This is a genomic window from Gaetbulibacter sp. NE (assembly GCF_025548475.1).
Classification (GTDB): domain Bacteria; phylum Bacteroidota; class Bacteroidia; order Flavobacteriales; family Flavobacteriaceae; genus Gaetbulibacter_B; species Gaetbulibacter_B jejuensis.
The window spans coordinates 57,672-980,417 of the sequence record NZ_JAOQHY010000001.1; the positions used below are offsets into that span (position 1 = coordinate 57,672).

At 33.0% G+C, this 922,746-nt stretch carries 837 protein-coding genes, 15 tRNA genes and 1 other RNA gene (2 of these 853 running past the window's edge); 366 read left to right on the plus strand and 487 right to left on the minus strand.

Annotated elements, in window-relative coordinates; genetic code table 11:
- The 3 genes in view from OD803_RS00275 to OD803_RS00285 are tightly spaced (at most 44 nt apart) and all read right to left on the minus strand, a layout consistent with a single transcriptional unit that may run on beyond the window.
- A protein-coding gene (locus OD803_RS00275; protein WP_129759015.1) for a fumarylacetoacetate hydrolase family protein crosses the window boundary here: on the minus strand, window positions 1-173 show its 5' end (the start). The gene continues 439 nt to the left of window position 1, outside the view; the window shows 173 of its 612 coding nt (coding positions 1-173); the start codon lies at window positions 171-173; the stop codon falls past the left edge of the window.
- 44 nt (window positions 174-217) lie between these two features.
- Window positions 218-1,120, minus strand: coding sequence for a carboxypeptidase-like regulatory domain-containing protein (locus OD803_RS00280; protein WP_262731944.1), 903 nt, complete (start codon window positions 1,118-1,120; stop codon window positions 218-220).
- A gap of 34 nt (window positions 1,121-1,154) precedes the next feature.
- Window positions 1,155-1,931, minus strand: a complete 777-nt coding sequence (locus OD803_RS00285) for a 3'-5' exonuclease (protein ID WP_131505739.1) — start codon at window positions 1,929-1,931, stop codon at window positions 1,155-1,157.
- 153 nt (window positions 1,932-2,084) lie between these two features.
- Here OD803_RS00285 and OD803_RS00290 point away from each other — a divergent pair, with 153 nt between their 5' ends.
- Window positions 2,085-3,374 carry a cryptochrome/photolyase family protein gene (locus tag OD803_RS00290; RefSeq protein ID WP_442899846.1) on the plus strand — a complete coding sequence of 430 codons (1,290 nt, stop codon included), beginning with the start codon at window positions 2,085-2,087 and terminating at the stop codon, window positions 3,372-3,374.
- A gap of 55 nt (window positions 3,375-3,429) precedes the next feature.
- On the opposite strand, the gene OD803_RS00295 is transcribed toward OD803_RS00290, so the two are convergent.
- The 4 genes from OD803_RS00295 to OD803_RS00310 all read right to left on the minus strand — a co-directional run bounded on the left by OD803_RS00295 (window position 3,430) and on the right by OD803_RS00310 (window position 9,182).
- The gene (locus OD803_RS00295; protein WP_131505741.1) at window positions 3,430-4,752 is read right to left on the minus strand and encodes a dihydrolipoamide acetyltransferase family protein; all 1,323 of its coding nucleotides are present in this window, start codon (window positions 4,750-4,752) and stop codon (window positions 3,430-3,432) included.
- A gap of 80 nt (window positions 4,753-4,832) precedes the next feature.
- Window positions 4,833-5,939, minus strand: a complete 1,107-nt coding sequence (locus OD803_RS00300) for a glycosyltransferase family 2 protein (protein WP_262731945.1) — start codon at window positions 5,937-5,939, stop codon at window positions 4,833-4,835.
- A gap of 7 nt (window positions 5,940-5,946) precedes the next feature.
- Complete coding sequence (gene recR / locus OD803_RS00305) at window positions 5,947-6,564, minus strand: recombination mediator RecR (protein WP_134198815.1); 618 nt, start codon at window positions 6,562-6,564, stop codon at window positions 5,947-5,949.
- A gap of 95 nt (window positions 6,565-6,659) precedes the next feature.
- Entirely contained in the window at window positions 6,660-9,182 is a 2,523-nt protein-coding gene (locus tag OD803_RS00310; RefSeq protein ID WP_262731946.1) for a T9SS type A sorting domain-containing protein, read from the minus strand.
- Window positions 9,183-9,265: 83 nt separating this feature from the next.
- On the opposite strand from OD803_RS00310, the gene OD803_RS00315 reads away from it, so the two are divergent.
- A complete protein-coding gene (locus tag OD803_RS00315) occupies window positions 9,266-10,714 on the plus strand; it encodes a sodium:solute symporter (RefSeq protein WP_262731947.1) in 1,449 nt (482 codons plus the stop codon).
- On the opposite strand, the gene OD803_RS00320 is transcribed toward OD803_RS00315, so the two are convergent.
- Window positions 10,685-11,047: a CoA-binding protein gene (locus OD803_RS00320; protein ID WP_134198812.1), complete on the minus strand. Its 363-nt coding sequence runs from the start codon at window positions 11,045-11,047 to the stop codon at window positions 10,685-10,687. The two genes, OD803_RS00315 and OD803_RS00320, sit on opposite strands and share 30 nt — an antisense overlap.
- A gap of 105 nt (window positions 11,048-11,152) precedes the next feature.
- On the opposite strand from OD803_RS00320, the gene OD803_RS00325 reads away from it, so the two are divergent.
- On the plus strand, window positions 11,153-13,534 hold the full coding sequence (locus OD803_RS00325) for an outer membrane beta-barrel family protein (RefSeq protein WP_262731948.1): 2,382 nt from the start codon (window positions 11,153-11,155) through the stop codon (window positions 13,532-13,534).
- Between the two features lie 669 nt (window positions 13,535-14,203).
- On the opposite strand, the gene OD803_RS00330 is transcribed toward OD803_RS00325, so the two are convergent.
- On the minus strand, window positions 14,204-15,214 hold the full coding sequence (locus tag OD803_RS00330) for a 3-oxoacyl-ACP synthase III family protein (protein ID WP_262732517.1): 1,011 nt from the start codon (window positions 15,212-15,214) through the stop codon (window positions 14,204-14,206).
- 179 nt (window positions 15,215-15,393) lie between these two features.
- Between OD803_RS00330 and htpG the strand changes: the two genes are divergently transcribed.
- From htpG to OD803_RS00385, 11 genes are all read left to right on the plus strand, one after another.
- Complete coding sequence (gene htpG, locus OD803_RS00335; RefSeq protein WP_262731949.1) at window positions 15,394-17,280, plus strand: molecular chaperone HtpG; 1,887 nt, start codon at window positions 15,394-15,396, stop codon at window positions 17,278-17,280.
- Between the two features lie 190 nt (window positions 17,281-17,470).
- Window positions 17,471-18,148 carry a carboxypeptidase-like regulatory domain-containing protein gene (locus tag OD803_RS00340; protein ID WP_262731950.1) on the plus strand — a complete coding sequence of 226 codons (678 nt, stop codon included), beginning with the start codon at window positions 17,471-17,473 and terminating at the stop codon, window positions 18,146-18,148.
- 8 nt (window positions 18,149-18,156) lie between these two features.
- Window positions 18,157-19,158, plus strand: a complete 1,002-nt coding sequence (locus OD803_RS00345; RefSeq protein WP_262731951.1) for a transglutaminase domain-containing protein — start codon at window positions 18,157-18,159, stop codon at window positions 19,156-19,158.
- Between the two features lie 70 nt (window positions 19,159-19,228).
- Window positions 19,229-20,893, plus strand: coding sequence for a serine hydrolase (locus tag OD803_RS00350; RefSeq protein WP_262731952.1), 1,665 nt, complete (start codon window positions 19,229-19,231; stop codon window positions 20,891-20,893).
- A 69-nt stretch (window positions 20,894-20,962) separates the two neighbouring features.
- Entirely contained in the window at window positions 20,963-21,436 is a 474-nt protein-coding gene (locus OD803_RS00355) for a nucleoside deaminase (RefSeq protein WP_129759029.1), read from the plus strand.
- A 30-nt stretch (window positions 21,437-21,466) separates the two neighbouring features.
- A complete protein-coding gene (locus tag OD803_RS00360) occupies window positions 21,467-21,724 on the plus strand; it encodes a DUF6249 domain-containing protein (protein ID WP_335974460.1) in 258 nt (85 codons plus the stop codon).
- Window positions 21,725-21,840: 116 nt separating this feature from the next.
- Window positions 21,841-23,634: a DUF885 domain-containing protein gene (locus tag OD803_RS00365; protein ID WP_131505754.1), complete on the plus strand. Its 1,794-nt coding sequence runs from the start codon at window positions 21,841-21,843 to the stop codon at window positions 23,632-23,634.
- A gap of 1 nt (window position 23,635) precedes the next feature.
- Window positions 23,636-24,622, plus strand: a complete 987-nt coding sequence (locus OD803_RS00370) for a hypothetical protein (protein ID WP_131505755.1) — start codon at window positions 23,636-23,638, stop codon at window positions 24,620-24,622.
- Entirely contained in the window at window positions 24,615-24,968 is a 354-nt protein-coding gene (locus OD803_RS00375; RefSeq protein ID WP_131505756.1) for a DoxX family protein, read from the plus strand. The genes OD803_RS00370 and OD803_RS00375 overlap by 8 nt, the downstream gene beginning before the upstream one ends.
- A gap of 64 nt (window positions 24,969-25,032) precedes the next feature.
- On the plus strand, window positions 25,033-25,476 hold the full coding sequence (locus OD803_RS00380) for a hypothetical protein (protein ID WP_262731954.1): 444 nt from the start codon (window positions 25,033-25,035) through the stop codon (window positions 25,474-25,476).
- A 177-nt stretch (window positions 25,477-25,653) separates the two neighbouring features.
- The gene (locus OD803_RS00385; RefSeq protein ID WP_262731955.1) at window positions 25,654-26,202 is read left to right on the plus strand and encodes a DUF7010 family protein; all 549 of its coding nucleotides are present in this window, start codon (window positions 25,654-25,656) and stop codon (window positions 26,200-26,202) included.
- 12 nt (window positions 26,203-26,214) lie between these two features.
- Here OD803_RS00385 and OD803_RS00390 read toward each other — a convergent pair whose 3' ends face one another.
- Window positions 26,215-26,895, minus strand: coding sequence for a M15 family metallopeptidase (locus OD803_RS00390; protein WP_262731956.1), 681 nt, complete (start codon window positions 26,893-26,895; stop codon window positions 26,215-26,217).
- 33 nt (window positions 26,896-26,928) lie between these two features.
- Here OD803_RS00390 and OD803_RS00395 point away from each other — a divergent pair, with 33 nt between their 5' ends.
- From OD803_RS00395 to OD803_RS00430, 8 genes are all read left to right on the plus strand, one after another.
- Window positions 26,929-27,528 carry an alpha-ketoglutarate-dependent dioxygenase AlkB family protein gene (locus OD803_RS00395; RefSeq protein ID WP_262731957.1) on the plus strand — a complete coding sequence of 200 codons (600 nt, stop codon included), beginning with the start codon at window positions 26,929-26,931 and terminating at the stop codon, window positions 27,526-27,528.
- 374 nt (window positions 27,529-27,902) lie between these two features.
- Window positions 27,903-28,829 carry an alpha/beta hydrolase gene (locus OD803_RS00400; protein ID WP_262731958.1) on the plus strand — a complete coding sequence of 309 codons (927 nt, stop codon included), beginning with the start codon at window positions 27,903-27,905 and terminating at the stop codon, window positions 28,827-28,829.
- 242 nt (window positions 28,830-29,071) lie between these two features.
- Window positions 29,072-29,932: an SPFH domain-containing protein gene (locus OD803_RS00405; protein WP_262731959.1), complete on the plus strand. Its 861-nt coding sequence runs from the start codon at window positions 29,072-29,074 to the stop codon at window positions 29,930-29,932.
- A gap of 4 nt (window positions 29,933-29,936) precedes the next feature.
- Window positions 29,937-30,104 carry a DUF4177 domain-containing protein gene (locus OD803_RS00410; RefSeq protein WP_129759039.1) on the plus strand — a complete coding sequence of 56 codons (168 nt, stop codon included), beginning with the start codon at window positions 29,937-29,939 and terminating at the stop codon, window positions 30,102-30,104.
- Complete coding sequence (locus OD803_RS00415) at window positions 30,104-30,613, plus strand: hypothetical protein (RefSeq protein ID WP_262731960.1); 510 nt, start codon at window positions 30,104-30,106, stop codon at window positions 30,611-30,613. The genes OD803_RS00410 and OD803_RS00415 overlap by 1 nt, the downstream gene beginning before the upstream one ends.
- Complete coding sequence (locus OD803_RS00420; protein ID WP_129759040.1) at window positions 30,606-30,785, plus strand: Arc family DNA binding domain-containing protein; 180 nt, start codon at window positions 30,606-30,608, stop codon at window positions 30,783-30,785. Before OD803_RS00415 ends, OD803_RS00420 begins: the two co-directional genes overlap by 8 nt.
- A gap of 58 nt (window positions 30,786-30,843) precedes the next feature.
- Complete coding sequence (locus OD803_RS00425) at window positions 30,844-32,175, plus strand: DUF819 family protein (protein WP_262731961.1); 1,332 nt, start codon at window positions 30,844-30,846, stop codon at window positions 32,173-32,175.
- A gap of 23 nt (window positions 32,176-32,198) precedes the next feature.
- Window positions 32,199-32,921: a DUF4369 domain-containing protein gene (locus OD803_RS00430; RefSeq protein WP_262731962.1), complete on the plus strand. Its 723-nt coding sequence runs from the start codon at window positions 32,199-32,201 to the stop codon at window positions 32,919-32,921.
- Window positions 32,922-33,072: 151 nt separating this feature from the next.
- On the opposite strand, the gene OD803_RS00435 is transcribed toward OD803_RS00430, so the two are convergent.
- The 5 genes from OD803_RS00435 to idi all read right to left on the minus strand — a co-directional run bounded on the left by OD803_RS00435 (window position 33,073) and on the right by idi (window position 35,405).
- Window positions 33,073-33,146: transfer RNA gene (locus OD803_RS00435), tRNA-Thr, on the minus strand.
- 56 nt (window positions 33,147-33,202) lie between these two features.
- Window positions 33,203-33,472, minus strand: coding sequence for a hypothetical protein (locus OD803_RS00440; RefSeq protein ID WP_262731963.1), 270 nt, complete (start codon window positions 33,470-33,472; stop codon window positions 33,203-33,205).
- Window positions 33,473-33,498: 26 nt separating this feature from the next.
- Window positions 33,499-34,470, minus strand: a complete 972-nt coding sequence (locus OD803_RS00445) for a type I phosphomannose isomerase catalytic subunit (RefSeq protein ID WP_262731964.1) — start codon at window positions 34,468-34,470, stop codon at window positions 33,499-33,501.
- Window positions 34,471-34,473: 3 nt separating this feature from the next.
- A complete protein-coding gene (locus tag OD803_RS00450; RefSeq protein ID WP_262731965.1) occupies window positions 34,474-34,884 on the minus strand; it encodes a 6-pyruvoyl trahydropterin synthase family protein in 411 nt (136 codons plus the stop codon).
- Window positions 34,881-35,405 carry an isopentenyl-diphosphate Delta-isomerase gene (idi, locus tag OD803_RS00455; RefSeq protein ID WP_262731966.1) on the minus strand — a complete coding sequence of 175 codons (525 nt, stop codon included), beginning with the start codon at window positions 35,403-35,405 and terminating at the stop codon, window positions 34,881-34,883. Before idi ends, OD803_RS00450 begins: the two co-directional genes overlap by 4 nt.
- Window positions 35,406-35,516: 111 nt before the next feature.
- Between idi and OD803_RS00460 the strand changes: the two genes are divergently transcribed.
- Window positions 35,517-37,103 (plus strand): peptide chain release factor 3, encoded by a 1,587-nt coding sequence (locus OD803_RS00460; RefSeq protein WP_262731967.1) that lies wholly within the window; start codon window positions 35,517-35,519, stop codon window positions 37,101-37,103.
- Between the two features lie 142 nt (window positions 37,104-37,245).
- On the plus strand, window positions 37,246-37,473 hold the full coding sequence (locus OD803_RS00465; protein ID WP_129759048.1) for a (4Fe-4S)-binding protein: 228 nt from the start codon (window positions 37,246-37,248) through the stop codon (window positions 37,471-37,473).
- Window positions 37,474-37,601: 128 nt separating this feature from the next.
- On the opposite strand, the gene OD803_RS00470 is transcribed toward OD803_RS00465, so the two are convergent.
- From OD803_RS00470 to OD803_RS00600, 27 genes are all read right to left on the minus strand, one after another.
- Window positions 37,602-37,919, minus strand: coding sequence for a DUF3467 domain-containing protein (locus OD803_RS00470; protein ID WP_131505768.1), 318 nt, complete (start codon window positions 37,917-37,919; stop codon window positions 37,602-37,604).
- A 200-nt stretch (window positions 37,920-38,119) separates the two neighbouring features.
- Window positions 38,120-42,421 carry a DNA-directed RNA polymerase subunit beta' gene (gene rpoC / locus OD803_RS00475; protein ID WP_134198792.1) on the minus strand — a complete coding sequence of 1,434 codons (4,302 nt, stop codon included), beginning with the start codon at window positions 42,419-42,421 and terminating at the stop codon, window positions 38,120-38,122.
- Between the two features lie 72 nt (window positions 42,422-42,493).
- Window positions 42,494-46,306, minus strand: a complete 3,813-nt coding sequence (gene rpoB, locus OD803_RS00480; RefSeq protein ID WP_129759051.1) for a DNA-directed RNA polymerase subunit beta — start codon at window positions 46,304-46,306, stop codon at window positions 42,494-42,496.
- A gap of 124 nt (window positions 46,307-46,430) precedes the next feature.
- Window positions 46,431-46,808, minus strand: a complete 378-nt coding sequence (gene rplL, locus OD803_RS00485) for a 50S ribosomal protein L7/L12 (RefSeq protein WP_129759052.1) — start codon at window positions 46,806-46,808, stop codon at window positions 46,431-46,433.
- Between the two features lie 63 nt (window positions 46,809-46,871).
- Entirely contained in the window at window positions 46,872-47,393 is a 522-nt protein-coding gene (rplJ, locus tag OD803_RS00490; protein WP_129759053.1) for a 50S ribosomal protein L10, read from the minus strand.
- An 18-nt stretch (window positions 47,394-47,411) separates the two neighbouring features.
- Window positions 47,412-48,101 (minus strand): 50S ribosomal protein L1, encoded by a 690-nt coding sequence (gene rplA, locus OD803_RS00495; RefSeq protein ID WP_129759054.1) that lies wholly within the window; start codon window positions 48,099-48,101, stop codon window positions 47,412-47,414.
- A 12-nt stretch (window positions 48,102-48,113) separates the two neighbouring features.
- Window positions 48,114-48,554, minus strand: a complete 441-nt coding sequence (gene rplK / locus OD803_RS00500; RefSeq protein WP_129759055.1) for a 50S ribosomal protein L11 — start codon at window positions 48,552-48,554, stop codon at window positions 48,114-48,116.
- Between the two features lie 70 nt (window positions 48,555-48,624).
- Window positions 48,625-49,182: a transcription termination/antitermination protein NusG gene (gene nusG, locus OD803_RS00505; protein ID WP_129759056.1), complete on the minus strand. Its 558-nt coding sequence runs from the start codon at window positions 49,180-49,182 to the stop codon at window positions 48,625-48,627.
- Window positions 49,183-49,192: 10 nt separating this feature from the next.
- Window positions 49,193-49,387: a preprotein translocase subunit SecE gene (gene secE, locus OD803_RS00510; RefSeq protein WP_129759057.1), complete on the minus strand. Its 195-nt coding sequence runs from the start codon at window positions 49,385-49,387 to the stop codon at window positions 49,193-49,195.
- Between the two features lie 16 nt (window positions 49,388-49,403).
- Window positions 49,404-49,476 (minus strand) — tRNA-Trp (locus OD803_RS00515).
- A 64-nt stretch (window positions 49,477-49,540) separates the two neighbouring features.
- On the minus strand, window positions 49,541-50,728 hold the full coding sequence (gene tuf / locus OD803_RS00520) for an elongation factor Tu (RefSeq protein WP_129759058.1): 1,188 nt from the start codon (window positions 50,726-50,728) through the stop codon (window positions 49,541-49,543).
- 60 nt (window positions 50,729-50,788) lie between these two features.
- Window positions 50,789-50,860: transfer RNA gene (locus OD803_RS00525), tRNA-Thr, on the minus strand.
- 9 nt (window positions 50,861-50,869) lie between these two features.
- A tRNA-Gly gene (locus OD803_RS00530) sits at window positions 50,870-50,942 on the minus strand.
- Between the two features lie 31 nt (window positions 50,943-50,973).
- Window positions 50,974-51,056 (minus strand) — tRNA-Tyr (locus OD803_RS00535).
- Window positions 51,057-51,089: 33 nt separating this feature from the next.
- A tRNA-Thr gene (locus OD803_RS00540) sits at window positions 51,090-51,163 on the minus strand.
- 101 nt (window positions 51,164-51,264) lie between these two features.
- Window positions 51,265-51,567: a ribosome hibernation-promoting factor, HPF/YfiA family gene (gene hpf / locus OD803_RS00545; protein ID WP_129759059.1), complete on the minus strand. Its 303-nt coding sequence runs from the start codon at window positions 51,565-51,567 to the stop codon at window positions 51,265-51,267.
- Window positions 51,568-51,606: 39 nt separating this feature from the next.
- Window positions 51,607-52,497 (minus strand): tyrosine-type recombinase/integrase, encoded by an 891-nt coding sequence (locus OD803_RS00550; protein WP_262731968.1) that lies wholly within the window; start codon window positions 52,495-52,497, stop codon window positions 51,607-51,609.
- 99 nt (window positions 52,498-52,596) lie between these two features.
- A complete protein-coding gene (rpsU, locus tag OD803_RS00555; RefSeq protein WP_129759061.1) occupies window positions 52,597-52,791 on the minus strand; it encodes a 30S ribosomal protein S21 in 195 nt (64 codons plus the stop codon).
- Between the two features lie 107 nt (window positions 52,792-52,898).
- Complete coding sequence (locus tag OD803_RS00560; RefSeq protein WP_262731969.1) at window positions 52,899-54,326, minus strand: carboxypeptidase-like regulatory domain-containing protein; 1,428 nt, start codon at window positions 54,324-54,326, stop codon at window positions 52,899-52,901.
- Window positions 54,327-54,338: 12 nt separating this feature from the next.
- Window positions 54,339-55,505: an acyl-CoA dehydrogenase family protein gene (locus OD803_RS00565; RefSeq protein WP_262731970.1), complete on the minus strand. Its 1,167-nt coding sequence runs from the start codon at window positions 55,503-55,505 to the stop codon at window positions 54,339-54,341.
- Window positions 55,506-55,524: 19 nt separating this feature from the next.
- The gene (locus tag OD803_RS00570) at window positions 55,525-56,403 is read right to left on the minus strand and encodes a ComEA family DNA-binding protein (RefSeq protein WP_129759064.1); all 879 of its coding nucleotides are present in this window, start codon (window positions 56,401-56,403) and stop codon (window positions 55,525-55,527) included.
- A gap of 9 nt (window positions 56,404-56,412) precedes the next feature.
- Window positions 56,413-58,083 (minus strand): alanine/glycine:cation symporter family protein, encoded by a 1,671-nt coding sequence (locus tag OD803_RS00575; protein WP_262731971.1) that lies wholly within the window; start codon window positions 58,081-58,083, stop codon window positions 56,413-56,415.
- A 109-nt stretch (window positions 58,084-58,192) separates the two neighbouring features.
- A complete protein-coding gene (locus tag OD803_RS00580; protein WP_262731972.1) occupies window positions 58,193-59,212 on the minus strand; it encodes a potassium channel family protein in 1,020 nt (339 codons plus the stop codon).
- A 6-nt stretch (window positions 59,213-59,218) separates the two neighbouring features.
- Entirely contained in the window at window positions 59,219-59,446 is a 228-nt protein-coding gene (locus OD803_RS00585; protein ID WP_129759067.1) for a PspC domain-containing protein, read from the minus strand.
- Window positions 59,447-59,463: 17 nt separating this feature from the next.
- Entirely contained in the window at window positions 59,464-60,735 is a 1,272-nt protein-coding gene (locus OD803_RS00590; RefSeq protein WP_262731973.1) for a DUF2851 family protein, read from the minus strand.
- Between the two features lie 65 nt (window positions 60,736-60,800).
- A complete protein-coding gene (locus tag OD803_RS00595) occupies window positions 60,801-61,682 on the minus strand; it encodes a T9SS type A sorting domain-containing protein (RefSeq protein WP_129759069.1) in 882 nt (293 codons plus the stop codon).
- A 37-nt stretch (window positions 61,683-61,719) separates the two neighbouring features.
- On the minus strand, window positions 61,720-62,700 hold the full coding sequence (locus OD803_RS00600; RefSeq protein ID WP_262731974.1) for a PLP-dependent cysteine synthase family protein: 981 nt from the start codon (window positions 62,698-62,700) through the stop codon (window positions 61,720-61,722).
- A gap of 221 nt (window positions 62,701-62,921) precedes the next feature.
- Between OD803_RS00600 and OD803_RS00605 the strand changes: the two genes are divergently transcribed.
- The gene (locus OD803_RS00605; protein WP_131505777.1) at window positions 62,922-63,140 is read left to right on the plus strand and encodes a hypothetical protein; all 219 of its coding nucleotides are present in this window, start codon (window positions 62,922-62,924) and stop codon (window positions 63,138-63,140) included.
- A gap of 49 nt (window positions 63,141-63,189) precedes the next feature.
- On the opposite strand, the gene OD803_RS00610 is transcribed toward OD803_RS00605, so the two are convergent.
- On the minus strand, window positions 63,190-64,428 hold the full coding sequence (locus OD803_RS00610; RefSeq protein ID WP_262731975.1) for an ABC transporter permease: 1,239 nt from the start codon (window positions 64,426-64,428) through the stop codon (window positions 63,190-63,192).
- 9 nt (window positions 64,429-64,437) lie between these two features.
- Here OD803_RS00610 and OD803_RS00615 point away from each other — a divergent pair, with 9 nt between their 5' ends.
- Complete coding sequence (locus OD803_RS00615; RefSeq protein ID WP_262731976.1) at window positions 64,438-65,685, plus strand: exo-beta-N-acetylmuramidase NamZ family protein; 1,248 nt, start codon at window positions 64,438-64,440, stop codon at window positions 65,683-65,685.
- Here OD803_RS00615 and OD803_RS00620 read toward each other — a convergent pair.
- The 5 genes from OD803_RS00620 to OD803_RS00640 form a co-directional block, all read right to left on the minus strand.
- The gene (locus OD803_RS00620; RefSeq protein ID WP_262731977.1) at window positions 65,682-66,086 is read right to left on the minus strand and encodes a hypothetical protein; all 405 of its coding nucleotides are present in this window, start codon (window positions 66,084-66,086) and stop codon (window positions 65,682-65,684) included. The two genes, OD803_RS00615 and OD803_RS00620, sit on opposite strands and share 4 nt — an antisense overlap.
- Window positions 66,087-66,260: 174 nt before the next feature.
- Window positions 66,261-67,088: a glycerophosphodiester phosphodiesterase family protein gene (locus OD803_RS00625; RefSeq protein ID WP_262731978.1), complete on the minus strand. Its 828-nt coding sequence runs from the start codon at window positions 67,086-67,088 to the stop codon at window positions 66,261-66,263.
- A gap of 34 nt (window positions 67,089-67,122) precedes the next feature.
- Window positions 67,123-67,968 carry a sterol desaturase family protein gene (locus OD803_RS00630; protein WP_262731979.1) on the minus strand — a complete coding sequence of 282 codons (846 nt, stop codon included), beginning with the start codon at window positions 67,966-67,968 and terminating at the stop codon, window positions 67,123-67,125.
- 17 nt (window positions 67,969-67,985) lie between these two features.
- A complete protein-coding gene (locus OD803_RS00635; protein WP_262731980.1) occupies window positions 67,986-68,813 on the minus strand; it encodes a thioredoxin family protein in 828 nt (275 codons plus the stop codon).
- Between the two features lie 67 nt (window positions 68,814-68,880).
- The gene (locus OD803_RS00640; protein ID WP_131505782.1) at window positions 68,881-69,375 is read right to left on the minus strand and encodes a YkgJ family cysteine cluster protein; all 495 of its coding nucleotides are present in this window, start codon (window positions 69,373-69,375) and stop codon (window positions 68,881-68,883) included.
- 126 nt (window positions 69,376-69,501) lie between these two features.
- Between OD803_RS00640 and OD803_RS00645 the strand changes: the two genes are divergently transcribed.
- Window positions 69,502-70,197 carry a class I SAM-dependent methyltransferase gene (locus OD803_RS00645; protein WP_262731981.1) on the plus strand — a complete coding sequence of 232 codons (696 nt, stop codon included), beginning with the start codon at window positions 69,502-69,504 and terminating at the stop codon, window positions 70,195-70,197.
- 54 nt (window positions 70,198-70,251) lie between these two features.
- On the opposite strand, the gene OD803_RS00650 is transcribed toward OD803_RS00645, so the two are convergent.
- From OD803_RS00650 to OD803_RS00675, 6 genes are all read right to left on the minus strand, one after another.
- Window positions 70,252-70,539, minus strand: coding sequence for a type II toxin-antitoxin system RelE/ParE family toxin (locus tag OD803_RS00650; protein ID WP_262731982.1), 288 nt, complete (start codon window positions 70,537-70,539; stop codon window positions 70,252-70,254).
- The gene (locus OD803_RS00655; protein ID WP_262731983.1) at window positions 70,532-70,771 is read right to left on the minus strand and encodes a ribbon-helix-helix domain-containing protein; all 240 of its coding nucleotides are present in this window, start codon (window positions 70,769-70,771) and stop codon (window positions 70,532-70,534) included. Before OD803_RS00655 ends, OD803_RS00650 begins: the two co-directional genes overlap by 8 nt.
- A gap of 324 nt (window positions 70,772-71,095) precedes the next feature.
- Window positions 71,096-71,572: a hypothetical protein gene (locus tag OD803_RS00660; protein ID WP_262731984.1), complete on the minus strand. Its 477-nt coding sequence runs from the start codon at window positions 71,570-71,572 to the stop codon at window positions 71,096-71,098.
- 59 nt (window positions 71,573-71,631) lie between these two features.
- Entirely contained in the window at window positions 71,632-73,248 is a 1,617-nt protein-coding gene (locus OD803_RS00665; protein ID WP_262731985.1) for an amidohydrolase, read from the minus strand.
- 118 nt (window positions 73,249-73,366) lie between these two features.
- Window positions 73,367-75,097, minus strand: coding sequence for a TonB-dependent receptor (locus OD803_RS00670; protein WP_262731986.1), 1,731 nt, complete (start codon window positions 75,095-75,097; stop codon window positions 73,367-73,369).
- Window positions 75,098-75,129: 32 nt separating this feature from the next.
- Window positions 75,130-78,150, minus strand: coding sequence for a tetratricopeptide repeat protein (locus tag OD803_RS00675; RefSeq protein WP_262731987.1), 3,021 nt, complete (start codon window positions 78,148-78,150; stop codon window positions 75,130-75,132).
- 185 nt (window positions 78,151-78,335) lie between these two features.
- On the opposite strand from OD803_RS00675, the gene OD803_RS00680 reads away from it, so the two are divergent.
- Both OD803_RS00680 and OD803_RS00685 read left to right on the plus strand, forming a co-directional pair.
- Window positions 78,336-79,019 carry a cell division ATP-binding protein FtsE gene (locus OD803_RS00680; protein WP_129759087.1) on the plus strand — a complete coding sequence of 228 codons (684 nt, stop codon included), beginning with the start codon at window positions 78,336-78,338 and terminating at the stop codon, window positions 79,017-79,019.
- Between the two features lie 187 nt (window positions 79,020-79,206).
- The gene (locus OD803_RS00685) at window positions 79,207-79,749 is read left to right on the plus strand and encodes a class I SAM-dependent methyltransferase (protein ID WP_262731988.1); all 543 of its coding nucleotides are present in this window, start codon (window positions 79,207-79,209) and stop codon (window positions 79,747-79,749) included.
- Here the strand turns inward: OD803_RS00685 and OD803_RS00690 are convergent.
- Window positions 79,746-81,341 (minus strand): hypothetical protein, encoded by a 1,596-nt coding sequence (locus OD803_RS00690; protein WP_262731989.1) that lies wholly within the window; start codon window positions 81,339-81,341, stop codon window positions 79,746-79,748. The genes OD803_RS00685 and OD803_RS00690 overlap by 4 nt on opposite strands.
- 79 nt (window positions 81,342-81,420) lie before the next feature.
- On the opposite strand from OD803_RS00690, the gene OD803_RS00695 reads away from it, so the two are divergent.
- Complete coding sequence (locus tag OD803_RS00695) at window positions 81,421-82,311, plus strand: glycosyltransferase family 2 protein (RefSeq protein WP_262731990.1); 891 nt, start codon at window positions 81,421-81,423, stop codon at window positions 82,309-82,311.
- Window positions 82,308-83,246 carry a glycosyltransferase family A protein gene (locus OD803_RS00700; RefSeq protein ID WP_262731991.1) on the plus strand — a complete coding sequence of 313 codons (939 nt, stop codon included), beginning with the start codon at window positions 82,308-82,310 and terminating at the stop codon, window positions 83,244-83,246. Before OD803_RS00695 ends, OD803_RS00700 begins: the two co-directional genes overlap by 4 nt.
- Here OD803_RS00700 and OD803_RS00705 read toward each other — a convergent pair.
- Window positions 83,229-83,624 (minus strand): sugar 3,4-ketoisomerase, encoded by a 396-nt coding sequence (locus OD803_RS00705; protein ID WP_129759092.1) that lies wholly within the window; start codon window positions 83,622-83,624, stop codon window positions 83,229-83,231. The two genes, OD803_RS00700 and OD803_RS00705, sit on opposite strands and share 18 nt — an antisense overlap.
- Window positions 83,614-84,441 (minus strand): glycosyltransferase family A protein, encoded by an 828-nt coding sequence (locus OD803_RS00710; RefSeq protein ID WP_262731992.1) that lies wholly within the window; start codon window positions 84,439-84,441, stop codon window positions 83,614-83,616. Before OD803_RS00710 ends, OD803_RS00705 begins: the two co-directional genes overlap by 11 nt.
- Window positions 84,442-84,507: 66 nt before the next feature.
- On the opposite strand from OD803_RS00710, the gene OD803_RS00715 reads away from it, so the two are divergent.
- Window positions 84,508-85,644, plus strand: coding sequence for a glycosyltransferase (locus OD803_RS00715; protein WP_262731993.1), 1,137 nt, complete (start codon window positions 84,508-84,510; stop codon window positions 85,642-85,644).
- Here the strand turns inward: OD803_RS00715 and OD803_RS00720 are convergent.
- From OD803_RS00720 to OD803_RS00740, 5 genes are all read right to left on the minus strand, one after another.
- Entirely contained in the window at window positions 85,641-86,300 is a 660-nt protein-coding gene (locus OD803_RS00720; RefSeq protein ID WP_262731994.1) for an acyltransferase, read from the minus strand. The two genes, OD803_RS00715 and OD803_RS00720, sit on opposite strands and share 4 nt — an antisense overlap.
- A gap of 104 nt (window positions 86,301-86,404) precedes the next feature.
- On the minus strand, window positions 86,405-87,877 hold the full coding sequence (locus OD803_RS00725; protein WP_262731995.1) for an oligosaccharide flippase family protein: 1,473 nt from the start codon (window positions 87,875-87,877) through the stop codon (window positions 86,405-86,407).
- Window positions 87,878-87,886: 9 nt separating this feature from the next.
- Window positions 87,887-89,191 (minus strand): O-antigen translocase, encoded by a 1,305-nt coding sequence (locus OD803_RS00730; protein ID WP_262731996.1) that lies wholly within the window; start codon window positions 89,189-89,191, stop codon window positions 87,887-87,889.
- Window positions 89,192-90,292 (minus strand): DegT/DnrJ/EryC1/StrS family aminotransferase, encoded by a 1,101-nt coding sequence (locus OD803_RS00735; protein ID WP_262731997.1) that lies wholly within the window; start codon window positions 90,290-90,292, stop codon window positions 89,192-89,194.
- On the minus strand, window positions 90,289-91,236 hold the full coding sequence (locus OD803_RS00740) for a FemAB family protein (RefSeq protein WP_262731998.1): 948 nt from the start codon (window positions 91,234-91,236) through the stop codon (window positions 90,289-90,291). Before OD803_RS00740 ends, OD803_RS00735 begins: the two co-directional genes overlap by 4 nt.
- Before the next feature lie 119 nt (window positions 91,237-91,355).
- Here OD803_RS00740 and OD803_RS00745 point away from each other — a divergent pair, with 119 nt between their 5' ends.
- Both OD803_RS00745 and OD803_RS00750 read left to right on the plus strand, forming a co-directional pair.
- A complete protein-coding gene (locus tag OD803_RS00745; protein ID WP_262731999.1) occupies window positions 91,356-92,654 on the plus strand; it encodes a hypothetical protein in 1,299 nt (432 codons plus the stop codon).
- Window positions 92,638-93,813 carry a glycosyltransferase family 2 protein gene (locus OD803_RS00750; RefSeq protein ID WP_262732000.1) on the plus strand — a complete coding sequence of 392 codons (1,176 nt, stop codon included), beginning with the start codon at window positions 92,638-92,640 and terminating at the stop codon, window positions 93,811-93,813. The genes OD803_RS00745 and OD803_RS00750 overlap by 17 nt, the downstream gene beginning before the upstream one ends.
- Here OD803_RS00750 and OD803_RS00755 read toward each other — a convergent pair.
- Both OD803_RS00755 and typA read right to left on the minus strand, forming a co-directional pair.
- Complete coding sequence (locus OD803_RS00755) at window positions 93,805-94,359, minus strand: class I SAM-dependent methyltransferase (protein WP_262732001.1); 555 nt, start codon at window positions 94,357-94,359, stop codon at window positions 93,805-93,807. The two genes, OD803_RS00750 and OD803_RS00755, sit on opposite strands and share 9 nt — an antisense overlap.
- 127 nt (window positions 94,360-94,486) lie before the next feature.
- The gene (gene typA, locus OD803_RS00760; RefSeq protein ID WP_187347829.1) at window positions 94,487-96,286 is read right to left on the minus strand and encodes a translational GTPase TypA; all 1,800 of its coding nucleotides are present in this window, start codon (window positions 96,284-96,286) and stop codon (window positions 94,487-94,489) included.
- A gap of 333 nt (window positions 96,287-96,619) precedes the next feature.
- Between typA and OD803_RS00765 the strand changes: the two genes are divergently transcribed.
- The 3 genes from OD803_RS00765 to OD803_RS00775 are packed head-to-tail and all read left to right on the plus strand — an operon-like array spanning window position 96,620 to window position 98,308.
- Entirely contained in the window at window positions 96,620-96,979 is a 360-nt protein-coding gene (locus tag OD803_RS00765) for a hypothetical protein (protein WP_262732002.1), read from the plus strand.
- A 40-nt stretch (window positions 96,980-97,019) separates the two neighbouring features.
- The gene (gene kdsA, locus OD803_RS00770) at window positions 97,020-97,838 is read left to right on the plus strand and encodes a 3-deoxy-8-phosphooctulonate synthase (protein ID WP_262732003.1); all 819 of its coding nucleotides are present in this window, start codon (window positions 97,020-97,022) and stop codon (window positions 97,836-97,838) included.
- 2 nt (window positions 97,839-97,840) lie between these two features.
- Window positions 97,841-98,308, plus strand: coding sequence for a GNAT family N-acetyltransferase (locus tag OD803_RS00775; RefSeq protein WP_262732004.1), 468 nt, complete (start codon window positions 97,841-97,843; stop codon window positions 98,306-98,308).
- On the opposite strand, the gene OD803_RS00780 is transcribed toward OD803_RS00775, so the two are convergent.
- Entirely contained in the window at window positions 98,309-98,668 is a 360-nt protein-coding gene (locus tag OD803_RS00780) for a DUF1801 domain-containing protein (protein WP_262732005.1), read from the minus strand.
- A gap of 89 nt (window positions 98,669-98,757) precedes the next feature.
- Here OD803_RS00780 and OD803_RS00785 point away from each other — a divergent pair, with 89 nt between their 5' ends.
- The 6 genes from OD803_RS00785 to OD803_RS00810 all read left to right on the plus strand — a co-directional run bounded on the left by OD803_RS00785 (window position 98,758) and on the right by OD803_RS00810 (window position 102,823).
- Complete coding sequence (locus OD803_RS00785; protein ID WP_262732006.1) at window positions 98,758-99,366, plus strand: hypothetical protein; 609 nt, start codon at window positions 98,758-98,760, stop codon at window positions 99,364-99,366.
- Between the two features lie 308 nt (window positions 99,367-99,674).
- Window positions 99,675-99,968 (plus strand): winged helix-turn-helix domain-containing protein, encoded by a 294-nt coding sequence (locus OD803_RS00790; protein ID WP_129759110.1) that lies wholly within the window; start codon window positions 99,675-99,677, stop codon window positions 99,966-99,968.
- Window positions 99,969-100,022: 54 nt separating this feature from the next.
- Window positions 100,023-101,396, plus strand: a complete 1,374-nt coding sequence (creD, locus tag OD803_RS00795; protein ID WP_262732007.1) for a cell envelope integrity protein CreD — start codon at window positions 100,023-100,025, stop codon at window positions 101,394-101,396.
- Window positions 101,397-101,478: 82 nt separating this feature from the next.
- Window positions 101,479-101,790 (plus strand): hypothetical protein, encoded by a 312-nt coding sequence (locus OD803_RS00800; RefSeq protein WP_262732008.1) that lies wholly within the window; start codon window positions 101,479-101,481, stop codon window positions 101,788-101,790.
- A complete protein-coding gene (locus OD803_RS00805) occupies window positions 101,787-102,164 on the plus strand; it encodes a ribosomal maturation YjgA family protein (protein ID WP_262732009.1) in 378 nt (125 codons plus the stop codon). Before OD803_RS00800 ends, OD803_RS00805 begins: the two co-directional genes overlap by 4 nt.
- Window positions 102,161-102,823: a DUF1361 domain-containing protein gene (locus OD803_RS00810; protein WP_262732010.1), complete on the plus strand. Its 663-nt coding sequence runs from the start codon at window positions 102,161-102,163 to the stop codon at window positions 102,821-102,823. Before OD803_RS00805 ends, OD803_RS00810 begins: the two co-directional genes overlap by 4 nt.
- On the opposite strand, the gene OD803_RS00815 is transcribed toward OD803_RS00810, so the two are convergent.
- The gene (locus OD803_RS00815) at window positions 102,824-104,029 is read right to left on the minus strand and encodes an NAD(P)-dependent oxidoreductase (protein WP_262732011.1); all 1,206 of its coding nucleotides are present in this window, start codon (window positions 104,027-104,029) and stop codon (window positions 102,824-102,826) included.
- A 141-nt stretch (window positions 104,030-104,170) separates the two neighbouring features.
- Here OD803_RS00815 and ssrA point away from each other — a divergent pair.
- Window positions 104,171-104,566: a transfer-messenger RNA gene (gene ssrA, locus OD803_RS00820) on the plus strand.
- Between the two features lie 30 nt (window positions 104,567-104,596).
- Here the strand turns inward: ssrA and OD803_RS00825 are convergent.
- The 5 genes from OD803_RS00825 to OD803_RS00845 form a co-directional block, all read right to left on the minus strand.
- Complete coding sequence (locus tag OD803_RS00825) at window positions 104,597-106,615, minus strand: protein-disulfide reductase DsbD family protein (RefSeq protein ID WP_262732012.1); 2,019 nt, start codon at window positions 106,613-106,615, stop codon at window positions 104,597-104,599.
- 195 nt (window positions 106,616-106,810) lie between these two features.
- Entirely contained in the window at window positions 106,811-107,209 is a 399-nt protein-coding gene (locus OD803_RS00830) for a rhodanese-like domain-containing protein (RefSeq protein WP_129759132.1), read from the minus strand.
- A gap of 18 nt (window positions 107,210-107,227) precedes the next feature.
- Window positions 107,228-107,536 (minus strand): rhodanese-like domain-containing protein, encoded by a 309-nt coding sequence (locus tag OD803_RS00835; protein WP_134198752.1) that lies wholly within the window; start codon window positions 107,534-107,536, stop codon window positions 107,228-107,230.
- A 107-nt stretch (window positions 107,537-107,643) separates the two neighbouring features.
- Entirely contained in the window at window positions 107,644-108,255 is a 612-nt protein-coding gene (locus OD803_RS00840; protein ID WP_131505844.1) for a thioredoxin family protein, read from the minus strand.
- 11 nt (window positions 108,256-108,266) lie between these two features.
- Window positions 108,267-108,788, minus strand: coding sequence for a TlpA family protein disulfide reductase (locus tag OD803_RS00845; protein ID WP_262732013.1), 522 nt, complete (start codon window positions 108,786-108,788; stop codon window positions 108,267-108,269).
- 292 nt (window positions 108,789-109,080) lie between these two features.
- Between OD803_RS00845 and OD803_RS00850 the strand changes: the two genes are divergently transcribed.
- The 17 genes from OD803_RS00850 (at window position 109,081) to OD803_RS00930 (ending at window position 123,833) form a co-directional block, all read left to right on the plus strand.
- Window positions 109,081-110,484, plus strand: a complete 1,404-nt coding sequence (locus OD803_RS00850) for an anthranilate synthase component I family protein (protein WP_262732014.1) — start codon at window positions 109,081-109,083, stop codon at window positions 110,482-110,484.
- 93 nt (window positions 110,485-110,577) lie between these two features.
- Entirely contained in the window at window positions 110,578-111,144 is a 567-nt protein-coding gene (locus OD803_RS00855) for an anthranilate synthase component II (RefSeq protein ID WP_129759137.1), read from the plus strand.
- A 91-nt stretch (window positions 111,145-111,235) separates the two neighbouring features.
- On the plus strand, window positions 111,236-112,228 hold the full coding sequence (gene trpD / locus OD803_RS00860; protein WP_262732015.1) for an anthranilate phosphoribosyltransferase: 993 nt from the start codon (window positions 111,236-111,238) through the stop codon (window positions 112,226-112,228).
- The gene (gene trpC / locus OD803_RS00865; protein WP_262732016.1) at window positions 112,228-113,010 is read left to right on the plus strand and encodes an indole-3-glycerol phosphate synthase TrpC; all 783 of its coding nucleotides are present in this window, start codon (window positions 112,228-112,230) and stop codon (window positions 113,008-113,010) included. Before trpD ends, trpC begins: the two co-directional genes overlap by 1 nt.
- A 159-nt stretch (window positions 113,011-113,169) precedes the next feature.
- Window positions 113,170-113,850 carry a phosphoribosylanthranilate isomerase gene (locus tag OD803_RS00870; RefSeq protein WP_442899839.1) on the plus strand — a complete coding sequence of 227 codons (681 nt, stop codon included), beginning with the start codon at window positions 113,170-113,172 and terminating at the stop codon, window positions 113,848-113,850.
- 32 nt (window positions 113,851-113,882) lie between these two features.
- Window positions 113,883-115,064, plus strand: coding sequence for a tryptophan synthase subunit beta (gene trpB / locus OD803_RS00875; RefSeq protein WP_262732018.1), 1,182 nt, complete (start codon window positions 113,883-113,885; stop codon window positions 115,062-115,064).
- 2 nt (window positions 115,065-115,066) lie between these two features.
- On the plus strand, window positions 115,067-115,831 hold the full coding sequence (gene trpA / locus OD803_RS00880) for a tryptophan synthase subunit alpha (RefSeq protein ID WP_262732019.1): 765 nt from the start codon (window positions 115,067-115,069) through the stop codon (window positions 115,829-115,831).
- Window positions 115,832-115,906: 75 nt separating this feature from the next.
- Window positions 115,907-116,050 carry a hypothetical protein gene (locus tag OD803_RS00885; RefSeq protein WP_165353649.1) on the plus strand — a complete coding sequence of 48 codons (144 nt, stop codon included), beginning with the start codon at window positions 115,907-115,909 and terminating at the stop codon, window positions 116,048-116,050.
- Window positions 116,051-116,140: 90 nt separating this feature from the next.
- Window positions 116,141-116,599 carry a tRNA (cytidine(34)-2'-O)-methyltransferase gene (locus OD803_RS00890; RefSeq protein ID WP_262732020.1) on the plus strand — a complete coding sequence of 153 codons (459 nt, stop codon included), beginning with the start codon at window positions 116,141-116,143 and terminating at the stop codon, window positions 116,597-116,599.
- Window positions 116,600-117,008: 409 nt separating this feature from the next.
- Window positions 117,009-117,215 carry a hypothetical protein gene (locus OD803_RS00895; RefSeq protein WP_262732021.1) on the plus strand — a complete coding sequence of 69 codons (207 nt, stop codon included), beginning with the start codon at window positions 117,009-117,011 and terminating at the stop codon, window positions 117,213-117,215.
- A gap of 230 nt (window positions 117,216-117,445) precedes the next feature.
- The gene (locus OD803_RS00900) at window positions 117,446-118,702 is read left to right on the plus strand and encodes an alpha/beta hydrolase-fold protein (protein WP_262732022.1); all 1,257 of its coding nucleotides are present in this window, start codon (window positions 117,446-117,448) and stop codon (window positions 118,700-118,702) included.
- 220 nt (window positions 118,703-118,922) lie between these two features.
- Window positions 118,923-119,480 (plus strand): hypothetical protein, encoded by a 558-nt coding sequence (locus OD803_RS00905; RefSeq protein ID WP_262732023.1) that lies wholly within the window; start codon window positions 118,923-118,925, stop codon window positions 119,478-119,480.
- A gap of 172 nt (window positions 119,481-119,652) precedes the next feature.
- Window positions 119,653-120,090 carry a hypothetical protein gene (locus tag OD803_RS00910; protein ID WP_262732024.1) on the plus strand — a complete coding sequence of 146 codons (438 nt, stop codon included), beginning with the start codon at window positions 119,653-119,655 and terminating at the stop codon, window positions 120,088-120,090.
- A gap of 40 nt (window positions 120,091-120,130) precedes the next feature.
- Complete coding sequence (locus tag OD803_RS00915; RefSeq protein ID WP_262732025.1) at window positions 120,131-120,520, plus strand: VOC family protein; 390 nt, start codon at window positions 120,131-120,133, stop codon at window positions 120,518-120,520.
- 124 nt (window positions 120,521-120,644) lie between these two features.
- The gene (locus OD803_RS00920; RefSeq protein WP_262732026.1) at window positions 120,645-120,806 is read left to right on the plus strand and encodes a hypothetical protein; all 162 of its coding nucleotides are present in this window, start codon (window positions 120,645-120,647) and stop codon (window positions 120,804-120,806) included.
- Window positions 120,807-121,105: 299 nt separating this feature from the next.
- Window positions 121,106-122,935 carry a hypothetical protein gene (locus OD803_RS00925; RefSeq protein WP_262732027.1) on the plus strand — a complete coding sequence of 610 codons (1,830 nt, stop codon included), beginning with the start codon at window positions 121,106-121,108 and terminating at the stop codon, window positions 122,933-122,935.
- A 544-nt stretch (window positions 122,936-123,479) separates the two neighbouring features.
- Complete coding sequence (locus OD803_RS00930; protein WP_262732028.1) at window positions 123,480-123,833, plus strand: hypothetical protein; 354 nt, start codon at window positions 123,480-123,482, stop codon at window positions 123,831-123,833.
- A 139-nt stretch (window positions 123,834-123,972) separates the two neighbouring features.
- Here the strand turns inward: OD803_RS00930 and OD803_RS00935 are convergent, their stop codons facing one another.
- Together OD803_RS00935 and OD803_RS00940 are read right to left on the minus strand one after the other, a co-directional pair.
- Window positions 123,973-124,653 (minus strand): uracil-DNA glycosylase family protein, encoded by a 681-nt coding sequence (locus OD803_RS00935; RefSeq protein WP_262732029.1) that lies wholly within the window; start codon window positions 124,651-124,653, stop codon window positions 123,973-123,975.
- Window positions 124,654-125,337 (minus strand): hypothetical protein, encoded by a 684-nt coding sequence (locus tag OD803_RS00940; protein WP_262732030.1) that lies wholly within the window; start codon window positions 125,335-125,337, stop codon window positions 124,654-124,656.
- 119 nt (window positions 125,338-125,456) lie between these two features.
- On the opposite strand from OD803_RS00940, the gene OD803_RS00945 reads away from it, so the two are divergent.
- Window positions 125,457-125,588, plus strand: a complete 132-nt coding sequence (locus OD803_RS00945; protein ID WP_129759151.1) for a 30S ribosomal protein THX — start codon at window positions 125,457-125,459, stop codon at window positions 125,586-125,588.
- On the opposite strand, the gene yaaA is transcribed toward OD803_RS00945, so the two are convergent.
- From yaaA to OD803_RS00960, 3 genes are all read right to left on the minus strand, one after another.
- On the minus strand, window positions 125,589-126,347 hold the full coding sequence (yaaA, locus tag OD803_RS00950) for a peroxide stress protein YaaA (RefSeq protein ID WP_262732031.1): 759 nt from the start codon (window positions 126,345-126,347) through the stop codon (window positions 125,589-125,591). It abuts the gene before it with no gap.
- A gap of 101 nt (window positions 126,348-126,448) precedes the next feature.
- Window positions 126,449-127,477 carry an RluA family pseudouridine synthase gene (locus OD803_RS00955; RefSeq protein ID WP_262732032.1) on the minus strand — a complete coding sequence of 343 codons (1,029 nt, stop codon included), beginning with the start codon at window positions 127,475-127,477 and terminating at the stop codon, window positions 126,449-126,451.
- A gap of 2 nt (window positions 127,478-127,479) precedes the next feature.
- Window positions 127,480-128,037, minus strand: a complete 558-nt coding sequence (locus OD803_RS00960) for a PASTA domain-containing protein (RefSeq protein ID WP_262732033.1) — start codon at window positions 128,035-128,037, stop codon at window positions 127,480-127,482.
- Window positions 128,038-128,200: 163 nt separating this feature from the next.
- Here OD803_RS00960 and OD803_RS00965 point away from each other — a divergent pair, with 163 nt between their 5' ends.
- Entirely contained in the window at window positions 128,201-129,175 is a 975-nt protein-coding gene (locus OD803_RS00965) for a D-alanine--D-alanine ligase (RefSeq protein ID WP_262732034.1), read from the plus strand.
- 18 nt (window positions 129,176-129,193) lie between these two features.
- Window positions 129,194-129,649 carry a pantetheine-phosphate adenylyltransferase gene (coaD, locus tag OD803_RS00970; protein ID WP_262732035.1) on the plus strand — a complete coding sequence of 152 codons (456 nt, stop codon included), beginning with the start codon at window positions 129,194-129,196 and terminating at the stop codon, window positions 129,647-129,649.
- Here the strand turns inward: coaD and OD803_RS00975 are convergent.
- From OD803_RS00975 to alaS, 8 genes are all read right to left on the minus strand, one after another.
- The gene (locus tag OD803_RS00975) at window positions 129,642-130,292 is read right to left on the minus strand and encodes a response regulator (RefSeq protein WP_262732036.1); all 651 of its coding nucleotides are present in this window, start codon (window positions 130,290-130,292) and stop codon (window positions 129,642-129,644) included. The two genes, coaD and OD803_RS00975, sit on opposite strands and share 8 nt — an antisense overlap.
- A gap of 64 nt (window positions 130,293-130,356) precedes the next feature.
- Window positions 130,357-132,231: a tetratricopeptide repeat-containing sensor histidine kinase gene (locus OD803_RS00980; protein ID WP_262732037.1), complete on the minus strand. Its 1,875-nt coding sequence runs from the start codon at window positions 132,229-132,231 to the stop codon at window positions 130,357-130,359.
- Window positions 132,232-132,270: 39 nt separating this feature from the next.
- The gene (locus tag OD803_RS00985) at window positions 132,271-134,214 is read right to left on the minus strand and encodes a tetratricopeptide repeat-containing sensor histidine kinase (protein WP_262732038.1); all 1,944 of its coding nucleotides are present in this window, start codon (window positions 134,212-134,214) and stop codon (window positions 132,271-132,273) included.
- 203 nt (window positions 134,215-134,417) lie between these two features.
- Complete coding sequence (locus tag OD803_RS00990) at window positions 134,418-136,328, minus strand: outer membrane protein assembly factor BamB family protein (RefSeq protein ID WP_262732039.1); 1,911 nt, start codon at window positions 136,326-136,328, stop codon at window positions 134,418-134,420.
- Between the two features lie 2 nt (window positions 136,329-136,330).
- Window positions 136,331-136,852 (minus strand): DUF6252 family protein, encoded by a 522-nt coding sequence (locus tag OD803_RS00995; RefSeq protein ID WP_262732040.1) that lies wholly within the window; start codon window positions 136,850-136,852, stop codon window positions 136,331-136,333.
- A gap of 79 nt (window positions 136,853-136,931) precedes the next feature.
- The gene (locus OD803_RS01000; RefSeq protein ID WP_262732041.1) at window positions 136,932-137,882 is read right to left on the minus strand and encodes a GSCFA domain-containing protein; all 951 of its coding nucleotides are present in this window, start codon (window positions 137,880-137,882) and stop codon (window positions 136,932-136,934) included.
- Window positions 137,883-138,048: 166 nt separating this feature from the next.
- Complete coding sequence (locus OD803_RS01005) at window positions 138,049-138,447, minus strand: GxxExxY protein (RefSeq protein WP_262732042.1); 399 nt, start codon at window positions 138,445-138,447, stop codon at window positions 138,049-138,051.
- A 96-nt stretch (window positions 138,448-138,543) separates the two neighbouring features.
- Window positions 138,544-141,153 carry an alanine--tRNA ligase gene (gene alaS, locus OD803_RS01010; RefSeq protein WP_262732043.1) on the minus strand — a complete coding sequence of 870 codons (2,610 nt, stop codon included), beginning with the start codon at window positions 141,151-141,153 and terminating at the stop codon, window positions 138,544-138,546.
- A 129-nt stretch (window positions 141,154-141,282) separates the two neighbouring features.
- Here alaS and OD803_RS01015 point away from each other — a divergent pair, with 129 nt between their 5' ends.
- The 6 genes from OD803_RS01015 to OD803_RS01040 are packed head-to-tail and all read left to right on the plus strand — an operon-like array spanning window position 141,283 to window position 145,021.
- Complete coding sequence (locus OD803_RS01015; protein ID WP_129759165.1) at window positions 141,283-142,254, plus strand: M23 family metallopeptidase; 972 nt, start codon at window positions 141,283-141,285, stop codon at window positions 142,252-142,254.
- Between the two features lie 4 nt (window positions 142,255-142,258).
- A complete protein-coding gene (locus OD803_RS01020; RefSeq protein WP_131505871.1) occupies window positions 142,259-142,588 on the plus strand; it encodes a MerR family transcriptional regulator in 330 nt (109 codons plus the stop codon).
- A gap of 12 nt (window positions 142,589-142,600) precedes the next feature.
- Window positions 142,601-143,203, plus strand: coding sequence for a LemA family protein (locus OD803_RS01025; protein WP_129759167.1), 603 nt, complete (start codon window positions 142,601-142,603; stop codon window positions 143,201-143,203).
- Complete coding sequence (locus OD803_RS01030; RefSeq protein WP_262732044.1) at window positions 143,203-143,640, plus strand: TPM domain-containing protein; 438 nt, start codon at window positions 143,203-143,205, stop codon at window positions 143,638-143,640. Before OD803_RS01025 ends, OD803_RS01030 begins: the two co-directional genes overlap by 1 nt.
- A complete protein-coding gene (locus tag OD803_RS01035; RefSeq protein ID WP_262732045.1) occupies window positions 143,640-144,473 on the plus strand; it encodes a TPM domain-containing protein in 834 nt (277 codons plus the stop codon). The genes OD803_RS01030 and OD803_RS01035 overlap by 1 nt, the downstream gene beginning before the upstream one ends.
- 2 nt (window positions 144,474-144,475) lie before the next feature.
- The gene (locus OD803_RS01040) at window positions 144,476-145,021 is read left to right on the plus strand and encodes a hypothetical protein (RefSeq protein WP_262732046.1); all 546 of its coding nucleotides are present in this window, start codon (window positions 144,476-144,478) and stop codon (window positions 145,019-145,021) included.
- A 61-nt stretch (window positions 145,022-145,082) separates the two neighbouring features.
- On the opposite strand, the gene der is transcribed toward OD803_RS01040, so the two are convergent.
- The 10 genes from der to OD803_RS01090 form a co-directional block, all read right to left on the minus strand.
- Window positions 145,083-146,387 carry a ribosome biogenesis GTPase Der gene (gene der / locus OD803_RS01045; protein ID WP_131505876.1) on the minus strand — a complete coding sequence of 435 codons (1,305 nt, stop codon included), beginning with the start codon at window positions 146,385-146,387 and terminating at the stop codon, window positions 145,083-145,085.
- A 65-nt stretch (window positions 146,388-146,452) separates the two neighbouring features.
- The gene (era, locus tag OD803_RS01050; RefSeq protein ID WP_262732518.1) at window positions 146,453-147,334 is read right to left on the minus strand and encodes a GTPase Era; all 882 of its coding nucleotides are present in this window, start codon (window positions 147,332-147,334) and stop codon (window positions 146,453-146,455) included.
- A 95-nt stretch (window positions 147,335-147,429) separates the two neighbouring features.
- Window positions 147,430-149,082 carry a solute:sodium symporter family transporter gene (locus OD803_RS01055; RefSeq protein ID WP_262732047.1) on the minus strand — a complete coding sequence of 551 codons (1,653 nt, stop codon included), beginning with the start codon at window positions 149,080-149,082 and terminating at the stop codon, window positions 147,430-147,432.
- 155 nt (window positions 149,083-149,237) lie between these two features.
- Window positions 149,238-149,310 (minus strand) — tRNA-Met (locus OD803_RS01060).
- Between the two features lie 113 nt (window positions 149,311-149,423).
- Window positions 149,424-150,329, minus strand: coding sequence for a leucine-rich repeat domain-containing protein (locus tag OD803_RS01065; protein ID WP_262732048.1), 906 nt, complete (start codon window positions 150,327-150,329; stop codon window positions 149,424-149,426).
- Window positions 150,330-150,472: 143 nt separating this feature from the next.
- Window positions 150,473-150,655 carry a CPXCG motif-containing cysteine-rich protein gene (locus OD803_RS01070; protein ID WP_262732049.1) on the minus strand — a complete coding sequence of 61 codons (183 nt, stop codon included), beginning with the start codon at window positions 150,653-150,655 and terminating at the stop codon, window positions 150,473-150,475.
- 11 nt (window positions 150,656-150,666) lie between these two features.
- Entirely contained in the window at window positions 150,667-151,983 is a 1,317-nt protein-coding gene (locus tag OD803_RS01075) for a TolC family protein (protein WP_262732050.1), read from the minus strand.
- Window positions 151,973-155,167, minus strand: a complete 3,195-nt coding sequence (locus tag OD803_RS01080; protein WP_262732051.1) for an efflux RND transporter permease subunit — start codon at window positions 155,165-155,167, stop codon at window positions 151,973-151,975. Before OD803_RS01080 ends, OD803_RS01075 begins: the two co-directional genes overlap by 11 nt.
- A gap of 2 nt (window positions 155,168-155,169) precedes the next feature.
- Window positions 155,170-156,303: an efflux RND transporter periplasmic adaptor subunit gene (locus OD803_RS01085; RefSeq protein WP_262732052.1), complete on the minus strand. Its 1,134-nt coding sequence runs from the start codon at window positions 156,301-156,303 to the stop codon at window positions 155,170-155,172.
- Between the two features lie 84 nt (window positions 156,304-156,387).
- A complete protein-coding gene (locus OD803_RS01090) occupies window positions 156,388-158,301 on the minus strand; it encodes an ABC-F family ATP-binding cassette domain-containing protein (protein WP_129759178.1) in 1,914 nt (637 codons plus the stop codon).
- A gap of 81 nt (window positions 158,302-158,382) precedes the next feature.
- Between OD803_RS01090 and OD803_RS01095 the strand changes: the two genes are divergently transcribed.
- Window positions 158,383-158,766: a DUF983 domain-containing protein gene (locus OD803_RS01095; RefSeq protein WP_129759179.1), complete on the plus strand. Its 384-nt coding sequence runs from the start codon at window positions 158,383-158,385 to the stop codon at window positions 158,764-158,766.
- Between the two features lie 95 nt (window positions 158,767-158,861).
- Here the strand turns inward: OD803_RS01095 and OD803_RS01100 are convergent, their stop codons facing one another.
- The 9 genes from OD803_RS01100 to OD803_RS01140 form a co-directional block, all read right to left on the minus strand.
- Window positions 158,862-159,905, minus strand: coding sequence for an NAD(P)/FAD-dependent oxidoreductase (locus tag OD803_RS01100; protein WP_262732053.1), 1,044 nt, complete (start codon window positions 159,903-159,905; stop codon window positions 158,862-158,864).
- 100 nt (window positions 159,906-160,005) lie between these two features.
- On the minus strand, window positions 160,006-160,905 hold the full coding sequence (gene porN, locus OD803_RS01105; protein ID WP_131505886.1) for a type IX secretion system ring protein PorN/GldN: 900 nt from the start codon (window positions 160,903-160,905) through the stop codon (window positions 160,006-160,008).
- Window positions 160,906-160,958: 53 nt separating this feature from the next.
- Entirely contained in the window at window positions 160,959-162,500 is a 1,542-nt protein-coding gene (gene porM, locus OD803_RS01110) for a type IX secretion system motor protein PorM/GldM (protein ID WP_129759182.1), read from the minus strand.
- A gap of 58 nt (window positions 162,501-162,558) precedes the next feature.
- Window positions 162,559-163,209 (minus strand): type IX secretion system motor protein PorL/GldL, encoded by a 651-nt coding sequence (gene porL, locus OD803_RS01115; protein ID WP_129759183.1) that lies wholly within the window; start codon window positions 163,207-163,209, stop codon window positions 162,559-162,561.
- A 78-nt stretch (window positions 163,210-163,287) separates the two neighbouring features.
- Window positions 163,288-164,649 carry a type IX secretion system lipoprotein PorK/GldK gene (gene porK / locus OD803_RS01120; RefSeq protein ID WP_165353652.1) on the minus strand — a complete coding sequence of 454 codons (1,362 nt, stop codon included), beginning with the start codon at window positions 164,647-164,649 and terminating at the stop codon, window positions 163,288-163,290.
- A 212-nt stretch (window positions 164,650-164,861) separates the two neighbouring features.
- A complete protein-coding gene (locus OD803_RS01125; RefSeq protein WP_262732054.1) occupies window positions 164,862-166,028 on the minus strand; it encodes a formimidoylglutamase in 1,167 nt (388 codons plus the stop codon).
- Window positions 166,029-166,031: 3 nt separating this feature from the next.
- Window positions 166,032-168,521, minus strand: coding sequence for a type I DNA topoisomerase (gene topA, locus OD803_RS01130; protein WP_262732055.1), 2,490 nt, complete (start codon window positions 168,519-168,521; stop codon window positions 166,032-166,034).
- A 116-nt stretch (window positions 168,522-168,637) separates the two neighbouring features.
- Window positions 168,638-169,063, minus strand: coding sequence for a hypothetical protein (locus tag OD803_RS01135; RefSeq protein ID WP_134198702.1), 426 nt, complete (start codon window positions 169,061-169,063; stop codon window positions 168,638-168,640).
- Window positions 169,064-169,076: 13 nt separating this feature from the next.
- A complete protein-coding gene (locus OD803_RS01140; RefSeq protein ID WP_262732056.1) occupies window positions 169,077-170,294 on the minus strand; it encodes an LVIVD repeat-containing protein in 1,218 nt (405 codons plus the stop codon).
- 169 nt (window positions 170,295-170,463) lie between these two features.
- On the opposite strand from OD803_RS01140, the gene miaB reads away from it, so the two are divergent.
- The 10 genes from miaB (at window position 170,464) to OD803_RS01190 (ending at window position 183,093) form a co-directional block, all read left to right on the plus strand.
- Window positions 170,464-171,912 carry a tRNA (N6-isopentenyl adenosine(37)-C2)-methylthiotransferase MiaB gene (gene miaB / locus OD803_RS01145; RefSeq protein WP_262732057.1) on the plus strand — a complete coding sequence of 483 codons (1,449 nt, stop codon included), beginning with the start codon at window positions 170,464-170,466 and terminating at the stop codon, window positions 171,910-171,912.
- 78 nt (window positions 171,913-171,990) lie between these two features.
- Window positions 171,991-173,262, plus strand: a complete 1,272-nt coding sequence (locus OD803_RS01150) for a sigma-54 interaction domain-containing protein (protein ID WP_131505892.1) — start codon at window positions 171,991-171,993, stop codon at window positions 173,260-173,262.
- Window positions 173,263-173,769, plus strand: coding sequence for an LptE family protein (locus tag OD803_RS01155; RefSeq protein WP_129759191.1), 507 nt, complete (start codon window positions 173,263-173,265; stop codon window positions 173,767-173,769). It abuts the gene before it with no gap.
- A gap of 7 nt (window positions 173,770-173,776) precedes the next feature.
- Window positions 173,777-174,727 (plus strand): hypothetical protein, encoded by a 951-nt coding sequence (locus tag OD803_RS01160; RefSeq protein ID WP_262732058.1) that lies wholly within the window; start codon window positions 173,777-173,779, stop codon window positions 174,725-174,727.
- A gap of 3 nt (window positions 174,728-174,730) precedes the next feature.
- Complete coding sequence (secG, locus tag OD803_RS01165; RefSeq protein ID WP_134198695.1) at window positions 174,731-175,087, plus strand: preprotein translocase subunit SecG; 357 nt, start codon at window positions 174,731-174,733, stop codon at window positions 175,085-175,087.
- A gap of 151 nt (window positions 175,088-175,238) precedes the next feature.
- Entirely contained in the window at window positions 175,239-175,514 is a 276-nt protein-coding gene (gene groES, locus OD803_RS01170; protein WP_129759194.1) for a co-chaperone GroES, read from the plus strand.
- Between the two features lie 23 nt (window positions 175,515-175,537).
- Window positions 175,538-177,169: a chaperonin GroEL gene (groL, locus tag OD803_RS01175; RefSeq protein ID WP_262732059.1), complete on the plus strand. Its 1,632-nt coding sequence runs from the start codon at window positions 175,538-175,540 to the stop codon at window positions 177,167-177,169.
- A 111-nt stretch (window positions 177,170-177,280) separates the two neighbouring features.
- Complete coding sequence (locus tag OD803_RS01180; RefSeq protein ID WP_262732060.1) at window positions 177,281-179,728, plus strand: hypothetical protein; 2,448 nt, start codon at window positions 177,281-177,283, stop codon at window positions 179,726-179,728.
- A gap of 14 nt (window positions 179,729-179,742) precedes the next feature.
- Entirely contained in the window at window positions 179,743-182,157 is a 2,415-nt protein-coding gene (locus OD803_RS01185) for a hypothetical protein (protein ID WP_262732061.1), read from the plus strand.
- A gap of 297 nt (window positions 182,158-182,454) precedes the next feature.
- Window positions 182,455-183,093: a DUF6090 family protein gene (locus OD803_RS01190; RefSeq protein ID WP_129759198.1), complete on the plus strand. Its 639-nt coding sequence runs from the start codon at window positions 182,455-182,457 to the stop codon at window positions 183,091-183,093.
- A 51-nt stretch (window positions 183,094-183,144) separates the two neighbouring features.
- Here OD803_RS01190 and OD803_RS01195 read toward each other — a convergent pair whose 3' ends face one another.
- The 6 genes from OD803_RS01195 to xrtF all read right to left on the minus strand — a co-directional run bounded on the left by OD803_RS01195 (window position 183,145) and on the right by xrtF (window position 188,044).
- Complete coding sequence (locus OD803_RS01195) at window positions 183,145-183,525, minus strand: heavy-metal-associated domain-containing protein (RefSeq protein ID WP_262732062.1); 381 nt, start codon at window positions 183,523-183,525, stop codon at window positions 183,145-183,147.
- Window positions 183,526-183,547: 22 nt separating this feature from the next.
- Window positions 183,548-185,788 (minus strand): TonB-dependent receptor, encoded by a 2,241-nt coding sequence (locus tag OD803_RS01200; protein ID WP_262732063.1) that lies wholly within the window; start codon window positions 185,786-185,788, stop codon window positions 183,548-183,550.
- A gap of 14 nt (window positions 185,789-185,802) precedes the next feature.
- Complete coding sequence (locus tag OD803_RS01205; protein ID WP_262732064.1) at window positions 185,803-186,531, minus strand: heavy-metal-associated domain-containing protein; 729 nt, start codon at window positions 186,529-186,531, stop codon at window positions 185,803-185,805.
- A gap of 67 nt (window positions 186,532-186,598) precedes the next feature.
- Complete coding sequence (locus OD803_RS01210) at window positions 186,599-187,012, minus strand: HYC_CC_PP family protein (protein ID WP_262732065.1); 414 nt, start codon at window positions 187,010-187,012, stop codon at window positions 186,599-186,601.
- Window positions 187,013-187,071: 59 nt separating this feature from the next.
- Window positions 187,072-187,500: an exosortase F system-associated membrane protein gene (locus tag OD803_RS01215; protein ID WP_129759203.1), complete on the minus strand. Its 429-nt coding sequence runs from the start codon at window positions 187,498-187,500 to the stop codon at window positions 187,072-187,074.
- Complete coding sequence (gene xrtF / locus OD803_RS01220) at window positions 187,493-188,044, minus strand: exosortase family protein XrtF (protein ID WP_134198689.1); 552 nt, start codon at window positions 188,042-188,044, stop codon at window positions 187,493-187,495. The genes OD803_RS01215 and xrtF overlap by 8 nt, the downstream gene beginning before the upstream one ends.
- Window positions 188,045-188,136: 92 nt before the next feature.
- Between xrtF and OD803_RS01225 the strand changes: the two genes are divergently transcribed.
- Entirely contained in the window at window positions 188,137-188,592 is a 456-nt protein-coding gene (locus OD803_RS01225) for a GAF domain-containing protein (protein WP_262732066.1), read from the plus strand.
- Between the two features lie 228 nt (window positions 188,593-188,820).
- Here the strand turns inward: OD803_RS01225 and OD803_RS01230 are convergent, their stop codons facing one another.
- Entirely contained in the window at window positions 188,821-190,074 is a 1,254-nt protein-coding gene (locus tag OD803_RS01230) for an ABC transporter permease (RefSeq protein ID WP_262732067.1), read from the minus strand.
- A gap of 216 nt (window positions 190,075-190,290) precedes the next feature.
- Between OD803_RS01230 and purH the strand changes: the two genes are divergently transcribed.
- The 6 genes from purH to rodA all read left to right on the plus strand — a co-directional run bounded on the left by purH (window position 190,291) and on the right by rodA (window position 197,543).
- Entirely contained in the window at window positions 190,291-191,823 is a 1,533-nt protein-coding gene (gene purH, locus OD803_RS01235; protein ID WP_262732068.1) for a bifunctional phosphoribosylaminoimidazolecarboxamide formyltransferase/IMP cyclohydrolase, read from the plus strand.
- A 139-nt stretch (window positions 191,824-191,962) separates the two neighbouring features.
- Complete coding sequence (locus tag OD803_RS01240; RefSeq protein WP_129759209.1) at window positions 191,963-192,991, plus strand: rod shape-determining protein; 1,029 nt, start codon at window positions 191,963-191,965, stop codon at window positions 192,989-192,991.
- A gap of 10 nt (window positions 192,992-193,001) precedes the next feature.
- Window positions 193,002-193,826, plus strand: a complete 825-nt coding sequence (gene mreC, locus OD803_RS01245) for a rod shape-determining protein MreC (RefSeq protein ID WP_262732069.1) — start codon at window positions 193,002-193,004, stop codon at window positions 193,824-193,826.
- Window positions 193,819-194,325, plus strand: a complete 507-nt coding sequence (gene mreD / locus OD803_RS01250) for a rod shape-determining protein MreD (protein ID WP_129759211.1) — start codon at window positions 193,819-193,821, stop codon at window positions 194,323-194,325. Before mreC ends, mreD begins: the two co-directional genes overlap by 8 nt.
- Complete coding sequence (gene mrdA / locus OD803_RS01255) at window positions 194,322-196,256, plus strand: penicillin-binding protein 2 (protein WP_262732070.1); 1,935 nt, start codon at window positions 194,322-194,324, stop codon at window positions 196,254-196,256. Before mreD ends, mrdA begins: the two co-directional genes overlap by 4 nt.
- A gap of 9 nt (window positions 196,257-196,265) precedes the next feature.
- Window positions 196,266-197,543, plus strand: a complete 1,278-nt coding sequence (gene rodA, locus OD803_RS01260) for a rod shape-determining protein RodA (RefSeq protein WP_262732071.1) — start codon at window positions 196,266-196,268, stop codon at window positions 197,541-197,543.
- Window positions 197,544-197,624: 81 nt separating this feature from the next.
- Here the strand turns inward: rodA and OD803_RS01265 are convergent, their stop codons facing one another.
- On the minus strand, window positions 197,625-200,258 hold the full coding sequence (locus OD803_RS01265) for a valine--tRNA ligase (protein ID WP_262732072.1): 2,634 nt from the start codon (window positions 200,256-200,258) through the stop codon (window positions 197,625-197,627).
- A 184-nt stretch (window positions 200,259-200,442) separates the two neighbouring features.
- Here OD803_RS01265 and OD803_RS01270 point away from each other — a divergent pair, with 184 nt between their 5' ends.
- Window positions 200,443-200,868: a DUF1573 domain-containing protein gene (locus tag OD803_RS01270; RefSeq protein WP_129759215.1), complete on the plus strand. Its 426-nt coding sequence runs from the start codon at window positions 200,443-200,445 to the stop codon at window positions 200,866-200,868.
- A gap of 48 nt (window positions 200,869-200,916) precedes the next feature.
- Here OD803_RS01270 and OD803_RS01275 read toward each other — a convergent pair whose 3' ends face one another.
- Window positions 200,917-202,248 carry an aspartyl protease family protein gene (locus tag OD803_RS01275; RefSeq protein WP_262732073.1) on the minus strand — a complete coding sequence of 444 codons (1,332 nt, stop codon included), beginning with the start codon at window positions 202,246-202,248 and terminating at the stop codon, window positions 200,917-200,919.
- Between the two features lie 116 nt (window positions 202,249-202,364).
- Here OD803_RS01275 and OD803_RS01280 point away from each other — a divergent pair, with 116 nt between their 5' ends.
- From OD803_RS01280 to OD803_RS01295, 4 genes are all read left to right on the plus strand, one after another.
- The gene (locus OD803_RS01280) at window positions 202,365-203,555 is read left to right on the plus strand and encodes a pyridoxal phosphate-dependent aminotransferase (RefSeq protein WP_262732074.1); all 1,191 of its coding nucleotides are present in this window, start codon (window positions 202,365-202,367) and stop codon (window positions 203,553-203,555) included.
- On the plus strand, window positions 203,556-204,569 hold the full coding sequence (gene murB, locus OD803_RS01285) for a UDP-N-acetylmuramate dehydrogenase (protein ID WP_262732519.1): 1,014 nt from the start codon (window positions 203,556-203,558) through the stop codon (window positions 204,567-204,569).
- 236 nt (window positions 204,570-204,805) lie between these two features.
- A complete protein-coding gene (locus tag OD803_RS01290) occupies window positions 204,806-205,336 on the plus strand; it encodes an RNA polymerase sigma factor (RefSeq protein ID WP_129759218.1) in 531 nt (176 codons plus the stop codon).
- An 11-nt stretch (window positions 205,337-205,347) separates the two neighbouring features.
- Complete coding sequence (locus tag OD803_RS01295) at window positions 205,348-206,148, plus strand: anti-sigma factor (RefSeq protein WP_262732075.1); 801 nt, start codon at window positions 205,348-205,350, stop codon at window positions 206,146-206,148.
- 73 nt (window positions 206,149-206,221) lie between these two features.
- On the opposite strand, the gene aqpZ is transcribed toward OD803_RS01295, so the two are convergent.
- On the minus strand, window positions 206,222-206,908 hold the full coding sequence (aqpZ, locus tag OD803_RS01300) for an aquaporin Z (protein WP_262732076.1): 687 nt from the start codon (window positions 206,906-206,908) through the stop codon (window positions 206,222-206,224).
- 166 nt (window positions 206,909-207,074) lie between these two features.
- Here aqpZ and OD803_RS01305 point away from each other — a divergent pair, with 166 nt between their 5' ends.
- Genes OD803_RS01305 through OD803_RS01335 form a run of 7 tightly spaced genes read left to right on the plus strand, consistent with a single transcriptional unit; the run spans window position 207,075 to window position 214,353 of the window.
- Window positions 207,075-207,278 (plus strand): membrane or secreted protein, encoded by a 204-nt coding sequence (locus tag OD803_RS01305; RefSeq protein ID WP_131505914.1) that lies wholly within the window; start codon window positions 207,075-207,077, stop codon window positions 207,276-207,278.
- 6 nt (window positions 207,279-207,284) lie between these two features.
- A complete protein-coding gene (locus OD803_RS01310) occupies window positions 207,285-208,397 on the plus strand; it encodes a glycosyltransferase (RefSeq protein ID WP_262732077.1) in 1,113 nt (370 codons plus the stop codon).
- Window positions 208,388-208,936 carry an RNA polymerase sigma factor gene (locus OD803_RS01315; RefSeq protein WP_262732078.1) on the plus strand — a complete coding sequence of 183 codons (549 nt, stop codon included), beginning with the start codon at window positions 208,388-208,390 and terminating at the stop codon, window positions 208,934-208,936. The genes OD803_RS01310 and OD803_RS01315 overlap by 10 nt, the downstream gene beginning before the upstream one ends.
- Window positions 208,936-210,150: an Nramp family divalent metal transporter gene (locus OD803_RS01320; protein WP_262732079.1), complete on the plus strand. Its 1,215-nt coding sequence runs from the start codon at window positions 208,936-208,938 to the stop codon at window positions 210,148-210,150. The genes OD803_RS01315 and OD803_RS01320 overlap by 1 nt, the downstream gene beginning before the upstream one ends.
- 50 nt (window positions 210,151-210,200) lie before the next feature.
- Window positions 210,201-211,079: a lipoyl synthase gene (gene lipA, locus OD803_RS01325; protein WP_129759223.1), complete on the plus strand. Its 879-nt coding sequence runs from the start codon at window positions 210,201-210,203 to the stop codon at window positions 211,077-211,079.
- A gap of 1 nt (window position 211,080) precedes the next feature.
- Window positions 211,081-212,079: a type I glyceraldehyde-3-phosphate dehydrogenase gene (gene gap / locus OD803_RS01330; RefSeq protein WP_262732080.1), complete on the plus strand. Its 999-nt coding sequence runs from the start codon at window positions 211,081-211,083 to the stop codon at window positions 212,077-212,079.
- 48 nt (window positions 212,080-212,127) lie between these two features.
- Window positions 212,128-214,353 carry an ATP-binding response regulator gene (locus tag OD803_RS01335; RefSeq protein ID WP_129759225.1) on the plus strand — a complete coding sequence of 742 codons (2,226 nt, stop codon included), beginning with the start codon at window positions 212,128-212,130 and terminating at the stop codon, window positions 214,351-214,353.
- On the opposite strand, the gene lpxK is transcribed toward OD803_RS01335, so the two are convergent.
- A complete protein-coding gene (gene lpxK / locus OD803_RS01340; RefSeq protein WP_262732081.1) occupies window positions 214,350-215,360 on the minus strand; it encodes a tetraacyldisaccharide 4'-kinase in 1,011 nt (336 codons plus the stop codon). The two genes, OD803_RS01335 and lpxK, sit on opposite strands and share 4 nt — an antisense overlap.
- A gap of 49 nt (window positions 215,361-215,409) precedes the next feature.
- Here lpxK and OD803_RS01345 point away from each other — a divergent pair, with 49 nt between their 5' ends.
- The 3 genes from OD803_RS01345 to msrA (OD803_RS01355) all read left to right on the plus strand — a co-directional run bounded on the left by OD803_RS01345 (window position 215,410) and on the right by msrA (OD803_RS01355) (window position 218,088).
- The gene (locus tag OD803_RS01345; protein ID WP_262732082.1) at window positions 215,410-216,504 is read left to right on the plus strand and encodes a Nif3-like dinuclear metal center hexameric protein; all 1,095 of its coding nucleotides are present in this window, start codon (window positions 215,410-215,412) and stop codon (window positions 216,502-216,504) included.
- Between the two features lie 2 nt (window positions 216,505-216,506).
- Window positions 216,507-217,286: a zinc ribbon domain-containing protein gene (locus OD803_RS01350; RefSeq protein WP_129759228.1), complete on the plus strand. Its 780-nt coding sequence runs from the start codon at window positions 216,507-216,509 to the stop codon at window positions 217,284-217,286.
- A gap of 121 nt (window positions 217,287-217,407) precedes the next feature.
- Window positions 217,408-218,088 carry a peptide-methionine (S)-S-oxide reductase MsrA gene (gene msrA, locus OD803_RS01355; RefSeq protein ID WP_129759229.1) on the plus strand — a complete coding sequence of 227 codons (681 nt, stop codon included), beginning with the start codon at window positions 217,408-217,410 and terminating at the stop codon, window positions 218,086-218,088.
- Here the strand turns inward: msrA (OD803_RS01355) and OD803_RS01360 are convergent.
- On the minus strand, window positions 218,085-218,885 hold the full coding sequence (locus tag OD803_RS01360; protein ID WP_262732083.1) for a class I SAM-dependent methyltransferase: 801 nt from the start codon (window positions 218,883-218,885) through the stop codon (window positions 218,085-218,087). The genes msrA (OD803_RS01355) and OD803_RS01360 overlap by 4 nt on opposite strands.
- A 103-nt stretch (window positions 218,886-218,988) precedes the next feature.
- On the minus strand, window positions 218,989-220,377 hold the full coding sequence (locus OD803_RS01365) for a sensor histidine kinase (protein WP_262732084.1): 1,389 nt from the start codon (window positions 220,375-220,377) through the stop codon (window positions 218,989-218,991).
- Between the two features lie 138 nt (window positions 220,378-220,515).
- Between OD803_RS01365 and kynU the strand changes: the two genes are divergently transcribed.
- From kynU to OD803_RS01380, 3 genes are all read left to right on the plus strand, one after another.
- Window positions 220,516-221,784 carry a kynureninase gene (gene kynU / locus OD803_RS01370; RefSeq protein WP_262732085.1) on the plus strand — a complete coding sequence of 423 codons (1,269 nt, stop codon included), beginning with the start codon at window positions 220,516-220,518 and terminating at the stop codon, window positions 221,782-221,784.
- Window positions 221,785-221,857: 73 nt separating this feature from the next.
- Window positions 221,858-223,255 carry an FAD-dependent oxidoreductase gene (locus OD803_RS01375; RefSeq protein ID WP_262732086.1) on the plus strand — a complete coding sequence of 466 codons (1,398 nt, stop codon included), beginning with the start codon at window positions 221,858-221,860 and terminating at the stop codon, window positions 223,253-223,255.
- Window positions 223,256-223,331: 76 nt separating this feature from the next.
- A complete protein-coding gene (locus OD803_RS01380; protein WP_262732087.1) occupies window positions 223,332-223,763 on the plus strand; it encodes a RidA family protein in 432 nt (143 codons plus the stop codon).
- Between the two features lie 22 nt (window positions 223,764-223,785).
- Here OD803_RS01380 and OD803_RS01385 read toward each other — a convergent pair whose 3' ends face one another.
- Window positions 223,786-224,136 carry an SdpI family protein gene (locus OD803_RS01385; protein WP_129759236.1) on the minus strand — a complete coding sequence of 117 codons (351 nt, stop codon included), beginning with the start codon at window positions 224,134-224,136 and terminating at the stop codon, window positions 223,786-223,788.
- 120 nt (window positions 224,137-224,256) lie between these two features.
- Here OD803_RS01385 and OD803_RS01390 point away from each other — a divergent pair, with 120 nt between their 5' ends.
- From OD803_RS01390 to OD803_RS01430, 9 genes are all read left to right on the plus strand, one after another.
- On the plus strand, window positions 224,257-225,702 hold the full coding sequence (locus OD803_RS01390) for an aldehyde dehydrogenase (RefSeq protein WP_262732088.1): 1,446 nt from the start codon (window positions 224,257-224,259) through the stop codon (window positions 225,700-225,702).
- A 36-nt stretch (window positions 225,703-225,738) separates the two neighbouring features.
- Complete coding sequence (locus OD803_RS01395) at window positions 225,739-226,056, plus strand: GIY-YIG nuclease family protein (RefSeq protein ID WP_262732089.1); 318 nt, start codon at window positions 225,739-225,741, stop codon at window positions 226,054-226,056.
- Window positions 226,057-226,089: 33 nt separating this feature from the next.
- Complete coding sequence (locus tag OD803_RS01400) at window positions 226,090-226,872, plus strand: SDR family oxidoreductase (protein ID WP_262732090.1); 783 nt, start codon at window positions 226,090-226,092, stop codon at window positions 226,870-226,872.
- Between the two features lie 24 nt (window positions 226,873-226,896).
- Window positions 226,897-227,433: a 3-hydroxyanthranilate 3,4-dioxygenase gene (locus tag OD803_RS01405; RefSeq protein WP_262732091.1), complete on the plus strand. Its 537-nt coding sequence runs from the start codon at window positions 226,897-226,899 to the stop codon at window positions 227,431-227,433.
- A gap of 83 nt (window positions 227,434-227,516) precedes the next feature.
- Window positions 227,517-228,602, plus strand: a complete 1,086-nt coding sequence (locus tag OD803_RS01410) for an amidohydrolase family protein (RefSeq protein WP_262732092.1) — start codon at window positions 227,517-227,519, stop codon at window positions 228,600-228,602.
- 31 nt (window positions 228,603-228,633) lie between these two features.
- Window positions 228,634-228,945 (plus strand): GIY-YIG nuclease family protein, encoded by a 312-nt coding sequence (locus OD803_RS01415; RefSeq protein WP_131505932.1) that lies wholly within the window; start codon window positions 228,634-228,636, stop codon window positions 228,943-228,945.
- Window positions 228,946-229,023: 78 nt separating this feature from the next.
- Window positions 229,024-229,671: an O-methyltransferase gene (locus tag OD803_RS01420; protein WP_262732093.1), complete on the plus strand. Its 648-nt coding sequence runs from the start codon at window positions 229,024-229,026 to the stop codon at window positions 229,669-229,671.
- A 5-nt stretch (window positions 229,672-229,676) separates the two neighbouring features.
- On the plus strand, window positions 229,677-230,456 hold the full coding sequence (locus OD803_RS01425; protein WP_262732094.1) for a HipA family kinase: 780 nt from the start codon (window positions 229,677-229,679) through the stop codon (window positions 230,454-230,456).
- Window positions 230,446-230,829, plus strand: a complete 384-nt coding sequence (locus OD803_RS01430; protein ID WP_262732095.1) for a DUF3037 domain-containing protein — start codon at window positions 230,446-230,448, stop codon at window positions 230,827-230,829. Before OD803_RS01425 ends, OD803_RS01430 begins: the two co-directional genes overlap by 11 nt.
- Before the next feature lie 64 nt (window positions 230,830-230,893).
- Here the strand turns inward: OD803_RS01430 and OD803_RS01435 are convergent, their stop codons facing one another.
- The 4 genes from OD803_RS01435 to OD803_RS01450 all read right to left on the minus strand — a co-directional run bounded on the left by OD803_RS01435 (window position 230,894) and on the right by OD803_RS01450 (window position 234,522).
- Window positions 230,894-232,399: a S8 family peptidase gene (locus tag OD803_RS01435; protein WP_262732096.1), complete on the minus strand. Its 1,506-nt coding sequence runs from the start codon at window positions 232,397-232,399 to the stop codon at window positions 230,894-230,896.
- A 117-nt stretch (window positions 232,400-232,516) separates the two neighbouring features.
- Entirely contained in the window at window positions 232,517-232,804 is a 288-nt protein-coding gene (locus OD803_RS01440; RefSeq protein WP_129759246.1) for a twin-arginine translocase TatA/TatE family subunit, read from the minus strand.
- 52 nt (window positions 232,805-232,856) lie between these two features.
- Window positions 232,857-233,729 carry a carboxypeptidase-like regulatory domain-containing protein gene (locus tag OD803_RS01445; protein ID WP_262732097.1) on the minus strand — a complete coding sequence of 291 codons (873 nt, stop codon included), beginning with the start codon at window positions 233,727-233,729 and terminating at the stop codon, window positions 232,857-232,859.
- Window positions 233,707-234,522, minus strand: coding sequence for a carboxypeptidase-like regulatory domain-containing protein (locus OD803_RS01450; protein WP_262732098.1), 816 nt, complete (start codon window positions 234,520-234,522; stop codon window positions 233,707-233,709). Before OD803_RS01450 ends, OD803_RS01445 begins: the two co-directional genes overlap by 23 nt.
- 150 nt (window positions 234,523-234,672) lie before the next feature.
- Here OD803_RS01450 and pepE point away from each other — a divergent pair, with 150 nt between their 5' ends.
- Window positions 234,673-235,380, plus strand: coding sequence for a dipeptidase PepE (gene pepE, locus OD803_RS01455; RefSeq protein ID WP_262732099.1), 708 nt, complete (start codon window positions 234,673-234,675; stop codon window positions 235,378-235,380).
- A gap of 30 nt (window positions 235,381-235,410) precedes the next feature.
- Here the strand turns inward: pepE and OD803_RS01460 are convergent.
- Window positions 235,411-235,483: transfer RNA gene (locus OD803_RS01460), tRNA-Gly, on the minus strand.
- A gap of 49 nt (window positions 235,484-235,532) precedes the next feature.
- The gene (locus OD803_RS01465) at window positions 235,533-235,958 is read right to left on the minus strand and encodes a GNAT family N-acetyltransferase (RefSeq protein WP_262732100.1); all 426 of its coding nucleotides are present in this window, start codon (window positions 235,956-235,958) and stop codon (window positions 235,533-235,535) included.
- A 57-nt stretch (window positions 235,959-236,015) separates the two neighbouring features.
- Between OD803_RS01465 and OD803_RS01470 the strand changes: the two genes are divergently transcribed.
- Window positions 236,016-236,471 (plus strand): GNAT family N-acetyltransferase, encoded by a 456-nt coding sequence (locus tag OD803_RS01470; RefSeq protein WP_262732101.1) that lies wholly within the window; start codon window positions 236,016-236,018, stop codon window positions 236,469-236,471.
- Between the two features lie 97 nt (window positions 236,472-236,568).
- Window positions 236,569-237,339 (plus strand): M48 family metalloprotease, encoded by a 771-nt coding sequence (locus OD803_RS01475; protein WP_262732102.1) that lies wholly within the window; start codon window positions 236,569-236,571, stop codon window positions 237,337-237,339.
- Window positions 237,340-237,390: 51 nt separating this feature from the next.
- On the opposite strand, the gene OD803_RS01480 is transcribed toward OD803_RS01475, so the two are convergent.
- Window positions 237,391-237,786: an ankyrin repeat domain-containing protein gene (locus tag OD803_RS01480; RefSeq protein WP_131505942.1), complete on the minus strand. Its 396-nt coding sequence runs from the start codon at window positions 237,784-237,786 to the stop codon at window positions 237,391-237,393.
- 261 nt (window positions 237,787-238,047) lie between these two features.
- On the opposite strand from OD803_RS01480, the gene gpmI reads away from it, so the two are divergent.
- The 6 genes from gpmI to OD803_RS01510 are packed head-to-tail and all read left to right on the plus strand — an operon-like array spanning window position 238,048 to window position 242,789.
- Complete coding sequence (gpmI, locus tag OD803_RS01485) at window positions 238,048-239,565, plus strand: 2,3-bisphosphoglycerate-independent phosphoglycerate mutase (protein ID WP_262732103.1); 1,518 nt, start codon at window positions 238,048-238,050, stop codon at window positions 239,563-239,565.
- A 51-nt stretch (window positions 239,566-239,616) separates the two neighbouring features.
- Window positions 239,617-240,030 (plus strand): BT0820 family HAD-type phosphatase, encoded by a 414-nt coding sequence (locus tag OD803_RS01490; RefSeq protein ID WP_262732104.1) that lies wholly within the window; start codon window positions 239,617-239,619, stop codon window positions 240,028-240,030.
- A gap of 1 nt (window position 240,031) precedes the next feature.
- Complete coding sequence (gene map, locus OD803_RS01495) at window positions 240,032-240,850, plus strand: type I methionyl aminopeptidase (RefSeq protein ID WP_262732105.1); 819 nt, start codon at window positions 240,032-240,034, stop codon at window positions 240,848-240,850.
- Between the two features lie 9 nt (window positions 240,851-240,859).
- Window positions 240,860-241,642: a DUF3050 domain-containing protein gene (locus OD803_RS01500; protein ID WP_262732106.1), complete on the plus strand. Its 783-nt coding sequence runs from the start codon at window positions 240,860-240,862 to the stop codon at window positions 241,640-241,642.
- A gap of 5 nt (window positions 241,643-241,647) precedes the next feature.
- Entirely contained in the window at window positions 241,648-242,412 is a 765-nt protein-coding gene (locus tag OD803_RS01505) for a class I SAM-dependent methyltransferase (RefSeq protein WP_134198652.1), read from the plus strand.
- An 8-nt stretch (window positions 242,413-242,420) separates the two neighbouring features.
- Window positions 242,421-242,789, plus strand: a complete 369-nt coding sequence (locus tag OD803_RS01510) for a DUF423 domain-containing protein (RefSeq protein WP_262732107.1) — start codon at window positions 242,421-242,423, stop codon at window positions 242,787-242,789.
- 57 nt (window positions 242,790-242,846) lie between these two features.
- On the opposite strand, the gene OD803_RS01515 is transcribed toward OD803_RS01510, so the two are convergent.
- From OD803_RS01515 to OD803_RS01540, 6 genes are all read right to left on the minus strand, one after another.
- Window positions 242,847-245,384: a T9SS type A sorting domain-containing protein gene (locus tag OD803_RS01515; protein WP_262732108.1), complete on the minus strand. Its 2,538-nt coding sequence runs from the start codon at window positions 245,382-245,384 to the stop codon at window positions 242,847-242,849.
- Window positions 245,385-245,484: 100 nt separating this feature from the next.
- Window positions 245,485-246,234, minus strand: a complete 750-nt coding sequence (locus OD803_RS01520) for a LytR/AlgR family response regulator transcription factor (protein ID WP_134198649.1) — start codon at window positions 246,232-246,234, stop codon at window positions 245,485-245,487.
- 2 nt (window positions 246,235-246,236) lie between these two features.
- Window positions 246,237-248,108 (minus strand): tetratricopeptide repeat protein, encoded by a 1,872-nt coding sequence (locus OD803_RS01525; protein WP_262732109.1) that lies wholly within the window; start codon window positions 248,106-248,108, stop codon window positions 246,237-246,239.
- A gap of 187 nt (window positions 248,109-248,295) precedes the next feature.
- Window positions 248,296-249,270 carry an FAD:protein FMN transferase gene (locus tag OD803_RS01530; RefSeq protein ID WP_262732110.1) on the minus strand — a complete coding sequence of 325 codons (975 nt, stop codon included), beginning with the start codon at window positions 249,268-249,270 and terminating at the stop codon, window positions 248,296-248,298.
- Window positions 249,270-249,647 carry a Na(+)-translocating NADH-quinone reductase subunit F gene (locus OD803_RS01535; protein ID WP_131505950.1) on the minus strand — a complete coding sequence of 126 codons (378 nt, stop codon included), beginning with the start codon at window positions 249,645-249,647 and terminating at the stop codon, window positions 249,270-249,272. The genes OD803_RS01530 and OD803_RS01535 overlap by 1 nt, the downstream gene beginning before the upstream one ends.
- Window positions 249,648-249,667: 20 nt before the next feature.
- Window positions 249,668-250,537, minus strand: a complete 870-nt coding sequence (locus tag OD803_RS01540) for a DUF4846 domain-containing protein (protein WP_262732111.1) — start codon at window positions 250,535-250,537, stop codon at window positions 249,668-249,670.
- A 67-nt stretch (window positions 250,538-250,604) separates the two neighbouring features.
- On the opposite strand from OD803_RS01540, the gene OD803_RS01545 reads away from it, so the two are divergent.
- Window positions 250,605-250,979: a cupin domain-containing protein gene (locus OD803_RS01545; RefSeq protein ID WP_262732112.1), complete on the plus strand. Its 375-nt coding sequence runs from the start codon at window positions 250,605-250,607 to the stop codon at window positions 250,977-250,979.
- A 49-nt stretch (window positions 250,980-251,028) separates the two neighbouring features.
- Here OD803_RS01545 and nqrF read toward each other — a convergent pair whose 3' ends face one another.
- From nqrF to OD803_RS01575, 6 genes are read right to left on the minus strand one after another with little or no spacing between them, the layout of a single operon-like run.
- Window positions 251,029-252,336, minus strand: a complete 1,308-nt coding sequence (gene nqrF, locus OD803_RS01550) for an NADH:ubiquinone reductase (Na(+)-transporting) subunit F (protein ID WP_131505953.1) — start codon at window positions 252,334-252,336, stop codon at window positions 251,029-251,031.
- Window position 252,337: 1 nt separating this feature from the next.
- Window positions 252,338-253,054, minus strand: coding sequence for an NADH:ubiquinone reductase (Na(+)-transporting) subunit E (gene nqrE / locus OD803_RS01555; protein ID WP_262732113.1), 717 nt, complete (start codon window positions 253,052-253,054; stop codon window positions 252,338-252,340).
- A gap of 51 nt (window positions 253,055-253,105) precedes the next feature.
- A complete protein-coding gene (locus OD803_RS01560) occupies window positions 253,106-253,750 on the minus strand; it encodes an NADH:ubiquinone reductase (Na(+)-transporting) subunit D (protein ID WP_129759267.1) in 645 nt (214 codons plus the stop codon).
- Window positions 253,751-253,754: 4 nt separating this feature from the next.
- Entirely contained in the window at window positions 253,755-254,498 is a 744-nt protein-coding gene (locus tag OD803_RS01565) for a Na(+)-translocating NADH-quinone reductase subunit C (RefSeq protein ID WP_129759268.1), read from the minus strand.
- A gap of 1 nt (window position 254,499) precedes the next feature.
- Complete coding sequence (locus OD803_RS01570) at window positions 254,500-255,723, minus strand: NADH:ubiquinone reductase (Na(+)-transporting) subunit B (RefSeq protein ID WP_262732114.1); 1,224 nt, start codon at window positions 255,721-255,723, stop codon at window positions 254,500-254,502.
- Complete coding sequence (locus OD803_RS01575) at window positions 255,723-257,078, minus strand: Na(+)-translocating NADH-quinone reductase subunit A (protein ID WP_262732115.1); 1,356 nt, start codon at window positions 257,076-257,078, stop codon at window positions 255,723-255,725. Before OD803_RS01575 ends, OD803_RS01570 begins: the two co-directional genes overlap by 1 nt.
- 169 nt (window positions 257,079-257,247) lie before the next feature.
- On the opposite strand from OD803_RS01575, the gene OD803_RS01580 reads away from it, so the two are divergent.
- On the plus strand, window positions 257,248-258,498 hold the full coding sequence (locus OD803_RS01580; RefSeq protein WP_262732116.1) for a type IX secretion system plug protein: 1,251 nt from the start codon (window positions 257,248-257,250) through the stop codon (window positions 258,496-258,498).
- Here the strand turns inward: OD803_RS01580 and OD803_RS01585 are convergent.
- On the minus strand, window positions 258,495-259,043 hold the full coding sequence (locus OD803_RS01585) for a cysteine dioxygenase (RefSeq protein ID WP_262732117.1): 549 nt from the start codon (window positions 259,041-259,043) through the stop codon (window positions 258,495-258,497). The two genes, OD803_RS01580 and OD803_RS01585, sit on opposite strands and share 4 nt — an antisense overlap.
- 68 nt (window positions 259,044-259,111) lie before the next feature.
- On the opposite strand from OD803_RS01585, the gene OD803_RS01590 reads away from it, so the two are divergent.
- Window positions 259,112-260,476, plus strand: a complete 1,365-nt coding sequence (locus OD803_RS01590) for a pyridoxal phosphate-dependent decarboxylase family protein (protein ID WP_262732118.1) — start codon at window positions 259,112-259,114, stop codon at window positions 260,474-260,476.
- A 111-nt stretch (window positions 260,477-260,587) separates the two neighbouring features.
- Entirely contained in the window at window positions 260,588-260,974 is a 387-nt protein-coding gene (gene apaG, locus OD803_RS01595) for a Co2+/Mg2+ efflux protein ApaG (RefSeq protein ID WP_129759274.1), read from the plus strand.
- Between the two features lie 170 nt (window positions 260,975-261,144).
- Here apaG and OD803_RS01600 read toward each other — a convergent pair whose 3' ends face one another.
- Complete coding sequence (locus OD803_RS01600; protein ID WP_262732119.1) at window positions 261,145-262,146, minus strand: DUF6695 family protein; 1,002 nt, start codon at window positions 262,144-262,146, stop codon at window positions 261,145-261,147.
- A gap of 174 nt (window positions 262,147-262,320) precedes the next feature.
- Here OD803_RS01600 and pruA point away from each other — a divergent pair, with 174 nt between their 5' ends.
- Together pruA and OD803_RS01610 are read left to right on the plus strand one after the other, a co-directional pair.
- Window positions 262,321-263,946 carry an L-glutamate gamma-semialdehyde dehydrogenase gene (gene pruA / locus OD803_RS01605; RefSeq protein ID WP_262732120.1) on the plus strand — a complete coding sequence of 542 codons (1,626 nt, stop codon included), beginning with the start codon at window positions 262,321-262,323 and terminating at the stop codon, window positions 263,944-263,946.
- A 143-nt stretch (window positions 263,947-264,089) separates the two neighbouring features.
- Window positions 264,090-265,883 (plus strand): T9SS type A sorting domain-containing protein, encoded by a 1,794-nt coding sequence (locus OD803_RS01610; RefSeq protein ID WP_262732121.1) that lies wholly within the window; start codon window positions 264,090-264,092, stop codon window positions 265,881-265,883.
- A gap of 51 nt (window positions 265,884-265,934) precedes the next feature.
- On the opposite strand, the gene rsmG is transcribed toward OD803_RS01610, so the two are convergent.
- A complete protein-coding gene (gene rsmG, locus OD803_RS01615) occupies window positions 265,935-266,564 on the minus strand; it encodes a 16S rRNA (guanine(527)-N(7))-methyltransferase RsmG (RefSeq protein WP_262732122.1) in 630 nt (209 codons plus the stop codon).
- Window positions 266,565-266,707: 143 nt separating this feature from the next.
- Here rsmG and OD803_RS01620 point away from each other — a divergent pair, with 143 nt between their 5' ends.
- Window positions 266,708-267,814: a fatty acid desaturase family protein gene (locus OD803_RS01620; protein WP_129759279.1), complete on the plus strand. Its 1,107-nt coding sequence runs from the start codon at window positions 266,708-266,710 to the stop codon at window positions 267,812-267,814.
- A gap of 12 nt (window positions 267,815-267,826) precedes the next feature.
- Window positions 267,827-269,014 carry a pyridoxal phosphate-dependent aminotransferase gene (locus tag OD803_RS01625; protein WP_262732123.1) on the plus strand — a complete coding sequence of 396 codons (1,188 nt, stop codon included), beginning with the start codon at window positions 267,827-267,829 and terminating at the stop codon, window positions 269,012-269,014.
- Window positions 269,015-269,070: 56 nt separating this feature from the next.
- Here OD803_RS01625 and OD803_RS01630 read toward each other — a convergent pair whose 3' ends face one another.
- From OD803_RS01630 to trkA, 4 genes are all read right to left on the minus strand, one after another.
- Window positions 269,071-269,334, minus strand: coding sequence for a hypothetical protein (locus OD803_RS01630; protein ID WP_134198637.1), 264 nt, complete (start codon window positions 269,332-269,334; stop codon window positions 269,071-269,073).
- A gap of 139 nt (window positions 269,335-269,473) precedes the next feature.
- The gene (locus OD803_RS01635; protein WP_262732124.1) at window positions 269,474-269,716 is read right to left on the minus strand and encodes a hypothetical protein; all 243 of its coding nucleotides are present in this window, start codon (window positions 269,714-269,716) and stop codon (window positions 269,474-269,476) included.
- A 151-nt stretch (window positions 269,717-269,867) separates the two neighbouring features.
- Entirely contained in the window at window positions 269,868-271,361 is a 1,494-nt protein-coding gene (locus tag OD803_RS01640) for a TrkH family potassium uptake protein (RefSeq protein ID WP_131505963.1), read from the minus strand.
- Window positions 271,362-271,381: 20 nt separating this feature from the next.
- The gene (gene trkA, locus OD803_RS01645; RefSeq protein ID WP_262732125.1) at window positions 271,382-272,731 is read right to left on the minus strand and encodes a Trk system potassium transporter TrkA; all 1,350 of its coding nucleotides are present in this window, start codon (window positions 272,729-272,731) and stop codon (window positions 271,382-271,384) included.
- A 177-nt stretch (window positions 272,732-272,908) separates the two neighbouring features.
- Between trkA and ubiE the strand changes: the two genes are divergently transcribed.
- Both ubiE and porT read left to right on the plus strand, forming a co-directional pair.
- Window positions 272,909-273,640, plus strand: coding sequence for a bifunctional demethylmenaquinone methyltransferase/2-methoxy-6-polyprenyl-1,4-benzoquinol methylase UbiE (gene ubiE / locus OD803_RS01650; protein WP_131505965.1), 732 nt, complete (start codon window positions 272,909-272,911; stop codon window positions 273,638-273,640).
- Between the two features lies 1 nt (window position 273,641).
- The gene (gene porT / locus OD803_RS01655) at window positions 273,642-274,355 is read left to right on the plus strand and encodes a type IX secretion/gliding motility protein PorT/SprT (protein WP_131505966.1); all 714 of its coding nucleotides are present in this window, start codon (window positions 273,642-273,644) and stop codon (window positions 274,353-274,355) included.
- Between the two features lies 1 nt (window position 274,356).
- On the opposite strand, the gene OD803_RS01660 is transcribed toward porT, so the two are convergent.
- On the minus strand, window positions 274,357-275,076 hold the full coding sequence (locus OD803_RS01660) for a TrmH family RNA methyltransferase (protein ID WP_262732126.1): 720 nt from the start codon (window positions 275,074-275,076) through the stop codon (window positions 274,357-274,359).
- Between the two features lie 179 nt (window positions 275,077-275,255).
- Here OD803_RS01660 and tamL point away from each other — a divergent pair, with 179 nt between their 5' ends.
- The 5 genes from tamL (at window position 275,256) to OD803_RS01685 (ending at window position 282,708) form a co-directional block, all read left to right on the plus strand.
- Complete coding sequence (gene tamL, locus OD803_RS01665) at window positions 275,256-277,757, plus strand: translocation and assembly module lipoprotein TamL (RefSeq protein WP_442899847.1); 2,502 nt, start codon at window positions 275,256-275,258, stop codon at window positions 277,755-277,757.
- 127 nt (window positions 277,758-277,884) lie between these two features.
- Window positions 277,885-278,952, plus strand: coding sequence for a class II fructose-bisphosphate aldolase (gene fbaA, locus OD803_RS01670; protein ID WP_131505969.1), 1,068 nt, complete (start codon window positions 277,885-277,887; stop codon window positions 278,950-278,952).
- 39 nt (window positions 278,953-278,991) lie between these two features.
- Entirely contained in the window at window positions 278,992-279,849 is an 858-nt protein-coding gene (gene accD, locus OD803_RS01675; RefSeq protein ID WP_129759289.1) for an acetyl-CoA carboxylase, carboxyltransferase subunit beta, read from the plus strand.
- A gap of 124 nt (window positions 279,850-279,973) precedes the next feature.
- Window positions 279,974-280,243, plus strand: a complete 270-nt coding sequence (gene rpsO, locus OD803_RS01680) for a 30S ribosomal protein S15 (protein ID WP_129759290.1) — start codon at window positions 279,974-279,976, stop codon at window positions 280,241-280,243.
- A 212-nt stretch (window positions 280,244-280,455) separates the two neighbouring features.
- Entirely contained in the window at window positions 280,456-282,708 is a 2,253-nt protein-coding gene (locus OD803_RS01685) for a polyribonucleotide nucleotidyltransferase (RefSeq protein WP_131505970.1), read from the plus strand.
- A gap of 57 nt (window positions 282,709-282,765) precedes the next feature.
- Here OD803_RS01685 and OD803_RS01690 read toward each other — a convergent pair whose 3' ends face one another.
- Entirely contained in the window at window positions 282,766-283,425 is a 660-nt protein-coding gene (locus tag OD803_RS01690; protein ID WP_262732128.1) for a hypothetical protein, read from the minus strand.
- Window positions 283,426-283,542: 117 nt separating this feature from the next.
- Between OD803_RS01690 and OD803_RS01695 the strand changes: the two genes are divergently transcribed.
- The 10 genes from OD803_RS01695 to rpe all read left to right on the plus strand — a co-directional run bounded on the left by OD803_RS01695 (window position 283,543) and on the right by rpe (window position 292,597).
- Window positions 283,543-284,511 (plus strand): hypothetical protein, encoded by a 969-nt coding sequence (locus tag OD803_RS01695; protein ID WP_262732129.1) that lies wholly within the window; start codon window positions 283,543-283,545, stop codon window positions 284,509-284,511.
- Between the two features lie 114 nt (window positions 284,512-284,625).
- Complete coding sequence (locus tag OD803_RS01700; protein WP_262732130.1) at window positions 284,626-285,342, plus strand: hypothetical protein; 717 nt, start codon at window positions 284,626-284,628, stop codon at window positions 285,340-285,342.
- Between the two features lie 45 nt (window positions 285,343-285,387).
- Window positions 285,388-285,945 (plus strand): RNA polymerase sigma factor, encoded by a 558-nt coding sequence (locus tag OD803_RS01705; protein WP_262732131.1) that lies wholly within the window; start codon window positions 285,388-285,390, stop codon window positions 285,943-285,945.
- Window positions 285,935-287,155 (plus strand): porin family protein, encoded by a 1,221-nt coding sequence (locus tag OD803_RS01710; RefSeq protein ID WP_262732132.1) that lies wholly within the window; start codon window positions 285,935-285,937, stop codon window positions 287,153-287,155. The genes OD803_RS01705 and OD803_RS01710 overlap by 11 nt, the downstream gene beginning before the upstream one ends.
- A gap of 379 nt (window positions 287,156-287,534) precedes the next feature.
- Complete coding sequence (gene proC / locus OD803_RS01715; RefSeq protein WP_134198626.1) at window positions 287,535-288,341, plus strand: pyrroline-5-carboxylate reductase; 807 nt, start codon at window positions 287,535-287,537, stop codon at window positions 288,339-288,341.
- A 1-nt stretch (window position 288,342) separates the two neighbouring features.
- Window positions 288,343-289,122, plus strand: coding sequence for a glutamate 5-kinase (gene proB, locus OD803_RS01720; protein WP_129759295.1), 780 nt, complete (start codon window positions 288,343-288,345; stop codon window positions 289,120-289,122).
- Window positions 289,123-289,134: 12 nt separating this feature from the next.
- Window positions 289,135-290,334, plus strand: a complete 1,200-nt coding sequence (locus OD803_RS01725; RefSeq protein WP_262732133.1) for a glutamate-5-semialdehyde dehydrogenase — start codon at window positions 289,135-289,137, stop codon at window positions 290,332-290,334.
- Between the two features lie 81 nt (window positions 290,335-290,415).
- The gene (locus tag OD803_RS01730; RefSeq protein WP_129759297.1) at window positions 290,416-290,790 is read left to right on the plus strand and encodes a hypothetical protein; all 375 of its coding nucleotides are present in this window, start codon (window positions 290,416-290,418) and stop codon (window positions 290,788-290,790) included.
- An 83-nt stretch (window positions 290,791-290,873) separates the two neighbouring features.
- Window positions 290,874-291,737 carry a sigma-70 family RNA polymerase sigma factor gene (locus OD803_RS01735; RefSeq protein ID WP_053976055.1) on the plus strand — a complete coding sequence of 288 codons (864 nt, stop codon included), beginning with the start codon at window positions 290,874-290,876 and terminating at the stop codon, window positions 291,735-291,737.
- Between the two features lie 197 nt (window positions 291,738-291,934).
- Window positions 291,935-292,597, plus strand: coding sequence for a ribulose-phosphate 3-epimerase (rpe, locus tag OD803_RS01740; RefSeq protein WP_129759298.1), 663 nt, complete (start codon window positions 291,935-291,937; stop codon window positions 292,595-292,597).
- A gap of 56 nt (window positions 292,598-292,653) precedes the next feature.
- Here rpe and OD803_RS01745 read toward each other — a convergent pair whose 3' ends face one another.
- Window positions 292,654-293,073 carry a CBS domain-containing protein gene (locus OD803_RS01745; RefSeq protein ID WP_129759299.1) on the minus strand — a complete coding sequence of 140 codons (420 nt, stop codon included), beginning with the start codon at window positions 293,071-293,073 and terminating at the stop codon, window positions 292,654-292,656.
- Window positions 293,074-293,150: 77 nt separating this feature from the next.
- Entirely contained in the window at window positions 293,151-294,002 is an 852-nt protein-coding gene (locus tag OD803_RS01750; RefSeq protein ID WP_243832939.1) for a zinc-dependent peptidase, read from the minus strand.
- A gap of 207 nt (window positions 294,003-294,209) precedes the next feature.
- On the opposite strand from OD803_RS01750, the gene OD803_RS01755 reads away from it, so the two are divergent.
- The 4 genes from OD803_RS01755 to OD803_RS01770 all read left to right on the plus strand — a co-directional run bounded on the left by OD803_RS01755 (window position 294,210) and on the right by OD803_RS01770 (window position 300,499).
- Window positions 294,210-294,437, plus strand: coding sequence for a hypothetical protein (locus tag OD803_RS01755; RefSeq protein ID WP_262732134.1), 228 nt, complete (start codon window positions 294,210-294,212; stop codon window positions 294,435-294,437).
- A gap of 48 nt (window positions 294,438-294,485) precedes the next feature.
- Window positions 294,486-296,549: a glycosyltransferase family 9 protein gene (locus OD803_RS01760; protein WP_262732135.1), complete on the plus strand. Its 2,064-nt coding sequence runs from the start codon at window positions 294,486-294,488 to the stop codon at window positions 296,547-296,549.
- Between the two features lie 95 nt (window positions 296,550-296,644).
- On the plus strand, window positions 296,645-299,428 hold the full coding sequence (locus OD803_RS01765) for a sugar-binding domain-containing protein (RefSeq protein ID WP_262732136.1): 2,784 nt from the start codon (window positions 296,645-296,647) through the stop codon (window positions 299,426-299,428).
- A gap of 75 nt (window positions 299,429-299,503) precedes the next feature.
- Window positions 299,504-300,499 carry a glycoside hydrolase family 5 protein gene (locus tag OD803_RS01770; RefSeq protein WP_262732137.1) on the plus strand — a complete coding sequence of 332 codons (996 nt, stop codon included), beginning with the start codon at window positions 299,504-299,506 and terminating at the stop codon, window positions 300,497-300,499.
- Here the strand turns inward: OD803_RS01770 and OD803_RS01775 are convergent.
- From OD803_RS01775 to OD803_RS01800, 6 genes are all read right to left on the minus strand, one after another.
- Window positions 300,496-301,707, minus strand: a complete 1,212-nt coding sequence (locus OD803_RS01775) for a glycoside hydrolase family 27 protein (RefSeq protein WP_262732138.1) — start codon at window positions 301,705-301,707, stop codon at window positions 300,496-300,498. The genes OD803_RS01770 and OD803_RS01775 overlap by 4 nt on opposite strands.
- Window positions 301,708-301,803: 96 nt before the next feature.
- Window positions 301,804-304,272 (minus strand): glycan-binding surface protein, encoded by a 2,469-nt coding sequence (locus OD803_RS01780; protein ID WP_262732139.1) that lies wholly within the window; start codon window positions 304,270-304,272, stop codon window positions 301,804-301,806.
- Between the two features lie 28 nt (window positions 304,273-304,300).
- Window positions 304,301-305,386 (minus strand): hypothetical protein, encoded by a 1,086-nt coding sequence (locus tag OD803_RS01785; protein ID WP_129759306.1) that lies wholly within the window; start codon window positions 305,384-305,386, stop codon window positions 304,301-304,303.
- A gap of 8 nt (window positions 305,387-305,394) precedes the next feature.
- On the minus strand, window positions 305,395-306,966 hold the full coding sequence (locus OD803_RS01790; protein WP_262732140.1) for a RagB/SusD family nutrient uptake outer membrane protein: 1,572 nt from the start codon (window positions 306,964-306,966) through the stop codon (window positions 305,395-305,397).
- Between the two features lie 20 nt (window positions 306,967-306,986).
- The gene (locus OD803_RS01795) at window positions 306,987-310,142 is read right to left on the minus strand and encodes a SusC/RagA family TonB-linked outer membrane protein (protein WP_262732141.1); all 3,156 of its coding nucleotides are present in this window, start codon (window positions 310,140-310,142) and stop codon (window positions 306,987-306,989) included.
- 286 nt (window positions 310,143-310,428) lie between these two features.
- Complete coding sequence (locus OD803_RS01800; RefSeq protein WP_129759309.1) at window positions 310,429-311,307, minus strand: AraC family transcriptional regulator; 879 nt, start codon at window positions 311,305-311,307, stop codon at window positions 310,429-310,431.
- A 203-nt stretch (window positions 311,308-311,510) separates the two neighbouring features.
- Here OD803_RS01800 and OD803_RS01805 point away from each other — a divergent pair, with 203 nt between their 5' ends.
- From OD803_RS01805 to OD803_RS01835, 7 genes are read left to right on the plus strand one after another with little or no spacing between them, the layout of a single operon-like run.
- The gene (locus OD803_RS01805; RefSeq protein WP_262732142.1) at window positions 311,511-312,617 is read left to right on the plus strand and encodes a glycoside hydrolase family 26 protein; all 1,107 of its coding nucleotides are present in this window, start codon (window positions 311,511-311,513) and stop codon (window positions 312,615-312,617) included.
- Window positions 312,618-312,620: 3 nt separating this feature from the next.
- Window positions 312,621-314,459 carry a sodium:solute symporter family protein gene (locus OD803_RS01810; protein ID WP_262732143.1) on the plus strand — a complete coding sequence of 613 codons (1,839 nt, stop codon included), beginning with the start codon at window positions 312,621-312,623 and terminating at the stop codon, window positions 314,457-314,459.
- 2 nt (window positions 314,460-314,461) lie between these two features.
- Window positions 314,462-315,652, plus strand: a complete 1,191-nt coding sequence (locus OD803_RS01815; RefSeq protein WP_269468200.1) for a glycoside hydrolase family 130 protein — start codon at window positions 314,462-314,464, stop codon at window positions 315,650-315,652.
- Window positions 315,653-315,673: 21 nt separating this feature from the next.
- Entirely contained in the window at window positions 315,674-316,834 is a 1,161-nt protein-coding gene (locus tag OD803_RS01820) for an AGE family epimerase/isomerase (RefSeq protein ID WP_262732144.1), read from the plus strand.
- 11 nt (window positions 316,835-316,845) lie between these two features.
- On the plus strand, window positions 316,846-318,384 hold the full coding sequence (locus tag OD803_RS01825) for a glycosyl hydrolase (protein ID WP_262732145.1): 1,539 nt from the start codon (window positions 316,846-316,848) through the stop codon (window positions 318,382-318,384).
- Between the two features lie 2 nt (window positions 318,385-318,386).
- A complete protein-coding gene (locus OD803_RS01830; RefSeq protein ID WP_262732146.1) occupies window positions 318,387-319,739 on the plus strand; it encodes a glycoside hydrolase 5 family protein in 1,353 nt (450 codons plus the stop codon).
- Between the two features lie 6 nt (window positions 319,740-319,745).
- Complete coding sequence (locus OD803_RS01835; RefSeq protein WP_262732147.1) at window positions 319,746-321,899, plus strand: glycoside hydrolase family 9 protein; 2,154 nt, start codon at window positions 319,746-319,748, stop codon at window positions 321,897-321,899.
- Between the two features lie 112 nt (window positions 321,900-322,011).
- Here OD803_RS01835 and bglX read toward each other — a convergent pair whose 3' ends face one another.
- From bglX to mraZ, 18 genes are all read right to left on the minus strand, one after another.
- Window positions 322,012-324,297 (minus strand): beta-glucosidase BglX, encoded by a 2,286-nt coding sequence (bglX, locus tag OD803_RS01840; RefSeq protein WP_262732148.1) that lies wholly within the window; start codon window positions 324,295-324,297, stop codon window positions 322,012-322,014.
- 5 nt (window positions 324,298-324,302) lie between these two features.
- Entirely contained in the window at window positions 324,303-325,688 is a 1,386-nt protein-coding gene (locus OD803_RS01845) for a sialate O-acetylesterase (RefSeq protein ID WP_262732149.1), read from the minus strand.
- A 12-nt stretch (window positions 325,689-325,700) separates the two neighbouring features.
- Window positions 325,701-326,762, minus strand: a complete 1,062-nt coding sequence (locus tag OD803_RS01850) for an SGNH/GDSL hydrolase family protein (RefSeq protein WP_262732150.1) — start codon at window positions 326,760-326,762, stop codon at window positions 325,701-325,703.
- Window positions 326,763-326,962: 200 nt separating this feature from the next.
- Window positions 326,963-327,036 (minus strand) — tRNA-Arg (locus tag OD803_RS01855).
- Window positions 327,037-327,043: 7 nt separating this feature from the next.
- On the minus strand, window positions 327,044-327,493 hold the full coding sequence (locus tag OD803_RS01860) for a GatB/YqeY domain-containing protein (RefSeq protein WP_262732151.1): 450 nt from the start codon (window positions 327,491-327,493) through the stop codon (window positions 327,044-327,046).
- Between the two features lie 120 nt (window positions 327,494-327,613).
- Window positions 327,614-329,542, minus strand: a complete 1,929-nt coding sequence (gene ftsZ, locus OD803_RS01865) for a cell division protein FtsZ (RefSeq protein WP_262732152.1) — start codon at window positions 329,540-329,542, stop codon at window positions 327,614-327,616.
- Between the two features lie 29 nt (window positions 329,543-329,571).
- Window positions 329,572-330,903 (minus strand): cell division protein FtsA, encoded by a 1,332-nt coding sequence (gene ftsA, locus OD803_RS01870; protein WP_129759321.1) that lies wholly within the window; start codon window positions 330,901-330,903, stop codon window positions 329,572-329,574.
- Between the two features lie 3 nt (window positions 330,904-330,906).
- Window positions 330,907-331,605, minus strand: a complete 699-nt coding sequence (locus OD803_RS01875) for a cell division protein FtsQ/DivIB (RefSeq protein WP_262732153.1) — start codon at window positions 331,603-331,605, stop codon at window positions 330,907-330,909.
- A 13-nt stretch (window positions 331,606-331,618) separates the two neighbouring features.
- Window positions 331,619-332,971 carry a UDP-N-acetylmuramate--L-alanine ligase gene (gene murC, locus OD803_RS01880; RefSeq protein WP_262732154.1) on the minus strand — a complete coding sequence of 451 codons (1,353 nt, stop codon included), beginning with the start codon at window positions 332,969-332,971 and terminating at the stop codon, window positions 331,619-331,621.
- Complete coding sequence (gene murG, locus OD803_RS01885) at window positions 332,968-334,065, minus strand: undecaprenyldiphospho-muramoylpentapeptide beta-N-acetylglucosaminyltransferase (protein ID WP_262732155.1); 1,098 nt, start codon at window positions 334,063-334,065, stop codon at window positions 332,968-332,970. Before murG ends, murC begins: the two co-directional genes overlap by 4 nt.
- Window positions 334,065-335,258 (minus strand): FtsW/RodA/SpoVE family cell cycle protein, encoded by a 1,194-nt coding sequence (locus OD803_RS01890; protein WP_129759325.1) that lies wholly within the window; start codon window positions 335,256-335,258, stop codon window positions 334,065-334,067. Before OD803_RS01890 ends, murG begins: the two co-directional genes overlap by 1 nt.
- A 12-nt stretch (window positions 335,259-335,270) precedes the next feature.
- On the minus strand, window positions 335,271-336,602 hold the full coding sequence (gene murD / locus OD803_RS01895; RefSeq protein WP_262732156.1) for a UDP-N-acetylmuramoyl-L-alanine--D-glutamate ligase: 1,332 nt from the start codon (window positions 336,600-336,602) through the stop codon (window positions 335,271-335,273).
- Window positions 336,603-337,844, minus strand: a complete 1,242-nt coding sequence (gene mraY, locus OD803_RS01900) for a phospho-N-acetylmuramoyl-pentapeptide-transferase (RefSeq protein ID WP_262732157.1) — start codon at window positions 337,842-337,844, stop codon at window positions 336,603-336,605.
- Between the two features lies 1 nt (window position 337,845).
- Window positions 337,846-339,309 carry a UDP-N-acetylmuramoyl-L-alanyl-D-glutamate--2,6-diaminopimelate ligase gene (locus OD803_RS01905; RefSeq protein WP_262732158.1) on the minus strand — a complete coding sequence of 488 codons (1,464 nt, stop codon included), beginning with the start codon at window positions 339,307-339,309 and terminating at the stop codon, window positions 337,846-337,848.
- The gene (locus OD803_RS01910) at window positions 339,306-341,264 is read right to left on the minus strand and encodes a penicillin-binding protein (protein ID WP_262732521.1); all 1,959 of its coding nucleotides are present in this window, start codon (window positions 341,262-341,264) and stop codon (window positions 339,306-339,308) included. Before OD803_RS01910 ends, OD803_RS01905 begins: the two co-directional genes overlap by 4 nt.
- Window positions 341,265-341,321: 57 nt before the next feature.
- A complete protein-coding gene (locus OD803_RS01915; protein ID WP_129759329.1) occupies window positions 341,322-341,639 on the minus strand; it encodes an FtsL-like putative cell division protein in 318 nt (105 codons plus the stop codon).
- A complete protein-coding gene (rsmH, locus tag OD803_RS01920) occupies window positions 341,636-342,541 on the minus strand; it encodes a 16S rRNA (cytosine(1402)-N(4))-methyltransferase RsmH (protein ID WP_262732159.1) in 906 nt (301 codons plus the stop codon). The genes OD803_RS01915 and rsmH overlap by 4 nt, the downstream gene beginning before the upstream one ends.
- Window positions 342,519-342,989 (minus strand): division/cell wall cluster transcriptional repressor MraZ, encoded by a 471-nt coding sequence (gene mraZ, locus OD803_RS01925; protein WP_131506023.1) that lies wholly within the window; start codon window positions 342,987-342,989, stop codon window positions 342,519-342,521. Before mraZ ends, rsmH begins: the two co-directional genes overlap by 23 nt.
- 286 nt (window positions 342,990-343,275) lie before the next feature.
- Between mraZ and OD803_RS01930 the strand changes: the two genes are divergently transcribed.
- Both OD803_RS01930 and yihA read left to right on the plus strand, forming a co-directional pair.
- The gene (locus tag OD803_RS01930; protein WP_129759332.1) at window positions 343,276-344,040 is read left to right on the plus strand and encodes an alpha/beta fold hydrolase; all 765 of its coding nucleotides are present in this window, start codon (window positions 343,276-343,278) and stop codon (window positions 344,038-344,040) included.
- 3 nt (window positions 344,041-344,043) lie between these two features.
- Complete coding sequence (gene yihA, locus OD803_RS01935) at window positions 344,044-344,658, plus strand: ribosome biogenesis GTP-binding protein YihA/YsxC (RefSeq protein ID WP_262732160.1); 615 nt, start codon at window positions 344,044-344,046, stop codon at window positions 344,656-344,658.
- 2 nt (window positions 344,659-344,660) lie between these two features.
- Here the strand turns inward: yihA and OD803_RS01940 are convergent, their stop codons facing one another.
- Entirely contained in the window at window positions 344,661-345,755 is a 1,095-nt protein-coding gene (locus OD803_RS01940) for an ABC transporter permease (RefSeq protein ID WP_262732161.1), read from the minus strand.
- 5 nt (window positions 345,756-345,760) lie between these two features.
- Complete coding sequence (locus OD803_RS01945; RefSeq protein WP_134198594.1) at window positions 345,761-347,926, minus strand: carboxy terminal-processing peptidase; 2,166 nt, start codon at window positions 347,924-347,926, stop codon at window positions 345,761-345,763.
- A 184-nt stretch (window positions 347,927-348,110) separates the two neighbouring features.
- Between OD803_RS01945 and surE the strand changes: the two genes are divergently transcribed.
- The 5 genes from surE to OD803_RS01970 all read left to right on the plus strand — a co-directional run bounded on the left by surE (window position 348,111) and on the right by OD803_RS01970 (window position 352,965).
- Window positions 348,111-348,887, plus strand: a complete 777-nt coding sequence (gene surE / locus OD803_RS01950) for a 5'/3'-nucleotidase SurE (RefSeq protein ID WP_129759336.1) — start codon at window positions 348,111-348,113, stop codon at window positions 348,885-348,887.
- Window positions 348,880-349,164, plus strand: coding sequence for a hypothetical protein (locus tag OD803_RS01955; RefSeq protein ID WP_262732162.1), 285 nt, complete (start codon window positions 348,880-348,882; stop codon window positions 349,162-349,164). Before surE ends, OD803_RS01955 begins: the two co-directional genes overlap by 8 nt.
- Window positions 349,165-350,280 carry a lipid-A-disaccharide synthase gene (gene lpxB, locus OD803_RS01960; RefSeq protein WP_262732163.1) on the plus strand — a complete coding sequence of 372 codons (1,116 nt, stop codon included), beginning with the start codon at window positions 349,165-349,167 and terminating at the stop codon, window positions 350,278-350,280.
- 109 nt (window positions 350,281-350,389) lie between these two features.
- Window positions 350,390-350,902, plus strand: coding sequence for a C40 family peptidase (locus OD803_RS01965; RefSeq protein ID WP_262732164.1), 513 nt, complete (start codon window positions 350,390-350,392; stop codon window positions 350,900-350,902).
- Window positions 350,903-350,928: 26 nt separating this feature from the next.
- The gene (locus OD803_RS01970) at window positions 350,929-352,965 is read left to right on the plus strand and encodes a ComEC/Rec2 family competence protein (RefSeq protein ID WP_262732165.1); all 2,037 of its coding nucleotides are present in this window, start codon (window positions 350,929-350,931) and stop codon (window positions 352,963-352,965) included.
- Window positions 352,966-352,970: 5 nt separating this feature from the next.
- On the opposite strand, the gene OD803_RS01975 is transcribed toward OD803_RS01970, so the two are convergent.
- The 3 genes from OD803_RS01975 to OD803_RS01985 form a co-directional block, all read right to left on the minus strand.
- Window positions 352,971-353,519 carry a thioredoxin family protein gene (locus OD803_RS01975; protein ID WP_187347835.1) on the minus strand — a complete coding sequence of 183 codons (549 nt, stop codon included), beginning with the start codon at window positions 353,517-353,519 and terminating at the stop codon, window positions 352,971-352,973.
- Window positions 353,520-353,606: 87 nt separating this feature from the next.
- Entirely contained in the window at window positions 353,607-355,724 is a 2,118-nt protein-coding gene (locus tag OD803_RS01980; RefSeq protein ID WP_262732166.1) for a peptide MFS transporter, read from the minus strand.
- Window positions 355,725-355,798: 74 nt separating this feature from the next.
- Complete coding sequence (locus OD803_RS01985) at window positions 355,799-357,238, minus strand: peptide MFS transporter (RefSeq protein WP_262732167.1); 1,440 nt, start codon at window positions 357,236-357,238, stop codon at window positions 355,799-355,801.
- Between the two features lie 218 nt (window positions 357,239-357,456).
- On the opposite strand from OD803_RS01985, the gene OD803_RS01990 reads away from it, so the two are divergent.
- Together OD803_RS01990 and OD803_RS01995 are read left to right on the plus strand one after the other, a co-directional pair.
- Window positions 357,457-358,758 (plus strand): hydroxymethylglutaryl-CoA reductase, degradative, encoded by a 1,302-nt coding sequence (locus OD803_RS01990; RefSeq protein ID WP_262732168.1) that lies wholly within the window; start codon window positions 357,457-357,459, stop codon window positions 358,756-358,758.
- Window positions 358,758-359,663: a GYDIA family GHMP kinase gene (locus tag OD803_RS01995; protein WP_262732169.1), complete on the plus strand. Its 906-nt coding sequence runs from the start codon at window positions 358,758-358,760 to the stop codon at window positions 359,661-359,663. Before OD803_RS01990 ends, OD803_RS01995 begins: the two co-directional genes overlap by 1 nt.
- A 58-nt stretch (window positions 359,664-359,721) precedes the next feature.
- Here OD803_RS01995 and OD803_RS02000 read toward each other — a convergent pair whose 3' ends face one another.
- From OD803_RS02000 to OD803_RS02030, 7 genes are all read right to left on the minus strand, one after another.
- Entirely contained in the window at window positions 359,722-361,878 is a 2,157-nt protein-coding gene (locus OD803_RS02000) for a SurA N-terminal domain-containing protein (protein WP_262732170.1), read from the minus strand.
- A 96-nt stretch (window positions 361,879-361,974) separates the two neighbouring features.
- Complete coding sequence (locus tag OD803_RS02005; RefSeq protein ID WP_262732171.1) at window positions 361,975-363,267, minus strand: hemolysin family protein; 1,293 nt, start codon at window positions 363,265-363,267, stop codon at window positions 361,975-361,977.
- Window positions 363,268-363,270: 3 nt separating this feature from the next.
- A complete protein-coding gene (locus OD803_RS02010) occupies window positions 363,271-363,462 on the minus strand; it encodes a hypothetical protein (protein WP_129759347.1) in 192 nt (63 codons plus the stop codon).
- 35 nt (window positions 363,463-363,497) lie between these two features.
- Window positions 363,498-364,064, minus strand: coding sequence for an LPS export ABC transporter periplasmic protein LptC (gene lptC, locus OD803_RS02015; RefSeq protein ID WP_134198586.1), 567 nt, complete (start codon window positions 364,062-364,064; stop codon window positions 363,498-363,500).
- Complete coding sequence (locus OD803_RS02020) at window positions 364,064-365,446, minus strand: tetratricopeptide repeat protein (RefSeq protein ID WP_262732172.1); 1,383 nt, start codon at window positions 365,444-365,446, stop codon at window positions 364,064-364,066. Before OD803_RS02020 ends, lptC begins: the two co-directional genes overlap by 1 nt.
- An 18-nt stretch (window positions 365,447-365,464) precedes the next feature.
- Window positions 365,465-366,739, minus strand: coding sequence for a hypothetical protein (locus OD803_RS02025; protein ID WP_262732173.1), 1,275 nt, complete (start codon window positions 366,737-366,739; stop codon window positions 365,465-365,467).
- Window positions 366,739-367,467, minus strand: coding sequence for a type III pantothenate kinase (locus tag OD803_RS02030; RefSeq protein ID WP_262732174.1), 729 nt, complete (start codon window positions 367,465-367,467; stop codon window positions 366,739-366,741). The genes OD803_RS02025 and OD803_RS02030 overlap by 1 nt, the downstream gene beginning before the upstream one ends.
- A 101-nt stretch (window positions 367,468-367,568) precedes the next feature.
- Between OD803_RS02030 and OD803_RS02035 the strand changes: the two genes are divergently transcribed.
- Window positions 367,569-367,644 (plus strand) — tRNA-Phe (locus OD803_RS02035).
- Window positions 367,645-367,848: 204 nt separating this feature from the next.
- Here OD803_RS02035 and OD803_RS02040 read toward each other — a convergent pair.
- From OD803_RS02040 to OD803_RS02075, 8 genes are all read right to left on the minus strand, one after another.
- Window positions 367,849-368,460: a class I SAM-dependent methyltransferase gene (locus OD803_RS02040; RefSeq protein WP_262732175.1), complete on the minus strand. Its 612-nt coding sequence runs from the start codon at window positions 368,458-368,460 to the stop codon at window positions 367,849-367,851.
- A gap of 2 nt (window positions 368,461-368,462) precedes the next feature.
- Window positions 368,463-368,903, minus strand: coding sequence for a heavy-metal-associated domain-containing protein (locus OD803_RS02045; protein ID WP_262732176.1), 441 nt, complete (start codon window positions 368,901-368,903; stop codon window positions 368,463-368,465).
- Between the two features lie 31 nt (window positions 368,904-368,934).
- Window positions 368,935-370,707 (minus strand): efflux RND transporter periplasmic adaptor subunit, encoded by a 1,773-nt coding sequence (locus OD803_RS02050; RefSeq protein ID WP_262732177.1) that lies wholly within the window; start codon window positions 370,705-370,707, stop codon window positions 368,935-368,937.
- The gene (locus OD803_RS02055) at window positions 370,694-371,173 is read right to left on the minus strand and encodes a DUF305 domain-containing protein (RefSeq protein ID WP_332006926.1); all 480 of its coding nucleotides are present in this window, start codon (window positions 371,171-371,173) and stop codon (window positions 370,694-370,696) included. Before OD803_RS02055 ends, OD803_RS02050 begins: the two co-directional genes overlap by 14 nt.
- Window positions 371,174-371,191: 18 nt before the next feature.
- Window positions 371,192-373,693 carry a heavy metal translocating P-type ATPase gene (locus OD803_RS02060; protein ID WP_262732178.1) on the minus strand — a complete coding sequence of 834 codons (2,502 nt, stop codon included), beginning with the start codon at window positions 373,691-373,693 and terminating at the stop codon, window positions 371,192-371,194.
- Between the two features lie 2 nt (window positions 373,694-373,695).
- A complete protein-coding gene (locus OD803_RS02065) occupies window positions 373,696-374,919 on the minus strand; it encodes a TolC family protein (protein WP_262732179.1) in 1,224 nt (407 codons plus the stop codon).
- Window positions 374,916-378,656 carry an efflux RND transporter permease subunit gene (locus OD803_RS02070; RefSeq protein WP_262732180.1) on the minus strand — a complete coding sequence of 1,247 codons (3,741 nt, stop codon included), beginning with the start codon at window positions 378,654-378,656 and terminating at the stop codon, window positions 374,916-374,918. The genes OD803_RS02065 and OD803_RS02070 overlap by 4 nt, the downstream gene beginning before the upstream one ends.
- Window positions 378,657-378,764: 108 nt before the next feature.
- Window positions 378,765-379,178 carry an HYC_CC_PP family protein gene (locus tag OD803_RS02075; RefSeq protein ID WP_262732181.1) on the minus strand — a complete coding sequence of 138 codons (414 nt, stop codon included), beginning with the start codon at window positions 379,176-379,178 and terminating at the stop codon, window positions 378,765-378,767.
- 175 nt (window positions 379,179-379,353) lie between these two features.
- On the opposite strand from OD803_RS02075, the gene OD803_RS02080 reads away from it, so the two are divergent.
- Window positions 379,354-379,539 (plus strand): hypothetical protein, encoded by a 186-nt coding sequence (locus OD803_RS02080; protein WP_262732523.1) that lies wholly within the window; start codon window positions 379,354-379,356, stop codon window positions 379,537-379,539.
- 149 nt (window positions 379,540-379,688) lie between these two features.
- Here OD803_RS02080 and OD803_RS02085 read toward each other — a convergent pair whose 3' ends face one another.
- A complete protein-coding gene (locus OD803_RS02085; RefSeq protein WP_262732182.1) occupies window positions 379,689-380,291 on the minus strand; it encodes a peroxiredoxin-like family protein in 603 nt (200 codons plus the stop codon).
- Between the two features lie 192 nt (window positions 380,292-380,483).
- Between OD803_RS02085 and OD803_RS02090 the strand changes: the two genes are divergently transcribed.
- Entirely contained in the window at window positions 380,484-381,296 is an 813-nt protein-coding gene (locus OD803_RS02090) for a purine-nucleoside phosphorylase (protein ID WP_262732183.1), read from the plus strand.
- Between the two features lie 2 nt (window positions 381,297-381,298).
- Here the strand turns inward: OD803_RS02090 and OD803_RS02095 are convergent, their stop codons facing one another.
- The 16 genes from OD803_RS02095 to OD803_RS02170 all read right to left on the minus strand — a co-directional run bounded on the left by OD803_RS02095 (window position 381,299) and on the right by OD803_RS02170 (window position 394,126).
- The gene (locus OD803_RS02095) at window positions 381,299-382,078 is read right to left on the minus strand and encodes an RMD1 family protein (protein ID WP_129759354.1); all 780 of its coding nucleotides are present in this window, start codon (window positions 382,076-382,078) and stop codon (window positions 381,299-381,301) included.
- Entirely contained in the window at window positions 382,078-382,491 is a 414-nt protein-coding gene (locus OD803_RS02100) for a VOC family protein (RefSeq protein WP_262732184.1), read from the minus strand. The genes OD803_RS02095 and OD803_RS02100 overlap by 1 nt, the downstream gene beginning before the upstream one ends.
- Before the next feature lie 197 nt (window positions 382,492-382,688).
- On the minus strand, window positions 382,689-383,009 hold the full coding sequence (locus tag OD803_RS02105) for a hypothetical protein (RefSeq protein WP_129759356.1): 321 nt from the start codon (window positions 383,007-383,009) through the stop codon (window positions 382,689-382,691).
- A 2-nt stretch (window positions 383,010-383,011) separates the two neighbouring features.
- On the minus strand, window positions 383,012-383,986 hold the full coding sequence (locus OD803_RS02110) for a deoxyhypusine synthase family protein (RefSeq protein WP_129759357.1): 975 nt from the start codon (window positions 383,984-383,986) through the stop codon (window positions 383,012-383,014).
- Window positions 383,976-384,917 carry an agmatinase gene (speB, locus tag OD803_RS02115; protein WP_129759358.1) on the minus strand — a complete coding sequence of 314 codons (942 nt, stop codon included), beginning with the start codon at window positions 384,915-384,917 and terminating at the stop codon, window positions 383,976-383,978. The genes OD803_RS02110 and speB overlap by 11 nt, the downstream gene beginning before the upstream one ends.
- The gene (locus OD803_RS02120) at window positions 384,907-386,307 is read right to left on the minus strand and encodes an arginine decarboxylase (RefSeq protein WP_262732185.1); all 1,401 of its coding nucleotides are present in this window, start codon (window positions 386,305-386,307) and stop codon (window positions 384,907-384,909) included. The genes speB and OD803_RS02120 overlap by 11 nt, the downstream gene beginning before the upstream one ends.
- A 397-nt stretch (window positions 386,308-386,704) precedes the next feature.
- On the minus strand, window positions 386,705-387,574 hold the full coding sequence (locus tag OD803_RS02125; RefSeq protein ID WP_131506071.1) for a pseudouridine synthase: 870 nt from the start codon (window positions 387,572-387,574) through the stop codon (window positions 386,705-386,707).
- 75 nt (window positions 387,575-387,649) lie between these two features.
- On the minus strand, window positions 387,650-388,564 hold the full coding sequence (locus OD803_RS02130) for a geranylgeranylglycerol-phosphate geranylgeranyltransferase (RefSeq protein WP_129759361.1): 915 nt from the start codon (window positions 388,562-388,564) through the stop codon (window positions 387,650-387,652).
- Window positions 388,565-388,623: 59 nt separating this feature from the next.
- The gene (locus OD803_RS02135) at window positions 388,624-389,553 is read right to left on the minus strand and encodes a mevalonate kinase family protein (protein WP_262732186.1); all 930 of its coding nucleotides are present in this window, start codon (window positions 389,551-389,553) and stop codon (window positions 388,624-388,626) included.
- Between the two features lie 38 nt (window positions 389,554-389,591).
- Window positions 389,592-389,942 (minus strand): four helix bundle protein, encoded by a 351-nt coding sequence (locus OD803_RS02140; RefSeq protein ID WP_262732187.1) that lies wholly within the window; start codon window positions 389,940-389,942, stop codon window positions 389,592-389,594.
- Window positions 389,943-389,958: 16 nt separating this feature from the next.
- A complete protein-coding gene (locus OD803_RS02145) occupies window positions 389,959-391,044 on the minus strand; it encodes a diphosphomevalonate/mevalonate 3,5-bisphosphate decarboxylase family protein (RefSeq protein ID WP_262732188.1) in 1,086 nt (361 codons plus the stop codon).
- A 9-nt stretch (window positions 391,045-391,053) separates the two neighbouring features.
- Window positions 391,054-391,578, minus strand: a complete 525-nt coding sequence (locus tag OD803_RS02150; RefSeq protein WP_262732189.1) for a DUF1697 domain-containing protein — start codon at window positions 391,576-391,578, stop codon at window positions 391,054-391,056.
- A gap of 14 nt (window positions 391,579-391,592) precedes the next feature.
- Window positions 391,593-391,988, minus strand: a complete 396-nt coding sequence (locus OD803_RS02155; protein ID WP_129759365.1) for an endonuclease domain-containing protein — start codon at window positions 391,986-391,988, stop codon at window positions 391,593-391,595.
- A 41-nt stretch (window positions 391,989-392,029) separates the two neighbouring features.
- Complete coding sequence (locus OD803_RS02160) at window positions 392,030-393,259, minus strand: NAD(P)/FAD-dependent oxidoreductase (RefSeq protein WP_262732190.1); 1,230 nt, start codon at window positions 393,257-393,259, stop codon at window positions 392,030-392,032.
- Window positions 393,259-393,702 (minus strand): acyl-CoA thioesterase, encoded by a 444-nt coding sequence (locus OD803_RS02165; protein WP_262732191.1) that lies wholly within the window; start codon window positions 393,700-393,702, stop codon window positions 393,259-393,261. Before OD803_RS02165 ends, OD803_RS02160 begins: the two co-directional genes overlap by 1 nt.
- Window positions 393,668-394,126, minus strand: a complete 459-nt coding sequence (locus tag OD803_RS02170; protein WP_262732192.1) for an acyl-CoA thioesterase — start codon at window positions 394,124-394,126, stop codon at window positions 393,668-393,670. Before OD803_RS02170 ends, OD803_RS02165 begins: the two co-directional genes overlap by 35 nt.
- 119 nt (window positions 394,127-394,245) lie before the next feature.
- On the opposite strand from OD803_RS02170, the gene OD803_RS02175 reads away from it, so the two are divergent.
- Window positions 394,246-395,064, plus strand: a complete 819-nt coding sequence (locus OD803_RS02175) for a hypothetical protein (RefSeq protein WP_262732193.1) — start codon at window positions 394,246-394,248, stop codon at window positions 395,062-395,064.
- On the opposite strand, the gene OD803_RS02180 is transcribed toward OD803_RS02175, so the two are convergent.
- The 4 genes from OD803_RS02180 to msrB are packed head-to-tail and all read right to left on the minus strand — an operon-like array spanning window position 395,061 to window position 401,344.
- A complete protein-coding gene (locus OD803_RS02180; RefSeq protein WP_262732194.1) occupies window positions 395,061-398,768 on the minus strand; it encodes a metallophosphoesterase in 3,708 nt (1,235 codons plus the stop codon). The genes OD803_RS02175 and OD803_RS02180 overlap by 4 nt on opposite strands.
- Window positions 398,769-398,796: 28 nt before the next feature.
- Window positions 398,797-400,353, minus strand: coding sequence for a protein adenylyltransferase SelO (locus OD803_RS02185; protein WP_262732524.1), 1,557 nt, complete (start codon window positions 400,351-400,353; stop codon window positions 398,797-398,799).
- Window positions 400,353-400,889, minus strand: a complete 537-nt coding sequence (msrA, locus tag OD803_RS02190; protein ID WP_134198577.1) for a peptide-methionine (S)-S-oxide reductase MsrA — start codon at window positions 400,887-400,889, stop codon at window positions 400,353-400,355. Before msrA (OD803_RS02190) ends, OD803_RS02185 begins: the two co-directional genes overlap by 1 nt.
- A gap of 5 nt (window positions 400,890-400,894) precedes the next feature.
- Entirely contained in the window at window positions 400,895-401,344 is a 450-nt protein-coding gene (gene msrB, locus OD803_RS02195) for a peptide-methionine (R)-S-oxide reductase MsrB (RefSeq protein WP_262732195.1), read from the minus strand.
- 153 nt (window positions 401,345-401,497) lie between these two features.
- Between msrB and OD803_RS02200 the strand changes: the two genes are divergently transcribed.
- Window positions 401,498-402,781, plus strand: a complete 1,284-nt coding sequence (locus tag OD803_RS02200) for a Pycsar system effector family protein (protein WP_134198575.1) — start codon at window positions 401,498-401,500, stop codon at window positions 402,779-402,781.
- Here OD803_RS02200 and OD803_RS02205 read toward each other — a convergent pair.
- A complete protein-coding gene (locus OD803_RS02205; RefSeq protein WP_262732196.1) occupies window positions 402,771-405,146 on the minus strand; it encodes a GAF domain-containing protein in 2,376 nt (791 codons plus the stop codon). The genes OD803_RS02200 and OD803_RS02205 overlap by 11 nt on opposite strands.
- A gap of 175 nt (window positions 405,147-405,321) precedes the next feature.
- Here OD803_RS02205 and OD803_RS02210 point away from each other — a divergent pair, with 175 nt between their 5' ends.
- Entirely contained in the window at window positions 405,322-408,690 is a 3,369-nt protein-coding gene (locus OD803_RS02210) for a T9SS type B sorting domain-containing protein (protein ID WP_262732197.1), read from the plus strand.
- Between the two features lie 23 nt (window positions 408,691-408,713).
- Here OD803_RS02210 and OD803_RS02215 read toward each other — a convergent pair whose 3' ends face one another.
- The 9 genes from OD803_RS02215 to OD803_RS02255 form a co-directional block, all read right to left on the minus strand.
- Entirely contained in the window at window positions 408,714-410,831 is a 2,118-nt protein-coding gene (locus OD803_RS02215; protein WP_262732198.1) for a glycoside hydrolase family 97 protein, read from the minus strand.
- A gap of 10 nt (window positions 410,832-410,841) precedes the next feature.
- Window positions 410,842-412,497, minus strand: a complete 1,656-nt coding sequence (locus OD803_RS02220; RefSeq protein ID WP_262732199.1) for an alpha-amylase family glycosyl hydrolase — start codon at window positions 412,495-412,497, stop codon at window positions 410,842-410,844.
- A 33-nt stretch (window positions 412,498-412,530) separates the two neighbouring features.
- Window positions 412,531-414,414: an alpha-amylase family glycosyl hydrolase gene (locus tag OD803_RS02225; RefSeq protein WP_442899842.1), complete on the minus strand. Its 1,884-nt coding sequence runs from the start codon at window positions 414,412-414,414 to the stop codon at window positions 412,531-412,533.
- A 1-nt stretch (window position 414,415) separates the two neighbouring features.
- Window positions 414,416-417,907, minus strand: coding sequence for a TIM-barrel domain-containing protein (locus OD803_RS02230; RefSeq protein ID WP_262732200.1), 3,492 nt, complete (start codon window positions 417,905-417,907; stop codon window positions 414,416-414,418).
- A gap of 159 nt (window positions 417,908-418,066) precedes the next feature.
- Window positions 418,067-420,016, minus strand: a complete 1,950-nt coding sequence (locus tag OD803_RS02235) for a glycoside hydrolase family 13 protein (protein WP_262732201.1) — start codon at window positions 420,014-420,016, stop codon at window positions 418,067-418,069.
- Window positions 420,017-420,055: 39 nt separating this feature from the next.
- The gene (locus OD803_RS02240) at window positions 420,056-422,362 is read right to left on the minus strand and encodes a glycoside hydrolase family 65 protein (RefSeq protein ID WP_262732202.1); all 2,307 of its coding nucleotides are present in this window, start codon (window positions 422,360-422,362) and stop codon (window positions 420,056-420,058) included.
- 39 nt (window positions 422,363-422,401) lie between these two features.
- Window positions 422,402-423,058, minus strand: coding sequence for a beta-phosphoglucomutase (gene pgmB, locus OD803_RS02245; protein WP_262732203.1), 657 nt, complete (start codon window positions 423,056-423,058; stop codon window positions 422,402-422,404).
- A 1-nt stretch (window position 423,059) separates the two neighbouring features.
- Window positions 423,060-424,439: an MFS transporter gene (locus OD803_RS02250; RefSeq protein WP_262732204.1), complete on the minus strand. Its 1,380-nt coding sequence runs from the start codon at window positions 424,437-424,439 to the stop codon at window positions 423,060-423,062.
- Window positions 424,440-424,572: 133 nt separating this feature from the next.
- Window positions 424,573-425,613, minus strand: coding sequence for a LacI family DNA-binding transcriptional regulator (locus tag OD803_RS02255; RefSeq protein WP_131506090.1), 1,041 nt, complete (start codon window positions 425,611-425,613; stop codon window positions 424,573-424,575).
- 307 nt (window positions 425,614-425,920) lie between these two features.
- Here OD803_RS02255 and OD803_RS02260 point away from each other — a divergent pair, with 307 nt between their 5' ends.
- The 5 genes from OD803_RS02260 (at window position 425,921) to OD803_RS02280 (ending at window position 435,903) form a co-directional block, all read left to right on the plus strand.
- Window positions 425,921-428,830: a SusC/RagA family TonB-linked outer membrane protein gene (locus tag OD803_RS02260; RefSeq protein ID WP_262732205.1), complete on the plus strand. Its 2,910-nt coding sequence runs from the start codon at window positions 425,921-425,923 to the stop codon at window positions 428,828-428,830.
- A gap of 12 nt (window positions 428,831-428,842) precedes the next feature.
- Window positions 428,843-430,738 (plus strand): RagB/SusD family nutrient uptake outer membrane protein, encoded by a 1,896-nt coding sequence (locus tag OD803_RS02265; protein ID WP_262732206.1) that lies wholly within the window; start codon window positions 428,843-428,845, stop codon window positions 430,736-430,738.
- 10 nt (window positions 430,739-430,748) lie between these two features.
- Window positions 430,749-432,050 carry a SusE domain-containing protein gene (locus OD803_RS02270; protein ID WP_262732207.1) on the plus strand — a complete coding sequence of 434 codons (1,302 nt, stop codon included), beginning with the start codon at window positions 430,749-430,751 and terminating at the stop codon, window positions 432,048-432,050.
- A 67-nt stretch (window positions 432,051-432,117) separates the two neighbouring features.
- Complete coding sequence (locus tag OD803_RS02275; RefSeq protein ID WP_262732208.1) at window positions 432,118-434,970, plus strand: alpha-amylase family glycosyl hydrolase; 2,853 nt, start codon at window positions 432,118-432,120, stop codon at window positions 434,968-434,970.
- Between the two features lie 12 nt (window positions 434,971-434,982).
- Entirely contained in the window at window positions 434,983-435,903 is a 921-nt protein-coding gene (locus OD803_RS02280) for a T9SS type A sorting domain-containing protein (protein ID WP_262732209.1), read from the plus strand.
- A gap of 59 nt (window positions 435,904-435,962) precedes the next feature.
- On the opposite strand, the gene OD803_RS02285 is transcribed toward OD803_RS02280, so the two are convergent.
- The 4 genes from OD803_RS02285 to OD803_RS02300 are packed head-to-tail and all read right to left on the minus strand — an operon-like array spanning window position 435,963 to window position 441,743.
- On the minus strand, window positions 435,963-438,527 hold the full coding sequence (locus OD803_RS02285) for a hypothetical protein (protein ID WP_262732210.1): 2,565 nt from the start codon (window positions 438,525-438,527) through the stop codon (window positions 435,963-435,965).
- A 2-nt stretch (window positions 438,528-438,529) separates the two neighbouring features.
- On the minus strand, window positions 438,530-439,573 hold the full coding sequence (locus OD803_RS02290) for a UDP-glucose--hexose-1-phosphate uridylyltransferase (RefSeq protein WP_262732211.1): 1,044 nt from the start codon (window positions 439,571-439,573) through the stop codon (window positions 438,530-438,532).
- 5 nt (window positions 439,574-439,578) lie between these two features.
- A complete protein-coding gene (gene galK, locus OD803_RS02295) occupies window positions 439,579-440,730 on the minus strand; it encodes a galactokinase (protein ID WP_262732212.1) in 1,152 nt (383 codons plus the stop codon).
- A gap of 14 nt (window positions 440,731-440,744) precedes the next feature.
- On the minus strand, window positions 440,745-441,743 hold the full coding sequence (locus OD803_RS02300) for a GntR family transcriptional regulator (RefSeq protein ID WP_262732213.1): 999 nt from the start codon (window positions 441,741-441,743) through the stop codon (window positions 440,745-440,747).
- A gap of 116 nt (window positions 441,744-441,859) precedes the next feature.
- Between OD803_RS02300 and OD803_RS02305 the strand changes: the two genes are divergently transcribed.
- The gene (locus OD803_RS02305) at window positions 441,860-443,020 is read left to right on the plus strand and encodes a glycoside hydrolase family 53 protein (protein WP_262732214.1); all 1,161 of its coding nucleotides are present in this window, start codon (window positions 441,860-441,862) and stop codon (window positions 443,018-443,020) included.
- Between the two features lie 2 nt (window positions 443,021-443,022).
- Window positions 443,023-445,461 carry a glycoside hydrolase family 2 TIM barrel-domain containing protein gene (locus tag OD803_RS02310; RefSeq protein WP_262732215.1) on the plus strand — a complete coding sequence of 813 codons (2,439 nt, stop codon included), beginning with the start codon at window positions 443,023-443,025 and terminating at the stop codon, window positions 445,459-445,461.
- A gap of 79 nt (window positions 445,462-445,540) precedes the next feature.
- Here OD803_RS02310 and OD803_RS02315 read toward each other — a convergent pair whose 3' ends face one another.
- The 9 genes from OD803_RS02315 to OD803_RS02355 all read right to left on the minus strand — a co-directional run bounded on the left by OD803_RS02315 (window position 445,541) and on the right by OD803_RS02355 (window position 455,429).
- Window positions 445,541-446,311 carry a 3-hydroxybutyrate dehydrogenase gene (locus OD803_RS02315; protein ID WP_131506101.1) on the minus strand — a complete coding sequence of 257 codons (771 nt, stop codon included), beginning with the start codon at window positions 446,309-446,311 and terminating at the stop codon, window positions 445,541-445,543.
- Window positions 446,304-447,095: an alpha/beta fold hydrolase gene (locus OD803_RS02320; RefSeq protein WP_262732216.1), complete on the minus strand. Its 792-nt coding sequence runs from the start codon at window positions 447,093-447,095 to the stop codon at window positions 446,304-446,306. The genes OD803_RS02315 and OD803_RS02320 overlap by 8 nt, the downstream gene beginning before the upstream one ends.
- A gap of 11 nt (window positions 447,096-447,106) precedes the next feature.
- Window positions 447,107-449,578: a TonB-dependent receptor gene (locus OD803_RS02325; protein WP_262732217.1), complete on the minus strand. Its 2,472-nt coding sequence runs from the start codon at window positions 449,576-449,578 to the stop codon at window positions 447,107-447,109.
- Between the two features lie 150 nt (window positions 449,579-449,728).
- Window positions 449,729-450,799 carry a hypothetical protein gene (locus tag OD803_RS02330; protein WP_262732218.1) on the minus strand — a complete coding sequence of 357 codons (1,071 nt, stop codon included), beginning with the start codon at window positions 450,797-450,799 and terminating at the stop codon, window positions 449,729-449,731.
- A 106-nt stretch (window positions 450,800-450,905) separates the two neighbouring features.
- Entirely contained in the window at window positions 450,906-451,145 is a 240-nt protein-coding gene (locus OD803_RS02335; RefSeq protein ID WP_262732219.1) for a hypothetical protein, read from the minus strand.
- 3 nt (window positions 451,146-451,148) lie between these two features.
- Window positions 451,149-452,090 carry an alpha/beta fold hydrolase gene (locus tag OD803_RS02340; protein ID WP_262732220.1) on the minus strand — a complete coding sequence of 314 codons (942 nt, stop codon included), beginning with the start codon at window positions 452,088-452,090 and terminating at the stop codon, window positions 451,149-451,151.
- An 11-nt stretch (window positions 452,091-452,101) separates the two neighbouring features.
- Complete coding sequence (locus OD803_RS02345; protein WP_262732221.1) at window positions 452,102-453,616, minus strand: class I adenylate-forming enzyme family protein; 1,515 nt, start codon at window positions 453,614-453,616, stop codon at window positions 452,102-452,104.
- The gene (locus OD803_RS02350) at window positions 453,585-455,096 is read right to left on the minus strand and encodes a sodium/pantothenate symporter (protein WP_262732222.1); all 1,512 of its coding nucleotides are present in this window, start codon (window positions 455,094-455,096) and stop codon (window positions 453,585-453,587) included. Before OD803_RS02350 ends, OD803_RS02345 begins: the two co-directional genes overlap by 32 nt.
- A gap of 251 nt (window positions 455,097-455,347) precedes the next feature.
- Window positions 455,348-455,429 (minus strand) — tRNA-Leu (locus OD803_RS02355).
- Window positions 455,430-455,551: 122 nt separating this feature from the next.
- Here OD803_RS02355 and OD803_RS02360 point away from each other — a divergent pair.
- Window positions 455,552-456,940 carry a dipeptidase gene (locus OD803_RS02360; protein ID WP_262732223.1) on the plus strand — a complete coding sequence of 463 codons (1,389 nt, stop codon included), beginning with the start codon at window positions 455,552-455,554 and terminating at the stop codon, window positions 456,938-456,940.
- 57 nt (window positions 456,941-456,997) lie between these two features.
- On the opposite strand, the gene OD803_RS02365 is transcribed toward OD803_RS02360, so the two are convergent.
- Entirely contained in the window at window positions 456,998-458,362 is a 1,365-nt protein-coding gene (locus OD803_RS02365; RefSeq protein ID WP_262732224.1) for a M28 family peptidase, read from the minus strand.
- A gap of 122 nt (window positions 458,363-458,484) precedes the next feature.
- On the opposite strand from OD803_RS02365, the gene OD803_RS02370 reads away from it, so the two are divergent.
- The 3 genes from OD803_RS02370 to OD803_RS02380 all read left to right on the plus strand — a co-directional run bounded on the left by OD803_RS02370 (window position 458,485) and on the right by OD803_RS02380 (window position 462,572).
- Entirely contained in the window at window positions 458,485-458,856 is a 372-nt protein-coding gene (locus OD803_RS02370) for a BlaI/MecI/CopY family transcriptional regulator (RefSeq protein WP_129759462.1), read from the plus strand.
- Between the two features lie 6 nt (window positions 458,857-458,862).
- The gene (locus OD803_RS02375) at window positions 458,863-461,361 is read left to right on the plus strand and encodes a M56 family metallopeptidase (protein ID WP_262732225.1); all 2,499 of its coding nucleotides are present in this window, start codon (window positions 458,863-458,865) and stop codon (window positions 461,359-461,361) included.
- 110 nt (window positions 461,362-461,471) lie between these two features.
- Entirely contained in the window at window positions 461,472-462,572 is a 1,101-nt protein-coding gene (locus OD803_RS02380) for a DUF4407 domain-containing protein (RefSeq protein WP_262732226.1), read from the plus strand.
- Between the two features lies 1 nt (window position 462,573).
- On the opposite strand, the gene OD803_RS02385 is transcribed toward OD803_RS02380, so the two are convergent.
- The 8 genes from OD803_RS02385 to OD803_RS02420 all read right to left on the minus strand — a co-directional run bounded on the left by OD803_RS02385 (window position 462,574) and on the right by OD803_RS02420 (window position 470,454).
- Entirely contained in the window at window positions 462,574-462,855 is a 282-nt protein-coding gene (locus OD803_RS02385) for an STAS domain-containing protein (RefSeq protein ID WP_134198550.1), read from the minus strand.
- A gap of 182 nt (window positions 462,856-463,037) precedes the next feature.
- Entirely contained in the window at window positions 463,038-464,282 is a 1,245-nt protein-coding gene (locus tag OD803_RS02390) for an NAD(P)/FAD-dependent oxidoreductase (protein WP_262732227.1), read from the minus strand.
- 36 nt (window positions 464,283-464,318) lie between these two features.
- Complete coding sequence (locus OD803_RS02395) at window positions 464,319-464,684, minus strand: four helix bundle protein (RefSeq protein WP_262732228.1); 366 nt, start codon at window positions 464,682-464,684, stop codon at window positions 464,319-464,321.
- A 61-nt stretch (window positions 464,685-464,745) separates the two neighbouring features.
- On the minus strand, window positions 464,746-465,756 hold the full coding sequence (locus tag OD803_RS02400) for a 4-hydroxyproline epimerase (RefSeq protein WP_262732229.1): 1,011 nt from the start codon (window positions 465,754-465,756) through the stop codon (window positions 464,746-464,748).
- Entirely contained in the window at window positions 465,749-467,479 is a 1,731-nt protein-coding gene (locus OD803_RS02405) for a DUF885 domain-containing protein (protein ID WP_262732230.1), read from the minus strand. Before OD803_RS02405 ends, OD803_RS02400 begins: the two co-directional genes overlap by 8 nt.
- Complete coding sequence (locus tag OD803_RS02410) at window positions 467,476-469,059, minus strand: aldehyde dehydrogenase (NADP(+)) (protein ID WP_262732231.1); 1,584 nt, start codon at window positions 469,057-469,059, stop codon at window positions 467,476-467,478. Before OD803_RS02410 ends, OD803_RS02405 begins: the two co-directional genes overlap by 4 nt.
- 48 nt (window positions 469,060-469,107) lie before the next feature.
- A complete protein-coding gene (locus OD803_RS02415; RefSeq protein WP_262732232.1) occupies window positions 469,108-469,398 on the minus strand; it encodes a DUF1272 domain-containing protein in 291 nt (96 codons plus the stop codon).
- 141 nt (window positions 469,399-469,539) lie between these two features.
- Window positions 469,540-470,454, minus strand: coding sequence for a dihydrodipicolinate synthase family protein (locus OD803_RS02420; RefSeq protein WP_262732233.1), 915 nt, complete (start codon window positions 470,452-470,454; stop codon window positions 469,540-469,542).
- Window positions 470,455-470,623: 169 nt separating this feature from the next.
- Between OD803_RS02420 and OD803_RS02425 the strand changes: the two genes are divergently transcribed.
- Complete coding sequence (locus tag OD803_RS02425) at window positions 470,624-471,466, plus strand: AraC family transcriptional regulator (protein ID WP_262732234.1); 843 nt, start codon at window positions 470,624-470,626, stop codon at window positions 471,464-471,466.
- A 1-nt stretch (window position 471,467) separates the two neighbouring features.
- Window positions 471,468-471,611 (plus strand): hypothetical protein, encoded by a 144-nt coding sequence (locus OD803_RS02430; protein WP_165353656.1) that lies wholly within the window; start codon window positions 471,468-471,470, stop codon window positions 471,609-471,611.
- On the opposite strand, the gene OD803_RS02435 is transcribed toward OD803_RS02430, so the two are convergent.
- Both OD803_RS02435 and OD803_RS02440 read right to left on the minus strand, forming a co-directional pair.
- Window positions 471,608-472,186 carry a PhnA domain-containing protein gene (locus tag OD803_RS02435; RefSeq protein ID WP_262732235.1) on the minus strand — a complete coding sequence of 193 codons (579 nt, stop codon included), beginning with the start codon at window positions 472,184-472,186 and terminating at the stop codon, window positions 471,608-471,610. The two genes, OD803_RS02430 and OD803_RS02435, sit on opposite strands and share 4 nt — an antisense overlap.
- 69 nt (window positions 472,187-472,255) lie before the next feature.
- Entirely contained in the window at window positions 472,256-473,443 is a 1,188-nt protein-coding gene (locus tag OD803_RS02440; RefSeq protein ID WP_262732236.1) for a response regulator, read from the minus strand.
- A 179-nt stretch (window positions 473,444-473,622) separates the two neighbouring features.
- Here OD803_RS02440 and OD803_RS02445 point away from each other — a divergent pair, with 179 nt between their 5' ends.
- The 3 genes from OD803_RS02445 to OD803_RS02455 are packed head-to-tail and all read left to right on the plus strand — an operon-like array spanning window position 473,623 to window position 479,437.
- Window positions 473,623-476,712, plus strand: coding sequence for a hypothetical protein (locus tag OD803_RS02445; RefSeq protein ID WP_262732237.1), 3,090 nt, complete (start codon window positions 473,623-473,625; stop codon window positions 476,710-476,712).
- Window positions 476,712-477,929 carry a hypothetical protein gene (locus tag OD803_RS02450; protein WP_262732238.1) on the plus strand — a complete coding sequence of 406 codons (1,218 nt, stop codon included), beginning with the start codon at window positions 476,712-476,714 and terminating at the stop codon, window positions 477,927-477,929. The genes OD803_RS02445 and OD803_RS02450 overlap by 1 nt, the downstream gene beginning before the upstream one ends.
- On the plus strand, window positions 477,923-479,437 hold the full coding sequence (locus OD803_RS02455) for a glycoside hydrolase family 5 protein (protein ID WP_262732239.1): 1,515 nt from the start codon (window positions 477,923-477,925) through the stop codon (window positions 479,435-479,437). The genes OD803_RS02450 and OD803_RS02455 overlap by 7 nt, the downstream gene beginning before the upstream one ends.
- Here the strand turns inward: OD803_RS02455 and OD803_RS02460 are convergent.
- The 3 genes from OD803_RS02460 to OD803_RS02470 form a co-directional block, all read right to left on the minus strand.
- The gene (locus OD803_RS02460; protein WP_262732240.1) at window positions 479,427-480,644 is read right to left on the minus strand and encodes a glycosyltransferase; all 1,218 of its coding nucleotides are present in this window, start codon (window positions 480,642-480,644) and stop codon (window positions 479,427-479,429) included. The genes OD803_RS02455 and OD803_RS02460 overlap by 11 nt on opposite strands.
- A 136-nt stretch (window positions 480,645-480,780) precedes the next feature.
- Window positions 480,781-482,022 (minus strand): oligosaccharide flippase family protein, encoded by a 1,242-nt coding sequence (locus OD803_RS02465; RefSeq protein ID WP_262732241.1) that lies wholly within the window; start codon window positions 482,020-482,022, stop codon window positions 480,781-480,783.
- A 28-nt stretch (window positions 482,023-482,050) separates the two neighbouring features.
- Entirely contained in the window at window positions 482,051-482,329 is a 279-nt protein-coding gene (locus OD803_RS02470) for an STAS domain-containing protein (protein ID WP_131506127.1), read from the minus strand.
- A gap of 153 nt (window positions 482,330-482,482) precedes the next feature.
- Between OD803_RS02470 and OD803_RS02475 the strand changes: the two genes are divergently transcribed.
- Entirely contained in the window at window positions 482,483-484,543 is a 2,061-nt protein-coding gene (locus OD803_RS02475) for a tetratricopeptide repeat protein (RefSeq protein WP_262732242.1), read from the plus strand.
- Window positions 484,544-484,612: 69 nt separating this feature from the next.
- Here the strand turns inward: OD803_RS02475 and OD803_RS02480 are convergent, their stop codons facing one another.
- The 15 genes from OD803_RS02480 to OD803_RS02550 form a co-directional block, all read right to left on the minus strand.
- Window positions 484,613-487,069, minus strand: a complete 2,457-nt coding sequence (locus OD803_RS02480) for a DUF4114 domain-containing protein (protein ID WP_262732243.1) — start codon at window positions 487,067-487,069, stop codon at window positions 484,613-484,615.
- A 92-nt stretch (window positions 487,070-487,161) separates the two neighbouring features.
- Entirely contained in the window at window positions 487,162-487,878 is a 717-nt protein-coding gene (locus tag OD803_RS02485) for a LytR/AlgR family response regulator transcription factor (protein ID WP_262732244.1), read from the minus strand.
- Between the two features lie 9 nt (window positions 487,879-487,887).
- The gene (locus OD803_RS02490; protein ID WP_262732245.1) at window positions 487,888-488,205 is read right to left on the minus strand and encodes an Hpt domain-containing protein; all 318 of its coding nucleotides are present in this window, start codon (window positions 488,203-488,205) and stop codon (window positions 487,888-487,890) included.
- Window positions 488,192-489,259: a sensor histidine kinase gene (locus tag OD803_RS02495; protein ID WP_262732246.1), complete on the minus strand. Its 1,068-nt coding sequence runs from the start codon at window positions 489,257-489,259 to the stop codon at window positions 488,192-488,194. The genes OD803_RS02490 and OD803_RS02495 overlap by 14 nt, the downstream gene beginning before the upstream one ends.
- On the minus strand, window positions 489,259-490,392 hold the full coding sequence (locus OD803_RS02500; RefSeq protein ID WP_262732247.1) for an FIST signal transduction protein: 1,134 nt from the start codon (window positions 490,390-490,392) through the stop codon (window positions 489,259-489,261). Before OD803_RS02500 ends, OD803_RS02495 begins: the two co-directional genes overlap by 1 nt.
- 1 nt (window position 490,393) lies before the next feature.
- Window positions 490,394-491,986 (minus strand): sensor histidine kinase, encoded by a 1,593-nt coding sequence (locus OD803_RS02505; protein WP_262732248.1) that lies wholly within the window; start codon window positions 491,984-491,986, stop codon window positions 490,394-490,396.
- Complete coding sequence (locus tag OD803_RS02510) at window positions 491,983-492,525, minus strand: heme NO-binding domain-containing protein (protein WP_131506134.1); 543 nt, start codon at window positions 492,523-492,525, stop codon at window positions 491,983-491,985. The genes OD803_RS02505 and OD803_RS02510 overlap by 4 nt, the downstream gene beginning before the upstream one ends.
- A complete protein-coding gene (locus OD803_RS02515) occupies window positions 492,525-492,935 on the minus strand; it encodes a response regulator (RefSeq protein WP_262732249.1) in 411 nt (136 codons plus the stop codon). Before OD803_RS02515 ends, OD803_RS02510 begins: the two co-directional genes overlap by 1 nt.
- 119 nt (window positions 492,936-493,054) lie before the next feature.
- Complete coding sequence (locus OD803_RS02520) at window positions 493,055-493,417, minus strand: MmcQ/YjbR family DNA-binding protein (protein WP_131506136.1); 363 nt, start codon at window positions 493,415-493,417, stop codon at window positions 493,055-493,057.
- 4 nt (window positions 493,418-493,421) lie between these two features.
- The gene (locus OD803_RS02525; protein WP_262732250.1) at window positions 493,422-493,820 is read right to left on the minus strand and encodes a GNAT family N-acetyltransferase; all 399 of its coding nucleotides are present in this window, start codon (window positions 493,818-493,820) and stop codon (window positions 493,422-493,424) included.
- Complete coding sequence (locus tag OD803_RS02530; RefSeq protein ID WP_131506137.1) at window positions 493,820-494,428, minus strand: DUF4230 domain-containing protein; 609 nt, start codon at window positions 494,426-494,428, stop codon at window positions 493,820-493,822. Before OD803_RS02530 ends, OD803_RS02525 begins: the two co-directional genes overlap by 1 nt.
- Before the next feature lie 15 nt (window positions 494,429-494,443).
- Entirely contained in the window at window positions 494,444-495,193 is a 750-nt protein-coding gene (locus tag OD803_RS02535) for a cyclase family protein (protein ID WP_262732251.1), read from the minus strand.
- Window positions 495,194-496,363, minus strand: a complete 1,170-nt coding sequence (gene hemW / locus OD803_RS02540) for a radical SAM family heme chaperone HemW (RefSeq protein WP_262732252.1) — start codon at window positions 496,361-496,363, stop codon at window positions 495,194-495,196. It abuts the gene before it with no gap.
- 34 nt (window positions 496,364-496,397) lie between these two features.
- Window positions 496,398-497,000 (minus strand): crossover junction endodeoxyribonuclease RuvC, encoded by a 603-nt coding sequence (gene ruvC, locus OD803_RS02545; RefSeq protein WP_262732253.1) that lies wholly within the window; start codon window positions 496,998-497,000, stop codon window positions 496,398-496,400.
- A 3-nt stretch (window positions 497,001-497,003) separates the two neighbouring features.
- A complete protein-coding gene (locus tag OD803_RS02550; RefSeq protein WP_262732254.1) occupies window positions 497,004-497,639 on the minus strand; it encodes an outer membrane beta-barrel protein in 636 nt (211 codons plus the stop codon).
- Between the two features lie 24 nt (window positions 497,640-497,663).
- Between OD803_RS02550 and OD803_RS02555 the strand changes: the two genes are divergently transcribed.
- From OD803_RS02555 to OD803_RS02570, 4 genes are read left to right on the plus strand one after another with little or no spacing between them, the layout of a single operon-like run.
- A complete protein-coding gene (locus OD803_RS02555) occupies window positions 497,664-498,629 on the plus strand; it encodes a lysylphosphatidylglycerol synthase domain-containing protein (RefSeq protein WP_269468202.1) in 966 nt (321 codons plus the stop codon).
- A complete protein-coding gene (locus tag OD803_RS02560; protein WP_262732256.1) occupies window positions 498,626-499,750 on the plus strand; it encodes a glycosyltransferase in 1,125 nt (374 codons plus the stop codon). The genes OD803_RS02555 and OD803_RS02560 overlap by 4 nt, the downstream gene beginning before the upstream one ends.
- 52 nt (window positions 499,751-499,802) lie before the next feature.
- Complete coding sequence (locus OD803_RS02565; RefSeq protein ID WP_262732257.1) at window positions 499,803-500,666, plus strand: hypothetical protein; 864 nt, start codon at window positions 499,803-499,805, stop codon at window positions 500,664-500,666.
- Window positions 500,667-501,404, plus strand: coding sequence for a Bax inhibitor-1/YccA family protein (locus tag OD803_RS02570; protein WP_262732258.1), 738 nt, complete (start codon window positions 500,667-500,669; stop codon window positions 501,402-501,404).
- Here the strand turns inward: OD803_RS02570 and OD803_RS02575 are convergent.
- From OD803_RS02575 to OD803_RS02590, 4 genes are read right to left on the minus strand one after another with little or no spacing between them, the layout of a single operon-like run.
- A complete protein-coding gene (locus tag OD803_RS02575; RefSeq protein WP_134198532.1) occupies window positions 501,401-501,877 on the minus strand; it encodes a hypothetical protein in 477 nt (158 codons plus the stop codon). The genes OD803_RS02570 and OD803_RS02575 overlap by 4 nt on opposite strands.
- Before the next feature lie 41 nt (window positions 501,878-501,918).
- Entirely contained in the window at window positions 501,919-503,052 is a 1,134-nt protein-coding gene (locus OD803_RS02580; protein WP_262732259.1) for a tetratricopeptide repeat protein, read from the minus strand.
- On the minus strand, window positions 503,045-505,336 hold the full coding sequence (locus OD803_RS02585) for a M56 family metallopeptidase (RefSeq protein WP_262732260.1): 2,292 nt from the start codon (window positions 505,334-505,336) through the stop codon (window positions 503,045-503,047). The genes OD803_RS02580 and OD803_RS02585 overlap by 8 nt, the downstream gene beginning before the upstream one ends.
- Before the next feature lie 4 nt (window positions 505,337-505,340).
- Window positions 505,341-505,700: a BlaI/MecI/CopY family transcriptional regulator gene (locus OD803_RS02590; RefSeq protein ID WP_129759487.1), complete on the minus strand. Its 360-nt coding sequence runs from the start codon at window positions 505,698-505,700 to the stop codon at window positions 505,341-505,343.
- Window positions 505,701-505,844: 144 nt separating this feature from the next.
- On the opposite strand from OD803_RS02590, the gene OD803_RS02595 reads away from it, so the two are divergent.
- A complete protein-coding gene (locus tag OD803_RS02595; RefSeq protein ID WP_129759488.1) occupies window positions 505,845-506,342 on the plus strand; it encodes a DUF456 domain-containing protein in 498 nt (165 codons plus the stop codon).
- Window positions 506,343-506,578: 236 nt separating this feature from the next.
- Here the strand turns inward: OD803_RS02595 and OD803_RS02600 are convergent, their stop codons facing one another.
- From OD803_RS02600 to OD803_RS02650, 11 genes are all read right to left on the minus strand, one after another.
- Window positions 506,579-507,247: a response regulator gene (locus OD803_RS02600; RefSeq protein WP_129759489.1), complete on the minus strand. Its 669-nt coding sequence runs from the start codon at window positions 507,245-507,247 to the stop codon at window positions 506,579-506,581.
- Between the two features lie 6 nt (window positions 507,248-507,253).
- Window positions 507,254-509,236: a tetratricopeptide repeat-containing sensor histidine kinase gene (locus OD803_RS02605; RefSeq protein ID WP_262732261.1), complete on the minus strand. Its 1,983-nt coding sequence runs from the start codon at window positions 509,234-509,236 to the stop codon at window positions 507,254-507,256.
- A gap of 203 nt (window positions 509,237-509,439) precedes the next feature.
- A complete protein-coding gene (locus tag OD803_RS02610) occupies window positions 509,440-509,613 on the minus strand; it encodes a hypothetical protein (RefSeq protein WP_161566725.1) in 174 nt (57 codons plus the stop codon).
- 321 nt (window positions 509,614-509,934) lie between these two features.
- Entirely contained in the window at window positions 509,935-510,945 is a 1,011-nt protein-coding gene (locus tag OD803_RS02615) for a LacI family DNA-binding transcriptional regulator (RefSeq protein ID WP_262732262.1), read from the minus strand.
- 129 nt (window positions 510,946-511,074) lie between these two features.
- The gene (locus OD803_RS02620) at window positions 511,075-512,121 is read right to left on the minus strand and encodes an aldose epimerase family protein (RefSeq protein ID WP_262732263.1); all 1,047 of its coding nucleotides are present in this window, start codon (window positions 512,119-512,121) and stop codon (window positions 511,075-511,077) included.
- A gap of 219 nt (window positions 512,122-512,340) precedes the next feature.
- A tRNA-Asp gene (locus OD803_RS02625) sits at window positions 512,341-512,414 on the minus strand.
- 81 nt (window positions 512,415-512,495) lie between these two features.
- Window positions 512,496-513,425: a DUF58 domain-containing protein gene (locus OD803_RS02630; RefSeq protein WP_262732264.1), complete on the minus strand. Its 930-nt coding sequence runs from the start codon at window positions 513,423-513,425 to the stop codon at window positions 512,496-512,498.
- A gap of 6 nt (window positions 513,426-513,431) precedes the next feature.
- Window positions 513,432-513,974: a ClpP family protease gene (locus OD803_RS02635; RefSeq protein ID WP_262732265.1), complete on the minus strand. Its 543-nt coding sequence runs from the start codon at window positions 513,972-513,974 to the stop codon at window positions 513,432-513,434.
- 79 nt (window positions 513,975-514,053) lie between these two features.
- A complete protein-coding gene (trxA, locus tag OD803_RS02640; protein ID WP_103050957.1) occupies window positions 514,054-514,371 on the minus strand; it encodes a thioredoxin in 318 nt (105 codons plus the stop codon).
- A gap of 257 nt (window positions 514,372-514,628) precedes the next feature.
- A complete protein-coding gene (dnaE, locus tag OD803_RS02645) occupies window positions 514,629-519,017 on the minus strand; it encodes a DNA polymerase III subunit alpha (protein ID WP_262732266.1) in 4,389 nt (1,462 codons plus the stop codon).
- Between the two features lie 136 nt (window positions 519,018-519,153).
- Complete coding sequence (locus tag OD803_RS02650) at window positions 519,154-519,840, minus strand: DUF6252 family protein (RefSeq protein ID WP_131506157.1); 687 nt, start codon at window positions 519,838-519,840, stop codon at window positions 519,154-519,156.
- Between the two features lie 183 nt (window positions 519,841-520,023).
- Here OD803_RS02650 and OD803_RS02655 point away from each other — a divergent pair, with 183 nt between their 5' ends.
- The 6 genes from OD803_RS02655 (at window position 520,024) to OD803_RS02680 (ending at window position 524,965) form a co-directional block, all read left to right on the plus strand.
- A complete protein-coding gene (locus OD803_RS02655) occupies window positions 520,024-520,539 on the plus strand; it encodes a 30S ribosomal protein S16 (protein ID WP_129759496.1) in 516 nt (171 codons plus the stop codon).
- Between the two features lie 140 nt (window positions 520,540-520,679).
- The gene (gene rimM, locus OD803_RS02660) at window positions 520,680-521,210 is read left to right on the plus strand and encodes a ribosome maturation factor RimM (protein WP_262732267.1); all 531 of its coding nucleotides are present in this window, start codon (window positions 520,680-520,682) and stop codon (window positions 521,208-521,210) included.
- On the plus strand, window positions 521,203-521,916 hold the full coding sequence (locus tag OD803_RS02665) for a tRNA1(Val) (adenine(37)-N6)-methyltransferase (RefSeq protein ID WP_262732268.1): 714 nt from the start codon (window positions 521,203-521,205) through the stop codon (window positions 521,914-521,916). The genes rimM and OD803_RS02665 overlap by 8 nt, the downstream gene beginning before the upstream one ends.
- A 93-nt stretch (window positions 521,917-522,009) precedes the next feature.
- A complete protein-coding gene (locus OD803_RS02670; protein ID WP_262732269.1) occupies window positions 522,010-523,188 on the plus strand; it encodes an acyl-CoA dehydrogenase family protein in 1,179 nt (392 codons plus the stop codon).
- A gap of 103 nt (window positions 523,189-523,291) precedes the next feature.
- Entirely contained in the window at window positions 523,292-524,014 is a 723-nt protein-coding gene (locus tag OD803_RS02675) for an SGNH/GDSL hydrolase family protein (protein ID WP_262732270.1), read from the plus strand.
- Between the two features lie 51 nt (window positions 524,015-524,065).
- Window positions 524,066-524,965 carry a metallophosphoesterase family protein gene (locus OD803_RS02680; RefSeq protein ID WP_129759501.1) on the plus strand — a complete coding sequence of 300 codons (900 nt, stop codon included), beginning with the start codon at window positions 524,066-524,068 and terminating at the stop codon, window positions 524,963-524,965.
- A 2-nt stretch (window positions 524,966-524,967) separates the two neighbouring features.
- Here OD803_RS02680 and OD803_RS02685 read toward each other — a convergent pair whose 3' ends face one another.
- The 7 genes from OD803_RS02685 to trmB all read right to left on the minus strand — a co-directional run bounded on the left by OD803_RS02685 (window position 524,968) and on the right by trmB (window position 529,677).
- Window positions 524,968-525,300 (minus strand): 2Fe-2S iron-sulfur cluster-binding protein, encoded by a 333-nt coding sequence (locus OD803_RS02685; RefSeq protein WP_131506161.1) that lies wholly within the window; start codon window positions 525,298-525,300, stop codon window positions 524,968-524,970.
- Window positions 525,300-526,361, minus strand: a complete 1,062-nt coding sequence (locus tag OD803_RS02690; protein ID WP_129759503.1) for an NAD(P)/FAD-dependent oxidoreductase — start codon at window positions 526,359-526,361, stop codon at window positions 525,300-525,302. Before OD803_RS02690 ends, OD803_RS02685 begins: the two co-directional genes overlap by 1 nt.
- A 163-nt stretch (window positions 526,362-526,524) precedes the next feature.
- Entirely contained in the window at window positions 526,525-526,767 is a 243-nt protein-coding gene (locus OD803_RS02695; RefSeq protein WP_129759504.1) for a NifU family protein, read from the minus strand.
- A 6-nt stretch (window positions 526,768-526,773) separates the two neighbouring features.
- Window positions 526,774-527,907 carry an Mrp/NBP35 family ATP-binding protein gene (locus OD803_RS02700; RefSeq protein WP_262732271.1) on the minus strand — a complete coding sequence of 378 codons (1,134 nt, stop codon included), beginning with the start codon at window positions 527,905-527,907 and terminating at the stop codon, window positions 526,774-526,776.
- A gap of 137 nt (window positions 527,908-528,044) precedes the next feature.
- The gene (locus OD803_RS02705) at window positions 528,045-528,374 is read right to left on the minus strand and encodes an MGMT family protein (RefSeq protein WP_262732272.1); all 330 of its coding nucleotides are present in this window, start codon (window positions 528,372-528,374) and stop codon (window positions 528,045-528,047) included.
- Window positions 528,371-529,000 carry a LysE family transporter gene (locus OD803_RS02710; RefSeq protein WP_129759507.1) on the minus strand — a complete coding sequence of 210 codons (630 nt, stop codon included), beginning with the start codon at window positions 528,998-529,000 and terminating at the stop codon, window positions 528,371-528,373. The genes OD803_RS02705 and OD803_RS02710 overlap by 4 nt, the downstream gene beginning before the upstream one ends.
- A 2-nt stretch (window positions 529,001-529,002) precedes the next feature.
- Window positions 529,003-529,677 (minus strand): tRNA (guanosine(46)-N7)-methyltransferase TrmB, encoded by a 675-nt coding sequence (gene trmB / locus OD803_RS02715; RefSeq protein WP_131506164.1) that lies wholly within the window; start codon window positions 529,675-529,677, stop codon window positions 529,003-529,005.
- A 60-nt stretch (window positions 529,678-529,737) separates the two neighbouring features.
- Here trmB and OD803_RS02720 point away from each other — a divergent pair, with 60 nt between their 5' ends.
- Window positions 529,738-530,799 carry a glycosyltransferase gene (locus OD803_RS02720; RefSeq protein WP_262732273.1) on the plus strand — a complete coding sequence of 354 codons (1,062 nt, stop codon included), beginning with the start codon at window positions 529,738-529,740 and terminating at the stop codon, window positions 530,797-530,799.
- Here OD803_RS02720 and OD803_RS02725 read toward each other — a convergent pair.
- Both OD803_RS02725 and OD803_RS02730 read right to left on the minus strand, forming a co-directional pair.
- Entirely contained in the window at window positions 530,773-531,816 is a 1,044-nt protein-coding gene (locus tag OD803_RS02725) for a sensor histidine kinase (RefSeq protein WP_131506166.1), read from the minus strand. The two genes, OD803_RS02720 and OD803_RS02725, sit on opposite strands and share 27 nt — an antisense overlap.
- Window positions 531,817-532,500 (minus strand): response regulator transcription factor, encoded by a 684-nt coding sequence (locus tag OD803_RS02730; protein WP_129759511.1) that lies wholly within the window; start codon window positions 532,498-532,500, stop codon window positions 531,817-531,819.
- 374 nt (window positions 532,501-532,874) lie between these two features.
- Between OD803_RS02730 and OD803_RS02735 the strand changes: the two genes are divergently transcribed.
- The 3 genes from OD803_RS02735 to OD803_RS02745 all read left to right on the plus strand — a co-directional run bounded on the left by OD803_RS02735 (window position 532,875) and on the right by OD803_RS02745 (window position 537,293).
- A complete protein-coding gene (locus tag OD803_RS02735; protein ID WP_262732274.1) occupies window positions 532,875-534,551 on the plus strand; it encodes a T9SS type A sorting domain-containing protein in 1,677 nt (558 codons plus the stop codon).
- A gap of 105 nt (window positions 534,552-534,656) precedes the next feature.
- Entirely contained in the window at window positions 534,657-536,240 is a 1,584-nt protein-coding gene (locus OD803_RS02740) for a T9SS type A sorting domain-containing protein (protein ID WP_262732275.1), read from the plus strand.
- A gap of 72 nt (window positions 536,241-536,312) precedes the next feature.
- A complete protein-coding gene (locus tag OD803_RS02745) occupies window positions 536,313-537,293 on the plus strand; it encodes a LuxE/PaaK family acyltransferase (RefSeq protein ID WP_262732276.1) in 981 nt (326 codons plus the stop codon).
- A gap of 104 nt (window positions 537,294-537,397) precedes the next feature.
- Here OD803_RS02745 and tyrS read toward each other — a convergent pair whose 3' ends face one another.
- Entirely contained in the window at window positions 537,398-538,705 is a 1,308-nt protein-coding gene (tyrS, locus tag OD803_RS02750; protein WP_131506170.1) for a tyrosine--tRNA ligase, read from the minus strand.
- A gap of 83 nt (window positions 538,706-538,788) precedes the next feature.
- Between tyrS and OD803_RS02755 the strand changes: the two genes are divergently transcribed.
- Complete coding sequence (locus OD803_RS02755; RefSeq protein WP_262732277.1) at window positions 538,789-539,811, plus strand: NAD-dependent epimerase/dehydratase family protein; 1,023 nt, start codon at window positions 538,789-538,791, stop codon at window positions 539,809-539,811.
- On the opposite strand, the gene OD803_RS02760 is transcribed toward OD803_RS02755, so the two are convergent.
- From OD803_RS02760 to OD803_RS02770, 3 genes are read right to left on the minus strand one after another with little or no spacing between them, the layout of a single operon-like run.
- Window positions 539,808-540,263 (minus strand): DUF4296 domain-containing protein, encoded by a 456-nt coding sequence (locus tag OD803_RS02760; protein WP_262732278.1) that lies wholly within the window; start codon window positions 540,261-540,263, stop codon window positions 539,808-539,810. The two genes, OD803_RS02755 and OD803_RS02760, sit on opposite strands and share 4 nt — an antisense overlap.
- Complete coding sequence (locus OD803_RS02765) at window positions 540,260-541,606, minus strand: dihydroorotase (protein ID WP_129759518.1); 1,347 nt, start codon at window positions 541,604-541,606, stop codon at window positions 540,260-540,262. The genes OD803_RS02760 and OD803_RS02765 overlap by 4 nt, the downstream gene beginning before the upstream one ends.
- Window position 541,607: 1 nt before the next feature.
- Window positions 541,608-542,333: a polyprenol monophosphomannose synthase gene (locus OD803_RS02770; protein ID WP_262732279.1), complete on the minus strand. Its 726-nt coding sequence runs from the start codon at window positions 542,331-542,333 to the stop codon at window positions 541,608-541,610.
- A 104-nt stretch (window positions 542,334-542,437) separates the two neighbouring features.
- Here OD803_RS02770 and OD803_RS02775 point away from each other — a divergent pair, with 104 nt between their 5' ends.
- Together OD803_RS02775 and OD803_RS02780 are read left to right on the plus strand one after the other, a co-directional pair.
- A complete protein-coding gene (locus OD803_RS02775; protein ID WP_131506174.1) occupies window positions 542,438-543,091 on the plus strand; it encodes a DUF4271 domain-containing protein in 654 nt (217 codons plus the stop codon).
- Window positions 543,092-543,109: 18 nt separating this feature from the next.
- Window positions 543,110-543,859: a uroporphyrinogen-III synthase gene (locus OD803_RS02780; protein WP_131506175.1), complete on the plus strand. Its 750-nt coding sequence runs from the start codon at window positions 543,110-543,112 to the stop codon at window positions 543,857-543,859.
- A 71-nt stretch (window positions 543,860-543,930) separates the two neighbouring features.
- On the opposite strand, the gene pckA is transcribed toward OD803_RS02780, so the two are convergent.
- Together pckA and OD803_RS02790 are read right to left on the minus strand one after the other, a co-directional pair.
- Window positions 543,931-545,547: a phosphoenolpyruvate carboxykinase (ATP) gene (gene pckA / locus OD803_RS02785; protein WP_262732280.1), complete on the minus strand. Its 1,617-nt coding sequence runs from the start codon at window positions 545,545-545,547 to the stop codon at window positions 543,931-543,933.
- A 68-nt stretch (window positions 545,548-545,615) separates the two neighbouring features.
- A complete protein-coding gene (locus OD803_RS02790; RefSeq protein ID WP_134198510.1) occupies window positions 545,616-546,005 on the minus strand; it encodes a DUF423 domain-containing protein in 390 nt (129 codons plus the stop codon).
- A gap of 79 nt (window positions 546,006-546,084) precedes the next feature.
- Between OD803_RS02790 and OD803_RS02795 the strand changes: the two genes are divergently transcribed.
- On the plus strand, window positions 546,085-547,449 hold the full coding sequence (locus OD803_RS02795) for a saccharopine dehydrogenase family protein (protein WP_131506178.1): 1,365 nt from the start codon (window positions 546,085-546,087) through the stop codon (window positions 547,447-547,449).
- A gap of 66 nt (window positions 547,450-547,515) precedes the next feature.
- A complete protein-coding gene (locus OD803_RS02800; RefSeq protein WP_262732281.1) occupies window positions 547,516-547,986 on the plus strand; it encodes an Lrp/AsnC ligand binding domain-containing protein in 471 nt (156 codons plus the stop codon).
- A gap of 118 nt (window positions 547,987-548,104) precedes the next feature.
- Here OD803_RS02800 and OD803_RS02805 read toward each other — a convergent pair whose 3' ends face one another.
- On the minus strand, window positions 548,105-548,800 hold the full coding sequence (locus OD803_RS02805) for a zinc metallopeptidase (protein ID WP_131506179.1): 696 nt from the start codon (window positions 548,798-548,800) through the stop codon (window positions 548,105-548,107).
- 171 nt (window positions 548,801-548,971) lie between these two features.
- Entirely contained in the window at window positions 548,972-551,995 is a 3,024-nt protein-coding gene (locus tag OD803_RS02810) for a leucine--tRNA ligase (RefSeq protein ID WP_262732282.1), read from the minus strand.
- A gap of 213 nt (window positions 551,996-552,208) precedes the next feature.
- Between OD803_RS02810 and OD803_RS02815 the strand changes: the two genes are divergently transcribed.
- From OD803_RS02815 to OD803_RS02850, 8 genes are all read left to right on the plus strand, one after another.
- Window positions 552,209-553,087: a cell division protein FtsX gene (locus OD803_RS02815; RefSeq protein WP_129759528.1), complete on the plus strand. Its 879-nt coding sequence runs from the start codon at window positions 552,209-552,211 to the stop codon at window positions 553,085-553,087.
- Window positions 553,088-553,711 carry a hypothetical protein gene (locus OD803_RS02820; protein WP_262732283.1) on the plus strand — a complete coding sequence of 208 codons (624 nt, stop codon included), beginning with the start codon at window positions 553,088-553,090 and terminating at the stop codon, window positions 553,709-553,711.
- Between the two features lie 37 nt (window positions 553,712-553,748).
- Entirely contained in the window at window positions 553,749-554,084 is a 336-nt protein-coding gene (locus tag OD803_RS02825) for a hypothetical protein (RefSeq protein WP_262732284.1), read from the plus strand.
- A gap of 33 nt (window positions 554,085-554,117) precedes the next feature.
- Window positions 554,118-554,384 (plus strand): DUF3098 domain-containing protein, encoded by a 267-nt coding sequence (locus tag OD803_RS02830; RefSeq protein ID WP_129759530.1) that lies wholly within the window; start codon window positions 554,118-554,120, stop codon window positions 554,382-554,384.
- Window positions 554,385-554,521: 137 nt separating this feature from the next.
- A complete protein-coding gene (locus OD803_RS02835; protein ID WP_131506183.1) occupies window positions 554,522-555,319 on the plus strand; it encodes an undecaprenyl-diphosphate phosphatase in 798 nt (265 codons plus the stop codon).
- Window positions 555,319-556,011, plus strand: a complete 693-nt coding sequence (gene truB / locus OD803_RS02840; RefSeq protein ID WP_262732285.1) for a tRNA pseudouridine(55) synthase TruB — start codon at window positions 555,319-555,321, stop codon at window positions 556,009-556,011. The genes OD803_RS02835 and truB overlap by 1 nt, the downstream gene beginning before the upstream one ends.
- A 37-nt stretch (window positions 556,012-556,048) precedes the next feature.
- Entirely contained in the window at window positions 556,049-556,588 is a 540-nt protein-coding gene (locus OD803_RS02845; protein WP_262732286.1) for a hypothetical protein, read from the plus strand.
- 49 nt (window positions 556,589-556,637) lie between these two features.
- A complete protein-coding gene (locus OD803_RS02850; RefSeq protein WP_262732287.1) occupies window positions 556,638-557,378 on the plus strand; it encodes an energy transducer TonB family protein in 741 nt (246 codons plus the stop codon).
- Between the two features lie 102 nt (window positions 557,379-557,480).
- On the opposite strand, the gene OD803_RS02855 is transcribed toward OD803_RS02850, so the two are convergent.
- Window positions 557,481-558,065: a thioredoxin family protein gene (locus OD803_RS02855; RefSeq protein WP_262732288.1), complete on the minus strand. Its 585-nt coding sequence runs from the start codon at window positions 558,063-558,065 to the stop codon at window positions 557,481-557,483.
- A 103-nt stretch (window positions 558,066-558,168) separates the two neighbouring features.
- Between OD803_RS02855 and OD803_RS02860 the strand changes: the two genes are divergently transcribed.
- Window positions 558,169-558,735, plus strand: a complete 567-nt coding sequence (locus OD803_RS02860) for a DNA-3-methyladenine glycosylase I (protein WP_262732289.1) — start codon at window positions 558,169-558,171, stop codon at window positions 558,733-558,735.
- Window positions 558,736-558,746: 11 nt separating this feature from the next.
- Here OD803_RS02860 and aat read toward each other — a convergent pair whose 3' ends face one another.
- The 3 genes from aat to OD803_RS02875 all read right to left on the minus strand — a co-directional run bounded on the left by aat (window position 558,747) and on the right by OD803_RS02875 (window position 560,896).
- Window positions 558,747-559,370, minus strand: a complete 624-nt coding sequence (aat, locus tag OD803_RS02865; protein WP_262732290.1) for a leucyl/phenylalanyl-tRNA--protein transferase — start codon at window positions 559,368-559,370, stop codon at window positions 558,747-558,749.
- A 265-nt stretch (window positions 559,371-559,635) separates the two neighbouring features.
- Window positions 559,636-560,010 (minus strand): DUF3127 domain-containing protein, encoded by a 375-nt coding sequence (locus OD803_RS02870; protein ID WP_129759538.1) that lies wholly within the window; start codon window positions 560,008-560,010, stop codon window positions 559,636-559,638.
- A gap of 16 nt (window positions 560,011-560,026) precedes the next feature.
- Window positions 560,027-560,896, minus strand: a complete 870-nt coding sequence (locus tag OD803_RS02875; RefSeq protein WP_129759539.1) for a flavin reductase family protein — start codon at window positions 560,894-560,896, stop codon at window positions 560,027-560,029.
- 122 nt (window positions 560,897-561,018) lie between these two features.
- Between OD803_RS02875 and OD803_RS02880 the strand changes: the two genes are divergently transcribed.
- Both OD803_RS02880 and OD803_RS02885 read left to right on the plus strand, forming a co-directional pair.
- Entirely contained in the window at window positions 561,019-562,173 is a 1,155-nt protein-coding gene (locus tag OD803_RS02880) for a sensor histidine kinase (protein WP_262732291.1), read from the plus strand.
- Between the two features lie 12 nt (window positions 562,174-562,185).
- Window positions 562,186-562,536 carry a hypothetical protein gene (locus tag OD803_RS02885; RefSeq protein WP_262732292.1) on the plus strand — a complete coding sequence of 117 codons (351 nt, stop codon included), beginning with the start codon at window positions 562,186-562,188 and terminating at the stop codon, window positions 562,534-562,536.
- 1 nt (window position 562,537) lies between these two features.
- Here OD803_RS02885 and OD803_RS02890 read toward each other — a convergent pair whose 3' ends face one another.
- Both OD803_RS02890 and greA read right to left on the minus strand, forming a co-directional pair.
- A complete protein-coding gene (locus OD803_RS02890) occupies window positions 562,538-562,927 on the minus strand; it encodes an HIT family protein (RefSeq protein WP_262732293.1) in 390 nt (129 codons plus the stop codon).
- A 99-nt stretch (window positions 562,928-563,026) separates the two neighbouring features.
- Window positions 563,027-563,500, minus strand: coding sequence for a transcription elongation factor GreA (gene greA / locus OD803_RS02895; RefSeq protein ID WP_129759543.1), 474 nt, complete (start codon window positions 563,498-563,500; stop codon window positions 563,027-563,029).
- Between the two features lie 171 nt (window positions 563,501-563,671).
- Between greA and OD803_RS02900 the strand changes: the two genes are divergently transcribed.
- A complete protein-coding gene (locus OD803_RS02900) occupies window positions 563,672-564,097 on the plus strand; it encodes a hypothetical protein (RefSeq protein WP_129759544.1) in 426 nt (141 codons plus the stop codon).
- On the opposite strand, the gene OD803_RS02905 is transcribed toward OD803_RS02900, so the two are convergent.
- The 8 genes from OD803_RS02905 to OD803_RS02940 form a co-directional block, all read right to left on the minus strand.
- On the minus strand, window positions 564,094-566,277 hold the full coding sequence (locus tag OD803_RS02905; protein WP_262732294.1) for a TonB-dependent receptor: 2,184 nt from the start codon (window positions 566,275-566,277) through the stop codon (window positions 564,094-564,096). The two genes, OD803_RS02900 and OD803_RS02905, sit on opposite strands and share 4 nt — an antisense overlap.
- 279 nt (window positions 566,278-566,556) lie before the next feature.
- Window positions 566,557-566,961: an alternative ribosome rescue aminoacyl-tRNA hydrolase ArfB gene (gene arfB / locus OD803_RS02910; protein WP_131506195.1), complete on the minus strand. Its 405-nt coding sequence runs from the start codon at window positions 566,959-566,961 to the stop codon at window positions 566,557-566,559.
- A complete protein-coding gene (locus OD803_RS02915) occupies window positions 566,954-568,519 on the minus strand; it encodes a DUF4301 family protein (protein WP_131506196.1) in 1,566 nt (521 codons plus the stop codon). Before OD803_RS02915 ends, arfB begins: the two co-directional genes overlap by 8 nt.
- On the minus strand, window positions 568,516-569,085 hold the full coding sequence (locus OD803_RS02920; protein ID WP_131506197.1) for an AAA family ATPase: 570 nt from the start codon (window positions 569,083-569,085) through the stop codon (window positions 568,516-568,518). The genes OD803_RS02915 and OD803_RS02920 overlap by 4 nt, the downstream gene beginning before the upstream one ends.
- Window positions 569,046-569,678 carry a nicotinamide riboside transporter PnuC gene (gene pnuC, locus OD803_RS02925; RefSeq protein ID WP_131506198.1) on the minus strand — a complete coding sequence of 211 codons (633 nt, stop codon included), beginning with the start codon at window positions 569,676-569,678 and terminating at the stop codon, window positions 569,046-569,048. Before pnuC ends, OD803_RS02920 begins: the two co-directional genes overlap by 40 nt.
- Entirely contained in the window at window positions 569,662-569,922 is a 261-nt protein-coding gene (locus tag OD803_RS02930; protein ID WP_129759550.1) for a thiamine-binding protein, read from the minus strand. Before OD803_RS02930 ends, pnuC begins: the two co-directional genes overlap by 17 nt.
- A 2-nt stretch (window positions 569,923-569,924) precedes the next feature.
- Window positions 569,925-570,650 carry a geranylgeranylglyceryl/heptaprenylglyceryl phosphate synthase gene (locus tag OD803_RS02935; protein WP_134198488.1) on the minus strand — a complete coding sequence of 242 codons (726 nt, stop codon included), beginning with the start codon at window positions 570,648-570,650 and terminating at the stop codon, window positions 569,925-569,927.
- Window positions 570,651-571,280 carry a 4'-phosphopantetheinyl transferase family protein gene (locus tag OD803_RS02940; protein ID WP_134198487.1) on the minus strand — a complete coding sequence of 210 codons (630 nt, stop codon included), beginning with the start codon at window positions 571,278-571,280 and terminating at the stop codon, window positions 570,651-570,653.
- Window positions 571,281-571,348: 68 nt separating this feature from the next.
- Here OD803_RS02940 and ahcY point away from each other — a divergent pair, with 68 nt between their 5' ends.
- Window positions 571,349-572,665, plus strand: coding sequence for an adenosylhomocysteinase (gene ahcY / locus OD803_RS02945; protein ID WP_262732295.1), 1,317 nt, complete (start codon window positions 571,349-571,351; stop codon window positions 572,663-572,665).
- 89 nt (window positions 572,666-572,754) lie between these two features.
- Here the strand turns inward: ahcY and OD803_RS02950 are convergent, their stop codons facing one another.
- Window positions 572,755-574,845, minus strand: a complete 2,091-nt coding sequence (locus OD803_RS02950) for a S46 family peptidase (RefSeq protein ID WP_262732296.1) — start codon at window positions 574,843-574,845, stop codon at window positions 572,755-572,757.
- Between the two features lie 83 nt (window positions 574,846-574,928).
- Between OD803_RS02950 and OD803_RS02955 the strand changes: the two genes are divergently transcribed.
- From OD803_RS02955 to OD803_RS02965, 3 genes are all read left to right on the plus strand, one after another.
- The gene (locus OD803_RS02955; protein WP_262732526.1) at window positions 574,929-576,071 is read left to right on the plus strand and encodes a methionine aminotransferase; all 1,143 of its coding nucleotides are present in this window, start codon (window positions 574,929-574,931) and stop codon (window positions 576,069-576,071) included.
- Window positions 576,072-576,158: 87 nt separating this feature from the next.
- On the plus strand, window positions 576,159-576,629 hold the full coding sequence (locus OD803_RS02960) for a hypothetical protein (RefSeq protein ID WP_262732297.1): 471 nt from the start codon (window positions 576,159-576,161) through the stop codon (window positions 576,627-576,629).
- Window positions 576,630-576,640: 11 nt separating this feature from the next.
- Entirely contained in the window at window positions 576,641-577,420 is a 780-nt protein-coding gene (locus OD803_RS02965) for an amidohydrolase (RefSeq protein WP_262732298.1), read from the plus strand.
- Here OD803_RS02965 and OD803_RS02970 read toward each other — a convergent pair.
- Both OD803_RS02970 and OD803_RS02975 read right to left on the minus strand, forming a co-directional pair.
- The gene (locus OD803_RS02970) at window positions 577,407-579,014 is read right to left on the minus strand and encodes an Ig-like domain-containing protein (protein ID WP_262732299.1); all 1,608 of its coding nucleotides are present in this window, start codon (window positions 579,012-579,014) and stop codon (window positions 577,407-577,409) included. The two genes, OD803_RS02965 and OD803_RS02970, sit on opposite strands and share 14 nt — an antisense overlap.
- Before the next feature lie 114 nt (window positions 579,015-579,128).
- Window positions 579,129-579,698, minus strand: a complete 570-nt coding sequence (locus tag OD803_RS02975) for a ComF family protein (RefSeq protein ID WP_332006927.1) — start codon at window positions 579,696-579,698, stop codon at window positions 579,129-579,131.
- A 177-nt stretch (window positions 579,699-579,875) separates the two neighbouring features.
- Between OD803_RS02975 and OD803_RS02980 the strand changes: the two genes are divergently transcribed.
- Window positions 579,876-580,760: a hypothetical protein gene (locus OD803_RS02980; protein WP_262732301.1), complete on the plus strand. Its 885-nt coding sequence runs from the start codon at window positions 579,876-579,878 to the stop codon at window positions 580,758-580,760.
- Window positions 580,761-580,823: 63 nt separating this feature from the next.
- Complete coding sequence (locus OD803_RS02985) at window positions 580,824-582,368, plus strand: glycine--tRNA ligase (protein WP_129759560.1); 1,545 nt, start codon at window positions 580,824-580,826, stop codon at window positions 582,366-582,368.
- A gap of 52 nt (window positions 582,369-582,420) precedes the next feature.
- Here OD803_RS02985 and OD803_RS02990 read toward each other — a convergent pair whose 3' ends face one another.
- Window positions 582,421-585,831, minus strand: coding sequence for a hypothetical protein (locus tag OD803_RS02990; protein ID WP_262732302.1), 3,411 nt, complete (start codon window positions 585,829-585,831; stop codon window positions 582,421-582,423).
- 113 nt (window positions 585,832-585,944) lie between these two features.
- On the opposite strand from OD803_RS02990, the gene OD803_RS02995 reads away from it, so the two are divergent.
- From OD803_RS02995 to OD803_RS03015, 5 genes are all read left to right on the plus strand, one after another.
- Window positions 585,945-586,715 carry an exodeoxyribonuclease III gene (locus OD803_RS02995; protein WP_262732303.1) on the plus strand — a complete coding sequence of 257 codons (771 nt, stop codon included), beginning with the start codon at window positions 585,945-585,947 and terminating at the stop codon, window positions 586,713-586,715.
- 11 nt (window positions 586,716-586,726) lie between these two features.
- Complete coding sequence (locus OD803_RS03000; protein ID WP_131506210.1) at window positions 586,727-587,686, plus strand: OmpA/MotB family protein; 960 nt, start codon at window positions 586,727-586,729, stop codon at window positions 587,684-587,686.
- A 178-nt stretch (window positions 587,687-587,864) separates the two neighbouring features.
- Window positions 587,865-588,200: a lysozyme inhibitor LprI family protein gene (locus tag OD803_RS03005; RefSeq protein WP_262732304.1), complete on the plus strand. Its 336-nt coding sequence runs from the start codon at window positions 587,865-587,867 to the stop codon at window positions 588,198-588,200.
- 61 nt (window positions 588,201-588,261) lie between these two features.
- Window positions 588,262-589,299, plus strand: coding sequence for an aldo/keto reductase (locus tag OD803_RS03010; protein ID WP_262732305.1), 1,038 nt, complete (start codon window positions 588,262-588,264; stop codon window positions 589,297-589,299).
- A gap of 27 nt (window positions 589,300-589,326) precedes the next feature.
- Window positions 589,327-589,893, plus strand: a complete 567-nt coding sequence (locus OD803_RS03015; RefSeq protein ID WP_262732306.1) for a hypothetical protein — start codon at window positions 589,327-589,329, stop codon at window positions 589,891-589,893.
- Between the two features lie 43 nt (window positions 589,894-589,936).
- Here the strand turns inward: OD803_RS03015 and OD803_RS03020 are convergent, their stop codons facing one another.
- Both OD803_RS03020 and OD803_RS03025 read right to left on the minus strand, forming a co-directional pair.
- Entirely contained in the window at window positions 589,937-591,481 is a 1,545-nt protein-coding gene (locus tag OD803_RS03020; RefSeq protein WP_134198476.1) for an Rne/Rng family ribonuclease, read from the minus strand.
- A gap of 322 nt (window positions 591,482-591,803) precedes the next feature.
- Window positions 591,804-592,094 carry an HU family DNA-binding protein gene (locus tag OD803_RS03025; protein WP_129759568.1) on the minus strand — a complete coding sequence of 97 codons (291 nt, stop codon included), beginning with the start codon at window positions 592,092-592,094 and terminating at the stop codon, window positions 591,804-591,806.
- 133 nt (window positions 592,095-592,227) lie between these two features.
- Here OD803_RS03025 and mutY point away from each other — a divergent pair, with 133 nt between their 5' ends.
- The 4 genes from mutY (at window position 592,228) to gldD (ending at window position 595,708) form a co-directional block, all read left to right on the plus strand.
- Window positions 592,228-593,274: an A/G-specific adenine glycosylase gene (gene mutY / locus OD803_RS03030; protein WP_262732307.1), complete on the plus strand. Its 1,047-nt coding sequence runs from the start codon at window positions 592,228-592,230 to the stop codon at window positions 593,272-593,274.
- Window positions 593,275-593,356: 82 nt separating this feature from the next.
- A complete protein-coding gene (locus tag OD803_RS03035) occupies window positions 593,357-593,800 on the plus strand; it encodes a single-stranded DNA-binding protein (RefSeq protein WP_262732308.1) in 444 nt (147 codons plus the stop codon).
- Window positions 593,801-593,825: 25 nt separating this feature from the next.
- Window positions 593,826-595,133, plus strand: a complete 1,308-nt coding sequence (locus OD803_RS03040) for a gliding motility-associated protein GldE (RefSeq protein ID WP_262732309.1) — start codon at window positions 593,826-593,828, stop codon at window positions 595,131-595,133.
- Entirely contained in the window at window positions 595,133-595,708 is a 576-nt protein-coding gene (gene gldD / locus OD803_RS03045) for a gliding motility lipoprotein GldD (protein WP_262732310.1), read from the plus strand. The genes OD803_RS03040 and gldD overlap by 1 nt, the downstream gene beginning before the upstream one ends.
- Window positions 595,709-595,763: 55 nt before the next feature.
- On the opposite strand, the gene OD803_RS03050 is transcribed toward gldD, so the two are convergent.
- The 10 genes from OD803_RS03050 to uvrC all read right to left on the minus strand — a co-directional run bounded on the left by OD803_RS03050 (window position 595,764) and on the right by uvrC (window position 611,643).
- Window positions 595,764-597,413 (minus strand): DUF5017 domain-containing protein, encoded by a 1,650-nt coding sequence (locus tag OD803_RS03050; RefSeq protein WP_262732311.1) that lies wholly within the window; start codon window positions 597,411-597,413, stop codon window positions 595,764-595,766.
- 12 nt (window positions 597,414-597,425) lie between these two features.
- The gene (locus tag OD803_RS03055; protein WP_131506217.1) at window positions 597,426-599,990 is read right to left on the minus strand and encodes a TonB-dependent receptor; all 2,565 of its coding nucleotides are present in this window, start codon (window positions 599,988-599,990) and stop codon (window positions 597,426-597,428) included.
- A gap of 163 nt (window positions 599,991-600,153) precedes the next feature.
- Complete coding sequence (pgi, locus tag OD803_RS03060) at window positions 600,154-601,776, minus strand: glucose-6-phosphate isomerase (protein ID WP_262732312.1); 1,623 nt, start codon at window positions 601,774-601,776, stop codon at window positions 600,154-600,156.
- Between the two features lie 7 nt (window positions 601,777-601,783).
- Window positions 601,784-603,073 (minus strand): peptidoglycan DD-metalloendopeptidase family protein, encoded by a 1,290-nt coding sequence (locus OD803_RS03065; RefSeq protein WP_131506219.1) that lies wholly within the window; start codon window positions 603,071-603,073, stop codon window positions 601,784-601,786.
- 14 nt (window positions 603,074-603,087) lie between these two features.
- Window positions 603,088-604,020, minus strand: a complete 933-nt coding sequence (locus OD803_RS03070; RefSeq protein WP_131506220.1) for a tryptophan 2,3-dioxygenase family protein — start codon at window positions 604,018-604,020, stop codon at window positions 603,088-603,090.
- Window positions 604,021-604,024: 4 nt separating this feature from the next.
- Window positions 604,025-604,804 (minus strand): DUF3108 domain-containing protein, encoded by a 780-nt coding sequence (locus tag OD803_RS03075; protein ID WP_131506221.1) that lies wholly within the window; start codon window positions 604,802-604,804, stop codon window positions 604,025-604,027.
- A 149-nt stretch (window positions 604,805-604,953) separates the two neighbouring features.
- Complete coding sequence (gene hppD, locus OD803_RS03080) at window positions 604,954-606,114, minus strand: 4-hydroxyphenylpyruvate dioxygenase (RefSeq protein ID WP_131506222.1); 1,161 nt, start codon at window positions 606,112-606,114, stop codon at window positions 604,954-604,956.
- 126 nt (window positions 606,115-606,240) lie between these two features.
- A complete protein-coding gene (locus OD803_RS03085; RefSeq protein WP_131506223.1) occupies window positions 606,241-607,398 on the minus strand; it encodes a homogentisate 1,2-dioxygenase in 1,158 nt (385 codons plus the stop codon).
- A 217-nt stretch (window positions 607,399-607,615) separates the two neighbouring features.
- Window positions 607,616-609,853, minus strand: a complete 2,238-nt coding sequence (locus tag OD803_RS03090) for a patatin-like phospholipase family protein (protein ID WP_262732313.1) — start codon at window positions 609,851-609,853, stop codon at window positions 607,616-607,618.
- Entirely contained in the window at window positions 609,853-611,643 is a 1,791-nt protein-coding gene (uvrC, locus tag OD803_RS03095; RefSeq protein WP_262732314.1) for an excinuclease ABC subunit UvrC, read from the minus strand. Before uvrC ends, OD803_RS03090 begins: the two co-directional genes overlap by 1 nt.
- A gap of 113 nt (window positions 611,644-611,756) precedes the next feature.
- Between uvrC and OD803_RS03100 the strand changes: the two genes are divergently transcribed.
- Genes OD803_RS03100 through OD803_RS03115 form a run of 4 tightly spaced genes read left to right on the plus strand, consistent with a single transcriptional unit; the run spans window position 611,757 to window position 614,595 of the window.
- Complete coding sequence (locus tag OD803_RS03100) at window positions 611,757-612,200, plus strand: ATP-dependent zinc protease family protein (RefSeq protein WP_129759583.1); 444 nt, start codon at window positions 611,757-611,759, stop codon at window positions 612,198-612,200.
- The gene (gene rimK, locus OD803_RS03105; RefSeq protein WP_262732315.1) at window positions 612,178-613,053 is read left to right on the plus strand and encodes a 30S ribosomal protein S6--L-glutamate ligase; all 876 of its coding nucleotides are present in this window, start codon (window positions 612,178-612,180) and stop codon (window positions 613,051-613,053) included. Before OD803_RS03100 ends, rimK begins: the two co-directional genes overlap by 23 nt.
- Window positions 613,050-614,060: a succinylglutamate desuccinylase/aspartoacylase family protein gene (locus tag OD803_RS03110; RefSeq protein ID WP_262732316.1), complete on the plus strand. Its 1,011-nt coding sequence runs from the start codon at window positions 613,050-613,052 to the stop codon at window positions 614,058-614,060. The genes rimK and OD803_RS03110 overlap by 4 nt, the downstream gene beginning before the upstream one ends.
- Window positions 614,029-614,595, plus strand: coding sequence for a 5-formyltetrahydrofolate cyclo-ligase (locus tag OD803_RS03115; protein WP_262732317.1), 567 nt, complete (start codon window positions 614,029-614,031; stop codon window positions 614,593-614,595). The genes OD803_RS03110 and OD803_RS03115 overlap by 32 nt, the downstream gene beginning before the upstream one ends.
- A 3-nt stretch (window positions 614,596-614,598) precedes the next feature.
- On the opposite strand, the gene OD803_RS03120 is transcribed toward OD803_RS03115, so the two are convergent.
- The 10 genes from OD803_RS03120 to panC form a co-directional block, all read right to left on the minus strand.
- A complete protein-coding gene (locus OD803_RS03120; protein ID WP_262732318.1) occupies window positions 614,599-616,485 on the minus strand; it encodes a hypothetical protein in 1,887 nt (628 codons plus the stop codon).
- Window positions 616,486-616,517: 32 nt separating this feature from the next.
- The gene (locus tag OD803_RS03125; RefSeq protein WP_131506230.1) at window positions 616,518-617,132 is read right to left on the minus strand and encodes a lipoprotein signal peptidase; all 615 of its coding nucleotides are present in this window, start codon (window positions 617,130-617,132) and stop codon (window positions 616,518-616,520) included.
- A 123-nt stretch (window positions 617,133-617,255) separates the two neighbouring features.
- Window positions 617,256-617,639: a TraR/DksA family transcriptional regulator gene (locus OD803_RS03130; protein WP_129759590.1), complete on the minus strand. Its 384-nt coding sequence runs from the start codon at window positions 617,637-617,639 to the stop codon at window positions 617,256-617,258.
- 5 nt (window positions 617,640-617,644) lie between these two features.
- Complete coding sequence (ileS, locus tag OD803_RS03135; protein WP_262732319.1) at window positions 617,645-621,049, minus strand: isoleucine--tRNA ligase; 3,405 nt, start codon at window positions 621,047-621,049, stop codon at window positions 617,645-617,647.
- 96 nt (window positions 621,050-621,145) lie between these two features.
- Window positions 621,146-621,625, minus strand: a complete 480-nt coding sequence (locus OD803_RS03140) for a hypothetical protein (RefSeq protein ID WP_262732320.1) — start codon at window positions 621,623-621,625, stop codon at window positions 621,146-621,148.
- Window positions 621,626-621,635: 10 nt separating this feature from the next.
- Window positions 621,636-622,997 carry a DNA repair protein RadA gene (radA, locus tag OD803_RS03145; protein ID WP_262732321.1) on the minus strand — a complete coding sequence of 454 codons (1,362 nt, stop codon included), beginning with the start codon at window positions 622,995-622,997 and terminating at the stop codon, window positions 621,636-621,638.
- 49 nt (window positions 622,998-623,046) lie between these two features.
- Window positions 623,047-624,195: an alpha/beta hydrolase gene (locus OD803_RS03150; protein ID WP_129759593.1), complete on the minus strand. Its 1,149-nt coding sequence runs from the start codon at window positions 624,193-624,195 to the stop codon at window positions 623,047-623,049.
- A gap of 38 nt (window positions 624,196-624,233) precedes the next feature.
- The gene (locus OD803_RS03155) at window positions 624,234-625,187 is read right to left on the minus strand and encodes a lysylphosphatidylglycerol synthase transmembrane domain-containing protein (RefSeq protein WP_262732322.1); all 954 of its coding nucleotides are present in this window, start codon (window positions 625,185-625,187) and stop codon (window positions 624,234-624,236) included.
- A gap of 3 nt (window positions 625,188-625,190) precedes the next feature.
- A complete protein-coding gene (gene panD / locus OD803_RS03160; RefSeq protein ID WP_129759595.1) occupies window positions 625,191-625,541 on the minus strand; it encodes an aspartate 1-decarboxylase in 351 nt (116 codons plus the stop codon).
- Between the two features lie 13 nt (window positions 625,542-625,554).
- Window positions 625,555-626,403: a pantoate--beta-alanine ligase gene (gene panC, locus OD803_RS03165; RefSeq protein WP_262732323.1), complete on the minus strand. Its 849-nt coding sequence runs from the start codon at window positions 626,401-626,403 to the stop codon at window positions 625,555-625,557.
- Window positions 626,404-626,513: 110 nt separating this feature from the next.
- Here panC and OD803_RS03170 point away from each other — a divergent pair, with 110 nt between their 5' ends.
- The 8 genes from OD803_RS03170 (at window position 626,514) to OD803_RS03205 (ending at window position 638,165) form a co-directional block, all read left to right on the plus strand.
- Window positions 626,514-627,317, plus strand: coding sequence for a glycogen/starch synthase (locus OD803_RS03170; RefSeq protein WP_131506237.1), 804 nt, complete (start codon window positions 626,514-626,516; stop codon window positions 627,315-627,317).
- A 101-nt stretch (window positions 627,318-627,418) separates the two neighbouring features.
- Window positions 627,419-629,023: a DUF4270 domain-containing protein gene (locus OD803_RS03175; RefSeq protein ID WP_262732324.1), complete on the plus strand. Its 1,605-nt coding sequence runs from the start codon at window positions 627,419-627,421 to the stop codon at window positions 629,021-629,023.
- A gap of 6 nt (window positions 629,024-629,029) precedes the next feature.
- Window positions 629,030-630,877, plus strand: a complete 1,848-nt coding sequence (glmS, locus tag OD803_RS03180) for a glutamine--fructose-6-phosphate transaminase (isomerizing) (RefSeq protein ID WP_134198455.1) — start codon at window positions 629,030-629,032, stop codon at window positions 630,875-630,877.
- Window positions 630,878-631,067: 190 nt separating this feature from the next.
- Window positions 631,068-633,815, plus strand: coding sequence for a TonB-dependent receptor (locus tag OD803_RS03185; protein ID WP_131506240.1), 2,748 nt, complete (start codon window positions 631,068-631,070; stop codon window positions 633,813-633,815).
- Between the two features lie 4 nt (window positions 633,816-633,819).
- A complete protein-coding gene (locus OD803_RS03190; RefSeq protein ID WP_262732325.1) occupies window positions 633,820-635,466 on the plus strand; it encodes a G-D-S-L family lipolytic protein in 1,647 nt (548 codons plus the stop codon).
- A gap of 169 nt (window positions 635,467-635,635) precedes the next feature.
- Window positions 635,636-637,144, plus strand: a complete 1,509-nt coding sequence (gene atpD, locus OD803_RS03195; protein WP_134198453.1) for a F0F1 ATP synthase subunit beta — start codon at window positions 635,636-635,638, stop codon at window positions 637,142-637,144.
- A 60-nt stretch (window positions 637,145-637,204) separates the two neighbouring features.
- A complete protein-coding gene (locus tag OD803_RS03200; RefSeq protein ID WP_129759603.1) occupies window positions 637,205-637,498 on the plus strand; it encodes a F0F1 ATP synthase subunit epsilon in 294 nt (97 codons plus the stop codon).
- A gap of 118 nt (window positions 637,499-637,616) precedes the next feature.
- The gene (locus OD803_RS03205) at window positions 637,617-638,165 is read left to right on the plus strand and encodes a hypothetical protein (protein WP_262732326.1); all 549 of its coding nucleotides are present in this window, start codon (window positions 637,617-637,619) and stop codon (window positions 638,163-638,165) included.
- Window positions 638,166-638,179: 14 nt separating this feature from the next.
- On the opposite strand, the gene OD803_RS03210 is transcribed toward OD803_RS03205, so the two are convergent.
- Both OD803_RS03210 and OD803_RS03215 read right to left on the minus strand, forming a co-directional pair.
- Window positions 638,180-638,386, minus strand: a complete 207-nt coding sequence (locus tag OD803_RS03210) for a helix-turn-helix domain-containing protein (RefSeq protein WP_262732327.1) — start codon at window positions 638,384-638,386, stop codon at window positions 638,180-638,182.
- A gap of 2 nt (window positions 638,387-638,388) precedes the next feature.
- Complete coding sequence (locus OD803_RS03215) at window positions 638,389-638,907, minus strand: DUF2975 domain-containing protein (RefSeq protein ID WP_262732328.1); 519 nt, start codon at window positions 638,905-638,907, stop codon at window positions 638,389-638,391.
- A gap of 106 nt (window positions 638,908-639,013) precedes the next feature.
- Here OD803_RS03215 and OD803_RS03220 point away from each other — a divergent pair, with 106 nt between their 5' ends.
- The gene (locus OD803_RS03220) at window positions 639,014-639,427 is read left to right on the plus strand and encodes a DUF2007 domain-containing protein (protein WP_262732329.1); all 414 of its coding nucleotides are present in this window, start codon (window positions 639,014-639,016) and stop codon (window positions 639,425-639,427) included.
- 3 nt (window positions 639,428-639,430) lie between these two features.
- Here the strand turns inward: OD803_RS03220 and OD803_RS03225 are convergent, their stop codons facing one another.
- On the minus strand, window positions 639,431-640,924 hold the full coding sequence (locus OD803_RS03225; RefSeq protein ID WP_262732330.1) for an aminotransferase-like domain-containing protein: 1,494 nt from the start codon (window positions 640,922-640,924) through the stop codon (window positions 639,431-639,433).
- Between the two features lie 79 nt (window positions 640,925-641,003).
- Between OD803_RS03225 and OD803_RS03230 the strand changes: the two genes are divergently transcribed.
- From OD803_RS03230 to OD803_RS03245, 4 genes are all read left to right on the plus strand, one after another.
- On the plus strand, window positions 641,004-642,821 hold the full coding sequence (locus OD803_RS03230) for a TonB-dependent receptor plug domain-containing protein (RefSeq protein ID WP_262732331.1): 1,818 nt from the start codon (window positions 641,004-641,006) through the stop codon (window positions 642,819-642,821).
- Between the two features lie 90 nt (window positions 642,822-642,911).
- Complete coding sequence (locus OD803_RS03235) at window positions 642,912-643,781, plus strand: cupin-like domain-containing protein (RefSeq protein WP_131506251.1); 870 nt, start codon at window positions 642,912-642,914, stop codon at window positions 643,779-643,781.
- 35 nt (window positions 643,782-643,816) lie between these two features.
- Complete coding sequence (locus tag OD803_RS03240; RefSeq protein WP_262732332.1) at window positions 643,817-644,308, plus strand: DUF6646 family protein; 492 nt, start codon at window positions 643,817-643,819, stop codon at window positions 644,306-644,308.
- 130 nt (window positions 644,309-644,438) lie between these two features.
- On the plus strand, window positions 644,439-646,595 hold the full coding sequence (locus OD803_RS03245; RefSeq protein WP_262732333.1) for a T9SS type A sorting domain-containing protein: 2,157 nt from the start codon (window positions 644,439-644,441) through the stop codon (window positions 646,593-646,595).
- 53 nt (window positions 646,596-646,648) lie between these two features.
- Here OD803_RS03245 and OD803_RS03250 read toward each other — a convergent pair whose 3' ends face one another.
- The gene (locus OD803_RS03250; protein WP_262732334.1) at window positions 646,649-647,119 is read right to left on the minus strand and encodes a regulatory protein RecX; all 471 of its coding nucleotides are present in this window, start codon (window positions 647,117-647,119) and stop codon (window positions 646,649-646,651) included.
- A gap of 115 nt (window positions 647,120-647,234) precedes the next feature.
- On the opposite strand from OD803_RS03250, the gene OD803_RS03255 reads away from it, so the two are divergent.
- Window positions 647,235-652,883, plus strand: coding sequence for a GEVED domain-containing protein (locus OD803_RS03255; RefSeq protein WP_262732335.1), 5,649 nt, complete (start codon window positions 647,235-647,237; stop codon window positions 652,881-652,883).
- A gap of 46 nt (window positions 652,884-652,929) precedes the next feature.
- Here OD803_RS03255 and OD803_RS03260 read toward each other — a convergent pair whose 3' ends face one another.
- The 4 genes from OD803_RS03260 to gdhA all read right to left on the minus strand — a co-directional run bounded on the left by OD803_RS03260 (window position 652,930) and on the right by gdhA (window position 659,928).
- A complete protein-coding gene (locus OD803_RS03260) occupies window positions 652,930-655,341 on the minus strand; it encodes a TonB-dependent receptor (protein WP_262732336.1) in 2,412 nt (803 codons plus the stop codon).
- 26 nt (window positions 655,342-655,367) lie between these two features.
- Entirely contained in the window at window positions 655,368-656,087 is a 720-nt protein-coding gene (recO, locus tag OD803_RS03265; protein ID WP_262732337.1) for a DNA repair protein RecO, read from the minus strand.
- Window positions 656,088-656,103: 16 nt separating this feature from the next.
- Window positions 656,104-658,467 carry a type IX secretion system anionic LPS delivery protein PorZ gene (gene porZ / locus OD803_RS03270; RefSeq protein WP_262732338.1) on the minus strand — a complete coding sequence of 788 codons (2,364 nt, stop codon included), beginning with the start codon at window positions 658,465-658,467 and terminating at the stop codon, window positions 656,104-656,106.
- Window positions 658,468-658,584: 117 nt separating this feature from the next.
- Window positions 658,585-659,928: an NADP-specific glutamate dehydrogenase gene (gene gdhA / locus OD803_RS03275; RefSeq protein WP_129759622.1), complete on the minus strand. Its 1,344-nt coding sequence runs from the start codon at window positions 659,926-659,928 to the stop codon at window positions 658,585-658,587.
- Between the two features lie 225 nt (window positions 659,929-660,153).
- Here gdhA and OD803_RS03280 point away from each other — a divergent pair, with 225 nt between their 5' ends.
- Window positions 660,154-660,960 (plus strand): THC0290_0291 family protein, encoded by an 807-nt coding sequence (locus OD803_RS03280; RefSeq protein WP_262732339.1) that lies wholly within the window; start codon window positions 660,154-660,156, stop codon window positions 660,958-660,960.
- Between the two features lie 156 nt (window positions 660,961-661,116).
- Here the strand turns inward: OD803_RS03280 and OD803_RS03285 are convergent, their stop codons facing one another.
- Both OD803_RS03285 and OD803_RS03290 read right to left on the minus strand, forming a co-directional pair.
- Window positions 661,117-661,530 (minus strand): hypothetical protein, encoded by a 414-nt coding sequence (locus tag OD803_RS03285; protein WP_262732340.1) that lies wholly within the window; start codon window positions 661,528-661,530, stop codon window positions 661,117-661,119.
- A gap of 9 nt (window positions 661,531-661,539) precedes the next feature.
- Entirely contained in the window at window positions 661,540-662,718 is a 1,179-nt protein-coding gene (locus OD803_RS03290; protein WP_262732527.1) for a cystathionine gamma-synthase, read from the minus strand.
- A gap of 71 nt (window positions 662,719-662,789) precedes the next feature.
- Here OD803_RS03290 and OD803_RS03295 point away from each other — a divergent pair, with 71 nt between their 5' ends.
- Complete coding sequence (locus OD803_RS03295) at window positions 662,790-663,515, plus strand: DUF3298 and DUF4163 domain-containing protein (protein ID WP_262732341.1); 726 nt, start codon at window positions 662,790-662,792, stop codon at window positions 663,513-663,515.
- A 175-nt stretch (window positions 663,516-663,690) separates the two neighbouring features.
- On the opposite strand, the gene OD803_RS03300 is transcribed toward OD803_RS03295, so the two are convergent.
- Window positions 663,691-664,146, minus strand: coding sequence for a DinB family protein (locus OD803_RS03300; protein WP_131506264.1), 456 nt, complete (start codon window positions 664,144-664,146; stop codon window positions 663,691-663,693).
- A 74-nt stretch (window positions 664,147-664,220) separates the two neighbouring features.
- On the opposite strand from OD803_RS03300, the gene OD803_RS03305 reads away from it, so the two are divergent.
- Window positions 664,221-664,574 carry an arsenate reductase family protein gene (locus OD803_RS03305; protein ID WP_262732342.1) on the plus strand — a complete coding sequence of 118 codons (354 nt, stop codon included), beginning with the start codon at window positions 664,221-664,223 and terminating at the stop codon, window positions 664,572-664,574.
- Window positions 664,567-665,460: a DMT family transporter gene (locus OD803_RS03310; RefSeq protein WP_262732343.1), complete on the plus strand. Its 894-nt coding sequence runs from the start codon at window positions 664,567-664,569 to the stop codon at window positions 665,458-665,460. Before OD803_RS03305 ends, OD803_RS03310 begins: the two co-directional genes overlap by 8 nt.
- On the opposite strand, the gene OD803_RS03315 is transcribed toward OD803_RS03310, so the two are convergent.
- A complete protein-coding gene (locus OD803_RS03315) occupies window positions 665,452-665,928 on the minus strand; it encodes an acyl-CoA thioesterase (protein WP_131506267.1) in 477 nt (158 codons plus the stop codon). The genes OD803_RS03310 and OD803_RS03315 overlap by 9 nt on opposite strands.
- Window positions 665,929-666,061: 133 nt before the next feature.
- Here OD803_RS03315 and OD803_RS03320 point away from each other — a divergent pair, with 133 nt between their 5' ends.
- From OD803_RS03320 to nadD, 3 genes are read left to right on the plus strand one after another with little or no spacing between them, the layout of a single operon-like run.
- Window positions 666,062-666,919, plus strand: a complete 858-nt coding sequence (locus OD803_RS03320; RefSeq protein ID WP_129759630.1) for a YicC/YloC family endoribonuclease — start codon at window positions 666,062-666,064, stop codon at window positions 666,917-666,919.
- Entirely contained in the window at window positions 666,919-667,500 is a 582-nt protein-coding gene (gmk, locus tag OD803_RS03325; RefSeq protein ID WP_134198431.1) for a guanylate kinase, read from the plus strand. The genes OD803_RS03320 and gmk overlap by 1 nt, the downstream gene beginning before the upstream one ends.
- Entirely contained in the window at window positions 667,497-668,075 is a 579-nt protein-coding gene (gene nadD, locus OD803_RS03330) for a nicotinate (nicotinamide) nucleotide adenylyltransferase (RefSeq protein WP_262732344.1), read from the plus strand. Before gmk ends, nadD begins: the two co-directional genes overlap by 4 nt.
- 9 nt (window positions 668,076-668,084) lie before the next feature.
- Here the strand turns inward: nadD and OD803_RS03335 are convergent, their stop codons facing one another.
- The 5 genes from OD803_RS03335 to OD803_RS03355 all read right to left on the minus strand — a co-directional run bounded on the left by OD803_RS03335 (window position 668,085) and on the right by OD803_RS03355 (window position 671,734).
- Entirely contained in the window at window positions 668,085-668,678 is a 594-nt protein-coding gene (locus OD803_RS03335) for a hypothetical protein (protein ID WP_262732345.1), read from the minus strand.
- A 132-nt stretch (window positions 668,679-668,810) separates the two neighbouring features.
- Window positions 668,811-669,170, minus strand: a complete 360-nt coding sequence (locus OD803_RS03340; protein ID WP_262732346.1) for a YraN family protein — start codon at window positions 669,168-669,170, stop codon at window positions 668,811-668,813.
- Between the two features lie 20 nt (window positions 669,171-669,190).
- On the minus strand, window positions 669,191-670,027 hold the full coding sequence (locus OD803_RS03345; protein ID WP_262732347.1) for a winged helix-turn-helix domain-containing protein: 837 nt from the start codon (window positions 670,025-670,027) through the stop codon (window positions 669,191-669,193).
- A 92-nt stretch (window positions 670,028-670,119) separates the two neighbouring features.
- The gene (locus OD803_RS03350; RefSeq protein ID WP_442899844.1) at window positions 670,120-671,100 is read right to left on the minus strand and encodes a S66 peptidase family protein; all 981 of its coding nucleotides are present in this window, start codon (window positions 671,098-671,100) and stop codon (window positions 670,120-670,122) included.
- Between the two features lies 1 nt (window position 671,101).
- A complete protein-coding gene (locus tag OD803_RS03355) occupies window positions 671,102-671,734 on the minus strand; it encodes a hypothetical protein (protein WP_262732348.1) in 633 nt (210 codons plus the stop codon).
- 113 nt (window positions 671,735-671,847) lie between these two features.
- On the opposite strand from OD803_RS03355, the gene metG reads away from it, so the two are divergent.
- Window positions 671,848-673,920 (plus strand): methionine--tRNA ligase, encoded by a 2,073-nt coding sequence (gene metG / locus OD803_RS03360; protein ID WP_262732349.1) that lies wholly within the window; start codon window positions 671,848-671,850, stop codon window positions 673,918-673,920.
- Window positions 673,921-673,981: 61 nt separating this feature from the next.
- Here the strand turns inward: metG and OD803_RS03365 are convergent, their stop codons facing one another.
- From OD803_RS03365 to OD803_RS03375, 3 genes are read right to left on the minus strand one after another with little or no spacing between them, the layout of a single operon-like run.
- Window positions 673,982-674,602, minus strand: coding sequence for a hypothetical protein (locus OD803_RS03365; protein WP_262732350.1), 621 nt, complete (start codon window positions 674,600-674,602; stop codon window positions 673,982-673,984).
- Between the two features lie 21 nt (window positions 674,603-674,623).
- The gene (locus tag OD803_RS03370) at window positions 674,624-675,634 is read right to left on the minus strand and encodes a hypothetical protein (RefSeq protein ID WP_262732351.1); all 1,011 of its coding nucleotides are present in this window, start codon (window positions 675,632-675,634) and stop codon (window positions 674,624-674,626) included.
- Between the two features lie 7 nt (window positions 675,635-675,641).
- Window positions 675,642-676,649, minus strand: coding sequence for a hypothetical protein (locus OD803_RS03375; protein WP_262732352.1), 1,008 nt, complete (start codon window positions 676,647-676,649; stop codon window positions 675,642-675,644).
- Between the two features lie 119 nt (window positions 676,650-676,768).
- Between OD803_RS03375 and OD803_RS03380 the strand changes: the two genes are divergently transcribed.
- From OD803_RS03380 to OD803_RS03405, 6 genes are all read left to right on the plus strand, one after another.
- Window positions 676,769-678,895: a Tex family protein gene (locus OD803_RS03380; RefSeq protein ID WP_262732353.1), complete on the plus strand. Its 2,127-nt coding sequence runs from the start codon at window positions 676,769-676,771 to the stop codon at window positions 678,893-678,895.
- Window positions 678,892-679,221 carry a DMT family transporter gene (locus OD803_RS03385; protein ID WP_131506278.1) on the plus strand — a complete coding sequence of 110 codons (330 nt, stop codon included), beginning with the start codon at window positions 678,892-678,894 and terminating at the stop codon, window positions 679,219-679,221. The genes OD803_RS03380 and OD803_RS03385 overlap by 4 nt, the downstream gene beginning before the upstream one ends.
- A gap of 82 nt (window positions 679,222-679,303) precedes the next feature.
- Complete coding sequence (locus OD803_RS03390) at window positions 679,304-680,203, plus strand: DMT family transporter (RefSeq protein WP_262732354.1); 900 nt, start codon at window positions 679,304-679,306, stop codon at window positions 680,201-680,203.
- 85 nt (window positions 680,204-680,288) lie between these two features.
- Window positions 680,289-680,807 (plus strand): ferritin, encoded by a 519-nt coding sequence (locus OD803_RS03395; protein WP_129759643.1) that lies wholly within the window; start codon window positions 680,289-680,291, stop codon window positions 680,805-680,807.
- A gap of 508 nt (window positions 680,808-681,315) precedes the next feature.
- Window positions 681,316-682,590, plus strand: a complete 1,275-nt coding sequence (locus OD803_RS03400; protein ID WP_129759644.1) for a ribonucleotide-diphosphate reductase subunit beta — start codon at window positions 681,316-681,318, stop codon at window positions 682,588-682,590.
- Between the two features lie 21 nt (window positions 682,591-682,611).
- On the plus strand, window positions 682,612-684,393 hold the full coding sequence (locus tag OD803_RS03405; protein ID WP_131506279.1) for a ribonucleoside-diphosphate reductase subunit alpha: 1,782 nt from the start codon (window positions 682,612-682,614) through the stop codon (window positions 684,391-684,393).
- Between the two features lie 56 nt (window positions 684,394-684,449).
- On the opposite strand, the gene OD803_RS03410 is transcribed toward OD803_RS03405, so the two are convergent.
- Entirely contained in the window at window positions 684,450-684,782 is a 333-nt protein-coding gene (locus OD803_RS03410) for a single-stranded DNA-binding protein (RefSeq protein ID WP_129759649.1), read from the minus strand.
- A gap of 217 nt (window positions 684,783-684,999) precedes the next feature.
- Between OD803_RS03410 and OD803_RS03415 the strand changes: the two genes are divergently transcribed.
- Genes OD803_RS03415 through OD803_RS03425 form a run of 3 tightly spaced genes read left to right on the plus strand, consistent with a single transcriptional unit; the run spans window position 685,000 to window position 686,643 of the window.
- Window positions 685,000-685,551 carry a GNAT family N-acetyltransferase gene (locus tag OD803_RS03415; RefSeq protein ID WP_262732355.1) on the plus strand — a complete coding sequence of 184 codons (552 nt, stop codon included), beginning with the start codon at window positions 685,000-685,002 and terminating at the stop codon, window positions 685,549-685,551.
- Window positions 685,532-685,882, plus strand: a complete 351-nt coding sequence (locus OD803_RS03420; RefSeq protein WP_131506281.1) for a hypothetical protein — start codon at window positions 685,532-685,534, stop codon at window positions 685,880-685,882. The genes OD803_RS03415 and OD803_RS03420 overlap by 20 nt, the downstream gene beginning before the upstream one ends.
- A 56-nt stretch (window positions 685,883-685,938) precedes the next feature.
- A complete protein-coding gene (locus OD803_RS03425; RefSeq protein ID WP_262732356.1) occupies window positions 685,939-686,643 on the plus strand; it encodes a GIDE domain-containing protein in 705 nt (234 codons plus the stop codon).
- 1 nt (window position 686,644) lies between these two features.
- On the opposite strand, the gene OD803_RS03430 is transcribed toward OD803_RS03425, so the two are convergent.
- On the minus strand, window positions 686,645-687,112 hold the full coding sequence (locus OD803_RS03430) for a CBS domain-containing protein (RefSeq protein WP_134198420.1): 468 nt from the start codon (window positions 687,110-687,112) through the stop codon (window positions 686,645-686,647).
- A gap of 115 nt (window positions 687,113-687,227) precedes the next feature.
- On the opposite strand from OD803_RS03430, the gene OD803_RS03435 reads away from it, so the two are divergent.
- Together OD803_RS03435 and OD803_RS03440 are read left to right on the plus strand one after the other, a co-directional pair.
- The gene (locus OD803_RS03435) at window positions 687,228-689,531 is read left to right on the plus strand and encodes a M28 family peptidase (RefSeq protein WP_262732357.1); all 2,304 of its coding nucleotides are present in this window, start codon (window positions 687,228-687,230) and stop codon (window positions 689,529-689,531) included.
- Between the two features lie 68 nt (window positions 689,532-689,599).
- Window positions 689,600-690,286: a hypothetical protein gene (locus OD803_RS03440; protein WP_134198418.1), complete on the plus strand. Its 687-nt coding sequence runs from the start codon at window positions 689,600-689,602 to the stop codon at window positions 690,284-690,286.
- A gap of 10 nt (window positions 690,287-690,296) precedes the next feature.
- Here OD803_RS03440 and OD803_RS03445 read toward each other — a convergent pair whose 3' ends face one another.
- Window positions 690,297-690,827 carry a hypothetical protein gene (locus OD803_RS03445; RefSeq protein ID WP_166667427.1) on the minus strand — a complete coding sequence of 177 codons (531 nt, stop codon included), beginning with the start codon at window positions 690,825-690,827 and terminating at the stop codon, window positions 690,297-690,299.
- Between the two features lie 154 nt (window positions 690,828-690,981).
- On the opposite strand from OD803_RS03445, the gene OD803_RS03450 reads away from it, so the two are divergent.
- Window positions 690,982-691,935: an NAD-dependent epimerase/dehydratase family protein gene (locus OD803_RS03450; protein ID WP_262732358.1), complete on the plus strand. Its 954-nt coding sequence runs from the start codon at window positions 690,982-690,984 to the stop codon at window positions 691,933-691,935.
- Here OD803_RS03450 and OD803_RS03455 read toward each other — a convergent pair.
- The 3 genes from OD803_RS03455 to OD803_RS03465 are packed head-to-tail and all read right to left on the minus strand — an operon-like array spanning window position 691,930 to window position 695,924.
- Complete coding sequence (locus OD803_RS03455) at window positions 691,930-694,422, minus strand: TonB-dependent receptor (RefSeq protein ID WP_262732359.1); 2,493 nt, start codon at window positions 694,420-694,422, stop codon at window positions 691,930-691,932. The two genes, OD803_RS03450 and OD803_RS03455, sit on opposite strands and share 6 nt — an antisense overlap.
- Window positions 694,423-694,453: 31 nt before the next feature.
- Window positions 694,454-695,362: a FecR family protein gene (locus OD803_RS03460; protein WP_262732360.1), complete on the minus strand. Its 909-nt coding sequence runs from the start codon at window positions 695,360-695,362 to the stop codon at window positions 694,454-694,456.
- Between the two features lie 46 nt (window positions 695,363-695,408).
- On the minus strand, window positions 695,409-695,924 hold the full coding sequence (locus OD803_RS03465) for an RNA polymerase sigma factor (RefSeq protein WP_262732361.1): 516 nt from the start codon (window positions 695,922-695,924) through the stop codon (window positions 695,409-695,411).
- Window positions 695,925-696,203: 279 nt separating this feature from the next.
- Here OD803_RS03465 and OD803_RS03470 point away from each other — a divergent pair, with 279 nt between their 5' ends.
- The 3 genes from OD803_RS03470 to OD803_RS03480 all read left to right on the plus strand — a co-directional run bounded on the left by OD803_RS03470 (window position 696,204) and on the right by OD803_RS03480 (window position 698,712).
- A complete protein-coding gene (locus OD803_RS03470; RefSeq protein ID WP_262732362.1) occupies window positions 696,204-697,256 on the plus strand; it encodes a hypothetical protein in 1,053 nt (350 codons plus the stop codon).
- A gap of 96 nt (window positions 697,257-697,352) precedes the next feature.
- A complete protein-coding gene (locus OD803_RS03475) occupies window positions 697,353-698,123 on the plus strand; it encodes a membrane metalloprotease (RefSeq protein ID WP_262732363.1) in 771 nt (256 codons plus the stop codon).
- A 19-nt stretch (window positions 698,124-698,142) separates the two neighbouring features.
- Entirely contained in the window at window positions 698,143-698,712 is a 570-nt protein-coding gene (locus OD803_RS03480) for a porin family protein (protein WP_262732364.1), read from the plus strand.
- A 50-nt stretch (window positions 698,713-698,762) separates the two neighbouring features.
- Here the strand turns inward: OD803_RS03480 and OD803_RS03485 are convergent.
- From OD803_RS03485 to OD803_RS03495, 3 genes are all read right to left on the minus strand, one after another.
- A tRNA-Asn gene (locus OD803_RS03485) sits at window positions 698,763-698,836 on the minus strand.
- A 74-nt stretch (window positions 698,837-698,910) separates the two neighbouring features.
- Entirely contained in the window at window positions 698,911-700,254 is a 1,344-nt protein-coding gene (gene rseP, locus OD803_RS03490; protein ID WP_262732365.1) for an RIP metalloprotease RseP, read from the minus strand.
- Window positions 700,255-700,326: 72 nt separating this feature from the next.
- Window positions 700,327-702,264 (minus strand): M1 family aminopeptidase, encoded by a 1,938-nt coding sequence (locus OD803_RS03495; protein WP_262732366.1) that lies wholly within the window; start codon window positions 702,262-702,264, stop codon window positions 700,327-700,329.
- A gap of 94 nt (window positions 702,265-702,358) precedes the next feature.
- Between OD803_RS03495 and OD803_RS03500 the strand changes: the two genes are divergently transcribed.
- The 3 genes from OD803_RS03500 (at window position 702,359) to feoB (ending at window position 705,432) form a co-directional block, all read left to right on the plus strand.
- Complete coding sequence (locus OD803_RS03500; RefSeq protein ID WP_131506290.1) at window positions 702,359-703,030, plus strand: SCO family protein; 672 nt, start codon at window positions 702,359-702,361, stop codon at window positions 703,028-703,030.
- 72 nt (window positions 703,031-703,102) lie between these two features.
- Complete coding sequence (locus tag OD803_RS03505; RefSeq protein WP_129759668.1) at window positions 703,103-703,333, plus strand: FeoA family protein; 231 nt, start codon at window positions 703,103-703,105, stop codon at window positions 703,331-703,333.
- Window positions 703,330-705,432, plus strand: coding sequence for a ferrous iron transport protein B (gene feoB, locus OD803_RS03510; protein WP_262732367.1), 2,103 nt, complete (start codon window positions 703,330-703,332; stop codon window positions 705,430-705,432). Before OD803_RS03505 ends, feoB begins: the two co-directional genes overlap by 4 nt.
- A gap of 374 nt (window positions 705,433-705,806) precedes the next feature.
- On the opposite strand, the gene OD803_RS03520 is transcribed toward feoB, so the two are convergent.
- Window positions 705,807-707,834 (minus strand): S9 family peptidase, encoded by a 2,028-nt coding sequence (locus OD803_RS03520; protein ID WP_262732368.1) that lies wholly within the window; start codon window positions 707,832-707,834, stop codon window positions 705,807-705,809.
- A gap of 123 nt (window positions 707,835-707,957) precedes the next feature.
- On the opposite strand from OD803_RS03520, the gene OD803_RS03525 reads away from it, so the two are divergent.
- The 6 genes from OD803_RS03525 to OD803_RS03550 all read left to right on the plus strand — a co-directional run bounded on the left by OD803_RS03525 (window position 707,958) and on the right by OD803_RS03550 (window position 713,766).
- Window positions 707,958-708,614 (plus strand): metal-dependent transcriptional regulator, encoded by a 657-nt coding sequence (locus tag OD803_RS03525; RefSeq protein ID WP_262732369.1) that lies wholly within the window; start codon window positions 707,958-707,960, stop codon window positions 708,612-708,614.
- The gene (locus tag OD803_RS03530; RefSeq protein ID WP_262732370.1) at window positions 708,574-709,437 is read left to right on the plus strand and encodes a transporter; all 864 of its coding nucleotides are present in this window, start codon (window positions 708,574-708,576) and stop codon (window positions 709,435-709,437) included. Before OD803_RS03525 ends, OD803_RS03530 begins: the two co-directional genes overlap by 41 nt.
- A gap of 3 nt (window positions 709,438-709,440) precedes the next feature.
- Window positions 709,441-710,349, plus strand: coding sequence for a metal ABC transporter solute-binding protein, Zn/Mn family (locus tag OD803_RS03535; protein ID WP_262732371.1), 909 nt, complete (start codon window positions 709,441-709,443; stop codon window positions 710,347-710,349).
- 237 nt (window positions 710,350-710,586) lie between these two features.
- Entirely contained in the window at window positions 710,587-711,360 is a 774-nt protein-coding gene (locus OD803_RS03540; protein WP_262732372.1) for a metal ABC transporter ATP-binding protein, read from the plus strand.
- A gap of 125 nt (window positions 711,361-711,485) precedes the next feature.
- Complete coding sequence (locus OD803_RS03545) at window positions 711,486-712,613, plus strand: metal ABC transporter permease (RefSeq protein WP_262732529.1); 1,128 nt, start codon at window positions 711,486-711,488, stop codon at window positions 712,611-712,613.
- A complete protein-coding gene (locus OD803_RS03550; RefSeq protein WP_134198408.1) occupies window positions 712,606-713,766 on the plus strand; it encodes a metal ABC transporter permease in 1,161 nt (386 codons plus the stop codon). Before OD803_RS03545 ends, OD803_RS03550 begins: the two co-directional genes overlap by 8 nt.
- Here the strand turns inward: OD803_RS03550 and OD803_RS03555 are convergent.
- Together OD803_RS03555 and OD803_RS03560 are read right to left on the minus strand one after the other, a co-directional pair.
- Entirely contained in the window at window positions 713,756-713,962 is a 207-nt protein-coding gene (locus tag OD803_RS03555) for a hypothetical protein (protein ID WP_262732373.1), read from the minus strand. The genes OD803_RS03550 and OD803_RS03555 overlap by 11 nt on opposite strands.
- Window positions 713,963-714,742 carry a TerB family tellurite resistance protein gene (locus OD803_RS03560; RefSeq protein ID WP_129759681.1) on the minus strand — a complete coding sequence of 260 codons (780 nt, stop codon included), beginning with the start codon at window positions 714,740-714,742 and terminating at the stop codon, window positions 713,963-713,965.
- Between the two features lie 191 nt (window positions 714,743-714,933).
- Between OD803_RS03560 and OD803_RS03565 the strand changes: the two genes are divergently transcribed.
- From OD803_RS03565 to OD803_RS03580, 4 genes are all read left to right on the plus strand, one after another.
- On the plus strand, window positions 714,934-715,344 hold the full coding sequence (locus OD803_RS03565; RefSeq protein ID WP_129759682.1) for a BrxA/BrxB family bacilliredoxin: 411 nt from the start codon (window positions 714,934-714,936) through the stop codon (window positions 715,342-715,344).
- 87 nt (window positions 715,345-715,431) lie between these two features.
- A complete protein-coding gene (locus OD803_RS03570) occupies window positions 715,432-716,169 on the plus strand; it encodes a lysophospholipid acyltransferase family protein (protein ID WP_262732374.1) in 738 nt (245 codons plus the stop codon).
- Window positions 716,166-716,822 carry an HD domain-containing protein gene (locus OD803_RS03575; RefSeq protein ID WP_262732375.1) on the plus strand — a complete coding sequence of 219 codons (657 nt, stop codon included), beginning with the start codon at window positions 716,166-716,168 and terminating at the stop codon, window positions 716,820-716,822. The genes OD803_RS03570 and OD803_RS03575 overlap by 4 nt, the downstream gene beginning before the upstream one ends.
- Complete coding sequence (locus OD803_RS03580) at window positions 716,809-717,267, plus strand: GNAT family N-acetyltransferase (protein WP_262732376.1); 459 nt, start codon at window positions 716,809-716,811, stop codon at window positions 717,265-717,267. The genes OD803_RS03575 and OD803_RS03580 overlap by 14 nt, the downstream gene beginning before the upstream one ends.
- Here the strand turns inward: OD803_RS03580 and OD803_RS03585 are convergent.
- Complete coding sequence (locus OD803_RS03585; RefSeq protein ID WP_262732377.1) at window positions 717,264-718,145, minus strand: AraC family transcriptional regulator; 882 nt, start codon at window positions 718,143-718,145, stop codon at window positions 717,264-717,266. The genes OD803_RS03580 and OD803_RS03585 overlap by 4 nt on opposite strands.
- 211 nt (window positions 718,146-718,356) lie before the next feature.
- Here OD803_RS03585 and OD803_RS03590 point away from each other — a divergent pair, with 211 nt between their 5' ends.
- Complete coding sequence (locus OD803_RS03590; protein ID WP_129759687.1) at window positions 718,357-718,968, plus strand: hypothetical protein; 612 nt, start codon at window positions 718,357-718,359, stop codon at window positions 718,966-718,968.
- Window positions 718,969-719,037: 69 nt separating this feature from the next.
- On the opposite strand, the gene OD803_RS03595 is transcribed toward OD803_RS03590, so the two are convergent.
- Complete coding sequence (locus tag OD803_RS03595; protein ID WP_262732378.1) at window positions 719,038-720,111, minus strand: PA0069 family radical SAM protein; 1,074 nt, start codon at window positions 720,109-720,111, stop codon at window positions 719,038-719,040.
- A gap of 273 nt (window positions 720,112-720,384) precedes the next feature.
- Between OD803_RS03595 and OD803_RS03600 the strand changes: the two genes are divergently transcribed.
- From OD803_RS03600 to OD803_RS03610, 3 genes are all read left to right on the plus strand, one after another.
- Window positions 720,385-720,801: a hypothetical protein gene (locus OD803_RS03600; RefSeq protein ID WP_262732379.1), complete on the plus strand. Its 417-nt coding sequence runs from the start codon at window positions 720,385-720,387 to the stop codon at window positions 720,799-720,801.
- A 253-nt stretch (window positions 720,802-721,054) separates the two neighbouring features.
- Window positions 721,055-721,909, plus strand: a complete 855-nt coding sequence (locus tag OD803_RS03605) for a hypothetical protein (protein ID WP_262732380.1) — start codon at window positions 721,055-721,057, stop codon at window positions 721,907-721,909.
- An 86-nt stretch (window positions 721,910-721,995) separates the two neighbouring features.
- Window positions 721,996-722,523, plus strand: coding sequence for a hypothetical protein (locus OD803_RS03610; protein WP_262732381.1), 528 nt, complete (start codon window positions 721,996-721,998; stop codon window positions 722,521-722,523).
- A 15-nt stretch (window positions 722,524-722,538) separates the two neighbouring features.
- Here OD803_RS03610 and OD803_RS03615 read toward each other — a convergent pair whose 3' ends face one another.
- The 8 genes from OD803_RS03615 to OD803_RS03650 all read right to left on the minus strand — a co-directional run bounded on the left by OD803_RS03615 (window position 722,539) and on the right by OD803_RS03650 (window position 732,478).
- The gene (locus tag OD803_RS03615; RefSeq protein ID WP_262732382.1) at window positions 722,539-723,321 is read right to left on the minus strand and encodes an enoyl-CoA hydratase/isomerase family protein; all 783 of its coding nucleotides are present in this window, start codon (window positions 723,319-723,321) and stop codon (window positions 722,539-722,541) included.
- Window positions 723,322-723,323: 2 nt separating this feature from the next.
- Entirely contained in the window at window positions 723,324-724,781 is a 1,458-nt protein-coding gene (locus tag OD803_RS03620; protein ID WP_262732383.1) for a sensor histidine kinase, read from the minus strand.
- A gap of 77 nt (window positions 724,782-724,858) precedes the next feature.
- Window positions 724,859-725,407, minus strand: coding sequence for a CopD family protein (locus tag OD803_RS03625; protein ID WP_131506308.1), 549 nt, complete (start codon window positions 725,405-725,407; stop codon window positions 724,859-724,861).
- Complete coding sequence (locus OD803_RS03630; RefSeq protein WP_262732384.1) at window positions 725,407-728,496, minus strand: WD40/YVTN/BNR-like repeat-containing protein; 3,090 nt, start codon at window positions 728,494-728,496, stop codon at window positions 725,407-725,409. Before OD803_RS03630 ends, OD803_RS03625 begins: the two co-directional genes overlap by 1 nt.
- Window positions 728,497-728,546: 50 nt before the next feature.
- Window positions 728,547-729,899: an MATE family efflux transporter gene (locus OD803_RS03635; protein ID WP_134198400.1), complete on the minus strand. Its 1,353-nt coding sequence runs from the start codon at window positions 729,897-729,899 to the stop codon at window positions 728,547-728,549.
- 8 nt (window positions 729,900-729,907) lie between these two features.
- Entirely contained in the window at window positions 729,908-730,927 is a 1,020-nt protein-coding gene (gene hemH / locus OD803_RS03640; protein WP_262732385.1) for a ferrochelatase, read from the minus strand.
- 9 nt (window positions 730,928-730,936) lie between these two features.
- Window positions 730,937-731,533: a hypothetical protein gene (locus OD803_RS03645; protein ID WP_262732386.1), complete on the minus strand. Its 597-nt coding sequence runs from the start codon at window positions 731,531-731,533 to the stop codon at window positions 730,937-730,939.
- Between the two features lie 45 nt (window positions 731,534-731,578).
- Window positions 731,579-732,478, minus strand: coding sequence for a helix-turn-helix transcriptional regulator (locus tag OD803_RS03650; protein WP_262732387.1), 900 nt, complete (start codon window positions 732,476-732,478; stop codon window positions 731,579-731,581).
- A gap of 193 nt (window positions 732,479-732,671) precedes the next feature.
- Here OD803_RS03650 and hemA point away from each other — a divergent pair, with 193 nt between their 5' ends.
- From hemA to OD803_RS03700, 10 genes are read left to right on the plus strand one after another with little or no spacing between them, the layout of a single operon-like run.
- Window positions 732,672-733,937, plus strand: a complete 1,266-nt coding sequence (gene hemA / locus OD803_RS03655) for a glutamyl-tRNA reductase (RefSeq protein WP_262732388.1) — start codon at window positions 732,672-732,674, stop codon at window positions 733,935-733,937.
- Window positions 733,930-735,519, plus strand: a complete 1,590-nt coding sequence (gene hemC, locus OD803_RS03660; RefSeq protein ID WP_262732389.1) for a hydroxymethylbilane synthase — start codon at window positions 733,930-733,932, stop codon at window positions 735,517-735,519. The genes hemA and hemC overlap by 8 nt, the downstream gene beginning before the upstream one ends.
- Window positions 735,520-735,572: 53 nt before the next feature.
- Window positions 735,573-736,634 (plus strand): uroporphyrinogen decarboxylase, encoded by a 1,062-nt coding sequence (gene hemE, locus OD803_RS03665; RefSeq protein WP_129759700.1) that lies wholly within the window; start codon window positions 735,573-735,575, stop codon window positions 736,632-736,634.
- Window positions 736,627-737,385 carry an EI24 domain-containing protein gene (locus OD803_RS03670; protein WP_262732390.1) on the plus strand — a complete coding sequence of 253 codons (759 nt, stop codon included), beginning with the start codon at window positions 736,627-736,629 and terminating at the stop codon, window positions 737,383-737,385. Before hemE ends, OD803_RS03670 begins: the two co-directional genes overlap by 8 nt.
- 2 nt (window positions 737,386-737,387) lie before the next feature.
- The gene (locus tag OD803_RS03675) at window positions 737,388-737,927 is read left to right on the plus strand and encodes a GNAT family N-acetyltransferase (RefSeq protein ID WP_262732391.1); all 540 of its coding nucleotides are present in this window, start codon (window positions 737,388-737,390) and stop codon (window positions 737,925-737,927) included.
- 10 nt (window positions 737,928-737,937) lie between these two features.
- The gene (gene hemF / locus OD803_RS03680) at window positions 737,938-738,840 is read left to right on the plus strand and encodes an oxygen-dependent coproporphyrinogen oxidase (protein ID WP_134198395.1); all 903 of its coding nucleotides are present in this window, start codon (window positions 737,938-737,940) and stop codon (window positions 738,838-738,840) included.
- Window positions 738,841-738,852: 12 nt separating this feature from the next.
- Window positions 738,853-739,842 carry a porphobilinogen synthase gene (gene hemB / locus OD803_RS03685; RefSeq protein ID WP_262732392.1) on the plus strand — a complete coding sequence of 330 codons (990 nt, stop codon included), beginning with the start codon at window positions 738,853-738,855 and terminating at the stop codon, window positions 739,840-739,842.
- 2 nt (window positions 739,843-739,844) lie between these two features.
- Window positions 739,845-740,237 carry a cytochrome c gene (locus OD803_RS03690; protein ID WP_262732393.1) on the plus strand — a complete coding sequence of 131 codons (393 nt, stop codon included), beginning with the start codon at window positions 739,845-739,847 and terminating at the stop codon, window positions 740,235-740,237.
- 42 nt (window positions 740,238-740,279) lie between these two features.
- Window positions 740,280-741,401, plus strand: a complete 1,122-nt coding sequence (locus OD803_RS03695) for a CNNM domain-containing protein (RefSeq protein ID WP_129759706.1) — start codon at window positions 740,280-740,282, stop codon at window positions 741,399-741,401.
- Window positions 741,401-741,874 (plus strand): methylated-DNA--[protein]-cysteine S-methyltransferase, encoded by a 474-nt coding sequence (locus OD803_RS03700; protein ID WP_262732394.1) that lies wholly within the window; start codon window positions 741,401-741,403, stop codon window positions 741,872-741,874. The genes OD803_RS03695 and OD803_RS03700 overlap by 1 nt, the downstream gene beginning before the upstream one ends.
- On the opposite strand, the gene OD803_RS03705 is transcribed toward OD803_RS03700, so the two are convergent.
- Complete coding sequence (locus OD803_RS03705; RefSeq protein ID WP_262732395.1) at window positions 741,871-742,305, minus strand: cupin domain-containing protein; 435 nt, start codon at window positions 742,303-742,305, stop codon at window positions 741,871-741,873. The genes OD803_RS03700 and OD803_RS03705 overlap by 4 nt on opposite strands.
- Before the next feature lie 72 nt (window positions 742,306-742,377).
- On the opposite strand from OD803_RS03705, the gene OD803_RS03710 reads away from it, so the two are divergent.
- From OD803_RS03710 to OD803_RS03720, 3 genes are read left to right on the plus strand one after another with little or no spacing between them, the layout of a single operon-like run.
- Window positions 742,378-742,986 carry a TetR/AcrR family transcriptional regulator gene (locus OD803_RS03710; RefSeq protein ID WP_262732396.1) on the plus strand — a complete coding sequence of 203 codons (609 nt, stop codon included), beginning with the start codon at window positions 742,378-742,380 and terminating at the stop codon, window positions 742,984-742,986.
- Window positions 742,987-743,030: 44 nt separating this feature from the next.
- On the plus strand, window positions 743,031-744,182 hold the full coding sequence (locus OD803_RS03715) for a serine hydrolase domain-containing protein (RefSeq protein WP_262732397.1): 1,152 nt from the start codon (window positions 743,031-743,033) through the stop codon (window positions 744,180-744,182).
- Between the two features lie 3 nt (window positions 744,183-744,185).
- Entirely contained in the window at window positions 744,186-744,899 is a 714-nt protein-coding gene (locus OD803_RS03720) for a 3'-5' exonuclease (RefSeq protein ID WP_131506322.1), read from the plus strand.
- Between the two features lie 63 nt (window positions 744,900-744,962).
- On the opposite strand, the gene OD803_RS03725 is transcribed toward OD803_RS03720, so the two are convergent.
- On the minus strand, window positions 744,963-750,734 hold the full coding sequence (locus tag OD803_RS03725) for a reprolysin-like metallopeptidase (RefSeq protein WP_262732398.1): 5,772 nt from the start codon (window positions 750,732-750,734) through the stop codon (window positions 744,963-744,965).
- Between the two features lie 214 nt (window positions 750,735-750,948).
- Here OD803_RS03725 and OD803_RS03730 point away from each other — a divergent pair, with 214 nt between their 5' ends.
- Window positions 750,949-752,640: an ABC transporter ATP-binding protein gene (locus tag OD803_RS03730; protein ID WP_262732399.1), complete on the plus strand. Its 1,692-nt coding sequence runs from the start codon at window positions 750,949-750,951 to the stop codon at window positions 752,638-752,640.
- A 384-nt stretch (window positions 752,641-753,024) separates the two neighbouring features.
- On the opposite strand, the gene OD803_RS03735 is transcribed toward OD803_RS03730, so the two are convergent.
- From OD803_RS03735 to OD803_RS03755, 5 genes are all read right to left on the minus strand, one after another.
- On the minus strand, window positions 753,025-753,678 hold the full coding sequence (locus OD803_RS03735; protein ID WP_131506325.1) for a 3-oxoacid CoA-transferase subunit B: 654 nt from the start codon (window positions 753,676-753,678) through the stop codon (window positions 753,025-753,027).
- 2 nt (window positions 753,679-753,680) lie between these two features.
- Window positions 753,681-754,382, minus strand: a complete 702-nt coding sequence (locus OD803_RS03740) for a CoA transferase subunit A (RefSeq protein WP_129759713.1) — start codon at window positions 754,380-754,382, stop codon at window positions 753,681-753,683.
- A gap of 71 nt (window positions 754,383-754,453) precedes the next feature.
- Window positions 754,454-756,784 carry a penicillin-binding protein 1A gene (locus tag OD803_RS03745; protein ID WP_262732400.1) on the minus strand — a complete coding sequence of 777 codons (2,331 nt, stop codon included), beginning with the start codon at window positions 756,782-756,784 and terminating at the stop codon, window positions 754,454-754,456.
- Between the two features lie 2 nt (window positions 756,785-756,786).
- A complete protein-coding gene (locus OD803_RS03750; protein WP_129759715.1) occupies window positions 756,787-757,284 on the minus strand; it encodes a gliding motility lipoprotein GldH in 498 nt (165 codons plus the stop codon).
- Complete coding sequence (locus tag OD803_RS03755) at window positions 757,271-758,443, minus strand: PSP1 domain-containing protein (protein WP_262732401.1); 1,173 nt, start codon at window positions 758,441-758,443, stop codon at window positions 757,271-757,273. Before OD803_RS03755 ends, OD803_RS03750 begins: the two co-directional genes overlap by 14 nt.
- Before the next feature lie 247 nt (window positions 758,444-758,690).
- Here OD803_RS03755 and OD803_RS03760 point away from each other — a divergent pair, with 247 nt between their 5' ends.
- Window positions 758,691-760,094: a peptidoglycan DD-metalloendopeptidase family protein gene (locus OD803_RS03760; protein WP_262732402.1), complete on the plus strand. Its 1,404-nt coding sequence runs from the start codon at window positions 758,691-758,693 to the stop codon at window positions 760,092-760,094.
- A 9-nt stretch (window positions 760,095-760,103) separates the two neighbouring features.
- Here the strand turns inward: OD803_RS03760 and OD803_RS03765 are convergent, their stop codons facing one another.
- Both OD803_RS03765 and trhO read right to left on the minus strand, forming a co-directional pair.
- A complete protein-coding gene (locus OD803_RS03765; RefSeq protein WP_262732403.1) occupies window positions 760,104-761,108 on the minus strand; it encodes a radical SAM protein in 1,005 nt (334 codons plus the stop codon).
- Window positions 761,109-762,179 (minus strand): oxygen-dependent tRNA uridine(34) hydroxylase TrhO, encoded by a 1,071-nt coding sequence (trhO, locus tag OD803_RS03770; RefSeq protein WP_262732404.1) that lies wholly within the window; start codon window positions 762,177-762,179, stop codon window positions 761,109-761,111.
- A gap of 384 nt (window positions 762,180-762,563) precedes the next feature.
- Between trhO and recA the strand changes: the two genes are divergently transcribed.
- From recA to OD803_RS03790, 4 genes are all read left to right on the plus strand, one after another.
- On the plus strand, window positions 762,564-763,568 hold the full coding sequence (recA, locus tag OD803_RS03775; RefSeq protein ID WP_262732405.1) for a recombinase RecA: 1,005 nt from the start codon (window positions 762,564-762,566) through the stop codon (window positions 763,566-763,568).
- Window positions 763,569-763,675: 107 nt separating this feature from the next.
- On the plus strand, window positions 763,676-764,083 hold the full coding sequence (locus OD803_RS03780; RefSeq protein WP_262732406.1) for a membrane lipoprotein lipid attachment site-containing protein: 408 nt from the start codon (window positions 763,676-763,678) through the stop codon (window positions 764,081-764,083).
- A gap of 30 nt (window positions 764,084-764,113) precedes the next feature.
- Window positions 764,114-764,656 carry an RNA polymerase sigma factor gene (locus OD803_RS03785; RefSeq protein WP_129759721.1) on the plus strand — a complete coding sequence of 181 codons (543 nt, stop codon included), beginning with the start codon at window positions 764,114-764,116 and terminating at the stop codon, window positions 764,654-764,656.
- Window positions 764,656-766,188: a hypothetical protein gene (locus tag OD803_RS03790; RefSeq protein WP_262732407.1), complete on the plus strand. Its 1,533-nt coding sequence runs from the start codon at window positions 764,656-764,658 to the stop codon at window positions 766,186-766,188. The genes OD803_RS03785 and OD803_RS03790 overlap by 1 nt, the downstream gene beginning before the upstream one ends.
- A 77-nt stretch (window positions 766,189-766,265) precedes the next feature.
- Here OD803_RS03790 and OD803_RS03795 read toward each other — a convergent pair whose 3' ends face one another.
- Window positions 766,266-767,006: a lysophospholipid acyltransferase family protein gene (locus tag OD803_RS03795; protein WP_262732408.1), complete on the minus strand. Its 741-nt coding sequence runs from the start codon at window positions 767,004-767,006 to the stop codon at window positions 766,266-766,268.
- Between the two features lie 111 nt (window positions 767,007-767,117).
- Between OD803_RS03795 and trpS the strand changes: the two genes are divergently transcribed.
- Window positions 767,118-768,086, plus strand: a complete 969-nt coding sequence (trpS, locus tag OD803_RS03800) for a tryptophan--tRNA ligase (RefSeq protein WP_262732409.1) — start codon at window positions 767,118-767,120, stop codon at window positions 768,084-768,086.
- Here trpS and dprA read toward each other — a convergent pair.
- Window positions 768,083-769,186 (minus strand): DNA-processing protein DprA, encoded by a 1,104-nt coding sequence (gene dprA / locus OD803_RS03805; RefSeq protein ID WP_262732410.1) that lies wholly within the window; start codon window positions 769,184-769,186, stop codon window positions 768,083-768,085. The two genes, trpS and dprA, sit on opposite strands and share 4 nt — an antisense overlap.
- A 105-nt stretch (window positions 769,187-769,291) precedes the next feature.
- On the opposite strand from dprA, the gene OD803_RS03810 reads away from it, so the two are divergent.
- A complete protein-coding gene (locus tag OD803_RS03810; RefSeq protein ID WP_262732411.1) occupies window positions 769,292-770,230 on the plus strand; it encodes an SPOR domain-containing protein in 939 nt (312 codons plus the stop codon).
- A 56-nt stretch (window positions 770,231-770,286) separates the two neighbouring features.
- On the plus strand, window positions 770,287-770,796 hold the full coding sequence (locus OD803_RS03815; RefSeq protein WP_129759727.1) for an acyl-CoA thioesterase: 510 nt from the start codon (window positions 770,287-770,289) through the stop codon (window positions 770,794-770,796).
- A 308-nt stretch (window positions 770,797-771,104) separates the two neighbouring features.
- Here OD803_RS03815 and OD803_RS03820 read toward each other — a convergent pair whose 3' ends face one another.
- From OD803_RS03820 to OD803_RS03920, 21 genes are all read right to left on the minus strand, one after another.
- Entirely contained in the window at window positions 771,105-772,283 is a 1,179-nt protein-coding gene (locus tag OD803_RS03820; protein ID WP_262732412.1) for a murein hydrolase activator EnvC family protein, read from the minus strand.
- A 43-nt stretch (window positions 772,284-772,326) separates the two neighbouring features.
- A complete protein-coding gene (locus OD803_RS03825) occupies window positions 772,327-773,100 on the minus strand; it encodes a DUF4292 domain-containing protein (RefSeq protein WP_262732413.1) in 774 nt (257 codons plus the stop codon).
- Window positions 773,101-773,115: 15 nt separating this feature from the next.
- Entirely contained in the window at window positions 773,116-774,480 is a 1,365-nt protein-coding gene (locus OD803_RS03830; RefSeq protein WP_262732414.1) for a tetratricopeptide repeat protein, read from the minus strand.
- A gap of 86 nt (window positions 774,481-774,566) precedes the next feature.
- Window positions 774,567-775,583, minus strand: a complete 1,017-nt coding sequence (locus tag OD803_RS03835) for a sugar phosphate nucleotidyltransferase (protein WP_262732415.1) — start codon at window positions 775,581-775,583, stop codon at window positions 774,567-774,569.
- A 67-nt stretch (window positions 775,584-775,650) separates the two neighbouring features.
- The gene (locus OD803_RS03840) at window positions 775,651-775,965 is read right to left on the minus strand and encodes a GIY-YIG nuclease family protein (RefSeq protein WP_262732416.1); all 315 of its coding nucleotides are present in this window, start codon (window positions 775,963-775,965) and stop codon (window positions 775,651-775,653) included.
- Window positions 775,966-776,001: 36 nt separating this feature from the next.
- Window positions 776,002-776,436 (minus strand): dUTP diphosphatase, encoded by a 435-nt coding sequence (dut, locus tag OD803_RS03845; protein ID WP_129759731.1) that lies wholly within the window; start codon window positions 776,434-776,436, stop codon window positions 776,002-776,004.
- On the minus strand, window positions 776,433-777,863 hold the full coding sequence (locus OD803_RS03850; protein ID WP_262732417.1) for an oligosaccharide flippase family protein: 1,431 nt from the start codon (window positions 777,861-777,863) through the stop codon (window positions 776,433-776,435). The genes dut and OD803_RS03850 overlap by 4 nt, the downstream gene beginning before the upstream one ends.
- A gap of 52 nt (window positions 777,864-777,915) precedes the next feature.
- Window positions 777,916-778,374: a hypothetical protein gene (locus OD803_RS03855; protein WP_262732418.1), complete on the minus strand. Its 459-nt coding sequence runs from the start codon at window positions 778,372-778,374 to the stop codon at window positions 777,916-777,918.
- Window positions 778,375-778,398: 24 nt separating this feature from the next.
- On the minus strand, window positions 778,399-778,899 hold the full coding sequence (locus OD803_RS03860) for a hypothetical protein (RefSeq protein WP_262732419.1): 501 nt from the start codon (window positions 778,897-778,899) through the stop codon (window positions 778,399-778,401).
- Between the two features lie 178 nt (window positions 778,900-779,077).
- Complete coding sequence (gene atpG, locus OD803_RS03865) at window positions 779,078-779,938, minus strand: ATP synthase F1 subunit gamma (RefSeq protein WP_129759735.1); 861 nt, start codon at window positions 779,936-779,938, stop codon at window positions 779,078-779,080.
- Window positions 779,939-779,974: 36 nt separating this feature from the next.
- A complete protein-coding gene (atpA, locus tag OD803_RS03870) occupies window positions 779,975-781,555 on the minus strand; it encodes a F0F1 ATP synthase subunit alpha (RefSeq protein ID WP_134198372.1) in 1,581 nt (526 codons plus the stop codon).
- Window positions 781,556-781,584: 29 nt separating this feature from the next.
- Complete coding sequence (gene atpH, locus OD803_RS03875) at window positions 781,585-782,121, minus strand: ATP synthase F1 subunit delta (RefSeq protein WP_129759737.1); 537 nt, start codon at window positions 782,119-782,121, stop codon at window positions 781,585-781,587.
- Between the two features lie 60 nt (window positions 782,122-782,181).
- Window positions 782,182-782,676 carry a F0F1 ATP synthase subunit B gene (locus OD803_RS03880; RefSeq protein WP_129759738.1) on the minus strand — a complete coding sequence of 165 codons (495 nt, stop codon included), beginning with the start codon at window positions 782,674-782,676 and terminating at the stop codon, window positions 782,182-782,184.
- An 81-nt stretch (window positions 782,677-782,757) separates the two neighbouring features.
- Entirely contained in the window at window positions 782,758-782,964 is a 207-nt protein-coding gene (gene atpE, locus OD803_RS03885) for an ATP synthase F0 subunit C (RefSeq protein ID WP_007647348.1), read from the minus strand.
- Window positions 782,965-782,983: 19 nt separating this feature from the next.
- A complete protein-coding gene (gene atpB, locus OD803_RS03890; RefSeq protein ID WP_129759739.1) occupies window positions 782,984-784,066 on the minus strand; it encodes a F0F1 ATP synthase subunit A in 1,083 nt (360 codons plus the stop codon).
- Between the two features lie 123 nt (window positions 784,067-784,189).
- Window positions 784,190-784,591, minus strand: coding sequence for a hypothetical protein (locus OD803_RS03895; RefSeq protein ID WP_129759740.1), 402 nt, complete (start codon window positions 784,589-784,591; stop codon window positions 784,190-784,192).
- A 3-nt stretch (window positions 784,592-784,594) separates the two neighbouring features.
- Window positions 784,595-784,846: an AtpZ/AtpI family protein gene (locus tag OD803_RS03900; RefSeq protein ID WP_129759741.1), complete on the minus strand. Its 252-nt coding sequence runs from the start codon at window positions 784,844-784,846 to the stop codon at window positions 784,595-784,597.
- Complete coding sequence (locus OD803_RS03905; protein ID WP_410504191.1) at window positions 784,791-785,198, minus strand: bactofilin family protein; 408 nt, start codon at window positions 785,196-785,198, stop codon at window positions 784,791-784,793. The genes OD803_RS03900 and OD803_RS03905 overlap by 56 nt, the downstream gene beginning before the upstream one ends.
- A 37-nt stretch (window positions 785,199-785,235) precedes the next feature.
- A complete protein-coding gene (porW, locus tag OD803_RS03910) occupies window positions 785,236-787,779 on the minus strand; it encodes a type IX secretion system periplasmic lipoprotein PorW/SprE (RefSeq protein ID WP_262732420.1) in 2,544 nt (847 codons plus the stop codon).
- A 105-nt stretch (window positions 787,780-787,884) separates the two neighbouring features.
- A complete protein-coding gene (locus OD803_RS03915; RefSeq protein WP_131506348.1) occupies window positions 787,885-788,592 on the minus strand; it encodes an ABC transporter ATP-binding protein in 708 nt (235 codons plus the stop codon).
- Between the two features lie 12 nt (window positions 788,593-788,604).
- Window positions 788,605-790,086 (minus strand): DUF5687 family protein, encoded by a 1,482-nt coding sequence (locus OD803_RS03920; protein WP_134198368.1) that lies wholly within the window; start codon window positions 790,084-790,086, stop codon window positions 788,605-788,607.
- A 102-nt stretch (window positions 790,087-790,188) separates the two neighbouring features.
- Here OD803_RS03920 and OD803_RS03925 point away from each other — a divergent pair, with 102 nt between their 5' ends.
- Window positions 790,189-791,244, plus strand: coding sequence for a ferredoxin--NADP reductase (locus OD803_RS03925; RefSeq protein WP_262732421.1), 1,056 nt, complete (start codon window positions 790,189-790,191; stop codon window positions 791,242-791,244).
- A 157-nt stretch (window positions 791,245-791,401) separates the two neighbouring features.
- On the opposite strand, the gene OD803_RS03930 is transcribed toward OD803_RS03925, so the two are convergent.
- Together OD803_RS03930 and OD803_RS03935 are read right to left on the minus strand one after the other, a co-directional pair.
- Window positions 791,402-792,421, minus strand: coding sequence for a glycosyltransferase family 9 protein (locus tag OD803_RS03930; RefSeq protein WP_262732422.1), 1,020 nt, complete (start codon window positions 792,419-792,421; stop codon window positions 791,402-791,404).
- A gap of 56 nt (window positions 792,422-792,477) precedes the next feature.
- Window positions 792,478-793,092: a DUF4254 domain-containing protein gene (locus OD803_RS03935; RefSeq protein ID WP_262732423.1), complete on the minus strand. Its 615-nt coding sequence runs from the start codon at window positions 793,090-793,092 to the stop codon at window positions 792,478-792,480.
- A 71-nt stretch (window positions 793,093-793,163) separates the two neighbouring features.
- Here OD803_RS03935 and upp point away from each other — a divergent pair, with 71 nt between their 5' ends.
- Window positions 793,164-793,823 (plus strand): uracil phosphoribosyltransferase, encoded by a 660-nt coding sequence (gene upp, locus OD803_RS03940; protein ID WP_262732530.1) that lies wholly within the window; start codon window positions 793,164-793,166, stop codon window positions 793,821-793,823.
- Here the strand turns inward: upp and OD803_RS03945 are convergent.
- On the minus strand, window positions 793,812-794,738 hold the full coding sequence (locus tag OD803_RS03945; protein ID WP_262732424.1) for a DUF6427 family protein: 927 nt from the start codon (window positions 794,736-794,738) through the stop codon (window positions 793,812-793,814). The two genes, upp and OD803_RS03945, sit on opposite strands and share 12 nt — an antisense overlap.
- A 79-nt stretch (window positions 794,739-794,817) precedes the next feature.
- Between OD803_RS03945 and OD803_RS03950 the strand changes: the two genes are divergently transcribed.
- Window positions 794,818-795,045 carry a DUF6341 family protein gene (locus OD803_RS03950; RefSeq protein WP_129759749.1) on the plus strand — a complete coding sequence of 76 codons (228 nt, stop codon included), beginning with the start codon at window positions 794,818-794,820 and terminating at the stop codon, window positions 795,043-795,045.
- Here OD803_RS03950 and purD read toward each other — a convergent pair.
- Window positions 795,040-796,311: a phosphoribosylamine--glycine ligase gene (purD, locus tag OD803_RS03955; RefSeq protein ID WP_262732425.1), complete on the minus strand. Its 1,272-nt coding sequence runs from the start codon at window positions 796,309-796,311 to the stop codon at window positions 795,040-795,042. The two genes, OD803_RS03950 and purD, sit on opposite strands and share 6 nt — an antisense overlap.
- Window positions 796,312-796,395: 84 nt before the next feature.
- Here purD and OD803_RS03960 point away from each other — a divergent pair, with 84 nt between their 5' ends.
- From OD803_RS03960 to OD803_RS03970, 3 genes are read left to right on the plus strand one after another with little or no spacing between them, the layout of a single operon-like run.
- Window positions 796,396-797,715, plus strand: a complete 1,320-nt coding sequence (locus OD803_RS03960; protein WP_262732426.1) for a phenylacetate--CoA ligase family protein — start codon at window positions 796,396-796,398, stop codon at window positions 797,713-797,715.
- The gene (gene wecB, locus OD803_RS03965; protein ID WP_262732427.1) at window positions 797,712-798,806 is read left to right on the plus strand and encodes a non-hydrolyzing UDP-N-acetylglucosamine 2-epimerase; all 1,095 of its coding nucleotides are present in this window, start codon (window positions 797,712-797,714) and stop codon (window positions 798,804-798,806) included. Before OD803_RS03960 ends, wecB begins: the two co-directional genes overlap by 4 nt.
- Window positions 798,806-799,966, plus strand: a complete 1,161-nt coding sequence (locus OD803_RS03970) for a glycosyltransferase family 4 protein (RefSeq protein ID WP_262732428.1) — start codon at window positions 798,806-798,808, stop codon at window positions 799,964-799,966. Before wecB ends, OD803_RS03970 begins: the two co-directional genes overlap by 1 nt.
- Here the strand turns inward: OD803_RS03970 and OD803_RS03975 are convergent.
- The 4 genes from OD803_RS03975 to OD803_RS03990 form a co-directional block, all read right to left on the minus strand.
- Window positions 799,963-801,324, minus strand: coding sequence for an undecaprenyl-phosphate glucose phosphotransferase (locus OD803_RS03975; RefSeq protein ID WP_262732429.1), 1,362 nt, complete (start codon window positions 801,322-801,324; stop codon window positions 799,963-799,965). The two genes, OD803_RS03970 and OD803_RS03975, sit on opposite strands and share 4 nt — an antisense overlap.
- A gap of 1 nt (window position 801,325) precedes the next feature.
- Window positions 801,326-802,312, minus strand: coding sequence for a UDP-glucuronic acid decarboxylase family protein (locus tag OD803_RS03980; protein WP_262732430.1), 987 nt, complete (start codon window positions 802,310-802,312; stop codon window positions 801,326-801,328).
- 3 nt (window positions 802,313-802,315) lie between these two features.
- Window positions 802,316-803,626 carry a UDP-glucose dehydrogenase family protein gene (locus OD803_RS03985; protein ID WP_262732431.1) on the minus strand — a complete coding sequence of 437 codons (1,311 nt, stop codon included), beginning with the start codon at window positions 803,624-803,626 and terminating at the stop codon, window positions 802,316-802,318.
- 134 nt (window positions 803,627-803,760) lie between these two features.
- Window positions 803,761-804,252, minus strand: coding sequence for a hypothetical protein (locus OD803_RS03990; RefSeq protein ID WP_262732432.1), 492 nt, complete (start codon window positions 804,250-804,252; stop codon window positions 803,761-803,763).
- Window positions 804,253-804,347: 95 nt separating this feature from the next.
- On the opposite strand from OD803_RS03990, the gene OD803_RS03995 reads away from it, so the two are divergent.
- The 3 genes from OD803_RS03995 to OD803_RS04005 are packed head-to-tail and all read left to right on the plus strand — an operon-like array spanning window position 804,348 to window position 806,901.
- A complete protein-coding gene (locus tag OD803_RS03995) occupies window positions 804,348-805,436 on the plus strand; it encodes a glycosyltransferase family 4 protein (protein ID WP_262732433.1) in 1,089 nt (362 codons plus the stop codon).
- Between the two features lie 6 nt (window positions 805,437-805,442).
- Window positions 805,443-806,258 carry a glycosyltransferase family 2 protein gene (locus OD803_RS04000; protein ID WP_262732434.1) on the plus strand — a complete coding sequence of 272 codons (816 nt, stop codon included), beginning with the start codon at window positions 805,443-805,445 and terminating at the stop codon, window positions 806,256-806,258.
- Window positions 806,227-806,901 (plus strand): acyltransferase, encoded by a 675-nt coding sequence (locus tag OD803_RS04005; protein WP_262732435.1) that lies wholly within the window; start codon window positions 806,227-806,229, stop codon window positions 806,899-806,901. The genes OD803_RS04000 and OD803_RS04005 overlap by 32 nt, the downstream gene beginning before the upstream one ends.
- A gap of 16 nt (window positions 806,902-806,917) precedes the next feature.
- Here the strand turns inward: OD803_RS04005 and OD803_RS04010 are convergent, their stop codons facing one another.
- The 20 genes from OD803_RS04010 to OD803_RS04105 all read right to left on the minus strand — a co-directional run bounded on the left by OD803_RS04010 (window position 806,918) and on the right by OD803_RS04105 (window position 826,635).
- Window positions 806,918-807,745 carry a sulfotransferase domain-containing protein gene (locus tag OD803_RS04010; RefSeq protein WP_262732436.1) on the minus strand — a complete coding sequence of 276 codons (828 nt, stop codon included), beginning with the start codon at window positions 807,743-807,745 and terminating at the stop codon, window positions 806,918-806,920.
- A complete protein-coding gene (locus tag OD803_RS04015; RefSeq protein WP_262732437.1) occupies window positions 807,714-808,898 on the minus strand; it encodes an O-antigen ligase family protein in 1,185 nt (394 codons plus the stop codon). Before OD803_RS04015 ends, OD803_RS04010 begins: the two co-directional genes overlap by 32 nt.
- Before the next feature lie 25 nt (window positions 808,899-808,923).
- Entirely contained in the window at window positions 808,924-810,027 is a 1,104-nt protein-coding gene (locus tag OD803_RS04020) for a DUF1972 domain-containing protein (RefSeq protein WP_262732438.1), read from the minus strand.
- A complete protein-coding gene (locus OD803_RS04025; protein ID WP_262732439.1) occupies window positions 810,024-811,256 on the minus strand; it encodes an O-antigen ligase family protein in 1,233 nt (410 codons plus the stop codon). Before OD803_RS04025 ends, OD803_RS04020 begins: the two co-directional genes overlap by 4 nt.
- 38 nt (window positions 811,257-811,294) lie before the next feature.
- Window positions 811,295-812,164 (minus strand): sulfotransferase family protein, encoded by an 870-nt coding sequence (locus tag OD803_RS04030; protein WP_262732440.1) that lies wholly within the window; start codon window positions 812,162-812,164, stop codon window positions 811,295-811,297.
- A complete protein-coding gene (locus tag OD803_RS04035) occupies window positions 812,164-813,483 on the minus strand; it encodes a flippase (RefSeq protein WP_262732441.1) in 1,320 nt (439 codons plus the stop codon). Before OD803_RS04035 ends, OD803_RS04030 begins: the two co-directional genes overlap by 1 nt.
- 83 nt (window positions 813,484-813,566) lie before the next feature.
- On the minus strand, window positions 813,567-814,115 hold the full coding sequence (locus OD803_RS04040) for a hypothetical protein (RefSeq protein WP_262732442.1): 549 nt from the start codon (window positions 814,113-814,115) through the stop codon (window positions 813,567-813,569).
- Between the two features lie 15 nt (window positions 814,116-814,130).
- Window positions 814,131-815,384, minus strand: coding sequence for a sulfate adenylyltransferase subunit CysN (cysN, locus tag OD803_RS04045; RefSeq protein WP_262732443.1), 1,254 nt, complete (start codon window positions 815,382-815,384; stop codon window positions 814,131-814,133).
- Between the two features lie 65 nt (window positions 815,385-815,449).
- A complete protein-coding gene (gene cysD / locus OD803_RS04050; RefSeq protein ID WP_131506372.1) occupies window positions 815,450-816,355 on the minus strand; it encodes a sulfate adenylyltransferase subunit CysD in 906 nt (301 codons plus the stop codon).
- A complete protein-coding gene (cysC, locus tag OD803_RS04055; protein ID WP_262732444.1) occupies window positions 816,352-816,951 on the minus strand; it encodes an adenylyl-sulfate kinase in 600 nt (199 codons plus the stop codon). The genes cysD and cysC overlap by 4 nt, the downstream gene beginning before the upstream one ends.
- Before the next feature lies 1 nt (window position 816,952).
- Window positions 816,953-817,381 (minus strand): DUF2061 domain-containing protein, encoded by a 429-nt coding sequence (locus OD803_RS04060; RefSeq protein ID WP_262732445.1) that lies wholly within the window; start codon window positions 817,379-817,381, stop codon window positions 816,953-816,955.
- Window positions 817,382-818,176, minus strand: coding sequence for a 3'(2'),5'-bisphosphate nucleotidase CysQ (gene cysQ / locus OD803_RS04065; protein ID WP_262732446.1), 795 nt, complete (start codon window positions 818,174-818,176; stop codon window positions 817,382-817,384).
- Window positions 818,169-819,026 carry a dTDP-4-dehydrorhamnose reductase gene (gene rfbD / locus OD803_RS04070; protein WP_262732447.1) on the minus strand — a complete coding sequence of 286 codons (858 nt, stop codon included), beginning with the start codon at window positions 819,024-819,026 and terminating at the stop codon, window positions 818,169-818,171. The genes cysQ and rfbD overlap by 8 nt, the downstream gene beginning before the upstream one ends.
- Window positions 819,023-819,568: a dTDP-4-dehydrorhamnose 3,5-epimerase gene (rfbC, locus tag OD803_RS04075; RefSeq protein WP_262732448.1), complete on the minus strand. Its 546-nt coding sequence runs from the start codon at window positions 819,566-819,568 to the stop codon at window positions 819,023-819,025. The genes rfbD and rfbC overlap by 4 nt, the downstream gene beginning before the upstream one ends.
- Entirely contained in the window at window positions 819,565-820,434 is an 870-nt protein-coding gene (gene rfbA / locus OD803_RS04080; RefSeq protein WP_262732449.1) for a glucose-1-phosphate thymidylyltransferase RfbA, read from the minus strand. Before rfbA ends, rfbC begins: the two co-directional genes overlap by 4 nt.
- Window positions 820,431-821,495 (minus strand): dTDP-glucose 4,6-dehydratase, encoded by a 1,065-nt coding sequence (gene rfbB, locus OD803_RS04085; protein ID WP_262732450.1) that lies wholly within the window; start codon window positions 821,493-821,495, stop codon window positions 820,431-820,433. Before rfbB ends, rfbA begins: the two co-directional genes overlap by 4 nt.
- A complete protein-coding gene (locus OD803_RS04090; protein ID WP_262732451.1) occupies window positions 821,473-822,528 on the minus strand; it encodes a hypothetical protein in 1,056 nt (351 codons plus the stop codon). The genes rfbB and OD803_RS04090 overlap by 23 nt, the downstream gene beginning before the upstream one ends.
- Window positions 822,529-822,540: 12 nt before the next feature.
- Complete coding sequence (locus tag OD803_RS04095) at window positions 822,541-824,235, minus strand: DUF6909 family protein (RefSeq protein ID WP_262732452.1); 1,695 nt, start codon at window positions 824,233-824,235, stop codon at window positions 822,541-822,543.
- 31 nt (window positions 824,236-824,266) lie between these two features.
- Window positions 824,267-825,769 (minus strand): GH3 auxin-responsive promoter family protein, encoded by a 1,503-nt coding sequence (locus OD803_RS04100; RefSeq protein WP_262732453.1) that lies wholly within the window; start codon window positions 825,767-825,769, stop codon window positions 824,267-824,269.
- Complete coding sequence (locus OD803_RS04105; protein ID WP_262732454.1) at window positions 825,769-826,635, minus strand: M23 family metallopeptidase; 867 nt, start codon at window positions 826,633-826,635, stop codon at window positions 825,769-825,771. The genes OD803_RS04100 and OD803_RS04105 overlap by 1 nt, the downstream gene beginning before the upstream one ends.
- A gap of 115 nt (window positions 826,636-826,750) precedes the next feature.
- Between OD803_RS04105 and OD803_RS04110 the strand changes: the two genes are divergently transcribed.
- A complete protein-coding gene (locus OD803_RS04110) occupies window positions 826,751-826,936 on the plus strand; it encodes a twin-arginine translocase TatA/TatE family subunit (RefSeq protein ID WP_129759781.1) in 186 nt (61 codons plus the stop codon).
- 49 nt (window positions 826,937-826,985) lie between these two features.
- Here OD803_RS04110 and OD803_RS04115 read toward each other — a convergent pair whose 3' ends face one another.
- From OD803_RS04115 to OD803_RS04125, 3 genes are all read right to left on the minus strand, one after another.
- Complete coding sequence (locus OD803_RS04115; protein WP_262732455.1) at window positions 826,986-827,966, minus strand: DUF4837 family protein; 981 nt, start codon at window positions 827,964-827,966, stop codon at window positions 826,986-826,988.
- A gap of 18 nt (window positions 827,967-827,984) precedes the next feature.
- Window positions 827,985-829,562, minus strand: coding sequence for a LysM peptidoglycan-binding domain-containing protein (locus OD803_RS04120; RefSeq protein ID WP_262732456.1), 1,578 nt, complete (start codon window positions 829,560-829,562; stop codon window positions 827,985-827,987).
- 115 nt (window positions 829,563-829,677) lie between these two features.
- The gene (locus tag OD803_RS04125) at window positions 829,678-830,865 is read right to left on the minus strand and encodes a phosphoglycerate kinase (protein ID WP_262732457.1); all 1,188 of its coding nucleotides are present in this window, start codon (window positions 830,863-830,865) and stop codon (window positions 829,678-829,680) included.
- 122 nt (window positions 830,866-830,987) lie between these two features.
- Between OD803_RS04125 and OD803_RS04130 the strand changes: the two genes are divergently transcribed.
- Window positions 830,988-832,142 carry a DNA polymerase III subunit gene (locus OD803_RS04130; RefSeq protein ID WP_129759788.1) on the plus strand — a complete coding sequence of 385 codons (1,155 nt, stop codon included), beginning with the start codon at window positions 830,988-830,990 and terminating at the stop codon, window positions 832,140-832,142.
- A 17-nt stretch (window positions 832,143-832,159) separates the two neighbouring features.
- Here the strand turns inward: OD803_RS04130 and OD803_RS04135 are convergent, their stop codons facing one another.
- The 9 genes from OD803_RS04135 to OD803_RS04175 all read right to left on the minus strand — a co-directional run bounded on the left by OD803_RS04135 (window position 832,160) and on the right by OD803_RS04175 (window position 844,443).
- Window positions 832,160-833,002 (minus strand): DUF4249 domain-containing protein, encoded by an 843-nt coding sequence (locus OD803_RS04135; protein WP_262732458.1) that lies wholly within the window; start codon window positions 833,000-833,002, stop codon window positions 832,160-832,162.
- Window positions 833,003-833,006: 4 nt separating this feature from the next.
- Entirely contained in the window at window positions 833,007-835,382 is a 2,376-nt protein-coding gene (locus OD803_RS04140) for a TonB-dependent receptor (protein WP_262732459.1), read from the minus strand.
- 200 nt (window positions 835,383-835,582) lie between these two features.
- The gene (locus OD803_RS04145) at window positions 835,583-836,476 is read right to left on the minus strand and encodes a LytTR family DNA-binding domain-containing protein (protein ID WP_134198341.1); all 894 of its coding nucleotides are present in this window, start codon (window positions 836,474-836,476) and stop codon (window positions 835,583-835,585) included.
- A gap of 87 nt (window positions 836,477-836,563) precedes the next feature.
- Window positions 836,564-837,079 (minus strand): OmpH family outer membrane protein, encoded by a 516-nt coding sequence (locus OD803_RS04150; RefSeq protein WP_134198340.1) that lies wholly within the window; start codon window positions 837,077-837,079, stop codon window positions 836,564-836,566.
- A gap of 217 nt (window positions 837,080-837,296) precedes the next feature.
- A complete protein-coding gene (locus OD803_RS04155; protein ID WP_134198339.1) occupies window positions 837,297-838,148 on the minus strand; it encodes a class I SAM-dependent methyltransferase in 852 nt (283 codons plus the stop codon).
- A gap of 71 nt (window positions 838,149-838,219) precedes the next feature.
- Window positions 838,220-838,684 (minus strand): hypothetical protein, encoded by a 465-nt coding sequence (locus tag OD803_RS04160; protein WP_262732460.1) that lies wholly within the window; start codon window positions 838,682-838,684, stop codon window positions 838,220-838,222.
- 1 nt (window position 838,685) lies between these two features.
- Entirely contained in the window at window positions 838,686-840,563 is a 1,878-nt protein-coding gene (mnmG, locus tag OD803_RS04165) for a tRNA uridine-5-carboxymethylaminomethyl(34) synthesis enzyme MnmG (protein ID WP_262732461.1), read from the minus strand.
- Window positions 840,564-840,626: 63 nt separating this feature from the next.
- Entirely contained in the window at window positions 840,627-841,046 is a 420-nt protein-coding gene (gene ybeY / locus OD803_RS04170) for an rRNA maturation RNase YbeY (protein WP_134198336.1), read from the minus strand.
- On the minus strand, window positions 841,039-844,443 hold the full coding sequence (locus tag OD803_RS04175) for a DUF4175 family protein (protein ID WP_262732462.1): 3,405 nt from the start codon (window positions 844,441-844,443) through the stop codon (window positions 841,039-841,041). The genes ybeY and OD803_RS04175 overlap by 8 nt, the downstream gene beginning before the upstream one ends.
- A gap of 119 nt (window positions 844,444-844,562) precedes the next feature.
- On the opposite strand from OD803_RS04175, the gene OD803_RS04180 reads away from it, so the two are divergent.
- Window positions 844,563-845,606 carry an alkane 1-monooxygenase gene (locus tag OD803_RS04180; protein ID WP_262732463.1) on the plus strand — a complete coding sequence of 348 codons (1,044 nt, stop codon included), beginning with the start codon at window positions 844,563-844,565 and terminating at the stop codon, window positions 845,604-845,606.
- Between the two features lie 52 nt (window positions 845,607-845,658).
- Window positions 845,659-847,173, plus strand: coding sequence for a glutamate--tRNA ligase (gene gltX, locus OD803_RS04185; RefSeq protein ID WP_262732464.1), 1,515 nt, complete (start codon window positions 845,659-845,661; stop codon window positions 847,171-847,173).
- 48 nt (window positions 847,174-847,221) lie between these two features.
- On the opposite strand, the gene OD803_RS04190 is transcribed toward gltX, so the two are convergent.
- A complete protein-coding gene (locus tag OD803_RS04190) occupies window positions 847,222-847,905 on the minus strand; it encodes a hypothetical protein (protein WP_262732465.1) in 684 nt (227 codons plus the stop codon).
- Between the two features lie 136 nt (window positions 847,906-848,041).
- Here OD803_RS04190 and OD803_RS04195 point away from each other — a divergent pair, with 136 nt between their 5' ends.
- A complete protein-coding gene (locus OD803_RS04195; RefSeq protein ID WP_129759800.1) occupies window positions 848,042-848,971 on the plus strand; it encodes an SPFH domain-containing protein in 930 nt (309 codons plus the stop codon).
- Between the two features lie 31 nt (window positions 848,972-849,002).
- On the opposite strand, the gene OD803_RS04200 is transcribed toward OD803_RS04195, so the two are convergent.
- The 4 genes from OD803_RS04200 to OD803_RS04215 all read right to left on the minus strand — a co-directional run bounded on the left by OD803_RS04200 (window position 849,003) and on the right by OD803_RS04215 (window position 853,029).
- On the minus strand, window positions 849,003-849,209 hold the full coding sequence (locus OD803_RS04200; protein ID WP_262732466.1) for a hypothetical protein: 207 nt from the start codon (window positions 849,207-849,209) through the stop codon (window positions 849,003-849,005).
- A gap of 54 nt (window positions 849,210-849,263) precedes the next feature.
- The gene (locus OD803_RS04205) at window positions 849,264-850,418 is read right to left on the minus strand and encodes a GNAT family N-acetyltransferase (RefSeq protein ID WP_262732467.1); all 1,155 of its coding nucleotides are present in this window, start codon (window positions 850,416-850,418) and stop codon (window positions 849,264-849,266) included.
- A gap of 62 nt (window positions 850,419-850,480) precedes the next feature.
- Window positions 850,481-850,963 carry a DUF1761 domain-containing protein gene (locus OD803_RS04210; RefSeq protein WP_129759803.1) on the minus strand — a complete coding sequence of 161 codons (483 nt, stop codon included), beginning with the start codon at window positions 850,961-850,963 and terminating at the stop codon, window positions 850,481-850,483.
- 68 nt (window positions 850,964-851,031) lie between these two features.
- Entirely contained in the window at window positions 851,032-853,029 is a 1,998-nt protein-coding gene (locus tag OD803_RS04215) for a glutamine--tRNA ligase/YqeY domain fusion protein (RefSeq protein ID WP_262732468.1), read from the minus strand.
- Between the two features lie 84 nt (window positions 853,030-853,113).
- On the opposite strand from OD803_RS04215, the gene folB reads away from it, so the two are divergent.
- Window positions 853,114-853,479: a dihydroneopterin aldolase gene (gene folB / locus OD803_RS04220; RefSeq protein ID WP_129759805.1), complete on the plus strand. Its 366-nt coding sequence runs from the start codon at window positions 853,114-853,116 to the stop codon at window positions 853,477-853,479.
- 91 nt (window positions 853,480-853,570) lie between these two features.
- Window positions 853,571-853,641: transfer RNA gene (locus tag OD803_RS04225), tRNA-Cys, on the plus strand.
- Between the two features lie 33 nt (window positions 853,642-853,674).
- Here the strand turns inward: OD803_RS04225 and OD803_RS04230 are convergent.
- The 4 genes from OD803_RS04230 to rnr all read right to left on the minus strand — a co-directional run bounded on the left by OD803_RS04230 (window position 853,675) and on the right by rnr (window position 857,649).
- Window positions 853,675-854,349: a LysE family translocator gene (locus OD803_RS04230; protein WP_129759806.1), complete on the minus strand. Its 675-nt coding sequence runs from the start codon at window positions 854,347-854,349 to the stop codon at window positions 853,675-853,677.
- A gap of 45 nt (window positions 854,350-854,394) precedes the next feature.
- Window positions 854,395-855,069, minus strand: a complete 675-nt coding sequence (locus tag OD803_RS04235; protein WP_262732469.1) for a head GIN domain-containing protein — start codon at window positions 855,067-855,069, stop codon at window positions 854,395-854,397.
- Between the two features lie 89 nt (window positions 855,070-855,158).
- A complete protein-coding gene (locus OD803_RS04240) occupies window positions 855,159-855,458 on the minus strand; it encodes a YbjQ family protein (RefSeq protein WP_262732470.1) in 300 nt (99 codons plus the stop codon).
- A gap of 1 nt (window position 855,459) precedes the next feature.
- Window positions 855,460-857,649 (minus strand): ribonuclease R, encoded by a 2,190-nt coding sequence (rnr, locus tag OD803_RS04245; protein ID WP_262732471.1) that lies wholly within the window; start codon window positions 857,647-857,649, stop codon window positions 855,460-855,462.
- Window positions 857,650-858,533: 884 nt separating this feature from the next.
- Here rnr and rpiB point away from each other — a divergent pair.
- Genes rpiB through OD803_RS04260 form a run of 3 tightly spaced genes read left to right on the plus strand, consistent with a single transcriptional unit; the run spans window position 858,534 to window position 860,351 of the window.
- Window positions 858,534-858,968 (plus strand): ribose 5-phosphate isomerase B, encoded by a 435-nt coding sequence (gene rpiB / locus OD803_RS04250; protein WP_129759810.1) that lies wholly within the window; start codon window positions 858,534-858,536, stop codon window positions 858,966-858,968.
- 25 nt (window positions 858,969-858,993) lie between these two features.
- Entirely contained in the window at window positions 858,994-859,905 is a 912-nt protein-coding gene (locus OD803_RS04255; protein ID WP_262732472.1) for a cation diffusion facilitator family transporter, read from the plus strand.
- Complete coding sequence (locus tag OD803_RS04260; RefSeq protein ID WP_262732473.1) at window positions 859,905-860,351, plus strand: GNAT family N-acetyltransferase; 447 nt, start codon at window positions 859,905-859,907, stop codon at window positions 860,349-860,351. The genes OD803_RS04255 and OD803_RS04260 overlap by 1 nt, the downstream gene beginning before the upstream one ends.
- On the opposite strand, the gene OD803_RS04265 is transcribed toward OD803_RS04260, so the two are convergent.
- The 5 genes from OD803_RS04265 to OD803_RS04285 form a co-directional block, all read right to left on the minus strand.
- Window positions 860,352-861,191, minus strand: a complete 840-nt coding sequence (locus OD803_RS04265; RefSeq protein WP_131506409.1) for an OmpA family protein — start codon at window positions 861,189-861,191, stop codon at window positions 860,352-860,354.
- 68 nt (window positions 861,192-861,259) lie between these two features.
- Complete coding sequence (locus OD803_RS04270; RefSeq protein WP_262732474.1) at window positions 861,260-862,894, minus strand: S41 family peptidase; 1,635 nt, start codon at window positions 862,892-862,894, stop codon at window positions 861,260-861,262.
- A 7-nt stretch (window positions 862,895-862,901) separates the two neighbouring features.
- Complete coding sequence (rnpA, locus tag OD803_RS04275) at window positions 862,902-863,276, minus strand: ribonuclease P protein component (protein ID WP_129759815.1); 375 nt, start codon at window positions 863,274-863,276, stop codon at window positions 862,902-862,904.
- Between the two features lie 3 nt (window positions 863,277-863,279).
- Window positions 863,280-864,884, minus strand: coding sequence for a S8 family peptidase (locus tag OD803_RS04280; RefSeq protein WP_262732475.1), 1,605 nt, complete (start codon window positions 864,882-864,884; stop codon window positions 863,280-863,282).
- Window positions 864,885-864,902: 18 nt separating this feature from the next.
- Window positions 864,903-865,760, minus strand: coding sequence for an MBL fold metallo-hydrolase (locus OD803_RS04285; RefSeq protein WP_262732476.1), 858 nt, complete (start codon window positions 865,758-865,760; stop codon window positions 864,903-864,905).
- A 146-nt stretch (window positions 865,761-865,906) separates the two neighbouring features.
- On the opposite strand from OD803_RS04285, the gene OD803_RS04290 reads away from it, so the two are divergent.
- Window positions 865,907-867,727, plus strand: coding sequence for a cation:proton antiporter (locus tag OD803_RS04290; protein ID WP_262732477.1), 1,821 nt, complete (start codon window positions 865,907-865,909; stop codon window positions 867,725-867,727).
- Here the strand turns inward: OD803_RS04290 and lepA are convergent.
- Complete coding sequence (lepA, locus tag OD803_RS04295; protein ID WP_262732478.1) at window positions 867,724-869,520, minus strand: translation elongation factor 4; 1,797 nt, start codon at window positions 869,518-869,520, stop codon at window positions 867,724-867,726. The two genes, OD803_RS04290 and lepA, sit on opposite strands and share 4 nt — an antisense overlap.
- A gap of 141 nt (window positions 869,521-869,661) precedes the next feature.
- On the opposite strand from lepA, the gene OD803_RS04300 reads away from it, so the two are divergent.
- Window positions 869,662-872,079 (plus strand): outer membrane beta-barrel family protein, encoded by a 2,418-nt coding sequence (locus tag OD803_RS04300; protein ID WP_262732479.1) that lies wholly within the window; start codon window positions 869,662-869,664, stop codon window positions 872,077-872,079.
- Here OD803_RS04300 and OD803_RS04305 read toward each other — a convergent pair.
- Window positions 872,076-873,191, minus strand: coding sequence for a TolB family protein (locus tag OD803_RS04305; RefSeq protein WP_262732480.1), 1,116 nt, complete (start codon window positions 873,189-873,191; stop codon window positions 872,076-872,078). The genes OD803_RS04300 and OD803_RS04305 overlap by 4 nt on opposite strands.
- Window positions 873,192-873,232: 41 nt before the next feature.
- Between OD803_RS04305 and OD803_RS04310 the strand changes: the two genes are divergently transcribed.
- On the plus strand, window positions 873,233-874,459 hold the full coding sequence (locus OD803_RS04310) for a M28 family peptidase (RefSeq protein ID WP_262732481.1): 1,227 nt from the start codon (window positions 873,233-873,235) through the stop codon (window positions 874,457-874,459).
- 1 nt (window position 874,460) lies between these two features.
- Entirely contained in the window at window positions 874,461-875,453 is a 993-nt protein-coding gene (dusB, locus tag OD803_RS04315; protein ID WP_129759822.1) for a tRNA dihydrouridine synthase DusB, read from the plus strand.
- Between the two features lie 13 nt (window positions 875,454-875,466).
- Here dusB and OD803_RS04320 read toward each other — a convergent pair whose 3' ends face one another.
- Complete coding sequence (locus tag OD803_RS04320; protein ID WP_262732482.1) at window positions 875,467-876,669, minus strand: ABC transporter permease; 1,203 nt, start codon at window positions 876,667-876,669, stop codon at window positions 875,467-875,469.
- Entirely contained in the window at window positions 876,670-877,062 is a 393-nt protein-coding gene (gene rbfA, locus OD803_RS04325) for a 30S ribosome-binding factor RbfA (protein ID WP_129759824.1), read from the minus strand.
- Window positions 877,063-877,144: 82 nt separating this feature from the next.
- Between rbfA and mce the strand changes: the two genes are divergently transcribed.
- From mce to OD803_RS04355, 6 genes are all read left to right on the plus strand, one after another.
- On the plus strand, window positions 877,145-877,549 hold the full coding sequence (gene mce / locus OD803_RS04330) for a methylmalonyl-CoA epimerase (RefSeq protein ID WP_129759825.1): 405 nt from the start codon (window positions 877,145-877,147) through the stop codon (window positions 877,547-877,549).
- Window positions 877,550-877,631: 82 nt separating this feature from the next.
- A tRNA-Ile gene (locus tag OD803_RS04335) sits at window positions 877,632-877,705 on the plus strand.
- Between the two features lie 279 nt (window positions 877,706-877,984).
- On the plus strand, window positions 877,985-879,223 hold the full coding sequence (locus tag OD803_RS04340) for a DUF58 domain-containing protein (RefSeq protein ID WP_262732483.1): 1,239 nt from the start codon (window positions 877,985-877,987) through the stop codon (window positions 879,221-879,223).
- Window positions 879,220-881,877: a transglutaminase-like domain-containing protein gene (locus tag OD803_RS04345; RefSeq protein ID WP_262732484.1), complete on the plus strand. Its 2,658-nt coding sequence runs from the start codon at window positions 879,220-879,222 to the stop codon at window positions 881,875-881,877. Before OD803_RS04340 ends, OD803_RS04345 begins: the two co-directional genes overlap by 4 nt.
- A 9-nt stretch (window positions 881,878-881,886) precedes the next feature.
- Complete coding sequence (locus OD803_RS04350) at window positions 881,887-882,897, plus strand: AAA family ATPase (RefSeq protein ID WP_262732485.1); 1,011 nt, start codon at window positions 881,887-881,889, stop codon at window positions 882,895-882,897.
- 3 nt (window positions 882,898-882,900) lie between these two features.
- Complete coding sequence (locus OD803_RS04355) at window positions 882,901-884,871, plus strand: hypothetical protein (protein ID WP_262732486.1); 1,971 nt, start codon at window positions 882,901-882,903, stop codon at window positions 884,869-884,871.
- Here the strand turns inward: OD803_RS04355 and OD803_RS04360 are convergent, their stop codons facing one another.
- Complete coding sequence (locus tag OD803_RS04360) at window positions 884,872-886,698, minus strand: sodium:solute symporter family protein (protein WP_262732487.1); 1,827 nt, start codon at window positions 886,696-886,698, stop codon at window positions 884,872-884,874.
- Window positions 886,699-887,317: 619 nt separating this feature from the next.
- Between OD803_RS04360 and OD803_RS04365 the strand changes: the two genes are divergently transcribed.
- Window positions 887,318-887,509, plus strand: coding sequence for a PID-CTERM protein-sorting domain-containing protein (locus OD803_RS04365; protein ID WP_262732488.1), 192 nt, complete (start codon window positions 887,318-887,320; stop codon window positions 887,507-887,509).
- Here the strand turns inward: OD803_RS04365 and OD803_RS04370 are convergent, their stop codons facing one another.
- Entirely contained in the window at window positions 887,510-888,103 is a 594-nt protein-coding gene (locus OD803_RS04370; protein ID WP_134198307.1) for a riboflavin synthase, read from the minus strand.
- A gap of 59 nt (window positions 888,104-888,162) precedes the next feature.
- On the opposite strand from OD803_RS04370, the gene pdxA reads away from it, so the two are divergent.
- The 8 genes from pdxA to OD803_RS04410 all read left to right on the plus strand — a co-directional run bounded on the left by pdxA (window position 888,163) and on the right by OD803_RS04410 (window position 894,936).
- On the plus strand, window positions 888,163-889,209 hold the full coding sequence (gene pdxA / locus OD803_RS04375) for a 4-hydroxythreonine-4-phosphate dehydrogenase PdxA (protein ID WP_134198306.1): 1,047 nt from the start codon (window positions 888,163-888,165) through the stop codon (window positions 889,207-889,209).
- Between the two features lie 72 nt (window positions 889,210-889,281).
- Window positions 889,282-889,821: a YceD family protein gene (locus OD803_RS04380; RefSeq protein ID WP_262732489.1), complete on the plus strand. Its 540-nt coding sequence runs from the start codon at window positions 889,282-889,284 to the stop codon at window positions 889,819-889,821.
- Window positions 889,822-889,829: 8 nt separating this feature from the next.
- On the plus strand, window positions 889,830-890,033 hold the full coding sequence (gene rpmF, locus OD803_RS04385) for a 50S ribosomal protein L32 (protein ID WP_129759835.1): 204 nt from the start codon (window positions 889,830-889,832) through the stop codon (window positions 890,031-890,033).
- A 181-nt stretch (window positions 890,034-890,214) separates the two neighbouring features.
- Entirely contained in the window at window positions 890,215-891,210 is a 996-nt protein-coding gene (locus OD803_RS04390; protein ID WP_131506427.1) for a beta-ketoacyl-ACP synthase III, read from the plus strand.
- A 37-nt stretch (window positions 891,211-891,247) separates the two neighbouring features.
- Entirely contained in the window at window positions 891,248-891,736 is a 489-nt protein-coding gene (gene accB / locus OD803_RS04395) for an acetyl-CoA carboxylase biotin carboxyl carrier protein (RefSeq protein ID WP_131506428.1), read from the plus strand.
- A gap of 91 nt (window positions 891,737-891,827) precedes the next feature.
- Entirely contained in the window at window positions 891,828-893,180 is a 1,353-nt protein-coding gene (gene accC / locus OD803_RS04400; RefSeq protein WP_131506429.1) for an acetyl-CoA carboxylase biotin carboxylase subunit, read from the plus strand.
- A 193-nt stretch (window positions 893,181-893,373) separates the two neighbouring features.
- Window positions 893,374-894,486 (plus strand): NAD(P)/FAD-dependent oxidoreductase, encoded by a 1,113-nt coding sequence (locus OD803_RS04405; protein ID WP_262732490.1) that lies wholly within the window; start codon window positions 893,374-893,376, stop codon window positions 894,484-894,486.
- Window positions 894,487-894,936, plus strand: coding sequence for a GreA/GreB family elongation factor (locus OD803_RS04410; RefSeq protein WP_134198303.1), 450 nt, complete (start codon window positions 894,487-894,489; stop codon window positions 894,934-894,936).
- On the opposite strand, the gene OD803_RS04415 is transcribed toward OD803_RS04410, so the two are convergent.
- From OD803_RS04415 to OD803_RS04455, 9 genes are all read right to left on the minus strand, one after another.
- Window positions 894,923-895,840 carry an ABC transporter ATP-binding protein gene (locus tag OD803_RS04415; protein ID WP_262732491.1) on the minus strand — a complete coding sequence of 306 codons (918 nt, stop codon included), beginning with the start codon at window positions 895,838-895,840 and terminating at the stop codon, window positions 894,923-894,925. The genes OD803_RS04410 and OD803_RS04415 overlap by 14 nt on opposite strands.
- A 69-nt stretch (window positions 895,841-895,909) precedes the next feature.
- Entirely contained in the window at window positions 895,910-898,312 is a 2,403-nt protein-coding gene (locus OD803_RS04420) for an FG-GAP-like repeat-containing protein (RefSeq protein ID WP_262732492.1), read from the minus strand.
- Between the two features lie 18 nt (window positions 898,313-898,330).
- Window positions 898,331-899,686, minus strand: a complete 1,356-nt coding sequence (locus tag OD803_RS04425) for an Ig-like domain-containing protein (RefSeq protein ID WP_262732493.1) — start codon at window positions 899,684-899,686, stop codon at window positions 898,331-898,333.
- An 85-nt stretch (window positions 899,687-899,771) separates the two neighbouring features.
- Window positions 899,772-901,871: an FG-GAP-like repeat-containing protein gene (locus OD803_RS04430; RefSeq protein ID WP_262732494.1), complete on the minus strand. Its 2,100-nt coding sequence runs from the start codon at window positions 901,869-901,871 to the stop codon at window positions 899,772-899,774.
- A 24-nt stretch (window positions 901,872-901,895) separates the two neighbouring features.
- Window positions 901,896-903,002, minus strand: coding sequence for a hypothetical protein (locus OD803_RS04435; RefSeq protein WP_262732495.1), 1,107 nt, complete (start codon window positions 903,000-903,002; stop codon window positions 901,896-901,898).
- Window positions 903,003-903,108: 106 nt separating this feature from the next.
- Window positions 903,109-904,098: an aspartate-semialdehyde dehydrogenase gene (locus tag OD803_RS04440; protein ID WP_262732496.1), complete on the minus strand. Its 990-nt coding sequence runs from the start codon at window positions 904,096-904,098 to the stop codon at window positions 903,109-903,111.
- 136 nt (window positions 904,099-904,234) lie between these two features.
- Window positions 904,235-904,636 (minus strand): large-conductance mechanosensitive channel protein MscL, encoded by a 402-nt coding sequence (gene mscL, locus OD803_RS04445; protein WP_129759847.1) that lies wholly within the window; start codon window positions 904,634-904,636, stop codon window positions 904,235-904,237.
- Between the two features lie 63 nt (window positions 904,637-904,699).
- Window positions 904,700-905,806, minus strand: a complete 1,107-nt coding sequence (gene alr, locus OD803_RS04450) for an alanine racemase (protein ID WP_262732497.1) — start codon at window positions 905,804-905,806, stop codon at window positions 904,700-904,702.
- The gene (locus OD803_RS04455) at window positions 905,799-906,446 is read right to left on the minus strand and encodes a thymidine kinase (RefSeq protein ID WP_129759849.1); all 648 of its coding nucleotides are present in this window, start codon (window positions 906,444-906,446) and stop codon (window positions 905,799-905,801) included. Before OD803_RS04455 ends, alr begins: the two co-directional genes overlap by 8 nt.
- 102 nt (window positions 906,447-906,548) lie before the next feature.
- Here OD803_RS04455 and OD803_RS04460 point away from each other — a divergent pair, with 102 nt between their 5' ends.
- On the plus strand, window positions 906,549-907,283 hold the full coding sequence (locus OD803_RS04460; protein ID WP_262732498.1) for a hypothetical protein: 735 nt from the start codon (window positions 906,549-906,551) through the stop codon (window positions 907,281-907,283).
- On the opposite strand, the gene OD803_RS14640 is transcribed toward OD803_RS04460, so the two are convergent.
- Window positions 907,280-910,645 (minus strand): DUF7933 domain-containing protein, encoded by a 3,366-nt coding sequence (locus OD803_RS14640; protein ID WP_262732499.1) that lies wholly within the window; start codon window positions 910,643-910,645, stop codon window positions 907,280-907,282. The two genes, OD803_RS04460 and OD803_RS14640, sit on opposite strands and share 4 nt — an antisense overlap.
- A 115-nt stretch (window positions 910,646-910,760) precedes the next feature.
- On the opposite strand from OD803_RS14640, the gene rsmI reads away from it, so the two are divergent.
- Both rsmI and OD803_RS04475 read left to right on the plus strand, forming a co-directional pair.
- Window positions 910,761-911,432: a 16S rRNA (cytidine(1402)-2'-O)-methyltransferase gene (rsmI, locus tag OD803_RS04470; protein WP_129759852.1), complete on the plus strand. Its 672-nt coding sequence runs from the start codon at window positions 910,761-910,763 to the stop codon at window positions 911,430-911,432.
- Between the two features lie 41 nt (window positions 911,433-911,473).
- Window positions 911,474-912,046, plus strand: coding sequence for a uracil-DNA glycosylase family protein (locus OD803_RS04475; protein ID WP_262732500.1), 573 nt, complete (start codon window positions 911,474-911,476; stop codon window positions 912,044-912,046).
- Window positions 912,047-912,497: 451 nt separating this feature from the next.
- On the opposite strand, the gene OD803_RS04480 is transcribed toward OD803_RS04475, so the two are convergent.
- The 3 genes from OD803_RS04480 to OD803_RS04490 are packed head-to-tail and all read right to left on the minus strand — an operon-like array spanning window position 912,498 to window position 914,389.
- Window positions 912,498-913,265 carry a toxin-antitoxin system YwqK family antitoxin gene (locus tag OD803_RS04480; RefSeq protein WP_262732501.1) on the minus strand — a complete coding sequence of 256 codons (768 nt, stop codon included), beginning with the start codon at window positions 913,263-913,265 and terminating at the stop codon, window positions 912,498-912,500.
- 11 nt (window positions 913,266-913,276) lie between these two features.
- Window positions 913,277-913,789: a hypothetical protein gene (locus OD803_RS04485; protein ID WP_134198292.1), complete on the minus strand. Its 513-nt coding sequence runs from the start codon at window positions 913,787-913,789 to the stop codon at window positions 913,277-913,279.
- 9 nt (window positions 913,790-913,798) lie between these two features.
- Window positions 913,799-914,389, minus strand: a complete 591-nt coding sequence (locus OD803_RS04490) for a carboxymuconolactone decarboxylase family protein (protein WP_129759856.1) — start codon at window positions 914,387-914,389, stop codon at window positions 913,799-913,801.
- Between the two features lie 133 nt (window positions 914,390-914,522).
- Between OD803_RS04490 and OD803_RS04495 the strand changes: the two genes are divergently transcribed.
- The 5 genes from OD803_RS04495 to OD803_RS04515 all read left to right on the plus strand — a co-directional run bounded on the left by OD803_RS04495 (window position 914,523) and on the right by OD803_RS04515 (window position 919,682).
- A complete protein-coding gene (locus OD803_RS04495; protein WP_129759857.1) occupies window positions 914,523-914,945 on the plus strand; it encodes an OsmC family protein in 423 nt (140 codons plus the stop codon).
- Between the two features lie 2 nt (window positions 914,946-914,947).
- Window positions 914,948-916,636, plus strand: a complete 1,689-nt coding sequence (recJ, locus tag OD803_RS04500) for a single-stranded-DNA-specific exonuclease RecJ (protein WP_262732502.1) — start codon at window positions 914,948-914,950, stop codon at window positions 916,634-916,636.
- Window positions 916,637-916,746: 110 nt separating this feature from the next.
- Window positions 916,747-917,868, plus strand: coding sequence for an OmpA family protein (locus tag OD803_RS04505; protein ID WP_262732503.1), 1,122 nt, complete (start codon window positions 916,747-916,749; stop codon window positions 917,866-917,868).
- Between the two features lie 58 nt (window positions 917,869-917,926).
- A complete protein-coding gene (locus OD803_RS04510) occupies window positions 917,927-918,286 on the plus strand; it encodes a hypothetical protein (RefSeq protein WP_129759860.1) in 360 nt (119 codons plus the stop codon).
- A 109-nt stretch (window positions 918,287-918,395) separates the two neighbouring features.
- Complete coding sequence (locus tag OD803_RS04515) at window positions 918,396-919,682, plus strand: MFS transporter (RefSeq protein ID WP_262732504.1); 1,287 nt, start codon at window positions 918,396-918,398, stop codon at window positions 919,680-919,682.
- A 92-nt stretch (window positions 919,683-919,774) separates the two neighbouring features.
- Here OD803_RS04515 and OD803_RS04520 read toward each other — a convergent pair whose 3' ends face one another.
- The 3 genes from OD803_RS04520 to OD803_RS04530 are packed head-to-tail and all read right to left on the minus strand — an operon-like array spanning window position 919,775 to window position 921,429.
- The gene (locus OD803_RS04520; protein WP_129759862.1) at window positions 919,775-920,542 is read right to left on the minus strand and encodes a UDP-2,3-diacylglucosamine diphosphatase; all 768 of its coding nucleotides are present in this window, start codon (window positions 920,540-920,542) and stop codon (window positions 919,775-919,777) included.
- On the minus strand, window positions 920,539-920,979 hold the full coding sequence (locus OD803_RS04525) for a DinB family protein (protein WP_262732505.1): 441 nt from the start codon (window positions 920,977-920,979) through the stop codon (window positions 920,539-920,541). Before OD803_RS04525 ends, OD803_RS04520 begins: the two co-directional genes overlap by 4 nt.
- On the minus strand, window positions 920,980-921,429 hold the full coding sequence (locus OD803_RS04530; protein ID WP_129759864.1) for a 6-pyruvoyl trahydropterin synthase family protein: 450 nt from the start codon (window positions 921,427-921,429) through the stop codon (window positions 920,980-920,982).
- Window positions 921,430-921,514: 85 nt separating this feature from the next.
- Between OD803_RS04530 and OD803_RS04535 the strand changes: the two genes are divergently transcribed.
- A complete protein-coding gene (locus OD803_RS04535) occupies window positions 921,515-922,174 on the plus strand; it encodes a 2OG-Fe(II) oxygenase (RefSeq protein WP_262732506.1) in 660 nt (219 codons plus the stop codon).
- A gap of 112 nt (window positions 922,175-922,286) precedes the next feature.
- Here OD803_RS04535 and OD803_RS04540 read toward each other — a convergent pair whose 3' ends face one another.
- Window positions 922,287-922,746 carry the 3' end of an MATE family efflux transporter gene (locus OD803_RS04540; protein ID WP_129759866.1) on the minus strand. The gene runs 875 nt beyond the window's last position, so 460 of the gene's 1,335 nt are visible here — the last part of the coding sequence; the start codon falls outside the window, past its right edge; it ends in the stop codon at window positions 922,287-922,289.

Consider the following 922,746-nt stretch of genomic DNA (forward strand, 5'->3'; position numbering starts at 1 on the left):
AAAACTTCTACTTCATGATGCACATCGTTGGAAAAATCTGGAATAAAAAAAGGCTGTTTCTTTAAAAGAATTGCTGTATCAGGTTTTAAAAACACAACAGGATCGGTTGGTTTTTCGTTTTCTAGTTCTTTTATATGGTCGGTATAATTTCGACCTATGCAAATGAGTTTCATAACATCTACCAAACCCTCTCTAAAAGAGAAGGGATTTTTATTAATTAGTTTGACAAAGTTAATGTTATAGCTGGAACAGTTTTTAAATCACTTTGAAATTTATTTGAAGAATGGACTTTCCACTCTCCAGAAATATATGCTGCCATTTTATATTTGCCTTCTTCTGCACAAATACCAGAAATTATAGGATTATGCCTTATACGTTTTTCCTTTTTTTTATTGTTTTTACCAAAATGAAATGTAACCTCCTCTTCATTAAAAGGTATGTATAACCATTCAAAAGCCACATATAATCCTTCTCTTGGAAAAATTATAGCGTAGTCAGAAACATCTATATCTACAGTTTTTTGCTTCTTTTTTAAGGTAACTATTACATTTTCTTTTAGTAAATCTTTCTGCGGAAGACCATCATTTCCTATAGTGTACAAACGAAGTCTAAACTTTGCTTTATTGTTTTTAAAATTTCCAAAATGAAACCTAACAGACTTTAAGTACTCTGTATTTTCGTAATGTTCTTCTAAAGGAAAATATAAGGCTAATATCCAAGGGTTTCTAAAAGATGATCCAAAGCCTTGGCACAAATCGTCTTCGGTAATTTTATTAATTTCTAAAGTTTTTTCTTCAAACTTTTTTGAAATTACAACTTCGTCTAGCTGCTCGTTTAAAGGCTGTAAAACTAGCTTTGAAACCTTTAAAAATGAAGATACTAAAAGTGTAGTGTCTTTATAACCCAACGATGACAACTTAACATTTTTATGCAAGTTATTATTCTCTATAGCAAGTGTATAATTTCCTTCTTCATCGCTTGAAGTTCCTATTTCAGACTCAAGAACACTTATATTAACATAAGGAATTGGTAAATTCGTATCACTATCAACAACTACTCCTTTTGCTAATTGCTCTTGAGATAAAACAAAAAATGGAAAAAGAAATATTAAAAACTTCATCTTAGAAAATGGGATTTCTGTCTTTCCTTAAAAGTTAACTCAACTTATTATTAAACGCTCTTAACTTAATAGCTGTAAGCACTTTTTTGGTATACAAAGGAAAATCGGCATTCAACAACCAACCAAAATAACCTGGTTCATCATTAAGAACAGCCTCAACAGTTTTACCTTTATGTTTTCCAAAAGAAAAGCATTCTTCTCCTTTTTTATTGTAAGCAATAAAACCTGCAAAATCTGCAAACTTTTTACGAGAACTAAACTCTGCTAAAAACTTTGTATCGTTTTCTAAGTCGTCATATTTTGCAACTTGAGCTTTTAAAACTTCGTATGTAGCTAAAGTATCAGCTTCGGCACTATGCGCATCATCTAAATTTTTATCACAGTAAAACTTATATGCAGCACTTAAAGTACGTTGTTCCATTTTATGAAAAATAGTTTGCACATCAACGGCAACCCTTCCTTTCATGTCAAAATCAACATCTGCGCGAAGCATTTCTTCTGCTAGTAATGGAATATCAAACCTGTTGGAGTTAAAACCTCCTAAATCGGCATCTTTAATAAGGTTATGTACTTCTTTAGAAATTTCTTTAAATGTTGGTGCATTGGCTACATCAGCATCTGAAATACCATGAACTTTAGTAACTTCTGGCGGAATTGGAATTGTTGGATTGACACGCTTGGTGTAAGTTTCCTCTTTACCATCAGGATATACTTTAAGAATAGAAATTTCAACAATCCTATCGCTAGAAATATTTATTCCAGTAGTTTCTAAGTCAAAAAAACAGATAGGTTTTGTAAGATTAAGCTGCATGTTATTAATTTTTAGGCAAAGATAATGAGATAAAACAAACCTTGAGTATGGTATTTGATTTTATCAAATAATTAACCGAAATTCGTTTTAATACTTAACAAACAGTTTTGAAACGATATTTTATGATTCAAAATTGCATTTAACACATTAATTATCAAAGAAAAAGTTACACTATTTTGGTTTAGAAGAGATTTACGCTTTGAAGACAATCATGCCTTATGGAAAGCTCAACAAAGCGAATATCCTGTACTTCCTGTTTTTATTTTTGACACCAATATTATTGAAGAATTGGATGAAGCAGACTCTAGAGTTACATTTATTCATAATTTACTTACTCAACTATCCAACAGCTTAAAATCGCACTCAAAAAGTTTGTATTGCAAAGTTGGAGATCCAATTAAAGTATGGGAAGAGATTGTAAATACGTTTGATGTACAAACCGTTTTTGCTAATGAAGATTACGAACCTTATGCTATTACTAGAGATAAGAACGTTAAACAATTGCTAGCAAAACATGATGTTAACTTTACCTTATTAAAAGACCAGGTTATTTTTGAAAAAAATGAAGTATTAAAAGCCGACAATACACCTTACACTGTTTACACACCTTACAAAAACAAGTGGCTTGAAAATTTTAATACTAAACATTTAAATTCTTACGCTTCAAACTCTGAAACTAACTTTTTAGATTCTGATTTTAAACTACCATCGCTATCTGAGTTAGGTTTTAAACGTTCTTCTATTACAGTTAAAGACTACGATTTAGAATCTCTAGAAGATTATAAAAAAGTAAGAGATTTTCCAGCTTTAGACCAAACGAGCCATTTATCACCTCATTTAAGATTTGGCACTATTAGTATTAGAAAGGTTATTAAAAAAACATTAAAACATCAAGCCTTTTTAAACGAACTCATATGGCGTGAATTTTTCATGCAAATTCTTTTTCACTTTCCTAAAGTTGTGGACTCAAACTTTAAAAGCAAGTATGATAACATAAAATGGAGAAACAATACTGAAGAATTTGAAAAGTGGAAAAAAGGACAAACAGGTTACCCAATGGTTGATGCTGGCATGAGAGAATTAAACGCTACAGGCTACATGCACAATCGCGTTAGAATGATTGTTGCTGGTTTTTTATGTAAACATTTATTAATTGATTGGAAATGGGGAGAAGCTTATTTTGCTGAAAAACTATTAGATTATGAACTGTCTTCAAATAATGGCAATTGGCAATGGGCTGCAGGAACTGGTTGTGATGCTGCTCCATACTTTAGAGTATTTAATCCCACAACACAAATAAAGAAATTTGACCCTAAATTAACTTATATCAATTCGTGGATTCCAGAACTAAACTCTTTAGAATATCCTACACCAATGGTAGAACATAAAGACGCTAGAGAACGTGCTATTGAAACCTACAAAGTAGGACTAAATAACACTTAAGACATAAAAAAAAGCACAATCTAGGATTGTGCTTTTTTTTATGATTTATAGAATTTTAAATTTCTCTGTTAGAATCCCAAGCTTCAAGATAATCTTTTACAGCCTTAACAAATTGTCCTCCTAACGCTCCATTTACAACTCTATGGTCATAAGAGTGCGATAAGAACATTTTATAACGAATCCCAATAAAATCACCTTCAGGAGTTTCAACAACTGCAGGTACTTTTCGGATAGCTCCTAATGCTAAAATACCTACTTGAGGTTGATTAATAATTGGTGTTCCCATAATACTACCAAAGGTTCCTACATTAGTTACAGTATAGGTTCCTCCTTGTATATCGTCTGGTTTTAATTTATTATCTCTTGCTCTAGTTGCTAAGTCATTTACTTTTTTGGTCATACCAACCAAGTTAAGTTGGTCAGCATCTTTTATAACTGGCACAATAAGGTTTCCATCTGGTAATGCAGCTGCCATACCTAAATTGATATGCTTTTTCTTAATGATGCTATCACCTTGAACTGAAATATTCATCATAGGAAAATCTCTTAATGCTTTAGCTACAGCTTCCATAAAAATTGGTGTAAAGGTTAGGTTTTCACCTTCTCTCTTTAGGAAAGCATCTTTCACCTTTTTTCTCCAGTTCCATATTTTAGTAACATCAGCTTCAATAAAACTTTGCACGTGAGCAGAAGTTTGTACTGACTCCACCATATGATGTGCAATTAATTTGCCCATTCTAGTCATTTCAATAATCTCATCGTCTCCACTACTTACTACTGGAGCAGCTTTTGGTTGTGCAACTCCATTGTTTTGCGTTGGAGCTACTTTAGCTACTTCTTGAACAGGTTTAGGTTGTGAGTCTCTATTTTCAATATAAGATAACATATCATTTTTAGTGACACGTCCTTCTTTTCCTGTACCAGGAATAGCATCTAACTCTGCTTGACTAATACCTTCTTGTTTTGCCATATTTTTTACTAATGGCGAATAAAAACGGTCTCCAGAAGATACTACAGGAGCTACAGTTTCTTTAGCAACCTCAACGGTTTTTGCAACTTCAGCAACTGCTACTTGTTCAGCTTTTTCTTCTTTAACAGGCTCAGTAGTTACAGCAGGAGCCTCAGCTGAAACTTCTCCTTCAGTTTCAATAATAGCAATAGTTTGACCAACTTGCACAACATCATCAGCATTGAAAAGTTTTTCTACTAAAACACCATCTACTTCACTTGGAACTTCACTATCCACTTTATCTGTAGCAATTTCAAGAACAGCCTCATCAGCCTCAATAGTATCACCAACTTCTTTTAACCAAGATGTTATTGTTGCTTCTGCTACGCTTTCTCCCATCTTAGGGAGTTTTAATTCAAATTTTGCCATATTAATAATGAAAAAGTGTTTTTGGGTTTTTCGTTTGCAAAATTAATAAAAAAACATCTAATCTGTTGTTGTTTCTTCAATTAATCTTTTTTAAAATGGATAACTTCACCTCTGTTTTTAGAGCTATTGCTTCCGATGATAAAATTAGCATTTTTTGGTAAAATCTTAAAAAATGCCTTATTATTAATTTCAGGATTTGAAATATGCTCAATTATAGATTTATAGGTTACATATTCAGCATCAAAAATTATTTCGGTATACTCTTCAACCGTATCAATTGATGCCACTTGTGTAATAGGTTTATTTAAAGCTTCTTTTAAACCTCTAGGAATATCTTTAGAAACTAATGTATAACTATCTATTCTGTTTTTAGCAACTAAAGGTTCAGATCGCATTAAATAAGCGCCTCTAATCCCTAACCAAACCAATGAATTGAATATAAAATTGCTTTTAAAATGCTTTTTGTAAAAAATTTGCATTGCACCATAAAAACGCTTGGCATAGTTAAGGTCTTTTAATGTGCTCTCACCTTTATAGTGAATAATAGTAGTGTTACCATTATAATAGTTGTCATAACCAGCTTTTAGGACTTTGTATGATAAATCCACGTCTTCTCCATACATAAAATAGTCCTCATCAAACCCACCTACTTCTTTATACACCTCTTTTTTCAATATCATAAAAGCACCAACAAAAATAGGAACTTCACCTATTGCTTCTTCTTTAATTTGTGTTGCATAATACGATTGAGGTTTACCAAGCAGCTTTTTAAGCGCTACATTGGGTTTTGGGATGTTTCGCTTGCTTTCTGGTAAAAAGTGACCCGTACCATCTACTAACCTGCAACCTAAAACACCTAAGTTTTCAATGCCATTAGAAAACTCTAAAAGTATCTTAAATGTATCTTCTGCAACAATCGTATCTGGATTTAAAATACATAAGTACTCTCCTTTGGCTTGTGATACACCAATATTATTTCCTTTAGAGAATCCTGAGTTTTCTTTATTCTCTATTAAAACAACATCAGGAAAATGCGTTTTTACCATATCACAACTTCTATCACTAGAGTTGTTATCTACTACAATTATTTCGGCTTCAATACCATCAATAGCTTTTTGAACACTTTTTAAACAGGATTCTAAAAAGTATTGCACATTATAGTTTAATATGACAACTGATAATTTCAATATAACTTTACGATTTTAAAGAGGTTTCAAAAGGAATTCTGTTAATGATACTTCTACCTAAGGTGATTTCGTCAGTATATTCTAACTCATTACCTACCGAAATACCTCTAGCAATAGTAGATGTAGTGATATTAAACTCTTGTATTTGCTTATAAATATAGAAATTAGTGGTATCGCCTTCCATAGTTGAACCCAAGGCAAAAATAAGCTCTTTGATTTTTCCTTCTCTAGCTTTTTGAACCAATGGTTCAATGTTTAAATCGTTAGGACCAACACCATCCATAGGAGATATTTTGCCTCCAAGCACATGATACAATCCTTTAAAAGAACTTGTGTTTTCAATTGCCATTACATCCCTAATGTCTTCAACTACACAAATAACATCTTCTACTCTATTAGGGTTTGAGCAAATTTCGCACAAATCGGTATCGCTAATATTATTACAGTTTTTACAAAACTTAATATCATTACGCATAGTGCTTAATGCTTCGACTAACTGCAATGTATTTTCTTTTGGCTGTCCCAATAAATGTAGTACTAAACGTAACGCAGTACGCTTACCAACACCTGGTAATTGAGACATTTCATCAACAGCTTTTTCTAATAATTTTGAAGAAAATTCCATACAAGCAAAGGTACTACAATTTATGAGTTTATTACTTACAAAAAACCCAATACTCTTTTTTACAGTATTGGGTTTTTATAATGTTTTATAAAGCTTTATTCTATAATAAGCTTTTTAGTTACCACTCCATTTAAGGTGTTTACTTTAACAAAATAAAGACCAGAAGCGTATTGAGCAACATCTATTGTGTAAGTATCTAAAAGATTTTCATCCTTAGCATAGTACATTAATTTACCAATAGAGTTATAGATTCTTATTGACACGTCATCTCCTTTATCCCAACGTAGATTAATTTGAGTTTTTGCTGGGTTAGGGTACATATTTAACGATTGTAAGTCAAACTCACTAACACTTAAGCTAGCATCATACAAATTAGATCTCCACACACCTCTACCGTAAGTAGCTGCATAAATTTTGTTTTCAACTGTATTTATTTCAAGCTCGCTAATAATTACATTAGGTAAGTTATTGCTAAATGGTTGCCAGCTATTTCCTGTAGTATTATCAATATAATATACACCATAGTTCATCCCTAAGTATAAACCATCCTCACCATTGTCATGCCAGGTTAAAGCCTGAGCGCTAAAGTTAGGTAAATCAAATCCATAAGGTGTCCAAGTTATTCCTCCATTTGAAGACACATATACTTTTTGAGTAGATGTTGTAGCTATTGCTACTTTATTTGGATCTGTTGGATGAATTGCTATCGAATTTACAGAACCCGAAAACCCAGAGAGCTGCGACCAACTATTAACAATACCTACAAAAGTATTTTTATATAAGTTTCCATTTATTGACAAGTACATGTAGCTACTATTTGAAGGCGCTACTTTTAAATTGTCTATGTTAGCACCAAAATTTTGCGACACTGAAGTCCAACTTGTACCTCCATTAGTAGACATATAAACCTCGTCAAAAGCAATATAAATAGTATTTTGAACAAGTGGATCTTGCTCAAAAGGCACAACCCAATTGTAAAAGTTTTGACCTCCTTTTCCGTCAGGCTTAACTAAATTAGATATGTTTGATCCTCCATTAATAGTTTTGTATGTAGTACCATATTGAGAAGTACCATACATTATATTGCTATTATTCTTATCAACAAACGACTCCATTCCATCTGCGCCTAACCAATCAATCCAATCTCCATTAGCCAAATACGCTGATGTTCCATTATCTTGAGAACCTCCACTAATAATTACAGGATCAGACTGCGTAATACCAAACTTATAAAACTGTTTAATACTCATTCCTGTTGATAAATCAGTGTAAAAATTAGAATTTAGTGCATCTGAGGGGTTGTTAGCAACATAAATACCTCCATCAGTTCCTGCATATAACTTATCACCTACAAACTCCAAAATATCTACATCAGCATGACAATACCCAATCCCTTGTGCTGCAGCATTCTGCGGAATCCACTGGGAAGAAATATTAAATGAAACACCTCCATCTAAAGAGCGCCACGTATTAATACCAGCAATATGTACTTCATTTGCATCTGCTGGATTAACTGTTATATCCATATCTCTAGGTGCTTGACCAGAACCAACATCGCTTGGATCTTCAGGGTCAGAGCTATATCCAAAATAATTTTTACCATCGTGGTCTAACTCACTAAAAGTAACAGCACTATCTGTCGATTTGTACAAGCTTCCGAATGCACTTCCACTGGCTTCAATAACATATACTGTTGAAGGACTATTAGCTGAAACACCTATCATCTTAGGTCCATTTGAAAATACACCTGTAATTTCAGAAAAGTTAGTTCCTCCATCTGTTGACACAAATACACCTTGCCCTGAAGCATAAATGGTATTAGAATCTCCTGGTTTAAACTCAACATCATAACCATTTGTTGCAGACTCGTTTATTAATGTCCAGTTAGCTCCAGCATTTGAAGATTTAAAAATACCTCCACTTTGCACACTGCAATACATTTTGTTAGAATTTGCAGGATCAATAATGATTTTATTCACACTTCCATTTCCAGTATCAGACCAGAAATTCCATGTAGCTCCTGCATCAGTAGACTTAAATATATTTCCGCTTGTGGTTCCCCAATAATATGTTGATGAGTCATTAGGATCTATTGCTAATGCATATACATATAAATTCGACATATTGTCTGTTAACACCTCCCAAGTAGCGCCTCCATCAAGAGTTTTCCATACACCTCCAGAGTTTGCTCCTGCAATAATATGATTAGAGTTTGAGGCATCTACAGCAATAGATGTTACTCTTCCTACTCCTGGATTCCACCCACTTGTTTGGTTCCAATTTGTTGGTCCTAATTGCTCCCAAGTACCAACAGTAGTTCTTGCTAATCCTGAATTTTGATTAATATAATTATTGTAGTTTTCAAGTTCTTCAAAATAAAACTCAGGCGTTTTAAGCATTCCGTTTTCATCCATATTTCTCAAGGCTTGGTATTCCCATCTTTTGTAAGGTTTGTAACCTTTACCTTGTCCAGTTCCTTCAATTGCAAAATAAGCTTCAGCCTCTGCTATGATTTCTTCTACAGTGTAGGTACCTGCATCCATCATTCTTTTATATTCTTGAGACCAAGATGTCATCATGAATAATGAGAAAACTAAAGAAATGTAAAATTTTTTCATTTTAATTTAGTTAATATTGTGTTTTATTAAATTTTTCAAAAATAGTATTTTAAAAACAATAGTATTGTTAATATTTCATTTTTATGTCTCCTAGTTCAATAGCACTACTTATCATTGGTTACTTTGTCGTATTAATTTTAATTTCTTACTTCACAAGCAAAGAAGATTCTAACGAAGCGTTCTTTAAAGCCAATAAATCTGCTCCTTGGTACCTTGTTGCTTTTGGAATGATTGGAGCTTCGCTTTCGGGAGTTACTTTTATTTCGGTTCCTGGAGCTGTAGAGAGTAAGCAGTTTGGGTATCTACAAGTTGTTTTTGGATATTTATTTGGATATCTGGTAATAGCATATGTACTACTACCTATTTACTACAGGCTAAACCTTACTTCAATTTACACCTATTTAAGAGATAGATTTGGAAACACGAGTTATAAAACTGGTTCTGTTGCTTTTTTAATTTCAAGAACCGTTGGTGCTGCATTTCGTCTTTTTTTAGTAGCAAAAGTGCTACAATTACTAATTTTTAATCAGTTTGAAATTCCTTTTTTTATAACGGTTATCATCACTATTGCGCTTATTTGGCTCTATACTTTTAAAGGCGGAATTAAAACCATCATATTTACTGATACGCTTCAAACACTTTTCATGTTGGTTTCAGTAATTGTTACTATTGTGTTTTTAGCATCTGCACTAGATTTAAATAGTGTTTCTGATATTTATAGTAATGTAAAGGAAAGTACAATGAGTAAAGTATTCTTTTTTGAAGATGTAAATGATGCTCAATATTTCGTTAAAAGCTTTTTGGCAGGTATGTTCATAACTATTACCATGACTGGACTTGACCAAGATATGATGCAAAAAAACCTAACCTGTAAAAACCTAAAAGAAGCTCAAAAAAACATGGTAAGCTTTAGTGTGGTTTTAATTTTTGTAAACATTCTCTTTTTAGTACTGGGTCTTTTACTTACCCAATATGCTCAACAAAATAATATTACAGCAAGCAAAGACAACCTTTTTCCAACCATAGCTATGTTACCTGAAATAGGTGTCATAACTTCAGCATTTTTTATTCTTGGTCTAATCGCTGCTGCTTACTCTAGTGCAGACTCAGCGCTTACTTCACTAACGACTTCGTTTTGCATTGATATTATTGAGCTAGACAAAAAACCAAAAGAACAACAAAAGAAAATTAGAAAAACAGTACATATTTTCACAAGTATAGTTTTAGTACTTGTAATTATACTTTTTGATTTAATTTTTAAAGATGTTTCTGTTATCTGGGAATTATTTAAAGCTGCTGGTTACACTTATGGACCATTACTTGGGTTGTTTGCTTTTGGTATTCTAACCAATTCTCAAATAAAAGACAAATATGTATGGATTATTGCTATAATCGCTCCTATTGTATCTTATCTTTTAAACGCCTATTCCGAAACTTTATTCAATGGTTATCAAATTGGATTTGAAATCCTTATTATAAATGGGTTACTAACCTATTTAGGGTTAATATTGATTCGTAGACAAAAGCACTAAAGTACAAGACGCTTCATGAGGAATATTGTTTTTATCTAATAATTTATAAAACTCATCGTTTTCTGTTCCTGGGTTAAAAATAACTCGCTCAGGTTTAAGCCCAATAATATAATCGTAATATTCTTTTTGAACCGTTGGGTTAAGATAAAGTGTAACAGTATTTAAATCTTTATAAGGTAATAATTCAGTATCAATTTCTACTCCTGAAATCGTCCCGCTTTTGCTTCCATAAGCTACTACTTCATGGTTATTATTCACTAATCGTTCTACAGCATAGTTTGAATATCTATTAGGCTTAATAGAGGCTCCAAATACTAAGGTTTTTTTGCTCATATGTTAAAAAGTTGTTAAGTAGTGTTAAAAAGAGTAACACAAAATTCATAAAGGCGTCTATCAAATACAATCGTAAAAAAACAAAACTAATCAATCAATCAAAAAATGAAAAAGTTATTATTGCTTTGTCTATTTGCTTTTACCCTATCTCTAAGTGCAAATGCTACATTAGCTAACACTGAAAAAGATGGAACCGTAACCGGAAAAGTATTAGACGTAAACCTCAACCAACCCTTACCTTACGTAAACATTATTATTAAAAATGCTGCTGGTACAACTATTACTGGTGGGATTACTGATGATCAAGGTAATTTTGAAATTAAAAACATACCTGAAGGTAAAAGTTTTTTAAGCGCTCAATACATTGGTTACAAAACAGTAACCAAAGAAATAATTGTCGATAAAGGCAGTTACAGAATTGACCTTGGTAATATTATGCTTGAAGAAGATATTGCAAGCCTTGACGAAGTGACTGTTGTAGCAGAAGTATCTTCAATTCAACAAAAAGTAGATAGAAAAGTTATTACTATTGGTAAAGACCTTACTACAACTGGTGCTACAGCTTCAGAAATCATGAACAATCTTCCTGCTGTGAGTGTTGACAGTCAAAACGGAAACATTAGTTTACGTGGTAATGAAAATGTACGTGTACTTGTGGATGGTAAACCAACCAACGTACCTGCTGCTCAATTATTAAAACAAATTCCTTCTACATCAATTAAAAGTGTTGAGTTAATTACAAACCCATCAGCTAAATACAATCCTGAAGGAATGAGTGGTATTATCAACATCATTCTTCATAAAAACATAAACATTGGTTTTAATGGTAATGTAAACATAGGTTTCGCTAAAGAAATCAGTCCTAACTTCAACAGTTCAATTGATATGAACTACAGAAATGGAAAGCTTAACTTTTACGGAAACTACGGTAACAATATTGGGAAAAGTACTAACTACGGAATGATAGAGCGATTTGACAACAATACTGAGCAATTGTTCGATTTTGGCAATAACAACAAATCACACCTTTATAAAATTGGAGTAGATTACTATATTAACGATCGTAATACACTTTCATTTTACACCAATCAAAATATATACGACGGTAAAGGTAACGGAACTACAGATGTATTATATTTAAATAATGATTTTCCTGATTTCCGTCAGGTGTTCAATAACTCAAATGAAAACAACACTTCAACCTACAATGGAGCTTATAAACACGACTTCAAAAAAGAAGGTCATAATATAAGTTTAGAAGCTGACTATAGCACGTTTGATAGTGATGAGTTTGCTAACTTCGCGTTTAATGACAACACTGGTTATATTGATGTTGTTGATAACAAAAGAGACAATACTGTTATAAATTTAGACTATGTTAACCCTTTATCTGAAAAGGCTAAACTAGAAATTGGTGCAGAATACAGATCTAATAACTCTGATAATATTTACGACACTACAAATGCTAATTTATTCGATTCTAATTATGAATACAATAGAAGCATATATTCGTTTTACACCACTTATGGTAAAACGTTCGAAAAATGGTCTTACCAAGTTGGAGCGCGTTTAGAGCAATATGAAGTTGAAGCTAACTTTGCTCAAGACACTCAAGACAATGCCAAATTTACTGATGAGCAATTCAGTATTTACCCATCTGTATTTGCGACCTATAATCTTTCAGAAAAAAACACTTTACAATTTAGTTATAGTAGACGTGTTGATCGTCCTGGTTTAGGACAAATTAACCCAATTAGAGAATGGAGTACACCTCGAGTAACTTCAATTGGTAATCCTGAATTAAGACAGCAGTTCACCAATTCATTTGAAATCAACTACACTAAAATCATAAAAGGTGGTAGCATAACTGCTGGTACATTTTACAGAAATATTGAAGATGAAATTAACAGAGCTGTTTATATAGATCCAGAAGATCCAACAGGAGAAAGCGTAATATTAACTTACGATAACTTTGACAACAATTCAGCTTATGGTGTTGAAGCCTCTACAAACTACAGACCAACAAAATGGTGGAGTTTAAATGCAAGTGCTGAGTTTTATTACAGAACTGTAAGAGGTGTTGTAGAACAAGAAAACGTTGATGTAGACAACTCTACTTTTAACTTTAGAATGAATAACAACTTTAAAGTTACTAAAAGTTTGAATTTATCTGTTTTTGGAATGTATAGAGGGCAAGAAAAAGGGCTTCAAAACACAAGAAAACCAATGACATTAGTTAACACAGGTTTACGCTACACGTTCCTTGAGGACAAGGCAACTTTTAGTTTTAGCTACAGTGATATTTTCAACTCAATGAAATTTGCTTTTGATGGTACAAGACCTTTTCCTACTAAAGGCGAATTTAACTGGGAAAGTAACCAATGGCGCATAGGATTATCTTACCGATTTGGTGGTGGAAAATACAGAGCGTTAAGCAGAAAACAAAGAGATGATAATGAAACCCAAGGAAGTGGTGGTTTCATGTAAAATATTTGATAGCCAGCGTAATAGTTGATGGTTAGTGTTAATGCTTGGTTATTGAATAAGAAAACCCGGAACATTTTTGTTTCGGGTTTTTACTTTTTATAAAGTTAATAAAATGTTATTCTTCATTATTTATGAAGGATAAATCACCAAAAAGTCATTTTTTTGCAGTCATAATGTAATCGACAAGTTTAAGTTAATTTGAATTAGCCTTCATAAATTATAAAAAACTTGAAAACAACACATTATACACAAAAGCTCAAAGTGAAAACTTTGGGCTTTTTTTCTTTAAAAATTTATTAAAAACTGTAATACATACGCAATTAACTCGTCTATTATATAACTAGCTACTTTCTTAAAGAATTTAGATTAATTTGAATTAGCCTTCATCAATCAAAATTCAAAAAATAGTAGTAAGTGTTAAACTTAAAACCCAAGGTTATTGCTTTGGGTTTTTTAATTTTTGTTAATTGATAGTTAAAAGTGTTAACGAATGAAATAAATTTTAATTTTCTACGTCTAAGATGTAGTGATAAGTTTTAAAGTTAATCAATTAAAATATCACTGTTTTATAGTTTAGTGTTAGTAAGTTGGTTAATAGCGAAAAAACCCGAAACGTTTTAAAGTTTCGGGTTTTTTTATGGTTATAAATTTTACTTTTTTATTGAGCCTTTACCACTTTATAATAACACTTCCCCAAGTAAATCCACTTCCAAAGGCAGCAAGAACCACAGTATCGCCTTCTTTTATTTTTCCTTGTTCCCAAGCTTCTGTTAAAGCAATAGGAATAGAAGCTGCTGTTGTGTTTCCGTATTTTTGAATATTATTAAATACTTGGTCGTCTTCTAATTGAAACTTCTTTTGAATAAACTGCGCAATACGCAAGTTGGCTTGATGCGGAATTAACATATCAATGTCATTTACCTGCAACTTGTTTTTCATTAAGCCTTCCATAATTACTTCACTAAAACGAACTACGGCATTTTTAAATACAAACTGTCCGTTCATGTAAGGATAGTAGCTTTCGTCATCAGGATTATTATCTGCTATAATATCATTTACCCAACGTTTTCCCATTCCTGGAGCTATCAAACTTAACTCTTCGGCATGTTCTCCTTGAGAATGCAAGTGCGTTGATAGAATACCTTTACTATTATCTTCTTCACGTGTTAAAACTGCTGCTCCTGCTCCATCTCCAAAAATCACCGAAACACCTCTTCCACGAGTGGTTTTATCTAATCCGTGAGAATGTAATTCACTCCCAATAACAAGCACGTTTTTATACATTCCTGTTTTTATAAAATTATCTGCAACCGATAATCCATAAACAAAACCAGAACATTGATTACGTACATCTAATGCACCAACTGTTTTTATGTCTAATTCTTTTTGAACGGTAACTCCTGGTCCAGGAAAGTAATAATCTGGACTTAAGGTTGCAAAAATGATAAAATCAATGTCATCTTTATCAATTCCTGCACGTTCTATAGCAACTTTGGCTGCTTTTACACCCATTGCAGATGTGGTATCACCACTTCCTGGTTTTACCCAACGACGCTCTTTAATTCCAGTTCGCTCTTGAATCCATTCATCACTGGTATCCATTAACTTGGTTAAATCATCATTGGTAACCACATTATCAGGCACATAAGAACCTAAACCTATTATTTTTGAATTATACATATCATAAAAATTAGCTTCGCAATTTAAATATTTCAAAATAAAACCTCTTTAAAAAAAATAATCTATCGTTATGCGCGCATAGCATTTTCATATAGTGTCACTTTGTCACTTTTTCGGGCTTGGTATTTTTTTTGTCTTTGGAATGAACATAATTACAAATACAATAAAACACATATATTATGGCAAAAGGAAACATTAATGTATCGGTAGAAAACATCTTCCCGCTCATTAAAAAATTCTTATACAGTGACCACGAAATCTTTTTACGTGAGTTAATTAGTAATGCAACTGATGCAACTTTAAAGCTTAAGCACTTAACCAGTATTGGTGAAGCTAGCGTTGAATACGGCAATCCGCAAATTGAAGTAAAAGTTGATAAAGACGGTAAAAAACTTCACATTATTGACCAAGGATTAGGTATGACTGCTGACGAAGTTGAAAAATATATCAACCAAGTTGCTTTTTCTGGTGCCGAAGAATTTCTTGATAAATACAAAGATTCTGCAAAAGATTCAGGAATTATAGGACATTTTGGTCTTGGATTTTATTCAGCATTTATGGTTGCTGAAAAAGTAGAAATCATTACAAAATCTTACAAAGATGAACCAGCTGCTCATTGGACTTGTGATGGTTCACCAGAGTTTACACTAGAAGCTCACGATAAAACCGAAAGAGGTACTGAAATTATTCTTCATATTGCTGAAGATTCTACCGAATTTTTAGAAGACAACCGCATAAGCGAACTACTTACAAAGTATAACAAGTTTATGCCTGTGCCAATTAAATTTGGAACAAAAACTGAGACCTTACCGAAACCTGAAGATGCAAAAGAAGATAATCCTGCACCAACAAAAGAGGTTGACAATATTATAAACAATCCAAATCCTGCTTGGACAAAGCAACCAACAGATTTAGAAGACAATGATTACAAGAGCTTCTACCGTGAGTTGTACCCAATGCAATTTGAAGAACCATTATTTCACATTCACTTAAATGTTGACTATCCGTTTAATTTAACTGGGATTTTATATTTCCCAAAAATGACTAACGACCTCAACATCCAAAAAGATAAAATTCAACTGTACCAAAACCAAGTGTTTGTAACAGATAACGTAGAAGGTATTGTTCCAGAATTCTTAACCATGCTTCGTGGTGTTATTGATTCTCCTGATATTCCACTGAACGTTTCTCGTAGTTACTTACAAGCCGATGGTGCTGTGAAGAAAATTTCGTCTTACATTACACGTAAGGTGGCTGATAAATTAAAATCGTTATTCAACAACAACCGTGAAGATTTTGAAGCAAAATGGGACGATATTAAAATTGTGATTGAATACGGAATGCTTTCTGAAGAAAAATTCTTTGAAAAAGCTGATGCCTTTGCATTGTACCCAACTGTAGATGGTAAACACTACACTTATGACGAACTTTACAATGCTATAAAAGCAAAACAAACTGATAAAGACGACAAACTTGTTATTCTTTATGCATCAAACAAAGATGCACAACACAGCTACATTGAAGCTGCAAAAGCAAAAGGTTACGAAGTGTTATTTTTAGATTCTCCTATTGTTTCTCACTTAATGCAAAAACTAGAAACGACAAAACAGAATATTTCGTTTGCACGTGTTGACGCTGATCATGTAGACAACTTAATTAAGAAAGATGACAACAAGATTTCAAAATTAAGTGATGATGAAAAGAAAACGCTAGACGAACTTCTTAAAGAAGTAATTCCTGCTGAAAAATTCACAGTGCAATTAGAACCTATGGATAGCGATGCTGCGCCATTTATGATTACACAACCAGAATTTATGCGTCGTATGAAAGAGATGCAACAAACTGGTGGTGGCGGTATGTTTGGTATGGGCAACATGCCAGATATGTACAACTTGGTTGTAAACACAAACCATGAATTGGTTGGTGAAATTTTAAACACTGAAACCAAAGAAAACAAAGAACGTTTAATAAACCAAAGTTTAGATTTAGCACGTTTAAGTCAAGGCTTACTTAAAGGTGAAGAACTTACAAACTTTATTAAGCGTAGCTACGACATGATAAAGTAAACAAATTATCAAGCTGAAGTTCATTCAGTAGTTCTTATACTAAAAAACCACTTCCTAACACGAAGTGGTTTTTTTTATCCTAAACAAAAAGTGATGTTCCCTCACTAAAACACATCTTTCACCAATTCCTCATTTTACAGCACCTTTGTCTTAACTAGGTTTGACAGGTATAACATTAACACTTTGTATTATGAAAAACCCATTCAACTTAAATATTAAATCACCTTGTCAAGAAAACTTTCAAAAATTTACGCCAACTGCAAAAGGTGGTTTTTGTGGTTCATGTGAAAAAGAAGTTGTTGATTTCACTAAAATGACGTCAGATGAAATTATTGCTTTTTTTAAGGCAAAAGAAACTCAAAACGTATGTGGTAGATTTAACAATAATCAGTTAAAGACCTACTCACCTACTCCAAAACGAAAAAAGTTAAGCTTTTTAAGCGCTGTTGGTTTAGCATGTTTGTCATTATTCCCGTTTGGAACTGCTCAAGCACAAAACACATCAAAAGCGTCACAAAGTATAGGAAAAGATAATTCAAAAGTACTTCAAGAATCTCAAGAAAGTAACATAACCGTTGAAGGCACTGTTACTGATGGCGAGTTACCACTTCCGGGAGTAAATATTGTGTTACAAGGCACCACTATTGGTACATCTACAGATTTTGATGGTAATTTCATATTTCCTGAAAAACTAAAAAAAGGTGATGTTTTATTATTTAGTTTTTTGGGGAAAGAATCAAAAAAGGTTGTTGTTACGAATCAGGATTCAGTTTATGATGTAGAACTAAAAATAGACATGAAAGACATCCCGCATATCATTATGGGAAAAGTAGCAACAAAAGAAGTTTACAAGTCTAAAAAAGATTAAACTACAGTATGAAAAAAACGCTCGTTATAATAACCTTTAGTATTGTAAGCTTTTCAGTAGCTCAAGTATCAGACTTTAATACTGTTGATTTTACACGTGCAGATAATATTGCGAAATTAAATGAAGGAGAAGATCTTGACAACCTTCCTGTACTTGCGCATAAGCTTACCGCTAATATTAAAACTGATGTTGAAAAATTCAGGGCTATTTATCTTTGGGTATGCCAAAATATAAAAGGAGATACTACTCAAGATAGTAAAGTTTTTAAATATAAAAGAAAGCTAGCACACGACACTGTAGCTTATTTAAAATGGAATAATGAGTTTAAGGTTAAAGCCTTTAAAAAACTACTTAAACGTAAAAAAACCATGTGTACAGGTTATGCTTATTTAGTAAAAGAACTTTGCTTTTTAGCTGACATTGAATGCGTGATTGTTGATGGTTACGGAAGATCGGTTTCTGCCAATGTTGAAGCATTAGACTTTGCTAACCATTCTTGGAATGCCGTAAAACTAAATAATAAATGGTACTTGTGCGATGCCACTTGGTCTAGCGGATTTACTTTAAACACGAGTTTTATCAAAGATTATAATGATGGCTATTTTTTAACAGATCCTATTCTTTTTGCCAAAAATCATTTTCCGTTGGATAAAAAATGGTTTTTAAACGATTCGTTAGCAAATACCATATTTACACCTCAAGCTATTGTGTATGGTGAAACGTTTGAGCACAAAATTATTCCTACGTATCCAAAAACACTTAATGTCACTACTAAAAAAGACGAAGCATTACATTTTAGTTTTAAGACATTAGTATCTAATCCTCAAAACCAAGTAGAGCTTGTGCAATTTGTTGGCTCAAAGGAACACTCATTTAAAATCGAAGACTTACAAAAAACCGACACTAGCATTTCATTCAACAATACCTTTAAACACAAAGGTTATCATGATGTTCATATAAAAGTTAATAACGACATTGTTGCAACATACACAGTAAAGGTTATTAAGTAAACCTGTAACTAAAAAATTATTTGGTCGTCATATAATAAATTGTAATTTACTACTTTAAAAAAACCGACCAATGATTTCACAACGTTTCGCTTTAGTAATATGCTTTTTAGTTAGCACATTGCTTCCTGTACAACATTTATTTTCTCAAGAGAACATTGAACCTAAAATTGATGCCTTAGCATCTGAGGCATACAAAACTGATGAACCTGGAGTTTCTATTTTAGTCGCCAAAAACGGTAAAGTCATTTATCAAAAAGCTTTTGGTATGGCAAGTCTTGAATTAGATGTGCCAATGACGCCAAATCATGTTTTTGAAATTGGTTCAATTACCAAACAGTTTACAGCAATTGCTATTTTAATGCTACAAGAGCAAGGTAAACTAAAGGTTAGTGACGACATTACTAAATACATACCTGATTACCCAACTAAAGGCAAAACAATAACCATTCATAATTTATTAAACCATACTAGTGGCATTAAAAGTTATACAAACATTCCTAGTTTTAGGCAATTTGCAGCTAAAGACATGAGTCCTAAAGAACTTATAGATGTTTTTAAGGATGAGCCTATGGATTTTAATCCTGGAGAGCAATACAGCTATAACAATTCAGGATATATTCTTTTAGGATACATCATTGAAGTTGTTTCAGGAATGACTTACGAAGACTTTGTTGAAAAGAATATTTTTGAAAAAATAGGTATGACAAATTCCTATTACGGAAGTAAAAAAGAGTTAATTAAAAACAGAGCTTTAGGATATCAAGAAGGTGAAAATGGTTATGAAAACGCAGATTATCTAAGCATGACATTACCTTATGCTGCTGGATCATTAATGTCTACAACCAATGATTTACTTAAATGGCAAAATGCCCTAAACAATTATACTTTTATTACTAAAGATAGTTATGAAACAGCCATTCATGGTTCTACACTCAACAATAGCGAGCATATTCCTTATGGTTATGGCTTAGGAGAAAATACTATTAGTGGTTCTCCAAGCATTCAACATGGAGGAGGAATTTTTGGATATACCACTATGGGTATTTACCTACCTGAAGAAGATATTTTCGTTTCTGCATTAAGCAACTGCAACTGTAAAAATGTAACTGATTTAGCGACTAGAATTGCAGCTATTGCCATTGGGAAACCTATACCATCAAAAGCTGATGCAATTACCTTGTCTGAAAATGAATTAAATACTTGGGTTGGTGCTTATGAATTTGATGGCAACATCATAAGACACATTACTGTTGAAAACGGAAAGATTTATAGTTTACGAGAAGGCAGTGTTAAACTTGAAATTTTCCCGTTATCAAAAACACATTTCTTTTTTGAATCTGGTACAACTGCTTACAAGTTTTCCAAAGATGATAATGGCAAGAAACAAGTTATTATGATTAATGGCAACAACGAAACTTTAGGTTATGAAACTGATAAAGCTCCACCAGCCGAAAAAGAAAGCATTACTGTTTCACAAGACATACTAAATACGTACGTTGGTAAATATGAATTACAACCAGAATTTATAATAACCATAACAACCAATAACGAAGGACAATTATTTGCAGAGGCAACAGGTCAACCAAAGTTTGAAGTTTTTGCTGAAGCTAAAGATCGCTTCTTCCTAAAAGTTGTTGCTGCAAGTATTAGTTTTAATGTTGATGATAAAGGAGTCGTTACAGGTTTAACATTGCATCAAAATGGTGCAAATATGCCAGCTAAAAAAGTAGAGTAATTAAGCGTTGACTTTCATTTGGGCATTTTTACAAAAAGGACGACCTTTGCAAAAGTTTAAAATTTCAATATGAGTAATCACAAAGAATTTATGAAACGTGCCATTGCTATGGCAGACAAAGGAATGAGCTCAAATGCTGGAGGCCCTTTTGGGTGTGTTATTGTAAAAGATGGAGCTATTATTGCAGAAGGTCATAACTGTGTCACATCTACCAATGACCCTACAGCACATGCCGAAGTTGTTGCTATTCGTAAAGCTTGCGAAGTTTTAGGTAGCTTTCAATTAGACGATTGTGTTGTTTATACCTCTTGCGAACCTTGTCCTATGTGTTTAGGTGCCATTTATTGGGCAAGACCTAAAAAAGTATATTATGCATGTAATAAAGTAGATGCTGCAAATATAGGCTTTGACGATCATTTTATATACGAAGAAATTGACAAACCAATAACGGTAAGAAGCATTCCGTTTGAGCAAATGTTGCAAGATGAAGGTGTTTCTGTTTTTGATAAATGGGCTAGTAAAGGTGATAAAACCGAATATTAAACGCTTAGTCGTTTATCAACAAAAACTTATATAACGCTTATTGAAAAAGGAGCAGATGCAAGCATTTTTGTAAAAGGAAGACAACAAGCAGCACCAATTTGGAAAGTTTTAATTTTAAACTTAGCCTTATTATTAATGGGTATTGGTCTTGGTTCTTTTATTGCTTTACTTTTAGAAACCTACACAAGCATTAATGATGGAGGTATTTATCCTGCTTGTATTTTTACAATGGCTGGTTTAGGGCTTTTTGCAGGGTTTAATATGACTAAAAAATTAGACAAAGAATAAAACATTAAAATTACCAACCAAAAACCTAAAACTACTGTTCAATATTGAGCAGTAGTTTTTTTTATGATTGAATATTAGATTATGTATCTTTAAGGTTTAATTCAAAAATTCAATCAATGAAAAAAATTCTAGCATTTAGTTGTTTATTTCTAAGTATTATTGCCTGTAAAGAGGATACTAAAAGTAACCAAACCAATGAAGACGTTGATGTTGTAAACAATGAAGCTTTTGATAAGGTTTTAAGGCTTTATCATGAAGATGGACTTAAACTTTACCCTTTAAATGCAACCTCAGCTGGTGACAATAGATATAATGATAAGCTACCAAATACCTTATCAAATCAGTTTGAATCTGATGAAAAAGCCTATTACAGTAATTACAAATCTCAAGTTAGTGCTTTTAATAATGATAGTTTATCTGAAAGTCAGCGATTAAGTAAAGCCATTTTAATTTGGGAATGTGATACCAACTTAGAGCGTTTTGAATTTAATGAAGATTTAATGCCTATCAATCAGTTTTGGGCACAACACCTAATTATTGGTCAGTTGGCTAGCGGTTCATCTTCGCAACCGTTTAAAACAGTTGAAGATTATAACAACTGGTTAAGTCGTTTAGACGGTTACTTACAATGGATGAATTCTGCTGAAGAAAAAATGAAAGAAGGTGTTAAAGCAGGTTATGTGTTGCCAAAATCTTTAATCAAAAAGGTATTACCTCAACTTGAGGCTTCAACCACAACCAATCTTGATGAGCATTTATTTTATGCTCCTGTAAAGAATTTACCTGATACGTTTTCTGATGAAGATAAGACTAAAATAACCGAAGCTTACAAAAATATGGTTTTAAACAAAGTTGTGCCTGCCTATAAAAAACTTCACACTTACATGAGTACAGATTACTTAGCGGCTGGTAAAACTGAAAGTGGCATTTCTGCTACACCTAATGGTAATGACTATTATCAGCATTTAATAAAACGCTACACTACCACTAACATGACTGCTGATGAAATCCATCAACTAGGGCTTAGTGAGGTAAAGCGTATACTTTCAGAAATGGAAAAAGTAAAGGAACAAGTAGGTTTTGAAGGTGATATTATTGCATTTTTTGATTTTGTAAGAACCAATAAAGAGCTTATGCCTTACAAAACTGCAGAAGAAGTTATTGCGCACTTCAACAGAATACATGAGACTATGCAACCTCAATTGGATAAACTATTTAATGTAAAACCAAGAACACCTTTTGAAGTAAGACGCACTGAAGCTTTCAGGGAAGCATCGGCAAGTGCTGAGTACAACCCAGGATCGTTAGATGGTACTCGACCAGGTATTTTTTATGTTCCTGTGCCAAATGCCGAAAATTACAATAACTTCTCTGACGAGTCTTTATTTTTACACGAAGCTATTCCAGGACATCATTATCAAATTTCCTTACAACAAGAAAACAAAGAACTACCAGACTTTAGAAAAACATTGTATTACAGTGCTTACGGAGAAGGTTGGGCTTTATATACTGAATCCTTAGGAAAAGAACTTGGACTATACACAAACCCTTATCAATATTTTGGAATGTTAAGTGCTGAAATGCACAGAGCCATTAGACTGGTTGTTGATACAGGAATTCATACCAAAGGATGGACAAGAGAGCAAGCCATAAAATATTCATTAAAAAATGAAGCTGAAACTGAAGCAAGTATCACTGCCGAAATTGAGCGTTATATGGCTATTCCTGGTCAAGCTTTATCCTATAAAATCGGTCAGTTAAAAATTAAAGAATTACGCGCTAAAGCTGAAAAAGAACTTGGTGATGCTTTTGATATTGCTGAGTTTCACAATCAAATTTTAGAATCAGGAAACATGCCTTTAGCATTGTTAGAAGACAAAATAAACGCTTGGATAGCCAATAAAAAATAAGGTGTTTAAAACACAGCAACTCATACTATATTTAGGTATTCTTTATTCTGGTTTTGCAGTATCGCAAACCAGAATAAAGGATGCACAAAGCAAAACACCTGTTGCCTATGCAACCGTATCTTTTGGTAATGGACATGGTATTTTTGCCGATGATGAAGGTATGTTTGTTTTCAGTAAAAAATTATATCCAGATGTTGACTCGCTGTTTATTTCGGCATTAGGTTACAAAAATGTTTCAATTGCAGCAAACAACCTCTCGGAAACTATCAATTTAGAACCTTACATTGACCAATTGGATGAAGTAGTCATTAATGTAACCATCAATAGAAAGTTTAAGGAAGAAACGCTTAAACCGTATTTGGATGACGATTATTACAAATGCTGGTTACCAACAATTGAATCGGAAATTGCTGTGTTTTTTAACAATACCGATTCGCAACTCAAACAAATAAGCACTGTTCATTTTCCTATTACTTTAGAGTCTAAAGATTGGAAAAAGCGCAAACGTTCCAATGCCAACAAACGTGAATTCTCAACACTGTTTAAAGTAAAGTTTTACAAGAACAATAATGGTTTTCCTGGAGAGGTTCTCACTTATGACAACATTGTGTTTGTAGCTACCGAAAAACATGGTGATGCATACGAACTGGATGTCTCTAAACACAATTTGTTCATTCCTGAAAATGGTTTTTTTGTATCCATACAGGTTTTAGGTTACACAGATAAAACAGGAAAATTACTTCCTAATAAAAAATACAAGGAAATAAAAACAGCAAGAGGCATTGTAAAAATCCCAACTAATTTTAGACCTCTTTTTCCATTTACTGATGAAATTGAAGCACACAACACCTATATAAAACGTGTGTTTTTAGATAATAATAAGTGGGTACAATTCAAAAAAGGAAGTGGTATTGAATCTAGTTTATTAAAGTCTGACCTTACCAATTATGGTGTAGGACTCACTTATAAAGTATTTAAAGATGAATAACCCTTGGCACTTATACCTTATGGCTGCAATTTATGTTTTTGCAGGCTTTATGCATTTTATAAAACCTAAAATGTATATGCGTATTATGCCTAGGTATTTACCAAACCATAAATTACTGGTGCTTTTAAGTGGTATTGCAGAAATTGCTTTAGGTATTGCCTTATGTATTCCTGTTTTAAAAACTACTGCTATATATGGTATTATAGCAATGTTAGTAGTGTTTTTACTAGTACATTTTTATATGTTATCTGGTGAAAAAGCAAGTGCTGGCATCCCAAAATGGATTTTAATACTACGTATTCCTTTACAATTTGTATTAATGTATTGGGCTTGGTCATATTTGTAGTTTATGATTACTATTTTAGAATTACAGGTAATTAAACAGAACTCTAAATAAATTATAGAATAAAATGAAAAGAACACTAATCATAATAATGATTTTAGCATCAAGTAACTTATTTGCACAATCTAGTCCGCAAAAATTGATTGACACTTTTTTTGAAACCTATAAGAAAGACGCAGGAAAAGCTGTTAAAGATTTATATGCGACAAATAAATGGACTGAAAGAATAAAAGATGATATTGATAAAATTATTGGAACAGTAAATGGGTTCACTGAAAGTTATATGGGTAAGTATTACGGTCATGAATTAATCACAACTAAAAAGTTTGCTGAAAGTTTTGTTTTATATTCATACCTTGTAAAATACGACCGTCAACCGATTAGATTTATCTTTAAATTTTACAAACCAAATGATGAATGGGTTCTTTACTCATATTCACTTGACGACAGTTTAGATAATGAAATTCAAGAAGCTGCAAAACTGTATTATCTGAATTTAGATAAAGAATAAATAACTATCTATAAAATATATGAACGTAATTACGAGTGGATTTGACTAGGTCTGAAACTCGTAATTACTAAAATCTGTGTTAAACTTAAAATTAATGCATATTAATCCGTAACTGACAATTATAATTGAAACTATCTGGACACAAAAAAGACATATACGACCAACTAAACTTAAAAAATGGAACCAACCGAAAGAACACTTGAAGTGCAACGTACTGAATTTAAAAACGGTAAGTTTATAGCAACTCCATTAGCAGGATTAATTGCTTGGTTACTAGTTGGAATTTCTGGTCTTACATTATCAGTGCAAACCACTGTTTGGGTATTATTTATTGCAACAGGTAGTATTGTATATTTAGGCATATTTATTTCAAAGTTTACAGGTGAAAACTTTCTGGATAAACAAAAACAGAAAAATGAGTTTGACAAACTGTTCTTTTTTACTGTTGCTCAAGCAGTGTTAGTTTATGCTATTGCTATTCCCTTTTTTCTTATTGATTATACTTCTTTACCACTTACAGTTGGTATTTTAACAGGATTAATGTGGCTTCCTTTTTCATGGATTATCAATCATTGGGTTGGTATTTTTCATTCGGTAACAAGAACTGTTGTGGTTTTAGCATTATGGTATTTATTACCAGAACATAGGTTTGTTGCTATTCCTTTAGCAATTGTAATAATCTATATTATTACGCTAATAATTTTAAAAAACAGGAAAAGAGCATAAAGCCATTAACCGCTACTCCACCTCAAAATCGAAATAAGTATCAGGAAATGGTTCCCAACGCAGTGTAAAGTGCCACCATTCTTTTGAGTAATTTCTAAAATTATGTTTTAGCATAACCTGTTGTAGCAGCTGTCTGTTGGCTTTCTGTTCATCGGTTATACCTTCATAACTCACCCAAGACTGTTGTCCAAAAAAATCATAAGGACTTCCCATATCTAATGGCTGATTAGTATTACCATCAATAATGGTTAAATCAACAGTGCTTCCTCTACTATGACCTGATCGTGTGGCAATATATTCTTCTCTAAACAAAAAGCGTTTTTCAACTTCAGGATAAAACTCTTGCTTATTTATAGTATCATTTAAGTCTTTTGCCCAACGCATAAAATGGTTTACTGCACGTTGTGGTCTATAACCATCATATACTCTCAAACAAAGGTTTTGCTGTTGTAATTCATCTTGTACTTTTTTCAAAGCTTCGGCAGACTGCTTGGTTAAAATAAGTGTATTGGCTTTGTAACCTACTATGGTATCTCCAACAAAATTATGTGTACTGTAGTAACGCAGTTCAACATCAATATCTGGGATAATTGTTTTTACATACACAAAACCTTCAGGCAAGTTGGTAGTATCTTGTTTGGTAAAACCAAAAGATATGAGCAATAAAAGACAAATGATTATTTTGTTTTTCATAATGTATAAGCTAATTTAGAAAAAATTTAGGCTATGACTTTGTTTTTAAACGAAAAAACAACCTTTCAGTTTCCAAATGCTGAACTTATTTATATTCCTAATTTTTATAACAACTCTCAAGCCGACCAGTATTTTAGCAGACTAAGAAAAATCATATCATGGCAGCAAGATGATATTAAGGTTTTTGGTAAAACTTACAAACAACCAAGACTAACTGCATTGTATGCCAACAATAACAAACCTTATGCTTACTCTAACATAACAATGACTCCTCTACCCTTTACTGACGAGTTAAAACAGATTAAAACTGATGTAGAGAAAACTGTTGAACATCAATTTACATCTGTACTTTCAAACTTATATCGAAATGGTAATGACAGTAATGGTTGGCATGCTGATAATGAAAAAGAATTGGGTAAAAACCCAGTAATTGCTTCATTGAGTTTTGGAGCTCAAAGAGCTTTTCATTTTAAACACAGACAACTAAAAGACGAAAAACACAAGCTTATTTTAGAACATGGTAGTTTGCTAATAATGAAAGGAGAAATGCAACACTATTGGCTACACCAAATTCCAAAGACCAAAAAAATTATTGGAGAACGCATCAACTTAACATTTAGAACTATAGTATAGCTATAAAAAGAAAAAACCGAGATCCCTCAATCTCGGTTTTCCTAATTTGCTTTTTATTACGGTTGTAGATTTAGGGTCTCTAAGCCAACAACATAATGCAAATATTAATTAATTAATCCATTGAACTAAAAACTAAATTTTAGTACACTTCAAATGTAGAATTATATTTTAAAAAATCTGTTTAAATACATATTAAATCGATGAAATGCATTAAACTTTAACATTTAACGATAAAATAATACGTTTTATCGATAAAATACACTTTTAAAACTTCTGTTTACGTTCTAATATTTTAAATAATTTGTCGTTATACAATCAAACAAATATTGATTTTCTATACTTTTGAAACAGACTTGACAAGATTGAAAAACACAATGAAACACTATATAAATTTTGCAATTGTATTGCTTTTGTTTTCATCAAAAGGATTTTCACAAAATTTTACTGCAAGAGAGATTGCAGTAAATACTCTTATTGAAGGGACTTTACTAGTTCCAAGCGCTGTTGAGCAACCAGCATTGGCGATTATTATAGCAGGATCAGGACCTGTTGACCGAAATGGTAATCAAAACTTTGCAAGAAATAACAGTCTTAAAAAACTTGCTGAAGGCTTAACCAATAATGGTATTGCAACCTTTAGGTATGACAAACGTACCATAAAGTTGATAGCAACAGGAAAGTTGGATAACACTATAATGTTTGACGATTTTGTAACTGATGCCATTGATGTGGTAAACTATTTTAAATCTCAAAACACCTATTCAAAAATTTATATTATTGGTCATAGTCAAGGGAGTTTAATAGGAATGATTGCTGCTGAAAAAGATGTTGATGGGTTTATTTCCATAGCTGGTGCAAGTCAAACTATTGATAAAATCATTATCAAACAAGTAGAGCAAACTGCTCCAGCCTATTTAGAAGACACCAAGAAAATATTTTCGGTATTGCAAGAAGGTAAAACCACCAGCAACTACCCTCCTGTTTTGTCTTCTTTTCTGGGTAAAGACATACAACCGTTTATGATAAACTGGATGCAATACAATCCACAAGACATTTTAAAATCTCTACAAATACCTATACTTATTGTAAATGGTACTAACGACTTGCAAGTTGGCGTTGAAGATGCTAACCGACTAAAAGACTCAAACCCTAGTGCTGAGTTAAAGCTAATAGATAAAATGAACCATGTTCTTTTTAGTATTGAAGGTGATGACTTGGTTAATTTTAAATCGTATAACGAATCACATCATAAAGTAACACCAGAGCTTATTGATACCATTTCTGGTTTTATAACAAAGTAATTTCAACATTTTACTACAAACAAAAAAGCACCTGAAACCAGGTGCTTTTCTTATTAACTAACCAACCAAATGTAATATTTAACTCGCTTCTTAAGCTATTAATCAATTACACTTATTTAAATACAATAGTCGTGCCAAAAATTATTTTTTTGGCTTCTGTAACAAAAATTAATTTTTGCATACTAATGAGATAAGTTATATCTTTATAATATCATTTTAATATCATTTTAAATTAATCAATCATGAAAGAAGAAAAAATTATCGTTCCAGCTAATGGCTATTTAATGTTATTCCTTTTTTTAGTACTATTCTTTGGAAGCATTGCACTAATATTTATTACAGAAACAGGATGGTCAGCTTTTGGTATTGTTGCTTCATTAATCTTAGCCTTTGGGTTTCTTATGGTACAACCTAATGGCTCTAGAGTTTTATTACTTTTTGGTAAATATGTAGGAACCGTAAAAAAGAATGGCTTCTATTGGGTAAACCCATTTTACTCCAAAAAGAAGATTTCTTTAAGAGCAAGTAACTTTGATAGCGAACGTTTAAAAGTGAACGACAAGCTAGGAAACCCTGTTATGATCAGTACAATTTTAGTTTGGAGAGTACAAAACACTTACAAAGCAGCTTTTGATGTAGACAATTATGAAAACTTTGTACGTGTACAAACTGATGCTGCTGTTCGTAAACTGGCAAGTATGTATCCTTACGACAATTTTGCCGATGAAGGTCACGACGAAGATATCACACTTCGCTCAAGTGTAAATGAAGTAAGCAACGCTCTAGAAAAAGAAATTGACGAGCGACTATCCATTGCAGGAATTGAAGTATTGGAAGCTAGAATTGGTTACCTAGCGTATGCACAAGAAATTGCAAATGCAATGCTTAAGCGTCAACAAGCTACTGCTATTGTTGCTGCGCGCCATAAAATTGTTGAAGGCGCAGTTAGTATGGTAGAAATGGCTCTAGACGAACTAAACAAAAAAGAAATTGTTGAGTTAGACGACGAGCGCAAAGCAGCAATGGTAAGCAACCTTATGGTTATATTATGTGGAGACAAAGAAGCTTCACCAGTTGTAAATGCAGGAACTTTAAGTCATTAAGATTATGAAAGAATACAAAGTCATAAAACCAAAATTAGGATGGAGAAACCCAACCGAAAAACTTGAGGAAATCTTAAACAAATATGCAAAAGAAGGTTGGCGTGTCACAACTATTACACCTAATCAACACATTATTTCATTTATAGTTTTTGAACGCGATAAAAATAGATAATGAGAGTTTTTAAAGAAGAACAACGATTTAATCAATTATGGTTAATTGCACTTATTGCAATAAGTGCAATTATTCCTATTATATTGGTATGCGTTGAATATTTTAAAAATCAAAACTCCATTTCAACGCTAGAACTTATTTTAATAATTCTACTTCTTATATTTTTCTCAGGATTGATTTTTATATTTAAACTCTCCACTAAAATTGACGAGTTAGGAATTCATTATAAATTCTTTCCGTTGCATTTAAAATACAATACCATTTCTTGGAAATCTATAAACAAAGCTTATATTAGAACCTATGAACCCATTTCAGAATATGGTGGTTGGGGAATAAAAGGTGATTGGAATAAATCTAAAGGAAAAGCTATTAATGTTTCAGGAACTATTGGTATTCAACTAGAGTTAGCCAATGGAAAAAAACTACTCATAGGTACAAAAAAACAAATAGAAGCTGAAAACGCCATAACATATTACAAAACACAGTTAAACCATAGTAACAATGTCTAAAAAGAAAGCCTTTGCACTAAGAATAAATGAAGATATGCTCAAAGCAATTGAAAAATGGGCTTCAGACGAATTTAGAAGTACCAATGGTCAAATTGAGTGGATGCTCATGCAATACCTTAAAGAAAAAAACAGACAACCAAAACCAAAAAAAAATAACGAGAGCGACACTTAACAATGTCGCTTTTTTATGCGCTTTTATTTTGGTATTTTGCGCCTTTAAATTTTAGTTTATGGACACAACGCAATTAACCGAAGTAAAACCTTTATTCACCCAAGACACTATAGTATTTGGGTTGTTAATGCTAGCATTAGGTTTTGTTTTTTATACTTCCACAAGTGAAAATAGTTTTTGGAAAAAATTCTACAAATACATACCTGCATTATTAATGGCATATATGCTGCCTGCAGCTTTAACTACTTTTGGGATAATTGCTCCAGAATGGGGATTTGAAAACGCCGAAGGCTCATTAGTAGAAGTAACAGGTAAATCTCAAGCCTATTACATTGCTAGTAGATTTATGCTTCCAGCTGCTTTGGTACTTATGACTATTAGTATCGACCTAAAAGCTGTATTTAACCTAGGCTGGAAAGCTCTTGCTATGTTTGGAACAGGTACGTTAGGAATCATAATTGGCGGACCTATTGCTGTATTTTTAATTGCATTAGTATCTCCTGAAACTGTTGGTGGAGCTGGTCCTGACGCTGTTTGGAGAGGTCTTTCTACTTTAGCAGGAAGTTGGATTGGTGGAGGTGCTAATCAAGCTGCTATGTTAGAAATTTATGAATACAATACAGCAAATTATGCAGGAATGGTAATTGTTGATATTGTTGTTGCTAATATATGGATGGCTATCCTTTTATTAGGAATTGGTAAACAAGAAAAAATTGATAAATGGCTGAAAGCTGATAACAGTTCTATTGAAACCCTTAAAGAAAAAGTATCTAGTTATGCTGCTAGTATTTCTAGAAACCCAACATTAGCCGATTTTATGGTGATTTTAGGTATTGCTTTTACTGTTGTAGGAATTGCTCATTTTGGTGCTAATGAAATTTCTGAATTTTTAGTAGCTAACTTCGATGCTGTAAGTGATCAAAAATCCGCTTGGTCTTCATTTGGATCTCAATTTTTCTGGATGATTACAATAGCTACTATTTTAGGAATCATCTTATCCTTTACCAAGATGAAAAAATATGAAGGTGCAGGAGCTAGTAAAATTGGTAGTGTATTTATTTATATTCTCGTTGCATCTATTGGTATGAAAATGGATCTTACTAAAATAGTTGACAATCCAGGACTAATTGTTGTTGGTCTAGTTTGGATGGCAATACACGTTGCTTTACTATTTTTAGTAGCAAAACTAATTAGAGCGCCATATTTCTTCTTAGCTGTTGGTAGTAAAGCAAATATTGGTGGTGCTGCCTCTGCTCCTGTGGTTGCTGCAGCCTTTCATCCATCGCTTGCAACTGTAGGTGTTATTCTAGCAGTATTTGGATATGTTGTTGGAACCTATGGTGCTATGCTTACTGCAGAACTTATGAGAATAGTTGCTCCTATAACTTAATTAATGATTTTTTAAATTTTAATATGACAAAACACTTTAAACTTTTTAGCCTTTTAGTAATAGCTTTACTAATTATTTCTTGTGGAGAAAATAAAAAAGACACAAACTTCACTTTAAAAGGCCATGTAACAGGATTAAAAAAAGGTACTGTTTATTTACAAAAGCAACAAGATAGCTTAATGGTAACGCTAGATTCCTTAGCTATTAATGGCAATTCTGAGTTTGAATTACACAGCGACTTAGAAGAACCAGAAGTTTTGTTTTTAACCTTAGACAAAAACGACAATGACGAAGGCGTTATTGCTTTTTTTGCAGATAAAGGTGTTACAGAAATAAGTTCTACACTTAAAAACTTTAATTATGATGCTCAAATAAAAGGTTCTGAACAACAAAAACGATTAGACGAATACATAATGATGATGTCTCGTTTTAATGACAAAAATCTTGACCTTATAAAAGAAAACTTTGAAGCTAAAAAAGAAAACGATACCACTAGTTTCGATTTTGACAAAGAATACAATAGCCTTTTAAAACGTAAATACCTTTACACAATAAATTTTGCTGTAAATAATAAAAACAGTGAAGTTGCTCCTTATTTAGCCTTAAGCGAAATACCAAATACCACGGTAAAGTATTTAGAAACCATATACGATTCGCTTGATGAAAATATTAAAAACTCTAAGTACGGTAAGCAATTAAAAGAAACTATTGAGCAACGGAAATCAGACGAAGAAAACATTGAATAAAAAAAATCCCAAACGTAATGTTTGGGATTTTTTATTTTAGAGCCGATAGAGGGACTTCCTTCGACTTCGCTCAGGATAAACTTCTCATCCCTATTTAATAGTTTTAAATAAAAAAACTCTAACTGTTTTACAGTTAGAGTTTAATATTAAGAGCCGATAGAGGGACTCGAACCCACGACCTGCTGATTACAAATCAGCTGCTCTAGCCAGCTGAGCTATATCGGCGAAACAGGATGCAAATATAATCGCGAAAATTATATTTGCAAACATTTTTTTCTGTTTTAGCTTAGTTTATTAATTTTTTCGATTAAAGCTCTTCCTTTATCTTCCAACTCTTGGTTGATAGCTTTAAAATGTGCTTTCTTATCTTCTACTTTTTTATCGTTCACCTTTGCTATTAAAGAATCAAAAGTTTCTATAGCTTCATCAATAATTGCTTCGCTTTTTTTAGTGTCTTTATCAGTGTTGTTGTATTCCCATACATAAACAGCTTCAATAATATCACCTAAAACGTAATTAATGTCTTTTTTAAGGTTTCTAACGTTTGCCATAATTATAAATTTTTATTGTCGCAAAATTAAACATAAACTTCCAATAGCTTCGCATTTTCCGAAGTTATTTCATAATTCTTTACTGCTGCAGGAAGTAGTATTGTTTCTCCTTTTTTAATAGTTTCAGTTCCACTATCTGTAGTTATTTGTACTTCTCCTTCAACACACATGTAAATCAAAAATGAATCGTGATTATTTTCTTTTTTAAGTGTACTATCAACATCTAAATAACTTGTGGTAAAATATGGGCAACTAACCATTTTATTAGATTGATTTTTAGCTTTTTCATAACTAACTCTAAAATTATCTTCCATTTCAAAGTCAATAGCATCAATGGCTAAATCGTTGTGAAGTTCTCTTTCGTTTCCTTCATCATCTACTCTATCCCAATCATAAACTCTATAAGTAATATCGCTGGTTTGTTGTATTTCAGCAACCACTACTCCTGCTCCAATAGCGTGCACACGACCAACTTCTATAAAATAAGTATCACCTACTTTAACTTTATCAAAATTTAAAATTTCTGTAAGCGTTTTATTTTCTAAATGCGATAAATAGGTTTCAGCATCCATTTTTTGGTTAAACCCAACTATTAAATTCGAACCTTCATCGGCTTGCATTACATACCACATTTCGGTTTTCCCAAATGAATTGTGTCGCTTTGCAGCCAATTCATCATTGGGATGTAATTGAATAGATAAATCTTGTTTTGCATCGATAAACTTGATAAGTAACGGAAACTTATTACCAAAAACTCTATAGTTTTGAAGTCCTATTAAATCTTCTTTATAGGTTTCTTGTATTTGCTTTAAGGTTTGACCTTTTAATGCTCCATTTGCAACTACAGATGTATCACCTTCTACATCACTAATTTCCCAGCTCTCTCCAATATTTGGTAAATCTGAGGTCTTATTTAATAACGTTTTTAGTTTTTGTCCACCCCAAATTTTATCTTTTAAAATAGGTGTGAATTTTATAGGATAAAGAATATTTTTCATGTGTTATAATCCAGAATAGGTTACAAAATTTCTAGGCGTCTCAAAAAGTTTAATTTCTAAGTCTAGTGTTGAATTTAGTCTAGGTTTTACCTTATTATAAATAACTACTGCTATGTTTTCGGCTGTAGGGTTTAAATCTTTAAACTCTTCAACTTCTACATTTAGGTTTTTATGGTCAAAGGCATCTTCAACTTCTTCTTTTATAATATCTTTTAAGTCTTGAATGTCTATAACATAACCTGTTTCTTTATTGATAGGTCCTGTTACACTTACTATCAACTCGTAATTATGTCCATGAAAATTTGGATTGCTACATTTTCCAAAAACATCGACATTCTTTTCATCGCTCCAATCTTTTCTGTACAATCTATGAGCTGCGTTAAAATGTGCTTTTCTACTTACGGTAACAATCATTTTACAATGTTTATGTGTTGGTAGAATTTATCAAAAATAATTTTAAACCAAGCTGTGTAAATTTCTGGTTGTTGCTTGATGTCTTCTTTTACAGCATCAAGAGTCATCCACTTCCAATCTGCAACTTCATCAGGATTTATGTTTGGTGTATCATTATAATATCCTATCATGATGTGGTCATATTCATGTTCTGTCAAGCCATTATCAAAAGGTGCTTTATAAATAAAAGATGTTGTCTCTTCAAGTTCAGTAACAAACCCCATTTCTTCAAATAAACGTCGCTTACCAGCTTCTATATTTGCTTCCCCTTCTCTTTGGTGACTACAGCAAGTATTTGTCCATAATAAAGGCGAATGGTACTTATCAGCTGCACGTTGCTGTAACATTAGTTCATTGTTGTTGTTAAAAACAAATACAGAAAAAGCTCTATGCAGTAATGCTTTTTCGTGCGCTTCCATTTTAGACATTAAGCCTATTTGCTTATCGTTTTCATCAACAAGTATAACGTGTTCTTCAATCATATCACAAAAATACCACTAAAAAATTAATAATAACATTCTCTATACAAATTCTGAAATCGTAATTCTGAAATCTTAATATAAACAGTATCTTTGCAGCCTATTTGCAAGATTATGAGTTTTATCAACGAAATAAAGAAACGTAGAACCTTTGGTATCGTTTCGCATCCAGATGCTGGAAAAACAACACTTACTGAAAAACTATTACTTTTTGGTGGTGCAATACAAGAAGCAGGAGCTGTAAAAAGTAACAAAATAAAAAAAGGAGCTACTAGTGACTTTATGGAAATTGAGCGTCAGCGTGGAATTTCTGTTGCTACTTCTGTTTTGGCATTTGAATACGATGGTATAAAAATTAATATTCTTGATACTCCTGGACACAAGGATTTTGCTGAAGATACTTTTAGAACACTAACAGCTGTTGATAGCGTAATTGTTGTTATTGATGTGGCTAAAGGTGTTGAGGAGCAAACCGAAAAACTAGTTCAAGTTTGCCGAATGCGTAATATTCCAATGATTGTATTTATCAATAAATTGGATAGAGAAGGCAAAGATGCGTTTGATCTTTTAGATGAAGTTGAGCAAAAACTAGGTTTGAGCGTTGTACCTATGAGTTTCCCAATTGGTATGGGTTACGACTTTAAAGGTATTTATAACCTTTGGGAGAAAAACATTAATCTTTTTAGTGGTGACAGTAGAAAGAATATTGAAGAAACCATAGAAATTAACGATTTAAGCTCTTCAGAATTAGATAAACTCATAGGAGAAAAATCGGCAAATACACTAAGAGAAGAAATAGAATTAGTTGAAGGCATCTATCCTGCTTTTGAAAAAGAAGACTACTTAAACGGTACACAGCAACCTGTGTTTTTTGGTTCTGCTTTAAACAATTTTGGTGTAAGAGAGTTATTAGATTGCTTTATAGAAATTGCTCCTAAACCTAGACCAAAACAAAGTGAAGAGCGCTTAGTTAACCCAGAAGAAAAAGATTTTACTGGTTTTGTGTTTAAAATTCATGCTAATATGGACCCTAACCATAGAGACCGTTTAGCATTTATAAAAATCGTATCTGGAACTTTTAAAAGGAATACACCTTATTTACATGTACGTCATGGTAAAAAGCTTAAGTTCTCTAGTCCTAATGCCTTTTTTGCTGAAAAGAAAGAAATTGTTGATGTTTCTTATCCTGGAGATATTGTAGGATTGCACGATACAGGAAACTTTAAAATTGGTGATACCTTAACTGAAGGTGAAACTATAAACTACAAAGGTATACCTAGTTTCTCTCCTGAACATTTCAGGTATATTAATAATGCTGATCCTTTAAAATCCAAACAGCTTTACAAAGGTATTGACCAGTTAATGGATGAAGGTGTTGCCCAATTATTTACTTTAGAATTAAATGGTAGAAAAGTTATAGGTACAGTTGGTGCTTTACAGTACGAGGTTATTCAATATCGATTAGAACACGAATATGGAGCTAAGTGTACTTATGAAAACCTTAATGTACATAAAGCATGTTGGGTTGACCCTGAAGATGAAAAAAACGAAGAGTACAAAGAATTTTTAAGGGTAAAACAACGCTTTTTGGCAAAAGACAAACAAGGGCAACTTGTATTTTTAGCAGATTCGGCATTTTCATTACAAATGACACAGCAAAAATACCCAAGTATTAAATTTCATTTTACATCAGAATTTTAATTAAAAACCCTGTTTTTCAGTAAGAAATTTTATACGAAAAGGCATTTTTAGTGTTAAAAATGTGTCAGTTATCGAAAATTTCATTGAAATTCGGTTTTGAATTTTTACATTGATTTACAGATAACCCCAAATTGATCTACTTATGGAAACTTTTTCTAATAGTTTCAGTAATAAAGATATTACTGTAACCTTCAAACCATGTAAGTGTGTCCATGCTGAGCGTTGTGCTAACGAATTATCTAATGTTTTTAGGCAATCGGTTATACCATGGATAGATCTTGATGGTGCATCCACTAAAAAAATTATCAAACAAGTTAAAAAATGTCCTTCGGGAGCTTTAAGCTATTCGTATAATAAAGAAGTTGCTTAATAAAAAAGCCTTTTGAAAAATTCAAAAGGCTTTTTTATTATTTATGCTTGACTTGTTGGTCCGAAATTTAACGGAATTGGTGGTTGCTCGTGTAAACATGTCGAGCAACAACAAATTCAAATCTCTGATTAAGCTTGACCTGTTGGACCGAAATTTAACGGAATTGGTGGTTGCTCGTAATCTTTAATTTCACCATGGGCTTTTTCAAATCGATGTACATTATCACCTAATGCTTTAAGTAATCGTTTAGCATGCTGTGGTGTTAATATAATTCTTGATTTTACCTTACTCTTTGGAGTCCCAGGCATAATACTTACAAAGTCAACAACAAATTCTGAAACCGAATGGTTAATAATTGCCAAATTAGAATAGGTTCCTTCAGCTACTTTCTCGTCTAGTTCTATATTAATTTGTCCTTGCTTCTTTTTATTTTGTTCGTCTGCCATTGAAATTTTATTTTTTATTTCCACATAAGTGGAAAACTTATTATTACATTTTACAATTTAAAAAAAGAATCCCGAGATATAGTCACGGGATTCTTAAATTTTATATAATTTACTCTTTTAAAGAGTTCCCAATTTATATTGGGATAAAATCAACCTAAAGACTTCAATTTGTTTTACAACACTTAAAGTCTTGGTATCATTTAATTATAGTTCATTTCTTCTTTTGCTTTCATCATCTCATCAAATTCCTCTTTAGAGCCAACGATAATACTATCATATCGTCTTACACCTGTTCCTGCAGGAATTCTATGACCAACAATTACATTTTCTTTTAGACCTTCTAAATCGTCTACTTTAGCATTTACAGCAGCTTCATTCAGTACTTTAGTAGTTTCCTGGAATGATGCAGCAGATATAAATGACTTAGTTTGTAACGAAGCTCTTGTAATACCTTGTAAGATTGGAGTTGCAGTTGCTGGTTGTGCTTCTCTAGCAGTTACCAATTGCTTATCTTCTCTTCTCAATATTGAGTTTTCGTCTCTTAACTGTCTTAAAGTAATGATTTGTCCTGGTTTTAAAGTTGCAGAATCTCCCGCATCTTCTACCACTTTCATTCCAAATATCTTATCGTTTTCTTCGATAAAATCAGATTTGTGAACTAATTGGTCTTCTAAGAAAATTGTATCACCAGAATCAATAATACGTACTTTACGCATCATTTGTCTTACAACAACTTCAAAGTGCTTATCGTTAATTTTCACACCTTGTAAACGATATACTTCTTGTACTTCGTTAACTAAGTATTGTTGTACTGCAGATGGTCCTTTAATGTTTAAGATGTCATCTGGAGTAATTGATCCGTCAGATAAAGGCATCCCTGCTTTTACATAATCATTTTCTTGTACAAGAATTTGATTAGATAACTTCACTAAGTATTTCTTTACTTCACCAACTTTAGACTCAATAATGATTTCGCGATTACCTCTCTTGATTTTTCCGAAAGACACAACACCATCAATCTCACTTACAACAGCAGGATTAGAAGGGTTACGTGCTTCGAACAACTCGGTTACACGAGGTAAACCTCCTGTAATATCACCTGCTTTTGCAGATTTACGTGGTATCTTAACTAAGATTTTACCAACCTTAATTTTTTCTCCATCATCAATCATAAGGTGAGCTCCAACAGGTAAGTTATAAGAACGAATAACTTCTCCTTTAGAATCTTCGATATGAAGTGTTGGTATTAACTTCTTATTTCTAGATTCAGAAATTACTTTTTCTTGGAAACCTGTTTGTTCATCGATTTCTACTTGGTAAGTGATACCTTGCTCAATGTTTTCATATTTTACTTTACCAGCAAATTCTGAAATAATAACTCCGTTATATGGATCCCATTGACAAATTGTATCTCCTTTGCTTACTTTTTGTCCACTCTTAACATAAATGAACGAACCGTAAGGTATATTATTAGTACTTAAAGTAATACCAGTTTTAGCATCAACAAGTTTAAGTTCAGAAGTTCTTGATATCACTACATCTACTTCATTACCTTCACTATCAGTGCTCTTAACTGTTTTAAGGTCTTCAATTTCTGCAATACCATCAAACTTAACAATAAGTTTGTTTTCTTCTGAAATGTTACCAGCAATACCACCTACGTGGAATGTACGAAGTGTAAGCTGTGTACCAGGTTCTCCAATAGATTGTGCAGCAACTACACCTACAGCTTCACCACGTTGTACCATTTTACCAGTAGCTAGGTTACGTCCATAACACTTAGCACAGATACCTTTTTTAGCTTCACAAGTTAATGCTGAACGTACTTCGATAGACTCAATTGCAGAGTTACCAATAGCTTTAGCGATGCTATCATTAATATGCTCACCAGCACTTACTAATAACTCTTCAGTAATAGGATCATAAACATCATTTAATGAAGTACGACCTACTATTCTATCTTCAAGTTTTTCAACAATCTCTTCGTTTTTCTTAAGTGCAGAAACTTCAATACCTCTTAATGTTCCACAATCTTCACTGTAGATAATTACATCTTGAGATACGTCAACTAAACGACGTGTTAAGTATCCTGCATCTGCAGTTTTAAGTGCTGTATCGGCAAGACCCTTACGAGCACCATGCGTTGAGATAAAGTATTCAAGAATTGAAAGACCTTCTTTAAAGTTAGAAAGAATTGGGTTTTCAATAATTTCTCCACCTCCTGCATTAGATTTTTTCGGTTTTGCCATCAAACCACGCATACCTGTAAGCTGACGAATCTGTTCTTTAGATCCACGAGCTCCAGAATCAAGCATCATATATACCGAGTTAAATCCTTGTTGGTCTTCACGAATACGCTTCATAGACAACTCTGTCAATTCAGCATTTGTAGAAGTCCAAATATCAATAACCTGATTGTAACGTTCGTTATTGGTAATTAATCCCATGTTATAGTTAGCCATAATACCATCAACTAAACCATTGGCTTTGTCAATCATAGTATGCTTTTCAGCTGGAATAATAATATCACCTAAACTAAACGATAATCCTCCTTGGAATGCAAACTTATATCCTAAAGTTTTGATTTCATCTAAAAACTCAGCTGTTTCAGGTACACTAGTAACTTTTAAAATGTTACCAATAATATCTCTAAGCGATTTTTTAGTTAAAACCTGGTTGATATAACCTGCTCTTTCAGGTACTTTTTCGTTAAATAATACACGACCTACTGTAGTTTCAATAATTTGGGTAGTTAACTCACCGTTTTCATTGAAGTCTTTAGTTCTTACTTTAATTCCAGCATTTAAATCAACTTTCTTCTCATTGTAAGCAATAGTTACTTCTTCTGGAGAATAGAAAGTTAATCCTTCACCTTTTACAGTAAAAGTTTCGTCAGTTTTACGAAGCTTAGTCATGTAGTAAAGACCAAGAACCATATCCTGAGATGGTACTGTTACTGGTGAACCGTTAGCTGGGTTTAAAATATTGTGAGAAGCTAACATTAATAATTGTGCTTCTAATATAGCTTCTGGTCCTAATGGTAAATGAACAGCCATTTGGTCACCATCAAAATCGGCATTAAATGCAGTACACACTAATGGGTGTAACTGGATTGCCTTACCTTCGATAAGTTTAGGCTGGAATGCTTGAATACCAAGTCTGTGTAATGTAGGAGCACGGTTTAGTAATACTGGATGTCCTTTAAGAACATTTTCTAAGATATCCCAAACTACAGGCTCTTTTCTATCTATAATTTTCTTTGCAGATTTTACTGTTTTTACAATACCTCTTTCAATCAGTTTTCTAATAATGAAAGGCTTGTAAAGTTCAGCTGCCATGTTTTTAGGCAATCCACATTCAAATAATTTTAATTCTGGTCCAACAACAATTACCGAACGTGCAGAATAATCAACACGTTTACCTAGTAAGTTTTGACGGAAACGTCCTTGCTTACCTTTTAATGAATCGGATAACGATTTTAATGGACGGTTAGAATCGGTTTTTACTGCTGATGACTTACGTGTGTTATCAAATAATGAATCAACAGACTCTTGTAACATACGTTTTTCGTTACGTAAGATTACTTCAGGAGCTTTGATTTCAACCAATCTCTTAAGACGGTTGTTACGGATAATTACACGACGATACAAATCATTTAAGTCAGATGTAGCAAAACGACCACCATCTAAAGGCACTAGAGGTCTCAATTCTGGCGGAATGATTGGAATAGCTTTCATAATCATCCACTCAGGCTTATTCTCACGATTAGCATTTGAGTCTCTAAACGCTTCTACAACTTGTAAACGTTTTAAAGCTTCAGTTTTACGTTGTTTAGACGTTTCGTTGTTTGCTTTATGACGTAAGTCGTATGATAATTCGTCTAAATCAATTCTTGCTAAAAGGTCAATTAAGCACTCAGCTCCCATTTTAGCAATAAACTTATTAGGATCGTTATCTTCTAAATATTGATTTTCTTGTGGAAGCGTTTCAAGAATATTTAAGTATTCTTCTTCCGTTAAGAAATCCATTTTTTGTAATGGTTCACCTTCGGCATTTTTAGCATTACCTGGTTGAATTACTACGTAACGTTCGTAGTAAATAATCATATCCAATCTCTTAGATGGTAATCCAAGAAGGTAACCTATTTTGTTTGGAAGTGAACGGAAATACCATATATGAGCTACAGGAACCACTAAGTTAATGTGTCCTACTCTATCTCTACGTACTTTCTTTTCAGTTACTTCAACACCACAACGGTCACAAACAATTCCTTTGTAGCGTATTCTTTTATATTTACCACAAGCACACTCAAAATCCTTAACAGGACCAAAGATACGCTCACAGAATAAACCATCACGTTCAGGTTTATGTGTTCGATAATTAATAGTTTCTGGTTTTAAAACTTCACCACGTGAAGCTGCTAAAACAGATTCAGGAGATGCTAAACCAATTGAGATTTTATTAAATCTCTGTACTGTATTCTTATCTTGTTTTCTAGCCATAATAACTTTATAGTCTATAGTTAATCGCTTTGGTCTCCATTAAAAGAAGACCAAAACGAATTCACTTAAAATTTATTCTTCTAATCTAATATCTAATCCTAATCCTTTCAATTCGTGCATTAATACGTTGAAAGATTCAGGTAGTCCTGGTTCTGGCATTGGCTCTCCTTTTACGATAGCTTCGTAAGTTTTAGCTCTACCTATAACATCATCAGATTTTACTGTTAAGATTTCACGTAGAGTACTTGATGCTCCATAAGCTTCAAGTGCCCAAACTTCCATTTCTCCAAAACGCTGACCACCAAATTGTGCTTTACCACCTAGTGGTTGTTGCGTAATTAATGAGTATGGTCCAATAGAACGAGCGTGCATCTTATCGTCAATCATGTGACCTAATTTGATCATGTATATTACACCTACTGTTGCTGGTTGATCAAAACGATCTCCTGTACCACCATCATATAAGTATGTATGTCCAAATCTTGGTACACCTGCTTCATCAGTAAACTCATTAATTTGATCTAATGTAGCTCCATCAAAAATTGGTGTAGCGTAAGTACGGTTTAATTTTTGACCTGCCCAACCAAGAACAGTTTCATAAATCTGACCAATGTTCATACGCGATGGTACACCAAGTGGGTTTAATACAATATCAACTGGAGTTCCATCTTCAAGGAAAGGCATATCTTCTTGACGAACAATACGTGCTACAATACCTTTGTTACCGTGACGTCCTGCCATCTTATCACCTACTTTAAGTTTACGTTTTTTAGCAACATAAACCTTAGCTAATTTGATAATTCCCGCTGGTAACTCGTCACCAACAGAGATGGTAAACTTCTCACGACGTAATGAACCTTGAAGATCATTTTCCTTAATCTTATAGTTGTGGATTAAGTCTGCAACTAGTGCATTGGTATGATCATCAGTAGTCCAAGTACCAGATGTTAAGTGCGTATAATCATCAACAGCATTTAACATTTTTAGCGTGTACTTTTTACCTTTAGGTATAATTTCCTCTCCAAGATCGTTAAAGATACCTTGAGCAGTTTTACCATTTACGATAGCAAATAGTTTTTCTACTAATACATCTTTTAAGTCATCAAACTTCTTGTAGTAGATGTTCTCTAGAGCTTCGATATCTTCTTTATCTTTTGCTCTTTTACGCTTATCTTTAATTGCTCTTGAGAATAATTTTTTGTCGATTACAACTCCATGTAATGAAGGCGAAGCTTTAAGTGATGCATCTTTAACATCACCTGCTTTATCTCCAAAAATTGCTCTTAAAAGTTTTTCTTCAGGTGTTGGATCACTTTCTCCTTTTGGTGTAATCTTACCAATTAAGATATCACCTGGTTTAATCTCAGCACCAATTCTAATCATACCGTTTTCATCAAGGTCTTTAGTTGCCTCTTCAGAAACGTTAGGAATATCATTAGTAAGCTCTTCGTTACCTAACTTGGTATCTCTAACTTCTAATGAGTACTCATCAATATGAATAGAAGTAAATATATCGTCACGAACTACTTTTTCAGAAATCACAATCGCATCCTCAAAGTTATACCCTTTCCAAGGCATAAAGGCTACTTTCATGTTTCTTCCTAAAGCAAGTTCTCCGTTTTCAGTTGCATAACCTTCACAAAGTACTTGTCCTTTTACAACTTTATCTCCTTTTGTTACAATTGGCTTTAAGTTGATTGAAGTACCTTGGTTAGTTTTTCTGAATTTTACAAGTGGATAAGTTTTAGTATCGCTATCAAAACTTACCATTGCTTCTTCTTCTGTACGCTCGTATTTAATTACAATTTCATTAGCATCAACATACTCTACAACTCCATTTCCTTCAGCATTTATTAATACTCTTGAATCTGAAGCTACTTGACGCTCAAGACCTGTTCCTACAATAGGAGCTTGCGGACGTAATAATGGTACTGCTTGACGCATCATGTTTGATCCCATCAATGCACGGTTTGCATCATCATGCTCCAAGAATGGAATTAACGATGCAGATATAGATGCAATTTGGTTAGGAGCAACATCAGTATAATGAACGTTTACAGGGTCTATTACAGGGAAATCACCTTCTTGACGAGCAATAATCTTGTCTTCAAGGATTTTTCCTTTATCATCTACTTGAATATTAGCCTGAGCAATCAACATATCTTCTTCTTCTTCAGCACTTAAATATGTTGGCGCATTTTTGATATCAACAACTCCCTCTTCAGCTTTTCTATAAGGCGTTTCAATGAATCCCATTGAGTTTACTTTAGCATAAACTGAAAGTGAAGAAATTAATCCAATGTTTGGTCCTTCAGGAGTTTCAATTGGACATAATCTTCCGTAGTGTGTATAGTGAACGTCACGTACCTCGAAACCAGCTCTTTCTCTAGAAAGACCTCCAGGTCCTAAAGCTGATAAACGACGTTTGTGAGTAATCTCAGCTAATGGATTGGTTTGATCCATAAATTGAGATAACTGGTTTGTACCAAAAAACGAGTTAATTACTGAAGATAAAGTCTTCGCGTTAATTAAATCGATAGGTGTAAACACTTCGTTATCACGAACGTTCATACGCTCACGAATAGTACGAGCCATACGAGCTAAACCAACACCAAACTGAGATGACAATTGCTCTCCTACTGTACGTACACGACGGTTAGATAAGTGATCGATATCATCAATCTCTGCTTTAGAGTTAATAAGCTCAATTAAATATTTTATAATGGTAATGATATCCTCTTTGGTAAGTACTTGCTTATCCATTCCTATATCAAGACCTAATTTTTTGTTCATTCTGTAACGACCTACTTCACCTAATGAATAACGTTGGTCTGAGAAGAACAATTTGTCAATAATACCACGTGCTGTTTCCTCATCTGGCGGCTCAGCATTACGTAATTGACGGTAAATATGTTCAACAGCCTCTTTTTCAGAGTTTGTTGGATCTTTTTGTAATGTATTGTGAATAATAGCATAATCTCCTTGTTGTGCACTTTCTTTATGTAAAAGAATAGTTTTTACACCTGCTTCAAGGATTTCTTCTATATTATCTTTATCTATAATTGTATCACGGTCCAAAACAATTTCGTTACGCTCGATAGATACAACTTCTCCAGTATCCTCATCAACGAAATCTTCATGCCATGTGTTAAGTACACGAGCAGCTAGTTTACGACCAATTACTTTCTTTAATCCTGATTTTGATACTTTAACTTCTTCAGCTAAATCAAAAATTTCAAGAATATCTTTATCGCGCTCAAAACCGATAGCACGGAAAAGTGTTGTAACAGGTAATTTTTTCTTTCTATCAATATAAGCGTACATAACGCTATTGATATCTGTAGCAAATTCTATCCAAGAACCTTTAAAAGGAATTACTCTTGCCGAATATAGCTTGGTTCCGTTTGCATGGAACGACTGGCTAAAGAAAACACCAGGTGATCTATGCAATTGGGAAACAACCACACGCTCTGCTCCATTTATAACAAATGTACCACTAGGTGTCATGTAAGGTATTGTACCCAAATACACATCCTGAACAATAGTTTCGAAATCTTCATGCTCAGGGTCTGTACAGTATAATTTTAACCTTGCTTTAAGTGGAACACTATATGTTAGACCTCTTTCTATACATTCCTCAATGGTATATCTTGGTGGATCAATAAAATAATCCAAAAACTCTAATACAAATTGATTACGTGTGTCTGTGATTGGGAAATTTTCCATGAAGGTGTTGTAAAGACCTTCGTTCCCTCTTTCTTCTGATTTCGTCTCTAACTGGAAAAAATCCTGGAAGGATTTAATCTGAATATCTAAAAAATCTGGATATTCAGTTCTATTTACAATAGAAGAGAAATTTAATCTTTCAGCTTTTTTTGCTAACATCGATGAACGAGATTTTGATTAAAAAAATAATTTTGTTTGCGTATACATTTATATACACAAAAGGGTTTAGGTCTTAGAGGCAACCTCTAGACCTAAACCATAATTTGTAGGCTATGGGTTAAGCTTACTTAAGCTCAACTTCTGCTCCAGCTTCTTCTAAAGAAGTTTTTAAACCTTCAGCTTCGTCTTTAGAAACGCCTTCTTTGATAGCGCTTGGTGCACCATCTACTAATTCTTTAGCTTCTTTTAATCCTAAACCAGTTAATTCTTTAACTAATTTTACAACTGCTAATTTAGAAGCACCTGCTGCTTTAAGGATTACATCGAATTCTGATTTTTCTTCTGCAGCTTCACCACCTGCAGCAGCTCCACCTGCAGCAACTGCAACAGCAGCAGCAGCTGGTTCGATACCATATTCGTCTTTTAAAATTGTAGCTAATTCGTTTACTTCTTTTACTGTTAAATTAACTAATTGTTCTGCGAAATCTTTTAAATCTGCCATTTTCTATCGTTTTAATAATTTTTTAAATAATATAATTTGTTTAAGTGCGTACTTAATTGATTATTATCCTTCTTTTTCGGATAATGTTTTAATGATACCTGCTAGTTTACCACCTCCTGATTTAAGAGCTGAAACAACGTTCTTAGCTGGCGATTGTAACAATGTTACTATGTCACCAATTAACTCTTCTCTAGATTTGATATCAACTAAAGTATCTAATTGCTCATCACCAATGTAAATTGCTTCTTCAATAAAAGCTCCTTTAAGCAAAGGCTTATCAGATTTTTTACGGAATGCTTTAATTACTTTTGCTGGAGCATTACCAGTTTCAGAATACATTACTGAAGTGTTACCTTTAAGTACAGATGGTAAATCTCCAAAATCTTTTTCTGAAGCATCCATAGCTTTTGTTAGTAATGTATTTTTAACTACAGCTAGTTTTACGTTAGCTTTAAAGCAAGCTCTACGTAAATCTGAAGTGTTTCCTGCGTTTAATCCAGATATATCAGCAATATAAATATTGGTATTATCTGCTAGTTGAGCAGTTAACTCTTCAATTACTTGTGATTTTTCTTGTCTTGTCATAATATTAAAGTTTAACTACTATCCTATTTTTGTATCTATTGATATACTTGGACTCATTGTGCTAGACATGTAAATACTTTTTACGTAAGTACCTTTAGCTGCAGTTGGTTTTAATTTTATTAAAGTTGATAATAACTCGTTTGCGTTACCTACCAATTTATCAGCACTAAAAGATGCTTTTCCTATTGGTGCGTGTACAATACCTGTTTTATCTACTTTAAAATCAATTTTACCTGCTTTTACTTCGGCTACAGCCTTAGCAACATCCATTGTTACAGTTCCAGTTTTAGGGTTTGGCATTAAACCTCTTGGTCCTAATACTCTACCTAATGGTCCTAACTTACCCATAATAGCTGGCATAGTGATGATAACATCAACATCTGTCCAACCATCTTTAATTTTTTGTAAGTACTCGTCTAAACCAACATAATCAGCTCCAGCTTCTTTAGCTTCTGCTTCTTTATCTGGTGTTACAAGTGCCAACACTTTCATGTCTTTACCTGTACCATGTGGAAGAGAAACTACACCTCTTACCATTTGGTTTGCTTTACGAGGGTCAACTCCTAATCTTACAGCTAAATCAACTGAAGCATCGAATTTTGTGTAAGTTATTTCTTTTAATAAAGCCGAAGCTTCTTCAAGAGAATATAATTTATTCTTCTCAACTTTAGCTCTTGCTTCTTTTTGCTTTCTTGTTATTCTTGCCATTTCAAAAATTTTTTAGTTAGGTGCTTCACCGCCTTTAACTGTGATACCCATTGATCTTGCAGTACCTGCAACCATTTTCATAGCTGATGAAATTTCAAATGCATTTAAATCTTGCATTTTATCTTCAGCTATCGCTTTAACTTGATCCCAAGTTACTTTAGCTACTTTTTTTCGGTTAGGTTCACCAGATCCTTTTTTTACTTTGGCCGCTTCCAATAATTGTACAGCTGCAGGTGGAGTTTTAATTACAAAATCAAAAGATTTGTCTTTGTAAACAGAAATTACAACAGGAAGAACTTTACCAGGTTTATCCTGAGTTCTAGCGTTGAATTGCTTACAAAATTCCATAATATTAACTCCAGCAGCTCCTAAAGCGGGTCCAACTGGTGGCGACGGATTCGCTGCACCTCCCCTAACTTGTAGCTTAACTACTTTACTTAATTCTTTTGCCATTTTAATAAATTTAGTTTTGTACGCCTTTTAATTTGGAAGCAAAAAGACATACTATATATGGTAACAATTATTAAACTTTTTCAACTTGCATATAACTTAACTCTAATGGTGTTTTTCTTCCGAAAATTTTAACCATTACTTCAAGTTTACGCTTTTCTTCATTTATTTTTTCGATAGTACCATCAAATCCATTGAATGGTCCATCTATAACTTTTACAGTTTCTCCTAAAGTAAAAGGAATAGCGATATTAGCATCAGCATCTACAGACAACTCGTCTACTTTACCTAACATTCTATTTACTTCAGACTGTCTTAAAGGCACAGGATCTCCTCCTTTTGTTTCGCCTAAAAATCCAATAACATTTGTTATTGACTTTATAATATGTGGTATTTCACCACTTAAATTAGCTTGAATCATAATGTAACCTGGAAAATACACACGTTCTTTATGTGTTTTTTTTCCGTTACGTATCTGAATCACTTTTTCAGTAGGAACCAAAACTTGATCAACAAAATCTTCTAAACCTAATCGAGAAATTTCATTCTCTATATAAGTTTTAATTTTGTTTTCCTGACCACTTACAGCTCTAACTACATACCACTTTTTATTTCCTTTTGTTTCAGACATCAAATTTGTTTTAGCCAATTAAATCAAAATACGCTTTAATAACTTTACTAAAAACAGTGTCAACACCCCAAATAGCGAGTGAGAAAATAATTGAAAACACTGCAACCAACACTGTTAGGTTTTGTGCTTCAGACCAAGTTGGCCATGATACATTATTCTTTAATTCCTCAAAGGATTCTTTTATATAATTAATAATTCCTGCCATCTGTTTTTCTTATTTGCACGGGTTGAGAGACTCGAACTCCCGACACCTGGTTTTGGAGACCAGTGCTCTACCAACTGAGCTAAACCCGTAAATATAAATCAAGGCGTCTTGCTAAAAACAAGACACCTTAATTTAATATTCTATATTAAAATTTTAATCTAAAATTTCAGTTACCTGACCAGCACCTACTGTTCTACCACCTTCACGGATTGCAAAACGTAAACCTACGTTCATTGCAATTGGTTGAATTAATTCAACAGTAATAGTAAGGTTATCTCCAGGCATTACCATTTCAACTCCATCAGGAAGCGCAATGTTTCCAGTTACGTCAGTTGTACGTACGTAGAACTGTGGACGGTAGTTGTTGTGAAATGGAGTGTGACGTCCACCTTCTTCTTTCTTAAGGATATAAACCTCAGCTTTGAACTTTTGGTGTGGAGTTACAGAACCTGGCTTAGTAATTACCATACCTCTAGAGATTTGAGTTTTCTCAATACCTCTTAATAAGATACCAGCGTTATCTCCAGCCTCACCTCTATCAAGAATTTGACGGAACATTTCAATACCAGTAATTGTAGAAGTTAATTTCTCAGCTCCCATACCAATAATTTCTACTGGATCTCCAGTTTGAGCAACACCAGTCTCGATACGACCAGTTGCTACAGTACCACGACCTGTAATAGAGAATACATCTTCGATAGGCATTAAGAAAGGCTTATCCATATCACGTTGTGGCTCTTCAATCCAGTTATCAACAGCTTCCATAAGCTCCATTACTGTATCAACCCACTTTTGTTCTCCGTTTAATGCACCTAATGCAGAACCTGAAACTACAGGACCATTATCTCCATCATACTCATAGAAGTTTAATAAATCTCTAACTTCCATATCTACTAACTCTAATAACTCCTCATCGTCAACCATATCAACTTTATTCAAGAATACAACGATTCTTGGAATACCTACTTGACGACCTAAAAGGATGTGCTCACGAGTTTGTGGCATAGGACCATCAGTTGCAGCAACAACTAAAATAGCTCCATCCATTTGAGCAGCACCAGTTACCATGTTCTTTACGTAATCCGCGTGACCTGGACAGTCAACGTGAGCATAGTGACGATTAGCTGTTTGATATTCAACGTGAGAAGTATTAATAGTGATACCTCTTTCTTTCTCTTCTGGAGCGTTATCAATTTGATCAAATGATCTTGCTTCTGAAAAACCTGCATCAGCTAATACTTTAGTAATAGCAGCAGTTAAAGTTGTTTTACCGTGATCTACGTGTCCAATAGTACCAATGTTTAAGTGTGGTTTTGAACGATCGAAAGTTGCCTTTGCCATGTTTAATTTATTTAATCTTATTTAATATTAGTGTTCAATTTTAATTGTACGTTTCAAATGAGCCAATGACGGGATTTGAACCCGTGACCTCTTCCTTACCAAGGAAACGCTCTACCCCTGAGCTACACCGGCTAAAAAATGAGCGGGAGACCGGGTTCGAACCGGCGACATTCAGCTTGGAAGGCTGACGCTCTACCAACTGAGCTACTCCCGCATTTTTATAAGGTCTAGTCTTAGAATAATTGTGGGGAGAGCAGGATTCGAACCTGCGAAGTTAAAAAACAACAGATTTACAGTCTGTCCTCGTTGGCCGCTTGAGTATCTCCCCAAAATTTATCAATACTTTTTTTTAAAGAACTTGAGCCGATGGAGGGACTCGAACCCACGACCTGCTGATTACAAATCAGCTGCTCTAGCCAGCTGAGCTACATCGGCTTTTCTTTACTTTTTTTGCAATAAAAAAAGCCCGCTATTTCTAACGGACTGCAAATGTAAAGATTTATTTATTTATTCAAAACATTTTTTGAAAATTTTTATCACATATGTGCTCTTAATTTTTCTTTGCGCTTTTTTAACTGTCTTTCTAACGATGAAACTGCAGTGTCAGCACCTTCTTCAAAAGTTTTACATTGTTTTTTTACAACAAAGCGATCTCCAGGAACGCTAAGCCTTGCTTCAAAGATTTTATTTTCTTTCTCACTTGTGTTTTCTACTTTAAGATATACATCTGCTTGTATAACTTTATCATAAAACAAATCTAACTTATCCATTCTTTTTTGGATGAAGTCTAGTAACTTTTTGTCAGCACTAAAGTTAACGGATTGCGTGTTTACTTTCATACTCTTCTTTTTTAGTGGTTAGACATTAATTTATCTTGTTCATTTTTTACTTCTTGGATGCGCATTTGAATACACTTTTTTTAATTCTTCTATACTATTATGAGTATAAACTTGAGTTGCTGCAAGACTTGAATGACCAAGAAGTTCTTTTACAGCATTTAAATTCGCACCTTGATTAAGCAAATGAGTAGCAAATGAGTGCCTTAGTATATGCGGACTCCTTTTTACTTTAGTAGATGCTTTACTAAAATAATCATTTATAATTCTGTAAACAAGATTTTCGTAAATTTTTAACCCTTTTTTTGTTAAAAAAAGAAAATCTTTATCGATAATTTTTTCTAAATCATTTCTAGCCAGCAAATACACCTTTACCGAATCAATTACTGAATTAATTAACGGAATGAATCTTTCTTTATTTCTCTTACCAAGCACTTTTAACGTTTTATTAGATAAATCAATATCTGTGATTTTTATTTGCACTAATTCTATACGTCGAATTCCTGTCGCGTAAAAAAGTTCAATAATCAATTTATCTCTTAACCCTTCAAAACTTGTTTCGAAATGCAACTCTTTAATAACGCTTTCAATTTCTTGCTGCGAAAATGGAATTTGGACTTTCTTATCTGTTTTAAGCGCTTTATGTTTTGCTAATGGATTTACAGTTATTGTCTTGGTTTTGATAAGAAATTTATAATAGGAATTGAGCGATGAAATTTTTCGGTTAATACTCCTGTTGGATATACCGCTTTCTACGAGTTGTACTATCCAACTTCTTATTTGTTGATAGTTTACAGTATCAATAGTGTCTTGTTCAAACTCATCAACAATAAACTGCAAGAACGTACTCAAATCATTTTTATATGACTTTATTGTAAGTGGTGAGTAGTTTTTCTCGTGGGTAAGATATTCTGTAAATGATTTGAAAGGCATTAGCATACGTATATATGCTAAATGTACAAAGTTTATATTTGTTATGAATAAAAAAAATCCTGTATTTCTACAGGACTTTATTGTATCATTAAGTAAATATTAGATATTTTCTTGATCTCTTAATCTTTGGATGTATTGCGCTTTTTGAATTTGTGCTCTGCGCTCTACTGAAGGCTTTGTAAATTGCTTACGATTTTGCAATTGACGTTTAGCTCCTGTTTTGTCAAACTTACGCTTAAAACGCTTTAGCGCTCTATCTATATTTTCTCCTTCTTTAACTGGTATTATTAACATAGTGTCTTAACCTCCTCTCTTTTAAAATTTCGGTGCGCAAATATAAAAACAAATTTATTACTGACAATTAAAAAAATATTTTTTTTAATCGCCTTAACGACACCTTGTTAATCCTTAAATAATTTTGAGCGTTTGGTAAGGTCTTGAATTAACTTTTCATCTTCTTCACTTTCTAATAAAGTGTTGTAGTTATCCCAAAATGATTTGTTATATGGTTTTACCATAAATATATCATTATTCCATGTGCCTTCAAGAGTTTTGTGTACTTCTTCTCGGTCTAAAATAATTTCAGTAAACAATACTTCTTGTACTGTATAATAGTAGCGTTCTTCTTTATTATAACGTTCTTTTTCTTCGTCGGTAATTTTTTCATCTGTATTAGAACCTACATTAACCAACTTAGGTGTTTCATAATAAATATAACTTGGATACATTTTATCCTGATACTCCATATAATTAATCACAAGTTTATGATTTAACTGTGTCCCAAACAATGCCTTGCTTCGGCTTTTTTGAGCAGGTGAAGCTGCAATTAAATCGTACTCGATCTTTTTTACAGCATAGTTATCATAGTAGATGTATATCCATCCATCGGCTTCATAACCTTCGTTGAAAATCCCTTCGGTATCTAAACCTATAAAATCTGTACCTTTTGAAATTTTTATTTTGTAGATTTTTCTTTCATTGTCTACCAAAATAGTATCTAAATCAAAATGATGCTTACTTAATATATCCTCACCAAAAAGCGATTTTGAAGTGTTAGAATTTCTCAACAAATTGAGTTTACCTTGAAAAAGATTTTGCAGTCCGTTAACCCTTGTATCATTCCACTTAATTGCTTTTACTAAAGACGCTGTTTTAATAGTATCTCGCTTTAGGTTTTTAGCTTTAAGATTTCTCATCTTGTGATGATACTTTAAATAAGAGGTATAAATCAACAAGCTATCAACATCTCTAAGGTCGTAGCTTTTCCTAACTTCGTCAACATTAATTTTGAGATGGTCTTTTGAGCTAGCTTGGTATCCGGAATCGTAAACCGTTATAGCACTTTCAACAAGCCATTTAAATTCCTTAGTATTTCGCTCTTTATGTCTTAAGAATCCTTTTTGAAGATACGCAGAATCTGGTAAATTAACACTTAGTTTCTCTAGTGCCTTCAACACAATGTCGTTACCTGTTTTGGGTCTTGTTTCGGCAACCAATAAGACTTCATCTAATGAGGCTATATCTTCTTCTAGATATACTTCAAAATCATTATCAAATTCGTTAACAGGTGTTTTAAAGGTTTTGTATCCTATTGAAGAAATTACAAGTGTATCCTTTTCATATTCTTGTGGCACTAACAATACAAACTTTCCATCTGCATTACTCACAGTACCAATTGTTGTATTTTGAACATAAATACTAGCACTTTCTAATGGCATTAAAGTAGCAAAGTCCACTATTTTATTTTTTAATTCAGTTTGACCAAAACTAGTTAAACTGAATATTCCAAAAATTAAAACAACGCCTTTTTTTAAGTGAGTTAAGTTCATTTGTTTGGGATTTTATGTTGCTGGCTTATAATCTTTATTATCTATAATCATTTTTGCCAATATTTCTCTAAGGATTTCTGATGTACCTCCACCAATCGGTCCTAATCTACTATCGCGAAGTAAACGTGCCATAGGATACTCTTCCATATAACCATATCCACCTAAAAACTGTAGGCAGTGGTATATAACATCATCGGCCATTTTAGTAGATTTAAGCTTACTCATAGTTGCTTCTTTAACTACATATTCGCCTTTATTTAATCTGTAAGCTACTGAGTAATTAAATTCTTTGCAAATAGTCATATCTGTGTATAAATCGGAAAATTTATGTCTTAAGGCTTGAAATCTATCAATTGTTTTGCCAAAAGCGATACGCTCACTCATATACTGTTTAGCATAATCTAAAGCATATTCAGCTCTTGCATGTGCATTGATTCCCATAATTAATCGCTCTAAAGAAAAGTGCTGCATAATGTATGGGAAGCCTTTGTTTTCTTCTCCCATTAAGTTACTTGCAGGAATTGTAACATTATCAAAAGCTATCTCAGCAGTATCACTAGCTCTCCAACCTAATTTATCTAACTTGGTTGCAGAAATACCTGGAGTATCTCTATCCATAATAAAAATACTAATACCTTTATTTCCTGCTTCAAGATTTGTTTTAGCCGCTACTACCAAATAGTCGCTATACACACCATTAGTAATAAATGTTTTTGATCCGTTGATTACATAAGTATCACCTTTTTTAACTGCTGTGGTGCGCATACCTGCAACATCACTTCCACCAAAAGGTTCAGTAATACAAAGGCAACCTATTTTTTCTCCTGTAATACTAGGTGCTAAATATTTTTCTTTTATGTCATGACTACCTTCTGCATTTACATGAGTCATTGCTAAATACGCATGCGCCCAAATGTTTGCCGCAAAACCACCAGAGTTGATTTTTTGAAGTTCTTCCAAAAGAATAACAGTATAAAACAAGTCGAGATTTAAGCCTCCATACTCTTCAGGGTATGCTAAACCAAAAAATCCCATCTCTCCAAACTTTTCCCAGATGAAACGTTCTACGGTTCCTGATTTTTCCCATTTTTCAATATGTGGAACGACCTCTTTCTTTAAAAAATCTTGTAAACTTTGTCTAAACAATTGATGTTCTTCGGTGAAGTACATGCTATTCATATATGCTTTTTTTATGTCATTAATTGAGTGTCAAATATAACTTAATTATCTCAATTTTATTTAGTGGAAAGTCTTTAACTTTTGCTAAATCGTCCAAAGATTTGAATCCTTCTCGTAAAGTTCTCTGTTCAATTATGGCATGTGCAATCTCATAATCAATATGCTGAATGGTAACCAATTCGTCTCTTGTAGCTGTGTTTAAATTTATCTTTTTTACTACTCTTGGCGTTTTAACGGTAAACTCATTTGTAAGACGTTCAATAACTTCTGGTGATAATCCATATACTTCTGTAAGTTGAACATCAGCTATAAAACCACCTTGAAACTTATTTCTATATTGAACAATTCGCTTAGAAAGTGTTTCTCCAATACCATTCACTTTTTGAAGTTGAGCAGCTGTCGCCTTGTTTAAATCTTGCTTTTGATTATAGGTCTTAGGTGTATTATTATTTTGATATTGAAAAGTAGTTTTAGGCTTAGGATTAGTAACCCATTCTGGAAACTTAAAATAAGGAGAAATTGCATTCAATAAAGAATCTGAAACCTGAGTAACTTCTTGAAACTGCTGTACCGAATTAATCCACTTATCTTGTTTTCGGTAAGCTAACAATCTATCAATTTCTTCATTGGTCATTCCTAAAGTATAGCCTTTGTAATCGGTAATAAAATTTGGATTGAAAGGATATAGCTTTGGTTTTCGGTTTTCAATTTCAACTAATCGAAGCGAATCTATTTCAGCTTTAAAATCGCTTAATTCGTTTTCATCCACTTTTATTTCAGTTTCACAAAAATCAACAAAAAAGTAAACACACTGAAACGCAACGATGAGTAGCAACAATAAAAAAATCCCATTCCGTTGTTGCTTAGTGAACATGAAATGGGATTTAATATTTTTCATAATAGTATTTTACATGTGCTTAGTAATGTCTTCATGACCATCTTCTAAGGCTTCTTTTTTAATTGCAATAGCATCTAAGTAACGCTTCATTTCCTCTCTTACTTTAGGGAATAACAGTAATAACCCAATCATGTTAGGGAATACCAACGCTAATATCATTGCATCAGAGAACTTAATTACTGCATCTAAAGTAGCAGCAGCTCCAATAATTACAAATAATAAGAATAATATTTTATAAGTTAAATCAGCAGCTTTACCTCTTCCGAAAAGGTATTTCCAAGACTGTAAACCATAATAAGACCAAGAAATCATTGTTGAAAACGCAAACAATACAATAGCAATAGTTAACACATAAGAGAATCCTGGAATTACAGAGTCGAATGCTTCTGATGTTAAATCAACACCTCCTATTCGCTCTCCAGTGGCATTAATCATTACGTTACTACCTTCAACTGCTCCGTAAGTAAACACGCTTTGCATATTTGTACCATCAATATTAAAGAAAATGATAACTAAAGCTGTCATTGTACAAATAACTACAGTATCAATAAATGGTTCTAAAAGTGCAACAACACCTTCAGATGCTGGATATTTAGTACGTACTGCTGAATGCGCAATTGCTGCTGAACCTGCTCCTGCTTCATTAGAAAATGCTGCACGTTGGAAACCAACAATAAGCACTCCTATAAATCCACCTAGTCCTGCCATTGGTGTAAATGCTCCTTCCAAGATTAACCCGAAGGCATCATCAATATATTTAAAGTTTGCGAAAATGATAATTAAAGCAGCTAATACATAGATACCAGCCATAAAAGGGACAATTTTTTCAGTGATTTTAGCAATACGTTTGATACCTCCAATAATTACAATACCAACTAACACAGCTAGTATTAAACCAATTATAGAACCCGTTGCTCCACCTGATACACCAATTAATGAAGATATTTGAACTGTTGCTTGGTTAGATTGAAATGCATTTCCACCTCCAAAAGAAGCACCAACACACAAAATCGCAAAAATGATTCCTAGTACTTTTCCTAGTCCTGCTTTGCCTGTTGCTTTTAATCCTTTTGACAAGTAGTACATTGGACCACCATAAATAGTTCCATCTTTTCCTACATCTCTATATTTTACACCAAGTGTACACTCTACAAACTTGGTTGACATCCCTAATAATCCACATACAATCATCCAAAATGTTGCTCCTGGACCACCAGTTGCAATAGCTACCGCAACACCTGCTATATTACCTAATCCTACAGTACCAGAAACTGCTGTTGCCAATGCCTGAAAGTGAGACACCTCACCATGAGCACTTTCGTCCCTAATAGTATCTTGGATATCTTCTTCAGCTAACGCTTCGTCATTATCATATAATTTATCAACACCATGCTTTTCAATATCCACATATCGTCCTCTAACTGTATTTATTGCAGTTGGAAATTTAGTAATACTAGGCACTTTAAAATAAAGCGTAAAAAAAGTGGCACCTACAACTAAGAGAATAACCACTATTGGTACATTTAAACCTGCAATTGGGACAGACGTTAAAATAAATCCTTCCCAACCTTCAGCAACTGGCATAAAAGCATCATTTACTATTTCATCCAAACCCTTTTCTTGGGCTGAAATGGCTAGTGGTAAAATTAATGTCATTAGTGTAAGAAGATAGTTCTTCATGGGTATATTAAAATTTAGTTAGTTTAAGTATAATTTAATGTTAATTGGGTAACAAGATGCTAAAAAAAAATGAGTTTTTAAAACATCTAAGGTTAAATTGAATGTCTTGTTATTGAATATTGTATAAGGAATTAAGCTTTTTTATTTGTTCTGGTCTACCTAACACAATGATTTTTGATTTTGGCACCAATTCAATATCAGCTTCAGGATTAACAATATAATCGCCTTGTCCATCTTTAAAACCTATAACATTACATCCTGTTTTTTTACGAAGGTCTAAATCGCGAAGTGTTTTTATAGTTGCTGGATTATAAAGCTTTTCTACTGCAATTTCTTCAATATTTATATTGGCTTTGCCTACAATAGATAGGTTATCAATAAACTCAATCAAATCTGGAACCACAACCAAAGAAGCCATATGGTCTCCTCCTATCATATCAGGTAAAATAACATTATTTGCTCCTGCTAGCTTTAGTTTATTGTAGGATGTTTGCTGAGAGGCTCTACTAATAATGGTCAAGTCTTTATTAATTTGTCTAGCTGAAAGCACTACAAATAAATTATCTGCATCATTAGGAAGTGCCGAAATTAACGTACTTGCTCTATCAATTCCTGCTTGTAATAAAACTTCATCTTCATTAGCATTACCTTGAATAAAGCTAACTAATTCACTTTGAAACTTGTCAATTATTTCTTTATCTTTTTCAATTACAACAAAGTCTTTTTCATAAGCTATTAACTTTTTTGCTGCTTGAGAACCGTTTCTTCCATAACCACAAATAATAATGTGGTTTTTAAGACTATCAATCTTTTTTTGCATCTTTTTTTGTTTTAGTTCTTCATAGTTGCTTTTGCTTAAAATATATTCGGTAATAATGGATATAGCATAACCTACAATTACTATACTTGCCAAAATTAAAAATACCGTAAAAATTTTTGATTGCGTATCTAAAGGTTGTACTTCACCAAACCCTACTGTAGTAACGGTTATAACCGTCATGTATATTGCATCAATCCATGTGTAGCCTGATAACATTTTAAATCCGAATACACCTATAAGTATAACCAAAAGCAGCATCAATACTGCTGTGTAAATTCTGGATCTAAAGAGCTTTATTAATGGATTCATCTATAATTATAAATCGAAAACCGAAGTGCGTTTAGTATAGAGTAAGTCTTTAATTTTCATCCAAAAGGCAATAAACAGGTATAATGCAAAACCAAAACCTAATGTTACAAAAGTAAGATACATAAACGATGTTCTAACCACTTTTGCTCTAATACCAATACGGTCAGCAATACGTTGGCAAACATAGTAACCATGCTTTTGAAAATATAACAATGCCTTGTAAAAAATATTCATGCTGCAATGTAATAATTTTATTTAATGATTAACGAATTGCCTACTGCACATTGCAAACACTTTTTCTTATTGCAATATTCAGTTTTAAGTTGAATGAGTGCTTGAGAATACAATGCTGAATTGGGTATTTGTTTTAAGGCTTTAAACGCTGAAACTATTGTGTTTTTTTCAGCACTTATTTGTTGTGTAATATCAACTATTTCAGAATCAATAAATTTACCATTTGCTTTAGCATAAGCAAACTTTATAGGAATAACGGTATTAATCAAAAGCAAATCTATAAACGGTTTTGATAACGCCTTTTTACTTGCTTTGGATGTTTTTGAAAACGTATAATGTGTTTCCCAAAATGACGATACGCTAACTGAAAAAACTGCATACAACTCATCTATTGTTTTGGCTTCAATAATTTTTGAAAACAAATTTTGATGTTTATAATACAAACTTGCTAATTGTGACAACCTAATTGTTGGGAAGTTTGGTGGTCGCAACCTAAAAAAACGAATGGGTAAAACCTGTTCGTTACTTAATTTAAATTTATGTTTAAGGTAATTATATTCCTTTTCTAGATTTTGAAAGTAAGCGTTTTGCACATCATCATTGAGCAGTGCTGATTGACCAAATAACAAAGCTTCTAATTGAGTTTGGTTTGACCCCAGTTTTCTTACTATTGAAAAATCTACAGACTGAGCTAAACTTAAAAAAGCATCACCATTAACTTTTAAACCAAAATTCTTAGTCAACATTTTAAAAAGTACTGCTTCCCAATCGTTTCTTGAAGTGTTAAGCAATGTATCAATAGCATTTGACTTTCGTTGTAGTCGTTCAAAAAACAAGCGCTCTAACCATGCGCTTAATGTAAAATCATCAATAGTTCCAAAGTCATCTTCGCAGTAAATCCACTTGTTAGATTGCGTAAAAAGTGCTTTATAGTTTTGGATAAGGTTAGCGTTTACAAAATCTTTGAGTTGCAACGTTGGTATAATGGTATTGTCTTTTCGATACACATCTGTATCATATTCCCAAACTACATGAAGTATTACATTATCGTAAGCTTTGTCTTGCTCGTGCGAATGCACAAACCAATCGCTTGACTTCACATGAATTTCAACATTACCAGCCCAAAGTTGTTGATTAATATACAACTGAGCATTAAAGAAATCTGGACCAGAATTATGATTGTGTTGCCCTACAGATTTTATAGTAACCACTTCATTGGCAACAGTAGTTAACTGTTGAATATCAAACTTTTTGTATTGCCATATATAATGAAGAAAATCCTCTTGCATATACTAAAAATAATAAATTTGAGAATATCATAATTAGCAATGACAAGAAAAGTCCTTTTAAAATACTAATTTTTGATTAGCTTTTTGGTAAGTGTATTTTTGTTTTGGTCAACAAGTTTTAAAATATAAACACCTGATTTTAAAGTTTCCGAATAATTCTCAAAACCACTAACATCACTAGAATTATAAACACGCTTACCTAAAATATCGAACAACTCAATTGAAGTTAACTGGACAGAAGTATCTAAATTAACATTTGTTTTGAAAGGGTTTGGGTAAATTTTTAAACTATTATTTTTAAACTCATCAGTGTTTAACAAAATAGTCCAATCTAGCCTATTTGCTTGACTAATTACGGAAGAATACTGAATCAATTCAGCCCTTAATGCCTCAACATCACAATCACATATTAATTCATAATAATCGTTTACAACACCTCCACCAGGTGTAACTCCTCCATTTGGTGCTACATATAAATTAACAGAGAAATCCAAAAACAATTGATTAAGACCACTATCATTTGTTATTACTACATCATTTTCGGTATTAGAGTATATACCAATATTAGAATCGACCAAACGTACAGATAAAGATTTTGGAACATAAATATCTTCACTTGAATTTACTGCAAACCTAACTACTTCTGAATAGGCATTTAATTCCTGTACAAGCAATTGAGGATCACAACCATCACAAGTTACAATATTATGAATTCCTTGAAGTTCTTCAGATTGAAATGAATATGGATCTAAATAAACAACAACATTATGATTTTGAAAAATTTGATTTAGTCCATCATCATTAGAGACATTGCTAGTAGTATCTGGCCATTCATAAAAAGAAGCACCAACATTAGAATCTCTAAGTAAAAGATGAATTTCATGAATTTGACAATGCAAATTCGCAATTGAAAAAAGCAGAAAAGACAGAGTAGTTATTTTTCTCATAATCAATACTATATTGGTATAATAAAGATAGAAAAAATTATTCAATATAGCCCATTTTTTTCATCCAGTCGTTATTAAACATTTTACCAACATATCTGCTACCATGGTCATGAAACAACACCACAACAACATCGTCTTTAGTAAAATGGTCTTTAAGTTGTAACAACCCTTTTATAGCTGCTCCAGCAGAATTACCCAAAAACATCCCTTCTTCTTTTGCTAAAAGCTGAGTGTAAACTGCAGCATCTTTATCGGTTACTTTTGTAAAACCATCAATTATTGAGAAATCTACATTTTCAGGTAAAATATCTTCACCAATACCTTCAGTTACATAAGGATAAATCTCGTTTTCGTCAAAAATTCCTGTTTCATGGTATTTTTTAAAGACACTTCCATAGGTATCAATTCCCCAAACCTTTACCTCTGGGTTTTGCTCTTTTAAATATTTCCCAACACCTGAAATAGTTCCTCCTGTTCCAACTCCAACCACAAAATGAGTAACTTTTCCATCGGTTTGTTTCCATATTTCAGGACCAGTACTTTCGTAATGTGCCTTTGCATTACTTGGGTTATCATACTGATTAACATACCATGAGTTTGGTGTTTCTTGCGACAAACGTTTAGACACCGAATAGTAACTTCTTGGATCATCTGGAGCAACATCTGTAGGACAAACCACAACCTCAGCACCAACAGCTCTAAGAATATCCATTTTTTCTTTAGATTGTTTATCGCTAATTACAAAAATGCATTTGTAACCTTTTACAATTGCTGCTAATGCTAAACCCATTCCTGTATTTCCTGAGGTGCCTTCAATAATAGTTCCTCCTGGTTGTAAACGACCATCAGCCTCAGCATCTTCAATCATTTTTAAAGCCATACGATCTTTTACAGAGTTACCAGGATTGAATGTTTCGTATTTAGCCAATACCAAACATGGCAATTCTTGAGTAAGTTTATTGAGTTTTACCAATGGTGTATTACCAATGGTTTCTAGTATATTTTTAGCGTAGTCCATATTCTTATTTTACTCTGCAAAAGTAGCAAAAAGCATGAGTATAGTTTTATAAAAAGGAAAAGATTCGTAATCGTTTAACGATGTTATACGTATTTCAACTTTAAGGTTTTTCAGTTAATCCCTTTTTTTATAAAAAACATCGAAAAAACTACAAATCAATTAGTTATAACAAAAATTTACAATTAATATTACTTTGTTATTAACCCAAAAATACAATGATTATGAAATCAAAAACTTTTCTTTTCACTACTCTATTAATTGGTATGCTTGCTGGCTTTTCAGCTATTAAAGTAGATGTTTGCCATAATGTAAACAACAACCCTCACACTATTAATATTGCGCTTCCGGCAGCAGTAGCTCACTTAATACAACATGAAGGTGACTCATTAGGAACTTGTGAAGATGCACAAAAAGACGATGAAGTACTAGAAAACAAATAGTTAACTCATTTTTAAAAAAGGCTTTAAGTTTTTCACTTAAAGCCTTTTTTTATTCAAACCTAATTGCTTTTACAGGAGCTATTTTTGAGATAATTACAGATGGCACCAACAACATAAGTAAACAGACTACAAACGTGCCAATGTTTAATAACAAAATGTAATCTAAACTTATATATACAGGAATGGTAGACACGTAATACTCTTCAGGATTTGGAAACTTAAGTAACCCAAAGTAGTGTTGCGCAAAAAGCAAAGACAATCCTATAAGATTTCCCCAAAACAAACCTAAACCAATTAAGTAGGTAGCATTGTACAAAAACACTTTTCTAATGCTCCAGTTACTACTTCCTAACGCTTTTAAAACTCCTATCATTTGTGTACGTTCTAAAATAAGTACCAATAAAGCAGTAATCATATTAATTCCTGCAACCAAAATCATGATACCAATTATTCCGTAGGTGTTGTTATCAAAAATTTTAATCCATTCAAAAATGGACAAAAACTTTCGAGTTACAGTTTGTGTATCAAGATTTGAAGGCGTTATTTTAAAAATCTCCCTTCCTTTTTCATCTAATTGCGAATAATCATCAATAAAGACTTCAAAATTCCCAACCTCATCAGGTTTCCATTTATTGAGTCGTTGCACATGTTTTAAGTCGCCAATAACAAAAGTTTTGTCAAACTCTTGAAATCCTGAATTGTAAATTCCAATTATTTTAAAGGCTCTTATATTTGGTATTTGATTAATGTCTTCTTTAGCAAAAACGGTTTGAAATGTATCGTTTAGCTTTAACTTCAACCTATTGGCTAAATACGAAGAAATCAATACTTCATTACTCATTGATTCACCAAAATTTGGCAGCTCACCTTCAACTAAAAATTCTTTAAGGTAATTCCAATCGTACTCTCTTCCTACACCTTTATAAACTACACCTTCAAAATCGGTTTCGGTTCTAATAACACCAAACTTTTTAGCCACTGCCTGAATGTGCTTTACGCCTTCAACCTGATTAAAATTTGGATAAAACTCTTGATTGGTAGAAATTGGAGTTTCAGACTCGTCAGACACATTGGTGTCGTAATTGGTAATTATCACATGACCATTAAACGCTACAATTTTATCTCTAACCTTTTGTTGTAAGCCCAAACCAGTAGCAATAGCAATTAGCATCACAACAATACCAATAGCAATTGCTGTGATTCCTATTTTTATTATTGGAGCCGAAACACTACTTTTATACGTTTTACTACCAATAATACGTTTTGCTAAAAAAAACTCGTAATTCAAAATAAAAATATGCGATTAAAGGTCCTCAAAAATACGGTTTTATTATTTGTTTTAATAGGAATTTCATGCGGAAGTGGAGCTAAGTCTGAAGATAAAGAACAAAGCTCTAATGAGATGCTTGCACATGCTCAGCATGACGATGCTACTATTATAGTTGGAGCTAATCAAACCGAAGCTTATCTAGACATACTTAAAAATAAAAGCGTAGGTATTGTGGCTAATCAAACTTCGGTGATTTTTAAAGACACCAAAACGCAAGACCAATACACGCATTTGGTAGATTCTTTATTAGCCAAAAACATCAACATTAAAGCTGTTTATGCTCCTGAACATGGTTTTAGAGGAACTGCAAGTGCTGGAGAACTCATAAAAGATGGTGTTGACACCAAAACCAACTTACCTATTATTTCATTGTATGGTAATAATAAAAAACCATCTGCAGAGCAACTTGAAGGCATAGACGTTATAATTTTTGACATACAAGATGTTGGTGCTCGCTTTTACACTTACATTTCAACATTGCATTACGTCATGGAAGCTTGTGCCGAATTGAATATTCCTGTTTTAATTTTAGATAGACCAAACCCAAACGGACATTATACTGATGGTCCTATTTTAGAACCTGAGCATAAAAGTTTTGTTGGTATGCATCCTGTACCTGTTGTACATGGAATGACCATTGGTGAATACGCTAAAATGATTAATGGCGAACAATGGCTCAATAATGGTATTCAATGTGAGCTTACTATTATTCCTGTTAAAAATTACACTCACAAAACACCATACAGCTTGCCTATAGCACCTTCGCCTAATTTACCCAGTGACAAAGCTATAAACCTGTATCCTAGTCTTTGCTTTTTTGAAGGTACAAATGTGAGTGCTGGTAGAGGAACTCCAAAACCTTTTGAAATTTACGGAAGTCCTTATCTTGACAAAGAGGTGTATACTTTTAAATTTTTACCTCAACCAAATGCAGGTGCTAAATATCCAAAACACGAAGGCATGCTATGTTTTGGTGAAGACTTAAGCGGTAAAGATCATTTAAGCCGATTAGATTTAAATTACTTAATAGAAGCCTATAACAACACTATAGACAAGCCTATTTTCTTCAACGATTTCTTTACAAAACTTGCTGGTACTAGTGAATTACGCAAGCAAATTGAAAACAAACTCACTGCTTACGAGATTAAAAAAACTTGGGTTAGAGGTTTAAAAGCCTATGATGAAATGCGTAAACCGTATATAATTTACAACTAGTCTTTTTTACTTTCAATAGCAGTTATTTTTATATCACCATCACTAATTGGTTTTGGTCTATCATGAAGTATTTTTATAACAAATATGATTTTTAATGGCGATTGATCAACCACAAACATATGTTTTCCTTTACTAAGATGTTTTAAGGATACTTTAAATTCGTTTGTGCCTGCATAAGTATCAATTTCGCGTTTGTACTCTTTATTTATAGAATACACATACGTAATTTTTTTATCGCCTTTAAGAATTAAAGTGTCTTTGGTTTTGTTAAGCTCGTGATATAAGCCGTTTGCTCTGTAGTTATTGTTCTTTTCGAGCAATGCAAAGTCTTTTTGACCGTAATTTTTTTGTGCAGCAAGCCCAATAAATGAAGCTATTACAAACCTGCGATATTTTCCCATAAAAAAATACTATTAGTTACAACTAATATTGAATTAATAGCTTTTAAATTTTTGTAATACCCTCGTTATAAATCTATATGGATTATTTTTTATAACCCTAAAAAATCTATGAACGGTAAAAAAATAGGAATAATCAGCAAAAAATTCCGATAAAGCACTTCAAAATAAGAATTTTTAATCATTTAAAATTCCAATAAGCACATCTGGATAGTCGGTAATAATACTATTTACACCATAAGAAATTACAGTATGCATGTCTTCCTTTTCATTAACTGTCCAAGGAATAATACTATATCCTTCTTTTTGGTATTGAGCAACCACATCTTTGGTCAGTAACTGAAAATACGGACTAATAATTTCTGGTTTAAAACTCAACGCGTTTAGCTTATCAGCAATAACTTCGTTTTCATCAACCAATAAAGCTTGTGTCATACTTGGTGCTTGTCGTTTTATTTCTTCAAGTATTCTTACATCAAACGACTGTAAATTACAACGCTCTCCAATATTATATTCATCAATCACTTTTAAGACTAAAGCAACATATTCTTTAGGCTCTGGTGTATAAATGTTGTCGTATTCTGGTTTTGCCTTTATTTCTATATTATATCTGATTTCAGAATTTAAAGCATCGCTCAACTTAAACACTTCACTCAGTAACGGTTTATAGGTTTTCATGTTTTTTTGCTGAGGAAATCTTGGATGTTGCTTTGTACCACAATCAAACAGCTTAATGGAATCGTAATCCATTTCATAAAAATTAAACGCCAAATCCTGATTGATGGAAATCTCTTCTCCATTAGGTTTTAAGCAATAAAATCGACTCATAAATGGCTCATGTGATACTACAACTTGCTTGTCTTTAGAAATAGCTAAATCCAACTCTAGTGTGTTAACACCAAGCGCAACTGCTTTTTCAAAAGCTGGTAACGAATTTTCAGGAAGCAATCCTCTACAGCCTCTGTGACCTTGCACTCCTATTGTTGTGTTTGTATTGCAACTCATTGTAAACAGTAAAACTAATATGCAGAATACGTTTTTAACGTTGTTCATTTGAAGGTTTGATTGTTGGTTTTTTATACTTCTGAAAAGGTTGTGTCAATAAATTTGAAATTCGGCTGTTTTCAGCTTCATCAGGAAATACATCAACTCCATACACAAGTTTATCTCTATCCAATTCCATATAGGTTCCTAAAAGTCTGTCCCAAATTGAAAAGATATTTCCGTAGTTAGAATCAGTATATGGCAACACATAATGATGATGCACTTTATGCATATCAGGAGATACAAAAAAGTAGCTTATCGCTTTATCTACGCGTCTCGGTAATTTAATATTAGCATGTGTTAACTGTGTAAAAATAACTGAAAGCGATTGATACAAAAACACCAAAGCAATTGGTGTACCAACAATAAAAACACCTAGCAAAGTAAAACTAAACCGAATAACACTCTCTATAGGATGATGTCTGTTACCTGTGGTAGTATCTACTTTATGATCGGTATGATGCACTAAATGCACCATCCACAAAGGCTTTACTTTATGCTCAACCAAATGTGCTAAATAGGCTCCAAAAAAGTCTAACAACATAACACCAAGTATTGAATATAACCATAAAGGCATTTCTGGTAGCCAATTGATAATACCAAAGTCGTTGTTTTTAACCCAATCGGCAGTTTTTAATAACAAAAATGCTAAACCGAAATTGATAACAATAGTGGTTAAGGTAAAAAAGAAATTAGGTAAGGCATGTTGCCATTTTTTATAATTAAATCGAAACAACGGAATTGCGCCTTCCAAAAGCCAAAACAAGGTAATACCTCCTACCAGCAATATACTTCTATGTAGAGAAGGTATGGTTTCAAAATAATTAATGATTTGTTCCATTAGCATGTATTACTCTTTTAATCTAAAAACAATAACGCTTTTTGCTTATCACTTTCTTCCATTTTCTCTTCCCAAATTGCTACTTCATCATCATTTAATTGTTTATGAATAGTGTAAGCAAGGAAATTATAAAGCGATGCATTTGATTCATCCAAATCATTTATCTCTATCTTATTCAGTTCTTTTAAAGCCCTTTTAGTCTTATCAAGTATAAGTAAGCTTTGTATTTCGTATAAATCGATTTTCTGTAAAAATCCATCTTTATTTTTTAACGAACTTTCTTTTAATTGCTTTTTAGACTCATCAAAATAATCATCAGAAACATTTAAAAAATCACTTTTTATTTCTTTATCCAGGCGCAATGCAAGATCTTGATACTTATAACCTAACCTAAATGCCGAAGAAAAACTTTCTTGCTTATAATAATTAACTAAATCCTTACTCAAAAACGATGTGTTTATAGCATATTTTTTTAACAAAACCATAAGTTGAGATTTAGTTTTATAACTCATATTTTTATAAACAACCTTTCCGTTTCCATCTAAAATAAAAACATATGGAATACCTCTAACATCATATTTCTCAGCTATATCAGGGTATTTATCAATATCTATTTTAACCGACACATAATTATCCATTAAAAGCTGTACTTCTTCTTTGCTCCAAGATTCTGAATCCATACGTTTACAAGGCCCACACCATGATGCCCAAAAATCAACAAGAACAAGCCTATTGGTTGTAATAGCCATTTTTTTTGCATCATCTAAAGAGTACATCCAATTATTAGAGTACATTAAATTAAACGTAAAAAAGAAAATCAATAATGTTAAGGTTAATCGTTTCATATTCTAAATTTTATAACATTAAATATATATCAAAAAAGTCAAACTCAATAACTTACAAAAACTGGCATTACAATTTAATTCTTTTTTTCATTTCCTCCACAATATTGTATGCTGCAGGACAAATCGCTACATTTTTCATGGTAAGATTAGCAATTTGCTGAAACTTTTTTCTGTCAGTATGCGGAAACTCTCTACACGCCTTTGGTCTTACATCATAAATAGCACAATAATTATCAGCATCCAAAAACGTACATGGCACACTCTGCAATACATAATCGTTATCTTCATCAATACGCAAATATTGGTCAATAAATTGAGAGGGCTTTAACCTAAAATGCTTTGCAATTCTATCAATGTCTTTATCGGTAAACAAAGGACCAGTTGTTTTACAACAATTGGCACATTGCAAGCAATCGGTTTTTTCAAACTCATCTTCGTGTAGCTCCTGCATGATGTAGTCCAATTGTTTTGGTGGCTTTTTTTTAAGCTTGGTAAAGAAGGTTTTGTTTTCCTTATGCTTATCTTTGGCGAGCTTTGGGAGATTATTTATAACATCTTGCATAGTGTAAAAATACCTCTTTTGTCATTACGAAGGAAGAATGACTGAAGTAATCTTTTAAATTTCAACTTAAAACTAGAAGATTGCCACATCCAAACAAAAAGTTTGGACTCGCAATGAACCATTACTATGAAAGATATCTTTGGAAAAGCTTTACTGGATTATCAGAATAACAACTATTCTGAAGATATTATAACCTGGACCAATATTTCAGATGAAGATGAGCTTCCGCTTCCTTATCTGTTTAGGACTTATAAGGATATGCCTAAGCTAGAGCAACACGCTTTGCAGCTTGCTAAAGGACACATTTTAGATGTAGGTTGTGGTGCAGGAAGTCATAGCTTGTATCTTCAAGAGAAAGGGTTTAGCGTAAAAGCTATAGATATTTCTAAAGGTGCTGTAAAAGTGGCTCAAGAACGTGGTGTAAACAATGTATCGCAAACTGCTATTTTAGATGTTACCGAAACGTTTGACACCATTTTATTACTTATGAATGGTACAGGAATTTTCCAACAGCTTTCTCAGGTTGCCACCTATTTAAAGCATTTAAAATCATTGTTAAATCCTAACGGACAAATTTTAATTGACTCCTCAGATATTTCATATATGTATGAAGACGACGATGGTGGTTTATGGATTGACACCAATGCTAATTACTTTGGTGAGTTGGACTATTTTTTGAGCTATAAAGGTGAAAAAGAACAGCCTATGAAATGGTTGTATCTGGATTTTGACACACTAAAAACCGCTTGCGACACTTTGGGTTTACACTGCGAACTCGTTATGGAAGGTGAGCATTTTGATTATTTGGCGAGGTTATTTTAGTTAAATCTGTCTTAAATGTGATTATAGGTTGTTGGCTACAGTTTTTTAATTCCATTATAATTTTTCATTCAAATCTTGTCTTCCAACGATTGTCATTATTTCAACAACATTTTTATTGACTTTATAGAAAATACTATCAACTCCACACACGCAACGTCTGTATCCATTTTTTATATAGTCAACAGATTCAAAGGAAAAAGGACGTTCTGCGATAATGTCAAAATATTCAAAAAAAGACTCAAAATATTTGTCCGCTTGGGTCATTCCGAATTTTTTAACTCCGTAATGGTGAATCCGAATCAAGTCATTTTTAGCTTCATTTGTCAGTTTGTATTTAGCCATTTAGCAAAGACTTTGATTCAGCTAAAATACTTTCTTTACTGTCACTCGTAAATCCACTATTTTCAGCTTTCTCAATTTTAGCTCGAATCCAGTCAATTTGAACTTGCTGTTTTCGTGCTTGTCTAATCAAATCGTTAACTAATTCGCTTTTGCTAGAATATTCTTTACTGTCCACTTGAGCTTTTAACCATTCATCGTTCGGCTTTGTAAATGATATACTTTGTCTTGGCATAATTTATTTTTTTGATGTAAATATACACCAAAAACGAATCATCTACAAATTGTAACCAACGGTTCGTATATGATTAGTTGAGTATTTTAAGTTACTAATTTAGAAAAAACTAATATAAATTCAACGTGAGGATTTTAGCAGGTAGGCAAGAACAAGCAATTACTTGCAGCCATTGTTACAACAAGTATTTACTCCAATTAATAGCCTCCTGTTGATGGTTGATAACGGTCTTGCGCAACCGTAAATTATGACTTTAAAGATACTGCTTTCGATTTGAAATCATACTAAGTAATTTTGGGATTGTTGCAAGTAGTTTTTATTAATTCAATTTTCCAATATTATAGTTTCACCGTACGTTTTCATATTCAAAAAATCGATGGTTCCACAATTCGGTTTATGATATTTTTTCGAGTTAGGTATTCCGTGTTTATCTTTTTCCCAACTCGTATTGAATTTAAATTTCAAAGTGTCTAATTTCACGTCAATAATTTTTGATTGGTGATTTACGATTTCCCATTCGTAATTTTCATTTTTCCAACAAATTCCAATTTCGTCTCCAATAAGAGGAATTTCACTTTTGTCTATTTTTATATATTCCGTTTTTGGAACAAAATTGTGTTCTCCATTTATAAAATACCTCATTTTCCCTTGCGTAATAATAGTCACACATTGTTTTTTATCAGCAGAATAAATTTTAACATTCGTTCTATTTGTATAGTCTCCAAATACAACAAGAAAAACAGTTATCCCAACTACGAACATAACTACTGTTACTAAAATTATTTTCAATATAAATTTCAAATTCGAGGTTTTTCCAAATGTTTTACTACTAGTTGTCAATATTACTTTTTCTCTAATCCCTAACGTTTTAGACCATCAACAAAGGTTTGCTCTACTTTTATGTTAGGAATATCATAAACATCAACCGTCATAATATCTTTATCCAAAACTATAAAATCGGCAAACTTTCCTATTTCAATGCTTCCTTTTTCGTGCTCTTCAAAATTAGAGTAGGCTGCCCAAATAGTCATTCCTTTTAAGGCTTCTTCTCTGGTTAAGGCATCTTCTTTTTGAAAACCGTCTTTAGGAAATTGCTTTGCATCTTGTCGTGCTACTGCTGCATAAAATGTTAAAAACGGACTTACATGCTCCACAGGAAAATCGGTTCCTAATGCAATTTTACCATGTGCATTCAATAGTTGTTTGTAGGCATAAGCACCTTTTACACGTTCATTACCCAAACGTTGTTCTGCCCAATACATATCGCTAGTAGCATGTGTAGGTTGCACTGAAGGTACAATGGTTTTATACATTTCAAAATCTTGTTGTGAAACTACCTGAGCATGTTCTACTCTCCAACGTCTGTCTGGTATGCTTTGTAATACTTTATTGTAAATAGTCAACACTGCATGATTAGCCGAATCGCCAATAGCATGCGTGTTCATTTGATATTCAGAGTTTGAAATACGTTGTGCCAACGCATCCAAATCGTTAATTGAAGTGGTTAATAGTCCGTATTTTTGAGGTTGGTCAGTATAAGGTTGACGTAATAACGCTCCATGCGATCCTAAAGCACCATCAGCATAGACCTTAAATGATCTTACGTTTAATTTATTGGTTTTATAAACTCCTTTTTTTAAGTAATAATCTACCGCTAACGTGTCTTTAGCAGACACCATAGCATACACTCGCATATTGAGTTCACCTAACTGTTGTAAGCTATCAATAATTTCAATGCTTTCCCTGCTTAAACCTGCATCATCAACTGTAGTCAATCCGTAATCAAAACAAATGTCTTGAGCAGCTAAAAGTGCTTTAGTGATTTCAGTTTTGGTAGGTTGTGGCCAATGTTTTAATACCAAAGCTTGTGCGTTATCGAGTAAAATTCCTGTTGGCTTTCCGTTGTTTAATGCAACTTCTCCTCCATCAACTTTTGTATTTGCTGTAATGTTACCCAATTTTAAAGCCGCTTCATTACATAATGCTGAGTGACCATCTACTCGTCTTAGCAGTATTGGTGTATCAGGAAATAGCTTAGACAATAGTACATTATCTGGTACTGTTTTGTCGTCCCAATCGGTTTCGTCCCAACCTCTTCCTAAAATATAATCGACGTTATTTTTGTTACTGAAGTCCAAAACACGTTTCATCATGTCTTCAAAACTCGTCGTCCCAACAAGATCAACTTGTTGCTCGTTGAGTCCTAAACCTAAAAAGTGACAATGCGCATCAATAAATCCAGGTACAATTGTCTTTCCATTAGCATCAACAGTATTTTCAGAAGTATATTTAGAATTTACCTCAGCGTTGGTTCCTACAGCAATAAACTTTCCATCTTTAATTGCAAATGCTTGTACTTTAGTAAAGCTGTCATCAACAGTATAGACGTTTGCATTGGTAACAATTGTATCTACTTGCTCTTTATTTTGACAAGACAAACAAATAGCAAGTATTAAAAGGAGGTATAAATTTTTCATTTGGTAATAGTTAGTTTACTGTAAAAATAAAAAAACGTTCCAAATGGAACGTTTAAAAATTATAACTAAAAAAATAGATTGCTTCTCCCGATTACTCGGAATCGCAATGACATTATAATTAAAAATCAAATTGATAGGTAGCTCCACCTAACACCTGAATGCCTTGTACTGGGAAATTCATCCAGCGTTGGTAATCGTTATTTGCAATATTATTTGCCTTAACAAATACCGACAATCTATCAGTAACTCTATAACCTACATGTGCATTTGCATCAAAATAGCTATCTAAAGTTACAGTTACAGGACTTGATGGCACAAGTGTTCCTTCTTCATAAAACAGGTCTTTTCTTTCGCCTACAAAAAACAATCCTGCTCCAGCAAACCAGTTGTCGTCTATTTGATAATCTAAAAACAATGATCCTTTAATGTCTGGTAAGTTCCACGCTTCAGATTGTGTGTCAGTACTGTAATTAAAATATTCGGCTTTTATACCAAGGTTAAAGTTTCTATTTATATCAACATTTAATTCTCCTGCAACCGATAATGTGTTAACGTCGTCATACACGATACCATACGAGTTACCATATTGATAATCTTCGGTAGCTCCACCCAACACACTGTTTGACATAAACATCGCTTTGTTTCTATCAGCAAAATAACGTCCACTAATATTATAACTCATGCTATTAGATAATTTCCCTTTTAAACCTACTGAAGCATTGTATTGCTGGTCAGTTGGCGCAATAAACAATGTAGGCGATACAAAAGGGTTTTCGTTAGCAAAATCATAGTACGAGTTTTGTATCAAACCACCTTCAATTCCACCATAAGCAATAAGTATTTCATCAACCAATCGGTAGCTTGCTGTAATATTTGGATAAATGTAAAACTTGTTATCGCTAAACTCTGTATCATTAAGATATACCAAGTTAACACCTAAGTTTACGGTTAGGTCATCTTGCTTTAACTGATAGCTTGGAGCAATTCCAAAATTGATATTTCCATATTTTATAGCATCTTCGGTGTAGAAATTTCTATCAAACTCACCACCAATATAATCGATAGTTACTTCGGTTTTTATTTCTTCTCCTCTAATTGGAACTGTAAATTCAGAAGACGCAACAAACCTGTTTTCACCAGAATCCTGATCATCACCAAAACGTCTAAACCTTACTTTTAGGTTATCGATAATAGCATCTTCAAAGTTTAATTTACCTCCAAAATGAACATTGTAAAACGAATGCCCTTCGTTAATCATATCAGCTGTAGTTTCATCAAACAACGGTTGTGGCAATCCATACCAATTGTAAGTTTGAAGTCCAAAACCTGCATCAACAGTCCATGACATATCACGCAATTGCTTACTGAAATTGGCATTAAGATTGGTGTTTGAAAAATTGTCGTCTAACAACAAACCGTCAATACCATCTTGTGATGAATGATGGCTTAAGTAACCACCTACTCGCTCTGTTCTATTTAGTGCGTGGTTTAAATACACTTCACCTAAAATAGTAGTATAAGTTCCAAAGCCTAAAGACGCATAATTATCATATAGCTTTATAGATTTAGCTTTATCAACTGTTGCTGCTTTTCCTTTTGCAGGTGTAAATGTTGAAGCTACAGGAATAGAGAAAATATTGTACTTAACGTCCTTTTTTTGCGCAGTAGTTGAATCGTTTAAAGTTGGTGTTTCCTTAATTTTAAACGCATCTGAAATTGTTGGCGTATAAGGTTTCACAACATTTACCACATCTGTAGCGATAGTATCCGTTTCACGTTCTTGTGAAAACCCATTACTTACAACTACTAGAAATGCTAAAGTGATTATATATTTTATTTGATTTTGCATAGGAATTGTTTTAATTGAAATCAACAAGGATTTTAATTTTCAGATTGAATTGATGAATTGGTTTTAGCTTCTTCAGCTTTGATTCTATTAAGCTCGTCTTGCGCTTCACTAACTACATCATCAAACTCAGCAAAGTTTTTAATAACACTTTCTAAAATGTATGTAGCTTGAAATGCATCTTTAAGTGCATAAAAGTTTTTTGCCATTATAACCAAGCCTTTTGCACTATAATATTTGTAGCTAGAATAGTCTTTTGCTAGTTTTTGAACCGTTGTATTAGACGACTGATAGTTGCCTTCTTTGTGTTTAAAGTAGGCATTGTAATACAATGCTTCGGCAGCTAATGCTCCTGTAGCTATGCTTTCAACTTTTGCATAAGCCAATTTTGCTTTAGCCTCATCTCCTGTTTTAATTGCAGAACGCGCAATGATAATTTGAGCGTCACTTTTTACTTTATTATCAATTTTAGAATTTTCTAAAACTCTTTCAGCATAAGCAACCGCTTCCTGATAGTTTTCTAATTGATAGTACGCGTTCATAAGGTTTGATTGCGCATAGGTAATGTTTTGAGGATAATCGGCTTCGGTTTCTAAACGCTTTAATAACGGAACTGCTTTATTCCAATTAGAAGTGTTTAAATAGGTTTCAGATAACTTCACAATAGCTTGTTCGGTATATTCGCCTCTTGGTTTAGTAACTACATACTCATAATGTGGACGCGCATTTTCAGGCAAATCCTGTTTAGTATATAATTCAGCTAAATAAAAATGAGATTTAAGTGCATGCATTCCGTTAGGGAATTCATTCAAATAATTATTGAACTGTTTTACCGCTTTTTGCACGTTGTTGTCAAGGTATTGCTTTTCAGCAGCCAAATAGGTAGTGTTATCTAATTCGGCATCAGTAACATCAATATAATCAAGTGTTTTTACCCAAGACGCATACTCATCTACGCGACCTAAATCGATATAAATTAAACGTGCAGTGGACACTGCTTGTACTGCTTCTTCAGAATTTGGATAGTCTCTTGCTACTTGTTTAAACTTAGCCAAAGCACGCTCGTTGTCATTTTCATTGTAATACGACAACCCTTGACGCAACAAGGATTTTGAGATAAATACCGAATTTTTATACTCAGCATTTAACCTGTCATACATTTGCATTGCTTTGCTAGTGTTGTTTGCTTTTACGTATGAATTTGCAAGCTCGTACATAGCGTCATCTCTTAAAGACGATTTTGGATACCCATTGATAAAGGCTTCTAACTCTTCAATTTTCTTTGAAGCTTGCCCAACATAACCATAACTCATTGCTTTTTGAAAATATGGGTAGTCCGATTCGATCTCGTTAATTTCGATAGCCTTATTGTAAGAACTAATTGCATTGTTATAATCGGTTGATACAAAATAGCCATCACCAAGCCTTAAGTAAGCATCGTTTACTCTTAGTTTATCATCGCTATTGGTATTGATAAATTTTTGAAAATGCTCACTAGCTTTACTGTAGTTTTTAAGTTTGAAATAGGTATACGCAAGATTATAGTCGATGTTTTCAATTTCAGGTGTTGTAGCAGATTCTGCACTTTGCTGAAACTGTTTTAAGCCAACTAAAGCATCGTTATAGTTAGTTAAATGATAATCTGTTTCTGCTTTCCAAAATGTAGCTCGCACAGTAAATTTTGGGTCTTTAGCCTCGTCAATCGACTTTTCAAATAGTGTTCGAGCTTCGTTATAATTTATAGTGTTATACACTTCAATTCCTCTATAAAATGCTACTTTTTGATAAGCGACTCTGTTTTCAAAACTTCGCTTGCCTTCTAATAGTTTTAGAGCTTCTTCGTAATTTTTTGAAGTAATGTATGAGTCAATCAACAAGGTTTCAATTTCCTCTTTGTAACCTGTATCAGGATATTTATCGAGATAACCCGTTAAAACTTGTGGAACCGACTGATAAGGGTTTCCTATTTCATAACTTATTTTGGCATAGTTTAACCAAGCATCTTCCTGAATTTTTAAATCAAAATCCATTTGAGAGGCATTTCTAAACGCATTTAAAGCTTCTTGTTTTTTGTCTAAGTTAATGTAGCTTTCTCCTAAATGGTAATAGGCGTTTTGAGCAACACTGTTGTTGCCTCCTATGATTTTATTGAATTCTGAAATGGCTTTTTCAAAATCGTTTTGCTTGTAATAAGCATATCCTAGTTGGTAGTAATCTGTATTATTCCATTTTCCGCGTTTGCCTTTATAGGCTTGTAGATAAGGAATTGCTTCAGTGTACTGTTCTAAATTAAAATAACTTTCACCTATAATTTTTGAAAGTTCAGACACTTCATTGTCGTCACTATTTGGTAGTTGTTCTTTAGCAAGTGAAATGGCTTTTTCAAAATTTCCTAGTTTGAAATTCAAATCGGCTTGGTAATACGATAGTTTCTCTTTGTATTTTTCTTCATCACTTACTTGGTCAAAATACTCGTTAGCAGTATCATAATCATCACCTTCGTAAGCCATAAACCCAATATAATACTTAGCTTGTGAGCCATATTCTTTCGAATTTACAACTCTGTTTAAATATTTTTGGGCTGAAGTTTCGTTGTCTGTAGAGTATAAAGCATAACCGTAGTTAAAGTTAAATCGGTCTCTTTCAGAACGCGCTATACTGTTTTCATCTACCTTTTCGTACCACTTTCTTGCATACGCATATTTTGCATTATCGAAATAATAATCTGCTACATCCAAGAATGCTGTATTTCGCTTTGTACTCGTTGGGTAAGTGTCTACAAAATCTTGAATTAAATCGTCGGCATTTTGCTGATTTAAACGTACTGCACAATTTGCTATATAATAGGCACAGTTAGACTCTACCTGCTCGTCTTGGGTTTCATCTTTAATTTGGTCAAACGCTGATTGTGCTGCTTGGTACTGCTTGTTATTATACAGCGTTAGGGCTTTTTGATACGCTACCAAATCGTTAGTATAGGTTGCCGATTGTTGCGCTTGTATGTATACGTTTAGCATTAGAAAACTTACTAATACTACTAATTTACTATTAGTCATTAAGTTCGTTGTTTTGTTGATGTTCAAAGATAAATCAATATCAAATTTATAACGCCAGAAATTATTTATAATTATAAAGAAGTTATTAAATACTAAAAAAAATATTTGGGAGTTTATAATTGCAGCCTTTTAAAAGTGTTATTAAAATAATACATTTACAGCACTTAAATAAAAACTACTCATAAATGTCTGAAACTATTTTACAATTAAAAGATGTCTCTATATACCAAGGAGACAGTATGGTGTTGAGCGATGTGAATTTTGAAATGGTTAAAGGTGATTTTGTTTATCTTATTGGTAAAACCGGAAGCGGAAAAAGTAGTTTTATGAAAACGCTTTATGGCGACTTGCACCTTACAAAAGGCGAAGGTTCTATTGTAGATTTTGACTTAAGAACACTTAAAGAGAAAGACATCCCTTTTTTAAGAAGAAAACTAGGTATTGTTTTTCAAGATTTTAAATTGTTACCTGATAGAACTGTAAACGGAAACCTAGAGTTTGTTTTAAAGGCTACAGGCTGGAAAGACAAAACCGAAATTAAAGAACGCATAGAAAAAGTGCTGGATAAAGTAGGCATGAAAACCAAAGGATTTAAGTTCCCTCATGAGCTTTCTGGTGGTGAACAACAACGTATTGCTATTGCTAGAGCACTTCTAAACGATCCTGAACTTATACTTGCCGACGAGCCAACAGGAAATCTTGATCCTCAAACCAGTATTGAGGTTATGGAGGTTTTGCAGGAGATTAACAAAAACGGAAATACTATTTTAATGGCTACTCACGATTACGCTTTATTGCTAAAATACCCTAGCAAAACTTTAAAGTGTGATGAGAATAAAGTATTTGAAGTAGTGCAAAGACGTGTATAACAGCCTAAAAAAAATCCTAAAACGTATTGTACCCAAAAGGTTCTTGTTTAAAAACGAGCTCGTTTTTAGGCGCTTTTATGGTTTGTTTTATCGCGGAAAACAATTTCAGTGTAATGTATGTTCCAACAACCTAAGCGCTTTTGTTAACTATAATGGCAGAGATTTAATTTGCCCGTTTTGTGGTAGTTTGTCAAGAAACAGAAGGCTATGGCACTTACTGGAAGCAAACAAAGCCATTAAAGGTAATGTGTTACATTTTTCGCCTTCAAGAAACATATACCGAAAATTAAAATCTAATCCTTCAATACATTATTACAGCTCTGATTTTGAGAACCAGTTTATTGCTGACTATAATTTTGATATTACCAACATTTCTTGCAAAGATCATACGTTTGACACTATAATTTGCTACCATATACTTGAACATATTATTGATGATAAAAAGGCGATGTCAGAAATTTATAGAGTTTTAAAGCCCAACGGAAAAGCTTTTATACAAACTCCTTTTAAAGAAGGTGCTATTTACGAAGACTATTCAATCACAACTGAAGAGGCAAGAAAAGAGCATTTTGGACAAGAAGATCATGTTAGAGTATACTCAGTAAATGGATTAGTAAAAAGACTGGAAGATGTAGGTTTTAAAGTTGACATACTAACTTTTGAAAACTCTAGTGAATCAATAAGAAATGGCTTTAAACCTGAAACGGTTTTAATTGTTTCAAAATCCTAAAAACCAAGCCACTTAAACAATCGACCAAACCATCCAGATTTTTCTGCTTGAGTGCTTTCTGGCTGAAATTCAATTTCAAAAACACCAAAATTAGAAAGCGTTTTTTTAGCATATTCGTTATGCAACGGTTTTTCAAATTCAGTTAATTGCATTATAAATTCTACTTTAGAATTTAAAGGTAATATTCCTTCAGATAGTATTTTGTTTGGGTTTTCAACATCAACAATTTTATATTTTGTTCCTGTAGGAAAATTATAATCAGAAAAGTCAACAGTTACAATTTCTCCTTTTACATCCATTAGAGCTATGTGGAAAGAATTCTCATTGTATTCATTTTGAATCACATTTAAAACAACATCACTACTAAACTGTTTTATATTGCTCCATTGGCTATTACTATCTTGTTTAAAACTAGACTTCCAATCATCAAAGGTGTAATCTCTATGATTAATAATTCTAAAATTTCTACTGTTCTTTGAAAAATAATTATTGTTATTAAATGTCCAACCAGAAATATTAGACAATATTGATTTGTCTAAGTGAACATACCCAGCATACACTAAATTGTTTTCAAAAACTGTGTTTTCTGCATTATCAAATCGCAAGGAATTGTTTCCTCCAATAATAACATTTCCTTTTACCTCAACATTTTTTAATGGCGCTTTTGAATTAACTCCTAACGTAAGTGAAGCCGCATCTCCTTTAGCTGTATTGGAGATATCTGCATTGTGATAGAACACATTATCCAATACTTTAATATTAGTAGCTCTATTGATTCCGTTTTTATCATCAGTAGCTACAATAAGGTTGTTTTTATAATGATTTCCTGGACTACCATTATTAAAAACCACATTATCTTTTATGAGTATATTTTTCACATAAGCTGCATCAGCATTTGTAGATGCAGACCAAGCTTCAATACCCATATAGTAGTTATTGAAAATGATGTTATTTTCTATCTTTCTTGATTTCTCACTTATATTTTGAACATAAATACCTGCTCCACTTCCTCTTGCATTGGAGAAAAAACCGTTATTGTAAATTTTACAACCATATATAACTGAACCACCTGTAAACTTCCATGAACCAAAACCAGAACCTGGATTATTATAAATCTTTAGGTTAATAAACTTATTATCATATCCTGAGGTATGATTAATACCATCAACTTTTAAAAAACCTGATTCTTTAACATGTCTGGGGAAATTGCCTAAAAACGTTACTTCAAAGTCTTTAAAAGTAACATTTGCTCCTCTTACTTCTAAAACCTGCTTTTTATTTGACAAGACGTTTCCGTTTAAGACAACCTTTTCATTTTTGTATGGCACTACAGTTATATACTTACCCTCTACCGTACTTGAAATATTGCTAATAAAACGACCGTTATACACTCCTTTATGTAACCAAATGGTATCACCTCCATTAACCACGTTAGAACTTTGGTTTAAAGCTGTTTGTAAATCCCATGGATTTTGAATACTTCCATCACCATTTTTGGTTATTGAAACATTTGGAAACACATGAAACTCTTGTTGTGCCATAGTTGTTTGACACAACAGCAATGCATATAAAGTTAGTAGAAGCTGTTTCATAAACTCTAAATTACAATTACTGTACCAATTAATAATTAACTAACTTTAAATAATGTATTTTTGAAACATAATTTCTAGTATGCTTTCAGTATTAATTCCTGTTTACAATTGCTCCATCACAGCACTCATAAAAGATTTGCACCAGCAACTCATGAGCAGTAATATTGAATTTGAGATTATTTGTTTGGACGATGCTTCAAACAATACTATTACTAAAAAAAACTCTACTGTAAACAACTATAAAAACGTTTCCTACAACCTATCAAAAGCAAACAATGGCCGAGTGAAAACAAGACAATTACTTTCAGAAAAAGCATCATACAATTGGCTTTTGTTTTTAGATGCAGATGTTTTGCCTAAAAGCAAAAATTTTATTTCTAATTATTTAAAGCACATTAATGATAATTATGATGTTATCTATGGAGGGTTTACTTATCACACCTCTAAACAAGATAAGACTTACATGCTACGCTGGAAATATGGTAAATCCAAAGAAGAGATAGATGCTGTAAAAAGAAACGCCAAACCATACAAAGTTGTTATTTCAGGAAATTTTTTGATTAAAAAAGAGACCTACCAACATATTGTTTCAAAAATAAATTATAAAGGTTATGGCTATGACAATTATTTTGGAGCTCTAATGAAAGAAAACAACATTAATGTATTACACATTAACAACGAAGTCTATCATTTAGGAATTGAAAAAAGCTCAACCTACTTAAACAAAGTTGAGCAATCTGTTGACAACTTACTTAACCTTCAGAACACTCAAAAAATAGTAGTTTCTGATAATGATTTACTAAGGTTATTTAACTTCACAAAATCTTTAAAGCTTAATTATTTTCTTTCTTTTTTACACTCAACACTCAACTCACGCATTAAGAAAAACCTTTTGGGAAACAACCCTTTAGTCTTTTTACTACAGTTATATAAATTAACATACTTTTGTTATAAAGACTTGAAAAAATGACATCTTATTTTTCAATAGTAATACCACTTTACAATAAGGAAAAGCACATTGCGCAAACCTTAAAAAGTGTAATTAATCAATCGTATAACAACTTTGAAGTTGTTGTAGTGAATGATGGCTCTACTGATAAAAGTTTAGAACAGGTAATCAAAATAAATGATGATAGAATTACGGTTTATAGTATTGAAAACAGAGGTGTTTCGTATGCTAGAAATTATGGAATTAAGCGTGCAAAATCTAACCTTATAGTTTTACTTGATGCCGACGACCACTGGAAGAGTCATCATTTAGAGGATTTAAAATTACTCTATGAAAAATTCCCTGATTGTGGTCTTTACGCTAAAGCATACACAAAACGTAAAAACGGAATTAATCTAAAATCAATATATAAAAACATACCTCAAGAAAACAACTGGAAAGGTGTAGTTGACAATTATTTTAAAAGCAGTTTAGCCAATAGTATAGCTTGGACCTCTGCAGTTATGATTCCTAAAACAACTTTTGAAAAAGTGGGATATTTTAATGAGTCTCTTAACTCTGGTGAAGATACTGATTTATGGATAAGAATTGCTCTTAAGCTACCTGTTGCTTTTTACAACAAAGTGAGTGCAATACATTTATTAAATGCTCAAAATAAAATCACAAAAACTAAACTAAGCTCCAGAAAACACATTGATTTTTCTACCTATGACGAAGCTACTAAAAACAATATTGATTTAAAAAACTACATTAACCTGAATTGGGTTTCAATGGCTTTACAGTACAAAATTGAAGGCGAAAAAGCCCTTGAAAAAGATATAAAGTCACACATTGACTATAACAGTATTAGTAATCTCCAAAAACTTCTATTGGCATTACCTAAATGGATTGTTATTTTAATTTTAAAATGCAGAAATTTAATACAACGATTTATTGACCTAAGGATTTTTAGATAGTTTAAACGTATCGTAATCTCTTATATAATCAGCCTCATCAAACTCACCAGAAGACAAGACCAAACATACTGCTCCAGATGAAAAATTCTCAAGTTCTCTCCAAACTCCACTAGAAATCAAAAGTCCTTGATTAGGTTTATTAAGCATAACTCTGTGTTTATCTGTTCCATTATCTAAAATAACCTCAAAACTTCCACTCAAGGCCACTAAAAATTCTAATTGCTCTTTGTGAGAGTGTCCTCCTCTATATGCTCCGCTTGGCACATCATATAAATAATACACACGTTTTATCTCAAAAGGCACACAGTTTTTTTCAATAACTGAAAGGTTTCCTCTTGGGTCTTCTATTTTTGGAATGTCTATAAGCTTAATTATCATAAATTCTATCTATATCTCCAGATGCTTTTAGCTTTTTATATTGTTGTATGGCTTGCAGTCCTATTATAAATTTATGTGGAATTTCATTGAATTTAATATACTTATATATCCACATATACAAAGTATATTTCAACAACCAAAGGTAACTTAAATTACCTAGATAGCGTTGTCGCAATGCAGTTTTGGCAGCAAACGCATTATCACTTCCCATTAAAACTCCTGAACTTATGTTTGGATGCATTACAATAGTTACACCTTTATGTTGCATTTGTAAGCCTTTGTCAAAAGCATTTCTTAAAAACACATACTCTGTTTCACCTTTAAATGTTGAACCAACTCCAAAATGATGGTTAAAGAATATATTATTTTCTTTAAACGCATCTCTTTTAAACGTAATAACCCAAGTAAAAATCTTTTTTAAGGATTTTTTATTATGAATACCCTCAGGAAAATAATTTGTATATAAATTTCCATCTTCATTAATAGCCTCAAAAGAAATCATATCAGCATTAGGACACTCTTGATAAGCATTAATAATGGTTTGCTTTAAATTGGGCTCGTAAACAATATCATCATCTGCCATCAAACAAACGTCTGCAGTCGCATTCTTTATTGCTAAATTCCGACTTGCAGGAGAGCCTCTTTCTAAAGAATTAATGACTTTGACATTAGAAAACGACGACGATAACATTTTATCTTCGGTAGTTTGATTAACTATAATTATGTCAAAATCTTTGAGGTTATTTTTAGAAAACATTGGCTTTAGGAAATCGAGATTTTCCCTAAACATCGTTGAGATTAAAATTTGCAAAGTCATCGATTGTGTTTAAATAGCCTCTATGTAAAGGTATTTCTTATTTTTGCCTTAAAAGTAGTGTTTTTTATGCGAATATTGTTGATTGGTGAATACAGTAGACTTCACAATTCTTTAAAAGAAGGTTTAACTGCTTTGGGGCATGAAGTATTACTAGTTGGTAATGGTGACGGATTTAAAAACTACCCTGTTGACATTAGGTTAGACCACTCGTTTCATAGTAAATTCCTTAAAAAATTTAAAGTTGCTTTCTATAAGCTCACCTCTATTGATATTGGTTCTTGGGAAATATACCTTAAAACACTTTTAATCAATAAAAAACTAAAGGGTTTTGATGTGGTTCAACTTATTAATGAATCGTCAATTAAAGCATCTCCCAAACTAGAAATCAAATTTTTAAAGCGCATTTTAAAGCAAAACAAAAAACTCTTCTTATTGTCTTGCGGTATTGACTATCAATGTATGAAATACATGATGGAAGGAAAATTTGAATACAGTATTATGAGTCCTTATTTAGAAGACAAATCGCTTTTTGAGCTTTATAAATTTCAGTTACAATATCTTAACGAAGACTACACAAAACTTCACAATTTTATTTACAACAATAGTAACGGAGTAATTGCAACTGATATGGATTACCACATTCCATTATTGGGCAACAAACATTATTTAGGGTTAATACCAAACCCTATTAATATTGAAAAAATAAAATATACTCCTTTAAAGGTTGATGATAAGATTAAAATATTTCATGGTGTAAACACAAAAGCTGTTGTTAAAAAAGGGAATCAATATTTTTCTGACGCCTTAAAAATCATTGAGAAAAAATATGGTGATAAGGTTGAAATAAAAACCACTTATAGTATTCCTTACAATGAATATATTAAGCTTTATGACGAATGCCATATATTACTAGATCAAGTTTATGGTTATGACCAAGGCTACAATGCCCTTGAAGCCATGGCAAAAGGAAAGGTTGTACTTACTGGAGCCGAAAAAGAGTTTGAGAAGTTTTATGACCTAAAACACCAAGTAGCTGTTAATGTTAAACCTGATGTTAATCAAATTGTTAACGCTTTATCTGACCTTATTGAAAACCCTGAAAAAATTCTTAACATAAGTAAGAGTGCAAGAACTTTTATTGAAGACTGCCATGACTATAAAAAAATAGCAAAGAAGTATTCTAATGTATGGAGTAATAATTAAAAAATATACTTAGAAATTAAGTGTCTTTCCATTCGTTCCATTTCTCCTTCCCAATCACGTGAAATGTTTTCTTTAAGAAGTTTAGCTGGAATACCTCCTATAAGAACATTAGTTCCAAGGTGTGTATAATCCTTATTACACAATGTGTTTGAAGCAATTGTACAATGCTCTGCTGTAGAAGTTCCTTTCATTATAGAAGTTCGTCTACCTATATAATTAAATTCTCCAATCACTATTGGCTTAGTTTTTTCATATTTCTCACCAGTATTTAAATTAATCATTTGATGAAAATCGGTATCAATTATTTGACACTCTGAACCAAGTCTAGCATAGTCTTTTAGCATGATTTTATTAGCACATATTATCTTACCTTTTGAAGCTAAACTAGACATGTTTCCTAAATCCAGTACTGCATTTTCTCCTACAAAAACAAAATAATCTTTTCCAAACTGAGCATATCCCCTAAATATTATTCGACCCTTTAAGACTAACTCAGCAGTTCTTGATGAGCGACTAGCCAACTCATACGCTTGCCCAAACCCAATCATTCCTCTACTAACTGGATTTTCAATTGAAACCTCACCTTTTAAGTTTGAAAATTTAACACTACCATAGAAAAAAATAGGTAGTTTTTTTGCTTGATAAAACGGTAGCATTTTAAAATTAAAATACAAAGTCTTTAACCAATTAACTGTCAAGTAAAACTTAAACCTTAAATATCTTAGTTTAATAAAAAAATATATGCGTTTGAGGATTTTAATCATTGATCTTTATTAAACAATTGTCTAAAATTTACTTTTTTATCTAGTTTATAGATAGTAAATATAATAGAAACTAAAATCATTACAGACATAGTTACATATTTTAGCACAGTTGAGTGAATATTTGATAATAAAAAAGTAACTAAGCACATCAAAAGGCAAATTACTGCTACTTTAGAAAATCCATAGTTTATGTTTAGCTCATACATATTTTTAACAACAATAATCATCCCAATACAATGTATTATATAATATAGCAAATAAGATATTCCTAACCCCATTAATCCCCCAAAATAATAACCCAATATACCAACGAACAAAAAAATAGAATTAAACAACACAGCTGTTTTTATAAAAAGCTTCGAGTCTCCTTTAGCTAAAATCACATATCCTAAAGACCATGATATAGCTTGAAAAAAAGTTGCCATCATTCCCCAAGCTACCATATCTTCAATAACCAAAAACTCCTTTGAATATAAAACCTTTATAATAAATGGTGCTAAGGTTAAAAAGACAATTATAATAGGAGTTAAAATTAAAACTGCTACTGTGGCTTGTTGAAAAACAGTAATTTCCATTTTTTCCTGATTATTAACGGTAGCTGATAATCTAGGAAAATAATCAGTTCGCATTGCATTAAAAATAAGACCAACATAAGAATTGATAATAACAAAACCTGCTGTATAAAATCCAACTTCGTCCACACCTCCAAAATGACTTATAAAAACTTGTAAAGCATAAAGTGTTACTAATGTTATTAATCCTCTTAGGCTTAACATAAAACCTAAGTTTAGCATTTGCTTACCTTCCTTAAACGCTTGCGAATTAGTAATTTTCTTCTTCTCTATTTTTATTTTATTTGAAAAAAACCAACTAAACAACAATCCACAAACTGAGGTTACAATAATTGTGGATACTATTGCATCAACCCTAAAAAAGTAATAAAGTGGTAATGCTATTAATAATCCTAAAAAGTTACCATATACATTAGCCTTTGCTAAATACTTGAGCTTCCTCAAACCTTGTAGTATGGCTAACTGACCACTTGACAATTGTTTAAAAAGCAAAGAGACTGAAATCCAAACAAATGCTATAGTATACTCAAAATTTCCAAAGGCAATTTTACTTAACAAAGGAGACAAAATTATCGTTACCAGCATTCCAAACAAACCTGTAACCCAAACAATTTTTTTTAATGAAGTAACTATTGTCGGTATCCTATCAGTATCTTCATGCTCATTAGCAATTGAAATTTCCCTTACCGCAGTAACATCAATACCTAGTTTGGTAAACTCTCCAATAACTTTTAATGAGTTTGTCAACAACCCAATAATACCAACACCTAAGGGACCCAACCAAACTGCAATGGCTTTAGACCTAATAACTGAAATAATTATACTAAAAACCTGAACACCTCCAAAGAGCGAAGTAGCCTTTAAAATTTGTCTGTATGACTGGTCTTTGTTAGCCATTTGTGTTCTTTAATCCAAAGACTTATCAGAATCCAACCCAAAGAGCGAACTTCCAAATATTAATAAAATAACACCATAATGCATTAAATAACTCACAAAATGCCCAATTACAGCTCCTTTAACACCAAAACTATCAATTAAATATACACTAGATAGGTAAAGTACTATCGCCAAAAACACCTCAATAATTATAAAGTGAGTGAACATTTTTTTAGCAATAAACTGATATGCTATAACTATAGATAACACCTTTACAAAATCACCTAACAATTGCCATAAAAACAAGTCTTCTACTGGTTCAAAATCTTTAGAAAAAACAATTTGCACAATAAATGGTCTTAATAGATAAATAAGTATAAGACCAATACCAAAAATTGGGATTACGGATTTGTACAAACTAAACACTTCATTTCTAAACTCTTTTTTGTTATCTATCTCATTAAATCTTGGAAGGATATATAACGACATCAACGAAGTCACAAACATTAAATAATAATCTGATATTCTATTAATTGCCTCCCAATAACCTGCTTCTTTTATTCCTATAGAGTCAGTGATATAATTTCTAATCATAATAGAAATTAATGGTAATGCTACTGCTGAAACTAATGCCATAAGAGCAAAAGGACCTAGTTTTTTTAATATATCAATACTAACATTTGATATTTTAACCGAAGACACCAAACTACGTTGATTTATAAACCCAACAACAGTAATTAAAAAAATTAAAGAAGGTGCAATAACTGCCGAGACCAATGCTCCATCAATATTGTTTTGATAAATTAGTAACAAGGTTACAAGTAACCCTAGAACTTGCCCAATTATATTTATAATCAACAGGATTTTATATTTGGCAAACCCATTCATTATTGAAAAGCTAAACATATTCAATGAATAAAATGGTAATGCTAGTGCCAATATTTTTATTACATAGGCATAATTATAATTGTCTGAAAATAAAAAGTTATTTACGGTTTCTGCATTGTAGTAGCACAAGAAACACAATAGTATGGTGACTGTAAATCCAAGATAAAATGAAGTTGATAACACTTTACTCAGTTTTACTGCATCTTGTTTAAACTCTGCTATTGATTTTACCACTCCATTATAAAACCCTAAAATTGCGAGTGACTGAATTGCACTTAAGAAGTTTCTTAAATTACCTATTAAAGCCATCCCTTCAACTCCAATAAAAACAGCAATAGCTTTGGATGTAAATAATCCTGCTAAAATTTTTGTGATTATAGTTGCTGAATTTAGATGAGCAACTTTAACCAACACATTGGTGTTTATATAATCGAATAACTTTTTCAATTAATAGGCATTTAATGTTTCAATAACTTTTTTAACTTCTGCATCTGTTATGACTGGACTCATTGGAATACTTACAACAGTATTATGAATACTTTCAGTAATTGGTAAATTTAACTCACTGTACTTCTTAAACGCATTTTGTTTATGAGGCGCAATAGGATAATGAATAAGCCAACCTACACCATTATTAGTTAAATATTCAGTAAACTTTTTGCGTTCATTTACTTGAACTACAAACGCATGAAATATATGATTTTTAGTAGTATCATAAAAAGGCAAGATAATCTTCTCATTTTTAATTTCATTAAGATATTGCGTAGCTACCTCTTGTCTTCTTTTATTTTCATTATCTAACCCTTTTAATTTAATACTTAAAAAGGCTGCTTGTAATTCATCTAGCCTACTATTACAACCTATAATTTCGTTTTTGTATTTTTCTTTACTACCGTAATTTCTTAAAAGTCTGATGCAATTAGCGATGTCTTCATTATTGGTTGTTACTGCACCAGCATCGCCCAAAGCTCCTAAATTTTTACTTGGATAGAAGCTAAAAGCAGCAGCATCTGAAAGATTTCCTGCTTTAATTCCTAAATTATTTTCAGCTCCATGAGCTTGAGCTGCATCTTCTACAACGAGTAAACCATGTGTTTTAGCTATAGCATTTATCTTTTCCATATCAGCCAATTGTCCATACAAATGCACTGGCATAATGGCTTTTGTATTAACTGATATGTGTTTTTCTATTTCTGAAGGAGAAATATTAAAAGTTTTAGCGTCTGGCTCAACAAAAACAGGCTTTAGTCCTGCTTCAATTACTGAGAGTATTGATGCGATATAAGTGTTTGCAGGTACAAGAACTTCATCTCCTAATTTCAATTTGCCTAAATGAATAAAAGACTTAAATATAAGTACTAAAGCATCTAATCCATTTCCTGTCCCTATACAATAATTTGTACCGCAATATGCAGCATAGTTTTGTTCAAATAAGTCAACTTCTTTTCCTAAAATATATCTACCAGTATCAAAAAAAGTATCTATATAGCTTTTAAAACTAGACTCGTATTTTTTATTTATACTTTTTAAATCTAAAAAAGGAATCATAATTCAATCTTTAAAATAGGCTGCTCAAAAACCGTACAACCTAACTCTTCTTTTTGTTTTAATAACCCAGGATTGTAGCCTAAATCATAATTAGGATCTGCAACTGTTCCCATAGAAAAGAAATGCTTTCCCATTTCCTTGTAATGATTAATTAAATATAAAAATAAATAATCCAATGCTCTGGTCTTTTCTCCTATTGCTGTAGTAGCTCCATATTGGGATTTCACTACATTTTCATTTTCAAAAATGGTTATACCAGCTAAAATCTCATCATCTAAATAAATATCAAACTGTTTTATGTGATTTGGAAACCTTTTATTGAGCATTGATATTTCAACTAATGTATGAACAGGTTTAGCGTTATGCTTTTCTTGAAGTCGTGGAACTAAAACCTGTTCCCAAAATGATTTAAAACTATTAGATTGCTTAATTCTAAAATTGTGTTTATTGTTTCTGTACTTTTTTTGCTTGCTTTTATGTATCCTCAAAGGCACATTATAATCAACTGCTAACACCATATTACTAGACTCAAACTCATAGTTTTCATCAATCATGATTTTACTTATATCAATTGGAAAATTATTGAAATAAAAATTTGGAATTGTTTTCACCACAAAATTCTTTATTCCATTGGCTTTTAAATATAAATGTAATTCTTTAAACATGTCAGTAATGTTTTCAGAAAAAATGGTGGAACCTAAAACCAAGCCTCCATAAGTAAGTCCTTGATGGGAATAGACATTATCATCAACCTTATTTGCTGGTAAAACCGCAATAACTTTATCACTTTTAAACATTAATAGTGAGTAATCCTCAAACCTATCTTGATGATACTCCATAAAATCTCTATGAAATAAAAAAGTAGCATTCTTTGAATGCTTAACAAAAGCATCCCAAACAAGTTTATATTCTGGTTGGTATTTAACTACTTTGTAAGTGCTCAATGTGTAAGATTAATCTCTAATAATGTCATTATCATCTGGCTACCAAAATACAATAATTTTTAGTCTTCAAGTTACATTTATACTCAATTATTCTATATTTATACTCTAAAATCAAGACCTTGATAGTAAAAATCAAAAAAAGTGAAAACAAGCTACTTCTAATAGTTTATTTAGTTGTTTTCTTATATCTGATTTTTCAACCTGCTATATATTCTCCTGATACTCGCAGCTATCTAGAAGCAATGCCATACAGACATCTTGGATATGTAATTTTTATTAAATGTTTTGATTTGTTTTTTAGTGGTAAAGTTTTCGATGTTTTAGTTATTGCTTTTCAAGCTATTTTTGGGCTTTTGGCAACATTTGTTTTTTACACCAAGATTTCAAAACTGATTACGTTTAACTTAATCACTAAAATAGGATTATTTATTTTTCTATTATTTCCTTTTTTTCCTCCATTAGAAGTTGCTAACAATATTTGCCCCGAAGGGTTAAGCTACCCCTTATACCTACTTTTTGTAGCTTTTGGGATAGATTTTTTCTTTACAAACACAAAGTCCTTTAAGTATTTCATTGTAGTATTTTTATTATTGGCCTTAACCAGAGGGCAATTTATTATTGCTATAGTCCCTATTGCTTTTATGTATATTTTGAAACATAAAAAAATACTATTTAAAAAACCACATTTAAATAGATTTATAGTTTTACTACTATTGCCTATAGTAGTCCTTTTAGCTGATAAAAGCTACCACAAATTAAAAGATGATATCTTTATGTCCACTCCTTTTAGTTTTGTAAATATATCTACAGCTGCATTTTATGTATCTAAAAAAAGTGACTCCAACCAACTTACTGGAAATGACAAAAAGGTATTTGATATTTGCTACAACAAACTAGATAAGCAAAAGCTTTTATTAACTAACCAAAAAGAAGGTTCTTACAAAGATTACTACAGTTTTTTTCATAATCATATTCCAAATATTTGTAATAGAACAGTACATTATTATGGTAGAGCTTTTTTTTTGAAAGACGAACTATCTAACTCAACCCATTTAGAAATAGCTCAAGCACATTTATCTATAGAAAATACATTACGAAATATTTCATTTTCACTAATTAATCAAAATTTCAACAAATGGCTTAACTTGTTTTTTGCCAATTTAATTCATGCGTTCAATGGCATAGTCATACTTATTATTATTGTTACTGTATTTTTATTAAGCCTAATAAAATTATTTACAAGCAATAACAACAATTATTATTTGCTATTTATGTTGTCTGCATTAATACTATCAAACACACTTTTAGTTTGCATAGCAAGCCATTCAATTATTAGGTATTTATTCTATAATTACGCTTTGTATTTTTTAATATTTATTATTGTATTTAAACAAATTAAACATGGAATCAAACATTGAATTATCTATAGTAATGCCATGTTTAAATGAAGCAGAAACTTTAGAAGTTTGTATCACTAAAGCACAATCATTCATACAAAAACATAATATTAACGGAGAAATTATAATTGCCGATAATGGCAGTACTGATGGTTCTACTACAATTGCTCAAAATCTTAATGCTAATGTTGTTCATGTAACAAACAAAGGTTATGGAAGCGCTTTAAAAGGAGGTATTGATGCCGCTAAAGGAAAATATATTATTATGGCTGATGCTGATGACAGCTATGACTTTGAAGCTTTATATCTTTTTATACTAAAACTTAGAGAAGGTTATGATTTAGTTATGGGTAACCGATTTAAAGGTGGTATTAAAAAAAACGCGATGCCTTTTCTTCATAAATACTTAGGCAATCCTGTACTGTCGTTTATAGGTCGTTTATTCTTTAATATTAAAATTGGTGATTTTCACTGTGGGTTAAGAGGTTTTTCAAAAGAAGCTTATTTGAAGATGAATTTGAAAACAACAGGAATGGAGTTTGCCTCTGAAATGATTGTAAAATCAAAGCTTAATAACTTATCGATTACAGAAGTCCCAACAATTTTACATAAAGACGGTAGATCTAGACCTCCTCACTTAAACACTTGGAGAGACGGTTGGAGGCATCTTAGGTTTTTAATGCTTTATGCTCCTAACTGGCTTTTCTTATACCCAAGTATTTTATTAATGCTCTTAGGGTTTACAACATCTACATTGCTCGTTATAAAACCTGTTCACATCTACAATATTAGTTTTGACGTACACACACTACTATACACTGCAAGTATCTTTTTAATTGGATTTCAATTTTTTGTGTTTTATGCTCTCACCAAGATTTTTGCTGTTGAAAATGGGCTTTTACCTAAAAGTAATCGTTACAACAAACTGTTTAAATATCTTAATTTAGAATCTGGTTTAATCGTTGGGAGCCTGTTGTTACTATTAGGATTTGGTTTAAGTGTCTACGGAACTACAGTTTGGAAGAATTTGAACTTTGGAAATCTAAATCCGTCTGACACATTGCGTATTGTAATTCCTGCTGCATTTACAATATTACTAGGAATACAAATTATTTTATTTAGTCTGTTTTTTAGCATTTTAAGTCTAAAAAGTCAAACTCAAAAAAACGAGTCAGTTTAATTTTTCAAAAACAAATAAGTTGTTTAAGCCTAACTGAAATTTTTTATGCTTCACCAACTTAAAGCTTTGTTTATCAAGCAAATCAAACACTTCTTTAATTTCAAAACCATAATGTTCGTCTAGAGACATACCATCAATTAATCTTAGCTTAGATAACACAACAAGTATATGATCAACCAATGGAGATGGAACTGTAATTATTACTCGTCCTTTAGATTTTAAAAACTTATCAAATTGACTATTAAATTGCTTTTGTTCTTCTCTTGGAATATGCTCTAACACTGCTAACATCACAATACAGTCAAATGTTTCATTATCAGAAATAGCTTCAGGGAATTTTCCTGACAAAAGTGTATGAATTCCTTTTTTAGAGTCGTTTTTCAACAAAGGATCCAAACCTACACTAGCTTGAATATTTTTCTTCGCTAGTTTCTCAAACAAATACCCATCAAAACATCCAATATCCAATATCTTGTCGTTAACTCTAACATATCGACTAGCTACATTTATTCTATAATCTCTTAAAAACCTATCAAGAAATTTCATTTATAATCTTTAAAAGTAATTGCTCAATTTAATTGTAATAATTTGAACAAACTATTATTTACTACTATTAAATAAAAAAAGGAACTCTTTTATAGAATTCTTTTTTTTTAAAATATATCAGTAATTATTAAATACTCTTGCTTCTCTTACGCTCAACTTCAGTCAATAAAATTTTACGTAAACGTAAGTGATTTGGTGTTACTTCTACGTATTCGTCTTTTTGGATATATTCCAAAGCTTCTTCTAACGAAAACTTAATAGCAGGAACAATTTTAGCTTTATCATCGGCTCCAGAACTACGTACGTTACTTAGTTTTTTAGTTTTTGTAACGTTAACAACCATATCATCTCCTCTAGAGTTTTCTCCAATAACTTGACCTTCATAGATATCTTCTCCTGGATCAATAAAAAACTTACCTCTTTCTTGTAATTTATCAATAGAATAAGGAATTGCTGTACCTTTTTCCATAGACACTAAACTTCCGTTTTGACGCTCAGGAATACCTCCTTTTATCGGTTGATATTCTTTAAAACGATGTGCCATTATAGCTTCTCCAGCAGTAGCAGTTAATAATTGGTTACGTAAACCAATAATACCACGAGAAGGCACAATAAACTCACATACCATACGCTCACCTTTAGCTTCCATGCTTAGCATTTCACCTTTTCGCATGGTCACCATTTCTATAGCTTTCCCTGAAACCTCTTCTGGTAAATCAATAGTCATTTCTTCAACTGGCTCACATTTTACACCATCAATTTCTTTGATGATTACTTGTGGCTGACCAATTTGAAGCTCATAACCTTCACGACGCATCGTTTCGATTAATACTGAAAGATGCAATACACCTCTACCAAAAACCATAAATTTATCTGCACTATCAGTTTCTTCAACTCTCAATGCAAGGTTTTTTTCAAGCTCTTTGGTTAAACGTTCTTTAATATGACGAGAGGTTACAAACTTTCCGTCTTTACCAAAAAATGGTGAATCGTTAATTGTAAATAACATGCTCATTGTTGGCTCATCAATAGCTATGGTTTTTAAACCTTCAGGGTTTTCAAAATCAGCAACAGTGTCTCCAATATCAAATCCTTCTAAACCAACTAATGCACAAATATCTCCTGCCTCTACAGCATCTACCTTTTTACGTCCTAATCCTTCAAAAACATGAAGTTCTTTTACTTTAGATTTTACAACTGAACCATCTCTTTTTACTAATGAGATATTTTGTCCAGCTTTAAGCTCTCCTCTTGTTAAACGACCAATAGCAATTCTTCCTGTAAACGATGAAAAGTCTAGAGACGTTATTAGCATTTGAGTAGTTCCTTCTTCAATTTTAGGAGAAGGTATATGCTCAATTACCATGTCTAACAATGGTTCGATATTTTCGGTTTGTTTTTTCCAGTCTTCACTCATCCAGTTGTTCTTAGCAGAACCATAAACTGTTGGGAAATCTAACTGCCACTCTTCAGCACCTAATTCAAACATTAAATCAAATACTTTTTCATGAACCTCATCTGGTGTACAATTTTCTTTATCAACTTTATTTACAACCACACATGGTTTTAAACCTAAGTCAATAGCTTTTTGAAGTACAAAACGTGTTTGTGGCATAGGACCTTCAAAAGCATCTACAAGCAATAACACACCATCAGCCATATTAAGCACACGCTCTACTTCTCCACCAAAATCGGCGTGACCAGGAGTATCAATAATATTTATTTTGGTATCCTTATAAGTTACCGAAACGTTTTTTGAAGTAATTGTAATACCTCTTTCACGTTCTAAATCATTGTTATCAAGAATTAAATCTCCTGTATTTTCGTTTTCACGAAATAACTGACAATGGTACATAATTTTGTCAACCAAAGTAGTTTTTCCGTGGTCAACGTGAGCAATGATTGCAATGTTTTTAATACTAGCCATAATGACGTCTTATTTTAAGCGTGCAAATGTACGCTAAAATCTTTTGTAAAATACATCTATACAGATAATTCTTTAATGTTAAAGAAAAAATAACCTTGAGTTGTAAAAACAGCCTCCTATGAAATTCAAAAAACTAATTTTCAGTAATTTAAAAACAAACCACACATTTTAACACTTAATGAGTCGTTAGTTAATTAAATGTTATAGTCCATCTTCGCCATAATTTCTGTTCGTATATTACGTTAAAGATTATGATTAATAGTAAATAGCCAATTTAACCAACTGTGCTATACATATTGGTGATTTTACATCTGAACCCTTAAATTAATACAGATGAAAATAATTAGCAAATATTCAAAATTTGTCCCTTACCTATACTTTCTAGCAATAATTGCCTACTGGTTTACTGTTGTAAACCGTAGTGAAGGTATAAGCGCATATCCTATTTTACTGTTTGGTATTCCATTTTTATGGCAAGTACTAAAACCAAACCGCAAACTCAATTTTACATTAGGAATTACCTTTGTATGCTTGTCGTCGTACATGATTTTAGCTTATCTATCAGATTTGTTTAACATTGTGTTGTTGTCATATACTACCAAAAAGTTTATTTTGTATGGTGGCTTTTTAGCAATTGCCAATTTTATAATGGCATTATGGATTATAAGAAATAGTTTAAAAAGAAGCTTTTAAATGATTATCTTTGCTGCTGAAATTTTCAAACAAAAAGCAGATGAATCTTAACGAAGTTCCTAAACTAAAACACACTAATTCTGATAACTTTTTCTTGCTTTGTGGCCCTTGTGCCATTGAAGGTGAAGATATGGCTTTACGTATTGCTGAAAAAGTGATTTCTATTACTGATAAACTTGAAATCCCTTATGTATTTAAAGGTAGTTTTAAAAAAGCTAACAGAAGTAGAATAGACAGTTTTACAGGAATTGGTGATGAAAAAGCTCTTAAGATTTTAAAGAAAGTATCTGAAACGTTTGATATTCCTACAATAACAGATATACATGAGGTTTCTGATGCTGTTATGGCTGCCGAATATGTTGATGTACTTCAAATCCCTGCTTTTTTGGTTCGTCAAACCGATTTAGTGGTTGCTGCAGCACAAACTGGCAAAGTGGTAAACTTAAAGAAAGGACAGTTTATGAGTCCTGAAGCCATGAAACACGCTGTACAAAAAGTTAAAGATTCTGGTAGCGACAAAGCTTGGATAACGGATAGAGGAACTATGTTTGGTTATCAAGATATGATTGTAGATTTCAGAGGAATTCCTACCATGAAGCAATACGCTCCTGTTGTTTTAGATGTTACCCACTCTCTTCAGCAACCAAATCAAAGTGTAGGTGTAACTGGTGGGCGACCAGATATGATTGAAACCATTGCTAGAGCTGGAGTTGTAAACAATGTAGACGGTTTGTTTATTGAAACGCATTTTGATCCTGCAAATGCAAAAAGTGATGGTGCTAACATGCTACATTTAGATAATCTAGAAAAATTGCTTACCAACTTAACTGCAATTAGAAAAACTGTAAACAGTCTTTAATTTTGGAACTTAAAATACGTCAAGCTACACTAGAAGATATACCAGAAATTACTTCTGTTTTCAGAGACACCATAAGAGCTATAAACTCTAAAGACTATTCTGAAAAACAAATACAAGTTTGGGCTTCTGGAGCAAATGATCTTGATAAGTGGGAAGACAGAATAAAAAACAACTACTTTATTGTTGCTGAAAATGAAGATCGCATTGTAGGCTTTGCTTATTTAAAAAACGGCAACTATTTTGACGGTTTGTTTGTTCATAAAGATTACCAACGTCAAGGTATAGCTATAAAGCTTATGCAAATTATTGAGTCTAAAGTCATCACCAATGGCTATGAGATAATTAAGTCTGATGTTAGCATTACTGCATTACCTTTTTTTGAAGACCAATATTATATTGTTGAGAAAAAACAAAAAAAGTCTTTTAAAGGACTCGTGTTTGAAAACTATATAGTTCATAAAGAACTATAGTTATTTCATAAATGACGAATTCTTAAAGGCTTCTACTTCTTTAAGGATACTAATAAAAATGTTGTCATCAATATCGTCAAGTTGTTTATAACGTAACGATTTAATCTTCTTTCGTTTTTCCGAAACTAAGCAATCTGCATGTTTTGTAATGTGGTTAGCATGCCAAAACCCAACATCAATATAATCTTTACTTTTATTAAGGTAACAAATTGGTCGTGTACCAATATAATAGCATGGAATTCTCCATTTATATTCCAAATGCGCCTCAGGAAATGTATGCTCTATTAATATTTGAATATGCATTAATATAGACTTAAAAGGCTCTTGCTGTTTATAAATATAGGCTTCTGCTGGTTTCACTTGGTTCTAGTTTCATTTCAAAATTAACAAAAATTTATATCCAAAAACTAAAATAAATTCATTTACTTTGCAATTCAAAGTACTTTTATATGGAGTCAAAAGATTATTTAAAAGACATAAGCGAGATTAAAAACTTGATGAACAAGTCGTCTCGTTTTATTTCACTTAGCGGTCTCTCAGGAATTCTTGCTGGTGTTTATGCGCTTGTTGGAGCTGCTATAGCATATTATATTGTATCAAATTCAGTAAGAGGTTACCTTATTCTTGATGGTACCATTTTTAATATCTGTTTTGCAATTCTGTTAGGCGTTGCATTTTTAAGTATTGCTACTGGTATTTATTTAACCACAAAAAAAGCCAAGAAAAACAATGAGAAAATATGGGATAGCTCATCAAAACGCTTATTGCTAAACTTTTTGGTTCCGTTAATTACAGGAGGTATTTATATACTCATTATTTTAAAACAAGAACGTTATGGTCATACTGCTGCCTTAATGCTTATTTTTTATGGATTAGCATTAATAAGTGCTTCAAAATACAGTATTGGAGATATTAGATATTTAGGATTTACCGAAATAATTTTAGGTTTAATTTGCGCATTAATGCCTAGTTACGGATTTTGGTTTTGGGTTTTAGGTTTTGGTGTAATGCATATTATTTATGGTACACTAATGCATTTTAAGTATGATAGAAAATGAAATTGAAACCGAAATACAAACTAAACCAAAAACATGATTGATGATTAAAAAATTATTATTCTGGTTTGTATTTATATCAATTGACTTAGCTCTTTATATTATTATTGGTTTAATTCTATTAAATTATGAAGATACTTGGGACTCTACAAAAGGTTATTATTGGAGTTTAGGAGGAATGACATTAATAGAGAAAGTAGCATATATTTCATATTATATTTTAATTGTTATAAACATTTTAATTATAATTTATTTAAGCTTTAAATTTTTTAAATATTTAAAAAAAAGATTCTTGCCTTAGCAAGAAAGTAATGAGCATAATTAACAACATAAATAAAGTTTTTGATCACCGAATTAGATTAGGCATCATGTCTATTTTAATGGTAAATGAATATGCCGATTTTAATACGCTTAAAGAGCTTTTGGGCGCAACCGATGGTAATCTTGCTAGCCATACAAAAGCATTGGAAGCTGCAGAGTATATTAAGGTTGAAAAGCAATTTATTGGACGAAAACCCAACACACGTTACTCTACCACAACACTTGGTAAAGCAGAATTTAAAAAGCATATTGAAGCTCTCGAAAAATTAATTAACAAACAATAAATATATTTTTTATCAATCTACTTTGAAATTCAAAGTACTTTAAATACAAACAACATGGAACATCAACAAAAACAACAGAACAAATTTGGACATTGGATTAAAACTTCAATCACTGCCAGAATGCTAATGGTTGGCTTCTTGGTAATTATATTACTTATTCCGTTAGCGTACATCAATAGTTTAATTACTGAACGCTCCATGCGACAACAAGATGTAGTTAATGAAATCAATGAAAAATGGGGAAATGAAGTACTCATTTATGGTCCTATTTTAAAACTCCCTTACAAGACCTATTCTGAAACAAAAACTTACAACGATAAGACCAAAACCTATCTTACCGAAACCACTACACATATTAACTATGCTTACATTTTTCCTGAGAGTTTAGATATCACTTCCAATGTAAATTCAAAAACCTTAAAAAGAGGCAACTTTGAATCTGCAGTTTACACAACTGATATGGATTTTAAAGGATTTTACACCAAACCGCAACTTCAACTTAAAGACATAAAAGACGAAGATATTATTTGGGACAAAGCCACAGTACTTATTAAAACTTCAAACTTAAAAGGTATTAAAAATGAAATGAATCTTAAACTTAATGATAGTAGTTACACGTTTGAAACCAACTTTAGCGATAATCCCAAAAACTATAGCGGCTATTTAGATGAGTTAGAATCTGGTTTCTTAAAAGAAAGCGACGTACCAAAAGATGCCAACATCAATTTCTATTTTAGTATTGCATATAATGGTAGTAAAAGCATAAAAGTTGTGCCTATAGGAAAAACCACTACAATGCACATGAGTTCCAATTGGGCAGATCCAAGTTTTACAGGTAACTATCTACCTGATGATGAAACAAAAGAAATTACAAAAGACGGTTTTAAAGCCAACTGGAAAGTTCTTCATATCAATAGAGCCTTTTCGCAACAGTACCTTAACAAAATACCTAACCTCAACAAGTTTGCGTTTGGGACCAAGTTTGTTGTAATGGTTGATGAATATCAAAAAAGTGAACGTTCAGCTAAATATGGCTTTTTGGTTATTGGTCTTACATTTTTAGTGTTTTTCCTGATACAAACTATGAGTAAGATAAATATTCATCCGTTTCAATATTTAATGATTGGTTTAGCACTAACTATGTTTTACACCTTATTGGTTTCCATTTCAGAACATAGCGACTTTTTAAAAGCCTATTTAGTGGCAGGAGTTTCGGTAGTTGCACTCATTACACTATACTCTAAATCAATATTGAAAACGTTTAAATTCCCACTGTTTATTGGCTTGTCTTTAACCGCTTTATACACGTTTATATATGTGATAATTCAGTTAGAAAACTATGCATTATTGGTTGGTAGCGTTGGCTTGTTTATAATACTTGCTATTGTAATGTTTGTATCTAGAAAAATTGATTGGAATAACGGTTAGTTTTATTAGTTGGTGATTGAATCCTCGCTCCTCTTTCAGTTTTTATTTTGAAATGAGCGAGGTTTCATTAAAAATCATAAAGATGAAAAACAACATTAATTTCACAGGAAAAATAGTTGCATTAGTAAGCTTTGTCATTGGAACTTGTTTACTATCCTTTTACTTATATTTTGGTAATTCATTTATTGACATTTTTACTGCTGCTGCAATAGTTTTTATTGAAGTTATTGTAAACATTGTAATACTAACCGCTATTATTGGTCAAACTTTACTGAATAAAACTGACAAAACAGATGCCCTAAAAACATGTGGGTTAATGCTGCTAAACATCCCTATTGCTATACTTTACTTTTATATGATGATAACTTTTCCTATACATAAAGTACTTCTATGACACTAAAATTTAACAAAACATACTTTGCGTTTTTCACCTTACTTCTAGTAGTTGAAATAGCTATTGCTATCTTTTTAAAAGAAGGTTTTATTCGTCACACTTTTGGCGATTATTTGGTGGTTATTTTAATGTATACATGTATTAAAAGTTTTAGCAACATAAAGCCACTTGCTGCTGCAGTTGGTGTATTACTTTTTGCTTTTAGTATTGAATTTTTGCAGCTCTTCAATTTGTTGGATGTCTTAAACTTAAGAGGCAGTCACCTTGCAAAACTCATACTTGGTAGTACGTTTCACATTAGTGATTTAATAGCCTACACTCTTGGAGTCTTAACCATTTTATGTATTGAACATTTAAAAACATCAAAATCATGAACACCATAAAAAGCTTACTATTCAACCGCTTCAAACTTATTCTAATACTTACAGCTTCGTTAGCGTTAAGCATTGTTTTGTTAATGATTCGAGCTAAAATAACGCATTCCTTCTTCTTCCTATTTTTAGTATGGAATCTCTTTTTGGCTATCATTCCGTATGGTATCACAACCTATTTAAGCAGTATTTCTAAACCTAAAAAACTTGTGTTCGTATTTTGGTTTTTAGTTTGGTTGCTCTTTTTACCAAACGCACCTTATATTGTTACCGATTTATTACACCTAAAAATTAGCTCCAACCCAATGCTGTGGCTAGACGTGTTACTAGTTACCTCATTTGCTTACAACGGTTTAATGCTTTTCTTTTTGTCTTTATCTGACATGGAAAAATTATTGCATCAGTATATCAACAAAAAGTACATTTCATCAATACTGTTATTACTTTTTGGTCTTACTGCATTTGGCATTTATCTTGGTAGATTTTTACGTTATAATTCCTGGGAAATCATACATCAACCTTCTGCAATATTTACTGATATTTTTGAAATCATTTTTAAACCCAATATTGAAGCTTGGGTATTTACAATAACCTTTGGTAGTTTTTTAGCGATTTCTTATTGGATGCTGAAAGTTTTAAAAGAAAAAGCAACCGTTATTTAACTATTCCAAACCATCAACATAATCCTGAAGGTATTTAAAACGCTCAGTCAATTGACCTTTTTCAGTAATTTTTGCACGTTGCAATACACCATCAGCATCGTTGTTGTAAAATGCAGGTATCACATGTTCTAAAAACATATCACCAAAACCTTCACTTGCATCTTTTGGCAACTCACAAGGTAAGTTATCAACTGCCATTACTGTTATTGCACCTTCGGCGTTATATGCCACTTCTTTTTCGGTTTGCGGATTATAACCATAAAACGGATCTGCAATAGTAGAAGGTCTAATGGTTGAAGCCACTGGTCCATCAATATCGCAAGACACATCTGCAACTAGGTTAATTCTAAACGCTTTATCTTTAGCATCTTCTCTAGTGAATAAAAATGGCGCATTGTTACCATAAAAATGTCCAGCAATAAAGTAATCGGTTTGCTTAGCATAAGGCATAAAATTACTTTCATATCCTGATGGATCGTTGTAAAACTCATATTTATCACCAACCTTACCATCTTTACGTTTATTATACTCCATAACATCAACCATACAATACACTGGCTCAGTAAACTCTGAAGTTAAATACAATGCATCACTAACTTGTTTAATACCCAAATGGTCTAAAATTTCTTTAGCACCATAAGCTACTTTACCTGTACCAGATAACAGTATTTTTATATTAGGAATTGTAATTTTATCCAACTCTGCTTTGACTTCATCTAAATCGGCAAGGGTTTCAACTTTTGGTAAATCAAATAAATTGTCTCTTAAGCCCAAAGCTCTAAAACCGTTGTAAGCACCTACCAAACCTGCATAACGTCCAAAACCAATTAAACGCGCATTATCTTCTCTAACAATAGTTTCATGGTCATAAAGCTCTATATTTTTTTCTAAAATAGCTTTAAGCAATTTTCTATTATAAGGTTGTTTTTTTATGGTATGCGAAAAGAAAAAGTATTTTTTATTAGGAATTAAAGCCTCAATAGGCACTTCCTTTACACCTATCATCACATCACAATCAGACACATCTTGAGACACATCAAATCCTTTTGAAGCATAATCCTTATCAGGAAAAACTCTAATATCTGAAGACTCTACCTTAAATTCTGATTTTGAAAACAAAGACTTTGCCTCAGCTAGTTTTTCTGGTGAAAATACAACACGTCTATCAGGTGGATTTTTACGTTCTTTAATGATTGCGAATTTCATATAAATAAGTATGTTATGATGATAACTGACAGTTTTGGTCAATTATAATATTGGTATAAAATTTGTACGAAAATAAGAGTAAAAGTAGGGTTATACAAACTTTTTAATAACTTTGCAAACTGTCTTTATTAAGACAATAAAGGGGTCGACTGGTTTTGACAGCGAGACTCATTAAACGGTAAGCACGTCGTGTAACGACCATGATACACGTAAAAGGCTAGGTCAACTTTTTAAACGGCGAGAATAACTACGCTTTAGCTGCTTAATCTGAATCATAGTAAGATCAGGCCTCGTCCTACAAGGTAGGAAAGCTAAATGTCTCCTGAAAGCCTTGGTTAATGGCGTTCTAATTAGAGGCATCGTAAAGATTAACTAAGATAGTGTAGCGCTTTGATGCACTTTCGAGATACAAAAGCTAAGTTGTAAGTAGGCTGTCTTTTGCCAGCTTACAATCGAAAAAACAATAACAGACTAAACGTGTAGAAAGCCCTTTGATAGCTTGTTTGGACGAGGGTTCGAGTCCCTCCGACTCCACAAAAAAACCGCTTATTTAAGCGGTTTTTATTATTATTTAAAATTATCTAATCCTGTTTTTAACCAATTGTAATATTCATCAACATTGGGAGTGTAACCCACAGGATCAATAAGATTTTCTTCATCATGACCCATCAATACATAAAAAGGCTGTGTATTGGTTTTATACTTTATGGTTTGGAACTCGCTCCATTTTTGCCCAATATATTTGAGTTTTTTACCAGGTCTTAATTGTGATTCTACGACTTCATCTTCAGGTAAAGGACGTTTATCATCAACATATAAGGATATAAGAACAATGTCATTTTTTAAAACATTTAGCACTTTATCTTTTACCCATACATTTTGCTCCATTTTGCGACAATTTACACAAGCCCAACCTGTAAAATCAATCATCACAGGTTTTCCTACTTTTTTTGCATAGGCTAAGCCTTTGTCATAATCATTGAATGCTAATATTTGATGTGGAGCCAATAAATGTGCACCTTCAGGCAAGTCGTTATGATCACTTGACATAGCTGCACCTCCAGTTTTAGAGTTACCAACTCCATAAGGTGACTCGCTATAATCTAATGGAGGCGGAAACGCACTTATTAAATTAAGTGGTGCTCCCCAAAGTCCTGGTATCATATAAATTGTAAACGACAATGTTACTAAACCTAGACAAAGTCTACCAACTGAAATATATTTTAAAGGTGAGTCATGTGGCAATTGAATTTTTCCGAACAGGTACAGTGAAAGCGTACCAAATACAGCTATCCAAATAGCTATAAACACTTCGCGTTCTAACAAATGTAGTTGTAATACCAAATCGGCTTGCGATAAAAATTTAAATGCTAAGGCTAACTCTAAGAATCCTAATACAACTTTTACAGTATTTAACCATCCTCCTGATTTTGGCAGAGAATTTAACCATCCTGGGAATGCAGCAAACAAAGCAAATGGTAATGCAATAGCTAATGAAAACCCTAACATCCCAATCACTGGAGCTAAACCTCCTTTAGAAGCTGCTTCAACCAATAATGTTCCTACAATTGGTCCTGTGCAAGAAAAAGACACAATTGCTAATGCTAAAGCCATAAAAAAGATACCTATTATACCTCCTTTATCTGCTTGTCTATCTACTTTATTTGCCCAAGAATTCGGTAACACAATTTCAAAAGCTCCTAAAAAGGATAGTGCAAATACAATTAGTAATAAAAAGAAAATAACGTTAAACCATACATTAGTTGCTAGCGCATTTAAAGCATCAGCTCCAAAAATAGCTGTGATAATAGTTCCTAAAAGCACATAGATTACAACTATAGACAATCCATAAATTACTGCATTTCTAATTCCTTTAGACTTTGATTTGCTTTGTTTAATAAAGAAACTTACCGTCATTGGTATCATAGGGAACACACAAGGTGTTAATAATGCAAGGAAACCTGATAAAAAAGCAACAATAAAAATTGTAAAAAGTCCTTTTTGCTCTTCATTTTCAGGTTTAGATGAAGTTTTAGAAATAGTGTTTTCTTGCTTTACTTCTTCTTTGTCTTTAGGTATTTCAAAAATATTTTGAACCGTTTCTTCTTTTCCACTATTACTAGAAACACTTTCTGAATTTGACAAGTTAAACTCTAAATCGACATAACTTGGCGGTAAACATCTGGCATCGTCGCACACCATAAACTCTACTTCTCCTTTTACGATAGAGAGTTCGTTATTTAACACTTTGACACGTTGCTTAAACTCTGCTTTGTTTTCAAAAAATTTAATTTTCATTTCAAACACAGGATCATCAACAGTGTGTCCTTCTTCTTCCTTAGTATTTTCTAACAACTGAAAACCATCTTCTGTATAAGTAAATGTTGTTGGTATTGGACCATCATCTGGTACATTTTGGGAGTATAAATGCCAACCTTTATCTATGGTGGCAATGGATACTAAATTATATTCTGTATCAGAAATTTTTTCAACTGAGGTTGACCATTTTACTGGTTCTAAAATTTGTGCTTGGGATGCAACAATAGGCATAATGAGCATCAAACAACTTAAAACGATGTTCTTCATTCTTTAAAAATTAGTCTAGTAGTTAGAATTAACAAATGTAACACTTGTGTTAGAATTATATTATAAAGCTTTCTTAAATCTGCTTAGTCGACGCTTCAATTTGATACTAACAAACTACTAACTGACAAAGACGTTAAAGTTTTACTAATAAAATTTAGATATAAAAAAACCGAACGTAATGTTCGGTTTGGTGAGTTAAGATTTGATTTCTACTTCGTAGCCTTCATGCTGCCATTTAGAAATGCCTCCATCGAGATCATATACTTTAACAAAGCCAGCTTCCTCCATTTTTTTTGCGCATTTTGCGCTTCTTCCTCCAGACTTACAATACAATATTACTGGTTTTGTTTTGTCTAGCTTTGTGATATCCTCATCAAAAGTTGGCGAGTTGTAATCTATATTTTGAGCAGTAGGTATGTTACCTTCTTTAAATTCTTCAGGTGTTCTAACATCTATTAATTGCACATCTTCTAATTCTAAAAGTGTTTGCATTTCTTCTGGTGATACCAGTTTAACATCGCTTTGCGAATCGTCTTTACAGCTTGTCACTGTAAATGTTAACATTAAAGTCAACACAATTAATACCTGTTTCATTTTTAATACAATTTAAAGTTATACTATATCACCTTCCCACTCGGTAATACCTCCAACAAGATTATAAGCATTATCAAAACCTAATTGATTCATTATAGCACAAGCTTGACCGCTTCTGTTTCCAGATCGACAATACACATAATAGTTTTTGGTTTTGTCAAGTTCTTCTACTTTTGAAATAAATTCTTGACCTCCATAAATATCAATATGCACTGCATTAGGTATTATACCTTCATCAACTTCGTCTTGTGTTCTAACGTCCAAAACCACAGCATTAGTATCCGCTGATAGTTGTTTTGCCCATTCTTCTTGTGTTAAATCTGCCATTTTTTAGTTTTTGATTATAACAAATTTAACTTTTCTTTATGATATAGACGAAAAAAAATCCAATCTGTTACAATTGGATTTTAATTTAAGCTTTAAAATGTATTTATTTACACTTTAATTGAGCATCCTATAGCTCTTGTTTGTGTTTCTTTAATTTCTTTTCCTTTTAATAATGCATCAACAGCATTTTCAACGTAGGTAGTATTTACTTGACTTGCGTCTTTATAGTTATCGTCAATAGCTCCAATGTACTTTACCTGATTCCCTTTTGCAGTTTTTTGTAGCACATATACATGTGGTGTTTTTGTCGCTCCATATTGAGGATAGATTTTTTGTCCTTCGTCAATTAAATAAGGAAATGTAAACCCTTTTGATTTTGCTCTGGCTTGCATAGCTTCCATATTATCTCCAGGTTTAACATCGGTATTATTTGGCATAATAGCTATAACAGGATAACCTTTATCAGCATATTTTTTGTCTAATTCAATAATTCTGTCCTCGTAAGCAACAGCATAAGGGCAAGTATTGCATGTAAATATTACAATGAATCCTTTAGCATCTTTATAATCTGCTAAAGACACCATTTTACCATCAATATTTTCAAGTTTAAAATCTGTTGCAATGTCACCAACATGATAACCATGGCCATCACCCACAGTTGTGAATGCTGAAAGTGATAACATAGCTACAAAAGCAAATACTAGTTTTAATGTTTTCATAGTGTTTTGTTTTAGTTTAAAAATTGTTTTAATTCGGTTTCTAGCTCGTCATAAGTAAACGATTTTTCGTAGAACTTGCGTTTATTTTTATTGAAAATTACTGTAGCAGGAATTGCTCCTGACCAGCTTTCATCTACCTTAGGAATCCAAGAGTTAGCATCAGCATCGTCAAGCGCCACAACTTTAGATTGTAATTTCTTATCAACTATAAAAGGTTTAAGTTTTGATTCATATTTAGAAGGAAAATCTAAACTTATCAATATCACCTCAACATCTTTAGCTTTATATTCAGAATTTAATGTTTCAAAATAAGGCAACTCTTTAACACAAGGAGCGCACCACGTTGCCCAAAAGTTAACTACATAGGTTTTATCATCAGTAGCTGTTAGATATTTTTTTATACCATTAAAATCATGAACTTCTAACTCTAAGGTATTAGGAGTTTCAATTTGTGCTTCGGCAATAGCATCTTTTTTTTCCTCTTTACAGGAAAAACACAAGATCATTGTTAGTATTAACAGTGTATATTTCATATTATAAAAGTAAGCATAACACTGAAAAACCTTTAATCTTTAACAAAACTTTATAGGGCTTAATTTAAATTAAAATGCTCCCACACAAATATTTCTACAAATAATTTGAAAAAATAATTTTCATTTCTATATTTGACCCAACAAACAAAAACATGAATACAATTTTAAATAATACTTGGTGGTGGATGTCTCGAAACTCAATTTTCGTGAACTAACCCTATTAATATATTTAAAACTAAAAATATCAAAAAGGCTTGTCATTCACGACAAGCCTTTTTTAATTTATTTACCAATGAAAACCTTTAGCCTTTACACACATTATAAAAAAATTCTTGCCGACACAATTACTCCTGTTAGTATCTACCTTAAAGTACGCGACAAGTTTCCCAATAGTATCTTACTTGAAAGTAGCGACTACCATGCAAACGATAATAGTTTTTCATACATCTGCTGTAACCCAATTGCTTCTATTGAAGTAAAAAATGAAACCATTACCGAACAGTTTCCTGATGGCAGCAGCATTATCAACAAGATAAAAGATGATGTTAATGTCACTGAAAAAATTCACAAATTCACACAGCGTTTTAAAGTAGATTCTGATAAGGAATTTAAGTTTATCAACAATGGCATTTTTGGATATATGGCTTATGATGCTGTTCGCTACTTTGAAGATATTAAAATTTCAAAAAAAGAAGACCATCTGGACATTCCAGATATTTACTATGCTGTGTATCAAAATATCATTGCTATTAACCACCATAAAAACGTAGCCTATATTTTTGCACATTGCTTTGATACCGAAAACAATATTGACGATATTCATCAGCTTATAAAATCTAAAAACTTTGCCGTTTTTAATTTTTCAACTGATGGTGAAACTAAATCAAACCTTACTGACAATGAGTACAAAGAGCATGTAGAACTTGCAAAAAAACATTGTGCTAGAGGTGATGTGTTTCAATTAGTACTTTCAAAAAAATTCTCTCAAAATTTTAAAGGTGACGAGTTTAATGTATATAGAGCCTTACGTAGCATCAACCCTTCTCCTTACCTATTTTACTTTGATTATGGTGATTTTAAAATCTTTGGAAGTTCGCCAGAAGCACAATTGATTGTAAACAATGGAAAAGCTGAAATTCACCCAATAGCAGGCACTTTTAAACGCACAGGAAGCGATGAAAAAGATGCTGAACTAGCTAAGCAACTTTCTGAAGACATCAAAGAAAACTCCGAACATGTTATGCTCGTAGATTTAGCGCGTAACGATTTGAGTAGACATGGAAACAATGTAAAAGTTGACACCTACAGAGAGGTTCAGTTTTTCTCTCACGTTATTCATTTGGTAAGTAAAGTTTCTGGTAACAAACACGACAAAACCACAACTATGCAAGTGGTAGCTGACACTTTTCCTGCAGGAACTTTAAGTGGAGCTCCAAAACATAAAGCAATGCAACTTATTGAAGCATATGAGAAAACAAGTCGCGACTTTTATGGTGGAGCCATTGGGTTTATGGATTTTGAAGGCAACTTTAATCATGCCATTATGATTAGGACTTTTTTAAGTAAAAACCACACACTGCATTGGCAAGCAGGAGCTGGATTGGTCTCAAAATCAAATCCTGAAAATGAATTACAAGAAGTATATAACAAATTAGGTGCACTTACAAGAGCCATTGAACTTGCTGAAAATTTATAGCCATGAAAGCCCATAATGGGCATTTAATTAATAATGATCATTGATAGTCCATAAAAGCAATAAAAAGTGCAATCGACACTAAAATTTATAGAGATGAAGAAAATATTAGTTATTGATAATTACGACAGTTTCACTTACAACCTTGTGCATTATCTTGAGGATTTAGATTGTGAAGTAACTGTAAAACGCAACGACCAACTAGAGTTGGATTTCGTAAAAGCGTTTGACAAAATAGTATTATCTCCAGGTCCTGGAATTCCTGATGAAGCTGGTTTATTAAAACCTATTATTGAAACCTATGCAGCTTCAAAAAGTATTCTAGGTGTTTGCTTGGGTCAACAAGCTATAGGTGAAGTTTTTGGAGGCAAACTCATCAATCTTAAAAGTGTGTACCATGGCGTTTCTACTCAGGTAAATATTACTGCAGATGATGAAATTCTTTTTAAAAACATGGACAAAACCATTGCTGTTGGTCGCTACCACTCTTGGGTTGTAGATGAAAAGCTCCCTGATGTTTTAGAAGCCACATCTTTTGATGACAACGGACAAGTGATGTCTTTAAGACACAAAGTGTATGATGTAAGAGGTGTTCAGTTTCATCCAGAATCTGTTTTAACACCTAACGGAAAACAAATGCTAGAAAACTGGGTTAAAAGTTAATATTGTCGTTTTTCTATTAATTCATCATCTATTAAAAATTAAAACTATAAAATCCTGAACGCATTGACATTTCAGGACAGAATATCCAAATATGAAAACCATTTTAAACCGATTAATAAACCAAGAAAGCATTTCTACCGAAGAAGCTAAAAATGTTTTGGTTAACATTTCTAAAGGAGAGTACAACCAAAGTCAGATTGCCTCTTTTTTAACTGTATATATGATGCGAAGTATTACAACCCAAGAGTTATTGGGCTTTAGAGATGCGCTTTTAGACCTTTGTATTCCTGTAGATTTGAATGACTTTAACGCTATTGATTTATGCGGAACAGGTGGTGACGGAAAAGACACATTTAACATTTCCACTCTAGCGTCGTTTGTTACTGCAGGAGCTGGAGTTCACGTTTCAAAACATGGTAACTATGGTGTGTCTTCGGCTTGCGGCTCTTCAAATGTGCTTGAGTTTTTAGGTGTAAAATTTAGTAACGATATCGATTTTTTAAAAACCTGTTTAGATAAAGCTGGTATTTGTGTACTTCATGCTCCATTATTTCATCCTGCAATGAAACACGTTGCTCCAATACGACGCGAACTTGGTGTAAAAACATTTTTTAATATGCTTGGACCAATGGTAAATCCGTCGTTTCCAAAAAACCAAATGGTTGGTGTGTTTAGTTTGGAGTTATTGAGACAATACAGTTATCTGTACCAAAACACTGATAAAAATTATAGCATTGTACATGCTTTAGATGGTTATGACGAAATTTCTTTAACAGGAGTATCAAAACTATCAAGCAACAAGGGAAATGTTGTTATTAACCCAAAAGATTTTGGAGTTGAAAAATTGCATCAAGATGCAATACATGGTGGTGATTCTGTAAAAACATCGGCAAAAATATTCACCCATGTACTTCTTGGTCAAGGTACTGAAGCCCAAAATAATGTGGTTTGCGCCAATGCAGCTATTGCTATTTCAACAGTAAAAAACAACACCATTCAAGAGGCGTTTAGCGAAGCTAAAGAGTCACTTATGAGTGGTAAAGCAAAGAAATGTTTTGACAAATTAGTAGAACTGAGCAAGTAATGAATATACTCGATAAAATAGTATTTGATAAACGTAAAGAGGTTGATTTAAAAAAAGCCTTGATAAGTACACAACAATTGGAAAGCTCACAACTGTTCAACAGAGCAACGATTTCATTATCCGAAAAACTAAAAAACAGCTCTTCAGGTATTATTGCTGAACACAAACGTCGCTCACCTTCAAAATCAATTATCAACAATGGCTTAAATGTTCAAGACGTCGCAACTGGTTATGAAAATGCTGGTGTTTGCGGAATGTCTGTACTAACCGATGGAAAATATTTTGGTGGTTCTCTTGACGATTTAATAGTGGCTAGAGCAAGCTGCAACCTACCACTTTTAAGAAAAGAGTTTATTATTGACGAATATCAAATTATTGAAGCTAAATCTTATGGTGCAGATGTAATTTTACTTATTGCTGCCATTTTAACCCAAGAAGAGATTAAACAATTTTCTCAATTAGCGAAAAGTCTAAGCTTAGATGTATTATTAGAAGTTCATAATGAAGATGAATTGCAAAAATCTATAATGCCTAGTCTTGATATGATAGGTGTAAATAACCGCAACCTTAAGACTTTTGAAGTAAGCTTAGACACTAGTAAAACTCTTAGCACTAAAATCCCTGACGAGTTTGTAAAAGTTTCAGAAAGTGGTATAAGTGACATTCAGTCTATACAAACACTTAAAACGTATGGTTATCAAGGGTTTTTAATTGGTGAAAACTTTATGAAAACTAATAATCCTGGAGTAAACGCTAAAGCATTTATTAAAAGCCTCCTCTAACTCCTCCAAAGGAGGAGAACCCTTACTCAAATGGAAAATAAAACTAACCTATCAAAAATCCAACTTGTCATTCCGCACTTGATGCGGAATCCATCATAAGCAACAAAAAGATAAATCAAATTCAGAATGACATTTATCATGAAACTCAAAATATGCGGAATGAAATATCAAGATAACATTACTCAAGTTGCCAACTTGCAACCTGACTATCTTGGTTTTATTTTCTATAAGCAATCCAAAAGATATTTTGATGGTAACATCCCTGAACTTCCAAAAGCGATAAAAAAAGTAGGTGTTTTTGTAGATGCTGAAATAGATTATATTTTATCAAAAGTAAAAACACACAAGCTTAACGCTATACAGCTTCATGGGAATGAATCTGCTGATTATTGCAAAGACTTAACGCAAGCTTGTCATTCCGCACTTGATGCGGAATCCACTAAAAAAAATGAGACATTAAACCTTCCTAAGCTTTCAGAACAACATAAAAATCCCATTGAAATCATTAAAGTATTTTCAATAAAAAACGAATTTAATTTTGACGTTTTAAAACCCTACGAAGCAGTTTGCAATTACTTTCTTTTTGACACTAAAGGACAGTTACCTGGAGGTAATGGTTACACTTTCAACTGGGAAGTATTAAGCAATTATCCATCACAAAAACCGTATTTTTTAAGTGGTGGTATTGGTTTAAACGAAACCAAAGATATTAAATCATTCCTACGAAGTCCAAAATCTAAATACTGTTATGCGCTTGATGTTAATAGCAAGTTCGAGATTGAAGCAGGCTTAAAAAATTTAGAAAAACTAGCAACATTTAAAACTGATTTGTCATTCTGAGCGAGTCAGAGCATGACCAAAAAAAAACAACTATGAGTTATAATGTAAACGAAAAAGGCTATTACGGAGAATTTGGAGGCGCATTCATACCTGAGATGCTATATCCAAATGTAGAAGAGTTACGCCAAAACTATCTAAAAGTAATGAACGAACCCGATTTTAAAGCAGAGTTCAATCAGCTTTTAAAAGACTACGTTGGTCGTCCTTCTCCTCTCTATTTTGCTAAGCGACTTTCAGAAAAACACAATACTAAAATTTACCTCAAACGCGAAGACCTTAACCATACAGGAGCACATAAAATCAATAATACTATTGGCCAAATTCTTATGGCAAAACGCCTTGGCAAAACCCGAATTATTGCCGAAACTGGAGCAGGACAACATGGTGTTGCAACAGCAACGGTTTGCGCATTAATGGGATTGGAATGTATTGTGTACATGGGAGAAATTGATATTGCTCGACAAGCGCCTAATGTTGCCAGAATGAAAATGCTTGGTGCTACAGTTGTTCCTGCAACTTCAGGAAGCAAAACCTTAAAAGATGCTACAAATGAAGCCATAAGAGACTGGATTAGCAATCCTGTAAATACGCACTATATAATTGGTAGCGTAGTTGGTCCACATCCTTACCCTGATATGGTAGCAAGATTTCAAAGTGTGGTTTCAGAGGAAATAAAATCGCAACTAAAAACACACGAAGACACTGAAACACCTGACTATGTTATTGCTTGTGTTGGTGGTGGCAGTAATGCTGCTGGTGCTTATTATCATTTTTTAGATGATGAAAATGTGAATCTTATAGCTGTTGAAGCTGCTGGTCATGGTGTAAATTCTGGTGAAAGTGCAGCAACTTCAGTATTAGGAAAGATGGGAATTATACATGGAAGCAAAACCCTACTTATGCAAACCAACGATGGTCAAATTACTGAGCCTTATTCTATTTCGGCTGGACTGGATTATCCAGGAGTTGGACCAATGCATGCGCATTTATATGCTTCTGGTCGTGCTGAGTTTATTGCCATAACAGACGACCAAGCAATGAATGCAGGCTTAGAACTTTGTAAGCTGGAAGGTATTATTCCTGCTATTGAAAGCTCTCACGCTTTGGCTATTTTTGAACAAAAGACCTTTAAACCTGATGCTATTGTTGTTGTGAGTTTGTCTGGTCGTGGTGACAAAGATTTAGAAACCTATATTAAGCATTTTAATTTATAATGATGAACAGAATTCAACATAAACTAAACGAAGACAAAAAGTTACTATCCATATACTTTACAGCAGGATACCCAAGCCTTAACGATACAGTTTCTATTATTGAATCACTTGAAAACAATGGTGTAGACATGATTGAAATTGGTTTACCGTTTAGCGATCCTTTAGCTGATGGACCAACCATACAAGCAAGTTCTACCCAAGCATTAAAAAACGGAATGACTACCGAAATACTTTTTAATCAGTTAAAAGATATTAGAAAAACGGTTTCTATTCCACTAATTATTATGGGTTATTTCAATCCAATGCTTCAATATGGTGTGGAAAACTTCTGTAAGAAATGTCATGAAATTGGCATTGATGGATTAATTATTCCAGATCTTCCTGTGGATGTTTATCATGAAGAATATCAAGCTACTTTTGAAAAATACGGACTAACAAACGTGTTTTTAATCACACCTCAAACTAGTGATGAACGCATTCGTTACATCGATTCGGTGTCTAATGGATTTATTTATATGGTTAGTAGCGCAAGTACGACAGGAGCAAAAACAGGATTTGGTGATGAGCAATTAAACTATTTTAAACGCATAAATGACATGGTCCTTAAAAACCCTCAAATTGTTGGGTTTGGAATAAGTAATAGTGAAACATTTACGCAAGCAACCACTTATGCTAAAGGTGCTATTATTGGTAGTGCATTTATAAAGCATTTAAACCAAAACAGCGTTAGTACGATTCCTAACTTTATAAAATCTATAATTAGCTGATTTTAAGATAATTTTAATAGAATTTTGGCTTCAATTTCTTATGTTAAAGATGAACGATAAAACATCAAATGAATTATGGGAATTATTGAAGACAAAAGAAAATTTAAACCAAAGAAAAAACAAAGCAATCCGTTAAATCCAACTGGCGATGTTAACCAAAACACCAACCAGTTTGATATTGATGAAAGCACTATAAAGAAACAACAAAACAAAAACTAATTGTTGTAGTTTTTTATAAAAAGTAAAAATAGCCTATTCGATTAAGAATAGGTTATTTTATATTTATACAGTTCAAAAAAAATCATTTTAATGTCTTTAAATATTGTTCTTATAGAACCCGAAATTCCAAACAACACAGGTAATATTGGTAGGTTAGCATTAGCTACTGGCTCTACGTTGCACTTGGTAAAACCTTTTGGTTTTGAAATAGATGACAGTCGATTAAAACGTGCAGGATTAGACTACTGGCAACACTTGGATATTGTTTATTATGATGATATTGACGATTTTTTCACTAAAAACAAAACTGCAAATATGGTGTATTTGTCTAGTCATGGCAAGCAACAGCATTGGGACATTCCTTTTAAAGACGACTTGTTTTTGGTTTTTGGAAAAGAGTCGGTTGGACTCCCTAAACACATCACCCAAAACAATGAAGACACACTATTTAAAATTCCATTGTATAGCAAGCACATACGTAGTTTAAACCTAGCCAATGCGGTAAGCGTAGTGGTTTATGAAGGCTTAAGGCAATTAGGTTCTAAATAAAACACACTTGCTGTTTTTATCCTAAATTGATATAAAAATAATAATACAATTTTTGCACCAAATAAGGAAACAACTCAACTAAAACTAGTAACATTAGTACTATTTAGGATATAAATAATAGGTTTTTATATATTTAGCTATTATAAACTAGTTAGGCACAAGCTAAAAAAAACAACTCGAATGAATCAAAATTCTAACATTTCATTTTTGAAAATGATTTTAATCATTTGGAAAACAATTTTTATTGGAGGTTGTTTTTTTCTTATTTACAGCATTTATATTTGGAAAACAAGTGCAGTTATCTTTTGTGTTTTATTCCTTGTTTTTATTGGTTTTTTAATTAAAAAGTATTCTCAAAATGAACAATAAATTTGATTTCATTGCGGATTAAAATATAAAACCAACAGGTTTGATTTTAACTTCAGATGACGTTATTGTTGATAAGCACAAAGGGATTGATGCTGTCTATGAGTATTTTGATGGATTTCATAAAGGAACAAACGAAACAGTTAGAATTGTTGCTATAAACATGTATTACAAAAATTATGCATATACTTTATACTATACAGCAACTGATGAAATAACAATGGCGATTATCGGAACTGAATTATTGTAAAACGCCACTCAACAAAGTCTATACTTAATTGCTGGTTCTCGCCTACTTCTGAATCCTAAAGCGTCGGAAACTGTAGGTTTCCTATTCGGTTTTTATTTGCTAAATTACATCCTAAATCAAGTAACTAATCTTATACAAACACGTTAGCCTTTATTACCAACAACAAATAATCAAAGTAAACATTTAGTTTAGCGTATGTATTTATTAGCATTTAAATTCAAACCAAAATAATGAAATATTACCTCTACTTATTAGTATTTATTGTATCGCCTTTAATAGTAAATCAAGATGCAATTGCACAAACAGCTGAGTCCCAAACAGCGCAATTTCAAAACCGAATAGTAGATTCCATATTTTCTAAAACTTTAGATGAAAGCCGTGACTTTTGGGTAAGATTACCAGATAATTTTCAACCAGATAGTGACGAAAAATATGCTGTTATTTATTTAATGGACGGATTTTCACTAGAAAGCACTTTAGAAACTGTTTATGGTAATTATTGGGGACATTACCTCCCACACATGATACTTGTTGGTGTTTCTAATCGCAAAAACCGAACAAGAGATTTAACTACTTCACAAATAAAAATGAGACGTGGTAGCGCATTTGATCGTGAAACTGGAGGCGCAGAAACCTTTACTAAATTTATGGAAAAGGAACTCATACCACATATTGATAATAAGTATCCAACCATTCCTTATCGTACCTTAATTGGGCATTCTTATGCTGGTTTGTTTACCATAAACATGTTGGTTAATCATAAGCATCTCTTTCAAAATTATATAGCTATAGATCCAAGTTTGGATTGGGACGACCAAAAATTATTGAAGGAAGCAAAAGAAAAGCTGAGTACAGAAAGTTATGAAGGCAAATCCCTTTTTGTGTCTTTAGCAGCAGAGCAGCTACATATGTGGAATGAAGACATAACCATGGAGAATATTATGAATGACTCTTCAGAATTTACTTTGTTTGCGCGTTCAATCATTGAGTTTTCAAATTATGCTAAATCTCAAAAACAGAATGGATTAAATTTTTCATGGAAGGTTTATAATGAAGATTTACATGGTACAGTTCCGTTACCATCTATAAGAGATGGGTTGATTTTTCTTTTTGAATGGTATCAGTTTAAATCTCCTCAAAAATATAATAATCCGGAAACACCAATAGAAGAATTGGTTTCGCTATTGAAGGAGCAGGAACAAATCTATACTGAACATTTTGGTGTTCCTACTGCACCTATGATAGACGAAATGCTAAATGGCTATGGCTACATGAATATGCAAATGGGTCAACCTAAAAAGGCATTAATGTTTTTTGAAATGAATATTAAATACAATCCAACAAGTGCAAATGCTTATGATTCGATGGCTGAGTATTATGAATCTCAAAATGACAAAGAGAATGCCTTAAAATACTTAAAAAAGGCTTATGAAATGAGTGGTGACGATTACTATAAAGAAAGAATTGAAGCTCTAAATAAAAAATAACCAAAGACTAACAATATATATAAGCTATACAAATCAGGAAACGGTTTAGACACCAACCGCTTACATAATTTAATGCTAGTCTTCAGCCTGCTATTTCTAAATTTCGAAACGACTAGACTCACAGATTTTCTATTCAGCTTGTATTTCTAAATTAGTTGCTTAAACAAGCAACTACTCATAGTCGCTAAACTTGACCGCTAATTAAAAAACCGAACGATAAATGGAACAAATAAAAATATTATTCTTTGCATTGGCTTCTTTTTTTGGAATTGAAGATGGTAGAATAGCTTCTGAGAAAACCACCATAACTATATACCCTCAAAATAAAAAAATTGAAATTATCCAAGAAGGTTTATTTACAGTTATACAGACAAAAAAGGATAGTACACTAGTACTGGAACAGTGGAATAAAATTCTTGATGTGAAAAGAAAAAACACAGCTTGGTCAAAAGAATTAAATAATTTTCCTGTTAAAAGCTTTAATTTAAAAACTATCAACAATGTAATCCAACCACATTTAACACTCAATTATATTAAAGAAAAAGATTTAGAAGCATTAGGAATTTGGTATAGTGAAGAAAAAAATGAATTTTCAATTAACAATATTCCTCGGGATAATATTAAGACTGGTGACGGAAAATTAAAAGGAAACTATTGGGTTTTCAATGCAAAAAATACAATTACTTTTACCATTGAGCCATTTCTTCAAATGCCAGAGGACTATAAAAAACTAAGAAGACCTTTAAAAGAGTTATTGCAAACTGAAAACAAACACTAAAGCAGTAGCTCACAATGACCTTTAATAACTACTTGCTTGCCTATCTGCAGACAGGTTCTCGCCTACCCTAAATTTCGAAACGACTAAACTCACAGATTTTCTATTCGGTTTTTATTTACTAAATTACATAACTCTCATAGCCAAACCATTGTAAAACATTTAGAAAGACCTTATGAAAAAAAGAAAAATTATTGCATTATCACTTTTGATTATTGGGATTTCTTTAAGTGTTGCTTTTATATCAAAAATTGAATTCCCTCAAGGATTAGAAGCATATTTTAAAAGAGAATACTATAACCAATTTGGTCCTTTGGCTATTAGTGTTGAGCTTTTAGCTGCGAGTTATTACCTTTTTATAGGACATAAAAAGACAAACTTTACTTTAGCCCTTTTTGGGTTTACTGCTTTGCTAGACCCTATTTTTAATCTAATAGGTCTTTTCAATAGCATAGTACCTTTATACGGAACAATAATTTTATCAATTTGTGCGCTGCTGTGTTTATGGCTTGCATTTGCAAACACATTTAAATTAAAACCTTTATCTAATTTAACTGCAATATTAAGTGTTGTTCTTGGTGTTTTTGTTGAGTTATTCTTTAATTACCTATAATAAACATTTACTAACAACTTAATGAAGAATTAATAAGATAATGACACACACCTTTTCATTTAATCATATAGCGCTTTCAGTAAAAGATGTAGACGAGTCTGTTCAGTTTTACCAAAACGTGCTTCAACTTAAAGAAATTGAAAATACGGCTTCTAATTCTGAAACGAGATGGCTATCATTAAATGAAGGCAAACAGCTTCATCTTATTCCTCGTCCAAATTCAGAAATAAAAATAAATAAAGCTGTACATTTTGCATTATCTACATCTAATTTAGACGCCTTAATTACTAATCTAAAAAGATTAAATATTGAATTTTTTGATTGGAAAGACAATCCGAATACAATTTATGTACGAAAAGATGGAATCAAACAGATTTACTTTAAAGACCCAAATGGATATTGGATAGAAATTAATAATGATGTTAAATAACAAATACAATATTTTTTGCTCATAAAATTTCCATCAAAATTCAACGTGTTTTTGCTAAATTTATGTTTAAAGACGAATGTACTCACACAGCAAAAACCGCTACCAAACAACTAAAAACCAGACAATGAAAAACAACAATAAAGAAAACCAAAAGGAAAAAGACACCTCTAAAGTTTTAGATATGGATGGGATAGAAACTGTAAAGTCAATTTTTTTAGGAAATCGAAAAGTTGTAAAGCCTAATGCTAAGGATGGAGACCATCTTCATAGCGGACTTTTAGATTAATAATAAATTCACTTCGCTCTTACTTATATCAATTGGTTTCCTATTAGCATTCAACTAAATTGAATAATAACCTTCTTGAGATAAAGGAACCCTTAATGATAAAATTCATTAGAGTTCCCAAACACCGACATTAGTTCTATTAAAAAAACCTTATAATCCTACTTACAACATTTACAACACTTACTATTTATAAGCTTTGATTAGTGAAATACAGTAGTAAGCAAAACAAAAATACGACAGTTGACGTATTTTTTTATAGTTCATTTTGAAATAACATTGTAGCTGTAACTTACAGCTAGATGAAAAATTTCAACACCAAACTATCATTACTACTTTTAGTCATTACATTAACTACCTATTCAGGTTTTGCCCAGCATGTTGACTGGATTCATGCGCCTAAAAACCCTATACCTAGAGGAAGCAGTTTGCAATATCAAAACTTAAAAGGTGCTGTTTTTCAAGAAAGCATATCAGATTACTACACCAAAGATGGGCAATGGTTTCCTTATAATGCTGAATTTGAAATACGTCGTGATAACCAAGGGAGGGTTGTTTACTTTAAAGATAGATATAGCACCTATCAATATGTATATGATAACAAAGGCAAACTACTTGAAGAAAAACAATATAACAGTCCCTACCGAGTCTTTGAGTACGACTCAAAAAACAGAGTCGTAAAAACCACGTATACCAATCCTAAAAATAATATTAGTACTATAACATACTCCTATACACAAGATGGCACTAAGTGTACCGTAAACGAAATACGCACACACAAAGATGGAGAAATTGTAGTACGAGAAATACGCTACAAAAATGGCCTCGAAGTATATGCACACACCCAAGGATTTCCTGCCACTATATATACGTATGAGTATGATGCGCAAGGTAATTGGATAGTTCGCACGATACTAGATGCCGAAACAAAACAACCGCTTCGAAATAAATTTGACGGTAAAGTAGCACCTCCATCTACCAGAAGCATTATTTACCATAACGAATATGAAAAGGGTTTACAAGCTCTAACGGTACAAATGACAGACCTTACCAACGGAGCTGTTGCCAATGCACGTCTTGTTCCGATAGTTTTTATTAATGGAAAAGAGTTTAAGAAAATGCTGTTTTCAAGATTTATAAATGATTTTGTGTTTTACGATCCCCTTTCAAAAACCTATTACATTGCTCGCAATGCCTATCTAGGCACATACAAAAAAGACCAGAAAATTCCGGTAGAAATACTAAGTACAGGTGCCGAAAATGTACTCTTGTTTAACGGTCTTAAAGTAAAAGCTCTTGAACGAGGTGACGAAGGCGAATTAAAAGACTGGAACTTTATAAACTACACCAAAGGTCTTGGCGCTTTTGTAGGCACAAATAAAACCGCAAATAAGGCCTATGCTTTTTTAAATATGCCTACGGTTACCAACGAAAAAGTAGTCGCTGTTCCTGGTACAGCGATTAACGATTTGTGGTATATGCCAGCAGAAGATAAAAAGAACGTATACCTTTTTGAAAATGGCGAGTATGTACGTGGTAAATACGCTATGGTTGGCACTTTAGGTAACACCACATCGCTTAACTTAGTGGTTTCGGTAGATGGTGCTACAACCTATGTATTTCCAGAGTATGATAAGGCTCTAGAAAAGCATGTTTACAAAGCGCGTTTGTTTAACCCTTCTACCGATGTACTAAAAAGCACTACGACTACCAATAGCACACCAACCACCTCTAATACAACAAGTACTACAACTGCTAGCAACACTACTAACAACACCAGTAAAACCAATACAACAAAAATAACTTACCCTAAAAAAGACTATAGCAACTATGGGCTAACCTCTTTTGCCCAAGGCTATCTTGAAGCCTACAGTGTTGACCCTACTGCTGCTGCACAACACATTACCGATTTGGGTGTAGTATTAAAAAATCACTATCCTGAAGGCACTAAACTATTTCCTAAATTTTTAGCTGTTTTAGAAGAAATCTACTATGTAGATAATTTTATTGCTTATGAAACTTTAATAAATACCAACAAAAGTCTTTTTGACTATTGTATGGCTAATATGAAAAACCCTATTAAACAGCATTTGGTTAGAATTGCTAAAATGAAATTAAAACAAAATAATTAGCAATAAGATATACTATTTAAACTTCACTGTAAAGTAACGCTGCGCTATGCGTAGTGTGGTTTTGGATTTTAAAAATAGTGAATTTATTCACAAATTTTTAAAAATACAGGTTAAACCACATCAAATTGCGTATAGCTATTGTTCTTGCACGTTTTCACTCGAAGTGCGGTTAAATATACCTAGTAGCAATTTGGCATAGCGCAGCGTTCAAGCACATTTCCAATGGGGCGAGAATTGCGAAGCAATGTAGCAACATTGGTCGGCTTTAGCCGAATGTGCTTGAACTTGGTTATATACCCACAAAAAACAATTAGATAAAACCTATTATTTAAGATATAACTAATAGGTTTTCATATATTTAGCTATTATAACTCTGCACATTAAAAATAAATCATTAGGATTTGCAGAATCTGACCAAAAATCAGATGAAGCTTGGCAAAGTGAACAAATAGAAATACTCAGAAAACAAAATTCTGAATTTAAAAAGCTTAATACTAACCTTATTGAGGTTATAAAAAACAACTCAATCAAATAACATAATACAATGAAAAGATTATTAATTTTAATTGCCTTTGGATTTATTTCTTTCAACTCGTATTCTCAAAATGAGTCAAGCACAGTAATGATTAAATCAATCGAAACTTATGGTTCATTTGCTTCAATGAAAAGAAGTCTTCATATTATTGATGAAAAAGGAGAAATTACGACAACTGAACTTGAAAAACATAATACTAAAGGGATTCCAACTAATATGGTCACAATAAAAAATGCATTAGATAAATACATAAATCAAAATTATGAATTGATTAGTTCTAATGCTGTTTCATTTGGATGGAATGGTGTTTTTACGATAGAACACACTTATGTTTTGAAAAAAACTAAAGAAAAAGAAGATTAAAAACTTAGGATGACTATAAGTAATCGCTTGCACACCTGTCGGCAGACAGGTTCTCGTCTACTTCTGAATTCAGAAGCATCGGAACTTGTGAGTTTTTGAGTTTTAGACAACAAACTATACACAAAACAATTGTAGTGTACTAAAAAAACTCACTATACTGCATAACCCTAAAATCAAAAGTATTAAAATCAGGATTTTTAGCTTTTAACTGTTTATACAATGGCAATCTGCTTATTGAAATATTTGCTGCTCCTGACCCAGAAGTTAAGGACACGGTTTTTATTTTTCGAGTAGCTTCAGTAGGTTTCTTCCCTTCTATCGGAATAACAAACTCGTGTATTCTTGGAACTTCGTTAGTCACCACTTTCAACTTAATATTATAGTCTTTAATGTGTTTTCTAAAAAAATATTCTGGTCCATTTTTACTGTTTCCGCCTGTAAACAGTAAGGTATCAATAGTTGGGTATTGCTTAATGTAGCCAATAAGATCTCGCAACACAATGTTAGTCATTCCCAAATCGGAAGCATCAATCTTCTTTCGTTCTGCACTTTTAACAATATCACAAACACCTATTTTATGCTGTATTAAAAAACGCTTGCGTTCTTCAATAGCCTCTTGTGAATTGTCGTATCGTAAATTCAAATTATGGATTTTATCAATAAACAACCACAAGCTATTGTAATAGCTGCCGTAACAAAAGTCTACATCTTTTTCTAGCAACTCACCTGTTGAAAATCTTGGTGGTGGCAATGTACCTACAATTAACTTTGTAGTGTCATTTTGAATAAAAGGTTGGTATGGGTGTTTATGAAAAAACAACTATGCTTTGTTTAAGTAGCCTTTAACTTTATTTATGGTTGCCCTATAAATTCTTCGGTTAGGTTTGGTCATGTGTTGTGACTCTGCGTTAATATCATTTAAAATATCGTAAGCATCATCATTTTTTTGTTGACTCAATAAAAATTCAGCCAATACCAAGCGCTCGTTGTAATGGGAATAACGCTGGTTTATTACTTTCATATTGGTTTCAGCTTCATCAAATCTATTAAGCTTTTCAAGGCATAATCCGTAAGTAAATTGCGAAATGGTATTAACAAACTCTTGGTGGTCTTTTATTGTTTCAGCAATCTCAATTGCTTTTTCATACTCTTGTGCGTAGTAATAACTTTCTAAAAGCTTCTTTTTTACAAATACGTTGCTTTGCGATTTATCTTCAAGCAACTGTTCATAATGTAGACTAGCATTTGAGTAATCAGATATTTCAAAATAAGCATCAGCTAAATTTAATCTGTTTTGATAAGTATCAGAAAATTGAAGTTTGCTTTCTAAATCCCTAACTTTTTTTGTTGGGTTGATAATAGACGTAATATCACTAGCTACTTTTTCGGCATCTCTTTTATTATAAACATTACTAATTAAATATACTGCACAACCTATTACTGGAACAAAAATGATAAGAAACACCCAGTAATATTCATTTTTATGTTTGAAAACGTGATACACACAAAAAAATTGAATAGCCAATATTAAATAGTAAACCATATAGAATTGAGAGGATTATCGATTGCTTGACTAAAGTATAAAAAATTTGTATTTTACTGTAGTAACCAATAATAATAAACATGGGAAAAGGTGATAAAAAAACACGACGCGGAAAAATACACAGAGGGTCTTCAGGTGTTAGACGTCAAAAAATAAAAAAACGTCCAACTACTGAGCAAAAAATAAATATTGATAAAAAAGCTAAGGCTTAATTATCTTATAAATACCAAGTCGTTTTTAGTAGACATGCTCTCGCTAAAGCCATAACCTTCGTAGTTAAATCCTTTAAGGTCGTCAATGGTTTTGGCATTAGTATCTACAATATATCGTGTCATATAACCTCTGGCAAGTTTAGCAAAGGTCATAATGGTTTTGTATTCGCCATTTTTTAAATCCTTAAAACTGGCAGTAATTACAGGAACCTTTAATGCTTTGGTGTCTATAGCTTTAAAATACTCGTTACTCGCTAAATTTAAGAACACCTCATCGTCTTGCAGCTCGTCATTGAGTGCTTGAGTAACTTTCTTTTTCCAGAACTCGTATAAGTTTTTGTTTTTTCCTACTGGAAATTTAGTTCCCATTTCTAAACGGTAAGGTTGAATTAAATCCAATGGTTTTAAAACACCATAGAGTCCAGAAATAATGCGAACCGTGTCTTCTAAAGTATCCAACCTACTACTTTCAATAGTGTAAGCATCTAAGCCTCTATACACATCACCACTAAAAGCATATACAGCTTGTCTTGCATTGTCTTTTGTAAATGGCAAACTCCAGTCTTGATTACGCTCGTAGTTTAATTGCCCAAGATTATCTGAGATATTCATAAGCTTTGACAAACTTTTAGCCGACTTCTTTTTAAGTAATTTATTAAGGCGTTCAGCTTCGTTTAAAAAACAAGCTTCAGTAGTTTTTGTTGTGGGAAGTTTACTTTCGTAATCTAAAGATTTTGCTGGTGATAAAACGAGTTTCATAGATATTTTGCTTTGTACCAAAGTTACAATTACCTAATTATAAAATCAACTTTAGATTTTATTCTTTTCAATAAAACTATTGAGAAAACTTATTACAATTCTTAATGCTTGGAGTAGTTACGCCATTTTTCAACACACAGCTGCATGTCTTCAGGAATTTCGGTATTAAAACGTAAAAACTCTCCAGTTTTAGGATGCTCAAACCCAAGTGTTTTAGCATGTAGCGCTTGTCGTGGTAATACTTTAAAACAGTTCTCCACAAACTGCTTGTATTTATTGAAAGTTGTTCCTTTTAGTATTTTTTCGCCACCATAACGTTCGTCATTAAACAGTGTATGTCCAATGTGTTTCATGTGCACACGTATTTGGTGCGTACGTCCAGTTTCTAACTTACAAGACACTAGAGTTACATAACCTAAACGCTCAATTACTTTGTAATGGGTTACTGCTGGCTTGCCTTTATCGGCATCATCACCTTCAAAAACAGTGTTTTGCAGTCTGTTTTTTGGATGACGACCAATATTACCTTCTACAGTACCTGAATCTTCTTCAACATTTCCCCAAACCAAAGCCACATATTCGCGCTCACTGGTTTTATCAAAAAACTGCTTAGACAAATGCGTCATAGCTTCTTCGGTTTTTGCAACCACCAGAAGTCCGCTAGTATCTTTATCGATACGATGTACTAATCCAGGACGATTACTAGAATTGTTTGGTAAATTATCAAAATGATAGGTTAAAGCATTTATTAAAGTCCCTGAATAGTTACCATGACCAGGATGCACAACCATTCCTGCAGGTTTATTAACCACCAAAAGCTCATCGTCTTCATAAACAATATCCAATGGTATATTCTCAGGCGTTAACAAATACTCATAAGGAGGATGCTCAAAAAGCACTCTAATTTTATCAAATGGTTTTACCTTGTAATTTTGCTTTACAGGAGTATCATTAACGTAAATACTTCCGTTTTTTGCAGCAGTTTGAATTTTATTGCGTGTTGCGTTTTCAATAAAATTCATTAAATATTTATCTATACGAAGTGGTTGCTGACCTTTTTCAGCGGTAAACGAATAATGTTCGTACAACTCATCATCATTGTCGTCTATTGAAGTATCGTGATCTGCCATGTTTAGTTTGATCGGTTACCATTACCTAAAACCAAATCAATTTTTGTGGTTAGTGGTAATAAATCTCCAGCTTTAAGAGTTTCTCCTTGATATTTTACAGCAATCACCTCATCTTTACCAAGGTCGTCAACATAAGTGATTTTTCCTACTTCAAACCCTAATGCTTCTAGAGTTGGTTTGGCTTGTCTAAAAGTACGTCTTACAATATTTGGGACTGCAACCTTACGATAACCTGATGGATTTAAAATAAGATAGATTTTTCGGTTTTCTTTAACCTGAGTTCCTGCTAAAGGATATTGCTCAATAACTGAATATTTAGGATAATTAGGATTGTAGTTAGCCGAATCCTGAATTTCCATTTGCAAGTCATTATCACCTAATTCTATTTGAACGGTTTCTAAAGTCTTACCTTTTAAATCTGGCACTTCTACAAACTCACCATGGTTGGTGTAACTTTTCAACCATTGTAATATTAAAAACGATAATACTACAAGAGCAACGATAGCCAGTGCAATTTGTTTTAAAAATGCTTTGCTGGTAAGAAACTTTACTAAACTCATAAATGGAAATTAGATTATGACAAATATATAAAAACTCAAAGGTTTTTTCTTTTGCTTTAATGTGCTATTTTAGCTTAACTATTATTAGTTACGTTTTATTGTTTGTTTCGGATTATCGAGTGATTATTAATTAACAGCAATTCCTGTGAACACAGGACTTTATATGAAAAAAAATATTGCCATTATAATGGGAGGATATTCTAGCGAGTATGAAATATCCTTAAAAAGCGGTCAAGTGGTTTATGAAACTCTAGACACTTCAAAATACAACGCTTACAGAATACATATTTTTAAGCACAAATGGGTTTATGTTAATGACAATGATGTAGAATTTCCTATTGACAGAAATGACTTTTCGATTACTCTTGAAGACAAGAAAATAACTTTTGATTGTGTGTTTAATGCTATTCATGGTACTCCTGGTGAAGATGGCTATATGCAAGGATATCTTGAGCTGTTAAACATTCCGCATACTAGTTGTGGTATGTATCAAGCAGCATTAACATTTAACAAACGTGACTGTTTAAGCACCTTAAAACCTTATGGAATTAAAACCGCAACCTCCTATTACCTCAACCAAGGAGATGCAGTTAATGAAAATGACATTGTCAACAAAGTTGGCTTACCTTGTTTTGTAAAAGCTAATAAAGCTGGCAGTAGTTTTGGGATCACTAAAGTCTATAACAAAGAAGACATAAAAAACGCTCTTGATGTAGCTTTTAAAGAAGATGACGAAGTAATTATTGAATCGTTTTTAGATGGCACTGAAGTTTCGGTTGGAGTGATTACTTACAAAGGAGAAGTAACCGTTTTACCTATTACCGAAATTGTGAGTAACAATGATTTTTTTGATTACAAAGCAAAATATTTGGGTGAATCGCAAGAAATAACTCCTGCCAGATTAAGCAAAACACAAGAAGAAAAGGTAAACACTGTTGCTAAACAAGTGTATACCATTTTGAAACTAAAAGGGTTTAGCCGAAGCGAATATATTTTTAAAGATGGAGAACCTCATCTTTTAGAAGTTAACACAGTACCTGGTTTAACTAAAGCCAGCATATTACCTCAGCAAGCTGCAACAGCAGGAATAAGCTTAAGCGCTCTTTTTGAAAATGCTATTGAAGAGGCTTTGAAATAAAATCTGTAATTTTACATTATGAAACGCGCAATCTTTCCAGGGTCTTTTGACCCAATTACTTTAGGACATTACGATATTATTAAACGTGGTGTAAAGCTTTTTGATGAAGTAGTTGTAGCTATTGGTATTAACGCTGACAAAAACTATATGTTTTCTCTTGAAGAACGTAAAGCCTTTATTGAAAATGCGTTTAAAAATGAACCTAAAGTGTCTGTAGTAACTTATGAAGGTTTAACTATAGAATTCTGTAAAAAGATTGATGCTCAATTTATTTTACGTGGTTTACGTAATCCTGCTGATTTTGAGTTTGAAAAAGCTATAGCACATACCAACCGTAAACTTTCTAAAATTGAAACTGTTTTCTTGCTTACTGCTGCAAAAACATCGTTTATTTCGTCTTCAATTGTTAGAGATGTTATTCGCAATAATGGCGATTACACTGTTTTAGTTCCTGATAGTGTAAACATTAAATAAGGTTATTTTTCTTTGCTTTTTGTACCGCTTCAAGTTTATTATGCACTTGTAGCTTTTTGTAAATATTTTCAATATGCTTTCTTACAGTGCCTGTTGAAAGAATTAAGTTTTCAGCAATTTGCACGTAATTTAATCCTTTGCTCAAGTGTTCTAATACTTCAGTCTCTCTTGCAGTAAGTTTAATATCTTCTTTATCCTTTTCGTTTTCAATACTCATAGGATTTCGAAGTAATTTCAAGGTTTTTAATGCTATTGAAGGATTCATAGCTGCGCCTCCATTTAAAGTTTCAAGAATACCACTATGTAAATCTTTAGCATTAATTTCTTTAAGCAAATAGCCATCAGCTCCTGCTTTTATGGCATTGAAAATGTTTTCATCATTATCAAAAACAGTAAGCATAATGATTTTTATATGAGGATATTTTTGCTTGACTATTTCAGTAGTTTCAATACCATTAAGCACTGGCATTTCAATATCCATAAGGATTAAATCAAGATTGTGATTGTGTTCCAATTTAGACAATAAATCAGAACCATTCATTGCTGAAAATTTAAAACTCAAGTCCTCAAAAAAAGACAGCTTTTCTTTTACTGCATTTATTAAAAATGTGTTGTCGTCAACTATGGCTATTTTAATGTTCATTGGCTGGTATTTTTATAAAAATAGTAAACGTATTGAATTTCACCTATACGATACATGACGTATATTACATTTGTAACTTGACTGTTGTTCCGTTACCTTCTGCAGAGGTTACTGTTAACTCTCCATCAATTTCATGAGCGCGTTTTTTCATATTATTGAGTCCGTTACCAAGTTCAACTTTTAAAACATCAAACCCTTTTCCGTTATCAGAAACTTGAACTAAAAGTTTATCATCTACCTGATTTACCTCAACCATTATTTTAGTCGCTTCAGCATATTTTATAGCATTATTAACCGCCTCTTGAATGATACGATAAATATTCATTCCCTCAACAGAAGTAAACTGCAAATCATCATTAATACGTTCTCCTTTTTTGAAATTGAATTCAATACCTTCTGAAGCAATATGCGCTTTATCAATAAAATTTGAAATCCTAGATTGTAAGTCTTCAATAGATATTTCATTTTTATTCATTGCCCAAATAGTATCGCGTAACTCATAAATGGTTGATGAGGTGAATGTGCTTATACTTTTAAGCTTATCGCCTAACTTTTCTGGGAGTTTAAATCCATATTTTAAATTGTCTAAAGATGAAATAATAAACGTTAATTGCGCTCCAATGTTATCATGTAAATCTCTTGAAATTCGTAGTCTTTGGTCTTGAAGTTTACTTTGTGTTTCAATTTTTGCCAAAGCATCTTTAAGCTGATTTTCGCGAAGCAACTGTCGGTTTTTTATTTTTTGTTGACTGTACACTAAGTAACCCAAAAGCGAGAGCACAATTGCTAATGCCACTAAACCTAAAATGTAGTTGTTCTTTTTACTTAAATCGAGTTCTTTTTCGGCTAAATCAGCACGTTGCGACAAGATTTCTTTTTCCTTCTTTTCAGTTTGATATTGAATTTCCAATTCGGCAACCTTACCATTGGTTTCAATATTTAAAATACTGTCTCTAAACAAAGTGAAGCTTTTGTAGTACTCTAAGGCTTTTTGAGGTTGATTTTTAGCTTCGTAATATTGAGAGTAATTGTGTAACGCTGTTTCTATATCTGTTGCCGATTTTGCTTTTCTGGTATAATAGTAACCACTATCTAGATACACTTTAGCTTCTTCCAAACGATTGTTTTCAATCAGTACATCAGCAATATTATTGTAAGTAGCACCAATTCCTGTTTGGTTGCCTATAGCACGCTCTGCCTTTACTGATTTATTAAAATACAATAAAGCAGAGTCTATTTCTTCTAAATAATAATATACTGCACCAACATTGTTGGTGGATTCCGCTATTCCTTTTTGGCTGTTCAGGTCTTCTTCAAGCTTCAAGGAGGCTTTAAAATAATCAAGTGATTTTAGCAAGTCACCATCATTAGCATAAATAATAGCAATACTATTGTAGACTTCAGACATTCCTTTTTTATTGTCTTCAGCCTCAAAAATATCTTTGGCTTTAAGATGGTTTTCAATAGCTTGTTGGTTCATTCCAAGGTAGCTATATACTGTTCCTATATTGTTTGTTACAGTTGCTCTATGCGAATCCATGCTTTTAGCATCGTAGATTTTAAGCGCTTCTACGTAAGCCGCTAAAGCATCTTCATACAATCCTAAATTACGATTACACGCACCAACATTATTATAGGCTGAAGCAATGATTATAGAATCTGTTGAAGTTTCCAAAGCAGCAGTTGACAGCGATTTAGCTTCAGTAAATAGTCCTAAATCTCGTTTTACAATTCCTAAGTTGTTTTTGCTTTGTGCAATGTTGTTAACTACTTTATTTTTTTCAGAAATTGTCAATGCTTTTTCCAATAACTCAATTGATTTTTGAGGATTGGTTTTATACATATCCATTGCTGAGTCATTAAGTACTGCTACATTGTTTTGAGAAAAACCAATAGAGAAATAAAGAATACCAAAAACTGTCAGCCAAAATGTTTTCATATTAAAAAAGTAGTTGGTTGATTTGTTTAAATTTAGAAATTAATTTGGGAACGTAAGTGATATTATTGTGCCTTCATTTAATTTAGAATCAATTGAAAACTCACCTCCTAAATCATTAACACGTTTTTTCATGTTTGTTAAACCGTTTCCTTTTTCGATAGTGTTGAGATCAAAACCTTTTCCGTTATCAATTATTGATAGTTTGTAGTTCTTAGGTTTGTCTATACTAATTTCAATTTTAGTTGCCTTAGCATGTTTTATGGCATTATGTACAGCTTCTTGAACGACTCTATGAATTCCTATTCCTGTTACCGAAGAAAACGACTTTTCAATATCAACTTTATTAGAAACATTAATATTGAACTCTATTTCCTGCGACGCAAATCTTGCTTTATCTTTGTAGTTTGTAATTCGTAAAATAAGGTCTTCAATTGTTATCTCTTCCTTATTCATTGCCCAAATAGTATCGCGCAACTCATAGATGGTTTCTGAGGTGAAATTGCTAATGCTTTCTAGTCGTTTGTTTAGGGTTTCATCTTTAATATCAAAACCATACTTAAGATTGTCTATAGAAGAAATTATAAAGGTAAGCTGCGCACCAATATTATCATGTAAATCTCTTGAAATTCTCAAACGTTGTTCTTGAAGCTTATTTTGAGTTTCAATTTTTATCAACGCATCTTTGAGTTCATTTTCTTTTTTTAGCTGCTTATTTTTAAGTTTTTGCTGATTGAAAAATAAGTATCCTATCAACCCTAAAACTACTGCTAAGCAAACCACTCCATAAAGTTGATAGTTTTGTTTTTGAATAGTTAATTTATGCTCTGCAAGTTCAGCACGTTGTATCAGTATTTCTTTTTCCTTTTTTTCGGTGTCATATTTCACTTCAAGATCAGCAATAGCTTGAGCATTCTTTTCAGAAAAAATAGAGTCTTTTAAAATTCTAAATTTATGAGTGTGCTCTCGTGCTTTTTTAAAATTTCGAAGCATGTAATAACTCTCAGCTGTATTTAAGTTAAGATCACCTGAATTGGCTTTTATTTGAGGATATTTTTGAATAAGTTTAAATCCTTTTTCAGCATAACCCAAAGCGGTTTGTGGTTCATTAATTTCGTTATACAACGCTGTTAAATTGGAGTATGTTGATAATTCAGACGCTTCATCAGACTCAAAACCTTCAGGCTTATCCAAAGCTTGTAAATAGGTTTTGATAGCCAAATCATAGTTATTATTTTCATTATAGGCATTTGCAAGGTTATCTAACAACCTGTAATACTCTATAAGGTTATTAGTGCGTTTAGCTATTACTAACCCTTTTTTATATGTCATTATAGCTTCATCAATGCGTCCTAAATCTTTTAGGTTGATGCCAATGTTATTTAATGACGTAATCTGGTCATTCTCTAAGTTATGCTCTTCTCGAATTTTTAACGCCTTTTCATGATAACTCAATGCCTTTTCATTAAGATTCATTTCTTGATATATAAGACCTATATTGTTAAGATACGTATGACTTTGTTTTTCATCGCCAATGGCATCATTCATTCTTAAAGCATCAAAAAAGAACCTCAATGCGTCATCATATTCGCTTCTGTTCCAATGAAACATTCCTAAATTATTAATGCACATGACTTCAATATTTTTGAAGTTGTGTTCATGACTTAAATCTAACGCTTTAGTGAAGTAGTATTTAGCTGAATCGGACTTACCAGTGACATCCATATAGATACCATGTGTATTTGTTAATTCGGCTAAACCAAAATTAAACCCACTCTCTTTGGCTTGCGTTTTCCCTTCGGTAATGACTTGAAGTGCTTTATCAGAATCGTTGAATATATAACTGAATCCAATCTTATTAAACGTCCTGATTCTTACTGAATCATTCTTTATTTCTTTAGCAGCTGTAAGTAAGCTATCTAAGTTTTGCGAATAGGTATAAGATGACTGAAATATGAATAGAAGTGTGACTAAAAGTATCCTCATTTTTGGCAATAAAAAAAGCATCAGAAAATACCTGTCCTTACCAGATAATATAACTGACGCCTTTTTAAAAAATTGATTAATAGCATTACGAATATATAACATATTGAAGTTCATCATCTTTTTTTTCGATAAGAAGCAATTAAAAAAGATTAAGCGTAATCCTACAAAAATTACGCTCAATCAGGAAATCTCAACAACAAGATTTAATTATTAAGATTGTAAGCATAAATCGTTTTATCATTGGCTTTATAGAAAAGAAAACCTCCAAATTCATCTACTTCATACTCAGGCTTTTTGTCGTTTAAAACAATTTCTTTATCTGTATAACCAGTGTCTTTATTTACTTTAACTAACCCAACACCATTATCTAATTTAGTTAAAATAAACTGTGCATTTTCGGTGGCTGCAGTTGATTTAAATCTAGTAGATAAATAGTCAAAAGAAGCTCCTGCTATTCCTGCAAACATATCGGCAGCTCTTTTAGCTTCTTTACCATAATCGTTATAGCTATCAAGGTCATTTACACTACCAAAAGCACTTCTATTAGCACCAGCTTTCATACTCATAGAAACTGTCATTGCTGTAGATGCTACTGCTGTAATACCTCCTACAATTTTACCAAAGGTGCTTCTTCCTGGTGATTTATGGTAAGTATGATAATTTTCATTTCCGTCAAATGCTAACGAGGTCATATTTTGACTTGATGACAAAAAGATACCAGTATCTCTTATTTCCATATGATTAGGATCTTCTTTTTCTTCAAAATCGCACTTAGCAAGATCACTAACTTCACCTGAATTTGCATCAACAGCCATAATTTTTCCATCAGCAGCAATTAAATATCTGTCATTTTTAGCATCAAAGGTTGATGCTACTGAAGCTGCTCTTTTATATTTTAACGGCTTACCCCAAACCTCTTCTCCTGTTTCTAAATTCACAATATTAGCGTCTTCACCTGTAATATATAGTAACCCTTGTGGTGTGTGTGCCATTACCATAATATTTTCTCCTGTTTTAAGAGGCTTTTTGAAAAGGGGTTTGCCGTCAAATGAAATTTTATTGATACCTCCTGATTCTATTCCGAATAAAATACCATCTTCCATTATGTAAAAATGCTGAACGTATCCTTTTGTTTTTGGTGCTTTATCCCATAGATCTTCTCCTGTAGCTGCACTAAACATGGTTATTTTTGATTCTGATTTTGCACCTAAAGCTCCTGTGCCTCCTGCAACATCACTAACTACAGCTAGACCTTGAGGTAGAATTTCAAAGTTTGTAACAATACCTTTTACTTTTCTATCGTCTTCCCAAAGTTCAGCTCCATTACTTCCAATCTTATGGATTCTGGTGTTTTTTCCATTTGTAGTAGTTTCAAAACCATAAATTTCTTTTTCAGTTTCATCGGCAACCATCCAGTTAACACCTTTTATTTTAGTTTGCCATAAATCTTCACCTGAATGCGATTTAGCAATAAGTCCTTGAGCTGTTGGTATAATTAAAGAGTTCTTTAAAAGCAAAGGCGTTCCTGTAACGCTAAAGTCTTTTGCAATTCCTACTCTACCTGGTTTATCTAAAAAGAAACTATAGTCTAGCTTAGAAGTGTTAAGATCGTATACTGCTACTTTAGGAGTCATTTTTTCAAACTTATCGCCTATTTTCTGAATACCACTAACTACTAATTTGTTTTGTGGCAACATAACATTACAAGTATAAATTTGATTCCAACTATCATCATCAGAATTGAAAATCACTTTACCTTGAACATAATCTATCACTGCTCTTTTGGTTTTAGACAATCCTGCAAAACCCGAAGTCGCTCCTTGAGATACGACTATATATGGTGAACCTGGAATAAAATCAGTCTCTTCTGGTTTTAGCTTTCCAAAATTATTAAAGGTAAAAACTGGTTGGCTTTCTGTTGGTTTTATGCCTACTAAACCATCATTTGTTGCCACTACCAACACACCTCCAATAGTCAATGTCATTTCATTAATCTTAGCTCCTAAGTCATAACTTTGACTTGGCGCTTCTGCTTTTTGCGCATTAGCAAAGGTTGCACTAACTAATAGTGCAACCAATACTAAGCTCTTAAATTGAATTAATAGCGTTTTCATGATTAAAAGTCTATGTTAAATGAACCCTCTGTTACATCTTTAATAGAATCGTCTGTACTATTTTTAGCACTAAAACTAAAAGTCCCTTTAATGTTAGTTTCCGTTACTTCAGATATATTGATTTCACCAACTTGCATATCATCGTAAGGTGCTTGCCATATAATAATCTCAGGATTTGTAGGATCATTAAGATCAACATTTGTTTCTTGGTAAGCAGCTACATTAAAAATGTTAGCTCCTCCACCTAATGGATAAGTACCAACACCGTCATAACCAATAATAGTTAAAACTATAGCCTTACTTGAAGTTCCACCTGTATTCCCTTGAATTTGCAGAGTTCCACTGTTTAACGTTGCAAAAGTCGCTATTTCCACAGATGTCATAGTTGCACCATCTATTTTTGCAGTTAAAGTCCCAGGGCTTGCAGAACCACCACTTCCTCCATCGTCATCACTTGAACATGAAGTTAATCCTACCATGGCTGTTACCATGATTAATACCATAAATTTTCTTAAATCTTTCATTGTTGAATATTTTTAATTAATAACTGATTCAAAAATGCAACTTTAAGAAACTGAAAGAAATACGTAATATGTCGTATATTTAAAATACGATATGCGAAAAAGACTGCTGTAACTGGTTTTGCTTGTCTTTTAATGATTGAAGAAATGCCTTATGGCTATTAGAGTTTGGATTAAATGGTCTATGCTGAAGTCCTTTTTGTATCACATCAACCTCGTTTAATGTTTTATGAGCCTTTTCTGAAATCCAAACCTGTTTAAATTTTTCCCAAATGTAATTTACTGCTACATCATTTGGATGTAACATATCGGCTTTATAAAAACGATAGTCGCGAAGCTCGTCCAGCATAATTTCATACGAAGGGAAATAATACTGCTGATTTCTTGGTTCAACAACTTGATGAATAGCTGCAACTAAATGCGATTTGCTTTGTGTATTCTCTACAAAACCATCTTTAATATGTCGCACAGGAGATACTGTAAAAATTATAGACGCTTTAGGATTAACGCTTTTTATTAAAGCAACTATAGCTTGTAATGATTCTGAAATTTTATCAACCGTTAGCAGCTCTTTTGTAAATTGTTTTTGTGGTACTTTATGGCAATTGGCAACAACAACATCTGATGCTGTATGTCTATAAACCCAAGCGGTTCCTAATGTAATAATAACATGTGTTGCTTGGTGTATTTGCTGATTTGTTGACTGAACAGCATTGTTCAATGCATGTAACAAATCATCTTTATTATCACTGCTTAACTTGGAATGCGCTTCATAACAATGCCATTGTTCATTATGAAAAAAGATATCTTCTTCGGTGTACGTTTTAGAATTAATCGCATTAGCAACCAAACTTTCAATGGCTAGCGGATGAAATAAAATACCAAATGGATTTTGAAAATTCTGAAGTTTAAAATAGTTAAACTTCTCTCCTATATTTTCAACAAAACAAGACCCAAACAGCGCTATTTTAGAATGATAATCTATTTGATTATGCGGCTCTGATTGTAACGGTATTTGGGTTTGTAGTTTCATTTTATCTTCTTGCAAAAATTTGTTTCTCTCGCAAAGACGCAAAGTTGCAAAGATTTTATTTTCTATTTTATGTTTTCTTTTATCGTAACGCTGTTTTCTTTCGTTAAATTTCAGGTTTCTTTACTATACTTTACTCGCAAAGCCACAAAGTTGCAAAAGTTTTCTTCTAGAGATTATTTACAATTCTTGTAATTCCTGTTTTTATTAAAGGACTGTTAAAATTAACTAACAAGCCAAGTTTTAAGTTTGTTAACTTTAAATATGTTAATAACTGTTTTGGATGTACTGGATGAATTGCTTCAACCGATTTAATTTCAATAATCACTTTATTTTCAACAATCAAATCTGTTCTAAAACCTAAATCTAGTTTTCTGTTTTTCCATACAACAGGAAGCGATTTTTGTCTTTCTACATTAAGTCCTATTCTTATCAATTCTGTGTAGAGAATTTCTTCATAAACCGACTCCAATAAACCAGGTCCTAGTTCAACATGAATATGATAACAACAATCTACAATAATTGAAGCTAAATCATTTTCACAATAGTCATCAGAACCTTTTTTCATTATTTTTTACATCTTATAATAATCTTTAATTTACAGAAAATTAATTATAAAAATTATTACTTTTCACTTTGAGTCTTGGCGACTTTGCGTGAAATTCTATAAATAACTTTTCACTGCTTCCAAAGCGTCTTTTATACCACTAGGATTTTTTCCTCCTGCAGTTGCAAAAAACGGTTGTCCGCCTCCACCACCTTGGATGTGTTTCCCTAATTCTCTAACAATTTGTCCCGCATTCAAGCTTTTTTCTGCAACCAATTCTTTTGAGATATAACAAGACAATAATGCCTTACCATCGTTTTCAGCACCAAAAAGCAGAAACAGGTTATCATATTGACTTCCTAACTCAAAGCATAAATCTTTTATTCCTGCTGCATCTAAATCAACTTGTTTTGCTAGAAATGTGATACCATTAACTTCAGTCAATTCATTTTTAAGCTCACCTTTTAGGTTTTTAGCTTTATCTTTTAAAAGCTGCTCTATTTGCTTTTTTAGGTTTGTATTTTCCTCTTGAAGATTCTGTAATGCTTTTACTGGCTCTTTAGCATTGTTAAGTAAATCTTTCATTTCAAAATACGCACGATTGTTTTCAAAATAGAAATCTTTTACAGCATCGTTTGTGATAGCTTCAATACGACGAATTCCAGCAGCAACTGCGCCTTCAGATACAATTTTAAAATGCCAAATATCTGCAGTGTTTTTTACGTGAGTTCCACCACAAAGTTCTATAGATTTACCGAATTTTATAGTACGTACAGTATCGCCATATTTTTCTCCAAACAACGCCATTGCACCTTCGTCAATAGCTTGTTGCATTGGAATATTACGTTGTTCTTGCAATGGTAATTTACCTTCAATTCTGGCATTTACAAAGTTTTCTACATCACGCAATTCATCAACGGTTAGTTTAGAAAAGTGCGAAAAGTCAAAACGCAAATACTTACTATGTACCGCACTACCTTTTTGCTCAACATGTGTTCCTAAAATCTCGCGTAATGCCTGATGCAATAAGTGTGTTGCAGTATGGTTACATTCCGTTCTGTAACGTTGTTTTGCATCTACAGTTGCTTTAAAAGTGCCTTGTACATTTTTAGGAAGACTCTTTGCAAAGTGAATAATAACATTGTTTTCTTTTTTGGTATCAACAATATATACAACATCACCAGAAGCATCTTCTAGATAGCCTTTATCGCCAACTTGTCCACCACCTTCAGCATAAAACGGTGTTAAATTAAACACCAGCTGGTACATTTCACCATCCTTTTTTGAGGTTACTTTTCGGTATTTAGTAAGCTTAACATTAGCTTCAGTAACATCATAACCAATAAACTCTTGCTCATCATCTTCAAGAACAATTGTCCAATCGTCTGATTTTAATTGAGAAGCTTGCTTACCACGTTCTTGTTGCTCTTTTAGTTTTTTATCAAACTCTTCGTGGTTATAGGTAAATCCGTTTTCACGAAGAATTAAATCGGTTAAATCTTCTGGAAAACCATAAGTATCTTTAAGTTCGAAAACTTTATTTCCTGAAATTTCTTTAGTGTTAGAATGTGTTATAATTCTATCAAGCAATAATAACCCTTGATCTAATGTTCTTAAGAAAGATGCTTCTTCTTCTTTTATAACATTTTCTATAAGTTGTCTTTGTTCTTTTAATTCAGGGAATGCTTCTCCCATTTTTTTGATAAGCACATCCACCAAACGGTAAATAAACGGCTCTTTTTGGTCTAAAAACGTAAATCCGTAACGAATAGCACGACGTAAAATTCTACGAATTACATAACCAGCTCCTGTATTACTTGGCAATTGTCCGTCTGCAATAGAGAATGCAACCGCACGAACGTGATCAGAAATAACTCTAATAGCAACATCTATCTTATCGTTTTTACCGTAATCTTTATCTGCAATGGTTTCAATTTCACGAATTATCGGTGTAAAAACATCAGTATCATAGTTACTTTGCACATTTTGTAATACCATACACAAACGCTCAAAGCCCATTCCGGTATCTATATGTTTGTTTGGTAAGTTTTCTAGAGAACCATTAGCTTTACGATTGTATTGCATAAAAACCAGGTTCCAGATTTCAACCACTTGCGGATGATCCATATTCACCAAATCCTTACCAGAAACCTTCGCTTTTTCTTCAGCAGAACGAATATCAACATGAATCTCACTACAAGGACCACAAGGACCTTGATCTCCCATTTCCCAGAAGTTATCTTTTTTATTACCTTTTAAAATACGGTCTTCAGCAATATACTGTTTCCAAATATCGTAGGCTTCGGTATCTAATGGCGTACCATCTTCTTCGTCACCTTCAAAAACAGTTACGTATAAAATATCTTTGTCTATTTTATAAACCTCTGTCAATAATTCCCAAGCCCAAGCAATCGCTTCTTTTTTAAAGTAATCGCCAAAACTCCAGTTACCCAACATTTCAAACAATGTGTGATGATAAGTATCGTAACCAACTTCTTCTAAATCGTTGTGTTTTCCAGAAACACGCAAGCATTTTTGAGTATCAGCAATTCTATTGCTTTTTGGTGTGGCATTACCTAAAAAATATTCTTTAAAAGGTGCCATTCCAGAGTTGACAAACATTAAAGTTGGATCATCTTTTAACACCATTGGTGCAGATGGTACAATAGTATGTTTTTTATCTTCAAAAAACTTTAGAAATTTTGAGCGTATCTCTTGAGACTTCATGTATGTTTAATTCTCGTTCTTGTTAAAATTATATTAATTGCGAAACAATTTTTATCTTTGGTCGTTTGCAAATAAAATTCATTTGATTGAAATGATTTTATCAATTGCAAAAATAGTATAAATAAAGAAATGAGTAAGGTAAAATATTATTATGATTCTGAAACACTTTCGTATAGAAAAATAGAACGAAAGAAGAGACGAACATTTAAGTACATTTCGCTGTTTTTATTAGCTTCTGCCTTGTTTGGTTTTTTATTTGTGTTTATCGCAAGTCAGTATATTGAATCTCCAAAAGAAAAGGCTTTAAAACGTGAGCTTTCTAATATGCAGCTACAATTTCAGTTGCTCAATAAAAAAATGGATGAAACGCAAGATGTACTTGCCAATATTGAAGAGCGCGACAATGCTATTTATCGACTGTATTTTGAAGCAAACCCTATTCCTGAAGAACAACGAAAAGCTGGTTTTGGTGGTATTAACCGTTACAAAGACTTAGAAGGGTTTGACAACTCTAAATTAATTATTGAAAGCCACCGAAGAATGGACATTCTTCAAAAGCAAATTGTTGTACAATCACGATCATTAGACGAAATAGCAACATTAGCCAAAGACAAAGAAAAGTTTTTAGCCTCAATACCTGCCATTCAGCCTGTTAATAATGCCGAATTAACTCGTATGGCATCAGGTTATGGTTATAGAACTGACCCTTTTACTAAAGTGAGAAAATTTCATTTTGGTATGGATTTTACAGCTCCTCGCGGAACTCCTGTTTACGCTTCTGGAGATGGTGTTGTTACCAGAGCAGACAACAGAGCTACTGGTTATGGTAAACATATTAGAATAGACCATGGTTACGGATATGTTAGCCTTTATGCGCACTTATACAACTATAATGTGCGTGCTAACCAAAAGGTTAAACGTGGTGATTTAATAGGTTTTGTTGGTAGTACAGGACGTTCGGAAGCTCCACATTTACACTATGAGATTTTTAAGGATGGTGAACGCATCAACCCTATTAACTTTTATTACGGAAATTTATCTGCTGAAGAATTCTCTGACTTACTAGAAAAAGCTTCTTTAGAAAACCAATCTTTAGATTAATTTTATGCATATAGAACTCCCAGAAAAACGATACTATGGCATTGGCGAAGTTGCAAAAGCTTTTGACGTCAATGCATCATTGATTCGTTTTTGGGAAAAAGAGTTTGATATTCTAAAGCCTAAAAAGAACGCAAAGGGCAACCGTAAATTCACACCAGAAGACATTAAAAACCTAAAGTTTATTTACCACTTGGTAAAAGAACGAGGATTTACTCTTGAAGGTGCAAAAACTCATCTTAAAGAAGAAAAGAAAAAATCGCTAAGTAATTTTGAAATAATTAGTAAATTAGAAGCTATAAAGGCGCAACTAATCAAAATTAAATCACAACTTTAAAACTCTCTTATCATGAAAAAATGGTTACCATGGATTATTGTTGCAATAATCGCAATAGGTTTGTACACTAAAGGAAAAGGTTTTTACAACGAAGCTATAAGCCTTGACGAAAACATTGGCGAGCAGTGGTCCAAAGTAGAAAGTGCTTACCAATTAAGAAGTGACCTTATACCTAACTTAATGAAAGTTGCTGAACGCTATGCCGAATATGAGCAAGAAACTTTTAAAATAGTTACTGATGCGCGTTCTAAAGCCACAAGCATACAAATTGACCCATCAAATATTACTCCTGAGCAACTCACCCAGTTTAAAGAAGTGCAAAGCACTATGACCTCGGCTTTATCTAGGTTACTAGCTGTTTTTGAGCGCTATCCAGACTTAAAAGCTAATGAAAACTACAAGGAATTGATGAACAGTCTTGATCGTGTTGAAAAACGAATTAAAGTAGAACGCGACCGTTTTAATGAAACCATTACACCTTACAATAACTTAGTAAGACAGTTTCCTAACAACCTATACGCAGGCTTTTTTGGATTTGAGAAAAAAGAACGTTTTGAATCTGACGAAGGCGCTGAAAAAGGTATTGACATAAACGATTACAAATCTGACAATTAATGTCTACCGTTGAAAATTTTCTTTCACAAACCGAAGAACAAGAGGTTATTAAAGCCATACGTGAAGCTGAACGTTTAACTTCAGGTGAAATTCGTGTTCATTTAGAAAAAAACGATAATGGAAATGCCGAAGCACGTGCTATGGAAGTGTTTCATTATTTAAAAATGGACAACACCAAATTGCAAAATGGTGTTTTAATTTATGTAGCTATAGAAGACAAGTCGTTTGCTATTTATGGAGATAAAGGCATTAATAATGTTGTGGCTAATGACTTTTGGGAAAGCACAAAAAACACTATCCAATCTCATTTTAAATCTGGTCGTTATAAGGACGGATTAATCTATGGTATTTTAACTGCTGGAGAGCAATTACAGCACCATTTTCCTTGGAATCATTTTGATACTGACGAACTCCCAAATGAAATCTCAAAAATTTAATGCGCAATAGAGTTTACATATTATGTTGTGTGATTGTATGCTTTTTTGCTACTCAGTTTTCATTTGCTCAATTTAAAATCCCTGAAAAACCTACAGGTAGCGATCAAACTAGCGTTTACGACTATATTGGATTGTTATCTAACTCTCAAAAAGACCATTTAGAGCAAAAGTTGATAAGGTATGCCGATTCTACTTCATCTCAAATAGTAGTTGCCATTATTAGTACATTAAATGGAGACGACATTACCCTAGTTGGTGCAAATTGGGGGCACAAATGGGGAATTGGACAAGCTAAAGAGGATAACGGAATTTTAATCTTACTTGCTAAAGACGACCGTCAAATAGATATAAATACAGGTTATGGTATGGAATATCGACTCACTGATATTTTAGCCGAACGTATTATAAACAGAGTCATGATTCCTGAATTTAAAAAAGGGGATTTTTACAGTGGACTAGACAAAGGAACAGACGCAATTTTTGAAGTCCTAAATGGTGAATTTAAAGCTGAATCTACCAAAGAAGATTATAGTTTTCCTATTGGTGTTTTTGTGGTCTTGTTTGTGATGTTTATTGTGCTTTTAATAGCAATTTCTAGTAATCGTCGTGGTAAAGGTGGCGGAAATAGTGGTGGCAAAGGTAAAGACTTAGATAGTAGAGATATTTTAGAAGCCATTATATTGAGTAATATGGGACGAGGCAGCTACGGAAAAAGTTCAGGTGGAGGCATTTTTGGAGGAAACTCTAGTGGTGGAAGCTTTGGTGGAGGTGGTTTTAGTGGTGGCTTCGGTGGAGGCGGATTTGGAGGTGGTGGAGCCTCAGGAAGTTGGTAGTTATGAAAAAGACGATTGTATTTTTAATAATTATTGCTCTTTTTAGTTGCAATGAAGAACAAAAATTAGAAAACACTAATGGACTATTCTCCAAAATTGAATTTCAAGAATTAAATCTATTACTTCATAATTTTGACTCTATCTTAATTGAAGAACACAAAACTTCCTCTACTAAAATTGCTTATTCTGAATTCTCTAAGTATGTATTAAAAAACAATACAATTCCTCCTAATTCTAAAATTGATTCTTTAGGAAAATCTGTTATAAAGTATAATGTTTTTGATAAAATTTGGTGGTCATATAAAAGTTCTAATTCAGATAAATTAAAATACAATTTAGCATCTCAAAGTAACTATCTTAAGTATTTAAAATTAATTGGAGAACAATTTGATTTCATAAAAGAATACACAAATATTATAGAGTCTACAAGTGACATTACACCTTCATTAGCATTTGGGTTTGCTAAAAACATTCAACTAAATGATTTTGAAAATGAAAATATCAGATTAATTTTTGCTATTCACTATTTGACTCTATTGAATAGATAAAATTCACTTCAAAAAACCTCTAACTTTGTAAATTACAAAAACGGAATTAATAAAATAGCAGCTATTTCTTACGCATATAAACGCTTACAGGAACTCCATGAAAATCAAAATGTTCCCTAAGTTTATTTTCTAAAAAGCGCTTATAAGGTTCTTTTACATATTGAGGTAAATTACAGAAAAATGCAAATTGCGGTTGTGGTGTTGGCAATTGCATAATGTATTTGATTTTTACATACTTACCTTTATATGCTGGTGGTGGATTATGGTCTATAATTGGTAATAATACCTCATTAAGCACACTAGTTTTTATACGCTTTGTTCTGTTTTTATAAACTTCAACAGCTGTTTCAATAGCTTTAAAAATACGTTGCTTGTTCAATACCGAAATAAACACAATTGGCACATCAACAAAAGGTTCAGTTTCTCGTCTTATCATTTTTTCAAACTCTCTGGTTGTTTTATTATCCTTTTCAACCAAATCCCATTTGTTTACCAAAATAACAATGCCTTTACGGTTACGTTCGGCTAGCCAAAAAATGTTTTGTACTTGACCATCAAACCCTCTTGTAGCATCTAAAACCAATAAGCACACATCGCAATGTTCAATAGCTCTAACGCTTCGCATTACTGAATAAAACTCAAGGTTTTCTTTTACTTTAGATTTTTTACGTATTCCTGCGGTGTCTACTAAATTGAACTCAAAACCAAAACGATTATATTTTGTATCAATGGAGTCTCTTGTAGTACCAGCAATATCAGTAACTATATATCTATCTTCACCTATCAAAGCATTTATAAAAGAAGATTTCCCTGCATTGGGACGACCTACAACTGCAAAACGTGGTAACTCTTCTTCTTCTACTTCTTCTTTTTCAGGTAAGGCTTCAACTAGAGCATCTAACAAATCTCCTGTTCCACTACCATTAATACTTGCAATAGTATAGTACTCTCCAAGACCTAATGCATAAAACTCTACTGCATCTTCAGCACGCTTAGCATTGTCAACTTTATTAACAGCTAAAAACACTGGTTTTTCAACTTTACGAAGAAGCTTAGCAACGTCTTCGTCCATTCCTGTTACACCAGTTTCTACATCAACCATAAAAATAATGGCATCGGCTTCATCTATAGCAAGTTCTACTTGTTTATCAATTTCGGCTTCAAAAACATCATCACTACCAATAACATAGCCACCTGTGTCGATAAGAGAAAACTCTTTACCGTTCCAGTCACTTTTTCCATAATGACGGTCTCTGGTAACTCCACTAACGGCATCAACAATGGCTTCTCTACGTTGTATTAAACGATTAAAGAAGGTTGATTTTCCTACATTTGGTCTTCCTACAATAGCTACTATGTTGCTCATTATGATTATTTTTTGCGCCTGCAAAGATAATATTAGTTTGCAGTATTTTAAGATAAAAAAGTGTTTTACTTTTGGTTATACCCAAAACGCTTTAATTGATTTGTATTTGTACGCCAATTTTTATTGACTTTTACATATAATTCTAAATGAATTTGTTTTCCAAAGAATTTTTCTAAATCTTTTCTAGCCTCAATACCTACGCGTTTTAAAGCAGCTCCTTTATGTCCAATGATAATACCTTTTTGAGTATCGCGCTCTACCATAATTACCGAACGCATTCTAATGATATTTTCTTCTTCAAAAAACTCTTCGGTATCAATTTCTACAGCATAAGGAATTTCTTTCTTATAGTGTAAAAGTATTTTTTCGCGAATGGTTTCATTAACAAAAAAGCGTTCAGGTTTATCGGTAAGCTGATCTTTTGGATAAAAAGGTGGTGACTCTGGAAGCAACTCTATAATTCTGTTAAATACTTCTTTTACTTGAAATCCTTCTAATGCAGAAATAGGAAAAATTTCAGCATTTGGCACTTTTATTGCCCAAGATTGAACTTGCTCTTCTAGCTGTTGCTGGTCAGAAGTATCTATCTTATTTAATAACAATAAAACAGGAATTTTAGAATTAGTGATTTTATTGAAAAAGGCTTCATCTTTCAACTCCTTTTCTCCTATTTCAACCATGTAAATTAATACATCGGCATCATCAAAAGCAGATTTCACAAAATCCATCATGGATTCTTGAAGCTCATATGCTGGTTTTATAATTCCTGGTGTATCACTTAAAACCACCTGAAAGTCGTCTCCATTTACAATACCTAATATTCTATGACGAGTAGTTTGCGCCTTAGAAGTTATTATTGATAATTTTTCACCTATAAACGCATTCATAAGTGTTGACTTACCAACGTTAGGGTTTCCTATAATATTTACAAATCCAGCTTTATGCATTTTCATTAATTCTTGTTGGCAAAGATACAGCTTAATATTATAAAAAAACCTTTCAAGCTATTTGAAAGGTTTTTTTAAGTTATTTGAGGTTTATTTTACTTTGAAAAATAGACGTAAATAGCAACTACTATAAGTGTAATCAATCCGCCTACAAGCTTTACATGTTTCCATGGAGTAATATCAACTTGCTCAGTATACTCTTGCACATAAGCTTCTTTTCTTGGGAAGAAATATCCAATCACAAGCATTATTATAATGTTAACTACAAACAAGATAGCCATAATGTGCAAAAAGTGTGGATATGCTTCGGCTTCTACCAGCTTTAATGCAGCAGGATCTGTAACTCCTGAAGCTTTTGCAGCTTCTAATGCTTTTTCTACTTTATTTGGACCAATGATGAACTGACTAACAATATACATTATTGATCCTGAAATAATACCAATTTTAGCAGCAATGGCTGGTACTCTTTTGGTTAAATACCCAACAACAATAATTGTAAGAATTGGAATACTGTAAATACCATTAATTTCTTGTAAATACTTAAATAAGCTTCCTGCATTTTCTATCATAGGAGCAATAAACATTGCTGCCAATGCTAAGCATATACCAAAGATTTTACCATATTTTACAACTGTAGATTCATCGGCATTTTTATTGATATGTTGTTTGTAAATATCAATACCAAACAATGTTACCGAACTATTCAATACACTATTAAAAGAACTTAAAATAGCACCAAACAACACTGCTGCGAAAAATCCAACAAGATATTTAGGTAATACAGCTCGTACTAATTCAGGATACGCTAAATCACTAGAAGCAAGTCCACCTTCAAAATAGTAATAGGCAATCATACCTGGAAGCACTAAAATTAATGGTCCTAAAATTTTTATAAATGAAGCAAGCACTAATCCTTTTTGTCCTTCAGCTAAGTTTTTAGCCCCAAGTGCTCTTTGTATGATTTGTTGGTTGGTTCCCCAATAAAATAACTGAACTAACATCATTCCTGTAAAAATGGTTGAAAAAGGAACCTCTTGACCTGGGTTACCTGTAGAATCAAAACGTTCTGGGTTTGCAGACATAAGTGTTTCTAAACCTCCAAAAACCGAACCATCACCAATTGCCATTAATCCGAAAACTGGTATCAATATTCCTCCTATCAATAAACCTATTGCGTTAATTGAATCTGATACTACAACAGCTTTTAAGCCTCCAAAAACTGCATAAATAGATCCAATTATTCCAATTCCCCAAATACAAATTACCAAAGCTGAAGAATCTGAAACGTTTAATAGTGTTGGCACATCAAACATTCCGCTGATTGCTACAGAACCAGAGTACAAAATTACAGGTAGCAATACCACAACATAACCCGTCAAAAACAAAGCTGATGTTATAGTTTTAGTAGAGACGTCAAATCTATTAGCTAAAAACTGAGGAATTGTTGTTAGTCCACTTTTAAGGTATCTTGGCAACAAGAAAATAGCAGTTACAATCATAGCAATAGCAGCTAAGGTTTCCCATGCCATTACTGATAAACCATCAGTATATGCACTACCATTAAGACCAACAATTTGTTCGGTTGATAAATTAGTCAATAATAAAGATCCTGCAATAACTCCTGCAGTTAGACTTCGTCCTCCTAAAAAGTATCCATCGGAAGATTTTTCATCAGTTTTACGCGTTGCATAATAGGAAATTATAGCCACAAGCGCAGTAAACCCAACAAAGGATAAAATTCCAATCATAATAATGTTACGTTAAATATTAGTTAGTTATAAAGGGCAAAAAACTATGCTCAATGCCTCTAATTTATAAAAGTAACTAAAATATAGTTTATAATTGGTATTCTCAGACTTTTCATAAAATTAAAAAGCCAAACACTTTCGTATTTGGCTTGTTGTAGCGGGAACTGGACTCGAACCAGTGACCTTCGGGTTATGAGCCCGACGAGCTACCTACTGCTCTATCCCGCGATATTGGACTGCAAATATAATACGTTTTTTTTGATTACAAAACTTTATTCAAAATAAAACTCCCAACAGAAAAATCTGTTGGGAGAAATAACTAATTAAAATACTTTAAAAATTTAATCTTCAGTATCTAAAGTTGCAATGCTTCCTTTAGAGTTATTATTTTGAGCATCAAAGTTTCTAATATTTGGAAACTTATCTTGTAAAGATGCTAAGTCTCCTTTAAATGCATTATTTCCTAATAATAACACTTTTAGATTTGTTAAGCTTGCTAATTCAGATGGTAAATCACCATAAAAGGCATTATCAGCAAGTACTAGCTCTTCTAAATTAGTTAAGTCACCAATTGAAGAAGGCACTATTCCAAATAAGTTATTATCAAAAACGCTTAATACTTTAAGTTTTTTAAGATTAGAAATGCTTGAAGGAAGCTTTCCTGTTAAGTTATTACTGCTAACTAAAAATTCTCTCAGGTTAGTCAACTTTTCAATAGAAGCTGGAATTGAACCTTTTAAATTGTTGTTATATAATTCTAATGTTCTTAATCTTGTTAAGTTACCAATTTGAGAAGGTATTGTTCCTTCAATACTATTCATGTACAACTGTAATGAAACTAATGATGTTAAATCAGTAATTGTATTTGGCAACTCTCCATTAAGCTTATTGAAAGCTATGTTTAAATATCTTAAGGATTTTAATTTTCCTATTGAAGAAGGAATGCTACCTGTGATGTTATTTCTGAAAAAGTTAATTTTTTCAAGATTAACTAAATCACCAAATTCAAATGGTAAATTTCCTGTTAAGTTATTGAACTCTAAATTCAACTCAACAACTTTATCATTTCTAATAACAACTCCATGCCAATTAGATACTGGCGCATTTAAATCCCAAGTTTTAGTCCAAGATTGACCTCCTGTAGAGTTATATAATGCTTTTAAAGCATCTTTTTCTTTGGTGGAAATACTAGCAAATGAAAATACTGTTACTAGACAGAATAACAATGTAGTTTTTATGGTTTTCATAATAGTAGATTTTGTTGAGGGAGCACATTTATATGACGAATATAGATATAAGTCGTTGAATCACCAATTATTTTCGATGAAATGCACAACTCAACAACACCAAAAAAACATAAATAATTGATTTTAAGCAAACTAACAAAACACTACTGTTCTATATTATTCGCTTCAAAACCAGAAATTTGATTGTTTTTTACACTGATATTCAACCTAATAGGATTGCAACAAACCTCACAATCTTCGATGTAGTTTTGATTACTTTGTGAAGTATCAACAAGCATGGAAATTTCTTCCCAACAGTAAGGACATTGAAAAAAATACTCTTCCATTTACCACGCTTTTAAAATTGAACATTCAATAACTCACCACTGATTTGAAGAAGGGTAAGTTCAGCTAATTTAGCATCATATTTTGCTTGGTTTTTACTAAGCTCAGCATTAAGCAAGTTTAATTGAGCTTGTCTAAACTCTATTGAAGTTACTTGACCGAGTTTAAATTTTTCTTGAGTACGGTCGAAATTATTTTTAGAGGTGATTATATTTTCTTCCTGAACCCTATATATCGTTAACTTGTTTTGGTAATCGTCCCAAGCATTATTGAAGTTTCGTTCGATATCAATTATAATTTGATCTTTTTGTAACTGCTGAGTTTCTAAATTTATTTTAGCGTTTTTAACTCTGGTTATAGCGCTTCCTCCATCAAATAAATTCCAGCTTAAATTTAATCCACCAGACAAACCTGTATTAGTTGATACAGCTAAGAATGATGCAGCATTGTTATTGTTTTTATTCCATCCATAAGAACCTGTTAATCCTAAGGTTGGTAAATATGCAGCCTTATTAAACTTTATATCGTATTCGCTTATTAAAATGTTTTTTTCTAATTGTAATAATGTAACGTTGTTAGATTTCATTTGTTCTAACAAATGGTCTTTATTAAGCTGAAGTTTAAACGTTACCAAAGTATCTGCTTCAAACTGAGAGTTCATAACATTACCCATCACAACATTTAAATCGCGTTTAGAATTTTTTAATTGCTGATTAGCGTTAATGTAATTAATGCTATCGTTATTAATATCAACTTGAGCGTTCAATACACCAAGTTTTGTGCTTTGACCATAATCAAACTGGTATTGTGCTCTTGTTAACCTATCTTTTGAGATGTTTAAGGTTTGTTCTAAAGCCGAAGTGTTTTCAGACAATTGAGCTACATTGTAATATACTGAGAGTAATTGCAGTATTGTATTTTCAATTGTTTCTCTTGCTTGTAGTTCTGATAATTGCTCTTCTTCCTTTAATCTTTTGTAGTTATATCGTCTTCCTAATCCGTCAAATAATGTATAGTTTAGGTTAATTGACGCATTGTAACGCGAACTTTCGGCACCTTCTAAAGTTGTAACACTTCCATCAGAAAACTCTGCTTCTGTATTATCAATATTATATGTTGCTCCTCCACTTGCTGTTACTGTTGGCAAGTATCCAGTATTTAAAACATTGGTATTATTTTCGGCAATTTCAACATTTTTATTCGCTATTTTAATACCATAGTTATTCTCCAAAGCAATTTCAATTGCTTCTTGTGTAGTGAGTACATCTTGAGCGCTGACTAAACTCGCTATTAAAATAAAAATTACAGATATAGAATACTTAATGTTCATCTTCAATATTTTGTTCTTTTATAGCACGTTCTACTTCTTCTTTAGTAACATTTTTACCTGTTGCCAACCATTTAGAATTCTTTTTGGCGCTATTAGTCACTGAAATTAAAAGCGGTAAAATTAACAATGTTAAAACTGTAGCGATACCAATACCATAGGCTATTGAAATTGCCATTGGCTTTAAAAATTGTGCTTGCCTACTCTTTTCTAAAAGTAAAGGTGCAATACCTGCAATTGTAGTTAATGAGGTTAAGAATATAGCTCTAAATCGGGCTTTACCTGCCTCAAAAAGGGCATCGTCAAATTTCATACCTTCTTTTAAAAAGGAATTGAATTTACCTATGAGTACCAATCCATCATTTACCATAATTCCAACTAGTGCAATAATTCCTAAAGCTGACAAAATATTAATTGGAAAATCATGAAACCAATGTCCCCAAGCTACTGCTATGAAACTAAACGGAATCATAAGTATCAATAATAATGGTTGACTATAACTTCTGAATGTAAACGCAATAACTACATATATTAAGAATATAACAACTGGCACTACTATTCTTGCTGAATTGGTGAGTTTGTTTTTCTCTCTGTTTTGCCCTTCGTAAGATGCACTAATGGTAGGATATTTAGACATCAGCTCTGGCATAACATTGGTTCTTATGTCTTGTAAAATCTCGGTTGGACTTCCTTTAATATCTTTCAAGTCTGCATTAACCTGAATTTCTCTTCTTCCGTCAAGGTGACTAATACTCTCGTCGCCTCTTTTAATTTCATAAGTTGCTATTTCTCCAAATGGAACTCGTTGACCTAAAGGTGTAACGATACGCATTTCATCAAGGTCGTTAATTGATTCTCTATTAACCCTATCATATCGTACCCAAACACGAATTTCATCTTGCCCACGTTGAAAACGTTGCGCTTGTAAACCAAAAAAACCTGCTCTTACTTGACTCATCACCTCTCTTAAATTTAAACCAAGTGCATAAGCCGATTCTTTAAGTTCAATATTAATTTCCTTTATTCCTTCTGGGTCAGTATCAGAAATATCAGTTAAAAGAGGATTATTTTCTAAGGCAAGCCTCAATTCATCTTTAGCCAATTTAAGCTCTTCGGTATTATTTCCTAATAAAGAAATAGACACAGGATTACCTCCAAAGTTTCCTCCCGAACCAAAAGTTAAACGCTCCACTCCATACACTTCTCCAACAGCTTCTCTAATAGAATTTGTAATTTCAGGTGAACCAAAATCACGTTCTTCACCTGGTAATAAGTTAACACTTAAACTTGCTTTGTTATTTCCTGGACCAACACGTTTAATAATATTTTGAACCACTTGCTTATTACCAGATTGCCTTTGTGTGTAATCCTCGTTAACTTCCCATGCAGCAGTTTCAACCATGGTTATTATTGAGTCTGTGATTTTTGGGTTTGTCCCTTCAGGCATTAATAAGTCTATACTCACTCTATCACTCGCAATACTTGGGAAAAACGCACTTCGTATAACACCTGCTTTAAAAGATCCGACTGTAAGTATCATCAATGCCAATAAAATTGAAAATGTTATAAAGCGTTGGTTTAAAGCAAATCGCAATGCTGGAGTATATAACGTATCTCTAAGATACACCATGAATTTATCTCCTAGTTCATTAAACTTCCTAAGTTTTAAAAACAGTTTTGCTATTCCTTTTTTCTTTGCCTTTTCTTCTTCGGAAAGATGTGTAAGCGCTTTGGAATGTGCAATATGAGCAGGAAGAATAATTAATGCTTCAACTAACGACACAACTAAGGTCAACATTACAATAACCGAAACTTCGCTAAAAAACGCACCTATACGACCATCTAAAAACAGAAACGTTGAAAAGGCTAAAACGGTTGTAAGAATCGCTGATAAAATAGGAGGTACAACTTCCATAGTACCATCTATTGCAGCTTGTATTCTTGGTTTTCCTTTTTCAAAATGCTGGTAGATATTTTCAGAAATTACAATACCATCATCTACCAGAATACCAATAACTATTATCATTCCAAACAAAGACAATACATTAATGGTAACATTAAACAAAGGTGCAAAAATGAACATTCCTAAAAAGGCTACTGGTAAACCTAACGCAACCCAGAATGCTAAACGCGTATTAAGAAATAGTGATAAAAAGAATAGCACTAAAAAGATACCTACAGCACCATTTTCTAAAAGTAATTGTGTTCTTTGGTTTAGCCGTATTGAAGAGTCGCTAACTACATCTATTTTAACTCCTGAATGCTTTTGATTAAATTCCTCAATGTACGCGTTTACTTTTTCTGCAGCAGAAAGAAGGTCTTCACTATTTGTATTTGTAATTTCAACATTTACTGCAACATTACCATTAAAATAGGATGCATTTGGTGTTTCTGAAAAACGGTCTTTTATAGTTGCCACATCTTGCAATCGTACTACAGTACCATCTTCTCTTGCTCTAACAGGCAAGTGATTTAACTCATTACCATAATAAGACCTATTGTTTGCTCTAATTAAGTAATCTTCACTATCGGTTTTTATATTTCCACCAGTAGATAAAATATTAGCTTGAGCGACTGCATTTGCAACCTCAGAAAAGGTTAAGTTATACGCTAAAAGGTCATTTTCTCGTACAGCAATTTCTATTTCTTCTTCAGGATAACCAGAAATATTGATTTGAGAAATCCCATCCATAGCTCTCAAATCGTTTTCTATTTGTCGTCCTATTTGTTTTAATGAAGCGAGTTCAATATTATCTCCACTAATAGCAAAATCAATGGTTTGCCTAATACGTTCTTGTTTTGCAACCACCAAGGGTTCCATTCCTGTAGGGAAATTCGGCACTCTATCAACTGCATTTTTTACTTCGGCGAGCATATCGTCTATATCCTCATCACTTTCAATTTCAACGGTAATACTCCCTCCATTTTCTCTTGAGGTAGAAGTTACTCGCTCAACACCTACTAATCCTTTAAGGTTGTCTTCAACTTTTAAAACAATACCTTCTTCAATCTCTTGAGGTGCTGCTCCAGGATAGGTAATATTTATGGAAATGGTTTCAGATTCTTGTAACGGAAAAAAGGATGATTTTAATTGAAAAACGCCTAAAACCCCAAAGATGAGAAACGCAATGATAATTATATTTACTGCAACTTCATACTTTATGAAATAGCTAATTATTTTTCTCATAATCAGTTATTGGTTTGTTGTGAAGTCGATTCTTGGTTAACTTTTACTAGCATACCAGCATAAGCTCCAGGGACTGATTTAGACAAAATTTTTGTTCCGTCAGGAACACCTTTTATCACAACTTCTTTTGGTGAAAAATAAACTGGCTTAACTTGTATTAAATCTAAAATACTATCTTTAATAATGAATATTTCAGATTCATCAACTAGTAGCTTTCTTGAAATTTTAATCGCATTAGGTTCGTCTTTAGCCTCTAAATTGGCTTCAAGAAACATCCCTTCTTTTAAGTTGTCGCCTTTTACTTCTACAAACACTTTTATGGTTTGAGTAGCTTGGTCAATTCTACCGTTAACTCTTGTCACATTACCTATATAGGTTTGGTTACCTTCTAGTGTGTTTAGCTCTACTTTTTCTCCTATTTGAAGTAAATCACTAAAGGTTTTACTAATTGCCAATTCTAACTCATAAACCGAAGTATCAATATATTCTCCTAATTTTTGACCAGAACGCACCAAAGTACCTTTAGTTACTAAAGCTTCGGTTAAAATGCCATTAAAAGGTGCATAAATACTATACTTTGAAAGTCGTTGTTCTAGGTTCTTAATATTGTAGTAAGACGACACAATACCTCTTCCTGTGATAAAATAATTGGCTTTTTCATTAGTTGACTCAGGTAAAGGTGCAACACTTTTGCTAATATCAAAATTTTTAAGATATGCTTCCCAGGCTGGGAAAACTTCAGGGTAATCCAGTCTTAAATCTGGCATTATAGAAGTTATCAAGTTATACAAATCACTTTTTGCTGATTGCACTGAAGCATAATACTCGCTACTATTTATTCTAATTAAGGATTCGCCTTTTCGGTATGGTTGTCCTGCTTTAAAATCGTGAGCACTACTTTGAAAAACACCTTGTACTTCAGAATATAGTTCTAATTTATGTTTTGCCACCAAAGTTCCATTTGCAGGTATGGTTATTGGAACTGTTGTATTTGTTACTGTTTCAGCAAAAACAGTCTTTACTACTTTTTCTATTCTAGGTTTTGGCTTATTGCTATTTTCAATAATTAAATAGGCTCCGAAAACAGCTAACAAAATAATAACTAGCCCAATAGCTGAGAGTATTAGTTTTCTCATTAAATGATTTTTGATGGTAATACCTACAAAAATATTTATTTGCTTGTGGTAAGCCGTTAAAAAAAACTTAAAAAAGAATACTCTTTATGAGGTCATACCATCAATTTCTTCCTGAATAGTTTCCCATTCTAACATCAATGTTTCTAATTGGTCTTTTTTAGCTTGATAGGTGTCAAAAAAACTAGGGTCTGAAACGACTTCATCATAATTGGTAGCGAGCTCAACATCAATGTTTTTTATTTCTTTTTCAAGTGAGTTGATTTTAGACTCTGTATTACTTAGTTTATTATTTAAAGATTTTAGTTTCTTTTGATCTTGGTAGGATTGTTTGTTATTTGCTTCTTTAGGAGCTTCTTTAACAACGTCTCTTTTTTCTATTTCCCTGAGACTTTCAACATTTCGTTGCTCTAAGTAATAGTCTATATCACCTAAATACTCTTTAATTTTCTGGTCTTTAAACTCATAAACTTTATCTACTAAACCTTGAAGAAAATCTCTATCGTGAGATACCAAAATTAAAGTCCCTTCAAAACGTTTTAGCGCTTCCTTCAACACATTTTTGGATTTAATATCGAGATGGTTTGTAGGCTCATCCATTACCAAAACGTTAAACGGCTGAAGCATTAATTTTGCCATTGCCAAACGGTTACGTTCACCTCCTGAAAGCACACGTACATACTTATCAACTTCTTCTCCTCTAAATAAAAAAGCACCTAAAATATCTCTTACTTTAGTTCGGTTAGTTTCGTTAGCAGCATCAATCATGGTGTCATGCACAGTTTTGTTACCATCTAAATATTCTGCTTGGTTTTGGGCAAAATATCCTATTTGCACATTGTGTCCAAGTTTTAGATGTCCTTGATGCTTTATTTCATTAACAATAATTTTTGCTAGTGTAGATTTTCCTTGACCATTTTGACCAACGAATGCAGTTTTAGAATCGCGCTCAATAGTAAGGTCAATATTATTCAATACTTGTAAGTCTCCATAATGTTTTGAAACGCCTTCGGCTTCAACAACTACTTTTCCTGGAGTAATGGAAACCGGAAAATTAAGTGTCATTACGCTGTTATCATCTTCATCGACCTCAATCCTATCAATTCTATCCAGCTTTTTTATAAGCGATTGTGCCATAGAAGCTTTTGATGCTTTGGCTCTAAATTTTTCAATTAACTTCTCAGTTTGTTGAATTTGCTTTTCTTGATTTTTCTGAGCTGCTAGCTGCTGGTCTTTGATTTCTTTACGTAATACTAAAAACTTTGAATACGGTTTAGGATAATCGTAAATTCTTCCTAATGAAATTTCAATAGTTCTGTTGGTTACATTGTCTAAAAACATTTTGTCGTGAGACACAATAACCACTGCTCCATTATAACTTTTCAAAAATCCTTCTAGCCAAATAATAGATTCGATATCTAAATGGTTTGTAGGCTCATCTAGTAATAATATATCGTTGTTTTGAAGTAATAGTTTAGCGAGTTCAATACGCATTCTCCATCCTCCAGAAAATGTATCGGTTAGTTTACCAAAGTCTTCGCGTTTAAATCCTAAACCTTGAAGTATTTTTTCGGTTTCACCTTGATAATTATAACCTCCAATAATCTCATATTGATGTTGCACATCGTTAAGATCAATCATTAGCTGGTTATACCCTTCACTTTCATAGTCTGTACGTTCAGCTAATTGCGTATTGATATCTTCCATTTTAGCTTCGAGCGATTTAATCTCTTCAAAAGCTTGGTAAGACTCTTCTAAAACTGTTCTTCCAAAAACAAAGTCGATATCTTGTTTTAAAAACCCAATACTTAAGTTTTTATCTGCTGCCATTTGACCTGAATCGGCTTCCATTTCACCAGAAAGAATTTTAAGCATTGTGGATTTTCCTGCTCCGTTTTTTCCAATCAATCCTACTCTATCTCCAGAGCCTAATTTAAAGGTGATTTCTTCGAATAGATATTCGCCTTGAAAAGAAATGGATAGATTATGAATATTGAGCATTTGCTACTATTGTTACAAAGAATTAATGATTAAAGACTATTTTTGTATAGAGATACAAAACGCAAAAATAAACTTTTAATCATGATAAAAAAAGGAAGCAAATTATATAGCATTTTCACTGGCGCATGCCCTAAATGTCATGAAGAATCTATGTATACTACAAAAAACCCTTATGTTTTAGGTGATACTCTAAAGATAAATGAGAGATGTTCTAATTGTAACACAAAATACAGAATTGAGCCTTCGTTTTTTTATGGTTCAATGTATGTGAGTTATGGTGTAGGTATTGCATTTGCTGTTGCTGCTTTTGTTATTAGTTACTTATTTTTAAACACTAGCTTAAAAGTTGCTTTTATAGCTATAATTGGAACTTTGGTTGCTTTTGGACCAATAATAATGCGATTATCCAGAAATATATGGATTAATCTTTTTATGCATTATGATAAGACTTTAGCTAAGAAGTAACTCAAAAAACTATCTATCTAAAAAGTAGGTTCCGCATCAAGTGCGGAATGACAAAGCTGAACGAAACTGATATATCTATTTGAGAACATATTTGTTCAAATTAAAAATCTTGAAATATTTATTTCGCTATCTAAATTTTCGTTGCGCTCAATATGGTTAAAGAGTTGCTGTGCAACATAAGGAGCAATCATAACACCTCTAGTTCCTAGTCCGTTTAATACAAAAACGTTGTTGTAATTATTATGCGAACCTACTAAAGGTCTTCTATCTTTTACCGTTGGTCTTATTCCTGCTACTTGATTAACAACTTCAAAACTGCAAGTCATAAACTTTTTCAATTTATTAACTAGTTCTTCTTTTGCTTCAATAGTTGTTGAGTTTGTTTTATCATCCCAATTATAAGTCGCTCCAACAGAATATAAATCGTCTCCCAAAGGCACTAAAAAAGCTGATGACTTTAAGATGTAGTCTAGCTTTAAGTCTGGTGCTTTAATGGTTAGTATCTCACCTTTAGTTCCACTAAGTGGAAGGTTTTTAAAATACGGATTTTTTAAAATCCCAAAGCCTTCAGAAAACACAATATGTGATGCACTAATAGTATTGTACTTTATCTCTTGCCTATCTATGATTAAATCTTCATATTTAAACAACTCTTTGTATAGTCTATTGTTGTCTTCAAGGAATAATCTATACGAATCAATAAGCACATTAGTATCAATTCTACCTGTATGTAAGACTTCTCCAAAACCAAAAGGAGCATCAATCGATACATTGGTATTCTTTACAATCTTTGTAGATAAATAAGGCTCTAAGGCTGGTTTATCAGCAGCTGAGAACCATTCGTTTTGCTCTTCTATTGATGAAAACCTTCTGTAAATAGACGATTTATAATCCAGTTTCTTACTTAACAAACTTTCAAGGCTTTTATAATAAGGCAAAGCAATATCCAATTGTTCTTGAGCTCTCCAAACCTCAGTAAATCGTTTTAAAATAACTGGGTTATATAATCCTGCTGCAACAGTTGATGAGTGCTGAGATGAATTATCAAATACCACAAAAGATTTGTTGTTCTGTCGTAACTGCTCGCAAAAAGCAATTCCTGCTAGTCCACAACCTACTATTATATAATCTACTTTCATGTACAATTAAAGAGTAACAAAGGTAAGGCGAAGGGTAATTATTAAAAAACAAAAAGCTCACTTAATAAGCGAGCTTTTTATTTTATGTAGAAGTCTATACTTAGTAAGACCACATATCTTGTTCAAAGTTTCTAATCTTTTCTTTGATACGATCAGATTCTAATAACTGCATTAATGCGTTATCTGCAACATATTCTTTAACCTCTCTATCTCCATATACATTTTCCTCTTTGTACATGTAACCGTTAAAACGTCTTGAGTTTAACAAGTGGTCAAAAGATATTGGCATTGCACTATTTTTGTTATTGAATGATTTTGCTTCATGCAGAACCTCTCTTGCTTCAGGATAAAATACCCAAAACAAAGCATTAGGCACTTTATTAGCTTCGTCATTTGAGTTAATAAAGTTTACGTCTGGTGCTGCTGGAGCAATACCAAGTAATCTGTACTTTAACTCTCCTTGTCTCTTGTCAAAATACCACAGACCTTTAATTAAATACGCTTTAATATCGTAAGCTTCAATTCTAGTTGTAGTAATATATTCAGGATCCACGAATCCTTCAGCGTTGAATTGGTCGTATCCAATACCTAAAGTATCTACTTTTGTTGTAATATCAGCTAAATCTTTAAGTGTTCTTTTAGCAGTGAAATAAGAATCATCATAGATATTCTTGATTTTTCCGTCTCTAACCGCTTTAATTAACACATGATATAAAGAACGTCTTTCACTTCCAATATTATTAGTATCTACTGGATAGTACAGTGGAAAGTTAGCTCTTTCATCAAGAACAATTTTTTCCCAAGTCATTTTAGAAAATAGTATGTCTCTGTCATCAACATATCCATATTCCAATGGCTTATCGTTATCCAATGCTAACTGAGCCTCTGTCTTCACTCCAATTTCTTCAGGTTTCTTAGCATTTAAGATGTTTGCCTGAGAAAATGTATTAAGAGTAAAACCTACTATTAGTACAATTGACAATAAGAATTTATTATTCATTTTTTTAATTTTTAATTTAACCATTATTACATAAGTAGTCTGTATAAAACAGATTAGTTAGATAGCTCTATTAATATAGGAGCTGCTGGTTTGATTTTAGGACCAGAACTTGTTGATCTAATCTCAAAAATCTGAACAGTGTCACCACGCTTAGCTTTACGTAATGCGTTTTTAGCAGCACTATTCAATCTGTTACCTTGTACAGTAACCGATGGTTGACCTGGAACTTTAAATTTAAATCCTGTTACGTTAAGTGGTAAGTCAAAATCAAAGTCTAATAGTTTTGCTTCAACTCTACCTATTTCAACGTTGTTTCTTGGTAAACTAAATGATCCGTCTTGACCAGCTAAAACACCTACAGGCTTAGGGATATCTTTAATTCTAAATGTAGCTCTATCACTAACTTTTGATCCATCTGGTAAAGTACCTGTAACATTAATTGTTACCTCTTTACCACTTGTAGGTACCATGTTATATTTTCCTACTCCAGAACCTTTTGATAAACCTGGTCCACTAGCAGACACATTGTTATCTGAAATACCAGCAAAAGAAATAGTCATAGGGTTATTAACACCTCTATATACTACATTCATTTTATCAGCAGATATTGTAGCAGAGTTTGGTTTAGGTACTACAGCGTAAGTACTTTTTACAGGAATGCTAATGATAGAATCTCCTTCTTTAAACTGGAACTCACCTTCTATTTCACGCTCTCCAACTGCACCTGCAGGGAAATCTAAAATAGTTTGACCAGCTTGCATAGACTCAGCTGAAAGCTCTTGTCCATTAATAATTACTTTATCAGCTCTTAATGTTTTGTCATTTTTACCTAAGATGATACGTCCTGTAAAGTTTTCTCCTGAGAAGAAAGCTGTTTTGTCTGGAACAACAATTGCATCAAAGTTAGTTAACGATGCTTCAATTTTTAATTGCTCTCCAAGCATTGATTGTAATACTTCTGTTTCAGTAGTTTTAACATCAGCTTGTAATTGAGTCATTTTAGTTAAAGAAGCAACTAAAGGAAATCCTTTATAGTGGTAATCTAACCAATCAATAGTGTTTCCATCTCTATTTTTTACAGGCTCTGTAGCAAATTTCTTCTTTACATCATCAGCCATACTTGCTAACTCTGGGTTACCTGCTAAAATATTAGACACTCCATCTCTAAACTTAGCTATTTGATTTAAAAATTCTTCTCCTTCAGGCTTTAGTTTATCTCCTTTAAAGAAATGGTTATCTAGGAAATCTCCTTTATCCATTACTTCATAATCTTTAGGGTCTTCAACCTTAGCAGTCATTTGAGCTTTTAAATCATCTAAATAACTATTAAAATCAGTCGCTAATTTGTCTATTTGATCAGCGTCAGCCTTTAAAGGTCTATACTTAGCTGGTTGCTCGTCTACTTTAGCAGCTAAACCTTCCATAAATGCAGCGTTACGTTCAGTAGCAGCTTCATTAGACTCGGTTAGCTTTTCGTTCATTAATCCAAATGCCGATAGCACTTCTTTTGACATATTCAATGCTAGCATCGCAATGAAGATCAAATACATCAAGTTAATCATTTTCTGCCTTGCAGATAATTTTCCTCCTGCCATTTTAAATTAGTTTTTTGTTGTTAATTGTTTTAATTAATTGCGAAAATTAAAAACTAATTTAGTTTTTGTTCATAGCAGATAGCATTCCACCATATACTCCATTTAATGAAGAAAGGTTAGATGCTAAAGATTGCATTTGCTCTTTAAGTTTAGTTGCGTTTTCAACAGCTTCTTCGTTAATAGCAGCTTGACGGTTAACGCTTTCTAATTGTACTTTATAAAGGCTGTTTAATGATTCCATTTGTGCAGCAGCAAGAGATAATTCTTCTCCATACTTTTTAGTAGCAGCAATTGAATCTACAGTTGGGCTAATGCTTTTAGCAGCACCTTCGAAGTTTTTGATGCTTTCACCTAAGCTAGTCATAAGCTCACCATCAATTTTAGCTTCTTTTAATAAGTTATCTAATTTCTTAGACAATAAACCTTCAGCATCTTTTGGCTCTTCAGCTTTTTTCTTTTTGTTTGAAGAAGCTCCTCCAGCCAATTCTGGGTATACTAAAGACCAGTCTAATTCATCGTCTACTGGTTCAAATGCAGATAATGCGAATATAATTGCCTCAGTAATAAGACCGATTGCTAACATAACATTACCAGTTAAAAATCCAATTTCGAAGTGAATAATTTTGAATAGTGCTCCAATGATTACTACTGATGCTCCTAGTCCGTAAGCCATGTTCATGAACCTCTTACTTGCTTTTGATTGTGCCATAATTTTTGTGTTTTTAGTTTAAGTTAAATATTACCTAAGTAGGTTAGTATTAATTGTTAATTTAAGTTGTTGTTGTTTTTAATTTCTTGCGTTGTTTGTTACTTCAGTACCCATGTAATCTTGTACTGTTCTAAATCCTATGTAACTTCTTGCAGAATCAGCATATTCATAATCTCTTGAGCTTACTTGTAAGAAATATGCAACATCTTTCCATGATCCACCACGTACAACTTTACGCTCATTATCAGGATCGTTTACATTAGGGTTAATTGTTGAAGAGTATTCATAAGAACCTGGATCGTAAGAACCGTACACCCATTCTGACACATTGCCTGCCATGTTGTATAAGTTGTAGTCATTTGGCTCATATGCATCAGCTTCTACAGTATATAAAGCTTGATCAGCAGCATAATCTCCTCTTAAAGGCTTAAAGTTTGCCATAAAACAACCTCTGTCATTTTTAGTATATGGTCCACCCCAAGGGAAAGTTGCTCCTTGCAATCCACCTCTTGCAGCATATTCCCATTCTGCTTCTGAAGGTAGTCTGAATGAATTTACAAAAGCTTTACCTTTACTCTTTTGGTAACCATTTTTATTTAATGTTCTCCACTGACAGAAAGCATTTGCTTGTTTCCATGACACTCCTACTACAGGATAATCTCCGTAAGCATCATGCCAAAAATAATCGTTATGCATTGGCTCATTATAAGAGTAAGCGAAGTCTCTAATCCAAGCAGTAGTATCAGGATACACCTCAACCTCTTCAGTAATTAATACATCTTTACGTCTTAGGTTTTTATTTTTAGCTGCTTTTTTAATGTCCATATAAGTATACTGGAACTTGAATTTTTTCACATCCCAAGTACGTTGTCCATTGTAAGATTCCTCAATTGGTAAATACATTGTATCCATAACCTCAGCATAGTACTCATCTGGATATTCAGAAGTATCAAAAATCAAATCTACATCATGATTTAATTTTCTTCCTTCATAACCAGTTGGTCCAAGTCCACTATAATTATCAATCATGTATTTTTCATAAACACTCATGTTTGTAGTATCGGCATCTTTAAAGGCAAATTCACCAGTACCACCATCGTCAGGTGTTAATCCAAAATCATCTGCAATAATTGCAAGGTTAGTTCTAATAATTGAGTCTCTTACCCAATTAACAAACTGACGATACTCACTGTTAGTGATTTCAGTTTCGTCCATGTAGAACGCTCTAACTGTAGCAGTTCTTGTTGGTGCATCTTGTACACCAGCTAGGTCATCATCTGATTTACCCATAATAAATGCTCCACCTGGAACAAGCGTCATTCCATAGGGCTTTTCAGGATGCCATTTCTTTCCTTTAACTCCAACTAGTTCTCCTCTGTCTCCAGAGCCACAACTAACTAATAGAGCTAACACAGCGGTTAATAAAGCAAACTTCTTCATATTCATAGAAACTCGAGGTTAAATTAGTTTAAAATTGTTCGGTTATTAAATGTTAAATTTTTAAAAAAAATTTGTTTTCCCAATTTTGAGGCAGTAAACATATCCATATATTTTCAAAAAAACAATTTTTTTTTATTTTTTTTTGCACTTCATCCCAAAAAGCATGCATTTCATCGATGAAATTGACTTTTAGGATTAAAAAAGTAAATATACTAAAAACTATTCTTTTTATACGCCTTATACCATCTTTCAGGTATTTTTCCATGGCTTGCCTCTACATAATCTTCATGCGTGCATGGTAATAACGTATGCTTTTTTAATTTATTATTAACATTTGGTAAAAAAGGTATTTCTATCCACCAGCGTCCAGTTTTTATACTCCTATAAAAAATAAGATCTTCATCTTCTACTAACACATTGAATTTTTGATAGTTATTGTCATCTTTAAAATCATCGTCTTTTACTCGACAATTTACACCCTCGACGAAATACCAAATTATTTGTGCAACTAACATTGCAGTGACTTCATCTTCTCTTGAAAGTTTATATTCATAAATCCCAAATGAAGATACTTTATTACTTATACCAGCATACCTTGAAATAGCACAAACTTCCTTTCCGTCAAGTCCATTTGGTGAGTACTTTTGCTTTTCTCCAACTTCAGATGCTTTTACAGATTTTAAATCGAAGCTTACTAAATGAGCATCTCTCATTACTGGTTCTACTAAACTTATATTATTAGACACCTCTCCTAAACGATACGCTTCAAAATAAAGCTTATCCATTAAATCAATTTCTTCTTGCGGATTGAAATAGGTTTGATATCCTATTGTAGAATAATTAAAGAGGTTAAATGGTTGCTCTAATATAATCTTACCTAAATAACTATTATTCTTTATTGGCTGTGTTGAATCGCCTAAATCAAAATTACTATCTACATTTACAATATTAACCATTGGTATAACATTATCGTAAGCGCGATAATTTGCATAGGTTAAATCTTGACTTCCTCCTAATATTACAGGTATTATCTTTTTTTCAAGTAAAACAGTGATTATTGTTTTAAGAGCAAAGTAGGTATCTTCTACTGAATCTCCTTGATGAATATCGCCTAAATCGGCAAGTTTGGTATTCCAGTTTCCTGGGAAAAGCGCATAGAGTGCTTTTCTTACATTGGTAAAATCAACCACATCACCAATGTAATTGACATCATTACGATTTTCTAATACACCAATGATAGCAATTTTGACATCCTCTAAATCTGGAATTCCTTTTTGAGCAGAGTGAACTTTTATTTTTCTTCCTAATGCTTGTTGAGACAGCAACTCGTTATGAGCTAAAACAGTATCGGAAACAGGAGAAAGAAAATTAAAGTTCATGTATTATTTCTTTTTTGTGGTTGTCTTTTTCTTTGTGGCTTTTTTCTTAGGAGCAGCTTTTTCTAAAATTTCTTTAGCTTCTTCTAAAGTCATATCAGTTACGTCAACAGTTTTTTGAAGCTCAACTTTAGTTTTACCTTTTATAACATTGTGTCTTCCCCAACGTGCTTTTTCAACTCGTATACCTTCACTTTCCCAAGAGTGCACTAATTTATCCTTTTCTTTTTGAATTTTGTCCTCTATTAACTCAATAATATCAGAATCGGAAAGATTATCCCAATCATACTTCTTGTTTACGTTGATAAACATGTTGTTCCACTTTATAAATGGTCCAAAACGTCCTTTACCTTTTTGAACTGGCAACTCCTTATACATATATATAGGAGCATCGGCTTTTTGTTTTTCTTTTATTAAAACAATAGCGTCATCCATTTCTACACTTAGAGGATCAACACCTGCAGGTAATGACACAAACTTTTTACCAAACTTAACATAAGGCCCAAAGCGTCCGTTGTTAACTTCAACCTCTTCTCCATCATAAGTTCCTAAACTTTTTGGAAGCTTGAATAAATCCATAGCTTCTTCATAAGTTATTGTATTTAATTGTTGGTCTGGTGTTAAACTCGCAAACTGAGGTTTTTCTTCGTCATCAACTGTTCCTATTTGTACCATAGGTCCAAACTTACCTAAACGCACACTCACTTGCTTACCTGTTTTTGGATCGGTTCCTAAAACACGTTCACCAGATTCTCTATCGGCATTTTCTTGAACATCTTCAACTTGCGGATGAAAATCTTTATAAAAGTCTTTCATCATTTTAGACCAGTCTACTTTACCTTCAGCAATATCATCAAAATCTTCTTCAACTTTTGCTGTAAAGTTATAGTCTAAGATATATTCGAAATGATTCACCAAGAAATCCGTTACAATCATTCCTATATCAGTAGGCACTAGTTTACCTTTATCTGAACCTACTTTTTCTGTAAGTTTCTTATCTTTTATTGCACCTTGTTGCATGGTTAATTGAGAATAGTCTCTTGCAACACCATCCACAGTTCCTTTTTCAACATAATTTCTGTTTTGAATTGTTGAAATTGTTGGCGCATATGTAGATGGACGACCAATACCTAACTCTTCTAATTTCTTCACCAAAGATGCTTCAGTATATCTAGCAGGTGGTCTTGTATAACGCTCAGTAGCTGTAATGTAATTATTAAGCAAGGTCTCGTTTACTTTCATTGCTGGCAACATTCCGTCTTGCTCTGCATCTTCATCATCAGTACCTTCAAGGTAAACCTTTAAGAACCCATCAAAAGTGATTACCTCTCCATTAGCTGTAAAGGTCTCATTGTGCGTTGAAGCACTTATTTTTACATTGGTACGTTCTAATTGCGCTTCACTCATTTGAGAAGCAATGGCACGTTTCCAAATTAAATCATATAGTCTTGCTTGGTCTCTATCTGCATTAACAGAATGTGCAGAAAAATCGGTTGGTCTAATAGCCTCATGTGCTTCTTGAGCTCCTTTAGCTTTACCTTTATAATTTCTCGGCTTACTATAGCTAGAGCCATAAGCATTTTTAATTTCGGCCTCGGCACCTTTTCTCGCCTCGTCTGATAAGTTAACACTATCAGTTCTCATATAGGTTATCAATCCAGCTTCATACAAACGTTGTGCATTTGACATGGTTCTACTTACTGAAAACCCTAATTTTCTAGCAGCTTCTTGTTGTAAGGTTGATGTTGTAAATGGTGCTGCTGGCGATTTTTTAGCAGGCTTTTTTTCGAGGTTAGCAACTTTAAAGTCTGCTGAAATATTCTGCTCTAAAAACTTATACGCTTCTTCTTTGCTAGAAAAGTTCTTAGGTAATTTTGCTTTAAAAGCTTGACCGTCTTCGTTAGTAAATTCAGCGTCGATTCTATAAGATGCTTCAGGTGAAAACTCTTGAATTTCGCGTTCGCGTTCTACAATAAGTCTTACTGAAACTGACTGCACACGACCAGCAGACAAACCACCTTTAACTTTTCGCCATAGTACTGGAGATAATTCGTAACCTACAATTCTATCTAATACACGACGTGCTTGTTGTGCATCAACCAAATCGTAATCAATACCTCTTGGGTTTTCTATTGCACGTTGAATTGCTGTCTTGGTAATTTCATGAAAAACGATTCGTTTGGTCTTTGATTTGTCTAGTTTTAACGTTTCAGCTAAATGCCACGCAATAGCTTCTCCTTCGCGATCCTCATCACTTGCCAACCAAACCGTTTCGGCTTTTGCTGCTAGCTCCTTTAGTTTTTTTACGACATCTCTTTTATCTCTAGACACCTGATATTTAGGCTTAAAATCTCCATCTACATCTACTCCAAGTTCTTTTGAAGGCAAGTCGGCAATGTGACCAAAGCTAGATTCAACTTTAAAATCCTTACCTAAAAATTTCTCGATAGTTTTAGCCTTTGCAGGTGACTCAACAATTACTAGATTCTTCGCCATAAATCATTTTTTAAGGCTACAAATGTATGTCAAAAAAATTTTATGCACCTAATTTTTCATTCTTTCAATAAAAAAAGCCTGAAAACATTCAGGCTTAAATTATATCTTTTTTAATGCTATTCGTTATGAATCAGAGCACCTCCATCCCAATCTTCAAGCCAATATATTGCAGTCTCATTATTGTTGCTTCCTAAATAAAACTGAAATGTTCTAGTGATAACAGCTGTACAGACTTCAATATTGGTAAAATCAACACGTATCGACCTACTAGGAGGAACAGATGTTGTTTCCAAACCATCAGTAACTAAGTCTGCTTCCCAAGAAGTTCCATCACATCCACTAGCTGACAAGGTAACCATCAAACAATCATCATCTATTTCGGCATTTTGAATAGAAAAACTAGATGGCGACTCTTGATTAAATAATTCTTCATCAAAAATCATTTGGTCTCCACATTCATTATTTGAACCATTGTCATCATCGGAATTACACCCTAAAAGCAACAGTAGAAAAACAAACGACATGTACTTTTTTAAAATCATAACTACACTGTATTTAGTTTAAGTCTAGCGCACTAATTTGCTGTAAAGTTCCTTCACCATACTCATATTGATACACAATATTATCACCTATCATGATGAGTACATCATCCATAGGCACTACGTCTTTTGCTTGCAGGTCAATAAATGTTTGTGATAATTGTAGCTGTATTGGATCAGTTTTGTCATATACTTTCAAGCCCGAAGTACCATCGCACACGTAAAGACTATTTCCTTTAAAACCTAACCCATAAGGATTATCTAAAAAATATGTAGCCACAAGAGTTGGATAAGTTTTATCACTTATATCGATAACTTCCAGAACACTTTCTTGTTGACCACACTCATTACCTCCTCTAAGTGTTAAATAAGCATAGTCTCCATCAACCACAACAGGATCACACCCTTCCCAATGTATAAACTCTGACACATAACTTGGGTTAGCTGCATTTTCTAAACTATAAATATACATTCCGTTACTTCCTCCTAAGTACAAATAGCCATCAGCATGAAACATAGTTTCAATATTCCAACCAGAATATTGTGTAGTCACTAGGTTAGGTTGTGCGAGGTTTTCAATATTAAAAATAGACATTTCAGACACTCCTACCGTGTACAAATAATTATCTACAATTTGAAAACGCGCCAACGAACCTCCTGTACCAACATCACCAGATGCTCCTCCATTAAAAGTCTCTAACACTGCATCATCATTTACTACTTCGCGTTGCTGCTGAACAAGTTCCCAACCAACAATAACATCGTTTTCTGGATTGTAATCTCCAAACTCAGCGACATCGGTTCCTACAGGAATTTGGTAATTATAATATGAAAACACATCTTCTAAACGTTCAACCATTTGGATGTTGTTAATATTTGAAATATCAAACACTAACAAATCAATAGAACTATCGGCAAACAAATAATTATCTTTAATTGAAATATCTACATTTCCTGGTATCTTAATTGAAGATATTTGTTGTGGAAAAGCAGGATTACTATTATCTATAATATGCACACCTTTAAACTCATCATTAACAAAAATATAATCTTGGTACACATAAATTTTACCAGCTTCATCAATGGTTTGAGAAGGTAATATTTCAACAGAGTTTCTAAATTCTGCTTTACTCATTACTTGCGGAATAGCAACGTTTACTGTTTCGTACTGAATGTCGTCATCATTACATGACCAAAGCACAAACACCAACAAGAGGCATAAAAGATTTTTCATAGATTGATTAGTTTTACAACTAGATGCAAAATCTATAAAAAGGTTGCGTGAGTTTTTGTTAAAAATTCACATTTCACAAAATAGAATACACACTGTCACTTTGTCACAAATTGCAAATTAATTGTATCTTTGCACACTTATTGACTGATAGAAATTTTCAGTATAGAATATGGAAAAGATTATAGACGAAAACAAACAAGGTGAACGCCTTATTTTGGAAACTAAAGACGGAAACACACGTAAACTTTTTATTGAAAGTTATGGTTGTGCCATGAACTTTAGCGATAGTGAAATTGTTGCTTCAATTTTACAAAATGAAGGATTTAATACTACTCAAAGCCTTGAAGATGCCGATTTGGTTTTGGTAAACACTTGCTCCATTAGAGACAAAGCTGAGCAAACTGTAAGAAAACGTCTTGAAAAATATAATGCTGTAAAACGAAGTGTAAACCCTAAAATGAAAGTTGGTGTTTTAGGTTGTATGGCAGAACGTTTAAAGAGCAAATTCCTTGAGGAAGAAAAAATAGTTGACCTTGTTGTAGGTCCTGATGCTTACAAAGACTTACCTAACCTACTTACTGAAGTAGATGAAGGCAGAGATGCTATAAATGTTATTCTTTCAAAAGAAGAAACTTATGGAGACATTTCTCCTGTGCGTTTAAATACAAATGGTGTTACCGCATTTGTATCGATTACGCGTGGTTGCGATAATATGTGTACCTTTTGTGTAGTACCTTTTACTCGTGGTCGTGAGCGCAGTAGAGACCCTCAAAGTATTATTGAAGAAGTTAACGATCTTTGGAACAGAGGATTTAAAGAAATTACACTTCTAGGTCAAAACGTTGATAGTTATTTATGGTATGGTGGCGGACTCAAGAAAGATTTTGAAAAAGCTACTGATATGCAAAAAGCAACAGCTGTAAATTTTGCTAAACTGTTAGAGCTTTGTGCCCAAGCACAACCTAAAATGCGTATTCGTTTTTCCACTTCAAATCCACAGGATATGACTTTGGATGTGGTTGAGTCTATGGCAAAGTATGATAATATATGCAACTATATACATTTACCAGTACAAAGTGGAAGCGACAGAATATTAAAGGAAATGAATCGTCAACATACTCGCGAAGAGTACATAGAACTTATTGACAACATCAAGCGCATTATTCCTGATTGCACAATAAGCCATGATATGATTGTTGGTTTCCCAACTGAAACTGAACAAGATCATCAAGACACGCTAACTTTAATGGAACATGTAAAATATTCATTTGGATACATGTTTGCCTATTCTGAACGACCAGGAACACTAGCAGAACGAAAAATGGAAGATGACGTTCCTGAACCAGTTAAAAAAAGAAGATTAGCCGAAATTGTAGCCTTACAGCAAAGACATAGTTTATATAGAACACAACAAGAAACCAATAAAATTGTTGAAGTTCTTATTGAAAAAGACTCTAAAAAGTCTTCTAACCATTGGTCTGGAAGAACACAACACAATACTGTTGCTGTGTTCCCAAAAGAACATTATAAAATTGGTGATTTTGTAAATGTAAAAATCACCGATTGTACAACTGCTACACTTATTGGTGAAGCTGTTGGATATTCAAATAATAATTAAACACATGTCGCCTCGAGCGTAGTCAAGAGGTCTTTATTAGGTCTCGACTACGCTCGACCTGACAAACTATAATATAACATGGAATCAGTTCAAGCTATAAAACAACGTTTTGGCATTATTGGCAACGACCCAAAACTCAATCGTGCCATAGAAAAAGCCATACAGGTTTCTCCTACTGATATTTCGGTATTAGTTACAGGAGAAAGTGGTGTTGGTAAGGAAAGTATTCCAAAAATTATACATCAATTATCACATCGCAAACACGGAAAATACATTGCAGTAAACTGTGGTGCAATTCCCGAAGGCACCATTGACAGTGAACTATTTGGTCATGAAAAAGGAGCTTTTACAGGAGCAACACAAACGCGTTCTGGGTATTTTGAAGTTGCCGATGGTGGTACTATTTTTCTTGATGAAGTTGGAGAACTTCCTTTAACCACTCAGGTAAGGTTACTTCGTGTACTTGAAAATGGCGAATTTATTAAAGTAGGAAGCAGTAAAGTACAAAAAACCAATGTACGTATTGTAGCTGCAACAAACGTTAATATGTTTGAAGCCATCAAAAAAGAAAAATTTAGAGAAGACCTTTATTATCGTTTAAGCACAATAGAAATAAACATTCCTCCACTTCGCGAACGCAAAGAAGATATTCATTTATTGTTTAGAAAATTTGCAAGCGATTTTGCACTTAAATACAAGATGCCAACAGTAAAGTTAACAGATGACGCTGTTAATCTTTTACTAAAATACAGATGGAATGGTAATATTAGGCAACTTCGCAACGTTGCTGAACAAACATCAGTTTTAGAACAAAATAGAACTATTAATGCAGAAGCGTTACGTCATTATCTTCCAGATGCTGGTAGCAACCTTCCTGCTGTGATTAACAATTCAAAATCAGAAAGTGATTTTAGTAACGAACGTGAAATTTTGTACAAGGTGTTGTTTGACATGAAGAGCGATTTAAACGATTTAAAAAAGCTCACTATGGAGTTGATGAAACATGGTAATGGCTCTGACGTTCAAAAAGACAATCAAGGTTTGATACAAAAAATCTATGGCAACAACGATGAAGATGACGATTCAACAATTGAAGATTTAGAAGTATTATCAATTCCTGAAAAAACTATTGATTCAATTGAAGAGATAAGCAATATTGAAGACGTGCAAGATAAATACCACTTTGCTGAAGAAATTGAAGAAGAAGAAACCTTATCGCTTCATGACAAAGAATTGGAATTAATTAAAAAATCGCTTGAACGTCACAACGGAAAACGTAAATTAGCAGCTGCCGAACTTGGAATAAGTGAACGCACGCTTTATAGAAAAATTAAGCAATACGATTTGTAAATGAAAGCATTAAAATATAGTCTATTAATATGTATTTCTGTTTTAATCACAGGATGTAAGGTTAAGTATTCGTTTACTGGTGTGCAGGATTTAAAAGCCGAAACCTTTCAAGTTAATTACTTCCAAAATAACTCAGCACTTATTGAACCTGGTTTAGATAGAGATTTTACGCAAGCGTTACAAGACCTTATTCAAAACCAAACGAGTCTTAGCTTGGTAAACTCTGGTGGAGATTTAATTTATGAAGGTGAAATTACTGAATATAGAATTTCTCCAACTACAGCCACTGCCAACAATACTGCAGCTCAAAACAGACTTACTATAAGTGTTAATGTTCGTTTTTTTGATAAAGATGCTCCTGAAGAAGATTTTGAACAGCGTTTTTCATTTTTCTATGATTATGATGGTGATGCGCAACTTATAGGCAGTCAAAAAGACACTGCACATGAAGAGATTTTTGAACGTCTTACGCAAGATATTTTTAATGCTACTTTAGCAAAATGGTAAATTACTAATGCAGTTGCAAGATTTTACATATTTACTTCAAAACCCTCAAAATATCACTACAGATCAAATTAGCGGTATTACTTCGGTTATTGAAGAGTATCCTTATTTTCAACCAGCAAGAGCACTATACCTCAAAGCCTTAAAAAACAAACAAAGCTTTAAATACAATCTTGAATTAAAAACTACTGCAGCCTACACTACTGACAGAAGTATTCTGTTCGATTATATTACCAGTGATGCGTTTAACCAAAATGAAATATCTCAGATTATAAAGCAAAACAATGAGCATTTAAAAACTATTGAAGTTAAAGATGCCGACGATATTTCAGTAAATAAAAGTGTAACTATTGACGACGCACTTAAACAACATATAAAAGATACTGAAGGTGTTTTGGACCCAAATTTATTTGAGGAAAAATTCATCGCAAAAAATGTTGAACAATTTATTTCCGACATTAACGATGCTCCAAAAATTCCAATCATAGATATTGATACTGACAATATTGAACCTTCTCCAAAAGAGCAACTAAACATTGGGAAACCATTAGAGTTTAACAAGACTGAAACACACTCGTTTACAGAGTGGTTAAAGATTACTAGTTTTAAACCTATTGAACGAGAATCCTCAATAGAAGTAGAGGAAACAAACGACACTCAAGAGGAAGCACAAGAATCTACCATTGATAAAAAGTTTGAACTTATAGATAAGTTTTTAAGTGAAAATCCTAAGATTGTACCTGTAAAAGATACCAAACCTCAACAAAATTTAGCGCAACCTAAACCAGAGCAAAATGATGGTTTAATGACCGAGACTTTGGCTAGAATTTATCTAGAACAAAAAAACTACGATAAGGCAATTCAATCTTATAAAATATTAAGTTTGAAATATCCAGAAAAAAGTGGTTTCTTTGCAGACCAAATTAAAGCAGTAAAAAAATTACAAGAAAATAATCAATAAATAATGACACAGTTTACAATATTTTTAGTTCTTATAGTTATTGTAGCATTTTTATTAATAGTAGTAATCATGGTGCAAAATCCAAAAGGCGGTGGTTTATCATCTTCATTTGGTGGTGGAGGTACTCAACAATTAGGAGGTGTTAAAAAGACAACCGACTTTTTGGACAAAAGTACTTGGACATTAGCAACAGTATTATTGTTATTAATCCTTTTGTCAAACTTTGCAATTGGAGGAGCTAATGGTTCTGAATCTAAAGCATTAGACCAAGACGAAGCTACAACTACAACTCAAGACGCATTACCAACCAGTACAGAAACTGCTGATGATACTGCAACAGTAGGAGATTCAGTTCAGTAATTTCTGATTATACAATTTAAGAATGCCAACTTTATGTTGGCATTTTTTTTGCCCTAAAATGAAAAAATGTCAGTTACAATGTATTGGCACATTTTTAGCATAACGCTTAAGCGTTAAACACATTTTAATAACCAAAAAAAGAAATATAAAAATGGCATTAAACATTAAACCTTTAGCAGACAGAGTTCTAGTAGAACCTGTAGAGGCTGAAACCAAAACAGCTTCAGGAATCATTATTCCAGACAACGCCAAAGAAAAACCTCAAAAGGGTAAAGTTGTCGCTGTTGGTAAAGGCACAAAAGACGAAGCAATGACAGTAAAAGTTGGTGATACAGTACTTTATGGGAAGTACTCAGGCACTGAACTAAAACTTGAAGGCAAAGACTATTTAATTATGCGCGAGAGTGACATTTTCGCAATTGTTTAATCATCATTTAAAAACCAAATAAAATGGCAAAAGATATAAAATTTGATATTGAAGCACGCGACGGATTAAAACGTGGTGTGGACGCATTGGCAAATGCAGTAAAAGTAACTTTAGGACCAAAAGGTAGAAACGTAATTATTGGTAGAAGCTTTGGTGCTCCTCAAGTCACTAAAGATGGTGTTTCTGTAGCTAAAGAAGTAGAGCTTGAAGACGAGCTTGAAAACATGGGAGCACAAATGGTAAAAGAAGTAGCTAGTAAAACCAACGATTTAGCTGGAGATGGGACAACTACTGCAACAGTTTTAGCTCAAGCTATTGTAAAAGAAGGCTTAAAAAACGTTGCTGCTGGTGCTAATCCAATGGATTTAAAACGTGGTATTGACAAAGCTGTTGAAGCCATTACTGCTAACTTAGAAAAGCAAGCTAAAAAAGTAGGAAACTCATCTGAAATGATTAAGCAAGTAGCGTCTATCTCTGCAAATAACGATGACACTATTGGTGAGTTAATTTCTCAAGCGTTTTCTAAAGTTGGAAAAGAAGGTGTAATTACTGTTGAAGAAGCTAAAGGAACTGATACTTATGTTGACGTTGTTGAAGGTATGCAGTTTGACAGAGGTTACCTATCGCCTTACTTTGTAACTGATAGCGATAAAATGATTGCTGATTTAGAAAACCCATACATTTTATTATTTGACAAAAAGATTTCTAACTTACAGGAAATCCTTCCAATATTAGAACCAGTTGCTCAATCTGGTCGTCCATTATTAATCGTTGCTGAAGATGTTGAAGGACAAGCTTTAGCTACTTTGGTTGTAAACAAACTACGTGGTGGACTTAAAATTGCTGCTGTAAAAGCTCCAGGTTTTGGTGACAGACGTAAAGCAATGCTAGAAGATATTGCGATCTTAACTGGTGGTGTTGTGATTTCTGAAGAAAGAGGATTCTCTTTAGAAAATGCCGATTTAAGCATGTTAGGTACTGCTGAGTCAGTTATGATTGACAAAGACAATACAACAATTGTTAACGGTTCTGGTAAATCTGCTGATATTAAAGCTAGAGTAAATCAAATTAAAGCACAAATTGAAACTACAACTAGCGATTATGACAAAGAAAAACTTCAAGAGCGTTTAGCTAAACTTGCTGGTGGTGTTGCTGTATTATACGTTGGTGCTGCAAGTGAGGTTGAAATGAAGGAAAAGAAAGACAGAGTTGACGATGCTTTACATGCTACAAGAGCTGCTGTTGAAGAAGGTATTGTTGCTGGTGGTGGAGTTGCTTTAGTAAGAGCTAAATCGGTTTTAGAAAAACTTACTACAGAAAACCTTGATGAAACTACAGGTGTACAAATTGTAAACAAAGCTATTGAAGCGCCTTTAAGAACCATAGTAGAAAATGCTGGTGGTGAAGGTAGTGTTGTAATCTCTAAAGTAATGGAAGGTAAAAAAGATTTTGGCTTTGATGCTAAAACTGAAACTTACGTAGATATGCTTAAAGCTGGAATCATTGACCCTAAAAAAGTAACACGTATTGCTTTAGAAAATGCAGCTTCAGTTGCTGGTATGATTTTAACTACTGAATGCGCTTTAGTTGATATTAAAGAAGACGCTCCTGCAATGCCTCCAATGGGAGGTGGTGGAATGCCAGGTATGATGTAAAACAAAGTTTTTTAAAAACTAAAAAAGCCTCAAGACAATCTTGAGGCTTTTTTTTGGCATAAATATTGTGACTGAATTTCTTAATCGCTATTCACTCTAAAACTTATAATTATGAAAAACAATTATTCTCATCGCTTAAATCTTACCACCAAACATTTAACTTCTTTACTAATTTTAATCATTTTTATTTTAAACACAACCAAAGCATTAAGCCAAAAACCCAATCTAAAAGAAACTACCGAAAATGCCTACGCTAAATATTTTAATGCAGAACGAGAAACTATTTACTTACACTTTAACAAGCATACTTTTTTAACAAACGAACCGATATGGTTCAAAGGTTATGTGTACGATAAAAAAAATGGCATTCCTTATATTACAACTTCAAATGTATATGTAACGCTTTACGATAAAAACGGTAAAGAAATAGAAACCAAACTATTTTATTGTGAAAATGGAATGTTTACTGGCAGTTTTGATGTAGATACAAGTTTAGCAACAGGTTATTATTTTTTTAAGGCGTATACTAACTGGATGAAAAACTTTAAAGAGGATGAATCTTTCACCTCTAGTCCTATTCAAATTTTAAATCAACATTCCAATCAAGAAACCACTAATAATAAAATATTAGACTATGATTTACAGTTCTTGCCTGAAGGTGGACATTGCATAGCAGATGTCACCAATTCAATAGGTTTTAAAATTATTAATTGTAGTGGAGAAAGCCTTGAAATTGAAGGTGTAATAACTGATTCAAACGACAAGACCATAATGCCTTTTAAAAGTAACACATTTGGAATGGGTAAGTTTGATTTATTGATGAAAAAAGGCGAAACCTACAACGCTATTTATAACATTAATGGCAAGAATTATAAAACCCCTTTACCTCAAAGTGAAGCTTTAGGATACTCTTTTTCTGTTAACAACCATATCAATACTAATATGGTTTACATAACACTTAAAACAAATAAAGCAACACAAGCATTGGAAGCTAATAAAACGTATTATTTAGCTATACACCAAAACAACAAAAGTTCAATTACTGAATTAAACACTTCAGTTTTAAAAACTGAATACACTATACCTATTTCATCAAAAACTCTTCCTTACGGAGTAAACACTATTACTTTATTTGATGATGAATTAAATCCACTTTTGGAACGCATGATATTTAATCCTAAAAACAAGGATTTTATGAGAGCTACAGTTGAAAAGACATCAAGCTCTTCAGATTCAATTGGAATAAAAATCAACCTAAAAGACAACAAGAAAATCGCTACTTCTACTAGCCTAAGTGTTTCTGTTTTACCGCTTGAAACCAAAGCAATAAACACCAATAAAAGTATAATAAGCAACTTATTAATTGACCCTTACATAAATGGTTCTTTTGAAAACTCAGAATATTACTTCAATAATTTTGATCGAATAAAAGCTTTGCACCTAGATTTAGTATTATTAACCCAAGGCTGGAGTAAATATAGCTGGGAAGATATTAAAAATGGTGAACAAGAGTTAATTATTCCTTTTGATAAAGGGGTTTCAATTACAGGAACACTTAATGAACCAATAGACGAAGACTCTAATTACCAAGTTCATATGTTTTCTCTAGTTAACAACATTAACGAAACTAAATATATAGACAATAATAAACAATTTAACTTTGAGAATTATTTCATAGCAGACTCTTCTAAAGTACATTTCAATGTGCTTAAAAACGGGAAAAAAATAACCGACCCAAAGTTGTATGCAAGAGTAATAAGCTCAGGAAAAACTTCACTAAATCAATTATTTTCTATTCCTAATACTTGTGTTTTTGAAACTTTACCAATAGATACTGTTAACAGCTACAATGACATGGAGTTTGAAGGCGAATTACTAGATACTATAAACTTACACACGAAAATAGTTGATAAAAAAGCGCCTCTTAAGAACAAAAAAGCCTATATTGGAGATGCTTATAGTATAGGTGTAAAAATTGATTCTATCCAAGAAAGAATGTATTCTTTCGTATCTGATATTATAGACGCAAATGGTTTTATGTCTTACCAAGCATTAGGAAGAGTTATTATTATAAATAAGCGTCCTATTTCTATTAAAGCTGGTTCTAGCCCTTTATTAATAATTGATGGTGCCAATATGGGAACTAATTATGATATAATATATAACATGCCTTTAAATCAAGTTGATGAAATATATTTTAATAAATCTGGTCTTGGATATGGAGTAAGAGGAGGTGCAGGAGTAATAAGTATATTTTTAAAGAAAAGTTACGGAGTTGGAGCTAAAGGAGATTTTAAAAGGTTTGCCAACACACTAATAACAACTGGAGGGTTTTCTCCTCAAAAAGAATTTTATATACCACTTTTTTATTTGAACTCGCCTAGTAACTTTATGTCATATGGAGCTATTGATTGGAAACCAAAACTTACAACAAACGAAAAAGGTTCAGTTGAATTTAACATAAAAAATACGTCGATAAAAAAGCTACTTTTAATCATCGAAGGTTTTTCAATTAATGGAAATTTGATTTCTGAAACTAAAGAATTACTATTAGACTAAGCCCAACCTAAAATATGAAAAACACACTTGTTTTAACTATAATGATTGCTCTATTTTTCTCAAAAAACATAGCATCACAAACTAATGAAAAGTCAAAAATAGAGCAAGCATATACTTCATATTTTAATACTGAAAGAGAAACTATTCATTTACATATTAACAAAAACATCTTTATAAGTAACGAACCTATTTGGTTCAAAGGTTATGTCTACGATAAAAAAAATAGAGTTCCTTTTATAAACACAAAAAATGTTTACATATCGTTATTAGACTCAAACGGTAAGGAGATAACAAACAAATTATTTTTTGCCCAAAACGGTTATTTCACAGGAAGCCTAGACACCAACAATTTAATTGCAGGTGACACCTATTATATAGTTGCTTATACAAACTGGATGAATAATTTTAAAGAAGACGAAGCTTACGTCTCTATGCCTATACATATCCTCAACCAAAATTCTGATTTAAACTCAAGTGCAACTAAAGATTCTACAACCGAAAAACTTAAACATGATTTACAGTTTTTACCTGAAGGCGGTTATAGCATTATAGGCGTTACAAACACTTTTGGTTTCAAAATCACTGATTGTAACGCTAGAGGATTAGAAATAGATGGCTCAATAGTCAATTCTAAAAATGAACCGATAACCAACTTTAAAAGTAACATTTTTGGTTTAGGTAAGTTTGATTTATTACCAGAGAAAAACGAAAAATACACAGCTAAATATACAGTTAATGGTATAGACTATTCTAAGGAAATAGTAATTGATGGTGAAGAGGGGTTTGCTATTTCGGTTAATAATTATACAAATCAAGAGTTAACCTATATAACCCTAAAAACAAACGACGTAACACTTAAAAACAATACAGGACTAACTTACTACTTAGTGATAAATCAAAACAACAAAGTAGTGGTTATTGATTTAAAAGTTGACGATTTAAAAACAAGCAATGTTATTCCTGTAAACAAAAAAAATCTAGTATCAGGAATAAATACAATTACATTATTTAACGAAAAATCTGAACCATTAATTGAACGCTTAATTTTTAACTACGACGACTCATTAATTTTAAACTCAGATATTATTGTAAATACTAAAACTAATGATTCTATCCCTTTATCAATCAAAACATTTACCCATACTAAAACACCAATAGCTTCTAATTTAAGTATTGCTATTTTACCAGACGATACTCTAACACAAACCAATAACCAGAATTTAATAAGCTCTTTTTTATTAAAGCCTTATGTGAAAGGTTATATTCAAAATCCTAATTATTATTTTACTGATATTAACAGGTTAAAAACATATGAGCTAGACTTGCTTTTATTAACTCAAGGCTGGAGCAAGTATAAATGGGAAAATATAAAAACCGGAACCCCAAAAATAACTCACAATTTTGATGCTGGACTTTCAATAAAAGGTTCATTAAATCCTCCAAAATCCAGTGTGCCTTACACCATTCAAATGTTTTCAATCACTAATCAAATTAATGAATCAACAACGCTAGTCAACAACAGTTTTTCTTTTAACAACTTTTACTTAAAAGACTCTGCATCTATAAACTTTACTGTTTTAAAAGGAGACAAAGTAATTAATAATTTAAAACCTTACATTGATATTACTGACAACAATCGTAAGCTGCTAAAACAACCTACACTTCCTTTAATAAATAAATGTAAGACAACCACAACAAATAGTTTTTCTCTAGAACACGCAAACAGTCTAGGACAAGAATTAGACACTATCAACCTTACTTATGTACACAAAAAAAATAGTGATACAATCTTACAAAACCGCAAAGAATATATAGCTAATAGGTATAGTAAAGGAATTAAAGTAGACGATGAATTAAGAAGAATGTACTCATATGTAACTGATATAATTAATTCTCATGGCTTTGTCGTTGATCAACTGCAAGGTGCAGGAGTTGTAAAAATAAAAAATCGTAACCCTGTAACTTTTATGGCGAGTAATGAACCTTTACTTATCATTGACGGATCAAGCTACGATAGAAATTATGATATATTATATAACATGACACTAGAGCATGTAGACGAAATATTTATTGATCCTGACGGAAATGGATATGGTTCTAGAGGTGGTGCAGGTATTATTAGAATATATTTAAAACAGAGTTACAAGTTAGATTACACTAAAAAAGCCATTGCAAATGAATTTACTGTAAACAATGGTTTTTCTACAGAAAAAAAGTTTTATGTTCCTGAGTTTTATGCGTTATCAAAAAATGACTTTATAAACTACAGTAATATTGATTGGAAATCAAACATTGAAACTGACCAATCAGGAAATGCTAATTTTAAAATTTTTAATACTAATATTAAAAAAGCTATTTTCATGATACAAGGTTTTAGCTCAGACGGCAAGCTACTTTCTGAAATCAAAGAAATAAATTTAATTGATTAACAAAATATAAAAGCCACCTTTTTGAGGTGGCTATTTGCTTTAATCATCTTTAAATTGAAGGGCTATCAGTTTGTAGCCCAAAAACAGACTACTTCTTTTTAGCAGGAGCCTGTGGAGTCTTTTTTACTGCTTGTTTAGGCAGTGTAGACTTTCCTTTTGACTTGTCTTGTCCCATAACTTTATTGTTTTTAAAAAGAACATACTAAAGGTATGCAGAAAATAGATTCGTGATATTTTTATTGGCAAAAATTTAACTAAAAAATATTTATTAGTTTTAAGAGGATAATCTATTAAAAAATGAAAAAGAAATTCACGTATGCCTTAGGCGAAATACTAATAGTTATAGTAGGTATTTCAATAGCTTTCACCATGAATAAATGCTCTGAAAATTCAAAAAGCGAGGCATTAAAACAACAGTATTTAGAAAATATTAAAAGTGACATTGAAATTGATAAAAAAAATCTTAAATCAATATTTCAATCCATTGATAAAAAAATTGAAACTTTAAACACTGTTTTACCTTTAATAAACACTGACAATCCTGAAAAACACTCAAAATTAAGCACAATATACACTGTGTTTACCTCAACAGACTTTTTCCCTAAAGATGTTACCTACCAAACCATGATAAACTCTGGCGACTTTAAACTCATTGATGACTTCAACTTAAAAACAGCTATTGAAAACCATTATTCCAACTACAAAATAATGCTCAAGGATTACGAACGTCTAGATATAATCCACAAAGAATATTTAGGAAAATACATGATAGAGAATGTAGATTTTGACATTATGAAAAAAGGACAATTTGGATATAATAATGAAAAATTGTTTAAAAATATTTTACAAAGTGTCAATGGAGCTTTAATGATTAAAAGACGAGCTACTGAACAAGGCATTAAAAGCTGTGATAGCCTATTGAAAATTTTACCTTAAGTGAGTGAATAAAAAAAAGCCTAAACAAATGTTTAGGCTTTTTTTTATTTTTTAGTGTTTTTTATGCTCAGGATCCTTTTCATCTTTGTGGTCATCTCTCACATCTTCATCACGATATTTACAACAAGGGTGTACTGAGTTGTAGGCTTCATCAGTAGCTTTCATATCTTTTAAATCATGTCCTACTGCAACAATATTTTTTTTAATATCATCTAAGCTCGTTTTTCCTTCGTTGTAAATCAATTTTAGCTCATGTGTTTCCACATTCCAAATCGCACTTTTTACACCTTTAGTTTTTATGCATGCTTTTTCAATTCGATCTTTACACATCATACATACTCCATCAACCTCAAGAGAAGCTTTGGCATTTTTATTTTGTGCAAATGTTACTGTTGCCATTAAAAACGTAATTAATACTGCTATTTTCTTCATTTTATTTTTGTTTTAAAAGTTTTTATTTAATTCTAAATCGTAATCCTGCGTAATACATACTTCCAAAAATTGGACCATACACAAATGTGCTATCAAAGTTTGAACCAAAAGGGTCGTTTGCTCCTAAAATAGGATTGTCTTGACGCACATTGGTAATATTCTCACCTCCTAAATATACTTCAAATTTAGGAGAAAATACTTTTGTTACTTGCGCATTGAGCGTTGCTACAGTTGGAGAGTTTTCAGGTAATTGGTATTGTATAGGGTTACTAGTTGTTGACGCAAAACGTTGTTCGCCTAACCAATTAAAGGTTGCATCAAATTTCCACAACCCTCCTGCATCATTAGGATGTGTTTCATATCCAGCATTTGCAAAGAATCTGTGTTGAGGTGTTAGAGGCCTTATAGCTTTACCTGTTTGATATTTAGTCTTCACGTCATAATATTTATAAGCTAATCGCACATCAAAATGCTCAAAAGCATTATAGTTTAATTCCGTTTGAAAACTATTAGCATAACTATCTTTTTCTAAATTATAGAAACTTATTTCTTGCGGATTTTCCCAATCTACAACTACTTGGTTTTGAAAATCAGTCCTGTAAAAATCTAGGGTTACGTCAGCTTTTCTTCCAAAGAGATTAAACCCTTGCAGATAAGACACACCATAATTCCATGCAATTTCTGGGTCTAAACCATAAATTTCTCCACCATTAGCTCCAATAATATTAATGGCTCTTGAAGTTGCAAATAAGCTTTGATTTTCAGCAAAAATATTAGCAGAACGTTTACCTCTTCCAAAAGAGGCTCTAAACGCAGATTTTTCCCAAGGCGTGTATCGTACATGAAAACGTGGTGTCACAAAAAAGCCTAATTTGTTATGATTATCAACACGTAATCCAGCTGTAAGATTAAACTTATCTAAATTATCAAAATTATATTCAAAAAAGGCTCCCAATGAGTTGTCTGTACGCTCATAAAAAGTGCTTTCTACCAGTTCATCATAATGGTCATAAGTAAAACTAAGCCCTGTTTTAATTTTATGACGCGAATCGCTAATAATTGAATTATAAACAACACTTGAATAAATACTATTATGTTCAATATCGTACTGTCGCAATCCAAAATAAGAATCTTGCTGATGGTTGCTAACCGCAAATTGCACACCAACACTTTGCCATGGAATTTCAGGGTTTACGTATCCTAATTTTCCTGAAAAATCAAATCGTCTGGTATCAATTTCACTTCCCCAAGCGTTGGTAGTCAACTTATCAGTGTCTGGGTTAAAATCTAATTCACCTGTTTGTTTTTCATCGGTTAAAAACCTGAAATTAAAAAACCCAACAAACCCTTTTTCAGTGTCAGTATATTGCCATCTATTCATCACATTTATTTGATGATACTTTGGCATATCTAAAAAGTTATCATTATTTACATCATGTTCTTTTTGATGCGTGTTACCATGTAAATACAAACCTGTACTCCACTTATCACTTACTTTAGTATTAAAGTGTGTATTCAATTCCATACGTTCGCTACTTGCTCCGTAAAAATTCACAAACAGCTTATCGTCTTTTGTTGGTTTTTGAAGTTCAGCATTTATTTGTCCTGCAATACTTTCATATCCATTAACCACACTTCCCATTCCTTTAGTAATTTGAATACTCTCAACCCAAGTTCCTGGTGTAAAGGTTAATCCGTAAGCTTGCGAAGCTCCACGAACTGTTGGTATGTTTTCTGTTGCTATTAAAATATACGGACTAGTAAGACCTAACATTTTAATTTGACGCGTACCTGAAACTGCATCGGCAAAATTAACATCTATAGAAGGGTTGGTTTCAAAACTCTCAGAGAGATTACAGCAAGCAGCTTTTAACAACTCATCGCTACTTACAGTAAATGTATTGGTAGCTTGCAAATATGATTTTGAAGTTGCTTGCTTTCTTGAGGTTACTGTTATTTCGTTCAACTCACTTGTTGGTTTTAACCAATGTGTTATAGCCTTAGCTGAACTAACGGTTATAGTATCGGTTTTATAGCCTACATAACTTACAACCAGCTTTGTGTATTCACTTTTATAAGGTATCGAAAATTTCCCATCGATATCAGTAACAGCTCCTACAGTTGTATCTAACCAATATACATTGGCTCCAACAACTGGTATTGGTTCGTTTTCTTTATTCTCTTCTAGAATAGTTCCGTTAAGGGTATCTTGAGAAAGCCCAATAAGCGGAAACAAGAGGATTATATATAATAGTTTTTTCATTTTTAAAATTTTATTTAACTGTAGATTTGAACAAGCATAATCACTGCCATAACAATCATTATACTGTTTTCAATAAAGGTTGCTTTGGTCATAGGTAATTTTAATGCTGTACCCAAACATGCACATTGTATTGCTTTTTTATCCAGCAATGTTTTGGTTACTCCTATGGTAGTAATTCCTAAAATAATTAAGGTAATCACTAATGCCAACGGAATTTGAATACGCATTAAAAACATGATACCCAAAACTGTTTCTATAAAAGGATACACCCAACCATAAGCAGGAATTGCTTTAGCTAATGGGTCGTACATTTTAAAACTTTCAGGAAATCCTTTTAAATCTAATAGTTTGAAAAAACTAAAAACGATATAGAATAAGCCCATGAAATCAAGCATAAAATCGCTCCAATTCCACGACTTGAAATTGATTAATACTGATGCAGCAATGATGTATCCAAATATTAAAAACAACGGAAACAATTGCTGTAAATCAGATTTTTGTTCTTCTTGCTGTACTGTTGAAGCAAACACATTTCGTTCTTGCTTTTCAGACAGCTTATATTTTTCTGGTAGTGCATTTTGTAATACACTTGTAGCGATATGCTGAGACATGGTTACTGCAACTTCACCTAATTCTAAATTTACTTTAGCATCATCAACATAATGTAAATCTTGTAAGACATTTTCAACTTTTGCCTTACAACCGTTACAGGTCATTCCTGTAACGCTGTATGTATGTGTCATTATTTTTGATTTTTTGATTGAACAATAAAAGTTTACTATCCGTTTTCACGGAAATTGTCCAAAAAAATCAAATTAGGAAGACTTGATCGCGCACTTGTATGTCGGCAACCAAGTTTGGTGGAGAATAATATTTATGAGGGATAACCTGTTGTGGCAATCCTTCAAAAAGATTAATGTATGAATACGCAAATGTTGATAAAAACAGTTGCTGATCAAAATCTAAATCTTCAAACTTTTTAATGGTTAAATGATCTTGACCTTTAACTAAATCGACTGTATCTTTACAACAATGTACTTGTGTTTTTTCAGCCATTTCTATTTCAAAGGCTTCCATAGCGCATTTTTGAACTTCAGAAAATACAGAAACATCTACCAACACATCACCACAAAAATGTTTCTCTACAGTAAAAGAGACTGTAGAAAAGAACACTAAAAGTGCTAATGCAACTGAAAAAGTTTTATGTAAAACATTTTGTATCACAATACAAATTTATAAAAATTAATGAAGTTGTATTGCATTTTAAAAAAGCATTAACATTTCTACCTATTAAGTTTATAGTAATAAAATGCTGGTATTAAGAGCAAAAGAATGACTGGTTGAATTAAAAATCGTCTAAAATTAAAAAACAGATAATAATCTTCTTGTCTAGGGTTAATGACAAAATACAAGAAAATTAAAATCAAAATTAAGTATGCTACAGTATAAACTATAACCGAAAACTTAACGATAGACTTATCTTTAAAAAAGAGATATATAATAGCTAAAGACACGACTCCATTTAGCACATACCTTAAGGTTGTAAAAAGCGTTAACTTTAATATTTCTCGTCTTGGGTAATCCATATACAAATAGTCGTTTTTAAAAAACAACAAGTATGGATCATAAAACAACTCATTTTCGAACACTCTTATCAATACAAGAAGCCCAAACAAAGCCATGAGCAAAACAATTTTAAAAATGTTATTCATGCTTTTTGTTTATTGATGAAAACCTATTAACCCAAAACATCCAAAGGATGAATACCATTCCGTAAATAATCAAAGGAAAAATAGCAGTGTGCAAAATTTCTCTTCGCCATGGATAATTATACAAGCCAATTGATAAAATTGCAATTCGAATAATATTAACAGCATAAATAAGAACACCTCCTGCTAAAGTGTAAAAAAATGTTGGTTTTAATCTTCCTGCAAAAGCTACCATAAAAGCCACAAACAATATAATCACACTTACCGAATTACAACCCTCTACTACTCTAGCAACGTACTTACCATTAAGTATAAGTTTAAGCGAAGGTTCATTTTCATGCGCTAAATAGTGTACATCATAACCCATAGCTCCAACAAGTTCACTACTTTGTTTAGCTACTAAATTGGTTATAAAATCAGGATAGTATTTTGAACCACTAGACCTATCTAAATACAATTTATAGCATAAAGACAAGACCAAGTACACTATTAAAAACGTGAGAATGAACTTTATGACAGACTTGTATTTTTTTAGTAAGTTTTTCAAAAGTAAACGACTGATATATTCTGTTAAATTTATATAAATTCAGTTTTTGAATTTACACCTTTTAAATACTTTTGCAAAAACTTTTTGAACAAATGACGTTTGAACAATTACAACTTAAAGTAAGCGAAATTACTTCTAATTCGAGTACAACTGTAGATGAAAAACTTTATGCAATTTGCGAATTGCTAGAAGCTAACATCACATATTACAACTGGGTAGGATTCTATTTTAAAAATGGAGATAAAAACGAATTAAAATTAGGTCCTTATGTAGGCGAACCTACTGACCATACTATTATTCCTTTTGGAAAAGGTATTTGCGGACAAGTTGCTGTGAGCAACCAAAATTTTGTTGTACCAGACGTATCTGCTCAAGATAATTACATTGCTTGCAGTATTACTGTTAAAGCAGAAATTGTAATCCCAATTTTTGTTAATGGTGAAAATATTGGTCAAATAGATATCGACTCTAATACTCCAGATCCTTTTACTGAAGCGGACGAGCGCTTTTTAGAATTTGTTTGTAAACAGGTTGCTGAGATTCTATGATTAGATTATTTTTTTCTTCGGAAGAAAAGTCTAAATAACAAATAGAGCACAAAGACATAAGCCAAAATTGAAAGCCACAAATTTAGGTTTGTTAAATCCCAAGCCCAACCAACAGTTTTATTTACACCCCAAGTAAATCCAGAATCTGAAAAGAAAAAAATATAAATGCAAACCAATAGAACTATTGACAAAAGTGTTTTAAAAATGCTTTTCAGACTCATTTTTCTGTTACATCCCTGTTCTAATCGCTTCCACAGGATCAAGTTTTGAAGCTGAAATTGCTGGTACAATACCAGAAATCAATCCTATTGCAGTTGACAACGCAAATCCTAACATCATGTTTCCTGCTGAAAGCACAAATTCAAAATCGCCTGTAAAGTTTGACAGCACTGTTGTTGTTATCCATACTAATATCAATCCTACAATTCCACCAATAAAGGCTAATACTATAGCTTCAAATAAAAACTGGAATAAGATAAACCTGTTTTTGGCACCCAATGATTTTTGAATTCCAATAAGGTTGGTGCGTTCCTTAACACTCACAAACATAATATTAGCAATACCAAAACCACCTACTAATAATGAAAACGCACTAATGGTCCAACCTACACCATTCATAAACCCAATAATACTATCTACAGCATCTGTTAAACCTGACAATTTATTGATAAAGAAATTATCTGGCTCATCAGCTTTCAAACCTCTGTAAACCCTATATTTTTGTTTTAAAACCGATTCAAAGGCATCAAAATCGACATCTTTTTTAGGCTTAATTACAACAGCTCCTGGTAAACCATTTGCTCCTCCATTATTAAAACGTCTTACAAAATTTGCAGGCACATAGGCACGTTCATCTGGAGAATCACCTCCAATTCCTCCTCCCACTTTCTTTAAAACGCCAATAACTTTGAGTTTTCGTCCATAAGCCCTAATCGTTTTACCTATAGGGTTATCATTATCAAATAAATTTGTAGCAGTTGAGCTTCCTAACACAATAACAGGAGCTCCAGAATTTGATTCAGATTCGTTATAAAAACGACCTGATTCAATTTTTAAATTTTCAATATCATAAATACCGTTAGAGACAGGTGTGACGTTAACTCCTGAAACTGTTTTTCCTTCGTACCTTAAATTTTCTGAGCCTCCAAAAATCACATAGGCAATAGCCTCAATATCATCTACACTTCCTTCTATAAACTCATAATCATCATGTTCTACCTGAGGGAAATTATCCCGTTGCCATCTTGGGACACTTGTAGGTCCAAACGAATATTTAGTAAGATACATGGTGTTTTTATCCAATCCGCTCAACTGCTCTTTGATATTCCTATCAAGCGAATCAACAGCTGCAAGTACAGCTATAATAGAAAAAATACCAATTGTTACTCCTAATAGCGATAAAAAAGTACGTAGTTTATTGTTTCGTAATGCGTTAATAGCAAACGTAAAACTCTCCTTAAATAATCGTAAATAAACAAGCATGAATTGGTCGAAATTTTATCAAAGTTAAAGATAGGACGTTTTTAACAATCTATTGTTACAAAAAACTTAAATAATCTGCGTTATCAAGCCTTAAAATCTCTTTAAGAATATGTACTTTTGCACTCGCAAACAACACTTTTTAATACTTGGTATTGAAAAAACATTAAAATTGTTATTTCCATAAAAATGGAAATCAAAAAAACACACAACTATACAATGAATAACAACAAAACCATTAAATCTGCTTTAATCTCTGTTTTTAGCAAAGAAGGATTAGAACCAATCGTTAAAGAACTTAACGCACAAAATGTAACCATTTACTCAACAGGAGGTACCGAAAAGTTTATAAAAGACTTAGGAATTAATGTTGTACCTGTTGAAGATGTAACCTCTTATCCTTCAATTTTAGGAGGTCGTGTTAAAACATTACACCCAAAAGTATTTGGAGGTATTCTTAACAGACAAAATAATGAAAGTGATGTTGCCGAATTAAAAGATTTTGACATCCCTCAAATAGATGTGGTTATTGTTGACCTTTACCCTTTTGAAAAAACTGTAGCTTCAGGTGCTGCACATCAAGATATTATTGAAAAAATTGACATTGGAGGTATTTCATTAATTAGAGCTGCAGCCAAAAACTATGCTGATGTAGTTTGTGTGTCTTCGGTAGAAGATTACAGTGAATTTTTAGAACTTTTAAAAGCTAAAAGTGGTGAAACATCTGAAGAAGACAGAAAACGTTTTGCTGCAAAAGCCTTTAATGTATCGTCACATTACGACTCGGCTATTTTTAATTATTTCAATAGCAACCATGATCTTGCAGCTTTAAAAGTAAGCGAAACCAAAGGACAAGTGTTACGTTATGGCGAAAACCCTCACCAAAAAGGATTTTTCTTTGGAGATTTTGAAGCAATGTTCACCAAATTACACGGTAAAGAACTAAGTTACAACAACCTTTTAGATGTTGATGCTGCTGTTACTTTAATGAACGAGTTTAAAGGAGAAGCACCTACTTTTGCTATACTAAAACACAATAATGCTTGTGGTTTAGCACAAAGAGAAACATTGCACAAAGCTTACGTTGATGCTTTAGCAGGAGATCCTGTTTCAGCTTTTGGTGGTATTTTAATTGCAAACTCTGAAATTGACAAAGCTACAGCCGAAGAAATTCACAGCTTATTTTGTGAGGTTGTTATTGCACCATCATTTTCTGCAGAAGCATTAGAAATTTTAAAAGGAAAAAAGAATAGAATTCTTTTAATTTTAAATGATATTGAACTGCCAAAAACTACTGTAAGAAGTTGTTTAAATGGTGTTTTGGTTCAAGAGAGAGATAACGTTACTGATGCTGTTTCGCATTTATCTGAAGCCACAAACAATAAACCAACTCAAAACGAGTTAGAAGATTTAATATTTGCCTCAAAAATTTGTAAGCATACCAAATCTAACACAATCGTTTTAGCAAAAAACAAACAATTATGTGCAAGTGGAACAGGACAAACTAGTCGTGTTGACGCTTTAAACCAAGCTATACATAAAGCACAATCTTTCAATTTTGATTTGCAAGGTGCTGTAATGGCTAGTGATGCATTTTTTCCGTTTCCAGATTGTGTAGAAATTGCTGATAAAGCTGGAATTACTGCTGTAATACAACCTGGAGGCTCTATAAAAGATCAACTAAGTGTTGACTATTGTAATGAAAACAATGTTGCTATGGTATTTACAGGAACACGTCATTTTAAACATTAACATTTTTTCTAAAAAAATTGAAATCTGTTAATTCATTTTAAACGTATCTTGTTATACTGTAATTAATGTATATTTTATTACATTTACAACAACGTCTAAAAGACTAAATAATATCAACCCACATAACTAACAACAGCGTATGGGATTTTTTGATTTCTTAACAGAAGAAATAGCCATAGATTTAGGAACAGCAAATACACTTATTATCCATAATGACAAAGTAGTTGTGGATAGTCCATCAATAGTAGCAAGAGATAGAATTTCTGGAAAAATAATTGCAGTTGGTAAAGAAGCCAACATGATGCAAGGAAAAACTCACGAAAACATTAAAACCATTAGACCATTGAAAGATGGTGTAATTGCCGATTTTGATGCTTCTGAGCAAATGATAAGCATGTTCATTAAGAACATTCCTGCATTAAAAAAGAAATTATTTTCTCCTGCTTTGCGTATGGTTGTTTGTATTCCTTCTGGTATTACTGAAGTGGAAATGCGAGCTGTAAAAGAATCTTGTGAACGTGTAAATGGTAAAGAAGTTTACTTAATACACGAGCCAATGGCTGCTGCAATAGGTATTGGTATTGATATTATGCAACCTAAAGGAAACATGATTGTGGATATAGGTGGAGGAACAACAGAAATTGCTGTTATTGCTCTTGGTGGAATTGTTTGCGACAAATCAGTTAAAGTTGCTGGTGATGTATTTACAAATGATATTATTTACTACATGCGTACTCAACACAACCTTTATGTTGGAGAGCGTACTGCTGAAAAGATAAAAATTCAAATTGGTGCAGCAACTGAAGATTTAGAATTACCTCCAGAAGACATGAGTGTTCAAGGTAGAGACCTCTTAACAGGTAAACCTAAGCAAGTGAATATTTCGTATCGCGAAATTGCTAAAGCTTTAGATAAATCTATTTTAAGAATTGAAGACTCTGTAATGGAAACCTTATCTCAAACGCCTCCTGAGCTTGCTGCAGATATTTACAATACAGGAATTTATTTAGCAGGTGGTGGTTCAATGCTTAGAGGTTTAGATAAGCGTTTATCTCAAAAAACCGACTTACCTGTTTATATTGCTGAAGATCCATTAAGAGCTGTAGTAAGAGGAACAGGAATTACACTCAAAAACCTTTCTAAATTTAAAAGTGTATTGATAAAATAAGTAATTAATAATGCAACAAATCATCAACTTTGTTATTAGAAACAAAACATTTCTTTTGTTTTTGTTGTTGTTTGGTGTATCGTTGGCTTTAACAATTCAATCACACTCTTACCATAAAAGTAAGTTTATAAATTCTGCTAATTTTTTCACTGGTGGAGTTTACAAACAAGTAAACAACATTGGTCAGTATTTTGATTTAAAAAGCGAGAACCAAAAACTTCTTGAAGAAAACAACAGACTAAAGTCTATCTTATTCAATAGAGAAACTGATACTTTAAAATCGTTTTATGATGACAGTACAATGTACAGCAAACGCTTTAAACTTACTCCCGCAGTTGTTTATAAAAATAGTTATTCAGCAACCAACAACTACCTAACTATAAACAAAGGAAAAAAAGATGGTATCCAACAAGATTTTGGAGTTATCACTTCCAAAGGTATTATTGGTATTATTGACAACACATCTAATAGTTACGCCAGAGTACAATCTATTTTAAACACAAATAGTAGAATAAATGCTCAACTTAAAAAAACGAGCCATATTGGGTCTTTAAGATGGGATACAAATTCGCCTGAATTAGCACAATTGAAAGACGTTTCAAAATTTGCACCTGTTGCCGAAGGCGACACTATTGTTACTGGTGGGCAATCAACTATTTTCCCTAAAGGAATTCCCATTGGAACTGTTAATGATTTTGTTTTAGACATTGGTGGAGACACATATACCATTAATGTAAAACTATTTAACGACATGACTAACGTTGGGCATGTTTACATTATTGAACATCTTGATAGAGAAGAAATAGAGACACTTCAAAACCCAGTAAATGAATAACTCTGCAGTAAATACTACATTACTTTTTATTACTGTATTACTAGTACAGGTTTTGGTATGTAATCACATCAATTTTTTAGGCTATATAAATCCGTATGTTTACATACTTTTTATTATGCTTTTTCCGATAAGAACCAATAGAACCGTTATTATTATTCTTGGTTTTTTATTAGGTTTATGTGTAGATTTTTTCTCTGACTCTGGTGGTGTTCATGCTGCTGCAGCAGTTACTATTGCTTACATTAGACCTGTATTGCTTAAGTTTTCCTTCGGAATGATTTACGAACACCAAAGCATTAAATTTAGCAATACTGAGTTAGGAAACCGATTGATATATATTTCACTCTTTACTGTTATTCATCATTTCGTGCTATTTTCACTTGAAGTTTTTAACATTTCTAAAATAATTTTAATACTTCAAAAGACGTTATTCTCTAGTATTTTTACTATAATACTATGTTTTATGTCAACAATTCTATTTAGCAAAAAACGTCGATGAGAAAACTTTTACTTCTTTCAACAGTTGTTATTGTTGGACTTATTTTTATTGCAAGATTATTTTATTTACAGGTTTACAACCAAAGTACTTATAATCTTTATGAAGATAATGCCATTAGAAAAGTATATGATTACCCAAAACGTGGTTATGTTTACGATAGAAACGGTAAACTCTTAGTTGCCAATCAACCCTCTTATGATGTAATGATTATTCCTAGAGAAGTTGAGCCTTTAGACACTTTGGAATTTTGTAATCTTTTAAAAATCACAAAAGAAGACTTCAAAAAAAAGTATGATAAAGCTTACCACTATTCTCCTAGATTACCTTCGCCTTTTGTAGCACAATTATCTAAAGAAGATTATGCCTTGTTACAGGAAAAAATGAGAAAATTTGAAGGCTTTTACATTCAAAAACGTTCATTAAGAGATTACCAAACCAATATTGGAGCTAATGTTTTAGGAGACATTGGAGAAGTAAACAATGCCATTATACAAAGGCAACCATATTATAAAATGGGAGACTTAATTGGCAAACAAGGTATAGAGATTTCTTACGAAGAAACTTTACGAGGCGTTAAAGGCATTAAATTTATTCAAAAAGACCGTTTTAATAGAGATATAGGACCTTATAAAGAAGGTATTTATGACACTTTGCCTGAACCAGGAAAAGATATTACTATTACAATTGATGCAGAATTACAAGCCTATGGCGAGCTTTTAATGCAACACAAAAGAGGTGGTATTATTGCCATTGAACCTAGCTCAGGAGAAATACTAACTATGATTTCATCACCTACCTACAACCCTAATTTGTTAGTAGGTAGAAACCGCTCTAAAAATTTCACTAAACTTTATAACGATTCGCTTTCACAACCACTTTACGATAGAGGCTTACAAGCTATGTATCCTCCAGGTTCTCCATTCAAAGTAATTAATGCTTTAATAGGTTTACAAGAAAATGTAGTTACAACCAACGATAAGTTTACGTGTGCGCATGGTTATAGATATGGAAACCGAAAAATGGGTTGCCATGGTCATAAAAGTCCTGCTGACATGAACTTGGGAATTTACGAGTCTTGTAATGCCTATTTTGCCAATGTATATCGTCGTATTATGGACAAGTATGATACTCCTGCTGAAGGAATGGACATTTGGAGTAATCATGTTAAGAGTTTTGGGCTAGGGAATTATTTGGGTTATGACCTAAGGGTTGGACAACCAGGAAAAATCCCAAATGCTGAAACCTATAATAGAGCCTACGGAAAAAACAGATGGTATACCACATTTACACTTTCAAATGCTATTGGGCAAGGTGAAGTGCTTGCTACTCCAATTCAGTTAGCTAACATGGCTGCTGCTATTGGAAACAGAGGTTATTATTACACACCTCATATTATTAAAAAAATTGAAAACGACACCATAGACAGCAAGTATACAACTCCTAACTACACCACTATCGACAAACAAAATTTTGAGCCTGTTATTCAAGGTATGTATGATGTTTACAATAAAGGAACAGCAAAATACCTACAAGTTCCTGGTATTGAAATTTGTGGAAAAACAGGAACTGCTGAAAACTTCACAAGAATAGATGGCGTAAAAACTCAACTTACTGACCACTCTATTTTTGTCGCTTTTGCTCCCAAAGACGACCCTAAAATAGCCATTGCTGTTTTTGTTGAAAATGGGTATTGGGGAAGTCGTTTTGCTGGTAGAATTGCTAGTTTAATGATTGAAAAATACATTAAAGGAGAAATCACCAGAACAGATATGGAAAACTGGATACTTCAACACACTTTAGAGCATGAATATGAAAAACCTCATTCTGGAAAACCATTTAAAATTAATGGCGAATCAAGAATTATGACGGTTAATGAGTATGAGTTGGAGAAACAAAAAAAAATTAATATCAATACGCAAACTGTTAACTAACCAAGATAAATGCAGAGAGAACACAGAGGCTTTAAATTTGATTGGATAACAATAGCATTGTTTTTAATTCTTGTTGGGTTTGGGTGGCTTAACATCGTTTCGGCATCACACACAGGAGAAATCACTAGTTATTTTGACATGAGTCAACCTTATGGCAAACAGCTTATGTTTATCATGCTTACTCTTGCGCTAATAGTCATCATTCTTTCTATAGAAGCAAAATTCTATGAACGGTTTGCTAGCATCATCTATTTCATTTCATTACTCTCCCTAATTGGTTTATTCATTTTTGGAAAAAACGTTAATGGTGCTACCTCATGGTACGCCATTGGAGGAATGACATTACAACCAAGTGAGTTTGCAAAATTTGCAACATCACTAGCAGTAGCTAAATACATTAGCGATTTGCAAACCAACATGAAAACCCTTCAAGACCAATTAAAAACTGTAGCTATAATAGTTGTCCCTGCAATTCTTATTTTATTACAAAATGATGCAGGAAGCACCATAGTGTATGCTTCTTTTTTCTTTGTATTTTATAGAGAAGGCTTACAACAAATTTACTTACTTATTGCTGTTGCAATACTATTATTATCTGTACTATCCTTAAAGTTTGGTGTCTTGTTTACAGCTATTCTCTCAGCTATTTTAATATTTACCATTTACTTTTTAAAACGAAAAAAGCGTGCTTCTTTTTTGCAACCTATTGTTGTTTTGGTCTTATGCATTGGATTCGCTTTTGGAGTTCGTACGTTTTATGATAGCATCTTAAAACCTCACCAAAAAGACCGTATTAGCCTTTGGTTACGCTTAGAAAAAGATCCTGAAAAGCTACAACAGATGAAGCAAACCATCTTGTACAACCTCAACGAATCTGAAAAAGCAATTAGCTCTGGTGGTATAACAGGAAAAGGATATTTACAAGGGACTAGAACTACAGGAAAGTTTGTACCAGAACAGCATACAGACTATATTTTTAGCACAGTTGGAGAGGAATGGGGTTTTGCTGGTAGTGCATTGGTTGTTGTTTTATTTGTAGCATTAATTATTAGAGTTCTGTACTTAGCCGAATCTCAAAAGAACCAATTTAGCCGAGTGTATGGCTATTGTGTTGCATCCATCCTTTTTGTGCATTTTACAATTAATACAGGAATGGTAATGGGCTTAATACCAACAGTTGGTATTCCTCTACCCTTTTTTAGTTACGGAGGCTCAGGGCTTTGGGGCTTTACCATACTACTATTTATTTTTGTAAAGCTAGACAGTAACAAGATTAATGAGTGGTAAATAAGTCAAAAAACCTCTTTAAAAAAACAAAAAAGGAACTGAAATTCAGTTCCTTTTCTTTTATCTAAAGTTTTCAATGTTTTATTTCAAACTCGCTAAACTTGCTTTTAAGGTTTCAATTTTTGCTAAAGCATCAGCTTCTTTTTTCTTTTCAGAAGCTACAACCTGCTCTGGTGCATTGTTTACAAAGCGCTCATTTGATAGTTTTTTCTGTACTGATTTTAAAAACCCTTCAGTATAGTTTAACTCTTCGGTTAGCTTATTAATTTCAGCTTCAACATCAATAGCTCCAGACATAGGTATAAAATACTCGTTAGATTTTACTCTAAAAGTCAAAGCTCCTTCAACAGCTTCAGTAACATAAGCGACTTCTTCTAAGTTTCCTAACTTTTTAATAACCTCATCAAATGTTGGTTGAATTTGCTCATTGTTTATAACCGAAAATGTAATAGCATCTTTAAACGCAATATTTTTATCTTTTCTTACAGAACGAATTCCTGAAACTACTTGTGATGCAAAATCAAACTCGGTAATTAAAGCTTCGTTTACTGGTTTTTGTTCAGGCCATTTTGCTACAATTAAAGCTTCTTCTGGTGAACGTTCTCCCATGGTTTGCCAAATTTCTTCAGTTATAAATGGCATAAATGGATGCATAATTTTTAAGTTCTCTTCAAAAATAGAGATTAACTTGTTATAGGTTACAGCATCTATTGGTTGACCATAAGCAGGTTTTACAATTTCTAATAACCAACCACAAAAATCATCAAAAATAAGTTTGTAAATACTCATTAAAGCATCGCTCAAACGGTATTTACTAAAATGATCTTCGATCTCAATTAACGCCTTTTGAAACTTGGCTTCATACCATTCTAAAGCTATTTTACTTGAATTTGGCTGCTCAATATCTTGAGATACTTCCCAAAGTGTTGTTAAGTAAAATGCACTCCATACTTTGTTACCAAACCCTTTTCCTTGTTGGCATAAGGCTTCGTCAAACAACAAGTCATTTCCTGCAGCAGAACTTAACAGCAACCCTACACGAACACCATCTGCCCCAAACTCTTCAATTAGCTTTAAAGCATCAGGAGAATTCCCTAAAGATTTACTCATTTTACGACGTTGCTTGTCGCGTACCAATCCTGTTAAGTATACATTTTCAAATGGTCTTTCATCAGTATATTCATAACCCGCTATAACCATACGAGCTACCCAAAAGAATAAAATATCAGGACCTGTTACCAAGTCGTTTGTTGGATAATAGTATTTAAACTCTTCGTTATCTGGGTTTCTAACACCATCAAACACACTCATTGGCCATAACCACGATGAAAACCAAGTATCTAGCGCATCTTGGTCTTGAGTTAAGTCTGAAACCTGAAGTTCGGAGTTTGAAGTTTTAGTCTTAGCTAACTCTAGTGCATCTTCTATGGTTTCAGCAACCACAAAGTCTTCTTTTCCATCTCCATAAAAATAGGCAGGAATTTGATGTCCCCAATATAACTGTCTAGAAATATTCCAATCACGAATATTCTCCATCCAATGACGATAGGTATTTTCAAATTTCTTTGGAAACAACTTAACATCTCCTGTTTCTAAAACAGCTTTTATTGCTGGTTTTACCAGTTCTTCCATTTTTAAAAACCATTGATCGCTTAATCGAGGTTCGATAACAGCTTTGGTTCTTTCGGAAGTTCCTACTTTATTGATGTGAGTTTCGGTTTTAATTAAAAATCCTTTCTCTTCTAGTTCTTTAGTGATTTCTTTTCTTACTACAAAACGATCTTTTCCTTCGTAATGCAACCCAAAACTATTAAGTGAAGCATCCTCATTAAAAATATCAACAACTTCTAAATTATGCTTATCACCAAGCATTTTATCATTCTCATCATGAGCTGGAGTAACTTTTAAACAACCTGTACCAAACTCAACATCCACATAATCATCTTCAATAATAGGAATCACACGATTACATAAAGGCACAATTGCCTTTTTTCCTTTTAAATGCGTAAAACGTTCGTCATTAGGATTAATACAAATTGCTGTGTCTCCAAAAATGGTTTCAGGACGCGTAGTAGCAATAGTTAACGTATCATCACTTCCTTCTATTTTATAATTTAAGTAGTAAAGATTTCCTTGTTTTTCTTCATAGATTACCTCTTCGTCTGAAAGTGTTGTTTTTGCTTCAGGATCCCAATTCACCATTCGGTAACCACGATAAATAAGTCCTTTGTTATATAAATCAACAAATACTTTTATCACAGCTTCACTCATGTCTTCGTCCATAGTGAATTTTGTTCGTTCCCAATCACAAGAGCAACCTAATTTTTTAAGTTGATCTAGTATTACACCTCCATATTCGTGAGTCCAATCCCAAGCGTGTTTTAAAAACTCGTCGCGAGTTAAATCGTTTTTATCTACACCTTGGTCTTTAAGTTTTGCTACAACTTTTGCTTCGGTAGCAATAGATGCATGGTCTGTTCCAGGAACCCAACATGCATTTTTACCTTGTAAACGCGCACGACGAATTAAAACATCTTGAATGGTATTATTCAACATATGTCCCATATGTAGTACTCCAGTGACATTAGGTGGTGGAATGACAATAGTATATGGTTCTCTACTGTCTGGTTTTGAATGAAAATAATTATGTTTCATCCAGTAATCATACCACTTGCTCTCTACATTTCGTGCATCATATTTTGATGGAATACTCATCTTTGGAATAGTTTTTGAATAATGATGTGCAAAAGTACTTATATTTCTTTTTTTTAGAAATTATTGAGCGAAATAATAGTGTTATTTGCTTTTAACTATGTTAATATTGCTGTAATACGTCTAATAAATTTTGCTTAACAATAAAAAGTAAGTAGCTTTGAAGTATCAATTTAAAATTAAAATGATGAAAAATTTAGTAGTAATTTTATTTGTAGGGCTTTTAAGCCTAGGAACTTTCGCTCAAGAGAAAGTTGCAAAAATTGAATTTAAAACAGATGTCATTGATTACGGAACCATTGAAAAAGGTTCAAATGGTGTTCGTGTGTTTGAATTTACAAACACTGGTAATGCGCCTTTAATAATTTCTAACGTAAAGTCTACTTGTGGTTGTACTGTACCAAAAAAACCTGAAGGTCCAATTATGCCTGGTGAAACTGGTGAAATTGAAGTAAAGTATGACACTAACAGAGTAAACCCAATTAGAAAAACTATTACAGTAACATCTAATGCTGAAACACCTACTGTAGCTCTTAAAATTAAAGGTCTAGTTGTTGACCCAAGTAAGACAAGTGTTTTAGAAAAGAAAGACAAGAGTGTTATGGAACAATAATACTTTGTTAAATAAAAAATTGAAGCCCTCTTTTGAGGGCTTTTTTAGTTATAATAGGCTTTCTAACCTAAAAGAGAATGTCTTTATAATTCCTTTTCGTTCAACCTCTAATTTAATCAGTTTTTTATCTTCTTCACAAAAATATAAAGTAGCTTCTTGTAATGTCATTTTATGAGTCCCTTTGTTGTTGATTGATAAAATAACATCTCCTATTTCAAGTCCTGCTCTCTCAGCAGGAGATCCTTCTCTTAACTCAACAATTGTATACGATGGTTTTAAACTGTAATGAAATGTTTGAGAAAAATCAACAATAATGTTATCTCTATTTTCTCTTCCATAACTATCTATATACTTTTTTTCACCTAATTCTTTTATGACCCTTACTCCATATTGCTCTAATACTATTCCGCTTTTATTATAAAAAAAAGGCTTTCTAAAGTTGCTGTTCTTTTTTAAAGTTACTTTTAAGTTTTTATAATCTACAACTATATTAAAGCGTTTCAATAAATCTCCTGAAATACTTCCATTTCGTTCCTCAAATTTTCGCGCATGACTTATAGAAGCAGAATCAGGATATGCAACGTTTACATTTTCTAGATGGAAATCACCTAAAGAAAATGAATTAACTCTTGAGCGTTTTCCATGTATATTACCACTCAAACCTTTACCTAAAAAATCATGAAAATATTTTTCATTAGGTGGTAATATTTGCTTTTCATGATCTTCAAATAACCATAAAGCATCACTACTCCCTGTATCAATTAATAATTTAACAGGAGTTTTAATTGTATCTATTTCAGCATATGCATCTATATAAGGTTTGTTCTTATTTAATATCATATCGAAAGATTCGCATTTCCTACAGTTTTTATACTTATACTCACTATGTTTAAATAGTTTTATAAATTTTGACCTATAGTTTATTTCTACAACAAAATCTTTGAAAATATCATACCCAATAATTCCATGAACATCTACACCTAATCTAGGTGTAAAATTAATTGAGTTATCAAAAACCACATAAATATCTTGATTTATATTAATGGCATCACCTACTTTTAAAAAGTTCTCTCTAGATCGTAACGCTTCAATTTCACCATCAGCACCTAATCCACGTAAGTAAATACGCTCTACATTATTAATCAGCAATGAGTCTGTTAAATTAAGAATGTTAAACAAGATAGGTTTACTAACTCCAGAATCTAGCAAAAACGAGAGTTCAACACCATTAACCTCTACTGGAAAAACTATTAGGTTATTAATAAGTTTAAAGTTAATTTTTGTGTAATCTTTATTGTTTGGCAGATTAAAATCATCTTGCGCACAAACCAAAGTACACATCAAAAAAAGCCCAATATTGACAAGTATCCTTTTAAGCATTTTAAATGATTGACTATATACAATTTACAAATCTTTGGAGTAAGATTTTTTTTTAGATGTGTTTTTTAAAAAAACTTTAAGATAATTTTCAGAACTTTGCGTTTTAAATCAAAAAAATGCCGACAATTTCTAAAAAAGGGCAATTAATGCCTGAATCTCCAATAAGAAAATTAGTGCCTTACGCTGAACAAGCTTATAAAGATGGTAAAACTGTTTATCATTTAAACATAGGACAACCAGATATTAAAACTCCTGAAGTGGCTCTAGATGCTGTAAAAGTGCATTCTTTAGACATACTTGCTTACACAAGATCTGAAGGATCTGAAGCCTACAGAAAAAAAATTGCTGAATATTACCATAAAAACAATATTAAAGTTGAATATGATGATATCATAGTTACTACTGGAGGAAGCGAAGCGTTGTTATTTGCTTTTGGTAGCATAATGGACTCTGACGATGAAATTATTATTCCTGAGCCTTTTTATGCAAATTACAATGGGTTTTCAACAGCTTCTGACATTAAGGTTGTTCCTGTAATTTCCAAAATTGAAGACAACTTTGCCTTACCTGCAATTGAAGAGTTTGAGAAGCTAATTACGCCTAAAACAAAAGCAATTCTTATTTGTAATCCAGGAAACCCAACAGGTTATTTATATTCTAAAGAGGAAATAAAGAAACTAGCTCAAATAGTAAAAAAGCACGATTTGTTTTTAATTGCAGATGAAGTTTACCGTGAGTTTGTTTACGATGGTAACGAGTTTTACTCCATTATGCAAGAAGAGAGTATTGCAGAAAATGCGATAATGATTGATTCTGTTTCAAAACGTTACAGCATGTGTGGCGCAAGAATTGGGTATTTGGTATCAAAAAACAAATCGTTTATTAAAACTGCTCTTAAATTTGCTCAGGCAAGACTTAGTCCGCCAACTTTAGCACAAATTGCTAGTGAAGCAGCTTTATCCACTCCTCAAAGCTATTTTGATGGTGTTATAAATGATTATGTATCTAGAAGAAATACGCTTATCTCTGAATTAGAAAAGATTGATGGTGTAAAAGTAGCTAAACCAAAAGGAGCATTTTATTGTATTGCTGAATTACCAGTAAAAAGTGCTGATAATTTTGCTAAGTGGTTGTTAGAAAAATTTGATATTGACAAAGAAACTGTAATGGTTGCTCCTGCTGCTGGATTTTATTCTACTCCTGGAGTTGGTTTAAACCAAATTAGAATAGCTTACGTACTTAATGAAAACAGCCTTATAAAAGCTGTTAATATTTTAAAAGAAGCACTAAAAGTTTACAAAGACTAAATCTTGATAGAGCAACAAAAATCTTTAAAAACCTATAACACATTTGGTATTGATGCTAAAGCAAAACACTTTACATCAGTAAACTCATTAGCTGAACTTACAAGTATTTTGGCTTCAAATGAGTATCCAGAAAAATTCATATTAGGTGGTGGTAGTAACATGCTACTTACTAAAGATATTGATGCGCTAGTAATTCATGTGAATCTTAAAGGAATTGAAATAATTTCTGAAGATGAAAACTATGCTATTGTTAAAGCTTATGCTGGCGAAAATTGGCACAAATTTGTATTGTGGTGTCTTGAGCATAATTTAGGTGGCGTTGAAAACCTATCTTTAATTCCTGGTAATATTGGAACTGCTCCAATTCAAAATATTGGCGCTTATGGTGTTGAATTAAAAGATGTTTTTGAAAGTTGTGAGGTAATGGAAATTACTACACAACACACAAAAACATTTAATAAACAAGATTGTAAGTTTGGGTATAGAGAGTCAATCTTCAAACAAGACGCTAAAGGAAAATACATTATTACAAGTGTTAACTTAAAACTTACTAAAAAAGAGCATAAGTTAAATACTGGTTATGGAGCTATTATTAGTCAACTCGAAGACATGAAAGTAAGCTATCCTACTATTCAAGATATTTCAAAAGCAGTTATTGCTATTCGCCAAAGCAAATTGCCTGATCCAAAAGAAATAGGTAATAGCGGAAGCTTCTTTAAAAATCCTGTAATTTCCTCTGATCATTTTAATGAATTACAAGCTAATTTTCCTGAAATACCAAGTTATACAGTTTCTGATAAATTAGTTAAAGTACCTGCTGGTTGGTTAATAGAAAAAGCTGGATTTAAAGGAAAAACCTTTGGAGATTATGGAGTTCATAAAAAACAAGCTTTAGTTTTGGTTAATTACGGTAACGCTAAAGGAAGTGACATTTTAAAACTCGCTAAATTAATTCAGCATACTATAAAACGAATATTTAATATTGATATCGAAACCGAAGTCAATATCATCTAATAAAAAAAGCCTCTAAATCAGAGGCTTTAACGTGCTATAGAATATTTTTTGAAAAAAGCTATTAATCAATTTCTTACTAAGAAAATAGTACTCTATAGTATTTAATTTGTAATCAATCTATCAACTGTGTAGTAATTTTAGTAATTTTACTACCTTTATTTATATACGTTTAAAAAGGTACTTTGGATTTTTTTAAGGTACATTTTTTTTAAATTAACACTAAATTTTAAAAAATTTTGAGCACGTCGATTGAGCAAACCATTGTTAATCTCCTTGAGAAAGGAGACAAAGCGGCAATTAATTTACTGTATGAAAATTATGCTGACAGTCTTTATGGTGTTATTTTAAAAGTAACCATAAACGAAGAAATAGCTCAAGATGCACTACAAGAAACCTTTGTAAAAGTTTGGAAAAACGCTAAAAAATACGACTCTAAAAAGGCTAAATTATTTACTTGGTTATACCGAATTGCAAGGAACACAGCAATAGATAAATTAAGAAGTTTTAATAATAGATTTGAAAAAGAAGTCCAAATCGACAAATCAAACGTATATATTCTACCAACAGCAACTTTAAATCAAGATGTTATCGATTTAAAAGAGCATGTTGCAAGACTAGACGAAAAGTATCAAATTATCTTGAAAGCCCTGTTTTTTGAGGGCATGACGCAACAAGAAGCTAGTGATGAATTAGATATTCCGTTAGGTACTGTAAAGTCTAGATTAAAAATTGGATTACGAGAATTAAAAAAGCTCTATGTCCATTAAAAAGTATTGAAATGGAAACAAAACTACATTCTTTTTTACAATCTGGTCTAATAGATAAGTACATATTAGGCACAGCAACTCCTTCTGAAATAACGGAAGTAGAACACTACATTTCTACTTATCCTGAAGCAGAAGAAAAGTACATGAAATTGCAAGACAACCTAGAAATTCTTGCTAAGGCTAATGCTGTTGAAGCTCCTATGTTTATTTTAGATTCAATTCATGAAGCCATTGACGAAAAACCTGTAATTTCTTTAGAACCAAAAAAGGTAAAGTCTAAAACGCCTTGGTACAAATACAGTATTGCTGCAAGTATTGCTGCATTTGTTTTTGCTGGAGCAGCTACAATGTTATACCTTCAAAATCAGTCTTTATTAAAAGAAAACCAAGTAGTTGTAGACGAGATTTTTGATTTAAGAAGCGACATAGAAAAAAACAACAGTAAGTTAGATGATGTTATGCGCCAGTTTATGGAACTTAACAATCCTGATACTGAAAAATATGTATTAAGAGGTAATGAAAGAGCTAAAGACCTTAAAACCGTTGCTTACATTAATGCAAAAGAAAAAACATCAATGATTGATGTGGTGTCTTTACCAAAATTACCTGAAAACCAAACCTATCAAATTTGGGCTGAGTTACAAGACAAGATGGTAAACCTTGGTATTTTGGACGTTGCTAATAGAAAATTAAAACAAATACCTTATATGGAAGATGCTTTAGGCTTAAGTATAACTATAGAGCCTAAAGGAAACCAAAACAGTGCTAGTGCAGAAAATGCCGTAGCAGAAATAGCTTTAAAAAACAACTAGTTAATTTCACATTAATAAAACTAAAAACCACCTGAATTCAGGTGGTTTTTTTATTCAATCATCTCTATAAAACTTATTCTTTTGAGAATAATGCTTTATGAATTAACCCAGCAACAATAGCACCAGCAATTGGAGCTAACCAAAACAACCATAACTGAGAGGTAAATTCTCCTCCAGCAAATAATGCTTGACTTGTAGACCTAGCAGGATTTACTGATGTATTAGAAATTGGAATACTTATTAAATGAATTAAAGTTAAAGCTAAACCAATAGCAATTCCTGCAAAACCTTCAGGTGCTTTCACATAGGTACTTCCTAAAATAATCAGTAAAAAGAACATTGTTAACACAAACTCGGTCATTAAAACAGAAGTCATACTAAACCCTCCAGGAGACAACTCTCCATAACCATTAGCAGCAAAACCTCCAATGTCTACAAAATCTGATTTTCCTGTTACAATAACATACAACACTCCTGCAGCAGCAATTGCACCAATTAATTGAGCTATAATGTAACCCAACACATCTTTAGCAGGAAACTTTCCTCCTGCCCATAACCCTAACGAAACTGCAGGATTAAAATGCGCTCCTGAAATATGACCAACAGCATAAGCCATTGTTAGCACTGTTAAACCAAAAGCCAATGCTACTCCAACAAACCCAATACCTAAATCAGGATAAGCAGCTGCAAAAATTGCACTTCCGCAACCACCAAATACAAGCCAAAAAGTTCCGAAGAACTCTGCGAATAATTTTTTCATGATTAAAAAATTTTATTAGTTAGATAAATAAATGTAATTCTATTTATGCTTACGACACTTATTTTGTTAATAAGTCACAAAATGAGCACTTTACAATCCGTTAAAAGCTTATTAAAACCCTTTCATCATTCTATATTAAAATAGTATCTTTGTAAAAATTTTTACAATGAAACTCTTACTTATTACATTAATTCTTTTAGGCTTAGGAATTGCTGGAATTGCTATAAAACTTTGGGCAAAAAAAGATGGGGAATTTGCTGGTACTTGCGCTAGTCAAAACCCTATGCTAAACAAAAGTGGAGAAGCTTGTGGTTTTTGCGGAAAAACTCCAGATCAGTTCAAGAATTGTAATGAACCTCAACACTCATAAACCTTAATGCTTATACTAGAAATACTGTTCTATATATTTATATTAGTTACAGCTATTCAAGCATTTTTTTATATTATTTTATTTGGAAGGTTTTCGTTCTCAAAACCTCACGAACAGAAACCAAAGAATAGTCCTATTTCAGTCATTATTTGTGCCAAAAATGAGGCTGAAAACCTAAAGGAATTCCTTCCATCTATTCTAAATCAAGACTATCCCAACTTTGAAGTTGTACTCATAAACGACAGTTCAAAAGACGATACTTTAGAAGTGATGGAACACTTCAAAAGTCAATTTAACACTATTAAAATTGTAAATGTAAAAAACATTGAAGCCTTTTGGGGAAACAAAAAATATGCGCTTACATTAGGTATTAAAGCTGCAAAAAACAACTTTTTGTTATTTACTGATGCCGATTGCAAGCCTGCATCAAAGCATTGGATTAGCGAAATGAGTAGTCATTTTTCAAATACAAAATCTATTGTAATTGGCTATGGTGCTTACCAGAAAATTAAAGGCTCGTTTTTAAATAAGCTAATACGATTTGAAACTCTTTTAACCGCAACTCAATACCTTTCTTACACAAAAATAGGGTTGCCTTACATGGCTGTTGGTAGAAACTTAGCTTACAGAAGCGAAACCTTTTATGAAGCCAGAGGTTTTATGAACCATATTGATTTAAACTCTGGTGATGACGATTTATTTGTAAACGAAATTGGAAATTCAAAAAACACTACAATTTGTGTATCAAAAAGCAGTTTTACCATTTCCAAACCTAAAACAACCTTTAAAGATTGGATTCTTCAAAAAAGAAGACATATAAGTACTGCTAATCGTTATAAAACAAAACACAAAGTTTTATTGACACTGTTTTACTGTTCACAATTCTTGTTTTGGATTTTAGCAATTGCACTCTTAAGCTTTATGTTTAAATGGCAAATAGTAGTGTCGTTAATTACTTTTAGGCTTATCTTTTTTTACGCTATAATGGGTAGTAACGCCAAAAAGCTAGACGAAAAAGATTTACTCCCTCTACTCCCTATTCTAGAATTGTTTTTAATTGTTGTACAATTCTTTATATTTATAAAAAATCTGAAATCAAAACCTAACCATTGGAAGTAAAAGAAGCCATTGAAAAAGCTAAGCTAAATGACCAAATGGCGTTTAACTTTTTATTGGATAAATTTTGGAATGACGTTTATGGTTTTCAATTAAAAAGAACCGAAAACGAAAATGACGCTGAGGACATTAGCATTCAAACATTCTCAAAAGCTTTTGATAAAATTCACACTTATGATGATAAGTATGTTTTTAAAACTTGGTTAATTACCATTTCAAAAAACATTCATATAGATTTAATTCGAAAACGAAAATCATCAATTTCAAACACTGTAAATAGCGATGTTGAAAACGAATATTATGGTATTATTGATGAGTCTCCTTCTCCTGAAGATAAATTAATTACCGAACAAAATTTAGCAAAGCTACTTCGCGACATAAAAAAACTAAAGCCTCATTACCAAGAAGTTATTAACCTTAGGTATTTTCAAGAGTTGAGTTACAAAGAAATTTCTGAACAACTTAAGGAACCAATTAATAATGTTAAAGTAAAACTCTTAAGAGCAAAAAAGTTATTAGCTGAAATTATTACTAAAAAGTAATGCGATTTAATTTAAAAACCCTAGGTCCTGGTTTATTGTTTGCTGGAGCAGCAATAGGTGTTTCTCATTTGGTACAATCCACAAGAGCTGGAGCCGATTTTGGTTTTGGGTTAGTTTGGGCTTTATTAATTGTTCATTTGTTTAAATATCCTTTTTTTCAGTTTGGACCTCGTTATGCAATGGCTACAGGTGAAAGCCTTTTAGACGGTTACAAAAAACTAGGCAAAGGTGTTCTCATCATCTATTTCTTACTCACCTTTGCAACAATGTTTACCATTCAAGCTGCTGTAACTATTGTAACTGCTGGTTTAGCTTCTACGCTTTTTGGAGATTTTATTACTGTTGAAGTATGGAGTATTATCATTTTAGTTATCTGCTTAGGCATTTTAATAAAAGGTCGTTATAACTTTCTGGATAAATTAATGAAGATTATAGTTATAACTCTCACCATAAGCACCATTATGGCTGTTATAATTGCATTAATAAACAATGAACACAGCGTTTCCTTCTCTCAGGTTTTACCAAAAGGCAGCATTGAAGTTGGCTTTTTAATTGCATTTATGGGTTGGATGCCTGCGCCTTTAGACATTTCAATATGGCATTCGCTTTGGGCAATAGAAAAACAAAAAGAAACTAAAGACCTTACTGTAAAATCATCACTTACAGATTTTAATGTTGGTTACGCTGCTGCCATTATTATTGGTTTAGGTTTTATAGCATTAGGAGCTTTGGTAATGTTTCAATCTGGTGAAACCTTTAGCAGTAAATCCTATGTTTTTTGTAATCAATTGGTAAAATTATACACGCAAAACCTTGGTAATTGGTCTTATATCATTATTGCAATTGCAGCTTTTACCACCATGTTCAGTACAACTTTAACTACATTAGATGCTTCACCAAGAGCAATGAACAGGACGTCTCAGCTATTGTTTAAAAACTCATTAAAAAAAGGTTATTTATTTTGGATTTTACTATTAACAACAGGGACTATTTGCATCTTTTTTCTGCTAGCTTCAGAAATGGTTTTACTTGTTAAAGTAGCAACAATATTATCTTTTTTAACAGCGCCTTTTTACGCTATTATAAACTATAAACTCATTAGCAGCAAAAATACACCAAAAGAGTGGAGACCATCTATTACAATGCATATTTTAAGCTGGTTAGGAATTCTATTTTTATTTGCATTCAGCATTTGGTATCTCACTACATTATAACATCATTTTAAGATTATACTTTGTATCTTTGCATCTGCAATTGATAATAAATGAATACAGAAACTGCTACAAATACTTCAACTGAAAGACAACCAAAACCAAAATGGCTTCGTGTAAAGTTACCTACAGGCAAAAAATATACTGAACTAAGAGGTCTTGTTGACAAGTACAAATTAAATACAATTTGCACCTCAGGAAGTTGCCCTAACATGGGTGAATGTTGGGGAGAAGGAACTGCAACTTTTATGATTCTTGGTAACATTTGCACACGTTCATGCGGATTTTGCGGTGTTAAAACTGGACGACCAGAAACACTTGATTGGGACGAACCTGAAAAAGTAGCACGTTCCATAAAAATAATGAATATTAAACATGCTGTATTGACTAGTGTTGATAGAGATGATATAAAAGATATGGGAAGCATTATGTGGGCTGAAACTGTAAAAGCAGTCCGTAGAATGAACCCTAATACCACAATGGAAACACTTATTCCTGATTTTCAAGGTATTGAACAACATATTGACAGAATTATAGATGTAGCACCTGAAGTTGTTTCGCACAATATTGAAACTGTGAGACGCTTAACAAGAGAAGTTCGTATTCAAGCAAAATACGATAGAAGCTTAGGTGTTTTAAAATATTTAAAAGCTCAAGGACAACGCAGAACAAAGTCTGGTATTATGCTAGGACTTGGTGAAACCAGAGAAGAAGTTATTGAGACGCTTCATGACCTAAAAGAAAATGATGTTGATGTAGTAACAATAGGTCAATACTTACAACCAAGCAAAAAACACTTACCTGTTAAGCAATTTATTACTCCTGACCAATTTAAAGAATACGAAGAAATAGGACTTGGTTTAGGTTTCCGTCATGTAGAAAGTAGCGCTTTAGTTAGATCGTCTTACAAAGCGCAAAAACACATCAACTAAAATGACAAGGGTTGCTATTAATGGCTTTGGAAGAATAGGCAGACGTGTTTTTAGGCTTATTCAAAACTACAAAAACATTGAAGTTGTCGCTATCAATGATCTTGCTGATACTAAAACGCTAAGCCACTTACTTAAGTACGATAGTATTCACGGTATTTTCAACAAAGAAATTTCTCATGATGAAAATAACATCATCGTTGATGACAAAACCATTCCTTTACTAAATAAAAACAATCCTAAAGATATTGATTGGAGTCCTTACAATGTCAATTTTGTAATTGAAGCTACAGGAAAATTTAAGGATAAAAACACCCTCGAATATCATATTAAAAATGGAGCAGAACGTGTAATTCTTTCAGTTCCACCAAATGAAGATGACATAAAAACTGTAGTTTTAGGTGTTAATGATAGCATTGTTGATCAGCAAGAAGTTATACTTTCCAACGCTTCATGCACCACAAATAATGCTGCTCCAATGATTCAAATTATTAATGAACTTTGTGGTATCAATCAAGCTTACATTACTACTGTACATTCTTACACAACCGATCAAAGTTTACACGACCAACCTCATAGAGACCTACGAAGAGCAAGAGCTGCAGGACAGTCAATAGTACCAACAACTACAGGTGCTGCAAAAGCTTTAACCAAAATTTTCCCTGATTTGGCCAATGTTATTGGAGGTTGTGGTATTAGAGTTCCTGTTGCAAATGGTTCTTTAACCGATATTACCTTCAATGTTAAAAAAAGTACTTCAATAGAAGCTGTAAACGCTGCTTTCAAATCTGCTTCTGAAACCTACTTAAAAGGTATTTTGGAGTACACTGAAGACCCTATTGTATCCATTGATATTGTAGGAAATACGCATTCATGCATCTTCGATTCTCAAATGACTTCAGTAATTGGAAATATGGTTAAAATTATTGGCTGGTACGACAATGAAACTGGTTATTCTTCAAGAATTTTAGATTTAATTTGCAATTTATCGGATAAATCATAACTTTTATCGAATAAATAATTATATTTGTTCAATTAAAGTGGTCTAAATATGTCCCAAATTAAGTACTACATAGTTATTTTTTTAGTTTGCTTTTCTACTCAATTATCATCGCAAAACGCTGTAGATGATGCTGATATTTTAGAATTGCGTTTAGAAAACCATATTACCCAAGCATCTTTTGATAGCGAAAGAGGTAATTACTACAGCGCCAAAGACAACCTCGAAAAAGCGCTAGAAATCTCAGTAAAATTAGGTGATAAAAAAAGTGAAGGTATTATTCATACTAAAATTGCCAGATTACAATTTACTGTTGACGAACCTGAAAACGCACTATTATCATTATCAAAGTCGGCAGAAATTCAACGAAGCATTGATGACTACGCTAATTTAGCAACTACCTATAATGTTTGGGGAATTATTAACTACAACTTAAAAGATTACACTACTGCTTTAGGTTATTTTAATTCAGCTAAAACTAAGTTTGAAGAAGAGGATATGGAAGAATACATTTCTGAAGTATGCCTAAATGAAGCTAAAGTTTACATAAAACTAGAAGATTATAAAACCGCAAAATCATTACTTGAAAAGTCTATAATACTTTCAAAAAAGTATAAGCAAAATAGTATTTTAAGTAGTGCTTTAATAAACAGCGGAAAAGTACTACAAGAGCTTGGAAACAACAACTTAGCACTTTCAATGACCAAAGAAGGTTTGGACATTGCAAAAGACAACAATATTGTTGAAAGCATTAACGAAAGCTATTTAACACTAAGTGATATTTATCAAAAAAGCAGTAATTATAAGCTTGCTAATGAATTCCTTAAAAAACACATTAGGTTATCTGACTCTATTTTAGATATTAAAAGAGAAAATCTTTCTCCTGAAAAAAGAGCACAATTTATAAATGAATACAAAGACGCTGAAAACCAACAGCTAAAAGCTCAAGTAAAAGAAAAAGATCAAGAAAATAATCTTACAAAAATCACAACTATATTGAGTATTGCTTTAATTACTATCCTTTCTTTACTTACTCTATCTTTATACAAAAACAACAACATAAGGCTAAAAACCAACAACATGCTGCATAAGAAGAATGATGAGTTGGTAATCGCAAAAGAAAAAGCTGAGTTAGCCTCAAAAACCAAAGCAAACTTTTTATCAACCGTAACTCATGAGTTGAGAACACCTTTATATGCTGTAACTGGTCTTACAAACATGTTATTGGATGAAAACCCGAAACCAGACCAGATACCACATTTAAAATCGCTTAAATTTTCGGGAGACTATTTATTAACCTTCATTAATGATATTCTTCAAATTAATAAAATTGAAGCCAACAAAGTTGAGTTAGATCCTGAGGTTTTCAATCTTAAAAGCAAAGTTGAAAATGTAATTTCAGCATTAAATAATTCGGCATTGGATAATAATATTCAAATGCATTACGAATATGACAAAGACCTTCCAACAACGTTTGAAGCTGATCAATTAAAGATTTCTCAAATCCTTATCAACCTAATTGGTAACTCTATAAAGTTTACTAAAGATGGAGACATTTGGGTAAGAGTTAACAAGATCAACGAAAAAAATGGTGTCTTTAATGTGCGATTTGAAATTGAAGATAACGGAATTGGAATCACTAAAGAAAAGCAAGAAAATATGTTTGAGAGCTTTTCACAAGGCTCTATTCAAATTAACAGAAAATATGGTGGAACAGGTCTAGGGCTTTCCATTGTAAAAGGACTTATTGAGATATTAAAAGGTAAAATTTATTTAAAAAGTGAATTAGGAAAAGGATCAACATTCTTTTTTGAAATACCACTTGCCTACACTGAAGAAACTGTAAAAGTTAAAAAAGAGAATTTTTCTAAAAACATCAACGAATTGGACTTAAGTAACATTAAAATTTTAGTGGTTGAGGATAACAAAATCAACCAAATGATTACAAAGAAAATTCTGAATAAAATGAATCTTTATTGTGATGTTGTTGATAATGGCGAAGAAGCTGTTGAAAAGGTAAAAGAAGAGAGCTACAATGTAGTTTTAATGGACATCCACATGCCTGGAATTAGTGGTTTAGAAGCCACTAAAATAATAAGAACCTTTGATAAGGAACTTACTATTTTTGCCTTAACAGCTGTAACCTTAGAAGACAAAATGCACGAGTTTGATGAAGCTGGTTTTGATGATATTATTTCAAAACCATTCAAACAAGAAGATTTTGAAAGAAAACTGTTTAATGCCTTGGTACAAAACCAAAGTCCAACGGCTATTTAACAGCTTTCAATGTAATTATTAATTAATCTATCAAACCTCAATTTACCATCTATACTTACCTGTATTGGTAAGTAGTAGAGATTCCCTTCTCCTTTAAAATGAGGCGAAAGTCTCATATAATCTTTTTCGGTGGTTAATATAATGTGTTCTTCTTTCAATGCATTAATCTCATTTTCCGAAAACAAATGATGGTCTTTAAAGTTCAAATGCTTAAAGTCTAATGCTTTTGATTTTAAATACTCAACTAGCGGGTTCGCATTAGCAATACCTGTTACCAAAGTAATTTTTTTATCTTTAAAAAACTCAAGAGGTTGCTCTTCTGCTAAACTATAAATAGTATTAGAATACTCAATAGAACTAAAAAACACATCTTGATTAGCATTTGGCTTCAACCGTTTTATAATCTCACTTTTTTCTTTTTCAGATAAACTAGATGGACATTTGGTAACTACTATTACATTAGCTCGTTTTGCACCTTGCTTTGGTTCTCTTAAATTTCCTGTTGGTAATAAAAAGTCATCTACATACAACGCATTGTAAGATGTTAGCAATACATAAAAACCAGCTTTTACTTTTCGATGTTGAAAAGCATCATCCAATAAAATCACATCTGGCTTAGGGGTTAAAGCCCTTAAATTGGCAATACCTTCTCTCCTATTAGCATCAACAGCAACTTTAATAGTTTCAAACTTTGAATAAAACTGAAAAGGCTCATCTCCAACACGCATTGCATCAGTATTTTCACCAGCTAGCACAAAGCCTTTAGTGGTTCTTCCGTAACCTCTACTCAAGGTTGCCACTTCATAATTAGACTTTAGCAATCTAATTAAGTATTCTATCATTGGTGTTTTTCCTGTACCTCCAACACTCAAGTTACCAACTGCTATTAAAGGAAAATCATAAGATGTGGATTTAAAAATCCCAGCATCGTAAAACTTATTTCGCAACCAGGTTACCAAATAATAAATTGGTACAACAGGCAACAATATGTTTCGTATTAACTTCATCGCAACTAAAGTATAATATTTTATCTTTGATACAAACTTTACTGCCATTATGCTTATAAAAGATGTAATTAATTATTTAGAAGAACTAGCTCCTTTAAACTATGCCGAAGATTTTGACAATGTTGGACTTTTAGTTGGTGATAAAAACGAACCATTGACTGGTGTTTTAGTCACTTTAGACACGCTGGAAGCTGTTGTTGACGAAGCCATTGAAAAAAACTGCAACCTTATTGTTAGTTTTCATCCTATAATATTTAAAGGCTTAAAAAAACTAAATGGCAACACTTATGTTGAACGTGTAGTAATTAAAGCCATTAAGCACAATATTGCTATTTTCTCTATCCACACTGCATTAGACAATGCTCTACATGGTGTTAATGACATTATTTGTAACCAGTTAAACCTTGAATCGAAAAAAATTCTTATCCCTCAAAAAGGCACAATTAAAAAACTCACAACCTATGTTCCTAAAAATAATGCTGAAGTGTTAAGAACTGCTTTATTTAATTCTGGCGCAGGAGCTATTGGTAATTATGATCATTGTAGCTTTAACAGTGAAGGCATTGGCACTTACAAAGGTAATGCATCTTCAAACCCTACTATTGGAGAAAAAGGCGTGCTACATTTTGAAGAAGAAACTCAAATTTCGGTAACGTTTAGTAAACATTTAGAATCAAAAATTGTTACTGCTTTGTTTAAAAATCATCCTTACGAAGAAGTAGCATATGAAATAACAACTCTAGATAATTATAACCAAAACATAGGAATAGGTATGGTTGGAGAGCTTGAAAAAGAAATGCCAACTACTGATTTTTTCAACTATGTGAAAGAAAAAATGAATGTCACTGCAATTCGTCATTCAAAAATCGTAAAAGATGGCATTAAAAGAATTGCTGTGCTTGGAGGCTCAGGTAGTTTTGCGATATCTGCTGCAAAGTCAGTAAATGCTGATGTTTTAATAACCGCAGATCTAAAATATCACGATTTTTTTGCTGCAGAAGACCAAATAATCTTAATGGATATTGGTCATTATGAGAGCGAACAACACACAAAAACATTTTTAGCTGACTATCTATCAAAAAAAATTACTAATTTTGCAGTCGTTTTATCAATGACAAATACAAATCCGGTAAAGTATTTATAATTATGGCAAAAAAAGTTGAAGTTTCTGTTGAAGATCGATTGAGAGCCCTTTACGACTTACAATTAATCGACTCGAGAGTAGACGAAATAAGAAATGTGCGTGGAGAACTCCCTTTAGAAGTTAGAGACCTTGAAGATGAAGTGGAAGGTTTAAATACAAGACTAGAAAAATTAGGTTCTAATCTTGAAATGATTGATGAGGACATCAAAGCTAAAAAGAATTTAATCGAAGAAGCTAAAGCCTTAATCAAAAAATACAGCGAGCAGCAAAAAAATGTAAGAAACAACAGAGAGTACAACTCACTTACAAAAGAAATAGAATATCAAGAACTTGAAATTCAATTGGCTGAAAAGCACATTAAAGAATTTAAGGTTCAAATAGAACAGAAAAAAGAAATTATTTCTGAAACTAAAAGTAAGCTTAAAGACCGTCAAACACACTTAAAGCACAAAAAAGGTGAACTAGACGCTATTTTAGCTGAAACTGAAAAAGAAGAAGAAGCTCTAATTAAAAAGTCTGAAGAGTACCAAAAGCAAATTGACGAAAGATTAGTAAAAGCGTATTTAAGAATACGTAATAACGTAAAAAACGGATTAGCTGTTGTACCAATTGAAAGAGGTGCATCTGGTGGTTCTTTCTTTACTATTCCACCTCAAGTGCAGGTAGAAATTGCTTCACGTAAAAAAGTAATTACTGATGAGCACAGTGGTCGTATCCTAGTTGATGCAGCTTTAGCTGAAGAACAAAAAGAAAAAATGGAAAAGCTTTTTGCTAAGTTATAATCCATTTTAAAATGCATATTTTAACCCAGACCGCAACGTCTGGGTTTTTTATTTAATAAAATTTTCACACTTCATTTTTAAGGTTAATTATCTTTATACGACTATAAAAAGAAAATTACCTATGAAAAATTACATTTCAATATTAGTTATTACCCTTTTATTTAGTTGCCAAAACACTGCTCAAACCAATAAAAAACAACAAGCTTTAATGACTCTAGAACCTGTTGAAGTTCCTTTAAAAGACGGAAAAGCTAAAGCTTATTTTGCAAGTGGTTGCTTTTGGTGTGCTGAAGCTATTTACCAAAGTGTTATTGGTGTAGACGAAGTAATCTCAGGATATTCTGGAGGTCATACTAATAACCCAACATACCAATCTAGCAATACTGGTAGAACAGGTCATGCTGAAAGTATTGAGGTAATTTACGACCCTGAGGTTGTAAGTTTTTCTGATTTGGTTGAAGTCTATTTTAGCTCTCAAGACCCAACACAAGTTAATGGTCAAGGTCCTGATAGAGGTTCGCAATATCGCTCTATTATTTTTTATCAAAATAACGAGCAAAAACAAATAGCTGAAACCCAAAAAGCTAAATGGGCAACCAAATTAAATGCTGTTATAGCTGCCGAAATAATGCCGTTTCAAAAATTTTGGGAAGCTGAAGATTATCATCAAGATTTCGAAGAACGCAATCCAAATAATGCTTACATTCAAAATGTATCTAGAAAACGTTTGGAGCAGTTTAAAAGATCATGTCCTTACTTAGTAAAAAAAGAAGCTAAAGACATTATAAACAAAGACAACTAAACCTTAGTTGCTTTTATCTCAAATATTAAAGGATAAAGTTTATCCTTAGTAGCATGCATACCAGATTTGGTTTGTTCTAAATCTGGTAGTACGTTATATGGGCTTTCGTCATACTCATTTAGATAGTCTATTCGTAATCCTGCTTTAGTTAATGCATTGATTACCTCACTCAACCCATGATTCCAACCATATTCCTTACTAATCATTGTTGAATCGGTATTAGCGTAAGTACCTTCATACTCCTCATAGATTACTTCATCTTGCATGTAACCATATTTCATAATAGGTTTGCCTTCTAGATAATCAAACATCCAAACTATAGGATGAAACTCAGCCATATAAAAAACACCTCCTTTGTTTAAACGATCAGCAATCATTTGTCCCCAAGGCTCTAAATTTGGTAACCAACCAATAACACCATAGCTTGTAAAAACAATATCAAAGGTATCAGTAACATACTTAGAGGTTTCTAAAACATTACAACACACAAAATCGGCATCTAACTCTAGTTCTTCATTTAGCTTTTGGGCAAATCGAATACCTTCATCACTTATATCAACACCTACACAATTAGCTCCTAGCCTGCTCCAACTTAAAGTATCTTGACCGAAATGACATTGCAAATGCAACAAAGACTTTCCTTTAACATCACCTAAAGCCTTTAACTCATATGGCATAAGTGAAGATGCTCCATTTTTAAAAGCTTCATGATCATACATTCCACTTTCAACATGAATCTTGGTCTTTTCATTCCAAGTTGCCTTATTGGTTTCAAAATATTTTGTTAAGTTTTCCATATTTCAGCTTTTAAAACATCCAAAGTACAATTTTGATACGTATATATTGTATAAAATATCCCGCTTTATGCGTCTATATATATTCAGCAAGCGCCTTGTTTCTTCAAGGCGCTTTTTTATTATAATCCATTAACTGAAAAGACACTTCAGTTCCCTCGCCTAATTCACTTTTAATATGTAGTTGACCTCCAAGATTTTCTATATAAGCTTTTGCTATAGCTAACCCCAACCCTGTACCATGTATACCTGCTTTATTATCTAAATCAGTGATAAAAAAAGGCAAATGCACTTGATTTAATTGATCTTTAGATATGCCTATACCATTATCTTTTATTACAAATTCAATTGCATTAGGATTTAAATAATTACAATATATAATCACTTTACTCTTATGCCCTGAAAACTTTATTGCATTGTCGATAATATGGCTTAATGTTTTCTTTAGCTTTTCTTCATCGCTCATTAGGCTATAGTTAGTGTCACAATTAAAATTTACAGATAATTGGATATCTTTTTCCATAGCTTTCTTAGCAAACTCACTTCTAAGGTCATCTATCAATTTGTAAATATTAATGCTCGAAATATTGAGAGCCATATTACCACTTTCTAATTTTGAAATCTCTAAAACATCATTAAACATGTTTAGCAACAAATTGCTATTATCTTCAATAATACTGAAATACTGATTATTCTCTTCATTAGAATCCGTATTAGATTTCAATAGATTTGCACTACCAACAATACCATACATTGGTGTTTTAATTTCATGACTCATGTTGCTTAAAAAGGCTGTTTTAAGCTTATTTGAGCGTTCAGCTTCATTTTTTGCATTAATAGTAATCTCATGCTCTTTTTTAAGCATTTCTTGAAGTTGGTTTTCCTTAACAAATGCTTTATGTAGTTGTTTAATTAAAAAAGAAACAGAATACACTGTTAGTAAACTAAAAATAACATTATTGGTAAAAACAATAACTAGACCTTCAAAAGGTCCTTCTAGAAAAAAAGTAATTTCAACAATATTAAAATACTTAACCAGCAAGACAACAGAATAAAACAGAGCTGTTAACAAAACCGAATTAACTCCAGACTTAGTACTACTATACAATGTAACCAAAACACTAAGCATAAACAGCAAAATTGGACCATTACCTCCCAGACCTAAATCTAAAACCAGTCCAAAAGAAAGCAAGAAAAAAGTTACAGTAAACACTTGTTTTCTAACACTTAAACTAAAACTTTTATAAAAAAAAGCAAACAATAAAATAGCAAATGCAATAGTATCTGCATAAAACACAAACCATTTATCTAAAATAATCGCAGCAGTAATACTTGGGATATAAGAAATAGCTCCAAGCACAATGGTTAGTGTAAATATAGATATGAAAAGGTTATCTCTATAATAAGACAATCTATCGGTTTCATACTTGTGATTTTGCAACCCAAGGTAGTTTATGTACCACTTTCTATATGAAAACCAAAGATTTTTTAGCATTGTAATGAGGTGTTAGTCTGGGGCGAACAAATCTATTTAATACAAATCTACTCAATTCTAAAGCTATATACTGTATTTTATAACCATAAGTGCATAAAATAATTCTTATTTTTGTTAACAACACAAAATTTTATTCAATTGACCAATTATAAATTAGGGCTTGATTTTGCAAGAGAACAGGACCAAAATGACGCAATATCACACTACAGAAACCAATTCCACATCCCAAAAGACAAACATGGAAACGATTGGTTATATTTTACAGGAAACTCACTAGGATTACAACCAAAAAACACAAAAAAGTATATTCAACAAGAGTTAGATGATTGGGCTGATTTTGGTGTTGAAGGTCATTTTGAAGCCAAAAACCCTTGGATGCCTTATCATGAGTTTTTAACTGATTCTATGGCAAAAATTGTAGGCGCAAAACCTATTGAGGTGGTTGTAATGAACACACTTACCACTAACCTTCACTTGTTAATGGTTAGTTTTTATCAACCTACAAAAACTAAATATAAAATAGTTATTGAAAGTGATGCTTTTCCTAGCGATAGATATGCTGTACAAACACAATTAGAATTTCATGGGTTTGATGCAAATGAAGGTTTAATTGAATGGAAACCTCGAAAAGGAGAAGAACTTTTAAACATTGAAGATTTAGAGTCTATACTAAACGAACAAGGTGATGAAATTGCATTACTACTTATTGGTGGTGTAAATTACTACACAGGACAATATTTGGACATAAAAAAAATTGCTGAGTTAGGTCATGCCAAAAACTGTATGGTAGGTATCGATTTAGCTCATGGCGCAGGAAACATTCAACCAGATTTACACAACTCTGGAGTAGATTTTGCTGCTTGGTGTACTTATAAATATTTAAACTCAGGACCTGGTAGTTTAGCTGGATTATTTGTACACGAAAAACATGCACACAATACAAAACTAAAACGTTTTGCTGGTTGGTGGAGCCACAATAAAGACACACGATTCAACATGCGCCAACCGTTAGATGTTATTCCAGGCGCTGAGGGTTGGCAACTCAGTAATCCTCCAATTTTATCAATGGCTGCTATAAAAGCATCGTTAGATATGTTTAACGAAGTTGGCATGGCTGCACTTCGTAAAAAATCAGAACAACTAACAGGTTATTTTGAATTTTTATTGAATGAATTAAATAATGACCAAATAAAAATCATTACACCATCCAACCCAAACGAAAGAGGTTGTCAACTATCTATTCAAGTAAAAAATGCTGATAAAAGTTTACATAAAAAATTAACCGAAGCTCATATTATAACCGACTGGAGAGAACCTGACGTTATTCGTTGCGCTCCTGTACCATTGTACAACACGTTTGAAGATGTGTATAGAATGGTTGAAAAATTAAAAGAAATATTAAATTAAACTTGTCATTCCGCACCTGATGCGGAATCCAAACAAATAGATTCTGCGTCGTAGCGCAGAATGACAATTAAACATGACTAAACAACAAAACATACTCATTATTGGCGCAGGACTTTGCGGTTCACTATTAGCATTACGCTTAGGACAACGAGGTTTTAACGTTACTGTTATGGAAATGCGTCCTGATTTACGTAAAGTAGATATTTCTGCAGGTCGTTCCATTAACCTAGCTTTTTCTGATCGTGGCAACAAAGCCATGAAACTAGTTGGTATTGAAGACAAAGTAAAAGACCTTTGTATTCCCATGAATGGTCGTATGCTTCATGACATAGAAGGCAATACTGTTTTAGCTCCTTATAGTGGTCGTGAACATGAATTTATAAATTCTATTTCAAGAGGTGAACTCAATGCACTTTTACTTGACGAAGCTGAAAAGCATAAAAATGTTTCCATTTACTTCAACAGAAAATGTAAATCGGTAGATTTCGAAAAAACGACAGCTCTATTTAAAGATTACACAAACAACACTGAATTTATTGAAGACGCAGATGTTATTATTGCTACTGATGGAGCAGGTTCTGCAATGCGTAAAAGCTATTATTTGGGAAAAAAGTTTCTATTTAGTTTTTCGCAAGATTGGTTAACACATGGCTATAAAGAATTAAGTATTCTTCCTGGTGAAAACGGAAGCTATAAAACCTATAAAAATGCGTTGCATATTTGGGGACGCGAATCGTTTATGCTTATAGCATTACCAAATCTCGATGGTAGTTTTACAGTAACACTATTTTTAAGCTATGATGAAGGCGAATACAATTTCAATAATCTAACCACAAAAGAGCGTGTTCTAGAGTTCTTCGGAAAATATTTTAAAGACGCTCTAGAGCTCATGCCTAATCTTGTTGACGATTTCTTTGAAAACCCAACAGCACCTCTCGGCACAGTAAAATGTTCGCCTTGGCATTACAAAGGCAATACGCTTTTAATGGGAGATGCTGCACATGCTATTGTTCCGTTTTATGGTCAAGGTATGAATGCTTCCTTTGAAGATGTTGTAGAATTTGATAAAGTCCTAGATGAAGGTCATGACGATTGGGAAACCATTTTCAAGATTTATGAAAAATCTCGCAAAAAAGACACTGATGCCATTGCTGACTTAGCTATCGATAATTTCCACGAAATGAAAGGTCATGTTAATCATGCAAACTTTAGAGAAAAACGCACTTTAGAAATGGCTTTAGAAAAGCATTTTCCTAATGACTATTCTTCAAAGTATTCTCTAGTAACTTTTAACGAAGATATTGGTTATAGAGAAGCCATGTTAAGAGGTCGCGCACAAGACAAAGCAATTCTAAATATGCTAGCAGATGGCAAATTGAATATTCAAGACGATTTAAAATTGAATTTAGAAAAGGTAAAAACTGAAACCGAAAACATCCTAGAAGACGATAGAATTGCTGGATTGAAGTAGGTTGTCATTCCGCACTACGATGCGGAATCCATTTTAACCACAAAAGAACATGAATAGATTCTGAATCAAGTTCAGAATGACAAAAGATAAACACATTATGAACAAAGGAACAAACGTAACACCAAGAGGCGCTTATCCACATGTAAAAATAGTAGGCGATTTTATATTTGTATCAGGTACAAGTTCGCGCAGAAAAGACAACACTATTGCTGGTGTTGATAGTATAGATGAAATGGGTACAAAACGATTAAACGCTTACACCCAAACACAAGAGGTTTTAAAAAATATTGACAAAAATCTACAAACCGTTGGAGCGAGCTTAAAAGATGTGGTTGATGTCACATCGTTTCTAGTGAACATGAATGACTTTGCTGATTATAATAAAGCTTACGCTGAATTTTTTGATAAAGAAACTGGACCAACAAGAACAACCGTTGCGGTTCATCAATTACCACATCCAGATTTGGTGGTTGAGATTAAGGTGATGGCTTATAAAAAACAAGACTAAAGAATATTCGTTTAATAAAGAATTATTTACCAAAACGATCTATCAAGGCATTATCGACCTTTATTCTAATAATAGTTATGCCTATGCAAACAATTGTAATAGCCATTATAAAGCCTATCATAAATCCAAAATCAATAAAAAACCCAAGTACACCCAGTATAAGCAAAACAATTGCAAGCTTAAAATAAAGTGTACCACCATAAATATGGGAAAAATCCCAATGAGCTTTACTTCTACCTTCATACTTAGACTTAGTCAAACCTTTGTATGATTTGCTGTATTTAGGTGTTCGCTTTAAATACCACCAACTTGTTAAAAACAGCATAAAAGCACAAGTCAACAAGATTATGGAAAAAGAGTTTTGATCGTTCATGCAAATAAAGATAATTAAAGACAGGCAAATTTCTTAAAATCTGAGTATTGTTTTTATAATACATAGTAAAACTTTCCACTAATTCGTACTTTTGAAAAACACCATAAAATTTGAACAATTGTGTCAACCTCAATAAAAAATTACATAAACGGTCAATTTGAAAACCCAGCATCTAACAATTGGATTGACAACTACAATCCTTCAAATGGTGAAGTATATGGACAAATCCCAAATTCTTCTAAAGATGATGTTGAGTATGCCTACCAAAGCGCAAAATCTGCTTTTCCTAGTTGGTCGCAAACCACAATAGAAGAACGCAGCAGAATTCTAATTAAAATTTCAGAATTACTAGAAGTCAATTTAGACCGTTTTGCAGAAGCCGAAAGTAAAGACAACGGAAAACCAGTAAGTCTTGCTAAAATGGTTGATATACCTAGAGCTGCAAGTAATTTTAGGTTTTTTGGAAATGCCATTACACAATTTGCAAGTGAAAGTCACGAAAGCGTTGGTCAAAACGCTGTAAATTATACACTTCGCCAACCTATTGGTGTTGTAGGCTGCATTAGTCCATGGAATTTACCACTATATCTCTTTACTTGGAAAATCGCACCAGCAATAGCAGCAGGTAATTGCGTAGTTGCCAAACCAAGTGAAATCACACCAATGACAGCGTATTTGTTAGGCGAAATTTGCAATGAAGCAGGATTACCAAAAGGCGTTTTAAATATTGTTCACGGTTTAGGAACATCAACAGGTCAAGCCATTGTAGAGCACCCAAATATCAAAGCCATTAGCTTTACTGGTGGAACTGCAACTGGTGCACATATTGCCAAAGTTGCTGCGCCAATGTTTAAAAAACTATCTTTAGAATTAGGCGGAAAAAACCCAAACATCATATTTGCCGATTGTGATTATGAAGATATGTTAAATACAACCGTACGCTCGTCATTTGCCAATCAAGGTCAGATTTGTTTATGCGGAAGCCGAATTTTTGTCGAGGAAACTATTTATGATAAATTCAAAGCTGACTTTGTAGAAAAAGTTAAAAGTTTGAAAGTTGGTCATCCTTCTCAAAAAGACACAAACATTGGAGCATTAGTTTCAAAACCGCATCTCGAAAAGGTAAAAAGCTACATCGAAATTGCTAAAGAAGAAGGCGCAACTATTTTATGTGGCGGAAACGAAGTTACTGTTAAAGGCTACGAAAACGGTTACTATTTACAACCAACAGTTATCGAAGTAAAAACAGACGATTGTCGCGTGAACCAAGAAGAAATCTTTGGCCCAGTAGTTACCATTATGCCATTTAAAACTGAAGATGACGTTTTAAACATGGCTAATAAAGTAAAATACGGATTATCAGCAACACTTTGGACCAATAACTTAAATCGAACAATGCGATTGAGCAACCAACTACAAGCAGGTATTGTTTGGGTAAACACTTGGATGATGCGCGATTTACGCACACCTTTTGGTGGCGTTAAAGCAAGCGGAGTTGGTCGCGAAGGTGGATTTGAAGCTTTACGCTTTTTTACTGAGGCTAAGAATGTGTGTATAAAGTATTAATTTGATGTCGCCTCGAGCGCAGTCGAGAGGTTAATTATGAAAACGTATTATGTTTACATATTGAAATGTTTAGATGGGTTAACTTATACTGGAATAACAAATAACATATCTAGGAGATTTGAAGAACACCAAAACGGATTAAATAAAACATGTTTTACATATAAAAGAAGACCTTTAGAATTAATATTTCATCAAGAGTTTAACAATGTAGAACAAGCAATATATTTTGAAAAGAAAATAAAAAAATGGAGTGCAAAAAAGAAGTTTGCTTTAGCTAATGGAGAGTATAATTTGTTGCAAATTTTAGCCGAATGTAGAAATGCAACACATTCTAATTATAAACCGAACAGTTAAATAGGTCTCGACTGCGCTCGACCAGACAGAATTATGAATCTAAACTTAAACAACAAATACGCACTAGTTTGTGGTAGCACAGCAGGAATAGGTAAAGCTACAGCTCTAGCTTTAGCCGAAGAAGGTGCAAACATCACTCTAGTAGCAAGAAACGAAGACAAGCTAAAAGCTGTTTTAGCCGAATTACCTCAACATAGAAATCACGATTATATCGTTGCCGATTTTTCTAATCCGATGGAATTAAGAGAAAAAGTAGAGAACTACATCAAAAATAATCACGGATTCCATGTGTTAGTAAACAATACTGGTGGACCAGCTGGTGGACCAGTTTTTGATGCTAAAATAGAAGAATTTGAAAATGCCTTTACACAGCATTTAAAATGCAATCACGTTTTAGCACAAGCGGTTGTTCCGTTTATGAAAGCTGAAGAATTTGGACGTATTATCAATGTGATTTCAACATCTGTAAAACAGCCTTTAGACGGACTTGGTGTAAGCAATACCATTCGTGGTGCAGTAGCCAACTGGAGTAAAACCTTAGCTAATGAGCTTGGACAGTTTGGTATTACAGTAAACAACGTATTACCAGGTGCTACAGGAACTGAACGATTAACCGAAATCATCAAAAACAAAAGCGCTAAAACTGGTAAAACAGAAGAAGATGCTGCTAATGCGATGAAAAGCGCTGTACCAGCAAAGCGTTTTGCAAAACCTGAAGAACTAGCTGCAGCCATCACTTTTTTAGCTAGTGAATGTGCCAGTTACATTAACGGAATTAACCTTCCTGTTGATGGTGGACGAACAAAATCTTTGTAACTTTATAACATAAAATCAAACGTCATGAGTAAATTATATCCTCCCATAAATTTTAAAGAATGGATTGAAGAAAACCGTCATTTACTAAAACCTCCTGTTGGTAACAAAGTGGTTTGGAAAGATGGTGATTTTATTGTTATGGTTGTTGGTGGACCAAATAGTAGAAAGGATTATCATTACAATGAAACTCCTGAGTTTTTCTATCAAGTTGAAGGTGATATTACCTTAAAAGTTATTGATAACGGTGAGCCAAAAGATATTCAAATAAAAGAAGGTGAAATCTTTTTGTTACCTCCAAAAGTTCCGCATTCACCTCAACGTGGTGCTAACACAGTTGGATTGGTTATAGAGTATCCTCGTGAAAAAGGTGTAAAAGATGCTTTGCTGTGGTTTTGTGAAAACTGTACAACAAAACTGTATGAGGAAGATTTTACTCTAGACAATATTGAAACTGATATGCCTAAAATTTTTGATAAATATTATGGTGATTCTGATAAACGCAGTTGTCCTAACTGTGGACATGTTATGCAGCCACCAAAAAAAGTTCAGCTAGAAGACTAACTTTCATTTAGAGCTAAGCAAAGAATTTAAATCATAACTAATTCTAAAATAAAAGATCCCTGCTTTTGCAGGAATGACAGAAAATGGAAAAACGCAAACTAAGAATTAACGGTCACTCACATTTACTGCCTTACCCAGAAGAAATTCCTCAATTTATGAAGGATAAAGGTATTTTTTGGGTAGATAAAGACCGTAAATACATGCTTCAAAAAGATTGGAATAGACCCATTACAGATTCTAGTTTCTTCCTTAATGAAAAGTTAGCGTGGATGGAGCGTTTTAAAATAGACCATGCAGTCGTTTTAAACCTTTCTCAACTCTACGGAAACGGATTACGTGTTGAAGAAATGAAGCAAGCCTTACGTTTTCAAAATGATTTTAATGCTAAAATTCAACATGACAACCCAAGCAAGTTTACTTGTGGCTTTGTAGTACATCCTGGATTTGTACGTGGTGCTTGTTGGGAAATTGAACGTTGTGTGGAAGAATTAGGTATGCGTTTATTGTGTTTACCAACACATTACATGGATACGATTGGGACATGGCGTTGCATTTTTGATGAAGAAAATGAGCCTATTTTTGAATTAGCGAACAAGTATAATTTAGCTGTTGAAATTCATCCTTATGATGGTGAAAAATTTATAAAGCTAGAAAACACCTCATGGCGTTTTCACCTTATTTGGATGCTAGCCCAATGTGCAGATGCGTATCACTTTTTAACCTTAAACGGTTATCAAGACAAATATCCTAATATGCGTACTTGTTTTGCTCATGGTGGACAGTTGGCACAGATAAACTTGGGAAGACGTATACAAGGGTTTGACGGTAGACCAGATTTATTTGAAGGCAAACACCACCCACGAAAAGCAGTTGGACACAAAAATATCTTTTTTGACACCTTAGTTCATGATACAGGAAGTTTATCATTACTTATAAAAAACCAAACTTCTAAACAGGTTTTAATGGGATTAGACGATCCTTATCCTTTAGGAGAAATGGAAAGCGCTAAACAGTCTTCATATCCTGGTAAAATTTTGGATTTAGCTATAGAACGAAACATAATTACAGAAGAAGAACGTGATGCGATGTGGGAAGATAACGTTATACAATGGTTATGTGGTGATGATGAAGATGCTAAGAAAAAATTGGTTAATAGAATTTTAGGATAACGTGTCTCCTCGAGCGCAGTCGAGAGGTATTATGAAATCATACTATGTTTACATATTAAAATGTTCTGATGGATTAACTTATACTGGTATTACAAACAATATATCTAGAAGATTTGAAGAACATCAAAAAGGTTTAAATAAAGATTGTTTCACTTATAAAAGAAGACCTTTAGAGTTAATTTTTTATCAAAAATTTAATGATATTGATCAAGCTATCTATTTTGAAAAGAAAATTAAAAAATGGAGTGGAAAGAAAAAATTAGCTCTAGCAAGTGAAAATTTTAATTTATTACAAATTCTTTCTGAATGTAGAAATGCATCACATTCAAAATATAAACCTTAAGGTCTCTACTGCGCTCGACCTGACAAAACTAGACTAAACTCAATGTGGTGGTCAACCTAACATTTACAAATAAACATTATGCACTTTTTACCTCAACAATTAGATGATTACGTAGTAGCACATTCTGAAAACGAACCAGAATTACTACAACAACTTACTAGAGAAACCTATCAAAAAATATTACAGCCACGTATGCTCAGTGGCCACTATCAAGGTAGAGTGTTGAGCATGATTTCAAAATTGGTTATCCCAAAAAACATCCTTGAAATAGGCACATACACTGGTTATTCGGCTTTATGTTTAGCTGAAGGCATGCAAAATAATGGTGAATTAGATACTATAGATATTAATGAAGAGCTGGTAGATTTTCAAAGAAAATATTTTGACAAATCACAGTACGGAAATCAAATTCATCAACATTTAGGTAATGCACTGGAAATTATTCCAAAACTAAATAAGACTTTTGATTTAGTTTTTATAGATGCTGATAAGCCAAATTATGTAAACTATTTTCACACCATTATTGACAAACTCAACGTTGGTGGCATCATTTTATCTGACAACGTATTGTGGAGCGGAAAAGTTATTGAAGCACTAAAACCTGACGATGCATCAACTAAAGCATTGCTAGAGTACAATGTGCTTTTAAAAAATGACCCTAGAGTAGAAACCGTTTTATTACCAATAAGAGACGGATTAACAATAAGTAGAAAACTACCATCATAAATAGTATGAACACATTAGACATAAGAACTGTTGATGTTGTAAAATATATTACACCTTTAAGAGAAGGTGGTTCTTTACCTGCTATTGTTGAAGCTAGTGACGGTTTTCTCTATGTACTAAAATTTAGAGGTTCTGGTCAAGGAAAAAAAACACTAATTTCCGAATTAATTGGAGGTGAAATAGCACGTGCTATTGGTTTAAAAGTTCCTGAATTAGTGTTTATGAATTTAGACGATTCGTTTAGCAAAACAGAACCTGACGAAGAGATACAAGACTTACTTAAATTTAGTGTAGGCTTAAATCTAGGATTACATTATTTAAGTAGTTCTATTACTTACGACCCTTTAGTGTTTGACGTTGATAGTTTAACAGCTTCAAAAATTGTATTATTAGATAGTATTATTAGCAATATAGACAGAACAGTCAAAAACACAAACCTGCTTAACTGGAATAAAGAATTATGGGTTATTGACAATGGTGCTAGCTTCTATTTTCATCATAATTGGGCTACTTGGGAAAGTCATCTAACAAGAACATTTCCTCTTATAAAAGACCATGTACTAGTTAAACAGGCAACACGTCTTGATGAAGCTTCAAAAACAATCATTGAAACTTTAAATAAAGACACGTTAGAAACCATTATTAATACAATACCCGAAAATTGGCTACTAAATGAATCTGATGCGTTAAACCCAAGTCAAATAAGAACAGCTTATTTGAGCTATTTAATTTCTAGACTATCAAACATTGATGCTCTAATAAACGAAATCGAAAATGCAAGATAAAGTCACTTTTGAATATGCCATAATTAGACTCGTTCCAAAGGTTGAACGCGAAGAGTTTTTTAATGTTGGAGTCATTTTATACTCTAAACGAAAAAAATTTCTTAATGTTAAATATCATGTCGACAATGAGAAGTTAAAGGCTTTTTCTTGCGAACTTGACATAGAAGACATCAATAATCATTTAAAATCTTGGGAACTAATTTGTAAAGGCTCACCTTTATCTGGAGCAATTGGACAATTTGAACTTTCTGATAGATTTCGTTGGTTAGCAGCCTCAAGAAGCACAGTAATACAAAGTTCTAAAACACATTCTGGTTTAACCGATAATCCAGAAGAAGAATTAAATAAAATTTTTGAAAAGCACGTATTATAGCTAACAATACAAACAAAAAACCTCTCAATACTGAGAGGTTTTTTTAATTTATAAAGTGTTTTTATTATTGTACAGCTTGTAAAGCATCAATATTACCATAACCAAAACTTCCGTTTTTATTTGGGTAAAAATCTGATGAAGTCTTTAAACGGTTTAGTACTTGTGTTCTGCTCCAATTAGGATATCTTGACCATACCAAAGCAGCAATACCTGCAGTTGTTGCAGTGGCAACCGATGAACCTCCTGTATAACGACGCTCACCATTGTAAAACCCTAAAACTGGTGGTGCTTTACTAGTATTGTTATCACCTTCCATAATAATGGTAAAATCTATTTTGCTTCCGCTATGGCAAGTGTCGCAACGTTCATAATTACTCCCATCATCAACTCCTGTTACAGCAACAGTCTCGCTCATTGTTGCTGGAAAAATTACACCAAAGCCATTAGTAAAACTGGTTGACGTTCCTCCTGCTGCAAAAATAAGTTTGCCTTTACTGTAAGCATATTTTACAGCATCTTTAATATTTCCTATTGACCATACATAACCAATAGACATTGAAATAATTTTCACATCACTTCTATTTCCCAATTGGGTTAACGCAGCTGACACACCTTTACGTTCATGGTAATCATTTAAAAGCACATCTTCAGTTGCTCTATAAGCTACCAAATTTGAGTTATAAGCAACACCTACTGGCATTCCGTTATCGTTTCTTGGAGCAGCCATAGTAGACGCCATTGCTGTTCCATGCCCACACTTGTCATGTGGTCCATCATAATTACTACTCCACCACCAAGCTGAATCTATAAACGTACCATACTTTTGAACGAAGCGTCCATTGGAAACTCCATCGTTAAACCCACTAGAATTCAACAGCGATTGTGATTGTGATACTCCAGTATCAATCAATCCAATAGTTACTCCTGAGCCAGTACTTAAATTCCATGCTTGCGGAATGTTATGCTCACTAAAATGCCATGACACTTGTGCATTGTTAGGACTAACTGTAGTGTAATGCGAGGTGTTTATTGACTCTCCGTTTTTGCTACATCCTGAACTTGATCTTGCAGTTGCACTCATTCCAAATTGATTGTAACCATTTGGTTCTAAATAGCGTACATAAGGACTCTTTTTAAGCGCTATAATTGTATTAATATTGTCAACATACACATCAACAACATTAATAATTTCGTGTTCTACTAGTTTTAAATCCTCCTTAGCAACACCTTCTTGCTCCAAAACAATATTTAATACTGCTTCCTTTTTATTTTCAATGTCTCGTGTTCTAATTTCTGAAAAATATTCTCCTTCACTTCCATAACCAATAGTAAGTAAATTTTGCCCATGCTTTACTGCACTCCATAAAAAATGGGTATCAGCAGCATTCCAATCAAAATCACCAGTATTGGTAATAGTTGCATTGATGGTTGCATTAATTTCTTCAATGGTTAAAGGGTTTTCAGGAAATACTTGTTGAATGTCTTCTTCTTGAAATGTGGCATCTTCCTTAGAACAGGAAACCACAGTAATAGCCAAAAGTAAAATGACTTTAACGTAGAGTCTTCTCATGTAAATATATATTTAGATGGTTAATGATTTTCTAAATATATTAAATAATCTCAAAAAAATTAATTGAATAACTTAGTTTTCGACAAAAAACTAAATACAATTTTACGAATATAATATTTACAATTTACGTCTTACCGAACCTGTGAAATCTTCAAGATCGTCTTTCACCTTGTTTATTTCGTCTTGAACATCTTTAGTAATACTGGTATCAATACCATTTTGTTCAGCGCTTTTAGTAATTTCAGATTTAATATCGTTTGACGCATCGCGAAGTACTCGCATACCTTTTCCTAAGCCTTTGGCAATCTCAGGAATTTTGTCGGCTCCAAAAACCAAAACCACTACAACAAGTATAAACATAACTTCTGTAGTACCAATGAATAAAAATGTAGCTGCTTGTATCACTTTGCAAATATAATGAGTTGTTAGATTAGAACGTACTATTTAACATTGAATTTTAATCTTGGGAAGAATTAACGTTTGCTTTGTAAGCTTTAAGCTTAATTTGTAAAAACTCAAGCAGTTTTATATCATTTTTTTCTTTTGCAATTTGCATAAACTCTGGATCTTCTGAACTGAAATAGAAAAACTCCATTCTTTGGGCTTCATCCAAATCATCTATTTCAAAAAGCATTTCTGAAAACTCTGATATAGCTCTATTCATTTGAATATCTTGTTTTTCCAATTCAATTAAGTGTTTTAAGCGTTTTGTTCTACCAGAAATCCAGTTCAAAATTGGATTTAAAGGAATTAATCCACTACCTGTTTGGGCTTCGTAAAGTCTTCGCTCGCTTTGTGTTTTTGGCTTTCCTGTGTAACCAGGAATTCCAACATCATAAAAGTTTATATCTCGTTCAACATCTGAGTTTTTTATATCAGAAGTTAAATCACCTGACAAGATTTTTCCAACCACAACTTCGTTTAACTCATTAACATTTTCAGTAAGATTCACTTCAAGCGACTTGGAATTAATATGGTTTTGGGAAATGACAATTTCTTCTCTTAAATATTTAACACCTGAAACAATAATGGTGTCGTTGAGCGCTGCAGGAATTTCAAACTCGCCTTTTTCACCTGTAGTAGTATATTTACTTGCTGTTTTATTTATAATATGAATACCTTCAACGTCATCATTTGCTATCACTCTACCTGAAAGTGTAACAGTTTGCGACTGCATTACAAAAGCGGTTAAAAGAGAAAAAACAAGTAAGCTTCTTTTGAATACATTTATAAATGCTCTGTCTGAAAACAAGTTTGATTTCACAGCAAAATTTGGAGCATATAAATAGTTTTCAAACAGACTAATTTTAATCTTTTTGAGGTGTTTCATTTAAAAACTGCTTACTTTTTTGGCTTATAAATTCTAAAAACTCAAGTTCATTACCTTTATCTAACAAACTATAGTCTAAACCATGATCTTCAACATAAATTATAAATTCATTGATTCTATCCTTTGGAATCTTGAAATTTTGATATAAGAATTCTTCGGTGTAATGGTCTTTAAACGTACTTGTTGGAATGTCAGGAACATTGGAGCGAGTCGATGCTCTCTCTCCTTTAGACTTAAAAAGTGGTTTTAATAAAAACCCTACCACATTTATAACGTTAAGTCCGTTTTGCATCGTTTGAGACTGCGAATGCATTGCTATATTATCTGACTGTGATCTTATATCGTCAGAAAACTCATATTCGTGTACGTTGTCAATACCAAAATAAATTGGATCCATATTTGGGTTAAAAGTTCTTACACTTTCAACATCTAAAGTTAAATTTCCAGTAAGGTCATAAGGCAGAATAACAACTTCGTCTAGTTTGTTTACTTCTTCAACCAAAAAAACTGTTAGCTTTTTTGACGCTATAACATATTCGTCAATTACAATTTCAAAATCTTTAAACTGTAGTGCTCCAAATTCAACTCTATCGTTTAAAGCCACAGCAATGGTAAACTCTCCATTTTCGTCAGTAGTCGTTCCTTTATTTGAAGATGAATTAAAAACAGTAATTCCTATGACATCATCACTATCTACCACAACTTTACCTTTAACCTCAACACGCTTGAGATTTTGGGCACTCATCTGAAATACAGACACTAACATGAATATAACAAATAGGTACTTTTGCATAAGGGTTGGTTTTATGTTATAAAGAAAAGTTTTCATATCTTAATTTAATTCCAAAACACACATAAACTTTTGTTAAAAGCTATGTTTACTTAAATTTACAACAAAATAATCAATACCAAAAAAAATAAAATTGGTATAAACACAACATTAATGAAAAACATAATTATAGCCAGCACATCTACTGTACATGGTAGTGGCACTTTAGAATATATTTTACCAGAATTGAAACTTTTTTTTAAGGATGCTAATGAACTACTCTTTATTCCTTATGCAAGACCTGGAGGTATAACGCATGATGAATATACAGCTAAAGTAAATGATGCTTTTTCAAAGATTGGAAAATCTGTTAAAGGTATTCATGAATTTGAAAACCCTAAAGAAGCATTGCAAGATGCAAAAGGGATTTTTACAGGAGGCGGAAACACTTTTGTTTTGGTTAATCAGCTTTATAAAAATGATTTAATTGAAACCGTAAAAGCTGTTGTAAATAATGGCACGCCTTATTTAGGAACAAGTGCTGGAAGCAATATTTGTGGGCTTACCGTTAATACTACCAACGATATGCCTATTGTATATCCACCAAGTTTTAAAACCTTTGGTTTTGTACCTTTTAATATCAATCCGCATTATTTAGATCCTGATCCAAGCAGTACTCACATGGGAGAAACCAGAGAGACACGAATAAAAGAATTTCATAAATTCAACACACAACCTGTTGTAGGGCTAAGAGAAGGTAGCTGGCTTGAAGTAAAAGGCGATTCAATTATTTTAAAAGGAGAATTGAATGCTCGTGTTTTTGAATATGACAAAGCTCCTTTTGAAGTAGAAACTGGCACAGAACTAAACACCTTAAAATAAAAAAGACTTTACTTTAAGTAAAGTCTTTTGAGCGGGAGACCGGGTTCGAACCGGCGACATTCAGCTTGGAAGGCTGACGCTCTACCAACTGAGCTACTCCCGCAATGCGGATGCAAATATATGTAAACTCTTTTTCTTAATAAAGAAAAAAATTAAAGCTTTTTAAAAAAATGATATCCTAGTATTTCAAACCCTTCGTTGTAGTAAAACTTATGCGAAGGATAATTTTGAACATAAGTATTGAGTTCCACAGCTTTACAACCTTTACTTTCGGCATATTTGTATATCCAACTTAAAAATTGTTTTCCCAAACCTTTGCCTCTATAGTCATCATCAATATAAACATGGTCAATTTCCACACTTCTACCAGCATAATGTCGTGTACAAAACCACATTCCCGACATTCCTATTAGCTTTTCACCATCATAAATTACAGCACACTCATAGTTTTGCGTTATCATTTCAGCAAATCGTTCTTTTAAAACAGCATCTGAAACGGTGTTATTATTCAACTTTTTAACTAAAGGAATAATCGTGTTTATTTCAGATTTTTTAATAATTTTAAATACTGGAGACATCTTCTTGAAATATTTCGTGAAGATAATTAATTTGCGGCTACACTTTACCAATAATTTATGTCTAAAAACACAACTAATTACTCCATAAAGCTTATCGCATCTAAAGACACTTATAGTGTAAGGCACCCTGTTTTAAGAGAGGGACGACCTATTGAAGATTGTATTTTTGAAAATGACGATTTAGAAACCACTTACCACGTAGGGTTATATTCTCAAAACAAGCTTGTAGGCGTAGTGACCTATATGAAAAACAACACACCTTTACTTGAAACTAAAAAACAATATCAATTAAGAGGAATGGCTGTATTGAAAGAATTTCAAGGTTTAAAATATGGCAATGCTTTAATACATTATGGAGAAAACCTACTTAAAGAAAAAGGCATTACTACTATTTGGTGTAACGCAAGAGAAATTGCTGTCCCATTTTATGAAAAAAATGGATTTTCAATTATTGGCAAACCTTTTAATATTGAAAAAATAGGGTTACACTTTACAATGCAAAAAGATATTTAATAAATTTCATGCGCTTATTTTAAAAACATATTAAAAATCCCCTAGAATTATTAAGCTATTTTTTTTGTAAATTTATTACAACTAATACCTAACTAACATGAGAAGCAACAAATTTAAAATAAGACTTTTAATAGGCATAGCTATAGTTGCTTTTGCATTTATTAAAAGATGTAGTAGTAAAGAAACCAATCCATTTACAGGAAGGGTTCAAACTATAAATATGACTTCTGACCAAGAAATCGCAATTGGTTTACAGAGTGCTCCACAAATGGCACAGCAACATGGAGGTTTGCACCCTAATGAAAGTTATCAAGCGTTAGTTGATAATGTTGGAAATAAATTGGTAAGTAATAGTATTGCCAACCAAACACCTTACCAGTATGAATTTCATTTATTGGCAGACCCAAATACTATAAATGCATTTGCATTACCAGGAGGTCAAATTTTTATCACCTATGCTTTATTTTCTAAATTAGAAAATGAAGACCAGCTGGCTGGTGTATTGGGTCATGAAATTGGTCATGTTTTAGGTAGACATTCAGCAGAACGTATTGCAGAATCAGAATTTTGGAACACTGTTACAACTGGAGCTTCGGTTGGCGCTGATATGGGTGGATTAGTAAGTGGAATTGGTCAACAAACTTTACTAACCAATGGTCGTGGAGACGAACTAGAAAGTGATGATTTAGGCGTAAAATTTATGATTAAAGCAGGATATAACCCTGAAGAAATGATAGGTGTAATGGAAATATTAAAAGCTGCTGCTGGACCTAACAGAGTCCCTGAGTTTCAAAGCACACATCCTGACCCAGACAATAGAATAGAAAAAATTAGAGAAGCTATCACTAAATATAAAAAGACTCCCTAAACAAGGAGTCTTTTTACAACTAACTAACCAACCAACTTATTAATACATAAGTTAAGCTTTTCTTTTCTTTTGAGATTCAAAATGATTGATAGCTTTTATTGCGTCTTGAGCATTAGATAATTCAGCATACTTTTCAGCAGTATACCCTTTATCAGATTTCTTTTTTAAATCTGCTCCATTTTCAACTAAAAGCTTTAAAATTTCAACTCTATTAAATTTTGCCGCATACATAAGCGGTGTCATTCCATTAGATTTTTGATTTACATCAGCACCTAATTCAATAAGTTTTTTTACGGTTTCAAAATCTCCTTTAGCAATTGATGCACAAAATGGGCTAACTGAGTTTTCTGCTTTTACAATTTTAAAATTGTTAGATGTCGTAGTTGTTGCAAAAGTGCTAAACGAAAAGCCTAATGCAATTGCTAAAATAATTACTGTTTTTTTCATGATGAAAGATTTAAATTAATTGATTGTTTTTTGATTATACTAAAGAGACGACATATTTCTCGTTCTGTTACACATAAAAATTATAAATAACATTTATTTAACGCTTTACAAACAAATATGTTAAGGCTTTATTAAATTGAAAAAAATGGTTAACAATAAGTCGTTAATCATATAATAAATCTTTAAATTCATTTTTTTGGTACTTAAAATTTAAGGTTACTACTTTAAACTTTTATCTTTGAAGCTTAAAGCCATTCCACTATGAACAAAAAAGTTATTCTTATGATTCTTGATGGTTGGGGAACATCTCCTGACCCTAAAGTTTCAGCAATTGACAATGCAAAAACGCCTTATATAGATTCACTATACCACAATTACTCTCATGCTAGCCTTAGAACTGACGGTTTACATGTAGGTTTACCAGAAGGTCAAATGGGAAATAGCGAAGTTGGACACATGAATCTTGGTGCAGGACGAATTGTTTACCAAGACTTGGTTAAAATAAACCTTGCTGTTAAAGATAAAACATTAGGTAAAGAAGCTGCTTTGGTTAATGCCTTTAATTATGCTAAAAGCAATAACAAGCCTGTTCATTTTTTAGGCTTGGTAAGCGATGGTGGTGTTCACTCACACATTAATCACTTGTTTGGGTTAATTGATGCAGCCCAAGAATTTGGTGTTCAGCAATCTTATGTCCATGCATTTACTGATGGTAGAGACGTTGATCCAAAATCTGGTTACGGATTTATCACATCGTTACTGTCACATATAAAAAACACAAACACCCAACTTGCAACAGTTACTGGTCGTTACTATGCTATGGATAGAGACAAACGCTGGGAACGCGTTAAACTAGCTTATGATGCTATAGTTAATGGTATAGGAGAAACATCAACAAATATTTTAAAATCTATCGATAACAGTTATGACAATAATGTTACTGACGAATTCATAAAACCAATTATTAATCTTGATACTAATAATGAGCCAGTAGCAAAAATTAAAGAAGGTGATGTGGTTGTCTTCTTCAATTTTAGAACAGATAGAGGACGTCAACTTACTGAAGCCTTATCTCAAAAGGATTTTCATGAACAAAACATGCATAAATTGGATTTACATTATGTAACAATGACCAATTATGACGATTCATTTAAAGGAATTAATGTTGTTTTTGACAAAGACAACCTTACTGAAACCTTGGGAGAAATTCTTGAAAAGAACCATAAAACTCAAATTAGAATGGCTGAAACCGAAAAGTATCCTCATGTAACATTCTTCTTTTCAGGCGGAAGAGAAACTCCTTTTGAAGGTGAAACTAGAATACTTCGCAACTCTCCTAAAGTAGCGACTTACGATTTAAAACCCGAAATGAGTGCCTACGAACTAAGAGATGCTTTAATACCAGAACTTGATAAAGGCGAAGTAGACTTTGTATGTCTCAATTTTGCAAATGGTGATATGGTAGGACATACTGGAGTTATGGAAGCTGCAATACAAGCCTGTGAAGCTGTAGATAAATGCGTGAAAGATGTGATTACATCTGCATTAAAAAATAATTATACTACATTATTAATTGCAGACCATGGTAATTGTGAAACCATGATAAATCCTGATGGTTCACCAAACACGTCACATACTACAAACCCTGTTCCAGTAATTTTAATTGACAACGATAAAACAAAAATTAAAGATGGTATTTTAGGAGATATTGCTCCAACAATATTAAAATTAATGGGTGTTGAGCAGCCAAAAGCCATGACACAACATCCATTGGTATAATTAAGTCAATGCCATTATTTTATGTATTTTTGCAACGTTAAAAAATGAAAGATGAATTTTCAGGATAAGTTAATTATAGCTGTAGATTTTGATGGTACAATCGTTGAAGACGGTTATCCTAAAATAGGAAAACCTAGAATTTTTGCGTTTGAAACCTTAAAACGACTTCAAGATGATGGTCATCGCTTAATATTATGGACCTATAGAAGTGGATCAAAATTAGACGAAGCAGTAAAATTTTGTGAAGATAAAGGCATACAGTTTTATGCTGTAAACAAGAGCTTTCCTGAAGAAAAATTTGACTATTCAAAGAGTCGAAAAATATATGCTGACATTTTTATTGACGACAGAAACATTGGAGGTGCTTTAGGTTGGGGAGAAGTATACCAATTGATAACCAACGAAACTCCAAACATGAAATCAAACCAAAAGAAAAAAGGTTTGTTTTCATTTTTAAGAAAATAAGATGATTATAGTAAAAACAAAAGAAGAAATAGAATTGATGCGCCAAAGTGCTTTGGTGGTATCAAAAACACTTGGTATGCTTGCTAAAGAAGTAAAAGCAGGCGTTACCACTAATCAATTAGATAAACTTGCAGAAGATTTTATAAGAGCTCAAGGTGCATTACCTGGTTTTAAAGGTCTTTACGACTGCCCATCTACATTACTTTGCAGTGTAAATGAAGCTGTTGTTCATGGTTTACCTACAGACAGACCACTAGAAGATGGCGATATAGTTTCTATAGACTGTGGTGCATTAATGAACGAGTTTTATGGTGACCATGCTTACACTTTTGAAGTTGGCGAAGTTGACCCTGAAACTAAAAAACTTATAGAAGTTACTAAAGAATCGCTTTACGTTGGTATTAGAGAATTTAAATCTGGAAACCGTGTTGGCGATGTAGGTTATGCCATTCAAAACCATTGCGAAACTCAAGGTTATGGTGTAGTGCGTGAATTAGTAGGACATGGACTTGGACGTAAAATGCACGAAGACCCTGAAATGCCAAATTACGGTAGACGTGGTAGAGGAAAAAAGTTTATAGAAGGTATGGTTGTAGCCATTGAACCTATGATTAATGGTGGCACACATCGTGTAAAACAACTTAAAGATGGTTGGACAATTGTAACGCTTGACGGAAAGCCTAGTGTACATTTTGAACACGACGTAGCTCTAGTTGATGGCAAACCAGAAATACTATCAACCTTTGCTTATGTTTATGAAGCTTTAGGCATTACGTCTGACGAAGAAAATGAGTTTAGACAACAAGCTTTAATTCTTTAATTTCTCATTATGAATACCATTGAGTTTATTGAAAAGGAACTTAAATCATTAAGAGACTCCTTAAATAATCACGACCTATACAAAGCACTTTCAACACCTGATGATATTAAAATTTTCATGGAACAGCACGTATTTGCTGTTTGGGATTTTATGTCACTTTTAAAAGCGCTACAAAACCAATTAACAACAACATCGTTACCTTGGTTACCAGCAAAAAATCCTGCAACTGCACGTTTTATCAATGAAATTGTTTTAGGTGAAGAAAGTGATGTTAACGAACTAGGAGCTCCTAAAAGTCATTACGAAATGTATCTAGACGCCATGAATCAAATAGGTGCTAGCACATCTCAAATGCATCAATTAGTACAGTTTTTAAATAATGGTGATTCGCTTGAAAATGCTATTAAAAACTGTAATTTAGATACTGCTACCGAAAATTTCATCAACTATACGTTTGAAATTATCAGCACAAATGAAGCTCACAAAATAGCTTCGGCATTTACTTTTGGTCGTGAAGATGTGATTCCTGATATGTTTTTTCAAATTATCAATCAGTCACAAACCAATGATCATTCTTACAGCAAGTTAACCTATTATCTTAACAGACATATAGAGCTTGATGGAGACGAGCACGGACCTTTATCATTAAAAATGATTGAAGAACTTTGTGGTAATGACGACCAAAAATGGCAAGATGTATTACAAGTGGCTAAAGATGCATTAAAACAACGTATTGCGCTTTGGGATGGCATTTATGAAAATATACTTTCTAACAAAACCATATTAGCTTAAACTGTTTGAAAAAGCTTTTTAAAATACTACTAAACCTCATACCTAGACCGTTATTAATCAGGTTTAGTTATTTAGTACGTCCTGTTATAGCAACATTTTTAAAAGGAGAAAACCACACTGATCCTATTGATGGTAAAAGCTTTAAAACCTTTTTACCTTATGGTTATGGCACACAGCGCAACAATGTTTTGTCGCCTTCAACCTTAAGTTTAGAACGTCACAGGTTGTTGTGGTTGTATTTAAAAAATGAAACTGATTTCTTTTCAGCGAAAAACAAAGTGCTGCATTTTGCTCCAGAACAATGTTTTTTAAAACGTTTTAAAGCACTAAAAAATATAGATTATACAACCACAGATTTACTATCACCTATTGCTGATGTAAAAGCTGATATTTGTAACCTTCCGTTTGCTGATAACAGCTATGATGTTATTTTTTGCAATCATGTTTTAGAGCATATTCCTGATGATACTAAAGCCATGCAGGAATTGTATCGTGTTATGAAGCCTGGTGGTTTTGGTGTTTTTCAAATTCCGCAAGATTTAAACCGTGAAACTACGTTTGAAGACGATAGTATAACTGATAAAAAAGAACGTGCTAAAATTTTTGGTCAATATGATCATGTGCGTATTTATGGTCGTGATTATTTTGACAAATTAAGACGTATTGGTTTCAAGGTTGAAGAAGTAGATTACACCGCATCGTTATCTGATGCTGACATACATAAATACTGTTTAGCAAAAGGTGAAATTATTCCGGTTGTTTATAAATAACTCTTAATATGACACAACAAGTTTTTATTATTACAGGTGCTTTATTCGGAATGCTAGCCATTATATTTGGTGCTTTTGGAGCTCATGCATTAAAGAAAACACTATCTGAAGATCAACTTAAAAGTTTTGAAACTGGCTTAAAATATCAAATGTATCATGCTATTGTTTTGTTAATACTTGGTTTTAATCAAGAGTTCTCTACATCAGCTATGTATTGGTGTTTTACTTTAGGTATTGTCCTTTTTTCTTTTAGTATCTATGGCTTAATTTTAAGTGATGCCAAAGGAAAGAAATTACGCTTTTTAGGACCAATTACGCCTATTGGAGGTTTACTTTTCGTTGCTGGTTGGTTGTTCATCTTGTTACAAACTATATAAAAAAGGAAAGCCTTTAAATTGACTTTCCTCTTTTCAATCACTAAGTGTTAGTTGTAGTTACCTTTTCATAATGCGTTTTGTTACGCTTCCTGTTTCGGTATTAATTTTGATTAAGTAGAAACCATTTGATAAATCAGAGAGGTTAATACTAGGTAATATTGATGTTCTTACTTTCTTACCTAGAAGATTATAAACTTCTATAGATTTAATAGTTGAATTGGTTTTTATATTTAAAATACCATTTGTTGGATTTGGATATACTTTAATTAAATCATTTGATAAACCGAAATCTTCCACAGATAACGTAGAACTAGCGCCAAATTCATAAGCTCCCATATCTACAGTTGTATTATGTATACGTTGATTAAATAATAAATCTGCTATAATACCAGATGGCACTAAACTGTTATCTCCTGAATCTATTGCAGGCGAACTAGCTTGTAAAGTAAAATCGTTGTTAATAGCGTTAGTAAATAATGGGTCTGCATTTGATGTATTGGTCAAGAATGATAAGTTATTAAAATTATCTTCACTAATAGAATTATTTACAAAAACCGTATTTGGATAAGAAACATGTCCTGGGTTTACTGAAAGTCCAACACCTCCTGATGCACCTTGATCATTGAAATAAAATACTGAATTGTTTATAGTTGCATTGTGTGTACTATTTCCGTCTAACCTTCTACTTAATGCTAAAGTACCTTTAAGAGAACTCGAGTATGTTCCAATATCTTCATTATTTGCGAAAGTACAATTGGTGATAGTGGTTGTTAGGTTAGCTCCTGTATCATTTGCTCTTATCCAAGCTGAACTTCCCGTATAACCTAAAGCAGTACCAGTTACATTATAAGAAACATTATTAGTATACAAGCAATTAACCATATCTAATGTAACTGTTCTATTTGCATTTACAAGAAAATACAAACCAGAACCATAGCGACTCAAATTGTTATTAAATATACAGTTTTGAAAGGTCATACTTGTATCATTATTCAAATATGAGCGTACTGCGCCTCCAGCTAATCCAAAGTTTTCATCAAACTCACAATTGTAAATTTTTAAATTGGATGTTTGACCTCCAATATTAATAGCACCACCATAAGCATTTGTACCAGCCCCATTGGCATGTCCATACATAATTTTAAATCCATCAATCACTGCGTTATCGGCATTTAACACTTGCATTACGTGATACGAATTGTCTCCTCTTGTTCCTGTACCATGCCCAGCATCATCTCCATTTAAATCGCCAGATAATATGGTTGGATTTGCTAATATATCGCGTTCTGAAATTGAAGATTCTGTACCATTAAAACCACCATAAATATGAAGTCCATCAATATCGATATCAAATGAATCGGTTCTACTGCTTCCTGGTTTATAAGTTCCAGAAGCTACCCAAATTTCGGAAGTAGTTGTTCCAGCAGATTGAATTGCCGTTTGTAAATCTGTTGTTGCATTTGCCCAAGAATCACCATTACCATTTCCTCCAGAAGCATTAGCATTTACATATATTCTTGATAATGTTGGTGCAGGTGTAAATTCTTGTACTGATAACTTTCCAGAGTCCATATATGCTATAAACATACTACCTGTAACAGGATTCATTTCCATCTCTGCAAAAAAACTTGCGCTTGATGTAGAAACACCTGGTGTTGGTAACGAGTTACTAATTGTACCATTATCATTTATGATACTAAAAGATAAATTTTCTGAAACGTCAGAGTACATTAAATAATTTTTATTGTTAGTTAAATTCTCTCTAAACTTAAGCACATTTTTGGTGGTATTGTAATAACTAACTAATGACGTGTTTTGAAATATCAAAATCTCTTCAACAGTTCCATTCATTCTATAAGCTGCTGCTAATGTCTTATTATTGATTCCTGAAATGTTACGTAATGTTCTTCCACCTATATATGCATACATATCAAAACTAGTAACATTACTGCTACTACCTACAGGTTTTCTTCCAACAACACTAGAGTTATCTGTACCTGCATAAGCAACAAAGTAATCGTTATAATTAACGTAATCGTAGCTGTGGTCTAAAACATATTGAGGTGAATTAATTAAAACTTCTTCTAATGCAGACCCAGATAATGTACCGCCAGGAAATTGAATAATTCTTAACTTTTTACTGGTTATTTTTCCTGCTACTCTAGCATCTCCACTAGAGTTAAATTGAATTTGAAATGGGTTATCTGTAAAGCCATAATTAATATTAACACCCCTGGCAACCCAGCTTGCACCATCAAAACTATATACATCCATCTGGTCATCTGCTGTTCTTCTGTAAGCTATCCAAGGTTCGTTTGTGACAGGGTTGAATTTAATAGCATGGTTAGCAGATGCCATGTTAGATATTGTTCCTCCGACATCAACCCAAGACACACCATTATATCTCATCACTTTTGGTTTATTACCATCTGTTACATCATTGTAAATAACATATGGGCTTCCATCTATTGGATGAAATGATAAAGCAACATTATCTGTAAAATTTGTAAACTGTGGGCTTCCTACTTGACTCCATTGCGCATTCGCAAAAAAATAGCCAGTAAGAAAGAATAATACAAGTAATTTGGTTTTCATAATAGTTTGGTTTTTAAGGTTATTATGAAAACAAAAATGCCTTTAAATGTATATAAATTTAAAGACAAGTTTCTGAAACGGGCTTTTCGACTTTTAAAGCTTAGATACTTTGTACTATGGTTAAAAACTCTTCTTTTTTATCGTTAGAAATTGAGACTGATTTATCATTTTCCATAATAATATAACCGCCATCTTTTTTAATATACTCTTTTATGAATGCTAGATTGATTAAAAATGAACGATGCGGACGATAAAACATTTTTATATTTTGAAGTAAGTCTACAAAGAACTTTAACGGCTTACTTACTAAAATATCACCATCTGAGAGTGTGGTAACATTGGTATACATACCATCTGCTTCTAGCATAATAATGTCTGTAAAGTTTACAAACTTTATACCGTTACTGTTTGGCAGTCCTATCTTTTTAAAATTAGCATCTTCTAAACTACTCTTTAATTCTGTTAAGCGTTTATTGATTTGCGAATTGCCTAAAAATTTAATGGCCTTGTCTACTGCATCCTTTACCTGACTTGGTCTTACAGGTTTTAATAAATAATCTATTGCAGATAACTGGAAGGCTTGTATAGCATATTCACTATAAGCTGTGGTAAAAATAATCTCGAAATTATGAACTTCCTTTTCTATAAAATTTAAAATTTCTAGTCCAGAATGCTCAGGCATTTCTATATCTAAAAACACAATATTTGGTGCTTCTTGCTTTATTAATTCTACGCCAAACATTAAATTATCGGCTTGTAAAATTGTGGTTATTTTTGGGCAATTTTCTTCTACCAATATTTGCAGTACTTGTCTTGCTTTTTTTTCGTCGTCTATAATTAAAGCTTTCATAATTATTTATTTACTATTGGTATGTTTAAAATCACTTTGGTTCCTGTAGCTTCATCACCTTGTTTTAAATCTAAAATCTCTACACCTATTTTTTGTTCTTTACCGTAGTTGAGCAAATCTAAACGCTCAGTAGTTGCTTTTAATGCAAATGATTTATGCTGATGTTGACGCTTTTGATTTATAGCTTTGGATTTTTCTCTTCCAATGCCATTATCTTCTACAATACATTGTATTATGTTTTCTGAAGGTTTAGAAATAGAAATACTTAATTCTCGGTTATCCTTTTTATGTAACAATCCGTGTTTTAAGGCATTTTCAACATAAGGCTGAACAAGCATTGTTGGTATTTTAATAACTTCGGAATTTGCGTTATCATCAACAGTAACTTGATAGTCTAAAGCATCTTCAAACCGAAGTTTTTCTAACTCTAAATACAGTTTTAGGTTATGAACTTCTTCTGGAATTGAGATAAATCCTGTATCACTAAAATGAAGATAATTACGAATTAAATCGGCAAATTTCCCTAAATAATCGCTTGCTAAATTCTTTTGATTTAACACAATATAATCTTGAATAGAGTTTAATGCATTGAATATAAAATGCGGATTCATTTGTGCTTTTAACGCTTTTAGTTCACTATCTTTATATTGCTTTTCTAACGCTAATCGCTTTTGTGTTTCTTTTAATTCTAACGTGATTATTTCGGCTTGTTTTTTAGCCTTAAATCGGCTGTAATAAATTAATGATGATAGTAAAATTAAAGCAGCAATAATAGAAGAGCCAATAAATAAATTTCGATTTTTACTACTTTCTAAATTAGAGATTTGAAGTTGTTTTTCAGCTATATCTTTTTCAGATTTAATCTTATCGGTTTCGTATTTGGTTTGCATATCTACTAATAACTCTTTTCGCTCTTTTGAATCTAAAGAATCTTTTAAAACATTATAACGTTGTTGCGCTAATTTTGCTTTTTCTCTATTATTTGCAATACTGTATGCAATAAACAAATTTTGATTTGTAATTTTAGCATAGTGCAAATTACCTGTACGGTCAAAAATTTCTAATGCCTTTTCATAATAAGGTATAGCGGCTTTATAATTTCCTTTTAATGATTCGGATTCTCCTAAAATTCTATATGATGATGCTAAATTTCGGTCTTGTTTTTTACTCTCGTAATATGGTATTGATGATTTTAAAATTGTTATTGCTTTATCATATTCACCTACATTTTTATAATAGTCACCCAAAACAGATGTCATTATCATTTCTAGGTGATTATTTTTTATTTGTTTAGCAATTTCAAGAGCTTTTAGTGTGCTTTTTTCAGCGTTTTTAAAATCTTTTAATTGCGTGTAAGTTTGCCCTAAATTGTAATAATATCGTACCGTTTTATCATCTAAAGGAAGTTGCTTAGATAATTCAACTACTTTCAAGGCTGTTTCTAAAGACTTTTCGTTATTACCATAGCCTCTATAAACCGTAGAAAGTATATTTTGGGCTTGTATTTTTTGTTTTGGATTAGCATTGATACTATCAAGAATGGCAACAGCTTCTAAACTATGAGTAAGCGCTTCTTTAAACAAACCTCGAGTAACATAAACTCTGGCTAATTCTGTTTTTAAACTACTTGTTCTTAATAAATCATTTAATGATTTAGATATGTTTATTGCTTCTTTTATGTAAGGTTCAGATTTTTCAATATCTTTTAAAAAATGGTAATTTGATAACGCTAAAAGGTTGTTAATTCTTAAAGTATCTTTTTGTTTAGTTGTTTCTAGTTTTTGTAATAAACTATCTAAATGGTAATTTTTTTCTTGAGCAGTTATTGTCGAAAAAAATAGCAGACTTAATAAAAAGAAAAGTTGTTTTTGCATAATTAGGCTCTAATATATGCAAGATGGTAATTTCTATTTAAACGGATGTAAAATATTTCTAAAAAGCCTTTTTGGATTTCTGGAACCAAAAAAGCCGTACCTGAAAACGAACAAAAGGTACTGCTTAACTATATTAATAGTTGTTAATAGCAACTATAAGACACAAGTATTTTTCTTTGATCACACATTATTCAGGAAAGCCATTAAGACTCAAAGTTTCTAATTCTCCTGATTCATTTTCAAAAATTAAAAATGCTTTTAATTCAGGATGTGATTGAAGAAAGTCTTTTACACCATCAATTCCCATAGCTTGAAAAGCTGTTGCATAAGCATCAGCTGTCATACAATCTTTTGCAATAACTGACACACTTAACACATTAGTTTTAGATGGATAACCTGTTTTTGTATCAATAATATGAGCATATCTGTTACCATTTTCATCAACTTTAAATTTTCTATAGGTACCAGAAGTTGCCATAGCTTCATCTTTAATACTTATCGCCTTTAGAATAGACTGTTCACCATCAAATCTAGGTTGATCTAAGCCAACTTTCCAATTGCTGTCCTTTTCAGCATTTATACCCTTACTTCTTATCTCACCTCCTATTTCAACTAGATAATTATCAACTTTTTTCTGTTCTAAAAAATTAGCAATAACATCTACTCCATAACCTTTTGCTATAGCATTAAAATCTATAAATGCACCTTTCAGTTTCAAAATCTTATTATCAACTCTATTCACTTTATCAAAACCAACATATTGCATAAGGCTATCAATTTTTAAGCTATCTAGTGCAACTATTTTCCCTTGCGGACCAAAATCCCATGCGTTTACAACAACTCCTATGGTTGGGTCAAAAGCGCCTTGAGTATTGTTAAAAATAACTTTAGATGCATTAAAAACGGTTATAAAATGGTCGTCAATAGAATTGCTCTCGTTTCGGTTTATTTTAGAAATATCAGAATCTGGAATATAGGTGGATAATGAGGTATTAATTACCGCAAAAAGACTATCAAACGACTTGGTATAGTCAACGCCTTTATCATAAATAACTGAGTAACTAGTACCAAATACATCACCTGATAGTTTAGTGTTTGAAGGTCCTTTTTTACATGTAAAAAAAACTGATGCAATCAGTAAAAAAATTAAAACTTGTTTCATTAGTTAAGATGTGTTTCAATCACCTGAATACCATTATACTCTATAAGATATTCTTCGTTAAAATATATTGGTAAATCTTCACCATTTGGATTTCCTAAACCAACTCCAGCATAAAGTACTTTGGCATCCTTATCTGCTGCGTGTTTTTTAAAAGTTTCCATCCAAACAATGTCATAGTTATTTGGGTTTTCTGGCAACATTACAGCTCTTACAATCACAAAATAGTATTGACTGTTTTTATCAATACACACAAACTGTGGATGCTTTTTTAATTTGCTATTTATAGCAACAAACTCAAAGCCACGTTGCTCTAAATCTTTGCCAACATGGTTCATTGCCAAATTATGAAGTTCTTGTTTGGTAAGTGGTTTACTCATAACACAAAGATACAAACTTGCTATTTAAACCTCACAAATTTTGAATCGTAAAATGTATAGTTAGAGACAGGAATCACTGCGTCTTTTTCCAGTTTATACCAAGGTGAAATAGTACTATCTTCTAAGTTTTTTACCAAGTGAACACTTTGTGCTGGTGTATTTCCTTGAAAAAGCAAAAACAACTTGTCTCCTGTTTCGTTTACAATTTCATCACATATAATAGCTATATGTCCTGGTGTACCACCTTTAATGAGCATATCTCCAATTTGAAGCTTACTTACGTCATTAATCTTTGGAAGTTCATTGTAAAGCGATAAAGTTCCTGAATAGGTATAAATAAGATTTAAGTACTTATAAAAATTTGTTTTAGAATGGTCTTTAGCTGCTGTCTTATGAAAACTTACTTTGTTACCATCTATTTTTGGTCTATAGCCTTCAGCGTATTTTAACCATGAGCAATAATGTCCAGAAGTAAAATTAAACCCAATTTCATCTTTTTGGTTATTGTCCCAAAGATATTCACTTCTTACTCTAATTAAAGCATCAGCACATTGTTGCAATCCGTTTTTTGGAACAGGTATTTCTAGCACTCCAACATGTCCACTTTGCCAAAAATATTGAGAGTCGTCATAATTAATAATCTTACTACCAAAAGGTTTCAATTCATAATTTCTTAAATACTCTTGAAAACTCCCTTTGGCATACTCAACACGCTTAAAACCTCTAGGTATATTTACTCTAGATTGAATTGTTAAACTATCCTTATTGACTAAATCTGGAGTTTTTATAGCTGAAGAAATAATCTCTACTGATTTTTTCACTGGCTTAAACTGATACGCAAAAGCACCAACAACCACTAAAGCTAAAATGATAAGTAGTATTTTTTTCATATTGAAATAACGCTGTTTATCTTTATTTTGGTATGTAAAACTTTAAATTGTGTATCTTTCTTAACGGATGAAACGATTAACTCAAATTATATTACTATCTCAAGCATTGATTTTTTCTTGTAAAGAAAAACAACAAAACTTACCAGATCCTTTGGAAGCTGGTTGGAAAGAAAAAGCTGTTTGTGAAGTTATTGAAAACAACCCAAAGCTAAGAGTATTAAAATGTACTTTTGCTCCAGGAGTTGGACATGAAAAACATTATCATAATCCGCATTTTGGTTATACCTTAAAAGGCAGTAAATTTAGAATTACCGATTACAAAGGTACTCGCGAAGTGAATGTACCTTCAGGATATAGCTTTAAAAAAGACAGCATAACTACTCACGAAGTTTTAAATATTGGTGACAGTACAGCTGTATTTTTAATAATGGAATACAAATAAAAAAACCAGCAATTGATGCTGGTTTTTTTTATTTAATTCAGAAGGTTTATTAACCTCCAAAGTCATCAAATCTAATGTGCTCATCTGGGATACCAAAATCCTCTCCCATTTTTTGAACTGCTTTGTTCATTAATGGAGGTCCACAGAAATATAGCTCTATATCTTCTGGTGCATCGTGATGACTTAAGTAGTTATCAATAACACAGTTGTGAATGAATCCTACAAATCCGTCTCCTGGTGCATCAATATTTTCTTTTACTTTCCAGTTATCTTCTTCTAATGGTTCAGATAACGCTAAGTAAAACTTAAAGTTAGGGAAATCTCTTTCTAAAGCTCTAAAGTGCTCTAAGTAGAACAACTCGCGTTTAGAACGTCCACCATACCAATACGTAACTTTACGTCCAGTCTTTAAGGTTTTAAATAAGTGGTATAAGTGTGAACGCATTGGTGCCATACCTGCTCCACCACCAACATATAACATTTCAGATTCTGACTCATTGATGAAGAACTCTCCATAAGGTCCTGAAATAGTTACTTTATCTCCTGGTTTTTGGTTAAAGATATAAGACGAAGCAACTCCAGGGTTTACATCCATCCAACCGTTTTTATTACGATCCCATGGTGGAGTAGCAATACGAACGTTAAGCATAATATCTCGTCCTTCAGCTGGGTAAGAAGCCATAGAATAAGCTCTTTCAACTGTTTCGTCATTTTTCATTACTAATGGCCAAAGACCAAACTTATCCCATTCTGCTTGAAACTTATCTGGTGTTTCGTGCTCTTCAGGATGTGCAGTAATATCAATATCTGCATATTTTACTTCACATGGTGGAATTTCAATTTGAATATATCCACCTGCTTTATAGTTCATATCTTCTGGAATACGAACTACAAACTCTTTAATAAAAGATGCTACGTTATAGTTACGTACAACTTCTGCTTCCCATTTCTTGATACCAAATACTTCTTCTGGAATGGTAATTTCCATGTCTTGTTTCACTTTTACCTGACAAGATAAACGTGCTCCATGCTGTAACTCTTTACGCGTAAAGTGAGGCGTTTCAGTTGGAAGTGCTTCACCTCCTCCTGATAATACATGGCACTCACATTGAATACATGTACCACCTCCACCACAAGCTGATGGTAAAAATATTTTTTGGCTTCCTAAAGTTGTAAGTAAGCTTCCTCCTGAGGCAACCTCTATTTCTTTTTCACCATTAATTTTAATGGTCACTGGACCTGATGGTGATAATTTTTGTTTTACGAATAATAACAAACCTACCAATAGTAGTGTTACTATTAAAAAGGCCGCTACGGTTGCTAAAATTGTTCCTAATGTACCTGCTGCTAATATCATATTACTCGTTTATTGTAGTCGTGTTTTCAGCTAATTTTTGTTCTTTTTCTTCTACCTGTTCAACTTGTGCTGTTTCAGGCTCTTTTGTTGCTTCATCATCTCCACCAGTTAACATTCCTCCAAAACTCATAAACCCAATTGCCATTAAACCAGTAATAATGAATGTAATTCCTAATCCTCTTAAAGGAGCAGGAACATTTGAATAACGTATTTTTTCACGAATAGCTGCAATAGCAAGAATTGCTAAAAACCAACCAATTCCTGAGGAAATTCCATAGTTAAACGCTAATCCAATACTTTCAATTTCTCTTGACTGCATAAATAACGATCCTCCAAGAATTGCACAGTTTACAGCAATAAGTGGTAAGAAAATACCAAGAGAGTTATATAATGATGGAGAAAACTTCTCTACCACAATTTCTACTAATTGTACCATTGTTGCAATGGTAGCGATGAACATGATAAATGACAGGAAGCTTAAATCGTAATCAGCATACTCTGCTCCTAACCACGTTAATGCTCCTGGTTGTAAAATGTATTGGTCCAATAACCAGTTTACAGGCACAGTTACTGCTAATACGAATATTACAGCTGCTCCAAGACCAACTGCAGTACTTACCTTTTTAGATACTGCTAGGTAAGAACACATTCCTAAGAACGTGGCAAATACCATGTTATCTATAAAAATTGATTTGAAAAATAATTCTAAATGTTCCATATTCTATATTTTGATGAGATTCTGAATCAAGTTCAGAATGACAAGTCAATTTTAGTCTTCTATTAAATCTTTGTTTCTACTACGTTGTACCCAAATAATGATACCTACAACTATCAATGCCATTGGTGATAATAGCATAAAACCGTTGTTTTCATAACCAATAGCGTATAATCCTGTTTTTTCAATTGGGTCTCCTAATACTTTAAATCCTAATAAAGTACCAGAACCTAACAGTTCTCTAAAGAAACCTACAATAACAAGAATTACAGCATATCCTAAAGCGTTACCAATACCATCTAAAAATGATTTCCATGGTCCATTACCTAAAGCAAAAGCTTCAAAACGTCCCATAATGATACAGTTGGTAATGATTAATCCAATAAATACTGAAAGTTCTTTACTTAACGAATACGCATACGCTTTCAACACTTGGTCAACAATAATTACCAATGCAGCTACAACTGTAAGCTGAACAATAATTCTAATCTTTGATGGAATAATATTACGGATTAATGAAATAACCACGTTACCTACTCCCATTACAAATAATACAGACAATGACATTACTATAGATGCCTTTAATTGTGCTGTAATAGCCAGAGCAGAACAAATACCTAATACTTGAATAGTAATTGGGTTGTTATCTGCTAACGGATCTGTTATTAATTTTGCGTCTTTTTTTGAAAGTAATCCCATAAGATTATTTGTTTAAGTTTTTAAAATAAGGTACATACAACGACAAGTCTCCTTTAATCATTGCTGCTACACCATCACCAGTTATTGTTGCTCCAGCAATAGCGTCTACTTCATTATCTGTCTTATCTTGGTTAGTTGGGTCAGCATTACTTTTTGACACTGCAACACCTTTAAAGTTTCCTTGGCTATCTAATAAATGCTCACCAATAAAGTCGTCCATAAAATAACGTTCTTTAATGTTTGCACCTAAACCTGGAGTTTCTCCTTTATGATCAAAATAAGCACCTTGTATCACCATGTTTTCATCCATAGCTATATATGCCCAAACAGCATCCCAAAGTCCTTTACCTCTTATTGGAGCAATGTAGTACGTTTTACCGTCTTTTTCTCCAACAAATAATGGTAATCTTCTTTTAGAAGCATCTCCTTTAGCTTTTTCTTTTTTGATATCAATTAAGTAAGCTTCATCATTTTCGGTTACATCACCATTTAAAATAACATATTGTTTTGTGATGTATTTGTTAAATAATTCTGGTGCCACATCAGTAGATACAAAGTTTGCACTACTCTCGTCGTTTTCATTTACACCCATTGCATATAGGATGTTTTGCTGCATTTCCAACTCAACATTTTTTGTAATTGTAGGTTTAAGTGATGCTGCTGTAAAAGCCAACAAAGCACCTACTACTACTACCATTCCTATGGCAAACAATACTGTATATACGTTGCTATCTGTTTTATTACTCATTTTAAGCTGTTTTTGCTTTTAAACGTTTCATTCTTCTTTTCACATTTCCTTGAACCACGTAGTGATCAATTGTTGGTGCAAACACATTCATTAATAGAATTGCAAGCATTACACCTTCTGGATATGCTGGGTTGAATACTCTAATTAATATTGAAATGAATCCGATTAAGAATCCGTAAATCCATTTTCCTTTATTGGTTTGTGAAGCCGTTACAGGATCGGTTGCCATAAACACAGTACCAAAAGCAAAACCACCAATTAGTAAGTGATGCCAAAATTCAGTACTCATTAATCCATAAAACTTGCTTCCTTCACCTATCCATCCTGCATCTACAACACAATTGAAAATTAATCCCATTGCCAATGCACCAAGTACAGATGACAACATAATTCTCCAGCTTCCTATTTTAGTAAAGATTAAGAATAAACCTCCTAAAAGAATTAATACTGCTGAAGTTTCACCTACTGAACCAGGAATTAATCCTGTAAACATATCCCAAACAGAATAGGTTATTTCTTTTCCTTGTGCTAAACTTCCTAAAATAGTTTCACCCGAAATAGCATCAAGGTTCTCACCTGCTGCAATAGCTTTATCTCTTGCTACAGCGCCATGAACCCATACTTTATCTCCAGACATCCAAGTAGGATATGCAAAGAATAAAAAGGCACGAATAGTTAATGCAGGGTTAAGAATATTCATTCCTGTTCCTCCAAACACTTCTTTACCAATTACAACACCAAAAGCTACAGCAACTGCTAACATCCATAATGGTGTATCTACTGGTACAATTAGTGGCACAAGCATACCTGTAACTAAGTAACCTTCTTCTACTTCGTGACCCTTAATTACTGCAAAAACAAACTCAATTGCTAGACCAACTCCGTAAGACACAATTACCAGTGGTAATACTTTCCAAAGTCCTATTACTAAGTTATCCCAACTCCAAAATACAGAGTCAAAAAAACCTGTAGCTTGACTAATTTCTCCTAAAGCTAAATAATGTTGGTAACCAGCATTGAACATACCAAAAATTAAACATGGAATCAATGACATGATAACCGTGTTCATGGTACGCTTTAAATCGTCAGCTACTTTTATATGAGTACCACCATGAGTAGTCTCGTTAGGTAAGTATAAAAACGTATGTAATGCGTTAAACGCAGGCGCCATTTTGGTGCCTTTATACTTTTCTTTTAAGTTATGTAAATTACTTTTTAAGCTCATTATCCTATCTCTTTAAGCATTAAGTCTAAACCTTGTCTAATTATTTTTTGGTGTGGTTGTTTAGACACACAAATAAACTCTGTTAAGGCAAAATCTTCAGGTGCAACTTCATACATTCCTAAAGCTTCCATTTCGTCTAAATCTTGATACATACATGCTTTAAGAATTTGCATTGGATATATATCTAAAGGAAAAACCTCTTCGTAACTTCCTGTTACTACAAACGCACGATGTTCACCATTTGTATTGGTATTTAAATCGTACTTTTTCTTAGGGTTTAACCAAGAAAATGTCATTGCTCTTGAAGTAGAAATCTTATTGAATACAGGTTTATTCCATCCAAAAAACTCATAGTCATCACCTTCAGGAATAACTGTTACTGTATTACTGTAATAGTCTAGAGCACCATCTGGTTTAATTTGTTTTCCTGACAATACATTTCCTGATATAATACGGTCGTTACCATCTTTATCAACACCATTGTCATAAACCATAGTTGCTATTTCGCTTCCTATTTTTGTTTTAAAATATCTTGGTTTTTTAACCGATGACCCAACCAAAGCAACAATACGCTCTGCATTGAATTTACCAGTTAATAACAATTCACCAATAACAACTAAATCTTGTGGATTAATCGTCCAAACTACTTCACCTTTGTTTATTGGGTCAATTTTATTGATTTGAGTACCAACGTTTCCTGAAGGATGTGGTCCTGACACTTTATGTAGTGTAATACCTGATAATCCTGCAAGTGGTGAATTGGAATTTTTACCAACCGACACGTGTACTTGCCCTTCAGTTAATTTCCCTAAAGCTGTTATTGCTGCTTGCATTTCAGCTTCTTTACCTTGAAGTACATAATCGTAGTCTGCTGCTAAAGGAGCTGATGCGTAACCTGATACAAATATCGCTTTTGGCGACTTTTTTGGGTTTGCAATAACATCGTAAGGACGTTGTTTAATAAATGGCCAACAACCAGAAGCTAACAAGTGCGCTTTAACTTTATCAGCGTCGGCAGCATCTAAATTAAACTTACCAAAGTCAACATACGTTTGCTCTTTGTCTGCTTGAATTTTAATTGCCATAATTCGTCTTCTCTCTCCACGAGCAACCTCAACAACTTCACCAGAAACAGGAGACACAAACTTCATGTCTTCGGCATCTTTGTTGTAAAATACAGTTTCACCTGCTTTAACTTTTGTGCCTTCTTTTGCTACAAGTTTAGGAATTATGCTATGGAAATCTTCTGGCCTGATAGTGCAGTAATTGCTGATAATGGCATTTTCTGTCGTTTTCTCAGCGTCACCTTTAAGGTTTATGTTCAGACCTTTTTTAATCTTAATGTCGTTTGACATATGTTTGATATTGAAATTAATTGTCTAAAAAATCGCTGCAAATTTACGAATTAATAGCTAAAAATAATTTGAAAACACCTCAAGTTATTTATTTATATCAATTCTAAATAACAAAAATTAATTAGGCATAAAATTTGTGTATCTTTACAGAGATAACCGTATAATTTTGATGACAAAGACCATACAGCTTTTAATATTTTTAATTTGCCTACCTCTTTTAACTTTTGGGCAAATTGAAGAAACCAATCCTCCTGAGTATATTAGCACTATAACTTTTAAAGGAAACACCTCTGAAAGTCAGTTACCTATACTACGTTTAGGCGAGCCTTTAATACTAGAGTTTGACGCTTTAAATGGTGATGAAGCCGATTTTTACTACGAAATAGTGCACTATAATTTTGATTGGACGCCTTCTCAACTTGTAAAGTCTGAATACCTAAGTGGTTTTGACAACCAACGTATTCGTGATTATGAAAACTCTTTTAATACGTATCAAATTTATTCGCATTACAAGCTTCAAATACCAAACGCGCAAACTCGTGGTATTTTAAAAAGTGGCAACTACATGATTTTTATATATGATGATTATGATGAGTTGATGTTTTCACGAAAATTTATGGTTTATGAAGATATTGTAAACGTTGGTGTTTCAATAAAACGTTCAAGAGATGTAAAGTTCATTAACGAAAAACAATCGGTTGATTTTGTAATTGCAACCAACAATGTCAATTTCAACAACCCAATGGAAACCATAAAAACACTAGTCATTCAAAATAATAATTTAAATACAGCTATCTCTAACCTAAAACCACAATATGTTTTAGGAAACGAACTCATGTATAGATACAATACAGAATCTAGCTTTTGGGCTGGAAATGAATATTTGTTTTTTGAAAACAAAGATGTTAGGGTTGCCAACGTAGGAGTACAGTTTATTGACCTCAAGGAGATTTACCATAACTACCTGTTTACAAATGAAGAGAGAGCAAGCAGACCATACACTTACAATCCTGATATTAACGGTAATTTTCTTATAACAGCTGTAAATACTGACAATGTTACCATTGAAGCAGATTACACTATGATGCATTTTTCATTGCTTTACCCTGAGCTTTTAGACGGAAAATCTATATACGTTTATGGTAATTTCAACAACTACGCGTTAGACAACATGAATAAAATGATATACAATCCTGAAGCTGAAGTTTACCAAACTTCATTTAAGCTTAAACAAGGATTCTACAACTATAAATATGTTGTAGTTGACGACAAAGGAACTCTAGATGAAGGTGCAATAAGTGGAAACTTTTACCAAACCGAAAACAACTACAAAGTACTAGTGTATTATAGAGACTTGGGTGCGCGTTTTGATAGATTGATTGGTTTAGGAGAAGGTACTTCGGTGAATATTTCCAATTAAATCGAAGACACTCTTTTGCTAGAAAGGATTTCTCCTTTGTAAGTATCGTAGCTTAGATTTTTTTTGATAAAGGTCTTTGACTGTTCATCAAAATAACTGCAAGATTCTATAGGTTTTGCATAGAGATGCAAGCTAATTGTTCTTCCTTTTGAATTGTTTTTTAACTTATGCAAACCAATTGCATCATTAATATAAGCTTGTTGTTGATTAGCTATTTTTCGAATTCCTTTAGGTTCAACGTCGCCATTTTCATGCTTCTGATACTGCACTTCTTCTATTTCGCCTTCTATTAAATACATCCAGCACTCTTCACCACTATGACAGTGTATTGGTGTTTCTTGACCAACTTCCCAACACAATAAAATCAGTTCAAAATTGTCGCTTTTATAAATACCATTTCTTACATACTTTTTAGTTGACCAGTTTAGGTATTCATCTAACACATTTTTATCTAAAACTAAATTTTTAAAAATGGTTTTGTAATTATCCTTTGAAGATTGAGACAAAGCACTTATTAATTCATTTAAAGTAAATATAGGTTTCAATAGCTATAAATTTAAATTTTAATATTTTTAATGTTTCTTGAAGTCCTTAAAGCCAATTAGCCCAATTTATGAATAAAGATTTAAAATTGTTTAATGAGTTAGCAGAAATCCTTCTTAAAGAAGAAAAACAACAACCTGTAGCAAAACCTATAGACACTGATAAGCTCTATAAAACTTTAGACCTTTCGCTCAATGAACACCCAAGTTTAGACGAAGACTTAAAAAAAACATTACTAGAAATTATAAAAAGTACTCCTAAAACTGCTTCAACATCGTTTTTCAATCAGCTTTTTGGCGGCCGAATGAGTAAAGCTACATTAGGTGATTTGTTAGCTGTCATGCTAAACAATAGTATGTATACTTATAAAGTTGCAGGACCGCAAGTTGGTATTGAAAAAACCATATTACATAACATTTGCGATATAATTGGATATGACAAGTACAGCGATGGCACTTTTGCTCCTGGTGGCTCTATGAGTAATTTTATGGCTATGGTAATGGCTAGAGACAAACATAACAGTACTGTAAGAACTGCTGGCGTAAACAGTAAAATGATTGTTTATACTTCAGAAGTTTCACATTACTCCATTAATAAAAATGCTGCATTAATGGGAATTGGAAGAGACCAAGTAAGACAAGTTAAGGTTAATGCTAAAGGACAAATGCTTGCTAGCGACCTTGAACTTAAAATCAAAGAAGATTTAGCAAACAACAACCAACCATTTTTTGTCAATGCTACAGCAGGCACAACGGTTTTAGGAGCTTTTGATAACGTTGAGGAAATAAGCCCTATTTGCAACACTTATAATTTATGGTTACACCTTGATGGTGCTTATGGTGGATCGGTTATTTTTAGTAAAAAGTACAAACACTTAGTGAGTGGTATTGAAAAAACAGATTCGTTTAGCATCAATGCTCATAAAATGCTAGGGACACCTCTAAGCTGTTCGATAATTGTTGTTCAGGATAAAAAATATTTAAATCAGTCATTTTCTAACGATGCAGAATATTTATACCAAACTGATGGTGATGATTTCAATTTAGGAAAAACATCATTGCAATGCGGAAGGAGAAATGATGCTTTAAAATTTTGGACACTATGGAAATCGGTTGGCACTACTGGTTTAGAAAAAATAGTTGATAAGCAATTTGAAATTGCCGATTATGCAAGAGATTACATAAAAGCACATCCTGACTATACACTTTATAGTTTTGAAGACTCCATATCAGTTTGTTTCAATTACAAAGCTATTGATGCCAAAACAATTTGTACCAAACTTTATGAAAGTGCAGAATTAATGGTAGGCTATGGTTCTTTTAACGACACTGACTTTATTAGGCTCGTTACCATAAACAGTTCTATTGATAAAAACGATATCTCAAACTTTTTCAAATCCTTAGAAACGTTCGTTAAAACTGAAAATTTAGCATAACAAAGAAAAAACAGTGTTAAGTTGTTAAAAATTAGTCTATTTGTTGTGAAATAATAGCGACTAAAAGAAAATATTATTATATTTAACAACTATCATTGTTCTAATCCCCACATGGTACAACAAGTTACAAGCGGAATAAAAATTTCAGTAGAGACAACCTTTGAGGGCACTTTTTATAAAAATTATAAAGTGCACTTTGCTTTTGGGTACAAAGTAACTATTGAAAATCAAAGTAAAGATTCAGTTCAGCTCAATTCCAGATACTGGAAAATAATGGACGCATTAAACAATACCGAAATTATAGAAGGTGAAGGTGTTATTGGCAAGAAACCTGTTTTAAAACCAGGAGAATCGCACACATACAATTCTGGATGTTTACTAACCTCTCCTTTTGGCGCAATGCAAGGCTACTACAACATGGTAAACTTTACCAACACTAATAAGTTTAAAGTTATTATACCTTCTTTTAAGCTAAGCGCTCCTTTTGCTCTTAATTAACATGAAACAATGTTTAAGTCCTTATGTCGCTTCGAGTAAAATTCTGTAAGAATTTTGTATCGAGAAGTGTAGTTTTGTGATGGGAATTTTCTTGTTTTCGATACAAATTTCTCTCATTTTAATTGAGAAATTCACTCTAACTGACGAAAATTTATTAGCCATTTTTCACGTCAATTAGTACTTCTTAAGAAATCAAATTTGTAAACGACTTGGTTTTGCTCAACATGAAAAAACTTACAGTTTGAGTAATGTATAAATTCATATTCTAAGGTAGAATCAAATCCTTTTTGATTGATAACATAAATACCATCAACATCAATAGTTCCATAAGGTGAAATTCTTCTAAAACGATATTCCATCTCATTTGTAAAATCATGTAATTCAAACCAAGCTCCAGCTGCAATACCACTTAACCATTGCGCATGATCTTCTTTTTCAGCATTGTGTTTAGGTTCTAAAGTTCCTATTACACTAGGATTATAACCTTTCAGTCTATCTAAAAACAAACGTCTATTTTCTTTACCTACTGTAGAATTAAACTTTGAAATCGCTCCAGTTTCTGAAACCAAAAACACATCTCCAACAGTTTTAGCAAGTACAACATTACCTATTGTGCTTGGTGTAAACCATTTAGAATTTATCAATTTCTTTTTAATTGACTTATTAGTGACACTCGCAATTAGTGCATCGGTCACAAAACGCGCACAATTACAAGCTTCTTTAATAAAAGCAGCATAACGTATAAAATGTTTGTTTTGCATTTTAGTAATATGTGTTCGCGCCAAATCATAATTCACTTCATCACAAACCGAAGCATACAATGTTCCATCACCATGAGTTAGCTTAGGATGTGTTCCTAAAAACTGAAGAATCTCATCTAGGTTAACTATTGTACCATTTTCTATTATAGCCTTTAAAGGAAATCTTAGTTCGTGATCGGTATCCATCCCTCTAACCCTACCATTAGGTTCAGAGGTAATATATCTACCAAAATCATGATACTCCAATACTCCAGTAGCTTTGTCAATAAGCACCAAGGCTGCATGACCAGCACGCACATGTGTTTTACTTCCTATTCCTATATATTTTAAAAGAGGTGAATACCACTCTTCTGCATGAGATACAATGGTTTCAGGATAAGCAAGCGTTAAAATTATTCCGCTATTAATCATTCATAAAGGATTTCTGTTGAAACATGAACACATTTGTCAAAAATAAAGCAAACAACTTACAAAAAAATAACCAATACTTTAACTTCGATTTAAAAAAGCATCTTCATTTAAGTCCTTAAAAAATTGTAACTTTGCACATCAAAAATTTATACCATAAATCATTAAAATAAAATCATGGGAAAAGGATTCTTTAACGTACCAATAGCTGTAAACGAACCTGTAAAATCGTATGCTCCAGGATCTCCTGAAAGGGAAGCTGTTTTAAAAGTATACGAAGAAATGTTCAATAGCAAAGTAGATGTACCTTTATATATCAACGGAAAAGATGTTGAAACAGGTAACACCAGAACCATGTCGCCTCCTCATGATCATCAACATATTGTGGGAACGTATCATTTAGCTGAAAAATCTCACGTAGAAGAAGCTATAGCAACTGCACTTGAAGCAAGAAAAACGTGGTCTCAATTACCTTGGGAACATCGTGCTGGTATCTTTTTAAAAGCTGCCGAATTAATCGCAGGTCCTTACAGAGCTAAAATAAACGCTGCTACAATGATAGCGCAATCTAAAACAATTCATCAAGCAGAAATTGATTCGGCTTGTGAATTGATAGACTTCTTACGTTTTAATGTTCAGTTTATGACTGACATTTATATGGACCAACCAGAAAGCACAAGCGATGCTTGGAACCGTATTGAATATCGTCCGTTAGAAGGATTCACTTACGCAGTTACACCATTTAACTTTACAGCTATTGCAGGAAACTTACCAGCTTGCATGGCTTTAATGGGAAATGTTGTTGTTTGGAAACCAAGTGATAGCCAAATTTACTCTGCAAAAGTTATTATGGATGTATTTAGAGAAGCTGGTGTTCCTGATGGTGTTATCAACGTTGTGTTTGGAGATCCTGTTATGATTACTGATACAGTAATGGCTAGTCCTGATTTTTCTGGATTACACTTCACAGGTTCTACACACGTTTTTAAAGACCTATGGAAACAAATAGGAAACAACATTCACAACTACAAAACCTACCCAAGAATTGTAGGTGAAACTGGAGGAAAAGATTTTATCGTTGCCCACAAATCTGCAAATGCTAAACAAGTAGCAACTGCTATTGTTCGTGGTGCTTTTGAATTTCAAGGACAAAAATGTAGTGCAGCATCTAGAGCTTATATTCCTTCAAACCTTTGGGAAGACGTTAAAAACTTTGTAATAGAAGATGTTAAATCATTTAAAATGGGTTCTCCAGATGATATGAGCAACTTTATTACAGCTGTTATTCACGAAGGCTCGTTTGATAAATTAGCAAAGTATATTGATGGTGCAAAAGCTGATGCAGACGCTGAAATTATTGTAGGTGGAAACTATGATAAGTCTAAAGGGTATTTTATTGAACCAACAGTTATAGTGACTACAAACCCAAAATACACAACCATGTGTACAGAATTATTTGGTCCTGTAATTACAATTTATGTATATGATGAAAACCAATATTCTGAAACTTTAAAATTAGTTGACGAAACTAGCGAATACGCATTAACAGGTGCTATTTTAGCAACAGACAGATATGCTATTGATGAGGCTACAAAAGCATTACAAAATAGTGCAGGTAATTTCTATATCAATGACAAACCTACAGGAGCTGTTGTTGGTCAACAACCTTTTGGTGGCGCAAGAGCATCAGGAACCAATGACAAAGCTGGTTCTGCTCAAAACTTATTACGTTGGGTATCACCAAGAATGGTAAAAGAAACTTTTGTAACTCCTACAGATTACAGGTATCCATTTTTAGGATAAGTAATACTATTTTTCAAGACCATAAATCCTCAAACCTTACCGTTTGAGGATTTTTTTTGCACTTCATCCTAAAACATTAAATAACACCTCTTTAACCAAATGTAACTTTGTATCTTGAAGGCATTAATTCAAATTAATTATCCATGATGAAAAATTACTTTTTGCTATTATTAGTATTTCCTCTCTTTGTTCAAGCTCAAACTGTAGAGTTTGAATCTTCAATTACTGCCGATTTATCAGCCTATTCAGGAACTGCAAGTTTTGCTGGATTAGGTGAATATGAAATATTTCCTGATTTTGTTGACGGAATACTGGATAAACCCATTATTCTTGTAGATGGATTTGATCCAGGAGACACAAGAGATATTAATGGTCTTTACAGCTTATTAGATTTCACAGGAACAAGTGGTGCTCAAAATCTTGCTGATCTTGTTAGAGCTGAAGGTTTTGATGTTGTAGTTTTAAACTTTCCTCAATATTTGAGATTATCTGATAATACATTGCTAAATGTTGATGATGCTACCGACACCAATGCTGATATGGTTATTGATGAGTTAGATTACCCTGGAAGCACATTAATTGATGGTGGAGCTGATTTTATGGAACGCAACGCTATGCTTCTAGTGGAATTAATCAATACACTTAACGCTAATAAAGTAGGTGAAGAAGAACTGGTTATTATTGGCCCAAGTATGGGAGGACTAATTTCAAGATACGCATTAAACTACATGGAAAATCAAACTCTTGACCACGAAACAAGACTTTGGATTTCTTTTGACGCGCCTCACCATGGAGCTAATGTCCCTTTAGGGTTTCAACACCAATTTAACTTTTTAGCTTTTGGTCTTGGTGAAGATTTAAACGTTGCTGAATTACAGCCAGTAGTAAATGGTCTATTAAAATCATCAGCCGCAAGACAATTATTGGTTGATCATTTAGAACCGCATTTAGCATCAGGTAGCGATGTGGAGTTTGACCCAACAAAGCTTCTTCCAGAGCCACATCCTTTTAAAATAATATTTGATGCCAATATAAACAGCTTAACTCCAACAGGTTTTCCTCAAAACACTAGAAATGTATCTATTATAAACGGTAGCGGAATAGGGTCTCCTTACAAAGCAAAAGATGGTGTTACTAATGTTACTCCAGGATTTACGGTAATTGACGATACTTTTAATGTTCCTGACACACCTCTTCCTACGACAGCACAAATTGGCGTTAACTTAACTCCAGCAACAGTTGATGGAAGTCAATTAATTAGTAAAATATTAGTTGAAGCTAATTTCTTTGGAACCATAACAATTTTTGATATCGAAGTGAATGCACAAGCTCCTAGCTTTTCTGATGGTGTTGATGCTGCTTCTGGTGGGCTTTTTGACTTAGGTGGCTTTACTGATGGTTTAGGCTCCGAAGGTTTAGTTGGCGATTTTATTGCTGCATTACAAATTGATAAATTCAACTTTATACCATCTGTAAGTGCGATGGCTTTAGAGTCAACCAACAACGAAATTAACTGGTACCACAACATCAATCTAAGCGACGACAGTACAGAAGACACTACAAACAGCACACCATTTGTTAACTGGTACATGCCAACAGATAATGAAAACCATGTTCAATTAACTGAAGCAAATGTGCTTTTTGCATTAGATGAAATTATGCCTGAAACATTATCTAACTCTGAGTTTGATAATGTAGCTACATTAAAAATTGGTAAAAACCCAATTGACCACGAGTTATTAATTTTAAGCAATTCAACTATTAGTGACGCAACAATATCTTTAATTGATATTACTGGGAAATTAGTTTACAATACCACAAACACAACGTTAAGTAGCAGAACTACTATTCCTTTAAATTTAGACTCTGGAGTGTATGTTTTAAATATTGAAAATAAAGAAGGTATCAGTTACAAAACAAAAATAGCAGTTAAATAACTTCAAAACTTATAGAAATAAAAAAGCCGAACGTTACTTTCGGCTTTTTTATTATCCTTTAAACTTCATTGGCAAATGCACCACTTTTTTGGTTTCAAAAAAAGGTTCAGAATAAAATTCGGTTAAATCATACATGGTTGCCGTTCGGTAATCTTTTAATTCTTCTGATAAATCACCTCCTTTAAGATATAAGATTCCATTCTTCAAATTGTGATTCTGTGTTTTAGCAATTTTACCTTTTACCCAATGTACAAAAGTAGGCATAGCAGCTACAGCTCTACTTACAATAAAATCATAGGTGTCATTAATTTCTTCAACGCGAGTATGAGTGGTTTTTACATTAGTTAATCCCAATCCTTCCACAACTTCATCAACCACTTTAAGTTTTTTAGCAATACTGTCTACCAAATGAAATTGAGTTTCAGGAAACATAATTGCCAAAGGAATTCCAGGAAATCCACCTCCTGTTCCAACATCCATAACTTTAGATCCTGCTTTAAACTCTATCACTTTTGCAATAGCTAAAGAATGAAGCACATGCCTTAAATACAGCTCATCAATATCTTTTCTTGAAACTACATTTATTTTAAGGTTCCAATCTTGATACAATGATTCTAGTTTTTGGAATTGCTGAATCTGATCTTCAGATAGATCTGGAAAATATTTCAGTATTAACTGCATTTTATTCAATTTTCAACAAAAGTATACATTTTTGTGTGGATATTTTTAGCATTTATATAACTATGTCGCAGCTTTTATTATTTATATTTGCTCCTTGATATGCGTTGACCCTAAACTTTGCATATTCAAAAAAAACTAATAGCATGACAAATCAAACATTATCATTTTCAAGAAAAGATCCCGCAAAATTTTTTAGAACCCTAAACAAGCGTGTAAACGACTACTTTAAAGAGAACGATATAAAACGTACTGGTAACTGGAAAATTTGGGTTAAAACTGTGGTGATGTTCACTCTATTTTTACTGCCTTATTTTTTAATTCTCACAATAAGCAGCATTCCTGGTTGGGCTCAATTATTATTAACTGTAGTTATGGGAATTGGTATGGCAGGAGTTGGAATGAACGTAATGCACGACGGTAACCATGGTTCATTCTCAAACAAAGAGTGGGTAAATCGCTTAATGGGAAGTAGTATTTACATTTTAGCAGGTAATGTGTATAACTGGAAAGTTCAACACAACGTATTACACCACACATATACTAATATTCATGGGCATGACGAAGACTTAGAAGCTGGACGCATTTTAAGATTTTCTAAACACGCAAAGTGGTACAAGCACCATAAATTTCAGCATTATTATTCTATTTTACTATATGGATTACTTACTATAAATTGGGCAATTACAACCGATTGGCAACAGATGAAACGTTATATGAAACGTAAACTGTCTTATGGTAAATTTCCAAACCCTGTAGTAAACTGGAGCAAACTTGTAATTTCAAAAATCATTTATGTTAGCATATGGATTGTATTACCTATGTTGATTTTGGATATTGCTTGGTGGAAAATACTTATCGGATTTTTTGTAATGCACTATGTTGCAGGATTAATTTTGAGTGTAGTATTTCAATTAGCTCATGTTATGGATGAAGCTGAAATGCCTCTTCCTGAAGAAAACGGAACCATGAAAAATACTTGGGCAATTCACCAACTTAAGACCACAGTTAATTTTGGAACAAAAAACAGAATTGTAAACTGGTTTACAGGTGGATTAAACCATCAAGTTGAGCATCATATTTTTCCTCACATTAGTCATGTGCATTACACCAAAATCTCTAAGATTGTAAAGGAAACAGCAAAAGAATTCAATTTACCATACAAAGAATATAAGACAACAAGAAAAGCGATCATTGCTCATTTTAAATTTTTAAAAGAAATGGGAATGAAGCCTTCATTACAGCAAGCTTAATAAAAACCGTAAATGAACAACCAACTATCCGACAGAATTAACAGCCTACCAACTTCTGCAACGTTGGCTATGGCTGCAAAAGCAAGAGAACTAAAAACTAAAGGTATTGATGTTATTGGACTAAGTCTAGGAGAACCTGATTTTAACACTCCAGATTTTATCAAAGAAGCAGCAATACAAGCCATAAACGACAACTACAATTCCTACACTCCTGTAGACGGTTATGTAGAGTTAAAAGAGGCTATTTGCTTAAAATTCAAAAGAGATAATAACTTAAACTACTCACCTAACCAAGTGGTAGTTTCTACTGGTGCAAAACAATCAATTGCCAATGTAGCTCAAGTACTTTTAAATCCTGGTGACGAAATACTTTTACCAGCTCCTTATTGGGTAAGCTACTCTGCAATTGCAACACTTTGCGAAGCAACTTACAAAGAGATTCCTTCTACTATTGAAAACGATTTTAAAATCACTCCTCAACAGTTAGAAGACGCAATTACACCAAAAACCAAAATGGTGTTTTTCAACTCTCCTAATAACCCAAGTGGTAGCATTTATTCTGAAGAAGAATATAGAGCTTTAGCTGAAGTTCTTGAAAAATACCCAGATATTTTCATCCTTTCTGATGAGATTTATGAGCACATAAGCTATGGTGCAAAAAACTTTAGTTTTGCTGCTATACCAAGCATGTACGATAGAACAATTACCGTAAATGGTGTTGCTAAGGCATTTGCAATGACAGGTTGGAGAATAGGATATATTGGAGCTCCTGAATGGATTGCTAAAGCTTGTAACAAAATGCAAGGTCAAATTACATCAGGCGCTAACTGTATAGCTCAACGTGCTGTAATTACTGCGCTTACAGAGTCTCCTGAAAGAGTACAGTATATGGTTGATGAATTTAAAACCAGAAGAGGTCTAATACTAGATTTATTAAATGACATTGAAGGTTTTAAAACTAATGTCCCTGAAGGCGCTTTTTACGTATTTCCTAATGTATCTTACTACTTCGGGAAGACTTTAAAAGGAAAGACAATTAATAATGCAACAGATTTTTCTTTATTCCTATTAGAAGAAGCTCACGTTGCAACAGTTACTGGAGAAGCCTTTGGAAATTCTGATTGTATTAGAATATCTTATGCTGCTTCACAAGAACAAATAAAAGAAGCTATAAAACGCATTAAAACTGCATTAAGCTAATAATAGCTGACAAAATATACAATTAATAAAAAATCCGCTTGTTAAGCGGATTTTTTTCATCTTACTATAAAGTATATAAACAAACTCAACAGTATAGTAAAAAGTATTGCTATCTTAATAAAACGCTGTTTACGTTCTTTTATTAACCGTTCTTTTATCTCTTTTAAAACCTCAGGTGTAGCTTCAGGAAAATCATATTCGGTTTTGCGTTTATTATCATAACCTCCTAAGGTTTTCTTAAACTTGTCACGCTTGTTGCGCATTTTCTCATTATTCTTGAGAATAGTAATCATAGATTGCGCAGATCCTCCAAAGCCCATAATTTCTAGGTTTTAAAATGTTAATACTAAAGTGTACAATCCCTCTTCAATAGTTTTATACTATTGAATATGTAAAGGGTAAAAAGTCAGTTTTGTGTTTAGCTTACAAAAGCTGTAAAGTTCATATTCTGCGTTAAGCCTACAGAATCGCTGTTAGAAGAACAACAAAAACAGAAAGTTTTAATAGTGTTGCTACGCTAGAAGTTTTAACAAACTGTCGTGTTTTGATACGATGTTTGTTTCCGAAAATAGTATTAGAGTTTAGCGCTTTTAAATTTCTCTTTACTATTTGTTTGTAGTTAGAATTTAATAATCCTTCTTGTTTCTCAAAACCCTGTTTGGGATGAGGTTCTAAATCTTGTAATGATAAAACTAATTCCATAATTTTTTGGTTTAATTGGTTACACATATATGACGCATGACAAAATATTTTGTTACACTACAAAAACTTAAAACCTTAAAATTCAATACATAAAACTCATTAAAAGCCTTGTGAAATCTTATGTTTTGAGAATTTTATTTTTTTATGAAATTTATCTATTTCTCCAGAAAAAAGGTGTTAGCAATATTAAAACTGTAAACAATTCTAAACGTCCAATAAGCATTAAAAAGGATGCCCACCATTGCGCTAAAAGCGGTAAAGCTGCATAATTATTTACTGGACCAAAATTTCCTAAAGCTGGTCCAACATTACCTAAACTAGAAGCTGCCAAACCAATGGAAGATTCAAAATCAATTTGAAACATTGAGAAGACCAAAGCACCAACAATAAAAGACAACATATACAAAATGAAAAAACCAAGTATGTTGAATACAATCTCACCTTGTATTGATCTTTTATTATATCTAACAGGAAGAATTGCATTAGGATGCAAAGCGCGTTTAAACTCTAAAAAACCATTTTTAATCAAGATAAGATGCCTAACCACTTTAACACCACCAGATGTACTACCTGCTGAACCACCTAAAAACATTAACCCAAAAAAGAAGACTACCAAAAATGGCGACCAAAGTGTATAATCGGCTGTAATAAAACCTGTAGTAGTCACAACACTCAATACCTGAAACAATGCATGCCTAAAACTGCTTTCAGCTTTTCCCCAAACCATTGGATGCTCAATAGAAGACAATGATGCATCAGCATTAAAATAGATGATTACTGCTGCGATAATTGTAAAAATAGCAATGAATTTAAAGTACAATTTAAACTCTTCATCTTGAATTGCCTTTTGCACTTTACCCTTAAATGCAAAGTAGCTCAACACAAAGTTTGTTCCTGCTAAAAACATAAACACAATAATAATATATTGAATAATAGGTTGTCCATTCCAGTAAGCAACACTAGCATTTTTAGTAGAAAACCCACCTGTTGACAACGTACACATAGAATGATTTAACGCATCAAAAAACGACATTCCAGCTACTTTAAGTAAAATAGTTTCAGCAGCTGTATATCCAAAATAAATTAACCATAAACGCTTAGCTGTATCAGTAATTCTTGGGTGCAGTTTATCAGCACTTGGTCCTGGAGCTTCAGCAGCAAACATTTGCATACCTCCTATTCCTAATAAAGGTAAAATAGCAATTGCCAAAACTATAATTCCCATACCTCCAATCCAGTGCGTTGTACTTCTCCAGAACAACACACCTTTAGGCACAACTTCAATATCATTTAAAATTGTGGCTCCTGTAGTGGTATAACCAGACATGGTTTCAAAAAAAGCACTTGTAAACTGTGGGATGGTACTGGTTAACAAATAAGGTAACGACCCTGAAAGTGCCATTACTATCCAACCAAAAGCTACAACAATGTAACCCTCTCGTTTGTTCATTTCCTTTCGGTGATTCTTGGTGCCAACCATTAAAAAAACACCTACTAAAAGCACTAAAGCACCAGATAACAATAGCTTTACTGTAACGCCATCTTTACAAATTAAACTTACCAATGCAGCCAACAGCATAAAACCACCATTACATAACAGTAATAATCCAAAAAAGTGAAAAATGATTTTATAGTTAAGTTTCATCAGTAGTTTTTTGTTTTGGCTTAATAAAAGAATTTTTCAACCTCAGCAATTACTCTTGGCAAAAAGCACACTACAACTCTATCTCCTTCTGAAATTTTAAAACTACCAAGAGGTATCAGTCCTTCACCATGCCTAATAACTCCACCAATAATTGCAGCTCTAGGAAAATCTAAATCCTTAATTAACTTATTGCAAATTTTAGAATTAGAGTTTACAACAAACTCCAACATTTCAGCATTCATGTTGTTGAGCTTAGTCATAGCAACAACCTCGCCTTTACGTATGTATCTAAAAATATTGTTTGCAGCAAGAAGCTTTTTATTAATAAGCGTATCAATACCTATAGATTGCGAAAGCTGAAAATAATCCATGTTCTCAACCAAAGCTATAGTTTTTTTCACGCCTCTTGATTTTGCAACCAAACACGACATGATGTTGGTTTCAGAATTTCCTGTTACAGAAATAAATGCATCCATGCTATCAATGTTTTCTTCTTCAAGAAGCTCAACATTTCTACCATCACCATTTATAATTAATGCATTAGGAAGCTCATCGGCTAAATCAAAAGCTGTTTTCTTATCCTTTTCAATAAGCTTTACTTTAAACTTACCTACACACAAACTTTTTGTAGTTTGAAATCCAATTTTTCCACCACCAAGTATCATTACATTTTTTACTTCGGTTTTTACCTTACCAGAAAGTTCAAAAAGTTCTTGATCTCCTCCTTTTGAAGTAATAAATACTACTTTATCACCTTCTTTAAATTGAGTATCTCCTCTTGGAATAATTGTGTATTGTGTTCCAAAGCGTTGAATTGCTATTGGCACAAAGTGTAATTCTGAAAACGCTTCGGCAGCTTCTTTTACTGTTTTATCAACAAAAGCAGCAGTTCTTGAAAGTCTTAAACTTAGCATTGTTAGCGCTCCATCTTCAAACTCATAACTGTCATTAAATGCATACTGATTAAGCAAAAGCTCAATTTCAGAAGCCGCCAACGACTCTGGAGAAATCAACTCGTCAATACCAAATTTAGAGAACCCAACTTCTTCTTTTTGGTCTATAAATTCAGCATTAGAAATTCTTGCAATAGTACGTTTTGCACCTAATTGTTTAGCGAGTACGCTCGCAGTAATATTTGTAGTTTCAGAAGATGTTACAGCTATAAAAAGCTCTGCAGTATTGATTCTAGCATCTTTTAAAACAGCAATTGAAGTGGCATCTCCTTTTATTACTCTTATGTCTAAGTGATTATTGGCGTAGGTTAAACTCTCCTTATCAGAATCTATAAGTGTAATTTCTTGCGACTCATAGGATAATAATTTTGCCAAATGAAACCCTACCTCACCTGCTCCAGCAATAATTATTTTCATTGGTTTGAATATTCAAAAAAACAAGCAAATATAGTATAAATTTGCATTAGCAATGTTTGTTTGTAGTTTATAATTGTGTTACCCTTTAAAGGTACGGATATTTGAGGCATAATTAAAATCTCAAATAATCATATTATTTAATACTAATGTATTGTCATATATTTGCCAAAAAAAATAATGACTGTAAAAATTAAGCCATATAAAGATAGTGACCTGAACAAAAAGCAACAGGTTACTAAAATGTTTGATACTATCTCTAAAGATTATGATGGACTTAATAGAGTTATTTCTTTTGGCATTGATATAAAATGGCGAAATAAAGTAGTTGATATTGTATCAAAATCTAAACCTAACACTATTCTTGATATTGCAACAGGTACTGGAGATTTGGCTATTAGCCTAACCAAAACTAATGCTAAAGAAATTATAGGATTAGACATTAGCGAAGGCATGCTTGAAGTTGGAAAGCAAAAAATAGCTAACAAGCAACTTGATGACACTATTAAAATGATTATTGGTGACTCTGAAAACTTACCATTTGACGATAATACTTTTGATGCCATTACAGTTGCCTTTGGTGTGAGAAACTTTGAAAACCTTGATAAAGGACTTTCTGAGATTTTACGAGTTTTAAAACCTAACGGAACATTTGTAATTCTTGAAACATCAGTTCCTACTAAAACGCCTTTTAAACAAGGCTATAAATTTTACACTAAATATATTTTACCTACTATTGGAAAAATATTTTCAAAAGACCGTTCAGCTTATTCATATTTGAGCGAATCGGCTTCTATTTTTCCACATGGTGAAGCTTTAAACAATATTTTACGCAAAAATGGGTTTATAGATGTCAGTAATAAACCTCAAACACTTGGTGTTGCTTCAATTTATATAGCATCTAAATCTTAATATGAAAAAAACGCTTTTAATTTTAGTACTATTAATAGTAAGCCAAACGGCTTCTGCGCAGCTTTTTTCAAAAGAAAAAATAAAAAACAACGAGAACTTTGATAAGCAACGGTTAAGTTGGGGATTTTTTCTTGGGTTGAACAGTTATGATTTTCAGTTCAACTATGAGCAGGATATGGATGATATTCTTGTAGAATCTACTACTGGGTTTAATGTTGGCTTAATTTCTGACTTAAGATTAAATGAACACTTAAACCTTAGGTTTGAACCAGGTTTATTTATTACGCAACGTAATTTGCAATATAGCCCAAGTGCTTTTCAAGGGTTAGAGTATAATTCTTCTGATTTATTAAGAGAAGTTAAATCTACCTACGTTCATTTTCCTTTACTCCTTAAAGTATCTACAAAACGTATTAATAATTTTAAGCCTTTTGTTTTAGCTGGAGTATCCACTGCAATAAACCTATCTAGTAACGAAGAAAATCCTGACGATAATAGTGTAGGACAGTTTAGAACCAAAAAAAATATGGCTTTTTATGAGCTTGGTTTTGGAATTGATTTTTACTTATTCTGGTTTAAATTCACACCTTCAATTCGTGGTGTTTTTGCTTTTAATGATGAAATTGTAAGAGACACTGACCCAAATAGTCCTTGGACAAGTAATGTACACACCATGAAAACAAGAGGTGTGTTTATTAACTTTACATTTCAATAAATTACCTTTTAAATTCGCTTAAAAAAATTGAAGTTGCTGTAGCAACATTTAGGCTTTCGGTTGCTTGTAGATTTCCAAACCTTGGAATGCTTATTTTTTGATCGATAAGTTGTTCAATAGCTTTTGAAATTCCGTTAGCCTCATTTCCCATTACAATAATGCCTTGTTTTGGCAACTCCATTTCATAAACATTCTTTCCATCCATAAAGGTTCCAAATTTTGGCATTTTAGAATTTGCTAAAAACGTTTCCAAATCAAGATAACTCACATTAACACGCGTTAACGATCCCATAGTCGCCTGCACTACTTTAGTATTAAAACAATCTACTGTAGCTTTACTACACACAAGATCTTTAACTCCAAACCAATCGCAAAGCCTAATGATTGTTCCTAAATTACCAGGATCTCTGACATCATCTAAAGCCACTATTAAAGCATTTTCATTTACAGGGTTAGGTTTAGGAATTTTAAAAACAGCCAATGCAGTATTAGGTGTTTTTAAAGCACTAAGTTTTTTCAATTCAGCATCAGTTACTAAAACTGTTTGTTGCGTTGGTGTATCAAAAACAGCTTCGGTAGTGAATAGCGTATGAAGTTCTATACTAGAATTAAGAAACTCTTTTATGCCTTTTACACCTTCTACAATAAAAAGTTGATGCTGTATTCTAAACTTTTTTTGACCTAAACTCGTAATTAATTTTATTTGGCTCTTTGTTAACATTAAAATGTATTTACTTTTGTTTTATTGTTAAAGCATTACAAAGTAATACTTTTTTGGACTAATTTTTGTTATGCTATCACAACATTAAAAACTGTAAATTTGGTTAAGTAATAAATCTTAATTGTTTCTGATTGAATAAAACACTTAAAAATATATTTATTTATATAGGTTTATCCTGCTTGGTAACGTCATGTAATGTTATGAAACGGGTTAAAAAAAGTGATTATCTTTTAACAGAAAACACTACAATTGTTAATGGCAAAAAAAACAACACCGAAGACATTAGCAACCTTTACTACCAAAAACCTAACGGAAAACTACCTTTACTAGGAACTCCTTTAAGACTTCATATTTACAACCTAGCAAGACCTAATATTGATTCTATTTTACAGGAAAAAATATACAACAACCCAAGAAAAGTAGCTTGGAAAACTAAATTGCTATCCAGAAAACAACTTGAAAAAGATATTGAGTCACGCAAAAACTTAAACCGATGGCTTAAAGAAACTGGTGAAGCTCCTGTGATAGTTGATGAAGTTAAAACTCAAAAAACTGCTACAAACCTAAAAAACTACTACTTTAGAAATGGTTGGTTTGATGTAAAAACATCTTATGAAATTGCAAAAAGCGAAGACCAACGCGCTAAAGTAACGTATAATGTAGAAACTGGAGACCCTTACATTATCGACTCTTTAAATGCTAAAATTAGCACTCCAATTATAGATTCTCTTTATCAACAAAAACTAAAAAAAGGATCTTTAATCAAAAAAGGTGAACGTTACATTGAAGACAACTTTAGTGGCGAACGAGAGCGATTGACAACCGCTTTAAGAAACTCAGGGTTTTATCATTTTGGACAAGATTACATTTCTTATGACATTGACACAATTGGTACAAATAAAAAAGTAAACACCGATTTAGTTATAAAAAACAGATCTATAAGAAATGAAGACTCTACCAGCAGAGTTCCTTTTAAAGTTTACAAGATAAAAGAAGTAAATGTATTTACTGACTACAAATTTGAAAACAAAGATTTAACTTTAAAAGATTCTACAGACTACAACGGGTTTAACCTTTACAGTTTCGACAAGTTAAAATACAGACCAAAAACACTAACTGATGCTATTTTTATAACAAAAGGCGATGTTTTTAAAGATATTGACAGAACAAGAACTTACAGGTACTTAAGCAACCTTAACACATTTAGGTACCCAACCATTGACTACATTGAAAATGCTAATGACACAACATTAACGGTAAACATAATGTTGTCACCTGAAAAAAAATACAAACTTGGGTTTAGGTTTGATGTTACACAAAGTAATATTCAAACCATTGGGTTTTCTTTCAGTACAGGACTTAATATTAAAAATGTATTTAGAGGCGCCGAAACACTAGAAATTTCTGCTCTTGGTTCAATAGGAGCTTCAAAAGATGCAGGAAATTCAAAAGACCAGTTTTTTGACATTAATGAGGTTGGAGCAAATTTAAGACTCACCATACCAAGATTATTCTTCCCAACAAATACCGAAAAAATAATCCCTAAATACATGACTCCAAGTACACGTATCAGTTTTGGAGCAACCAGTCAGCGTAATATAGGTTTAGACAAACAAACACTAAACGGAATATTTAACTACAATTGGTATCCTTCAACCAAAGTTACCAATAACCTAGACCTTTTTAATATTCAGTTTGTAAAAAACCTAAACACTGCCAACTACTTTGGTGTATATCAAAACTCGTACAATAGATTAAATACAATTGCTCAAACCTACAACTCAAATGCTTCTTATTTAGATGAAGACGGAAATTTAACCTATCCTGAAGGAACAGATGGTTTTATTTCAGACGTATTAAACAACAACACAGCATTAACTCCTGATGATGATAACTATATTGATGTAAGTAACATTTCACAACGAGAGCAACGTTTAACTGAGGACAACCTTATTTTTTCTTCAAGCTTTAACTACACTAAAGACCGAAGAGAAAACATTTTTGACAATGATTTTTCAATTTTAAGATTCAAGTTAGAATTTGCGGGAAACCTACTGTCAAATCTTTCTAAACTTGCTGGAGCAGATAAAAATGAAAATGACCAATATGAGATTTTTGGAGTTGCCTTTTCTCAATACATAAAAGGTGAGTTCGACTATGTTAAACATTGGGATTTGGGCAAAAAAAACATATTTGCTGTAAGAAGTTACTTTGGTATTGCTGTTCCTTACGGAAACTCAAACAGTATACCTTTTTCAAAAAGTTTCTTTGCTGGTGGACCTAATGACAATAGAGCTTGGACAGCCTACAACTTAGGACCTGGAAGTTCAAAAACCACCAATGAATTCAATGAAGCCAACTTTAAAATAAACCTAAGTATGGAGCAACGTTTCAATATTTTAGGAAATTTAAATGGTGCTTTATTTGTTGATGCTGGTAACATTTGGAATGTATTTGATAATGTTGAAGACGAAGATGCTATATTTAGTGGGTTTAGCTCTTTAAAAGACATAGCTATTGGTTCTGGTTTTGGATTAAGATATGATTTCAAATTCTTTATCCTTAGAGGAGATATTGGCTTTAAAACCTACGATCCTTCATACAGTTTAGGCAATCGTTGGTTTAACGATTACAACTTTGGAAACGCAGTATACAACATAGGAATTAACTATCCTTTCTAAAAAAACACAAGCCTTAAAATCTACAACGTTTTAGTTGATTTCTTTCAATAACTAATTATAAATTAGCCTCTGTTTATTCAAAAATTGATTACTTTTGAAATAACAATTTCAATTTAAAAACTAAAAAATGAGTCACAATATCAAACCTGGAGTAGCAACAGGAAAAGAAGTTCAAGAAATTTTTAAACTAGCCAAAGAAAAAGGTTTTGCACTACCAGCAGTAAACGTTATTGGCTCTAATACTATAAATGGAGTATTGGAAACTGCTGCTGCATTAAACGCACCAGTAATCATTCAGTTTTCAAATGGAGGCGCACAATTTAACGCAGGAAAAGGGTTAAGCAACGAAGACCAAAAAGCTGCAATTGCAGGATCTATTGCAGGAGCTAAACACGTTCATCAAATGGCAGAAGCCTATGGTGTTCCTGTAATTTTACATACTGACCACTGCGCAAAAAAACTATTACCTTGGATTGATGGTCTTCTAGACGCTAGTGAAAAACATTTTGCTGAAACAGGAAAACCGCTTTACAGTTCTCACATGATTGATTTAAGTGAAGAACCTCTAGAAGAAAACATAGAAATATGTAAGCAATACCTTGCTAGAATGAGCAAAATGGGAATGACCTTAGAAATTGAGCTTGGTATTACAGGTGGTGAAGAAGATGGTGTTGACAATACTGATGTTGACGATTCAAAACTATACACACAACCAGAAGAAGTTGCTTATGCTTATGAAGAGTTAAGCAAAGTAAGTAGCCAATTTACAGTAGCTGCAGCTTTTGGTAACGTTCATGGTGTTTACAAACCTGGAAACGTAAAATTAACTCCAAAAATCTTAAAAAACTCTCAAGAATATATTTCTGAAAAATATGGTGTTGAACACAATCACATTGATTTTGTATTCCATGGTGGTTCAGGTTCTACTGTAGAAGAAATTAGAGAAGCAATTGGTTATGGAGTAATTAAAATGAATATTGATACTGATATGCAGTATGCATTTATGAGTGGAGTGAGAGATTACATGGATGAAAAATCGGAGTATTTAAAATCTCAAATTGGAAATCCTGAAGGTGATGATGTACCTAATAAAAAGTACTATGACCCAAGGGTTTGGTTAAGAAAAGGAGAAAACACTTTTGTTGAACGTCTAAAAAAAGCGTTTGAAGACCTAAATAATGTAAATACTTTATAACTTTGCACTCTAACTAACTTCTAATTAAAATTAATTTTAATGTCTTGGTTTAAGAGAAAAACAAAAGGTATAACAACAACTACCGAAGAGAAAAAAGACACTCCCAGAGGGTTGTGGTACAAGTCTCCTACTGGAAAAATTGTTGATACCGAAGAATTAGAAAGAAATTTCTACGTAAGTCCTGAAGATGATTACCACGTAAGAATTGGTAGTAAAGAATATTTTGAAATTCTTTTTGACGATAACAAATTCAAAGAATTAGATACTAAATTAGAGTCTAAAGACCCTTTAAAATTTGAGGATACCAAAAAATACCCTGACCGTTTAAAAGCAGCTCAGGAAAAAACAAAACTAAAAGATGCAGTACGTACAGCTGTAGGAAAATCTAAAGGAAAAGATTTGGTTATAGCGTGTATGGATTTTAGTTTTATTGGTGGTTCAATGGGAAGTGTTGTGGGTGAAAAAATAGCACGTGCTGCTGATTATGCTTTAAAAAACAACATACCATTTATGATTATTTCAAAATCTGGTGGTGCTCGTATGATGGAAGCTGCATTATCTTTAATGCAATTAGCTAAAACATCCGTAAAATTAGCACAATTAGCCGATGCTGGAATTCCTTATATCTCATTATGTACCGATCCAACCACAGGAGGAACAACAGCGTCTTTTGCAATGTTGGGAGACATTAACATTAGTGAACCAGGAGCTTTAATTGGTTTTGCAGGACCTAGAGTAGTAAGAGATACCACAGGACAAGAACTTCCTGAAGGCTTTCAAACCTCAGAGTTTTTATTAGAACATGGTTTCTTAGATTTTATATCGCATAGAAAAGATTTAAAGAATAAAATAAATCTCTACATAGACTTGATTACAAATCAACCTCTAAGAGCATAAAAAAAAGCGAGCCAAATGGCTCGCTTTTTTAATTAATTCTCTTGCAAATCACAAAAAAACACTATATTTGCCGCTTGAAAGAAAATCTTTCATATACATAACAATCATTTATAATAATATTAGCATGTATTTATCAAAAGAAGCAAAAGAAGAAATCTTCGCAAAACACGGTAAAGGAAAGAACGATACTGGTTCTGCTGAAGGACAAATTGCGTTATTTACGTACAGAATTAATCACTTAACAGAGCACTTAAAACAAAATCGTAAAGATTTTAATACTGAGCGATCGTTAGTAAAATTAGTAGGAAAGCGTCGTGCTTTACTAGACTACTTAACTAAAAAGGATATCATGAGATATCGTGCTATTGTAAAGGAATTAGGATTAAGAAAATAATCACAATTAAGAGGCTTCGCGCCTCTTTTTTGTTTTATAAACAACTCTTACGAAAGAGTATAACATTCGTAAAATAAGAAGCTAAATCCCAAAATAAAGTTTGGGGCAAAAGGTTTTTCATTGGTCACACAACAACTACAACAACACAACGACCATTGTTTAACATTGTACTAATATGCGCAAGTATTATTAGTATTAGAATTAAAAATTTTATGATTCCAAAAACTTACAAAGAGGTCATAGACCTAGGTGATGGTAGAGAAATTTCTATCGAAACCGGAAAATTAGCAAAACAAGCTCATGGTAGTGTTGTGGTGCAATCTGGAAAATGTATGTTATTATGTACAGTTGTTTCCAACTACAAGTCTGCCGATGTTGATTTTTTACCACTTACGGTAGATTATCGTGAAAAATTTGCAGCTGCTGGTCGTTATCCTGGTGGATTCTTTAAAAGAGAAGCAAGACCAAGTGATGGCGAAGTATTAACAATGCGTTTAGTTGACCGTGTGTTACGTCCATTGTTCCCAAAAGATTACCACAGCGAAACTCAGGTAATGATACAGTTAATGTCTCACGACCCAGAGGTAATGCCAGATGCAATGGCAGGTTTAGCTGCTTCTGCTGCTATTCAATTATCTGACATTCCTTTTGAAGCACCAATTTCTGAAGTTCGTGTAGGACGTATTAATGGTGAATTCATTATCAACCCTTCTTTATCACAATTAGCCGAGTCTGATATCGATATGGTAATTGGAGCCTCTGCAGATTCTGTAATGATGGTTGAAGGTGAGATGGAAGAAATTTCAGAAGAAGAAATGACTGAAGCTATAAAAGCTGCACACGAAGCTATTAAAGTTCAATGTGATGCTCAAATTAGATTAGCTGAAGCTTTTGGTAAAAAAGAAACTCGCGAATATGAGCCTGAAAGAGAAGATGAAGATTTAGCTAAGAAAATCCACGATATGGCATACGACAAAGTATATGCTGTTGCAAAAGGAGGATCTTCAAAGCATGAAAGAGGTGCTGCGTTTGCTGAAATTAAAGAAGAAATTGTAGCTACGTTTACTGAAGAAGAACTTGAAGACTTTGGTGACTTAGTTTCTAAATATTACAGCAAAGCTGAAAAAGCAGCTGTAAGAGACTTAACTTTAAACGAAGGTTTACGTTTAGATGGTCGTAAAACTACTGACATCAGACCAATTTGGTGTGAAGTAGATTACTTACCATCAACACATGGTTCTTCAATATTTACTCGTGGAGAAACTCAAGCATTAGCAACCGTTACTCTAGGAACATCCAGAGAAGCAAACATGATAGACATGCCATCTTTTGAAGGCGAAGAGCGTTTTTACCTACACTATAACTTCCCTCCTTTTTCAACAGGAGAAGCAAGACCAATTAGAGGTACATCGCGTCGTGAAGTAGGACATGGTAACTTAGCACAACGTGCACTTAAGAAAATGGTACCAGAAGATTGCCCATACACAGTGCGTGTAGTTTCTGAAGTATTAGAATCTAACGGTTCGTCTTCTATGGCAACTGTTTGTGCTGGTACAATGGCACTTATGGATGCTGGAGTTCAAATGAAAAAACCAGTTTCTGGTATTGCAATGGGATTAATTTCTGATGCTGAAACAGGAAACTACGCAGTTTTATCTGATATTTTAGGAGATGAAGATCACTTAGGTGATATGGACTTTAAAGTTACAGGAACTGCTGATGGAATCACTGCTTGCCAAATGGATATTAAAGTAAAAGGATTATCATACGAGATTTTAGTAAAAGCATTAAAGCAAGCTCGTGATGGTCGTTTACATATCTTAGAAAAACTTACTGACACCATCGCTACTCCAAATGCAGATGTTAAAGGTCATGCACCAAAAATGGTAACAAGACGTATTCCAAATGAATTTATTGGAGCACTTATTGGACCAGGTGGAAAAAACATTCAAGAACTTCAAAAAGAAACTGAAACTACTATCGTTATTAACGAAGACCCAGTTACAGAAGAAGGTATTGTTGAAATTTTAGGTGTAGGTTCAGAAGGTATTGATGCTGTTTTAGCTCGTATCGATGCAATGCTTTTCAAACCAGAAGTTGGTAGCATTTACGAAGTAAAAGTAATTAAAATGCTAGACTTTGGTGCTGTTGTAGAATACACTGAAGCTCCTGGAAACGAAGTATTATTACACGTAAGCGAGTTGGCTTGGGAACGTACAGAAAATGTTAGCGATGTTGTTAACATGGGAGACATTTTTGATGTGAAGTACTTTGGTATAGACCCTAGAACTCGTAAAGAAAAAGTATCTCGTAAAGCTATTTTACCAAAACCTGAAGGTTATAAAGAAAGAGCTCCAAGAGACAACAACAAAGGTGGAAACAGAGATAATCGCGGACGCGATAATCGTAATCGTGACAACCGTCGTGATGACAGAAAACCTAGAAATGATAAGAAAGAAGATTAATTCTTCAATCTCTTAATAAAACAAAAGCCTATCATGATTGATAGGCTTTTTTTATGATCAAAATCTATAACTCAACTTCGGAATTAATGCTACACCTCCAATATCTTCACGCAAAGCACCTTCAATTTTATAGGGAGAATATTGCACTTCAAAAGAAAAAATAAGTTCATTATTTTCTGAAAACTTATGAGACCATTCTATACCAGGCATTAATAAAAATGCTGTAACAAGTTCATATTTATTCTCGTCATCTTTTCCATCATAAAAAGGGTTTCTAGCATTTGTGTTTATAGTTGAAGCTCCAATACCTAAACCCAAATTAACTTTAGAATCTTGTGAATGGTGAATATGTTTTTTAAATCTTAAAAAAGCATTAAACATCAAAGTACTTTTTGCTTGAACGGTATCAATAGTTCTCAAATACACAAAATCATCTTGCTGGTTTGGAATGACCAATTGAAGTACTCCATCTATAGAGCGACCTTTTTTAAGAGGGAAATTTGCATTCAGTTCAAATAATGGCGCAGTTCCAAAATAGTTTTGCAGTTGTCCCTGAGGAACAAATAACCCTGCTCCAAATTGTATAGATACTGTTTTAAAATAGTCATCAAAAGCATTATAATACTCCCTACTATTTTTAACATCAATACTATCATTTTGACAAAAACCTTGAAATGAAACCAAAAAAGTAAAAGCAATTAAAATGTAATTTTTCATAATTATCGTTTTAAAATTCAAGTCAAAATTATTGCTATAATCACATTTACAATTAATGAAATCACGAAGTATTAAATTTATTTTTGCGATAATCACAAAATATAATTAGCTTTGAGTATGTTTCAAACTACTTTTTTAGAGCATTTAAAAAACGAATTGCCAAAAAACACTTCAACTATTGAAGCTGTTGCTACTGCATTAGATATTAGTTATGATGCGGCTCACAGGCGAGTAAGTTTAAAAAGCAAACTATCGTTAGATGAAAGTGTTGCGTTAGCTAGATATTATAATTTGTCTTTAGACAGATTGTTTGAAACTACTTCTTCAGAATTTGTAAGTATTGAAAAAACAAAACATATTGAAAGTGAACTAGACCTTGAAAACTACTTTAAATATTCCTACGATTCGCTTTTACCGTTACTCACTCAAAAAGAGAACAGTATTTTATATTCCGCTAAGGACATTCCGCTATTTTATAATTTAAATGGAGATACGTTAAGCTGTTTTAAATACTATGTGTGGTTAAAGTTATTAAACCCTAAATTTGCCACTAAAAGCTTTAATAACTTTGCGCCTAAACCCAACTTAATCGAAGCTGGTAAAAAACTAGGAAACCTTTATAACAATTTAAACACTCATGAAATTTGGGATATCACTTCAATAAATAGCACTTTAAAACAAATTCATTTTTATCATCAAGCAGGACAAGTCAATACTAAAACTGCTATACTATTATGCGATTTATTAAAAGATGTGATACAGCGTATACTAGATAAATTAATTGCAAACCCAAACCAATTTAAATTATACTACAACGAGCTGCATTTAATGAATAACCATGTTTTAGTCAACACACCTAATACCCAAATGCTCTATGTACCGTTTACCTTACTTTCGTATTATAAAACCAGTGATAAGCATACTTGTACTGAAGCTGAAATTTTTCTAAACAAGCAATTACAGAATTCTAAATTATTAAACACTGCTGGAGAAAAAGAGAGAAACACATTTTTTAATAAGTTGTTTGCTAAAATTGACGCATTAAAACAACTTATTGTGGCTACAGAATTATTAGGTTTTGAATAAATTATACTTTTTTTAGAGACTTACCATTCTCAAAGCTTAATAAATAAATTGTGTTTTTGACGCAACCTTTGTATTAATATCAAGACTATAGGTAAAACAACAAAAACATTAATCATGAAAAGTAATTTAATTTTATTACTATTAGTCACTGTCATTTTTTCTTGCTCTATTAGCGAAAGCAATGAAAATGATAACCAACCAAAGTTGATAATGGTAACAGAATTAATTACACAAAATGGTGAATTAACCGATTTTGGTCCTGAAAGTAATGTTACATATCAATATAATTCTAACAACTTTGTTTCTGTGCTAACAGCTTCAGGAGGTTACATAAAAGAATTCACGTATAACTCAAACAATCAAGTTATTAGTGAAACTTATAATAATGAAAATGGCGTTTCATATACAATTAACTATATGTATGAAAATGGATTAATTACTATGGAAACCTATGAAGATGATAGTTATAAAGAATTTGTTTACACAAACAATTTAGTGTCTCAAATGCTCTTCAACTATCCTAACAACCCTCAAAACAACAGCTCAATATCATTAACTTATGATGCTAATGGTAATATTAAAACTTTAATAGATGATGCTACATCTGAAATATTTGAAAGCTACGACTATGACAATATGATAAATCCTTTTAGCTTGTTATTTCCTTCTTCCTATAACAAAATTAAAAGGATATCAAATAATAATATGACTTATAGAGAAGATTGTAACCGAATCACAGTTTATGATTATAATAACCAAAACTTACCTTTGAGCTCCACTTACAATGACTGCGGAGGATTTACCAAAGAAAGAGTTTATTTTTATGAATAGAAATACCTACGTTAGGTATTTAAATAAAATCTATTTAAGTCTAAATTGAATCAACTAGATAAACTTATAAAGTCCTGTAAAAAAAATGACATTAAAGCTCAAAGTAAACTCTATGAGCTTTACAAGGATGATCTATACATTTTAAGTTTAAAGTACTGTAGAAATAAAGAAGAAGCACAAGACAATCTTCAAGATTCATTTTTAGAAATTTTCAAGAACATAAAAAAGTTTAATAATAAAGGTTCTTTTGAAGGATGGATGAAACGTATAACCATAAACAAAGCAATTGACAAGTACAAAAAGGAGACCGCTATAAATATTGTTATTAAAGAAGAAATTTTACCTGACACACATATAGATACTGACGAATTAAACATCTCTTTACATTTTATTTTAAGCCTAATTCAAGAGCTTCCTAGTAGATATAGGTTAGTTTTTAACCTTTATGAACTAGATAATTATTCACATAAAGAGATCGCAAAATTATTGTCTATAAATGAAAGCACATCGAAGTCGAATTTACATAGAGCAAAACTGATTTTGAAAGAAAAACTAAAAAATATTAACAGCTCTCAAAATAAAATAAAGCATCATGGGAATTAAAAAAGATATAGGTCAAGCTTTTAAAGAACGCTTATCAGAATTCAATGATTCACCTAACAATGCTGTTTGGGAACAAATTGAATTAGAGTTAAAAAAAGACAAAGAAAAAGATAAGCCTATTGTAATTTGGTTAAGGTATGGAACTATTATGCTTGCTCTTTTTCTTCTTTTATTTTTAAACAGAGATTACATATCAGGTTTTGAAAACAATAGTGAAATTAATAATAAAACTATTGAAAAAAACGAACAAAACTCCAACTTTTCTAGTACACTAAATACAAACCAATCCAATGTAAGTAATAGCAATCAAGCAAGTGAAGAAATCATTTTAAGTAACTATAAAGATTCTACTCATTCTGCTTCAACCACTCAATCTAAATTAAATAAAACTCAAAACAACAAACCAGCTAAGACTATAAACCCACACTTTAAACAAAATCAAAATTACACAACAATAAACTCTTCAAACAATAAAAAAAGTGAGTTTTTTAGTAATCATAAAAACGAAGTTTATAATTTCAATACAAATGATTCAATAAAAATTCAAAAAGACAAGACTTTAGCTAGTAGTTTGAAAGATTCAACTAACGCTAAAAAAGAACTAGTAAAAAATCACAAAAAAGAAAATACTGATAAAACAACTAATAAAGACTCTATCACAGACGAGCCTAAAGAATCTAAATGGAGTATTTACCCTAATGTTTCAATAGTTTATTATGATGCATTTAAACAATCATTTCAAGACCAAACTCAATTAAGTTATGGTATTTACTTTAATTACTTACCTTCAAATAAAATAAGTCTCAGGCTAGGAATAAACAAACTATCATTGCAACAAACTTTCACCGAAAACAATACTTTAACAAAACAAGCTGTTGAGTATTTAGAAATTCCTTTTGAAGTAAAATATTCATTCACTCAAAACAACATATCTCCCTATTTTATTGGAGGCGCTAGTTATTTAGCTATTAGCGATGCTGAACTATCTATAACCGAAAATAATATAACCTCAAGCACCTCAAACAAGAATGATTTTTCTAATTTAACAATATCTATAAATGCAGGCCTTGGAGTTCAAACCAAACTACACAAGAACTTTTATTTTAATGCAGAAGGTTTATTTAAATATCATTTAAAACCATATTCAGAATCTGTTGATTTTTATCCATATACAATTTCTATACTTGGAGGAATAGAATATAAGTTTTAATAAAAATCAAATCTCAATTAAGACAATGGCTGAAATGTATCTCCTAATAAATATTTCAGCCATTTATATTGCTCTTGTTCTTTGCTTGATAATTCCTATTTCTTCTTAAAAAGAAAACAATTTTAAGCCTTACTAAATTATTCTCTTCCTGCAAATACACTATTTGTCACCGACAAGGTGTCAGTTTTTATAGTTTTTTCTGTTTATTGAAATTCACATATTCTCAAGCATCTTTCTAATACATTATACATCTGTTAATAAAACCCGGAAATCTTTTTAAACTTCAAAATTCTCAAAATCAAGTTTTTAGTTTGGCACTATCGCACAGTGTTTGTGGCTTAATAAGCACTGACAAGTAAAGTTTAACTAAAACAAAATTATGAAAGTATTAGTAATAGGTGCCGGAAATATGGGCTTAACCTATTCAGAAGGAATGGTAGATTCTTCTTTATTAGGAAAACAAAAATTAAGAATCTACGATACCGACCCGAACAAAATTGAAACACTAAGACAAAACCCAAACTTTGACGTATACACTTCTTTAGAAGATGGTTTACCAAAATCGGACATTGTGTTTTTAGCAGTAAAACCTTATCACTGCGAAGATCTCTTTAAAGACATGAAACCCTTAATTAATAGTGAACAAATATTTGTATCACTAATGGCAGGTGTAAGCATTGAAACCATCCAAAATGGTTTAGGTGTAAAAAAAGTAATACGTACTATGCCTAACCTACCTGCAAAAGTTGGTAAAGGTGTAACCTCATATACAGGTTCTAAAGCTATTTCGCGAGTAGAACTTCTTATGGTAAGACACCTTTTAGATACTACAGGAACATCCATACATGTAGATACTGAAAAATTCATTGATGCCTCAACAGGTATTTCTGGTAGTGGACCAGCTTACGTATTTTATTTTATGCAATCAATGTTAGAAGCTGCTCAAAAAATGGGCTTTTCAGACTATGATTCAAAAATTCTAGTAAGCAACACTTTTGAAGGTGCTATTGAATTGTTTAATCAATCTGATATTTCACCAGAACGCTGGATTGATAAAGTGGCCTCTAAAGGAGGAACAACACAAGCAGCAATAGACTCTATGGAAGATAATAATGTAAAACAGCTTATTCAAGACGCAGCATATGCAGCCTTTGACAGAGCAGTTGAATTAGGAAAAAACAAATAAAATGAACGATGATATTAAACGAGTGGTTGTAAAAGTAGGAACCAACGTTTTAACAAATAAAGACAATAGAATTTTAGGACCAGTACTAAGAGAATTAGTACGTCAAATTTCAGTACTATATGAAGAAAACATCATGGTAATCCTTGTATCTTCAGGTTCTGCGATTGCAGGAATGGAGGTTTTAGGAGACACTAATATTAAAGACAAATCAATAAGACGACAAGTGTATTCTGCTGTTGGACAACCAAGGATGATGCGTCATTACTACAGTATTTTTCATGATTACGGAATGCGTTGCGCTCAAATATTGGCTACAAAACGAGACTTTGACCCTGGAAAACACAGGCAAAACATGATTAATTGTTACGAAGGTTTATTGGCAGAAGGCGTTATTCCTATTGCTAATGAAGATGATGCAGTCTCCTTAACCATGTCAATGTTCTCAGATAATGATGAGTTAGCTAGTTTAGTTGCTGAATTGTTAGATGCAGATCGATTAATCATTTTATCAGATACTGATGGTTTATATACTGGTCATCCAGATGACGATGAATCTCGAAAATTAAACCTGGTAACAACAAACCAAAACGTAGAAAAATACGTCTGCGCTTCAAACAAAAAAGAAGGTGAAGGTCGTGGTGGTATGGCTTCAAAATTAAAAATAGCCAAAGGCACAGCAAAAAAAGATATACCAACTTACATAGCTAATGGTAAGCGCGAAAATGTAATTGTAGATATAATTAATAACAAACAAGTAGGAACTAAATTTATTAGTGCCTAAAAAAACAAAAAAATGAAACTTTTAAACACAAATATTAAAAACAACGTATTAAAATCGATGGCAAAAATTCTGGATCGTAAACGCGATGCCATTATTGAAGCTAATAAAAAAGACTTAGACGCTTTTCAAAAAGAAGATCAAGCACTTTTTGAACGTCTAATTGTAAATAACAAAAAAGTCGATGAAATGATTGAAGCTGTAAATTCCGTAAGGCTTCAAGACGATCCAGTTGGACAAGAAATTTCAAATAGAACCTTAAAGAATGGACTAAACATTGTTAATACTACTGCTCCATTTGGTACCATTCTTATTATTTATGAATCTCGACCTGATGTTACTATTGAAGCTGCAGTATTAGCCTTTAAAGCCAATAATAAAATTTTATTAAAAGGCGGTAAAGAAGCCTATAATAGTAATATTATTTTAGAGGAGTGTTGGCACGAAGCATTAACTGAAAACGGTTTATCTAAAGATTGGATTAAGCTACTACACTTAAAACGTGAAGAAACACAAGAGTTTTTAAGAAACCCAACAGAACCTTTAGACTTAATTGTTCCAAGAGGTGGAGAGCGACTTATTGAATTTGTAAAAACTCATGCCACTTGTGCAGTTTTGGTTAGCGGTAGAGGAAATAATTTCTTATATGTTTCTGAAAAAGCTGATTGGAGTAAAGCGGTAAATGTAATTATCAATGCCAAAACCAATAAAATTTCAGGGTGCAATGCTTTAGATAAAGTACTTATTAATAAAAACCTTCCTGAGTACGAAACTAAATTAATGATGCTAAAACAAAAATTAGAGCAACATAAGGTTGAAATCATTGCAGATAAAAGCGTTTCTAATATTCTAAAAAATGTAGATGAAGTTTCACAAGATACTATATGGTATGAAGAATTTTTGGCATTAAAGCTTTTAATTGCTTCAGTTGATACTATTGATGAAGCTACAAAAATGATTAATAAATATTCAGGAAAACATTCAGCTGCTATTATTACCGAAGATAAAACTGAAGCATTAAATTTTATGAATACTATTGATAGTGCAGCAGTTTACCATAATGCCTCTACTCGATTTACAGATGGTGGACAAATGGGAGTTGGTGCTGAATTAGCAATTAGTACAGATAAGCTACACCACAGAGGACCACTAGGCTTAAAGCAGTTAGTAACTAATAAATATTATGTGTTTGGTGATGGGCAAGTAAGGGTATAAATCGTGCACTCCAAGCGTTTCTTAAAAGTTAAAATGGTTTGAAATTTTGCATTTGTCGCAAAAAAAATTATATTATTAGTTATGATTTACACAGATAAAGATAAATATTCAGACTTTTTAAACGACTCAGTTACTTATCTCAAACAACACGGTTTTGAAAACATAAAAGCCGATATTGATGGTTATGAGACGCCAAAATCTTATGCAAAAAAAGGAAGTGACATTGTTGTAACTCCTGATATTGTTGCTGAAAAAGAAGGCAGAAAGCACATTTTTGATATTGGTTTAAAATCTTCTAAACCAAACTTACTTAAGTCAAAATGGTTATTTCTAAATACTTTAAGCAATCTTAAATCGCACAGATTTAGACTTATAACCACTAGAGGTCACTACAAGTTTACTAATGAAATGTTGGACGATATTAACTTAAATGATAAAAAATTAATTAAAATTTAATTTTTTGTAACATTTTAAGCACTTCGTACGTATAACTATATGCAACATTAAAATTCACCCTTAAAAATAAAGGAGATCATTAGATGAGACAACTTAAAATTACGAAGCAGGTTACTAACAGAGAAACAGCTTCGCTAGACAAATATTTGCAAGAAATTGGAAAAGTTGACTTAATTACCGCAGACGAAGAAGTAGAATTAGCACAACGTATTAAAGCAGGAGATCAAGTGGCTTTAGAAAAATTAACTAAAGCTAATTTACGTTTCGTTGTATCGGTAGCAAAGCAATATCAAAACCAAGGATTAACATTACCAGATTTAATTAATGAAGGTAATTTAGGTCTTATAAAAGCGGCACAACGTTTTGATGAAACTCGTGGTTTCAAATTCATTTCGTATGCGGTTTGGTGGATTCGTCAATCTATTCTTCAAGCATTAGCTGAGCAATCTCGTATTGTTCGTTTACCATTGAACAAGATTGGATCTATCAATAAAATCAATAAAACATTTGCATTTTTAGAGCAAAGTCATGAGCGTCCACCAAGTGCTGAGGAAATCGCAAAGGAATTGGATATGACTATTAACGACGTAAAAGAGTCTATGAAAAACTCTGGTCGTCATGTAAGTATGGATGCACCTTTAGTTGAAGGTGAAGATTCTAACCTTTATGATGTATTACGAAGTGGAGAGTCTCCAAATCCTGATAAAGATTTATTACACGAGTCTTTACGCACTGAGATTGAAAGAGCGCTTGAAACCTTAACACCTCGTGAGGCTGACGTTATTCGTTTATACTTTGGTTTAGGTGATCAACACCCAATGACCTTAGAAGAAATAGGTGAAACTTTTGATCTTACTCGTGAGCGTGTACGTCAAATTAAAGAAAAAGCTATTAGAAGACTTAAACATACTTCTAGAAGTAAAATATTAAAAACATATTTAGGTTAGTAATTCTCGATAATTACGACTAAATTACCGTAACAAACAGTTACACATAACTGTTCGTTTTTTGATTGATGAAAGAACCCAGAGCTGATTACTCTGGGTTCATTTTTTTTAAGTCCATCCCTAAATCCCTTCCCAAAGGGAAGAGACTATGAAAAGACTTTTCTATCTTTGCAAAAACTTTCAACAACACAACAATAATGAATTCTAAATTAATTGCTCCTTCTGTTTTAGCAGCAGATTTTGCCAACCTTCAACGAGACATAGAAATGGTTAATACTAGTGATGCCGATTGGTTTCACATTGATATAATGGATGGTGTTTTTGTACCAAACATATCTTTTGGAATGCCAGTTTTAGACGCTATTTCAAAACATGCTAAAAAAACCATTGATGTACATTTAATGATTGTTGACCCAGATCGCTACATAAAAACCTTTGCTGATTTAGGAAGCAATATTCTAACGGTTCATTATGAAGCTTGCACACATCTACACAGAACTTTACAAGCTATAAAAGCACATGGTATGAAAGCAGGAGTAGCATTAAATCCTCATACTAATATTAACGTACTTGAAGACACTATAAACGATATTGACCTAGTATGCTTAATGAGTGTAAACCCAGGTTTTGGTGGTCAAAGTTTTATTGAAAACACATACAATAAAGTAAAACAACTTAAAGAACTAATTACCAAAAAAGGTGCTTCAACAAAAATTGAAATTGATGGAGGCGTTACCAATAAAAATGCAAAACAATTGGTTGATGCTGGAGCTGACGTATTAGTTGCAGGTAGCTATGTATTTAAAAGCGAAAATCAAATTGAAACTATTAAAGATTTGAAAGCGTTGGCTAACTCATAATCTTAACATAAAAAAAGCTCCTGAATTCAGGAGCTTTTTTATTAACAACTTATTATCTAATACTGATTAATTAAATAGTTTATTAAATCGGTAGTTGTAACAATTCCTACTAATTTATCATTATCAACAACTGGTAATGCATGAAACTCTTTTTCAGCTAGTATTTCAGCAACTTCTTTAATAGTTGTATTTGATGATACACTAGTTAACTTTTTAGCCATAACCTGCTCAATAGTAAACATATTATAAACTACTGTATCAACAGAAGTCTCATCATCTTCAACAGCATCGGCAAAACTAATTCGTAACAAATCTGTGTAACTTAACATTCCTATTATATGCTCTCCACTAACAACAGGAATATGTCTAATACGATTACTTTTAAATAACCTTTCTGCAGTTTCTAAATCATCTTTATGGTTTAAGGTAATGACATCCTTTGTCATTATTTCAGATATTAACACTCTTTTTTTCATCTTTTTAGGTTTTAAATTCACTATTAAAGATAAAACCCATTATTCAAAAAAAGCATGACAAAAGTCATTGGAACCCACTAATATCCTGCAAAGTTAAAATTAAGCATCTGTTTGGTTTTATCGTAAATTTCTGGGAAGAGCGATTTAAACTCATCAGGAGTTTCAATAAAGGTTTCAATAATAACAGCTATAAACTCAAACTGGTTGGTATAAGCATAGTCTCTAAAGTATTTAGACGCTATTAAATCTTTTCTTAGTGTTTCTTCATTAGATAATAATGTGGTAAGCTCTTTAAACGAGTCAGAAAAAATAGTAGAGCTAACATCACGTTCTTTTATACTATTTAAATGAATAGCGTGGGCAAACTCATGTATACCTAGGTTTAAGTTATCATTATCAATAGCAAAGCCTTTTTTAAAATCTTTCCAAGAGAGCACCAAAGTTTGCAATTTAGGATTAAACTCCCCTTTATGATAATCGTCATTAATAGTTGAGTAAAACTCTTCTGGATAAATAAAAATATTATTTACCAAAGCTATATAAAAGTCTCTAAAACCAAAAGTAAGCATTACAGCTGTTGCTGAAATAAGGACTTTCATTTCTTCAGTAATTTGCAACCCGCTTCTTCCAACAAACTCTTTATCTGCTATAAACGAAGCAACACGATGCTCAAAATACTTTTTGTACTTAGAATTTAATTTATTGTAAAACTTAAATTGATTTTGCAGTATTAACTTTTGAGGTTCATTAAGTTGTTTTAAAAAGAAAGGAGAATGAACATAAAAAGGTTTTTTACGCTTCATTACATAACTTAACTCTGCCATTTTTAAAGCAAAGTAAAAAAGCATTCCCAATAAAATAGCAAAGAAAACACCAATGACTACTTTGCCACCTGTTGTTAGTTGTTCGATAAGTAATAGTAAATTCACTTCAAAAATAACGTTGTTAATAAGAATAGATTGTGAGGGAGTCTATAATTTTAGGTTTTATAAATATAAAAAAATGACAGCTATTTTAGTACCCTTAAAATCAAATTACTTTTTTTTAAGGATTATTGAATTATGAGTTGTTATATATATAACTAACAAGCATTTTAATTTTTTTTGTTAAATTTAGAAATGTAAACTCCATTTACTATGAAAAGAAGACATTTTATTAAAAAATCTGGTAAAGCAATTTTAGCTCTTTCTGCTATTTCTATAACAGCCTCTGTAGCATCATCGTGTAGCGAGTCTGATGATGATAGTTTTGATGATGGATATTATGGTGACGGTTATTATGATGATGGGTATTACGACGATGGATACTATGATGACGGTTACTATGATGATGGATATTATGACGATGGGTACTATGATGACTAATATTTCCATAGACATCTTTTAAGTGTTTCTTATTTATTTTCCTCTAATTTGAATTCAGTACTGTTTTTACATGATACTTCTTTAGCTACGCCTAGAGGAGCAGAATTGACTATTAAACAATTAATCCGTTTAGGTGAGCAACGACAACATACTGTAACGTTGGACTACCTTAGGAGTTTTGATGCAACCAAAAGAAATATTCAAAATTCAGATTTAATTATTGTTTGTAGCATTACACGTTGTCAGTATGAACTAGAATTAATCAATTATTTAATTTCTTCAAAAGCACTGTATATAAAAATTGAATACGATTATAATTTTTGCGTGAGAAGGAACATTTTATGTACAGTTGACAGAAAAGTAACCAACTGCTGCAACCCTGATAAATTTCATCATTACAGAAATTTATATGCCAATGCAAAGTTTAATGCATTTCAATCACCAAGCCACTACAAAGCACATGTTGATTTTTTTGGAGATGCAGTTTCAAACCACATGATCAAACCTCCTACTGTACATGTTGAAGATTTACAAATTAGTGAAGAAAAAATTGAAGACACGATTCCGTTTTTTGGAGACCTCAATTATCTAAAAGGCGGATACGCTTATGTAGAATATGCTAAAGAACATCCCAACATTAATTTTACAGTTTACGGAGAAAACAAGTTGCGTACTGAGCTACCCAGCAATATAAGTTTCCATGAGCCAATACCTAACAAAGAGGTTTTAAAAATACTAGGAAAAACTAAAACGTTTATTTGCCAACCTGTATGGCCAGAGCCTTCTGGTCGTTTGGCTGCAGAAGCCTTTTTGTCAGGATGTAATATTATTTCAAATGACAGAATAGGCACATTTTCATTTGATTTTTATCCAAATAACAAAGATAAAGCCATTCATGAAATGAAAACTATTTTGGATGAATTTTGGGATAGAGCAGAACAAAATATCAAGAAAAAACCTGAAACAAAAACCAACACCTTAGGAAAGGTATTAGTTTACAAAAGCTATGGAGGCTTAGGCGATATCTTTTTTTCAATTCCTGCAATTAAAAAACTAGCTAAAGTATCTGACAGTTTACATTTTGCAGTAGCTCCTCGTTTGGTTGATTTTTTCACAAACCACCTTGAAGGCATTACAGTTGTTAATGAAGAAGACGCAAGACAACAAGAAGACAACTATGATAATATTTACGAATTAGGTAATTATCCTGCTTTTAGAGGATATGATTTACCTCATGCGCTTAAATATCCAACACATAAAAAAGTAAAACAGCATTCAATTTCACATTATATTGATACAGTTTCAAAGCTTCACAAAGACATAAACAATAGCTATGATGGGTTTCCTTATTTTAAAACTTCTAAAGAAAATCCAAAATATTATGTACTACACCATGGAGCTGGTTTTTTGTTAAAAATATGGCCTACAGAAAAGTATGCTCAACTTATCGAAACCCTTTCTGAGCTTTTCCCAACACTAAATTGCAAGATTATAAAAGGCCCAAATGACCCTGACATTGAGTCCTATTTTACCAAACCAATGCCACATATAGAATATATAACAGGCGGAATGACTGATGTTGGCAATGCAATGGCTGGAGCTCTTTTTCATATAGGAAATGATGCAGGAATCACTCATGTTGCTGGTGCTTACAATGTACCTACCGTTGGCATTTATGGACCTACTGGACCTGGAAGCTGGGGAAGTTTTTCTGAGAACAATGAAATTATTTGGGGTAAAAAAGGTGTTTGTAATATTCGTTGTAACTATGATGTGATTTTAAATTGCGACCATAAAGTTTGTCTAAACTCAATAACAGTCAACAGAGTTGTGGAAGCTATTTATAAACTTCTTCAAAAAACATATCCTGAACTATCTAATACTCTTAAAGTTAATCCTCAAGCAGTTATTGATTTTAGTAATAAAGATTGCTTGATTAAGTTATACGACAATGAATTTTTATTGGAATATCATAACGATTCAATGAAAAACCAAATTGAGGATTTATTACAAAAAGAATCTGTTGCCACTAAAAATGACATGTCTTTTAATATGGTTTTAGAAGTTTTGAAACAACAACATATCATCTTCAATATACCCAGTTTTTCTTAATTCAAAAAGGGTTCCATTTCGTTTCAAAACGCAGTATTATTTAGTAATTTAGGACTTTACTATCATTTTCTGAATTACTAACCATTACGCATTTAATGAAAAACCTTTACTTACTTTTAGTAGCAATACTTTTTATAAGCTGTAGCGAAAAAAAGACTCCTAGAACTCTAATGGACCTTCAAGGTCAATGGCAATTCGCAACCGACTCATCTAATCTAGGTGTTAATGAAAAATGGTTTTTAAAAACCCTTAACGATTCCATCAATTTACCTGGAACAACAGATACAAACCAAAAAGGATTTATTAATACTGATAGTACAACCTTACACTTGAGCAGACCTTATAAATATGAAGGTATTGCTTGGTATAGAAAAAAAATAGTCGTTCCTGAGCTCTTCAAAAACAAACATATAGAGTTAGTATTAGAACGCTCAAAATTTTCAAAAGTATGGATTGACTCAACATTAATTGGTTCTTCTAAACTACTACAATCTCCTCAACAGTTCAATGTATCTAAAGTCCTAACTCCTGGTGAGCATTTTATTACAATACAAGTAGACAACAGTTTAAAATTAACACCTTACGGAAATGCACATATCTATTCTGACGATACTCAAACAAACTGGAATGGTATTATTGGAAAAATGTATTTAGAGGCTTCTCCAAAAACTTTTATTAGCAATTTGCAAGTACATCCTAATATAGACAAAAAGAAAATTGATGTTTCTATTGAAATTGAAAATGCTCTTAACATTTCTGACTTAAATATCCAATTTGACATTAAGAAATCACACGATGGAAAAACAACTCAATTAACACCCAAAACATTCAACATTAAAGACAACAAAGCTATTTTAGAATACGTCTTTAAAGATTCTATCAGCCTATGGAGTGAGTTTGAACAACCTATATATGAATTAACTGCAACTATTCTAAACCCTGAAAGCAACGATGCAAAAACCGTTAGTTTTGGTATGCGAAATTTCTCAGTTAACGGTACGCAATTTACCATAAACAAAACTAAAACATTTTTAAGAGGTAAACATGAAGCTGCTGTTTTTCCTCTTACTGGTTATACACCTACTAGTGTTGAGGATTGGGAACGTATTTATAAAATCGCAAAACAATATGGCATCAATCACTATAGATTTCACACCTATTGCCCTCCTGAAGCTGCATTTATAGCTGCCGACAAAACAGGAATATACCTTCAAGTTGAATTACCTTTTTGGGGTGGATTAGAATCTGATACTATAGCTAACAATTTAAAAGAAGAAGGCATAGCAATGTTAAAAGCTTATGCAAATCATCCTTCGTTTGTAATGTTTTCTCCTGGCAACGAAATTTGGGGAGGTCACGACAAGGTTGAAAATGTAATGCTTGCTTTGAAAAATTACGACAACAGGCCTCTTTATGCTATGGGCTCTAACAACAATATTGGATATCTTGAACCCAAAGCTTATTCGCAGTTTTTTGTTGGAGCTAGAATTCCTACAAACGGTCATTCTACTCAAGGACACACAAGATTAACGCACGCTTTTGCTGATGCCGAACAAGGCGGAATATTAAATACCTCAACACCATCAACGCAGGTAAATTTTGATTATGCTGTAAACAACATGCCACTTCCTTTAGTAAGTCATGAGATTGGTCAGTATCAAATTTATCCCAATTATGATGAAATTGACAAATACACTGGTGCTTTAAAACCTCGAAATTTACAAGTGTTTCAAAAACGCTTAGAAAAAGCTGGAATGGAGCATTTAGATAGTAGTTTTCAAAAAGCATCTGGTGCGTGGTCTGCTATTTGCTATAAAGCAGAAATGGAAGCAGCATTACGCACTAAAGGAATGGCTGGATTTCAGTTATTGGACTTACAAGATTTTCCTGGTCAAGGTACTGCTCTTGTAGGTGTTTTAGATGTATTTATGGAAAGTAAAAATGTTATAACTACTGAATCATGGAAACAATCTTGTAACGATATTACTTTGTTGGCTGAGTTTTCAAAATACTGCTGGACAAATACTGAAAGGTTTCAGGCACAAATTAAGATTGCAAACTATTCTGATGCTATAGTTGATACAGTTATTGACTGGATAGTTAAAGATGAAAACGGAAACACTTTTAAACAAGGCAGTTTTGACAAACAATCTTTTATTAATGGAGAATTATTAGATGTTGGCACATTAACCTTAAAATTAGATGATATTGATACTGCAAAAAAATTAACGCTTAATATTACTATTCCAAATACATCATATAGCAACTCGTATCCTATTTGGGTTTACCCTTCAAACCAAAAAATTGTTATTCCTGAAACTGTTTTAGTAACCAACACGTTTAATTCAATAACTCTTTCTAGTTTAAAAAACGGAAAAAACGTATTGCTATTTCCAGACTTCGATAGTATTGAAACTAAAAGTGTCGCTGGACATTTTCCTCCAGATTTCTGGAATTATGGAATGTTTAAAAACATAAGTGAATCTGTTAAAAAATCCATTTCTCCAGGAACTTTGGGTATTCTCACAAACCCAAAGCATCCAATTTTTAATAATTTCCCAACAGATTATCATACAAACTGGCAATGGTTTTCAATACTAAAAGAAAGCAGACCACTAATTTTAGACGAGCTCAACAAAGCATTTTTACCGACAGTTCAGGTTATTGACAATTTAGAACGAAACCATAAACTAGGTTTAATTTTTGAGTTCAATGTTGGAAAAGGCAATTTACTTGTATGTATGTCTCCTTTGAATACCATTCAAACTCCTGAGGTAGTTCAACTTTATCAATCTATTTTAAATTATATGAGTTCTGATAATTTTCATCCTAAACAAGCTTTAAAATATTCTGATCTTGAAACCTTATTCAACAATTAAAAGTTGTACATTTTTTTGACAAAATAATACTACTAAAAGCCTTGTAAATTGAGTACTTTAAACAAAAAAAATAAAATGACTAGAAACATCTTTATAATTGCATTTTTAATCACTTCTACTCTATTTGCTCAAAACACTTTAAGCAGAATACACGTTAAAGGCAACAATTTTGTGGACGACAAAGGAAATACTGTTGTTTTTAGAGGACTCAACACAAGTGATCCTCATAAACTAGATAACCAAGGCTATTGGACCTTAGAGTATTTTAAAGAGATGAAAAATTGGGGAGCTAACTTAGTGAGGTTTCCTATACATCCTCCAAATTGGAGAGAAAGAGGACACGATGCTTATTTTGAGCTTTTAGACAAAGGAATTAAATGGGCTGAAGGACTAGGAATGCATGTCATTATAGATTGGCACAGTATAGGTAATTTAAGAACAGAGATGTATCAATCTGATATTTATGATACTACCCAAAAAGAAACTTTTGACTTCTGGAGAAAAATCGCTGTTAGGTATGGTAACAACACTACTGTTGCCTTTTATGAAATTTTTAATGAGCCTACAACTTATAACCATACACTTGGGACAATTAATTGGGAACAATGGGCTGATATCAATAAAGAAATAATCACTATTATTAGAGCTAATAGCGGAAAAGGAGTTCCGTTGGTAGCTGGATTTAATTGGGCTTATGATTTAACACCATTAAAAACTAACCCACTTACTATTGAAGGTATTGCTTTTGTGAGTCATCCATATCCGCAAAAGAGAGAAAAACCTTGGGAAGCCAAATGGGACAATGATTGGGGTTTTATTAAAGAAACTCATCCTTTAATTTTAACCGAAATAGGATTTTGTGGTCCTGAAGACCCAGGAGCACACTCTCCAGTAATTAGCGATGAATCTTATGGAGATGCCATCACAAATTATTGCGACCAAAAAGGTATTTCTTATATGATATGGGTATTTGATAAAGAATGGGCTCCTCGTCTTTTTATTGATGATGATTACACACCTTCAAGACATGGTAAATACTTTAAAAAGAAACTAAAAAGCTATAAGTACTAGTTCTTTTTATCAAGTTTAACCATTAGCACATCGTGAGATTCTATAACAGATTTTAAATGCTTAGAAGTATCTCCTAAATCTTTATGATTAAATAAGTCTCTTATTGTAAACTTAGTCTTTTTCATATCAACGTATTTACCATTTAAATCGTCACCAATGTTATGTTTTTCCCAATCATAATCTAATTGAATTGGTTTATCACTCATATTTACAAAGGTTAAAGCCCAAGCATCATTATCTAGTGGTTTTATCCAAATTTCAATATTGTTTTCGTTTGAAAACCTAAATCCTTGAATACCCAACTTATCTTGATTAACAGCTATAACTTCTTTATTCGTTAGTGTTTTTATAGTTTCTTTAGAAGCAGTTCTTAAATCATTCCCCATAATAAGTGGAGAAGCTAACATGCTCCACATTGCAAAATGGGTTCTATCCTCTGCATCAGTCATTCCATTACCAACTTCCATCATATCTAAATCATTCCAGTGACCAGGACCAGCTGCTTTTCTAATATTCTTTCTCATATTGATAATTTTCCAAACTCCAGAAGACGACCATGAACCATGGCCTACTTCGCAATCCCAACAGTTAATAATATCACCTGTTACTCTCCATAAATGCCCTACATCTTCAGCCCATTCCCATGGCTTATTGTCTCCCCATTCGCATATACTGAACACAATTGGTCTACCAGCTGTTTTAAGTGCATCTCGCATTGTCATATAAGCACCTTCAGCATTTAATTTAGGCGTGTTGCACCAATCATATTTTAGATAATCCACATCCCAAGACGCATAACTCCTTGCATCTTGATATTCATATCCTCTACTCCCAGGATAACCAGCACATGTAGTATAACCTGCACAATTATAAAGTCCAAACTTTAATCCTTTTGAATGTATATAATCTGCAAGAGCTTTCATTCCACTTGGGAATTTTACTGGGTCAGCAACAAGATTACCATTAGCATCACGCTCTTTAGCCATCCAACCATCATCTAAAACAATGTATTCGTATCCTGCATCTTTAAAACCTAATTCTTCAAACTTATCAGCAATTTCCATAACCAGTTTCTCATTGATATCTGTCCCAAAAGTATTCCAGCTATTCCAACCTAGAGGAGGTGTTTCTGCTAATCCTTCAAATTTTTGCGCATTGCTTGTTATTGAGATTAAAAATAAAAGTGCAAGTAAAGTGTTCTTTATCATTGGTTTTGTTTTTTAAAAAATTCCCTGTAAAAACTTTACAGGGAATTTAGACTAATTGGCATAATTAAGTTTATTACTAATAATCAAATATGAAATCTATAATTCTTCAAATCGTACGTTATCTATAGCAAAGTTCAGTAACACATCTGCGCCTTCGAAAGCCATTCCAAATTCAGCATCAACTAAGCTAAAATCAGGAACTCCAAGCACAGAGCAAGGAATGGATATTGTTGTCCAGCCTCCTTCAGTATCTAATGGTTCACCTGTATCATTCCAAGGTGCCCAATCGTAAAAAGCGTCTACTCCATCAGAATCATTAAATCTAATTCTAAATTGACCTGCAGATAAAGGTTCAATTGTATAAATGTCAAACTTAAGCACATAAGCTCCAAGGTTAGAACCAACAGTACTAGCTCCATTAAAGGTACTTGGATCATTTCTCCAGAATAAATCTTGCCATCCAGTTCCTCCTGTTTGAAAGTTTGCTCTACCATAATTAGTTCCGTCTAAGCTTATAGCTGCATCGTTTTCAGCATTTACATTTCCCCACCAAGGACCATTAGCGTCCCAATCAAAGAATACTAAAGATGGATCATCAACAGGATCTGGACCTCCACATCCTGGAGAATCAAATCGAACATTATCAATAGCAAAGTTCAACAATACATCAGCGCCTTCGAATGCCATACCAAACTCTTGGTTTACTAAGCTGAAATCAGGTACTCCTAATACAGATAGTGGAATTTCAACAGTTTCCCATCCATCAGTTGTAAAAGGTTCTCCTGTATCGTTCCAAGGTGCCCAATCGTAAAATGCGTCAACTGCATCACTGTGGAATCTTATTCTAAATTGACCAGCAGTAAGTGGTTCAATAACATTAATATCGAATTTTAAAGAATACTCGCTTAAGTTAGAACCAACTGTAGCAGCTCCATTAAACGTGCTTGCATCATTCCTCCAGAATAAATCTTGCCATCCAGTTCCACCTGTTTGGAAGTTTGCTCTACCATAACTAGAACCATCTATAGACAAAGATGCATCATTTTCAGCATTTACATTTCCCCACCAAGGACCATTTGCATCCCAATCAAAGAATACCAATGAAGGGTCACTCACAGGACACAATCCACTTTCTCCTGTTTCTATACCAAGTGCACTTACTAATGCATCTGGTACTAAAACTCTATTTATTTCGTGGATGACTCCATTTGTAGCTCCAATATTTGATGTAATAATTTGAGAAGGGATTGCTTCAGAAAATGTTGGTAATAACTTAGGGTTATCACCACTTAAATCAACGGTAATATCGTCACCATATAAGGTTGAGATTGTTCCGCCATCAGTTAAATTACTAGATAGTAATGTTCCTGAATGAAGGTGATAGTTTACCAAATCGGTTAATACAGCTAATTCTTCTGGAGTATCAAATTCGTCTAAACTTTCAAAATTATTTACAGTAGCAAATAACGCAACAAAAGCATCGTTGTTTGGTGCAAGTGCTGTTAATTCATCACTAGACAAACTACTTGTTAAACCAGCCATATCAACAGCTTGTAAAAACGTAGTAAACCCTCTGTCGTTACATCTTTCTACTATGTTAAGTGTTGCACTTAAAACATCTTGAAAAACACCTTCTGGCAACAATACTTTATCAACACCATGGATAATACCATTTACAGCTTGCACATCAGTAAGTACAATATTTGCATTGGTATAACTAGCGTCATCTATAACAGTACCTGTAATTGAAAACGATTCTCCTTGAACAGATGTTTGAACAGTACCATCTACTTCTTCGGCAACAACATTTTCTCCAGCTACTACGTGGTAAGTTAATACTTGCTGAAGCACATCAGTAGGAATATCATCTAAAGTAGCCCAACCAAAAGCACCATTTACTTCTGTCATAAACATTTCAAAAGCACTATTATTTGGTGCAAAAACTGTATAAACGTCTGCTCCTGCTAAAGTTGCATCTAAACCAGAAGCTTCTAGAGCTGCAGCAAACATTGAATAATCAGGGTTTGCCATTGCATGATCCGTAACTGTTGGTGGTAATAAAGCATTATCAACAGTATGCAATACTCCATTTGTTGCTCCCCAATCGTAAGCGTTATCTACTAAAGAAGCAACTCCATTAAGTGTCAAATCAGCATTTGTATTTACATACAAGCTTAAGTTATTACCATCTGGTCCTGTTGCTAAAGTTGTTAAATATCCTGTTGTAAAAGTCGATGCAAAATCGGCAGTCACAGTACTAAGAACATGGTTTAACAATGCGTTTTGCAATTCTTCATCAGTTAAAGAACCTGCTCCAGCATCAGACATTGCTGCATTATTAGGCGCAAATACTGTATATGTTGTGGTGGTTCTTAAGGTTTCGTCTAATCCTGCTTGAACTAAAAGACCTGATAAAGTTGAAAGATCAGATGTTTCAGAAATTATTTCGGCAAGGTTTCTAGGGTCGTTGCCTAATTGTGGGTATAAATCATCATCTTCTTTACATGATGTTATACTCGCCAAAACAGCAATCATAACCAAGTAATATATTTTAAAAACTCTCATTACGGTAAATTTTAATTTTGTTTAGTTATTATAGGAATCCAAAATCATCTACATAAAATATGTATTGAGACAATCCTGTATTTGATGATTCTTGAAAATCCAATCTAAAAATTGTACTTGGCTCACCTCCATTTGGATAAAAATCTGATAATGGAATTACAACTTTGTTCCACTCTCCTGGAATTAGTTCTATTGGTTGATGAGATGCAGCTCCATCAAAATCATTAATTGCAAGGGTTACTGAATCTCCAGCAGCTCCTGTTCCATAAACTGAAACTGTTATAGCATCATATTCATCAAAAGGAATATTAGGTGCTAAAAACGTTAAACCAGACCAACCTTCTCTAATACTCTTAATTGAATATTGACCAAGAGCAACTTCGGTAGAGGCTAAATCATGTGTTCCTCCCCATTCACTTGTAGTCCATTCTGGATGTAATTCGTCTATATAAATTGAATACGAAAAACCGTAAGAGTCTGATTGCGCTATAGCTCCTCTACTTGTTGCTAAGTAAATAAAGGCTTGCTCTACACCATCAGGAACTTCAACTGTCACCATAGTTTCAGAAACAAAAACTATTTCAGCAGGTAACTCTACTAAGTTTCCGTTTTCTTCTGATCCACTTACAAAAGTTACTGTAGACGTATCAGTAAAATCTCCACCAAAAAGATGTACTAATTTTACACCATCAACAGTTTCTTCTGTAAATTCTTCTATTGTTAAAAGAGAGAAATCGTACTCTACTGCTCCTCCCAAGGTTTCTAGTCTTAAAATATTTGCTTGACCAACATAAGGCGCATTCACTGGAACCGTTACAAAAGCAATATTATCAGTAACGAATGCAGGATTAAAACCTGCTTGGTACCCATTAAAATATACTTTTGAAAGTGTTCCTAAATATTCTCCTCTTATAATATAAGTGCCTTGAAGCACACCTTGAGTAACCGCAACATCTTCAGTAGCTTCGCTTACACTGTGTATTACAGGAGGCTTCGACGCATCTGGAGAAGAAGGATCTCTAAAATCGTTTTCACAAGATGTCAATTGAACTAATGAGAAAATCAGTAAAATGAACCATCCTGTTTGCTGTATTTTAAAATTTATTTTTTTCATAATCTTTTTTATTCAAATTCATAAGGAACTGGTGCTTCCAATAGCGCTGGATTGTTTTGAATCTCATTACTAGGATAAGGGAACAATAAATCGTCCATTGATGCTGGAAAGGTTTCAGAATTGATTGTTGGAGGAGATGTATCGTCATTAAAAGTTCCTCTTTCAGTATTGCTTAAGAAATTTAATGCGAAGTCTGGTCCTTGTCTTACAACATCATACCAAAACTCCATTTCAAAAGCCAATTCTATACGTCTTTCTTTAAATACATCTTCAAGGGTTGGGTTAGCAATTTCATCTAAGCCTGCTCTTCTTCTAATTTTATTGAAAGAGTTAATACCTTCAGCTACTGAACCTCCACCATTAAGAGCAGCTTCAGCATGAATTAATAGTAACTCTCCATATCTTAATACATAAGTGTTATTTGGATAACTTTGAGAAGCTCCACCACCATTACTAGCAGCTGAACCAATTACATATTTTTTCACTCCTACATTACATCCTTGATGATCGATAGTCTCAGATACTGTGTAACCTCCATTAAGGTCTGGATAAAAAGCACCAGGTGCCATAATTGTTGCGTAGTATCTTAAATCTTGTTCAGTATCTTCATAAGCTTCTTGTAAATCTATTGAAGGCCCAATTGCTGACCAACCATCAGAAAAACCTGTAACTCCTGCAGGAGCAAAAAGGGACTGTACACCGTTACCTTCAGCATAAATACCTGTATTAGTCCATTGTAAAGCGAAAATAGATTCAGGGTTGTTATCGTTTGCTGTTAAAAACAAATCGTAATAACTACCTGTTGGGTCTCCATCTTCAGCATCACCTCCATAAAGCTTAAACTCTCCAGAGTTGATAACTTCGCTAGCAAGCTGATAAGCCATAGGATAATTTTGTTCGTATAAATATACTTTTGCTAACATCGCTTTAGCTGAACCACTAGATACCTTAGCATTAGCATCATAATTAGCTCCTCTAATTTTTTCGTAGCAATTATCTACAGCAAATTGTAAATCTCTTTTTATAAATTCATACACATCAGACTCTGGGTTACGAGGTACAACAGGTTCTAATACGTATTCGTTATTATCAGCAATAATTGGAATTGGTCCAAAAATTCTAACTAAATAGAAGTATGCTGATGCTCTAATAAACCTTGCTTCACCAACAGCATTATCAACAACATCTTGAGGTACACTTGGTCCTGCTGCATCTGGTAGCGTATTAATAACCGCATTGGCTTGCGCAACAACCGCATACAGAGATTCCCAAGCTTGAGTTAATGTTCCATGTTCACCAGTAATAGCAAAATTCACAAAATCGGCATTTCTTGGATCCCAAGTTCTTCCGTTACCTGAGCTTAATTCACCAATACACCATGACACGTTAGTCACAAAATTGTACCAAGGTCTAACATAAAGTGCATTTGTTGCAGCATTTACCTGCTCAGTAGTTTCGTAAAACTCGGCAACGTTATACGAATCTTCTGGTGGTCTGTCTAAAAAGTCGTCACTACAAGATGGCATGCATAACACAACTGCCATTATCACAATGAGTTTAGTTTTAAATAAATTGTTCATATTATTCATAGCTAATGTTTTTAAAATTCTACATTTAATCCAAGAGTGAAAATCCTTGGCGTAGGGTAACGACCATTATCAACTCCCATTAATAGTGCATTTTGATTATACACTCCAATCTCTGGATCGTATCCTGAATATTTAGTAAATGTGTAAAGATTTTGAATCATACCATACACTCTAAGTCTATTGATACCGAAAGTGCTGGTTGCATCAGATGGTAATGTATATCCTAATGTTACATTTTGAATTCTTAAATAAGAACCATCTTCAATATATCTGTCTGAAATGTTAATATTTGGCGTATCGTTTCTTGCTAATCTTGGGTTGCTAGCATTTGGATTATCAACCGACCAGTAATCTAACACTGATGGTAATTGATTGGTGTAAGTTTGATTTCCTGCAGTAAGACTTCTGTTTACTGCATTAAACACATCGTTTCCATAAGATCCTTGCATAAAAATTGATAAATCAAAATTCTTATAGTTGAAAGAGTTTTGGAAACCAAATGTAAAATCTGGATGAGGGTTTCCAATAACTGTTCTATCATCTGTGTTTACTACTCCATCACCATTGATATCTTTAAACTTAATATCACCTAACCAAGTAGTGGAGAACAATGCATCTTCAAAAGGTCTTCCAAACTGAACTGGAGCACCATTAATATCGTCTAGCGTTCTAAAAATACCTTCTACCTTGTAACCGTAGAATAAACCTATAGGCTGACCTACTTGAGTAATGGTTACGTTTTGGTTAGAAGTATTCATTGTCATTTCACCAAAAATGGTTAAATCTCCTAACAATTCTTTCACTTCATTTTTATAATGTGAGAATGTTAACGACGAATTCCATGAGAAATCTTGTGAACCTTTTGTTTTATAATTAAGTGTAACATCAATTCCTTTGTTTACCATTTCACCAAGGTTTACCCAAGGTGCTGCAATTGCTCCTGGAGAATTTCCTCCTGTAATAAAATCAGTAACTGCTAATTGATACAAAAAGTCTTTAGATACTTTATTGTACACTTCTACAGTAGCGTTAAGCCTAGAATCGAACACCGAGAAGTCAAGTCCTAAATTGGTTTGTGTTGACGATTCCCACTTTAAGTCTTCGTTTGCAAAGTTTGCAAACTCAAAACCAGTTCCTAAACCAGTTGATACTGTATTTAATCTTGCTCCATAAGCAAAGTTTGGTATAGCTTGGTTACCTACTTCACCATAACCACCATAAATTTTTATGTTTTGAATCGCATCAAAATCGTCCATAAAATTTTCGTTAGACAATCTCCATGAAGCTGAAACTGATGGGAAGTATCCCCATTTATTGCCTTCTGCAAATTTTGAAGAACCATCAGCTCTAATTGAAGCTGTGATGTTATACTTGTTGTCAAACGAGTAAATAGCTCTACCAAAGTATGAAGATAATGCTGTACTACCTTTGTACTGATCTGTATTGTCAATTGCATTTCCTGTCCCTAAAATTGGCACATCGTTACTAACAAACTCACCATCTGAAGCAATTACTCCTTGCCATTTAGACTCTTGTGCTTCTTGACCTAACATAACAGTTACATCGTGTTTATTATTAAATTTCTTTTGGAAGGTTAATATGTTTTTCAGAATCCAGAAATCGTTATTCTCTCTTCTTACACTCAATGCACTTTCGCCTCCTGTGATTTCTCCATAAGAGAATGTAGGTTGAAATCTATCACTTACATTATTTCCAAAGTCTCCACCAAACTCAGTTCTGTAAGTCAGGTTTTTACCTAGTTTAAGTTCAGCAAAAATATTTCCAAAGAACCTATTACGTTCTAATCTATTGCTTAAGCTAAGTGCTCTTGCTATTGGGTTTTCAAATTTAAAATCATCATCCAAATCTGGTCCAGCAAAAGACCCATCAGGATTATAAACTGCTGTGGCTGGGTTATTTAATAAAGATAAATAAATGATACCGTTTGTAGCATTATTCAATGTTAATTTATCATTTGTTCTACTTGCAGTTAAATTAGCACCTACTTTAATTTTATCGGTAATATTTGCACCAACATTAGCTCGTACATTAATACGATCAAAACCAGAACCAATTACAGTTCCATCTTGGTCTAAATATCCTGCAGACAAAAAGTAATTTACATCTTCATTACCTCCTGAAAACGAAACTTCATGACTTTGCATTACTGCATCATCAAAAATCTCCTGTTGCCAGTTAGTACCTGGTCCTAAGAGACTAGGATTTAAAAATTCAATTTGCGGATTCAGCCCATAAATTTCAGCCATTTCATTTTGAAGTCTCGCATATTGACTCAAATCCATTACCTCATAGAAATTAGTTGGTCTTTGAATTGCTAGGTAAGTGTTATATCTAAGTGTCCCTTTTTTATTCTTACCACTTTTAGTAGTGATAATTACAACTCCATTTGCTCCTCTAGATCCATAAATTGCAGTTGCTGATGCATCTTTAAGAATATTAATAGATTCAATATCACTTGGGTTTAACGCAGCCAATGGACTAACACCTGTTGCTCCATCTCCTTGACCTAAATCATTATCAGCTATAGATCTACCACTTGTAGAAATATTATTAGAATCTCCCGAAATAGGAACTCCATCAATAATATAAAGCGGTTCAGCTGAACCAGAAATAGTATTTACACCACGAATTCTCACGGAAACAGCACTACCTGGTTGCCCAGAGTTTTGAGTAATACTAACTCCTGATGCTCTACCTTGCATTAATTGATCCACACTTACTTGTGGCAAATTGTTTAACGCTTCAGTGTCAATAGTTGATACCGAACCACTCAAATCTTCTTTTAATTGCGATCCGTAACCAATCACGACTACTTCATCTAAGCTTTCTAAACTTTCCACAAGAGTCACGTTAATAGACACTCGACCAGAAACAGCTGTTTCTTGAGTTACAAAACCTAAATAGCTAAAAACTAAAGTGGCATTGTCTTTAACGGTTATTACATAGTTTCCGTCAAAATCTGTGTACACTCCATTGCTTGTTCCTTTTTCAAGAATGTTTACACCTGGAAGTGCCATACCATTTTCATCAGTAACCACACCTTTTACCTGTGTTTGGGCAAAAGCTAGTTGACCAACTAAACAAAACAGTAAAAAAGTATAGTAGTACCTACTACCATAAATGTTTTTTAAATTGATTTTTTGCATGTTTTTTTAGTGTTAGTACAGTAAATTGTACATTTTGAATATTTATACCTCAATAATTATAATATGCGTAATTATAAAGGGTGTTTTTTGTCAATATCAAAATTAAAGGAAATGTTAAGTTAGTGTTAATATTATTTTGTCAATTATTTATATAATTTTTTACAAAAACTTTCAAACAATCAACAAACAACATTAAATAGAGCTAAAAAAACAAATATAGACACCAATATCATCTATATATGTGTGCAGAATAACAAAATAGTATAGTCTTTTGTAGCTAATACTATTAGAGTATACGTTTTATACCCGAAAACTCCGTTTTATACTGACTTGGAGTACAGTTTTTCAATTTTTTGAAGACTCTATTAAAATTAGCAATATTATTAAACCCACAATTAAAGGCTATCTCAGAAATACTATTATCTCTTTCTAACAACCACATAGAAGCATACCCTATTCTAACGTCATTTACATAGTCAACAAATGTTTTTCCGGTACGCTTTTTCATAAATCTATTAAAAGACACATTGCTCATATTTACCAACTCAGAGACTTCAGACAAGGTTATTTTTTTATCGAAATTCTCCTGAACATACTCATAAACCGTTTTAATTTTATCACTGTTCTCAAAGTTTTCCCTATTCACTGTATAGGTCGATAAAAGTCTTTGATTTCTTGAGTTTGCTAAATCATGAAGTATAGAAATAATTTCAAGAAAATAGTCAATTCCATCAATTCTAGAAAGCCTAGAAATACGCTCCTTTAAATCTAAAGCCACTTTTTTTGAAAACAAAATACCATGAACCGACCTATCAAACATCTCTTTTATAGGCTTCATGATTTTTCTTGACAAAAACTCGTCTGCAAACAAATGCTGATGAAACTGAATTGTAATCTCATGTATATCGTCATTCTTACAATTATGCGTCAACCATCCATGATGAAGATTTGGACCAACCAAAACAAGTTCAACCTCTTCAATCTCTTCAATACTATCACCTACAACCCTTTTTACTCCTTTACCATTACTAATAAAATTCAGCTCATATTCTGGATGAAAATGAATAGGAAAATCAAAATCATCTTTTACCCTATCAAAAACCAAAAAACTATCTTCTGGAGACAAAGGAGTGATCTCCCTATGCACTTTTTTTAAAATATCCATATATAATGATGTAATAATATTTTAACAATTTGATAAAATAATATCATCAAATTGAATTTTGTATAGTTAATTTTGAACAATAAATAATTGTCAGCGTGCTAAATTATAAAATCTTCATTTTATATTGCATAAAATTATTAATAAAATAAAAAATGATAAAAAATAATCCATTTTATTTATATAAAACAATTTACATTAAAGTAATGATACTATTTTTTCTTTTTTTGCCACTTTCTTGTAAAAATGACAAAAAAGAAGATTTAAAAAAGGACACTTCTGTTGAAAAAGATGACATCAAAACAAAACGTTCAATTGATGCTGAAAATCTAATTTCTAAACTTTCAGCAATTTCAAAAAAAGGATTTGCAATTGGTCATCAAGATGCCACTTCTTATGGATTAAATTGGAAACACGAAGATTCTCCTGAAGTTATAAAAAGTGATATCAAAGAAGTTTCAGGTAAACTTCCTGCAGTTTATGGTTTTGACATTGGACATATTGAGCTCAACAACACTCACAACTTAGACTCAGTTTCTTTTACAACTATGCGCCAATTAATGATTGACGCTTACAAAAAAGGCGGAATCATTACTGTAAGTTGGCATGCTAACAACCCTACATCTAATGGAGATTCTTGGGATAAAACCTCAACTGTTTCAGACATTATTAAAGGCGGAAAACATCATGACAAATACCAACTATGGGTAAAACGAGTAGCGGACTTTTTAAAATCTGTAGAAATTAATAATCAACCAATCCCTATTGTATTTAGGCCATTTCACGAAATGAACGGAAGCTGGTTTTGGTGGGGAGAAGGCAACTGTTCTGTTGAAGATTATAAAACTTTATGGATAGAAACAGTTGACTTATTAAGAGACACGCATCAACTCAACAATTTACTATATGCTTATTCTCCTAATAAATTAAACCCAACAGACGACTACATGAAATACTATCCTGGTGATGAGTATGTAGATATTTTCGGGATTGATATTTATGATTTTAAAGACTCTAAAAGTTTTATAAATTCTCTACAACACGATTTAGCTATCGTAAAAGAGATTGCTGAGCAAAAACAAAAACCATATGCATTTACCGAAACAGGTTTAGAAACACTTTCAACACCAAACTGGTTTACCGAAGTGCTTTATCCTAACCTAGAAAACACTGGTATTTCTTGGGTTTTATTTTGGAGAAACGCAAGACCAGATCATCATTATATGCCATACAAAGGACATCCAATTGTTGATGACTTTAAAGCTTTTGAAACATTACCAAAAACCTTATTTTTAGAAGACCTAACTAACTAAAAAATGAATTTAATACACCCTATTGATATTGCCATAATCTTACTATATCTAGTAATTATAGTTGCAATTGGTTTGGTTCTAAGAAAAAGAGCTCAACGTAGCAAAGACGATTATTTACTTGGTGGAAAATCCATACCATGGTATATGCTTGGGCTTTCCAACGCATCAGGTATGTTTGATATTTCAGGAACCATCTGGTTGGTAACACTCATGTTTGTTTATGGCATTAAAAGCGCATGGATACCTTGGCTATGGCCAGTATTTAACCAAATATTCCTTATGGTTTACCTGTCTAAATGGTTAAGGCGCTCTAATGCAACAACTGGTGCTGAATGGATAGGAACACGTTTTGGTTTTGAAAAAGGCGCTAAACTTTCCCACATCATTGTTGTTGTATTTGCACTCATTATGTGTTTAGGTTATCTAGCGTATGGATTTATTGGGTTAGGAAAATTTATTGAAATTTTTATTCCTTGGGAATTAGTAAGCAACTATGTGCCTTTCACTATTCCTTTAGAATATGTACCACATTTTTATGGTGTTATTTTTACACTGTTTGCAGTTTTCTACTCACTACTTGGTGGAATGTCTGGTATTGTTTGGGCAGACGTTGTTCAATTTGCAATCATGACTGTTGCAGCTTTAGTAATAGGTTACCTTGGTTTTCAAGCTGTAGGTGAACATGTACTTAATGTTCCTGAAGGTTGGAAAACCCCATTCTTTGGTTGGGAACTCAATATGGATTGGGGCGAAATAATCCCAGAAGTCAATCAAAAAATAAAAGAAGACGGTTTTGGTTTATTCACCATTTTCTTTATGATGATGGTTTTTAAAGGTGTTTTAGTAAGTGTTGCTGGTCCTGCACCAACATACGACATGCAAAAAATACTATCTACAAAAAACTCAGCTGAAGCCTCAAAAATGAGTGGTTTTGTTTCAGTTATTTTAATGCCAATTCGTTATTTAATGATAGCTGGTTTTGCTGCATTGGCTCTCATTTACTATGAAAAGTTAAACCTAATGGATGCCACAGGAACTATAGATTTTGAACTTATACTTCCTACTGCCATAAAAGAGTTTGTTCCTATTGGACTGTTAGGACTTTTACTAGCAGGTTTAATAGCAGCATTCATGTCTACATTTGCAGGCACATTAAATGCGGCTCAAGCATATCTTGTAAATGACATTTACCTTAAATATGTAAAACCTAACGCCAATGCAAGTCAAACTAGAAACATGAATTACCTCACAGGTATCATAGTAGTTATTATTAGCATTGTCTTAGGATTTTTCGCAAAAGATGTAAACTCTGTATTACAATGGATCGTCTCAGTACTTTATGGTAGTTACGTTGGTGCTAATATTTTAAAATGGCACTGGTGGCGATTTAATGGAGAAGGGTTTTTCTGGGGAATGGTTGCAGGTTTATTATCAGCAGCAATAGTTCCTGAATTATTCCCTAATATTCTTAGCTTATATCTATTCCCAATACTTCTGGTTGTCTCAATACTAGGAAGCATAATTGGCACCTACTCTGCTCCACCAACTGACGATGCAGTGCTAAAATCATTTTACAAAAACGTACGTCCTTGGGGTTTTTGGAAACCAGTACACGACAAACTCTTAGCCGAAGACCCAAGCCTTAAAAGAAACAAAGATTTTGGACGAGATATGTTCAACATAGTTATTGGAATTATTGCTCAAACTACCCTTGTAATACTTCCAATGTATATAATATTTAGACAACAAACACCAATATACATTTCAGTAGTTATACTTGTGATTTGTGTATTCTTATTGAAAAAATTCTGGTGGAATAAATTAGATGAAAAATTAGATTAGTTATGATGCGAAAAGATCTATATGTAAGAAGCTATAAACTTGAAAAGGTTTTTCAGGATTACGAAGCAGTGATAAACAAAAAAAACGAACCTTTACATAGCAAAAATGGAGTTTATAATCGTTATAAAAACCCAATAATAACAGCCGACCATATTCCTGTACATTGGAGATACGATTTAAACGAAGAAACCAATCCTAATGTTTTAGAACGCATAGGTTTTAATGCCACTTTTAATGCAGGAGCTATAAAATGGAATGACAAATACGTGCTTTGTGTTCGCGTTGAAGGTAATGACCGAAAATCATTTTTTGCAATGGCTGAAAGTCCTAACGGAATAGATCAGTTTGAATTTTGGGACAAACCTTGTGTTATCCCTCAAATAGAAGGAAATCCAGACACAAATGTTTATGATATGCGTTTGACTAAACATGAAGACGGTTGGATTTATGGTATCTTCTGTACTGAGCGCAAAGACCCAAATGCAAAAGCTGGAGACACTAGCTCTGCTATTGCTAACGCTGGTATTGTTAGAACCAAAGACCTTATCAATTGGGAGCGCTTACCTGATTTAATTTCTAACACTGGCCAACAACGTAATGTTGTTTTACACCCTGAATTTGTAGATGGAAAATATGCACTTTATACCAGACCTCAAGATGGGTTTATAGATATTGGTAATGGTGGAGGAATAGGATTAGGTTATGTCGTAGATATGCTAAATCCTGTTGTTAATGACGAAAAAATTATAAACAATAAAGTTTACCACACCATTTTTGAACTTAAAAATGGGCAAGGTCCAGCTCCTATAAAAACCGAGAAAGGTTGGTTACATATTGCTCATGGTGTAAGAAACACTGCTGCAGGATTGAGATACACACTGTATATGTTTATGACCGATTTAAATGATATTTCAAAAGTGATTCATCAACCAGCTGGTCATTTTATGGGTCCTCAAGATGAAGAACGTGTTGGTGATGTTTCTAATGTTTTATTTGTAAATGGTTGGATTGAAGACAGTGATGGCACAGTTTACATTTATTATGCATCTTCTGATACACGCATGCATGTAGCAACAACAACTATTGAGAAGTTAATTGACTATTGTATTAACACACCTAAAGACACCTATACATCAGCAGGTTCAGTACAAACCATTATAGATTTAATAGAAAAAAACAAAAGGCTACAATAGATGAATGAAGCCTATAAAACGATGCAATCTGAACTCCATTCAGAATTGCTCAACATATTAACCTATTGGACCAACAACACCATAGACCAAAACTATGGTGGTTTTGTTGGTAAAATAACCAACGACAATAAAATTGTAGATAAAGCCAATAAAGGCATAATTCTTAACACTCGAATTCTTTGGTCGTTTTCTGCTGCATCAAATTATTTAAACTCAAAATCTTATCAGTCTATTTGCGAACGTTCTTTTCAGTATTTAAAAGATTATTTCAAAGACAATGAATATGGAGGCTTTTACTGGGAACTCGACTACAAAGGACAACCAATTAATAAGCGCAAACAAGTATACGCACAAGCTTTTGGTATTTATGCATTGTCAGAATACTACAAGTTTTCAAAAGATGAAGAAGCAAAAACTCTAGCCATTCAACTTTTTGAATTATTAGAAAAACACGCTAAAGACACTAAAAAATTGGGTTATATCGAAGCGCTTAATCAAGATTGGTCGCCTATTGATGATATGCGTTTAAGTGAAAAGGATATGAACGCTGCAAAAACCATGAATACTCATCTTCATGTTTTAGAAGCCTACACAACACTCCTAGAAATCTATCCTGATGAGTCGCTTAAAAAATCTCTAACAATGTTGGTTGAATTATTCTTAACCAAATTTTTAAATAGTAATAATCACTACCATTTGTTCTTTGACGAAGACTGGAAATTACTCAGTAATTCCGTATCTTATGGTCATGACATAGAAACTATATGGCTTGTTATTGAAGCTTCAAAAACACTAAAGGACAACGACTTATTACAACAAGCTTACACAACAGCAACTAGAGTTGCAAACACATTTATTAACGAAGCGATTGATACTGATGGTGCAGTTATAAATGAAAAAAACCTAACCACCAACCACACAGACACTGATAGACATTGGTGGCCACAAGTTGAAGCCTTAGTTGGCTTAAAATATGCCCAACAAATAAAAAATGATTCAAATTATATAGACACTGCATTAAAAATTTGGGAATTCACTAAAACTCATCTTATAGACACTGTTAATGGAGAATGGTTTTTTAGAGTTGATAAGAATGGAAACGTCTATCATAAAGAAGATAAAGTGAGCATGTGGAAAGCTCCTTATCATACTTCAAGAGCATGTATAATGATGAATATTTAAAAAATTGAACAATGAAAAAGTTACTTTTAATAACACTAAGCTTTTTAGCCTTTAGTTGCTCAAAAGACGATAACAATTCCAATAACGGAGGAGAAACCGTAAATCCAAAAGTATCCATTTCAGTTGGTAGTTCAGCTTCTGAACCAACTACTAATGGTGCTTTTAATATATCCTTAACAGGATCTTCAACCACTGCCACAATTGTTAACCTTAGTATAAGCGGAACAGCAACCAATGGTGAAGATTTTCAAACGATAAATAGTCAAGTAACTATTCCTACAAATAGCACATCACATTCAATTCCAGTAATAGTAATTGATGACAGTGATACCGAAGGAGATGAAACTATTGTTATAGAAATCGTGTCAGTAAGTAACAATGCCGAAATAGGAACTCCAGATAGTGCAACCATGACACTTTCGGAAGAACCAGAAGCATTTGTATTACAACCCGAAGATACAGCTAACTATATGGTTAACCCTAATTCAACAGACGAAACCATAGCTTTATTTTACAACCTAAAAACAATGTCTCCAGACAGTTTTATTATAGGCCAACAAGACGCGTTTAATTCATTCTACAATAATGCAGCAGGTGATTCTGATATTAAAAAACTTACAGGAAGCGACCCAGGACTTCTAGGTTCAGATTTTATGTTTATTACTGATGATAATAATGATGGCACAGCTTCAAACTGGTTTTACCAACAAGAGCAAATTATTATGGCTGATGCTGTTGAAGCATACAACAAAGGCATGGTAAATATGTTCACTTGGCATTTAAGAGAACCTTATGATGGTGATCATTTCTACGTAAGTGAAATGACACAGTTTCAAGCTGAAAATGCTTTTGCTAGTATTTTACCTGGAGGTGCAAACCATGAGTATTACAAACAAAAACTACAAAAAGTAGCAGATGTTGCCAATAACCTAATAGGAAGTGATGGTAAAAAAGTTCCTATTATTTTCAGACCATTTCATGAGTTTGACGGAAACTGGTTTTGGTGGGGAGACGATTACTGTTCTCCACAACAATTCATAGAGTGCTGGCAATTTACGGTTACTTACCTAAGAGATACTCTTGGTGTAAATAATATGCTTTATGCTTTCGCTCCTGACAATAGTTATACAACCGAAGCTTTATACTTACAGCGTTATCCTGGTGATGCTTATGTAGATATTTTAGCCATGGACAACTATGGTGACTTCAACAATCAAGGACAAAGTGGAGTTACTGCCGCAAACAACAAGCTTAAAATAGTATCAGATTTAGCAAAGCAACGGGTTAAAATTGCAGCTTTATCTGAAACAGGTTACTTTGTGACTCCTGGTGATAACAATCCTATTTCCAACTTCTACTCAAGCAACCTTTATAATGCCATTACCAATAACAACAACCATATTGCTTTTATGATGTTTTGGTCAAACAATGAAAACACATACTGCACTCCAGTACCAGGAATGACAGATGCTAACGACTTTATTGAGTTTACAAACAAACCAAAGTCTTTATTAGAAAACGAATTACCTAACATGTATCAACTCCCTTAATTATGATAAAACTAAAAACAATAACGCTTGCGTTTGCTTCTTTACTAGCACTATCTTCTTGTAAAGACGATAAAAAAGCAACAACTCAAGAAGAAACCACAACAGCAAAAGACACTTTAAATCCTGTTGAATTAGTGAGTGTCAAAGACGGAAAATTCTATAAAGGAGATCAGCCTTATTACTTCATCGGAGCTAATTATTGGTATGGTCCTTTAATTGGAGCTAAAAACATTGGAGATAGAGAGCGACTCATTAAAGAATTGGATTTAATGAAATCTGTTGGCATCGACAACTTACGTATTCTAGCTGGAGCTGAAGGAGATGGTAGCGACTCTACTGTACATCCTGCTTTACAGCCCGAACAAGGAAAATACAACGAAGACCTCCTTGATGGCTTAGATTTTTTATTGGCTGAAATGCGCAAGAGAAATATGTATGCTATTTTATATATGAACAACAACTGGATTTGGTCTGGTGGGATGAGTGAATATTTAGAATGGAATGGCTATGGAGAAGTTCCTAATCCGTTTTTTACCGACAAATACACTTGGGATGATTATATGAAATATACTATGCAGTTCCATTCATGCGAACCTTGTAAAGAAGCATTTTATAATCATGTTCGATTTTTAATGGGACGCACCAATGCTTATACTGGTTTAAAATACACTGAAGATAACACCATAATGTCATGGCAAGTAGCTAATGAACCACGAGTGATGGTCGGAACAGAATATGAGAAGCCTTTTACCGAATGGTTAAATACAACTGTTGATTTAATAGAATCGTTAGACTCTAAACATCTAATTTCAACAGGCGCTGAAGGCAAAGCAAGTTACTTACAAGATATAGACATGTACGATCGTTTACACGACAATCCGAATATCGATTATTTAACTATGCACATGTGGCCAAAAAATTGGGGTTGGTACGATATTAACAATGAAATTGAAACCACTCAGCTTTCCATTGAAAATGCTAATGCTTATATGAACGAGCATTTAGAAATTGCCAAAAAGCAAAACAAACCAATCGTCATGAGTGAGTTTGGTTTCCCTAGGGAAAAGGAAAGCTTATCCTTAGATGCGAATATCGACAATCGTAACACGTTTTATCAAGCTGTTTGCGAAAAAGTAACTGAAAGCAAAGCAAATGGAGGCTATTTAGCTGGATTGAATTTTTGGGGATTTGCTGGTTACGGAAAGGCTAATATTGATGGTGATGGAAAATGGCAACATGGAGACGATTTCACTGCTGACCCTCCTCAAGAACCTCAAGGTTTAAATTCGGTTTTTGCTAGTGATACCTCAACTTTAGAAATCATAAAAAGTCATAACGATACCTTAAAAAACTAATACATCATGAGAGTTCTAACGACATTTACTTTTTTATTGATGACAGTCATTACCAACGGTCAAACAGTATCAAAATACATTATTGTTGACCAATTTGGATATCGTACAAATTCAGAAAAAATAGCTGTAGTTAGAGATCCTTTAACTGGTTTTGATGCTTCTGAATCCTTTGCTCCAGGGTTTAATTACGCTTTGGTAGATGCAACAACAGACACTCAAGTATTCACTGGAAATGTTGTTCCTTGGAACTCAGGTAATGAAGATGATTCTTCTGGAGACAGAGCTTGGTGGTTTGATTTTTCGAGCTATCAAACTCCTGGAACATATTATGTATTAGACATTAATCAAAATTTAAGATCATACGAATTCAGTATAGCTGATGATGTCTATGAAGAAGTTTTAAAACATGCGGTTAGAACATTTTTCTATCAGCGTGCAGGCTATGAAAAAAATGCTACTTACGCAGGAAATGATTGGGCTGATAGTGCAAGTCATTTAGGAAATTTGCAAGATACTGAGTGTAGAAAATGGGATTCACCAAATGATGCTTCAACTGAAAAAGATTTGAGTGGTGGATGGTATGATGCAGGCGATTACAACAAATACACGCATTGGACTGCAAACTATGTGTTTGATTTGCTAAAAGCCTATATTGAAAATCCAAATGCTTGGAGTGATGATTATGATTTACCATATTCCAACAACGGAACTCCTGATATTATCGATGAAATTATTTGGGGAATGGATCACTTGCTAAGACTACAAGAAACCAATGGTTCCATGATTAGTATAGTGGATTTGGACCATGCGTCTCCACCTTCATCAGCAACAGGACAAAGTCTTTATGGAGGCGTCAACACAACTGCTACGCTTTCTTCTGCAGGAGCATTTGCATTAGGATCTAAAGTTTTTGAAGGATTAGGAATGTCGGCTTATGCAAATACGTTAAGACAAAGTGCTTTAAGTGCATGGAATTGGGCAGATGCCAACCCAAATGTTATTTGGGAAAACAACAGTTCTTCTTATAGTTCAGTTGGTATTGGAGCAGGACAACAAGAAACGGATGATTATGGCAGGTTTGCCTTAAAAATAAGAGCAGCTATTCATCTTTATGATTTAACCAATACAAGCTTACCTGAAGACGCTAGCATCAATTCTACCATGAAAACTTTTGTAGAAAACAACTATCAAGATATTCATCTCATTCTTTGGAATTATGCTTTTCCTTTTGAACAAGGTAATCAGGATAACTTGTTATACTACTCCAGTCTTGAAAATGTAGATACTACAGTAGCAAATGTAATAAAAACGGTGTATCAAAACAGCATGAATTCTGCTAGTAATTTTGAAGGATTAACTAATGAAACCGATCCATATTTAGCACATCTTGAAGATTATGTTTGGGGAAGTAATGGTATCAAATCCAGAAAAGGATTAATGTTTACTAACTATGCATTACACGACGTTAACAGCTCTAATAATGCAGATGCTATGCGAGCTGCTGAACGTTACATTCATTATTTACACGGTGTAAATCCATTAAACTTTTGTTACTTATCTAACATGTACGATTATGGTGCTGACCATGGCGTTAATGAATTTTATCATACATGGTTTGGAGATGGAACTGATTGGGATAACGTACTAAACGACCCTTACGGACCTGCTCCTGGATTTTTAACAGGTGGACCAAACCCTTCCTATAATTGGGATGGATGCTGTCCTTCTGGTTGTTCTGGTTTAACATGTGATGCACCTCAAGTTGCAAGAATTCAAGGTCAGCCTAAACAAAAAGCCTATGACGATTTTAATACAAGTTGGCCCATGAACTCTTGGGAAGTCACCGAAAACAGTAATGGCTATCAAGTGGCTTACATTAGATTGTTATCACACTTTGTGAGTGGCTCAAGTTCACTTTCTGTAAAGGATAATGTTTTTAATGACGTTTCGTTTTCACCAAACCCTTTTACAGATAGTTTGACTGTTCAAGCTTCAAAACCATTCAACTATATCATTTATGATTTAAAAGGTGTAGCTATTGAAAAAGGGCATTGCGACCAAAATTGTAGTATTGGTAAAACGATTAAAACATCAGGTGTTTATTTGGCTAAACTATTTAACAATCAAAGTAGTAAAACTATCAAACTGATTAAAAAATAGAGTAGTTTAACGCGGAATTTTCCTTCAAAAATGCACTTCTCGATACAAAATTCTTGCAGAATTTTACTCGAAGTGACGCATGCGCACACGCTTAAACATTATTCATGTTAGTTTACTCCAAAGTAAAGTCTTGTTCTAATTCAGCATTAGAATCACCACCAACAAACACTTTAAAATCACCTGATTCTACCACAAATTCTCCTTGGTTCGTATAGAAACCAAGCTCCTTTTTGGTAAGTACAAATTCAACCGTTTTAGATGCACCTGCCTCTAACTCGATTAACTCAAATCCTTTTAATTCTTTAAGCGGTCGTATAACACTTCCAACCAAATCTCTTATATATAATTGCGCTACTTCCTTACCTTTTAAAGCTCCAGTGTTTTTAAGTGTAAAAGACACTTTTACTTCCTGATTTTCTTTGTAAGTATTAGTTACTTTTAAATTTGAATATTCAAAAGTGGTATAACTTAAACCATGACCAAATGGATACAAAGGCGTTTTCTCAACATCAGTATAATGTGACCAAAATACGTTTCCATCTTTATCGGTTGGTCTTCCTGTTGGGTAATTATTGTAATAAATTGGTGCTTGACCTACATTTCTAGGAAAAGACATTGGCAGTTTACCACTTGGGTTATAGTCTCCATATAATACGTTAGCAATCGCATTTCCAGATTCAGTTCCTAAATGCCACGCTTCAACAATGGCTGGAATATGTTCGCTTGCCCATTCTATAGCTAGTGGTCTTCCGTTGTTTAAAACCAACACCACATTAGGGTTCACCTTATAAACTTCCTCTAAAAGTTCTTGCTGAAGACCTGGTAAATCTAAATTGGTACGACTCCTACCTTCACCACTTTGAAAACCATGTTCGCCTAACACCATAACCACAACATCAGCTGCCTTAGCTGTTGCGATAGCTTCATCAAAACCAGAGGTATCAGTAGTGTTAATCTTTACTTCTTGTAAAAAGGATGAAGTGCCTTCAAAAACCTCAGGACCTCTAGAGAAGTTTAATGTGTTGCCTTTGTAAGACGACATACCTTCCAATACAGAAACCGCAGTATCATCATCTGAAGCGATTCTCCAGCTACCTAGAGGGCTTGACTTATCATCAGCCAAATCGCCAATTAAAGCGATGGTTTGACCATTCTTTTTAAGCGGTAGCAAATGGTTATCGTTCTTTAAAAGCACGATAGATTTTTTTGCCATATCCAAAACAGCTTCTCTATAGCTTTCATGGTAGGTCCATTCTTTTTCTCTATCGTCATCACAATACCTATAAGGATCTTCAAAAAGTCCTAACTCAAACTTCACCTTTAAAATACGTCTAACAGCATCATCTAAAATCGATTCTTTTACCACACCATCTTTAACCAATTGCGCTAATTCCTGAATATAAACATAACCTTCCATATCCATATCAGAACCAGCATTTGCAGCAATTTGAGCCGCTTGACGTTTATCTTTTGCATGTCCCCAAGGAATCATTTCATTAATAGAAGCCCAATCTGAAACCACGAAACCATCAAAATTCCAATCTCTTTTAAGAATGTCTCTTTGCAAAAACGAACTTCCTGTAACAGGAACACCATTTAAGGTATTAAAGGAGTTCATGAATGTTTTTACACCAGCCTCTGAAGCTGCTTTAAAAGGAGGCAACACTGTGTTGTAAAGTGTACCATTTCCTATATCAGCAACATTATAGTCTCTACCTGCTTCAGCAAAACCATAAGCTGCAAAATGCTTAGCACAAGCAGCAATAGTATTATGAGCAGAAAGATCATCACCTTGAAATCCGTTTACTCGTGCTTTGGCTATTAAACTTCCCAAATAAGGATCTTCACCAGCACCTTCCATAACACGTCCCCAACGCGCATCTCTTGAGATATCAACCATTGGAGCAAAAGTCCAGTTAATTCCAGAAGCAGAAGCCTCAGTAGCTGCAACACGTGCGGATTTTTCAATAGCTTGCAAATCCCAACTAGCCGATTCAGCCAACGGAATTGGGCTTAAAGTTTTATAACCATGAATCACATCAAACCCAATTAGTAACGGAATACCTAGTCTAGATTCTTCAACTGCAATTCTTTGAACCTTTCTTACCTCTTCAGCTCCTCTTACAGTTAACATCGCTCCAACCCATCCTTTTTTAAGATGATCGTATTTTAAGGCAGCATTTCCTTCTTCAGGCGCTGGTCCTGTAACGTCCCAAAACCCGTTATAAAGATTCATTTGTCCTACTTTCTCTTCAATGGTCATTTGTGATAATAACGACTCTACTTTCTGATTTATATCAACCTTTGTTTCTTCCATTTGAGCATGTGTTTTTGTGTTCACAAGACAAAGCAAAATAACTGCTACTGCACAAACTCTTGTGATTTTTATTGTTTTCATGATTGTTATTTAATTAGTTGTGTGGTAAAGCTAGACATTGGCAATCCTACTTTATTGAATATATTGGCTTCTATAGTATTTCCCCAAGCATACCTCACATACATAGGTTCCTTTACTTGTTTTGAAAACACTTCTATTTGATTTCCTTTTATTTTGAATTTCGCCGAATGAAATACCTCATCAGCTCCTGCTACTTCAAACTGACTGGTCTTTGACGTTGCATATAATCCGTCAGCATGATTAAACGTTACTAGAAGCTTGTTGTTTTTTACTTCTGCAGATGCATACAACGGACTTTCAACAACAGTATCTATTGTATGGTAGTGCTTTTTAAGTGCTAATTGAGCAAACCTGAGTCCTACATCTTTTTTATTACGTGGATGAATGTCTTTAAGGTCTCCTATATCTGAAGTGACAACCATTGCAGTTTTTGGCAATTCTAATGTGCGTCTTTGCGCATCCCTAACTTCTACACCTGCAAACTCATGGTAAGAAAAAGGCGCTATTTGAGCAAAGTAAAAAGGAATTTCTTTATTAAATGCTTGTCTCCAAGATTTAATCAATTCAGAAAAAATTAAATGATAAGACTTTGAATTTGCTGTATTATTTTCACCTTGATACCAAATCACTCCTGAAACATTAAGCTTAGTTAATGGATGAATCATAGCATTATATATACGACCAGGTTCATAAGGAGCCCATTCAACAGGATTGATTTTTTCAGATGCTTTTTTCAATTCATTATTCGTTTTAAAAATTGATTCTGGCATCCAAGTTTCGGCATAGCTTCCTCCCCAACTAGAATTAATCAATCCTATTGGAACGTCGAGTTCTTGATGTAGTTTTTTCCCGAAGAAATAAGCAACTGCACTAAAATACTGCATGGTTTCTGGTGAACACATTTGCCACTGACCATCCAGATTATCTTGAGGTGTTTCGGAAGAATGTTTTGACACTGTAAACAATCTAATATTAGGGAAATTTGCAGCAGCTATTGCTGTTTCAGCATCATCAATTCCTGCTGAGGCAGTCCACTCCATATTGGACTGACCAGAACACACCCAAACCTCGCCAATTAAAACATTATTCAGTTTAATTTCATTATATCCTTTGATTGTTATTGTATATGGACCACCTGCTTTTGGAGTTTTTAAAACTGCTTCCCATTTTGCATAATTAGTGCCTTTGGCTGTAATAGTATCATTACTCCAACTTGTTGTAATGGTTATGGGTTCGTGAGGATTACTCCATCCCCAAATTTTAACATTATCTTGCTGCTGCAACACCATATTATCACTAAAAAAAGATGGGATAGTGACATTAGCAAAAGAGCTCATTATAAAAGACAAGCTACCTATACAACACAAAATATATTTATTGTAAATCTTCATTAAATTAAATGTTTAGTTGGCCAATACCTTTTTGAAGAACGGAATTAGTTTTTCGGCCATTACTTTATTATCTGCTATACTTGGATGGTAATTACAACCATTAGCATACACATCATTGAATTGAAATATAGGAATTGTTCTATTAGAGTCCTTTTCAAAATGTGTTTTCACTTGCGTTAGGCAATCAATAAGCACGTCGTTTTTGTCTCCCTGAATCATTGGACTATTTAAAAGCACAACTTGAGTATTTGGGTAGTGTTTATATACTTTACCAACTAATTCTATATAACGTGTTACATAAGTTTCAGGATTGAAAGGTAAACGATCTTTGATGCCATCGCCTTGAGACATATCATTGGTTCCTAAACAGATGCTCACTAGCTTTGGTTTAACCTTAAAATCGTATAGTACATCATCATTAGTATTTAGGAATAAATTTTCATAAACCTCAGGCATAATAGGCTCGTCTTTATGCTCATCGTTCCAATTACGATAGATTCCCATACCAGAAACCGAACTCAAAATATAATCAGCGTTTAAAGCTCTTGCTACTATTGGCCCATATGCTAAATAAGCATTATGCTGGTCTATGTATTCACCTTTGGCATCACAAGGAACATCAGTAGGATCCATTAAAGCACCACAGGTTATAGAATCGCCAATAAACTCTATAGTAAATGCAGTATCTCTTTCAACTTTAGAAATAGCTTCAGCTTCTACACCATGAAAAAGCACCATACCACTTGCCGCTTCAGTTGCCTTAAAAATTCCAACCTTATTTTGCGTTTCTGTTTTAGGTAAAGCTATTTTAATGGAATTGATGGTGTCTCCAGAAATTGTATACCGTTTTTGATACTTATCATTTATTGTAAGCACAAAGTAGTTTCTTGGTTTGTATTCTGACTGGATATTGATTGTTAACGAATCTCCTGCCACATTGAATTCAACCGATGAAGCAGAACTTATCAACCCAACTGAATGCTCTTTTGTTATAATTCTTCCTGAATATTTAAAAACCTCATTATTAGATTGAAAAACATCTAATTGTTTACTTTCGGGATTCTTACAACACATAACAGCAAGCGTTAATAAGAGGTATGTAGTTTTAATGCGCACGCTAAAGTTTATTACAGAATAAAACTAGCAAAAAGTGTTTGATTTCAGTTATTAAAAAATTTCAAAAACTTATACTATTTTTAAAGTGCTCCTCTAAAAAAACAAGCCCTAAATCGAATCCATTTTATGAACTCACTTTAGGGCTTTGTATCTATTTGTGACCTCGAGAGGATTCGAACCTCCAACCCTCAGAGCCGAAATCTGATATTCTATCCAGTTGAACTACGAGGCCAAAAGCCTTACGCCAATTGTTGTCTTACAATTGTAGAAATGGTTTTACCATCAGCTTTTCCTGCCAATTGTTGTGTTACTATTCCCATTACTTTTCCCATGTCTTTCATCCCTTCTGCACCAACTTTAGCAATTACTTCTTTTACAACATTGGTTATTTCTTCTTCAGTTAACTGTTCAGGTAAAAATTGACTTATAACTTTTGCTTGTGCCAATTCAGGTTCTGCTAAATCAGCTCTATTTTGTTCAGCAAAAATTGCTGCACTATCTTTACGTTGCTTAACTAGTTTTGAAAGAATTTTTATCTCTTCTTCACTTGTTAATTCTTCTTTTGTACCTGTTTGGGTTTGTGCTAATAATATTTCAGATTTGACTGCTCTTAATGCTGCTAAAGCCAATTGGTCTTTTTCTTTCATTGCTGTTTTCATAGCAGCCATTACGTCTTGTTGTAAGCTCATACTAGTTTGAATTAATTAGAATTGCGAAGATACTAAGAAAAAACACAAAAAGTAAACCCGGAAACTACCATAAAGCTTCCGGGTTTGACACAAGTGTGAAACACTAAACTAAATTTGCTATTAATCTACGTTGTCGTGTAAAAATGAATTGTTACTTCTTAATTGAATATCGTCGTTGTCGTCAGTGCCAACAGACATTCTTGAAGCATTCGTATCAGAAGAATGTTGCGATTCTTCTAAATTCACACCTTGTCTTTTATATGCAGGTTCTTTTTCAATTTCATCTATTTTAGCATTGTTGAATTTGTAATTGAAGTCTTTCATTTTACGTCTTCTTTCATCTGCTCTTTCTTTTATTAAAGCAGAAATTGGACTGTTCATTGGGTCGACTTCTTCGTTTTCAACTTCTTCAACCTCTTCAGATGTAATTACTTTTTTCTCAAAAACAATTTCCTCTTCTACTTCAGGTTCTTTTGCCTTTTTAGTATTTATTGAAGATTCAAACGTTGAATATTCATCTAATGCATATCTAACTTCTCCTGTTTCATTGGCTTCTGTAACAGGAATAATCTCAACATGGTCGTTAACGTTAAGGTCTTTAACTTCATCATCTAAATCGAAAAGAATCTTTTCTTCTTTTTCTTGAATTTCTTCTTCTTCAATTTTTTGATTAGGAAGTGGTAAATCAAACGTTAATGTAAACTGCTCCTCTTCTTCTACTTGAATTTCTTCTTCTTTTACTTCTTGAACAGGAGTAATAATGAAATCTTCTTCACTAGGTACTTTATGGTCTAAAACCTCGTCGTAAACAACGTTTATTCCTTTAAGAAAATCTGTAGTTGGAATTAAATCCATCTTTTCATCCTGAGCTTGAATTTCATTATCATCTTCTTCATCTAATAATGTATGACGAACTACTTCAGGTGCTTTCTTTTCTTCCTTTTCTAATACAATATCTGGAGTTATGATAGCAGGATCTTGCTCTTTTACATTCATATCATCAGCATCATCTTCAAGAGCGTGTACTACTTTTTTAACTTCAGTATTAGAAATTTCATGCTGTTGATCAATATCGAAACCCGTTGCAATAATTGTAACTGAGATTGATTCTTCTAAAGATTCGTCTTCACCAACACCCATAATAATGTTTGCTCCATGACCTGCTTCATTTTGAATATGGTCGTTGATTTCACCAATTTCATCAATTGTGATTTCATGTGAACCAGACACGATAAGCAATAATACATTTTTAGCTCCAGTAATTTTGTTATCGTTTAATAGCGGAGAATCTAACGCTTTCATGATCGCTTCTTGCGCTCTGGTTTTTCCTGAAGCAGTAGCAGAACCCATTATTGCAGTTCCACTATTACTTAATACTGTTTTAGCATCACGTAAATCGATGTTTTGTGTATAGTGATGTGTGATAACTTCAGCAATTCCTCTTGAGGCTGTTGATAAAACCTCATCAGCTTTGGAGAACCCAGCTTTAAACCCAAGGTTTCCATAAACTTCACGAAGTTTATTATTATTGATCACCACTAAAGAATCTACATGACCACGAAGGTTTTCAATTCCTTTTTGTGCTTGTTCGTTTCTTGTTTTTCCTTCAAACTGAAATGGCATTGTTACAATACCTACAGTAAGGATATCCATTTCTTTTGCCATTTTAGCAATTATAGGAGCAGCTCCAGTACCTGTTCCTCCACCCATTCCAGCGGTAATGAATATCATTTTAGTGTTGGTATCCAACATTCTACGAATGTCTTCTAAACTTTCAAGTGCTGCTTGCTCACCAACATCTGGATTAGCTCCTGCACCTAAACCTTCGGTTAAGTTAACTCCTAATTGAATCTTGTTTGGGACACCACTGTTTTGTAGTGCTTGGGAATCTGTATTGCATATTACAAAGTCAACACCTTTAATACCTTGCTGGAACATGTGGTTAATGGCGTTGCTACCTCCTCCTCCAACTCCAATCACTTTAATGACGTTAGATTGGTTTTTTGGCAAATCGAAAGCAATGTTTCCTAATTCACTATTATTACTCATATAATTAGTTTTACTGGATTTATAATTAATTATTCTGCGTTATCTAAAAAATCTTTTACTCTTTCTGTTAATTTATCTAAGAACGATTTACGCTCTTTTTTAGGTTGACTTACAACCTCTTCATCAGCACTTTGTGCTTCCTCACTTACTTCATTTAAGCTTTCCTCTACTTCTGGTTCTTTTTCTATTCGTTTTCTTTCTTGACGTTTTAGTCCGTCCATCACCAAACCTACAGCTGTAGCAAATAAAGGACTTGCAATATCATCATCACTATCTCCTGCAAGATGCTCGTTAGGATAGCCAATTCTGGTATCCATTCCTGTGATATATTCAACCAACTGCTTTAAGTGTTTTAATTGAGCTCCACCTCCTGTTAAAACAATACCTGCAATTAGCTTTTTCTTTTGCTCTTCGTGTCCATAGTTTTTTATCTCAACATAAACTTGCTCAATAATTTCTACTACACGAGCATGTATAATTTTTGAAAGGTTTTTAAGCGTAATCTCTTTTGGCTCTCTTCCTCTTAGTCCAGGAATTGATACAATTTCGTTATCCTTATTTTCTCCAGGCCATGCAGAACCAAATTTTATTTTTAAAAGTTCAGCTTGCTTTTCAATGATTGAGCAACCTTCTTTTATGTCTTCGGTAATAACATTTCCACCAAATGGTATTACTGCTGTATGACGAATAATACCATCTTTAAAGACTGCTAAATCTGTTGTACCACCACCTATGTCAATAAGCGCAACTCCTGCTTCCTTCTCTTCTTGACTCAAAACAGCATTCGCTGAAGCTAATGGCTCCAAAGTGATACCTTCAAGTCCTAAACCAGAACTTTTTACGCATCTTCCTATATTTCGTATTGATGATACTTGACCAACTACAACATGGAAATTAGCCTCTAAGCGTCCTCCATACATACCAATTGGTTCTTTTATTTCTCCTTGTCCATCAACTTTATATTCTTGTGGTAATACATGAATAATTTCTTCACCTGGTAACATTACCAATTTGTGAACTTGATTGATAAGCTTATCTATATCTTCTTCATCGATTACCAATTCAGAATTTGGTCTTGTAATGTAATCGCTGTGTTGTAAACTTCTAATGTGTTGTCCCGCAATACCTACAGTTACTTCTTCAATTTTTAAACCTGCTTCTGCTTCTGCTTCTTGAACAGCTTGCTGAATAGACTGAATAGTTTGTGTAATATTATTTACAACACCTCTATGCACACCTAAACTCTTGGATTTACCAATACCAAGAATCTCAGCTTTTCCATATTCATTTTTACGACCAATCATAGCCACAATTTTTGTGGTACCTATATCTAATCCTACAGAAATTTTATTATTCTCCATTACTTACTTTTTGGTGCAAATGACTTGATTATCAAATTTTAAGTTCACTATGCTATAGCTATCCAATGTTTTATCTTTAAACGCTTTTTGGTAAAACGCTTTAAGATTGTTTATTTTCTTGTCTAACATTTTTAAAGCGCCTAATTGTATTTTGAAATCGTTCAATCTAAATTTTAAATCAATTGATTTATCTTCATTTTGATGAATCTCAATGACGTGTTGCTTTAAGAATTTATCTTCGCTGACTTTTTTTGCAATTTTGTATACATTGTCCAAGTCATTTTTTAAAACAGTTCCTGTAACCAGTGGTACTCTTGCTGTATAATTGTCAGACAAAGGCATAAACAACCCTTGACTATCAATATAATAAGATGCATTTGTACTAACTCTTGCTATAGGTTGCTTTTGCTCTATCTCAGCTGTAATTGAGCCATCAATACTCATATACACCTGAGCCTCTTTGATCATGGCATTAGAATTTAGGGCAGTTTCTAAAACATTCAAATCTATAATTTCTTTAGGCTTGTTCGTAACTCCCTCTTGATTTTGTATTAACAATTTACTAACAGTCTCTTGGGTTATAAACAAATCTTGACTACCAATAAATTTCACATTAGGAGCTGCAACTTTTCGACCTGAATTTCTTGCTGACGAAAACGCATAAAGAAACACCACTAACACTAGCAGCAACACGACTTTCATGTAATTTATTTTACTAACTCGCGACACTTAACGCTTCTTTTACATGTTTAACTTCTTCTCCTATATCTCCTGCTCCAATCATTAAAATAACTTGAGCATTACTTTTCTTTATTTCTGAAATAATTTCAGGCTTTTCAACCAGTTTTTTGTGGTTATGTTTCATCTTATCCAATAACCAATTAGAAGTTATACCTTCAATTGGCAATTCTCTAGCTGGATAAATATCAAGCAATAAGACCTCATCAAATTGCGACAAGGCTTCAGCAAATTCATCAGCAAAATCTCTTGTTCTACTGAATAAATGTGGCTGAAAAACTGCCATAACTTTTTGATTTGGATACATTTCTCGCACTGCTTGATGTACTGCATTTATTTCTTGCGGATGATGTGCATAATCATCAATTAGCACTAAATTTTCGGTTTTAATAGGGTAACTAAACCTACGTTTAACACCTTTGTAAGATGCTAAAGCTTTGGCGAGCTGTTTGGGAGGGCAACCATACTCCACAGCCATCGCCAAGGCTATTAATGCATTCGACAGGTTATGTCTACCAGGTAGGTTAAATTTGAAATTGTCAAGGGTAGTACTTGGTGTTGTTACATCAAACACATAAGTACCATCTATAATTTTTATATTTTTTACTGAATAGTCTGAATTATCTTCTATTCCGTAGGTAATTCCTTTTAATGGCAGTCCATTTTTTACGAAGAGTTTCCCGTTAGGCTTTAGTTTTTTAGAAAAATCAACAAACGAGTCTTTAAGCGCTTCGGCTTCTCCATAAATATCTAAATGATCAGCATCCATTGAAGTAATACATGCTAAATCTGGAGACAGGGTTAAAAACGAACGATCAAACTCATCCGCCTCAACAACTGTTACCTTTGTTCCGTTAAGGATTAAATTAGAATTATAATTCTCACTAATTCCTCCCAAGAAAGCAGTGACTTCCACTCCACACTCATTAAGTAAATGACCTAAAATACTGGTCGTAGTAGTTTTTCCGTGAGTGCCTGCAATAGCAAGACAAAACGTGTGCTTTGTAATCTCACCCAAAACCACTGAGCGTTTTAACACCTTATAACCATTATCAATAAAATAATTTAGCTCTTGATGTGCTTTTGGTATAGCTGGCGTATAAACTACCAACGTAGATTCAATATCTAAAAAGCGAGTAGGAATATTATCAATAGAATCATTGAAATGTACTTTAATACCTAGATTTTCCAAACTGTCAGTAATCTCAGTTTTGGTTTTATCATAACCCATAACTTGCTTATTGTTGGCTTTAAAATATCGTGCTAAAGCACTCATACCAATACCACCAATTCCTATAAAATAGACGTTATGTATGTTGTTATAATTCATTTATGATTCAATAATTTTTCAACCTCATTGGCTATATCTTTAGTTGCATTAACTAAAGCCAACTTTTTTATATTAGTTCCGAGTTCATTTTGCCTTTCAACCGAATTCACTAATTGCGAAAACTTGTTTTCAAAATCAACATCTAAATCGGATTCCTTAATTAAAATTGCAGCATCATTTTCAACAACTGCCATTGCATTTTTTGTTTGATGGTCCTCAGCTACATTAGGCGATGGAATAAAAATTACAGGTTTACCCACAACACACAACTCAGAAACCGAACTTGCTCCAGCTCTCGAAATAATAACATCTGAAGCCGCATAAGCCATATCCATATTGTTTAAAAAGGGATACACTTGTACATCTTCCATGTTGTTATATCTTTTATAAGCATCGTAGTACAGTTTACCACATTGCCATATCACTTGAACGTTTTGAGTTTGTATAAACTCCAATTCTTTTTCAATAAGTTCATTAATGCGTTTTGAACCTAAACTTCCTCCTAAAACCAATAAGGTATGTTTTCCATGACGTAACTTAAAAGTATCTTTAGCTTCAATAGCTTTTCCATCAATACTTAAAAGATCTTGACGTATTGGATTTCCTGTTTTTATGAGTTTTGATTTTGGAAAAAACCGCTCTAAACCATCATACGCTACACAAATTTTATCAACACTTTTAGCCAGCAGCTTATTAGTAATTCCTGGATAAGAGTTTTGCTCCTGAATTAAACTAGGAATTCGTTTTAAAGTCGCTACTTTAAGTAATGGTCCACTTGCAAAACCTCCTGTACCAATCACAACATCTGGCTTAAAGGTTTTAACTATTTTTCTAGACCTCAACAAGCTTGTAATCAGCTTAAATGGAAACGTTAAATTTTTAAGCGTAAGCTTACGCTGAATACCAGAAATCCAAAGTCCTTCTATTTCATAACCTGCTTGTGGTACTTTTTCCATCTCCATTCTATCCATAGCACCTACAAACAAAAATTCAGCATCAGGAAAACGAGATTTTAACTCGTTTGCAATAGCAATAGCAGGATAGATATGACCTCCTGTTCCACCACCTGACAATATGATTTTATAGTTACTCATTATATCGCTTCACTCAAAATTTCGAGCGGATTATCTTCTATATTTTCTTGTTCTTTAATTTCTTCTCTCTTTGCACTTACGCTAAGTATAATTCCTATAGCTAAACAAGTCATCCAAATTGATGTTCCTCCACTACTTATTAATGGCAATGTTTGACCTGTAACCGGAAACAACTCTACAGCAACTGCCATATTTATTAATGCTTGAAAAACAATAGGCAATCCCACTCCTAAAACCAAAAGTTTACCAAAAACCGTATCGGCTTTTTGAGCTGCAATTACAATTCTAAAAAGCAGCCACATGTAAGCCACCAAGACAACCATACCGCCAATCAACCCATACTCTTCTATTATTATTGCAAAAATGAAATCTGATGACGATTGTGGCAAAAAGTTTTTCTGCACACTTTTTCCTGGACCAACTCCTTTTATTCCACCTGACGCGATAGCTATTTTAGCCTGCTCTATTTGATAGTCTTCTTCAGTATCAACTCCATTAGAAAAATTTTCAATCCTGCTCATCCAAGTATCAACCCTATTTGGCATTGCACCCGGAAATGCCTTTGCAACCAATATAAACATGGTTAAACCTATAATTCCTGCACCTATAATTAGCGCTAAATATTTTACTGGATAACCACCAATAAACGCCAACATCATTACCATACTAAATATGATAGCTGTAGTTGAAAAATTAGCAGGAAGTATGAGCATTAATACTAAGAAAACAGGAACCCATAATGGCAGAATTGATTCTTTAAATGTTATTGTTTTATCCTTAATTTTTGAAAGATATCTTGCCACATAAACCATAAGTACCACTGAGGCTAAAGTGGACGTTTGAAACGACATCCCAACAATTGGTATTTGAATCCATCTACTAGCATTTGCTCCCTCAATAGTTGTACCTTGAAGCATCGTTACCACAAGCAATACCAATACAATTGGCAACATAATCATTGATATACCTCTAAAATACCTATAGGGCACTCTATGCACAGCATACATGATTGAAAACCCTAAAAACAAGTGCATAAAATGCTTAACAAAAAATGTAAAGGTGTTACCATTACCTCCTATGTATGCCAAATTACTCGCAGCACTATACACAGGCAGAAATGAGAATATAGCCAACAATGCAGCTATTGCCCAAATTAAACGGTCTCCTTTTATGTTATCAAACAGTTTTTGCACAAGTATTAAGTTTTATAAACTTCTTACAGCTTCTTTAAATTGACGACCTCTGTCTTCATAGTTTTCAAACAAATCAAAGCTTGCACAAGCTGGTGACAACAACACACTATCTCCTGCTTTGGCAATCTTGTATGCAATTTTCACAGCTTCGCTCATGTATTGAGTTTCTACGATAACATCAACCATTGAACTAAAGTTCTTCAATAGCTTTTCATTATCAACACCAAGACAAATGATTGCTTTTACTTTTTCGTTTACAAATGGATATAACTCCTCATAGTTATTGCCTTTGTCTTCTCCTCCAACTATCCAAATGGTTGGTGCATCCATACTTTCTAAAGCAAAATAAGTAGCATTTACATTTGTTGCTTTGGAGTCGTTGATGTACTGTACTTTATTAATTTTAAGTACACTTTCCAATCGATGTTCTACACCTTGAAAGTTCTCTAAACTCTCTCTTATTGTCTGTTTTCTAATTTTTAGCAAATGTGCTACTGTTGAAGCAGCCATTGCATTTTTTACGTTATGTTTTCCTTCTAATGCTAAATTTGCTGTCGGCATAATTATTTGGTCGTTATCAATTGTTATTTTTATTGTCTCGTTTTCTAAATAGGCTCCATTTTCAATAGGTTTAGTTAAAGAAAATGGCAACATTTTGGATTGAACAGGATGCTTTGCTAGCCAGTTTGTGATGACTTCATCATCCGCATCATAAATCAAATAATCGTCTTTAGTTTGATTCATTGCAATGCGAAATTTTGAAGCGATATAATTTTCAAACTGATACTCATATCTATCTAAATGATCTGGAGTGATGTTAGTGATAACTGCAATGTTTGGTTTAAAACTCACAATATCATCCAACTGAAAGCTGCTTATCTCTAACACATAGTTTTTATAGTACTTTTCTAATATTTGCTTCGCAAAACTGTCTCCTATATTTCCAGCTAATCCAACATCTAATTCTTGTTTTAAAATATGATGCGTTAAACTAGCTGTTGTAGTTTTACCGTTGCTACCAGTTATTCCTACAATAGTTGCATTGGTGAATTTTGAAGCAAATTCAATTTCAGAAACCACCTGAATTCCTTGAGCTCTAATTTGTTTTACTAAAGCTACTTTTTCAGGAATCCCAGGACTTTTCATTACTACATCAGCATTTAGAATTTTACTTTCTGTGTGCTTTTCATCTTCCCATTCAATCTCATTATGTATAAGAACCTCTTTATATTTTTCCTTTATTTTTCCCTTATCGGAAACAAAAACTTCATATCCTTTTTCTTTCCCTAAAAGTGCAGTTCCAACTCCACTTTCTCCTCCTCCAAGAATCACTAACCGTTTCATTTATCTTATCTTCAATGTCACTATTGATATGATTGCTAGCAAAATGCCAACAATCCAAAATCTTGTAACTATTTTACTTTCGTGATATCCTGATTTTTGATAATGATGATGTAATGGCGACATCTTAAAAATGCGTCGTCCTTCACCATATTTTTTCTTTGTATACTTGAAATAGCTGACTTGCATAACTACCGAAAGGTTTTCAGCTAAAAAGATTCCGCACAACACAGGAATCAACCATTCTTTTCTAACAGCAATAGCAATTACAGCTATAATTCCACCAATAGTTAAACTTCCAGTATCTCCCATAAACACTTGTGCTGGATAGGTATTATACCATAAGAAACCAATTAATGCTCCTACAAAAGCAGCGATGTAAATAGTGATTTCTTCAACTCTTGGGATATACATAATATTGAGGTAATCGGAAAAGATGATATTACCCGAAACCCAAGCAAAAATCCCCAGAGTAAGCACAATTATTGCAGATGTACCAGCTGCTAAACCATCAATACCATCGGTTAGATTTGCTCCATTGGAAACTGCTGTGATAATGAAAATGCTCACCAATATGAAAATGACCCAAGCATACTTATTTAGGTTTGGATTAATCCATGTAATCAAATCGGAATAATCAAACTCATTTCCTTTCACAAAAGGAATGGTGGTTTTTGTAGACTTTTCTTCAACATCAAATAACTTTGCTGGAGGCAAATTTGGGTTTTCAGCAAGCATTACTTTTTGCTGTTCTTCTGGTAATTTTTCTTTAATAGTTACATCATCACTAAAGAAAAGTGTTGCTCCAACTATAATTCCTAAACCTACTTGACCTAGAACTTTAAACTTTCCTTTTAATCCTTCTTTATCATTTTTGAATTTTTTGATATAATCATCAATAAACCCAATAGTTCCCATCCAAAGTGTGGTAATAACAAGCAAAATGATGTAAACGTTTTCCAATTTTGCCAATAACAATACAGGAATTAATGTTGCTAGAATAATGATGATTCCACCCATTGTTGGTGTACCAGCTTTTTCTACTTGACCTTCTAAACCTAAATCTCTAATAGTTTCTCCAACTTGCTTTTTTTGAAGGAATCTTATAATACGTTTACCATAAATAGTAGAAATTAACAGCGACAGAATAATAGCAATGGCAGCTCTAAAGGTTAAGTACCCAAAAAGCGATGCACCAGGAAACTGGAACTGTTTTTCTAAATATTCAAATAGGTAATACAACATCTTATTTTTGTAATTGCTTTAAAAATTCCTGCACTATTTTATAATCGTCAAAATCAAAGCGTTCGCCTTTAATTTCTTGATAGGTTTCATGACCTTTTCCTGCTATAAGAATAATGTCATTTGGTTGCGCCATTTGACACGCTGTTTTTATGGCTTGTTTTCTATCAACTATCGATAGTGTTTTTTTATAGTTTTGAGGTTCAACCCCTTTTTCTATATCTTCAATAATTGTCTCAGGAACTTCACTTCGCGGATTATCACTAGTAAAAATTACTTTAGTGCTCAGCGCAGACGCTATGTGTCCCATTTTTGGTCGCTTAGTCTTATCTCTATCACCACCACAACCAACAACCGTTATGAGTTCTTCATTTTTTGTTCTGATATTATTAATGGTTTCTAACACGTTTTTTAATGCATCAGGTGTATGCGCATAATCTACAATGGCTGTGATTTTTTCATCAGACACCAAATACTGAAAACGACCACTCACACTTTCTAATTCGCTAATGAGTTTTAAATTCTCAACTTTTTCAAGTCCTAATAATTCAGCTGTAGCATAAATTGCTAAAATGTTATAAGCATTAAAACTTCCAATCAATCGTGTCCAAACTTCATTATCATTAAGTTTTAAAAGCAATCCGCTAAATTGATTTTCTAAAATTTGAGCTTTATAATCAGCATACGACTTTAATGCATAGGTGATTTTTCTTGCTTTTGTATTTTGAAGCATCACCAAACCATTTTTATCATCGACATTTACCAATGCAAAAGACTTAGCTGGCAACTGATCAAAAAACTGTTTTTTCACATCTCTATATTCAGCAAATGTGTTATGATAATCTAGATGATCGTGAGAAAGATTTGTGAAAATACCACCTTCAAAAACCAATCCTTCTGTTCTATTTTGATGAATACCATGCGAACTCACTTCCATAAAGCAAAACTCCACACCTTCATCATTCATTTCACTTAAATACTTGTTTATTGTTAGAGAATCTGGTGTTGTATGTGTAGCTTTAAATTCTTTATCACCAACCATTATCTTTACTGTTGACAATAAACCAACTTTAAAACCAGCCTTTTTAAACAACTGATACAGCAATGTAGAAACCGTTGTTTTTCCATTAGTTCCTGTCACTCCAACAAGCTTTAAATTTCCTGATGGATTACCGTAATAGTTAGCAGCCATAAACGCCAATGCTTTACTAGCACTATCAACTTCTATGTAAGTGATTCCGTTTTGTAATTGCTCCGGAAGCGCTTCACACACTATAGCTTTAGCTCCTAGCTCTATTGCTTTTTCAATAAAATTATGACCATCAACAACCGAACCTCTAATTGCCACAAACACGTCGTTGGTTTTGATTTGGCGTGAATCAAACTCAATAGCATTTACCTGTACACCTGTACTACCTACAACTGCATTGATGGTTACTTTATACAATATGTCTTTTAACACTATCACGATGCTTCTAAAACAATTACTTGGTTCTTTTTAAGTTTTATACTCTTGTCTACTGACTGTTTTTTTATAATTCCACTTCCATTAAGTTTCACTTTCACTTCTACATCCATATTCTCTAATAATGCCAACGCGTCCATAGCAGACATCCCAACAACATCAGGCATTATGGTTTTATATTTTTGAGCTAACTCAAAGTAAGTATCAAAATCACTTTTAGTTTTAGCATCCACTAATTCTAAAGTTTCCACTTCATCAACTAAAGGCGTATCTGTATAGATTTTTTGAGCTATTTTTTTAAACACTGGACCTGACACATCTGCTCCATAATATCCAACACTTTTATCAGGCTCATGAATAACAACTATACACGAATACTTTGGATTTTCAGCAGGAAAAAAACCTGCAAAAGAGGATATATAATTGAGTTTATCTTTATTTGCATAGTCTTTTTGACACGTACCAGTTTTACCAGCCATTGAGAAATTAGGCGAGTACAACTTATGACCTGTACCGTGTTCTTTATCGACTACATTTTTAAGCAATTGCTTTACTTTAGAAACCGTTTCCTGAGAGCAAATTCTTGGGTTTATGATTTCTTTTTTAAATGGAACTATAGTTTCATCAAACTCTTTCACCTCTTTTAAAAACTGAGGTTTCACCATTTCACCATTATTAGCTATAGCATTATAAAATGTTAGCGTTTGAAGAGGCGTAAACGATACTCCATAACCATAAGCCATCCACTGCAATGCAATACCACTCCATCTTTTCTTATTATCAGGATGTGGAATAATTGGCTCTCCTTCACCTAAAATTGGCAAATCCAACTTTTGATTTAAATTCATTTGATACAAACGCTCAACAAACTTTTTTGGGTTGCTTCTATAATGCTGATCGATTGCAGAAACTATTCCTGTGTTTGAAGACACTTCAAAAGCTTTTCCTATAGAGATTTTACCATAACCTCCACGTTTAGAATCACGAACTTTTTTACCATAAAAGCTCAAGATTCCGTTTTTAGTATCCACAACATCACTTGTGTCTATTACCTTATCTTCTAAAGCAGCAGTAAGCGCCATTAGCTTGAATGTTGAACCTGGTTCATGCGACTCCCAAACTGCGTAATTTCTTCTTTCGTAATAATTCCCTTCAGAGTTTCTTCCTAAATTAGCAATTGCTTTTACCTCTCCTGTTTGGGTTTCCATCACCACAACACAACCATGGTCAGCTTTATATTTTTCTAGTTGTTCCAACAACGCATGATGAGCAATATCTTGAATATTAACATCAATAGTTGTATACACATCATAACCATCTTTAGGCTCTGTTTGGTTGTAATCAGTTATTGGTTTCCATTGACCATTACCTATCTTTTGCTTTAACCTATGACCATTAGTTCCTTTTAAGTACTCCTCACCATAAGCACCATCAATTCCTGCTCTTGTAACATTTCCATCTTCATCTACGCGCTCATAACCAATAGAACGATGCGCAATTCCACCCATTGGGTGCTCTCGCTTCGTATTCTGCTCAACTATTAAACCACCTTTTATAGCACCAAGTTCTAACAAAGGAAAATTTCTAACTCTTAAATAATCAGAATATCCAATATCTCTCGCTATTAAATAATATCTGTTTTTATTTGCTCTCGCTTTTCTAATTCTTTGTTGATGGTAAGAAGCTGGTTTTCCTGTGAATTTTGCCAGCGAATCGCAAAGCGGTTTTATATATTCGTGAAAGGTTTTGTTTTGAGGCTGTACAGCATCTAAACGAATATCATACTTAGGAATAGATGTCGCCAAAAGACTTCCGTCAGCCGAATACACATTACCTCTGTTAGCAGGAATCTCAACATTTTCAACAGCACGTTTTACTCCAAGATCTCTGTATTTATCACCTTGAATAAACTGAATATCCACTAACTTGTAAACCACAAGAAAGATGAACACAAACATGCATCCTGCAACAAAGTACAACTTGTTTAATATGTCTTTTTCAGTTACTGCCACTAGTTATTCCTGAGCTTTTACTTTTATTTTTTTTGGCGGAATTAATGAAGGCACAATACCTTTTTCTGCCATTTTTGTTACAATTGACGATTCCATTTTAAGCCTCATCAACCTTGAGCGTCCATCAACAAATGCTGAACGCAATTCTTTCACTTCATTATTAAGTTTCGCTATTTCATGTACTTTTTTATCTGCACTATGTGAACTCGCTATCATTATTATAGCCAAGGCAGAAATAAAAATGATAACTCTCCAGTTTTTAAAAGAGTCATCACTTATTAAAAATTTACCTTTCAGAATACCATAAATACCTTTCTTCATAGTTTTTCTGCAATTCTTAATTTTGCGCTTCTTGCTCTATTATTAATTTTTATTTCTTCTTGTGTTGGCACAATAAGATTTCCTACTTTTTTTAGAGGCACTTCAAAATTTCCAAATACATCTCGTTCTGGCTCACCTTCAAACAAGCCATTTCTTATAAATCGTTTTACCAACCTATCTTCTAACGAGTGATAAGAAATAAAACTTAAACGACCTCCTTTTTTTAGGAGCTCAGGTGTTTGCAACAACAGTTCTTTTAAGACCTCAATTTCTTGATTCACCTCAATTCGAATTGCCTGATAAATTTGAGCTAGTATTTTATTTTCTCTTTTAGGTTGCAAAAATCGTTTTAACACTAACTTTAATTGTTCACTAGTTTTTATCTCAGCTTTTGAACGCTCTTCAACAATTACTCTTGCCATTGCTGGAGCTTGACGCAATTCTCCATACTGATAAAAAACTTGACGCAATTGCTCCTCCTCATAATCATTAATCACATTGTAAGCCGACAAATGACTATTTTGATTCATTCGCATATCTAATTCCGACTCAAAACGAGTTGAAAACCCTCTTTCAGCAACATCAAATTGATGTGACGACACACCAAAATCTGCCAAAATCCCATCTACTTGCTTTACACCATAAAATCTCAAAAAACGTTTTATGAATCTGAAATTTTCATTTATCAACGTAAAACGCTCATCTTCTATAGCATTAGACAAGGCATCCTGATCTTGATCAAAAGCAAACAATTTTCCATCAGGACCTAATTGCTTTAAAATTGCCTTACTGTGACCACCACCACCAAAAGTGACATCCACATAAACACCATCAGGTTTAATATTTAAACCTTCAACTGTCTCATTAAGTAAAACCGGATTATGATATTCCATTGTCATCATCGTCTTGTCCCATTACTTCTTCAGCTAAGTCAGCAAAATCTAAAGCAGCATCATCAATAGCTTGCTCATACTTGTCTTTATCCCAAATCTCAATGATATGTATTGCCGAAGACACCACAATCTCCTTACTAATTCCAGAGAAAGCAATCAAATCTTTCGGGATTAAAAGTCGACCAGTAGCATCTACCTCAACCATTTTAACACCTGCCGTAAAGCGTCGTATAAAATCATTATTCTTTTTCTTGAACCTATTGAGTTTATTCACTTTTTGCATCAACAACTCCCACTCACTCATTGGATACAACTCCAAACAAGGCTGAAAAACCGCTCGCTTTAACACGAAACCATTTTGTAACACAGGAGACAACTGCTTTTTTAGGGCAGCAGGAAGCATTAGCCTTCCTTTGGCGTCAACTTTGCACTCGTATGATCCTATTAAAGTGTTCAAAATGATTATTTTATACTTCTAACGAATTCAATTCAAATATATTGAAAATATTACCACATTTTACCACTTTATACCACTTTTGTTAATAATTTTTTTATTTTAACAACAATTACGCGCTAAAACAGATTGTAGTTATTTAAAAATCAGAGGTTTATTTTTTTATGAAGACACATTGATTAGATTGTGAAAAACTCTATGAAAAACAATTTTTCACTAAGGGGTAAAAAAGGGAGTATTTATCAATGAAATAACTATATTTGTTTAAAATGACATCACTAACTAATACATGAAACACCTTTTAAAAACAGAAAAAAATTACAGTTATATTGAAGTAGGAGAAGGCACGCCAATAATTGTTTTACACGGTTTAATGGGAGGGTTGAGTAATTTTGATGCTGTTACAAATTACTACAGTACAAAAGGTTACAAAGTCATTATTCCTGAGTTACCAATCTACACCATGTCATTACTAAAAACCAATGTAAAAAGTTTTGCAAACTACCTGCATGATTTTATTGAGTTTAAAGAGCTAGATAACGTTATCTTGTTAGGAAATTCTCTTGGTGGTCATATTGGCTTATACCATACCAAAATGTATCCTGAAAAGGTTAAAGCGTTAGTAATTACAGGAAGTTCTGGACTATATGAAAGTGCAATGGGAAGTGGTTACACCAAGCGAAGTGACTATGAAGTTATCAAGAAAAAAGCCCAAGATGTATTTTACGACCCAGCAGTTGCCACCAAAGAAATAGTTGATGAAGTTTACGAAACTGTAAACGACAGAAACAAGCTTATAAAAACATTGGCAATTGCCAAAAGTGCGATACGACACAATATGGCAAAAGACCTTCCTAAAATGCAAACACCAACTTGTATTATTTGGGGAAAAAACGATACTGTAACTCCACCTGAAGTTGCTGATGAATTCCATAGTTTATTACCTGATTCTGATTTATTTTGGATTGATAAATGTGGACACGCAGCTATGATGGAACACCCTGAAGAGTTCAATTTGATTTTAGAAAAATGGCTTTCTGCCAGAAACTTTTAAAACATGTTAATTAAAACAGCAGAGTTTGTAATAAGCAATTCTGAAGTTACAAAATGCCCAAAAGACATATTGCCTGAATATGCTTTTATTGGTAGAAGTAACGTTGGAAAATCCTCGCTAATTAACATGCTCACCAACCATAAGAATTTAGCAAAAACCTCTGGAAAGCCCGGAAAAACGCAACTAATCAATCATTTTTTGATTAATAAAAACTGGTTTTTGGTGGATTTACCAGGTTATGGTTATGCAAGAGTCTCTAAGACTGCTAAAAAGAAATTTCAAAAATTCATTACCAATTATTTTGAACAACGTCAACAACTCGTATCCGCATTTGTACTAGTTGATATTAGACATAATCCTCAAAACATAGATTTAGAGTTTATGGAGTGGTTGGGAGAACATGGAATCCCTTTTTCTATTATTTTCACAAAAGCTGACAAGCTGAAACCTAAAGCTATTGAACGAAATATTTCAGAGTACGAAATGGAAATGCTTAAAACTTGGGAAGAAATGCCTAATTACTTTGTAACCTCTTCAAGTAAAGCCATAGGTAGAGAGGACGTTTTACAGTTTATTGACGACACGAACAAAGAAATTAACACTTTAAGAAACGAATAGGTTTAATTTTTTACATCCAATGCATCTCTAAGTGCATTACCTATAAGCATAAAAGCCATTACCAAAATCATAATGCACAACCCAGGGATTATTGCCAAATAAGGTTTTCCTAGTATAATATAATTATAATGATCTTTTATCATAGCTCCCCAACTTGCCATTGGTGGTTGCGCTCCAATACCTAAAAAGCTCAATCCACTTTCAATTAAAATTGCAGCTGCAAAATTTGCTGCTGATATAACAATAATTGGAGCCATAATATTGGGTAATATGTGTCTGGTAACAATTCTAAAATCGTTATAACCTAAAGCTTTAGCAGCAGTAACATACTGCATTTCCTTTACACTTATAACTTGTCCTCTCACTACTCTAGCAACTTCAACCCACATAGTAAGTCCTACTGCTATAAACACTTGCCAAAATCCTTTATCTAAAGCCAATATAATAGCAATAACCAAAAGCAATGTTGGAATAGACCAAGTTACATTGATAATAAACATAACTATTGTATCAACTACTCCACCAAAGTATCCAGCTAAACTTCCCATAAAGATTCCAACTACTAAAGAAATAAATACAGCTATAAAACCGATAAAAAACGAAATTCGAGAACCTATCAATACTCTACTTAATAAATCCCTTCCGTATTTATCAGTACCAAACAAAAATGTACGTTCTTTTATAAAAGGCTTAAAATCTTGATTTGGAAAAGCACTTAGGGCAATTTCTTTTTCCACACCTATTAATCCATCAGAGGCATATTCGGTATATACTAATTTATCATTATCAGCTTTAAATTCTGAAATAGGGATTTCGGTATCTGTATTTTTTTCACCATAAAATATTTTTGACAGGAAAGATTGATCATTATTAATTTCTGACGGAATGGTGAGAATATTCACTTTAAAACCAGGTTTTTTAGAGTGAATTGTCAAATGCATTTGATTTGCATTTTGAGAATTATCTGGTGCTAAAACATAGGCAAAAACAGACACTAACCCAATGGCAACAATGAGCCAAAAACTTAAAACGCCCCAAAAGTTCTTTTTAAACTTTTGGAGCGCTAATTGTGTTAATGAGTTACTGTTTTTACTCATTTATTTTAATCTTTTACTGCAGCTACTTTTGTTTTAACACCATAGGTCATTTTAAGATCGTTTAAAACATTTAAAGCCTCTTCAATATACACATCCTTACTTAAATTTTGATGCCAACGCTCACGCTTTTGTTTTAAAACAGAGTCTTGCTCCATTAATTTAATTTCATAAGGCAATGAATTAAATGTAAGATTAGTTTTGTAATCTGCTATTTTTTCAAAACGTTTCGCCTCTTCTTCATTAGTATTTAAACGCTCTTTGTATTTTTTATAGTTAAGAGAAAAGTTTTCTGTTTCTCTTATAGTATTAATCCATTTAGCATTTTCATCAATTAACTTTAACTGATCGCTATTAGCCATACGCTCTCTACTTTTTGAAATTGTAGTTTCATAATCGTAATAGTTTTCCCAAAGGTCATAATCTGCAGCATCAATTTTATCCCATTCTAAAGGACTGTCATACGTTCTTTCTCCAATACCAATATATTTATAACGGTCTGGAACTACAATATCACTCTTTACTCCTTCTAACTGCGTTGAACCACCATTAATTCTGTAGAATTTTTGAGTCGTGAACTTTAACGCTCCCATATCTCCATTGGAATTATTTCTAACCATTCTATTAAGGTCTAGTACATTTTGCACTGTTCCTTTACCATAGGTTTGTTTACTCCCAATAACGATTGCTCTTTTATAATCTTGCATTGCAGCAGCTAAAATTTCAGATGCTGAAGCAGAAAGTTCGTTAACCAATATTACTAACGGTCCATCCCAAACAATAGACATATCTCTATCCTTTAAAACTTCTTTTGGCTCACCTGTAGTTTTAACTTGAACTATTGGACCATCTTTAATAAACAATCCTGCCATATCTACAACCGTTTGAAGCGATCCTCCTCCATTATCTCTAAGATCTAACACAAGACCTTCCATACCTTGTTGCTTTAATCTTATGATTTCTTGTTTTACATCTGAAGCCGCATTTCTTTTATTGTAATCGTCAAAATCAACGTAAAACTTAGGTAAATTGATAACTCCAAATGTTTTGTTGTCTTTAATTACTGTTGAAGATTTTGCATAAGTTTCTTCCAGTTCAACAATATCTCTAGTAATTGTAATGTCTTCTATTGTACCATCAACTTTTTTCAAAGTTAAGGTTACATCAGTACCTTTTGGTCCTTTTATGAATTTGATAGCATCGTCTAAACGCATACCAACAACACTTACAGCCTCTTCTTCATCTTCTTGCTTTACTTTCATTATTTGGTCTCCTACCTGAAGTTCGTTTTGTCTCCAAGCTGGACCACCACTGATAATTTCGTTAACCAAAATAGCATCCATTTTCTTTTGAAGTCTTGCTCCAATACCTTCAAAATTACCAGACATATCTACATCAAAACGATCTTTATCTTCTGGTGCAAAATAAAACGTATGTGGATCATACTCCTCCACAATTGCATTGATATACACTGAAAACCAATCTTTACGTTGTCTTTCACCAATAAAGGCGTACAGTTCATTTAAAGAGTTTAACGTTGCTTCTCTAGCTTCTTCTTCTAGTTGTTTTTCAGTTTTTACTGTATTTGCAGCATCACTATTTTCATCAAATGCCATTTCTGGATCTTTATTTTTAGACCCACGTTCTTGCTGCACTAATAAATCATCATAATTAGCAATAGTTGAAAACTTAAGCTGTTGTCTCCAACGCTCTTTCATTTCTTTTTTAGATGTCACATAAGGCATTGAATCATAATCGGTAGAAAAATCTTCGTCCACATTGAAGTCAAAAGGTTTTGACAGCACTTCTTTGTAGATTTCTTTAGACTCTTCCATACGCTTTAATAGTCTTTCATGAGTTAAATTAAAGAACGTTAAATCGTATTCTTTAATCTGGTCATCAATACTATTTCTATAAGCACTGAATTCCTCAATATCAGACTCATAAAAATAACGCTTTAGTGGATCTAATTGCTTTATATAATCATCAAACACTAATCCTGAAAAATCATCATCTACATCAACTGGACTGAAATGACCTTCATTTAAAACATAACTAATAAGCTGAATGAGTAATTTATCTTTGTTAGGGTCTTCAAAGGTTTTTGAGGTAAAACTACAAGAAGCAAATGCAAGTAGTAAAACCAAAAGCAAAATTTTATAGTTCCTTTTCATAATATCTTTCATATTTATACTTTAACTGTATATAACTACAAAAATTAAGTTATATTTTTCACTAAAGTAAAAGAAAAAACCGTGCCAATAAAATATAGCCCTACTAATTTTTTGTTAAACCTAACATAACAGGTAATTGAAGGGTTTTATTTATTTTAGCAACTCACAAACAACAATATATTTTATGGCAAAAAGACCTCTTATTTTAGTTACAAACGACGATGGTATAACCGCTCCAGGAATTAGAACTTTAATTGAAGTTATGAATAGCATTGGAGACGTTATTGTTGTAGCTCCTGATAGCCCTCAAAGCGGAATGGGACACGCAATCACCATTAATTCAACACTGTTTGTAGAAGAGATAAAAATTGACGAAGGTAAACAAAGAGAATACAGTTGTTCTGGTACACCTGCCGACTGTGTAAAACTTGCTATAAATGAAATTTTTGACCGCAAACCAGACCTTTGTGTTTCAGGTATAAATCACGGTTCAAACTCATCTATAAATGTTATCTATTCAGGAACAATGAGTGCAGCTATTGAAGCTGGTATTGAAGGCATTCCTGCTATAGGGTTTTCACTTTTAGATTACAATTGGAACGCTAATTTTAAAGCCACAAAATCCTTTGTAAAAACTATTGCTGAAAATGTTTTAAAAGAAGGTTTACCAAAAGGAGTGGTTTTAAATGTAAATCTTCCTAATCTTCCCAAAAAAGATATAAAAGGCATAAAAGTATGCCGACAAGCTAAAGCGAATTGGGAAGAAGAATTTGACAAACGTAAAAACCCTCAAGGTCGAGAATATTACTGGTTAACAGGTAAATTTGTTAACTTAGACAAAGGAGAAGACACTGATGAATGGGCTTTAAAAAACGGTTATGTTTCAGTAGTACCAATACAATTTGATTTGACAGCTCATCATTGCATACAAAACTTAAACACTTGGAAATTGAATGGTTAAAAAGGAAGTTTTTATTGGATTTATTGTTGGATTAATTGCTAATTTTATAGGTTTAATATTGGCAGTTTATCTTTTTGGAAATGGCGATGATATTGAAACCACTATTAGGCAATCCTTAGCGGAAGGTTTTTTTAGTAAATTAGTAAGTATAGGAGCTATTTTAAATTTAGGTGCGTTTTTTATTTTCATAAAAAAGAAACAAGATTATAGAGCTAGAGGCGTGCTTTTAGCTACGGTTTTAATAGCTGTATTTACATTTTTGGTAAAGTATTTATAGATGAAGTATTACATAATTGCAGGAGAAGCGTCAGGTGATTTACATGGCTCAAACCTAATGAAAGCATTACAAAAAATTGATGTAAATGCTGAATTTAGGTTTTGGGGAGGCGACCTCATGCAAGCTGTAAACAACTCTCTGGTAAAACACTACAAGGATTTAGCCTTTATGGGTTTTATTGAAGTGGTTATGAATTTAAGAACCATAACCAAAAACTTAGCATTTTGCAAAAAGGATATTGAACAATACAATCCTGATACTATCATTTTTATTGATTATCCTGGTTTTAATTTACGCATTGCTAAATGGGCAAAACAAAAAGGCTACAAAACACATTACTATATTTCCCCACAAATTTGGGCTTGGAAAGAAAATCGTATTAAGGATATAAAACGAGATGTCGACCACATGCATGTTATTCTTCCTTTTGAAAAAGAATTTTATGAAGACAAGCATAATTATCCTGTAAACTTTGTTGGTCATCCATTAATTGACGCTATTGGAGCACGACAACAAGTTGATGAATATAGTTTTAGAGCAGAACATGAGCTCAACAAAAAACCTATTATTGCTTTACTACCAGGAAGCCGAAAACAAGAAATTAAAAAAATGTTATCGGTTATGCTTAGTGTTGTTGACGATTTTCCTGGTTATCAGTTTGTAATTGCTGGAGCGCCAAGTCAAGATTATAGTTTTTATGAGCCTTTTATCACAAATAACAACGTAAGTTTTATTAGCAACCGAACTTATGATTTACTCAGTGTATCCTACGCTGCATTAGTAACTTCTGGCACTGCAACTTTAGAAACTGCATTGTTTAAAGTTCCTGAAGTAGTATGCTACAAAGGAAGTTGGTTATCTTACCAAATAGGAAAACGATTGGTAAAACATATTAAATACATCTCATTGGTAAATCTTATTATGGATAAAGAAGTGGTTACCGAATTGATTCAGGATGATTTTAACACCAAACGTTTAAAGCAAGAATTAAAAATTATTCTAGACGATTATCAACGTGTGAAATTTTTCTTGAACTACTATGATTTAGAGAAAAAATTAGGAGGTAAAGGCGCAAGTAATAAAACTGCTGAATTGATTTTTAAAAGCTTAAATTAAAACAGGTTTGTTGATAAGAGTTTTCATAACTATTCAAAAGCCTTCCCAAACTAATAATTTATTGTTTTTATTTTGTTTCAATTCTTAATTTTAGTCACAAATTCAATACATGAGAAACTTTACTATACTACTACTAGCGCTTATCTGTTTGAATAGTTGTAAATCCTCAAAAAAAGCCAAAAGCTCACATAAAAACACTACCAAAACCGAAAAAAGGGCAACTAACACAACATCAAATGCACTTGCTGAAAGTATCGTAGACTATGCTAAACAATTTGATGGTGTTCGCTACAAATACGGTGGGACTACCAAAAAGGGAATGGATTGCTCTGGACTGGTAATGACAGCTTTTAAGAGTGAAAATATTATGCTACCTAGGACAACCTCAGACCTTTCGGTTACAGGAGATTGGATAGACCTTAAAGAAGTTCAAAAAGGAGATTTAATGTTTTTCGCAACAAGAAAAAATAGCCGAAAAGTTAATCATGTTGGCATAGTTACTTTTGCTAGCGAAGGCAATGTAGAGTTTATTCATGCTTCAACAAGTGCAGGAGTGATTATATCGTCGTTAGCTGAACGGTATTGGTATTTTGCATTCGTACAAGCTCGAAGAGTGTTGTAAACCATTATTTTTTAGTAACTTAGATTATGAAGTTACTAAATTTTACTCTTATAAAATTAACGCTTTGTTTAGTTATCGGGATTTATATAGGTTATTATATTACAATTCCGTTACAACTATCATTATATACTAGTCTTAGTTTAATCTGTCTTTTATTTTTATGCTTTCTCTATCTTAAAAACAAGTTTAAAAACTCCATTTGGTTTGGACTAATTACTTTTATTACTACGATAAGTATAGGTGTGTTAACTCATAACCTTCATGATGAAAAACAATTTTTTAATCACTACACCAAAGTAGTGGATATAGATGAATCGGCTTCAAAAGAAATTACATTTAGAATACGAAAACAACTAAAACCAGGGAACTACTACAATAAATACATCATTGACATTTTAAAGATTGACTCAACTGTTGTTAATGGAAAATCTTTATTAAACATTGAAAAAGATTCTACTCTAAGACGTTTAAAAACCGATGATATTTATATCACATACTCTCCCATAAAAGATTTGATTAACCCTCTAAATCCAAATCAATTCAATTATAAAAACTATTTAGAGAAGCAATATATCTATCATCAAATTTTCACGAATCAACAGTCTATTTACAAAACAAAGTCCAAGAGCAATACTATTTTTGGTTATGCAGCAGCACTTAGAAATACCATAAATGCTAAATTAAAAACATACAACTTCGCTCCAGATGAACTCGCAATTATAAATGCTTTACTTTTAGGGCAACGACAAGACATAAGCGAAGACGTTTACAACAATTACACCAATGCTGGAGCAATACACATTCTTGCAGTTTCAGGGCTTCATGTTGGCATTATATTACTCTTACTAAATGTTTTATTAAAACCTTTAGAACGTCTTAAACACGGTAAACCCATTAAAATACTGTGCATACTCCTACTGCTTTGGAGCTTTGCCATTATAGCAGGATTATCAGCATCAGTTACTAGAGCTGTAACCATGTTTAGCATTGTTGCCATTGCTATAAATTGGAAACGACCAACAAACATTTACAACACACTAGCCATATCTATTTTTATATTGCTGCTCATCAAACCTATGTTTTTATTTGATGTTGGGTTTCAACTTAGTTATCTAGCAGTTATTGCTATTGTTACGTTTCAGCCTATACTTTACAAACTATGGTCAACCAAAATAAAACCACTAGACTATTTTTGGCAAATCTTCACAGTTACAGTAAGTGCTCAATTTGGAATCATTCCTGTGAGTCTTTATTACTTTCATCAGTTTCCTAGTTTATTTTTTATTTCAAACCTTGCTATAATTCCGTTTTTAGGATTGATTTTAGGTCTAGGTATTTTGGTTATTGTATTAGCTCTTTTAAATTGCTTACCAGAGTTTCTTGCTAATTTTTTTGGAAGTACAATTAACGCAATGAATCTAATTGTTGCTTGGGTATCCAAACAAGAAACATTTTTATTTAGAGATATCCCTTTTAGTTTAGCTCATGTTTTAAGTAGCTACTTAATTGTTGCTTCACTTTTTGTGCTGAATAAGAAAAGGAACTTTAAGAGTTTAACTTTCATGCTTATCGCTATTATGGTATTTCAAGGTGTTTTGATTTATACAAAATATGAGACCTCTAATAAACAATTTATCGTATTTCATAAAAGCAGATACAGTTTGATTACTGAAAAATCTAATAGAAATATGATAGTTTATCATAACCTAGACAGTACAAGTTTTAAAAATGATAAAGTCATTAAAAACTACAGAGTTGGTAATTTTATTGAAAGTTTTAAAACAGACTCACTGAAATCTATCTATCAAGTTCAAAACAAAATGGTATTAGTAGTAGATAGTTTGGGTGTTTACAATGTTACAGCGTTTAAGCCTAATTATGTATTACTTCGTAACTCTCCTAAGATTAATTTGCAACGTTTGATAGACTCTATTCAACCAGAGGTCATTATTGCTGATGGTAGCAATTACAAATCTTACATTAAAAGATGGAAAGCAACGTGCTTAAAACAAAAACTCCCTTTCCATCAAACTAGTGAAAAGGGAGCGTTTATTATTGAATAGTATTTTTAACCTTGAAACTTTGGTTCAAATGCAGTGTAATACGCATTGAAATCCTCTTGAGAGGTCATGTTCTTGTGTTCATCGTTTTTGAAGAGTTTTAAGTACAACTCTATTTGTTGAGGCTTTTGATAACCTCTTAAAGGCGTAAGCACTTTTCCTTCTTCATCAAAAAACACGATAGTAGGATATGCACTTACTTTTAAATGCCTTGTTAACTCATGAACTCCATTTCTACGATTTGCCAATTCTGGCTTGTAGCTTTTATTAGTAAATGTTTTGCCTTCATAAGTAACCTTATCATTTCCTTCGGCATTAAACTTAACAGCATAGTAATGCTCGTTTACATAATCTGCCACATCTTTATTTTGAAATGTGTTTCGGTCTAACATTTTACATGGACCACACCAATTTGTATACACGTCCATCATAATTTTTTTAGGTTTTTCTTTTTGAAGTTTTAGAGCTTCTTCAAAAGTTACCCAATTAATCTCCTGAGCTACACTACTAACTGTAGTTAATAATGCAAATACTAATAAATATCTAAGTTTTTTCATAATATCATTTGTTGCAAAAGTTATTCCGAACTTACAAAAAATGCTCCAAAGGAGGAGCATTTTACGTTTATTTTAACGAATTACTCGTTATTTAACACCATGCATTAATTTTTTCAATACAGGGTTTAGTGCAAAAACAAGTAATCCTGCAACAGTAGGTACTATTGTAAAAATTACAAAAAACGTAGATAAACTATATTCTTCTGTTATATTTTCAATTTGACCTCCAAGCACAGCAGCAAGTTTATTACCAATGGCAATTGCTAAATACCACATTCCAAACATCAAGGCAATCATTCGTGCAGGAACAAGCTTACTAACATAAGACAACCCAACGGGAGAAAGACATAACTCTCCCAAAGTATGAAACAAATATGCTAATATTAACCAAACCATACTCACTTTAACTCCTTCTACCAGTCCATAAGATCCAAAAGCAAGTAAACCAAAGCCAACTCCCATTATAATTAATCCTAATGCATATTTAGTAGCTGCACTTGGATTATATTTACTTTCCCACCATCTTGAGAAAAATGAAGCAAATACAATTATAAAAAAGGAATTTAGAATACTAAACCAGGATACGGTTATTTCTACCTCATTATCTCTTACTTGAGTAACTTGAGCCTCAACCACACCATTATCTCTATTTAATTGTATTCCTTGATTAACAGCAAAATCTAGTCGTTCAGAATTTAAATACCCGAATTCTGTACCTTCATTATTTTTTGTAATAATGTTAAGTTTATCCCCAACTTTAAAGTCTAATGGCTCAGCAATTGATGTAGTTCTCGTTACAATTTTATCTGAAGGACTTATGGAATAACCTTGTGTAATTGGAAGATAAACAAACTTTAATTCACCTGTTTCAGTCTTTTTTTGGGCTCCGTTTTCATCTAAATCTGCTTTTTCAATTGCGTTGTAAGAAACATCATAAGCAATAGTTTTAAAATCTCTATTTAGCATCCAACCAACAATTCCCCACATTAATAAGAAACAAATTACTAGAACAATATTAGATCCTGGAATCTTTTTAAATGTTTTCTTCCAAAGCAGATACAATACCCAAGAAATGATTACTAGTGGAATAACTGTTAATAATGTATTTATAATATTAAAAGCAATTGCAGAATTACCACTTAACATTCTGTCCACACTATCTCTAGCAAAAATAACTAATGACGATGCACCTTGCTCAAACGACAACCAAAAGAACACTGTAAAAAAGGCAAATATGATAAATGCAATCATCCTATCTCTAACAACTGCTGTATATCTTAGAATTCTTCCTATAACTAGTATTAAGAACAGAACTAAACCAAATAAAACTGCTATATATTGCCCTTCAATATCTCCAATTTGAAACGCGGAAAACATATCTATATTAGCAATCTTAGACATTGGGTCATTTATAGCATAACCAAGACCAATTATTGATGAAATAACTATTAAAACTTTATCTAAAGTGGTAAACGGATTAGGTTTTTCATCATCTTGCTGTTTATTTTCTGTTTTGGCACTTTTATCGTTTACATTTTGAGGCAATTCTACCTCATGAACTTTAGTAGGTTTGGCTCCAATTTTTCCAAATAAGGGTCCTGCTAACCAAAATTGAAGGGTACCTAAAAGCATAAACACACCTGCTAATCCAAATCCATAAGCCCAACCTATTTTTTCAGCTAAATAGCCACATAACATCATCCCAAAGAAAGCTCCTGCATTTACTCCCATGTAATAAATTGTATAAGCTCCATCCTTCTTTTCTGGGTTTTTCTTATACATCTCAGAAATAATGGATGTCATTGTTGGTTTAAAAAAACCTGTACCTACAACTAAAAGCACTAATCCGAGATATAATGAAAACTCTGTTTCTAAAGCCATAGACGCATGTCCTAAAGTCATAATTAATGACCCAATAATAACAGCCCAACGATATCCAGTATATTTATCAGCAATATAACCTCCAATAATTGGTGTTACATATAACAACATAGCATAGGTTCCAAATAAGGCTCCAGCATTTTCAACAGACCATTCCCAACCAGGATTGTAACCTATTGCAGCCATGGTTAGAAAATTTACTAGTAGAACTCGCATGCCATAAAAAGAAAATCGCTCCCACATTTCAGTGAAAAATAGCACAAAAAGACCTGCAGGATGACTTAAAACCTTGTCTTTAAACAGATTTTCAATATCAGTATTCATAGTGTTAGTTTTAGTTAAGAAAAGAGAAACCCTTGCCTGTATAAATTAGCAAGGGCTGTATATTTAATATTAAGTTAGTTTGCTTCAGAATCAGCTAATTCAAAACCTTCTGCTTCTTCATGCTTAGTACCTTCAAGATCCTCTGCACCATGAGTAAGTCGCTTTAAAGGTTTAAGAATTGCTATAATTAACAATCCAAATAAAGTACAGAAAATTGCAATTCCAGTAAACACTTGAAATTCACCTGCACCTTCTGACAATCCTCCAACAAGTCCTGCAAGTTTATTTCCTAATCCTGTTGCAGCAAAATAAGCTCCCATCATAAAAGAAGCATATTTTAATGGCGCCAATTTTGTAATAAAAGATAAAGCTACTGGAGATGCACATAGCTCTCCAAGTGTATGAAACAGATAAGCTAAAACTAACCAAATCATAGCAGACTTCTCAACTATATTTTCTCCGTCCATAACAACTTCTGTAGAAGCTTTTGTCATAAAAAAGAAACCAAATCCCATAACTATTACTCCTATAGCCATCTTAAACAAAGATGATGATTCCTTCCCTTTTTTACCCCATTTATACCAAAATGAACCAACAAGCGTTCCTAATGTAATAATAAAAAATGCATTAATCGATTGAAAAACAGCAGCTGGCACTTCACTTCCTATAAATGGTAAAGAGAAAGATAAAACCCTATCCGTTTTCTGCTCTGTGTAAATACTCATCAATCCTCCAGCCTGCTCAAATGCACCCCAAAACACTATAATAATTAAGAATGAAAGAAACATTACTAACATTCTATCTTTTTCAACTTTAGTAAGAGGTCTTTTTCTAGCTGCTTGTTCTTCAGCAGATGCTTTTGATCCTCCAGAAAATTCTCCTACTCCTTTCAAAAACTTTTGACCATATAAATAAACGATTTGACCAAGAGCCATTCCTATTCCTGCAAGACCAAATCCATAATGCCAACCCCATTTAGCAGCAACGGCACCTACAATTAACGCTCCTAAAAAAGCACCAAGATTTATTCCTATGTAAAAAATATAAAAACCTCTATCTCTCCTATCGTCACCTTTCTTATACAATCCTCCTACCATTGAAGAAATATTCGGCTTAAGAAAACCAACACCAATTACAATTAATATTAGACCTGTAAAAAATGCCCATTGAGCATCTATTGCTAGTATCCCATGTCCTAAACATAGAAGAAGTCCTCCCAACATAACCGCTTTCTTTTGACCAATAAATCGATCAGCAACCCAACCTCCTGGTATTGAAGTTAAGTATACAAACATTGTATAAGTTCCATAAAAAGATATTGTTTCAGCATTAGTCCAGCCATATCCTGATTGCGGGTCACCTGCTATTATTGGAGCAACCAAAAATAACGTAAGCAATGCTCTCATTCCATAATAAGAGAATCGTTCCCACATTTCAACAAAAAATAAAACATAAAGACCTGCTGGATGACCAAAAATTTGTTTTTGATTATCCAATTGTGTTGTAGCTGACATAAAATTTATTATTAGTTAGTAATCTATTGATTTTTAAAAGGTAACACACCTTTATTTTTGCTTTTAAGAAACCGCCTTAAATTTTTAGCAAAATGATGTCAAGTTTACTAAAAATTATGCAAAAAACCGTAACTATTAACAGTTAAATGTGCAATATTACGCTTGGCAAAGTATTTTAAACACAAGAATAGTATCTTTGTAGATATAAATAAAAATTAATGAGCAAAACTATTTCTGGGTTTTCAAAACTATCCAAATCCAAAAAAATCGACTGGATTGTAGACACTTATTTTTCTAATAAAGAAGCTGCTAAAACTGTATTAAAACAATATTGGAATTCTAACGAGAAGCTACAACAGCTTCATGATGAATTCATTGAAAACACAATCACCAACTACTATTTGCCTTTAGGAGTTGCTCCCAATTTTTTAATTAACGACAAAACTTACACTATTCCAATGGCTATTGAAGAGAGTTCAGTAGTTGCAGCTGCTAGTAAAGCTGCTAAGTTTTGGTCAGATCGTGGTGGTTTTAAAGCTGAAGTTATTTCAACCACTAAAATTGGACAAGTTCATTTTATTTTTAATGGTGAAACCGAAAAACTCAAGTCTTTTTTCAATTCTACAAAGTCAAAACTTATTGAAGACACTCATGCAATTACCAAAAACATGCAAGCGCGTGGTGGAGGTATTCTAGATATTGAATTACGTGACAAAACCAATGCTATTGAAGGCTACTATCAACTGCATGCAACCTTTGAAACGCTTGATGCTATGGGAGCAAACTTTATTAACTCTTGTTTAGAGCAGTTTGCTAAAACTTTAAAAACTGAAGCTGAAAGTAAGCTTAACAATTCCATAGAAATTGTAATGAGCATTTTATCTAATTATGTTCCAGATTGCTTGGTAAAAGCCGAAGTAAGTTGTCCTGTTAATGCCTTAAGTGATGACAACTCTATTACAGGCGAGGACTTTGCTAATAAGTTTTTACAAGCTGTAAATATAGCTGAAGTTGAACCTTACAGAGCTGTAACTCACAACAAAGGCATTATGAATGGTATTGATGCTGTTGTTTTGGCTACTGGTAATGATTTTAGAGCTGTTGAAGCGGGAGTTCATGCGTATGCCTCTAGAAACGGAGTATATAGTAGTCTTACACATGCTGAAGTAAAAGATGGCATCTTTAAGTTTTGGATTGAAATTCCTCTAGCGCTTGGAACTGTTGGAGGACTTACAAGTTTACATCCATTAGTAAAACTTTCTTTAGAAATGCTAAACAAACCATCAGCTAAAGAGCTAATGCAAATAGTTGCTGTTACTGGATTAGCGCAAAACTTTGCCGCAATACGCTCACTGGTAACTACAGGAATTCAACAAGGTCATATGAAAATGCACTTGATGAATATTTTAAATCAGTTTGAAGCTACTTTAGAAGAAAAAGAACAACTTGTTGAGCATTTTAAGTCCAATACCATAACACATAGTGCAGTAATTGAAGCTATTGAAAACTTAAGACGTTAATGCAAACTTTTTTTAGTAACGGAAAATTATTATTAACTGCAGAATATGTAGTATTAGATGGAGCTTTATCATTAGCTATTCCAACCGAATTTGGGCAGTCAATGGTTGTTGAACCTATTAATGAGCCTAAAATTATTTGGAAAAGTTTTGATGAAACTGGAGCTATTTGGTTTGAAGAGGTGGTTCTTTTAAATCACCTTTCTAGTAGCGATTACTACAACCCATTTTCAAAGCGACTAATTGAAATATTTAATGCTGTAAAACAACTTAACCCTAACTTTTTTGAAAATTCTAACGGCTTTGAAATTGCAACGCTATTGGATTTCCCAAGATATTGGGGGCTTGGAACCTCTTCAACTTTAATTAACAATATTGCTAATTGGGTAAATGTAGATGCTTACAAACTATTAGAGCTTACTTTTGGCGGAAGTGGTTATGATATTGCTTGTGCGCAACATAGTTCTCCATTAACCTATCAACTTCAACCTAACAAGAGCAAAACAATTAACACAGTTGAATTTAACCCTAGTTTTAAAGAGCAACTCTATTTCGTTTACCTTAACAAAAAACAAAACAGTAGAGATGGTATTGCGCAATACAAGTCTAACTCAACAGATATTAGTGCTTCTATTTCTGAAATAAATGCTATTACTTTAGCTTGCATTTCTTGCGAAACGTTAACAGAATTCAACAAACTCATTACAACTCACGAAAGTATTATAAGCAAACTCATAAAACAAGAACCTGTAAAACACACTCTTTTTAGCGACTTTAACGGAAGCGTAAAAAGTCTTGGTGCTTGGGGAGGTGATTTTGTTTTAGCAACATCAGAGACTAACCCAAGCTCTTATTTTAAAAACAAAGGTTTTGATGTAATACTTCCTTATTCTGAAATGGTTATTTAAACACATAAAAAAACTCCACTTTTCAGTGGAGTTTTTATTTTATTATGTGACTTTCTTATTAGTAGAAATTCGCTCTATTATCTTCGATATCACTAGCTTCTTTAAGTGCATTGTATGCTTTTGTTAACACACTGCTTCCTCTTGTAGCACTTAATCTATTAGCGATTGGTTGGTAATTATCTAGTTTAGATGCAGGAGTTGCTTTAGTAACTTCAACTACATATACACCTTTAACACCATCAATTGGCTTTGAAATTTCGCCTTCTTTCATTCCGAAAGCTACACCTACTACTTTAGGCTCACGTCCAGCACCTGAAATTGTTGGGCTTTTCATTGTTACAGCAGTAGCAGTTAAAGTTGCTACTTTATGAGCTTTTGCGATTTCATCTATAGTAGAACCTGAAATTTTATCTTTAATCATTTTAGCTTTCTTCTCATTTCTGATTTTGCTAATTGCCGTAGCAGAAGCGTTTTCAGGAGACATTAATCCTGCTTCGTTTTTCTTAACCACTTGCACAACTGCATAACCTCCTCCAGGAACTGTAAATCTTTTATAGTCACCTACTTTAGTTTCTCCTTCAAAAGCCCAACGAACAATAGCTCTTTGACTTCCTAATCCTGGTATGTTTTCATCTAAAACTTTAAAACTTACAGGTTTTACTTGGTAGTTGTTTTCTTTAGCTACTTCTTGGAAATCTCCATCTTGAAGTGCTATTTCAAATTTAGATGCTGTGTTAAATACTTCGTCAATTGTTTTTTCAGAAGGCTCTATAGCTCTTGAAACTGTAGCTACTTTAACAGCTTTACTTTTGTTCTTTTGGTCTAAAATTTCAATAACGTGGTATCCAAAAGATGTTTTAACTACGTCGATATCTCCTACTTTATTATCAAAAGAGAATGCTTTAAACTCAGGAGCAAAAGAATCGTTGTATCCAAACTCTATTTCTCCTTGTTTTTCATTACTAACTGTATCAGAAGATAAATCTAACAGGTCAACAAACTTACTTTGCTTAGACTTGATAACAGATAAAATACTATCCGCTTTTGCTTTTGCTTGAGCATCAGTAGTCGTGATTGTAGGATCAACTCTTGTTGCTCCCATGTGAGGAATTAAGATATGACGTACTTTAACTGAGTCTGCCATTTGAGTTTCAGCTACCAACTTGCTTAAGCTGTAGTATCCATTTTCTTTATAAGGACCATAAAACTCTCCTACTTCTAATTTAAAGATACTATCAGCAATTGATGCAGGTAACGCAGACTTGAATAAAAACTTATCGTTGTATTTTATATCCGAATTTGAGTTTACAAACTCTGCTACATCTTTAGTGTTTTTAAACCCTAAAATAGTTTCGTTTAGCTTACTTACTTTATTAAACTCTACTCTATCTTCTAATAGATTAGTTAAACTGTTTTTGATTTCATTTTCATCTTCAACAGTAGCAACTTCATCAAATTGAACATAAACAATATCTCTACTTGCTTCTACTTCATACTCACTTTTATGCTCGTTGATGTATTTTGAAATGTCAGATTTTGTTACTTCTACTAAAGAATCGGCAATTGAAGTGTAAGGAATATTTACAAACTTTAAATCTACTGTTTCATTCTCCATTAAGTATTCAGTCTCAGCTTCAGCTAAAGTAGTTACAACTCCAGCTCTAATCATATTGAAGTATGTTTGCTCTTTAGCTCTATTAGCTATAGAAGCTTCGTTAGTTACCCACTCGTTATAATTAAGTTGGAAGTTTCCTAATGGAGCTCTGTTTTGCTCATTATTTTGAATTGCTTTTAAGTTTGCTATAAACTCGTTAAGCTTATTTTCGTCAAAAATACCAGCTTCGTTGTTAAACTCAGGATAGCTAGAAAAACTAGTTTTTAACAACTCTCTCATTTGGTCTTTCTCAACAGATAAACCTAATTCTTCAAACTGTGAACTTAAAACTGCTTTTCTTACTTCTTGCTCATAAATTCTGTTCATTGTTTGTGTAGAAGATGCACCAGGTCCTTGAGCTCTTTGGGCGTTCTCTACTTGGTTCATAAAATCTTCTCTAAAAATATCAGTACCGTTTACAGTAGCCACAACATCTTGTGAAGCTCCTGAAAGCGCGCTGCTATTTCGGAATAAATCTGAAAGTACAAATGAAAATAATGCTAATGCAATTATTAGTATTAAAAACAGTGAACGTTGTCTAATTTTATTTAAAACTGCCATTTTGTTGTATTCTTTTATAAAATATAAGTCCGCGAAAATACCATTTTATATCAAATAATAAAAGTAGTAGAACAGATTTTTATGGTAATATAACGTTTATTCTTCTTCGAGGATTTTAAGAGAAACCACATCAATTTTTGTAGAAGACACTTCTAAGATTGTAAACAGGAAATTTTCTATAACAACTTGGGTATCAACCTGAGGTATTTCTTCGGTTTCATCCACTATTAAGCCTCCTAAAGTTTCGTAGTTTTCGCCTTCTGGCAGATTAAGTTTATAGGCTTCGTTGAGATAATCCACTTCTAAACGCGCCGAAAATTTATAGTTTTTATCGTCAATTTTTTCTTCGATTAAAGCCACTGTATCGTGCTCGTCTTCAATTTCACCAAATAATTCTTCTATAATATCTTCAACCGTCATTATACCAGATGTCCCACCATACTCATCTATAACAACTGCAATACTTTTTCGCTTTTTAGTAAGAATATTAAGCACATCTTTAGCAAGCATAGTTTCTGGAACAAACTCTACAGGAAGTGTGATGGATTTAATAGACTTTGGTTTTTTAAACAACTCAAAAGAATGCACATAGCCCAAAACATCATCAATAGTGTCTTTGTATACCAAGATTTTTGACAAACCAGAAGTAGTAAATAAGTTATTGATGTTTTTGATAGAATCGTTAACCTCAACAGCAACTATTTCGGTTCTTGGTATCATAACCTCTCTAGTTTTTACTTCAGAAAACTCTAAGGCGTTTTGAAAAATCTGAATCTCACTATCCACTTCTTCATGCTCCTCAACAGCCTCCATTTGCTCACTTATGTAATTACCCAGTTCAACTTTGGTCATTGCCAACTGTACATCGTCTCCATCGGTTTTAAAAAAGTATTTCAAAATAAGGTCAGAAATCCAAATCACAAAAGAGGAAATAAACCAAAACAATAGGTAAAAAATATACGCTGGTAATGCAAAAATCTTAAGAAAAGAATTAGCATAAATTTGAAAAAATACCTTTGGTAAAAATTCGGCAGTTATTAAAATGATTATTGTTGAAATAATCGTTTGGGAAAGTAAGCTTAAGTCATATAATAAATAACGAACAAACCCAGACCCTGAATCGGCCAAAATAGATTGAAACCAATTAACAAGAACATCTCCCATTACAAAACCGTAAATTACCAATGCTATATTATTACCAATAAGCATTGTGGCAATATATTTAGAAGGTCTTTCGGTAAGTCGTCTTAATATTTTTGCAAGAAAATCGTCCTGCTTTTTTTCAATTTCAATGTGTATCTTGTTTGAAGACACATAAGCGATTTCCATACCAGAAAAAAAGGCAGATAAAAGCAGTGATAAAACAATAATCAAGATACTGAAATCCATATATTATTTTTGATTTCGGTCTTCAATTTTTTTTCTGAATCGTTTTCTGAAGAAAAACATAAATACTGCAAGTGCTGCTAAAAACAAAAGCATGTAAGAACGGTTTCGATCAACGTTCCATTGGGTAATAGCATCATAAGTAAAAACAATTGCTACAAATGCATATACATATTGAAAAAAGCTAAGAATTTTCATTTTTTATAAAAGTTAGTTGGAACAAAGATAACTAATTATTCATCCAAATAAACAATACCACTCATCTCAGTAACTTCAAAATTTTTAAAGTTAGAGTCAGAGTCAAAACCTTTTCCGTGGCTTATCTCAGAGCCAGAACGCAAGGTTACGGGTTTGTTTGTAAATAACCATTCTCTTTTTTGGTCGTAGTAAAGTTGTTCGGCAAATAGCGTATCTCTACTGTGAGTAGAAATTACTACGTTACCTTGAAGATCTATAAGATCGGTTTCGCTATAAAAAATAGCATAGTCAGAAACAATAACGCTTTTGTTATTTTCCTCGTCAAAAACGGTAAGATGTATGCCTTGAGGAAATTCAGAAAACGCAAAACTCCTGTTGGAGTAATCAAACATTTTAGGACTTTTTAAGTTTGCCTTTAGTTTACCTGAATCTTCAAGTTTTTCGGTGTATTTTAAATCGATATGTTCTGCTTCTCCAATAGGCTCGTTTTGCAGAATACCAACTTTTTGAACTTCTTTAAAATTGTTTTTACATGAAAAAAACATAGTCACAGCAATTACTGTGACTATGTTTTTTATACTATGTAAAATATGTGCTTTCATTAAAGACTTGGTACGGTTACACTACCTCCTGTCCAACAGTTAAACTTAATAACTTCACCTGAACAACTACAAGAAAAAATCTCGCTTCTAGAAGGTGCTTTTGCCATATAACTCTCGTAAGTTTGGTTTGCAGCCGACTTAAGGTTAGCATCAACTTTACCAGCTTTAAGTGCTTCTTGTGCAGCATACCAGAACATTGCTCTTTTGTTAAAGTTTGTATCACCACAGTTGTTTGCACTAGCAGCATACATAGCAGCAATAGACAAGTGTGGTCTTCCGTTTGATGGGTTTAACTTTAAAGATTCTCTATAGTAACCTCTAGCTTCTCCATATCTTCCTTTTTTCTTTAAGATAGAACCAATTTTTTCAGCAAGTTTACCTTTTTTGTAAGTATCTGTTTGAAGGTCGAAAGCTTGTTTTAAATAATCCATAGCTTCGTTATCCTTACCTTGGTTAAATAATATTGTAGCCACAAAGTATTTAGTATCTGCAGATGGATCAGTAGCATCATACGCTTTTACTAGCTCAATGTACAATGGATCATCAGTACATTCTTTGTTATACATTCTGTTTACAGCACGCTTTAACCAAACTGCATCGTTTTTATACGTTTCGAAATCTTTCTTATATAAAGGAATTAGGTTTTCACAGTTAGCTAACTGACCTAAATATGTATCAATACTACCAGAAATCTTATCGTAAGCTTCTAATGAGTCTTCATAGTACTTTTTATACTTTTCTTCTTTTGAAGATAATTTTTGACCAGACTCTTCTTTAGTAACTAACTTATTTAACTTCTCAGTAAAGTTTCCTACTTCTTTTTCAATTTTATCAGAGATATCATCGTACTTATTAAATACATCTTGAATTGGCGCTTGTCCAGCTTTGTACATATCAACTATAGAAGTAAAGTATACGTATAAACCTTTTGCACTTGTGAAATTCTCTAAATCTTGCTTGTAAGCTTTATCAAATGCATCAAACAATTGTTTATCTGTAACACCAAGAGCCTCTCTGTTGTCATACATTAACAAACCTTTATCTGATAATACTTCTCCTAAGTCATATTTACTTGGGAAATATTCTAGGGCTTTATCCCATAACAACATTAAATCATCAATATAGGCTTTTTGTTCGGCTCCAGTAGAGTTATCAATTTTATGCTTTAATATTTTTTCTCCGTAAGCATAGATAGCTCTATTAAACTTTGGACATTTATTTCTAACTTTCATCCATGGCTCATAAGCCTCATCATACTTTTTACTCTTGTAGTAATCTGTAAAGATTGTTAAGTTGGTCATGCACTCTTCATCTTGCTGAGCAAAACCAAGGTTAACACTCATAAACAAGGCAACTAGTATTAAAGTAATTTTAGTCTTCATCGTTTTATTATTTTACCGTTAGTTATATTTAATTTTTTGGAACCATCTATCGTTTAAAGACAAACTTAGTTGGAAATTAATGAAATTCTCTTGTATTAAATTTGCGTTAGTTGTTCCACGCTTACCAAACTCTAATCCAAGGTTTGCATTAGAAAACATACCTCCAACTGGTAATCCAACTCCAAAAGACATGCCAAACTCTCTAATATCCTCATTATTTATTTTTAAACCTGTGTGTTCAAAGCGCATACCTGCTCTATAAGTAGCTCTTTTCCAATATCCTGAAAAAGAATCGTAATTAGGAATATAAAACCCTCCTAATGAAAACGAAGAAGCATTTACAAAATTGGTATTATCTATAGAAAAAATTGGGTTTGAAAATTCGCTTGTGTTTTGAGACGAATATTCAGCTCCTAAAAACCATTTTCTTGGTTGACCTATACCTACTCCAAAAGAAAAGCTTGAAGGCAACGTTAAATCGGTTTGATCTAAGCCTTCAGCAGCTAAATCGGATTCAATAGTGTTTGTACCTGCTGTAAAGGTTCTTGAGTTGTTTGAGCCAATTTTACTTTTAGGCGAATAGGTTAACCCAGAAATAAGCTCAAGCTTGTTACTTACCATTGTTTTGTATGATACACCAATGTTAAAGTTTAGCCCACTTAAATCAGATCTATTAGCTTCAATAGTTGCATATTGAATTAACACTCCATCGTCATCGTATCTATACTCTGCTACATTGTTTTGAATATTCCCAAAATTATAATTAGCATCGACACCTACACTAAGCTCTTCAGTAATTTGATAACCTATTGCCAAAAATGCTTTATTGAGACCTCCTTCTCCTGTATATCTATTGTTTATATTTCCGTCGTCGTTATTAGATTCAAGTTTATAACCTACTGATGTGTATGGCAATAACCCCATTCCTAATCCAAATTTTCCCATTGGTACTGAAAGTGCAAAATAATCGAAAGTTGTAGTACTTGTATTATCGCTTTGCGATTCACTCTTTAAATTAGTGCTTGAGTAGCTTCCTCCTACTGTAAATTTAACTGGTCTGCTTTCTTCGTTCCAAATTTTTAGATTATTACCAGCGTATCCTGCTGGGTTTCTTAAGTTAATATGGATACTATCAGTATAAATGCTCAATCCACCCATACTTCTATTCTCAACTGTACCTTTAAATTTTAAACTTCCTATTCCGTAAAATGAATATGGCGAAGCTGTACCTTCTTGAGCATGTGACTGTAATGCAAAAAAAGTTATTAAAACTACTACAAGTCTTTTTATCATTAGTTTGAATTAAATTCTAAAATAAAGTTTAAACCTTCTAAAAGAAAATTAGAGTTGGCAAATATGCTATTTTTTAATTGTTTTGACAAGAAATTAGCGTCTCCGCCTGTTAAAATAACTGTTAAATGTGGGTATTTTTCTTCATATTGGTCTATAACACCATCAATTTCTTTTAAAATTCCATTTACAACTCCAGAGTGTATTGAACTGTCTGTAGCAGTTCCAATAAAGTCTTTTGGAAGTTCAGTATCTAATAACGGAAGATTTGCAGTTAAATTATTTAATGCTTTATATCGCATTCTAATTCCTGGTGAAATAGCACCTCCAAGGTATTCATTTTCAATATTAATAAAATCATAAGTTATACAAGTACCTGCATCAATAATTAAAGCATTATTATCAGGAAACTGCTTTACAGAAGCACTTACTAAAGCAATTCTATCTACACCAAGTGTTTTAGGAGTATCATACAAATTTTTAAACGGAAGTTTAGTATTAGAGTCCAAAACAAGAACATCTAGCTTTTTTTGGATTGCTTTTAGATGAGATGTATTGAGTTTTCCTACTGAAGAAACAATACATCTATTAATTTTTTCGTGTTTTTTTAAAATTATTTTAAACTCTTTTTCAAAGTCCTCTAATTTAAAAAACACTTTATCTATTAACTCATATGACTGAAATACAGCGAATTTCACATAAGAATTACCAACATCTACTATTAAATTCATGATATTAATTAAAGCTGTAAATTTACAAAAGCAATTTTTATATCTTTTCTTTTTGTGTTTAATAAAAATGAATTTATATTTGCATCCGCAATTAAGCAACTGGTGCCTTAGCTCAGTTGGTAGAGCAAAGGACTGAAAATCCTTGTGTCCCTGGTTCGATTCCTGGAGGCACCACCAGCAAAACCTCATAAACTCAATGTTTATGAGGTTTTTGTTTTTTTAAGGGACAACATTAGGGACAATTATTTCTATATTACTACTTTCATTACTTTATAATATAAGTTTAACCAAAAAAAGAAATTCGCTAAAAAGACTTTTTCTATTTAACAACCATTAATAATTATTGAAACCAAAAAAAATTGATAATTGTATTAAATCACCCTACTTTTTCTTGAACCAACAAAACGTGAAATTCTGATTTGTATCAAAAGGCGTTGTATGTGACTTATTAATACATTTTTGTTTAGAAAATGAAACATTAAACAAATCTTCCAAAGATTTTTCAGAATATTGTTTTATTTCTAAACCACTACACTTTTTGGGTCCATTTTCTGAAAATGTACCTATTACTAAATTTCCATTTTTCTCGATATTCTGTTGTACCAGTTGTTGATACTTTTTGATTTGAGATTCATCAATTAAAAAATGAAATGACGCTCTATCGTGCCAAAAATGATATTTTTCAGTTGGAACAAAATCTAAAACATCCGATACAATCCAAGTAACATCATCTGCCTGATTTTTTAGTCTTTTTTTAGCTCGTTGAATTGCTGCTTCCGAAATATCTAACACTGTAATATTTGTGTAGCCTAATTTTAACAAATAATCTACCAAAAAACTATCACCACCTCCAATATCAATTATCTTATCTGATTTAGACAGATTTGCTATTTCAATAAATGATAATGAGGTTTCTGGTATTGGTTCAAACCAACTTACCTCATTTAGAGATTTTGTTTTAAAGACATTTTCCCAGTGTTCTTTTCTGTTCATTATTAATGGTCGTGATTTGAATGGTCATCACTTTTCATTTCTCCAGATTGATTCATCATCATTTCGTGATCGTATTGGCAACAACCAGGTAAATTTTTATAGGCTTCTTCATTTCCTGCAACTTTTTCAGTATCATATCCTGAAGCTGCGATTGCATTATGAATTGCCATTGCATCTGTTTTAGAACTATCGAAAGATATATCTATTTTCTTTTTGTCTTTATCCCAGTTAGCAGCGGTAACACCTTCAACACTATTGGCTGCTTTTTCAATGGTGTTTTTACACATACCACAATTACCTCTTACGCCAAAAGATAAATCTGTCATTGCAATTTCTTTTGACACTTCAGTTGTTGTAGTTTCTTCAACTTTTTTAGTTTCGTTTTTACAACTTGTTAATCCCATAGCTACTATTACAGCTACACTTAAAATTACTTTCTTCATTTTTAAAAATTTAATTATTATCTGTGTTTATTTATTCTATTGTTTGTTTAACCTCGCCACATTTAAGCATTGCATCACCAAAATATGGATTCAAGATTTGTTCTTCTTTACTTAACCAATAGGCTCCGTTATTGTTATCTGCCATAGGGCAAAATTCTACATATACCTTTTCATTTACACCAAATATTTGAACCGCTTTTATTAAATGTGAAGACAAGTGTTTAAAGTGATTTCTTTGGGTTTTAATGTCTTGTGAACCGGCTATTGAAGTTGTAGAAGATTTTATCTCATCTATTAATGACATCCAATGATTGTGTGCTTCATCTTTAAGCAATTTCATATCTGTCTTACTTAAATTTGATAGTAAAGAAGTTGCATTTTGTGAACTACCTTTTGAGTCTTCTTTTACTAAAGCATCTTTTAAATTGATATAATCATTGTATACTTTTTTTAATTGCTCTTGAAATTTCTCTGACACTTTTAAGCGTTCATTCATATGAGTATGGTCGCTTTCATTTTTTGAATCATTATCCATACCTAAATGACCTTCGTGACCTGACATAGTTTTACCACCTTGCTTGTTCATCATTGATTTTTTGCCTTGTAGTTGTGCAGCAGCATCTACAGTAAATGTTCCGTTGGTAACAATTTCATTTCCTGTAAATAATCCCTCTAATACCTCATAATTATCACCGATTTTATTACCTAAAGCCACTTCTTTCAATTCAAAAACAGGTTCATTTGGATTGGTTTTTAAATATACAACAGAACGTTCGCCAGTCCAAAGTACTGCAGAAGACGGAATCATTATTACTTCATTTGCATTGGTTTTAGTGCTTTCAATTTCTGCAGTTACAAACATTCCTGGTTTAAAAATGGCTTCTTTATTATTTAAAACCACACGTAAATCTACAGTACGAGTTTTGGTATTTAAAATTGGATCTATAAAATCTACTTTTCCTTTAAATTGTTTATTAGGATAGGCATTGGTGATTATATTAACTTCTTGCCCTTTTTTGAATAGTTCAATTTGATTTTCATAAACATCAAAATTTGCCCAAACCGTATTGAGGTTAGCAATTTTTAACAAAGACTGACCTTGCTTAATGTAATCGCCTTGTTCTACCAATTTTTCGGTAACAGTACCAGAAACCGTAGCATACACAGGGAAATTTTCAATGACTTTACCAGATGATTCAATTTGGTTGATTTGAGTTTCGGACAATTTCCAAAGCTTTAATTTATTACGTACCGCTTTATATAGAGCAGGTTGCGATGCTTTTAATGAAGCTGCTGTAATCAATTCTTGTTGTGCTGCATATAATTCGGGTGAATAAATAGTTGCCAATAATTGTCCTTTACGAACTTCTTCGCCAGTAAAACTAATGTTTAAGCGTTCAATTCTCCCTGAAAAATAACTCACTTGTACTGCATTTGCTTCTTCGTTTTCGGCTATTTTTCCTGATAATTTTATGATTCCATTTTCGACTGAACCATTACCAACAACGATAGTTTGAATGTTTGCTAAAGCCATCGCATTAGCTGTTAATTTAAACTGGTCTGCTGTTAAACCATCTGCACCAGCTTCAGCAGGAATTAAATCCATTCCGCAAATTGGACAATCGCCTGGTTCTGGTTGCATAATTTGTGGGTGCATAGAGCAAGTCCACATTTGATTAGTTTGCGCAACTTCATTGTGATTATGGTCTGCTTCTTCTTTTGATGAACCGCCAAATAGCAACCAACCTAATAATAAACCAACTGCTAATATTCCTAAATAGACTAGTATTTTATTTGTTTTCATTTTCTATTCGATTTATCATTGTTTTCATTTCTGCAATTTCTTTTTCTTGTGCTTTTATAATGTCATTAGCTAACTTTTGAACTTCTGCATCTTTAAAGTTAGCATTAGAACTTGTCAGTATAGCTGATGAATGATGTGGTATCATTGCTTTCATCCATTGAATATCACTAATTGGTGTTTGTGTTCTTAATCCATAGAGACATCCTATAAAAACAATAATTGAAACACCAATAATAGTAAAGTTGACTTTAGTATTTTCGTACATTTTCCACATAAACAAAAGCATTGAAATAGCCATTGGCGCAACCATCAGCAACGCCATATAGGTTCTTGTGGTGCTTAATAGAATATGGTCTAATTCAAACACATTTAAAAACATAATGCCATACATCATAATGAATGACACCAATAACATTAGTCCAAATTTTTTATAGTTTGACTTTTTCATTTTGTTGTGATTTTCCATAATATTTTAATTTTATAATTATATAGCTACTCTTCTTAAACGTAACGCATTTGTTATAACTGACACCGAACTAAAACTCATTGCCAAAGCTGCAATCATTGGTGATAGTAATATTCCAAAAAATGGAAATAGTACACCTGCTGCAATAGGCACTCCTAAAGTATTATAAACTAATGCGAAGAATAGATTTTGTTTAATATTCTTCATTACTGCACTGCTTAAATGACGAGCTTTTACAATGCCGTGTAAATCGCCTTTTACCAATGTAATCATAGCACTTTCAATAGCGACATCTGTTCCTGTTCCCATTGCAATACCTACATCACTTTTTGCCAATGCAGGTGCATCATTAATGCCATCACCTGCCATAGCAACCACTTTACCGTTGTTTTGAAGTTTCTCAACTTCTTGTAATTTGTCTTCGGGTAACATACTCGCTTTAAAATCTGCTAGATTTAATTCAGAAGCTACTGCTTGAGCTGTATCGTGATTATCTCCTGTAAGCATTATCACATCAACCCCTTTGCTTTGCAATTCTTGTATAGCTTTTGCACTGGTCTCTTTTATTTTATCTCCTATAACTACATAACCCACCACTTTTTTATCTATGGCTAAATAAGACACTGTTTTCCCTTGCTTTTGATAGGTTTTAGCTTCGTCTTTCATTTTAGAAGTAATATCTGCTTTGGCATATTCCATCATTTTAGGATTTCCTAATGCTACTTTTTTATCGTTTATTATTGCTTCAACACCTTTTCCTGTGATAGCACTAAAGTTTTGAGATTTTATTATTTCAGCATTATGTTCTTTACCATATTTGACGGTTGCTTCTGCTAATGGATGCTCACTGTTGGTATTTAATGAAGCAATATATTGTAGTAGCTCTTTTTGGTTTAAAGTATCGCTAAATGTCCCTACTGTTTCTACTGTTGGTTTGCCTTCGGTAATCGTACTAGTTTTATCTACTATTAAAGTATCAACCTTATCCATTTTTTCAAGAGCTTCAGCATTTTTTATCAAAACACCATTTTGAGCACCTTTGCCCACGCCAACCATTACAGACATTGGTGTTGCTAAACCTAAAGCACAAGGACACGCAATGATTAGTACTGCAATTGCATTGACTAATGCATAAACATAAGCAGGTTCTGGACCCCAAATTGCCCAAATAATAAATGTGATTATCGATATAATAACTACAACTGGTACAAAATACCCTGATACTTTATCAGCTAAATTTTGGATAGGTGCGCGACTTCTACTGGCATCATTAACCATATGAATGATTTGTGAGAGTAACGTATCACTTCCTACTTTTTCCGCTTTCATTAAGAATGATTGATTCCCGTTAATTGTTCCGCTACTTACTTTATCATCTTGAGATTTGTTTACAGGAATAGGTTCTCCAGTAATCATAGATTCGTCAATAGTTGTTTCGCCTTCTGTTATCACACCATCAACAGGGATTTTATCGCCTGGTTTTACTTTTAGAATATCATTTAATTCTATCTTATCTATACTGACTTCAACTTCTTCACCATCAACTATTTTTATAGCTTTATTAGGTGCTAATTTCAGTAATTCTTTTACTGCGGAATTGGTTTTACTGTGAGCACGAGCTTCCAATAATTGACCTAAAAGCACTAATGTCAGAATAACTGTTGCAGCTTCAAAATACACGTGAACTGCTCCAGATTCAGTTTTAAACTGTGCTGGAAAAACATCAGGTATAAGCATCCCAACTACACTAAATAGCCAAGCAACACCAGCACCAATCCCAATGAGTGTAAACATATTGAGGTTCCACGTTTTAATACTTTTGTAAGCACGTTCAAAAAACATCCAAGTAGCATAGAATACCACTGGAATGGATAAAGCAAACTGAACCCAATTCCAATATTTTTGTTCCATTATATCGTATAACGGATTGTTGTGTAGCATTTCGCTCATAGCTATTAAGAAAACAGGCAGTGTAAATGCTGTTGCTATCCAAAACTTTTTTAATAATTTTTTATAGGTCTTTTCTTCAGCAGAAAGGTCTGGTTTCATTGGTACTAAATCCATACCGCAAATAGGACAAGAACCTGCTTCGTCTTTTACAATTTCTGGATGCATCGGGCACGTCCATTGCTCTACATTTGATGTTGATAGACTTTGCTCTTCTACCAAATCCATACCGCAAACCGGACAATCGCCTGGTTTATCGTAGGTTTTATCACCTTCGCAATGCATAGGACAATAAAATGTACCTGTGCCTTTTGCTTTTGGTTGATTTTCCTTTTTATCTTCTAAATGGTGATGATGTTCACCTTGTTTATGAATACTGTATCTCCCACCATCATTTTTTAAGGCTTCTTGAAATGTTTCTATAGGAATATGCGATTCCATTTCGATTGTAGCTTCTGCCTTTTCTAAATTGACTGTTGCTTTTGAAACACCTTCCACTTTAGAAAGTGTTTCCTCTACGTGACTGCGACAACCGTTGCAAGTCATTCCGTGTATGTGATACGTGTGTTTCATTGTTAATTGGTTAGATAGTTAATAATTGAACTTTGCACATAGAAATTTTTAACCGATTCAATTTGATTGATTTGAAACTTTAATTGTAATTCCTGAATATCCAAAATATCGTTAAAATTAATCGTACCAGTTTCGTAGCTTTTGATGAGTATTTGTTCTGCATCTCTAGCTTGTTTCAGGTTTTTTGTTGCTGTTTTATGACTTATTCTTGCTGAAATACGCTCGTTTAAAGCTTTATCTAAAACCGTTTTTAAACTGTTTAAACGCTCTTGTTTTTGATAGTAGATTTCTTGTTGTTCTAGTTTGTTTTGTTTGGAAATAGATTTGTATTTGTTATTGAAAATGGGAATGGACACCGAAACCATAGGCATTACAATATCTTTACCGTTATCCGAGAAATTCATACCTGGTCTTTCTTCTACATTGATATAATCTAACCCGAAACCAATCATTGGACTGCTTTCTTTTTGGTTTAAAAATTCTGATTTTTCTACAGACTGATAGAGTTTATCAAACTTTACTAATTCAGGATGCACCGATAGATTTTCAGTATTGATTTCAAAATCTTCGATAGGAATTGTCAAGCTATCTATAACTGAAACCTCAATTGCATTATCTCTATTCAAGAGATTATTAAAATTAGTTTGTTCCGCTAAAAACTGTTGTTGCAACACATCTTTTAATTGCTGTAAATCGTTTTGTCGCATTTGTAATCGCAACACATCTACAGCCGATGCTTTACCAACCTCAACAGATGTGAGCGCCAGTGTTTCATAGGTTTTTAATAGTTGGATGTTTTGACCTAGTACATCTTGTTTAGCTTTATTGGCGTATAAATTATAATAAGATTGTGATACCGAAGCCATCAATTTTCGTTTGGCAATAACAATATCTTCGTATTTAGCATCTGCCAATGCGGTAACATAATCTTCACGAGAGGTAATTGTACCAAACCAAGGTAACATTTGTTTTGCTGATACTTTAAACCTTTGAGCGCCTGTACGTGTTTCTGGTTCACTAACAAAGTAACCGACGCCAAATTCAGTATTAGGAATCGTAATGACTTCATTTACTTTTTCTGAAACTCTTTTGTATTGCAACTCGAATTTTTGAATTTCGGGATTGTTTTCCAACGCTTCATTAATTAATGTTTCTAATTGTTGTGCATTTCCTTTGAGACAAAAGAGAATAGAAAAAAGAAAAAAGACTGTTTTTATATATTTCATTTTGATGCTCTTTTAAGTTGAACTTCAGCTTTCCAGCTATATAAAACGGGTACTACAAATAGGGTTATTAAAGCGATTAACATTCCGCCGAAACTCGGTATTGCCATAGGAATCATAATATCACTACCTCGTCCTGTTGATGTGAGTACGGGCAAGAGTGCTAAAATGGTTGTTGCTGTAGTCATTAAACACGGTCTAATACGTTTTTCACCTGCTTCTACAATAGATGCTCTAATTTCCTTTTTAGTTTCTGGTGAATTTCTATCGAATGTTTGTGTTAAGTAGGTTGCCATTACAACACCATCATCGGTTGCAATACCGAAAAGTGCAATAAACCCAACCCAAACAGCTACACTTAAATTAATAGTGTGCATTTGGAATAAATCACGCAGGTTTTCACCAAAGACACTGAAGTTTAAAAACCACGATTGACCGTACAGCCATATCATTAAAAAGCCACCTGCAAATGCTACTGCAATCCCTGTAAAAACCATTAATGACGTACCCACCGAACGGAATTGGAAGTACAGAATTAAAAAGATGATAGCCAATGCTAATGGTACAACTACCGATAAGGTTTTTTCGGCACGTAATTGGTTTTCGTAAGTTCCTGTAAATTGATAGTTAATGCCTTTTGGGACTATTAATTCACCTGCATCAATCTTGCTTTGAATCATTGCCTGTGCATTTTCAACTACATTGACTTCTGCATAACCATCTAGTTTATCAAACAACACATAACCCACTAAAAAGGTATCTTCACTTTTAATCACTTGTGGACCTTGCTCGTAACGAATGGTTGCCAATTCGTTTAAAGGTACAGGACTGCCTTTTTCAACAGGCACGTAAATTTGCTGTAAATCAGTTGGATTAGATCTTAACTCTCTTGGGTAGCGCACACGAACGCCATAACGCTCACGACCTTCAACGGTTTGGGTTAATGACATACCACCAACAGCTACTTTTAATACGTTTTGCACCTCTTCAATACTTACACCATAACGTGCAATTTTTTCTCTGTCAATATCAATAAGTAAATACGGTTTACCTACAATACGGTCTGCAAAAACAGCTTCATCCTTTACACCATCAGCTTCTTTTAAAATGGTTTCTAATTGCATACCAAAAGCTTCAATTTCTTTTAAATCTTGACCTTTAATTTTGATTCCCATTGGTGCACGCATACCTGTTTGTAGCATTACCAATCGGGTTTCAATAGGTTGTAGTTTTGGTGCTGATGTGACACCTGGTAATTTGGTGACTTTTACGATTTCGTTCCAAATGTCGTCTGGTGATTGTATTTCTGGTCGCCAGTTTCGGTAAAACTCGCCATCATCGTCTGGGATTAATTGAGACCTTTCTATATTTAATAAAGTTGATTTGATAATCGCTTTGTTCTCGACTGCGCTCGAACTGACAGCTATATTTTCATTGTGAATTAAACGACCATCTTTTAATTCATATAAACCATCTTCATTGACTTTGAAACGCTGACGTTCTCCTTTATCATTCAGCATATATTCGGGTTTGTATTGAATGATGTTTTCATACATTGATAATGGCGCAGGATCTAAAGCCGATTCTGTTCTACCTGCCTTACCTACAACGGTTTTAATTTCAGGAATACTGGCGACTGCCATATCCAATTGCTGTAAAACCCGTTTATTTTCTTCTAGACCCGAATGTGGCATTGAGGTAGGCATTAACAGAAAAGAACCCTCGTTTAATGATGGCATAAACTCTTTACCTGTATTTTTCATTATGAAAAACCCTGCAATGACAATTGCTGTAGGTATGGAAAGAAATAATAATTTATTGTCTAAACACCATCTTAAAATACGTGTGTAGTATTTAATGAATAATCCAAATACACCTAATAATCCAAAGCAAATAATAGCTACAAAAATGAGGTTTAAGAAGATGCTTTCATTTACGCCTAACGGTCTCCAATATTCTGCTAATAAGAACACGATTGCCGAAGCCGAAATGATAATGTTGGCAAAGTTTCCCTGTTTATCTGAAATCTTGTTTTGAAGATTCAATAAAGCTGTCACACCAAAAGCGATGAGTATGATACCTAACCAATACCCGAAAATTATTGCTGCTATTCCTAATACTATTAAAACACCGTTTAAAGCATATTTAAAATGTTTTTGAATGCTCTTTTTTCGGAACAAAAAGGCTGCAAACGGTGGTATTAGAAATAAGGCTACAATTATGGACGCTGTTAAAGCAAAGGTTTTAGTAAATGCTAATGGTCTAAATAGTTTTCCTTCAGCACCAATCATTGTAAATACAGGAATAAAACTGATAATGGTTGTCATTACTGCGGTTACGATTGCACCAGATACTTCTGCTGTTGCGTTGTAAACGACTGTGTTTATTGGTAATTTGTTTTCGTTTTCATCTAAATGTCTGATGATGTTTTCTGAAAGTATGACACCAACATCTACCATCGTTCCAATAGCAATCGCAATACCTGAAAGTGCCACAATATTGGCATCGACACCAAAGAGCTTCATTGCTATAAATACCATTAACACCGCAACAGGTAATAGCCCTGAAATCAATACGAAAGCACGAAGATTAAATACCATTATGATAATGACCAAAATGGTAATGAGTATTTCTAAAGTTAGGGCTTCGTTTAATGTGCCTAATGTTTCTTGAATCAATTCTGTACGGTCGTAAAATGGTACTATAGTTACTTGTGATGTTCTGCCATCTGCCAACGTTTTTGTAGGTAGTCCTGCGCTTAATTCGCTTATTTTGGCTTTTACATTATTAATCACTTCCATTGGGTTAGCACCATAACGTGCTACTACAACACCACCAGCCACTTCTGCTCCTTCTTTGTCTAAAATACCACGTCTTGTTGCAGGACCTAAAGACACTTTTGCCACATCTTTAATTTTGATAGCTGTGTAATCTTCGGAAGCTACAACTGCATTTTCGATGTCTGCTATGGATTTCACATAACCCAGACCACGTACCAGATATTCGGCTTGATTGATTTCTAAAGTTTGTGCTCCAATATCTCGGTTACTTTCTTTAACTGCTTTTACAATGTGATGTAAACCTATATTGTATTGTCGCATTAGTTCTGGGTTTACATCTACCTGATATTCTTGCACATACCCACCAATAGATGCTACTTCAGATACACCACTTGCAGAGGATAGTGCATATTTTACATAGTAATCTTGAATGCTTCGTAATTCGTGTAAATCCCATCCGCCAGTAACGTTTCCGTTTTCGTCACGACCTTCAAGAGTGTACCAAAATATTTGACCTAATCCTGTAGCATCTGGACCCAATGCAGGATTAACACCTTCAGGCAATAAACCACTTGGTAATGAATTGAGTTTTTCGAGAATACGACTTCTACTCCAGTAAAACTCTATATCTTCTTCGAAAATGATATAGATACTTGAAAAGCCAAACATAGACGAGCTGCGTATGGTTTTTACTCCAGGAATACCGAGTAGGGAAGTGGTTAAGGGATAGGTGATTTGGTCTTCAATATCTTGTGGTGAACGACCATCCCATTTGGTGAACACAATTTGTTGATTTTCCCCTATATCTGGTATGGCATCTACAGCTACAGGATTACTTGGTAAAAAACCTGTATCCCAATTAAATGGTACATTAACAGTTCCCCAACCTATGAAAAGGACGAGTAGTAGTACTGCAACGAGTTTATTTTCTATAAGAAATTTGATTGCTTTATTAAGCATAATTTTTGATTATTAAACAGTTAGACATTGGTGTTGAGAAAACACCGAATACAACAAATTATCCACATAGCATAAAGCCATAGGATAAAACAGTCTAATGTTTAAAAATCAAATTAAATAAGTCTCGTCAATCTTGTAGATACGCCTTATGACGAGTGGTGGTTTGTATTCTTCATAAGAAGATACATTGCTATCTAATCCTTCAAAAAGGTTGATATAAGTATATACGAAAGATGTAATGAATACTTGTTGTTCAAAAGAAATTTTATCAATGGTAAGTTGTAACTCATCTTGACCTTCAATAGCTAGTTGCTTGTCGTCACAACAATTTTTCTTTGTGATTGAACAGCTTTCAGTTGAAGGTTTTTCCATTTCCATACCACAACCTTTAGCTTTATGGAAAATAGCAGTTTCTACCAAAGTATCACCACAATAATGCATATTCATAGTAAAAGACATTGTAGAGAATAACACTACAAAAGCCATTAACAAAGACATTATTTTATGGGAAAACTGTTTCATTGTATTTGCGAAGTTACGAAATTTAAATAACAACCGTTTTGTTTAACAAAAATTTTAAAATCTTAAAACATACAACTCCAATTGCTTACAGAAATTCTATCTGGAGGCACCACCACTAAAAACCCGAACAAATGTTCGGGTTTTTTGGTTTTATTCAAGCATACACAGTCTATACATTTTATACTCTAAATCCTTAAACAGATACTATGTAGGTGAATCTGAAAATGCAACATTAAGGCTAGAACTACATAACAACCACCATTTTAAAAACAGTTTTACTAATGTAGCTTCTGATTGGAAATCATACTCAATTACAAATGCAATTCAAAAGATGATGCTTTATACCTTGAAAGATTCATAAAAAGAATGAAAAGCAAGAAATTCATCGAAAAAATCATTACCAATCCTGAAAAGCTTAAAGATATTCTCAATAAAAGATAATTATGCCTTAACTAAAAAACCCTGACACAAGTGTCAGGGTTTTTCGGTTTTAAAGGGTATGAAACCTAATTACATATCAGCTTTTAAAGCTTTTAGAGAAGCTACCAGCAACTCCTTACTTAATCTTGTTTTATAATTAGGGTTGATGTATTCAAATAAAATATCACCAGATGTATTTAAGATCATAACCGTTGGAACTGGTAAAATCTCAGTTGCTTCCATCTTTGTTTTCTTTTCAATATACGACACTGCCATTCCTGGAGTTTTAAAACCAATTCCTGTTGCTTGAATAAGTTTTGCTTCAGGGTCTGCATAAAGGCTATAACCTACTTTGTTAGTTTCTCCTGTTGGTACTAAATTTTTGTAGTTATCAGGACTTACTGCTACTATTTGGTAACCCAATTCTAAGATTTCTGATTCAGATTCAGCTAAAGAAGCTAATTGTGTGTTACAGTAAGGACACCATCCTCCACGATAAAACACCAAAACAGTTGGTTTTTCTTTAATGATTTTTTTCAGAGCAATTTCTTCACCATTCTTATCAATTAAGTTAGCATTTGGGATTGTTTCCCCTACCAATAAAGGACTTACGTCTTCTGCTTTTTCTGGCACTTGTGCACTAAGGCTAAATGTTGTTAATACAGTTAACAAAACTAAAAGTGTGTTTTTCATTTGTTTTTTTATTTATGTGTTTTACAATGGTGAAATAAAATACCCTAATCCCATTTTGGTTGATTAGCAACCTAATTGTTATGAATATTTCATTATCATTAAGTTTTGCATCTTGGTCTAACGCAATTAATAATCCTTACAATTTTTAAATACATTTCACTTATTTTTGTGTTAACGATTTAAAAACCAATTATGATAAACTATATAAACGAAACCGTTGACTACTTAAAAGATAAAGGATTTATTAATCCTGAAATAGGAATTATACTAGGTACTGGCTTAGGTATGCTTTTAGATGAAATTACTATTCTTAAAGAAGTAAGCTATAATCACATTCCTAATTTTCCAACAGTAACAGTTGAGTTTCATAAAGGCAAATTAATTTTTGGTGAGCTTGAAGGCAAAAAAGTGATTGTTATGCAAGGTCGTTTTCACTTATACGAAGGCTACACCTTACAAGACGTAACTTATCCAGTTCGTGTTATGAAAAAATTAGGCATCACCACTTTACTAGTTTCTAATGCTTCTGGCGCTATTAATCTCAATTTCAAAAAAGGTGAATTAATGCTTATTGACGATCATATTAACCTTCAAGGTAGCTCTCCTTTAGCCTTTAAAGGCGTGTCGCTTTTAGGCGAACGATTCGCTGATATGAGTGCACCTTATGACGCAACCATAAACAATACTTTTAAATCTATAGCTAAAACCAACAACATTACGTTACACGAAGGTGTTTATGCTAGCGTTGTTGGTCCTCAATTAGAAACAAGAGCTGAATACAGAATGCTAAAAATTATTGGTGCTGATGCAGTAGGTATGAGTACTGTACCAGAAGTAATAGTTGCTAATCACCTCAACCTTAAAGTTGCAGCAATTTCTGTACTGACTGACGAATGCGATCCAGACAATTTAGAAGCTGTAGCCATTGATGATATTATAGCAACTGCTGCAATAGCTGAACCAAATATGATTACGCTTTTTAAAGGGTTAATACAATCGCTTTAGATTTAAAAAAACAGTTTTGCAATAAACATATCAACCACCTCAACAAGAATAAGGATAATAATAATCCATTCTAGTTTGCTGCTTTCTTTGTGGTCCATTATATCTTTAAAAAGCTCTAGATTTTCTTTGATAATCTCTATCCTATCATGGATTAATCTATATCTGTCTTTTAAGTCGAAAGATTGCTTTAAATCGTGATTTAATTTGTTTAACTGTTCGTTTTCTAAAGTTATTTCTGGTGAATCGAAAATATACAGATTTTCTGAAATTTTATTTTTTATGTTAAGTACTTTACCAATAAAGCGCTTTAGCTTGTTTCCAGAAATATCCAACTTCCCTTTATTTTCAAGATAAAGAGTATGTTGATTGGTTTCAATTAAAAGTTCTTCGGTAATTTCAGAATAGTTATCCAACGCTACAGACTGTGATGCATTCAACATCACCAATCGCACCATTTCCTCATCAATTTCAGGCAAAATGACTTTTTCAAACTCCACTTTTAATGTATTGGGTTGAATTGAGATTTGCACATCTTCAGAAATTTTGTCGGAAAAGAAGTCTTTACAAAACGGTTTTATTTCATCTAATGCTGCATTAATTTCGTTGGTAGTCATATTAAAAAAACTCACCATTCCATATTGAAAAATATAGATGAATTTTTCTTTTGAATAGCTATAAAAAAGCTCATCACTATCAGAAAAAAGCAACTCCCATTTAAAGTTATTTTTTCCTTCTCTAACTTGTATTAAGCTAGACACTTGGTAAGCAAAAACGGTATACATTAATATTTAAAAATCTCGCTTGGGTTAGTAAACGATTTAAACTCTACAGTATAATCGTTTGGGTCTTTTAAAAAGAACGAATGATGTTCTCCTACTTTGTCAATTAAAAAATCGACTTCCGATTGAACAGGAACATTTCTAAACTTTAAGGTGTTTAAAAGCGTTTTCCATTTTTGCTGTTCTAAAATAATTCCGAAATGAAAGGATGGTAAAATTTCACCTCCAAAAGAATAGCTTTGACAATCAAAATTAAAAGGACCACTTTTAGTAAATGTAATTTGATTATTGTACAAATTAATATCAACCCAGTTTTGTGCTGATCGTCCTACCTGAGCACCAAGACTATCAACATAGAAAGCCTTTGTCTCACTGATACTTAAGCATGGTAATGCTAAATGAAAATGTGCCGACATAACATTATATTTTACATAAATTTAGTTTATTTTTCAATACGCTCAACTAAGTTTGAAGAAAATGAATTAAGCCTTTTAAAAGATAATTTTGGTGAAGAATTTAAGAAGTCGCCAAAATATGGCGACTTCATTTTTAAGTATATGCTATTTTTCAGACTAGATCTGTTCTAAAAAAACATCAAAACTGTAGTGTGTGACTAATCCTCGTCAGAGTCAGCCTCTTGGTCCATTTCTGGTTCTTGTACTGCTTCTGGATCATCATCGTCATAATCTTCATAATCATCTTCATCATAATTTTCCATCGTTACAGCTAATTTAGTACTTACTTTTACTAAATACTTAGTGTCTTCAGTACTTACTTCTACAGCTTCAACAATTTCGTTATTAGCATTTTTGAAAGATATAACGTGGTCATCATCATAACCATCAGGATATTTTTCAACTAACAATGCTAAAATTTCTGGTGTTAATTTTTTAAAATCAACAATTACGCGCTTAAGATTGTCTTTTTTGTTCATAATTACATATCTAGTAGGTAAGCAAATATAAGTGGTGCAACAATAGTAGCATCACTTTCTATGATAAATTTTGGTGTGTTAATATCTAATTTTCCCCAAGTGATTTTTTCATTTGGGACAGCTCCTGAGTACGACCCATAACTTGTTGTTGAATCGCTTATTTGACAAAAATAACTCCAGAAAGGTGTATCAGTACGTTCCATATCTTGGTATAGCATTGGCACTACACATATAGGGAAATCGCCAGCAATACCTCCTCCTATTTGGAAGAAACCAATTCCTTTTTCAGAATTATCAGTGTACCAATCGGCTAAAAACGTCATGTACTCAATACCTGATTTCATAGTACTTGCTTTAAGCTCTCCTTTTAATACGTAACTCGCAAAAATGTTACCCATAGTACTGTCTTCCCAACCAGGAACAACTATTGGTAAATTCTTTTCTGCTGCTGCATACATCCAAGAGTCTTTTAAGTCTATCTCGTAGTATTCTTCAAGTACACCACTCAATAACATCTTGTACATAAATTCATGCGGAAAATAACGCTCTCCAGCTTCTTCGGCATCTTTCCAAATTTTAAAAATGTGCTCTTGCAATCTTCTAAAAGCTTCCTCTTCAGGAATACATGTATCAGTTACTCGGTTTAAACCTCGCTCTAACAAATCCCACTCTTGTTGTGGTGTTAAATCGCGATAGTTTGGAACACGCTCGTAATGCGAGTGCGCAACCAAGTTCATGATGTCTTCTTCTAGATTGGCTCCTGTACAAGAAATAATATGCACTTTATCCTGACGAATCATTTCAGCAAAAATCTTCCCAAGCTCTGCTGTACTCATAGCTCCCGCTAGAGACACCAGCATTTTTGCTCCTGAGTTTAATTGGTCTTCGTAAGCTTTTGCCGCATCAACTAATGCTGCAGCATTAAAGTGTAAATAATACTTTTCAATAAACTGTGATATGTGTCCTTTAGTTGTCATCCTCGTCATTAAATTTAGAAAATTTATTTATTCCTGAGCTGTTATCGCTAAAATTATTGTCATAATCATCATCTACATCTTCATTTAAGAATTTATAGGTTAACATTTTATAATACAGCTTTGCAGCTAAAAAGTCTGATGATTTATCAATTTTATTTGGGCACAACTCAACGATATCAAAACCTACTACGTTTCTCTCAGCAAATACTTGCTTTAAGAACTCTAGTGTTTCGTACCAGAATAATCCTCCTGGTTCTGGTGTTCCTGTACTTGGCATAATTGAAGGATCAAACGCATCTAAATCAAACGTGATAAATACGTTATCGGTCATTTGATCTATTGCAGAATCCATCCAGTTGTCATCTTCAGCCATTTCGTGAGCAAAATAGGTTTTGTCCTCATCCATAACTGTTTTTTCCATAACATCCATTGAGCGAATACCTACTTGAATTAAATTAGTAGTTTGACTTGCTTCATAAACTGCACATGCGTGGTTACATTTTGAACCTTCATACTCTTTTCGCAAATCAGCATGCGCATCAATTTGCAATACTGTTAAGTTATCAAAACACTCGTTAAACGCACGAATACTTCCTATTGAAATAGAATGCTCTCCACCAAAAAGGGTTACAAACTTATTGCGTTTAATATACTTTTTAGTCATTTCATGTACAGCATCAACTACAGCTTCTGGTGATGCGCTTTCAGTAATTGCATCTGCTAAAAACACACCTTGCTTGTAAACCTCAGTATCGGTTTCAATGTCATAAAGCTCCATATTTTCAGAAGCGTCTAAAAAGGCATCAGGACCTTTGTCGGCACCTTTTTGCCAAGTACTTGTGCCATCGTAAGGCACAGGAATTAAAACAATTTTTGAACTGTCTAATTTGGAATATTCTTCTGAAATTCCAGCATACGTTTTATTGCTCATGGTAACCTAAAATTTTAAGTAAGTCTTCACTTTTTTGTTGTTCACTAAATAATTCTGTTGTGATGTTTCCATCGTTGTCTTTATCAATTAAAATATGTTTTGGCGACGGAATCAAGCAGTGTTGCAAACCTCCAAATCCACCAATAGTTTCTTGATATGCTCCTGTGTTAAAGAAGCCAATATACAAGGGTTTTTCTTTGTTATATTTTGGTAAGTAAATAGCATTCATATGCTGTTCACTATTGTAATAATCGTCACTATCACAAGTTAATCCTCCTAACAACACACGCTCATAACTATCGTTCCAACGGTTTACTGGAAGCATAATAAAGCGCTTGTTTATTGCCCAAGTATCAGGCAACGTTGTGATAAATGATGAGTTAATCATATTCCACTTTTCACGGTCGTTTTGTTGCTTTTGGTACAACACCTCATAGATTGCTCCTCCACTTTCTCCTACAGTAAAGCTACCAAATTCGGTAAAAATGTGTGGCACCTCAACATCAGCTTCATCACAAGCAATTTTAATTTGGTTGATGATTTCATCTACCATATACTCATAATCAAACTCAAATGCCAACGAATTTTTAATTGGAAATCCGCCTCCAATGTTTAAGCTATCCAAGGTTGGACATATCTTTTTTAAGCTAATGTAAACTTTTAAACATTTTAAAAGCTCGTTCCAGTAATACGCATTATCACGAATTCCTGTATTAATAAAAAAGTGAAGCATTTTTAATTCTACTTTTTTATTATCCTGAATTTGACTTTTATAAAATGGCACAATGTTTTTATAACCTATCCCTAATCTTGAGGTATAAAACTCAAACTTAGGCTCTTCTTCTGACGCAATACGGATTCCTACTTTGAACTTGCCTTTAATTTCTTCTGAAAGTAAATCTAGCTCTTCATAGTTATCAATAATTGGAATACAGTTTTTATGACCATCGTTAATTAGTCTAGCAATATTGGTGACGTATTGAGAACGCTTAAACCCATTACTAATCACATAGGTTTTATCTGTAATTTTTCCAGCTTTCTTTAAGCTTTCAACGATATCAATATCAAAAGCCGAAGAGGTTTCGATATGAATATCATTTTTTAAAGCTTCGTTAAGCACATGCTTAAAGTGAGAGCTTTTTGTACAGTAACAATAGTTATATGTTGCTGGATAATTATGTTTTTTTATCGCATTATCAAACCATTTTTTTGCACGATTGATGTTATTTGATATTTGCGGTAAATAGGTAAATTTTAAAGGAGCTCCATAAGTTTCGATTAATTGTTTTAAATCGATATCATGGAATTGTAAATGGTTATTTTCAAGTTTAAACTCCTCTTGAGGAAAATAAAAAGATTGATTGATTAAATCAATGTATTTAGTATTCATGTTTTTGTTTTGTTTTTACTCTTTTGAGACAAGTTAATCAATAATGCCATATAAAATAGCAAAATCAATTGGTTACATTATGTTTTAAAATTTAAAAATGTGAATTATTCTGGAATTCGACATTAAGATAACAACAAATTAATGTATATCAAACTTGTATTTGAGGATGGGTTGTAGGAATGAAGCCATACAAATGTTGGCTCATAACTATGTAGTAAGCGGAAGTTAGCTCTAAAATTCGGTTACTTAATCTATAAGCAGTTTTTGAATATGACTTCCTGATGTTCAAAAACCCGAACGTAAAAACAGATTTCAATTTGTTCAGCTAAATGCACTGCAAATGAAATACATTTTTTTTATAAAAAAAGTTTTTTTTTATTTTTTTTAAACTTTTTAACTACAACATCTTTAAGGTGTTGATTTCCTGGATTGTAAGGTGTTTCCAGTGACCACGAGGAATGTCTTTTTTGGTAAGATGTGCAATCGCTACACAATCAATTTTAATGATATTATATTTTAAATGATCAAAGATGGTTCTTATTACTGTGTTTCCTGTATTTTTAATTTTTAACCCTATTTGATTTTTTGATTCACCTTCAATATAGCTAACTTCTTCAACATATATTTCTTTTCCGTCAACCTTCAAACCGTCTTGAATAGCTTTTAAGTCTTCAAATTTTAGGTTTTTATCTAGTTCTATTTGGAATAAGCGTGTTACACCATTTTTAGAATTGGTGAATTTTTTAACCACAGTTTCATCATTGGTAAACAACAATAATCCTGTTGAGTTTCTACCTAAACGTCCAATAGGTTTAATACGTGCGCTAGTTGCATTTGCTACCAAATCCATTACTGTACGTCCTTTGCCTTCGCTAGTGGTTGTAGCAAAACCCTTAGGTTTATTAAGTAAAACATATGTTTTTTTCTCAGGTGTAATGCGTGCTCCATCATAACGCACATCGTCATCAAGTTGCACTTTATAACCCATTTCGGTAACTACTTTTCCATTTACAGTTACCAAACCAATTGCAATATGCTCATCAGCTTCACGACGAGAACACATCCCAGAATTGGCAATGTATTTATTTAAGCGTATTTCATCTGCTGACGCCTTTGTGGTGTTTTTCTTTTTCATAGGAGCATTTCCTCTTGCATAGCTTTTTCCTCCAGAGTTGTTTCCTCCTCTTCCAGATCGAGTTCCTTGGTTGTGTCTTTGTCCTCTACCTGATGGTCTTTTGCTTCCTCCTGTACCTTGCTTTCTGCTCATATCTTTATTCCGCTAAAACGGAAATTGTATTAATTAAACTAAATTTTGCTGCAAAGATATACGATAAATTATTGCTTATCGAATAAAAGTGATTTTATTAAGCACTAAGCCAATATCAATCAAAGGAATACTTATGACTCCTAAAACTATAATAAGCTTTAAAATATTATGAAGAATTAAGTATTGTGATTTTGAATTTGATTTCCATAGCATTACAACAAACACTAAAAGCAACACAATACTTACATAAAAGTAATAACTCATTTTACCTACTTGATACTGAAAAATTAGCAGCAGCGTAGGTACTAATGTCAAAACACTTAAAACAGTGAGCATTAATTTTGAAGCTTTTTCACCATACACCACAGGAATAGTATGATAGTCTTGAGCCATATCTCCCTGAAGATTTTCTAAATCTTTTGTAAGCTCACGCATAGAAATCACTAAAAACAAAAACATAGCATGCACAAAAACTACGTGCTCAAAGTTTTTATAGTATACAAAAATGACAAAGAAAGGTGTAATGGTTAAAATAGCAGAAACCAAGTTACCAATAAACGGTAACTTTTTTAATTTATGAGAGTAAAACCAAATTGCAAAAATATACACCGAAAAGAATACTACTGCTCTAAATGACACATAACTAGCCATAATAACAGCAATGAAATTAAGCACAAAATAGAATGACAGCTTAGTGTTTTGACTCACTAATCTGTCTAACATTGTTTTTCTTGGCCTATTGATTAAATCCTTTTCAGAATCGTAGAAATTGTTAATAATATAACCTCCTGCAATAGCAGCTGCCGAAGCAAGAACTAGCATTAATAAATTAAGGTCTAGAACGACTTCCTTTACTGGTTTATCATGTGCTAAAATGTAAATGGATGCTAAATACTGCGCAATTACTACAACCAAAATATTATAGCCTCTAATCACAGAAAACATACTGAAAAACTTAAGTAGTATATGTTTTTGTTTTCTGGTTAGCATGAGAATAAAGGATTATTTTTGAAGTTACTCCAATAGATGCAAGGAGCTACAAAAAAGACCTAAAAATTATAAACTACTTCTAGTTTATAACCTTCTAACGCTTTTTTGGCTTTATTAATGTCTTCAGTGAAACCTAAAATATAGCCTCCACCACCAGAACCACAAAGCTTTAAGTAGTAATCATTGGTTTCTAAACCTTTCTTCCATAGTTCGTGAAATTGCTTTGGAATCATAGGTTTAAAATGATTTAAAACCACTTTAGACAATTGCTTCGTATTATTAAACAATGATTTAATATCACCTTTTAAGAAGTCTTCAACACAAGCATCGGTATGTTTTATAAATTGGTCTTTAAGCATATTACGGAAACCTTCTTGCTTCATGTTTTCCATAAAAATACTTACCATAGGAGCTGTTTCTCCTACAACACCACTATCTAATAAAAAGACAGCACCTTTACCGTCTACTTTTTGCGAAGGGATACCTGTTGCTTCAATATTATCTTTTGAATTGATAAGAATTGGCAAACTCAAATAACTGTTTAATGGATCTAATCCAGAAGATTTTCCATGGAAAAAGGATTCCATTTCAGAGAAAATAGCTTTAAGCTGCAATAACTTTTCACGTGTTAAATTCTCTAAAACGGTTATTTTATCATGAGCATATTTATCGTAAATCGCTGCAACAAGTGCACCACTACTTCCTACACCATAACCTTGCGGTATAGACGAGTCAAAATACATTCCGCTGGCAATATCTTGCTTTAATGCTTCAATATCAAAAGTCACTAATTCAGCATCAACTTGCTCTAAATAATCAGCAAATCGTTTTAAAGCATCATTGGATGCTTTTGCTTCATTAGTAAGCTCTGATGCTACTTTTAAAGCACCATTATAAAAATTATACGGAATAGATAATCCTTTGGAATCTTTAATGATTCCATATTCTCCAAAAAGTAGGATTTTTGAGTAAAAAAGTGGTCCTTTCATGGTTCAATTAACAATTGATAATGCAAAATTAATAATTATTATCTTTTAGCGCTTTTAATTATGCTAATTAATAATCTTAAAATCTCATTAACATCATTCTTAAGACTAAGATAATCAGAATTTTCCAAATAACCAGTAGCTTTTAACAATTCTAACCAATACGACGTCTCATTTGCCTCTTTTAAAGCTATTGAAAGTTTATGAATAAAATCTGCTTTACTTTCGGCGTGTTCAGACTCTCTTACATTAGCACCTATTGATGTGCCTGATTTTAGAAGTTGTTTAGACATAACAAACTCTTTTTCAGAGCTTGATAAAAACTTATAAAGCTCAACAATTTTAATTGCAAACTGAAAACTTTTGTGCTTGATAACATTGTCTTTTTTCATTATCAATTATCCATTTTCAATTATTAATTTCTTGAGCTCCAAAACCAATTTGGTCGCAAATATATTCGCCATTTTTACAATATGCAACTAATTCGTTTTCAATAAAGTTAAGAATTTCTACTTTTTCAGATTCTGGATATAATATATGAACATTAGCACCTGCATCTAACGTAAAACCAATATGTAAACCTGTATCTTCTCTAAATTTCCAAATACGATTAATTACTTCCAAAGTGTTTGGTTTCATTAAAATGTAATACGGATTGCTAGTCATCATCATCGCGTGCAATGTTAACGCTTCGCTTTCCATTAGGTTGATAAATCCTTTTATATCTCCAGCCTCTAGAATTGGTTTTAGGTTTTCAAGATTATCGTGAGCTTGCTGAAAACGACTTGCTGCATACGGATGATTATGCATTAAATTATGACCAACGGTACTACTTACCTGTTTTTCACCTTTATCAATCAACAAGATGGTATCTTGATAGTTTTTAAAATGGTCGTGAACCGCATAAGGATATTTCACTCCAAATAAATCACTGCTTTCAGGTACGTGTTTTGTGTGTCCCCAAACAATTAAATCACCTTCCACACTTCTGCATGCCGAACCAGAACCTAAACGCGCCAAAAACGATGCTTTTTGATTAAAAAACGTATTAGACATTTCTGTATTAAACAGTTTTTCAACACTCATTAAACACAATGCCAAAGCACTCATTCCTGAAGCAGATGATGCAATTCCTGAACTATGCGGAAACGTGTTTTTTGTTTCAATAGTAAAATGAAAACCCTTTAAAAACGGCACATATTGCTCAACACGCTTAAAGAATGTTTCAATTTTTGGTTTAAAAGCATCTTTTTTTTCACCATCTAAAAACACATCAAACGAAAAATCGCTAGCTGCCTCCTTTTGCTTGTATGATAGTGTTGTTATGGTTTTGCATTGACTTAACGTAAAACTTATAGATGGATTCTCCGGAATTTGCGGATCGCGTTTTCCCCAATATTTCACCAAGGCAATGTTACTAGGCGATTCCCAAGTGACTTTTCCTTGTTTTAAAGTGTTTGTATATGGCTTTGGAATAAAATCTTGTTCGGTCATTATCTCTAATTATTCCGACAAAGATAACAACTTTAGCATTGTTTTATAGTTTCTAGCCGTTGCTGTGACATTTAATTTCTTTTCGAAGAAATTATTGTTGTATTTGGTTTTTCCATAACCTGTGGAACAGTAAAAATAAATGCAGTTTTTGGTTATTGAAACTTCTTCGTTAGGGTATTTTATTTCTACGACAGAATCAATCAATTCTTGCTTTGGTGCATCATACAATAATGAGAAATAGCTGCTTTGCTTTTTTTCTTCAGAAAAAGGACAATCATTAAAAATTTGTCGCAGTACTTTAGGTGTTATTACTAAAACAGGCACATCAAAGCCAAAATGATTTTTTACAGCAACTTCTATTTGATTTTTAAGTATTTCAGCAGATGCAGCCGCATCAAAAATGACGTTACCTGTCTGAATATAAGTTTGCACATTTTCTAAACCAAAATCTGTTAATAGTGCGCTTAATTCTGCCATCGGGATTTTCTTGTGTCCCGATACATTAATCCCACGAAGTAGTGCTATATATTTCATAATTTATTTCCCTCCTAGAAAGGAGGGATTAAGGGAGGTGTATTATTTTCTTCAAATTTAAGAATATAATCTTCAATTGCTCTAATAACATTATCAATATCATTCATGATTTGAAAATCAGAAAAACGCAAAACATAAACCCCTAAATCATTCAATCGTTTTGTCTTTTTCACATCCTTTTCATAAACCTCTAATATTTCGTGGGAATATCCATCACACTCAATAGCTAATTGTAATTTATTACAAAAGAAATCAACAATATACTCATCAATAGGCTTTTGTCTGTGAAAATCATATCCATACATCTGACTTCTGCGTAAATAAGTCCAAAGTTTAATTTCTGACTTTGTTGCGTTATTTCGAAGTTGCCTTGCTAATTCTTTAAGTTTTGGATTGTAATAAATTTTCATTCGAAACTAATTTATATGAACACACCCCTAATCCCCTCTTTTTAGAGGGGACTTTTTTTGGCTATCGTGTTTGCGGCAATAAAAGCTCCTGTCCACGCATTTTGGAAGTTAAAGCCACCTGTAATAGCATCTATATTGAGTACTTCGCCAGCAAAATACAAATTAGGAACACGCTTACTTTCAAACGTTTTAAAATTGACTTCTTTTAAATCGATACCACCTGCAGTAACAAATTCGTCTTTAAACGTACTTTTTCCATTGACATCAAAAACAGCTTGTGTTAACTGTTCTGTAAGACTGTCTAATTCTTGCTTGTTTACATCTGCCCAACGTGTATTTTGAGTCATACCTGACGCTAAAACCAATTGCTGCCATAAGCGTTTAGGCAATTCAAACTGTGGTAATTTATAAACTAGTTTTTTACCAAAATCGTGTTTGATAGCTTTGAGATGATCTAAACAACTCTCAAAATCTTGCTTTATAAAATTAATTTCAATTTGAAATTTGTAATCCATTTTTGCTAATTCCACAGCACCAAAAGCCGATAATTTTAAAATCGCAGGCGCACTCATTCCCCAATGTGTAATAAGCAAAGGACCTTGCGATGACAAATCGGTTTTTAATATGTTAACTTCTACATCTTGAGCAACAACTCCTGGAATGTTCTTAATACGTTTGTCATTAATATTAAACGTAAATAACGACGGAACAGGTTGCACAATCGTATGACCTAATTGTGATATTAATTTCCAAAATTTCACGCTACTTCCTGTGGCTACTAGTAGCTTTTCGCATTTAAAATTGGTGTCTTTTGTTTTAATTTGAAATACCTCTTGCGCTTCTAAAATTTCAATATCCTGAACATTTTGGCTGTACAAAACGTCTATTTGAAGTTTTTGGGCTTCGTTTAAAAAACAGTCTATAATAGTTTGCGACGAATCGGTTACTGGAAACATACGACCATCTTCTTCTATCTTTAATGCCACACCTCGCTTATCAAACCACTCAATGGTATCACCTGTCATAAACTGATGAAAAGGTCCTAACAACTCCTTTTCGCCTCTTGGATAATTATGCACCAATTCCTGCGGAATGAACTCTGCATGCGTTACATTACAGCGACCACCTCCAGAAATTTTCACCTTTTGTAAGCCTTCTTTATTTTTTTCTAGAATGCAGATATTGAGCTTTGGGTTTTGCTCCGCACAATTAATAGCCGCAAAAAAACCTGCTGCACCACCTCCAATTATTATAACGTCGTAATGTTTCATTAGCTATTTAATGGACGCATTAATCCTTCTTGAGCCACTGAGGCTACAAGTTTTCCGTCGCGCGTAAAAATGTTTCCTTTGGCAAATCCGCGAGCATTTGAGGTATTAGGCGATTCAATAGAATACAGCAACCAATCGTCAAAATCAAAATCTCTAAAATACCACATAGAGTGATCTAAACTAGCAGTTTGCGTATTTCCCCAATGTGCTTTACTAGCATGACGATTCATTGCAGCAGCCAGAATATTATAGTCTGAAACGTACGTTAGAATTTGCTGCTTTGATGCTAAATTCAAATTACTTGTATCGCCTTTTAATTTAAACCACACGTTTGTAAAAGGAGGCAAATCTTCTTTATTAAACGGATTTACAACCTCAACAGGTTTAAACTCAATTGGGCGTTCAATTTCAATAAATCCTTTTGTTTTTTTTAGGAATCGCATCGCCAAATTGCTCTAGCATATCAGTCCAACTCATTAGTTCTTCTGGTTGCTTTACCTTGGTATTTATATCAATTTGATGATTATAGCCATCTTCTTTTTTATGAAACGATGCCGAAAGAATAAAAATGGTTTTTCCGTTTTGATCTGCAGTGACACGACGTACTGAAAAACTTCCGCCATCTCTCACCAAAGCCACATTATAGATTATAGGAAGTTCTAAATTTCCTGCTTCTAAAAAATACGCATGCATAGAGTGCAAAACTCTGCTGTTAGTTATGGTTTGCGAAGCCGCATTAATGGCCTGCGCCAAAACCTGACCACCAAACACATTTGGGCTTCCTACGGTTTTATTATACCCTTGAAACACATTAACATCAACGGATTTTAAATTGAGAAGTTCGAGTAAATCTTCAACTTTTGTCATAATCATAAAGGCTTTTCAGTTTCAAAATTATTAAAAATGAACAAGCAATAGCTCATATTTTATAAATACTTTAAGGTTAATAATTTTAGTTTGGTTAACAATCTCAATATCTTGTCAGCATGAAGATTTTTATAATGATTAAAGCCCAAATTTTATTTTTCGCCTTTATTTTAACCGCTTGTCAAACAGGAAAACTAGACGTAGTTTGCAATATACCTGAACATCTCACTGAGGTTTCAGCTATTGAAACTATTGACAATAATGACTTGTTTTGGGTTATTGAAGATAAAGGAAATGCTAACAACCTTTACGCAATTGATGTTAATGGAACTTTAAGTAGAGATATAGACATTGATAATGCAGATAATATTGATTGGGAAGAATTGACTTCGGACACTGAAGGCAATATTTATATTGGAGATTTTGGGAACAATTCAGGTAAACGCGATGATTTTTTTATTTATAAAGTAGCGCATTCAAATTTGAATAATGAAGACGTTAATGCTGAAAAAATTGAGTTTTCGTTACCAAAAGGTATTAAAAAGAAGGATTTTGAAGCTTTTTTCCTGTTTAATGACCATTTTTACCTTTTTAGTAAAGAGACCAAAAAATGTGTATTGCTTAAGGTGAAAAATGAAATAGGAAAGCAAACCGCAAAACTTGTTACTGAATTTAATCTTGACGGAAAAGACAATAAAATCACCTCTGCTGATATTAGTAACGATGGTAAAACTGTAGTGCTTTTAAACCATGACAAGCTATGGAAAATCACAGGCTTTAGTTCAGATAACTTTTTTAAAGGCAATGTAGAAGCTCAATATTTTGACCATAATTCTCAAAAAGAAGGCATTTGCTTTAAAGACCAAAACACAGTTTACATTTCTGAAGAGCGCAATGGCGATTTAGGCAGTAACATTTACAGCTTTAAGCTTCATTAAAAGTTTAAACCAAAGCCAAACGAGAATCGCCAACCTTCGACACTATTAAAAAAGTTGAAAGTTCCTGAAAGACTTTCGGCAGCAGTTATCCAAGTACCAAAACCGTAGTCGTTGTGCCACTTTTCGGAATCTTCATATTTTGCCCAAACTCGACCTACATCAAAACCTCCAAAAACACCTATTTGAAATGGTAATGTTTTTGTTTTAAAAGATGGAAAACTGTATCGTAAATCGGCACTTGTAACCAAGGAACTTTTTCCTGTAAATCGGTCTGTTCTAAAACCTCTTAGTCCATTATGTCCACCAATAATTGCGCCTTGGTAAAACAAGAAGTCATCACCAAATCTTAACTGAGTTCTGATATCTGTTTTAAGCACAAGCTCTCGCATACCAAGAGCATTGTAAAACCCTAGATTTGAGTTTACAAAAGCAAATATGTTTTTAAACTTTTCTAATTCGGTTTTTGCTCCTGCATTAAACATAAACGTCATTCCTTTGCTTGGGTTGATTTTATTATCAAAACTTTCATATTCATAAGTTGCATCAACTGATGAAAAATAACGTCTTTCATAAAACGCTTCATCTGAACCAACTGGAACCAAATCGGTAATTATTCTATTTGGTGAGTCTTGTAATTCAACACCTTCAAAAGCAAGTTTAAACCCATAATCACTACCAAATCCAGATTTTTTCACAATTCCAATAGATGCTCCATAAACACTGGTTTTTACCCTATTGTAATCTAAACCTAAATCATCATCATTATTTACGGTTTCATTACCATATCCAAAGTAATTATTTGCAAAATTCTCACTAGTAAGTACACCGCTTAAATGCAAGTTCCATTCACCAAAAATATTTGCAAATTCACCTTCGTACCTTAAATCAAAACCGCTTGTTGCAAAATAATATCCTGTTTTAAACCTATGTTCTTGCGAAAACGGATTACGTTGAAATCCTTTTACTGAGTAATGAATTGAACCACCAATTAAGAATCCATCATCTGGGTTGAATCCCAAATTTGGTGTAATTACAGTATTTCTAGTAATATTTTTCTTGAAATCAAAAAGGTTTAGGTTGTAAACATCTGTCAATTTTATCTGCGCGCCTTTATTTTCTTGAATTGTGTTCTTTTTACTTTTATGGTCGTAGATTTTAACGCGTCGTCCCTTTTTTATAATGTATGTGTCATTTTCTTGACCTCCAATTAATCTTGTAAAAATTAAGTTGTTAGCTTTTCCTGTGACTTCAAAAACATCTTTATCATCTAAACCATAAATCCATAGCTCCTTTGTGATGTCTTTATCAAAAACTCTATCAACCAACACATCGGCTTTTTCTCCATCTTTAATTCTTGAGATTGTAACCTGAGTTTTGTTGTCTCCAATACGCTTTACTTCAATATAATCGTCTTTATCAGTTGCTGAAAGAATTACTAATTCGTTTAAATAATTGTAATACCTTTTGGCAATGTCTTGTAGATTATCTCTACGTCCTTTTAGCTTTTGTTTGATTTCTTCAAAAGTTTCGTCTTGAACTTCTTTAGGTGTTTTTGAAAAAGCATGCTCAATAACATCATCTGTAACGTTTTCTTGTAAAAACTGTGCTTGTGCTAACCATACATCAAGTTCTGATTGCTGAATTAAAACTCGGTCTAGTTTAACTCCAGCACTATTCATCCATTTGACGTCTTTCAGTTCTTCATCATATACTTGTAATTGATTTGTAGACCCTGAAATTACTCGCATAACATCTAACAACGCACCATCAAAATTTGAAAACACTTGATCCCTATCTCTTGGTATTGGTTTGTAGAGTTTATCTCCATTTTCTTGGTCAAATTGTGCCCAACGCCATTGATCTTGATGTCTGTCCCAATCTCCAATTAGCATATCGAACAAACGCGCACGAATGTATGCTTCTTCGTCTATTTTATATTCTTCGTCTTTACGTACTTTTTCAATGATATCGTGTGTGCTTTCAATATCATCAGCATAACCAAAAGTTCTTTCATCAGTATAATTGTCTTCTGGTCGCTCTTCAATCATATATAACTCATCACCATATTCAGTATTAAAATCACCTAAGTGTTTATGTTTTGGAATATAGTACAGCTTTGGGTTGGTATGATACACATCTGCAGCATCAGACAAATCAGGAACCACCATAAACGCATAAGGATGTGCTGCTGTATAAAAATCGAGAATTAAACTTTCAACTTCAGTTTGTTCAAACTGATCTTCAATATAATTTTCTTTAAACAAAACCGCTTGTAAGTACTGCGTTGCACTTTTTCGTAATGCTCTCATGTTGAGTTCACGACCATCTTTTGTCTTTAATCTTAGAGATCTTGTTTGGTGTCCTCCACCTTTTCTAACTACTTCTAAACCTCCATAAAGGGTATCTAACGTAGCTACTTTAGCTTTAATTTTTGTACTATAAACTTTTCGGTAGTGATCTCCCCAAACCGATTTAAAAAACATAGATTTATCTGTTTCTTCTTCATCGTAAACAGAAACTTCAACTTCATTAGGAAACGTATCAGGAAGCGATGATGTATCAAAATGCTTGTTTGGTTTATAAACCTCTTTTTGAAACAGAACTTTAGGTGTATTACCTTCGGCATCATAATATCTCACCCAAGAACTTCCATCTTTAAAAACGGTAAGTTCAGCAAACCCTTGTTTTCCATAGGAAAACAATCCGTCATGTGATAATGCTGCATAAGACTCTTTAGCTCCTGATCCTGAAACTATTTGTTTTATACCTTCGTGCTCAATGTACTGCAAGGTATGTTCATGACCTGAAACAAAAACGATGTTTCCACTTTCCTTCGCTAAAGTTTCTATTCTGTTAACGAGTTTATGGTATCTTTCGTTGTATCTATCTTGTATTGAGATTCCTCCTTGAGTTCTAATTTGTGTAATTACCGAACCTAAAATTGGCATTGGAATTTTTTGCTGCAATGGAAATAGATGTTTTATTGCTGCATATTGTCCTCCATGTGTACCATTAGTGTACATAGGATGATGCATCGCTAAAACAATGGTCTTGTTTTGCGCTTTTTTAATTTCTCCTTCGAGCTCTAGAATAAATCTATCTCTTGTTTTTATTTCGCACTCATCATTTATGGTTGGGTTATGATTCCAGTTTTCGAGATACCACTGACTATCTATAATGATTAATTGAACTGTTTCATTTACATCTATACTCTCTAAAGGACAACCGTTTTCAGGCAAAAAAGTGTTTTTCCCTAAAGCATCCTCCACGTATTTCTCTTGCGCTTTAACACCTTTTACACCATTGGCATACCACTCATGATTGCCAGGAATAAAAATGATTTCACCTTTAAAATCTTTAACCGATTTAAATTGAGCATCAAGATTGTTTTCATCACTTGCTCTCAATTTATGGTTTTTACCATGAAGTCCTGAAGGATATACATTATCTCCTAAAAAAAGGACATAATCGTCTTTTGTTTTCTTTCCTTGCAAATGTTGATTTAAAGCCGTTAAACCTTTTGACATTCCATTTTCTGGTGATAAACCTGCGTCTCCAATAAGATAAAATGTTTTATCAATTTCTTTATCAGGAAATGAAGGTTGCGACCACTCTTCACTACTATATTGAGGCTTGTAAGTAGCGCAACCAATGGTTAAAAAAGTAATGACGCTTAAAAACAAAAGCTTTTTTGCGGATATCATATGTAAAATTTTATTATAAAAATACTAATTAAGAACTGCATGACAGCATTGAACACCCTATTTTATGTCTTGCCCATTCTGGTCGTTTTGCAAACCACTTTTCATTTTCTAGTTGTTCGTCGTAGGGTTTTTTTAACAATTCAAACAACTCTTCAACCAAGCTATAATCTCCTTCTTCGGCTTTATCTATTGCTAATTGTGCCATGTAATTTCGCAATACATATTTTGGGTTTACAGCATTCATTTTTTTAGAACGTTCAGTGCTACTCAACGTTTCCTTTTTTAATCTTAACGCATACTTATCAAACCAAAGCAGCCACTTTTCTTTTATTTCATTAGATATTTCAGAATAAAAAGCAGGTTTTATGAGTTCAAAACCTCTTTTTGGATTATCTAATGAAAACTTAGAAAGCAACCTAAAAAACAGTGTCATATCTGTTTCAGATAACAATAACGTTTCTTCTAACTCATTAATAAGTTGTAAATCTGAAGCCTCTTTAAATTGCAAACCAAGTTTTGAACGCATCATTTCTAATGATTGTTTATCAAAATTGTCCTTGTAGGTTTCTAATGCTGTTTCAAAAGGCGTGGCATCTTCAACCAGAGCATACAATGCGTTTGCTAGTTGGTATAAATTCCAAAGTCCAATATTGGGTTGATTTCCAAATCTGTATCGCTTATGTTGAGCGTCTGTTGTGTTTGGTGTCCAACCATAATCAAAACCTTCTAGCCAACCATAAGGTCCATAGTCTATGGTTAAACCAAGAATTGACATATTATCAGTATTCATTACACCATGCACAAAACCTACTCGTTGCCAATGGATAATCATCTCTACTGTGCGTTGACAAACTTCATCAAAAAACTTAATATAAGTCTCTTTTGATGGCTTTCCTAGATGAGGAAAAAACTGATTAATTGTATAATCGGTTAATTGAGTAAGTGTTTTTAAATCTTGTCGTGCTGCGAAAATTTCAAAATTCCCAAAACGAATAAAAGTTGGTGACACTCTACAAACTATTGCTCCTTTTTCATAAGCTGAGTTACCATCATACATCACATCTCTAAGTACTTTTTCTCCTGTTGACAACAGTGCCAAAGCTCTAGTAGTTGGCACTCCTAAATGATGCATTGCTTCGCTACATAAATACTCTCTAATTGATGAGCGCAATACTGCCAAACCATCACCTTGTCTTGAGTATGGAGTTTCTCCTGCTCCTTTAAGCTGTAAAGCCCATTGCTTATTGTTTTGCTGAATTTCAAAAAGGTTTATAGCACGACCATCACCTAATTGTCCAGCCCAATTACCAAATTGATGTCCACCATAGTTCATGGCATAGGGTTTTGTGTTTGGATACACACTGTTACCAGACATTATTTGCAAAAAATCATTTGATTTAAGGTCTTGCGCTGTTAAACCTAAGTTTTTAGCTAAGTCCACTGAACTATGAATCAACTCAGGGTTTTGAGCCAACTTAGGATTAACATAAGAAAAACACGCCTGCTCAACTTGTCTTCTGGTGTTTTCTAAAACTACATCAGAAGGCAAGTTCTCAGAAAATGTGTTATTGATATTGAATGTTATCATATTAATTTATCGGCATGCAGTTGACGTAGTTTAGCTAATTTTGGAGTAATTACAAAATTACAATAGCCATAATCAGGATTATTCTTATAAAAATCTTGATGTTCAACTTCGGCATCATAAAATACATCTAGTTCACTAAGCTCTGTAACTATAGGGCTTTCAAAATATACATTAAGCTCATTTAAAACCTGTTCAGCTACTTTTTTCTGATTGTCATTATGATAAAAAATAACTGAACGATACTGTGTACCAACATCAGCACCTTGCCTATTTAAAGTTGTTGGATCATGCGTAGTCATAAAAATTGTGATAATATCTTTATATGAAATTATATTAGGATTAAACTCTATTTGAACTACTTCGGCATGACCTGTGAGCCCTGAACAAATTTCTCGATAGGTTGGTTTACCAGGAACTGTTCCTCCAGAATATCCCGAGGTTACCTTAACAACGCCTTTAACTTGTTGAAAAACGGCTTCGGTACACCAAAAGCATCCACCACCTACTGTTGCTAATTCATGTGTTGCATTCATACTACTTAATCTTCCTTTTGTAACGTTAATGACTCCGAATTTACACAATACCTTAATCCACTTGGTTCTGGTCCATCGGGAAAAACATGACCTAAATGCGCATCACAAACGTTGCACATAATTTCTACGCGAATCATACCAAAGGAAGAGTCCTTTTCATATTTAATAGCGTTATCCTTTATAGGCTGTGTAAAACTAGGCCAACCAGTGCCTGAGTTAAACTTTATGGTAGAATCAAACATTGGTGTATTACAGCAAACACAATTGTATTTACCTGCTTCGTGTGTTGAACAAAAGGCTCCTGTTCCTGCCATTTCAGTACCTTTTTTTCTTGTAATTCGGTATTGATCGGTAGTGAGTAGCGCTTTCCATTCTTCTTCTGTTTTTTCAACTCTTTTATCTGGTGTTGGATTACCATTAACTGAAAAATCGATAATATTTTTCCAAGTAAGCATATGTTGTCCTTTCTTTTATTAATTAAAACTGAAAAAAATGTGTTCAAAATTAGTCGACATGCTTCTATTTTACTTACAATCAAAGCGTAAAAGCAGTCTGCTGTTTTTCGATTTTTTTTAGTACTTTGTATTCTATAAATTTAAACAAGATTTATGTCTAAACTAGTTGAAAATGCTGAAAAGTTTGTTTTTGATCTTTTTAAAAATGACCTTGACCAAACATTTCTTTACCATAATTATACACATACCGAACGTGTACTAAGAAGCTTAAGAGAAATTCTTGAAAACTCTGAAGTTAACAAAGAAGATTCTGAAATTTTAGAACTTGCTGTTTTATTTCACGATACAGGTTACACCAAGCTTAGAGAGGGTCATGAAGAAGAAAGTGTAAAAATAGCTTCAAAATTTCTAAAAGATAATGATGCAAGTGATGACTTGATAGCTTCGGTTAGTGAGTGCATTATGGCTACAAAGTTTAAAGACACTCCTAAAACTAAACTAGGCAAAATTATAAGAGATGCTGATGCTTCGCATTTTGGTAAAAAATATTTTAATGAAGCCAGTGAGTTTTTAAGAAAGGAAATGGAAATACAAGGTGTTTGCAAGTTTTCACCTAGCGAATGGCTTGAAGAAAACATAAAAGTACTTACCGAAAAGCATGAGTTTTATACTGATTATGCTTTAAAAAATTGGCAAAGACAAAAAGAAGAAAACCTTGCTAAACTGATAAAAAAGAAAAAGAAGAATAAAGAAAAAGCCAATAAAGAAAAAATAAAGGCAAAGTATAAAGCACAGTATAAAAACGAAAGTCCTGAACGTGGTATTCAAACTTTTTATAGAGTTGCATTAAGAAACCACATAAAACTTAGTGACATTGCGGATACTAAAGCCAACATATTACTTTCGGTTAATGCTATTATTATTTCTTTGGTACTTTCTAACCTAATGTCAAAGCTTGATTCTCCTTCAAACAGCTATTTAATAGTACCTACATTAATATTTACTGTTTCTAGTGTGGTTTCAATGATTTTATCAATAATTGCTACAAGACCAAATATTACTAGTGGTGAGTTTACCAAAGAAGATGTTAAGAATAAAAAAGTGAATTTAACCTTTTTTGGAAACTTTCATAAAATGGAGTTAAGTGAGTACCAATGGGCAATTAGTGAGCTTTTAAAAGACAAAGATTACGTGTACAGTTCTTTAACTAAAGACTTGTACTTTCTTGGTAAAGTTTTAGACCGAAAATACAGGATTTTACGTTTAACCTATACTATTTTTATGGCAGGAATGGTAATATCTGTGATTGCTTTTGCGGTATCTTTTAAAGCTCAACACCCAAAGAAAGACATTAAAGATGTGATTACTAAAAACGAGTATAAACTAAACCCAAAAACTTCAACAAAAAGCAGTGATTCCTTTTATATTACTGCTTAAGTGTTGCCATTAAATCGTCATAGGTGTAGAATTTTTGGTCCTCTTTATCAGTGTATAAAATACTGGCTCTTATAGCTCTTAAACCAGTAACACTTTGTAGGTCTTCTAGCTCTAAAATTTCAACCTCATCTCCAAGTACGTGTTTAGATTGTAAGAACTTTACATAACGCATGTATTCTTGCTCATCTTCTTTTTGAGAATATACTATAGTAATTTTTCCTTTGTGTGTAATTCTATCAGTAGTTCCTTTAACAAAAGCTTTGTCCACACGTTTTTTTACAACTTCATATCTTGCATTGTAAGTACCATCTACATCAAAACGTTTTTCATCCATTCTAAATCTTATAGACAATGGTTGATTAAACACTAAAATCATTGAAGTAACGTCTAAAGACATTGGATACTCGTGCTGATTGTTGTAAAATTCATTTTCCATTTCGCACATTACCTGAAGCTGCCATAACCTTAGGTTGTACAAGTATATATTATCAAAGCTATCTTCTTTTGTAATAGCCTCTCCTATATACATGTTATGCTCAACTCCATCGGTTTTATAACGCTCAAAAAAGTGTGGGTACATTTGTTGCGCATCAACTTGTTTTTCGTCTAGCATGCTAGACATTTTTTTATTGATAAGCGCAATGGTATCATCATAGTTTTTTCTGTAGTAATAAATCATTCCTAAGTTGGAATCAATTTTACTAAAGTAGTCTTCTATACTCTCTTTTAATTCAGAATGTTTAGCTAGTAAAAACTTAAATAAAGCATCTAATTCTTTATGGAAAAACGCAGCTATTTGTTGCTCACTATCTACTTTAAAATCAGTCTCAATTTCTTTAATGTAAGAATCAATTTGAAATCTTACTTGGTCATAGATAGGCATATTTAAATGCTCAGGAATATCTTCAAGAATTTTATTAGCAAAAGACAGTTGAAGCAATAAATCTTTTTGAGTAGTTAAATTTCTGGCTTCTGATGATCCTTTTACATCAATTTGTCCAAAAAGTGGATATACTTTTTCAAAAGAAATTTTTTGAAACATTGCATTTCCATCATTATTGTGCTGATCAATTAAAAATTGCTTTGCAGCTTTTTTAAATTTCCACGACACACTAGGATGTATAGATGTGCATTCTTGTTGTATAACTGCTTCTATTAAGTTTTCTTCTTCGCGCTTAGATCGTTTAACCGAAGACACTATAAATGGCATTACATCGATTAACTTATTAGCTACAATGCTATTAAGTACATGTGGTTTTTCTGAAGCTATTTCAAGAACACCTAACACTTCATCTTTATCAGCAATTGGAGCTAAAATAGCACTTTTAATACCTTGTTTGTTTAAAATAGAAACATGAGGCATTTCTTCTTTATCTACACAAGATTTCTCGACATTAGATACCGAAAAAAATTGCTTTTGGTTTATGATTAAATCATAAGACCAATCACAAAGTGCATTTTTACAACTTAAATGATCTTGATCACATAAAAGAAAACTCTCAATACCTTCTCCATAAACTCGTTCAAAACTATCATCTTCTTTATTATAAATAGAAAAACCAACTTTTAAATCTTTAATTCCTAAGAAAGAACTAAAGATATTCTGGAAATCGCCCATAAAGCTTTTATCCTTACGTTTGGCTTCTCCTATAAGTGTAGATTTTATATTGGAGATAGATTGGTCATCAGTAACATCAAACATGTTAGAAATAACAAATCCTTTAAACTCATAACTATTAGGCGGAAACTTTTCTTTCCACAAATCGAGATTATCAAAATTGTCTAGTAATTCTTCGTAATCGTCTTGAGTTACTTTAGGAGCATTCTTTTTTGGTACAACTTCAGTAAAATCGGCATTATACAAAATCTTATAATACCTCATTACTCCTTTTTCATCAGGTATTTCGTATAAAAAGGGACGTTTAAAGCTTAAATCGTAACCATAATGAAAATTCAAAATAATAGTACACGCAATAATGTACAAATCGCTTTCAGGAAGGTTTTTGATTTTAAGTTCAAAACCATCTCCTGCTGCTTTTACTATTTTCTTGAAACGCTCAGAGGAGTTAAAAATAATATTCTGAAATGGTAATGAAACTGCTTTAATTTCGTTATTAGTTAAAGCGTCACTAAAAGTATCTTGTAAAATTGTAGTGATCAGTTCTTGATGCTCTTTCAAGGTTGATTCATCATCAAAGCCATCTCTCAATATACTATGAGGTTCTTGTAACCTAAGTATTCTTTCTGCTTTGGCTTTTTCAAAATCATCTCCTGTTTGCTTCAAATCCTCGTAATATTTGAGCAACTTATCAAAGCTTATCTTAAGCTCAAAAGGCAATTGTGTATTAGGGTCAAAATGCTTCATAGTGTGCTGCAAATTTACGAATAAAATAGATTGGTCGTAATTTTATTGATTAAATAACAACTTAAGTTAGTAGATAAGCTTATTGAAAACAACGATTATTTTTGTTTATTAATGGGGAAAAGAGACAATTAAGCTGTTTTAATATTATATTTGATAGTATTCATTACAAACAATAATGCCTTGTAGCTTAATTCATAATTTAGAACACAAACTAACTCAAAGCAAACTATTAAAGCTTTTAACAAAAAAGCCAATTGACTTAGCAGTAAACTTGTTTGGAATAACATCTCAATTTTCAAGTAACCTACAGAAGTCTTTTTTTAGCTTTATTTTACTTTTTTTTTCAACGTTTAGCTACGCGCAACTACCTGATTTCAACTTAAACGTTACTGCTGTTAACGAAACTTGTTCTGGTAATGGTGCTCTACAAATGGAAGTTTCCAATACAGCATCAGGAGCTGATATTACATATACACTTTACATTTTACCTGACGACTCTACTCCTGTTGCTCAAACATCAACCAACTCATTTAATAATCTTTTTGCAGGAAACTACAAAGTGGTTGCAACCCAATCGTTAAATGGAGACGAAAATACCCAAGAGCAGGAAGCAACTATTAACAACTTAACTACCGAACTGGATTTTGAAATTAGCCACACAACTGCTACATCCTGTAACCAAACTGCCACATTAATTGTAAATGTAACATCTGGTGACGCAGCATTGTATGAAATTACTTCTGGACCAATAACTGTTGCACCACAAACATCAAATGAATTTTCCAATTTAACACCAGGAACTTATGTTGTACGCGTATATGATGAATGTGAAAACGCACTATCTAAAACCTACACACTAATTCTTGGCGAAAATGACATTACTATTGAGCAATCAGTACTTCCAGTTGTTTATAGCTCTTGTTCAGAAATAGAAATAACCAATAGCATCAACGCTCCTCCAGAAAACCCTATAATTTATCCGCTAACCATAACTTATACAATTTATCCTCCTGATGGCTCTCCTGAAATTGTAATTATTGAAGAAATGACCTCAGGACCTGAGCTACAGTTTAACATTAGCCAAAGCATTATGACTTTTGGTGAAGAAACATTTACAGTAAACATTACAATTACTGATGCTTGCAACAATGTATTTGAAAGAGATAATGAAATTGACCCAAACCCAAAAGTAATGTTGTTTCCTACTGAAGCATACTGCGGAAAATTTTTAAACCTTATAGTAAACAACTTCTTACCTCCTTATCAAGTTGAATTCATTGAAGCTCCTGAAGGTTTTATACCTTCAGTTTACAATGAAGAATATCCAGGACCTTACAACAATAATGTTGTAGTTTTCGAAACAGAAGGAAACCCTGTACCTTACGGAACATACACTATAAATCTTATAGATGCTTGTGGCAGATCTGGCACACATACTCTACTCTTGGAAGAAATTCCTCTAGAGCCAAATCTAGTAGTTAACAATACAGGGTGTTCGGTAGACTCTGGCTTTATAAATGTTTCAATTCCAGATCGAGAAATTGTATCTGCTACAGTAACTGTAGCTCCAGTATCTTATGAAAACACCTTACCAGATGATATTTCAGAAAATATCAATAATGGTGCTTTAAGTTTAAGTAATTTAGGAAGTGGAATTTATACTATACTAGTTATCGATGATTGTGGAAGTGAATACATCATTGAAACAATTGTTCCTGAATTTGTAATGCAAGAACTATCAGTTATAGCAAAACCAAATTGCTTGACCGAAACTGGATCTTTACGTCTTGCTAGTGGACATGGTAGCCTTACTTCAGTTTTAATTTCATCTGCTCCATCTAACTATACACCTTCACTTCCTGATGATGTAAGTGAAAATATAGCTGACTCAGGTTTTTTCTTTATGAACAACCTTCCTGCTGGAGATTACACTTTTGAATTAGTTGACGAATGCGGATTTCAATACACTGAAAATGTTTACATAAGCTCATACATCAGCACTCCAAGTGCTTATACTTTAAACAGAAACTGTGGTTCTTTTGATGTTGGCATTAACGATTCTGACGATTCTGTAGTTTCAAAAACCTATTGGTTTCAAAGGTATTTTCCTGAAACCGAAACTTGGGGACACCCAAACACTGGAAGTCCATATACCGAAGGTGATATTCCTAATAACACTACAGCCATTCAAATTTTGAATGAGCAAACCATTTACAACATTTTTTTAACTGGAGAATTTAGACTTATTAAGGTATTTCAACCATTCAACAACCAAAACCCTAACGATTTTTGTTTAGATATTTTTGCATACTTCTCAGTGTTTTCAAACCTTGTTATTTCTGGTGTTTATAATTTAGGTTGCGATGGTGGTAGCGGACCATCAGATGTTATTGTAGACGTTGTTGGCGTTGGTCCTTTTAACTTTAGTATTATTTCGCCTTTTGAATTTGATAATGGTGAAAGCAACACATTCTTAAATTTAAATGCAGGAACTTACGAGATAAAAGTTGAAGATGCTTGCGGAAATATTGAAAACACTGTAATAAACATTGAAAATCTATTACCAGTTGTAAATATTACCCAACCTGACAATCTACTGTTCTGTACTGATACCAATAGCAATTCTGAAACCTTTAGTTTAAACGATCAAAATGCATTAATTCTAGGTAATCAAAACCCAAATAATTTCACCGTTAGCTACCACCTAAATCAAGCAGATGCTGACTCAGGCGATAATACACTACCTAACAACTATACAAACACAAACAATCCACAAACTATCTATACAAGAGTTATTCATAACACATTAGATGTTTGTTATGCAACTACCTCTTTTCAAATTCAAGTTGGTGACATTCCTGTTGTTGATGACGATCAAACTATTTCTATTTGCGATGGAAGCACTACAACATTAATAGCAACATCAGGTTATGATGCTTACGAATGGTCTACTGGAGAAACTTCTCAAAGTATTGTAGTAAGCCAAGGTGGAACGTATTCGGTTACTGTAAAGAATATGTTTGGCAACAATAGTTGTGAGGCTATTCAAAATTTCACAGTTTACACCTCTAGTATTGCAACTATTGAAAACATAGAAACTATTGATTGGACTGCCAACAGCAACTCCATTTCTGTTTCAGTTTCAGGAACTGGAGATTATGTGTTCTCTTTGGATGGTATTATTTATCAAGAATCAAATGTTTTCAATAATCTTCCAGCTGGTTCATATACTGTTTTTGTTAAAGATTTAAATGATTGTGGTATTGTTACTGAAGACGTTTCAATATTGAACTACCCAAGCTTCTTCACTCCAAACAATGATGGTTACAACGATTATTGGCAAATCATAGAATCGCAAACCGAACCCAGTTTAGAAGTCACCATTTTTGATCGATTCGGAAAAATACTAACGTCTTTTTATGGCAATCATTTTGGTTGGGATGGTACGTATAATGGAAACAACATGCCAACTAATGATTATTGGTTTTTAGTGAAACGTGCTGACGGAACAACTCATAGAGGTCACTTTACTCTAAAAAGATAAAAAGCTCCTTTCGGAGCTTTTATTTATTTCTTAAGAATACTTATTGCAAAACCACCACCTTCTGCTAATTTCACTGAAAGATTTGAGCCTTTTGATACTTCAATTTTTTCAATTATGATGTCTAGTGGATTATCGTCCCAATGTGCTTCATCTCCATCTCTGTAAATTACAGCTTCGTAGCTCTGGTTCTCATCTAAAAAGTCGAAAATTAAGTCTAAAGTTCTTGCATTTTCATCTGTAATACCACCAACAAACCAATTACCTGTTTCACGCTCTTGTCTTGCTATGGTTACATAATCGCCAACCACACCATTCAACACTTTGGTTTCTTGCCAATCTACGCCAACATCTTTTATAAATTGAAGTGGCTTTGGGTTGGCTTCGTAATGTTCTACCAAATCAGCAGCCATTTGTATTGGACTATAAATCACCACATACAATGCTAATTGCTGAGCAATCGTAGTGTTTACCTGATTGTCTGGTTTATATTCATCAAACTTAATATTGAAAATTCCAGGTGTATAATCTATTGGACCTGACAACATTCTTGTAAAAGCAACAATTGGCAAATGCTCTGGTGGATTACCTCCATCGCTTGCCCAAGCATTAAATTCTTGACCTCTTAAACCTTCGCGAGAAATGATATTAGGATAGGTTCTTCTTAGACCTGTTGCTTTAATAGGTTCGTGTGCGTTAACTGCCACTTCATATTTTGCCGCTTTTATAGCTGCATTGTTATAATGATTTACCATATACTGTCCGTGATGGTATTCACCTTTAGGGAGTATCTTACCAACATAACCAGATTTTACCGAGTGCATGCCATATTTTTGCATTAATGCATAAGCTGTGTCTTGTTGCTTAGTATACGTTTCTGTTGCTGCCGAGGTTTCGTGGTGCATTATAATTTCCACACCTTTTTCTTTAGCATATCGTGTAACCTCATCAATATCATAATCTGGATAAGGTGTTACAAAATCGAACACACCTTCACGGTCTTCAAAACCAATCCAATGTTCCCAACCAGTATTCCAACCTTCAACTAAAACACCACCAATGTTATTTTTTGCTGAAAAGTCTATAAAACGTTTTACATTTTCAGTATTCGCTCCGTGTTTTCCGTGTGCACCTCCTGTATCTGTCCACGTACTCATATTCTGAGTCATCCCATAATCCCAAGAGGATTTTCCTAAGTGCATTTCCCACCAAACACCTGTATACTTCATTGGTGTAAACCAAGATACGTCTCCAAGTTTATTTGGCTCATTTAGATTCACGATTAACTTTGATTCTATAAGTTCTGGTGCATTATCTGATATTTGAATCGTTCTCCAAGGTGTTTCAAAAGGTAACATTCGTTTTGCCTTATAATCGGTGTTTTCTGAACCTACTAAATTACTTTTTAAATCAAGGTTTTTAGTATCTACTTTTAAGGTCATTCCTGAATAATCTATCAACGCTGCTTCGTGAAAACTTAAATGTGTTCCATCCGCACCAACCATAGTAACTGGTGTGTTAACAGCATTTTCCGGAATATATGTTTGCGCTAAATTTTTGTGGTTTGCAAACTGTAAGGCATCAACCTCTGATAATTTTGTCGTATTGTACAAATGCTCATAAATATCCCAATCACCAGGAATCCAAAACGTTTTATAGTCTTCGGTTAAATTGAACTCTGTATGCTCATCTTTAATCAGTGCTTCTTTAAAGTTAGCTTGTTCTGGGAATTCGTACCTAAATCCAATACCATCGTCATATACTTTGAAAACAAGGTTTAGTTTTCGTTTTAATTCTGATGTTTCTTGTAATTCAATTCTTAATTCATTGTAATGGTTTACTACATCTACTTGTTCTCCCCAAGGCATTTGCCAAGTCTCATTGAACGTGCTTGTTGTTGTATTTACAATATTGAAATTATCCTTTAAAGCTTTAGCATTTGTAAACTCAAACCCTAAGTAAGAGCTATCTACTACGGTTTTGTTATTGAACATTACTGTGTAAAACGGTTGTCCCTGAGCATTAAGGTTGAAATTTACTTTCACTTCACTATTTGGCGAAGTCACTTCAGTAATATGTTTTTCCTTTTGATTACAAGAAAAGAAAAGGACTGTAAGGATTAATGGGATAAGATTGAATTTCATTAAGATTGATTTATTGTCTTTCGATTAAAATGATATTAGCATTCGAATTTATGATAATTTTTCCATTTTCTACAGTGGCTTTAACACCAGAATATGCATCTTGAAGTTTATCTCCTTCTTCAAAAACTTTAGAAACATCGATAACTTTTTCGCCTTTTGGTAAGTCTAAACCAACAATTACCAAATCTTTAAAGTCTCCTTGCTGATAGCTTCTGTAAAATAAATAAGGCTCTTGGGTTATCATTTGATGCTTACCAGCGCCTACAGCAGGATGATTTGTTCTGAATTGTCCCAACTTTTGCCAATGCTCTAAAACTGCTTTTGTTTTTGAGTCTGAATTTAAAGCTTCCCAATTCATAAATGAACGTAAGGTAGCATCACCTTCAGTGCCTTCTATAACCAATGATCTTGCAGACTCATCTCCATAATAGACTTGTGATGCTCCTGGTGACAACAATAATTTATTAGCTGTTTCAAATGGTTTTTCTCTTGATGGGTCAAACGGACTACCATCGTCGTGAGAGCTTAAATAATTCAGCACACCGAACCCTTTCAACTCATTATTTAAAACACCCGAATAGCGCTTGAATAAATCTTCGTAACCGCTCTCTTTAGCATTCCATTTGAATTCAAAATTGATTTGTGCACTGAACATATCGTCATAATAGTTCACTTTTTTGTCACCATAATCAAATAGTTTACCACCACTGATTCCGTAGTTATACACTTCTCCTACCAAATAGAAATCATTATCATCCATTACTTTTTCTGGATTGTTCTTTTTGAATTCTGCAAAAGCATAATCACACTCTTTTTTGAATTCTTCCCAAACATAGGCTTCAGTATGCTTTACCGTATCGCATCTGTAACCATCCACACCAAATTCGGTGATGTAATCTGTAAGCCACTTCATGATATAAAAACGTGGTGCTCTTGGATGGCCTGTTCTTTCAAAAAACGCGTCTAACTCTTTTACTTCTTGCTCGTAACGACCTTCTGCTTTCCATTTTTCTACTAATTGTGGTGGTAGTTCCACATTTTCATTACTTTCTGTTCTTATATCTGGCAGATTAGCTACCAATGTACAACTGATGGTGTTATCATAACTATCATAAGTACATTGCTTGTCTGTTCTTACCCATTCGTCTGGCCAAACTGGGTCTTTTTCTGTTACAGGACCTGTGTGATTAATCACAGCGTCTAATACTACACGAATGCCTTTAGCGTGTGCTTCCTTTACCAGTTCTTTTAAATCCTCTTCAGTCCCGAAATTTGGATCAATTTTAGTCCAGTCTTTTGCCCAATACCCATGAAAACCATAAGTAACACCTGTACCTTCGTCAGTTCCGCCGTGGATTTGCTCTACAATTGGTGTCATCCAAATGGCATTGATGCCCAAATCGGTAAAATAACCGTCTTTGATTTTTTGTGTAATTCCTTTGATGTCGCCTCCTTCAAAACCACGCAATTTCCCCGTTTCTCTCGTCCTTTCAAAGTTGACATCATTTGAAGTCTCGCCATTATTGAATCGGTCTGTCAATAAAAAGTATAAGTTAGCACCTTCCCAGACAAATGGTGTCTCTGGCTTTGGTGCTTGTTGTTTTGTTTCTTGATTGCAAGACATTGCTAAGGTAATCGTAAATATTGCTAGAGTTAGTTTTTTCATTGGTGTTTATTTTTTGCGTAACTAGAATTCAAATTATTCTTTGATTTTTAGAATGAAAGATTCCAGAGGTTTTATATCTATCCTCACTTTCCCTCTACTGTTTTCAACTTTTAAAGTTGACGTATAATTCTTGTACAACTGATCTTCTACTTGATAGTCTCCATCTTTCAACCCTAATTTAGACACCAAATCTTCTGGTAATTGCAATTCAAAACCATAGGTGTTTTCTGCATTAAAGTTTGAAATTACAATGAGTTTTTCATCTTCACTCCAACGTGCAAAACTTAAGACCTTATCGTTGTACCACTCAGTATGTTGTTGATTGTAATGCTGCAAATCTTGATAGTCTCCCATTAAAGCATCACTCTTAATCGTGAAGTTTAACAAACGCTTATAGAAATCTCGCAAAGTTTTTTCTGCTTCGGTAGATTGGCCGCCATCAAACTGTTTGTTGTTTACCCAACGTACAACACTTGGTACGCTTCCATAGTCGAAAATAGATGTTCGTGTTGGGTCGCCAAAACCTAAATCTTCTTCCGCTTTTTCGCCAAATTCCTGACCGAAATACACCATTGTTGGCGATGTACTAATTGTTGCAGAAACCACCATTGCTGGCTTTCCTTTTTCAGCATTACCTGCAAAATCTGGACTTGCAATACGTTGCTCATCGTGATTTTCTAAAAAGTGAAGCATATGATGCTCAATATCTTTTAAATCTTCTTGAATTGGTGGAATATTGTACGTGCTTCCGTGACCTTGCATAACGTGTTTTAAGGTGTCATACAATTGTACCTTGTCGTACAGGTAATCCATTTTTCCTTTTTTGATGTAATCTCTGTACAAATGCGGTTGGTAAACCTCAGCGAGTAAAAAGGCATCTGGATTCTGCATTTTGGTGTGCGAATTCATATAACTCCAAAATTCCACAGGCACCATTTCTGCCATATCAAAACGGAAACCATCGACGCCTTTGGCTGTCCAATACAAAGCGATATCTTTGAACTTTACCCAAGAACTTGGTACGGTTTTGTCTTTCCAAAAGTTATAATGTGTTTTGTAATCTTCGTTATCGAAACCTTCAGGAAGTTCGTCAAAATCTTTTTTACCTTCTGGATTTATTCCGTAGTTAACTTTTACGGTTTCATACCAATCGTGCATTTTAGGTTGCGACGCTCTTGAACCATTACCTGTCCATTTTGCCGGAATTTCTTCAAACTTACTATCTGCTTTTGGATGGTTTTCGCCACCTAAAGGTTGATAACCGTTTTCCCAATTTGGTACTTTAAATGGTTCTCCTGGATTGTAATAAAAGTTGTTATTGACTGCATAAGTCACAGTTTTATCATCTTCTGCACCAAAATCTGTTACACCTTCAGGATTCGTTAAACTTTGATAATTACGTGCCACGTGGTTTGGTACAATGTCTATTAACACTTTTAAACCTGCGTTATGTGAACGCTCAATTAAGGCTTCAAACTCTTGCAATCTATTCTCTACATTTTCGGCTAAATCAGGATTTACATTATAGTAATCTTTAACTGCATAAGGCGAACCTGCACGACCTTTTACAATATCTGGGTCGTCGTTAGAAATCCCGAATTGACTGTAATCGGTTATCACATCGTGATGTGGCACACCTGTGTACCAAATATGTGTGACTCCAAGATCTTTGATTTCAGCAAGTGCTTTGTCCGTGAAGTCGTTGAATTTACCAACGCCATTTTCTTCTAAAGTTCCCCAAGGTTTGTTATTGGTATTGGTATTTCCGAATAAACGTGTGAACACCTGATATACCACTTCTTTCTTTTTCATCACTGATTTAGTTTCTTCAGTTTTTATAGTTTGTTTTGGCTCGTTTTTACAACTAAACACTATTGAAGCGACTAAAATTAGAGTAACTATATATCTTGAACGCATATTATTTGTTAAGCTTTATTTTAATTTCTTTTTTGGTTGAAGTATTCCAAGTCACATCAAGTCTTAAGGTTAAATTATTGATATTGTAATCACCTTCAACTTTTTGACTTCCTATTTTTATTGTTTTTGGTGTTTTAGAAATGTTATGAATAACAAGCTCGATTTGTTTTGTTTCACTTGAAAAACGCTCACCTATTTCTGCATTAAACTCAAATTCTAAATAGCGTTGGTTGCTTTCAGATTTGAATTCGAGAATTTCGTAGTTTCCTTTTTCAAAAGCATTAATAGTTGAACCATTGTCATTATACATTTGATAATCACTATTTCCTACATCTTTATCATAATAATAATGAAGTTCTAATACCGAACCATTGTAGGTTTTTGTTGATTGCATTGGTTTTGCCATAGGAATAAAACTTCCACCTCTCACAAATGTTGGTATACTATTCTCTTTTATTTCGTAATTAATTGGATGACCTCCTTTGTATAATTTATCGGAATAAAAATCAAACCAATTAGATGTTTTTGGAAAATAAACCGATGCCGTTTTTTGTCCAGCCTCAAGAATTGGCGCAACTAGAATATTGTTTCCCCATAAATACGTTTTTGAATAATTATAAAGCTGTGAATTAGCGGCTTCTTCAAAAAACAATGGTCGCATTAATGGTGCTCCTGTTTGGTTGTTTTCAAACATGAGGTTGTAATTATAAGGCAACAACTTGTAGCGTAATTCTATGGCTTGTTTTGCCAAGGTCTTGGCTTTCTCACTTCTAAAAACAGGTTCACTTGGCACGTCCTCTTGCGCATGAGGTCTATAAATTGGTTGAAAAACGCCATATTGCAACCAACGTACATAAAGTTCATCATCAAGATTTGCTCCTGCAAAACCACCAAGATCACTATGCATATAGGCTAAACCTTGCATTCCCATTTGCAATGCAATTTCTGGCTGACTTTGTAATCCGCCCCAAGTTCTGTTGACGTCTCCAGACCAAGGCACTAAACCATAGCGTTGCGAACCAGAATAACCAGCACGCATTAAAATAAATGGCCGCTGATTCGGTAAAGCTTCATGAAAAGCATCTTGAACCAGTTTTGCCCAGTCGTGACCAAAAGTATTATGAACTTCATCAGCTGTTCCTGTTGCATGAATTACACTGGAAGGATGTACTTCAGGCTCTCCTAAATCGCCCCAAATTCCAGTAACACCAAGATTCAACAAGTCTTCATTTATACCTTTAAACCAATTATAACCAGACTTACTATACACATCTACCAAGCCTGTGTTTCCGAAGAAAAAATCATAGGTTGCCGGATTGCCCAAGCTATCTTTTGCTAAAGCGTTGTTGGTAACTGCTTCGTTCCAACGGTTAGATGTTGTTAATATAAATGGCTCTGTAATGAGAATGGTTTCTACATTTTTGTCCTGTAATTCCTTAATCATTTGTTTTGGATTTGGGAACGAATCTCTATGAAATTCTAAATTCCCCATGGTTCCCATAACCTCTTTTCCAAACCAATACAAATCCAGAATTACTGCGTCAACAGGAATATGTTCTTCTCTAAAAGCATCAATGGTTTTTAATGTTTCTTTTTGAGAATGATAACCAAATCTGCTTGAAAAATTTCCTAAAGCCCAACGAGGCAACATAGGTTGTTTTCCTGTTAAATCAGTGTAATTATCTATGACATCATACCAAGAATCTCCAACAATGACCTGATACGTTTTACGACCAGAAATGGTTTCGTAAGTCAGCGTATTGTCGCCTTTGCTATCTAAATCTAAATATCCTATTGGAGCATTGTCAAAATGTACCATATACTGTTTTGACGACATCACAATTGGCAAGGTAAAATTCATTAACTCACTTGTTGTTTCATAGCCATAATGCGCTTTATTATAAAGCTGCAAACGATGACCACGACGATTCATTCCTAAAGCTCTTGCTCCAGCTCCATACAACACTTCATCAGGTGTTAAACTAAATTGAATGGTCTCAAAAGCATCATTTTTTTGGTAGCCATTTTTTTCTGAAATGACTTCTTTTCCGTCTTTCCAATATGAAATATTGAAAGGCGATTTGGTTATAAGAACTGATAAATCTTTAGACTTTAACGTCACTTCTGAATTGGTTTCAGAAAATTGAACATCAGAAAACCCTTTATTTAAAACCACTGCGTGAGATGGCTTTGCGCTTGCAGTTTCACCTTTTGGCAGAAAGGTGGTTTCTGCAATTTTAGATGTAAAGAATTGAATGTTATATGAACCATCAGATACTTTCACGTTTAGCTCATTATTATTAAAAGAAGCATTAACAAACTCGCGCGTTTTTATAGCATCTTGAAACAACCACGTAATAGCTTCTTCAAAATTTTCTCGCCATAATGTTTCGTTGTGTTTTCCGTCAGGAACAACTTTTGACCTTATGTTTTCAGTAGAAAAACCATTGTTTTTTAAAACAGAAATCATTTGATTCATGTCTTTAACAGTCTGACTTATCTCATCAAAACCTGCTTTTTCACCTTCTTTTCCTCCTGCAAGGAAATACATTTTTGTGTCTTTTAAATTTGCATGCGATTTTGTGTAATTTTCAATTTCTGGTGCAAACCAAAACGCTGGCGAATACACACCTACTTTCCCGAATACGTTAGGATATTTTAAGGCTGCATAATGCGAAATTAAACCTCCCATTGAACTCCCAAAAATGGCTGTGTGCTTTTTATCTTTTAAGGTGTTGTAATTAGCATCAATGTATGGTTTTAGTGTATTGACGATAAACTCTAAATAGGCATCGCCTTCGCCTCCACCATATTTTTTATTTTTGAAAGGCGAATATTCATCCAGACGCTTATCTGCGCCATTATCAATACCAACAACTATAAGCTTTAAATTTTTATTTCGGAATAGTTTATCTAGTGTTTCATCAACACTCCATTCATTTGAATATGAAGATGTTTTTTTATCAAATAAATTTTGTCCGTCGTGCATATACACAACAGGATACGATTGATTTGAGGTCTTATAATCTGCTGGCAAATACAACCAAACACGTCGTTTGCGGTTGAGTTGCGGCATGTTGAACGTATCTGATAGAATTGTAACATGCTTTGTGACTGTTGAGGCATTTTCAACATCAAATAAATTGTCCCAACCTACTATCTTTAGCTTTAAAGTATCTGGTTTACTACCAAATGTGTAGCTACGATTTTCAATAGCAAAACCTTTATTATCACACTCAACAGAACTCCAAGCACCTTGCGTAAACTTGAAATTAATTGTGCCATCACTTTGAGGTAATGTGATGGTATAACGACCATCTTGTAACTCTAATTGATAGGCTTTTTGTCCTCCAGACCAACCTTCAAAATCACCTGAAATAAATATTGAAGCATTTTCTGGTGTTTCCTTTGGCACTTGCTCTACAACAATAGTAACTTGAGCAAACGTTGTTTGGAATAAAAGAAGACATAAGATGTAGGTTAGTTGTTTCATTTTTAATTTTGTTGTTCACTTTAAGAAATTATACTCAAGACTTCTCGACTTACGTTGTAAGATGCTTTTAAAGAATATATGTTTTCTCTTCAACCTATACTCGAAGTGACAAATACGTTTTTGTTTTATGGATTCCGCATCATAGTGCGGAATGACAAATTAATTTAGTTTTGTTGTTAATACTATGGCTCCTTTTTCTTTTAAAGCAATGCTATCTTTCCAAATTACAGTTTCTCCTGTAAATACATTTTTTAATGTTTTTCCTGTTAAACCTAATTCTTCAAATCGGTTTGTATTCAAATTAAAAGCGTCTTCATTTTTATTCAGAATATGAACAACTGTTTCGTCATCATTAAACCTTGCTAGAACATAGGTATTGTCTTCTGGGGCAAAGTGCATGGTTTTTCCATTATGAATAGCTTTAGAGTTTTTTCTAAAATTCATCAATTTAGATACATAACTCTGCATATCTTTTTTAGTTTCTTCCAGATTGTCGCCTGTAAACGCATTTACAGCATCACCTTCCCAACCACCAGGAAAATCGGTACGAATTAATCCGTGATCACCTGGTTTATCAAAATCATTCATTAAGATTTCTGTACCATAATACATTTGAAACGTACGCGGTAATACAGCCAAATAGCTCAACGCCATTTTCGTGTTAGTAATATCACCTTGTAATTGCGTAAAAATACGGCTCATATCGTGGTTGTCTGGAAACACTAAAATGTCTTCAGGTCTTGTATAATGAAAGTCGTTAGCCAATGCTGTGTATATTTCCATAAGACCAGTTCCCCAAGTTTCTTCGTTTTTTAATCCTGCTATAATTTTTTCTTGCATAGCAAAATCCATTGTTGAGCGCAAGTTAGAGTCATAACCATCTGCATTTTGATGACCATCTTGCCAATATCCAATTAACAACGGATTGCTTGACCATTCTTCACCTACAATATTAAAATTTGGATATTCTGCCATTATAGCTCCAGCCCAATCGCTCATAAAATCTTTGTCAGGATATGGATAAGTATCTTGACGAATACCACCAAGACCCAGTGTTTCTACCCACCAAATACTATTTTGAATAAGATACTTTGCCATAAACGGATTACGTTGATTAAGATCTGGCATTCCCTGAACAAACCAACCATCACTCATTTCTTGTTTATCAATTTTTGAAGCATAGCTATCTTGGTTTACCGTTCTTCTGTGTGATGAACGTTTTACAATCTCATTGTTCCAATTGGCTTTATTTGCTTCGTAATGCGCTTGGTAATTTACCCAATCACTAAATGGCAAGTCTTTCATCCACCAATGTTCCAAACCGCAATGGTTTGCGACTTGGTCCATAATTAGCTTCATATTATTTTTTCGTAATTCGTCAGCTAATTTTCTGTAGTCTTCGGTTGTACCAAATCTTGGATCTACTTGATAATAATCAGTAATAGCATAACCATGATACGATGCATGATGCATATCGTTAGTTAGCACAGGACAAGGCCAAACAGCAGTAAAACCTAAATCTTTAATATAGTTTACATGCTCTGTAATTCCTTGAAGATCGCCTCCATGACGTGCATAATCATTGGTTCTATCTATGTGCTTTTCGTTTAGATTATCAAACGTATCATTGTTTGGATTAGCGTTTGCAAAACGATCTGGTGTGATTAGATAAATAGCATCTGAACTATTAAACCCTACAAAATCTTCAGCTGATTTTTCTCTAGCTTTAAGCTCGTAAGTTGTTACTAGTTCTTCGTTGTTATCATTCTTAAATATGATATTGAAAGTTCCTGCTTTGGTACTGTTTGAAATGATGATATCTATAAACAAGTAGTTATTGCTTTTTTCTGCTTTACTTACATGTGCAATAGTTACTCCAGGATATTCAATACTTGGTTGGTAACTCCCAATATTTTGGTGATGTACTAATAACTGTAAGCTATCATTTTTAAAACCAGTCCACCAATTAGGTGGTTCTACGCGATCAATATCGTTTTTATCAATCAACGCTTTAGGTTGACTGCTGGCTATTGATGTAAAAGTTTGCTCTTTACAAGACACACTTAAAACCAATAGAAGCATTAAAAATATAGGTGTGTACGTTTTCATGTTAAATAGTTTTAAGTGTGTTTTTACTTATTAAACAGTTTAAACAGTAACCAAGCTATTAGCTTCAATCGTTACTTTTTTATCGTTTACCAAGATGTCTAAACTTTCGCCACCTTCTAGTTCGAAGTTGGTTTTACCTTGGTTAACATTCACTTTTATGATTTGATTTCTAAAGTTGATTTTAAACGAGTAACCATCCCATTCTTTTGGGATTTTAGGTGAAAAAGACAAGGTATTATCTTTTACACGCATTCCGCCAAAACCTTCAACAATACTCATCCAAGTTCCTGCCATAGATGTAATATGTAAGCCTTCGTGAACTTCTTTATTATAATCATCTAAATCTAATCGCGATGTTCTTAAATAAAACGTATAAGCTTGTTCCATACGATCTATTTTTGCCGCTTGAATACTATGAACACAAGGTGACAATGAACTTTCGTGTACAGTATATGGCTCGTAAAAATCGAAATGACGCTCTAACTCTTCAGTAGAAAAATGATCTTCAAAGAAATAGAAACCTTGTAATGTATCGGCTTGTTTTATGTAAGGCGAACGCAAAATGCGATCCCAAGACCAATATTGGTTAATAGGACGTTGACTAGCATCTAGCTCATCAACTTTTATTAATTCTTTATCTAAAAATCCGTCTTGCTGTAAGTACACATTATGCTCTTCAGAATATGGGAAGTACATCGCATCTGCAACCGATTTCCATTGTGTTATTTCAGCTTTAGACAGCTTAACTTTATTCATTATTCTAGTAAAGTCTGTATCGTATTCTGCTTCAACTTTACTAATATTTTCAATAGCATAATCTATACACCATTTAGCTATATAGTTAGTATACCAATTGTTGTTTACGTTGTTTTCGTACTCATTTGGTCCTGTAACACCTAAAATAACATACTTGTTTTTGTTTGTTGAAAACGTAGCGCGTTGGTGCCAAAAACGTGCAATACCAATAAGTACTTCCAAGCCTTTTTCAGGTATGTAACTGTAATCGTTTGTAAACCTGTGGTAGTTATAAATAGCAAAAGCAATAGCACCATTACGATGAATTTCTTCAAAAGTAATTTCCCATTCGTTATGACATTCTTCTCCATTCATAGTTACCATTGGGTACAATGCTGCGCCATTAGTAAAGCCTAATTTTTCAGCATTCTCAATAGCTTTTTGCAGATGATTATATCTGTACTCCAATAAGCTTCTTGCTACTTTTTGGTCTTTTGTAGCCATGTAAAACGGAATGCAATATGCTTCAGTATCCCAATAGGTGCTTCCACCATATTTTTCGCCTGTAAATCCTTTTGGACCAATATTTAATCTAGAATCTTTTCCTAAATACGTCTGATTTAAATGAAATATATTAAAACGAATACCTTGTTGCGCTTTTACATCACCACTAATGGTAATATCTGCCATATCCCAAATGTTTGCCCAAGCTTGTTTTTGTTGCTCTAGCAAAGTATCAAAACCAAGTTGTGTAGCTGTTGCCAACACTGATTTTGCTGCAGTTACCAATGCGTTTTTGTCATGGTTTCTATCTACAGTGTAACCTCCAAATTTATGAATGGCATAAGTTTCGCCTTGCTTAACATCTTGCTTGTAGCTGTAAGATACTAATGTTGCATCTGCACTAACGTTTGGCTCGATTAATACCGACTTACCATTGATAAAAACCTTTGATTCCATGAACGTGCATGTATAAAAATCGGTTTTCATGGTTTTAGCCTGAATAAACGCTTGGTTATTATCGTGACTTACTTGAGTAGTGTCCCAAAACTTATCGTCCCAGTTAGTATCTTCGTTTGTAATTCCTGAATCTATATAAGGTTGAAATACAATTTCAGCATCACTATTTAATGGTGTTACTTGATAATTGATTACTCCCATTTCGTCTTGGTTAAGACTTAAAAAACGTTTTGCGTTAACTTCTACTTCTATACCATTTTGAAGTGTTGCCTTAAAAGTTCTAGACAACCAACCTTCTTTCATATTAAGTTCTCGTCTAAAATCTTGAACCGTTTTGCACTTGTTTAGGTCTAACTGTTCGCCATTTATTGCTACATTAATACCAATCCAGTTTGGCGCATTAAGTACTTTTGCAAAATATTCTGGGTAGCCATTTTTCCACCAACCAACACGTGTTTTATCAGGATAATATACACCTGCTATGTAGCTTCCTTGAAAGGTTTTTCCTGAATATTGTTCTTCAAAATTAGCGCGTTGTCCCATGGCTCCATTGCCAATACTAAACAAACTTTCTGATGATTCTACGCGCTCTGCATGAAACCCTTCTTCTATGATTGACCAATTATCTGGTTTAATATAATCTTGGTTCATAATTTTAATATATTGTCTTGTTATCGCTACAACGACAACTTATTTCTTTATTAATTCTTCTATAAATTCTATACTTATTTCAGTGAAATCTTTAAACACATAATCTGCTTCAGATAACACTGTTTTATCACCTATACCAATTGAAATCATATTGGCATTATTTGCTGCTTGAACACCTGCTACAGAATCTTCAAACACAATACAATTTTCAGGCTTTTGGTTAAGTGCTTTTGCACCTATAAGGAATACTTCAGGATCTGGTTTTGCCTTACTTACATCATTTCCATCTACAATGGCTTGAAAGTTTGAAATAAGATTTACTTTTTGAAGTATTTTTCTGGCGTTTTTACTTGCCGACCCTAAAGCTACGCCTTGATTATTTTCATTAAGATGATTTAAAATTTTTGGCACATCTGGAAGAATTTCGCTTTCTCCCATTTTATCTATGTAGCTTAAATAATCATCGTTCTTTTTTGTCATTAATGCCATAAACTCATCTTCTGAAATTGTTTTATTTCCCCAAGACAAGATTTTTTCTAAAGATTTTACACGACTTACACCTTTTAGTTGTTCGTTTTGTGTTTCAGTAAAATCAACATCAATACTATTGGCTAATTTTTTCCATGCTAAAAAATGGTATTTTGCAGTATCTACAATAACACCATCTAGGTCAAATATGAATCCTTTTGTATTCATTTTAATTTATTTCGTTTTCTTGTTGATATGAAATTGCGTCTTTATTCACAATAAACAAGTTGCAAAGTGCTGCTAGAATTAAACTAATACCAGCCACAGTCATAGCATTAATAGCATCTTCACCTAAAAGACTAGACACATAATTAATACCACCAAGTGCTGCTATAATTTGAGGTATTACAATAAACATATTGAAGATACCCATGATAACTCCCATCTTTTTAGGATCCACTGAACTTGATAACATTGCATACGGCATTGAAAGAATACTTCCCCATGCAATTCCTATTAAAATAAAACAGTACTTTAAGGTTTCTGGTGTTGCATAATACATAGCCATAAACCCAACGCCTCCTAGTATAAGAGAACCCATGTGAACAAATTTTCTGTTTATACGCTTTTTAGATGTATACATTGCTAGTAATAATGCAAATGCCATAGAGGACAGCCCATAAACACCCATTGCAGAACCTACCAAGTTAGATGATTTCTGAAATGCTGTATTTGCCGTATCAAAAGCTTCAGCTTGTGATGCATTAGTTAAATCAAACGCTGCTTCTATTGGTGCAGGTGTTTGAAACACATGCTCTGTAAGCGCAGGATTTGCCATACTCCACATAGTAAAAAACGCAAACCAACTAAAGAACTGTATAAGTCCTAGTTTTTTCATTGTTAGTGGCATTTTGCCTATGTTTTCTAAAATATCTGGAATAAAGCGGTTTTTCTTTTTTCGTTCACGCTCAAATTCCTCCATATCTTCAGGAGGATATTCGGATGTGGTAAATACGGTATATAGTATGCTTATTAAAAACACAACAGCACCAATACCAAAGGCTACTTTTACCGACATTGGCACAACGCCTTTTGGCGCTGCATCGCTAACACCTAGCTGCGATACCATCCAAGGCAAATTACTTGCTATCCAAGTACCAATACCAATAATGAGTGTTTGTACAACAAAACCATATGAACGCTGCGAATTGGGTAGCTTATCTGCTACTAAAGCCCTGAAAGGCTCCATTGAAATATTGATAGAAGCATCAAGAATCCATAAAAAACCTGCAGCCATCCACAAAACTGAAGAATGTGGTACTAAAAATAGCGCAAGTGAGCTTAATATAGCTCCGATTAAAAAATATGGACGACGTCTTCCCCAGCGTGGGTGCCAAGTTTTATCGCTTAAATAACCAATGATGGGTTGCACTAGTAATCCTGTTAAAGGAGCTGCAATCCATAACAATGGAATAGCATCTTTATCAGCACCAAGTGTTTGAAATATTCGAGACATGAAGCCTCCTTGTAACGCAAAACCAAATTGAATTCCTAGGAAACCGAAACTCATATTCCAGATTTCCCAAAAACTTAAGGAACGCTTTTTCATTAATAGTATAATTTAGATTAATACTATTTTGATAAGCATAAACTCATCAAAACTTATGGTGAGAAGTGAAAATATAAGTTTTGATTTCTGGTGGTAAAGATATAAAAGTTTTTAAATACGCAATGTTAAATTTCTATTTGGTAGATTCTCTTTCAATCAATTCGGTCTCTATTACAACTGTTTGGTAGTTTTCTTCATCGTCTTCGTTTTCTAATTTGTCTATCAATAATTCAGCTGCTTGTTCTCCCATAGTTTGCGCATGTTGACTTACCGTTGTTAAACTTGGAGTTGCGTGTTTTGATAAAACTCCGTCAGTAAATCCTATAAACTGTATATCCTCAGGTATTTTTTTCTTTAGCTTTCTGGCTATTTTCATTGCTGTTAGAGCATAAAGTTCATTTACAGCAAAAACACCATCTATCTTTTTATTCTCTTTAAAAAGTTGTTCTATTTCGGCTTCTAGATCTTCTAAATGATCTTCTGAATCTAATTCTTCTACAATTTTTAAAATCAAGTCTGATTGCGGTTCAATACCATGATCCTCCAAAGCTTCTAAATAACCTTGAGTCCTAAGTTTACCTACACTCACATAGTCTTTGGTAGTAATGATTGCTATGTTTTTACAACCATTTTCAATAAGTTTATTAACTGCTTTTTTAGAGCCTTTTAAATCGTCTACAATAACTTTATCACAATTAACCTCGTTTACAACCCTATCAAACATCACGATTGGCATTCCTTGATTTATGGTTTCGTAAAAATGATGATAATCTTGTTGTGCTAATGTATCTTTGGAAATAGAGAGTACAAAACCATCTATACTACCATTGGCAAGCATTTCCATATTGATAACTTCTTTATTAAAAGACTCATTAGAAAGCCCAATAATAACATTATAACCTCTTCTATTGGCTACTAACTCGATACCTCTTATCACTTTGGCAAAGAAATAATGTACTATCTCAGGAATTATAATTCCAATAGTTTTAGTTTTTCGGTTTTTTAAGCTTAAAGCAATATTGTTTGGACGATAATTATAGAGCTTTGCAAAAGCCTGAACTTTTTGCTTAGTATCATCACTAATTTCTGCACTATTTCTTAACGCTTTTGAAACCGTAGAAATTGACACATCTAACTCTCTTGCAATCTGTTTTAGGGTAATCTTTCTTTTCATATTTTTTTTGTACCTTATAAAGGTAAAAATTGCTAAATAATTTTCAATAAACATCTTATTGTTAAAATAAGACTCTTCTCAATTTTTTTGAAGATGACAATAAAGGTATTACTTTATTACATATTTAATAATTTTAGAATGTTTTTTATTGTTTTCTCTCATTTTAAAAAAAGTTTTTAACACGAAAACGTTTTCGCAAGGTAATTAAAAGTAGAACTCCAAGAAGATACACAAAATTTACATAGATTTAACATCGAGAAGTGAAAATATACATAGAAAATTAACAAACTAACATTAAAAGTATTGTATGAAAACAACGTTAAATTGCTTACTGTTTTTGTTCTTTATTATACCATCATTTTTGATGGCTCAAAATAGAGTTTCGGGTACAGTAACAGAACAATCCTCATCATTACCTTTACCAGGAGTAAACGTACTAGTAAAAGGTACAACTCAAGGTACAGCAACAGATTTTGATGGGAAATACCAAATTAACATTAATAATGGTGACATATTAGTGTTTTCTTATCTTGGTTACATTACCCAAGAAATCACTTATACAGGGCAATCAACAATTGATGTAAGCCTAGTTGAAGATGCTTCTCAATTAGACGAAGTAGTAGTAATTGGTTATGGTAGTGTAAAGAAAGAAGACTTAACTGGGACTACTGATTTATTAACATCTGACGACTTCAACAAAGGGCCTATTGTATCAGCTCAATCATTAATTAGCGGTAAAGTTGCTGGTGTTAATGTTACATCAGGAGGTGGAGCTCCAGGAGAAGGTCAAAGTATCAAAATACGAGGAACAGGTTCTCTATCATTAGATAGTGAACCAATGTATGTAGTTGATGGTGTCCCAATTTCTGGAGCTATTGGAGGCTCAAGGAACCCATTAAACTTTATCAATCCTAATGATATTGAAAGTTTTGTGGTACTAAAAGATGCTTCTTCAACTGCTATTTATGGGTCTAGAGGTGCAAATGGTGTTATATTGATAACAACTAAAAAAGGAAAGAGTAAAGAGTTTCAATTTAACATTAGCTCTCAAACCACTGTATATGATACATTTAATCAAGTAGATGTTTTAAATGCAGATAGATACAGAGAATTAATAAATAATACTGGAGATGCAGGTGATATTGCTTTATTGGGTGATGCTAACACCAACTGGCAAGACCAGATATATACATTTGCAGTTGGACAAGACCACAACTTCAGCGCTTTAGGAAGTGCCTTTGGAGTGCCAATGAGAGCCTCATTAGGTTTTTCAGATCATGATGGTGTTTTAAAAGGAGATAATTTTTCTAGAGGAACCGCTTCTTTAAATTTTATGCCTAGTTTTTTAGATGATCATTTAAAGTTAGAATTTAATGCTAGAGGTGTTTACACTGAAAATGAATTTGCAAACAGAGGTGCAATAGGTTCTGCAATTATTTTTGACCCTACACAGTCTGTATTCGATTCGAATTCTCCGTTTGGCTATTTTACATGGTTAAATAATGAAAACGTACAAAACAGCTTAGCTGCAACTAATCCAGTAGCGCTATTAGACCTAAGAAGTGATACTTCTGAGATTAGACGTTTTGTAGGTAATGCCAAAGCAGACTATAAATTGCATTTCTTCCCTGATATTACTGCAACTGTAAACGTTGGTATAGATAAATCTAACAGCAACGGTAGAACCATTACTTCTGAAAATATGCCTACTTCAGATCCACTATGGAACGGTTCTAGATATGATTACTCCAATGAAACAATAAATAAGCTATTTGACGCTTATTTAACCTATACTAAGTCATTTAATGATGATGCTCATAACCTTTCAGTTGTTGCAGGACACTCTTATCAATCATTTGAATATCCAACATTTACTTACGATAGCGAACTAGAAGAAGATGGTAACAACCCAATAAACATAGGGAACAATAAAGATGTATTATTATCTTATTTTGGACGCTTAAATTATGATTATAAAGGCAAATATTTATTAACGGCTTCTTTAAGAGCTGATGCATCTTCTAAATTAAATCCTAATGACCGTTGGGGATATTTCCCTTCTGCAGCAATTGCATGGAAAATTAGCGATGAAGATTTCATGCAAAACTCAGGATTTGATTTATTAAAACTTAGAGTAGGTTATGGTGAAATTGCTAATGTAAATGGACTTGGTAATTACTTATTCTTGACTAGATATGAAGGTAGTACAGATACTGCACAATACCAATTAGGTTCTTCATTTTATCAAACTTATAGACCTGAACCAATTAACCCTAACCTTCGTTGGGAAGTTGGAAAATCAGTTAACGTAGGTATAGACTATAGTATCTTCAACGGTAGGGTTTCTGGTTTAGTTAATGCCTACATAAGAAAAACAGAAGACTTAATTGCATTAGCAATAGTAGATCCATTTACAAATTTTGGAAACAGAATTGATACTAACATTGGTGATATGGAAAATAGAGGTTTAGAGTTTAACTTAAATGTTGATGCAGTTAAAACTGACAACTTAAAAGTATCCCTTAACTATAATATCTCGTTCAATGACAATGAAATCACTAGCTTACCAACTGACCAACCTCATGGTTTAATTTCATCAGGGGTAGGTAGCAATGTTCAAGTACATAGAGAAGGTGAAGAAGCATCTAGCTTCTTAGTATACCAACAGGTATATGACGATAATGGGACTCCAATAGAAGGTGTTTTTGTTGACAGAAATGATGATGGAATTATCAATGATGATGATAGATATATAAACGAAAGTCCTTTTGCTGATGTATTTATGGGATTAAATGCTAATGTTAGCTACAAAAACTGGGATTTCTCAGTACAATCTAGAGCAAGTTTTGGAAATTACATGTATAATGATGTTGCTGCTAGCAAAGGAATACTTAGTAATGCTACAATAAATAGTGGACTACTTAATAATGTTCATTCAGACTATTTTAACTCAGGCTTTACTGTTTTTCAAGACAGAACAGCTTTCAGCGACCATTTTGTTCAAGAAGCTTCATTCTTTAAGTTAGACAATATTACTTTGGGCTACACCTTAGATAATGCTATAAAAAACACAACCATTAGGTTATTTGGATCATTACAAAATGTTCTTATAGTAACTGATTATGATGGTTTAGACCCTGAAATTAATGGAGGTATTGATAATAACTTCTACCCTAGACCACGTTCATTCGTACTAGGATTAAATGTTGATTTTTAAAAAAATTGTATTATGAAAAATTATATTAAATCATTTATTCTTGTTTCAGTCTTGGCTATAGGTTTTACTTCTTGTCATGACGATTTAAATCAGTCACCTTTAGACCCTGATTTATTCACTGAACAAGATGTTTTCTCAAACGCAGTTGAAGCTAAAAGTGCTTTAGCTAAGCTGTACTCAAGTTTGGCTCTTACAGGACAACAAGGTCCTGCCGGAAATCCTGACTTAGACCCTAATGATATTGATGAAGGTTTCTCTCAATATTCTAGAATGTTATTTAATTTAAATGAGTTAACTACTGACCATGCCGTGATAGGATGGGGAGATGCTGGCTTACCAGACTTACATGGACAATACTGGTCTTCTAGTAATGATTTTTCTGAAGCTATGTATTATAGATTAGCTCAAGAAGTATCATTTTGTAATTCATTTATTGAAAACGCATCACAATTAGAAGATGATGAGGTACAAGGATTTATAGCCGAAGCAAGGTTTTTAAGGGCTTTTACCTACTACAATCTTATTGATTTCTATGGAAACGTACCTCTTCAAACTGTAGTCAGCACAGAATTACCTTTACAAAGCACCAGAGAAGAATTATTTTCTTTTGTTGAAGCAGAGTTATTAGAAATAGAAGAGTTATTAATTTCTGATGGCGCTAACGAATATGGTAGAGTAGATCAAGTTGCTGCATGGGCTTTATTGTCTAAGCTATATTTAAATGCAGAGTCTTGGACAGGACAAAATAGATATTCTGATTGTATTACTTATTCTGATAAAGTGATTAATTCAACCTATTCACTTAACACAAACGATGCCAATGGAAATGGTTCGGCTTATGATGAATTATTTTTAGCCGATAATGATGTAAATGGCGCACAAAACGAATTTATTTTCGCACTAAACTTTGATGGGTTACAATCTACAACTTATGGTGGTACTACCTTTTTAGTTCACGGATCTATTGGAGGATCTATGATTGCAAGTGAATATGGAGTTAATGGAGGATGGGCAGGAATGCGTACCACTAAAAACCTAGTTAATAAATTTGCTAATGATATTGATGATCTAAATGCTGCTCTAGGTTCTCTTTCTGATTGGGGACTTGTTGGAGACGCAACTGTTAATGCATGGGACGGTCCAGATATGGAAATGTATCAAACTGCACCTAATCAATATGCGCTTTATGCCGACTTAAATGCAGGAGAACTTAAATTTAGATTTAATGAAGATTGGGGACAAAACTATGGAGACACAGATGCTGATGGCACATTAGAACCTGGTGGAGCTAATATTGCTATTGCAGCAGCTGGCACATATTTTGTCACTTTAGATTTAGATGGTCTTACATATTCAATTACCCCATTCTCAAGTGATAAACGAGGTATGTTTTATACAGATGGTCAAAATTTAGAAATTTCAGATATAGGAAGTTTTGAAGATGGTTATGCAGTAACTAAGTTTAAAAACATAGACTCAAGTGGAAGTCAAGGGAATGATAGTAGCGGAGAATTTGCATCAACAGACTTACCCTTAATTCGTGTTGCTGAAATTTATTTAAACTATGCTGAAGCTAGCCTTAGAGGTGGTGGTGGAGATAGTAATTTAGCGTTAACATTAGTTAATAACTTAAGAGAACGTGCTTATGGCAACATGTCAGGAAATATATCTTCAGGAGAGTTAACATTAGACTTTATTTTAGATGAACGCTCTAGAGAATTATATTGGGAAGGTCAAAGAAGAACTGATTTAATTCGTTATGGACTATTTACAACTGACACCTATTTATGGCCTTTTAAAGGTAATGACGAATTTGGAACATCAGTACCTGCTTTCAGAAGACTATTCCCTCTGCCTTCTAGTACATTAACTACTAACCCTAACCTGTCGCAAAACGAAGGTTATTAACAATATAATTATGAAAACAACAATAAATAAAGTATTATTTGTATTAAGCTTGTTTTTTGTTTTCACCTCTTGTGATGACAAAGAAATCATTACGCTTAATAGTGATGCAAACACAGTAGTTACTTTGTCAACTAATTCAGTAGTACTAACAGGTGATACCGCTAGTGAAGAAGCTGTAACAGTATCTTGGACAGAGCCTGATTTTGGTTTTGAAGCTGCCACAACATATCGAATTTTGATGGATGTTTCTGGTGGAGATTTTTCAAACCCTCAAACCATTTCAATTGGTAATGCTTATAGCAGAACATTTTTAGTGCAAGAACTTAACAGTAGAGCTATTAATTTAGGTTTAGAACCTGATATGGAGTCTTCCATAGATATAATAGTTGAAACTCGTTTAAGTGAGCAAACAACAATGCAATCTAACCTTGTAACTTTAGCTGTAACTCCTTATTCAGCTGTTTTAGACTTAAGCACTACTTGGGGAGTTGTAGGCAGTGCAACACCTAATGGTTGGGATGGTCCTGATGTTCCATTTTATCAATCTTCTACAGCAGGCGTATATGTTGCATATACAACATTAATTGATGGACTTGTAAAATTTAGAGAAAATAATGATTGGACTAATAATTATGGAGATGATGGTGCTGACGGAACACTTGAAGCAGGAGGAGCAGATATTCCTGTAACCGCTGGGACATATAAAATTACGTTTAACATTAATGCTCTAACTTATACCTTAGAAGCTTATTCTTGGGGTGTTGTAGGTGATGCAACTCCTAACGGCTGGGATGGTCCTGATATAAATTTAGAATATGACCCAACATCTGATCAATGGAGAGCACTAGCTACATTAACTGATGGTTTAATAAAGTTCAGACAAAATAATGATTGGGGAACAAACTATGGTGATGATGGAGTTGATGGAACACTTGAATTAAATGGCTCTGATATTAGTGTTACAGCTGGTAATTATTTAATAACTGTAAACTTCAATGATTTAACTTATACTCTTGAAGAAGTTGATTTTTGGGGAGTTGTAGGTAGTGCAACACCTAATGGCTGGGATGGTCCTGATGTAGAATTAAGCCTAGATTATACTAGTGATGGTGCTGTATGGTATAATGACAATGTTGATCTAGTTGATGGTCTAATAAAATTTAGAGCAAATAATGATTGGGGTGTAAATTATGGAGATGATGGTGCTGATGGAAGTTTAGAATCTGGAGGAGCAGATATCAATGTAACTGCAGGTAACTATTCTATCTCAATTAATCTTACTGAGTTAACATACACACTTACTCAAAACTAGATTATAAAATTATAACTATAAAGGCTGTATATATTTACAGCCTTTTTCTCTTTAAAAATATAGAGCTATGAAAAAAACTTTACTTTTACTTTTCCTTTTCTTACTTGCTTTTACAAGTTTACATGCGCAACTTTCATGGCAAGGAGGAACTAACCCAGAAGAAAATGACTCTGCAACACTTTTGTTTGATAAAACAGGTACAGGGTTAGAGTCTTATTCTGGAACTATTTATGCTCATACTGGTGTAACTTTAGATGATACTGATCAATGGCAGAATGTTATTGGTACTTGGGGAAGCAACAGTACACAACCAGCTTTAACTCTTGTTTCAGGAAATATCTACGAACTAGACCTAACGCCAACAATAAGAGATTTTTACAATAACCCTACAGGTTCTATCACCTCAATTAATGTTGTTTTTAGAAGCGACGACGGATCTCAACAAACCGTTGATCTTGAAATTAGTGTAGGTGCTTTTCAAGTAACTATGATTAATCCTGCACCTAGTGCTAACGGTGTTGTTATAGTTGACAATGGTGGCGGCACACAAATTTTAGCCCAAAACAGTAATGGTCCTGCTAATTACGAATTATTTGCTAATGGAGTTAGTATACACACTCAAAACAATACAACATTTTACAACGGTTATTTGTTTTCTGGATTAACCGAAAATCAATATTGCGAATTAGTAGTTACTCAAGGTGCTGCAACTACTTCTCGTTCTTTTTTAATTCTAGTAAATAGCACTATTGAAGAAAGTATACCATCAAACCTTGAAGACGGAATAAATTATAATGATAGTGACCCTACAACAGCTACATTAGTTATCGATGCACCTAATAAAGATTTTGTGTATGTCGCAGGAAGTTTTAATAATTGGGAGCCAACTTCTGCTCATGCAATGAAAAAAGACCCAAGCTCTAGTAAATTTTGGGTAGAATTAACTGGTTTAACTTCTGGCCAAATAGAAACTTATCAATACTGGGTTGGCAGCTTAAACCCTATTGCTGGTTCACCTAAATTAGTTAAAACAGCAGACCCTTATTCAACACTAGTACTGTCTCCTTTTGATGATCCATGGATTTCTGCTACTACATACCCTAACTTGCCTGCCTACCCTGAAGGTCAAGAGCGCGAAGTAACTGTTTTAGAAACTGGTCAAACACCTTACGCGTGGCAAGTAACTAACTTTCAAAAACCTAAAAAAGAAGATTTAATCATCTATGAGGTATTAGTACGCGATTTTGACCAAGACAGAAATTTTCAAGACTTAATTGACAAGGTCGATTATTTTAAAGACCTTAACGTTAACGCAATTCAATTAATGCCTGTAATGGAATTTGAAGGCAATGAAAGTTGGGGATACAATACTTCATTTCATATGGCTTTAGATAAGTTTTATGGTACTGAAGAAAAACTCAAAGAATTAGTAGATGTTTTTCACCAAAACGGAATTGCAGTAATTCTTGATATTGCTTTAAACCATGCATTTGGAAGAAACCCAATGGTACGTATGTGGATGGACGATCCTGATGGTGATGGTTGGGGAGAACCAAGTAGCGAAAACCCATACTTTAACCAAGTTGCAAAACATAGTTACAGCGTAGGTTCTGATTTTAATCATCAGCAAACAAGAACTCAATATTATGTTGAAAGGGTTGTAAAACACTGGATAGAAGAATTTAACATTGATGGTTTCCGTTGGGATTTAACCAAAGGGTTTACACAAAACTGTGAAAACAGTGATACCTGCACAGATGCTCCCCAACCTGACAGAATTGCAATTTTACAGCAATATGCTGATTATAGTTGGAGTTTAGATCCCGATCATTATGTTATTTTTGAACACTTAGGCAATCCTGCCGAAGAACAACAATGGGCAAATTACAGAATTGATGAAGGAAAAGGTGTGATGATGTGGAAAGAAGTATGGAATGATTATAAAAATCTAGCTCAAGGTAATTCTGCAAACATTAATGCTATGGGTAATACTGCTAGTGGTTTTACTGGCAAAAGAGCCCTTGGCTACCCTGAAAGTCATGATAAAGACCGAATAATGTATGAAATGTTACAATTTGGTAACAGTAATGGCGGCTATGATGTTACAAACTTAAACACAGCATTACAACGTATGTCAACTATTGGTGCTGTTTCATTAACCATTCCTGGTCCAAAAATGATTTGGCATTTTGGTGAGCTAGGTATGGACGTATCCATTTGGACATGTAATAATGGTGTTGTTAATAGTGATTATGATGGTAACAATGATGGTGATTGTAAATTAGACACAAAGCCACAACCACAATGGGTAAACAACTGGATTGTAGACACTAACAGAAGTCAAATTTATAACGATTGGGCTAGGTTAAATGAGTTAAAAATAAATGAAGATGTATTTGAAGGTAACTACTCTATAGATTCAGGTGATACGACACCTCGTATTTATATTTGGGATGATACGCTTCCATCAACAAGTTTAAAAAATGTTGTTATTCTAGCAAACTTTGATGTAACTGCTCAAAACATTGTTCCTGATTTTCCTTACACTGGAACTTGGTATGATTTAATGGATGATTCAGGCAGTTCATCAATTACTGTTTCAAGTACTACTGCTACTATCAACATTCCTGCTGGAGAATTTAGAATTTATGGAAACCAAGCTTCAACTTTAAGCGTTGAAGATTTCTCATCACTATCAACACTTAAAATGTTCCCAAATCCTACTTCAAACTCTTTCAAAACTAATAAAACACTTGATAAAGTTTTGATTTACAACACCACTGGTAAACTGATCTACACTTTTGATGGAGGATTCGAAAAAAATCACGAGTTTAATGTTTCTAATCTGTCTCAAGGATTGTATATGGTTAAATTAGAAAGTAATTCTAACACTACAACTAGAAAACTAATTATTAACTAACACCTATAACTCATGAAGAAACTTTATACTTTAGCTTTAAGCTTTTTATCATTTGGTTTGTTTGCTCAAACTACAGTTCAGTATCCTCAACAGGCAGAAAACTATAACGCGTTTTTTTCTGATAGTGGCGGACATTTTAACCAAAACTCTGATGAGTTTGGTATGTGGGCTAATGGTGGCGGAGCAAAACAATCAGTAGCTTGGAGATCATTTACTGAAACTGGTCTACCTGGAGGAACACCTTCTACAATGGCTGTTGGTGATAGCTTTACAATTACTGTTTCTGCTACCCAAGCGTCTTATGGACAAATTGGAGTTGCTCTACTATCGAATCCTTCAACATCATCTTGGGACGATAGAGTGAGTAACTATGCTGTTCAGGTAAACTTAAATGGAAACAGTGGAGCAAATGATCCATGGGAAGTTGTTTCAAATGGCGGTACAATAAACGCTTCTTCAATTGGAGGTTCTACAAATTATGCTGATTTTAAATTTCAGTTTACTTTAAATTCTGCCAATACTATGACAGTATCAATAAACGATGGTGCTGAAGTTTTTAATATCACATTAAATAATACTGATATTACTGGTTATTCTGTTTATTTTGCTGATGACTGGAATGGAGCCGCAAATGCCAATATTTACTGGAAACCTGTTACTGAGTACACTTATGCTTCAACCTTAAGTATAAATGATGTAAATGTTTTTCCTATTAAATTACACCCAAACCCAGTTAATGATTCTTTCAAAACTAATAAATCCTTAAATGGACTTCATATCTATGATATTACTGGTAAGCTAGTAAAATCATTTACTGGTGAGTTTACTAAAAATGATAGCTATGATATTTCGAGTTTAACTAATGGTATGTATTTAGTAAAAATAGAAAACGAAAACGGTGAGTCCATTACATCAAAACTTGTAAAGCTTTAATTGATAATAGTAATTTGAATTAGCCTTAAAAGCTTTCCATTGATTTGGAAAGCTTTTTTTTATTCTAACTTAACTTTTATAATTCCAACTCCATGAGCATCATTTTGTTGTTGCTTAGGTACTTCTGGTCCAATTGAAAACTGGATACTTTCTACTCTATTTACATCAAACTTTGAGTTATTATTGTTCTCAAAATAATAAGGTAAAAAACTTGGGTATGGTCTAGGCAGCGTAACTGTTTTTACTGGTTTTAGTTCTGATAGATTTAGTATATAATCTTTAGTTTCAGCACCTATTTCTATAACGTTCCCAAAAGAAGAACCATCATCCATCACCAAGGCTATTTGTAATTTACATGGTTTATTGTTCAAGGCTCTTCCTGTAAATACCAATTGGTTTTTAGAAGCCAAATCTTTTTGCCTTTGATTTATTTCATCAATCACAAAATGCTTGAATGAATAATCAAAAACAGGCTCAGCATTTAGGTTTTCTTCATCTACCACAAATAGGTTCTCTATGTTCATTTGGTATTCAGCTTCGTTCATATTTTGGGTTGGAACCAATTTAAAACCGCGTCGCCATTGTCTCACCAATTTATCAGAATCTTTCAAAGCATCAAACAGATATATAGAGTTGTTCGAATTAACAACACGCGTTGTATATGTCTCTCTTTCATAAAAATCCCAAGCAAACGGATTGCCTTCTTTGTCAGCAGGATAGGTTCTGGTTTTTCCATTGGTTTCTACCAAAATATAATAGTTCAAAAAACCTTCTTTTAAATTTTCAATCGGGATAGTTACTTCAAACTGATAAGGTGCAACCTCTTTAAACTCAAGATTAAATCTACTCTCACCATTGTAACCTACCAAACTTATCTTGTTTGGTTGTTCTGGAGCTACATATTGAAGAGAAAAGGTAAAGGGTTTATCAGCACTTAATTCTTCAACTTCTTTAAAAGTCATCCAAGGTTTAGCAACTGTGGTTTTTGGTGCATAAAACTGATTGAGTTCATAACCTTTGAAGTCTTGAGTTTTTGACCATTTCTTAGAACTTCCTTTGCGGCTCAACACATAAGTCCCTGGTCTTATATGAAAGTTTTTTCCATTAACTTCTGAAGAAAAATTGTTACCTTCATTAATGGCTTTTAGAGAAAAATCGTTTCCTAAATCTTTCAGATTAATAGTCATATTTCGGGTTTCCCATTTGATAACACCTACGGTTTTTTCCAAACTATTTCTTCCAAATGGGTTGTTGACCCAAATGGCCTCTGGTTGCACTTCCAATCTCCAAATACCATCATCTAGCTTATCCAAAAAATAAGCTCCTGTTCCATCATAGGTTACAAGCGTAGAATTTCTGGAACCTGCAATTTCCTTGAGCGATTTTTCATTTTTAGGATGAGATGTGGTGCTATTGGTGTAAAAGAATTTAGCTTCGGAATTGTATTCAGCTAAATCGGTTTTATAATCGATTTTAAAATCTCCAAACGTAGTATTTTCAGGATACGTTCCAAAATCAGCATGCATTGGCACTTCATGAAATACTTCAGAACAAATCTTCAACGCCAAAGCTTTTTGCGGTGTGTAATTTAAGTTCATGTAGTGTGTGTTGTATTCAGTATTGGCATACGCCAAATAGGTTGGATCGTATGCAAAATGAGTCCCAATTTGGATGCCAGCACTTCTAAAACTACGTGCCATAGCTGGATAAATGTAAGAACGTCCCACATCGGCAGCATCAAATTCATACACTAACTTTGCGCCTTTGTGCTTTTTGAAAACAGCATCAAAAGGCATGTTGTAATCGTTCACATTGGGCAACAAATTACCTTGCAGTTCTTCGCCATAGCCTAAACCTGTTGGATACCATTGAAACGTTCCTCCATCTACTCCTCCTTCAAAATAAGCATCCATAAACTGAACTGCATGACTCATATTATAGAAAATAGGTTTTTTGGTTCCAGTACGTTTCATAGCGTTTACCATACCACTAACAAAATTGGTAACATCTTCCGAATTTCCTCTATGGTGTGGCTCGTTGCTTACTTCAAAAGCAATAATATTAGGTTCATCTTTATAAGCAACTCCAGTGTATGGATTCACATGATTTAAAAACTGAAACAAATAATTCTGTTGCGCTTTTATCGCTTCAGGATTTGTCAAGCAATCGCCTTTTCCATATTTATGCGAAAATCCAGGTGTTTCGGTATCAGGTTCAGGCCAACCGTTTCCCCAAAAAGCAATAGGTGTAATCACATAGTTAATGTTATGGTCTTTAAGCGTTTTTAATAAATAATCGAAAGTATCCAAGTATTCATTCTCCAATAAATTTCCTTCTACATCACTTATTTGAGTATCCCAAACATGCAACCTATAAAGGTCAAAACCTAATCGGGTAAAATGGTACACTTCATTATCAATAGCTGTTTTTGGGTCTATTCCCAATTTTTTAGCAGACCTATAAGCATGTGCAAAAGGAACAGAATAATTAACTCCAAAACCTTTGACTTCTTCATTTGTGTTTTCCCAACGCATTACACCATCATTATCCACATAAACATTAGAATTTTGAGCTATTCCTACTATTGAAAAAAGCACGATAAAAAGAGTTGCTAACTTTTTCATTTTTAAAGGTATTTTGTTGTGTATAAATTATCTGCTAAATGTTTAAGCGTTTGAGCTGCAGTTTCTGGTGTAATATCGCGTTGTGCCATACCAAACATTTCATAGCCTACCATAAACTTTTTTACGGTTGCGCTTCGTAACAAAGGCGGATAAAAACTCATGTGCCAATGCCAGTGAGAATTGTCCTCACCGTTTGTTGGTGCTTGATGTATTCCGCTGGAGTATGGAAACGAAGTATTAAACAGTTTATCATAAATTTTGGTCAATACCGAAATAGCTTCAGCAAACAAAATAGTTTCTTCTCTAGGCAACTCAATAATATCTTTTTGAGGTTGCTTAGGCACTATCATTGCTTCATAGGGCCAAATAGCCCAAAAAGGCACCAACACCACAAAGGCTCTATTTTCAAAAACAATGCGCTCTTTAAGTTTTAATTCTTGTTTTAAATAATCCTGAAGTAAAGTATTATTATTCTGCTTGTAGTAGGTTTTTTGATGAATATCTTTTTTTGAAACCTCATTTGGCAAAGTAGATTGACTCCAAATTTGACCATGCGGATGCGGATTACTACAACCCATTACTGCTCCTTTATTTTCAAAAATTTGCACATAATTGATATTAGGTTGCTTCCCTAAGGACATAAACTCACTTTGCCAAGTATGAATTACCTTTTGAATATCCTTTACATTCATATCCGCTAAGGACTTGGAATGGTCTGGACTAAAACAAACTACTTTGCAAACACCTTGCTCTGCTTCTGCTTTTATCAATCCGTCATTAAGTGAGAATTGCTTAGAATCTTTTTGAAGTGCCGAAAAATCATTGACAAACACAAACACATCTTCATAGTCTGGATTTTTTTCTCCATTGGCTCTTGTATTTCCAGAACATAAATAACAATCAGGATCGTGTGTTGGTCTTGTCTCTTGATTTGCATCTTCCTCTTGTCCTTGCCAAGGACGTTTTGCTCGATGAGGAGACACCAAAACCCATTCACCTGTTAATGGATTAAAGCGTTTGTGTGAATATTCTTGTGTGTTTTCCATAGCTATTAATTATTAGTAAGGTGTGTGCCTTGAGATAATTCGACAAAATATATGGAGCATTCTCTCTTAAAAGCTTTTCTGTATTTTTTAGAAATGTCTTCTGAAAACGCGTTTACAGCTTCAGCCTTTACAAAATTGATAGTACAACCACCAAATCCTCCACCCATCATTCTTGCTCCAATTACAAGAGGATTATTTCGAGCTTCATCAACTAAAAAATCTAATTCTTTACAACTAATTTTAAATTGATGCTGTGCACCATGGTGCGCCTCAAAAAGTAGTTCCCCAAAACCGAAAACATTTTTTTCTTCAAGCATTTTTCCTGCTTTTAAAACGCGCTCATTTTCTTGAATGATGTATAAAGCCTTTTGATATTCGTCTTCAGAAAGTTGATGCTTAACACTGTTAAGCATGGCTTTAGTAGCATCTCTTAAAAAATTCACATTTAGTAATTTTGCTACTTTTTCGCATACGTCTCTTCGATCATTATATTCGGCATCAACCAAATTATGACTTACATTGGTATTGATAAGCATAACCTGATAATCCTCAAATTCTAATGGATATGTTTTTGCTTTTAGTGTTCTACAGTCAAGCAATAATGCTCTATCCTTTTCACCAAACATGCTCGCATATTGGTCCATAATACCACATCGTACACCAACGTAATTATGCTCAGCTTTTTGTGAGATTTCAATCATTTCTTTTTTAGACAACCCAAGACTAAACAATTCATTTAACCCAAAAACCACACTGTTTTCTAAAGCTGCTGAAGATGACAAACCAGCTCCTTTTGGGATATCACCACCAAACACAAAATTGAAAGGTTCTAGTTCTACACCTCTCTTTTGTAATTCGCCTACAACACCTACAACAAAATTTCGCCATTGACCATTAGCAATTGGCTTGATTGTGTTTAATGAAAATTCGTACTCCTCGTCTAAATCATTGGCTATTACAGTGCAATATGGTTTTTCAGCTTTTTGTATTGCTCCAACAATACCTTTGTTTATTGCTGCAGGAAATACAAAACCTTCGTTGTAATCGGTATGTTCTCCAATTAAATTTATACGTCCAGGAGAATGCAACACTAAAGGTTGAGTTTTAAATTTATCTTGAAATCTTTTTACGATTTCTGCTGTTAACTTTGGATTCATTAGCGTTTAAAATATTACAATGAATGTCTTATAATAAGTGTATTTGGGTTTTCAATATTTTGCTTTTCTTCTTTAATCAGCATTTGAGCTAATCGCTTTCCCATGGCTTTAAAATCAGTTGAAATAGTTGTTATTCCATCCTCTACCACTTCTTTTAAAAGCGTATCGTTATATGAAATAATACCAATATCACTTCCTGTTTTTAATTGTTGCTCTTTTATTCTTTTTATAAGAAGTATTAAATCATGATCGTCTAAAACCAGATATACTTCTCCTTTTTTAAGTATCCTATTATCTAACGAATCAATAACTTCACAAGGAAAATCAATGGACTTTCTAAATTTTTGAAAACCATTTAACATGCCTTTAGGCTGCTTTAAACTTGGAAATAACAACACCACTCTTTCATATTTTTTAATTAAGTGGAATGCGTCATTTAAACTCTTAAAAATGTCGTTTTCAAAATTTTGATGAATAGATGGATAGTGTTGTAATTCTTCAGGCATTTGATCAAGAATATAAACCTTATCTTCTGGAAGTTTATCAATCACCATTTGTGTTTGGCTCATATTTGCAGGCATAATTACATAGTAATTGTAATTTCCAATACTATCATAAATATGCTTTTGGAAAACATCAAAACTAAAATGATGAAAAAAGATATCTACTTGAATATTATCATTTAATTCTTCTAAAAAAGCATTATATAAATCTTCCTTAAATGCATTAAGTTCATCAAAAAGCAAAAACACTTTTCGCTTCACATCTATATTTTCACTTTTAATGTAATAACCTTTACCAGAAACCGACTCAACAATCCCTCGCATTTTCAACTCATTAAAAGCCATCAAAACAGTATCTCTAGACAACGAAAACTTATTCCTAATACTATTAATAGAAGGTAGTTTGTCACCCTTTTTTAGCAATCCACTGGTTAAACCATCTTCAATTGAAGTTATAATTTGTTTATACTTTGGTGCTCCTATTTGTTCTGAAACTGAAATAATACTCATGTGACAAAGATATAAAAAACTGGTAGGTACTGGTAGGGTTTTTGAAAAATATTTTTTAAATTCGCATCAAACAATAGTGTTTTTAAGTATTTTAATCATCAAACTATTTGATTTTTATGAAATTAACAAAGTCCATATACGCTCTCAATTTAATCCTGTTTTTAGTTTTTGCATGTTCGTCTGATAGTGATAATTCAAACAATCAAGATCCATCAGATGACGATCCTACTCCTATTGAAGATAGTTTCTATTATGGCGCTGATTTATCTTACGTAAACGAAATGGAAGATTGTGGAGCGACATACAAAGATGCAAACGGAGCTACTAAAGACCCTTTTACCATTTTTCAAGAAGCTGGAACAAACCTAGTACGTGTGCGTTTATGGCACAATCCTACTTGGACCAATTACTCAAATTTTAACGATGTAAAAGAAACCATTCAACGTGCTAAAGCAAAAGGAATGGATGTACTCTTAGATTTTCATTATTCCGATACTTGGGCAGATCCAGACACTCAAGAAATTCCAGCAGCTTGGGTAAGTGAAATTGATAACAATGAAACATTAGGAAACCTGCTTTACAACTATACTTATGATACTTTAGAAGCACTTTCTAATGACAACTTATTACCAGAAATAGTACAAGTAGGTAATGAAATAAATGGTATGATTTTACAACAAGGTGAACTCGTTTGGCCTATAGATTGGGCTAGAAATTCGCATTTGATAAATAAAGGCATTGAAGCAGTTAGGGATATTTCTATTGCCAAAAACAAAGACATTGAAATCATGCTTCACATTGCTCAACCTGAAAATGGTTTGTGGTGGTTTGAACAAGCAACCAATGCAGGTGTAACTGATTATGACTGGATTGGGCTTTCCTATTATCCAATATGGAGCGATTACAATCTAAACAACGTGGGTTCTGCCCTAAGCACATTAATCAACACCTACAACAAACGCTTAATGATTGTTGAAACTGCTTATCCATTTACTATGGAAAATGCCGATAGTGCCAATAACATTCTTGGAAACGACGCTTTAGTTTCTAGTTATCCTGCTACTCAACAAGGTCAATTAGGGTATTTAAATCAACTCCAAAGCATCGTAGAAAATGCAGGTGGAGAAGGTATTGTGTATTGGGAACCTGCTTGGGTATCTACTAGCTGCTCCACGCAATGGGCTCAAGGTTCTCATTGGGACAACGCTACACTTTTTGATCATAATTATCAAGCTACTTTAGGCATGCAATTTTATAACGGTTCACAAGGCAATTAAACATGAAAACTAAAGCACTTCTTCTTTTCTTATCAATCATAATTTTAAGCTGTTCAAAAACTAAAAAGGAGTCTTCCACTCGTGAAATTATTACTTTAAAAGAAGGCTGGAAATTCCAAAAAGGTAGTTTTCCTGATGCTTCTTCAATCGATTTTGATGATGCCAATTGGGAAAAAGTAATCGTACCACACGATTGGGCAATTTACGGTCCGTTTGACAAAGAAATTGACAAACAAGTAGTAGCCATCACCCAAAATGGAGAAGAAGTAGCCACAGAAAAAACAGGACGAACTGGAGCTCTACCTTACATTGGTGAAGCTTGGTACAGAAATACCTTTGATGTTCCTAATTATGATAAAAGTAAAAAAGTTTTGATTTTGTTTGAAGGTGCCATGAGCGAGCCCGAAGTATTTGTGAACGGTAAAAAAGTTGGCGAATGGAAATATGGTTACGCCTATTTCTATTTTGATATTTCTAAACACATACAAGCAACAAACAATACACTTTCAGTAAAACTCAACAATAAAGGGAAATCCTCTCGATGGTATCCTGGAGCTGGTTTATACAGAAATGTGCGTGTTATTGTAAAAAATCAAGAAAGCATTGACCAATGGGGAACTTTTATCACAACTCCAAATATTACTGAAGAAGTTGCTCAAGTAAATGTTAAGACCAAAGTCACAGGAGATAATCTAAAACTAGTTACCACTATTTTTGATGCCGAAGGCAATGAAGTTGTTTCAAATGAAACTACTACGCGTTTCGGTAACCAATTCGAACAAAACATTGCCGTAAAAAATCCAAAACTTTGGAATACCGAAAATCCTTATCTATACAAAGCTGTTTCAAAATTGTACGCTGGTAATACTTTAAAAGATGAAGTAGTAACCAAATTTGGTATTCGTGATATCAATTACGACAGAAATACTGGTTTTTCCCTAAACGGAAAACCAACCAAATTTAAAGGAGTTTGTTTACATCATGACTTAGGCCCTTTGGGAACAGCGATTAACACCTCAGCTTTAAGACGTCAGTTAGAAATATTAAAAGACATGGGAGCAAATGCCATAAGGAGTTCCCATAACATGCCATCGTTTGAGCAACTGGAATTATGCGACGAAATGGGATTTCTATTTTTAGCCGAAAGTTTTGACGAATGGAAAAAACCAAAAGTTGAAAACGGTTACAACCTCTATTTTGATGACTATGCTGAAAAAGACGTGGTCAATTTAGTGCGCGCTACAAGAAATCATCCTTCTATTGTGATGTGGAGTTCTGGAAATGAAGTTCCAGACCAATGGGGAAGCGAAGGTGTAAAACGTGCCAAATGGCTACAGGACATTTTTCATCGTGAGGACCCAACACGACCTGTTACTGTAGGCATGGACCAAGTAAAAGCGGTTATGGAATCTGGATTCGGTGCTATTATGGATATTCCTGGTTTAAACTATCGTGTACATTTATATGAAGAAGCTTATGAACGTTTTCCGCAAGGATTTATTCTAGGTTCTGAAACAGCTTCAACCGTAAGTTCTCGAGGCATTTACCATTTTCCTGTTGAAAAAGGCAGTATGATGCAACATAACGATCACCAATCGTCTTCTTATGATTTGGAGTATTGCAGCTGGTCTAACCTTCCAGAAGACGATTTTATATTACAGGACAACAAACCTTGGGTTTTAGGCGAATTTGTTTGGACTGGTTTTGATTATTTAGGTGAACCAACACCTTATGACGAAGTGTGGCCATCACGTAGTTCGTATTTTGGAATTAATGATTTAGCAGGCTTGCCAAAAGACCGTTACTATTTGTACCGAAGCAGATGGAATACTAAAGACGAAACCTTACACATCTTACCACATTGGAATTGGGAAGGTCGCGAAGGCGTAACAACACCTGTTTTTGTTTATACCAATTACAATAGTGCTGAATTATTTTTGAACGGAAAAAGTTTGGGTATTCAAACCAAAAATAATAGTTCACCGCAACATCGCTATCGATTAATGTGGATGGATGTAAACTATGAATCTGGAACTTTAAAAGTAGTAGCGCTAGATGATAACGGAAATCCAACTGCTGAAAAAGAGATTAAAACTTCAGGTAAACCACATCAACTAATTTTAGAACCTAACACTACAACTATAAAAGCCAATGGCGAAGATCTTGCTTTTGTAACCGTTTCAGTTGTGGATGAAAATGGAATCCCTTGTCCTACAGCAACGAACCAGTTAGAATTTAAAGTTGAAGGAAGTGGAACTTTTCGAGCTGCTTGTAATGGAGATGCTACCTCATTGGAGCAATTTCATTTACCAACCATGAAACTATTTAGTGGAAAGCTTGTTGTTTTGGTACAGTCTACAAAGGAAGCAGGAGATATTACGCTTACCGTTTCAGGTGAAGGATTAGAATCTTCCAGTGTTCAGTTAAAATCAATACTATAAAAGCCAGCTGAAAAACGTCATCTTACCAATTGCTTTCCAGGTGGCTTCACTTAAAATTAAACTAATTCAAATAATCTTTTTACTGCGCTGTCCATCCTCCATCAAGAACGAATTCAGTTCCTGTAATAGTTGATGATGATTCTTTTGATAACAGTAAAGCCATATCTGCCAAAGCTTCAATTGGAACAAAAGACTTTACCGCTTGTTTTTTTAGCATGACTTTGGTTATGACATCCTCTTCAGACATGTTATGAGATTTCGCCTGATCTGGTATTTGTTTTTCAACAAGTGGTGTACGTACGTAACCTGGACAAATAGCATTACAAGTTATATTATATGGAGCTCCTTCTAGACCTAATACTTTTGTCATTCCTATTACACCATGTTTTGCAGTTACATAAGCCGTCTTATATTCGGAAGCTCGTAATCCATGAACCGAAGAAATATTTATTATTCTTCCGAAACTTTGTGCTTTCATGTATTTCCAAGCTGCTTTAGAGGCATAAAATGACGCATTCATATTAAGAGCAATGATAGCTTCATATTTTTCGTTAGGAAACTTATCAATTGATGAAACATACTGTATGCCAGCATTATTTATTAAAACATCTATTCTTCCAAAAGTGTTATAGGTTTGTTCTACTAATTTCTCAACTTGATTGGAATGCATAAGATTAGCATTGGAAAACGCTACTTCAACATTATTTTTAGCTCCAATTTGAGTTGCTATCTCTAATCCATTTGTTTCCAAACCGTGAAACATAATATTATATTGATTTTCAGCAAAATGCTTTGCTATACCTAAACCAATACCGCTTGTACTTCCTGTTATTAATGCAACTCTATTCATTTTTTAAAAAATCTAAAACAATTTCATTGAATGCATCTGGTTGATCTAAAACAACTCCATGCCTTGAGTTTTTTACTACTTCTAGTTGTGCATTTTGCATTCTTGATACATAGGCTTCTTTAAAATCCACAGACGAATAATCCATATCTGAAGCTATAACTAATGTTTTGGTTTTTATTTCTTTGAGCTTAGTACCAAGTCCCCATCCCATCAAGGTAACAAATGACTGATAATAAGCCTCAAAATCATTTGCAGCACAGCGCTTTTCAAACTCATTTCTTAACATTTCTTGTTGTGGCTCTGGAAACATATTAAAGGCTATTTCTTTAGCCAAAGCTTCTAACCCTTTTGTTTTTAAATAAGCTGTTCTACTATTCAATAAATCATCTCCTAATTTTCCCATTCCATTAAAATCAGGACCACTATTAACAATAACCATCTTGTCTACCAAATTTGGATAAGAACATGCTAATTGAAAGGCAACAGCTCCACCCATTGAAAAACCAATTGGTGTAACTTTACTAAGGTTTAACCGATTTAAAAGACTAACCACATCTTCAACCATAATATCTACACCATAGTTCAAGTTTTCTTGAAACGATTTACCATGTCCTCGCAAATCTGGAGCTATTACTCTATACTCTTTAGAAAATGGCGCAATTTGAAACTGCCAATCTAACTTAGTTGACCCTAATCCATGTAACAATAATAACGTTTTGTTATTATTGTTACCAGTATCAGAATAGTCCAAAGAAATAGGCTTTATATTTATTTCTTTTGGCATTTTAGTCTCTATTATTTATTCTTATTAAAGAAGTTCAAATTGTACTTAAGTTCAAAAGAAATCAATCTTCCTATTGTTGGAGAAGCTACAAACTCTCTAATATCTGTATCAAATAAGTTAGTTACATTAACTCCTAAAGACACATTTTCATTTAGATTATATCCAAAATTGGCATCAACAGTAAAACCTCCTAGCTGACCATAATTCCAAGTTCTTCCAACCTGAGCGTTTTCGACTATTTCATTTACACCATCACCATCCATATCTTGAGTTTCAGCAGCTACATTGATACCTGAGAAGAAATCATAGTCTTGTATCCAACGACCAAATATGGCTCCATAAAATTTATCTGTGCTATAATGCAAGCCAATGTTAGCTTTGTTTGCTGGAGTATTTATAGGTAATTCACTCTCTAAAACTACTCCATCTAAGTTTCCATCATTATCAAGATCGTTTGTATCTAAACTTCTGCCGAAGTAAGAATAGTTTAATGATGCTCTCAATGCATCAGTAAAGTAATAGTTTAGACCCAAATCAAAACCATAAGTATCAACACTACCAAAGTTACTATAGGTTAATAAAAATGCCGAGGTACTTGCTCCTGGTGATACTTCGTCAACTGGTGTATCTCCTATGTGAGTTACAAAATTTCCGTTTTCAGCATCTACAATATTTCTTAAAGGGCTTATAAAGTTTTCAGACATATTGTAATATGCACTTGCATCTATAAACAATTTATCTGAGATTTTTCCTTTAAAACCAAGCTCAAAAGAGTTGATGGTCTCAACTTCTAAAGCATTAATTTTTGTACCATCTGTTAATGTAAACCCTTCTCCATTTCCTAAAACCAATCCTCCAAATAAATTTCCTTTTAAGTTAAGTATAGAAGGTACTGCCATACCTCTACCATAAGTTAACCTAAATGTTCCTGCATCGATAGACTTGGTAACAGCAGCTTTAGGTAAAAAATTTGTTCCATATAAATCATGGTTGTCTGCTCTTAAACCTAATAAGAAGTTCCACCCACTGTCTAACTTGTATTCAAACTGGCTATATACACCTGCTTGACCAATCTCAATTGGACCATCAGCATCCAAGAGATATGTTCCTTCAGAATCTGCCATATCCAATTGATATTGTGCTCCTACAGTAAGATAAAAATTGTTCCAATTATTATTGTATTGTGCTTCTCCATTAAACCTTTCAGAAGCATCTTTAAATAAAGCTCCTCTAGGAATAGCTATACCAAACGCTGGAACCCATTGTTCATAAAGTGCACGACTCCAAGCTTCATCTTCAGAAAAACCATTTTCTATAAACGACACATAGTTTTGCGTACGTTGGTTTATTGCGTAAGTTTCATCTGTTCTACTCCAAGTATAATATGTATTTGCAAAGAAGTTTTTTGACACAAATTTTAATTGCGCAATATCTAATGTCCAATCTTTAATTTGATTTCTACCTGCGTTTGTTACAGCTAAATTAGTATTATTGCTATGGCCATAATACCCTATCAACTCTGATTGTTTTCCTGTTTTATAATGTACTGCTCCACCATATTTAAGCGCATCAAAATCTCTATCTAAGTTATGTTCGTTATAAGCTGTTGTACCAACATATACTGAGTCTACATAGTTGAACTCTTTTCCTGCTGTTCTTTCTAGATGCACTTTAAAAGACAATCTATCATTAATAACTTGAGCGTGCCTTAACCTACCTGTGATTACATTTTGATTACCTGCACCAAATACCAAAGTTGTACCTTCTGATGTTCTTGGGTTTTTTGTAATTGTACTTACCAATCCGTTATGAGCATTTGGTCCATAAAGTGTTCCGTTAGGACCCAACAAAATCTCAACGCGCTCTATATCATCTTTTGTAACCGTAGAAAACGACCCATAAGGTAATCCTGTTGCAATAAGCATAGATACTCTATCATCAGTAATTTGTAGGTTTTTTGAATTAAATGCCGAATTAAAACCACGAATATTAATTCCTGTTCCTAAAACTCCTGTCCTAACAAAATCAACTCCTTTTTGTCTCGATGCCATTTCGCCTATATTAAAGCTTGGAAATTCAGCTATTTCCTTAGCTGTAATAACTTCAACAGTTGCTGGTACATCTGTGATTTTTTGGAGTTTTTTTCCAGCGGTAATAACTACTTCATCTAAAACATTTTCACCTTCTTGAAGTGTTATATTTAATTCGGTAGTTTGACCAGCAATAACAGTAACATTTTCTTTATATGCTTTATAACCTACAAAAGACACTGTAATTGAATGTTCGCCCTCTGGGACATTTTCAAGACTGTACTTACCATTAAAGTCTGTTACAGCTCCTAAGTTTAATTCAACTATTTGAATGGTAGCTCCTGGCAACGGAACTCCATTTGAATCAACAACTGTCCCTCCTATTTTACCAGAATCTTGTGCATAGGCAAAACCAGTAATCATTAAAATTGTTAGTAGTAGTATTTTCTTCATGATTTATCGCTAATTAAGTTATGCTTGCAATCTATTATGAATATAAATGGATTTAAAAATAAAAGTAAAAGTTATTGACTGCGACTTTAGAATTGTAAAATAATGAATTGCCTGAATATTAACTTAATTAAAGCTAAAAACAACTATAAATTAAAGGTGTGACTTTAGCTTCAAAAAAGCTTGAGGAAGATTATTTGATAGTGTATCTATAACTTGAATAAGTACCGTTTTTTGGCTTTTTGTAGGATTTAAACCCAGTAATGGCACTTTGATTTCTTCTAATAATTTTGAAGAATTTATTTGCCCTTCCATGTATTTTGACAAGGATATACTCCATGATATGTTTGGCACATAGTTAGGCATTATTTTTCGATCGGCTTCTTTAGACGAAATATTATAAACTGTTGCAATTTTAAGCAGTTCATTATACTTTTCATTTGCTATTAATACATTAAAGTAAGAAGTGAAAAAGTGATGCCAACGATGTTTTAAAACTTCCTTTTTATACTGTTTTAAAAAATTAATAGCGATTTCCTCGGCCAACTTATTTTGGTCGAGTTGATTTAGCACTCTTATTTTATAAGAACAAAAGCCAATTTTTTGATGATAGTTATAAGACTCCTTATAAAGTTGATGGTAATTATCTAGTACCTTTTTGGCTTCTTTTGGTTTATTATTTTTTAGCAAAATAGCCACTAGATTGTTTACATACATTAATGTATCGTTATTGTAACGTCTTATAGAAAGGTATGCGTAATACTCGGCTAAATCTAATTCATTTTCTTTAGAATGCATAAGCACTCTACTAGCATAATAATTAGACAACAAACGCCTTGAGTACATCTCGCCATTACTAAAGTACCCATCAATTTCATCGAACAATAGTTTTAGTTTTGAGCTTTCATTATAGTTTGTGTACAAAAAAGCCAAAGTAATAAATGCCATGTACCTGTTTCTGCCATCAACATTTTCAGTTTTAAAAACCTCTAAAAGCCACGGCTCCCAATATTTAGTTTCATTTTCTTTTTGGGTGTATTGACTTGTTATTTCGGTTGTTGCACTATACAGCTTTTGCTGAATTGATTTTGATTTTTTATAATCTTCAGAATAGTTTTCTAAAAAACCAGCTACAGTTTCGTGGTCTTTGTAGCGTAACCGAATTAGTAAATAAGGCTTGTACTCTTGGGCTAACTCATAAACAATTTGAAAATTATAGCCCACTGTTTTGTAACGACTTAAAAAGTTTAAAAACACTTTTTCTTCTGAAGAAACAATTGCATCTAAAAGAATTTTTTTCTTTAAATCTAGAATCCATTTAGCTGTTTCATCAACGTCTATACTTTCTAGTTTTTTTTAGTATCCAGTTTTTTACATAGGAGTACTTACGTTTGTCTATGTTTGTGTCAAAATTCGCTTTTGAGGTATTACTTATAGCACTTTTTGCTAAACGATTTATAATTTCGGTTTTCTCATCATCAGTAAATAGGTGTTCTGAAGCTAAGTATTTAGCTTCGTTAGGTAGAATTGTTTTGCTAAACTCTGTAAATTTTTTGAGTTTAATCTTCATGAATTAATCTTTTTCAATAAATTCTTTAATTAAAAAATTTACTTTTTCTGATTGCTCAAACTGCAAAAAATGTCCACTTTCTTCAACAAAGTTAAGCTGGCTATTTTTTATTAGCTCTTTTGCTTTTTCCCCAACTTTAGCTACATCTAAATCTGGATGAAAATAACGATTAGGTATCAACCTATCATTTTTACCATAAAGCACTAATGTTTTATGAGATATTTTGGCCAAATCATCTACAACAGGATCATTCAACATGCCTGCAATACTTTTTGAAATTGCTATACAATGTGCTTCAAAATCTATTGCTTCTTTAATAGCAATTCTATCTTCAATCATTTTATCTACTTCGTTGGGTTGCTTATAAAAATTAAGCGCATAATTATTTTTAATCTGTTCGTTATTTGTACTCGCAACAAATTCAGGTGTAAACATTGTTTTCATAATAATTCCGTGCGCTTCAGAAAATGTTTCTATTCCTGCAGGAGCGACCAAAATCAACTTATCTATTTTTTCAGGTGAATTAATTGCTAATTTAATGGCTGCCTGCCCTCCCATTGAATGACCTATAAGAATGACATTTTTTAATTTTAACTCATCAATAAGTGCTGTTATGGTTTTTGCAAAATAAGATGGTGTATAACTAACATTTTCGGGTTTTGACGACTTACCATATCCAGGTAAATCTAAAGCAACACATGTGAAATTTTCCTTTAAGGTTTTTATGTTTTTTGACCATGCATCTGCATTACTACTTAAACCATGAACAAATAAAAGAGTTTTTTCTCCTTTACCTTCTTTAATATAGGCAATTTCAATAGTATCTAGATTAACAAAGCGCGTTTCGTATTCGTATTTGGAGACTATGTTTTTCATTATTTTATCACAAGTTTGTGCATACGTAACTAAAGGTAGTATAATTAGCATTAAAATTATTTGCTTCATTTTTTTTAAGTTTAAGATTGTAATTTAGCTTTATATACTTTGTAATATGCCAGCAGCTTTTTTCTAGAGATTTTCCCTACACTAGTTAATGGAATTTCATCTAATATAATTATATGTTTTGGCCGTTTAAACGATGCCAATTTCTTGTTTACAAAGGTTTTTACTTTTTTTAAAGATTTTTCGTTTTCTAACACTACAAAAGCTACTCCACACTGTCCCCAAACAGGATCGTCAACACTTAAAACTGTAGCTTTCATAACATTTTCACATGTTAATAATGTTGCAGTAATTTCTTGTGGATGAACATTTTCACCTCCAGAAATATACATATCATCTTGTCGTCCTTTTAAAAATAAAAATCCATCTTTATCCTTTGTCACCAAATCTCCAGTGTGCAACCAGCCGTTTTTAATTTTATTATTGGTTTCGGTAGAATTGTTCCAGTAACCTGGTGAAACAATATTACCCTTAATACAAAATTCCCCTACCTCATTTACTCTTGCTTTGCGGCCAGTAGATAAAACTATTTTTGTTTTTAAGTAAAAATTAGGCTTACCGATAGACTCAGGTTTAGTCATAGCTATGTCGTGATGTAAAGACGTAATACTTGGTCCAGCTTCAGTTAAACCATATCCTGGCCTAATTGATATACCTTTCTTTTCTTTCCAAAGCTTTAAAAGACTAGGCGATACAGTTTCTCCTCCAGAAATTATAAATCGTAGGTGCTCTAAATTTACGCGATTAAACACTTCAGTTTTTTGCATCATTGCCAACATAGTTGGTAATGCCATGAAAAGTGTAGTTTTATTAAGCTCCAACAAACACAATATACGTTCGGCATCAAACTTTTCAACCATATCTATTTGAGCTCCTTTATGTAATAGAGGAGTTATAAAAATATTCCATCCAGAAGTATGATAAGGAGGTAATGTATTAATGGTTGAATCACGAAATGTTATACCTAATTGCATTGAGGTATTTAGGCTATTCCAAAACATCATTTTGTTAGTGTAAATAACTCCTTTTGGTCTTCCTGTTGTGCCTGATGTATAAAAAATAAAAATAGGATTCTTCTCTTTTATTTGAACTGCAATTGGTTTAACATCGACTCCATCCTTATAATAACGTTCTATAACATCTAAATGAATAGTCTTTGGTAAAGGAATTGAAAGTTGCCCTAGCTTTTCTTTTTGGTTCTCACTATAAAGCAATAGAGCAGGACTACAATCTAAAAACAGCATTTCAATGTCGCTTAAGGATAACCTATAATTTAAAGGCACAATAATAATCCCACTTCGTTGGCAAGCAGACAACAATACAATGTAATGCAAGCTATGCTCTGCCAAAACAGCAATTCTATCTCCTTCTTGAAGACCTAATTCTTCAAATTTCTCGACAAGTCTATTCGCATAAACATGGATTTGACTATAAGTGTATTTTTCTTCGCTGTCAAAAGACGTTATAGCAATTTTATCAGGTGTATAATCTGCCCATTTAGCTATCCAATCCAACGTGTCTGTGGTCATCTTTTTTCTTATTAAAATAGTACAACAAATAGCCTACTACAACCGAACTCACAATAGCAATAGCAGCAGGAATCCCAGGATTATTTACTGGCTCTTGCATATAGGAAGTGAGTCTTCCGTAGTAAATCCCGAAATGAACTACCAAAGCAACAATACTTGCTGCAAAAACAGCTTTAAGCGGAACATTTTTTAAGAACATTCCAAAAAGTACTGGCACAAAAGCAGCAGCAAAATAAGCGTAAACACCATTTTGAGCAAAAATAGCGACACTTACGTCTGGGTTTACAATTTGATTCCAACTTAACACAAAACTCACAAGTCCTAAAATAACTATCACTCCTTTATTTACCAAAACCGAATGCTTTGAAACACGTTCTTTAAAAATTGGCTGTAGTATATCTTGGGTAATAGTAACCGAAAGCGATTGTATTAAACTTTCTAAGGTAGATAATCCTGCTGAAATTAGCCCAACAACTATAAACATTCCAAGTCCAACAGAGAATTTCACTACAACATAGGTAGGGATAATTTCATCCATTTTTAAGGCTGTTCCATTAACTTTTAAATCAGGAAACGTTAACCTCGCATACAAGCCGACAACTACAACCAAAAAGAAAACAACCATAAACATAATACCACTAAACAGGTATTTATTTATTTTTTTAGAATCTTTTAAAAGTAATGATTTTGTGATAATATGTGGCTGACAAACAATAGCAACACCAATAATTATTTGAGCAAGAATAATTTCAAAATAATCCCTAAACAAAAAACTACTTGTATTTGTGGGTTTAGTTAAGTTTTCATCAATACCACCCAACTTTTCGATAAAACCCGTTACTCCATTTTCAAAAAACTCATAACCAGAACCTATTAAAACCAACGCCACAAAAAACATAATTATGGCTTGAATGGTATTGGTATAGACCATAGAGTTAGCACCACCAAACATCATATAACCAAACACAAAAACAGTAATACCCAACAACACGTAAAACGGCTCTGTATTTAACGATTTTGAAATTACCTGTGTTAATCCCACATTGATAAGTACAATAAATGTTATTAAAAGTAGTGCCAAAACAGCCATAAAAAAGGCATACGACTTACTTTTATATCGTTGTCCCATCCATTGTGCCATAGTGGTTGCTTTAACACTATGTCCATATTTAGCAAAGCCTTTAGTGAGTACAATTAATGACACAAAAGCTGCAATTGGCAAAACAATACCAAAAGACAATACTCCTGAAATTCCGTATAGAGCAATAAAACCTGGATTTATTATAAAAGTAGCAGCACTAGTCATGGAAGCTGCCAAAGAAAGTCCAACAACCCAAGACGGAAACTTTATATTCCCTACAGCAAAATCAGAGATGTTCTTTGCTTTTAATGCTCCTCTTATTACAAAAAACAAAATTACAGCAGCATAAACCACCAATAAAATTGCCATAAAAATTACCCATTGTTCTGATGCCTTCATTGATTGTTATAGTTAGAAAAACAAATAAACTTTTTAAAATTTCAATATAAGGAAAGAAAATAAAAATAACATGTGTGACTTTCATTAATTAAACAATATTTTTAAATTTAAAAAACTGAATTACAATTATTTAAAATACAAAGACTATTGAATTAAATTATAATAAAAAGTAATATGAGTCTTTAGAGGCAAGTTCATAACTATTAAAAACAAAAAAAGCCTCAGTATTTAACTGAAGCTTTCTTGTCTTGTACAGGCGGAGAGACTCGAACTCTCACACCTCGCGGCACTAGATCCTAAGTCTAGCGTGTCTACCAATTCCACCACGCCTGCATTTATTCTCCGAAGTTTCGGGATGCAAATATAAACAATAGTTTCAATATTCAAATAACTTTATTTACTAAAAAATCGTCCTCGATTTTGTATTTTTGGAAGAATTCAAAAAAATATAACAAATGCAACATATTCAATCTTATATTAAAGAACATAAAGATCGATTTTTAAATGAGTTGATTGATTTACTCAAAATACCTTCTATTAGCGCTGACTCAGCTTATAAAAATGATGTTTTAAAAACTGCTGATGCTATTAAAACCAGCTTAGAGCTTGCTGGATGTGACCATGTAGAAGTTTGCGAAACCGAAGGTTACCCAATCGTTTATGGTGAAAAAATAATTGATAAAAACCTACCTACCGTTTTAGTGTATGGTCATTATGATGTACAACCACCAGACCCACTTGAGCTGTGGACTTCACCGCCTTTTGAGCCAGTAATAAAAACAACTGAGCTTCATCCTGAAGGTGCTATTTTTGCCCGTGGAGCTTGCGATGACAAAGGCCAAATGTATATGCATGTTAAGGCTATGGAATTTATGACCAAAACCAATCAGCTGCCTTGTAATGTGAAATTTATGATTGAAGGTGAGGAAGAAGTTGGTAGCGTAAACCTTTCAAAATTTGTTAAAAACAATCAGGAGAAATTAAAAAATGATGTGATTTTAATTTCTGATACAGGAATGATTGCTAAAGATGTACCTTCTATTACAACAGGCTTAAGAGGGTTAAGCTACGTAGAAGTTGAAGTTACTGGACCTAACAGAGACTTACACTCTGGTTTATATGGAGGAGCTGTTGCTAACCCAATAAATGTGTTAACCAAAATGATTGCATCTCTTCATGACGAAAACAATCATATTACAATCCCAGGATTTTATGATAAGGTTGAAAATTTATCAGATGCAGAACGTTCTGAAATGGCAAAAGCACCTTTTTCATTAGAAGACTACAAAAAAGCTTTAGATATTGATGCTGTTTATGGAGAAGAAGGATATACTACAAACGAACGCAACTCAATACGACCAACTCTTGATGTTAATGGTATTTGGGGAGGTTATACTGGAGAAGGTGCTAAAACAGTTATTGCTAGTAAAGCTTACGCCAAAATATCAATGCGTTTAGTACCTCATCAAGATTGGGAGGACATCACACAGTTATTTAAAACTCATTTTGAAAGTATAGCTCCAGCAGGAGTAAAAGTGAAAGTGAAACCTCATCATGGTGGACAAGGCTATGTAACTCCTATCGATAGCATAGGTTATCAAGCAGCTTCAAAAGCTTATGAAGACACCTTTGGAACAACACCAATACCTCAACGTAGTGGTGGAAGTATTCCAATTGTTTCTCTTTTTGAGCAAGAATTGAAAAGTAAAACTATTTTAATGGGATTCGGTTTAAATAGTGATGCTATACATTCACCAAACGAACATTATGGTGTGTGGAATTATTTTAAAGGCATCGAAACTATTCCTTTATTTTATAAGTATTTTACTGAGCTTTCTAAATAATAGTAATAAAAAACCGTTCAATTTCTTGAACGGTTTTTTTATGCTTTTTACAAAAAGTTACTCCTTAACAATTTTATAAGTCCCTGATTTATTAGAAGACGACACTTTTAAAAAATAAATACCTTTAGGCAAATCTTTTGTTTTCAAAGTTGTTGAACCCATAATTTCTGATTTATTTAATAGCAATTTACCTCCAACATCATAAAGAGTAAATTCATAAGGCTCTTCAAAAGAAATATCGATATTGAGTTTACTTTTTACAGGATTTGGAAAAACACTTATTTCAGAATTAGAAAACGGTTCTAAACTCAACGAATTAAAACTCACACAAACACTAAACTCTGAACAACTTCCATTGGTGACTTCAACAGCATAATTACCATTTACAGTTGGTGTAAAAGTTTGCCCTGTTTCACCTGACAATGCAATGTTTGTATCACAATTATACCATTGATAAGATGCAGAAGCATCATTAGAAGTTAATGTACTTGGGCTTTGCGTAATTGTATTATCAACATCAATCAAATTTGCCTTAGTAACCATATAACCCATAATAAGCTTAGCTAATTCATGATAATACGGAAAGTTTAACGTGTTGTACCTATCATTTGAAGAATGGTAAAATGGTGTTTCGTCATTAGTTTCCCAAGACTCTCCTACTAAAACAGCTGTAAAACCTTGATTCCAAAACCTAGCATGATCACTTGCTGTTGTTCCAGGATTTACAACATTAACATTTAAAGTAAAACCATAGGTAGGATCTTCTAAAACTGCAATAATATCATCTTTCATAGCAAGCGAATTGCCAAAATCTCTAACATCAATATCAAAATCGTTATCATCATTGCCATCATAACCCATCATATCAATGTTTAAAACGCCCAAGATATTATCACCATTTGAAGCTGCTTGAGTAGCGTAATAATTTGCACCTAGTAAGCCTATTTCTTCTTCATCCCAAAGTGCATAAACAATAGTATTATCTAAGCATTGTGTTGATAAAATACGAGCAATTTCTAGTACAGTTGCAACTCCACTAGCATTATCATCAGCACAATAATCGGCAACCGTATCATAATGCGCACAAATAATATAAATATCGTCAGGATTGGTTTTTCCTACTTGAGTTGCAATTACATTTCTACCGTTAGAGTCGAATTGTTGAGCTACTACAGTAATGTTGTCCATTTGCTCAAACCTTTGAACCAAATAGTCTGCTGCCAAATCGTTATTAGCTTGTTGCCTATTAAGAATTGTTACTGTATTTCCGTTAACAACAGTCGATTGCTCACCTGAAAATTCTCTTAAGGTGAGTTGAAGAGAGTCTAAATTGACTTCATTTATAATGTCTGAAATATTTTGAGCACTTGTAACGAACACAAATGCAAAAACACCTAACAGACTAAAAATAAGCTTCTTCATTTTGGGGATTCGTGTGAAATTTAGTCAAATATAATAGATTTTAATAAAATAATGCCTTGGATAATTTGGTTGTTTTGTTTTTTATTCTACATTTGTAGAGTTAATTCTAAATATGTAGAATAATGAGTTTATCAAAAACCGAAGAAGATTTAATGAACCATCTGTGGAAGTTAGAAAAAGCTTTCATGAAAGATTTGCTTGATGCTTACCCAGAACCAAAACCAGCTACAACAACCGTTGCTACACTTTTAAAACGTATGATTGATAAAGGATTTGTAGATTATAAACTCTATGGAAAGTCTAGAGAATATTTTCCTTTAGTAAAAAAGAAAGATTATTTCTCTAAGCATGTTAATGGGTTAATCAAGAACTTTTTTAATGATAGCGCAAGTCAATTTGCATCGTTTTTTACCAAAGAAACTAACTTATCAAAAAAAGAACTTGAAGACTTAAAAGCTTTAATTGATAGTGAAATAAAAAAGAAACCAAACTAAAAAACCATGCTCGATTATATTTTAAAATCATCGGCTTGCTTACTTGTTTTACTACTATTTTACAAGTTAATCTTGGAGCGTGAAAACATGCACCAGCTAAAACGTTTCTACCTATTGTTTGCAACCGTTTTAGGGTTTACTATTCCGTTTATTACCATTACAACCTATGTAGAACCAACATATACTTTAGGCACATTTCAACCTCCTTTATTAGAGCCAGTGTTTTATCCTGAAACAACTCAACCTACTGAACAAAACACCAATTTTTGGTCTATACTATTATGGAGTATTTATGGAATAGGAGTGCTTTTATTTTTAGTGAAGTTTATGGTTAACCTCACAAAACTCATCGTAAAAATAAAGACCAATCCTAAACTAAAAAGCAAAAACATCATTAATGTTTTAATCAATAATCTTGAAATTCCTCACACGTTTTTAAGCTATATCTTTTTAAACAAAGCCAAGTTTGAAAACAATCAAATACCAGAAGAAGTATTATTACATGAGCACACACACGCTACTCAAAAACATAGTTTAGACATATTATTTATTGAACTTTTACAAATTGTGTTTTGGTTTAATCCGATTATATACTTCTTAAAAAAAGACGTTAAACTCAACCATGAGTACTTAGCTGACCAAGCCGTATTACAACAAGGTACACAAATAAACACATACCAACATTTATTGTTGGCTTTTTCATCAACACATGGTGGTAACGAACTTACCAATGCCATTAATTATTCATCAATCAAAAAACGACTTACAGTTATGAAAACACAAACATCATCCACCAAAAAATGGATTAAAACCTTAGTGGTTTTACCACTTTTGGCAATTTTAATCTTTGGGTTTAGTAAGAAAGAAGAGGTTGTAAAAGAAGTTACACCTTTAATTACTGAAAACAATTATGAAAACAAATCATCGCAATTTTTTATTACAATTGAAAAAAATGAAAACTCAATAACCCTTAAATGTGAAAATGGTTGTAAATGGAGTAAACTACTTTTGGACACTAATACAAATCGAAGTTACACTTTTACCGATTATGGTTTTTCTGAAAGCAAAACTTTAGAAACCGACCAATTTGCCTTTACGATTGAACCTAATGAATCTGGTGTTTTTCTAAATGGGTTGAAAGGCACCGCTTGGTTAGAACTAAGCGTCTCATTATACGAAAATCAGGTTCGAGCGATCGATCAATTTGGAGTAACAAATTTAATACCATCAAGTATTGAAGAAAAAAACAAAAAAACAATAACGATGAAAGCTGTTGACAACGTACTTTTCATTGGTAACAAAAAATCTAGTATCGATACATACGTAGATGACTTAAACGAAATTACCAAAAATTGGACATTGAAGGATTTCGAACTAACAACATTCGATTTAAAAACAGAAAACTGCTCAAAAGATTTTTTGGACAAATTAAATGAATTGCATAAAAAAACCGACTATTTTTTAACTACTGTTATTGGTTCAAAATCTTTAGTTGAAAAATCTAAACTCAAAGCAAAAGTCACAAAACAAGATGAAAACGAAAGAAAAATCAAAACTCTAAAAATTAACGACATTGAATGCCAAAAATGTACTATAAACTTACATAGAGATGAAATCAAAAACATTGTTCTTTCTGATGAAGTTAAATACTTTTCAATTAAAACTGCAGGAACTCAAACTATGTTAATTAAAGGCAATAAATTGAATAGTGAAGTTGCTGAACTTTTAAAATACTCTGATGAATTTTTATTATTTAACTTTAAATACACCAATAAATATGATGAAAAAACTAATAGCGATTTCATTTTAGTTAAAGTCATTGAGTTAAAAAACAATAAAGGAGTTACTAAAGAAGAATTAAAAGAATACAATACTCTTGCTAAACATATCAATTCTCAAATTTCTGAGAGTGAATATCCAATTGTGAAGCACAAAGATGCAGTAAGGGTAAAGTATTTGTACAATAAAATGTCTAAAGAGCAAAAAGAATCTGCCGAAGCTTTTCCCGATTTCTCAAAGCTTCCACCTCCACCTCCACCTCCACCTGCTCCAGACCCAAATGTTAAAACAGGCTTTATAACTATTAATAATTCTACTCATTATTATGTTACTCAAAATGGAAACACTAAATATTATAACCGTTATGGTCAAGAAACCAATAAAGAAGGAACTATAATCAACGACACTCAAGTTGATGGTGACAAAGTAGTTCCTGGTCAAAAAATAACAAAAGTATATAAAGACAATGAAGTTGTAAGTGAGTTCAATAAAAATTGGGATCAAGACGTTCCACCTCCTCCACCTCCTCCAAAATCACCTTTAGACCATATAATTGACATGGCTAAAAAAGGCGCTGCATTTTTTTATGAAGGAAAGTCAATTTCTTCAGACGAAGCCATTGCTTTATTAAAAAAGAATAATGAGCTTAATATTTCCACACAACAGACTGATTCAAAACAAGCTAAAGTTTACATCACAAAAGCACCTGTTAGTATTAAAAATTGATTCACTTAAAACTTACAATTACCTGAAGCCTTGAATTTTCAAGGCTTTTTTTGTAACAATTCAGTATTTTTTACGTTCTAATAGACATCAACCAAAAAACCGAATCAGTTATGTTAAAAAAATTCTTCATCATTTGTTCTGGTTCTGATACTGATATTCTTGATAATTGTTCTATTGGCGAACAAAACAAATTTGCAGGTATTGGAGCTACTGTATTTTTTACTGCAGTAATGGCATTTATTGCTGCTAGTTATGCGCTTTATACCGTTTTTGATAATTATTTTACAGCTGTTGCTTTTGGTTTTATTTGGGGATTACTCATTTTTAACCTCGACCGTTTTATAGTATCAACCATTAAAAAAAGAGGTAATATTATTGATGAGCTTATACAAGCTTCTCCAAGGATAATTTTAGCAGTGATTATAGCTATAGTTATTTCAAAACCACTCGAATTAAAGATTTTTGAAAAGGAAATCAACCAGGTGCTTTTAGAAGAAAAGAATAGCATGACACTTGCTAATCAAAATCAAATTGCTGAACAATACACTCCTGAAATTGCAGCATTAGAAAACAATATTGAGTTTCTTAGAAATCAAGTCAACACCAAAGAAGTTGAAGTTAATGCGCTTTACGACACATACATTACTGAAGCTGAAGGCACAAGTGGTTCCATGAAACTAGGCAAAGGTCCTGTTTACAAAGAAAAACGTGATAAGCATGATACTGCTCTAGCGGAATTACAGCAACTAAAAGCCGATAATAAAACAAAAATCGAAGCTATTGAAGCTGAAATTACTCAGCTTAGAACCAATTACGACACACAAATTGCAACCACACAACCTATTATTGATGGTTTTGATGGTTTAATGGCTCGTGTAAATGCTTTAGGCAAACTACCTTGGCTGCCTTCGTTTTTTATCTTTTTGCTGTTTTTAGCTATTGAAACCTCTCCTATTTTTGCAAAACTATTATCACCAAAAGGCGAGTATGATTTCAAACTAGAAGATGCTGAAACTGCTGTTAAAACTTGGGTTGAACAAAAGGTTAACGAACGAAATGTTCTATTAAAAACAGATAGAGACATCAACAATAAAATCTACAGCGATATTGCTGAGGAAGACGAGTTGTATCAATACAAGCGCAAAAAAGCTCGAGAATTAATGCAACTACAAGCTGATGCCTTTTTTAAGCACCAAAAAAACGCATTATAAATTAAGCTGCTGTTTCTTTAGTTTTAAAGTGGTCGTATAACTCTTTACATCCAAAACCAATAATCGACAAGCGTTTTTGTCTTGTAATAGATTCGTTATGGAGTTTAGCTAATGCTCTTACACCATATCTATCAATACTTTCAATGCCTTCAATACTAATGGTAATTTCATCAGACTTTTCGAATACATTTCTAAATTCATGATGAAAAACATCTACACTAGTTCTATCAAGTACACCAGTGACTTTAAAAAAATTGTTGTAGCAAGTAATTTTAAGACTCATAAACATAATTTTATAAGGTTAAACAATAAATCTGGTGCTATTAAAATCGGGTGGGAATGGTGTAAATGTCTATAAATGAAATAAAAAACCGAAAGATTTTCGATAAACTACTTAAAAGCTAGACTAGATAAAATTACAAAGCAGAAAAGTCGACAAAACACAGGTTTAGAGTATTTTACCTACTAAAATCTTCTATCTGGAGTAAAAACATTCACATCTAGCGAAGTTGGATGATTTGAAATAATTTCAGACACTAACTTCCCTGTCGCTGTTCCCATACTCCAACCCATCATTGCATGACCTGTTGCAATGGTTAGATTTTCACATTTTGAAGATTTCCCTATATAAGGTAATCCATCAGGAGTTACTGGTCGCAAACCACATGCAGCATCTTGCTTTTCTTCTTGGGTTAACTCTACATTAGGATAAAAACGTGTTGTCGCTTGAGAAATGGCTTCAATTCGAGTGCTGTTGATTGTATGGTTAATTCCTGCTATTTCCATAGTACCTGCAAAACGCGTAAAACCATTCATAGGAGTTACTGCTACTTTAGCTTCTGTTAATATTGAAGGAATTTGTATTCCAGTAGTCTGAGTAGTATTGATTCTGTATCCTTTTCCTGCTTGTAGCAATAGTTTTATACCCAATTTTTTACTGAGCAAGTGACTCCAAGAACCAGCAGCCAAAACAAACTCATCTGCCTTTAAAGATTGCTTATTTGTTTTTATTTCTGAAATATTTCCGTTGTCAACCGTTAAATCTTCTACTTTTTCACTTAAAAGAAATTGAACTCCTACAGTTTGTAAATATGTTTTCATTTCAGCCATAAACTCATGTGGTGTAGTATGTGAATCGCATTTATAATACGTTGCACCTTTAACATTTATGTTGACGTTAGGTTCTAATGTTTTCAGATCTTGAAGACTAATTTCTGATGCATCTAATCCTTCTCGTTTAGCTAAATGTGCTGTTTTAACTTCTTCTTCAAGCATTTTTTCTGTTTGACACAACATTAAAAGCCCTTTCTTTTCATAATGAAATGAAAAGTTCTCAGCTTGCTTTATATCGTCATACAAGTCCTGACTCAACAATGAAATAGATTTTATGGCAGGAATTGCTTTTTTAACATGATTAGCATTACACGACTTATTAAACGCTAAGACCCATTTTAGAAAATCAGATTCTAATCTTGGTTTAATGTATAACGGACTTGACGAATTAAACATCCATTTCAATCCTTTTTTCATAACTCCAGGAGCAGAAAGTGGAACAATATGACTTGGTGACAAATAACCTGCATTTACATAAGAAGCTCCTGAGTCCATACCAGATTGATCAACAACAGTTACTTGGTGACCTTCCTTTTGAAGATAATACGCAGAACATAAACCAATAATTCCGCCTCCAATTATTATACAATGCTTCATGGATTTAATGATTTAATGAAATAGTGCTTCATAAAATTAATTAATTGTTCCTGCACTTTTTCTAGCTTTAGAAACTATTTTTACAATTTCAAGTGCTTCGTTCATTAAAGGTGTAAGATGTTCAACAGAAACTAAATTAGAATCATTTAAAATTTCTAACCAAAATAAAGTCTCATCAGCCTCTTCAACTACAATAGACATTTTCGAGAAAAATTCTTTTTTTGAACGTGAAATACAAGCAGCTCTATAATTTGCTGCAGTGGAAGTTGCAGATCGAATAAGTTGCCTACCAATAACTCTGGTTGCTTCAGTTTTCTGAATTTCATCATAAAGCAAGATAATATCGACAGCTAACTGCTTTGTTCTTTTCTTTATTGATTCTACAAATTCTGACTTTTCCATAATTACATCATTATTTCATTGTTTCATTATTTCATTGTTTCATTGTTTCATTGTTTCAGTCTTAAATCACTTGAAATCCATACGCATAAGGATCGTCTTCAGTATCTATAGTTATTGTATTATGTCCATAAATTTTTGCCCAACCTTGAATACTTGGTATTATGGCTAATTTATTATCTAAAGTTGCTTCTTTTTCAACACGTCCTTTAAATTTACTACCTATAAAACTTTCGTGAATAAAATCTTCTCCAATCTTCAGTTTTCCTTTTGCATACAATTGTGCCATTCTAGCTGAAGTTCCTGTACCACAAGGGCTTCTATCTATAGCTTTATCACCATAAAACACCGCATTTCTACCTGATGAATTAGTATCAATAGGGTTTCCTGTCCACAACATGTGTGAGACATCTTTTATAGTTTCATTTTCAGGATGTATAAATTGATTAGGATATTTTTCATTAATGCGCTGTCTTACCACTTGTGAGTACTGGATAATTTTTGACGCTGAAAAATCATGAACTCCTGAAAAATTATCTTGTGGGTCAACTATAGCATAAAAATTTCCTCCGTAAGCAACATCAAACTTAATTTCGCCTAATTCTGGACATTCAACAGATAAATTTTCTGCTGCTAAATAGCTTTTCACGTTAGTTAGCTTAACCCAATCTACTTTTTCACCTGTTTGTTGATATTCTATATCTACTAAACCAGCAGGAGCTTCCATTTTTATTTTTCCAGGTATTTTAGGAGTAATCAATCCCTCTTCAATAGCAATGGTAATTGTTCCTATGGTACCATGTCCACACATTGGCAAGCATCCTGAAGTTTCAATAAACAAAATGGCAAAATCATTTTCTGGATTGTGTGGTGGGTATAAAATTGAACCACTCATCATGTCGTGACCTCGTGGTTCAAACATTAATCCTTTTCGTATCCAGTCAAAGTCTTTTAAAAAATGCTGGCGTTTTTCGCTCATTGTTTTACCAACAAGTTTTGGCCCACCTTCTTTTATAAGCCTAACAGGATTTCCGCAGGTGTGCGCATCAATGCAAACAAAAGTGTTTTTATTCATTTTTAACTTTCTGAATATAATTATTCACTCGCTCTTCAAGGATTGACAAGGTTACTGTGCCTTGTTCTAAAATTATTTCATGAAATGCTCTAATATCAAACTTAGCACCTAATTCTTTTTCTGCTTTTTGACGTAGTTCTCTTATTTTCAATTCTCCAATTTTATAAGATAATGCTTGTCCTGGCCATGAAATGTATCTGTCAGTTTCAGTATTAATTTCGTGTAGTGATAATGCAGTATTTGATGACATATAATCCACTACTTGCTCTCGCGTCCATCCTTTTGCATGTATTCCTGTATCAACCACCAATCGGCAAGCACGCCACATTTCGTAAGTTAATTTTCCAAATTGTTCATAAGGCGTTGTGTATATACCCATTTCATCAGCTAAATATTCTGAATATAATCCCCAACCTTCTCCATAAGCAGAGAGGTATAAATTTTTTCTAAACTGCGGAATACTGTCTCCTAGTTCATTATTTAAGCTCCCTTGTAAGTGATGACCAGGAACTGCCTCATGAGCTGTTAATGCTGGCAAGGTGTACAAGGTTCTACTAGGTAAATCGTAAGTATTTACCCAATAATAGCCAGGATCTGTGCTTTCTTTAGAAGTGCCTATGTAACGACCACCTGTATATTTTGGTGCAATAGCATCTGGTACTGGAGCTACACCATAAGGTTTACGTGGTAAGGTTTTGAAATATCTTGGCAACTGCGCATCAATACGTTTTGACATATCACGAGCAATCATTAAAATTTCCTCAGGAGTTTCAGCATAAAACTGCTTGTCTGTTCTTAAAAAATGAAAGAAGTCAGCAAAGCTTCCTTCAAAATTTAACTCTTTTATGATTTGCTCCATTTCGGTTTTTATACGAGCAACTTCTTTTAATCCAATATTATGAATGTCGTCTGCTGTGTATTGTGTACTAGTTGTATAAAAGTTAATTCTATTTTGATAAAACTCATTTCCGTTTGGCGTTTCTAAAACACCTAAAGTTGTTCTAGTTTTTGGGAAATACTCGGTTTCAAAAAAAGTTTTAATGCGTTTAAATTCTGGTGTTACTTTAGTTTCGATTGCTGTTTTAGCAGCTGTTAGCACTGAATCCTTTTGAGCTTCACTTAAATCTGAAGGTAAATTTTTAAATGGCGAATAGTAGTAACTGTCTTCAAAATTTTCAACAATATTATCGTTATAAGATGATTCATAACCTTTAAAAATAACTAGAGGTTGCGAAATCCCTTTTTCTAATCCTTCTCTTAAGTTTACCAGATGCTGATTTACAAATTCTGGAATAGCATTAAGCTTATTTAAGTAATCTTTTACTTGATTATAATTTGCAAGCGGTCTTACCTCATAAGTCAAGCTGCTATGAAAACCTGCATCAGAAAGTATTGGATTTAAGTATTGTTCAAACGTGTAATAATCAATTTGGTCTTGAAGCACAAACGCTAAAAGTTTAGCTGAAATTTTATCAGTTTCGCTTAAACTACTCGTGTCAATTTTTGCTAATTCATCTAATGTTTTTTGAGCAAAATCAGCTTCGGTTTTATAATATTCTTTTGTAAAAAGACCTAAAGGATATGACTTGTAATCATAACCTTCATGGTCTTGATAGCTATTAATAATTTCATCTAATTTTGATGCTTTCTCAACTTGTTGGTCTTTGTTGCATCCAAAGCATAGTACCAATGCAATAAGTGCAATTTGCTTTATGCGTTTCATATTTTTTCAGTGGTTTGTTTGTTATTTACTAAACGTGAAATCCCAAGTGGATTTTCATTTTTCAGTTCATCAGGAAGCAATTCATTAGGCCAATCCTGATAACTAAATGGACGTACCCAACGCTTTATAGAATGAATACCAACAGCTGTAAAACGACTATCAGTTGATGATGGATATGGACCACCATGTGTCATTGAAGGACATACCTCAACTCCTGTTGGGACACCATTAAAAATAACTCGTCCTACTCTATTTTGTAATGCAGAAACAATTTCAGGATATTGAGCAGCTTCATCATCATGAGCAATTAATGTTCCTGTAAGTTGACCTTCTAAATTTGAAATAATTGCTTCTAATTCTTCTACAGATTCACATTCAACAACTAAAGAATATGGACCAAACACTTCTTGATGTAATGTCGGATTATTTATAAATGCTTTTCCAGAAACAGTTGCAACTGTTTGTCTAGCATAGTTGGTTTTAACGTCTTCAGCATATTCAGCAGCAACGTGTAAATTATCTTGATTCACAGCCTTTTGTCGTTTAGCATCATAAGCCTTAATAATATTAGGATGTAGCATACAAGTAGGATCTATTTTTATAATTTCTTTAGATAATTTAATGATGAAATTGGTTAAATCATCACCTTTAATTCCTAAAATTAAACCTGGATTGGTACAAAACTGACCTGTTCCTAACGTGATAGAACTCGCATAGGTTTTTGCTAAACTCTCATAATTGTTTTTTACTGATTTTGGAAGCATCACAACAGGATTTATACTTCCCATTTCAGCAAACACAGGAATTGGCTCATCGCGTTGAGCAGCTAAATCGTACAATGCTCTTCCGCCATTAATACTTCCTGTGAAACCTACTGCCTTAACTCCTGAATGTTTAACCAATTGTTCACCAACTTCAATTCCGCTACTATTTAAATTTGAAAACACTCCGTTTGGCATTCCTGTTTTTTGAGCTGCTTTTACTATTGCAGAAGCTACTAATTCTCCTGTTCCAGCATGCATAGGATGTGATTTTACAATAACAGGACAACCAGCAGCAAAAGCTGCAGCTGTGTCACCACCAGCAGTTGAATATGCTAAAGGGAAATTACTTGCTCCAAACACCACTACTGGACCTAAAGGAATATACATTTTACGTAAATCGGGTTTTGGTGCTGGTTCTCTATTAGGTAATGCTGTATCTATTGTAGCATCAACCCAAGAGCCTTCATTTACTAAATCGGCAAACATGCGCAATTGCATTACTGTTCTACCTCGTTCTCCTTTTGCTCTGCCTTCAGGTAATCCAGATTCTGAACAATAGGTTTTTATCAGCAAATCGTCTAGAGCTAAAATTTCATCGGCTATCGTGTTTAAAAATGCTGCTTTTTTCTCTTTTGAAATTGACCTAAATACTTTAAAAGCACTTGTTGCCAATGTAACTGCTTCATCAATTTCTTCTGCAGTTGCCTCAGTAAACACATACTCATTTTTTATATTGAGCTGCGGATTAAACGTGTTGTACTGCTTTGTTCCTTTGGATGATAAATTGTTTCCTATGTAGTTTTTTCCGGTTATCATATTTCTTATTGTCATTCTGCGCTACGACGCAGAATCTATTTGTTTTACTTATGGATTCCGCATCAAGTGCGGAATGACAAAGTCTAATTTTTTATTAATTCGTTTTAAATGTGCTTCAACATCTACTGGTTTAAAAATCACTTTTGTTGAAACAGGGTATTTTTTTAAAAGCTGTTTTGGTCGTATTGGTCGTTTCTCAAAATCGCCTCCACAATTAGGACATACATGCTGTAAAACGTTCTCTACACAATCCTTACAAAATGTGCATATCATTGCCTCCCGAGAATCATAAGGCAATGATTTATTACAATGTTCGCATGTTGGTCTTATGTCTAACATTTTTTATTGTGTTAAGGATTGAGGCTTTGTTTGAGCTCTTTAGCTTTTAAGGATTCCGAACCGAAGTGCGGAATGACAAAAAGGTAAAAGCGAGTGCCGAAAGCCTGACCACGCTTTTTGCGTGGGAACACCCAAATTAGTTTATAAATTTTTATAATCTGGAAGTTTTGGTCGATTTTCCAGACTCTTTTCTATGATTTTTATAACCTGTTTGCGCTCTTCTCCATGTAATGGCAAACGAGGAGCACGAACATTTTCGGTTCCTATTTTAGTATAAACTTCAGCGAGTTTAATATTTTGTACTAATTTAGGGTTTATATCTAACTCCAACAACGGCAAAAACCATCTATAAATGTCAATTGCTTCCTTAATGCGTCCTGCTTTTTGAAGTTCGTAAATTGCAACCGTTTCTGCTGGAAACGCGCAAACCAAACCAGCAATCCAGCCATCTGCTCCCATGAGCAGACTTTCTAACGCTAAGGTATCAACTCCTGTCATGATTTTTAATCGGTCACCAAATCGGTTTTTAATTCTAGTAATGTTAGAGATATCTCGCGTGGACTCTTTTACTGCTTCAATGTTATCGCACTTGAGTAATTCTTCAAACATATCTAAACTCACCTCTACCTTATAGTCAACAGGATTGTTGTAAATCATTATTGGCAATGAGGTATTATTTGCAACTGCTTTAAAGTATTCTACAGTTTCTTTATTTCCAGATTTATAGCGCATTGGAGGTAACATCATGAGTGCTTGTGCTCCATCAACTTCAGCTTTTTGAGCTGTAGCAATTGCAGCTTTGGTACTTTGTTCTGCCACATTAACCAAGACAGGAACTCTTGAATTTACTAGATTTACTGTAGTTTTTGTTAGAATACGCTTTTCTTCATCTAACAACGTACTCGCTTCTCCTAAAGTTCCTCCTAAAACAATACCATGTACACCAGCTTCTAACTGAGCATTGATATTTTTTTCAAACATTTTTAAATCTAGTTCATCAGTGTCAGTGAACTTTGTAGTAACTGCTGGCATAACGCCTTTCCATTGTATACTCATAAATTACGTTTTTTTGATAGTGTAAATTTAGAGTAACAATTGACTAAAAAATTAATAAGCAGTTATCCTTAATTGATATTATATTATCCAGTTTAGTATATTTATACTTAATTTTGAATAGTATTTAATTATAAATTTGTTTTCACAGAAATAAAAACAGCCATTTTAAATGCGAGTATTACCTTTTAAAATTCCAAAACCTGAAAAAGATGCTTTTGTCTATCAAGTTGATAACGCAGCTATTTTTTATGATAAGCTACATCAACACGAAGAAATACAAATGAGTTTTATTGTTGAAGGTGAAGGTACATTACTAGTTGGCGATACTATTAACTACTATTCTAAAGGCGACATACTTATTATTGGCAGCAACTTGCCTCATGTGTTTAAAAGTGATGAGAGTACGTGCAACACATCACACATGCTAACATTGTTTTTTACTAAAAAGACTTTTGGAAGCACTTTTTTTCAACTTGAAGAACTGAAAGAGGTTCAACCTTTTTTTAAAAGAGCAACTCACGGATTTAAACTTACATCTAAACAAAAACTAGCAAGTGAACTGTTTTTTAAATTAGAAAATGCTTCAAAATTAAACCGACTAATCATCTTGCTTCAGCTTTTAAAACTGACGTCTTCAGCAAACTATAAAAGTTTATCTTCTTTTATATACGACAAAAAATACACTGATAATGAAGGTGCGAGAATGCGAAATGTTTTTGAGTATACTATGAATCATTTTCATGAAAATATTACACTTGAAACGATTTCAGAAATTGCAGCAATGACCAAAAACGCATTTTGTAAATACTTTAAAAAACGCACCAATAAAACTTATATTCAATTTTTAAATGAGCTAAGAATTGAGCATGCCTGCAAACAATTAATTTTAGATAAAGAAATTACTATTGCTCAAATAGCTGAACATTGCGGATTTAATAATATGTCCAATTTCAACAGACAGTTCAAATCTCTTAAAGGCTTGACGCCTTATGTTTTTAGACAAACGAGCTGACATGAAAAACAAACACACTTATTTAATACTAGCTATTGCGCTACTTATTACAATTTATGGTGTAGTAAGCGGTAAATTTTTCTTCTTGTTTATCTTTTTACCCTTAGGTTTAGGGCTTTTCAGTAGAAAGAGAAGGGATGATTAAAGCTTTTTTACATACTCGGTAACAATAACAATTTGTTGTCCGTCAACTTTTCCTTCAATATAAGTGGCGTTTTCATGATCTAAACGAATGTTGCGAACAGCTGTTCCTTGTTTAGCTACCATACTTGAGCCTTTTACTTTAAGGTCTTTAATAAGCACTACAGAATCACCATGTTCCAATATTACACCATTAGAGTCTCTATGAATAATTTTTTCGCTGTCGTCTTTATGCTCACCTGTTTCTTTTGCAAATGCCATTGTTTCGTCATCTAGATACATCATATCTAGTAAGTCTTGTGGCCAACCTTCTTTACGAAGTCTTTGTAACATTCTCCAAGCCATTACTTGTACTGCTTTGTGCTCGCTCCACATGCTGTCGTTTAAACAACGCCAGTGGTTAGCATCCATATCTTCATTACCTTCAATTTGATTAAAACAGGTTTCGCATGCAAGAATACTTGTATCTACAGTTTCATTTAGTGCTGGCGGAATATTGTATTGTTTTAAACCTGTTTTAGAACCACAAAGTTCACAGCTGGTATTGCTTCTTTCTTGTAATGTTTGTAAAACGCTCATGTTGTAGAATATTATTTTGCAATAATAAAACAAATAATGGTTTTACGAGTTTGAAAATTTGAGTAATAGTTAGTTTATCTCAAAGTTCACTTGTTGTAATTCAATTTGGTCATACGTTGGCTTTGATCTATACACCCAAGCTATTTGAGCTAACTGCATTACAATTTTTACAGAATCTTTCATTGATAGTTTAGAACCATCTGCGTGTATCCATCTTTTTAATGGCTGCTCACAAAGCAATGCCTTTGCTTGTTTTAAGCCAAAGTGTTGACTCATTCTTTTAAAGATTTCTACATCAAAAATCCATTGTGTAACAAACTTATCTTTAAAGGCTACTTCTATAACATCTTTACTAAAGATTTTAGCTCCACATTGTGTATCTTTAAAATCCATTTTTAAAATCTTTCTGATTATAAAATTGATTGTTAAGCTTATTATTTTACGAGCAGACTCTTTGGTAATATTAGCTCCCATTCTAGATATTCTAGAACCGCTTACAATTTTAAAATTTGAAGTTTCAATAGTTTTTACTAAATCGTCAAAATCTGATAAATCTGTAGACAAATCGGCATCTAAAAATCCTATGTAATCTAAATCGGCTTTTTTTGCCATGTGTAACATACCCAATCTAACAGCTTCTGCTTTTCCGCCATTTTTCTCACAGTCATACACCGTTATAAAGTCTTCTCTTCCTTTTTGAAGCTCTTTTAAAACCTTAAGAGTATTGTCTTTGCTTCCGTCGTTTACAAAGCAAAGGTGGTATCCTGAATTCTTATCTATATAGCTTAAAAACTCATCACTTAATAAACGCTCTTCTTCATTATAACAAGGGATTACAACACCTACGCAACGTTGTTGAATCATAACATCACTTTTTTCCACAGCTGATATAACTTTTGGCGCACCTATTAATCGTTTTACACGAGCGCTGATTTCGTTTAAGCTTAAAGGTTTTTTCATATAGTCATCTATTCCTAATTCAAAACCTTCAGTTATTGTTTCATCTTTAGTGTCTCCAGACAATACCATGATTGGTGTTTGTGCTTTTTTAGTAATTCTTATGTGTTTTACAACATCTAATCCAGAAATATCTGGCATATTTACATCTACAATTACTAAATCTGGCTGGTATGAATTGTATGTTTCAATTCCATCTTTACCTTTAGTTTCAATTTTTACATCGTAACCTAATTCTATTAATCTTTTTTGAAGTGGTAATAACACTAATTGTTGATCATCTATTGCTAAAACTTTCATAATGAATTATTTTTAATTGTTTTTGATACTCCAAAAGTACTCTCAAAGACGCTCTAAAAAGATAATTTTAGTTTAACCTATATTTTAGTGTCGACGAATGGTAGATTGCTGTAGATGATTAAAAAATGAACCACTATCTAATTTATTTATCTTTACATTGTTGAAATGTTTAACCCTAAATGAAAGAAACTTCAAACAAATATTTAATTACTGCGCTCCTACTTGGTTTAGCGTTTCATGGTAGTTCTATCTTTTTTACATTAGAGACTACGTATGATGCATTAATTCATTTGTTTTTTGCTGATCATTATGCTAACAGTTGGTTTGAACCCTGGAATTATAAATGGTATACTGGCTTTACAGTACAAAGTTATCCGCCATTAGTTCACCAAAGTATAGCGTTACTTTCTTTAATTGGTGGTTTAAAATTTGGTCTATTTAGTGTCGCGCTTATTGCTATTGTTCTTTTTATAACTGGTGCTTATAGGTTTTCATTAATGATGACTGCAAACAAAACCGTTGCAGGATACGCTTCTGTTTTGGCTGTGTTCTCCTCTTCGTTTGTTGAAACGCTACATATTTTTGGGCAATTGCCAAGTATTGTTGGTATTTCAGTTTTAATGCATGCCTTACCAGAAATATACTTATGGCTTAAAACTGGTAAGAAATGGTATTTAGCAACCTCTTTATCATTGATTGCTGTTACTGTTACGTCTCATCATGTGACACCTATTTTTGGGATGGTCTTTTTTATATTTCCTTTGATAGGCATGGTACTTATGGATGTCTCAAAAGAGCAAGTTGGCACCATGAAAGCTGTTACTTTTAAAGTATTTTTAAGTAGCTTTTTTAAACTTTTTAAACGCATTGTTGTTTTTGGAGGCTGTTCTTTAGTGCTTATTGTTGGCTGTATATTTCCTTATTGGTTAAACTCAAAAGCTAACCCAATTACACAAGTCCCTATTCCGCATGGTTCTAGAGATAATTTTCTTGAGATTACATCTTCTGGTTTAGTTTTCTTTTTAATTCCTTGGGGCGTTTTACTTATTCTACTTCCTTACATTTTTTACAGATATTACAGTAAGCGTTATTTATTTTTTGGGTTATCCATAACAATATTAACCGTTTTAGGAACTGGAGGCACAACACCTATTCCTAGAAAAATGCTTGGTGAAACTGCTTTCAATATTTTAACGTTAGATAGATTTACACTTTGGGCATCTATTATGTCTATACCTATGCTTGGTGAATTTGCCTACCGACTTGTTGAAGGTGATTTAAAAGCTAGAATTCAATCACGATTTGGCGCTATTTACCATCGTATTATTGGAGGTATTCTTGCTGGTTTATTTGTTTTTATGGTTGTATTCACAATGAGTTTAGGCTATTTTAGACCATCACAACCGCAAAAAATAAAAATGCTTCCTATTGTGAATTTCCTAAACCAGGATGATCATGATAAGTGGCGATTTTTAACACTTGGTTTTGGTGACCAAATGGCTTGGTTAAGTGCACAAACCAATGCTATGACTGTAGATGGCAATTACCATTCGGCAAGACGATTACCTGAACTTACCACTCGCCCTATAGAACGTTTAGAAAACTCAAAATTTAAAGGTGTTGCAGGTATTGGTTCTTTACAACAGTTTTTAACAACACCTGAAAAATATAATCTTAAGTATATTTTTTCTAACGATAAGTTTTACGACCCAATCCTTTACTTTTGTGGTTGGCAACGTTTACGTCAGTTAGAAAATGGCATTATGGTTTGGGAACGTTTAAACATTCCTCCTGTTTCGTCTATTTTACCAAAAGATGATGTTGCTAAATGGTTAAAAATACATTGGGGAATTATGCCTTTTTTAACGGTTTTAATTGCTTTTGTTTTAAACATTCAAATGCTATGGGTTAACATGCTTAAAACACGTTTTAAACCAATTCCTGATTTTTTAAAATACCCTGTAAACTATTCACACTTTTCTAAAAACCTGTTACGCATAACGCACCTTTGGTCTTTTATTTTAGCTATTGCTGTATTTTATGGTATTTATCTTTTTTACTTAAAAAACGATTCGCAACGCAGTCCTGAAAATGCTATTATTGCTTATTATGATGCTTTAGATTTTAAAGAGTTTGAAAAAGCTCATAGTTTAATCAACCCAAAAAGCAATATTGATATTGCGCAATACATGCTAGAAATTTCTGTTACCGACGGATTGTTAAGCAGCTATGCTAAAATGGATGCAATTACTACTGAAATCACAAAACACAATGATAGTGTTGCTTCTGCAAAAGTAACGAGTCAATGGATTACACCTCTTGAAAAAATTGAAAAGGTCGATTACAAATCCCTTTTAAAAATTAAAGGGAACTGGTTTTTACAACCAGACGAATTAAATAACGACTTGCCACCAGACCAACTGTATTCAAATAATACCACACAATATTTCAACCAAGGAAGAAGACGTATCACGACAGAGCAAACGCATCATGAAGACATTTTAAAACAACCTGTTTTAGAAGTTGTTTCGGCAAAATTGGTAAAACATAATAATAGCTATGCTATTGTTGGCGAAGTACAAAATATTGATAATGTTCCTGCTGATGTCACCTTAAAAGGCACACTTTATAACGATGCCAATAAACAACTAGCCACTTACAATGCTAAATATCATGTAAAGCATAAATTAATGCCTAAAGAATCTAGTAGTTTTAGAATAAATTTTGAAGGTATTGCATGGTCTAAAACGCAAGACTCCATACCAGACACTTTCAATCCTGACGAGTTTACTCCGATTGAATTTGAAGAACAACCAACTAAATTCAACTTGCAAGTAGCTGGAAATGTTTCTGGTTCTGATTTATATAAAAATGTGGTATTAAGCGACATTCACATTACTAACAGCTCAATTAATGGCAATCTTTTTAATAGTGGCATTCAAGAAATAACCATACCACAGTTACTTATTACCTATTACAATGCAAATAAAGAAATGGTTTGGGTTGATCACTTGTTTATAAAAGAAGGCATTAGACAACAGCGCAAACAAGATTTTAAATATGATATTTTAAACAATGAAACTATAGCTGTAATTTCTGAAAATATGGAAAATATTTATGTCAATGGTTTACCTAACAAAGCCATTGCTTCAAAAATTATATCAAACAGAATACAAAATCATACTGCTGCACAATTACAACCTATTGAGCATCCTGATTTTAGTTATATAAAAATTGAAATTAACACCTATATAGGAAACCCTAATTAATGCAAATAAAAGGCACATACTTGTTTATTTTATGCTTGATGTTTTTATCATCGTTTTTTGTTGTTCAGCAACAAAAATCAGTAAAAGACATAAAACTTCTAACTACCAAAACACAGTTTGAAGTTGGTAATGCCATTACATTAAAATTTTCTGGTAACGAAACCTCAACACCTTTACTTTATTGCTCTAGCAGTTATGGCTCCACATTAATTTCGGGTGCAATAACTGATAACACTTTAGCTTATACTATTCCCGAAGCAATTTCAAATAAAACAGGAGTTGTAAACTGGAAGCTTGTTAACGACAGTACGTTGCTTTCAGGAAAGTTTAATATCAATCCAAAAGCTGAAGTTGCCACTATGGAAACCTATATTGGTCCGCCAAGTATCGAAGCTGGCGGAACAGATTACACCATGCTTGTAGTGATACCAACAGATTCACTTGATAATCCTGTTCCTTCAAACACACAGGTTAATGCAAAACATCAATTTTTAGCATCAGAAGATACTAGTGCTATTTTCACAAATAACTTAATTGCTTATAAAAACATTTATTCTAAAACTGAACATGGCAGAATGCTTATTTCTTCTGAAAGTTTAGGCACAAATTCTAAAGAGTTTACCATTAATGTTACTGCTGCAATACCTTCAAATTTCAATATTTATTCAAAACGTCCTCATGAATATGCCGACGGAAATCAAATAACAACTTTTTCAACATCAATTATAAAAGACCAATTTAATAACACTGTGAGCGACGGTACATTTGTAACTTTTATTATTACAAATAGTCAAGGAAATATTTTAAAAACCTCCGGAACAACTATTGATGGTGTTGCTACTGCAAAAATGATTCATCCTGATTATAGTGACAATTGGGTAGTTAAAGCCTTTATTGATGGTATGGCTGAAAGTGATGAAATTACCATAAACTACAAGCAAGCAATAGATGACTTTGATGTTGCTTTTTCAAAAAACAACCGAACTATAAACGTTGGTCCTTTACAAAGTTTCATGCAACAAATGATTCCTGACGGCTTGCAGGTAACACTTCATATTTACAAAAACAATGCACTTATTCAGTCTGAAATAAAAACCTCTTATAATGGTTTTGTGAGTTTTAATATTAACGAAAACATTTACCTTAAAGGACAATATGACTTTACGGTTATTGCTGCTGGCATAGAAAAAAACTTTAAAAATAAAACACTATGGTAAGCCTTAACAAAAACATATTGCGTGCTGCACTTTTGGCTTCGTACATAGTAATTATTGCATTGATTATTTTTGGCGTGAGCGCTTTATACAGCTACTTAAATACAGGTGCTGACAGAAGTGCAATGCTACATACAGAAATAAAAAAGATAGATCAATATTTACCTAAAGTACATTGGCAATCTACAAACAACGAAGGCAGACCCATTGATAGTGAAAACCTAAAAGCAATTCAAAATGATTATTTAGATGCGTGGTATGTTAGGCATGTTGCCTATAAAACCAATACAAAAAATGGCATAGAAGATTATTTTACTGATAGTGCAAGAGAAAATATATACCAATTTATTGCACTAAACAGTTCTAAAAACATCACTGTAGAATCTACTACTTTAAGTCACAATATCACATTAGAGTTTTTTAGTGAAGACGGACAACTAGCAGTAATCACTGATCGTAATGTACAGGAATACAAACGTGTATTTCAAAACAAAAAACAACTACTAGAAACCAAAGAAGTTTCTACCTACAAAGTGGTTTTACTTTTAGAAGATGGTTTTTGGCGTATTAGACATTTTATAAAAGAAACAACTAATGCAGACAATGCAGCACCAAAATCTGTTTCAGTTAGTCCTTTGAGCATAAAAGGAATAAACTATTATCCGCAAGCAAATCCTTGGAATATGTTTGGTGATAGTTTTTCTAAAGACACCATTAGCAAAGACTTTAAAATTATAAAAGATGCTGGATTAAATTCGGTTAGAATTTTTGTGCAATATGATGATTTTGGTAAAGCCAATGTAAACCCCGAAAAACTAAACAAACTACAACAAACTCTAGATGCTGCTGAAGAAAACAAGCTAAAAGTTGTTGTAACATTATTTGATTTTTACGGAGATTACTCTGTACTAAATTGGACCTTAAATCAGCGACATGCTGAAACTATTGTAAAGGCACTAAAAAATCATAACGCTTTACTTGCTTGGGATATTAAAAATGAACCTAATTTAGATTTTGAATCTAGAGGGAAAGATAATGTTATTGCTTGGTTAGACAACATGATTGATTTGGTAAAATCTGTTGATAGCATTCACCCTGTTACCATTGGTTGGTCAAACACCAAAAGCGCTACTATATTAAAAGATGATGTTGATATAGTTTCGTTTCATTATTACGAAGATTTAGACAATTTAGACACCGAAATTAAAACGCTAAAATCTAAAACAGACAAACCATTAGTGCTACAAGAATTTGGGTTATCATCTTATTCAGGATTTTGGAATCCGTTTGGCGCTTCAGAAGAAGACCAAGCTAATTATCATAAAAAAGCCCAAAGCATCATTGCAAAAAACAATTTACAATTTATGTCTTGGACCTTGTACGACTTTGATAAAATACCAAAGGAAGTCGTTGGTAGACTTCCTTGGCTCAAAAACACTCAAAAACAATTTGGTTTCATTAATAAAAATAATACCAAAAAACTTTCTTTTAAATATATTTCTAGAGAATAATTTCTGAAGTACTTACTTCTTCTCTATTGATTTTTCTGTCTATAATTTGCTCAAAATTATTTAGGTACATATCTGCTATTGTTGACATAGGAAATGCTGTAGCTGCTTTATAATTAGCTTGTCCTAACTGCTCTCTATAGTTATCATTTACCACAATTGCTTCAATAGCATTTGCTAAACTCTCTACAGATGTTGGCTCAAAAAACTCACCTTGGTATCCTTCATCTTTTACTAATAATGCTAAGTCTCCTAAATCTGGCATTACAACAGCCTTTCCATAACTTCCTGCTTGGTGTAAGACACCAGAGCTTCCTGTTGTAGATGTATAAGGGAATACAACAACTGCACTTTCATTAAAAATTACTGGCACATCTTCTTCTTCAACATAACCTGTAAATCTTACTTGTGGCACATGCTTATAATCTTCTTGCACTTTAGCTAAATATCCTGGTACGTTAGGGTTATCTGTTCCTGCAATAACTACTTCTAAATCTAATCCTGTACGTTCTCTTACAAGCTCAACAGCTTCAATCATACCTTCAACTTTTTTGTAAGTTCCAAACTTACCAAAGGTCATAATTTGCATTGGTCCTTCAGGGATTTGATAATTTGGCTCTTCAGCTACTTCAAAAGTGCCATGAGGAATTAATGTTACATTTTTAGCATTGTACTTGCTTTCTAAAATGTCAACATATTTTTGCATTGTTACAGCAACAGTATCTGCCTGAAGTATTAATCGTGTTAATGTGCTTCCTATAAAACCATACACTTTTTGCATTATTTTATTAGATGTAAAACCTGCATTTCCTAAATCTACTTCTTCTAAAATGTTATGTAATAATACAATGTTTGGAATACGTTTCAATCTGCAAACTAATGGCAACATTAATCCTAAAGCTGCTGCTACTTTTTTATCTCCAAACTTCATAAATTGTAAATTGAACAATACTGAATCTGGCTTAGTGTCGTTGATTGCTTTAGTTACTGAAACAATATTTTTATAGCTATTGAATTTCCAGCATTCTTTTACAGTAATTTTACAACCTGCTTCGGTAAATTCTAAGTCTTTTTCTCCTTCTGTTTTATCAGTTAATAGTATTAATTCAGTTACATTTTCTTTTTGTCTAAACTGCTTTACTAAATGATATGCATATTCGTTTAAAGTAACTTTACTTGGTGGATATGCTGTTACAATTGCTAATTTCATAAGGTTAAGTTTTTGATGTTTTTGTTGTGTTTTAATTATAGTACAAATTTGAGGCTTATATTTCCTAAAAAGGGTTGATCTTAGACAGAACGTCTTTTACTGTAGACGAATGGTAATTTGCTATAGATTAAGTTTTTTAACGTCTTTTTTGATCAATTACAAAGAATACAACTTGAATTAATAGCAGCAACACCATAGCTATAATTTGCATGTGTACCACTTGTTCTAAACTGTCGTGAAAGAATACGACTAAACCTACTTGAAGCATTCCAAAAAGACCTGAAATAACCACTGGAACATATCTATCTAAAGACAAATAGTAGTAAGCAAATAAGTTTGATATTGCAAAGAGTCCTGTTGCTAATGCGTACTTCCATAACAATGGAGCCATTGCTAAATAACTATCTCCAAATAGTAGTGTAATAGCTGTTTCAGGAAACAAAGCGCAACCAATAATTATCAAAGCTGCAATAGTTGCTATGTAACCAACATATTTAAATAAAATAGGTGCTGTTTCTTTTCCTTCTTTTTTAAGTTGAATTACAGTTGGCAACAACAACATTACAAACATCCAAGCTATAAAGTAAACGATTCTACCTATAAGCGCTAGCGAAGCATAAAGACCTGCATCATAAGACTCAAAGTAATGCTTAACCAGTAATATGTCACTGTTGTTAATTATAATTTGTGTTAATTCATAAAACGCTGTTATTAAGAAAAAACGTTTTACTTGCTTTGAATATGTTGAAGGAATCACATAAGAAGATTTAAAACTAAATCCTTTAAACTTGAATGGTATTAAACCAAACCCAAAAGAAATTAAAATACCTACAGCAATAACTACTGAAGACTGTATGTTGAATAAAAAAATTAAACCTAGCGTAATGAGTAGTCTACTTAACATTTCAGATTGATAAGTAACTGATAATGCTTTAAATTGCTTTTTACCTTGAAAAACGCCTCTGTTTACACTCATTAAAAAATACAAAGGCACTCCAATACCAAAAATAACGAACATACTAGACGAAGATGTATTAAAAACCACCTGTAAGTCTTTAGCAAAAAAGACTATTAATGCTCCAAATGCTAAACCAAATATTGTAGCATTTTTATAGATTTTAGCTATAAAGCTGTTAAAAATTTCATTCTCAAAAATCACTGAAAATTTAGCAGTCACCAACTGAAATGTCATTGCTACAAATGATAGCACCAACAAAAAAGTGATTAATACTGCGGCATCAGCAAATTGAGCAGGTCCTAAAACACGACCTAAAATAAGATTGTATAAATAGTTTCCTCCGTTTACAGCCAAAACGCTTAACATAAACAGCTGTTCTGGAGACATTTTCTTAACTTTTATTGTAGTAGTTGCTTGCATGACTTTAGGGCTTTAAGATCAAACTTGTTTAGGCTACGTTTTTTAGTCTTAACTCGTCAAAAATTTCTTTACAACCATTACCTAAAATGTAAAATGGCTTTTTCCAAGCTTCTGCTTTTTCATAAAGTGATTTTAAAGCTCTCATTCCGTTAGAATCAATTTCAGTTACATTATTGATGTCTATCGATAATCCGTTTCCTGAATTAAGTGCAATTGCAAAATGCGCTTGAAAATAGCTTGCAGTTGCAGCGTTAATTCTCCCTTTTACTTCAAATGTTTTCTCGTTTCTTGTAATACTAAGTGCCATAATCCAATTATTTTTGTGTGTTTGTTTTTGATTTCTGATACAAATATCTTTCAGAAAACACTGTAAAATGGTTGAATTTCGGTGAGTGGTCGATTGGTGTAGACGAATGATTAAATACGAATGCTTAACTTGCAATTAACTAAACGCTAAAACATGAAACTAAAACCTTTTGTTTTATTTATCTTTTTCATAAGTAGTATTGTTGCCTACTCGCAAAACATGCAAGAAGGGTTTACATATTTAGAAACAGGAAAGTACAATGAAGCCGAAGCTTTTTTTAAACATATTTTAAAAGAATATCCCAATAACAAAACAGCGCGTTTATGTTTTGGAAGAGCTGTTGGATTAAACGGAAACCCTGAACAAGCCAAAATTCTTTTTACCAACTTACTTGCCGATTATCCTACCGATTTTGAAGTAAAATTAAATTATGGTGAATCTTTACTTTGGAATAAAGAATTTAATCAAGCTAAAACCTACTTTAAAGATTTAATTAAAGAAGACCCTAAAAGTTTTCCTGCTTTGTTAAGTTATGCAAACACCTTGTCTAACTTAAAAGATTATGAAAATGCTTTAATTTATGTAGACAAAGCGCTTGAGGTTTCTAACAACAATCCGAATGCGCTAACTTCTAAAAAATACATGCATTTAGGCTATGCTTACCAAAATCAACAAGCACAAAACTATGATGTTGCTGAAACCATACTGAAAAAGAATTTAGAACTCTTTAAGGATGACAAAGACACACTTCTCAATTTAGCTAATCTGTACTTAATTGCTAACAAACTAGAAGATGCCGAAGCAACTTATACTATTTTATCTAAAAATCCTGAAAACAAAATTTTAGCATTGAATGGTTTGTCACTAGTTGCACACTTAAATGGAAAAGAAAAAAAGGCTTTAGCTTTAAGCTCTCAAGCCTATGAAAGTTTAGAGGCTTTATCTGATGAAAAAACAAAACAGCAAACTACTGAACGTTATATTCAGGCACTTATTTGGAATAAAAAATATAAGCCAGCAAACACACTTATTAATTCTATAATAGAAACAAACCCTAATGAGAATTGGATATTAGCACTTCGAGCGACACTTAATATTTATAGAAGCGATTTCAAAAAGAGTCTAGACGATTACAATCTCATTTTACAAAACGACAGCACGTCGTTTGATGGAAATTTAGGAAAAGCCAATGCATTAAAAGCTTTAGGCAAGTATGACGATGCTTACACATCTGCTGAAAACACTTTAAAATTCTACGACAAACAAAAGGACGCAACTAATTTTATAACAACACTTGATAATAATTTCACACCTTTTTACGAAGGAAAAGCGTCTTACTCTTTTGATAATGGCGACAACGAAGCTTTTGCATTTAGTAATAATTTAGAATTCCCTCTTTCAACAAAATTTAAAGTTTTAGGAAACTACAATTACAGAACCACCAATAATACTACCACCAATAATAAAGCAACTTCAAACGATTTCAGCCTAGGATTATCCTATCAATTAATACCAACTATTGCTTTTAAAGGTACTGCTGGTATAACATCGGCAAATGCTAGCTCAAGTGATTACACGCAATTACTAACTGATATTTCTTTCAACATTAAACCTTATAAATTACAAGATTTAACTATTGGCTACAAACGCGAAATACAAAGTTTTAATGCCGAATTATTAGATAGAGAAATTGTTCAAAATAACTTTTATGCTAATTATAACGTAAGCACAAATTTTAATTTAGGATGGTTTACTCAATATTTTTACACAAGTCAAAATGACAATAACACTAGAAATCTTCTTTTCACATCTTTGTATTATAACATCTTACCCAAACCATCACTTAAAGCTGGTTTAAACTACCAATACATTACATTTAAAGACCAAGTGCCTACAGTTTATTTTTCTCCTGAAAAGTTTAACGCAGGAGAAGTATTTGTAAACATCATTAAAGATGAAGCTATTACAAAGCCTAAAGAATGGTTTTATGAACTTACTGCTGCAACAGGTTTACAGTTTATAGAAAACAACAAAAGCCAAAGTACCTATAGAGTACAAGGTAAGTTAGGTTATAGTTTTTCTGATCGTTGTTTGGCAAATATATTTGGAACACGAAGTAATATTGCATCAACAACTGCTGCTGGTTTTACTTTTACCGAAATAGGCATACGTTTTAAATGGTTACTTTTTGATAAACCGTTGTTTAGAGACTAAATGTTATATAAATGAAAAGGCAAAAAACTTTCGTCTTTTGCCTAATCTACTTGCTATTAATCAGGGTCACTACTTGATAAGCAGCTTCAAAGTGTCATAGGTTTGTGTTTTGCTTATTACTTTACAGAAATACAAACCTGAGCTTAAGTTGTTTCTATTTATGTTAATTACATTTTTTCCTTGTGAAACATTACTATTCATATAATATACTTGCTTACCTAACTGGTTGTACATTACAAATTGCACAGTCTCATTTTGATTAGCCATAAACTGAATAGATGTGTTTACAGTCATTGGATTTGGTATAGCAGTTACAGTATTGTTTAAAGTTTCCTCTTCATATGTATCTAAGTCTAATGTTTCTGCCTCTTGTCTAAATTCTAGTCCATTAACTCCAATACTGAAAGGTGCATAACTTGCATAATCTCCTATTACCGAAAACACTATTGTTTTCACATCATTTATAGTAGCTGAAACGCCATTACCATCTACAAAATCAGAAAAAGAAATTGTATAAGTTGTTTCGTTTTGATTTTCTGGAATAGTGTATCTAAATCTATTATTCCAATCTTGCAGGTTTTCTTGCATTAATACAATTTCTATTGGCATATTGTTAGTTATATTGAATTTTAATGCTGAATACTCGGTTACATCTAGTGTTTGATCTCCTGGTAACACGTGTCTGAATAAGTTTACATTACCCTTTACTTGACCTGAAACCATAGGTTGCCTTTCAACTTCATAAGCGTCATCAGTATAATCTATTGCTTGATTGTCTACAAAAAATGTATCTACTGTTGCATACTCTTCAAGATAGTCAACTCCCCAAGGTCCATCAGCTAGGTATAACGCGTCTTGTTGTGTTGATGCACTTGTAGTTAAAGAGAACCCAATATCAAATAAACTTCCTGTTTGTATAGAAACCGAATCATTCCAATCTCCATTTAAGCTTACTGCTTGTGTCATATTTGTTCTATCAGACACTTCTGTTGCTGCAATACTACCATTGAATGTAAATGATGATGCACTAACTTTGTTAATGATATTTAAGTGTAAAGCACCATTACTATAATATCCTGAACTCACAAATACTGGAGGAACTACATCGCTTAAAGTTTCACTATTTAAAGGCTTTTCAGCAGTTAAAGTATCAATAATATGATTTCCAATTGAAAACACTTGTGAGAATGAACTACCCCAAATTTGGAAGTTATAATAATCGCCTTCTGGGTATTGTGCTATATTCCAAAAACTATATAATTCATTAGCTGCATCACCTAACTTTACTGAAAAACTTAAAGTAAACTCTGTTTCTCCTGTAACTCTTTTTATTTTTGAACTTATAATTTGATGACCTCTTACAGTTACGGTTCTAACATCTTCTAGAGATGAACTATTTAATCTATCACAAATTACCTTTGAGTGGTCATAAATACTACCTTCTGTTGCTGTTGCTAAAACTGCTGAAACTCTAGTTTCTTCTTTATAAAAATCTACTGAAAATATTTCTGATGCGTTTGTTACACTTAGTAAATCTTCTGGACTAGATACATAAGCAGTTTCTGTTCCGTACATACCTGTTTCAGGTAAATAAGACTCTAATGTTGGTGTGTTTGTACTTGATCTGTATTGTATTTGTTGCTTAATAAATGGTGCTTGTTGCACTTTTCTATTTTGAACTTGACCTGTTTTAGTTCTTTTAAAGTTTCTTTTAGCAATTAAACCTGCTAAATTACCATTACTTTCAAGTCCGCCATCATTAGCTGAAGACACATCAGTTGCACTTGAAACATCAGCATAATTTGTTGTTCTTAATGCCTCATATGGATTTGCTGACACATAAAAAATAGCATCGTTAAAATCGTTATCACAAGAGCTATAATCTCTTCTTATATCTTCAAAACCAAGAATGATACGCTCATTATTTGGATCGTTTAGTAACACATTATGGTGTCTTAAATTTTCATGAGCTTCAGGGTTATAATCTGGATTTGAAAATAATTGCCATAAACCATTTCCAACAGAACTACTACTAGAGCTCCAAGCATTTGCCAACAACACCCAACCAATTCCTGTTCCTGGTTGAAATGTTCCTATTTTCACTTTATCTCCTACTACTAATCCGCCACCACTACCTAGTGCTGATACATTAGGAAAAATAATAGTAATGTCTTCTGGTTGAGGCGCAGTAGCTGGTGGATTGTTTACATCATATGTATAAAAACCTAAAACATTTTTATAACCTGCACCTTCGCTAACAAATGTTACCCAAACGTCTGCTAAATCATCAATAATTAAATCGGTATCATATCCTGATGAAATGTAATGTGGATTGTAATCTGGCACAGGATAACTTTCAGGTAAAGAACTGCTAATCATTTCTAATGTAGCAACATCAACGGTGTCTCCTATAGGCTCTAAATAATCTGGAACTCCATTTGCGCTGTAAGATCCTAAATATTGATAGTTTTGAGCGTTGATTGTAGCACTCAAACATAAGCATAATAATAGTAGTAGTTTTTTCATGATATAATAGATTTATACCACAAAACTATACTGTTGTTAAGGTGTAATGATTATTTTTCGACGAGTAAAAATTTACTGTAGACGAATGGAATTTAAAGCAAGTTAAGACGTTTCATTAATTCTGGCCTATTAGAACGGCTTACCGGAATTACATCTTTTTTAATAAGTACGCTATTATCTTCTATATCAATAATTTTATCAACGTTAATGATATAGGAACGATGTATTTTCAAGAACAAATCGTTAGGCAGTTTCTCTTCAATTTTTTTTAAGGTAGAATGTACTGTGTAGTTTTTATCTTCGGTTTTTACATTAATGTAATCGCCTTTGGCTTCAACCAAATATATGCTTGGAATATCAATCTTAATCAAACGTCTGTCAATATTTACATACAAGTCGTTGCCTGAAGTTGTTTCTACTTTTTCTGTATCAGCATCAGACTTTTTAGGTGCTGTACTTGCTACGCTTTCAGCTTTTAAAATGGCTTTTTGAAAACGTTCAGGAGTAATAGGTTTAACTAAATAATCAACAATACAATCATACTCAAAAGCTTCAATAGCAAATTTTGGATCAGAAGTGGTAAGTATTATTTTTGGAGGATTTTTTAGAGTTTGAATAAAATCAAAACCTGTAAAATCAGGCATATGAATATCTAAAAAAATCAAATCGACTTCGTTTTGATTTAAATATTTTATGGCTTGTATAGCATTAGGAAATTCTTCTAGAACGTTTAAACTAGAAATATTACTACATAACTGCGAAATGATAGCTCGTGCAGTAGCTTCGTCGTCAATAATTATACAATTCATAAAATTAGGTTATAGTGTCTCTAAAAACTCTGTCATGATTTGTAAGATAGATTCAAAATCTTCTTTACCTGTTGTGCTACTTTCTACAAGGTTATGCTCATAGGTAACAGCAACATCATAACTTTTTTCAAGTCCTAAAATACTAATTTTATGTTTAAGTTTATGAACGTTTTCGGCAGCCTCCTTAAAATTATTAGCGTTTATGTTATTAAAATAAATGCGCTTTTCTTCAGGAAACTCTGTTTTTATAATATCTATTAGCTTTTGCTCAAAGGCTTTGTCTCCTCCTGACATACTTGCTATGTAAGATAAATTAGGCTGCTCCATCTAGTTGTTTTTTTAAGGTAAAAAAGAATGTGGTTCCTTCATTAAGTTTAGAGGTTAACCAAATTTCACCTCCATAAATTTCTACAATCTTTTTTACTATTGACAATCCTATTCCTGTTGAGTCCACACTGTTTTCAAGTTTTTCAAAAGTGTTAAATATCTTATCATGATATTGCTCATCAATACCTATACCATTATCCTTGATATAAAACTCCCAGTGTTCGCCTTTATCTAAAGCACCTAATTCCACAAAACCATTTTCTTTGTCGTTATACTTAATAGCATTATCAATAAGGTTTTGAAATAATTGAATCAATCTACTTTTGTCTCCATAAATCTGTGGTAAATGGTTTACTTTAACCTTGAAATTTCCAGGTAAATGCATAACCGAAACCAACTCGTTTACTAGATTTTTTAAATCTACATCATAAAACTCTACTTCACTTTTTGAAATGGTTGAGTATTGTAAAATTCCATTGATAAGCGTGTCCATTTTTTCAACATTGGCTCTTACCAAGTTAAGTTGAGAATTACAATGAGCGTCTAGTTTGTCTTTATTATCTTCTATTAACCAAGACACAAGTGTATCAATACTGCGAAGAGGAGATTTTAAATCATGAGATACCATATGTGCATAATCACTAAGTTCTTGGTTTTGGTGCTCTAACTCTTTTAATAATTTTTCTCGCTGCTTATTAATTTCTAAAATTTCTCTTGCTTGATTATCAATAAAATCGACAAGTTTTAGTTCATTTAAATCATTATTAGTTTCACTCTCACTAGAAGTATTATCTACAAGACCTTTAAACGTTTTTGTAACTCGCTTAAGCTTGTCTATAATCTTTTTTTGAGATTCAGCTTCTTCCCTTAGTTTTTGATTAGCTTCAAACAGTTCATCAGAGCTAATGGTCATTGCACGCTGTTGCATATTAAACTGCTCATCAAAGTTGGTGTATGACCTATCAACAGCATCTAAAAACTGTTCTATTTTTTCATCTGAGGCTAATTCTTCAGTTAAGTATTTTCTTATTTGACGTTTTAGTAATGAATTCATTATTCGCTTATTAGCGTTATAGTCATGGTTTGATTATGTAATTGACAGTTAATTTCAAGATTAAAAGGCGCTATTTCTCCATAAGAGTAAAAACCACAAATTGTTGTATCGTTTCCAACTATTGAAACTACTTCTTCAATCTCTTCTTCAACACGTTGGTCCAATACAAGTTTTCTACCAATACAACTAACTAGTAATGCTAATTGAGGTTTTGTTTTTCGTTTTTCAATTGCTTGTTTAGCAGCCAATTCTGATGCATTTGCAATATTATCTACATTAGTCATCATTAATTGCACTCTAGAATTCTCAGGGATATCACCTGCTAAAACCATAGCGTTAGTTTCTTCATCAATATTTAAAATAGTACGCACATAAGACTGCTTTTCGTTGGCAGACAACACATTAAGCGGATACAACAATGCTGCTGCTGGTAACTCTTTAGATTTTTCACCTAAATACTTTTTATACAAATCTAAAGCTGGTTGACCATCTAGCTCAAACAACACATTAGACTCTGACGAAGTTACTATACGTTCTGGTCCAAAAGGTGTCCAACCTCCATGAATTGCAAATGAAGCTTCAAAAGTTTCGCCATAAAAACCAATAGCAATTATTTCTCCTTGCTTAGGGTTTTCATTGTATGCTGCTAGTGTTTTTTCAAAACGTGCAGCATCACCACATAAACCTCCTGTAACAAGCAACTCATTATCACTTGCTGCATTCATACCTTTAGTAAGCTGGCTTCCGTTTATAAAACTACCTTCTGAAATTACGAAAACGTGTTTTAATCCTTCTTGGTCGAACTGATTTACCAAATCTTGTCCTGTTTTAAAACTGTCTAAATCTGAATTTAATACGTTACTCCTTTTTATTTGAAATGTACTTCTTTCAAACTCAATTGCTGTTACAGTTATGCTATCATCTGAAACAAATTGAGAAGTTATATCTCCACTGGTTGAACCAAATACAAGATGACCATCTGGGAATTTTTGACGAAGCTCATCATAAATCCCTTCATCTTCTAATAAAAATCTATTACCAAACACTAAAACCAAAGGTTGCTTTAATGTTATATCATTTGAAAGGTATTCCCATCCTTGGTCTTGTTGTTTTCTTAACTGTACTGTTTTCATATTATTTTTTTAATGTGAAATAAAATATGGTTCCTTTTTTGGGCTCACTTTCTAACCATATTTCACCTTCGTGTAAATTGACAATCTTTTTTACAATAGATAAGCCAACACCTGTTGAGTCTTTACTTTTGTTTAACGAATGAAAGATTTTAAAAATTTTATCGTGATATTGTTTTTCAATTCCTATACCATTATCAGACACTGAAAACTGATAAAATTCTCCTACGTCTTTAACATTAATATGAATTTCTCCTTTTGGTTTATCAATGAACTTTACAGCATTGCTAATTAAGTTTTGAAACAATTGCTGCAGTTTTACTTTATCTCCTTTTACAACAGGTAACTTATTAGCCACAGAAATATTTATATGTTTTGGAACATATAGTATTTGACACAGCTCATTAACAACTTCACTTAAATTTACATCAATTTTTTCTTTATCATTTGAACCAATACTAGAATATTCTAAAATATCAGAAATGAGTTGTTCCATTTTTTCCAAAGTGGTTTCAATATGACTTATATTTTGAAGACTTGCCTCATCAAGCTTATCTTTATTATCTTCTTTAATCCATTGCATTAAAGCATCAATACTTCTTAGAGGAGATTTTAAATCGTGAGATACTATGTGAGCATACTCTTGAAGCTCATTGTTACTTTTTTCTAATTTAGATAAAAGGTTTTCCTTTTGTAATTGTAAGCTTTTTAGGTCAGTAATATCTAGATGAATTCCTATTGAACCAATGACATCTCCATTTATATCATAATTTGGAGCTCCACTAATTAACCAATGCCTTATATTGCCTTGTTTAGTTTTTACTTTTATTTCGTATGAGTTCGATTCTCCTTTTAAACGCTTCATGTTTTCCTCTGCTATTACATCAGTCCCACCTTCAACAGGAAAAATAAGTCCTCCTTTTTTACCTTTTAGTTCTTCTTCAGTATACCCAGACATTTCAGAAAAACTCTGGTTAATCATTTGAATTTCATCATCATTATTCACCTCCACAAGACCTAAATTCATGTTAGCAATAATGCTACTATACTTTTGTTTTTCGGCTTCAATAGCTGATCTATACTTATTTTCCAAAGTAATGTCTCTTACTATTCCTTGAGCTGCTACAGGTTTATTGTCATCATTTAAAATAATACTTGCGTTGATTTGAACTAGCTTTTGTTCTCCATTTTTAGTGTTCAGTTTTATTTGAAAGTTTGTAATTGAACCTTCAGTAATTAAAGCTTCAAAACTATTCATCACATTATCAACTTCTGATGGGTCTGCTAGTTCTAATAGGTTTAAATTGTCTTTTTCATTATTGAAACCTAGTAAATTTATTGCAGCATCATTCATTTTAATAACATTTCCCCATAGATCCATTACCACATAAGCATCAACAATGTTTTCAAAAACACCTTTAAGTTCTAGTGTTTTTTCTTTAACAAGCTTTTCGAGTTTTTTATTGGATTCTTGTAGTTTTTGGGTAGTATCATAGAGTTGAGCAGACTTTTGTTCTAAGATTTCTTCGGCTGCTTTTCGTGCAGCTTTTTCTCTTGCAAGTGCTCTTTTAAGAATCTCTATTTCTTCTTGACTCATTGTTTTTTATTAATGGTAAACCTTACTTCAGTACCTTCTTCATTAAGCTTTTCAAAATCAATTTCAGCTGGTACTTTAAACAGTTTAAAGGTTTCTAACATTAATCCTTTCCCTAGCATATACAACGCCTTATCAGACTTATAAACCATTACCATTTTGGTGTCGGTTTTTTCTTCTAATTCAAACGTAGGCAATTGTGCTTCAGGGTAAATTTTCTTGACCTCAACATGAATGTGATTTTCTATAGAAGCTAACAAATCCATTGGGTCTTTGTAGTGTTCAACTAAGTTTGGATGCGATTTTATTAGGGCTTTAAACAAATGTTCAGAATACACCATTAGTAAATCATCTACAGAGATGTCAGTGTTTTCACTTAAATGCGAAATAAGTTGAAGCATCTCTGAAAACTCATAGGTTCCAACTGCAGTGTAAACACCGTTTGACTCTAAATTTGATTGGTTTATGATTTTATCAACCATAACTAAACCAAATTTTTCTTCAACTAACTCTAAAAACTCTGTAAAAATTATTCCTTTCACTATGCTGTAATTAATTCGTTAATACTCCAATATGCTAATAATTTTTCAATTTTAGAAACATAATCTTCATATTTTAATGGTTTTAAAACATAGCCTGCAATTCCAATTTTGTAACACTCCAGTAAATCTCGTTGATTATTAGAGGTTGTAAGAATTATAGTAGGAATATATTTAAGTCTATCATCATTTTTAAGGATTTTTAAAAACTCAATACCGTTAATTTTAGGCATGTTAAGATCCAACAAAATGATATCAGGAAGATTATCTTTTTGCTCAAGAAGTTTTAAGGCTTCTTCACCATTATTAGCTTCTCTTATTTTATGATTTAGTTGAAGCGAGTTAGAAGCTCTATTAAGCTTCATTACTTCAATCATATCGTCTTCTATAAGTAAAACATTGAGGGTTTTCATGTCAAATAATTAATATTAATCTGCAAAATAAATTAATACTTAATATTTGTATCTTTTAATTCGTTTGAGGGTGATTAAGTGTCGACGAATGGAATTTAAGTGTCGACGAATGAAATTGACTAGTTTAACTGCTCTCTCATTTTTTTAGTCATTCCCTTAACTACCATATCATAAGAATGATCAATGAGTTCAAATAGAAATGCTGCAGAAATCTCACCAGAATTGAGCTCAACAGAGTTCCAATGCACTTTGCTCATATGGTATCCTGGATAAATACTATCGTACTCAGCTCTTAACTCTTGAGCATACTCAGGATCGCACTTTAAATTAATGAAGCGATTACCTGACTCCCATTTTTCAAGTCCTACCAAAGCAAACATTTTACCTAAAACCTTAAACACTAAGGTGTGTTCATCAAAAGGAAAATCTTCAGTGACGCCTTTCTTCTTTAAACAGTGATTACGTAGTTGGTCTATGTTCATAGTATTATAATAATCGTTCCATTACTCTTTCTGGTTGTTTTAATTCAGTATACCCAAACTGCTCATAGAGCTTATGAGCATCAAATGTTTTAAGCATAAAAACTTTACACGTTTGTAATTTAGGCTCTTCGTTAATGGCTTTCATTAGCTTTTTTGAATATCCATTTCCTCTATATTCAGGTAAAACAAACACATCCATTAAATAAGCAAAAACAGTATAATCTGTAGCTAATCTAGCAAACCCAATTTGCTTACCTTGTAAATATACTCCAAAACAAAAAGAGTGTTCTATTGATTGTTTTACCTCTTCTAAAGTTCTTCCTTTAGCCCAATATGTTGTGGTTAAAAACTGATGGATAACCTCAACTTGAAGTTTACTTTTTTGAGTTGAAATTTCAAACATTATGAAATTTGTTTAACGTTGTTGTCTTCAATTTTTAATGCAGAATAGTCTAACGACCAACCAATGGTTTGCACGATATTTTCAATTAATGAAATGGCCTCAAGCGCTTCTTGTTTTGCGACATTAAACAGTCCGCTTTCTGGTACTTTGTTCATAATATGAATTTTTGCTTCGTTGTGCAACTCAGTTAAATCAGAAGCTTCAAACTTATTGAACATACCATCTTTTTTATCGTAATAATTTAAATCGGTTTCAACACTTAGCACTTCAGGTTGCGGAAAATGATACAACTTTACGGTTTTTGTTTTAGTATCCGATTCCATTTTAATTTTTGATAAATCAAATCCAACATGTGCTTTGGCGTTGATAACCACGAGTGCTTTCTTTTTACTTGTAACCAGTTTTAGAAAGCGTTCTTTTACATCTTCGTAATGATAAATTTCGGCAAAATCACCTTCAACAGTAATAAACTTGCACACTTTTTTTATTTTATCTAAGAGTATAACCGATTGTGAATTTGTACGCTTTTTAATTTGAAATTGCTTTACTATAGTTACAATAGCCAAGGTTACCAAAATGCTAATAATGATTATAAAGAATGTTTCCATAATTACGTTCTGGTTTTAATCTAAAATTTCATACAAAACAGGCTTACTTGGTGTAGCATCATTTTCAAAAGGTGCTATTTGAAGGTTTAAAAAGTAAGTACCATCTACCACATTATTAGGCACAAAAATAAACTCGGTTATGGTTGCATCTAACCTTAGTTTTCCTGTGGTATTCCAAAATGCATTATGAGCCAACAGCTTACCTTCGTCCTTTTCTTTATCTACACTTGGCAAATCGATAAGTAAGTGCTTAACGCCTTTCTTTTTTAAATAATTAGCAGTCTCCTCAAGCAAATACGTTGGGTTTGTATTAGAATACTGCATTGACAGCTTTTCTTTGGTATTTGGTATGGTTCTTATGACTACTGCATCTCTTTTTTTGTTTCCTAATGCAAATTGCACTTGCTTTTTAGAAATCACAAAATCATCATTCAATTTTTCTGGCGCGACTGTTATAACTTCAGCTAAAAAAAAGAATTGATTAAGGTTTTGGTTTATAGAGTGTACTTTTTTTGTAATGTGTCCTACACACTCAGTATGTGTACCATGAGCATGCGGATTAAACTGAATGTTATTAAAATTAACAGGCGACCCTTTAGCTACACTAGCAATCCAATCTTCTATTTGAACAGGCTCAATTTTTGGTTCGTCAATATACCACGCATTTACATTTTGTTTTGAGGCTATCAACGGTATAGATATGTCAATTGGTTGTGAAAAATCTATTTTATATTTGTTTGAGTTGTATTGTATGCTTGCAATCATTTATGTGTTTATTTTAAATAAGTCTGAAGCGATGCCATCGCTTAAAAATTTTCCTTTTTTGGTGACTAACAATTTGTTTTCTTCAATATACAACAATTCATTTTTTAAATGGTTATCTGCTTGACTCAAAAGATAGCTTTTGTAGTCTTTACCAAAATCACGTTCAACTTTATCTAAAGACACTCCCCAAATAGTACGCAACCCAGTCATAACATACTCGTTGTATGCATCAGTTACTGTTAGGGTTTCGATTTCTATTGGTAGTTCGTGATTTAATATTGATTTAATGTATTTTGAATTGTTATTTATGTTCCAACCTCGAGTAGTTCCATCAAACGAATGTGCTGAAGGCCCTATACCTAAATAGGGTTTTCCTTGCCAATAAGCAGAATTATTTCTACTAAAGAAACCTTCTTTTCCAAAGTTTGAAAGTTCGTAATGCACAAACCCATTTTGGTTTAGCTTTTCAATTAATATATGAAACTGCTCATTAGCCAAATCATCGTCAACATTGGCTATAATACCTTTTTTTATGAAATGTTCCAAAGCTGTTTTAGGTTCTACGGTTAAAGCGTAGCTTGAAATATGAGGAATATTAAACCCTAATGCAGTGTCAATATTTTCAATCCAACGTTCATTGGTTGACCCTGGAATTCCATAAATTAAATCGATAGAAATATTATTAAAATATTGTGTTGCTTGCTCTAAACAGGTTTTAGCTTCATTGGCATTATGAGCACGATTCATTAGCTTTAAATCATCTTCAAAAAAAGACTGAACACCTATACTCAATCTATTTACAGAACTTTTTGACAATGCTTTTAAATACTCCGGATTTAAATCATCAGGATTTGCTTCTAGAGTAATTTCGGCAGTTTCAGAAACCTGATAATCTATCTTTATTAGGCTAATAAGCCATTCAATATCTTCAACTTTTAAAATGCTTGGAGTTCCTCCACCAAAATAAATGGTCTCTATTGTGGTATTTTTCATTTCGTTTTTACGCAAAATGAGTTCCATTTTAAGAGCAGACAACATTTTATCTTCTTGCTTTAACGATGTAGAAAAATGAAAATCGCAATAGTGACAAGCTTGCTTGCAAAATGGTATATGAATGTAGATTCCTCCAGCCCCTTCTAACTTCCCCAAAGGGGAAGAACTATTACTCAAATTTTTATTAATGACATCTTTCACTATACTGACTTCATCCTTTATTTTTTCTCAAGTCTACAATAGGGTTATTTTTTGCTCCTCCTTTGGAGGTTGGGAGACTATTCTGCTTCACAAAGCTTGCCCAACCAGAATAGCTTTTACCAACCTCTACTCTACCTTCGTTGTAAAAATGGCAAACTGCAGCTGCTAAACCATCGGTTGCATCTAGGTTTTTAGGTAACGTTTTTAAACCTAAAGTACTTTGTAACATTTTAGCTACTTGTTCTTTACTGGCATTACCATTTCCTGTAATTGCCATTTTAATTTTCTTTGGTGAATACTCAGTAATTGGTACTTCTCTCGATAAACCTGCAGCCATAGCAACACCTTGAGCTCTACCCAATTTTAACATACTTTGTACGTTCTTCCCAAAAAAAGGTGCTTCAATTGCAATTTCATCAGGATGATGGGTTTCAATTAGTTCAATGGTCCGTTCAAAAATGAGCTTCAGTTTTAAATAATGGTCGTCGTATTTTTTTAAATCCAATTCGTTCAACTGCAAAAACTGCATGGTCTTTCCAACAACTTTTATAAGCCCAAAGCCCATAATTGTTGTTCCAGGATCAATACCTAATATAATTTTTTCTTTACTCATGCATTAACAATATTGACAACCACTTAATGAAAAGGTTATACCAAAAGTTACCGTTAATAAATTTCCGTTAAAAGCACCATAACCTTCAGTAATTGGGTCAAAATCCTTTCCAAAACCTAAAATGTATGATACATCAGTGTAAAATGACATACGTCTGTTAAAAGCATAATGCACTTCCAAGCCTGCCATTGCATTTAAAAACGACACATCGTTTCCTGAATAATTACCAAGCGGTTTCACAAACGAATATCCAGGTCCTGCATGTGCTACAAGTCCCATTCGCTCTGGAAGAAACGTAAGGGTTTCGGATGGATCGTAGACCACTTGCAAATTAAGTCTTGTATAATTGGTTTTAAATTCTGGCGAATTATCTTCACTTGAAAATCGGTTAAAACCAAAATCAACCTTTGCTCCTAACTGCGATTTAAACATGTGTTGAATTCCTAAATTCACTGTCGGAAAATTTATAGGCTTACTCTCAAAATCAGCCACAAAACCTGACTGCGACGGATTGTTAAATCCGAGTGCCAATTGTGCTTTCCATTTGTTAGTATCTCGTTGCGCTGTAAGTGTTGCTGTAACAAACACCATAAACATACATACTAAGAGTGATTTTATATGTTTAAAATTTGAGGTCATAGTCTAATTGGTTTTATTTGTAATATGCTTCTAGGAACGCTTTCTTACAAAACTAAGCAATTCTTTGTTGTGCTTATTAAATTAAGCATAGTTGTTGGCGCATTTTATTTTATTTATAAAAAACTGACTGATAATGAGCATTTAGATTTCAACGATTTTACACGATTTTTATCCGAAAATGAGTCGTTTTCAGCAAAAAACATCACTTTTTTAATCATTTTAAGTGTTTTTAATTGGTTTTTTGAAATTGTAAAATGGAAAACTTTAGTCGATTCCATCAAAAAAATATCTTTTAAAAATGCACTTGAGCAAACCTTAGGTTCATTAACAGCATCATTAATTACACCTAACCGAATTGGTGAATATGGAGCTAAAGCAGCTTACTATACTAAATCTTTTAGAAATCGAATTGCACTATTAAACCTTGTTGGCAATATGATGCAAATGACAGTTACAGTACTTTTTGGTATTGCTGGTCTTATCTTTTTTAAATTAAACTACAACCTGGACATTAATTACCTTAAAGTATCAAGGTTCTTGTTTATTACACTTTTTGTAGTTGTGCTCTCCTTTTTTGGAGCTAAGCATAAAACATTCAAGATAAAAGGAAATACGCTACAAAAAATCATTCATTTTATCATCTATTTACCAAAAACTGTTTTAGCTAAAGGGTTTTTACTTTCTGTAATTAGGTACGCGATTTTCTCATTTCAGTTCTATTTTCTGCTCACTATTTTTGGAGTAAATGTACACTACAGTAATGCTATGATTGTAATTACAAGCATGTACCTATTAGCTTCTATTATTCCTTCTATTTTTATTTTTGATGTAGTGATAAAAGGTAGTGTTGCTGTGTATTTGTTTTCTATTGTTGGCGTAAATGAGCTTACTGTTTTATGCATTGTAACATTAATGTGGTTGTTGAATTTTGTCATTCCGAGTGTATTTGGAAGCTACTATGTCCTAAATTTTAACCTACCTAAAAGATGAGTTTAATAGCACTTATTATTGTGATCCTATATCTAGCTTTAATTGGAAGCCTGATTTTAGGCTTTGACAAAGTGATTGAATTTACTTTAAAAGATGTTACACCAGAAAACAGGTTTTCAATACTTATTCCTTTTAGAAATGAAGCTGAAAATTTACCTGCTTTACTACAGTCCATTTCAAAACTAAATTACCCAAAAGCACATTTTGAAATTATTTTTATTGATGACGATTCTGAAGACAATTCAGTAACACTCATTAATGCGTTTCAAAAAAAATCGAAGCTAAACATAAGCTTGATAAAAAACATTCGCAGTTCAAACTCTCCAAAAAAAGATGCTATTACATTAGCCATTTCACAAGCAAAATACTCTTGGATTATCACCACAGATGCTGATTGCGTTTTACCTACATATTGGCTTGATAGTTTTGATTGTTTTATACAAGAGCGTCAACCCGATTTTATTGTAGCTCCAGTAACGCTTAGCCATTGCAATACGTTTTTTAAACGCTTTCAATTACTTGAAATTTTAAGTCTGCAAGGAGCAACTATTGGTGGTTTTGGCATCAACAAACCATTTTTGAGTAATGGTGCTAACTTAGGTTTTAAAACAGATTTTTTCAATACTGTTAACGGTTATCAAGGCAACAACACCATTGCTAGTGGTGATGATATTTTTCTTTTAGAAAAAGCTATTAACCATCCTCAAACGCAAGTAAAGTATTTAAAATGCGATAAAGCTGTTGTAACTACAATACCTGAAAACAGTATAAAAAGCTTATTTGCACAACGCGTTCGTTGGGCAGCAAAAACAAGTAACTATCGTAATATTTTTGGGAAGCTTTCTGGATTAATCATTTTTACAATGAATGCTGCATTGCTTTGTTATTTACTATTTGCCATTTCAGGAGTTGTTTCATATAAAGTGTTGATTTATGTGTTTGTTATAAAATTTTGTATTGACTTTCTTCTCATTTTTAAAAGTGCTCGGTTTTTTAACCAAGAACATACTTTGTTCTCATATATTTTTGGCTGTTTTTTATATCCTTTTTTTAGTGTTTTTGTGGCCTTCACATCTGTTTTTAAAGGATATAAGTGGAAAGGAAGAGCATACCGAAAATGATGTTTTATCATTTATTTTTGTTAGATTTACTAAACTATAATCCTAAATCCTGATGAAAAAATTAGTCGCTATTCTCTGCATCTTGTTAAGTTATGCTTCAATGAGTGCTCAAGACACCTATACTGTAAATGGTGAAACCCTAGAGTTAAAGACCGAAATTGATGGAAACCTGGATTTACTTTGGACAACTGTTGATGGTAAATACCGTTATTTTGTAAGGACTCAAAACAACACCATCTTAGAGTTAAAAAACACCAAAGGTGACAATAACAAATACCAAGAAGAGTATAAAACCACGCTAGACAGTGTCATGGAAGATTATGGTTTATCTACTGATAAGGTAAAACTCACACTTGGCAGCCTTAAAGACTTTATTGATATGTACAACAGTACGTCTGACGTATCTTACCAAACGCAACTTAAAAAGAACAAACTCGAACTACGTTTAGGTGTTTTTGGCGGTATTACCAACAATCCATTTGTTCCAAACCCTGACAATTTAAAATCTCCTGTTTTTGGAACCGAACTAGAAGTGATTACTAATGTTGAAAAACCTATACACTCTGGGTTTTTACAACTTAGACAAGTTCTTAAAAACAATGATTTAGAATACACCTCAACCGAGTTTTCTTTAGGCTACAGATGGAGAGCTATTAATATTTCAAACTTAAGTATTTATGGCAATGTGAAATTTGCAACACTCAACTTTAGTAAAGTAACTGTAGCAACCGAAGATGACGTTATTGAAGAAAGTGATACTTCTTTTAATGCGCCTTTTATTTTTGGACTAGGTGCCGATTACAAAGTGGGCAATGGTTATATTACATTTGGGTTTAATCAATTATTTGCTTTAGATTTAGACACTAACGACAATTTCCCAACTGATTTTACATTGGGTTACAAGTTTACGCTGTAAATGAAATTATCAAATTTTAAAACCTCTAACCCAGCCTTTACACCTTATTTTTGGGGCGACAACAAAAAGCCTGAAGCAAAAATGACTGTTTCAGGGATTTTTGTAAAATCCATGTTATCCATATTGGTTATTGCTACAGTTACAGCTGGAGTTTGGAAACTTCATGAAGATGGAATGGATGTAAGCTGGTTTACACTTGGTGGTATGATTGCTTCAATAATTGTAAGTGTAATGATTTCTTACAAGAACAATTGGGCACATATTTTAGTGCCTATTTACTCCATAACCAAAGGTTGTTTTTTAGGCGGTTTTTCGGCTTATGTAAGAGTTAAATTTCCTGAAATGCCTTATCAAGCTATTGGAGTTACCATTGTAACTTTTTTTGTAATGCTCGTCTTATACCAAACACGAATTATTGTAGTTACCAAACAACTTAGAAGTGTAATTATTACAGCTGCTGCAAGTATATTTTTGGTGTATATCATTTCGTTTATTTTAAGCTTTTTTGGTATCAAATCGTTTATTTGGGGAACTTCTTGGGTTGCCATTATTTTTAATGTAGTTGCAGCAATTGTAGCTTCGTTTTCATTATTGTTGGATTTTGATTTTATAGAACGTCATAAAAACAAAGCGCCAAAATATAAAGAATGGCTTGCTACTTGGGGACTTCTAGTGACTCTAGTTTGGTTGTATGTTGAAATTTTACGCTTAATGCGAAAGCTAGCAATTCGGTTTTAATTGATGCTAACTATTACAGGAAGATTAAATTGAGTCGTTACCTGTTGACTGCGTTTAATTGCTGGATATATTTTTGGCAACGAATCAAAACTATGAGTTAACAAACTATCCAACTCAGGAATTTGTTGACGTGTGACATCAGAACTTTTAATGTCTTCAATAGTGAATTGCCCTTTGCTATCAATTTTAATTTTTAAAATAACAGTATCATTAACGTCTTCAGAAACTACAATGTTATGCTTTGAAAGGTTTTCGTTTAGTATGTTTCGCAGTGTGGTTTCAAAGCAGTTTTTTTTATTTGCCTTACCAGAAGTGGTGTCGCACGATGCAAATGTAGGATACTCATCAACATCATTCCAGTTGAAGGTTTGCAACTCTTCCTGAAGAATTTCTTCTGTAGAAATCTTCTGTTTATCAAAATAGTCGCAAGACACCAACGTAAAAACACAAAAAATAAAGAATAAGTGCTTCATTAATATACTACTGAAGCCGAAAAGTACAATTTTTTTGGTATTTAATCTTCATTCATAAACTTTTCTTCTTTGAGCTCTTGTAACCGCATATTGGCTAGCTTTACATAAAAACTCTCAGGATATTGGGTTTTAAAATCTTCGTAGAGTTTAATTTTAGCATCAGTATCAGCATAATATTTATCTTTTGAAACAACCATATAAAACGCTGAATTGATATTGTCTGGATTTTCTTTTAAGGCAGTTTGAAAGTTTGCAATGGCTTCTTTATACTTTTGTTGACGGTTATAGATTGTACCCAATTTTTGATATTCATAATCCAATGGTACATCTTTTAACTTTAAGCATTGTAAAATATACTTTTCGGCATTTTCATAATCGTTTAAACGCTCATAATACGTTCCTATAAGAAACAATCCGTTAGAATCGTAAGGATTAAAGTTTAATGCAAGTTTTCGTTGCTCAATGGCTTCTTCATATTCTGAAAGTTCAGCATGAATAACACTTAATTTCACATGAATAAACTCTGATGATTCTCCAAGTTGCACTAATTTTTGAAACCAGATTTTTGAGTTTTTGTAATCGTCTTTGTTATAATAGTTTTGCGCTTTTAAGCTAATAAGACTTACATTGTTCTCATAGCTTTCCAAGCCTTTGTTTATAAAATATTCTGCTTGTTCATAAGCACGTTTTTTCACATAGGATCGTGCAATTTTATAAATGGCTTTTTGATGGGTTTGATCCAAATCATAAGCAGAACGAAACCTATTCATTGCAGTTGAATCGTTTAAAGCTTCGAGTGCTAAACCTAATTCATAATGATAATTTGGATTTTTATAATCTATATACACCAACTCATTAAATTGAGTTGAAGCTTCTTTAAACTTCTTGGTTTTTGAAAGTAATTTGGCGTATTCGTATTTTACAAGTGCATCATCAGGATTTGCCTCTAAACTTTTTTGGTAATACTCTAAAGCAGCGTCATAATTTCCTATTGCAATGTAAGCTTTTGCAATTTTATCAAACACCTCCTCAGTTTTACTCAGTGTTTTGTATTGCTCAATAGCTTTACTATAGTTACCGTTTAAGTACAAACTATCTGCATGCTGTAAAACCGAAGTTTGAGCTTCGGTTTTTAATGCTATTAATACTATTAGGATTAAAAGTACTTTATTCATTGACTTGAAATAGTATTGGTAAGCTATAGGCAACTTTTACAACTTTTCCGTTTTGCTTTCCAGGAATAAATGTTGGCAATGTTTTTATAGCACGTATTGCTTCTTCTTCCAATGCAGGAAGCGACGCTCTAGCTTTTACCTCTTTAACAGTACCATCTTTATCTATTTTAAAAATGACATTGATACGCTGTTGTCCTTTAAGTCCTTTTTCCTTTGCAACATTTATGTTGAAGTTTTCATTGACATGCTTAGCGACATTATTACTTATGCATTTTTTCTTTTCATCTTGTGTTGCTAAATTTTCACAAGACGCTAACATAGGAATCTCATCAACCACTGCAAATGGCACTTCATCAGCATTCTTAAATTGTTCTTTTAACTCCTTGATATACTCTTTTTGGTCTTGAGTACTATTTACTTCATTTTGATTATCATTATCTGACACTTGAAATAAAATTGGCAAACTATAAGGCACTACTACAGTTTTTCCTTTTTGCTTTCCTGATATAAACGTTGGCAATGTTTTTATAACACGCTTTGCTTCTTCTTCTAAAGCTGGATGTGGTGCTCTTGCTGCAACATCTTTTACAGTACCATCTTTATCTATTTTAAAAATAACATTGATACGCTGTCTTCCTGTAAGTCCTTTTTCCTTTGCAATATTTGTGTTGAAATTTTTATTGACATGCTCAGCAATATTGTCGCTCATGCACTTTCTCTTCTCCTCTCGAGTTGATAAAGTCTCACAAAAAGTAAATGTAGGCGCTTCATCAATAACAGCAAATGGTACTTCAATGGTTTCTTCAACATGCTCAACTATAACCTCATCATTTTCATTACCTGGGTTTGGTGCTTTTTTGCCATCAATATCATTTACTTGCATTTTTAATATTGTGTTTTTTGTAACAATCATTAACGTATTGAAGTAGTCGTCATTTTGAATCATTTTCATTTTTTGATCATAACGTTGTTGCTCAGCAGCTGTCATGTTTTTAAAGTCATCAACTACCAATCGTAAAATGCCATCTTTGGTGTTACTTTCCCAGCTTAACTTAGCCTCATCAGTCTTCTTATATTCTAAATAATCTTCATAAGTTTTATGTTTAGGAAAGCTTTTTTCACTTCTTTCAAGATCTTCTTGAGTCAAACTTCCGTCTTTTTGTTTACCCTCAATTTCCTTATCTGCTAAAAATTTATAAAATGCCCCAAACTTTGCATACTCTTCTCTAGTAAGAATATATTTATCAGTTTTAGGCATATATTCTTTAAATATTTCAGCAGAATTACCACTAGAAGCATCCAACTCTTCCAACTCATCATAATACTTTTGAAGCAATTCATCATCAGTCATATCTTGCGTAGATGTATCTTCATGAGTGGTTTTAGTTGTTGACTTTGGGTCTTGTGAATATGATGATGTGTACATAAGCATTCCAAATACCATTGGCAGTAATAATGTATACTTGAATAAATGGATTTGTTTTGATTTTGATTTACTTAACATGACTATTCGTTTTTTGATTAATGCTTGTTTAAAAAATGGGTTTATGAAAGAAATGTTTTTGGTCTCGAAAACCTGAGCCAATAAATTTTCATAGTATTCCTTTTTATCGTGATGTTTTAGTGCTTTATAATCTGCAATGAACTCGTGCAACTCAACTATTCTAGCTTGATACATATACACCAATGGGTTAAACCAAAACGCAATCCTCAGTGCTTCAAAAAACAACAAATCGACAGTATGCTTTTCCTGAACATGAACAAGCTCATGCTGTAGAATGGCTTTTTGTTCTTTTGACTGTATTTTTTCACCTAAAAACACATAATTAAAAAACGAAAATGCCGCATTACTATTCAATAAATTAACGATTAGCAAATTGCCTTTCCAACGTTTTGGGTTTTTGTAAAATAGAACCAGAAGTTTAATCAACTTAACCATAAACAGTATAGCTGCAATACACATTCCTGCATATAGTAGCATACTCCAAGACCAAGTAAAAACGGGTTCAACCATTTGTTGTGGTTGAGCAATAAAAACATCAATTACAGATTGTTTTTCATCGACCTTACCTATAATAATTTCAGGCAATTGAATAACAAACTGCTCTGGAACAATGGCTTTTATACTTTTAAATTTAATAAATGGTAATACCACTGAAAGTATCGCAGTCGATAACAAGTAAAACCTGTTCCAATTAAAAAAAGTTTCCTTTTTTAAAAACACATCGTAGATGAGCAAAAAGAATAATTGAAACGCTATAGTTTGTAATACATAATGTAACATAATACTATTCTTTTTTATTGATTTCTTTTAGTACAGCTTCCAAGTCTTTTAGGTTAATGTCATTTTTCTTCACAAAAAAAGACACCATGCTTTTAAAAGAGCCTTGAAAATAATTATCCACCAATGTATTTATGGTCTGGTTACTATAATCTTGCTTTTTAACCACTGGAAAATACACATGACCTTTACCTTGTTTTTCATAATCAACAAAGCCCTTACTTTCCAAAATTCTCACAATAGTTGATACAGTATTGTAAGCTGGTTTGGGCTCTGGTAACTCATCTATAATATGTTTTACATTGGCCTTTTTAAGTTGCCATAAAACTTGCATGATTTCTTCTTCTGCCTTGGTAAGTTGCTTCATGATGCTTATTTTTAATTTAAAACTCTGAACAAAAGAGCTTAACAAATATAACTAAATTTTTAGTTTAAACTAATTTTTTAGTTACAAATGTAACAAATGACTATTTTCATCGTCACATAATTGTATAAACTCTAAATAGATTTAATGGATATATTTTTATTGATAATTAGTGGCTTATTAATGCTTCTTGGAATACTTGGTAGCTTTTTACCTGTTTTACCAGGTCCATTAACCAGTTGGGTTGGGCTTTTAGTTTTACATCTTACTGATGCACTACCAATGAACTGGACATTTTTGATCATAACATTAATTGTAGCTATTGCCATTTGGTTGTTAGACTATGTAATTCCAGCTATGGGAACCAAACGTTTTGGAGGCAGTAAAGCAGGAATGATAGGTACAACTATTGGCCTTATAATAGGCTTAATATTTTTAGGACCTTTTGGAATAATTATAGGTCCGTTTTTTGGTGCTCTAATAGGTGAGCTTATTAATAAAAGTGAATTTGATAAAGCTGTGAAAGCTGCTTTTGGATCTTTTTTAGGGTTTCTTGCTTCAACGTTTATGAAGTTTATTGTAGCAATGATTTTTACCGGATTCTTTATTTATAAAGTAATAAAATATTCTGACGGTTTTGTATAAATGAAAAAACCCAATAACCTAGTGGGTTATTGGGTAATTCTTTATTTGCTATTAATTCAACAAATTACTTAGAGGGATTAATTAATTTCGTTGACTATTACAAATGTATATAAGTAGAAGGTTTTAAATGTGCGGAAAAACCGCAAACTTGATGCGGAAAAACCGTACTTTCTAGCAATAACCTAGTGTTGCATAAGCTTAAGGAAGCTAAAAAAAATAAAGATTTAACGTAAAATTTACAAAAAGCCTTTTTTTCTGGCTTCTTCTAGCAAAGTTTCGTCTTTACCATCTTCAACAGAAAATAAAAGTTTCATTTGCTTTTTACGTTTTTCAATAGCACTCATTGATAAGTCTATGTACTCTTTTAAACTTCTTGTCTTTATGCCTTGAGATAATAAGTGAAGTATTTTTCTGTTGATGTCGTCAATATAAATATCACTAGTAATAGACTTCTTTAAATAGTTGTTTACTGTACTACTGTAATATGGAGGGTTGGATAGAATATGCTGAAATGCTTCAGCTAGTTCCATTGATGTTAAATCACTTTTTATTAAAAATCCATCAGGACTTACCTCTTTAATAATATTATGAATCCTGTACGACTCATTAAACATTGTTAAAATAATAATTTTTGCATTAGGTAATATGTCTCGAGCAATTTTTGCTAAATCTTCTCCTGATGTTATTGAACCATCAGAAGAACTGGGTAAACTAATGTCGAAAAAACAGACATCATAAGGCTTTTCTTTAGATGCTTTTTGAAGTAACTCGTTAGCTGTATCACAATTATTAGCTGTATCTATAACTAGTACCTGATCATCGTTTTTTGTAGCCATCAAAGTATTTTGATAACCTTCAATAATTATTGGATGATCATCTACCATTAAGATATTTATGTGTTGCATGATAATTTAACTTTTATAAGGAATGTCAATTAATACCGAAGTTCCTTTATTAATTTCTGAGTAAAACTTAACTGAGCCTTCTAGCTCGTTTACTCTAGAATTGATGTTTTTAAGACCAATTCCTTTCTTACTCTTATTTATTTCAAACCCTTTTCCGTCATCAATAATCGCTAATAAAATTACGTTATTTTTTAATTCAATACTAATTTTTACCTCATTAGCTTCGGCATGTTTATAAATATTTTGAAGTGTTTCTTGTATTATTCTATAGATGTTAATTTTGGTTTTATTAGGCACGAATTCCCAATTAATATCATCAGTATATTTAAAATCGTATTGCAATTGATACGCTTTGGTTTGCTTCTCAATTAATTCAGAAATAATATCCATAAACCCTGACCCTGAAACAAAATCGGTATTTAAATCGTGTGATACTTTTCTTATATCTTCTTCAATAGTTTTTAGTTCGCTTATATAATTTGCTCTACTTTTAATAACATCTTTACCTTCACTAAAATTTAAACTATCTAAACTCAACCTTGTCCCAAATAAACGACCTAAAATACCGTCGTGCAATTCTTCAGAAATACGTTTCTTTTCACTAGCTCTAGCTTCATCAACTTTATCTTGCTGCGATAACATAAGGTTGTAGATTTCCTCATTGGCTTGTTGCTGGTCTTGTTTAAACTTTAACTCTTTGTTTCTGGCTCTTTGGGTAATGATAATATAAATTAAAAGCGCAGTAAACAACAAACCTATTGACAGTATTGTAAGCCACAAACGCTCTCTAGAAATACGCTTATTTTCCTCTTCTAGTTTATCTGTTTCAAATTCAATTCTTGCAAATTTATTTCTGTTTTTTCGCTCGTTCAACAATAAGCTATCGCTTAGTTTTATGTATTGATTTAGATATGCTTTACCTTGCTCACCTTCATTTATTTTTGACAGTAGCTGCATAGATTCTAACCATATTTGATTAGAGTTAGTTTCGCCACCAATATCGTAAGCTTGTTTAGCATATACTAATGATGAATCTTTGTTTTTTTGCCCATAATAAAACTTAGCCAAATCAATACTAACAGCTAGTTTGGTGATTGGATCCTCGAGACTATCACTAATTTTATATGCAGTTTTCAGCATCTGCTCAATATTATCAATGTCGCTATGTTTTGCTTCATACTTAGTAAACGCTAAGTTTTCTAAAACCAAAGGGTAAAAGGTAGGATCTTCTTCATTATAGACTTCTTTATTTTCTAATACTGTATTATAGAGCTCTAACGCTTTAGTATGATTACCTAACTTTCTATAAACAAATGCCATATTATTTAGTGACAGCATTTGATCAATAAAACCAAACTCCATTTTCTTACCAATATCGTAAGCCATATTATGATACTCTAATGAAGCATTATAGAGTTCTAATTTTAAATTTATTACGCCCAATAAATTATATAGTATCCATTTTGTGCTTAAATAATTTTCAGTTTCAGGGAGTCTTTCTAAAATTTTAATAGCTTTAATTGAATTAGCTTCAGCACCAATATAATCTCTTTCAGTATCTTGAATATCTGCTAAGTTTACTAATGTTGTAACCTGTCTATCTAACTCTCCTATTTCGTCAAAAGTTTTAGCTGCTCTTGAATAATAATAGTAAGCGCTATCATTTTGAACCATATTGAAATGATGATACCAACCCAAGTTAAGACTAGCAATACCAATAACCAATGAGTCATTAATTTTCTTAGCCAGTTTTAAGTTGTTATGATTGAGTTTTCTATACTTCTCATATTCACCTCTATTCAAATATACACTCGACAAAGTCCTGTTTGAGTTGATTAAAACCGAATCTATTTTAGTTTTAGAAGATAATTCTACAGCGTTAAGTGCAAAAGCTAAACGTTCTTCTAATGAGAATTCAGCATCAGAAGATAAACTTCTTAACTTTTGGATACTATCAAGCCCTTTAACACTCTTTTCGTTTTGAGACAAAACAGCTTTGGTATTAAAAAAGAGAAAAATTAAAAGAGAGAGATAACGCAACAATGTATTTGGATTATTATGGTTAATCCAAATTTAGAATAATTTATTTAATGTGTTTGACTTATTTTTAATTATAAAGCTAGTTTACAGAAAACAACAAAAGCCCTTATCTAAAAAAGATAAGAGCTGTATATTTTAAGAAGAAGTATTTTTTATCCGTTAGTAGGAACTAAAACCTTCTTTTTGTTGTGCACCAATAAGTCGTATTTAGTTTCTGATTTTTTGGTAGAGTTATTCTCTTCATTGTTAAAAGAATCACTGCTTTGTCCTGAAACAGTTAATAATAATACAGCTAATAATAAGAAAGTAATTTTAAGGGTTTTCATGTCTATTAATTTTAGGGTTTTACAATATTTAATTTTAGTTAATTACAAATTTTAGGCATAACCTAATGCCATTGGAGGGAAGAATGGATTATTAACTATAAAGCGTAAACCGCTAAGACTCTATATTTTTTTGAGGGAAATGTAAAATACTAATACAGAGTATTCTACTAAAATGGATTAAATGTTACCTTAATAAGTGTTTAGGGCTTAAGAAAGGACTTCAAATGTAACTCAAATATAATTATTAAAATTAAAAAATCGGATGAAACACATAAAAATATCGATGAAATGCATATTTTTATACATTAAAGAGGACATAATTTATCTTTTTTTGGTAGAATTACGTTCTATAATATTAGTTTTCACAACTTTGTGTACAGGTTGCTCTGGTAGCTTTCCTTGAATTCTATCTAAAAGTATTTCAACAGATGTTCTACCTATATTTTCAGCATGCTGGCTTACGACAGTTAAAGAAGGGATTGAATGCTCTGCCATTAATCCATTTGTAAAACCAATAACTGATATATCATTAGGAACATTATAACCATTAAGTCTAGCTACATTAATCGCTAAAATAGCTGAGTATTCATCAGCAGCTAGAATTGCATCAACTTTTTGATTATTTAAAATTTTAGTAAGCTCTTTTTCTATTTGATTATAATGTTCAACCTTTAAAACTAAGGGCACTAAACTCAAATCTTCAATAGCCTTTACATAGCCTTCTTCTCTAGACTCGCCAACACTTATATTAGAAATAGGATTTATGAAGATGATATTTTTTGAATCTAATTCATGAAGAAATTGAGTAGCTTCATATGCTCCTTCAAAATCATCGACAGTTACTTTATCACAACTAATATCCTTTGCAACCCTATCAAACATTACCATTGGTAAATTATACTTTTCACTCTTTAAAAAATGGGTGTGATTTTTTGTTTTTTGGGTTTCTTCAGCAACTGATAAAATAATTCCATCTACACTACCATTAATAAAAGTGTCTATACTCTCACTCTCTTTTTGTTGTAATTCATTAGATAGGCATATTATTATTTTATAACCTCTTTTAGTAGCTTCAATCTCAATACCATAAAGCACCTTACTAAAAAACTCAAGCAAAATTGCAGGTATAATTACACCTATTGTTTTTGTTGATTTTGACTTTAAACTTTGAGCTATATTATTTGGGACATAACCATATGACTCAGCCAATTCTTTAATTTTAGCTCTAGTCTCAATACTAATTTCAGGGTTATCATTGAGTGCTTTAGAAACCGTAGATATTGAAACATTTAAAATTCTTGCTAAATCTTTAAGCGTAATTTTTGAGCCCATGTGTTAAATTTAATAAATCTTTTTGTTCAAAAACAGTTTTTGTAGCACTTAATCTTAAAAGAAAAGCTAATTCTTTGTTTAAAAATTAAAAATACCAAATTTTTGTTCTTTCGTATTATTAAAGAATAATTATTTAATCGAAAACTTAAATACAGTTTCCGAACTAAAAACCTCATCAGGATTTAAAATAACCGTAGGAAAATGGCTTTGATTAGGTGAATCAGGAAAATGCTGTGTCTCAAAACAAAATCCAGTTCTTGGCTTAAAATCCCCTTCTAGAAAATTAGCAGTATAAAACTGCAATCCAGGTTGATCAGAAAAAACCTCCACAAATCTCCCACTTTCACCATCATATGCTGAAGCTACAAATCTTAAGCCTTCATTTTGATTATTAACAACCCAATTATGATCATAACCTCCTCCCCTTTTTAATTGCTCTTCGTTTAAATTAATTTCACTACCAATTGGTTTTGGCTTCCTAAAATCAAAAGGAGTATCAAGGACACTTTTATAATCACCCGTTGGAATTAAATTTTCATCAACAGACAAAAAAGAATCTGCATTTATAACTACTTCATGGTTTAAAATTGAAGTATTATAATCTCCTGATAAATTAAAATAAGAATGCTGAGTTAAATTCAATATTGTAGGCTTATCAGTAGTTGATGTATAAGCAACCTTTAGCTCATTATTATTCGTTAACGTGTAATCAATTGTGGTCATTAAATTCCCAGGAAAACCTTCTTCCATATCCACACTTAAATAAGTCAGTTTTAAAGTAACACTATCACTAAATTTTTCAACATTAGCACTCCATACTACTTTATTAAAACCTACTCCCCCACCATGTAAATGGTTTTCACCATTATTAACTAACAAACTATACTTTTTATCACCAATAGAAAATTTTCCATTTGCTATTCTATTACTATACCTACCAATTATAGCACCTAGATAAAACGTATCACTAATATACTTCTCTAACGTATTAAATCCCAAAACTATGTTTTGCTGCTTTCCTTCTTTATCTATCATTCGCAAAGCAGAAATAATTCCACCATAGGTAAGTATATCAACTTCTAATCCACTAGTATTTTTAAGGATATATTTCTCTATAGAATCTCCATTTGGTGTTCTACCAAATTCAATTTTATCTATGCTGAGTATTTTATTCAAAGAAGTTCCGTTTTGTATTTCAAAAATAACTTACAAAGTGTCTTAAAACAAAAAAGCATCCCAATTTTCTGTAAAGAAAAAAGGAAAGCTTTCCATCGGTTTAATACTCAACTAAATTGGGTATCTCTACCATTGACAGACTCTAACATCTGTCAAACAACACAACTAAATCTTATTGCCAAAAAAAGCTCCAACTTCTTGGAGCTTTAGCAATATTTGCGGTCTGGACGGGACTCGAACCCGCGACCCCCTGCGTGACAGGCAGGTATTCTAACCAACTGAACTACCAAACCGTTGCTTTATTGCGGTTGCAAATATACACTCCATTTTTTATATCACAAATATTTTTTGTGAAATTTTTAAAAAATTTTCAATTAAGCAAATCTATGTCGCTCTATCATGTACGTTGTTAGGATTTTATCAAAATCCTTATTTATGTCTGCTTCAACATATTTTATCTGATATTGTCCACATTTCAATCGAATATCATTAAAATATTTTTTTACTGAAGTTTCATAATCGTCTTTTATCGAATCAGGATATAAATTAATATATTCTCCTGTTTCTACATCTATAAATCGCTTAGGTGTGTTGTCAAAATCAAACTTAAGCTCCTTTTCTCCATCAAATATATGAAACAACACAACTTCATGCTTGTTATGTTTTAAATGTCTTAAAGCTTCAAACAGTTTAATCTCATCTGTAGAAGTCTGAAACATATCAGTAAAAAAGAAAATCAAAGAACGCCTATGAATCTTTTCTGCTATTTGATGCAAATACGTATAGGTTTCTGTTTGTTTATTTAACGGTCTAGAGTTGACCATATCACTCAACTGATGCAATAACATTTGATGGTGACGTTCACTTCCTTTTTCTGGGGCATAATAATCATAAGCATCACTATAAATACTTAATCCTACTGCATCTCGTTGCTTTTTTAGAATATGCATTAAAGATGCTGATGCTAATGCAGAAAATGCAATTTTGTTAAGACTATCTATGGAAAATGAAGATAGTTTAGGAAAATGCATAGAGCTACTATTATCAACAATTAAATGACACCTTAAATTGGTTTCCTCATCATAGCGTTTTGTAAAAAGCTTATCGGTTTTCGCATACAACTTCCAATCGATATGCTTAGTACTTTCTCCTTGATTATAAATTTTATGTTCAGCAAATTCTGCAGAAAACCCATGAAACGGACTCTTATGCATACCTGCAATAAACCCTTCAACTACTTGTTTTGCAAGTAGCTCTAGATTTTTAAATCCTCCTGTTTTATTAAGTTCCTGTTGAAGATCCATCAACTACTAAATTATTCCATCTACAATTCCATAAGCAACAGACTCTTCTGCTCCCATCCAATGATCTCTATTAAAGTCTTTCATTACCTTATCAAAATCCTGCCCGCAGTTATCAGCCAAAATTTGAGCACTAAGCTCTTTTGTTTTCAAAATTTCTTGAGCTGTAATTTCAATATCACTAGCCTGACCTCTAGCTCCACCACTAGGTTGATGAATCATTACTCTTGCATGTGGTTGAATAAAACGCTTCCCTTTTGTTCCTACAGATAATAATATAGAACCCATAGACGCTGCTAAACCAGTACAAATTGTCGACACATCGCTATTTAAAGACTTTATACAATCGTATATCGAAAAACCAGAAGTCACATAACCTCCTGGACTATTTATGTATAATTGAATGTCTTTAGTTTCTAATGCATCCAAATACAGTAATCTATCAATAACATGTTTTGCCGACTTATCATCAACTTGACCCCAAAGAAACACTTTACGATCTTCTAATAATTTACTATCTATTAAATCTTGGGTTTTTATTACTTTGCTCATGTGTATATTAATTTTCATCTAAAATAAAAAAAGGTTTGCCGTTATAGCAAACCTTTTATCTTTTCTTTTAGAAAGTATCTTATAAAAGCGAATCAATCGCTTCAGTATATGCACTTTTTTGAGCTACACCTACTTGACGTCCTACTACTTCTCCATTTTGAAATACTAAAACAGTTGGTATATTACGCACTCCATATTTTGCAGCAAACTCTTGGTTAGCATCAACATCTACCTTACCTACAACAGCTTTACCTTCATATTCGTTGCTAATTTCATCAATGATTGGTCCAACCATTCTACATGGTCCACACCAAGCAGCCCAAAAATCAACCATTACTGGTTTGTCACTTTTTAATACAGTTTCTTCAAACGTTGCATCTGTTATTTCTAATGCCATAATCTTTTATTTAAATGTGTTTTACTTCAATTTTATATGCAATATTAGTCAAAAATTTTGCCAAAACTTACAGCATAACAATTTGTTTTGTTTATATATGCATTGTTTCAGGTTATTAGCTACTTTTTCTTAGGCGCATAAACCATGCTTTACTCATGTATTTCTATTTCTTGGGAATTCGCGAATATAAATATTAACTACTCGCTCTCTTTGAGGAGATCAAACATACCGTTCAATCCTTTGCGCAATTATATCTATCAATTTAACTTATAGAATACATCATTGCTTTCTAGTTTATCTAATAAATCTTGCGATATTTTTATTTTCTGTTTTCGACTTGGCATCGTTAATTTTATCTGCTCATCATTATCATACACCACAAAATTAAGCATTTGATCTCCAGGATGTGTGTGAAATAAGTCTTTTAAAATAGCTATGCGTTGTTCCTGCAAGTCATTTATATGCAACTGAATAGACAGTTTTTTAGCATAAGCATCCATAACATCATGCAACAACTGAAAATTATTAAACTGTATTCTAGGTTCGCCTTTAATACCTGTAGTTTTATTGACCCAACCTTCGCGAATAAATATCTTTACAAACACAAATGAATTCTTGACCAAGAAATGCCTAAACTTTAAGTATTCTTCACCAAATATTCTAAACTCAAAACTATCGTCATAATCTTCAACCGTAAAAGCTGCCCAACCTTTTCCTTGCTTACTCACACGATGTTGAACATCAGTCACTACACCTCCAAAAGATAGTTCCCTATTTATATAAGGTTCTAAATCTCTAAGCAATGATAAATTGGCATTACTAAAAGTTTTCATTTCTATTTTAAAATCATCTAAAGGATGCCCTGAAATATAAATACCAACAACTTCTTTCTCTCTTGCCAATTTTTCCATGGTTCCCCATTCTTCACAAGGTGGCACTTGTGGTTCAGCAATTTGCACATCACTTGCTTCTCCAAACAAACTCACTTGTGCAGAATTTTCATTTTCTTGATGCTTTGCACCATATTTTATGGCTTTTTCTAAAAAGGTAATACCATCTCCTTCATCATGAAAATATTGCGCACGATGCGTTGATTTAAAACAATCAAAACCACCAGCAAGCGCTAGGTTTTCAAAAGCTTTTTTATTGGCAGCACGTAAATCTATACGTTTAGCAAAATCAAAAATAGATTTATAATGACCATCTTTTTTTCGGTTTTCAACAATAGTCATTACAGCTCCATGACCAACACCTTTGATGGCTCCCATACCAAAACGTACAGCGTTGTCTTGGTTTACCGAAAACTTATAATAACTTTCGTTAATATCTGGTCCAAGTACATTCAATTTCATTCGCTTACATTCTTCCATAAAAAAGGTAACCGATTTAATATCGTTCATGTTATTAGAAAGTACCGCAGCCATATATTCGGCAGGGTAATGCGCTTTTAAATAAGCTGTTTGATAAGCAATCCACGCATAACATGTTGAGTGCGATTTATTGAAGGCATAACTTGCAAAGGCTTCCCAGTCTTTCCAAACTTTTTCAAGTACTTTGGCATCATGACCATTTGCGCTAGCTTGCTCAATAAATTTCGGTTTCATTTTATCTAGTACCGCAATTTGCTTTTTACCCATGGCTTTACGAAGCATATCGGCTTCACCTTTGGTAAAATCTGCAAGTTTTTGCGATAACAACATTACCTGCTCTTGATAAACGGTAATACCATAGGTTTCTTTAAGGTATTCTTCCATGGCAGGTAAATCGTATTCAATCTCTTCATCACCATGCTTTCTACGAACGAAACTTGGAATATATTCCATTGGACCTGGACGATACAAAGCGTTCATCGCAATTAAATCTTCAAACACCGTTGGTTTTAAATCGCGAAGGTGTTTTTGCATTCCAGGAGATTCGTACTGAAACACGCCAACCGTTTCTCCACGTTGGAATAACGCATAGGTTTCTTCATCATCTAACGGAAAACTTTCTGGGTCTAGCTCAATACCATGTTTTGCTTTTACAATCTTGACTGTATCCTTAATTAGGGTTAAGGTTTTTAATCCCAAGAAATCCATTTTAAGAAGTCCTGCTGATTCCACAACCGAGTTATCAAACTGGGTGACATACAAATCGGAATCTTTTGCTACAGACACCGGAACGAATTTGGTAATATCATCTGGTGTAATAATCACACCACAAGCATGAATTCCTGTATTTCTTACAGAACCTTCAAGCGCACGCGCAGTGTTTACGGTTTCTGCCTCCAAATCGGAGCCTTCAGAAATATTTAAAAGCTGATTAACTTTCTCTAATTCTTCCGATCTAAACTTACCTGCTAACGCTTTTTCATCTAAACCAAATATCTTATTTAGTTTAGACATGTTTGGGATTAATTTAGCAATTCTATCAGCATCAAATAAAGGCAAATCTAATACACGAGCTGTATCACGAATAGAAGATTTGGCAGCCATGGTTCCGTAGGTAATAATTTGCGCCACTTGATTAGCACCATATTTTTTAATTACATAATCCATAACACGACTTCGGCCTTCGTCATCAAAATCAATATCAATATCAGGCATACTAATACGATCAGGATTTAAGAAACGCTCAAAAAGCAAGTCGTACTTCATAGGGTCTATGTTGGTAATCCACAAACAGTAAGCGGCTACCGATCCAGCAGCCGAACCACGTCCTGGACCAACCGATACATCCATATTTCTGGCTTCGCGAATGAAATCTTCTACAATCAAGAAATATCCAGGATAACCTGTGTTTTCAATAACGCTTAACTCAAAGTCGAGACGCTCTGTAACTTCTTCAGATAGTGGGTCGCCATAACGCTTTTTAGCGCCTTCATAAACCAGATGTCGTAAATAGGCATTTTCTCCTCGTTTTCCACCATCAACTAAATCTTCTTCATGCTTAAATTCATCAGGGATATCAAACGCTGGTAACAGTACATCACGAGCTAACTGAAAAGCTTCAATTTTATCAAGAATATCTTGCGTATTAGAAATCGCATCAGGTAAATCCTTGAAGAGCGCCTTCATTTCATCAGAAGACTTAAAGTAATATTCTTGATTTGGTAAACCGTAGCGATAACCACGTCCACGACCTATTGGTGTGGCTTGTTTTTCTCCATCCTTTACACACAATAAAATATCATGTGCGTTGGCATCTTCTTGATTTTGATAATAGGTATTGTTAGTTGCAACCAGCTTAACATCATGCTTTCTTGCTAACTTCACCAATGTATCATTTACACGATTTTCGTCTTCTTGATTATGACGCATAATCTCAACATACAAATCGTCTCCAAACTGTTCTTTCCACCAAATCAAGGCTTCTTCTGCTTGGTTTTCACCAATGTTTAATACCTTGCTTGGAACTTCTCCATACAAGTTTCCTGTTAAAACAATGATGTCTTCTTTGTATTGTTCAATAAGTTTTTTGTCAATACGAGGCACATAATAAAAACCATCTACAAAGGCATGCGAAGACAGTTTTGCTAAATTATGATACCCATTTTTATTTTTTGCCAAAAGTACAATCTGGTAACCATTGTCTTTTCTGGACTTATCTGTATGATCTTCACAAACAAAAAACTCACAACCTACAATGGGTTTAATAAGTTTCTTATCTGTTGTTTCTCCTTTTTCTTCGGCAGCTTTTATAGCAGCCTCAATATTTTTATTTTGATTGTTTACCGCATTTATAAAATGAAAGGCACCCATCATATTCCCATGATCTGTCAGTGCAACCGCAGGCATATTGTGCGTTGCAGCAGCCGAAACTAAATCAGGAATACTCATTGTAGACTGCAATATTGAAAATTGCGAATGGTTATGAAGGTGTACAAAATCAACTTCTGCTAAATCGGAAATATTTTGTTTTATTTCCTCGGTTGAAATGGTACTTGTTTGTTGTTTTTGAAGACGCTCACGAATTTTAGCACTTTCGCGTTTTAAGTTTATGTGCTTTAATCCGATAAGTTGAATTTCCTGCGGATTAGCTTCAGAAAACTTCTGAAAATAATCTGGCTGAACGTCTAGTTGCTCAATCGTGTATTCTTCACGACGAATTAATTCAAAAAAGCAACGTGTTGTTGCTTCAACATCGGCTGTTGCATTATGCGCTTCAGCAAAAGGTTTGTTGAATAGAAATTCGTGCAACTCGGTTAAGGTTGGTAACTTAAATTTACCACCACGACCACCAGGAATTTGGCAAAGTTGCGCTGTATGCTCGGTACAAGTATCAAGCACTGGTAGTTCTTGCAATTTATTTGCAACATCGCCTCTGTAAAATTCAGAGCCCATAATGTTGACATCAAAGCCAACATTTTGACCAACTATAAACGTGGTTTTGTTTAATGCTTCATTAAATTTCTCAAGAACTTCAGATAAAGACACACCTTGCTCCTCTGCTAATTCAGTAGAAATACCGTGAATTTTCTCGGCATCATAAGGTATATTAAATCCTTCAGGCTTTATTAAATAATCTTGATGCTCAATACAATTACCAAGCGCATCATGCAACTGCCAAGCAATTTGAATAGCTCTCGGCCAGTTATCGATATCGCTAATAGGCGCATCCCAACGCTTTGGTAATCCGGTTGTTTCGGTATCAAAAATTAAGTACATAAAATGGTTTTATCTTGAAAAATAAGAAGGTTAAAATTAAGAATAATTATTAGTTTTTTGACCGAAAGTTATAAACAGTTGTAAACAAAAAACGCAACCTAATAGGTTGCGTTTTTTGTATTATTTTATTGATTAATTAAGGTGTACAATCACCTAACGAATCTATAAGAGCTTGCAAAGCTCCTGTGGTATCTCCACAAGCATCAATTTGAGCTGTTAAAGCATCTTTATAAGCATTACAAACATCAGTATATTCTGGAGCAGTAGTATCTGTAGCTATATAAGTTTGAGCTGCATTAGCTGTAGCTTCTGTTGCTTGCAAACATCCTGAACCAACTGTTACTAAACCTCCAACTAATGGCACTTTATAAAAATGACCTTCGTTAAAATTAACAGTATTCATTCCATCAGCTGTAAAAGCATAAAACCAAAACTTTCCTGAAATAGTTTTAGGATCAGCATCATTATCTACGTGCTCCACTATTATTTGCCCTTCATTAGGATAAATAGAAACACTAGGGTCTGGTTCGTTGTTTGTAGAATAAACCACTCCTTGAGAATTAGTAAAAGTAGCCTCATTACCACTTCCATCACCTAAATTGTATGTACCAGCAGTATCATTTGTTGTGATAAGCTGTATAGTTTCAAAATTATTACCTCCTTCTATTATAAATCCTCCAAAATCAATATCAGCCGAATAATATACTGCTCTCCATAATTCACCATCTTTATTTCCTTGTACTGCAGGTGAATTAAACTCAATTTCGTCGCCACAACTTAGTACTGACAGAAAAGTAAATAGAATTAAGGCTAATCTCTTCATTTTATAATAGGTTTCTTATTTTAATGATTGTTTGCGCAATTAAAATAACGTTTAATGATTTCCAAAAGTATAATAAAATTTCAAATTAGCTTAATTTATAATAAAATGTTGTAAATAAAAAAAATGTAGTATCTTTGCGCACTTATTAATAATCGAGGTCGAGAACCTCACTAATTAATTTATATGCCAGTAAAAATTAGATTACAGAGACACGGTAAAAAAGGAAAACCTTATTACTGGATCGTAGCAGCTGATGCTAGATCAAAAAGAGATGGTAGATACCTAGAAAAAATAGGATCTTACAACCCAAACACTAATCCAGCAACTATTGAATTAGATGTTGATGGAGCAGTAACTTGGTTACAGAATGGTGCACAACCAACTGATACCGCTAAAGCAATTTTATCTTATAAAGGTGCTTTATTAAAAAATCACCTTGCAGGTGGTGTTAGAAAAGGTGCTTTAACTGAAGAGCAAGCAGAAGCTAAATTCAATGCTTGGTTAGAAGAAAAAGCTTCTAAAGTACAAGCTAAGGCTGATGGTTTAGCAAAAGCTGATGCTGACGCTAAAGCTAAAGCTCTTGAAGCTGAAAAAGCAGTAAACGAAGCAAGAATTGCTGCGGCTGCACCTGTTGTTGAAGAAGCTGCTGAAGAGGCTGATGCTGAAGTAGAAGCTACTGCTAACAACGAAGAAGAGTAAAAAATTTTTATTTTATACCTTTGAACCCAGACAGTAATCGTCTGGGTTTTTTTATTCTTAAGTGTCACATCGAGCGCAGTCGAGATGTAATTAAACTGACACTTTTTTTTATAGTTCTCGACTGCGCTCGAACAGACAACATGCAAAAAAAAGACTGTTTTTATCTAGGTAAAATTGTTAAAAAATATAGCTTCAAAGGAGAACTACTTATCAAGTTAGATACTGACGAACCTGAGCTGTATGAAAATTTAGACGCACTGTTTATTGATTTACGCAATAACCTTGTCCCTTTTTTTATTGAAACCTCACAATTACATAAATCTGATTTGTTGCGTGTAAAATTTGAAGACGTCGACACTGAAGAAGATGCCGACAGCCTTATAAAAAGCGATATTTACCTTCCTCTAGAATTCCTACCAAAACTAGAAGGCAACAAGTTTTATTTTCATGAAATTGTTGGTTTCAAGGTTGAAGATGCCAATTTTGGTTTTGTTGGTACTATAACATCTGTAAACGATTCTACTGCACAAGCGCTTTTTGAAATTGACAGAGAAGGCACAGAAATTTTAATTCCTATGAATGATGAGTTTATTTCTAAAGTAGACAAAGCGAATAAAACCATTTTTGTTGAAACTCCTGAAGGGCTTATAGACTTATATTTAAATGAATAAGCCTTTTCAGTTTAAGCAATTCACAGTAAATCAAGACCGTTGCGCCATGAAAATAGGCACTGACAGTGTTTTGCTTGGTGCTTGGGCAAGCCTTGACCATAACCCATTTTCTGTTTTAGATATTGGTGCAGGTACAGGTGTGCTCTCTTTAATGATCGCTCAACGCTCCAATGCCGAATTAATTGATGCCTTGGAGATTGATAGTGATGCTTACGAACAATGCGTAGAGAATTTTGAGCAATCGCCTTGGGGAGACCGATTGTTCTGTTACCACGCATCATTAGATGAATTTACTAATGAAATTGACGACCAATATGATTTAATTATCTCCAATCCTCCTTTTTACTCAGAAGATTCCAAAACCAATATCCTAGAGCGCGATTTAGCAAGATTTCAAGATGCAATGCCTTTTCAGCATTTATTGCAATGCGCCTCAAAACTACTATCTGAAAACGGTTTGTTTTCAGTGATAATTCCTTACAAAGAAGAGCAAAACTTCATACAATTAGCATCTGATTTTTCTTTGTTTCCAAATAGAATATTGCATGTAAAAGGAACTGAAAATACTCCTATAAAGCGAAGTTTAATTCAGTTTTCATTCATAGAAGAAGCAGTTACATCTTCAAATCTAATCATTGAAACCGAAAGACATAATTACACAAAAGAGTACATTGATTTAACCAAAGATTTTTACTTGAAAATGTAATTTATAATTGTGCACTGAAAACGTTTTCGTTATTTTTGTTTCGAGTCTAGATTAAAAACTAAATCTCGATTACTGAACAACTAAAACATACAAATGAAGCCAGATTTATTCCAAGCTCCAGATTATTACAACTTAGACGAGCTTTTAACCGACGAACATAAATTAGTAAGAGATGCCGCTCGTGATTGGGTAAAGCGCGATGTATCTCCAATTATTGAAGACTATGCTCAAAAAGCAGAATTTCCTAACCAAATTATTGGTGGATTAGCTGAAATTGGTGCTTTTGGACCATACATTCCTGAAGAATATGGAGGTGCAGGATTAGACCAAATTTCTTATGGTTTAATTATGCAAGAAATTGAAAGAGGAGACTCTGGTGTTCGTAGTACTGCATCAGTACAATCGTCTTTAGTAATGTATCCTATTTGGAAATATGGAAACGAAGAACAACGTAAAAAATACTTACCAAAGCTTGCAAGTGGCGAATGGATGGGTTGTTTTGGTTTAACCGAACCTGACCATGGTAGTAACCCAGGAGGAATGGTTACTAATTTTAAAGATATGGGAGACCACTATCTTTTAAATGGTGCTAAAATGTGGATAAGCAATGCGCCTTTTGCGCAAGTGGCAGTAGTTTGGGCTAAAAATGAAGAAGGACGAATCCATGGTTTAATTGTTGAACGTGGTATGGAAGGATTTTCAACTCCTGAGACACACAATAAATGGTCATTGAGAGCATCAGCTACTGGAGAGCTTATTTTTGACAATGTAAAAGTACCTAAAGAAAACTTGTTACCTAACAAATCAGGATTAGGAGCTCCACTTGGTTGTTTGGATTCTGCAAGATATGGAATTGCTTGGGGAGCAATTGGTGCAGCTATGGACTGTTATGATACAGCTTTACGTTACAGCAAAGAACGTAAACAATTTGGCAAACCTATTGGCCAATTTCAATTACAACAGAAAAAATTAGCTGAAATGATTACCGAAATCACCAAAGCACAGTTATTAACATGGCGTTTAGGAGTACTAAGAAATGAAGGTAAAGCTACTTCTGCTCAAATTTCTATGGCAAAACGTAACAATGTAGATATGGCTATCAATATTGCTAGAGAAGCAAGACAAATGCTAGGAGGAATGGGAATTACTGGCGAATATAGCATCATGCGTCACTCTATGAACCTTGAAAGTGTAATAACTTACGAAGGAACTCATGACATCCATTTATTAATTACAGGATTAGATGTTACAGGATTAAATGCCTTTAAGTAAAAACAACTAACTTCTAATAAACGTAAAAAAGCTTCTCTATTATTTAGAGAAGCTTTTTTGCTATTAAAACCATTGTATTCAATTTTACGTATATTGATTAGATATGAAAAAGATACAATACCTTATTTTTATAGTTTCCCTTACACTGCTTTCCTGTGGTGCAAATGATGATTTTATTGCAAATCAGAATAACACTAATAACGAAAACATTCCTGTTGATGAAATTAGAAGCCTATTGTCATTAGGAGACAGTTACACTATAGGACATAGTGTTTGTGCGACCTGCAAATTTCCTGAACAACTTAAAAACAAGCTTAGTGCTGATACCTTTTATACAATTGACCTTAACGTTATAGCGCAAACTGGATGGACAACTGCTAATCTTAAAAACGCAATTGATAACCAAGGGATTTCTTCTAACTACGACCTAGTAACCTTATTAATTGGTGTAAATAATCAATATCAAAACATTCCATTTTCAGTTTATGAAACTGAATTTCCTGAATTGGTTCAAACTGCTATAACTGCCGCTAATGGTAATAAGGACAAAGTAATAGTGGTTTCGATTCCTGATTATGCCTATACACCTTTTGGTCAAAACACAGGAAATCCTGACACAATTTCTCAAGAGATTGATATGTATAATGATTTTGCTGAAAGCTACTGTCAATCACAAGACATTACATTTGTATACATAACAGATATTACAAGAAATGGTTTAGAACAACCTGAATTAGTAGCTTCTGATGGTTTGCATCCTTCAGAACTAGCGTATGCTAAATTTGTAGAACGTATACTTCCTTTTGCTATTGAAAAAATTGACTGATTTTAGTTTCAATATTTTATTTCTGCTTATTTTAGTTGAAAATGTCAGTAAATGTCTTCAAAGAAACGCTTAGATAGAGCTTACAAAAACGCCAAAAAAGTTTATTTTGACGATACGTCCAAGTTTATCCTTTTTAGTGATTGCCACAGAGGCGATAATAGTTTTGCTGATGATTTTGCAAACAACCGAAACATTTACTTTCATGCCTTAAAGCATTATTATGCTGAAGGTTTCAGCTATTGCGAACTTGGTGATGGTGATGAGCTCTGGGAAAACCTCTCTTTTGATTCTATTTTAAACGCTCATAAAAATGTGTATTTGCTTATGAAGTTATTTCATGAACAAGAGCGTTTGCATATGATTTGGGGAAATCACGACATGGTTTACAGAGATCCAAAATATGTAGAAAAACACCTTTCCACTTATTTTGACCCTAAAATAGGTGAAGATGTTGAGTTGTTCTGTAACATAGAGTATCATGAAGGCATTGTTTTAGAACATTCCCAAACTGGACAAAAACTATTTTTAACCCATGGTCATCAAGCCGATTGGTGGAACTATTTGTTTTGGAGATGGAGTCGGTTTATGGTTCGTATTTTATGGAAACCACTAAACGTAATGGGAATTGCAGACCCTACAAGTCCTGCAAAAAACTACAAAGAACTTATAAAAGTTGAACGTAGAACCAAAAAATGGATCATAGAAAACAACAATTTAATTACTGTTGTTGGTCATACTCATAGACCTCGTTTTCCTGAACCTGGAGACATTGCTTTTTTTAATGATGGTAGTTGTGTACATCCACGAAGCATTACAGGTATTGAAATTGAAAACGGAGAAATCTCGCTCATCAAATGGCAAATAGCCACTACAGATGATGGTACTTTAAAAATTGTAAGAGTGTTGTTGGAAGGTCCTCAAAAATTAGCAGATTATAAAACTTCGTCTTAAAATTAACTCTCAGGAGCTAATTCAACTTTTAGACCTTCTAATTCTGGTGTAATAGCAATTTGACAACCCAATCTGCTGTTTTCTTGTACATCAAACGCTTCGCTAAGCATAGCTTCTTCGTCGTCTTGCATTTCAGGAAGTTCATGATCAGATAACACATAGCATTGGCATGATGCACACATAGCCATTCCACCACAAACTCCTATGGTTCCTTCAGGAGCTAGTTCATAACTACGAACTACTTCCATAAGGTTCATAGCCATATCAGTTGGAGCATCAATTTCGTGAGCTTCACCATCACGATCAATTATTGTTATTTTAATGTCCTGTTCCATTATTCAATTGCTTTTACTACAGCTTTAGGTGCTTCTTTACGTGTTCCGTCAAAACCATCAATACCACTAACAGTAGTATATTTTAAAACATATTTTTTGTTAGGGTTTATAATTTTATAAGCTGCTTGACACATTAATGTTGCCTCGTGAAAACCACACAATATCAACTTTAATTTTCCTGGATAAGTATTTACATCTCCAATAGCAAAAATACCAGGAACGTTAGTTTGGTAGTCTAAAGCATTATTAACTTTGATAGCATTTTTTTCAATCTCTAATCCCCAATTTGCAATTGGTCCAAGTTTGGGAGATAATCCAAACAAAGGCACAAAATGATCACACTCAATTTCAAATTCTTTTTTGATATGTTGTGCTTGTTCAACAACTACACCAGAAACGTGATCTTCTCCAAGAATACCAACTACCTCAGCAGGAGTAATTAAATTTATTTTACCTTTATTTTTAAGCTCTTGTACTTTTTCAACTGAATCTAAAGCACCTCTAAACTCATTTCTTCTATGGATAAGTGTTACTTCTTTAGCAACATTAGCTAAAAATATACTCCAATCTAATGCAGAATCTCCTCCTCCAGCAATAACAACTTTTTTGTTTCTGTAGACTTCAGGATCCTTTATCATATACTCTACACCTTTATCTTCAAACAAATGAATGTTATGGATTTTTGGTTTTCTTGGTTCAAAACTTCCCAATCCACCAGCAATAGCAACTACAGGAGCGTGATGTTTTGTACCTTTATTAGTCGTAACTATAAAGGTTCCATCTTCTAGCTTTTCTATAGTATCAGCACGTTCTCCTAAAGTAAAACCAGGTTCAAACTGTTTACCTTGTTCTAAGAGTTTTTCTGTAAGATCTCCTGCTAAAATTTCAGGATAAGCTGGTATATCGTAGATTGGTTTTTTAGGATAAATTTCAGAGCATTGTCCACCAGGTTGTGGTAAGGCATCAATTAAATGGCATTTTAATTTTAATAATCCTGCTTCAAAAACAGTAAACAACCCTGTTGGTCCTGCACCAATAATAAGTATATCTGTTTTAATCATAATAAAGCCCACAAAAGTGGGTATCTCTTTAATTTAGAAATTGTTTAATGTACTACATCAAAATTACATACTGTTTTTATAAAGATTTATGATAAATGTCATTAAAAAACAGGCTTGTTCTAGCATTTTGAAAAACCTTGATGAGCCTTCAGCTTAATAGATATTAAGCTTCAATATTAATAACCTTTTCTATTTGAGGTGCGTACTTTTTAATAGTCATTTCCACACCAGACTTTAAGGTCATTTGATTAACGCTACAGCCAACACAAGCACCTTGCAACTGAACTTTCACTAACTTATCATCTTCTATTGAAAGTAATGAAATATCGCCTCCATCACTTTGTAAGAAAGGACGAATTTCGTCTAGCGCTTTTTCAATATTACGTTTTAATTCTTCTGAACTCATCTTCTGTTATTTCTTTACTGCTGAACAACCAGCCATTGTTGTTATTTTAATTGCTTCGGTTGGTGGTAAGGCATCGTTACGTCTCACTACTTCTTGCACAACATTTTGAGTTAACTTTTCAAAAGCAGCTTCTAATGGTGTTGCTGTTTGAAGCGCTGCAGGACGACCAACATCTCCTGCCTCTCTTATACTTTGTATTAAAGGAATTTCGCCTAAGAAAGGTACTTCTAAATCTTCTGAAAGGTTTTTAGCACCTTCCTTTCCAAAGATAAAGTATTTATTATCTGGTAATTCCTCTGGAGTAAAATAAGCCATATTCTCAATTATACCAAGTACTGGTACATTGATAGACTCTTGCTGAAACATAGCTACTCCTTTTTTAGCATCGGCTAAAGCTACTTGCTGAGGCGTACTTACCACTACTGCTCCTGTTATAGGAAGCGATTGCATAATACTTAGGTGAATGTCTCCTGTTCCTGGAGGTAAATCGATTAATAAGAAATCTAATTCTCCCCAATCTGCATCAAAAATCATTTGGTTTAATGCCTTAGCTGCCATTGGTCCTCGCCAAATTACAGCTTGGTCTGGTTTTGTAAAAAAGCCTATAGATAAAATTTTAACACCATAGCTTTCTACTGGTTTCATTTTAGACTTTCCTCCTACATTAACCGAAATAGGTCTTTCAAACTCCACATCGTACATAATAGGAATTGAAGGTCCATAAATATCAGCATCTAAAATACCAACCTTAAAGCCCATTTTTGCTAAAGTAGCTCCTAGGTTTGCTGTTACTGTAGATTTTCCTACGCCTCCTTTTCCAGAAGCAACAGCAACTATATTTTGAATACCAGGAATTGGTTTTCCCTTTATTTCGTTTTTTTGTGCAGCTGGTGCATTTACCTTAACATTTACTTTTACTTTGGCTTTTTCGTAGACTTCATTATGAATAGCTTTCATTATTTCAACTTCGGTCTTCTTTTTTGCCTGTAAACTTGGGTTTTTAATGGTAACATCAACAACTACTTCGTCACCAAAAGTAACAACATTGGTAACTGCTCCACTCTCAACCATATTTTGTCCTTCACCAGGAACTGTAATGGTTTCTAAGGCTTTTAATATATCTTGTTTATTAAGCTTCAAAATCAATAATTTAGATTAGTTCTAAAATGCAAATATAATTAATAAAGATGGAAGACAGAAGCACGAAGCTTGAAGTTTTATTATAGTACCATTATTGATTTCTATGGTAAACTATTTTCATAAAAATGGTAAAACAACTAGAGTAATTCAGCAGGATCCCAAAACAGTTTTTTAAAATCTTGCACTTGATTATCTTTAACTTTTACACCTTCACTTTCCAATAGTTGCTGCATTAAATTTGTACCCTCAAAATGGTGTTTACCAGTAAGCAAACCATTTCTATTTACCACTCTGTGCGCAGGCACATCTTTTCCTGAAGAACCGTTCATGGCATAACCAACCATTCTTGAACTTCGAGGAGCTCCTAAATACTTTGCAATTGCACCATAACTTGTAACTCTTCCATAGGGTATTAATTTGGCTACCTCATAAACTTTATCAAAAAAACTTAAGGTTTCTGGCTTCATGCTTCCATTAAAATATTAATCAATGTTACTCCAGCAATTAAACCAGTAATTGACCCTATTATGTAGTTCATATTTTTTTGAGACGTAAACTTCTTATTCTTGATTTTATCAAAAAAGAAAATGTACACATACAGCATCACAAAGGTTCCCATAGCTGCTCCAGACACGTACGAAATAATACTTGTTCTTTCAAAAGTTAACAAATCAAAAGACGCCAAAGTTACTGTCATATAAGCTTGATAAGGTATTGGGAACACATTTAATGCAGACATGAACATACCTTGAAAAAAACGACTGTGTTTGCTCTTGCTGTTTTCTTCTACATCTGGTTTAGAATTGGTTTTAGCAATGAGTAAAAAGTAAATGGAGATTAGCACAAAAATAACAAAGGCAACACGTTGTAAGATATCAACCACATCTTGATGATTGCTTAAATAACGTGCAAACATTGCAGCTATATAAGTTTGTAAAAAAACTACAACACAAGCTCCAACTGAAAAAATAATACCTCTAGAGTGTCCTTCCTTTAAGCTAATTTTTGCTGCAGTCATATTTAATAATCCTGGAGGAATTACACCAACAAGCGCAAAAATCAGTCCCAAGAAAAATACAACTGTTATATTCAAAATTACTTGATTTTAAATCTAATATACGTAATTGGTTTGTTTTGCTCTAGATATTGGCTTTCATAAAATGTTTGAATACCAGTAACTTCTTCAGGGCTGCCTTCTTGCTTATACACATTATGGTTAGCATACAACACTTCATGTCCTTCGCCATGCAATAACCCAAGCGTATAACCATGCATAAACTCGCTATCGGTTTTTAAATTAACTACACCATCAGGTTTTAATACTTTTTTATAGCGTTGTAAAAATTCAGTATTAGTCATACGATGTTTGGTACGCTTGTATTTGATTTGAGGATCAGGAAAGGTTATCCAAATTTCATCAACTTCGTTTTCAGCGAAAGCAAAATCAATTAATTCTATTTGAGTTCTTAAAAATCCAACATTGGTCATGTTGTCTTCAATAGCAGTTTTAGCACCTCTCCAAAAGCGAGCTCCTTTAATATCAATTCCAATAAAGTTTTTGTTTGGATATAGTTTAGCTAATCCAACCGAATATTCACCTTTACCACAACCTAACTCTAAAACCAAAGGGTTATCATTCTTAAAAAAATGACTGTTCCAATTCCCTTTCCATTTAAAATCTTGATTGACTAATTCATCTCTTGTTGGCTGAATTACGTTTGAAAAGGTCTCGTTTTCCTTAAATCTTTTTAGCTTATTTTTACTTCCCACAGTTAATTTAATATTTAGGCAAAATTAAGGAAACATATTAGGTTTACATTTGCTTTTTTTATGATTTTGAAAAAACGAATATTAGTTGCGCCTCTAAATTGGGGTTTAGGTCATGCCACAAGGTGTATTCCAATCATTAATGCCTTATTAAAAAATAACTACATACCTGTTATTGCGAGTGATGGTATTGCCCTTGAACTTTTAAAAAAAGAGTTTCCAGATTTAATTGCTGTTGAATTGCCTTCTTACGGAATTACCTACGCGAAAAAAGGAAAATGGTTTAAGTTGAAAATTATTAGTAATTCGCCTAAAGTGGTAAAAGCCATTAAAAGAGAAAAACAAGCCACAAAGCAAATTATTGAAACTTATGATATTGATGGAATCATTTCTGATAATAGATTAGGAGTTTGTTCTAAAACAGTGCCTTCTGTATTTATTACACATCAATTACAGGTTTTAAGTGGTAATACAACTTGGATTAGTACAAAAATTCATCAAAAATTTATTAAAAAATTCAACGAATGTTGGGTTCCTGATAATGTTAATGAACCAAACTTAAGTGGTAAACTAGGTCATGTTAATTTCTTAGAAATCCCTTTAAAATATATTGGTCCTATTAGCAGATTTAAAAAACTGGAGGTTGAAAAAGAATATGATATCATGGCACTACTATCTGGACCTGAACCTCAACGCTCACTCTTAGAAGAAAAGCTACTCACTCTACTTGAAAATTATAACGGCAACGTATTGTTTGTAAAAGGACTAGTTGAAGACCAACAAACTACAGTTCACAAAGGCAGTATGACTATTTACAATTATATGACTAGCGAACAACTTGAACTTGCATTAAACCAAAGTGATTTTGTGATTTCGCGTTCTGGCTATACTACTATAATGGATTTAGCAAAACTGAACAAAAAAGCGTTTTTTATTCCTACTCCTGGGCAATTTGAGCAAGAATATCTAGCTAAAAAACTAGATAAGCAAAAGTTAGTTCCTACAGCAACGCAAGATGCTTTTACTATGGAAATGCTTGAAAAAATTGACGACTATAAAGGTTTAGCTGAATTGGATTATGAACTGAATTATAAAAAACTATTCAGCCTTTTCAAGAGTAAATGAAAACTCACTACCCACTCCAAATTCGCTTTCTACATATATTTTTTCATCGTGAGCTTCAATAATATGTTTCACTATTGATAAGCCTAAGCCTGAACCTCCTTCTTTTCTAGAACCACTTTTATCTACTCTAAAAAAGCGTTCAAAAAGTCTTGGAACATTAGGTTTAGCAATACCCTCACCATTATCGGTCACTCTAACGATAACCTTATTTTTTATAAGGTTTTCAATACTAACTTCGGTAGTTCCCTTTTCTCTTCCGTATTTTATGGAATTTACGATAAGGTTTGTAAGCACCTGTTGTATACGCTCTTTATCGGCATTAACAAAAACAGGTTCATTATAATCCATATCAAACGTAAGTGTAATTTTTTTCTTGGTAGCTTTCATTTCTAAAAGGTCAAAAACACTTTCTACCAGCTCAACAATATCAAACCTTTCAACATTTAGACTCAAATCACCAACCTCAAGTTTAGTAATCATATCTAAATCTCTTACAATATAGATTAGACGTTCTACGCCTTTATTGGCTCTATTAAGATACTTTTCTCTAATTTTCGGGTCATTTTGAGCACCATCAATTAAGGTTAACAAATAACCTTGAACAGTAAATAATGGTGTTTTTAACTCGTGTGATACATTTCCTAAAAACTCTTTTCGATATTCTTCTCTTACTTTTAGAGTTTCAATTTCTAGTTTTTTATCTTTTGCATATTTATCTATTTCTTTAGTAAGCGTTGCCATATCTGTAGTAATAGGCTGTTTACGCAATGATGTAGACTCTAACAAAGTGAGGTCGTCGTATATTTTTTTTACACGACGGTAAATAAAACGTTCAACTCTATATTGAATCACAATAAAGCAAAAGCTATAACAAATTAGTGCAAAAGAGAGTATTAACAACCAGTCAAAAGACTTTGTTGTATATAAAAAAACACTCATGAAGAGCGTTAAAAAAATTGTGATGTACATTGAGGTTCTAATAGCGAACCTGTACGTTTTTTTTAATTTTTTCTGCATCTAGTCTACAAACTTATAACCAACTCCTTTAACGGTTTTAAAGCTTTTATCTCCTATTTTTTCGCGAAGTTTTCTAATATGCACGTCAATAGTTCTCCCTCCTACTACAACTTCATTACCCCAAACTTTATCTAAGATTTCTTCGCGCTTAAAAACTTTTCCTGGTTTTGTTGCTAGCAAAGATAACAATTCAAATTCTTTTCTTGGCAAGACCAATTCTTCGCCTTTTAAAGATATCTTATACTCTTCGCGATTGATTACCAAACTACCTATTTTTAATATACTTTCAGAGGCATCTTCTTCTTTAAGTCGTCTTAGTAAAGCTTTTACTTTGCTTACTAAAACTTTTGGTTTTATAGGTTTAGTAATATAGTCATCTGCTCCAGCATCAAAACCTGCTACCTGTGAATAATCTTCACCTCTTGCAGTTAAAAATGTAATAATCGTTTCGCTTAAATCTGGGTTTTTTCTTATTTGCTCACAAGCTTCAATACCATCCATCTCAGGCATCATAACGTCTAAAATGATTAGTTGTGGCCTTTCTTTTTTTGCTTTTTTAACAGCTTCATGACCGTTTTCGGCAGTTATAACTTGGTAACCTTCAGATGAAAGGTTGTAGCCAACAATTTCCAAAATGTCTGGTTCGTCGTCAACTAAAAGTATTTTAATATCCTTTTTTTTCATGTGTAGTTTTTATTGTTTTGGTTATCACATGTGTTTTGCTATTTAGTTCTTCATTTTTTTGAGAAACCAACGATGTAAAGATAGAATTAATAACAAAAATTTATATTACATAATATAATCATAACGTTAAAATAACTTAGTCCTTACTGTTTTATAACCTACTCTAAAAACTCTCAAAACACAATAAAAAATCTATTCTATTATAGCGTCTTAAATCAGGTTTTTAGAGTAAAAATGTAAAACTGTCCCTAAGATAGTTAAAAAATAATGTTATATTATTGTAAATTAGCATACAATATAGTGGCTTTAACGTTTTAAACACCAAAATCTCACTATATTTGAAACAAAATTTAAACTTATTAAAATTAAGATTTATGAAAAAAATTTACTTTTTATTCCTTATTACTTTAATGGCTTTTTCTGGGTTTGCCCAAAATTTAGCTGTTAATGGTAGCTTTGAAAACTGGACAGCTGGTGTTCCTGATGGATACACTACTGTAGATTTTAGCACTACTGATCTTACAGAAAACACGAATTCAACTTTTGTTTCTGACGGAACAAGTTCTGCAAGTGTTAATGTTTTAACTCAAACTCAAGGAGATACTGACATAAGACAAACTATTGCATTAGTAGGAGGAGTAACATATACTATGAGCTTAGACGTCTATGCAACAAATAATGAAGCTAGAGCTCGTATTTTTAATGGTAATGGATTTTCGCCTTCTGTATATTCAGACGAAACTCTATTAAATCAGTGGCAAACTATTTCATTTGAATATACACCTGCTACTAATGAAGATTTTGATATGGGTATCCGTTTTTATGATATCGCTTCAAACTGGACTGCTGGTACACAATCGTCTTTATTTTATATTGACAATTTACAAGTAGTAGCTGCAACTACACCTAGTATTGCGGTAACCTCGCCATCTAATGGAGCTACAATTGCATCTAGTGATGTTGACATTGAATTAAGTGTACAAAATTTTGTTGTAGATCAATTACCTGCTAATGGTGGTACTGGAGATGGTCACATACACTATACTGTTGATGGAGGTAGTAATGTTATGAAATATGACACAGATCCTATTAGCTTAACAGGATTAGCTGACGGTGAGCACACTGTTGAGCTTACTTTAGTTGATAACAGTCATGTGCCTCTAGATCCTGCTGTAACTGCTTCAGTTACTTTCACAGTAACATCTGTACAAACGGTTGCTGATATAGCTGGTTTAAGAGCAGGTACTATTGGTAATATTTATCAAATTACTGGCGAAGTAGTTGTAACATTTGTAACTGGTAACAGTAGAAATCAAATTTTTATTGAAGATGCAACTGGAGGTATGTTAATTGACGACAACTCTGGTACAATTACAACCGTATTTAATAATGGTGATGGTATAACAGGTCTTCAAGGTCAGTTGGGAGAGTTCGCTAATGTTATGCAGCTTGTTCCTTCAGTTGATCCTGGTGCTGCTAGTTCTACAGGTAATTCAATAACTCCTCAAACTGTAACGGTTAATGACATCATCAACAACTTTGATATGTATGAGTCTGAATTAGTATCAATTGCTGATGTAACATTTGCTGATGGAAATGGTACTGCTACATTTGATTCAAGTCAAAACTATGACATCTCAGATGTTTCTGGAGGACCTTTAGCGTTTAGAACAAATTATCCAAATGATAACATGGCAGGAGAGACAATTCCTTCAACTGCTACTACAATTACAGTAATAGCTGGAGAATACTTTGGAACTCCACAAGTATACCCAAGAAGTCCTGACGAAGTACTTTCAATCAATAACCCTAATGCAATTGCTTCTTTCTCTGTTTACCCTAACCCAACTTCAACTGGGTTTGTAAACATAACTTCATCTAGTTCTGAAACGATTTCAGTTTCTGTTTATGATGTTTTAGGTAAACAAGTTATCAATAAAGCTACAGTAAGCAACAACCGTTTAGATGTTTCAACACTAAACACTGGGGTTTATATTATGAATATTTCTCAAAACGATGCTTCAGTTACCAAAAAATTAGTTATTAAATAGATAAAACACATCTATATTAACAAATCATTAAAAGCCAACATTTAAGTTGGCTTTTTTTGTTGCTAGTATTACTTTTGGAGCTCGTTGAACTTTAAAACTTAATTCATGAAAAACATTTACTTTTTATTATGCTCCTTATTTATAGGGAACCTAACTTTTGGACAAACTACAATTGCTATTGAAGATTTTGATTCAGGTACACCTAACTGGACAAACAACATTGCATCATTACTCTTTGTTGACCCGAGTTCTTCTTCCGAAGGGTTCTTTATTCAAACTGCTTCTTCAGTAAACCCAAATTTCTCTGGAAACTCAGCTTATGGAAGAGACCTTGCTGGTGAATCTGGTGAACCTACAATAGACCCAATTAATTTTATTTTTAATGACATTAATGTTTCTGGATACACTGACGTAACTCTTTCTTTTGACTATGCAGTTTCGGCAAACGCAGATATAGGAACTTATACTGTTGTTATCGATGGATCAGATGAGGCTTCTGTTGAGTATTATAATGATCCTGATTCAGGTTTTGAATTTGGAACAATATCAGTAAATATTCCAGATGGAACAACTACAGTAGGCCTTAAAATTGGAGGAACCCTTAATGGAGGAAGTGATGTTTTAGAATTAGACAATTTTAAAATTGTTGGTAACTCTTCTGCTTGCTCAGCTTCTCTTTCAGCAAAAACTCCTGTATGTGATAATATTACTGTAGGAACTGATACATACTCTACTACTTTTGACTTTTTAAACGGTACAGAAACAGATGCTTTTACTGTTGCTGTTTCAGCTGGCTCAGCTAGTGTAAGCACTATTTCAGCTGATGGTTTAATTACAGTTACAGGTATTAATGAAGGTACTGATGTTACTATAACATTAACTAACGAAAATTGTACTCTTACACAAACTACAACATCTCCTACTTGCGAGCCAGCAATTACATCTTGTTTTGACATAAGCAATGGTGCTGAAAAATTTGAAATGTTTACTGTAGCTACTAACTCTGACAGTGATGTTTGGACTGAAAGTAGTGGTACATACAACATGAATGGCTATTGTGGTGGTGGCTGCGAAGAAGTGGTAAACACTTGGTTATTATTTGGACCATTAGATTTAACATCTGTTTCTGACTTAGCTTTAAAATTTAACGCTCAAGAAAATTTTGGAGACACTCCTTTAGCTATCAATTACACAGCTGCTTACTCAGGATGTCCTGACACAACTTCTTGGTCATTATTACAAACTATCACTGAAAGCGATGCAGGTGATGTTGAAATTGACTTATCTGCTTTAACTGGTACTGCAGTTTTTATTGGTATTCAGTATTATGATGATGGTGTTGACGGATACTCTAACTGGGATTTATCAAATGTAGAGTTAACTACTTACAACAATTGTCCTGTTTTAGGCGCTAGACCTACTTCAGATTGCCCTACTTTATCAATTGTTGATTCAGAGCAAAGAGAATTTTCAATTTTCCCTAACCCAACATCAACTGGATTTGTAAATATTGTTTCTGCACATTCTGAAACTATTTCAGTTAATGTTTATGATATGTTAGGTAAACAAGTAATTAATGAAACTATTGCTAACAACCGCTTAAATGTTTCAACACTTAATGCTGGAGTTTACATTATGAAAATTTCTCAAGGTAATACTGCAACTACTCAAAAGATTGTAATTAAGTAAAACTTACCTTATACTATTTAAAAAGCGTCATCAACTTGGTGACGCTTTTTTATTTTGCATACTTTTGCCAAAATGATTGATACACGTTCCATTTTCAAAAATTCTACGCAAGCAGGTTTTAATACTCTTGCTTTAGATATTTTCAAATTTCAATTTGAAAATAACACTGTATATCGTTCATATTGCGATTTGTTGTACAAAAACCCAAGCGACATAAAAAAAGTTGAAGACATTCCGTTTTTACCTATTCAATTTTTTAAAACACACCCTATTTTAAGTACAACTAATGCAATAGAAAAAGTTTTTGAAAGTTCAGGAACAACAGGTCAAATAACAAGCAAGCATCATGTAAGTGATTTAGATGTTTACGAAAACAGTTTTAACACTGGTTTTAATCACTTTTACGGACCTATTGAAGATTATGTGGTATTAGCACTTTTACCTAGTTATTTAGAGCGTGATGGCTCGTCATTAATTTATATGGTTGAGCACTTAATAGCGCAATCTAACCATAAAGAAAGTGGATTTTACCTTCATAATCTGGCCGAATTAAAAAACAAGTTAATTGCTTTAGATTCCGAAGGAAAAAAAGTGCTACTTATTGGTGTTTCGTTTGCATTATTGGATTTAGTGGAACAGTTCCAATTTCAGCTTAAAAACACTATTGTAATGGAAACTGGTGGTATGAAAGGAAGACGAAAAGAATTGATTCGCGATGAACTTCATACTATTTTAAAACAAGGTTTTGGTGTTTCTGAAATTCATAGCGAATATGGTATGACAGAGCTTTTAAGTCAAGCATATTCCAAAGGAAACGGTATTTTTAAATGTCCTAACTGGATGAAAGTTTTAACACGAGATACTGAAGACCCTTTAACTATAACAAGCACGTCTACTACTGGAGGAATTAACATTATTGATTTAGCAAATATTTACAGCTGCTCTTTTATAGCAACTCAAGATCTTGGTAAAGTTTACAACGATAATTCTTTTGAAATTATTGGTAGGTTTGACAACAGCGATATTAGAGGCTGCAATTTGATGGCTTTGTAAGGAAATAATATCAACTACGACTATTATCTAGCTAAGAGAAAGCAAGATTATTTTTTTTAGTTGGTTGGTTATTGTAAACGCCTGATTTTCATCAGGCGTTTTTTTTATACAACTTTTATAATGTAAGTGTTTTTCTTTCCTTTATTGATAATGATATAGCTACCATTTATTAGGTCTTCATCAGTTAACTGATAGTCTTTTGTAACTTTTTCTTTGTTAACTGACACTGAATTTTCTTTTAATGCTCTAATGGCTTCACCATTAGAATTCAAAAAGCTTGTTTTGGCTGATAATGCAGCAATCATATCAAAACCTCCTTCAAAATCTGCTTTAGACACTTCCGCTTGCGGAACACCTTCAAACACATCTAAAAATGTTTTTTCGTCTAGTGTTTTAATATCATCTTTAAAAGTTTTACTAAACAAGATGTTTGACGCTTTTTCAGCAGTTAAAAAGTCTTCTTTGCTATGCACAAAGGTTGTTACTTCTTCTGCTAATCGTTTTTGAAGTAGTCTTTGGTGAGGTGCTTCTTTATGAGAAGCAACTATATTCTCAATTGTTTCTTTATCTAAAAACGTAAAGATTTTAATATACTTTTCAGCATCTTCATCAGTCGTATTTACCCAAAACTGGTAAAACTTGTAAACCGAAGTTTTATCGGCATCTAACCAAACGTTACCACCTTCACTTTTTCCAAATTTAGAACCATCAGCTTTTGTGATCAACGGACAGGTCATTGCGTAAGCTTTAGCCTCTTCGCCAACATTCATACGCCTTACTAATTCAGTTCCTGTGGTAATATTTCCCCATTGATCGCTTCCTCCCATTTGTAGTAAACAATTATGGGTTTTATATAAATGGTAAAAATCGTAACCTTGAATTAATTGATAAGTAAACTCTGTAAACGACATACCAACACTACCTTCTTCACCAGAAAAACGTTTTTTTACCGAGTCTTTTGCCATCATGTAATTAACGGTTATACGTTTACCTACATCTCTTGCAAAATCGATAAAAGAAAAGTCTTTCATCCAATCATAATTATTAACTAATAAAGGCGCATTAGCTGCTTTAGAATTAAAATCTAAAAACCTTGACAGTACATTTTTTATGCCTTGTACATTATGATTAAGTGTTGCTTCGTCTAATAAGTTTCGCTCATCACTCTTACCTGATGGGTCTCCAATCATTCCTGTAGCTCCACCAACCAAAGCAATAGGCTTATGACCAAATCGCTCAAGATGTACCAGTAGAATAATTGGCACCAAACTCCCAATGTGTAAAGAATCTGAAGTTGGATCAAAACCTATATAAGCAGTTGTCATTTCCTTATCAAGTTGTTCTTCGGTTCCAGGCATAATATCGTGTACCATACCTCTCCAGCGTAATTCTTCTACCAATGATTTAGACATATTCAATTTATTTTTAGTTCCGCAAAGATAAAAATCAATGTAGAATTCTTATCCCTTTATGAATAATTCTTTACTTTAGTTTTATGATTTTAGTTACAGGAGGTACAGGTTTAGTTGGTTCGCATTTACTTTATAATCTTGCGAGTAATAAAAAGAAGGTTCGTGCAATTTATAGACGTGAACACAAACTAGATACTGTAAAAAAAGTGTTTTCTTATTATACTGAACATTCTGAATCTCTTTTTAACTTCATTGAATGGGTTGAAGCCAACCTTACAGATATTACTGCTTTAACCAATGCTTTTAAGGAGGTAACACATGTTTACCATTGTGCTGCATTTGTTTCTTTTGAGCCTGATAAATACCATCAACTCCGAAAAATAAATATTGAAGGAACCGCTAACATTGTTAACCTTTGTGTTTCTCATAATATAAAAAAGCTGTGTTATATAAGCTCTATTGCTGCTATAGGACATCATGCAAATTATGAGAAATTAATTACAGAAGATACACATTGGAATACTGAAGACGACAACAGCGTTTATGCTATTACTAAATATGGTGCCGAAATTGAAGTATGGAGAGGCACTCAAGAAGGTGTTGATGCAGTAATTGTTAATCCAGGAATAATAGTTGGTCCAGGCTTTTGGAAAGGTGCTGGCAGTAGCAGTTTAATTCGTTTGATTTACAAAGGTGTTCCTTACTACACTAACGGAAGCACTGGTTATGTTGGTGTTTGGGATGTTGCAAGTGTTATGCAACAACTTATGGAAAGTAACATAAAAAATGAGGGTTTTATTCTTGTTTCAGATAATCTTACATTTAAGAACTTTATTTATAAAGTTGCCAATGCTTTAAAGGTTAAACCTACAAAGAAAAAAGCTAGTGCCTTTTTACTCGAACTAGGTTGGCGATTGGATTGGCTTCGACATAAACTTACAGGAAAACGAAGACAGTTGTCAAAACATACCGCAAAATCGGCAAGACAGAGAACTTTATATGATAATTCTAAAATAAAAAACGCATTAGACTTTCAGTTTACACCAATTGATGAAGTTATAGAAAAGACGAGCAAACTCTTTTTAGATGATATTAAAAAAGATTAATCTCGAGCGCCAAAGTTTTTATCCTTTAATCTTTTGGTTTCTCTTTTAATAGAATCAGATAATTTTTTTATTGAATCTCTTTTTTTATTTCTATCCTCTTCTTCCTCTTCTTTTAGTTTTTCGTAAGTTTCTTTTTCTTTGCTAAGACGTTCTTTAACAGATTCTATCATTTCAGCATAGTCTTTAGAATCGTATGCATAATACTCGTTACTTAATGCAAATTGAAGACTGTCTATGCTATACTTTTTAAATATATATCCTTCAGGATTAATACCATAGTTTTCAAGTTGTTGCTTTTTAATGCCTTTAGCAGCATTCATTAAATAAGTATCATATAACACTTGCTCCATCTTATCTTTTGGTATAAGATTACTTGGTTTTTTAGGTTTTTGAGTTTTATCGCAACCTAAAAACAACGCTATGATACAAACAAGTGTTACTATTTTTTTCATCTATCAAATGTTAGTCGTTTGGCAGCATTTCCGTTGAGGAATTTAAAATTATTATACACTAAAGTACCATTTAGAAATGTATGTGTTACTCTAGACTTAAAGGTAGTTCCCTCAAAAGGCGACCATCCGCATTTATATAATATATTGTCTTTGTTTACTGTCCAAGGGCTATTGGCATCTACTACAACTAAATCGGCAAAATACCCTTCTCTTATAAAACCTCGTTTTTCTATTTGAAATAATATCGCAGGATTATGGCACATCTTTTCCACCATTTTTTCTAAGGAAATTCGTCCTCTATGGTAAGACTCCATCATTGCCACAAGTGCATGCTGTACTAATGGTCCGCCAGATGGTGCTTTTGTATATACATTCTTTTTCTCCTCTAGAGTATGAGGTGCATGGTCAGTAGCAACAACATCAATTCTGTTGTCTAACAATGCTTTCCAAAGTTCGTCTCTATCGTGTGCAGTTTTTACAGCAGGATTCCATTTAATTAGCGTTCCTTTTTTGCTATAATCTTCATCACTAAACCATAGGTGATGTATACAAACTTCGGCAGTAATTTTTTTATCTTTTAAAGGAATTTTATTTGAAAACAGCTTAGTTTCCTTAGCAGTTGACAAATGGAATACATGCAACCTAGCTCCTGTTTTTTTAGCAAGTTCTATAGCTTTTGAAGAGGATAAATAACAAGCTTCTTCACTACGAATGATTGGATGGTTTTCAATTGGGATATCTTCACCATACTTATTGGTAAACTCTTCCATATTAGCTCTAATAGTTGCCTCATCTTCACAGTGAACAGCAATCAACAAATTGGTGCTACTGAATATTTTTTCGAGTACCTCAGGATTATCAACTAGCATATTTCCTGTTGAAGATCCTAAAAACAATTTAAGTGCAGCTACGTTTTTTTCGTCAACCTTTAAAATTTCTTCCAAGTTATCATTGGTTCCACCAAACATAAACGAATAATTAGCGTATGATGTTTTGGAAGCTATCTCAAACTTTTCTTCTAGTTTTTCGATAGTAGTGGTTTGCGGTACTGTATTTGGCATTTCTATAAAAGAGGTAATACCTCCAGCTATAGCAGCTTTAGATTCAGTGCCTATATCGGCTTTATGGGTAAGTCCTGGTTCTCTAAAATGCACTTGATCGTCAATAACACCAGGTAGCACATAGTTTCCTTCAACATCAATTACCACAACATCAGATGATTTAGCGCTTATTGAGTCGGCAACTTCTTTAATATACTCGCCTTCAATAAGGATATCACCTTCTTTAACTTTGCCTTCGTTTATAATTTTGGCATTTTTAATAAGAATAGTTTTTGCTTTCATGTTATTTAGCAAATAGACTTTTAAATTTCATATTCAACACTCCAAAAATAGCTTCGGAAATAATACCTCCACTCATTTTTGATTTTCCTTTAGCTCTATCGGTAAAAATGACAGGAACTTCAACAATTTTAAATTGCTTTAAATAGGCTTTAAACTTCATTTCTATTTGAAACGCATAACCCACAAACTTAATTGTATCTAGATTAATAGTCTCTAACACTTGTCTTTTGTAGCATACAAAACCAGCTGTTGTATCTGCAATTTTCATTCGAGTTATAAACTTTACATATTTAGATGCAAAGTAAGATAACAATAATCGCTTCATATCCCAATCAACCACATTAACAGTATTATTAATATACCTTGAGCCTATTGCCATATCAGCACCTTGTATTGCGCAAGTAGTATACAACCTCATCAAATCATCAGGATTATGAGAAAAATCGGCATCCATTTCAAAAATATATTCATATTCTTTTTCTAAACACCATTTAAATCCAGCAATATAAGCTGTTCCTAATCCTGTCTTTTCCTTTCTTTGAAGTAAAAATAGCTGGTTATCAAATTCCTTTTGAAGCTCTTTAACCTTAAGTGCAGTTAAATCTGGTGAATTATCGTCAACCACTAAAACATCAAAAGCTTTCTCTTGAGCAAAAACGGCTCTCACTATAGCTTCAATGTTCTCTATTTCATTATAAGTAGGTATGATGACAATTGCATCCTTCATTTTACCAAATTTTAGCAAAAGTAAGTTTTTTTGAAGTATAAAGTTTATTGAAATGAGCTTAAATAAAAGTTAAACAGGTGAAAATTTCTTTATAATTTAGCATCATGTTAAGAGAGGTAGTTTCAAATGAATGGTTTACAATATTCATTGTATTGGGTTTGGTATTGGTAACCCTGTCAAAGTTTTTGTTTGAAAACAGATTTAAAGATTTTCTCTTAGTTATAGGTAACTCCAAGTATTTAAAAATCTACTCTAGAGACCAAAAATTTATTGATGGGTTTGACACTTTAATGTTTTTAAACCTACTAATTTCAGTATCAATATTTTCGTTTATAGCTTACTCTGAACTTGTTTTACCTTCAGAATTTGATCTTACACTATTTGTTAAAGTTCTTTTTGCAATTGGAGCTCTCATACTTATAAAAGTGCTCTTAGAACGACTATTAGCAAGTTTGTTTGAAATAGACGAATTGATTGATGCATATTTATTTCAGAAAACCAGCTATTTAAATTATAGTGGCTTTGTTCTCTTACCAATAAACATTTTACTCATATATAGCATAACACCTTCAAAACCTTTAATTTACACTGTTATTGGTCTTGTTTTATTGATTAATTTAATTGGATTTATAACTTCATTTAAAAAACATCAAAAGTTGATATTTGATAACTTATTCTATTTTATTTTGTATCTTTGCGCACTCGAAATTGGACCTTATCTAATTTTGTATAAGTTAATTACAGATTATAACGCTTAAAAACTATAACTAGAGCCTATGAAAGTGAAAACAATTTTAGTGTCACAGCCCGAGCCTAAAATAGAAAATTCGCCTTACTTTGATCTTCAAGAAAAGCAGAAAGTTAAGATTGACTTTAGACCTTTTATACATGTAGAAGGTGTTCCTGCTAAAGAGATTAGACAACAAAAAGTAGACTTAAGCCAGTACACAGCAATTATACTTACTAGTAGAAATTCTGTGGACCACTTTTTTAGAGTAGCTGAAGAAATGCGTTTTAAAGTTCCAGATACGATGAAATATTTTTGTCAGTCTGAAGCGGTTGCATTTTATCTTCAAAAATACGTAGTGTATAGAAAGCGTAAAATATATGTGGGTAAACGTACCTTCCAAGATTTATCTCCACTTATCAAAAAGTATAAGGACGAAAGCTTTTTACTACCTACTACCGACAAATTAAAACCTGAAGTTCCTGAAACTTTAAATGGGTTAAAGGTAAAATGGAAAGAAGCTGTTTTTTACAAAACAGTAATTAGTGATTTATCTGATTTAGCTGATGTTTACTATGACATTTTAGTGTTTTTTAGTCCTTCTGGTATTGAATCTTTATTCCACAATTTCCCAGAGTTCAAACAAAACAATACACGTATAGCTGTTTTTGGAAACACTACTATTAAAGCTGTTGAGTCTCATGGATTAAGAGTTGATATTGCAGCTCCAACTCCTGAAACACCTTCAATGACGATGGCGTTAGAAAAGTATATTACTCAAGCTAATAAAGGAAAATAAATTTCTTACACATAACATAAAAAAAGCGATTCAAAATTGAATCGCTTTTTTTATGAATTAGCCTTGATTAATTAAAAGGCATAACGCTGTGGCCCACCTCTTCTTATTTCTTCACTTGCATAAGATTCAAACTTTTTAAAGTTTTCTCTAAAAGCGTTAGATAACTTAAATGCTGTAGTGTAGTATGCTTCATCATTGTTCCAAGTTGATCTTGGACTCAATACCTCAGTTGGAACTCCTGGACAACTTCTTGGTTGCGCCACTCCAAATACTGAGTGAATATGGTAATCGTCATAATTATACAGTCCTAAATCACCATTTAAAACAGCATTAATCATAGCACGAGTGTATTTTAACTTCATTCTTGTACCAACACCATAAGGTCCACCTGTCCAACCTGTGTTTACTAACCAAACATTAACTCCAGACTCTTTCATCTTTTTGCTTAACATTTCAGCATATTTAGTAGGATGCAAAGGCATAAAAGGTGCTCCAAAACAAGCTGAAAAACTTGGTACAGGTTCAACAACTCCAGCTTCAGTACCTGCTACTTTTGCTGTATATCCTGAAATGAAATGGTATGCTGCCTGACTTGGTGTTAATTTAGAAATTGGAGGTAAAACTCCAAACGCATCTGCTGTAAGGAAAAATATATTTTTTGGGTTTTCTCCTATTGATGGCTTTTTAATATTTTCAATATGATAGATTGGGTAGCTAACACGTGTGTTTTGAGTAATTGATGTGTCGGCAAAATCAACGTCACCTTTATCATCTATTATCACATTTTCTAGTATAGCTCCTTTTTTAATAGCATTAAAAATTTCAGGTTCTTGCTCTTGAGAAAGGTTTATAACTTTTGCATAGCAACCACCTTCAAAGTTAAACACTGTGTTTTCGCTTGTCCAACCATGTTCGTCATCACCTATTAAACTTCTATCAGGATCGGTAGAAAGTGTAGTTTTTCCAGTACCTGACAGTCCAAAGAAAATTGCTGTATCTCCATCTTTTCCAACATTAGCACTACAGTGCATTGGTAAAGTATTTTTAAATACAGGAAGTATAAAATTCAACGCAGAGAAAATTCCTTTTTTAATCTCTCCTGTGTATCCTGTTCCTCCTATTAAGGCTATTTTTCTTGTGAAGTCTAAAATAGCAAAGTTGTGTTGACGTGTACCATCAACCTCTGGGTTTGCCATAAAACCTGGAGCATTAACTATAGTCCACTCTGGTGAGAAGTTTTCTAGTTCAGCTTCAGTAGGACGCAAAAACATATTGTAAGCAAACATATTGCTCCAAGGATATTCATTAATAACACGAATATTCAACTTGTAATTGTCATCAGCACAAGCATAGCTATCTCTAACAAAAACTTCTTTTTCCGAAAGGTAATCAGTAACCTTATCGTACAGTTTTTGGAATTTGTCCGACTCAAAAGGAATATTGATATTTCCCCACCACACCTTGTCTTCGGTAATGGCATCTTTTACAATAAAACGGTCTTGAGGCGATCGTCCTGTAAACTCACCTGTATTTACAGCTAAAGTTCCATTAGATGTTTCTACACCTTGCTTTTTAGAAATTGCCGCAGCCTGAAGCTCATCAGGAGACAACTGATAATTTACTTTTGCATTTTTAATGCCATATTGCTCTAACGAAATCGATTTCGTAGTTTGAGTATGGTTTACCATAATTTTTTGTGTTGTTTTAATTGTGCAAAGCTAAAACAATATTTTAAAACTGTCACTAAAATAGCTTTTTAATCCTTTTTAAGTTTTAAAAAGTTTATCAACAAAACTACCCATGAAAGTATAAGTAGTAATCCTCCTATTGGTGTAATAAACCCTATGCTTTTAAAATCAAACGAAGACAATACATTTGTTGCCAAACCATAAATTGAACCCGAAAAAAACAACACTCCAACAAGCACCAAATAAAAGATGGTTTTCTTAGCCTTTTGGGTTACAAGAGTTGTGCTTCCTACAAACAATAATAGAATAGCATGATACATTTGGTATTTTACTCCTGTTTCAAAAGTATCAATCATTTCGGCAGAAATAAGCGACTTTAAACCATGTGCTGCAAATGCACCAAGTACAATGCTTAAAATTCCTAATATGGAAGCGGTAATTAATATAGACTTGTTCATATAAATTTAATTTTTGAGTTTTTATTGCACGTTCGATTTACTACTTTCGTGAACACAAAATTACTCAACAAATCCCATTATGCGAAAGATTTTAGTTATTGGTTCAGGAAAATCTGCATCCTATCTTATAAAATATTTACTTGAAAAATCAGAATCTGAAAACCTACTTATAATTGTTGGAGACATCAACTATTCTAGTGCCAAAAAGTTAATTGGCGACCACAAAAATGCTCAAGCTATTGTGCTAGATGTGTTTGACAAACACTCTAGAGAAACAGCTATTCAAAATGCCGACATTGTAGTATCTATGCTTCCTGCAAGATACCATATAGAAGTTGCTAAAGATTGTATTTCGTTTGGTAAAAATATGGTTACTGCATCTTATGTAAGCGACGAAATGCAAAGTTTAGACAAAGCTGCTAGAGATAAAGGCTTGGTGTTTATGAACGAAATAGGTGTTGACCCAGGAATTGACCATATGAGTGCTATGAAAGTAATTGATAGCATACGTGAAAAAGGTGGTAAAATGATTTTGTTTGAATCGTTTACTGGTGGTTTGGTTGCTCCTGAAAGCGATAATAACCTATGGAATTACAAGTTTACCTGGAACCCAAGAAACGTGGTTGTTGCAGGACAAGGTGGTGCTGCAAAATTTCTTCAGGAAGGCACGTATAAATACATTCCTTATAACCGATTATTTAGAAGAACAGAATTTTTGGACGTTGAAGGCTATGGACGTTTTGAAGCGTATGCTAATAGAGATTCTTTAAAATACCAAAGCGTGTATGGACTAGATGATATTAAAACACTTTACAGAGGTACAATGCGTCGTGTAGGGTTTTCTCGTGCGTGGAACATGTTTGTACTTTTAGGGATGACTGACGACAGCTATACTATAGATGATAGTGAGAACATGAGCTATCGCGATTTTGTAAACGCCTTTTTACCTTACAGCCCAACAGATTCGGTTGAATTAAAGTTTAGACATGCTTTAAAGATTGACCAAGACGATATTGTTTGGGACAAACTTATTGAACTAGATATCTTTAGTGCTAGTAAAATGGTTGAGCTTAAAAAAGCAACGCCTGCACAAATACTTCAAAAGATATTAATGGATAGTTGGACACTTGCCGAAGAGGATAAAGACATGATTGTAATGTATCACAAGTTTGGTTACGAGCTTAATGGTAAAAAACACCAAATAGACTCTACAATGGTAACAATTGGTGAAGACCAGACGTTTACAGCAATGTCTAAAACTGTTGGCTTACCTGTGGCTATTGCTACCTTGGCGATTTTAAATGAAAAAATTACAACTCCTGGTGTTCAAATACCTATTAACAAAGAAGTGTATGAGCCTATTTTAAAAGAGTTGGAAGCGTATGATATTAAGTTTAAAGAATACGATGTCCCTTATCTTGGTTACAATCCTTTAAACTTATAGTCTAAAGCATTACAAATCTAAATGTATTTACTACTTTTATGTTTTATAATTTCTATTTAAAACCTAATGAAAGTTGTAAATCAAAATATCCATATTGATGGTATAGACAAAAAAATTCTTCGTGCCTTAATGGAAGATGCAAGAACACCCATTCTTGAAATAGCAAGACAAGTAGGTATTTCAGGAGCTGCTATTCATCAAAGGTTACGAAAACTTGAAAAGTCTAAGTTAATTTCGGGATCAAAGTTTGTAATCAATCCTAAGGTTTTAGGATATACTACTATGGCTTTTATAGGTATATACTTAGATAAAGCCGTTAGTAACCCAGAAGCTGTACGACAATTACAAAAGATACCTGAAGTATTGGAATGTCATTACACAACTGGTAACTGGAGTATTTTTGTAAAGATACTTTGTAAAGACAATGAGCACCTAATGCAAGTTCTTAATAAAGAAATACAATCTATTTCTGGTGTATCACGAACTGAAACCTTTATATCACTTCAACAGCAAATTGACAGACAGATAAAGATATAATCTTTTGTCATCCTGAACTTGATTCAGGATCTATTGTGGATTCCGCATCAAGTGCGGAATGACAGTTCAAAAAAAAGCGTCTAAATGACGCTTATATTATTTTTTAAGATATGAAAAACTAGTCTCTTCCGCCAAATACTTGAAGTGCCCAATATAGCAATGAAGCTAAAGCACCAATTGCTGCTACTAGATAAGTTCTAGCTGCCCATTTAAGTGCATCTTCAGAGCCTTTATATTCTTCAGGAGTTACCATGTTTTTTGCTTTTAACCAAGCTAATGCTCTATTACTAGCATCATACTCTACAGGTAGCGTAATAAAGCTAAATAAGGTTGCAAAACCCATAAATACTAATCCTGCAACAGCAACCCAATATCCTAATCCTACACCAGCAGCTGCACCAAGTATTAAACCTCCTATTACTAACCATTGTGACATCCCAGAAGTTACACTTACAATAGGTACTAATGCTGAACGCATCCCTAAAGCGCTATAGGCTTGTGCATGCTGTACTGCGTGCCCACACTCGTGTGCTGCAACAGCTGCAGCAGCTGCGTTAGCTTGGTTGTACACTGGTTCACTAAGGTTTACTGTTTTGTTTTTTGGGTTGTAATGGTCTGTTAGTTGACCAGCTACCGAAATAACCTCAACGTCATAAATACCGTTGTCTGCCAACATTTTTTCAGCAATCTCACGTCCTGTCATTCCGTTGCGTAATCTTACTTTAGAATATTTGGCAAACTTTTGTTTTAATTGATTACTAACTAACCAACTTACCAGAGCAATCGCTCCAATTAATATATAATATCCAATCATCTTTTTAAAGTTTAATAGTGTAAATTTAATACTAATCTAGCAAAAAATAAGCCAAATTTAAGTTAAGAAATATTGTCATACCACTACTGTCATTACTAACAAAAGAAGCAATCTTTTGATTAAGAATTTAATGAGATTACTAGGTCACTTTGTTCCTTATAATGACAAGAACTAGCCTACAATATTCACAATCTTCCCAGGAACCACAATTACTTTTTTAGGTGTGCGTCCTTGTAGTTGGTCTTGTGTTTTTTCGTGAGCCATCACTGTTTTTTCAATATCTTCTTTACTCATGTCTAATGGTAGCTCTAGTTCAAAACGTTTTTTACCATTAAACGAAATTGGATATACCTTACTGCTTTCTACCAAGTGCTTTTCGTCATACTCAGGAAAAGTTGCAGTAGCAATCGACTGGTTATGTCCTAATTTGCTCCATAACTCTTCAGCGATATGTGGTGCATAAGGTGAGACTAACACAATTAGAGGTTCTAAAATTGCTCTACTTGTACATTTTTGAGCGGTTAACTCATTAACTGCAATCATAAACGTAGATACCGAAGTATTGAACGAGAAGTTCTCGATGTCTTCTTCTACTTTCTTAATGGTTTTATGTAAGGTTTTTAAAGCGTCTTTAGTAGGTTGGTCTTCAGTGACGTGAAAAACACCCTCCTGACCTCCCTCAAGGGAGGAATGATAGAGTTTCCATAGCTTTTTTAAGAAGTTATGTACACCAGTAATTCCAGCAGTATTCCAAGGTTTGTATTGCTCTAAAGGCCCAAGAAACATTTCGTACAGACGTAAACTGTCTGCGCCATATTCTTCACAAATATGGTCTGGATTAACCACATTGTATTTGGACTTGGACATTTTTTCTACTTCGCGTTTAACTTTAAATGTTCCGTCTTCTTCTGTAATGAATTTAGCATCCTTAAATTCAGGTCGCCAATTTTTAAAGGCTTCAATATCTAATTCATCTGAAGCATTAACAAATGAAACATCAACGTGTAATGCTCTCGTATCTCTTTTTGAAAATTTTATTAATTCTTTACAATCCTCAAAATCATCTTTACTCATAAATGAAAGAAACTTATCTTTAAGATTAATTTCTATATGATTATCTCTATCTTCTGGTAATAGCGATTCTATTTCGTCTTTTAAACCTTTAGATATGAACACATCTTGATTAAACCCTTTATTTTCAGATGAAGTTACATCGATTTTCTCTTTTAAGAATTGGTATACAAAAGCACTCGTCCCAAGTATCATTCCTTGATTAATGAGTTTTTTAGCAAACTCATCTACAGGTACTAATCCTAAATCGAACATAAACTTTTGCCAAAAACGTGCGTACAACAAGTGTCCTGTAGCATGCTCGCTACCACCAATGTACAAGTCTATTTGCTGCCAATAGTTTACGGCTTCTTGCGAGAAAATTTCTTTGTCATTATGTGGGTCCATATACCTGTTAAAGTATTGTGAGCTTCCTGCCCACCCAGGCATGGTGTTAAGTTCTAGAGGAAATACGGTTTTGTTCTCGACTGCGCTCGAACTGACAACCGTATTTGTTTTGGTATCCCAAGCCCAAACGCTTGCATTCCCTAAAGGTGGCTCACCTGTTTCGGTTGGTAAGTATTTTTCAACTTCTGGCAAGGTAATAGGCAAGTGTTGCGCGTCTATCATTTGTGGCATTCCGTTGACATAATACACAGGAAATGGTTCTCCCCAATAACGCTGACGACTAAATACAGCATCACGTAAGCGGTAATTGGTTTTTCCTTTTCCGTAGCCTAATTTTTCCAACTCATAAATAGCTGTTTTAGTTGCCTTTTTATAGTTTAAGCCATCAAGAAAGCCACTATTAGCAATTACAGTATTGTCTTTGTCGGTAAATGCTGCTTCACTAATATCAACACCTTCAAATATATTTGGAATAGGAATATTAAAATACTTTGCAAAATCATAATCGCGTTGGTCACCACAAGGTACTGACATTACAGCTCCTGTACCATAACCTGCCAATACGTAATCTCCAATCCAGATTGGGATAGGTTTTTTACTAAACGGATGCTCTGCATAAGCTCCTGTAAACGCTCCTGTAATGGTTTTTACATCTGCCATACGGTCGCGTTCGCTACGTTTTGAAGTCGCTTCAATATAGGCTTCAACCTCAGCTTTTTGTTCTGGTGTTGTAATTTTTGAGACCAATTCGTGCTCTGGAGCGAGTGTCATAAACGACACTCCAAAAATAGTATCTGGTCGTGTGGTAAAAACTTCTATTTGATGAGACGTCTCGACTGCGCTCGACGAGACAGCAGGAATAACATTAAATGTAACAGATGCACCAACCGACTTTCCTATCCAGTTGCGTTGGCTTTCTTTAAGTGAATCTGTCCAATCAATAGTATCTAGTCCTTGAAGCAAACGCTCTGCATATGCCGAAATACGCATGCTCCATTGTGTCATTTTTTTGCGCATCACAGGATGTCCACCACGTTCTGAAACGCCATTAACAATTTCGTCATTGGCTAAAACGGTTCCTAAAGCAGGACACCAGTTTACTTCAGTTTCGGCTAAATACGTTAACCTGTATTGCAATAGTATTTCTTGTTGTTTTTCAGAAGAAAAGCCTTTCCACTCTTCCGAAGAAAATATTTTAATATCATCATCGCAAGCAGCATTGACGTTTGCATTTCCTTCTTTTTCAAAAACAGAAATTAAAGTCGAAATGTTTTCAGCTTTATCACTCTCATTATTATACCACGAGTTGAACAGTTGAATAAAAATCCACTGTGTCCATTTGTAATAGCTTGGGTCTGATGTGCGTACTTCTCTACTCCAATCAAACGAAAACCCTATTTGGTCTAATTGACGACGATAGGTTGCAATATTGGTTTCGGTAGTGATTGCAGGATGCTGCCCTGTTTGAATAGCATACTGTTCTGCAGGTAAACCAAAACTATCATACCCTTGAGGATGCAATACATTAAACCCTTTATGACGCTTATAACGTGCATAAATATCACTAGCAATATAACCTAATGGATGACCAACATGTAAACCTGCTCCACTTGGATAAGGAAACATATCCAGTACATAGTATTTTGGTTTATCACTATGGTTTTCGGCTTTAAACGTATGGTTTTCTGCCCAATATTTTTGCCATTTGGCTTCTATTTCGTTGAAATTATATGTCATAATAATGCTCTCGAAGGTGAGTATTTATTTTTACTGTCGCTTTATGGATTCCGCATTAACCTTTCGACTGCGCTCAAGGTGACAACTGCAGAATAACAAATAAATTAAAAGTGCAAATTTAAGGTTATTATAACAATGTTGAAAGATTAAACGTTGTAAACCTTACGGAAATAGTTTTGTTTATTATTTTTACACCATTAACCCACAATATTTATGAGTTCATCTTTTGATAGATACCAAAAACGAAAATTAATTTCGTCATACTTTTCTGTAGTTATCAGCATCGCCTTGGTTCTTTTTCTTTTAGGCTGTTTAGGTCTTTTGGTTTTAAATGCTAAAAAAGTAGCAGACCATTTTAAAGAGCAAGTTGTTGTTACTATTTTCTTGAATGATTCTGCCAAAGAAGTTGAAATCAACCAGCTTCAAAAAAGTTTAGCCATGGCTGAATACACCAAGAAAACGGTTTATGTCTCAAAAGAAGAAGCTGCTGAGTTTATGAAAGCAGATACAGGTGAAGACTTTATGGATTTTGTTGGGTACAATCCGTTACAAAACAACATTGAGGTTTACTTAAAGGCCGATTATGTTACTAACGAAACCCTTGATGGTATTACCGAAGAGCTTGCCAACAAACAGTTTATTGAAGACATACGTTATGACAATGACCTTGTGGAACTGATGAATGACAACGTTAAAAAAATAACGTTTTGGGTACTGATTGTAAGTGCATTATTTACCGTAATTGCGGTTTTACTCATTAACAGTTCTATACGATTAGCTGTTTATTCTAAACGTTTTATCATAAAAACGATGCAAATGGTAGGTGCTACCAAAGCTTTTATTCGTAGACCATTTGTATTTAAAAGCGTTCAACTTGGTGTTATAGGAGCTATTGTTGCACTTATAGGTATGGCTTTAGTACTGTATTACCTTAACCGAACATTCCCTGATCTTGGCTTTGTTCAAAACCCTGTATTGTTAGCAATATTGTTTGCTGGTATTTTTATACTTGGCATAATTATCACTTGGATTAGTACATTTATTGCCACACAGCGTTTCTTGAATTTGAAAACCGACCAGTTGTACTATTAAATGCAAAAATACTTTTATCTATTACTATTCTCTCTTTTGATAATTTCTTGTAAAAAGAATTCAGAAGAAGATTTAATGTATAGTAGAGGTATTATTTCAGAAGGGAATTACACAAACAATTACTTTGGATTTACATTAAACTTTGAGCCCCAAACTTGGAGTATTGTTAATAAAGATATTGTAGATTCATTGAGCGAAAATGCTCTAGAAAATGTTTTTGACAATGTTGATGAAGAGACAGTCGAAGTGTCAGAATCAAACCCACTTTTAGTACTAAACAAAACTTTTTCTGATTCAGAAGATGGTTTCACTCCTAGCTTTACCATTATTGCTGAAGACTTAAGAGGTAATACTGTTTTAACCGCTCATGACTATATTGAAGCATTAAAACAACAGCTTTTGTTTTCAAATATCGACTATAAAATAAACGATAGTGAATATCCAAAAATTATCAACGGTTTTAAAGTTAGCTCTACAAACATTTTTTATAAAGAGAATAATTCTTTTCAAGATTTTATTGCTTTTGAAAGCAAAAGGTATTGTGTGTCGTTTCTACTCACTTACAGAAATTTATCAGAAAAAAAGCAACTTAAAAAAATACTTTATACACTAAAACAGAATTAATCTACGTTATAGTTTAATTAATCAGTCAATCAAAAAGTTGAAACGAACAGTTCCTTTTTTTGCCCTTGCCCTTTTTCTAATGTTTTGGTCTTGCATTATTAACAACCCTAAACCAGAAGAATGTACTATGGTTACCGCTAAAATTACCAAGATTACTGAAGGTTCATCGTATGATATTGTGTTTCATGATGACAAAACCGACTTCTTTTACATTAACAGAGGTTTGGAACGCGGATTAAATTTAGATACTCTTAACGCAAAAGTTTTAAATAAAACCGTTACTTTGCACTTACCTAAACTTTGGTTAGGTACCTCAGAACATATTGCACAACTTGCCATAGGTGATGAGATTATTTTTACAGAATTTGAGTAATTAAAATAGATTCCTGCTTGGTAGGAAATGAATATGGGAGAACAAAAACGTAAAGAAAGCGCAAAAGCCGAATTTGTTTTCGGAAAGAAAAACTACAAGTTTATGCTAATAGGTTTAGCATTTATAGCCATTGGTTTTATTTTAATGTCTGGTGGTGGTAGCGATGACCCAAACGTTTTTGACCCAAGTATTTTTAGTTTCAGAAGAATTAGACTAGCGCCAACACTTATCTTAATTGGTTTTGCTATTGAAGTGTATGCTATTTTATTGAACCCAAATAAAGAAAACAGTAAGAAGTAAACTCAGCTTCCATTTTTAATGTTTATCTGTTAGAACTACATCCTTTCTTTCGCTTTAGTTTCTACTTTGTTAATACTTAACATTTTTTCATTTGTTTTTAAATTTTCAAACGAAAAAATTCATGTACTTTTGCGCACATGGATATTATCGATTCAATTATATTAGGTATTATACAAGGACTAACAGAGTTTTTACCTGTATCATCTAGTGGACATTTAGAAATAGGAAAAGCCATTCTTGGAGATAATTTAGTTCCAGAAGAAAGCCTTCTATTTACGGTTGTACTGCATTTTGCTACAGCATTAAGTACAATGGTTGTTTTTAGAAAAGATATTTTGGACATCATTAAAGGTATTCTGAAATTTCAATGGAATGAAGACATGCAGTTTTTCACCAAAATTGTTATCTCAATGATTCCTGCTGTTATAATTGGATATAATTACGAATCACAACTGGCTGAACTTTTTGGCGGTAATATTCAATTGGTAGGATACATGTTATTATTAACAGCTTTCTTGCTGTATTTAGCCGATAAAGCCAAAGACACTAATAAAAAAGTGAGTTTTAAAAATGCTTTGGTAATTGGTTTTGCTCAAGCTATTGCAATGCTTCCTGGAATTTCGCGTTCGGGAGCAACTATATCAACTTCAGTATTATTAGGAAACGATAAAACCAAAGCAGCTCGTTTTTCGTTTTTGATGGTTGTTCCGTTAATTTTTGGTAAAATAGCAAAAGACGTTTTAAGTGGTGACATCACCTACGACAGCTCAAACTTTACAAGTCTAAGTGTAGGTTTTATTGCTGCTTTTGTTACTGGGCTTTTTGCCTGTACATGGATGATTGCTTTAGTTAAGAAAAGCAAATTGTCTTACTTTGCATTATACTGTATTGTTGTTGGTATTATTGCCATAATCTATTCTTATAGCGCTGGATAATGACTAAAGACGATGTACTTTCTGGTCAAGTTTTATTAATTGACAAACCTTTGCACTGGACTTCCTTTCAAGCCGTTAATAAACTGCGTTGGGAAATTAGGCAAGCATTCAACATAAAAAAAATAAAAGTAGGTCATGCTGGTACTTTAGATCCTTTGGCTACAGGACTATTGGTGATTTGTACTGGAAAAATGACTAAGCAAATCAATATTTTTCAAGGTCAGATAAAAGAGTACACAGGAACGTTTGTTTTAGGTAGCACTACGCCTTCTTATGATTTAGAAACCGAAATTGACCAAACCTATCCTACCGAACACATTTCAGAAGCACTCATACACGAAACCACCAAACAATTTATTGGTGACATAGAGCAGTATCCTCCTGTATTTTCGGCTATTAAAAAAGATGGTAAGCGTTTGTATGAATTTGCAAGAGCTGGTGAAGCGGTTGAAATCAAGTCTAGGACTGTACATATTTCAGAATTTGAAATTACGTCTATCAATGGTAATTCTGTGGAGTTTAGAGTAGTTTGCAGCAAAGGCACTTACATACGTTCTTTGGCTAACGATTTTGGAAAAGCCTTAAACTCTGGCGCTCACCTTTCGGTTTTAAGACGTACAAAAATTGGCGATTTTAGTGTTGATGACGCTGTTACTCCCGAAAAGTTTATTGAACAACTTGCTTCGGAATAATTATTGATAGCAAACTAGCTTTAAACCTAACAAAACCATGAAGCTATTTTTACAACTCTACTTTGCACTTTTTACTAGCCTTTTATTTTCTCAAGACACCATTAAAACACGTGGTCTTTTTTATAAAGTTTCGGCTGCTGTTACATTAACCACCAATGACGATTATAGCATTGGAAATGACGATGGTGAAACCTTTATAAACCCAAATGCTATTTTTATCAATAACACTTTAGGTTATCAGTTTGACGAACGCTCAAGTATTGGTTTAAACATAGAATACGACCGTTATTTTAAGCAAGAACTCAACTTTTTTCCTGTACACTTAAGTTTTAGATACAATGTGTTTGATTTTGATGACAAAGTGTTTGTAAGAGGAGGTTATGGTAAGATGATAGACTTAGGCAAAAACTTTGAAAGTGGTACGCTTTACAAACTAGGAATTGGATATCAAGCCTTTGATGACAACTTTAAAAACTCGTGGTTGATTGGGTTAGATTTTAACCGAAAACGCTTTGGATTTAGGCAAACCGAAAAGCTATCTAGTGTATCATTTTTTTTAGAATTTATGCTCTTCTAATCTATTTTCCATATTTTAACGTATATATTGCGTACACAAATCTTAACGTTTGGAATGGATTGAACGACATAAAGCAACATTAATTACGGTTCTTTTAGCAGGCATCATACTATTTGCTATGTTTAGTTTTCATATTACTAAACAGCAAGAATTTATTGCTGAAAGTTTTTACGAAATAGAACCACCTACCAAAGAAGAGCTTAAAGAACTTGAAGCTTTAAAAGCTCTGGAAAAAGGACTAAAAACGACTAATCAAGCTTATAACGAAGACGAAGAATTCAAGGAAATGATGAAGAACTTCAAATCCATGAATGCCAATGACTTTGATCGTACCACAAAAGCCCTTGAAGAAGAAGCTTCGCAAGAACTAAATGATGTGGTTACTTCATCGTCTTCCTACAACAGTTCTAGTGGCTACTCTGTTAACAAAGACGAACTCAACCGTTATAAAAAAGCAAATGATGTACTTGCAATGCGTTCTCCTGAAAAGCGTGAAAAAAATCAAAAAGGAAATGCTATAAGTACCTTAACCTACTCTCTAAAAGGAAGAGAATTACTAGATTATAACACACCTAGATACTTGTGTGAAGACAGTGGTAAAATTGTAATAAACATCACAGTAAATGCTGATGGCTTAGTAACCGATGCTTATATAAACAGCTCTTCTACAACTCAAAATGAGTGCTTAACTGAACATGCTTTGGAGTATGCAAAATCGGCTACTTTTGATGCTTCAACCAACAATTCGCAAATAGGCTCTATTACATTTTTCTTTAAAGGAAAAAACTAGTTCTCGATACATACCGACAGTTTCTGTCGGCATACTCGAACTGACACTTCTATCTGTTTTTTATAATTGTTTTTAAAAATAATCGGCAGCTATAGTTTTCAATTAGACTCTTAATAACTGTAACACATCTTTAATTACAGTTTTACCTTTATCTTGATTGTACCAACGCTGTAAGTCTTCTTTAAACTCCGCAGATAGTGTTCCGTGTTTTGCTTTAAAATCGTTTACCAATTTAGTTGCTTCACTTGGTCTTGGTCCATAAGTATCCACCACTTTTTGCGTAACGTTATCAGTCATAATCAGTTTTGGGATAGACTTTGCTCCATTGGTTAAATACTGATTCATTAACTCCTCGTTTTCATCTCTAAAAACTAGTTGTAGTTCAATACCATCGTTAAGTTCAGCTATTTTATTTAACACAGGCACTACATGTGCTGCATCACCACACCAACTCTCGGTAAGTACTACCCAAGTAACATTTCCTTTAAAAGATTTTATACGTGCTTGGTCTTCTTCTGAAATTTTTACGGTCTTGTCCCAACGCTTCATTCTTCGGTCGTTGAGCATTGTGTAATTCACCAATGCTTCAGAAGCATCGTTACCAGTTGTTGATTTGTTTTCAACCAATTCAGAAACCAACTCTCTGTATTGACTGTATGATAGTTTTGTATCTATATTTGGGTTCATAATTGTATGTTTGATAAAGCAAAAATAGTATCTTGTACGCTCTTGTTTTATGACTAATGTCATGAATAAGTCTAATTTATAATAAAAAACTTACAACTAAGTTATGCAATCAAAACACAGATGCGGTTGGTGTGTTGGAGACGACCTTTACGAAGCTTATCACGACCAAGAATGGGGAGTTCCTGTTTATGACGATGATACTCTTTTTGAGTTTTTAATATTAGAAACCTTTCAGGCAGGATTGAGTTGGATAACCGTTTTACGCAAACGCGAAAACTTTAGAAAAGCCTTTGATAATTTTGACTATAAAACCATTGCTAACTACAAACAAGCTAAGATTGATAGTTTACTACAAGATGCTGGTATTATACGTAACAAGCTAAAGGTAAACGCAACCGTTACCAATGCCAAAGCATTTATGGATGTTCAGCATGAGTTTGGAAGTTTTTCAAAATATATTTGGGGATTTGTTGATGGCAAACCTATAAAAAACACGCTTAAAAACTACAAGGATGCTCCTGCAACCACTGCGTTAAGTGATGCCATTAGCAAAGATTTGAAAAAGCGAGGCTTTAAGTTTGTGGGTTCAACCGTTATTTATGCGCATATGCAAGCCACAGGTATGGTAAACGACCATGAAGTGGGTTGTTTTAGATATGATGAGGTTTAGTTGAAAGATTTTTACAAATACCCTAAAAACACCTCTCTATCTATGTCTTCTGCACCTAAACGCTCTAAATGATTGGTATAGACTTGGCAATCTATAAGCTTGTAATTGGTGTTTTGTATAAAGGTTATAAAACCTGCTTTACTCGCGTTACTTACTTTGGCAAACATACTTTCACCACAAAACACACCATTACCAACATCTACACCATACAAACCACCAACCAACTCGTTGTGCAACCAGACCTCAACAGATTTGGCATAACCTAATTGATGTAATTTAGTATAGGCTTCAATCATGGTTTGGGTAATCCAAGTTCCATCTTGTCCGTCGCGTTTTGCCTTAGCACACTCTGTAATTACTTGTGTAAATGCTTGGTTTACGGTTACAACAAAATCGGTGTTTCGCAATACTTGTTTCATGCTTTTTGAAACTTTGAGCTTTTCAGGAAATAGCACAAATCTTGGGTCTGGAGACCACCAAATAATAGGCTCGTCTTCGCTAAACCAAGGGAATATCCCAGATTTATAGGCCAACAATAAGCGTTCAACAGACAAATCGCCTCCAATGGCTAAAACGCCTTCAGGTGAAGCTGAGGTTATTTCAGGAAACGCTATGTCGTTATTTAAAATGTGCATTATTACTAAAACGTTTTCGTTGATTTTTTACTGTTAAATATGGCTTAACACTTTGAAAAACAAACATTTTTAGCCATATTTGAGTAGACCTTTACTAATTAAATTTTGTTCATCATTGCTTTTTTTTGAGTTTGTTTGTAAAGGTCAAACCTAAAACCACATTATAAAGTCCTGAAGTAATTCAGGGCTTTTTTTATGCATTAAAAATAAAAAATCCCAATGGGTTTACATTGGGATTTTCATTAACACTTATTTTGGTTGCCAATTAAAATGGCAAATCGTCATGGTCATCTTCATTTAAATCGCCAGCAGGCTCAAATGCTTCTGCTGGTGGTACTGGTGGCATATCACTAGAGGCTTCTTGTTGTAAGTTTTCAATTCTCCATCCTTGTATAGAATTGAAATACTTGGTTTCACCTTGTGGGTTAACCCATTCTCTTCCTCTTAAATTGATGCTTATTTTTACTGGTTGACCTACTTGATAGTTATTTAACAAATCGGTTTTATCTTGAATAAATTCTACCATTATATGCTGAGGATATTGTTCCTCAGTAGTTACAACAATTTCTCTTTTTCTAAACCCATTACTTCCAAAAGTTTGGGTTTCTCCAATCATTTTTACTTTTCCTTGTATTTCCATCTAATATTTAATTTACTTATGATAATAATAACTTCCACGCACTACTTACATCGCCATAACTTAAATAGTTTCGCGCTATACTATGCTTTTGGTGGTGAGACATGTTTTTAATATTTGGATAATGCTCGCTTACAGTGGTTATAAACGCATCAATCTCCTTTTGGTTAGGTAACTCTTCTACATTACCCAACATACCCAAATCATTTCCTGTCAACACCATACTGTTTTTAACTTCTTCAGGCATTGCATCGACACCTATACCTAGTGTTGAGAGTGGTTTAGGAATTTCAAAAAATCCTTTTTTAGCTCTGTTATAATAGCTTCCACCTGCTCTAGCAACTAAGTCTAGTTTTTCTTGGTCTATAACTTGGTTGTCGTCCAGTACTTCTTCTGTAATATGGAATTTAACTACCTCACATATTACCAAATTACCTGCTCCTCCTTCGGTTCCTAGTTTAATAACATCGTTTACCTTACACTCAAATTGAATAGGCGATTCGGCTACTCTAAAGGGTTTTACCACATCAGATGCTAACATGGTTAAACCAGCTTTATCAAACTCGTTAATACCTTTAGCGTATTCGGTACTACTTAATGATGCTTGATGTACCATATCATAATTCACCACATTAATGACCACTTCTTTTATAGCTTCAACATTTTCTAAAGTGTGTTTTACTGTATTATCTCTTACACGTCGTGCAGGAGAAAATATCATAATTGGCGGATTAGCACTAAACACATTAAAGAAACTAAAAGGTGACAAGTTTGGGTTACCGTCTTTGTCTATAGTACTTGCAAATGCAATAGGTCTAGGCGCTACAGCACTTAATAAATAACTATGAAGTTTTCCTGTTGAAAGGTCTTTTGGCTCAAAAGATATCATTACACCATTGATTTTGCACAAATGTAACCATATTAGTACTGTTATAAAAATGATTTGAAGTAGTTGATGTACAATATTATTAACAGATTTGCATTATATTTAATTATTGTAAACATTTTATAATGACATTTACCGCAAACAAGAACATTCTACGCTGGACCATTATTATAGTTTCTTTTATTATTATCTCGTTAATACTTTGGAATACCTATATTTTCTTTCAAAATTTTAAACAAGAAGAGCGAATAAAAATGCAAAATTGGTCGTTTGCTCAAAAAGAAGTTACCAAAACCACAGACCTTGATGGTGACATAGGTGAATTACCTTTAGAGATTTTAAGAAGCAACTCCTCTACTCCAATGATTTTATTGGATGCAAAAGGAAATGTAACCAGTAGTAATAATATTGATGAAGAGAAAATTCAAGATCCTGAATATGCTAAAAAGTTAATTGAACAGTTTAAAAAAGAAAACCAACCTATTGAAATAAAATATAAAGACAAGATTTTTTCTACTTTATACTATGGTAACTCTCCTCTATTGAATAAGTTGAAGTATTACCCAATGGCATTGTTGCTTATTATTTTCCTGTTTATAGCTGTGGCCTACTTTTTTTACCGAAGTGCTAAAAATGCTGAACAAAATAAACTCTGGACAGGAATGGCAAAAGAAACAGCACACCAAATTGGGACACCATTGTCTTCATTAGTTGGTTGGACTGAAATTTTACGTTCTGAAAACGTAAATCCAGATTATATAAAAGAAATTGAAAAAGACGTCAATAGGCTTCAAACCATTACTGAACGCTTTAGTAAAATTGGCTCTGTACCAACACTTAAAAAAACTGATATTGTACAGGAAACACTAGACTCTTACGATTATTTAAAAGCGCGTTCTTCCAAACTTATAGATTTTGAAATCACTACTCCCGATGCTAATATTTTTGTAAACCTCAACGCTCAACTTTACAGTTGGACTATCGAAAACCTTGTAAAAAATGCTATTGATGCCATGAAAGGTAAAGGCGAGCTTAAAATAGCAATAGTTGAAGATGGTAAATATGTAAAAGTAACTATTAGCGACTCAGGAAAAGGAATTCCAAAACACCAATTCAATAAAATTTTTGAACCTGGTTTTACCAGTAAAAAGCGTGGCTGGGGATTAGGACTTTCGTTATCCAAGCGTATTATTGAAGATTATCACAAAGGCAAGATAAAAGTCTTACAGTCCGAAATTGGTAAAGGCACCACAATGTTAATCAGTTTAAAATTAGTTTAGTACATTTGAAGTATGGCTAAAAAGTTTTTTACACTAAAAGAAGTTAAACTTAACAACAATTGTCCTGAATGCTACTCCAACAATGGATTGCAACTCACCTTTAAGCAACAGTTTGTTGAAAACGCTTTTTACAAAGCCATTACCGAAGAAACCACACAATCTATGTCTTGCTCTACCTGTGATACTGATATTTTCCCAGTACGTTGGACTGATGAAATTGAACGTGTAGTTGCTTACCAAAAACGCGCTGCTAAGCCTAAACCAAAATCTTTAAAGCTAAAAACCTTAGCTTGGGTACTTATTGTTTTAGATTTGCTTATCATAGCAGGAGTTGTCCTGTTTGCTATGGGAGTTTTTGGGTAGTTTACATAAACGAAGCAATACGCTTTGCTGTAGCTTCAAACGCTTCTTTATCCATTCCAACTTTTGAAATAAAACGAGCATCTTCCATTGAGTTTAACGGAATAAGATGTACATGTACATGAGGAACTTCTAGCCCAATAACCGAAACACCTACACGTTTACAAGGCACTGCTTTTTCTAGCGCAATAGCAACGCTTCTAGAAAACTCCATTAAACCTATATAGGTCGCTTCGTCAAGATCAAACAATTTATCTACTTCAATTTTTGGAATACAAAGCGTGTGTCCTATCGCATTAGGGTTAACATCCAAAAATGCCAAATAATCTTTAGTTTCAGCTACTTTATAACAAGGTATTTCACCATTTACAATTTTTGTGAATATGGATGCCATTTTTTAGGTTTTAGGTTACTTAGTTATTGCACTATTTGTAAATATAAAAAGATTCCAACGTATGTGGAATCTTTTAGCATATTATTATGTCGTGAAAGCTTATCGGCTTATCTCTAAAATATCAAATTTCATTATACCATTAGGTACTTGTATATCGGCAACATCTCCTACAGATTTTCCTAATAATCCTTTACCTATTGGAGAGTTAACTGAAATTTTTCCTTGCGCCAAATTAGCTTCACCATCAGCAACCAAAGTATAGGTCATTTCCATACCATTGGTTTGGTTTTTAATTTTCACTTTAGACAATACCAATACTTTTGAGGTGTCTAATTGCGACTCATCAATAAGTCTTGCGTTAGCCAAAGTTTCTTCTAACTTAGAAATTTTCATCTCTAGCATACCTTGAGCTTCTTTAGCTGCATCGTATTCAGCATTCTCACTCAAATCACCTTTATCTCTAGCTTCGGCAATTGCTTGTGACGCTTTAGGACGTTCTATATCTTTAAGTTGGTTTAACTCTTCTCTTAATTTTTTTAATCCCTCAGCAGTATAATAAGATACTTTACTCATAACTTCATCGTTTACTTTATAATTAGCTTTGCGACTTTATTCAAAATATCCCGATGCTTATGCTCGGGACTAACGCAAAAAATCTCGCTCACACGAGATTATGACACAAATATACAAAATATTTATTTCACTATTTATTTTGTTTAAATTGCAGGCTTATAAATTCATGCTATGAAGAATTTTTTAACACTACTTACCTTTGCATTATTGGTATCGTGCAGTAAAAGTGACGATAACAACAACTGCAATTTTTTACAAAATTTAGGGGTTAACGCAAGTATTAACCTTAACCTACCACAATACAGTCAATTACAGTTTACGAGTAACTCTGTATATATTCCCAACCAAGGTAATGGAGGCATTATTGTGACCAATGTTGGCTCAGGACTGAGAGCATGGGATGCTGCAGACCCTAGCCACACAGCTAGCAGTTGCTCAATCATGACTATTGATGGAGCAAATGCTAAGTGTGGTTGTGGTGATGAAAATGAATATAGCCTGTTTATTGGTCAGCCTCTTAACGAAGCATTACCTTGTGGTCTTAAAGAATACAGAGTTACTCCAACTGGAAGTAACACCTATAGTATTACTAATTAAAATCTTAAGGTTGCGCCTACTAAAAAGTTAGTAGTTGCCTGCGGATAAAAGCCTGCACCTTCAATTGTTTCAACTTGTCCTGGATTAGACCAAGTATCATCGTAGGTGTAATAATATCCGTTAGACTCATATTTTTTACCAAACACATTGTTTACCAATCCTGTTAGCACTATAGATTTGAAAATAGAATTGGTTTTAATTTCATACATGATATTGAAATCGTTAACAAAATAGCTATCGAGTTTTGAAGCCTCAGCATCAGTATTTCCCATAAACTGCTCACCAACATACTTGCTTAAAAAAGACATTTGAAATTGTGGTGTTGGTTGAAATACAAAAGCATTAGCAGCAATAAACTCTGGTGAAAATGAAATATTGGTTTTACCAAGGTTTACTAGCTCGCCATCAATTGAGGCAACAGTTTCTTTGTTTTTATTAGAGCTAATGGTAAAATTAGGTTGCACTGAAAACTTAGGCGTTATGGCTAAAGCTGCATCAACTTCTAAACCTAACCTATAGCTTTCTCCACTGTTGGCTCTTACAGGACTACCAACATCATCAATAGTTCCTGTTAAAACCAATTGCTCGTTATATTGCATATAGTAACCATTAATATTAAGTCTAAAAGTTTCTTTACTGTATCTCCAACCTAATTCAAAATCGTTTAACTGTTCTGGTTTTACATCAGGATTGTTTTCAAAATCATCACGTTTTGGTTCTCTGTTAGCTCTTGCATACGAGAAATACAGGTTACTTGCTGTGTTTAACTTATACGTGACACCTGCTTTAGGATTGAAAAAACTGTAGTTTTCATCAATATTAAATGGCACTCTATCTGATGTCTCTCCTGATGTTTTATAACCTACATTTCGCAATTGTAAATCACCATATAAACTAACTTTATCATTCAATCTGTAGGTTGCTTTTGCAAATACACTAAAATCATTTTTCTTACCATTTCCGTCATAATAATGGTCTCTTATTTCACTATTACTAGCATATTGAGCCCAAATTATTTCTCCAAAATGATCGCCATCATAATTACTATAAGATAACCCTGAAATAACATTTATAGCATCGTCTTTATAATTAACGTTAGCATTAACTACATAAAAATCGTTATCTAACCATCTACGTCTAATCAAATCTGTTTCATTGATAGTTTCACCACCAATGGTGATTTCTTCTAAATCATAATCTGAAAAGCTTTCGTCTTCTTTATACTGCTCAAAATAACCATGACCATAGGTATAGTTAAGCCCTAAGTTAGTTGACCAATTGTTATTGTAACGTTGGTTCCAGTGTAGCTGATAGTGATCTTGCTGGTAATTATCAACCTCGTTATCGTAGAAGCGTGTGTTACCATCTTCGTCAGTATACATACCTGCTGTATTGAAGGTACGATCATTTTCTAGTTTATCTAAATCTTCCAATCCATTCCAAGATTGATAGGTAATTTCTTTACCAGAAAAAGTAATAGCTTTAATTAAAGTATTAGCATCAACATAAGCTGCTTGTAGAAAATAGGATTTTAAATCAGAAGTTGCTCTGTCTATATATCCATCAGATTTTATTTGAGACAAACGACCTGCAATTTCAATATGGTCATTTAACTTTCCTGTGCTAAACTTTAAGGTGTGTTTTCTAGTATTATAACTACCAAATGAGTTTGAAATTTCGCCATAAGGCTTTTCAGAAATTGCATCGGTAAGCACATTAATACTAGCTCCAAAAGCTCCTGAACCATTAGTAGAGGTTCCTACTCCACGTTGCAATTGTAAGTTTTCAACTGAAGACGCAAAGTCCCCTAAATTCACCCAAAATGTTCCTAATGACTCTGCATCATTATAGGGAATTCCGTTAATAGTTACGTTTGTAGATTGCGAACTAATACCACGAACTCTAATTCCTGTGTAACCAACTCCTGCTCCAGCATCGGTTGTAGTAACAACTGACGGTAAATAATTTAAAAGTACAGGAATGTCTTGACCTAAGTTGCGCTTTTTAAGATCTTCTTTTTTTACGTTTGTGTGAGTAATTGGCGATGTTGCCTCAACACGAACTGCTTTTACTAGAACTTCGTCTAGTTTTTCTACTTCGGTAGAATCTTTTTGTTTTTCTTGTGAAAATGCACTGACAGATAGCACGAATAATGCTAAAAATGCGAATAAGTTTTTCATTACGATTATGTTTATAATCGAATAAAAAGAGGTAATTATTCTTTGGTTAATAAATAACTATAAAATAGAATACTTTAGGTTGTTCCGGATACAGCATTAAGTATTCACAGTCCCTAAACAGCATTACCTGTTCTAGGTTCATTGGGTATGATCTCAGCCACTTATTGGCACCCCTTTTTGAGAACGCTGCAAAATTAATGAACTAATTTAGACTTTAAAAGACTTCTCGAAACAATTTTTTGTTACTTAAAAAATCACTGATAGTAATACCTATGACTTTTAAATTTCAGGAGGTTTTCTATTGGCTTTTTTTTCAGACAGTTGCCTTTTGTTTTGAAGTCGTTTTTGTTTTACTGCCTTAGGAACAGCTGTCTTTTTTCTTTTTTTAGGAACTATCAAACCTTGTTTAATAATTTCTAAAAAACGCTCAATTACAAGTGCTTTATTTTTATGCTGACTTCGGCTTTCACCACATTGTAAGATAAGTACATTTTGGTTGCTTAATCTTGTTTGTAGGTTTTTGAGCAAGAGCTCCTTTTGTTCCTCATTTAAAACTGTAGATGCTTCAACATTAAAAGTCAATTCAACTTTAGAAGCTGTTTTATTAACGTGTTGTCCACCAGCTCCAGAACTTTTTATGGCTTTAAAAGATAATTCGGTAAGTAAGAGTTCTTCGTCAAGCATCACTTTTTATTTGGTGTGGTGCTTTTAATAAATCGTTTACCGTTTTTACAGGATTAAACGTAATAAGAGGTACTTCAACAAAAACCGTGTTCCAGTTAGACATGCTTCCATTCCATAAACCAGGTAGCTCAAGTGCTTTTAAATCTTTTCCTACTTTAGTCTTCATGGTAATGAATGCTGTTTTTGGGTCTACAAAGTCAGTTAAATCAAACTTTTCTCCTTTATAGTTTTTAACACTGCATACAATATCAACAGGATTAAAGTGTGTAGATTTTTTTAAAATGGCTTTTTGTGGCTTGTTTTTCATGTTTATTTGAGCAGACTCCACTATTTGAAGCGACACATTTCCGCTTTCGTCTTTTACCCAAAATGGTCCACCTCCTGGTTCACCTTCATTTTTCACCATTCCGCAAATACGTATTGGTCTATTAAGTTTTTCTCTTAAATATTCAATTTGGTATTTAGCTTTATATTTTTCAAACTCAGGAGAAATTTTTACCTGTAATTTATTAAGAAGAAATTCAGCAATTTTAATCAGTTCGTCTTCGGTTGTTTCTTCATCATCCAATTGCTCCATATATTTAAACGAGGTTTCTTGAAGGTTTAGTAAAACGCCTGCAAGTAACTTTTTGTATTTAGCAACTTCAGTCTTGTACTTATACACCACAACATTATCAATGTTTTTAATAAAGATAATGTCAGCATTTAGGTCGTTTAAGTTCTCAATAAGCGCTCCATGACCTGATGGCCTAAACAACAATGTACCATCGTCTTCACGAAAGGGTTTGTTTTTTGGAGTTACTGCAATAGTATCAGTAGATTCTTTTTGGTATGAAAACGAAATATCAAATTTTGCGCCTGTTTTTTTCTCTACTTTTTCCTGAATTCTATTGAACTCATTCTTGAATTTGTCTTTATACTTTTCAGAAATTGTAAAGTGCAGTTTAGTTGTTGCATTTGTTGAAGAATACAAAGCCGACTCAAATAAATGCTCTTCAAAAGCCGTTGAGATTATTTTGTTTTTGTATTCATGAAAAGGCAATAAACCTTTAGGGAAATTACCATAGTTAAGCTTGTCTTCATCTAACATAGTTTTTACAAACAACAATGCTTGATGACCTGTACTTAGCGCTTTATAATTAGGATATTTTTCATTGAGCATATCCATAACCTCATAATAAAACGGAAACTTTTCTAAACCAACCATAAACATAGACAGATTACTGTTTTTTGTTCTGTTTATATAGGCATTTAAGGTTTCAGCTTCAGGGTCATAGTCTTTTATAAACTGAAATAAAAACTTAAACATGCGAGTTGCAGCACCAGAAGCAGGAACAAATTTTAAAACGCATAGGTCATTTTTTTTACCTTCAAACACGTTTATATAATGTTCAACCTCAGTATCAGTATACCTGATAATTCCATCACCAATGGTAGCTGCTGACACAAGGTTAGAAAAAGGTAATCCTGTTACAAAAAGTTCTATTTGAGACTGGACTTTTCTAAGCGTTAGACCTTTACTTTCAATTTGTTTTAAATCTGAATCTGAAAAACTCATGTATTGCTTTTTAATAATTGATCAATGTGTTTTATGGCAGTTTCTAGACGTTCACTTTTATTTCCTTTAAGCAAAACATAAGGTTTTTTATGCTTGATTAATGCACTTTCAAACGCTTTAAACATACGTTCTCGCTCATTGGGTTTATCACGTAAATCGTCTGCCTCCCAAGGCGTATCAATATACGTTAAAAAGTATAAACTATAGGTGTTCTCTAAAGCAAATTTTTCTAAAATTGGATCGCAAGTCCCTGAGTAGTACGCTTCAGAATAAACTTTGGTTTCTAACAAGTCGGTATCGCAAATCAAAACAGTATTTGTTTTTTTAGCTAGCTCATTTTCTAAACGTATTTGTCCAATAGCAATTGGCAGCAAGTCTTTAGGTTCGCAGGTTTTACGCTCATTGTTCCATTTATTTTGAAGGTACTCACGTGCATACTCTGGTACCCAAACGGAATTATAATGTCTAGCTAACTGTCTAGAAAGTGTTGTTTTGCCTGTACTTTCCGGTCCAAACAAAACTACTTTTATGCAATTTGCTGGTTGTTGTTTAAGTTGTTCTTCCATGCTTTATATCCATAAATAGCTATAATAGTAAATAAAAAATATTGAAAAGACGTGAAAATTAGACCTTTATAAAAATATAAGGGTACCGAAATTAAATCTCCTATAATCCAATATGTCCAATTTTCTAATTTCTTTTTTGCCATTAACCACATACCAACAAAAAATATAGCAGTTGTAACAGTATCTACATAAGCTGTCCAAGAATCAAACTTATCATTTACTTTATAAATTAGAATCACAAAAAGAATTGTAGCTACAAAAATAACTGCACCCCACAAGTGTTCTTTTTTTGTAGTTTTTGTTACTGGCACTTCTTGGTTATTATCATCTTTTCTTGTCCAGAAATACCAGCCATAAATACTCATAGAAAAGTAATAGGCATTTATAAACATATCTCCTAAAAGACCATAAACCCAAAGAATATAAACAAAAATTGCTGTACTAATAATTCCTGTTGGATACACCAAAATGTTTTCTTGCTTGGAATACCAAACACTTAAAAAGCCAAAGAAGACTCCTATAAACTCAAGAACTATTAAATATGTATCTATACCTTGATACTGTGAAAATAACCAATCAAAAATGTGGCTCATAATCGTGTCTGTCTGATTTTACAATTTTCATATACAGTAAGCCTCTTTCCACAAGTTCAAATGCTTCTTTTATTTCGGTTGTAAGCACCTGCATAACCTCATCATACTCACCATAAACCTGAGTGCTTAATGGGTTTTCTAATACTTTAAGATTTGAAGCTCTCAACTTTTTAATAAAATGGATGATTGATGGTTCAAAATCGTCTTGTAATGGTGTTAATGTTAGTTCTACTGATATTTTCATATTTATTTTTTTAAACTGTCAAAAAATGATTCGTCTTCTTCAAAAGCGGTTCCTATAACCACAACATCTGCTCCTGCTTGATATGCCGCATTCATTTGTGTTTTACTTCTAATTCCTCCTCCTACAATCAACGGAATATTCAGTTCACTTTTCACTTTAGAAATAATACTTTCTGAAATTGGTTCACATGCTCCACTTCCTGCTTCAAGATAAATAAGTTTCATACCTAAAAGCTCTCCAGCTTTAGCTGTATTTACTATATGTTCACTATTGTTTTTAGGCATAGGTTGGGTTTGAGTAACTCGTTGTACAGCTGTTTCTTTTCCGTTTTCTATAAGTAAATATCCTGTTGGAATAATATCAAGCTGTGTGCCTTTTAGTTTTGAAACTGCTTTTATATGTTTACCTATTAAATATTCTGGGTTTCTTCCAGAAATCAATGATAAAAATAGTAAGCCATCAGCTTTATTTGTAATTTGAGTAACATCTCCTGGAAATAAAACAATTGGCAATTGCGTGTGTTTTTTTATTTCATTAACCAAAATATCTGTAAGCTGTTCTTCTACTTCACTTCCTCCAACAAAAATATGAGTTGCTATAGACGCGTTAACTTTACTAATGAATGCTGGTGTATGTTCTATTTGAAACTTATCAGGATCAATAAGTACTGCCAATAACTTTTCGCCACTAGAAACAGACTGTACTATGTTTTTGTAAATCTGTTTCATTTATGATGGTAAAGCTAACGCACAGGTAAATCCTTCAAACTCAAAAAAGGTAGTTTGGTAACGGTATTTCTTATTATCATAATCAATCCAAGCTATTGTTTCTTCGTCTTTCATCATAAATGAAATTACCAATGTATGCTGAAAAAAGCTTAAACCTGGTGTTGCAAACAACTTATACAAGGACTCTTTAATACACCAAATTACAGTAAGCTTATTAATATAATCCGTTGCAGTTTTATCGAGATATTCAAACTCATACTCAACAAACTTTTGAGCAATAATGCTTATTTTTTCTCGTTGCTTTTCAATATCAATACCTACTTCTTTATCGCTTACTACAACTGCCGAAAATATAAACGAATGTGTTATGGAAATATGCTTTCCATCTTTTAGGTGTGGCTTTCCATTTTCGTCATAAAACAAATCGGCATCAGTGTATCCAAACTCTGCTAGTAAATGTCTCACGCTTAAAAAACCACGCTGATGCAACTCGCTTTTCATACCTAAAACACGAGTTTCGCACTCTGGTCTTAAAAACATACCTTGCTTTAACTGGTTATAAGATTCTGTAATCTTCCAAATTTTAACAGTAGTATAAGAATTAGGAGTAAGGGTTTTATATAGAGGCATTTATTATTCTGAAAGTTATTAGTTATCTTTGCAGTCTCAATTAATTTTACAAAGACAAATATACTAATATGAACACAAAAACTGTTGCTTACGTACCTAATAAGGTAAAAGATATGTCGCTTGCGGCTTGGGGACGAAAAGAGATTGAATTAGCCGAAGCAGAAATGCCAGGTTTAATGAGCCTTCGTGAAGAATATAAAGATGAACAACCTTTAAAAGGTGCTCGTATTGCTGGATGTTTACACATGACTATTCAAACTGCTGTTTTGATTGAAACATTACAAGCTCTTGGTGCAGAAGTAACTTGGAGTTCTTGCAACATCTTTTCTACACAAGATCAAGCTGCTGCTGCTATAGCTGAAACTGGCACTGCAGTTTATGCATGGAAAAATATGACCGAAGAAGAATTTGATTGGTGTATTGAACAAACACTTTTCTTTGGTGAAGACAGAAAGCCACTTAACATGATTCTTGATGATGGTGGTGATTTAACAAATATGGTATTAGACAAATACCCAGAGTTAGTTCCTGGAATTAACGGATTAAGTGAAGAAACTACAACAGGTGTTCACCGTTTATACGAGCGTATGGAAAAAGGTACATTACCAATGCCTGCTATTAACGTAAACGATTCTGTTACTAAATCTAAATTTGATAACAAATACGGTTGCCGTGAGAGTGCTGTAGATGCTATTCGTCGTGCAACTGACGTTATGCTAGCTGGAAAACGTGTGGTTGTTTGTGGTTATGGTGATGTTGGTAAAGGTACTGCTGCTTCTTTTAAAGGCGCAGGAAGTATTGTAACTGTTACTGAAATTGATCCTATTTGCGCACTACAAGCTGCTATGGACGGTTTTGAAGTGAAGAAGTTGGAAACTGTTATTAGTAATGCAGATGTTGTGATTACAACTACAGGAAATAAAGATATTGTTCGTGGTGAGCACTTTGAAGCTATGAAAGACAAAACCATAGTTTGTAACATTGGACATTTTGACAATGAAATTGACATGGCTTGGTTAAACAAAAACCACGGTAACACTAAAGATGAAATTAAGCCACAGGTTGACAAATACAACGTAAACGGTAAAGATGTTATCATTTTAGCTCAAGGTCGCTTAGTAAACTTAGGTTGTGCAACAGGACACCCAAGTTTTGTAATGAGTAACTCGTTTACAAACCAAACATTGGCTCAAATAGAACTTTGGAACAACAAAGACGCTTACGAAAACAAAGTGTATATGTTACCAAAGCATCTTGATGAAAAAGTAGCGAAATTACACCTTGAAAAAATTGGTGTTGAGCTAACAGAACTTAAGCAAGACCAAGCAGAGTACATTGGTGTTAAAGTAGAAGGTCCTTATAAACCTGAGTATTATAGATACTAAAAAACTAGCGTCTAAACTATAGATTGCTTTGCTTTTAGATAAAAATAAAACCCTTACTAAACTTAGTAAGGGTTTTATTTTTATCCTATTTATTGAGCTGTTTTACTAACTAATTTCATTTCTTCAATTAGGTGTTTTGCTCCTGCATATTTATCTATTATAAAAAGTACATATCTAATGTCTACCATAATGTTTCTACAAATTTCAGGATCATAATTCATGTCACTCATAGTACCTTCCCAAACACGGTCAAAATTGAGTCCTATTAAATTTCCGTAAGCATCTATAGCTGGACTACCAGAATTTCCGCCAGTTGTGTGATTAGTACCTATAAAACACACTGGCACTTTTCCATTGTTATCAGCATATGGACCAAAATCTTTAGTATTGTATAAGTCTATTAACTTTTGCGGTACATCAAACTCATAATCATCAGGAATATACTTTTCCATAATTCCTTCTAAATAAGTTACTGGGCTGTAATACACAGCATCACTTGGCGAATAGCCTCGAACTTGCCCATAAGTAACACGTAAAGTACTATTTGCATCAGGGAAATAACGTTCGTTAGGTAATGCTTTCATTAATGCCGTCATGTAATCGGTTTGCAATGCAGTTATTAGCTCGTTTTTTTCTTTATACTCAGGGTCTATAGTATTAAAATACTCCTCTATTATAGGTTTTGCGTAAGCATAAGCAGCATCCTTATTTATATTTTTTAGAACTTTTTTAACGTCGCCTTCTAAAAGTTTTAAAGCAGAGTCTAAGTTTGTTAAAGCTGTTTTATCATAAATTGAAGCATCAATTGATTCTCCATATAATGGCATTACATTTAAGTAAACACCTTTATCAACATCAACATCATAATTTTTATGAATTTTCTTAAAGCGTTGGATTAAATCAGGTTTTTGCTTTTCAAAATCTTCAGGATTGTCAACAAGTGCTTGTTCAAATTTGTATAACCTATACGTCATTTGCATTAACTCATTGGTTACTAAAAAAACTTCGGTAAAATTCCTTCTTTTGATATTAATTGGAGCAAAGTCTTTATAAAGTCTATCAAACTCAGGAAGAATGTGCGCATACTTTTCTTCTAAATTATTCTCTTTTAAAGCTTTTGTAAATGTAGCTTCAAACTCACGTCGTTTAGCAACAGCATCACTCTTCTCAATCCCTAAATTCTCACCTATCCATTTTTTCCATGCATTTGCAATTCTAGCTTGCTTAGAGGCATATTTAATACGTACTTCATCACTCGCTTTCATCTTAGCATCAATCACTTTTAAAGCGGCTTCCCTAATTGCAATATTTGTAGGGTTATACTCTTCAGTAATATGCTCAATGGCCACAGCTGGAAGGTATTCATTTGTTCTACCTGGAAAACCAAAAACCATTGTAAAATCTCCTTCTTCAATACCATCTAAAGAAACAGGTAAAAAATGTTTTGGTCTATAAGGAACGTTGTCCTTGCTGTATTTTGCTGGTCTGTTATTTTTATCAGCATAAATTCTGAATAACGAAAAATCACCTGTATGTCTTGGAAATACCCAGTTATCAGTATCGCTTCCAAACTTACCTATACTGCTTGGAGGTGCTCCTACCAATCTAATATCTTCAAATCGTTCGGTTACAAATAAGAAATATTGATTGCCTTTGTAGAAAGATTTTGTTTTTACATCTTGCCATTCTTCTTTTGGCCAAGAGTCCATTACTGCATTTCTATTTTGATCAATTAAAGACTGTTTTTCTTTTTCGGTCATAGAGTTATTAATCCCTTTTAAAACGGTCTCAGAAACATCATGAATACTTACAATGAACTCAATGTAAAGTCCTTCGTTAGGCAGTTCTTCTTCCAAAGACATTGCCCAAAATCCATCTTTTAAATAATCGTTTTCTAAAGAAGAATGTGATTGGATTTGACTAAAGCCACAATGGTGATTAGTAAGTACCAAACCACGTTCGGAAATTACCTCACTTGTACAACCTCCATTAAAATGTCCAATAGCATCTTTAAGGCTAGAATTATTAACATCATAAATATCTTTAGCTGTTAATTTACTTCCAAGGCTTTGCATTTCATCTTCATTCATACCTTCTAAAAGAGATGGAATCCACATACCTCCTTGTTGGGCAGACATTTGAAAAACAACGAAAAAGCAAAGCAATTTTATTATGCGCATATTTAATATTTTATAGTTTGCGTAAAAATAAAAAAAGTACATTTTTATATCTTTAAAACTTATCAATTTAACGAGATATTATGATATACCACCAATCAAAACTATCCAACGTAGGCAACTCCATTTTTTCTGTAATGAGTACATTGGCAAATACCCATAATGCTATGAACTTAGCACAAGGGTTCCCTGATTTTAAAAGCGACCAAAAACTCATCGATGCAGTTTCAAACGCAATGAATTCTGGGTACAACCAATATGCACCTATGCAAGGACATTTGGGTTTACGTCATGCTATAAGTAAAAAATATGAGTTACTTTACAATTCTAGTTACAATCCTGAAAATGAAATTACCGTTACAGCTGGAGCTACCCAAGCTATTTTCACCATAATATCAGCATTTATAAGACCAAATGACGAAGTCATTATTTTTAAACCTGCTTATGATTGCTATCAACCTGCAATTGAACTTAATGGTGGAAAAAGCATTGCTATACAACTAAAAGCACCTAATTATACTATTGATTGGAATACTGTTGCCCAAAGCATAAACAGTAATACCAAAATGATTATTGTCAACACACCTCACAACCCAAGTGGAACAGTACTGAGTAAAGCTGATATGCTAAAGCTACAAAAATTAACTAACGAAACAGATATTGTTGTTTTAAGTGACGAAGTATATGAGCATATTATTTTTGATGGTGAACAACACCAAAGTGTTTGTAGGTTTAAAAACTTAAAAGAGCGAAGTTTTATAACAGCTTCTTTTGGGAAAACATTTCATAACACTGGTTGGAAAATTGGTTACTGTTGTGCGCCAAAAACACTAATGGACGTTTTTAGAAATGTGCATCAATTTAATGTGTTTTCTGTGCATCATCCTTCACAAAAAGGACTATCGGATTATATGGAAGAGCCAAATCATTATTTGAATTTACCTGAGTTCTATCAAGAAAAACGCAACTTATTTCTAGAATTGATAAAAGATTCTCGTTTTAAGTTTACACCTTCAAAAGGCACATACTTTCAAGTATTGGATTACTCTGACATTACACTAGAGCACGATGTAGATTTTGCAAAACGCCTAACTATTGAGCATGGTATAGCCTCAATTCCATTATCAGTTTTTAACGATAATAATTTAGATGAGCATGTGCTACGCTTTTGCTTTGCTAAAACAAATGACACTCTAAAAAAGGCTGCAGAATTATTAAACAGCATTTAAAAAATAGTTGAATTAATTTGCTACAAAAGAGTTACTTTTACAATAATTCTGTGTCTTACTTTACATAGAAACCAAATACATAAATACATGAAATTCTGGATTACAATATTATTTTTAAGCTTAGGACTGTACTTAAACGCACAAGAAGTTAAACATAAAGGAAAAACTTACGAAATAAAAAAAGGAAAAATTTTCCTTGAAGGAAAAGATGTTACTGATACGTTTACTAAAGAAGAAATAGAAGCATTTAAAGTAAAAATAGCCAAAGCAAAAGAAGAATACGACAAAGCACAAAAACAAGAAAAAGAGGCTAAAAAACTAGAAAATCAAGCAAAAAAAGCTGAAAAAGCTCAAAAAAAGGCCGAAAAAGAATTAAAACGAAAAGTAAAGGCGCAATCAAAATTTGATAAAGCATCTAAAAAATTAGAAGACGCTCAAAGCAAGTACGAAAAGCTAAAAAAGAAAGGAAAACTATCTCCTAATGACGAGGCAAAATGGCTTGAAAAAATAGAAAAACTAAAAGAAAACTACGATAAGTCTAAAAAGAAGCTCAAGTGAGCCTAAACTCAATGCAAGACCAACTAAAAATCGCTTATTTACAATCGGATTTAATTTGGGAAGATCCAAAACAAAACCGCAAACATTTTAAACAAAAAATAGAAGACATCACCAAGCCTGTTGATGTTATACTTCTTCCTGAAATGTTTACCACAGGCTTCACCATGAATGCTAAGGACAATGCTGAAACCATGACAGGTAAATCTGTAGAGTGGATGCAAAAAATTGCCAATAGCAAAAATGCTGCTGTAGTTGGCAGTTTAATCATTGAAGAAGACAATGCGTTTTACAATAGATTGTGTTTTGTAGAGCCAGATGGAACTATACATAAATATGATAAACGCCACACCTTTTCATTAGCAGGTGAAGACAAGGTATTTTCGGCTGGTAGTGATAAATTAGTGATAGATTATAGAGGTTGGAAAATTTGTCCTCTTATATGCTACGATTTAAGATTTCCTGTTTGGAGCCGAAATGTTGAAGACTACGACTTATTGCTATACGTTGCCAATTGGCCTAAACCTCGCATACAAGCTTGGGACGCATTGCTAAAAGCAAGAGCAATAGAAAACATGACATATAGCATTGGTGTAAACCGAATTGGTGTTGACGAAAAGGAAAACGAATATTGTGGACACTCAGCTGCTTACGATGTTTTGGGCAATGTGATGCTACCTATAAAACCCAATAAAGACCTTACTGAAATAGTTACGCTAGAGCGTAGCCATATTACATTTTATCGTAATAAACTCAGATTTTTAAACGATAAAGACCGTTTTACTCTAGAATAAATTCAATAATAGGATCCCAATTAGCTCTTGCGTCTATAGCATCAGGGAAGTGGCTAACGCGTTCGGGCTGTATCTTTTTAAGGTAATTTCCTGTATCCCATTTTTGGTTACCATTAGCATCATGTACAACTCTTAAAAAATAAGTTCCTGGAAGAATGTACCTAAAATCTATTGGCTTTAACTCTGTAGCAAATTGTTCATATTTAACTTCGCCTTTATCATCAGTAAGTTGAACAACAGCAGGATATTTAGCGTTTCTTAAAGTCACTCTCACATTAGAATAATCAGAATAAGCTTTAGTTTTTAAATTAAAGTTTAGCGTATCATTAACTTCACCAAAAAAATCGGTAAATGTTTCTGGTAACATCTGTATCTTATAGGTATTGTTTTGAGACTTTTCAAACTTAAAAGCATAGGTGTTTTCCATTTCGTTAAACTCTGTAGTGAAATCTACATTTACCGAATCTTGATCTAAGATAGTCACCTGCTTTTCGTTTAAAGACATAAAAGGCGTACTTCCTTGTAATGAAAAATCTTTACCAAAATCTATAGTTCCTGAAACCAACGCTCTAACAGTTAATGAGTCTTTATCTAAATCTCTAAACCTATGTTTTAGTGTATCAACATACGTTTTATTTTTAACCACAAACAATGTAGAATCTAATTCTAATTTAGGTTTGTACCAGTAATACAAAGTATCAGTTTTACTGTCTTTAGTTATTTTGGTTTTAAAGTTATTAGGTATACTGTCGTTGAGTATTTCAATTTGCATTCCGTTATAGTCTCCTTCATAGCCAAAAGCAATTCGTTGTTTTGCAATTTGTTTTGGCTTTATAGCTTTAAAATCGAGTTCTTCTTCAAATAGTTTTAAAGTATAAATGGAATCGCTAGGGACTTCAATAAAGTCTTTATGAAATCCTATTTTATCACTTTTAGGCTCAAATGTGTAATTACTGTTTTCATCTTTTACAGCAACCATCAAGTATTTACCAGCTTTTAAGTTATCAATACTAAATGTTGTAACACTATCTAGTGTATTAGTAATGTATTTAGGTTTTTCTTTATAAATGATAGAATCAGTAAAAGTAGAATCGACTTCATACAGCATTACCGAAACAAAGGTATCTGGTTTTTTAAGTTTAGAATCCATAACCACACCTTTAACCGAAAGCGAATCGATATAATCACCTGTAGAGAATACATATCTGTAATAAGGGTAAGGGTTTTCTTCGTTGTTATCTACTATACTTTCACCAAAATTGAACGCATAAGTTGTATTAGGTTGAAGCGTATCTTTTATGGTTATTTTTATATACTTACTTGCTGAACTTAACGGAATAATATCTGGTTGTGTGTCCATTGGTGGCGAAATGATAAGCTGACGCTGAACATCTTTCACCTTAATGTATTCATCAAAATAAATTCGAATTTCGTTACCCTTAAAATTTGTCGTGAAGTTTTCAGGAACAGATTTTAGTATTACTGGTGGTTCAGTATCTTTTTCTCCACCTGATGGAGTTCCTCTATTAGCACAACTAGCAATAACTAATGCTAAGAAAACAATGCCTAAAATCCGTGTGATATATGAGCGCATTTAATAAGAATAATTTTGCACAAAGAAACAATTTTAAAAACTATACTCAAAACTCAAACTTATTAAGTTTTATTGTATTAAAAAACCAAAACCTGATTGTTGCCGTTTATTAAATTAATGGGTAATTGCCATTGTTGCTACACTTATTTTAACACCTTCTATTTGCAACAAGGCATTAGCGCAAGCTTCTATTGTTGCTCCTGTTGTAATAATATCGTCAACCAATAAAACATGCTTGTGTTTTAATGATTGGTTTTCAGATATAGCAAAAATAGTTTTACTATCATCGGTTCGCTTTAATCTGTCCTTAAATACTTGTGTTTTGGTATTTGCAATCTTTTGTAATGTTGTCGTGTTTACATTAACATTTAAGGCTTTGCCAATTTCATCTGCAAACTTTGAAACCTGATTATATCCTCGCTTTCTAAGTTTGTGCTTATGTAAAGGCACTGGTACCACTACATCTATTGTGTTATAAGCTTCAATTGTTTTTAATTCAGCACCTAACCACTTCCCTAAAAATGTTCCTACCTCTTCGTAACCTTTATATTTTAATTTATGAATAAGTTGCTGTACAATCCCTTTTTTAGAGAAGTGTAAAAAGGCGGTTGCATTTTCAAGTTTTACTCTTCCATAAAGTACTTTTTTAACGGTATCGTCCTCATTAAAATGAAAATTTGTCAATGGAAGATCATGCCTACACTTAATACAAATATATGCTTCATTATCACCCAAATAGCTTGCGCATGACAGACAAACCTTTGGAAAAAACAAGTTTAACAAGTTTTTTATCATTTCATCGATAAAAATAATCAACCTTAACATAAAGTTATACTTTCGCGAGGAAATAACAAATTAATAATGATAGTTAACCCTCAATTTTTTAACTACAGATTAATTATAGGTTCATTAGTAGCAACTATTGCGGTTTTATGTGTTTTTAGTTTTACAAGTTACCAATCCATTAGAACTCATCAACAATTTTTAGAACAAGAAAAACACTTAATGGAAAATGAATTATCTCAAATGATTTTGAGATATGACAACTCGCTTACCTCTAATAATCTTTTATCTTCTCAACTTGAAGACGCCAAAAGAGAAACACTAGTAGCTTTGGATTCTCTAAAGCTTATAAAAGTAGACTTATCAGTGATTTCGAAGTTTAAGAACCAAGTTATTAATCTTAAAGAAAAAAACAATTTATTGTTCTTTACTATAGACTCTCTAAAGGCTATCAACCACAACCTTCAAAAGGAAAAACTCTTAGCTTACAACGAGTTACAAAAAGAGCGACTTACCAATAAAAAGCTTTCTGAAGAAAATTTTATATTAAACAAAAAGCTAGAAGAAGGAGCTGTTTTAACTGCAAATTCTTTTAAAGCTAAAGCAGTTAAAAACTTTTTAGGAAAAACTATAATTACCCGAAAAGCTAGTAGTACCAACCAAATAGACGTAAGTTTTACTCTGGTTGAAAATGCATTAGCTGAGAATGGTGATAAAGAATTATATGTTCAAATAGTAAACCCAAAAAACAATGTAGTAGCTGATAAAGGCTCAATTGATTTTGGAAATTCGCTATTAATCTACAGTCTTAAAGAAGTGGTTAATTACCAAAATAATGATATGGATGTCACACTGTCAATAGACACTGATAATGACGATCAACCTTTAACAAAAGGCACTTATCACATTAATGTGTTTCACAAAAATCATCATTTAGGTTCAACCAAAATAGAGCTTAATTAACTAACTAATTTTATTTTTTGAAAAACCGTTCCGTTAGTTGGTGCGGTTTTTTATTTTTGCACCATGGCAAACAACGACGATCAATTTAAAAAGGTTATATCACACGCTAAGGAGTATGGATACGTATTCCAAAGTAGTGAAATATACGACGGTTTAAGTGCTGTATATGATTATGCACAAAATGGAGCCGAACTCAAAAAAAACATACGTGACTACTGGTGGAAAGCCATGGTTCAAATGCATGATAATATTGTAGGTATTGATGCTGCAATATTTATGCATCCAACTACTTGGAAAGCCTCAGGACACGTCGATGCTTTTAATGACCCATTAATTGACAACAAAGACTCTAAAAAGCGCTATAGAGCTGATGTGCTTGTTGAAGACTACTGTGCCAAAATTGAAGCTAAAATAGATAAAGAAGTTGCTAAAGCAGAAAAACGTTTTGGTGACGCATTTAATAAACAAGAATTTATTACCACAAATCAACGTGTTTTAGGGTATCAAGAAAAAATTGATACTATCTTATCGCGTCTTGCAAAATCTTTAGAAAATGAAGATTTAGCTGATGTAAAAGCGTTGATAGAAGAATTGGAAATTGCCGACCCACTTACAGGAAGTCGTAACTGGACAGATGTAAAGCAATTTAACCTTATGTTTGGCACCAAACTAGGTGCTTCTGCTGAAAGTGCAATGGATTTGTACTTGCGACCTGAAACAGCTCAAGGTATTTTTGTAAACTTTCTAAACGTTCAAAAAACAGGACGTATGAAAATTCCTTTTGGAATTGCCCAAACAGGAAAAGCATTTAGAAACGAAATTGTTGCAAGACAATTTATTTTTAGAATGCGTGAGTTTGAACAAATGGAAATGCAATTTTTCATAAAACCAGGAACTCAAAAAGAATGGTTCGACTATTGGAAAGACACACGTTTAAAATGGCATAAATCTTTAGGTTTAGGCGAAGACAACTATCGTTTCCACGATCATGAAAAATTAGCACACTACGCTGATGCTGCTACTGATATTGAATTTAAATTCCCATTCGGATTTAAAGAACTAGAAGGCATCCACTCGCGTACAGATTTTGATTTAAAACAACACGAAGAATACTCTGGTAAAAAGCTACAGTATTTTGACCACGAAGAAGGTAAAAGCTACGTGCCTTATGTTCTAGAAACGTCTATTGGACTTGACAGGATGTTCTTAGCAGTGTTTTCAAACGCTTTAGTAGAAGAAGAATTAGAAGATGGTTCTAAACGCGATGTGTTGAAACTTCCTGCTGTTTTAGCACCTACAAAAGCTGCTATACTACCATTAGTAAGAAAAGATGAAGCTTTAACAAATATGGCTAAGGCTATTGTTGATGACCTAAAATGGGATTTCAACGTATTTTATGATGAAAAGGATGCTGTAGGTAAACGCTACAGGAGACAAGATGCTGCTGGTACGCCATTTTGTATTACTGTAGATGGAGAAAGTTTAGAAGACAATACAGTTACAATTCGTCATAGAGACACTATGGAACAAAAGCGCGTTAAGGTTTCTGAGTTAAGAGACATTATCAAAAAAGAAGTTGATGTTCGTGAGTGGTTAATGAAAATGTAATTTATTTTTTACAATATTAAATGCTCAAACAAATTTAGTTTGAGCATTTTTTTTAAAAATAAGCTTTCAACTGTACTGTTCCTGTATGAATGGTCTTGGAGGTTTCGGTTTTTCTTCCAAAGTAGTTTAAATTCAAATCTAAAAACTTAGTCAACTTCTTTTGAGCCAGTAAACTCCAAGTAAAGTTTTTTCCTGGTTGTAAGCCTTCTAGCATTTGATAACTCACAGGTGTATTGGCATTACCCTCAAAAGTGTTTTGAAACAAATTGACTTCACCTGTAAGTGAAATTTTTTGCGCGTTATTGTATGTAAAAGAAACTCCATAATTGTTTTGAAGTAAGGTTTCCATATTACCAATAGTATTGTCTTTTGAAGTGTATTGGTAAAACACATCAAAACTTGCATTTTCATTGAATAAATATGACAACTTTGGGTTAAACCTTACTTCGTCAATGGTATAATTTCTTGAGCTGTAATTTTCACTTTCGCTTACATTGACATCAATAGCCGAAGTCATGTTAAGCAACCAGCTTTTCCCGAATTTATGATTAAAATTAAACTGATGACTCTTTAATTTATTTTGTTGAAATCCTATTGAAAGCACTGTTCTATTACTGTTGGACAAGAATGTGTAAGATGTTGTAAAACGTTGTTTCCCTCTATTAAAAAACAACACATTTCTTATACTTTTATTAACTGCCAATTGGTTGTTTTCATCTTCTTCAAAAGGATTTAAATTAAAGTCATTGCCTTCTTTTCTCAACTTTCGGTCAATTAAAAATGCGGTTTGATTGTAAAAATGAGACCAGAACTTTTTGGATTTATTTTCTGAAACTGACCATTGCTGCGGATTTAACGTTATGGTTTGACTCAACCTATTTTGATGTGTTTTTATAAATACCTGATTAGGCAATAACACGCGTATATAATTTCCTTCATCTTGAAATTGAGCCACTTCAAACTCGTTGAGCTCTTGAATACCATCTTCGTTATAATCAATCCAAGTATAGCTACCTTGTCCTGCTTCAACTTCAACATAAGTAAAATCTTGTTGTGGTAATGTTCCTGAATTGGTCTCAAAAATTGTATTCCACTGTATTAAATTATTAAACAAGTTTTGATTGTAGTTTACTCTAGAGTTTAAGGACTGCTCATCTTCAGCAGCTTCATCTACCCATTTTAATTTTCGGTAATTAACATAAACTCCTAAATTGGTATTATCATTTTGTATCAACTTTGACTTAATATAATACGTATTTGAACTATTTACACGCTTAAGCCCTTCAACCCTTAAACTGTCATTAACCCTGTGTTTATATCCCAATTCAACAAACACATTTGTACTATCTCCAATACCTGTAAATACTTCGTAAGACGTAAAGCGCTGACTTAAATTAGTGAAATTACCTGATAGTTTTTCGCGTTGCTTGTTCTCTTCTGAAGCTAACTTGGCTCCAACCCATTGTTTGCTAAAACCATACACAGCACGATTAAATGACCTAAAAAACCTAGAATCTGAAATGGTGTTATCACTCTTGGTTATGCTTGTATTTGTAAATACATTTAAACCTTTAAAATTCAAATTAGCCAAAAGGCTGTGACGGTTTCCTGTGAAATTTTCAGAAAATCCTAAATATTCAAACTTATAATTTGCAATTCCTTTATTAGGATGAAATAATTCTACTCCAGAACTCAACAGGTTTTGATTACCAAGTGGATCTTCGAGGTTCCAATCTCTATTAAATTCGGCATAATACAACCGTTGAATGGTTTTAAAATTCTCCTGGATAATATCTGCATCTACATAAGCATTTAAGTTCCAAAGGCTATCGGTTTGTATCAGTTTTTGGTTCACTTTTAATTTTGCAGCAAACCCATCGTTATTAGCATCATCTAAACCCGAAAATAAATTGAGATCGTTTTTGCTTCCTGCTACTTCAAAATACACATCTGTTTTCTCCGTTGGTTTATATGTTGCATTCAGTACTGCTATCTGCAATTTTGTAGGTGCTATCAACTGCACAACAGGTTCATAATTTCCTTGTGGAACACCATTTACTGGTGGCACATATTCGTAAATATTATTAATGGCATTACTATTTATTATAATGTAATTTCCCTGATTATCACCAACCAACGAGAATTTCACATTAAACAACTCGTCATCAGGATTGTTTGAAAACACAAAGGCTTCAACACCATTAATGAGTTCCTTTTTGTACAAGATTCGATTTTCACTGTAATTTTCAGGAACATCAGAAGGCGCAACCATTAAGGAGCTATCATCACCTGCATCGGCCAATATTTGCTTTTGTTCGTTAGATAGGTTTTGCTGCAAGGGTTGATTTTTAGCATCCACTTCAGAATACACCGAAACACCTAACTTTAGCTTTTCGGTTTCATAACTTCCACCTCCATACGCTGTAAAACGCGAAAAATTACGTTCACTAAACTGATAATCGACAGTGATACGCATTTCAGAAGTGATAGGATAGGTTGAGTTGAAAATAATCTCACCAGCATTGTAATCTATGATATAGTCTTTGTTTTCTCCACGTTCAACCGGAATTCCATTAACATAAACCGTTTCGCTACCAGAAACAATAAGCACAAACAACTCGTTATTTGGTCCTCTAAGTTTATAAGGACCTTGGTTACCTTCTTGAGCAGTAAACTTACTGGTTGTAAACTGTCCTCTTACCAAAGCACCTGAAGCAAAAAAATTGGTTTTAGAGTTAGGGTGTTCTAAATCTACATTAACCAGTAACCCTTGTACTCGCTTAGTAAAGTTGGCAAAATAGCTACTGTTATTAACCAAATCGATATCTCCTGCTCTAATGTTCCAATTGTCACTAAACAACTCAATAAACACTTGGTCAAACTCATCTAATCGTTGCGAATATCCACTCTCTTGCAAAGGTATATTTGCATCTTGTATTGATGCTCGTAGCGAGACTTTATCGTTCAATTTACCTGTGATTTGTAAATCCAATTCACTGTTTAATACTGAGTTTTGGTTATTACCAATAGTAACACCTCTAGAGATACTTCCTGAAGTATTTAAACCGTCAAAAGGTGTGAAATTATTTTGTAGTGTGGATTGTTGCAACCTATACAATCGTTGTGTATCATTGGTGTTATTGACAATAATATTGTCATCTAACTGAAAATACTTACGAGTCATAAACTCAGGAAAACGCAAGTATTCAATAACAAGCGTATCAGTTTCTAAAGGAGCATTAAAAGTTAAGAGCGCTTTAGAGAAATCGACTTTGTACTTAGAGCTATCAATAACCACATTAGCTTTAGTCTTTAACACAAACTTGCTAGAGTTAATGCTTACAGTATCAATTTTTATGGTATCACTTACTGCTACTTTTTTGGTTCTGTAATTAGAGGTCGATTCTTGTGCTAAAGCACAAAAAGACATTAAAACACACACACAAGCAATAGCAATTTTCATCAGTACCTAAAACTCTTTAAACACAAAAATATTTTATAGTTAAAAGCTCCATAAAATTTTAGTGTAAAAGTACAGTATTATTTATTTTAGCTAAAATTCAAAAAAACGATTCAATGAAGATTATTTCCTATAACGTCAATGGTATAAGAGCAGCATTAAATAAAGGGTTTATAGATTGGTTAAAAATTACAAATCCAGATGTTGTTTGCCTTCAGGAAATAAAAGCTTTAAAAGAGCAATTGGATTTAGATATTTTTGAAGAAGCAGGTTACACTCACAACTATTGGTTTAGTGCTCAAAAAAAAGGCTACAGTGGTGTTGCTATACTTAGCAAGATAAAACCTGATCATGTAGAGTTTGGCACAGGAATAGAATCTATGGACTTTGAAGGCAGAAACATTAGAGCCGATTTTAATGGTGTTTCAGTAATGAGTATGTATTTACCTTCAGGAACCAATGATGATAGGTTAGCCCATAAATTTGAATACATGAATATGATTCATGAGTATTTAAATGAATTACGCGAAGCCTACCCTAACCTTGTAGTGTGTGGTGATTATAATATTTGCCATGAAGAAATTGATATTCACAATCCTAAAATGAAAGGCGTTTCAGGATTTTTGCCCGAAGAACGCGAATGGTTAGGCAATTTTATCAATAGTGGTTTTATAGATTCTTTCAGACATTTACATCCTGAAAAACAAGAATATACTTGGTGGAGTTATAGAGCCAATGCAAGAGCCAACAACAAAGGTTGGCGACTAGATTATGCTATGGTAACCGAACCTTTACAAGAAAACATAAAACGAAGCGTTATACTATCTGACGCTGTTCATAGTGACCATTGTCCTATTTTATTAGAAATTGAAACCCAAAACAATTAAAACTTAATTATATGCTTAAAAAATTGTCGTTAATAGCACTTACACTAACCTTAACAACATCATGTGTATCTAAAAAAATCTATACTGATTTAGAAAACAAATATGCCGATTTAAAAAAGGAAAACAGAGCGTTATCTAGTGAGAACAAAAGTTTGTCTGATGCCTTAAACAAAGCTCAAAATGATTTGGCAAAACTTAAAAAAGATTACGACGCAACTGTTGCTCAGCGTGATAAATTGCAAACCGATTATGACGCTACAAAAACCAATCTCGACAACTTAAAAGAATCTTATGATGCATTAGAGAAAAACAGCTCTTCAGCTATTGCAGCAAACTCAAAAAAGAATAGAGAACTGTTAGCGCAATTAGAAGCTAAAGAACAAGCACTTGCTGCCGAAAACGAACGTTTGGAGAAATTGAAAAAAGAACTGGAAAGCAGATCGCAACGTGTAGCTGAACTTGAAAACGTGATTGCCTCTAAAGATGCTGCCATGACACGCTTAAAAGACGCTATTTCAAAAGCGTTAACTAATTTTGAAGGTAAAGGCTTAACTGTTGAGCAACGCGACGGAAAAGTATATGTATCCATGGAAAACAAGCTGTTGTTCCAATCTGGTAGTTGGGCTGTTGGTGCTAACGGACGAGAAGCTGTAAAACAACTTGGTAGCGTTTTAGCTGAGAACCCTGAAATTGCTATCCTTATTGAAGGACATACAGATAATGTTCCTTATACAGGTAGTGGTCAACTTAGTGGCAACTGGGATTTATCAACAAAACGAGCAACTGCTATCGTTACTATTTTAAGAGAAAACCCTTCAATAAATCCTGAAAATTTAACTGCTGCAGGACGTGGAGAGTTTGCACCTGTTGCAAGCAATGATACTGCTGAAGGGAAAGCGAAGAACAGAAGAATTGAAGTAATTTTAACACCAAAATTAGACGAGATTTCTAAGTTATTGAATGATATATAAGCTTATCTTAAAGGCATATAATCTTAACACATATTTAGACCTTTCAAGTTTTATAAACTGAAAGGTCTTCTTATATTTATAACTTAATATGAAGTCTCTATTAAAATACGCTTTAATCTTAATTATTCCCTATTTAAGCTTCGCTCAAAACACCAAAGATGTGGGTTTTTTGAAAGATATGAAGTATCTAGAACTAGCAACTAGAATTAATTGTGATAGTACTACAGGAACAACTATTGAAGCTAGAATTTGCCTTAACATTGAACTAAGAAAAGTAGATTCTATTATGCTCAGTGATTTTAATCAATTTTTAAAAAAAATTGATAATGATAGCTTAAAGAATGTATTTAAAGATTATCAAGCTAACTGGGAGTCTGAACGAAAAAGTATCAGTCTGTTAAAATGTGAAGGTTTAGATGGAGGTGCTGAAGCTAATACCTATATGTATTCAATGATAGAACATACCAAGTTAAGAATTAAAGCTATTAGAAAGATATTGGAAGAATTATACTAAATTTAATACTGCTAAAACCTTGTTTAATTAAAAAACGATTCCTGCTTTTACTGAAAATAATATGAAATACACTACACTCCCAAATACTGATATAAAAGTGAGCAAACTATGTTTAGGCACAATGACTTGGGGAAATCAAAACACCCAAGACGAAGGCTTTGCTCAAATGGATATGGCTTTAGACCATGGCATAAACTTTTTTGATACTGCCGAATTATATCCTGTACCAGCAACACCTGAACGTTATGCGCACACCGAAATAATTATAGGAAACTGGTTTGAAAAAACTGGTAATAGAGACAAGGTTATTTTGGCGAGTAAAATTGCTGGACCAGGAGATTACACAGCACATATAAGAACTAACGGATTTAGTAAAAACGCACTGCATGAAGCGGTTGAAAATAGTTTAAAACGATTAAAGACCGACTATATTGATTTGTTTCAACTGCATTGGCCAGAGCGTCAAACAAACACCTTTGGTATAAGAGATTATAAACACAATTCTGCTGATGTGTGGAGTGATAATTTTCATGAGGTTTTAGAAACTTTAGACGATATTATCAAGTCTGGAAAAGTTAGACATGCTGGTATTTCAAACGAAAAAGCTTGGGGAACTATGCGTTATTTAGAAGCCTCTAAAACTCATGATTTACCACGAATGATTACCATACAAAATGCGTATTCACTATTAAACAGAACCTTTGAAGGTGACTTAGCTGAAATTTCATTACGTGAAAATATTGGACTTTTAGCCTACTCGCCAATGGCATTTGGTGTATTATCTGGTAAGTACATAAAAGGACAAGATGACGTAAACGCGCGATTAAATCTCTTTCCGAGATTTGCAAGATACAGTAGCGCACAATCCACCGAAGCTACAAAGCGATATTTAAAAATTGCTGAAGACCACAACATGTCATTAGCTCAAATGTCTTTGGCATTTGTAACACAACGTCCTTTTGTAACCAGCAATATTATTGGAGCAACCAGTACCAAACAGTTACAGGAAAACATTGACAGTATACACATCACATTAACTGATGATATCCTTAAAGAAATAGACCAAGTACATGCTGAAATACCTAATCCAGCACCTTGATACTTTCTTGCTTTAATCTTTAAACTTATGAGACTGAGAATAGTTATAACATACCTTATTGGAATTACAACATTTTTTTCTTGCAATCATAAGAGTTTTGATTTAAATAATAATGTTGAAGAAATTATCGGTATAACAATTGATAGTTTAAGTTTTCCTTTACCTCCATTACCTGAAATAGTAAATGATTCGTTGGTTTCAGGTTCAATAAGTGAAAAAACAAAGGATTCCTTAAAAAAGGTTCGAATGAAAGTAGCTATTCATCCTTTAATTAGTTTAGGTTCTAGTGAAGATTTTTTAAAATTAAAAGACAATAAATTAAGTTTAAACAAAACATTAGAAAACTCAATAAACAAGATAAGCAAACATAATGTTGTAATAGCTGATACTCTAGTTCTAAAAAAGACTATCGATTGGAAGGAATATAATTTGTTATACAGATTCTCCAAGGTTAATTTTAATTCTGATAGTACTTGTATAAGTTCAGTAGGTTTAAGTAGAAGTGGACTTTGGGGACAAGGATACGATATCTATTATGAGAAAAAAGATGGAAATTGGAAAATCATAAAACTATATAAAACTGAAAAATGGTAATAAAAAAACCCCTTTCCACGATAGTGAAAAGGGGTTTTAGATATTATTTGATTTCCTTACCATTTTTGTCAAAAAAATGATATTCAAGATATGTGTAAGCATCTCTAGGTAACACTTTTACCCATTTTTTATGTTCCATAAACCATTTTGTCCTAATGGATGGAAAACCTTTAGTTAAAAAGGCTGCTATAAAAGGATGTGTGTTTAAAGTCACCTTTTTATAGTCTTTATTGAAAATCCTTTCAAGGTCTTGTGTAATTTTATTCACAATTTTAATTGGTGCTTCAATTTCGTCACCATTATTACCATTAGGGTTTTCTTCTTTAGTTTTAATATTCCTTTCCGGACGTACACGCTGTCTGGTAATTTGTACTAGCCCAAACTTGCTCGGAGGTAATATCTTATGTTTTGCTTTATCATCTTTCATTTCTTCGCGAAGATGATTGTACAGTGTTTTTCGGTTTTCTGCTTTGTTCATGTCAATAAAATCAACTACAATAATTCCTCCCATATCACGTAAACGCAATTGTCGAGCAATTTCAGATGCTGATATCATATTAACTTCTAGAGCAGTGTCTTCTTGGTTTTTTTCTTTGTTAGATCGATTACCACTGTTTACATCAATAACATGTAGTGCTTCGGTATGTTCAATAACCAAGTAGGCACCTTTTGCCATTGATACTGTGCGTCCAAAAGATGTTTTTATTTGACGTTCTATACCAAATTTTTCAAAAACTGGTACGCCATTTTTGTACATCTTTACTATAGACTCTTTTTTTGGTGCAATTTCTTGCACATAATCTTTAATTTGTACGTACAACTCTTCATCATCCACAACAATACTAGAAAATGAATCATTAAATATATCTCTTAAAATAGAAGAGGCTTTGTTCATTTCTCCAAGTACTTTGCTTGGGTGATGTGCTTTGTTAAGTTTTTTACACATTGCTTTCCATCTAGATAGTAAGTTTTGTAAATCTCTATCTAGCTCTGCAACTTTTTGTCCTTCAGCTACAGTACGAACTATAACTCCAAAACCTTTAGGTGTTATACTTTTTACCAATCGTTTTAAACGATCTTTTTCTTCTTTCGATTCAATTTTTTGAGAAATTGAAATTCTATCAGAAAATGGTACTAAAACAATATAACGACCAGCTATGGACAACTCACTACTAATGCGAGGTCCTTTGGTTGAAATTGGTTCTTTTACAATTTGTACTAATATTGATTGATTGGACTTTAAGGCGTTAGTAACGCTTCCGTTTTTATCAATATCTTTTTCAAACTGAAAGTTTTTGAGTAAAAAATCTGTGTGTTTTCCTGTGCTTACACGTTTTACGAATTTTAAAAGTGAAGGTAATTTTGGTCCTAAATCATGATAATGCAAAAATGCATCTTTTTCATAACCTACATTAACAAATGCAGCATTTAAACCAGGAACAACTTTACGTATTTTGGCTATAAACACATCACCAACCGAGAAGTTGTTATCCTCTTCATCTTTATGTAATTCAATAAGTTTTCCATCTTTTAATAAGGCAAAATCAACAATATCTGAACTCGATCTTATAATCAATTCATTCTCCATATTGTAAATTTAAATCCACCATGGTCATAAATGACCACGATAGATGGATTGTACTTTATTTTTTGACACAGGATGTTAAATCCGTTAAACCCATATTTTACGAAGGTAAACGTAAAGTATTATGGATTTTATATCAAAGAACGTTTGTTTTAAAAAATTGAAAAAGTAGCTTAAAAACTACTTTTTCAACTTTATTTCTTTTTGTGTCGATTAGCGCGACGTCTTTTTTTACGCTTGTGCGTAGCTACCTTGTGTCTTTTTCTTTTTTTACCACTTGGCATAAATTGTTGTCTTTTTTAATTAATATTTATTTTATAATGTCTTAGTTAACTTCAACATTTGTCTTTACACCTTCTACAAATACTTTAGCAGGCTTAAATGCTGGTATGTTGTGAGCAGGAATTTTAATTGTTGTATTCTTAGAAATGTTTCTTCCTGTTTTTTCTGCTCTTGTTTTGATAATAAAACTTCCAAAACCTCTTAGGTAAACATTATCACCACCTTCTAATGAGGTTTTTACTTCTTCCATGAATGTCTCTACTGTTGCTTGTACATCTCCTTTTTCAATTCCTAACTTGTCAGAAATTCTAGCTACTATATCAGCTTTAGTCATAGTTATTTAATTTTTGGGTTACTATTAATTATAAGGGATGCAAATATAGGAATTTTAATTTCAATATTTCAAGCCTAATTAATTAAAATTTAACGTTGTAAAGATTTATTTTTGTCAATATTTAGAAATTTAAATGAATTTTAAAGAAATTTTAACTAATTGGTATTCAGTAAATAAGCGCGAACTTCCATGGCGAAAAACCAAAAACCCATATTACATTTGGTTATCGGAAATAATTTTGCAACAAACCCAAATTAAGCAAGGTTTACCATATTATGAAGCTTTTGTTACTAATTTTCCTACTATTTTCGACTTAGCTAATGCCAGTGAAGAAGAGGTTTTAAAACTATGGCAAGGTTTAGGTTACTACTCTAGAGCCAGAAACCTCCATTTCACTGCAAAATATATTGTAAACGAACTAAATGGGATTTTCCCTAACACATACAAGGAGCTACTTAAATTAAAAGGTATAGGAGATTATACTGCAAGTGCGATAGCTTCAATTTGTTTTAATGAACCTACTGCTGTTGTAGATGGTAACGTATATCGGTTTTTATCTAGACACTATGGTATTGGGACTCCAATAAACACTACCGAAGGCTTTAAAACTTTTAAGGCTTTGGCAACAGAGCTTATTGACACCAATAATCCTGCTGATTTTAACCAAGCCATAATGGAGTTTGGCGCTACACAATGTAAGCCTAAAAACCCTGAGTGTACTAGTTGTCCTTTTAACTCTAGTTGTGAAGCTTTAAAAAACGATACTATTTCTAAACTACCTGTTAAACTCAAGAAAACTAAAGTGAGTAAAAAACACTTTAACTTTTTGGTGTGTATCTCTTCTGATAAAAAAACTGTATTCAATAAACGAACAAGTAAAGGAATATGGAAAAACCTTTATCAATTTCCGTTAGTTGAAACTAAATCTAGTTTAAGTGTTGACGATTTTAAAACACATCCTTTGGTTAAAGATTTTTTTAGTGGTCAACGTTATGACTTTACATTATATAATGAGACTGAAATTACACATAAACTATCGCATCAACATTTACATACTAAATTTTGGATTATTGAAGTTGACACCTTGCCTAAAGAAGGAATTTATATTACTGAGTTACACAATTATCCTACTCCAGTTTTAATAAGTAACTTTTTAAACGATTTTAATTTTCCTGTTTAGTAAAGACTCATATTTTTTTATTACTTTTAAAAAAGTCATTTTAAAATGGCTAATTTTGCTAACTTAAATTTTAATTTTAATTATGTCTGGAACCTTAAATAAAGTAATGCTCATTGGGCATTTGGGAGATGAAGTAAAACTGCATTATTTTGAAGGTGGAAACTGTGTTGGTCGTTTTCCTTTGGCTACAAACGAAACCTACACCAACAAGCAAACTAACGAAAGGGTTACTAATACTGAATGGCATAATATAGTGGTTAGAAATAAAGCTGCTGAAATTTGCGAAAAATATTTAACCAAAGGTGATAGAATTTATGTTGAGGGTCGTATAAAAACTAGAAAGTGGCAAGACGATAAAGGCATGGATAGGTATTCAACCGAAATACAATGTACAGACTTTACGTTTTTAACTACTAAAAGCGAATCTCAACAAAATAGCCCTACACCTCAACCACAAAAACCACAATCAACTGCCAATAGTAGTTCTGAACCAATGGTTGATGATAATGATGATTTGCCATTTTAATTATGTTTAACCAAATTTTTTAGAATTGGACCCTGAACCCTCGAGTTTAATAATAACATTAATTTCAGTAAACCTTCCGTTAATTTCGGGAATTATTCTGCTTGTAGTTTTGCTAACTTGCTCTGCACTTATCTCTGGAGCTGAAGTTGCTTTTTTCTCTTTAACACGATCTGATATTGATACAGGTTTAGACGAAAAACCTAACACTTTCAATATAATTTCTAACCTTTTGGAACGCCCAAAAAAACTTTTGGCAACCATACTTGTTGCTAACAATTTTATAAACATTGGTATTGTAATCTTGTTTGCTTATTTAGGAGAAAGCTTATTTCATAGCATACAAGTCCCTTGGGTACGTTTTTTATTAGAAGTGGTGGTTATTACCTTTTTAATTTTACTATTTGGTGAAATTCTTCCTAAAATTTATGCGAGTAGAAATAGGGTAAAGTTTTCATCTTTTATGGCTGTTCCTTTGCGCTTTTTAGACGTTGTTTTTACACCTGTGAGTATGCCTATGCGTTTTATTACCATTACTATTCAAAATAGGCTTGGAAAACAAAAATCCAACATTAGTGTAGACCAGCTCTCACAAGCTCTAGAACTCACAAGCGAACAAGACACTACTACCGAAGAACATAAAATATTACAAGGAATCGTTTCTTTTGGAAATACCGACACCAAACAAGTTATGCGACCAAGAATGGATATTTTCGCGCTTAATTCTGAACAGAAATACTCCGAAATTATTCCAGAAATTGTAAAAAATGGGTATTCTAGAATCCCTGTTTACAAAGAAAGTATAGATACTGTTATTGGTATTTTATATGTAAAAGATTTATTGCCATTTATTGACCGAAAGCAGTTTGATTGGACTAGTTTGCTACGCGAACCATTTTTTGTTCCTGAGAATAAAAAACTAGATGATTTAATGGTTGAATTTCAAACTAAAAAAGTACATCTTGCAGTTGTGGTTGATGAGTATGGAGGCACATCAGGATTAGTCTCTTTAGAAGATGTTATTGAGGAAATAGTTGGAGATATTAGTGATGAGTTTGACGATGAAGACCTTATTTACACCATAATTGATGATAAAAACTTTTTGTTTGAAGGTAAAACACCTTTAAAGGATTTTTATAGAATTATTTCGTTAGAAGACGACTCAGACTTTGAAGAGTTTAAAGGAGAAGCTGAAACCGTTGCAGGCTTTGTCCTAGAGATTTCTGGTATATTTCCAAGAGTGAGAAGTAAAATAAATTTCAAAAACTACGTTTTTACTATTGAAGCTCTTGACAAAAAGAGAATAAAACAAGTAAAGTTTACAATATTAGATTAATGAAGAAGCTCATTTTACCTGTCTTAGCAAGTTTATGCATGTCTTGTGGCGACGATCCAGTACCAAAACCTAATGGTTATCTTCGTTTAGATTATCCTGTTGCTGAGTATAAGCGCACAAACACTATTCTTCCGTTTTCATTTGAAAAAAATACACTTTCTGATAGTATTTCTTCAATTAAAATTGACGAGAATAGAAATGCTTATGGTATTGATATAAACTATCCTTCAATGAAAGGAACTATCTATCTTACCTATAAAAAAGTTACCGAAGACAACTTAAACAATTTACTAAGAGATGCTCAAAGTTTAACTCTAAAACATGTTAGTAAAGCTGATGAAATCGTTGAACAGCCTTATGAGAATGAAAAGCAAAGCGTTTTTGGAATGTTTTACGAAGTTGGTGGTAATGCTGCATCGCAATCTCAGTTTTATGTTACTGATAGCATTAATCACTTTTTAACAGGGTCACTTTACTTTTATGCAAAACCTAATTACGACTCCATTTATCCTGCTGCTGTGTATTTAAAAAACGACATTAAGCACATAATGGAAACCATAAAATGGAGGCAATAAAATAAAAAAAACCGCTGAAGTATTTCAGCGGTTTTTTTTATAGTGATATATGTTATTATTCGTTCAATATCCACTCACCTCCTTCTTTGATAAGGCTTAAAGATTCAACTGCACCACTACCAACATATACATCATAGCTTAATACATATTTTTGACCTTCTTCAGCAGTAGGATCAATAACATTAGCTAATAAATCTGTTAATACAGTAAACATCATTTCATCACTCCAGCTAGTTCCACCACCAGTTCTGTTAAAGTTACCAAATGATGCTAAGTTACCTGCGGCAGCTTCAAACCCTTCTACTTCAGCATAATTTGTTGCTACGTAAGAGTAATCAGTTCCTGTTAATGTGTATTGAATTGTGTTATCAGGTAGCCACTCAGTACCATCATGTCCAAACTGTAAAGTTGTTTCGATAGTAGACTCGTGACCTGTCCAAACACCGTCAGTTACAGTGTAAAGGTTTCCTCTAATTTGCGCTCCAGTAGAACTAGAGAAATAGTCATAAATAATAAACATTTCTTCATCTTCTTGACCGTAAGGGAAAGTGATTTCCATAAACGCTGGCAAGTAGTTGTTTGGTGATACAGAACTACTAAAGTTATCGTATTGACCTGGTTGACCAGAACCTTCTCCCATTGCATCAAAATCATCAGAACTTAAATAGTATACACCTTCAACAGCTACCCAAGTACCTCCAGAATACATAAAGTATTCTCCTTTAGAGTTAGTGTCTCCTGTTGCACCAAGAGTTTTAATTTTTAAACTTGCAATTCTCCATCTAGCAGCATCACTATCAGTTGACTCATATCTAAATGCAACGTTAATTGTTTCTCCATCATAAGCTGAAAAATCATAATCTTCAGAAGAAGCCATATCACCTGTTGCTGGGTTAGCTAAAGTAATTTCATCCCAAGTTGCAGTTAAAACATCATCAGTATAATCAGTTGAAACTAAGATCTTGATTAAAGATGTATCTCCAGCGAAATCTAACTCTTGAGTAATTTGGAATTTCAAATCACTTTCTCCTGATAAATCAATTGAAGGCGATACTAACCACTCTTCATTAGCTATTTGAGTTCCAAAATATCCGTTACCTTGAACATATCCTGATTGAGAAGTCCAAACATCATCCGCTCCTGATTCTTCAGCAACAGTCCATCCTTCCATGCTTCCTGCAAAATTGTAAGCTACTAAGTCAGCTAAACCTACTTCAGGAGTTTCCGTATATTGATCGTATTTAGCTAAAACTATTTGTCCTTCAGTTGGACTAGCTATTTGAGCATCTAATATTGCAGGAATTTCGTTAGTAGCATTTACATTAGGATAGAAACCAAAAGCATCACTACCTGTTGTAGCATAATCAGAATTTGTGAATTCATAAATATCAGCTCCAGTAAAATCACTTACACCTTCAGCATTTCCAACATAAAGGTTGTACCCTACTACTACTGATGAACCATCTCCCCAAAATGGGTATAATCCTGCAAGGAAATCTGGTAACAATTCTCTAGCTTGGTCTTCAGAGTCGAAGCTACCAAAACCTAGTTCAAGATCTTCGTAATCATCATCTGTTAATGTGTATTCTGCATTTCCAACAACTGGGTTGTCAATTGCATCTATCTCATTATTGATGTCTTCCATAGGATTACATCCTACAAAGATGATTCCTACAATTGTTAATAAATAAACTATTCTTTTCATTGTTCTATTTTTTTAAAATTTAAGTTTTGCGCCTACACTAAATGTTCTTCCAAATCCGTAATAAACAAGTGCTGTTTGAGCATTAGAACCTGTTCCGTCTAAAGCATCAGCAATGTATTCAGTATCAAATACGTTGTTTATTCTCGCTGTTAAAGAAGCATCGAACTCTCCAAAAGAGAAACCGTGAGTTAATGCAGCATCAAAAACACCATACGCTGGAACTTCCCATGGATCTGGAGCACCTTCAGTACCTCTATCACTTGGGTCAAAATCAGCATATAAACGATCAAAATAATTATAATCTACTATTAATCTAGTATCAGCACCAAATTTATAGTTAATACCTAAAGCTAAAGTAGTTTGAGCAGCATCTCCTACAGGAGTATCTTCGATATATAAGTCTACTGTATCAACCACTTCTTGCTCTTCATTTAAGATTTGAACACCTGTTACATCTTCTTCCCATCTCCAGTCTCCTAAAGACGCCATACCAGTGATATCTAATTTATCAGTAGCTCTATATACAAAGTCTACTTCAATACCTTGGTGAACAGCGTTAATTCCTAAAATATTAGCAAACCCTGTTTCGTCTTCATTTAATTGGAAACCGATTGTCTCTGTTCTATCTCTCCAAGCCGTTCTGTATAAGTTAACATTTGCAGATAACTTATCACTTCTATATCCATATCCTAACTCAAAACTTAGAATTTTTTGGTTTTCAGCATCCTCATTAATTTCCTCATTGTTAAAGTTAGGGAATACAGCGTCAAAATCGGCAGCTTTTTCAAAGTATCCTAAGTTAACAAATACGTTGTGGTTATCAGTAAGTCTATAGTTAGCACCTCCTTTTGCTCCAAAACCGAAGAAGTTGTAACGATCAGTCTCTCTTAATGGATCGTCTGGAGTGTATAAGAAGTAATCTTTTCTTTTGTAAGAAGTGTTAGACGCGTTTAATGCAATAAATGTGTTGAATTTTTCATTAACGTCATACTCTAACTGAGCAAAAGCTCCAACCCAACCTACAAGACCATCGTTATAGTAAGAAATTTTATCACCTACTCTAGCAATTCCTGTTGGGTTGTTTACGTTATCTTCGTTGATAATGAATTGACCTCCTAATAAATCAGTTACTTCTCTAAAGTGAATACCTTTATAATTTCTAAAGTCTAAACCTCCTAAAAGTACTAAATCATCGTTAAGGTTAGTTTTTAATGTAGAAATAACTCCAAACCAGTTGTGGTCATTACGAGAAGCTCTTAATGCTGCAGTTGAACCGTTAGCTCCAAGAGCAATGTTTTCGTCAATTATTCTGTCGAAATCTAAAGGACCAAACTCTCCTATTCGATAGTCATCACTAGTAAATTTAGATCTACCATCTCCAGCAACTTCACCATCGCTACCAAGAGTTCCTCCTCCTCCTCCAGAGCCAAAAGAAACGTAAGCTGCAGTAGAAAGACTAGTGTTATCATTTATATCCCAATAGTGGTTTAAAGATATTTGTGGTTTGTGGTAAAAGTTATCTTCTATAAAAGCAACTTCTCCATTTTTGTAACCCCAATCAGAGTTGTATTTTTTACCTCTTTCGCTATCTCTATAAGTTGCAATTGTATGACGGTTTTGTCTTTGACCGTGACGTTGTTTAGCTCCAAAAGCTGTGAAAGATAATTTGTGTGCGTCATTAATTTGCTTAGATAAGTTAACAAAATAAGAAACAGCATTAAATTGAGTTCCATCTACATATCCTTCACCATCTGTTTTAGAAGCAGAAACTGTTGCAGCAAAACCGTTATCCATTAAACCAGTAGAATAAGTCACTCCAAATTTCTTGTAACCATCGTTACCTAAAGTTGTGTAAAAATTCCCACCAGCTTCAACATCAGTAGTTTTAGTTAAAATGTTGATAGTTCCACCAACAGAAGGCACAGCTACTCTTGCAGCTCCTAAACCTCTTTGTACTTGCATTGAGCTTGTAACATCAGACAAACCTGCCCAGTTACTCCAGTATACTTGACCATTCTCCATATCGTTTACTGGTACACCATTAATCATTACAGCTACGTTTTCAGACGTAAACCCACGTAAGTTAATACGACCGTCACCAAATCCACCACCAGACTTAGTTGCATATACACCTGGAGTAGATTTTAATACTTCAGGAAATTCTTGAGTTCCTAATTTTAACTCAATGTCAGCAGCCTTAACAGTAGATACAGCAACAGGTGTTTTTCTGTCTACTGCTACAGAAGCAATAATTTGTACTTCTTGTAAACCTACTTCGCTAGATTGTAAAATGATTTCACCTAAATCTTGATTACCATTAAAAGCAATAGTCTTTGTTGTGTAACCAACATAAGTAATAGTAATCTCACCCGAAGATGCTTTAGTTGTAATTGAAAATTCTCCATCAAAGTTTGTTGTTGTTCCGTTTGATGTTCCTTTCTCAATAACATTTGCTCCAGGTAATGGTTCATTCATGTCTGAACCAATAACTTTACCTGTAATAGTGCTTTGTGAAAAAGCAATTGTCGTAAAAAGCATTAGTACGACAATCGATAAAAATTGAGTAATTTTTTTCATACTGAATTATTAAAAAATTTGAATTAGTTTTTTGGCAAAATTACGCATTAAAGGAAATAATATATTACCTAAATGTTAAGAATTAAACCGATAGAAGTTACCTATAATATTGAGGTTATCAGTTATTAACGCCTTTAAACTATCAAGAACTTTTTAACAATTTTTATGTTAAATTTTTGTAGAATTTTAAAAGGTTAAGCGTAGATGCATCGTGTTTATTAACAATTTCTTTTTCGTCAATGTCTTTTAAAATTGCATTTGCTAGTTGCTTTCCAAGCTCTACACCAAACTGATCGTAGCTAAAAATGTTCCAAATTACACCTTGAACGAATATTTTATGCTCGTATAATGAAATTAGCTTTCCTAAGCTTTCAGGTGTTAATTGGTTTATTAAAATTGTAGTTGTAGGCTTGTTCCCTTCAAATATTTTAAAAGGCACTAATTTTTCAGGAGCACCTTCAGCAATTACTTGCTCTTTTGATTTACCATTTAACAAGGCTTCAGTTTGCGCAATAAAGTTAGATATTAACTTATCTTGATGGTCTTGATTACCGTGTAAAGATTTAGCAAAACCTATAAATTCTGCAGGAATTATTTTTGTACCTTGATGTATTAATTGAAAAAATGCGTGCTGCGAATTAGTTCCTGGTTCTCCCCAAATAATAGTTCCTGTTTGGTAGTTTACAGGTTCTCCGTTTCTGTCAATACTTTTTCCATTACTTTCCATTATACCTTGTTGCAAATAGGTAGCAAACTGGTTTAGGTATTGTGTATAAGGGATAATCGCTTCGGTTTCTACATTAAAAAAGTTATTGTACCACACACTTAGCAGACCTGCAATTACAGGTATGTTTTTATCAAAGTCTTCAGTCTTGAAATGCTCATCCATTTTATGAGCTCCTTGAAGCAGTTTATCAAAGTTTTCAAAACCAACCGATAAACTAATTGATAGTCCTACAGCACTCCAAAGCGAAAAACGACCACCTACCCAATTCCACATTGGGAAAATATTGTTTTCGTCAATACCAAAAGTTTTTACTTTTTCAATATTTGTAGATACAGCTACAAAATGTTTAGCAACAGCATTATTTGGTGCTTTTTCTAAAAACCATTTTCTAATAGTTGTTGCGTTAGAAAGCGTTTCTTGTGTGGTGAATGTTTTGGACACTATAACAAATAGTGTTGTTTCTGGATTTAAGTTTTTGATAACTTCATTAACATGATCTCCATCTACATTACTTACAAAATGCGTTGTTAAATGATTTTTATAATATGACAAAGAATCGACTACCATTGCAGGACCCAAATCGGAACCACCTATACCAATGTTTACAACATCAGTAAAACCTTTTCCTGTATATCCTTTTAATTCGGCATTAACAATTTTATTAGTGAAATCTTTAATCTTTTCTTTAACACTATAAATTTCTGGGATAACATTTTCTCCATCTACAAAAACCTCAGCTGTTTTTGGAGCCCTTAAAGCAGTATGAAGTACCGCTCTTCCTTCGGTTTCGTTAATGATATCGCCTTCAAAATATTTTGAAATAGCATCTTTTAAATCAACTTCATTAGCTAACTCTAGTAAAAGGTTTAGCGTTTCTTCAGTTATTCTGTTTTTAGAATAGTCTACATAAAAATCTTCCCATTTTACGGTCATTTTATTTGCTCTTTCTGCATCTTGAGCAAACCATTGCTTCATGTGAACATCTTTAACATTGTTAAAATGCTCTTCTAATTTTTTCCAAGATTTTGTAGTTGTAGGGTTGATTGTTTTTAGTGCCATTATATACTTATGATATTATATCGTCTTCTATTGCTAATTCGATTTCAGGTTCTTGTTCTTCAAATAGAATATTATCCAATTGGGTTCTTATTGGTTTTATGTATTCTAAATATCTAACCTTTAAGCTATCAGAAATTGGCTCAGCTTCAGGTAGTTTTTCTCTAAAAGGATCTACTTGTTTTCCGTTTTTCCAAAAACGATAACATACGTGTGGTCCTCCAGTATTACCTGTCATTCCTACCCAACCGATAACGTCGCCTTGCTTTACATAGTCGCCTACTTTAACTTTTCGTCTGCTCATGTGCAAGTATTGGGTAGAGTAGGTTGCATTATGCCTAATCTTAACATAATTACCATTTCCTCCTTTTCGTCTAGATTCAGTTACAGTACCATTTGCTGTTGCCATAATTTCAGTACCAACAGGAGCAGCAAAGTCTGTTCCTTTGTGAGGTCTAATTTTATAACCGTAATAGGCTATACGTCTTTTTAAATTATAGCGAGAAGACAATCTACCATACTTAACAGGCATTTTTAAAAAGGCTCTTCTTAGGTTTTTGGCTTCTTCGTTAAAGTAATCTTTAATACCTTTAGTAGAATCTGTTTCAAACTGAAATGCGTAAAAAGGCTCTTTGTTATGTTCAAAAAAGGCAGCTTTAATATTATGCACACCTGCATAAATACTGTCATCAATATACTTATCAGTATAAATTACTTTAAACCTGTCTCCTGGTTGTAAGCGTCTAAAATCAATAGTCCAAGCATATATTTCGTCAGCCATTTTAAATGCTAACCTAGGGCTTAAACCTTGCTCTTCTAAAGCTTCTGAAATATTGCTAGAAATAGTTCCTGTAGCAACTTTTTCGACATACTTTATTGGTTTTCGGCTAGTGTAAGCATGAATGGAATCGTGAAAATTCACAACCACATATTCTTCTTTATTAGGTTGATAAATAAAACACCTAGGCGTTTGTATAGAATCTTTAGCACATAACAAGGTGTAGGGTTTTCCTACCTGTAATTTTGTAATATCAAAAGTGTCTTTGGCTCTTTCGGCAATTTGAAAAATTTTAGGGTATCCTAAATTGTTTCTTTCTAAGATAACACCAAAACTATCTCCTGATTTTATGGTATCTCTTTTTACAATATAATCGTTAAGATTAAACCCAAACTCTTTAATTCCTTCAGGTTCAACAAAGGTTTGTAGCGGAGCTTCTTCAATTTTTTCTTTTTCATCATCCTTACATGATAAAATTGAAGTGAAAATTAAAAGTGCTATTAATAATTTTTTTGATTGCATTATTTTGATTGATTTTATACGTCCATTCCCCAATTATCCAATTCTTCTTTGGTCCAAAGTTCAGGAAAAAATATACGTCTTTGATATTTTGGGTGCATGTATTTTTTCCAATCGCTTCCTCCAGTAGCTTCGCCATCACCTGTGCCGCTTTCAATATAGTGTTTTGCAGCGTTGTAATGCGCCATAACCCATGTAACGTTTACAGTGTAATCGTAATGTCTCATTGCCTTAACAAGATCTTCATCTTTTTGATCTTTTTCAGGCAATTCTTTAAAACGCGTCCAAAGGTTTTTGGTATTATAACTTTCCATAAACCTTAAAAACTCATCTTTGTAGCGTTTTTCAAAATTAACTAAAAGTGTTGATTTTTTACCAGTTTTATAATCTTTACCTGCTGCTTGCCAATACAAATGCTCAAAAGCATGTGTGTAAGGTGTATTTCGATCAATAGAGGCTCTAAACCTATAGTCAATTAAATTTATCAATTCGGTTGAAGCAAATTCAACCAATCTGTATTGCGCACTTTGAAAACCACTCGCAGGTGTTAAAGTATATCTAAACTTCATGTACTGTTCTATTTCCATACCTTCTCTCATAATATTGAATGAGGTGGTAAGCATATCAAAATAACGACTTATACGCATTATTTTTCCTTCAAAGAACGTAGCATCTAATTCTTCTTTTTCGGCTACTTGCTGAATTTCCCACAAAATCATTTTAAAGATAAGCTCGTTAATTTGATGATAAGCAATAAACACCATTTCATCTGGTAACGTGGTACGTTGCGTTTGTAGGCTTAAAAGTGCATCGGTTTGAATATAATCCCAATAAGTAATGGGTTTACTGTACAAAAGACCATATAAATGGTCTTCGGTATCTTGATTTATGGCTTTGTACTTCTGTTGAAGTGCTTCTATTATTGTATCGTAATCTTGTTGGTTAGACATGGTATTAATCAAATTGTACTTGAAAGGAGTGCTTTAGTCCTTTAAAAGCTTCTAAGTCTGCTCTTAATGATCCTACAGCTAAATCTGCTTTAATTTTTAATGGTATTTTATTTTCGTCTGCACTTACCCAAAGCGTCAAACTTTCTTGTTCTTTAAACACTCGTCCTGCCATAACGTATGGTCTGAATATTAGTGTTTTTACTTTTCCAAATTCAGTATCTATAGTTTCTCTTCCTAGAAATTTCAATTTAAAATTGAAGTTTTCTTCATCAAAAAACATATTAAGAGAGACCATGTCTCCTTCTTTTATAGATTCGGTTTTATAGTTGTTACGTAAAAAATAAAACGCAGACACCATATCTTGTACATCTTGCTCTGTAGCAATTACTTTTTTGGTATTGTGTTTTTTATTTTCAACATGAGCTTGCCTTTTTTTATGGTCAAAGTCTATTTCAATATCTTTTGTGTGACCACCTTCATCTATTTTTCTTATAAATTTATATGGAAGTCCTGTTTGTTTATCAAAATAGCTTTCATAGCGATCTTTCACTTTAAAAAACCACTTTATAGCTCCAGTTGTCCATCCTTTACCAACTACATGGTATACTTGCTTACCATTGAGGGTAGTTTCATCTACTGTTAATGTTGCGTTACCAGCTTTTAAAAAGCCACTGTAACTCATTCTAAACTTAAACCATTCTCCATCTTGAAATGCAGTTTTCTCTTGAGCAAAAGACGTTTGCATAAAAGACAGGGCAACTATTATAAGTAGTAATTTTTTCATGATCTATACAAGATTGTAAATGTAACTTATTTGCTTACATTTTATTGTTATAAACTACAAATTACAATTACTGTTCCAAAAGTATTAAAACAAAAAAACTCCACAATATTTTAGCGGAGTTTTTTGATACTGCAATTGTTAAACATTTGTTATAATGTTCCGCGCTTTTCTTGCTCTCTTTCAATGGATTCGAACAAAGCTTTAAAGTTTCCTGCTCCAAAACCTCTTGCACCCATACGTTGAATAATTTCAAAGAATAACGTTGGTCTATCTTCTACTGGTTTTGTGAATATTTGTAATAGATAACCTTCTTCATCAGCATCAATCATGATACCTAAACTTTTTAACGTTTCGATATCTTCACGTAATTCATGACTAAATTCTTCTAAACGACCAGGAACCGCTCTGTAATACTCTTCTGGTGGAATAGATAAAAACTCAACACCTCTAGAACGCAACTGCGAAACTGTTGTTATGATATCATCTGTAGCTACAGCAATATGCTGAACACCTGGACCTTCATAAAAATCTAGATATTCTTCAATTTGCGAGCGTTTTTTTCCTTCAGCAGGTTCGTTTATTGGGAATTTAATGCGACCATTACCATTACTCATTACTTTACTCATTAAAGCAGAATATTCGGTGTGGATTTGCTTGTCATCAAAAGACAAGAAATTTACAAAGCCCATGACGTCTTCGTACCATTTTACCCAAGTATTCATTTCGCCCCAACCTACGTTACCAACCATGTGGTCAATATACTTTAAGCCAACTGGTTCTGGATTGTAATCAGATTCCCATTTCACAAACCCTGGCATAAACTGACCTTTATAGTTTTTACGTTCTACAAACATGTGAACGGTTTCGCCATATGTGTAAATACCTGCTCTTACAACTTCTCCAAACTCATCGGTTTCAACTGTTGGTTCCATGTAAGATTTTGCACCACGCGATGTGGTTTCTTCGTAAGCACTACGTGCATCTTCAACCCAAAGGGCAACTACTTTTACACCATCGCCATGTTTTACAATATGGTCGTTAATTGGGTGTTTTGAGTTTAATGGAGTGGTTAATACCAATCGTATTTTGTCCTGTTTTAAGACATAAGATACTGTGTCTTTACTTCCTGTTTCCAACCCTTTGTATGCGTAAGATTGAAACCCAAAAGCGGTTTTGTAAAAGTGTGCTGCTTGTTTGGCATTACCAACGTAAAATTCCACGTAGTCGGTTCCTAATAAAGGTAGAAAGTCTTCTGCGCCTTCAAATATTTTTTCCAGTCCGTAGTTTACTGATTCTATGTTTTTGCTCATTTTATTTATTTTTTAGCCCTGATTGAGGCAGTTTGTTGGAGCTCTTAAAAACTGTATCTCGACTGCGCTCGATAGGACAGTTTTTAAAGCGACTGCCGAAAGCAGGATTAGCTTCTTATTAATATGTTATTCTAACCAAGATTTAAAATAATCTTCGTCTGCTATTTTTAATGCGTCTTCGGTTACTTGTAAGGGTTTAAATGTATCAACCATTACTGCTAACTCGTCGGTTTTTATCTTACCAATGCTACGCTCTGTTGCTCCAGGATGTGGTCCATGCGGAATTCCTGCTGGATGCAGAGAAATATGTCCTGCGTCAATATCGTTTCGGCTCATGAAATCGCCATCTACGTAATACAATACCTCATCGCTATCTATATTGCTATGGTTGTAAGGTGCAGGAATTGCTTCTGGATGGTAATCGTACAGCCTTGGTACAAAACTGCATACCACAAAGGCATCGGTCTCGAAGGTTTGGTGTACTGGTGGTGGTTGGTGCACACGACCTGTTATAGGTTCGAAATCGTGAATTGAAAAGGCGTACGGATAATTGTAACCATCGTATCCAACAACATCAAAAGGATGAGTAGCATAAACCATATCAAAAATATCGCCTTGCTTTTTAACTTTCATTAAAAAGTCTCCTGTTTCGTTATGAGTTTCCAATTCTTGCGGTTGACGTAAATCGCGCTCACAAAATGGCGAATGCTCTAACAATTGCCCAAACCAGTTACGATACCGTTTTGGCGTGTAAATTGGACGACGAGACTCCACAATAAACAAACGGTTGTCTTCGGTATCGAAATCTATTTTATAGATGATTCCTCTTGGTACTAACAAATAGTCACCATATTTAAAATCGAGATTTCCTAAATGTGTTCGTAGTTTTCCGCTACCACGATGCACAAAAATAAGCTCGTCGGCATCGGTATTTTTGTAAAAATACTCTTTGGTAGATTGTTTTGGTGCTGCTAAAATAATACTACAATCGCTATTGGTTAACACCGTTTTTCGGCTTTCGAGATAATCGTTGATCTGTGGAATTTTAAATCCGTGAAGCCTATAGGATTGAATGTTATTTGCTTTGGCAATTTTAGGCGCTACACTGTATTGTTTTTTTATCTCTTTGACTTGTGTTGGCCTATGCTCGTGATACATATTGGTGGACATACCATCAAAACCGATGGTTCCAAATAATTGCTCGTAGTACAAGCTACCATCTGGTTTCCTAAACTGTGTATGTCGTTTATGTGGGATTTTCCCTAATTTATGATAAAAAGGCATTTTTTATATTTTAATGTTCTGATATTAAAAGTTTAAAGTTACAGAACAGTCGTTATTTAATTTATATAAAGATACAAAATATAAGATTTCTGTCTAAGCAGAAATTACAATAGAGCCTAATTATTCTGGGTTTCTCTTGATGAGAAAATGTAAGTGTAGTAATAAGTCTTCCCAAAATGGTTTCATGTCCTCAAATATCGAAAAATTTAAGCGATTATTAAAACCAAAACCCAATATTAAAGACCCAAATGCTTTTATTGTTCTCTGGAGACCATGTATACTTTGCTTCAAGCGGTCCTAAAAATGTTTCTACTGAATAACCTAAGGCATAACCACTGTAGTCAACCTTAGAAATCCATCCTCCAGACTCAAACAAACCATCTTCAATATTTGCATAGTTAGCAGCAGCTATTATATGGTGTTTTTTAAATAACTCATAGTCTAAGGTTATGGTTCCTTTTACAAAACTATTACCTGTTAAGGCAATGTTTTCATACCCATAGAATGAAATAAAATTATTGATAAAGTTATTACCATAACCACCGAGTGCAAAATCGAGTGTTTTGGTAGAGTCGTCACCAATTTTAAAGCCTCCTTGTGATAAAAGATTTACCGCAAACTTATCAGAAAAACTAAACGCATATCCTATATCAGCTTTAGCTATTGAGAATTCAGAAAACTCCTTGTTAAAGTTTGAAGCGTGTAAATACAAATGAAAATCGCCATTAAAATAAAATCCTTTCTTTGGAAAATACTTATTACTATATGTGTCTAGCTTAAGTCCTCCAAACAAACTTAAATAATCTGTGTTTTCAAAAATGACCTCATCATCATCGCTTTGAAAATCGTCGATTATCGTTTCCGATTTAATTCTTAAACGCTTATGCTCTGCTCCAACACTAAATGCAAAGTCTTTTCTGAAAAGGGTTTGTAAATAAAATTGATTGGTTTGATCCTGTAATTCTACATCTAGCTTGTTAATTCCTGTTAGGTCTTGCTCAGCATCATCTAGCAATAATTGTGCACTAATTCCCTTTTGAAATTGGTTAAATCTAGATCTTAAACCAATACTCCAGTAAAACCCTTTGTCAATAAAATATTCAAAATTATATCTAACATTATCTCCTAGAATAAAATCGAAAGAAGCTACATCGTTATCAAATAAAAATCGCTTTTTGGTAATGTTTACTAAAGCTGCACTTTTATAAAGATCGTCATAATGTAAACCCAGTTTTAAAAACGTAGTTGCTTTACTTTCTTTTAAGGTTGCATCTAAATCGTAACCATCAGAGTCTTTTGACTTTTTGAACTTGTATTGAAAGGCATCAAAATTATTGGTTGCAACCAAATTATTTACGCCACTATTAAAATCTTCATAGCTTACTTTAGAGTTTTGTTTTAATCTTAACTTTCCTAGCACATACGACCTCGTGTAGCGTTTATTACCATCAAAATTTACTGAATTAATAAGTATACTATCTGGTGATTTGACTGCTTTATACTGTACAGAGTTTTGATTTGTTTTTGCTAATGCTACAAGTTCATCAATCTTTTGACTTGCAGCATATTCACCATTTTCCACAATTTGACTTCCTTCACTAAACGAAATTACAGTAAAGTCTTTAATATCTGGTTTTATATAAACATCGGTTTTCTTTACTTTAGACTTCATGTCATTAATTGTCCTGTAATTATTGATTTGAAGTAATATATCAGGTGCTGAAGTCAACTCGTCTCTTGTCGCCAATCCATCTTGCACATCAACACCAATAATTATATCCATCCCTTTAGCTCTAAGCTCATCAATAGGATAATTGTTTACTACACCTCCATCAATAAGTAGTTGACCATCAATCTCAACAGGCTGAAATAAAGACGGAAACGCTCCACTTGCTGTAATAGCTTTAGCTAAATTTCCTTTATCTAGAATTACCTCCTTACCAGTTTCTACATCAGTAGCAATACAAAAAAACGGAATAGGTAACTTTTGAAAATCATCAACCTCACTCACATGTAGCGTTAAATAGGTTAATAAATTATATACATTTTGCCCTCTTGAAATTGCTGAAGGCAACTTAAGTTTAAATTTATCAAACGGTAAGCTCACTGCATATTTTTCGGCATTATCTCGCTCGTAAAATGTTTTTGCTTCTCGCGGAAGATTATCGCTAATAACATCATCAAAATTTAGAGTTCTAAAAATTGAATCTAATTGTTTTCCTGTATAACCAGACGCATATAATGATCCAATAATTGCTCCCATACTGGTTCCTGCAACATGGTCTACTTTAATACCTAAGCTATCAATAACCTTTAAAACACCTATGTGCGCAAACCCTTTTGCTCCACCACCACTTAGCACTAAACCTATTTTGGGCTTGGTTTCTTCTACGTTTTCTTGAGCATAAAGTGATATATTAAAAAATATCAGTGCTATTAATATTATATGCTTCATTAATTATGATAGTAATTATAAATTTTATCTGCTTTTGATTTACCTACTACATCTTCTAACTCATCTAGCTTTGCATTAGATACTCGACGAGCCGATTTAAATGTTTTTAAAAGCTCAACAACTGTTTTTTCTCCAATTCCTGGAATGGTTTCCAACTCAGTATTTAAAGCACTTTTGCTACGTTTGTTTCTGTGGTGTTCTATTCCAAAACGATGAGCTTCGTTACGTAATTGTTGAATGATTTTTAGGGTTTCACTTTTTTTATCTAAATATAAGGGAATTGGATCATCTGGATAAAATAATTCTTCTAAACGTTTTGCAATTCCGATGATTGCTATTTTTCCTCTCAATCCTAAAACATCCAAACTCTTTAAGGCAGAAGACAGTTGTCCTTTCCCTCCATCAATAACAATTAACTGTGGTAAAGGTTGATCTTCGTCAAGCAAACGCTTGTATCGCCTAAACACTACTTCTTCCATAGACGCAAAATCGTCTGGTCCTTCAACTGTTTTTATATTAAAATGCCTGTAATCTTTTTTACTTGGTTTACCATCTTTAAACACTACACAAGCTGCAACAGGATTGGTTCCTTGTATGTTTGAGTTATCAAAACACTCAATATGTCTAGGCTCTTCACTTAACCGCAAATCGGCTTTCATTTGTGCCATAATCCTATTGACATGTCTATCAGGATCGGTGATTTTTACCTGTTTAAAGCGTTCCATTCGGTAATATTTAGCATTTCGAAGAGATAGGTCTAAAATGTGCTTTTTATCTCCTAGCTTTGGAATTGTTGTTTTTATATGCTCACCAATATTCACCTTAAATGGCACATAAATTTCTTTTGACTTTGAATTAAAACGCTGTCTTAACTCGGTAATTGCCAATTCTAAAAGTTCAACATCAGTTTCTTGAAGTTTCTTTTTAATTTCTAATGTATGCGAACGAATAATTGACCCATAAGATAATTGTAAAAAATTGATATAACCATAAGATTCATCACTTACAATACTAAACACATCCACATTGCTAATTTTTGGATTGACTATAGTAGATTTTGACTGGTAGTTTTCTAAAACTTCAATTTTTTCTTTTATTTTCTGCGCTTCTTCAAACTGCATATCTTCGGCATAGTCTTTCAATTGCTGTTTAAACTGCGAAAGCGAATCTTTAAAATTTCCTTTAAGAATTTCTTTTATAGCATCAATGTTTGCGTGATACTCTGTTTCAGTCTCATAACCTTCACATGCACCTTTGCAATTTCCTAAATGGTATTCTAAGCACACTTTATATTTATTGGCATCAATCTTTTCCTGTGACAAATCATAATTGCAAGTTCTTAATTGAAAAAGCCCTTTTATAAGGTTAAGCAATGTAGAAACGGTCTTCATACTTGTATAAGGACCAAAGTACTCACTACCATCTTTTATGACTCTTCTGGTAGAAAATACTCTTGGAAAACGTTCATTCTTAATACAAATCCATGGGTAAGATTTGTCGTCTTTGAGCATAACATTGTAACGCGGTTGGTATTTTTTAATAAGATTATTCTCCAGCAACAACGCATCTGTTTCGGTATCAACAACAATATGCTTTATAGTTGCAATTTTTTTCACCAACACTCTAGTTTTACCATAATCGTGCTGTTTATTGAAGTAAGAGCTTACACGTTTCTTTAAGTTTTTGGCTTTACCTATGTACAAAATCTTGCCATCACTATCAAAATACTGATATACACCAGGTTGATTTGGTAGGGTTTTTAGCTGAATTTCTAGTGATGTATTGCTCATTACTTCAAAGGTAAATATTTTAATTTTTTAGCGTGAAAAATTTATGATTTTTAAAATTTTTTGAATTAACTTATTTACTACATTGCGCCACTTTTTTAAAACGTAAAAAACACATGACAAAACAAATTATTGGTAGAATTGACAGAGTAGATTTTCCTACGCTAGGTCTTTTTAGCATTGATGTTAAGATAGATACAGGTGCTTACACCTCTGCCATACATTGTTCAAAAATTATTGAAAAAGACAACAAACTTTTTTGCACATTTTACAGTGCTGGTCATCCTAATTTTAGCGGAAAAGAAGTTGTGTTTGACAGCTATACTCGTACTGACGTAAAAAGTAGCAATGGTTTTAAGGAAAATAGATTTAAAATAAAATCAACCATTATATTTTTTGGTAAAACGTATAAGATTAACTTAACTTTAAGCACTAGAGATGATATGAAATTTCCTGTACTCATTGGCAGACAGTTTTTGAGCAAGAAATTTCTTGTTGACGTTAATCAACAAAATGTATCATACAATACCAGCATCCATGAACATTGTCATTCTATCTAGAAATTCGCATTTGTATTCAACGCGTCGATTAATCGATGAAGGAGAAAAAAGAGGTCATATCGTTGAAGTTATTGACCCTTTAAAATGTGATATTATTATTGAAAAAGAAAAACCAACTATCTATTATAAAGATAGGTATTTGGATTATGTAGATGCTATCATTCCTCGAATTGGAACTTCGGTAACCTTTTATGGTTGTGCTGTGGTAAGACAGTTTGAAATGATGAATGTATTTACAACTGTAACCTCTGATGCCATTGTACGTTCAAGAGATAAGTTGCGCAGTTTACAACGCCTAAGTAAAGCTGGTGTTGGTATGCCAAAAACGGTTTTCACTAACTACTCTAGAGACGTTGAAGAAGTTATTGAACATGTTGGCGGAACACCTGTAATTATTAAACTTTTAGAAGGCACACAAGGTTTAGGAGTTGTTTTAGCTGAAACAAAAAATGCTGCCGAATCAGTGTTGGAAGCCTTTAATGGTTTACAAGCAAGAGTTATTGTTCAAGAGTTTATTAAAGAAGCAAAAGGAGCCGATTTAAGAGCTTTAGTTGTTGATGGACATGTGGTTGGTGCCATGAAACGCCAAGGTAAAGAAGGCGAATTTAGGTCTAATTTACATAGAGGCGGAACTGCTGAAGTAGTAAAACTAGACGATGCTGAACTACGATTAGCAATGCAAGCATCTCGCGCTTTAAAATTACCTGTTTGCGGTGTTGATATGCTGCAATCCGCTAGAGGACCATTGTTATTGGAAGTTAACTCTACCCCAGGACTTGAAGGCATTGAAGGTGCTACAGGGAGAAATATAGCAAAAGCTATTATTACTTATATAGAAAGAAACAGAACATGACCTACAAACAGAGGAAAGTAATAACAATTTTAGGACGCGATATTAAAGTTGGCGAAAGCTGCGAACTTAGTTTTGGTGTTGCTAATTTGCATACTTCCTCTAGTGTTGATGTTCCTGTAATTATTGAACGCTCTAAAAAACCTGGACCTGTGGTTTTATTTACTGCAGGCATTCATGGTGATGAAGTTAATGGCGTTGAAATTGTACGTCAAATTATAGCAAAAGGCATCAATAAACCTAAGTGCGGAACTATTGTGTGCTTACCTGTAATTAATGTGTTTGGGTTTATTAACCTCAACAGAGAGTTCCCTGACGGAAGAGATTTAAACCGCGTATTTCCAGGCACAAAAAAAGGCTCTTTAGCCAGTAGAGTTGCTAATAAATTAGTTACCGAAGTTATTCCTGATGTAGATGTTGTAGTCGACTTTCATACTGGAGGAGCAGGTCGTTTTAATGCACCTCAAATGCGTATTGTAAAAAACAATCCTGAGCTCGATTTACTAGCAAACATTTTTAATGCACCTTTTGTACTGTACTCAAAAAACATTAAAAAATCGTTTAGAAGCGTTTTGAGTAAACAAGGTAAACCTGTACTTCTGTTTGAAGGTGGAAAATCTAATCATATTGATAACAACATCACCAATACTGGTGTAAATGGAGCTAAACGCGTCTTAAATCATTTAGGTATGTTATCTACAAAATTTAAAGTGTCTAAACCTAAAAACAATCCTGTTTATATTTTAGACAGTCGTTGGCAACGTGCAAATATCTCAGGTATGTTTAGAGCTTCAGTTCAAATAAGTTCTGAAGTGACTAAAGGAGATGTTATTGGTAACATTACTGACCCTTATGGGAAATTCAACCACTTTGTGAGAGCTTCTTTTTCGGGTTATATTATTAATGTTAATGAATCTCCTATTGTATATCAAGGTGATGCCCTTTTTCATATTACCACTAAATTAAAACCCTCTTCAAGTGAAAAAAGCCACCTTAAGAGCAACTTATAAACAAAAACGCAACGCTTTAACACTAGATGATGTTGATGATTTGAGTCTTCAAATTGCAAATGCGTTACTTCAATTAGATATTTGGGACAAATCGTTTTATCATATTTTTTTATCTATTGAAGAACAAAAGGAAATCAATACCGATTTTATTTTAAATATCCTTTCCGGAAAGGATAAAAATATAGTAATTTCAAAAAGTGATTTCAACACGTATGAAATGACTCATTTTCTCTTAACTGATGCAACGGTTATTAAGAAAAACCATTACAATATACCAGAACCAGTTGATGGTATTGCAATTCCTTCAGAAAAAATAGATATTGTTTTTGTTCCGCTTTTAGCTTTTGATAAACAAGGTCATCGTGTAGGTTATGGCAAAGGATTTTATGATAAATTCTTGTCGCAATGCAACCCTGAAACACTGAAAATTGGACTGTCTTTTTTTGAAGCAGAAACCCAAATTGAAGACACTTTTGAAAGTGACGTAACTTTAGATTATTGCGTGACACCTAAAACTGTATATAAGTTTAGTTAGTGATTAATTTTCACAACTCTCACAATAGGTTGTTCTTAAATAACTATCTTCCAACAGCTGAAATGTAACTCCACCTTCACCATAAGGATTAAACAATTTACAATAGCGTGTTTTGTTCATGTTTAATGCATTTAGCATAATAGTTCTATAATCTGATGTTTGTGTAAGCTCAGGATTTATGATGGTTAAATTCAAATAGTAAAACAGCAAGTTTTCGTCAATATCAATGCTTTTTGCTTTTGGGCTTAAAAGTTCCACAGCCATATCAGTATTAGCGTAATAGCTAAAAAACTGCGCTAAACTTAGATAATCATAGTCTGATAAATGAAAATTTTTATAACTGTTTTTTATATACGAAACAGCTTTGTCCTTGTTGGCATAATCGCGTTTTCGCATTAAATTTTCGGCTTCAATAATATGATAATTCACCAACATTCTAGAGACTAAATCCTGATCAATACCATATGTTTTTAAAGCATTTATTTTGCTTTTAAGTCTATTTTTATCAATATCCATTACTTTATATCGCCACAACTTAAGCTCAATAGCCGCAATGTTATATTTTATACGTTTGTCTTTTGGCGACAGTTTTTCTAGCTGTTGCAATTCGTTATAAACAATTACAATTTGAGGTTCTTCCAACATATATTTCATTGCAGAATTTTTATTCAAAAATGTAAGGTATTTTAATTGATTTGGTACTTGAAGCTTACCTATATGATTTGGTGAAACTTCTTTATTCTTTAATTTTTCGAAAAGCGAATTTTGAATTTGCAATGCCTCATCAAGTTGGTCTTGGGTTAGTGCTGTATTAAACTTGTTTACAAGTTCTGTTCCACTCAAATCCTTGTACTTGTCCTTTTTTTCAAGTTCCAACTCCACTAAAGCTTTTCGATGGTTTTTTAAAATTGGTTCCATTTCAGCAGACAAACTACCAAAGAGTTTTGCTTTAATTTCTGATTTACTTAACTCTTTTAAATCGCTGTATTTGGTATTTTCAATAGCATTTAGAAATTCCACCCAATTCTCAGAAGACGAAATGTCATTTTTTATAGATGGTTTTTGAAACGATTGTAGTGCATTGGCAATACTTGCAGCACGCTGTTGCTGTAGCTCTATATTACGTTCCAAGCTACCTTCAACCGATGCATAAGCTTTTATTTTTATTGCTTTTATGTAATAATCGGTTAAGCGAAGTGAATCATAAATAGGTTTAATATCTTCAGGAGAGTATTCTGATTTATTCTTTTCAAAAGGAATTTTAAACTTTAAAGTTTTATTCTTTATAATATAAGCGTCCTTAGCATTGGCTTTTATCTGTTTTGCATTATAGGCTATAGAATCTAGGTACATTCCCATGTCCAATAAATCCCAAGGGTAAGATTCAAGATCATAAATTACATAATATTGACACAGGTTTTTATCACTTAAAAAAAGAATATTAAACTCCAGTTCTTTACTCATAAGGTTTGCAGGAATACGACCTACTAAAACCCTATACGACGTTTCACTGCTTTTTTTAAGACCTGCTTTTAGCTTTTTAGCATATACAGGTGGTAAAAGTGTTCCTTTAATTTGCACTTGTTCTATTGACGCTACACTACAAGCATAACGGTCTTTATCTACTATATCTATAGCAATTCCGTCGGTTATATTTGTAAAAAGAGCATTGAACCATTCTTTATCATTGGTTTCAAAAAACAGATTAGAGTTTTCACGTTTTATTGCAAACTTTGATTCTTTAGGTCTGTTTACAAAAGCCTGATTGAACTTTTGACAAACTTGTTGCTCGCCTTGATTAGGAAAATGTATTCCGAAATAATTTTGGGAGTGTAAAGTATTAATGCAATAAACGAATACAAAAAAACTTAGAAGATGCTTTAGCTTCATAAAAGAATGATTTTTAAGAAACTAATATAAGCTTAATTGAACGCTTTTTTATTAAAGAAGATTAAAATTCCTATTCCAGTACTTATTGCCATATCAGCAATATTAAAAACAGGTTCAAAAAATGTAAAGTACTTTCCGCCATAAAACGGAATCCAATTAGGCAAAACACCTTTCCAAATAGGAAAATGAAGCATGTCTACAACCTTACCATGAAATAACGAATCGTAGCCTCCATCTTGCGGTAAAAATGAAGCAACCTGGTTAGAGCTAGAATCGAATAAAACACCATAAAATACTGAATCTATAATGTTACCTAAAGCACCAGCAAATATTAAAGAAACTGCAATGGTTAGTGTTTTGGACGCATTTTTTTTAACCGAAGTCACTAACCAATATCCAATACCAACAACAGCTACTATTCTAAAAAGTGTTAGGCAAAGTTTAGCTGTTCTATCAGAAATAAAAGTAACAAAATCGCTGAGTTTTGTTCCCCAAGCCATTCCATCGTTTTCAACAAATACTATTTGAAACCAATCAAAAACTATTGCTCTTTCGGTTAGTGAAAAATTCGTTTTAATGTATACTTTACTTATTTGGTCAATAAGTAGTATTACAATTATTAAGAGTGTTGCTTTTTTTAATGACATATTTGGGTGCAAAAATAAACTATTATTTTATTAAAAATAAAAACGTCTTGCCATGAGCAAGACGCTAATTATAGTTACTTAAACTTGTTACAATATCACGAGGTTCTCACTTTTATGAGAATGTTATTGTTGCATATTTTTAGCTTCAATACTAAGTGTAGCATGTGGCACAAGCTTTAAACGTTCTTTATTGATAAGCTTTCCTGTAACACGACAAATGCCATAAGTTTTATTTTCTATTCTAATAATAGCATTTTTTAAATCGCGAATGAATTTTTCCTGACGAATAGCTAACTGTGAGTTTGCTTCTTTACTCATTGTTTCACTACCTTCTTCAAAGGCTTTAAACGTTGGAGAGGTATCATCAGTACCATTATTGAGGTCATTCATATAAGCACTTTTAATTAATTCTAAATCGTGCTCTGCTTTATCTATTTTCTCTTGTATTAAAGCTTTAAATTCTGCTAAATCTTTATCAGAGTATCTTACGTTTGTTTCTGCTGCCATATTCTCTAATGTTTTTGAATAAACAATTTGGTATTTACATCATCAAAAGCAATTTCTATACCATTGTTTACAGTGTCCATAATTTCAAGTTCTTCGGTTAAAGTTTCTGTTTTGATATACTCAAGATTTGTATCTATGGCTTTAACAATATTATCATCTTTTTGAAGTACAACATTAATTCTGTCTGTAACTTCAAAGCCTGAATCTTTACGTAAATTTTGAATACGGTTTACGAGCTCACGAGCAATCCCTTCTCTTCGTAAATTATCAGTAAGTGTAACATCGAGTGCTACTGTTAAAGCACCTTCGTTAGCAACAAGCCAACCTTCGATATCTTGAGATGTTATCTCAACATCAGCGAGTTCTAAAGTAATGTTTTTTCCGTTAACTTCAACATCTAAAACACCATTTTGCTCGATTTTTTTAATATCTTCTGAAGTAAACTTTGAAATAGCTCCAGCTATAAGCTTCATATCTTTACCAAAACGTGGTCCTAACGCTTTAAAATTAGGCTTTATCTGTTTTACTAAAATATCTGAAGCGTCACTTAACAATTCAATTTCTTTAATGTTAACCTCATGTTTTATTAAATCGGCAACTGCAAGAATTTCTTCCTTTTGTTGTTCACTATCAACAGGAATCATAATTTTTTGCAATGGTTGACGCACTTTAATCTTCTCCTTTGCTCTTAACGACAATACCAACGACGATATTGTTTGCGCATTCTCCATTTTACGTTCTAAACTTTTATCTACAAAGCTTTCATCGTATTTTGGAAACTCTGCCAAATGTACACTCTCAAAGTTTTCTTTTTGTGTTACTTGTGTTAAGTCTTGGTAAAGTTTATCCATATAAAATGGTGCAATTGGCGCGCCTAATTTTGCAAGCGTTACCATACAGGTATAAAGCGTTTGATAAGCCGAAATTTTATCGGTTTGGTAATCGCCTTTCCAAAAACGTCTTCTACTTAAACGCACATACCAGTTACTTAAATATTCTTGTGTAAAGTCTGATATAGCTCTTGCTGCTCTTGTAGGTTCGTATTCTGCATAAAACTCATCTACCTTCTTGATAAGCGTGTGTAATTCAGATAAAATCCAACGGTCTAACTCTGGACGTTCTTCTAACGGAATATCGGCTTCGCTATAATTGAATTTATCTAAATTGGTATATAAGCTAAAGAATGAGTAGGTATTGTAAAGTGTTCCGAAGAATTTACGTTTTACTTCCTCAATGCCATCTACATCAAATTTTAAGTTATCCCAAGGGTTTGCGTTTGAAATCATGTACCAACGTGTGGCATCAGCACCATAAGTTGATAAGGTTTCAAAAGGATCAGTAGCATTACCTAAACGTTTAGACATTTTTTGTCCGTTTTTGTCTAATACCAATCCGTTAGACACCACGTTTTTATAAGCTACTGAATCAAACACCATCGTTCCAATAGCATGTAGCGTATAGAACCAACCACGTGTTTGGTCAACACCTTCTGCGATAAAATCGGCAGGAAATGAAGTGTTGCTGTCTATTTTTTCTTTGTTTTCAAACGGATAATGCCATTGTGCATAAGGCATAGAGCCTGAATCAAACCAAACATCAATTAAGTCGCTTTCACGCTTCATTGGTTGTCCTGATGGTGACACAAGCACAATTTCATCAACGATGTTTTTATGTAAATCTAACTTTGCATAGTTTTCTTCGGAATTGTTTCCTACTTCAAAATCAGCAAAAATATCAGCTTTCATTACACCAACCTCAACAGCTTTAGCCATTTCAGCTTTAAGTTCTTCAACAGAACCAATACAGATTTCTTCTTTACCATCTTCGGTTCTCCAAATTGGCAACGGAATTCCCCAATAACGCGAACGCGATAAGTTCCAATCGTTGGCATTAGCTAACCAATTTCCAAAACGACCAGTTCCTGTTGCTTTTGGTTTCCAATTGATGGTTTCATTCAATTCAAACATTCTGTCCTTAACATCGGTTACTTTAATAAACCAAGAATCTAACGGATAGTATAGAATTGGCTTATCAGTTCTCCAACAGTTAGGATAGCTGTGTTTGTATTTTTCAACCTTAAAGGCTTTATTTTCGGTTTTTAATTTGATAGCTAATTCTACATCAACTGATTTTTCAGGAGCTTCGCCATCATTGTAATATTCATTTTTTACATACTTACCTGCAAATTCCCCCATTTCTGGACGGAATTTACCTTGTAAATCTACTAAAGGCACCAAGTTTCCATTGGCATCTTTCACCAACATTGGTGGCACTTCAGGAGTTGCTTGTTTAGCTACCAAAGCATCATCGGCACCAAAAGTTGGTGCTGTATGTACAATTCCTGTTCCGTCTTCAGTCGTTACGAAATCTCCAGCAATAACTCTGAAGGCATTTTCAGGATTGTCGTTTGGTAACGCATAAGGCAATAATTGCTCATACGTAATACCAACTAAATCGGCTCCTTTAAATTCTTTTACAACGTAGTATGGTATTTTCTTGTCTCCAGATGAATATTCTAATAATTCTGGTTTTGTTTCTACACGCTTAAACTTTCCGTCAAATTGTTTATTAACTAACGGTTTTGCTAGCACTACGTTAATTGGTTCAAACGTATATTGGTTATAGGTTTCAACTAAAACATAATCTATTTTAGGTCCAACTGTTAAAGCTGTATTACTTGGAAGTGTCCAAGGTGTAGTCGTCCAAGCCAAGAAATAAATAGTTCCTTCATTTTGTAAAAAGTCAGGAAGCGATGCTTCATTAGCTTTAAACTGTGCAACAACCGTTGTATCTGTTACATCTTGATAGGTCCCTGGTTGGTTCAACTCATGCGAACTTAATCCTGTACCCGCTTTTGGAGAGTATGGTTGAATGGTATAACCTTTATACAACAAGCTTTTGTTGTATATCTGTTTTAGTAACCACCAAACCGATTCCATGTATTTAGGTTCGTAGGTAATGTATGGATCGTTCATGTCAACCCAGTAACCCATTTTTTGAGTCAGGTCATTCCAAACATCAGTATAACGCATAACTGCTTTACGGCAGGCAGCGTTGTAGTCTTCAACCGAGATGGTTTTACCAATGTCTTCTTTTGTAATTCCCAATTCTTTTTCCACACCTAACTCAATAGGTAATCCGTGGGTATCCCAACCAGCTTTACGCTTTACTTGGAAACCTTTCATGGTTTTGTAACGCGGAAAAATATCTTTGATAGCACGTGCTAAAACGTGGTGTACACCAGGTAAACCGTTTGCAGAAGGTGGCCCTTCAAAAAACACAAATGGTTTAGCGTTTTCACGTGTGGTTACACTTTTTTCAAATACGTTATTTTCTTGCCAATAATTGCCAATTTCTTCAGCAACTTTTGGTAAGTCAAGACCTTTATATTCAGGGAATTTCTTACTCATTATATCATTAATTCGTTTCGACGTGCGAAATTAATGATTTTTAGTAAAATAGTCATTGAAATGGTCTAAAACTATTTTGTATACAATCTAAAGGAATCAATGTGTTTTCTCAAAGTCTCTTTTAAATATTTCAGCCTTTTTAGAAAGTCTAGCAAATTCCCTTGCATGCTCTACTGTAGATCCTTTTGTTGTAAAGTATAGATGTTGAGGATAAGAAGCTTCCGTTTCACCAACTAAAACGAAATAAAATTCACCATTTTTAAAGTAATAATTTTCAACTAGTGTCTTATCAGTTATTTCTATATTCTTGATTCTAAAGAGTTCATTTGTTTTCTCATTATAGAATACAGAATATTTAAATCTTCCAACATCTTTAAATCCTAATGTATCTGTCAACGCTCCTTCTGTAATCTCTTGCTTTAAATTTTTATTGTTTTTAACCTCTCTTTCGTAATTTTTAAATGCTATTATTTCTTCTTTTAAATCTTCAAAAGACTTAACAAAAGTAGCTTCTTGGTTAATTTCTGGACTACATGAAGCAAAAATTAAAAAAACAATTACTATTCTTATTTTCATTTGATTTTTTTTAAACAATAAAATCTACCAAATCCTCAATTTTCGAAATCATTTGAATCTTGATAACTGTATTCTTCAGTGAAATTTTATTGTATTTAGACACAAAAATGGTTGAAAACCCTAATTTTTCAGCTTCTAGAATACGTTGCTCAACACGTTGAACAGGTCTAATTTCACCAGACAAACCAACCTCAGCAGCAAAACAAAAATCGCTTTGCAAAGCCTCATCTTCATTAGATGATAAAATGGCAGCTACAACCGCTAAATCTATTGCAGGATCATCAACAGTAATTCCTCCTGTGATGTTTAGAAAGACATCTTTTGCACCTAAACGAAAACCAGCTCGTTTTTCTAAAACCGCTAAAAGCATGTTTAAGCGTTTTGCATTAAAACCAGTGGCACTACGTTGTGGTGTTCCATAAACTGCTGTACTTACCAAAGCTTGTACTTCAATCATTAAAGGTCGCATACCTTCTAGTGTTGCTGCAATAGCGTTACCACTTAAGGCTTCATCTTTTTCTGAAATTAATATCTCGCTTGGGTTAGTTACTTCTCTCAAACCAGAACCTTGCATTTCGTAAATTCCGAGTTCGTTAGTAGACCCAAACCGGTTTTTATTGGCTCTAAGGATTCTAAACACATGATTTCGATCGCCTTCAAATTGTAAAACCGTATCTACCATGTGCTCCAATATTTTTGGACCAGCTATATTACCATCTTTGGTGATATGACCAATTAAAACTACAGGTGTTGCAGTTTCCTTGGCAAACTTTATAAGTTCAGTAGTACACTCCTTAATTTGAGAAATACTACCGGAAGACGACTCGATATAATCGCTATGCAATGTTTGAATAGAATCTACCACAACTATATCTGGTTCTAACTCTTCAATTTGCCTAAAAATATTTTGGGTTTTGGTTTCGGTTAGAATATAACAATTGCTGCTTTTCGGGTTAATACGTTCGGCACGCATTTTTATTTGCTTTTGGCTTTCTTCACCTGAAACATAAAGTGTTTTGTATGGTAATTTTAAAGCTATTTGAAGCAACAGTGTGCTTTTTCCAATTCCTGGTTCTCCTCCTAAAAGCGTTAATGATCCTGGAACCAATCCACCACCTAAAACACGATTAAACTCATGGTCTTGAGTGTTTAAACGTGCTTCTTGGGCTGTATCAATTTCATTAATCAATAACGGTTTTGAAACGCGTTTTGTTGATGCTTTTTCGGGAGTTTTCCAGTCGCTTTTTTCTGGTTTTTGAATAAGCTCTTCAGCAATGGTATTCCACTCTTTACACGCTGTACATTGTCCTTGCCATTTTGAATATTGTGTGCCACAATTTTGACAGAAAAATGTCGTTTTTACTTTAGCCATTAACCTTTCCTAACAACCTCTCCAAAGGAGAGGAAATTTATATTATAATTTAGTACCCAAAATCTGCTTTAATCTCATCTGCCTTTTCTAGCATTAAATCTTTTGTGATGCCTCCTATTTCTTCTAAAATATAAGCAGACCTGTAGGTTTTCATTGCTTTTTTAGGCTCTCCTGTTTGTTCATAAAACTGAGCTAAATAATAATGACCTAAAAGTGTATCAGGATATTCTTTTCTGGCAATTTTACCTAATTCTTCAAAATAGTCCCACTGCTCTTTCTTTTTAATAGCAGCTTCAATAGCTCTAAAATCGTTTACAAGAATTTTCTTATCAATTCCAAAAAGGTCTTTAATTGTGGTGTATTTTTCCTGAAGGTATTCTACTGGAGAAGAGTCTAGTTTTAAGATACTTTCGGTATATTCTTTTTTACTAATAGGTTGAAATACAAAAAAGATACTTTCTAAAGCCTTAGGAATTGCATGAGCTGGTAAAGCATAATGAGAAGGTCCTTCAAAAGTATCAAAATTATATAATAGGTTTTTATTGTCTAAGCCTGTTAAACTTTTATTTAAAGCTTCGGTTCCCTCTTTTATTGAACCAACGTCGTTGGTTGATGTTGCTAAATAATAAAAAATCTTGTTCTCTAATTTTCCAAATCTTTCAGCTAAATACTCATTCATATTTGGTGCTAAATCTGGACTAATAGTAATGTAAGCTTGAAATAACGGAACGTCTTTTAGTAAATAATAATTAATGAAATTAGCGGTTTCTCCATGACCTACTGCTACTCTAAAGTTTTCAGTTTTGTACGATTTGTTCAAATACGGAATAAGTTCCATTCCTACAAACTCAAAGAACGCTGCACCAGTTTCAATTGGAAGCGAATTTTGTTCAGAATACATACAATCGTCAAACCTTTTATCGGCTTGCTTGATACCTACAACAATAGCTTCAGGAATATCTTCCCAATAGGAATAATAATCTACATTTCCAGCTACGGCTTCAAACAAATAATCACCATCCATAACAATGATTAACGGATATTTTTTATCGTCATCATCACTATAACCTCTTGGTAATAATATTTTTAACTGTCTATCTTCTCCTAGTTTTTCAGAAAAAATAGATTCGTAATTAGCTTGTGAATAAATTGTGTTTGCTGAAAAACACAACAGCATTAGCAGGATAAGTTTTTTCATGGTTAGCCTATTAAAAATTGTTACTGCAAGGTAAACAATTATTTTATTCTATTATAGATTGGTAAGTACAGAAACGATATACTTCCTAAAACAATAACCATTATGGTTTGTGATGCCCACATAATCCACCCAAATGCATAGCTTGGGTCTTTTTCAATTCCAAAAAGTGTAAATGCAGCCATAACAGCAGCAGGAAACACAAAAATCCCTCCATTGGTTGCTGCAATGGTAAAACTTGCTGAAATAAAACCAACCAACACCACACCAATTGTAACTTTATCTAAATCTGGTAAAGCGAAAGTAGTAACGTAAAACATTAAAACATACATTCCCCAAATGAACAATGTATGAGCAATAAATGCCCATTTATGTTTCATTTTAAAAATGCTTAAGACACCTTCCATTAACCCTTTGAAGAAGGTCTTTACTTTTACAGCAAATTTAGAACTGCTTTTTTTGATATAAATGAATACTAAAAATAGAACTACAATTCCTGTAAGGCTTAATAGTATTAGTTTTTTAGGCTGAAATGATTGCTCAAGAAGGTTTAAAATAAAATCGTATTCTATAATTAAAGTCACTAAGATAATACCAAGCATAACTACCAAATCTGCCATACGCTCAGCCACAATAGTTCCAAAGCTTTTTTCAAATGGTACTTTTTCATAATTAGTAAGTACTGCTGCTCGCAATACTTCGCCTGATCTTGGAATGCCATAATTAGCCAAATAAGCGATAAATACTGCCATAATTCCATTAGGTAATTTGGTAGTATATCCTAAAGGCTCTAGCAAATACTTCCACCTATAAGCTCTTGATAAATGACTCAAGACACCTAAAAACACACCAAAAGCAATCCACCAATAATTGGCAGATTTTACAAAAGGAATGATTGTATCTACAGGTAGTTTAGAAAAGGTGTACCAACCAAAAAATACAGCAAGAGCAATTGGAATTGCTATGCGAAGTAATTTTTTAGTTTTTGCTGTCAAAGTTTACTTTAATAGATTAGTTGCTTCGTCTGGAAACACTAGTGAAGGTTTAAAGCTTTTTGCTGTTTCAATATCCATGAATGCATAGGTAATTAAAATAAGCGTGTCTCCTACTGATACTTTTCTTGCTGCAGCACCATTAAGAGTAATTTCGCCACTTTTTCGAGGTCCAGGAATACAATAGGTTTCTAAGCGTTCGCCATTGTTATTATTTACAATTTGAACTTTTTCACCTTGAATTATGTTTGCTGCATCCATTAAGTCTTCATCAATAGTTATACTACCAATGTAGTTAAGTTCAGCACCTGTACATTTTACTCTGTGAATTTTAGATTTTACGACTTGAATTTGCATGAGGCAAAGGTAATTAATTTAATGCGATATTATCTATTAGTCTTATATCATCTGCATATACAGCTATAAATGCTCTATATGTTTTGTCTTTTGACTTTCGTTTTACTGTTTTTAGTGTTTGGGTATCAGCAATTGTGAAATATTCTAGTTTTAATAACTCATGATTTTCAAACTGTTTTTCAACCCATTCCGTCACTGTATTAGCACTTTTTGTGCCAAACTTTTCTTTAGCAGCTAATAGCGTTTTATAAATAAAAGGAGAAGCGTTTCTGTATTCTGGTTTTAAACGTGTATTTCTAGAACTCATTGCCAACCCATCCTTTTCTCTATGTATAGGACAGCCTACAACATTTACTGGAATATTGTGCTTTTCAACAAGCTTTTTGATAATCATTAATTGCTGAAAATCTTTTTCTCCAAAATAAGCATTGTCTGGTTGTACAATTTCAAAAAGACGTTTTACAATAGTACCAACTCCGTCAAAATGACCATGTCTAAATTTACCTTCCATAGCATGCTCTAGACCATCAAAAGTATAGTTAACTGACGCTACATTATCACCATAAACATCTTCAACCGTTGGTGCATACACAACAATATCGTTAGATACTGTTTTAAGCAGCTCTACATCAGACTCTAAAGTTCTTGGGTATTTTTTTAAATCGTCCTTGTTATCAAACTGAGTTGGATTTACAAAAATAGAAATAACAACCCTGTCATTATTTTCAAGCGCTTTTTTGATTAAAGACAAATGACCATCGTGTAAAGCTCCCATTGTAGGCACTAATCCTAAGGACAGTTTTTGAGCTTTCAATTCTTTAATGAATTGATTTAAATTTTGCTTTTTATGATAAATTTCCACGTGTTTACTAAAAAATAACAGCTTGCAAACTTAATATTTTACTAGCAATCTGCATAAATTTTTGTAATTTTGCATGTTTTTTATTTTTAATTTCCAAAACGAACTGATTTATGAAAGATAAGCGAATATTGTATGTGTCTTCTGAAGTTGTACCATATTTACCAGAAACTGAAATTTCCTCAATGTCTTTTGAGGCTCCAAAAATGGTAAACAAACAAGGAGGTCAAATACGAATATTTATGCCTAGGTATGGAAATATAAACGAAAGAAGACATCAACTACACGAAGTAATAAGACTTTCGGGAATAAACCTAGTTATCAACGACTTAGATATGCCTTTGATAATTAAAGTTGCTTCGATTCCTAAAGAACGTATTCAGGTTTATTTTATTGATAATGAAGAGTATTTTAAAAGAAAAGCAACCTTAACAGATGAAGATGGTAATCTTTTCCCTGATAATGACGAACGCGCTATTTTCTTTGCTAAAGGTGTTATCGAAACAGTTAAAAAATTAAATTGGTCACCAGATATTATTCATGTAAATGGATGGATGGCATCATTACTGCCTTTATATCTTAAGGAGTTTTATAAAAATGAACCATTATTTAATGAAAGTAAAATAATAACTTCGATATACAATCAAAGCTTTGATGGTACGTTAGATAAAAACATGATTGGTAAAGTTAAGTTCGACAATATTGACGAAGAGATTGTAAAAGTACTTGACACACCTAATTATAACAACTTGATGAAAATTGCTATTGATCATTCAGATGCTTTGATTAAAGGGTCTCAAGAAATTCCTAATGAGCTTGAAGATTACTTAAAAGCATCTAAAAAACCTGTGTTAGATTATTTTTCACCAGAGGAATTTGCTGAACCATACACTGAGTTTTATAATTCTCAGTTTTAGACTAATACAAATTTACTGAGCACTTTCTAAAGTTTTGTTAAACCAAAGGCATCAAAAAAGATAAGATGTTACATTTGACAATCAAAAAACAAAAATTTTAAATGAAAAAGATAAAGTTTGCCCTGAAATACATTGCTATTTTAACAGTGTTAATAAGCTCATTTATTGCATGTGATAAAGATTTTGCGAGTATTGATTCAGATATCATAAATGGAGATAATGCTACACATTTCAATTCAAGCCAAATCCAGTATGATGTTATAGCTTACAACAAAAAGCTGCCTCCTGTACAAACAAACAATCTTCCAGTAAACCCTTTTGGTGTATACAACGACCCTGTTTATGGTAGAACTACAGCTAGCTTTGTAACTCAACTTAACATTTCAACTTTAGATCCAGATTTTGGAGAAAATATAGAACTTGACTCAGTAGTACTTACAATTCCTTATTTTAGTACTGCTACAGAAGTAAATAGTGATGGTTCTACATCATACAAGTTAGACTCATTATATAGCAACAATTATATTGATTTATCAATTTATGAAAGCAATTATTTTTTAAGAGACTTTGATCCAACTTCTGAATTTGACATAACCCAACGTTACTATTCTAATGCTTCTACTTCTAGTTCTGACCTAATCAATCCAGTTGAATTTGAAGGACAATTATTATACTCTGAAGAAAACTTCCAACCTAGTCCAGATCAAATCGTATTGAAAGAAGAAAACGAGGATGGAGAAATGGAAATTTCTGATAGATTACAACCAGCTTTACGTATCAAATTAGACAATGCTTATTGGCAAGAAAAAATTCTTGATAAAGAAGGAGAACCAGAACTAACAAATCAAAATAATTTTAGCGACTACTTCAGAGGCTTATACTTTAAAGCTGAAGCTGTTGGTGGAGATGGTAACTTTCTTCTTTTAAATCTTGCTAGCAGTAATGCTAATATTACTCTACATTACACCAAAGACCCAATATCTGATGATGGAGACAGAATATCTTCAACATATACAATTGACTTCAGCGGTAACAGGTTTAACATTCTTGAAAATGAATACACTATACCTCTAGACGATGGAGATGCTGTTAATGGTGACGAAAAACTTTACTTAAAAGGAGGTGAAGGCTCAATGGCTATAATTAATTTATTTAATGGAGATGAAAATGGAGACTCACCTGAGCTAGAAGAATTCAAATCAAATAACTGGTTAATTAATGAAGCTAACCTTGTATTTTATGTTGACCAAGATATGATGGTTGGTGACAACGAAACTGAACCAGATAGAGTTTATTTATACGATTTAAAAAATCAAACTCCTTTGATAGATTATTACTACGACTTAACTAACACAACATACCCTCTTTTATCTAAAGCTAATCACCTAGGCGCTTTACAAAGAGAAGATACTGGTTCTGATGATTTAGGAAAAGGAATAAAATATAAAATTAGAATCACTGAACACATCAACAACATTTTACTTAATGACTCTACCAATGTAAAGCTTGGGTTAACCGTTAGCAGCAATGTTGATTTTGAAAACAACACAGTACAATATAGCTTTCAAACTGATGATGAGGATTTTAATAGGATTCCTGGTAGTTCTATTATATGTCCTGAAGGAACTGTTTTATTTGGAAACAACACAACAAACGAAGAAAAAAAGGTATATTTAGAAATCTTTTATACCGAACCAAATAACTAAAATATTATGTGCGGAATAGTTGGCTATATTGGACATCGAGAAGCTTACCCAATAATTCTAAAAGGTTTAAAACGATTAGAATATAGAGGCTACGACAGTGCAGGTATTGCACTTTATGATGGCTCTGATATAAAACTTTCCAAAACAAAAGGAAAAGTTGCCGATTTAGAAGCACGTTTAGAAAAAGAAATAACTACAAATGGAACTCTAGGAATTGGTCATACTAGATGGGCAACTCATGGTGTTCCAAACGATATAAACTCTCATCCACACTATTCAAATTCAGGCAACCTTGTTATTATTCATAATGGAATAATCGAAAACTATGAGTCTTTAAAAAAAGAACTTATAAAAAGAGGGTACACTTTTAAATCAGATACAGACACAGAAGTTCTTGTCAATTTGATTGAAGATGTGATGAAAAAGGAAAACACAAAACTAGGTAAAGCTGTTCAAATTGCCTTAAATCAAGTTGTAGGTGCTTATGCCATTGCTGTGTTTGACAAAAACAAACCTAACGAAATTGTCGTTGCTAGATTAGGAAGTCCATTAGCCATTGGTATTGGTGACGATGAATTTTTCATTGCTAGTGATGCATCTCCATTTTTAGAATACACTAAAAACGCCATTTATCTTGAAGACGAAGAAATGGCAATAGTAAGAAGAGACAAGGAAGTTAAAATCAGGAAAATTAAAGATGACTCTCCTGTTGCTCCTTACATGCAAGAGTTACAGCTCAACCTTGAGCAAATAGAAAAAGGCGGTTATGATCATTTCATGCTTAAGGAAATATATGAGCAACCTAGAGCAATTTTAGATACTTTTAGAGGTCGATTAAGAACCAACGAAGCCATAATAAAAATGTCTGGTGTTGAGGATAACATGAAAAAATTCCTTAATGCTGACAGGATTATTGTTGTGGCTTGTGGCACCTCTTGGCATGCAGGATTAGTATCAGAGTACATCTTTGAGGACTTAGCAAGAATACCTGTTGAAGTTGAATATGCCTCCGAGTTTAGATATAGAAACCCAGTTATAACAGAAAAAGACTTAGTGATAGCCATTTCGCAATCAGGTGAAACCGCTGACACATTGGCCGCAATAAAACTCGCTAAATCTAAAGGTGCTTTTGTTTTTGGTGTTTGTAATGTAGTAGGCTCTTCTATAGCAAGAGAAACTGACGCTGGAGCTTACACTCATGCTGGACCAGAAATTGGTGTTGCTTCTACAAAAGCGTTCACAACACAAATTACTGTCTTAACGCTTATTGCTTTGAGATTAGCTAGAGCAAAAGGAACTATTTCAAGTTCAGACTATAGACATCACTTAATCGAATTAGAACTTATTCCTAGTAAAGTGGAAAAAGTTCTAAAATCTGATGACTATGTAAAAACTATAGCCAACATTTATAAAGATGTAAAAAACTTCCTGTATTTAGGAAGAGGTTACAACTTCCCTGTTGCACTTGAAGGCGCTCTAAAGCTTAAAGAAATTTCATACATCCATGCCGAAGGTTATCCTGCAGCAGAAATGAAACATGGACCAATAGCATTAATAGATGAAAACATGCCTATTGTAGTCATTGCTACAAAAAAAGGACACTATGATAAAGTTGTAAGTAATATTCAAGAAATAAAATCTAGAAAAGGAAAAATAATTGGAATAGTTACTGAAGGTGACCAGCAAGTAAAAGAGTTAGCTGACCACGTTATTGAAGTTCCTGAAACTCTAGAGTCATTATCTCCATTAGTTACTACAATCCCGCTTCAATTATTATCATATCATATTGCAGTAATGCTAAATAAAAATGTAGACCAACCAAGAAACTTAGCAAAGTCAGTAACTGTAGAGTAAATTTGCTCTTATTTTACTAAATATCAAATGTTAAATTCTCAGTTTAAGTGTTCAAAATTGTTAAAAACACAATTTTAACCCCTAAATATTTTCAAAATTTTACTATGCGTGCATACTTTTTTAAAAAAACGCATTAAAATTTCGTATATTTATTTATATTGCCATTAATAAATTAACTAATTCTCTATACATGAAAACAATTCTTAAGATTTTTATGCTGTTTTGTTGTGCTGTTTCCTTTGCACAAACTACCGTGAAAGGGACTGTGACTGACAATAACGGTCAACCTTTACCTGGAGCGAATATAATAGTAGTAGGTACAACAACAGGTACAATTTCAGATTTTGATGGTAAATTTACCCTAACCTACAATCAAGAGCCACCATTTTCTATACAAATAAGTAGTGTTGGCTTTGAAACAGTAACAAAAGAAATAACCACAAACCCTCAAACAGTAGAAGTTATTTTAGTTGAAGGAACCTCTTTAGATGAAGTTGTTATTTCAGCTTCAAGAACTCCTGAACGAATTTTCGAATCTCCTGTTACTGTTGAGCGTTTTGGATTAAAAGAAATCAAGAATACTGCTTCAGCAGATTTTTATGATGGTCTTGAAAACTTAAAAGGTGTTGACGTAAACACCAACAGTTTAACCTTTAAATCTGTTAATACTCGTGGTTTTGCAACCTTTGCAAACACAAGATTTATGCAGTTAGTAGATGGTATGGACAACTCCACACCTGCACTTAACTTCCCAATAGGTAACCTTATGGGTATGAATGAAACAGACATTCAAAGTGTTGAGCTTTTACCAGGAGCTGCTTCTGCATTATATGGAGCAAATGCTTTTAATGGTATACTATTTATGAGAAGTAAAAGCCCTTTTGACCATCAAGGTATAAGTGGATATTACAAGCAAGGTATGACATCTCAAGATGCTGCTGGAGACAACACTTATAGAGATGCAGGAATAAGAATGGCTTATAAGTTTAGTGATAAGTTTGCTGCTAAAGTGAATTTTGGTTGGTTAAAAGGAACCGATTGGGCTGCTAATAACTACAATGGTAAACCAGGAACTGGAGACACAAGAGATGCTCTAGGTTACGATGGATACAATGTTTATGGTGATGAGGTTGCAACTAACATCAGAGCTGCTTCTGGAGGATTAGGAATAATTCCAGATGTTGTTGTTAGTAGAACTGGTTACAATGAAGAAGACCTAACTGATTATAATGCTGAAAGTGTAAAGGCTGATTGGGGATTATACTATCGTCCATGGGCTAATGACTTCGAAATTCAATATGTTGGTAAAGTAGGTACTGGGTCAACAATTTACCAAGGAACTAACAGGTATTACATTAATGGGTTTACTCAGGAACAACATAAAATTGAAGTTAAAAACGATAATTTCTTTTTAAGAGGATATATTGTATCTGACAAAGCAGGTGATTCTTATGACATGGTATTTACAGGAATTAATATCAATAGAAGTTGGAAAAGTGATGAAGATTGGTTTGGGCAATACATACAAACATATGCTGCTGCAACTTTAGGTGGTGCAAATGATACTCAAGCACACGCTGCTGCTAGAGCTGCTGCTGAAACTGGAAGATTAGTACCTGGAACTCCAGAATTCCAAGCTGCATTTAATAATGTAATTACTAACCCTGATTTTGCTAGTGGATCAAAATTCCAAGATGCTTCTAAATACTATCATGTAGATGGTAATTATAACTTTAGTCACCTTTGGGATGAAATAGAAATTCAAGTTGGTGGTTCTTACAGACAATATAGCTTAAATTCATTCGGTACAATTTATACTGATTATGATGGAAATATTGACTATAACGAATATGGATTATACACTCAGTTACAAAAACAACTAGACCTTAATGAGAATTTAAAACTTAAGCTTACAGGATCTATTAGATATGACAAATCTGAATTCTTTGATGGTTTCTTATCTCCAAGACTTTCTGCAGGTTTCACTATCAATGAAAACCACAACATTAGAGGGTCATTCCAAACAGGTTTTAGAAACCCAACTACTCAAGATTTATTTATTGGATTAGATGCTGGTAGAGCAATATTGGTTGGTTCTGCTCCTGATAACTTAGATCGTTATACAAGAACATATGGCGTTAGTGCATCTGGTCAATTATTAGGTGTACCATCTACAGTTCAACAATCAGGTAGAGCAGCTTATGAAAACTCATATCTTGCAACATCTGTTCAAGCATTTGCGCAATCAGAAAACCCAGCAGACTTAGTGATTGCTAATTCTGATTTAGTAACACCAGAAAAAGTAACTTCATTTGAAGTAGGATATCGTGGAAAACTAAACAAAACGATTGTTGACTTAAGTGTTTATTACAACAAGTATCAAGATTTCATTTCAGGTGAAAATGTAATTGCTCCGTTATATGGTGAAGTTGGTGACAACTCTCTTTCACTAGCTGCTGTAGCAAATGGAGATTATAAAGTATATCAAACTTATACAAACTCTCCTGCAGATGTGAATGCATTTGGTGGTTCTATTGGAGTTTCTACTAAAGTATTTGGTGACTTTGATTTAAGCGGTAACTATACTTATGCTAAGCAAGATTTTGATGAAGACGCATTCCCTGATTTTAGAACAAACTTTAATACTCCTGAGCATAAAGTAAAAGCTAGTTTTGGTAATACCGATTTATTTAAAAACTTTGGTTTTAACTTAGCTTGGAGATGGAGTGACAACTATTACTGGCAAGCTACTTTTGGTGACGGAGAGATTCCTTCATACCATACTTTAGATGCTCAAATCAACCTTAGAGTACCTTCTTTTAAATCTACATTTAAAGCAGGAGCAACTAATATTCTAGGAGATGAATACTTTACAGCAATTGGTACTGGTAATATAGGTTCAATGTACTATGTATCTTGGACAATTAACAACTTATAATAACATGAAAAAGAATATTATGAAAGTAAAATATATATGGTTACTTGCTGTATTATTAGGATTTACAGCTTGTGAAAATGACGACGATTCATCAAATGGTGGTGGAATGGAGTTACCAGCTTTAACTGCTGGAGAAGCAGATTTTTCTAACTATGTATCAGTAGGAAATTCTTTAACCGCTGGATTTTCTGACAACGCATTGTTTATTGCATCTCAAGAAAACTCGCTTCCTAATATTTTAGCAACTCAATTTGCTTTTGCTGGAGGAGGAAGTTTTACTCAACCATTAATGAATGATAATATTGGAGGTCTTATATTAGGTGGAACTCCTGTTTTTCATCCTTTAACTGGAGAGCAACTATTTAAGCCTAGATTAGTAACTACTGGTGGAGCTCCACAAGACCTAGAAGATGTTATTGGTCCTGTGACTTCAACAACTGATTTCTTACTAAACAACCCAACAGGTCCTTTTAATAATATGGGAGTTCCTGGTGCAGCTAGTTTTCACTTAATAGCTCCAGGATACGGTAACATTGCTAATTTTCCAGCTGCTGCTAACCCATATTTCATAAGAATGACAGGTGCTACTCCTGATGCAAGTGTATTAGAACTTGCAATGGCGCAATCACCAACTTTCTTTACATTATGGGCTGGTAACAATGATGTTTTAGGATATGCTACTTCTGGTGGTGATGGCTCAAGTGCAATAACTGACCAAGCCACTTTTGATTTTGCAATAAACACCCTAGTAACTACATTAACTTCTGGCGGAGCAAAAGGTGTAATGGCTAACATTCCTGATGTGACTTCAATACCACATTTTACTACAGTACCTCACAACCCATTAGACCCAACAAATGAAGATTTTGGTCCTCAAATACCATTATTAAACTCAATTTTCGGTGCTATAAACCAAATTTATGTTGCTTTAGGTCAACCTGAAAGAGCTATAGTTTTTTCTGAAACTGAAGCAAGTGCTGTAGTTATTAAAGACGAAAGCTTAGATGATATTTCTGCTCAAATAACAGGAGCACTTATGGCAAGCCCAACTTTTCCTGCTTTTATAGCACAATTTGGGTTACCACCTCAAGCAGCTCCTTTAGTTGCTGGTCTTCTTGGGCAAACTTATGGACAAACAAGACAAGCAACTGAAAATGATTTGTTTGTTTTACCAAGTAGTTCAGTGATTGGTGAAGTGAATATGGATTATGCTGGCTTTTTAGCAGGTCAAGGTTTACCAGCCGAATTAGCAGGTCAATTTGCAATCGAAGGGATTACTTTACCTTTAGAAGATAAATGGGTATTAATACCAACAGAGCAAGCTGAAATCGCATCTGCAACAGCAAGCTTTAATGCAACCCTTGAGACTGCTGCTACATCTGCTGGTTTAGCATTTGTTGATGCTAACTCATTGATGATGCAATTAGCAAGTAGCGGATATTCTGATGGTGACTTTACACTAACTTCTGATTTAGTTACAGGTGGAGCGTTCTCATTAGATGGTGTACATCCAACATCTAGAGGTTATGCTTTACTTGCAAATGAATTTATGAAAGCAATTGATGCTACTTACGGTTCAAACTTTGAAGCTTCAGGTAATTTGGTAAACATTGGAAATTACCCAACAAATTACTCTCCTACACTTCAATAAACTATCTTAAAAAATCTTATACAAAACACCTTCAACTTGAAGGTGTTTTTTTATACTTAAAAAGCCTGAAAAAATGATAGAGTTTTTAAATTAAAACTCATATATTTGCAGCGCGAAAACAATAGGTGTTTTCATTCAATTAAATTGCATAATATTAAACACATAAGTAATGTCAAAAGTTACAGGTAAAGTTGCACAAATAGTAGGTCCAGTTATCGATGTTGAATTCGGAGCTGGTGCTGAACTTCCAAAAATTTATGATTCGTTAGAAATTAAAAGACCTGATGGTTCTGTTCTAGTACTTGAGGTACAATCTCACATTGGTGAAGATACTGTACGTACTATTGCAATGGACTCTTCTGATGGTTTAAGTAGAGGAACAGAAGTTACTGCTACTGGTGCTCCTATTCAAATGCCAATTGGTGAAGATGTTTACGGACGTCTATTTAATGTAATTGGAGATGCTATTGATGGTATTGGAAATTTACCTAAAGCTGGTGACGCAGGTTTACCAATTCACAGACAAGCGCCAAAATTTGAAGATTTATCAACTTCTACTGAAGTACTTTTTACAGGTATTAAAGTAATTGATCTTATTGAGCCTTATGCTAAAGGTGGTAAAATTGGATTATTTGGTGGTGCTGGTGTAGGTAAAACCGTATTAATTCAGGAGTTAATTAACAACATTGCAAAAGGACATGGTGGTCTTTCAGTATTTGCAGGTGTTGGAGAAAGAACTCGTGAAGGAAACGATTTACTTCGTGAGATGTTAGAGTCTGGTATTATTAAATATGGTGATGACTTTATGCACTCTATGGAAGATGGCGGATGGGATTTATCTAAAGTAGATAAAACTGCAATGAAAGGTTCTAAAGCTACTTTCGTATTCGGACAAATGAATGAGCCTCCTGGAGCTCGTGCTCGTGTAGCACTTTCAGGATTAACTATAGCAGAATATTTCCGTGATGGAGCTGGTGACGGTCAAGGAAAAGACGTACTTTTCTTCGTAGATAACATCTTCCGTTTTACTCAAGCTGGTTCAGAGGTATCTGCACTTTTAGGTCGTATGCCATCTGCGGTAGGTTACCAACCTACATTAGCAACAGAAATGGGTGCAATGCAAGAGCGTATTACATCAACTAAAAAAGGTTCTATTACATCTGTACAAGCGGTTTACGTACCTGCGGATGATTTAACGGATCCTGCTCCTGCAACAACGTTTGCTCACTTAGATGCAACAACGGTATTATCTCGTAAAATTGCTGAGCTTGGTATTTATCCTGCGGTAGACCCATTAGATTCTACATCAAGAATTTTAACTGCTGATATTTTAGGAAATGAGCACTATGACTGTGCACAACGTGTAAAAGAGTTATTACAACGTTATAAAGAATTACAAGACATTATCGCAATTCTTGGTATGGAAGAATTATCTGAAGAAGATAAACTTGCTGTATCTCGTGCGCGTCGTGTACAACGTTTCTTATCACAACCTTTCCACGTAGCTGAACAATTTACTGGTATTCCTGGTGTATTAGTTGATATTAAAGAGACTATTAAAGGATTTAACATGATTATGGATGGTGAATTAGATCACTTACCAGAAGCAGCGTTTAACCTTAAAGGAACTATCGAAGAAGCGATTGAGGCTGGTGAGAAAATGTTAGCTGAAGCTTAAAATTAGTTGGCAGTAGTCAGTCTTTATTGACTGCAAACTGCAACTGCAAACTAAAAAACTATGTATTTAGAAATTGTATCACCAGAAGCAACAATTTTTTCATCAGAAGTAGATTCTGTTGTTGTTCCTGGAGTTAATGGTGAGTTTGAAATGTTAAAAGACCACGCTCCTATCGTGTCGCTTTTAAAAGAAGGAACTATTAGAATCCACACTCACACACAAAGTCATTTAGTATTTGATGAGCTACATGCAAGTGTTGTTCCTCATAACGATAATGACAAAATACTAACTGTGAAAATTAATTCAGGAACTATTGAAATGAAAGACAATAAAGTAATTGTATTAGCTGACTAATTACATTTCTTTATTCTTAATATTAAAAAGCCAAACAATAATGTTTGGCTTTTTTTATGTAGCTTTAATTAAAATAACCATGACTCATAATTTAACTTAAGCCATTACATTTACTAATATGTATAAAAGTGAATTTATAATTAAAGAACCTAATGTACCTTGGTTTTACCGTATTGTTTTTTCACTAATTTTTACATCATTTTTTGGTCTTATGTACTTCTTTTTTAGTAGTAATATTATTCAAAGCTTAACATCTTCTGATATTATTAAAATGATTATTTTCTCTATTTTAATTTTCATAACGCTTATTTATTGCTTTACTCCAATTGTAGCACAACATTCAATACATTTTAACTTCAGTGAGCATAAAATAAAACATTCCTACACTATAGGTATATTTAATCATAATGAAAAATGGCAAAATCTTGAAGACTTAAATTACATTTCAATGTTTAGCTCACGAGGTAGTTACCAAGTAAACTTATGGTATGGAAACAATGAATTTTTAAACCTTTTTTTACTTGATGATTATGATTCAGTTATTGAAAAGGCCTTTATTTTTTCTGATAAATTAAACATTGATTTGTTAGACGCTCGTGAAAGAGGCAACCATAGGTGGATAAATAAAGATGTATATAGAGAAACAAAACAGGTTAAATATCTGTGACACCCTATATTGTTTTAATCTTTAGTATACTCCAAAATATCTGAAGGCTGACAATCCAAAGCTTTACATATTGCTTCTAAAGTTGAAAACCGAATCGCTTTTGCTTTTCCTGTTTTTAAAATAGAGAGGTTTGCTGTAGTAATACCTATAATTTCTGCCAACTCGTTGCTCTTCATATTTCTTTTTTCTAGCATAATATCTAGATTGACTACTATTGGCATAATTATATAGTTAATTCGTTTTCTGCTTGTAATTCAACAGCGCGTTTATATAAAAAGGCTATTATAAATATAACTCCAGCCATAAAAAGAAATCCTGAAGCATTCCAGTTAAATGCAAAAAACACTTTTTGAGAAAGCCATATAGTATATCCATAAGCTAGTGCTGCAATTAAGCCTATACAAAATGAAACATAACTAATTTTAGTAATTGTTTTTGCAACTTTTAAATTAAACGGATTGTTGACATCTAAATGCCTAAACACTTTAATTAACAGATAGAATAAATAGGCTTTCAGTATTGCGGTAAGAATATATAACACAATTATGCTCGAGTAATGAAACACACTAAAGTTGTACACATTTAATAAATCTAACCCAAGGTAAAGGTTCTTTGACGCAAATTCATTCACAAAAATGCTAACAATAAATGAGATTATTAATGCACCTGCCTTAATACTTAATCCTATCAAAATAATCCACGACACCACATGCATTATTTTAAAAACTTGTAATGACTTCATTCTTAAATTATCGTTTAACAATAACAAATGTATAAAAAATTATCGAAAAACAATAATTTTAACTAAAATCTAAAAAGCTATATTTATAATCAATTTAAAAACAAATATGTCATCAACCTTTAAAACCATTGCAAAATTTCAGTATTCTACAGAAGCGCAAATTATAAAAGGACGTTTAGAATCTGAAGGTATTGAAGTCTTTTTAAGTGATCATTTAACTATAGATACTGATCCTTTGGTTAGCAATGCTATTGGTGGTGTTAAACTAAAAGTTCTCGCTAAAGATGCTTTAAAAGCACAACATATTTTAGAAACCATTAATAAATATTCGATAGATGACGATGGTAACGCTGTACAATGCCCTAACTGCAATAGTAGTAAAGTAATGTTGTTTTCAACTATTAAAGATTTTAAATCATTTTTCTCTTTCCTTATTGGGTTTTTATTTAGTACTCTCCCATTTTATGCAAAAGACAAATACAGATGTGAGGAATGCAATACTGAATTTGATATAAAATAACTACTAACCTTTAATTGCCGTGTAAGACTCTTTTAAAATAGTAACGACTGTTCTTATTTCATCTTCATTTAAATGTCCATAGCCAAACCTAATAGCACAAATAGTTCTGCTTTGATACAGTATTGTTTTTGGCAACAATAAATTTCGCGCTTTAGTTTTTTCAGCAAGTTTAGCAAGCGATATACTAGGTTTAAAATGTAACCAAATGGCTAAGCCACCAGAAGGCACTTTCCAATACAAGTCATCGCTAAAATGATGTTGTAAACAAGAAATTAAATAATCGCGTCTTGCTTTATAAATGGTAATATTCTTTTTAATTAAACGGTGTATCTCGCCTTCATTAATAAGTTCTGCAAGCATTTGCTTTTGAATTAAATCACCTTGCTTATCCAAAATTTGCAAGTAATTGTTCGCTTCTTTAATAATAGTTTGAGGAGCTACAATAAAACCAGCTTGAAAACTTGGGAAAAACGACTGACCCAATCGTCCTAAATAGATAACAACACCTTCAGCATCTGCACTAGCCATTGGTAACATTGCAGACCCATCAAAATGAAAATCGTAGTCAAAATCGTCTTCAATGATAGCAAAACCATAAACCTTCGCTAACTGTAACAGTTTTAAACGTCTTTCTGCAGAAAGTGTTACCGTAGTAGGATACTGCCTATGCGCACAAACATAAACGCAACGTATGCTTCCTTTGGTAAAATGTCCTTCAATAAAATCTACATCAATACCATTAGCATCAACAGGAATTGTCTTTAGCGTTGCTCCTGCCTGTTGAAAAATCATATTAGACTTGTAGTGACTTAAATCGCCTACAAGCACAATGTCATTTTTTTGAATAAGTAGTCGAGATACAATGTACAAACTCATTTCAGTACTTCTTGTACTTAAAATGTTATGCGGTTTTATATGAAACCCACGTGTAGCATTAAGGTAATTACACAATTGTATATTGAATGTTGAATGCGATTGTTCATGGGTTTGATTCCATTTAGAAATTAAAGCAGTTCGTTTCATAGAAGCACTATACCATCTTGAAAACTGATGCGTAGGATGCAACCTTAAATCTGGTTGACCATCATTAATCACATAATTACATTGTGTTGTTTCTTCTGTAGAAGCCAAATTGAAAGACGGTTGAAACGGAAAACCTGTAGTTTCAGGATATGTTGTTAAGTGCTCAATACTTTGCGTTGTTGCTTTAATGACAGCCGTTTTTTGCTCTGGCATCAGTACAAACGTTCCTTTATTGGGTACAATATCTACCCAACCTTGCGATGCTAACTCATCATAAACAGCAACAGCTGTATTTCTATTAATAGATAATATCTCACCAAATTTTCGTGTTCCTGGAAGTGCTATTCCTTCATGTAAATAGCCTCTTTGTATAGCATTTACCATTTGCTGTGCAATTTGAATATAAACCGAAGTACTTGACGCTTTATCAAATGCAATTAAGGATTTAAGATTGTCTTCAACCGGACTACTCATTGTTTTAAAACTGGACTATTTTAATGATCCGGAAAGTTACGACTTTTGCAGCGTTAAAAACACGAAAATCATTTATATTATGAGAGCAATCTCTTTATTTACTGTACTTTTTATTTTTTCATTATCAATAAAAGCTCAAGAACTAGAGGAACAAAATCTAGACTCGGTTGTAATAACTTCAACACGAATCGATGTTCCGTTTAAAGAAAACTCAAGAACCATTACTGTTATATCAAGTAAGGATATAAAAAATAGCGCAGCAACTAATGTTGCTGATTTACTTCAGCAATTTGCAGGAGTCGATATTAGACGTCGTGGTACTGGAGGCAGTCAAGCCGATTTATACATAAGAGGTGGTGGTTTTGATCAAACCTTATTACTAATTGATGGTATAAAAATGGACGATGCTCAAACAGGTCATCACACTATGAATGCTGCACTTCCGCTAGAAGTTATTGAGCGTATTGAAATTGTTAAAGGTCCTGCTGCTAGAATATTTGGCCAAAACGCCTTTAATGGTGCCATCAATATTGTTACCAAAAACAAATTAGACACATCAGTGTCTGTTAATGCTGAAGCAGGTTCTTTCGGTCAACTTAACGGTTCAATAACCGCTGCTAGTTCGCTTGAAAATTCTCAACACCTAGTACATGCAGGAAAAATGACTTCGGATGGATATCGCACAAATACCGATTATGATAACACCAATTTCTTTTTGAAAAGTATTTTCAATACTAAACATAAACCTATTGAAATGCTTGCTACCTTTATGGATAGAAAGTTTGGTGCTCAAAATTTTTACACCACAAACCCAACATTTTTTGAGTACGAAGAAACTCAAAATAGCCTTTTAGCATTTACAACAAAATTTGCATCAAACAAATTAAAGATACAACCAAGGGTTTACTGGAAAAGAAACCAAGACCTCTTTTTACTACGTAGAGAAGAACCTAGTTTTTACAGAAACCTTCATATTACAAACAAAATAGGAGCTGAAGCCAATGCGTCTTATACTTCAAAAGCAGGTGTTACAGGATTTGGTATCGATTTATCCCAAGTTTACATTAGCAGTAATAACCTTGGACAACGTAACCGCTTTATGGCTACAGCTTTTGTTGAACATCAATTTAAATTTGCTAATGATAAGCTAGATGTTACTCCTGGTGTTGCACTAACTTACTTTTCCGATTTTAAGTTTCATGCATTTCCTGGTTTAGATATAGGTTATGACATTTCAGACCGTTTAAAAGCTTACGGAAATATTGGATATACCTATCGTATTCCTACTTACACTGACTTGTATTATAGCGACCCTGTTACCCAAGGAAATTCTAACTTAGAACCCGAAGAAGCTTTTGCACAAGAAGTAGGTCTTAAATATACTTCGTCAAAACTTACAGCTAGCATTGCAGCGTTTAACAGAGACGCAAAAAACTTAATTGATTATGTAAGAACAGACGTGTCTGAAGACACTTTCACAGCTACCAATATTACCGAAGTTAACACCAAAGGACTAGAGTTTGATGCTGCCTATAACTTTAACATTAATAACTATAAGCAAACATTAGGCTTTGGCTATTCATACTTAGATGATAACATTTTAGATCAAAACGAAGATTTATCACGTTACTCATTAAACACATTAAAACACCAATACATTACTAAGTTTAGCTCTCAATTATTTAAAAATGTAAGACAAAACATAGTTTATAAATATGCCGAACGTACTACAGGACAAACTTACAATGTTTGGGATGCATCAGTTATTGTAAAAGTAAAATCTGCTGAGTTTAGTGTAACTGCAAACAATATTTTTGATGTAGATTACATTGAGTCAGGATTTGTTCCAATGCCTCCAAGCAATGTATTATTTGGGTTGCGTTATAACTTTAAATAGACATAATCAATCACTTAAAAAATAATTTCAATACACAATGTAATTCATTTCGTAACGTTTTCTTAACTTTGGCGTTCTAAATTAATAGCATTGAAATTACAACTTCAGGACATCCCTCGAGTAAAAACCATCACTAAAGAGGATTTCATAAAACACTATTACAAGCCACAAAAACCTGTGGTTATAGAGCGTTTTATCGAAGATTGGCCTGCGTATTCCAAATGGAATTTAGATTATATGAAGTCGGTTGCTGGTGATAAAACCGTACCACTTTATGACGACAGACCTGTTGATTATAAAGACGGTTTTAACGAGCCACATGCTAAAATGAAAATGCGCGACTATGTAGATTTACTTAAAAAAGAACCTACACGTTATCGTATTTTTCTTTGGAACATTTTAAAAGAAGTACCTCAACTTCAAAAAGATTTTAGCTATCCTAATTTTGGTATTCGGTTAATGAAAGGACTACCAATGTTATTTTTTGGTGGAGAAGACTCTTATACCTTTATGCATTATGATATTGATTTGGCTAATATTTTTCATTTTCATTTTGAAGGTAAAAAACAAATTATCCTTTTTGACCAAAAACAAAACAAGTATCTATATAAAGTACCTCACTCTTTAATCACAAGAGAAGATATTGATTTTTCCAATCCAGATTTCAAAAAATGGCCAGCATTACAACATGCTAAAGGCTACACTACTGAACTCAACCATGGAGAAGTCCTTTATATGCCTGAAGGCTATTGGCATTACATGAAATATGTGACCCCAGGCTTTTCTATGAGTCTAAGATCTATAGCAAAGCGTCCTAAAAATTTATCAAAAGCGCTATACAATATTTTTATCATGAGACATTTTGATAATGTAATGCGTAGAATTAAAGGACAGAACTGGATAGATTGGAAAAACGAAAAAGCCATAACAAAGACCAATAACTATCTTAAGAATTTATAATATTTACAGGCTTAAAACTTTAAGACATTTTAATTATGAAAAACTTATTTTTATTTATTGCATTAATTTCATTTTCATTGGTAAATGCACAAGCATTTAAAGGAAAAGGAGACCAGAAATTTCAAGTCGGACTGAATTTGCAAGATGAAGCTACAGGAATTAATGTAAGTTACGACTATGGTTTAGGCGAAAATATCTCTATTGGTGTATCCTCTACCTATGCTTTAGGAATTGATGATCGTTTAGATGCTGGTTTTGGTGATCGCTTTGATATTAAAGGGCGTTTTAATGCTAATTTAGGTAATGTGGTAAATATTGATGAAAATTTTGATCTTTATCCTGGTTTAAACATTAGCTTAAAGAATTTTGGAGGTCATGTTGGAGCTCGATATTTTTTCACTGATGGTTTTGGAATTTTTACAGAAGCATCATTCCCTTTAGCAAAATATAGCGATGATAAATCTGATATTGGTTATTACATTCATAATCAGTTTGCTTTAAATATTGGAGCTTCATTTAATTTGTAAGTTTATTCATCACAAATTAAGATTTATCCTACATAAATAATCGTTTAATCGAAAACAAATTGCATTTCATAGGTGAGTTAATCTAAAGTTGTATAATTACTCAACGATTAACCAAATCCAAACTTAACCTATGATAATTAAATTACTTAACCTACGAGTTATACGTGTATTGACCATTGCTTTTTGCTTTGGAGTATTAACACATGCAAAAGCTTTAGCCTACACTGTTAGCGTACCTTCAATTAGTGGGTTTTCATACGAATATGAAAATGGTCCCTCAGCTGCACAATTTTTTTTAGTATCCGATGCGTTTTCATTAAGTAGACCTTACACCATTACTGCCCCAACTGGTTATGAGGTTTCTACTAATGAAAACTCAGGATATAGTTCTGAAATTACTATTCCAGGAGCATTAATTAGCTCTGGCTCCGTAATCGTTTACATTAGACTTGAAAGCGGACTAGTTATTGGAAACTATAATGGAACTATAGCAATTTCAGCCCCTGAGTTATTACCAAACCCTTCTGTTTCTGAATCTGTTTCTGTAAGTGGTGAAGTTGTTAGACACTCTACGACATGGAATGGAACTTCATGGAGCAACTCTCAACCTAACGAAAACAGTATTGTTGAGATAAATGCTGATTATATTACTAATCTTCAAGGAAACATAAACTCGTGGAGTCTTCAAGTTAATGCAGGTCATACATTATCAGTTGGTGATAACACACATGTCTCTGTTACTACTGACGTAGTAGTTGATGGAACAATAACTGTAGCTCATTATGGTGCTTTTGTGCAAGTTGAAGATACAGGTACATTTACTGTTAATGCAGGTGGTACTTCTAACGTTGTAAAGCAAACTGCACAATTAAACAACTGGTACAATTATACCTATTGGAGTTCGCCAGTTGTTGGTGAAACTGCTGGAGATGCGCTTTCATCATCTCAATATCGTTTTGTTTATAATGCACAAAATTATCTTGATGTTTTAGATGAAATTGGAAATACTGGAACATATGTTGCTGGACATGATAATATTGATGATGATGGTAACGATTGGCAAAGTATTTCTGACGCAACAGTTTTACAACCAGGAACAGGATATGCAGCAACACATACAGCAAGTGGGTTTTCATCTGGAACTTCATATCCATACACCTTTAGCGGACCATTTAACACAGGAGATATAACGACACCTATATATTATAATGGAGACAATGGAGATAACGATTGGAATATGATAGGAAATCCATATCCTTCAGCAATAAGTGTTGATGCCTTTTTTACTGAAAATACAGGTGTAGTCTCTAACGCAGTTTATTTATGGTCACAAGCATCACCTCCTAGTGGTAATAACACAGGTAATGAAACGCTAAACTTTAACACCAATGATTATGCTGTTATTAACGGAAGCGGACAAATTGCAGGTGGATCAGGTATTGTACCTTGTAGATACATCCCTTCAGGACAGAGCTTTTTTATTCAAGGTTTAGCAAACGCCAATGTAACCTTTACCAACAGCATGCGTATGGGAGACGACATTAGTAACAATCAATTTTTTAGAGATGCAGGTTCTTGTAGTCCTTCAGCCGAAAGTAGATTATGGGTTAACCTTACCAATAACAATGGTGCATTTAATCAAACTCTTGTAGCTTATGTTAATGGTGCAACTGATGGTGAAGACTCTAGTTTTTATGATGCTGAAAAAAACCTAGCAAGTGGTGCTAATGCTTATTTATATTCACTAATTAACGAAACAGATGTTCACAAACTAGCTATACAAGGTAAAGCGCCTAGTACACTTACTGAAAACGAAATAATCCCATTAGGATTTATAGCAACTGAAGACGCTCAATTTACCATTTCAATACCTCAGCTTGAAGGAGATTTTTTAAATACACACACTATTTATTTAAGAGATAATTTTTTAAGTATAGAACATGATTTATCATCAGCTGATTATACGTTTAATGCTATAGCAGGAGAACATGATAACAGATTTGAAATAGTTTTTACAGAGAACAGTACTCTAAGTGTTTCTGAAGCTGAAATAAATGATTTTTCAATTTACAATTTAGACAGAACGAGTATTAAAGTTAAACACAAAACTCAAGACATAACACAAGTAAAACTTTATACCGTTTTAGGTCAAGTAGTAAATGAAACTAAAGCCAATAACAATGAAGTTGTTATTAACACTTCACAACTTTCTAAAGGCAATTATATTATTGAAACAACCCTAACAAACCATACTAGATTAACCAAAAAATTCATAAAGCAGTTTTAAATTTCACCTTTGGTTTTAAAAAAGTCCTTGTAGTATTTACTCAAGGGCTTTTTTTATATCAGCTCATTTACTTTATCGTATACTAAATGGGTTTCCCAACCTCTATACAGTAAATAATCTGCTAGTTTTTTTCTTTTCTTTTGAAGATTAGATTCCTTTATTTGTGCTACTTTTTTTTCGGCAAGTTGGTTAAAGGTTTCTAGGTATTCAGCATCAGAAATTTCTTTGAATGCTAACTTGATATTATATGCACTAATTTCTCGTATTTTAAGCTCTAACTCTAAGCGCTTACGACCCCATTTTTTTATTCTAAACTTCCCTAAAACAAACGTCTTTGTAAAACGCTCTTCGTTTAAAAAATTATGCTCAAGCAAATGCACAATAATTTTGTCTCTTGCCTCAGGAATCATTCGCATTGCATATAACTTTTTGGTCACTTCTTGATGACAACGTTCTTGATACGCACAATACCGTTCCATCCGTTTTTGCGCTTCGTCTAAAGTATATGTTTTTGGTCGATGCATAGTACAAAAATAGTAACAATTTGTTAATAAAACCGAAAACTCAACCCCTTGAAAATTAAGTAATTTAGCTTATATTTACTGCTTGTTTTTTAGCGTTATATAATTTTTTCCCTTTATGAAAAAGAAATACTCCCTCGTATTAATAGTATTTTTATGCCTAACCGCAACTGGGTTTGGGCAAGGTTCTGAAAGTTTTACTAATTTAACTGCTCCTGGAAATTCATACGATTCTGGATCATACACTGGCGATAATGGTCTAGTCTGGACTTATTATGGAGCTAGATTAGTAAATTCTACATATAACATAACAGGAAATTCCGTTGGTTTTGGAAGAACTAGTAATGGAACAAGACTTGTTTCAGCGACTTCAAACGCAAATGGAGTTGGTGATTTAACATATAGCGTTAGATCGTATTTTACTGGTGGTACCGCTGCTGATAGAACTATAGAAGTATATGTAAACGGATCTATTTATGACAATTACACTTTAGATGCTGAAGGTCCTGAATATACAAGAACGTTTACAGCTAATGAAACTGGCGCTGTTTTAATAGAGTTTAGATCTATTGGAGACAGACAAATTGTCATTGATGATGTTTCATGGACTTCTGCAGTCCTACCAGACTTAACAATTTCTGGCGCTGCTACAGATCATGGCTCATCTTGTTTAAATACATCTGCTTCAACACTACAGTATACAATAACCAATAATGGTGCTGTGCCTGCTGTTGATGTTAATGTGGTTTCAGATGACCCTCAGTTTGTAGTAAGCAATTTATCTTCAACTACTATTGCTCCTTCTAGTACAGCCACCTATGATGTTACATTTACTCCTACTGCTATTGGAGCGCAAACAGCTACTTTAACAATAAGTAGCACAACAATAACCGATGATGCTACAAGCATTTTAACTGGTACAGGAATTACTGCTCCTAATATAACTACACAACCAACCGATCAAAATGCTATAATACCAAATACAGCAACATTCTCTGTTGCTTCAAGTAATGCTACAACATACCAATGGGAAGTTAACTCTGGTTCGGGTTGGAATAATGTAACAGATGGTACTGGAGCTACAACTAACACCTATACTACTGGAACTACAAACGCGACAATGGATGGTAATCTTTACAGATGTGTATTAAGTAATGCTTGTGGTTCAACAACATCAAACAGTGCCACTTTAAATCTTTCTAATCCTAATCCAAATAACGTTACTAGTATTTCAGGTTGTTTTGAAGATAATAGCGTTATTTTAAGCTGGACACCTCCAGCTACAGGAACTACTCCAACAGGTTATGTTGTTTTTGCAATCGACGGAGGAACCGATCCTGCAGGAACCAAAACTGACGCTAACACTTATACTGCTAATTCAGATTTTTCATTAGCTACTCCTGTAACACCTGCTTCATTAGGTCGCGTCGTTTATAAAGGTAATGCTACATCTGCTACTATTACAGGATTAACTGAGAATAATAATTATTCGTTTACAGTATATTCTTATGTTGGCGAATCACTTACTGGATGGGCAAGTGGAGACACAGGTGGAAGTACTGTTACCAATGGTATTGCTCAGGGAGATATTAGCAACCTAACTGCTACACCACTTACTAACCAAGTCAATTTAAGTTGGAATAATCCAACACCTACTTCTTGTTGGGATCAATTAATAATAGTAGCTAACCAAGGTTCAGTTACCTTTACTCCAACAGGTGATGGCTCAGCTTATTCAGGAGCTGACAATGATATTTATTCTACACCTAATCAGCTTGTTTACGAAACAACAGCAAATGTTACCAATAAATCAGTTACTGGTTTAGTTGATGGCTTAAATTATTGCTTTAAAGTATTTATAAGAAGAGGCACAACTTGGTCTGAAGGTGTAGAAGTTTGTTCAGTACCTGCGTTAACATATTGTAGTTCTGATGGTGGAACTAATGCGTCTGGTATTTTAAATGTTAATCTAAACACTATTGATAACTCAACTGTTTCTACTAATAGTTATTCAGATTACACAGCAATTACAACCAATTTGACTTTAGGTGATAGTTATAATTTAAGTGTTAATGTTAATACTTCTGGCAATCATACGTCTTATGTAAAAGTTTGGATAGATTGGAATCAGGACGGAACTTTTAATAATTCCGGAAACGAAGCATTTGAATTAGGAACAACCACCAATAGTGCAAACGCCCAACCATCTTTATCTCCTTTATCTATTACCGTTCCTACAAACGCTGCACTTGGAAATATAAGAATGAGAGTAAGTGCAAAATCAGATGATGGAGAATCTTATGCTACACCTTGTGAATATTTTAGTTTTGGTGAAGTTGAAGATTACACCATTAATGTTATTCAACCAACAAATGCTGAAATAAATGTAAAAGGTAATAATATTACTATACCAAACGGCTTTAACGCTCCTTATGGCTTAAACAACACATTATTTGGCTCAACAAATGTAGGGTCAACTAGTGCTGAAAAAAGCTATTTTGTAGAAAATATTGGAGCAACTGCTTTAAACCTTACTGGAGCACCTATCGTTGAAATTACAGGTGCAAACGCTAGTGATTTTACAGTAACCCTACAACCTAATACCTCTATAGCATCATCTTCTGATTCTGAATTTAGAATAGAATTTTCTCCTACTGCTGATGGAACAAGAACAGCTACTGTGAGCATAATTAATTCTGATAGCGACGAGAACCCTTATACTTTTGATATTGAAGGCACAGGAGTATGCACAGCAACTTTAGTTAGTTCTATTTGGCCAATTGAAGGCCCTGAAAATACTGAAGTGACCATCACTTCTGCTGAAGATTTAACTGGAGCCTACGCTGAATTAAATGGCTTACTTATGACGACGGTTTCTTCAACTTCTACTGAGCTTGTTGTTTTAGTACCTACTGGTGCAGCATCAGGAAATTTAGTTGTTCAGTTTCCAACTGGCTGTTCTTCTACAAATACTTTTACTTTTATTGATAATGCAATTAGTGGTTGTGAAACTGCTCTGTCATCAACAATTCCAAATGATTTATTTATAAGCGAGGTTACAGATGCAACAAGTGGAAGTTCATCCTATGTTGAGATTTTTAATGGTACATCAGGCACAATAAATTTATCAGATTATAGTATAAATGTATACAATAATGGTAATGCAAGTCCTTCTAGTTCAAACGCATTATCTGGCAATCTAGCATCTGGTAGCGTTTATGTTGTAGCGCTTGGGACAACATCTTGTAGTCCATTAAATAATTTAAGTGTAACCCCTAACCAAACTTTTGGTACATCAAGTGGAATTAATTTTGACAATAATAGCTCTGATATGATTGCACTTTACAAAATTTCAACAACTTCTATTATTGATGCCTTTGGAGTTTATGGAAGTGGCACATGGGCTAATGGACTAGGTATTGGCGGTGATGGTGTTAATTTTAGAAGACAAAACAATGCTACACCATTGCCCTCTAGCACATTTGACATTAATGATTGGGATATGATTGACTGGACTGGTTGTTCTGATTCTGATTATGTAGACATTGGGCTATTTGATTTTTCTTTAGGAATTCCACCAACAGTTTCTGTATTAAACACACCTACTTTTGACTGTAATAACTCCATTCAACTTACAGTAAATGGCTCTGAAGGTGTTGCAGGAGGTCTACCTTTAAGTTATCAATGGTACTACCTTGCACCAAACGCTACTACTTTTGTTGTTGTTCCTAATAATGTCGATTTTAATAATGATTCAACATCAGCAACACTAGATATAATTAACCCAATTACTTATATTGATTATCAATTCTATTGTCAAGTTAGGGAAAATTCTAGCACTTGTTATACAGCTAGTAATGCTGTTAAAATAAGTGCTGAAACAGCAATATGGGACGGAACAAACTGGTCATCTGCTCCTGCTTCTAATAAGACTGCAATTTTAAATGCCGATTATAATACTAGTGTAAACGTTAATGGAGAAACAAGCTTTGAGGCTTGTAATTTAATCATTAATGATGCAGAACTTATTATTGCGGATGCTAACAATGGTGGTGTTAACACGTATGTAGAAGTTGGTAATGATCTTATACTAAATGGTACAGCTTCAATATTAGTTCATCCTCAAGGTGCTTTTGTACAAATTAATGATGATGGTTTAGTAACTGCCGATAATCCTGACAATATTCAAGTTAATAAGAGAACTGCAATGATGGATAACTGGTATGAATACACCTACTGGAGTTCTCCTGTTTTTGAAGAAACTATTGGAGATGCTTTAGTAGATGCTTCGAGTAACAGGCGTTTTAAATTTAGTGCCCAAGACTATAGAGATTCTAATCAAGAAATTAACAATACTAACACATTTATAATTGGTCAAGACAATATAGATGATCCAAGCTCATTTGCTGATGGTACAGGGTACGATTGGCAACAAACAAACAATAGTGATTTTATGACTCCTGGTGTTGGATACGCTTCAACTCACGATTCTGGCTTATTTAGTGCACTTCCTTGTAATAATGGTCCTAACTGTCAATTTACTTATTCTTTTAGAGGTCTTTTTAATAATGGTGTTATTGAAGTTTGGATGTATAGAAATGATGAGGAAACCAACGATAATAACTGGAATTTACTTGGAAACCCATATCCTTCTGCCATAAGTGCTGATGCATTTTTAAATTACAATGCAGATATAGGCACTGCCACTAACAGAGTTGTTGATGGAGCTATTTACTTATGGTCACAAAACACTCCTCCTGATGGCAATACAAGCGGTAATGAGCAGCTAAACTTTTCTCAAAGTGATTATGCTATCATTAATGGTGTAGGAGAAACAGCTACTAGTGCTGGTGGAGATGGCAGTGACCCAACAAATAGAATGATTCCTTCAGGTCAAGCATTTTTTATTGCAATGTCTGATACTGCTCCTACTACTGAGTATGTTTCAAACCCAACAGCACAAGCAGGAGATATACAAAGAAAACGTGTTGTTTTTAATAATTCAATGCGTGTAAGAGGAACCAACGATAACTCTCAATTCTTTAGACAAAACACAACTAACACACTTAATAAATTATGGTTAGATCTAACAACTGATAATGGAGTGTTTAATCAAATTTTAGTAGGTTATGTCGACAATGCAACTAACGGTTTGGATAAAATGTATTTTGATGCTCCTATGGCTTCGCCAAACGTTAATGCTGTGATGTATTCAATTATTGAAGGTTCTGATAAAAAGTACACCATTCAAGGAAGAGCGCCAGAGAGTTTAACCTTAAACGAAGTAATTCCTTTAGGATTTAGTACATTAATAAATACACCTACAATTTATACCTTAACTATCTCAAAACTAGAAGGTGAGTTTTTAACCACTAATACTATTTATGTAAAAGATAAATTATTAAATATCACTCACAACCTATCAGAAACTGATTATACTTTTACATCTGAAGCTGGTGAGTTTAATGAGCGTTTTGAAATTGTATTTATGCCAGAAGCGCTATCAATTGACGATAAAGATATTAGCCCTAAAGATTTAACAATCATTGAGCTTAACGATAATGATGTTAAATTCACTATAGGTGCAAATATTACTATTGAACATGTTGAAATTATTGATCTTTTAGGAAGAACGCTATACAACTTTAATGGTAATAGCAATTCAGAAATTTATAACCTTTCGGCTTTAAGTCAAGCCACCTATTTGGCTAAAGTAACATTGTCAAACGGACAAGTAATTACTAAGAAAGCAGTGAAACGAAAATAAAATAATCATCACACAAAAAAGCCTCCTAAGTTGGAGGCTTTTTTATTTATAATGTGTACATCAAGGACAGAATTAAATTTCTTCCAGCAGAAGCAATACCTGATGAATATGTTTTATAACGTTGGTCTGTAATGTTTTCTAAACTCGCTATTAGTGTTGCTGCATCAGTAATCTTATACTTAGTTCTTAAATTAAGAGTATACCAAGAAGGCGAATAAGGATTTCCGTTAGCATCCAAAGCATAGATGTAATCTTTTTCAGATTCAGAAGGCGCCAATTGATTAAATGACAACTCATTGTTATAAACAGCAAATGCGTCTAACTGTAACTTATCATTTTGCCAAACTAAATGCGTGTTTCCAAAGTTTGGAGCAGCATGTCTTACAGGAACTTCAATACCATTATCTTCTTCTGTTCCTCCTATTATATTATATTGTGTGGTTAGTTTAAACTTTTCAGAAAAATTAAGTTGAGCTCCTGCTTCAAAACCATAAATCCAAGCTTTAGATGCGTTTTGAATAGCTTGCACATTACTTAATTCACCATTATACTCTATTTCAGTTTCACCATTAATATTAAAGTCTCTTCGCACAAGTGCATTATCTAAATAGGTATAATACGTTGAAAGATCAATAATAAATGTTTGATCAAAATTTAAATTAAGCCCAAGTTCACCACCATAAGCATACTCTGGTTTTAAATTGTTATTAGGCACAACTACTGAACCAGGTTCAGAGTCAAACACCTTACCAATGTCATCCATATTTGGAGCTCTAAAAGCCGAAGAGGCATTTAATTTCCATTGGATGGTTTCGTTTGGTATCCAGCTTATTCCTGCTGTCCCAGTAAATGCTCCTGCATTGATTTTTGATTCATTAAACGGAAGGTTCAAAAACTGATTGTTTTCAGTAAAATCAGCATTTGAAATAATATGATTATAACGCACTCCTGTTTGGAAAACAAATTTAGGATTAGGTTTATATTTCAAACTTGAGTAAGCTGCCATAGATTGCCAATCGGAACCATCAGGATATCTTGACACAACGTTAGCAGTCTCGTAGGTTTCTATGTTGTATGTATTTCCTTCAGAATTAATTTTATTGTAAACGTATTCTACACCATAAAACAATTCTGTTTTTGAACCCAACTGCTTTTCAAGATCAAGGTTAAAAGATATAGCATCTACACTTTCTTCGGTTGTATTTCTTTCAACAGACTGAAAATCTCTATCAATTCTGCTTTCCTGAAAATTTTGAAAAGCAACATTCGTTTGTATTTTATCATAAAAGCTAGAGTTACTACTCAGTTTAGTATACTGTAAGTTTGCCATGAACCAACGTTGTGGTCCGTAATTCCATTCGGCAGATCTTAAATTGTCTCCTCGATATCTTATTAATCGGTCGTATCTAGAATACTCTGAAGTTTCAGTATAATACAGTCCTAAATCAAAGCTTTGGTTATCTTCAGGTTGAAACTTAATTTTTTGTAGAAGATTAATTTGATCGTAGCCTGTTGGTTTTTGTACTAAGGGTTCATCATTAGCAACAATAACGTCTTCGCCATTAATGGTTTCAACATATTCAGGTCTAATGTATTCATCTGGACCATGAGCTCCCATTCTTAAATCGTCAAAATCAGTATAACTTACGCTTGTTAAAAACGCCCATTTTTTAAGTCCGAAATTTAAGTCTAGGTGTCCTGTTTTTTCACTATTTGCTGTTGCATATCTTGCTACTGCATTGGCTTTAAAAAACAAAGAGTCTGAATACGAAAGCTGAGGTTTTTTAGTATAAAAACTCATAACTCCACCAATGGCATCGCTACCATAAACAACAGAGCCTGCTCCTAAATTAACTTCTGTATTTTGAATAGAAAAAGGATCAATAGAGATTACATTTTGAAGATTTCCTCCTCTAAAAATGGCATTATTCATTCTGACACCATCAACTGTTATAAGCAATCGATTAGTTGAAAACCCTCTAATCATTGGGCTTCCACCACCCAACTGGCTTTTTTGAACGTAAATATTACCAGTGTTTTCCAACAAATCTGCACTTGTTTGTGGATTTGAAAACTGAATTTTTTCAGCATCAAAACTAATCACTTTCTGAGGAATATCTCTCTTGCTTTGTTCAAATTTTGAGGCAGAAACTACTACCTCATTCAACCCTTCAACGTTTTGGGTTAAATACACAATAAAATTGTTACTTGCTATTTCCGCTTTGCTCGTTTTTAGTTTTTGATATAACAAGTTTTGAAAAAAGATAGTTTCATTATCATCAAACTGACTTAAAGTCGTATATCCATCGATATCAGTAATTACCGATTTTGATTTATCAGAATTATAAATTGTAACTCCAGAAATGGGTAAATTTGTCCCTTTTTCAAGAACTTGAATTTGTTGTGCCTGTAAAAATGAAGTAAAGCAAATTAATACAAATAGAAATTTGTGTTTCATTGTACGTTTTTTTTTGTTGGTTTTAGTTAGTTAAATACTTGATTAAAAACAGTTAGCGATTTAGGTTTTTTAAAATCTCCTAAGTGTAACTCATAATAAAGTAATATCATATTTAAAAACGATTGCCTTTGTTTTGAGTTTAATTTAATCGTATTTAATGCATCAAAATTTATGCCTAACAGCTGTTTTAAGAGCGCTAAATTTTCTCCAGAAATGGAATACATATTAGTCTTGTTTACCTCAAACTCTCCACTGCTTAAGTTAAAGTATTTATTATCAATATTTGACTGTTGAGGATAAAACCCCAAATGCTTTGTTAGATTAAGTAAAAATAATAGATGAAAGTTTGAAAAACTACTTTCATTATCCAACCAAAGTAGTGTAGTCTCTAAATATTCAAACAACAAATCATTTTTCTCCTCCTCTTTTAATGTATTTGATAACACTTCTGACAAAAACATAGCAACAGACCCTTTTAAAACATTGGTGTTTATACTTTCGTAAACATACTTAGGTTTTACCTCTTTAAAGGTTTGAAGAGATTGATTAGGTCGATAGTTTTCTTCAACTTGAAGCTGAGTTAACGGTTGAAAATAGGCTGTTTTAGCACTACCTTTTCTAGATTTGAGAACACCTCTTAAAATATAACTCACCAAACCTCTATGCTTGGTATAGCATTTTACAATAAGATCGTTATCTCTGTACTTAAGTTTTGAAAGAACAATTACATTAGTTTTTATAAGCATAAACTGTGTAATTGGATTATCTTACAATGAGGAGCTTTAAAACTTTTGTTTCAAAAGAATCTAAATCAGAAATCATAATTAGATACACACCTGTTGCAACAACATTATTAGCTAGGTTTTTACCATTCCACACTCCTGTTCCACCATCAATAGCAAAATTATAGTTAGAAGATCTTTGATTAACGTTAGATTGAGCCTCGGCAACCAAATTGCCCTCAATATCAGTAATCTTTACGTTTACATTTTCAGTAAGCCCTTTTATTTTGACTCCTTTTGTAATATTATTTAAATCATTATACCCTAAAAGATCATATTCAGGCCTAACAGGGTTTGGATACACAAAGGCATTTTTTAACTCATCTTCAGGCTTTGATCCTCCAGAAAGAAAAGAAACCATTCCTTTCTCTGTTGCAATATAAACTCTACCGTCTTTGTCATCTATTGAAATATCGTTTATTGTATTTGAAGGTAATGGTGAATTGTCTTTTGTGAAATGATAAATAGTTTCTTGCCCATCAGGAGAAAAGTAAAAAACTCCTGAAGTTAAAGTTCCTACCCACTTATTATCAGAACCATCTACCTTTATATCAGAAATAAACTGGTTGGACAATAACTCTTGAGGAATACCGTCTTCTAAAATAACTATCTCACTAACAGATGGGTCTGGATCCTCAAAAAAACCAGAAGTATTATACAACACTCTTAAGCCCTTAAATGTACCAATCCATAATTGATTCCTTGAATCTATTGCTAAAGCCCTAACTATTTCAGAAGGCATATTATTCTCTAAACCATCAACTTGTCTAATTAAATTACCATTTTCATTAAACCCAATGAGTCCATTAAAAAAACCTCCCGTCCACTTTGTCCCATTTCCATCAACAACAACATCACTAAATCCAGCCTCATCATTTAAACCATCTGGAATAATTTCTTCAAAACTAAATGATTGCCATTGCCCCGAACTAGGGTTGAAAGATTTAAGTGGTCTATCGACTCTACTTGTCATCGTCCACATAACACCAGATCTATCAAACACAGAACCACTCTGCCTAATACTATATGCATTAGGATTGTTAGGAACCACTAGTGATTCTAATCCACTATTTGTATTATCTAGCAAAGTACTTACCTCTCCATTGTTTATTTCTAATATACCATCTTGATAAGAACTAATAAAAACTTGATTTGTATTAAATGGATTGATTGCAATATAATTTAAGTTTCTTGCTCCTAACAAACTATCAAAAGGTATATTTCTCCATGAATCATCAACTAAATGGCTTATGCCATATCTTCTTACTGGAGCAGGGTTATATGACAAAGTATAGTCACCAAAAGTCACCCACAAATCACCATTCCCTGCTTGGATTCTAAAAGCATTATTATTTAAAGGACCTTCAGGCCTAATGACGTCAAACTCCGTAGGGTTTTCAAAAGTGGTTTTTAAAACTCCAAAACTACTTGTGCCTATATAAATATTATTGTTAACTAATGTTGCCGATGAAAATAAAGTATCATATTCATCATTAGTTGTTATATTAAGCAATAAATTATAATCACTATCATAAATAAAAACATCATATCTGCTAGTGATAATTAAATATTCATCAACAACTTTAGTGTCTAATGGTAAATCAGCATAAGTATTTAATTGAATTAAAGCATCATCTATCATCTCATATGCAACCCTATTCAACCTAACAGTATATAATTTATCATTTACTGACTGTATTGTTATAAAATTACCAACACTAATAGTTTGCCATTGAAGATAATCTACTAAATTGGGATTTGTTAAATTAGCCTTTTTTATAGCATTTCCGCTACTACATGCAGCATAAATATTACCATCAAATATTGTGGTTTGATTAACTATAATTTGACTTCCACCATTTCCCATAAAATAAGTATCTCCAAACTCAAGTCTTTCTAAGTCGTATACTGAAATACCATAATCAGTAGATATATAAACTAAGCCTTCATATTCGTTGAAATGATTTATCTTTTTCACATCAGGAGACAGTGTTTCCTTTTCTAATATATCTACTACCGACAAAACACTCTTATCATTAAATACAGCTTCTATCAACCCATTTTCATAACCAATTAATAATATATCATAAACATCACTGTAATGTATGGTAGTAATATTATCCCCAGATAATCCATTTACGGTTGTAATGTTATCAATCTCAGCTGTTAATAAATCATAAGTGAATATTGCATTTTCAGATGCAGCAAAAATCTTGTTATCTCCTTGATCAACATCTTTAATCTCATAATATGAAAAATGTTGCTCCCATAAAGTAGAATAATCTTGCGAAAAGCCTGAGATAGTAATAAATGAAATAAAAAATGTGAGTATTTGTTTCAACATATTTTAAATTAAGTTTCAAATATATTTATTACAAACGACAAATTTTAAATATTAATATAATTTGTAAACAAAAAAGCTCTCAAATTGAGAGCTTTTAATAATATATTTTTAAAATTTTTACACCACTCCTTGAGCTAGCATAGCATCAGCAACTTTTACAAAACCTGCAATGTTTGCTCCTCTAACATAGTCAACATAACCATCTTCATCTTTACCATACTCAATACATGCTTCATGTATGTTAGCCATAATTTCTTTTAACTTATTGTCTACTTCATCTCTCGTCCAGTTGTAACGTAACGAGTTTTGAGTCATCTCTAAACCAGAAGTTGCAACACCTCCTGCGTTAGATGCTTTTCCTGGAGCAAACAATATTTTAGCTTTATGGAATTCTGCAATCGCCTCTTTAGTTGATGGCATGTTAGCACCTTCACTTACACAAATGCAACCGTTATTTAATAGTGCTTTAGCATCATCACCATTAAGTTCATTTTGTGTTGCACAAGGTAAAGCAACATCACATTTTACATTCCATGGCGTTTCACCTTTAAAGAATTTAGCGTTAGGATATTTCTCAACATACTCACTAATTCTTCCTCTTTTTACATTTTTAAGCTCCATTACAAACGCTAATTTAGAAGCATCGATACCTTCTTCATCATAAATGTAACCTGAAGAATCTGATAATGTCACTACTTTTCCTCCTAATTGAGTTGCCTTTTCAGCAGCATATTGTGCCACATTACCAGATCCAGAAACTACTACTGTTTTTCCATTAAAATCATCTCCTTTGGTTTTAAGCATACTTTGAGCAAAGTAAACATTACCGTAACCTGTTGCTTCTGGTCTAATTAATGAACCACCCCAAGACATTCCTTTTCCTGTTAAAACTCCAGTAAACTCGTTTCTTAATTTTTTATACATTCCAAAAAGGAATCCTATTTCTCTAGCACCTACTCCAATATCTCCTGCAGGAACATCTGTTTGAGGTCCAATATGACGGAATAATTCACTCATAAAAGAATGACAAAAACGCATAATTTCGTTGTCACTTTTTCCTTTAGGATCAAAATCACTTCCTCCTTTACCTCCACCCATTGGCAGAGTTGTTAAACTGTTTTTAAATACTTGTTCAAAAGCCAAAAACTTAAGAATACTCATATTTACTGATGGATGAAAACGTAATCCTCCTTTGTAAGGACCAATTGCAGAGTTCATTTGAATTCTATAACCTCTATTTACTTGTATTTCACCAGAATCATCTACCCAACACACTCTAAAAGTCACCACTCTTTCTGGCTCAACCATTCTTAATAGAATGTTTTTTCCATGATAAATATCGTGTTTAGCAATATAAGGAATAACTGTTTCAGCTACTTCTTCTACTGCTTGTAAAAACTCAGGTTCTTGACCATTTCTTTCTTTTACAAGGTCTAAAAAAGCTTCAATTTTTTCTTTCATTATATATTTATTTAATAATGCATTGATAATTTCAAGGCACAAAGATACGTTATCTCTAAAAAATACAACTTATTTTTTTATTATTCTCAAAAAAATAATATGTGAGTAACAATCTTATAAATCAGAACGTTTAAATTATAATTATAGCTTAAACACTAATTATTTGGTAGTTAAAGCAGTTTTTATATATTTGTTGATATCTATGCCCTCACTAAAAGAAACCATATGGCGCTTAATTTGAAACAGTTAACCATTATATTTGTTCTTCTTGCAAATGTAAATAATGTGTTTTCTCAACTAGGTTTTTCCCACGAAATTGGTGCTATAGTTGGACCAGTTCAATTTAGATCAGATTTTGGTAGTAGAAACGAAGAAGAAACCAATTTTGGAAACTCAGGTATTGGTGTTGGTATAGTTCACTACATCAATTTTGCCTACAGAGCAGACTGTAACTGCTACTCTACTGACACCTACTTTAACGATCACTTTAAACTTCGTAGTGAAATATCTTGGAATAAAACCAACCTACAACATCATGGTGAATGGGTAGGACCAGATAATGTTAGTGATAATGCTGATAGATTAAGAGCGCAACGTGGTGTGGCTGAAAATTTTGATGTTGGTATGCAGTTAGAATATTTCCCATTGAGTATTCGTTCGTTTCAAGCGTTTAGTTACAGGTTTGCTCCCTTTATAAGTTTAGGAGCGCATTATACCTCATCTAGTCCACAAGGAAGTACTGATTATGGTGACGGAAACATCTTTAACCAAAACAATATTTATTCCTATTGGTTTGATCCTGCAACTGATACTGAATATCCTATTAATTTAGATAAAGTCAATGCGTGGTCTGTAGTAACTAGTGTTGGTGTTAGATATAAACTCACACCTTTATCCGATTTAATGCTAGACCTTCGTTGGCAATACTATTTTAGTGATTGGATTGACGGTTTAGACCACAAACTAGAATATAACAAGTACAACGACTGGTTGGTGTGGTTAAACTTTGGGTACATTTACTACTTAGATTAATCATTTTAAGATATATAATAAAAAAGACCAACAGTAATTGTTGGTCTTTTTTTATTACTCTGTTAGTAATCTATGTAATTTCCCATAATCTCCCGATTGACCAAACTCTGAAGTATTGACATTTGTTCCTAAGATTTGACTGTTTAAACAATCAAATCAAACTTTTGCAACTCCAACTATGGAATCTGATTTTTTAAAGATTAAAACATCACGATAAACATAAATACAATCAAGCACATACACTTCTTTATGTGATTTATCTCTAAATATTTCGCTTAATTCTGGGTGTTTATTTTCAGCTACTTTGTGTTTAGTAAATCCTATTTTTGTAAGTTTAGAGATAAACGATGTGTCTTGAAACTTTTCAGGTGTGTTGTTTAAAATAACATCTATTTTCAAACGTTCATTAGCACTTAAATCATTTCTTTCTTCAAGATCAAACAACACATCTTCATCAATTGATATTGAATAATGATCTACTTCATCAAAATCAAAATAATATTCTCCCTTTCTTTGACCACAACTAAGTGTTAAGAAAAAAATACTTGCAATTAATAGATTCCTAAACATTTTAAAATGTTAACCTATAGCCTGTTCTAAATCGGCAATTAAATCGGCTTCGTCTTCAATACCAACGCTAAGCCTAATTAACGAATCAACTACTCCTGTTTTTTCACGCTCTTCTTTTGGTATACTAGCATGTGTCATACTTGCTGGATGTCCAGCTAAAGATTCTACACCTCCTAAAGACTCAGCAAGCGTAAACACCTTTAATTTCTCAACAATTTTTATAGCTTCTTCATAATTGTTCCCTTTTGTGGTAAACGATACCATTCCTCCAAAATCCTTCATTTGCGACTTTGCAACTTCGTGGTTTGGATGACTCCTAAACCCAGGCCAATATACATTTTCAATTTTAGGATGATTTGCTAAAAACTCAGCTACCGCTTTTCCGTTTTCGCAATGACGTTGCATACGTACATGTAGTGTTTTTATGCCTCTTAACACCAAAAAGCTATCTTGAGGACCACAAACTGCTCCACTTGCATTTTGTATAAAATACAGTTTTTCAGCAAGCGCTTTATCTTTTACAACTAATGCTCCCATAACAACATCGCTATGCCCACCAAGATATTTAGTTGCCGAATGCATTACAACATCAGCTCCTAAGTCTAAAGGTTGTTGTAAATATGGTGTAGCAAAAGTATTATCAACTGCTAATAGCAAATTGTGCTTTTTAGCAATTGCTGATACTGCTTTAATATCAATAATATTCATCATTGGGTTAGTAGGTGTTTCAACCCAAATAAGCTTTGTATTTTCATTTACGTAGCTTTCAATGCTAGACGCATTTTCCATTCCTACAAAATGAAATTTTATTCCAAAGCGTTCAAAAACACTTGTAAACAATCTATAACTTCCGCCATACAAATCGTTAGTTGAGATAACTTCATCTCCAGGATTTAAAAGCTTAATTACTGCATCAATAGCTGCCAAACCAGACCCAAATGCTAACCCATGATTTCCATTTTCTATACTTGCAAAAGCATTTTCAAGCGCATTACGTGTTGGGTTATGAGTTCTTGAATATTCATATCCTTTGTGTCCTCCAGGAGTAGATTGTGCGTAAGTAGATGTTTGATAAATTGGAGGCATAACCGAACCATAAGCAGGATCATGCTCTTGACCTCCATGTATTGTTTTAGTATTAAATTTCATAGTACTGAATGTCTTTCTATTTTTATAATTACAACAAATTTAACCTTTAATTCGTTGTATTCAAATCTATGTAATACCTTTATAGTATGTTTAACAAAATCCTTTTCCCTGTGAAAAAACTTAGCCTAATTATAGTAATATTCACCCTCTTTTACAGCTGTAAAAACGAAGTAACTCCTATTGAATTTTCTGAAACAGCTATTGAAAACAATGAGCATGTTAATATCGAAATTATCTACCCAAAAGTTACATCCAAATCAGACATTGCTTCAAAAATAAATTCTGAAATAGAGCAAACCATTTCAAAAAACATAGCCTTTTTTGAAGATGATACCGAACAATTATCATTAGAAGCTTCAATTAAAGATTTTGAAAACAGATATATAAATTTTAAAAAAGAATTTGAAGACAGCTCAATTAAATGGGATGCAAATGTAAGTGGCGAAGTAGTTTACAACTCTGAAAACGTGATTACCATTGCAATTGACTCTTACACGTTTACTGGTGGAGCTCATGGCAATAGCGTTATTACTTTGTTGAATTTTAATCCTAAAACTGGAGCATTATACAGTTTTGATGATATTTTTAATAACCCTACAAAAGTTACTGAGCTTGCTGAAACTTATCTTGAAAAAGAATTGAACATCTCTAAAAACCAAAATACTGATGATTACTTTTTTGACGAGTTTTTTAAAATGCCTGAAAATATTGGTTTTAGTGATGAGGGTATCATCTTTTTATACAATACCTACGAAATAGCTGCTTATGCTCAAGGTGTTACTGAGTTTACTATACCTTACAGTGAAATTAGTGAATTCTTAAAACTTTTAGAGTAACTAAATAAAGTAAGTACGGATAATTATTTTCGTCAGTTAGACTGAATTTCACGATTAAAAAGAGTGGAATTTGTATCGAAAACAAGAAAATTTCTAACAAAAAAATATTTCTCGATACAAAATTCATTTAGAATTTTACTCGAAGAGACAATTACGTACTAAAATACTATTCACATTAAATAGATTTCTTTAATGCCAAAATATAACCTAAATGCAAGCCTTCGTGGTAATTGTTAAAAGCAATAGCTTCCTCGACATTTGTTAACCTGTTTTTTGTGGTTACTGTATATTCATTAAAGGTTTGAAAGATTTTGTTATTATAATCTTCCTTGGTTTTTTCAATAGTTGAGAAAAGTAATCCTTTTATTTCGTCAACTTCGGCTTGGGTTAAATCGCGTTCAGGTTTTGTACCTTTTCTAAACGCTTCAACAAAATCATCGTTAACAATCATTGGTAAACCCGATAGCTTATACACCAATAATTGTTGAGTAGCAATGGTGTGAGCTATATTCCAAATCATATTGTTTTTAAACCCTTTAGGTACTTTATTGAGCTCTTCTAAGGAGTAGTTCTCAATAAAGGTTTTAAGAACAGCTCTGTTTTTTAACGTAATATCAAAATCCCATTCCATAGTTTAAATTTTATTTAAAAGTAATTAATTTTTGCTTCAAATCCGTTTACTTTGCAGTGTAAAACTGTTAACTCATGAATAAAGTTTACTACCTAAAAACTTGTAGCACTTGCGTGCGAATTTTAAAAACGCTTAATCTACCTTCAGATTTTATCTTACAGGATATTAAAACCGAAGAAATAACTGTTAAGCAACTCGACGAAATGAAAGCTCTAGCTGGTAGTTATGAAGCGTTGTTTAGCAAACGTGCAAAACTTTATAAAGAAATGGGCTTAAAAGACATGAATCTTTCTGAAAAAGATTATAAACAATACATCCTTGAGCATTACACCTTTTTAAGCAGACCTGTGATACTTGCAAATAATCAGATTTTTATTGGCAACAGCGCTAAAACTGTTGAGGCTGCAAAAAAAGCAATACATGAATAGCCGAATTCTGGCTTTGATAGCCGCTTTTATAGTTCAAGTTATTTATGGTCTTACCTTTACCTTTGCTAATGATGTTATTGATGAAGGACATGTAAAGCCGTTTGGATTTATCTTACTTAGAGTACTAGGAGCTGCTGTGCTTTTTTGGATTTTTAGCATCTTCGCTCCTAAAGAAAAAATTGATAAAAAGGACTTTTTAACCTTCTTCTTTGCCTCTATTTTTGGTATTGCTCTTAATATGCTTACCTTTTTTAAAGGCTTAGAATTTACAACACCTATACATGCATCAGTAATTATGACTGTTGTGCCTATTGTGGTTTTGGTGCTGTCTTCTTTTTTGCTGAACGAAAAATTAACCTCTCTTAAAATTTTAGGCGTTATACTTGGGTTTGCTGGAGCTATTGTACTATCGGTTTATGGACGATCAAAAGTTGTTGGAGACAATATTTTGCTAGGTAACTTTTTAGTATTTATTAATGCTGTGTCTTATAGTATTTACTTAATAATCATTAAAAAACTCACCAATAAGTACCATCCGTTTACATTTATAAAATGGTTGTTTTTATTTGGTTTTATTTTGGTGTTACCTTTTGGGTATAATGAAGTATTAAGTGTTGATATTAGTACATTTACACCTTACATCTATTTCTCTATACTATTTGTTATTGTAGGCGCAACTTTTGGTACATATCTTTTAAATCCGTTAGCACTAACAAAACTAAGAGCATCAACAGTAAGTACATTTTTGTACATACAACCTGTAATTGCTGGTATTTTTGCAATACTAATGGGAAGCGATACTGTAAACACTGTAAAAATCTTAGCTGCTGCTCTAATTTTTACTGGAGTGTATTTGGTTACCAAAAAGCCTAAAGCATCAGCTTAGGTTTACTGGCTTTTTACCGAACTTTCTAGTATCTTCTTTTGTTAAAACCTTAAAGTTTTTGGACTTAGGAAAAGTGTCCATTTCCTGTTTAAAGTTTTCAGGAAGTGGTGTTAACGATCTTGTTTTTAAATTAATCCAAGCACCTAAAATTTCACAATTAGCTAAGTTTTCACCTTTATGGTTGTAGAAATTGTGCTCTATTTGAAAAAACATACCATCGTCACTTAAGCCCATAATTTCTAAGCTTACAGTAATTGGCGTGCCTAAAAACGCTTCTTTAAAATAATAGATGTGCTCATAAAAAATTACAGGACTAATATCATACTTAGCTAAGTTTGAAAGTGAAAAGCCATGATCTTCAAAAAAAGCCACTCGAGTATGACTCATAAAGTTTACATAAGCAGAATTTGCCAAATGCCTATTGGCATCAACATCACTCCATCTAATTTCAAATTGTTTTTTATACATAACATAGGTTTTTAAGTTCTACAAATTTATTGATTTTTGTTATGCAAGCATAATAGTTATTCCGCTTTTTATAATAACCCATAACTATATGTTTTTCCTTACCTTTGCTCAACTTTTATATAAATGTAGGTTCATGATACAATCAATGACAGGATATGGGAAGTCTGTAATTCAGCTTCCAACAAAAAAGATTTCAATAGAGGTAAAATCCCTTAACAGCAAAAATTTAGATTTAAATACTCGCATGCCTTCGCTTTACAGAGAAAAGGAACTTGAGATAAGAAAACAAATCGCTTCTAAACTGGTAAGAGGTAAAATAGATTTTTCGTTGTACATGGAAATTACTGGTGAAGAAACCTCTACTCAAATCAATAAAACAGTTGTGCAACAATACATTAAACAACTTAAAGAAGTTGTTGATGGTGATGAAACCGAAATGCTTAAAATGGCTATTAGACTTCCTGATGCTGTGACTACTGAACGTGATGAAATTGATGAAGACGAATGGAGTCAAATTGCTAAAGAAATTGATAGCAGCCTAGAAAAAATTTATCAGTACAGATTAGATGAAGGACAAGTTTTGGAAGCCGATTTTATAGAGCGTGTCAACACTATTTCAAACCTATTGGAGCAAGTTATAAAAATGGATCCTGAGCGTATTGAAGGAGTAAGAGAACGTTTGCAAAAAGGAATTGCTGATATAAAAGAAAAAGTTGACGAAAATCGTTTTGAGCAAGAACTGGTATTTTACATAGAAAAATTTGACATTACTGAAGAAAAAGTAAGATTAAGCAATCATTTGGACTACTTTTTGAAAACATTAAAATCTAGCGATTCTAACGGTAAAAAATTAGGGTTTATCAGTCAGGAAATGGGACGCGAAATCAATACCATTGGGTCAAAATCTAATTATGCACCAATGCAAAAACTGGTAGTTCAAATGAAAGATGAGCTCGAAAAAATTAAAGAACAACTCTTAAACGTATTATAATGAAGCAAGGTAAACTTATTGTGTTTTCAGCGCCTTCTGGCTCAGGAAAAACCACTATTGTAAGACATTTGCTTAAACAGCAAGAGTTGGATTTAGAGTTTTCTATTTCGGCTACTTCGCGTGCCAAAAGAGGCGAAGAAGTACATGGTAAAGACTACTATTTTTTAAGTTTTGAAGACTTTAAAAAGAAAATAAAAAACGATGAGTTTTTGGAGTGGGAAGAAGTGTATCGCGACAATTTTTATGGCACTTTAAAAACCGAAGTGGAACGTATTTGGGCCAAAGGTAAACACGTTATTTTTGATATTGATGTTTCTGGAGGATTACGCATTAAACGAAAATTCCCAGAAGAAACACTTGCCATTTTTGTAAAACCTCCAAGTATTGACGAACTTAAAATAAGACTTAAAAAACGTAAGACCGAAAGTGACGACAAAATAAACATGCGTATTGCAAAGGCATCTGCTGAATTGGCAACTGCACCATTGTTTGACAAAATTGTAGTTAACGACGATTTAGACAAAGCTTTAGACGAAGCATACAAACTAGTTTCAAACTATTTAGGTATTGATAAAAAATGAAAATAGGTCTTTATTTTGGTACGTTTAACCCTATTCATGTTGGGCATTTAACCATTGCCAACCACATGGCTGAATATAGTGATTTGGACCAAATTTGGTTAGTAGTTACACCTCACAATCCGTTTAAAAAAAAGAGTTCTTTACTAGATAACCACCAACGCTTAGAAATGGTATATCGTGCCACAAAAGTCTATACCAAACTAAAACCAAGCGATATTGAGTTTAACTTACCACAGCCAAATTACACTATAAATACGCTTACATACTTACAAGAAAAACATCCTGATTATGAGTTTGCTTTAATTATGGGTGAAGACAATTTAAAGAGTTTCCATAAATGGAAAAACTATGAATTGATTCTTCAAGGTCATGATATTTATGTGTATCCTCGTATTTCTGAAGGAACTGTTGAAACCCAGTTTGATGGTCACCCAAAAATTCATCATGTTGCTGCTCCAATAATGGAGCTCTCTTCTACATTTATTAGAAACTCAATAAAAGCAGGTAAAAACATAAGGCCAATGCTTCCTGAACATGTATGGGAATACGTTGACCAAATGAATTTTTATAGGTAATTACACAAATTAATACTGGTTATTACTTCCTCCACTAGGGCAGTCTGATAAGGTTGTTTCTACAAACATTGCCCAACTATTCCCATCAAATTCTGCACCTTCAGCCCAAGCAGTTTCTCCTCCATCTGGACCTTCTACTTCAGCATGAGCTGCAAAACAATAATTATCTCCTAAGTCTTCTAAGCTCACAGCATAAATAACTTCATAATCGCTTACAAAAATAGGGTCTGTAAAAGGGAATTGACCAATTTGAGGGTTTCCAGAACCTGTTAAAGGGACCCAGTTTTCATCACAATTACCAAGACTTAAATGTGTGGTTCCTAGTACCCAATCTCCATTTGTAGTAAAAACAATAAATAAATTTTCTCCATCATTATAAATAGAGACATCGCCTGCAACATGATGTTGACCAGCTATTAAACTTACACTAATACACGGATCATCTAAATCTTCAATATCAGCATCAATATCAACAACAGCTTGAGGAACATCTAATTGAGCTGCTTTCCTATTAGTCTCTTCATCTTTTTGAACACTCTCAACCTGACAACTTGTACTAAACAAAAGAGTTAAGCAACCAATAGTAAAAATAATTTTTTTCATGATTTTAAAATTTGGGGTTAAATCTGAATGAAATTACAAGTTTACGCTATAAACTCTACAATTTTTTCGTTGTAATGCATAAATTAAACTCTTTTTGAAGATTTTTCTTACACAATTCGATAAATGACACTTTTAGAAATGAAAAAATGCATTTTCTAAATGCTCTATCATGTAGTCTTTTTCGTTTTTTACAATTGCAATAATATCAAAACGCACTTCTACCTCTAAACCATTTACAGTTACGTATTCATCTACTGCTTTTACTAGGTTTTTAATTTGTTTTGGTTTTACAAAATCTTGCGGATTTCCAAAATCGGTAGTAGAGCGTGTTTTTACTTCAATAATGGCAAGAATATCTTCTTTTTGGGCAATAATATCAACCTCAGCCTTGTCAAAACGATAATTGCGTTCCACAATTTCATAGTGATTTTGCAACAAAAAATCTACTGCTAGTTGTTCGCCTTTTTTACCAAGTTCGTTGTGTTGCGCCATCTTATTTAATAATTAAAACACTATGTATCTAAAACTTCCAACTTATACCCAATACCATGAATGTTGGTTATTTTTATAGAATCGTCCTCCTGTAATTTTTTTCTCAGTTTAGAAATATAGGTGTCTAAACTCCTACCAACAAACACGCCTTGGTCTTCCCAAACTCGTTTAACCAACTCATCTCGTTTAACTACAGCATTCAAGTTTTCATAGAAAATTTCAAGCAGTTCGCACTCTTTTTTGGAAAGTTGAATTTCAGAAGCTGACTTTACCAATTTATTTTGGTCAGGGTAAAACTCATATTTTCCAATAATGTAAGATTCCAACGTGTCTTCCTTGAGCTTTGGTTTTCTAAGTTTCATTAAAAACCATAAAGCCAAAATTACTCCACCAAAAAGTAATACATAGATTACCCAAGAAGTTTGTTTAAGCTCAGTAAATTGCACTTGAATTATGTAACACCCAACAGGTAATGCTCTACCCATACAAGGTATAATACTGTTCTGCTCTTCATTTTTCATTTCATAGCTATACGCTACTTCATTATCTGAGCAATGCAATACTTCAATTCTATAATTATCAGGCAAATTGGCTTTTGCAAAGCTATTCTTTACTGCATCTACTAAACTATCTGGAACAATACTTAGTTCTTCTTGAAAGGTTAATTCAAATTTGTTAGTATCAATATTAGTAATTGGTAAAACCAAAGAGGTAGAATCGTTTTGAGACAGTAAAAGTGAATTCCCTACATCTCGTAATGCAATTTTAGTGATTTCAGAAAATGAATTTTCATCGTCACAAGACATTGAACAACTCAACAACAAAATAAAAAATATAGAATAAATAGTCCTTTTCATATGTTTTGTAAATAAAACATAAATATGTCAATTACTTGAGCGTTTGACACTTCTTTGACATTTTTTTTACATTCTTTAATGATAAAAGAAACCTACTCAAAAACCAATGTTGACTGCTCAGCACCAACTGTCAACTGTACTGTTCTACCTAAAAACATTGCTCTGTTATCATCTTCGTGTCCAGCAGGCATATTAAATGCAATCGGGAAATCGTATTCAGATAAAGCATCTAAAACAAGTTGCTCAATGGATGTTCCCCAAAGCGTTGTATTTTTTCTAAGTTTGGTCATATCCCCAACAATAACTCCTGCACAATTATCAAAATAACTAGCGCGTTTTAAACTTTGTAACATACGGTCTATATGATATTTATACTCACCTATTTCTTCAATAAATAAAATTTTTCCTGAAGTATCAATACTAGTTTCAGAACCCAACATAGTGTGCAGCATGGTTAGGTTTCCTCCTACCAATTCACCTGATGCTGTTCCAACTCTGTTATAATTTGTTCCTGCTAAAGTATAGGTCAAAGTCTCTCCAAAAATTGCCGACTTAAATGTAGCAACGGTTTGTTCAAGTCCTTCAAGGTCTTTTGTTAAGCTCACACACATCATAGCATGTATGGTTTCAAACCCTTGGTTATGAAACAAACTATGTAAGGCTGTAATATCACTATAACCTATAAGCCACTTTGGTTTCGTTTTAAATTTGGTGAAATCGAGTTTGTCTAAAATCCTTACAGCACCATAACCACCACGAGCACACCAAATAGCACTTATAGTTGGGTCGTCCATCGCATTTTGAAAATCTTCACAACGCTCGTTATCAGTTCCAGCAAAATGATTGTCTTGACTAAACACATATTTGCCAACAACCACATTTAAACCCCAACTTTTAAGCAAATCGCTGGCTTGTTGAACTTCACGTTGTCTGTTTTTTAAAATTCCTGAAGGTGCTACAATAGCCACTGTGTCACCCATTTTTAAATATGGTGGTTGTGTCATTTTTTCTTGAGAATACATTTCACCTGCTATAATACACAAGAGAAACAATGTTATTTTTTTTAATGCCATATTAATATTTTTTATGCCATCCTAAACCTAAGTTTAAACCTACACCAAAATAATTGAACTCTCCTAAGCTACCAAATATTTTAACCCCAAAACTTCTACCAAATGCAGTTGGTTGCCCCACAGGGATTATCCCATACAATACTCTAAACCGCTTTTTTTTAGCTTTAAAAAAATTAAAATTTAACTCAAAAGGAACAGCTATATATGATTCGTTATATCTAAATTTTTCACCATCTACAGTTCTACTATACCTTAATAAATTAGAAGATACACCTGCTGAAATACTAAGAGCAGAACCATTAAAAATAAACCGTTTTCCATAAAGTAAAGCAAACTCATTCAATGAATCTCCTCCAATAAATAATGGAACGATTAAAACACTAGCTAATCCTGCATCAGGGTTTGTCTCAGCAACATATGTGCTTCTAAAAGTAAATAGATCTTTCTTTATTTGATAATTTGCACTAATGCCAAAAGTTAATCCGTTTACTTCATTTCCGCTATTTGAGGCGCCTACTAAAAAGTCGACATAAACTATTGGATTAGATTTTACCTCGGTAGAATCTTTTTCTTTTTGGGCAAAACTATTGCACGTAAAAAAGAATACTAAAATTACATAATAGTACTTTTTCATAGCTTTTTCTATCAAATCTAATAAAAAATAGCCCTCAAAACTCAATTGAAGGATTAAGAATTGAGAGAATAAAAAACTTAATAGTTATTTTTGCCATCAAATTAAACCTTGATATGTCAACAAATCCTAAACGATATACAATCACAGCAGCATTACCTTACACAAACGGTCCAATTCATATTGGGCATTTAGCAGGTGTTTACGTACCTGCTGATATTTATGCTCGTTACTTACGTTTAACAGGAAACGATGTGGCCTTTGTTTGCGGTAGCGATGAGCATGGTGTCCCTATCACTATAAAAGCAAAAAAAGAAGGTGTATCACCTCAAGATGTCGTTGATAAATATCATGCCATTATTAAAAAATCTTTTGAAGATTTTGGAATTACTTTCGATAATTACTCAAGAACATCAGCGCAAATTCACCATGAAACGGCTTCAGAGTTTTTCTTGGAACTTTATAAAAAAAGTGAGTTTATTGAAGAAGTTACCGAGCAGTTATATGATGAAGAAGCTAAACAGTTTTTGGCAGATCGTTTTGTGATTGGAACCTGCCCAAAATGTGGTAATGAAGAAGCTTATGGCGATCAATGTGAAAAATGTGGTACCAGCCATAATGCTACCGATTTAATTAACCCAAAATCGGCTATTACTGGCAATGCTCCAACCCTAAAAGAAACAAAACACTGGTTTTTGCCTTTAGATAAGCACGAAGAGTTTTTAAAAGAATGGATTTTAAAAGGTCATAAAAAAGATTGGAAACCTAATGTTTACGGACAAGTAAAATCTTGGATTGACGATGGTTTACGACCTCGTGCTGTAACACGTGATTTAGATTGGGGAATTCCTGTTCCTGTTGAAGGTGGCGAAGGCAAGGTACTTTATGTTTGGTTTGATGCGCCAATTGGTTACATTTCGGCAACCAAAGAATGGGCTGAACGCGAAGGAAAAGATTGGGAACCATATTGGAAAGACGAAAACACCAAATTGGTTCACTTCATAGGAAAAGATAACATTGTGTTTCACTGTATCATCTTCCCAAGTATGCTAAAAGCAGAAGGCTCATATATTTTACCAGATAATGTACCTGCTAACGAGTTTTTAAATTTAGAAGGCAATAAATTATCTACGTCTAAAAACTGGGCAGTTTGGTTGCCAGAATATTTAGAGGATTTTCCTGATAAGCAAGATGTTTTGCGTTATGCATTAACAGCCAATGCACCAGAAACCAAAGACAACGATTTTACTTGGAAAGATTTCCAGGCAAGAAACAATAACGAGTTGGTAGCCATTTTTGGAAACTTTATAAACCGTGTTGTTGTTTTAACCAACAAGTATTACAATGGTATTGTTCCAGAACCAAGCGACTATTCTCAAGTTGACGAAGAAACACTTGCTGCTGTAAAAGCTTATCCAGATGTTATTGCAAGTTCTATTGAGCGTTACCGTTTTCGTGAGGCAAGTCAGGAATTGATGAATCTTGCACGATTGGGTAATAAGTATTTAGCTGATGAAGAACCTTGGAAAGTCATTAAAGAAGATGAAGCTCGTACAAAAACAATTATGTTTGTAGCACTACAAATAGCATCGGCTTTAGCAACTATAAGCGAACCATTTTTACCGTTTACTTCAGAAAAATTAAAATCTATTTTAAATGTCTCATCGAGCGGAGTCGAGATGTCTTGGGAAGACATTTCAACTAAAGATATTTTGCTTCCTGCAGGACATCAAATAGGAAAAGCTGAATTGTTATTCAATAAAATTGAAGATAAAGACATTCAAGCACAATTAGATAAACTAGAAGCGAGTAAAAAGGCCAATGAAGCTGCCAATAAAGCAGCCGAACCTCAAAAAGAAGAAATCACTTTTGATGATTTTACAAAGTTAGATTTACGTGTAGGAACGATTATTGAAGCCGAAAAAATGCCGAAAGCCAAAAAGCTTTTAGTCTTAAAGGTTGATACAGGTATTGACACAAGAACCATAGTTTCTGGTATTGCTGAAAGCTTTACTGCTGAAGAAGTCATTGGAAAGCGCGTTACCGTTTTAGTGAATTTAGCACCAAGAAAATTACGTGGTGTTGAAAGCGAAGGTATGATTTTAATGACCGAAAGTCCTGAAGGTAAATTGGTGTTTGTAAACCCTGATGCCAACCAAGACGTTGCGAACGGTTTACAGATAAGTTAATTACACCTAATAACAGATTACAAACCTCATAGTCTTATGCTATGAGGTTTTTTATTTTCAGTTAGGATGTCAATTTAAAACGAAGTGCAAATGCTCTTATGAGCAAAAAGGGTAAAATAATAATTACCGAACCCCATAAATTATTGGGTGTGAAAGTTTCAGGGAAATTTCTAACCACAAAAAGCATTAAAACAACACCTAATATTATTGACACATGAAGGATAAGCATGTTAGGTGTGAAGTTTCCAAAACTTACTTTTAAAGGCTGCTGAGTGCTATGTAACAGTATACGTTCTACAGCCACAAACACTAGGTTAATGTTAAAAAACCAATTCTGGAAAAATAAAATTCTCATGTTAATTAGTATAAGCGTATCATTGTTCCAATTGGCCATAAATGCAAAAAATACCACTATAAACACAAAATACACACCCATTTGGATAAAGGAACCGAATACAGATGTTTTTCCTTGACTTATATTCACCGCATTTTTGTTATGCTTAAAGCAAATTCTGTCAACCATAATTCTAATAAGTTCATTCCACCAAAAAAAGTAAATAATATAAAACACTGTAGTTTGCCCACTCCAAATGGATAAAGCAGTAAGCGAAATAAACACTAAAAAATCCCATTGGGAATAATGTTTAAGTGGTTTATCTATAAGAGATGAAAAGCTATTCATTGGGTTTGTTTTTCTGGATGGTTAATTGTCATAATCAAAACTCACTTCAAACAATAAATCTATAAACGAGGCTTTATGTAAATTTATGACTTGAGAAGCCTGTACTTGATTATAAATATGTTCTGAAACATTAATATTTCCGTGATTAGTTTCAATTTGAAATTTTGTAGAGTTTCTATTAGACGTTGCTTTCAATTTATCAATCACTTGAACCTTAGTAACCGTTTTTAAATAACCATTACGATTAAATTTTGCATATCTATTGTACTTAATCAATAGTTTAAATGAGTAGTATATAAATGCAATAATTAACGGAATTAGAAATATGAATATGCCTTTCCAAAGTACAAATAGTAGAATAATTATTGGGATAAGATACACTAGGTCTTTTCTAATCGTTTTAAAAAACATTTTTTTGACTAATTCAATCTCTCTTATTGTCATAGGAATAGACTTCTCATCACGTTCGTAGCGTTTTTTACTTATTGTATGATGAGACAAGTCTGTTATGTCATTATTTTTTTCTAAAACCTTAAAGTCTAAAACTTCCTTCTTTTTAGGGCTAATCTCGATAGAAACTTTATCACCTAATTTAGCTTGGGAATACTGTTTGTAAGACACACTGTGCTCTATGTTTTCTATACTAATGTAATAGTAGGTTCGAGTACTTTTACGTGAAGAACCATAGGCATGAGAACCACCTCTATTGTGTCTAGCAGAAGATGATGTGTGTTTGTTTACCCGCTTATCAGTAACAATACCAGTATAACATTGTTTTACTCCTTTTTTTAAATCGATATAAGTTCCCCAGAAAAAGTAGGATATAAAGGCTCCAAAAATTAGAGCAAAAGCAGTAAAAACAAAAACAGGAATATATCCCATTTCACCAGTTGGCAACACAAATTTAAAAATGAAGAAAAAAATTGCTCCTACAAAAACACCAAATGCAATTAAAAACAAAAATTGTCGCCTGAGCTTTTTTCTGTCTTGCAACGTTAGTGGCTTAATTTCATATTGATTTTGAGGTACCATAAGCTTATTAAAACGAATTTATAGCCGACAACATATCTTCAAACTTTGCTTGCACCTCAGCATCATATTTGGTATCACCTATAACTTCTCCATTAGATAAAGTTGTTTTATAAAATCTAATACCTGCAATAGTATTTGTGTTTAAATCGATATCAGCTTCGGCATACGCAATTTTATTTCCTTGCGCATCGGTTTTATAATCAAACAACAATACTTGTGTAAGTGTTAGTTTATCCTTGTGTTTTCCATAAAACTGTGTGGTTTGATTTGAATATTGCTCTAAATTAAAAGGTAAATTATCTAAAGGCGCTTCTTTGTCAAATCGTTGCATACCTTTCATGAGTCTTTCGGTTGCATTTTCGTTGTCACCTAAATCAAACTTTAGTATAAAATTCTCTAAATAAGAAGTCACTTCAAAACGTTGTCCAGGTGATACGTACGAAGTAATTTCTTTATTTTCAAGATAATAGTAGTTGGTAGTTATCTCTGTTTGATTTTCATTCTTTTGAGTTCTAATAGCTTTATAAAGTTTCCCTTTATTAGAGTAATAATATGTAGTGACTGTGTTGCTTTCTATAGATGTCGTTTGGTATAGTAACCTGTTTTGGTAGCTAAATGTATTATGACTACTGCCATTATTCAACTTAATGGTTTCTTCCACAAGCTGCCCTTCTCCATTGTATTTGTACATATGTTTTCTGTTTTCTTTTGAATTACTAAACTCAAAAACACGTTTATGTAGCTTACCTTTTTTATAAATGCATTTTGATGTTGACCACGTATTATCTTTTAAATTCTGAATGTGATAATTGTCTATAAATCCATCCTTACTGAATTGATACGTTGATTTCTCTATTGGTTCTTTATCAAGATTATAGCTAACAGTTTCTACTATATTAACAGGTTGTAAAAACCCATAATCTTGAGTAGTAACTTTTGGTAGCGATTGCGCTTGCAGATGATTTAAAGAGATTAAAAAAAAGCTGAAAGTCAGCAAAATGTATTTAAACACCATAATTTTCATATATAATTTGTAAAAATATACGCTCAACTTAATTGTTACAATACGACATTTGCCCTACTTCTATCATTATCTTTTATATTTTTACAGCCTACAAAAAAGAAAGTCATTTTATGTCTCTACTCTCATATATTACCAAAAACACTAACCTTCCAGAAGTATCTGTAAAAAACACCATTAGCTTGCTTAACGATGCGTGTACTGTTCCGTTTATTTCGCGTTACAGAAAAGAAGCTACAGGAAATCTGGACGAAGTTCAAATAGGTGATATTGTAAAATACAAAGAACTTTTTGAGGTGCTTGAAAAACGTAAAGCAGCCATTTTAAAGTCACTTGAAGAACAAGATGTTTTAACATCAGAATTAGAGCAAAAAGTAAACGACGCTCAAGATATTACAACACTTGAAGACATTTACTTGCCATACAAAAAAAGCCGAAAAACAAAAGCAGATACAGCTAAAGCTAACGGATTAGAACCTTTAGCTAAAATCATAATGAGTCAAAACGCTCACGATATTGAAAGCATTGCATATAAATATGTAAAAGATGCTGTTGGTTCGGTTGATGATGCTCTAGAAGGCGCTCGACATATTATTGCCGAATGGATTAATGAGCGTACTGATGTAAGAAACAATATTCGTTATCAATTAGAACGTTTTGCAACCATTGCAACTAAAGTTGTAAAAAAGAAAGCCGATGAAGAAGACGCTCAAAAATTCCGTGATTATTTTGATTGGAGCGAGTCGTTGAGTCGTATTCCTTCACATCGTTTGTTAGCCATTTTACGTGCCGAAAACGAAGGTTTTATTCGTGTGAAAATTGAAATTGATGATGAACGTGCTTTAAATAAAATGGCGCAGCGTATTATAAAATCTGACAATGCGTGTTCTGATCAAATCGATATTGCTATAAAAGATGCATACAAACGCTTATTGTTGCCATCATTGAGCAATGAAGCGTTACAAAATGCCAAAGAAAAAGCCGATGAAGCTGCGATAACTGTTTTTGCTAAAAACCTAAAACAATTGTTGTTGGGTTCACCATTAGGAGAAAAGCGCATTTTAGCCATCGATCCTGGTTTTAGAACCGGTTGTAAAGTAGTGTGTTTAGATGCGCAAGGGCAACTTAAACACAATGAAACCATTTATCCGCATGCACCTAAAAACGATAGCACAGGCGCAATAAAAAAAATAAGCACACTTGCCGAAGCATATAATATTGAAGCTATTGCTATTGGAAACGGAACCGCTTCGCGCGAAACAGAATCGCTGATTAGACGTATTCGTTTTAAAAATGATATTCAAGTATTTGTGGTGAGTGAAGCAGGAGCTAGTATTTATTCGGCTTCAAAAATTGCGCGTGAAGAATTCCCTAATTACGATGTTACGGTAAGAGGCGCTGTTTCTATTGGTCGTCGTTTGCAAGATCCGTTGGCAGAGTTGGTTAAGATTGACGCAAAATCTATTGGTGTTGGTCAATATCAGCATGATGTTGATCAAACCAAGCTAAAAACCGAACTAGATACTGTTGTAGAAAGTTGCGTGAATGCTGTTGGTGTTAATCTAAATACCGCAAGTAAAAGTTTGTTGAGTTATGTGTCTGGAATTGGTCCTAAATTAGCCGAAAACATTGTTAGTTATCGCGATCAACATGGTGCATTTTCTTCTAGAACCGATTTAAAAAAAGTACCACGTTTAGGAGATAAAGCTTTTGAGCAAGGATCAGCATTCTTAAGAATTAAAGATGCAAAAAATCCGTTAGACGATTCTGCTGTGCATCCTGAAAGCTATAGTATTGTAAAAGCTATTGCAAAAAATGAAGGAAAACGTGTTTCTGAACTTATAGGAAATTCTACCGTTTTAAATGGTATTGATTTAAAACCCTATTGTACAGATACCGTTGGTTTGCCAACACTTAAAGACATCGTAAAAGAACTTGAAAAACCAGGATTAGATATTAGAGAACAAGCCAAAGTGTTTACCTTTAATCAAAACATAAAAACCATCAATGATGTACAAGAAGGTCAATTGCTTCCCGGAATTGTCAATAATGTAACCAATTTTGGAGCTTTTGTTGATATTGGAATTAAAGAAAGCGGCTTAATTCATATTTCAAACTTATCAGATGGTTTTGTAAGTGATGTTAGTGCGCATATTAGTTTGCACGAACAGGTCATTGTAAAAGTTTTGGAGGTTGATATTCCGCGTAAGCGTATTCAATTAAAACTACATAAATCATGAATTGGATTATTTTAATTATCGCAGGATTATTTGAAGTTGCCTTTGCTTTTTGTTTAGGAAAGGTAAAAGAAACCTCAGGAAACACGTCTACTTATTGGTTTTTAGGGTTTTTATTATGTTTAGCTATTAGTATGTGGCTTTTGGTAAAAGCTACCCAAACCTTACCTATAGGAACTGCCTATGCTGTTTGGACAGGTATTGGTGCTGTAGGCACTGTTTTGGTTGGCATTTTTGTGTTTAATGAACCTGCTAATTTTTGGCGTGTCTTTTTTATTTCAACCTTAATTATTTCTATTGTAGGCTTAAAATTTGTGTCCCAGCATTAAGCCCTAATATTTAACATATTTTTGTGTGAAAATAAAGCCTTAAAAGTCAATATAAGATTTAGCTTTGCATTTTTTTTAGTTTATGAAAAAGGCAAGAATGGCTTTGGCTATTGGGGTTATATGTATTTCTATATTCCCTGTTTTGGTTAAGTTAAATTTAACCTCTGGTGTAATTTCTGCATTTTACAGAATGTTTTTTTCTCTGCTTGTATTACTGCCCTTTGTGTTGTACAAGCGTGCACTCAAAATTCCTAATTTTAAAGTTGGGCTACTAGCCATTGTTTGTGGCATTATCTTTGGGACAGATGTTACTGTTTGGAATATTGCCATTCAAGAATCAACTGCTACACAAGCATCACTATTGACAAATTTATCTCCTGTGTGGGTTGGTATTTTAGCATTCCTTTTTTTAAAAAATAAACCAAAACCTAATTTTTGGATAGGAACACTTGTTGCTATTTTTGGTATGGTGTTACTAGTAGGTTTTCAGGTGTTTAAAACATTAGATTTTGATTTAGCATTTGTTTTTGGTGTGTTGTCTGGAGTGCTTTATGCTTTCTATATGCTGATAAGTAAATATGTTTTAAAAACGATGGATATTTTAAGTTTTATGACACTTAACTTAATAGCTTCAAGTATTCATTTAGGTGTATTAAGCTATTTTCTTAATGAACCTTTTTATGGGTTTAGTAACATGGGATGGATTGTGTTGATAATTCAAGCATTAGTTTGTCAGTTGTTAGCTTGGCTTCTTATTAGTTACGCAACTCAACATATGCGTGCTACAAGAGTTTCTGTGAGTTTGCTTGGTCAAGGAATTTTGGCAACTGTTCTTGCATGGATGTTTATAGGAGAGCAAGTAACTATTCAAATGGTAATTGGAGGAATCATTTTGCTTTTAGGTATTGGGATTACTTTTAAAGAAACACCACTAACATCATATTCATTTAGAAAAATTAAGTCAAAAGTAAAGCCTTTATAATATTACTGCAACGAAGGTAATTTAAAACTATTCTAACATCTTTAACGCTTAAAAATGCTTAACTTTACGTAAAAAGAAAGACATTATGTTATCAAAAAAAATAGAAAAAGCGTTAAATGATCAAATTAGAGTTGAAGCCGAATCTTCTCAAATCTATTTAGCTATGGCTTGTTGGGCTGAAGTAAAAGGACTTGAAGGAGTTGCTGGTTTTATGTACTCACAATCTGATGAAGAACGTGCGCATATGCTCAAACTAGTTAGATATGTAAACGAACGTGGTGGACACGCTCATGTATCAGCCTTAAATGCACCAAATGTGACCTTTAAATCGTTTAAGGAAATGTTTGAAAAACTATTTGAACACGAAGTATTTGTATCAGAAAGTATTAATGAGTTAGTGCATATTGCGTTACAAGAAAAAGACTATTCTACTCACAACTTCTTACAATGGTATGTAAGCGAACAAATAGAAGAAGAAGCAATGGCTCGTACAATTCTTGATAAAATAAATATGATAGGTGACGATAAAGGTGGCTTGTACTTATTTGACAGAGATATTCAACAAATAACAATAAGCACAGCTGCTTCTGAAAGTCCTGAATAATTTTTAACAATTAATTTTATTTAGAATTAATAAAAATAATTTATTTTTGCCTCATATTCTACAAGTTAGTAACCGTTGGGCAAGAAGAAAAAAGAAAAGAAACAACAGAAAAAAGCTTTAAAAACCTTACATAAAGCAGGTATTATTAATGCTAACAAGGTAAAAAGCAAGTGTTGTGAAAAATATAAAAAAGGAGAAAACAAGCGTTGTGGCAAATGCCCTTGCTTTGATTTACTTAAAAAAGTTGCATAAAAAAGTCTCAATAATTATTGAGGCTTTTTTATTTCTAATTCTACTGAATCTAAAACAACATTTCATGCCTTATTTTTACTGATGAAATGAAGATTTAAACTAAAAAAAGACCTCATTATTTTCATTTTATAAACAGTAAAAAACATCCTTATGTTGATAAATTGTTAAGAAGAATATTTAACACATTTCATTTCATTTAGAATAATTTATCACTTTTACATTATCTTATTAGATACACTATAATTCGTTATTACTTATGGAAATTTTACACATTACTAAAAGAAATTTTAGCCAGAAACCTTTTGAATTAAGCAAAATCACAAACGCTATTTTAAAGGCAATGAAAGCGGTTGAAAATGGAGAATTTGGAGACGCTCAACTAATAGCAAATAACGTTTATGACGTATTGTTACAAAGGAAAAATCAAGATAAAGATTATTTACCTACGGTTGAGGAAGTGCAAGATGTTGTAGAAGATAAATTAATGGAAAGTTCTTTTCACGATGTTGCAAAAGCTTACATTTTATACAGAAACAAACAAGCTTTAAGTCGTAAGAGCAACATTTTTGAAAAACGTGTAAACTTAAAACCTTACGAGTATCCTCAATTATACGAATATGTTCCAGCAATTCGTCATTCATATTGGATACATACCGAGTTTAATTTCACAAGTGATATACAAGATTTCAAATCAAATCTTTCTGAAGTAGAAAAATCTGCTATAAAAAATACGATGCTTGCAATTTCTCAAATTGAGATTGCAGTAAAAACGTTTTGGGGAGATATTTACCATAGAATGCCAAAGCCTGAAATAGGATCTGTAGGTTCAACATTTGCAGAAAGTGAAGTAAGACATGCTGATGCATACTCGCACCTTCTTGAAATTTTAGGACTAAACAAAGAATTTGAAGAGCTAAAGAAAAAGCCAGTAATCATGAAGCGTGTGCAGTATTTAGAAACTGCATTAAAAAACGCTAAAAGTGAAAACAATCAAGAATATGCAGAGTCTGTATTATTGTTCTCATTATTTATTGAGCACGTGTCTTTATTCTCTCAATTCTTAATCATTATGGCATTCAACAAGCATAAAAATATGCTTAAAGGTATCTCTAACGTGGTTGAAGCAACATCAAAAGAAGAGCAAATTCATGGAGATTTTGGTATAGATATCATCAATATTATCAAAGATGAGCACCCAGAGTGGTTTGATGCAAGCTACAATACCATGATTCAAGATATGTGTAAAGAGGCCTATGTTGCTGAAAGCAAGATTGTAGATTGGATTTTTGAAGAAGGCGAATTAGATTTCTTACCAAAAGCAGTTGTAAACGAGTTTATTAAAAACCGTTTCAATAAATCTTTAGAAAGCATTGGTATTGAAAAAGTATTTGATATAGACGAAACACTACTTACACAAACCGAATGGTTTGATGACGAGATTATTGGTACAAAACATGGCGATTTCTTTGTAAAACGCTCTATCAATTACAGTAAAAGAACACAAAGTATAACAAGCGACGACTTATTTTAACCAGACTATTTTTTATAACCTATGGAGAACAAAACAATACACCAGCCGCAACTACAAGATCAAAAAAACACAACTGATGAACTAGTAAATGCCCGAAAAGAATTTTTAACCAACACGAAAAAGGAAGAAGGATTTGAGTGGTTAAATGAATACAGTCAACAGTTTTTAGAATCAGGATACTTAACCGAAGGTGTAACGCCCAAGCAACGTATTAGAGAAATTGCTGAACGCGCAGAACATATTCTTCAAATTCCTGGATATGCAGATAAGTTTTATCACTATATGTCTGAAGGGTTTTTCTCTTTAGCGTCTCCAGTTTGGTCTAACTTTGGTAAAGAACGTGGTTTACCAATAAGCTGTTTTGGTTCTCATATTGATGATGACATGGGTAATATTCTTTACACACAGTCTGAAGTAGGTATGATGTCAAAATTAGGTGGTGGTACTTCTGGGTTTTTTGGTAAAATTCGTCATAGAGGAGCTCCTGTAAAAAACAATGGGCAAGCATCTGGTGCAGTTCATATTATGCAGTTGTTTGAGTCTATGGTTGATGTGGTTAGTCAAGGTTCTGTACGTCGTGGTCGTTTTTCTCCATATTTACCAATTGAGCATCCAGATATTAAAGAGTTTTTAGAAATAGGTACTGAAGGTAACCCAATACAGCAATTAACACATGGTGTAACAGTTACCAACAAATGGATGGAAGAAATGATTGCTGGTGATGTTGAAAAACGTACTATTTGGGCAAAAGTATTACAAAGTCGTGGCGAAATGGGTTACCCTTATGTATTCTTTACAGACAATGCTAACAATGGTAAACCAGAAGTTTATAAAGATAAAAACCATAGCATACACGCAAGTAACTTATGTACAGAAATTATGTTACCATCAAACGATGATTGGTCGTTTGTATGTGTACTTTCTAGTATAAATGTATTACACTACGACAAGTGGAAAAGCACAGACGCAGTAGAAACTATGATTTATTTCTTAGATGCTGTAATAACAGAATTCATTGAAAAACTAGAAGTATATCGTGATTCTGATAACAGAGATGACCGTCAAACATTCTTGTTTATGGAGCGCGCTTATAATTTTGCAAAAGAAAACCGTGCTTTAGGATTAGGTGTTTTAGGATGGCACTCGTTATTACAGTCTAGAATGCATGCCTTTGATAGTCAAGAAGCATTTAACTTAAACCGTGAAATCTTTAAAACTATAAAAGAGCGTTCATACAAAGCTTCAGAAGAGTTGGCTGTAAAATTTGGAGAACCTAAAGTGTTAAAAGGTTACGGTCGTAGAAACACAACATTAAACGCTGTAGCGCCTACAACATCTTCGGCGTTTATTTTAGGACAAGTATCTCAAGGTATTGAACCAATATGGTCAAATATTTATGTAAAAGATATTGCTAAAATAAAAACAACAATAAAGAATCCTTTCTTAGAAAATTTATTAGAAGAAAAAGGACAAAACACTACCGAAGTTTGGAGAAGCATTAGAGATATGGATGGTTCTGTACAACATTTAGAGTTTTTAACAGAGCAAGAAAAAAACGTGTTTAAAACGTACTCTGAAATTGACCAATTAGATGTAGTTTATCAAGCATCAGCAAGACAAGAATTTATAGATCAAGGACAATCTGTAAACATTATTGTGCACCCAGAAATGCCTGTAAAAGAAATAAACAACATTCATGTTACAGCTTGGAAACTTGGTTTAAAATCATTGTACTACCAACACAGTATGAATGCTGCGCAAAAATTCAAACAGAAAAAAGAGTGTACAAGCTGTGAGGCTTAATCACAATATTGAATAATAAAAAAACCGCTCGATTGAGCGGTTTTTTTATTTTAAGATTATTTACTCAACATCAATAGTTCATTGCAAACTATTTCAGTAGTGTAGTGTTTTTTACCTTCTTTGTCTTCCCAAGAGCGATTGGTAAGTTTCCCTTCAACCGCAATTTCTTGTCCTTTAGAAATATAATTCTCTACTACTTTTACTAGACCACCACGAACAATAATGTTGTGCCAGTAAGCGCGTTCTACTTTGTTTCCGTTTTTGTCTTTGTAGCTATCATCTGTAGCTAAAGAAAATTTGGCAATTTTATTACCATCATCAAAATTTACAATTTCAGGATCTTGTCCTAATCTACCAATCAACTGTACTTTGTTTCTAAGCGTGTTCATAATTTTAATTTTTTAAATGTTAAACAGTTAATACTATCGAGTTCTTATGTTACTGAAGTGCATCCAGTATTAATTCGACACTGCAAATATGAAACAGATACCAAAATTTATTCGGTTATTAACTGTTTAAATTCGTTTGTAAATGTTTGTAGTCGTTTGTAAACGAATAATTTGTATATTGTATACAAGCTAAATCGCTATTAATAATCACTTATAAATGAAAGCATTATTAGAAACTGAACGTTTAATTCTAAGAGAGATATTACCTACTGATATTGAAGGTATGTTTGAATTAGATTCTAACCCAATAGTCCACAAATACTTGGGCAATAAACCTGTAAAGACCAAACAGGATTCAGAAAAAATAATACAATCCATTATAAAACAATACGAAGAAAGAGGAATTGGTCGTTGGGCTGCTATTGAAAAATCTACAGGAGATTTTATAGGTTGGTCAGGGTTAAAACTTAATACAGGTGAAAAAGATTCTTTAAACGGAAAACAAGATTTTTATGATATTGGTTATCGCTTTATTCCTCGATATTGGGGAAAAGGTTACGCAACCGAATCGGCTATTGTTGCATTGGATTATGGCTTTAAAGTAAAACAATACGAAACCATTATAGGAGTTGCTCTTACAGATAATATTGGCTCAAATAAAGTGCTTCAAAAAATTGGATTACAACATATTGAAGATTTTGATTGTGAAGGCGAAAAAGCCTCTTGGTATGAATTAAAACTAAACGATTATGAAAAAAACTTGTCCTGAATGTGGTGAGAAAATAGTTGGCAGAATTGATAAAAAATTCTGTAGCGATGCTTGTCGGAATTCATATAATAACAGAGTGAATAAAGACAGTAAAAACTTAATACGAAACACCAACAACCGCCTTAGAAAAAACTACAGAATTCTTGAAGCACTAAACCCTGAGCAAAAAACTAAAACCTCAAGAGCAAAACTTATTGAAAAGGGGTTTGACTTTAATTACATAACAAGTATTTACACAACCAAAGCAGGTACTGTTTATTATTTTGTTTACGACCAAGGCTACTTACCCATTGAAGGCGACTACTATGCACTGGTAAAGCGAGAAAGTTAACCTGTAACATTTAAAGCAAATGTCCAACTAATAGTGTATTCAACAATTAAATTTTCATGCTTCCATTTTTATCAACCTCACCATTTCTGATTATAGGTATTGTTATTCTTATTCTTAGTATAATTGGAATAACATCATACTACTTCAGTTCAAAACAAACTATACTACGAATTTTAGCAAAGACACCTTATAAACCTGTAAGTAGTTTTAAAAGCAATGAATTTGTTAAAGTAAGTGGTAAAGCGTTGCATGTTCAAAACCCTTTGATTGCTCCACTTAGTAAAAGAAAGTGTATTTTCTATTATATTAAAATTGAACAGAAGAAAAGCAATGGCAAAAATTCGTATTGGAGAACCTTAATTGAAGAAGAGCGATTTCAGGATTTCTTTATTGAGAGTAATGGCAATATGGTTATTATTAAGCCAACTCAACATCCAAAAAACTATAAAAGTCATTTAGTAATTGACAAGAAAACATCTTCAGGTACTTTTAACAATCCTACTCCAGAATTTGAATCTCTTTTAAAAAGGTATAATATAGACTCAACAGGGTATTTTGGGTTTAATAAAACACTTCGCTACAAAGAAGGTATAATTGAAATTGGAGAAACCATAACGGTTGCTGGAATAGTAAAATGGAAAAACCTTAGCGAACCTATTCCTGAATACAATTATTCTAAAATAGCTACTTTAGAAAGTGATGTTAAACAAAAAATTATAATTACAGATTTACCTGAAACCATAAACTTTAAAAGACATTAAACTACTTCCAGTTATGTCCTTTTAACTGCATTGCTGCTTTTAAAATATCCTTTTGGCTTATTTGACCTACTAGCTTACCGTTTTCAACAATAGGAAAACGACGCCTTTTTGAATTTAAAAATTTATTAGCAGCATCAAACACGTTCATGTTGCCATCTATAGTCTCAACATCTCTTATCATGCGCTTTTCAACATTGTCTTGAGCCATTGGCATATTGTAATATCTGCTATCACTTATTTGCTTTAGGCAATCTCCTTCTGAAATTATACCTACAAGTTCGTTTTTATCATTAACCACAGGTCCTCCAGAAATCTTATTTCGTATTAAAGATTCGATAACTTCTTCAACTGACTGTTCTGGTTTAAAAGTTATTAAACTGGTTGACATGTAATCGCTCACTTTTAACTGTGTGCTTTCAGTAGCGTTAATTTGTTGCTTTCTGGCACCTTGAAAACTCTTAATTCCCATAACTAATTATTAATAATGTTAGTCTTAAATTTACTGATTTAAAACGACTTAACCTAACTATATTTTTATAGGAAATAATTTTGTAAATTTAGAAGACTAACTAACACGCTTTCCTATGTTTAAAAAAATTATAGCTTTTCTACTCTTAATTATTGCTATTTATTGGAGCTTTTCTGCCCTAATGCCTAATAAAATAAGTCAGCTGGATGCCAATGACAATACCTTTTCTACTCAACGTGCATTAGTTCATTTAAAAGAAATTTCAAAAGCACCACATTATGTGGGTTCTCCCGAACACGAAAATGTAAGAAACTATATTATTGAAGAATTAGAAAAATTAGGTTTAGAGACCCAAGTTCAAGACGGTTACAGTTACAATAAAAAATGGGGAAGCTTAACCAAACCTAAAAACATTTTAGCAAGACTAAAAGGGGCTGACAACTCCAAAGCTCTTATGCTACTTACACATTACGATAGTAATCCGCATTCATCAATTGGATCTAGTGATGCTGGATCTGGTGTGGTAACAATTTTAGAAGGGTTAAGAGCTTACTTACACGAAGGTAAACAGCCTAAAAATGATATTATTATTTTAATTTCTGATGCTGAGGAATTAGGACTTAATGGAGCAGAACTGTTTGTAAATAATCATGCTTGGGCAAAAGACGTTGGTTTAGTATTAAATTTTGAAGCCAGAGGAAGTGGAGGACCAAGTTACATGCTTATTGAAACCAATGGAGGCAACCAAAATATGGTTAAAGGTTTTATTGAAGCCAACCCTAAATATCCTGTAGCAAACTCCCTTGCTTACAGCGTTTATAAAAAACTGCCTAATGATACTGATCTCACTATTTTTAGAGAAGATGGAGACATTGAAGGCTTTAATTTTGCATTTATTGACGACCATTTTGATTACCATACCGCTTTAGACAATTATGAACGCTTAGATAGAGAGACACTGGAGCACCAAGGCAGTTATTTAATGCCTCTACTCTACTATTTTAGTGATACTAACTTAAATAATTTAAAAAGTGATGTAGATGACGTCTATTTTAATGTACCGCTATTTAAAACTGTAAGCTATCCTAATACATGGATTTTTCCAATGCTTATTATTGCCATTGTATTATTTATTGCATTGGTATTTTATGGTATTAAAAAAAGAATGCTTAACTCAAAACATATGCTTATTGGCATTTTACCAGGAATTGCTGCTTTAGTTATTAATGGAGTAATTGGTTACTTTGGGTGGAGTGTTTTAAAAGCAATATATCCTCAGTATAATGAAATACTACATGGTTTTACTTACAATGGTTACATCTATATTTTAGCATTTACCTTCCTTTCGGCTGGTGTGTGTATGTGGTTATACAACAAAGTGTACAAACCCGAAAATACTGCAAGCTTGGTTGCTCCACCTCTACTGCTCTGGATAGTTATTTCAGCAGTTATGGCTTTTGAACTTAAAGGTGCTAGTTTCTTGATTATTCCTGTGTATTTTGGTTTAGTGAGCTTATTTATTCTGGTAAGACAAAAACACCCTAACTTAATTTTAATGGCACTGTTGCTGTTTCCTGCATTAATGATTTTATCACCTTTTGTAAAAATGTTCCCTGTAGGATTAGGCCTAAAAACTATTATTGCTACTACTCTTTTAGTGTCGCTAATATTTTCACTTTGTATCTCGCTATTTGGGTTTTCAAGATATAAGAATAGATGGTCTTACTTATTGTTTTTCTTAGCTATTTGTTGCTTTATTTCAGCACATTTAAAATCTGATTTTAATGAAGAACGTCCAAAACCAAATAGTTTGGTTTACATCTTAGATAGCGACAAAAACGAAGCTGTTTGGGCTACTTACGACAATATTTTAGACCCTTGGACTGAAAGCTACCTTACTGACAATCCAGACCATATAGATTCACTGTCAAAATTCACCATTGCCAGTAAGTATAAAACTCAATTTACGTTTACTAAAAAAGCTAACATTAAACCCTTAAAACACCCTTACATTGATGTTAAAAAGGATACTATTGTAGATGGTAAAAGAGAAATAAAACTATTTATTTCACCTCAACGAAATGTGAACAGGTTGGAACTTTTCTCTGATTCTACCAACGTGTTTTTATCCTTTAACGTTAACGGTTACACTATTCCTAAAGCTGAAAGTGAAACCTATGTTTTTGAAAACAGAAGGTTCAATAGGCTATTTAGTTATTTTGTTGCAGATGATAAATTTTTAGAACTTGAGTTTACTGTTCCTGAAAATCAAAGCACAAAAATTAATTTACTTGAAGCCTCATTTGATATGTTAGATAATCCTCTATTTAGAGTTCCAAAACGTCCTGCAGACATGATTCCAAAGCCATTTGTATTAAATGATGCTGTGGTTATTAAAAAAACCATACAAATTGATTAAATATTAGCAAGTTTTTAAGACCTATTCCCATATATTTTTATAGTTTTAACGCTTTAAATTTTTATGACATGAAAAAGTTTTTACTTCTATCTATAACAATGATTGCTCTTAGTGCAAGCGCGCAAACTAAGTCTGAGCTTGAAAAACATTTTGAAAAGTATTACAAGCAAATGACAGCACAAGGTGATATTCAAGGTATTATAAATGCCATGACTCATTTAGACGTACTTAACCCTACTCAGGCAAGAAAAGACACATTAGCATACGTTTATGCTTCTGAAGGAAGACACTTAGAGGCATTAAACACTATTGGTATTGATAAAAACCCAACAGACTCTAATATCAATGTAGAAGTAAAAGCATTATCCTTAAAAGCACTTAATCAACCTAAACGCGCTTTAGAGCATTATGAAGTCCTTTTTCAAAGACAAGCAAATGCGTATTTAGCTTATGAAATTGCCGATTTAAAAATTCAGTTAAACGATTTAGCTGGAGCAAAAACAGCTATTGAATATGGGTTAACCAATGCAACTAGCGATATGAAGCGCACTTACTACGAAATGCAAACACCTTATCAAGTATCATTAAGTGCTGCTTTAACTTACTTAAGAGCAATATTAATTTTTAACGAAGACAAAGAAGCGAATACTAATGAGGCTGTAGCTGTATTAAACAGAGCTTTAGCTACTGATCCAAACTTTAATTTAGCTAAAATTAGTAAAGAGGCTTTACAAGCAAGAGCTGCTAAGGAGTAAATAAGCTTTATTAAAGCGGCTTCTCAATATTATTTGCATCCAGTTCAAACTTCTTGTTGATTTGAAAGTTGAGATTGGACATAGCAACCAAAACCTCTTTAATATTCATTAAAACCTCTTCCTTTGGGATATTTGTTAATTCAATTGTATTGTTAAGCTTTAGAATTTTTGTTTCCAAAGCAGTAACTCTAGATTTTATAATATCTGTATCAACATTTTCAGGTGTTTCTTCTTTAAGTTGAAATACAAATGATTTAACTATAGAATCGTTAGCTGAAAAGAAAGACAAATCACCTTTTTTTAAAAACTCAACTTGCGTATTAAGTTCATGAAGTTTTTGCCAATCCATGATTTTAGTTTTAGAAGCATTACTTAAAATATAATCATCAAAAGCTAATGCTTCAATGTCATTTGAGCTTATTTTATTTGTATCTTCTGTTTTTACATCATCTGTTGTTTGTAATTCTTTTTTTGATCTAGAATTACAATTAAGCATAATAACACAACAAATGAGTAATAGTATATGGCTTAAAGCACGCATAGTATTTCTTATAGATTTTTAATACAACAAGGTGTAAATATAACTAAACTTGATGGTTTAAACATTAGTATAAAATTAGAGAATAATTTTTTGTTTTAAGTTTTAGGTACTCTTTATTCTTATTATTTTTGAACGAACAAATAATTTCAAAAAAATGCCAAAGATTTTAGTAATTGGTGCATGTGGACAAATTGGTTCTGAGTTAACTTCAAAACTAAGAGAAACCCATGGAAACAATAATGTTATTGCTAGCGATATTAATTACAACAATTTAGATGTTGTTAACTCTGGTGTTTTTGAAATTGTCGATGCCCAAGATTATGCTTCAGTTAAAATTTGTGTTGAAAAACATCAAATAGACACCATATATCTTATGGCTGCTATGTTGAGTGCTACTGGAGAAAAATATCCTATGAAAGCTTGGGATTTAAACATGAACTCACTGTTTCATGTATTAAATCTTGCTAAAGAAGGTTTTATTAAAAGTGTATTTTGGCCTTCTAGTATTGCAGTTTTTGGACCAACAACACCTAAAGACAACACACCTCAATACACAGTAATGGAACCAACAACAGTTTATGGTATTACAAAACAAGTTGGTGAGCGTTGGTGCGAATATTATAATAGCAAATATGGTGTTGATGTTAGAAGCATAAGATACCCTGGAATTATTAGTTGGAAAACATTACCTGGTGGTGGAACAACTGATTATGCCGTTGAAATTTACCATAAAGCAATTACTGACAAAACTTACGAGTGTTTTTTATCTGAAAACACAGAGCTTCCAATGATGTTTATGGACGATGCTATTGAAGCTACGGTAAAATTAATGCAAGCACCTGCCGAAAACATCAGTATTCGTTCTTCATATAATTTAGCAGCTATCAGCTTTACTCCTAAAGACATTTATAGCGCGATTAAAAAACATATTCCTGATTTTGAAATATCATATAACCCAGACTTTAGACAACAAATTGCTGATAGTTGGCCAAAATCTATTGATGACTCTGAAGCTAGAAAAGACTGGAATTGGAACCATACCTTTGATATGGAAAAAATGACTATTGAAATGATTACACAACTACAAAAAAAGTATAGTCTTTTATAGTTCTATTCTAAAACTAACATTAGGTGTTATCCCTAAAGAGGTATTATTTACCTCAACAGTAGTATCTGTATTATTAGAATCTACCTTATAATATCTAGTGATAATATTTTCTTTATCAGTGACATTAATAACACCTGCTCTTAAAATAGCTTTTGTTGAATCATTTATTTTAAAATCATAACTTAAAGACGTATCTAACCTAAAATAATCTTCAAGATTTTGATTGTTAGGCATACCATAATTAACCAAAGTAGTATTACCAGATTGAACTGTTTCATTACCTTGTAAAGGTTTTGTGTATGGTTGCCCTGTTCTCCAGTTACCTCCCAATGATATTTTAAGATTTTTTAAAATATCATAATTAATTGCCGCTGATAATGAATGTCTAATATCTACATTGTTAGGAAAGGTTGAAGGTGAAAAATCATTAAAAGTATAATTGTTAGTGCTATAGGTATAACTTAACCAAGTACTATACTTATGGGTTGTTTTATTAATTAGGAACTCAACTCCCTTTACATCATATTGACCTGTTGCTCTTAAGTATTGAAAATTATTATAAAACCCTTGATTTGAAGCAGTAATTCCATTAACCACTTTGTAAAAACCAGTAATATCAATATGCCAGTTTCTTTTATTATATGACAAGCCAAATGAAGCTTGTTTACTTGTAGCAATAGGTATATCGTTATTATTAGCCAATATCCATCTACGATTTTCAACTCCTAAAAAATCATCTTGAAAATCTACAATTTGTGTTGCAGATTGATTTTTAAATTCACCTTCTACTTTAACAGCATAAAAATTGTTTAATTTTTGTCTAAAATTAAGTCGTGGCTCTATTAATATTTTGTCAAACTTTTGAAAATAATTTGCTCTAACACCTGTTCTTAAGTAGGTCTTGTTTTTATGATATTCAACTTCTGAATACATGGCATGGTTGAGTAACACTCCCTTTTTTGTACGCTCATATGACGGCAAATTCACTGTTGTTTCGTTTAAAATTCCTGTTTCAGTAAATTGATAGCCTAACAAAAAATGTATGTGTTGATTTGGGTTATACTCTATATTTAATTTTGTTCCTGTTTCCAGTACTTCATTAACTTGTGTTAAGCGTTGGTTTGTTTCAACACGATAATCATTAGCATCTACATTATACTTTGTATAATACCCACTTAATTTCGTGCTCCACTTTTTTCCCCATTTTGCTAGCCATTCACCTCCAAAACCTAAATTTTCTTGTGAAAGAAAACTGGTTTTAGACTCTGTATCACCATCATTATTAGTAAAACTTTCTGTATATTTTAGTTTATTATTAATTTGAATACTATTTGCTCTAAACCTATGATTTTCGTTTAAATTGAAAAGTATTTTAGCAGAATAATCATAAAATAAAAACTCTGAGGCATTAGCGCTACTTTCAATAGTTTGACTGTTAGTAGTTAGCTCACTATCTTGAAAGCTTCGTTTAAAATAGTTATTGTAGGTTGGTGTTGAAAACACATCTGTAAACGAGCGTCTTCCTGATACATGAAGTTCAAGATTTTTAGTAATTGGTAATTCTAAAAAAGCATCAGCACTAATTAGATTAGCTCCAAAACCTCCTGAAAATTTGTTGTCAATTTCATTTTTTGTTTGCATATCTATAGTACTTGAGACACCATCGCTAAATGCTGCACTTGTACCATTTTTAGTAACCACAACCTTATGTGTTAGGTTAGGGTTATATGCAGAGATTAACCCAAAAAAATGCCCAGAATGATACATTTTAATACCATCCCAAAGCATTAAATTTTGATCGTTAGTACCTCCTCTTACATTTATATTGGCTATACTTTCATTTACACTTTCAACTCCAGGTAGTGCTTGTATAGATTGTAAAATATCAGGTTCAGCAAGCCCTGGTAAAATACCAAAAGCTTCAGTGTTTAACGTAGTACTACCATCTATGCGTTTTTGTAAACCTGTAGTTAAAAATTTAGTAATGAGCACTTGGTTTAATACTTCTTTACTTTCAATAAGGTGAATGTTTTGGCATTCATTTTTTGCACTAAAAAGTGTTTTGGCGTTTATAATTTTATTTTCAAAACCTAAAAACGACACCTCTAAAACAGATTGCAAGTCGATGTTTTTTAGCTGAAATTGACCGTTTATATCTGAAACCGCACCTTTTTGCATATTTTGAACTGCTATGGTTGCTCCAAAAAGTGGTTTGCCATTTGCATCTTGTATTACACCACAAACCGATATAGTCTTACCAATAACCGAAACCGTTATATATCGATCATTTATTTTTTGAAAGTTTAATAAAGTATTTTGGTTAAGGTAGTTTAAGGTTTCATTTAGCGATAGGGTTGGGCTTGGTGTATTAATTCTTACATCAAAAACATCTTCAACTGCATAAGAAAACTTAACATCAAGTCGTGCTTCTATGTCATTTAACACAGTTACTAATGACTGCTCTGTTGTTTGACTAGAACAAATCATTGAAAAAAACAAAATTATGTATACAAGTTGTTTATTTACCATTGTAATGGTAGAAGATAACATTTTTACCATTAATCTTATAACTTAATTTTAAAGGAACAGTCACTGCTGTTAGCGCAACATTTTTATCATTATGAGCAAAAGCACCTGTATATAATTGCGTTATATCGATACCTTTTGTACTAATATGTATATCATATTGTCTTTCTAACTCTGCTATAACCTGACTTAAAGGAATATTATCAAAGCTAGATTCATTTTGTATCCAAGAAGGTGTTGTAGCACTAAAATCATTAACTGGTGTTATTTTATCATTGATAACCCTAAAAGTTTTTCCTGGTTGAAGTTTAACTGTTTGATTTTTGTGCAAAACACTTACTAAACCTTCATAACACTGTACCTCAAAGTAACCTAAACGTTGTTTTACATTAAATTGAGTTCCTAATACTTGAACTGAACCAGCACTTGTTTGCACAGTAAATTTTTGACCTTTACTTACCTTAAAAAACGCTTCTCCTATTAAAGTTAAATTACGCTCATCTTTCCATTCTTTCTTATTATATTTTAAATTTGATGAGGCATTTAATATCACTTGTGAATCATCTGGTAAATACAGTGCTTCTGTTTGGGCTATTTTAGTTGTGTATAATTTTTCATTATTAAAAAACAAAATATAAGAGCAACATAACATAATAGCCAAAACAGCTGCAACTTTATACCAATTTTTAAAGGTTATTGTTTTTACTCTCCCTTTTGGAACCTGCTTATTTTTAAATTCTTTTAAAGCTTGCTCAACATTAATTTTAGGAGCTTCTAACTGTTCAGCATAATGAGCTATTTTAGAATAAAACTCAAAATCATCAGCTTGATGCAGCTCTTGCTTTTGGTTCTCAGACAGCTCGTTGTTAAAATAATGCAATATCTCTTTTTCGTTTTTCATTTTATCTTGCTGTGTCCTTAAGACAACTTATTTAAATTTTACCCTACTATATATGTTCAATTTTTTCTCTTAGTGATTTTAAAGCACTAGACATACGTTTTTCAACAGCTTTTTGAGAAATACCCAACAAATCGGCTATTTCACGATATTTCTTTCCTTCAATTCGATTTAATAAAAAAACTTCTCTTTGAGGTTCTTTCAAACCAGCTATCGCATTTTGGAGTTTAATTTTAAACTCTTCTTCTCTTAGTATATATTCAGGGTCTTGGTTGTTCTTGTCTTGATAAGGTGCTGCTTTTGCATAATTTAACACCACCTTTTGATGTTTAACTACATTTAAAAACAAATTATTTACCGTAGTAAATAGGTACGACTTTGCTTTATCAAAATCTATGCTAGAGCAATTTTGCCAAATTTTAATAAATGCGTCCTGTACTAAATCTATTGCATTAGCCTCATTGCCACATTTATAGTAGGCAAAATTGCTTGCGGCTTGCACTTGCTCTCGATAAAAGTCATTAAAATGATTTTCATCGCAAAGGCTATATTTAGGGCTATCCATAAACTATTGGGTAATTATTTATTAAACAAAAGTAGGGTAAATTTATCTTATGTTGTCTAAGGCTTATAACAACCTATTAATATTAAAAAATGAATCAAGAAAATCTACTAGAGATTATAGAATTTACACTTATAGTGCTTGTAATCGCAATTTTGACATATTCAATTTTCCTCATTAATCAAATAAATTAATTTTTTGGTAGGGTAAAATTAAAATTGGTTGTCCTACTAATAGAAACAGAAAAATAAATTTTTAACCCAAATTAATAATTATAGAATTATGAAAAACTTAAAGATTTTTTCAACCTTTTTAATCGCAGGATTAATTACTTTAACCTCTTGTCAAGATGAAATTGATAATGAAAATGGAGAAAACCCAAACACAAATTCTGCAAGCTCTTTAACTGCAAGCAACCTAGAACGCACAAGCATGTATGATGGCTCTTTTGATGATTTCCTAGATGGAATTTCATGCGCATCTATAGTGTTACCTGTTACAGCAACTATCAATGATACTCAAATAACAATTATTAATGAAAGTGATTACGAACAAGTGTTAAGTATATTAGCTCAATTTAATAATGATGAAGATACCGTTGTGTTTCAATTTCCGCTTACAGTACAATTGAGTAATTATACTGAAGTTGTAATAACCAATCAAACCGAATTTGATGAGTTAGAAAACGCTTGTGAAGAAGCTGAAAGTCAAATGGAAGGTGCCATTTCATGTGTTGATATTAATTATCCAATAACAATATTAACTTATAGTTTAGATTTTGATCAAACAGGAAGTGTGGTTATTCAATCACAAGAAGAAATGTATAGCTATATTACTGCCTTTGGAGATAACGAACTATTTTCTATAAGCTACCCAATAACAGTTACAACTGCAAGTGGAAACTCAGTAACTATTGAAAGTGATGCTGATTTACAGGCTAGCATTGAAGATTGCTTACAAAATGAAGAAATTGAAGATGATGCTGATGAAGCAGGTAATGAATTAGAAGGTATTTTAGTTGATGGGACTTTTTATGTAGAAACATTCGTTAACAATAGTGTAGACATTGCTAACGATTACGCTGAATACAGTATTGATTTTGCTAACGATTTAACTTGTACTGCCGAAAACACAATAAACACTTCAATAGAAAATGTGCAAGGGACTTATGAAGTAACAACAGATACTAATGTGTTCCTAACATTTAATTTTAATGGCAATACATCTTTTAACTTACTTAACCAAACATGGGAAGTAACTAGTTTTAGTAATTCAACAATTGAATTACAAAGCACAACTAATGCAGCAATAACTTTGGTGTTATCCCAAATATAAACAAAACTCAAGGTTAGGTTTTTAGTTGATTATGTTATGGGGAAAATAGCTGTCGAAGCATTTCGGCAGCTATTTTAACTCTTAAATTAAATTATAATGAAACAAATATTTATATACGCTTTAATTATAGCTTTTTTTACTGCTTGTTCAAATGATACTAACTCAAACTCTGGTAATAACCAACCGAGCATTGTAAGCAATGCATTAGCAACAGGTGCTTCAGCAAACCATATACTTTCCAACAATCAATTTAAAAGTATGGTTATAGAATTAACATATATTGATGGTTATGCACCATCAACAACTACAATTAACAACTTACAGTCATTTCTTGAAAACAGAGTAAACAAACCCAACGGCATTACTATTGAACAACACCAAATAGTTCCACCAGGAAATTCAAACTATACTATTGATGATATAGTTGCAATTGAAAACACATATAGAATAAATTTTAACACTAATGACAAAATTGCCATTTGGATATTATTTCTTGATGGTGAAGCAGCCTCAAATACCGAATCATCACTTACACTTGGTACAGCTTACCTAAACACTTCTTTTGTAGTATATGAAAACACAATACACGATTTAAGCAATAGTGCTTTTGAACCTAATAGAAGTGACCTTGAAACCACTGTAGTCTTGCATGAATTTGGTCATTTATTAGGCTTAACTAATTTAGGAACACAAATGCAAAACAACCATGAAGATATTGATCATCCTAAACATTGCAATGAAGAAAATTGCTTAATGTATTATGCTGCCGAAACCGGAAGTGGTGTTATGAATATGGTATCAGGAGGAACAATACCTCAATTAGACACTCAGTGTATTGCTGATTTGCAAGCAAATGGTGGAAAATAAAATTTAAAACTCTAAAACAATGAAAAATTTTATAATAACATTAATCTTTTTTAGTACAGTAACAGTTTTTGCTCAAAATAGCAATGTTGGTTTAAAAGGTGGTTACAATTTAGCCGCAGTAAGTTTTGATGGTGAAAATGAAACTGGTCAAAGACACAGTTTTCATATTGGTTTTTATGCCGAATCCTTTTTAAATCAAAGTATTGCATTACAACCAGAGTTAATCTATTCTCAACAAGGTTATGAAATACAAGATGGCAATGGAACTTTTACACAAAAACTTAATTACTTAAACCTACCTCTAATGTTAAAAGCATATCCTAGTAGTAATTTGTTTTTAGAAGCTGGACCTCAAATAGGTTTAGCAATTTCTCATAAAGAAGAATTTGATAGCAACTTTAATCTTTTTGATACATCTCAGGAGTTTGAACCTAGCAGCTTTGATTGGGGAATTAATTTTGGAGGTGGTTTAAAAACCAATACAGGAATAAGCCTAGGTGTAAGATATCATTTAGGTTTAGGAGATATTTATGACGAAGGTAAACCTCAAAACCGCGTTTGGCATTTTTATTTAGGTTTTGACTTTTAAAAAATTGTATTAAATAAAAAATCCCATCGAAATCGATGGGATTTTTTTTGCTCCTCCTCTTGGGCTCGAACCAAGGACCCTCTGATTAACAGTCAGATGCTCTAACCAACTGAGCTAAGGAGGAGTGTTTCTTTTCGCTTTTGCGAGCGCAAATATATGTTATTTTTTAATTTCAACAAATTTATTTGAAAAATATTTCTATTTAAATAATGCTTTAAAGATATCGTTACCGTTTGCAAATAATACTAAAGCAATAAGAATGAAGAAACCAACCATTTGAGCACGCTCTAAAAACTTTTCACTTGGTTTTCTTCCTGATATCATTTCATAAAGTAAAAACATTACATGACCTCCATCTAAAGCTGGTATTGGCAATAAATTTAATACACCCAACATAATTGATAGAAACGCTGTAAGCGCCCAAAAATCTTGCCAGCTCCAAGTATCAGGGAACACGTCGTAAATAGCCTTAAAACCTCCTACACCTTTATATGCTCCTGTTTTTGGATTGAATATTTTTTTAAGCTGTTCGCCATAACTAGCAACTTGGTCTTTAAACTTTAATAATCCTGCTCCAAAACTTTCTCCAAAAGTGTAATTGGTCTTAACAATGTCATAATAACCTAAGCGCTCCAAGTCATTAAGATCGCCTCCTGCTTTAATTTCAAATTTACCGTCTTCAACCTTAAGCGTCTTTGTTAATTGTTGACCATCTCTTAAAATACCAACATCAATTGTCTTGTGTGTTGCAGTTAATGAATCCATTATAGCATCATACTGGTCATAATACTTTAAGGATTTTCCGTTTAAAGAAACAATAACATCTTTAGGTTGTAAACCTGCAGAAGCGTTTATAGATGTATCAGGAATTTTTTCTAAGATAAAAGGGTAGCGTAACGAGAAAAAACTCTTACTTTCACTAGAACTGAACTGACCTAAAAAATCTTCAGGAAGCACAACTTCTTTAGTCTCGTTACCACTTAAAATTGTAAGTTTTTCCGCAGAAATAATTTTTCTTCTTATTTGTGATACGGTTTCAATCTCTTCGTCATTGATAGCTATAACCTTATCTCCTGTTTTTATACCTAAATCTTTCAATATTGGGTTAGTCACCATGTAACCATCCTTCACACTACTTGATGTAATATCAATATCACCATAAGCAAATGAAATAAATACATAAATAACGTAAGCCAAAATAAAGTTAACCGTTACACCACCAAGCATAATAATTAAACGTTGCCATGAAGGTTTAGATCTAAACTCCCAAGGTTGTGGTGGTTGTGCCATTTGCTCCTTGTCCATGCTCTCATCAATCATTCCTGAGATTTTAACATAACCTCCTAGTGGCAACCAACCTATACCGTAAACAGTCTCTCCTATTTTCTTTTTAAATAACGAGTATTTTACATCAAAGAATAAGTAGAATTTTTCTACTCTGGTTTTAAATGCTTTTGCTGGTATAAAGTGTCCTAATTCGTGAAGCACGATTAGAAGTGAAAGACTCAATAAAAATTGAGATATTTTTATTACAAACTCCATGTATCTCTTAAAAAATTAAGCCACAAAAATAACTTTTTAACCGCATTTTGAAAACATTATGTAAACTATTCATTAGTTTTTTAACACAGATTTATTAATTATTCCTTCGTTGGTTTGAAGTTGAACAAAAAGTAATCCTGTTGAAAAAGGAGTTGTATCGATTGTGGAGGTCCAGTCGCTATTGTACAATAGTTGACCCAAGGCATTATAAACCCTTACTTCTTCTACTTGTAAAAAGTCAGGTTTTTTTATGTTTAACGTTTCAGAAACTGGACTCGGATAAATAAGTAGTTTATTATTGAAAGCTTCTTCGTTAATACTCAATGATACTGTATTGTTTCTTGAAATTAAATCAGCTTCAGGGTCAAAAATGACAGTATCTACAATAAAATTAATGCTCTCGTTGAAGACTTGATTGTTTGTTGTGTTATCTAGTACTAAATCTAGCGTCTCACCTTCAGTCCCAATTAATCGAATGGGTACTGGAGCCTCAAAAAACGATACTGATGCATGACTTTGGGTTTGGCTTATTTCAATATCTATTTCTGTTGGTGACTGTTGCGTACAGTTTATTGTATAACTAGGATACCCTTCGTTATACAACCAATCGCTAAAAAACTCTGTTAGGTCTTGTCCGCTATTAGTTTCAATAATATTAATAAAATCTGCTGTTTTTGCATAGTCAAAAGCATGGTCTTCATCTACTAGATAAGTTTGAAGGCCTCCAAAAAACTCAGTATCTCCAAGTTTTTTTCGTAGCATGTGCAATACCATTGCGCCTTTATTATAACTTAATCTACCACTAAAAATCCTACCAACAGTTAACGTGTCGGTATCTGATAAATACACAGCTCCATCAGGTGCTGATGTAATGGAATTTGTACGTTGCTGTTTCCAAGTTCTAAAAGCATCATTACCGTCTAACTCATCAATTATAATTCCTGATAAGTAAGTCGCAAAACCTTCATTAAGCCAAATATCCTTCCAGCTACCACAAGTTATTTTATTTCCAAACCATTGGTGTGCTAGCTCGTGTGCAATAAGATTTCTGCTAAAATTTCCCATAAATGAAACCGTTGTATGTTCCATTCCACCTCCCCAACCAAACTGAGCATGACCATATTTTTCGTCAGCAAAAGGATATTCTTCAAATAAATCAGAAAAAATATTCATTATATCAACAGTAACTGGAGTACTAGCTTGAGCGCTTGCTAAGTTTTCAGGAAACACATAATTGACAATATCAAATGGGTTACCATTGTTGGATACAGTATGCGAATACACTTCATAATTAGTAACCGCAATTGCTATTAGATATGCAGGAATTGGATGACGATGCTTATATCGTGTGGTTTTATCGCTTCCGTTTGTGGTTTGACTTATTTCCAAACCGTTTGACACAGCAACATAAGCTTCGTTTGAAGGGTTAAATTGAGGTGTTGTTAAATACACATCAACAGAGTCTATCTTATCAATTAAATCTTGTTTACAAGGCCACCAACCTTTAGCTCCATAAGGTTCGGATAATGTCCATATTATTGGGTCTCCATTATGAGTTGTTTGTTCAAAAGAACCAAACCCAGAACTTATGGGATTACCAGAGTAACTTATAGTCAAAGAATCTAGCACACCTGAGTTTTGTACAGCAGGAAGTGTAATTATGAGTTCATCATCAGAGTTTTGTGTATACGATAATGTATTACCATTATGTAACACTTGCGAAACGGTCATGTTATCAGCAAGGTCAAAAGTAATTTCGGTTAATGCTTCTTTAGCTTCAAAATAAGTGGTGACATCTCCTGAAATAAATGATACTGAAGGGTCAACATTTAATTCTAATCTATGATATTTTAAATCATAATTACCTGTATTGAGATTTGCTCTGTAGAACATTTGGTTAAGTGCTGCTTTGGCTTCAGCTTCTCTAATAGTGTTCAAAGTTTCATTAAAATCTTGCCCAAAAGCAGTAATTGAAAGGACAAAAAACAGGTAAGGTAAAAATGTTCTCATAGCTTTAATTTATCATGTTAAAAATACCACTTTTATGGTATTGTGTCGTATTTTTGTATTCAAATCTTACGTTTTCACCTCAAAATCAAGCAAAATGCTGTCTTTTTTTAAAGAATACAAATTTTTCGGAATTGTTTTATTAATCGTTTCGGCAATTATAATTTCAATATTCTATTCTATTTTAAAACCTAAAAAAGTACTTCCTATTTATCAACCTGCAATGGTGAATTATGAGATGGTTGACAGCACTATTCAGCACCAAAAAAAGTATCATAAAATTGCAGACTTTTCCTTAACAAATCAAAACGGACAAACCATAACCCAAAACGATTACAAGGATAAAATTTATGTGGCGGATTTCTTTTTTACAACCTGTCAAACCATTTGCCCAATAATGACAGACCATATGTATAAAATTCAAAAGGAAATAATTGATGATGATGAAGTAATGCTATTATCGCATTCGGTTACTCCAAAAATTGATTCTGTTGCGCAGTTAAAACGCTATGCAAAACAAAAAGGCGTTAATGACAAAAAATGGAACTTGGTAACAGGTGACAAAAAGCAAATTTACGAGCTTGCTAGAAAAAGTTACTTAGCAGTTAAAACCGTTGGGAGTGGTGATGAGTATGATATGATTCATACCGAAAACTTTATGCTTATTGACAAAAAACGCCAAATAAGAGGTTTTTATGATGGCACAAAACCTGAAGATATTACACAATTATTAGAAGACATTGAAACATTAAAGCAGGAAAAACCTTAGATTTTTGTTAAGCATTTTTTTACCCTAAATATTTCTCTTATTTTTGCTTCTTTAAAATCAATCTAAATAAGCTTGCAACACACTATAGCACATTTAAAACGTGGTCAAAAAGGAATTATAAAAGATGTTTCATCTGTTCATATTCCTTTAAAATTATTGGAGATGGGTTGTTTACCTGGTAATAGTGTAGAGCTGTTACATGTAGCGCCTTTTTCGGACCCAATGTATTTGAATATTAATGGATCGCATTTAGCTATTAGAAAAGAAACTGCTGTTCATATTTTAATTGATATTGTTATATGAGTAAGCAAATTAACGTAGCGCTTATTGGTAATCCCAATACAGGAAAAACATCGGTTTTTAATGCCTTAACAGGACTCAACCAAAAAGTTGGTAATTATCCAGGAATTACTGTCGATAAAAAAGAAGGTGTTTGCAAACTGCCTCGTGGTGTAAAAGCTCATATTATTGACCTTCCTGGAACTTATAGCTTAAACGCCTCTTCACTAGATGAAAATGTAGTTATTGAGCTACTTTTAAACAAAAACGATAAAGATTTTCCTGATGTAGCTGTTGTTGTTAGCGATGTTGAAAATTTAAAGCGTAACCTTTTATTATTTACCCAAATTAAAGACTTAGAAATACCAACTATTTTGGTAATTAACATGTCTGACAGAATGGATTATAAAGGTATTTCTTTAGATATTGAGTATTTAGAAAAAGAGCTTAACACAAAAATAGCACTAGTGAGTACCAGAAAAAATACTGGTATTTCTGAGCTTAAAACGCTCATTTCAGATTATAAAAAGCTATCTACAAAGGGATGTTTAAACGCTTCTGAAATTGACAAAGCCTATTTTGAAAACCTTCAAAACGCATTTCCAGATCAGCTACTATACAAACTTTGGTTAGTCATTACACAAGATGTAAATTTTGGCACTGTTGAAAGACAAGAGTTTGATAGTTTAGAAGATTTTAAAACCAAAAGTAAAGCCGATTTAAAACGACTTCAGCAAAAGGAAACTATTAAGCGCTATCAGTTTATAAACAATGTGCTTAAAAAAGGACAAACCATAGACCTTAAAAACGCTAAGGACCTTCGTATTAAACTAGACAGGATTTTAACGCACAAAGTTTGGGGTTATGTAATTTTCTTTGCCATTTTACTATTAATGTTCCAAGCGGTTTATAATTGGGCAGCTTACCCAACCGATTTGATTGATGAAGGGTTTGCTACTTTAGCCGATTGGGTAAAAAACACCTTACCTGAAGGCGTATTCACAAATTTATTAGCCGAAGGTATTATTGCAGGAATAGGTGGTATTATGGTATTTATCCCACCAATTGCATTCCTCTTTTTCTTTATTGCTCTACTAGAAGAAAGCGGTTACATGAGTCGCGTTGTATTTTTAATGGATCGTGTAATGCGTCGTTTTGGACTAAGCGGAAAAAGCGTAGTGCCTTTAATTTCAGGAAACGCTTGTGCTATTCCAGCTGTTATGGCTGCAAGAAATATTGAAAGTTGGAAAGAACGTCTAATTACCATATTGGTTACACCTTTTACAACGTGTTCTGCACGATTACCAGTGTATGTTATTATTATTGCTTTGGTTATTCCTGACGGACGTTTCTTAGGTTTAAGCTATCAAGCATTAACCCTAATGTCTTTATATATTATTGGTTTTTTAACCGCTATATTTTCAGCTTATATATTAAACAAAGTGCTGAAAATAAAGAGCAAATCTTACTTTGTGGTTGAAATGCCTAGTTATAAATTTCCTTTGTTGAAAAATGTAGGATTGACCGTTTTGGAAAAAACCAAAACCTTTGTGTTCGAAGCTGGTAAAATCATTTTAGCAATTTCTATTGTATTGTGGTTTTTAGCTTCGTATGGTCCTGGAGAACGATTTAACGACGCTGAAAACATAGTAAAAACTGAAAGCCCTCAACTTTCTGAAGACGAATTGAATGATAAAATCGCTGCTCATAAACTAGAATATAGCTATATAGGTATTGTTGGTAAAACCATTGAACCTGTAATTAAACCTTTAGGTTACGATTGGAAAATTGGTATTGGACTAGTCACTTCTTTTGCAGCTCGTGAAGTTTTTGTGGGAACACTTGCCACCATTTACAGTGTTGGTAGCGCCAATGATAACGAAGATGAAGACACCATAAAAAACAAAATGGCTGCCGAAACACACAACGATGGCACAAAAGTATTCACGCTAGCTTCAGGGATTTCTTTATTACTGTTTTATGCTTTTGCAATGCAATGTATGAGTACATTAGCTATAGTAAAACGAGAAACTAATTCTTGGAAATGGCCAATGCTGCAACTTATAACTATGAGTGTTTTTGCGTATATTGTTGCTTTATTGGCATTTCAATTTTTAAAATAAGATGAACGATACTATTCAAAACATATTGGTTTTTGTTACATTAGGAATCGCAATATTATTTTTGGTTAAAAAATTTATTTGGAAGCCAAAAAAAGCGACAACTAAATCTTGTGGCAACAGTGATTGTGGCTGCAGCTAAAAACCTAAATTGGCTATAATAATTATTCTTATTGCTTATTTTTTTGACTACAAATCAAAACCAGACACTTTTATATCTGATTTAAAGTCTGGATTGATGATTTTTGGTTGTTTTGTCTTGTATGCTTTAATTTTAAGATATCAATTCAACATAAATATATTATATATCATATTCTCAATTGGAATTGAAATAATACTCTTATTTACCATTAAAGGGTTTATAAAAAAAACAGCTATTACTTATTATACTTCTTCAACCACGCTAAAGTATGTGCTACTTTACTAATCAAGTTACTCGGCTTTGCAGCAATATTGTGATACGATTCAGGAATTTCAACCAAAACAGTTTCTATCTTACGTAGCTTTAAAGCATGATATAATTGTTTCGCTTCACTAGGTGGTGTTCGTAAATCGTTCATCCCGACCATAACCATTGTTGGTGTTTCAATATTTCCAACCAATGAAATTGGTGAAAACTTCCAATAGTTTTCAAAGTTCTCCCAAGGATGTCCAGGATAACGTGTGTCTTTGTAATAAAAATAATTGTCAGCAACCAAAGTTTTACTAATCCAATTCATTACAGGTTTTACCACAACCGCTGCCTTAAATCGATTATTCATTCCTATCATCCACGCTGTCATAATACCTCCTGCACTTCCTCCTGTTACAAACAACTGGTCGTTATCTGCAATGCCTTTTTCAACCAAATAATCCACTCCATCCATCACATCGTTATAATCTTGTCCTGGATAATTGTTCTTCAATAAATTCCCGAATTCCTCACCATAGCTTGTGCTTCCTCTAGGGTTTGGATAAAACACCACATAACCATCAGCTGCATACAATTGAATTTCAGCTGTAAAACGATCGCCATAGTTTAAAATTGGTCCTCCATGATTTTCAACCAACAACGGATAGCTTTTAGAAGCATCATAAAAAGGTGGCTTTACAATCCATCCTTGAATATCTCTTCCATCAAACGTCGATTTGTACCACACTTCTTCTACCTCACCAAGTTGTCTGTGTGCTAAAACATCAGCATTTAAACTGGTAATAAGTTTTGGCGTTTTTTTATTTTGAATTACAGCCAATTCTGCAGGATATTCTGGTCGTGTTTGCGTATAAGCAATAACACCTTTATTTGATACCGAATACGACCCAGACGCATAAGGTCTTCCTATGGTTGTGCCACCAACATTATCAGTAAGTTTTGAAATTTTTCCAGAGGTTGTAATGTAACCTATTTTGGTATTTCCTTTCTCGTCATACATAAAGTACAAGCCTTTTCCTGAAGTATCCCAAGTAATATCTGAAACGCTTTCATCCAAGCTAGAAGAAATAATTCTTCGGTAGCTTCCATCAGTATTCATTAAATGCAAAACCGTATTTTGATGGTCTTGAACTTTGTCTAAATAGCCTAAAAACGCAACTGTTTTTCCGTCTGGCGATACTTTTGGCGCATAATCTGGTCCATCTTGAGTAGTTAAAGCGGTTATCTTTTGGGTATCCACGTTCACTTTATAGACTTCACTATTTCTAAATCTATATTCCCAATCGTCTACTCTATTTGCGGAGAAGTAAATCTCTTTTCCGTTAGGTGAAAACGACAAGCTTCCTCCATGACTGTAATCTCCTGATGTTAATTGACGTGCTGTTCCACCTTCAGCAGAAATCATAAAAATATGTGTAAAGCCTGTTGGCATATAACCTCTACCATCGGCTTCGTGTTTTAGTCTATCTGTAATTCGTGCTGGTTCTGCCCATTTAGCGCCTTTAGGTTTTGATGGAATTTGTGCTACAACAGGTGGCTTTTCATCTACAAACATGGTAAATGCTATTTGTGAACCATCTGGTGACCAAGTTAGGTTTCCTGGTGATTTTTCTAATTGTGATAATTTGGCAATTTGACCAGAACTTACCCAATACATGTAAATTTCGGCACCTTCATTGGTAGAACTTACAAACGCTATTCGATCTCCATTTGGCGACCATGTTGCTTGTGACTCTCCTACTTCTCTAGATGTTAATTTTCGATGTGATGTTCCGTCAGTATTAATAATCCATAGATTGCCTCTAGAGTTATCTTTCATAATATCAAATCCGTTTCTTCGGTAAACAATTTCTGTACCATCAGGTGAAATTTGTGGATCACTAACCCATTCTAATTCAAAAACATCTAAAGGTTGAAATGGTATTTTTTCGTTTTGTGCGGTTAAGCAGCCAAAACTCATAACACTAATTAAGAAGACTAAAAGACGGTTCATTGTGTGTATTTAAATATTAAAAGCGAAAGTTACTAATTATTAAAATCTCTTCCTAAATTAAATATTTTAGTTATCTTTGAAAAATATTTAAGTATACTTAAATTTAATTTAAAGTAATTATAAATGTCTGTAGCTATTGAAAACTTTGTAAAGGCCATTTACAACAACAACATACAAGATCATCATGATACCAAACCTGGTAACATTGCTAAAAAACTTGGAATATCTAATGCTGCTGCAACAGATATGGCTAAGAAATTAGCCTCTAAAGATTTGTTGAAATATGAAAAATACCAAGCACTTCAACTTACCGAAGCTGGCACAAAAATGGCTCTTAACGTCGTGAGAAAGCACAGGCTTTGGGAAGCATTTTTGTTCAAACTTTTTGACATGAGTTTACATGAAATTCATCGTGAAGCAGAATTTTTGGAACACGAAACCTCCGATTTTTTAGCGAACAAAATCAGTGCATATTTAGGCAACCCAAAATTTGATCCTCATGGTGATCCAATTCCAAATGAACGTGGTGAAATAACTACCGAAGATCATTCTATTTCGCTTTCAAATGCTGAGGAAGGAAAATCATACATTATTTCACGTTTGATGAGTGACGACAAAGAGTTCTTTGATTTTTGTGCATTAAATGGCTTAAAATATGGCAACTCTATAGTCGTGACAAAGCAGTTCAGTAAAAACAAAATGACACAAATTACCATCAACACTAACACTATTCTTTTAAATGAAGATTTTACAAACATTATCTATGTCAATGAAGCGTAATACAATTATAACAGCCTTGTTTTTTGGTATGTTATCATGTGCTGTCTATTCACAAAATGATAGTTTAAACATTGTTTCTGCTCTAGAAGGGAAATTAATTAGCTTTTCCGATGAACCATTAGTAACCGACAGACCAGACGCAACCGAGTCGTCTTCAACCGTTGGCAAAGGTGTTTTACAATTTGAAACTGGCGGAATTTATGAATCTTACGAAAACAACAGCATAAAAAACGAAAACTATACCTACAACACCATGCTGATTCGTTATGGAATTCTCGATAACATGGAATTACGCTTGGGTTGGGATTTTGTAGAAGGCATCTCCAAAGTAAATGGCAACAAACTGGATAATATTACTAGCGGATTTTCGCCTTTGTTATTGGGTATGAAAGTGGATATTACCGAAGAAAATGGATTAATGCCTGAAATTGCACTTATTGGTCATGTGTTTCCTGTTTTTAGTGCTTCAACTGACTATAGACCAGAACATACAGGAGTAGATTTTAGATTTTCATTGTCACACACCTTAAGTGAAAAATCAAGTTTAGGGTACAATATTGGTGTAGAATGGGGAAATGATTCTCCTGAAGCCACTTGTGTTTACACTTTAGCTTATGGTTACAGTATCACAGACAGGTTTGGAATCTATGCTGAAGTGTATGGCGATTTACCTGAAGACCATTCGGCTAATCACTATTGGGATGCTGGTATGACCTATTTAGTATCTAACGATCTGCAATTAGACGCTTACGTAGGCACTAGCATCACTGAAGGACAAGACATTTTATTAGGAATAGGATTTAGTTACAGAGCAAAAAAATAAACCATGAAAAAAATACTATTTGTTGTAATAGCAGTAACATTATTAGGCTGTAAAAAAGACAAAAAAAGCAATAACAAACTCAATGTGGTTACCACAACAACCATGATTACGGATTTGGTTAAAAACATTGGAGGAGATAATATTAACCTTCAAGGATTAATGGGAAGTGGTGTCGATCCTCACCTTTACAAGGCAAGCGAAGGCGATGTTACCAAATTGGTAAATGCCGATATTATTTTTTACAACGGATTGCATTTGGAAGGTAAGCTCGTTGAAGTCTTTGAAAAAATGGAACGAAGTGGAAAAACGCCAATTGCCTTAACTCATGTCATTGACAAATCTACCTTAATAGGTTCCGACTATTTTGCTTCAAATTACGATCCTCACGTATGGTTTAATATCGATTATTTTATCAGCTTTGGAAGTGAAGTGTCAAGGGTTTTACAAGAAAAAGATCCTGAAAATGCCCAACTGTATGAGGAAAATTGGCAAAACTACTACAAGCGTCTTTTAAGCTTAAAGGCTGATATCACATTAAAAATTGAAGAATTACCTAAGGAAAAACGCGTTTTAGTAACAGCTCATGATGCGTTTAATTACTTTGGAAGGTCTTACGATTTTGAAGTTGTTGGCCTACAAGGACTCTCAACAGCAACTGAAGCTGGTGTTCAAGATGTTCAAAAATTATCAGCTTTTATTATTGAAAAAGGCATTAAGGCTATCTTTGTAGAAAGTTCAGTGCCAAAACGTACTATTGAAGCACTGCAAGCTGCAGTAAAATCTAAAGGTCACAATGTGGAAATTGGCGGAACTTTATATTCAGATGCGCTTGGAAATGCTGGAACCGATGAAGGTACTTATATTGGCATGTTTGAGTACAATGTAAACACTATTGTTAATGCGTTGAAATAGTTGTACAGTATTCAGTAGCTGTTTGCAGTCAAACTTTTACTGATTTTAATAACGTTTAAATTCCGACGAAGTCGGAAAACATCAAAATTCAGAAATAATGAGTGAAGGAATGAAGGTGCGAAGCAAAGCTTCAAGCACGAAATTCCGATAACGAATGATGCTTCAGCAATTTCCTAATTTTGATTTTGATTTTTTGGTTCGTTTTGTATCAAGACAAAATGAATAGAAACAAAATTTATGAAAAAACAAGTTAAAAATATAGAGACTCCTACTTCTACAAGAGTGATTGCTGTACAAGTCGATGATTTAACGGTTGCTTATAACTACAAACCTGTACTTTGGGATATTGATTTAGAAATTCCTGAAGGTGTTCTTATGGCTATTGTTGGACCAAATGGCGCAGGGAAATCGACACTCATCAAAGCCATATTGGGTATTTTAAAACCTATTGCTGGTAGTGTTTCTATTTATGGAAAACCTTACGACAAACAACGTGATTTGGTTGCTTATGTGCCTCAAAAAGGAAGTGTAGATTGGGATTTCCCAACAACAGCCTTAGATGTAGTAATGATGGGAACTTATGGCAGTTTAGGTTGGATTAAACGTCCTGGTCAAAAAGAAAAAAAAGCAGCTCTTGAAGCTTTGGAAAAAGTAGGTATATTGTCTTTTAAAAACAGGCAAATCAGCCAGTTATCTGGAGGACAACAACAGCGTATTTTTTTAGCACGAGCTTTGGTGCAAGACGCTTCAATATATTTTATGGATGAACCTTTTCAAGGTGTTGATGCCACTACTGAAATTGCCATTATCAATATTTTAAAGGAATTGCGAAAAGCTGGAAAAACCGTTATTGTCGTACATCACGATTTGCAAACTGTTCCTGAATACTTTGATTGGGTAACTTTCTTGAATGTGAAAAAAATTGCCACAGGTCCTGTCAAGGATATTTTTAATGATGACAACCTGACTAAAACCTACGGCATTAATTATAAAGTGAGCATACAAGAGTAACAATTGACAATGAATAATGAACAATAGAAAATATAGATTCCGCATCAACACTTTGATAAGCTCAGTGTGACATTGCAAAATGAAAAAACAAAAACTAATGTCTAACCTCTAACAACAAAATACCAATAGACTTTCTAGAATACATAGAACTCGTAATTAACGATTACACCTTAAGAACCATCACACTTGGAACCGCAATTCTTGGTGCTGTTACTGGTATGTTGGGTAGTTTTGCTGTACTTCGAAAACAAAGTTTACTAGGAGATGCTATTTCCCACGCAGCTTTACCAGGAATTGCAATTGCATTTTTAATTACTGGAGCAAAAGACAGCAATACCTTATTGTTAGGAGCTTTAGTAAGCGGGTTACTTGGTACGTTCTGGATTAGAGGTATCATTACCAAAACACATTTAAAATCGGATACTGCATTGGGCTTGATCTTATCCTTGTTCTTTGGTTTTGGAATGTTATTGCTCACCTTTATTCAAAAACAACCCAATGCCAATCAAGCTGGATTAGACAAATACCTGTTTGGTCAAGCGGCAACCTTAGTGGAAAGCGATGTGTGGTTAATGGCTATCGTGACTGGACTGTGCTTATTGGTGCTTTTACTCTTTTGGAAGGAATTCAAAATATTATTGTTTGATAAAGACTATGCAAAAACATTAGGTTTCAACACCAAAACCATTGACATCCTAATTACGAGCTTTATTGTTTTAGCCATTGTTTTAGGCTTGCAAACTGTAGGTGTGGTTTTAATGAGTGCTATGTTATTAGCACCTGCTGCAGCTGCAAGACAATGGACCAATAGCTTGAGTAAGATGGTGCTTTTAGCTGCTATTTTTGGCGCCTTTTCAGGAGTGTTTGGTACTGCCATTAGCGCAAGTCAGAACAACCTATCCACTGGTCCTGTTATTGTTATTGTAGCATCAGTGTTTGTTGTTGTGTCCTTTATCTTTTCTCCAAGTAGAGGATTATTGTTCAGACAAATCCGATTTATTGCCAATAGACGCGATTTGGAACAGCAAAAAACCCTAGCCTTTATGTACCATATTGCTGAAACCCATGAAGACATTTCGCATCCTCATACCATTAAAATCTTAAATAACTTTCAAGGGTTTACACGTAAAACACTGCAAAAACTGGTTGATAAAGACTATGTCACCATTGATGGCACGATGTGGAGTTTAACTCCAAAAGGCTTTGAAAAAGCCGCTAACCTATATAACCAACAACACAAGACCGATGAATAGCGCTCAAATTGAAATACAGCTCATTGCCAGTTTGGTTGCTGTGGCTTGTGCCATTCCTGGAACGTTTTTAGTGCTTCGAAAAATGGCAATGATTAGCGATGCTATCAGTCATTCTATTTTACCAGGAATTGTAATTGGATTTTTCATAACGCAAGACCTCAACTCGCCTTTACTTATTTTGTTAGCAGCCATCACAGGAATTATTACAGTGGTTTTGGTAGAGCACATTCAAAAAACAGGTTTGGTAAAAGAAGATACTGCAATTGGATTGGTATTTCCTGCCTTGTTTAGTATTGGCGTAATTATGATTGCTAAAAATGCCAACGACGTGCATTTGGATGTAGATGCTGTACTTTTGGGCGAATTGGCTTTTGCGCCTTTTGACAGACTTTTTATTGCAGGAACTGATGTTGGTCCAAAATCGTTATGGATTATTGGCGCTATTCTACTTATTACCTTAGGGTTACTTTTTGCTTTTTTTAAAGAACTAAAAATAAGCACCTTTGATGCTGGATTAGCAGCTTCACTCGGGTTTTCTCCTGCTTTAATTCATTATGGGTTAATGACTGTGTCTTCGGTAACTACTGTTGGTGCTTTTGATGCTGTTGGAGCTATTTTGGTCGTAGCTTTAATGATTGCACCTGCCGCTGCTGCTTATTTAATAACTACCGACTTAAAGAAAATGCTCTTACTCGCTATAATATTTGGTGTGTTTAGTGCTATTTCAGGCTATTGGTTTGCACACTGGTTAGATGCTTCAATTGCTGGCTCAATAACAACTATGCTAGGTTTACTTTTTTTAATTGTGTATTTGTTTGCTCCAAGTAAAGGCTTAATAGCAGTAATGTACCGAGAAAAACAACAACGTATTGAAGTGTCTTTACTTACATTTTTACTGCATTTAAAAAACCATGACGATATTGAAGAACGTCATGTCAATCACCTCAACGAACATATCAATTGGCAAAAAGTGCGCAGTAAAACCGTATTGGATTTGGCTCAAAAGAACAATATGATTGAAATTGACAATAAGATTGTGTCACTTACCGAAAAAGGCGACGAATTTACTTCAAAAGCAATAGATTATATTATCACAAACGAAGATGCCCAAATTGAAGACATGAAAGACGATTTCTTTTTGTTTAGAGGTTGATTGACTTTTCGTTTTCTATTCTTTTATCCTTTATAGTTAAAGTTTTATCAACCCTCTCTATTTGCTGTTTTTCAAAAGTACTTGGATGCTCTAAAACACCTAAACTTGAATCTGGATTTTCTTTTGTGTTAATAGTAAGCTTGATAATGATATAAGCCAGTACAAAAACGACGATAATTCCTATAATCCAGTACATTTAAAATCGTTTTTCCTTTTGTAGTTTTTCGTACGCTTCCTGTACACGTCTAAACTTCTCTTCAGCTCCTTTTTGGTGTTCTTCTCCTAGATGGGCTACCCTGTCAGGATGGTATTTTTTTGCCATTTTACGATAGGCAGCTTTAATTTCATCAACAGTTGCATCTTTAGTGATTTCAAGTATTTTATAAGCACTATCTGTACTGTTGTAAAACATGGCTTTAATACTTTCAAAATCGCGTGAACTAATGCTTAAATACCCTGAAATGGTATAAATTTGTCTTACTTCATCTTCAGTAACGTGTCCATCAGCTTTTGCTATTCCAAATAAAAAATGAAGTAGTTGTAAACGTGACGCATGATCCATCATACTTCGTATTTGCATACAAACTTGTCTTGTAGAAATATTCTGCTTACTAATACTTTTAAAGAGTCTAAACGCATTATTTGCTCGGTCTTTACCATACATATTGGTAAACTGTTGCCTTACAAAATCCAGTTCTCTTTGGTCTTGGTTACCATCGGCTTTTATAACTATAGACGCTAAAATGAGTAGACTTACTTCAAAATCGCCAGATTGTGTTTGTTTTGGTGCCTTAGTTGGTCTTGAGCTATAACGACCTTGTCTTGTACGTTTTGGTTCACTTTGTCCTAAAAGCGGGCCTCCATTTCCATTGGTCATAGCATCAACAATACTACCTAAAGCTAAACCTACAATTGCTCCTATTGGACCTCCAACAGACCAACCAATTGAAGCTCCAATCCATTTTGAAAAACTCATATGTGTATTTTAATTTTATAAGGGACTCAAATATACTATAGTTAGTAGTTTTTTAACAGCTTTTGTTACTGAAATTACCCATTGAAAACCTAAATGGTTCTATTTATTCTAACAACTACAATCTGTCGATTGACTGCTATTTTTCCGTATCTTTGCACAATAAATTATTAATCTTATAAAATTTACGATATATGTATCCAGCAGAATTAGTAAAACCAATGCGCGAAGATTTGACCAATGTTGGTTTTGAAGAATTACATACTGTTGAAGCTGTTGATGCTGCTTTAGCAAAAAAAGGAACAACTTTAGTAGTTGTAAACTCGGTTTGTGGTTGTGCTGCAGCAAATGCACGTCCAGGAGCTAGAATGAGTTTACAAAATGCTAAACGTCCTGATCACTTAGTAACTGTTTTTGCAGGTGTAGATAAAGAAGCTACTGATAAAGCTAGAGCTTACATGGTTCCTTTTCCTCCAAGCTCACCAAGTATGGCTTTATTTAAAGATGGTGAATTGGTTCATATGTTAGAGCGTCACCACATTGAAGGTCGTCCAGCTGATATGATTGCTGACAACCTAGTTGATGCTTATAACGAGCACTGTTAATTTGCTACAACATTAAAGAATTATGAAAAAACCACGATATAGTCGTGGTTTTTTTGTGCATACATTTCATTGAATTACTTTTGTAATATGACAAAACTTTTTGCCTACCCTTTAACGGTTATTTACTTTATATTGTTTGGATTAACGCTAGTTATTTTTCATCCAATACAATGGCTGTGTCTTAATGTATTTGGGTATAAAGCTCATAAGATAAGTGTAGATTGGTTGCAGTTTTTTATTATGCGATGCCTTAATGTTTTAGGTACTCGTTTTTCGTTTTCCAATCCGTATCAAATTAGCAGTAACCAACCAGTTATTATTGTTGCTAACCACCAAAGCATGTACGATATTCCTCCTTTAATTTGGTACATGCGAAAACATCATGTAAAGTTTATTAGCAAAAAAGAATTAGGTAAAGGCATCCCAAGTGTATCGTTTAATTTACGTCATGGTGGTTCTGCATTGATTGACCGAAAAAACCCAAAACAAGCCATAAAAGCTATTGAAGATTTTTCGCACTATATTGAAACCACCAAGCGTGCAGCTGTGATTTTTCCTGAAGGGACAAGAAGTAGAACTGGAACACCAAAACCTTTTCAAAGAAAAGGACTACTTACCTTGTTTGAGCATATTCCTTCTGCAACCATAGTTCCTGTAACCATAAACAACTCATGGAAAACCTTGCGTTATGGTAAATTTCCAATGGGACTTGGAGCTCATATTACGTTTACTGTTCATGAACCTATAATTTTAAACGACAGTAAAGACCATATTGCACTTATTAACAATATTGAACAGACCATAACTTCTTCAGTAAAATCATGACTAATCAACAAATAATTGACGCTACTAAAGCTTATGTAAAAGAGGCTCTTAAAAATGCCGAAGGTGGTCATGATTGGTTTCATACCTTAAGAGTATACAACAATGCTGTATTGATTTCTAAAAAAGAACCTGTTGATGATTTTGTAGTACAACTTGGAGCATTACTACATGATATTGCTGATAGTAAATTTCATAATGGAGATGAAACGGTGGGTCCTGAAATGGCAAGAGTATTTTTGTTTGAACTAAATATTGATTCCTTAATTATTGAGCATGTTGTAAATATTATAAAACACATTTCCTTTAAAAACTCTCTAAGTGGAAACGCTGAATTTACATCTAAAGAATTACAAGTTGTTCAGGATGCTGATAGGTTAGATGCCATTGGAGCTATTGGTATTGCACGCTGTTTTAATTATGGTGGTTTTAAAAACAGACCGTTGTTTGACCCTTCAATACAACCCAACATGAATATGACCAAAGAGGAATACAAAACCTCTGCAGCACCTACAATAAATCATTTTTATGAAAAGCTATTGTTGTTAAAAGACAAAATGAATACCAAAACAGGACAACAAATTGCCTCTAAAAGACATCAATTTATGGAAACCTATCTAGAGCAATTTTATGCAGAATGGGATGGGGAACGCTAAATTTACTTTTAAAACACTAGAAGGCATTCCTTCTAAAAACAACTTAAACGAAATTTTAACCGTTTATAAATCTGTTTTTGAAGACTATAATATCGATTTTTTTAACGACCGAATTCACCAAAAAGAAGACCTATTAACTCTACTTTGTTATCATCAAAAGCAATTAATTGGTTTTAAAATTGGTTACAAGTATAATGCTAGTACTTTTTACAGTTGGGTTGGTGGCGTTTTACCAGAATACAGAAAAAATGGTATTGGAAAACAACTATCGCAATTGCAAGAGCAAGCTATAAAGCAAAAGGGTTATAATACGTTAAGAACCAAATCCATGAATCGTTTTAAGCCTATGATGATTTTAAACCTTAAAAATGGCTTTGACATTAAAAGTGTTTACACAAATAAAACTGGTCAAACCAAAATAGTGTTTGAAAAGCAGCTTAATTAATTGTGGATAATACGTTTTACTTCGCCTCTATATTTTGATGCACTTTTACCTGTTACTTCCTTAAAGACTTTATTAAAGTGCGAAAAGTTATTGAATCCGCACTCATAACACACATCAGTAATACTAATTTGACTTTCAGAAAGTAGCTTGGTAGCATGCACTACTCTATACTCATTAACAAACTTTGTAAAGGTTTTTCCTGTTACCTTTTTAAAGTATCTACAAAACGCAGGTACTGTCATACTCACTTTATCAGCAATTTCATCTAAGCTTATATGCTCAGTAAAATTTTGATTGACATGTTTAAAAATGATGTCAATTTTTGCACTATCCTGAGCTTCGGTTTCAAAAGCAAACCCATCAGCATTTAAAAGTGTATAATCTTCGGCTTTAGCTAAAGTGTGTAAAATTTCAAGTAGAACCAGTATTTTTTTAAATCCTTCCTTTTTAGCAAACCTTTCAATTTTATCGCCTAATTTTTTCTTGGTTTTAACTCCAAACAAAATACCTTTCTTAGAACGTTCAAACAAGTTATTAATACGTTCCATTTCAGGAATATTAAAAAAATGTGTTCCTAAAAAATCAGGTTTAAATTGAATTAAAGTTTGCGAACCGTTAATGGTTAAACGGTCAGTAAATCCATTATGAGGTAAGTTGGGACCAATTAACAGTAATTGACTATTATTAAAATACGATAAGTGATTACCTATATGACGCTTTCCTTTTCCTTTGTTTACGTAAATAAGTTCAATTTCAGGATGAAAATGCCAAAACGGTTTTACTTCTTCTTGAAACGTGTAGTTTTCATGTCGTCTCACAAAAATGGAACTTCCAAATTCTGGACTAATTTTTTCGAGTGTAGGTTTTCGTGTTATCATACCCATAACTTTCAATGCAAAATTACAAGTAATGAAATTAAAAACCTATTTAAAATTACCTCAATTATATACTATTTTAACAACCTATAGTTATAGTATTGTTAATAGAGTTAATTCTGTATATAAATTAGGAAAAATTGATGTTTTTAAACCTTGCGTTTCAGTGTACTTTTGAAGTGTCCAAAATTATTAACCTAAATATTTATATGTCATGAAAAAAGCAATTAAAAACAGTATCGTTATGGTAGCTATTATTGCTGCCATGGTAACCAACGCAAATGCAACTGCTACTTTAATAGTTGGTAAGGAGAAAAAAACAATGTTAGCATTAGACGATGTTAAACAAGGACAGCAACTACTAATAAAAGATGTTAATGGTATTATACTATATAAAGAAACCATAAACGCAACAGGAACATACAATAATTTGTTTGACCTTACTCAACTTCCTAATGGAGATTACTTTTTTGAGTTGAACAAGGATGTTGAAATTAATGTCATTCCGTTTAAAGTTGTAGAAAACAGAGTAGAATTTAACAAGAGTTTAGAGTCTAAGGTCTTTAAACCTATTTTGAGAATGGAAGACAACCGTTTGTTTGTATCAAAGTTCTCGTTAAACAATGCGCCTTTAAGTTTAGAAATTCATTATGCAAATAATGAAGCTACTCATAAAGATTTTGAATTAATCTATTCTGAAAACATAGATAGCACTTCTCAAATTTTTGAACGTGTTTATAAATTAATGAAGGGTAACACAGGAGATTACAAAGTTGTAATAAAAACAGATGGAAGAGAGTTTACCCAAACCGTAAAAATGATTTAAATTGATTATTTAAATAATGTTAGAATGTTAGTTAGTAAAGCGGCAAACCTTTGGTTTGCCACTTACTTTTTAAAACAACTTTAACTGTCCGTCTTTATACTGCTCATTCAGTTCAGTATTCAACTTAGGCATTGCCTTGTCTTTAAAATACTTTTTACGCGCTAATCGCACTAGCATATTTATTTGTTCAGCTATTTTACCTTCTCCTCTCATACGTGTTCCATAACGCGAATCGTTGAGATTACCACCATGACAACTTTCAATTTGGTGCAATACCTTATCAGCTCTGTCTGGTAGTGTTTTTTTAATCCAATCGGTAAAAATCTCACCAATAGCTCCATTTAATCGCACAATAGTATGCGCTATTGATAATGCTCCAGCTTCAGACACTGCTTTTGCTAACGGTAAAATTTCATGACTATTTATAGACGGAATTATAGGTGCCAACATCACATTTACAGGAATGTTGTTTTGCGATAACACTTTTACTGTTTCTAACCGCTTTTTTATTGTTGCTGTTCGTGGTTCTAAAACGCGTCTTGTAGTTTCTGACAATGAAGTAATGGATATATTAACGTTGATAAGATTATCTTTTGCCAAGGCTTTTAAAAGCTCCAAATCTCTTAATATTAGTGCGTTTTTAGTAATGATTGCCACAGGATGCTTGTATTTTAAAAACACCTCTAAACACTGCTTTGTAATTTCAAACTCTTTTTCGGCAGGTTGGTAGCAATCCGTATTACCAGACATAACAATAGGATGCGCTTTCCAGCTTTTCTTTTTTAGTAGTGCTTCTAGAAGTTTAGGAGCATCTTTTTTCACCAAAATGCGACGTTCAAAATCCAATCCTGCACTATAACCCCAAAACTCATGACTGTTTCTGGCATAGCAATAAATACAACCATGTTCGCAACCTTGATACATGTTCATAGAATACGCCATACCAACATCTGGACTCTCTACTTTATTAACGATGGTTTTAGGAAATACAGGTAAGTAAAGCGTTTTGTTTTTATCAGCCTCTTCACCTTCTTTAGCACAATATTCTAAAAAATCGTCTCGGATTTCATGACTGAGTTCAAAGAATTTATTGTGCACGTTTAGTTGTGCACCACGTCCTTTTATGGTAGGTTTTGGGTTCATAACAGTAAAGTATAAAGTGAGTACTTAAAAAAGTGGTGACTTAAAATTAGGGATTAATTGCTCTTGAAACTGTTAAAACAAAAATGGGTTATTAACAAACGCGAAAAAGAGTATTAAATCGCTTATGCTCTTGAATTTATAAAATAAATAGTCGAAATTCGTAGGGAATGGATAAAACGCTATACAACATTGTATACGGTAAAACCATTGTATATTTATCAACAGCCAATAGTTGGCAACAAGATGAGAAACCAAGTCAAAACAAAGAATAATTTGAATAAATCACTATTATTTTTATTCTTGATTAGTTTAGTTGTTAGTTGTAAAACTGAAAACTCAAACTCGAGTCAATTTAAAAAAGTTTTTCACAACGTTGAGGCAATTGGAGAATTAAAAAGTGGATCTTATACTTTTTGCGGAACTGTTGCAACAGAAGTTAATTACACTTATAGAACTGGAAAATGGAAATTTATCACGTCAGAAAACATAAAAATTGCGGAAGGAGAATATGACGTGCTTATCAGAGAAAATGATTCCTCAGGTGGTTGTGTATTTAAATACTTTGAAAGCAAAGTTGATTTAAAAAAATGGAAGTTCTGGAATAAAGATGGAGAAGTAATTGATCCAACAAAACGATTGATTAATATTATCGAATCCAAACAAGTAAAACACCGTTTATATTTAGAATAAAATCCAGTCGCCAACAACAATGTATAACCACAATCCTTTAACCAAAAACTATTGTATATTTATCAATAGCTAATGTTTATACAATATTAAAAAAAGCATCCTGAAAACATTAAAAGTAATATTACTGATTTTAGTTTTTGCAAGTATTGGGTGTAAATCCGATAGAAAACTCAATGGGAATTACTGTACTTGCCATAACGGACTTTATGCTGAACTGTATATTGAAAATGACTCTATTCAATCTGCTACGAGTATGAATTGGCTATCAAATTGGAGAAAATTTGAAATAAAAAATGACACTATTTATCATTTATCCTTTGGTGAGAGAGCAGATAAAACAAAAGCCAAAGTTAGTTATAGAGGAAAAAATGAATTTGAACTTTATTACCCTAAAGACAGTGTCGCTCACACTTTCAAAAAAATAAACTTAATAATTGACGACAACCTCACTTATGAGCAATTTTGGGATGGCTTTTATCAACGGAAAATAGAATTCGACTGCTTTACTGAATCTGAAACAAAAGCTAATTTTAAAACATCAATACCTGAATCTATTGATTCAACCGCAAATGACGAAGTATCCACAAAAAAGTTATTTACACTTGATTTTGAGAAAACTAAAGAAAAGGTAGACGCTACTGTTATGATATTTTTCAAAGAAATTGCTCTTGGAAATATTAATCCTGAATGGACTATTAATAACAAAGGGTATTATCAAGTAGATATGTTAAGCTATTTTAAAAAGTTAGACTCCCTAAATATTTTTGATTCTAGCTTTTATGAAGATGAATCTATCAGAATGAAACCTTGCATTGATGTTCTTGAAAAAATGAAAGTAAAAAAGGACGATAACTACGATGGTATTTGGGAACCTGAAAGTTGTTTTGCCGATTACATGTATTGGCTTAATGCTCAAGAAGAACCTGAATCTTATGAGATTACCAAAGGAAAAATTGATAATGACACAATAAAAATAGAAGTTAAATATGTGAGCATTTATGGAGCAAAAACCACATATTGGGATAATGTCCTACTCAATATAGAACTAATTGAAAAGCGTAATAGACTGTTAATCTCTAAAGCCTCCATAGTAAATTTAAATAAGTAACAAGTACTAGAATGTGCCTCAACCTTTACCCAAAAACTATTGTATATTTATCAATGACCAATAGTTGACAATAAGCTGAAAAATAAATGAATAAAGTTTATTATGCTGAAAAAGGATTATACGTCGGAATTACTGCAATTATTTGTGCTTTTTATTTTTTTGCACCAACTCTTTTTACTTTTAAAAGTTCACTAATCGAACAAAACGGAGAAATTGAAAATTTAAAAACTTTTTATACTCAAGTAGAAGATTCAAGAGGCTCAAAAAGCATTAAATCTGAACTTAAATTCACACTCAATTCGACACAAAGTATTTATATTCTAATGAAAAATATTGGGCAAAGTAGATATTATGAAAGATTCGAAAAATTAGAAAAACAATTAAAGAAATCGGAAAGAGCTACAGTATGGATAAAAAAAAATCAAAAAGAGGATTATAAACCAATAGTTTTTCAAATAGCTGATAGAAATGGAAAAATACTATATGATTTTGAGGAATCGAAGTCTCATTCAAAATTCGGATTTAGAATTTCTATCGGACTAGGGATTTTTGGAATCGGATTGTATTTAAGACATAGATATATGAAAAAATCCAGCTTACAACAACGTATATAGCTCATTATCTCTAAACTATTTCCTAGGAAAATCCGCTTTACGCTTTTCTAAAAATGCGGTAGTTCCTTCGGTGAAATCTTCGGTTCCAAAGCAGTTACCAAATTCTTCAATTTCAACAGCAAAACCATCAACACCATCTTTAAAATTGGCATTTACAGCTTTAATAGCTTTACTAATTGCCACAGAGGAGTTTCGCATAATTTTACCTGCAATTTTTTCAGCTAATGGCAATAAATCGTCTTGTGTAGTGACATGGTTTACCAAACCATAGTTTAAGGCTGTTTGCGCATCAATCATACCAGCAGTCATTACCAACTCCATAGCACGACCTTTACCAATAAGTTGCGGTAAACGTTGCGTACCACCATAACCAGGAATAACACCAAGAGAGGTTTCTGGTAAGCCCATTTTTGCATTGTCGCTCGCTACTCTAAAATGACAAGCCATTGCCAACTCTAGTCCACCACCAAGCGCAAAACCGTTAACTGCTGCAATAACAGGAGTGGATAGGTTTTCAACAAAATCGAACAATAATTCTTGTCCTTTTTGTGCCAATTTGCTTCCGTTTTCAACATCAAAATGCGCAAACTCACTAATATCTGCTCCTGCAACAAATGCCTTTTCACCACTTCCTGTAACAACAATAACTTTAACTGCTTTGTCCTTATCAGCAGTATCAAAAGCCTCGTGAAGCTCTTGTATAGTTGCTTTGTTTAAAGCATTGAGTTTGCTAGGTCTGTTTATTGTTATTTGTGCAATACTGTTATTGACTTGAAAAAGAATATTTTGGAAATCCATAGTTATTGTTTTGGAAAAGACACTTTAAAAGTGGTGCCTTTATTTTTTTGTGTTGTAAAGGTAATATTTCCTTTATAAGTTTCCACAATGTTTTTTACCATTGCCAATCCAAGACCCATTCCGCTTGACTTAGTCGTGAATTTTGGTTCAAATATTTTTTCTTTATTTTCTTCGGAAATGCCTACACCATTATCAGATATTGTGATAAGTACTTGGTCATCAACCTCTGAAACATTCACCACAATTTTCTTATCCTCTTGCTCTTCAGGAATGGCTTGTGTACCATTTTTTACAAGGTTTGTAATAACTCTTATAAGTTGGGTTCTATCAAATTTAGCTTTAATAACTTCTTTATCATAACTAAAATGAATGTACTCTTCACTAAAAATATCCAATGCTAGCTTAGTAATTTCAACCACATTAAGTATTTCATTCTTTTGAGCTGGCATTTTAGCAAAGTTTGAAAACGCCGAAGCTATAGAACTCATGGTATCAATTTGCTGAATAAGTGTTTTACTGTATTCATTCACTTTTTTATCGATATCAGGATCGTTGGCATCAAACTTACGCTGAAAACTTTGCACACTCAGTCGCATTGGAGTTAACGGGTTTTTAATTTCGTGAGCTACCTGTTTTGCCATTTCTCTCCAAGCTTGTTCACGCTCGCTAGTGGCTAGTTTTACTGCGCTTTCTTCGAGTTCGTCAATCATACTATTGTACGATTTTACAAGCGTTTCAATTTCTTCGCTAGAGGACTCTATTTCAATTTTCTTGTTTCGCTTTTCCAGTCGTGTTTCATTCATTTTATCACTTATTGTTTTAAGTGATTTTGTAATGTATTTTGACAGTAAATATGCTAACCCAATAGCAATAAGTAGCATAAACAAATACGCATACGACAAACGCTCTAAAAACTCTCTAAGCTCTTTGTTTAAGAAATCGTCGTCTTCAAGATAAGGTAAATTCAATATAGCTAAAGGCTTGAACTTAGTGTCTGTAATGTATGAATACGACGATTGATAATTCTTGCCGTTTTCAACACGTTTAATTACATATCTATGTTCGGCAGTATTAGAAATAGCATTCAGTATTTCAACATCAATGCATTTAGTTATAGTATCGTTTTTTGAAAAGCTTTCTTTAGAACTTTTTAGTATGGTTCCATCTAAATCATAAAGGTTAATTTGCAATTTATGAATGGTTGCAATCTCATGGATTTTTTCCTTAAATATCAACGGAATATTCTCAGTGTTTACAGGATAAGTAGTTTCTTTAATGGTAAAATCAATACTACTTTTTATGTTTTCTTCTTTACGTTCTAGTCGTTCTTTGTGATAGTCTTGGGCTTCTTCATTATACTGGTAAATGGTAACAATAGCTATTAAAATAGAAGCCAATAATACCAATAGTATCATGGCTATAAAAATTCTAAATCGTAAGGAGAGTTTTTTTAGTTTCATGTAATAGCTTGTGAAGCTAAAGATAACAATAATCGCACCAAACCACCTAAGGTGTTTTAAAAAACAGAAAAATGCATTTAAGGTCTCTTATTTTTTTCTCTAATGCGCTTGTACATTTTAAATCCTAGCATTAAAAGTATTGCTAAAACCACCAAACCAATAACACCAAAAACCCAAGAAATAGCATTTTTTAAAATGACTAAAAACACCACAGCAAAAAGGATAAATGTTGCTCCTTCATTCCATAATCGCATAAAGTTAGAGGTCTTCCTTATATCGTCTTGCTGCAGCTGTTTGTAAAATACATGCGTTTTATAATGATAGATAAAAAGTAACACTACAAATGTGAGTTTCACATGCATCCAAGGTTGTTGTAACCAACTTGGTATGAGTATAAGCAACCAAACCGCAAAAATGGTAGCTAAAATAGCTGAAGGCCATGTAATGATAGTCCATAATCGTTTGGTCATTAACTTGAGTTGCTCAGAAAGAATTTCCTTTTCAGGAGATGGTTTTTGAGACGCTTCAATATGATACACAAACAACCTAGGAATGTAAAACAAACCTGCAAACCAAGTGACCACAAAAATGAGGTGTAATGCCTTTATGTAATTATAATATTCCATTAATCTTCAACAAATAGATAATTTAATTGTTTTTCGTTAAATGCTGTATTAAAAGCGCTGATTTCAGTATTTATTAATTGATTAAACGCATCTAATTGTACATTGATTTTTTTAGTCAATTCATTTTTTACAGCTACATCCTGATCAGTTGGTGCAAAATCTCCCATACCAACTAAGGCATTAAGGTGTCCCAGCTTATTTGTTAGTCTTATTGGGAAGTTTAAAGGGTCTTGTCCACTTCTATTTTGAGTTTGATATAATGCTTCTTCAATTTTAGTAAAGTCTTCTTTTAGTTTTTTGGCAGCTTCTAGCAACTCTTTTAAATCGTCATTCCCTTTATATTGCGTTTCAAAGGCTGTGAGCTGTTCTTTTATGTTTCTTATTTTTTTAATAGACTTATGTGCTTTGTCCATAGTTTTATTCACATCAGTAATAAAATCAAACTGTTTTTGCATATCTGCCTGAGAACTTTCAGCTCTTGGGTCAGCAACAATATTGAATGTTTGGGAAGTAACATTACTGTTTACATTTAAGCTTACCTTATAAGTTCCTGGTATTGCTCTTGGACCATCAAGACTTGCCCACCATAAAATCATATCATCTAGTTTTTCGGCTCCATCGTATGTCATGTCCCAAACAAACTGGTTCATTCCTTCTTTAACTTCTAATGTATTTTTCTTTTTGTTTTTAGTAGAAAACGAATTGATAGTATCTCCTTTTTGATTGAAAAACGTCAAAGACACCTCATCGTTTTCTTTATCATATTTGTTTAAATCAAAATAGGTCATCACTCCATTAGGATGATTGGTTCCTGCTGTTTTACTTCCTGTTCTATAACCAGCACTCATCCTATAGGTGTCTTTTGGTTTGAATAATTTATTTCCTTCGGAAAAAGAGCCATACAGTTGATGTAACACTGTTAAATCATCAATAATCCAAAGGCTTCGTCCTTGAGTTGCAACAATTAAATTATTATCTTTAATCGTCAAATCTGTAATAGGAACAATAGGAAGATTTAACTGAAATGGTTGCCAGTTTTTTCCATCATTAAACGAAATATACATTCCCGTTTCTGTTCCTGCATACAGCAATCCTTTTTGTTTTGGGTCTTCTCTAAGAACTCTGGTAAAATGTTCTGAATTAATTCCATCAGTGATTCTTTTCCAAGTTTTTCCGTAATCGGTTGTTTTATACAAATAAGGTGTGAAATCTCCTGTTTTATACTTTGTACCAGCAACATAACATGTGCCAGCATCAAAAGCACTTGGTTCAATACTGTTAATCATCATCCATTCAGGCATTCCCTTAGGTGTAACATTTTCCCAGCTTTTTCCTCCATCTTTGGTAACATGAATTAATCCATCATCACTACCAACCCAAAGCAAACCTTCGGTAATTGGAGATTCTTGAGCAGCAAAAATGGTACAGTAATATTCTACCGAAGTATTGTCTTGAGTAATAGGTCCTCCTGAAGATTTTAATTTTTCAGGATCATTTCGTGTTAAGTCAGGACTTATAATATCCCAAGATTGCCCTTCATTTTCAGTAACATGAACATGTTGAGAAAACGTATATAGTCGGTTAGGATTATGCTTAGAAAACAGTATTGGAAAATTCCATTGAAAACGATATTTCATCCCTTCAGCTCCATGTCCCATTGGGTTATCAGGCCATACGTTTATAGCTCTTACAGTACCTGTTTTGTGATTTAATCGTGTTAAAAATCCGTCATAACTTCCACCATAAACTATGTCGTTATCTTCTGGGTCTACAGCAATATGAGCCGATTCTCCACCAGCAGTTGACTCCCAATCATCTTCAGTAATATATCGTCCATCTGTTCTATGCGAAATTCTTACTGTAGAATTGTCTTGTTGTGCTGCATAAATACGATACGGAAAATGATTATCGGTTGTAACACGATAAAATTGTGATGTTGGCTGGTTGTGATAGGTGCTCCAGGTTTCTCCACCATCATAAGTTACCTGAGATCCTCCATCGTCTCCAATAATCATTCTATTTGGATCTTCAGGTGCTATCCATAAATCGTGATGGTCTCCATGTGGTGCATTATACGAACTAAACGTTTTACCTCCATCAGTACTTTTATGGTATCTTACGTTTAGCACATATACCACATCTACGTCTTTGGTATCAGCATAAACTCTAGTATAATACCACGCTCTTTGTCGCAAGTTTCTATCACTATTAACTTTAGTCCAAGTTTCTCCTCCATTATCACTTCTATACAAACCACCTTGATCTTTATTTTCAACCATAGCCCAAACACGTTGATTGTTTATTGGCGATACTGACACTCCTATAATACCTAAAGTACCTTCGGCAAAGCCTTCATTGATTGATATTTCTGTCCAGGTTTCACCTCTATCAGTACTTTTCCAAAGCGCAGATCCTTCTCCACCTGAACTTAAGCTGTAAGGCGTTCGTTGTACATTCCATGTGGAAGCATATAAAATTCTAGGGTTGGTTGGGTCAATCAATAAGTCGACAACTCCTGCTTGATTGTTAGCAAATAAGGTTTTTTTCCATGTTGCTCCACCATCTGTACTTTTATAAACACCTCTTTCTTGGGCTGGTTTATAGATGTTACCCAACACACCTGCATAAACGATATTATGGTTTGTTGGATCTACTGCAATTCTTGGTATATGACGAGACGTTTTTAATCCTGAAGATGTCCATGTTTTTCCTGCATCAACACTTTTCCAAATACCATATCCTGAAGATACATTACCACGAACGGTTTTTTCTCCTCCACCAACATATATTACGTTTGGGTCACTTTTAGATACTGTAATGGCTCCTATACTTCCACCAAAAAAACCATCGGAAATATTTTCCCAGCTTCGTCCTCCATCTTTTGTTTTCCAAATTCCTCCTCCTGTTGCTCCAAAGTAATATAGATTAGGTTGGTTTGGCACACCTGTTACTGCTGCACTTCTTCCTCCTCTAAAAGGACCGATTAAACGATATTCTAAAGCAGAAAAATCAGATTGTTCAAAATCTTGAGCATTAAAATTTAAGGTTGTAAAAATTAGACATAGCGAAAACAGAAAAGAGCGTTTCATTTTGGTTGGTTTTAATATCAATGTGGACTAAAAATAATAATTAAATACGGTTAATTAGATTCTGACACCAATTTTAACTTGACTTCACGATGTAAAAAGTAGGCTGTAACCAAGGTAGATAACACATCAGCAATTGGAAATGACATCCACACACCTAATTCTCCATAAAATTCTGGTAAAATAAATATCAAAGGAATAAAGAAAAAGCCTTGTCGTGTTAAGGTTAATAATAATGCTGGAGTCGCTTTTCCTATAGCTTGAAAATACGCTGCTCCTATCAACTGTACTGCAATTATTGGTGTAGCAGCAAATACCCAACGCATTGCACTAGGTGTTTGCTTAATAACTTCAGCATCGTGCGTAAATAATCTTGTAATAAACTCAGGAAATACCATAAGCAACACAAAAACCATTGTTGCTAAAATTACTGCATATTTAATAGCTGTATTAATGGTTTCTCTAACTCTACTATAAGCTAATGCACCATAATTATAGCCTGCAATAGGTAAAAATCCCTGTGTAATTCCATACACAGGAAAAAGCGCAAACATGAGCATTCTACCAACTATAGCATAGGCTGTTACCGAAGTTTCTCCTCCTAAATTGAATAATATGTTATTCATAAACAAGTAAGTAATGCTTACCACAGCTTGTCTAGCTAAAGTGACAAATCCAAGCGAACCAATTTCTGAAATTATACTTTTTTGCAACCTAAAATGTGATAGGTTTATTTTTAATTCGGAGTGTTTAGAAAAGAAAAACCAAATAATAAACCCTAAACATAAAACATAAGATCCAGTAGTAGCCCAAGCAGCTCCTTGCATGCCAAAATCTAAAACATTAATAAATACATAGTCTAGAATAAGGTTTCCAACAGAAGGAATCATCATTGCATACATGGCAAATTTAGGTTTACCTTCTGCTCTTATGACAGTGTTTCCCATCATGCTCAGTGCTAAAAATGGCACTCCATATAGCACAATTGTGTAGTAAATTTTAGCAGGTTCAAAAATAGCTCCTTTACCTCCAAAAGCAGGAATAATACTATCTACATAAGCTAATCCAAAAACTGCTAAAGTTGAAGTAAATAAAAGCGTTAAAGTTATTTGGTTACCAAAGGTTTTTAAGGCTTTTTCTTTATTATCAGCTCCTAACGCTCTTGATATTATTGAAGAACCTCCTACTCCAATACTCATTCCTAGAGCTGCAATAAAAAATGATACAGGCAATACTACATTAATGGCAGCAATAGCAATAGAGCCAATCCAGTTTCCTACAAATATGGTATCTACTAAAATATTTAAAGACATTACCAATATACCTATTGATGCTGGCACAGCTTGTCTAATCAATAGCTTACCTATAGGTTGCGTCCCTAAATCTGTAGCTTTTATTTTAGCCATTCATTGCTTTAGTTTTTACTTACCCAAGTATTAATCCATTTAGCCAATAGCTCAACAAACTCTTTATCATCGTTTAAACAAGGAATTGTAGTAAATTCTTCGCCTCCCATTTCATAAAAAATCTCTTCACCTTCCATAGCAATTTCTTCAAGAGTTTCTAGACAATCACTAACAAACGCTGGTGTAACAATAGCCATATTTTTAGTGCCTTGTTTTCCCATTCTTTCAATAGTTCGGTCAGTATAAGGTTGCAACCATGGGTCAAATCCTAATCTCGATTGAAACGATGTAGAGTAAGTACCTTCTTTAAGCTGTAATTTTTCAGCAACTAATCGTGTAACTTCCAAGCATTGATGTCTGTAACAAAACTCATGCGCTTTTGATGGTGTAACACAACAGCTTCCATCAATTTTACAATGTGATTTTGTGACATCTCTTTTTCTAATATGACGTTCAGGAACACCATGATAAGAAAACAATATGTGTTCAGGGTTTTTATCTTTTAAATGAAATCGAATAGAGTTTGAAAGTACCTCAATATAATCTGGCTTATTATAAAATGCAGGAACAGATTCAATTTTTAAATTTGGGAAAAATTCCTTTTGAAGTTCGCCAACCAAAACCGTAATTGTTTCGGTAGTTGCCATTGCAAACTGAGGATACAAAGGAAATAGCAACACCTCATCAACACCTTTATCTACCAACTCTTGTAATCCTTTTTTTATAGTCATACTTCCATAACGCATTGCTAATGCAATAGGAATATCAGTATGCTGTTGAATTCCTTTTTGTAAACGTTCAGAAATTACAATAAGCGGAGAACCTTCTTCCCACCAAATCTTTTTGTAAGCAGCTGCTGATGCCTTTGGTCTTGTTTTTAAAATAATTCCTTTTACTAAAGCTGCTCTTGCAGGATAAGGAATATCAATAACACGTTCGTCCATTAAAAACTCACCCAAATACTTTTTTACATCTTTTGGGTTTGGACTATCAGGAGAACCTAGATTTACAAGTAAAACGCCTTTCATAAATCAATTTTAATTATTTAGCAATTGTGTTCTAACGGTTTCTGGAACAATTTTGTCCACTAACATTTTAAGTGCATCGTCATTGCCTAAAAACTTCCATCCTTGATATTGAGGATCGTTAATCGCATACATTGTTGCACTCATTTTTATAATTAACGACATAGTGTCTAAATCATCAGTAACATTATCTTCACCAAATTGGGTTTGCATGGTGGATTTCATAAACATTAAAAATCCTTTTTTGTCTTCTTGGGTTTGGTTGTCTTCGGTTAAGAAGGTCATTTTCATTTTACTATCATAAAAAACGGCTGCGTATGCAATATCATCCACTTCCATTTTATCTGAAATTTTAGTAATATCATTAGCCAAAAATTCAATACGCATATCTTTAGCGTTAAACATTTGTTCCATACCTAATTTCATTTGAGCTCTTGGAGCCATATCAAATATTTTTGGATACATGTAGTCTAAAACACCATCAAAATTTTGAGTTGTCATATTGTTGAAATACACATTGACTTCTTTGGTGATTCCCTCTTTATGAGATTGAGAAAATGTTGAAAAAGATATAAGGTAAAAAAGGGCAAGCGTTAAAAAGTGCTTCATTATTAAATTTGTTTTTAGCAAAAATACGACAGTATTATTCAAGTTTTAGGTTAAAGACATTAAATACTTTTTTGGAGTTGTTCCATACTTTTTCTTGAAAGCTGAAATAAAATGGCTTGCAGTACTGTACCCAACTTTAAGTCCTACTTCGTTAACATTATTGTTTCCAGACTCTAGTAATTTTCTAGCAACTTCCATTTTATAATCAAATAAAAAACTAAAAACTGAATCGCCATAAATTTCTTTAAAACCTTCTTTTAGTTTCTTTAAGCTAAGTTGAATTTCATCAGCTAACTCTTGTAGTGTTGGAGGCTCTGTCATACGAGCAATAATGATATCTTTAGCTTTTCTAATTTTTATCACATTGGTTTCATCTACCAAAAATGGACATTGTTCAATATTTGCATCTTCACTTCTATTGAAATACAAACTTAAAAGTTCATAAGCTTTCCCTTTAAAGTAAAGGTTTTTGATTGACTTATTAAGGTTGTAATGAATAAGCTGAGTTAACACAACAGCCATTGATGGTGTAATTTTTCCATCTTTATAATACTTTTTATCCTTGTTATCATCACTTAGAAACGTAATATAATCGGCTTCTTGAGAAAACAAGCTATGGAATTTTTTAATAGAAATTAAAACCGAAACCAACCAACTATCAGGATCACTTTTAAGGTGAATAGGCAAATCGCGTTGTGGATTGTAAAGCAACAACGAATTTTCATCTTTAATCTCTAAGGTGTAATTTCCGTTGTTAAAAATAAAATTACTTGAGCCTTTTAAACAAAAGTGAAATTGTATAAAACTACTATCTATTTCTCGCTCAAGTGTTTCAACCTCATCATTATTGTTTTGATAAGTAAGCACATAAAAATCTTTATCAATTTCAACTTCGTTAAAAGACCCTTTAGCGATATTTTTTATGGTATTAAAACTTGAATTCATTTTAATATTATTTAGATTGATTCTAAACTAAAAGCTTTAAAAGCGCTGTTAATTCTACAAAAATATGACAATTATCACATTTTATTAAAAAACTACGTTAAAAAACCACAAGCGATACTTATTGTTCTTTGAGCGTTATTTTTTTGTCGATGATACTTATATTTTTGTTTTCATATTTTTCCAAATAGATTTAATGGAATACAATAATAAATCAAAGACGACCTACTTTTATGCTATTGGCTTAAGCTACAAAAAGGCTGATGCTGAAACTAGAGGACATTTTAGCTTAGACGAACAAGGTAAGCAAACCTTGTATCAACAAGCTAAAATCAATGGAGTTGAAAGCTTAATAGTTATTTCTACATGTAACAGAACCGAAATTTACGGTTTTGCTGAACATCCATACCAATTAATAAAATTGCTTTGCGACAACACAAAAGGTACTGTTGAAGAGTTTCAAAACGTAGCCTATATCTATAAAAACACCGAAGCTATTTCTCATATTTTTAGAGTAGGTTGTGGACTGGACAGTCAAATCCTTGGTGATTTTGAAATTATAAGCCAATTAAAAGTTAGCGCAAAATCTGCTAAAAAAGAAGGGTTACTTAACGCCTATTCAGAGCGTTTAGTAAATGCAGTAATACAAGCCAGTAAACGCATTAAGACCGAAACTGATATTTCTTCAGGAGCAACATCGGTTTCTTTTGCTTCAGTTCAATATATTTTGAATAATGTAAGTGATATTTCAAACAAAAATATATTGCTTTTTGGAACAGGAAAAATAGGTAGAAACACTTGCGAAAACCTTATTAAACACACCAAAAACGAACACATTACATTAATTAACCGAACAAAAACCAAAGCCGAAGAAGTTGCTGGAAAGTTTAATGTGTTGGTTAAAGATTATGCTAATCTTCAAGAAGAAATAAACGCATCTGACATATTAATTGTAGCAACAGGAGCACAAAACCCAACGGTTGATAAACACTTAATACAAAGTAAAAAACCTTTGTTAGTTTTAGATTTATCTATCCCAAAGAATGTTGACAGTAATGTAAAAGACTTGAGCAATATTACATTAATACACCTCGACGATTTATCTCAAATCACTGACGAAACACTTGAAAAACGTAAAGGTCAAGTTCCTTATGCCGAAACCATTATAGAAGAGATTAAAATTGAATTCAACAATTGGCTAGAAACAAGAAAATTTGCACCTACCATAAAAGCATTAAAACACAAGCTCAACGATTTTAAAATTGCTGAATTAGATTCGCAACGTAAAAAATTAGTCGATTTTAATGAAGCACAAGCTGAACTCATCAGCAACAATATTATTCAAAAAATAACCAATCATTTTGCACATCATTTAAAAGATGATGGCATTTCTACCATTGAAAGCCTTGAATTAATTAAAAAAGTATTTCAGTTAGAAGAACCTTCAAAAAACCATGTCTAAACTCATTAGAATTGGAACTCGCGATAGTGAACTTGCACTGTGGCAAGCCAAAACTGTACAACAACAACTAGAACAATTAGGGCACAAAACTGTACTTGTACCTGTAAAGTCAACTGGCGACTTAGTGCTTGACAAACCATTGTATGAGCTAGGAATCACTGGTGTTTTCACTAAAACATTGGACATTGCTATGCTTAATGGAGATATTGACATTGCTGTTCATTCTTTAAAAGATGTACCAACAATTTTACCTAATGGTATTGTACAAGCTGCTGTTTTAAAACGTGGTAATACTAAAGACCTTTTGGTATTTAAAAACAACGAAGAGTTTTTATCACAAAGAGAAGGTGTTATCGCAACAGGAAGTTTACGCAGAAGAGCGCAATGGCTTAACCGCTATCCAACTCACAACGTTGTAGATTTAAGAGGAAATGTAAACTTAAGACTTCAAAAACTTGAAAACAACGATTGGAATGGAGCCATTTTTGCTGCTGCAGGATTAGGACGATTAGGGATAAGACCTGAAACTTCAATCAATCTAGACTGGATGATACCAGCTCCAGCGCAAGGTGCTATAATGGTAGTTGCACTAGATGATGACGAAGAAACTAAAACCATTTGCCAACAAATAAACCACGAAGACACTGAAATATGCACCACTATTGAACGTCAGTTTTTAAGACTACTAGAAGGTGGTTGCTCTGCTCCAATTGGCGCATTAGCAATTATCAAAAACGAAGAAGTTCATTTTAAAGGTGTATTGTTAAGTCCTGACGGAAGCAAAAAAATTGAAGTTTCGCGTTCAGAAAAATTAGGCAACCATCATGACATTGCACAATATGCAAGCGATTATATTATTGAGCGTGGTGGCAAACGTCTTATGGATGATATTAAACATTCAGGCAAACCTACAAACATCTATTCTACCAAGTCTTTAACCGAAGACCAGCGTTTTCTGTTTAATGAAAATTTAGTGGTTGAAAGCAACGATGCTATTAAAATTAGCTTGAATAGAATTCCGCCTACTGTTTTAAAATCACCAATAGAAAACGTGATTATCACTAGTAAAAATGCAGTAGAAGCTATTTTAACCAATTGTCCAGCTGAAGAATTAAAATTTAAAAACATTTATTGTGTTGGTCGTCGTACCAAGCGATTAATAGAACAAAGAATAGGAAAAGTTACCCATTCTGAAAAGAATGCTAAAGCTTTAGCTGAATATATGGTTGAATTTATGGATGGTACTGAAGCTACATTCTTTTGCAGTGACATAAGACTTGAAGATTTACCAAATATTTTAAGCGAGCACCAAATAAAACTTAACGAAGTTGAAGCCTACCAAACAAAATACGATGCTTTAAAAGTTGATAAGGCTATTGAAAGTGTCATGTTTTATAGCCCTTCAACAGTAGAAAGCTTTGTTCAGCAAAACAACGCTGAAGTTGTTGCGTTTTGCATTGGAGAAACCACAGCTAAAGAAGCACAAAAGCATTTTAAAGATGTTCGTATTGCAAAAGTGCCAACTGTTGAAAGCGTTATTGAATTGGTGAATGAGTATTTCCTGCGAAAGCAGAAATCTTAAAACATAAAGTTACAATTAAACTAAATTCCTGACAATCCAGGAATAACATAAATATGGAAAACAACATTAATAAGATACCTTCTTCCGAAGGTATTCGCAACGATTTATTCTTAAGAGCATTAAAAGGAGAAACTGTTAACCGTCCTCCTGTATGGATGATGCGTCAAGCAGGACGTTATCTTCCTGAATTTATGGAAATAAAAGCTAAGTACGACTTCTTTACACGTTGCCAAACACCTGAGTTAGCAAGTGAAATTACCGTACAGCCTATACGCAGATATGGTATGGACGCTGCCATTTTGTTTTCAGATATTTTGGTTATTCCTCAAGCTATGAACATTGAGGTACAAATGAAACCTAATTTTGGTCCGTATTTACCTAATCCGGTTCGCTCTCAAAAAGATGTCGATAATGTTATTGTTCCTGACGTAACCATTGCATTAGATTATGTTTACCAAGCTATAAAAGCCACCAAAGAAAAACTAAATAATGAGATTCCTTTAATAGGTTTTGCGGGTTCTCCTTGGACCATTTTATGTTATTGTGTACAAGGTCAAGGCAGCAAAAACTTTGATAAGGCTAAAGAATTTTGTTTTACCAATCCTATTGCTGCGCATCAATTACTTCAAAAAATTACCGACACTACTATTGCTTATTTAAAAGAAAAGGTAAAAGCAGGTTGTAATGCAGTTCAGGTATTTGATTCTTGGGGAGGCATGTTGTCTCCTGTAGATTATCAAGAATTTTCTTGGCAATATATTCAGCAAATTATTGATGCATTAAAAGACGATGCTCCTGTTATTGCCTTCGGAAAAGGTTGTTGGTTTGCGCTTAATGAAATGTCAAAATCTGGTGCTTCGGCTTTAGGAGTAGACTGGACATGTTCTGCTAAAAATGCACGCTACCTAACAGGTGGAAATATTACACTACAAGGAAATTTTGATCCTTCAAGATTATTGTCTCCTCCTGCAGAAATTAAAAAAATGGTGCATCAAATGATAAATGAGTTTGGAAAGGATAAATATATCGTAAATTTAGGTCATGGTATACTACCAAACATTCCTTTAGATAATGCTAAAGCGTTTGTTGATGCAGTAAAAGAGTATCATGTTTAAAAATATAGCAAAAGGCATACAAGCATACTTTGGAGCTTTGGGTTTAATTTCAAAACTTAAGCTCTGGAAGTATTTTGCTATTCCTATGGCTATTAGCTTATTTACTGCAATAGTTATAGGACTTTCTGCTTATGGGCTTTCTGATAATTTAGGGTTTTACATCTCAAAAATTTGGGTTTGGGATTGGGGAAAAGAAACTTTTACTACAATTAGTAATGTTATAGGTGGTCTTACTATTATTGTCTTAGGGCTTATTTTATACAAGCATATTATTATGGCATTGTCTGCGCCTTTTATGAGTCCTGTATCTGAAAAAATTGAAGCTTACTTACTAAATATTGAGGAGCATTCTCATAGAAACACTTCGTTTAAAGAGCAACTGTGGAGAGGTATTAGAATTAACCTCAGAAACCTATGTATGGAACTCTTACTTACCATTCCTATTCTTCTTATAAGTTTTATTCCAGTAATAGGATTTTTGTCTAGTATTATATTGTTTTTAGTACAAGCCTACTATGCTGGATTTGGAAACATGGACTACACCTTAGAACGTCATTTTAAATATGGGGAAAGTTTACGTTTTGTTCGTAAAAATAGAGGTGTTGCCATAGGAAATGGTATTGTGTTTATGCTGTTTTTGTTAATTCCTGTTTTGGGAGTTATTTTGGTATTACCGTTTTCGGTTACAGCAGCTTCAAAAGAAACCGTTTCTATTTTAAAAGCCAATAATCATATTTCATCAAACGCTTAAAAATGGTATTGGTTACTGACATATTTAGATTAGAAACGTTACAACCCTCAGACGCTTCAAACTTAAGCCGATTAATGATTTCTAACGGAAAACGATTTCAAAAGTATTTACCAATAACACTATCTCAAAATATTTCTGAAGACGCTTCAAAAGACTATATCAAAAAAAAGAATAGTGAAATACAGAATAAAACCGAATTCACTTTTGCCATAAAAGATAAAGACTCTAATGCTATTGCTGGCTTAGTGATTTTAAAACACTTGGATTATCAATCTAAATTAGGTGAATTCGCATATTGCTTAGGAAGCAAATATTCTGGTAATGGCTGGATGACCAAAAGCATTAAAGCAGTAACAAATTTTGCCTTTTCAGAATTACAATTAAACACGTTGCAAATAGTAGTACATAAAACCAATACCGAAAGTGTAAATGTAGCTGAACGTTCTGGATTTAATTGGGTTAAAACCTTACCAAAAGAGTATGTTTCTGGGAAATCTACTCTAGATATGGAACTTTATGAATTGCATAAAGAAGCCATTTAAAACAATAATCATGAAAGATAAATTCTATCAATATATACAAGATTTACAAAACACTATCACCTCAAAACTCGAGACTATTGATGGTGTTGCTCAATTTAAAGAAGACCTTTGGAAACGACCTGAAGGTGGTGGTGGACGTACTCGTGTTATTGAAAATGGAGCTGTTTTTGAAAAAGGAGGTGTAAATATTTCTGCTGTTCATGGTGCTTTACCTGAGAGCATGCAAAACTATTTTGGCGTAAAAGATGCCGACTTTTTTGCTTGTGGATTGAGTTTAGTGCTTCACCCAAAAAACCCAATGGTTCCAACGGTTCATGCCAATTGGCGATACTTTGAAATGTATGACCAAAACGGAAACATTGTTGACCAATGGTTTGGTGGCGGACAAGATTTAACACCATACTATCTCTTTGAGGAAGACGCAAAACATTTTCACCAAACTTGTAAAACGGCTTGCGACAAACACAATGCAGAGTTTTACCCAAACTACAAAGCACGATGTGATGAATATTTTTACAACACACATCGTAACGAAGCACGTGGTATTGGTGGTTTGTTTTTTGATTATTGCAAAGCAACAGATGAAATGAGCATGGAAAATTGGTATGATTTTGTAACCGAAGTTGGCAATAGCTTTTTAGAAGCTTACGTTCCAATTGTTGAAAAACGCAAACAGCTTCCATACACTGAAACTCAAAGAAATTGGCAAGAAATAAGACGTGGTCGTTATGTAGAGTTTAATTTGGTGCACGATAAAGGCACGTTGTTTGGACTAAAAACAAATGGTCGTATTGAAAGCATCTTAATGAGCTTACCACCTCATGTGCAATGGATTTATGATCATCATCCTGAAACAGGAAGTGAAGAAGAAAAACTAATTAAAGTATTACAAAACCCTAAAAATTGGGTTTAAAATTATAAGGATATGTTCCCACTAAGAAGAAACCGAAGACTTAGAACCAACGAAGCTATTCGAAGCCTAGTTAGAGAAACTATAATTTCACCAAATGATTTTTTAGTTCCACTTTTTGTGGTTGAAGGTAAAGGTGTAAAAGAAGAAATTGCTTCTATGCCAAATTACTTTAGGTATAGTTTAGACCTTTTGGAAAACGAGGTTAAAGAGCTGTGGCGTTTAGGCTTAAAATCAGTATTGTTGTTTGTAAAAGTTCCTGACAACCTTAAAGACAACAAAGGTACGGAAGCGTTAAACCCTAACGGACTTATGCAACGCGCTATAAAAACAGTTAAAAATGCTTGTCCAGACATGTTGGTAATGACTGATGTTGCTTTAGACCCTTATTCTGTTTATGGACATGATGGTATAATTGAAAACGGTGTTATTCTTAATGATGAAACTGCTGATGTTTTAGCTGAAATGAGCTTATCTCACGCTGAAGCAGGCGCTAATTTTGTAGCACCAAGCGATATGATGGATGGTCGTATTTTAACTATTCGCGAAGCTTTAGAAGATAATGGGTTTACAGACACTGGGATTATGAGTTATTCTGCTAAATACGCTTCGGCATTTTATGGACCATTTCGTGATGCTTTAGATTCTGCTCCTGTTGATATTCAAAATATCCCAAAAGACAAAAAAACCTACCAAATGGATCCTGCTAACCGTTTTGAAGCCATTAGAGAAACCGAAATGGATATTGATGAAGGTGCTGATATTGTTATGATAAAACCAGGTTTATGTTATTTGGATATTGTTCGCGAAATCAAAAATGAAGTAGATGTTCCTGTTGCAGTATATCAGGTTTCTGGTGAATATGCTATGCTTAAAGCAGCTGCTGAAAAAGGCTGGTTAGACCACGATGCTGTTATGATGGAGCAAATTACTGCCATAAAACGTGCTGGTGCAGATATAATTGCTTCTTATTTTGCTAAAGATGTTGTGAAAATAATTTCTTAAAAATGAAAAAGGCAATAGTAATATTTACTGCTATTATTGTTTTAGGTATTGCTTTATTGGTTGTTGTTTTAACTACAAATAAAACTCCTGTTTGTGGTGTCGAAGAGCCTCAAAACTTCTGTGGCACAAAAACGTTTTATGATGAAGAAACTTCAGAGGGTAGAGCTATTTTTAATACTAATTGTGCTGCTTGTCATAGGTTAAATAAAATTTCTGATCCACCAATTCTAGAAAATAACATTAAGAATTATACAGTTGAAAGTTTTCAGAAATTTGTAAGAAATGAAGAAAGAAAACGAATTAATCAATTCGAAATTGAATGTATGCCTTTTCCAAATTTAAGTAATAAAGAAATAAACAACCTTTACAATTATATTATTTCTGTTACATACTAAACCAATTTCGTAACTTCGCATTAATCAAACTAAAACACACTAATGGGTTTACTCATACTTTACGCTCTCGTATCTATTTTCTTTTCCTTTTTATGTTCAATACTAGAAGCTGTGCTTTTAAGTGTAACACCAACGTTTATTAATATTAAAAAGAAAGAAGGCAAAGCCTATGCACTTACTCTAGAGACCTTTAAAAAAGATGTTGACAAGCCACTTATTGCCATACTTACACTTAATACTATTGCGCATACTGTAGGTGCAATTTTAGTTGGTGTACAAGCCAAAGTTGCTTATGCCGAACTCTACGGAAGTAATCCTAGTACTGTTTTTGGACTTACAATTACCGAAGATGTTATGGTTGGTATTGTATCTTCTATAATGACGGTTTTAATTCTCGTAGCTTCTGAAATTATACCAAAAACCATTGGTGCAACTTACTGGAAACAACTTGCAAACTTTACCGCAAAAGCTTTAAACGTTTTAATTTTTCCATTAAAATGGACAGGAATTTTATGGTTATTACAACTTACCACAAAACTTATTGGTGGCAAAGGTCATGGTAGTGTTTTAAGTAGAGAAGGTTTTCTTGCAATGACTGATATTGCGCACGAAGAAGGTGTTTTTCATGAATCTGAAAGTAAAGTAATTAGAAATCTTTTGACCTTTAAAAACGTAATGGCAAAAGATGTAATGACGCCTAGAACTGTGATTAAAACAGAAAATGAAAACACAACTATCTCGTCTTTTTTTGCTGAAAACCACAACATTCGCTTTTCAAGAATTCCAGTATACACCAATGATCCTGATAATATTACAGGATTAGTTTTAAAGGACGATGTCTTTAAAGAAATGGCCTTTGATAATGGCGACAAAAAGCTGTCTGACATTAAACGAAACATTATTATAGTGGGTCGCAGCCTGCCAATTCCTGATCTTTTTGAAAAACTTATTGAAAGTAAAAACCATATGGCATTGGTAGTTGATGAATATGGAAGCGTAAGCGGTTTAGTAACTCAAGAAGATGTTATAGAAACTTTACTTGGTTTAGAAATAATGGACGAAAGCGACAATGTTCCTGACCTACAATTACTTGCAAGAAAAAGTTGGGAAACAAGAGCAAAGCATCTTGGACTTTTTGAAGATACTAAAGACGACAACCAATAATGGAAGCCTGTATCATCAAAACACCTTTGGGTTACACCAAAATAACTGGTGATAATGATGGTATTGCAAGTGTAACGGTTTTAAATTCTGAAGAGCAAATCTCTGATATTATTCCTGAGTCTTTAGAAGACTGCGTGTATCAACTCAACGAATATTTTGAAGGCAAACGACAAGTTTTTGATTTAAACTTAAATCCTCAAGGTACCGATTTTCAAAAAACAGTTTGGGACGCGCTTTTAACTATTCTGTATGGAAAAACGATGTCTTACCTAGAACTTTCAAAACAACTTGGAGATGTTAAAGCCATTAGAGCTGTGGCTAATGCTAATGGTAAAAATCCGTTATGGATTATTGTACCATGTCACCGAATTATAGGAACTGATGGTAGTTTAACAGGTTACGCTGGAGGGCTTCATAGAAAACAATGGCTTTTAGAGCACGAAAGTCCTTATAAACAACAATCGTTGTTTTAAAGCTTAAGATACATATCAAAATCAGCTGCTTTCTCAATAACTGTTTTAATTACACTTTCTGAAATTGAATCCTTTTGAGCGTTTTGTTTGTCAACTGAAATTCCCACAAATTCAAAAAATCCTCGAAAGCCTTTTGGGCTATGAATATTAACCCATTTACAAGTTTTATCTGTTTTATTTGAAAACGTATGAACAGTTTTTGGAGGTAAATCAATTAAATCACCCGGTTTTGCAATTTTAACATCTCCATTCAACATAAATTCCATTTCACCTTCAGTAATTAAAAAAGTTTCTGACAACTTATTGTGCATATGTGGTGGTGGACCTTGTGTATGCGCTGGTGTTTCGCCAACAGAAAAATCATAATCTCCTGTAGTTTCATAATTAGTTACCTTATGCCCTAATACCCAAAACGTTTCAATTGTTTTCATTTCGTGAGATTTTTGTCTCACAAATGTATTTTCTTTTTTTGAGTTTTCAAAATTTTATGAGATATTTGTCTCATGAATAATTTTTCTCTCAATACTGGAAGACAATCTCAAAAGAAAAGGACGCGTCAAAATATTTTAGAAACAACACAAAAATTACTTTCCAAAGGTCAGAAATTCACATTAGAAGATGTTGCTAAACACTCCAACACATCAAGAGCAACTGTATATCGCTATTTTTCAAATATAGATATATTGTGTTCTGAAGCGAGTATTGATATAAATACAAAATCTCCAGAAACTCTATTTGAAGAATGCAAACATTTACCACTAACTAATCAAATTTTATACATACAGGATTACTACAATCAATTGTCTATAGATAATGAAGTGGCTTTTAGAAAATATTTAAGCATCTATCTAAAAGAAGACTTTTCAGACACTAAAAAATCTATTAGAGGAGCTAGAAGAACAGCAGCACTTGAGCTTGTGTTAAGCCCTTATAAAAAACAATTAGGTAAAGATTATAAAAATCTAATTGTTTCTGCGACAACTTTAATGGGAATAGAGTCTTTAATAACAACTAAAGATGTCTGTCTTCTTAAAAATAGTACTGCTAAAAAAACTTTGAGTTGGGCATTAGAAACTTTGTTAAAAAACTTTGACCTTAAAAAATTAGAATAATTATATATTGATTTTAGTATATTTATAATCAATAAAACTTATAAATGAAATTCCTCAAAAAACTCCTTAAATGGGTTGCTATTCTATTTGGCTTACTCATAATTACACTTTACGTCACTGACACTGATTACCTTTTAAAAGCTGTAAGAACCATTTACATGAAAGGTCATACAACCGCATATCTAGAAGATTACAAACATTTCGACAATAAACCTCTAGATATTGGAACACCTCAGCCTTGGCCAAATCACAAAGACTATAACTCAGTAAAAGAAACTGAAACCCTTAAAAATGTTAATGCTCAAAACGGTACGATTGCTTACGTTATTATAAAAAATGACAGTATTTGGTTTGAAAACTATTATGATGGTTTTGATGAAGATTCTAAATCCAACTCTTTTTCTATGGCAAAAAGTTATGTGTCTGCTCTATTAGGAAAAGCGATTATGGATGGTTACATAAAAAATCTTGACCAACCTGTTTGCGATTTTATACCAGAATTTTGTGAAGGCGAAGCTGCAAAAATGACCGTTGGCGACTTATCTAGTATGGCTTCAGGAACCAACTGGGACGAACGTTACTACTCGCCATTTTCAATAACTACTCGTGCGTATTTTGATGACGATTTAACCAAGGTGATGACAGGCTTAAAAGTAGTTAGAGAACCTGGTACATCTTACAAATATGCCAGTGGTGATACTCAAATGCTAGCTATTGCAATAGAACGTGCATCTGGAAAAAAATTATATGACTATCTAACCGAAAGTTTTTGGGAACCTTTAGGTAGCGAAAACCAAGCACTTTGGCAAGTAGATAGTGAAGACCACGATTTGGTTAAAGCCTATTGTTGTATAGCAAGTAATGCTAAGGACTTTGCAAGAATGGGTAAATTGTATAAAGACCATGGTAAATGGAATGGGAAGCAGTTATTGGATTCGGCATTTATAGCTAAATCTATTACACCTCGTTTTACTGAAAGCCCAGAGTATGGATATGGATGGTGGCTAAAAACAGTTGGCGATAAACACTTTTTTATGATGCGTGGTCATCTAGGACAATATGTTATTGTTGAACCAAATGACAATGTTATTATAGTTCGTTTAGGACACTCTAAAGGCCCTGGAGATGCTGTGGCATCTTTTACACCTGATATTTCAGCGTATATTAATGAAGCCTATAAAATGTTAGAACAATAAATTGTGATTAGTAAACTAAATCTTGAAAACATTCTCTTTTTGGATATTGAAACTGTTCCAGAGACACCTCGTTTTTCAGATTTAGACGATACTAAGCAAGCTCTTTGGGAAGCAAAATCAAGGTACCAAAGACAAGACGAATACACTGCTGAAGAATTTTATGATCGCGCAGGAATTTGGGCAGAATTTGGTAAAATAGTTTGCATATCAGTAGGCTATTTTAAAATGCAAGGAGATGTTAGAACCTTTAGAGTAACCTCTTTTCATGGTGATGAGATCAAAATTTTAAAAGATTTTAAAAACTTATTGATTACTCATTTTAGTCAAAACAAGCATTTGCTTTGTGCTCATAACGGAAAAGAATTTGATTTTCCTTACATAGCAAGACGAATGATTATTCATAATATAGAATTACCCTATAAACTCAATCTTTTCGGAAAAAAACCTTGGGAAGTACCTCACCTAGACACTCTTGAACTTTGGAAATTTGGTGATTACAAAACCTATACTTCTTTAAAGCTTTTAACTAATGTTTTAGGTATTCCTTCGCCTAAGGATGATATTGATGGTAGTGAAGTTTACAGAGTGTATTATGAAGAAAATGATATTGACCGAATTGTTACTTATTGTGAAAAAGATACAATTGCAGTAGCACAAATATTACTTCGATTGCGTGGTGACGAACTGCTGCATGATAACGAGATTATTCATATTTAAATACCTCTAAAAAATAAAAAAGTCCGAATTTAAAATTCGGACTTTTTTGTTGGTAGACTTATTTTACTCTTTAATAAATCGTTTTACAACAATTTTATCTTCAATAGTAAACCTAACTTGATAAACAGCTCCTTTTAAATTTGAAACGTCAATTTTATTGTTGACCACCTCTCCTTTAGCTACTGTTTGACCAATAGTATTGTAAATTTCATATGCAATATTGCTATGACTAGTTTGAATATTTAACACATTACTTTTTACTGGGTTAGGATACAATTTAATATCATCAAAAACATCTGCTATATCTTCTCCTTTTGAAGTCTCAGTTTTAGCACTTGTTGCTGTTGTTAAATTAATAGCATCTATTGCTAAATCGGCTTGCCAAGTACTAGCTACAAATCTGTTAAAGCGTAATTGAATACTTTCACCAATATATGCAGATAAGTTTACCGTTTGTGATTGCCAAGAGTTACCTTGATTACCTGATTGACTCCATAGACTAGTCCAACTAGCTCCATTGTCATTACTAATTTCTAAGTCAATAGTTCCCATATCAGCAGCTCCATACATATGATATTGAAAACTAAACGAAGCTGATACCACTGCACTTAAATCAAAACAAGGAGATGTGATAATTGCTCGTTTATTAGGGTAACCCGTATTTTGACCCGAAGCCTCAACATAGATATAGTAAGACCCTTGAGCAGCACTTGATGGTCCTGTACCACTAGATGGAGTTCCATTTGCATCAACTGTCCAATCTAAATCGTCAGATGAAGATTGACTCCAAGCTCCAATTGTGTTTTCAAAACTTTCAGAATAAGGATAAGAGCTAATACCACTAACACAACCGTTACCTCCTGTGCTTCCATTTTCAGATAAACTAATATCATCAACAGCAACATCAGCTTGCCATGTTCCGCCTACAAAACGATTAAAACGTAATTGAACTGCTGAACCTACATAACTTGAAAGGTCTACACTAGCAGTTTGCCATGCATTTCCTTGGTTTCCTGATTGATTCCAAATACTACCCCAAGAATTTCCACTATCAGTACTAATTTCTAAATCAAGAGTTCCCATATCAGCAGCTCCATACATATGATATTTAAAACTAAACGTAGCATCAGATAAGCCACTTAAGTCAAAACAAGGTGAGTTTAATATTGCTCGTTGATTTGGATAATTAGGGCTAGAAGCCTCAACATACACATAGTAAGATCCTTGGAAAGCGCTTGAAGGTCCTGTATTGCTTGACGGTGTTCCATTTGCATCTACTGTCCAATCAACATCATCGCTAGTTGATTGTGTCCATGCACCTAAAGTATTTTCAAACCCTTCGGTATAAGGGAAAGACGAAATTCCTCCTGAACAGCCATCAGGTGCTTCGGTTACAGTAACAGTTCTAGTAACTTCTGCAGCGGCATTACCTGCAGCATCACTAACATTATACGTTACTACATAAGTACCAACAGAACTTGTATTTACCACATCTCCTCCAATAACAATATTTGCTGTAATATCGCCATCAACATTATCAGTAGCAGTAGCTCCTAACTCACTATATGTTGAACCCTCAACTAAATTAATTGCTGAAGCTCCATTAAGTGTTATAACAGGCGCAACTGTATCTGGTCCTGAACCTTGAATCACAACTGTATAATCTTCAACTTCACCATAGGTAAACGACTCACATGCAGTTGGAACTCCATTATATTTCATAGACACGCGCATTCTTGTTGCGTTTTCTACTGCATTTGTTGGAATAGTAAATGTTCCAGAAACTGGTGTTGTTTGTGTTGGTGATTGTGTCCACACTTGCTCTCCTGCATCATTAAAATCTCCATCTCTATTGTAATCTATCCATACCGAATATGCTTCGTTATAGGTTGTTCCTGTCCAAGTTGGTGTTACAGTAATTGTATATTGACTTCCCTTAGTTAAGGTAGTTGAAATACTAGTAAAATCTGAATAGAACTGAGCTCCTGAGCTATTATCAATAGTGTTTAGCTGTACCCTACTTATATATTCATCATTTACATTTGAACTTGTAGATGAACAGTATGTAATCTGTACATCTTGAGTAGTAACATTAACTGTATTACTTTGCGAAGACATATTTCCTGCTGCATCTAACGCAGTTACATAAAACGTATACGTTGTACTAGGACTCAACCCATTTACTTGATAGCTTGTTGAAGGCGTAGATACTATTAAGCTTCCATCTTGATAAACATTGTAAGCCGTTACACCTACATTATCTATTGAAGCATTCCAGTTTAAATCTGTTGATGTGTCAGTCGTATTTGATGCAGTCAAACTTGTTGGTGCTGTTGGTGCCTGAGTATCTGGAGGACTTAAAGTAGTTACATTTGCTGTATTACTAGCACTAGATTGATTTCCTGCTAAATCAAAAGCAACTACATTAAACGCATAAGTTGTACTAGCCGTTAATCCTGTAACTTGGTAATTTGTAGCAGTAACTGTTGCTATTACACTTCCATCTTGATACACATCATACCCTGAAACACCTACATTATCAGTTGAAGCATTCCAACTTAAATCTGTTGTAGTTTGAGTTGTATTGAACGCTGTTAAACTTGTTGGTGCAGTTGGCACTTGTGTATCTGGTTGTACTAACGTTGTTACATTAGCTGTATTACTTTGTGAAGAGGTGTTACTTGCAGCATCAAATGCAGCTACATTAAAACTATACGATGTTTCTGGTGATAAGCCTACAGCTTGATATGTAGTTCCTGAAACTGTTGCAATATTAACTCCGTCCTGGTATACATAATATCCAGCAACACCAACATTATCAGATGAAGCGCTCCAACTTAAATCTGTTGTGGTTTGTGTTGTATTAGAAGCTACCAAATTTGTTGGAACTGTTGGTACTTGTGTATCTGGTGGGTCTAAGGTAGTTACGTTAGCTGTATTACTATTATTCGATTCATTTCCTTCAGCATCAAAAGCAACCACATAAAACGCATAAGTTGTACTAGCCGTTAATCCTGTAACTTGGTAATTTGTACCAGTAACTGTTGCTATTACGCTTCCATCTTGATAGACATCATAACCTGTAACTCCAACATTATCGGTTGAAGCATTCCAGCTTAAATCTGTTGTGGTTTGAGTTGTATTTGAAGCAGTAAGACTAGTTGGTGCACTAGGAGCTTCAACATCTGGTCCTGAACCTTGAATAATAACTGTGTAATCTTCAACTTCACCATAGGTAAACGACTCACATGCAGTTGGAACTCCATTATATTTCATAGACACGCGTATTCTTGTTGCGTTTTCTACTGCATTTGTTGGAATAGTAAATGCTCCAGAAACTGGTGTTGTTTGTGTTGGTGATTGTGTCCACACTTGTTCTCCTGCATCATTAAAATCTCCATCTCTATTGTAATCTATCCATACCGAATATGCTTCGTTATAGGTTGTTCCTGTCCAAGTTGGTGTTACAGTAATTGTATATTGACTTCCTTTAGTTAAAGTTGTTGATATACTTGTAAAATCTGAATAGAACTGAGCTCCTGAGCTATTGTCAATTGTGTTTAGCTGTACTCTACTTATATATTCATCATTTACATTTGAACTTGTAGATGAACAGTAGTTTAATTGCACATCAGTAGTTGTGAAATTAATAATACTACTATAAGACGATGTAGCGTTATCAGGACAGACACTTCTTAGTCTTGCATCATACTGCGTTAATGTAGCTAAACCAGATAAGTTAGTAGATACTCCATTTACAGATAAGGTTGTCCATGTTGGCGCTCCAGTTTCCCTATACTGAACATCGTAAGACGCTCCAGGAACTGCATCCCAGCTTAATGTCGCTGAGTTAGAGCCTATATTAGATGCTGATAACCCAGTTGGAACTGTTGCATTACAAACCACTTGTCCTGCAATTGTAAAATTGCTGTTTGAGATGTCAAAAAATATATTATTTGAACCTCTAACCATAACTCTGTTTTGATTTCCTTGGTTATTAGGAACTATAATATCATGTGAACCATCGTTTGGAACACCAGATGCTAACGAAATTGGATAAGTATCTCCGCCATCAGTAGATAAGAAAATATCAACATTAGCAGCATTAACTCCGTTTCCGGTTGTACCTGCAACATCCCAAGTTACGGTTTGAGTTGTACCTGCGTTCCATGTAACATTTGTATTTGGTGAGTTAACCACAAATGGTCCTGCGTTACTGTTTACAGAAACAACCATGTCGTCACTATTATTAGTTCCTCCTCCTATTTGATTATCTCTAACGGTCAATCTAAAATTTAAAGTTCTTGCTACATTAGGTACCGCTTCCCATTGCCACGATGTATTACCTGCTTTTATGGTAGATAATCTTGGAAAGTATCTTTTATTGTCAGTTGTTGGGTTATATGATCTAAACGCAACTCCACTAGTTGCATTAACACTTGGATAAGTTGTAGATGCATTGTTTTCATCATATTGTTCCCAGCAATAGGTTAGTACATCTCCAGAATCAGCATCGGTTGCTGAACCTTCTAATACAAATGGAGTTCCTCTTGGAATAGTATAATTAGCTCCCGCATTTACAACCGGAACAGCATTACCTGTATTTGTATTTGTTTGGCAACTTGTAGATTTAATATAGTCTGTTACCTGCTCAATTGAAACTGCATGGAAATAAGGGTCACTATTTGATTGTACGTCTGTTGCACCTGTAATTCCTGCATAACCCATAATTGTTGAACCACTTCCTGGTTCCATTTGTGCATTTGTGCCTTCATTTCCATTGAAAGTCCAAGTGTGATTTGCTCCAAACTGATGCCCAATTTCATGAGCAACATAATCAATGTCAAAAGGATCTCCTTCAGGATCAGTTCGCGATGTAAATGCACTACCTTTTTGACCATTTACACAAACACAACCTATACATCCTGCGTTTCCATTATTAGAAGCTCTTGCAAATAAATGACCTATATCATAATTAGATTCTCCTATTACACTAGTAAGGGTAGACTGTAACTGACTGTTATAACTTCCATTACTATATGGATCAGTATTAGCGTTTGTATAGATTACGTCATCATTATTGCCAATTAAAACCATATTAACATTAAAGTCGTTTTCAAAAACACCGTTAACCCTAGTCATAGTTGCGTTTATCGCTGCCAATGCTGAGGCTTTTGTACCTCCATGATATTGTGTGTATTCTCCAGTAGCAGAAACCGCAAGTCTATACGTTCGTAGTATACCATCATCGGCATTTCTCATAGCCATTTGAGGGTTTTGACCATTTAAACTAGAGTTCATTTGCGCTGTAACTTCACATTCAAAATCATCTGAAAAATCAATTTTATCTGCTCTTTTATAAACTGTATAATATGATAAATCGTCAGTTATAGCTTCAATAAATGTTGCATATTTATCAGCAGCTAATCGCATAGATTGAAAACCTAAATGAGAAACACTAAATCGTATTGTTAAAGAAGGATCCTCAACACCTTTTCCTATATAAGATTTAATGTTAGGATACTTTGCAGCTAACTCTGGACTAAAGACAGGAGCTTCAAATATTTTAAAGCGTTCGTGTTGTCCTTCAGAATTAGGAAAAGATAAAACAACACTTGATGAATTTAATGAAGAAGACCTTAATGGCGCTCTTTTAAGCGCATGTTTTAAACTTTCAATGTCTAAAACATAGCTATTTGCTCTAGGCAAATTTGCTTTTGAAGGTTTGATCTTTTCACTACTATTAAGTGATTGTTTTTGCCATAAAGATTTGTTTTGAGCCATAGCAATGCTCATACTCATTGTAAAAATGAGTAAAAGTAATTTTACTTTCATCATTTAGGGATTTAAGGGTTATTGACAGAATTTTTGTTAATTATTTATTAAAAGTAATATTTAAATTCAAAAATTTAACTGTTTTGTTGGTAACTTCGCAATAAAAGTTGATTTTTACGGTTTTTCCGTAATGCATCACAAGAAATGTCTTACATATTTCAATAAGCAATCTTAAACCTCAAAATTTCATCTTAAAATTTGATTACATTTACACATGTCCAAATCAAAATTACTTTCGGTTAACGACTTGTCTATCTCATTTTCTTCAAATTCAGGAGAAAAAGACATTATCAAACACATTTCGTATACGCTTTATGAAAATGAAATTTTAGGAATTGTTGGAGAGTCTGGTTCTGGAAAATCAGTATCTTCTCTAGCTATTTTAGGGCTTTTGCCTAATAAAATATCAAAAATAACTTCTGGTGAAATTGTATTTAACAACCTTGATTTAACACAATTAAAACCTAAAGCTTTTGAACATATTAGAGGCAATGATATTGCAATGATTTTTCAAGAACCAATGAGTTCGTTAAACCCTTCTATGACTTGTGGCAAGCAGGTTTCTGAAATTATTTTAAAACATACCTCACTTTCAAAAACTGAAGCTAAAGCAGAAACTTTATCTCTTTTTGAAAAAGTAAAACTGCCATTACCTGAACGTGTGTTTAGCGCATATCCTCATGAAATTTCTGGCGGACAAAAGCAACGTGTAATGATAGCCATGGCTATTGCATGTAAACCCAAAATACTTATCGCTGACGAACCTACAACAGCTCTAGACGTTACTGTTCAAAAAGAAATTATTAAACTCTTAAAAGAGCTTCAAAAAAACGAAGGCATGAGCATTATTTTTATTTCTCATGATCTCGCTTTGGTCTCAGAAATTTCGAACAGAATTGTTGTTATGTACAAGGGTGAAATTGTTGAGCAAGGTGATGTTAATACAGTCTTTAAAACACCGGAACACATTTACACAAAAGCATTAATAAATTCAAAACCTTCATTGGATGTTAGACTTAAAACCCTACCAACCATTAGCGATTTTATTAATAAAACTACTGATTATACTGTTGTATCTACTGAAGAAAGACAAATAACTCATAAAACTATTTACTCAAAACCTCCATTGCTTGAAATAGTTAATTTGGAAAAAGAGTATTTCTCAAAATCTGGATGGTTTTCTAAGCCTACAGTTTTTAAAGCGGTTAATAATGTAAGTTTTAAATTGTACAGTGGAGAAACTTTGGGGCTTGTTGGAGAATCTGGTTGCGGTAAGTCAACATTAGCAAATGCCATTTTATTATTAGACAAAGCATCAGCTGGTAAAATCCTATATAATGGAGTTGACATTAATACCTTATCAAAATCTAAAATCAGAGCTCTTAGAAAAGACATCCAAATTATTTTTCAAGACCCTTATGCTTCGTTAAATCCTAGACTACCTATTGGTAAAGCCATAATGGAACCTATGAAAGTGCATCGTATAGGAACTTCAAATAATGAAAGGAAAGAGAAAGTAATGGACTTACTAGAAAGGGTTGGTTTAGATAATGATTCTTTTTATAAGTATCCACATGAGTTTTCTGGTGGGCAACGTCAACGAGTAGGTATTGCAAGAGCTATAGCATTACAACCAAAGTTAATTATCTGTGACGAATCGGTTTCGGCTTTAGATATTTCGGTTCAAGCACAGGTATTAAATCTTTTAAACGAGTTGAAAGAAAACTTCAACTTTACATATATTTTTATTTCGCACGACTTATCTGTAGTGAAATATATGTCAGACCAATTAGTGGTTATGAATAAAGGTGAAATAGAAGAAATGAATGATGCTGATGAAATTTACAACTCTCCTCAGAAAGAGTACACAAAAAAATTAATTCATGCCATCCCAAAAGGGTTATAGCATGAATATTTTTTTGGTTAACGCTAAGATGCTTCTCACTAATCTTAACGTGCTTTGAAAGGTTGAAAAAATCTTGCTTTCAAAAAAAGTAGGTCTTGGTAGATTTGGGGCTACATTTTTCATAAGTAGAAATTTATGATAGATTTGGGGAAAATCATAAATTAAGTTTATGACAGATTTGGTTAATTATTTAGTTTCGATTTGGTTTTGCTAATATGAAATAAACTTTTGAATAAATCGGCTTAAATACATAAAAAATCGATAAAAAGCATAAATTTTTAACATTTAAACGATTGTCTGAAGATTTTTCTTACAAATATAAGTTGTAAAAAAATAAAGCCACTTAAAAAAAGTGGCTCAATTTATTATAGTTTATATTGAATTTTAAACGTCCATTTCAGGAATATCTCCTTCTACAATTAAACGACCTTCGGTTGCATTTTTAATAGCTTCAACCGAAACACCTGGAGCTCTTTCTAAAAGTTTAAAACCTTCATCGGTTACTTCTAAAACAGCCATATTGGTCACAATCTTTTTTACGCATCCCACACCTGTTAGCGGTAATGAACATTTTTTTAGAAGTTTAGATTCACCTGCTTTATTAGTATGCATCATTGCTACAATAATATTTTCGGCACTTGCAACAAGATCCATTGCGCCTCCCATACCTTTTACCATACGTCCAGGAATTTTCCAATTGGCTATATCTCCATTTTCAGCAACTTCCATAGCACCTAGTATTGTTAAATGAACATGCTTACCTCTAATCATTGAAAAACTAGTAGCAGAGTCAAAAAAACTAGCTCCTGGTAGTGTGGTGATAGTTTGCTTTCCAGCGTTAATAATATCAGCATCTTCATCACCTTCAAAAGGAAAAGGTCCCATACCTAAAACACCATTTTCACTTTGAAATTCAACCTCAATATCATCTCTTACATAATTGGCAACCAAGGTTGGTATTCCAATACCAAGGTTAACATAATAACCATCTTGCACTTCTTTTGCTATGCGTTTTGCAATTCCGTTTTTGTCTAACATAATTAATCTCTTTGTCTTACTGTGCGTTGCTCAATTCGTTTTTCATAGTCTTTTCCTTGGAAAATGCGCTGTACAAAAATTCCAGGGATATGTATTTGATTTGGATCCAATTCTCCAATAGGTACCAGCTCTTCAACCTCAGCCACAGTTATTTTGGCTGCACCACACATTACTGGGTTAAAGTTTCTTGCTGTACCTTTAAAAATTAAGTTACCAGCCTCATCACCTTTCCAAGCTTTTACAAAAGCAAAATCGGCTTCAAAGGCTTGTTCTAGCACATACATTTTTCCATTAAACTCTCTTGTTTCCTTGCCTACCGCAACTTCGGTTCCATAACCTGCAGGAGTGTAAAATGCAGGAAAACCAGATTGAGCAGCTCTACAACGTTCAGCTAAAGTGCCTTGAGGAATAAGCTCAACTTCGAGTTCTCCAGTTAGCATTTGGCGTTCAAACTCATCGTTTTCTCCTACATAAGAAGACACCATTTTTTTTATTTGATGTTTTTGAAGTAATAATCCCAATCCAAAATCGTCAACACCTGCATTGTTAGAAATACAAGTCACACCTTTTACATTGCGTTTAACCAATTCAGAAATACTGTTTTCAGGAATACCACAAAGCCCAAAACCACCAAGCATAAATGTCATATTATCAGAAACACCTTTGAGCGCTTCTGTGACATCTGCAACTTTTTTATTTATCATTTTTAAGAATATTTTCTACCGAAAAATACAAAATAAAAAAGCCATTCTAAAATGAATGGCTTTTGATTTTTTTAAAAGTTTATGACTCCATCTAAATCCTCATCAATTGACTGACTTGCACCTTCATCGGGTTGATAATTGTCACAATCAACTTGTATGGATAATTCATTAGGTTTTTCAAAATTACCTTTAGAAATTCCTAGCTCTGGATTTTCATAACAACTCTTCATATACAATCCCCAAATTGGTAATGCCATAGACGCTCCTTGGCCATAAGTAATAGTTTTAAAGTGAGCTGCTCTATCTTCGGCACCAACCCAAACACCTGTTACTAAATTTGGCACCATTCCCATAAACCAACCATCACTTTGGTTTTGTGTAGTTCCTGTTTTTCCAGCAATTGGGTTATCAAAACCATAAGGATAACCTGTGATTATTTCTTTATATACTTGAGTATTTCCTGCCCAAGTATGTCTTAATCTAGTACCCGAACCACCTTGGGTAACACCTTCCATAAGATTAACGGTTACATAGGCTACTTCTTCACTTAAAACGTCTTTAGACTCTGGAGTAAACTGAAATAATACTGTACCATTTTTATCTTCTATTCTGGTCACCAAAACAGGCTTGTTGTAAACTCCTTTATTTGCAAAGGTTGAATATGCTGCAACCATTTCGTAAACACTTAAATCTGGTGTTCCTAATGCAATTGCAGGTACTGGTAAAATTTCTTCTTCAACGCCTAAGTTTTTTGCCATATCAATAACTGGTTGCGGACCAACTTTATCCATTAGTCTTGCAGTAATAGTGTTTGTAGAATTGGCTAAAGCGTTCTTTAATGTTTTAAAACCTCCATATTTTCCATCAGAATTTTTAGCAGTCCAAGGCTCTGGATTTCCATACTTGTTAGCTTCTATTGTAATTTGGGTATTTGGAAGCGTGTCACAAGGTGAAAGGTGCAATTGGTCAATTGCTGTGGCATATACAAAAGGCTTAAACGTTGAACCTACTTGACGCTTTCCTTGTTTTACATGATCATACTGAAAGTGTTTATAATTGACTCCTCCAACCCATGCTTTTACATGTCCTGTTTGAGGATCCATGGACATCATACCTGTATGCAAAAATGATTTGTAGTAACGCATAGAGTCTATTGGTTTCATGATGGTGTCAATTTCTCCTTTCCATGAAAACACTTCCATTTGTGTAGGTTTATCAAAAGACTCGATAATTTCTTTATCAGATTTTTTCAAATCATATTTCATGTGCCTCCATCGTTCTGACTGACGCATACTGCGTTTCATTAAAGCATCGATCTCGTCCAAGTCTAATTCTAAAAAAGGAGCTGTTGGGTTTCTATCTGGTGTGTTTTGATGGTCAAATTCAGCTTGCAGCCTTGGCATGTGCTTTTGCACAGCGTCTTCGGCATACTGTTGCATTCTAGAATCTATTGTGGTATAAATTTTTAATCCGTCGTTGTATAAACTCCATTTTTCACCATCTGGTTTTGGATTATCTTTAATCCACTGCTTCATAAAATCCCTTAAATATTCTCTAAAGTAAGTCGCTATTCCTGCATTGTGGGTTTCTGGAGTGTAATCTAAATCTAATTCGGTTTTTTGTAATGAGTCCTTTACTGTTTCATCAATAAACTCATATTTATTCATTTGAGCTAAGACTACATTACGTCTATTTTTAACTCCAACAGGATTTCGCCTAGGATTGTACAATGATGAGTTTTTGAACATTCCTACCAACATTGCAGATTCTTTAAGGTTTAAGTCTTGTGGTTCTTTTCCAAAATAAATTCTTGATGCACTTCTTATACCATCAGCATTATTACCAAAATCATAAATATTGAAGTATTGAGCGATAATTTCTTCTTTAGTATATTGACGTTCTAATCTTGTAGCAATTATCCATTCTTTAGCTTTTTGTAATACACGCTCTATAATGTTTTTTGAACCTTCTCCATGAAATAACTGCTTCGCTAATTGCTGCGAAATAGTACTTGCTCCTCCTCCACTTCCAAGTTTTATTGCAGCTCTTAATGTTCCTCTAGCATCAATTCCTGAATGGTCATAAAAACGCGCATCTTCGGTTGCAATTAAAGCATCAACCAAGTTTTTTGGTAGCTCGCTATAATCAACAGGTGTACGGTTGTCGTCAAAATAGAATTTCCCTAGGGTTTTTCCGTCAGAAGAAATAATTTCGGTTGCTAAATTTGTTTTAGGGTTTTCTAAAACCGTATGATCAGGCATTTCACCAAAAACGCCCCAAGATGCTAATAGAAATATTAAACCTATTGAAAGGATTCCTCCTAAAAATACGATCCAAAACCAACGTATATACTTTGAGAAATCGTTCGTTTCTTGTTTTTTTGAAGCTGCTTTTTTAGCCATAATCAATTAGTATTTGAATGTTCTATTCTAAATCCTACTTCAGTAATTCCTTCTAGATTTTCTACTCCATCAACTTTACCGTTTTCTCTCATTGCTTGCTGAATTTTAACCGTATATTCTCCTACTTCATTAAATACAAATGGTTTTTCATAACCTTTATACCAAAGTTTATTTTCTTTAACATCGGTAAATCCTTTTCCTAAAAAAGTGCCATCTGGAGCAGTCATATCATACTCTAGAGTATCTTTTTGAACCTTACCGTTTGGGTAGTTCATTTCAACAATAAGAAATAAATTACTGTACTTATAACTATTGTTGTTTCTTAAATTGAGAAATAGATTATAAGTATTGGTTGAATCTGGAGGTGTTACATTAAACGAAACTACTGAGTCTTTATTCCATTGGTTAGGTACAGTTTGGTACTCATCAAAAACAAGATTGGAATCGCATGAGCAACAAAGGATACTCATTATAAGTGCAATACAACTATTTTTTAGCATTATTTCGAGACTTGTTATTTCGTTTTTGTTTCCCTCTATTATTTCTACGTTTCTTTTTACGTTTTGGACTATCAAAGCGTGTTAAACTATCTTGACCAACAACGTTTTCAAAAGCAACTTTAGTATCTTCAAGTAGTTCAACTGCGTATTCTTCAAGGCTTGCAACCTTTTGCTTTTTCTTATTTTTTTCTATGATTTCATTAGCTTGGTCAGTAGTGAGCTTATGCCAATTCATCCATTCGCCTTCATAAGCATACCACATATGGCCTTTAAAAATATCCGTTTTTTGGCAAACTGCTGTTCCTTTTTCTGTATGAAGTTTAATTTCAGTTTTAGGAAATTGCTTTAGTGCTTCTAGATAAGCGTCTAATTCATAGTTTAAGCAGCATTTTAACTTTCCGCATTGTCCTGCTAATTTTAATGGATTAAGCGATAACTGTTGGTAACGTGCTGCTGAAGTACTTACAGACCTAAAATCTGTCAACCAAGTTGAGCAGCATAATTCTCTACCACAAGAGCCAATACCACCAAGTCTTGCAGCTTCTTGACGAAAACCTACTTGCTTCATCTCAATACGTGTTCTAAACTCTTTAGCAAATACTTTTATAAGTTCTCTAAAGTCCACACGCTCTTCAGCAGTATAATAAAACGTAGCTTTACTAGCATCTCCTTGATATTCGATATCAGAGATTTTCATTTTTAGCTTTAAGTCAATCGCAAACTGTCTTGCTTTAACTTTCATAGCTTCTTCTTTATCTCTTGCAGAAGACCAAACATCAATATCTTTTTGGTTGGCTTTACGGTAAATTTTTAAGACTTCTTCTTCGTCATTAATGTCAACCTTTTTTCGCTTCATTTGAATTCTTACCAATTCTCCTGTAAGCGTTACCATACCTATATCATGTCCTGACTTAGCTTGAGTAGCAACTACGTCTCCAATGCTTAATGTTAAGTTCTCAGTGTTTTTATAATATTGCTTTCTTCCATTTTTAAACCTAACCTCAACACCAATAAAAGGTTCTTCTCCATTAGGTAAAGACATGTTTGCCAACCAATCAAAAACAGTTAGTTTATTGCAGCTATCTGTTCCGCATGTTCCATTATTCTTACATCCTTTTGGTTGACCATCTTTACCAGTTGAGCAACTGTTACAAGCCATAAAATTTTATATAAAATTCAGTAAACCAATTGGTTTCTGAATGCTGATTAATATTTATTTTCAAATGTAAAGATAAGATTATTTATTGAGTATAATAAATCAATTGATTGTTTAGAAAATCTTATTTAATTAAAGTTCAAAACACTATTTATCAGTATATTAGATAAAAATTAAATTTTATTAAAAAAGAATGCTAACATTTTTGATTTTTCTCGATACTATAGTACAAACTCTAAAAACCATTACTATGCATTTTAAAACTTTACTCTTTGCTTTTTTATTTTGTCTTGCTAACGTAATTAACGCTCAAACCGTTAATAATCCAGTTGGAGGAGAATATGTGTTTAATACTAATAATCTTCCCTGTTTAACTGATGTTGAAAGAGATAATATTAAATCAATGCTTCACAATAGTGTTGAAGAATTACGTCGTGAAAACAAATTAATGTTTCTAGGAAATAATCGTGCTGGCACACATCCACTTTTTATCTGGCCTGTTCAAAAAGCTACTGGAGCGAGTTATAACGATGTTTGGGGAATTTCAAATTATGTAGATCAAAACCCTTCTTATCCAGATCAACTTACTGACTATAATTGTGGCACAAAAACTTACGACTTAAGCAGTGGTTACAACCATCAAGGAATAGATATTTTTACATGGCCTTTTGGTTGGAAGATGATGGATTTTGATGAAGCCGAAATTGTTGCTGCTGCACCAGGTCAAATCATAGCTAAAGGCGATGGAGAATATGATAGAAACTGTGGACTTAATAACAATCCGTGGAATGCAGTATATGTACAGCATGTTGATGGAAGCGTTGCGTGGTATGGCCACATGAAAAATGGATCATTAACAACTAAAAATGTTGGGGAAATGGTAGTTGAAGGAGAATTTTTAGGAATTGTTGGTAGCTCTGGCAGTTCTACTGGACCTCATTTACATTTTGAAGTGTATACCGACAATACTTACACTCAACTAGTCGACCCATATCAAGGAGCATGTAATAGTCTTAATGGAGATACTTGGTGGCAGTCGCAAAAACCTTATAACAACCCAAGAGTAAACGCTTTAATGACTCACACATCTCCTCCTATTTTTCCTGCTTGTCCAACTCAAGAAATCACTAACGAAAACGACGACTTTGACACTGAAGACACAGTATATTTTGCACTTTACCTTAGAGATCAAGAAGCAGGAACAAATGTAAATTTAAAAATCATAAAACCTGATGACTCCATTTTGTACAATTGGGATTTCAATTTAACCGATAGTTATGTTGCTTCTTATTGGTATTGGTATTATTCTGGTATTTACGATATGAATGGTGCTTGGAAATGGGAAGCAACTTATAACGGAGAAACCGTTACACACACTTTTAACATATCTGGTGTTTTAAATGTTGAAGAAGAAACCTTTGCTTCTACTTCTGTTTATCCAAATCCTTTCAACGATGTGATTATAATTAAATCAGGCTCAAAAATTATTAATGCTGATATTGTTGATGTATTAGGAAAGAACATAATGTCTATTGATTCTATTTCTGAAGGAATAACAAGTATTGATTTATCTCAATTGTCTAACGGAATGTATTTTTTGATTATGAAAAACGATCTTTCAGAAACAAAAACTATAAAACTGATAAAAAAGTAAAATTTGGTTTTAGTTAAATTCAACCTCATAATTAAGTCTATTAGACAGTGACTTAAGTTGTTTTTTAGACCTAAAAATATTTGAAAACAGTGTTTGACTCCAGTTTATTTGTTTAGAAAACTCATTAAAACTTACTTCTCGCCAATTAAAGCCTTCTTTCCAAAACTTTTGAGGCGAAATGTAGCAAAATGTATAGTCAAACACAAAGCTAGATTGATTTTCAGAATTTAAACCCGTTAGAGTATTAGGTGCTAATAGAGTTATGTTATTTGTTTTACAAACCTCTTTTATGCTAGCTATTACCTCAGGATAGTCCTGAGTTAATGATGAAATATCAAAATCATTATACTCAGTATTTCCTATTTTTTGAATAGGTCGTATTTGAAGAATATCAAAACTATTTGGATTAAAGTGATTGAAAAACTCTTTTAGTTCGTAAAAATTGTCTTTATTGAATGTATAATTAATTCGAACCTTAAAATTATATTTAGTTTTCAACTTAGCAAAAGCCTTAAATGCATTGTGAAACTTTTCATAGCTAGCTTTTTTCATAAAGCCTTCATAGGTTTCTTTAGTGACTCCATGCAATGAAATAGTAAACTCATTTAAGCCTGCTTTAACAAGTTCTTCAATCTTTTCTTCAGTCAATAAATTCGCATTTGTAGTTAACGAAATATAAGGTACATTATATTGCTTACCTAACGCCACAATTTTTGGCAAATCCTTATATAAAGTAGGCTCAGTACCACAACCTATTTGAAGCTTTAAAGCTCTATTAAAAATAGTGTCTGCGACAAGCTTTAAGTCTTCTTCCTTAAACTGGCCTTTAAGAGTTTTTACATAATCGGCATCTGTAAAGTAGCACATTTTACAACGTAAATTACAAGCCATTACAGGGTCTAAATTGACAGCCAAATAACGTTTGTTAAATTTATGCAACAGAAAAAGTCCTAAAAACTTTATGCGATGGCTTTTAATTTTTCTGTTGAGTTGTAAAAGTTTATATATGTTCATTTATGACTTTTTGCCTATAGTCTCAAAAATATTGCGCAAATCTTTTTTAAACGGTAAATGATCTGCTCTTCCTTTTTTGAAAATGTCATTGCTATTGCCTTGTCCTTTACGTAATGCTTTTTGTTCTTCATGTGGTAAACGGTTTATTTCCATACATGTTGTAGAGCAGCAGTTTTCCATTTTTTCTTTACAAGCATCACATTGAATAAATAGTAAATGACAAGCTTCATTAGCACAGTTAGTGTGCATATCAGCAGGTTCACCACACTGATGGCATTGCGCTATAACATCATCACTTATACGTTCTGAACGTCTTTGATCAAACACAAAATTTTTACCAATAAACTTATTTTCAAGCCCTTTTTCTTCAACTTGTCTTACATAATTTATAATACCGCCTTCTAACTGATAGACTTGCTTAAAGCCTTTATGTTTGTAATAGGCACTAGCTTTTTCACATCTAATTCCACCAGTACAATACATCACTAGCTTTTTATCTTCCTTGTGCTCTCTTAAGTCTTCTTCTATTAGGTCTAAAGATTCTCTAAAGGTATCCACATCTGGAGTAATGGCATTTTTAAAATGTCCTATTTCACTTTCGTAGTGGTTACGCATGTCTACCAAAACAGTATTAGGGTCTTCAATAAGTTCGTTAAACTTTTCAGCTTCAACATGAACTCCTTTATCAGTAACATCAAAAGTATTGTCGTTTAATCCATCAGCTACAATTTTGTCGCGCACTTTTACCTTCAGCTTTAAAAACGCATAATTATCGTGTTCAATTGCAATGTTTAAACGCACGTTTTCAAGAAAAGTGATGGTATCTAAATGAGTTTTAAAAGCATCAAAGTTATCTGCAGGAACAGAAAGTTGTGCATTAATACCTTCGTGTGCAACATAAATTCTTCCTAAGACGTCAAGATCGTCCCAAGCTAAAAACATGTGATTTCTAAAAAGTTGAGTGTTGCCAATTTTGGCATATTTGTAGAAAGAGATTGTTAAGCGTTCTTTTCCCGCTTTTTCAATAAGTTCTGCTCTTTCTTTAGCACTTAAGTTATTGTACAGTTGCATGCTATACTATTTTTTTAAGGTTAAAGATTAATTTTGGGCAAAGGTACTATTTTTTAAGGATTAGCCTTATTAAAATGCAAAAAGCACTTTATGGTTTTCATAAAGTGCTTTTAGTAGACTAACTCGTTATTAATATTTTTTCATTTAAAAATCCAAAATATAACACGAGTTAACCTCCATCGGCTTTACAGTTACTATTTACATGTATAGCAACTGAAACACCTAATACATTGTTTACAATTGTTTTTTTAAAGAATTTCATAGCAAGATTTCCCTTAATTATTAAGTAGATGCAAAAAGTGTAAAAAGGTTGCGTCGTATGATTGAAAAAAATGAAAAGTTATCGTATTTTAGCATGATTAATTTAAGAAAAACACTGTGTAGATGAGTACTGAAAAAGACGCTAAATTAAAAGCACTTAAGCTTACTTTAGATAAACTAGATAAAGCCTATGGAAAAGGGACTGTAATGAAAATGAGTGACCAAGCGGTTGCAGATGTTGATTCTATCCCTTCTGGTTCATTAGGGCTTGATATTGCATTAGGAGTTGGTGGTTATCCAAGAGGTAGAATTATTGAAATTTATGGTCCGGAATCTTCTGGTAAAACAACCTTAACCTTACATGCTATTGCTGAAGCTCAAAAAGCTGGAGGTATTGCTGCTTTTATTGATGCTGAGCATGCTTTTGATAGATTTTACGCTGAAAAATTAGGTGTTGACTTAGAAAATCTAATCATTTCTCAACCTGACAATGGTGAACAAGCACTTGAAATTGCTGATAACTTAGTGCGTTCTGGAGCTATTGATATTATTGTGATTGATTCTGTTGCTGCTCTTACACCTAAAAGTGAAATTGAAGGTGAAATGGGTGACTCTAAAATGGGACTGCATGCACGATTAATGTCTCAAGCGCTTAGAAAACTTACAGGCTCTATCAGTAAGACTAATTGTACAATGATTTTCATTAACCAATTACGCGAAAAAATTGGTGTTATGTTTGGAAACCCTGAAACTACAACTGGTGGTAATGCTTTAAAATTCTATGCCTCAGTTAGATTAGACATTAGACGCTCTACTCAAATTAAAGAATCTGATGGAAATGTTTCTGGTAATAAAACACGAGTTAAAGTGGTTAAAAATAAAGTCGCTCCACCGTTTAAAACTGCTGAATTTGATATTATGTATGGAGAAGGAGTTTCAAAAGTTGGTGAAATATTGGATATTGCTGTTGAACATGAAATTATAAAGAAAAGCGGTTCGTGGTTTAGTTATGATGACACCAAACTTGGTCAAGGTAGAGATGCTGTAAAAAACCTAATTAAAGACAATCCTGAACTTATGGATGAACTCGAAGAGAAAGTTAGGAATACTATTAAAGAAGCTAATTAAAACTTAAAAATCCCTTAAAACGGGATTTTTTTTATTTTTTAACGCAACCTTTTTACACTTTATGTATCTACCTTTTGAAAAGGTATTACCCAAAACCAAATTTAACTATGAAAAAAATATTATTTCTATTTGTTTTTATCCTATCACTAACGTCATGTTCGTTAGAAGATGATGCTCCCTCATTTTACTATGAGATATTACCTATAGAGAGTGTGGATATGCCAGAAGAATTTGTATTAGGTGAAACTTACACAATATATGTAAGCTACTACAAACCATCAGGCTGTTATGTGTTTAATGACTTTTATTACGATAGTGAGTTAAACCAACGAACTATTGCTGTCATAAACACAGTATACCCAGAGCAAAGCTGTACCCAATCAGCTACTTTAGAGGAAGTATCCTTTAACTTTATGGTAAACAGTAATGGTACTTATGTGTTTAGATTTTGGCAAGGTGAAGACGAAAATGGTAACGATTTGTACTACATAGTAGAAATTCCTGTTGTTGAGTAATTAATTTGGACTAACTAATACCTTTATAATGTGAGTTTAGAGCAACTCATAGAACATTGTAAAAAAAATGATACTAAAGCTCAAAGTCAACTATATAAGCTCTATTCGAGCAAACTATTTTCGCTTTGTCTTAAGTACTCAAGAAATTATGTAGAGGCAGAAGACAATCTGCAAGATGCTTTTGTGACTATTTTCAACAAAATATCACAATATAAAAGCAAAGGTTCTTTAGAAGGCTGGATGAAACGAATAACCATTAACACTGCGTTACAAAGGTATAGAAGTGTTGGTGTTTTTGATATTGTTAATGAAGAGCAAATTGAAGATGTTAGTGTAGAAATTGATGAAGACGCAGTAACTATTGACTTTTTACTAAGCATTATTCAAGAGTTACCAGATCGTTATAGGTTAGTATTTAACCTTTATGCTCTAGACGGTTATTCGCATAAAGAAATAGCAGAGATGCTAAACATATCAACAGGAACCTCAAAATCTAATCTTGCCAGAGCACGATTGATTTTAAAAGAAAAGATTGAACAATACAAGGCGAGCATAAACTCGCAAACATTATAATGAGTGAAAAAAAGAACATAGACAGACTTTTTCAGGAGAAGCTCAAAAACTTTGAAGCCACTCCTAATGATGCTGTATGGGAAAACATTCAGGCTAACTTAAATAATAAAAAACGTAAACGCAGAGTTATTCCTATTTGGTGGAAAGTTGCAGGTGTTGCAGCATTGTTAGTGCTGTTATTTACTGTAGGTAATAGTATTTTGTCAGATTCTGGCACTACAAACACACCTTCTGAAATTGTAGATACTGAAACTCCCAATGGAGCTTCAAACAACGAAGATTCTAACAAAGATAATAGTAATTTTGAAAACAACAACACCTCAATAAGTAATACCACTGAAGTTGCAAATGAAAACACCAGTACTTTTGAAGAAGATAAAAATAAAACATCAAAAGGTATAAGTGATAACTCATCAAATTCAACATCTAAAGTAGCAAGCTCCAACACTACCAAAGACATCAATTATAAAACTCAAGAAAATCAAAAGCATTTTTCTAAAAATCAAAACAACCCAACTACCAATCCAAATAAAGCAACCACTGTTGCCCAAAATGATACTAAATCATCAAATAGCAATCAAAAGCCTGAAAGCCATTTGAAAAACAAAGAAGACTTAGATAATCTTATAAAAGGAGCTAAAGATTCTGAAACGACTGTTGCTCAATCATCAAATAAAGACAATAATGGTGATACAGCAGAGGACAATGATCCTAAAACTAATGCTATAGATGAAGAAAACGAAAATACAGAAGACAAAACTATAGAAGATGCTATTGCTGAAGCTAACAATACAAATGAAGAAGAAAAAGAAGAATCGAAACTAAGCAGGTGGAACATTTCTCCAAATGTGGCGCCTGTTTATTTCAATTCACTAGGTAAAGGTTCAGCTATTGACGAGCAGTTTGTGGACAACTCAAAAACTGGTGAAATCAGCATGAGTTATGGTATTAACGGTAGCTATGCGTTTAACGATAAACTAAAAGTAAGGGTTGGTGTAAATAAAGTAGATTTAGGTTATGGCACAAACAATGTTATTGCCTACCAAAACATTGACTCTATGAGTGCTAGGTTAAGCAATGTAAAACTTAACAACAGTGCCTCTAACAATACACTAATAAGCGCTCAAAGTTTAAACAATGTTCACTCACCAGAACTTATAAAAGCTCAAGCAAATAGTTCAATCGATCAGCAATTTGGGTTTATAGAAGTTCCTATTGAATTGGAGTACACATTATTAAATAAAAAGGTAGGAATTAATGTTATTGGTGGTTTCAGTACGTTGTTTGTAAACAAAAATGAAATTTATGCTGTTAATGAAAATGGTAGAACTCTTATAGGTGAAGCTACTAATATAAAAGACATGAGTTATAGTGCCAATTTTGGATTAGGAATGAACTATAACTTATCAGAAAAAGTAAAAATAAATCTTGAACCTATGTTCAAGTACCAAATAAATACGTTCTCTAACAGTTCAGGCGATTTTCAACCTTACTTTATTGGCGTATATACAGGCTTAAGTTATAAGTTTTAGGTTTTTTTAGTTGGTTAGATTAGTTATTGCAAACTCGCAATGATGACTAAAAGCTGCTCTGTGCCAAGGGCAGCTTTTTAGGTTTTATGATACTTTGATAACTGATTTAAAATAATGCTATGCGCTTTAGAATTCAATGGTTTTGTTGCGTCAACTTTAAGTCCATTAGTGATTAAAAACTTATGTACTTTAGCTCTCATTTTCCCTGGTCCTCCACTAAAAAAAGTATAAGAAAAACGTTTTTTATTATCAGCAAAAGTTAAAGGTACAATTGGTATTTGATGGTTAATAGCCATTCTAAAAGCGCCATCTTTAAATTCGTCTAAAACAATACTTTCATCAGGAACACCACCTTCAGGAAAAATACAAATACTCATACCTTGTTTGAGTCTTCGTTGCGCTCTTAAAAAAACTGCTTTTCGGCTTTTTTCACTACTTCTGTCTACTAATATACTTGTACGTTTATAGAAAAATCCAAACAAAGGTATTTTAGCTAATTCAGCTTTTCCAACAAACACAAATGGATTTTTAACAGCCACTAGCATTAGCATAATGTCTGTCATAGAGGTATGGTTAGCAATAAACATATAGCTTTTTCCTTTTTCAGGTGTTTGCTCTCTTTCAATTTTGTAATTGAAACCCATCCCAATTAAAATAAACTTAGCCCAAATGCGTGCTAACTTGAAAAAAAATGGATACCAAGACTCTTTTAAGATAGAAATTAAAAGTACAGGAAAGAGCACAATTATAGGTAGTGCTACTAAAATGTAGAACCAAATCCTGTATAAAACCCAAAAAATGTACTTAAAAATTTTCATAAGCCTCAAAACTACTCAAATTAATTCAACAATTCTACTAAAAAAATTACCTTTGCTGACGATATAATCAAGTTTAATTTAATGAGATTCTCCCTTAAGCGGGAAGTTGATATGGCAAGAATTTTAACAGGAATACAAAGTACAGGAACTCCACATTTAGGTAATATTTTAGGTGCAATTATACCAGCAATAGAAATGGCAAACGATCAAAAAAACGAATCGTTTTTATTTATTGCCAATTTGCATACTCTTACACAAATAAAAAATGCTGAAGAGTTACGACACAATACCTACTCTGTTGCAGCAACCTGGTTAGCCTTTGGGTTAAATGTTGAAAAAACTGTGTTTTACAGACAAAGCGATGTACCTCAAGTAACCGAACTAGCTTGGTATTTAGATTGCTTTTTTCCTTATCAACGTTTAAAATTAGCGCATGGTTTTAAAGACAAAGCTGATAGGTTAGACGATGTAAATGCTGGTTTGTTTATGTACCCAATGCTTATGGCTGCTGATATTTTATTATACGATGCCAATATTGTTCCTGTTGGAAAAGACCAACTACAACACCTTGAAATGACACGTGATGTAGCGACTCGTTTTCATACTAAAATGGGTGAAACTTTTATTTTACCAGAGGCTAAAGTTCAAGAAAGTACCAAACTCATTCCTGGAACCGATGGTGAAAAAATGAGTAAGAGTAGAGGTAATTTTATCAATATTTTTTTAGCTGATAAAAAGTTGCGTAAACAAATTATGTCTATTGAAACGGATAGCACACCTCTTGAAGAGCCAAAAGACTGGAAAACTTGTAATTGTTTTGCGATTTATAGTTTACTAGCTACTGAAAGTCAAATAGAAACCATGAAAGCCAATTATGAAAAAGGTGGTTATGGTTATGGACATGCTAAACAGGCTTTGTTTGAATTAATTATTGAAAAATTTGCGAAACAACGTGAGCAATACAACTACTATATGAATAACCTTAGCGAAATTGATAAAGCACTTGCTTTAGGTGCTGAGAAAGCCAAAGTGGTTGCTGACGATGTTTTAAAAAGAGTTAGAGAAAAAGCTGGTTATTAAATAACCTCAAACAGCTTTCCTGGTAAAGGTCTTATCACGCCTTTTAGCTCCATATTTAGCAACGTACTGCTTACTTTAAAAATAGGCAAATTACAGTTAATGGCTATGACATCTAGTTGTTGCTTTTCGTTTTCTTTTAGGTAATTATATATTGCTTTTTCTGTAGTATCGAGTTCAACAAACAATTGCTTTTGTACTGCTGGCTTTTTTTCGCCTTCTAACTGCCAATTTAATATATATGGAATATCTAATGGTGTAGTTAATGCATGTGCTTTTTGATATTTAATCAAATTATTGCAACCTACACTTTGCAAATCGGTAGTTCTTCCAGGAACAGCAAATACATCTCTGTTATATGAACTTGCAATATCAGCAGTAACCAAGCTACCTCCTTTTTCTGCAGATTCAATAACTATAGTAGCTTCACTAAGTCCTGCTATAATCCTGTTGCGTTTTAAAAAATTGGTTCTGTCAAAAACGTCAGTACTCCAAAAATCGGTAAAAAACCCACCATGTTGTTCAACATCAACCATATATTTTTTATGGGTTTTAGGGTAAATTTGATTTAAACCATGAGCTAAGCAGCCTATGGTTTGCAAATTATGTTGTAATGCTGCTTTTTGGGCAGTAATATCTGTTCCATAAGCAAACCCTGAAACGATTACAGGATTAAAAACAGCTAATTCTTCAACCAACTTTTCGCAAAACGCTATACCATATGTAGTAATTTTTCTTGCTCCAACAATGCTAATAATGCGTTTTTCTTTAAGGTTGATATTTCCAGACTGAAACAACACAATTGGTCCATCAATACAATGTTTTAACCGTTCTGGATAATCGTTATCCATAAAATATAAGCAGGCAATATTGTTGTCTTCAATAAATTTAATTTCATTTTCAGCAGCTGAAATATGCGATGAATTAAACAAATCGCTAATTGTAGCACTACCAATACCATCTATTTTTAAAAGGTTTTGTTTCTTTTCTTTTAAAACAGCTTCAGCAGAACCACAACTTTTTATAAGCTTCTTAGCGGTAATATCACCAATATTTGGTACGTGTTGTAACGCCAATGTATAAATTAATTGTTCGGTGTTCATAACTATTACGCTGGTTTTGAACCTACAATAAACTAAATTTTAAAGTGTTAATAAATAGTTAAGGCGAATTTTTATTCGCATACAAAAATTTTTAACTTTGTTTTTATGCAATTGGAAACCTACATAAGTGATTTGTTATACAGATATGATTGTGTAACTATACCAGAGTTTGGAGCGTTTTTAACCAAAAGCGTTTCTGCAAAAGTACATGAGTCTACTAACTCATTCTACCCTCCAAAAAAAGTGTTGTCTTTTAACGAGCAACTACAACATAATGATGGTTTATTATCATCTTATATTGCTGAGGTAGAAAAAATCCCTTATGAGGTTGCTTCTCAAAAACTAAACAAGCACGTTAAATCTATTAAATCGTATTTGGTTCAAGGTGAAACCTTAACCTTTGATAATATTGGTGAATTGGTTTTAAATGCTGAAGGAAAAATTGTTTTTGACCCTTCTTATCACATCAATTACTTAACTGATGCTTTTGGTTTATCTCAATTTGTATCAAATCAAGTTACTAGAGAAGTATACAAAGAAGACGTTGAAACTATTGAGAACGTCATTCCAATTACCGTAACTCCTGAAAAACGCAAATCTAGACCCTATTTAAAATATGCTGCCATTGCTGTTCTATTTTTAGGTCTTGGTGGTTTTGTAGCTTCTAACTACTACATTAATGAAATAGAATCTCAAAATCAATTAGCACAAGAAGAAGCTAACACCCAACTAGACAACAAAGTACAAGAGGCTACATTTGTAATTGAAAATCCTTTACCTGCTGCAACACTAACTGTTGAAAAACAACAAGGCAACTACCACATTATTGCTGGTGCTTTTAGAGTTGAAGAAAACTCTGATAAGAAAGTAGCACAGTTAAAAGCACTTGGTTATAAGGCTAGAAAAATTGGTGTTAACAAATATGGCTTACACGAGGTAGTATATTCTAGTCATGTTGATAGACTTGAAGCTCTTAAAACCTTGCGTGACATAAAAAGAACGCACAATCCTGACGCTTGGTTATTAGTAAAAGCATTAAACTAATATTTTCTTTCTTTAGTTTTTAAAAGCACCTTACCTTTGCATTCAAATTCATAGACATGAAAGCAAAGACACCCAATGCATCTAAAACTGTAATGACCGACTTGGTACTTCCAAGTGAAACCAATCCATTAAACAACCTTTTTGGAGGAGAGCTTTTAGCTCGTATGGATCGTGCTGCTAGTATTGCAGCAAGACGCCACAGCAGACGTATTGTAGTTACTGCTTCGGTTAACCATGTGGCTTTTAATAGGTCAGTGCCATTAGGAAGTGTTGTGACTGTTGAAGCTAAGGTATCAAGAGCTTTTAAAACATCTATGGAAGTTTATATTGACGTTTGGATTGATGATAGAGAGTCTGGAATTAAAACCAAAGCTAACGAAGCTATATACACTTTTGTAGCTGTAGATGAAACTGGAAGACCTGTATCTGTTCCTGAAATTGTTCCTGAAACCGATTTAGAAAAAGAACGCTTTGATGCTGCCTTAAGACGTAAACAGTTAAGTTTAGTACTTGCAGGAAAGCTAAAACCAAACGACGCAACTGAACTTAAAGCATTGTTTGAGTAATTAACGTGAACAATGGATAAGAAATTTTCGTACGTTAGAGTAAATTTTCACGATTAAAATGAGTGGAATTTGTATCAAAAACAAGAAAATTTCCATCAAAAATGTACTTCTCGATACAAAATTCTTGCAGAATTTTACTCGAAGTGACACTTATAAACACAAACATTATTTACTTTAATTATGTTTTTTTGGATTCCGCATCAAGTGCGGAATGACAGATTTAATGTCATTATTTGACTCTATAAGATTCCTGTTTTCACAGGAATTCTTCACATTTTGTAAATCCTAAAATAGTTTTCAAAATGCTATTACATTTTGTAAATCCAGCTTGCAGGATTTTGAGTTTGAGAGTCTTTGTAAACTCCAAAACCTAGCATAGTTTCACCTGTGTTTTTGTTGGTAAACACCTCTCCTATTTCTTGTTTAGTAGTAATCTTATCACCTTTTTTGACGTAAATTTTTGATAGGTTTTTATAAACCGTGATGTAGTTACCATGTCTAATCATAATTACAGGATTAGCATTTGGTATAACTAAAATTTCAGAAACTTCGCCATCAAAAACCGCTCGCACTTTTGCACCTTGTTCGGTTGCAATTCTAACTCCAGGACTATTAAACGTTACAGTTCTATCAATTGGTGATGGTTGATTACCATAGCGTACTTTAACAACTCCTTTTTCAACAGGCCAAGGTAATTGTCCTTTGTTAGACTGAAAATTAGCAGCCAACTGTTTAGCTTCGGCAGTTAAAGCAAACCCTTTAGATGTAGTGGATTTTCCTGCTTTTTTATTTGACGCTGCAATGGCTTCTTTAATTAACCTGTCAATCTCTTTGTCAATTTTATCTATTTCCTGCTGCTTTACTTTTATTTGAGACGCATATTTACTCATGTTTTGGCGTATAGAAGCCATAAGTGTTTCGTGCTCTTTGAGTTCTCCTTCCAACTGCTTTTTGGCAATTCGGTTTTCTTCAATAAGCTTTTGCTTGTCTTCTCTTTGTTGTATTAAAGACGTATTCAATTCTTGTAAACGTACAGTTTTTGATTTAATCGCTTCGCCTTGTTCTTCTTGGTAATTTCTATATTGCTTTAGGTATTGTAAACGCTTATAAGCTTGCTGAAAATTATCTGCTGATAACAGAAACATGATTTTACTTTGCTCTGACTTGCTTTTATAAGACTTTACAATCATAGCAGCATAATCTGCTTTAAGCTGTTTTAATTGCTCTCTAAGGCTGGAAATTTCATTTTGGTTATCGTTGATTTCTCTGGTTAATAAATTGGCTTGGTCATTAGTAATTTTAATCAGGTTTTTTCTAACATTTACCTTGTAGTTAAGGTCTTCTACCAATGAAATTACTGACTTTTCCTTTTTCTTATCAGAAAATAGCAAGGCATTTAATTGCTTTAATTCATTTTGATATTTCTTACGTTGGGCTTCGAGTTCCTTTTGCTTATCACTTTGCGCAAAACCGAAACCAATGTTCATAAAGAAACATATCATTACTATTAAGGTTGGCTTACTATACATGTTATAATATTATTTCTTTAAACCCTGTAGGTATTTTAAATGGAAAACGTACTTCTTCATTAAGCGACACTGATTTGTACTCCAAATCAATAGTGACTTCACTGGTTGCTTCAACTGCAGAAATGTGTATATTTTCTGGAACTATTTGTCGTTGTACTTCCTGATAGGATTTATAATCTACTTGTAACATACGTTGCTGTAACGGTTGATACAGTTGTTGAGAATCCATTTTAAAATGTCCTGGATTTATTAAGTAAAACAGCTCTAATACTGCTTTTTGGTTTTTAGGCTCAAGCACATAAGATTCTTGATGAGTTGATGCTTTGTAGGTGTCATCTTTTAGATTATAAATAGCTTCTCCCACAAGTAGGTTTTGAACCTTTTTAAAATCTAATTCTACTCCTAAAATATTACTTAGTAAGGTGTAGTCACCATCAAAATACTGATTGTTTATTTTGTCGTAAAACTGAACTCTATCTGGTGTTATCATGGCTCTAGCTAAACCCAAAGTAGCACTCAACCAGATGGTTTCATCTTTTTTTATTCTAAGGTTTACTGTATAGCCTTGAGAATCGTCACCTTGAGTATAGTCTATTTTTACTTTGGCTTGCAAGGTTTTAAATCGGATTTCCTGTTTAGAATTTTCTCTAATAAGTTGTTTTGCAGTAATGCTTGTATTGAGCGTTCCAGTGTCAGTAACGCTTTTGGTAGATTTACATCCATAAACAGCACATACCACAACTGTAACAACTACTATTTTAATTTGCTTCATCATAGATTTTCAGGAACATTATTGTTGACCACCAGCAATAGCTTGGGCTTTTTTAGCAAACGTTTCAGATTTTGATATATTATTATTCAATTTATATGCAGTGCTTAATTGCGTATAAAAATCGGCTTCCATTTTAGGATCATCAATAATATAATCTAATCCTGTTTCTAAACTTTCAATTGCTTGCTTTGGTTGCTTTAGCTTATTGTTTGCAACACCATTTATAAGGTAAAATATAGGTTGCGCAGGATAAAGTTCTAACGCTTGGTTACTCTTAGCAACTACTTTATCATTCTGATTAAGTTCTAACTGAAGTAACAATACATCTTTAATAATGTTGTAGTTGCTAGGTTCTTGCTTTAAAGCTTCCTCATAGTAGCTTAGTGCTTTGGTTTTATCTCCAGATTTTAAGTAATACTGACCTAATTCTAATAGTGTTTTTTTGCTTTTATCATTATCCACCAAAGCTGTAACATCTACTAATTGCGATTCGTACTCAGGATGTTTAGACACAAACTCTACAAAATCGTTAAACACTTTGGTTTTTGCCTCAGGGTTAATCGATGCACTTGTAAGTACAATTTTCATAGAGTTAATGGCATTTTGAGTGTCATTATCATTTAAATAAAACTTATACAATGCAAGATGAACCAATTGCGATTCAGGATTGATTTCTAAAAGACGTTGCGCTGTATCAAACGCTTTTTGTGTGTCTCCTATTTCGCTATATCTGTACACGAGTTTTAAATAATTGTCTTCGTTTTGAGGATTGTTTTTTACTCGGTCTTCAAGATTTTCAATGCGATCGTCATCATTCCCTGTTATGTTATAGATTTGATTTCGCATATAATCTCTATTCTCACTAATCCCAAATTCTTCATCTAACTCATCAAGAAGTTTTATAGCGTCTTTATACTTTTCGGCTTTTATGTATAATCCTGCTAGGTCTTCTTTGTAGTCTGGATGGTATTTAACAAGCTGCTTAACGGTTTTTACTGCTTTGTCAACATCATTCTGCTGAATGTAAACATCATAAAGCTCGTCCATGTACCATTCGTTTTCTGGTGACTTCGAAATGGCTTTTCTTAGAGCATCTTCAGCAGCTCCAAAGTTTTTAAGCTTATTATAGTTTTTACCTAACTCGAAATACAAAGCAGCATCAGAATCGTCAATTTTTATGCATTTTAAAAGAGCATCTACTGCACGTTGGTAGTTTTCAATACCTTTTTGCTTTAGGGCTTCAAAAAATAATTCTTGATATGCATCTTCGACATTACCTAAATCATCGTCTGGTCGTTTGTTAAAATCGACTTGAGCAATACTAGTTTGTGGAATAAAAAATAGTCCAAATAGTATGGCAACGATGTAGGTATTGTATTTCATTATTAGTGTTTCTTTGCTTTGTCTTGAATGCTATTGCAATTGTTATTCCAAACTTAGGTTTAAAAGATTCCTGTTTTCACAGGAATTTATTCCAAAACCGAATAATCTCCAATACTAATGGTTTTAAAATTTCCGTCATAGGAAACATGATTACCAATCATAGCATCCTCTAAATTAGCATTTTTAACGGTTGTATGCGTTTGAATTAAGCTATTTTTAACGGTTGAATTTTCAATAACGCAATTATTGCCAATAGAAACGTTTGGACCTACTGTTGTATTGTTTAATACCACGTTTTCTCCTATAAAACAAGGCTCTATGATTTTTGAATTGTGAAGTGTCACAGAATCACTAATTAGGTGCTCACCATCATTTTTAAGAAAATTGAGCATTTTACTATTGGTTTGAACCGTTACAGGTTTGTTACCACAGTCCATCCATTCATCAACAGTTCCTGTTTTAAAGACTTTTCCTTCTGCCATCATGCGTTTTATACCATCATTTATTTGGTATTCGCCACCATTCATAATATTTTCATCAAGAACTTCTTGTAGTTTGCTTTTTAAAACGCCTACATTTTTAAAATAGTAAATACCAATAACCGCTTGGTCACTAACAAACTCTTGAGGTTTTTCAACCAATTCAATAATTTCGTTGTTAGCGTTAAGTTTTACAACTCCAAACGCTTGAGGGTTTTCAACCTGTTTAGTCCAGATTACAGCATCAGCTTCTGGATCTAAATTAAAATCGGCTCTTATTAATGTATCAGCATAGGCAATAACTGCAGGCCCTGAAAGTGATGCTTTAGCGCTCATTATAGCATGTCCTGTTCCTAAAGGTTGGTCTTGCCTATAAATTGACGCTTTAGCACCTAAATCGGTCGCTAATGCAGTTAAACTATCTACAACATCGTCGCCAAAAAAAGCATGATCTCCTAAAACAAAAGCGACTTCTTCAATTGGTTGATTTAAAATTTTAGCAATATCTTTTACTAATCGATGTACTATTGGTTGTCCAGCAACAGGAATTAATGGTTTTGGAACTGTTAATGTGTGCGGACGAAGTCGAGAGCCTCGACCAGCCATTGGTACTATTATTTTCATATTACTGCCTGCGAAAGCAGGTATCTTTATTGTGTTAAACTTAATTCCTATAAAAGTAGGAATCTCTTTATTCTCTTAGTTTGCTAAAATTTAGATTCCAATTGGCACTAATATCTATCCAATTAGGATTCATTTCTTCTATCAATTCAATTTTCCAATTTCTTTTCCATTTTTTGAATTGCCTTTCTCTCTTTTCAGCATCTTTTCCATTTTCAAACTCTTCAAAATAGACAAGCATAGTACAATTATACTTGGCTGTGAAAGATTTTGGGTAAACTTTTAGTTTATGTTCTTTTACCCTTTCTTCAATATTATCAGTAACACCAATATACAAAACTCCATTAGCTCTATTGCTCATTATATACACATACCACAGTTTCATACAATTGCTAAAAGAGATTCCTGCGTTCGCAGGAATTTATTTCGTCCCTGTACTTCCAAAACCACCTTCACCTCTTGAGGTTTCAGAAAGTTCTTGAACTTCTTCCCATTCTGCACGTTCATGTTTTGCAATAACCAATTGTGCAATACGCTCACCATTTTGGATAGTAAAATCTTCATTAGACAAGTTTACCAAAATAACTCCTATCTCTCCCCTATAATCAGCATCAATAGTTCCAGGAGCATTGAGCACTGTAATTCCTTTTTTAGCTGCTAAACCACTGCGTGGTCTCACTTGAGCTTCATAACCAATAGGAAGTTCCATAAATAACCCTGTACCTACAATGCTTCTCTCTAATGGTTTTAAGGTTCTAGATTCAGATAAATTAGCACGTAAATCCATTCCTGCTGATGCAATGGTTTCGTAGTTAGGTAAAGCGTGATTGGATTTGTTAATTATTTTTATGGTCATTGTTTTCTTTTTAAGAGTTGTTTGATTTGTTCTTTTTCAGAAACAAATACTATCGCCAAAAATAATAAAACTAAGCCTGTATTTAGGTAATAGTTGCTATTGGTTTTTAATACTATTATTGACATTACTACTGCTAGAATTAAGTATAGAGCTATCTTTTTTAAATCATACGGAACAGGATAATGCTTTTGTCCTAAAACATATGACAATAACATCATAACAGCATAAGCTGCTAGAGTTGCCCAAGCGGAAGCCATAAACCCAATTTTAGGAATCATTATATAATTGAACCCAATTGTGATTATAGCTCCTACGATTGATAAATACATTCCGTAGCGCGTTTTGTCAGTTAACTTATACCAAATAGCAAGGTTGAAATAAATACCTAAGCAAAGATTTGCTAAAAGCACTATAGGAACAATATCTATTGCTATCCAGTAACTTTCATCTCTAACAATAAGTTCTTTGAATATATTGAGATAAGCTACTATAAAGACCAACATGAAACTTCCAAAAATCACAAAGTATTTCATTATAGTCGCATAGGTTTCTTTTGCATTGTGTTCTTTAGCATGATTAAAAAAGAACGGTTCTGCTCCTAACCTAAATCCTTGAATAAAAATGGTCATAAAAACTGCAATTTTATAGCAACCACTATATGCTCCATTAATATCTTTTCCTAACAATTCTGGTAAAAGCCATTTATCAAAATTCTCATTAATTACATAGGCTAGTCCAGCAACCATTATTGGCCAACCATAATTGAGAAGTTGTTTAAAAACTGTCGTGCTAAATTGAAGCTTTGTCTTAAAAAAGTAAGGTGACAGTAACAATAGCGTTATTATGCTCGCTACAAGATTAGCAATGAATATATACTTTACTAAGTTGCTACTGTCATAACTAGAAAACTCTATTCCAAACTCTGGTATTGCCCAAAGAAAAAAGAAGTTCAGCGCAACATATATGAGTATATTAGAAAGTTTTATTGAAGCAAACCTTATTGGTCTTCCTGTTGCTCTTAAATACGCAAAAGGCACTACAACAAGTGTATCCAACACCAATACTCCTAATAACAAATTAAAGTAGGTTTGGTCTAGATTTACTAGCTCTGAAAGTTGTTGATTAAAACTAAAGACAATTGCAAAGAACAAGACAGTAGAAACTACTAAACTTATTAATGCAGTAGAAAAGACCTTGTGCTTTTCTTCACTTTTACTAAAAAACCTGAAGAAAGCCGTTTCCATACCATAAGTTAGCAATACATTAAAAAAAGCAGCATACACATAAAACGTTGTGTTGTCAGAATAACTTGTGGTTTCTAAAGTATCGGTATGTAATGGCACTAAAACAAAGTTCATTAATCTAGGTAAAACTGTTGCTAAACCATAGATAATAGTGTCTTTAAAAAACTTTTTTAATGCGCCCAAGAGTGATTTTTTACTCTGCTAAAGATACTGTTTTAAAAAAGGAAATGCAATGTCAATCTGATTGGGAATTTGGAGGTCCGTTTTCATAATAAATACCTTCGTTTTCTACAAGGTTACTTATTTTAAAATATTTTTTTTCTCCATTTTCTCTATAGCTTACCACACATTCTCTATTAGAAATTTTAAATGGAAATTCCTTAATTAATGCTAGTTGATGACCTTCGGAAATTGGGTGGCGTTTAATTAATCTTGAAACGTATTTTCCTTTAACAGGTGTTAATGCTCCTTTTAAGTTTCTAAAATAAATACTATCAATAACTACATTATTGTTAGGCGTTAAGTTGGCAATATGAAAATCGATACCTTCACTTCCTATTTTAATATTGGATATCCATACCTGATAATAGGCTCTGGTATACTGAAAAGGTACTTGCTTTTGTAGCTTATAAGCATTTGAGCATCCCATTAAGGTAATAATGAGAAACAGAAGGATTGGCTTAAAAGGTCTCATAGGTTAAGATTTTAAGATTTGGGATTAGTCCTTTTTGGGAGGAGGACTTGGGTAATTTAACGTAGGTTTTTCAATAATATTTGAAATCTTATAATAGTTTGTCTTTCTGTGTTGTTTGTAAGTTATAACACATTCGTCATTTTCAAGTTTAAAAGGCAGTTGAGATGGTAAATAAGGCAATTGATTTTTATGCTCTTCATTCATTTCGCTGCTTAATACAATGTCTTTGTTTTGTATAGATTTAAACCTGCCAACATAAACTAAAGTGTCTTTCTCTAAGCGTTCAAGCTTTACTCCTTGTCCCCTAAAATAGATACTGTCCAATACGATTTTATCTTCTTTTACAGTGATAAAAACGTTTGTACCTGACCCTCCTTCTTTTACACCAGCATTCCATGTTTGATAGTAGACCTCTCCAAAGTTAACTGGAGCCTTTTCTTGCAGTTTTTGCGCACTAGAACATTGATAGAATCCTAACATAACTAATAAAGCTATTAAATATAAAGTGTGTTTTATTAATCTCATTTCTAAAACTTAACGATTATAAAGATACTATTTCAAAATCAATGCCATAAAAAAACCTCACCGATTTGGTGAGGTTTCTTTTGTATTATGAGATGCTGAAACTCCCGATACTTTAGGACAGCATAACAGTATTTAGTAATTTAATGCTTCATTTTTTCTTTGAAGCATTTGACTGCGTCTAATTGTTTAATGCTTCAGCACCACCAACAATTTCAAGGATTTCGTTGGTAATAGCAGCTTGACGTGCTTTGTTATAAGTTAACTTTAATTGATCTCTTAACTCAGTAGCATTATCAGTTGCTTTGTGCATTGCAGTCATTCGCGCTCCATGTTCAGACGCAAATGAGTCTCTTACACCTTTATACAACTGTGTTTTTAATGACTTAGGAATTAATTGTTCAACGATTTCAATTTTTGAAGGTTCAAAAATATAATCTAAGTTTACATTAGCATCAGCTTCAACAGGAACAATTGGTAAAAACTGTTCAGTCATTACTTCTTGCGTTGCAGCATTTTTAAACTTGTTGTAAACAATATCAATCTTATCATACTCTCCTGCTACGAATTTATCCATAAGCATTTGAGCTATCTCAGCAACGTTATCAAAAGTTAAATCGTCAAAAACTTCACTCTTATTAGCAATAACTTTATTGGTCTTTTTAAAAGCATCATTTGCTTTTTTACCAACAGCTACATAAGATACTTCTTGATTTGCGTATGTTTCAGAAGTTAGTTTGCTTACAGCTTTAATGATATTTGAGTTGAAAGCACCACACAAACCTCTGTTTGAAGTAATAGCAACGATTAATACTTTTTTAACTTCACGTTGATCAGAAAACTTGCTTCCTGAGTCTGCATCTAAAGTTGCACTTAAACTTTGTAAAAGTTCAGTTAACTTATCTGCATAAGGTCGCATTGCAGTAATAGCATCTTGTGCTTTCTTTAACTTTGCAGCAGATACCATTTTCATAGCACTAGTAATCTGCATCGTTGAAGATACCGAAGATATTCTATTACGTATTTCTTTTAAGTTTGCCATATTGTAAATATGAACTCACTTGCGTGAGCGTAATTATTATGCTTTATATTTAGCTGATAATTCTTTTGCTACAGTACTTAATGTATCTGTAACCTCATCAGTTAATTTACCTGCTTTTAAAGTAGCTAACACGTCGCTGTGTTTTGCTTTTAAGAACTCAATATAATCAGTTTCAAATTCTTTTACTTTTTCTACAGGAACATCTCTTAATAAGTTTTTAGAACCTGCATAGATGATAGCTACTTGATCTTCTACAGTAAATGGATCGTTTTGAGCTTGCTTTAAGATCTCAACGTTACGTTTACCTTTTTCAATTACATTAAGAGTTGCAGCATCAAGGTCAGAACCAAACTTAGCGAATGCTTCTAGTTCACGGAACTGTGCTTGGTCTAATTTTAATGTACCTGCTACTTTTTTCATTGATTTAATCTGAGCCGAACCACCTACACGAGATACAGAGATACCTACGTTAATTGCTGGACGCACACCAGAGTTGAATAAATCAGACTCTAAGAATATCTGACCATCTGTAATAGAAATTACGTTAGTTGGGATATATGCTGATACGTCACCTGCTTGAGTTTCAATAATTGGTAATGCAGTTAAAGAACCACCACCTTTTACGATTGGCTTTAACGACTCTGGTAAGTCATTCATGTCCTTAGCAATAGCATCATCAGCAATTACTTTAGCAGAACGCTCTAATAAACGAGAGTGTAAGTAGAAAACGTCTCCTGGGTACGCCTCACGTCCTGGTGGACGACGTAATAATAAAGATACCTCACGGTAAGCTACCGCTTGCTTAGATAAATCGTCATAGATAATTAAAGCTGGACGACCAGTATCTCTAAAATACTCACCAATTGCAGCTCCTGCGAAAGGTGCATATACTTGCATTGGAGCAGGATCTGATGCGTTTGCAGCAACAATTGTTGTATATGCTAAAGCACCTTTATCTTCTAAAGTTTTAGCAATATTTGCTACAGTAGATGCTTTTTGACCTACAGCAACATATATACAGTATACAGGCTCACCTGCATCATAAAATTCTTTTTGATTTAAGATGGTATCAATACAAACTGTTGTTTTACCAGTTTGACGGTCACCAATTACCAACTCACGTTGTCCACGACCTACAGGAATCATTGCATCAATAGACTTGATACCTGTTTGTAATGGTTCGTTTACTGGCTGACGGTAGATAACACCAGGAGCTTTACGCTCTAATGGCATTTCATAAGTATCACCAGAGATAGCACCTTTACCATCAATTGGGTTACCTAAAGTATCAACCACACGACCAACAATACCTTCACCTACGTTAATAGATGCGATACGTCCTGTACGCTTTACTGTAGAACCTTCTTTGATTACTTTAGAAGGACCTAATAATACGATACCTACGTTATCTTCTTCAAGGTTTAGTACAATACCTTCTAATCCGCCTTCAAATTCTACTAATTCTCCGTATTGCGCATTTGAAAGTCCATAAGCACGTACAATACCATCACCAACAGTTAATACTGTTCCTACTTCATCTAATGAAGCACCTGCTTCAAAACCTGAAAGTTGTTGTTTTAAGATTGCTGATATTTCAGCTGGTTTTACTTCTGCCATCTTATTATTTATTTAAGATAAAACTATCTTTAGTTTAATGTAAATTCTCTTTTTAGTTTGTTTAATTTATTTGCAATACTTGCATTGTATTGAATGTCTCCAACACGTAAGATAAAACCACCTAAAATGCTTTCATCTACAATATTTTCAACTTCAACTTCTTTTCCTGTAAGTTCTTTTACTTTAGCTAAAACTTTTACTTTTAAATCATCAGTAATAGGCACAGCAGTTGTAACTTTTGCAACTTGTGTTCCTTTTAACTCGTCGTATAACTGATTGTATTTAGAAGCTGTTTCGCCTATAAGAGAAATTCTTTTGTTAGCAATCAGTGTATCAATTAAATTACTTGTAACTGAGTTTGTGTTTTTAAACACCTCTAACAATACTTCTTTTTTTACCGAAGACCTTACAATAGGACTTTGAAGCATGTTGCTTAAATCTTTGTTTTCTGCAATAGTGTTTACTATAAGCTTCATATCATTATTTACAGCATCTGCTGTGTTTTGATCTGATGCTAAGCTTAAAACTGCTTTTGCGTAACGTACTGCTGCTCTTGCTCCTGCCATTTTCCTAATACTAAACCCTTTTTTAAGGAAAGGACTTTTATTGTTTAGTTAATACTTGTTTTAGTTTAATGTTGCTTCGCCTAACATAGACTCAACTAATTGTAATTGTTTGTCTTTGTTAGATAGTTCTTCACGAACTACTTTTTCTGCAATTTCTAATGATAAACCTGCAACATGGTTTTTAAGCTCTGCCATTGCAGCTTTCTTTTCGCTTTCAATTGCAGCTTGTGCTTGCTCAATCATTTTGCTAGCCTTAGCTTGTGCATCTTCTTCAGCATCTGCAATAATTTTGGCTTTAATCTCACGTGCTTCTTTTAACAAAGCTTCACGTTCGCTACGAGCTTCTTGTAAGATGCGCTCATTATCTGCTTTAAGATTTTCCATTTCCTTACGAGCGTTTTCAGCAGATGCTAAAGCGCTTTTGATACCTTCTTCTCTATCTTCTACTGCACCAAGAATAGGTTTCCAAGCAAATTTTCTTAAAACAAAAAGTAAAATTACAAATGTAATTAACGACCAAAATACGAGTCCAAAATCTGGTTTTATTAAATCCATGGTTTTATGTCTTTATAACTTAAATTTTAAAATAAACTACAAAAGCAGCCAACCGCTACTTTTGTAGTTTCTTGTTAATCATTAAACGATTAATGCTGCAACAACACCAAATAAAGCTACTGCTTCTACGAAGGCTGCTAAGATTAGTGCTGAAGTTTGGATTTTTCCTTGGATTTCTGGTTGACGAGCCATAGCATCCATAGCTGATCCACCGATTCTTCCAATTCCCATTCCAGCTCCAATTGCTGCTAAACCAGCTCCAATTGCTGCGATTCCTGTAATAGTCATAATATAAAATTTAAATTAATTAATGTGCTTCTTCTGTTGCCATACCAAAGTATAGCGCTGATAATACTGTAAAAATATATGCTTGTATTGCAGTTACTACAATTTCTATAATGCCAATAAATAATGAGAACGCTATAGATACTGGTGCAACAGCAATGGTTTCAAAAATGAATATTAACGACATTAAAGCTAGTATAATAATGTGACCAGCAGTAATGTTTGCAAACAAACGAATCATTAATGAAATTGGTTTTACGAACATACCTACAATTTCAATAGGCATTAAAAATATTTTCATTGGTACTGGTACACCAGGCATCCAGAAAATATGTTTCCAATAATGTTTGTTTCCGCTAAATGTTGTTATTAAAAAAGTACAAAATGCTAAAGAGAACGTAAACGCAATGTTACCACTAAGGTTAGCACCATTTAAAATTGGAATTAAACCGAAAATGTTGTTAATCCATATAAAGAAAAATACAGTTAACAAGTATGGCATAAAACGCTTGTACTTGTGCTCACCAATCATAGGTTTTGCAATCTCGTCTCTTACAAATACAATAAGAGGCTCCATGAAACTTGCAATTCCTTTTGGCACGTAGTTACCTGATTTTTTGTACTGTTTTGCAGTAGTAAGGAAAATGAAAAGCAATACAATAACTGAAACCCACATCATAAAAACGTTTCTTGTTATTGAAAAATCCCAAGGACGTTCAGCATTAATAGGATGATGTTCTGCATCATATTTTACTGTTGTTTCACCATCATTTAATCGGTAAATTTTTTCATGAACATTTACAAAACGTTGCCCATCTTTTTCAACAACTACTTCTCCATTATAATCGTGGTGAAACTCTGAAGACATAAATGTTGTTAATCCACTATCAGTATAAAGTATAATAGGAAGTGGGATAGAAATTGGGTGTCCATTGATATCTATGATGTGCATACCGTAAGCGTCTTTTACGTGATGCAAAATCATCTCTTTAGGATTGAATTCCTCTTTGTTCTCAGAATGAGCATCTTCTGAAGCATAACCAAAAAATGATACGGTTAAAAACAGAACAGAAAATAGTGCGCTTTTAAAGGTGTTTAATGTCATTGTGTATTACTTAAAAATACCTTGCTTTAAATTCCGTGCAAATGTACGTACATTATATTAATTGTCCAACACTATTTTAAGGATTATTTAAACCCTAGATTTTTTCGGCGAAACAACTCATTTTTAAGGGGTTTTCTGAAGAAACTTTGTAAGTGAAAAGACTTCAAAAAATAAATACAGAAAGTAAGGAATAAAGAAATTGAAAACATCAGGTTGTCTATTCTCTTTATCAGAAAGCAGAAGAGGCAATAAAAACACAATGGCTAATATCATTTTTAAAAATGTACTCATCATAAACACATTAAAAACCTCAGTCTTTCCACTAGAGTATTTATAGTTTATTACTGTATAAAGCAACGTAGTAATAACAAAATGAAACACATAGATTTGCCAAACAGGGAAGAAAAAAGAAATGTCTGTTGCAAAATATGATAATAGATAGCTATGTAAACCAAAAAGTACTAGCGTAAAAATTATGTTTTGTACTAAAAAAGAAAGTTGCCTAGATTTAAAAGCTGAATTCATAACTTAATTGTCTTTTGAATTTGCAATAATACGTCTTATTACAAAAACAATTGATACAATTACAGATACAAATGATAATACAATTGTATAAAGGTTGTGTTCGTTTGGAAATTTTTCGTCAAGTTTGACACCGCAAAATGTTCCTATTGCAATAATAGCAGCCATTTGAATAACTAAACCTGAAAGTTTAGCATAAGCATTAAGCTGATTGCCCTTGTCCTTGCTTTTCTTGTGCTGGTCGTTGTAACTCGCCACCTTTACTTAATTCTTTAATTGCTCCTTTCATTGCGCATGTAGCATTAAAAGTAGCTCCAGGTTCTACAGCAAGTTTGCCAACCTCAACTTCACCTTCTACAAAAGCAGAGGATTTTAATGATAAGGTATCTGAAAGAATAAGCTTTCCTGAAAATTTCCCTTCAATATCTGCATTAGAACTTTTTAGAGTTCCATTGATAACTCCAGTTCTTCCTATTACAACTTTACCAGGTGTTTTAATATTACCTTGAACAGTACCTTCAATCCTAAAGTCACCATCGCTAATAATATCACCTGTAATTGTGGTGCCTTTAGCAATGCTATTTTGTTGTGAAATTGTTTCTGTTGCCATTCTTCCTCTTTTTTGATCCGAAAACATAGGTTAAATTTTATTGAGATTCTAGGTATTCATTTATGTTTTTGTGCATTTGTACTATGGCATAGTTAGGCGAAGATATTGCAAAGTGCTCTTTTACAATTTTATGCTTGTTTTCTTCAAGTATTTCGGCAAAACCTGAAGCTCCTTCAACGCTTTTTAAACCATGAACTACTACAAATTTAGTGTTTTCATCATAAACATCAACTGATGTGGTTAAATCAAAATAACTAATATTTGACACAGCCTTGTTGAGTTTTTCAACAAACTCTTTAATGTCCTCATCGGCATTAAACCTGTAAATTACATTAAAGTTTTTAGCTGTTGCATTATCTACAAACTCCTTTTTAGAGAGCACAGGAATTACTTTGGTCATTATTTCTTGTGCTTGTTTTCCTTCTTCGGAATTTGGATAGTTAAGCGACACATAATTTACTCCTTCTTTATAAGCTTCAAATCCATAAAGCCTACCTCTTGCAGATGCTTTAAGTAATTCAAACTTAGGCACTATAATATCGCCTTCAAAAAGCTTTATATTCTCTTCACAGCCATTGATGACCTCAGCATATTCTTGTTCTGTAAATAATTGATAAAGGCTCTCATATAAGCTTTCAGGACTATTCTCATCTTTTGAAAATTCTGACTGAGGATTCAGCAGTATTTCAGCATATCTAGAGTCAGGATAATTAGCAATAATATCGTTTTTAGCTATTTCGGCTTCATCGTTTAAATTTAACTCTTCGTAAATTTTATATAAATTATACTTAGAAGGTAAAATCAATCGTTCTTCAGGATTGTTTTTTAGCAATTGTTGAAGCTTGTCTTTTGCTAATACATATTCCTTAAACTTTTCTTTATAGATTATTCCTAATTGATAGTATGCGAAATTGCGTTCCTTAGCTAAACTATCTAACACTTTTTGATCGGTTGGAATTTTAGCAATGTAAAACTCAGGGTTGTAAATTTCTTCTTCTGAAGCGCCTTGAGTTATGTCGGTATTTTGCTGAGAAGTTGTTGATGCGCCAATTCCTGCTGATAATCTCCAATTATCTTTAAGAGTTCGGTCTCCCCAAGTTTTTGCAAACTCACTTTTTCCATAAGCCACAGTTGTAGAATTGTAAAAGTAAAAAGTTTCTCCTCCACTTTTATTTGTTGCAAACTTGCTGTTTGATGATTTTGAATTAAGATCGTTTGAAGCTGCTGCTGCAGATAATTTTCGTTCAGCAATTTCTTTTCTTTCGGCTTCTTCCTCTGCTTTAGCTTTTAAGTCATCAGTAAATGCCTTAAAAAGCGCTAGTCTATCTTCGTCAGACATATTTACTAAATCCAGAATACTGTCATTGCGTTGCGCAATATCTTCGTAATGAATAACGTCTTCAAGATTGTCTCTCTTACGTTTAATGATTCTGTAGGGTTTAGAGTTTAATACCATGTTACTCATGGTGCTGTCATAATATGCTCCTGCAATACTATACTCAGCTCTATCGAAACTCATGTCTCCTAAAATGGAATAATCAAATGCCTTTAGCTGCTTGTCTTGGCTATTTGTTCTAAGTGATTTGTTATAGTAAGATTCTGCAATACTATCAGAAGTTTTTCCTCTGTAATACTCACCAATATAATAATAGATTTTATCTAAAAAAGGCCTGTTTTCTCTGTTTTCTTCTAAGTCGACCAAATACTCTTCAAACTCTAATACATTTCCTTCGTTAGCATCAAAATTCTTTATTTTTTCCAAATGCGCATTTATGTAATACGGTCTTGGAATTTTCCTATGCATATCAATGATTTTGTCAAAGGCTAAGTTTGCACTATCCTTTTTTCCAAATTCATTATACAACTGCCCAACAATGTAATTGTAACGTGCTTTTTCGTTGTGTTTTTTTGCTGTTTCAGCAGCTAAACTCAACCTTGTTAAAGCACTGTCTTTAGCTTTAATGTTTATGTAAGCTTGCCCAAGTATTGCATTGGCATCAGCTAAATCTTGGTCTTCTAATTCTTCTTGTTCTAAAAGGCGTTTAAGGTTTTTTATTGCTAACTCGTTGTTTTCCAACCTTATGTTAGCCTTTTCGCGCCATATTTTTGCAGTATTGATTTTATCACTAGCAGGATATTTGTAGAGAATATAATTAAAGGCTTCTAATGCAGGTACAAAGCGCTGATCAAAATACCTTGCTTTCCCAAGCAATAAATATGCTTCATCAATTTGCGGATTGTATTCTTTTCCTTGAATATTCATTCCGTGTTTTTGAATTGCCTTTATGGCTTTTTCTTCGGCACGTTCAAAATCCTGATTTTTAGATTGACCCGGAAGCACCACTTCTTCAAGGTCTTCCATACGTTCTACCTGAAGGAGCTCCCAATAATTATCAGTAAAAGCATTATCGACACTTTCTCTACCTTTTTCTAGAGCGATGTCACCATTGTAAAGAATATTGTACTTTGTTCCTAGTGCATGAAAGTTTCTGTTTAAAAACTTATTTTTTTTACGAGAACAAGATGTTACAAGTAATACTGCACAACATAGGATCAATATAGTTCTAAAAGATGTGTTCAACGTTGGTTGTATTTGGTTTATAGATAACTAAAAACAGCTACATATATTATGTATTGCTGTAAAAATAAGCATCTTTTTGAATTATATTGAAAAAACGGATGGTTTTTAAACGGTTTCCGAACCCGAGAAATGTGCTTCCAACTCTTTTAATGTGGCTTCACTAGTAACTAAGTCTTTCACTACTTCTCCTTTTTCGAGTACAACTATACGTTCGCAAACATCGGTAACATGAAGTAAATCATGACTAGAGATTAAAACCGTAATACCTTGTTTTTCGGCTAGGTTTTTAACTATAGCTTTTAGTCTTATTTGTGTCGTTGGATCAAGGTTTGCAAAAGGTTCATCTAAGATAATAACTTCTGGATTGCCTATTAAAGCAGCAACAATACCAGCTTTCTTTTGGTTTCCTTTACTAAGGTCTCTTAAGTATTTCTTTTGGTTAAGTATTTCACCATGAAAGAAGTCTTCAAATTGTGCCACCAAAGCATCAACATCGGCTTTGTTTTGACCTCGAAGTTCGCCAATAAAATAAAAGTATTCTTCTGGTGTTAGATAGCCTATTAAAAAACTTTCATCAATAAATGCCGAAGTAAAAGGCTTCCAGTCTTCGCTTTCATTTACTTTTATATTATTGTTTTTTATGTAGCCTGTAGTAGGTTGAATTAAATCTAATAGCAAGCTGAAATATGTGGTTTTACCTGCACCATTATTACCAACCAAACCAAAACTTTGACCTTTTGGAATATTTAAATCAGCAATGTTTAAAACAGATTTGCTACCGTAAGATTTTGAAAGATTAGAAGTTACAATCATAGTTTTTAGTTTTTAAGAATCTTGACTAAATGCGTCAATCATTTTATATTTTGAAGCCAAATATTTATCGACTATTAATTTCATTAATTTTTGATGGAAAACAATTCCTACAACACCTATAAGTGCTAATATTAAACAGGCTATTTCAAAGTTGGTCAACCAGTAAGAAACTCCAAAAATGACTAATGGTAATAGCATAAGCGGAAGTCCAATTAACCACTGAACAGCTCCTGTACCTTGATAATTAAACGCAGCACGTTGATTGAGGTCTATCTTTTTTCTGTTAAATGACCCTCCTAATAAAATCACATGCGTGTTTACACCAATGTTATATATTGCTGCAGCTACATGTGCTAACAGAATATTCCACCCAAAATACACATAAGGAATACTCAATACAAGCATAACAACCACACTAAAAGCCATTAAATTAAACTTAGATTTAAGGTATTGTTTGTATTGAATATTTTGACTCATTAACATTTTGTAATAGCCACTATCCCAAGCAGGAACGAATTGTCCAAAATTGATTAAGAAAATTCCCGTTACAAAAATGCCTACAAAACCAAAAATCCAAGGCATTTCGCTATAGGTTGGGTTTGGATAGAAAAATAGCCCATACAACAATCCAATAATTAAAATAAATACCGAAGAACGCGGACGCTTATTTCTCCAAATTAAACGTAAATCTAACTGCATAAAAGGTGCTGAGTCACCAAACTTTCTGGTCCACTCCAAATTAGAAGAATTTACTTCTTTAACATTTGATTTTAATGAGCTATCTAAAAACAGTTTTTTTCTCAGCATTTTAAAGTTTACAACATACAATGCTATCAAAATCAATATTGGAACTAGCAATAAAACAGGATTGTTGTAAACACCATTTACTGCTTGCGCTACTAAATCGGTAAACGAAATAATGTTGAAATAGTTTAAAGCAAATAATCCTCCTGAAATTGCAATTACCGGAAGAAAAGACAATTCGGTTTCAGCTGAAAAACTTTCTAAAATAAAATTTAGAAAATTAATAATTAGCGTTATACAAAGTATGGTTAGTACCCACACTAAAACTGAAACCGTTGGGTAGTCGTTTATTAACAGCATTATCCCAAAAGGAATAATGGCAAACATTGGTAAAAAGTTGAAAAAAGAAAAAGCAGATTTCCCCAACACATAGTTTACCACCTTACTGCGTTTAACAGGCAATGTCAATAAAGGTTTAACACTCATTACTGGTAGTTTCTGAAAAAAGAACCTCATGAGTACATCAACAATAATCCAATAAAAAATATAACTATTAACTATAAATAATGGGTCTTGATCTGGAAATTGGTCTTTTAGAATCGGATAAATTGCTACTCCTACTATCAAAAACATTACCACAAAGTACAAGGCAAAAAACACAAGTAAAATATTTAACGCCATACTTTTTTGCCAATACGATGACCTAAAGTATTGTTTCCACTCAAGATTTAAAAAGTGTTTTAATTTCATTTTTTAAAGATTGGTTTAAACTGTTAGTAATATTAAAACACTTTTTGTTACAATCAAAACATAATTCCTAACTGCTTTTCTTACTTTTGTAAAAAATAGAATATGGCGCAATTTCATAAACTCACAATAAAAGATATACAAAGAGAAACTGATAAATCTGTAACTATTAGTTTTCATATTCCTGAAACATTAAAAAGCGAATTCTCGTTTACGGCAGGACAATACATTACGTTGAGAACTACCTTAAATGGTAACGAAGTACGTCGTGATTACTCCTTGTGTTCGTCGCCTAAAAGTGGTGAGATAAAAGTTGCCGTAAAAGAGGTAAAAGACGGTACATTTTCTGCCTACGCAAATAATGTATTAAAAGCAGGAGATACTATAGATGTTGCACCACCAAAAGGACATTTTACATTTGTTCCTAATGATAAAAAAACCAAAAACATTGCTGCATTTGCTGCAGGAAGTGGTATTACTCCTATATTAAGTATTATAAAATGTGCACTAGAAGAAGAAGTTCATAGTGAAGTGATTTTGGTTTACGGGAACAAAACCACACAAGACACCATGTTTCTAAACGAACTTTTAGAACTACAGCATAAATACAGCGAGCGTTTTTCTATCCAATTTGTGTTTAGTCAAGCTGATGAAGATGATGCTATTTTTGGTAGAATAGAAAAAAGCACAGTGAATTATGTTATGAAAAACAAACATAAAAACATAGATGTTGATGCTGTGTATTTATGTGGTCCAGAAGCTATGATTCACACCGTTAAAGATGTATTAACCGAAAACGGAATAGCAAAAGACCGAATTTTATTTGAACTTTTTAAAGCTGCAAAACCTACCGAAGTTGATAATAGTTCAATTGGTGAAGGACAAACAAAAATCACAGTAATTGTTGATGATGAAGAAGCAACTTTTGAAATGTCTCAAAAACAATCTATTCTTGAAGCAGCTTTAGATGAAGATCTAGACGCACCATATTCTTGCCAAGGCGGAATTTGCAGCAGTTGTTTAGCGCGAATTAAAGAAGGCGAAGCTACCATGCGTCAAAATAATATTTTAACCGATAATGAAGTTGCTGAAGGCTTAATTTTAACGTGTCAAGCGCATCCTACAACACCAGTAATTGTTGTGGATTATGATGATATTTAATTAATAGATTCAGATTTTAGACTGTTTCACCTTAAAAAAACACCTTGTTTTGTCATGCTGCACTACGATGCAGCATCCATGTATATTAATATGTTTCAATGGGATTCAGCGTCAAGCGCAAAATGACAAGTTTCTTTAAATAGATTCCTGTCTACGCTCAAATAACTGACTGTATTTTCTCTACAACTGTTTTAACAGGAATACTTCCAGCGGCATTTTTATAGTCTTCTGGGAATTTATTACCGTAAACCGACGTTGGAATTTTTGGGTATTGTGTTCTATCTGCTAATAAGCAAAAATCTTCTGGTTGGTTAAAAGGAGTAAAACCAGCATACGGATGTGTAACACCCCAAATCGTCATGGTTTTTACACCTAGCATAGCAGCAATATGAGCGTTACCAGAATCCATAGAAAGCATAACATCTAAATTTGAAACAACATCCAACTCTTCATCAAGCGTTAATTTTCCTGCTAGATTAATAATGCCTTTTTCTTGAGATTCAAAATAGGTTAGTGTTTGTATTTCTTTTTTTCCGCCACCAAATAATAAAACAGTATACTTTTCAGCAAGTTGCTCTATCACTTCTTGCATTAAATCAAGCGGATACATCTTACTTTCGTGTGCAGCAAAAGGCGCAATACCAATGCGCTTTTTTTGCGCATTCCCAATAGTTTCAATTACTTTTTTACTTAATGGCTTCTTTTCAGGAAAGTTAGGATTTGATAAATCTATCGGAAATCCTAGTGTTTTAAAAACGTCGGCATATCGCTGATGTGTTGTTTTAAGTTGCTTAAATTCCTGCCCTGAAACAAGGGCTTTCTTTTCAGCACGACCTTTATCTATTTGTACGGTTTTTATTCCGAAGAGAAACGTTTTTAAAATATTAGAACGCAACACATTATGCAAGTCGGCAACAGCATCTATTTTTAATGCTTTTAACTCTTTAGACAATTTGTAAAGCCCTAAAAGGCCTTTATGTTTATGTTTTACGTCAGCATGAAACACGCTAACATTTTTTAAATCTCTAAAAAACGGTTTAAAAAAAGCGCGTGTTAATACAGTAAGTTTTACATCAGGATATTGCTGTGTAAACGCACGTAACACATTTACTGTCATAGCAACATCTCCCATTGCTGAAAGACGAATAACGAGTATGTGTTTAATTGGTCTTGGCATAGTTAAGACCTCTGGCTTCTCGACTCCGCTCGAAGTGACACGCTCGAGGTGACAGTTTATTTTTTACTTGAAGCGCGAAGAACTGGGTTTAGCTCATCGTCGTTATACATTTTCATTTGCTTATACACTTTCATGTACTTGTCTCCGTTTTCAATATCTTTTAAAAGTGTATCAATTGCGGTAGAAAGATCTACACGTTGCTCTAAAAGCACGTCTAACTTCTTTTGGCAAGCTGCTCTGTGCGCATCACTAGCGTCAGTTCTTGTTGCCTCTACATTCATGTGATAAATTTTTAATGCTAAAATTGACAATCTATCAATTCCCCAAGCAGGACTTTCGGTATTTATCGTAGCATCTGCTTTTGGAGTAACATCTTTATATTTATCTAAAAAGTAGCTGTCAATATATTCAACAGTATCTGTTCTATCTTGGTTTGAAGCATCAATTTTACGTTTTAAAGCTAATGCATCAACAGGATCGATATTTGGATCTCTAATAATATCTTCGTAAGCCCATTGTACAGTATCAATCCAACATTTTCTGTATAATAAATGAGCAATGACATCTTCGTTTTTATCATACTTGTTAGTAAATGGTTGATCTACGGTATTTTTAATTTTGTACGTGTTTATAGCATCTTGAAAAATGCTGTTGGCTTTATCTGAAAACATATTATGGTATTTTTATGACTGCAAATATAAGCCTATTTAATAACTTTACAGTTGTAAAAACACCAAAGCAGATGCACATCCATAATTTATCACTTCAAAATTCAATACTCAATACATTTATCTCTGAGATGCGAGATGAAAACATTCAAAAAGACCCATTACGATTTAGAAGAAATATTGAACGAACAGGAGAAATTTTGGGTTACGAGTTAAGTAAGTCTCTTAATTTTAAAACACAATCTATCACTACTCCATTGGGCATTTCTGAAACTATGTTAATTAATGATGATATTGTATTATGCTCTATTTTAAGAGCTGGTGTGCCATTACACAATGGTTTGTTAAACTATTTTGATAAAGCTGAAAACGCATTTATTTCGGCTTACAGGCATCATAAAGACAATCCTGAAAGTTTTGAAATTATTGTTGAGTATTTAGCATGTCCAAACCTGGAGGGCAAAACGCTTATTTTAGCAGATCCTATGCTTGCTACTGGACAATCTATGGTTGCAACTTTTGAAGCTTTAAAACCTTTTGGAACACCAAAAGATGTACATTTAGTTAATGTTATTGGCGCTCAAGAAGGTGTTGATTATGTTTCACAACATTTTGATGCTAACACCCATTTATGGATTGCTACTATTGATAAGAAACTAAACGAAAAAGGTTATATTATTCCTGGATTAGGAGACGCAGGTGATTTAGCTTTTGGAGCAAAACTACAGCACTAGACTTACAAAAGGCGTGATTATTAATATCCAAATTAATACTTCTTTAAACCATTTTTCAGAAGATACTTCAATATAATTTGTAAGAACTATAGACAATGGAGCAAAAAGAAAAATAAACTCTGCTCCTGTTTTAATAGGTGAAATGATAATGATAATAGCTGCAAGAAGTGTAGCTATTAAGATTAAAAAGTAAGACGGTTTTAAACTTTTTGCCTTGTTTTTAATATTTCGAACGTAGTAAAACAAAGACCAGACGAAATAAGACAAAATAATAGTTGAAGCGATTATAATTTCACCCGAATTTAAATTAGTGAAGTCTAAGCTTATTGTATGATCTATAGAGGCCACATAGTTGGATATGTCATAACCTGTTGCTATTAGTACACTGGCAACTATTACTGCAACCGTTAGCACTCCTATTAATGGAACAATCCAGTTTTTAATATCGGTAATTCTAAAAAGAAATAGTGCTGCAAATATTAACACATAAAACAAACTCGACCAAAAAAAGAGTAACGTTGCTAGACTAATCCAAAACGCAGCATCAAAAAGTTTCTTTTTCATTTCTTTTTGACTTCGTAAGCTAATAATTCTTCTTAGAGCAAGTAAGACAAACAAATTAGCAATCAATATACTAGAGTTTAAAAATGTTTGCGGAACCATTATCATAAACAACGTAAAGAACAAAATCCTATAGCTGTTTTTTTTAGTAAGATTGTTTTTGCTTGTAACAAAATCAAACACAAAAACCGATAACAAAACAACTCCAAAAAGTAGCAATTGCTTTAAAATAGCAACAAAATTTCCTGAAATATTAGCCATAAAAACTTTTGCTAGAGTAAAAGCCAGCAATAGTATGACACTTATAACAGCAAAATGTATTGGTTTTGCTTTGCTAAAAAAACTTGAAATCATTTATAATGTTTGTATATTTGCCTTGTAAATATATTGATAATCCTTTTTAAGCTCATATAAGAGCATTAATTTATACACAATGAAAGATTTTTTTTACGCAATACAAGATTTATTTGTAAATGTATTATTTACTCCACTTGATGGTTTAAGAGCACTTGAATTAGAAAATTGGTGGGCTGCAAATGGTCTTAACTGGATTTTTATGGTAATCTGTTTTGTAGCATTTGTTTACTGGATGGGTCAGCTTAAAAAATTCAACAATAACAACGAAGAAGACAAAAGCGTTACAGCTCACAGATATTTATAAATCGAAACCAATATCTTTTCGATAATACATCTTATCAAAGTGTAGTTTTTCTATATTTTGATAAGATTTTTTTATGGCTTCTTGATACGTGTTTCCATAGGACGTTATTGCCATAACTCTACCGCCTGAGGTTACCACTTTTTCATCTTTTACAATTGCTCCAGCATGAAAAGGTATTGAATCAGTAATAGCTTCAATTCCTGTGATTTCTTTTCCTTTTTCATAACTTTCAGGATAACCACCAGAAACCAACATTACAGTTGTTGCTGCACGCTCATCTATTTCAATATCTATTGTATGTAATGTCTCGTATGAAATAGCTTGGAAAATTTCAACTAAATCATTTTTTAATCGTGGTAAAACTACTTCGGTTTCAGGATCTCCCATGCGTACATTGTATTCAATGACTTTAGGATCATCACCAACTTTAATCAAGCCAATAAAAATAAATCCTTTGTATGGCAAATTATCTTTTTGTAATCCTGCAACAGTTGGTTTTACAATACGTTCTTCTATTTTATTCAAAAACTCTGGTGTTGCAAATGGAACTGGAGATACAGCTCCCATTCCTCCTGTGTTCAAACCTGTATCGCCTTCGCCAATACGCTTGTAATCTTTTGCAGTTGGTAAAATTTTATAGTTTTTACCATCGGTTAGTACAAAGCAACTCAATTCAATGCCATCAAGAAATTCTTCAATAACCACTTTTGAACTTGCGTTACCAAATTTTGCATCAACTAACATGTTTTTTAATTCGGCTTTAGCTTCGTTCAAATCATTTAAAATCAAAACACCTTTACCTGCAGCCAATCCATCTGCTTTTAATACATAAGGTGGATTTAAAGTTTCTAAAAACGCATAACCTTCCTCAACATTACTTGCATTAAAACTTTGGTAAGCAGCAGTAGGAATGTTGTGACGCATCATAAACTCTTTTGCAAATTCTTTACTGCCCTCAAGCTCAGCAGCAGCTTGTTGAGGACCAATTACAGAAATATGTTTAAGTGCTTCGTCATTTAAGAAAAAGTCATGAACGCCTTGTACCAATGGGTCTTCAGGACCAACAACAACCATGTCAATTTGCTTGTCTAAAACTAAGGTTTTAATAGCAGAAAAATCGGTAACTCCAATGTTTACATTTTGAGCAATTTCAGCAGTTCCTGAGTTACCAGGAGCTACATAAAGTGATTTACATAAAGGACTTTGAGCTATTTTCCAAGCGAATGTGTGTTCTCTTCCTCCAGAACCTAGGATTAAAATTGTCATAGTTTGTGTTGTTTGCCGCAAAAATAATTGCTTTTACGCTCAAAAAATAATTATTTTACAGAAAACATCTAATATGCTTTTCGTTTGAATTTATTTGACCTTTCATTACAACTCAACGGTTTTCCTATTAAAAAGGCAAGAGCTGTTTTAAAAGCTGTTCAACAACAAAATGATAACGAATTTAAGGCTTACATTGAACAAGAAAAACAAAACATTGTTAGCTATCATTTAAAGCATAATCCCTTTTACAAGAATTTATCTAAAAACATTACCGTTGAAGACTGGAATTCAATCCCTGTAATGACTAAAAGTGATTTGCAGCAACCCTTGGAGCAAAGACTCTCAAACGGTTTTAGTAAAGGTAATGTATACATTAATAAAACTTCTGGTTCTTCTGGAGACCCTTTTGTGTTTGCTAAAGATAAATTCTCACATGCATTAACATGGGCTGTTATTCAAAATCGATTTGGATGGTTTGGTTTAGACTTCAACAAGTCCAAGCAAGCGCGTTTTTATGGTATTCCATTAGATAAAAAAGGGTATTATAAAGAACGATTTAAAGACTGGTTAGGGCATCGTTATCGGTTTTCGGTTTTTGATTTAAGTGATGATGCTTTTGAAAACTGCCTTAAAAAATTTAAAACATCTTCTTTTGATTACATTAATGGTTACACGAGTTCAATTGTTCAGTTTGCAAAGTTTTTAGAGCGAAAACAATTGGTTTTAACTACAGTTTGTCCAAGTTTAAAGGCTTGCGTTGTAACTTCTGAAATGCTTTTTGAAGATGACAAAACACTTATGGAAACACAGTTTGGTGTTCCTGTAATTAACGAATATGGCGCTTCTGAATTAGATTTAATTGCTTTTGAAAATAAAAACAACCAATGGCAGGTTAATAGCGAAACCTTGTTTGTTGAAATTTTAGATGAAGAAAACAACATATTACCAAACGGAAATGAAGGCAGAATAGTCATTACCTCGTTATACAACAAAGCACATCCTTTTATTCGCTATGATATTGGAGATATTGGCATCCTTTCAAAAGAAAGCACAGCTAAAACACCTATTTTAAAACAACTTATTGGAAGAACCAATGACATTGCGATTTTACCAAGTGGTAAAAAAGCTGCTGGATTAACTTTTTACTACATCACCAAAAGTATTATTGAAGATGATGGCAATGTAAAAGAGTTTATTATTGAGCAATTACAGCATGATACTTTTAAAGTTATTTACGTAAGTAAAACGATTTTATCGGCTAAAAAAGAAGCGATAATTAAAGCAGAAATAGAGACTTATCTTGAAAAAGGGCTTCATATTATTTTTGAACGACAGGATGTTTTAAACCGCACAAAAAGTGGTAAATTGAAACAGTTTTCGTCATTTGTAAAACATAACACATGAACATTACCATAGTTGCTGGAGCACGTCCAAATTTTATGAAAATAGCACCAATAATTGAGGCTATCAAAAAAAATAAAAACAAAGGTTTTAATATAAACTTTCGTTTAGTGCATACAGGTCAACATTACGATAAAAATTTAAGCGATACGTTTTTTGAAGAATTAAACATCCCTTTTCCTGATGTTAATCTTGAGGTGAAAAGTGGCTCACAGGCTGAACAAACTGCAGGAATAATGATTGGTTTTGAAAAAGAACTAGCACAACACCCTTGTGACCTCGTAATAGTTGTTGGTGATGTTACCTCAACAATGGCTTGTACTATTGTTGCCAAAAAAGCTGGCATTGATGTTGCGCATGTTGAAGCTGGAATTCGATCGGGTGATATGGCAATGCCTGAAGAAATAAATAGAATAGTAACTGATAGTTTAACCGATTATTTTTTCACTACCTCAACAATAGCTAATGACAATCTTAAAAACTTAGGTGTAAAAAATGAGCAGATTTATTTTGTAGGCAATGTGATGATTGATACGCTTAGAAAAAACGAATCACGCTTAAAACAACCCAAAATTTGGAACGAACTAGGTTTAAAAAACCAACAATACCTTGTGATAACGCTACATAGACCAAGTAATGTTGATGAAGAGCAACAATTAAAATCAATCATTACCCAAATTGTAACTCTAGGAAAAGACTATCCAATTGTATTTCCTGTTCATCCAAGAACAAAAAAGCTATTGGAAGGTCTCAATTTAAACTTTGAAAACTTGCACTATATAAGTCCTTTAGGGTATTTGGAATTTAATTACTTAGTGAAACATGCTTTGGGAGTATTAACAGATTCTGGAGGAATAACCGAAGAAACTACAGTTATGAATATCCCTTGTATTACGCTTCGCGAAAACACTGAGCGACCTGAAACCTGTGATATTGGAACTAATGTGTTGGTTGGTAGTGACTCTAAAAAAATTGAAACTGCGTTTAAATCCTTATTGTCTAACAACTGGAAACAAGGGCAAATTCCTGAACTTTGGGATGGGAATGCAGCACAGCGAATTGCAAATCATATCATTGAAATTTATAATTTATAGTGTCAGATATTCTTATCATAACAAGTTATTTTCCACCTGAGACAGGAGCTGCTTCTAATAGGATTTTTCATTTGGCAAATGGCTTAGAACAGCATCATTTTAATGTTTCGGTAATCACACCTTTACCTAATTATCCTAAAGGAAAAATTTTTGACGCGTATAAAGGTAAATTCAGGCAGACTTCAACCGAAAACAATATCAAAATTTATCGTTTATGGATTTATGCAAGCAACTCTAAAAACAAGATTCTACGTTTATTTGCAATGCTATCGTATAGCTTTAGCTTAATCTTGTTTTTTATAAGCAATAAAATCCCAAACAAAGTTATTGTACAGTCTCCTCCTTTACTTGTTGCGTTTACATGTATGTTGTTTTTGCGTCGAAAAAAGAGAAAACTCATATTAAACGTAAGCGATTTATGGCCTATTGCAGGCTTGGAGTTAGGTGCTTTTAAAAAGAATTTTAGTTATAGAATTTTGGAACGAATTGAGCATTTCAACTATAAGAAAGCCGATTTAGTTTTAGGCCAAAGCAATGAGATTTTAAAGCATGTTACGTCTTTATGTCCTAGTAAAAATGTTTTCCTTTATAGAAACTTTCCTGATTTTAATCCTCCAACAATTGAAGAGGCTGTTTCTAATGAAAAAATAAAAGTGGTTTATGCTGGTTTGCTTGGGATAGCCCAAGGTATTTATAAATTATGTGAACATCTAGATTATAGCAATATTGAGTTTCATATTTATGGTGCAGGAGCTGAAAAAGAAAAGATTAAAACTTTTATTTCAAAAAAACCTCACTTGCCAATAATCTATCATGGAGAAATATCGAGAGAGTTGCTTCATAAAGAGCTTTTAAAATACGATTTAACCATTATTCCTTTACTTAATAGGATTTATGGGTCAGTGCCTTCCAAAATATTTGAATATGCTCGCTTAGGGCTTCCTATGGTTTATTTTGGTGGTGGTGAAGGCGAAACTGTTATAAGAAACTATAACTTGGGTTGGGTAGCAGAATCTAGTAATTATAAAGATTTAAACTCTGTTCTAAACAAGATTAAAAAAGAAGATTTGACAATCGCTTCTAAAACAATAATCCAAAAAACAGCATTACAGCATTTTAATTTTAATAAGCAATTAAATGAATTAATAACTATAGTTTAATAGGCTTTTTCTTCACCTTGAACTGCATTCATAAAGGTTTTGAAAATAATTTTAAGGTCTAAGAAAATAGACCAGTTTTCAATATAGAAAATATCATATTTAACTCGCCCAATGATGTCTTTATCTGTTTCTACTTCTCCTCTAAATCCACTTATTTGTGCTAAACCTGTAATACCTGGCTTAACAAAATGACGCACCATAAATTTGTCGACCTTTTTAGCATACATGTTTGTATGACTAACCATGTGAGGTCGTGGTCCAACTACTGACATATCTCCAAATAACACATTAAAAAACTGAGGCAACTCATCAATACTTGTCTTTCGAATAAAGCGACCTACCTTAGTCACCCTCATATCATTCTTTGTTGCCTGTTGTAAATGGGCATCTTTATTTGGCATCATAGACCTAAACTTATAGCAATCAAATTCTGTATAGTTAAACCCATTTCTTGATTGTTTGAAAAAAACAGGACCTTTAGACTCTAGCTTGATAAGTAATGCTATTATTGGTGTTAACCATGATAAAATAAATATTATAACCAAACCTGAAAAAACAATATCAAAAATACGTTTTACAACCATATTTATTGATTCTTCTAAAGGAATATTTCTTAACGAAAGAATTGGTATATAATCATAATATTCATATTTAAGTTTTTTAGCGTAAATCTCTTTATTGTCTGGTAAAAACTTAAGTATTTTAAGGTTATTGTCAGCAAAGTCAATTACTTCTCCTATTTGGTTATTACTTAACTCAGAAATTGAGCAGTAAATCTCATCTACACCTTCTTGAAGAATGAATTCAAAATAGTTTTCAAGATTAACTTCTTTTTTATCTTTAAAAGAAAATGTCTTTTTATGAATGTAACCATACTCAGGGTTTTTATTGAAAAAATTTTCAAGAGCTAAAGTCTTTTTATTAACCCCAAAAATCACTGTTTTTCTATAATTACCGCCAAAAGCAGTACGATACTTTTGAAGTAAATAATATATAGTAAATTTAAAAAGTGTTATTAGAAAAAATACCGACAAAGTATATTTGATTACAATAGAAGGTTTAATTCCCAAGTGATTATTATAACCAAAATAAGCAAAGACAATAAGTAAGAAAAGTATTGATTGCCTAATTATCATTGACAGCATTGTAACCTCTCTGGTGTATCTATAAACATCATAAAATTTTGATGAAACTGATAAAATTACCCAAGCAAGAGAAATTGTTAAAGCAAAATCTTGAGAATCAATGACTCCTTTAAAAAAATATGATATCGCCAACCCATTAATTATACTTAAATCAATTAAGTAAGAAATTGGTCTTAAATACCCTGAATATCTACCTTGCTTAAACGTACTCAAATTATCGCTTTATGTGTTTAGAAAAATCTTTGTGCTCACTTTTATACAGCTCTTCTTCTGTAAGACCTTTAAAATAATTAAATGTTAGCTTCATACCTTCATTTCTGCCAACTTTTGGTTCCCAATCTAATATTTTTTGGGCTAAATCTATATTAGGTTGTCTTTGTAGTGGATCATCTTGAGGTAATGGTTTATAAACTATTTTTTGATTTGTTCCTGTGAGTTTTATTATCTCCTCGGCAAAATCTTTAATTGAAATTTCATTAGGATTACCAATATTTACTGGATACACATAGTCGCTAAACAATAGCTTGTAAATTCCTTCTATTTGGTCGGATACATAACAAAACGAACGTGTTTGAGAGCCATCTCCAAAAACCGTTAAGTCTTCACCTCTTAACGCTTGTCCTATAAATGCAGGTATTACCCTTCCGTCATTTAATCGCATTCGCGGTCCATAGGTATTAAATATCCTCACAATGCGTGTTTCTAAACCGTGAAATCTATGATATGCCATTGTTATAGATTCTTGAAAGCGTTTTGCTTCATCATAAACGCCTCTTGGACCTATCGTGTTAACGTTACCGTAATAACCTTCAGATTGTGGATGTACCAATGGGTCTCCATAGACTTCAGAAGTTGATGCAATTAATATTCTTGCGTTTTTAGCTTTAGCTAATCCAAGAAGGTTATGTGTTCCTAAAGAACCAACTTTTAGAGTTTGTATTGGAATTTTTAAATAATCTATTGGGCTTGCTGGTGATGCAAAATGAAGAATATAATCTAACTCACCTGACACATGTACAAACTTAGAAACATCATGATGGTAAAACTCAAAATGTTCTAGAGGAAACAAATGCTCTATATTTTTTAAGTCTCCTGTTATAAGATTATCAATTCCTATAACGTGAAATCCTTCGTTTATAAATTTATCACAGAGATGCGAACCAAGAAATCCCGCAGCTCCTGTTATTAATATTCTTTTCATAAATTATTTAACAGTGACTCTACCAATTGAGTTATAGTAAAACCCTTCTCCTTTCATTTCCTGAATATCATATAGATTTCTACCATCAAATATAACAGGGCTATTCATGTTTTTTTTAAGCTTATTAAAATCTGGTGTTCTAAATATACTCCATTCTGTACAGATAATCAATGCATCTACATCTTTTGTTGCATCATACATATTATTTGCATAATTTAAAGTGTCTCCAAACTTTCTTTTAATATTAGGCATCGCTTCTGGGTCAAAAACATTAAGCTTTGCTCCTCCAGCAAGAAGTTTTTCCATCATGTAAATAGAAGGTGCTTCTCTAATATCATCGGTTTCTGGCTTAAATGCTAATCCCCAAACAGCAAAAGTTTTACCGTTTATATCATTATTATAATATGATTCAATCTTAGGTATTAAGATTGTTTTTTGGGTATTGTTAACACTAATAACCGAATTAAGGATATCAAACGTATAATCACTGTCTTTACCAGACTTGTGAAGTGCCTTTACGTCTTTTGGAAAACAAGAGCCACCATAACCTATTCCTGGAAAAAGGAATCGCTTACCAATTCTAGAGTCGGTTCCCATACCACGTCTTACCATATCAACATCTGCACCAACTTTCTCACAGAAATTGGCAATTTCGTTCATAAAAGTAATTTTAGTAGCCAAGAATGAGTTAGCAGCATATTTGGTAAGCTCAGCAGACTTTTCGTCCATTACTATAATAGGGTTGCCAGATCTTACAAAAGGTTTATAGAGCTTTTGCATTAAAGCTGTTGCTCTTTCTGAGCTTGACCCAATTACAATACGCTCAGGTTTTAAAAAGTCATCAACTGCAAAACCTTCTCTTAAAAACTCTGGGTTTGATACTACATCAAAGTCAACGTTAGTTTCTTTTGCGATAACCTCAGTCACCTTATCAGCTGTACCAACAGGTACTGTACTTTTATCTACTATAACTTTGTACTCTTTTATAAGTTTTCCTATATCTTTTGCTGCACCTAATACATATGAAAGATCTGCAGAACCGTCTTCATCTTCAGGGGTTGGTAATGCTAAAAAGATAATATCTCCATGTTCAATACCTTCTTCTAGTGAAGTTGAAAACTTGAGTCTTTGGGCTTTTATATTTCGTTCAAAAAGCACGTCCAAATGCGGTTCATAGATTGGAACTATACCTTCTTGCATTTGTTTTACTTTTTCTTCATTTATGTCTATACAAAGAACTTCGTTACCTGTTTCTGCTAAACATGTTCCTGTAACTAAGCCGACGTATCCTGTTCCTATTACTGATATTTTCATTTAATTAATTTACTATTAGCAAAAATAGAAATTATTTAAGTAGAATGTTCTTTTTACGATTTATATTAATTTTAAGTTTGGATAATACGTTAAGTTAAAAAGAAGCTATTTGTAAAGTAAACAATTTTAAAAACTTATAGTGCCAATCTTTTTTTTAGTCTAGAAATTAAGCTTTTTCTTGAGCTTAGTGTTGGTTTTAATTGAATAGGTGTACCCTCAAGGAAACTGTAGGAGTATTCCTCGTTGTTATATCTCATTCCTTTATTTGGGATAAAATATGAATGAATCATGTTTTTTTCAATAAACATTTGGTTGTCCTTATTCTCCAAAAGGAGACTTTTTATGAATAGTTTTTCTTTTTTTAAATTTCCTTTAAAAGTGAATTGAATGTCTATAGGTTCTGCGTTTAAGCAAAACTCAACAAAATTCCCATCAGTTATGGCTTTTGCCCTTTGTGTTTTGTTATTTTTATCTGTAAAAAATAATTCTATTGTTTTTTTTTGCTGCATTAAAACCTCTAATCTAATTCTAAACTTAAAATCCTCTCCATTACAACAGTCAAAACAAGAGGTTGTACTAAGAGAAATTATAAATAACAAAAAGTAAACTTTAAATATATGCTTCATAAAAAATGCTCAAATATATGAATTAAATATACTAATAATGTAGTACTAAAATTAATCTTATTACTTTAGCAATCAAATTAATTTGATTGAAATCAATGAAAATTGGAATAGATGCCAAGTGGTATTTTAATGGACACCCAAGCGGAAAGGTTGTTGTAGAAAACCTTGTAAATAAGATTGTTGAGATTGAACCCTCTAACGATTATTATCTTTTTTTAGACAAAAAAGACAAAAACCTTATATTTCCTTTCAGACAAAGCAATGTACATCTAGTTTATGTACCTAATATAATTAATGCATTTACAAATTTTTTTATCCTTCCATTTTATACTAATAAGTATAAACTAGATGTGTGCTTTTATCAAAATTATGCTCCTTTGTTTGGGGCAAAAAAAAGAGTTAACTATGTTCATGATGCCTTATTCATGGATTTCCCAGAATATTTTACTTTTTTTGAAAGGGTTTATTTTTGGCCAATGAAATATCTATCTCGGCTTTCAGATCATATAATAACCATTTCTAATTCTGAAAAAGAAAGGATGGCAACTCATGGGTTTTCAAAAAAAGAAAAAATAAGTGTTGTCCACCATGGTTTAGGTTTATCAAAAGAAAATAGCTCATTATCTAAAGACGTTGATGTATTTAAAAAGTATAAACTTCCTAAAAGCTATATTTTATATCTCGGAAGATTAAATGTTCGTAAAAACATACAATCTCTTTTAAAAGCTATGCCCAACATAGATGATAATACTGCTTTGGTAATTGTTGGTAAAGATGACCATAAAACAATTGATTGGGATTCGCTTATAAAAAAATTAAATATAACAAACCGTGTTTATAGGTTAGGTTTTGTTCCTGAAGAAGACATTTCTTTTTTGTATAAAAACGCTAGTGTTTTCTGCTTCCCTTCTTTTGCTGAAGGTTTTGGATTGCCGCCTTTAGAAGCTATGTATTATGGAACTCCTACTGTTGTTTCCAACACAACATCTTTACCTGAAGTTTGTGGTAATGCTAGTCTTTATGTAAATCCTGATAATGAAGAAGAAATTGCTAAACAAATAAATAAAGTGCTATCAGATGAGTCTTTTAGAGAATCTTTAATTTTAAAAGGAAAGTCGCGAATAAAGTCATTTAGTTGGGAAAAAGCAGCTAAAGAAGTTTTAACTATTTTAAAATCTATTTAATTCTTTATGGATTTATCAATTATCATTGTTAATTATAACGGAGAAAAATATTTATCTGACTGTTTAGAGTCTATTGAAAAACAATGCCAAGGTTTTTCCTATGAAATTATAATTTGGGATAATGACTCTAAAGATAATTCTATTGAATTTTTACAAGACAATTACATTGATAAAATAAAGCTTATTGCTTCAAAAGATAATTTAGGGTTTGCGGGAGGAAATAATGCTGCTGCAAAATACGCTAAAGGAAAATATTTACTATTGTTAAACAATGATACTATTTTACTAAAGTCTCCTAAGATTGCAATAAAATTGATGGAAAAAGAAAGCAATGTTGGGGTCGTGGGAATGAAAATGTTAGGCAGTGAAAAAGAATATAGGTATTCTGCAGGAAGGTATCCTAACCCAATAAGATTATTAAAGTTGTCTCTTTTGTTTGAAAAAAGAGGGAGTTTTAAAACTGGGCGTTTTAAAACTAAAACACCAAAAACAATCGATTGGATTGAAGGTTCTTTTTTATTAACTAAAATAGATATTTGGAAGAAATTAAAAGGGCTAGACGAAAGGTTCTTTATGTACGCTGAGGATATTGACTATTGTAAAAGAGTAAATAATCTAGGTTATTTATTAAAATACATTCCTATAAGTGGTTATATTCACTATGGTGGATATGGGGACAGTAGGCAACATATGCTAAAAAAAAGCTTAAACCTTTATGTGGATATACATATAAATGGAATAAGTAAAATTTTATCTAAATTAGCATTAATTATTAATTTTAAGTTCAAAGATGCTAAAAGGTCTTTTAAAAAAAATTCTTGAGAAAAACGGTAAAAATTATACACCAGATCCTAATCTATCAGATAAATTTATTCTACAAGTGTTTAAATCACGTTTTATAATGCTTGTAAGAGGTCTTTACTTTTTTCAACATAAGATTTTTATTGGTAAAGCTGTAAAAATAAAAAATAAAAGCAACTTTAAATTTGGGGCAAATTGTACACTAGAGAAATATGTTTCAATTGATTGCTATGCTAAAAATAGTGTTGTTTTCGGAGATACAGTTAAAATAGGAGCTTACTCTACAATAGGTGTTACTAGCCATATGTCCAAATATGGTTTAGGCTTGAAGATAGGTAACAATAGTGGTGTGGGTGAATATTCTTTTTTTGGTTGTTCAGGAGGTGTTGTAATTGGAAACGATGTTATTATGGGTCCTTATGTAAGTTTTCACTCAGAAAATCACAACTTTTCAGATAATTCTAAACTTATTCGAGAACAAGGTGTAACTTCTGAAGGGATTGTACTTGGTAATAACATTTGGGTAGGAGCAAAGTCTACTTTTTTAGATGGTTGTGAGATTGGCGACAATTGTGTTGTTGCTGCAGGCTCTGTTGTAAGAGGCTCTTTCCCAAAAAATGTAGTTATTGGTGGAGTTCCTGCTAAAGTTTTGAAATCAATATAATATGTGTTTAGCCTATCTAGTCGTAGCCATAATTCTTTATTTGAGCCTTAATAGAAGTATTAAGCCACTCTTTTTCTTCATCATTCAAAACATTTTTCCAATTTCCTATTTTTCCTTTGTTAAACGTCGAGCTTTTTGAAGAGAAAATATTGTCACAAATGTTATTTAGTTCTTTATCTTCAATTTTAACTGAAATGAATTGAGATATTTTATTTACAGCCTCTATTTGTTTTTGTTTGTCCCCACCTCCATTAGGTCCAATAAGATGCTCGAATTTTACACACAAAACTTCTTGTTGATCCTTCCAAGTTTGAAACTTATTTAACACTTCAGGAAAAGGTTCTAATACGTCTTTATTTCCTTCAATCATTGCTTTTAGCTTATCTAACCTGGTATCATATTGCTTAATAAATTTGTGAGACTTTTGTGTCGTATCCATTTTTTCTATGTAGTTCAAATGAGATAAAAGTACATCTCTTGGGTCTCGTACAAGGTGAATTATTTTTACATCATTGTTGTTTGCTGTTTTTAATATAGAATCATGATATTGCATATGAGACAGCAAAAATTGTCCTTTTTTTAATGATGATATAGTTGGTAGTTTAGACTCTATTGGATTTTGTGTTTCTATTTTAAGTGTTCTTTTTCCACAATGCCTCATTAATGGTAATTGGAAAAACAAACTCTCTAGAAGGTGTGTTCCTGACTTAGGTAATGAATTTAATACAACTTTAGGTCCAATTTCTCTTCCTAATTTTTGAGATTTTTGTAATCCATGTAAAAAGATTTCCTTTTTCTTTAAAATATAATATTTATATTTTTGATATTTGTTGTTTGCCTTCATTACAATTATTTATTGACATTATTAAAATATACATTAATCCAAAAAACATAATTCCTCTTTGCCTCCATAATACAGACTCTGTAAAAAACAAAGCTATAGTAATAACGGTAAACGGAAAAACAAAATTAAAGTATGCGCTTTTTTTTACTAAAATTATCAAAACTAATACAAACAAAATAAACCCTATTAAGCCTAATTCTGTTAAAACCTGTATATATTGATTGTGGAAATTATAAGATTGAAAAACTTCAGGTGTATTTAGGCGTTTATGTATTACTTCTATCTCTTTTTCTGAAGCATCAAGACCAACACCAAATACATATTCAAAAGGCTTATTAACAATTTCTTTGAACACTCTAATTTGAAGGAGCCTAGCTTCAAGCCCTGTATATACTCGTCCTTTTTTAAATGATTCATTTTTGAAAATCTCGATATACGAAGTATCAAACTCACTCGTAAATCTATTTTGAAGTGGCTTAACAAAAACAAGAGCGCTTAAAGTTAAAAGCACTACCACCAAGAAACTCAAAGCTTTTAAAAACTTACTTTTTATTCTAAAAAAAATAATTCCCAAACTGGTCAAAATAGTAGTGAAAAGTATCGTTTTTGAACTTAAAAAAACCAAGAAAATAAATAAAAAAGATACGATAGTAAGATCTTTAATGCCTTTTCTTAATGTATTTAATTTAAACAAAAAAATTGAAGAAATAATATATGAAACATAGATGGCGTTTAAATTTAAAGGAGATACCAAATCATGATAAAACAGGAAATTTCTATATTGGTATTTTTGGTACTTTAGTATGGCCATTAAGAACAGTATAACTCCTAAAACACATAATAAAACAGCATATTTTTTAAGCATTAATCGAAATTTTTGTTCTGATATCTCAGGTAAAAAAACACCAACAAGGGCAAACACAAATAAAGGAAGTTGCCTGCCAATTCCATGCAATGTTGAGCTCAAATCTTGAGACCACAACAAAGAGATAAAAAAGAGAACAGAAAAAAACAACAAAGGTAAAGCTAGCTTATTAAGCTTAAACTTTTTTTCTTTTATAATCCAAACAAAAGAATATATGGCCCAAATAACAAAAGTTAGGCTACTAAAAAAATACCCAAATGGAATAGAAACAAGCAATAACAAACTCACTCCAAAAAACCCTGAATCCCAAGATTTAGTTATGTTGATCATTACGACACTGAATTAAATAGTCTAAATACTGCTCATTTATTATTGGCCAATTATATTTTTCTCTAATTTTAGAAATATTGTTCTCTATTTTAATTAGATTATCTTGTTTGTTAATTGATGTCATTAAATTTGATACCTCATCTACAGATTTAAAATAGAATGCGTCTTCTTCTAAAATAGCTTTGTTGAATACATTTTTATGTGCAGCAATTAAAGCTCTAGAACCCATAGCCTCTAATAAAGATGGGTTTGTCCCTCCAACTGAATGGCCATGAAAATACAACTGACAGTAACACCTTAAATGATTTAAAAAATTTAAATCATATACAGCTCCTATAAAACGAATGTTTTTGTTTTTAGAAAACTTCTCTTTTAAATATCTTCCAAAAATAGTTGTTTCGGCATTACCTACTACACAAAAGGTTTTTTTAGAATTGCTTTTCACAAAACCATCCAATATCATTTCTATATTGTTTTCAGGTTCCATTCTTGCTATTAACACAAAATATTCATTAGGAATCAAATCATAATTAGCAATAATTTTTTCATTTGAAGGCGAAAAGATACTAGAACCGTAGGCTATAAATTTAGATGTTACATCATACTTTGTCTTTATATAATCTTGAATTCCTATTGAGTCTGAAATTAAATAGTCACTTGTTTTAATAGCCCATTTTTCAGCATACATTAAAAACTTTTGAACTTTTTTAGAATATTTGCTTCTTTTCCATTCCAAACCATCCATATTTGTAACTATTGTTGCTTTTTTAGGAAGAAACCTTCCCCAAACCGAACTACTCGTATACCCTAATTGCAATATAATGTCAAAGTTTCTTTTTCTTGCATCTTTTATGCAGTTTAAGTCATAAATAAACTGTCCTACTGTTCCTATTTTGTTTTCTGGATCATAACAATGAATTAAGGTAACGTCCTTATATTTTTTTTCTTGATACGGATGGTTATGAGAGTTATATACAAATACATCATGGCCTTCTGTTTGAGCATGAACAGCAAAAAACTCAGCAAACTGTTCAAAGCCACCATGATGATTAGGTATCCCTCTTGTCCCTAAAATCCCTATTTTCATATATGCTTATTCTTTAAAAGTAAACTTTCCTTTTTAATCTTTAACCCAAGCATTAAACCTAATAAAATGGCTAAGGTATAACCCATATTATAAATTCCTGTTATTACTAACGTAGAAAAAGTAAGATACATACCCAATCCTGAAATTATCCTATTAAACATTATACTCTCATAAGCAGGTGTGCTTTTATAAATACCTGCATATAATGAATGTAACCAGAACAACAAAAATAAAAGACCTAATACACCTGATTTAAAAATCACATATACATAGCCATTATGGATATGAGGAATAAATTGTAAATCCGATTCTCCTAATGGAGCTTCAAACCCTAAATCTACTAATCCTCCTAGACCCATTCCGGAAATGTAAGGTAACAGGCTACCTTCGTTGCCCATCGTATCAAATGCTTTTTTGGCTTCGTAAGCCCTCCAACCATCCCAAAGCTGGCTGTGGTCAGAAGTATCTATTTCAGAATCAAAAATCTCTGAAGGAGCCATTTGTAGTTTATAAAAAAAAGATTCGATTCCTGTTGCTTGTCGATCAATATCCATAAACTGTAGGGACACCATAAATGTCACAAAAAATGCAAACACTCCGATTAAGTAAATGACTTGTTTTTTATTTATTTGAGTAAATCCATAAAAAGATATTAAAAAGATAGCCAAAGCAATAAATGTAGTTCGAGATAAGTATAGTGTGATTGAAATAAAAACAACAACAATAAACCACCTTTTAAATCTTTTAGAAAACAAATCAAACTCTTTCTTTCTCAGAAAAACTACAAAAACACTAAAAATAAAAGCCTCAAAATCACTACCCTTCCCTCCAATATATCTAATTAAAGCTGTATCCCATTCTCCTTTTAAAAATATTATGATAGTTAAGATATGAATAATGGATGTAATAAAACAAATAAGCACTAAGGCTTTTAAAATAAATCTTTTATTATTGAACATTTGCACAAAATAACACCCAAAACAAATAGCTATTATTGGCTTTGTTAAATATAAGGTGTCTTTTATAATATCATAAAATTGAGGATTGTAAAACACTGAGCTAAATAAAGCTATAATAAAAATAGCTATCAGTGGTAATATCATATTTAAAAAGTCAGTATATACCTTAAATCTTTTTAAAAAAAAGTAGGCGCTAAAAAAAAATAAGACTATAAATTTTAATTCAACTCCTGTTTTTGAATTAAAAAAATACAGTAATAAAAAAAACATTACTGCTAAAAGTTTATCTTTTGATATTTTAATACTCGTTATTCTTTCCAAATTGATAAGTTTAATTCAAGCTTTTTTTCTAGCATTTCAACTTCTTCAATATAGTACTTTGAAAAAAATTCTTTCTTACTTTCTAAAGATAATCTATCTTTTTTTCCCTCTTTTAGGTTAAGTGACTCTAAAGATTGCATAATTTTTCTTTTAAAATCTCTAGATTTTATAAACTTTCCTATTAATTTCTTGAGGACATTATCTTTATATATAAACTTTTGTATTTTTTTAAATCTAGGAGATGATGCAGGGTTACTTATTCTACTAGTATCATAAGAATACTCTGGAAGCCCTATAAAGTCAGAAATCTCGTTAATACTTTTCTCTGTATTCTTGATAAAGTCTTCAAAAAGTACTATTTTAATATTATCAATACCGAAATATTTTTCAAAAGCTAATATTTGATTTAAATAATAACCCCTAGAAAGATAACTATAATGCATCGCATCTGAATCGGTTTTTATACGATCTTTTTCTAAACTTAAGGCTTTTTCAAAAGTTAAGCTTTCTAATCCTCTTCTTTTAGTCATAAGATAATGAGAGTATGCTCTATCTATAGGGTTTCTAATTATAAATAGAATTTTAGTCTGACCAAAAGTCTCATATATACGCTTAGCAGAGTCTTTGAAGTAAGAATACTCTGGGTCAACCTCTCCAATGAACTTTGATTCGTCTCTTTCTTTAAAATAGTTATTAATATAATAGTCTTTACCTTTAGCATAAAGACTTTCATTTGAAAAAAAATGAGTTTCTTTTTTACTTGGTAAACATAAGTCTGGATGCTGGCTTAATATATCATGAAGCGTTGTTGTCCCTCCTTTTTGCGTACCTATACAGAAAAAATCAATTTTATTCATTAGTATTTAAATTTAAAAAAACTAAAAAAACCTAGTGTTTTTTTAATATAAATAATACATAAAGTGTTTAATAAAACATTAGATATTAAACTAGCTATCGCAGCGCCTTTAATACCTAAGCTTTTTATTAAATAAAAATTTAATAAAACATTTATAAATGCACTAATTAATGTAAAGTTTCTAAACTGTTTTTGATTATTTGTCATATTCAACACTTGACCAACACTTCCTGACATTGCATTAAAAAGCATTCCCAGTGAAATGATAAATAATGTTTGACTTCCTATTACAAACTCATCTCCAAAAAGTAGTAAGATTTTTGTTCTAAACAAAATTAATATCATTACTAATGGAAACGCGACCCATGTAATTAATTTTGTTGCTTTTTGAACTTCTCTTTTAATTCCTTCTATATTATTATCTGTAAATAATTTAGCTATTTTTGGCGCAAGAACAGTGTTAACTGAAGCAATTATTACAAGAGCTAAAGACGCTAGTTTAAAAGCAACATTATAAACCCCTAACTCACTCTTACTTACCATAGCGCCTAACATAAAAGTGTCGGTCCAATTTGAAATAAACAAAAAAGAAGCACTTATCATCATTGGCATAGATAAATTTAGAATTGACTTATAACTAATATTCTTTTTTATATTTAATGGTATATTAAAAAAAGAAAAAAGTAGAATTAACCCAAATATACCATAAGAGAGTAAAAACCCTAATATTATATAATAACCAGGAAGTTTAAATTGGTATGCAATTAATACACAAATTAAAATTAACAAGTTTGGAAAAAAGAAATAGTAGTTTCCAAATTTTGTGAACTTTTCTTGTACTGTCAAAAAACTAGCTGTTGTTTTATGTAAAACAAACATAAAAAAGAAAACACTTATAAAGAGTAGATAGTTTGAAAATTTTTGATTGTTAAATACTTTTATGGCAATTAAATCTTTAAAAAAATAAAGTAAAACACCAAAGATTAATGATGCTACAAAAGTTAAGATAATAGACTTCTTTAAAAAGTTAGACTGAAGTACCCCTTTAAAATAGTGATCATGGGTTGACCCTAACTTAACAATTGCTGTGTCCAACCCTAAACCAAAAAACATTGCCCCAAAACTAATAAACATTTGCCCTAAAGATACCAACCCGAAGACTTCAGCTCCAAATAGATTTGTGGTTAGCATTATCCATAAAAAACTTAAAACTAAACCTAAAACTCTTCTTAAAAATACATTTCCAGAATTGACAAAAAGCTTTTCTAAATCAAATATTGCAAGAAGCTTATTAGCTTTGTTTTTTATTTTAGTTATCATAGTAACTATCAGTTAACTCTAAAAAAATACAGCTAACTAAAAGAACATATTTCTTTAAAGGTTTAACTGTAAAGTATCTTCTTTTAGAAAAAATTAAGATCAATTTTATTCTCTAAAGCCTTTCTTGAAAAAAACATTGGTTTCTGTTTTTCGTTTTTAATTGCTTTAATAGAGTTATTCTCTTTGTTATACAATGCTGCCTTATTATGTGTAAAAAACTGGTAGAACAAACTATCAGGTACATCTATTTTATTATTCCCATAGCTTAAAGATACTTTGTTTATTTTTAAGACTTGATCTCCATTCTCTCCAAACTTCACTAAAATTCTCGTTGGAAGGATTTCTTCTGGTAAATTGAAATTTATTGATTGATTACCATTTGAGCCTAAAACTTCTTTTTCTAACGACTGCTTTTTAGATATTTGTTGGGTTTCAGGAGTTAAGTAGTAAAAAACTATTTTGTCATCACTTTTAATTTCAGCATCTAACTTAAAAGAAAAAAAAGGTCTGTCTTTTTCTTTTGTAATCTCTTGAGAAGAACCTACATCTTCTTTCTTCGACTCTTTCTTTTCTTTACAAGAAAAGATGACTAAAAATAGAGCTGTTACAATAGTAAATATTCTTTTATTCATAATTCATTTATTAGATTAAACAATCATCCCTGCAGCAACGGTCTCATTTGTTGCATCATCTACTAAAATAATACTTCCAGTAGTTCTGTTTTCTCTGTAAGCATCAATCATTAATGGCTTTGTAGTGCGTATTTTAACTTTAGCAATATCATTCATTGCTAAATCACTATCTTCACTATTACGCTCTAAAGTATTGATATCGTATTTGTAAACCACTTCTTTAATCATCGCTTTTTGATCGTTAGAAGTATGCTTAATAGTATATTTTGCTCTAGGTTTAGCAGGACTATTATTTAACCAACATAACATCACCTCAATGTCTTGAGAAGGCTCTGGTTTATTGTTAGAACGCACAATCATATCACCACGACTAATGTCTATATCGTCTTCTAAAGTTATAGAAACTGACATTGGTGCATAAGCTTCTTCTAATTCTTTATCATGAAGGTTGATACTTTTTATTTTTGAAGTAAAGCCTGAAGGCATCACAGTAACCTCATCACCTTTTCTTAAAATGCCACTTGCTACACGACCTGCATAACCTCTATAATCTATAAAACCTTCACGTTGTGGTCTTATTACAGTTTGTACAGGAAAACGCGCATCTACTTTATTAATATCACTACTAATATGCATAGTTTCTAAAGTATGCAGCATTGGTGCTCCTTGATACCAAGGCATATTTTCTGATTTGTTTACCACATTATCTCCTAAAAGCGCTGACATTGGTATAAAACGAACGTCTTTAACAAGCATTTTTGAAGACACTTCTTCAAATTCTGAAACAATATTATTAAATACGTCTTCAGAAAAATCAACCAAATCCATTTTGTTTACACAAACAATAATGTGTGGTATTTGCAATAACGACGCTATAAATGCATGACGTTTAGTTTGCTCGATTACACCATGTCTTGCATCAATTAGAATAGTTGCTACGTTAGCTGTTGATGCTCCAGTAACCATATTACGTGTATATTGAATATGTCCTGGTGTATCAGCAATTATAAATTTACGCTTTGGTGTTGTAAAATATCTGTATGCAACATCAATGGTAATACCTTGCTCTCTTTCGTCTCTTAAACCGTCTGTAAATAGTGCTAAATCTACACCTTCATGACCTTTTTTCTTACTTGTATTTTCAATAGCTTCTAGTTGGTCTTCAAAAATAGATTTAGAATCGTATAGCAAACGCCCTATTAATGTACTTTTTCCATCATCTACACTTCCTGCAGTTGTAAAACGTAATAATTGATTGTTGTCTAACATGTTATTCTTTATATGAGATGCCAAATATAATTTGGCATGACAGTTAATTTTTTATTTAATTTTGATTAAAAGTATCCTTGACGCTTACGGTCTTCCATAGCAGATTCTGATCGCTTATCGTCACTTCTGTTTCCACGCTCGGTATTTCTCATACCAGCAACTTCAGCAGCAATTTTCTCTAATGTATCAGCATCAGATTCTACACCACCAGTAATAGTAATATCACCCAATGTTCTAAAACGTATCTTTTTAGTCACCACCTCTTCATGGTCTTCTAGTACTAAAAATTCAGAATTTGGAATCCAAGAGTCTTGTCTCCAAACGACTTCGCGTTCATGTGCAAAGTATAATGATGGAATAGCAATATTCTCGCGTTTTATGTAGTTCCAAACATCCATTTCTGTCCAGTTACTTATAGGGAATGCTCTAAAGTGCTCTCCTTCAAAATGCTTTCCGTTGAAGATATTCCACAGTTCTGGTCGTTGGTTTTTAGGATCCCATTGTCCAAAATCATCTCTATGAGAGAAGAAACGCTCTTTTGCTCTTGCTTTTTCTTCGTCACGACGTCCACCACCAATAGCACAATCAATCTTATTTGCCTCAATAGCATCAAGAAGTGTTGTAATTTGAAGTGCGTTACGCGTAGCGTTTTTCCCTTTTTCTTCAGCAACACGACCTTCGTCTATAGACTCTTGTACAGAACCAACAATAAGTTGCGCGCCTAATTCTTTAATAATGTCATCTCTAAACTGAATGGTTTCTGGGAAATTGTGACCCGTGTCAACATGCATTAATGGAAATGGTATTTTAGCAGGATAAAATGCTTTTTTTGCTAAATGCGTTACCAAGATAGAATCTTTTCCTCCTGAAAATAAAATTACTGGGTTTTCAAATTGTGCCCAAACTTCACGTAAAACAAAAATTGCTTCACTCTCTAATTCATCTAAATAATTTAAATAATACTTACTCATTGTTGCTTTGACAATTTTGGTGTTATGTAATCTACGATTCGTTGCGCAGCTGCTTCAACTGATTCGTTTTCTGTTTTTATTTCAATATCAGGGTTTTCTGGCGCTTCATAAGGTGCTGAAATTCCTGTCATGTTTTTTATTTCTCCAGCTCGAGCTTTTTTATAAAGCCCTTTTACGTCGCGTCTTTCACATTCTTCAACGCTGGTATTAACAAATATTTCGACAAAGTTAACATCTTTAACGATACTTCTAATGTTCTCTCGGTCTTTTTTGTAAGGCGACACAAAAGCTGCAAGTGTCACTAAACCAGCATCAACCATTAAATTGGCCACTTCTGCAATTCTACGGATATTTTCAGTTCTATCTTCTGGAGCAAAGGTTAAGTCTTTATTAATTCCTTTTCTGATGTTGTCACCATCTAGCGTAAAGGTTTTAATACCGTTCTGATGCAATTTTTGTTCAACCACATTAGCGATGGTAGACTTACCTGATCCTGATAATCCTGTAAACCATAATAAAAAAGAATTATGTCCATTCTGTTTTCGTCTATCTTCAATAGATATTTGATAATCGTGCGGAATAATGTTCTCTTTCATCTTATTCTTTTTTTCTTTTACTTAAACCAAAGTTTATTTTATACCAAACACGCTCATGTAAATAATACAATATCATTTTAGTAATCACTTCAGCGAAGCCTATTTGTAAAGCAGCAAGTGGATTACCCGAAATAATCCAAGCTAACGTCATAGTATCTATTGTTCCTATAAACCTCCACGTAATGGTTTTGGCAATATGTCGTTTTCTACTTTCAAGAAGAACACCATCCTTCGATAAATTAATTTTGTACCAAACACGTTCGTGTAAGTAGTATAATACTGATTTTGTTGTGACTTCAGCAAATCCTATTTTAAGACCTGCCAAAGGGTCTCCAGTAACTATCCAAGAGAGAATTATTGTGTCTATTGTTCCAACAACTCTCCATGTAATGGTTTTGGCAATATGTCTTTTGTAAGAAACGTCTGCCATTTACTTACTGACTAAAAAGTAGCTGTTTAATAGGTTTTCTTTATTGTATGCTAATGGTTTATTTGTTTCTTTTGAAATAACTTGCAAACCAACAGCGTTACAAATGGCTTGACCTGCAGCAGTGTCCCACTCCATTGTTGGTGCATATCGTGGATATACATCAGCATTTCCTTCGGCTACCAAACAAAATTTTAACGAGCTTCCTTTTGAAACAATCTCAACCTCTTTGCCATCTGCTTTCAAGCTTTCTACAAAATCCAACGTATCTTGGTTCATGTGCGAACGACTACCAACCACCTCAACTTTATTTGAATTATTATTCTTTGGTTGTAATGGTTTGGCTAATTCTAATATCGTTTCAACAGCAACATCATGAGACTCTAAATCTACCTTAAATGCTTCGTTGTTTTCTACATTAGCGAAATAGATGGTTTTTACTGCTGGTACATAAATAACTCCTAAAACAGGTTTTCCGTTGGTTACTAATGCGATGTTTACCGTAAATTCTCCGTTACGTTTTATAAACTCTTTAGTACCATCTACTGGATCTACAACCCAGCACGTTTCCCAAGTTTTTCTAACAGTATAATCTGTTTGCTTATTTTCTTCTGAAATTATTGGAATTTCCGTAGGAATCAGGTACGAATTAATGACATCATTAGCTTTTTTGTCTGCCTCTGTTAAAGGTGATTTGTCGTCTTTTATTTCTACATCAAAAGCTGTATCATATACTTGCATAATTACTTTTCCTGCTTCTAATGATGCTTTGATAGCTGTTTGTAACTGTTTATTCATTTTTTATATTTTGTATTGCAGCTATTAAACTATCTCTCCAATAAGGTATTTCTAGTTTAAATGTTATTTCTGTTTTTGTTTTATCTAAAACACTAAAGTGAGGTCGTTTTGCCGGTGTAGGGAATTGAGCAGTAGTAATATTATTTAACTGAATGCTTGAGTTAGTAATATCAAAAATGGCTTTTGCAAAATCGTACCAACTAGCAACCCCATTATTACTATAGTGGTAAATCCCATAATCGGAAAGATCATTTTCAATAATGTGTAAAATTGCTTTAGCTAAATCTTTAGCATAGGTTGGTGTGCCTATTTGGTCGCCTACAACACCTAGTTGATCTCTATCTCTAGAAAGCCTAAGCATTGTTTTTAAAAAATTATTTCCGTGTTCTGAATATAACCAAGAGGTTCTTATTATAAAGTATTCATTTAAAATTTTAGCAATTTCATTTTCTCCACCTAATTTGGTATCTCCATATGCTCCAATAGGGTTTGTGTCATCAACCTCTTTATAAGGCTTGTTGGATGCTCCATCAAAAACAAAATCAGTTGAAACATGTACCAATTTTACTCTATATTCCTTACAAGATTCTGCTAAGTTTTTTGCTCCTTGAACATTAACCTTAAAAGCTGTCTTGTAATCGGATTCTGCTTTATCAACTGCTGTATAAGCCGCACAGTTAATACACCAATCAAACTTGTTTTTCTCGAAGAAACATTCAACTTGCCTCTTGTTTGTTATGTCAAGTTCCGAGGAATTTACATATTGAATATTTAACAAACCTTCATCTAGGTCTTTAATACACTTTCCCAATTGTCCGCCACTTCCAGTAACTAGTATTTTAGGAATCATTTAAAATATGCTTCTATAGTTGGTAAAATTATGTCCTTATCAGACAATTGCGCTTCTTCTTGTTTTATTTTCCAGTCAATATTTAATGAGGGATCATTATATAGAATACCAGCTTCAGACTCTTTATTATAAAAGTTGTCGCATTTATATGAAAAGATTGCCGTTTCACTAAGCACTGAAAAACCATGGGCAAAGCCTCTTGGAACAAAGAGTTGCTTTTTGTTTTTTTCTGTAAGTTCTACTGAAATATGTTGACCAAATGTTGGGGATTCTTTCCTTATGTCTACTGCAACATCCAATACAGCTCCTTTTACAACTCGAACAAGTTTAGCTTGAGCAAACTCTCCTTTTTGAAAGTGAAGCCCTCTTATTACACCTCTTGACGAAAAAGACTCGTTGTCTTGCACAAAATTAACAGACTTTCCTATTAACTTATTAAATGCTTCTTGATTAAAACTTTCAAAAAAATATCCTCTATCGTCTTGAAAAACACGGGGCTCAATAATAAAGCAATCTTTAAGTTTTGTTTCAGTTGCTATCATTTTTTGTTTTTTATTAAGCCTAAAAGATTTTTTCCGTAACCACTCTTCATTAGTGGTTTCGCTAAAGCTTTAAACTTTTCTTCTGTAATATATCCCATTTCGTAAGCTGCTGCTTCAATAGAGCCAATTTTTAAACCCTGTCTATTTTCTATTACTTCAACAAATTGCGATGCCTGCATTAAGGATTCAAAAGTGCCTGTGTCTAACCACGCTGTACCTCTATCTAAAATACTAACACTTAATTTATTTCTTTTAAGGTATTCTTTATTAACATCAGTAATCTCTAGTTCCCCACGGCTACTAGGTTGAATGTTTTTAGCAATATTTACGACTTCATTGTCATAAAAATAAATTCCTGGAACAGCAAAATTGGATTTCGGTTTTTTTGGTTTCTCCTCTATAGATATTGCTTGTCCATTTTCATCAAATTCAACAACGCCATAACGCTCTGGGTCATGAACCCTATAAGCGTAAATAATACCTCCATCAGGATTATTGTTACTCTGTAGAAGTTTTGAGAGACCTGTTCCATAGAATATATTATCACCTAAAATTAACGCAACTTTGTCATTGCCAATAAATTTTTCACCAATAATAAAAGCTTCTGCAAGGCCATTTGGCGACTCTTGCACAGCATATTCAAAAGTACAGCCATACTTTTTACCGTCACCTAATAAATCTTTAAAAAGCGGTAAATCCTTAGGTGTTGAAATTATCAAGATTTCATTAATGCCAGAGTACATTAAAGTAGACAATGGATAATAAATCATTGGCTTATCGTATACAGGCATTAATTGTTTGCTTACAGATAGTGTTAAAGGGTGTAATCTAGTACCAGAACCTCCGGCTAGTATAATTCCTTTCATTGATATTGTTTTTTATAATATGATTGATATTCTCCAGTCGTAACACGGTTTAACCATTCTTGATTACCTAAATACCAGTCGATTGTAATTGACAATCCTTGTTCAAATGTAACGGATGGTTTCCAACCAAGTTCTTTATTTATTTTATTAGCGTCTATAGCGTATCTTAAATCGTGCCCTGGTCTATCTTTTACATAAGTTATAAGTTTCTCAGAAGTGCCTTTTTCTCTCCCAAGTTTTTCATCCATTTGTTTACACAGTAATTTTACAAGGTCTATGTTCTTCCACTCATTAAAGCCTCCAATGTTATATGTCTCCTCATTTTTTCCCTCATGAAAAACTAAGTCAATAGCTATAGCATGATCAACAACATACAACCAATCTCTTGTGTAATTACCATCGCCATAAACAGGTAATGGTTTGTTATTAATTATATTATTTATAAAAAGAGGAATAAGCTTTTCTGGAAATTGATTTTGTCCGTAATTATTAGAACAATTCGTGATTACATAAGGCAAATTATAAGTTTCCCCATACGCCCTAACAAAATGGTCTGAACTTGCTTTAGATGCTGAATATGGTGAGTTTGGGGAATAAGATGTTGTTTCTGTAAATAACCCTGATTCTCCTAAAGTTCCATAAACCTCATCTGTACTTACATGATAAAATCTTTTACCTTCAAAATTATCATTCCACAACTTTTTAAAGGCATTTAAAAGATTGATGGTGCCAATAATATTTGTTTTCACAAATGCTAAAGGATCTTTAATAGATCTATCTACATGAGATTCCGCAGCTAAATGTATAACACTATCAAATTGATGTTCTTGAAAAAGACTATCAATTGTTTCTTCATCATTGATATCGGCCTTAATAAAGTGATAATTCTCTTTATGCTCTACGTCCTTTAAATTCTCTAGATTACCTGCGTAGGTTAAACTATCTAAATTAAAAATATTGTAATTAGGATACTTGTTTACAAACAACCTAACAACATGTGAGCCTATAAAACCAGCTCCTCCTGTAATTAATATACTTTTATCCCTCATAAGAGTTGACATATTTAATGATTTTGACAGATTGATAAATTATACACATTACTAAAAAAGCCAATAGAGGAAAAATCAAAGAATATCTCTCCCAAATTGTTGTATATTTTGCTCCAACATCTTGGAAACTAGATAATGTATCAAAAAACACATCCTCTTCAACCTTTTGTGACTCTAATTCACTTAATTCCCTTCTTAATTTTATTTCTTCTTGAAGAAGGTCATATTCTCTTGTGTTTGTTTTCTCTTGAATAAATGACAATCCATCTCTAGTAGTATAAGAGCCATCTTTGGCCTTAGACTCTTCTTCCATTACATTCACATATACCTGTTTTAATGAATCTACAACCCTAATAGATGACAAAATTCTTTGCTTCTTAATAGCAATCAAAGAATCTCTTTTTTCCATCTTCTTGATTGAATATGTGTTGGTAAAAGTTGAGTTTAGTCCATCTTCTAAAGACCTGAAAATATCCTTTTTAAATGACTGAACATTAATTTCAAATATATCTCCTGAATAAATACTTCTATTCTCTAAAAACTCCTCAAACTCTACTTCTTGAGCTCTAATACTATCTAGTCCTTTTAAAAAGGTATCGTATTGTTTTATTTGGTCGTTTTCGTTTTCAGGCCCTGGGTGAATTTCAAATTTTATTAATTTTTCAGCATCTTCACCTTTTATACCAAATATTTCAGTTAGTTGCTTATGATCACGCTCTCCAATAAGTGCATTATAATAATTTATATTGGTTACTAACTGAAATTTAGAGTCAAAATAGGGTTTAACTAACATCTGAGACGTATAAACATCAGGTCTTGTTTTTTCTAATGCAAATCCAATAACCCCTGAAATTACTACAACAATTGCTATAATTTTAAAGTTAACTATTATAGCTCGAAGGGCGTAAATAAAAATAGAAAAAATTGACTTAAAAATTGACTTTATAAAGTTATACAGCCTACTAAAAAGTCCTCCAATCATATTAAAGATTTGAATTAAATCTATTTCTTCAGAAGGTGTATGCTCTGGTAAATTTTTACTCATTTGATGATATGATTAATTAAATATTTGTTTAATAATTTGTCTTGTGATTAAGTATGTTGGTTTAACTCCTGAGGTTCCTAACCCTCCTGATGCTAATGTACTCCCTGTCTCTAAAGGATTATCACTAGCATAATAAGCGTACCTTACTTTAACATCAGGTCCTATATTCCCTCTAACTTTTGATGCTGCTTGGATAGCCTTTTGGTAGTGAGCTCCTTCCATTTCTAAGCCAATTACATTCCATGTAGAATTAAAGAAAAACTTTAGTATCTCTTTGTTTTGTAAAGATGTTCCTAAGACCGTAATCATAGATCCTTCATAAACATCTATATCATTACCTTCTAATTCGGCCTTACTTAATTCATTTTTAAAAGGGTAGTTATCTGCTGTACCTTCAAAAATATGCGCAGAAGGTATCATAATATCTCCTTTTTTTCCTTCTAAAATTCCTGCTTTACCCATTAAAGATATTGACGCTACATTAAGGTGTGTGTTTGTTGCTCCTACTTTTAAAGGTTTTAAAAGCTCATCCATAGTTTCGTAAGCTTGTTCTCCAAATGCATAATCCATAACAATTATAACAGGCAATTCGCTAGTCTTAGATACTTTTTCTCTATCAACATCTATGTCTAGCTTTGAGAAATCAATCTTAGAGGTGTCAAAAATTTGCACATCAATATTAGCTCCTGAGTTATCTGGAATATAAATCATTCCATTCTGCAACGCAACTTTTTCTACTTTATTGCGTAATGCCTTATTCTCTTTTTGACTTAAAGCTTGGTATACATCAAAAATGTCTTTCTTAGCTGCAAACGTTTTTAACGCTTGTGGCATAAATAGAGAGTTCATAACACTGTGCATATTAGCACTAATAACATGAATCTCGCGATCCAATAAATTGTTGCTCTTTAATACATTTTTTATGTTATCAGCCCAAATTTCTCCATGAATATGATGTCCTAATCTTTCTCTTAAAACAGGACTAAAAGTTACAGTTCGTTTGTTATTATTAACTGTCTCTTCTATTGCTAACTTACCCAACCAGTATACTATATGTAAAAATCGTTCTGGTTGTGTAGGTATAGAAAAACTATCGTAAATAGACATTAACTCGTTAAACGTTCTGCCTAAAATATTTGCCGTATGAGTTACAGCTATTTCTCGCTCTTTTTGATCTAACTTACTACTTTTTAAAACTGCTTTTTCAAGCTTTATCCAATCTCTTGTTGTTGTACCTTGTTCGTCTATTAAAACACGGTTGCTTATTTTGTGAGACTCTACGAAAAGAAACGTAAGGTGTGTAAGAATATCGTAAATCTCTGAACGTCCTCTAGTGATTTCAATATTCATCTGCTCATCATCAATCCTGTAGCAATTTCTTCTTCGTTTTGGAGGAATTATGGGTTTGAAATGTGAATTTGCATAACCTTCATCGCTTGTTAAGTTGATAAACGTACATTCTTCAATACCTTGAGGTAATCTATCAATTACATACAGAAGTCCTTCAAGCTCTGCTTTTTCTTCTGAAATAGAACCGTAAATTTCTGGTCTAAGTAGCAATAACGACTCTCGAAGTGTTTCACCAGAAACTCCCATAGGCTTATAAAATCCTCTATTAAAGAGATGCCTCATGGTAATGTACATCCTTTCTATAGCATTCGAGCTTTCTTGAGCTCTCGTTCTGTCATGGCGTTTACTTTTGTTCATACTAACTATTTGGCGAGCAAATATAACACTATTATTTAGTTAAATTAAGCTTTATTAAACTAGTCGCAATATCTCTTCCGTTTGAAAGTCTAGGCAATTTGTTTTGACCGCCTAATTTTCCTATGCTTTTCATGTAATTTTTAAAGCCCTCTTTTTTTATTAGAGTGATTTTTAACGGTCTAAGAACTTTTCCTTCGATTAAATCAAAGTAATAACTGTTCTGTTTTTGTAATGATTTATCAATCTTTTCTTCTAATTCAAGAAGGTTTTCAGGCTCGTTTTCAAACTCTATAAACCACTCGTGATATGGTAATCCTGATGTTGGATTAATTTGTGGCGCAACTGTAAATTCTGTAACCTGAATATTGGACCCTTCAACCGCTTCTTGTAATGCTTGTTCAACCTCTTTACCAATGACATGTTCTCCAAAAGCAGAAATAAAATGTTTTATTCTTCCAGATACAATTACACGATACGGTTTTATTGAAGTGAACTCAACTGTATCTCCTATATTATAAGCCCACAAGCCTGCATTGGTGGAGATAATCATAACATAATTTACACCAACCTCAACATCTTTAATCGTAATTCGTTTGGGACTCTCTTCAAAAAACTCATCAGCTTTAATAAACTCATAAAAAATTCCTGAGTTTAATTGCAATAGCATTCCTTTTTCGTTTTGTTTATCTTGAAAAGCAAAAAAACCTTCGCTTGCTGGATATAGTTCAATACTGTCAACCTTCCTGCCTATAAGGCTTTCAAATTTAGCTTTATAAGGTTCGTAGTTTACACCTCCAAAAATGAATAAGCTGAAGTTTTTAAAGACATCTCCAACGTTTTTATTGGTTTTTTCTTTAATTTTTTCAAAATACATTTGAACCCAAGACGGAATACCAGAAATAACCGTCATGTTTTCAGGCAAAGTTTCGTCAACAATAGCATTTACCTTAGTTTCCCAATCTTCAATGCAATTGGTTTCCCATGATGGCATTCTGTTTTTTTGAAGATAATTAGGCACATAATGGGCTACAATTCCTGAAAGTCGTCCTAGTTCTATACCATTTTTCTTCTCCAAAATTGGACTTCCTTGAAGAAAAATCATTTTCCCATCAACAAACTTACTGTTTCCTGTTTCGGCTATGTACATTAAAATAGCGTTTCTAGCAGCTTCAACATGAGTTGGCATGCTTTCTTTTGTTAATGGAATATACTTTGCACCAGATGTTGTCCCTGAGGTTTTAGCAAAATAGATTGGTTTCCCTTTCCAAAGTATATCTTCTTCGCCAGCAACAACTCGTTCTACATAAGGCTTTAGGTCTTCATAATCTCTTACAGGAACCGCTTTTACAAAATCGTTGTGATTATTAATTCCAATAAAATTATGATCTTTTCCAAATTGCGTAGCTGCTGCAGTACTTATTAGTTCTTGAAAGACTTTTTCTTGTGTTTTAATAGGGTTATTAGCCCATTTTAATATCGACTTTTTTACTCTTTTGGCAAACGGTTTAGCAAGTGCAGATTTTATTGAAAACATTACTTAAAATCGATAAAATTAGTTGGGTTTACTGGATAGCCTCTATTCCAAAGTTCAAAATGAAGGTGAGGTCCTGTTGTAAATTGTCCTGTGTTTCCTGCCATAGCAATAACTTCGCCTGCTTTTACCAAATCGCCTTGTTGCTTAGTTATTGATGCGTTGTGTTTATAAACTGATATTAGCTCATAAGTATGCTCAATAATAACCACATAACCTGTTTCTGCAGTCCATTCGGCAAAAATAACTGTACCATCAGCAGTGGCTTTTACAGGTGTGTCTTTTGCAACAACTATGTCTACAGCATAGTGTTTGTCCTTTACATTATACTCTTCAGAAATTGTTCCGTTAACAGGAGGAAACAATACAAAATTTGATGCAGAAATAGCAGATTCAAATAGGTTGTATTTATCTTCTTTATCTACTTTTTCTCGTAATAATGAATCTTCTTTACTAGGTGTTAAGTTTATATCATTAAGGTCTTTGTTTACAGCTTCAATAATAGAATCTTTATTGAAATCGACCGTTTTTACATCTCCTGTAAGTACTTTTTTAATGGACTCGAAATAGCGTTCATTCATATGAATCACTTGCTGTAACGAATCAGTTTTATAATTAAGCTCAGTAGCTTGTTTTTTTAATGCTGTTGAAGAGTAACCAGGTATGTACTCTCTTAATGAGGTAAATGCTATTAAAAGAATGGTTCCTGTAATTAATAATATTGTTGAAAGCGCTACAATAACAAAAACATTAAGTCTTGTTAGTTTTATAGCAAAACGTTCTTCAAAAGTATCCTCGTTTAAAATAACTAGCCTATACTTGTGAAGCAGTTTTTTAGCGAATTTTTTTTCTTTCTTTTTTTTAGCCATTGCAAAGCAAAATTAATTAAAATAAACGCAAGTTATAATGCTATTTCTTAAAGTTTGCTTTTAAACGCTTAAATTGAACTTTAATTATTAAATTTGCAATTCAAATTAAAATGTTATGATAGCAGCAAGTATATTTTTAGCTCCAGGACCATGGCAAATTGTTTTAATAGTTGTAGTGGTATTATTATTATTTGGTGGTAAAAAAATCCCTGAACTTATGAGAGGTTTAGGAAGTGGTATTAAAGAATTTAAAGATGCCAGTAAAGAAGACGAAAAAACACCTTCCGACAAGAAAGAATAAACTTGATATATTCTAATAAAAAAAGCCAACATTTAAGTTGGCTTTTTTCTTATTTGATTGTTGTAGATCGTATTATCGATTCTAGTTCAAAAATGTAATCTCTTTTATTTATTGAAGGCGCAAAAACATAACCTTCAACTACAATATATCTTTTGTTAATTTCATCTTCAATAGCGTAATTGATAAATGGTCCAGACATAAAGTCGTTTTTAACTTCCCAAATACCTTTTGTCTCTATTGTAGGCTTATTGTCAATAATGGTTTCAAAAATGTAAGGTGCATACGCCTTTTCGGTAATCATGTGTGTGTTTTCCAATCGTCCTTGAATGTGTTTTTCTCCAATAGAATCTCGCATTCTTACAATATCAATTACTGCACTATCGCCTTTTCTTATATGATCAAGAGGTACTTCATATATCATTAAATCCATATTTCCTGTTTGGATGTCTTTACGAATCCAAAAGAAATCGTCAGTTGCAGTTGCAATTCTATAAACTGATGGAAATTTAATAGACACTCCCAACTTATCCTCTATAGGTTTTGAGTCGAAAAGCGAAAGATTAATTCGTCGTTGTTTTTCTTTAATTTCCTCCTTTTTAAAGGCATCAACAATTTTATCAGCATTAGTTTCTAATTGCTCAATAATTTCAGCATCTGTTTGACCAGAAACAACAATAACGGTTTGTGGCTTTGCAAACACATCATGTGCAATTTTAGTTCCTGCAGCTTTGCCTTTTTCAATTTTTAAAATAGTTCTGTTTTTTGTTGTAAAACCAGAAAATACCTGAGTAGGCATTTGACTGATAGAAAACAGTGGTTCGTCTTGAGACAAACCGTGTACTGGAGCAGCTAGTATGCCTCTAATGCTTTCTCCAACGCTGTCTTCCCATAATAAATTGTCGGCAACAACCAAAAGTTCATTGATGTTTCCTGACGAACTTGGAACAATACGTTGTCCTTTAGATTTTTTTTCATCGCATCCTACTAGGACAACAAATAAAAGTAGTGCTAATGTGGTTAGTTTTTTCATTGTGTAACTTTAGTTTTTTTAGTTTGAAACTATAAGAGTCATTCCTATTTTCAACTTTGTACCACTAATACCGTTCCAATCTTTAATATTTTGAACAGAAATTCCAGGAAATTTTTGAGAAATACTCCACAAAGAGTCTCCTTTTTGAACTTTGTAGGTCTTTTTATTAGCAACATCTACCGTTTTAGTAACTGTTGTGGTAGGCTTTGGGCTACTTGAAACCGAAGGGTTTCGAGGGTATATTGTTAAGCGTTGTCCTATTCTTAAATTATTACTTCTTAAACCATTCCATTGCTTTATTTGACTAACTCTTACTCCAAATTTTCTCGCAATTTTTCCTAAGTAATCACCACTTTTAACTCGATATACTGTTTTGGTATCTGCATTAAAAAACTGTGGTAAAGGTTTTTCTCTTTTGTCAAACTCTGCTTTTGCATAACCATAAATTTGCTCTTCGTTAGCCACAAAAGATCCAACCGCTTGCCTTGGAAGGCGCAAGTAATAATCTTTACCTTCAATATGTGGTATGATGTCTAGTTTATAAGAGGGGTTTAAAAACTGAAGCTCTTCAATTGGCACTTGAGTAACCTCTGAAACTTGATCGAGCGTTATCATTTGCTTTACTCTTATCGTATCAGTTTCTACATAATGAAACTGAGGTTTTTCAGGTTTAAAACCATGTTCTTCGGCAAACTCAAAAATGTACATTGTAGCTAAAAACGCGGGAACATAACCTGCTGTTTCACGAGGAAGATTGTGTCTTATATTCCAATAGTTTTCATAACCTCCAGAACGTCTAATCGCCTTGGAAACATTTCCTGGTCCTGAGTTGTAGGCTGCTAAAGCTAAATCCCAATCACCAAAAATTTCATATAATTTTGAAAGATAAGTAGCTGCAGATTTTGTTGATTTTATTGGGTCGCTACGTTCGTCTACATAACTACTTACATCTAACCCATATTGCTTTCCTGTGGCAAACATAAACTGCCATAAACCTGTTGCTCCTACTCTAGATTTTGCTCTGGGTTTTAAAGCTGATTCTACAATAGAAAGGTATTTCATTTCCAAAGGAATGTTGTAGTTATCAAACTCTGCTTCAAACATTGGGAAATAATAATGGCTTAATCCCATGAGTCTTTCAAAAGAGTTTCGTCGGTATTTTAAAAAGCGTTTAATAACACTCTCTAACGACGTATTATATTCAACATTAAAAGGTGTTCTGGCGTTTAACTTTGCTAATCTTGCTTTAAGCGTATCTGTTGAAAGTTCAGGAAAATCAATGTCTTTGTAATCTAGTTCAGAAACCGTTTTATAAATGGTATCAAACAGCGTGTTACTGTACAATTCCTCTAGCCATTTTTCGTCAAGTTCCAATGCCAATTCATGATCTTTAAGCTCTTTTATGGATAATGAATCTTGTACAGGAGAAATGGGTTTTATAGGAATAGTTTTTCCATCTACAACCGAATCTATTACTTTTTCAGTTGTTTTAACCAAAGTGTCTTTTGTGGTTTTTGTTTTAGCCTTTTCTTGGGAAAAACAAATAGCACACAACAACAATGCGCCTAGTGTTAGGGTTTTTAGTTTAGGTTTCATCGAAAACATGTATTTATCTACCAACGGCAGATAAGCTAAAATCGTATTTTTTTATCTAAAATGAAAGATAGCAATACTTTTTTAACAGAAACTCAATGTACAGTAAAAAACTGTGTTATTCTAAAATAGCAGCAATACCTGGTAAGGTTTTTCCTTCTAAGCTTTCTAGCATAGCTCCACCTCCAGTACTTACATAACTTACTTTGTCTTCGAACCCAAATTGTTTTACAGCAGCAACTGAGTCTCCTCCACCAACAAGCGAAAAGGCACCATTTTTAGTAGCTTCAGCAATATAATCGCCTAAAGCAATAGTTCCTTTAGAGAAGGTTTCCATTTCAAATACACCTAAAGGTCCATTCCATAAAATAGTTTTACACTGTAAAACAACCTCTTTGAAGTTTTCTAATGATTTTGGTCCAGCATCAAGACCTTGCCAACCGTCAGGGATTTTAGTTACATCCATAATTTGTGTTTCGGCAGTATTACTAAATGCATTTGCAGCAAGCACATCAACAGGTAAATGAATTTGAACACCTTTTGATTTGGCTTGTTTTAAAATATCTAAGGCTAACTCCATTTTATCATCTTCACAAATAGAATCTCCTACGCTTCCGCCTTGAGCTTTAACAAAGGTAAATGTCATACCACCACCAATTATTAAGTGGTCAACTTTATCTAAAATATTTTCTATAATGGTAATTTTTGAAGACACTTTTGCGCCTCCAAGTACTGCTAAAACTGGTTTTTCTCCAGACGTCATTACTTTATCAATACTTTCTATTTCTTTAGCCAATAAACTACCAAAGCATTTATTTTCTGGGAAAAACTCAGCGACAATAGTTGTTGAGGCATGCGCTCTATGCGCAGTACCAAAAGCATCGTTTACATAAATGTCTCCTAGTTTAGACAATTGCTCAGCAAACGCCTTGTCGCCAGCTGTTTCCTCAGCATAAAAACGTAAATTCTCTAACAACACTACTTCTCCTGGTTGAAGGTTTTTTACAACTTCCTCTGCCTCTGCTCCAACACAATCAGGAACAAATTTTACAGCAACACCTATGGTTTCTGAAACTTTATCAACAATATGCTTTAATGAAAACTCTTCTTGAACACCTTTTGGTCTTCCTAAATGCGACATTAACACACAGCTTCCTCCATCTTCTAAAATTTTAATAATTGTAGGTTTAGCTGATACAATTCTTGTGGTATCTGTTACCTCAAAAGCGTCGTTTAAAGGCACATTAAAATCTACACGAATTAAAGCTGTTTTGTTTTCAAAATTGAAGTCGTTTATTGTTTTCATTGGTTGTTTATTTTATATCCTAATAGCACAAATGTAGTTAATTAAATTACTCCAAAAAATCGGTTTTTCAACGAAAACGATTTCATCTTAAAAGAAGTATTAAAAAACATATATTTGCTGATATGTTGTTTACAGAAGTTATAGGGCAAGAACATATAAAAAACCATTTAACCACAAGTGCCGACAATGGTCGTATCTCGCATGCGCAATTGTTTGTTGGTCCAGAGGGTTGTGGTGCTTTACCAATGGCAATTGCCTATGCGCAATACCTTTTGTGCAAAAACTTAAATGGTGAAAATACAGGCGGAAATGATGCTTGTAACTTAAAATTTAAAAACTATTCGCATCCTGATTTGCATTTTGCTTTTCCTGTTGCTGCTAACGACAAGGTGAAAAAACACCCTGTTTCGTCTCATTTTTTAGAAGAATGGCGAGAATTGTTAAAAGAGCAACCTTATGGCAATTTATTTGATTGGTACAAAAAACTAGGAATTGAAAACAAGCAAGGTCAAATAGGTGTTGATGAGGCACAAGATATTGTAAAATCTTTAGCCTTAAAATCTTATGAAGGCGGTTACAAAGTGATGATTATCTGGATGGCTGAAAAAATGAATACTTCGGCTGCTAATAAGTTGCTTAAGCTTATTGAGGAGCCACCAGAAAAAACCATTTTTATTCTTATTGCTGAAGACGAAGAGCAAATTATAAATACCATTTTATCACGTTGTCAAGTGCTGCATTTTCCGCCATTAGCTGAATTGGATATTAAAAACGCACTGCTACAACAGTTTGATATTGCCGAAGCAGATGCTACTAAAATTGCACATCAAGCTAATGGTAATTATAACAAAGCTTGTGATTTAGTGTATCACGATTCTGAAGACATTCAGTTTGAAGAATGGTTTGTGTATTGGATTCGTTCGGCATTTAAAGCCAAAGGAAACAAAGCCGCAATACACGATTTGATTTCTTGGAGTGAAACTATTGCCAAAACTGGTCGTGAAACCCAAAAGCAGTTTTTACATTTTTGTATGGACTATTTTAGGCAAGCCTTATTGTTAAATTATAATGCGCAAGAGCTTGTTTTTGTAGAACCAAAATCAGAAAGTTTTAAGCTAGAAAAGTTTGCGCCTTTTGTTCATGGTAATAATATTATGGATATTTCCAACGAGCTGCAAGATGCTATTTATCATATAGAACGAAACGGAAATGCCAAAATTATTTTAACCGACTTATCAATAAAACTCACACGTTTATTACATAAAAAAGCCAGCTAATTGCTGGCTTTTATTTTTTATTCAAAAGTATAAGTAGCAGTATCTACTTCGGTAACCCTAAAGTAACCAAACGCATAATTATCTGGGTTGGTTGGGTTAATACAATTTCCTCTTATTAAAGCTGCTGTAGAGCTAAATGGGTCGCCTTGACTACCATGTTGCTCAATTAACAAACGTATAAAGTTGTAATATTGTTCAGAAATTCCGTAAAGGCTAATATTAACGACATCTCCTGCTTCAAAAGGCGTTTCTTCACTGTCTTCATCATCGTCTTTTTCAAGGAAATCATGAATTTGGTTACCATCAGTAAATTCATCAGACACATCTTCTAAATACGGAAACAAATCACCTTCAACATCATACTTTATTAGGTAGAAGTTTTCAATATTAGCAGGATCTGTAAAGTATAAATTGAGTTCTAGTAACTCGTCGTCAAATCCGCCTTCAATGCTTTGATTAACTTCATTAATATCTGAAACCGACATCAAGGTTTCAGTTGCTTCATACGTTTCACCATCATAAACAATTTCTAGGTGATACGTATTATTTAAAATAGGAACAAAAGTACTTGTTGAATAGGTGCCGTCATTGTTGTCATCAAAAGGAAAAACCTCTCCAGAGTCTTCATTGGTAACAGTTACAATTGCTCCTGTAACACTAGTGTCTTGGTCTGTATCAAAAAACGGTGTTGACATACTCAATGAAATGGACTGCACATTTCCTGTCGTGCCTTTTTCCCAATCTAATGAGGCTTCTACCACTAATCTGGCTTGTGCTGTTGGAACATCTACATCTATGGTGTCTTCGCAAGACGTCAATAAAAAACCTAGGGTAAATACTATTAATATATATCGTTTCATGGAATTAAAATTTAAAGTTATAAGTTACTGAAGGAATGATGCCAAAAATGGAAATTCTAGACGCTTCGTTTAAGCCTGTTTCCCTATTTTGACTAAAACTAATTGAGGCTGCATTTTTTCGGCTGTACAGATTGTAAATACCAAAAACCCATTCTGATTTCCAGCGTTTATCAGGATTTCTGTTTGGTTTATAAATTGCAGAAACGTCTAATCTGTGATAAGCAGGTAAACGGTCTTCGTTTCTGTTTGAATAGGTTGCAACTGATAATCCTTCGTAGTTGTACTGTCCGTTAGGATACGTTACAGGACGTCCTGTTTGAAACACAAAATTTGAACTGAAGCTCCACTTGTCATTCAGTTTATAAACTCCTGTTAAAGAAATATCATGAGTACGATCATAAGGTGTATTGTACCAATCTCCATTGTTAATTCCTGGTCCACCAGCATTTCCACCAACAGCACGTTGCTCAGACTTTGAAAGTGTATAGGCCAACCAACCAGTGAAATCACCTTTGTTTTTCCTAAGCAATACTTCCAAACCGTAAGCTCTAGCTTCACCATTTAATATTTCAGTTTCAATATTGTTGTTCCCTATTAAATCAGAACCGTCTATATAATCAATTCTATTATCAACATGCTTGTAATAGGTTTCCAACTCCAGAGCGTAAGTGTTGTCTTTAAAGTTCTTGTAATAACCCATAGCAAACTGATTAGAAATTTGAGGTTTTATGTACTTTCCACTTGGTGTCCAAACATCTAATGGTGTAACTGACGACGTGTTGGATAGCAAATGCAAGTATTGCGTTGACTTGGTGTAACTCGCCTTAATGGAAGACGCATTGTTAAGTTGGTAAGATACGCCTAGTCTAGGTTCAAAATTACCAAAGGTTTTAATGCTTTCGCTTTTACTGTACGCTGTTTCACTTTCTGCTTCACCACGTTCGTAAATTCCTAAATCGTTATTGTAAACCACAGGTTGATTGTTTACATAATTAGTCATGCTTTGTCCTCCAAGTCTAGAAAACGCACTGTAGCGTAACCCATAGTTAAAGGCAAGTTTATCAGAAATTTGATGTTCCGCACTTATGTAAGCAGCACCTTCAAAAGCACGTTTTTCGTCTAATTTTAGAGGATTAATTGGTGATGTTTCTGAAGATGGTCTTACTTCTCCAGGATTAACATTGTAGGTTAATCCACTAATACCAAAATCGAGCGTAATATCATTATTTACGTAGTAACCTAAATCATATTTCACATTAAAATTGGTAATGTCTGCATCCCAATCTAGTTCAATAAAATCTAGCACAATGTTGTAATCATATTTGCTATAAATAAAAGATAGGTTTGAAAACAGCCTATCGTTAAACACATGATTCCAACGTAAGTTACCAGTTGCGTTACCATAGTTGTTTTCTATAATTTTTGATAGATTAAATACGTCGCGACCAAAATAACCAGACAAATACAACTTGTTGTTTTTATTAATCTCATAATTGGTTTTAAGATTAAGGTCGTAAAACGAAATTTTATCGTCCTTTACATTTTCAATAAGTGGCATAAATAGGTGTGCATAAGATGCTCTACCAGCAATTAAAAACGAGCCTTTATCTTTAAATAAAGGCGATTCGGCTGTTAGCCTACTAGAGATTAAACCAATACCTCCTGTAAGTCCAAATTGTTTGCTATTTCCATCTTTTTGTCTCACATCAAGTACAGAGGACACACGACCACCATATTTTGCAGGAATGTCTCCTTTGTAGAGTTTAATGTTCTTTATAGCATCTGAATTGAATACTGAGAAAAACCCAAAGAAATGTGACGTGTTATAAATTATAGCTTCGTCTAAAAGCACTAGGTTTTGGTCTGCTGCTCCACCACGAACATGAAATCCAGCTGAACCTTCTCCATTATTGGTTACACCAGGAAGCAATTGAATAGATTTTACAACATCAACTTCTCCTAAAACCGCTGGCATTTGTTTTATGGTTTGCGCATTAAGTTTAGAAACGCTCATTTGTGGTTTTCTAATGCTTACTACTTCAGATTCTTCTGCTACAATGATTACTTCATCTAATGCAGTTGCCGATTCTTGTAACTCGAAATCTAGTTTTTGATCGGCATTTAAGGTTATTTCTTTAGTTACGGACAAATAACCAACGTAAGAAATAACCAAAGTGTAACTCCCTTTTGGAGCTGTTAAAGAGAAAAAACCATACTCGTTGGTTGTAGCTCCATAATTGGTGTCTTTTAAATAAACGGTTGCTCCTAAAAGTGTTTCGCCATTAGTAAGGTCTTTAATGGTACCGCTAATACTGTATTGTTCCTGTGCTTGACACCATAAGCTAGTAAATAGGAAAAGGACTAAACATAATTGTTTCATTAGTTTTTGTTCTGTTTTTTGATTGATAAAATTAAGGTTTGAAATAGAATAAAATCGATTTTTACTTTATGGATTTGTTAACGCAAAATAATTTCAAATATTGATGAAATCCATATTCTAGACGATCTTTTGGAGTGAATTGTTACAGTTTTGGAGTGAATTGTCCTGGTTTTAGAATCAATTGTAGCAATAAAAAGTGTTTAATTGTCCAAATCCTTCTTTATAGCTTCTAAAAAAGAGTTGGAAACTGGGATTTTTAACCCCTCAAAATTGGTGTTAAGCACTAAAAATGCTTTTCCGTTTTTTCTGGTTAAATGTTTCACGTGAATTAAATTTACAGCAAACGACCTATGACATTGTTTAATTGGTAAGTTTTCGGTTTGAGACAATATGTGTTTTAGTCTATTTCTTACAATGTGTTTTTTAATAGTATTGTTTTTTATAAAATTAACTACAACATATTGATTGCTAGATTCTATGTATACAATCTCATTTATAGATAAAGCAATGTCTAATTGATTGTTCTCGTCTAATAAGTTTAACGTGTCTTTTTGCTTTGTTTTATCGTATTTGTATTTAAATGTAAGTAGTTGCTGATCTAGTTCCTTTACTTCGGTTTGAAGTCGTTTTATGGCTATGTAAATGACTGTTCCAAAAAAAGGAAAAATTAAAATCAATAACAGCTTAGGATACATTTTTACCTGAAACCAAATGTTTAGTTCTTGTTCAAAATCGTTACCTAAATCAGGAATAATAAAAGACATTCCAAAGTTTATAAACAGCAAAATTAAAGCCTCAATCAACAGCCAAAATATATATTTTTTAATTTTAATATTTTGAAAACCAAATAGTTGCCTAAAAAAGAATTGTGAAAGTGTTAATGCTAAAAACGTACTTAATGCAATGGAAAAGAAAAACAAAAACTTATTAAGCGTACTGTTAACAGGGTTTGACATTTCTTCTGAAATACCGTAAGGCTGAAAAATAATAAGGAATAAATGAGAAAATACAATAGCACTTATTATGTAAAGCCATTTCGATTTCTTGTCATCAAAATAATCAAAAGGTTCTTTTAAATACTCTCGTATTTGCATTGTGTATGATTAGTTAAACTAAAAAAGCTAGACGGAATCCATCTAGCTTTACAATAACGTTTGTTATGTTAAAATTATTTTAGTCGCTTACTCTTCTTTTTTATAATCTGCGTTTAACGCATCAATAATTGTTTGAGAAAGGTCTTCTGAACCATAAAGTACACTTGCTGCAGTATCGCTAGTTCCAAAAATGTAAGAATATTGGTTCTTTTTACCATAATCGTTTACAAAGTTTTTTACTTTAACGATTAATGAATCAATATCAGTTTGAAATGCTTTTTGCATTTGTTGTTGCTCCATTTGAATTCTTTGAGTCAACAACTGCTCTTTTTGCTGAATTTCTTGAGATAATTTTTGAAGATTAGCCTGAGACATATTTTTAGCTTTTAATTGAGCTTCTTTTAACTCTAATTGATAATTGCTAATCATACTATCTCTTCTTTTTTGAAAAGCTAAATCTTTTTGCTCGTACTTTTTCTCTAAGTCAATTTTTTCTTGATACTCATTAATCACTTTTCCGTTATCAATAAAAGCTAATTTTTGCTGTTCTTGACAAGAAGAAAAACTTAACGCTGTTACAAGTATTAAAACTAGGTATTTCATTTTTTAAAGTTTTTAATTTTTTGCAAATGTAATAAAGTTGAGAACTGAAATCTTAAAAAACGAACATATTAATAAAAATAATACTTCATTAACGATTAATTCATTTTAGTTATAAAAAACGGCTTTATATAAAAGCGTGTAATAACGATTTAAAAAAAGGCCAATAAATGACAAGGACACAAATAACAAAAACGCTTAAAACGCCTTAAAATGCGTTTTAGCTCTTTTTAAGCACATAAATAAGCGAAGAATACTCTCCAGTGCGTTTTGCTTTTAAATTAGATTGTAATCCTACCCAAAAAGCTGTTAATGGATTTTTGGATCCTGATTTATATTGCTCAGAAAGTAAGCTTACATAAAATGCATCAAATGTCATTGGCAAGGTTTTTTCAATTTCTAAATTGTGTTTTGAAAATAATTTTGAGATTGATGTTTGTGAAAAATGCCAAAGATGTCTAGGCACATCATAAGCTGCCCAAAATGCACTGTAATGTTTTGCATCATAACTTTTAAAGTTTGGAACTGCTATTACAAGTCTTCCTTCGGGTTTTAAAAGTCTGTTTAAGTTTTGTATTTCGGTTTCTAAATTTGGTAAATGTTCAAGTACATGCCAAAGCGTAATAACATCAAAAGTTCCTGATTCAAATTCCTGCAAAGTATTAGTATCAAAAACTTGATTTATTGTTTTTGAATTTGCAATGGCTCTTGCCTTTTCGTTTGGTTCAATACCATAAACATTCCAAGCATTGTTTTTTGCGGTTAGCAAAAAATCTCCTGTACCACAACCAACATCTAAAATAGTTTTTCCTGAAACTGGAAACGAATTGATCAACTTTAATTTTCGTTTCAAAGCCATTCCTCTTACAAAATGATATGCTTTTTCAAACCAATTTCTTTTAGAATCGGTATGCGAAATATAGTCTTCACTTTTGTAATATTCAGAAAGTGTATTTGCACTAGGTTGAGGAGTTGTTTCCAACATATCCAATTCTTCATTATACACTAATTGAAAATCTTCACCAGAAACCGAATGGTCTTTTACAGTTAAATATGTTGGTTTTTTATTCATTTTAAAATAGATTCTGAATCAAGTTCAGAATGATAAAATAAAGAAATTAATAAAAGTGTTCCACGTGGAACTTAAATTAAAGTATTATACAATTCAACATTTAGCATGTTAGATAAATCTTTACCTAAAGTTAAAACTTCAGCTTTATTAAAAGATTTAAAAACGGTTTGATTTCCTTCTTTATTGAAAAATTTAATTGAATACATTTCAAACTTATCTTCACCAAAAGGCGTGTGAAAACCAAAACCCATTACTGTTTTATATCGCTGCTTAAACAATGAAATATATTCTGGTTGAATGATTTTTATCTTAAGTTTGACAAGCCTTAAATTGAAAAAACCAAACCTAATATAACTGTCAAAATTCGCTTTTATCAAGTAGTCATAATTAAATACAAAAAGCAAAGCTCCTATGATAATTGCAAAAGAAAACATAGGGTGGAAAATTGATAAAACAACAGATACAAACAAGAAAGGAATTAAGAATATAACTTTTGATACAATAGAAATATGTTGTTTTAATACAATTTCTCTCATTCTATCTACCCATATAAACTAAAAGCACCGAAATATCACTAGGAGAAACTCCACTAATTCTTGAAGCTTGAGATATGGTTACAGGCTGAATTTTATTCAATTTTTCTCTTGCTTCCATACTCATAGATTTAAGTTTAGAATAGTCAAAATTAGCTGGAATTTTAATCCCTTCTAGCCTATTTAATTTATCAGCATTGTTCTTTTCTTTCTCTATATATCCTGAATATTTAATTTGAATTTCGGCTTGTTCAATCACTTCATTATTCAAATTATGTTCTTGGATGTATGCTTCAACAGCTTCAAATTGACGCATGTCTTCAATAGTAATATTTGGTCTTGAAAAGATTTTAAACATCTTATCTGATTGTTTCATCAACGAAGAATTTTTAGCTTCAAGTACAGGATTTGCTTCTTCAGGCTTTACACTAGTTTCTCTAAAAAACGACACAAAAGCTTCAGATTGCTCCTTCTTATTTTCCATCTGCTTCATGCGTTCTTGAGTTGCTAAACCAATCTCAAATGATTTAGGAGTTAATCTAAAATCGGCATTATCTTGTCTAAGTAGCGTTCTATATTCAGCTCTTGAGGTAAACATTCTATAAGGCTCTTCAGTACCTTTTGTAATTAAATCGTCAACCAAAACACCTATATAGGCTTCACTTCTACTTAAGGTAAAAGCATCCTTTTCTTGAACTTTTAAAGCAGCATTTATTCCTGCCATTAACCCTTGCGACGCAGCTTCTTCGTAACCTGTGGTTCCGTTAATTTGTCCTGCAAAATATAAACCACTTACGAGCTTAGTTTCTAGCGTGTGCTTTAATTGCGTTGGTGGAAAATAATCGTATTCTATAGCATAACCTGGTCTAAAGAATTTTACGTTTTCAAAACCTGCAACCGAACTCAATGCTTTAAATTGAACATCTTCTGGCAGTGATGTGGAAAACCCATTAACATACACCTCAACAGTATTCCAACCTTCTGGTTCAACAAATAATTGATGACGATCTTTATCTGCAAAACGATTTATTTTATCTTCAATTGAAGGACAATAACGAGGTCCTAAACTTTTAATTCTACCATTAAACATTGGCGACCTATCAAACCCTTCTCGTAGCAAATCATGAACTTCAGGACTTGTATATGTCATGTGACAAGAACGTTGCTGTGTTAATGGTTTTGTAATATCTAAATACGAAAACTTATCAGGATTATCATCTCCAGGTTGCTCAATCATTTTTGAATAATCTAAAGAACGACCATCAACACGAGGAGGTGTTCCTGTTTTCATTCTGCCAGAATCAAAACCTAAATCAACCAGCTGTTCAGTAATTCCTGTTGCAGCACGTTCACCTGCTCTTCCTCCTCCAAAGTTTTTATCTCCAATATGGATAAGTCCGTTTAAAAAAGTACCATTAGTTAGCACAACACTTTTAGCTTTAATTTCTAAACCTAAAGATGTTTTTACACCAACAACTTTATCTCCTTCCATTAACAAACCAGACACCATCTCTTGATAAAAATCTAAATTAGGAGTTTGCTCTAACAGGTTTCTCCACTCTTCAGCAAAACGCATTCGGTCACTTTGCACACGTGGACTCCACATTGCAGGTCCTTTTGATTTGTTAAGCATTTTAAACTGAATAGCCGTACGGTCGCTAACAATACCACTATAACCTCCAAGCGCATCAATCTCTCTTACAATTTGCCCTTTAGCAATTCCTCCCATTGCAGGATTACAAGACATTTGTGCAATATTTTGAAGGTTCATAGTTACCAATAAGGTTTTTACACCCATATTGGCTGCAGCAGCAGCAGCTTCACTACCTGCATGACCTGCTCCTACAACTATAACATCATATGTATCTTTAAATAAACTCATAGTGTTCCACGTGAAACAATTTAGATTCTGTTCAAAATTTTGGGATGCAAATATACAGCGAAATTATTGTAAATCAACCAATACCTTCATGTACTGTTCTTCCTTTGCTCGCATTACCTTGGCATCTTCATCAGTCTTATCTTTATAACCACAATAATGAAGTATACCGTGAATTATCACTCTAGACAATTCTACATCAAAATCTACTTTAAAATCCTTTGCGTTATCTTCTACTCTTTCTACGGAAATATAAATATCTCCATGTAGCTCTTTTCCTACTGAATAATCGAAGCTAATAATATCAGTTAGCGTATCGTGATCCAAAAATTCTACATTAATTTTATGCAAATAGTCATCGTCACAAAATATGTAATTGATATCTCCTAAGCTGCAACCTTCGTTTTGTATCGTTTCTTTTATCCATTGTTCAAAAATGGTTTCATTGGATAATTGAAACTGGGTTTCATAGTTAAAACTAATCATCTGATTTTTTAAAGTACTCTTGAACTTTCTTTTTATAAACTTGATGCAAAGGTAATGCTTGTCGGTTTAAAATTTCAGTAGTATTAAAATATTCTTTAGCCTTAGGAATTTGGTCTGTAGTAGTATTGTTAAACTGTTTGTCGTTAGTTTCAGATTTTCGTTTATTATCCTGCCCTTGAGTAAATGTAGCATCTTCAAGCTTTAATAATTGATGCTGCAAATCCATCATTTTTTGCAAGGTTTGATTGGTGAATCCTTTGTTTAATAAGTCCAATTCAATCTCTTCCATTTTCTCCAACAAGTCTTTTCCCTGACCTTGTAAACCGTCTTTAGCTAGCTTATCTTGTAACGCTTGCCTTAGTTGTTGCTGTTGTTGATAAATTCTAAACAGTTCTCCATTTAATTCCTCACTATTCCCTTCGCCATCGCCTTCTTGACTTCCTTGTTGACTTCCGTTTTGTTTGCCTTGGTCACCTTCCCTCCCTTCATTTCCTTCTTTACCCTCATCGCCTTCTTTAGATTTTCCTTTCTCACCTTTTTTCATGCCTTCTTCCATTTCTTTATTAAGCTCCTCTTGGCTCTTAATAATATCTGGTAATTGCATTTCTTGTCCGCCACTTCCTGATTGACCAGATCCTTGTCCTGAACCTTGACCAGAAGAGGAATTCATTTGAGCTTCCATATTGTCTAAAACATCGCTTAAAAAACTAGACAGCTCATTTGTTGCTGTTATAGTGTATTGCTGCGTGGAAACACCTTGATAAATTTGATTTTCCGAAAGCTGAGACATAGACTTATCAATGTTAAAAAACACATCGGTAATTTGCTTATTTACTTGTTCAGAAAGCATTGGTTGACGCAGTGAAAGCGCAAATAAACTGTCGTCAATATGTTCAAAATGTTCTCTTAAAGTGTTCTGTTTACGCAAGTGCTTGCCATATTGATTATGGTTAATGTCGATGCTTCTAAACTGATTCATTAAGTTTTCTTGATCGAATGAAAACAGCACTAAGTTGTCTAAAATTTGACGAAGCATTGCCGCATCTTCTGAAAGCTGCTCTCCACTACCAGACATCATAGACTGCATCATTTTTGCACTCATTTGCTTCATTTTTTCTGAAGCTTTCTTTTGGCTTTGTTGTGCGTTATTTTGGTTTTCTTGCGAATCTTGTTTATCGCCTTGTTGTTCGTTTTGTTCTTGCTGCTCTAATTGTTCAGAAGCGTCTTGTTGATCTTTTTTAATGCTTTCTTCAGTAGCTTTATCATCAGGAATAGCAAATGGTTTTTTAAGGTCTTCGTTTTCCTTTTTCAATTCTTCCAACTCTTCTTGAAACTCTTCAAAAGCTTTATTTAATTCATCTTGAGCTTCTTTAGTGTTTTCTTCATCTTGCTTAGATAATTTATCTTGTTCTTCAGCAAGATTTTCTAATTCCTTTTGAAGTTTCTCGGTTTTTTTAGCCACATAATAGCGCTTGGTCAACTCCAAAAGTTGTTCTAAACTGCGTTGTTTATTTTTGTTTTGCTTAGCAAGTTGTTCTAGTTTTTCTGTTAGCTCTTCCTTTTGAATTTTGTCTTGAAGTTTTTCTAATTCTTCAAGTAATTTTTCATCTTCCTTAAGTTGTTGCTCGTTTTCGTCTAAACGTTTTTGAAGGTCTTCTTTAAATTGATCTTGTTCTTCATTTTGAAATTCCTCAAGGTTGTCTTGAAGTTTTTTGTTGAAGTTTTGCATCAATTGCTCCTGCTCTTTTTGACGTTTTAAAAAGTTTTCAAGTTTCTTTTTATCATTGAAATTGAGCTCTTCTTTTTCCTTTTGATTTTTTGAAATTTCTTCGAGCTTCTTATCCTGATCTTTCAGTTTTTCAAAAGAATTGTTTAAGTCTTTTATGGTTTCATTTTGCTCCTCTAATTGCTTTTGCTCTTCTTCATCTTTTGTCAACTTTCTGTAACTAAATACCGAACTTTTAGTGCTTTTGTAATTATGGATTGCATCGTTATCAAACACCTGAAAATATAGCTCATAATCTACACCTTCGGTAAGTTGTAATTGATTTGGGAACGCGCTTACAAACTCGTCAAAATTAGATGAACTTACAGGAATGTTTTCCGTCTTTTTATCACTATCATCGTTTGAAGGATAATACACCAACTGCAATTTGCTCAATCCATAATCGTCACTAACCTGTCCGAAAAAATACAAGGATTGGTTATCAATTGAATCTTTTTCAACCTTTAAGGTTAACTCAGGATAATCGTCTTTAATCACATTAATTGAAAACGCTAAATTTTCGTAATCTTTCAACGCATCATTACTTGTGCTAATACTGTACTCTAAATTGTTGTACAAGCGTTTATTAGCTTCAAAATTTCCATTGTCTAAAGGCTTAAACTGTATAGTGTCTTGCGCGTAGAGTGCTACTGTATTTGTGGACTTAGTATTGACTTTCCAAGTAACGTTAGTCCCTTCTGGAACTGTTGTAGAACCTGTACTTTTAAGGATTTCATCAGCTTTTTTGGTATGCGAAGGATAATCTAAAACCATTTCAAAATTCACCAGCTTAGGAATGTTTACCACATTTAAACTATATGTTTTAGAATTAACATTATTTGCCGATAAATTAAACTCAATTTTATCTTTTGGTTGCGTAAACACATACTCAAATTGTCCTGGAGCTGTTTGCTGTAAAAAATAAGTTTCGTTGTTGTATTTTATTTGAGCGTTTTCAGGTATTACTTTTCCTGTAGTAGAAACCAGAAGTTTAAAGTCTTTATTTTCAATAGCGTTTAAATCTTCATTAACAACAAAAAACTGAAAAGGTGCAGGTGGCTCATAAGCCACATTGTAATTCACAACACGTTCATAGCTATCGCTAAACCAATTTAGTTTTCCTGTTGCGTAAGAGAGCAACAAAATAACAATTGGTATGGCTGCATATTTTAGATATTTAGCGTTTTTCTTGAAATTAACTGCCATTTTAAACGGAATTGGGCTCAATTCTGCAGATTTTTGTTCAATACTAGCCAATAGTAATTCAGAGTCTGCGGCATGCTGTTTAAGCTGAAGCACGTTAAGCAACTTATCATTTACTTCAGGAAAATGGTTTCCTATAATTTTTGAAGCGTCTTCATAGTTAATACCTTTTTGTAGCTTAAATAATTTCGCTAAAGGAATAGCAATGAACTTTGCAAAAAGTCCAATCTCTACCGCAACAAACAACCAAAATAAAACAGTTCGTGCTGTAGGGTTCAACCAAAGTACATATTCAACAAAAAGGGTAAATAAAAGATACAACAAGCCAATGGCAAAAAATAAAATAATGCCTTTTAGCAACTCATTAGTATAAAATCGCCTAATAAATTGCTCTAGCTTAGCTTGTATTTCTTTAAAATGACTTGCCATACGGTTAAATAACTTACTAATATAAAATTTATTTTGGTCTGTAAATGCTTAAATTTTGGTAAGATTCTGTTAATTTCGAGAAGATGTATTAAATTTAAGACTAACATTTTGCTTTTGTTATGAAAGATTTAAAATACTTAGCTGCTTTTTCAATTCCAATTGTTGCGTGTATTGGTATCTCCTTAAAGGGATATTTTTCTTACTTAACTCCTGTTTTTGCCTTTGTTATTATTCCTTTGCTAGAACTAGTTTTTCCTGTTGATACACATAATTTATCTTCACAAGAAGTTGATAGTAAACTAAAACGCAAACTTTTTGATTGGTTACTGTATCTTAATCTTCCTTTGGTATATGGCCTACTCTTTTTTGGAATTTATGAAGCGACAACCTCAACAATTGAAACTTATGAATTTATAGGTTTAATACTCTCAGTAGGTATTGTTTTGGGAGTTAATGGTATAAATGTGGCTCATGAACTTGGTCACAGACAATCCACTAACGAGCGTTTTATTGGAAAAGCCTTGTTGTTACCTTCATTGTATATGCATTTTTATATTGAACACAATTTTGGACATCATTTGCATGCAGCAACTCCTGAGGATCCTGCAACAGCAAGATACAATCAAAGCGTGTATTCGTTTTGGATTACTTCAGTATTTAGACAATATGGCAATGCATGGAACATTCAACTAAAATTGCTAAAAAACGGCAAAAAAGGGTTCTTTTCGGCAAAAAACGACATGTTTTGGTACATTTTGCTTCAAATAGGCTATTTATTTACAATGTTTGCGTTGTTTGGAACTTTAGGTTTAATATTTGCGCTTTCGGCAGCAATTATAGGTTTTATACTTCTTGAAACGGTTAACTATATTGAACACTATGGATTGCTACGATTAAAAACTAAATCTGGAAGATACGAGCGCGTTAAAGAAATTCATTCCTGGAACTCAAACCATGTTATTGGAAGAATTGTGCTTTATGAACTCACAAGACATAGTGATCATCATTTTAAATCTTCTAAAAAATATCAAGTATTAGATTGCCATGATGAGAGTCCACAAATGCCTTATGGTTATCCAACCTCAATGGTTTTGGCAATGCTTCCTCCGCTTTGGTTTAAAATTATGAATAAACGTGTTCCACGTGAAATGATTTTAGCTTAACTATTTCTATTCCTAAATATCGTTTTATCTTTGCAGCCATAAACTAAAAACAATGTCAAAAAACGTTCGTGTGCGATTTGCACCAAGCCCAACAGGACCTTTACATATTGGAGGTGTAAGAACTGCACTTTTTAACTACTTATTTGCCAAAAAACACAATGGTACTTTTGTATTACGTATTGAAGATACTGACCAAAACCGTTATGTTGAAGGTGCTGAAAACTATATTGTAAAATCTCTTGAATGGTGCGGAATTCCTTTTGATGAAGGTCAAGGAAAGAATGAAAAATTTGGTCCTTACAGACAAAGCGAGCGCAAACATTTATATAAAGAATATGCTGACAGATTAATTGCTGAGGGAAAAGCTTATTATGCGTTTGATACTGCTGAAGAATTAGATTTTCATAGAAAAGACCACGAGGCTAAAGGCAAAACCTTTATCTATAATTGGCATAACCGTTTAAAACTTAAAAACTCTTTATCACTTTCAGAAGATGAAGTAAAAACTAAGCTTGACGCTGGAGAAGATTATGTGATTCGTTTTAAATCGCCTCAAGATGAGACACTTCATCTAAAAGATATTATTCGTGGTGATATTAAGATAGACACTAATATTTTAGATGATAAAGTATTATTTAAAGCTGATGGCATGCCAACTTATCACTTGGCAAATATTGTAGATGACCATTTAATGGAAATCACTCATGTTATTCGTGGTGAAGAATGGTTGCCTTCTCTTGCTTTACATATTCAACTTTATGATGCTTTTGGATGGGAAGCTCCAGAATTTGCACATTTACCTTTAATTTTAAAACCAACCGGAAAAGGAAAATTAAGTAAGCGTGATGGAGATAAATTAGGTTTTCCGGTGTTTCCTTTAGAATGGAAAGACCCAAATACTGGAGATGTATCTAGAGGTTATAAAGAAGATGGTTATTTCCCTGAAGCTGTGGTAAACTTTTTAGCCTTTTTAGGGTGGAATCCAGGAACAGAGCAAGAAATTTTCTCTTTAGAAAACTTAACTCAAGCGTTTGATTTAGCTAAAGTTAATAAAGCAGGTGCGCGTTTTGATCCTGATAAAACCAAATGGTTTAACCACCATTATATGCAAGAACAAGACAACTATGATTTAGCTGTTGCATTTAAAAATTCTAAAACTGAATTATCTGAAATTGACACACAGTATATTGAACTAGCAATAGGATTAATTAAAGAACGTGCCACTTTTGTGAGTGATTTTTGGGATTTGAGTCATTTTTTCTTTGTAACTCCTACTGAATATGATGAAAAATCAGCTAAAAAAGCATGGAAAGAAGATTCATTAAACTTAATGAAAGCGCTTATTCTTATTATAGAATCTGTTGATGATTTTACAGTTGAAAACCTTCAAACCGTTATAAAAGGTTGGATAACCTCAAACAATATTGGTTTTGGAAAAGTAATGATGCCTTTACGACTAGCTCTTGTTGGTGCTTTACAAGGACCTGATGTGTTTGATATTATTTACATGATAGGTAAAAACGAAACTGTACAACGCATACAAAACCTTACTAATAATTTAAAGTAAAAAAAAGCGAGTTGTAACAACTCGCTTTTTTATTTTATTCTTTATCGTTTAAAAGACAATAATAGCTGTAAAGGCAAGCATAGACTGGTTTCCTTTAAACTTGTTGTTTCCTCCTGTTGTGTCTAAATCATTATTGTTATTAAGTTTATTGAGCATGTTTGTAAACCCATAAATGTATTGTGCTCTTAACTTAAACCCTTTAAAACCTGCTGTAGCTCCTACTGCTCCATTGACATTAAACTGTGAAATTCCTGTGATATCTTTAGCTAAAAGATTGTTATAGCTTCCAATAATGTAGTTTTCGTGGTTGTCATCTTTTAATTCCAATTCGCTATTGTATTGAATCATTGGTCCTACATCAACAGTAATGTAATCTTGTAAAACCTTTGCATGAAACAAAAAAGCCACTTGCGCTGTAAATAATTTATAATCTATTTCTTCTTCATTAGCAATTACATTTGATGGTCTAGCAAAAACACCAACATTATTTTCAGATAATTGAATGTTATAACTAACCGTGTACCACTTATGAGGTAAATCTACTGTTGCGCTTAAGCCTCCTAACCAGCCTTCGCCTTTTACGGTTTGAAAGTTGTCTGTAATAATGTCAAACTGGGTAAGTCCACCATATATTCCTATACCATTTTTTATGGAATATCTTTGGTGTTGCGCTAATGCTGTTGTAACAAAAGCTATACTAAATGCTACTAATAAGAAAAGTTGTTTTTTCATGATTTTATTTTTGAGGGATAAACAAACCTAATCATTTTTTGATTTAAACTTTGGTAATTCGTAAAAAATATGGTGCTTCATTAAAATATAACTTAAATTAGTAAACAAATATTTCCTAACCATTAAAAAACTTGTTATGGGCGAATTTATCTTATTTCCAATTATTTTTTTCGGATTAATCGTTTTAATCTCTTCCTTCTTTATTGTTAAGCAACAGTCAGCTGCCATTATTGAACGCTTCGGAAAATTTCAAAGCATTCGTCATTCTGGACTTCAAATGAAAATCCCTTTAATCGATCGTGTAGCTGGTCGTTTGAGCTTAAAAATTCAACAGCTCGATGTGATTATTGAAACCAAAACGTTAGATGATGTTTTTGTGCGCTTAAAAGTTTCGGTTCAGTATATGGTAATAAAAGATAAAGTTTACGATGCGTTTTATAAATTAGATTATCCACATGATCAAATTACTAGTTATGTATTTGATGTGGTTCGTGCCGAAGTGCCTAAAATGAAACTAGATGATGTATTCGTTAAAAAAGACGATATCGCCATTGCTGTAAAAGCCGAATTAAATGATGCAATGTTAGAGTATGGTTTTGACATTATTAAAACCTTAGTGACTGATATTGATCCAGACTCTCAAGTAAAAGCTGCAATGAACAGAATTAATGCTTCAGAGCGTGAAAAAATAGCTGCTCAATACGAAGGTGATGCAGCACGTATTTTAATTGTTGAAAAAGCAAAAGCAGAAGCTGAAAGTAAGCGTTTACAAGGTCAAGGTATTGCTGATCAAAGACGTGAGATTGCTCGTGGTTTAGAAGAATCTGTTGAAGTTCTAAATCGCGTTGGTATTAACTCACAAGAAGCCTCTGCATTAATAGTTGTAACACAACATTACGACACTTTACAATCGTTAGGAGAAGAAACTAATAGTAACTTAATTTTATTACCAAACGCTCCTCAAGCAGGAAGTAATATGCTTAATGATATGGTGGCTAGTTTTGCTGCAAGTAACCAAATTGGAGAAGCTATGAAAGAAGCTAGAAATAAAAAGAAAGAAGACTAATTATTTATATTAAAAACTAAAAGCCTCAAAGTTATTTTGAGGCTTTTTTGTGTTTATTAATTAGTTGTTTTAAACTTTCTAAATAATCCTCAAGTGCTTTGTTATTGACTTTTGGATGCTCCATATTAGGAATCGTAATTGGATTTTCATCCAAATGCTCATAAATTTCAGGATAATTGGTTTCAATTTCTCTCGTTAATACTGATATTTCTGTTATTAAATCCTTTGCAGTTTCCATACTATTTGAGTTTATCTTAAAATACAAAAAATATAACCCAAACTGTATTAAGAATTAGTTAAAAGGATGACGTTCTTCCCAATCTCTTGTTGGATTCATTAGGCTAAAAATCAAATTTAAAGCAGCATTTAACAACACGTTTGTATGCCTTAAGTATATGAACATATTTTTAGGTTTTGCACCTACCGAACTCTTTATTTCCATAGCTGTTCTGGCATAAACAGTATGTTCAAATTTGTTATTTATAGCAAATTCTGCCATATCGTACAGCATATTCAAATACAATTGATGGTTGTATTGATGTGCACTATCATACCCAAGAAAATAGGTTTCAAGCACCTTATTATTCAGAATTAATGTATAAAAACCTACAAGAGTACCATCAAGATAATACGCAAAGACTTTAAATTGGTCTTTTAGCTCTTTTTTAAGCGTGTAGAAATGATTTTTAGGAAGTATAAAGGTATTTATCCTTGCATTATCAGAAACGTTCTTATAAAGCCTAAATAACAATTCAGAATGAGTTTCAATAGCATCAAGGTTTAATTCTTTTTTTTGAATAGCACTCGCCTTTTTACGAGCTGTTTTTAAACGTCTTCGGTATTTTTTATTTAAACTGGTTTGATAATCGTTAAAGGTATTCCAATTCTTATGCGTTGGCATAATCATATTGGGTTGAACCGAGACTTTTCTGAATGCATTCGTTTTAAACAATTCTGAATACGAATGAATAGAATCATCTTCAAAATAGTCTTTAAAAATTAAGGTCCTTATGGTTTTTCCTTTTGATGATTTTATATCTTTTTTCAACTGATACACAGCCTCAAAAACACAGAAAAGAAAATCACGTTCTGATATGGCTTCAGTATTAAAATAGAAACCGTGTTGTCCTGTATGCATAAGGTTTCCAACAACCAAAACATTTCCTTTAAGTACTTTAGAAACATAATGTTTTACGCGTTCTTGAAAACAAGAGTCTTTATGGTTTCTAAAAATATCTTCAACATACAATTGCACACGCTGAATGATAGCAATACCCACTAAATTTTCAGCATTAAAAACACCTACATAATACCATGACATATTATCTGGTGAGGCGTTTTCAACAGCAGTTAAATAGGGTTTTTGGAGAAATACATCATGCGTGGTTAGTACTTGCCACGAATCAGGTAAATCGTTTTGAGAATTGTATATTTTAAAGTGTATCAATGTAAAAAGAAAAAGACTGAACGCTTATGTCAGTCTTTTTATGTTATAATTCATTACAAAATTTATTGCCATCCGCAAACAATGCCACCCATGATTGCCATAGTAACAATCCAATAGCCAGCATTAATAAAAATGTATTTGGCACCTTTTCTTTCAAAAAGCGCATTGGTTCCAAGAATTGGTAATGCAATAAAGATTCCTGCAATTGTGCCATGTAAAGCACCATGTTTAAAGGTTCTAAAAGCAGTACCATAATCTGCCATAAATGCTTCAAAAGATGGTTTCGCAAGACTAGGATCACCACCAACCATACCTAAAGCACCAGTTTGGTGAATGGTTAAAAACTGTAATGCAAAGGCTAATAAGAACGCAAAAATAAATGCAAGGATAAAAATTTTAGCCATATTGGCGCCTTGCATTTTTTCTTCGGTCATGTCAGCAGCTTTCATCCAAGCTGTACCAAATACTTTTGGATTGTACCAAATTGCACCAATTATCAATGCAGAAACTGCAGCTGCTAAAAGTGCTAAAAAATTGATTTCCATAATATCATGTTTTAGTTAGTGTACTAAAGATAGTAATTATTGAAATACAATTTCTGTTTTATTATCTTTTAAAGCGCTTTAGCTTCTTCTACCAACAATGCATTTTTATCTTCTAAAGCTTTTTCTATAAACTCATTAATAGCATCGTTTTTTTCTAAACCATTTGTTAATAACACTTTTAAAGTAAGCATAGCGGCAATACGTGTTCCAACCTTTTTTACAGCAGTTCCAAATAAAGGTTCTAACTCATCATAACTAACCTCATTGGCAAGTTCAAGAATTTCTGTCTTTACTTTTGCTTGCTTATCTTCTGGGTAATTCGTGTACTTTTTTCCTAATTGCTGAATAACATTAATTGCTTTACGCTGTTGTTGCGGTTTAGGTTTTTTTTGTTGTTGCGGCTTTTCTTGTGGTTTTTGTTTTTCCCAAGTATCACGTAATCCAACTGTTTTATTAAATACTAAAGCATTAGATGTAGAATCGTTATCAACATTAAAATATCCTAAACGTTGAAATTGGAACCTATCTCCTACTTTAGCTTCTTTTAAACTTGGTTCAACAAATGCTTTGGTAATGTTTAACGAATTAGGATTTAAGAATTCCATAAAGTCTTTGTCTTGGTGACTATCTGGTGCTTCATCCATAAACAAACGATCATATTCTCTAACTTCGGCTTCAACAGCATGCTTAATGGATACCCAATGTAGTGTTCCTTTTACTTTTTTAGACGTATCAGTATCGTAAGTACAATGTACTTCGGTAATGTTTCCGTTAGCATCTTTTACAACCTCATTTGCTTGAATGATGTAAGCATTTTTTAAGCGAACTTCACCACCAAGTTTTAACCTGAAAAACTTACTTCCTGCTTCTTCTTTAAAATCAGCTTTTTCAATATATATTTCTTTTGAAAAAGGAACTTCTCTAGAACCTGCTTGTTCGTCTTCAGGATTGTTTTCAGCCTCTAACCATTCTACTTTATCATCTGGATAATTTGTAATCACCACTTTTAGTGGATCTAAAACTGCCATAACACGAGGCGCTGTTTTGTTTAAGTGATCACGAACACAAAATTCTAATAAAGACACATCAATAACATTTTCGCGTTTAGCAACACCAACACGCTCAATGAAATTTCGGATAGATTCTGGTGTATAACCACGACGTCTTAACCCAGAAATAGTAGGCATTCTAGGATCATCCCAACCTTTTACAATACCATCTTCAACCAACTTAAGTAGCTTACGCTTACTCATAATGGTATAACTTAAATTTAAACGTGCAAACTCACGCTGTTTAGGAAGCATTGGATAAGTGTTTTTTGAATACTCATACACTTGCTCCTTAAACCAGTCGTAAAGCTCTCTATGCGGCTTAAATTCAAGCGAACATAAACTATGCGAAATTTGCTCGATATAATCGCTTTCACCATGTGTCCAATCGTACATTGGGTAAATACACCAATCGTTTCCTGTTCTATGATGTGCTTTTTTAAGAATACGATACATGATTGGGTCACGCATTAACATATTAGGATGTTGCATGTCTATTTTTGCACGTAAAATATGATCGCCTTCGTTAAATTCGCCTGCTTTCATACGTTCAAACAATTCTAGGTTTTCTTCAACCGAACGATTGCGATAAGGACCATCAACTCCTGGTTGTGTTGGTGTTCCTTTTTGTTCTGCCATCGCTTCGCTAGATTGCGAATCGACATAGGCTTTACCTTCTTTTATTAATAAAACAGCCCAATCGTATAATTGCTGAAAATAATCTGATGAGTATAATTCATTTTCCCATTGATACCCTAACCACGCTACATCTTCCTTAATAGCATCTACATATTCTTGCTCTTCTTTAGCTGGATTGGTATCATCAAAACGAAGATTTACAGGTGCGTTATACTTTTCACCCAAACCAAAACTAATACCAATAGCTTTAGTATGCCCAATATGTAAATAACCATTTGGTTCTGGTGGAAAACGAAAACGTAATTTAGAAGTTTCTAATCCGTTTGCTAAATCTTCTTCTATAATATGCTCAATAAAATTTAGTGATTTGTCACTCATAATATATATCTAAATAGGGCTACAAATTTAAAGGAAATAACTATAAAATAAGTGAATAATATATCTTTGTAAAAAAATAGTATTTTGGGAATTATAAAAGTTGAAAACATTAGGATTTATGCACACCATGGATGTCTTACAGAAGAAACAAAAATTGGTAGTGATTATAGAGTAGATTTAGAGGTTGAAGCCAATTTAAAAGAATCTGCTAAAACTGATGCTTTAAGTGATACTGTAGATTATGTGTTTTTAAACAGAATTGTAAGAGAGGAAATGGGACAACCATCTCACCTACTTGAAACTGTTGCTAAACGCATCATTAAGCGTATTTTAAAAGAAGATAAAAAGGTTAAAAAGGTTACTGTTTGTGTAAGTAAATTAAACCCTCCAATAGGTGGTGACGTAGAAATGGTAACGATAAAAATGACAGAAAGACGAAAAAATAAGTAGTAAATAGTGTAAAAACTTTATTTTTTTTACATTTGCCAACTCTTCTTTTCTATTTAAGAAAATTGAGATTCCTGCTTTCGCAGAAATAATTGGCGTCATGGCCGAGTGGCTAGGCAGAGGTCTGCAAAACCTTCTACAGCGGTTCGAATCCGCTTGACGCCTCAAAAACCTTCAAGTATTTCTTGGAGGTTTTTTTTATAGCCTATGTTCAATTTCTTCTTGAATGCGTTCTTTTCCTTTAGGAAATATACCTTGAACTAATAATAATACACCAAAACCTAAAATCACTAAAGCAATGATTTTTTTAGTTTTGTAAATGAGTCTTGGTGTTAATTTGTTACGTAATCTTTTTGCGATAGCTATTTTCACTAAATCTACAAGAAAATAAACGGTAAGCATTGTAGCTATAAAAACTGTAACTCCATTTTCAGATTCGGTAATAGAACTTCCAATAACGATAAATCCTAACCATCCTAAAAGTACTCCTATATTGATAAAATTGAGTAAAAATCCTTTAATGAATAATTTACCATATGCATTTTTAGGCATTTCAACTTTATGATATTCTCTAACAATTGTACGGAAGGATTTTGATGTTTTTATAAAAGAAATAACACCATAAACCACTAAAAGAGCACCACCAAAAATTAAGAAATTAGGATCGTCTTTTATCTTATCGATAAGCTTATTGGTACTATAAAAAGCGACTAGGATAAAAACAATATCAGCAAAAATAACTCCAAAATCAAATACTAAAGCGCTTTTAAATCCTTTGGTAGCACTAGTTTCGAGCAGTACAAAAAATACTGGACCAATAGTGAATGCTAGGATTATTCCGAAGGGAATTGCAGCTAAAATATCATCAAACATATAGGAAATAAGTTTCCTACAAAGCTAATAAAAAAGACGTATTAATTAGTTCATACGTTTAATTCTTCCACCTAACATTGTGTCTTCGTTAACTGTAGCTGGACTTCCATAAATATTTACATCTCCTCCTGCTCTAACTTTAGCATCAACTAATTTAGATGCATTAACATCTGCTTCACCAGCAGCTTTAATACTTACAGTAGTATTTTGGGTCTCGAAAGCTTTACCTTCATAAACACCTCCTGTGTTAAGTACTATATCTTGAGAATCGGCTTTTCCTCTGGTTTCAACTACTCCACCAGAAACTGCTTTGATGTCAACTTTTTTAACATCCAATCCTATTTTAAGTCGAGCACCTTCTTGAGATTTCAGTTCTATATAATCTTGTTTTATAAGCTCATTTGAAGAAATAAAAGCACCTTCGTTACCATCAATAATATCTAACTTAGTGTAATGTACAGCAACAAATGTTCTGTCACCATTAAAGATTTTATTAAACTTCATTCTTATTTTAAGTTTTCCATCTTTATTGATAACTTCTACATCATCAATATCATCACCTGTGATTTCAACTTTGTTAACGTCTGATTTAATTAAATTCACTTCTATCCTATCAAAAACTTTTACTTCGGTAAAATCTCCTACTCCTTTTTCTTTAGGATTTTGTGCTGTTATAATTGAAGTTAATGCTATAAATGCAATGGTTATAAACGTTTTCATGTGTATGTGTTTTATTATATTTACGTATACTATTGTAGTAAAGATGTTATAAAAACGTTATTGTTACAGTAATTGTACCAAAAATTGAATTAAGCCACAGAAACTGCGGTTCCTGTTACTGAAACTATTATGGCTGTTGTGTTAGGAAATGTTTCTATGTCTAAATGTATTCCAACTACTGCATTTGCTTTTAAATTGATTGCATTTTGCTGTAATTTTTGAAAAGCATCTTCTTTAACCTCGTTAATACTTTGCTCTAACGCGTTATAAAATTTATCCATACTAAACGTAAATGATACTTTTTTACTGTTTACGCCTACGCCAGTGACTAAACCTAAATAATCTATAATTTGATGTCCTTCAATGGTATTTGTGGTTGTTAAAATCATATTACTCGTGTTTTCCTATTAATGTAAAATCTAAATGCTTTTTAACTAAATCGGTTTCTTTTACTTTTACAATCACTTCATCACCTAATTGATACATGTTTTTGGTTTCGCGACCTACAATAGCGTATTGGCTTTCGTCAAACTCATAATAATCATCTTTTATATCGCGAATACGAACCATACCTTCGCATTTATTATCAATAATTTCTACATAAATTCCCCAATCTGTCACTCCTGAAATAACGCCTACAAATTCTTCGTCTTTATGATCTTGCATAAATTTAATTTGCATGTATTTAATACTATCACGTTCAGCTTTTGTGGCTAAATATTCCATATTACTGGAATGTTTACATTTATCTTCATAAATAGCTTCATTAGCGCTTTTTCTGCCATCTAAATAATGTTGTAATAAACGATGTGCCATAACATCAGGATAACGACGTATAGGCGACGTAAAATGGCTGTAATAGTCAAATGCTAATCCGTAATGACCTATGTTGTGCGTGGTATACTCTGCTTTACTCATGCTGCGTATCGCAAGTGTATCAACCAAGTTTTGTTCTTTTTTACCAGCAACGTCTTTTAATAAATTGTTTAATGAAGCTGTTGTACTTTTTCGGTCTTTAAAATTGAGTTTATAACCAAAACGTCCAACAATATTTTGTAAAGCTGCCAATTTACTATCGTCTGGTTCGTCGTGCACACGATATATAAAGGTTTTTTCTGGCTTTTGCTTTCCTATAAATTCGGCTACTTTTTTATTTGCTAACAGCATAAATTCTTCAATTAACTTGTTAGCATCTTTTGAAGTTTTAAAGAACACGCCAACCGGATTATTGGTTTCATCTAGGTTGAACTTCACTTCTACTTTATCAAAAGAAATGGCACCAGAACGCATACGTTTAGAACGCATTTTTTTAGCCAATTCATCAAGTTTTAATGTTGCATCGGCTATTTTTTGATCGGTTTTATAAGCTTTTCCTGTTAAAGATACTTCGGCAGGAATTTCGTTTGTTTTAGATTCTATAATGGCTTGCGCTTCTTCGTATGCAAAACGTGCATCACTATAAGTGACTGTTCTACCAAACCATTGGTCTTTAACTTCGGCTTTATCATTGATTTTAAAAACGGCTGAAAAGGTATATTTTTCTTCATGTGGTCGTAGTGAACACGCGTTGTTAGATAGAATTTCGGGTAGCATTGGTACCACACGATCTACTAAATATACTGAAGTTGCACGCTCGTAAGCTTCGTCATCTAAAACTGTATCTGGTTTTACGTAATGTGATACATCGGCAATATGAATACCAACTTCATATAAACCATCATCTAATACTTGAAATGATAGGGCATCATCAAAATCTTTAGCATCTTTAGGATCGATAGTAAACGTCAGTACATCTCGCATATCACGACGTTTAGCAATTTCTTCTTTCGTGATTGAAGTATCTATATTATTGGCATAATTTTCTACCTCATACGGGAATTCGTAAGGCAAACCATATTCAGCTAAAATGGCATGAATTTCGGTATTATGATCTCCTGGTTTTCCTAGAACTTTTATTACTTTTCCGTAAGGAGAATCGGCTTTTTCAGGCCAATCTTCAAGAGATACTAGTACTTTGTCACCATCTTCAGCTTTAAAGGTTTTATTAATTGGTACAAAAATATCTTTGTACATTTTATTGCTATCTGGTACTACAAAAGCATAGTTGCTATGTAATTGAATGACACCAACATATTCGCTTTTTGCACGTTTTATAATTTCGGTAATTTCACCTTCAAACTTACCACGTTTACGACGTTTATAAACATAGAATTCTACTTCGTCTCCATCTAACGCTTTATTTATATTGTTTGAAGCAATGTAAACGTCTTCATCAAAATCGTCACAAATAACGTAACCTGAACCTTTAGCGTTTAAGTCTAGAATACCTGTGTGATATTCTGCAGTAACAATGGCTTTAAATTTACCACGATCTACTTCTTCTATTTCTTGTTTCGCTTTAAGTTGCTGAAGTTTTTTTATAATTTGATTTCTGCTACTGGCATCATTTACACCAAGTTTAGCAGCTATTTGTTTGTAGTTAAACGTTTTATTTTTCTCTTTTTTTAAAATACTTAAGATTGTATTAGTAAGGTTGGAAATCTTGTTATGTGAAGGTTTCCTTTTTTTCTTTCTTGCCATGTATTATGTAATCATTTTCATTTCCTAATTAAAGATAGGAATCTGTTATTTTATAACCTAATAAAAGTGAAGTACTGGTTATAAGTTTACTCAATAATCGAGATTTAAATCTTCCTAGGCTCGCTTCGACATTAAAACTCTTTTCTTATTCATGCCTTAAGTGCTTGCACCAAGTTATTTGATACAAAGCTACGATTTAAATATTAAATGAATTATCAGCCTAGATTAATTAATAGTTTTATAACACAATGAAATAATAAAAAGAAGACTACTATTTGATAAAATGAACAGAAAGCAGTTATTCACATTTATATATATAATATCTTTTCTTTTTAAAAATTTAAAAAAAATATTAATGATTATTATTGTTTGTTAATAGCTGGAATAACTTTTTTAAATTTTATTTTGAAAACACGTAGTTTACATTCTATTGATATTTAGTTAACATTAGAAACGCATCTAATACATTCATTATTAGAACTATTTTAAAAGCTATTAACAGCTGTTAATAACTCATGTTAATAACCAAGTATTGATAATATTTTCAAATTTCTATGTTTATAAACGTAAAAAAGATGGCTTAAAAGTCAGCTAAAAAAAGCGAAGTTATTTTTTGGTTTATTGGTTTCAATTTTTGTTTGTAAATAAAATTGAGATTTAAAAATATTTCTTTCAGAAAGAAGTAAACAGTTATTAACAAGTTATGAGCTACTATTTGATAAACTATTAACAATGCTAATTAATTGTTAACTATTACCTACATAACATAAGTGTTTATAAGGACATTTTGTACCTTTACTCCATAATTAAGATAGTAATGTTTTGAAGTTTATTTCAACATTAAAATCTTATGTCTTTTACAACAACAACAACACAACAAAAACATGAAATTATCAATTGGTAACGACCACGCAGGTCCAGATTACAAAAAAGCTATTGTAAACCATTTAGAATCTAAAGGATATTCTATTACAAACTATGGTACAGATACTGAAGATAGTGTAGATTATCCAGATTTTGTACATCCTGTAGCTAAAGATGTTAATAATAAAGAGGTAGATTTTGGTATTCTTATTTGTGGTAGCGCAAATGGTGTAGCTATGACAGCTAATAAATATCAAAATGTTAGAGCTGGCGTTTGCTGGACAAGCGAAATTACTGAACTCACACGATTACATAATAATGCTAATATTATCTGTATTCCTGCGCGTTTTACATCAATACCACAAGCTATAAAAATGGTAGATGTATTTTTAAATACAGCTTTTGAAGGTGGTCGTCATCAAAACCGTATTGATAAGATTCCTTTATCTTGTTAATTACCAATTTTTAAGTTGGTAAATTATGAGTCATTCGCATGCACATAACCACGATCATAAAGATTTAAAAGGCCGAAAGCTTTTAATTACCATATTACTTAATACTGTAATTACAGTTACTCAAGTAATAGGTGGTTTGGTTTCTGGTAGTTTATCGTTGTTAAGTGATGCGCTGCATAATTTTAGTGATGTACTGTCTTTAATTGTAAGTTATATAGCTTCAAAATTATCAAAGCAAAAAGCATCAATAAATAGAACTTTTGGTTATAAACGTGCCGAAATTTTAGCGGCTTTTGTAAATGCTGCAACCTTAATAATTGTTGCAGTAATACTTATAAAAGAAGCTGTTGAGCGTTTTCAATATCCGCAAAATATAGAATCAAACCTTGTTATTTGGTTGTCTCTTATTGCAATAGCTGGTAATGGTTATAGTGTGTTACTGCTAAAAAAAGATTCTGATAATAATATTAATATAAAATCGGCTTACTTACACTTATTAACAGATATGTTAGCAAGTGTGGCAGTATTGATAGGTGGCTTATTAATGAAGTATTTTCAGTTGTTTTGGGTAGATAGTTTGCTTACCTTTTTAATAGCTGTGTATTTAATTTTTGTTGGTTATCATTTATTAAAAACATCAACTAAAATGCTGATGCTTTTTACACCAGAACATATAGATATTAAAGCTGTGGTTCGTGTTGTTAATAAGCTTCCAAAAGTGAATAAACTACACCATGTGCATATATGGAATTTAAGTGATGACGAACTGCATTTAGAAGCGCATTTAGATTTAAAAGAAGATATTTCAACATCAGAGTTTAATGACTTATTATTAGAAATAGAAAACCTATTACATGACGAGTTTAATATAAATCATGTAACCATACAACCAGAGTTTAATAAAGAAGATCCTAAAGAAGTTATCGTACAAGACTAATGCTAAATATTACAACCAAAACATTTCAAGAATTAACTACTCAAGAATTATATGATATACTACAATTACGAAGTAAAGTGTTTGTTGTTGAACAAAACTGTGTATATCAAGATATTGATGGAAAAGACCAAGAAGCACTTCATGTTTTAGGATTTATAGGAAAAAAATTAGTTGCTTATACGCGAATTTTTAAACCAGGAGATTACTTTGAAAAAGCTAGTATAGGTAGAGTAGTAGTTGAAGCTCATGAAAGAAAATTTAAACATGGCTATAAAATTATGCAATATTCTATACAAGCTATAAAAGAACACTACAACGAAATCGACATAAAAATATCAGCTCAATGTTACTTAAATAAGTTTTATAATAATTTAGGGTTTAAAGCTATAGGAGAGGAGTATCTGGAAGATGGTATTCCGCATATAACTATGGTTTACAAAGCGTAACTAGTTATCTTGACCACCAACGTAGGTTACCAAAATTTCCACACGTCTATCATATTTTGGTTCGCCACCAAGCGGAAATTTACGACGCATACCAACATATTTCATTCGGCGTTTATCCACACCTTTTTTAGCTAAATAGTCATAAATATATTTAGCTCTAGCTACAGAAAGATTTCGTTTTTTTGTTCTTCGGTCAATAGCATCTCTACTATTTTGCGTACAACACACATGACCTTGTATTGTAAAGTAAATGTCATCGCGTTCAACAAGTACTTTAGCAATGTCTTCTAATGTTTTTACTGATTCTGGAAGCAAATAGCTATAACCTGTTTTAAATAAAATATTGTCTAAAGTAAATTTATCACCAGCTTTAAGTTCGCCTTTTAAAGCATCTTTTACATCTTGTTTTTTAGGTTCTTCAACAACAACTCTAGGTGGATCATAAGGATGCACAATAATTTGAACTTTACGATTTAAACCACGTATTTTATTAATGTCTTCTTCTTTAACAAGTTTTAATAATACTTCTCCTTTTCCATCAACATTTGTAATAACAGACTCGTCAAACTCGTTATTTGAAAATATTTCTTTGATAGAATTTGCCCTTTGCTGTGATAAAACCAAGTTGTAATCATCACTACCTCTATCATCACAAAAGCCATAAATGGATATTTTTTCAATATCTAACCCTTCAATTTTTGATAAAAACATTAATAGTCTACTATGCTCAGTTTCAGGAACATCATATTTATCTGTTTCAAAATACACTTCGTGAGTAAGTTCTTTTTGAGCACAAACAAATTGAGATATTAAAAAGAGTAAGACTATTAGTTTTTTCATTTTTCTTTAAAAAAGGGGAATTAAAGATAAATTATTTTTATTTTTTAACATAAAATACAGTCAAATAATTAATTTAAATAACTTGAATATGTTGAAGGATTTTTAAGAATTTCCTTTGCTTTTTGAATTTCAAGGTTGTTAGCTAAATAATATTCATACAGTCCTTCTCTGTAAAAATAACGTTTTACAATTTCATCAGATAAAAGCGATAGTAACTGGTCTTTATTATTATCTACAGCTCTATTTTTATAGGTATTTATGGTATTAATTAAGTTAGTGTATTCGGTATTTATAGCAGCATAAATTTGCTCGTCATTGGCTACTTCCATAGCATCTTCAAAAGCTTTTTCGGTTTTGGTTTCAAAGTTGAAATTATTCTTGACCAAAAAGGCTTTAAAATTATTGAAATCATTATCTGAAAGTTTAAACGATTTCAAATCTGTAACACTATTATTGTAGTAATATTCAGTAGCATAATTAAATATTAAGTTGTCGTTTAAAATAGCGTTTGTAATTGGGCTATAAACCGATTCTACTAATTCCAAGTCAGGTTGAATTCCGCCACCATCGTAAACGGTTCTTCCTTTTTTGGTTTTAAATGCACTATAGTTTTCTTTTTTAACTCTGGTTGCTTTACCATTTTCATCTCTATTCCAGTAATCTAAAGCTTGTATACATCTTCCAGATGGTGTGTAATATCTAGAAATGGTTATTTTCATTTGAGTTCCATAAATAAGCGGTTTAGGTCGCTGTACAAGACCTTTTCCAAAACTTCTTGCACCAACAACAACTGCTCTATCTAAATCTTGTAAAGCACCTGATACAATTTCGCTTGCTGAAGCACTTCTACCATCTATTAAAACCACTAATGGAATTTCGGTATCAATAGCTTCGCGTTGTGTGTAATAGGTTTTGTTGTATTTTTTAACTTTAGATTTTGTAGTAACTACCAACTGGTTTTGAGGTACAAAAATGTTAACAATATTTACAGCTTCACTCAGTAAACCACCAGGATTTCCTCTTAAATCCAATATTAATTTTTCGGCACCTTGGTTTTTAAGACTTCTTATAGCGTTAATGGTTTCGCTAGAGGCTTTATCATTAAACTTTCTTAAAACAACATAACCTGTTTTATCATTAATCATTGAAAAATGAGGAACAGCATGAATTTCTACTGCTTCGCGTTTTATAGCTGCTGTTTGTGTTTTTCCTTGTCTTACATAAGTTACATTTACTGTTGTACCAGAAGCACCTTGTAATAAATTACCAGCATCATCTTTAAAATCAGCAACAACTACATTTTCAACTTTTATAATTTCATCACCTGCTTTTAAACCTGCTTTATCTGCAGGATAATCCTTGTAAGGCTCTACAATTACCAACTTGTCTTTAAGTGTTAAAACGCTTGCTCCAATGCCTGTATAATCGCCAGTATTGTTTATACGAGCAGCTTCAACATCTTGCTCATTCATAAAATTGGTATAAGGATCAAGATCTTCTAACATGCTTTTAATGGCAGTATCCATTAAATCTCCAGGATTGGTTTCATCAACATAATTCATGTTAAGTTCCTTAAATAGCGTCGTGAAGATTTCAATTTGCTTTGCTATTTCAAAAAACTCACTTTTAAAGGCACTTGTCGTTACAAAAATTGAAAGTGCCAAAACAGGAATGAATATTCTTTTTCGTAGTAATGTTTTCATCTTAAGTTTAGTTATTTGAGGATGCGTTTAAGAATTTGTTCAGTAAAACCTTCATTTTAGTGTCCAATACCTCAAAAGTTATACCATCGTTACCAATGTATAAAATCATTAACGCATATTGTGTTGTAATGTTGTTAAAAATTACAGCCTTGTTTAATCTATAGGCTTCTCTCATTAATCGTTTGATACGATTTCTATCAACAGCATTTTTAAATTTTCTTTTGCTAACAGTTACACCTGCTTTTAATAAAACCGAATCATCAAAATCAACAGGCAAGTATATAAGCTTAAGTGGATAAGCTGAAACCGATTGTCCTTCTGCAAAAAGTTGTTCAATAAGCTTTTTACTCTTTAATTTTTCTTTTTTGTTGTAGGTGAACATTAATTAGTTGTTGTTTAGTTTAGAAGCTTCTAATAATGCGTTGTAGGCATTTAATAGTTTTCCAGATTTTGACAAGGTATCAAAGGACTTTATATCTCCAATATTTCCGCCAACAATTACTTTGGTATTAATTTCTAAACCAGAATTTAAAATAGCTTTTTTTACTTGTGATGCTGTTAAATTAGGGTATTGTGAACGAATTAATGCTGCAACTCCTGTAACCAATGGAGCAGCCATTGAAGTTCCTCCTTCAGACTCATAAGAATTATTTGGAACTGTGGAGTAAATACTAGAACCAGGAGCAAAAATATCAACATTTTGTTTTCCGTAGTTAGAGTAATCTGCAACTAGGTCGGAACCATATCGATAATACGTAGCACCAACATTTATAAAGTTATCCGCAATTTCTTTTCCATTATCAACATCAGTAGGAAAATTAAGAGAAGAATCTAAATTTAATGCATCGTTACCTGCTGCGTGAACAATGAGTACATCATTGCTTGCTGCATATAAAATAGCATCTTTAACCCACTCTTTATGAGGTGAAAAGTATTTACCAAAGCTCATATTGATAATTTTTGCTCCATTATCAACAGCATATCGTATGGCTAGAGCAATGTCTTTATCATATTCATCTCCATTAGGTGTGTTACGAATAGGCATAATTTTTACATTGTTTGCAACACCATTTATGCCTTTGTTGTTGTCTCTTTTAGCTGCTATTATACCTGAAACATGAGTGCCATGGGTTTCTTCAGCATCATGAGGTTTTACATTATTATCTCCATAACCTATATCGTTTATGTCGTTAGGATTGTCTTTAGTTTTTCTGCCTTTTAGATTTTTATTTAAATGAACAGTTAATCGCTCGTTTATTAATTTCAAATCTTTATTTAAAGCTGCTTTAATGGCATCAACAGTTTCAAAATTGTAAGTGTAAACAGATCTCATTATTGAAACCGCTTCCAATACATTTTGGTCTTCTGTTCTAATAGCAAATACGTCTTCTTTGGTATAGTTTTTTTTCTTTAAATAACTTGAAATTCTATTATCTGCAGTAGTTACTTGTTGAATAAGATTCTCAGTATTGGTTTTTGCTTCAGAGTATTTTTGATACTGCTTTTGGTATTCAAAAAGCGCATCAGCATATCGTGGGTTGGAAGAATCTCCATTTACAATTAATCTTACAAACTCAAATTGCTCGTCATAAGTATCTCCTATAAAATTCCAACCGTTAACATCATCTATAAAGCCATTATTATCATCATCTTTTCCATTGTTTGGAATTTCTTTAGTATTTACCCAAATAGAACTTGAAAGGTCTTCATGGTTTATATCTACTCCAGAATCTATAACAGCAACTATGGTTGTAACACCTTTATTGGTTTTAATAATTTCGTTGTAGGCTTTTTCAAGGCTTATACCTGGAATTGTGTCTTTTATTAAATCTAAATGACTCCATTTTTTTAGCTCACTTTCAGATAAATTAGAGATTTTTAAAGGAATGTTGTCAATATTTTCCTCAGGTGTTGAGATAATAGGAGACGACCCACAATTATTTAGCAACACAAGTAGTAAGCAAAAAAATACAGCTTTAATTGTTTTCATGTTTTACAATTACGTTTTTTAGAACAAATCACTACAACTGTAAACATCTTTTAGTCTTACACCTTTTTCGGTATGCTGTACAGTTATAATCTCATTGTGAGCGTCGTGTTCTAAAAATAGGTAAAAATTGTCATTTGCAGCAAGATTTAAAAAGGCTTCTTTTTCATCTAAGGTCAATAGAGGTCGTGTATCGTATCCCATAACATAAGGTAAAGGCAAATGACCTGCAGTTGGAAGTAAATCGGCCATAAAACATATTTTCATATCCTTATAAGTAATTATAGGAATCATTTGTTTATCAGTATGTCCATTTGCAAAAAAGATATCAAAACCTAATTCAGAATTCTTTAAAATTTCGGTTTCAGGTAGCGATACAAAGTTTAGCTGACCACTCTCTTCCATAGGAAGAATATTTTCTTTCAAAAACGAAGCTTTTTCACGATTATTAGGTTGAGTTGCCCACAACCAATGGTCTTTATTGCTCCAAAAACGTGCGTTTTTAAATGCTGGTTCATATCCTGTTCTATCTTTATTCCATTGTACACTACCTCCACAGTGGTCAAAATGTAAATGCGTCATAAACACATCAGTAATATCATCTCTATGAAAACCGTATTTTTTTAGAGATTTATCAATAGTGTCATTTCCCCATAAGTAATAATATCCAAAGAATTTGTCGCTCTGCTTGTCTCCCATTCCTGTATCGATTAAAATCAACCGATTTTCATCTTCAATAAGCAAACAACGTGCAGCAATATCTATCATGTTATTAGCATCGGCAGGATTGGTACGATGCCATAATGATTTTGGTACAACACCAAACATAGCACCACCATCAAGCTTAAAATTTCCAGATTCAATAGGATATAATTTCATAACATTTTATTTTTATGCAAATTAAAAAAATACTAAGGAATTTAAGTGATTGAAGCGCACTATAATACTTTTAAAAACCAATTATTTTACCGTTGAGTAATGGATGGTTATGGTTTTTATTAGTATTTTAACAAAAAATAAAATACATGATTGAACTTTCAGGAATTGTAATTTTAGGAATATTAGCACAATGGGTTGCATGGCGATTTAAAATACCTGCAATTTTACCCTTAATATTAATAGGATTATTTGTTGGACCAATTTCTACATTACTATCTCAAGATGGCTCAAAATGGATTGAACCTGTTTGGAACGGAACCAAAGGACTCTTTCCTGGTGAAAGCCTCTACAGCTTTGTGTCTTTAGCAATTGGTGTCATACTTTTTGAAGGTGGTTTAACCCTTAAGCGCAATGAAATATCCAAAGTAGGACCAGTAATTTTAAAATTGATAAGTGTTGCAGCTGCTGTTACATTTATTGGTGGAGGAATTGCAACTCACTTTATTTTTGGCTTAAGCTGGAAAATTTCTTTTCTATTTTCAGCATTAATAATAGTTACAGGACCAACTGTAATTGCACCAATTTTAAGAAATATTCCGCTTAAAAAAGACGTTTCTGCAGTTTTAAAATGGGAAGGTATTTTAATTGATCCAATAGGTGCTTTAGTAGCGGTTTTGGTTTTTGAGTTTATAAGTATTGGAGATGATAGTGGTTATACTTTACAAGCATTTATTGAGTTTGGGAAAATTGTAATTGTTGGATTTTCTTTTGGTACAACAGCAGCATTAGCATTGTATTTTGCTATTAAAAAGCATTTAATTCCTCATTATTTATTGAATGTTGCAGCTTTATCAGTTGTGCTTTTAGTGTTTGTAGAGTCTGATGTTTTTGCACACGAATCTGGTCTTTTAGCTGTTGTGGTTATGGGAATGGTGTTAGGTAACAGCAAACTTCCTAACCTTAAAGAATTATTATATTTTAAAGAGTCGTTAAGTGTTTTACTTATTTCTATACTCTTTATTTTGCTATCTGCCAATGTAAATATTGAAGATTTAGAAATTGTTTTCAATTGGAATACTGCCATATTAATGGCAATAATCATTTTTATTCTTCGTCCATTAGGTGTGTTCTTGAGCACCACAAATTCTAGGTTAAAAGTCAACGAAAAACTATTTATTAGTTGGGTTGGACCAAGAGGTATTGTAGCTGCAGGTATTGCTTCTTTATTTGGTACAAAGCTAGTTTTAAAAGGAGAACCAGGAGCTGAATATATTACGCCTTTAGTGTTTACAACAGTTTTAGTAACCGTATTACTTAATGCTACAACAGCACGATCTTTTTCAAAATGGATAGGCGTTTACTTAAAATCAAGCAACGGAATTTTAATTATTGGAGCGTCTGAAGCGTCTAGAATTATTGCAAAATACTTGATTGATAATGGACGACATGTGGTGTTAATTGATAGTAACAAAGAGAATATCGATAAAGCCAGAGCAAAAGATATTGACGCAATGGAAGCTAATGTGTATTCTGAAGACTTATCTAACGATGTTGAGCTAAGCGATATTGGATATTTACTTGCACTTACAGGAAGTGATGAGGTAAACAGACATTCTATCAATAAATTTCAAAAGCATTTGGGCGAATCTGGAGCGTATCGTTTAATTTCTGCTGAAGAAATAAAGCATCCTGAGTCTATTCCAACTGATATTATTTTCTCTAAGAAAGACGATTACTTAAACTTTAGTGAAGTTGCAAGAGATTATCCTGTGATTAATGAAATAAATATAGAGTCTAAAGAAATGTATTTAAAGACCATTGAGCGCTTAAATGCTGAACAAAAAGCAATACCTCTATTTATAAAAGATCTATCGGGAGAGCTACATATACTTTGCTCTTTAGATAAGAATTTTGAAATAGAAAAAGGCTTTCAGTTAGTATACTTAGGAAAACCCGAAGGACTTTAATCGTTAAGCTTTAATACAGCCATAAACGCTTGCTGAGGTATTTCAACATTACCTACTTGACGCATACGTTTTTTACCTTTTTTCTGTTTTTCTAAAAGTTTACGTTTACGCGAAATATCTCCACCATAACATTTTGCAGTTACATCTTTACGAAGTGCTTTTACGGTTTCTCTAGAAATAATTTTAGCTCCAATTGCAGCTTGAATAGGAATATCAAACTGTTGTCTTGGGATAAGTTCTTTTAACTTTTCACACATTTTTTTACCTATGGTGTAGGCATTATCTGCATGAATTAATGCTGAAAGCGCATCAACTTGTTGTGCGTTTAATAAAATATCAACTCTTACAAGTTTTGAAGCTCGCATTCCAATAGGAGAATAATCAAACGATGCATAACCTTTTGAAACCGTTTTTAAACGATCATAAAAATCAAAAACAATTTCAGCTAAAGGCATATCAAAAGACAGCTCAACACGCTCAGGTGTTAAATATGTTTGATTGGTGATGACACCACGTTTTTCAATACACAAGCTCATTACAGGACCAACAAAATCGGCTTTAGTAATAATAGTTGCTTTTATGTATGGCTCTTCTACTCGGTTAAGTGTAGAAGGTTCAGGTAAATCGGTTGGGTTGTTAACAATGATGATTTCATCAGGATTTTTGTTGGTAAACGCGTGGTAGCTTACGTTAGGAACGGTTGTGATAACTGTCATATCAAACTCACGCTCTAAACGCTCTTGAATAATTTCAAGATGCAACATTCCTAAAAACCCACAACGGAATCCAAAACCAAGAGCCGCAGAACTTTCAGGAGCAAATACTAAAGAAGCATCGTTAAGCTGAAGCTTTTCCATAGATGCTCTTAAATCTTCATAATCTTCAGTATCTACAGGGTAAATACCAGCAAATACCATTGGTTTTACGTTTTCAAACCCTTCAATAGCGTTTTTAGTTGGCTCTTTAGCATCAGTAATAGTATCACCAACTTTTACTTCTTTAGCTTCTTTAATACCAGTAATTAAATACCCAACATCACCTGCGTTAATAACTTGCTTTGGCTGTTGTTTAAGCTTTAAAGTTCCTACTTCATCAGCAAAATACGTTTTACCAGTTGCAATAAACTTAATGTTTTGCCCTTTTCTAATTTTACCATTAATAACTCTAAAATAAGTTTCAACACCTCTAAAAGGGTTGTAAACAGAGTCAAAAATTAAGGCTTGTAATGGTTCTTCTGGATTACCACTAGGAGCAGGTACACGCTCAATAATTGCAGATAAAATATTTTCAACACCAAACCCTGTTTTTCCACTGGCATGGATAACTTCAGAAGGGTCGCAACCTAATAAATCTACAATATCATCAGTAACTTCTTCAGGATTTGCACTAGGTAAATCTACTTTATTCAACACAGGAATGATTTCTAAATCATTTTCAAGTGCTAAATATAAATTAGAAATGGTTTGCGCTTGTATACTTTGAGCTGCATCAACAATTAAAAGCGCTCCTTCACAAGCAGCAATGGAACGCGATACTTCGTAAGAAAAATCTACGTGACCAGGAGTATCAATAAGGTTTAAAACATATTGTTCACCATTGTGCATATACTCCATTTGAATGGCATGTGATTTTATAGTGATACCTCGTTCACGCTCTAAATCCATGTTATCCAAGAGCTGATCTTGTTTTTCTCTGTCGGTAACCGAACCAGTAAAATCTAACAGCCTATCAGCAAGAGTACTCTTGCCATGGTCGATATGTGCTATTATACAAAAATTTCTAATGTTCTTCATAGTGCAATTCTTCATCCTAAGATTTTGCAAATATAATCGATTTATTAAGGTTTATAGTTTTTTCTTTTATACACGTTTACGGTTTTTCAGTAAAAAAAATTCTAAAACAAATAGTATATTGCAATATTAAATTATAAAAATTTGAATTTTATTCAACGAATTATAAAATTATTACTGTTTTTTATCCCATTACTTAGCCTAAGTCAAGAGTTTACTATTTCTGGTCGTGTACTAGATATTGACAACAACCCTGTGTCCTACGCTAATGTAATACTAATGACCAATGACTCAACTATTGTTAAAGGTGTTTCCTCTAATGATAAGGGAGCTTTTAGTTTTTTTGATATAGAGAGTGATACTTATCTCATTAAAACGAGCTTTATTGGTTACAAAGACAATATTATAACTATTGTAGTAGATGGAGATCTTGTTCTTGAAGATCTAATTTTAGAAGAAAAACAAGAATCTTTAGATGAAATTACACTTACCTATAAAAAGCCAACAGTAAAAAAAGAAGCTGATAGAGTCGTTTTTAATATTGAAAACTCTGCATTAACTGAAGGTAATATGCTTCAGGTTTTAAAAAGTACACCAGGAGTTTTGGTATTAGACAACAACTTATTGGTTAAAAACACAGAGCCAACGGTTTATATAAACGACAGAAAGGTGCATTTAACAGCTGCAGAGCTAAGTCAATTACTTGAAGGTGCATCGGCAAATAGCATAAAAGCTGTAGAAGTTATTACAAATCCTTCGGCAAAATATGATGCTGAAAGTGGAGCTGTTATAAATATTGTAATGAGTAAAAACCTTATTACAGGTTATAGAGGCAATGTGTTTGCTAATTATACTCAAGGTGTTTTTCCTAGATATAATGCAGGAACAAGCCACTTTTTTAAATCTGAAAAAATAAACTTCTCTGCAAACTACAGTTATACGCAGAATAAAATTAATAGAAACAATAGGGAAGAAGTTAATTTTTTAGATGATAACTTAGATATTGAAGAGACTTGGAAATCTCAACTTAATCGAAACACATGGTCAAAAACCCATAATTTCAACTTCAATTTTGATTATAATATCAATGAAAAAAACACGTTGAGTTTATCTTCTACAGTACTTTGGTTGCCTGATTTTAAGTATAAGATAAGCAACCTTACCAATGCTTTTGATAATACTGAAAGCTTAATGTTTTATTATGATTCCAACAGTTTATCATCAGATGAAAAGCATAATATTGGATTGGATTTAGACTATACTCATTTATTTAAAAACCCTGGAGAAAAGTTGTCTTTAAATGCACATTATACCAACTATGATTACAATAGGTTACAAGATGTGTTGAGTAATTATTACAATGCTGACGATTCTTTTATTGAATCAACAAGTTATAACACAAACAACAACCAAGAGACTGAAATTTTTACTTCAAAAGCTGACTATACATTACCAATTAGTGATTCTTCTCTTTTTGAAGCAGGAGCAAAGACTTCGTTTATAAACACCAATAGCGATATTACACAATACGATATTGTAGGAGGTAGTGAAGTTTTAAACCCAGAAAACACTGATGCGTTTGATTATGAAGAGGCTATTTTAGCAGCTTATATAAACTATTCTCAAGATTGGGAAAAGTTTAGTTTAGCTCTTGGGTTAAGAGCAGAACAAACCAATGTTACAGGAATTTCTATAAGTAATAACGAAACTAACAAACAAGACTATTTAGAGTGGTTTCCAACAACAAGTATAAACTATATAATGTCTGACAACCTTAGTTTTTATACTAATTACAAACGAAGCATTCAAAGACCAGATTACGAAAGTTTAAATCCGTTTCACTTCTTCATTAATGACAATACAGTTTATTTAGGAAATCCTTCTCTTAGACCAGTTATCGATAATTATGTAGATGCAGGATTTACTTTAAACGACAGCTATACTATTCAAGCCTATTATAAGAAATCAAAAAACAACATTTATGAGTTACCAATACAGGATAACGAAACCAATTTAGTATCGTATGTTCCTGTTAACTTTGACAACACTGTTGAGTATGGTTTTGATTTTATTCTTAGCTCTTATATTACCGAAAGATGGTTTTTATACGGAGTATTTTCAGTTTACAATATTGAAGATACAGAAACGTTTGATACTGAGGTTTTAAAACGAGATATATGGTCCACGTATAGTGTTTTACAAAATGATTTTACCTTTTTAAAAGACAAAACGCTCAACCTTAACTTAACCATGTATTGGGTTGGAAAAAATCTTCAAGGACTTAGAGAGGTTGATGGACGCTTAGCTTCAAATTTGTCAATTTCGAAGTCTGTTTTCAATAAAAAAGGAGTCATTTCACTTTCAGCTGAAGATTTGTTTAACCGACAAGATTTTACTGATAGATCACGTTACTTAAACCAAAACAGTAAACTTTTTACTGATGTTGATAACCGTTATATTAAAATAGGGTTTAGATACATGTTTGGAAACACTAACCTAAGCTCTAACTCAAGAACCAGTAACCTCCAAGAGCGTAACAGATTGCAGTCTGAAAGCAATTAGTCTTGCCATTCGGCAATAAATAAGTTGGTATCACGACCACCTCCATTATTTCGGTTTGAAGAAAATGCTAAATATTTTCCATCATTTGAAAACACAGGAAACGCATCAAATGTTTCGCCATGAGTAATGCGTTTAAGGTTTTTACCATCAAGATCAATCATGTATAAATTAAAAGGAAATCCGCGTTCAGCTTCAAAGTTTGAAGAGAACAACACTTTTTCTCCACTAGGATGAAAAAACGGACTCCAGTTGGCATTTCCTAAACTAGTTAGTTGACGTAAATCACTTCCATCAGCATTACAAATGTACAGTTCCATTTCAGTAGGTTCTACTAAACCTTCTGCTAAAAGCGCTTTGTATTCTTTAATTTCTTCTTCGGTTTTTGGTCTTGATGAACGGAAGATCAATTTAGTCCCATCAGGAGAGAAGAAAGCACCTCCATCATAACCCAATTCGTTGGTAATTTGTTTAACATCAGTTCCGTCAATATTCATGGTGTATAATTCTAAATCACCACTTCTAGTAGATGTAAATACAATTTTATCGCCTTTAGGAGACACTGTTGGCTCAGCATCATAACCAATTTCGTTGGTCAATTGCTTTACAATATTTCCATCTAAATCAGCTACAAAAATGTCGTAACTGTCATAAATTGGCCAAATGTACTTTCCGTTTTTACGCAAAGGTGTTTCTGGGCATTCTTCACCACCCAAATGTGTTGAAGCATAAATAATATGTTTGTTATCAGGAAGAAAATAAGAGCATGTTGTTCTACCTTTTCCAGTACTTACCATTTTAGGCGCAATACTATCAGTAAACGTGTCTGTTGCATTCATTAAAAACATTTGATCGCAACCTACATTCCAACCTTTATTGTTAGATTGAAATACCAATTGCTTGTCGTCAAAACTCCAATAGGCTTCAGCATTATCACCTCCAAAAGTTACTTGACGAAGGGATTTAAAATGTGTTTCTTCAGGATATATTAAAGACTCTTTTTGCTCCTTTTCAACAGCAACAGTTGTATCTTGTGTGTTGTTAGTAGTGGTTTTGTTTTCGTTTTTACAACCTAAAAGGGCTAAAGCTAAAATTGAAAGTAATGTGTATTTCATACTATTATTGACTAAATTTGCTCAAAAATAAGATTATTATCATGAAGAGAATATCGCTACTAGTTTTTTTTGTATCGCTATTAGGTTGCAAACAAACCGAAACATTAAGCAGTAAAATTAAGGATGATGTTACTTTTTTGGCTGATGATGCGCTTGAAGGAAGACAAACAGGAACCGATGGTGAAAAAGCTGCAGCTGAATATATTGCTCAAAGGTTTGAAGATTTAGGACTTACAGCAAAAGGTACCGAAGGGTTTTACCAAGCGTTTTCTTTTAAACCAAAAACAGATCCTCACCAAGAAGTTAATTACATTGTTAAGGATGGAGACAGCTCTATAACAGGAACTAATGTTATTGGGTTTTTAGACAATAAAGCAGAGAATACTATTATTATTGGAGCACATTATGACCATTTAGGGTATGGTGCAGAAGGATCGTTATACAGAGGAGAAACTAATGAGATTCATAATGGAGCAGACGACAACGCAAGTGGTGTAGCAGTGTTGCTTGATTTGGCTAGAAAACTTAAAAGCGCAAATACAGGAAACAACTATTTGTTTATGGCGTTTTCGGGTGAAGAAATGGGATTGTTAGGGTCTAATTACTTTACAAAAAACCCGACAATAGACTTACAAAAAGCCAATTACATGCTAAACATGGATATGGTTGGTAGACTAAAGCAAGATAGTACGCTTGCGGTTTATGGTGTTGGTACGTCTCCTATTTTAAAGCAAGTTGTAAAAGCAAACAACTCTAAATTTAAAATCATTGAAAATGAATCTGGTGTTGGTCCAAGCGACCACACCTCTTTTTATAATAATGATATTCCTGTGCTGCATTTTTTTACAGGTCAGCATGAAGACTACCATAAACCAGGTGACGATACTGAAAAGTTGAATTTTGAAGGTATGGAAACCATTTCAAGCTATATTTTTGATATTATTTCAGACCTTGATGATAACGGAAAGTTAGCCTTTAGAAAAACTAAAAATGAAAGTGAAGAAACACCACGATTTAAGGTTGGCTTAGGTGTAATTCCTGATTATTTGTTTGATGGAGAAGGTATGCGAATAGATGGTGTTAGCGAAGATAAACCAGCGCAAAAAGCAGGGCTTCAAAAAGGTGATATTGTTATACAATTAGGGGATAGCTTGGTAACAGATATGATGAGTTATATGCGAGCTTTGTCAAGTTTTAACTCAGGTGATAAAACCAAAGTGACTGTAAAAAGAGGAGGGGATAAAGTAGAAGCAGAAATAGAGTTTTAGTATGGTAAAAATAGGTGATATAGAACTTCCAGATTTTCCATTGTTGTTAGCACCAATGGAAGATGTAAGCGATCCTCCGTTTAGAGCGTTATGCAAAGAACAAGGAGCAGATGTGGTATATACAGAGTTTGTATCTAGCGAAGGGTTAATTCGTAATGCAGCTAAGAGCGTTATGAAACTCGATATTTATGAAAAAGAACGTCCTGTTGGTATTCAAATATTTGGCGCCAATTTAGATAGCATGCTTCAAACTATTGATATTGTTGAAAAATCTAACCCAGACATTATTGACATCAACTTTGGTTGTCCTGTAAAAAAAGTAGTAAGTAAAGGAGCTGGAGCAGGTATTTTAAAAGATGTTTGCCTTATGGAAAGCTTAACTGCCGAAATGGTTAAACGCACCAATTTACCAGTTACAGTAAAAACCAGATTGGGTTGGGATCACGACTCTATAAAAATTGTTGAAGTTGCTGAGCGTCTTCAGGATGTTGGTTGTAAAGCCATTTCTATTCATGGTCGTACAAGAGCACAAATGTATAAAGGAAATGCAGATTGGAAACCTATAGCTCAGGTAAAAAACAATCCAAGAATGCACATTCCTGTATTTGGAAATGGAGATGTAAACTCTCCTGAACGTGCTATGGAAATGAGAGACGATTACGGATTGGATGGTTGTATGATTGGTAGAGCTACTATTGGAAACCCATGGTTTTTTAAGCAAGTAAAACACTTTTTTAAAACAGGAGAACATTTAGCACCAATTAGTTTAGAGGAGCGCGTAGATGCTGCAAGACGTCATTTGCAAATGTCAATAGACTGGAAAGGGGAGAAGTTAGGTGTCTTTGAAACCAGACGTCATTATACCAACTATTTTAAAGGTATTCCAAACTTTAAGGAGTATAGAACCAAAATGGTAACTAGCGACGACCCTAAAGATGTATTTGATACCTTTGATGAAGTATTAGATAAGTTTGCTGACTACCAGTTTGTGTAACTTTTTTAACTTCTTAAAAATTATTTACCAGCGCTTTATTTATTCTGCTAGACGCAAGTTTTGAAGCCAATATTCCTAAAACAGTTATAGTAACTAGCACTATTACAAAATTGATAGGTTTTATAGCGACAGGATAAGGTAACGAAGGAGTTAACATGACAAGCTCAAAAAGATATTGAAACAGCACAATTAAAAAGCCAATAACTAAACCAAGAATACCTCCTAAAACAGTCATTAAACTACCTTGAAGAAAGAATACATTTTTAATTTGTGATACATCAACCCCAAGGTTAAATAAAGTATTTAACGATTCTTTTTTGTCTAAAATCATCATGATTAATGCACCAATAACATTAAATAAGGCTATAATGATTACTAAAGTAAAAATAAGATATACAGCCATATTTTCGGTATTGAGCATTTTGTTGAGAGAATCGTTAAGCTCATTTCGATTTTTAATTTGAAAACGATTTCCAAAAGCAGCAGTTAAAGCATCTCTAACAGCAGCTTCACTAGCATTTTCAGTAAGTTTAAGCTCAATACTACTAATTTGATTATCGTTATAATTCATAAGGTATTTAGCAGTGTTTAAATTGGAATACACATACTCATTGTCTAAATCTTCATTAATGTGAAACACGCCTGTGTTTACAGCATTTATAGAGTTAAATGCACCTCTTACTGAGCTTATTTGTCCTTTACCTGGCTTAGGAACATAAATAGTAAGACTTTTACCATAATCTAAAACACCAAAAGACAATGTATTTGAAATTCCCCAACCAGAAACAATTTGGTTACTATCGGTTAACCAAGAACCACTTACAACCATAGTATCAATAGACGTTACACGCGTGTAATTAGCATCAACACCTTTTATATTTGCGAGTTTTCGTTTTCCGTCAAATTCAAGAATAACGCGTTCTTCAATGGTCTTTGAGTAGTATTTAATATCTGAAATATCAGAAAGTGCTAAGGAATCTTTTTCAAAAAACACAAACGATTTTCCTTCAACAGGAGTCAATTTTAAATCAGGATCGACAAACGAAGAAAATTCAAGGCTAAAGTTTTTTAAACCCGCAAAACCAGAAAGCACAATAAATAATGCAGCTGAGGCTATAACAATACCTGAAGCCGCAATAACGGTCATAATATTTATAGCGTTGTTACTGCTTTTAGAAAACAGATAACGTTTAGCTATATATAAAGAAACATTCAATTATGACTTTTTTCTTTTATTAAGAAGGTCTGGGTTGCTAATAGGGTTTTCTTTACCTTTAAGAGACTTTTCAATTTGGTCAATATATTCCAAAGAGTCATCAATAAAAAATTCTAAACTAGGCATTCTTCGTAATTGATTTTTGGTACGTTGTGCTAGTTCGTGCCTAATTAATGGTGTGTTTGAGCGAATGCCTTTTAAAAGTTCCTCGCCTTTATCATTAGGAAAAATGCTTAAGTAAACTTTTGCAATAGATAAATCTACAGTAACCGAAACTTTGGTTACTGAAATGATAACACCTCTAAGACCACCTTTAGTTGCTGCACCTTGAAGCACATCTACTAAATCTTCTTGTAAAACGCCACTTATCTTTTTTTGTCTGTTGCTTTCCATGATGCAAAAATAGTTGATATTTAAGGATTATTTTATTTTTGAATACACAAAATTTATGCCTTAGGCACAAAACACCTTAAAAATGAACAAAATAGAGCATATTGGTATTGCAGTAAAAAACCTTGACGAGTCCAACAAACTGTTTTCAAGCTTGTTTGGAGAAGCACATTATAAAATAGAAGACGTTTTAAGCGAAGGCGTAAGAACCTCATTTTTTAAATCAGGACCTAATAAAATAGAGTTGCTTGAAGCGACCAACAGCGATAGTCCTATTGCAAAATTTATAGAGAAAAAAGGAGAGGGAATTCATCATATAGCTTTTGCGGTAGACGATATAAAGTCAGAAATTGAACGCTTAAAGACAGAAGGCTTCATAGTTTTAAACGAAGAACCGAAACGAGGAGCCGACAATAAATGGGTTGCGTTTTTGCATCCTAAATCTACAAATGGTGTTTTAATTGAGTTGTGCCAAGACATAAAGGATTAAAAATTCTTGTAGAGTATTAAAATAAGTAGTAATATTGCACACTCTTTTTTAGAAGAGATTAATAATTAGCGTTAAGCTAATGGGTCCTATAACTCAGTTGGTTAGAGTATCTGACTCATAATCAGAAAGTCCCTGGTTCGAGCCCAGGTGGGACCACAAAACAAACCGTTTCAAATCATTGAAGCGGTTTTTTGGTTTTAACAATTACCATATTATAAGAGACGTTTATACAAAGCAACACTTAAATTAAAATATATTTTTAGTTGCTAGATACTTACCTATTTTTTGTAGATTGAGCCTTTGTAAACCAAATGTCCATTTCAAACAAATTTCACTTTGAATTTTAGCCTTAATAGAATTATTCGTTACCTACCTTTTAAAAGAAATGCAATAATTTTTGCTTTAGTGCTAATAACAGCAATCTATTTTGTTAAAATGGAGTTCTTCATCGAGGACACCAATATTGCTTTATATCTTAAGCTGTTTGCGTGGGTAATTGGAACGTTTATATTGATTTTAATTGGTATAGGTTTTTTATACACGTTGGTTTGCTACCTGTATTTTGTCATCAATAAGAAAACTATTATTCCTAAAATTGATATAGGATTAGATGGTAACATAAAAGGAGTTGCAGGACAAGTACCTGTTTTAATTTCTTTACCGAAAGCCATACTTCCGTTGTTGGGTTATATCAAAATAAAGATAGAATTTGAAAATGGAAAACTCTCTGACACTGTAGTCATCAATAAATTTTCTCAAGGGTTTGAAAAACTATTGCCAAAAGAAGGTTCAACTTTAATTTGCTTACCAGACAGAAAGCAATATCACGTTAAAGGGTTTGTTATTAGTTTTATTGACTATTTGCAGTTTTTCCGTTTTACAACGTATAAAAAATCAAAAAACGCATTTTACCTTCATTCTTCTGAAATTGAACTTTCCGTTGATGATATTAACCCTTCAAAAACTAAGGAAGAAAAAGAAAAAATAAAAACGTCTCGTAAAATACAAGGTGATTATCTCAACTATAAAGATTTTGAAGTTGGAGATGATGTTCGCCGAATTGTCTGGAAAATTTTTGCTAAAAATAGAGAGCTTGTCATTAGAACGCCTGAGGTTATAAACCCTTACGCGTCTCACATCAAATTTTACACAAGTTTTTATAACGTTTTATCTAAAGATCTTACTTCGGCATATGCGATTAGTATGCTCAATTATTACAAAGATATTGTGTACAACATTTGCTTAAACATTAAGAAAAAAGACAGAAAAGTAGAATTCAATATTGACCAGGCTGTAAACGAATTTATTTCGGTAAGCGAGAATGATCGTGTTGGGTTTCAGTTAAGTTCGGCAAGTTGGCAAAACAACTTTTCGGTAAACGAACTGAAAGCCTCTGGAGAATCTATAATATGTGTGTCGACCTTAATTAGCTTAGATGAGCTTACTAATTTAATTGAAAAAGGAACTTCAAACATTGTTATTGTAAAAGCATCTCGACATTTAGACCATCAAAACGTGTTTAATTTCAAAAACCTATTTTTAAGACAAGATCAAAAAAGCGAACTTAACAAGCTAGCTTGGATATTTTCGGCAACACGAAAAAAACTAAAAAAGAACGAAGAAGGTATAGAAAAATTAGTGTCTAACTCTAATTTTACAGGACAGATTATATGAGAAAAATAGACTACAAAGAACTTACACTTGGGTTACTGTTTTTAATCCTTCCTACGATACTTATAATGTATCCGTTGCTCGATTTTCTGTCAGAGTACTACTCATTGCTTTTTGTCAACAAGCATGTATTAATTGGTGTGTTTTCAGCAGGAATTATCACAGCATATTTATTACATAAAACCAAAATTCGATTTCTAATTATTTTTGGTTTACTACTGCTCATTATTAATATTCTTTACAGCTCTATTAGTGCATCGTCCTTTAATGAGTTTGATGCCTATTATGTGGCAAATCGGTTTAAAATAAACACCAGTATTTTTGTGTTTGGATGGTTTTCGGGCTTTGCAATATCACGTTGGAGATATTATTTAATAGTGTTTTCAATACTATTAACAACACTGTCAGTCATTCTCATTTCAGATATGGAAATGTCTAACGTAAACGAAATGATATGGCTTGTTGCACCAACTGTACTCTACTTGTTTTACGTACTGTTTGTAAAAGAATTACTTAAAACTATTCAAAAGCAAGAAAAAACCAATTACGTTATGGTGGTTGGAAGAATTTTGTTGTTTTCGTTAATAGCGTTGTTTTTGTTTTGGTCAACAATACAGTTATTAGACTCAAAGATTGACCATATTCAAAACGAGATTACACAAGGTCAAAGTGATGAAAGCGATGAAGAAGATTCTGATGGAGAAAACGAGAACAAAGACAAAAAAGATTCTGATAAAAGTAATTCTAATACTAGATTTAATTTAGATGATTATTTAGGACTTAGAGATCGATTAAATGTTTCGCAAGAACTGTTGTTTTGTGCTAATATTGATAACTTTATCAATCCTACAACACCAAATCCACAGTACATTACGCTGTATCATTTAAATCAGTACAATCCAACTTTAGAGCAATTTGAAGTTGATCCAGACAGTATTGTTCGCGATTTATTTTTACCAAACCCAACAAAAATTCCTCAATATTTCACTCAGGTAAACGATTCTGTATTGGTTTATGATAAAATGGAACTTGCTACCAAAGAGGTAAAAAGCACCATTTATATTGCTGGTCTTAGTCCTGAGGTTTTTGTGGCTCCAAGTACAGCTTATGCATGTCAACCAATTTCAATTGAAGAAGAGTTTAAAAAAGACTATAAGTTTGCTTACAATGTGTTTTCTGAAGTATCAGAACTTAACAGCGCTTATTTTGTTTACAATACTGAAGACGAGTCGATTATTAATTATCAAGAAAACCGTTATCGCACCTTAAGACGCGCTAAAAGTTATGAAGGCGAAAACGAACGGTTTATGGACTATTATACCGAAGTTCCAGAAGGCGAGCTCTATAATAAAATAGGTCATTTGGCAGATAGTCTTACCAAAGGAGACAATACAACTATTGATAAAATATTAAGCATTCGCAATTATTTCTTATCAAAAGATGAAAAAGGAGATCCTTTATACGTCTACACTTTAACACCAGGAAAACCAACAGACCCAAACATTCCTAACGCAAGTATGTTAGATGAATTTATGTTCAACACACATAGAGGCTATTGTACTTATTTTGCAACGTCATCATTGTTTATGTTGCGATCTTTAGGAATACCAACACGTGTAGCTGTTGGATTTATGACTGTTGATAGAAGTCACAAAACTCCAGGTTGGTATTGGTTTTATGGAGATCAAGGTCATGCTTGGACGCAAGTTTATATACCAGAATACGGTTGGCTAGATTTTGACATGACAGTAAGTAATACAGATGCTGAACAATCGCCACAACCTGATGGTACACCTCCAACGCCTCCAACAAAAGAAACTTATGTTGGTAAAGGTGTAATTACCGAAGTAGATACCCTAAGCAAAACAATGCAAGTTCGTGTTGATAAAATGATTATTAACGATAATGGTATTGCTCTAGACAGCACCAATCTTTTAGACATGTCGTTTGACGTTAACCAAGCCAAAGTGTTTGCTGGTGAACAACCAATTGCTTTAAAAAACGTAAAACTTGGTGACACAGCTGTAATGGTGTCTTTTGATTATAAATTGGGACGAATTCGAAAAAAATACAATGGCGAGACTATTGAAAATTACATGAAACTTTTTCCAGACCCAATTACAATTATGGAAGTTCATGTTCCTAAAATTGAAGAAGAAAAACTAGACGACGCTACTAAAGAAGAGGAAGATAGTGCAATGAAAACCATAACAGATTGGTCAATTTATGTGCTTGCTGCAATCCTGTTAATATTATTGGTGTTAATGTTGCTGCCAATATGTTATTACTTGTGGTTGTCTAAAAAAGCTAAAAATCACAGTTCTATTACAAAGCTATCTGAAGCCAATTATAAAAACGCCCACTTTATACTTAATCAAATGGGTATTCCAAGAGACCACCAAACACCCATGGTTTATGCACGAGATGTCGTTGACCCTAAGTTTGGAACTCACTTTGAGGCTTTTGTTAAAACCTATCAAAAACTAAAATATAGCGAAGACCAGCTTACTAATGCTGAGGTTGATTTAATTAAAGAATTTCATTCTGATTTTAATCAAAAAGTGTTTTCAAAGTATAGTAAGTCGCAGCGCTTTTTCAATTTTATTAAACCAAACAAATGGATTCACTATATGCTGAATCTTAATCTAAAAAAATAGTGTATTATTATGAGTCAAGACCTAGAACATACAAGCCCAAACCACACGCAAACCATTGCTGAAGATACCTCTGGAAAAAATATAGATGTATTAATTGAAAACATTGGCAAGGTTGTAAAAGGACATAGAGAGCAGATTATTCAAATTATCACTTGCCTTATTGCTAAAGGGCATATTTTGTTAGAAGATAATCCAGGTTCTGGTAAAACGGTTATGGCAAAAACCTTAGCACATTCGTTGTCTGGTGAGCAAGCACATTCCGATTTTAAACGTATTCAGTTTACTCCAGATTTGTTACCAATGGACTTGATTGGGTCGCATTTATACGATGAAAGTAACAAAGACTTCATTTTCAAGAAAGGACCTTTATTCTGTAATATTTTATTAGCAGACGAAATTAACCGAGCATCACCAAAAGTACAGTCGGCTTTATTAGAGTGTATGGCAGAAAATCAAATTTCTATTGGAGATCAAACTTATAAGCTCGAAGACCTATTTTTTGTAATAGCTACACAAAACCCAATTGAAATGGAAGGAACGTATCCTTTGCCAAATGCGCAATTGGACCGTTTTTTTATGAAGATTAGTTTTGGGTACGTAAGCGAAGACATAGAGTTAGAAATCTATAAAAAGCAATTAGAAATACAGCGATCGCAAGATGCTGTTGAAGCAGTGTTGAATATGAAAGATATTTTAGCACTTCGCAGTAAAGCAGAAGAAGTTCATGTTGACGACGAAATTATTAAGAGCATAAATAACATTGTTAGAGGAACGAGAGAACATTCAGGAATTATTTTAGGCGCATCAGTTAGATCTGGAATTATTCTTTTAAAATGTTTGAGAGCTTATGCTGTAATTCATAAACGAAACTATGTAATTGAAGATGATTTGGCAGCTTTGGTAAAACCAGTACTTCAGCATAGATTATTATTTAAAAACCTTAGTGCTGAAGGTAGTGCTATTGACAGTATAGTAAAAACTGAAATTTCGCGTTTGTCAAGACTTAATTTAAAAAAGTAATTTGTGAATAGTACAAGCACTAAAATACGCTTAACTTTTATTTGCTTCTTTTTGGGGTTAATGACGCTCTTTGCGCAACGCATTGAAATTGACCGATTGGAACGAGAGTTTAGAGGAAGTTATAGTGGTCGTAAAGCCTATGAGCTTTCACAAAAAATGATTCAGTTAGATAGTACGTACTATGTTGGACATTTTTTTGAAGCAAACTACAGGTACGACAGAGCTTCGGATAAAAGAGGATATGAGTCGGCAATAAAGTCGCTTGTAAAAGCTGTTGAGCTGCTTGAAAAAGATTTTTATAGAGAACTAAGACGAACTACTGATATTAGAACATATATTGATCGTTATCAATACCAAAGAAAGTATGCAATTCTCATTTATTACTTGTCAAAAAGTTATGAATATATAGATAAACCTGGAGAAGCGATTAAGGCGGTTAAACGACTTCAAAAACGCGACTTTGTATTCAATTTCGGTATTAATCCGTATAGTAATATTTCATGGATTTACTTGCGCAACAGGATGTACAGTCCAGAAAAGTATCCGTTTTTAAAATCTACAATTGAAGAAAATCTTCAACTAGCATCTCAATATGCCGATTCTATTAAAGACAGTGACAAAAACAACCAATGGTTTATAAATACTTATTGGCCAGATTATGGGAATGGAGCGTTGCTGAGTTATTATCATTACAAAAACATTATTTACTCCCATCAACTTAAAACAGATTCTGCCGAATATTTCAGTAAACAATTAGAAAGATACGATAGGTTGTCGTATAACAACTATGGTAATCTTCAGTTTATACAAGCAAAGTATGACGAAGCCGAAGAAAGCTACGAAAAAGCACGTAAAAACGATAACTACGAAGAGAAAAGCGTAAAAGAGTTTGACTATATGCAATCTGCTATCAAGATTTTTAAAAACGATTTATCTGCTGCAAAAACAATTATTGATAGGTCTATTAAATATCTTGGTCCATCTCCTGGTTTTGGGTGGAATAATATTGCATTAAGTAGAGCTTATTATTATTCAGGAGATTTAAAAAAGTCTAAAGAATTTCGTGATAAAGCAGCAAACTTTAAAGAAATACACGTTAACAGTACTTGGGGAGAAGTGTCGTATAATCGTAACACGCTTTTATTTAAATATTTGTACCATAAAAAGTCTATAAAAGAGCTAAAGTTTAGAGACAAAGGTTATTGGTATAAACCTAAAACGCTCTACGAGATTTCAAAACATCACTTTAAACAAGAAAATGCGCATTTGTTGTTAACAAGTGAATTATCTGCAGATCCTGAACGGTTTATAGGTTATTACAATTTATTTGCTTCTGAAAACAACTTGTTTTTTGATGAGATTTGGGAGCTCATAAAGTATTTTAATCCTGAGTACTTCATCAATATATTTGAGAAAAAATTACAAGAAGACGAGCGTGAAAACGTGCACAAATACTTCAACTATTTTATAGGACAATTTCATTTAGAAGATGGAGAATATGACTTAGCGATTGAAAAACTTGAAGGCGTTTTAAAAGACGAGCATCTTAATGCTACTAATGAAAAACTACTGATAGCTAGAGTACATGAAGCATTAAGTAAAGCCTATCTTGAAAAGGATAATATAGCCTTCGCGAATGAGCATTTGTTAGCGTTTTATATGAATTTTCCTCAGTTAGTGCCTTATTCGGAGCTTGAAATGAAGTTTAATTTAAAGATAGTCAATACAAGTTTAACACCAGAACAGGAGGCTATAGTTGAGGAACTTAAAGACAGCAATATTGAATGGGTTGAAAATGATTTAAGTTGGCCTACTTTAAAAATTAATATTACTGAAAAAGACAATGAACCTACAGTAGATTATGAAGTCTTAATTGATAACGACACAAAGTTTGAAGGTAGTTTAGAGTTAAAATCTATTGAAAACCCAGGACAGTTATTAGCTTTTAAAGCTTTTGGTATCAACCTAGAATAGTTAAAAAACCACAGCCTTTATCTTCTTCCAAAGATGTTTTAAGGCAAAAGCAGATACAAGCGCAACAAAAGTTAAAATAGTAGCTTTTGTGTATTGTCCATAAATCCAATAACCTGTTGCAAACAACACGCTATATATTGTAACACATCCAACAATTGTTGCTAAAACTCCTGAAGGCACATTCCATTCTTGTTTGTTAAGGTTGAGGTCAACACCTTGGTCTTGTGCTTTTTTGACAGTGTGTTTCCAACCTGGTCCACCAGGTTGTATTTTTTTGTAAAATGAAAACAGAGTGTCGTCTTTTTCAGGCTTAGTTAAAAAAGTAACTAGCAACCAAACTCCTGTTGTTACTATAACAATAAAAGGATAAGTCATCCAACTAGGCATTAAGCCAATAGTATTTTCATTGCCAAATAACCAAGCAGATAGTGCAATTGATTTTGAATTCAGCAACAAAGAAATAATCCCAGAAACAAACATTGCCGAAATTTCACTCCACGCATTAATGCGCCACCAAAACCAACGAAGTATAAAGATTAATCCTGTGCCAGCACCAAACATTAGTATAATATTGAATAGCTGAAGCGCATTGTTAAGCAACAAAGCAAGTATAGCAGAAACAGCCATTAGAATAACTGTTGATATTCTTCCAACATTTACCAATTCTTTTTGAGAAGCATTTTTGTTAACACGTTGCACATAAAAATCATTAACTATATAAGATGAACCCCAATTAAGATGCGTAGAAATAGTTGACATATAAGCTGCAATTAACGAGGTAAGTACAACGCCTAAAAGTCCACTAGGTAATTTGGTTAACATTGCAGAATATGCAATATCATGACCTAATTTATCATCAGTAATATTTGGAAAGGCATCTTTAAGGCTTATTAAATCAGGATAAATAACTATTGAGCAAAGCGCTACAATTATCCAAGGCCAAGGACGTAATGCATAATGAAGTATGTTAAAGAAAAACGTTGCACCAATAGCATGGTTTTCGTTTTTGGCAGCCAACATTCGTTGCGCAATATAACCACCACCACCAGGTTCAGCTCCAGGATACCAAGCGCTCCACCATTGTACAGCTATTGGAATAATTAAAAGCGTAATAAGCGCTTCTTTATTATTGAAATCAGGTAAAATGTTTAGTTTAGAGGCTACAGTTTCGTTCTCAATAAGTACGCTTAAACCACCTATTTCAGGCAAGTTTACACAGTAGTACGCTGCACCAATTCCGCCACACATTGCTACAAAAAACAAGATGAAATCGGTGTAAACCACGCCTTTAAATCCACCAACAGCACTAAAAATAACTGTTACAGCACCAGCAATACCTACAGTTTGTAATGCAGTAAGCCCAAGCATAACTTGCCCTATTTTTATAGCAGCCAATGTAACCGCTGCCATGGCAAGAATGTTAAAAATAACACCAAGATAAATAGCTCTAAAAGAGCGTAAAAACCTTGCAGGTTTGCCACCATATCTAAATTCGTAAAACTCAATATCTGTTGATACTCCTGATTTTCGCCATAATTTAGCATACACAAAAACAGTTAGTAAGCCAGTAATTAAAAATGCCCACCAAACCCAGTTTCCAGACACGCCATTAGTTCTAACAATATCAGTAACAAGGTTTGGAGTATCTGTTGAAAATGTAGTCGCTACCATTGAAACGCCAAGTAACCACCAAGGCATAGTACGACCCGAAAGAAAATATTCAGCTGGATTTTGACCTGATTTTTTTGATACCATAAAGCCAATACCCAAGGTAATTGCGAAAAACCCAAAAATAAAAACGTAATCTATTGTGCTTAAATTTATCATGTACTGATTTGTATTAAATTTAATTATCGTGAAATTTAGATTAAAATATCAAGAATGAGAATTTTTAGTAGTAGTTTCTAATAAAATGATATTTAAAAAAGTCTTTAAATTAAGTTTAAAAACACATGTTGTCATGTGAAAAATGTAGTTTGTGGAAAATTGAAGCCTTTTTCTTACAAGAAATATTGTTTTCTGTTAAGATTGTAAATAATGAAACTGCTTTTATAAAAAATACGTATATATTAAAAATTATTGATAAAGCTCCAAATAACAATAAGTTAATGAAGTTTTAAACTTAGATTTTGTTTTAAAATAAGTTAATTATATTATATTTGAGTGCTATTAAAGTAAGTGAAAAATATATCTTTTGGCGATGCATTTCGTCGATGATTTTTGCATTTTAAAGAATGTTTGTTGGGATTTTATTTTGTTAACTCGCTTTTTTTTATACATTTACAACTTAAATTAAAATATGCTGTTAATAATAACAGTATATGTGTTCAAGTTTGAATACTTTTATTTAGAAGCGATTAAAAATTTTGTTGACACTATAGTTTTATAAATCATTACTTTTAAAATAAGGGTTAATAACTTACTTTTTATACATTAAAAGTAAAAAATGGGAATACAAAACAGGAAAATTTTAGCCTCAATCTTATTTGTATTAATAAGTTTTGTATGCAACGCTCAAGTAGATGGAACACCTCCTCCTCCAATCCCTCCACCTCCTCCAGGACTTCCTATTAATGGTGGTATTGCTTTTCTGGTAGCTATAGGTTTATTTTATGGAATAAAAAAGAAAATAAAGTAATTACTCTTGCTTTAACTCGTGAAGCCTAGTTATATATTTGCCTAAAACATCAAACTCTAAGTTTACTGTATCACCAACCTCTATTTGTTTGAAAGTTGTATGTTCATAAGTGTAAGGAATAATTGCAACACTAAATTCATTTTTTTTAGAGTTTACAACCGTTAAACTAACGCCATTAACAGTAATAGAACCTTTTTCTATTGTAATGTTGTTAAGTGAATCGTCATACTTAAAAGAAAATAACCAGCTTCCGTTTTGCGATTCTTTAAAAGTACAAACTGCTGTTTGGTCAACATGACCCTGAACAATATGACCATCTAGTCTATCACCAAGTTTCATTGCTCTTTCAAGGTTAACACCTTCGTTTAATTTTAAACCACCAAGATTAGTTTTTGCTAATGTTTCTCTTATAGCAACAACGGTATGTTCATTATTGCCAATGCTTGTTACGGTTAAGCATATTCCGTTATGAGATACACTTTGGTCTATTTTAAGTTCAGATGAAATATTACTTTTTACTGTAAGAACTAGGTTTTCATCTTCATGGCTTAACTTGGTAACGGTACCTATTTCTTCAATAATTCCTGTAAACATAATGTCGAATAAATGGTTAAATTTGTAACTGTAAAAATACACACTAAGAAAGTATTTTAATGAAAAAAGAAGAAAAAATTACAGTAGGAATTTCTATAGGAGACTTAAACGGTATTGGGCCAGAAATCACATTAAAAGCATTTGAAGACTCTCGAATGCTTGATTTTTGTACGCCAGTTGTTTTTGCTTCAGTAAAAGTGATGTCCTTTTTTAAAAAACATTTCAATAGTAGTATAAACTTTCATGGTATAAATAATTTAGACCAAATAGTTGAAGGTAAAGTAAATGTCTTTAATACATGGAAAGATAATGTCAATATTGAGTTTGGTAAGGAAGACCCAAAAATTGGGCAATTTGCTATAAGGTCTTTAGAGGCTGCTGCATCTGCACTTAAAAGTGATAAAATAAACGTTTTGGTTACAGCACCTATTAATAAGCATAATATACAATCTGATAAGTTCAAATTTCCTGGACACACAGATTATCTAGCTAAAGTTATAGGTGGCAAAAGCCTCATGTTTATGGTAACCGATTCGTTAAAAGTAGGCTTGCTTACAGATCATGTTCCTGTAAAAGATGTGCCAAATCATATTACGCCACAACTTATCGAAGACAAAATACATACGGTTTATACCTCACTTAAAAAAGACTTCAGAATTAATAGACCAAAAATTGCAGTTCTAGCAATAAACCCTCACGCAGGAGACAATGGCGTTATTGGAAATGAAGATGATAAAGTGCTTGGACCAACACTACAAAAAATTAAAGCATCAGGAAAATTGGTTTTTGGACCATATTCAGCCGATAGCTTTTTTGGTTCAGGCAACTATAAAGGGTTTGATGCTGTGGTAGCTTCCTATCATGATCAAGGATTAATTCCTTTTAAAACTATTGCCTTTGGAAATGGTGTAAACTTTACTGCTGGCTTAACTAAAATAAGGACATCGCCAGATCATGGGACAGCTTATGAAATAGCAGGAAAAGGTATTGCAGACGAAAGTTCTTTTAAAGAAGCCATCTTTACAGCATTAAAAATATTTAAGAATAGAACTGAATATAACGAGCTTTCAAAAAACCCATTAAAAAAAGCGCCAAAAAAGATATAAACAAAAATTGTTTATAACATCGGCTACTTAATAAAAAATTTATATATTTGCAGGCTCAAAATGAATGTGGATATGAAGTTGTTAAAAGAGTATACAATCCCTTTTGTAGGATTAAAGCTAGGGAAACATCATTTTGATTATCAAATTGATAAAAAGTTCTTTGAGCATTTTGAGTATGATGAGTTTAATGATGTTAACGTAAAAGCAGAATTGCTTTTTGAAAAAAAAACAACCTTTTTAGAATTACATTTTAAAATAAAAGGAGACGTTAACGTTAATTGTGATGTGTCAAATGAGCCTTATAACCAAAAGGTAAAAGGTACTTTTGATTTAGTTGTAAAGTTTGGCGAAGAGTATAATGACGAGCATTTAGATGTGCTTATTATTCCTCATGGCGAATACGAAATCAATATTTCACAATACATCTATGAACTAATAGTATTATCAGTTCCAGCAAAAAGGGTTCACCCAGGAGTTGAAGATGGTACACTAGAGTCAGAAATGCTTAAAAAGTTAGAAGAATTAAGCCCTAAAGCTGAAGAAAATAAAACCCAATCAGAGGAAATTGATCCTCGTTGGAATACATTAAAAAAACTATTAACGGATAAATAATATAGAAAATGGCACATCCTAAGAGAAAGATTTCTAAAACTAGAAGAGATAAAAGGAGAACACATTATAAGGCATCAGTGCCTCATATTGCAACATGCCCTACAACAGGAGAAGCTCATCTTTACCATAGAGCTCACTGGCACGAAGGTAAATTGTATTACAGAGGTCAAGTACTTATAGATAATTCTGAAAAAGAAGAAAATTTAGCATAACTATTATGCGCGCATACAATAAAACGCTCTAAACAGAGCGTTTTTTTTATGATTAATTTTTGAAAGTCTTAAAAACAACTTAATTTGCATAATATTTGACCAAAAAAGTGGTGATTTTATACAAAAGTTACTTGTTTTTGACACTTTTACCACCTTTTTTGAGATAACTAATTAATAAGCAATGAGTAAAATCACAGCAGCAATAACAGCTGTAGGAGCTTTTGTGCCTGAGTTTGTACTATCAAATAAAGTCTTAGAGACTATGGTAGATACAAATGATGAATGGATAACAACCAGAACAGGTATAAAAGAACGCAGAATACTTAAAAAAGAAGGCGAAGGCACTTCTTACCTTGCAGTTAAAGCAGCAGAAAACTTAATAGAAAAAAAGCAAATCGATCCTAAAGAAATCGATTTGGTAATTGTTGCTACAGCTACACCAGATATGCCTGTAGCATCTACAGCAGTTTATACAGCCACTAAAATAGGAGCTACCAATGCCTTTGCATACGATTTGCAGGCTGCATGCTCAAGTTTTCTTTACGGTTTGTCAACAGCATCTAGCTATATAGAATCAGGAAGATATAAAAAAGTGCTACTTATAGGAGCAGATAAAATGTCTTCAATTATAGACTATACTGATAGAGCTACATGTATTATTTTTGGTGATGGAGCAGGAGCTGTGCTTTTGGAGCCTAATGCCGAAGGCTTAGGTTTTCAAGATGAATACTTAAGAAGTGATGGCTCAGGAAGAGAGTTTCTTAAAATAGAAGCAGGAGGTTCAATATTACCTCCAAATGAAGAGACTGTAAAAAACAAACAACATTTTGTACACCAAGATGGTAGAACAGTGTTTAAGTTTGCTGTATCTAATATGGCTGATGTTTGCGAAAAAATAATGCAAAGAAACAACCTAACACATGATGATGTGTCTTGGTTAGTGCCACATCAAGCTAATATGCGAATCATAGACGCTACAGCAAGTAGAATGAATTTAGAAGATTCTAAAGTACTTAAAAACATTCATAGATATGGTAATACAACATCTGCAACATTACCATTACTATTAAGTGATTTCGAAGACAAACTAAAAAAAGGAGACAATTTAATTTTTGCTGCTTTTGGAGGTGGATTCACTTGGGGATCAATATATTTAAAATGGGCATATAATTCCTAACTAATAAAACCAATTTAATTAACTAATCTAATTTATTATGGATATAAAGGAAATTCAAAACTTAATCAAATTTGTTGCCAAGTCTGGAGCAAGCGAGGTTAAATTAGAAATGGACGATATAAAAATCACCATTAAAACAGGAAGTGACGATAAAGGAGAAGCAACAACCATTGTACAACAAATTCCAATGGCTCAAACACCAGTTGCTCAACCAGCAGCAGTTGCTGCAGCTGAAGTTGTAGCATCAACTCCTGTTGCACCAGCAGCTTCAAATGAAGATTCAAAATATGTAACTATAAAGTCTCCAATAATTGGAACATTTTACCGCAAGCCTTCACCAGACAAGCCTGTTTTTGTTGAGGTAGGAAGCACTATTAAAGAAGGTGATGTATTGTGTGTTATTGAAGCGATGAAATTATTTAACGAAATTGAATCTGAAATTTCAGGAAAAATCGTAAAAGTACTAGTGGACGATGCATCACCAGTTGAGTTCGATCAACCATTATTTTTAGTAGATCCATCATAATTCGAAGTTTAAAGTTTACAGTTAAAAGTTCAAAACTATTTTAGCTAGAACTCTAAACACATAAACCATAAACTTTTAAACTCATCTAGTTATGTTTAAAAAAATACTGATAGCCAATAGAGGAGAAATAGCACTTCGTGTTATTAGAACCTGTAAAGAAATGGGCATTAAAACGGTAGCTGTTTACTCTACGGCAGATGCTGATAGTTTACATGTAAAGTTTGCTGACGAAGCCGTTTGTATTGGTCCTGCACCAAGTACAGAGTCTTACCTAAAAATGTCTAATATAATTGCCGCAGCCGAAATTACTAACGCTGACGCAATTCATCCTGGATACGGATTCTTATCTGAGAATGCTAAGTTTTCTAAAATCTGTGAAGAGCATAATATAAAATTTATTGGGGCCTCAGCTGAAATGATCTCTAAAATGGGAGATAAAGCAACAGCTAAAGCTACAATGAAAGCTGCAGGAGTACCATGTGTACCAGGTAGTGAAGGTATTATTGCCGATTTTGAAGAATGTGAAAAACTTGCAAAAGAAGTAGGTTACCCAGTAATGCTTAAAGCAACTGCTGGTGGTGGAGGAAAAGGAATGCGTGCTGTATGGAAACCAGAAAACCTTAAAGCAGCATGGGAATCAGCTAGACAAGAAAGTAAAGCAGCCTTTGGAAATGACGATATGTATATGGAAAAGCTTATTGAAGAGCCAAGACATATCGAAATTCAAGTTGTTGGTGACTCTCGTGGAAAAGCATGTCATTTATCTGAAAGAGATTGCTCGGTACAACGTCGTCATCAAAAATTAACCGAAGAAGTACCATCGCCTTTTATGACTGATGCACTTCGTAAAAAAATGGGTGAAGCAGCTGTAAAAGCAGCAGAATTCATAAAATACGAAGGCGCAGGAACTGTAGAGTTTCTTGTAGATAAACATAGAAACTTCTATTTCATGGAAATGAATACTCGTATTCAAGTTGAGCACCCAATTACTGAACAAGTTATTGATTTCGATTTAATACGCGAACAAATTTTAGTAGCAGCAGGTGTGCCAATTTCTGGTAAAAACTACACGCCAAATCTACACTCAATTGAATGTAGAATTAATGCTGAAGATCCATTTAACGACTTTAGACCATCTCCAGGTAGAATAACTACATTACACGCTCCAGGAGGTCATGGTGTGCGTTTAGATACTCATGTTTATGCAGGTTATAGTATTCCGCCAAATTACGATTCTATGATCGCTAAGTTGATTACTACTGCTCAAACAAGAGAAGAAGCGATTAATAAAATGAAACGTGCTCTAGACGAGTTTGTTATTGAAGGTATTAAAACTACAATACCTTTCCACAGACAACTTATGGAACATCCTGATTATTTAGCAGGAAACTATACCACTAAGTTTATGGAAGATTTTGTAATGGAAAAACAAGTTGAAGAATAAATAATAGAACTCCGAATGAAAATTCGGAGTTTTTTTATGGTGTTCCTTTTGCTATTTCATGCGCAAAAGTCAGGCTATTCACTATATCTTTTTTCTTCGTTCCTTAAAAAAAGGATGTCGTTTCTATCCTTAACACAAGTCAAAATTACTACTAAAAAATAAGTACATTTACGGTAATAAACCTTTCGTCTTTTTGAATTTTAGTTACTGGGAAATAAAAACATGGTTAAGCACTATCGATTTTACTATTGTTGGTAGTGGTATTGTTGGTTTAAACTGTGCGCTACACTTAAAAAATAAATACCCCAAAGCTAAAATTTTAATTTTAGAAAAAGGGATTTTACCTCAAGGCGCAAGTACTAAAAATGCAGGATTTGCTTGTTTTGGTAGCTTAAGCGAAATACTAGATGATTTAAACACACATACCGAAGATGAGGTTGTAAACCTTGTAAAAAAACGTATTGAAGGATTACGATTATTGCGAGAAAACTTATCTGATAAAGCGATAGATTATCAGCAATTGGGTGGTTATGAGCTTTTCTCTGAAACAGACCATGAATTATATGAAGATTGTTTGTCCAAGCGAGAATCAGTAAACAGCTTGTTAAATCCTATTTTTAAGGCTGATGTATTTGGTTTAAGAGGTAATGACTTTAAGTTCAAAAACATCAAAGACAAGTACGTTTTTAATCCGTTTGAAGGTCAAATAGACACAGGTTTAATGATGCAAGCTTTACTAGAAAAAGTATTGCTTAAAGGCATTAAAATACTTAATAGCCTTACACTAGAAGCATTTGAAGAAACTACAGCTTTAGTTCATCTAAAAACTAATGCATTTGAGTTTAAAACCAAAAAACTAATAATAGCCACAAATGGTTTTGCGTCTCAATTATTAGATGAAGATGTAAAACCTGCAAGAGCTCAGGTTTTAATTACTAAACCTATTGAAAACTTACCCATAAAAGGAACGTTTCATTTTGATAAAGGCTATTATTATTTTAGAAATATTGATGATAGAATCCTTTTTGGAGGAGGTCGACACCTTGATTTTAAAGGTGAAGAAACAACAGTATTTAATCAAACCAAACTAATTCAAGACCAACTAGAATTGTTGTTAAAAACCACCATTTTACCTCAAACACCTTTTGAAATTGAGCATAGATGGAGTGGTATAATGGGAGTTGGTAATCAAAAGAAAGCTATTGTTAAACAAGTGTCCAATAATGTATTTTGTGGTGTGCGTTTAGGAGGCATGGGAGTTGCAATAGGTAGTAGTATAGGTAAAGAGTTATCAGAGTTAATTTAAGTGAATATCAAGCAAGAACTATACAGTCAGTGTTTAAATTTTGTTGAAAACAGAATTGAAGCTATCAAGCGTAACATAGAAGAAATTCAACAATCATTACTTTCTGAAACCAAAAGTAGTGCAGGAGATAAGCACGAAACAGGTCGCGCTATGATTCAGTTAGAGCGAGAAAAAGCAGGTGAACAACTTAGAGATGCTGAAGCTTTAAAAGAGGTTCTTTTTAAAGTAAATCCTTTAAGTACAACTTTAAAAATTACCTTAGGAAGTGTTGTTTACACTAGCGATTTAAATTATTTTATAGCAATAAGTGCTGGTCAAATACGTATTAACGGAATAGCGTTTTTTGCAATTTCTCCACAAACACCAATAGGTCAAAAACTAACAGGGAAAAGGATAGGTGATGAGGTTGTTTTTAGAGATAAAACCTTTAAAATCACTAAGGTTGAGTGACAACTTCTAAACACACGTTTGCTCCTTTTTCTAGTATAGTATGGTGGTTAAAAAATACCGAACTTCCATTGTATATAGCTTCAATTAAAACATGTGTTCCCTTAAAGTAAGACTGTTTTACGGTAACATTCAGCTTAGAGTTTTCAACCACTTTTAATTGATGTGCGTAGATAATTTGACCACCAATAGTATTAAACTCTCCAAAAAAAGAAGCAATTAAAGGTTCTTTAGGATTTTTAAAAAGAGCTTCAGGTGTGTTGTTTGCAACAATTTTTGAATCGTTTAAGACTAAAATTCGATCAGCATATCCTAAGACGTCTTCTTTATCATGTGTGGCAACAACGCAAGCAATGTTTTTTGCTTTTAAATAGTTAAAAAGATTTCGTCTTAGACTTTGTTTTTTAAAATTATCAATATGGCTAAAAGGTTCATCTAGCAACAATATTTCAGGTTGTTTTGCAATAGCTCTAGCTAACGCTACACGTTGTTTTTGACCTCCACTAAGCAGTTTTACTTTAGTTTTGGCAAAGTCATTTAATTCAACTACTCCAAGAAGTTCATTAACGCGTTCTTTTTTCTCTTCAGGAAAAAAATTAGATAGGAATGCGCCTATATTTTCTTCAACAGAAGTAAAAGGCATTAAATCGAATTCTTGCGATACATATTTCATAAAGGGATAGCCAACAACAAGATTATACTCAGGGCCTAAAATTTCGGTCGTATTCCAAAACAGTTGTCCTTTGGTGCAATCTAACTCTCCGTAAATAAGTTTCAACAGTGTTGATTTACCTGAACCACTTTCGCCAATAATTGAAATATGCTCTCCTTTTTTAACAGTGAAGTCAATACCTTTAAGTATAAAATCTTTACTGTATTTAAATGAAATGTTCTTTACGCTTAGCATGCTGCAAAAGTACCATAAAAAAATCGCTCAAGTGACTGAGCGATTTTAGAAATTTTATATAAAAGTATGTTACTGTTTTATAAATTTTTGAGTTTTAATTGAATTTCCAGAAATGATTCTTAAAACATAATTTCCTGCACTTAAGTAGGACACATCTAAGGTTAAAGCATCTAATTTAGCATTGCTAACACGTTTACCTGAGATATCGAAAATAGTATAAATAGCATTTTCAAGGCTATCAGCAGGAAGAGAAATATTCAAAAAGTCTTTTGTAGGGTTAGGGTAGATAATTAAGTTATCTGTTAGCGTATCGTCCAATCCAAGAGTTTCTCCTTCAACAACCACCACACTAGTATTTATTGTTGGGTTTTCAACAATATCTATAATGCCAGAAGGCCAATAAATAGTAATATTATTAATACTTGTTTGAGAACCTAAGCCAAAGTGAGTGTTAAGTGTACTCATGTATTTAAAACCCTCTCCACTTCTTACGTCTCTTATTTGAGTACCTGAATCTGTATGAATTTCAACCCTGGCTCCAATACCATGAATATTGCTAACTGTACCTACAGTATTAATTGTTATCCAGTTGTTAGGTGTTGTATTGTTCCAGTATATGGTTTCGTTGTAGTAAGCATCGATGAAGCCATCATTGTTTAAGTCTCCAAACGATCCGTTGGCGTAACTCAATTGCGCATTATCTATATCTTCAAATGTGAGGTCTCCTTTTCCATACATAATTGTACCATTACAAGCAATGTCTAAAAAACCATCATTGTCAAAATCATAGCTTACGTTTTCATGACCAGTAGGAGCAGTACTTACACCTGCCCCAGAAGTTACATCGGTAAAAGTACCATTACCATTATTTCTCATTAATTTGTGACTTCCTGAACTTGCACCAACAAACACATCCATGTCTCCATCGTTATCATAATCTCCCCAAGTAGAAGACCATGTTTGCATTGGGTCGTCAAGTCCTAAGGCAGTAGCGTTTTCAGTAAAAGTACCATCTCCATTATTGGTTAACATTTGATTGGTTCTTCTTGCTACTTCTCCTCCGCATTTTGCAATAAACATATCAATATCTCTATCGTTATCATAATCAATCCAGATAGATCCATAATTACCACCAGATGAATAATCACCTAATCCACCTTGGTTAAATGTTAGGTTGCCATTTCCATCGTTAATATAGAAAACGTTAGGAGCAACATCATGACAAACAAAAGCGTCGAGATGCCCATCGTTATTGATGTCAACAAAGTTTGTGCGTTGAGAAAATACGTCTTCAGGACCAGAGATTTCAATAAAAGCAGTACCTGTATCATTTGCCTTCATAAAAGTAACTCCAAAAGTGTTTCCATAAACTAGGTCTGTATATCCATTAGCATCAAAGTCTGCTGCTGCCATACTCCACCCAGGCATAAAGTCAGCTTCAGGTGTCGGTAAATTAGCTTCATTAAAACCTCCTGTACCTAATTGGTAATGGATATTTACATTAGTATTTGATACAGAAACGATATCGTCTAAGAAGTCATTGTTCATGTCTACAACAGTTAAATCGTAACCAGAGGCAACATCTATTGGATCTTGAGTAAAGTTAACTCTAGATAATACAGGTGTAGTAAAGTTAACAGGACCTATCCAATTGCTATAATCTCCACCTCCACAATTTCCTCTAACATAAACTTCATAAGTTGTATTGTCTAATAAGCTACTAGCCTCATAAGGATTATTAAAAGTTGTGCTTTCTCCTGATCCCGTTGGCACTCCTGTTCCCACCAATTGAATGACTATTTCCCAAGATGATTCTACATCACCAGCTTGCCAGAAAATATCTGCAGAATCATAAGAAACGTTGCTCACACTAAGATTAGTTATATTAGGACAAGCAGGAGGCATTTGAGAATAAATGGTTGGTGAGGTAAGACAAAATCCCCAACCCCAAGAACCATTATCATTATAATGAATTCGATATTGAAAGTTTGCCAGTTGGTTGGTAGTAAAAGCTGAAATGTTTAAATGACCTGCATTTAAGGCTTCAGGTGGACCACCACAAAAATTGCTGTTTGGCGCACCAGATGAATTAGAAGTAATAGGAGTTCCCCAACTAATCCAACTTGAAGCATCATCATCCCAATACTCTAAACTTAAAGATTCATCTTGATAAATACTTATAACATAATTTGCATCTACTAGTATCCATGTTTCACCTGCATTATAAGCATTGGTTAGATTAATTACTGGAGAAACAGCAGCAATATTATTTATTGAGTTATCCCCAGCTTCGTCTTCATCAAATGAAAATGTTGATGAATCTACTGTTGGGTTTTCTACAAAAAATAATGGATTACTATCATAGGTTCCTGACAGTGTCCAGTTGGTATTTGGCCAATTGGCTGATTGATTTAAAACTTGAGCACTTAAGCAGCTCGAAATTAAAAATAAAACTAGAGTAATTTTTTTCATATCATGATTAGTTTTAATTTATTGGCAATCTGTATTTAAGGAGTTTATCCATTCTTCTATTAATCTAACGCCTTCAACATGTTTTAAAGTTCTACCCAGTAAAGGCATTCTATATTGATCTTGCACAGAATTAATTCTAAAGTGTAGTATGGATTCGTTAAAGTTGTTTGGTGTTACTATTGTTGTTAGCCCTTCGACTTGCGTATCAGCATCAACACAAACACCCATGTTTTCTTGGTTGTCGTTTTCGTTAAAAGCAAAACGCATTGACCTGTACTCACAATAACTCTCGTCTGAGTGACAATGTGCACAGTTTATGTCAATGTATGACCTAGCTCTAATTTCTAAAGGAAGCGACTCATCTTCCCAGTTAACAGTTGATACGATGTTGGAAGGTATGGTGTTTTCTAGGTAACCAACCTCAATCCACTTGTTTAATTGATTTTTTAAACCTTCGGAGTAATTGTATTCTTTATTTATATTTTGCGGTTTAGGACCAATAGGAAGTGGAGTTCCAAATTTGTTATGACAAGTAAAACATTCATTTTTGGAGGGTATTCGGTAATTAACCGTTTTAAGTTGTGAGTTTTCTATCCACTCGATACTTTTAAAGCTGCCATCATCTGTAAAAGTCGCTTCGGTTTGTTCATCATTCCAAACATATTTTGCAAAATCCCAACCTTCATCAGTCATGTACATTAATCGGGTTTCAATAAGAACGGTTGTATTTGTTGGTTGAACATTTTCGTAATAAAAATTTTTAATCAGTACTGTACCAACAGGAAAATCGAAAGGACTGTGATCATTAACATATTGAGCTGAAACATTATTAGGCATCCATAAAAAACGTTTTTTATGAGCATAATCACTAAAAAGAGGAGAACTAAGATCGTAAGGAACAACTCCTGAACTAGGATTTAAGTCTTTTAAAGTCCCAGTAAAAAACCCATACTCCGATAAGTTTTGATAAGGTATTTCGTTAAGGTTGAAGCTCACGGTTGAGGTTGAAGTCACAGTAATAGATACAGTTTCAGTAACACAGATTGAAGAGTTTTCATTTTCACAAACCGTGTAAGTAAAGGTGTCTTGACCAGTAAAGTTTGGACTTGGAGTGTAAACCACAAGGTCATCTAAAATAGTTTGCGTGTTATTGTTTAAAATTTCCACAAAACCATTAGAAGCAGTGCTTATTGTTAAAAATCCTTGTTCGGGAATATAACCATCGTTTTCAAAAATAGCTATTTGAACAGAAACAGACTCTTGAGTTGAAGCAGTATCAAGACTTGTTTCAATTTCTCTTGAAACATAATTATCGTCTGAACCACAAGAAAAGCAAACAATTAGTATTCCTAATAACAGAGCTTTTTTCAACATAAGTAAGAAAAGAAGCCTAATATAAGAAATATATCTACTTAAAGCTAAAATCTTTTAAGATATGATGTGTTTATTATTAAATAGTTTAGTATTTGATAAATTTTTGGGTTTTAATTGATGCCCCATATACTACTCTTAAAATATAGTTTCCTGAATTTAAATGTGAAACATCAATAGAGTTTTGACTAAGTTTAGCATTTACTACACGTTTGCCAGTAATATCAAAAATGGTGTAAAAGGCATCTGCTAAATTGTCTATTCTTCCTAAGTTTAAAATGTCTTTAGTTGGGTTTGGATAAAGAATTAAATCATTAACCATTGAATCTTCTAGTCCTAATGTATTAGCTCCTTCTACAATTGTAATACTTCCGTTAATTGATGGGTTGTTAACTTGATCGATAATTCCTGATGGCCAATAAATTCTTATATAGTTTATAGAGCTATCTGTACCAATACCAAAATGTGTATTTAATGTACTCATGTGCCTAAAACCAGTTCCGCTTTGAACATCTCTAATTTGAGTTCCTAAAGCAGAATTAATTTCTACTCTAGCTCCAATACCATTAATATTACTATAACCACCAGCTTGATCTCCAATGGTAATAATTTTTATCCAGTTATTACTGTTACCATCATTTACATAAACACTGTTAGTAAAGACATCTAAGAAACCATCATTGTTTATATCACCAATTGAACCACTAGGAGGACCACTATATACATTAAACTTTAATGTGCCATCACCAAACAAAATAGATCCATTTGAAAGCACATCTAAATACCCATCATTATCAAAATCACCAGCAACACACTCTATCCCTTGATTAGCGCTACTTATACCTGATCCTGCAGTAACATCAGTAAAAGTACCATCATTATTGTTGCGCATTATTTTATGGTCGTTTGCAGTACTTGAGCCAATGTAAATATCCATATCTCCATCGTTATCAAAATCACCCCAAGCCGAAGACCAAGTTTGCATTATATCGTCTAAACCAGCTACAGTTCCTACTTCAGTGTAAGTTCCATTTCCATTGTTTCTGTATAATTGGTTTGTTCTTCTTTCGGTACTACCACCACATTTAGCCATAAACATATCTATATCTCTGTCGTTATCATAATCGACCCAAATAGAACCATAGTTTCCACCCGAAGCATAATCTCCTAATCCATTAGTGTTTTCATAGATGAGATTATTAGAACCATCATTAATATAGGATACACTAGGAGCCGTGTCATGACAAACAAATGCATCTAAATGACCATCATTATTAATATCAACAAAGTTTGAACGTTGTGAAAAAACATATTCAGGACCAGAGATTTCGGTATATGCAGTTCCTGTTGAGTTAGCTTTCATGAATGTTACACCAGAGTTCCCTCCATATAAAAGATCATTGTACCCATTAGCATCCCAGTCTCCTGCAGCTAAACTCCAAGACGGTTTATAATCAGGATAAGAAGTAACTATTTTGGTTTTTTGAAATGTTCCTCCAGCTAATTGATAACGAATAAAGATATAAGGTTTTTCAACAGTTGTGTAAATAGGGTCACCTTCAATATCATATCCTGAAACGTAAGTTGAATCGGTATTAACGGCAACTAAATCGTCTAGAAAATCACCATTCATATCTACCATACCTCTTTTGTAAGAACCAGACATTCCAGAAGCTTGAGTTGTAAATGTAACAGGAACAGGAGGAGTTGGAGGGTTTTCGGTTAATTCAAAGTCAAAGTCATTACTATCTGTATACTTGTTGTCCCAAACAATGTAGTACGTTTGATTTGCAGTTACCTCTACTGTTAACACAGATAAATACGAACCAGTATTTGTTCCTGTAAATGTACCTGAATCATCATCACCACCAACACAAGTTAAGCTTCCACAGGTCCCTGTGTAAATGTGTAAGCGAGTGTCTTTATTTCCATTAACAGGAAGGTCAGAACTCACCGTAATTGAATAATCAGCAGTTGGCACATATTTAACCCACTCAGCAGCAGTAACACTTGAGCTACTACCTGTTATACAAAAATCACTTGGTTCATCGCCATCTATTGTTCCTACAGAGTAAGTTCCGGCAGTAATTGTTGGAGCATTAAACGCATCAGTACATGAGTTATAACTTTGAGCGTTTACTGAAACAGTAACAAAAAAGGCAAAGATTGATATTATTATAGGTTTCATAATTAAGTTATATAAGTAGTATTATTATTCACATATAGTATTTAGCGAGTTTATCCATTCTTCTATTAAGTCAACACCTTCTTTGTGTATTAGTGTTCTTCCTAATAGAGGCATTCTCAAGGATTCCTCTGTTGTATTTAATCTTGTTGGTATTACAGAGCGTTGTATGTTTCCTGGGCTTACAATATAAGTTAACGCAGGATCAATAACTGTATGAGGTTCAACACAAACGCCTAGGTTGGTAATATCTTCTGATTCATTAAAAGCAAATCTTACAGGTCTATAATCGCAGTGTCTATCGTCTGAATGGCAATGCGCACAATTAATGTCTAGATAAGATCTAACACGAAGTTCTAGAGGCTCGTTTTCATCACTCCAGTCAACAACAGAGTAGATGTTTTGAGGAACACTTCCTGTTAAATAACCCATTTCAATCCATTTTTGAAGTTGGTTTTTTGTACCATCTTCATATAAAAAACTTTTGTTTAAGTTTTGTGGTTTAGGGCCTATTGGAATTGAAGTGTCACTAGATGATTTATGACAGGTTAAACATTCTGCTTCAGCAGGAATACGATAATTTACATTTCTTTCAATATTGTTTTCAGTAAAACTGAAAGCTTCAAAACTTCCGTTTAAATCAAAATTGGCTTCAGTTTGTTCTTCGTTCCATTTGTAATTTGCAAATACCCAACCTTCTTCCTTTAAAATCATTAACCTTGTTTCTAGAATTTTGGTTTGCGAACCAGGAGAAACAGTATCAAAATAGAAGTTTTTGATGAGAATTGTTCCAACAGGGAAGTTAAGAACAGAATGGTCATCAACATAGCTAGCACTTACATCTTCAGGCATCCAAACAAATCGTTTTTTGTGAGCATAATCTGAAAACAGAGGAGAAATTAAATCATAAGGTAAAACACCATAAACAGGGTTTAGGTTTGATAAGTCTCCTTCAAAGAAATTATATTCAGAAAGCGTTTGATAAGGAACAGACTCAATGTCAAAAACCACTGGAGACGTTTCAATAGGGTCTTCGTCTTGAGGTAAAGAAATGTAATTGTCGTCTTTGGCACATGAAAACTGTACCAAAACCAACATAATCAGACCGATACGCTGTAAGTAATTTTTTAGCATTTACAGTAAAATTTGGACACCTAAGATAACTATTCGCGTAAAGCAAATAGAATTAATTAGTTGTACTACACGTTTTTACTGTTTATTTGAGTTAAAATGCTATTTTTTATATTAAATTTTCTTTAATCAAGTACTCAGCAATTTGAACTGTATTTGTAGCTGCTCCTTTACGAAGGTTATCGCTTACAATCCAAAGGTTTAAGGAATTGGGTTGTGAGCCATCTCGTCTTATTCTTCCAACAAAAACATCGTCTTTACCGTGTGCATTTATTGCCATTGGGTAAGAGTTGTTTTGTAAATCATCTTGAACCACAACACCATCAGTGTTTTCTAAAATATTTCGTACTTCTTTTAGGTCAAAATCATTTTCAAACTCTACATTAACTGCTTCACTGTGACCACCTGCTGTAGGTATTCTTACAGCAGTAGCAGTGACAGCAATAGTTCTATCATCAAGAATTTTTTGAGTTTCTCTTACGAGTTTCATCTCTTCTTTTGTATAACCGTTTTCTTCAAATACATCGCAATGTGGAATGGCGTTTCGGTGGATTTGATACGGATAAGCCATTTCTCCTTCTACTCCTGCCATTTCATTTTCTAGTTGTTTTACAGCTTTCACTCCTGTTCCAGAAACGGATTGGTAAGTAGAAACTACAATACGTTTTATTTTATATTTTTTATGAAGAGGAGCCAACGCTAAAACCATTTGAATTGTAGAGCAGTTAGGGTTAGCTATAATCTTATCGGTTTTTGTAAGTGTGTTAGCATTAATTTCAGGAACCACTAGTTTTTTATCAAGATCCATTCTCCATGCCGAAGAATTATCAATAACAGTTGTTCCTGCTTCAGCAAATTTTGGAGCCCATTCTAATGAGGTTCCTCCACCAGCAGAAAATAAAGCAATATCAGGACGCATTGCAACAGCATCTTTTAGTCCAACAACAGTATAGTTTTTACCATTAAACAAAACCGATTTTCCTACAGAACGTTCTGAAGCTACAGGAATAAGTTCGGTTAAAGGGAAGTTACGCTCGCTAAGAACATTTAACATTACTTCTCCTACCATACCAGTTGCACCAACTACAGCTACTTTCATTTTTTAATGCTTTTATAAATTAAGTTAACAAAGCTAAGTATTAATTCCTTTGTATTGAACGAAAAAAGCCTTCGTTTTTTCATCAACAAAGGCTTTTTAACAATAAATTTTCAATTGTTAAATTATTAACAAGAAACTACTTTTTTAATAAGTCTCTAATTTCTGCTAATAACTCATTATCTGATGGTCCTGCAGGAGCTGCTGGAGCAGGTTCTTCTTTCTTCTTCATTTTGTTAACTCCTTTTATAACCATAAACATTACAAAAGCAACAATTACAAAGTCGATAACGTTGGTTAAGAAATCTCCCCATAGTACAGCAACTTCACCAACGGTTTCACCAGCATCATTTAAGGTGCCTTCGGTAATAATCCATTTTTGGTCTTTGAAGTCTGATTTGAAAATTAATCCAATTAAGGGAGAAACAATTCCGCCTGTAAACGAACTTACTACTTTGTTAAAAGCAGCACCCATTACAAAGGCAACAGCAATATCTACCAAGTTGCCCTTCATTGCGAATTCTTTAAATTCTTTAAGCATAATAAATTGTTTTATAGTTAGTATGTTACTAAAATAACTAAAAAATTATTACAACACATTGAGTTAATCAATAAAAGTTCTTTTGATGCGTTGGGATATAGCAGTTAAAATTTCGTAGGAAATGGTACTTGCCGAGGAAGCAAGGGCTTCAGCAGTATATGTATTATCAAATACAATAACCTCATCTCCTTCTTCGCAGTCAATAGCTGTAACATCTACCATAATCATGTCCATACACACATTGCCAAGTATGTATGCGCGTTGATTGTTTATGGTAACAAACCCTTTTCCTTTACCATATTGTCTTCCAATACCATCAGCATGCCCAACAGGTATTGTTGCGGTTTTAACTGGGTTTTTAGCAACAAAACCTCTATTGTAACCAAGGCTTTCTCCTTTATTAATATGATGAATTTGCGAGATTACAGATTTTAAACTTGCAATGGGTTTTAAGTTTTTGTTTTGTTCAGCTGAATTACCAAAACCATACAAGCCAATACCACTTCTAACCATATCAAAGTGTGCTTCAGGGTAATTTAAAATACCAGAAGTATTGCACATGTGTTTTAAAACAGAATAACCTAGATTGTTTTCAAAAACGGATATGATGTTTTTAAAACTTTGTATTTGAGATAGCGTAAATTCTTTTTCGTTTAAATCTTCACTAGCTGCCATATGCGAAAAAATAGATTTCACTTTAACAGCATTAGTTTTTTTTAAGGTGTCAATAATCTCTTTGCTGTCATTCTCATTAAAACCTAATCTATTTAAACCTGTATTAAATTTAATATGAATAGGATATTGCTGAAGCTTTTCTTTTTCAGCTTCAGCAATAAATGCTTTTAAAACTTTAAAGCTATATATACTTGGTTCTAAACAGCGTTCAATAATTGTTTTAAAATTTGTAGGTTGAGGATGAAGCACCAAAATAGGCTTGGTGACACCAGCATCTCGTAATGTTATACCTTCTTGTACATAAGCTACCGCAAAATAATCAGCATTTAAATCTTGAAGTTTTAATGCAATTCTACCAGGATCACTTCCGTATCCAAAAGCCTTAACAACAGCAAGAAACTTAGTGTTTTCTGAGGTTTTGGAAGTAAGGTAATTATAATTGTGCTCTAAAGATTTTAAGTTAATCTCAAGCGTAGTTTCTTGAACTTTAGGCATTGTCGTCTTGTGGTTTATTAGAAAGATCCTCAGGATCATTAACCTTCATATTTCTTACCTTATCACGCAACATGGTTTTATAAAAAGCGGCTCTACTTAAAGGTTCGTATTCTTCAACTTCACCTAATAATACAAGATTATCATTTTTAGATTTTCTATAGCTGTACTGAGCCAGATTTCCTGTTTTTGTGCATATAGCGTGTACTTTTGTAACATATTCTGCAGTTGCCATTAAATAAGGCATTGGACCAAAAGGATTACCTTTAAAATCCATATCTAAACCTGCTACAATAACTCGAATACCTTTGTTTGCTAGGTCGTTGCAAACCCTTACAATTTCATCATCAAAAAATTGAGCCTCATCAATACCTACAACATCACAACCATCAGCCAAAATAGGAATGTTGGCTGCGGCAGGAACAGGAGTTGAGCGAATTTCGTTAGAGTCGTGCGACACAACTTTTTCATCGTCATAACGTATGTCAATTGCAGGTTTAAAAATTTCTACTTTTTGTCTTGCAAATTGAGCACGTTTTAATCTGCGAATCAATTCTTCGGTTTTACCCGAGAACATTGAACCGCAAATAACTTCAATCCATCCAAATTGTTCTTTATGATTTACTGTATTTTCGAGAAACATTTTGTAATTTTAACACTAAAACAGGGAAAATTCCCGTTTGCATAAAGGTGGCGTAAATTTATTAAAAATCAAAAGTATAATTTGGATTAAATTTTAAAAGTTATGAAGAAGAAATTGGAATCAGAATTAATTAGCATTGCGCATCGAATTCTTAAACTAAAAGGAAGAGAAGATGTTGATAAAATGCATGCTGAAGTATCTGCTCTGTATGAAAAACTTACCGTTTTAAAGTTTGCCCAAGAAAACTTTGAAGATGATATGCCAACTATAGGTGGAGACTCGTCGTTTTTTGGAATGTTGGATGTTGCTTTCAATAATAAAGTAAGTGACAATATTGAGGTTGAAGACAAAATTTACATAAACCTTGACGATGTTGAAGACGATGGCATTATGGAGCCAGTAATGGAAAAAATTAAGGATATTGTTGCCCAAATGCCTGAAGAAACCCAACAAATTGATGAAGTGTTTGAAAAAGCGATTCCTAAAACCAATTATCATAAAAACGATTTAGAAGAGTTAACAGCTGATTTTAAAGAGATGCCAATTTTTGAACCTGTTGCCGAAGCTAAACAAGACATAAAGAAGTCGCTTAACGATAAGCTAAAGCGAAGAGGAATTACTATTGGTTTAAATGATAAAATTGCATTTATCAAGCATTTGTTTGATGGTAAAAATGAAGATTACGACAGAGTGCTTTCTCAAATAAATACATCAAGCTCTTTTCAAGAAGCGAGTCATTTAATTCAAAATATCGTAAAACCTGATTACAACCAATGGGAAGGAAAAGAGGATTACGAAGAACGCTTCATGGAAATTATTGAAAGTAAGTTTGATTAATAATTTAAGTACAACCAACCCATAATAGGTTTTTGTAGTTCTGGTATTTCTAGTATATAATAATATGTACCAACAGGTAATAAGCTAGAAGTTTCTGGGAATCCCATATTTGGTTTTCCATCCCAATTATTTCTGTAGTTATCACTTTGATAAATTTGAACTCCTAAACGGTTAAAAATCTTAATTCGGTTTTCTGGATAATCTTCAATACAAGGAATTACTAAAAAGTCATTTGAAGAATCATTGTTAGGAGAAATTCCTTGAGGTATTTCTAAGCAATTGTTTACAGCAACTTCGGCATTATCGCTATTGTTTGTATCGTCCCTATCAGTTTCATTTACTGTGCCCAATAAAGCAATGTTTAATAGGTTTTCAGAGGATAAAACACGAGCAGTAATCGTTAATGTTTCTAATTGACCGGAAGTAAGTGAAGCAATTGACCAAGTAAAGCTTGATGCATCAAAAACGCCTTCAGAAACAGTTGAAGATATGTACTCATAACCACTAGGTAAATTGTCAATAACCTCAATAAGTGTAGCTGTAGTTTGACCTAGGTTACTTGCGGTAATTGTAAAGATCACCTCTTCACCAATAGAAACTTCTTCTGGCGAAACAGATTTTAAAATTTCAATATCTACATCAGTAGTGTCTTGTAAAACCGTTAACTCAGCATAGGCTTGTGAAGTGTCAATATTGTTTTGGTCGCTAAAGTTAGAGCTGTCATTAATATGAGTACCAATGCTACTAGATGTCACCGAAACTGCAAAAGTACAGCTTGCAACACCTTCAGGAAAGGTTAGGTTAGTTACGCCTACAAAGGTGTCTCCACTTGTTCCTGTAAATGTTGATGTACAACCATTGTCTTCAACCCAATAGGCTTCTCCAGAAAGTACTACACCAGCAGGTAAATTATCGGTAAATGAAATGTTGGTTTGCGAAGGGTTTGAAGCAATATTGTAAACTGTAAAAGTTAAAGTACTTTCTTGACCTTCAAAAATAGTATCAGGATCAAACGCTTTAGTTAAAGTAGGTGCAATAACTTGAACGTTGCTTATTGAAATATTTGTTTCAGGAGTTAACTCATTATTTTCAGCAATATCTGGAGTTGCTTCGGCAGTATTGTTAAAAGCTCCACCAAAACTTGGTGCAGTAACAGGAATTCGTATTCTAACAGTTGAACCAGATTCCATATTAGGAATTACACCCGAAATAGTATTTCCGGTTACTGAAAAGCCACTCATACAAGTAGCAGTACCAGCAGTAACACTACATGTTGGGTCACCAACAACTGTAAAGTTAGCGTCTAATATATCTTCAAAAAATATGTTTGTAGCGTTAGAGCTTGTTGTGCTATTACTTATGTCAATTATCCAATCAAAAGGCTGGTTAACGGTAACTTGAGTAAACTCAGGAAAGGTTTGTACAATTAAATCTACACAAGGTGCTAAATATGAAGTTACTTGAGAACTGTTATTTGAAGGACTTGCATCAATAATATCATCGCCAATATGATTTGCTGTAACATTATTTATAACAGGAATAGCAGCGCTTGAACAACCAGGTTGCCAATTTACAGTTGCTTGAAATGTTACAGAACTTTGCGCAGGTAATTCCCAATTGTCTTCAACGGTAATTCCCCAAAATTCATCAAACTCACCATCTTCTGGTTCACCATCAAAAACCACATCTATGTTTGCGTTTGTAATAGTAAAACATTCAGCAGTACCAGTTGTTGAAACACATTCAACAGAAAGTAAACTAGCAGAAACAGGTATGCTTCCAGCTAAAGTCATATAATCTGAAAGCTCGATAAAAGTATCTACATCACCAGCATTTGTAACGGTTATTTCATAAGTGATTGGTCCCCAATCTGTAGTGTTGTTAGCGTCTCCGCCTTCAGGTAATTCTGGTGCAATTTGTGTTTTTATAACTTGTATATCAGATGCAGGACAAGATGCAGTAGGAGGTAATGTAACAAAATCACTTTGAGCGCTATTTTCAATATTTGAATCAAAAAGCTGACTTTGCATAATATTGGTTCCGCTTCTTACATGTGCAAGTGTATTTTGTGTACTTGTTGAGCACTCTGGTTCTAGGAAAATTACTGTTGTTTCAATAGTAATGGTTGCTCCAACAGGCATAGTAAACGTATCACTAGCCCACAACGTATTCATATCAGTAATAGTAAAATCATCGCATGTAACATCTCCTGTTGTGCCTAAACAGGTTATGCTTATTATATCCCAAGTTACTGTAGTAGATAGGTTTTGTAGAAAGAAAACAATAGGAGCGTCAAGAGGTCCATTATTACAAACTGTAGTTTCAAAGGTGACTTCTTCTCCCCAATCAACAATGGTAGAAACATCAGGATTTGTTTGAATAGTATCAATACAAATATCAGTCACATTACATAATTCTGCAGTCAATAAATTAGTTTGAACTAAATTAGAACTATCCGAAGATTCATTAACGTGGTTTAGCTCAATATTAATATAACTATCTACAATTATTTGCTGTGGATCAAAAGCACAACTAGGTTGTAGAAATTGATAAACAACCTGAAAAGTTATAGAGCCGCCTGAAGTAAACACATGAGGTGTGCCATAACTAAAAATAGCTGACGTTGTATTTACAACAGTTAATGGACCATTTACAGTAGAGAGATCTGGACACTCTGTTCCATTGGTTGAGCCAACACATTCTATAGATTGTAATTGTACAACTGGTTGACCATATTCAAAAGGAGATTGCAATGTCATAAACCCAGTTATTCCATATAAAGGGTAAGAAACACTACTATTATTGGTGATTGTAAATTCATAAGTTACAGTATCGTTCCAGGCGCTAATTCCTGTTCCTTCAGCAGGACTTATTTGAGAATATATTACCGAAAAATCAATAGGTATATCAATAACATCAATAGAAATTATAGACTGGTTGTTTGATGTATTGGTGTCGGTAGTGCCTGATGGAGGAGAGACTAATGCATCAAAAGCAATTCCTCCAATATCTGTAGGCGCATTAACATTAATTCGTATTTCAACGCTAGAGTTATTGGGTAAACTAGCAACACTTCCTGTGAGGACGTTATTGAGGTCAAGGTTGAAATTTTCGGCATCACTTGCACCTCCTAAATTGTTTTGCGAAACATAAGAGTTAACAACAACGTCATCATTAAGGTTTAAAGAAAAAGTAGCATTACTTACCGCATTTCCAGAATTTATAATTGTAACTATGTACTGAAATTCTTGGTAGATTTGAACCTGAGAAACATCGGTACCACTCAGGTTTTGAGCCTCTACAACTACTGCTAAATCTGTCGTTTGAGCAGATAATTTAAAAAAACAGAGACAAAAAATCACGAGGCTTAAAACGCTTTTGAACATAGGTTGGTTTTTACAAATAGATGTCAAATAATAAAAATGGTTGTGTGAAGATAGTTTAAAAGATTGTAAATTTGACTGTTACTTAGCATTTATGAGCAAACTTTATATTGTACCCACACCAATAGGAAACCTAAAAGATATGACTTTTAGGGCTGTTGAAGTATTAGAACAAGCCGATTTAATTTTAGCTGAAGACACACGTACTTCAGGGAAATTACTAAAGCATTTTGAAATAACTACTCCTATGCAATCGCACCACATGCATAATGAGCATAAAATGGTTGAAAGTTTAGTAAATAAACTAAAAAGCGGAACAACAATAGCGCTTATAAGCGATGCAGGAACACCAGCAATTTCAGATCCTGGATTTTTATTAACGAGAGCTTGTGTTGAAAACGCTATTGAAGTAGAGTGTTTACCAGGAGCAACCGCTTTTGTACCTGCTTTAGTAAATAGTGGTTTGCCTAACGATAAATTTGTGTTTGAAGGCTTTTTGCCTGTAAAAAAAGGGAGACAAACACGATTGACTTTTTTAGCAGAAGAAACCAGAACCATGATTTTTTATGAAAGCCCTCATAAACTTATAAAAACACTTACTAATTTTTGTGAGTACTTTGGTGAAGATCGCCAAGTATCTGTTTCTAGAGAGTTAACAAAACTCTATGAAGAAACGGTTAGAGGTACTGCAAAAGAGGTTTTAGAACACTACACAAACAAGCCACCAAAAGGCGAAATTGTAATTGTGGTTGCTGGGAAGAAGTAATTTGAAATTCTGAAATTGGATTCAGAATTAAAAACAGTTCAATGCAAGAACTACTAAACAACATAAAGCAATGTACTATCTGTAAAGACCATTTACCACTTGGTCCAAACCCAGTTGTTTCAGCACATAAAAACTCTAAAATTGTAATTATTGGTCAAGCACCAGGAACCAAAGTACATGCGTCTGGAATTCCTTGGGATGATGCTAGTGGAAAGCAACTTAGAACATGGCTTAATGTTACTGACCAACAGTTTTACAATCCTGAACATTTTGCCATTATACCTATGGGTTTTTGTTATCCAGGAAAAGGGAAGAGTGGCGATTTACCACCACGACAAGAATGTGCTCCACAATGGCATGAGTTGTTGTTACAGCAAATGCCCAAAGTAGAGCTTGTGATTTTAATAGGCATGTATGCGCAGAAGTATTATTTAAAAGAGAAGGCGAAGCAAACACTTACCAAAACAGTAAAAGACTTTAAAACGTATTTACCATACTATTTTCCGTTACCTCACCCAAGCCCAAGAAACCGATTTTGGTTAAGCAAAAACCCTTGGTTTGAAGTTGAGGTGTTACCCGAACTTCAGAAAAGAGTTAATAGCATTTTAATATAATCAAGAAAACTATTTAGCTTATTGTCAGGCTTTTGTGTTGTAGCCTTTCTGTATTTTGCCTGGGCTTCAATATTTTTAGGGTTTTGTTTGCTAAAGTTTTTAGACATTTTTAGTTCGTGTTTTTGATCCATACGCCTGTTAATAAATACTAGTATGGCAATTAAAAACAAAAACAAAAACAAAAGTCCTCTTTTAGAGTATAAAAAGTCCATTTTATAAAATATTTAAGCCTAAATTAAATCAAGCTGATAAATACAACTGTGACAAGGTTTAAGCTGTCATATTTATATAACGAAAAAGCGTATTTTCTGTTTGAAATTCAAATCAGACACATTCATGCCTAAGACAACAAGTAGCTTCGAGAAGAGCAATATATATTTAGGAAATCAATACAACAGCAAACAAAGTTGTATTTGATTTTAAAAAGAAATTAAGAGAAGATATAGTTGTTTTATAAACCAATAAAATACTTTTGGTATTCTAATAGTTCTTGTGGATTTTCTTTTGCGTTTAAACGTTTTATCTCGTTGCCATTTTCATCAAGTTCAATAAGGTAGGCAGCATCACCATCTTCAAAAAATCGTAAAAACTTAGCAAGACTTCCGTCTTCATTATAAAATTTGGTGGCTTCAAAGCTGTCGTAATTGGAGTTAATCTGTTCACTATATACTTTACCACCTCGTATGGTTTGTGTAATTGTTCTACCGTCTTTTATAAAGGTTTGCGATACAATATTTCCTAAAATGTCATAAGCTGAAGACTCTACAGATTTTCCGTCTTTATAAGTTGCTTTAGTGGCAACTTGACCGCTTTCAAAATACGTTTCAACAGTTCCAGTTATCACATCATTGGCATACATAACGGTTTTTTTCAACGTCCCAGAAGGGTAATACGTTTTTTCAGCTCCATGCTTTTTACCTTTAGAATAAATGGCATGAGAGAAGATTTCACCATTATTATGAAAAAGTAAATAATCACCATCTAGCAAGCCTTCTTTTACACTAAACTCTTCCCATTTGGTAAGTTCGTTTCCCACAACATAGTAACCATCCATTATTTTTTTATTCTTTTTATCTCTGTAAATAGAATGACCATTATAAGAATCAACCACATACTGTCCTTGCTCTATAAAAGTAAAAGACTTATCAGTTTTTTCAGTTTGGTTTTTACAACCAATAAAGATTAATGATAAAAGAAGAAGGCATAGTGTTTTTTTCATTTTTGTGAGGCTTATTTATCTTTTAAATAATTATACTTTTTCTTCAGCTTTTGCTCATCAAATGAGAGTGCTAAACCATATAATAACGAGGCAACAATGACTATTTTCCAAAGAATTCCGCTATACAAATACATTGGGTCGTTTAGATACAATAAGAGATAATAACCTAAGATTAATGCAAGAGACAGTGAAATAAACAGTATGGGTTTTTTAGGGCATAAATAGCCAAAGATTATCAAAATAATACCTAAAACACAATAGAAAATAACATCTTCAATACTGTAAAGTTTTCTATAAACTAAAAACGCATTTAAAAATTGGAATGCAGCAATAATGTATAATATTTTTTGAACTCTGTTTTGAGAATCTTTAGCGTCGCCAATTTTTGTTTTATTTGTGATTTGCTTTCCAATGAAGATGGCTTTTTCTTTTTCAGTTCCTGATAAAGGATATCCACAGTTAGAGCACTCAAATTCTATTTGTGAAACAGTCTCTTTGCAGTTTGGGCAGTTTAAATCAGTCATTGTCAATTTTTATATATGCTTCCCTTTATTCCAACCGTGTTTTCCTAAATACTGTTCTCCACTTTCAACAGCTCCATTTTCAATACTTGTTCCCATGCTATCATTCCAACGGTTTAGGTAACCAAACAACGAAATGACACCTAACATCTCCACAATTTCACCTTCGTTCCAATGCTCATACAATCGTGTTTTTATGGAGTCGTCAACAGCATTTGGTACTTGACTAGCAGCCAAACTAAAATCGAGAGCTGCACGTTCAGCTTCAGAAAACGCAGGATGCGTTCTATACTCCCAAATATTATCTAGTTGTTCCTGTTCTGCTCCATAGCGTTCCGCTGCTCTTATAGCATGCGCTTGACAATAACGACAACCTGTAGCGTTACTACTCACCCAAGCAATCATACGTTTTAAGGCCGAAGTAACTCTACCTTCATTAGCCATAACTGCTTTGTTGAGGTTGATAAATGCTTTTGAAATGTCAGGACGACGTTGCATAGTTAATACCGAATTTGGACAAAACCCTAAGGTTTCATTGTAAAAATCGGCTAGTTTTTGAGTTTCAGCATCGTGGTCTGGAGATAACGGAGTGACTAATGGCATAATCTATTTTTTAGTGGTATTTTTGAAGTAATAAGACACCTCTTTTTTGTAATTTAATGAAATTTTAAGAGGTCTTTTACGTCTTAAGTAATTAAAAATTTATTCATTACAATAAACAAAAAAATCTTCAAACATGACAAATAAAGTCTCTACACATTGGAAAGGAAATTCGCAGTTTGAATCTGATAACCCAAGCGGAAAAACCCTATTTATGGATACTTCGGAAGAACATGGAGGGCATAATTCAGGATTACGACCAAAGGCAATGATGTTATCGTCACTAGCTGGATGCTCAGGTTTAGACGTGGTATCTATTTTAGATAAAATGAAAGTGAAAATTTCTGATTTCAGAATTGATACTTACGGAGAATTGACCGAAGAACACCCAAAATATTACCATACTGTTTCAGTTGAATATCATTTTTATGGTGATGATTTAAACGAAGACAAAATAAAGAAAGCGGTAGACCTGTCGGTTGAAAAATACTGTGGTGTGATGGAAATGTTTCGCAAATTTGCTAATGTAAAAACCTCAATTCATTATCACAATTCATAAGTATGCGCTGGACTTTAAAGCCAAAACCGAATACTGAAAAATTAAAACAACTACAAGAAGCACTTCAGGTTGATGAGATTGTTGCTACACTATTATTGCAACGAGGCATTGAGACTTATGAAGCAGCTAAAACCTTTTTTCGCCCAAGCTTAAAAGATTTGCACAATCCATTTTTAATGAAAGATATGGATAAAGCGGTTAATCGTATTGAGCAAGCGTTGGCTAACAGCGAAAACATTTTGGTGTATGGCGATTATGATGTAGATGGAACGTCTTCGGTGGCTTTAATGAGTTCTTATCTTAAAACAAAAACCAATCAGGTGGCTACATACATCCCAGACCGTTATGACGAAGGTTATGGAGTGTCTTTTAAAGGTATCGATTTTGCGCATGACAATGAGTTTTCACTTATTATCGCTTTAGATTGTGGTGTAAAAGCTATTGATAAAGTAGCTTACGCTAAAGAAAAAGGCATTGATTTTATTATCTGTGACCATCACAGACCAGGTGATGAGCTACCAAATGCTATTGCTGTTTTAGACCCAAAACGAGATGACTGTGAGTATCCTTACAAGGAGCTTTGTGGTTGTGGTGTAGGCTTTAAACTCATACAAGCATTGGCTTCAAAAGAAGGAAAATCTGCAGAGGATTTAACTGAATATCTCGACTTGGTTGCAACAGCAATTGGTGCAGACATTGTTCCTATTACAGGAGAAAATAGGACTTTGGCGTATTATGGGCTGCAAGTGATTAATAAAAATCCTAGACCAGGAATACAAGCTATTATCGATCAAGTAAAAAAAGAAGAACTTACTATTACTGATGTTGTATTTATTGTGGCACCTCGTATTAATGCTGCAGGACGAATGCAACATGGTGATTATGCTGTGGCGCTTTTAACAGAAACCAATTTTAACCAAGCCAAACAATACGCTGAAGAAATTGAAGCGTTTAATACTGATAGGAGAGAAGCAGATCAACAAATAACAGAAGAAGCACTTCAACAAATAAAAGCGCATAATGAAGAGGAGCGTTTCACAACAGTTGTATATCATAAAGAGTGGCACAAAGGTGTAATAGGTATTGTTGCGTCTCGTTTAACCGAAACCTATTACAGACCAACACTAGTGTTTACTAAAAGTGGCGATAAGCTTGCAGCTTCAGCACGTTCGGTTTCTGGTTTTGATGTGTATAATGCACTAGAGGCTTGTAGCGCACATATCGAGCAGTTTGGAGGTCATAAATATGCAGCAGGACTTACATTAAAAGAAGAAAACTATGAAGCCTTTAAACAAGCCTTTGAAGACGAAGTTTCTAAGACAATAGATAAAACCTTGTTGGTTCCTGAAATAAAAGTAGATATGCAAATTAGTTTGCCACAGGTTAATGATAAATTGTGGCGTATTATTCGTCAGTTTGCACCTTTTGGACCTAGTAATATGACACCTATTTTTATGAGTGAGAACCTTAAAGATACTGGCTATGGAAAATGTGTGGGTGAAGATGATAAACACTTACGTATTACAGCAACTCAAACAGGACAAGAAAAACTTGTAGGTATAGGTTTTGGCCTAGGAGATAAATACGATTTAATTACGAATAAAAAACGGTTTAAAGCAGTGTATTCCATAGACGAAAACCATTGGCAAGGACATGTGAGTTTACAGTTAAAGTTGAGAGACATAAAATAAAGCTTTGTCATTCTCAACTTGATTTAGAATCTATACAATGAATTTCGTGTCGTAGTATGGGAAGACAAGGTTAAATTAAAATAATTTCTTTCAGTTTCCGTTTTTCTAAAATGAAGTATAAACTACTCACTTTTTCCCTTTTGTTTCAAACAATTCTTTTTTCACAAAACCTGGTTAAAAACCCAAGTTTTGAACTTAGAAAGAGAGACAAGTGCTTTGTGTTTTTGGGTGACTTTGATAGTCAAACTTTAAATTGGTCGAAGCCCAACAATGGAAGTACAGATTCTTTTCTTACTTGTAGTTCTAACTTGGGAACGAAAAACTACAACGGTCAGCAAAGTCCTAAAGAAGGAAATACATATTGTGGCATTTATACATTTTCACCTTATAGTAATTACAGAGAGTATATTCAAGGAGAATTAAAAGAGCCTTTAATTGCAGGAAAAACGTACAAAGTAAAATTTTATGTAAGTCTTGCTGATATGGCTACGCATGCCATTAAAGAACTTCAAGTGTTATTTACAGAAGAAAAAATAAAAAGCTGTTTTGATAAAAACAGTTGTGAAAAAGTAATAGTTCCTAAAAGAGCAACCACCCAAAGGTTTATGTTACACACTTTGAAAAATGAAGGTTTTTTAGAAGAAAGAAGTACATGGGAAGAACTGTCTTTTGAATTTGTTGCCTCAGGATTTGAAAACTTTTTATCCATAGGAAATTTTAATAAGGATGGTAAAACAGAACTAAAGGAAATATTAACGGTTAGCCGAAAAGACAATAAGTTTTCTTACTACTATATTGATGAGGTTTCAGTTGAAGCAACTGAGAAATCAACTGAAGAAAAAATGACTTCACACACTAACAACACTACTAAAGAGCCATTTAAAAGTAATACAACCTATGTCTTTAAAAATGTGTTATTTGATTTTGATAAAGCCACTCTTTTAGAAACTTCTAAAGCTGAACTTAATGCTTTGTATGACTATTTAAAAGAACATCCTGATCTCCATATAGAAGTTTATGGACATACAGATGCTGTTGGTACAGAAACTAGAAACGATGAATTATCAAAGCTACGAGCAGAAGCTGTTTCCAATTTTTTAGTAGAAAAAGGGCTAGAAAGCCATAAAGTAAAATGGTTTGGGTTTGGAAGCTCTAAACCAAAAGTAAGTAATGATACTGAAGCAAATAGAGCAATAAACCGACGAGTAGAGTTTAAACTTATCAAAAAATAAAGTCTTTATTTAGATTTATTCTAAATAATTATATCTTTGTAGTACAAAACCACTTCTCATGGAACAAGATATCTACAAAATATACCATAATAATTTCGGAATTTCTTTTAAATGGATTAACCCTCAAACCGAAAAGGTAAAAGGTAAAGTGCAACTTATATTTAGAGATATGGGCTTTTATCTTACACATAGCGAGATAAAACAGTTTTATAATTGTGTTTGTGCCGCAAAAAACACGCAACCTTGTAGTTGTTGTCAATCAAACATTGATAGTAAAAACATTCTGCTTAAAACACCAAGTAATAAAATAGATATTGCGGTTAATGAAAAGGAATTATCTCAAGTTGAAGATTTAATAAAAGGCACATTATTTCAGTTAGATTTAGAGTATTATTTAGAGACGCTTTGCAAAAATTAAAATAAGAAACTTGGATGTTTTACTTTTGTGTCAAAATCTAAACCAACAGTTTTGAGAGGTTATCATCTTGAAAAACCTCTTTAAATTCCTGTTTCCATAGGAAATGAATATGACAAAAAAAGACCCTTACGCAGCACTTCGATATAAAGAGTTCAATTTATTTATACTAGTTCGTTTTGCTTTGGTTTTTGCATGGTCAATGCAATTTATAATTATTGAATGGCAAGTCTATGCACTCACCAAAGATCCATTATATATTGGTTTAATTGGACTTATGGAGATTATTCCTGCATTAGGAATGGCGCTTTTTGCAGGACATATTGTAGACCAAAAAGAAAAGCGGAATCTTTTAGCTCTTTGTATTGCTCTGTTTTCAATTATTAGTTTTGGATTATTCTGGATTACGTCTCCAAGTGTTTTTGAAACATGGTCCACAAAACAAATACTCTATTGTATTTATGCTTTAGTATTTTTTGGAGGACTGCTACGTTCGTTTTTTGGTCCAACTATTTTTTCGTTAGTGGCTTTAATTGTTCCTAAAAAAATATATCCTAATGCAGCTACTTGGAACAGTTCTACATGGCAAATGGCAAGAGTTTTAGGTGTCACTTTCGCAGGATTTTCAATTGGTTGGCTTGGAGAGAATGAACAAATGGGTGTGCATTGGTCGCTTTGCATTGTGTTTGGTTTAGTAATGTTTTCACTGATAATGTTATATCAAATTAAACGTAAACCCATTCTTAACCCAAACATTGGAGAACCAGTAGTTAAAAGTTTAAAAGAAGGTGTTTCATTTGTGTTTAAAACAAAAGCTATTTTGGGAGCCTTAACCCTAGATATGATTTCGGTATTGTTTGGTGGTGCTATTGCCTTGGCAGCAGTTTTCGCCACTGATATTTTAAAAGTAGGACCTGAAGGTTTTGGGATTTTGGTAGCTGCACCTAACATTGGTTCATTTTTAACTATGTTGGTTACTGCATATATTCCTATTGTAAAGAAAGCTGGTATTAAACTGCTAGTAGCTGTGTTTGGTTTTGGGTTAAGCATTATTGCTTTTGGCTTGTCAACCGTATTTTGGCTTTCAGTTGCAGCTTTGTTTTTTAGTGGAGTGTTTGATGGTGTGTCTATGGTAATCAGGCAAACCATTTTGCAACTAAAAACACCAGACCATATGCGAGGTCGCGTGTCTTCGGTAAACTCAATGTTTGTTGGCTCTTCAAACGAATTGGGTGCTTTTGAAAGTGGTTTGACTGCAAAATTAATGGGAACAGTAACTGCTGTAGTTTTTGGAGGAACAATGACATTAATTACTGTAATAACAACAGGATTGGTTTCGCCTTCATTTAGAAAATTGGACTTGACAAAAGATTTAGAAGAACACGAAAAAGAAGACTAGTGTCTTTTCGAGTGGAATTCTGATAAGAATTCTGTATCGAGAAACTAGATTGTAAATTTCACTTGTTTTCGATACAATTTTCTTTATGAAAATTACTTAAACTGATGTGAATACGTTTTTAGTTCCATTGTTGTGCCATCAAAAACACCATAGGTATAGTAGTTGATCCAATCACCAAGATTAATGTATTTTGAATTGTTTTCCAACGCAATTTCAAGCGGTAAATGTCTGTGACCAAAAATATAAAAATCACGATGTTTTTCAGACTGTTTGCGTTTACAGTATTGTATTAACCATTCATTATCTTCACCTAAAAATTTAGCATCTTCTTCACCTGAAATCAATTTGTTTTCAACCGACAGGTATTGTGCTAACTTCACGCCTAAATCAGGATGTAACCAACGAAATAACCATTTACAAAAGCGATTGGTAAACACCTTTTTCATACGTTTATAACCCTTATCTCCAGGACCTAAACCGTCACCATGACCAATGAAAAAGCTCGTGTCATTAAATGTAAATTCTTTAGGTTTATGGTATACAGGAATGTTAAGCTCTTCTTCGAAATAGCCATTCATCCATAAATCATGATTACCAACAAAATAGTAAATAGGAATACCAGAATCTGAGATTTCTGCCAATTTACCAAGTGTACGAGTAAATCCTTTTGGCACTACTGTTTTGTATTCAAACCAAAAATCGAACAAATCTCCCATTAAGAAAATTGCAGCAGCATCTTTTTTAATCTCGTCTAACCAAGCTACAAACTTTTTTTCACGAGGAAGCGATGCCTTTTTATTTGGCGCTCCTAAATGATTATCAGAAGCGAAGTATATTTTTTTTCCTTTTGGGATGTTCATCGTTTATAAAAAATGTAATCAGTTACTGGTGGCTCAATTTCTTGTTGTCTTAAATCGGAAATAAGTTGCCCTTTATGGTGCGTAAAATGATTAGCGATATGAAACAAAATATCTTGTACTGTGTTTTCAAAATTATCGCCTTTTGAGTTTGTGTACTTTATTGTTTCTTCAAAATCAAAAGTATCAATAATTTTTAATGTATCAACATAGTTGGTTTTGTCTAAGTCTTTACAATTTTCAAGTGCATGTAATTGGTGTACTCCAAACGAGTCTGTTTTCAATATTCGTGCATTCCATATTTGATGTGCGTTTAAGCAATGCGAAAACAACGGAATTGTTCTTTTTGATATTGAAGCAGAATGTTCCAAAAACAGTTCTATCAACTTTTGGTTAAAGTAGTGATGATAATCAAATATGCTTTTAAAAAATGGTTTCATTTAATTGTCGCTAGCATACCATTCGGCAAAACTGGTTTCGGTTTCCTGAAGCTTTAAGGAATGCAGTTTTATGTTTTTTGGTAATCTGGTTTTGATTTTTTCAGCAAAATCAATGACCATCATCTCACTGGTTGGTTGGTAATTTACCAATAATACATTATGTCCTCTATCTTCAAGTTCTTTTGCTAACTCTACATGAGGCGTGTTTTTGTTGAACACTGTAGCATGATCAAAAACATCAACTATTTCTTCTTTTACAATTTTTTTTAAATCGCTAAAGTCTATAACCATTCCAAATTTAACATTGGTGTTGTCTGCTATAGGTTGACCAATAACTGTAACCGATAGTTTATAGCTGTGTCCATGTACGTTTTTGCACTTTCCATCATAGCCGTAAAGTGCATGTCCTGTTTCAAACGAAAACTGTTTTGTAATTCTAATATTACTCATCAAAAAATATTTTCATTACAAAGATATTGAATTTGTAAAAGCAATTGATTTTTAGATTACTTTTGCGCGCTTTTGTTTAAAAATTATGAAAGATACTATGGTTGAATCTCAAATTTTTGAGAATATCGATTTTGTTGAAAACCCTCAGTACGAAAAGGTTATCAACGATATTATTTTGCAACAATACAGTGTTGTTGAAGACTTTTTTTCTAAAGAAGAAGTGCATGCTTTAAGGCAGTCGTTGATAGAAAAACATGAAGAAGATCGGTTTAAAAAAGCAGCTATTGGTAATCGCGTTAATGAAGTGATTGTAAAGTCTATTCGTGGCGATGTGATTTTATGGATAGATGAAACTAAAGCTAACGCAGCAGAGCAATTATTTTTTAACAAAATAAACAGCTTAGTAAACTACTTAAATAAAACTTGTTTTTTAGGAATATTGCACAAGGAGTTTCATTATGCATTGTATCCAAAAGGAACGTTTTATAAGCGTCATTTAGATACATTTCAAAATGATGACAGAAGAAAACTGTCGTTTGTTTGTTACTTAAATGACGAAGGTTGGCAGCCTGAAAATGGAGGTGAACTTGTATTGTATCTTGATGAAAACGGAAATGAAGTTCCAAAAAGCATTTATCCTTTTCCTGGACGTGTAGTCATTTTTGAAAGTCAAATTATTGAACACGAAGTAAAACCTGTAGAAACGGAAAGGTTGAGTATTACAGGATGGTTAAAAACCAGATAAAACTAACGCCTTTTTCTTCGGTTATAGAAATAAATAATTATTAATACGATTGCCAGTATAAGAAACAGTCTATTACCCATAATTGTTTTTTTGAACTATTAAAACCCTAAAGTTACTGCTTTTGTGTAAGTGGTAAAAATAGTTTTCTAAATTTTATAATTAACGGAATGCCTCTAGCTATAATCCAAATGGTTAACGCAATAAATACAGCGTGTAACTTAAGGTTGTAGTTATCTAGTAAAAAAAGCGTTGGCACAAATACCAAAAACGTAGAGGCTAAAAGTAAATTACGCAGTATTTTCATTTTTCCTAAGCCTTTAAAAACACCATCAAAAATAAAGGCTAAAGCACAAAGAGGTTGCATTGCTAATACAATCCAAAATACTGAGTAAAATTTATCTAAAACAGCAGTTTCTTGAGTGAATAATCGTCCAATTGGATAATAAAGAATGCCTCCTAAAACTGCTAAAACAATACCTAGACCAATTCCATATTTAATTAAGGTATTGCTTAATTTAATCAAATCACTATACTGTTTTGCACCAAAGAGTTTTCCTGATAAAATGTTACCA

Bases quoted from the DNA above. Each gene is read 5' to 3' on its own strand.
- OD803_RS00280 (WP_262731944.1), bottom strand. From the start codon at position 1,120: ATGAAGTTTTTAATATTTCTTTTTCCATTTTTTGTTTTATCTCAAGAG.
- OD803_RS00285 (WP_131505739.1), bottom strand. From the start codon at position 1,931: ATGCAGCTTAATCTTACAAAACCTATCTGTTTTTTTGACTTAGAAACT.
- OD803_RS00295 (WP_131505741.1), bottom strand. From the start codon at position 4,752: ATGGCAAAATTTGAATTAAAACTCCCTAAGATGGGAGAAAGCGTAGCA.
- recR (WP_134198815.1), bottom strand. From the start codon at position 6,564: ATGGAATTTTCTTCAAAATTATTAGAAAAAGCTGTTGATGAAATGTCT.
- OD803_RS00310 (WP_262731946.1), bottom strand. From the start codon at position 9,182: ATGAAAAAATTTTACATTTCTTTAGTTTTCTCATTATTCATGATGACA.
- OD803_RS00315 (WP_262731947.1), top strand. From the start codon at position 9,266: ATGTCTCCTAGTTCAATAGCACTACTTATCATTGGTTACTTTGTCGTA.
- OD803_RS00320 (WP_134198812.1), bottom strand. From the start codon at position 11,047: ATGAGCAAAAAAACCTTAGTATTTGGAGCCTCTATTAAGCCTAATAGA.
- OD803_RS00325 (WP_262731948.1), top strand. From the start codon at position 11,153: ATGAAAAAGTTATTATTGCTTTGTCTATTTGCTTTTACCCTATCTCTA.
- OD803_RS00330 (WP_262732517.1), bottom strand. From the start codon at position 15,214: ATGTATAATTCAAAAATAATAGGTTTAGGTTCTTATGTGCCTGATAAT.
- htpG (WP_262731949.1), top strand. From the start codon at position 15,394: ATGGCAAAAGGAAACATTAATGTATCGGTAGAAAACATCTTCCCGCTC.
- OD803_RS00340 (WP_262731950.1), top strand. From the start codon at position 17,471: ATGAAAAACCCATTCAACTTAAATATTAAATCACCTTGTCAAGAAAAC.
- OD803_RS00345 (WP_262731951.1), top strand. From the start codon at position 18,157: ATGAAAAAAACGCTCGTTATAATAACCTTTAGTATTGTAAGCTTTTCA.
- OD803_RS00350 (WP_262731952.1), top strand. From the start codon at position 19,229: ATGATTTCACAACGTTTCGCTTTAGTAATATGCTTTTTAGTTAGCACA.
- OD803_RS00355 (WP_129759029.1), top strand. From the start codon at position 20,963: ATGAGTAATCACAAAGAATTTATGAAACGTGCCATTGCTATGGCAGAC.
- OD803_RS00365 (WP_131505754.1), top strand. From the start codon at position 21,841: ATGAAAAAAATTCTAGCATTTAGTTGTTTATTTCTAAGTATTATTGCC.
- OD803_RS00375 (WP_131505756.1), top strand. From the start codon at position 24,615: ATGAATAACCCTTGGCACTTATACCTTATGGCTGCAATTTATGTTTTT.
- OD803_RS00380 (WP_262731954.1), top strand. From the start codon at position 25,033: ATGAAAAGAACACTAATCATAATAATGATTTTAGCATCAAGTAACTTA.
- OD803_RS00385 (WP_262731955.1), top strand. From the start codon at position 25,654: ATGGAACCAACCGAAAGAACACTTGAAGTGCAACGTACTGAATTTAAA.
- OD803_RS00390 (WP_262731956.1), bottom strand. From the start codon at position 26,895: ATGAAAAACAAAATAATCATTTGTCTTTTATTGCTCATATCTTTTGGT.
- OD803_RS00395 (WP_262731957.1), top strand. From the start codon at position 26,929: ATGACTTTGTTTTTAAACGAAAAAACAACCTTTCAGTTTCCAAATGCT.
- OD803_RS00400 (WP_262731958.1), top strand. From the start codon at position 27,903: ATGAAACACTATATAAATTTTGCAATTGTATTGCTTTTGTTTTCATCA.
- OD803_RS00405 (WP_262731959.1), top strand. From the start codon at position 29,072: ATGAAAGAAGAAAAAATTATCGTTCCAGCTAATGGCTATTTAATGTTA.
- OD803_RS00410 (WP_129759039.1), top strand. From the start codon at position 29,937: ATGAAAGAATACAAAGTCATAAAACCAAAATTAGGATGGAGAAACCCA.
- OD803_RS00415 (WP_262731960.1), top strand. From the start codon at position 30,104: ATGAGAGTTTTTAAAGAAGAACAACGATTTAATCAATTATGGTTAATT.
- OD803_RS00420 (WP_129759040.1), top strand. From the start codon at position 30,606: ATGTCTAAAAAGAAAGCCTTTGCACTAAGAATAAATGAAGATATGCTC.
- OD803_RS00425 (WP_262731961.1), top strand. From the start codon at position 30,844: ATGGACACAACGCAATTAACCGAAGTAAAACCTTTATTCACCCAAGAC.
- OD803_RS00430 (WP_262731962.1), top strand. From the start codon at position 32,199: ATGACAAAACACTTTAAACTTTTTAGCCTTTTAGTAATAGCTTTACTA.
- OD803_RS00440 (WP_262731963.1), bottom strand. From the start codon at position 33,472: ATGGCAAACGTTAGAAACCTTAAAAAAGACATTAATTACGTTTTAGGT.
- OD803_RS00445 (WP_262731964.1), bottom strand. From the start codon at position 34,470: ATGAAAAATATTCTTTATCCTATAAAATTCACACCTATTTTAAAAGAT.
- OD803_RS00450 (WP_262731965.1), bottom strand. From the start codon at position 34,884: ATGATTGTTACCGTAAGTAGAAAAGCACATTTTAACGCAGCTCATAGA.
- idi (WP_262731966.1), bottom strand. From the start codon at position 35,405: ATGATTGAAGAACACGTTATACTTGTTGATGAAAACGATAAGCAAATA.
- OD803_RS00460 (WP_262731967.1), top strand. From the start codon at position 35,517: ATGAGTTTTATCAACGAAATAAAGAAACGTAGAACCTTTGGTATCGTT.
- OD803_RS00465 (WP_129759048.1), top strand. From the start codon at position 37,246: ATGGAAACTTTTTCTAATAGTTTCAGTAATAAAGATATTACTGTAACC.
- OD803_RS00470 (WP_131505768.1), bottom strand. From the start codon at position 37,919: ATGGCAGACGAACAAAATAAAAAGAAGCAAGGACAAATTAATATAGAA.
- rpoC (WP_134198792.1), bottom strand. From the start codon at position 42,421: ATGGCTAGAAAACAAGATAAGAATACAGTACAGAGATTTAATAAAATC.
- rpoB (WP_129759051.1), bottom strand. From the start codon at position 46,306: ATGTTAGCAAAAAAAGCTGAAAGATTAAATTTCTCTTCTATTGTAAAT.
- rplL (WP_129759052.1), bottom strand. From the start codon at position 46,808: ATGGCAGATTTAAAAGATTTCGCAGAACAATTAGTTAATTTAACAGTA.
- rplJ (WP_129759053.1), bottom strand. From the start codon at position 47,393: ATGACAAGACAAGAAAAATCACAAGTAATTGAAGAGTTAACTGCTCAA.
- rplA (WP_129759054.1), bottom strand. From the start codon at position 48,101: ATGGCAAGAATAACAAGAAAGCAAAAAGAAGCAAGAGCTAAAGTTGAG.
- rplK (WP_129759055.1), bottom strand. From the start codon at position 48,554: ATGGCAAAAGAATTAAGTAAAGTAGTTAAGCTACAAGTTAGGGGAGGT.
- nusG (WP_129759056.1), bottom strand. From the start codon at position 49,182: ATGTCTGAAACAAAAGGAAATAAAAAGTGGTATGTAGTTAGAGCTGTA.
- secE (WP_129759057.1), bottom strand. From the start codon at position 49,387: ATGGCAGGAATTATTAATTATATAAAAGAATCCTTTGAGGAATTAAAG.
- tuf (WP_129759058.1), bottom strand. From the start codon at position 50,728: ATGGCAAAGGCAACTTTCGATCGTTCAAAACCACACTTAAACATTGGT.
- hpf (WP_129759059.1), bottom strand. From the start codon at position 51,567: ATGAAAGTAAACACGCAATCCGTTAACTTTAGTGCTGACAAAAAGTTA.
- OD803_RS00550 (WP_262731968.1), bottom strand. From the start codon at position 52,497: ATGCCTTTCAAATCATTTACAGAATATCTTACCCACGAGAAAAACTAC.
- rpsU (WP_129759061.1), bottom strand. From the start codon at position 52,791: ATGTTAATAATACCAGTTAAAGAAGGAGAAAATATAGATAGAGCGCTA.
- OD803_RS00560 (WP_262731969.1), bottom strand. From the start codon at position 54,326: ATGAACTTAACTCACTTAAAAAAAGGCGTTGTTTTAATTTTTGGAATA.
- OD803_RS00565 (WP_262731970.1), bottom strand. From the start codon at position 55,505: ATGAATAGCATGTACTTCACCGAAGAACATCAATTGTTTAGACAAAGT.
- OD803_RS00570 (WP_129759064.1), bottom strand. From the start codon at position 56,403: ATGAAAAATATTAAATCCCATTTCATGTTCACTAAGCAACAACGGAAT.
- OD803_RS00575 (WP_262731971.1), bottom strand. From the start codon at position 58,083: ATGAAGAACTATCTTCTTACACTAATGACATTAATTTTACCACTAGCC.
- OD803_RS00580 (WP_262731972.1), bottom strand. From the start codon at position 59,212: ATGAATCCATTAATAAAGCTCTTTAGATCCAGAATTTACACAGCAGTA.
- OD803_RS00585 (WP_129759067.1), bottom strand. From the start codon at position 59,446: ATGAATATTTTTTACAAGGCATTGTTATATTTTCAAAAGCATGGTTAC.
- OD803_RS00590 (WP_262731973.1), bottom strand. From the start codon at position 60,735: ATGCAAGAGGATTTTCTTCATTATATATGGCAATACAAAAAGTTTGAT.
- OD803_RS00595 (WP_129759069.1), bottom strand. From the start codon at position 61,682: ATGAGAAAAATAACTACTCTGTCTTTTCTGCTTTTTTCAATTGCGAAT.
- OD803_RS00600 (WP_262731974.1), bottom strand. From the start codon at position 62,700: ATGGACTACGCTAAAAATATACTAGAAACCATTGGTAATACACCATTG.
- OD803_RS00605 (WP_131505777.1), top strand. From the start codon at position 62,922: ATGAAATCAAAAACTTTTCTTTTCACTACTCTATTAATTGGTATGCTT.
- OD803_RS00615 (WP_262731976.1), top strand. From the start codon at position 64,438: ATGCGATTAAAGGTCCTCAAAAATACGGTTTTATTATTTGTTTTAATA.
- OD803_RS00620 (WP_262731977.1), bottom strand. From the start codon at position 66,086: ATGGGAAAATATCGCAGGTTTGTAATAGCTTCATTTATTGGGCTTGCT.
- OD803_RS00625 (WP_262731978.1), bottom strand. From the start codon at position 67,088: ATGAGTTGCAATACAAACACAACAATAGGAGTGCAAGGTCACAGAGGC.
- OD803_RS00630 (WP_262731979.1), bottom strand. From the start codon at position 67,968: ATGGAACAAATCATTAATTATTTTGAAACCATACCTTCTCTACATAGA.
- OD803_RS00635 (WP_262731980.1), bottom strand. From the start codon at position 68,813: ATGAAACGATTAACCTTAACATTATTGATTTTCTTTTTTACGTTTAAT.
- OD803_RS00640 (WP_131505782.1), bottom strand. From the start codon at position 69,375: ATGCAAGATGTTATAAATAATCTCCCAAAGCTCGCCAAAGATAAGCAT.
- OD803_RS00645 (WP_262731981.1), top strand. From the start codon at position 69,502: ATGAAAGATATCTTTGGAAAAGCTTTACTGGATTATCAGAATAACAAC.
- OD803_RS00650 (WP_262731982.1), bottom strand. From the start codon at position 70,539: ATGGCTAAATACAAACTGACAAATGAAGCTAAAAATGACTTGATTCGG.
- OD803_RS00655 (WP_262731983.1), bottom strand. From the start codon at position 70,771: ATGCCAAGACAAAGTATATCATTTACAAAGCCGAACGATGAATGGTTA.
- OD803_RS00665 (WP_262731985.1), bottom strand. From the start codon at position 73,248: ATGAAAAATTTATACCTCCTTTTAATACTTGCTATTTGTTTGTCTTGT.
- OD803_RS00670 (WP_262731986.1), bottom strand. From the start codon at position 75,097: ATGCAAAATCAAATAAAATATATAATCACTTTAGCATTTCTAGTAGTT.
- OD803_RS00675 (WP_262731987.1), bottom strand. From the start codon at position 78,150: ATGACTAATAGTAAATTAGTAGTATTAGTAAGTTTTCTAATGCTAAAC.
- OD803_RS00680 (WP_129759087.1), top strand. From the start codon at position 78,336: ATGTCTGAAACTATTTTACAATTAAAAGATGTCTCTATATACCAAGGA.
- OD803_RS00690 (WP_262731989.1), bottom strand. From the start codon at position 81,341: ATGAAACAGCTTCTACTAACTTTATATGCATTGCTGTTGTGTCAAACA.
- OD803_RS00695 (WP_262731990.1), top strand. From the start codon at position 81,421: ATGCTTTCAGTATTAATTCCTGTTTACAATTGCTCCATCACAGCACTC.
- OD803_RS00700 (WP_262731991.1), top strand. From the start codon at position 82,308: ATGACATCTTATTTTTCAATAGTAATACCACTTTACAATAAGGAAAAG.
- OD803_RS00705 (WP_129759092.1), bottom strand. From the start codon at position 83,624: ATGATAATTAAGCTTATAGACATTCCAAAAATAGAAGACCCAAGAGGA.
- OD803_RS00710 (WP_262731992.1), bottom strand. From the start codon at position 84,441: ATGACTTTGCAAATTTTAATCTCAACGATGTTTAGGGAAAATCTCGAT.
- OD803_RS00715 (WP_262731993.1), top strand. From the start codon at position 84,508: ATGCGAATATTGTTGATTGGTGAATACAGTAGACTTCACAATTCTTTA.
- OD803_RS00720 (WP_262731994.1), bottom strand. From the start codon at position 86,300: ATGCTACCGTTTTATCAAGCAAAAAAACTACCTATTTTTTTCTATGGT.
- OD803_RS00725 (WP_262731995.1), bottom strand. From the start codon at position 87,877: ATGGCTAACAAAGACCAGTCATACAGACAAATTTTAAAGGCTACTTCG.
- OD803_RS00735 (WP_262731997.1), bottom strand. From the start codon at position 90,292: ATGATTCCTTTTTTAGATTTAAAAAGTATAAATAAAAAATACGAGTCT.
- OD803_RS00750 (WP_262732000.1), top strand. From the start codon at position 92,638: ATGGAATCAAACATTGAATTATCTATAGTAATGCCATGTTTAAATGAA.
- OD803_RS00755 (WP_262732001.1), bottom strand. From the start codon at position 94,359: ATGAAATTTCTTGATAGGTTTTTAAGAGATTATAGAATAAATGTAGCT.
- typA (WP_187347829.1), bottom strand. From the start codon at position 96,286: ATGGCTAGTATTAAAAACATTGCAATCATTGCTCACGTTGACCACGGA.
- OD803_RS00765 (WP_262732002.1), top strand. From the start codon at position 96,620: ATGAAAATAATTAGCAAATATTCAAAATTTGTCCCTTACCTATACTTT.
- kdsA (WP_262732003.1), top strand. From the start codon at position 97,020: ATGAATCTTAACGAAGTTCCTAAACTAAAACACACTAATTCTGATAAC.
- OD803_RS00785 (WP_262732006.1), top strand. From the start codon at position 98,758: ATGGAGTCAAAAGATTATTTAAAAGACATAAGCGAGATTAAAAACTTG.
- OD803_RS00790 (WP_129759110.1), top strand. From the start codon at position 99,675: ATGAGCATAATTAACAACATAAATAAAGTTTTTGATCACCGAATTAGA.
- creD (WP_262732007.1), top strand. From the start codon at position 100,023: ATGGAACATCAACAAAAACAACAGAACAAATTTGGACATTGGATTAAA.
- OD803_RS00800 (WP_262732008.1), top strand. From the start codon at position 101,479: ATGAAAAACAACATTAATTTCACAGGAAAAATAGTTGCATTAGTAAGC.
- OD803_RS00805 (WP_262732009.1), top strand. From the start codon at position 101,787: ATGACACTAAAATTTAACAAAACATACTTTGCGTTTTTCACCTTACTT.
- OD803_RS00810 (WP_262732010.1), top strand. From the start codon at position 102,161: ATGAACACCATAAAAAGCTTACTATTCAACCGCTTCAAACTTATTCTA.
- OD803_RS00815 (WP_262732011.1), bottom strand. From the start codon at position 104,029: ATGAAATTCGCAATCATTAAAGAACGTAAAAATCCACCTGATAGACGT.
- OD803_RS00825 (WP_262732012.1), bottom strand. From the start codon at position 106,615: ATGAAGAACATCGTTTTAAGTTGTTTGATGCTCATTATGCCTATTGTT.
- OD803_RS00830 (WP_129759132.1), bottom strand. From the start codon at position 107,209: ATGAAACAGGTATTAATTGTGTTGACTTTAATGTTAACATTTACAGTG.
- OD803_RS00835 (WP_134198752.1), bottom strand. From the start codon at position 107,536: ATGGCAGATTTAACACAAGAAGAATGGGCAAAACAACTATCAGCGGAT.
- OD803_RS00840 (WP_131505844.1), bottom strand. From the start codon at position 108,255: ATGAAAACATTAAAACTAGTATTTGCTTTTGTAGCTATGTTATCACTT.
- OD803_RS00845 (WP_262732013.1), bottom strand. From the start codon at position 108,788: ATGAAATATACACTGTTAATACTAACAATGATCTTGTGTTTTTCCTGT.
- OD803_RS00850 (WP_262732014.1), top strand. From the start codon at position 109,081: ATGAAAACCTTTAGCCTTTACACACATTATAAAAAAATTCTTGCCGAC.
- OD803_RS00855 (WP_129759137.1), top strand. From the start codon at position 110,578: ATGAAGAAAATATTAGTTATTGATAATTACGACAGTTTCACTTACAAC.
- trpD (WP_262732015.1), top strand. From the start codon at position 111,236: ATGAAAACCATTTTAAACCGATTAATAAACCAAGAAAGCATTTCTACC.
- trpC (WP_262732016.1), top strand. From the start codon at position 112,228: ATGAATATACTCGATAAAATAGTATTTGATAAACGTAAAGAGGTTGAT.
- OD803_RS00870 (WP_442899839.1), top strand. From the start codon at position 113,170: ATGAAATATCAAGATAACATTACTCAAGTTGCCAACTTGCAACCTGAC.
- trpB (WP_262732018.1), top strand. From the start codon at position 113,883: ATGAGTTATAATGTAAACGAAAAAGGCTATTACGGAGAATTTGGAGGC.
- trpA (WP_262732019.1), top strand. From the start codon at position 115,067: ATGAACAGAATTCAACATAAACTAAACGAAGACAAAAAGTTACTATCC.
- OD803_RS00885 (WP_165353649.1), top strand. From the start codon at position 115,907: ATGGGAATTATTGAAGACAAAAGAAAATTTAAACCAAAGAAAAAACAA.
- OD803_RS00890 (WP_262732020.1), top strand. From the start codon at position 116,141: ATGTCTTTAAATATTGTTCTTATAGAACCCGAAATTCCAAACAACACA.
- OD803_RS00900 (WP_262732022.1), top strand. From the start codon at position 117,446: ATGAAATATTACCTCTACTTATTAGTATTTATTGTATCGCCTTTAATA.
- OD803_RS00905 (WP_262732023.1), top strand. From the start codon at position 118,923: ATGGAACAAATAAAAATATTATTCTTTGCATTGGCTTCTTTTTTTGGA.
- OD803_RS00910 (WP_262732024.1), top strand. From the start codon at position 119,653: ATGAAAAAAAGAAAAATTATTGCATTATCACTTTTGATTATTGGGATT.
- OD803_RS00915 (WP_262732025.1), top strand. From the start codon at position 120,131: ATGACACACACCTTTTCATTTAATCATATAGCGCTTTCAGTAAAAGAT.
- OD803_RS00920 (WP_262732026.1), top strand. From the start codon at position 120,645: ATGAAAAACAACAATAAAGAAAACCAAAAGGAAAAAGACACCTCTAAA.
- OD803_RS00925 (WP_262732027.1), top strand. From the start codon at position 121,106: ATGAAAAATTTCAACACCAAACTATCATTACTACTTTTAGTCATTACA.
- OD803_RS00930 (WP_262732028.1), top strand. From the start codon at position 123,480: ATGAAAAGATTATTAATTTTAATTGCCTTTGGATTTATTTCTTTCAAC.
- OD803_RS00945 (WP_129759151.1), top strand. From the start codon at position 125,457: ATGGGAAAAGGTGATAAAAAAACACGACGCGGAAAAATACACAGAGGG.
- yaaA (WP_262732031.1), bottom strand. From the start codon at position 126,347: ATGAAACTCGTTTTATCACCAGCAAAATCTTTAGATTACGAAAGTAAA.
- OD803_RS00955 (WP_262732032.1), bottom strand. From the start codon at position 127,477: ATGGCAGATCACGATACTTCAATAGACGACAATGATGATGAGTTGTAC.
- OD803_RS00960 (WP_262732033.1), bottom strand. From the start codon at position 128,037: ATGAGTTTAGTAAAGTTTCTTACCAGCAAAGCATTTTTAAAACAAATT.
- OD803_RS00965 (WP_262732034.1), top strand. From the start codon at position 128,201: ATGAAAAAAAATATTGCCATTATAATGGGAGGATATTCTAGCGAGTAT.
- coaD (WP_262732035.1), top strand. From the start codon at position 129,194: ATGAAACGCGCAATCTTTCCAGGGTCTTTTGACCCAATTACTTTAGGA.
- OD803_RS00975 (WP_262732036.1), bottom strand. From the start codon at position 130,292: ATGAACATTAAAATAGCCATAGTTGACGACAACACATTTTTAATAAAT.
- OD803_RS00980 (WP_262732037.1), bottom strand. From the start codon at position 132,231: ATGAAAACATTTTGGCTGACAGTTTTTGGTATTCTTTATTTCTCTATT.
- OD803_RS00985 (WP_262732038.1), bottom strand. From the start codon at position 134,214: ATGAGGATACTTTTAGTCACACTTCTATTCATATTTCAGTCATCTTAT.
- OD803_RS00990 (WP_262732039.1), bottom strand. From the start codon at position 136,328: ATGAAAACGCTATTAATTCAATTTAAGAGCTTAGTATTGGTTGCACTA.
- OD803_RS00995 (WP_262732040.1), bottom strand. From the start codon at position 136,852: ATGAAAGATTTAAGAAAATTTATGGTATTAATCATGGTAACAGCCATG.
- OD803_RS01000 (WP_262732041.1), bottom strand. From the start codon at position 137,882: ATGAAACTACAAACCCAAATACCGTTACAATCAGAGCCGCATAATCAA.
- OD803_RS01005 (WP_262732042.1), bottom strand. From the start codon at position 138,447: ATGAAAAAAGGTTCTGATGACTATTGTGAAAATGATTTAGCTTCAATT.
- alaS (WP_262732043.1), bottom strand. From the start codon at position 141,153: ATGAAGTCTCAAGAGATACGCTCAAAATTTCTAAAGTTTTTTGAAGAT.
- OD803_RS01015 (WP_129759165.1), top strand. From the start codon at position 141,283: ATGAGTAAGGTAAAATATTATTATGATTCTGAAACACTTTCGTATAGA.
- OD803_RS01020 (WP_131505871.1), top strand. From the start codon at position 142,259: ATGCATATAGAACTCCCAGAAAAACGATACTATGGCATTGGCGAAGTT.
- OD803_RS01025 (WP_129759167.1), top strand. From the start codon at position 142,601: ATGAAAAAATGGTTACCATGGATTATTGTTGCAATAATCGCAATAGGT.
- OD803_RS01030 (WP_262732044.1), top strand. From the start codon at position 143,203: ATGTCTACCGTTGAAAATTTTCTTTCACAAACCGAAGAACAAGAGGTT.
- OD803_RS01035 (WP_262732045.1), top strand. From the start codon at position 143,640: ATGCGCAATAGAGTTTACATATTATGTTGTGTGATTGTATGCTTTTTT.
- OD803_RS01040 (WP_262732046.1), top strand. From the start codon at position 144,476: ATGAAAAAGACGATTGTATTTTTAATAATTATTGCTCTTTTTAGTTGC.
- der (WP_131505876.1), bottom strand. From the start codon at position 146,387: ATGAGCAACATAGTAGCTATTGTAGGAAGACCAAATGTAGGAAAATCA.
- era (WP_262732518.1), bottom strand. From the start codon at position 147,334: ATGCATAAAGCTGGATTTGTAAATATTATAGGAAACCCTAACGTTGGT.
- OD803_RS01055 (WP_262732047.1), bottom strand. From the start codon at position 149,082: ATGATTGGAATTTTATCCTTTGTTGGGTTTACTGCGCTTGTGGCTATA.
- OD803_RS01065 (WP_262732048.1), bottom strand. From the start codon at position 150,329: ATGAAAACCATAAAAACTACATTGTTATTCTGTCTAGTAACAGTATTT.
- OD803_RS01070 (WP_262732049.1), bottom strand. From the start codon at position 150,655: ATGGAAGAGTATTTTTTTCAATGTCCTTACTGTTGGGAAGAAATTTCC.
- OD803_RS01075 (WP_262732050.1), bottom strand. From the start codon at position 151,983: ATGAACATTAAGTATTCTATATCTGTAATTTTTATTTTAATAGCGAGT.
- OD803_RS01080 (WP_262732051.1), bottom strand. From the start codon at position 155,167: ATGAGAAAAATAATTAGCTATTTCATAAAGTATGAAGTTGCAGTAAAT.
- OD803_RS01085 (WP_262732052.1), bottom strand. From the start codon at position 156,303: ATGAGAAAACTAATACTCTCAGCTATTGGGCTAGTTATTATTTTGTTA.
- OD803_RS01090 (WP_129759178.1), bottom strand. From the start codon at position 158,301: ATGCTCAATATTCATAATCTATCCATTTCTTTTCAAGGCGAATATCTA.
- OD803_RS01095 (WP_129759179.1), top strand. From the start codon at position 158,383: ATGATAAAAAAAGGAAGCAAATTATATAGCATTTTCACTGGCGCATGC.
- OD803_RS01100 (WP_262732053.1), bottom strand. From the start codon at position 159,905: ATGAAAGTAGATTATATAATAGTAGGTTGTGGACTAGCAGGAATTGCT.
- porN (WP_131505886.1), bottom strand. From the start codon at position 160,905: ATGAATAATAAATTCTTATTGTCAATTGTACTAATAGTAGGTTTTACT.
- porM (WP_129759182.1), bottom strand. From the start codon at position 162,500: ATGGCAGGAGGAAAATTATCTGCAAGGCAGAAAATGATTAACTTGATG.
- porL (WP_129759183.1), bottom strand. From the start codon at position 163,209: ATGGCACAATCAAAAGCAAGTAAGAGGTTCATGAACATGGCTTACGGA.
- porK (WP_165353652.1), bottom strand. From the start codon at position 164,649: ATGAAGAAGTTTGCTTTATTAACCGCTGTGTTAGCTCTATTAGTTAGT.
- OD803_RS01125 (WP_262732054.1), bottom strand. From the start codon at position 166,028: ATGAACTTTAATTTTCTTTCTCCTGTTTCCGATACTGTTTTAGCTCAT.
- topA (WP_262732055.1), bottom strand. From the start codon at position 168,521: ATGGCGAAGAATCTAGTAATTGTTGAGTCACCTGCAAAGGCTAAAACT.
- OD803_RS01135 (WP_134198702.1), bottom strand. From the start codon at position 169,063: ATGATTTTAAAAAAGTACATGTCGTTTGTTTTTCTACTGTTGCTTTTA.
- OD803_RS01140 (WP_262732056.1), bottom strand. From the start codon at position 170,294: ATGAAAAATCTTTTATGCCTCTTGTTGGTGTTTGTGCTTTGGTCATGT.
- miaB (WP_262732057.1), top strand. From the start codon at position 170,464: ATGGAAAAGATTATAGACGAAAACAAACAAGGTGAACGCCTTATTTTG.
- OD803_RS01150 (WP_131505892.1), top strand. From the start codon at position 171,991: ATGGAATCAGTTCAAGCTATAAAACAACGTTTTGGCATTATTGGCAAC.
- OD803_RS01155 (WP_129759191.1), top strand. From the start codon at position 173,263: ATGAAAGCATTAAAATATAGTCTATTAATATGTATTTCTGTTTTAATC.
- OD803_RS01160 (WP_262732058.1), top strand. From the start codon at position 173,777: ATGCAGTTGCAAGATTTTACATATTTACTTCAAAACCCTCAAAATATC.
- secG (WP_134198695.1), top strand. From the start codon at position 174,731: ATGACACAGTTTACAATATTTTTAGTTCTTATAGTTATTGTAGCATTT.
- groES (WP_129759194.1), top strand. From the start codon at position 175,239: ATGGCATTAAACATTAAACCTTTAGCAGACAGAGTTCTAGTAGAACCT.
- groL (WP_262732059.1), top strand. From the start codon at position 175,538: ATGGCAAAAGATATAAAATTTGATATTGAAGCACGCGACGGATTAAAA.
- OD803_RS01180 (WP_262732060.1), top strand. From the start codon at position 177,281: ATGAAAAACAATTATTCTCATCGCTTAAATCTTACCACCAAACATTTA.
- OD803_RS01185 (WP_262732061.1), top strand. From the start codon at position 179,743: ATGAAAAACACACTTGTTTTAACTATAATGATTGCTCTATTTTTCTCA.
- OD803_RS01190 (WP_129759198.1), top strand. From the start codon at position 182,455: ATGAAAAAGAAATTCACGTATGCCTTAGGCGAAATACTAATAGTTATA.
- OD803_RS01195 (WP_262732062.1), bottom strand. From the start codon at position 183,525: ATGAAGAAAATAGCAGTATTAATTACGTTTTTAATGGCAACAGTAACA.
- OD803_RS01200 (WP_262732063.1), bottom strand. From the start codon at position 185,788: ATGAAAAAACTATTATATATAATCCTCTTGTTTCCGCTTATTGGGCTT.
- OD803_RS01205 (WP_262732064.1), bottom strand. From the start codon at position 186,531: ATGACACATACATACAGCGTTACAGGAATGACCTGTAACGGTTGTAAG.
- OD803_RS01215 (WP_129759203.1), bottom strand. From the start codon at position 187,500: ATGAATAACATTTTTAAAATTGTTTTGCTCATGGCTTTGTTTGGGCTT.
- OD803_RS01225 (WP_262732066.1), top strand. From the start codon at position 188,137: ATGACGTTTGAACAATTACAACTTAAAGTAAGCGAAATTACTTCTAAT.
- OD803_RS01230 (WP_262732067.1), bottom strand. From the start codon at position 190,074: ATGCTTGTTTATTTACGATTATTTAAGGAGAGTTTTACGTTTGCTATT.
- purH (WP_262732068.1), top strand. From the start codon at position 190,291: ATGAATAACAACAAAACCATTAAATCTGCTTTAATCTCTGTTTTTAGC.
- OD803_RS01240 (WP_129759209.1), top strand. From the start codon at position 191,963: ATGGGATTTTTTGATTTCTTAACAGAAGAAATAGCCATAGATTTAGGA.
- mreC (WP_262732069.1), top strand. From the start codon at position 193,002: ATGCAACAAATCATCAACTTTGTTATTAGAAACAAAACATTTCTTTTG.
- mreD (WP_129759211.1), top strand. From the start codon at position 193,819: ATGAATAACTCTGCAGTAAATACTACATTACTTTTTATTACTGTATTA.
- mrdA (WP_262732070.1), top strand. From the start codon at position 194,322: ATGAGAAAACTTTTACTTCTTTCAACAGTTGTTATTGTTGGACTTATT.
- rodA (WP_262732071.1), top strand. From the start codon at position 196,266: ATGCAGAGAGAACACAGAGGCTTTAAATTTGATTGGATAACAATAGCA.
- OD803_RS01265 (WP_262732072.1), bottom strand. From the start codon at position 200,258: ATGAGTATTCCATCAAAATATGATGCACGAAATGTAGAGAGCAAGTGG.
- OD803_RS01270 (WP_129759215.1), top strand. From the start codon at position 200,443: ATGAAAAATTTAGTAGTAATTTTATTTGTAGGGCTTTTAAGCCTAGGA.
- OD803_RS01275 (WP_262732073.1), bottom strand. From the start codon at position 202,248: ATGCTTAAAAGGATACTTGTCAATATTGGGCTTTTTTTGATGTGTACT.
- OD803_RS01280 (WP_262732074.1), top strand. From the start codon at position 202,365: ATGCCGACAATTTCTAAAAAAGGGCAATTAATGCCTGAATCTCCAATA.
- OD803_RS01295 (WP_262732075.1), top strand. From the start codon at position 205,348: ATGGAAACAAAACTACATTCTTTTTTACAATCTGGTCTAATAGATAAG.
- aqpZ (WP_262732076.1), bottom strand. From the start codon at position 206,908: ATGAAAAAATTATTCGCAGAGTTCTTCGGAACTTTTTGGCTTGTATTT.
- OD803_RS01305 (WP_131505914.1), top strand. From the start codon at position 207,075: ATGAAACTCTTACTTATTACATTAATTCTTTTAGGCTTAGGAATTGCT.
- OD803_RS01310 (WP_262732077.1), top strand. From the start codon at position 207,285: ATGCTTATACTAGAAATACTGTTCTATATATTTATATTAGTTACAGCT.
- OD803_RS01320 (WP_262732079.1), top strand. From the start codon at position 208,936: ATGCGATTTAATTTAAAAACCCTAGGTCCTGGTTTATTGTTTGCTGGA.
- lipA (WP_129759223.1), top strand. From the start codon at position 210,201: ATGAATACAGAAACTGCTACAAATACTTCAACTGAAAGACAACCAAAA.
- gap (WP_262732080.1), top strand. From the start codon at position 211,081: ATGACAAGGGTTGCTATTAATGGCTTTGGAAGAATAGGCAGACGTGTT.
- OD803_RS01335 (WP_129759225.1), top strand. From the start codon at position 212,128: ATGTCCCAAATTAAGTACTACATAGTTATTTTTTTAGTTTGCTTTTCT.
- lpxK (WP_262732081.1), bottom strand. From the start codon at position 215,360: ATGAAGTTAATACGAAACATATTGTTGCCTGTTGTACCAATTTATTAT.
- OD803_RS01345 (WP_262732082.1), top strand. From the start codon at position 215,410: ATGCTTATAAAAGATGTAATTAATTATTTAGAAGAACTAGCTCCTTTA.
- OD803_RS01350 (WP_129759228.1), top strand. From the start codon at position 216,507: ATGGCAAAAAAAGTTGAAGTTTCTGTTGAAGATCGATTGAGAGCCCTT.
- msrA (WP_129759229.1), top strand. From the start codon at position 217,408: ATGAAAAATTACATTTCAATATTAGTTATTACCCTTTTATTTAGTTGC.
- OD803_RS01360 (WP_262732083.1), bottom strand. From the start codon at position 218,885: ATGGAAAACTTAACAAAATATTTTGAAACCAATAAGGCAACTTGGAAT.
- OD803_RS01365 (WP_262732084.1), bottom strand. From the start codon at position 220,377: ATGCTAAAAAATCTTTGGTTTTCATATAGAAAGTGGTACATAAACTAC.
- OD803_RS01375 (WP_262732086.1), top strand. From the start codon at position 221,858: ATGACTAAACAACAAAACATACTCATTATTGGCGCAGGACTTTGCGGT.
- OD803_RS01380 (WP_262732087.1), top strand. From the start codon at position 223,332: ATGACAAAAGATAAACACATTATGAACAAAGGAACAAACGTAACACCA.
- OD803_RS01385 (WP_129759236.1), bottom strand. From the start codon at position 224,136: ATGAACGATCAAAACTCTTTTTCCATAATCTTGTTGACTTGTGCTTTT.
- OD803_RS01395 (WP_262732089.1), top strand. From the start codon at position 225,739: ATGAAAACGTATTATGTTTACATATTGAAATGTTTAGATGGGTTAACT.
- OD803_RS01400 (WP_262732090.1), top strand. From the start codon at position 226,090: ATGAATCTAAACTTAAACAACAAATACGCACTAGTTTGTGGTAGCACA.
- OD803_RS01405 (WP_262732091.1), top strand. From the start codon at position 226,897: ATGAGTAAATTATATCCTCCCATAAATTTTAAAGAATGGATTGAAGAA.
- OD803_RS01410 (WP_262732092.1), top strand. From the start codon at position 227,517: ATGGAAAAACGCAAACTAAGAATTAACGGTCACTCACATTTACTGCCT.
- OD803_RS01415 (WP_131505932.1), top strand. From the start codon at position 228,634: ATGAAATCATACTATGTTTACATATTAAAATGTTCTGATGGATTAACT.
- OD803_RS01420 (WP_262732093.1), top strand. From the start codon at position 229,024: ATGCACTTTTTACCTCAACAATTAGATGATTACGTAGTAGCACATTCT.
- OD803_RS01425 (WP_262732094.1), top strand. From the start codon at position 229,677: ATGAACACATTAGACATAAGAACTGTTGATGTTGTAAAATATATTACA.
- OD803_RS01430 (WP_262732095.1), top strand. From the start codon at position 230,446: ATGCAAGATAAAGTCACTTTTGAATATGCCATAATTAGACTCGTTCCA.
- OD803_RS01435 (WP_262732096.1), bottom strand. From the start codon at position 232,399: ATGAGAAGACTCTACGTTAAAGTCATTTTACTTTTGGCTATTACTGTG.
- OD803_RS01445 (WP_262732097.1), bottom strand. From the start codon at position 233,729: ATGAAACACCTCAAAAAGATTAAAATTAGTCTGTTTGAAAACTATTTA.
- OD803_RS01450 (WP_262732098.1), bottom strand. From the start codon at position 234,522: ATGCAAAAGTACCTATTTGTTATATTCATGTTAGTGTCTGTATTTCAG.
- pepE (WP_262732099.1), top strand. From the start codon at position 234,673: ATGAAAAACATAATTATAGCCAGCACATCTACTGTACATGGTAGTGGC.
- OD803_RS01465 (WP_262732100.1), bottom strand. From the start codon at position 235,958: ATGTCTCCAGTATTTAAAATTATTAAAAAATCTGAAATAAACACGATT.
- OD803_RS01470 (WP_262732101.1), top strand. From the start codon at position 236,016: ATGTCTAAAAACACAACTAATTACTCCATAAAGCTTATCGCATCTAAA.
- OD803_RS01475 (WP_262732102.1), top strand. From the start codon at position 236,569: ATGAGAAGCAACAAATTTAAAATAAGACTTTTAATAGGCATAGCTATA.
- OD803_RS01480 (WP_131505942.1), bottom strand. From the start codon at position 237,786: ATGAAAAAAACAGTAATTATTTTAGCAATTGCATTAGGCTTTTCGTTT.
- gpmI (WP_262732103.1), top strand. From the start codon at position 238,048: ATGAACAAAAAAGTTATTCTTATGATTCTTGATGGTTGGGGAACATCT.
- OD803_RS01490 (WP_262732104.1), top strand. From the start codon at position 239,617: ATGAATTTTCAGGATAAGTTAATTATAGCTGTAGATTTTGATGGTACA.
- map (WP_262732105.1), top strand. From the start codon at position 240,032: ATGATTATAGTAAAAACAAAAGAAGAAATAGAATTGATGCGCCAAAGT.
- OD803_RS01500 (WP_262732106.1), top strand. From the start codon at position 240,860: ATGAATACCATTGAGTTTATTGAAAAGGAACTTAAATCATTAAGAGAC.
- OD803_RS01510 (WP_262732107.1), top strand. From the start codon at position 242,421: ATGACACAACAAGTTTTTATTATTACAGGTGCTTTATTCGGAATGCTA.
- OD803_RS01515 (WP_262732108.1), bottom strand. From the start codon at position 245,384: ATGAAAACCAAATTACTTGTATTATTCTTTCTTACTGGCTATTTTTTT.
- OD803_RS01520 (WP_134198649.1), bottom strand. From the start codon at position 246,234: ATGAAAGCTTTAATTATAGACGACGAAAAAAAAGCAAGACAAGTACTG.
- OD803_RS01525 (WP_262732109.1), bottom strand. From the start codon at position 248,108: ATGCAAAAACAACTTTTCTTTTTATTAAGTCTGCTATTTTTTTCGACA.
- OD803_RS01530 (WP_262732110.1), bottom strand. From the start codon at position 249,270: ATGAAACAAGTTTTAATTTTTTTACTGATTGCATCAGTTTTTTTTACA.
- OD803_RS01535 (WP_131505950.1), bottom strand. From the start codon at position 249,647: ATGAGTAAACCACTTACCAAACAAGAACTTCATAATTTGGCAATGAAC.
- OD803_RS01540 (WP_262732111.1), bottom strand. From the start codon at position 250,537: ATGAAAAAAATACTACTTATCATTTTAGCTTTAGTGGTTGTTGGTGCT.
- OD803_RS01545 (WP_262732112.1), top strand. From the start codon at position 250,605: ATGAAACGATTAACTCAAATTATATTACTATCTCAAGCATTGATTTTT.
- nqrF (WP_131505953.1), bottom strand. From the start codon at position 252,336: ATGATATTAGCAGCAGGTACATTAGGAACAATTTTAGCAACCGTAGCG.
- nqrE (WP_262732113.1), bottom strand. From the start codon at position 253,054: ATGGAACATTTAGAATTATTTTTCAAATCAATTTTTATAGATAACATG.
- OD803_RS01560 (WP_129759267.1), bottom strand. From the start codon at position 253,750: ATGGGATTACTTTCAAAAAAAGACGCAAAATTAATAACAGATCCGTTA.
- OD803_RS01565 (WP_129759268.1), bottom strand. From the start codon at position 254,498: ATGAGTAATAAAACAGATAGCAACGTATATACAGTATTGTTTGCCATA.
- OD803_RS01570 (WP_262732114.1), bottom strand. From the start codon at position 255,723: ATGAGCTTAAAAAGTAATTTACATAACTTAAAAGAAAAGTATAAAGGC.
- OD803_RS01575 (WP_262732115.1), bottom strand. From the start codon at position 257,078: ATGTCAAACGACATTAAGATTAAAAAAGGTCTGAACATAAACCTTAAA.
- OD803_RS01580 (WP_262732116.1), top strand. From the start codon at position 257,248: ATGACAAAGACCATACAGCTTTTAATATTTTTAATTTGCCTACCTCTT.
- OD803_RS01590 (WP_262732118.1), top strand. From the start codon at position 259,112: ATGAATAAAGATTTAAAATTGTTTAATGAGTTAGCAGAAATCCTTCTT.
- apaG (WP_129759274.1), top strand. From the start codon at position 260,588: ATGGTACAACAAGTTACAAGCGGAATAAAAATTTCAGTAGAGACAACC.
- OD803_RS01600 (WP_262732119.1), bottom strand. From the start codon at position 262,146: ATGATTAATAGCGGAATAATTTTAACGCTTGCTTATCCTGAAACCATT.
- pruA (WP_262732120.1), top strand. From the start codon at position 262,321: ATGGGAAAAGGATTCTTTAACGTACCAATAGCTGTAAACGAACCTGTA.
- OD803_RS01610 (WP_262732121.1), top strand. From the start codon at position 264,090: ATGATGAAAAATTACTTTTTGCTATTATTAGTATTTCCTCTCTTTGTT.
- rsmG (WP_262732122.1), bottom strand. From the start codon at position 266,564: ATGCAGTTAATACTGAAATATTTTCCAGATCTATCTGAAGATCAGATT.
- OD803_RS01620 (WP_129759279.1), top strand. From the start codon at position 266,708: ATGACAAATCAAACATTATCATTTTCAAGAAAAGATCCCGCAAAATTT.
- OD803_RS01625 (WP_262732123.1), top strand. From the start codon at position 267,827: ATGAACAACCAACTATCCGACAGAATTAACAGCCTACCAACTTCTGCA.
- OD803_RS01630 (WP_134198637.1), bottom strand. From the start codon at position 269,334: ATGGGCTTTGGAGGATCTGCGCAATCTATGATTACTATTCTCAAGAAT.
- OD803_RS01635 (WP_262732124.1), bottom strand. From the start codon at position 269,716: ATGGAATTAGTTTTATCATTACAAGATTTAGAACCTCATCCCAAACAG.
- OD803_RS01640 (WP_131505963.1), bottom strand. From the start codon at position 271,361: ATGAAACTTAACTATAAAATCATTTTTCACTTTTTTGGATTATTACTG.
- trkA (WP_262732125.1), bottom strand. From the start codon at position 272,731: ATGAAAATAATTATTGCTGGAGCAGGTGAGGTAGGGTTTCATTTGGCA.
- ubiE (WP_131505965.1), top strand. From the start codon at position 272,909: ATGACTGTAAAAATTAAGCCATATAAAGATAGTGACCTGAACAAAAAG.
- porT (WP_131505966.1), top strand. From the start codon at position 273,642: ATGAAAAAAACGCTTTTAATTTTAGTACTATTAATAGTAAGCCAAACG.
- OD803_RS01660 (WP_262732126.1), bottom strand. From the start codon at position 275,076: ATGTTAACAAAGAGCCAAATAAAATTAATTACGAGTTTAGGTCAAAAA.
- fbaA (WP_131505969.1), top strand. From the start codon at position 277,885: ATGAGTCACAATATCAAACCTGGAGTAGCAACAGGAAAAGAAGTTCAA.
- accD (WP_129759289.1), top strand. From the start codon at position 278,992: ATGTCTTGGTTTAAGAGAAAAACAAAAGGTATAACAACAACTACCGAA.
- rpsO (WP_129759290.1), top strand. From the start codon at position 279,974: ATGTATTTATCAAAAGAAGCAAAAGAAGAAATCTTCGCAAAACACGGT.
- OD803_RS01685 (WP_131505970.1), top strand. From the start codon at position 280,456: ATGATTCCAAAAACTTACAAAGAGGTCATAGACCTAGGTGATGGTAGA.
- OD803_RS01690 (WP_262732128.1), bottom strand. From the start codon at position 283,425: ATGAAAAATTACATTTTAATTGCTTTTACTTTTTTGGTTTCATTTCAA.
- OD803_RS01695 (WP_262732129.1), top strand. From the start codon at position 283,543: ATGTTTCAAACTACTTTTTTAGAGCATTTAAAAAACGAATTGCCAAAA.
- OD803_RS01700 (WP_262732130.1), top strand. From the start codon at position 284,626: ATGAAAAGTAATTTAATTTTATTACTATTAGTCACTGTCATTTTTTCT.
- OD803_RS01710 (WP_262732132.1), top strand. From the start codon at position 285,935: ATGGGAATTAAAAAAGATATAGGTCAAGCTTTTAAAGAACGCTTATCA.
- proC (WP_134198626.1), top strand. From the start codon at position 287,535: ATGAAAGTATTAGTAATAGGTGCCGGAAATATGGGCTTAACCTATTCA.
- proB (WP_129759295.1), top strand. From the start codon at position 288,343: ATGAACGATGATATTAAACGAGTGGTTGTAAAAGTAGGAACCAACGTT.
- OD803_RS01725 (WP_262732133.1), top strand. From the start codon at position 289,135: ATGAAACTTTTAAACACAAATATTAAAAACAACGTATTAAAATCGATG.
- OD803_RS01730 (WP_129759297.1), top strand. From the start codon at position 290,416: ATGATTTACACAGATAAAGATAAATATTCAGACTTTTTAAACGACTCA.
- OD803_RS01735 (WP_053976055.1), top strand. From the start codon at position 290,874: ATGAGACAACTTAAAATTACGAAGCAGGTTACTAACAGAGAAACAGCT.
- rpe (WP_129759298.1), top strand. From the start codon at position 291,935: ATGAATTCTAAATTAATTGCTCCTTCTGTTTTAGCAGCAGATTTTGCC.
- OD803_RS01745 (WP_129759299.1), bottom strand. From the start codon at position 293,073: ATGAAAAAAAGAGTGTTAATATCTGAAATAATGACAAAGGATGTCATT.
- OD803_RS01755 (WP_262732134.1), top strand. From the start codon at position 294,210: ATGAAAAGAAGACATTTTATTAAAAAATCTGGTAAAGCAATTTTAGCT.
- OD803_RS01765 (WP_262732136.1), top strand. From the start codon at position 296,645: ATGAAAAACCTTTACTTACTTTTAGTAGCAATACTTTTTATAAGCTGT.
- OD803_RS01770 (WP_262732137.1), top strand. From the start codon at position 299,504: ATGACTAGAAACATCTTTATAATTGCATTTTTAATCACTTCTACTCTA.
- OD803_RS01775 (WP_262732138.1), bottom strand. From the start codon at position 301,707: ATGATAAAGAACACTTTACTTGCACTTTTATTTTTAATCTCAATAACA.
- OD803_RS01780 (WP_262732139.1), bottom strand. From the start codon at position 304,272: ATGAGAGTTTTTAAAATATATTACTTGGTTATGATTGCTGTTTTGGCG.
- OD803_RS01785 (WP_129759306.1), bottom strand. From the start codon at position 305,386: ATGAAAAAAATAAATTTTAAAATACAGCAAACAGGATGGTTCATTTTA.
- OD803_RS01790 (WP_262732140.1), bottom strand. From the start codon at position 306,966: ATGAACAATTTATTTAAAACTAAACTCATTGTGATAATGGCAGTTGTG.
- OD803_RS01795 (WP_262732141.1), bottom strand. From the start codon at position 310,142: ATGCAAAAAATCAATTTAAAAAACATTTATGGTAGTAGGTACTACTAT.
- OD803_RS01800 (WP_129759309.1), bottom strand. From the start codon at position 311,307: ATGGATATTTTAAAAAAAGTGCATAGGGAGATCACTCCTTTGTCTCCA.
- OD803_RS01805 (WP_262732142.1), top strand. From the start codon at position 311,511: ATGATACTATTTTTTCTTTTTTTGCCACTTTCTTGTAAAAATGACAAA.
- OD803_RS01810 (WP_262732143.1), top strand. From the start codon at position 312,621: ATGAATTTAATACACCCTATTGATATTGCCATAATCTTACTATATCTA.
- OD803_RS01815 (WP_269468200.1), top strand. From the start codon at position 314,462: ATGATGCGAAAAGATCTATATGTAAGAAGCTATAAACTTGAAAAGGTT.
- OD803_RS01820 (WP_262732144.1), top strand. From the start codon at position 315,674: ATGCAATCTGAACTCCATTCAGAATTGCTCAACATATTAACCTATTGG.
- OD803_RS01825 (WP_262732145.1), top strand. From the start codon at position 316,846: ATGAAAAAGTTACTTTTAATAACACTAAGCTTTTTAGCCTTTAGTTGC.
- OD803_RS01830 (WP_262732146.1), top strand. From the start codon at position 318,387: ATGATAAAACTAAAAACAATAACGCTTGCGTTTGCTTCTTTACTAGCA.
- OD803_RS01835 (WP_262732147.1), top strand. From the start codon at position 319,746: ATGAGAGTTCTAACGACATTTACTTTTTTATTGATGACAGTCATTACC.
- bglX (WP_262732148.1), bottom strand. From the start codon at position 324,297: ATGAAAACAATAAAAATCACAAGAGTTTGTGCAGTAGCAGTTATTTTG.
- OD803_RS01845 (WP_262732149.1), bottom strand. From the start codon at position 325,688: ATGAAGATTTACAATAAATATATTTTGTGTTGTATAGGTAGCTTGTCT.
- OD803_RS01850 (WP_262732150.1), bottom strand. From the start codon at position 326,762: ATGTGTTGTAAGAATCCCGAAAGTAAACAATTAGATGTTTTTCAATCT.
- OD803_RS01860 (WP_262732151.1), bottom strand. From the start codon at position 327,493: ATGAGCTTACAACAAGACGTAATGGCTGCTATGAAAACAGCAATGAAA.
- ftsZ (WP_262732152.1), bottom strand. From the start codon at position 329,542: ATGAGTAATAATAGTGAATTAGGAAACATTGCTTTCGATTTGCCAAAA.
- ftsA (WP_129759321.1), bottom strand. From the start codon at position 330,903: ATGGAGAATAATAAAATTTCTGTAGGATTAGATATAGGTACCACAAAA.
- OD803_RS01875 (WP_262732153.1), bottom strand. From the start codon at position 331,605: ATGAAAGTCGTGTTGCTGCTAGTGTTAGTGGTGTTTCTTTATGCGTTT.
- murC (WP_262732154.1), bottom strand. From the start codon at position 332,971: ATGAATTATAACAACATACATAACGTCTATTTTATAGGAATTGGTGGT.
- murG (WP_262732155.1), bottom strand. From the start codon at position 334,065: ATGAGTAACTATAAAATCATATTGTCAGGTGGTGGAACAGGAGGTCAT.
- murD (WP_262732156.1), bottom strand. From the start codon at position 336,602: ATGAAACGGTTAGTGATTCTTGGAGGAGGAGAAAGTGGAGTTGGAACT.
- mraY (WP_262732157.1), bottom strand. From the start codon at position 337,844: ATGTTGTATTACCTATTTGAATATTTAGAAAAACAGTTCCAGTTTCCT.
- OD803_RS01910 (WP_262732521.1), bottom strand. From the start codon at position 341,264: ATGTTTGTGTTCATCTTTCTTGTGGTTTACAAGTTAGTGGATATTCAG.
- OD803_RS01915 (WP_129759329.1), bottom strand. From the start codon at position 341,639: ATGAAGAAAGGTATTTATGGTATTCTGAAAGGTAAATTTTTAATAAGT.
- rsmH (WP_262732159.1), bottom strand. From the start codon at position 342,541: ATGATGACAATGGAATATCATAATCCGGTTTTACTTAATGAGACAGTT.
- OD803_RS01930 (WP_129759332.1), top strand. From the start codon at position 343,276: ATGAAACACCTTTTAAAAACAGAAAAAAATTACAGTTATATTGAAGTA.
- yihA (WP_262732160.1), top strand. From the start codon at position 344,044: ATGTTAATTAAAACAGCAGAGTTTGTAATAAGCAATTCTGAAGTTACA.
- OD803_RS01940 (WP_262732161.1), bottom strand. From the start codon at position 345,755: ATGAGTAAAAACAGTAACTCATTAACACAATTAGCGCTCCAAAAGTTT.
- OD803_RS01945 (WP_134198594.1), bottom strand. From the start codon at position 347,926: ATGAAAAGGAACTATAAAATTTTGCTTTTGGTTTTACTACTTGCATTT.
- surE (WP_129759336.1), top strand. From the start codon at position 348,111: ATGGCAAAAAGACCTCTTATTTTAGTTACAAACGACGATGGTATAACC.
- OD803_RS01955 (WP_262732162.1), top strand. From the start codon at position 348,880: ATGGTTAAAAAGGAAGTTTTTATTGGATTTATTGTTGGATTAATTGCT.
- lpxB (WP_262732163.1), top strand. From the start codon at position 349,165: ATGAAGTATTACATAATTGCAGGAGAAGCGTCAGGTGATTTACATGGC.
- OD803_RS01965 (WP_262732164.1), top strand. From the start codon at position 350,390: ATGAGAAACTTTACTATACTACTACTAGCGCTTATCTGTTTGAATAGT.
- OD803_RS01970 (WP_262732165.1), top strand. From the start codon at position 350,929: ATGAAGTTACTAAATTTTACTCTTATAAAATTAACGCTTTGTTTAGTT.
- OD803_RS01975 (WP_187347835.1), bottom strand. From the start codon at position 353,519: ATGAAAAAACTTAGATATTTATTAGTATTTGCATTATTAACTACAGTT.
- OD803_RS01980 (WP_262732166.1), bottom strand. From the start codon at position 355,724: ATGAATACTGATATTGAAAATCTGTTTAAAGACAAGGTTTTAAGTCAT.
- OD803_RS01985 (WP_262732167.1), bottom strand. From the start codon at position 357,238: ATGTCAGCTACAACACAATTGGATAATCAAAAACAAATTTTTGGTCAT.
- OD803_RS01990 (WP_262732168.1), top strand. From the start codon at position 357,457: ATGAGCAAAACTATTTCTGGGTTTTCAAAACTATCCAAATCCAAAAAA.
- OD803_RS01995 (WP_262732169.1), top strand. From the start codon at position 358,758: ATGCAAACTTTTTTTAGTAACGGAAAATTATTATTAACTGCAGAATAT.
- OD803_RS02000 (WP_262732170.1), bottom strand. From the start codon at position 361,878: ATGGCAGTTTTAAATAAAATTAGACAACGTTCACTGTTTTTAATACTA.
- OD803_RS02005 (WP_262732171.1), bottom strand. From the start codon at position 363,267: ATGGATTTCAGTATCTTGATTATTGTTTTATCACTGCTTTTATCTGCC.
- OD803_RS02010 (WP_129759347.1), bottom strand. From the start codon at position 363,462: ATGAAAATTCTTAGCTTTTTTCAATATGTATATGCATTTGTAGCAATT.
- lptC (WP_134198586.1), bottom strand. From the start codon at position 364,064: ATGAAAGCACATATTTTACATAGTATAAAAAACATAGTCACAGTAATT.
- OD803_RS02020 (WP_262732172.1), bottom strand. From the start codon at position 365,446: ATGAAGACTAAAATTACTTTAATACTAGTTGCCTTGTTTATGAGTGTT.
- OD803_RS02025 (WP_262732173.1), bottom strand. From the start codon at position 366,739: ATGATAAAAAGACTTGTAGTAGTTTTAATAACTTTTTTTGCATTACAG.
- OD803_RS02030 (WP_262732174.1), bottom strand. From the start codon at position 367,467: ATGAATTTAATAGTAGATGTTGGTAATTCTTATGTGAAATTCGCTGTA.
- OD803_RS02040 (WP_262732175.1), bottom strand. From the start codon at position 368,460: ATGAACAGAAAAGAACACTGGGAAAATGTCTTTAAAACAAAATCTCTA.
- OD803_RS02045 (WP_262732176.1), bottom strand. From the start codon at position 368,903: ATGAAGAAAGTAATTTTAAGTGTAGCTGTAATAGTAGCTATGGGATTA.
- OD803_RS02050 (WP_262732177.1), bottom strand. From the start codon at position 370,707: ATGAAAACAAATAAAATACTAGTCTATTTAGGAATATTAGCAGTTGGT.
- OD803_RS02055 (WP_332006926.1), bottom strand. From the start codon at position 371,173: ATGGAAAATCACAACAAAATGAAAAAGTCAAACTATAAAAAATTTGGA.
- OD803_RS02060 (WP_262732178.1), bottom strand. From the start codon at position 373,693: ATGAAACACACGTATCACATACACGGAATGACTTGCAACGGTTGTCGC.
- OD803_RS02065 (WP_262732179.1), bottom strand. From the start codon at position 374,919: ATGAAATATATAAAAACAGTCTTTTTTCTTTTTTCTATTCTCTTTTGT.
- OD803_RS02070 (WP_262732180.1), bottom strand. From the start codon at position 378,656: ATGCTTAATAAAGCAATCAAATTTCTTATAGAAAATAAACTCGTTGCA.
- OD803_RS02075 (WP_262732181.1), bottom strand. From the start codon at position 379,178: ATGAAACAGTTTTCCCATAAAATAATGTCTTTGTTAATGGCTTTTGTA.
- OD803_RS02085 (WP_262732182.1), bottom strand. From the start codon at position 380,291: ATGAAAAACACACTTTTAGTTTTGTTAACTGTATTAACAACATTTAGC.
- OD803_RS02090 (WP_262732183.1), top strand. From the start codon at position 380,484: ATGATAAACTATATAAACGAAACCGTTGACTACTTAAAAGATAAAGGA.
- OD803_RS02095 (WP_129759354.1), bottom strand. From the start codon at position 382,078: ATGTATACCGTTTTTGCTTACCAAGTGTCTAGCTTAATACAAGTTAGA.
- OD803_RS02100 (WP_262732184.1), bottom strand. From the start codon at position 382,491: ATGTCGGCACATTTTCATTTAGCATTACCATGCTTAAGTATCAGTGAG.
- OD803_RS02105 (WP_129759356.1), bottom strand. From the start codon at position 383,009: ATGAACAAAAAAGACAATCTTAAGCGCGTAATTGTTGATTTTAAAAAA.
- OD803_RS02110 (WP_129759357.1), bottom strand. From the start codon at position 383,986: ATGACAACTAAAGGACACATATCACAGTTTATTGAAAAGTATTATTTA.
- speB (WP_129759358.1), bottom strand. From the start codon at position 384,917: ATGAGCAATAAAACGTATGCTGGAATTTCAGAAGAATATTCCAAATTA.
- OD803_RS02120 (WP_262732185.1), bottom strand. From the start codon at position 386,307: ATGAATACTAAATACATTGATTTAATCAATCAATCTTTTTATTTTCCT.
- OD803_RS02125 (WP_131506071.1), bottom strand. From the start codon at position 387,574: ATGAGCAGAAAGCAAGGTACAGGAGGAAGCAAAAGACCATCAGGTAGA.
- OD803_RS02130 (WP_129759361.1), bottom strand. From the start codon at position 388,564: ATGCTAACCAGAAAACAAAAACATATACTACTTAAGTTTTTCAGTATG.
- OD803_RS02135 (WP_262732186.1), bottom strand. From the start codon at position 389,553: ATGAAAGGACCACTTTTTTACTCAAAAATCCTACTTTTTGGAGAATAT.
- OD803_RS02140 (WP_262732187.1), bottom strand. From the start codon at position 389,942: ATGAAAAAAGACAATGTTATCAAGCACAAAAGTTTTCAGTTTGCAATT.
- OD803_RS02145 (WP_262732188.1), bottom strand. From the start codon at position 391,044: ATGACCGAACAAGATTTTATTCCAAAGCCATATACAAACACTTTAAAA.
- OD803_RS02150 (WP_262732189.1), bottom strand. From the start codon at position 391,578: ATGAAATATATAGCACTACTTCGTGGGATTAATGTATCGGGACACAAG.
- OD803_RS02155 (WP_129759365.1), bottom strand. From the start codon at position 391,988: ATGAAAATTTATTACAATCCAAAACTTAAAGAATTAGCAAGGCAACTT.
- OD803_RS02160 (WP_262732190.1), bottom strand. From the start codon at position 393,259: ATGAAACATTACGACGTTATAATAATTGGAGGTGGTGCAGCAGGTTTT.
- OD803_RS02165 (WP_262732191.1), bottom strand. From the start codon at position 393,702: ATGCGATTCCTAAAAAAAACAAAAGGATTTATTGAAATTGAACGCCCA.
- OD803_RS02170 (WP_262732192.1), bottom strand. From the start codon at position 394,126: ATGACAAAAGTTGAAGATTTACTCGAACTTCTCAATTTAAAATCCGTT.
- OD803_RS02175 (WP_262732193.1), top strand. From the start codon at position 394,246: ATGAAGATTTTTATAATGATTAAAGCCCAAATTTTATTTTTCGCCTTT.
- OD803_RS02180 (WP_262732194.1), bottom strand. From the start codon at position 398,768: ATGATATCCGCAAAAAAGCTTTTGTTTTTAAGCGTCATTACTTTTTTA.
- msrA (WP_134198577.1), bottom strand. From the start codon at position 400,889: ATGAATGCAACACATGAATTAGCAACAGTAGGTGGTGGATGCTTTTGG.
- msrB (WP_262732195.1), bottom strand. From the start codon at position 401,344: ATGCTTACTTGGAAAAATATTATCGATTTTTCAGTTAATGGTAATCCA.
- OD803_RS02200 (WP_134198575.1), top strand. From the start codon at position 401,498: ATGTCTAAACTAGTTGAAAATGCTGAAAAGTTTGTTTTTGATCTTTTT.
- OD803_RS02205 (WP_262732196.1), bottom strand. From the start codon at position 405,146: ATGAAGCATTTTGACCCTAATACACAATTGCCTTTTGAGCTTAAGATA.
- OD803_RS02210 (WP_262732197.1), top strand. From the start codon at position 405,322: ATGCCTTGTAGCTTAATTCATAATTTAGAACACAAACTAACTCAAAGC.
- OD803_RS02215 (WP_262732198.1), bottom strand. From the start codon at position 410,831: ATGAAATTCAATCTTATCCCATTAATCCTTACAGTCCTTTTCTTTTCT.
- OD803_RS02220 (WP_262732199.1), bottom strand. From the start codon at position 412,497: ATGAAAAAACTAACTCTAGCAATATTTACGATTACCTTAGCAATGTCT.
- OD803_RS02225 (WP_442899842.1), bottom strand. From the start codon at position 414,414: ATGCGTTCAAGATATATAGTTACTCTAATTTTAGTCGCTTCAATAGTG.
- OD803_RS02230 (WP_262732200.1), bottom strand. From the start codon at position 417,907: ATGAAACAACTAACCTACATCTTATGTCTTCTTTTATTCCAAACAACG.
- OD803_RS02235 (WP_262732201.1), bottom strand. From the start codon at position 420,016: ATGAAAACGTACACACCTATATTTTTAATGCTTCTATTGGTTTTAAGT.
- OD803_RS02240 (WP_262732202.1), bottom strand. From the start codon at position 422,362: ATGAACCAAGATTATATTAAACCAGATAATTGGTCAATCATAGAAGAA.
- pgmB (WP_262732203.1), bottom strand. From the start codon at position 423,058: ATGAATACAAAAGGATTCATATTTGACCTAGATGGTGTTATTGTAGAT.
- OD803_RS02250 (WP_262732204.1), bottom strand. From the start codon at position 424,439: ATGAAAAAGCGTTCCTTAAGTTTTTGGGAAATCTGGAATATGAGTTTC.
- OD803_RS02255 (WP_131506090.1), bottom strand. From the start codon at position 425,613: ATGAAAAGAAAGATTACCCTAAAACAGATTGCAAGAGAGTTAGATGTG.
- OD803_RS02260 (WP_262732205.1), top strand. From the start codon at position 425,921: ATGAAAACAACGTTAAATTGCTTACTGTTTTTGTTCTTTATTATACCA.
- OD803_RS02265 (WP_262732206.1), top strand. From the start codon at position 428,843: ATGAAAAATTATATTAAATCATTTATTCTTGTTTCAGTCTTGGCTATA.
- OD803_RS02270 (WP_262732207.1), top strand. From the start codon at position 430,749: ATGAAAACAACAATAAATAAAGTATTATTTGTATTAAGCTTGTTTTTT.
- OD803_RS02275 (WP_262732208.1), top strand. From the start codon at position 432,118: ATGAAAAAAACTTTACTTTTACTTTTCCTTTTCTTACTTGCTTTTACA.
- OD803_RS02280 (WP_262732209.1), top strand. From the start codon at position 434,983: ATGAAGAAACTTTATACTTTAGCTTTAAGCTTTTTATCATTTGGTTTG.
- OD803_RS02285 (WP_262732210.1), bottom strand. From the start codon at position 438,527: ATGAAAAAGTTAGCAACTCTTTTTATCGTGCTTTTTTCAATAGTAGGA.
- OD803_RS02290 (WP_262732211.1), bottom strand. From the start codon at position 439,573: ATGGAAAACACACAAGAATATTCACACAAACGCTTTAATCCATTAACA.
- galK (WP_262732212.1), bottom strand. From the start codon at position 440,730: ATGAATCCAAAGTTAACAGCAGAAATCGTAAAAAGATTTCAAGATAAA.
- OD803_RS02300 (WP_262732213.1), bottom strand. From the start codon at position 441,743: ATGAGTATTATTTCAGTTTCAGAACAAATAGGAGCACCAAAGTATAAA.
- OD803_RS02305 (WP_262732214.1), top strand. From the start codon at position 441,860: ATGAAATTAACAAAGTCCATATACGCTCTCAATTTAATCCTGTTTTTA.
- OD803_RS02310 (WP_262732215.1), top strand. From the start codon at position 443,023: ATGAAAACTAAAGCACTTCTTCTTTTCTTATCAATCATAATTTTAAGC.
- OD803_RS02315 (WP_131506101.1), bottom strand. From the start codon at position 446,311: ATGAATAGAGTTGCATTAATAACAGGAAGTACAAGCGGTATTGGTTTA.
- OD803_RS02320 (WP_262732216.1), bottom strand. From the start codon at position 447,095: ATGCCAAAAGAAATAAATATAAAGCCTATTTCTTTGGACTATTCTGAT.
- OD803_RS02325 (WP_262732217.1), bottom strand. From the start codon at position 449,578: ATGAAGAAAATACTACTACTAACAATTTTAATGATTACTGGTTTTGCC.
- OD803_RS02335 (WP_262732219.1), bottom strand. From the start codon at position 451,145: ATGAAGATTAAACTCAAAAAATTTACAGAGTTTAGCAAAACAATTCTA.
- OD803_RS02340 (WP_262732220.1), bottom strand. From the start codon at position 452,090: ATGAAGCAAATAATTTTAATGCTAATTATACTACCTTTAGTTACGTAT.
- OD803_RS02345 (WP_262732221.1), bottom strand. From the start codon at position 453,616: ATGACCACAGACACGTTGGATTGGATAGCTAAATGGGCAGATTATACA.
- OD803_RS02350 (WP_262732222.1), bottom strand. From the start codon at position 455,096: ATGAAGGCATCAGAACAATGGGTAATTTTTATGGCAATTTTATTGGTG.
- OD803_RS02360 (WP_262732223.1), top strand. From the start codon at position 455,552: ATGCAACATATTCAATCTTATATTAAAGAACATAAAGATCGATTTTTA.
- OD803_RS02365 (WP_262732224.1), bottom strand. From the start codon at position 458,362: ATGAAGAAGCTTATTTTTAGTCTGTTAGGTGTTTTTGCATTTGTGTTC.
- OD803_RS02370 (WP_129759462.1), top strand. From the start codon at position 458,485: ATGAGTTTATCAAAAACCGAAGAAGATTTAATGAACCATCTGTGGAAG.
- OD803_RS02375 (WP_262732225.1), top strand. From the start codon at position 458,863: ATGCTCGATTATATTTTAAAATCATCGGCTTGCTTACTTGTTTTACTA.
- OD803_RS02380 (WP_262732226.1), top strand. From the start codon at position 461,472: ATGTTAAAAAAATTCTTCATCATTTGTTCTGGTTCTGATACTGATATT.
- OD803_RS02385 (WP_134198550.1), bottom strand. From the start codon at position 462,855: ATGAGTCTTAAAATTACTTGCTACAACAATTTTTTTAAAGTCACTGGT.
- OD803_RS02390 (WP_262732227.1), bottom strand. From the start codon at position 464,282: ATGAAGCATTGTATAATAATTGGAGGCGGAATTATTGGTTTATGTTCT.
- OD803_RS02395 (WP_262732228.1), bottom strand. From the start codon at position 464,684: ATGGAAAAGTCAGAATTTGTAGAATCAATAAAGAAAAGAACAAAGCAG.
- OD803_RS02400 (WP_262732229.1), bottom strand. From the start codon at position 465,756: ATGAATAAAAACACTTTTGTTTGCATTGATGCGCACACCTGCGGAAAT.
- OD803_RS02405 (WP_262732230.1), bottom strand. From the start codon at position 467,479: ATGAAACGCATAAAGCAAATTGCACTTATTGCATTGGTACTATGCTTT.
- OD803_RS02410 (WP_262732231.1), bottom strand. From the start codon at position 469,059: ATGATAACCGGAAAAAACTACATAGGAAACAATTTATCATCCAAAGGA.
- OD803_RS02415 (WP_262732232.1), bottom strand. From the start codon at position 469,398: ATGTTAGACATAAGACCAACATGCGAACATTGTAATAAATCATTGCCT.
- OD803_RS02420 (WP_262732233.1), bottom strand. From the start codon at position 470,454: ATGAGTATACAATGGAAAGGCGTTATGCCAGCAGTTACTACAAAGTTC.
- OD803_RS02425 (WP_262732234.1), top strand. From the start codon at position 470,624: ATGCGAGTATTACCTTTTAAAATTCCAAAACCTGAAAAAGATGCTTTT.
- OD803_RS02430 (WP_165353656.1), top strand. From the start codon at position 471,468: ATGAAAAACAAACACACTTATTTAATACTAGCTATTGCGCTACTTATT.
- OD803_RS02435 (WP_262732235.1), bottom strand. From the start codon at position 472,186: ATGAGCGTTTTACAAACATTACAAGAAAGAAGCAATACCAGCTGTGAA.
- OD803_RS02440 (WP_262732236.1), bottom strand. From the start codon at position 473,443: ATGAAAGTTTTAGCAATAGATGATCAACAATTAGTGTTATTACCACTT.
- OD803_RS02445 (WP_262732237.1), top strand. From the start codon at position 473,623: ATGAAAGAAACTTCAAACAAATATTTAATTACTGCGCTCCTACTTGGT.
- OD803_RS02450 (WP_262732238.1), top strand. From the start codon at position 476,712: ATGCAAATAAAAGGCACATACTTGTTTATTTTATGCTTGATGTTTTTA.
- OD803_RS02455 (WP_262732239.1), top strand. From the start codon at position 477,923: ATGGTAAGCCTTAACAAAAACATATTGCGTGCTGCACTTTTGGCTTCG.
- OD803_RS02460 (WP_262732240.1), bottom strand. From the start codon at position 480,644: ATGAAATTAGCAATTGTAACAGCATATCCACCAAGTAAAGTTACTTTA.
- OD803_RS02465 (WP_262732241.1), bottom strand. From the start codon at position 482,022: ATGCAAGCAACTACTACAATAAAAGTTAAGAAAATGTCTCCAGAACAG.
- OD803_RS02470 (WP_131506127.1), bottom strand. From the start codon at position 482,329: ATGGCACTTAGTATTACAAGAAACGAGAAAACATTTGAAGTAAAAGGG.
- OD803_RS02475 (WP_262732242.1), top strand. From the start codon at position 482,483: ATGAAACTAAAACCTTTTGTTTTATTTATCTTTTTCATAAGTAGTATT.
- OD803_RS02480 (WP_262732243.1), bottom strand. From the start codon at position 487,069: ATGAAAAAACTACTACTATTATTATGCTTATGTTTGAGTGCTACAATC.
- OD803_RS02485 (WP_262732244.1), bottom strand. From the start codon at position 487,878: ATGAATTGTATAATTATTGACGACGAAGCTACTGCACGAGCTATCATT.
- OD803_RS02490 (WP_262732245.1), bottom strand. From the start codon at position 488,205: ATGGAGCAGCCTAATTTATCTTACATAGCAAGTATGTCAGGAGGAGAC.
- OD803_RS02495 (WP_262732246.1), bottom strand. From the start codon at position 489,259: ATGAATTCATTACTAAAACGTCAAATAAGAAAATACTTAACTGAAGAA.
- OD803_RS02500 (WP_262732247.1), bottom strand. From the start codon at position 490,392: ATGAAAACAGTACAGTTAAGAAAACAACAAGACCAAGGATGGGAATAC.
- OD803_RS02505 (WP_262732248.1), bottom strand. From the start codon at position 491,986: ATGAGTCAAGAAGAAATAGAGATTCTTAAAAGAGCACTTGCAAGAGAA.
- OD803_RS02515 (WP_262732249.1), bottom strand. From the start codon at position 492,935: ATGAAAACCCTCAATGTTTTACTTATAGAAGACGATATGATTGAAGTA.
- OD803_RS02520 (WP_131506136.1), bottom strand. From the start codon at position 493,417: ATGAACATAGACCAACTACGTAATCACTGTTTAAAGAAGAAAGGCGTC.
- OD803_RS02525 (WP_262732250.1), bottom strand. From the start codon at position 493,820: ATGTTTGAAATTTCAACTCAAAAAAGTAAACTTCAAGTTGAGGTTATC.
- OD803_RS02530 (WP_131506137.1), bottom strand. From the start codon at position 494,428: ATGGAAACATTCTTTATAATCATTATTAGCATTTTGGTAACCTTGGCT.
- OD803_RS02535 (WP_262732251.1), bottom strand. From the start codon at position 495,193: ATGATTGCAAGCATACAATACAACTCAAACAAATATAAAATAGATTTT.
- ruvC (WP_262732253.1), bottom strand. From the start codon at position 497,000: ATGAGTAAAGAAAAAATTATATTAGGTATTGATCCTGGAACAACAATT.
- OD803_RS02550 (WP_262732254.1), bottom strand. From the start codon at position 497,639: ATGACCTCAAATTTTAAACATATAAAATCACTCTTAGTATGTATGTTT.
- OD803_RS02555 (WP_269468202.1), top strand. From the start codon at position 497,664: ATGCTTCTAGGAACGCTTTCTTACAAAACTAAGCAATTCTTTGTTGTG.
- OD803_RS02560 (WP_262732256.1), top strand. From the start codon at position 498,626: ATGAGTTTAATAGCACTTATTATTGTGATCCTATATCTAGCTTTAATT.
- OD803_RS02565 (WP_262732257.1), top strand. From the start codon at position 499,803: ATGAAAAAATTAGTCGCTATTCTCTGCATCTTGTTAAGTTATGCTTCA.
- OD803_RS02570 (WP_262732258.1), top strand. From the start codon at position 500,667: ATGAAATTATCAAATTTTAAAACCTCTAACCCAGCCTTTACACCTTAT.
- OD803_RS02575 (WP_134198532.1), bottom strand. From the start codon at position 501,877: ATGAAGCACTTATTCTTTATTTTTTGTGTTTTTACGTTGGTGTCTTGC.
- OD803_RS02580 (WP_262732259.1), bottom strand. From the start codon at position 503,052: ATGAATAAAGTACTTTTAATCCTAATAGTATTAATAGCATTAAAAACC.
- OD803_RS02585 (WP_262732260.1), bottom strand. From the start codon at position 505,336: ATGTTACATTATGTATTACAAACTATAGCGTTTCAATTATTCTTTTTG.
- OD803_RS02590 (WP_129759487.1), bottom strand. From the start codon at position 505,700: ATGAAGCAACTTACCAAGGCAGAAGAAGAAATCATGCAAGTTTTATGG.
- OD803_RS02595 (WP_129759488.1), top strand. From the start codon at position 505,845: ATGGATATATTTTTATTGATAATTAGTGGCTTATTAATGCTTCTTGGA.
- OD803_RS02600 (WP_129759489.1), bottom strand. From the start codon at position 507,247: ATGCAACACATAAATATCTTAATGGTAGATGATCATCCAATAATTATT.
- OD803_RS02610 (WP_161566725.1), bottom strand. From the start codon at position 509,613: ATGAAAACCCTTAAAATTACTTTCTTATTATTAGCTGTATTATTATTA.
- OD803_RS02615 (WP_262732262.1), bottom strand. From the start codon at position 510,945: ATGGGCTCAAAAATTACGCTTAAAGATTTAGCAAGAATTTTAAATGTT.
- OD803_RS02630 (WP_262732264.1), bottom strand. From the start codon at position 513,425: ATGGATCTTCAACAGGAACTTAATAAAACAGGAGGATTTAAAAATCTA.
- OD803_RS02635 (WP_262732265.1), bottom strand. From the start codon at position 513,974: ATGAGCAAAGTAATAAAAACCCAAGATTTAATAGATAGTAAATTATTA.
- trxA (WP_103050957.1), bottom strand. From the start codon at position 514,371: ATGGCATTAGAAATAACAGATGCAACGTTTGAAGAAACTGTATTAAAA.
- dnaE (WP_262732266.1), bottom strand. From the start codon at position 519,017: ATGTACTTAATTTTTGATACCGAAACAACCGGATTACCAAAGCGTTGG.
- OD803_RS02650 (WP_131506157.1), bottom strand. From the start codon at position 519,840: ATGAAGAGATTAGCCTTAATTCTATTTACTTTTCTGTCAGTACTAAGT.
- OD803_RS02655 (WP_129759496.1), top strand. From the start codon at position 520,024: ATGCCAGTAAAAATTAGATTACAGAGACACGGTAAAAAAGGAAAACCT.
- rimM (WP_262732267.1), top strand. From the start codon at position 520,680: ATGCAAAAAAAAGACTGTTTTTATCTAGGTAAAATTGTTAAAAAATAT.
- OD803_RS02665 (WP_262732268.1), top strand. From the start codon at position 521,203: ATGAATAAGCCTTTTCAGTTTAAGCAATTCACAGTAAATCAAGACCGT.
- OD803_RS02670 (WP_262732269.1), top strand. From the start codon at position 522,010: ATGAAGCCAGATTTATTCCAAGCTCCAGATTATTACAACTTAGACGAG.
- OD803_RS02675 (WP_262732270.1), top strand. From the start codon at position 523,292: ATGAAAAAGATACAATACCTTATTTTTATAGTTTCCCTTACACTGCTT.
- OD803_RS02680 (WP_129759501.1), top strand. From the start codon at position 524,066: ATGTCTTCAAAGAAACGCTTAGATAGAGCTTACAAAAACGCCAAAAAA.
- OD803_RS02685 (WP_131506161.1), bottom strand. From the start codon at position 525,300: ATGGAACAGGACATTAAAATAACAATAATTGATCGTGATGGTGAAGCT.
- OD803_RS02690 (WP_129759503.1), bottom strand. From the start codon at position 526,361: ATGATTAAAACAGATATACTTATTATTGGTGCAGGACCAACAGGGTTG.
- OD803_RS02695 (WP_129759504.1), bottom strand. From the start codon at position 526,767: ATGAGTTCAGAAGAATTAAAACGTAATATTGAAAAAGCGCTAGACGAA.
- OD803_RS02705 (WP_262732272.1), bottom strand. From the start codon at position 528,374: ATGAAGCCAGAAACCTTAAGTTTTTTTGATAAAGTTTATGAGGTAGCC.
- OD803_RS02720 (WP_262732273.1), top strand. From the start codon at position 529,738: ATGATTTTGAAAAAACGAATATTAGTTGCGCCTCTAAATTGGGGTTTA.
- OD803_RS02725 (WP_131506166.1), bottom strand. From the start codon at position 531,816: ATGCAGAAAAAATTAAAAAAAACGTACAGGTTCGCTATTAGAACCTCA.
- OD803_RS02730 (WP_129759511.1), bottom strand. From the start codon at position 532,500: ATGAAAAAAAAGGATATTAAAATACTTTTAGTTGACGACGAACCAGAC.
- OD803_RS02735 (WP_262732274.1), top strand. From the start codon at position 532,875: ATGAAAAAAATTTACTTTTTATTCCTTATTACTTTAATGGCTTTTTCT.
- OD803_RS02740 (WP_262732275.1), top strand. From the start codon at position 534,657: ATGAAAAACATTTACTTTTTATTATGCTCCTTATTTATAGGGAACCTA.
- OD803_RS02745 (WP_262732276.1), top strand. From the start codon at position 536,313: ATGATTGATACACGTTCCATTTTCAAAAATTCTACGCAAGCAGGTTTT.
- tyrS (WP_131506170.1), bottom strand. From the start codon at position 538,705: ATGTCTAAATCATTGGTAGAAGAATTACGCTGGAGAGGTATGGTACAC.
- OD803_RS02755 (WP_262732277.1), top strand. From the start codon at position 538,789: ATGATTTTAGTTACAGGAGGTACAGGTTTAGTTGGTTCGCATTTACTT.
- OD803_RS02760 (WP_262732278.1), bottom strand. From the start codon at position 540,263: ATGAAAAAAATAGTAACACTTGTTTGTATCATAGCGTTGTTTTTAGGT.
- OD803_RS02765 (WP_129759518.1), bottom strand. From the start codon at position 541,606: ATGAAAGCAAAAACTATTCTTATTAAAAATGCCAAAATTATAAACGAA.
- OD803_RS02770 (WP_262732279.1), bottom strand. From the start codon at position 542,333: ATGAAGGATGCAATTGTCATCATACCTACTTATAATGAAATAGAGAAC.
- OD803_RS02775 (WP_131506174.1), top strand. From the start codon at position 542,438: ATGTTAAGAGAGGTAGTTTCAAATGAATGGTTTACAATATTCATTGTA.
- OD803_RS02780 (WP_131506175.1), top strand. From the start codon at position 543,110: ATGAAAGTGAAAACAATTTTAGTGTCACAGCCCGAGCCTAAAATAGAA.
- pckA (WP_262732280.1), bottom strand. From the start codon at position 545,547: ATGGTAAACCATACTCAAACTACGAAATCGATTTCGTTAGAGCAATAT.
- OD803_RS02790 (WP_134198510.1), bottom strand. From the start codon at position 546,005: ATGAACAAGTCTATATTAATTACCGCTTCCATATTAGGAATTTTAAGC.
- OD803_RS02795 (WP_131506178.1), top strand. From the start codon at position 546,085: ATGCGAAAGATTTTAGTTATTGGTTCAGGAAAATCTGCATCCTATCTT.
- OD803_RS02800 (WP_262732281.1), top strand. From the start codon at position 547,516: ATGAAAGTTGTAAATCAAAATATCCATATTGATGGTATAGACAAAAAA.
- OD803_RS02805 (WP_131506179.1), bottom strand. From the start codon at position 548,800: ATGATTGGATATTATATATTAATTGGAGCGATTGCTCTGGTAAGTTGG.
- OD803_RS02810 (WP_262732282.1), bottom strand. From the start codon at position 551,995: ATGACATATAATTTCAACGAAATAGAAGCCAAATGGCAAAAATATTGG.
- OD803_RS02815 (WP_129759528.1), top strand. From the start codon at position 552,209: ATGAGTTCATCTTTTGATAGATACCAAAAACGAAAATTAATTTCGTCA.
- OD803_RS02820 (WP_262732283.1), top strand. From the start codon at position 553,088: ATGCAAAAATACTTTTATCTATTACTATTCTCTCTTTTGATAATTTCT.
- OD803_RS02830 (WP_129759530.1), top strand. From the start codon at position 554,118: ATGGGAGAACAAAAACGTAAAGAAAGCGCAAAAGCCGAATTTGTTTTC.
- OD803_RS02835 (WP_131506183.1), top strand. From the start codon at position 554,522: ATGGATATTATCGATTCAATTATATTAGGTATTATACAAGGACTAACA.
- truB (WP_262732285.1), top strand. From the start codon at position 555,319: ATGACTAAAGACGATGTACTTTCTGGTCAAGTTTTATTAATTGACAAA.
- OD803_RS02845 (WP_262732286.1), top strand. From the start codon at position 556,049: ATGAAGCTATTTTTACAACTCTACTTTGCACTTTTTACTAGCCTTTTA.
- OD803_RS02855 (WP_262732288.1), bottom strand. From the start codon at position 558,065: ATGAACCCAAATATAGATACAAAACTATCATACAGTCAATACAGAGAG.
- OD803_RS02860 (WP_262732289.1), top strand. From the start codon at position 558,169: ATGCAATCAAAACACAGATGCGGTTGGTGTGTTGGAGACGACCTTTAC.
- aat (WP_262732290.1), bottom strand. From the start codon at position 559,370: ATGCACATTTTAAATAACGACATAGCGTTTCCTGAAATAACCTCAGCT.
- OD803_RS02870 (WP_129759538.1), bottom strand. From the start codon at position 560,010: ATGGAAATACAAGGAAAAGTAAAAATGATTGGAGAAACCCAAACTTTT.
- OD803_RS02875 (WP_129759539.1), bottom strand. From the start codon at position 560,896: ATGATATCTTTTGAGCCAAAAGACCTTTCAACAGGAAAACTTCATAGT.
- OD803_RS02880 (WP_262732291.1), top strand. From the start codon at position 561,019: ATGACATTTACCGCAAACAAGAACATTCTACGCTGGACCATTATTATA.
- OD803_RS02885 (WP_262732292.1), top strand. From the start codon at position 562,186: ATGGCTAAAAAGTTTTTTACACTAAAAGAAGTTAAACTTAACAACAAT.
- OD803_RS02890 (WP_262732293.1), bottom strand. From the start codon at position 562,927: ATGGCATCCATATTCACAAAAATTGTAAATGGTGAAATACCTTGTTAT.
- greA (WP_129759543.1), bottom strand. From the start codon at position 563,500: ATGAGTAAAGTATCTTATTATACTGCTGAGGGATTAAAAAAATTAAGA.
- OD803_RS02900 (WP_129759544.1), top strand. From the start codon at position 563,672: ATGAAGAATTTTTTAACACTACTTACCTTTGCATTATTGGTATCGTGC.
- OD803_RS02905 (WP_262732294.1), bottom strand. From the start codon at position 566,277: ATGAAAAACTTATTCGCATTTTTAGCATTATTCGTGCTATCTGTCAGT.
- arfB (WP_131506195.1), bottom strand. From the start codon at position 566,961: ATGCTTGACGAAGAACTCTTACTTACCGAATTATCTTTTAAAGCCATA.
- OD803_RS02915 (WP_131506196.1), bottom strand. From the start codon at position 568,519: ATGAGTTTTTCAGATTCAGATTTAAAACAAATTGAAAGTAAAGGTCTA.
- OD803_RS02920 (WP_131506197.1), bottom strand. From the start codon at position 569,085: ATGGAAGAACAACTTAAACAACAACCAGCAAATTGCATAAAAGTAGTT.
- pnuC (WP_131506198.1), bottom strand. From the start codon at position 569,678: ATGAGCCACATTTTTGATTGGTTATTTTCACAGTATCAAGGTATAGAT.
- OD803_RS02930 (WP_129759550.1), bottom strand. From the start codon at position 569,922: ATGAAAATATCAGTAGAACTAACATTAACACCATTACAAGACGATTTT.
- OD803_RS02935 (WP_134198488.1), bottom strand. From the start codon at position 570,650: ATGAAACAGATTTACAAAAACATAGTACAGTCTGTTTCTAGTGGCGAA.
- OD803_RS02940 (WP_134198487.1), bottom strand. From the start codon at position 571,280: ATGCCTCTATATAAAACCCTTACTCCTAATTCTTATACTACTGTTAAA.
- ahcY (WP_262732295.1), top strand. From the start codon at position 571,349: ATGAACACAAAAACTGTTGCTTACGTACCTAATAAGGTAAAAGATATG.
- OD803_RS02950 (WP_262732296.1), bottom strand. From the start codon at position 574,845: ATGCGCATAATAAAATTGCTTTGCTTTTTCGTTGTTTTTCAAATGTCT.
- OD803_RS02960 (WP_262732297.1), top strand. From the start codon at position 576,159: ATGAAATTCTGGATTACAATATTATTTTTAAGCTTAGGACTGTACTTA.
- OD803_RS02965 (WP_262732298.1), top strand. From the start codon at position 576,641: ATGCAAGACCAACTAAAAATCGCTTATTTACAATCGGATTTAATTTGG.
- OD803_RS02970 (WP_262732299.1), bottom strand. From the start codon at position 579,014: ATGCGCTCATATATCACACGGATTTTAGGCATTGTTTTCTTAGCATTA.
- OD803_RS02980 (WP_262732301.1), top strand. From the start codon at position 579,876: ATGATAGTTAACCCTCAATTTTTTAACTACAGATTAATTATAGGTTCA.
- OD803_RS02985 (WP_129759560.1), top strand. From the start codon at position 580,824: ATGGCAAACAACGACGATCAATTTAAAAAGGTTATATCACACGCTAAG.
- OD803_RS02990 (WP_262732302.1), bottom strand. From the start codon at position 585,831: ATGAAAATTGCTATTGCTTGTGTGTGTGTTTTAATGTCTTTTTGTGCT.
- OD803_RS02995 (WP_262732303.1), top strand. From the start codon at position 585,945: ATGAAGATTATTTCCTATAACGTCAATGGTATAAGAGCAGCATTAAAT.
- OD803_RS03000 (WP_131506210.1), top strand. From the start codon at position 586,727: ATGCTTAAAAAATTGTCGTTAATAGCACTTACACTAACCTTAACAACA.
- OD803_RS03005 (WP_262732304.1), top strand. From the start codon at position 587,865: ATGAAGTATCTAGAACTAGCAACTAGAATTAATTGTGATAGTACTACA.
- OD803_RS03010 (WP_262732305.1), top strand. From the start codon at position 588,262: ATGAAATACACTACACTCCCAAATACTGATATAAAAGTGAGCAAACTA.
- OD803_RS03015 (WP_262732306.1), top strand. From the start codon at position 589,327: ATGAGACTGAGAATAGTTATAACATACCTTATTGGAATTACAACATTT.
- OD803_RS03020 (WP_134198476.1), bottom strand. From the start codon at position 591,481: ATGGAGAATGAATTGATTATAAGATCGAGTTCAGATATTGTTGATTTT.
- OD803_RS03025 (WP_129759568.1), bottom strand. From the start codon at position 592,094: ATGACTAAAGCTGATATAGTAGCTAGAATTTCTGACAAGTTAGGAATT.
- mutY (WP_262732307.1), top strand. From the start codon at position 592,228: ATGAATTTTAAAGAAATTTTAACTAATTGGTATTCAGTAAATAAGCGC.
- OD803_RS03035 (WP_262732308.1), top strand. From the start codon at position 593,357: ATGTCTGGAACCTTAAATAAAGTAATGCTCATTGGGCATTTGGGAGAT.
- gldD (WP_262732310.1), top strand. From the start codon at position 595,133: ATGAAGAAGCTCATTTTACCTGTCTTAGCAAGTTTATGCATGTCTTGT.
- OD803_RS03050 (WP_262732311.1), bottom strand. From the start codon at position 597,413: ATGAAAAGAATAGTTTATTTATTAACAATTGTAGGAATCATCTTTGTA.
- OD803_RS03055 (WP_131506217.1), bottom strand. From the start codon at position 599,990: ATGAAAAAAATTACTCAATTTTTATCGATTGTCGTACTAATGCTTTTT.
- pgi (WP_262732312.1), bottom strand. From the start codon at position 601,776: ATGGCACTAAAAACAATCAACCCTACAACTACAAAATCTTGGAAAAAA.
- OD803_RS03065 (WP_131506219.1), bottom strand. From the start codon at position 603,073: ATGCAATCAAAAAAATTATTAATAGCACTTTTAATTTTCACTTCAATT.
- OD803_RS03070 (WP_131506220.1), bottom strand. From the start codon at position 604,020: ATGTCTAACCAACAAGATTACGATACAATAATAGAAGCACTTCAACAG.
- OD803_RS03075 (WP_131506221.1), bottom strand. From the start codon at position 604,804: ATGAAAAAATTACTACTTATAATAGTTGCCCTGTCTTTTATGCAAACG.
- hppD (WP_131506222.1), bottom strand. From the start codon at position 606,114: ATGAGCAAAAACATAGAATCAGTAAACTACGGACTGGAAAAAATATTT.
- OD803_RS03085 (WP_131506223.1), bottom strand. From the start codon at position 607,398: ATGCCTTTTTATCATAAATTAGGGAAAATCCCACATAAACGACATACA.
- OD803_RS03090 (WP_262732313.1), bottom strand. From the start codon at position 609,853: ATGAAGCATATAATATTAATAGCACTGATATTTTTTAATATATCACTT.
- uvrC (WP_262732314.1), bottom strand. From the start codon at position 611,643: ATGAGCAATACATCACTAGAAATTCAGCTAAAAACCCTACCAAATCAA.
- OD803_RS03100 (WP_129759583.1), top strand. From the start codon at position 611,757: ATGACAAAACAAATTATTGGTAGAATTGACAGAGTAGATTTTCCTACG.
- rimK (WP_262732315.1), top strand. From the start codon at position 612,178: ATGAACATTGTCATTCTATCTAGAAATTCGCATTTGTATTCAACGCGT.
- OD803_RS03110 (WP_262732316.1), top strand. From the start codon at position 613,050: ATGACCTACAAACAGAGGAAAGTAATAACAATTTTAGGACGCGATATT.
- OD803_RS03120 (WP_262732318.1), bottom strand. From the start codon at position 616,485: ATGAAGCTAAAGCATCTTCTAAGTTTTTTTGTATTCGTTTATTGCATT.
- OD803_RS03125 (WP_131506230.1), bottom strand. From the start codon at position 617,132: ATGTCATTAAAAAAAGCAACACTCTTAATAATTGTAATACTACTTATT.
- OD803_RS03130 (WP_129759590.1), bottom strand. From the start codon at position 617,639: ATGGCAGCAGAAACAAACGTAAGATACTCTGATAAAGATTTAGCAGAA.
- ileS (WP_262732319.1), bottom strand. From the start codon at position 621,049: ATGAGTAAGAAATTCCCTGAATATAAAGGTCTTGACTTACCAAAAGTT.
- OD803_RS03140 (WP_262732320.1), bottom strand. From the start codon at position 621,625: ATGAAAATAAGAATAGTAATTGTTTTTTTAATTTTTGCTTCATGTAGT.
- radA (WP_262732321.1), bottom strand. From the start codon at position 622,997: ATGGCTAAAGTAAAAACGACATTTTTCTGTCAAAATTGTGGCACACAA.
- OD803_RS03150 (WP_129759593.1), bottom strand. From the start codon at position 624,195: ATGAAAAAACTTATCCTGCTAATGCTGTTGTGTTTTTCAGCAAACACA.
- panD (WP_129759595.1), bottom strand. From the start codon at position 625,541: ATGCAAATTCAAGTCGTAAAATCTAAAATTCACAGAGTAAAATGTACA.
- OD803_RS03170 (WP_131506237.1), top strand. From the start codon at position 626,514: ATGAAAGATAAGCGAATATTGTATGTGTCTTCTGAAGTTGTACCATAT.
- OD803_RS03175 (WP_262732324.1), top strand. From the start codon at position 627,419: ATGAAAAAGATAAAGTTTGCCCTGAAATACATTGCTATTTTAACAGTG.
- glmS (WP_134198455.1), top strand. From the start codon at position 629,030: ATGTGCGGAATAGTTGGCTATATTGGACATCGAGAAGCTTACCCAATA.
- OD803_RS03185 (WP_131506240.1), top strand. From the start codon at position 631,068: ATGAAAACAATTCTTAAGATTTTTATGCTGTTTTGTTGTGCTGTTTCC.
- OD803_RS03190 (WP_262732325.1), top strand. From the start codon at position 633,820: ATGAAAAAGAATATTATGAAAGTAAAATATATATGGTTACTTGCTGTA.
- atpD (WP_134198453.1), top strand. From the start codon at position 635,636: ATGTCAAAAGTTACAGGTAAAGTTGCACAAATAGTAGGTCCAGTTATC.
- OD803_RS03200 (WP_129759603.1), top strand. From the start codon at position 637,205: ATGTATTTAGAAATTGTATCACCAGAAGCAACAATTTTTTCATCAGAA.
- OD803_RS03205 (WP_262732326.1), top strand. From the start codon at position 637,617: ATGTATAAAAGTGAATTTATAATTAAAGAACCTAATGTACCTTGGTTT.
- OD803_RS03210 (WP_262732327.1), bottom strand. From the start codon at position 638,386: ATGCCAATAGTAGTCAATCTAGATATTATGCTAGAAAAAAGAAATATG.
- OD803_RS03215 (WP_262732328.1), bottom strand. From the start codon at position 638,907: ATGAAGTCATTACAAGTTTTTAAAATAATGCATGTGGTGTCGTGGATT.
- OD803_RS03220 (WP_262732329.1), top strand. From the start codon at position 639,014: ATGTCATCAACCTTTAAAACCATTGCAAAATTTCAGTATTCTACAGAA.
- OD803_RS03225 (WP_262732330.1), bottom strand. From the start codon at position 640,924: ATGAGTAGTCCGGTTGAAGACAATCTTAAATCCTTAATTGCATTTGAT.
- OD803_RS03230 (WP_262732331.1), top strand. From the start codon at position 641,004: ATGAGAGCAATCTCTTTATTTACTGTACTTTTTATTTTTTCATTATCA.
- OD803_RS03240 (WP_262732332.1), top strand. From the start codon at position 643,817: ATGAAAAACTTATTTTTATTTATTGCATTAATTTCATTTTCATTGGTA.
- OD803_RS03245 (WP_262732333.1), top strand. From the start codon at position 644,439: ATGATAATTAAATTACTTAACCTACGAGTTATACGTGTATTGACCATT.
- OD803_RS03250 (WP_262732334.1), bottom strand. From the start codon at position 647,119: ATGCATCGACCAAAAACATATACTTTAGACGAAGCGCAAAAACGGATG.
- OD803_RS03255 (WP_262732335.1), top strand. From the start codon at position 647,235: ATGAAAAAGAAATACTCCCTCGTATTAATAGTATTTTTATGCCTAACC.
- OD803_RS03260 (WP_262732336.1), bottom strand. From the start codon at position 655,341: ATGAAACACAAATTTCTATTTGTATTAATTTGCTTTACTTCATTTTTA.
- recO (WP_262732337.1), bottom strand. From the start codon at position 656,087: ATGCTTATAAAAACTAATGTAATTGTTCTTTCAAAACTTAAGTACAGA.
- porZ (WP_262732338.1), bottom strand. From the start codon at position 658,467: ATGTTGAAACAAATACTCACATTTTTTATTTCATTTATTACTATCTCA.
- gdhA (WP_129759622.1), bottom strand. From the start codon at position 659,928: ATGAAAGAAAAAATTGAAGCTTTTTTAGACCTTGTAAAAGAAAGAAAT.
- OD803_RS03280 (WP_262732339.1), top strand. From the start codon at position 660,154: ATGGCGCTTAATTTGAAACAGTTAACCATTATATTTGTTCTTCTTGCA.
- OD803_RS03285 (WP_262732340.1), bottom strand. From the start codon at position 661,530: ATGTTTAGGAATCTATTAATTGCAAGTATTTTTTTCTTAACACTTAGT.
- OD803_RS03300 (WP_131506264.1), bottom strand. From the start codon at position 664,146: ATGGAATGGGATTTTGATATTACGTTAAAAAACAGAGCTGTTCTTAAA.
- OD803_RS03305 (WP_262732342.1), top strand. From the start codon at position 664,221: ATGAATAAAGTTTACTACCTAAAAACTTGTAGCACTTGCGTGCGAATT.
- OD803_RS03310 (WP_262732343.1), top strand. From the start codon at position 664,567: ATGAATAGCCGAATTCTGGCTTTGATAGCCGCTTTTATAGTTCAAGTT.
- OD803_RS03315 (WP_131506267.1), bottom strand. From the start codon at position 665,928: ATGTATAAAAAACAATTTGAAATTAGATGGAGTGATGTTGATGCCAAT.
- OD803_RS03320 (WP_129759630.1), top strand. From the start codon at position 666,062: ATGATACAATCAATGACAGGATATGGGAAGTCTGTAATTCAGCTTCCA.
- gmk (WP_134198431.1), top strand. From the start codon at position 666,919: ATGAAGCAAGGTAAACTTATTGTGTTTTCAGCGCCTTCTGGCTCAGGA.
- nadD (WP_262732344.1), top strand. From the start codon at position 667,497: ATGAAAATAGGTCTTTATTTTGGTACGTTTAACCCTATTCATGTTGGG.
- OD803_RS03335 (WP_262732345.1), bottom strand. From the start codon at position 668,678: ATGAAAAAAATTATTTTTACTATTGGTTGCTTAACTCTTTTGTTTAGT.
- OD803_RS03340 (WP_262732346.1), bottom strand. From the start codon at position 669,170: ATGGCGCAACACAACGAACTTGGTAAAAAAGGCGAACAACTAGCAGTA.
- OD803_RS03345 (WP_262732347.1), bottom strand. From the start codon at position 670,027: ATGAAAAGGACTATTTATTCTATATTTTTTATTTTGTTGTTGAGTTGT.
- OD803_RS03350 (WP_442899844.1), bottom strand. From the start codon at position 671,100: ATGGCATTAAAAAAAATAACATTGTTTCTCTTGTGTATTATAGCAGGT.
- OD803_RS03355 (WP_262732348.1), bottom strand. From the start codon at position 671,734: ATGAAAAAGTACTATTATGTAATTTTAGTATTCTTTTTTACGTGCAAT.
- metG (WP_262732349.1), top strand. From the start codon at position 671,848: ATGTCAACAAATCCTAAACGATATACAATCACAGCAGCATTACCTTAC.
- OD803_RS03365 (WP_262732350.1), bottom strand. From the start codon at position 674,602: ATGAATAGCTTTTCATCTCTTATAGATAAACCACTTAAACATTATTCC.
- OD803_RS03370 (WP_262732351.1), bottom strand. From the start codon at position 675,634: ATGGTACCTCAAAATCAATATGAAATTAAGCCACTAACGTTGCAAGAC.
- OD803_RS03375 (WP_262732352.1), bottom strand. From the start codon at position 676,649: ATGGTGTTTAAATACATTTTGCTGACTTTCAGCTTTTTTTTAATCTCT.
- OD803_RS03380 (WP_262732353.1), top strand. From the start codon at position 676,769: ATGTCTCTACTCTCATATATTACCAAAAACACTAACCTTCCAGAAGTA.
- OD803_RS03385 (WP_131506278.1), top strand. From the start codon at position 678,892: ATGAATTGGATTATTTTAATTATCGCAGGATTATTTGAAGTTGCCTTT.
- OD803_RS03390 (WP_262732354.1), top strand. From the start codon at position 679,304: ATGAAAAAGGCAAGAATGGCTTTGGCTATTGGGGTTATATGTATTTCT.
- OD803_RS03395 (WP_129759643.1), top strand. From the start codon at position 680,289: ATGTTATCAAAAAAAATAGAAAAAGCGTTAAATGATCAAATTAGAGTT.
- OD803_RS03400 (WP_129759644.1), top strand. From the start codon at position 681,316: ATGGAAATTTTACACATTACTAAAAGAAATTTTAGCCAGAAACCTTTT.
- OD803_RS03405 (WP_131506279.1), top strand. From the start codon at position 682,612: ATGGAGAACAAAACAATACACCAGCCGCAACTACAAGATCAAAAAAAC.
- OD803_RS03410 (WP_129759649.1), bottom strand. From the start codon at position 684,782: ATGAACACGCTTAGAAACAAAGTACAGTTGATTGGTAGATTAGGACAA.
- OD803_RS03415 (WP_262732355.1), top strand. From the start codon at position 685,000: ATGAAAGCATTATTAGAAACTGAACGTTTAATTCTAAGAGAGATATTA.
- OD803_RS03420 (WP_131506281.1), top strand. From the start codon at position 685,532: ATGAAAAAAACTTGTCCTGAATGTGGTGAGAAAATAGTTGGCAGAATT.
- OD803_RS03425 (WP_262732356.1), top strand. From the start codon at position 685,939: ATGCTTCCATTTTTATCAACCTCACCATTTCTGATTATAGGTATTGTT.
- OD803_RS03430 (WP_134198420.1), bottom strand. From the start codon at position 687,112: ATGGGAATTAAGAGTTTTCAAGGTGCCAGAAAGCAACAAATTAACGCT.
- OD803_RS03435 (WP_262732357.1), top strand. From the start codon at position 687,228: ATGTTTAAAAAAATTATAGCTTTTCTACTCTTAATTATTGCTATTTAT.
- OD803_RS03440 (WP_134198418.1), top strand. From the start codon at position 689,600: ATGAAAAAGTTTTTACTTCTATCTATAACAATGATTGCTCTTAGTGCA.
- OD803_RS03445 (WP_166667427.1), bottom strand. From the start codon at position 690,827: ATGCGTGCTTTAAGCCATATACTATTACTCATTTGTTGTGTTATTATG.
- OD803_RS03450 (WP_262732358.1), top strand. From the start codon at position 690,982: ATGCCAAAGATTTTAGTAATTGGTGCATGTGGACAAATTGGTTCTGAG.
- OD803_RS03455 (WP_262732359.1), bottom strand. From the start codon at position 694,422: ATGATTTGTTCTAGTCAAACAACAGAGCAGTCATTAGTAACTGTGTTA.
- OD803_RS03460 (WP_262732360.1), bottom strand. From the start codon at position 695,362: ATGAAAAACGAAAAAGAGATATTGCATTATTTTAACAACGAGCTGTCT.
- OD803_RS03465 (WP_262732361.1), bottom strand. From the start codon at position 695,924: ATGGATAGCCCTAAATATAGCCTTTGCGATGAAAATCATTTTAATGAC.
- OD803_RS03470 (WP_262732362.1), top strand. From the start codon at position 696,204: ATGAAAAACTTAAAGATTTTTTCAACCTTTTTAATCGCAGGATTAATT.
- OD803_RS03475 (WP_262732363.1), top strand. From the start codon at position 697,353: ATGAAACAAATATTTATATACGCTTTAATTATAGCTTTTTTTACTGCT.
- OD803_RS03480 (WP_262732364.1), top strand. From the start codon at position 698,143: ATGAAAAATTTTATAATAACATTAATCTTTTTTAGTACAGTAACAGTT.
- rseP (WP_262732365.1), bottom strand. From the start codon at position 700,254: ATGGAGTTTGTAATAAAAATATCTCAATTTTTATTGAGTCTTTCACTT.
- OD803_RS03495 (WP_262732366.1), bottom strand. From the start codon at position 702,264: ATGAGAACATTTTTACCTTACCTGTTTTTTGTCCTTTCAATTACTGCT.
- OD803_RS03500 (WP_131506290.1), top strand. From the start codon at position 702,359: ATGCTGTCTTTTTTTAAAGAATACAAATTTTTCGGAATTGTTTTATTA.
- feoB (WP_262732367.1), top strand. From the start codon at position 703,330: ATGAGTAAGCAAATTAACGTAGCGCTTATTGGTAATCCCAATACAGGA.
- OD803_RS03520 (WP_262732368.1), bottom strand. From the start codon at position 707,834: ATGAACCGTCTTTTAGTCTTCTTAATTAGTGTTATGAGTTTTGGCTGC.
- OD803_RS03525 (WP_262732369.1), top strand. From the start codon at position 707,958: ATGTCTGTAGCTATTGAAAACTTTGTAAAGGCCATTTACAACAACAAC.
- OD803_RS03530 (WP_262732370.1), top strand. From the start codon at position 708,574: ATGAAGATTTTACAAACATTATCTATGTCAATGAAGCGTAATACAATT.
- OD803_RS03535 (WP_262732371.1), top strand. From the start codon at position 709,441: ATGAAAAAAATACTATTTGTTGTAATAGCAGTAACATTATTAGGCTGT.
- OD803_RS03540 (WP_262732372.1), top strand. From the start codon at position 710,587: ATGAAAAAACAAGTTAAAAATATAGAGACTCCTACTTCTACAAGAGTG.
- OD803_RS03550 (WP_134198408.1), top strand. From the start codon at position 712,606: ATGAATAGCGCTCAAATTGAAATACAGCTCATTGCCAGTTTGGTTGCT.
- OD803_RS03555 (WP_262732373.1), bottom strand. From the start codon at position 713,962: ATGTACTGGATTATAGGAATTATCGTCGTTTTTGTACTGGCTTATATC.
- OD803_RS03560 (WP_129759681.1), bottom strand. From the start codon at position 714,742: ATGAGTTTTTCAAAATGGATTGGAGCTTCAATTGGTTGGTCTGTTGGA.
- OD803_RS03565 (WP_129759682.1), top strand. From the start codon at position 714,934: ATGTATCCAGCAGAATTAGTAAAACCAATGCGCGAAGATTTGACCAAT.
- OD803_RS03570 (WP_262732374.1), top strand. From the start codon at position 715,432: ATGACAAAACTTTTTGCCTACCCTTTAACGGTTATTTACTTTATATTG.
- OD803_RS03575 (WP_262732375.1), top strand. From the start codon at position 716,166: ATGACTAATCAACAAATAATTGACGCTACTAAAGCTTATGTAAAAGAG.
- OD803_RS03580 (WP_262732376.1), top strand. From the start codon at position 716,809: ATGGGGAACGCTAAATTTACTTTTAAAACACTAGAAGGCATTCCTTCT.
- OD803_RS03585 (WP_262732377.1), bottom strand. From the start codon at position 718,145: ATGATAACACGAAAACCTACACTCGAAAAAATTAGTCCAGAATTTGGA.
- OD803_RS03590 (WP_129759687.1), top strand. From the start codon at position 718,357: ATGAAAAAAGCAATTAAAAACAGTATCGTTATGGTAGCTATTATTGCT.
- OD803_RS03595 (WP_262732378.1), bottom strand. From the start codon at position 720,111: ATGAACCCAAAACCTACCATAAAAGGACGTGGTGCACAACTAAACGTG.
- OD803_RS03605 (WP_262732380.1), top strand. From the start codon at position 721,055: ATGAATTGGCTATCAAATTGGAGAAAATTTGAAATAAAAAATGACACT.
- OD803_RS03610 (WP_262732381.1), top strand. From the start codon at position 721,996: ATGAATAAAGTTTATTATGCTGAAAAAGGATTATACGTCGGAATTACT.
- OD803_RS03615 (WP_262732382.1), bottom strand. From the start codon at position 723,321: ATGGATTTCCAAAATATTCTTTTTCAAGTCAATAACAGTATTGCACAA.
- OD803_RS03620 (WP_262732383.1), bottom strand. From the start codon at position 724,781: ATGAAACTAAAAAAACTCTCCTTACGATTTAGAATTTTTATAGCCATG.
- OD803_RS03625 (WP_131506308.1), bottom strand. From the start codon at position 725,407: ATGGAATATTATAATTACATAAAGGCATTACACCTCATTTTTGTGGTC.
- OD803_RS03630 (WP_262732384.1), bottom strand. From the start codon at position 728,496: ATGAAACGCTCTTTTCTGTTTTCGCTATGTCTAATTTTTACAACCTTA.
- OD803_RS03635 (WP_134198400.1), bottom strand. From the start codon at position 729,899: ATGGCTAAAATAAAAGCTACAGATTTAGGGACGCAACCTATAGGTAAG.
- hemH (WP_262732385.1), bottom strand. From the start codon at position 730,927: ATGAAAGGCGTTTTACTTGTAAATCTAGGTTCTCCTGATAGTCCAAAC.
- OD803_RS03645 (WP_262732386.1), bottom strand. From the start codon at position 731,533: ATGAAGCACTTTTTAACGCTTGCCCTTTTTTACCTTATATCTTTTTCA.
- OD803_RS03650 (WP_262732387.1), bottom strand. From the start codon at position 732,478: ATGAATTCAAGTTTTAATACCATAAAAAATATCGCTAAAGGGTCTTTT.
- hemA (WP_262732388.1), top strand. From the start codon at position 732,672: ATGGAATACAATAATAAATCAAAGACGACCTACTTTTATGCTATTGGC.
- hemC (WP_262732389.1), top strand. From the start codon at position 733,930: ATGTCTAAACTCATTAGAATTGGAACTCGCGATAGTGAACTTGCACTG.
- hemE (WP_129759700.1), top strand. From the start codon at position 735,573: ATGGAAAACAACATTAATAAGATACCTTCTTCCGAAGGTATTCGCAAC.
- OD803_RS03670 (WP_262732390.1), top strand. From the start codon at position 736,627: ATGTTTAAAAATATAGCAAAAGGCATACAAGCATACTTTGGAGCTTTG.
- OD803_RS03675 (WP_262732391.1), top strand. From the start codon at position 737,388: ATGGTATTGGTTACTGACATATTTAGATTAGAAACGTTACAACCCTCA.
- hemF (WP_134198395.1), top strand. From the start codon at position 737,938: ATGAAAGATAAATTCTATCAATATATACAAGATTTACAAAACACTATC.
- hemB (WP_262732392.1), top strand. From the start codon at position 738,853: ATGTTCCCACTAAGAAGAAACCGAAGACTTAGAACCAACGAAGCTATT.
- OD803_RS03690 (WP_262732393.1), top strand. From the start codon at position 739,845: ATGAAAAAGGCAATAGTAATATTTACTGCTATTATTGTTTTAGGTATT.
- OD803_RS03695 (WP_129759706.1), top strand. From the start codon at position 740,280: ATGGGTTTACTCATACTTTACGCTCTCGTATCTATTTTCTTTTCCTTT.
- OD803_RS03700 (WP_262732394.1), top strand. From the start codon at position 741,401: ATGGAAGCCTGTATCATCAAAACACCTTTGGGTTACACCAAAATAACT.
- OD803_RS03705 (WP_262732395.1), bottom strand. From the start codon at position 742,305: ATGAAAACAATTGAAACGTTTTGGGTATTAGGGCATAAGGTAACTAAT.
- OD803_RS03710 (WP_262732396.1), top strand. From the start codon at position 742,378: ATGAATAATTTTTCTCTCAATACTGGAAGACAATCTCAAAAGAAAAGG.
- OD803_RS03715 (WP_262732397.1), top strand. From the start codon at position 743,031: ATGAAATTCCTCAAAAAACTCCTTAAATGGGTTGCTATTCTATTTGGC.
- OD803_RS03725 (WP_262732398.1), bottom strand. From the start codon at position 750,734: ATGAAAGTAAAATTACTTTTACTCATTTTTACAATGAGTATGAGCATT.
- OD803_RS03730 (WP_262732399.1), top strand. From the start codon at position 750,949: ATGTCCAAATCAAAATTACTTTCGGTTAACGACTTGTCTATCTCATTT.
- OD803_RS03735 (WP_131506325.1), bottom strand. From the start codon at position 753,678: ATGTTAGACAAAAACGGAATTGCAAAACGCATAGCAAAAGAAGTGCAA.
- OD803_RS03740 (WP_129759713.1), bottom strand. From the start codon at position 754,382: ATGATAAATAAAAAAGTTGCAGATGTCACAGAAGCGCTCAAAGGTGTT.
- OD803_RS03745 (WP_262732400.1), bottom strand. From the start codon at position 756,784: ATGGCTAAAAAAGCAGCTTCAAAAAAACAAGAAACGAACGATTTCTCA.
- OD803_RS03750 (WP_129759715.1), bottom strand. From the start codon at position 757,284: ATGCTAAAAAATAGTTGTATTGCACTTATAATGAGTATCCTTTGTTGC.
- OD803_RS03755 (WP_262732401.1), bottom strand. From the start codon at position 758,443: ATGGCTTGTAACAGTTGCTCAACTGGTAAAGATGGTCAACCAAAAGGA.
- OD803_RS03760 (WP_262732402.1), top strand. From the start codon at position 758,691: ATGCATTTTAAAACTTTACTCTTTGCTTTTTTATTTTGTCTTGCTAAC.
- OD803_RS03765 (WP_262732403.1), bottom strand. From the start codon at position 761,108: ATGAACATATATAAACTTTTACAACTCAACAGAAAAATTAAAAGCCAT.
- trhO (WP_262732404.1), bottom strand. From the start codon at position 762,179: ATGCAACTGTACAATAACTTAAGTGCTAAAGAAAGAGCAGAACTTATT.
- recA (WP_262732405.1), top strand. From the start codon at position 762,564: ATGAGTACTGAAAAAGACGCTAAATTAAAAGCACTTAAGCTTACTTTA.
- OD803_RS03780 (WP_262732406.1), top strand. From the start codon at position 763,676: ATGAAAAAAATATTATTTCTATTTGTTTTTATCCTATCACTAACGTCA.
- OD803_RS03790 (WP_262732407.1), top strand. From the start codon at position 764,656: ATGAGTGAAAAAAAGAACATAGACAGACTTTTTCAGGAGAAGCTCAAA.
- OD803_RS03795 (WP_262732408.1), bottom strand. From the start codon at position 767,006: ATGAAAATTTTTAAGTACATTTTTTGGGTTTTATACAGGATTTGGTTC.
- trpS (WP_262732409.1), top strand. From the start codon at position 767,118: ATGGCAAGAATTTTAACAGGAATACAAAGTACAGGAACTCCACATTTA.
- dprA (WP_262732410.1), bottom strand. From the start codon at position 769,186: ATGAACACCGAACAATTAATTTATACATTGGCGTTACAACACGTACCA.
- OD803_RS03810 (WP_262732411.1), top strand. From the start codon at position 769,292: ATGCAATTGGAAACCTACATAAGTGATTTGTTATACAGATATGATTGT.
- OD803_RS03815 (WP_129759727.1), top strand. From the start codon at position 770,287: ATGAAAGCAAAGACACCCAATGCATCTAAAACTGTAATGACCGACTTG.
- OD803_RS03820 (WP_262732412.1), bottom strand. From the start codon at position 772,283: ATGAACATTGGTTTCGGTTTTGCGCAAAGTGATAAGCAAAAGGAACTC.
- OD803_RS03825 (WP_262732413.1), bottom strand. From the start codon at position 773,100: ATGATGAAGCAAATTAAAATAGTAGTTGTTACAGTTGTGGTATGTGCT.
- OD803_RS03830 (WP_262732414.1), bottom strand. From the start codon at position 774,480: ATGAAATACAATACCTACATCGTTGCCATACTATTTGGACTATTTTTT.
- OD803_RS03835 (WP_262732415.1), bottom strand. From the start codon at position 775,583: ATGAAAATAATAGTACCAATGGCTGGTCGAGGCTCTCGACTTCGTCCG.
- OD803_RS03840 (WP_262732416.1), bottom strand. From the start codon at position 775,965: ATGAAACTGTGGTATGTGTATATAATGAGCAATAGAGCTAATGGAGTT.
- dut (WP_129759731.1), bottom strand. From the start codon at position 776,436: ATGACCATAAAAATAATTAACAAATCCAATCACGCTTTACCTAACTAC.
- OD803_RS03855 (WP_262732418.1), bottom strand. From the start codon at position 778,374: ATGAGACCTTTTAAGCCAATCCTTCTGTTTCTCATTATTACCTTAATG.
- OD803_RS03860 (WP_262732419.1), bottom strand. From the start codon at position 778,899: ATGAGATTAATAAAACACACTTTATATTTAATAGCTTTATTAGTTATG.
- atpG (WP_129759735.1), bottom strand. From the start codon at position 779,938: ATGGCAAACTTAAAAGAAATACGTAATAGAATATCTTCGGTATCTTCA.
- atpA (WP_134198372.1), bottom strand. From the start codon at position 781,555: ATGGCAGAAGTAAAACCAGCTGAAATATCAGCAATCTTAAAACAACAA.
- atpH (WP_129759737.1), bottom strand. From the start codon at position 782,121: ATGGCAGGAGCAAGAGCAGCAGTACGTTACGCAAAAGCAGTTTTAAGC.
- OD803_RS03880 (WP_129759738.1), bottom strand. From the start codon at position 782,676: ATGGATTTAATAAAACCAGATTTTGGACTCGTATTTTGGTCGTTAATT.
- atpE (WP_007647348.1), bottom strand. From the start codon at position 782,964: ATGACTATTACAGGAATCGCAGCAATTGGAGCTGGTTTAGCAGCAATT.
- atpB (WP_129759739.1), bottom strand. From the start codon at position 784,066: ATGACATTAAACACCTTTAAAAGCGCACTATTTTCTGTTCTGTTTTTA.
- OD803_RS03895 (WP_129759740.1), bottom strand. From the start codon at position 784,591: ATGAATTCAGCTTTTAAATCTAGGCAACTTTCTTTTTTAGTACAAAAC.
- OD803_RS03905 (WP_410504191.1), bottom strand. From the start codon at position 785,198: ATGGCAACAGAAACAATTTCACAACAAAATAGCATTGCTAAAGGCACC.
- OD803_RS03915 (WP_131506348.1), bottom strand. From the start codon at position 788,592: ATGATTGTAACTTCTAATCTTTCAAAATCTTACGGTAGCAAATCTGTT.
- OD803_RS03920 (WP_134198368.1), bottom strand. From the start codon at position 790,086: ATGAAATTAAAACACTTTTTAAATCTTGAGTGGAAACAATACTTTAGG.
- OD803_RS03925 (WP_262732421.1), top strand. From the start codon at position 790,189: ATGGCGCAATTTCATAAACTCACAATAAAAGATATACAAAGAGAAACT.
- OD803_RS03930 (WP_262732422.1), bottom strand. From the start codon at position 792,421: ATGCCAAGACCAATTAAACACATACTCGTTATTCGTCTTTCAGCAATG.
- OD803_RS03935 (WP_262732423.1), bottom strand. From the start codon at position 793,092: ATGTTTTCAGATAAAGCCAACAGCATTTTTCAAGATGCTATAAACACG.
- upp (WP_262732530.1), top strand. From the start codon at position 793,164: ATGCACATCCATAATTTATCACTTCAAAATTCAATACTCAATACATTT.
- OD803_RS03945 (WP_262732424.1), bottom strand. From the start codon at position 794,738: ATGATTTCAAGTTTTTTTAGCAAAGCAAAACCAATACATTTTGCTGTT.
- OD803_RS03950 (WP_129759749.1), top strand. From the start codon at position 794,818: ATGAAAGATTTTTTTTACGCAATACAAGATTTATTTGTAAATGTATTA.
- purD (WP_262732425.1), bottom strand. From the start codon at position 796,311: ATGACAATTTTAATCCTAGGTTCTGGAGGAAGAGAACACACATTCGCT.
- wecB (WP_262732427.1), top strand. From the start codon at position 797,712: ATGAACATTACCATAGTTGCTGGAGCACGTCCAAATTTTATGAAAATA.
- OD803_RS03980 (WP_262732430.1), bottom strand. From the start codon at position 802,312: ATGAAAAGAATATTAATAACAGGAGCTGCGGGATTTCTTGGTTCGCAT.
- OD803_RS03985 (WP_262732431.1), bottom strand. From the start codon at position 803,626: ATGAAAATATCAGTAATAGGAACAGGATACGTCGGCTTAGTTACAGGA.
- OD803_RS03990 (WP_262732432.1), bottom strand. From the start codon at position 804,252: ATGAAGCATATATTTAAAGTTTACTTTTTGTTATTTATAATTTCTCTT.
- OD803_RS03995 (WP_262732433.1), top strand. From the start codon at position 804,348: ATGAAAATTGGAATAGATGCCAAGTGGTATTTTAATGGACACCCAAGC.
- OD803_RS04000 (WP_262732434.1), top strand. From the start codon at position 805,443: ATGGATTTATCAATTATCATTGTTAATTATAACGGAGAAAAATATTTA.
- OD803_RS04005 (WP_262732435.1), top strand. From the start codon at position 806,227: ATGCTAAAAGGTCTTTTAAAAAAAATTCTTGAGAAAAACGGTAAAAAT.
- OD803_RS04010 (WP_262732436.1), bottom strand. From the start codon at position 807,745: ATGAAGGCAAACAACAAATATCAAAAATATAAATATTATATTTTAAAG.
- OD803_RS04020 (WP_262732438.1), bottom strand. From the start codon at position 810,027: ATGAAAATAGGGATTTTAGGGACAAGAGGGATACCTAATCATCATGGT.
- OD803_RS04025 (WP_262732439.1), bottom strand. From the start codon at position 811,256: ATGTTTTTTTTATTACTGTATTTTTTTAATTCAAAAACAGGAGTTGAA.
- OD803_RS04030 (WP_262732440.1), bottom strand. From the start codon at position 812,164: ATGAATAAAATTGATTTTTTCTGTATAGGTACGCAAAAAGGAGGGACA.
- OD803_RS04035 (WP_262732441.1), bottom strand. From the start codon at position 813,483: ATGATAACTAAAATAAAAAACAAAGCTAATAAGCTTCTTGCAATATTT.
- OD803_RS04040 (WP_262732442.1), bottom strand. From the start codon at position 814,115: ATGAATAAAAGAATATTTACTATTGTAACAGCTCTATTTTTAGTCATC.
- cysN (WP_262732443.1), bottom strand. From the start codon at position 815,384: ATGTTAGACAACAATCAATTATTACGTTTTACAACTGCAGGAAGTGTA.
- cysD (WP_131506372.1), bottom strand. From the start codon at position 816,355: ATGAGTAAGTATTATTTAAATTATTTAGATGAATTAGAGAGTGAAGCA.
- cysC (WP_262732444.1), bottom strand. From the start codon at position 816,951: ATGAAAGAGAACATTATTCCGCACGATTATCAAATATCTATTGAAGAT.
- OD803_RS04060 (WP_262732445.1), bottom strand. From the start codon at position 817,381: ATGGCAGACGTTTCTTACAAAAGACATATTGCCAAAACCATTACATGG.
- cysQ (WP_262732446.1), bottom strand. From the start codon at position 818,176: ATGAATAAACAGTTACAAACAGCTATCAAAGCATCATTAGAAGCAGGA.
- rfbD (WP_262732447.1), bottom strand. From the start codon at position 819,026: ATGATTCCTAAAATACTAGTTACTGGAAGTGGCGGACAATTGGGAAAG.
- rfbC (WP_262732448.1), bottom strand. From the start codon at position 819,568: ATGATAGCAACTGAAACAAAACTTAAAGATTGCTTTATTATTGAGCCC.
- rfbA (WP_262732449.1), bottom strand. From the start codon at position 820,434: ATGAAAGGAATTATACTAGCCGGAGGTTCTGGTACTAGATTACACCCT.
- rfbB (WP_262732450.1), bottom strand. From the start codon at position 821,495: ATGTCAACTCTTATGAGGGATAAAAGTATATTAATTACAGGAGGAGCT.
- OD803_RS04090 (WP_262732451.1), bottom strand. From the start codon at position 822,528: ATGAGTAAAAATTTACCAGAGCATACACCTTCTGAAGAAATAGATTTA.
- OD803_RS04095 (WP_262732452.1), bottom strand. From the start codon at position 824,235: ATGAACAAAAGTAAACGCCATGACAGAACGAGAGCTCAAGAAAGCTCG.
- OD803_RS04100 (WP_262732453.1), bottom strand. From the start codon at position 825,769: ATGTTTTCAATAAAATCTGCACTTGCTAAACCGTTTGCCAAAAGAGTA.
- OD803_RS04105 (WP_262732454.1), bottom strand. From the start codon at position 826,635: ATGGCTAAAAAAAAGAAAGAAAAAAAATTCGCTAAAAAACTGCTTCAC.
- OD803_RS04110 (WP_129759781.1), top strand. From the start codon at position 826,751: ATGATAGCAGCAAGTATATTTTTAGCTCCAGGACCATGGCAAATTGTT.
- OD803_RS04115 (WP_262732455.1), bottom strand. From the start codon at position 827,966: ATGAAAAAACTAACCACATTAGCACTACTTTTATTTGTTGTCCTAGTA.
- OD803_RS04120 (WP_262732456.1), bottom strand. From the start codon at position 829,562: ATGAAACCTAAACTAAAAACCCTAACACTAGGCGCATTGTTGTTGTGT.
- OD803_RS04125 (WP_262732457.1), bottom strand. From the start codon at position 830,865: ATGAAAACAATAAACGACTTCAATTTTGAAAACAAAACAGCTTTAATT.
- OD803_RS04130 (WP_129759788.1), top strand. From the start codon at position 830,988: ATGTTGTTTACAGAAGTTATAGGGCAAGAACATATAAAAAACCATTTA.
- OD803_RS04135 (WP_262732458.1), bottom strand. From the start codon at position 833,002: ATGAAACGATATATATTAATAGTATTTACCCTAGGTTTTTTATTGACG.
- OD803_RS04140 (WP_262732459.1), bottom strand. From the start codon at position 835,382: ATGAAACAATTATGTTTAGTCCTTTTCCTATTTACTAGCTTATGGTGT.
- OD803_RS04145 (WP_134198341.1), bottom strand. From the start codon at position 836,476: ATGCAAATACGAGAGTATTTAAAAGAACCTTTTGATTATTTTGATGAC.
- OD803_RS04150 (WP_134198340.1), bottom strand. From the start codon at position 837,079: ATGAAATACCTAGTTTTAATACTTGTAACAGCGTTAAGTTTTTCTTCT.
- OD803_RS04155 (WP_134198339.1), bottom strand. From the start codon at position 838,148: ATGAATAAAAAACCAACATATTTAACTGTAAAAGACCATTCGGTTTCT.
- OD803_RS04160 (WP_262732460.1), bottom strand. From the start codon at position 838,684: ATGAGAGAAATTGTATTAAAACAACATATTTCTATTGTATCAAAAGTT.
- mnmG (WP_262732461.1), bottom strand. From the start codon at position 840,563: ATGAGTTTATTTAAAGATACATATGATGTTATAGTTGTAGGAGCAGGT.
- ybeY (WP_134198336.1), bottom strand. From the start codon at position 841,046: ATGATTAGTTTTAACTATGAAACCCAGTTTCAATTATCCAATGAAACC.
- OD803_RS04175 (WP_262732462.1), bottom strand. From the start codon at position 844,443: ATGGCAAGTCATTTTAAAGAAATACAAGCTAAGCTAGAGCAATTTATT.
- OD803_RS04180 (WP_262732463.1), top strand. From the start codon at position 844,563: ATGAAAGATTTAAAATACTTAGCTGCTTTTTCAATTCCAATTGTTGCG.
- gltX (WP_262732464.1), top strand. From the start codon at position 845,659: ATGTCAAAAAACGTTCGTGTGCGATTTGCACCAAGCCCAACAGGACCT.
- OD803_RS04190 (WP_262732465.1), bottom strand. From the start codon at position 847,905: ATGAAAAAACAACTTTTCTTATTAGTAGCATTTAGTATAGCTTTTGTT.
- OD803_RS04195 (WP_129759800.1), top strand. From the start codon at position 848,042: ATGGGCGAATTTATCTTATTTCCAATTATTTTTTTCGGATTAATCGTT.
- OD803_RS04200 (WP_262732466.1), bottom strand. From the start codon at position 849,209: ATGGAAACTGCAAAGGATTTAATAACAGAAATATCAGTATTAACGAGA.
- OD803_RS04210 (WP_129759803.1), bottom strand. From the start codon at position 850,963: ATGGAAATCAATTTTTTAGCACTTTTAGCAGCTGCAGTTTCTGCATTG.
- OD803_RS04215 (WP_262732468.1), bottom strand. From the start codon at position 853,029: ATGAGTGACAAATCACTAAATTTTATTGAGCATATTATAGAAGAAGAT.
- OD803_RS04230 (WP_129759806.1), bottom strand. From the start codon at position 854,349: ATGTTTGATGATATTTTAGCTGCAATTCCCTTCGGAATAATCCTAGCA.
- OD803_RS04235 (WP_262732469.1), bottom strand. From the start codon at position 855,069: ATGAAAACGTTTATAACCATTGCATTTATAGCATTAACTTCAATTATA.
- OD803_RS04240 (WP_262732470.1), bottom strand. From the start codon at position 855,458: ATGATTTTAACAACCACAAATACCATTGAAGGACATCAAATTATAGAT.
- rnr (WP_262732471.1), bottom strand. From the start codon at position 857,649: ATGGCAAGAAAGAAAAAAAGGAAACCTTCACATAACAAGATTTCCAAC.
- rpiB (WP_129759810.1), top strand. From the start codon at position 858,534: ATGAAATTATCAATTGGTAACGACCACGCAGGTCCAGATTACAAAAAA.
- OD803_RS04255 (WP_262732472.1), top strand. From the start codon at position 858,994: ATGAGTCATTCGCATGCACATAACCACGATCATAAAGATTTAAAAGGC.
- OD803_RS04260 (WP_262732473.1), top strand. From the start codon at position 859,905: ATGCTAAATATTACAACCAAAACATTTCAAGAATTAACTACTCAAGAA.
- OD803_RS04265 (WP_131506409.1), bottom strand. From the start codon at position 861,191: ATGAAAAAACTAATAGTCTTACTCTTTTTAATATCTCAATTTGTTTGT.
- OD803_RS04270 (WP_262732474.1), bottom strand. From the start codon at position 862,894: ATGAAAACATTACTACGAAAAAGAATATTCATTCCTGTTTTGGCACTT.
- rnpA (WP_129759815.1), bottom strand. From the start codon at position 863,276: ATGTTCACCTACAACAAAAAAGAAAAATTAAAGAGTAAAAAGCTTATT.
- OD803_RS04280 (WP_262732475.1), bottom strand. From the start codon at position 864,884: ATGAAAACAATTAAAGCTGTATTTTTTTGCTTACTACTTGTGTTGCTA.
- OD803_RS04285 (WP_262732476.1), bottom strand. From the start codon at position 865,760: ATGAAATTATATCCTATTGAATCTGGAAATTTTAAGCTTGATGGTGGT.
- OD803_RS04290 (WP_262732477.1), top strand. From the start codon at position 865,907: ATGATTGAACTTTCAGGAATTGTAATTTTAGGAATATTAGCACAATGG.
- lepA (WP_262732478.1), bottom strand. From the start codon at position 869,520: ATGAAGAACATTAGAAATTTTTGTATAATAGCACATATCGACCATGGC.
- OD803_RS04305 (WP_262732480.1), bottom strand. From the start codon at position 873,191: ATGAAATACACATTACTTTCAATTTTAGCTTTAGCCCTTTTAGGTTGT.
- OD803_RS04310 (WP_262732481.1), top strand. From the start codon at position 873,233: ATGAAGAGAATATCGCTACTAGTTTTTTTTGTATCGCTATTAGGTTGC.
- dusB (WP_129759822.1), top strand. From the start codon at position 874,461: ATGGTAAAAATAGGTGATATAGAACTTCCAGATTTTCCATTGTTGTTA.
- rbfA (WP_129759824.1), bottom strand. From the start codon at position 877,062: ATGGAAAGCAACAGACAAAAAAAGATAAGTGGCGTTTTACAAGAAGAT.
- mce (WP_129759825.1), top strand. From the start codon at position 877,145: ATGAACAAAATAGAGCATATTGGTATTGCAGTAAAAAACCTTGACGAG.
- OD803_RS04340 (WP_262732483.1), top strand. From the start codon at position 877,985: ATGGAGTTCTTCATCGAGGACACCAATATTGCTTTATATCTTAAGCTG.
- OD803_RS04345 (WP_262732484.1), top strand. From the start codon at position 879,220: ATGAGAAAAATAGACTACAAAGAACTTACACTTGGGTTACTGTTTTTA.
- OD803_RS04350 (WP_262732485.1), top strand. From the start codon at position 881,887: ATGAGTCAAGACCTAGAACATACAAGCCCAAACCACACGCAAACCATT.
- OD803_RS04360 (WP_262732487.1), bottom strand. From the start codon at position 886,698: ATGATAAATTTAAGCACAATAGATTACGTTTTTATTTTTGGGTTTTTC.
- OD803_RS04365 (WP_262732488.1), top strand. From the start codon at position 887,318: ATGGGAATACAAAACAGGAAAATTTTAGCCTCAATCTTATTTGTATTA.
- OD803_RS04370 (WP_134198307.1), bottom strand. From the start codon at position 888,103: ATGTTTACAGGAATTATTGAAGAAATAGGTACCGTTACCAAGTTAAGC.
- pdxA (WP_134198306.1), top strand. From the start codon at position 888,163: ATGAAAAAAGAAGAAAAAATTACAGTAGGAATTTCTATAGGAGACTTA.
- OD803_RS04380 (WP_262732489.1), top strand. From the start codon at position 889,282: ATGAAGTTGTTAAAAGAGTATACAATCCCTTTTGTAGGATTAAAGCTA.
- rpmF (WP_129759835.1), top strand. From the start codon at position 889,830: ATGGCACATCCTAAGAGAAAGATTTCTAAAACTAGAAGAGATAAAAGG.
- OD803_RS04390 (WP_131506427.1), top strand. From the start codon at position 890,215: ATGAGTAAAATCACAGCAGCAATAACAGCTGTAGGAGCTTTTGTGCCT.
- accB (WP_131506428.1), top strand. From the start codon at position 891,248: ATGGATATAAAGGAAATTCAAAACTTAATCAAATTTGTTGCCAAGTCT.
- accC (WP_131506429.1), top strand. From the start codon at position 891,828: ATGTTTAAAAAAATACTGATAGCCAATAGAGGAGAAATAGCACTTCGT.
- OD803_RS04415 (WP_262732491.1), bottom strand. From the start codon at position 895,840: ATGCTAAGCGTAAAGAACATTTCATTTAAATACAGTAAAGATTTTATA.
- OD803_RS04420 (WP_262732492.1), bottom strand. From the start codon at position 898,312: ATGAAAAAAATTACTCTAGTTTTATTTTTAATTTCGAGCTGCTTAAGT.
- OD803_RS04425 (WP_262732493.1), bottom strand. From the start codon at position 899,686: ATGTTGAAAAAAGCTCTGTTATTAGGAATACTAATTGTTTGCTTTTCT.
- OD803_RS04430 (WP_262732494.1), bottom strand. From the start codon at position 901,871: ATGAAACCTATAATAATATCAATCTTTGCCTTTTTTGTTACTGTTTCA.
- OD803_RS04435 (WP_262732495.1), bottom strand. From the start codon at position 903,002: ATGCTAAAAAATTACTTACAGCGTATCGGTCTGATTATGTTGGTTTTG.
- OD803_RS04440 (WP_262732496.1), bottom strand. From the start codon at position 904,098: ATGAAAGTAGCTGTAGTTGGTGCAACTGGTATGGTAGGAGAAGTAATG.
- mscL (WP_129759847.1), bottom strand. From the start codon at position 904,636: ATGCTTAAAGAATTTAAAGAATTCGCAATGAAGGGCAACTTGGTAGAT.
- alr (WP_262732497.1), bottom strand. From the start codon at position 905,806: ATGCCTAAAGTTCAAGAAACTACGCTTGAGATTAACTTAAAATCTTTA.
- OD803_RS04455 (WP_129759849.1), bottom strand. From the start codon at position 906,446: ATGTTTCTCGAAAATACAGTAAATCATAAAGAACAATTTGGATGGATT.
- OD803_RS04460 (WP_262732498.1), top strand. From the start codon at position 906,549: ATGAAGAAGAAATTGGAATCAGAATTAATTAGCATTGCGCATCGAATT.
- rsmI (WP_129759852.1), top strand. From the start codon at position 910,761: ATGAGCAAACTTTATATTGTACCCACACCAATAGGAAACCTAAAAGAT.
- OD803_RS04475 (WP_262732500.1), top strand. From the start codon at position 911,474: ATGCAAGAACTACTAAACAACATAAAGCAATGTACTATCTGTAAAGAC.
- OD803_RS04480 (WP_262732501.1), bottom strand. From the start codon at position 913,265: ATGAAAAAAACACTATGCCTTCTTCTTTTATCATTAATCTTTATTGGT.
- OD803_RS04485 (WP_134198292.1), bottom strand. From the start codon at position 913,789: ATGACTGATTTAAACTGCCCAAACTGCAAAGAGACTGTTTCACAAATA.
- OD803_RS04490 (WP_129759856.1), bottom strand. From the start codon at position 914,389: ATGCCATTAGTCACTCCGTTATCTCCAGACCACGATGCTGAAACTCAA.
- OD803_RS04495 (WP_129759857.1), top strand. From the start codon at position 914,523: ATGACAAATAAAGTCTCTACACATTGGAAAGGAAATTCGCAGTTTGAA.
- recJ (WP_262732502.1), top strand. From the start codon at position 914,948: ATGCGCTGGACTTTAAAGCCAAAACCGAATACTGAAAAATTAAAACAA.
- OD803_RS04505 (WP_262732503.1), top strand. From the start codon at position 916,747: ATGAAGTATAAACTACTCACTTTTTCCCTTTTGTTTCAAACAATTCTT.
- OD803_RS04510 (WP_129759860.1), top strand. From the start codon at position 917,927: ATGGAACAAGATATCTACAAAATATACCATAATAATTTCGGAATTTCT.
- OD803_RS04515 (WP_262732504.1), top strand. From the start codon at position 918,396: ATGACAAAAAAAGACCCTTACGCAGCACTTCGATATAAAGAGTTCAAT.
- OD803_RS04520 (WP_129759862.1), bottom strand. From the start codon at position 920,542: ATGAACATCCCAAAAGGAAAAAAAATATACTTCGCTTCTGATAATCAT.
- OD803_RS04525 (WP_262732505.1), bottom strand. From the start codon at position 920,979: ATGAAACCATTTTTTAAAAGCATATTTGATTATCATCACTACTTTAAC.
- OD803_RS04530 (WP_129759864.1), bottom strand. From the start codon at position 921,429: ATGAGTAATATTAGAATTACAAAACAGTTTTCGTTTGAAACAGGACAT.
- OD803_RS04535 (WP_262732506.1), top strand. From the start codon at position 921,515: ATGAAAGATACTATGGTTGAATCTCAAATTTTTGAGAATATCGATTTT.